Raw genomic sequence first — 922,746 nt, forward strand, 5'->3', positions numbered from 1 at the left:
CTGAGCATCGCGATAGCAAGGTGAGATTGGTTTTACGAGCCAACTCTAGGCCCATCAATGTCATACCCGAGCGGGTCAAGAGAAAAGGAATGCCCATCTGAGCCCCTTTGATCACCATCTCTGAAGTCAAGCGCCCCGTGGTAAAAAAGATCAGATCTTTGCCGGGCTTATCAGCCAGCCACATCAGACCAGATATAGAGTCAACCGCGTTATGACGCCCGACATCCTCAATAAAATGCAATAGGCTGACTTTGTCATTGCCATCCCGCTCAAACACCGCACAAGCATGCACTGAGCCCGATTTTTTATAAATGGTGTCATGACTGCGAATACTGTCTATCAGGCTGACTATGGCCTCTTGGGTTAACTGTGGCCCCTCTGGCAAACGAATCTGGTCCATCTCCTCAATTAAGCCCCCAAACATCGTGCCTTGACCACATCCTGTTGTCACCACGCGCTTGCTCGTCAAGGCATCGATATCTACCGTATTACGATGGGTCTTCACTGCGGCGGAGTCCGTCTCCCAGTCCACCTGAATACTGGCAATATCGTCTGGCGACTCTACGAGGCGCTGATTGCGCAAATAACCTAGTACCAGAGCCTCAGGGGCGCTTCCTAGCGTCATCAGCGTGACCACCTCACGCTTATTTAAATAGATTGTTAAAGGTCGTTCACCGGGGATGAAGGTAGTTTTTAGGCGTCCCGCTTCGTCCAATACCTCCACCTCGTGCACTAGGGGCACGGATGCATGAGACATTTGAATACTGTGTGACAAGGCCATGAAGCATCTCTTTAATTTGGTTCAAATCGATGTTTACTTTAACCGCAGACTAAAATTGGTGCTCAAATAAAATCCAAGCCCCATAATTCAGCATTCCCATTTATTTTGATTAAAGCCCGCTTTTCATGAGTAGCCCCAAACGCCGCCTCCTAGTAACCTCCGCCTTGCCTTATGCCAATGGCCAGATTCATATTGGTCATCTCGTGGAATATGTCCAGACCGATATTTGGGTACGCTTCCAAAGAATGCGGGGGCATGAAGTGCATTACATGGGTGCTGACGATACGCACGGTACCCCCATCATGCTCCGCGCTGAAAAAGAAGGTATCACCCCTAAAGAATTAATCGCTAATGTTTGGAAAGAGCATAAGCGTGACTTTGATGATTTCTTAATTTCTTTTGATCACTACTACACCACCGATAGCCCAGAGAATGAAACGCTTTCGCAAAGCATTTACCTCAAGTTGCGGGATGCAGGTCTAATTGAAAAGCGTGCTATTGAGCAAGCCTACGATCCCATTAAAGAAATGTTTTTACCAGATCGCTTTATTAAAGGTGAGTGCCCGAAGTGTGGCGCTAAGGATCAGTACGGCGACTCCTGTGAAAAGTGTGGTGCAACCTATTCATCTACTGATCTGAAAAATCCGTTCTCAGTAGTGAGTGGTGCAACTCCGATTAAAAAAGTCTCTGACCATTATTTTTTCAAATTGTCTGATCCTCGTTGTGAAACCTTCTTACGCGATTGGACTCAGGTCAGCACTCCGCTTCAAGCAGAGGCTCGCAATAAAATGAAAGAATGGGTTGGTCAGCCAGGAGATAGCAAGCTAGGTGACTGGGACATCTCACGTGATGCCCCCTACTTTGGCTTTGAGATCCCGGATGCGCCGGGCAAGTACTTCTATGTCTGGCTCGATGCCCCGATTGGTTATTACGCTAGCTTTCTGAACTATTGCCAGAGTAAAGGCCTGAACTTTGAGGAATGGGTTAGGCCAGATACGACTACTGAGCAGTATCACTTTATTGGTAAAGACATTTTGTATTTTCATACGCTTTTTTGGCCAGCCACTTTGCACTTTGCTGGCTATCGCACCCCTACGAATGTATTTGCCCATGGTTTCTTGACGGTCGATGGTGAGAAGATGAGTAAATCGCGAGGCACTCTCATTTCTGCGCATAGTGTCATCCAGTCTGGATTCAACCCCGAGTGGTTCCGCTATTACTTCGCTACCAAATTAAATGCCAGTATGGAAGATTTAGATCTCAATCTGCATGATTTTGTAGCGAGAGTAAATAGTGATCTTCTGGGGAAGTACATCAACATTGCCAGTCGTAGCGCTGGATTTTTAGTAAAACGTTTTGGTGGCGTGGTGTCTGATACAGCCATGAACCATTCACTATTGGCAGAAATTACCGCTGCAAGCGACCCTATTGCCGAACTGTATGAAGCACGTGAATACGCTAAAGCCTTACGTACCGTGATGGAGCTGGCTGATAAGGTCAATGCCTTTGTAGATGAAAACAAGCCTTGGGAAATTGCCAAGGATCCGACCCGTGAAGATCAACTCCAAAACGTTTGTAGCGTGACCTTGGAAGCATTTCGCCTACTGAGCCTCTATCTCAAACCTGTCTTGCCTCAAGTTGCTGCTGGAGTAGAGGACTTTCTCTCACTATCGCCAATGGCTTGGAATGACGTTAAAACGCCTCTTTCTAGCCAAACCCCAATCAAGGCATACAAGCACCTCATGACTCGAGTAGAAGCCCCTCAAATCGATGCTTTATTGGCGGCTAACCTCTCAGGATGAGCTCCGCTGAGGCTGATTTCTAGGAATAAGCCAAAAAGTTGATAGGTCTGTAGGAAAAATCGTTAATAATGATGGGCTAGACACTTCGGTGCTAGCCCTTTATTTTTGCAAGCTATTGAATTAATTCAGTATTTTAGGAAACATCATGGCAAGGTATCAGTCCGAATTTACCCAGTTCTTAAATGAGCTGAAAACCGAGCAGCCCGATCTGGAGGCTGGTCAACAAGCAGGACGTGCACTCCTCTGGGATAAGCAGCCCTTAAGCGTTGAAGATCAGCGCCGTGCAAAAGAGGCGAGGTTAAAACAACGTCCTTACGTCTATTCAAATGACTGATCCTCGTACCGAGCCAAATGCCCAAGTCCAAGCGATAGGGGATTTACTCGATAGCACCCCAGCGGTCACGGATGGCATGTCTGCCGCCTTTGCCAAGTTATATGGCGAGCCGCTATTCAAGCTCCCCAACGACCTTTACATTCCGCCTGATGCACTTGAGATTTTTCTCGAGGCATTTGAAGGTCCTCTAGATTTATTGCTGTACCTCATTCGCAAGCAAAATTTCAATGTACTTGATATTCCCATGGCTCAGGTTACCCAACAGTACCTCAGTTATATCGATCAAATTCGTCATCACAACCTCGAGCTTGCAGCCGAATATCTTTTAATGGCAGCCATGCTGATTGAAATTAAATCCCGCATGCTCTTGCCGATGAAAAAGGCAGATAGTGATGAAGAAGTTGAAGATCCTCGCGCAGAACTCGTGCGTCGCCTCTTAGAGTACGAACGTATGAAGTTGGCAGCACAAGAGTTAGATCAAATTCCACAACAAGGTCGTGACTTTCAGATTGCACATGGGCATATTGATACCACCGTTGCTGTTACTTGGCCGGAAGTCAATCTGGATGATTTACAAATGGCTTGGCGTGATGTTCTGCATCGTGCAAAACTCAATCAGCACCACACCATTACCCGTGAAGAATTATCCGTGCGTGATTTTATGACGCGCATCCTGCGTCGTCTGCAAAACACGCGCTTTGTCGAATTCGGGGAATTATTTGAAGAGGCCATTAAATCTGGCAAGGGTATTTCAGTAGTTATCGTGAACTTCATTGCGATGCTTGAGCTTTCTCGTGAAGCCTTAATAGAAATTACTCAGGCAGAACCTTATGCACCGATTTATGTGCGCCTCGCCTATACCCCTGTTGCATGAAGATCATCAGTGACATTCAAGAGCTACGCGATCATCTACGCGGACAAAATCGCGCGTCCTTTGTGCCGACGATGGGTAACCTGCACGAGGGCCACCTCTCGCTCATGCGCTTAGCCAGGCAGCATGGGGACCCTGTGGTAGCCAGCATTTTTGTGAACCGACTGCAATTTGGCCCCAATGAGGATTTCGATAGCTACCCACGCACGATGCAGGCAGATATTGATAAATTAGAAAAAGAAGGTGTCTACATTTTATTTGCGCCTACAGAGCGTGAGTTATATCCACAGCCGCAGGAATACCGCGTAGATCCACCGCAACAATTGGGCGATATTCTTGAAGGAGAATTTCGTCCTGGTTTTTTTAAGGGAGTCTGTACTGTAGTCCTTAAACTCATCTCGTGTGTTCAACCTAAGGTAGCGGTATTTGGCAAAAAAGATTACCAGCAGCTCATGATCATTCGCCAAATGGCAAAGCAATTTGCCTTGCCTGTTGATATCATTCCAGCAGAGACCATCCGCGCTGAAGATGGCCTTGCCCTCTCTTCACGAAACGGTTATCTCTCCATCACAGAGCGCGCTGAAGCACCGACTTTGCAACGTACGCTACAAGAAGTCCGCGAACAGGTGTTGGACTTAGGCCCCAATAAGATGAATATGTCTGCACTGGACGCTATTGAGAAAAAAGCATTAAGTGAGCTGACTCAACGTGGCTGGCAGCCAGATTACATTACGATTCGTCGGCAGGCAGACTTAGTACCCGCTTCCGATGAAAATCTTCAGGCTGGTGAGTCCTTGGTGATTTTGACAGCAGCCAAGCTGGGCAAGACCCGCTTGATTGATAATCTCGAAATCTAGAAACGTGAATGTGACGTTACAGTGGATTTATAGCGTCAGAAATTGACCTACTTGTAAGTTCAACTCTTTAGCCAATTGGGCACCACTGACTTTTCCGTTAGCGCCCTTTGCCTTCAAGACTTCTATCTGCCCACCATGGCAGGCAACAAACACTGAATCTAGAGTAATTTGGGTGATTTCACCTGGCTTACCTTTGACGGATCCGAAGGTAGCAGCAATATGCTTATGAGCATCATAAATCTGCACCTTTTGTTCGCCACACATAGTCCATGCACCAGGTGCAGGATTGCAAGCGCGAATGAGGTTGTAGATTTGATTAATGTGACTTGACCAATGAATGCGCGCAGCATTCGCATCAAACCAACCTTCGTAATTTGCTTGTGACTCGTCCTGAACAATCTCTTGATGTTGATTGGCTACCACTAAATCTGCCGCTTCCAACAGAGCTTTTACACCGAGGGGAAATAAAGCATCAAAGTAGACTGTACCTAAGGTATCGTCCGGCCCAATCGGCACTTCTTTTTGCAAAATAATTTCGCCTTCATCCAAACCATCTGAGGGTCGGAAGATCGTCAAGCCGGTCTTTTCTTCACCTAGAGCAATCGCCCAATTAATAGCGCTGGGGCCTCGGTACTTAGGGAGCAAAGAAGGATGGTATTGAATAGTGCCATGCTGCGGTAGCTTAGCTAACTCTTGCGGAACAAACTGTAGGACATAAGCCATCACACATATATCCGCTTTACTCTCGATCATCGCCTGTGCTGCTTCAGGACTCTTTAAAGAGGCGAACTGCAAAGGAGTTAAGCCTCTAGCCATCGCCGCCTCTTTCAGGGCTTCAGGTTTAGTTGACTTTGGATTATCTGGTGGACAAAACACGGCAACCACCTCATCACCACGATCTAAAAAAGCATCTAATGCCGCTTTACCAAAATCCGCACTCCCAATCAAGGCGATTCGCATCTTAGATCACCTTATCGTGGCGTAAGGAAATAAGTTCATCAGTCGTAAAACCAAGCTCACTGAGAATTTCATCGGTATGCTCACCTAGAAGGGGTGAACGCTCTACATCCGTAGGGCTATCAGATAGTTTGATAGGATTTCCGACAGTGAGATATTTTCCACGAATAGGATGGTCTACTTCCACTACAGTACCTGTTGCACGCAATGAGGGCTCTTCAGCAATTTCCTTCATCGACAGAATGGGTCCACAAGGAATGTCGTATTTATTTAAGGTGTCCATGACCTCAAACTTCGATAAGGTCGAAGTCCATTTCTCAATCTCTGCAAAGATTTCCATGAGACGCGGTAAGCGAGCCATAGCGGAGGCATAATCCGGATCCGTGATCCAATCTTCACGACCAATTACTTTACAGATCGCCTCCCATACGGGAGCTTGAACAACCACATAAATATAGGAATTTGGGTCTGTTTCCCAGCCCTTACACTTTAAAATCCAACCTGGCTGACCGCCACCAGAAGCATTACCAGCGCGGGGCACTGAGTCGCCAAAGGTGCCATTGGGATATTGTGGGTACTCTTGCATCGTGCCATTACGCTCTAAACGCTGTTGATCACGCAACTTCACGCGACACAAGTTGAGTACCGCATCCTGCATAGCGGCCAATACTTTTTGACCACGACCAGAGTGAGTGCGTTGATACAAAGCAGTCACAATTCCTAAAGCTAAATGCAAACCGGTACCACTGTCGCCAATTTGGGCGCCCGTCACCATAGGAGGGCCATCATCAAAACCTGTTGTGGAGGCAGAGCCACCAGCACACTGCGCAACGTTCTCATAGACCTTACAGTCTTCGTATGGACCAGGACCAAAGCCTTTAACAGAAGCCATGATCATCATGGGATTGAGCTCCTGAATACGCTCCCAAGTAAAACCCATGCGATCTAATGCGCCGGGAGCAAAGTTCTCTACCAATACATCGCACTCTTTAATTAGGCGCTCTAAAATTTCTTTACCGCGAGGCGTTTTGGTATTCACAGTAATTGAACGTTTGTTATGGTTCAACATCGTGAAATACAAACTATCGGCATCAGGTATATCTCTCAATTGACCCCGTGTTGCATCCCCCTCACCTGATTTCTCAACCTTGATGACATCAGCACCAAACCAAGCAAGTAATTGAGTACATGTTGGGCCGGATTGAACATGCGTAAAGTCGAGAATTTTTACACCGTCTAATGCTTTTGCCATGATGAAAGTCCTGATAGAAATGAAATTTTAAGTAGTAAAGATTCTACCAGCGAGAAATAAGGGCGCAAGAGAGCATGCCTATTTTTTGGGCATATCTGCCTCTACTGACTCAAATTTGCTATTTCAATTTAGGATTTGGGATTTTCATAATCTGCCAAGCGCTTCTTTAAAGCCTTCTCCAGCGCAAAACGCTCCGTTTCATCCCGAATGATAGCTGCTACTCCGCAAGCCTGATGTTGATCATCAAATAGCATTCCGACTGTAAAAGCAATCGATAGCGTATGGCCATCTTTATGCTTTGCAGGCACTTTCAATACGGAACTGCCATAACGCGTAGTTCCTGTTTCCATGGACTTGCTAAAACCGTGTTGATGGGCTTTCAGTTGCCGCTCAGGAGTAATTAAGGCCAAAGTCTGTCCAAGCGCCTCTTCTTCTGAGTACCCAAAAATCCGCGTGGCTGCAGTATTCCAAAGAACAATTTTTTCATGCGCGTCGGCAACAATCATGGCATCACCAACACAATCAAGTAATTTAAATAAATCTATATTTGTTTTCATGTGGGGTGTCTCAAGACTTTTACTAATTACTGGGGATAAAAAAACGCTCACAAGGAGCGCTTTTAAAAACTGCAATGTAACCCATTACACCGCTTTTGCAGCGTGCAGCTTAGTAATGTCATCTGCACTATAGCCAAGATCGGCCAACACTTCATCAGTGTGCTCACCGAGTACAGGTGATGGCTTTACTTCGATCTCTAGGTCAGAGAACTTAATAGGACTGCCGATTGTCAAATACTTACCACGTACTTTGTGGTCAACTTCAACAATAGAGCCGCTCTTACGCAGATCAGGTGATTCAGCTAGCTCTTTCATGGAGAGCACTGGGGCACAAGGAATATCAAACTTGCGGAGAATATCCACAGCTTCATACTTAGTCTTGTCCTTCAACCACTCTTCAATAGTTGCGAAGATATCAAAAATCTTATCTTGACGCGCTTCCGCTGTCATATACGCTGGATCTGTTGCCCACTCTGGACGACCCAAAGCCTCAGTAATAGGCTTCCAAGCATGGCCTTGAATAGTGAAGTAGATATAGGCATTTGGATCCGTTTCCCAGCCCTTACACTTTAATACCCAGCCTGGCTGACCGCCACCGCCTGCGTTACCGCCGCGTGGAACAACGTCAGAGAATGTACCGTGTGGGTACTGTGGGTACTCTTCAAGGTAACCAATTTTGTCTAAGCGCTGTTGATCACGCAACTTCACACGGCACAGGTTCAATACGGCATCTTGCATAGAGCAAGATACTTTTTGACCCTTGCCAGTTTTTTGACGCTGCATCAATGCAGTCAAAATACCAATCGCCAAGTGCATACCCGTATTACTATCTCCCAGTGCAGCAGCAGAAACAGTAGGAGGACCATCCCAGAAACCAGTAGTAGAAGCAGCGCCGCCAGCACACTGCGCAACGTTCTCATACACTTTTAAGTCTTCATATGAGTGGCCATCGCTAAAGCCTTTTACGGAAGCCATAATCATTTTTGGATTCAATTCTTGAATGCGTGCCCAGCTAAAACCCATACGGTCTAAGGCACCAGGGCCAAAGTTCTCAACCATCACATCAGAAGTCTTAATCATCTTCTCTAATACTTCTTTACCTTCAGCAGTCTTCGTATCTAAAGTCAAAGAACGCTTGTTACCGTTGAGCATTGTGAAATACAAAGCATCAACATCTGGGATGTCGCGTAACTGGCTACGGGTGACGTCACCAGAACCTGGACGCTCTACTTTAATCACATCAGCGCCATACCAAGCTAATAACTGAGTACATGCAGGACCTGCTTGTACGTGTGTGAAATCGATGATGCGAATACCGTCTAATGGTTTAGTCATGTTTGATTCTCCTTAAAGTATTACTTGTGTATTTATTGTGAGTTAACTGTGAGTTATTTATTAGCAGTCGATGGGTTTAAGTTAGTTAAACGGCCACTTTCTGTACCAGCTGTTTCATCAATTACTGCATTAATCAGAGCTGGCTTGCCTTCAGCAAGAGCCTTGGTGAGTGCCGCTTCCAATTCTGCTGGCGTAGTGACGTAATAACCAACACCACCAAATGCTTCAATCATCTTGTCGTAACGCGCGTTCTTCACAAACACTGTTGGCGCAACATCAGCTCCGCCTGTTGGATTGACATCAGTACCCCGATACACGCCATTATTGTTAAATACCACAGTGGTGATCGGCAAGTTGTAACGGCAGATCGTCTCTAATTCCATACCGCTAAAACCAAATGCACTGTCGCCCTCAACTGCAATGGTTGGCAAACCACTCGTCACTGAAGCACCAATCGCATAGCCCATACCAATACCCATAATGCCCCATGTTCCAGAGTCAAAACGTTTACGTGGTTTGTACATATTTACGATAGCGCGGCAATAATCGAGCGTATTCGCTCCTTCGTTCACCAAGTTCACATCTGGGTTGAGCCTAATCACCTCACGAATGACGCGCAAAGCGCCATGGAAGTTCATGGGTGACGCTTCTTTGGCAAGCGTTTCTGCCATTTTCGCTATGTTCTTGACCTTTTTGTCGTCAATCGCTTTGATCCACTCGGCACTTGGCTTAGGAACTGCTGCGATACCCTTCAAGAGCTCACCAACACAAGAACCAATATCGCCGATTAAAGGCGCATCAATTTGCACGTTGCTATCGACTTCGTTTGCCTGAATATCAATCTGAATAAATTTCTTCGGATCTTTGCCCCAGGTCTTACCTTTACCATGGGCTAGCAACCAGTTCAAACGCGCACCGATCAACATTACCGCATCCGCCTCAGCCAACACAAATGCACGTGCTGCAGAAGCAGATTGTGGGTGGATATCTGGCAACAGGCCTTTAGCCATCGACATCGGCAAATAAGGGATGCCAGATTTTTCAATCAACGCACGTATATCTTCATCTGCTTGGGCATACGCAGCGCCCTTACCCAACAAGATCAATGGGCGCTTAGCACCTTTCAATACATTGAGGGCACGCTCAACCGCATCTGCTGCGGGGATTTGACGGGGTACTGGATCAATGACTTTAAAGATCGATTTTTTAGCCTCTTCAACTGGCATGGTCTGACTCAACAGCTGAGCAGGTAAATCTAAATACACACCACCTGGACGACCGGAGACTGCTGCACGAATAGCGCGCGCAAAACCAATGCCGATATCTTCAATATGGTTAATACGATAGGCAGCTTTACAGTAAGGCTTGGCAGCATTGAGCTGATCCATTTCCTCATAGTCGCCCTGCTGTAAGTCAACGATTTCACGCTCACTCGAACCGCTAATTAGAATCATCGGGAAACAGTTCACAGTTGCATTAGCAAGCGCTGTCAGGCCATTCAAGAAACCTGGTGCTGAAACTGTCATACAAATGCCTGGCTTTTGGGTCATAAAGCCCGCAATGGCTGCTGCATTACCTGCATGTTGCTCATGTCGGAATCCAATAAAACGAATTCCTTCAGCTTGGGCCAAACGACATAAGTCGGTAATAGGAATACCAACAAGACCAAAGATAGTGTCTAAATCATTTGCTTTTAAAGCATCAATGACGAGATGGAAGCCATCAGTTACTTGGGTATTTTGATTATCTGTTGTCATAGAATATTGAGTTAATTACGCCACCGAACAAACGGCATTTACGCTGTAATGTAGCTTTCGCTCACTGTCTCCAATTAAAGTTATTAGTAGTGCCACGGGTATCGCTCGGGGCCCTCGTTGAGGCTGTTTAAATCTTAGGCTCAGGAGCCCATATCATCATTGACTTTGGTCAATTTCCCCCTGAAAACTATCAAAAACAGGGTTTCTATCTAAATAAATAGGTCTTTATGCTTGGTTTTCAGACGACTCAAAGTCTCTGGGGATAGATTGAGATAGGCGGCCAGCTCTTTCTTAGGCAAAAGCTCGAATAAATCTTGATATTTGCGCATAAAACGCTCTACTCGACCTGGGGCATCGAGCATATGAAGGGTAATGGTGTGGGCCATGATTTCACTCATCAAGCGCATCACCTCGTATTCAAAACTCTCTTTTAGAGGCTGATGGGCGTCCAAAAATTCGGCCCATTGCTTTAAGGGCATTCTGGCGACGCGGGCTTTAGTCACCGAGGCAATACTGTAGGGCGCAGCTTTTTTAAGGCGCCAAGCAGCATAGCTTGTCTCAATATCTTTCTCGATAGCAAAGCGCAAAATCATCTCTTTTGCATCTGCGCTGGAGACAATGCGCTTTAAAATTCCATCCAGCACAAAATACTGCTCCATCTGATGATCACCCTGATGAAGCAAAATTTCTGACTTTTTGAGATCTGAAATCTCCAGGTGGCGCTCTAAATCGAGCATAGCCGCCGAACTCAAGCTTTTCAGCACTGAGTTTTGACTGAGCTGTAAACGAATCAGGTTCTTTTCAGGGTGTTTATCTAATACGGTCATGAATCCTTCATCCTAGACCCATTATTGTAGGCTTCTTTGTTTTTTATTCGAATAGAAACTGCACTGTGTGATAGAGTCCACTAGTCGTGGTGCTTTATTGCAATGCAATAAAGTTAAACGGGAAACACTAAACGTGTGCTGCCCCCGCAACGGTAAGTAAATACATCCTTACTTTTTAGGATGTCAGGAATCTGATTCAGCCACTGTGCGCGTCAATTGCATGGGAAGGCCAGCTTCTGAGATTTACTAGCCCGGATACCGGCCAAGACAGGTGGAATTTTGCGGACGGGGATCCTTCGCGCGCCAGTAAGACGCTTTTTTGTCGACAAGGCAGGGGCGTCTAATTGACGTTCGAACTCTCAAAAGTGAAATTCTGTTCGACCCAGCTTACGGGGAAGTGAGCTAGGTGACTCGAAGGCAGAAGGTTCATCATGAAACAGCAGTTCAGTAGTAAAACTATCGCCGCATTCTTTTGCGGTGCAGCCATCACATTTAATTCAACAGCAGCATTTGCCCAAAGCAATCAATCGACTGTCATTGTTACCGGCTCACGCTTTGAAGAAAACTTAAATCAGGTTCCAGCCAACGTCAAAGTCATCACGCGTGATGAAATAGATAATTCTAGTTCGAACACTATTCCACAAATACTGTCTCAAATTGGTGGGCTTCTGGTGAGGGGCTTAAATTCAAGCTCATTAAATTTAGATGCCTCCCTTGATATGGGGGGATTTGGTCCATCAGGCAACAGCACAACCGTGGTGCTGGTAGATGGAATACGGGTCAATCCAATTGACTCAGGGAGTGTTGACTGGCAATCGATTCCGATCGATTCCATCGAACGCATAGAAATCCTTCAAGGTGGTGCCAGCGTTCAGTACGGCAATGGTGCAGTTGGTGGTGTTGTCAACATCATCACCAACGGTAGCAAGAAAAATATTAATCAAGCCTCCTCTACCTATGGAACGTGGGGAACATTAATTAATAATGCCATTTTTAAAAATACAATTGAAAAAACCACCTATCAACTTACTGCAAATACCTCCAACACAAATGGCTGGAGGCCGAATACTGCAGCGAATACTTACTCAGTAGATGCAAAAATATTGCAAGATCTCGGTGGAAATGATCGCATCTTTATTGATGGGTATTATGGTTATACAAATTCACAGATAGCCAGTCCAGTAGTTGGCTTAGTCGGATCTGGAAACCCTTTATCAGTGAGGCCACAAAATGCAGGCAATAATTACACGGTCAATAATTCTGGATTTCGCCAAGGGCTCACAAAAACTCTAAGTGAAGCTTATGTAGTGGAGCTTGATACTTCATACAACAATAAGACTGCTTTCTTTTATACACCCCAAGCGGACTATTTCACATCCTTAGATCCAAATAACCAAAACTATGGTTACGCCGGAAGCGCAATGAACAATAAATTGCAAGGCTGGCAATTGGCTGTGTCTCCTCGAATGAAGGCAAATTTCGCTGGAATAGGCACCACGATCATTGGATATGACTTCTCCAAAGCAAATCAAGCAGGAAGCAATAGCTATAGTTCCCTCTCGCAAGGAATTATTAATGCCAACGCATATGGTCAGTACTACAACAACCTGACTAGCGATTCTCAGAGTGCTACGCAAATTAATAATTCTGTATATGTAATGCAACGGGTGCCACTTGGGACTATTGTTGAGGCAAGTGGAGGTTTTCGCCGTCAAGTTCAGCAAGCCTCCACTAGTAACACCTCAATCAGCGCAGCTAATGGCACAGTGAACAATACGCAACAATTTGCGGCAAATGCAGTAGACCTTGCTTTAAATCTCAATTACCTGCCCGGCCAGCGAATATACGCAAAATGGAATCAGTCCTTTAGATTTCCAAATATCGATGAATACTGGGGATTTGCATACGATACAAATTTCGTAGGTAGAACTGTATTTAATGGAATTTTGCAACCTCAAACCACTCAAACCTATGAGATGGGGGGAAATTGGACGATCTCGAATTTAAGACTTACCTCTTCCATTTTTAAATCGACAACTCAAAATGAGATTAGCTATAACCCAACAACGGGGTATAACTACAACTCCATTTACCAGACAAACAGAGGTGGCATTTTGTTTGATGTGAGCTCTAACATCTCATCCTCTCTCAATATTGGGGCTGGAGGAAAATACCAAAAGTCCTACTATGCAAATGGACCTTACGCTGGAAACTCTATTCCAATAGTCCCAGACACCACACTCAATGCTAGAGCTAACTACCTCATTTCAAGTAAATGGGCTGTAGGTGGTGTGGTTAATTACGTAAGCAACCAGTATTACGATGCCGGACCCAATAGTTACAGTGCAGCTCCCGTCATGCCCTCATACGTTATAGGGGATGTGTTTACCTCTTATAAATTCCAGGCAATCGAAACTCGATTAACGGTAAAAAATATTGGCAATGCACAATACTCAAGCTATGGAGGGGTTAGCGCATTTAGCGGGACTAACTTTTATTATCCGAGCGAACCCAGATCGGTTTACCTAACCCTGAAATACAACCTTAATTAATGCTTAGAAATTTCGGAAAATCATCAACCTGCTCACGCTATTTGGCGGTTGGCTCCCTTTTATTCATACTAGGATCTTCCTTAGCTGTTTTTGCTGTGCCAGCTTCAGTGACTGATGACCGAGGAGTTGTGGTGGTTTTTAATCAGCCACCGCAACGCATTGTGAGCCTCCTGCCCTCTCTCACTGAGTCTGTTTGTGCTTTGGGTAAATGCAGCGCATTGGTTGGAGTAGATCGATTCTCTAATTGGCCAAACTCGATTCAAGATTTACCTAGGCTTGGCGGAATGGGTGATATCAATATCGAGCGTATCGTTCAACTAAAGCCGGATGTCGTTTTACTCGAGAAAGCCTCTCCTGTGATCAAGCGTTTAAATGGTTTGGGTGTGAAAACTTTTGCTCTTGATATTAAATCTATGAGTGATGAGCATCGCGCTCTTGAGAAGCTAGATGCCGTAATGGGAACTAGCGAAAGTGCGCGCGTATGGAATCAAATTCAAAAAGAAATAATGCGCGCTAATAAGCAGTTATCAGAAAATCATAAAAATATTCGCGTGTACTTTGAAGTCAATCCAGCTCCCTTTGCAGCCGGAAATCTATCTTTTATTGGAGAAATCCTGACTCAATTGAGCTTAATCAATATCATCCCGAAATCGCTTGGACCATTTCCTAAAATTAACCCTGAGTTTATCGTTCAAACCAAACCCGATATGATTCTCCTTGCCGAATCGACGCTATCTGATATTCAAAAGCGCCCGGGATGGGATTCAATTCCTGCTGTTGCTAAAAATCGAATTTGTGTATTTACTGGAAATCAACATGATGTCTTGGTGCGCCCTGGCCCGAGGATGGGAGAGGCAGCGCTCATTATTTCTCAATGCATACAAGACAAGATGTCATCATCTCGGTAATGCAAAAAAATCACTTTCTTGGCAAGTTATCAGGCCTTCTCATTTTGAGTGCAGTCTTGGTACTACTTGGGACTCTACTCGGAAGTATGGGTACCAGCTGGAATATATCGGGACCTGATGAAACCGTTTTATTTGAAATTCGACTTCCGCGATCATTGGGTGCCTATCTTGCTGGTGCTTTATTGGGGCTTGCTGGCGGTATCGCACAAAGCCTATTTCGCAATCCATTAGCAGACCCTTACTTATTAGGAAGTGCATCAGGTGCATTGCTTGGTGTAGGCAGCATTCTCTGCTTTACTTACCTTGGCAACTCTTGGTTAGAGCTAATTGGGCTTAATGGCGGAGCTTTTCTTGGGGCGTTGATCGGCGTACTAGCCTCGCTTCTATTAGCCGGGGGTTACCGCAGCTCCTTGCGCCTCTTGTTATCTGGAGTAGTGATCAGCGTGATCTTGGGGGCAGCTAATTCTTTATTTACATATATACGCCCTGATCTATTTCAAAGTATTCAGTCTTTCATGCTTGGCAATACAACCCTTCTGAACTGGTCTGGGGTAGGCATCATGGCTATTGCTCTAACGCTTTGCCTTCTCATCACCCTCATCATGAGCCCCGTACTAGACGCTCTATCTCTTGGTGAAAATACTGCTCGTACCCTAGGGTTGCCACTTGATCAACTTCGTCTGGTCTTGATTGGTACTCTAGCACTTGCAACGGGTTTTGCGGTTGCACAAACAGGCCTAGTGGCTTTTGTCGGTCTAGCTGCTCCACACCTAGTTAGAAAGTTTTCTGGTGGGCGACAACGAGCCCAGCTCTTATTCTCATGCCTAGGCGGCGGAATTTTATTGCTCTGCTCGGACCTGATAGCGCGCACCCTCTTTGCGCCGACCGAAATTCCCGTTGGTATTGTGACGGCCGTCTTAGGTGGCCTATATTTATTACTACTTCTTAGGCGTACTCCTTTTGGAGCTCATTCATGAAAACCCGCCAGCTCACAGTATTTAGAGGGCCCTGTGCCATTCTCTCGGACTTAAATTTAGACATCCCACATGGCAAATGGACCAGCATTATTGGCCCCAACGGTGCAGGAAAATCATCTCTTTTACAAGCAATGGCTGGCTTATTAAAGTGGGATGGGTTCATCACGATCAATGAACTTCATGTGTCTTCCTTTGCCCGCAAAGATCTAGCAAAAAAAATAGCTTGGCTTGACCAAGGATCCGCCTCGGCAGACGAGCTTGGCGACTCCCTGAGTGCATATGACACCGTCATGTTGGGGCGCCTCCCTCACCAAGGATGGCTGCATCTTCCCTCCGAAGTCGATCACATATCAGTCAAAAAAGCCTTGCAACAGGCTGATGCCTGGCATTTACGCCATCGCCCATTGCAGCAACTATCTGGGGGCGAGCGCCAGCGAGTGCTATTAGCCCGCCTTTTCACTGTGGAGTCTGACATTCTCTTAATGGATGAACCACTGGCCTATTTAGATCCACCTCATCAGGCTGATTTTTTACAATGGCAAGGTAACTTACTTTCTCAAGGCAAGACTTTGGTAACTGTTTTGCATGAAATTCATTTAGCCTTAAGGGCAGATCACCTCATCATGCTTGATAAGGGCAAGCTGCATTTTCAGGGGTCTAGCCAAGATCCCAAAACCCATCAAGCTCTGATAGCCCTATTTAATGGCCGGATTCGCCTAGAAAAGCTCGGGGATGACTGGGTAGCCTTACCTCATTGAGCCCAATATCAGGAGTTTCACAAAGCATTTTGCTGAGGCTACAATGCCTATATGAACGAGCACTACCCCAACACTACTGTTGATTCTGATCAAGCCGATACGATTGCCTTGTCCATTCAGAGACTTGCTGAAAAAATTCAGCAAATTACAGAAGCCGTCAAAACATTGAATCAAGAGCGGTTGGCACAAGAAACTAAAATTGAGGATGCTCAGAAACGCATTCAGCATATATTGAGTCGTTTGCCAGAGCAAAGTGATGGCCGTCAAATGAATTTACTCGGTGAGCCTGTCACACCAACAAACCCAGAGGATGACAATGAGCCAACAACGCATTGAAGTAACTCTCGCTGGGCAAAAAATTACTTTAACTACGAGTACAGAGCATGAGCCTCTGCTGCGTGCCGCCTGCACACTCGTAGACGAACAAATTCAGTTGGCAATTAATGGTGGCAACCGTAGTATTGAGCGTGCCAGCATGATGGCTGCTCTTAAAATTGCTGGTGATCTGATTGCTTTACAAACAAGTCATCAAGCGCCTACCGCACAAAGTACTGCGCTCAACAGTAGTCCAGAAGAAATCACTCAACTTCAAAATGAGATTCGTGCATTAGAAGATCAAGTAGATACTCTGATGCAAACTCTTTCCCTGCCTGGTTCGCCAAGGCCAATAGTTCCTTGAACCGATGCGCAAGCATCAGGAACGATCTTTACTTTGTGGGCGTGAGCGTTTCGATTCTTCACAGTGGCAGCTCGAGCTGTTTACTCCCTGAGTATCTTAATGCACCCAAAACAAGGTAGCCGTTCCACCTTGAACCTTAGGGTTCAGGATGACGGCCTAGCGGCTAAGGCGGGGAATTCATGTCACTAATTGATATTGCGATGCTGATGCTGTGCGGCAGCATATCTGGATTCTTAGCTGGCTTACTTGGCATCGGCGGCGGCATGATTCTTGTGCCATTTATGATCTTGGTATTTAATAACTTGGATTTTAGTCAAAATATTATTGTGCATATGGCGATTGCTACTGGAATGGCAACCATCTTATTTACAACCACCTCTGCTATTTGGGCGCATCACAAACATCATTCCATCGACTGGAAATTAGTCGCTGCATTGAGTCCGGGCTTAGTAGTAGGTAGCTTAGTTGGCGGTAGCGAAATCTTTGAAGCCATTAATACCTCTTGGCTCTCCTTATTCTTTGCCATATTTATTGTCTACACCTCGATCCAAATGATCATTAATAAAAAACCCACTGCTGGCCGTGAACTGCCTGGCAAAGTAGGTTTATTCTCTTTTGGGGCATTTGCGGGTGTCATCTCTAGTCTCATTGGCGCTGGTGGGGCATTTATTACGGTGCCGTTTATGCTTTGGTGCAATGTAAAACCCCACACTGCGATGGCAAGCTCTTCAGGTCTAGGCTTTCCGATTGCTGCTGCAGCTACGATTGGCTATATGTATGGCAGCTGGGGTAATCCTAACCTTCCTGCCGGATCTCTTGGTTTTGTCTACGTGCCAGCAGTACTCTGTATTGTGGTCATCAGCATCTTCACGGCTCCTTTAGGAGCAAAGATGGCCAGGAAACTGGATGTGGCTCAGCTAAAGCGGATTTTTGGCGTCATGCTGTTTTTACTTGCGGCTTTCATGTTTAATGAAAGTCGCAAAGCATTTGGTTATTAATCCAACGCCTAGGTTAGCTTTTTAAGCTGTATATTGTTGACGCAGAATGTTCTTCTGCACCTTACCCATTGCATTACGAGGTAAGTCCGAAACAATCTCTAGGCGCTTCGGAATTTTAAAGTTAGCAATCTGCGTTTTAAGCGTTGCGATCATAGCCTGCGGATCTAATGTCACTCCTGCTTTTGGAACGACTACTGCCATCACTGCCTCACCAAAGTCTGGATGCGGAATACCAATCACAGCGCTCTCATCTACGCCATCCATGTCATCAATAAAGCTTTCGATTTCTTTTGGATACACGTTATAGCCGCCAGAGATAATTAAATCCTTGCTACGGCCAACGATACATAGGTAATCATCAGGCGCATTGCCGCCATTAGCAGCACCGCCCCAACGACCAACATCCCCTGTTTTAAACCAACCATCTGCAGTAAATTCTTCAGCAGTCTTCTCGGGCATACGCCAGTAGCCCTTGAAGATATTGGGGCCCTTCACCTGAATGCTACCGATTGCATTCACGGTGCAAGGCTTATTATTTTCATTGACAACGCGTACCTTAACGCTTGGCAAAGGCAACCCGACAGATCCCCCTACGCGACTACCTTTATAGGGATTGGAAACCAACATCACGGTCTCACTCATGCCGTAACGTTCCAAGATAGGCTGCCCAATCACCTCTTTGAAACTATTAAATGTTTCTGTGAGGAGTGGCGCAGAACCAGATACAAACAGGCGCATATTGCGTGCTACTGTTTTATTAAATTGCTTATCAGCTAAAAGACGGACATAAAAAGTAGGTACACCCATCATCACTGTCGAATGAGGCATGTGATGAATCAATTGCGCAGTATCTAAACGTGGCAACCAAATCATTTTGCTGCCGTTGATTAAAGCGCCATGAGCAGCGACAAACAAACCGTGCACATGAAAAATGGGGAGTGCATGTAATAGAACATCATTCTTTTGCCAACCCCAAAACTGTTGCAATACCTGCGCATTGCTGCCTAAGTTTTTATGGGTCAACATAGCCCCTTTACTACGGCCAGTCGTACCAGAGGTATACAAAATCGCTGCTAAATCATCTTCTTTAACAGCGACCGTTTTAAATTGGTCACTCTGACTTCCTGCACGATCTAGCAAGGTACCCTTGCGATCCTCATCTAGAGTGAAAACATGTTTAGTGCCAGCCTTAAAAGCGACCTTGGAAACCCAAGAAAAATTCTTGCTACTGCAAGCCACGACTGCTGGTTCAGCATTTTCCAGAAAGTACTGAATTTCTGCAGCTTGATAGGCGGTATTTAGTGGCAAATAAACATAGCCTGCTTTGATGGTGGCTAAATACAGAAAAAGTGCTTCGGGTGACTTCTCAACCTGGACTGCAATGCGAGAACCCGCTGGCAGTTTGAGGCTCTTCAGAAAATTCGCTATCTTGGAAGTCGCACGTTCTAGATCACTCCACGAGTAATACAGTCCATCATGTGTTTCTAGTGCGCACGCTTGTTTGTCTTTTGGAAAACCTTTTTCCAAGAGCGAATATAAATTCATTAGAGCCTCAAAACCAATCAAATAAATACTATTACAAATTAATCTAACTGAGCGCCAGACTTCTTCACTACGCCAGCCCAACGCGCAACGTCAGCCTGCACTTGCTTACCAAAGGCTTCGCCATAGAGGTTCGGTGTGTCAGAGCCATTCTTTTCCCAAATTGCTTTCAGCTTAGGCGTATTTAAAGCCTTCTGTACTTCAGCGATCATTTTATCTACGATAGGCTTTGGAGTTCCTATAGGCGCATGCATTGAGTACCAAGTAGATACGACATAGTCAGGTAAGCCTGCTTCAGCAAATGTTGGCACATTAGGAATAGCAGTGGAGCGCTTATTTGCTGCTAAAGCGATCGCTACTAGTTTGCCAGCATTAATTTGCGGGGCTGAAGTTGCAAGGCCATCAAACTCTAAGTCTACTTGACCAGCCAAAAGATCTGTCATTGCTGGTCCAGCACCACGATAGGGGATGTGAGTAATAAAAGTGCCTGTTTGAAGCTTAAATAATTCGCCAGCCAAGTGATGCACTGTACCGCTACCTGCACTCGCGAAATTATATTTGCCTGGATTTTTCTTCATCAATGCAATGAAGTCCTTGGCATTACGCGCGCTCACCCGATTTGGGTTAACCACGAGAACCTGAGGAACGTTCGCGATCATAGCAACAGGAATAAAACTTTTCTCAATATCGTAATCAAGATTTTTGTACATCGAAGGCGCAATAGTATGGTGGGAAGCACCAATAAACCAGGTATAGCCATCAGGCGCTGCTTTGGCAGCAACCGAAGCACCCACAGTTCCGCCAGCACCGCCGCGGTTATCGATGATGAATTGCTTACCTAATTGCTCGGTGAGTTGAGCAGCTAAGGGTCTAGCAAAAGCATCTGTTCCACCGCCAGCTGGAAATGGATTTAAAAATGTGACCGTTTTGTTAGGCCATTCTTGAGCTACCACTGCAAGAGGTGCAGCGCAGGCTAAAAATACAGCTTTCTTTAATGTGCTCACCGAAAATATTGATGATTTATTCTTACGACTAAACATCTTTGTCTCCTTTTTATATATTTAAAAGTTCGTTACTTCTTTTTGCAAATCTCGCTACATTTTAAGGGTACTTATGCAGTAATGTATGCGACAAACCGAGGGAAAACACTAACTAAGGCGTCATCAAGCGGCCGACTGCCCTTGAGAACACGATTTCGCCATTAGCAAAGCGCTCATGATTGTCTTCGACGCTTCCAAGGTCATACAGGTAGTTCACCATAAGACCGGCAGATTGGCGCAGGCCCTTACGTGACAAATCGCCCGCCCAGTTAATCAAATGCAACTTAGCGCCATTACCCATATGGAACCTAGCTACAGGGTTCGCGCTACGTCCAGTCGAAGCAAGGCCTAAATAAATACTCGCTAAGGACAATAGTGCTGCTTTTTCTTGTTCGGAAACCAGATCGGGGTGCCAGCCAGCTGCCAAGCGCTCGCTCCAAGATTGGCCCTTTAGATTCAACAAGGTCAAAGCGGCATCTCTTGCTGCTTTCAGGTTCGGTTTCAGGCGTTCTACAGGGACACCGGCACCTAATTCGCCGCCAGCAGTAACCCAATCCATAAAACCAGGAATAGGCGACAAGGTAACAAAGGTTTTGATCCCGGGGAACTCAGCATGTAATTGCTCTGCCACCCGCTTAATTAAAAAGTTACCCATCGATACACCGCGAAGACCAGGCTCACAATTACTAATGGAATAAAAAACAGCCACCTTATATTGAGATACTTGCTCTACTGTCTCCGCTCTTTTGTCCACTAAAGGTGCGATAACTGTGGCAATTTCAGGCAGTAGTGCGACCTCCACAAAAATTAAAGGCTCGCTCGGCAATTGGGGATGGAAAAAAGCGAAGCAACGACGATCAGGCTGAAGGCGACGACGTAAATCATCCCAACCATCAATCGCGTGTACAGCCTCATGCTGAATCAGCTTCTCTAACACTTCAGCCGGGGATTTCCAATCTACCCGATGCATTTTTAAAAAGCCAGGATTAAACCAGGAAGAGAGTAAGTGGCGCAGATCAAAATCAACCGCAGCGAGTTCTGGTTTTTTATCCAGTAACTCCAATAAATCGCGACGCATTTCTACTACTGCGGCAGTGCCTTGGCTAGCACGGTTTAAGCGTCGAAAAAATTCCTGACGAGGAGATTCGGCAACCTTTTGCAGTTGAATGTAATTACGCGCACTGGCATCAGCAACAAAATTTTGTGCCGCCTTTAAAACATCGTTTGCCTGTGGGTTGAGCTTCTCAAATAGAAAGGTGAAAAAAGCAACATGCTGGTCCTTGGCCAACTTACGATAGTGATTCACTACATCGTCTGCCATGCTCAATCCGTTGGACTCACCCCGCTCCGATATTAAGCGCTTGGCTGCATTGTGGGCCTTAGATAAATTTCTGGCTTTGGTGAGCTTTTCCAGCATGAATGACTTTCGAAAGAAGGGAAACTAGTGAGAAATGGGGGGAATCTACGGAATTAGGGTCATTACAAGATCAAGTTGAGCTAATTTAGAAGAATTAACTACAAAAGACCTAAAAAAATGACTTTTTAACTACTGATAACTACCTTTTTCGTATTTACTCTCACTATAAGGTAAATTCCAAAAATGATCATTGGGATGGATAGCCACTGACCCATAGAAAGCCCTAGTCCCAGTAGGCCTAAAAACGCATCAGGTTCACGGGCGAACTCAGCCAAGAAACGGCAAATGCCATAGCCCAGTAAAAATAGACCTGAAACTTGACCCACTCGACGTGATTTACCGGAGTACAACCAAAGCAACACCCCTAAGCAAAGTCCTTCACCAAAGAACTGATAGAGCTGGGAGGGATGCCGTGGAATGGCATCCACCATCGGAAAAATCATGGCCCACGGTAAATCAGTAGGCCTTCCCCAAAGTTCGCCATTGATAAAGTTACCTAAGCGCCCAAATGCTAAGCCAAACGGTACGAGCGGTGCCACCAAATCACTTACAACAAAAAATGACACCTTACGGCGTTGAGCGAACCAAAGCAATGCAAGTAGAACGCCCAAAAGCCCCCCATGAAAAGACATGCCGCCTTCCCATATTTTGAGAATACTGAGTGGGTTTGCAAGGTAATAGCCGGGCATATAAAACAAGGTGTAGCCTAAGCGGCCACCCAGCACTACCCCCAAGACTCCTGCAAATAAGAGATCTTCTAGATCTTTGTAGGTCCAACCCAAAGCTTGGTATTGAGAACCACGAATACGTAGTCGTCCCAATAATAAAAATTGAGCAAAGGCCATGAGATACATCAAGCCATACCAATGGATCGCAAAAGAGCCTATGCGCAGTACTGCAGGATCAAACTCAGGATGGATCAACATAAAAAGAAGGTGTGTTACTGCGTTTTAGATTGATCAAAATTGTGTAGTTCATGGCCCAAGTCGCGATAAGCTTTATAGCGCTCGCGACCTGCTAAGCGCTCTGCCTCGTTTACAGTGACTACTTCCACAATTCGAGGAAAGCGAGCTGCCAACGCAGGTACATCTTGCGGCATCCGCATCCCCAGATGAATCATGACATCAGCATGAGGAAGAGTGGCCAAAGAGGGCGAATAAAAGTCTTCGGTTAATACGATGGGTGTTTCAGCTGCGGCTTCATCATCAATAAAACAATGCGGTAAAAAATCCAGCGCGCTGAATGTCCATAACAAGGCATCTAACTTTTGCAGATCCACTTGCTCACCGACCATCACAATATTGCGCACCGGTTGGCCAGCAGCAGTGGCACTCCAAATCTTACGGGTGAGCCGGCAAGCGTATTCGAGCTTATCGTGGACATTGCTGTGAAAATCAATCCGCGCCATGAATTACTTTTGTTCGAGTAAGTAATTTACCAATAGCGGTACTGGGCGACCCGTAGAACCTTTTGCAGCCCCGCTCTTCCAAGCAGTGCCTGCAATATCTAAATGCGCCCACTTATATTTTTCAGTAAAGCGCGACAAAAAGCATGCAGCAGTCACACTTCCTGCAGGGCGGCCACCTATATTGGCTACGTCTGCAAAATTTGACTTGAGTTGCTCATGATAGGCGGCATCCAAAGGAAGTCGCCAAACGGTATCAAGAGAGGCATGACCCGCTTTAGTCAGAGCATTGATTAAATTCTCGTCATCAGAAAATACCCCACTATGTACATGCCCCAGAGCAATAATGCACGCACCCGTCAAGGTAGCCACATCAATCACTGCCTTCGGCTTGAAACGCTCAACATAGGTTAAGGCATCGCACAAAATGAGACGGCCTTCTGCATCAGTATTGAGAATCTCTATAGTTTGACCAGACATACTTTTGACAATATCGCCTGGGCGAGCTGCACGACCCGAAGGCATATTTTCACAAGTAGGGATCACAGCAATGACATTCTTTTTTAACTTCATCAAAGCCGTTGCGTACATGGTGCCGATAACAGACGCAGCGCCACACATGTCATACTTCATCTCATCCATTGCCTCGCCTGGCTTTAAGGAGATGCCGCCTGTATCGAAGGTGATGCCTTTACCAACTAGTACGATAGGCGCTTCTCCCGCCTTGCCACCTTGATGCCGCATCACAATAAATTGAGGAGGCGTTTCTGAACCCTGAGCTACCGCTAAAAAAGAACCCATGCCCAAAGCTTCTATCTGCTTACGGCCCAGTACTTCCACTTTTAAATCTGTTTTTTTGCTCAAGCCCTGTGCTGCTTTACCCAAATAGGTCGGCGTGCAAATATTTGGCGGTAAATTACCCAAATCTTTAGCGAAATGCATTCCCTCTACCATCGCAGCACCTTCAGCAACTGCCGCCTTGAGCTCCTTAGCACAGGCATCATTGCCAGCAAAGATCAGCTGATTAAAAACATCTGCCTTGTCTTTCGCTTTAAATTTCATTGCGGGTTGGCGCACTCCAAAACGATAGGCTTGGTCACCCGCATATTGAATAGTCAAACGTACTTCTTCTGCAATCCAATCAGCACGATGACCTAGCGCAAAACTAGGAATAAACCAGAGCGCATTTTGAATAGACCCACCAGTCAGTTGCTTTAAGGCTGCACGCGCAATTTTTGAATAGGCCGTCAAGCTACGGGCGCTGGCGGTAGAGATATCGCCCAAAGACACCAACAATATCCGTTTGCTCTTAACCCCAGCTGCAGCCCAAGACTTTTCAGCACGCAATAAACAAACCGATGCCGCTTGTGCATCTAGATCCCCAAGAAGATTTGCATGACTGACTGCGCCACCCAGTAATCGATCTAATTCGATCAAAAGGCCAGATTTTGCTTTGCCAGCTCCTAAAGCATCGAAATCCGCTTTGGAGTAGGCCAAAATTAAACAATCTGAGCCCTGGGAGAGCATCGTCACCAAGCTTGATTTCAGTTGCTTAGGGTTATTAGTGTCTGCTTGGGCGAAAATCTTACTGGTAAATTGAATAGTCATGATCTCTTGCGGTATTTTTAAGTCAATTCAAAGGGAAAAATAGGTATTTATCCATTATCCTCCGACATGAAGGTTCACATCTTGAGTGAACTAATATAAGCCAAACCGAATACCTATCCATGATTTTCAAGCAAGCCCTTCGCCGCGAGCTCAGTTTTACAACTGGCGGGGTATTTTTGGTCTTAGTCACGATCATGATTACCACCCTCGTGATCCGCATTCTGGGATTTGCTGCTAACGGGGCTGTCAATCCAGAAGATGCATTGGTATTGATCGCCTTAGCTACCCTAGGTTATATGGGAGTCCTATTAACTGTCTCCCTATTTGTATCCATCCTGATTGTGCTGGTACGCTGGTACAAGGATTCTGAAATGATCGTGTGGTTTGCGAGCGGGCTTAGTATTGCCAGCTTGATTCGCCCCATCCTGTATTTTGCGACCCCCCTCATTGTCATCATTGCTTTATTGGCTTTATTCGTATGGCCATGGGCTAATCGAGAATCCACCCTTATCAGCCAACGGTTTCAGCAACGTAGTGACGTTTCGATGGTAGCAGCGGGTCAATTTAAAGAGGCTGCCAAAGCTGAGCGCGTCTTCTTCATTGAAGAGCTGGATATTGACAAAGGTGAGGTCAAAAATATCTTTGCCGCAGAAACTAAAAATGGTCGGCTCAGTGTTGCAGTAGCGTCCACTGGATTCATAAAAAACGAAGCAGGCGGTGAAAAAACAATTGTGCTCAACAATGGCCGTCGATACGAGGGGCTTCCAAGCCAAGCTGATTTTCGTATTTTAGAATTTGATGAGTATCAGACCAAGATACAAAGAAAGACGATCTTAGATCCGGTACCGCGTGATCGTGAGAAATCTGTATTTGAGCTGATTAATGACACTAATCCAGGGTCGCAAAATGCTAACCGTGGAGAGCTACTCTGGCGTATTGGTCTACCTTTCATGGCCTTGGGGCTGGTGCTCATTGCTATTCCTCTAGCCTATGTCAATCCAAGGCTTGGTAACTACACTGCTATGTTCTATGCAGTACTCATTTATCTCATTTACAGTAACTTACTCAATCTTACGCAAAATTTTGTTGCTCAAGGCAAGGTTGATGTCTTCATGGGAGCTTGGCCCATACATACAATTGCGTTTTTCATTGCTCTTGTGTTGATTCGTAACCGTATCAATCCATCACTAAAGTGGTGGCGCCGTCAACTTCCCGCCTTCCTCTCAAGTAAATGAAATTCTTTTTTCCTTTTATTTATGAGCGCTATTTAGCCAAGCAAATCTATGCTGCCTTTGGTTTCATTTTGTTTGCATTGGTAGCACTATTTTTATTTTTCGATACGCTTAGTGAGCTTGGATCCGTTAAGGGTCAATACACTCTGCCTCTAGCATTTCTTCATGTCTTGCTAAAGGCGCCTAGTCGGATTTCGGAGATTATTCCGATTGCTGGATTAATTGGCAGTATTTATGTTTTTGCGATGTTAGCGAGTCAATCAGAATTTACTATTTTAAGAATTGCGGGGCTAGACATCCGGAGAGCCTTGACAACCTTAGCAAAAATTTCCTTACCCCTGATTGTCCTCACTCTCATCATGAGTGAATGGTTAGGGCCCTATACAGAAAGCCTGTCTGAAAAAATTCGCATGAAGGCATTAGGCTCATCATTTAGCTCTCAATTTAAAACAGGTATATGGGTCAAAGATCGATTACGCGATGAAGATGGTAGTGGCCCCATTCGACCTGGAGTGCGCTATGTCAACGTTGGCAAAATTGAGCAGGATAATGAAATCAAAAGTATTCGGATGTATGAGTTTGATGATGCCTATCGGCTGCTCTCTATTCGCAGCGCTGTATCGGGGCGATTTGATCGCAGCGGCACCTGGATTTTGGATGAGGTGACAGAAACACGCTTTAAAGAAACAAAACAATCCGATCCACTCAATCCCGTGTATTCAGCAAACACCTTGCAATATCCAAGCATCAGCCTTAACTCCGAAGTGACGCCACAGATTTTAGGCGTCCTCTTAGTAAGCCCTGAAAAGATGTCAATCTTTAGTTTGGGTCGTTTTATCACTCATCTTCAAGGCAACAAACAAGATACTCAAAGGCACTCCATCGCCTTTTGGAAGAAAGTCATTTACCCCTTCACTATTTTTGTGATGCTCACCTTAGCCCTTCCCTTTGCTTATCTAAAAGTGCGGGCAGGCAGCGTTGGCATCAAAGTTTTTGGCGGAATTATGCTAGGTATGAGCTTTCAGCTCTTCAATTCGCTTTTCTCAAATGTAGGATTGCTAGGTTCATGGCCTACCTTACTAACAGCCCTGATTCCGCCAATGACTTACTTTATCTTGGCTATTGTTGGACTGCGCTGGGTATCTAAAGCTTAATACCAAAAAATCATATAAAATTTTATTTATATATCTTTAGCGATATAAAGAATGGAATGTATATGAACTTGCATCAATTTCGGTTTGTCCGTGAAGCAGTCAGACAGAACTTTAATCTGACAAGCGCTGCTAAAGCCCTTTTTACCTCTCAGCCCGGAGTTTCAAAAGCCATTATTGAGCTTGAAGATGAGCTGGGGGTAGAGATCTTTCGTCGTCATGGAAAGCGCATCCGCTCTCTGACCGAGCCTGGTAAACGCATTCTTGCATCAATTGAGCGTATTTTGGATGAAGTAGAAACCCTGCGGCGCGTGGGCAAAGATTTTGCTAATCAAGATCAAGGTAATTTTGTGATTGCTACCACCCATACACAAGCGCGATATGCGCTCCCAAAAGTCCTTACAGAATTTACCAAACGTTTTCCTAAAGTACGCGTGAGTATTCAGCAAGGAAACCCAGGCCAAATCGCTGAGCTCCTCATTCATGATCGTGCAGACATTGCGATTGCGACTGAGGGAATTGCCAATACCCCTGGTGTCTTAGCTCTACCTGGCTATCAATGGCAGCACGTAGTGATGATTCCACTGAGTCATCCCCTACTTAATCAAGCGGCTATTTCGCTTGAAGAACTCGCCAAATACCCGCTGATCACTTATGACAAGGCCTTCGCTGGTCGTAGCAAAATTGATGCTGCTTTTGCACAGCGCAACTTAAGCCCAGATATTATTTTGGAAGCCATTGATGCCGATGTCATTAAAACCTATGTAGAAACCGGTATGGGTGTTGGAATTGTGGCCGGCTTAGCTTATGACGCCGACAGGGATCGTAATTTGCGCGTGATTCCAGTGGGGCACCTATTTGGTAACAATGTGACACACCTAGGCGTAAAACAAGGTGCTTATTTACGTTCTTTTGTTTACACCTTTATTGAACTGTTCTCACCTACGCTGACTAAGAAAATTGTCGAACAAGCCATGAGTAACAACTCTGATACTTACGAAATTTAACCCATCATCTCAAGAGCTAATTTTCAAGAGTACGACGCCCAAGAGAATGCAAGCAATTCCGAGCCATCTCAGCGGAATATTCGGATCACCGAATATGAGAACCCCGATCACAAAAGTGCCGACAGCACCGATGGATGTCCAGATAGCATAGGCTGTACCAATCGGAATTTCTTTTAGTGAGTACCAAAGTAAGAACCCACTCAAGCTCATACTGAGTACAGCGATCACAATTCCAGTGAATTTCAGATTGGGAAGATCGGCTATTTTCAAGCCAACGGCCCAGCCCATCTCACACAGGCCAGCTAGAAAAAGAGAAATCCAATAAATACTCAACTCACCCCGCCCAATTAAAGAAAACAATAAAAAGAGTGTAGCCGTCCACAGAAATACTAGGCAACGGTATTGAAGGCTAAGAGATAATTAACTATAGGGAAGATGGTGCCCCGGGGCGGACTTGAACCGCCACGCCTTGCGGCACCGGATTTTGAGTCCGGCACGTCTACCAATTCCATCACCGGGGCAGGTGTTTGCAGTGGAGAAATGAATTGAAGCTTATCGTGCTAGTGGACGGTAAGCATGTTTTAGCCTTAGCGACCAGCCAAGATCACAAACGCCTACTTATAAAATCTAAGTCACTGAGCAAGCAGACTAGTTTGTGCTAATCTTTGCTAAGTTAGTTTATGTACTTTTTTCAACAAACAATTGAGTTTTTTATGAAAAATTATCTGATATCAATATTAAAAAAATGTGCAGTTCTTCTGATGTTGGCCAGCTCAGGCTTTGGCTTTGCACAGACCGCTTACCCAAATAAGCCTATTAAGCTTGTTGTACCATTTCCACCAGGCGGACTAATTGATAACGTTGCCCGCCTCATTACCCCCGCACTTTCTACCGATCTTGGGCAAGCTATTGTTGTAGAAAACAAACCCGGAGCAGGAGGTAATCTGGGCGCCGCTGAGGTTGCAAAAGCAAATCCAGACGGATATACACTTCTAATGGCCTCTCCACCACTTTCAATCAGTCCTGCAATTTACAAGACTCTTCCTTACAGTCCCAGCAGCATTGAGCCAATTGCTATTTTTGGACAGCTACCCAATGTACTTTTAGTTAACCCTGACTCCGGGATTAATTCAGTAGCCGAGCTAGTAAAGCGTGCAAAAGAGTCCCCGGGTAAGATGAACTATGGCTCCAATGGGAACGGCACCTCACTCAACTTGAGCGCCGAGATGCTAAAAAGTCAGGCCGAAATCTATGTAGTTCATATTCCCTATAGAGGCTCATCCCTAGCAAACGTAGCACTAGTATCTAAAGATATCGACTTTATGTTTGATAATCTCCCGCCAGCGCTTGGCTTAATTAAGAGTGGGAAATTGAAGGCACTTGCTGTGACTAGCACTACTAGAAATCCTGCGCTCCCCCAAGTTCCAACAATGCAGGAAGCAGGCTTTCCTAACTTTCAGGTGTCAGCCTACTTTGGAATTGCTGCACCCAAAGGCTTGCCGCCAGACATTGCTATGAAATTACAAAATAGTATTCAAAAGACCGTATCTCAAAAGAACGTGGCTGAGTCACTCTCCAGGCTTGGGGCTACAGTAGATTTTATGAATGCAAGCAAGTCGGCTGAATTTATTAAGGCCGATGCACTAAGGTGGAAAAAGGTGGTTGATTACGCCAAAATTGAACTAGATTAATTTAATCAACATTCAGCAATTACCAGCGGACTGCAAATGCAGTCCGTAATTCATTTAACTGAACATCGGTGAGAGGCTTTATCGGGGCATTTTTGAGATAAAAAATTTTTGCTGTTTCTTCCAACTCTTCCAAAGTAGCCATTGCTGAGCTAGGTGAATTATTCCATGCATATGGCCCTAAGCGTGACAGCATACAAGCACGCAGAGGCGTTCCAGCCACCCCATACATCTCAATTGCCCTCTCTATGAATTCAATCGTTTTTACAGAACCAGGACTAGCGTAAGGAATAGTAGGTACATGTCCTACCTTCATTACAAAATATGGTGTGATTGCGGGCAATAGCTCGGGAAAAATCTCATCTCTTTTTGCATCATTGGGCTCCAGCGTCAAAGTGACACAGTGCGAACTATGCGTATGAATAATGCAAGATGTATCTGGATCAAATTGGCTTGCTTTGCTGTAAATGGCAGCATGCAAAGCCATTGTCTTGCTGGCCTTGTCACCGCTGAGCTGCCGCCCATGAATATCAATCTTAGCCAATCGATCGGGGTCAAGGAATCCCAGGCAGGCATCTGTGGGAGTAATTAAAAAACCATCCTTAATACGAACGCTAATATTACCTGCAGTTGCATGAACGTAGGAGCGATCAAACAAACTTTTTCCAACCCTACAAATCTCTTCTCTTGCTAATTGCTCAATCATCATTCTTCTCACAGTTTTGAGAAAGCATTTGTGAAAAAATCAGGCGCTCCAAAATTTCCAGACTTTAAAGCAAGATGTAGAGGCCTACCCTGAACCAAAGCGTAACACCAGGGTACACCTGGGTCAATTTGCTGACCGATCTGCATTTGATCGATACCCAAAGCCTTCACACATGCGCCAGAAGTTTCTCCGCCAGCAACCAATAGCTGACCAACTCCAAGGGTAATGAGACCTTTGGCGACTAATCCTAAAAGGTTTTCTATAGCGCTACCAGCAGCCTGAACTCCAAGCTGTGATTGCACTTCCTTAACTTGCTCAGGACTTGCTGATGAGTAAACCAAAACGGGGCCAAGCAAGAGTTGGGGTTTTGCCCACATCAAGATCTCTTCCAGTAATTGCTCTTCAGATTCCTCACTTAATTCAAGTGGATTCACAACATATGCTGCACCACCCAAACTTTTAAAGCTTTCAACCTGGAGATTGGTGGCCTGAGAACAACTACCCGAGACAATTGCTTGAAATCCCTTAGCGGGCGGAAGTTTGCTGGATGCCGGATGCGGATGCAAACCAAAGTTAGCAGGAAGTCCAATTGCAATGCCAGAGCCCCCAGTAATCAAAGGGTGGTCTTTTAATGCGGGTGCAATCCGATACAAGTCATCATTAGTTACAGCATCAACAATCGCAATTTTGATGTTGGATGCTTTTAAGTGGGCAATCTTAGAAGAGATTGCATCGGTACCAGCAAGAATGTCTTGATACTCAATTAATCCTACATGATGTTGACATTGAACCTGCATAACCCTAACTAAATTGGCATCAGTCATCGGAGTTAAGGGGTGGTCACGCATCCCAGATTCACTTAACAGCTGATCACCAACAAATAAATAACCTTTATATACACACCGCCCATTATCTGGAAAGGCTGGAGTCGCAATAGTAAAGTCTACCCCCAAGGCTGCCATCAGCGCCTCCGTTACAGGACCAATATTTCCTCTAGGGGTGCTGTCAAATGTAGAACAGTACTTAAAGAAGATCTGCTGTGCTCCTTGATCAAGAAGGTACTCCAACGCTTCCAATGACTGAGCTACTGCATCCTCAGGTTCAAGGTTTCTGGACTTGAGCGCTACCACTACTGCATCTAACTCGGTATTAAAGGGGTGTTGCGGAATACCTATTGTTTGAGCAACGCGCATTCCATTGCGAACCAGGTTATTCGCCAGATCGGTGGCGCCTGTAAAGTCATCCGCAATGCAACCCAAAAGAATACTCACTTTGCAGCTTTCGGCAATTCGATACCCGGGAAAATTTTAATTACAGCGCTGTCGTCTTCCTTGGCAAAACCAGCGGTAGATGCTTGCATAAACATTTGATGCGCAGTAGATGAAAGAGGCAACGGGAATTTACTTGCACGAGCCATATCTAGAACTATCCCCAAGTCCTTAACGAATATGTCTACTGCTGATAAAGGCTCGTAATTAGCGGCAAGTACATGTGCCATTCGGTTCTCAAACATCCAACTATTACCGGCACTATGGGTAATGACCTCGTAAAGCGCGCTTGCATCCACACCCTCCCTCAAACCAAGCGCCATTGCTTCCGCAGCAGCTGCAATGTGGACTCCAGCAAGAAGCTGATTAATGACCTTGACCTTGCTACCGATGCCCGCCTTATCACCCAAACGATAAACAGTGCCTGATATCGAATCCAGAATGGGATTAACCCGCTCATATGCAGCAGCACAAGCCGAAGTCATCATTGTCATCTCACCAGAGGCGGCTTTAGCTGCTCCGCCAGATATAGGAGCGTCTACATAAAGAATATCTTTTTCAGCGAGGCGGGACTCAAATTCAATCGAAATATTGGGGTCAACGGTAGAGCACATCACGAAAACACTTTGAGGCTTTAGCGAATCTATCAAGCCAGGACTGGTTGGAGAACCAAACAATACCTCTTCGGTCTGAGCAGCATTCACAACGACTGAGATAACTACATCACAGATTGAACCAAGCTCTCTTATAGATTCACAGGCCGTACCACCAGCTACACAAAACTGACGAGCATGCTCCAAACGCACATCAAATACGTATAGATCAAAACCTGCCCTTCGGAGGGATGCAGCCATCCCGGAACCCATTGCACCTAGGCCAATTAATCCTACTTTTTTCATTATTTGATCTCGTTTGGTTTACTTTTTGTGCTTGCTAACAGCTTTTAATGGCAACAATCATAGCAAAAGCTGTCGAAGCACCCAGTTGGTAAATGCTTGCAAATAGTATGAAGGGGGGTGGTGCCCCGGGGCGGACTTGAACCGCCACGCCTTGCGGCACCGGATTTTGAGTCCGGCACGTCTACCAATTCCATCACCGGGGCAGGTGTTTGCAGAGGAAAAACTGCATTGAAGCAAACTTCGAAGTCAGAGTGTAACAAAAAAGTGTGGTGAAGGCCGTTATTGAACAGAGAAGCCCTTAAAATGTGGACTTCAAGCCAAATTATTCAAAAGGACTTACCCGTATGGCCGGCCATTCGAAATGGGCCAATATTCAACACCGCAAAGGACGTCAAGACGAAAAGCGCGGAAAGATTTGGACCAAACTCATTAAAGAAATCACTGTTGCCGCCAAATTAGGCGGCGGAGATATTGCCACCAATCCCCGTTTGCGTCTCGCGATTGATAAGGCTAAAGATTCAAATATGCCGAACGATAACGTTCAGCGGGCAATTCAACGAGGTACTGGTTCGCTTGAGGGTGTCAATTACGAAGAAATTCGCTACGAGGGTTACGGCATGAACGGGGCAGCAATTATTGTTGACTGCTTAACTGACAACCGCACTCGCACTGTTGCAGAGGTGCGTCATGCCTTTGCCAAAAATGGTGGCAATATGGGTGCTGAAGGTTCTGTGGCGTTTATGTTTAAACATTGCGGTCAAATGTTATTTGCGCCAGGCACCAATGAAGACCAACTCATGGAACTAGCCTTAGATGCTGGTGCAGAAGATGTCATCACCCATGAGGATGGCTCGATTGAGGTGTTAACTCCGGTACCTGATTTTTCTAAGATACAAGATGCCTTGAGCAAGGCAGACTTAAAGGCTGAGCTTGCTACCGTTACTATGCGCCCAGAAAATGAAACTGCCCTTGAAGGTGATCATGCTGAAAACATGCAAAAATTGTTAGATGCGCTTGAAAACTTAGATGATGTACAAGAAGTATTTACTAATGCTGCACTATAAGTACGCATTGACTTCATTTACTAAATTTCCTTCACCTTTTAATAGCCCTACATGAAAATTCTTTTAATTGGATCTGGCGGACGTGAGCATGCTCTCGCATGGAAACTAGCGCAATCCCCCGATGTACAAACCGTATTTGTAGCACCAGGCAATGGTGGCACTGCTACAGCTAAGCAAACAACGGCCAACATTCAAAATCTTCCCATCTCCGATCTTCAAGAGCTTGCGGACTTTGCGAAGCGCGAAAAGATTCACCTGACGGTTGTGGGGCCCGAAGCCCCACTCGCTGCGGGCATTGTGGATGTTTTTCGTATAAATGGCTTGCGTATTTTTGGGCCTACTCAGCTAGCCGCCCAATTAGAGTCTTCAAAAGATTTCTCTAAGGCGTTTATGAAACGTCATGGCATCCCAACGGCAGATTATCAAACCTTCTCTAGTGCCTTAGAAGCACATGCCTATATCGATGCTCAAGGTGCCCCTATTGTGATTAAAGCCGATGGCTTGGCCGCTGGGAAAGGGGTAGTCGTCGCTATGGATCTACATGAAGCGCATGCGGCAGTAGACATGATGCTGGCAGACAATAAATTTGGTAATGCTGGCGCACGGGTCGTTATCGAAGAATTTATTATTGGCGAAGAAGCCAGTTTTATTGTTTTAGTAGATGGCAAAAATGTATTGGCTTTAGCTACTAGCCAAGACCATAAGCGTTTATTAGATGCCGACCAAGGGCCCAATACGGGTGGTATGGGCGCTTATTCTCCAGCGCCAGTTGTTACTCCAGAAATTCATGCGCGGGCATTACGCGAAGTGATCATGCCCACTGTCAAAGGTATGGCGGCAGATGGTATTCCCTACACTGGTTTCTTATATGCCGGCTTAATGATCGCACCAGATGGAAACATCAAGACATTGGAGTTTAATTGCCGCATGGGTGATCCAGAAACCCAGCCAATTATGGCGCGCCTGCGTAGTGATCTTGTGAACGCTCTCGATCATGCAGTGGATGGCAAGCTTGATGAAGTGGAGTTAGATTGGGACCGTCGCACTGCCTTAGGCGTAGTGCTAGCAGCCCATCTGTATCCAGATAGCCCTCGCAGTGGCGATGTCATTACTGGTATTCCGGCAGACACAGATAATCAACTCACGTTTCATGCTGGGACCATATTCAAGGATGGTCAGCTGCTCACCTCAGGTGGTCGAGTCCTCTGTGTTGTTGGACTATCTGATACTGTTCGCGGCGCACAACAAAAAGCCTACGAGGCTATTTCTCAGATTCAATTTGATGGCATGCAGTATCGCCAGGATATTGGCTATCGCGCTCTGAAATAATTAATATAAACATCTCACACTTAAAGGTCGCCATCCTTGTCATCCCCTCAATCTAACGAATCTACCCAGCACACGCACATTGATATTGCTGCTCTCAAGACCTATTTTTTAGGCTTGCAAGATCGGATTACGACTGCAATGAGTGCCATAGATGGCAAAACATTTTCTGTGGATGCCTGGGACAAGCCTGAGGATAGCAAGCTGAAGGGTTATGGCCGTACCTGCACTCTTGATCAGGGCAATATTTTAGAGAAGGGGGGCGTAGGCTTCTCTCACGTCCGTGGCGATCAAATGCCACCCTCCGCCTCACACCATCGCCCCGAACTTGCCGGACGCAGTTTTGAAGCGATGGGGGTTTCCTTAGTATTTCATCCTCACAATCCTAAAGTACCCACAACTCATATGAATGTGCGCTGTTTTATTGCACAAGCCCCAGATAAAGATCCCGTCTGGTGGTTTGGTGGCGGCTTTGATCTCACCCCTTACTATGGTGTCGATGAGGATTGCAGGCATTTTCATCAAAGCGCGAAGGATGCTCTAGATCCCTTTGGTACAGAGCTCTATCCGCGCTTTAAAAAATGGTGTGATGAATATTTTTATTTAAAACACCGTGACGAACCTCGTGGCATTGGCGGTGTTTTCTTTGATGACTTTAATAGCCTAGGCTTTGAACAAAGCTTTGCGATGACACGTGCTGTAGGTGATGCCTTTATCAAGGCTTATATACCGATTGTGGAGCGTCGCCACCAAGATAGCTTTACACCTGAAGAAAAAGCATTTCAGGAATATCGTCGCGGTCGCTATGTTGAATACAATTTGCTATTTGATCGTGGCACTATCTTTGGTTTGCATTCAGGTGGTCGCACTGAATCCATTCTCATGTCAATGCCGCCGGTAGTGCAGTGGTGGTACAACTGGCAACCCAAGCCAGGTACGCCTGAAGCGAAGTTGTATGACTACTACCTCAAGCCACGAGACTGGTTAGTCTAAATGGCTGTTCAAGCTCAAAACGCATCACAAAAAATCGGTATTCTTGGTGGCACCTTTGATCCACCACATTTAGGGCATATCAAGCTTGCTACGCATTTTTCAAAATTACTGCATCTCGATCAATTACTACTCATACCCAGTGGTGAGCCCTGGCAAAAAGGGGTGGATATTACTCCGGCAAATATACGTCTTCAACTCACCCAAGCTGCAGGGCTAGATTTAGCGCAGGCCTTTATTCATTCAAAGATAAATACCGCTATTACGGTTGATCGAATAGAAATAGAACGTTCTGGTCCGAGCTATGCCATTGATACTGCCAAAGCACTTAGAGCGCATTGGGGGATGGATGCAAGCTTAATATGGCTTATGGGGGCCGACGCCTTCAATCAGCTTCCCACCTGGAACTCCTGGAAGCACTTACTCAATTACGTCAATTTGGCTGTAGCCAGCAGGCCAAATCATCCGATGGGCACGGAGATTCAACCTGAATTGACTGAATTTCTCAATCAACATCTATGTATCGACCCAGAGACCCTTGAAAATAGCCGATTTGGCCGCATTTACATAGATGACAGTCTTGCAGTCGACCTATCATCCACCCATCTGCGAAATCAACTCAACCGTGCTGATCGGAGTCTCATCACACCTGAACATATTCCCGCTCGTACTTTAGAGCGTATTACAACACTAGGCTTATACAAACAATCGAGCTAAGATCACCCTAACATCAGATATCTTAGAAAACATTAAAGAATAAATATTAAAGAAAATATGGACTTAACAAAATTACAACGGGTCGTCATTGACGCACTAGAAGACGTAAAAGCACAAGATATTCGTGTATATGACACTACGAAACTGACTGATTTATTTGATCGCGTCATCATTGCCACAGGCTCAAGCAATCGGCAAACGCGCTCATTGGCCATGTCTGTTAAAGAAGAGGTCAATGCCAAAGGTGGTGAAGTTATCTCCGTTGAAGGCCTCGAGACCGGTGAATGGGTATTGGTAGATTGTGGCGATATCGTGGTACATATTTTGCAACCGGCATTACGCGCCTACTATCAGCTAGAAGGTATGTGGGGCGCAAAACCTGTACGCGTGAAATTGGCGGCGGATAAAGGTCTTGTCAAAGCTAGTGAGTCTGAGGACGACGAAGCGTAGTCACTAAAAAATGCGTTTAACCATCGTTTCAGTTGGCCACAAAATGCCAGACTGGGTTGCTACTGCTACTCAGGACTATGTAAAACGCATGCCAGCTGATTGCAGTATTGATATAAAAGAGATTAAGCCCGATCTCACTCCGGCTAAGGAAGCTACCAAAATAGCGGCTGCGATTCCAAAGGGTTCACGGGTCATTGCACTTGACGAACGTGGCAAAGATCAAAGCACCCAAAATCTTGCAACTCAACTAGCAAGCTGGCGCCAGGAGGGCTTTGACATCACCTTTTTGATTGGTGGCGCCGATGGATTAGATGCCAGCTTGAAAGATAATGCGCACGCTATGTGGCGCCTATCGAGCTTAACGCTACCGCATGCCATGGCAAGAGTCTTATTGGTAGAGCAACTCTACCGTGCATGGACTATTCTGCAAGGCCATCCATATCATCGCGAGTAAGTCCGTTTTTATGTTCAGCTATGTTTATCTTGCATCACAAAGCCCAAGACGCCAAGAGCTACTTAAGCAAATAGGGGTTCGCTTTGAAATGCTGACGGCACAAGCAGGTGAAGATACCGAAAGCATTGAAATCCCCCTCTTCCACGAAAAGGCACGTGACTATGTTGAGCGTGTAGTGCTTGCCAAAAGTGCTGTGGCATTGGAACGCTGGCATCAGAGTGATAAACCATGGGCGCCAATTTTATGTGCCGATACGACAGTCAGCTTGCCTGGTAGCCCAGATGGAGAAATCCTTGGTAAACCAAGCGATGCACAAGATGCAGCACGTATCTTAAGTATGTTGAGCGATAAGACACATGAAGTGCTTACCGCGGTTGCATTGACAATAGACCCTGATAGCCAGCCACTATATCTAGTGCAGGTATCTGAAGTGCAATTTGCCCGCCTATCCAAAGAGCACATTCAGGCCTATATCGCTAGTGGCGAACCTTTTGGAAAGGCTGGTGCCTATGGAATTCAGGGGCTTGGAGGTGCTTTTATTCCCTCAATCAAAGGTAGCTATAGCGGTATTATGGGACTACCGCTCTTTGAAGTTCAGCAATTGTTAGATTTTGCCAAAGTCACTAAAGCCACTCGCATATGAATGAAGAAATTCTCATTAACATTACCCCCCAAGAAACCCGGGTAGCGCTCATTCAACATGGTGCGGTTCAAGAGCTGCAGATTGAGCGCACTCGCCAACGTGGCATTGTGGGCAATATCTATTTAGCAAAAGTAGCCCGGGTACTACCGGGTATGCAATCTGCTTTTATTGAAATTGGTCTGGAGCGTACTGCTTTTATGCATGTAGCTGACATGGCACAGAACAATCCACAAGCCCAAATAGAAAAGTTGCTCTTTGAGGGGCAGAATGTATTAGTACAAGTCCTCAAAGATCCATTGGGTACCAAAGGTGCCCGCCTCACTACGCAACTAAGTATTGCTGGGCGTAATTTAGTCTATTTGCCACCAGCAGGCTCTGACCCCGCCTCTGAAAAATATATTGGCGTATCCCAAAGAATTGACCAGCCAGAAGAGCGAGAAGCTATCAAAGCGCGACTTGCAGGACTCATGCCTACAGATGAACAAGGTGGAATTATTGTGCGCACGAGCGCTCAAGATGCCAGTGATACCGAGTTAAAGCATGATTTGCACTACCTACGCACTACTTGGGAGAAGATTCGGGAGGCAGTCAATCACAGTGCTGCTCCAAGCTTGTTGTATCAAGACCTCAGCCTAGCTGAGCGAGTACTGCGCGACGTTGCCAGCGAAACCACAAGCCAAATTCGAGTGGATTCTGCCGAAAACTTTGAAAAGCTCAAAGGATTTGCTGCTTTGTATATGCCCAATCTTTTAAACAAACTGACATTGCATCGTGGTGAGCGTGCCCTATTTGATTTATTTGATGTGGATACTGAAATTAATAAAGCACTTGGGAGAAGAGTGGATCTCAAATCCGGTGGCTACCTCATGATTGATCAAACTGAGTCAATGACGACCATCGATGTCAATACTGGCAGCTATGTTGGCGCCCGAAATTTAGATGACACCGTTTATAAAACGAATTTAGAGGCTGCCCACGCGCTGGCACGTCAATTGCGTTTACGTAATTTAGGTGGAATCATCATTATTGACTTCATTGATATGATTGGAAAAGATCATCAAGAGTTTGTATTGAACGAGTTGAATCGGAATTTAGAGCGTGATCATGCCCGCACCTCAGTCAGTGGATTTTCATCTTTAGGATTAGTCGAGATGACGCGTAAGCGCACACGAGAGTCACTTGCCCATATCACCTGTGAGCCCTGTGCTACCTGCCAAGGCAAAGGTGAGATTAAAACGCCACAAACCATTTGCTATGAAATCCTTCGCGAAATTGTGCGGGAACATCGCCAATTTAATCCACGAGAATTTAGAATTGTGGCCGCACCAGATGTGATTGATCTCTTTTTAGAGGAAGAGAATCAATTCTTGGCTCAGCTTGGTGACTTTATTAACAAGCCCATTAAGCTCCAAGCAGAGGGTAGCTTCCGCCAAGAGCAATACGATATTGTTTTAAGCTAATTACTAATAGGAGGCATTTTTGAATATTCTATTAACAGGTGGAATGGGTTATATAGGTAGTCATACGGCTACATTGCTCGCAACTGCTGGTCATCAGGTTCATATTTACGATAATCTTTGCAATAGTAATATCGAGACTCTAGCTCGAATTAAAAAAATCACATCTAAAGATATAGCTTTCACTCATGCAGATATTCGTGACACTAAAAAGCTGACTCAAGTATTGCAAGATGAAAATATTGATGCAGTGATTCATTTAGCGGGATTGAAGGCTGTTGGTGAGTCATCTAAAAATCCCATTGATTACTACGCCAATAATGTACAAGGTAGTATTAGTCTAATTCAGGCAATGCAAGCTTCCAATATCAAAACCTTGGTCTTCAGTAGCAGCGCAACTGTCTATGGCGACCCCGTATATCTTCCTTACGATGAAGATCACCCTACTTCTCCCACCAATCCCTACGGTCAGAATAAACTGCATATAGAAGAAATGCTTCAAGATTTAGCTGTAAGCGATGCTGCCTGGAAGATTGCCTGCCTCAGATACTTTAATCCTGTCGGCGCTCATGAATCTGGCCTGATTGGAGAGGATCCTAATGGTATTCCTAACAATTTAATGCCCGTGATTGGCCAAGTAGTTACTGGAAAATTGTCATCTTTAAATATTTTTGGTGATGACTATGACACACCCGATGGTACTGGTAAGCGCGACTATATTCATGTCGTCGACTTGGCTGAAGGTCATTTAGCAAGTCTCAACTGGTTAAATAGCCACGCAGGTTGTCATGCCTTTAATTTAGGGAGTGGCGATAGCTATAGTGTTCTAGAGTTACTTCACCATTTTGAAGCGGCTAGTGGGCAAAACATTCCTTATCAAATTGTAGGTCGACGCCTAGGTGACCTTCCTGAATATTATGCTAAAGCAGATAAGGCTCAGAGTCTTCTGGGGTGGAAAGCAAAAAGAGGTTTAGCGGAAATATGTAGCAGCTCATGGCTTTGGATCAAAAATACTAGGTCACATTAAGCGTTTGCAAACTGAATCCTATGTAAGTTGGCATATAAACCATCCTTCTTAATAAGATCAGCATGGGAGCCATTCTCAATCACGTGACCATGCTCTAGTACTACGATTCTGTCAGCATGCTCAATCGTTGATAAGCGATGCGCAATCACTAAAGTAGTTCTACCAGCCATCAATCGTTCCAGCGCATCTTGCACCTGACGCTCTGATTCAGAATCCAAGGCAGAGGTTGCCTCATCCAAAATTAAAATAGGTGCGTCTTTATAAATTGCTCGAGCGATAGCTAAACGTTGACGCTGCCCACCTGACAGGCGATTGCCGTTATCTCCAATGTGGGTATCAATACCCTCTGGAAGTTCTTTCATAAGTGCAGTTAAATTAGCCGCCTCTAAAGACTCCATTACACGCCCACGATCAACGCCCTCGGCACCCACTGCCCCATAGGCTACGTTTGCTGCAATGCTGTCATTAAATAAAATGACATCTTGACTCACAAAAGCAATTTGCTTACGCACATCCGATAAAACAATATCCTCAAGCGGCACATCATCTAAGAAAATATGGCCGCTCGTGGGCTTAAAGAACCGAGGTAGTAAATTAACCAAGGTTGACTTACCACCACCAGAAGGCCCCACAAAGGCCACTACCTCGCCCGGTTGAATATTCAAATTCACACTACTTAGGGCGTCTTTACGACCCTCTTCTTGTTGATAGGAGAAGCCCACCTCCTCAAATCGTATTCCACCCTTGGCTTTATCGAGGGATTTCATATTTGATTTACGCGGTTCATCTTCTTCAAAGGGTTGATCCATTAAAGCAAAAATCATTTCTGCAGCAGTTAGTCCGCGCTGTAAGGGCTGATTAATATCTGCCAAGTGCTTGATCGGTGAAATTACCAACATCATGGCGGTGATGAAGGCCGCAAAACCCCCGACCGTTGTGCCTTCTGTAGCGGACTGCATCAAAGCAATGACTAGCACAACCGACAGTGCCATAGAAGCAATCAGTTGTGTAATCGGTTGATTTAATCCACCAGCCACTGCGGCTTTCATTGCAAACCGACGTAAGTTTTCCGCTTTTTCCATAAAACGGCGCATTTCATATTCCTCAGCGCCATGCACCTTCACAATCTTGTAACCCGCAGCAGATTCTTCAACGATATAAGCAAGTTCACTGGTGAGACTCTGTTGCTGACGATTAAGCGAGCGCAAGCGCTTATTAATCTTGCTCATCACAAAAGCAATAATTGGAAAAATAACCAGCACTACTAAGGTCAGCTTCCAATTTAAATAAATGAGATAGCTAATTAAACCGATCACCGTGAGTGAATCTCTCACCAAACTAATCAGCATGCTACCCATAATAGACAGTACATTATTTACCTCAAAAACAACCGCATTAATTAAGTTAGATGCCGAGTTCTTTTGAAAGAAGGTGGTACTCGCATGGAGCAGCGTTTGAAACATTTGCTCACGTAATTTAAGAAGCACAGCATTAATCACTCGGGTTAGCAAATAGCTAGATAAAAACTGGGCTGAGCTGCGAACTAAAGCCAGGCCTACTAAAAATACGGGTACTAGCCATAACTTGCCATCCATCTGACCAGTAAAACCTTGATCAAGTAAGGGCTTCATTAAAGCTGGGATAGAAGTTTCAGCACCAGCAACCAAAGCCATAGCCAACAAAGAGCCAATAATCATGCCTTTATGAGGTTTGAGGTACTGAATTAAGCGATTTAGGGCGGTACGGTCTTGAGCATTCATATAATGAATTATGCCCACCTTATCTGTCATACTCATTACCCGCAATGAAGAGGCCAATTTGGCCGACTGTTTGGCATCCCTAGAGGGGATTGCCCAGCAAATTGTGGTGGTAGATACCAACAGCACCGACCGCACCCTAGAAATCGCTAAATTACATGGTGCCGTGGTAAGTCAGCCCCCTGATTGGCCGGGTTTTGGCCCCCAAAAGAATAGGGCCTTAGAGCTAGCAACGGGTGACTGGGTTCTTTCTCTGGACGCGGACGAACGACTCACACCAGCCCTCAGAAGTGAGATTCTGACTGCTATCAACCACCCAGCCCAGATCGATTGTTTTGCGATTCCTAGGTTGTCTTGGTACTGTGGCCGCTTTATTCGCCACTCTGGATGGAACCCAGACTATGTAGATAGATTATTTAAGAGAGGCACTGCCCGTTTTTCTACTGACTTAGTGCATGAACGTCTTTTGCCCGATAGTCAAGTCGCTAAATTAGAAAACCCGATGTTGCATTTTAGTTTTATGAATTACTCTCAAGTGCTCCAAAAGATTGATCGCTATTCGACAGCATCAGCAGAGCAAGCGTTTGCAAAAGGTAAAAGAAGCACCCCCCTGAAAGCGATATTGCATGGCTTATGGGCTTTTTTCAGAACCTACTTCATCAGAGCTGGATTTTTAGACGGCTCTGAGGGTCTTGCATTAGCGCTTTCTAATGCAGAGGGTAGCTACTATCGATATATGAAAATATGGCTTCTTCAACGCCAAGAAAAGAAATGAAGATCAGCGTTATTGTTGCTACCTACAACAGAGTTGATGCCCTCAATTTCGTATTGCAGTCTCTAGAGGCTCAAACAGATCATGATTTCGAAGTGGTGATTGCTGATGATGGATCAAGGGCAGACACCAAAGAGTTTATTGATACCTTTAAAAGTGTATCTAAGCTAACCATCAAGCATGTTTGGCATGAGGATCTTGGCTTTCGCCTATCACTAATCCGAAATCTTGCGAGCGCCCAGGCCTTAGGAGAATATTTAATATTTCTGGATGGCGACTGTATTGTGCAGCCTGATTTTGTCAGTCAGCATAGAAAATTATCAAAAAAAGGGTATTTGATTACAGGCAGTAGAGCCTTATTAAATGCGGTGCTCACCAAAGAGCTACTCTCTTGGTCGAGCTGGGACTTTAAGCGTTTCATGGCGAGCCTGCTGCGTTATCGCCTTAGCGGCGGTATCAACAAATTCTGGCCGCTGACTATCAAGTTAGGTGATGGATCATGGCGAAATTACAAAAAATTTGTATGGCGCCGTATTAAGGGTTGCAATATGGCATGCTGGAAGGTGGATGCATTAGCGATTGGTGGTTTTGATGAAACCATGACAGGCTGGGGGCATGAGGATGCAGATTTTGTTTTTAGACTTCAAAACATGGGTTTGATTCGTAAGTCTGGCTCTTGGTCCACCGAGGTCTTACACCTTTATCACTCTATCAATGATCAGTCCAATGCTGCAGAAAATGCCCGGCGGGTACGTGAAAAAATTCTGGCTAAAGCCAAATAAAATTCAGAAATCAATGTCATGAGCTCATTTTCAAGCTACAAACCTAAAAAGGTCTTGTTCATTGCGACCCGCCAAATTGGTGACGTCTTGGTGACTACCCCTTTAATTTCTAAAGCCCGTGAACTTTGGCCTGAGGCTGAGTTTCATTTTATGGGTTACCGCGGCAAGCTTGATATGCTCAAAGGCAATCAAGATATTGCCAAGATTATTGAAACTTCAGATCGCCCAAGTTTTGGAGAGTACCTTACTTTATTTTTCCGCCTTTTCCAACGCTATGATCTAGCCTTCATCACGCAGCCCAGTGATCGCGCCTATTTTTATGGCTCTGTAGCAGCTAATAAAAGAGTAGGCGTGCTTGGCGGTCACCCTCAAGGCCTTACTGAACTGGATCGAGCTAAAAAAAGTAAAAGTGACAAACAAAATGCTTGGAAGAAAGCGATCTGCTTGCATACCGTAGCAGTGGATTACTTTCATCAACATGTCATCACTGAAAAGATTCGCCTACTTGAAGCATTTTGCAAAACAACGGCAGATCTATTTAGCAAGCCCATCTCTGTCACTCCACCAAACGGGGAAGCCATCACCCCCAGTATTGCCAGTAAGCTACAGACGACCTATGTCGTAGTGCATCCAGGTCCATTAACTGCCTATAAGCGCTGGCCACTTGCCTACTGGCAAACCTTAATTACTTGGATGGTTGCCCAAGGTTGGCAAGTTGTTCTCAGTGCATCACCAGCAAAACAAGATTTGCAACTCAATCAAGACATTCTCTCTTTGCTTGACGATACAACCAGAAAAAATGTAATCGATACTGCCGGTCAATTAACTATTCCACAGGCAGGTACACTCATACGGACTGCGCTAGCTTATGTAGGCGTTGATACTTCCATTACCCACTTAGCAGCAGCCTGTAATACCCCAACCATCGCCTTATTTGGACCAACACCACCAAGTAACTTTGGTCCGTGGCCCAATGGCTTTATAGGCGAGCAGCCATACCAACTCAAAGCGCGTTCTCAAACGGTTGGTAACATCACAATTTTGCAAGGGCCAGGAGAATGTGTTCCTTGTCGTAAGGCAGGATGTGATGATCATGTCAATAGTCATAGTGAATGTCTTGACCAACTAGAACCTACCCAAGTCATTGAAGCACTTCAACGCATCACGCAGAAGTAAACTGCTGACTTGGTTGTTTTGTTATTTTGTTGATTTATAAATACTGAACTTGTACTACGTTCGATTGCTTAGCAGCTAAGATTTGATTAAGGCTATGTAAGCAAGCATCATCCGGATAGATTCGCAGATCCTCTGGAAACTGCATGAGACAAGCCCCTCCGCTAGTAGTGACGGCAGCAGTCAGCATGAGGCCCTTCATTCCTTCATTACCCCCCGACATCGTACTAAGTGCAGGGCCTAATTTAGGATCGCGTACTCGAGCACTCATTAAATAGGGGCTTAATTGGCTTCGCAAAGATCTCAAATCAATCGCAGAATCAATACTGAGGTGGAGATTACGTGCAAAGCGCATACGCGCCCCTGTGATATCCATCACCGCCTCTGAAATAATCCGCATCCCACCCGAAAATTTATCTGGTGTCACATTTACTTTAGCCACTAATAGTTCATCCTCCTTAAGCCAGGAGCGATTGGGTTCGTACACCTCACCGTATAAGGTGATTTCTAGAGCGGTAGTGCCATCATCAATCGTGGCAATCATCATGCGACCACGTTGCCCTGTGAGCATACGTGCGGAGGTAATAATGCCTGCGATCAGCTGGTCTTTGCCTTCCGTCACTTTTACAAGCGGTTGCCGAATAAAGTGGGCCGTCTCTTCGCGATAAGCATCAAACATATGGCCGCTGAGACAAAGACCTAAGGCAGATTTTTCTTCTTGCAAACGCTTCTTCTCTGACCATGCAGGTTCACGAACCAATTCTGGTAAGTGCAGGTCTGCCTCGCCTGCTGCCTCAAATAAGCTCACTTGATTAATGGAGGCTTCTGCTTGCTCAGCAGCCTCAATTGCCCGTGCCAGAGAAGCTAATAAAGTCGCACGAATATCATAAAGATTTCCGCCAGCAGGCATGGCGTCTTTATACAGACTGTCAAACGCACCAGCACGCATTAATGCTTCGATAGCGCGACGATTGACTTGCCTACGATCAACCCGTGCGCAAAAATCAAATAGGTCTTTAAATGGGCCGCCCGACTCACGCGCTTTGATGATCACTTCAATAGCAGCTTCACCTGTGCCCCTTACGGCACCCAAACCGTAACGAATATGACTCAGTGGTGCATCTAGTGGCGCATTGGGCGCGCGCAATGGTGTGAATACATATACGCCCGTATTAATATCAGGCGAGAACACCCGAATTCCATTAGCCAAGCAATCGTCATACAGAATCTTCACCTTATCGGTGTCATCCATTGCAAGCGATAAGTTGGCCGCCATAAATTCAGCAGGGTAATAAGCTTTTAGCCAAGCTGTTTGATAGGCTAAGAGTGCATAGGCGGCTGCATGAGACTTGTTAAAGCCATAGCCTGCAAAGCGCTCCATCAAGTCATAGATTTCGTTGGCTTTATATTCAGTAATACCGCCCAGTTTGGCGCCATCACTAAAAATCTTACGATGTTGTGCCATTTCTTCTGGTTTTTTCTTGCCCATTGCACGACGCAGCATATCTGCGCCACCCAATGAATAACCACCAATCAGCTGCGCCATCTGCATCACCTGCTCTTGGTACACCATGATGCCGTAGGTTTCTTGAAGAACAGGTTCGATACGAGGATCGGGGTACTCTACCTTTTGACGACCATGCTTACGCTCAATAAAGTCTGGTATCAAATCCATGGGGCCTGGTCGGTAAAGCGCTACCAGAGCAATAATATCTTCAAATCGATCTGGCTTAGCATCACGCAACATACCTTGCATGCCGCGACTCTCTAGCTGAAAAACGGCGACCGTATTGGCGTTCTTGAGTACTTCGAATGCTTTTTGATCATCGAGTGCAATTTCACCGATGTTCCAATCCTTGCGATCGGTATGTAAGATTTTAATCCACTTCTCCGCAGCGGCCAGAATGGTCAGGGTTGTTAATCCTAAAAAGTCAAACTTGACCAGGCCAATTGCTTCAACGTCATCCTTATCAAATTGACTAATGACTGAATTACTATTTTGATCTTTAGAGTCTTTTGCTTCTTGGGTATATAGCGGACAAAAATCCGTTAAACGGCCAGGGGCAATGAGCACACCACCGGCATGCATCCCCACATTACGGGTCATACCCTCTAACTGCTGCGCCAAGGATAAGAGTTGGCGCACCTCGTCTTCATTTTTCTCCCGCTCAGCTAATTGCTTTTCTTCTTTCTTCGCCATTTCAATAGTCATATATTGACCAGGCTTATTCGGAATTAATTTAGCAATTCCATCAACGAAGTTATATCCCTGCTCCAGCACACGGCCTACATCCCGAATGGCCGCTCTAGCTGCCATGGTTCCAAAAGTCACAATCTGACTGACCGCATCCTTACCGTACTTATCCTTTACATACTGAATCACGCGATCACGCCCCTGCTGACAAAAGTCAATATCGAAGTCAGGCATGGATACCCGTTCAGGATTCAAGAAACGTTCAAACAGCAAGTTGTAACGCAGGGGATCTAGATCCGTAATCCCTAATGAATACGCCACCAGCGATCCTGCACCAGAACCACGGCCCGGACCTACTGGCACGCCATTATTTTTCGCCCAGTTAATAAAGTCTGCCACGATCAGAAAATAGCCTGGGAAACCCATTTGCCCGATAGTTTTCACCTCAAATACGAGACGCTCTTGATAGCGCGCTTGTTCTTTGGCGCGTATTTCAGGATCAGGAAAGTTGCGCGCCATATGACGCTTTAGCCCAATTTCAGATTGCTGTAATAAATAATCATCCAAAGTAATGCCCGGTGGTGTCGGAAAATCCGGGAGGCGTGGCTGACCCAAAACCAAGGAGAGATTACAACGCTTGGCAATCTCTACCGAATTAGCAAGGGCTACTGGTAAATCAACAAAGCGTTTTTCCATCTCCTCTTGAGAGAGAAAATATTGCTCATCATTAAATTTCTTGGGACGACGTGGGTTACCTAAGAGTTCACCTTCAGCGATACACACCCGCGCTTCATGGGCTATGAAATCACTCTTTTTCATGAACTGCACGGGATGGGTTGCGACTACCGGCAGATCGAGTTCACTGGCGAGATGACACGCCAGTTGTAAGTGTTTTTCGTCTTGTGGGTGACCACCGCGCTGAATCTCCATAAAAAATGCATTAGGGAATAATGTAGCCCAGCGCTTAGCAGCCTCTTTCGCTTGATCTTCTTGGCCAGCCAAGAGTGCCGTACCAACATCACCCCAGCGCCCACCAGACAGGGCAATTAAACCATCGGCAAGAGTTTTCTTCGCCGCCTTATCTTCTGCTTTGGATGCAGGCTCTTTGAACCACTTCGGGTCGACCTCAGCCCGACCACGAGACTGATTATCTAAAGAGGCTTTGCTGAGTAACTGACACAGATTGAGATAGCCGGAATGATTTTGTACCAGCAGCAGTAAACGATGAGGTTGATCAGGGTCTTGCGGATTACTAACCCACACATCAGCGCCAGCAATGGGTTTTATTCCACCAGCACGCGCTGCAGTATAAAAACGTACTAAACCAAATAAATTACTTAAGTCGGTCAGGGCTAAGGCGCCCATGCCATCTTTTTCAGCTGTGGCAACTGCATCGTCAATACGTACAATGCCATCCGTGATAGAAAACTCGGAATGGACGCGCAGATGAACAAAACGGGGTAAAGGCATGAGATCATTTTAGCTGTGCCGAACTTAAAAAACCCTTCCTCCCCAGCCAAGGGCTATCGCGGGCGATTTGCCCCCTCACCTACTGGACCCCTCCATGCGGGATCCCTAGTTGCCGCCTTAGGAAGCTGGTTGGATGCCAAAAAACAAAGGGGTCAATGGCTGCTCAGAATCGAGGATCTGGATACCCCCAGATGCATTCCCGGGGCAGATCAAGAAATCATGCGCCAGCTGCTTGCTTGCGGCCTATCTTGGGACGAGGAGCCCAGTTGGCAATCTGAGCGTAAGGAGGGCTATCAAGAGGCTCTAGAATGCTTAAATGAGCGCAGCCTGGTGTATTCCTGCATATGTTCTCGTCAAAGCATTACCAGCACTCTGGAAGCTGATGGGCTCATTACTCCCCGCAATCAAGAAATAGTCTACCCAGGCACCTGTCGCCCTAAGGCTATCCAACCCCAACAAGCAATACAAGATCCATCGATCAAAGTCGCCTACAGATTGGCCTTGCCTCCAAACCAATCTATTAAATTTGAGGATTTAGCTTTGGGAACACAAAAGCAAAATCTCAATACCGAGGTTGGGGATTTTGTTTTGCGCAGACGGGATGGCCTATTCACTTACCAACTGGCTTTGGTTGTGGATGATGCTCTGCAAGGTATTACCCACGTTGTGCGTGGCCAAGATTTGCTGAGCAATACAGCACGACAAATTCATTTACAGCAGGCGCTTGAATATTCAGTGCCTGAATATCTACATTTACCGCTGGTACTGGATGAGCATGGTGAAAAACTGAGTAAGCAAACTTTAGCAGTAGCGGTTCATACCGAGGATGCAAGTCAATCCTTAACAGCATTACGTCAAGCGGCGATCCACTTAGGTTTACTTGACTTGCCAGATAGCCAGCACATTTCCATTGCTGAGTGGCTTTTAGCGGCCACTCACGCTTGGAATAGAAAAACTATTTTTTCTTAAGGCCGCCGAGTAAAGCGCCGACAGCCGACTTAGCAGGCGTAATGCCTACTTTTTTCTCTACTGACGATCCATTCACGGAATCAGCGCTGCCCGTCTTCGGTGTTGCTGCTGCCTCATAAGGCTGATAGAAAAAGGGGTCTGCATGTTGCTTAGGGGAAGATGAACGCTGACTTTGGCTCGAACTTTGACTCGAACTCGGGATGGAGATAGCTGGTAAAGGCATGACATCTAACTTGCGCTTCATCAACTTTTCAATATCATCTAACAAACGCTTTTCACTATCGTCTACTAAAGCAATAGCATCGCCTTTGCTACCAGCGCGACCAGTACGGCCAATGCGGTGAATAAAATCTTCCGCGTTATAGGGTAGCTCGTGATTAATCACACAAGGCATTGACGGAATATCTAAGCCGCGTGCCGCAACATCGGTAGCGACTAAAGCTTCAATGGCCCCTGATTTGAATGCATCGAGTGTCAAGGTACGCTCACCTTGGCTTTTATCGCCATGAATAGCGCCAGCCTTAATGCCATCGCGCTCTAAGGCTCGTGCTAATTTAGCGCAGCCCAAGCGGCTATTGGTAAAAATGATGCACTGACGTGATAAACCTTGACGGGTACGAGCTTCTAATACTTTGATAATCGCGCGCTGCTTGTCCGCACTCGACACCATATGCACTACTTGCTTAACAGTATCTGCCGCAGCATTTTGCCGTGCCACTTCAACAGTCACCGGCGTACGCAAATAACTTTGTGCGAGCCTCTTGATCTCAGGTGAGAAGGTTGCTGAAAATAACAGGGTTTGTCGCGCTGCTGGAATGAGGTCAATGATGCGCTGAAGATCTGGCAAGAAGCCCATATCGAGCATGCGATCTGCTTCATCTAAAACGAGAATTTCTACTTGAGAGAGATTGGCTACTTTTGAACCCAAGTGATCAAGCAAACGTCCTGGGGTAGCAATCAAAATTTCTACGCCACCACGCAATGTTGCAACCTGTTCTTTCATATCCACGCCACCATAGACAACCGCAGACCGAAGATGTGTGTGACGAGAATAACTCGCAGCATTTTCAGAGACTTGAACTGCTAATTCTCGGGTGGGCGTGAGTACTAAAGCACGAATCGGGTGGCGCGCAGGAGAAGAGCTACTGCTAGCGTGACGCAAAATCTGCTGAATAATCGGCAGTACAAATGCGGCCGTCTTACCAGTACCCGTTTGGGCAGCACCCATCAAATCACGCCCAGCCAGAACGTGGGGAATCGCTTGTGCTTGTATCGGGGTGGGTATGGTGTAACCCTGCTCTAAGACCGCTTTCTGAATCTGTGGGTCTAAACCAAAGTCAGCGAAGGTGATGGTTGCTTGGGGGGCTGCAGAGTCTGCTGCCTCCGTGGGGGTATTTATTTCAGGAACAGTATTGATCAAAGTAACTTACAGAATAGCTGCAATGCCGGCTTTTGCAGTTTCGGCATCCTCAGTTGATTTAACGCCGGAAACGCCGACTGCGCCGATGGTAAAACCATTTACATCGATATTGACACCACCTTCTAACATGCCTGAAATATGGGGGGCAGATAAGAAGGAGGTACGTCCGTTATTAATAATTTCTTCGTAAACACGGCTCTCGCGTTTACCCATGGCGGCAGTGCGTGCCTTCTCTTGAGCAATATAAGAAGAGACAGGCGCACAACCATCGCGACGAATTAAACCCATAACGTGACCACCATCATCACAGACAGCGATCGTGACTGCAAAATTATTTTTAGCCGCATGCTGATTTGCAGCGTCCAAAATCTTTTGCACATCTGCTTGAGTTAAATAAGGTTTAGTCGCTAACATGGGTATTCTTTCTGTCTCTAATGCTGCTGGTATATATAGTGAATTATAAGTTGAGTCGAGTAATGCAGGCTTATTTCAGAAACTCCTGCGCTGCAACCACCCCACTAGCCTTAGGTTTGTAGCCCATAGCCCCTAGGCTCATTTCCACCCCGCTCAAGGCCGCCATCAAGCTCAGCTCATTGCAATCGCCCAAATGGCCAATACGGAAGGCTTTCCCTTTAATTTTGCCTAAACCAGTACCCAAAGAGAGATTGAACTTCTCTAAGGCATGTTTACGTAACTTATCGGCATCCATCCCTTCGGGCACCTTGATGCAGGTCAATACGGGTGAGCAGCAGTCCTGATCTTGACTTTGATTCTCAAGACCCCAAGCATCGACTGCATGACGACAGGCTGCTGCCAAACGTTGATGGCGGGCGAAGATTGTTTCTAGGCCTTCTGTCATCATCATATCCATCGCTTCATGCAAGCCGTACATCAAATTAGTACTGGGTGTAGTTGGCCAGTAACCTGTTTTATTAGATTCTAAAATTTCATCCCAAGCCCAATACGATTTAAATGATTTGTTCGTTTTACTCACTTCAATAGCACGTGCAGAGAGTGCATTAAAGCCAATCCCGGGGGGGAGCATCAAACCTTTTTGCGAGCCAGAAACAGTGACATCTACACCCCAGTCATCATGGCGATAATCCGCTGAACCCAAGCCAGACACGCTATCCACGATTAATAAGGCAGGATGATTGGCAGCATCAATTGCTTTACGTACTGCAGCGATATTAGAGGTCACCCCGGTAGAAGTTTCGTTATGCACAACACAAACTGCTTTAATGGCGTGCTGTGTATCTTTCATTAAACGCTCTTCGATTACCGCTGCGTCAACACCCCAACGCCAGGTGTCTTGACCAGGCTTACCAACAACCTCTACATTTAAACCAAGACGTTGACCTAAGGTACGCCACAAATTCGCAAAATGGCCAGTTTCATAAAAGAGGACATGATCACCAGGATTTAATACATTCACTAAAGCACCTTCCCAAGAGCCTGTGCCTGATGCCGAATAAATCATGACGGGTTGTTTAGTCTGAAAAATCTTCTTAATGCCCTCTAAAACCTGAAGACCAAACACACCAAATTCTGGACCACGGTGATCAATGGTTTGGTAGCTGATGGAGCGCAGCACCCGGGATGGCACTGGACTAGGGCCAGGAATGTGTAAGAAATGACGTCCAGAAAGGTGGTTATCTAGTTTTAGCATGCTCAGTCTCGCGTAGTTTGGTAATTAATCTTGGACGTCAGTGTAAGCGAATTTTGTGAAATTCTCAATTTTGTATACAAATTTATTTAAAATAATCTAAAATAAGCTTGTTTTAAAGGGCTTTAGTTGCCTAAAAATCATTTATAGTTAATTTGTATACAAAATTTAGCTAATGGACATCGTGCTTACAACGCAAAATCATACCCAAAACCTGCATGAAGCAACCTTTCAGAAGTTGAGAGCCCTACTAGTGGAAGGTGCCATCACTCCTGGCAGCAAACTCAATGAGCGGGAACTGGCAGAACAACTAGAGGTATCTCGCACTCCTATTCGAGAGGCGATTCGTCGTCTGGCTGCGGATGGCCTAGTAGAGCTCATCACCAATCGTGGTGCCATTGCAGTACAACTAAGTAGAGAAGACATTCTTCACACTTTTGATGTGATTGCAAATTTAGAGGCTTACTCAGGAGAGTTGGCTGCACAGAATATTAGTGATCAAGCACTGATTGAATTAGAGGCCCTTCAGTATGAAATGATGGCATCGTATGCCCGCAGGGACTTATCTAGCTATTACCGCTTAAATCTGCAAATTCATAAGGCCATTAACCAAGCCGCGAATAATCCCGTATTGAGTCAACTCTTTACGCAAGTGAATGCACGTATTGAAGCGCTCCGCTTTCGATCTAATCAAGATGGTGTGAAGTGGGAGAAGGCCGTTGAAGAGCATCAAGAAATGCTCGATGCTTTAAAGGCGCGCGATGTAGCACGGATACGAAAAGTCATGATGCAGCACGTAATGAATAAGCGCAACGTGGTCGTCCAATTACTTGATTCAGAAACTTTAACGAAATCCGCCGCATGAACAAGCCTCTTGATATTAAAGCATTAGTCGCTGATCAAACAATATTAGCAAAACGTCTACGTCAAGAAACCTCTGGCGAAGTCATGACCGATATGGCGAGTCGTGGACGCTACGCTACGGACGCATCCATCTACCAAGCAATGCCCGTTGCCGTATTAGTACCTAAGACTGCTGAAGATGTTGCTACTGCCATTCAAATTGCAGCTGAGCTTAAAGTGCCAGTCCTTCCCCGCGGCGGAGGTACGAGTCAATGCGGGCAGACAACCGGTACTGCACTCGTGATTGATAACAGCAAATACTTTCGTAAGCTGCTGGATGCGGATCCAGTCAATGCTACTGCAGTGGTAGAGCCCGGCATGGTTCTAGATCATCTAAATGCTGCCCTGAAACCCCACGGGCTCTGGTACCCCGTAGACGTCTCTACAGGTGGACAAGCAACCATCGGTGGCATGGCTGGTAATAACTCTTGCGGTAGTCGTTCCATTGCCTATGGCAATATGGTGCACAACGTATTAGGTATTGATGCTTGGCTAGCCAATGGCCAAGTTGCGCGCTTTGGTAACTATGCCAATAGCACTGGCGCTGCAAAACCCCTAGGCGATTTTGTGAAGCAGCTCTCAGACAAATTACAACCTGAAATCGAGGCGCATTTTCCGAAAGTATTACGCCGCGTTGCAGGCTATAACTTAGATGTCTTTCATCCCCAGAGTGAACTTCCCTATACCACTGATGGTAGCGTGAACTTAGCCCACCTCTTGGTTGGTAGCGAGGGTACCTTAGCGTATTTCAAATCGCTTGAGCTCAAGTTGGCGCCATTGCCACAACATAAAGTGTTGGGGGTTGTGAACTTTGCTAGCTTCTTCAAAGCCATGGACAGCGCACAACATATTGTCAAACTCGGTCCTACTGCTGTAGAGCTTGTTGATCGCACCATGATTGATTTAGCCCGTCATAATCCGAGTTTTAAGAAAACCATTGAAACTGGTTTAATTGATCCAAGCAGTCAAACTCCAGAGGCGATCTTGCTGGTAGAGTTCTCTGGTGAAGCCCATGCGTCCTTGCTAGATAAATTAAAGCTATTACAAAATCTTATGGGTGATTTAGGGCTTCCCGGCTCAGTAGTGCTCATGTCAGATGCCAGCCTGCAAAAGAATTTATGGGAAGTACGTAAAGCCGGTCTTAACATCATGATGAGCTTAAAAGGTGATGGCAAACCTGTCAGCTTCATTGAAGACTGTGCCGTACCCCTTGAAAGCCTGGCTGAATACACTCAAGCCCTCACCGATGTATTTGCCAAGTATGGGTCGCGTGGGACGTGGTATGCCCATGCCTCAGTAGGTACTTTGCATGTACGCCCCATCTTAGATATGCGTCGTGATGGCGCCCAAAAAATGCGGGCTGTTGCTGAGGAGGCTTCCGTCTTAGTACGCAAGTACAAAGGTGCCTATAGCGGCGAACATGGTGATGGTCTTTGTCGAGGTGAGTGGATCTCCTGGCAATTTGGTCCAAAGATTACCCAAGCATTATCAGAAATCAAACGGGCATTTGATCCTAAGGGCTTATTTAATCCTGGCAAGATTATTGATCCACCCAAGATGGATGATGCAAATTATTTCCGCTACCCTCCTAGCTATCGAGTCATTCCGTTGAAGCCTGCATTAGATTGGTCTGCTTGGAACGTCCAAAATGATCCTGTTACCGAAGCCACTACCGCACCAGGTACGGGTGGTGATCCAGCCCTCGGTTTAGCTAAGGCAGTCGAGATGTGCAATAACAATGGTCACTGCCGTAAGTTTGATGCTGAAGTGATGTGCCCTAGCTACCGCGTTACTAGAGATGAGAAACACCTTACCCGGGGCCGAGCCAACACCTTGCGACTAGCCCTGTCTGATCAGTTAGATATTCCTAATAATAGTAGGGCCTCTGCTTCGCCTTTAGCGAGCGATGCCATCAAAGAAGTGATGGATCTCTGTGTGAGCTGCAAAGCCTGCCGCCGTGAATGCCCTACTGGTGTAGATATGGCAAAGATGAAAATTGAGTTTTTATCTGCCTACAAAAAACGTGTAGGTCACTCCTTGCGCGATCTGGCAGTGGCGTATTTACCTAAGTATGCCTCCATCATCAGCGCTATTCCGGGGCTACCAGCCCTACTGAATCTACGTAATCACATTTCCATCATTGCTCAATTACAAGAGCGCTTCATGGGAATTTCTGCGCAACGTAGCCTACCCATTTGGAAAGCCAAAACTTTTTGGAATAAGCCGCAGGCCATTGCCCCCTATCAATTTACCGCAGAAGAATTATCCAAAGAGGATGTAAACGGAAATAAAGGCGTTGTCTTACTGGCCGATACATTTAATGCTTATTTTGAAGATGAGAATTTGCAAGCAGCCCTTCAGGTTCTCAAACATGCCGGTTATCGGGTGCATATTCCTCAAAAATCAAAAACGCCAGACGTTAGTACTTTAAACAACACCTGCTCTAAAGAATTTTGCTGTGGACGCACATTCTTAGCAGCCGGTATGGTGGACAAAGCAAAAGAAACCTTAGGGGAGTTAGTAGATCATCTCAGTCCGTATGCGGAAAAAAATATTCCGATTATTGGTCTTGAGCCTTCCTGCTTATTTACTCTTAAAGATGAAGCTTTGGTGATGGGTTTCGGTGAGCGCGCCATTAGTGTGAGCAAGCATGCTCAACTCTTAGAGGAATTCTTAGCCCAGGAATCAAAGGCAGGTAAGCTTAAGCTGACCCTCAAAGCGGCTACGCGCCCAGTTCTATTCCATGGGCATTGTCACCAGAAATCATTTGCCGCGGTCACGCCAGCTTTAGAACTACTCAAGCTCATCCCTAATGCTGAACCTAAGCTAATCGAAACCTCTTGCTGTGGCATGGCAGGTAGTTTTGGTTATGAGTCTGAACACATTGATGTGTCTAAGAAAATGGCGGAGTTAAGTCTTTTACCCGCTATTCGTAAATCACCGGATAGCTGGGTAGTGGCCGATGGTACGAGTTGCCGCCACCAAATTGCAGATGGTACACAAAGAGAAGCCGTGCATATCGCTAAGATCTTGGCAGCGCATCTCTAAACTTCTCCTCTGAATGCCTGCCTTAGCGCATCACTCCATAAGAGACCATCAAAATCGTTCCAGTCAATAAGGCTGGAACGAGGCGACGTGCCGGTGTGGAAATCATGACACCCACACTCAAGACACAAATCAATATCCGTATCCATACGGGAACGGTGGCAAGTAAGCCAACGGGCATCAAGATCAAACGTACGGTGAGTGAAGCCACCATAGCGTAAGTGACTGCAGCTAGCCAACGAAAGACTTCACTATCTTGATTAATCCGACCTGAGACTAAGACACCGATGGCTCGACAAATATAGGTTCCAACGCACGCCCCAATCAGCGCAATCCATAGACCCCAACCTTGAAGAACATTATCCATTAGCCCATCACTCCTGCTCTTTTGCGTAAGACTTTTCGATCAATCAAATACGCAATCGTTCCGGCTACTAAGCCCGTAGTGAGCAAGCTAGTATCGCGATCCAAGATATAAAAAACGGGTCCTAATAAGCAACCTAAAACGATGGCAATCCGATTACCCCAGGGTTTGATTTCTGTAAAGGTAAGGAGAAAAAATAGGGGGTTAATAAAGATGAGGCCAAGTGTGATGGCCTGCGGAACAAATCCTGCCAAAAAATATCCCAATACCGTTCCTGGAATGGAGATCAGCCAGCACAACATGCCTAGCCCCAAAAAATAACTCAATCGATGCTTGGCTTCAATGGAGTGAAACTCGCGCATGGATACTGCCCAAGCAGTCATCGCCAGTAGATGCACAGAGGCATACAGCCCAAGATTGCGATCTTTTTCATGAAACTGGGGGAATAGTGTGACTGTCATCGTAACAAACCGAGTAGCCGTTAAGCTCACTGCTAATGCAATGGCGACAGCAGATGAGCCCGTGAGAGCCATCTCCATCAATACCACTTGTCCGGGTAACGCAAACATAAAGAAGGTACTGAAGGTCGTGAACCAAACGTCAAAGCCATTGGTCCTACCCATCGCACCAAAACCCACCATCCCTGCAAATAGCACCATAGCAGGCGCTCCGGTTGCATCACGAATTCCTGACCAGAAAGCCTCTTTACGATCTTGGTATCGTTGGACACTTTCCGCTTGAGGAGGCTGTGGGGAATTCATAGGGTGATTGTAAGACCAGAATAGAAGCTGGCTTTCATTCAGGCGGATGGGGGCATCAGTGCCCACTGAATATGTTCGGACACCAGATCATCGGCCTGAGGTAATGATGTTTTGAGCGCTTTTCTAACAAGCTCTTTTTCAGAATCCGATATGTCGCTGGCTGTCAAACTATTCCCCAAGGCTACTGCCAAGTTTCTACGCCATCGCGCATAACCTATCCGACGAATCGCACTCCCCTCGTGACGCTTCTCAAACTCAGCCTCGGTCCAAGACCAGAGATGTAAGAGGCTCGATCCACCTAAACCATGACGCTCAGCAAAATCAGGTAGCGCAGATCGCTGTGCAAATTTATTCCAAGGGCAAATCAGTTGGCAATCATCACATCCATAAACACGATTACCCATCGCTTTACGAAACTCTAGAGGAATCGCATCCGGGTTTTCAATGGTTAAATAAGAGATACAACGGCGGGCATCTAATTGATAAGGCGCTGTAATTGCTTGGGTAGGACAAACATCGATACACGCTTGGCAGGTACCGCAATGCTCTTGAACCTCTTGATCCATCGGTAAAGGAATATCTACCAAGATCTCCCCCAAGAAAAAAGTCGATCCGGATTCTCGATTCAATAAGAGGGTATGTTTGCCACGCCAACCTAAGCCTGCTTTGCGGGCTAATTCCACTTCCATCAATGGTGCAGAATCCGTAAATACACGGTAACCAAAAGGGCCGATACGCGCTTCGATTAGTTTGGATAAGGCCTGCAGGCGATGACGTAAGACCTTGTGATAATCGCGCCCACGGGCATACAGAGAGACCATTGCCTGACGCGGGTCTGCTAAACCTTGCCACTCCTGATCGATATCGATTTGAGGAGAAAGATAATTCATGGTGACACAAATAACACGCACTGTGCCAGGTACTAAGAGCGCGGGGTCAGATCGAACCTCGGCATGCCGAGTCATGTACTCCATCTTGCCATGGCGCCCTTGTGCCAGCCACGCATGCAGACGCTCACTAGCGGGCCCCACATGGGTATCTGTAATCCGCAGCGCATCAAAACCTAATTTGCACGACTCGGCATCGAGCCATTCTCGAAGAGCGGACGGGTCAAAAGTCAGTGGCACTACGAAAGAAGTCATCAGGAATGCGGAATGAAGTTCAATAATTGAATAAACTAAGGAAATGGCTCAAAACATCTTTATTCAACATTGTAGGCAGGAAGCAGAAACTACTGTTGTTTCCAAAAGATTGGCCTTGAGTATCCGGCAGTTTTTCAAGCTAAACCCTGCTACCCATTTCAATATCTCCCTTGTAGGCAATCTGGGGGCGGGTAAGACCACCTTTGCTCGGCACTTTATCCAAAGCTTGGGATATGAAGGTCCCGTGAAGAGCCCTACTTACACCCTATGTGAGCCCTACTCGATTGAACCCGCGATGTCAGGCGGTCTGCAACATCCCATGTCAGTACACCACTTTGACCTGTACCGCATGCAAGATCCTCGGGAATGGCAAGAGGCAGGTTTTGTGGAGTACTTTGATGAACCAGGCTTGTGCTTAGTAGAGTGGCCAGAAAAGGCTGAGGGTACGCTGCCTGCATTTGATCTTCAGATTTTCCTCTCTTCAACGGAGGATGAAAATGAGAGAGTGATCGAACTCACCGCCCTCTCACCCACTGGCATCGTAGTATTGCAAGCACTTCATCTGCAGACTTTATGAGTAAGCTTTTAACAAATCTCTCTAGAAGAAGGCATCTGCAGGCTTCTGCAAAGCTTCTGGGCTTTGTTCTTCTGTTAGGTGAGATGGAGATCGCTTGGGGAGCGAAGATTTTAGGTGTGCGCATTTGGCCAGCAGAAGACTACACCCGTATCACACTGGAGTCTGATAAAGCACTCCCCATTACCCAGCAACTACTCAGCGATCCCAATCGCTTAGTAGTGGATATCCAGGGCATGGAACTCAATCCTACCCTGAAGGATTTAGTCGCTAAAGTCAAACCGAATGACCCGTATGTCTCACAAGTTCGGGTGGGGCAATTTCAGCCAGGTACGGTGCGTTTAGTCTTCGATCTCAAAGAACCCATTAAGCCCCAGCTTTTTACCTTAGAGCCTGTGAGCGAGTACCAATACCGGATGGTCCTCGATCTCTACCCCAGCACTCCTCCAGATCCTTTGATGGAACTGGTCAAAAGCAGTGCGCGTAAAGAGAGTGCACTTGGAAAAGCCAATGAAGAGATTGATCTGATTGCTCAATTTGCTACTAAGAAAGAACTTCCTAAAGGCCCTGTTGCACAAGCCATACCCGAAGCAAAAGAAAGCCCTGCCCCAGCCAAATACAGACGCCTCATTACCATTGCGATTGATCCGGGTCATGGAGGCGAAGATCCTGGTGCGATTGGCAGTATGGGCTCAAAAGAAAAAAATATTGTCCTGTCTATTGCCAAACGCTTGCGTGACAAGATTGAAGGTGAAAGCTACATGCGCTCATTCCTCACTCGGGATGGTGATTATTTTGTACCACTGCATGTTCGAGTACAAAAAGCACGCCGTGTGGAGGCTGATTTATTTGTCTCGATTCATGCAGATGCGTTTATTGAAAAAAGAGCGCGGGGGGCTTCCGTATTTGCCTTATCCCAGATGGGAGCTAGTAGCACGACAGCGCGCTGGATGGCTAATAAAGAAAATGCTTCTGATTTAATTGGTGGCATTAATATTAAGACTCAAGATAAGCAAGTTGCCAACCTCTTACTAGATATGTCGACTACCGCACAAATCAAAGATTCACTACAAGTAGGCAACTCTATTCTGAAGCAAATTGGTGGCTTTGCACCGCTACATAAGCCCCAAGTGGAGCAAGCCAGCTTTGCCGTTTTAAAGGCTCCAGATATCCCATCGATCTTGATAGAAACTGCCTTTATTAGCAATCCTCAAGAAGAGGCTAGGCTCAATGATGATGGCTACCAAGACCGAATTGCTGAGGCGATTTTGAAGGGAATTAAGGACTATTTCTCTAAAAATCCACCTGTAGCAAGACGGACAAACTCGTAAAACTCTTGTAAGTAGAGGGCATTAGGGAGGCACTACCCCAACCTAGGTATGTTGATCGGACTTCTTGCTATAATTTCATTCTTTACTGGGTCGGTAGCTCAGTCGGTAGAGCAGCGGACTTTTAATCCGTTGGTCGCGAGTTCGAATCTCGCCCGACCCACCAAGCTATATGGATAAGCGCACGAAAGTGCGCTTTTTCTTTTGCTACACACCGCTTACACACTTCTTGCCCATTTTCACTACCCCCTTTAAGCTATTGGCTTAGAGAGCGATAAATGAGCCTACAAAAGCCCACTACACATACCCTCATAGAAAAGCTTTCTCAAGTAGTGGACCTAAATTGACAGCATTTCACCTTTACTAATAAAAATAACCACAACATCAATAATGCCAACAATTAATAATGAGTCAATTTCTCTTTGATGCGGGCTTACGCCCTCCTCTACATGGCACTCTTATAACCTTATAGATGCACCATAACTTACTTTTTTAACGCTGACTTTGACTATTCAGCCGCCTTTTGCTTAGCAGTCAGGTTTATTGCGGTTTATTAAGTTTTGTGAAGGAAATTAGACAAGCATCTCTTGTAAAGCCGTTTTTTGACTGAAACTAGATTGCATGGTGGGAATGCTAAGAAACCATTTTATTTGTGGTGATCGTAAGGCAACATATTGAATTAGTTACAGATCAACTTGGTCAATAAAACTAATTGGGCAAGACTGAGTGATTATTTGCTTTGTAAAACAGAATTCCAACTTACGCCAATTATTTTCTTTATACCGAGTACTCCATACCTTTAGATCCATAGGCCGCTGAGTAGGCTTATTGGACTCTAAAAAGAGCATATCACCTACTGAGTAAGTGGTCTTATATCTATTAAAACCTCTGTATATTTCAACGTTTGGTACGAGAACCTTTACTTCAAATGCATGAGGCTCTTTTTTAATAACAATAGACTCAATAAAGCCTTCTTTTGTGAGTAATGCGATAAATTGTGAGTAGCTCATTTTAAATATGGTCGGGCTTGTAAAACAGGGGCATATTGTGACCAGTTTAGGGTGTATTCCGCGTGGCGCGATAATGAATATATGCAGTACGGGCCTCAAGCCATGCTGTCCAAAGGTTATTTATAAGGGATTTAAAGGCATTCAAAATTGATTCTTTCAAGTTGTTAGGGTAATTACTTAGTTAGTATGGACCAAATGAACAGCTCTTGCAGTCGAAGGAGTGACCTCTTTCTTATCAGTGTTTCTCGAAAAATCTGTTTATCGAAACCCAAACATTGACGCGAAAAACCAGTTGCAGTGAAGGGTTACTAGTGAACAAAATTGCAAGATGACAACACTATTTTTAATGAAAAATTAAAAAATAATCGCAGCCAAAAAAGGAAAGATTAAAGAAAAAATTTATGGAAATAGCCTAAAATGAATCTTTAAATAATAGTCAACAAAATGCAACCACTTATGTTCTAGTCAATTGCTTTTCAATAAAATACATAAAATATTTTAAAGGGCATGATCTTGAATCGGCCTAAGGCTCAATATGTATAAAAAATTAACATTCAAACACCGTTTTAAAGGTTATTACTTTAGTCATTTAATCAAAAAAAAATTATTTATGCAAGTATTTTTTAGTAGTTTGTTGGTAATAGTAGTCCTAACATCATCTAATTTAAGTTTCGCTCAAGCCATATCCAATGACTTCCAAAAAAACTGTGCTCGTGAACAACTCAAAGAACATCGAGGAATAAAGGGAAAAGCTTTGACCGAGAGTGACTTTGCGGAATATTGCACTTGCCAAGCTGAATTTATTTCAAATAACGCAACTAGCCAACAAATTAATGACCTAATAAAAAGTCCTAAGATCAAACCACAATGGTTAATAACAGTTGAGCAAAAAGCAATGAATTTTTGTGTCTCATCAGACTCAAAAATGCGAACTTGATAGGTGATACTCGCTACACCAACCCAGGTTCAGCACTTGAACTTATTGTTACTTAACAAATGACTAATTAATATTTTTAAATGTGTTTTAGTTGGAGAGAAGAATGGAGCTTACACAAGAGGCATTGATGTTTGTAATTTATGGTTCTGGTGCAGTTATTTTAATTATGTTGAGCATCATTTTTATAGATCGCGTACTTTTAAGAGGCCGATAAAATGTGTTTTCTAATTACAAATTTACAATCCTACCAATTTTTTAAAGGCATCTGAATGTTTACTATTTTGAATTTCTTCTATAAATCTATACTTTTTTTCTGGCGTGGTGGCTGGAAAATTATTAGCCCTAATCTCAATCCTTTAAAAAATGCCCCCATGTATGTGAAATATTTTTTTACAATATTTCTTGGATTAGGTTGGAGCTTAGCTTTTTCACTCTACACTGCACAATTCTTCATAATTGGCCTCAACATGTTTGCACATTTAGCAGTGATTTCAGCAGCTTTTGTCACTTGGATCACTTTTAAAGGAATAAGTCGTCGTTACCCAGGTACATATCCCCTTATGCGTGATCCAACTGGTAGTCCCAAATGCTATGAAATGACAGACAACGAACGGCTCGCGGCTTCTCAACAAGCTGATTTGATAATGAAACAAAAACAATGAAACTGCAGCTCAAATTTACTATATTGCGATGTAGTTGATTAAAGGTTAGACGCTCCAATTAAAGACTGGTCACCACACTGTCCAATACGGATATGTCATTTCACAGTAAATTTTAAGTGTATTGGCCAGCGCTAATGAATGGCTGATAAGCAACTTGGGCACAATTTAAACCCACTCATTGATATACATTTGCATTGATTGCAGGGTAAATTAGGCTGCCTCTCTTTCAGACATAATTTGTTTCATTCTATCTGCGCAACAACTAGCAGCAAACGCATTGGGTTTAACCAGTGGCGTCACATTGCACATGCCACGAATATATCCAATAGCTTCATTAATGATGCATGATGAACCATTGATAGGGTTTGGAGAGATATCTAAATGAATTTCAACTTCTCTGTCTTCTAATATTTCTTGCATCTTTAGATATAGATCTGCAATCTTCATGACTTCGTTCATGAGACGCATACGTGGTCTGTCTTTTTTATTGTCATAGTCTCTCTCACGAGAAACTTCCCCAAAAAGTTTACATCCATTGTTACCGTTGATGTGAATAACAATAGCTAGTGTGTAATCAGCATACCAAGTATCACCAATCAACAATCGCTCAGAGTCACCCCCAATGTAGATCTTTGTTTCAGCACTCTGCGCTTCAATGAATGTTTTTACTTCATCGATATTGATAGGGTTCATGAAACTACTTTTTTTATTAGAAATTGTAAAAATTATAGATGAATGGAAAACAAGAAATAAGGTATCTTAATTTTTACCATAAAATTAAAATTAGTATTTCCTTAAGTGTTACAGTTTTTACTGCCAGTAAACTACATAAATACTGTTGTTTTAATCAAACCCCATAATTTCTTTTCACATTTTGGGAAAAAAGCCCGAATTAAAAACACTATCCCTACTAATATGAATAAACTTAATCATCGGATTTTGAAGCCTCATATTTTGCAGCTAATTTAGTCGGCTTAAAGTATTTCTTACGACCACCTTGACTACTTATACTAGTTTTCAAATAATTTAAGCTTATCAGGTGTGTAATACGACCATATATCGTTTGTCTTGATCCGATCCAAGTTAATTGGACTAGGTCATTCATTTCGACTTTTATACCAGCGTGATTAGCTTGTAAAATAAAATCCAATAAATTTCTTTCAATGTCATCTAAACAATTTTCTGGGGTATTAGCAGTCATATTATTGATACGATATAAAAACTCTAAAACAAATAAATTAAGAAATTGTGGTCTGCAATCCTAAATTTTTTATAAGGCCATGAAGTTAATGCACGTAATCACAACAACGAAGTGACTTTACTAAGATGATAAATAAAATTTGTTAGAAACTTTGAAATTCATCATTTTCTTAATTAGTCTTAAATAAATGAATTTGAAAATAAATCTAATTATTTTTCTTGAAAGCCTAGATAGGTATTTAATTAATTAACACCAAGTCCTTATGAATAAAAACTCGATCCTCAATTTGGTGAACAAGAAAATGAGCAACACTTCGACGGGAAATAATTCCGTTACGCCACTCTAGAGGCGTTTCAAGAATTTTATAATTTTTAGTTAATAAACCCGGACTCAATACGCCTGGTCGTACAATTGTCCAATCAAGAGAAGATTCCTTGATGAGCTGTTCCTGCAAAGTTTTATCTTGATAAGCATGCCCAAAAACTAACTTAAAAGGTACACGTTGCAAGCAATGAATACTTTTTTTACTTTCGCCAGCACCAAACCCAGTAATTGAAACTAAACGTTTCACATCTTTTACTGCCATAGCAGCAATTAGTATTCGGGTAGCATTAGAAAAAAGATGTACTGGTCTAATCAAATCACTAAATCCCACCCCAACACTTTGAATCACGACATCCACTCCATCTAAAGCAGTTTCTATATCCTGACTTAATAGTGCATCGCCCCTTATTTTCTCTAATTTTGAATTTGAGATATTGATTCTGTCAGCTGACCTTGAGAAAGCGCGCACATCATAGCCAGCTTTAAGAGCTTGTTTAGTTGTCTCTAATCCAATTCCTTTACTAGCACCAATTATTAAAACCCGTGGCATATGCAACCTCAATCTTTTAGAAAAAAATTTAATAGAAAAAAGCTAGTAATGCTATATTGAAAAAGTTAAACATATTGACAAAAAAAGCCACCCTTAATACGAGGGTGGCTAACTGGACAGTTGTCCAGAGAGAGACATCACAACGAAACCATTAATTTGAAAATTAGCAGAACATTTAACGCATCAATAACTTGATTAAACAACCATTTTTACTATTAAGCTTTAACCTTATAGGATTCCAATACTATCAACAAGGTCATTCAAGTACTCCGCTGCAAATCATCAAATTTCCTCAAAATACATCTGTAAACCAAAAGTTCGCGCTAATCGAATTTATAGCTGAAAAAAATCCTAAGCTATTTGAGATCCATTCTTAACACTAGCTTATCGATATAAATTACTAGGGTAATTGACAACAATATTTTTATTTCTAACTTATGATGATAATCAGTTGATAGTAAATTTGGATTTAAACAATTAATATGCCAATTGAAAATACTGATTCAAAATTTTGTCCAAGTTGTGGACGACTGACTTCGATTGCTGAGTTAACACGACGCGTTTCAAGAAGCGGTGGCAAAGAGACCGTCACCTGGAGATGCAAAACATGTGTCAGCTTACGACAGCCAAGTACAAAAAATAGTTGATCTCAATGCAGGGTCAATTCAGGATTGGGATGCTCCTACCTATACGTATCGACAAATACCTACAGCTTTCTTAGAACCATTGCCTACGAGATAAACCCAGATCCTTAAAAAGACATTAGCTTGACCACTCCAACGTGCACGTGCATCTTCCCGGTGATGCACTTCATCCATTTGACATTCGACCAACAAGGCCCGTAAATTTTGAAGAGAGGTTTTTTCTTGGGCTGTCGCTTGTAGATGCGTATTCTGATTGTCAGCATCTGCTAATAGCGCATCGATCATATTTACTTGCAAAGCATAGTGTTGATCTACAAAGGTCTCAACAGCCTGTATGGTTGCATACACTGATCGGGAACCAAAAAAAGCAGGTACTGCACCAGTTAGCCAACCAGCCATTTTCCATAATGGCAAAAGTCGACTTCTCCAGCGAGTAGAAACTAATTCTTCCATTAAGGATAAGTGGCGAAGTTCAGTTTCAAGATGCTGAATGGCAAATTTACGTACATCAACATCACGTGAGATAGCTAAAACACCTCGATAGATCATCAAAGCACCGGTCTCCCCTGCATGATCGGTTCTAAGCTCTCGGAGTAAATTTAGCGGTAAGGTGGTCATTTGTAAGTAGATAAATTAGAGTAAAAATTTAATTTAAACAGCAGGAAGTAAGATATTTAAATTTTAAAACAGATAAGTTATTGATATCGGTCTATCAACAAATAGATAAACTATAATAGAACTACAAAAAAAGTCAGACACCATAATGATACAAATACAAATTTGGGGAGATTTTGAATGCCCTTATACATATTACCAAGTACTAGTACTTTCGAAATTAAAGAAACAATATTCAAGCAATATTGATATTTTGTGGAGAGCACCAAAATTACCCATCAAAAAAGGGTCTTCAGTGCCAGATCAGTCTTATATTGATAATTTTCAAACTGCAGCACTCGATTCAATCGTAGATGAAAACCAATTAAAAATGCGAATCCCAAAATTACTTAGAGACACATGGCTAATTCAGGAATGTGCCTTATATGCCAACACACTAGATAAAACTTTACCCTTTACAACCAAAATATTTGAAGCACTTTTTAAAAAGGGTACCGATATAAGCCTAGAAATAGAAATTCTTAAAATTGCAGAAAAAGTTGGTTTAAACCCTGAAATTCTTCGTGGGATACTTAACACTGGTACGTACACTAAACAGACTATCCTTGATGCTAATGAATATCAAACATACGGATTCCAAGGAATCCCAGCTATGTTGATAGGTGAAAAAAACTTTTCACCAAGGAGTTTCTCACCAATTACAGGCTATAAGACATTTGAACAACTGCTCAAGCTTATACCAATAAGCTCACTAAATGGAGGCGGAAACCTAGAATCGAACTAGGGTACACAGCTTTGCAAGCTGCAACATAACCACTCTGTCATTCCGCCATGTAATGTTTATATCTCAATATAATTAAATATATATCTAGAGCTTTCCTAATTTCCATCCAGAAAAACGTATTCGCTCAATTACAAGCATATGCGGAACAGTCAATCCTGCCAATCCAATAAAAAGTAATTGCGCAAGACGCGCTTCAACAGATTCACCGGTTGATAGTGCCATAAAAATTAATGCAAAAGCAACAACAACAATCATAGGCAATAACGTAGTCTTCATTAATATTGAAAGTGATTTGATGTTCGCGTAATCCCGGGTTCTCAAAATATGTCTTGCGCTATGCATAAAACAAAAATAAATTGTGAATCCTAATAAGGGTGGAGTAAAAGTAAGTAAAGAAACCATGGAAATTAATTCAAATCCACGTATAAAGTTTGTTCTAAAATAGAACAATCCTGCTAAAAGTGACATACCTAGCCATGGAAACGATAACCATTCTAAATAATTTACAAGCAGCGTAGCAGCTTTTATCCCAGATAGAAAAATAAATATTTCAAGTACATCTCTTGAATAAAAAACAAAGGGGCTCAAAATAACTGCGCATCCATATAACAACCTAAACCATTTAGGTACATTATTTTCAGGGTCTCCAGAAAAATGAATTGCAGAGATTAAAAGAAATATAGCCAAAGCAAATCCTGGAAATAACCACCAGATATAAACCACAATTGCTGCGATTAATAAATATAAAAATACTACAAAAATTTGACGAGTTAAAGTTTTGATGTTGATTGTTTGACGAATAAAAATAGTATCAAAAGCGCCGTGAGGAACACCAAGTAAGAGGATTACCGGGGCAAGTATTATGAATTGGTAATGAATATTTAGAGTGGGCAATAAGTTACTAAGAGCGATTACACACCAAGCTAATACGCTAAACAAAATGCCTTGAGTTTTTAAACTCATAATGTGCTGCGCAAACTTAATAGCCTCGATCTACCGCTTCTTAAAAAAAGTAAAAATGCAGATTTAATAAACGGTAAGTAAGGCATTGCATAAACCACTGCAAGGCTATCAAATAGTCTAGCTTTTCCTCTTAAAAAACGAATAACACTAGCAGTTTTTGCGCCACTAAATAAAGAGTAAAAAATAATTCCTCCTTTTAAAGGCTCTCTGCGAAGAACATCTAAAAAAATCTTATCCATCGTTTGCAAAATGTAAGGATCTGACTTGTGACCAAGAGGAAAACCAGAAATAGATATTTCGTTTGCACACTCTTTAGCCCAAGCCTGAATTCGTTGAAATGCGTAACCAGTACTTGGTCTTGCTCCACCAGCCATAACTCCTGCATTAATATAACTTCGATCTTTAATCATCGGCAGATTTTGCAGTCCCATGGGCAAAATACCGTGTTCGCTTCGTATAACCTTAAATGATGATGTACCAACGCGCTTGGCGATTGCAACATCAAGATCAAACTGTAAATCTTGCTGTTCTAATGGCGAAGCCCCAAATACGGTAACTTCAATAACAGCACGAGTTTTAGACGTGGGCAAGACATAAAGGAAGGAAGCGCCCCGCTCATGTGGTGGCAAAAAATTCATCAAATCAAGTATTTCTGGATTAAAAACCGGCTCAATACATTCAATTTCTTGACCATAAAATGATTGCCATAATGTGGATCCATCTAAACATGGCTTTGATCCAGGACGCGTGTCTACGATGGTGCGAGTTTTAATGAAACCATTATTTGTACTAATATTCCAAATTTTGTCTACTAATTTAGGCTCTCCGACAACAAAAGAATTCATCTCGATATTGATATTTTTCTTTAAATTAATCATTGCTTGAGCAACTGAATAAAAATCTGTAGCAGATACCATGTGATACGGAGTTTTACCGCAGTCAAGTACAACGCATTCATCTAAATTTGAGACAGTCATTTTTTGCCAAATATGTTGGCTTGGATATGCAGTAGTAACTTTCTTGTCGCTCCAAAAGCACCATGTTCGATCATTTTGATAGTATTCACGAGATTCTAAAATTAAAGTATCTGGGCATTTACTTTTAATTTGTGCAAGCTCCATTGATAAACTTAGCCCAGCACAACCACCACCAATAATTACTAAATCATAAATGGTGCTCATATTTTTTTCATGCTAGATCTTTGCTTTTAAAAACATAGTAAGGGCACCATGTAATTTTGTATCGTGAGAGGCGCATTTAAACCAGAAATAGTAGTTAAAAGGTAGGAAGATTAAAGTCCTAAAGGATATTAAAAACTTTGATAATCGAGACACTGTAACTCTTCCCCTCCAGTAGAAATCTTTTTGATTAATAATTTTGATGCCTATTGCAGAGTAAATTCTTGATGCGAGTAATATACTAAATCTTGAATCAAAGGATAGATAAGATAAACCATTTTCGCCACTCTTATAGTATGTGTCCGCAGTTTTAAGTAAGCTATAAATGCATTTTTCAACTATTAGCTTAGATTCTGGACTAGGCTCTACTAACTGTGCAGGCTTTAAATGATTGATTAATGTTGCCGGCAAATAACATCTTCCAGAAATAGCATCTTCGACAACATCTCGAGAGATATTTGTTAATTGCATTGCTATACCAAGATCAATTGCATGGCTGATAGCAACCCGATTGTGGCAATCTAACACTTTACACATCATTGCGCCTACAGTACCAGCAACTTGATAGCAATACTGTATGAGTGACTCTTCATTAGTTATCAGTACATCACCCAAATCCGAAATGATACCCTCAATAAAGGATACGACTAAGGACTCTGAAATATTACACTCACGCATTAAATTTATAAAATCAGCTGTTTTAGAGTCCTTAGATGATCCCATCAAGATATCGGAAATAATTAAATTTAAAGCTAAATGTGGATCAATAACTAAATCCCCTTCATCAGCAATATCATCAACATAACGACAAAAACCATATAAACGTGTAGCTCGCGCAGCATGTACTGGTGTCATCCATTCACGAGCCCAGTAAAAAGTCTTTCCTTTAGCTGAAAGTACTAAGTCTGCAGCCTTTAAGGCTTTCAATGCTTTCTTATTTTCTAAGGCTTCTTTAACAGTTTTAACTGATGGTACAAGTGAGTCAATTACTTTAGCTGAACACAGCACACCTGGTAATCCAGCACCAGGGTGAGTGCCGGCGCCTACTAAAAAGAGATTTTCAATTCCTTCGGCTTTATTGTGAAAACGAAACCATGCAGATTGACGAAATATAGGCGATACAGAAAATCCTGCACCAAAGGCACTTAAGTAATCAGTTCGAAAATTCTCAGGTGTCATAATGAAATCACTAGTGATAGTGTCCCTCAAACCTGGCAATATAGTCTCATCTAAAGCCCTAACTATTCGTTCTTGCAAGAGTGGCCCTTGTAAGTCCCAATCTATGGCTCCCTTTAAGTTAGGTACTGGACAAAGTACATAAAAACTATCGCAACCGGCAGGTGCGAATGATGGATCTGTAGCAGTAGGCCGATGGAGATAAAGAGAAAAGTCTTGTGACAATTTTTTATGATCAAAAATATCAGCTAATAATTCTTTATAACGCTCTCCAAGCCAAATTGTATGATGAGCTACATCTGGATATTGACGAGTAGTCCCAAAATATAATACAAATAAACCCATCGAGAACTCAGCATTAGCAAGTTTTAAGCGAGCAGATTTTGCCTGTTTCTCCTTTTTTATCATCGATGTATAAAGATGTGCAGGGTCAGCATTTGACACAATTAAGTCTGCTGAAATTATTGTTCCATCCTCTAGAGTTACGCCTGAAGCAACTCCGTCGTCAATATTAATTTGACTGATAGTAGTGTTTAGTTGGATATTTATACCTTGCCTCATCATCAAATCACCTAGGGCGTTGGTAATTGAAGAGGTTCCGCCCATTGCGAAGTGAACTCCATGAGCACGTTCTAGATAATGAATCAAACCATAAATGCTTGTTGTGTCAAAAGGATTTCCACCAACCAACAGGGGCTGAATAGAAAAAGCTTGGCGTAACTTGGGATTTTTAATATAACGAGCAACAAATTTCCAGACAGTATCTTGACTTCGCAATCTAAGTAGAGCCGGTATTTGCTTTAGCATAGTGCTTAGTCTATGAAAAGATACCGCTGATAGCTTTATAAATCCAACATTAAAGATACGTTCGGATTGAGCTAATAAATTTCTATATCCGTTACAGTCATTGGGCTCAATACGGGCGATTTCTGCCATTGTTTCCTCAAAAGTACCCCCATAATTAAAATAAGAGTTATCGGAAAAATGAAAGCGATACCATGGTGTTAATGGAACCAAACGTACATAATCATCGAATTTTTCATTAAACAACGAAAATAACTCCTCAAATAAAAAAGGAGCTGTGATTACAGTCGGTCCAGCATCATGCTTAAAACCATCTCGCTCAAATATTTGAGCTCTTCCACCCAGACCAGCGCAACGATCAATGAGGGAGACTTGATAGCCTTTTGCACATAAACGAAGGGCAGCTGCAATACCTCCAAAACCGGCACCGATAACAATTGCCTTCATTTCTAAAATTCTTTCAATTTTTTACTTAGTAGATAAAGTTGAACAAAGGTGAGTACACGTTTGAAAGGTAGCCAGAAATCACGCTTAATTTTTTAAGAATTCATACGTAAACTAAATTATTGACCTGAAGCTGTATTTAAAACAAAAAAACACGGGATGATAAATCCCGTGATTTTTTTATTAAGCTTTTAAGCTTTTCTCAGACTCGCTTACAGCAACGGACCAAATAATTAATCCGAAAGCGATTTTATTGAGTACATCAGCTGCGTTATAGATAATATTTAATGCATTTGCACTATCTGCAGGACTGGCGCCTGTCAGATATCCAAAGAAATAACCTATTGGATAAATAGCCCAGCCGAAAGTAACAATCAAACGCATCGTACTAAAAGCAGACTGAACTGATTTCGGTGCGGAAGCCGCATTGATCTTACTTGCTTCACCAGCGAATATCTCGTAAAGAATGTAGAACCAACCGACCATTCCTACAATAAATGCAATCCATACATCTGCGTATCCAGCCTCGCCTAAATAACCACCAATTAACATTACTAAGGTGCCTATCATTAATCGCCAAAAAACGCCTACTGGCACTTTGGCAATTGCGGAAAGGATCAGATAAAACTCGATCATCAGTAAGGGCACTGTAATTAACCAGTCGATATAGCGAAAAACCGTTGGTGTAGATCCAGTCGCAACCCACACGTCGCGCATATAGAAATAGTGAACAGCAGCTATGAGTGTTACTAAACCAGACACAGTTAAGGATGTTTTCCACTTAGGGGAGACTCGATCTCGCTCCAAAAAGAAAAATACAGTTGATGCAATTAACGCCATGGAAATTATCCAAAACGATATCCCTACAAAGTCATCCTGCCTCAATGCTTCAGAAGATGCATTGGCTTGGGACGTAATTAACAGCAAAGTACCAAACAATGAAGTACTACCTATCCACTTTTTTAAATGCAACAGCATTTTTAACCTTCTATTCTATTAAACTACATTAGTAAAAAACAACGCTTTACTTTAAACGAAAAATAGCAAAATTGTTTTTTGATATTAGCCACACTGAGAGTAGTCTTTTTAATAACCCTTTAAATTAAAAAATTGCTTGTTGTCCTGCTACACACAAGCTGTAAAAATTAAAGGGTTTTTAGTAAATTTATTTCTTTGTTGATGGGTATTGCATCAAAGGTAAGACCTATTTTTTGGGGGTTATTGATGAAATTATGTATCCAGGAACACAAGCATTTATGCGTTTTGAGTACCCTTCAAGATTGCCGAATGCGGTTCAGGATCGAGCCAAAGCTATTACCCAAAAAGTACTTGAAGGAAATGATAAATAAAAAAGTCGCCCGAAGGCGACAAGGGGATCTGGGTTACAGATCCCGAGAGCCGAAATATTTTCCGCTGTTTCAAGTTTCAACGCGTGAAATTATATTTAAAAGGGTCTTTTGCAGGGAGGGCCTGCATCTTTTCTGTATTTTTTACTACGAGTTTAATGTGTACCGTTTGTGGCAAAGTGAGTAAGTTACCGTGTGTATTTGGCTTAAGTACCAAGACTTTTTAGACATTATGTATCTACAAAGGCTTTCTCAAGCACAAAGTCTCCAGGCTTTCTTAGACTGCCCTCGGTCATACCCTTCTGTTCACACCAGGCAGCTACCTCCCGATTAAATGCCATATTGCCGCACAACATCACGCGGTCTTTAGCACAATCGATTGCTAAGGCACCGGATGCTAATTGCGCAGTAATCCTGGCATCCCCCGCACCAGTCACAATCGCTTGATAGTGCAATATTGGCCTAATAATGGAATGTAGATGCTTTGTTTCAGTACACGTTGAAAAGGCTGTTGTTAATTGATCTTGATAAGCAAGATCTGTAGAGTCCCTCACGCTATGAATCACATGTATACAACTCCATGCTTCTAAGATTTCCAAATCACGAATTAAACTCATAAATGGAGCCAAGCCAGTTCCTGTAGCCAATAACCATAAATTAGCTCCTGGTATTAAAGCTGCGTTTCTCAATGTACCCGTTGTTTTGGTAGCAATTAATATTTCATCGCCTTCCTTAATATACTGAAGTCGGCTTGTTAATTCACCGTCTGCAATCTTGATGCTAAGGAACTCTAGCTCATCACTCCATGGAGGACTCACTATGCTGTATGCGCGCAAAATAGGCTTACCCGCATGTCTGATACCTACTAGTACAAACTCTCCCGCATTAAATCTAAATGCTGGGTCACGGCTAGTACAGAAACTGAAAGTTCGATCACTCCAGTGGTGCACTGAAGTTACTGTTTCCCTGAACATTTCTGAATTACCTAGGTAATACCGACGTACCCATTAGATATTCATCAACAGCACGGGCACATTGACGGCCTTCTCTTATTGCCCACACCACAAGACTTTGTCCACGGCGCATATCGCCCGCTACAAAGACCCGAGGTACTGATGTTTGATAGGCCTTAGCATCCTCAGTTGATGCCAATGCATTACCCCTTGTGTCCTTATCAACACCAAATGCTTCCAAAACCTGCCGACTTGGGCTGACAAAACCCATTGCTAACAACACAAGGTCTGCCTTGATTTCAAATTCACTATCAGGCACTTCTGTCATTTTTCCGCCTGTCCAATTCAGCTTTACACCAATTAATTTTTCTAACTTACCATCCTTGCCTTCAAAACGTTTGGTACCCATACTCCAATTTCTGTCACAGCCTTCATCGTGGCTGCTACTAACGCGCATCTTATTAGGCCAAAAAGGCCATACCAAGGGAGTGTCAGCTTCTTCAGGCGGCTGTGGCAGTAATTCAATTTGCGTAATGTGCGCCGCTCCGTGACGATTGCTGGTTCCCACACAATCAGAACCGGTATCACCGCCACCTATTACAACAATATGCTTACCCTGGGCACTGAGCGGATTTTTCCAATCGCCAGCGTTCTCTTTATTTTGTGGAATCAAAAACTCTAAGGCGTAATGAACGCCTGCCAACTCTCTACCCGGTACCGGTAAATCACGGGGTTGCTCAGCACCGCCAGATATAATCACAGAATCAAAGTCTGCCAATAGCTCATCTGGATCTATACGCTGTTGTGAGTAGTCCTTAATAACAGCATCTGCGCTTTCACGTCCCACAAAAACACCAGTTTTAAACACTACTCCCTCTGCCTGCATCTGCTCGACTCTTCGATCAATCAGAAACTTTTCCATCTTGAAATCTGGAATACCGTAGCGTAATAGTCCACCAATACGATCATTCTTCTCAAATACTGTTACAGAATGCCCTACTCGAGCCAGCTGCTGTGCTGCGGCCATGCCCGCCGGACCGCCGCCTATGATGGCTACTCGCTTGTTGGTTTTGATCGCGGCAGGTTGAGGTATCACCCAGCCATTTTCCCAACCCTTATCAATAATGGCATGCTCGATACTCTTGATACCTACTGCTTTAGAGTTGATACCCAGAGTACACGCTGCTTCACAGGGAGCTGGACAAATTCGTCCAGTAAATTCTGGGAAGTTATTAGTGCTGTGTAGTACGTCAAGTGCCGTTCGCCAGTCGCCTGCATACACTAAGTTATTAAAGTCAGGAATAATATTGTTGACTGGGCAACCTGAGTTACAAAATGGGATACCGCAATCCATACATCTGGCCGTTTGTTGCCCAACTTGAACATCATCGAGTGTAATGACAAACTCTTTGTAGTTTTTTACACGTTCTGCAACAGGAACATAGCCTTCTTCAAGACGGTCATATTGCTTAAATCCCGTTATTTTATTTAATACTGTCATTAGAGTTCATCCAAATTATGGTCAAGGAGGCTCGCAATAAGCCGAAAAAGAGGGTGTTGTAATCAAAACACTAATACCAAATACTGGTGTTGGTATTTTCACCTGTAAAGTATCCGGTACATAGTTTCCGTAAGCCTATTTAAATACAAATAACCACGCCAATTGGAAGGTTTAACAAAAGACTTAACGAAGGTCTCAAATTAGTAAGCTTTACCACGTAAAAGGCTCAAATTCTTAGAAAATCACTAAGATTTATATCCCCAACACGCATGATGTAAACAAAGAAAAATAAGGAATATGAACTTATCCCACTATTACAAGCAACGGACACAAAAAAAACTTCCGTATTGTTAATTAATTTTCTACCTTAGTTTTATCGAGTTCCGTGAATTTATGCCCACATATGATTCCATTATGGGTAGCGCTACAAATGTCGGGACTGATTCTCCAAATCTTACCTTCAGAGATTGCGTTACATTTACTACAAACTAGTCTCCAGCCCTTAACCACTCTGAATACTCTATAGTCTGAAAACTTCAGTAAATTAACAACTAAATTCACATTTTCTGCTTGTTGCTGAGGGCTGTCGATGACAGTTACGCACTTACTAGCTCCATTGATGACCATTTTTGTTTTAAAAAATATTGTCGGATTACTAATAACATCAGGAACAGGGTTTGTTGAGTAAATAATAATAAAATCGCTTATTGAAGAACTTAAATGGACTTCCAGATTTACATCTTCTAAAAGGTCTTGAATTAATTGAGGGTAGAAATCTGTATTTTTATCAATCATATGTTGCTACTTTTAGTATTGCTAGTTATTCAGTTGATTCAATTAAATATGCACTTAAAGGAGTAAAATCAAGGCCTATAGCAGCTTACCCTTATTGTATTAAATTTAGAAATTGGACAAGAACAATGCTGGAAACAATCTGCGATGTAATGCTTGATGCTTATAAACGCAACTGGATCACTAGTCGCGACGGTAACGTCAGTATTCGCCATCATGATAGAAGTCACTTTTACATTACACCAAGCGGTATTCGTAAACAAACCTTGCAACCCGATCAATTTAAGAAAATTAATATTATTAAGGCCTTAAATTCATCTGAATATGCATGGGAAGAGATGGATCACACTGCTATAAGTAGCCAACTTTCACCATCAGGAGAAATTCCTCTTCATTTTGGCCTCCAAAAAATGATGGGGCAACATCAAGATGAAGTTCGTGTAGTTGTTCATGTACATCCTACTTACTGTATTGCTGCTATGCATGCGGGAATTGATCTTTCATCTATTAGCACTGCATTTCCAGAATTAAATCGTTACACAAAAGTTGCTCCTAATGTAGGTGATGTTCCGCCTACAAGCCAAAAGTTAGCAGATGAGTGCTTCAAGAAGTTAGAACTCGATTCTATGGGCAATATTAAGTATGACATTGTAGGAATAAAAGGACATGGCGTTGTGGCGATTGATGCTAACCCATGGAGCGCTTACGAACATATTGAACGGCTTGAACATATTTGTAAGATTGTTTTAGCAAGTAAAAACTTTTAAAAAAGTCTTTTGCTTAGTAAATGGATGTCTCTCAATAATGGGATTTTGTGAAAAATTTTGATTTAATCGTTATCGGTGGTGGATCCGGTGGTGTACGAGCCGCTAGAATTGCAGCGAATCATGGCGCCTCTGTTGCTCTTATTGAGGAATATAGACTGGGCGGTACTTGCGTTATCCGAGGCTGTGTACCAAAAAAGCTCATGGTGTACGCTAGTCGTTTTGCTCATGAGTTTGAAGATGCTAAGGGCTATGGCTGGAGCATTGGAGAAACCCAATTTAATTGGGCTCAATTAAAACTTAAAAGAGATCACGAAGTTGCACGACTTGAGGAAGTTTATCGAAAAAATCTCCTTGCTGCCGGGGTATGCATCTACCAAGGACACGCAAGCTTTGTCGACTCAAAAACTATTCTTTTGTCAAATAACGAAACATTGTCTGGTAGTCATATATTAATTGCCACGGGTGGAACGCCAGTAGCCAATGATGACTATCCAAATATTGAATACACAATTGACTCCAATGGATTTTTTGACTTAGATCATCTGCCCAAAAAGGTAGTCATTCATGGGGCAGGATATATTGCTCTAGAGTTTGCTTGTATTTTTAGATTATTAGGCTCTACAGTAGATATTATTGTTCGCGGAGACAATATCCTCAGAGGATTTGATAGTGACATTCAGTCTCAACTTAAAAAAGAATTGATACAAAGTGGTATCAATTTTCATTTTGGAAAAAATATTCAATCCATAGCTAGGCTTAATGACCAATTTTTGGTCACCTTAGATGACGATACGAAATTAGATGCCAATTGCGTTTTAAGAGCTGTTGGACGTATCCCAAATACCCAAGATTTAAATCTAGAAAAAGTAGGGATTCTTTTAGACTCAAAAGGAGCTATTACAGTCAACGACTACTCACAGACTAATATCGAAGGTATTTATGCGGTTGGTGATGTAACAAATAGAGTCAATCTCACGCCCATGGCTATACGTGAAGGTCATGCTTTTGCCGATACCGTATTTGGTAAAAATCCTCGGTTAGTGAATCACTCCCTTGTACCCACTGCTGTATTCACTTCACCAGAGGTAGGTGTTGTAGGCCTTACAGAGGAGCAAGCATTAATCCAGTACCCAGAGCTTGATGTTTATATCGCCCACTTTCGTCCGATGAAGGCAACCTTATCGGGAGCACAAGATAAGGTGCTTTTTAAACTTTTAGTAGATCGTGCTACTGATAAGGTTCTTGGATTTCATTCTATTGGTCACGATACTGGAGAAATGATTCAACTGCTTGGCATAGCTCTTCAGATGAAAGTAACTAAAAAAGATCTGGATGCCACCTTAGCAGTCCATCCTACCGCTGCTGAGGAATGGGTTACTTTTAGAACTCCAACAAGACAACACAATATTTAATACCCATGATGCTTACGGACCCCATTCAAGTTCAAACTTCCATATTTTAGATATTCGCCTATGTATGAGTAATGATTACTCTAATCCAAGCTTACTAAATCCTAGCCTGCCAGAGCCTCATGTGGTTCAAGAAGGTTTTGATTTCTTAAAGCCATCACATGCAATTCATATCGAGCGCTATTTGTATCTTACTAAGAGTGTCATGCCAACATTGGCTAAAACTACTCAAACTGACTGGCCGGTTCATAATGATCACTGCTTTCAGCGCATCGTACTAGACACTATTTGTGGTGGACCCTGGCATAACAAAATTATTCGCCCTGCATACCAGCACCTTAGCGAAACACAAGCGATACAAGCTGCACAACTTTGCGAAGAGATTATTAACAATAAGGTGGATCTTAATTCTCTAAATCGTCAGTCATTAATATGGCGGCATAAGACGGATGCTAATTGAATTAGCATCTACGCAACTAGTTGTGCAGTTAGGTTGCGAAGTTAGGTTGTGCGATTAGGTTTTAAAGCGTCGGCGAATGAGTTTCAAAGCGATTAGCCAGGCCCCCAATGAATAACTGCCGATGACTAAAAAGGGTATAAGCACCTCAGTGGGCCATTGATCTAAAAATAGTGGTCTCACTAAATTAATAGCCTGGGTTAATGGTAGCCACTCAGAGGATGCTCGCAGCCAGTCTGGTAGCTGATCCCGCGGGAAAAAAACACCACTAAGAAACATCATTGGCGTAAGAAAAAGAGTGAAATAATAAGAAAAGAAGTCATAGCCCTTTGCAAGCGCAGTAAAGATCAGTCCGATACAACTAAACATCACTCCCACTAGGAGCAGAATCGGTAAAACTAATATCAACTTATACGAGTGACTTACTCCCAAAGCGAGCATGACTAAAAGAATCGCAGTTACCGCAAAGAACGATTTAAAAGCGGCCCACAGCATCTCACCAAGTAGTACATCGCCTATACGTAAGGGTGTGTTTAAAATACCGTCCCAAGTTTTTTGTACATGCATCCTTGAAAATACAGAATACAGCGCCTCAAACGACGCGGCATTCATAGCGCTCATACAGATTGAACCACTTGCAAGAAACACCAAGTAACGAACAGTCTGCCCGTTGTATATCACCTCACCCACCAAGGCTCCCATACCATAGCCAAAGGCAAGTAACCACATCAAGGGCTCTGCAATATTCGCTATCAGACTAGGAATCAAAAGCTTACGCCAGACTAATAGATTTCGTAGGAAAACAGGCCAAGCGTACATTAGCTGCCCTCTCGCATCTGTCGCCCAGTCAACTTTAAAAACAAATCTTCTAGATTCGCTGGTCTATGTAGTACTTTTAAACGCGGCTGCAATTCAAGTGCTTCTAGAAGTGGGTGTACTGCGTGGGTGTAAAAGAAAACAGTCTCACCACTTACTTCTACCCGCTCAGCTAAATCACGCAAACCGCTCTTTAATAATTCTTGCGGATCTGCGCCATACACTTCAACGACATGCGGTTCAACATGAATTTCTATTAAATCCCGCGGTTTACCCTCAGCGATCTTACGACCATGATCTAGCACCAATAAGCGATCACAAAGCCGCTCTGCTTCATCCATAAAGTGGGTCGTCAGCAGGATTGATTTTCCCTTAGCCAATAGTTGCTGTAACCGTTCCCACATCAAGTGGCGCGCCTGCGGATCAAGCCCGGTTGTCGGCTCATCTAACAGCAACATCTGAGGATTATTGATTAGCGCTCGCGCAAGACTAAGGCGCCGCTTCATGCCACCAGATAACTCTCCTGGTTTGGAGTGGGTTTTATTACTTAGAGCGGCAAACTCTAGCAATTCTGGGATACGTTCTTTCATAGTCTGATTCGACAGACCAAAATAACGGCCGTAGACAAGTAAGTTCTCTGCGCAGTCAAAATCAGGATCCAAAGTATCAAACTGGCTCACTACACCAATACGTGCTTTTATTGCCTGAGCCTTTGAAGGCATAGAAAGCCCAAAAAGATTAATCTCACCTGAATCGGGCTCACTAAGCCCTAGGCACATTCTTACTGTAGTGGTCTTGCCAGCCCCATTAGGACCAATAACGCCCAAACACTCACCTGGGTAAAGCGCAAAAGACAGCTCATCAACTACTAAAGAGTTCCCAAATCGTTTGGTGACATGTACACACTCCAGCTGGGGATTAGGCAATTCGCTCATCAACTAAGCTGCAATCTAGCAAAGTGTGCACGAAGTCTATTTTGCATTTTCAAATCTTGATGCTGATCCTGCTCTACCACCCGCCTAACCTCACTTATCTCAAACGTATTTTTAGTAATCAAGCAATAAACGGCGTTGCGGACAAAAGTAATGCAATCTACCAAACAACACGCAATCATTCTAAGGATACGTAGTTTGCTAGGGTCAAACTTATTTTCTGAGAAAATGTTTGGCAGGCATAAATTAGCCATATTCCTAAATATTTTCTTAGTAAACTGCATAAAATGGCTCGTAGTAATAATCTTCATTAGAGTTTCAATATAAACTAAAGTTTATGTATCGTTAACATAAAATAGTCAAGTCATCCATTAATGATGACGGTTTTTTACTGGTGATTCGCTAAAATTTGAAATCTTTTATAGTAAGTCCTATGAGCCACACCGTTACTTTAAGTAACGGTCACTCAGCTCTGCTTTGAGTCGAGTCAAACCAACACCACTAGAGCACCCCCCCCTGCTGGCGGATCAAGCTTAATGACTTTACAGTCTGGACTAGTCAATCCACTCCTCTTGAATAGCTGGTTTGTATTCAAAAAGCAATATTCTTCAAACTTTTACTCTTTTAGGATCTTGGTAATCGAACTAATAAATGGACTGATTCTGATTTACAAACATAGGCCATTAACTTTGCTCCGATACTGTCAATTGGAATAGGCACCCAATCGATGAAGGGCGCCTGCTGACTATAGTTTTGAATACCTTTCGCATCCGCACCTGAAAATGACTGTAATTGCTTGGCTGCCAATTGGGAGGTACGACAGTCAATCATGCTCTGGCTTTTATAACTGGAGTTGCCGTATTGATCTTTTGGACTGAAATTTTCAACAGTCCAAAAGGTGACTATAGTTCCGCTGCGCTTGATTGACGCAGTATCGAGCTTGGTGCTGTTCGCCCCACTACCAGCAATCAATATCCAATCAGTAGCAAATGACGTTAGCGGCAGCAACAAAAGAGCTAAGAGTAGTTTTTTCTTTTTTATCATTGAACCATATTAAGCTATGTATGAGCTTGCACTTAACTCCAATGCTCTACGATTCGAACCAGCGCACTTGGCCTCAGAAGAAATCGTGACTGCTCAGAAGCCCCACCGTTACTTTAAGTAACGCTTGTGCCGTACTTGAAAGTTACGAATCTGAGCCTGAGATTCAAACTTTACGCCAAAAAGCAATCGCACACTCAATCGCACACCAGTTTTACACGCTTGCAAAGCATTGATTTATATAAGTTTTTGAAGAGCCACTTTTACTTTTAATCCGTTGGTCGCGAGTTCGAATCTCGCCCGACCCACCAGCATCACTAAGCCTCGCTTTTGCGGGGCTTTTTTATTACCTGCACTATCCTCTCAAATACCTCTTCAAACCTTTTTTGGGTTATTTTTTGACTAGGAAAACAGCACAAAACCATTAGAATAATCACATGCCCTCTAAGTTTGCTACCCAGTCCCAAGCACGCCAATACAACGTTTCTAACGCCGTGGCTTCGGCTCGAATTGAGGGCATTGTTCCAACCAAGCAGCTTGAGCAAAGCCTCACTGATTACGTTACCGGCAAAAAGACTATCGCGCAATTGATAGAAGAAACCAAAGAACGTTTTGATATAAATCGCCCTAAATGATGTCCGCACAAAATAAAAAAATTATCATCATTGCCGGACCTAATGGCGCCGGCAAAACTACCTTTGCTAAAAACTTCTTGCCGCAAGAAGCGCATACATCTCGTTTCATTAATGCCGATCTTATAGCCGCTGGCTTGGCACCCTTTAAGCCTGAATCCGTTTCATTTAAAGCTGCGCGCTTAATGCTAAATGAATTAGATGAATACACCAAAGCTGGTGAGAGCTTTGCTTTTGAAACAACTTTATCCGGAACTCATTACCTACAACGTATCCAGGAGTGGAAAGATTTGGGTTACATCGTCAAACTTTGGTTTATCTCACTAAGCTCCCCTGAGTTAGCTATTTCTCGTGTAGCGGAACGAGTGGCACAGGGAGGACATAATATTCCTGAAGATGTCATTCGTAGGCGCTATAAAGCAGGTTTGGAAAACCTCTCGAAATATCAAAAAGCTGTAAAATCTTGGGTATTGTTAAATGGTGATAAAACACCACCAGAACAAACTGATCAAGGTTAATTATGACTATTCCAAGCAAAGATATACGTAATTCTTCGGATCCTGATATTTCTGGATCCTACTATGCCATGCAACGCGCTGGTCAAGCGGCAATAGACTTAGCAATTCAAACTAATACCGCAATCGTGACCACAGTTAACGGCAAGATTGTTCGGATTCCTGCTGCAGAACTCATTAAGCAGCGGCAACTTACGGCCTAAACATCCTTGGTCGCGAGTTCGAATCTCGCCCGACCCACCACTGCTTACATTACGCGAACTTAGACTTTCGTTATGCGTCAGCAGTTCTCAACAATGTACTACAGTGCGCACATTAGTTCCATGCTGCTTAGTTTAGTACTGTGAAAAATCTCATACATCTCAAACTAATATACACAGCAGAAAACACCTCACCTACAAAAACAAGCAAGAGCACTGTATCAATGTCGTTACGAATCAGCAGGAAAAAAATGACTACTTTTACCTTATTTAAAATTAGGGAAGTTCGTTACCTATTGAGGTAAGATTGGCTTTTAAACAGTGCAAATACAAGGACCATAATGCGATTCATTAACCTCTTTACCGCAACTCTGATGACTTTTTTTGCAAGTCAAGCTATTGCTGAGTCAACCATCGTTGTTACTCATCCTGCTATTCCAGCGCCCACTTTCTTGGACCTAGGTAAAACAGGCCAATCCATCGGCGATATTCGTATCTGGCACTTCCCAGCAAAAGCAGATAATGGGGGAGATTTAATGACCGATTGGATTATGACTACTACTGGCATTGTAGAAAATAAGAAAATTGAATATCGAATCATGAATGCGGTTTTTTCTTTTGGCGATGGCACAAAAGATCAAATTACAATTCAGGGAATTGGGCAATACTCAAGCCTCAAGGAAGCCTTGGATGAATCTGCTGTCACCAGAAGGGCAATCACTGGTGGCACAGGAAAATTTGCAAATTCAATCGGTTGGGTTGAAACCATGCACCTTAAAGATGGCTCTTGGAAGCACACTTTATATCTTAAATAGCCACTTATGCACTACTCAGTTTCGCTGAGCAATGAACAAGCATTCATCAGCGAAATTTAGATCTAAGCCTAATAACGTAATGTGGGCTTAGATCGACTCACCTTTGCCTACTGCTGTATTTTTAAGATTACCACTCCAAACGGGTTTTCAATAAATACTATTTGCTTGAAGTAAATTCATCGCACCAGGCACTAGTCATCGTTTTAATCATTAATTTTTTCACTCGGCCAACACCACATCCAGACATTTTTTTGCCATCAATATGGTAGGTGCCAGCGCCATACTGATATGCTATCTGAAGAGTTTTCCCATCCACAGATAAAGTCCCGATTTCAATCGACTCAAACTCCGGTGTCTTAAATAGAAAACGTATATGACTACCCTCTTGCGAAAGAATTTCTATAGAAGCTGACGTGTCTAGGTATGTTAAGGGTGCATTCTTTTTAGATAAATCAGCTGTGGTTGCAGAAACAGTCCCTGACCAATGTTTTTCAAGAACGGGAACGGATTGTGCAAGTGAAGTTACGCTAAAAAAAAGTAGCTCCCGTCAATAACACTAATGAAGCTTTTTTTATTGGAATAAACATTTATAGTCTTAGTAGTGTCATAAATTTACGATTATCAATTCTCTATGTTTTGACTAGGCATGATCTGATTAAATTTAATATCAAGCTTTTCGATCATCGCCAACATCATGAGATTTTGACGCTCAAGATGAACTAGCATTACTGCAATTTCTTCTTCAGCTCGAACATTGATCTCAAGGTCATGCTCAGCACGCAATTCAGCATGTCTGCCAATGACGTTTTGCCCAACCATAATAAGGGGCATTAGTAGAATTTGAATTACATTAGAAATAAATAACCAGAGAACAAAACCTGTTGCTGGATCAAATCGCCAAGGCAATGGGGCTAAAAAATTCCATCCAAGCCACAATACAGTCCAAATCAGTATCAGCAAGAAAAAACCCATAGTACCAATTCGATTGGTAATCCAAACTGCAGCCTGATCTAAGGAAGAAAGATTATCATCGTTTTCTTGGTTGATATTTCTTAAGGGTTTTCTTTGCTGCAGAAGTTCAGCAAGAGTTGGAGTGGCTCCCTCTGGTATCGATGGCATTTTCGTATTTTCTAAAAAATATCAGCAAAATTTTCCTACAGAGAAAAGCGCCTAACCCCCAACATAATAAGCGCTACCTCCCCCTGCAACCCTATCCCACTCCAAATGATCGGATGACATATTTGCCGGATTGGGGGGGGATAACTAAGGTAAAAGTAGTGATTGTATTTTCCACAACCCTAACAACAGTACCCTCAGGAGGATGCATACCAACCGCCTTCAAAACTTTTTCTGGATTTGAAATCAGTTCGTTTTTAAAAACATCATCTTTCCAGCACAACTCTATTAAATGCTTGTAATGATCTGCTTCGAACATGTCTTCACTCCATTTTAAAAGCGTATTGCAACAGTTTGTAAACTAGATTAGCCGCCGTAAGGCTTCATTTCTTCAAGCGATAAAGATCCGTCACCGTCTTTATCCCATTTCTTCCACTCTTCAGCTGGAATGCCATAAGCAGTAGCCTCGTCTTGGGATATTTTGCCGTCTTTATTAGCATCAAGCGCTAAGAATTCATCTTGACCAATCTTGCCATCGTTATTTTTATCCAGCTTTTGCAACCAGGCTGGCTTAGAAGAAGCAGTATCAGGGCTCATAACTCTTAAACCTATATAAAGAGCAACGGCAATAATAATTAAAGCGATTAGAATTTTAGAAAATTTCATAATAATATTTCTCCTAGTATTTAGTTATCTTTTTTATATAAACAATACATTAACAAGCTTGGTAAGACAGTTGCAAAAAATATAACGACTTGATGCATATATGAATTACCTTAAAACTCACCATCTGTGATTAATATAACATGGATGGTGAGCTAGAAATACTACTTTTGTAGGTAGTAAAGCTTACACGCTTGGCTTCATTCGATACAGTAACTCAAGGTCATTGCGATGAAATGGCTCCGCTAATTCGCCTGCAACATCAGCCATAAAACTGGCAAAATCAGTCCCATCCTCTAAATTGGCAGCGTGACTCGCATTTTCCCAAATACCAAAACCTTCAATAATGTTTTGAGCGGGGTTACCAATAATGATGACGTCGTGTAGATCTGAGTGGTGTGACATGACTTCATCCGCAAATTTATGAAAACGTTTACAAACTTTTTCATATGATCCAGGTTTAGTTTTAAGCCAACTGTGTCCGACATGTGCCATTTCAATCTCCATTTTCAAATTGTTGAATTGTTTTTTTACTTCTATTGCAGAAACTACTTACAGCATTACGATACTTTTAAATATTAAGTTTTTTCCCTAACAGATCATTCATGTCCTGAATTACTGTGCATTACTTTTTCAGATAAAGCAAATATTAAGCCGGTAAAAACAAAAGTAATATGTATCCCAACCATCCAACCTAGATTATCTTTATTGACGCCTTCAATCTCTAAAAATGAAGCTAAAAGGTTTATGCCAGAAAGCGCAACAATAGAGCCAATGAGTTTAAGTTTTAAATTAGCAAAATCAACGCCACCCATCCATTTTGGTCTATCGGGATTAAATCTAGCGGTACCAATAATCGAGACAAAGTTTTCATAACCAGAAAAGATAATCAGGATAAGTAAATTTCCTAATAAAGTTTTATCAACAATTTGCAAAACCCCCGTTACAAATTCTGCATCGCTTGCGCCCCAAAACGTCGTTGCTAGATGAAAAAATTCTTGTAAAAACTTAATGCAAACTAATAGCAAGGTAGCAACTAGTATTAAATAAAAAATTGATAATATCCAACGGCTTCTAAAAATAATTTTTTCTATCGCTGTTTCAAGATAACCAGATGGGTCACGTTGGTTATCTACATGATGATGATTCGAGGACATTATTGAACTTTCCGATAAAAAATTCTGATGGTAGGAAACATACTAATCCGGATCTTAATACTACAAGTAATCGTAAACTACTTCTCCCATGCCTAGTGTCAAATCAGCAATAAAATGTTTTGCTGAAAGTACCTCTATTACAGGCAATTTTGCAACATCAGCCACAACATGAGAAAAAAGCTGTAAATCTCCTGGCGACGTCCATGCCCTTTTAACTCTTATATCCTGCAAAAAATAACGCACTAACTCACATATTCTAGGATTTCCATCTACATGAGGAATAATTTTTAGTACAAAGTTTGGCTTTTTCAAAGAGGCCTCAACAGCGGCTTTATCAAGTGCCTTATGCTTAAACCCCATTGTCATAGTAGCGCAAAGGACGCTACCAAAATGTAACTTGCCTACGATTACTTCACCCTCATGGCTTACTTTTGGATTGGCCAGCTTTTTAGGAAAACCCCAAATTTCTCGTCCGCCAGAGATCGGTGACTCATCATCCAAGTACATTGAATGAATGTAAGAGCCGCTTTCTCCGTTTAAAACTACTGGAATAACCTGACCAGATTCTGTGTAGTCTCCAAACCCAGTTGAATTCGGCATCTTAATGAATTCAAACATCACAATGGGATCTGGAGCAATTAATGGCTCAGGAAGAATTTATGCTAAGGCTAATGGATCCGTACGATAAGTAACAATAAGATACTCGCGATCCCGGAATTCATAAGGGCCTCTTGGGTAAGCTGGATTAGCCAAAGGCATTGCAAAAGCATTTTCTTTGATGTCTTTAATATTCATAATTAACAATTAGTTATAGATAACGATTTCCATTAAGCCTGGCTTAAAACCTAGCTTCTTCCAACTAGCAAATGCGTTCGTATTTCGCCCAAGCCTTTACATTCCATCAGACCGCCATCTTCAAAGATAAAGATATCTTTTAAAGCCTCATAGGTAGCCGGCGATACCTGAATTCTGCCATGCAAAGACGTTGACTCCATCCGACTTGCCACATTGACAGTATTACCCCATAAATCATATGAAAACTTTGTAAAACCAATGACTCCAGCCACCACTGGACCAGAGTTCATACCAATACGCATATTTAATTCAGCATTATTTTCTTGATTAAAATTAGTCAAATCTTCAAACATCCCAATAGCCATATCAGCACAAATTTCAGCATGATCAGAGCGAGGGATAGGTATCCCGCCAACAGCCATATAAGCATCACCGATTGTTTTAATTTTCTCTAAACCTAATTTTTCTGCACGAATATCAAACCGAGTAAATAAATCATTTAACAACTTGACTAAATTGGTTGGCGTGGTTGTAGAGGACATCTTAGTAAAGCCGACTAAATCGCTAAATAAAATAGTGACGTCAGGATAACTACCAGAGATATTTTTCTCACCTTTCTTTAAGCGCTCAGCAATAGGCTTAGGTAAGATATTAAGCATGAGCTTTTCTGTTTTCATTTGCTCAACTTCAAGCAATTGCTTCTCTTGATTTAACATTTCTAGATGTTGGCGATCAAGATCACGTAAATGCTTTTTTTCTAAAGATGAGAAAATCCGAGCCCGCAATAAAATAGGATCAAATGGTTTCGGTAAGTAATCCTCGGCACCGATTTCAATACATTTAATTGTCTTTTCAAACTGCTCTGCCCCAGAAATAACAATGATTGGCAAAGATTTATAAACAGGGTCAGCTTTTAGCTCAGATAAAACGCCTAGACCATCGAGCTCAGGCATTTCCATGTCAAGCAACATCAGATCAACTGCCTTAGAGCGAACAACTTCGATGGCTTCCAGCCCATCTGCAGCCTCTAAAATATTATTGAAACCAAGTGTATTGAGTTCGCGAATAAGAATTTTTCTGAGGGTGCGACTGTCATCGACAACTAATATATTGAAGGCGGAAAAAGTAGAATCAATCATTGAGTAAGGAGTTCCTGAGAAATTATTTCTGTTTCCATGCCAAGCCTATATTCATTTATTAGCCTTATAGTATGTAATTTTTTCAAGTGACTGCAATCTATATAAATCGTCAGCATAAATTGATTCAGCAGCCCCTAAAATTAGTATTCCATCAATTGGCCTGAGTTGCTGTTTAATTTTTTTCAAAACATTGTTTTTTACTTCTTGATTAAAGTAGATCAATACATTTCTTAAAAGAATCAAATCAAATTTAGAAAAAGATGGCCATGCCCCTACTAAGTTATGCGCTGAATAATGAATCATCTTCTTAATAGAGGGCTCAATTTGAAAGTTACCATTTTCAAGTTTAGTAAAGTACTTTTCTGTATAAATAGGATCAAGTCCACGACGTACTTCCATTGCGTTATAGATACCAGACCTTGCTTTTTCTAAAATTGATTCTGAGATATCTGTAGCATTAATAACAATATCCCAGTCATATAGCTCCGGAAAAGATTCCCGAATCAGAATGGCTATGCTAATTGCTTCTTGCCCCGAAGAACAGGCACAACTCCATATTCTGAGAGTTTTATCTACGCGACGCGATTCAATTAAACCCGGAAGAATGGTTGATTTGAGGGCATTAAAGACATGGTTGTCTCTAAAAAAAGAAGTTTCATTAGTTGTCAATGCTTCAAATGCCTGGCGATGCAATGAATCCACTGGTGATTGAATTAATTGCTTGATAAAGCTATAAACGTCGGCATGGCCGCCCTGCTTTGCTAAGGGTTGCAGTCGAGACTCTAATAGATATTGTTTTGTATTATCTAAAGCAATGCCAATTTGCTTCTCTATGAGCGTAAAAAACTGCGGCAAGCTTTCTTTAGACACGTCCGAGCATCCCCACTTTGCGTGCTCTGAAGTTAATCTCTTCAGCCATTTTATCGATTGGTAAAACAGCGTCTGCAATTCCAGCCTGAACTATAGCTCCAGGCATACCCCAGATAACACTGGTTGCCTCATCCTGAACAATTATCTGACCGCCTTTAGATTTGATAACTTCAGAACCTTTAAGCCCATCGTAGCCCATACCCGTTAATATCACTGCCAACACACCATCCCTGTATACCTCAGCAGCAGATCGATACAAAACATCTACTGCTGGGCGGCAAGAATTTTCAGGGGGCTGCGTATTTAAATGAATAATCGTTTTTATGCCCGGCCTTGCCACAGTCATATGAAAACCGCCTGGAGCAATATAGACCATACCAGGCAAAGCAACTTCTCCTTCTTCGGCTTCTTTAACAGTCATTACGCTAGTTGCAGTTAAACGAGCTGCGAGTAATGCCGTGAAATCAGCAGGCATGTGTTGAACTATAAAAATAGGAACATCAAGCGGGGCTGTAAATGCGCCAAATACTTGCATCAAAGCCATAGGCCCACCAGTAGATACACCAATGCAGACTGCTTGCACTGGTTTATTGATTTGTCCTGTGGGCTTATGATTTATGGGAGACAAGGTAGTCTGCACATACGTATTTTTTATTGGTGAATGAGCCTTTGAGGACTGGACCATTACCGGGCTAACTTGAGAGCTAATGGGGGTAGAAATTTCTTTGAGAGCCTCCTTAGCAATACGGGTTTTTGCCCGCTTAGCTAACCCAATAATTTTAGGAATTAGTTCAGCCTCTAAAACTTGAAAGGCAATATCCACACTACCGCCTTTTGAAGGCTTTGCAACGTAATCACTTGCTCCAGCTGTCAACGCCATTACAGCAGCTTGTGCTCCCTGATGGGTCATAGAGCTAAACATAATGATTGGTAAATATTTATGTGTCTTACGAATTTCTCTCAATGCAGTCAGCCCATCCATTTCTGGCATCTCAATATCTAAGGTAATGATATCGGGGCAACAAGTAGCAATAGACTCAATTGCTTGGATTCCGTTATTAGCAAAACCAGCCACTTCAATATCAGGATTTTTTTGCAAAGCACTAGCGATAATCTTACGCATTACCGCAGAATCGTCAACTATGAGGACGCGAACTTTATCCAAACCATTCTTAATAGGAATCAAGCTCATCAGCTTTGCAAAAGCCGAGCGCTAGAGATAATCTTATTTGCATCTAAGACGGACAACAACTCATCAACCAGAGTATGAGCCCAAATAATTTTCTTCTGAGCGTTAACAACTAAATTACCAGCTAACTTTTCAATGCAAACTTTACTTACTTTACTTACTTCCATAGAATTGTTCACTTGCTCCACCAATAGAATAAGTAAGCAATCTTGAAACAGAATACTAGGGGCTGTGTTTGCTTTAAGCTGCATTGATAAATTCAATCTCATCCGAAAATTAATTACAACAACAATTTGGCCTCGAAAAAATCGGTGAGGCTCACGTTAAAATGACCGATTGATATACAAATTAAAAACACTGATACAAAACATCACATATTGCTAAAAGCCCATGAATTTCTTAACTTACTATACCAAATTATTAACAACCTATATTCTAGAATTCCCGAAAAAGGGCATCTTCCTAACCAAAGTAATTTTTACGTAAATTGAAAAAATAGGCTAGCAAGCTAAGGTCTGCTGCAATGCCATAATCTGGTTTTCTGCTTCAGACATAAAAAGAGCCTCTAAACTCCCAATTCTTGTCAGAGCTTATTAAAGTGAGAATTTTTTAGGGGGAATTGGCTTACTGCAGACCAGTAGTAGCTGATCGTGCATTAGCTTTCTGAAAATGTAATAGCGATAGTAGCTAAAAACCTTAAATAGGCGATTAAACGAGCAGGGAATGAGCTCCACTGATGCTATGGATACTAGGATTTTGGGCATTGTGAGCTAATGCTGACGTACTCAAGATAATCAAAAGGCCCTCAGTTAAGCGAAAGGCTCCCAAAATAGCCTCTTCAAACTGTCCACTGGAATCGGCTGGTGGGAGAACAAGCTCATCCGTCTTAAAGGTCAAGATATCTCCGATAGAGTCCACCATTAGGGCAATAAAGTTATCTTGAACTTTTAAGATGATACAAAACGACTCAGATTTTGCATCAGCAATCTCTAAATAAGCTCCTATATCAATAGCTGGCATGATTAAGCCACGTAAATTTAAGATACCCCGAATCATTTTTGGGCTACCGGGTACCTTAGTGCAACTTAAATTTCGATTCACTTCAATCAGCTCATCAGAGGGGATTCCTAGATGGTAGGGGCCAACTTTAAAGGCAAGGTAAGAGCGCTCAATCATTAATTTGGGACGTACATATCAATAATATTGGGATATTGAGTAGCTTCTTCTTGCATATTATGCATAGTTAAAATCTCTTCTAAATCTAACATGTTGATTACCAGATCGTTATAAATCACGCTTCCATTCAGCCCTTTTTGTGGAGACGATAATTCATACAGTTTTGCGGGCACATCTAAAATATCCGTCGCATGTTTTACTACAAGCCCATAAAGGCGGCCACGATAATTGCAGGTGAGCACTGGAACCTTGGTATTTAATAAATTTAAATTTTTTGCCCCCCCACTTACATAGCGCTCTACACAGACTAAATCCATCAACTGATCATTAAAATAAATCACCTGTCTACTACCATTTTGCTGAATTTGTGTAGGATCTAGCATAACGATATGCTCAATAGCGTCTAGTGGTAAGGCTATTTTATTCAGGCCTGGAATTTCAAAAAGTAATACTGCGAGCATCTTTTCAACAGTAGGTATATAGCTTTGATCCTGTCTAATAGGATTGAGCTTCAAGCGCTCAACTAGGCCAGATTTTCTAGCGATACCGTCCACGTCGAGTATTAGGGCTACCTGGCCATTTCCCATAATGGTTGCCCCGGCAAAATTCGACATATCCCTTAATAGCTCACCCAAGGGCTTAATAACTACATCTTGAATATTCAAAACTGTTTCGACCACTAAGCCAAAAATAGTGCCATTAAAATCAAGAACCACAACAAATAGTTTTTGATGTGGCTTTCTCAAAGAGCACTCTAGGCCCAACTGCTCGCTTAAAAACAAGAGTGGAATTAACTTATCCCTCAAACGATAGGTGGGCGTTCCATAAAAGTCCTCAACACCATTATTAGCTTCATTAGGGGCAAAACGTACTAGCTCTAAAATACGATTTTGAGGAATCAGAAAAATTTCGTCTGCAGAGCATACGAATAAGGTTGGCAAAATTGCTAAGGTAAGAGGTATTTTTAACTTAACATGCGTTCCTTGGTGCGGGATACTGGTGATTTCAATACTACCGCCAATATTGTCAATATTGCTTTTCACAACGTCCATGCCGACACCCCTACCGGAGAGATTGCTTACTGTATCCCGAGTAGAGAATCCTGGTAAAAATATTAAGTCGACTAACTCTTGATGAGTAAGAGCGCTTGCCTTATCTGAGTCAATTAACCCTCTAGTGATTGCTCTTTGTCTTACGCGCTCGTAGTCAACCCCCGCTCCATCATCAATGACCTCAACAATGACAATGCCATTTTGATGGGAGGCACGTAATACTAAATATGCTACCTCTGATTTGCCTTTTTTGAGGCGATCTGAAGGCATCTCGATACTATGATCAATACTATTACGTATTAAATGAATCAGAGGATCACGAATACTATCGAGCAAAATACGATCTAGCTCAGTTTCTGCGCCCTCTTGTAAAAGCCGTACATTCTTTCCGCATTCAGCGGCAACGTCACGAACTAAGCGCGGAAACTTAGTCCAAATATGTGAAATGGGCTGCATGCGCATTTTCATCATGCGCTCTTGTAGCTCCAGAGTCAGAAGGTCAATACTTCGGACAGCACTAGTGAATAACTTATCACTTAACTGGTGAGAAAAAGGTAAAAGTCGATTACGAGCCAAGACCATTTCACTCGCGATATTCATCAGCTTATCTAAAACCTCTGGATTAACTTTCACAGGCACTACTACCTCTTGCCCTGAAGCGCCTCCAGTCAAAATATCCGAAGGCTCTTGAGGCTGGATCAATACCTCTAGAGACTCGACTTCTTTAACTTCCTCATCCAGATCTTTAGCTTCAATTACTGTAACTACTTCATCTACGTATGTTGGAGCAGCTTCATTAACCTGAGGAGTTTTGGCATGCGCCTCATTCAACAACATTGCTATTAGCTCTTGATCATCTCCAGCGGGCTCCGTATGGTTCGTTTCTAAATCCTCAATAATGAGTCTTAGAATGTCATTCATTTTTAGCAATAGATTAGATTGAGTGGTATCTAAGGTTGTTTGACCTGAGCGAATTTCTCCCAATAAGGTCTCACCCGCATGAGATAGCTTTTCTAAGCGCTTCAGAGAGAAAAAGCTACTGCTACCCTTGAGAGTGTGTAAACCCCGAAAAATATCGCCAATAAGAGGGGAGTTATTCGGGTTTTCCTCCAGTCGGATAAAGTCTACATCTAGCCGGTCGATAATTTCCCGAGCTTCAAGAATAAACTCCACGAGGATTTCGTCGTTAATTCCCATGAAAACTCATAGTGATAGGCATTTATTTGAATTGAGCGGATAGAATGTGGATTATCGAGATATTAGCCTATATTGATGGATAATTGCACGATTAGTACTGCATCAAGCCCCAGCTTTAGTAACGTATGTATGCCCTTAAGGAAGTCATAACGAATGTTCCGCACCCAATTAGACCGATTTGAAAGAAAATCTACAGTTAGAACCAAATTGCAAGTCAGTTTTGGTCTGATCCTGTTTTTTACTGTTGTAGTCGGTGGTATCTCCTTATACGGCTATCAGGTAATGGGCAACAGTGCGAGCCAAATCTACTTGCAAGGTGCGCAAGGCGTAGGAGATGCCAAACAGCTTCAGCTAGAGGCAGTAGAAATAGATAACCAATTGGGCCGCTACCTTCTAGCCTCTAGCTTTGTTGATAAAGCTGAAGCATCGCTACAGCGTGATGATGCGATGGCCAAAATTGAAAAACTGCGTACCGCCCTAGAGGAAACTAAAAAAAGGGTTGAAGTTAACATCATACGGTCTTCAACACGTATTGAATTTAATGAAGTAGTTGAAGATTTAGAAACATATTTAACTGCCATTGAGCAAATTCTGATTTTGGATAAAAGCTCCTCAACGAGCTCCATAGGAATGTTTTTTGGAGAAAAATATCAAGGCTTTAAGCCACGCATCAACAAAAATCTTCAGGATTTTGTAGCGGCCAAACTCGAAGGCGCACAGATATCCTATGACAAGGCAATTGAAGCTAAGCATACCGCTATATTAACAACCGTCATCACTATTATAGTTGCCGTTTTACTGAGTATATTTATTGGCATACGTTTAAGAAGTTCTATTATTAGTCCTTTGAATAAGACTAGAGAATCACTAGATGCCCTAGCTGAATCCAAGCTGAATAATGAAATAGTGGGATTAGATTATGTCGGGGTAACAGGTCAAATTGCAATCGCCGTCAAAACTCTGCAGAATAATTTACGCAATGCCATTCAAGAGATTAGTGGCAATGCCCTCATGATAAGCGCATCCTCTGAAGAGCTGGCTATGGTCAGCGCTCAGCTAAGTGCTAATGCAGAGGAGACCTCCTCACAAGCTAATGAGGTGGCACAATCATCAGAGATTGTGAGTCAAAATACCCAATCTGTTGCCACAGCAGCAGAAGAATTCAGCGCCAGTATTCGTGAAATTTCTATTAATGCCATGGAAGCTTCCCGTGTTGCTAATCAGGCAGTGACCATCGCAAATAATACAAATCAACAGATGTCTAAACTCAATAGTAGCAGCATTCAAATTGGTGAAGTAGTAGCTGTGATTGCTGATATTGCAGAGCAAACGAATTTATTGGCCCTCAATGCAACGATTGAAGCAGCTCGCGCTGGTGAGCTGGGTAAAGGTTTTGCTGTTGTTGCTAATGAAGTCAAAGAGCTTGCGAGATCCACTGCGAAGGCTACCAATGAGATTGGTCAATCGATTAATGCTATCCAAGCAGACGCAAAGGGTGCGATCGAGTCTATTAATGAGATTACACAGATTATTAATAGAATTGATGACATCTCTAGCATTATTGCAACCGCAGTAGAAGAGCAAGCAGCAACAGTGAGTGAAATCTCTCGCAATATTTCTACTTCCGCAGATAGCTCTACCAGAATTACAGAGACCATTGAGAGTGTTGCCATTGCTGCAAAGGGAATTTCATCAGGCTCATCTGATATTCAAAACTCATCTGCTGAGTTAGCTAGAGTTTCCGCAACATTGAAAGATTTAGTTGCTAAATTTGAATGCTGAGCGCTCGTTAATTAAACTAGTGTTCTGCTTTAGCTAGATCTTCACCAGGATCGCGATTTAGATCTGCCTCTAAATATTCAGGGGTATGGGGTAAATCCATTACTACACTATCAATGGCTTGTATTTGGATAGAGACTTTCTCTGTCCTGCAATGAAGCAGGTGACCCCCCGATTTTTTATCATCACTGATAAAGTGTAGATGAAAACCAGGAACAGTGACTGAATGCATAAAGTTTGGCGTCCAAAAACCTACCAAAGTGCCACTGATGTCAGTAAATTCAAACTCCTGTTGCCCATGAGTAACATCAAGTAGCGTCTTATATGCGCTTTGTTTTTCAACAGAACGTGTCTTGAGGTAAGTAAATTTACCATGAACACAGATAGCAAAAATCAGGTTTTTTGATATCAGCATGTTCGATAAAATTTTTAAAAAATTATCGTAGCTATTTTCACCGACGAGAATATGCTCTTGAGTTGGATAAAACTGAGTAACACAAGCATAAGGCGTCAATGTATCAGGAGTATTCACAGTCACGGCACCATCACCATGAATTTGATAAGAGATGCTATCTAACAAAATCATTTCACCATCAAAATCGTTGATCGTACCTATCCCAAAATTGCCATGATTTAGTAAATCTTGAATTGTCTTATCCTCCCTAAAAATGCCCTCTACCAAAGCATTGACGGGAGAGGATATATATAGGGAAGTTGGCATAAGATTAGATAATGAAATTCAAGACTTTTATAGTAAGTGCTCTTCTACAGTTGAGGGTCGAAAAACGAATGTCTCTTATTATTGATTAAGATAACATTTTTACCACATTGCACAAGTGAATCAAAAAATTCTGCCCCATATCCTTAAGAGCTCTTTTTAATCCTCACCCGGGCTTCGGCAATATCACTGCCTCACAAAAGAGCAGGATCAAATATCGGGTTCAGACTCATAAAGCCAATATTACATAGGCTAGTTTAAACGACATGTCCCTTAGATTCGCTTAAAGGCAGCCCTAATTGATACTTTCAAGAAAAAATACTCATAATTACATTCAAGTAGTGCTAATTGAGTGGTGGCCAGTTTCAACATCTTCAAATCAAGGAACTGGTTAAAATAAAGTTTGATCCATTTAAATGTGAATTCTAAGTTAATCACTATGTCCAGTAACACTTCCACAATTTTTCAATCGACTATCAACAATTTTTTAGACACTAAGCACACAGTGCGTGAGTTTAAAGAAGTTGAGTTGATTCAAAATGCAGTGGAAATACATTCAAATAATTTTTTGGACTTTATAGATGGAATACTAAAATCGCCATTATGGATTCAATGGGATTTTCAGAATAATCCTCTTAAGCAATTAGCACTTGATTTGGCTGCAGAAATTGATCGATTATCTACACTCCATCCAGAGCCCGCCTTTCACTCACGTAGGCACTTTATGGATGTATGCATGATGTTGTCCTATTTGCTGATGCAACAAGAGCGCTGGTGCGATCAATCCCAATTAACCAGTCCCTGGTATGCATGTAAGGAAGAGAAATGGCTATTACTCATTGCTGCAATTTCTCATGACTTAGGTCATCCAGGATTAATCAATAAAAAGCCTTATGAATTAGAAAAAGGAAGTCTTGATTTACTCGATACATTTTTATCTCAATCAATGCATTTGGAGATAGGAATCAGTGATGTCCTGGGACAGATATCGCCTTGGATTTTGGCAACTGATCATGCGTATTACAAGGCCTTGCTAGAAAAAGTATCTAAAGAATCAAGATCGCATGTTGATTGTATGTCGATGCTTTTAGTTGAGGCAGATTTAGCATCGAGTGTATTGCCAAACCATGGGTTCACTTTGGCTCAGCGTTTGGCTGAGGAATGGCGGATTAACTACCCTGAAAAATCAATGGCTCTGACAACGCATGCAGGCTATCTACAATTCTTAAAAAGTCTTTCTTTCGTTAGTCCACAATCTATAGAGGCGCGTATCCCCCAGGCTTTACAAATCACCCTCTCCACACATCCATAGATAAAATAACAAAATGACGGATTTATCATTTCACCACTCCCCAGACATTAAGCTTAGTGATCGTCAAGTTATTTACTTTGCTCTTAACGGGCAGCTGCCTGCCTTTAGTGGTAATTATCTTGTAACGAGGAATATTAAAGCGCGTTACAGTAAGCTCCAGAGCTTCATCAGTAGCATATTGGTAATTAGCATCCTGCTTGCTGCCAGCACACGAATTTTTCAGTCTGAAGCTTGGTCGATCCTGTGGATAGCCGATAATGTGAAATTTTTGCTTATCCCTATTTTATTCATTTTTATTCTTGAATATCTCTTGCGCCTGTGGACAGCTCCTGATAGCTGCCCCGATCTGCCAGAAAATAATGCAGAATTTGAGCAATACATTCGTACTCATCATTACCGCCTATTTTATGGAATATCCTTTTTAGGGTTGATTGATCTTTTAGTTATTTTAAGTGGGCTATTTACTCTTATAAGCGGTAATTCAAGCGCCTGGGAAGGCTATTTGATTGTCTTTGCACTCCTTAAATTGAGTCGCTATATCCACGGCATTGAGATTATTGCAGCAGTCTTAAAAAAAGAGCGCCAAATACTAAGCGCTACCTTCATAACATTGGCGATATTGATCGTAATACTGTCGACAATACTGTATCTAGTAGAGCGCAACGTTCAACCTGAAGTATTTAACTCCATTCCCTCTGCATTGTGGTGGGGAATTGTAACAATGACCACTACTGGTTATGGCGATATTATTCCTATGACTTCTATTGGTAGAGTAATTGGCGGTGTTGCAATGTTAGTTGGAATTGGTACGCTAGCTATACCTGCCGGTATTCTTGCAAGTGGCTTTGCTTATGAACTGAAACACCGCGAACAATTAAATAATTGGCACATTATTTCCAACTTAGAATTATTTGCAGGCCTTGATGCGAATTGCATAAAAGATATTACGCATTATCTTAAAGCAGAGGTCCTACCAGCTGGAGCCACAGTATTTAAAAAGCATAGTGCGCCAGATGCTATTTACTTCATAGCCGATGGAGAGGTAGAGATTCAGATCTTTCCAAAACCCCCAACTCCCATCCGACTGAGATCAGGGGACGTATTTGGTGAAGCAGGTCTTTTAGAAAATCGCAAGCGTAATGCCAGCATCAAGACAACTCAAAACTCACGATTTTTAGTTTTAGATTTACATGACTTCCATACTTTAATCTCTAAACATGTTGATCTAAAAAATAAAATTGAATCTATCAACAACCTACGCAAGTCCTCTTCACCTGATAGCAACTAGATTCTCTATTCATTAAAGAAAAATTTAAGAATTAATTTACTAAGAGCCTTGCTTTTGCTATGTGAGGTTAAGCCTTGTTCACGAGTATTTTTAACTAATTCGTTTTGAGCTTGGCGCTCTACTAAGATATCTGAAATAAGACTGATTAACTCAGGACGACTTTCTAAAATCGGAAAAATATCATCTTTCTTAACCTCTATCATCAATGCAGATGTAAGTGCAAAAACATCTGCTGAACGTGGTGCACCAGTTAGAAGCGACATCTCACCAACAATATCACCTGGCCAGACTGAGGCAACAGTAACTAAGATGCCATCTGCGTTTAATATTTTGACCTCTAGGCAGCCCTCAAGCAATAAGAACATGCTTTGAGCTTCTTGTCCTGAAACGATTAATTGCTCATCTTTTGCAACACGCTTGAAGGTGGATTTTTTTGCTAAATAATCCAAATCCTCTTCGTTGAGTACCACTAAAAATCCAAGCGATGCAAAGGCTAAAAGGCGGTTTTTCAAATCTAAATCAGCACCGGCTTTGCTAGGATTATCAGTAAAGTCTACTGCACCAGCTTTTAGAAAACGCATGATGGTATTGAGTACCAAGCTGTTGGTAAAGTCTTTGGGCAAGTCAGTTCTGGGGGAACACTCATAGCGTACCCGATAAGTAACTTGGCCATGATTAATCTCTGTCGCAGCACAAAGGTGCCAAGGCTGGAAAAAAGTATTTTTACTTACAACGCAATCCATAGCGAGATTTAAAATTGAAGTTACTTTTTCGCAATCGCAATGTGCACTTAAGGCAATCGTGAATTCACGACGAAAACCGCGGCCCGGATCCTGCTTGGTTGCGTTAATGTAATCTAAATCTAAAAATTTATTGTTATAAAACTGTTTAATGAGGCCATGCGTAGTATCACTTAGGGTGATCAGTCGATGCTCCATCTGTACCACTTGATAAGTCTCTGGAATACGATTATCGCCTTCAAAAATAACGATATGATCACCCAAGCTTACAAGTCCATCAATTTGTAATGAACTACTAGCGACAATATCTTTGATGCGATCCTGAAAGATATATCCCAAGCCAAGACCAATTGCCCCTGAAGCGGCAATTAAACTTGTAAAGTTTCGATCGAAGAGAAATATAAAGCCAGCCAATCCAACTAGGGCGAGAATAATAATTGAACCAGCAGTCACAACAATAATAGGTATCTTTTTCTGCGGATTGACACGATTTAAGTTAACGATAGTGCGACGAAAAGCTTGATCTAAAGTTACTGCAATCAATGTAATTTGCATTAAGCCAACAAGATCTATTCCTATGGAATCAAATCCATCACTAAGGTCAGCACTGACAAAAGCAAATACTTTGCCTAAGGTATAGGCATACATTGCTAAGGCGATATTAGCAATAATAAGAAGAATTAAAGCCCATTTTGGAACTGCTGTAATTTTCTCGTGTGAAAGGGTCATAGCTAGTGAATTTCTTATTTAATTGACAGTTGGGTTGACATCATCATAATAATCAATAAGTTACAGTTTCATGGATTCAAGCACAAAGTGCAACCTAGTGTACGACTGGTAACGCGCTTCACTGAAGGGTTTAAATCCTGTGCCCTGATGATGTCGGCTATTTAGCTTCCATTTACTCATTTTAAGCCCCTATCATGCATGGTAGATGACCACTTTTGGGATGTATTGTCGCAATAATCTATTGTTTACAGCGCTGCATCAATTCGTGAGTACCATGTAGTCGCCTGTACCCAATAATTTGCTATTAATTGAAATAGTTTAATGAGAATCTCAAGCATGTTCTTAAATTCATGGCCGACAAATTGAGATTTTGCAAAATTCAATATTTTGATCGCGAGTGAGTGCCTTACCCAAAACACTATTACAAGTGATGAATAATTTAACCTCATAAAAAGCATGCTGGCAGCCATCGGAAATTGACTTCATTGAATTTTGGCCTTACTGAGCATTTTTAAATAACTTTTAGTAAAAAAAATTAGATTCGGTAAGATAGAGTTAAGATTTATTAGCAACTATTAGGAGGTACTCATGCTACAGAGCTATCCATTACTGGCCCGCCTTTTGCATTGGCTTACGGCTTTTTTTATCCTAATCTTATTTATTCTTGGTATTTGGATGACTGAGCGTTCCGGTGCAAATGTATGGGATGCACTCACGAACACGCTTTATGCATGGCATAAGTTCATTGGGTTCACTCTTTTATGCCTAGTAATACTGAGATTTGCTGTCAAACTAAACTCCCAACGACCTGCTTATCCCAGCAGTATTTCACCGGCCAACATTAAACTAGCTTCAGCTGTTCATGGCATTCTCTACCTTCTTTTATTAATCGTACCGTTAATGGGATGGGCTGGAGTAACAGCATATCCCGCGTTAATTACGGTTGGAGGCTTTGAACTGCCAGCCATGCCTGGTATCCCCACTGATGAGGGTCTCGCTAAGCAGCTTTTCCAGATACACGGCTACCTTGCTCTTCTATTAGTGGGAATAGCTTCGGCTCATGCCACTGCTGCACTTACCCATCTTTTGATTAAGAAGGATGGGGTCTTTCAGCGAATGTGGTTTAAGCGGTGATCAATACACCTTGCTTTGTTTAAAAGAGATGTCCGCTTTTGATAGCTTTTGTCTGAAGGTATAAGTCATTGTGCTTATTAGAAGGGTAACTATGGGATATCCGCTCTACTACCTCGATACCGTGCTCGGCTAAGGCTGTCACTTTAAGGGGATTATTAGTGAGTAGTTTGATGCGGTGAACTCCTAACTTATGCAACATTTGTGCAGCAGGTAGATAGTTCCGCTCATCAGAATCAAAACCCAATTGCAGGTTAGCCTCTACCGTATCTAACCCAGCATCTTGCAATTGATATGCGCGCAGCTTATTCGCTAAACCAATTCCTCGTCCTTCTTGAGCAAGATAGAGCAAAATTCCACTTCCTGCCCGAGACATTTCTGTAATAGCCCCTTTGAGCTGATTGCCACAATCACAACGAAGGGATCCCAGTAAGTCCCCTGTAAAACATTCTGAGTGCAATCTGACTAATATGGGCTCCAAAGGATTAATGTCGCCAACGACAATAGCTAAATGCTCAACTCCGCCATCACGAGGACGAAATGCAAGCACTCGAGCATTTTCTGCATTTTCTAAGGGCACTTGTGCATCACTGACCTGCATCAGCGATTGCGCAGCATTGGTTAAATAAGACCGTATAGCTTCAGCACTCACTTCAAGGGTATCTTTCGGCACAATAGCATCCTCGAAAATCAGTGCTGCAGGTAAAAGACGGGATAATTTACACAAGAGAACTGATGCTTGTTCTATCTCACTAGCATCACTAACAACCAACCCATCTAATGCTGGATGAGTCATCATGGACACAAGCGGATTAGCCAAAAATTCAATCACATCGATTGTGAGACCCTGAGGATGAGAGATGGCACTCATCAATCGGTTCTTAGCTGGATCAATTTTAAGTGCGTGAGCACGTGAGCCCGTAATAACGAGCGAAGGGGTACCTCCGGAACGCATCAGCATTTCCAGAGAGTCCGGGTTTAGTGCCTCTGCAGCAACAATAAGAAGGCTAGTTTTTCCATCGACCAAGGCAACCGGAGCGCCACGGCGCAACTCAGATATTGCGCGGTCAACTTCAATGAGGGGGTCGGAAATTGCCACGGTAGGCTTAACTAAAAAATCTATAAAAGGGTTTATTGAAAAAATTGCTTTTCTTGATTACATCAAAGCAAATTATGACACCATATGGTAAATTATTCTTGACAGGCAGTTGCTTCACTAACCATAACCAGGGTTTTTACGCCATGGCCTCACCTCCCCCCTACCCTCCTCAGGTACAAACTGCTCAACCCTCTGGATCTGAGGAAGCTCATGATCATTGGAATAATTTTTTAACCACTTTTTTTAGTGCTGATGTTTTACCTCAATCAGCACTGCAGACGATTTTTGAACCGATTAGGGCCCCCTCTTTAGATTCCATGACAGTGATAGGTCAAATTGGACAAACTATGGATGGACGAATTGCGACAATAACAGGTCAATCTAAATACATTAATGGATCATCTGGCCTCAGTCATTTGCACCAATTACGTGCTTTAGTTGATGCAGTAGTAATCGGTGTTGGCACAGCGTTAACTGATAATCCTCAACTCAATGTCAGACTAGTGAGTGGCAAGAACCCAACTCGGGTTGTGATTGACCCCCAAGGAAGATTAGGATGTGACGCACAAGTCTGGCGTGAAGATGGTACAAAAAGACTCTGGATTATTGCAGAGGGTAAAAAGGTCTCCGCCCCATCAGGAGTTGAAGTGCTTACTTTACCTATGGTGGATGGTCGCATCGAAGCGGCAACAATCTTAAAAAGTCTTCGAATGCAGGGTCTCAAACGTATTCTCATTGAAGGGGGTGCATTTACCTTATCCCATTTTATGCAAGCCGGCTGCTTAGATCGTCTGCATATCATCATTGCCCCCATCATTATGGGATCTGGTCGACCTAGCTTTGAACTACCTGCTATCGAACATATGGACCAAGCTACGCGCCTCAATATACAAACGCATGTATTAAATAATGAAGTGCTTTTTGATTGCGACCTGAGTAGTCAAAGATTAAAGCTAGATTAATTCTCATCAGAGAATGCAAAGCTGTAAATGATTTCTGAAAAGCGTTTAGCTGAATCTTCCCAAGTAGATTGTTGAGCAGCTACCTTACGCGCCCCTTGCGACAACTCAAAACGATAATTTCTGTCTTGCATCACCTTTCGTAAAGCAGCTGTTAAACTTTTTATATCGTCTGGCGGTACGAGTAAGCCCGCCCCAGCGGGTACTGTCTCAGAAATAGCTCCTGCATTCGTACCAATAACGGGTAGGCCTCTAGCAAGAGCCTCTGCATAGGCCATCCCATAACCCTCAAATCGTGAAGCCAGAACAAAAATATCTGCCTGACCATACAAAAGTTCCATGTGCTCCGCAGTCACGACTCCAAGTACGTGGACACGATCTTTGAAACCAAAATAGTGGATATCTTCCTGAAGCTTTTTTAAGGCGACATCATCACGGCTTATATCTCCTGCAATTGACAATGTCCAAGGTAGGTCTGCCAGTGGCTGTAATGCTGCAATGAGTACATCGAAGCCTTTTCGGTGGATCACTGATCCGACCGATAGAAGATGCAGTCCTTCTGAGGGGCTGAGAGGGGATATTTCAGGGGGGTTTATGAGTACCGGTCGATCAGTACCCGGAAAAACCACTTGAATAGACTGTTCTTGCACACCGAGAAATTTCGCTACATGTTGCGCAGTTGTTGGGCTATTGACGATCACTTGTTTAACATGCCTAAGAGATAAAGCCTCGCTCGCCTTTAATATGTCAGCTTGCTCAATACTCAATCCTGTCTCTAAAGCTAAGGGATGATGAATCAGCGCAATGATGGGATGACGTGTTGCTAGCTCAGCAACGATCTCGGGCAAGACACCTAAAGCTAAGCCATCCATCACTACTGGAATATCTAGCCTAAGATTCAGTAGCAACTGACGAGCTTTGGCAATAGTCTCTTGACTAGGATAAGGAAAGTCGTACCCTAAACTTAATAACTCAATCTGCCAACCTAGATCTCTCAGCCCCTCGATAATTCGTCGATCATAGGCGTAGCCACCGGTAGGCGTTGATAAATCCCCTGGAAATGCAAAGATAAGTTGTTTTGGTTTAACGCTAGCACCCAGTTTTAATGAATTGCTGCCTCATACCAGGCTCGTGCTACGTGCGATTCAGAGATAGTCACTCTAATTGCATGTAATTCTTTACCATCACGACCTAAATCCCCATTACGTGCGGCAGTTGCTAGATGATCAAAAATATACTTTGTAAGAAATTCAGTAGTGGTGTTGATATTCTTAAACTCAGGGTTCTCATCTAAATTTGAGTAATTTAACGGCTGAAGCGTCGCTTTAAGTACGTCAAGCGCCCGACCAATATCTATCACGATGCCATTAACATCCAATTCTTTTGAAATAAATGCAGCATCAACTATAAACGTTGCGCCATGTAATGCTTTGGCAGGCCCAAAGACATCCCCACGAAAAGAGTGGGCAATCATGATGTGATCTCGAACTTCAACTGTAAACACGGCTAACTCCTTAGGGGTAACGAATCAGGCAACAGAGGGAATCACTTTGTTGCCCAAGGATTTCAGGTAAGCGACTAGGTAGATTATTAAACTCTATTGCGGGAGTTAACAATACATCAAGACGTGGATCATTGAGCATTTCAAGGGCCGCACTGAGTCGACGGTGGTAGTTCCAGCGTGGACGTCTACTTGCGGAAATATGTCCCACCTGACTGGACTGTAAGCGGATCTGTCGACTATGAAATGCCCCTCCCAGAGGCACGCTCACTGAGGCTGATCCATACCAACTGAGCTCAAGAACGGTAGCTTCGTCGCCTGCGCACATAAGTGCAGTAGCCAGTCCAGATGCCGTGCCACTGCAATGAATCACAACATCACTATCTACCGGAGCTGATGTGGGCAAGGAAAATTGTGCGCCAAGTGCATGCGCCACGGTGGCGCGCTCAGAGTTAGTATCAACAAGCGTTACCTCAGCGCCAGGCAAATGAGCACATAAAAAAGCGACCAGGCAGCCTATGACGCCCCCACCAACCACCACCACTCGATCTCCTGGGCCTGGCGCTGCGTCCCAGACCGCATTAAGCGCCGTCTCCATATTGGCTGCTAGTACAGCCCGCTCTGGCTTAAGCTCGCTTGGAATCAAACATACCGAATCGGCTTTTGCCTGATAAAGGGTTTGATGTGGCATAAGGGCAAAAACCAATTGCCCTATGAGAGATGGCGGCCCTTGCTCGATACGACCCACATTGGAATAGCCATATTTCACTGGAAATGGAAATGTGCCATCCATGAAGGGTGCACGCATACGGGTGTACTCGGTCTCAGGAACGAGCCCTCTGTAGACTAAGGATTCCGTTCCACGACTTAGCGCTCCAAATAGAGATCGCACTTGAACTGCATCATCAGCTAATGGCCCAAGGACTTCCGTACGCAACTCCGCACGCTCTGGAGCAACATACCAAAGTGACTGACTGACCAGTGTATCTGGAGAATTACTTGAAGTATCTGCCACGAAAGAGTCCTAGGTATTTGTAAGTAAATAATATCGACACTTTAAGTGTAAATTAACGCCCTATCCTATACTGCACATGCTGCCTATGCTACACAAGTCACTTTTACAGTATAAGTGAGCCTCAAACTGTCATTTACATTCCATCATAAACACTACTATTGCTACCCTCTTGAATCACTCGAATCATCTTCCCACCAAAGCAGTTATCAGGATACGTCGTTGCATTTTTGCTGGACTCTCGATCAGCACATTTTTTTTCATGATTTGGCTGATGTATACAGCGCTCTCAACCCAAATACCCTTAACGCTGCGTATTACATTCGTCACGTTATTTACGGTCACCCTTCCCTGGATGGTTATTGGCTTTTGGAATGCGGTCATTGGCTTTTTCTTATGTCAGATCTATCAAGACCCCAGTACTATTATTTTGCCAGCAGAAATGAATCCCTCGGATGATCGAGCAATAACATCATCAACCGCTATTTTGATCTGCATACGCAATGAGTCACCCGAAAGAGTGACGCGAAATTTGGAAATTACGCTACAAGGGCTGATTTCTCATGAGCCAAATACAAGCCCTGCCATTAATAAGCACTTTCATGTTTATATCCTCAGTGACACTGATGATGAAACGATCGCTCAGCATGAAAAATCGTGCTTTGAAAAAATTAGGCAGCGCTGGCAAGATTACTGTTCGATTACATACCGCTGCCGTACGGAAAATACCGGTTATAAGGCTGGAAATATTGCTGACTTTTGCAAACACTGGGGTGGTCAACATGAGTTTGCCATTACTTTAGATGCAGATAGTTTAATGACAGGCTCTGCCATGAAGCGTCTTGTTCGCATGATGCAATCAAACCCTCATCTAGGTATTTTGCAAGGTTTAGTTGTAGGGCTGCCCTCAACAAGTGCCTTTACGCGCTTATTTCAATATGGCATGCGACTAGGTATGCGGTCCTATACCATGGGCTCAGCATGGTGGCAGGCCGACTGCGGTCCCTACTGGGGACACAATGCCATCATCAGGCTGGCTCCATTCATAGCGCACTGCGATGTCTCTAACTTACTTACTCACAAGGGTAGTGATCACACTATTTTAAGTCACGATTTAATTGAAGCAGTACTGATGCGCAGTGCTGGATATGAAGTACGTATCTATCCACAAGAAGATCAAAGCTGGGAAGAGAATCCACCTACCTTGACAGAGTACATTCGACGGGATTTACGTTGGTGCGAAGGAAATCTGCAATACATTCATTTACTCACATTGCCCAATTTAAAGTGGATGAGTCGCTTACAACTTCTCCTGGCAATATGCATGTTCTTAGGCTCTCCTGCTTGGATTGTCCTCATGATTGTCTTTTCTACTGCAATTTATATTAGCAACACACCAATGGATGTTATCAACAGTAATCCATTGTCCCTATTGGTAATCGTTGCACTATTCATGTGGTATCTCCCAAAAATTGCGGGTGCGCTTAATGTCATATTGCGTAAACAAGAACGAGAGCGTTTTGGTGGGGGATGGCGCTTTACCTTAAGCTTCACTATTGAGATGCTATTTTCTCTCCTAATGACACCGATCACCTGGCTTAATCACAGTATTTTTATAGTGGGACTCCTGTTTGGTAAAAAACAGGGGTGGATGGGCCAATCCCGCGATGATCACAGCATCGCTTTATTAGACGCAATAAGACAATTTTGGCCGCATACGGTGTTGGGTATCACGCTAGCAGTTATGATCTTCGTATCCGACCCCAAAATACTGCCCTACGCTCTATTCTTTTTAGGTGGCCTCGTTTTGGCCATTCCTCTAGCAGTTCTAAGCTCACAAGCTTGGCTAGGAAAGCTGATGCAGAGCTGCAAACTGCTATCTTTACCAGAAGAAATTTCACCTCCTGAGGCATTATTAGCATTGAAGACATCAGCACTAAAGACAAAAGTGCAATAACCTTAGTAAAAAAGCCACATCACTTCGATCAATGAAATTTTTTCAACTATATTTGCGTGCACTAGATAAGCTAGGGTCGGATCGTCGGCTTGGCTGGACCTTAGCATTCGCAAACGTTGCGCTTGCAATGGCATTATTTGCAGAGCCAGTATTGTTTGGACAAGTGATTGATAGGCTATCAAGCGCAACAGGCAATCAAAAAGATGTAGTCTGGGATCAAGTGTGGCCCTTACTTCTACTATGGATAGGCTTTGGCTTATTCACGATTATTTGCTCAGCCCTCGTAGCCTTATTTTCAGATAGACTAGCGCACCTTCGTCGTCATGCAGTATTTCGTGAATACTTTGAGCATGTTCTTCATCTACCCCTCGCTCAACAATCACAAATACACTCTGGGCGCCTGATGAAAATCATGCTTCAGGGGACGGATACACTTTGGTGGCTTTGGCTCAGTTTTTTTCGAGAGCATTTAGCTGCCATCGTTTCTCTTATAGTGCTCATTCCATTATCGCTATACATTAATTGGCGCTTAGCAACAGTATTAATTGTGCTCTGCGTCTTGTTTGGCATCCTGACATACTTCATTTTGTACAAAACACAAAAATTGCAACACCAAATTGAAGAACATCACTCGGATTTAGCAGAGTTAGCATCTGATACCTTAAGCAATATCGCCTTAGTTCAAAGTTTTTCTCGTATACAAACAGAAGTGAAGGCATTGCATCACATTAGTCAGCGGGTTCTAGGTGCTCAGCTTCCAGTTCTCTCATGGTGGGCGGTAGTGACCGTACTGACCCGCTCAGCTACAACTCTGAGTATTTTGTGCATTATTACTCTAGGAGTTTGGCTATATACCCAATCACTCGTTACAGTTGGCGAAATCGTCACATTTATTGCATTTGCAGGCATTGTTATTGGACGCTTAGAGCAAGTCATTACGTTTGCGAACAAGCTGGCGATGGATACGCCTCGTTTAAAAGCCTTTTTTTCAGTTCTCGATACCGACCCCGAAATTCAAGATTTGCCAAATGCAGTTGAATTAGAAAGATGTGAAGGACTTGTCGAGTTCGATCAGGTCAGCTTTTCTTATAACGATCAGCATCAGGCTATTGACCATCTGAGCTTTACCATCAAGCCAGGACAAATGCTTGCTCTTGTAGGGGTATCAGGCGCTGGAAAATCTACCGCACTGAGTCTTTTATATCGGGCTTTTGATCCACAGTCAGGTCAGATTAAGGTTGATGGGCTCGATATTCGAACGCTGCAATTGACCTCTCTTAGGCGCAATATTGGAGTGGTGTTTCAGGAGCCACTATTATTTAATCGATCGATTGCAGAAAATCTTCGAGTCGGATCGCCAGAAGCCACTGAAAAAGATCTGCGCGAAGCTTGTTCACGAGCACAATCACTCGATTTTATTGAGCGTCAAGCAGAAGGATTTGATACGGTTATTGGAGAGCGAGGACGCAATCTATCGGGCGGTGAACGCCAACGTCTAGCAATAGCACGCGTGCTCTTAAAAAATCCCCCAATTTTAATACTGGACGAAGCCACGAGTGCATTAGATAGTACAACAGAGAATAAATTACTTGTGGCAATGAAAGAACTTATACGCTCCCGAACTACGCTGATTATTGCGCATCGTCTAAGCACAATTCGTCAGGCAGATCAGATCCTAGTCATGGATGCTGGTAAGGTGATTGAGTTTGGCACTTATGATTCTCTCTATCAAAAAGGGGGCCATTTTACTGAAATCGTAGACCAGCAATTTGGACCATCCTCGAAACATATTCCCTCTTAACAATTAGTAGCCAACTCAAATATCACTTTCATAAACTTATCATGACTTCATTTTCATCAGATTGGCTAGCACTAAGGGAGGCGGCAGACCACCGAGCACGTGATTCATTGTTGCAAGCACAGGTTATTAGATATCTAGATACGATTGCAGCAACCCAAACAGAACCCCTACGTCTTATTGATCTGGGCTCTGGAACAGGATCTAACTTACGTGCACTTGCTCCATATTTACCTATTGCTCAACATTGGACTCTGGTGGATCACGATCCAGCTTTGCTTCATGCGGCACGTATAGCATTAATCGGCTGGGCTGATGAGCAAATGCATACTAGTGAAAGCCATAATCAAAAAACATTCATAGCGCTAATAAACCCATTAGCCATTTCTAAAGGGCATAAGCAGATTACGGTTGAATTTCTGTGTACAGATTTGGCTAAAAATATTGAATCGGTATTAGCCCTGCCTGCTGACATCATTACGGCTGCTGCTTTCTTTGATCTCGTTGCAGAGGATTGGTTATTTCGTTTTTGTAACGCACTATCAAAACCTCTCTACACTGTTCTCAGCTATAACGGGATTGAAAATTGGAGCCCGCCTCTCGATAGCGATCCAGCGATCTTAAAAGCATTTCATGCCCATCAGCAGACCGATAAAGGTTTTGGGGTAGCAGCAGGTCCAAATGCGATTAATATTATGCAGAAATTGTTAAGTCAAAGACATTTCCAGACCATCTGTGCATCAAGCCCTTGGGTACTAAATGCGCAAGACAGATTACTGATTGAAAGTCTGGCAAAAGGGAGTGCAGCAGCAGTTCTAGAAACAGACTTAGTGAATAGTACTGTCGTGAATCAGTGGATGGACAGTCGCTTACAAGCTGACAACTGCATCATTGGGCATACTGATTTTTTTGCATTTAAAGAACATGAACATCATGTCCCTAGCTCAAGTTTGTAATCCTATGCTGGATATGTCCAGCCTAGCGCAAACGCTCAACATAAAAGGTCGCTTTTTCAAGTGCGTCCTCAGCATCCACTCCGACCATATCAGCGCCTAAACCCTCTACTAGTTCAGGAGATTGACTGAACACAGGACTGCCAATGATGACGCCAACGTGAGGATTTCTGGAATGCAGTTTAATTTGCTTGATCAAATCCTTTAACTGCGGGAGCTGCTCTTTAAGGCTGGCAGATAGTCCTACAACATCAAACCACTCTTTGGATGCCATGGAAATAATATCTTTCTCAGTCGCAGCTAATTCGCCCCAAATACGCCACCCAGCTTTTGCAAAGAACTCTGAAACCATAAAGAGGCCCAAGTTGTGCTGAGAGCCTGGTAAGGGCACAAGCATGATACTGGGGCCAGCTGTATTGTTTTCCGCATATTGCTGAAATATAGGACTGAGGTCATACATCAGCTGCTTGATACGCCATAGTGCAATCGTGACATCTGTAAAGCTAGACTGATCTTCGTCCCACATTTCCCCTAGCTTGCGTGCAACAGGGGCCAATAAAAGTAAGTAAATATCTTCTAAGCTCACTCCGGAAGCATGAAGTGCTTTTACATATTGAACCGAAGTGTGAGCATCCTCTTGAAGTACTAATGTAGTGAGCTCTGTAATGACCTGCTGATTTAATTTTTCTTTTGAGCTAATCGAAGGTTGCGCCAAAGATTCAAGATGCCGCTCCATGATTAAAGGAAGAATATTTCCCTCAATCGTCTTGACGAGTGAATCAAGGTACTCAGTCTCGGTAGCAGCCTTTTGAATGAGATGCGAAGCTTGCTCTTGATTGAATGTCGCCTCAGATGGCGCATTTTCGACTAAACAGTCATCCCACATATTGTTGCTCTGTTGAGCTAACTGTTGTTGGCTTGAACTAGACTCAGATTGATCAGATCTCTTCTTGGATTTTGTAATACCCACTAACCGAGATAAATTCATGAAAATCACTAGTCTTGCTAAGGCCTCAAACTATTTTTTTGAGAAATCCTTTAGCTGCCTAAGCGCCTTTTGATTGGAATACCTACTTTATAAATTCTTTAGTAAGAATCTACAACCAATAAATGTTAGGTACTTTCCCTAAAAACCTCAGATTCACTATTTAGAGCCTCCAAACCGCAGCTATCGACTCATTGATGAATACTATCGGGGAGCCATCTGCTAAATTTTGTGCAGCGCAATAGTAGATTTGTAAACAGCACTAGGCCGACAAAGGAATCCTTGTACATTGAACCCAGCATGCTTGATGCTGACTTCAGTGATGAAGCAGCTTATTTGACGCTGATTTTTGAGGCCAATAAATCCGCTAATATTTTTGTCATCGTATCGCCATCAGTAGCATATGGGTCAAAATCTGAATTCTGCAATGCGACGGATACCTCCTGAGAATTTAAATCCACCAGTGCCATTGACCAATCCGGAAACTGTCTTTTAGTAATGTACTCATAACTCAATAACTCAACACGACTATGTCTAGGGTCTCTCAATATTTGATTGTATAAATCATTGACCTTATCTCGGGTGCCCTCTAAAACTTGAAGATAGATTCCTCTACCCTGACACAAAATACCGCTGATATTTTGATTTTGATTATTGCCTCTTGAAGACACAATAATAGATTCTGAGACAGTGGCTGTCTGTGGTCCAGCAGCGGTGCTCACGTAAAATAGTCGCACTAGCATGATGAGTTCTCCTATCTTTAAAGTTCAATTCTAGAGACGCCTAAAAATGGAGTCAAGGCTTATCCGTTTTAAGTGATCTCTTTTGAGCTTTTCATTTCATCACTCTGCTGCTTGAGTCCATATTTTTCGACCAATCGCCAAACATTATCTGGAACCATATTCTTCACTTTGTGCGGCATCGTATTTCGTAAATGGATAATGGACTCAATGGCTTTCATCTCTACCCTTGCTTTTGCAAACTCAATACCTCGCGGTCCAAATCTTGGCATTACCCAAGCAAAAATACTTCTCATAAATTGAGGCATCCTTTGAAGCGGTAATCCGCCAGCAGCTAACTCGACATTTTTCATGAAACCCTTAACAGGGCCCAATCGATTACCAGCAGAACTCAAGGGCTCCAGCGCCAATTCTGCAGCTAACAAGTCAGTCATATCTTGACCTCTTGCATTACGAACAATTAACCACTGCTCGCCTGTGCCCGCCATATAGCCAACAGTAATGTCCGATAGTGAATTGACGTAATCAACGCATGTCTTACAAGTAGTAGGGAAAAAATCTGCGGGTAAATTAGATAGCGGAAGTTTTAAAAAAGGAATCTTCTGAACCCGACCATCTACAAACCGTAACTCGACATGGTAGTCCGCTCTAAATTCTAAATAGGTAATATCCTCTGGCTTATCGGATAGAAGCCCTAAAAACTGATGAAAATTTTCTGTCGTGGTGTTGTCTGAGCAAGGTGATCCAATAATGAGTAACTTCTCAAAGCCTAACTCCTGCTCAAGCGCCCTTGCCGCATATACCTGACAAGGAATACCCACCATGGCGACTTTTTTATAACCCAGTTCTTTAGCCTGCTCAAGATATTGAATGATGGGGGCATAACCCATCTTCATTCCTCTACAGCTTGCCATATCGTCTGCTTTAGTGATGATCACAGGATGCGGCTTCCAACGGTCTTGCGGATCTGAGCTCATCGTAATGATGGCCTCCACCACGCCCTGCTCTAGCAATACTTCACACAACCTCGTAATGATGCCGGTCCACTGAGCGCCTACTAATGGCTTCTTGAGCTTAGCCCTAAACATCTGAAGGTAGGTGCCAAAAAATACTTCATCTGACTCCTGTAGATGGCGCTCTCTTCCATGCGTTGAGCGTTCAAACTGAGGGTAATTGGGCTGAATGAACTGGCAAGCCGTTGCACAGCGCTTAGGCTGTGAAGTGCGAGAAACGCCACAATCCGTACACAGCTCCCGAAAGGGCACAATCTCAATCGACTGCATAAGCTGGTAGGGCTCAGTCAAAACGGGACAATACGCGTTGCTTTATTTTCTCTGCAGAAAGTCCGTAATAGTTTAGTAAGAAACTGACCTCTCCATGCTCGACGTATTCATCTGGCAAGCCTATTTGCAGAGATTCAATTTGGATATTCTTCTCGGCCAATACCTCAAGGCATGCGCTACCTGCGCCGCCCTTGACAGAGCTATCCTCAACGAACACCAAGGCATCGTGGGTAGCAGCAATCTGCACTAACAGCTCTTCATCTAAGGGCTTCACGAAGCGCATATCGACTACTGTCGCATTTATCTCTTCTCCAACAGAGAGGGCGCTATACAGTAAGGGTCCAAAACAAATAAAGGCTATTTTTTTCTTTGGCTGTGCTAAACCTTCTTGTCTAGTACGCACTACATGACCTTTGCCGAGTGGAAGGGCTTGTAAAGGCTGGCCTGTAGTTTCAAGGCCAATTCCAGCGCCGCGGGGATAGCGAACCGCTGCAGGGCCATTATGCATAAAGGCAGTTGTTAACATATTTCGGCACTCTTGCTCATTTGCAGGCGTCATCAATACCAAATTGGGTAGGCATCTTAAAAATGCAACATCAAACACACCGGCATGCGTCGCACCATCCGCACCAACAATACCTGCACGATCAATTGCAAACACCATAGATAAATTTTGTAAGGTGACATCATGAATGAGTTGATCGTAGCCCCGCTGTAAAAAAGTCGAATAAATAGCAACGACAGGTTTAAGGCCCTCACAAGCAATACCAGCCGCAAATGTCACTGCGTGCTGCTCTGCTATACCTACATCGTAGTAACGATCAGGGAAACGTTGCTCAAACTCAACGAGCCCTGAGCCCTCTCGCATAGCGGGAGTAATAGCGATCAGGCGCTCATCTGCTGCTGCCATATCACACAACCATTCCCCAAATACTTGGGTATACGTTTTCTTACCGGGAGTCGAAGGCTGTATGCCTTTTGCAGGATCAAATTTACCTGGACCGTGATAAACAATCGGATCATCTTCGGCTAGTGCATACCCTTTACCTTTTTTGGTAATAACATGCAAAAACTGAGGGCCTTCAGTTTGCGCCAGGACTTTTACATTCTCTAAAGTAGAAATTAAACTTTCTAAATTATGGCCATCGATTGGACCGAAATAATCAAAACCAAACTCTTCAAAAATAGTAGCAGGGCCAACCATTCCCTTCGCATGACCTTCTAATCTTTTTGCAAACTCCCGGATGGGTGGCGCTACTGACAATACCTTATCGATACCGCGTTTAGTAGCCGCATACATTGATCCAGAAATCAGCTTCACAAGATAGCGATTCAACGCACCCACCGCAGGGGAAATCGACATCTCGTTATCATTCAAAATTACAATGAGTGGTACTTTTTTATTGTCGCAAGCGTTATTCATGGCCTCAAAGGCCATACCTGCGCTCATTGCACCATCCCCAATCACGGCAATGACATTGCGTTTCTCATTCTTGGTTCTTGCAGCTACGGCCATCCCCAAAGCAGCAGAAATACTGGTTGAAGAATGCGCTGTTCCAAAGGCATCATATTCACTTTCGCTACGTTTCGGAAATCCAGAAATACCGCCATACTGCCGCAGACCCGACATCGCCTCTCTTCTACCGGTCAAGACTTTATGGGCATAACTTTGATGGCCTACATCCCAAACAATTCGATCATGCGGTGTATCAAATACATAATGCAATGCCAAGGCTAATTCCACCGTACCTAAGTTAGAAGAAAGGTGTCCACCTGTACTCGATACAGAGCCTAAAATAAACTGGCGTAACTCTTGTGCAATTTGTGGCAGTTTAGATGCCTCATAAGACCGCAAATCTTCTGGGTTAGATATCGTCTCGAGTAGGTTCGTCATCTTCAGCATAAGTACTCACTTCGTAGAGTAAATGGTCGAAATCACCTTCTTAAAATCTTCAATATTTTCACTTGAGGAATTTTGCAAAGCATGGATCGGGGCATGCATAAATTTATTAGCTAGGGCAGTGGCCATACTTGCCATCACAGACATAGGGTCTTCTCCGTTGGCAATTCTTCTGCTGGCTTTTTCTAATTCAATCTTTTGAAATCTGTCCCCAACATCTTGGATCGATTTAATAATCGGAACAACCGCCTTCTTTTCTAGAATTTGATAGAACTCCGTAACACTCTTTTCGATGATTTTCTCTGCTTCGCCCATGGATTCTAGACGCCGACTTTTGCCAGCATTCACAATCTCACCTAGGTCATCAATAGAGTACAAATAAGCATCTTTTAAAGTTTTGATTTCAGGCTCAAAATCTCTTGGAACCGCTAAATCGATCAGCACAATGGGCCTATATTGACGGGACTTCAGAGCAGTCTGAATCATTCCTAAGCCAATAATGGGCAAAGAACTCGCAGTACAAGAAACCACCACATCATATTGATGCAAGTGCTGCGCTAACTCACTTAAGGAAAATACCTCAGTCTGTAAATTCTGTACTGTAAATGCATTAATTAAGTCACTGCCTTTATCTACAGTGCGATTGGCAATAGCGATCTTTTTAGGCTTTTTACTAGCAAAGTGATTGGCGCACAGCCCAATCATTTCTCCTGCGCCAATAAATAAGACTTTGCATTCACTTAAGTCGCCAAAAATACGTTCTGCCAACTTAATCGAGGCACCTGCAATCGATACAGAATGGGCTCCAATCTGGGTATTACCGCGCACTTCTTTTGCTACAGAAAACGTTTTATCAAATAAAGGTTTTAAATAAGCACCCAGAGTGCCTACTTGGTTGGCGGACTCAATCGCTTTTTTCATTTGTCCAAGTATTTGGGTTTCACCCAACACCATAGAATCTAAGCCACTACCCACTCTAAAAGCATGCTTTACGGCATCACTCTCTTTAGCTGAATAAATATAGGGACGTAATTCATTACTACGAACGTTATTCTGGGCTGCTAACCAATCAAAGGCACGACTTTCTAAATGATGATCTTCATACCCTACATCATTTGCCGCACAATAAATCTCCATACGGTTGCAAGTAGATAAGATAGCGACCTCTGGTCGGCAGTCCGGATTTGATCCCTGCAGATACTGACGTAAATCAATTAACGAATCTTGCAATACCTCAGGCGCTACGGCAACACTCTCACGAATATCGATTGGCGCTGTATGGTGATTAACACCTAGATTAATTAATCTCATGCTTGGCATATATTTAGTAAATCCCTGGATTAAGAACCAGCGTTTCCCAATTTAAGCGCATAGCAATCGTGACCCAAATGAGATAAGGCGCCATCAGATAAGCAGCACTCTTTCGAATAGGCCACATCACATAAATAATGGAGAAGACAGAGCCCCAAAGAAAGAAGGCTTCTATAAAAGACCAATCTGGGCGATGCATTCTGAAAAAAAACACACTCCACAACACATTCAAGAAGCTATTGAATACGAACAATAAGGTCAGCTTATTTTTTTGTGCCTGTGAAGTGCTATAGCGAATAGCGATTAGCCAGGCCAGCCCGGAGAGCGCAAAAATGGTGGTCCAAACCACTCCAAATGCCCAATCAGGCGGTTTCCATGCAGGCTGCTTGAGGGAATAATACCAAGGGCCAATCTCTGTCGCCAAGCCGCCCAATAATGAAGTCGTGATAATCCACGCTCCAATGAGTAGCATGTACTTCGGCTGAGCAACAAGCCTCATACTTTAGCAAGACCCAACAGATGTCCCATATCTTTTAGAAAGATTTTGACGTGCGCCATTGGCTTTTTGCGTACCAGCTTTTTATTCATATAAGACTCAAATGTCAGCCTTTGTACATCTTTATCTTCACACATCTTGACAAAACTTTCGCGCCGCTTATCAGTGGTGTACCAAAAATATTGCATGATGCCTAACACAATGAAGGTCAAGCGATGCTCTTTCATGAATCTTTTCCGTGCTAGCTGGAGCTTAGCGGGATTATTGCTTTCTACAAATTCATATACTGCTTCACCTGCAAGCTGACCACCTAACATCGCGTAATAGATCCCTTCACCAGAAGCTGGTGCAACCACCCCTGCGGCATCGCCTGCTAGCACTACTTGCTTGCCATCGTCCCACTTTTTCAAGGGCTTCATCGGTAAAGGTGCTCCTTCATGGCGTATCAGCTCTGCCTGATCCAGACCAATATCAGCACGCAACTTCGCTACCGCATTTCTGAGGGAGAAACCTTTATCTGCACTACCCGTACCAATACTGATGGTGTCACCGTGGGGAAATACCCAGCCATAAAAATCTGGGGAAATCGGCTTTTGATAAAGCACGTCACAGCGAGTCGCATCGAATGAGAGCGGCCGATCAGTAGGCGTCTTAATAATTTCGTGATAAGCAAACACATAGTTTGCTTCAGCACATCCCTTAACCCCTGCACTTCTTCCTACTTGTGACTTTGCGCCATCAGCACCAATCACTGACTTTGTTAGCACGCTCTTTACTGCGCCATCTACACCATCACTCGGGCCTCTAGACCGATAGTAAATTCTGGCATAAGGTCCTTCTCTTTCGAGGGACTCAAATAATCCATCCTCTCGAATGGCGCCGGCTTCCTGCGCACGGTTTCTTAACCACTCATCAAATTGGGCTCTGTCAACCATACCCACAAAACCATTTTCAATTGGAATATCTACTGTTTTACCTACGGGGGAAACCATTCGCGCTGACTTGGCTTTGGCCACCAGTAAATTATCTGGAATATTAAAATCCTTAATCAGCCTTGGCGGAATCGCGCCACCACAGGGCTTAATTCTGCCGCGCTTGTCCATGAGAAGCACTTGCTTGCCTTTAAGTGCGAGCGTATGGGCTGCTGTAGAGCCAGCAGGACCGCCGCCCACTACTACTGCGTCATAGATTATTTCTGCCATGATTTCCTCACTTTTTCTTTCTTTCAACCTGAGATGCCATATAGGCTGCTGCAATAAAAAGAACCGCTTCAATAAAAAATACCGATGCATAGGCAAAAGCAGGGTTAGCAAAGATTGATCTAGCAACATCACTAGCGCTCGCTCCTAATAGACCACCCATACCAAATGCAATGGCTTGTGCGCCACCCCATAAACCAATACGGACGCCCTCTTTACCAGGGCCGCCCTTTACCGCTAAGCGCATCATCGACGCAATCGCCGCAATCGAAAATGCTCCATTTGCAAGACCTAAAACATAGACATTGAGTTTTAAAGGCCACTCACCCTCAAAGATTCCCGCCATCACTAATCCAAACATGGCAAGTGCTGAAGCGAGACAGCCATAAATCATCCACAGTCTTAAAGAGCCAAAGTAATGTCGTAATCGACTAGAGCCGCAGACAGCTACCAATAACATTCCTGTTAAGACACCAGAGTGCTGAATCCCGGAAAGACTGGTGGTCTCGCCCAAGGAATAGTTAAAAATCATTCCTGCGAATGGCTCCAGAATCAAGTCTTGAGCACTAAAAGCAAACATGGATAAGAAAATAAAGATGCTAAATTTTTTAGTATCGTCATCTGCCCAAATATCACTTAAGGCTTTTCTAAAAGGGACTTTTTGACTGTCGGCTAACTTCTTACTCTCCAGGTTGCTACCTTCTAGCTTGTATAAAGCTAGAAAAGTAATCGCCACTGCAGTCATAGAGATGATCCCTGAAACCAGAATGACTCTTGCAGGACTATAGGGATCTAAAAAGTTTCCTGCAATACCACTGGTGAGTGCAAAACCAAAAATCATCATCAGCCAAACGGTAGTGGCTGCAGCAGCACGGCGCTCATCACTCACCCCTTTAGCTAATAAAGCGAGTAATGAAGTGCCGCTCATACTCACACCAACACCAATTAGGAAAAATGCAAACATGGCGCAGATAATTCCCAGCACCAATTGAAACTCCATCAGCGTGGTAGCTAAGGCTGCACCGAAGCCACCGATGGCCAAGAGCACCAGGCCGCCCATGATCCAAGGTGTTTTCTTTGCTCCGCTGTCTGACTCGAAGCCCATCCGCGGTCTAATGACTTGAATAAAGTAATGGATTGCTACCAGCAAACCTGGCAGACTCGCGGGAAGCGCTAACTCAACTACCATGATGCGATTTAGGGTAGAGGTAGTCATCACCACGATAGCGCCAATAGATGCCTGCACTAAGCCCAAACGAACAATACTTAACCACCCAAAGGTAGAGGCTGTAAACATGGGCTGACTGATTGCAATACTCATATCTCACCCATGCCTTGCACTGCAAATGCCGCAACCATCATTCCTGAAACCAATAGGGGCACACCAAATCCGCTATAAAACAAAGCCTTCTCAATAGGCCGCTTTAAGAAAATTCTGAGTAGGATGATTTGCCCAATCATTAACAAGCCAATGGTCAACGCAAATATTTCTTTTCCCCATATCCATAGCAAAGCCATCACTATCACTTGCGGCATTAACATCATGGCTGCAGAGACTTGTGCCGCTTTGATTGCACCTAGCTGTACTGGAAGAGACCGCACTCCCATTTGGCGATCTCCCTCAATTGCTTTGAAGTCATTTAAGGTCATGATGCCGTGGGCACTGACACTGTAAAGACCCGCAAGAATCAAAGAAGGTTTGCTCGGAATCGCTCCTCCAGAAATTAAGGTCGCTCCGGTCACCCAAGCCAAACCCTCATAACTGATTCCACAAGCAAGATTACCAAGCCAGCCGTTATTTTTAAATCGTATTGGCGGCATGCTATAGAACCAAGCCAACACCAAAGCCAACAAGGTAGCTAGAAATCCAATCAAGCCTAAGTAAGTAGCCACCAATATTGAAATAAGCGACCAAAGGATAGCAATACCTAAACCCCAGTAACCCGGAATCCGACCGGACGGAATCGGGCGTAATGGCTCATTAATTGCATCTACATGGCGATCAAACCAATCATTGACTGCCTGGCTGGCAGCGCAAACCAGGGGGCCAGTTAACACTAGGCCCACCAAGAAAATGGGTAAATTGTCTGCAATTTTTTCACTGCCGGTAATGGAACCACAGGCAAAGGCCCACATTGGTGGAAACCAAGTTATAGGCTTCAAAAGCGTCAATATTGCTCTGGGTTGAGGCAGATTCATGAAGTCAATTTTGTCATTGACATCAAAAAGTGTCAATTAAATTTGACACTTTTATCTAAGGATTTTACTAGTGAAAACCCTGATTCTATCCTCCTAGGAGGGGTTTCTCACCCCATCCTCTAGATTTTGGCTATTTCAAAACCGCATTAGTGGTTGTTCTTGTAGCCCCACTTCCAAAGCAATTCGCTCGGAAATGGCAGGATAAGGAATAAATGCTCCAGTAAGCCTAAGGCCAACAAAGTGGCTAGTAATGCAGAGGATGTCATCTCAAACTGCGAGGTGTCACCGGTGAATTGCGGCCAAATCAACACCAATAACAAGACCGATAACAGAATTGAGAATGGCATTAATAAGTTCATCGCCCTCCGTCTAAAGTAAGTCACTAGATACTTTAGATGTTGCGGCAAGAATGATTCATTAAAGTTCAGTACACCTAAAAAAACATTAATCTTTGTACTTTGACGCATGCCCCACAAAATCAGGAAAGTCCAAAAACCAGTTTGATTGACTGCATCGATATTGATAAAAAATAAGATCAGCCCGAGACTCACTAAGGCTAACTCATGATAGTTAATGGTTTGAAAAGCGTACCATGCTCGCTTTAGGCCCGACACACCCATGGGACATTCAGAGCGTCGTGAACCGGTGATATAGCCGAGCAGAAAAGCCAACTCTTGCCAACCCCAAATGAGAATTGCACAAGTAAAGGAGCAATACGCCCCAGCCATGGTGGCTTGCCCACTGGAGATTTTTAACCCCCACAGCGCTAGCAGCAAAACCAGTACCGAGACACCAAAGATGGCTTGATAAGACGATCTAGGTAGGCTGTGTAATTTGAGAATCAACCCTGTACTCAACCACCAAATAAAGATGGTGAATAGTAAAGGGGCGATCCAAAGGTAGGTCATGACTACCAGACGGGAACCAGTCGGATATCTTTAGGCAGTTCGTTTGGCACTACAGGTAAGGTATAAAGGCGCACAAAAGTAGCCGTCGCAGCCAGGACTAGCGCGCCCCGCTTAATGTAAGAGAAAACGCCGCCCGCTTGCCTGAGCCGATCTGCTTCATCGGAGATTTTGCGAAGTGTCTCAAAACTTTCCCATATTCTTGGATCATCTAAATTGATCGTAAATGGGAATACTTGCTTCGTAATATCTGAAGTGATTTTTAATACCTGTTTGTCGTAATCTGTCGGCGATATTCCAAGCGCTTTATGAAATTCTGGTCTGGAATGATCCCGCACATACATCGTGGCGTACACAGCCAATAAGAAAAAGCGAATCCAGAGACGATTGACACCAGTCAACAACTTAGGCGTAGAGCGCATCAGTAATGCAAATCCCTCACCATGACGGAACTCATCATTGCACCATTTTTCAAACCACATAAAGATAGGATGAAAACGCAGCTCCGGCTTATTTTGAATAATGCGATAAATCATGATGTACCTGGCATAACCAATCTTTTCTGAAAGATAGGTCGCGTAAAAAATAAACTTAGGCTTAAAGAAAGTATATTTTTTGGTTCTTGCCAAAAACCCAAGATCCACACCAATACCAAAGTCTTTTAACCATTGGTTGATGAAACCAGCATGTCTACTTTCATCCCGAGCCATATAGGTGAAAAGATTTTTCAAATCAGGATTGGTAATCGATTTTTTAATCTCGGAATACAGTACACAGCCAGAAAACTCAGAGGTAATAGAGCTGATCAAAAAATCCAAGAACTCTTGATATAGGCCTTCTGGAAGATGAGAGTAATCTTTCGACATATCCTCAGGACGCTGAAAATGGGCCTGATTAATGTCCTGTTCAAATTCCTGCATCAACTTATCCCACTCAGGCTTGACTGAACTTATATCAAACCTATTCATCTCGTCAAAGTCAGTCGTATAAAAACGAGGACTTAAAATGGTACTTTCAAGAGCACGATCGGTAGACTCATTGATTGGGCGAGACGCTTCAAGCGTAGCCGTTTGGGTACTCATGCTTTAACCCCTTCATGCAAGGTAATCGGTGTAATGGCTTTATACGGCTTAGCTCTTGGATAGTGCTTAGATTTGCTAAAGCGGGTAGTCGAAAAACTCACTTCGTAAAGCATCGTCAGTTCTAATCTGGCCGTTAGGTAAACCCATGCACGTGACAACAGACTCGCTTTTGACACTGTGGCAGTACGCTGATAGCTGAGAACTTCTCCAAAAGAGATTTCTGTAATAGGGTCATGCACTAAAACCTGATCGCCAGGGCCTACTTGCACACCATCTAAATCCACATGCGCGAACAAAAATTCGGATGTATTGGACATGTCTACCTGACAATTTACTAGTTGTTTAGTCATCACTATCTCGCACTCTTTAAAAACACAGAAAATTCTGCTGCATTGTCTTTACCAAAAGACTCTAGGTCAATTCTATTATTAGTCGCTGTATCGATCAATGTTAACCTGCCATCCGAATGGCTGCTTAACTCAAAAGGTTGATCGCTGCTAATCTTCCGAATACGGCGTTCACGGGCCATAGCCCTTAATATTCCACGAATAAACCCTGCCTGCCCCTCGACTTGCGCAATCATTTGACCATTGCTGGCCAAAATCACCCCTACAGAGCCATCTGGAAGATCCCTGAAGAACAGACTCTGCTTTGCAATCACTTGCGCATCCTCTTGTCGCTCCATTTTTCCAGATTGCACATAATTTGCCACCAAAAAAATAACCGTGGCTAATAACCCGCAAATACCAATTGCAATGTAATTCTGCATGCGGATGGGGTTTAATCGCAAGATCATGCAGCCTCTATCTCTGAATAGCGAAGATGGTGAGTTGCAACACTTGAATCTGGAGTTTGCACTACTTTTGCTGAGGTATTATTTTCCTGTGCCCATGCCTGAACCAATAATTGTGAAACAGCTGCACAGTCACGAATACATCTTAATGCAGGTTGCGGAGCAGCCCATTGACCCGGTCTTGCATGCGGCCATAAATGAAAAATAGCAATCTTGGTGTCTTGGTTGAGTTTCAAGTAAATATCACCAAATCCTTTTTTCTCCACACCACAATCTGCTGACTCGATCATCTTCAAGGGAAAATTAAAGGTCATATTCAACACAATCCCAATACGCATCACAACCCGCTTATTGGTAATCGTGTAGACCGTAGTCGAAGCAATCAAGTACCCAAGAAGCGCAATTAAGCCCAAGCCTAAGCCTGAAAAAGCAGCTACTCGAACTCCCGAAAAAAAGACCGCTGTTGCAGATTCGCCATCACTAAAGCCCGTGAATACTTGATACCCTAATAGCAGGCCAAAATACAGTAATAGCGCTTTGAAACGAAAGACTTGTAGTAGCAAAACCTTCAAATCCGGAGAGCCCTGCCATACAATCTGCTCTCCCTCCGGTAATTTTTCAGGAAGTCCGTATTCAGGCTCCAACTCATGCTCAGGAGCGCTATGGATATTGAGACTCATATCAGCGGTTCCTGACGATCTGGGGTAGCGTACAAGGTACCGGCACCGTAGTAAGCCATGACTTTTTCTTCTTCAAGTAAGGTGATTTCTTCAGGATGCTTCGTCTTAGGAACTGCTGAAAATTGACTACCTAAGATTGCTTTTACTTGAATATCGATTTTGCCGATTCTGCAGAAATTGATTGGTAGTAATACGACATTGCTACCCGTATTGATTTCTAAATAACGAATCAGCATCTCCATATGGTCTACCCATACATCGGAAACGGTTCCTGCTTTCTGTCCATCTGCGCCAATCACACTCATACCAATCGGATTGGTATCCAGTTTTGAAACTGAAATGTGGTTCAGCTTTCTGAGTGGGCGAATACGCGCATGACCTTCTAGGTCGTAATCCACATGATCAGCACGATTGGCGAAAGATCCAGGTCCAACTCCAGCTAAGAGGGGATTACCAACAGGACTCAAGGGGGCGCCATTCCATGGATGGATTGGTACAGCAGATACCTGCTCCGTTTCTGGGGGCGTCTGCAAAGGCGCATAGTATGTTTTCCCAAACTCAGTGACATACTTTTTGACTTTTGGCATGCCTAAAATGCCATCTTCGCGACGGATCTTCCCAAAACGCTCAGTCTCTAATGGAAAGCCTTCTCTCTTACCCTCTAATGTGAGGTAAATAACCAGCCCCACAAAGAAAATCAGAAATAGATAAAACACGACTTGAGCGACGTCGATATATTGTGTAATTGCACCAGTACCCATTTTTTTCTCCTTCAATAAAAACTAGCTTGGAAAATCCGCTAGGCCAAACTTACTTATTTTTGAACTACCCAATTTTGGTTTTTTAGCCACCAACGGCCCTAAAGCAATCAACGTAATAAACAACAAATAAATTTCAATGTGATAAACAAAACTATAGCCAGTAGCTGGACTTATTAATGCTGTACCTAGCGAACCACTCATTGCGAGTTCTGCGACAACATCCCGAATAACGCCACCTAATGACATACCAATACCTGCGCAAGTAGCGGTCACCGCACCCCAAGCACCAATGACCATACCTGCCATATGATCACGCTCCATACTCATCGCAATGGTTAAGGTACTCACCGCAAAGAGACCCCCACTAAAGCCAATTAAGAGTGCGCCAAGCCTAAATAAATTAGGGGAATTAAGTGGCTCTGAAAAAATGACCGTCGTAAAAGCAATCAGACCTAGTAAAAGACCAATGGCCGCTATTCTGTAGGCGTTGTAACCTCGGCTTAGCCAGCGGGCTGAGAGTGAAAAAGCCAATAAAGATCCGCAAGCAATTAAAGCTGTCAATAAGCTAGTAGCCGATACATCCAGGTTCAGTATTTCACCACCGTAAGGCTCCAAAATAATATCTTGCATGCTAAATGCAGTAGTTCCTAATCCCAACATAATCAAAAACCGAACAACCTGTGGCCCCTTAATAAATTCACCCCAACTTTGTGAAAAAGTAGGGCGAGGGATAGAGGGCGCAGTCAATTTCGGCTGCCGTGCTTCCTGTTTCCAAAGTGCAAACAAATTGAGTAGTAAGGTCATTAATGCCACGCCTTGAATGACGCGGATCAGCTGCATTTGACTAAATGAAGCCAAAAAGACACTAAAGAGAATGCCACTCACCACCATACCGACTAACAACATGACATACATCATGGCAACGACTTGGGGTCTATTTTTATCATCCGCCAAATCCGTCGCTAATGCGAGACCGGCTGTCTGGGTAGTTTGCATCCCAGCGCCTACTAATAAAAATGCAAGACCACTTCCTAAATAACTAAACCACGTTGGCCAATGCGTATCACCGGATAGCAGAATCAGGGCAAAAGGCATAATCGCCAAGCCTCCAAACTGCAGCCAAGTACCCATCCAAATATAGGGCACCCTTCTCCATCCCAATACCGATTTATGAACATCCGATTTATGCCCAATCAGCGCTCTAAAAGGCGCAAATATTAATGGTAGCGCGACCATCAACGCCACAATCCAGGCATCCACCTTCAGCTCAACAATCATGACACGATTTAAGGTACCTACCAGCAATGCAGTAGCCATACCTACCGATACTTGAAACAAAGATAGCCTGAAGAGCCGACCTAAAGGTAAGGTTGCGCTTGCTACATCAGCAAAAGGCAAGAAACGCGCAGGAATCTGCGTCCATGCTTTAACCATCTTTGACTGCTTCCTCATGATGTTTTTTTCAGCTCCATCAATTGAGATTTATAAAATCCGCTAGAAACTAAATTAGTAAATGGAATCTCCCAATCAATAAACCAAGGAGATTCTTTAATCAGTGTTTGTAACTTGACATGACTAATTGGCTCAATGAACGGCGCACGGTCTTTTCTTGGAAATAAACGGCCTACACGAATCATGACTTCTAATGGCAAGGTGCTCGGTGCAAAAGTAAAGAGGATCTTTTCAGATACTCTGGAGGATAACTTTTCCAAAACAACCAGCATGTCGCTCGCACAGTAATGAATCATAGAGTCCATGCCGACCACATAATCAAACTCACCCAAATTTTCATCGAGCATATCGCCAGCAAGAAAGTGAATATTGCTTCGCTCATTTTCCGGAATACGCTCTTTTGCCAATTCAATCAAATTGGGTGACAGATCTACCGCAGTGACATGGGCACCTTTTTTAGCCAGTTCCAAAGCCAATGCCCCTGTGCCACAACCAGCATCTAAGATTCTCTTACCTTGTAAAGACTCGGGAAGTCGAGCAATGATGTCCTGGCGCATCTGATCGCGCCCTGCTCTGACGGTTGCTCTAATACCACTTACCGGGGCATCTGAAGTCAGCTTAGCCCATGCATCATTCGCAGTACGATCAAAATAGTCCTGCAACTTACCGCGCCGATTTAAATAAGAAATACCACCCATGATTAATCGAACCCTAACAAGTCAAAAATTTCACGGTCTTTAAGAGACTCGGTGAGCAATGGCTCATCATCCAAGAGCAAGCTAGCAGCAAGGCGCATGTACTCTGCTTTTACTAACTCAATTTCAGGAGTAGATTCCATTTCAAAGATGGTGCATTTTTTCAAGCGACTTTTTCGAATCGCATCTAAATCGGGAAAGTGCGCCATTTTCTTTAGACCTACACGATCATTAAACTTGTCGATTTGATCTGTATCTTGGCTGCGGTTCGCAATCACTCCGCCTAAACGAACGTTGTAATTTTTTGCTTTAGCGCTGATGGCCTGGACAATACGGTTCATCGCAAAGATGGAGTCAAAGTCATTGGCCGCCACAATGAGGGCACGATCTGCATGCTGGAGTGGTGCTGCAAATCCACCGCACACAACGTCACCAAGCACATCAAAGATCACGATATCGGTATCTTCTAGCAAATGATGTTCTTTTAGCAGCTTGACTGTTTGACCAACAACATAGCCACCACACCCCGTTCCTGCAGGAGGTCCGCCAGCTTCAACGCACATAACCCCATTAAAGCCTGTGTAGACAAAGTCTTCTACGCGGAGTTCTTCAGAGTGAAAATCTACTGACTCCAAAATATCAATGACCGTAGGAACCAATTTTTTAGTTAAGGTAAAAGTAGAATCATGCTTAGGGTCACAACCAATTTGAATGACTCGCTTACCTAATAAAGAAAATGCTGCTGATAGATTCGAAGAGGTTGTACTCTTACCAATCCCCCCTTTTCCATAAATAGCAAATACTTTTGCATTTCCAATTTTTTCATCGGGATTCAGATGCACTTGCAAACTACCTTCGCCATCTGTTGGTTTAGCCTTCGTTCCAATGGAAGATAAGGGCACACTTACTGTATTCATTAAATTGCTACTCCTTCATATACACCTTCAAGCCGATCTTCAAAGTCATCTACTACGCTGCGAAGCGTCGCTAATACAGATGGCTCAGGAGTCCAATAATTTCGTTCTGATGCTTCCAACAATCTACTAGCCACCTTGACGGAAGACGCTGGATTAAGACTCATTAAACGTTCCCGCATTTCGGGGTCCAAAATAAACGTTTGGGTTAAATGCTGATAGACCCAGGGTTCCACTTGACCGGTAGTGGCAGACCAACCTACCGTATTCGTCAAATGACTTTCAATCTGACGGACGCCCTCGTAGCCATGCTTGAGCATGCCCTCATACCATTTTGGATTGAGCATCCGTGAACGGGTTTCTAGCGAGACTTGCTCATTCAAACTTCGAACTACGGCATTGCCTGTAGTTTGATCGCCAATGTAAACGGGTGAGGCCTTACCGCCTTTTGCTCTTCTCACAGCCCGACTCACACCACCTAAGGTATCAAAATAGGTATCAATCGTAGTCACGCCTAATTCAATCGAATCAAGATTTTGATATGTCAGCTCTACATCCGCCAAGATGTTATTGAGCAATTCACTTTGTAGGACGGGCGTACCGCTTCTGCCATAAGCAAAACTTTTACGGCGGGTATAAGTTTCAGCTAATTCGTTTTCATCTTTCCATAAGCCGTTATCAATCATCATATTGACATTGGCTCCATAAGCACTTTCCGCATTACCAAAGACACGTAATGAAGCGGTCTCTAAATCACAGCCATTAGCAGCTTGATATGCCAGTGAGTGCTTGCGAATAAAGTTTTGTTCTACAGGCTCGTCTGCAGATGCTGCCAAGAAAGCAGCTTCTGCCATAATTCGAATTTGCAAAGGCATGAGATCTCTAAAAATACCGGAGATCGATACCATCACATCAATACGAGGACGTCCCAATACTTCCAAAGGTACTAATTGAGCGCCCGCCAATCGACCAAAACTATCGAAGCGTGGCTCTGCTCCCATTAAGGCAAAAATTTGCGCAATCGGGCCACCTTCTGTTTTTAAATTATCGGTGCCCCATAAGACCATTGCGACCGACTCTGGCAAGGCATTTCCATCAGCCCGAAAACGTTCTAAGATTTTATTTGCTTGTAGTAGTCCATCTTTCATAGCGAATTTGCTAGGAATTCTGAATGGATCGAAACCATGGATGTTTCGGCCGGTAGGCAGGACTAGAGGGTTTCTCAGCACATCCCCACCTGGAGCGGGACGAATGTAGCGACCATCTAAAGCCTTGAGGACACCCTGCATTTCACTATCAGACTGCAACTCACGATACATATTCAAAACCTGCTCAAGCTCAACAGTTAGGCTTTCTGTCAGCTCCATATTCTGGCTCATAGCAAATTCTTCCAGACTTTCAGCTTTCACAAGGGCTAGCAAAGCATCGCGCGAGATATTCTTGAGCTCGCCCTCTTGCACTGTGACAAAACTCAACAACATATCTAGGCTGTGCTCCAAGCCTACTGGTGCGCCTAGAATATGCAATCCATAAGGAATCAAGGCGTACTCTAATTCAAGTATTTGTGCACTCAAATTCAGAACAATGGCATTCACCTCCACCACACTCATCTGATTCCATACCGGCTCAGCAGCAGCAAATTCCAATGCGACTGCTTGTGCTTGCAAGGAATCTAATATATCTAGTGAGCCTTGATCCCATCCCTGACTATTAGCCGATGGAGTTAATTTGCGCCAGTAATCCACTGCCTCTTTCAGCTCTAACAAGCCTTTGTATAAACCGGCTTGAGATACGGGTGGAGTTAAGTAACTAATCAGTGTGGCGCCTGCACGTCTTTTGGCAATAGCCCCTTCAGATGGGTTATTGGATGCATAAACATAAAGATTAGGTAAATCATGTATCAGACGATCTGGCCAACAAGCGCCGGACATACCAGATTGCTTACCGGGCATGAATTCAAGTGCGCCATGGGTTCCAAAATGCAGTACCGCATTGGCTGAAAAGTCTTCCCGCAGGTAACGATAAAAAGCCGAGAATGCATGAGTAGGTGCAAAGCCCTTCTCATACAGCAAGCGCATTGGATCGCCCTCGTAACCAAACCCTGGTTGCAGTCCTACAAAAATATTACCGAACTGCTTACCTAAAATAAAGATGGAGCTGCCATCACTCAGTAATTTACCCGGCGCAGAACCCCATTGACCTTCAATTTCTTTTAACCAAGGTTCCCGCTGAATATGATCATCGGTTGCGATGGTAGTGTGGACGTTAGCATCAGTGCCATATTGTTTAGCATTGCCGGCCAAGATTTGGGTTCTAAATTCATCTACAGAATTTGGGACTTCAACGGTATATCCTTCGTCCTTCAAGCTCTTCAAAGTATTAAAGACGGATTCAAAGACGCTTAAGTGGGCTGCTGTTCCTACCCTTCCCGCATTGGGCGGAAAGTTAAATATGACTAAGGCTACTTTGCGGTTCGATCGCTCTGATTTTCTTAGCGTGATAAGCTTGCTTACACGAGCCGCCAACATCGCTGTTCTTTCAATACAGGTATGCATGTCATGACGATTGATACTGGCTTCAAATACACAGCCTTTATGACAACCTTTGCACTGCACATCGGCTTCGCCAGCACGACCGCCAAACACCATCGGCACGGTAGCGCCATCTAGCTCTGGGATGGCAATCATGAGGGTATTTTCAACCGGCAGTAAGCCACGCTCTGAACTGCCCCACTCATTGAGCGTCTGAAACTCAAGAGGTTGGGCTGCTAAATAAGGAACATCCAGTGAGACTAAGACCTCTTCTGCTGCTTTCGCATCGTTGTAGGCTGGTCCGCCAACAAGCGAGAAGCCTGTCAAGGAGATTACTGCATCAACAATTTTTTCACCATCTTGGAAAAAGTATTGTTCAATAGCAGGCCGAGCATCTAGGCCCACAGCAAAAATTGGGAGCACTTGTAAGCCCTGCGCTTCAATCGCAGCAATCACTGAATCGTAATGCAAAGTATTGCCAGCCAAGATGTAAGACCTGAGTAACAGCAAGCCTACGCGACCTTTTGATTTTTTATCACTGACTAATTTAGGCAAATCAGATAAAGACTCGCTCATACGCCCTTTAAGGCGTGGATGATAAATCCCATTATCAGGATAGATAACGGGCTCGACTAATTCTTCTTTGCTTACGAGGCCTGCACGCTCACCTTTGGCATAACGGTTTACGAGGTTCACTACCATATGAAAGAGATTTTCTTCTGAACCACCTAACCAATATTGCAAGGTCAGAAAGTAAGCTCTAACATCCTGAGCACTGCCAGGTATAAAACGCAATATCTTAGGTAGGCGGCGTAACATCCGCATTTGTGCAGCACCGCCGGTTTGGGCTTTCTCTTTATTGCCTCTTAATTTTTTGAGCAGACCCACTAAACCACTGGCGGGCTTGCTCATATCAAAACCACCCATGCGGGTTAAGCTCACCACTTCCCCGGCTGACATGGCACAGATCATGGCATCACATTCATGACGCCGTGCTTTTAAAGCTTCGATCACAGGCTTGAAGTGATCTTCCATAAACAGCATGGTCACAATCAAGATATCAGCAGATTGAATATCACTAATACAGCTTTCTAACGCTTTGCTATCTACCGTCCAACTCGATGCAGCATGAATGGAGAGCTCTAAGCCAGGTAGCTTCTTTTTCAGTGCATAGCGCGCTCTTTCAGTCGCACTCGCTAAGTGCGTATCCATCGTCACAATCGAGACTTTAATCGGGATATGCTTATCTGCCATAGTGAGCCTTTGCATCGTAAAGTGTCTCAATAGTAATTCGACTGATTCCGTTCTCTACTGCAAATTTTTCTGTATTTCTGCGCGCTTTCCCTCTAACAAAGAAGGGGATTTTTCCTAATTCTTTTTCAGCGTCTGCTTCCCATGTATTTTCTGGCTCTACATCAGATAACACGGCTGTACTGATTTGCTCTGGATGGTCGACAGGCGCCACTGCAGCTACTTTAGTTTCTTGGGGCTTTTCACTTTCGGTAGGTCTTGCGTGACCTAAATGAGAAGGTGCTGCTTTGGCACTGAATTCAAAATCATCACGGAACATCATGAGTAGATGCTCTTCTAGACCCATCATTAGCGGATGAATCCAGGTATCAAATAAAACGTTGGCGCCCTCAAATCCCATCTGAGGGGAATAGCGTGCAGGAAAGTCTTGGACGTGCACAGGTGCTGAAATCACTGCACAAGGAACACCTAATCTTTTGGCAATGTGGCGCTCCATCTGGGTACCTAAGACTAAGTCTGGTGTGAGTTCAGCAACTTTTTCCTCAACCTCAAGGTAGTCATCTGTAATGAGTGCCTCAATTCCGTACAGCTTGGCAGCTTCACGCACTTCACGCGCAAATTCCCGACTGTAAGTGCCTAGACCTACTACTTTAAATCCGATTTCTTCACTAGCTACTTTTGCTGCTGCAATCGCATGACTAGCATCCCCAAAAATGAAGACCCGCTTATCGGTTAAGTAAGTAGAGTCCACCGATTTGGCATACCACATGGCTCTTTCATCTTGAGCGGCCAACATGGCTGTAGGGTCAAGCTGGGCTAACTGACATACTTCATGAATAAAGGCTTTAGTTGCTTTAGTGCCGACTGGAATTATCTTGGTAAAAGGTTGGCCAAATGTTTTGCTCAACCAAGTACAAGCCAACTGCGACACTTCGGGATACAGCGACACATTAAAATCTGCCTGCGGTAATTTCACAAGATCTGCCACGCATGCATTGAGGGGTGCCACTACCCGAACTTCTATTCCAAGAGACTCTAATAAACCTTTAATTTCTTGAACGTCATCACGGTTTCTAAAGCCGAGTGCAGTAGGTCCTAATATATTGCAACTAGGCTTTTGAGTGTCGGTCTTGTTTGCAGTCCGCTTTTCTTGATACTGTTCAGCTGAAATTGACTTGTCTACTGCTACGAGTGCACGAATGACGTGATAGAAAGTTTCAGAAGCGCCCCAATTTTCCTTCTTTTGATATGAAGGTAAATCTAGTGGAATCACGGGAATAGGCAAGCTGAGTGCTCTCGCTAGACCGCCTGGATCATCTTGAATCAATTCTGCTGTGCAAGAAGCACCCACAATCATCGCCTTAGGCTCAAAGCGCCGATATGCCTCGCTTACAGAGTCCTGAAAGAGTTGTGCGGTGTCGCCACCTAAATCTCTCGCCTGAAATGTCGTATAGGTCACTGGTGGACGCTTTTTAGACCGGCCAATCATTGTAAAGAGGAGGTCTGCGTAGGTATCGCCCTGAGGGGAATGCAAGACGTAATGCAAGTCAGTCATCGAGGTCGCAATGCGCATCGCACCGATATGGGGTGGGCCTTCATATGTCCAGAGAGTCAGTTGCATAAATTCCCCTTAGGCCGCCAACTTCATGCTGCGGTTTAAAGGACGTGCAAAGAGCTCTGCTAAGTCTGCAGCCTGCTCATAACCATGTACTGGGCTAAACACCAATTCAATCGACCACTTGGTAGTAATACCCTCTGCCTCTAATGGGTTCGCTAAGCCTAATCCACAAACAACAATGTCAGGCTTATCGGATCTGCATCGATCGAGTTGCTTTTCTACGTCTTGACCCTCAACGATGCGCGTATTTTCTGGGAGCAATTCAAGTTCACACTCTAAGTGCTGCTTATGCAAGTACGGTGTTCCAATTTCTAAAACTTGCATACCGCATTCTTGAGATAAAAAACGCGCCAAAGGAATTTCTAATTGGGAATCTGGGAAGAATGAGATGCGCTTATTGGTCAGCATCGGCAAATAACGCTCTATGCTTTTCTTAGCACGCTCGATTTTGCTCTGAGTCACCGTTTCAAAATGGGTCGGATCAATTCCAAAAGAGGTTGCTGCAGCCTTTAACCAAGCGGTGGTGCCGTCTACTCCGAATGGAAATGGCGCTGAGATTCTTTGCCCGCCACGCTCTTCAATCAATCTAGCGGTTTCTGCTAAAAATGGCTGAGCTAACAAGTATTGCGTGTTGCTATGAATTTCAGGTTTTTGAGCGGAGTTTTTTGGCGGGAAAAACGATACATTGTGGATGCCAAGCTCAGTAAATAAGCGATGAAATTGATCTTCCACGACATCGGGCAAGCAGCCTACGACCAAGAGATTCTTTTCTATCACTTCAGCTTGCTTTGGACTCGCTTGAACCAAGGAGGCCAAGCAAGCATCTTCACCCTGAGTAAAGGTGGTCTCTATGCCGCTGCCAGAGTAGCTCAAGATCCGGCATTGATTGATCAATTCAGTACTTAATCTCTGTGCGGCACGTGATAGGTCCAGCTTAATGACCTCTGAGGGGCATGAGCCCACTAAAAACAGCATCTTGATGTCAGGACGCCTAGTGAGTAAGGTTTTTACAACCCTGTCTAATTCATCATTTGCATCGGCAATACCAGCCAGATCACGGTCATCAATAATGGCAGTTGCAAAGCGTGGCTCTGCAAAAATCATGACACCTGCAGCCGATTGAATCAAATGCGCACAAGTGCGAGAGCCAACTACTAAAAAGAATGCATCCTGAATCTTCCGATGAAGCCAAATAATGCCCGTCAGGCCACAAAACACCTCTCTTTGGCCACGCTCTTTATAAATAGGAATATTTTTTCCTACCCGATGTTGCTGCTCTACCGGTAAATCAACAATGGCGTTCATATAGAAACTCCATCACTCATTTGCATGCGTGCCATTCTGAGCTTGTAGAGGAACTGTCCTGCATTAATCAGGTATGCAGCATATGCAGTTAAAGCCAGATACATCAAGCCACTCTCACTCATACCGCCCGCTATCAAAAAGTAAAGATAAATAGTATGCAGAGCAATAACCAACATACTAAATACGTCTTCCCAGAAAAAACTGTCTGCAAAAAGATATTTACCAAACACCACTTTTTCCCAAATGCTGCCTGTCAGCATGATCAGATACAGAAAAATGGTCTTCACAATAATTGAAATAGTAGCCAATTCATATCCATTGCCAGTAAGCAAATAGCGCAAGACCAGGCCAACACTTATTAAACAGGCTAAAAATTGCAGTGGAGCAAGGATTGCCTGAACCAAAGTCCATACAGTGGCATCGCGTTTTGCGCGCTCCTCTTTGCTGTATAGAGACTTGGTAATTTTCATTTTTTGGAGGGCTGTTTTGTTTGTTGTGTGTAAACAAAACTTTACGCTATTTCTGGCCCACAAAAACTAGTATTTTCCCTAGTATTACTAGTACAAACCCTAGTTATTTGAATTATATTGCTTTATTTTCACCTTAAGTGTAATAATTAATTTACATTTAAAGAACAGCAGTTTAATAACTCTATCCTACAAGGCGTTTGTTGAATTCACTAGCTAAAAAAGGACTCATCAGAGAAGTATTTCAGCATCAATTACCTGGGTTAATTGAGGAGATTGAACGTAAAGTCGCCCAGAAAGTGGCTACAGTATCCTCCAATCAAAACTGGTTGCAAGCACCGATTCAAATAAAAAAAGAGGCCGTACAGGCACTCGAGGCTGATGAGGTTGATAAGATTGCCAATTTATTGCTCGATAGCAAAGAAGATTCGTTTGATTTAGCAATTACAGTACTTAAAACCCATGGGATCTCGATTGAATTTATTGTTCTAGAGCTCATCCCTGAAATTGCTCGAAGACTAGGCAAGCATTGGGAAAACGACAGTTTAAGTTTTGCAGAGGTATCTATTGGGGTCGGAAGACTAGAAAGAGTTATTCACAGACTGGATTATCTCTTTCAAGCAACTCAACTAGAGAAGCGTCAGAATAAATCCATTCTGATAACAACCTTTCCTGATTCACAACATACGCTTGGTAGTTTAATTTTTTCAAACTACCTCACCTTTTCCGGCTGGAAAGCATCTCGTCCTAGCAATACAAAGCTCGACACTATTGCCCTTGCGCTTTCAACACATCACTATGACGCACTAGCGATATCAGTATCCGCCTTCGAACAACTTGATGAGCTACAAAGTGTGATTGATGTGTTGCGGAGTAAATCCAAGAACCCCGCACTAGTGACTTTAGTTGGTGGAGCGCTTTATAAAATTGCTCCTGAAAAGTTTAAGCACATCCACGCGGATATCAAAGCATTTACCCCTGAGGAATCTGTTCGGCATTTAGAACAACACCTTAGCCGACTAGAAAATAATACAAAACATGTTGAAAAGAACAGGATACTGTGAATAAAATTTTCAACCTAGAATCATCCGTAGCCAGTGCCGTAGATATTGATGTTGCTGCCACCTTATTAGCTTGTTCAGTTGACCTAGTGCTAGTAGTAAATCACGCCGGTGTGATTGAAAAAGTCATTGATGGATATAAACCCGTCGCGAGCAACACAAAAGTTTTGACTGGGAAAAAATGGCTTGATACGGTAGCGATAGATAGCCAACCCAAAGTCAATGCCCTGCTTAAGGCTCCAGACGAGGCTTCGGAACAAAAGTGGCGCCAAGTCAATCAAGACATCGAGGATTTTGGATCTGTTCCGATTCAGTACAGCACTGTATTTTTTCCTCAACAACAAAAGTTGATTGCTGTCGGTAAAGATTTGAGCATGCTCTCAAGTCTTCAACAAAAATTAGTTGATGCACAACAAGAGATTGAGCGCGACTATGCTAATTTGCATGCCATTCAAAATCGTTATTTACAACTTTTCAATAGCATTGATCAAGCCTATTTAATTATTGATAGCCAATCATTCAAAATATTGGAGATGAATAAGTCTGCTGGCTATTTAACTGGCGATCTCAGAAAAATCCAAGGAAAATTGTTTACAAACTTATTTCCAGTAAAAGATCATGAAACGATTCAGAACTATTTATCAGAATCAAAATCTGGAATACTGCAATCCTCCATTCAATCATCGCTAGAAAATCTTCAAGAGCCCGTTGAACTATCTAGTGTCTTATTGCGTGAGGGCAATCAAAATGTCTGCCTAGTTTCTATTAAACCAAAATCACACGCTGTTCAAATTAATAGTTTTAGTGAGCAGACAACGCTTCTCACACAAGCTCTAGAGAATTTCCAAGACGGCTTCATTGTTTGTACTACCCATGGGATGATTTTATCTTCCAATAACGCCTTTGTTTTAATGTCGCAGTCTGCCCAAAAAGAAAATATTGTTGGTAAATCTTTAGAGCTTTGGCTTGGCAGAACGAGTGTCGACTTAAAGATTATTTTAGGCACGGTCCGAGAATATGGCGCTATCAAAGACTACGCCACAACCATTACTGCTGATGATGGTAGTTCCCCTTTTGATGCGCAGATCTCCGCAGTTCACTTTAATAGCGATAAACTTTCAGCGGTGGTGATTAGCATTCATCAAACAGCCAAAAGCAGCAGCCCCTCGATCCCCAATAATCCGGGTGTCGGCAAAAATGCTGTTGAACTCACACAGTTAGTCGGCAAAGTCGCGCTGAAACAAATTGTTACAGAGACCACCGATATCATTGAAAAGTTATGTATTCTCGCAGCGCTTGAGCTCACCATGTCTAACAGAGCTTCTGCTGCCGAATTACTAGGTTTATCCCGTCAAGGTCTCTATATTAAGATGCGTCGCTTTGGCATCATTGATAGTAACGCTAGCGATGATAGCGATGCCTAATTTCGGATGAGTCGGCAGACAGCAGTATTGGCCTTAGTTGATATTGCTTCTGACTCCAGGGGATGGGGTCTATTTCGTTACATTCTTGGTCCTCGTGTTTTCAAGGGTCAATCTGGCCTGCAGTTTTGTAAAGTACTCGGTTCTGGCTTTAATGGGGGCTTTAGTACCAAACCTAGCCTCTCAAAGCAGGGGTTTTTTTGTGTCTTTGAAAGCCCAGAGCAAGCAGATGCCTTTCGAGATGCTTCACCCATTGTTGATTTATATCGACAGCATGCGCATGAATTCTTTATTGCAACTGTACAAGCCTATTCAAGCCGTGGTTCTTGGTCGGGATTTTCCATGGCAACCACCACGGAAGACATTGCACAGCGCCCTATTGCCTCTTTAACCAGAGCCTCTATTAAGCCTACAAAAGCAGTCCGATTTTGGGAAAAAGCAAAGCCTGCAGAGCGGGCCATCGAGCTGGCTTCAGGAAAAATACTGACTGCGGGGCTAGGTGAAGCGCCTTATCTTCGTCAAGCGACGTTTACTATTTGGGAAAACACACAAGCTCTTGAGGATTACGCACAGCAAGGTGCACACCTTGCCGCCATTAAATCAGCTTATGGCAATGCCTACTTTTCAGAGTCGATGTTTACCCGCTTTATCGTCAAATCAGCCAAGGGTGTTTGGCAAGGTAAGCATGTCCAAATCAACTAAAGTCCTGATTGTTGGCGCAGGTATTGGCGGCCTCACAGCTGCCCTAGAGCTTGCTCATCAAGGGCTTGATGTCACTGTGATTGAAAAGAATACATTGCCTGGCGGCAAGATCCGCCAAGTCAATGTTGGCGATGCATTGATTGACTCGGGTCCCACTGTTTTTACCATGCGCTGGATTTTTGAAAATCTCTTTGATGCCTGTGGTGAAAGTTTTGATGCTGAACTTGAGCTCGAGCCTCTTGATGTACTAGCAAGACATAGCTGGGGTGAAGGTATTCTCGATCTGTATGCTGATAGCAAGAAAAGTGCCGATGCCATTGCGCAATTTAGTAGTCCTAAGCAAGCGCAACTATTCTTAGCGTTTTGCAAGACAGCGCGTCAGACATACCAAGCGCTTAAAGGGCCATTCATTGAATCGCCCCGCCCTACGATGTTTGGCATGATGAGCGCTCTCGGATTATCAGAAAGTAAAGCTTTATGGGATATAGGGCCATTTAGTAGTCTCTGGTCTTCACTAGGAAAGTATTTTCCGGATCCGCGACTCCATCAGTTATTTGGAAGATATGCAACCTACTGTGGTTCATCCCCTTTTTTAGCCCCAGCAACATTAATGCTGATTGCACAAGTAGAAATGGAAGGGGTATGGTCAGTTAAAGGGGGCATGGCAAAGATTCCTCAGATAGTCGCACGCTTAGCTCAAAAAAAGGGGTGTCACTTTCGCTATGAGGCTGAGGTGGAGTCCTTAAAACTCGAAGCCGGTAAGGTGACTGGTGTTACGCTTAACTCGGGCGAATATCTTGAATGTGATTATTTAATTTTTAATGGGGATATCAATGCCCTCAAACATGGGCTACTTGGTCAAAGCGCTACTACCGCCATTCCAAAAGCTCTTAAACAAACAGACTCACTTTCAGCCATCACTTGGTCTATGCGAGTAAAAACTTCTGGCTTTCCTCTGTTGCGGCATAACGTCTTTTTTAATCAGCCTTACCAAAGTGAATTTACGGATATTTTTACCAATCATCGTCTGCCAACAAACCCGAGTGTCTATATTTGCGCTCAAGATAGAACAGATTCTCCCTTGCAAGATAGTGGCTTTGAGAGGCTCTTGTGCCTCGTGAATGCGCCAGCCAATGGGGGTAATCCATCCTACGACTATAAGGAAATCGATCAATGCGAACAAAAAGCATTTTCACTCATGCGCCAATATGGCCTTCACCTTCAGGATGCGCAGATCACTCGTACAAGCCCACAGGAATTTTCCAAACTCTTTCCGGGTCGCAAGGGCGCACTCTATGGTCAAGCAACGCACGGCTGGATGAGCTCCTTCCAGAGACTCGGTTCGCAATCTCTCATTCAGAATCTGCTGCTCACGGGCGGCAGCACGCATCCGGGACCGGGAGTACCCATGGCGGCCATGTCCGGACGACTGGCGGCCGCCACGCTCATGGAGCGCCTCGGTTTGACCAGATCGTAGATCCAGGAAATTATCTCTGGTGGTATATCGATGGTTTAAGTGATGACGGGCAGCATGGGTTTAGCATCATCGCTTTTGTAGGCAGCGTTTTCTCGCCCTACTATGCTCTAGCAAATAAATTGGGGTCAGCTGCTGCTGATCATTATTGCGCTATCAATGTTGCGATTTATACGCCTAGTAAAAAGTATTGGACGATGACCGAGCGCGGCCGAAATGCTGTTACCAGAACAACGGATACATTCACAGTGGGTCCTAGTCAGTTGCATTGGGAGCATGACATGCTGAGCATTCAGATTGATGAGCGCGTGCCTCTATTAGGGCAAAAAGTACAAGGCACCATTAAAGTATTTCCAGATCAACTTTTTCACCATGTCGTGCCCTTAGATGATCAAGCAAAACATCGTTGGGGCCCTATTGCCCCCTCAGCAAGAGTCGAGGTGTCTCTCTCTAAACCGGATTTGAAATGGCATGGGCATGCCTACTTTGATTCAAATGAAGGTGATGAAGCCATTAGTAAACCTTTTAGCGAATGGGATTGGTCACGAGCACATCTGAAAGATGGCAGCACAGCAGTGATTTATGACGTCAGGCAAAAAAATGGTCTTGACCGCGTCATCACCACCAAATTTAATACCAATGGTACGACTGAACACTTCACTGCTCCTGAACGGGTTCCCCTTAAAAATACGGGCTGGGGTATTAAACGTAACCTACGCTCAGAACAAGGTGCTGGGGTTCAACTGATAAAGACTTTAGAAGATACGCCCTTTTATGCACGCTCTATTATTCAATCTACCTTGCTCAATGAGAATGTCATCTCAATGCATGAGACCCTCAATGTGAAGCGACTGGAATCCGGTATTGTGCAGTGGATGTTGCCCTGGAGAATGCCTAGAAACCCAACTCAAATATATTAGGCGGCTTGCTGCTTTGCCAGAGAATGATAAGAGTCTGCTTTTCTTCTCTCCACCCTCTCCATCAAACCAACCACCCAAATTAATCGGTCTTCTACTGACCCACTATAGTGAGCGTAATCTCTTTCAGGCTCAACTGCATCTACCAAAAATTGAATCGCCGGAATCTTACTAAAAACCTGCTTTGATTTAGCGCTATAGATAGTTGTACGAAGCGATTTTAAAATTAAAAATATTTTTTTCTTGCTTCGAGACGATCGCTCTTTTGGAGATTGAGTCCATTCCTTGGCGCTCTATTTGACGACTGATTTCTGAATACACTAAGCTCGCAGACGCTATTGCAGACCGGCAATTACGAGGTAAACCTGCGATACCATCAGAGGAACGCTCATAGAGTTGATCTGCGTATTCAATCAGCCTTTGCGTCACTCTCGATATACCGTCATTGAATATTGGGTTTTGTAACCAGAGATCAGGGTCGATATTTTCTGCTTCTAGCCACTCTCTTGGAAGATATAAACGCTGATTACGGGCATCTTCACCAACATCACGTGCAATATTGGTTAACTGCATCGCAAGTCCGAGCTCACAAGCGCGCTCTAATACAGCACGATCTCTGACCCCCATGATTAAGGTCATCATGGCACCTACTGTAGACGCAACTCTTGCACCATAAGTACATAAGTCATCAATGGTGTGATATTGACGACCGCTACGGTCCCATCGAAAGCCTTCTACTAGTGCTTCCAAGATATCTCGGGGAATTAAAAATCGCTCTACTACGATCGCTAAGGCGCGATCCGCTGGAATATCAACTGGATTCTGAGCATAAATACGATCTAAGCGATATTCAATTTGCTCAATCACATTATCTGGCGCATTGGGATCATCAACCATATCATCCAATAAGCGGCAGAAAGCATATAAGGCAATAGCGGAATCCCGAATCTTGCTTGGCAAAATTCTGGAAGCTGAAAAAAATGATTTCGATCCATCGCGCATCAAATTCTCGCAGGATTGCAGATCTATCTGAAATCCAAACTCTGTCGTGATGGCCCTATCATGCATGACTAGAAACCAATTTAGCCGGTTGAATCAAAGAATCTAAGGCTTTTGCAGAGGACAACACTCCAGGTATTCCAGCGCCTGGGTGAGTACTGGCACCAACCATATAAAGACCTTCAATATCCTCACTACGATTATGCGGTCTAAACCAAGCGCTTTGCGTTAATAGGGGCTCTAAACCAAAGGCAGCCCCTTTATAAGACAGGAGTCGATCTTGAAAATCATCTGGAGTCATAAGAAATGATTCAGTAATATTTTCTTGTAGCCCAGGCATGACAGTTGACTCTAGCATCTCTGCAATAGCCTTTCTATATGGCTCTGCTACTGTTTTCCAATCCGTACCACTATCTAGATGCGGTACTGGAGAAAGCACATAAAAGGTATCGCAATTCTCAGGCGCTAAACTAGGGTCAGTTGCCGTAGGGCGGTGTAAGTAGAGGCTAAAATCTTTTGCAAGATGATGCCGCTTAAATATGTCCTCGAGCAACTCTTTATAGCGCGCCCCTAATAACATCATGTGATGTGGAATATTCGGGTATTGTTTTTTTGTACCAAAATACCAAACAAATAAGCTCATGGAATAATTTCCATTTTCAATTTTCTTATCTGTCCAGACCTTCCTATGTTTGGGATCAATTAAATTTTTATATGTCCAGGCAGTATCTGCATTGGAAACTACTTTATTAGCAAACAAGACTTCGCCACTCTCAAGCGTGACACCGGTGACTTTATTCTCAACAATATTAATTTTCTTAACAGTACTGTTGTAACGAATGGTGACCCCAAGACCTTGAAGTAGGCCGACAAGGCCTTGAATAATGGCACCTGTACCGCCCATCGCCGAGTGCACGCCCCACTTACGCTCTAAGGAGTTTATTAATGCGTATACCGAAGTCACTGAAAATGGATTACCTCCGATTAAGAGAGGGTGAAAGCTCATCACTTCTCTTAACTGTGGATCTTTAATGTGTTTCGCCACCAGGCCATATAGGTTATTCCAAGCACGCATCTTAATGAGACTTGGCATGGCAGTAACTAAGTCTTTTAGGCTATCAAAGGCGACATCACCCAATTCTTCAAAGCCTAACTTATAGCAATATTCTGCTTCTTCCAAAAATCGCAAATAGCCCGGAACATCTTGAGGACTAAATTTTGCAATTTCTAGCTTCATTCTTTCCAGATCGCCGGTGTAATTAAAGATCCGACCATCTGCAAAACGAATTTGATAAAAAGGATCCATCAAGCGAAGATCCACGTCATCAGACATTTTTTTACCGCATAGTTCCCACAACTCTTCTATTAAAAATGGGGCAGTAATGATGGTGGGGCCAGCATCAAATGTATACCCATTTTTACGGTGTACATAAGCCCTACCCCCAGCGGAATCTAATCTCTCAAGAACCTGAACGTCGTAACCCTTCACCGCCAAACGAATTGCAGCAGCAAGTCCACCGAACCCAGAACCAATGACTAAAGCTCGCTCAGAATTCTTGACATTGCTATAGGCAACAACATCTTCCAGAAGTTTAAATTGATCTACTTTTTGGTCCATGTTGAATCCTGGTGATAAATACTCTCTTAACTTTTATTGTTAAGAGAGTATTTGTATTGCATATTTATTTCTTGGCAGTTTGCATACTATCTGCCGACGCTTTTTTAGCGGGTGCTGCTAAGTAGGGATAGTCTTTCAACATACTTTTACCTAACAGAGGTTTATTAACACCTTGGTGGCAAGTAGTGCAATTGGCTTTAGCAATATCACCATCCGGCCCCTTGTGATCTGCAGGATGTATTGAGGTCAGAGGGGTGATGTAACTACTATTCACATCCTTTAACATCTGAATACCATACCAAGCTTGAACACGCTGTGGAGTACTTTGCTCCCAGTTTGAGAATGCACGACTGTTATGGCAGTACGTACAGTTCACCCCCAACGAATTGGACATATGCATCATTACCCCATAGACATTTTCTGTCTCTTGTATCGATGCTTTATGACCTGTAGGCAAGGCTGTATCACCATTCACCCGTGCAGCCCTTGAATTTGCTACAAAGTAGTCCTTAAAAGGTTGATTGGGTAAAGAAGCATAGCCAACTGTTTTGATAGGATCGTTTTGTCCATTGGTGTTACCCAACATATTACCGCCCCGCTTTTCAACAGGATTGAACCAAACATTTTGGGGAACATTATTTCCACGATGGCAGGTATAGCAGGTCACCCCTGTTTCCTTCACGTGATCGCCCCAATTCGCATTGATCGTTTGATTCATCTGGATCATTCGACGCGATACTGTCTTTGTGTAGAGTGAATCGTCAGCAAAATTCTGCACATTATGACAATAGGCACAGCCTTCCTTAGGCGATACCCAGGCTGTCATTGAGACCATGAACGTCGTAAATTGCTCTTGACTCAGATTATTCAAGACCTTCACATTTTTATATACATCGCCTGCTCTCGGTCCATCTGGTGAGGCAGAAATACTAGCTGGCAATTGATTAATTTTTGCTAACTGTGCATCAGTACGTGGATTATTAATTTGATCCATACCAGTACCGCGATAGCCGGTTTGCTTTGCCTCAATGGGCGGCCGCTCGCATGCAGTAAGCGTCAAAATAGCTAGGGCACTTAGAACAATGGCGATTCTTTGACGGAATGAATTCATTATTTGTCTCCTCTCATCACTGGAGCTGCCGGTGCTATTAAAGCGGGATCAGCGACAGTTCCGTAGATAGCAGGGTAAGCAGGCGCAATATCGTGTTTAACGCCCCATAAGTACCAGTTATCTACTACGGTTCCGGTTAATAAAATACCAATGCCGCCAGTGATTGGAGTCAATATTGCAAACCACCATGCCCAACGGTGAATCGATTCCATCGTGGCATTAAAGCCCATAGTCCATCTCCAAAAGAGCGCAGCGCGATCAGATGCGGTACCGCGATCTACGATCTGCTCAATCTCTCTTTCGCCACCAAACTTACTGACAGCCAAAATGGTCGCACCATGCATAGCAAACAGCAGAACAGAGCCGTACAGAAACACAATAGACAGCATATGAAATGGGTTGTAGAACAGATTGCCATAGCGAATCGAGAATGCGGAGACCCAATCTAAGTGAGAGAAGATTCCAAAGGGAACAGCCTCACTCCAACTACCCATCAATACCGGACGAATAAAGCCCAATACTAAAAATAGCCAAATAGCAGCTGCAAATGCCCAAGGCACATGATTGCCCATTCCTAGCGCATGTGCACGCCGGAATGTTCTGAACCACCACAGCAAGATAGAAATCGTGGTGAATAGTCCTGCAATCATCCACCAACCCCCATCATTAAGTGGTGGAAAGCTCAGACCATACTGCGGAGCCGGTGCATCCAAAGAGAGCCAGAACAATTTCCTCACGAACTGCAATGGATTCCAGCCTACTTGGGCTAGCATATTCATGCCGATAATAAAAAATGCTGTCATTCCAAACATAATGGATGCGACACCCAAGCGCCCAAGATAGATTGGACCCAGCTGGGCATTACCTATCCGCCCTAGCAGATGACTAAAACTAATCGAGCGAGTTCGCTCCCGCATATCGTATGCGTTGATTGGCACCCCATGACTAGCAGGACCAGTTACTTGTGTTTGTGTAAATAAATTTTGATATTCCATGATGCTCTCCGCATTTTCAATTCAGCTGAAAACTACCCCCAGATTGGTAAATTCAACCACCATGTCCACCATTCAGGCCAACCCTTTGTCCAGAAAGGCCCGCTAATGACAATACATACTGCACTCCAAAACACTGCTGCTAACGCTAAAAATAAGCCAAGACGGTGTATTCCTAATGTTCCTACTGAATACCCAATAATGTCTCTAAAAAATGTGTCTTCATGCTCAGGTGTTCTAACTGAATGGCCAGACCTTGGATTGGTCGATGACAAAACTAATGCCCCATGCAAGGAAAGCGCTAGTGTTGTTGTAAAGAACAGAGTGACCGCAATCATGTGAGCAGGGTTGTAATGGAAATGAAGATACTGATATCCCACATTCGAAACCCAATCTAAATGGCTCAAGATTCCGTAGGGAAATCCATGGCCCCATGCGCCCATCAAGACAGGGCGAATGACTACTAAAGTAAAGTACGCAAAAATGGCCATGCCGAAGGCAAATGGCACATGAAGCCCCATGCCTAACTTTCTACAAATCTCTACCTCTCTCAATGCCCAAGAACCAAAAGCACCGAGAGCGCAAATAGTAATCAGTTGCCAAAGACCACCCTCCATCATGGGCGCCACACCCAAGCCATATTTAAGATCTGGAGGGGCAATATTAATTTGCCAAACATTCCAGACCCCTGCTTGAGAGGTTCCCCATAGGATCATCGCAGTACCTAAGAATGCGAAAAATAGGGTCGTGACACCAAAAAAACCGACGTAGAAAGGGCCTACCCAGAAATCAAAAAGATCTCCACCAATCAGGGTCCCCCCGCGAACGCGGTATTTCTTTTCAAAATTGAGCATAGCCATGAAGCGCTCCTTACAGAATGAGAATTTTTCTCATTTTTAATTAATCTTGCGTAGACGAATCCCTATTACTAGAAATTCGTCTACGGTTTGTACATCTAACTACTTCTTCGCTGCTGAAATAGCTGCTTTGTACTGCTCTTGACTCATACCATCCAACCATTTGTACTGAACAGTACTGAGGAGGATGAGGTGAATCATTGCTGCTAAAGCGAATAGAAAAACGCCCTGTGCAACCATCGCACGAAGTGGGTCGTATAGTTTCCAAATTCTCCACATAATATTTCTCCTAATTTAAGTAAGACATGAAACCGTAAACACCGGACTCAACAGATTTAAAAAACGATCCACTATCAGCCCCCGAAAATAACCAACCTTTTTGGGAAACAGGTAGCGCAACGAAAAAGAGTGCCACTATAAAAATCACTACATAACTAATTAAAAAAATAGATCTTGAACGACAAGATGTCGGTTAGGTCATTTTTATTGATTACATCTGTATTAGTTTTCATACGAACACTCCTATTTGTTGAGTCTGTTTACTTTGTACTTACTGCGACATCAAAAGAACCACGGACGCCATGCCCATACAAGTATGTGCGCGACGACGGCGATTGCAGTAAAGCCTAAAAGTCCTTGCACATAAAATGCATGGAATTCTTGAGCTTCTGCATCGGTAAGCCCAGATATTGATCTGTTTTCACTCATGATGACAACTCCTTGAAACTGACCTTACGGTCTTTTCTACATCGCCCCTGTAGATATGAGGATATGACTTCACTACGCCATATTGGTTTAGCCTGGTTACTAGGCAATATCTTTGTATTTGGCTCATACAGTCTCATCACTTGAAATAGAAAATGATGATGTTTGTACACAAGCCAATGTGACTCTTTCAATATTTTGATTGCGAGCGGCAAACTCAGCCTCTTCACGAATTTTTTTAGCTGCCGATATTTGCGTGAGGACCGGCTGGTTACTCACCAACTTATTCAAGAAAGCTTGTGCTTCCTGCTCCCAAGGCATCATCTTTCCGGACTGATGCAATCTACCTGGCGTTGCATCTACCTTGTCCATTTCGGTACCCAAAGGCAGAATATTAAAGAGCGTATCAAATAAGGCATTACATACTTCTTGCACTAAATAGACTGATCCTGAGTACCCCATAAATGGCGTACCGGTATGCCTACGAATAATCGCTCCCGGAAAGGATGCAGGAATAAAGGAAAAGCGTGCATTGACTTCACTGCCATACATGCGTTCGTTATAACTTCCAAACATCACAAGAGGTGCTTTCTTTTGCACTAATTCCCGAATTTCAATATTGTTTGTTTTGTTTCCAGGTAATCTTGAAACGGCGAAATTACACGGTAAGCCCATTTCCTCTTCAAGGAAATTTTTGACACCTCGGGTATAGGTTTCATTAGCCACAATTGCAAAGCTCGCAGTGCCAAAGAAATCCTGTGTCACCGAGCGCCATAAGTCCCATATTGGCTTAAGCGTAGTGTGCTTCTCTTTTTCAATAAAGGGCTCCACATCAAGTTCGCACATCTCGCCCAGCTTTCTTAAAAAAGCAGTGGTTGATTGCATGCCAATCGGAGCTTGTAAATAAGGGCGCTCCAAGGTTTCACATAAGAGACGGCCATATTCTCGATACATACAGACATTGACATCTGCATTCGCTAATTTAGGGACATCTTCCAAGTGGCTGCCCAGCGGGAAAACCATATTGACTTCTGCGCCGATGCCTTCGATAAGGCGTCTAATTTCAGCCAAGTCACTATATAAGTTAAAGCTGCCATATGCGGGCCCGATGATGTTGACTCTTGGCTTTTCACCCGCTACTTTTACTCTCTTAGGAACTTTTTTAGTACCGTATTCTGTCCACAACCAATTCATAGCGCGGTTAGCACACTGCCACTGATCTTCATCAATAGTTCTAGGTAGGAAACGCTTGATACCAGTACCTTCAGGTGTAACGCCTCCGCCAATCATTTCTGCAATGGAGCCGGTAACGACTACAGCGGGTAGATCACGATCCAATACTTTGTGAGCCCGTTTCATAGACTCTTCGGTACCTTCTCTACCTAGCTGTTCTTCAGCTAAGCCAGTCACCACAATTGGCAGCTCATGTGGTGGCAATGCGTCTGTGTAATGTAGAACAGACGTGACGGGTAAATTTTCACAGCCAACAGGACCATCAATCACGACTTGCAAGCCCTTGACTGCTGTAAATACATACACAGCACCCCAATAGCCACCAGCACGATCGTGATCAATAACGAACATTAGCCGAGCTCCTCTGCTTTTTGCTTTGCAACTGCTTTTTCTAATCTACGACGGACATCTGCCTTGAAATCTGGATGATCAACCGGCACGGATTCCCACACACCAGTGGCGTGATCTTTGCCAACACCCTCAAAGAAGTCATGCATCGTATTAAAGCGATCTTGATTACCTAAAGCCGCATTGATTACTTGAGCTAAGGAACCTGCGCCCGCAGCACCCATCAGGGGTCTTGCGGAGATCAGGTTTGTAAAATACAAAGAAGGGATGGCCAATTCTTTTGCTTTTTGCACCACAGGTGTCGTGCCAATAACCAAGTCTGGCTTAAATTCTTTCATGGCAGCCAGATCTTGCTCTAGTGAGGCGCGATATTGCACATGCACTCCACGACTCTCTAGCCAATCTAAATCAGCACTACTCCAGACAGTTTTAGGACAAGCCGTACCAACGTAACGCACATCTGCGCCACTTTCTATCAATAGACGTGCTACCAATAATTCAGAGCCCTCATAGCCGCTCATCGTAATTCTGCCCTTGATAGGCTTTGCTTTCAGAGCAGCTTGTATCAAAGGTAAAAATTGGGATTTAGCTTGACCAATTTTTTCAGCGCTCACACCGGCTGCAGCGCCAATCTGTTCTAACCAGTTTGCAGTCCCGTCGTAACCAATCGGTGCGGAACCCACGATCGTACGGCCAGCACTTTCAAATTCTCGAATACTGGCTGTATAAAACGGATGAATAGCTGCCACAATTTTTGAGTCTAGCGCTTGGTACAACTCGCGCCACTCTCTAGTGGGTACAACTGGGCCAACTGCTAAGCCCATCGGCTCGAGCATCATGCCAATGCTAATCGGATCAACTGGGAACATTTCTCCCAGCAAAGTAATTGTTGGTTTTTCTGAAATCCCGTTTCTAGGTGCGGATACTGGTCCTTGCTCTACCTCGGCACGGGCATAGCGCAGCATGGCGCTTGCTAAGACATCTTTAGCCTCGGCATGGGTAGGCACACCAAATCCAGGCACATCAATGCCGATAATCCGTACGCCATTAATTTCCTTAGGCAGTAGCTGCAAAGGCACGCCACTCGCTGTAGGAACACATAAATTAATAATGACGATAGCGTCATACAAGTCAGGATTGGCTTCTTTATAAACAGCATCCCGAATATCTTCGAACAACTTACCAGTAACTAATGATTCTGAATTAAAGGGAACATAGCCGACACTGCGACGTGCACCATAAAAATGAGAAGTAAAGGTTAAGCCATATACGCAACACGCTGAGCCAGAGAGAATAGTGGCGGTACGACGCATTCTCAAACCAACCCGCAAAGACCCAAATGCTGGGCACATGCTCTGCGGTTGATCATGCGGTCCTTTTGGATAATCCTTAGCGTATTGACCTAATATCTCACTCTTGTTTGCCGACTTAGCGGCAGCCAATATTTGCTCTGCACCAGAATGGCAAGTAATACCCGATCCATCAGGAAGTTCCGACTGTATTGGAATCACTTTAGTAGATTTCACTATGATCTCAGTCTCTATACTTTGTCGTAAACAACTTCAAGAGTGGGTTTGATCACTTCATTTTTACCAACCATATCAAATATGGTTGCTGGCTCTAAGACCACATTTCTGCCGACTTGACTAGCAGAAAAGAGTCCTAACAAATCATCTGGTGCCATTGGCTTTGGACGAACTGGAGGAGCTTCTGCCACATTGCTAGCAAGGCCTTCAAAGAGTGACGCCCACTGGGAAGTCGGTGTGCCGATAATTTCATAGCTGGCACTTTTTCTACGGATATCTTCATTCGCAGGAATCGCTGCCAGAACCGGAATACCTACTTTTTCAGCAAAGGCAGTGGCTTCACCTGTACCGTCATCCTTATTGATGACCATACCTGCTACGCCTACGTTACCGCCTAATTTTCTAAAGTACTCGACGGCTGAGCAAACATTATTAGCAACGTACAAAGATTGCAAATCATTCGATGCCACCACAATTACTTTTTGGCACATATCACGGGCAATCGGCAATCCAAAACCGCCACAGACTACGTCACCCAAGAAATCCAGTAACACATAGTCAAAGCCCCAATCATGAAATCCGAGTTTTTCTAGAGTTTCAAAACCGTGAATAATGCCGCGACCGCCGCAACCTCTTCCAACCTCTGGTCCACCTAATTCCATTGCATAGACGCCATCACGCTTAAAGCAAACGTCACCAATTTTGACTTCTTCACCCGCTAATTTCTTTTTGGAGGATGTCTCAATAATGGTTGGGCAGGCTTTACCACCGAACAGTAATGAGGTGGTATCGCTTTTAGGATCGCAGCCAATCAACAAGACCTTCTTGCCTTGCTGAGCCATCATGTAAGACAAATTGGCTAGAGTAAAACTTTTACCGATCCCGCCCTTACCGTAGATCGCAATAATCTGAGTCTCTTTTTTGATTTCACCGGTATGTACTGGGTCCGGCTCAATCGCTGCCTCTTTTTTTAAATTCGCAAATTGAATAGTCACTTCTTTTACAGCGGATGGTGCATTCATAATGCTTCTCTCCAATCTACAACCATTTTGAGACAACTAGGATCTTCAAATGCAGTCCGATAAACTTCATCTATTGAAGATGGTCTACGATGATGCGTAATCAGCCCACGAAGATCTAATCTTCCATAGGAGACTGCTTGCTTTACGTCTGCTAAGTCTTGAGGCGTCCACTGCGCCGCTATCCGAAATTTAGCTTCCTTCATAAAAGCTTTAGGAAAATTAAATTGAATATCTTTGTCGTAGAAACCTGCCAAAGTAATTTCACCGCCGTGCTCTAGCTGGCTAATCAACTGATTGAGAACGCCAACTTGTCCACTAGCATCACAAATATTTTTGTATTTTTTATCTTTATCGTCAGCAGGGTTTACAACTGAGTAACCCTCAGCACCCGTCATTCGATCTTCATTGATTTCCCAAACTACGGGTTGATGGCCAAGCATGACAGCAACTCTGGCGATCAATCTTCCTAAGACGCCATGCCCAACAATCAGATCAGGCTGCAATGCTTTTTTACCTTGAGTCACGTGATAAGCAGTTGCTGCTAATGCCAACAGAACGCCCTCTTCGCCGATCTCTTCTGGAAGTGTCACGACTCTATCGCAGGGGACCACGACATGTGATGCTGCACCGCCAAATAGGCCCTTCACATCACCAAAGCATTTAGCGCCAGGTACAAACACTCTTTGATCAAGACTCAATTTTGAATTTTTTCCAACACGAGTCACTCTGCCAACAGACTCATATCCAGGTACCAAGGGATATCCCATTCCTGGAAAATCGGGCATTGTTCCCTGCCATAGTAATTTTTCTGTACCCGTACTAATTCCACTCCATTCAATTTGCACTACGACATCTTGGTCGGTCGGCTCATCTAACAAAAGACGCCGCAAGCTAATCTCGCCTGGTGACTCCAGCAGAACAGCTGTGGAATGAAGTTGACTTTGCATATGTATATATTTATTTACTTTTAGTTATGTAAACTAATTTATACACATTTAAGAATCTACACATCGGTATTTACCCTAAATTAAGCACTAAGTAACAAAACTTGAGCATTAATCGGCATGTTGCAAGGCAGCATTTCAACGTTTTTAAACCCAACTGAAAAAGCCAATTTGCTGATTTCATCTATGGTTCTGGGTCTGCCCCTCCCCATAGCGAGCAAATAGAAGCCAAAATAAGCGTGGCCCATTGCAGGGTGATCCGGCGTATCCGCCATAGGCTCCGCTACCAATAACTTTCCGCCAGGCTCTAAGGCCTTAAAAATGGAACTGAGTAGAATTTTGACGCGCTCATCATCATGATCAAAAATGACTCGAATCAAAGTGATTAAATCTGCGCCACTCGGAAGCGGATCATTAAAAAAATCTCCTGCGTACACAGCAATATTTTGGTCTTCGGCATTCATAGCAAAACTGTCTTTTGCAAGATTGGCAACACCCGGTAAATCAAACAGCATCCTAGCTAATTGAGGTGCATTCTTATGCACTCTCTTGAGAAAAGTACCTTGCCCTCCACCCACATCCAGGAGGCGATGATGTCTAGAAAAGTCATAAGCATCGACCACTTGATCTGCTACCAAAGGTAGTGATGCAGACATCAAGTCAGAATAGTTTTTAACCCGTGCTTTATCTTTTAGCGAGTCTTGATCGTCAGCATCTTTTGAAACGTAGGGCCAAAATTTTTCTAATTGCTTTCTCTCCACAGAGCCAGATAAGAGCATGAGCGGATCTTTTAAATCTTCATACAGCACGGCATGGTGTTCAATCATGGCGGAGAGCGCCGTGTTACCAACCATGGGTGCACCAAGAGTACCCAGGCCATACTGTTGGTTTGAGCGTCGCTCTAATAAGTGAATGGATACAGCCGCGTCTAATAATTTTTTTAAAGCATCTGACTCCAAACTGCAGTGCTGTTTTAATTCGTGAACACTTAAGGGGCCATCCTTTAGTAGGTCAAATAGATTTAATCGAACACAAGCTAAAAGGATTTGTGAATACACAAAACCTGCCATCAAATCAAAGAGGGCATTTGCTCTTTTTTTTGCAATTCTTTTTAAGAGGGGAATTTTTACAACAGTGTTCTGAAAGCGCGCGTCTGCAATCAACTTATCTCGTAATATGCACAGCCTATCCCATAGGCTGTAACGGCTCTGAGCCTCTGGTATCGGTAGCGATTGTGATTGAGACATATGATTAAAAAGCGACTGAGTGATTAAGCGACTTGTCTTTGCGTAGCAATTGCAACATGTCTTTCACCACGCTCAAACCAACTGGATGGCAATAATCTTTCTGCCTCAAATGCAACCAATTTCTTCAGCGCCTTATCGCCATAACAATTTGGAATTGATCCGATTGCTTTACCGACTAAGAGATCAAAGTGCTCTACTGCACCATTCAAGCCCAGCTCTTTTGCTGAGCTAGGACGATGATGTTCTTGATCCTGACCAGCAGGCTTCCCAAGAAACTGAGCATCGCCTAGTACATCTCGAATATCGTCTGCTACTTGATAAGCCTCCCCAAGCCACTCACCTAAACTCTTCCAAGTATCTGCATCTGCACCAGCTGCCTGAGCGCCACTAGCAGTGGCTGCAGCAAACAGTGCACCTGTTTTTGCTCTTTGATATTCTGAAAGTGCTGCTTGTGGCTCACACTCCCAAGACTGCCCCGCAATAATTCCAAATGGCGCACCGACGCCTTGAGAGATCGTTCTAATAATTGGGGCTAAGCGTTGCGATGATCGTCTTGAGGCAGTAGCAATCGTTTCATAGGCCATCACAATCAATGCATCGCCAGTCAGCACAGCTAATCTCTCGCCGTACTCTTTATGCACGGAGGTTTGGCCTCGACGCATATCTGCATTATCAAAACAAGGTAAGTCATCGTGGACAAGGGATGCGCAGTGAATCATTTCAATCGCAATGGCGCTGGCCATCGATAACTGGGGATCATCATTTCCACAAGCATGGGCCACTGCCAATGTGAGCTGAGGACGGATACGCGCACCCCCTGGAAATACTGCATGTCTAATTGCTTTGCTCAACAAAGCAGGTCCTTTATCCGATTCATGGGACTTTAGTGCTTGCTCTAACGCTCTATCAAGATGTTTAATTGGTGACATGGCCCAGCTCCCATATTTGGAATACATTACTTGTATAAATTAAAATACAATTTACTATGTAAAAAAATATAGACACTATTTGTCGTGCTGTCAATCCATTAACTCAGGGTAAACCCTAAATTTAAGCCAATATTGAATAAGATGAACAGGATTCCCAATGATTGGCCCAACAAATCTTTTAGCCAAGAAATTCACGCTGGAGATTTGACCTGGCATGTACAGATTGCCGGTAACTCCCCTCAGCATCTGCTTTTACTGCATGGCACGGGTTCATCCGCACACACTTGGGGAAGCCTTTTTACAGAATTAGCCAAAAACTACACTGTAATTGCGCCAGATTTACCAGGACATGGATTCACCAAAAATAAGGGCAATAAGTCTTTGAGTTTGGATGATTTGGCCGACAAACTTACAGAGCTTAGGGAAGCACTCAAGATGGATTATTTTGATTGTATTGTTGGGCATTCTGCTGGCGCTACGCTTGCCCTTAGTTACACACTTAAAAATAAACAAGCAAAAACTATCGTGGGAATCAATCCCTCACTCCTCAGTCTACCTAATACCTACAGTCGATTTATTGCGCCACTCATTAATCCAATAGTGACATCGTCTTTTTTTACAGCCGTACTGAGTGATTTATTGCCCCATACCAAAATGATTGACAGCTTAATAGACTCCACCAAGACCAAGCTCAGCCCCGAGAAAAGAGAAAGATATAAAACAATCTTTAAAAATGCGGATCATCTCAATGGGTCCATGAGCTTCATGGCTGGCGCTGATATACCCGGCTTACTGGAGCGCTGCGACCAGATCAAATCTGATCTCACCTTTATCGTGAGTGAAGATGATGGCTGGATTCCGGTGAGGCCTCTATGTGAGGCCATTCAGAAGTATTTTTCTAAAGCCCAAGTGATCGAAGTAACAGGGGGTCACATGTTTCATGAGGGCAATGAAGAACTTGCTCTAAAATTAATTCATCAAGCATTAACTAAGGAATAAAAATTGTTTACGCTCATTAATGTACTGATGTTTATTGGCGTTATTGCCGGTCTAGGCTTATTTTTAAATGCCTATTACAAAGGCAAAAAAGTCTTAGGAAAACTCAAAGACAAGCATGCCCCTAAAACTTGGCCAATTGAATAGCAGACTGTGAAATTTGCTTGCCCGACCCAACATAGGGAAGCGGAAAATACTGGGCATCCATTGCGCTAGCTAATTGTTGCGCTAAGCTTTCAGGCTGTGGAGAGGTATCCACAAATAAGATCCGATGCTGTTGTAAGCGCAATTCTTTAGCGGTCATTAAGGCATCGCTATGCGCTCCTTGTCTACCACCAACCCCTTGCAGATTCACATTGGCTTTACCATCAGTCAAAATCACAATAATGGGCGTCAAACCCTTGCGCTGCAAAGAGATTGCCATTTCATTTGCAGTCCGTAGTCCCAATGCTAGCGGGGTGCCTCCCCCTCCCGGAAGAGTCGCTAAGTTTCTTTTTGCTCTGACTAGCGACCTGGTTGGCGGCAGTACGGTTTCTACCTTAGCCCCACGCATCGACAGCATAGCTACTTCATCTCTTCGGATATAGCATTGCGCCAATAATTCTTCTAAGGCACCCTTAGCTTCTGATAATCGCTGAGTTGCAGAAGAACCTGATGCATCAACCAAAAAGATCGTCACCGTTCCGCGTCTTTTAAGGTACTGCTTCATATGTAAATCTTCGGATCTAAAATAGATTTTATTAATGCGCTCAGTTTTACCTTGACTGGCATCACTCTGCGCACGTAATCGCTGCCATGGTATAGCAGATCTAATACTCTTTAAGATATCTAAGCGCCCACCATTTTTTGGTGAACCCTTACGCGAACCAAGCGGTCTGCCGCTCAACAGGTTTTTTTCAATAGCGCCTGACTTACCCGTGATGCCACTGCTTGACTTACTAGATCGGACATGTTGATTCAATTGCAACAAAAAGCTAGGGGGTAGCGAGGCTTGAACAGCTTCTACCACCATATCTTGAAGATCTTCTTCGGAAAGAGATGGCTCTTCATTCTGAGCATCTGAAGACTCGGCGGACTCAGTAGATTCAGCGTCATTAGATTCATCTGGCTGCTGCGCTTGGTCTTCGGCAGGAATATCAGGCTCATCCGCATTATCTGATGGGCTATCTTGCTGCTCATCCGGTGCCGATTGCACTCTATTGGTGTGGCTATACACTAAACGCGCCGCATCAATCACTTCATCTTGCCCAACCTGATTCAAGCCTCGTAATGCAGCTAAGGTCTTAGCAGCCTCTAAGACAAATTGATTCGCTCTCATAGAATCAATCCCTAAACTGAGTCCGGCTTTAGTGAGAACTTCTACAAACTCCTGGGCACAGCCCACCTGAGGTAATAACACTTTTGCTGCCTGAATATCCTCTGGCAGCACAGCCAAACATTCCTTGGTATCGCCTATTGCAAATCGGTCTAAGTGAATCTCAAAAGCCAATCTATCTGATAAGCGAAGACTAATACCCTCTTCCTCTCCCTGAGATTCATCAAAAGCAATCAGTCCAAAATAGGAGTGGGCACTTTCATGAGACTGTGTGAAGGTATTTTTTTCATCTAAAGCTTGAGATATCAAAGCCATGACTTGAACATCCATTCTTTCCGCCATGGGTAAGATCAGATACTGGCCCGCTATTCGATCTAAGATGCCTTTACTCATGATTAAGCTGCCAGAGAGTAAGCTAGATTCAATATCTAAGGATCCAAATAATTGCTCTGCTGATAGATTGGCTGGGGCTTTAAGAATTTTGCTCTGCGGTGAGAGTGCACTAGAGCAGAATGACAACCAGGTATCCCGCACGGGACCAAATTGACTTTTTACTACAACGCCTTTGAGACCCCGGGGATTAATCGCTAAAAGGATGGCGATTAAATTATTATCAAACCACGCTATTTGAACCGGATTCACTTTTCAGTATTGGTAAAGAATTCTTGCAGTGCACGATCAATGCGGATGTTTGAGCTGCTATCGTCTAGCGGGTTACGACGTAATCGGTGTCCTAAAGCCAGTGGTGCAATAGTTTTTAGATGCTTCAGAGTGGCTTTCTTTTTGCCTTCCAAGGCTGCTAAAGCCCTAACACCTCTGAGTAAGGTCAACTCACCCCTTAGGCCATCTGTACCTAAGTGTGCGCACAACTTAGTGGCTTGCTCTAATAAATGGTCATCTACTTCAACGGTATTCACTAATTTTTTGGATTTACTGATCTTCTTTTGTAATTCTGTTTCAGCTGCTTTCCATTGGGCAACAAAACGCTCTGGATTACGCTCAAACTCATCGCGTCTTTTAATGATGTCAATACGCTCTTTAAAGTCTGAGGGAGTTTTAACGGCGATGGATAAACCAAAACGATCGAGCATTTGTGGTCGCAGTTCACCCTCCTCCGGGTTGCCGCTACCAATCAGCACAAAGCGTGCAGGGTGACGAATACTCAGCCCTTCTCTCTCAATAATATTTTCACCGGAAGCAGCAACATCAATCAGTAAGTCGACTAAATGGTCTTCTAGTAAGTTCACCTCGTCAATGTATAAATAGCCGCGGTTTGCCTTAGCAAGCAGTCCAGGATCAAACGATTTGATACCTTGCGTGAGTGCTTTTTCAATATCCAAAGAGCCTACCACCCTATCTTCGGTGGCACCTAAGGGGAGATCGACTACCGGTATTGAAATGGATTCTGACTTGAACTTTTGGCCGCTATCTCTTCGCGCTGCACAGTCCGTACATAAGTTCTGAGACTCTGGATCACAGTGATAATGACAGCCATGGATGGACTTCATAGGGGGGAGTAAAGAAGCTAGCGATCGAATTGCGGTAGATTTACCCGTGCCACGATCTCCAAAAATAAGCACTCCGCCTATTAAAGGATCGATAGTGCACAGCGTAATTGCCAGCTTCATTTCTGATTGACCGACGATTGCCGTAAACGGAAAATTGAGAGACATTTTTACCCTATGTAAATGAACTAAATAACGCTAGAGGCTGGATAAACATAGTGTACCCAATTGTTCATCATGGCTTAAAAACTGACATTCCGACTATTAACTTGAGATTTCTAGCAAGTCTGGCTATAACGATCCCAGCCTTGAGGAGTACTCAGGTATTGGACTATGCCGGGTACAGGCAAATACAAGCTATCATTTTAGGTGAAGCCATTCTCATACGTTTTAGCCCAGAAACCTCCATTAGAGAATGCACTCTCACTCAATATGAATACTCCTAAACCCCTCCCCTTTCAGACGCTTAAGTCGTTTTTACCTTTCTTAAGGCCCTATAAAAAGTCACTACTCATTGCGGTGATTAGCCTCCTGCTTGCAGCATCTGCCACCTTGGCTGTTCCTTTATGCTTTCGTAGCATTATTGATCTGGGTTTTAGTAATGCCAGTACCACCCAGATTAATGTGACGTTTATTAATCTATTTGTAGTGGCGCTTGTTTTGGCATTTGCCAGTGCACTGCGCTTTTATATGGTCTCGCTACTTGGTGAGCGGGTGACCTGCGACATCCGAAAAGCAGTCTACTCACACATCATTGTTCAAAGCCCTGAGTTTTTTGAAACTCAGCAAAGTGGTGAACTCTTATCTCGTATTAATAACGATGCATCTCTGGTTCAAATCCTGGTGGGCACCAGTGTATCGATGGCCGTCAGAAATGCACTCTTACTAGTTGGTGGCATGACCATGATGTTCATCACAAGTATTCAATTAACGCTGCTGATTATGGCAACCTTGTTGTTAACCGTCATTCCAGTCGTTTTTATGAGCAAAAAAGTACGCTTGCTATCAAGAAACTCCCAAGATCAGCTAGCCCTTTCTTCAGCAATCGCAGGAGAAAAAATAAACGCTATCAATACAGTGCAATCATTTGCTAACGAGGTGAATGAAATGGCTATCTTTGATGCGTCCATCGAAAAATCATTTGTAGCCTCAAAAAACAGAAATATGGCACGTAGCAAGCTCACCTTTGTTGCGATCCTATTGGGCTTCACAAGCATCATTGCAGTACTTTGGTTAGGCGCATATGCAGTCAGTCAGCAAGCAATATCAGATGGTCAACTAACCCAGTTTTTCTTATATGCAGTTATCTGTGCTGGCTCCATCGCTGCGCTTTCAGAGGTAGCGGGTGATGCCCAGCGGGCTGTAGGCGCTGGGGATAGATTGCTAGCGTTACTCCGCGTTCAATCTCAGATACAAAATCCCAAACAGCCCCACATCCCAAGCTTTCCAACAACGAAGGCAATTACCCTGTGTGCTGAAAATATTTCTTTTCACTATCCATCTAATCAGAATTCGGTACTTTCTCAGGTTTCCTTACGCATTGAGGCGGGTGAAAAGGTGGCGATTGTGGGCCCTTCTGGTTCGGGCAAAACAACCTTATTCAAATTAATTCAACGCTTCTATGATCCACAGTTCGGAAAGATTACCTTTGATGGCGTAGATATCAAAGAATTTAATCTGGTGGATTTACGTCGCTTAATTGGCGTGGTACCTCAAGAAATTAGTATTTTTTCTGAGAATGCCTTAGAAAATATTCGCTATGGCAGATTGAATGCAAGTGATGAAGAAGTATTTTTAGCAGCCAAGATGGCGGCAGTAGATGAATTCATTCTCAAACTTCCTGAGGCATACAACACTTATTTAGGCGACCGTGGTGTGCGACTGTCTGGCGGCCAAAAACAACGTATTGCGATAGCAAGGGCTTTACTTAAAAATCCACCGCTACTACTTCTCGATGAAGCCACCAGCGCACTCGATGCCGAATCAGAGCGACTGGTTCAACAAGCCCTCGAATTAGCAATGCAAGGGAGAACCACCATTGTCATTGCGCATCGCCTTTCCACTGTGAAAAAAGCGGATCGGATTCTAGTCATGGAGCATGGGCAGATTATTGAGAGTGGTGATCATGCCAGCCTCGTCAATAAAGGCGGGCTTTATTCTCATTTAGCTAAACTTCAGTTCACGGATATCTCATCAAACTAGCGTGAGATTAAGTTAACTAAAGACCTTAGGTCAGATCAACGCAAGACAAACCAATTTCACCGAGCAGGCCTGATTTCTGACCATTCTCAGCAGCGTCTTTAGCATGAGCATTGCCATCAACTGCACGTTGCGCTACCCCATGCAAAATTGCTGAAATCCTAAAAAAGTTATATGCCATATAAAAATTCCAGTCCTTACCTACTGACCTGCCTGAGTGCATTTCGTAGGAGCGAATGTATTCCTCTTCCGAGGGAATGCCGAGGTCCACTAGATTCAATCCACCAATCCCACGCCACAGTGTTGGCGGTATACGCCATGCCATGCATTGGTAGGATATATCTGCCAAGGGGTGCCCTAGCGTCGAGAGCTCCCAATCTAAAACACCAATGACTTTGTTTTCAATAGGATCAAACACCATATTATCTAAACGAAAATCGCCATGTACTAAGGTAGTTTCATCATCTGTAGGGATGTGATGAGGTAACCACTCCATTAGCTTACTCAAAGCTGTAGGAATAGGAATACTGCTCTCTTGCACTTGTCGAGACCAACGAGCCACTTGTCGTGCAAAATAATTCCCGGGTTTACCAAATGACTCTAAGCCCAGTGCTCGGTAATCCACCTGATGAATGGCAGCGAGTACTTGATTCATTTCTTGGTAAATGGCGAGACGGTCTTTGCGATCTAGTTGGGGTAAGGACTGATCATTAAATACGCGCCCGTCCAAAAAAGACATCAGATAAAACGGAGTTCCCAAAATAGATGCGTCATCGCAATAAGCAAGCATATTAGGGACCGGCACTTCAGTTTTTTCAAGCGCTTGCATCACGCGGTATTCACGATCAATAGCATGTGCTGAGGGTAATAAAGTACCAGCAGGCTTCTTGCGTAAAACGATCTGCTGATTCGCACAAGTGATTTTGTAGGTTGGATTAGATTGCCCACCAACTAGTGGCTGTACTTCAAAACTCTGGGTGTCCCACCCTGTCTGCTGCAAATAAGACCGAAGCGCATCGGTGTTTAAAGTATTAGACACGGTGTGTAGCCATGCTCTACAAGGAACCCACGAGGTGTGCGCCGTCTACAGCAATCGTACTGCCAGACATTGCCTTGCCCGCATCTGAGGCTAGCAATAAAATAGGTCCATCCAAATCCCTCAGCTCACTAAAGCGACGACTCGGAATGCGCATGCGTAATTTTTCACCCAGCTCACTCTGTAAAAACGCTCGATTTAAATCTGTCACCACGTATCCAGGCAAAATAGCATTGACACGAATGTCATGACGCGCCAGCTCTAAAGCCATTGTTTTGGTAGTCTGAATGACGCCTGCTTTAGAAATAGCATAAGGTGCGACCCCATTAATTTGTCGCTCACCCAATATGGAAGCGATATTGATAATGGAGCCTGCTGTTTTATGCGCTACCATCCGACGCGCAGCTTCCGTAGCCACTAACCATACACCCTTGAGATTCGTATCCATGACCTGATCCCAGTCGGCTTCAGTTTGCTCTAGCAAACTCTTAGCAACGGATACTCCAGCGTTATTGACCACGATACTGGGTGTACCCCATGTTTCAATAGCATCGAAGCAGGCCTTGATACTCTCAGACTTAGTCACATCGAGAGAGAAAGCTTTTGCCAAACCGCCTTGTTGTTCAATCGCTTGAACCAGAGACTCGAGTTGATCGATGCGGCGGGAGGCGACTGCAAGCTTGGCGCCCATGCTAGCCAATAACATACTGCAGTGATATCCAATACCACTCGAAGCACCTGTGACTAAAGCAATTTGACCGTCTAAACGAAAGCGCTCAAGCAGAGTACTCATACTTTTTGATCCAGCAATTTTCTGGCCATACTCCAGCGATGTACTTCACTTGGGCCATCGTAAATTCGGAAGCCGCGCATATCGGTAAAGATACGCATGATGGCAGTTTCACCAGTCACGCCCTGGCCACCCATGATTTGTACACAACGATCCACTACGCGCCACTCTGCTTCAGAGCAAATAACTTTTGCACGACTAGATTCGTAATTGCAGCGCTCTCCTTGATCGAGTAGCCATGCAGTTTGAAAAATATGCAGGCGTGATGTTTGGAGATCCATATCGTTATCTGCCAACATAAAGCCAATGCCCTCATGATCACCCAAGCGTTGGCCAAAGGCCTGACGTTTTTGCGCATAGGCTAAGGCAATATCATGGGCTCGTCGTGCTTGACCAAGCCAACGCATGCAATGCGTTAAACGAGCCGGCGCTAAACGCACTTGCGCATAACGAAAGCCTTTACCAAGCTCGCCCAAAATACAATCTTGAGGTACGCGCACATTGGTCAAGCGCAACACACTATGACCACCAACGAAACATTGATCTAGCGAATCCATATTGCGCTCAATAGCGATGCCAGGCGCATCCATATCAGATAAAAACATGGTGGCTTGACCATCTTCGGTACGCGCCATGATGATGACGTAATCAGCGCCGTCAGCGCCCGTAATAAACCATTTAAGACCATTGATTAAATAATCTGCGCCATCCCTGACAGCCGTAGTCAGCATCATCGAGGGATCAGAACCAGCCCCTGGAGCAGGCTCGGTCATCGCAAAGCAAGAACGCAATTTCCCTTCAATTTGTGGAACCAGCCACCGTAGCTGTTGTTCAGGCGTTGCCACCTGCTCCATGAGATGAATATTGCCTTCATCCGGCGCATGAATATTCATCGCAGTAGGGCCTAATCGTGAGTACCCCGCCTCTTCAAAGACAACCGCCTTCTCAACGTGACTGAGGCCTAAGCCGCCATAGCGTTTAGAGGCATGCGGGGTGAGTAGGCCCGCTGTTTTGGCAAGTCCAATGAGCTCTTGACGAAATACATCCGTAGGGCCGTGAGGGGTTTCTCGGGGATCACCCTCTAAAGGAATAATCTTTTCGACAATAAATTGCCGTGTGCGATCTCTTAAAGCAATCAGCTCTGGGGATAGTGCAAAGTCCATATCTCATTGTAATAGCAGGCATTTCAAGAGAATTAGGAATTTTTGCGCCCTAAACCTTGGAAGTGCCTAGGGTTTTCACTATGCAGCGTAACTGTTTACTGCCATTATCCTTAGATGATTAAAGTAAATAAGGTTGTAAATTGTGGCGGCAGATGATTTCATATTAAAGACAAAAAACTTAAGCAAATCGTTTTATGGATTTACTGCAGTAAATAATGTCAATCTCAATGTTAAGCGAGGGAGTATTCACGCCTTAATTGGACCCAATGGGGCTGGTAAAACAACCTGTTTTAATTTGCTCACCAAATTTTTAGAGCCCACGGCCGGTCATATTGATTTTAATGGCCACGACATCACTAAAGAAAAGCCTGCGCAAATTGCCAAGCGCGGCATTATTAGATCCTTTCAGATTTCAGCAGTATTCCCCTACATGACTGCCTTAGAAAATGTTCGCATTGGCCTGCAGCAAGAGCTTGGAACTTCGTTTTTCTTTTGGAAAAGCGAATACTCCTTAGATATATTGAATGATCGAGCGATGGATGCTCTTCGCCAGGTAGGTCTTGATAGTTTTGCGGATGAGCTAGCCGTCAACCTTCCTTATGGGCGTAAACGCGCTCTTGAAATTGCTGCTACGGTAGCCATGAATCCTGAATTAATGCTGTTAGATGAACCGACTCAGGGTATGGGGCACGAAGATGTCAGTCTAGTTACCGAATTAATCCAACGGGTCTCTCACGGAAGAACCATATTAATGGTTGAGCACAATATGAAGGTCGTAGCCAATATTGCAAATACGATTTCTGTATTGCAGCGAGGCGAAGTGATTGCCGAAGGATCTTATGAGCAGGTCTCCAAAAATCCGCAAGTAATGGAAGCCTACATGGGTACTGCCGATACTGAATTGCAAGGGCATTGAACTCGTTATGACTGTACTCGCTTTAGAAATTGATCACTTGAACGCATGGTACGGTGAGTCCCATGTCTTGCATGGCATTAACCTATCTGTAAAAAAAGGTGAAGTGGTTTGCCTATTGGGACGCAATGGCGCTGGTCGTAGCACCACGCTCAGATCTATCTTAGGCCTCGTTGGTAACCGTACAGGCTCCATTAAAGTCAATGGCCAAGAAGTGATTGGCATGCCAACCTATCAGGTGGCACAACTCGGCATTGGATATTGCCCTGAAGAGCGCGGCATCTTTACTAGCTTATCCTGTGAACAAAATCTCATGTTGCCCCCTAAGGTAGGTGACGGTGTGGCAATGAGCGTAGAAGAGATTTATCAGATGTTCCCTAATTTATATGAACGACGCTCCAGCCCTGGCGGTAAGTTATCCGGTGGTGAGCAACAGATGCTGGCCATTGCACGCATTTTGCGAACTGGCGCGAGTCTCTTACTACTCGATGAAATCACGGAAGGCTTGGCCCCTGTCATCGTACAAAAACTCACGGAAGTAGTGCGCACTCTGAAAGAACGGGGATTCACGGTAATTTTAGTAGAACAAAATTTTCGATTTGCTTCAAAGCTCGCGGATAGAAACTATGTGATAGAGCATGGGCAAGTTGTTAAGACGGTCGAGAAGCATGAACTCGAGGCCAGCCAGGAAGAGCTCAAGACTTTATTGGGTGTGTAAGTAAAAAAATGAAAGCAGTTTACAAGGAGAAGTTCAAATGAAAAAAACGGCAATTGCAACACTAGTTGCATCTTGTTTTGTGGCAACTGCGCTTTCTGCGCAAGCTCAAACAGTTTCCGATAACGAAGTTCGTATTGGGGTACTCACCGACCTCTCTGGTATTTACTCTGCGATTGAGGGCCCAGGTGCACTGTTAGCTGCTCAGATGGCTGCTAAAGACTTTGGTGGCCAAGTACTCGGTAAAAAGATTGTGATTACCTCTGCGGATACACAATCGAAAGCAGACCTTTCCGGCTCAAAAGCCCGCGAAATGTTTGAAAAAGATAAAGTGGACATGATTGTGGGTAACGTATCCACTGCTTCTGCATTAGCAGCGATGGAAGTTGCTGAGCAATTTAAGCGCGTATCGATTGTGACTGGCGCAGCATCCCTGCCTATCACCAATGAAAAATGTACGCCATACACTGTTCACTACGTCTATGACACCTACGCACTCTCACGCGGCACCGGTAAGGCTGTGGTGGATTCTGGTAAGAAGACTTGGTTCTTCGTAACAGCAGACTATGCCTTTGGTCAAACGCTTGAACGCGATACTACTGAAGTAGTATTAGCAAATGGCGGAAAAGTATTGGGTAGCGTGAAGCATCCAATTAACACTACGGATTTTTCATCCTTTATTGCTCAGGCTCAATCATCCAAAGCGGAAGTAATTGGCTTGGCTAACGCTGGTGGAGACACAATTGGCTCCATCAAACAAGCGGCAGAGCTTGGCATCATGGGCTCGAAGCAGACCGTTGTTCCGCTCTTAATGTTTATTAGCGATGTGCAAGCTCTGGGCTTAAAAACTACCCAAGGCATGAACTTCACTGTAGGTTGGTATTGGGATTTCAATGACTCCAATCGAAAGTTTGCTGAGCGCTTTATGAAAGAATTTAAAGGCAAGGCACCAACCTCCGTTCAAGCTGGTGTGTATTCATCTACTATGCAGTATTTAAAAGCCATTGAAGCGACTAAAACAGATAACGCTGATGCAGTCATGAAGCAGATGAAGTCAGTTGAAATTAATGACGGTCTCTTTAAAGGCAGAATTCGTGCTGACGGTAAGTTTGAGCACGATATGTACTTACTTGAAGTCAAAAAGCCTAGTGAGTCTAAAGGGCCTAATGACGTAGCGAAGGTGGCGAAGGTGATTGCAGCAAAAGATGCAACTCTACCTTTAGCGCAATCGAAATGTAAGTTTGTTACTAATTAATTGAGGAATACTCTAAGCTATGTTTGAGTTTCTCGGAATCGCCCCACAAGCCCTTGTTTCTCAGCTCCTGATTGGACTGATTAACGGCTCCTTCTATGCTCTATTGAGTTTGGGCTTGGCGGTGATTTTTGGTTTACTCAATGTGATTAACTTCACCCATGGCGCGCAATATATGTTGGGCGCCATGGTAGCTTGGATTGGATTAACTCAAATTGGTGACTGGATCGGGATGCCAGAGTTTCAGATCAACTATTTTGTTGCTCTGTTCCTGGCACCACTGATCGTAGGACTTTTTAGCATCGTGATTGAAAAAACGATGCTAAAGCGTCTTTATCATCTAGACCATTTATATGGACTGCTACTGACCTTCGGTCTTGCCCTAGTAATTGAAGGCATGTTCCGCCACTGGTTTGGCGCTCTGGGAAATAGCTATCCTGTGCCCGAACTATTGCAAGGCGGCCTCCGAATTGCAGATCTCTTTTTGCCGTTTTACCGACTCTGGGTCGTCTTCTTAGCATTGATTGTTTGTTTTGCTACCTGGTACTTTATTGAGCGTACTAGCTTAGGAAGCTTATTACGGGCAGGCACTGAAAATCCGCGTTTATTACAGGCATTAGGTGTGAACGTCCCACTCATTGTGACACTCACCTATGGTGCAGGCTGCGCCCTAGCAGCGTTTGCTGGGGTAATGGCTGCCCCTATTTATCAAGTGACAGCGGTCATGGGTTCTAACCTGATTATTGTGGTGTTTGCAGTGGTGGTCATTGGCGGTATGGGGTCGATTGCTGGCGCCATTCTGACAGGCTTAGGCTTAGGTGTCGTTGAAGGGCTAACTAAGGTCTTTTACCCGCAAGCCTCTTCAGTATCTATTTTCGTGATCATGATCATCGTGCTCTTAATTAAGCCAGCAGGACTCTTCGGAAAATCCAACTGATGAAACTGACACTATCTCCTCTCGACAAAATTTCGATAGTCATCATCGGCTGCTTAACATTAATTCCATGGCAAGGCTTTGTCTACGACCTATTCATGATGAAGGTATTTTGTTTCGCCATTTTTGCAGCCTCTTTAAATCTGTTGCTAGGTTTTGCAGGATTACTCTCCTTTGGTCATGCGGCTTTTTTTGGTACGGGTGCCTACATCACTGCCTATGTCATGAGATCGTGGGGACTCACTCCTGAGCTAGGTCTGATTTGCGGTGTTCTATGTTCAACCGCATTAGGTTATGTTTTTGGTGCGCTAGCGATTCGTCGGCAAGGTATTTACTTTGCCATGATTACCTTAGCGCTAGCCCAGGTGGTTTATTTCTTAGCCACCCAAGTGCCATTTACTAATGGTGAGGATGGCATTCAAGGGGTGCCTCGAGGTCATTTCTTAGGGCTGATTGATCTCTCCAGCTCCACCCACATGTATTACTTTGCTTTAGCGGTGTTTACTTTAGCCTTTTTTACCATCAAGCGGATTGTAAGTTCGCCATTTGGCCAGGTAATGAAGGCGATTAGAGAAAACGAGCCACGCGCTATTTCCTTGGGGTATGACGTTAATAAGTACAAATTAATTGCCTTTACTTTATCTGCAGGCTTGGCAGGTCTAGGCGGCGGCTTAAAGAGTTTAGTCTTGCAATTAGCTTCCCTATCCGATGTGTTCTGGCATACCTCAGGTGAGGCCGTACTGATGACTATTCTAGGTGGCATTGGCACCCTTTGGGGTCCAGTAGCGGGGGCTGCAGTAATCATTAATTTACAAAACTACTTAGCCAACTTAGGCGGCTGGAGTACTATCGCAACCGGCGCTATTTTTGTGGTTTGCGTTCTGGCCTTTAGACGCGGCATCGTAGGTGAAATTGCTTACCGGCTCAAGATTAAGCTGTAATTCCTCTGCACTTCTGAGAAAGATGTTCATAAACAATCACAATACTCATAAGATAAAGTGGCTCCACAAGATATCGTTATAGTTGGCGCTGGATTTTCAGCAGCAGCACTCGTCATTCATTTATTAAAGCGCGGTTTCCCTGCTTCTCATTTGACGGTGATTGGTCATGGCTTATTGGGTGCTGGTAATGCCTATGGCTGTAATAGCGATGTATTTCGCCTCAATATACGAGAAGATTTACCCATCATTTTTTCTGAAGATCCACTCCATTTTGCGCGTTGGGCTAAAGTGCACGTTGATGACCATGACGCTAAAACCCATGCAGGATATTTTTATTTACGGCGAGATTTTGCAAAGTATATTAATCAACTCATTCAGGAATATGATCCTCAGAGACAACTAAGGCAAATTCCTGCTAACGTCATCAATATCCAACAAAACCAAACGCTATGGCAATTAGCACTAGATACAGGTGAGTCAGTACTAGCTAAAAACCTTGTATTAGCTACTGGCAATATGCCTCCTAAATGGCCTTGCCCTATTCATATTAATGCAAATAAAACCTCAGAAAAATTAGCAGCGTATTCTCTCGTTGAAAATCCTTGGTCAGGTGAGTGGGTTCAGACTATTAATCAGACTGACGATATTATTTTATTGGGCGGTGGTCTCACGGCCCTCGATACCATCAGTGCATTAGAAAATATCCATCATCGTGGAAAGATTTATATTGTTTCACCTAGAGGCAAACTTCCTCCGGAACAGGCTACATGGATTCGATCTCAAAAACCCCTATGGCCGAGCCAGCTTACCCCAAGAACTTTAGTGCGATTTATGCGGTCTTACCTACCTGATGCCTCGGTACATAGTGTGGAATGGCAATGTGCCTGGGAAGAATTAAGGCCTCAGCTAAATGAAATTTGGCAAGGGTTTTCAGCACAGCAGCGTGCAAAACTTTCGAAGCGATTGGGTTGGCTTTGGTCCTTATACCGGTTCAGGGCATCACCTCAAAGTATTGCTGCCTTTCAAAAACTGAAACAGCAAATAGATATTCAAATAGGTAGAGTAAAAGAGGTACAGGTAAATGACGATGATATTTCAGTCAACCTTAATAACGGCACCCGCATTACTGGTCATTGGGTAATTAATTGCACTGGGGTAGGTGTTGATGGATTAGCTGAAAATCTGATCATTAATAAAATAGCTATAGCCGATGCCTTAGGAATTTCAATTGCTGTTAATAAGCACTTTGAAGTGCTGCGTACAACATCCACGTCTTGGGATAATCTGTTTTTGCTTGGGCCAGGAACGATGGGAAGTTTAGGGGATGTGGTAGCCGCTAGTGCGATTGCTGCACAGGCAGAGAGGCTCTCCTTACAACTCAAAACCAGGGGACAGAGAGCTTCAATGGATAGACCTTTATCAGCCTAATGCTTCTAGATTAATAAATAGGCTTCACTTCTAGAGCAGTCTGCCTCTAGAAGTGAAGAATTAACTCAAAAATCTGAGCCTTATTTACGTAAACCTAAGGTGTTACCCAGTTTTTCGTATAGCTCTACCTGCTGACGAGCAAATACCTCAGTCTCAGCAGGAGATCGAATAGCAGCAATTGCGCCAGCCGTCTCATTACCCCTAGCCCACGCTGGATCTTGAGCGACTTTCTTTAATACCTCTACCCATTTATTAACGACTTCACTTGGCAAGCCAGGAGGGCCATATAAACCACTCCAGCCCATCACCTCTTCAAATTGGAGAAGGCCTAAATCACGGCCAGTTGGGACATCAGGAAAGTCTTTTAAGCGCTCAGGTGTGGACACCATCAATGCGCGCACTGTTCCCCCTTTAATTTGACCAGCAAGAGTAGGTAAATTATTGCAAATAAAATCCACCTGATTACTCAATAATGCTGTAGTGGCTTCACCACCACTCTTATATGGAATCATCAAAGCAGCCGAGGACGGGAGATTAGATGCATTGAGTGCTACCTCTACCGCCAAATGCTGAGTCGTGCCAGAACCTGCGGAGGCATAGTTCAACTTACCTGGCTCTGCACGAATAGCTGCTAGCAATTCTTTCATCGTTTTATATTTTGAATCACTTTTGACAACGCACGCTACGGGGTTCAAATCTAAAATCGCAATAAATGTGAAGTCATTCCATTTATACGGTGTTTTGCTATCTAGGGCTGGAGAGATCGCTTGCGAACCTCCGCGTGCGATTAAGAGGGTATAGCCATCAGGCGGACTGGTACGGACTTTTTGTGAGCCAATCGTGCCCGAAGCACCCACAATATTTTGGACTATTAAAGGCTGATTAATATATTTAGTAGCTACTGCAGCTAAATTTCTACCGGAGAAGTCACTATCACCACCAGCAGAATAAGGTGCAACTAAGGTGATGGGTTTATTGGGATAGGATTGCGCATTTGCAATCTTCATAACACTGCTCATACCTAAAAGAGCAAATATAAACATGGCGCATCTTCGTTGAATGCTTCTATTTTTCATATTGTCGTTCCTATTGAAATACGGCATGGGTAAAGGTTGTTCTAGTGAGGTTCAAGCTGAACCGTTGGCTTAGCTCCGGCAACAATAATCCCGCCCCGTTTGCCTGGTGTTGTTGAGATCCATCTAGGTTCATAGTAATTTGGAAGTGGCCGAGCATTCATTGGGGCTATCCATAGACGCAATAAATGTCGATGGCGCTCTGGTTCGGGCCAGTTTTCAAAATCACTTCGTGAATGTAAAATTTGGTGGTTATTTAGTATTTGAATATCCCCGGGCTCAAAAGCCATCGGCAAAACGATCTCACCTTCTGCCAAAATAGAGTCTATTAAATTCATTGCCTCAATTTGTGCATCACTGAGTCGCGGCACTTCAGGGAAATTACGTTGTGCAGCATCAATGTACTGTCGAATATAAGTACAAGTCAGTTGATTTTCATACCAAGTAAAAATTGGCATGCTGTACCAGGGATCACAGCCATCGGGTATTTCGCCTCGTCGATCTGTTGGAAAAGGAGTAAAGAGTGCCTCGATTAAATCAGGTCTACGCAGAGATATCTCATTAAATAAACTCATTGAACTAGCAATATAAGACTCGCCTCCTGCCTTGGCCTTTTGCAGACAAAGTAGTCCAACTAAATCGGCAGAATCTGTATGAAAATCGAGTTTTTTATTGGTTTGGTAAAAGCGCACATTCCTATTTTGAATATCAGCACCTTGATCTTTGACATGTCCTAGTAAGTGCCCTTTGGCATTGTTACTTCGTAAATTACCTAGATGTACTCCTAGCCCAAGATAAATGACTGCAGAAAGTTCAACACCAAATTTTTCCACAGGTAAGCCCTTGAGCAAAACAAATCCGCGCCCGTTGAGCAATACGTTGGAGATAGCATCAATCTGAGGTTTTAATTTGGGAATTGGAAATAAACTCGGTGAGATGTTCTCTAGGGGTTGATTTAATGACAGGAAGTATTTGCCCGCATTTTCCAGATCTGCTATTTGAGAGGATGTCCATGAGATTATCCAATTGCTCTCCTTGACTAAATCTTTACCCAGCCATGCGCTTGGACCAGTAAGCAGTTTAGGCACCTGATTTATGACCATGTTTGGCATTAACTTATTCAACTAAGCTCCCAGCAAATAGACAAATTCTTACGATGTATAACTTTCAGATTTAAATCCTAATGCTTGTATTTTATTTTTCTAAGGGGGTTAACCCTTAGTTTTGAAGATCTTCTGTTTTACCGCCATCATGCTGTGAGCTGCAAACTATAAAACCCCTAATAAATTGCAATCATTTAACATAAGTAAGGTGTCGACAAGAGAGCACCTTATTCGTCACTATAATTTTCTCTATCAATTTTTTACCTTCACACCCTATGATCCCAAAACGCGGCGCCGATTTTTTAGTTGAGGCTTTTGAAAAACAAGGCATTACAACTGTTTTCACCTTATCCGGCAATCACATCATGCCTATTTTTGATGCCCTGATTGGTCGTGATATTCAATTAATTCACACTCGCCACGAGGCATCAACCGTGCACATGGCAGATTGCTGGGCCAGACTAAAGCATGAGGTGGGCATTGCGATGGTGACTGGTGGACCTGGGCATGCCAATGCTGTGTCAGCCCTCTATACGGCACTGATGGCAGAATCGCCGGTAGTTTTATTGTCAGGGCATGCGCCAAATACGCAAATTGGTCGGGGCGCTTTCCAAGAAATGCGTCAAGCCGAGATGTGTGCCCCAGTTTGTAAAGCATCTTGGACCTGCGCAGGCCCAGAATTCTTGGCTGCTGATTTTAAATTGGCATGTGCCATTGCACTATCAGGCCGGCCTGGACCCGTACACCTGAGCTTACCGTCAGATGCCTTAGAAGATAGCTCCCAAAAAACCCAATCCACCATAGCGAGCCCAGATGCGCCCTCTCTGAATGTACTGAAAGTGAAAGAGCCTTCTGCAGCGGTTTGTGAAAGCATTACTGCTGCATTACAGAGCGCAAAAAGGCCGTTAATTCTGTGTGGGCCAAGTGGAGCACACACTTTTTCTGCAGAATTAGCATTGCTAGAAAATGCATTGCATATACCGACTATTGCAATGGAAAGCCCACGTGGGCTCGCTGATCCATCTTTAGGCTCGTTTTCCGAAGTCATAGAACAAGCAGATGTAATTTTATTGCTCAATAAACGAAGTGATTTCACAATGAAATTTCTGAGCGCGCCTCCATTTGCAAAAAATGTTTCTTTTATTCAACTAGACTCTGATCTTGACGAAATTGAGCGCACAAAAATAGCTGCACAAAATCGATTGCCACTTTCTGTACAGGCAGATTTACTACCTTCCATCAATGGGTTATTACAGGCAGTATCAGAGAAGAAGTCTACATCTCATAATGAGTCTGCTTGGTATGACTTTGTAAAATCCGCTGTTCGTTACCGTCCTGCGGAGTGGGCTACTCTTAAATCCCTGCAAGATAATGTAGTTCATCCAGTCAATGCCTTGTTACCACTGCAAGTGATTTTAGATAGCCATCCCGATTCGGTACTAGTATCTGATGGAGGAGAAATTGGCCAATGGGCGCAAGCCTGCTTGCACGCACCTAATCGCATACTTAATGGCGTAGCAGGCTCTATTGGTAGCTCCCTACCCTTTGCAATCGCTGCGGCCTTAGCCAAAAAAGATGTTCCTGTAGTCGCTGTTCTAGGGGATGGTACATTTGGCTTTCATAGCTCTGAAATCGATACTGCGGTCAGATATCAAGCCCCATTTTTAGCAGTCATCGGTAACGATGCTTGCTGGAATGCAGAGTATCAGATTCAGGTTCGGGAATACGGCACTGCACGCGCATTAGGTTGCGAACTCTTACCCAGCACTAGATATGATCAAGTTTGCATGGCGTTCGGTGGTGTAGGTGAGTTAGTAAATACGCATGATCAGGTATTACCTGCGGCATTAAGACTTCACCATGCTAAGTTACCTGCCTGTTTAAATATCTTAATAGAGGGTGCGCCCGCACCAAATTTAAAGCGCCCTAGTTAAGTCGAGAATGACAATACATATTTTGAAAGTCAAATCATGAAACAATTTATTAACGCCAACCAAATCAAGATGGCCTATCAAATCGATGGGCCGATTGATGGCCCGTCCGTATTCATGAGTAACAGTCTCATGTCTAGCCTTGAAATGTGGGATAGCAATATACGGTCATTAACAGATCGCTATCGCGTTGTACGTTATGACACTCGGGGTCATGGTCAATCTGAAGTGACTCCAGGCCCCTATAGCATCTCCCTGCTTGCTACCGATCTTGTCGCACTAATGGATGCCCTCAATATCAAGCAGGCCCATTTAGTGGGCTTATCCATGGGTGGCATGATCTGTCAGTACATTGGCGCGCATCATCCAGAGCGGGTTCTTTCTCTCAGCTTATGCGATACCGCCAGTGAAATGCCGCCACGTAGCCTATGGGAAGAACGTTTTGCGATCGCTAAAGAAAAAGGGATTGCAGGCTTAGTAGACGGCACTATTGGGCGATGGTTTCTGAAAGATTTTATTGAGCGCGAACCAAACCAGATTGAAGTAGTCAAAAAAATGATTTTAGGAACACCACTTGAAGGCTATCTCGGTTGCGCAAGCGCAGTGCGTGACATGGCTCAATCGACAATGCTTCTCAAAATCAAAGCACCGACCATGGTCTTGTTGGGCAAACAAGATCCTGCCTGTACGATCGACCAAGCCACGGTATTGCATCGATTGATTTCGCACTCCAGTATGACCGTGATTGATCAAGCAGCCCATCTTTCCAACATTGAAAAACCTTCAGAATTTAACTCTGTGTTGAGAAAGTTTTTAGACTCTGTGTCCTAGTTCAGTTGTAATTAAAAAAATATAGGAGATGTTATGCAATTCAGTTTTTATTCAAAGCTACTAGGCTCCCTCGCTCTTTTAGGAAGTGTTCTTACTTTACAGAGCAACATTGCTCATGCTCAAGCGAATGTAGCTAATTACCCTTCCAAAACAGTCAAAATGATTGTGCCGCTAACGCCTGGTTCCGGTGCTGATATCGCTGGACGCATTGTCGGCAAAAGCCTGACAGAAATCTGGAAGCAGCCTGTGATTGTAGAAAATAGGCCAGGTGCAGGTGGTCTGATTGGTACGGGTGTAGTTGTCAACTCCGATTCTGATGGCTATACACTTTTAGTACAGTCGGCCTCGTATGCCGCTAACCCAGCTATTTACAAGAAATTGCCTTATGACCTCAAGAGTCTTACTGATGTCAGTATTTTAGGTACGAGTCCTTATGCACTCGTTGTATCTGCTGAGAGTCCCTATAAATCTATTAAGGATTTAGTGGATGCTGCTAAAGCACAGCCAGGAAACATTCCCTTTGCTAGTGCTGGTGTTGGCAGCTCTACTCACCTTGCCGCAGAGTATTTCAATCAAACTATGGGCATCAAAATGTTGCATGTGCCTTACAAAGGCTCACCTGAAGCTATTCAAGAAACCATTGCGGGACGCACTGCCTATTACATGGCTCCTCTGCAAACTGCCATTGGCCAGATTCAAGGGGGTAAGGTACGCGTTCTTGGCCTGACTAGTGCTACTCGCTCGGAGATAGCAGCTGATATCCCAACGATTGCCGAACAAGGCTTCCCAAATTTTGAAATTGGTCTATGGGTTGGTGTCTGGGCTCCATCAGCTACGCCTAAGGGCATCTTGCAAAAGATCAATACTGATATCAATAAAGCATTGCAAGAGCCTGAAGTGAAAACAGCGTACGCTAAAGCCGGAATCACTATTAAGCTCATGAATTTAGCTGAAACTGAAAAATTTGTGCGTAGTGAAATTAATAAGTATTCCAAGATTGCTAAAGACGCTGGAATCGAACCTCAATAAGCATCCGCTTTGTCAGCCACCAGATCAGGTTCTAAAAAAACCTGATCTGCTTGTTGGAGAACATGCTACGGATTGTCATGCCCATATCTGTGGGCCTGACTCAATCTACCCCTACTCCCCAAATCGTATTTACACACCGCATGATGCCCTACTTCCCCAGTACATAGAGCTCCTAAAGTCCTTAGGCATCAGTCGTGCTGTATTAGTGCAACCCAGTATTTATGGCAACGACAACCGAGCACTGCTCAATGCACTACAAACAGATCCTGTTCATTTTCGAGGGGTTGCAGTGGTGGACTGGGATATTTCTGAAAATGAACTAGAGCATCTTCATCACTCCGGCATTAGGGGAGTACGTTGCAATATTGTGGATTTAGCAGAAGAAAAAGGAATGTTACCCATCTCAAAACTTCGCTATCTTGCAGAAAAGATTGCCCCACTGGGATGGCATATTGAATTTCTAATGCATGCAAATGAATTTCCTCATCTCTATGAAGACTTAAAAGATTTTCCTGTGCCTGTCGTTCTAGGCCACCTGGGTTATCTCAAAACAGAACTTGGTATTGAAGATATTGGCTTTCAGAATCTTTTGGCACTGATGCGTGAAGAGCGTGCCTGGGTAAAACTCACAGGTCCTTATCGAATATCATCGGAGAGCCAACCTCCTTATGCTGATACCAAGATATTTGCGAGGGCACTACTTGAAGCAAATGATCGACAAATCGTTTGGGGAAGTGACTGGCCCCATGTCATGGTTAAAGGCTTTATGCCAAACGATGCAGACCTGCTAGATATATTGCAAAGCTGGGCACCAGACCCAATACAAAGAGCGAATATTCTGAGTAATAACCCAGCGCGGCTTTATCAATTTATTGAGAGTATTAATAAGAAAGTTTAGATATATCATCATGTTTTTTATTTAATTCTGAGCTAGCGCTATAGATTGCTACTATTCAAACATGCCCAGATTTAGTGGGCTAACTTTATATAACCAATGAAAAAAGGACTGAGCAAAGCCCAGTCCTCTTGGTAAAACTCAACAAACGTTGAAATTACACGTTTGCCAAATGCGCTTCTAAAGTCTTAGTGAACTTGTTGGCATGACTACGCTCAGCTTTAGCCAAAGTTTCAAACCAATCAGCGATTTCATCAAAGCCTTCGTCGCGTGCAGTCTTAGCCATACCTGGGTACATATCAGTGTACTCATGTGTTTCACCGGCAATCGCTGCTTGCAATGCTTCTGCAACAGTCTTTGCTGGCATACCTGTACCTGGCTCGCCTGCGCCGCCTTCAATCAAATACTCCATGTGACCATGGGCGTGGCCAGTTTCACCTTCTGCAGTTGAACGAAATACTGCAGCAACGTCATTTGCGCCAGCGATGTCAGCTTGGTTCGCGAAATACAAATAGCGACGGTTTGCCTGTGATTCACCAGCAAATGCTTCTTTCAAAGACTGTTCTGTCTTTGAACCTTTTACAGTTTTAGCCATTTTGTGACTCCTAAGATCAATTGTTAAAAATAGGGTGAAAACGTTTCACCACGGGGTAATTATCAACAAAACTAGCGGACTTAATAATCGTATTTTTGTATTGAGTTGATAGTTAAAAACAACTGATATTCAAATATCGATTGATTTAATAAAAGTATACACATTGTCTTTTTAAGCCTGAAATCAAGACTTGAGGGAGATAAACCTCATTAAGTTAGCATTTACTATCAATAAAAGCTTTTATTTGTAATGATGTCTAGTTTTATTTGAAATGAGCCTCTTGAGACCTGTAACCAAAAGAAGGCTATCCCAATATAAGCAGAGATTTTAATGAATCTCCTCTTAAGACACATTTTGACTGCCCGAACCCTGGAACATAGAAATTAGTTTTTACCTATCAATATTGTTAATTAATACAATTTGGCTATCGATCGTTGAGACTCTACACTATCGCTATAGTTCGCCAAATAGATTGCATGGCGCAGATCTAAAGAGGAAAAAATGAGCATAAGCGAAGGTAGTTTAGAGGCGCCAACACGCCACCCCCTAGATTGGAAAAACCCGAAGTTCTACGATAAAGCCGATCTTGAGGCTGAAATGGAGCGAGTGTTTGATCTTTGTCACGGCTGTCGTCGTTGTGTGAGCCTGTGCGGTTCATTTCCAGCACTATTTGACTTAGTAGATGCCACAGCAGACTTAGAGATGGAGCAAGTCGATAAGGCAGACTATCAACAAGTCGTTGATCAGTGCTATTTGTGCGACGTATGCTACATGACTAAATGCCCTTATGTACCGCCACATCCTTGGAATATTGATTTTCCGCACCTCATGTTGCGCGCTAAGGCAGTCAACTTTAAAGACGATAAGGCAACCTTCCGTGACAAGCTGCTCTCCTCCACCGATAAGCTAGGTCACTTTGCAGGCATTCCGATCGTGACCCAAACAGTCAATGCGGTCAACAGTACTGGGCTCGCACGCCTAGTGATGGAAGGTGCATTAGGTGTTGATAAAAAGGCATGGATTCCGGAGTACGCACCCAAAACTTTCCCACAGTTGGCCGAGAAATCCCCCCACTTACCCGTTGTTGATGGTGCCAAGACACCTGGCAAAGTAGCAATCTATGCAACCTGCTATATCAACTACAACGAGCCTGGCATTGGTCAAGATCTCATCAAGGTGCTGCAACACAATCAGATTCCGTATGAGTTGGTGGATAAAGAAGCCTGTTGCGGTATGCCTAAGCTTGAGCTCGGTGACTTAGAGTCCGTTGCAGAGAACAAAGAAAAGAATATTCCTAAGCTCGCAAAATTAGCACGGGAAGGTTACGCTATTTTGACACCCATCCCCTCTTGTACTTTAATGTTTAAGCAAGAGTTACCGCTCATGTTCCCTGATTGTGTAGATACTCAATTAGTAAAAGAGGCCATGTGGGATCCATTTGAATACTTCATGGCACGCAACTCCGATGGTTTGCTCAAGAAGGATTTCAATACCGAATTAGGTCACGTCAGTTATCACATGGCATGCCATTCCCGGGTTCAGAATATGGGTCAAAAAACAGCGGAGACGCTGAGACTCGTTCCAGGTACTGAAGTGAATGTCGTGGAGCGTTGCTCTGGCCACTCGGGAACCTGGGGAGTGAAGAAAGAGTTTCATGACATGGCTATGAAAATCGGCAAGCCGGTTTTCAAAAGGATGGCTGAGGATGAGCCCAATTACATCAGCTCTGATTGCCAGTTAGCAGGCCATCATATTGCGCAAGGTATGGAAGAGTTGGGTTTACCTAGATCAGAGATGGCCCATCCCCTGACATTGCTTGCAAAGGCTTATGGAATATAAGCTCGCTTTATTAGATAACAGAATAGGAGTAGTACAGTATGGCAAAAATTACCCGCGATAGCCTCTTAAGTCTTGAGGCATACCATAAAGAGCGTCCCGCTTTTCGTGAGAAGGCGATTCAAGAACGTCGCATACGTACTGTGCATCTTGGTGATCATTTAACAATGATTTTCGAGAATGAATTTTTAATGCGCTATCAGATTCAAGAAATGTTACGCGTAGAAAAAACTTTTGAAACTGAAGGTATCAAAGATGAGCTTAATGCTTACAACCCTTTAGTACCAGACGGCTCCAATTTCAAAGCTACCATGATGTTGGAATACCCTAATGAAGCAGATCGCAAAGTCGCGCTTGCTAAATTAGTCGGTGTTGAGCATCAAGTTTTTATTGAAGTAGAAGGTCAACCACGCGTCTATGCAGTGGCCGATGAAGATTTAGAGCGCTCTACTGCAGAAAAAACATCCGCAGTGCACTTTATGCGTTTTGACTTAAGTCCCAATATGAAGATTGCCTTAAAAGCAGGTGCCCAGATCATGGTTGGCTGTGATCACAAAGGTTACCCTATGCATGTTGAAACGGTAGCCCCTGAAACACTGGCTTCATTAGTGTCTGATTTAAGTGCTTAAATACTTAAATAACGATTAATTTCGTAGCGGTTAAAGTTGATTAAATAAATGTCACACCGGGCAGATCACATTGGCGAATGACCTTCGCCAATGCTTCCATGGCCGGTGCACGTCGACATCCTTTACGCCAAACTAAACACACTCGTCTGGTAGGAACAGGTTCATCCAGAGGGATATAACGAATCAACTGATCTGATGCAGTCAAATCAGATACTGATGTTCTCGGCAGTACAGAGATGCCAATACCCCCTGCTACCATTTGTCGAATCGTCTCTAACGATGAGCCTTCAAAACTACGTTGCTCTCCAATCGTTGAGCCTGAACCTAAGCGGTTTAATTCTGGACACACCCCAAGTACGTGGTCCCGGAAACAATGTCCTGCCCCAAGTAGTAATGTGTTTTGTTCTTTAAGCTCGCGGTGCGGAATAATCGTGCGCATTTCCCAAGAATGGCCTTTAGGAACGGCTACCAAAAAGGGTTCATCGTACAACTCAATACTTTCTAGCCCAGTACTAGCGTAAGGGGCTGCAATCACTACACAATCCAAGGCACCTTGGCGCAACATCTCTAATAAACGGGTCGTGAAATTCTCTTCTAAAAATAAAGGGACATTAGGCATCTGCACTCTAGCCACTCGCACTAAGCTGGGGAGTAGATAAGGAGCGATGGTGTAGATAGCGCCCAGTCGCAGCGGCCCAGATAAAGGATCTTGCCCATGTTTCGCAAGATGCTTGAGGGAGTTAGCTTCTTCCAAAACGCGTTGAGCCTGACTCACAATTTGCTCACCTAAACTAGTCATCGTCACTTCAGAATTGGCTCGCTCAAAAATTTGCGTATTGAGCTCTTCTTCTAACTTCTTAATCGCCACAGATAAGGTCGGTTGAGAGACAAAACACGCTTCTGCTGCCCTACCAAAATGGCGCTCATGCGCAACGGCAACGATATAGCGAAGTTCTGTCAGTGTCATGCTCCAATTATCAGCCCTTTATCCGTTCCGTGCATAGCGGCCAGAGGGCTGATGGTTGACATAGAAAAGTGGTACGTTCTGCGTAATGCATATTGATCTGAACCATAGGAATAAATAAGACATGTCCGACGAAATCGCTAAACTTGAGAAAAAACTAAGGCCACTACCAAGATGGCTATTTATGACCCGTTGGCTTCAGGCGCCACTCTATATCGGCTTAGTCGTTGCTCAAGCTGTGTATGTATGGCAATTCTGGGTAGAGTTAGTTCACCTGATTGGCATGCTATCGAGCAAAACTCCTTCAGAAACTGAAATCATGTTGGTAGTCTTAGGCCTGATTGATGTGGTGATGATCTCTAACCTGCTTGTCATGGTGATTGTTGGAGGATGGGAAACATTTGTTTCACGTTTAGGATTGGAAAATCATCCTGATCAGCCCGAGTGGCTTTCTCACGTCAACGCTGGTGTACTCAAAGTGAAATTGGCAACTGCCATTATTGGAATTTCTTCCATTCATTTACTAAAGACATTCATTAATGCAGCTAGCTATGATGAAAAAACTTTAATGTGGCAGACCATCATCCACATTACTTTTGTACTTTCCGCTATAGCGATTGCCTATACAGAAAAGATCGTCGCTTCAGCGAAGCACCATTGATTGCACATTAGCTAAAACGACCTGTAGTATCTGAATAGCTATTAATAGTGCTAAGGGAGACAGGTCGAGCATGCCTAGTTTCGGTAAGGTATTACGAATTGGCTTTAATAAGGGCTCGGTGAGCGCTGATAAAAAATAGTAGGCCATTGAGCTTGCCGCAAACCAAGATAGCAAAATGCTGGCAAATATGGCGCCAATCACACCGGATAAAAATAAATTCACTATCTCAAAAAGACTCTGGATAAATACATAGCTCACGGCATTATTAGCTCCACTCAAAAACCAAAGTGTGCCAACCTGGATCAAGGCAATCAAATAAGCAGCTAAGAAGCTCGCGAGATCAAACCTTCCAAAACTCGGTAACACCTGACGTAAAGGCAAGATAATCCAATTGGTCAAACTATGAAGGTAGCCGCTAATTTGATAGCCAGCTGCTCGTCCTAAATCTATGTAGAAAAAACCCATATAGCAACGAATGAGGCAGGCGCCGCCAATGAGAACAAGGAAGACCTCTAGTAATAGGCTGGATATTTGATAGATCATGTTTAGATTGTAAAGCTGATTATTGAGTATCTTTAAATGCCGTCTGATTGCACCCTATTTTCTCTAAAAAGATGGGGGTAAAAAAGAGGCCCTCACGAGGAGGGCCCAAAGAGAGAACAGCAGGATAAAACTAAAACTAATTCGTCACAATCGCGACTACAGCGGTTGCAGCACCAGCACTCAAAGCCGGGACAGCCCAACGTTTCAATGGCGTAGAAGCATCTCCCGTAATCACTTCTACAGGGATATCACTAATTTCTAATAACTTAGCGGTGGTTGAATTTTCCAGAAATCTATTTAAAGAATTTTTCTTTGAGGCGCCAATCACAATACGGCTGCATTTTAAGCGCATTGCTTCATTCCATAAAGCATCACCTGCGCTACCACAAACATAGCTAGAAGAAAATTGTGCATTGTGTGTTTTAAGCAGCTCTGAAGCTGAAGCAAGCGCTAGACTTGCACGCTCTGCGTGCCATTGATCAATAGATTGCTTGCTTAAAAATTTGCTGATATGCCTAAATAATCTAGGCTGCACATTGCAAATATGAAAATTCCTATCTGATTCAGCCCCGTATACGTTTAGGGCATGCTTGACTGCTAAGTCAGAATTTTTAGATCCGTCAACTGGAATAAAAATGGTGTTCATTGCATTTTCCTTTGAATTAAACTGCTGCTGATTTTTTTGGAGATACTTTACTTTGGGCATAGCCTGCCACCAAAACACCTAAGATAACCACCGCTTGCACAACATATTCCAAACTCATGCTGACGGAATCTAACCACGCTTGAACCATCGGTTCGGAAGTCATCATCTTTCCAGCAGTAAATGCGAGCACAGCAGCACCAAAATAAATAATGGATGGATAACGATCAACCAGTTTTAGTATTAGTGTTGAGCCCCAAACCACAATTGGAATACTAATGAGCAGTCCGATGACAACCAGTAAATAGCTTCCACCAGCCGCTCCCGCAACCGCTAGGACGTTATCCAATCCCATGACAGCATCTGCAATCACAATGGTTTTCATAGCGCCCCAGAAGGTGTTTGCAGCATGATCTTGGCCAGCACCCTCATTGGCTGCAGGCTTTAATAACTTATAGGCAATCCATACCAAGAGTGCACCGCCGATAAACATCAGACCAGGAATACCGAGCAAATAGACCACGATGAGCGTCATGAAACTTCTGACTGCAATGGCGCCTACTGCGCCCCAAATAATCGCCTTCTTCTGCAGATGCGGCGGAAGATTTCTGGCGGCCATGGCAATCACAATGGCATTATCACCGGCCAATACTAGGTCGATGACAATAATGGCGAGTAAAGCAGATAAAAATTCAGGTCCAAAAAAGTCCAATTTCAATTCCTTAATAAATGGTGTGTTCGCAAAAAAAGCAAATTTCTATGCTCCTAATTTACAGGGAGTTGTATTAAGTTAAAAGAAGATATATATTGATAGTAATTTCGGAAATTACTGAAGATGACTATGTCCTATAACTACCGACACCTTTACTACTTTTGGGTAGTGGCCAAAGAGGGCAGCATGTCCAAAGCGGCCATACGCCTGGAAATGGCCATTCAGACGATTAGCGCCCAGGTGCATGAGCTAGAGAAGTCTCTGGGCTACTTACTCTTTAAGCCTGCTGGGCGAGGCATTACCCTGACAGAATCTGGATTTGCAGCGCTCGAGATAGCAGATCAAATATTTTCACTGGGGGAAAAGCTACCGGAGATTCTCAAGAGTGCCTCGAAATCTCCAAAATATAAAATTCATATTGGGGTATCCGATGGCTTGTCTAAGCTGGTAACAAGGCAACTACTAGACCCTCTACTAAAGATAGCCAATGTACAAATGATTGTGCATGAAGGTGAATTTGAGGACTTATTAGCTGACTTAGCATTACATCGACTCGATATTGTCCTGGCAGATCGGCCAGCTCCCAATAGCAAAAATCTTAACCTCTATAGTGAAGAGCTGACTAAATCTTCACTGACTTGGTATAGCCCAAAACAGTTCATTGAGGAATCCAAAAAAGCGTTTCCGGAATGCTTAAACCATCTACCCATACTGCTGCCCACTACTCACTCCACAGTGCGCTTCTTGATTGATCAATGGTTTACTAAAAACGGTATCACTCCAAACATTGTTGGAGAATTTGAGGACAGCGCTCTTCTTAAAACTTTTGCTGAAAGTGGCATGGGCGTCTTTCCTTCAGTTGAGATTATTCAAAAAGAATTAAAGCAATCCTATGGCATTGAAGTCTTGGGTCATTGTAAGGATATTTATGAGTATTTCTTTGCCATTCGATCTGAAAAGAAAATTGCCAATCCTTTAGTAGAAGCAATCATTAAACAGTAAATACTTAAAAGCTATCGACACATCACTGACAAGAACCTATGGCCAATTTTTTAGATCCCGCAATTTTATTTTTTATCTTTGGCATCTTTGCGGGTAGTGTCAAATCTAATCTCGAGATTCCACAGCCGATATCTCGCTTTTTATCGCTTTACTTGTTGATGGCGTTGGGACTGAAGGGTGGATTTGCCCTGAATAAATCCGGCCTGACTGCAGAAATTGCTTTATCTCTGGGTCTAGCAGTACTCCTTGCCACTATCATTCCTATCATTGCTTACTGGCTGCTTCGTAAATACTTAAATCCATTTGATTCAGCAGCGATTGCTGCGACCTATGGCTCAGTCAGTGCGGTGACCTTTATTACTGCGACCCAATCTTTAGACCATTTTGGTATTGCATATGGTGGCCATATGGCTGCTGCGATGGCTCTCATGGAATCCCCTGCCATTATTTTGGCAATCGTTCTAGCCAACAAGGCAAGAGTCGCTCATGCGGCTAATCAGATCACTACTAGCAAACCTCTGGAACCTCCAGCAACAGGGATGTCAAAAATATTGCATGAGTCATTTACCGATGGTGCACAACTATTGCTGCTTGGCTCGATGATGGTAGGCCTCTTTAGTGGTGATGCAGGCCAAAAACTGATGGCACCTTTTTCGATTGACTTGTTTAAAGGGATGTTGGCTTTCTTCTTACTGGATATGGGTCTGATGGCTTCGAGAAGTTTCAAGGGCCTCCGAGGCAAGCCACCCATCACCCTCTTGTATGCGATTGGATCACCACTTGCGCATGCGCTTTTAGCGCTAGCATTTTGTAAGCTTGTTGGCCTTCCTTTGGGCGATACCATCTTACTAATGGTGCTGGCTTCAAGCGCATCTTATATTGCTGTGCCTGCAGTGCTGCGTCATGCCCTACCCGAGGTCAATCCAGCGCTGTATATGGGAATGTCGCTAGGCATTACCTTCCCCTTTAATATCATCATTGGCATCCCGCTCTACACCTTGATTGCCGAACAGTTACTGTAAACATCACCCTCACTGACTTTAGCAATCATAGATATGGGCATCTTTTCTCATCGCATCGCTAGCTTACTTACAAAGCACGGTAAGGAAGCAGTGATGACGCCCGACCTCCTGGCACTCACAGGGTGTGATGTCAAGCATACAGATGCATATGACACTGATCAATTGGGTACCTTTACGCGCGAGATACCAAGACACGGCACACAATTAGACGCAGCACGTAAAAAAGCATTGATGGGTATGAAGTTATTAAATACTGATTTAGGGATCGCTAATGAAGGGGCTTTTGTAGGAGATCCCTACACGGGGATGCTGCCTTGGAATAATGAAGTGGTGATGCTGATTGATCAACTTCACCAAATAGAAATCATTGGTTTTTCTGGTGCGCCAGCTCAAAGTGCTAGTGGCTACTTTAGTCACTGGGAAGAATTAGAGGCCTTTGCTGAAACAGCTCTTTTCCCATCGCACCACCTAGTCATTAAACCCACAGATGAACATCACCCTGAATCTATCAAAGGGATTTACGATCTATCGGCTTTGCAAGAAGCCTTCCAATGGGCTATAGCTCAGTCTTCAACAGGGGTAGCTTTTGTTGAAAATGATCTGAGGGCATTTGCAAACCCCACTCGCATGGAGAATATTCACAAAGCGACTGTAGATCTGGCAAATAAGATGAACTCCGCATGCCCTCAATGTCAGACGCCAGGCTATTGGGTCAAAGACATTCAGCGTGGACTGCCTTGCAATGCCTGTGGCCTTCCTACGGAGCAAGCGATCGCAAAAATCTGGGGCTGCCTCAAATGTACCCACCAAGAAACTGAAGGGATGAAAGTACTCCAGTTTGCAGACCCCTCAAAATGCAGTTACTGCAATCCTTAGGCGGAAGTTACAGCGCTAATCTGGTGCTTTTCTAGTGCCGAGCATCATTCGCTTGATGAGCCATCTGCAAGAGTTCGGCCAAATGCTTTACCTTGCGACCAGTCTCTTGCTCAATTTGCTCACGGCAACTAAAGCCATTGCTCAGAATGATCGTGTCCTCTTGCGCGGCACGCACTGCTGGCAGCAACACTAATTCACCAACGGCTTTAGATATCTCAATATGCTCAGGATTAAAGCCAAAAGATCCTGCCATGCCACAGCAACCACTATCAATGTAATTGGCTTTTGCACCCAAGGCAGTTAATAAAGCGACATCGCCCTTTGTACCAAATAAAGACTTTTGATGGCAATGAGAATGGACTAAGACTGTGCAATCTAATGGCGGCGGTGTATAGCCCTGCTCATGCAAAAAGTCTCCCAATAAATAGCTACTCTCTGAAAGCAACTGCGCCCTAGGATCATCCGGGAAAAACTTTAAAAGCTCATCTTTGAATACTGACATACATCCAGGCTCCAGACCGACCACTGCAATCGGTGAATCATCACCTGCATCGATTTGATCGCCAATCGCGTCAAGGATTTTCTCAAGCTTTTGTTTAGCAAGATCTAGATAGCCAAAGTCATATAAAGGCCGGCCACAACATAAAGGTGTCTTGGGTAAGGTTGCTTCAAAGCCAGCATGCGCTAGCACTTCCACTGCTGCATTGGCGACTTCTGGATGAAAGTGCTCACAGAAAGTATCTACCCATAAGATCACTTTTTTTTGCTCAATACCCTGAGACTTGGCCAGAGGATGAGCTTGTTGACGTTTCTGAAATTGCTTGGAGAAAGTAGGATTAGCAAATTTTGGTAAGCTGCGCTCTTGCGCTACGCCACCTAACCATTTAGCAATACTGGATAAAACAGGTGTTTGCATCACGCCATTAAGCAACCAACTTACTTTGCTAGCGAATGGCGCCCAATCACCGATGCGGCCCATGGTGAGGGCTTGACGAGGTCGGCCATGTTTCTCATGAAAATGGGATAAAAATTCTGCTTTATACGACGCCATATCTACGTGGGCAGGGCAATCACTCTTGCAGCCTTTACAGGATAAGCAAGTATCTAGTGCCTCTTTGAGTTCCTGACTATCCCAGCCGTCCTTAATGACCTCGCCTTGCAACATCTCCCAGAAGAGTCTGGAACGACCGCGGGTAGAAAAGCGCTCTTCTTTTGTAGCGCGATAACTCGGGCACATCGTCCCCACTTTTTCACTGCGGCACTTACCCATACCAACACAACGCTCTACTGCTCTCTGAAATCCATTACCTTCTTGGCTTAGGAAATTTAAGCGTGTCTTGATATTGACTATTTTGTATTCTGGACCCATTCGCAAGTTTTCATCCACACGATAGGGGTGCACTACTTTTCCTGGATTGAGTCTATTTTCAGGATCCCAAATCCGCTTGAACTCATGCATAGCACCCATCAACTCTTCACCAAACATAATAGGTAAGAATTCTGCTCGGGCCTGGCCATCGCCGTGCTCGCCTGTTAAGGAACCTCCGAATGACACGACTAAGGTAGCTGCATCACGAATGAATGATCTAAAGTGCGCTACCCCTTCTGCTGTACGCAGATTAAAAGTGATGCGTGCATGAACACAGCCATCACCAAAATGCCCATAGAGAGAAGTGTCATAGCCGTAAGAGTCGACCAATGTCTGAAACGCCCGTAAATAATCACCCAAACGCGCAGGGTCTACCGCAGCATCCTCCCAGCCTACGACTGGGTCTGGAGTGTTCGGATCAACGGAGAGATGGGTTGCTGAGGCACCATTCTCACGAATAGACCAAATACGTTTTTGCAATTGGGGGTCTGGCACTAACCATGTTGATGGCTGAGGCCCCTTGGTTCTTGATTTAAAATACTGTTCTGCCCGCTCTGCCTGAGCCACAGCACCTTCAAGGATATCGTCACCAAATTCAACCATGACCCACGCTTTACCTGCGGGCAATAAATCAATTTCTGCTTTAGCCAAGTTGCGTTGATGCAAGCCTCGAATGATCTTGTAATCCAAGCCTTCAATAGCGATGGGGTTAAAAGACTGATACTCCGGGACGGCATCGCCTGCAATATAAATATCTTCAAAGCCCAATACCAACACTACCCGCTTAGGTGGACTTTTGACTAGCCTGACTTTTGCAGCCAAGGTGAGCGCGCACGTGCCTTCCGTTCCTACTAAAGCGCGAGCCACGTTAAAGCCATGCTCGGGTAAAAGCTGATCTAGGTTGTAACCAGATACACGACGCTTAATATTCGGAAAACGCGCCCGAATCAGATCGGCATAACGGTCACGCAAGGTAAGCAAGTCTTGATAGATTTGGCCTTTGCGACCACCTGCTGCAATAATCTCTTGTAATTCTTGATCGGAGGTAGGCCCTACCCAAAAGCGCTCGCCGTCATAGGTCAAAATTTCTAAGGCCTCGGTATTCTCGAGTGTCTTACCCGCCATGACAGAATGGGCACCACAAGAATTATTGGCCACCATACCACCCAAGGTGCAGCGACTATGAGTAGAGGGATCGGGAGCGAAAGTTAAACCATAGACTTCAGCAGCATCGCGTAAGGAATCACAAATCACACCCGGCTCAACTGTTGCAGCACCAGCGACAGGATCTAAATCCAAAATGTGATTGCAATACTTGGAGATATCAAAGACCACTGCGTTATTCACAGTTTGGCCATTCATAGAGGTACCTGCACCGCGCATTAATACCGGCGCCCTATTACGATGGCAAATCTCAATACCTTTAACAAACTCCTCAGTATTTTTTGGCGTTACTACTCCAATCGGAATTTGACGGTAATTGGATGCTTCTGAAGCGTAAATTGCCTGATGAGCCACATCAAAATGCACTGAACTACCTAAGGCAGCTGTCAGCTCGACATTTAACTGCTCCCATTGAGAAATGCCACCCATCATTCATCCTTGTTGTATGTAATTGCCCTCAAAGGGCCACGGGTTATTCTAACCATTCCTGATGATTTTCACTCGGTCGGTTTGACAAACAGGACTTCACAAGCAAGAATGGCTTCCATGAATACCTTACCGACAGTATTAGCATTTGATGTCTTTGGCACCGTAGTGGATTGGCATGGCTCAATCGCTAGCGAAGTCACTCGCTTAGGCTTGCAGGTCAATCCGGATGCATTTGCCACGGCCTGGCGTCAGGGATATAGGCCAGCGATGGCTAAAGTACGCTCTGGGGCCTTACCTTGGACCAAGATTGATGACCTGCATCGCCTAATTTTGAATGATGTCTTAGATGACTTCAATATCCAAGGGCTTTCTGAAAACCAAATTCATCATCTCAACCTAGTGTGGCATCGCCTCAATCCCTGGCCCGATACAGTAACCGGCCTCAATCGATTAAAAAAACAATTTACGCTTGTTACTTTATCTAATGGCAACTTGGGCTTACTAGCCAATATGGCAAAAAATGCTGCCCTACCTTGGGATTTAATTCTGTCAGCAGAAGTATTTCGTCATTACAAGCCAGACCCAGAAACCTATCTAGGTGTAGCACAAATATTTGATATAGAGCCCTCGGCTGTCATGTTGGTAGCAGCCCATAAAGATGACTTGGCATCTGCATATGAGTGCGGCTTAAAAACTGCTTTTATAGAAAGGCCGTTAGAGTTTGGAGCCAAGGTCACCCGCACAGATTTACATGTCGAGACCTACATTAACTACCATGCGAAAGACTTTATCGATCTAGCAGACCAGTTGGGTACTTAACTCCGAGTATCACTGAATACTTTGGAGTTAAACGTATTCTGCAACCTCAACTAGGTTGCTATCTGGATCACGCAAATAGACGGAACGAATCGGGCCTAAGGCACCTCGCCTAGAAACAGGGCCAACATCAATCGCAATCTGATTCTGGTTTAGGTGCGCAATGAAGTCATCTAAGGGAATAGACGCAATCAAACAAAAATCACCCGAGCCAATGGTGGGCACTCTAGCTTTGGTTGGAGTCTCGGTATCTTTGTCTTGAAGATTGATTTTGGATTGTCCAAAAAGTAAAGCATGACGTGGCTGACCCTCTGGTCCTTTAAAAAACTCGCGCTCAAATCCTAAGGCTTTTTCATACCACTGGGTAGTTACCTCAATATCAGTCACTGTTAGTACCAGGTGATCAACGCGGTCAATGATATTTTTCATCGTGTTCTCTATGTTTTGTTTTTTTATTTTGTTTTATTTTATTTTATTTATGGACTAATTTTTAGCAATAAAAAATGCTTTAGGCACTTCAGTGCACCAGACTACACCATCGCCTATTTGGGTAGTCTGACAAATGGCAACAATCCGATCCATGAGGATCTGAGCGACTTCATCATTGCAAACGATTTCGATCTTCACCTTCGCAGAGTAATCCGTTAACTCTTCTTTAATATTTGCTTTACTGGTGCGATTAGGGGCACTACAGCCCTCTACCTTAGTCACTGTCATGCCAGGAAATCCTGGGATTTCCATCAGCGCCGTTCTTAATAGCGGCAGTTTATTGGGGCGGATTACCGCCTTGACTTCCATCATGCTTCCACCTCTTTATCTTCAAACCATCTGTATAGGACAGGGAGTACTAATAATGTTAACGCAGTTGAAGTCACGAGGCCAGCAATCACTACCGCTGCAAGGGGGCGCGTGACCTCAGACCCCGGGCCGCCAGAAAATAGCATGGGTACCAAGGCCAGCATTGCCACAGAGGCAGTCATCATCACCGGTCTAAAGCGATGTCCACAACCATGCAGTAAGGCATCTTCCATGGTGTAACCATCCTCACGCAATTGCTTAATGAAGGAGATCAGCACCACGCCATTGAGTACGGCAATACCCCAGAGGTTAATAAATCCGACTGCTGCGGGTACGGACAAATACTCCCCAGCAAGGAATAGCCCGAATACCCCACCAATTGATGAAAAAGGGAGCACCAAAATAATCAAGGCAGCTAACCTTAAAGACTTAAACAGCATAAAGAGTAAGAAGTAGATTGCCAAGATTGTGAGGGGAATAATGACCATCAGGCGGGCCATTGCACGCTCCATATTTTCAAACTGACCGCCCCACTGCAGGGTATAGCCCTGAGGTAATTCGACATTCTTAGCAATCAATGACTGTGCCTCCGATACAAAACCACCTAAATCTCGGCCTTCTACGTTGACACCAACCACTAAACGTCGTTTGCCAGATTCACGTGAAATCTGTGCGGGGCCGTCCACTAATGTAATCTCCGCTAAATCACGCATCAAAACTTGCGCACCCTCGGGAGAATGCAAGATGATATTTTCAATCGCATCTACTTTATCTCTGTAGGTTGCGGGATAGCGCAGCATCAGTGGAAAGCGTCTCTCCCCTTCATAGACGATGCTCGCTTGTTTGCCCCCAATCGCGGTCTCAATCACCTCATTGACATCAGAAACATTAATTCCGTAACGGGCGATCGCATCTCGATTAATAATGATGTTGAGGTAATTCTGGCCAGAGGCCTGCTCAATCCGCAAGTCATTGCTGCCCTTCATCTTGACCAGAATCTGACTGATTTGAGCGCCGATCTTTTGTAAAGTTACCATGTCATCGCCAAAGATCTTAATCGCCACTTGTGAGCGCACCCCAGAAACCATTTCATCTACGCGCGCTGCAATCGGTTGTGAAATCGATAACTCGATACCTGGGAGTGTTTTGAGCTTATCCCGAATCTCTTGGGCAATCTCTTCCTGACTCAGCTTGCGATCCCCTAAGGGCTTGAGTGTCACGATGGGATCGGATTCATTAGGCTGACCAGGATCCGCAGGGGATTCGCCCTTACCCAAGCGGGATACTGCCATCTGCACATCGGGTATGGTCATGATGCGCTTGATGGCTTCAAACTCTAATTTAATAGACTCATCTAAAGAAATGTTCGGCGCCCGCACAATCACAGGCGTAATAGAGCCTTCTTGCATCACCGGTATAAATGCTTTACCGAGGAGTACAAAGCCCACGATACTCACTGCCAAAGCTATTAAAGATCGCTTCACTACTAACTTAGGGTTCGCTAAACTCCAGTGCAACCAACGCTCATACGGAGCACGCAAACGGGCAACCATCTTTGTATCATCTTCGCTACCGCCCTTAAGAATGTAGGAGCATAAAACCGGAGACAAGGTAAAGGATAGGATCAAAGAAATCGTTAAGGCAATGGCAATCGTGATCGCCATCGGCGCAAACATTTTGCCCTCCATACCCTCTAGCGATAAGAGCGGCATAAATACCAAAATGATGATGCCCACACCAAAGAGGACTGGCTTACCGACTTCAGTAGCCGCTTCTAAAATGATACGGCTCTTCGATTCACCAGATTTGAGTTTTTGACCCAACTTCGCGAAGGTATTTTCTACTACAACGACGGAGCCATCGACCATAATGCCGATCGCGATCGCCAGACCCCCTAAAGACATCAAGTTAGCGGAAATGCCATATCGGTTCATCACTAAAAAGGTGAGTAGTGGCGTCAAGATTAAAGTAGCTACCACGATTAGGGAGGAGCGCACATCCCCTAAAAATAGAAAGAGCAAGATGATGACCAGAATCACGCCTTCAACCAAGACCTTGGCAACGTTAAACATGGCTGCATTGACCAAATCAGTACGATCGTAAAACGGCACAATCTGTAAGCCATCTGGCAAAAGCTTGCCTTCGTTAATCTCTTCTACCTTTAGCTTGATGCGATTAACTACCTCGCGTGCATTACCGCCGCGGATCATCTGAATAATGCCGGCAACACTTTCGGTATAGCCATTTTTAATAGCAGCGCCCTGCCGAATTTCATTACTAATAGTCACTTCGGCTACGTTTCTGACGTAGACCGGGATACCCTTAACTTCTTTCAGAATAATTTTTCCAATATCTTCGGGCTTGGTAATTAAACCCACTCCGCGAATCAGGTAACGCTCTGCATAGGAGGGAAGCTGTCCACCACCGGAGTTAGCATTATTTCTAGCGAGAGCTTCGTACACATCACGTAAGCTGAGTTGGTAGTGTCGCAGTCTCTCTGGGTTAACTAATACTTGATACTCACGAGCATAGCCACCTTGCGTATTAATCTCAGCCACTCCAGAAATGGAGCGCAACATCGGACGCACGACCCAGTCCTGAATGGTGCGACGCTCTTGCAGCTCCTCAACCGTCAGCTCCCGCTTACCATCCGAGGGATGGTCTAGGGTGTACTGATAGATCTCCCCTAAACCTGTCGATGGCGGGGCTAAGACCGGAGTAATACCTACCGGCATTCTGGAGGACACTTCAATTAAACGCTCGGTAACCAATTGCCTAGCAAAGTAAAGATCTGTTTTTTCAGTAAAAACTAAGGTAATCACAGAAAGCGCATTGCGATTGAGTGAGCGCATTTCAGTTAAGCCAGGCAACCCTGTCATTGCTAACTCAATAGGTACCGTCACAAACCGTTCAACCTCTTCCGGAGATCGCCCAGGCGCTTCCGAAGCTATTTGCACTTGCACGTTCGTCACATCAGGAAAAGCATCGACGGAAAGGCGCTTGGTTGCCAAGAGGCCAGCAATCATGAGTACAAGACAAATGATGACTACTAGTAGTCGCTGCTGCAGCGAGAGCCGGACAATTTTCTCAATCATGTTGATTAATTAGCGGTAAGTTGGCGTTTACGTTCAGTGTTCAGATGAAAGGCGCCATTCACGGCAATCTCTTGCCCATCGCTGAGCCCTGATATCACAGGACGATAGCCCTTACCCTCTGGACCGAGTTTGACGCCCACCATACGATACCTATCTTCATCCTCACGCACAAAGACGTGATCCAGATTGTCCTCACGAATGACTGCACTCACAGGTACCAATAATCTCTCCGTGGGCTGACTTTCAATCAGCATGGTCGCTAACATACCAGGTTTAATTTGCCCTTCTTTATTAGGCACTTCCATTCTGACAACAACCGTACGGGTCTGGGGATTCACGATCGAATCAACGTGCGCTACCAGACCTTCTACTTCTGCATTTTTTAAAGCAGGAATGACTAAAGTTACTTTCTGACCCTTACGAATCAGATAAGCATTACTCTCCGGAATTTCTGAAATTGCCCACAAAGAACCCAGGTCAGCAACCGTAAACAGTGCCTCAGCAGGCTGAACTACCTGGCCTTTATTAATTTTTCTTTCGACAATTTCCCCAGGAATAGAGGCAATCACGTTATTCGTAGATTCAATCAAGCCCGATTTTGCGAGGCGGTCAATACTGGCCTGATCCATTCCTTGCACGCGCAATTGATCATTACTCGCAAGGTACTCAGCTTTGGAACTATTCGCTTCAGCTTCCCGTCTTTGCAATTCCGCCAGCGCAATCACGTCTTCTTTATACAGAATTCTGGCGCGGTTAGCAGCTTGATCTGCCAGTAGACTGCCACTCTTGGCTTTCAAGAAAGAGAGTTGTGATTGGGTCAACTCTGTCGAAGTAATCTTCGCTAAAATATCGCCTTTTTTTACCATTTGCCCAGGAATGGCCAAGATCTCAGATACGCGCCCTGTGACATTGGCACCAATCCGCGCTAAAAATTGTTCATTGAAATCAACCCGTCCTGATGCCCGTAGCTCCTCAGAAAACGAGGCTACTTGTGCACGACCGTTCGTAATCATATTACGCAAATCTGCATTGACTAAAACGGTATTGGGGTCTTGTACTGACTTAATAGTTGGACGAGGATCAAATACATTGAAGTAGTTCAAGATAATCAGAAACAGGCAAAACCATGGCAGGTAAAACAGACTTTTTTGAGTCCACGCAGGGCTACGGTCATATTGCCGAGCAATCACAGGGACATGCGCAGTAAACCACTCATGCGTCTGGGTGTACAAATGATTTTGAGCACTAATGGTGCTGGCAACCCATTCTTTTACATAGACTTGGGCTTTGGCCAGATACGGTGCATACCAGCCCTTTGCTATTTCTAGTCTGGAGATCAATTCTTTTTTCATTGCCTTCCACTCTCTATTTTTGCAACCCACTCTGGGGTTGCCCTTAAACGCGCAATTTCAGTCATCACTGAAGCCAAATCAAAGCGCGCTCTGATTAAGTCATTACGCGCCAATCTAAATGTTCTTTGGGCATCTAAATACTCCAACATCCCACGCTCACCATAGCGATACGACACTTCTGCAATCTGCCGTGCACTTGCTGCCAGTTGAACCACTTCCTCATCCAAAATTTTGACTTGGTAACTAGTGATTTGATAGAGCTTGTAGGCGGTTTCCATTTGCTGCTCTAGACTTTGGCTTTGGGCATTGAGCTGATTTTTTGCTTTAGAAAGATTGGCTGCGGCCTCATCAATTTGCCCGCCCTTAAAATCCCAAATGGGGATGCTAACTACTAAGCCATACAGCCGGTCGGTGAAATTCGGGTCATTGTATTGCTGCGCCTTAAATGCCAGTTTAGGCAGACGGGCATTTTGAGCAAAACTCAACCTCGATTCACTAGCCTCTACTTCTGCTTTGGCGCGCTGTAACTCTGGACTTTGCGATTGCAACTCACCCAGCAAAGTAGGGAGGGGAGGTAAAACCTCAGCCTTAAAAGACTGTGAGACCACTTCAAAATTAGCAGGCAAACGATGCCCTACGGCCTGTCGCAATTGAGCTTTAGCCTGATCGACTCTGAGTTTGCTCGATTCTGAATTAATTTGCGCATTCAGAAATTCTGTTTGAGAACGAATGAGCTCAAAGCGTGCTGTCTCACCCACGTCGTAACGTATTTGCATCCGATCCCGAATTTGCTTAGTCAAATCATAATCGGCTTCAGCGGCTTTTAATTCTGCATCTCGACGCATCAATTCAAAGTAGCGTTGCTGCACTCTAGAAATCGTTTCAATTTCAAATGCGATGCGCGCTGCTTCAGCCCCGCGCAGACTTGCCTCCGCAGCGTTGACTCTGGGAAAACGCGTATAGGGCATATCGAGAGGCTGCGTCACCGCCCATGAAGATACATTGCCAGTAGTCAGCGGTCCAGAAGCAGATCTTTGCTGACCAGAATTGATTTCAAATTCCGGATTCGGAATAGCGCGCGCAGAAGATAGTTGGCCTTTGACTGCTCTGGATTGATCTCTGGCTGCCAGGATCTGGGGGTTAGACTCCAGTGCAAGGGCAATTAATTCATTCACCGTAAATGCTTTTTTTTCCTGTGCATTTACTGCGCCTACTGAACTAAATAAGCCTGCTAAGGCTACTAAGCTCCACATGCCAACAGCAACAATATTCACTAATTTCGAAGGATTCATTACAGCAGTTTTTGGATTTCAAGATCATCTTGTAATCCACTACTCTACTACCTTTAAGGGGCTAGAAGCTCCCCAATTAAGGGATGGCAGTTCAGTTTTAGTGAGACATTACGCATATTGGGGCAAAACATCACCAATCCAATGCCTTCGGGACCGCTTAAGTCTAACTTAAGCTCAGCCCAACCGATCCCTAAACGAAAAAAGCTGCATGCTAAAAGCGGCCCTATTTCTTGGTAGCGCTCTTTTTAGCTGCACTGCCCTCTTTTTGGATGCCTGAGTAATCACCCATATTTTGTAAGCTCTTTTCAAAATGAGCAAAAGAGTCGGCCATTCCTGCACGAATCATCTCAAAATTTTGCAGGGTACTGTTAAAAGAAGTTTTAAATATCGAGGTGTAAGGCTCAGTTCCAGCCGGCGCATTCTGGGTAGCTTCATTCACAAAATGAATCAAATCATGTTGCGACTCTTTAATCATGGTTTCAGCAATCTTTGTTAATTCCTGATTACCGCTTGCTAAAGCTTCAAATAACTTCGCTTGATATTGAGCCACTTCTTTTGCTGCATCTTGTAATACTTGCGCGTGCGCATATTCGAAGGCAGCTTTAGGATCTTTGTTTTTCGTCAGCTCAGTAACTATATTATGCAGACGCACCGTCAACTCTTGGGCCGTTGCTTGATTAAGTTTAGCAATAGCCTGGGCACTAGTTAGTGTGGCCTCGCCCGCTGCTTTAGCAGCTTTGACAGCTTTAGCTCCCTTGGCCTGATCCGTCATCCCTTGAACATTGAATGGATTTTTACCCATTACCACCTCCTTAGTTTTTGAATAGCCTATTTAATCTACTCTTGATTTCATCATATTCAGATAGAGAAATACCATTAGAAAGAGAGAAGAATTGGGTTACTGAACAACGATGGTCGCACTGTTTCTAAGCTGGGAAAGAAATTCAAACTGCTTTTTCTGCATCATGCCATTCCGAATGGCGGGCTTAGCTTGCTCAAAAGTGGGTGGCGGACTCGTTTTTTTGTCTTCTAGCTTAATTAAATACCAGCCTTGTGGCATCTGGATCGGCGCCGGTGACACCTGTCCTTTGGCGAGCGTAGTCATAACAGCAGCAATCTGCGGCAAGGTTTGCCCAGCCTGAACCCAGCCCACTGCACCACCCTGTACTTTATTGGGTGCCAATGACACACTCTTAGCCACCTTATCAAAGGACTCCCCTTTTTTGATTCTGGCTAGGGCAGCTTGTGCATCAGTAATAGTCGCCACTGCAATATCACTCACCTTGTATTCCACAATCATGCCTTGTGGCCCCAAAGAAGCAATTTCACGCTGATACTCTGCTTGAAGATCAGCATCGCTTACCGGATTATTGGCAATAAAAGTTTTGATCTGTAAATCTGCTAAATAGTTTTGACGAATGAGTGCAAGTTGGCGATTCGCTCTCTCTGAATCAGCCAGGCCATCTCTGTCGGCCTGCTGAGATAAGAGGGAAATTTCAATCAGCTTGCCCAATACTGCTTTTCGTAAGTCGGGAGAATCTGCTTGACCTTGAGCTATCGCCGCTTGTATTCCCATCTCTACCGTGTCATTGGAAATAATGAACCCGTTTACAGAGGCTGCAGCAGTCAAAGGTAAAGTACCCTGAGCAAAGGCAGTGCCTACTAATACCGAAGAAAGTAGGAATAGCTGAAGAAATAATTTCGGAAATGACATCGATGACTCTTTTCTCTAAAAAAGGAATATTAAAACTTGAATGTTGCTGGCATTGGCTCAAATGGTGCAGCAGACTCCATCTCCTGCCCTTCAGCTTGTGCTTCACCAGCAGGTTTTTGCACATAACGCGCATCGAGGGGTGAAGGCTGCTGTGGATTGCCCGGAATAGTATTGGGATCTACTGGGCCTAAGGGACTCTCCATTGGAGAAAGCGGCTGACTATTGAGTTGTTTCAACTGCTCTGGCGTATATGGGGAAAAAGTTTGCCCTTGTCCAGTATGCGCAAAGAGCAGGCCTAAGGTAAGTATTAGAAAGTACTGAAAGCACTGAAAGCGATACGAGGGTTGTTTAATTTTTATCATCACACGTCTTAATATATACCTAAGCCAGTAATCCATCCGCAATCAATTTAATGCTAGCCACCAGTAGAAAGAATTGAACCACGATGTAATACCATTTGGCGGAAATTCTATCGGCCAAATAAAAGCCCAAATAAACGCCAACAGGTACTAACGGTAGCAACAAAATGGAAGTAGCCAGTTGACTTAAATTGAGTAAGTCTAAATATGCATAGGGAACAATCTTCCCAAAATTGATTGTTGTGAAAAATATTCCTAGCGTGGAGGTATAAACAATGGGTGAGACTTTCTTTCGAAGCATATATATTGTAATCGGGGGTCCCCCAATATGCGCTACAAAGGAGGTGAAACCTGATATGCCCCCCATTAACCCTCCCAGCCAAGGATAAGGTTTAGCTTTTTTATTTTTTAGACGCGACATGACAACATTTTGTGTCAAGAATAACAAGGTAAAGATGCCAATCGAGAGGGACAGTATTTTAGGAGTAATGGCTGCAAAGAACAGGAAGCCTAAAAGCATTCCCAGTGCTGCCGAAGGTATGACCAGTTTTAAGATGGTCCAATCAGCATTTTTTAAAAATCTCCGCAAACTCACCAAATCAATCGCAATTAATAATGGCAACAAAATGGCTAAAGCTTCAGCAATACTGCTTTGACTTGCCATCAAAGGAAGAGAGAGCGCTCCAAGGCCAGCACCAAAGCCACTCTTGGAGATACCAACAATAATGACGCTGAGGGTAGCAAGCACAAAAAAGAGGGTTGAGTGCTCGTGAAATGCCTGGACTAAAGAAATCATGATTCATTTTAAGGTCAACATATAGTATCTGGTCACATAAACAGGCTATCCTAGGTTATCCCTCAGTATGAAATGAGCGTTTTATGGCAAGAGCAGCAGCTTACCCAGACAAAATGAACCCCATAGGTAATAGTGTTGGCTATGATATTCGACCTATTCAGCCTGATGATAGGGATCGAATGATTGGGCTGTTTAATCACCTCTCCCCCCATAGTCGCTATTTAAGATTTGCCCATGCCGTTTCTCAACTGCCTGATGACTTTTTAGAAGATATTCTGCATTTAGACTACAAAAATGAGCTCGCCTTAGTCGCCGTCATTCAAACAAAAAATACTGTCAGAAGAAATCATTGGCATTGCACGTTATGTCAGTCTGCCTAGTGAGCATACTTGTGAGTTTTCACTTAGCGTCAGTGATGACTACACTCACCAAGGAATCGGCACCCATTTGATGCAGTCTCTGATACGATCTGCAAAAGAAAATGGCTTAAAAAAAATGTTGGGATATGTCTTACATAGCAACACTAAGATGTTGCAACTTGTTGTTGATCTCGGGTTTGAGATCCAACAACCGAAACTAGAAGCCTCTCCTGACTTTAAGACAGTTAGCATCCTATTATGAGAACCAATACTATGCAAACCTCACTCGTGATTGATTCAGAAACCTCAACCCTACTTCTGATTGATGTACAAGAACGCTTAATGCCGGCGATCGATCAAAGTGAGGAGGTATTACGTCAATGCATCCGTACTGCCAAGATTGCCCAACTATTACAGATTCCAATAATTGCTACTGAGCAAAGCCCCCAAAGTATTGGCAGTAATCTACCGTCTATTAAAGTGTATTGTGACAAAACTGTTGTCAAAGAACACTTCAATGCGTGCAAAGATGGTCTGATTGAAGCGCTGCCAGCGAAGCGCCATCAATTAATTGTGATGGGTTGTGAAACCCATGTGTGCTTAATGCAAACCGTGCTCACACTCTTAGAAAAAACATATGATGTCTCGATTGTGGTTGATGCAGTAGGCTCGCGCCGAGCATCAGATAAGCAAATAGCATTGGACCGACTCAAGTCTGCTGGTGCGAGACTCATTACTGCAGAAATGCTTGCGTTTGAATGGCTAAAATCTGCCCAGCATCCTGCTTTTAAAGAAATTTTGAATCTCATAAAAGAATAGCGCTGGGCTAGTGCGGTTTTATTTGCTATTCTGCAGAATCACTCTTAAAGGATCAATATGACAAACGATACTCAAACGCAAAACGATGAAGATTTTGACTATGGGTGCGAATGCGCTATGACCCTCTTAAATGAGCCAACGGAAGATTGTTTGAATGATCTGATGGATGAGCTCGATGAAGATGGCATGATTGCCACCGAAGTTGTCTATGGACTCTTAGCCACGATCCTGATGAGTATTACCTCAGAAGATGAGGATGAAGAAGCGCATTAATTTAGGTATTCGCTTATACCTGCAGGGCAAATCGATCCATGGCGCAAGCCATAGCAATGTCGAGCTCAGTGAGTGTCTTCATGGAATGCGTACTGAGACGCACAGATACTTTATTCCAGGTATTAGACCAATCGGGATGATGATTGATTTCTTCTGCAAAATTTGCAGATAGCGTCATAAATTGAAAAGCACCTTTAAAGTCCTTGAAAATAAATTCCCGTGCAAGTTGCGTTGATCCTTCGATACGCTGCCATTGGGGTACGGTAGCGACAAAGTCAAAGTGGTCTGGTATTAATTTAGGCTGTGACAACTGCGCTCTCCATACTTTTAGATAATTGTATTAAATCATTTGGATACAGCCAACGCCATTGGCCCTCTGCTAAATCTAATGGCAAGGTATATTGACCGATCTCGGTGCGATGTAGCTGGGCCACATGATTGCCTACAGCCGCCATCATGCGCTTGACTTGATGATAACGCCCCTCGACGATGGTCATGGCTAATACCCTATCACTCAGCTGTTTACAAGCTGTTGCATAACAAGGTTTGGGATCATCATCCAACACCACCCCTTTAAGTAAATGATCGATTTGCTTTTGGGTGATCGGGTCTGCAGTTGCAATCTGATAAACCTTACCAATATTTTTCTTAGGTGTCGTCATCTTATGAATAAACTGACCATCATCCGAGATCAAGATCAAACCCGTTGTATCAAAATCTAAGCGCCCAACACACTGTAGGCCCCGTTCTACGAATGGCTTAGGTAATAAGCTATAAATACTAGGATGATGCGTAGTTTTATGAGAGCACTCGTAATTCATGGGTTTATGAAAGGCAATATAGGCTTTTTCATGAAACTCCCAATCCTGTCCCTCGACATTTAACAAGAGCCCCTCCGTCAGAATGCGCTCATCGGGGTCTTCGGCCAGTACACCATTAACTTTAACCAAATCAGAAAAAACGAGGTCACTACAGTAACGCCGGGTACCAAAGCCCTGGCTAAATAATATTTTTTCGAGTGGAAGTGGTTTAGCCATATCTGTTGCCGAGCATACTACAAAGCTAAGAAATAGGACCTGAATAAATAGATGACGTTATGATAGATGTTTCAAAGATTGTTCATCAATCTTGATTGATCTTAGCTTCATTTAACCCACCCTATTGAGGTACTGCTGATGCTTTCCAGTCCAGACCCGAGAAGCCCATTACACACTCGAGAAATTACCTTTCAGGGCTATGCGCGTGAGGATGGCTTATGGGATATTGAAGCCCATTTAAGAGACTTCAAAACCACCCCCTTCACCACTGGTGACAAAACCTGGGAGCCTGGTGAGGCTTTTCATGACATGTGGATTCGGCTTACAGTAAATCTGGAATTAGTGATCCAAGGAATTGAAGTAGCGATGGATAGCCACCCCCATCCAGAATGCCCTGAAGTGGTTCCGCCGATGGATGCCTTGATTGGAGCGCAAATAGGTAAAGGTTGGCGTAAAACTATTAATGAACATCTCGGTGGCATTAAAGGCTGCACCCATTTGCGTGAACTCCTAACCAGTATGGCTACAGCAGCATTTCAATCAATCCCCGGAGCGCTATGTGATCTTGATGCTACCCAGCCGCCACTCTATTTGGGTACCTGCAAGTCTTGGGATTTTGATGGGCCTGTAGTACTGCGTCAATACCCCAAGTTTTACCAATGGAAGGCTTAAGTTTTAGTTGCTGGCATCAACTCTAGTCGATTGATGTTCATATGATGCGGTAAATGGCTGACCCAAAAAATAGACTCTGCTACATCATTGGCACTCAATAATTCTTTCTCAGTAGCGATGGTATGAATGCTACTTACCCGTACTGCTGTGCCGATGAGATCAGCCCTTAAGTTCAAACTAAATTGCTGAAAGAAAGCCTTCGTACCTCCATAGACATCGCCACCCAAACAGGGATTTTGAGCTCCTACAGCTCCTACATTAATCACATGACCACATTGACGCTCAACCATCCCAGGTAAAAGTATTCGAGTCACATGGACTAAACCTTTAATATTTCTATTAATTCCCAGACTCCAATCTGTCTGCTGCGCCTCGCGTTGTTGCCCTTGGGTGGGTGTCAAACTGGCATTATTGACCAGCACTGTGACTGCAGAAAACTCTGGCAGTAGGCTAGCAATCAATTCATCCACCTGCTCAGCATCACTCATATCCAAAGATAGGGTCAGTATTTTTTGCTGCTGATCGACTGGAAGTGAGAGCTTCATGTCCTCTAATTGGCTTGACTCTGCATCCAATGCAATCACCCGATGGTCATGGGCTAAAAAACGTCGCACAGATGCCTCGCCCAATTCGGTACTTGCGCCTGTCACTAATGCTATATGTTGCATGCTCTCTTTGCCTTACATGTATGACTGCATATTAATCTAGGTTCAGCAAATAACCCTGCTCAATTTTGGCAGCATTTGATTTTACTAAAGCATGAGGTAACCACTTCTGAAAATCTTCCATACTCATTTGCAGTTGCCCCCTCATCTGATTGAGTATGGGCGTTTGTGCAATCCACTGATCTACTGACAGCATGTCCATACTGCGCCACTCTAGAAGCTTGAACTTAAGTAATACCTTGGCACCATGGCGTGCGTTACGATCAGGCTCACTAGCCAGATAATCTAAGCGAGACTTTGCGCTAGCAATCGCTTGCTTCACTTCTGTGAATGGTTTGCCATGACCGGGGATCACAAGAGCAATCGGCAACTCCTCAATCAAGTCAATGGTCTGGCCAACCTCAGTAAAACCCCCTTCCCCCCAGAGTTCTGGAAAGATCGCCCCAAAACCATCCTCCCAAAGTGCATCTCCAGAAATTAAGATCTGATGGTCCGCTTGATAGAGCATGATGGCGTGATGATCATGCCCTGGTGCGGCTAATATCTGCCATAAATAGCGACCTAATAGGATTTCTTGGCCCGGTACGAGTAGCTCTTGATAAGTGAAGCGCGGACATACTTGACCAAGCTGCTGATAACTTAGTAAATCGACATTCCAATCTAAAACTGCTTGGGCCTCTGAAGCAGGTATCCAAATCTCCGGGTGAAAAGTATCAGATAAGGCGGCATTACCGCCACAATGATCGGAGTGTAAGTGGGTATTGATAATCTTATGAAGCGTTTTTAAACCCTGTTGCTGTAAGGCATTAGCTACGAGATCAACGGTGAGCTGCTGATGGGCACAGTAGCCAGAGTCGACGAGCGAAACATCCTCATCGCCATACATAAAAATAGTATTTGCTGACAACCAACCCCGCTCAAATATTTCTATACCAGGGGGGAGTAGGTAATCTCCTATCCACTGTTTTGTCATCTTAAGGTTTCTGTGGTGTGAGCTCGAGCTTGAGCACATCAAACTGCTGCTGCTTTAATTTCTGTAAGAGTTGCTCATAGACTGAGAGATCTATCTGGGGCGTTCTCGATAAAATCCAGAGATACTCCCTCCTCGGATCACTTACAACAGCAAGTTGATACTGGCTATCTAAATCGATGACCCAGTAATCACCCCATACCATGGGCAAGAAAGAAAGCCACACAGGAGCAAAACGCACCTCTAACTTTGGTGAATCTTTGGCGCCAATCTGCCTAGCTTCCCCCTCCGCCGTAGAAATATCCCCATTACTTAATCTGCAGCTATTAAGTACCTGCAGATTGCCATCCGGTTTTGTTGAATAGACTGCTTTTGTATCACTGATGCATTTTCTCTGAAACCAGTTTGGGAACTTGGCAATCTCATACCAAGTGCCTAAGTAGCGAGAAACATCTAAAGAGGTAATCGTCTGAACGGGGGGCAAGTCAGTAGATTGCGCCTTAGCCTGGATCGTACTTAAGCTAAAAACCATAACAATGGCAGCGCTCAAGAGCGAAAGGTGTGTGCGTGTGCGTGGCATTGTTACATCATCATCCAATTAAGAACCTCTACTAAGGAGGCGGTTACGTATATAAGGAATTCTGAAACACAATAATACAAGTAGGATGACAGCATAAATACTCACGGTATCTAAATCATTCTTACTAGCTTTATGCCACCAGTAGTGCAAGATGGCTGTGCAGGCAATCACATAAACGAGGTAATGTAACTTTGACCAGCTACGACCCAACTTTCTTTGGGCCCAGTGATTCGATGTGAGTGCAAGCGGTGTTAGCAATACCAAGCTCGTGAACCCCATAGTGATAAAGGGTCGCTTCACCACATCTTTGAGCATATCGATCAAATCAAAGTTTTGATCTAGCCATAACCAAATTCCAAAATGCAGGCAGGCATAGAAAAAACTAAATAAGCCCAGCATTCTGCGATACCGAATCCACACTGTCGAATGCGTTATTAAACGCAGTGGCGTCATCGAAAGCGTGAGGCACAAAAACACTAAGGCCCAGGTTCCGGTGGAGCGAGTAATAAACTCAATCGGGTTAGCGCCTAAACCATCCGTAAAACCAAGCCATATCAAGCGATCAAGCGGGATGAGCGCTAAAAGAAAAATAACTGCCTTCATAAAAGCAGAGTAATCACTATCAATTAAATTTCTTGAGGTCCATGCCCGCATACATACTAGCTACCTGGTCGGCGTAACCGTTAAACATTTGGGTTTTGATCTTGGGTGCAAAGATGCCTTTGACATTACCAATACGACGCTCTGTCGCCTGACTCCAGCGTGGATGATCTACTAAAGGGTTCACATTGGAATAAAAACCATACTCGCGAGAATCAAACTGACTCCAGCTAATCTTTGGCATCTCTTCGGTCAAACGAATCGTAACCAGTGATTTGGCGCTTTTAAAGCCATACTTCCAGGGCACTACGATTCTTACCGGTGCACCGTTTTGATTGGGCAGCACCTCTCCATACAAACCAAAGGTTAGGAGTGTGAGAGGATTCATCGCCTCATCTAGACGCAAACCCTCGCGGTAAGGCCACTGAATCACTTGGCTTTTCAAGCCTGGCATTTGTTTGCGGTCCGCTAGAGAAATAAATTCTACAAACTTAGCAGAACCTAGAGGCTGAACATAGTTTAGTAATTTAGATAAGGCATAGCCATCCCAGGGAATCACCATAGACCAACCCTCGACACAGCGCATACGATAGACCCGTTCTTCCATCGGCGCCAATTTAAGCAAGGCGTCAATATCTAAGGTCACTGGCTTTTTCACCAAACCTTCAATCGATACTGTCCAAGGGCGGGTTTGTAAACTACCAGCATTCGCAGCGGGATCCGCCTTATCTGTTCCGAACTCATAAAAATTATTGTAGGTAGTGACGTGCTGATAACCCGTAGTCTCTTCTTTAGTAGAGAAAGCCAGGTTAGGCGTAGCGATGAGTTTTTGTGGAGATGCCAATGCCTCACGCGAAAACCAAGGTGCCAGTGCCATGCCAAAGGCGCCAGCTGCTGCCGACTTCATCAAGCTACGGCGATTTTCAAATACGGCCTGAGGGGTAATCTCACGGGCAAGTAACTTTTGATCATCAAGACGCATAGAGGAACCTTTTTAAACTAAATGATGAATACATCCGAATAGGAACATTCTCCTACGGAAGTCGATTTAGTGCAGGAGCATAGAATAGAGAGGCGGAAGATGGGGTATTTTTAGCCTTCTAAGCATGCTTTTTTTAAAAACTCCGCCCTTTTGAATGTAGTAAACAATATTGGCCCAGGCTTACTAGGATGTTTTGAGGTTTGCTGATGTTTATTTAATGGAAGGACAAAAAAAATGCAAACCCGAAAGTTTGCATTTTTATCGCGCATTTACCTCAGCTACTACATTAAGCTGCTGCCTTCAAGATCTGATTAAAGGTAGCACTTGGACGCATAACGGCTTCACACTTCGCGAGATCAGGTGCATAGTAACCACCAATATCGGCGGGTTTACCTTGCACTGCCTTAAGTTCAGCAATAATCTTCTGCTCACTATCTGCCAATGATTTAGCAATCGGGGCAAAGTGAGACTGCAACTCTTTGTCTTCAGTTTGTGTAGCTAAAGCCTCTGCCCAATACATCGATAGATAGTACTGACTACCGCGATTGTCTAATTCGCCAGTTTTTGGCGAAGGTGACTTGTTGTTGTCCAATAATTTACCAGTGGCTTCGTCTAAAGTACGCGCCAAAATCTTTACTTTGGGATTGCCAGTTTTGTCACCAATATCTTCTAATGACACCGCTAAGGCTAAGAACTCGCCCAAGGAATCCCAGCGCAAATGGTTTTCTTCCAGTAATTGCTGAACGTGCTTAGGGGCTGAACCCCCTGCACCTGTTTCAAACAGTCCGCCACCGGCCATTAAAGGCACGATGGATAACATCTTGGCACTGGTACCCAATTCCATAATCGGGAATAGGTCAGTCAGGTAATCGCGCAAAATATTACCAGTGACAGAGATCGTATCTTTACCCCGAATCAAGCGCTCTAAGGTGTAACGCATTGCGCGCGTCTGCGACATCACCTGAATATCTACACCCGTTAAGTCGTAGTCTTTGAGGTAAGTATTTACCTTCTTAATCAACTCTGCTTCGTGTGGACGGTACTCATCCAACCAAAAGACTGCTGGTGTGTGTGAGAGGCGCGCTCGGTTAACGGCTAATTTCACCCAATCCCGAATCGGTTCATCTTTGACCTGACACATGCGCCAGAGATCACCCTCTTCTACATGCTGTTCTAGCAATACTGTGCCATCTTCAGCAACAATGCGTGCTACACCAGCCTCGGCAATTTCAAAAGTCTTGTCATGTGAGCCGTATTCTTCGGCTTGTTGCGCCATTAATCCCACGTTCGGAACGGTGCCCATCGTTGTGGGGTCAAAGTTACCGTGCGTTTTACAAAAGTTCAGTACTTCTTGATAGATACGCGCAAACGTACTCTCTGGAATAACCGCCTTGGTGTCATGCAAACGGCCATCGGCGCCCCACATCTTGCCGCCCACACGAATCATGGCCGGCATGGATGCATCCACAATTACATCACTTGGTGAATGTAGATTGGTAATGCCTTTTGCTGAATCCACCATCGCTAAGGACGGACGGTGCTCATGGCAAGCATGCACGTCGTGAATGATTTCTTCCTGCTTGGATGCAGGCAAGCTCTTGATCTTGTCATACACACTGCTCATGCCGTTATTGGGATTGACGCCTAACTCTTCAAACAACTTCGCATGCTTAGCAAAGGCATCCTTGTAGAAAATCTTCACCGCATGACCAAACACGATAGGGTGCGAGACCTTCATCATGGTTGCCTTGACGTGCAGAGACAGCATCATGCCTGTCTTGTAAGCATCATCAATTTCTTGTTCATAGAATTCACACAAGGCTTTTTTACTCATAAACATACTGTCGATGATTTCACCAGCAAGTAAAGAGACTTTGGGTTTAAGCACGATAGTCTTGCCACTCTTCGTGACAAGATCCATCTTCACATCTGCTGCTTTAGTCATGGTCATAGACTTCTCACCTGCGTAGAAGTCACCACCATGCATATGGGATACGTGGGTACGGGAGGCTTGACTCCACACGCCCATCGAATGCGGGTTCTTGCGGGCGTAGCGCTTTACTGCATTGGGAGCGCGACGATCAGAATTGCCCTCACGCAATACCGGATTCACTGCACTACCTAAGCATTTAGAGTAGCGCGCCCGAGTGACTTTTTCAGCCTCATTCTTGGGATCATCCGGAAACTCTGGGAGTGCATAGCCCTTAGCCTGTAATTCTTTAATGGCGGCAAGTAACTGCGGAACTGAAGCACTAATGTTTGGCAGTTTAATAATGTTGGTATCTGGCAGCAAAGTCATACGACCGAGCTCAGCCAAGTTATCAGGCACTTTCTGCTCAGCGGTCAGGCAATCTGAGAACTCAGACAAGATACGTGCCGCAACAGAAATATCGCTCTGCACCACATCAACACCAGCCTGTGATGTAAATGTCCGAATGATCGGCAAAAAGGCAGCAGTCGCCAGGTATGGCGCCTCATCTGTCAGCGTATAAACGATCTTTGATTTCTCTACAGCCATGAATGTTTCCCCAATCTGGATAAATGATGATTCCGGCCCACACCATGACATCAATACATCTTCTTGCCAGGCTTTTGACCTTCTGATGGAAATGGGCTTAGTTCTCTATTTTAAATCATCGAATCGAGCTACTGAAGGGTAATGAAAGCCATGTGATGCCCTTTATCGGGGCAGTAAGCCATCCAATAAGCCGTAAACTGCTGAACATGACCGGTAAACACCCACTACTCAATAAAAATCTCGTCCTTCTGATTCTCTGTCAGGGCCTGTTTCTCACCAATAATGTGACGTTTATCGCCATTAATGGGCTGGTTGGCCTGAGCCTGAGCCCGGAAGCTTGGATGGCAACCTTACCCGTGATGGGCTATGTGGTGGGGGGTGCATTTTCAACTTCGATTGTGGCGAAGTCCCAAAGTCGTTTTGGTAGAAAGATCTCCTTCCAACTAGGCTTATTGGTTGCCGTCTTTTCAGCCCTGCTCTGCGCCTATGCCGCCTATTCCAAGAATTTCTGGCTCTTAGTATTAGGGACCTTTATAGCGGGGTACTACAGCGCCAATGGCCAACTGTATCGCTTTGCCGCTGCCGAACTGACGGTTGCCAGCCAGCGTGATAAAGCAGTCTCTTGGGTCTTAGCAGGAGGTATTCTTGGGGCCGTAATTGGTCCGAACTTGGCATCCTGGACTAGGGATATGTTTGATACAGCCTTTTTGGGGGCTTACCTCACTCTATCGATTGCAGGCGTGATCGGGGTTTTGGTGATGCAGTTCATTCACTTTCCCGATGAATTCAAAACCAAGCATGATCTTTCAGCTGGTCGGGATTTAAAAACTATCTTAAGCCAGCCTGTATTTATAGTGGCGATCATTGGCGCCTCTCTGGGTTATGGCGTCATGAATCTCTTGATGGCCGCTACCCCACTCGCCATGCAAATGTGTGGCATCGCATTCTCGGATACGGCACTGGTATTGGAGTGGCATGTCATCGGCATGTTTGCCCCTGGGTTTTTCACAGGGTCCCTGATTCAACGCTTTGGCACACTCAAAATTATGGGTGTGGGTGTCATCCTTAATCTCATTTGTATCGCGATTGCTTTAACAGGCGTCAACCTTCATCAATTTTTAATTGCCCTCTTTTTATTGGGTGTCGGATGGAACTTTTTATTTACTGGCGCTACTTCTCTTGCCATGACGGCTTACCGACCTGAAGAGCGCGATAAGGCCCAAGCTGCCATTAATTTCTTTGTGTTTGGCACCATGGCATTCAGCTCCTTTGGCTCCGGTGCCCTAGTCACCACGCAAGGCTGGAATTTACTGAACCTGGGATCGTTATTCCCGGTATTCGTTACCGGCGCAGCGCTAATTTGGCTGAGCACTCACAGAAAAAAACATGCCAAATCAGCATCTGTTTAAGGCGCCGACTACTAAGATACTTTGGCTAAGGGCAAGTTAAACAAAAGATTTTGGGGTTTAAGTTTGAGTTGCTTTTGATCATTCATCGCTATGCCCATATAGACTGGCTTACCCACCTGTGCCTGAGATACAGCTGCCTCATCAATAAAGTCTAAGCGAAATAAACAGATGATTTTTTCTAATTCATCTGGATCGACTGTCTCTTTGTTATAGAGTTTATTCAGAATGTCAGTAGCTACTGCATCCAAGCCTACATGCCAAGACCATTTAGCATCGGTAATTTGTTGCATAGGAGTGACACGCACCTTCACTCCCAAGAAATGCGCTATCCACTTTTCTAATAGGCGAGAGAAATGATTGATGGGAGGCTGGCCAAAGTTCAGTTGAATTGCAAATGCATATTCTTCGTTTTGCTCCCAATACAGATCCGCGTTTTCTTCATGCAAGACATCCAAATCAATGGATCGCATCGTCATCGATTTACCCTTGAGTAAATCCATGATGTCACCGTTTTCACCAGCCTTCGCATTGCGATCGACTACCTCTTCATCTGCACCCATCACAATACTGTCTTCCAGTACGCTAATTTTTTGGGTACGGAAAAAGAGTTCACCCATCCGCGCATCCAAAGGGTGGCAATCTTCACCCAAAATGTGTCTCACAAAGATTTGCGCTAAAAGCCCAATAAATAAAGGTGGCACATCCACGCCATCGCCCTTAAATAAACTCATGTAAAAGTTCTCTAAGGAGCTGGCGGCTAAGAGCTTTGCTCGGTACCTTAACCATACTTGGTAGTTCACCTGAATATCCACATCTGCCATTGCTGCAATTTCTGCATCAGCAATCTCTGCACGGGGATCATCACTTAAGCGTTTATGCAAAGCGCGTTCAGCATCACACGATTCAGGAACGAGATTGAGTTCGGGTCGCAGTAAATAGGTTCGCAAAAAATCATCTGTCACTTGCAGTTGATTATCAGGACCCACTATGAGGGTTTGATACGCAGATTGGAGCCAGAATGTAGTCATGTTGTTAATTGCACTGGTGAACTCATACAAAAGATAAAGCTCAGAATATACTAGCTGCTCAATGTGGGCCAAATAGGAGGATAAACATGACTGAATTGAACAAAATAGACACTGTAGTAGGAGATGGTACGGAAGCTACTGCCGGTAAGCACGTTGACGTGCATTACACAGGCTGGTTATATGATGACAAAGCGCCAGATCAGAAGGGTCAGAAGTTTGATAGCTCGCTGGATCGCGGCCAATTATTTAGCTTTGCGCTCGGTGCTGGCCAAGTGATTAAAGGCTGGGATGAGGGCGTTGCCGGCATGAAAATTGGTGGCAAACGCACCCTCATCATCCCATCTGAAATGGGTTATGGTGCCCGTGGCGCTGGTGGGGTTATTCCACCCAATGCCACTCTGATATTTGATGTGGAGTTGCACGGGGTCAATTAATGTTGATGTAACCTAAATGGAATAATGGCCACTCCCAGAGTGGCCATTATTTTTTATGCGTTCCTGCTGCAAATCTTAAGAGCGTAAATCCTTACCATTCAGAGTCAACTTATTCGATGGCACTGTTTGACACAGGGCAATCAAACGATCTCTTTCGGCGATCACCTTATCAGCGTAGCCGCCATCATGCTCAGCATTAGCAGCACCCACATAGTATTTCAAGCCATTGCGTAGTGAGCCGGCATTGGCGATTAAATGCTTCAAGATATATGCCCCCACCCGAATATTGACTTCTGGCTTAACAGCATCGCCGATGCCACCATACAAGGCGTACTTATCTTTATGAATTAAGGTCATCACTTGCATTAATCCCTCTGCTCCAGCGTGACTCTTAACAGCTGGATTGAAATTCGATTCAACGGAAATCACGGCCAGCAATAGTACGGGATCAATATTGACTTCGTTTGCAATGAATACCGCATTGGATACGTACTCTTCAATCTTCGTACGATCCAAGTTGTATTTTTTCTCAAAAAAGTCAGCAACAGCGCGTTGATTACGTACCGACACCATTAACTTAGAGTCTTGCGCTTGTGGATCTATTTTGGATGTGGGGATGCGATCTGACAGATGAGAAATGGGTCTGACTTGAGCATGGGCTACGGAGGGCATTAACAAAGCAATCTTCTGCTGCTGAGGGGTAGCTTCCTGGTATTGATCAAGCATGCCAGCGCCGCTTTGCCAAACTATCTGACGGGCTTCCTCGGGCACCAAGATTCTAGCGAGATCAAAAACACCTGCCTGTGTACCGTTTCCTGAAAGCCAAAACCCAACAACCATAAAAACCATTAAGGCCAGCAGGCCATTCATCACCCGATATATCGGAGATAAGGTGTGCGTCAGAAGTAACTTAGCGCCAGTAATTGCTGAATGCGATCCTGGAAAGTTGCTGACATTATTTAAAAAACATTTAATCATTCTTGGTCTTGCACCACTCCATAAATTAAAGAAACCAATCTATGTTGCACTGCAATAAGTAATAAACATGCGTCATCCTATGAAGGTTCTTATATCTAGTCAAGCATAAAGGAATAGATTTACATAACTTTTGGATCTTGTTACGGACTTTACCTTGTCACTGGATATCCAGCCACACATTTATTTGTTTATATTCAATTACTTAGGAAAGTTAGTAAGGACTTATTCCACACTATAAGAAAGACCTGAAAATCCGTCTTTTTTTCTATTTTGGCTCTCAAAAAAACGGTGCTTGACCCATACATCTAGTGTGTAACCTGTGCTTTATTTCTACCGGTAGTGTTTGATGGAGACTTTAGAGCGCATCTTTTTTGCCTTCTCATCAAGTCATTTTTACTCTCTATTAATCTTTGCTTTTGTCTCTTGTTTTAATCTCTAATGCGGTTAAACCCTGATGAGTACTAGCTTCACAGCTAATGTTTCCAAACTTGTTGAATGGCTAAGTCATTATTCAGAGAGCTTATTAAGAAAGCCTATTAAGAGAGTTAATTTGTAGTAACAGTGGGCCCAAGTTGAGTAACCACCCCCATGCTCCCCTACACTGTCATTACATGAAATGGCTCACCCACCCCCTCTTATTCATAGCGCTTAGCCTTCCCCTGAGTGCTCATGCACTATTTGATCAATGCAAGAGCCTCTTTCCAGGTCAGCAGGTTCCTAGTAGCGTCCAAGTAGGCAGAGACCTTTGTTTTGATGACTTTGCGATTTTGTACTCGCCCACAGATAAAAAACCAATCTATACCGTGGAAAAACTCAATGGTCGAGCGCTAGAGGGTCAGCGCCCAAGACGTACCAATCAGTTCTATGAGGAGGCAAGACTGCCCTTACGTGAGCGTGCCTTGCTCGCGGATTACCGTGGCAGTGGTTATGACCGAGGGCATAACGTACCCGCTGGTGATATGACCCGCGAACGGGGTATGGCTCAATCATTTTCTCTGGCGAACATGATGCCGCAAGCCCCACAAAATAATCAGGGCATCTGGGCCAAGCGGGTTGAAGAGCCTACCCGCATGTATGCCAAACGTGCGGCAGGGGATCTTTATGTCTTTACGGGTTCGTACGGAAGCTTAGGCAGCATAGGCATCAGTAAGGTCACTATTCCCTCTCACCTATATAAGTTGGTCTATGACCCCATTAAAAAAGATGCATGGGCTTACTGGATAGAGAACACCAATGAGGCGCAAGTCAGCCCTCTGATTTCCTATGCGGAGTTGATGCAAAAAATTGGGATTGATTTTCATTTGCTAATTGGATCTGGTGAGCCAGCAGATTCCAAAGACTCAACAGTTCCTTTAGTACCCACCAAATAAATTAGTCGTTTTCACGTAAACGGGATGTCATCCCATGCGCCTTCTGAATAGGTGCCAACAAGCCACGTAAACCATTGTGATCCAGGGTGTGCATCAGCTCCAACAATTGCCCTAGCTCGCTCTTCGGAAATCCCTCGCGTGCAAACCACGCTAAATAGTTACCAGGCAGATCAGCTAATGCGCGCCCAGCATGCTTGCCAAAAGGCATCTTCATGGTTACCAACTTTTCAAGGATATCTGGGTTCATAGCTGGGTTCATAGCTGTGCATCTTACAAGCTTGGCTGACATTAGACGTAAAAGGGTCTTACAGTTTAATTGATAATCATTCTTATTTACTGTATATTGAGAATCATTCTCAATTGAGAAAAACGATGTTCACATTCTGTTAGCTTCTTTTTCAACCCCTTTCAAGGCACCATGAAATTCAATATCAAAAGACTCATTGCTTTTAGCTTCGTATTGGCAGCTGCTCTCCACTTCTCTTTTGCCCATGCCGGTGAAGGCGTATTTGGTTGGATCTACACCTTAGACCTACAACCCAAAGGTAAGCTTGAATTTGAACAACGGCTGCAACTAAATAAACAACAAGCAGCGGGTTCTTACGATGCCTGGACTGCCAGAACGGAATTGGAATATGGCTTGACCAATGACTTGCAGATTGCGGGTTACATTAATTCTTATTACACCAATGCCAGTCAGAACTACACGAACCCTGAAGCCTGTGGAGAAAGCGCTAGTTGTACAGGGGGTTATGGCGTGCCCTCTAGTCATGATCCCGCCACCCCTTTTAGAAAGAGTGGCATCGAGGGCGCTTCATTGGAAGCCATTTACCGCATTACCAATCCGGTAACTTCACCCGTGGGAGTGGGGCTATACCTCGAACCGACCATTGGCAGAAACAAAAATGAGATTGAAGCCCGCTTATTACTGCAATCGAACTTTATTGATGATCGCCTCATTTTGGCCGGAAACGTGGTGGTCGCTAATGAGCGCTTGAAGTTTGTTGAGAATGGCAATGTGCCGGAGTCGACGTTGGATTTTCTGGTGGGGGCAAGTTATCGCTTTGCACCCAAATGGTCTGCGGGTGTAGAGGCACGCTTTCATAATGATTATTCTGAATTGAATTTACGCAATCAAGTGCAACGCGCTACCTTTGTTGGTCCAAATATGCACTATGCCGCTAAAGACTGGTGGGTCACTGGTGCGTGGCGCTACCAACTCAAAGGGGGCACTTGTATGGGTGGTGGTGAAGCGGAGTGCTCTAACGCCCGTGTATGGGATAGTCACTCTGTGAATGAGTTCATTGTCAAAGTTGGCTTTCCACTAAATTGAAACTACATAGAACAGCATGAACTGGAAACCCAACCCCTTGCTCATTACGGGGCTCGCGCTCGTGAGTGCACCCCTTGTGGCTCATGCCAAGATTTATGTCTCTATTGAGCAAGCACAAAAGCTACTACTACCTAATGTAGGCTTGGTCAAAAATCCCATTATCGTCACCGATAGCTTGCAGGACAAAATGCGGGCTGCCTCTAGTATTCGCCACCCATTTCAGGGCAATCTGATTTGGAGATCGGCAGATGGCAGCTGGTTCATCGTCGATGAGGTTGTGGGTAAACATGAAATGATCACCTACGCCGTAGCCCTCAGCCCTACGGGTACCGTCATCGGGGTAGAGATTTTGGAATACGTTGAATCCTATGGCTATGAGGTTGCTGAAGCGCAATGGCGCAAACAATTTATTGGTAAAACAGCAGCAGACCCCATCAAGCTCAAGCAAGATATTCAGAATATTGGTGGAGCTACCTTGTCTTGCAAACATTTAACCGATGGTGTGAAACGGGTTACGGTCTTATTTGACTTAGCCTTGAAGCAGGACACTCTAACCCATAAAACAGCAGTTGCAGCTACAGCAACAGCAACTACGAAAAAATGATCCGCTGTAAACCGCTCCTCGGTACCTTTGTAGAAATTACCGTTGAAGATGAAGCGGTCTGTAGCAATGCTATCGAGCAGGCTTTTGATAGTATGGCGCAGGTGCAGCTACTGATGGGTTTTCATAATCCTCATAGTGAGCTATATAGGATCAATCGAGACAGTCATGTAAAGCCTGTTCGCATTCATCCTTGGACGGCGCAAGTTCTCAGTACGGCACAAGCCGTTCATAGAGAATCAATAGGCATCTTTAATTGTGGTGTTGGGCAGCGCCTCGTAGAGGCTGGCCTCCTTCCAAAGCACTGCCATAAAGAACATGTGTTTGGTGGCATCGAACATATTCAATTTATGGAGCCCCACTTAGTTCACTCTGATTTGCCACTATGCCTTGACCTTGGTGGCATAGCCAAGGGCTTTGCTGTCGACGTGGCTGTGCAGACCCTACAAGCCCAAGGGATTGAACAGGGTTCTGTCAATGCCGGTGGTGATTTTCGTGTCTTTGGAAACCAAGCCCAAGCTATTCATATCAGAAACCCAGCGCAGCCCCATGAACTCTTTCACTTGGGTGCATTACAAGAAGGGGCGATTGCTACTAGCAGCTTGTACTTTGCAAGAAGAGCATCTCAGTCATTGAGTTATATGGTTCATCCCAGTAGTCAGCAATTAATTGATTTTTCACCATCGTATTCTGTGATTGCGAAGGAATGTATTTATGCAGATGCTCTCACCAAAGTCATTGCGATCTCTGGAAATACCACCCATCCTTGTCTAGCTAAGTTTTCAGCGCAGGCGATCGCAGTAATGGCACAGTAAAACTAGAGCTATATCCGTATGACTACCCGAAACCGCCTAGGAAAAATGCCGAACTGGCAAAGGCATTTTGTCTTAATAGGAATGCTGAGTTGCTCCATGACCGGAATTGCTTATTTATTGGGTCATGAGTTTTATATTCAGCGCAGTTTATTGGGGTCGCATGCGATATTAGCCTGGCACGGGGTCACCGCCATCATCGCTACAGCAGCTTTAGGCTCTGTCCTGCCAGTCCATTTGAAGGCTGGCCTCAAATCGAAGAAAAAGTTTTGGAGTGGCATGAGTCAACTGACTTTTCTAATGGCCTTATGTTGCTCTGGCGCTCTACTCTATTACGGCCCCGAACCAATCCGTGAATCTGTGACTACAAGCCACTGGGTGATTGGCCTTATATTCTTTACTATTTTTTTACTGCATGGTGTTTTTATCCGCAAAGATAAAAATACTAGCGCATTGAGCTCATAGAGACTCAATACGCTAGTTTCATTTCGGCTTCTTAATAGGGTCTTCTATTTACTTCGGGCAAGAACTCAGGCCCAGTAATGGATAGGCTGGGCAGAATCGAAAGACTCCCGTAGCCAAAGGAATTATCCCGAGCCATCCCCACCACCCAATCATCCCGCTTACTGCTAATGCAATCAGCAATAGTCCTGCTGCGATTCTGACAATACGATCTATACCGCCGACGTTACATTTCATCATGAACTCCTCTTTGTAAGTGATACTGTAAATATGTTTTACCGCTTGCAGTAGTGCTTATAGAGCAAGCTAATGACTGAAACCACTACCTGGCTAGCAAGTGAATAGTAAATTTGCTTTCCTTCTCTGCGTGTCTTGACTAGCTTTCCCTGACGAAGCACTGTTAACTGCTGAGAGAGGGTAGGTTGATGTATATCTAGTGCTGTTTCTAATTCACTGACGCATCTTTCCCCTTGGCCAAGCTCACATAAGAGCATCATGCGATCACGGTTGGATAAGACTTTCATCAGCTTGCAAGCCTCATCCGCAGAAGACTGCATCTTTTTAAGTTCTGTTTTAGAAATGGTGAGCTTCATATTGGTAGCCATCTATTGATTTTTATTATGTTTTTACACTGCGTTCAATGGAATTTTTAAGTAAGCAATTCCATTGCTCTCTGGCTCAGGAAAGTGACCCGCCCGAATATTTACCTGAATAGACGGCAGAATTAAGGTGGGCATCTCTAAAGTTTTATCTCGGGCGGTACGCATCTGGACAAACTGCTCTTCACTTACCCCATCCCGAACATGAATATTTTTCGCTTTTTCTTCACCTACCGTGGTCATGAACTCTGGAGGTCGATCTGCAGGTGGGTAGTCATGGCACATATAGAGTTTGGTTTGTGCTGGGTAGGAAAATATCTTCTGAATAGATCGATACAGCGCTGCCGCATCTCCACCAGGAAAATCACAGCGTGCGGTGCCCACATCAGGCATAAATAGGGTATCGCCTACAAAAATAGCATCCCCAATTTCATAAGCCATACATGCTGGTGTGTGGCCAGGTACATAGAGCGCTTTTAAGCTGAGATGGCCAAAAGGAAGGGACTCATCCTCCTTAAGTAAGCGATCAAACTGCTTGCCTTGGGTATCAAATTGCGCATCTAAATTAAAGACGCCTTTAAAGACACTTTGCACCTGGGTAATATGATCACCAATCACCAGCTTACCGCCTAATTGCTCTTGCAAGTAAGGGGCTGCAGTTAAATGATCCGCATGGGCATGGGTTTCTAGAATCCAACTGACCGTGAGCTGATGATGCTTCACAAATGTAATCACCTCGTCTGCTGAAGTCGTTGTAGTTCTGCCCGACTTAGGGTCGTAGTTCAATACCGAGTCAATGATGACGCAGGGACTGCCATCACCCTCATAGACAACATAGGTATAGGTCCAGGTTGCTGGATCAAAAAAGTGTTGAATCACTGCCAAGGCTGGGGTAGTCACAATCGTTCCTATGCTTCATGTTGAGGGAGTTACTTATAAGTCATTAATATTTTATATTGCTATATATATTTATATACTATATTAATATAAAATTACTAGCAATGGAAGCCTTACCCGCACTTGAATACTCCAACCTCATAGGTCCTGCACTAGGTATGCTGGTGGGGGTCCTAATGGGTCTCACTGGTGCAGGTGGAGGCATTCTCTCGGTACCACTACTGGTCTTTTTCTTAGATCTTTCAGTAGCCCAAGCTGCACCCATTGCCCTTTGTGCAGTTGCCCTTGCTTCATGCATCGGAGCCATCATGGGGCTTAAGAGCAAAACCTTGCGCTACAAAGCAGCAGGTTTTATGGCGATCTTTGGTTTAGCGCTCTCACCATTGGGCTTATGGATTGCGCCACAGATTCCGAATACGCCTTTACAGATTTTGTTTAGCCTGATTTTGCTATTTGTTGCTGTACGATTATTGATGCAAGCTCGTAATGACATCATGGGTATCGTCGAGCCACTCCGAAAGCCTCCCCCGTGTTTAGTAAACCCCGCCGCCGGAAAGCTGACATGGACTATGCCTTGTGCGCGCTCACTGCTATTTGCGGGTAGCCTTGCAGGCTTTTTGTCTGGCTTACTGGGCGTTGGTGGTGGATTTATTATCGTCCCCGCTCTGAAGCGTTATACCGACCTTCCTATTCAGTCGATTGTGGCTACCTCTCTTGGGGTGCTGGCGATCATTACAGGTGGTGGCGCCCTCTTTTCAGCGCTATCAGGTAACTTGAATATAGCCCTGGCTGCACCCTTCTCTATAGCTGCCTTATTGGGCTTATTACTCGGCCAACTTCTCGGGAAAAAATTAGGTGGTTCGCGTATTCAGCTGATCTTTGCTATCTTTACCTTCCTGATTGCTGGAAGCTTGCTTATTAAAGGACTGTTGGCTCTCGGCTAATTTAGGCTGAGATTTATCCAAATCTTCATTATTCGTAGTGAGTCCACATTCTTAAAATACGAACTATCTTTTCTTTACGAAAGATTTCATAAACCAGGCGATGTTGGATATTAATTCTGCGTGAGTATGCCCCTTTCAAATCACCTACCAACTTTTCATAAGGCGGGGGATTTTGTAGAGGGTCTACTTCTAAAATATCTAGTAATGCCTTTGCTTTATCTTTCAGGCCTGCGGCAGATAATTTTTTAGCGTCTTTTATAGCGTATTTAGAATAAGCCAAACTCCAAGTCACCACTTCAGTACCTTTTTGCTCTTAGCTATAGGCTCGGCCATGGCGTCTTTGATTGATTCACGCATTCCAGGAATGGCCAAAAGGTAAAGCGTCTCCTGAATAGCACTCCAATCCTCTTCGGAAACTAAAACAGCATTTGCCCGTTTACCAGAAATAACTATCGGCTTGTGTGACTCCGCCGCTTGATCAATCAAACGGTAAAGACCGGCTCGCGCTTCACTTGCGGTTAATGTAGTCATCGTCTCACTCCTTCACTATATAGTACGTAAAAGCGTACGTTTTGTCAAGTGCCACCTTCTGTCCGGCATGAGAAAGTACCCAGTAAAAGCGGGGCATTAGTTAAGCTCTTAGAAGCGTAGGGCTAAATCTAATCATATTTTAAAACACAATATTATCTTGCTCAATAGTAACAAATTTGTTATCATATACACATGGTCTATTCAATCCTTTATTACAGCCAAGAAGTTCAAGAAGACATCATGAGTTTGCCTGCAACACTACAAGCCCGTTATATTGGCTTAACTAATCGAATGATGGAGTATGGTCCTAATTTAGGCTTGCCGCATACTGATTCTTTTGGCGGTGGTCTATTTGAATTAAGGCTTAAGGGTGCCGAGGGTATTGCGAGGGTTTTCTTTTGCACAATGGTTGGACAAGAAATTATCATGCTCCATAGTTTTATCAAGAAGACGCAAAAGACCCCAGATAAAGAATTAAAACTTGCCAAGCAACGCATGAAGGAGTTGAGGAAATGACGATAAAAATCAATAAAAGCAGCAAAACTCTGACACACAAACAAATGGTCGGCAAGATGCTTAAGAATTCGGCCGTTAAAGCCGAGGTGGATAAACTCAATCGTGAGGAGTTTGCAATTTTGGATGAGATTCTTACCGCCAGAAAAGAAGCGGGGCTATCTCAAGCCCAAATTGCTAAACGTATGGGAACACAAGCGCCTGCCATTGCTAGATTAGAAAGTGCCTTAGCCACCGGAAAACATTCCCCAAGTCTAAGTACCCTCAGAAAGTATGCAGCGGCCCTAGGCAAGAGAGTGGAACTGCACTTAGTCTAGTAACTCTTCCGCCCAAACATATGAACATGTCCTGTAAAGACGAGACATTCTTTGTTTTGGCCTATTTGGAGCTTTACTCATGACCATTCAACCTAGCACCCTATTTAATAGCAAAGTGAGCGTACTTTCCGGAACAGTAAGTAAGTTAAATCATGAGCTACTAGAGTACGTCAATCCCGAGAAACCAATGAATGATGATTCAGCAATCTATTTTCAACGCTTCTATATTGCTCAATTTAATTTAGATGACCGTGCCATCGTAGCTCAATTTTCTAGTCCAATGACTATCCACCAAGGGGATGTGCTGGCTGTGTCAGGCTATCCCAAAGGAAATGTCTTTCAGGTACTTGCTTACGCCAATCAAACGCAAGATGTCCGAGGCGCTGAGAACTGGCTCATACTTGCCCTAGGTGCCCTCTTCTTTTTGGCAGTTGCAATTGGCTTACTTAATTCTGCGTTGGTGAGTGAAGGTAGTCTCGTTCCCAAACTCTTTCTGATGGGGTTTGTTGGTGTTGGCCTCTATATGGTCTATCGGGCTTTACTGATTCGTGAAGCAATTGCACTGCTTTAGGGATCTTAAATAGTTATGAGGCTTTTGCGCGCAGGCTAGGCCAAAAGAGATTCACCATCAGGCCGGTAATCACCAAACCTGCCGCCATTAATTTCCAAGCGGGTAAGGATTCATCTAGAAAAATGGTAGAGGCGCCCATGCCAAAAATAGGCACTAGTAAAGGAGCGGGTGCTACCAGTGCTGCAGGGTGTTTAGATAGCAGCCAAGCCCAAGCGGCATAACCAAACAGGGTATTGGCCCAGGATTGCCAAAACACCGCAATCCAAGCATTGAGCGGCGCAGTCAAGGTGACATCCCATAAGTGGGCTGCACCCCCTTCAAAGACTGCAGCCATAAGTAGTAGCGGCGGGATTGAAAACGCACTAGCCCACACCACATAAGACAGCATATTGATCGAGCCCGCTTTACGACTCACTGTGTTGGCAATCCCCCACGATAGTCCTGCAAATACCACCAAAGCAATACCTAAAACGGTTGTAGTGGCATCGGTATGAATAGCAATGATGCACAAGCCCGTCATCGATATAGCAACAGCGACTGCTTGATAGCGCTTAAGACCTTCTTTAGCAAAAAACATCGCAAAGCCAATAGTGAAGAACACCTGGGTTTGCACGACCAAAGAGGCTAAGCCTGGCGTGATCTGACTATGGACTGCGTAATACAGCACCCCAAACTGCCCCACTCCGGTGGCTATTCCATACACACAAAGATTGGTCCATGAGACCTGTGGGCGAGGCAGAAAAAAGATTAAAGGCAACAAAGCAAAACAGTAGCGCAGTGCTGCAAAGTAAAACGGCGGGAAAGTACTGAGGGCATTTTTCATCACAACAAAGTTGGTGCCCCACACTGCGACGATGACTAAAGCGAGTAGGAGGTGGCTGGCTGGCAGTTGATGATGCTGCTTTCTATGATGAGTGCTATCAGCTGGGAGATTAAGCACCGGTAATCAGTTCTGCTGCGCGCTGTGCAATCATCATCGTGGGTGCGGCGGTATTGCCGGAGGTAATAGTAGGCATGGCTGAGGCATCAACCACTCGCAGATGCCCAATACCTCTGACCCGAAGTTCAGAGTCCAGCACGGCCATAGGATCATCTGCTCGTCCCATTTTACAAGTTCCTACCGGATGAAAAATCGTCGTCCCAATATCCCCCGCTGCTTTAATTAATTCTGCATCGGTTTGGTACTGCTTACCGGGTTTGTATTCATCTGGGGAGTAAGGTTTTAATGCGGGGCTCTCCATAATCTTGCGGGTGAGACGCAATGACTCTGCAGCTACCTGACGATCTTCAACAGTAGATAAGTAGTTTGGGGCAATCACGGGTGGTGCCTTAGGGTCGGCGGCACTAATGTGCACACTGCCGCGTGAGGTCGGGCGTATATTGCAAACGCTGGCAGTAATCGCATTAAAGGCATGCAAGTCTTCACCAAACTTTTCAAGGGATAAGGGCTGTACGTGATATTCCACATTGGCTGAGGGCTGATCTGGCGAGCTATAGGCAAATGCACCAAGCTGTGAGGGGGCCATCGACATCGGTCCAGAGCGCTTGAACAGATACTCCAGTGCAATCATCAGCTTTCCAAAAAGAGAATTGGCTTTGGTATTGAGAGTGCTAATACCCTTGACCTGATAAATCATGCGTAATTGCAAATGGTCTTGTAAGTTCTCACCTACTCCCGGTAAATCTGCTATCACCGGAATACCTAAGCTCTGAAGATGGGCTGCAGCACCAATGCCAGAACGTTCTAAAACTTGCACACTGCCAATTGCACCCGCACTTAAGATCACTTCACCTTGCTGGGTAATATTGCAGAACGCAGATTGTGTTTTGCCATTTTTAATGTATTGCACACCGAGGCATTCTTTACTGACCGGATCAATCAGTAGCTTATTAACAGTTGCCTCAGTGAGTACCGTGAGATTGGGTCGCTGAGCAGCATCCCTTAAAAAGGCTTTCACAGTATTGAGGCGCCAGCCTTTACGTTGATTGACATCAAAATAACCCACCCCAAAATTATCACCTTGGTTAAAGTCATCTGATGCTGGTATGCCTGCCTCTATCGCAGCCTGCCTAAAGATATCCATGATGGGCCAACGTAAACGTTGTTTAGAAACAGTCCATTCACCACCCTTACCATGCCATACATTAGCTCCGCCATGGTAATCCTCAAATTGCTTATAGCGTTGTAGCGCATGTTCCCAAGACCAAGCCTCATCACCGGTTACCTTCACCCAAGATGTGTAATCACTTGCTTGGCCGCGCATATAAATCATGCCATTAATCGATGAAGATCCACCTAAAACCCGTCCACGAGGATACAAGAGAGAGCGGCCATTCAGGCCCTGTTCATTAGCGGTCTTAAAACGCCAATCTGCTCTAGGGTTATCGATGCAATACAAATAACCTACCGGAATATGAATCCAAATGTAATGATCATTTTTGCCCGCCTCAATCAAGAGTACCCGCTTACTGGGGTTCTCAGTCAGACGCTTAGCTAGCATGCAACCAGCACTACCTGCACCAATGATGATGTAGTCATAAACGCTAGGCTGGGCTGTACTAGTCATATATCTATTTGGAGAGCTGAAAACTGAGTACTTATTATTCACCATACTGCAAAGATTGGTAATTCTTGTCATATTTGTTGATTTGATATAGAATCAAATTTGATCTAATATTAGATCATGCAAATTAACTACAAACGACCTTTCACCCACTTTGTTAAGAAAGCAATTAAGCCTCTTAAACTCGCCATTAAAGATAATGTAACGAGGATAAGCAATAATCCTAATTTAGGCGAACCTAAATTAGGAGACCTAAAAGGAATTTTTATTCATAAGTTTCGTTTTGATGGGCAGGAATATTTAATGGCATATCGATGCAGAGTAAACAGCAAGATTGAGATAATTTGGATTGACTTTTATAAAGTAGGTAGTCACGAGAACTTTTATGATGACTTAAAACAATATTTACGCCAAGAATAGCGCGTGGGAGAAAAAAATGGGTTTGACAATAACAGCAAAAGATATGTTTAATCAGGTGAAGAAAATGCCCTCAAAGGAGCGCATTAAATTCTTCGCATTAATTGCTACAAATGCATTTAGAGAAAATGACTTTACGGATGAACAGGTTTTTGGCAATTTGAAGAATGACACTTTTACTGCGGAAGAGTCAGCTCAATATCTTGAAATCTCTATGCCAACTTTTCGTCGCCATGTACAGTCAGGAAAATTGATACCAAAAACAGTTGTAGGTAGAAGTCAGTTTTTTGCAACTGGTGACCTTCAGCGCTTCAAGCAAGAGCTAGACTAAGTTTAAAATTGATTATTGACGATATCCGTCTAAAATAGATTTATGCACGTTAATGAGAAAAACCGGACGCCCAAGAAAGAAGATTTGGACGCGGGCCCAAGCAAATCAGAGCTAAAGCGCCAGATGACGGAGCGTCAGAAACTAGCCGAGGTTCTGGCTTCGCTCAGTAGTGATGGTCTCAAGTCCATCCCTATGGATGAAGCTATCAAAGTAGCCATTGCAGAAACACCTAAAATCAAGAGTTTTGAGGCCATCCGCCGCCATAAGCAATATCTTGGCAAGCTCATGCGCTTTTTAGATGACGAAGAATTAGCGACTATTCAAAAACGTCTAGATGCCATTCAAGGAGTCAGTAAAGCAGAGACAGCCAAACTTCATTTTTTAGAATCCTACCGTGATCGTTTAGTAGCTGATGATGCCGCCTTTACGAAGATGATTGAGCAATACCCCGATATGGATATTCAGAACATGCGGACGATGATTCGTAATGCGCGTAAAGAAAAAGAAATGAATAAGCCACCTAAGGCTTATCGTGAGATCTTTCGTGTTTTGAAAGATATGGGTATTTAGCTAGGTGAGACTAGGCTTATTTTTTTAAACGAGATCTGCCACTCGCGGTTTTATTCATATCCACTAAGCTCTTAAATAATTCAAGAGGCAAAATATCTTTAGCGGGCTTAAAGAGCTTCAGGTCTTGGGCAGATAGATGTCTCACCTCGCCGTCATGGTTAATGATTGGTCTAGGTATTTTGATATTGTTTAACTTATTTTGCATTTGCTTTTCAAAATGAAACTACTCTCATTTTTTGAGAGCAAACTTGGCTGCATCCAGAATTAATTCTTGTTCATCAGCAATTATTTGAGCTGCAATATCTTGCTCTGAAGTGGTATCCACTCGCACTAGATCAATGTTGCCTTTTTTCAAAGAGCTCGGTTTTTCAGAATCAATATTTATTAGTACTATTGTCATAATTTTTAGGGTTGGTTCAAAGTCTGGTCTTTTGCGTAAAAGATTCAGATTGCTTCATCAAGAAGATCGCTGAGTTCTATCTCATACTTTACACCTTCGTAAAACCAGACTGAGGAGTAGGTTTTAGTATTAGATCTTTAAGCGCATCGCTGGTAACTCTATCCAACGATACAAATAGTTAGCTGCAACAGTACTGCAAATCAATACACCGATCATGAGCGCTATGGCGATACTGCCGCTTTCATAAGCATGCCATCCCAAAGCAATATAGATCGTATTGGCTAGTAAGATAAAAGCAAAGTGAATTAAGAAAGCACAGTAAGAACGTTGACTACCCCATTGCATCCCTTTTAGTAGTTTTGCTCGTAATGACTGTTTAGCGCTATTTATTACTGGGTAAGGTGTATTACCCCATATGAGTAATATCAGCGCTACAAACCAAGCTAAGTAATTGCGTAACCAGACTTCCTGAAAGGAAGAGAGTGCAATCAGAACACCAATGGCCATGAGGGCAAATTTCGCTAAGCGTGCAACTCTGAGGTCAGGGTAATTTTTGGCAAGATAAGCCAATACACCCAAGCTATAAGACCCAATGAAGTAAATAAAATAGGCTTCGTAAGCACTAGAGCGATTAAAAAATAGGAGTGAGGCAACAGCCACTATCGCCAATATCCAAATTACGACCTGATAAGCAGAAAAAGAAATCAGCAGAATGGCAAGAACAGAATAGAGTTGCCAATCTATAGCGACATACCAAGCTCCCGCAGAAATCGACTCTAAACCCAAGATACCTTGAATAAAGAACAGATGCGCTACAAACTGACCGAGTGTTTCAGTCTCACCCACAAACTCATCAGCAACCCAAAACCGAGCAAGCCAAGCGCAGGCCATTGTCAGTATGAGTGCAGCAATAAAGGGAGCAACTAATCTGAGATAGCGATTGATCACTACCCGCAATAGAGTCTTACTACTAAAAGCAATGGTGGCAAAACGGCTAAGGGATTGCGCTGCGAGATAGCCCGCTAGCACTAAAAATATTTGGACTGCGTAGCGCCCGTACTCAAACAAAAAGGACATGGTATTGGGTAGGACTAACATTGCATCTTGGGCTATCTGCCCATAATTCGACAGATGATGGGCAATGATCAGAACGGCAGCAAAGACCTTTAAAAAGTCAATTAATAAAAGTGAGGATGATGGCTTCAATTATTTTTAGCTTTTAATAAAACCATCTGGGTGCAGCTTACTTTGGCTTCGTAGTAGTTTTTGTCTTACCTATTAAAGAGGCGAGTAAGGGATTGGTGCTTGCCAACTCTTTCTTGGTCTTAGCTACCTCTTCTGCTGTTCCAGGCTTAGGTACTTTGGCAGCATTTTTCATCCGCTGAGCGGTTGCTAAGCCTAGGTTCTTATAGAGGTCTGTTTTTTTCATCTGTATAGCGTTTCAATTAGTTAGCATATGAGCGTTTTTATTATTTTAATGGAAACCTATCGCCTCAGGCCTTTACTTCTAATTCAATGCTGGTATCCCTACATCATATCCAGCCCATAAATCACATATGCCTCCTGAGGTGCATTCAGAGAAGAAATGAGATGAGGGGCAATAGAAAGCAATAAGAAGGCATAAGCAACAATAAGAACGGGCAAGCATCAATAATGGCCAAGAAGAACGAATAAGAACCGACAAGCATCAACAAAAACCATGATGAGTTGATAGGATGACTTTTAAAACAGGTATTCTTAGTTTTTGATGTAATCAATAGGCTAGCGAATAAGCCAAAAGAGAATGGGGTTTAAATGGATAACACTATGACAATTATTTTTGGGATTGTGGCGATACTTCTTCCCCTCCTCATTGGCCGTTATGTCTGGAAAAACTTTGATCGGTACTTTGGCAAAAATGATCAAGCCTATATGGATACCTTGGAATACTTTCTGAAGAAAATCGGTATCACTATCCTGGTGGCTTTTATTGTTCTCTGGATTGGTATGACACTGGTTTTTAATGGCAGTGCTGGCTGACTAGTTACATGAATCATCCACTCACCACTATCTTTAGCAAGGCAAAGCTCAATATTGCCGTGCTCGTCGCTATTTTGCTGTTTGCTGTTTTGGGAAAAATAATCTTTCCTGAATTTACAAATCGTGTTTTTGAAACTGCAGATCAACTCATCTCTGAGCTCATCTTACTGTTCGTGGCCATAACACTGGGGGCATTTATTCCCCAATTTAAGTGGGTGGTGCTGGGCGTCATTGCTACCTATATTGCCGCTGCAGTGGCAATTCAGATAGGTGTGTTTAGCGCGCTCCGCTTTTTCACTACGGATTATCTTCTAGCTGTTTTGATAGTGGTGCTAGGTTTTGCTGCTATTGCAAACCTGTATCGGCGTTATCGAGAGCTCGGGCTTTAAAGTATTAAAAATACTGAGGAAAGAAAAAATAGTATGGGAACCATTGATCTGAGTAAATTCTCATCTCAAGCAAACCCAGAGATTTTGAGTGCCCTACGCCAAATTGCCAAAATAGAAGGTCGTAAATTTCATTCAGTATTAGATGAAGCATTTCGCGATTTTCTAAATAAAAAAGGTGCCTCCACCCCGAATCGTCAAGCACTGGCCGGTTTTGCGCAAAGTCTCAATGAGTTCGAGGATCTATACAAAGAACTTGCTAAGTAATGCCCTTTATTGACACACAAGACATCATGTTTATGCAGAGTGTTCTGATGAAGCAATTTGGGGGATCTGCTGGCTTAAGAGATCAATCCGGCCTTAATGCAGCGCTCATCCGTCCTCATACTACCCGGATCTGATCTCTGAAGCAGCTGCGTTGTTTGAAAGCCTTATCGTTAACCACCCCTTTATTGATGCGTGATTGCGAACCATCTGTCGTTAATATCAAGAGGAATACTTTGCCTCGTATTTGTTGATAGGGCATCGCGTGACTATTTCTAAATGAACACAGCTTTTAACTTGCTAATTTTTAGCACTTTCATGCCAATAGTTAGCAATGTCTCTAGTCAAAGCCCTATTTACCAATTAAGGTTTGTTTATCTGACTTGGTTGAATAGATAAGCCAGTCTAGCGATATAGCTGCTCCAGAATTAATTTTCTATGAAATCAATGTAGCCAATTTGGCCAATACTTCATCCATTAGGTCGGCCGATACAGTCTCCAGTTTTTTGCTTTTCTTGCCACTAAGTCTAGCACCCTGAGTTGATCGCATCGCGCCACACCCACTGTTTTAGTGCCTAACTAGTCAACTGTATATCCAGCTACTCTTGCAAAGTTTGCACCTGTTGTGATCGGCAATACCATTGGCATCTTTGTTAAGTTATTAAAAGGTCCTGGCGAAACTACGAGCACAGGACGCATTCACTTTTGCTGATGCCCAGAAGTGGGATCCAGAGAAACTAAATAAATATCACCTCGATTCATTACAAGATCTCATTGCCAACGGGTGCAAAATCAAACCACTGCTTATCTCCTTTAGGCATTTTGGCTTATACATCACATTTTGCCAATAAATCAGCTAGTTTATATTTAGGTTTGGTGATGGGCTTTACTACTAAGCGCCCCTCTAATAGTGCAACATCGACCATTGAACCCGAACTTATTTTCAGCTCCTCTAAAAATGCAGGCGAAACCGCCATCATCACTGAACTGCCTACTTTTTTCAAATTTGTCTGTATTTTCTTCTTCCGTAAGTTATGTAAAAGTAATACACATAATCTTCTCAGAATCAAATTGTTATATAAATATATAACTCTAAAGAAAAGTTAAATATAGGTGAGGGTGGGATTTATTAATTGGCGCCAAGAAGGCTAATTTTTTGTAGTGGGCCTCCCTTTGGGGGCTTATTCATTGCCTCCACCCATTGAATCTACCCCTGCTACTCCCATTAAGTGCTCTATGTTTTGCCAAAGTATCGCTTTAGGTGTATCAATTCTCATGGTAGTCATACATCGTTCTAGAAGGCCCTCTGTTGTTAATACTCGGTCTATGGATTTGCTCAGGCTATTCAGAACACTATCGCCATAAGCTGGCCTTGCTTTTGCAAGTGCTGCTTGAAATTCTTTTTGACTCACCTTCATCATAGCCAGATCAAGTACATCCCGACTAAAGACACTGTCATCATTCCATCGGTCAGCATTGGCTAAGAGCTTGCTGGCCGTTAAGTCTACTCGTGTCAAAGTGGCGATATTGTCTATACAGTCCAGCTTTCCAGGAGTATCGAATTCAATACGCCCTTCTGAAATGATTTCAAATTTAATGTGGGCATCACCCACCTTAATGGCTGTCCGAATGCCGTATTGATCTGTACGAATTTCACGCGCTAAAACCAACTCTCTACCACTCTTGGTTATTGCAGCAATACCCTGCGGTCCCCTTAGTAATTCACGGAGGTCTCGATAATGCTCGAGATCTGAAACTAAGAAATCAATATCTACAGACTCTCGATATTCATCATGCATTAGTGCGACCGCCGTACCGCCACCAAAATAGCAAGCATGATCTCTTAATAACTGATCATCTAGTCTTTGCAGAACTTCTGAAATGCGTTGATGATGTTTTCGTCTAAACAAAAAAATTCTCCATTCCTTTTGACAAGATGAGTCTTTGCATTAACAACCTTTCATGATCATCTAGTTGATTGAGGTCCATGAATCGCTGATTACGCTCATAAATACCTATTACCTCTTCATCCGTGAGCAGAGCATTAGGATCCAATTGCCAAGCTAAAGCGGTCAATTGTGGATAATCCGCAATCCGCACATGGGAGCCATTCGATAGGGTTTCATGTTGGGGTTGCTGAGGTGTTAGCCCACCATTTACAGCAAGAATGCCTAAATGGAGTCCTAGTGCATGACACACCTTGACATAAGCCCCTAAGCTAACGGATGCCTCCCCCTTCTCAATTCGATGCAAGGTCACCCTAGAAATCCCTGCCGCCCTGGCAGCAGATTGAGCGCGCACCCCCAAAGCTTTTCTTTGGGCGGCAATTTTGGCACCCAGATCAGCTTGCTGGTCACGTACTAAGTCAGTCATAATGTTTCTTATTATATACAAAATTGCTTATTTGTACATAGTAAGAAACATTATTTAGTTTTTACCCAATAAGCTCTTTAGGTGCCATCCAAGCATCACTATTTATTACCACCCATCATCATCACCTCATCACCACCAACTGTAATTAGCATCATGCTTGTGAGATGCCTCAAATAATGGATCGACTTCTGGCTTACAAAGCCAATTTTTCATCGCTCGATTATTGCGGGTGCGTCGCCGATGATCAAATGACTTGCGGTACCAGCGTGGTGCCGCACCACCCATGGTGACCTCTTTATCAGAATGAAAAAGAGCAATGGCTTTTTTAGCTAAACGTGATTTGGGCTCATGACGAGAATATTGCCCACCCAGAGCAAAGTATTGCCAATTTTTTAAAACCCAATCATATTCATGAAACTGATTTTTTCTACGTTTTGTACGTGACATAACAAACTCCTTTTTGATAGTTACATCATGTCGATCTCCTTGTTAAATTAAATACGTAAATTGACTGGGCTATTTGCAAAACATAATTTTAACTAATAGAAAAAACCATCTTGAATACGTGGTTTGGTAACAATCAATCTTTGTGGGGGCTTTTTAAGAACAATGGAGCCAATCATCATCTGCCTTAAACTCCAAAAATGCATCCACTCTGAGAAGGATAATTCCTATGTTTTATTTACACTGCTCTAAACAATTACTGGACCGAGTGCCAAAAGGCGCTGGCACACCAACAATGCAGACAATCAATATTTTAGGGCTTGGTATGCCAAAGCGATTTTCTCCAAGCCCCAAGTTGCACTGTTTGTGAACGAAAGAACCCTTCTTCCTCTTGTGATTCCCCTAGCGCCTATATTAAACTTAGTCGATCTGTTTCCTGAGTACCTATTCAAAATCCTGCTCAATCAAGGCGTTAGTGAAAGCTTCATCATGCAAGAGTTAAATCACCTAGATGAAGTCACGTATTGCAAATCCAGCAATCGCAGCACCATCGGTATTTTGAATATGTTTAGTTATCATTTAGATGGATACCGCGCAATAAATTATGTTGATAATTAGTATTAGTTATCGATGATGATGGCCGATACACTCTGTGGACCGCTTTATAAAAGCACCGTTACGCCCGGAAACGCCTTGAGGGAATTTGCCCTAAGTGGGCAAATGCATTAAAGAGATCGCATTAATGAGATCGCATTAACCAGCTGAACTCACTTTTTTTTATAGTAAGGCCAAACAATCAAATGGGTGCACTACTAAGCAGCCATTTGAAATACGCGTACTCGTGACTTAATGTGCTGTTCTAATGTTCGCTGTGCAACACGCATATCGTATTCCGACTGCAAATTGAGCCAAAAGCGTGGGTCCATTGAAAAAAATAAGCCTAATCGTAAGGCGGTATCTGCGCTTATGGGTCGCTTGCCATGCACAATCTCACTAATTCGGCTTGGGGATACATCAATATCCGCGGCCAACTGTCGGGCGGTAATGCCCAGCGGACGCATAAAGTCCTCTAGGAGTATTTCTCCGGGGTGAATTTCTTCGAGTAGTGTTGTCATTGCATTCTCCTTAGTGGTAATCCACTATTTCGACCCCGTGAACGCCATCCTCTTTCCACAAAAAACAGATGCGCCACTGTGCATTAATCCGAATACTATATTGGCCATCTCGATCTCCACGCAAGGATTCCAGCCTATTTCCGGGCGGTATCCGTAAGTCCTCCAAGCGGGTCACTGCATGTAGTTGCAATAAGCGACGCCTTGCCACTCGCTCCACATTTTTGAAGCGATAGGACGCTTCGCTGTAAAACAATGCTTCGGTTTCTTGGCATCCAAAAGAACGAATCATAAGAAACTATATTCTGTAAAACAGAATCTGTCAAATGGAATTATTATTGCTTTCTGGCGAGCAAAGAGAACGTTTACAGAACTCGGAATCGCCAAGGCTCTAACGTGAATAGTCCCATCGCATGGGGTCAAGATATCTGCCACTAGAGATCTCCTAAAAGCGGGGTAGCCGCCATGCCAGCAGCACGTTCGCGATAACAGCAAACCTGACGAGACTGAGCTTGATCATGAATGCCCTAATGTATTGATGAATGTATTTGATAGGTAACATGTACTAAGCTCAGAGAGTTCATAAGCCAAGGTTCAGAATACGGTAACCCGCTAAACCGAACTATCAGACGAAGCGCAATTACCTGTAGGAAATCGCCTATGGTCTCTTAAAATCTACAATAAATTTAGACAAGCTCTCACCACGAAGTCTTGGGTAACTTATGTACCCTCGCTCTTTTTTTATGCTCTACTACACTTAGCATTTGTATCTGTATTTATGTTTTTGTTTTCTATTATGTATTGTGTTTACCTATTTTTTATAGGTACTGAAGCCTGAACGCTTGACTTGAACTGCCCTCGATATTTATGACCAGCACCTTCTTCTCCTTTACCCATTTGCTTGGCCAATCCTGGTTTATAGGCCTGATGGCAATTGTGTTGATTGGTGCTGTCTTAGCAGCGGTGCATTACGCCGAAGTGATTGCACATAAAACGGGTGAGCCCTATGGAACACTGGTACTAGCTATTAGCGTCACCATTATTGAAGTGGCTCTGATTGTTTCGATGATGCTCTCAGGTCAAGCCGGCTCTGAATTCATAGCGCGTGATGCCATCTTTGCTACCGTCATGATTGTGATCAATGGGGTAATTGGTTTATGTATTTTTATGGGTGGTCTCAAGCATTACGAGATGAGCTTTCGTAATGAAGGCACCAATTCCGCATTAGCAGTACTAACTGCCTTGGCAACTTTTATTCTGGTTCTCCCTTTAGTAACCGTCAGTAGCCCAGGGCCAGACTTTACTGAAAGCCAGTTGGCTTTTGCAGGCATTGCTTCCTTTGCTCTTTATGGGGCATTTATCTTTTTTCAGACAGTCAGTCATCGTGACTACTACCTACCATCGGTAGAAGAGCAAAAACTCGATAGCTCTATCCATGCAGAAAAACCAAGCAATCTCAAGACCGCTGTGAGCTGCGTTCTGCTCTTGATCTCACTCATTGCCGTGGTAGGTCTGGCAAAGGCCTTGAGTCCCGCGATTGAAGCAGGGGTCAATGCCGTTGGTGCTCCTAAAACAATTGTGGGTATTGCCATTGCTTTCTTAGTACTTTTGCCAGAAGGCTATGCCGCTGTCAGGGCTGCTAGAGCCAATCGATTACAAAGTAGTTTAAACTTAGCCCTAGGTTCTGGATTAGCCAGCATTGGCTTATCCATTCCGGTGGTGGCAGCCATTGCGATTTACTTTGATCTCCCCTTGAGTTTAGGCATCAGTCAACTCAATATGGTCCTGATGTACGTGTCTCTCTTTATTGGGGCGCTGACCCTAGCCATTGGTAGGACCACCCTACTGCAAGGCATCGTTCACTTGATTATTTTCTTTGCGTATTTGTTCTTGAGTTTGGTGCCTTAGCGCAGGCAATTCAATAAAAATCCGAAACATAATCTACTAGAGATATCCGTACTGCATAGTTACATTTGCATTTATTTAATAATCTTCAGACAGCGAAAGATTTAAAAGACTACAAGTAGCAGTAATAAGGCAGCAAGAACCATTGAGCCCAACTCAATGCGGAAGAATTTGACCCTTTTATAAACATATTCAATTGGTAAAATTACCTTTCTCCTGCCGCTTAATCGGAAATAATTTACCGAGATCAGCTTAGGCTCAAAGTCCATCAACACCTATCAGGAAAGGACTTTCAGCCCTTAGAAAGCAGTTACTTTAGTTGTCAGTCCTTACTTCAACGAGTATCGGGGCTATTTACTATCTCGACGAATAATCAGGTATTCAGGCACTTGATAACGCACAATAGCCCAGTAAATCCAAACATAGCTTATGGCAAAAACTAAAGCAAAGGCTTTTAGAGCTAAGTGGTAACGCCAAAATAATACTGCTGGAATCACTGCCATAAGACATAGCAACCACAGGTATGGCGAAGTCATGGCGTTGTGCTGAGTTTTAATCCAAGTTTCATCAGAATCTTTAGACCATTGCACTACTCTACGATAAATTAATTGGTGCAAATGCATGGCATCTGGCATACCAGGATGAACACGTCTCAAAACAACTCGACGATAAATTGTAAAGATCGTCTCAAAGATTGGATACATACATAAAAGGAGCGGAAACCATTTAGAAACTTCATCATGTCGAGCAGTCAAAAGTACAGATAACTCTGCAATCCAAAATCCAATGAGATAGGCGCCACCATCCCCCAGAAAAATCAATCCACGGGGGTAATTCCATATTAAGAAACCTAGTAGCGCACCAATCATAGCCAGCGATGCAATCATGATGTGGTAGTCCGACACCTAAAAAAGCGACATAAGCTATACCCGCCAAAATAATGACGGCCACCATACTAGATAAGCCGTTATAGCCATCAATAATATTGAAAGAATTAGCCACGCCACCAACAGCAAAACAGGTAATCGCAATTGCTACAACCGGATATGCCAATAAGAGATTATCAATCCCCAGTACCTGAACGGATGTAAGCCATCCATTAAGCAAGTAACCCGCACAGATAGCAGAAAACATTGTTGCCAATAGTCGAAACTTCACCCCTACTCGTTTAGTGACATCCTCAAGTAAGCCAGCTAAAAATGCAGGCAAGGCACTAACTAATAATAGTAGTCCAAAAGTACCTACGGATATATTTTCAAAATAACGCCAAACCAAGGCTACTAAGAGTCCGATAACAATGCCCACTCCACCGACTCTGGGTACTGCATTGAAATGGAACTTCTGAACACTCGTTACATCAGAATCTGCTGTGAGATGGCCATGCAAATGGTTATATCTCACTACCCATAAGGAGACCAATAAGGAGGCAAGAAATGAGAGCGCTAAAACCGACATGAAAACCCATCAATATAGAAATAATGATATTTTACCCAAGTAAAGGGCTTGCTCAGCTCGAATCTACTTACTCAGGATGCTCATGCTATAAGAGCTTCTCATCAGCTAAGTTCAGTTATCTTTCAGAATTTGGGCATCTTTTTCAGATCTAGCTGAATGGTAGCGCCATACTGATCACTCAGGCCAACTACTGATCGCAATGGAATGTGGCCTTTTTCAGAAAACCAGATTTCAAAGGTAGCATTGTCATCCTTAGAGGTAGTCTTGTAGTAGCGTACTGCCTTTATTTTGCTGCCATCAAAAGGAACTTCTAGGGACTCACCGCGCACTAAGGTGTAATTTTTAACTGAGCGTCCATCCGTAACAGGCAGCACTACTGACTTTGCGGGCAGCTCACGTCCTATAAATTGATAGCCCACCGTCAGCATATCTAACAAGCGACCAGTGTAGGGTGCTGTACCAACTGGTGGTGTACGTGAAGAGACTTTATAAAAGTTCACGATGTTTTTAGGGACTTCTACCTTGGCTAGGAGTAAATCCGTATTGCCGCGCTTCTCTTGATAGGTATTAGTCAACATACCTGTGGCACTCATAGTCCCTACTGAATCCCGAATCAAGTTCTGACCCCCTAGTGCAGTAGACATCCCTGCTAATAAGGTTCCTTTTGAGCTAATGTGGTACTTAGCACTATCAATCTTGACTTGATCTACTACGGTAGCAACCGTCATAGAGCCACTCACAATCTTATAGACTGATTCATAAGGACTAGGTTCTTCCTTGCTCCGGGCTAAATACGCAGAACGCTTTGAGGCATCCACTGTGACTTTGAGATCGTATTCAAATTGGGCGTTGATTGAACTAGCGGGGCCTGATCCAGAGGTACCAGCAACAGGCTTAGCCGAGCCAGAACTTTGCGCCCAAGATACACCTGAGGATATCGATACCAAGGCAAGCACTAAGACAACACCAGAGAGGCTATTACGCAACGTCAATGGAGATTTATTCATGATGGGGCTATTTAATGAGGGCTGTGTACATTACTTAATGTATTTCAAAATGATTATTATTAATATAATTAGTAGGTAGTATGCATTAGATAATGGGAAATAGGTAACTGACTTTATTGCTATGTATTTTTATTGCTATGTATTGATAGCCATATTATCAATTTCAAAGTATTCAACAGTATATTTGGCCAATTAATACTACAATCAAGCCGATTTTTTATGATCTTCTACTATTTTGAAGCATCTCAGTAGGCCACTCTTCCAATTAGCCACTTTTAGAATTTATAATGAATCATGATTGGTCTTTTAGCCGCCTTCTTCTCGTCATTCATCTTGACCTTGCTCATTATTCGCTTTGAGCATGTACATTCCCGTTTTTCTGGTGATACTGATTTGTCGGGACCTCAAAAGTTTCATACCAAATCCGTACCTAGAATAGGCGGTCTTGCAATCGCATTGGGCGTCTTTTGCGCCATCACCATCAAGCTCAGCACCAATCCTGAAGTAAGGCTTGAACTACTGCTATTGATTTGTGCTATTCCTGTCTTTTTTATTGGGCTATCTGAAGATCTCACCAAAAAGATATCCGTCAAGGTACGCCTTATCTTTACAGCAATCAGTGCACTACTACTTACTCAGCTGCTTGGCGCATCTATCAATCATCTCGATATTCCAGGCATTGATTATTTACTCTCGATTCGATGGATTGCAGTCGTCTTTACTATTTTTGCAATCACTGGCCTTGCCAATGCGTACAACATCATTGATGGGTTTAATGGCTTATCCAGTATGGTAGGTATCATTACTTTGATGGCCATAGGGTATGTGGCATTTATTGTGGGTGATCCCGCCATCATGTATCTGAGTTTTATTATGGCTAGCGCTATCTTAGGGTTCTTTATTTGGAACTACCCGCGAGGCTTGATTTTCTTGGGTGATGGTGGTGCCTATTTAATTGGCTTTTGGATTGCTGCTCTAAGCGTACTCTTAGTCTCACGTCACCAAAATATTTCACCTTGGTTTGCGCTCTTGGTAAACGCTTATCCCATCCTAGAAACCTTGTTTACTATCTACCGTAGAAAAATTCATCAAGGTAAAAGCCCAGGGCTACCCGATGGAATACATTTCCATACCTTAATTTTTAGAAGAATTCTGAATCCTTCCTGTGTTGCCACTGAGCGCGATTGGTTTAATGCGAATGCTAAAACAGCACCCTACCTTTGGATATTGGCAGGACTAGGGATTGCGCCAGCAGTGCTATGGTGGCAATCTACCCTCATCTTAATGGGCTTTGCATTGCTGTTTGTGATTTCTTATATATGGCTATATCGGCGTATTGTGGTTTTCAAGACCCCAAGATGGATGCACATTGAGTAAGTATGAATTGAATCATTATTGAATTCGCCTTGTTATTAAATACACCTTGTTATTTAATAATTTTCAACATACTTAAGATCTGCCAAAGCAGCATCAATACAATCAGACAAGCCACCACAATCAGGCTGAGTTCAACCCTAAATAGCCGCACACGCTTATGAACATATTCAATCGATAGCATCTTATTTCCTTTGGGTGAGTGAAAAAGATAGGCTAAATAAATAGATATTAAAGATCGATAGTCTAGGTTGGATTAGTTTGTATGAAATTTCTGAATAAGCTGACAGCACGTGGATAGCATATCAATAGGTTCTATATTTCAGAGCAATCTGACTGCTGTAAATGTATTTAGCTAGTGTTGCTATCTTACGCACTGAGATAGGATGGTTTAAAACACTCATAAGCTAACTATGAATCTCCATGATATTTTGTAAGACACGATTGTCCGTATAAAAGGTGTATATGCTCCCTTCACCATCAGAGCATACTCAAGTGACTTTGCTGCTTTTATTAATTTTTGTGAAGCGCGACATCAAGTAGCCATTCCGGCCCGCTCTCAATCGATAGCTGAGTTTTTTTTGACTTTAAGTAGTAGTGGGCGATCTTCCGCAAGTATTCGGCGGGCAATAGTCGGAATCTCCGCAATGCATCTGCTTAATCGCTTTTCTGATCCAACCAAAGAGCCAGAGGCTCTGCTGGAGATGAAGCGCATGCATCGCATCCTTGGGAGAGAATCCAAGCAAGCCTTTGGTATTAGCCAAGACATTCTTTCTCAATTACTGGCAAGTCTAGATCATTCACTTAGAGACCTATGTGATGCTGCTTTGCTCCAATTAGCCTACGATAGCCTAGGTCGTCGTAGTGAATTAGTCTCACTACAGATCACTGATTTACAGCAACTTACACAGGGTGGCAAAACTCGACATACTATCTTGCTTCGTAAAAGTAAGGTAGATCAAGATGCAAAAGGTCGTTGGATCACCTTACGACCAGGCACAGTCGATGCCGTGAAGCGCTGGACCACTGCCGCAAAAATAGATAAGGGGCTTATATTGCGGGGAGTTGATCGTAAGGGCGATATTAGTGATTTTTTATGCTGCGGGCAGATCAATCGGATCTTTAAGCGTATTGCCAGCCAGGCCAAGATTGATCCTGTACTTATTAAAAGAATTAGTGGTCATTCACTTCGAATTGGGGCCGCTCAGGATTTACTGGTTTCTGGGGCAAGCATGCCAATGATTATGAGCAGGGGTCGCTGGACAAAGACTGACACCGTGATGCGTTATCTTGAGCAGTATGGTGGAAGAGATCTCTAAAAAAATAGAGATTTGAATTCTGATCCCCCTACTCTCAAAATAGAAGTTTTTATTGCCATCGCAAGCAGTCAAACTAAAAGCCCTTTAGGGGCTTTTAGTTTATGCAGCCTTGGCTACCTTTTCTTTCTTGGGATGATTTGATTGATCCCTTAACTTTGATCTCGCTAAACTTTGCTTTTCCAAAGCCTCGAGGGCCACCATCTTCAGTTCACCATCGGCAAACCGCTTCAACGCCTCTCGCATTAGAGGCTGATAGCCCAATTGATACTTTCCACCCAAAAGCTTGAACATATCAATTAACTCCTTATCCAAGCGAATGGAGATCATTTGCAAACCAAGCGCATCATCTATGTCAGATACTAATTTACTTGGTGCCACGTTCACATGCTCTAGACTTTGCCCAAGTTCGCCACTCTCCCATGCTTCAGGAGAGTTTGTAATTTCCTTTGCAAGCTGTTTGGAGTTCATTTGCTTCCTCTTTTATAAGATTAAACTTACTATGTAGTGATTATTTAGAGTTTTTGTATATACTTAATTCTACTTCATTAGGCGGATAGATTGTTTTCAGGAAAACCTGTCCTTCCTTAAAAACACGAACCACTTTGAGCCCAACAGACTGATGATTTTCTGATATAAACCAATAGGTTCGAGGGTTTGTTTTGTTGTTCAGCCTTTTATCTTCAATGTATCTTGGGTTATTGTGGTTAAAAAAACAGTCCTCAACATCCACCCTCCTGAGATGGTGCTTTTCCTAAATATGATCCAAAACAACCTGACTTGTTATTAAATTTTTCATTTGCAGCCCAATGAAATTGTATATACAAATTGTATCGTATATTTTCAAATGGGTCAATACATTGAGTGGGGGTTTTATGCTTTCACTCTGATATTTATTTGCAGGTTTGGTAACACCGCGTAACGGGCTTATTACTTATCAATTGAGTTCATAAGCTCATCCATCTTTTCTTGAAGTTTTCTTTCAGATCTCTCCATTGACTCAAGCATAGCCAATACTCCAAGATTTGGATTGGTAGCAACGCCATTTGCAACATTAGCAAATGCCTCTGTCACTTCTGATCTGAGCTCACGAGCCGCCTTGTGATAGGCAGTCCATTGATCTAGGAGCTCATAAAACAGGTCCTGAGCTTTTTCAGTTTTCATAATTAATTACTAAAGCACCCAATTTTCTAGCGCTAAATTTGGAACTCTTTTAAATTCTCGTAAATTGTTGCTTACCAATATCAAGCCCTGGCCAATAGCATGGGCTGCAATATGAATATCATTCTCTCCTATGATTTCCCCTTTTTTTCCTAACGCAGCTTTAATTTGCCCATAGTGCTGCGATGCCTTGGCGTCATAAGATAGAACCTCAAGATGGCTGATGAAGTCTTCAATCGCTTCTAAATTTTTATCTACGTTAAGGCTTTTTTCTGCACCGTAAATTAACTCTGACAAGGTAATACTAGAAATTGCCATACGACTAGCATTGGCATTAAAAACTTCCAGCACTTCCTTAGGCCTACGTTTGAGTACGTAGATAACAATATTGGTGTCTAGTAAATATTTGAGCATTACAGCTCTTCTCTCTCAGCTGGCTTTTGTACTCCGCGCTCATTCAAAAAGTCATCAGATACTGTCGGGCCATTTAAGAAAAAGTTATCCCACGTATTTTCAATCGGCGTAATGATGCGTTCGCGACCTCGAATGCGAACGATCACCTTTTTCACTTCGTCGGGTAAACGCGCTTCAGCGGGCATTCTGACTGCCTGGCTTCGATTGTTAGTAAACACGGTTGTAATCGCTATAGTCATCACTTGCTCCCTATGTATATAGCATAAGTATATAGCATGTCACAAAATGTCGGTATATATTTATAAATACCGACATTTTGTATCAATTCAGAACTTGCTACATGGCATTAGCATCCCCATCTCCGCCATACCTACTTTCCTCTTACCCCCGCCCTACTATCGCCACCCCCTCCAAATGAGAATGAGTTTGTTTTGTAAAGCTGGGTAAATGCTCGACGATCCCCATATCAATAGATCCTCGGTCCTTGAGCCACGCTTCGTGACGACGATACTCCGCCAACAGCTTTGAGAATGATCTCCTTAAATCATCAAAGGCTCGGCTGGTGCCCGTATTTTCCATAAAGCTCATCAAGCGGCGATTGCGCAAAGCCTCGTACTCCTTGAGAATCTCATCGCGATGCGTACACAACCACTGACTTTTTAATAATTCTTTAATTACCATCGAAAGCAGCTCCCGAACAGGTGCACTTTCCCGACGATCCATATCTAGGTTCCTAGGTCTATCAGCTAAATTTTTAAAGCTAGGTGCCAGCTCATACTCCGCAACTTCTTATTTAGCAATGTATCAACCAGGGGAAGATAGGTAGCGTGGTGCAATATGTCTTCGTCCGTGAATTCAGGAAACTCGAGCAAAAGGGCGAACTCCAAAGCAAAATTAGTTTCTTTTAAACATTCACCATTAAATTGATCCACCACACTAATTAGATCTGCGATTTCAGAACGCCACAAATATCGAGTACCACGTGTTTCGTCAGACAGAATTGGCTTATCTAAAAGATCAGTCAATACCTTTTTCTCAATACGCTCTAAGCGCATGCGCTTCCACACCACTATCGCCATGTCGCGCACCAACTGACTGCCGACAATATCTTGTGGTACAAAGTCATCGATAAAGCGCTGATGATGTGCTTCAAATTCTGCCAGACTTTCATTGGGCAGCGCAATGTCACGCGCATACACGCCACTCTTTAATGCGTTTCGTGAAACGCGATTTTTACCTGCTTCGGTCTTAGGACCAGTTGATTTGTTGATTGCCATACACCCACCTAATATGAATGCTGAACGCAGTCATACCCTTACCTAGTTTTTTTGAATAGCGTTATTGATGCCCCCCAAATAAAGCGAACCAACGTAGTAAAGCAACGCATTAGAACACCTAAGGCAACCAGATTGCTCTGGTTGCCAGCCCACTTACTTCTTGGGCTTTACTTGCTTTAAAACAGTCTGTTTATAAGTCGTGCCAGGGTTCTTTTGCACAGTCTTTTGACTGACAAACTGACCAGTTACCGCACTTTTATTAACAGTTGTTGTCACTTTTTTGGTAGCCATGATGCGTTCCTTCAAAAGGGTTTTTCTTTACAAGACCCTTTACCAAATACTTTTTGGTTTAGACTAGGCAGACCTTGTTAAGCTTGCTTAAATCCAGGGGGCGGTGTTAGTGACAGCTAACGCCGCTTTTTTCTTGCGCCTCCAGGCCTAAATCCAACGAAAAACACTACATTTAGTGAATTAGTTACCTGTTAACACTAATTGTAGGAAATTAAACTAAAGTTGGTAAGCTTTATTTATGAAATTTGTAATTTTTTATAAATAAAAGCTAAATTGGCTATTTGTTGAGCCGAACGCCTGGCCGGTCTTCAGGAGTGCCGATGAACTCGATGCCGGCTTGCTCAAAGGCTGCCTTTATAGCCTCTAAGGTTTTAAAATTGCTGGAGGGCACACCATCAAATGACTCCAAACGCATCATTGAGGCAAAGCTAAGTCCTGAAGATTTGGCTAAATCTTTCCTAGACCAATCCAACATTCCTCTTGCAGCGCGAATTTGTGCACTTGTAATCATTAAAAGTTTAGTTTAAAATTAATCAAAATGACTAATTTAATAATTTATTTGACTAATTTAATAACCGAATAATTCAATAAAATGCTTAATAAACAAGATTTTGCACAATCCGAGCCCAAAAGTCCAGTCAAAAGAAGATTGGAGCTAGTTGTCCCCGCCAATCAATGCGCAGAAAAAAAAGTTGCGCCTTCCGATTCGGCTCGAGCATTCAAACTTCTTGAAGAAACTATCATCAAGATCGATGGCGCATATGCGCCTTCTACGATTCGAGCCTATCGCGCTGACTTTATTAATTTCATCAATTTTTGCCTGCGTAGATTCAAACACGAAGTGCAACACGGTTTAAGGACTGCATAAACACTTCATTCGGGGTTTTAAATCCCAACCTCTTGCGAGGACGATTATTCAGTTTAGTTTCAATCACTCTAAGCTCCTTGTCTGTCACAGTAGATAGCGGTCTCTTTTTAGGGATGTATTGACGCAGCAGACCATTGAAGTTTTCATTGGATCCGCGTTGCCAACTCGCAAACGGATCTGCAAAGTAGGTGGTTGATTGCAGCGATTCATCAATTCGGGCATGCTCGGCAAATTCTTTTCCGTTGTCAAAAGTCAGTGTTTTAACTAGTCGGCTTAAGGGATTCATTTTGGTAATGATGGCATTACTGACAAGCTCTGAGGTTTTATTGTTCACTTTGCTTATTAAGGCATAACCACTCTTGCGCTCGACTAAGGTCACGATGGCTTGCTTATGGGCAGCGCCAATGACGGTATCGCCTTCCCAGTGGCCGATTTGGGATCTGGCTTCAATGTGCTGGGGACGCTCGCTGATGGGCCTTCTACCGACGATCTGACCCCTCCGGTCACGGCCACTGGCATAGCGCTTTTTGCGTTTCTTTTGGCAGCGCAGCTGCTGATAAAGACTACCGCCAGCGGCCTTATCGGCGTACACATGGCGGTAGATGGTTTCAATGCTAATACCAACTCTGATTGGCAATTTGGACGGGGCTCCATTGGTCCTTTAGGCGCTCCACAGCCTGATCCCAATCAGATGGGGTGATTTGGGCGGCATTACGAGAGCCTTGGGAACGTTCCTCTGCTAACAGGCAGGCTTGCCTGGGACGGTAACCCCGATTACCCGTATTGCGAGCAAGCTCTCGGCTAATGGTCGACTTATGTCGATCCAGGAGCTGGGCTATCTGGCTTTGGGTTTTTCCGTCTTTCATAAGGATATAAATCTGATATCGTTCAGTTTGGCTAAGGTGTTGATAGGTCATGGCTACTTTGACTTACCGGCCCCTAAGCTTTGGATACTAAAACATCCTTAGCCACTAGCCCTAGTTGTTCAAAGTTGCACTTCGTAGTTGAATTCACCACTAATATAAAAGATGAGCAAGCTAAGAATCCTAGTCTAACCATTACCCTCAATCGGAGTGAATTAGAAAAGATTATGGGCGGCCAAACTACTTTTGAAAAATTATTGGCAGAGGGCAAAGTTAAATTCTTAGGCGATCGCAAGGCCTTTGATCAACTGAAAAGCACTTTAACTATCTTTAAGCCCGACTTTGAATTGATGCCTGGTACCAAGTCAAAAAAACCAGTATCTCAGCCTAAGCAAGACCCCTTTTCTGCTCAAGAAATTGCTATTAGTGCGGGACAGTAAGCTTGGCAAGATTTGATAGGCTGCTAGTCACTTAGGCGGAAAATGCACCGCCGTCTGTGAGCGCTTTGAGCTCATCACCCGCAATACCGAGTTCTTGCAGAATCTGATCGGTGTGCTCTCCTAAGAGCGGGGGGTGCCTGGTGACTTGCTGCGGCGTTCCCATCATCTTGACCGCAAAGCCAATATTGGGCACCTTACCTTCAATCGGATGATCAATTTCGATTCGCATCTGGCGATGTTGGCCATGCTCACTATCAAATGCTTGCGGATAGGTATTAATGGGTCCTGCTGGAATGCCAGCTGCAAGCAGAGAGTCAACCCACTCTTCACTGGTTTTACTAACGAAGGTCTTTTCTAATTCCTCTGCCAGCAATAGTCTGTTAGCTAGGCGTAAAGGATTGGTCCTAAAAAGTGGATCTTCAAACAATTCTGGGCGACCGATTTGATCGCACAATAATTTCCATAATTTTTGGTTGGTCGCACCCATTACAAAGTAACCATCAGAGGCTTTCATGGCTTGATAGGGCGCACTCATATGATTGGCTGTCCCCAATTTATAAGGCTCAACTCCAGTCCCCCAATACTGCGCGGTATCCCAAATAGAGAACGCTAAGGCAGAATCAAATAAAGAGGCATCAATAAACTGACCTTCACCCGATTTAGTTTTACCAATGTAAGCAGAAAGAATGCCGTAAACAGCAAAGAGGGCGCAACCAATATCAGCTACCGGGACACCGGCTTTTACAGGAGGACCATCGGGATAGCCTGTCACACTCATTACCCCTGACATGGCTTGTGCCATTAAATCAAAACCAGGTCGATCTGCCCAAGGACCTGATTGCCCAAACCCAGAAATACTGGCGTAAACCAAACCAGGGTTAAGTGTTTTTAGTGATGGGTAATCAATGCCTAAGCGCTTCATGACGCCTGGACGATAGTTTTCCACCAAGATGTCTGCAGTTTTAACAAGTTCAAAGAAAATCTTTTTACCGGCCTCTGTTTTAAGATTTAAAGTAACACTGCGTTTATTGCGATTCATATTCAGAAAGCCCATGCTATCTGAACCTTTCATCTTAAAACCCATAGCGCCACGCGTTTGATCGCCTGTGCCAGGAGGTTCAATCTTGATGACGTCAGCGCCTAGATCGGCTAACAACATGCAGCAATAAGGACCTGCCATGACTTGACTCACGTCAAGAACTCGGACGCCCGCTAGGGGAAGGGGCTTACTTGTTGGTGCATTCATCATGGTCTCAATTATTTTTTCTAGCTTGAATATAAATCAAAACAATCCAGGGCGCATAATTAGTCAGAACTTCAAACCACTTAAAACGTTTATTTTAATGATCAACTGAGATCAACTGAGGCATTTAAAATATTGAGATATGCTTGAGCTTGAGTAAGGGAAATGTATGACAGTAGAGAATAATCCGCAGCCAGAAAATATTGCACAGGTGCACTACGCATTGCGTAATCATATTGCTTACATCACCTTTGATCATGTGGCCGCTAGAAATGCTATGACTGTGGCGATGTATCAAAGTTTGCAATCGATTTGTGAGGACATTGCTCTGAACCCTGATATTCGGGTTGCTATTTTTCGTGGGGCAGGTGGTAAATCATTTGTTTCCGGCAGTGATATCGCGCAGTTTTCTGGTTTTCAAAGTGGCGCAGACGGTATTCGATATGAGGAAGATATCGATCAATATTTAGGGCCGCTAGCGACATTGCCAATACCTTCGATTGCGGTGATTGATGGCATGGCAGTGGGTGGGGGTTTAGCAATTGCCAGTTGCTGCGATTTTCGTATTTCTACTCCAGATGCAAAGTTTGGGGTACCGATTGCCAGAACCTTAGGCAATTGTTTATCCCCAAGTAATATCGCTTACTTAGTAGTCAACCTTGGAATTCATATTGTGAAGCGGATGTTGCTCTTAGCGGAAATGATTTCTGCAAAAGAGCTACTCGTGCAAGGCTATTTATTAGCCACATATGACGCAGATCAACTGGGCAAAGAGGCGGATAGTCTGGCTGAGCGCTTGATCAAGCTAGCACCAATAACGCAGAAATCTTGCAAGTTAACAGTTGCGCGGATCGTCAAACACAATCTACCGAATTGCAATGACCTGATTGAGGAATGCTATGGTAGTGCGGATTTTAAAAATGGGGTGGCCTCATTCTTAAAGGGTGAGCCTGCTACTTGGGTAGGTAAGTAATCATTTCCATTATTACTTAGCTATAAGTAGCCTCTTATAAAAATAATTCTTGCAGATTATTGAGGTAACGCAGTCCTTGCGCGCTGGCTTTCAGCTTACTGGGATTGGGGTCTAGCAAACCTTTTTTACAAGCATCATCTAATCCTTGGGCAATGGTACTCATTGCTAGACCAGTACGCTCGCTAAAGGTTACGCTATCTACGCCATCGGTCAGACGCAAGACATTGAGCATGAATTCAAAAGGAAGATCTTTGGCTGGAATGTCTCTAGCTTCAATTAAGGCATGCCCTGTCGATTCCATAGCCTGCATATAGGTCTCTGGATGACGCTCTCTGACTTGACGAGTCACTTTATCCGGGAAAGAAATCTTGCCGTGTGCACCGGCACCAATTCCGATGTAATCACCAAAGCGCCAGTAATTGAGATTATGTTTGCACTCTTGATCTTTTTTGGCGTATGCCGAGACTTCATAGCGCTGATAGCCTGCACCTTCCAAGAGCGCCAAATTTTGCTCGAAGATCGCATCAATCTCATCTTCATTGGGTAATTTTGGTGGGAAGTTCGCGAAGTAGGTATTGGGCTCAAGGGTGAGGTTGTATAGAGAGAGGTGCGGGGTCTTAAAAGACAGTGCAGTCTCGATATCCGCCTTAGCAGCGGCTAAGCTTTGATTGGGAAGTCCATACATCAAATCAATATTGACAGCGCTAAAGTGCTCCATGGCGATAGTAATTGCATGCTGTGCCTCTTTGCCATTGTGAATACGACCCAAGGCTTTGAGCTGGGCATCTTGAAAACTTTGAATGCCTAAAGAGACGCGATTAATGCCAGATTTAGCAAAGGCAGCAAATTTCTCTGTTTCGACTGAGCCAGGATTGGCCTCCATGGTGATTTCACAAGCGGGCGCTAAATTAAGGCGGGCGCGAACAGCGGATAAGAGTTCATCCATACCCTTGGCTGAGAGCAGACTTGGCGTACCACCCCCAATAAAAATACTGTGCACTTGCCGTCCCCAGATTCTGGGCAGCTCGGTTTCTAAATCTGTAATGAGTGCTTTGATGTAACGTGCTTCATCAAATCCTGGCCCGGCCTGAGCTCCCTTATTTTCTTTATCTCCCCCATCCTTCACTTGATGTGAATTGAAGTCGCAATAAGGACACTTCTTTTCACACCAAGGAAAATGAATATACAAAGACAGTGGTGGGAGCGCCTTGAGTTGCGGAATTGCCTTTAGCTGCGGCTGAAGTATGGAGCTAGCTTGTATAGAATCTGACACGAGATTAAGCGCCCAATTTTGTGCGATGAGAAAGCTGAATGAGTAATTCGCGTAAGGCTTGACCACGATGGCTCAAGGCATTTTTTCGCTCTGGCTCAAGCTGGGCTACCGTCAAGCCCAGTTCCGGTAAAAAGAAATGGGGGTCATAACCAAAGCCATGACTCCCTTGAGCGAGATCTTGGATTTGTCCATACCAACGAGTTTGCACTATCACGGGCTCTGGATCATCAACGCTATTGATCATGACGAGTGCACAAACATAATGTGCTCCACGATCACTCTTGCCTTGTAAGGCAGAGATGAGTTTCTGATTATTTGCCGCACTATTGGCTTCTATGCCGGCATAGCGAGCGGAGAGTACGCCAGGCGCACCTTGTAAAGCATGGGCGCAAATCCCCGAGTCATCCGCTAGGGCAGGTAAGCCGCTAGCCGAACTGGCATGACGTGCTTTGGCAAGGGCATTCTCAACAAAAGTAGCATAAGGTTCTTCTGCTTCCGGAATACCCAATGCACCTTGCGGAATAATCTCAAAATGCACCGGTGCCAAGAGCTCTGAAAATTCACGTAGCTTGCCCGCATTATTTGAGGCTAGAACTAGCTTTTTCATAGGCTACTTATACAAGTATTTTTATTTCAGGGCTGCCAGCTGTAACTGGGTCAGATCTCGAATACCTTGCTCTGCTAAATCCAATAGTGCACTCAACTCCGTACGAGAAAACGCAGGGCCTTCAGCAGTACCTTGTATTTCAATCATGCCGCCTTTGCCTGTCATCACAACATTCATATCGGTATCGCAAGCTGAGTCCTCGGGGTAATCTAAATCCAGCACAGGTACGCCTTGATAAATGCCCACAGAAATAGCGGCCACACTATCGAGGATGGGATCTGACTTTAATGTCCCGCTTTTAAGTAGTTGATTAATGGCATCCCTAGCAGCCACATAAGCACCGGTAATCGCAGCAGTTCTGGTGCCTCCATCGGCTTGCAAGACATCGCAATCTAAATGAATCGTGCGCTCACCCAAGATCTTCAAATCAAATACGCTACGCATGGCACGGCCAATCAGGCGTTGGATTTCTTGAGTGCGACCCGATTGTTTACCGCGTGCTGCCTCGCGATCACTACGGGTATGCGTAGAGCGGGGGAGCATGCCGTATTCAGCAGTAACCCAGCCTTCTCCAGAGCCCTTTTTGTGGGGAGGCACCTTTTCTAGAACACTGGCTGTGCAGAGCACCTTGGTGTCTCCAAAGGCAATCAGGACAGATCCCTCAGCATGTTTTGTAAAGGCCCGATCAATAGTCACAGGGCGCAATTGCGAAGGGGTGCGGCCACTGGGGCGGGTCACTTTTGAGTTACTCATCTGGTTTGGTCCTAAATGGTTGGGCAGAATCCACAATGAATCTACAATGTTCACATGATATCGAGCATGACTGGTTATGGCAGCGCTTCTCGCCAAGTATCCCTCGGGGCTGGTGTAGTTGCTGATCTGCAAGTGGAATGTCGGGCTGTTAATAGCCGCTTTCTGGATTTAGGCTTTCGTCTACCGGATGAGTGCCGAGGGGCTGAGCCTGTCCTGCGAGAAATCGCCGCCCAACAACTTTCTCGAGGTAAGGTCGAGTTTCGGGCTGCTTGGCGGGTCAATACAACAGCTGGTGCTGCTAAAGTGGGTACTCAGAACCAAGCCCACTCTATATTGGGTGCGCTCAACCCAGAACGCCTCGATGCACTACATTCCTTACAAGAAAAAACCCAAATAGTCTTTCCCAAAGCGGAAGCATTACGGATCGCTGACATTTTGCGTTGGCCTGGGATTGTTTCTGAGCCCAGAGGTGAAGAGGCGGGTTGGATAGCGGCAACTGTAGAGGCAGGGCGTGCAGCCTTAGAGGCCCTCATGGATAGCCGTCATGCTGAAGGTCAGGCTTTAGCAGCTGTGCTCACTGATATCACCAATAAAATGCGGGTGATTGTAAAAACCATTGAACCCAGGGTCCCAGAATACGTTGCGCAATATCAGGCCAAATTGACTGAGCGCCTGGCAGAAGCCTTGGCTAGTCAAGAGCAGTCCAAGGGCGGAACTGAATTGATGGAGCGCATTCGTCAAGAAGTGGTTCTCTATGCTGTTCGGATTGATGTCGCAGAAGAGTTTGCCCGCTTAAAAACCCATTTTCAGGCAGTGGAAAAAGCCCTTACCGGAAATGGCCCCGTTGGCAAGCGTTTAGATTTCTTAATGCAAGAACTCAATCGGGAAGCTAATACCCTGAGTTCTAAGTCGGTTTCTGAAGAATGTACTCAAGCTGCTTTAGAGCTTAAGCTCTTGATAGAGCAGATGCGTGAACAAGTACAAAATTTAGAGTAACTCAAATGGATTTTATGATTCATGACTGCACCTAAACATAACCCTCATTCCAATCTGGCCATAGCTCCCGATTATCAAGGCAGCATGTTGATGATTGTGGCGCCTTCAGGCGCTGGTAAGTCATCTTTGGTCAACGCTTTATTGCAGGCAGATCCTGCTCTTTGCTTATCCCTTTCAAGTACGACGCGCACACCCAGACCCGGTGAGCTTGATGGAAAAGACTACCGCTTTGTTTCAAAAGAAGTATTTATTGCCGAGCGAGATCAAGGTCATTTTTTAGAATATGCCGAAGTGCACGGTAATTTTTACGGCACCTCACGCATCTGGATTGAAGCGCAAATGAAGATGGGGCGCGATGTTGTACTAGAGATTGATTGGCAGGGTGCTGAGCAGATTCAAAAGATCATTCCAGAAGTACAGTGGATTTTTATTTTCCCGCCCTCGCTAGAGGCTTTGGAAGAGCGTCTTCGCAAAAGGGCGCAAGATGATGAGGCTACCATTCAGAAAAGGTTGGCCGCAGCCCATATTGAGCTCCAGCATGCCCATGAGGCAGATTTTGTAGTAATTAATGATCATTTTGACCAAGCCCTGGAAGATTTGAAGCACATACTGGCCGCAAGTCGCCTGCGTTCTGGCCCCGTGATGGCCTGCAACCCCGCACTTTTAAGGCGCCTTGGGGTCTAATCAGTTATCCTATAGGTGTTAAAGCTAAATTAAGTGAGTTCAGCATGGCCCGTATCACTGTAGAAGATTGTTTAAAAACTATTCCTAATCGTTTTGAGCTGGTGTTGGCGGCGACTTATCGTGCGCGTCAATTAGCCCAAGGTCACTCTCCACGGGTTGATTCCAGAGATAAAGTCACGGTAGTTGCTTTACGTGAAGTTGCTGCTGGTGTCACTGACCGTGACATGTTGACCAAAGTTCCTTTGTAATTTTAGGGTTCCGCTATGGAGCTGCCTCTAGGCGATCCACATACAGCGGAATTCCCTGGACTGGTCTCGCCTCCAGAGACCAAGAAAAGTAACCAAGCATCTGTTCTTGCGTCTTTATTGGCGCAGTCAAGTCGTCATTTATTTGGGCCCACATCAGCCCCCAAGCTGCCTGTAAAACATCAGGTAGTTTCTACTGACGGTTTAATTTCAAAGCTTGGCTATCTCAAGCCAGAAGAAATTATCCCCATTAAAAAAGCTTTTCAGTTTGCTGATGCTGCGCACTTAGGTCAGTACCGGCATAGTGGCGAGCCTTACATCACGCATCCACTAGCTGTTGCGGAACTCTGTGCCACATGGCGCCTAGACGCATCATCGATCAAAGCAGCACTCTTACACGATGTGATTGAAGATACTGGTTGCTCCCAAGCAGATCTCGTAGAAAAGTTTGGCAGCAAGGTAGCTGAGCTAGTGGAAGGGCTGACTAAGCTGGATAAGTTGGAGTTTCAGAGTCACGCTGAAGCACAAGCTGAAAGCTTTCGTAAGATGTTTATGGCGATGGCGCGTGACGTACGGGTTATTTTGGTAAAGCTCGCTGACCGTACCCACAATATGCGTACTCTGGATGTGGTCCCGATGGAGAAGCGCCGTAGAGTAGCCGCGGAGACTATCGAGATCTACGCGCCGATTGCCCATCGCCTAGGCTTAAATATCATCTATCGAGACTTACAAGATCTCAGCTTCCGTTTTTCTATGCCTATGCGCTTTAGGGTGATTGAGGGTGCTGTAAAGCGGGCGCGTGGCAATCGAAAAGAGATGGTTGAAAAGATATTGCAGCACACCCGAATGACTTTTGCTAAGGCGGGCATCGAGGTTGATCTGCAGGGTCGTGAGAAAACCCTTTTTAGTATTTACAGCAAAATGCGCAGCAAGCATTTGAGTTTTTCTCAGGTACTCGATGTCTATGCATTTAGAGTGACAGTGCATTCTATTGATGAGTGCTATCGCGCTTTGGGTTTATTGCATGCGCTCTATAAGCCGATGCCCGGTAAGTTCAAAGATTACATTGCCATTCCTAAGCTCAACGGTTATCAATCTTTGCACACGACCTTATTAGGACCTTCCGGTGTGCCAGTAGAGTTTCAGATTAGAACCAGTGAGATGCATGCGGTAGCAGAGGCTGGGGTTGCTGCGCATTGGGCCTACAAGGATGGTTCACCCGATATGAGTGAAGTGCAAAATCGCGCACACCAGTGGTTACAGTCATTGATAGATATTCAAGACAGTAGCGGAGATTCACAAGAATTCTTAGAGCACGTCAAAATTGATTTGTTTCCGGATGCTGTATATGTGTTCACACCTAAAGGCCAGATTCGAGCTTTGCCACGCGGGGCAACTGCTTTAGACTTTGCCTACTCTATCCATAGTGATATTGGGAATACCTGCGTGGCGGTCAAAATTAATGGTATGCAATTGCCTTTGCGCAGCGAGCTAAAGAATGGCGACATTATTGAAGTAGTGACTTCATCCAATTCTCAGCCGAATCCTGGATGGTTAGCATTTGTTAGAACTGGTAAAGCGCGCGCCTCAATTCGTCACTCTCTTAAGACAAAACACTATGCTGAATCATTGCAACTTGGCGAGCGTCTCTTGGCCAGTGCTTTGCGGCAGCAAGGTGTCGATGCGGGACTCTTATTGCCTGAGGTTTGGGAAAAGCTCTTACATTGGACGGGCGACAAAACGCGTGAAGAGGCCTGTGTCAATATTGCATTAGGCCGTCGATCAGCTCAAGAGCTAGCAATTCGTTTAAATATTCTGATTGATGATGAAGGCGGATCAGAGCAAATGCGCTTGGGCGCGACAGACTGGGTTTCTCCTCATCAAGAAATTGCGGCTCATCATCATCAGCGTCAGGCTATTTTGGTGGATGGTCGTGAAGGAAACTCTATGAGCTTCCAGAATTGCTGTCACCCGATACCAGGCGATAATATTATTGGTTACCTAGGTAAGGGCGAGGGTTTGCAAGTGCATACCAATGACTGCGCTGTTGCTCTTAAGATGCTTTCAAAAGACAGTGATAAGTGGGTTGAGGTGGAGTGGGGGAAAGAGATTAACCGAGAGTTTGAGGTCGATCTTGCAATTGATACCCATCAAGGTAAAGGTGTCTTAGCCCGGGTCGCAAGTAGCGTTACCGCAGCGGACTCAAACATCATGAACGTCTCTATGGATGATCGCTATAAAGAAGATGCTGTAACGATTCGTTTTACGATTCAGGTTTCGGATCGACTCCATCTTTCTAAAGTCATGCGCAGTTTGCGCGCCAATCATGACGTCATGCGGGTAACACGTACTAGAGCTAGTGATAGATAGACCCTCACTTACAAGTATTGAACAGTTAGTATTTCTATTTCAGCAGGACCGGTAGGCGTCTGAATCTTGACGCAATCACCAGCGCTGGCCTTAATTAATGCTTTGGCAATGGGCGATACCCAGCTAACATGATTTTTTTCTAGATCTACTTCATCAACGCCAACAATCGTGATGGTGGTTTGCTTCCCAGAGTCAATGTCTTCTAGACTGGCATAGGTAACCGTAGCCCCAAAAAAGATACGATCAGCATCTGCTTCCCCAGATTTACGGGCTTGATTATCGACAACGACAGCAAATTCTAGGCGTTGATTGAGAAAACGAATACGACGATCAATCTCACGAAGCCGCTTTTTCCCATAGATATAGTCCCCATTTTCAGAGCGATCGCCATTGGAGGCAGCCCAGTGGACAACCTTGACCACTTCAGGCCGATCAAGGTTGAGGAGCTGTAAAAGCTCACTTTTGATGCGTTCATGACCAGTAGGCGTGATGTAGTTCTTCTCTTCCATGGCATAATTATGGCTGTTGCGGCTGTAGCTCAGTTGGATAGAGTACTTGGCTACGAACCAAGGGGTCGTGGGTTCAATTCCTGCCAGCCGCACCACCTCATATTGGGCCTAGTTCAAAAACTAGGCCCTTTCCTTTTAAGGTCCTTTGACCTAGTTTCATGCTGATCCCTTATAGTTCATATATGAGCATTTCTGATACTTCCTTGCCGATTTCTAGCCTTCCTGTGGCAATGTGGAGTCCGATAGATGCCAGTAGCGCCACTCTGGCGCTTTCTGGAAATGTAGATATTTATTCACTAGATGGTCTTTGGTCGCAAATACGCGCTGCACAAGATATATGGCTAAAGCAGGGCAGCCTTAATAATCGAACAAAACAGACCTTAAGGTTTGATGCCTCTCAAGTGCTTTCGTTGGATGGTGCCGGCATTGCTTTTTTGATTTCAGTGCAAGAGGCTCAGCAACAGGCTGGCGGTATCTTTGAATTGGTAGGCTTAAATGCGCGCTATCAGCCCTTGTTAAAGGTATTTGATCCGATTACGCATTTATTTCCAGTGCCGGTAGTCAAGCCCAAAAGAAATCTGATTGTCAGCACTGGCATGGCTACACAAAATCTGATTGAAGATGTCGTTGGCTTGGTGACTTTTACCGGTCACCTTGCCGCTGATTTATGGTGGTCTCTTTGTCATGTGAGGCAAGTTCGCTGGGGTGATTTTGTGAACACAGCAGTACAGGCTGGCATTGCAGCATTACCGATTGTTGGTTTAGTCGCTTTCTTGATTGGGGTGATTTTGTCTTTTCAGGCGGCAATTGGTATGGAGCAATTTGGCGCCGTTTCTTTTGTTGGCCCACTTGCTGCCCTAGGTATTGTTCGAGAAATGGGCCCACTGATTACAGCTATCTTGCTTGCCGGTAGATCATCTGCTGCATTTGCTGCAGAGATTGGGACCATGACGGTGAATAGTGAAGTTGATGCTTTAGTGTCTGGCGGATTAAGCCCCATTCGATTCTTGGTAGTGCCTAGAGTGCTTGCCGGTATTTTGGTGGCCCCCATCCTGACTTTATATGCCGACATCGTGAGCATCTTTGCCTCTATGGTTACGATGTTAGCGTACGGCATTCCATTTATAAACTTTTATAACGGCATGTTAGTTGCAGTCAGTATCGAAGATATTGGCTCTGGTTTAATCAAGGCTACTCTGTTTGGCGTAGTGATTTCTGCCGTAGGATGTTTGCGTGGCATGCAAACTGGAACAGGTGCGGCAGCTGTCGGCATCTCCGCTACTCGGGCGGTTGTCAGTAGTATTGTGATGATTGTGTTGGTTGACGGTGTCTTTGCTTTTATCTCTTACAAGACTGGTTTCTGATGAGTCCTATCTCTGCCGGCAATATAAATAAGACTGCTTGCGCTATTGAGGTACAGAACCTGAGTGTTGGCTATGATTCAACCGTACTGATGCAAGACCTGAATTTCTCAGTGAATTATGGTGAAATCTTTGTCATATTGGGCGGCTCTGGTTGCGGTAAATCGAGCCTCTTAAAGAATCTCTTCGGCCTTTACCAGCCCTTGGCAGGTGATGTATTAATTGAGGGGCAAAACATTACTAAAGCTCGCGGTGTAGAGCGCCAAAAAATGATGACTAGCTTTGGCGTGATGTATCAGCAGGGCGCTTTGTTTGGCTCAATGAATCTCCTAGAGAATGTCATCCTCTTTATGCAAGAGTACACGGGGCTAACGCAAGATCAAATGAATCTCTTAGCGCGCTGTAAACTCGACTTGGTTGGTCTATTGCCCTATGAGTCTTACATGCCGAGTGAGATTAGTGGCGGTATGCAAAAAAGGGCTGCCATTGCGAGAGCTATGGCGCTCGATCCTAAAATCTTGTTTTTAGACGAGCCATCCGCTGGCCTAGATCCGATTACTTCTGCGGATTTGGATAGTACGATCATGGACTTATCTAAAAATTTAGGAATTACCTTTGTTATTGTGTCACACGAGTTAGCTAGTATTTATGCTATTGCCGATAAAGTGATCATGCTCGATAAGGATACAAAGAGCATCATTGCAGAGGGCGATCCTAAAGTATTGCGCGATACCAGTTCCGACCCCAAGGTGCATCAATTCTTTAATCGTATTATGAGTAAGGACGCAGCATGAGCAATCAATCCAATCCCAATTATTTTCGTTTAGGCGCTTTTGTACTTGCTGCCATTGGCATACTCATCGCAGTAATCTTGATTTTTGGATCGGGGCAGCTTTTTAAAAAGTCTTTTATGGTGGAGACCTATGTTAATCAATCCATCACTGGGCTGGACACTGGTGCAGCCGTTCGCTTTAGAGGAGTAAAGATTGGTCAGGTCACTTATATTGGACTATCTGGAGCACTTTATGAAGATAAGATCCCCTTTGGAGAGCGACGACAGTATGTAGTGGTGCGTATGCAAATTCTTGGTGAAAAGCTTAGCGAAGAAAAAATTAAACAATTCGCTAGAAATAATTTAAAAGCAACTATTAAATCCATGGGGATTACTGGTGTAAATTATGTAGAGTTTGATTTTGATTCTCGCTCTACCGATTACGCAGCCCTACCTTTTAGTTGGACTCCGGAATATCCTGTTATCCCCTCTTTACCGAATAAGGCTGATCAAATTATTTTAGGTATTCAAAAGATGATTGATGCGGTCAATCATCTGGATATTGAGGGAACCCAGAAAAAATTTGATTCCTTGATTACCAATCTGAATGTGATGATGGCGGGAGACGCTAAGGATAATGGGGGTTTGATTTATTCCGTAAGAGATCTCAATGTCTTGTTGGCGCGCATTACTAAGGTAACTGATAAGGATGAGCTCAATATACTCATGCGTGAACTTGTAGGGACGATGGTTGCCTTGCGTCAAACAGTGACTAGCATTCAAGGTGATACTAGTTTGACAATAGATAATCTCAAGCAAACCAGTGAACAATTAAATGAATTTACTCGGATTGCAAGTCAATCGCCTTCGAGTCTCATTTGGAGTGCGCCACCGCCCAAGATCGTGCTTCCTTTAAATGGTACTCAAGAACAGTCTGGAGTGCAGAAATGAAGAAATACATCCTGACCTTTTTAGCGCTCTTAGTGCTAAATTCATGCTCTTTACCCACTCGTGCTCCTGTGACTCCAGCGACTTGGCTATTGGCTCCAGTCCGAACTGGAGAAGTGAATAAGCCCCGCACGGAGTATTGGCTCAAAATTAGTACTGTGACGGTAGCACCTCCATTTGATGGCAAGTCCCTTGTATATCGTCTGGCAGATCAGCGTTACGAGAAAGATTTTTATAACGTTTACAGTACGATTCCTGCAGAAATGATTGCCAATGCTGAGCGTCAGTGGATTAATCAGGCAAATATCTTTTCAGCAGCGGTAGGACAGGGAAATACTTTCTTTCCTTTTTACACGCTGCAGGCAACAGTTAATGAGTTGTATGGAGATTATCGAGTTAAGCCAGAGGCAGTAGTGAGTATGGAGTTTTTACTTAGCGCCGAGAATGCGGGAAGAGGCAATCCCTTAATTGGAGTGAATCGCTTCTCAAAGCGGATCGCGCTCAAAGACAATACCCCAGAGGCACTCGTTTTAGGGCAACAACAGGCTCTCGCTGAAATTTTAAAAGAGTATGAAATCAAGCTCTTTCAATATGCTGGTAATTTACCAAAGCCCTTAGGGCGCTAATTTTTAAGTAAGTAATATATTTATTTGCGATGGAGAAGATATGGACTTAGGACTCAAAGGAAAAGTGGCTTTAGTGATGGCATCGAGCCGTGGTTTAGGTCAGGCAATGGCCGTTTCTTTAGCAAGGGAAGGCGTCAAAGTGGCAGTGACTGGCCGCAATGCTGAGGGTCTAAAAAAATCCGTGGAGCTCATTGAAGCTGCTGGTGGAAAAGCGCTAGCTTTAACTTGGGATTTATCAGACCCATCAGTCATTGATGCGCTGGTGACTACAGTAGAAAAAGAATTAGGCCCCATCGACATTTTGATTAACAACACCGGGGGTCCGCCTCCTACTTCAGCGACAGGGCAAGACCCAGCGCTATGGCAAAAAAGCTTTAATGACATGGTCTTATCCTTAATTAGTATTACTGATCGGGTATTGCCGGGTATGCGTCAGCGTAAATGGGGTCGTATTATTACCAGTACAACTTCTGGTGCCATTGCACCTATTAAAAATTTAGCGATTTCGAATACCTTGCGCGCTGCATTACTAGCCTGGTCTAAAACCTTATCCACTGAAGTGGCTGCTGAAGGAATTACCGTCAATGTGATCATGCCGGGCCGGGTAGCAACAGATCGTTTGCGCCAATTAGACGAAGCACGTGCCCAACGTGAAAATACGACCTACGATGCTGTGGTGCAGTTGAGCTTGAAGCAGATCCCGATGGGTCGTTATGGTGATCCCAAAGAGTATGGTGATGCCGCTGCATTTTTAGCCAGTCAAAATGCTTCTTTTATTACTGGATCAGTGATCCGGGTTGATGGTGGCCAGGTTCAGGCAGTGTAATTAGGGTGCCAGTCAATTTCTTGCAAGGCATTCGGCGGGACTTAAGGTCTAGTGAGTTAGCGTGGCTTTTGGTTGCGCTCACTCTTTCTGTAGCAGCTTTATCGAGTGTGAGCTTTCTAGCGGATCGAATGCAGCGGGCATTTCAGTTAGATGCCCGTCAACTGCTTGCGGCAGATCTTCTATTAGTAGCTGATCAACCTTTGCCTGAGCGCTTTCTTCAGGAGGCTACTCAACGTCAGTTACAAGTTGCCCAAACCATTGTTTTTCCCAGCATGGCAACCGTGGGAGGGCAAAGTAAGCTTGCCTCTCTTAAAGTCGTCAGTGCTGCATATCCATTAAGGGGAGAATTGAAGGTTTCTCCAACACCTTCGACCTCAGGCCCTGCAAAGGGTTCAGTGTGGGTAGATCCTGCCATGCTAGCGACTCTGAATGCCAAAGTGGGTGATGAGATGCTCTTAGGGGATCAGCGCTTTTTGATTGGGGGCGTGTTAGAGCGCGAAGTGGATCGCGGTGCTGGCTTTATGAACTTCGCGCCACGCGTGATGATGTCACTGGAAGATCTAGCCGCAACGGGTTTAATTGGGTTAGGAAGTCGTGTGACCTACCGATTACTCTTAGCCGGTGAGGATCGATCTATTGCGGCTTATCAATCCTGGGCGATGCAGTTTATTCAATCAGAGGGCTTGCGAGGTCTTCGGATCGAGACCTTAGAAAATGCTCAGCCCACAATGCGTAAAACATTAGATAGGGCGGAAAAATTCTTATCCTTGGTAGCCTTATTAACCGCCATGGTGGCGGCTGTTGCGATTGCCTTATCAGCACGACGTTATGTATTAAAACAAGCTGATGTTTGCGCGGTCATGAAATGCCTTGGGGCAAGTCAAGCCACGATACTGCGAAAGCAACTCAACATTTTAGTTAGCTTAAGTTTGATAGCCGCTCTGGTGGGCTCAATCATTGCCTATGGGGTACAAGAGGTGTTGTTACGTCTCTTGGGTAATCTCGTCTTGGCTGATCTTCCACCGATTTCTGTTTGGCCGGCAGTGTGGAGCATTCTGTTTTCATCCTTTTTGTTGGTGGGATTCGCTGGCCCCCCTTTATTTAGCTTGGTGACAATCTCACCCATACGCTTAGTTCGCAAAGAGCTGGGTACAGTTAACATCAAGTCGGTATGGGCTGCACTATTTGCTTTGGTAACTTGCTTGGGATTAATTGCCGTTGCCGCACAAGATTGGAAGCTCAGCTTTTGGGTGGGATTAAGTTTTGGGCTGGCAGTTACTTTGTTTGCTCTGGTCTCTAGCCTTATTCTGCGTGTATTGAGTAGCTGGTTGTTAAGATCAAAACAACAAAGTTTTGCTTTGCGCTTTGCGTTTACCTCTCAAGCGCGCCGTGCAGGATTTGCTGTGATGCAAATTACGGCCTTGGGTATTGCCTTGATGGCCTTGCTCATTATTTTATTACTGCGTCAAGATCTCTTATCTACCTGGCAGGGAAGTATTCCAGTAGATGCGCCCAATCGCTTCATGATTAATATTCAAGAAGATCAAAAGTTAGATATTACAAAATCGCTGACTAGTATGGGGGTAGATCAACCACGCTTTAATCCGATGGTACGGGCACGCTTAATTGAGATCAACAGTCGTCCAATCACCCCAGATAATTACACGGAAGACAATGCACGTCGCTTGGTAGATCGTGAATTTAATCTTTCCTATACCAGTGAATTACCGGATGGTAATCGCATTATTTCTGGTAAGTGGATCGAAGGTACTACTCCACAGATTTCATTAGAAGTGGGCATTGCGAAGACCTTGAAATTAAAGCTGGGTGATCTGATGATGTTTGAGATAGCCGGTGAAAAAATAGTAGCGCCGATTACGTCCTTGCGTAAGCTCGATTGGGGGTCGATGAATGTGAACTTCTTTGTGATCATGCCACCTGCACAGCTCAGTAACATGCCGCAATCTTGGATTACTTCCTACTATCAAGGCGCCAGTCTAGAGGGGCTAGATTTTCGTCTGGCGCAAACGTATCCTAATCTCACCATTGTGGATGTTGCGGGGTCACTCCGTCAGATACAGGATGTCCTCAATCGTCTTTCTTCAGTATTGGGATTGTTATTTACCTTTACGATTGCAGCCGCCATTTTGGTATTGGTTGCTGCGATTGCTGCTACACAAGATGAGCGCTTTCGAAGCGCAGCCTTGCTTAAAGCAGTGGGCGCTTCCCGCAGTCTTTTACAAAAGATCGCCATTACGGAGTTACTGGTAATTGGTGTTCTTGCTGGAGTATTAGCGGGCCTTGCCGCTGGCATAGCCGCTTGGGCTTTGGGTCGATTTGTTCTAGAGATCGAGTTCAATGCCTTTCTGCAATCTCTTGCCATGGGCATTACTTTTGGGGTGAGTGCTTGTCTGCTAGCTGGCTATCGCTTTCAGAAAAGAATTCAAACGGCTACTGCTATGGAATGTTTGCGAGAAATTTAGTTTTATTTCAGGGTAACTAGGTTCTTGGGCAACTCCACTAGGCGACTGCCTGCCCAGCGGTCTGGTAGGCCTTGACGCAAGAGAGGGGTAACCCGGTTCAAGTAGATCGTGAGAGGCCACAGAAATAAAGCAACGATAAATAGCATGCTGAGGATTTGCCATTTTTCAAGGGAAAAAATCCATTGCAACAGTACACAAGGCAAAAGCCACAAAGACCCAAAGACATAACGCAAGATAGCTTGTTTTTTACTGAGGCGGTCACCATTTGGCCCGATGATACGAATGCGCCAAGTTTGCATGGCCAATGTTTGACCAGACTTGAGCCAGTACCAAACAAAGTAAAGGCCGAGAACGCCATATAAATATAAGAAAGTCAGCCAGCTTGGCAAAGACACTCCAAACAGAACGCCTAGGCCTAAATTAGGCAGTAAAAAAGTCAGGGCAATCACACCCAGTAAAACAAGCTGTTCATAGAGACTACAAAAAACACGACGCCAAAATTGTGGCGCGGGCAAGATATTAAGTTCAGCAGAAGTTATCACGGTGCATTAATCGCTTGGGCCAGCATCTGGGTTTAGTGTGCTGGGAGTATTCGGAGCGTTGGGGCTCTCAGCAGAGGGGCTACTAGCTGCTGTTGGAGGCGCAGTGAGGCTCGTTTTTTTCGGAATAGAATGTTGCTGCAAAGTAGGTGCATTCATTGCAGTGGGTTTTTTTTGCTTGCTTCAGTTTGCGCTAATTTCTTTTTCTGTTCATCACTGAGTTTTTGATAAGCACTCCAAGCCTCCGATTTTTTCTCGGCAGGAAATTTCAGGCTACTAAGGTAATTTTCGCGTGCGAGGCGTCGATTTTTTTGAGAAAGATTAGACCAGCTCGTCATGCGCGATTGGAGGCGCTGTTGATCCACCTCACTCATTTTTGGATAAAGATTAGCCACCTGAATCCATTTTTTTCGACTATCTGGGAGCATATAGTCCCAATCTTCTTCCAGAGGGGCTAAGATTTTTTGTTGCGCAGGCCTTAAGCCCTCCCAAGTCCCATCGGGTTTTTTCTCAGGGATACCAGTCGTTTTTCCGTGAGCGCCTCCTGGGGTTTGAGCAAATATCCCTGGGCTTGCTATCAAGCCAATTCCGCCCAGCGTGAGCGTGACAATCAACATCATTTTGTTGATAGCAAAAGCGACGCGGTAGAGTCTGAATGTTTTTAGCATGTGCTACAAAAGCTCGATATTCTGGATATTGGCCTACAGGAAAACCGATTTATTTCGGCGAATCTAGACTCACTTTATCTGAATCTGCCGGGAGGCCATTTTTCAGAAATCCTAGAAATCCATTATCCGCATAGGCATCGGGTGGAACATCATCCGTTAACAGCGCAATATCTAGCTCAGCAATGTCATTAATACGGGAGTCTTGTTGCCATTGGGCGATGCCCACTAAGCCCATCACCAGAACTATCAATGGCGCCATCCAGCCAGTACTGTTCCAAAAGGCACGGGATCCTGAGGACCAATTTCCAGCGGTACCCGCTAAGGCAAATTGCGTGATGGCTACTTTTTCTGGCTTTTTGACGGCAAGGGCCTTAATGCGAGCAGCGTATAGGCGATCTTTAATATCTGCAGGCAGGGATTGAGATCCGTGGCGGAGCAGGGCAGCAGTAGCTCGACCAAACTGGTCGACTTCTGTTGAGTCTAGAAGATCTTGCTTAGCAATGTTCACAGCGTAATTCCTTTTAATTTCAATGCTTTAGCTAGAGCCTGGGTGGCTCTTGAGCAGTGGGTTTTGACACTACCTTCGCTACAACGCATCGCTTGGGCAGTTTCAGTAATACTCAGCTCATCCCAGTAACGCATCAGGAAGGCTTCTCGTTGACGGGCAGGCAATTTTGATATTTCTGTCTCCAGGGCCTGTAAAAGCTGAGTCCGTTCTAATTTATATGCCCCATCTTGGTGAATTTCACTGTCATCAGGGGCCGCAAGGGACTCCAGAGGGTCAAAATCATCACTTTCATCAGATCTCTTGCCCATATTGGAGAAAAGCGTCACCCAGGTATTGCGGACCTTTTGCCGCCTAAACCAGTCATGAATGCGGTTTTGCAAGATTCTGGTGAAAACTAAAGGGAGCTCGGCTGCTGGGCGGTCTCCATACTTTTCGGCCAGCTTAATCATGGCATCCTGAACAATATCTAACGCAGCATCGTCATCTCGCACAGCGTAAACCGCTTGTTTAAAAGCACGCTGCTCAACATTACTGAGAAAGTCAGAAAGTTCTTGGGGTGAAGCCATTCAGTAGATTAGACCTGAATCAGAGGGAATTGGCTCATTTTAAGGGATTACTATAGAATATAGGGCTTACTACCAAGATCGTCATTTACGAAGTGACTTTTGTCGGTAGCAGCGCCGTTCGAACTCAGGCCACAAGCAGGAGACAGAACAGACCAATCAATTTTTTGCCGAAAATTGCAAAGGACGAAAGAAAATGAATACTAGCAGCGCAGAATTTTTAGCTTCTACAGCTAACAAAGACAAAACAAACCCTAATATCGTAGCAGCCCCAGAAATCATTGGCGCCGAGATGCTTGTGCGTGCATTGCATGCAGAAGGTGTGGAATTCGTGTGGGGATATCCCGGCGGCTCTGTGCTCTTCATCTACGATGAAATTTTTAAACAAGATAAGTTTGAGCACATCTTGGTGCGCCATGAGCAGGCAGCTGTCCATGCAGCTGACGGTTACGCGCGCGCCACGGGCAAGGTTGGTGTAGCACTGGTGACCTCTGGTCCCGGAGTTACCAATGCCGTAACAGGTATTGCTACTGCCTACACAGATTCGATCCCGATGGTGATCATCAGTGGCAACGTGCCGACCTATGCGATTGGTGAGGATGCCTTTCAAGAGGCCGATACCGTGGGTATCACCCGCCCAATCGTGAAACATAACTTCTTAGTCAAGGATGTCAGAGATCTTCCACTGGTATTGAAGAAGGCCTTTCATATTGCACAGACGGGTCGTCCTGGCCCTGTGCTGATTGATATCCCGAAGGATGTATCTGCCGCTAAAGCACCTTTTGTCTATCCAGAAACCTTAGAGATGCGCTCCTATAACCCTGTTGTTAAGGGTCATAGTGGGCAAATTCGTAAAGCGATTTCTTTACTGCAAGAAGCAGAGCGCCCCTTTATCTATACCGGTGGTGGTGTGATTTTGGCTGACGCAGCTCCAGAGCTGAAAGAGTTTGCAGATTTACTGGGTTATCCCGTCACCAACACCTTGATGGGCTTGGGCGGTTTTCCTGGTACGAGCCCCCAATTTGTGGGCATGTTAGGGATGCATGGTACTTACGAAGCCAATATGGCTATGCAGCACAGTGATGTGTTGATTGCCATTGGTGCACGATTTGATGATCGCGTAATCGGTAACCCATCGCATTTTGCAGGCAACCCTCGCAAGATCATCCATATCGATATCGATCCATCAGTTATCTCTAAGCGCGTGAAGGTCGATGTACCGATCGTGGGCAATCTTAAAGAAGTATTGCAAGAAATGACTGCCCTGCTTAAAGCAGCAGGCCCTCGCCAAAATGATGCCAAAGTAGCCGCATGGTGGGCGCAAATTAATGAGTGGCGTAAAAAAGATTGCTTGAAATATGATGAAGCTTCCCAAATTGTGAAGCCGCAGTATGTGGTTCAAAAGCTGTGGGAGTTGACAGGTGGTGACGCATTTATTACTTCAGACGTTGGACAGCACCAGATGTGGGCTGCACAGTTCTATAAGTTTGATAAGCCTCGCCGTTGGATTAATTCAGGTGGTCTGGGTACTATGGGCGTAGGTTTGCCTTACGCTATGGGCATCAAGAAAGCATTTCCGGATCAAGATGTCTTTGCGATTACTGGTGAAGGCTCGATTCAGATGTGTATCCAAGAATTGTCCACCTGTAAGCAATACAACACGCCAGTGAAAATTGTGTCACTGAACAATCGCTATCTCGGTATGGTACGTCAATGGCAGGAGCTCACTTATAACAAGCGTTACTCCAGCTCTTACATGGATTCATTGCCAGACTTTGTAAAATTAGCGGAAGCTTTTGGACACGTTGGAATGCGCATTGAGAAAAAGTCTGATGTTGAGGGCGCCCTCAAGGAAGCGATTCGCTTAAAAGATCGTACGGTGTTTATGGATTTCCAGACAGACCCAGAAGAAAACGTTTGGCCAATGGTGCAAGCAGGTAAGGGTATTACAGACATGCTATTGGGTAGCGAGGAACTTTGATGCGACATATTATTTCTGTTCTCATTGAGAATGAACCTGGGGCATTGTCACGCGTAGTGGGTTTGTTTTCAGCACGTGGTTACAACATTGAGTCTTTAAGTGTTGCGCCCACTGAAGATCCTTCTCTGTCTCGCATGACCATTGTGACCATTGGCTCCGATGATGTGATTGAGCAAATTACCAAGCACTTAAATCGTCTAGTAGAAGTAGTCAAAGTATTTGATTTGACCGAGGGCCCACACATTGAGCGCGAGCTTATGATGATTAAAGTGCGCGCAGTTGGTAAAGAGCGTGAAGAGCTGAAGCGCACAACGGATATCTTCCGCGGTCGAATTATTGATGTGACAGATAAGAGTTACACCATTGAATTGACCGGAGATGGCAGCAAATTAGACGCCTTTATTGATTCGATTGATCGTGCCTCTATCCTCGAAACCGTCCGCTCGGGTGGTTCTGGTATCGGGCGCGGTGAACGTATCTTAAAGGTGTAATTTTTTAAACTTATTTATTACTGCATTACTACTTATTTTCAATACAAGGAAAGAGCATGAAAGTTTTTTACGATAAAGACGCGGACTTATCCCTTATTAAAGGCAAAAAAGTCACCATCATTGGTTACGGTTCACAAGGTCATGCGCATGCATTGAACCTCAAAGACTCCGGTGTAAATGTCACTGTAGGTTTGCGTAAGAATGGTGCTTCATGGAGTAAGGCTGCCAATGCTGGCTTGAATGTAAAAGAAGTAGCGGATGCGGTGAAAGATGCTGACGTAGTCATGATGTTGTTGCCTGACGAGCAAATTGGCGAGGTATATGCCAAAGAAGTGCATGGCAATATTAAGCAGGGAGCAGCGCTTGCTTTTGCGCATGGCTTTAACGTGCATTATGGCCAAGTTCAGCCACGCGCTGATTCTGATGTAATCATGATTGCCCCTAAGGCTCCAGGTCACACTGTGCGTGGGACTTATGCCCAGGGTGGCGGTGTGCCCCATCTGATCGCGGTATACCAAGATAAGTCAGGCTCTGCACGTGATGTTGCCTTGTCCTATGCAACTGCAAATGGTGGTGGTCGTGCCGGCATCATTGAAACCAATTTCCGTGAAGAAACAGAAACCGATTTGTTCGGTGAGCAGGCAGTACTTTGTGGTGGTGCAGTAGAACTTATCAAAGCCGGTTTTGAGACATTAGTTGAAGCGGGTTACGCTCCAGAGATGGCTTATTTCGAGTGCTTGCATGAACTCAAGTTGATTGTGGATTTGATCTACGAGGGCGGCATTGCTAACATGAATTACTCTATCTCTAACAATGCAGAGTATGGTGAGTATGTCACTGGTCCCCGCATCGTGACGGAAGACACTAAGAATGTGATGCGTCAAGTTTTGAAAGATATTCAGACTGGTGAATACGCGAAGAGCTTTATCTTGGAAAACAAAGCAGGTGCACCTACTTTGATATCACGTCGTCGTTTAAATGCAGAGCATGACATTGAAGTGGTGGGTGCTAAGTTGCGCGCCATGATGCCTTGGATTGCGAAGAACAAATTAGTTGATCAAACGAAGAACTAAAGAGAAAGCTCAGAACATAAGATGATGTATCCACACCCCATTATTGCGCGTGAAGGTTGGCCGTATTTGGCTTTAGTGGGAGTGGTGACTTTGTTAGCCCATTATTTTGGTGGCTTGGCATGGTCATGGCCACTGTGGATTATTTTCTTCTTTGTGCTGCAATTCTTTCGTGACCCACAGCGTATTGCTGCCTTAGGTCGTGATTTGATTTTGTCTCCCGCAGATGGCCGTATTGTCGTGGTAGAAAAAGCACATGACCCTTATGCGGGTCGCGAAGCCTTAAAGATTAGTGTTTTTATGAATGTCTTTAATGTCCATTCCAACCGAAGTGCCGTCAATGGTTTAGTCAAAGAGATCCAATATTTCCCTGGTAAGTTTGTCAATGCCGATTTAGATAAGGCCTCTACCGAGAATGAGCGTAATGCGGTTGTTATTGATGCCAATGGTCAGATCGTGACTTTGGTTCAAGTAGCCGGCTTGATTGCCCGTCGTATTCTGTGCTACGTACACGTTGGCGATCGCTTAACTGCAGGTGAGCGTTATGGTTTTATTCGTTTTGGCTCCAGGGTGGATGTCTACCTACCTTTGAGCGCTGAACCCTTGGTGAGTGTTGGCGATAAAGTATTTGCAACAAATACTGCTTTGGCCCGTGTACCCGGTTTAGATTAATCATGAATCTAATGCAGCACTATTACCAGGATATTCTTTGAACACATTTCGCCGTCGCGGTCGTATTAACCGCAGTCGCATTGCTTCTAAGTCCTTAGACCGCAACAAAGATGAGTGGGCCGAAGATTTAGCAGATGGAGTCGATTTTGAAGTAGAAGAGTTGCATATAGATAAGCCTCGTAAACGTAGTAAGGGGATCTATCTCTTGCCTAACGCTTTTACGACTGCTGCCTTGTTCTGTGGTTTCTTTGCCATCGTCAATGCGATGAATCATCAATTTGAGACAGCAGCAATTGCAATTTTCGCCTCCCTAGTCTTAGATGGTATGGATGGCCGGATTGCTCGGATGACCAATACCCAGAGTGCCTTTGGTGAGCAGTATGACTCCCTAGCAGACATGGTTTCTTTTGGTGTCGCCCCCGCATTGGTAGCCTATGAGTGGGCTCTAAAAGATATGGGTAAGTTGGGCTGGCTTGCTGCCTTTACTTATTGTGCTGGCGCCGCTTTGCGTTTAGCACGCTTTAACGTCAATACTGGGGTGGTCGATAAGAAGTTCTTTCAGGGCTTACCTAGCCCAGCTGCTGGTGCATTGATAGCCGGTTTCATTTGGTTGGCTGACGATAATAAGATTCCGGTGCGTGACACCGCCATTCCGTGGATTACCTTCTTTTTAGCCATCTATGCGGGTTTGACGATGGTTTCTAATGCCCGTTTCTATAGCGGTAAAGCCTTGGATTTACGTTACCGCGTGCCGTTTGGCGTGATGGTCTTAATGATTCTGACCTTTGTATTGGTTTCCTCTAACCCCCCATTAACCCTGTTTGGAGTCTTTGTTGTGTATTCCATCTCGGGATACGTCATCTGGGGATGGGAGCGCTTGACTGGCCGCCGCTTCAGTTAATATTTGGCGAATCTGCATTATTTAGGTTATATTAATCTTATGCTGATCAATTTCTCACCCTTAAGTGGATTCCTTCTACTAGCACTAAGCTTACAGCTTGGGGCGGGTAGGGCCTGAGTTAATGAGAAAAAGATAATTCATTAACCACCACATACCAGCCCCAGCTCATAGCTGGGGTTTTTGTTTTTATGGCCTAGTAACCAGTATTGGAAGTAATAAGCACTATCAGGATAATGAAGCGATATTGAACCGGAGAGCAGTGATGAGCGACAAAGTAATTATTTTTGATACCACCTTACGTGATGGCGAACAGTCCCCTGGTGCCTCGATGACGAAGGACGAAAAAGTACGCATTGCCCGTCAATTAGAGCGTCTCAAAGTGGATGTGATTGAGGCTGGTTTTGCGGCGAGTTCAGAGGGTGATTTTCAAGCGATCTCGGCGGTCGCTGCTGCTGTGAAGGATTCGATTGTTTGTTCACTTGCCCGGGCTAACGAAAAAGATATTACGCGTGCAGCTGATGCCTTAAAAGCAGCGAATGCTAAACGGATTCATGCTTTCTTGGCTACTAGCCCATTACACATGGCTGTGAAGTTGCGCATGTCGCCTGAAGAAGTATTAGAGCAAGCAAAACGCTCTATTCGGTTTGCTAGAAATTTGGCAGATGATGTGGAGTTCTCTGCTGAAGATGGTTATCGCTCAGAAATGGATTTCTTATGTAGAGTGGTCGAGGCGACTATTAATGAGGGAGCCTCTACGATCAATATTCCGGATACGGTAGGTTATGCCACTCCAGAGTTGTATGGCGAGTTCATTAAAACTTTGCGTACCCGCGTACCAAATTCAGATAAGGCCGTATGGTCTGTGCATTGTCATAACGACTTAGGCATGGCGGTAGCGAATTCATTAGCAGGCGTCAAAATTGGTGGTGCACGTCAAATCGAGTGCACGGTTAATGGTTTAGGTGAGCGTGCTGGTAACACGGCCCTAGAAGAAGTTGTGATGGCTTTGCGCACTCGCAAAGATTATTTTGCTATGGTCTGCGGCATTGATGCTACGCAAATTGTGCCGTCATCAAAGTTGGTCTCTCAGATTACTGGCTTTGTAGTACAGCCCAATAAAGCAGTGGTTGGCGCCAATGCATTTGCTCATGCCTCTGGTATTCATCAAGATGGTATTTTGAAGAACCGAGAGACCTATGAAATTATGCGGGCAGAAGATGTGGGTTGGTCTACCAACAAAATTGTCTTGGGTAAATTATCGGGTCGCAATGCCTTTAAGCAACGCCTACATGAGTTGGGCATCAAGGTCGAAGCTGAAGCGGACTTAAATGAGGCCTTTGCGCGTTTCAAAGCCTTGGCCGATCAAAAGGTAGATATTTTTGACGAAGACATCATTGCCATCATGTCAGATGCAGCAGCAGCGGAAGAAGGCGAGCATTACCATTTTATTTCTATAAGTCAGCATTCAGAAACGGGTGAACGCCCTGCATCCAAGGTGACTTTCCGGATGGGTGACAAAGAGATGAGCTCATCAGCCGAAGGGAATGGCCCTGTAGATGCGAGCTTAAATGCGATTGAGGCGATTGCCAAGAGTGGGGCAGAGCAATTGCTGTATTCAGTCAATGCAATTACTTCGGGTACGCAATCACAAGGCGAGGTGACCGTGCGCTTGTCAAAAGGCGGCCGGATTGTGAATGGCGTAGGTACCGATCCGGATATTATTGCTGCCTCAGCAAAGGCCTACTTGTCAGCACTGAACAAATTGCATGATCCAAGCCTCGCGAAGCTCAATGCCCAGATGACGCCTTAAGAAGTTCTCGGCGACATCTGTGAACCTTGATTACTTATTGAGGTCTGTGTTCTTGTAGTACTTGGTGCCTTTGCCGGTGATTTCTGCGGCAAGGCCTGAGTCTGTGAGTTGGTACATGAGAACGCCGGGCGCAACAATCGTTGCGTCTTGGTAGGCATCACCATTGTTTTCATATTTAGCTGCTGCAGTCACTTGACCACCAAAAGTCCAGCCTGAGTTCACGAAATCATTTAAAGCAGCCTCGGTTTCAAACACAAAAATATTTTGAAATGATTTAATTCCAAAGCCAAGCCCTGCCTGAACCTCAGCCATATTCATATAAATGGGTTTTGTGCCATTTCTACTTATTACTACGCCACTTCCAGTCCCACCGCCTGCGATCAGGATCTTCATACCAAAATTGCTAAATGTTGCATACGCCACAGACTTATTAATCAGGCTTTTTGCTTTGGGCTGAACCCGGTAAAGCTGCCTTAAAGTCGCATCATTCTTCTTTAAAATGTCTTCACGTTGCTGGGTAACGGTTTTACTTGGTCCAAAGGGATTAGAAAATTGGGCGTTAGCAGTCAGCGGGGTGAGTAGGGCTAGACATAGAGCTAACGATATTCCTAGAGATAAAAGCAGGCTTTGAATAGATTTGAGTGTCATGATCTTCTCGTTTGTTAGTAAATATATGTGGATAAGACTTTAAGCTTAATTTTGTTATCTGATGATGGGTTTGCTGAAGTGTGCTTAATAGGCTGGTCCGCCTAGTGCCAGAAAGAGATTCACTCTTTGCGATAGGGCATCCACCCGACCTTGGTTCCAAGCCATTTGAGTCGTATTGGTTTTAATTCTTTGCTGCTGAACTTGGCGTTGATCAATGCGGCCAATAGTAAATTCACTATCTGTATTTTTCATCAATCTTTTTTGATTATCTAATTGTGTTTGTAATAAAGCACTACGACTTTTCCAGGCTTGATCACCATTAAGATTATTTTCTGCTTCATTAAAAGCAGTGAGTACAGTTTTACCATAATTTGCTAAAGCGGCACGGGCCTCAGCGTCCTGATAGGCAATTTGCGCCTCAATCGCACCGCCTTGAAAGATGGGTACGGTAGCACCAACACCAAATCCAAAACTGGTAGATGCGCCATTAATCAAGGTAAATACTTGACTATCAATATAGGCAAGGCCTGCCGATAAGCTAATTTTTGGCAGTCTGGCTAAACGTTTTTCATCTACTGTATAAAAAGCACTATTAACGCGTGCTTCTGCTGCAATGACATCAGGACGTCGCTCGAGTAAGTCCATCGGTAGCCCCGGATCAATCGCGCTTGGAATAGAGGGCAGGGCGCTAGTACGAAGAGGTTTTGCATGAGGATAACGGCCCACTAAGACTTCTACTGCACGTAAAGATTGATCTCTCGCAAATGCGGATGCAATTGCACCCTCTTTTAGTTGCGCAGCTGAGCTTTGTGTTGCTAAGACATCGCTATTAGAAGATGCGCCTATCTTTTCACGAATTCCAGTAAGGGCATGTAATTTTTCAGCTGCAGCAGCACTCTCTTCTGAGAGACGCGCTTGCTCTGTTAGTGCGCGTGCCAGCCATACGGATTTTGCAATGGATGCTAACAGTGATAGTTGCGCTGCATCTTGATCAGCGTTAATAGCTCTTGCATTCTGAGTAGCGCCTGCTTTTTGGGTTCGAACTCTACCCCACAGATCTAATTCCCAATTAGCACCAATGTAATAGCCTGTTAAGCCAGTACCACTAGAGCCTGCTTTACCACCAAGATTTCCCGTAGCGCTTATGCCTGGGTATAGTGCGCCACCTGCAGCATCTATTAATGATTGGGCTTGTGATCTGCGTGCAGCAAAAATACTTAGACTGGGATTATTTTTGAGAGCTTCAGCAACGAGTTCATTTAACTCAGGATCATTAAATTGCGTTAACCACGCATCATTCGCATTTAGTACGGTAGTTTGCGGATTGTCAGTTGCTTGAAATGTTTTAGGTGTCTGAACGCTAGGCAATGCTTTATTTATTAAGTCCTTGCTGGTCATTAAGGAGCTCACACAAGCGCTCAAGCTAATACTTAAGGCAAGGTAATTGCAACTTCGTATGAGTTGACGAATAAGCATCAATGCAACTTTGGAATAATATAATTGAGCTTGGTGCTAATTCGTAGCATCACTTTGCGCATGATGTGTAAAAAGGCGAGACGATCGGTATATACCGCACCATCCCCCACTGCACCAGCTGGTAGCAGTAAGGCAGTCTTTTCTTCATCTAGTACTAGCTTGACAGCAAAACGATTCGTCGGAATTTCTCGTAAACCAATAGTGGGTAAGTTACCGGAGGTATTTAGTTGTCCTTGACCTTCAGCCAAAATCACCGACTCTACTTTTGCCTTTAGTATTTTTCCTGGAAAACTCGGTAGATAGAATTCTGCTTCGTTGCCTACTTCTATTTGATGTAATTCATTTTGATTAAAGAGCGCATAAATTTGCGGTGCATCTTCAAGAAATGTCATGACGGATGCCAGCGGAAAGGCAGCCACAAATGCACCGGGGCGAAGCTGCACGTTCACAACCGTACCATCGCTTGGTGCGCGCATCACGGTTTGCTCTAGATCATAGTTGGCGCTAATTAATTGCCCTTGTAAATCTTCAAAGTCAGCGTCAGCTTTTTCTAAATCAAAGCGACTGCCTGCACCGCTAGCAACGAGCTGTTTATTTTCCTCAAGGCGTAACTTAGCAAGATTAAATTTAGCTTTAATAGAGTTTGCATTGGCTTTGTATTGAGTCGGGTCAATCTTAAAAAGGATGTCTCCTTTTTTAACCCGCTGATTGATAGCGACTGGCACTTCGACTACCCGACCGCGAACTTGGCTAACAATACCCACTGAGTTACGAACTACCAAGACATCACCAGAGGATGGCGCAAAAATATTGAGCAGCATGATGAGGGTGATCATGCCCACTACGGGTATGGTGAACACAATTACCTTGGCGATAGTGTTCCATGGTAAGAGCTTGTATTTAAAAAAGATCAGCCAAACAATGCCTGAGTAAATGCCGAGTATCAGTGCTTCCATGCTTAGTTGGCTGCTTTCTTTGGGTCTTGTCCCTCTTCGATAGGCTGGTACTTATCGCTACCATAGGCAAGCTTGTACATAGTCGGACGGGTGTACGCCCAGAGATAGGCAATCGGCCAAAGTAGGCCGGCAAAAAATAGGGACAGAATACATAAAGCATGAATCGCATCTCTTTGAGGATGCTGACGGCGCTTGGCAATGGTGTCCGGGAGGATATGGACATACCAAAAGAGGGCAATCAGACCAATCGGCATCACAATTAAGATCACCCAGGAGATTACATTGGCAACACTATCAATGAGATCATGGGGGAGGAAAGAGGCGCTGACGAGTTGTGGGGCCAGTAAAAGGACGCTTAATAGTACTTTTTTCATCAAAACAGCCTTAAATTACTGATTTTGTGGGAATTTATCATGTTTAACGTCTTTTCGTTATTAGTCTAATGGTAAACAGAGATATCTTACCGAATCTAAACAAAGAGTTTTTGCCTGCCTTCTGCTACAATTCGAGTGCTTTGATTTGTAAAGCTTTTTTTGTTTTATTTTGTTTAATCGCACGACACAAGATGGGTGAAAGCTCCAGTGTTCGCAAGTTAGGAGTATGAAAATGGCAGTTGCTGATATTAAAACGGCGGAAATCGTCAAAGACAACGCGCGTAGCGCAAACGATACGGGTAGCCCTGAAGTGCAGGTTTCATTGCTGACAGCCCGTATTAATGAATTAACCCCCCATTTCAAGGCTAACGCTAAAGACCATCACAGCCGTCGTGGCTTGTTGAAGATGGTTTCACGTCGCCGTCGCCTGTTGGATTACCTCAAGGGCAAAGATTTGGGTCGCTATCGCGCCTTGATAGAGAAATTAGGCCTGCGTAAGTAATTTTTATCAGTATTGCAATGCCATCTATCTTAGGTTTGTTTTCTTTTAAGAATCAGCCCTAGGAAGGTGGCATGTTTTTTGAGCGGTTTTAGATTATTTGTGTAGAGGATCGTGTCATTCCAATGAGTTTCTGGGTTATTAGCCTAGTGTCTCCCTGGAATGGCATCCTCTGAGATCTTCAAACGCTCCAGTGTTGTCGTGACACTGCTTTATCCCACGACAAGCGCAGGACCCATGTGGGTTTTGCGTGAACAATTTGGAGAAGATCAGAATGACGATGTTTAATAAAGCAGTAAAAACGTTTCAATGGGGCAATCATCAGGTAATTATGGAAACAGGCGAGATTGCTCGTCAATCTGGTGGTGCTGTCATTGTGAACGTGGATGACACGGTAGTGATGGGTACAGTAGTGGCTTCTAAATCTGCCAAGCCTGGACAGTCTTTTTTCCCATTGACTGTAGATTATTTAGAAAAAACGTATGCTGCAGGAAAAATTCCTGGGGGATTCTTCCGCCGTGAAGGCCGTCCATCTGAAGGCGAGACATTGATCTCCCGCTTGATTGATCGTCCACTACGTCCATTATTTCCAGAAGGATTTTTAAACGAAGTGCAGGTAGTGATTCATGTGTTATCGATCAACCCAGATGTACCTTCCGATATTCCTGCTTTGATTGCTGCTTCTGCAGCCTTAGCTATCTCTGGTATTCCTTTTGCTGGCCCAGTGGGCGCAGCACGTGTTGGTTACGCCAATGGTCAGTACTTATTGAATCCAACCCGTTCAGAGCAAGCAAGCAGTGAGATGGATTTGATCGTAGCGGGTACGCAAGCTGCAGTGTTAATGGTGGAATCAGAAGCCAACCAGTTGTCCGAAGAAATCATGTTAGGCGCAGTTGTATATGGCCATGACCAAATGCAAACAGCGATTAACGCCATCAATGACTTAGTTAGTGAAGCTGGCAAGCCTGAGTGGGATTGGACTGCTGCACCTAAGGATGAGCCGTTTATTGCCAAGGTTACTGCTTTAGCAGAAGGCCCATTGCGCGAAGCCTATCAGATTCGTCAAAAGGGTGCGCGTACAGACAAACTCAAAGAAACAACTAAATCAGTGTTGGCAAAATTAGCTGAAGATGGCGATGTCGATGCAGTAGCAGTAAATGACATCCTGTTTGAAATCGAAGCGAAGATTGTACGTAGCCAGATCTTGAATGGCGAGCCACGGATTGATGGTCGCGATACACGCACTGTTCGTCCAATTGAAATTCGTAACGGCGTATTGCCACGTACACATGGTTCAGCGTTGTTTACCCGCGGTGAAACACAAGCCCTGGTAGTTGCTACTCTAGGTACAGCACGAGATGAACAAATCATCGATGCGCTCGAAGGTGAGTACCGTGATCGCTTTATGTTCCACTACAACATGCCTCCATTTGCTACTGGCGAAACCGGTCGCGTTGGTAGCCCAAAGCGTCGTGAAATCGGTCATGGTCGTTTGGCTAAGCGCGCATTGATTCCAGTGTTACCAAGTGCAGAAGATTTTGCTTACAGTATTCGTGTGGTTTCAGAAATAACTGAATCAAATGGCTCCTCTTCCATGGCTTCTGTTTGCGGTGGCTGTTTAGCGATGATGGATGCAGGTGTTCCAGTTAAGGCGCACGTTGCTGGTGTCGCTATGGGCTTGATTCTGGATGGCAACCGTTTTGCTGTGTTGACTGATATCTTGGGTGATGAAGATCACTTAGGTGATATGGACTTTAAAGTAGCCGGCACTGCAAATGGCATTACCGCATTGCAAATGGATATTAAAGTGCAAGGCATTACTAAAGAAATTATGCAAGTCGCATTAGCTCAAGCTAAAGAAGGTCGTTTGCATATTTTGAGCAAGATGCAAGAAGCGATGGGTTCTGTTCGTACTGAACTGTCTGCGCATGCGCCACGTATGGTGTCTTTCAAGATTCATCCAGACAAGATTCGTGAAGTGATTGGTAAGGGCGGAGCTACTATTCAAGCCTTGACTAAAGAAACAGGTTGCAGCATTGATATCAAAGATGATGGTACCGTTACTATTGCTTCTACTAGTGCAGAAGGTATGGCAGAAGCAAAAGCCCGTATCGAAGGTATTACAGCCGAAGCAGAAGTCGGCAAGATCTATGAAGGTCCTGTCGTGAAGTTGCTGGAGTTCGGTGCACTCATTAACATTCTTCCGGGTAAAGATGGTCTCTTGCACATCTCTGAAATCTCTAATGAACGCGTGAAAGAAGTGAAGGACTATTTGCAAGAAGGTCAGATCGTTCGCGTGAAATTATTAGCAGCAGATGAGCGTGGACGTTTACGTTTATCGCTTAAAGCTGCGATGGCAGATGAGGGCGGCACGATTGCGCCTTTAGCTGGTGCTGCAGATGCAAGCCCCGTATCCGGTGAAACTGTTTAAGCCTAATCAGTCCTATGCGCGTCATTGAGATTAAGGAATTTGGTGCACCAGAGATGTTGGTGCCCGCTACGCGTCCTGATCCGGTAGCTCCGGCTTCTGGTTCGGGTGAGATTTTGATTAAAGTAGCTGCTGCAGGCATTAATCGCCCAGACGTTTTACAACGTAAAGGCTTTTATCCTGTTCCTGCAGGTGCCTCGGATATTCCGGGTCTTGAAGTGGCTGGTGAAATTATTGGCGGTGACTTAGCGCATGCAGATAATGTCTTTGGCCTTCAGTTAGGTGACAAAGTATGTGCGCTGGTGCAGGGTGGTGGTTATGCGCAATTCTGTACCGCACCTGTTGCCCAATGCCTTCCCTACCCAAAAGGGTTTACCGATCAAGAAGCTGCTGCACTGCCTGAGACTTTCTTCACCGTGTGGAGTAATGTCTTCATGCGGGGTGAGCTGGCTGAAGGCGAAACCTTATTGGTACAAGGCGGATCAAGCGGGATTGGAGTAACAGCTATTTTGATTGCTAAGGCCTTAGGACACAAAGTGTTTGTGACTGCAGGTACTGATGAGAAATGCGTTGCCTGTATTCAGTTGGGTGCTGACTTAGCAATTAACTATAAAACCCAAGATTTTGTGGAAGAAGTAAAGAAGGCCACTGACGGTAAGGGTGTCAATGTCATTCTCGATATGGTCACAGGTGCTTACGTGCAGCGCGAGATTGATTGCTTAGCTGATGATGGCCGTATTGTGATTATTGCCATCCAAGGTGGCTCTAAGGCAGAAGTGAGTACGAATCAAATTTTGCGTCGTCGCTTAACGATCACCGGATCTACCTTACGTCCTCGCCCTATTTCTTTTAAGAAGCAAATTGCACAGCAGTTGCATACGCGCATTTGGCCATTGTTGAATGCGGGCAAGCTAAAACCCGTAATTTATAAAACGTTTACCTTAGAACACGCTGCAGATGCCCATAGTCTGATGGAATCTTCTGAGCATGTAGGTAAGATTGTTCTCACTGTTTAAGTATTGAGTATTGAGTTAGCTATGCGCCCCCTCATTGTTATCGGTAACTGGAAAATGAACGGCAGTCTTGCGAGTAATGCGAGTTGGATTAAAACGGTTTGTCGTGGCATGGAGCAGGGTATGCCTGCTGGCCGTCAGTATTCAGTATGTGTACCAGCGCCGTATTTGTCGCAGTGTCATGGGCTCATTCAGGAATGCTCTTTGGCGTTTATGAGTTTGGGTGCGCAAGACGTCTCGGCTTACACCGCCGGTGCTTATACCGGAGAGATTTCTGCTGCCATGCTCAAAGAATTAGGCTGTACTTATGTCATTGTGGGGCATTCTGAGCGCCGACAGTTTCATCATGAAAGTGATGGACTGGTGGCTGAAAAAGCTTTGCAAGTCCTCGATAATGGGATGACTCCGGTGATTTGCGTTGGAGAATCTGCTGATGAGCGAAATTCCGGGCGTGAAATTGAAGTAGTGCGAGGTCAGATTTCCAAGCAGGTGGCTGTTTTGCAGGATCGTTTGGCAGATTGCTTAATTGCCTATGAGCCTGTTTGGGCTATTGGAACTGGTAAGTTTGCTAGTGCTCAAGTTGCACAGGATATGCATCGGGCTATCCGCCTTCAATTGGCGGAATTTGATGAAGATGTAGCTTCTCATGTGGGAATTTTATATGGCGGCAGTGTCAAACCCGACAATGCTGTTGAATTGTTTGCGATGCCAGACATTGACGGCGGATTGATTGGGGGCGCTTCATTGAACCCACAAGATTTCTTAGCGATTTGTCAGGCTTAGATTTTTTATTGGGAGATAAACCATGGAATGGTTGAAGACGTTATTAATCGTGTTGCAGATCATCTCTGCTTTAGCGGTCATTTTGCTGGTATTGCTGCAGCAAGGTAAGGGCGCTGATATGGGGGCGGCATTTGGTTCTGGTTCGTCCGGAAGCCTCTTTGGCTCTAGTGGCTCTGCCAACTTCCTTTCTCATGCAACCGCAGTATTTGCGGTGGTCTTTTTTGTTTGCACTTTGGGCATTACCTGGCTAAGCAATAAAAAGGAAGTCAGTCCTGGTGTTTTATCAGGAACCGTTGCCCCAGTAGCAGCCCCTTCAGTGGCGCCTGTTGCTCCGGTTCAGGATCCGACTAAACCCGCTGTTCCAAGGTAAAAAATAGGCTTTTAAGTGTTGCAATGCAGTAGAATTGACAAGTTTTGCAAGATGCCGACGTGGTGAAATTGGTAGACACGCTATCTTGAGGGGGTAGTGGCTTAGGCTGTGCGAGTTCGAGTCTCGCCGTCGGCACCAAACTGCAGGAATTGTAGGGTTAATGCTTTAAATCAAGGCTTTATTTGCTGTAATGGTTGATAATTTTTACTTCTTAGGATTTTCTAGACGTATCGCTCAGGACTATTTTGGATCTCGCTAATTACCTTCCCGTTCTACTTTTTATCCTTGTGGGTATCGGGATTGGCATTGCGCCTGTATTGCTAGGAAAGGCGCTTGCTCCTTCAAAGCCGGATGCTGAAAAGATTTCTCCATTCGAATGTGGTTTTGAAGCATTCGAAGATGCGCGGATGAAGTTTGACGTCCGCTATTACTTGGTTGCCATCCTTTTTATCCTTTTTGACCTTGAAACTGCTTTTTTATTTCCTTGGGGCGTAGCTCTGCGTGAAATAGGTTGGTTTGGTTATGCCTCCATGGTGGTGTTCCTCCTGGTATTTGTTGCAGGTTTTGTGTACATCTGGAAAAAGGGCGCCCTTGACTGGGAATAATTACTATGGCACTTGAAGGCGTACTTAAAGAAGGATTTGTGACCACCACTGCGGATCAGTTGATTAACTGGACGCGTAATGGTTCTTTATGGCCCATGACGTTTGGCCTTGCCTGCTGTGCCGTCGAAATGATGCATGCAGGCGCATCCCGTTATGACTTAGATCGCTTTGGTGTAGTCTTTCGCCCATCACCTCGTCAATCAGATTTGATGATTGTGGCCGGTACTTTATGTAACAAGATGGCTCCAGCACTTCGCAAGGTGTACGACCAAATGCCCGAGCCTCGCTGGGTGATCTCTATGGGCTCTTGTGCCAATGGCGGCGGTTATTACCATAATTCGTATTCAGTAGTTCGTGGTTGCGATCGTATCGTGCCCGTCGATATTTACGTTCCAGGTTGCCCGCCGACTGCAGAAGCCTTGATTTACGGAATTATTCAGCTGCAGTCAAAAATTGCACGTACTAGTACGATTGCGCGCAAAGCCTAAGCCATGTCAGATCGTTTAGTTCAGCTTTCAGCCAATTTAGAAAAAGTCTTAGGTAAGCGTCTGCATTCCGTTCAGACAGCTTTAGGTGAAGTAACTATTGTTATTCATGCTGAGACTTATTTTGAATCCGCTATGTTGTTGCGCGATGATCCCTCATTAGCGTTTGAGCAATTGATTGATTTGTGTGGCGTAGATTATTTAGATTTTAAAGATGGTCAGTGGGGTGGTCAGCGCTTTGCGGTGGTTTCCCATTTGTTGTCATTGGCACATAACTGGCGTCTGCGTGTGCGCGTATTTGCAGCAGAAGATACGTATCCTCTGGTGGCATCTGTCACTCCAGTCTGGGCTGTTGCGAATTGGTTTGAGCGCGAGGCATTTGACCTCTACGGTATTTTGTTTGACGGTCACGATGACTTGCGTCGTATCTTGACGGATTACGGTTTCATTGGCCATCCATTTAGAAAAGATTTCCCGATCTCTGGCAATGTAGAAATGCGTTATGACCCTGAGTTAAAGCGCGTTGTCTATCAGCCTGTCACCATCGAAGCCCGTGAGATTACGCCGCGCGTTGTTCGCGAAGAGCAATACGGAGGCCCGGTTTAAGCCATGGCACAAATTAAGAACTACACCCTCAATTTTGGACCTCAACATCCGGCAGCGCACGGCGTTCTTCGCCTAGTACTTGAGCTAGATGGTGAGGTGATTCAGCGTGCTGATCCGCATATCGGTTTATTGCATCGTGCTACTGAAAAATTAGCCGAGACCCGCACTTGGATTCAGAACGTTCCTTACATGGATCGTTTGGACTATGTCTCGATGATGGCCAACGAGCATGCCTATGTAATGGCGATTGAGAAATTGCTGCAGGTCGATGTGCCTTTGCGTGCCCAGTACATCCGTGTGATGTTTGATGAGTTAACACGTTTATTGAATCACTTGTTGTGGATTGGCTGTCATGGTTTAGACGTCGGTGCGATGGCAGTGTTCTTATACGCCTTCCGTGACCGTGAAGATATTTTCGATATGTACGAAGCGGTTTCGGGTGCTCGTATGCATGCTGCTTACTATCGTCCAGGTGGCGTGTATCGCGATCTGCCTTCACAGATGGCTCAGTTTTCTCAGAACAAGATTCGCAGTGCTGCTGCAATCCAGCGCTTGAACGACACCCGCAGCGGCACCTTATTAGATTTTATTGAATCCTTTGCCGGGCGTTTTGATGGCAATGTGGATGAGTATTGCAATCTGTTGACAGATAATCGAATTTGGAAACAGCGTTTAGTAGGTATTGGTGTAGTGAGCCCCGAGCGCGCATTGCAACTGGGCTTCACAGGTCCGATGCTGCGTGGTTCCGGAATCGAGTGGGACCTGCGTAAGAAGCAGCCCTACGAAACTTACGACAAGCTTGATTTTGATATTCCTGTTGGTGTGAATGGCGATTCCTATGATCGTTACTTAGTGCGCATGGAAGAGATGCGTCAATCCAATCGCATTATTAAGCAGTGTGTTGCATGGCTCAAAGCAAATGATGGTCCCGTGATGAGTGATAACCATAAAGTATCTCCACCTAGCCGTGTAGATATGAAAACCAATATGGAAGAGTTAATTCATCATTTCAAACTCTTTACTGAAGGTATTCATGTGCCAAATGGTGAGGCTTACTCCGCTGTTGAGCATCCCAAGGGCGAGTTCGGAATTTATTTAATTTCTGATGGCGCCAATAAGCCTTATCGCTTAAAAATTCGTGCTCCAGGCTTTGTACATCTTTCCGCTATGGATGAAATGTCCCGTGGCCATATGTTGGCTGATGCCGTAACTATTATTGGTACCCAAGATATTGTGTTTGGGGAGATTGACCGCTAATACAGCGTGATATAGAACGATTCATGACTACTACTATTTCATTCTCCGATAAAACCATGGTTGATATTGCACGCAATATTGCTAAATATCCACCTGAGCATAAGCAGTCCGCAGTGATGGCCTGTTTAATTGCCGCTCAAACTGAATTAGGTTGGGTTTCTCCCGAAGTGATCGAGACGGTTGCCCAAATTCTTGAGATGCCAACGATCGCGGTAGATGAAGTCGCCACTTTTTATAATATGTATGACACCAAGCAGATTGGTAAATATAAGTTAGTTATTTGCACTAATCTGCCATGCCAGTTAAAGCATGGTGAAACAGCAGCTAACCACCTAAAAGAAACTTTAGGTATTAGCTATAACGAGACCACGCCTTGTGGCACCTTTACCCTCAAGGAGGGTGAGTGCATGGGGGCTTGTGGGGACTCTCCCGTGTTGTTAGTGAATAACAAGCGTATGTGTAGTTTCATGAGTAATGAAAAGATTGATGTGCTGTTGAATGAGCTTCGTGCAGAAGGAAAAGCCACATGAGCAGTCTGCACGATAGACACATAAAGCCTTTGATTCTTGCGGGACTGAATGGTGATAACTGGCGCTTAAAAGATTATGTGAGTCGCGGTGGTTATCAACAACTGCGCCGCATCATTGAAGAAAAAATAGCCCCGGATGCGATCATTGCGGAGTTAAAAGCGTCTTCATTGCGGGGTCGCGGTGGTGCAGGCTTCCCAACTGGGTTGAAGTGGAGTTTCATGCCACGCCAGTTCCCAGGTCAAAAGTATTTAGTCTGTAATAGTGATGAGGGTGAGCCCGGCACATTTAAAGACCGCGACATCATGCGTTACAACCCCCATGCTTTGATTGAGGGCATGATTATTGGTGCCTACACTATGGGCATTTCGGTAGGCTACAACTACATTCACGGTGAGATTTGGCAAGAGTATCTTCGTTTTGAAGAAGCTCTGGAAGAGGCTCGCGCTGCTGGTTTCTTAGGTGACAAAATCTTAGGTAGTGAGTTTAATTTTCAGCTACACGCATCACCAGGGTGGGGCGCTTATATTTGCGGTGAAGAAACTGCACTCTTAGAATCGCTTGAGGGTAAAAAAGGGCAGCCCCGCTTTAAGCCGCCGTTTCCAGCCAGTTTTGGTCTGTACGGTAAGCCGACAACTATTAACAACACAGAAACATTTGCAGCCGTGCCCTTCATCATGGCGATTGGTGGACAGGCCTATTTAGAGTTGGGTAAGCCCAATAATGGCGGTACCAAGATTTTCTCAGTCTCGGGTGATGTAGTTCATCCAGGTAATTATGAGGTTCCATTGGGTACGCCCTTTGCTGAACTGCTAAAACTGGCTGGTGGAATGCGTGATGGTATTGCTCTTAAAGCCGTTATTCCTGGCGGCTCTTCAGCCCCTGTTGTTCCTGGTGCGCAAATGATGGATGTCACCATGGATTACGACGGTATTGCAAAAGCAGGTTCCATGTTGGGTTCTGGCGCAGTGATCGTCATGAATGAGACCCGTTGCATGGTGCGTGCTTTAGAGCGCTTATCTTATTTCTATCACGAAGAATCTTGTGGTCAGTGCACCCCATGTCGTGAGGGTACGGGTTGGTTATGGCGGATTGTGCATCGTATTGAACATGGTCAGGGACGTCCTGAAGATTTAGATTTATTAAATGACGTAGCAGCCAATATTCAGGGTCGCACTATTTGCGCCTTAGGTGACGCAGCGGCAATGCCAGTACGTGGCATGTTGAAGCACTATATGGATGAATTTGCGTATCACGTAGAACATAAGCGCTGCTTAGATTCTGCACAACCTTTATAAAAGATATTGAGTACGGGATAGCTGACAGTGAGCATGGTTGAAATCGAATTAGATGGCAAGGTAGTTGAAGTTCCGCAAGGTTCGATGGTGATGCACGCCGCCAATAAACTCGGTACGTATATTCCTCACTTTTGCTATCACAAGAAATTATCGATTGCTGCTAACTGCCGTATGTGTTTAGTTGAGGTAGAGAAGGCGCCTAAGCCATTACCTGCTTGTGCAACGCCAGCTACCCAAGGCATGAAAGTATTTACGCATTCTGCTAAGGCTTTAGAGGCTCAGCGTTCCGTCATGGAGTTTTTGCTGATTAATCACCCATTAGATTGCCCGATTTGCGATCAAGGTGGTGAGTGCCAATTACAAGATTTAGCTGTAGGCTATGGAAAATCCGCTTCACGCTACGAGGAAGAGAAGCGGGTTGTCTTTCATAAGAATGTAGGACCACTCATTTCTATGCAAGAGATGTCCCGCTGTATTCATTGCACGCGTTGCGTTCGTTTTGGCCAAGAAGTCGCTGGCGTGATGGAATTGGGCATGGTTAACCGTGGTGAGCATTCTGAAATTACTACCTTCTCAGGTCAAACCATTGATTCAGAGTTGTCCGGCAACATGATTGATATCTGCCCTGTAGGCGCTTTGACCAGTAAGCCTTTCCGCTACGCTGCGCGTACTTGGGAATTGGGCCGCAAACGCTCAGTCAGCCCACACGATAGTTTGGGTGCAAATACTACGGTTCAAACTAAAGCTAACAAAGTCATGCGTGTGGTGGCTTTGGAAAATGAAGCGATCAACGATTGCTGGATTAGTGACCGTGATCGTTTTGCTTATGAAGGCTTAAATAGCACAGATCGCATCACTAGTCCTATGGTGAAGCAGGGTGGTCAGTGGCTTGAGACTGATTGGGAGTCCGCTATGAATTATGTAGCGCATTCTCTTACTACTATTGCTGCAGAAAGTGGACCGGAGTCCATTGCAGCACTTGCCCATCCTATTTCTAGTGCAGAAGAATTGCATCTACTGCAAAAATTGATTCGTGGCTTGGGATCTAGCCAAGTGGATACCCGTCTGCGTCAAATAGATGTGAAGGGCGCTGCCTCAGCTCCTTGGTTAGGTATGCCTATTGCTCAATTAAGTGAGCTCGATCGTGCCCTCGTGATTGGCAGCTTCTTACGTAAGGATCAGCCACTGATTGCTGCGCGTTTGCGTACTGCTACTAAACGCGGTCTTCAAGTCCATCGGATTGATGCGGGTGGTGATGACTGGCTCATATTAAATGCGATCAGTGTGAAAACGGTTCCGAGTGCTTGGGTAAACGCCCTGGCTGAAGTTGCTTCTGCAGTTGCCAAAGCAAAGTCTGCTTCATTGCCTGCAGGCGTAACGGTGAACACTATTTCTTCAGTAGCGCAAGCGATTGCTGATAGCCTACTTTCCGGACAATCCACAGCAGTGCTTCTGGGTTCAGCTGCGCAAGCGCATCCACAGGCTTCTAGCTTGCATGCCTTGGCGCAATTCATTGCCGCTCAAACAGGCGCTACCTTGGGCTTTTTACCGGTTGGCGGAAATGCAGTAGGTGCGAGTCTTGTAAAAGCCAATGGTGCTGGTGTTGAATCCGTGCTGTCTGGTGAGCGCCGCGCTGTATTGTTAATGAACATCGAACCAGATGCCGATTTACCGAATCCTGCACTAGCCCGTGCTGCATTGGCTAAAGCTAATACGGTGATTGCTTTAAGTGCTTATAAGAGTGCTGATCTCTTAGAAGTGGCAGATGTGATTTTGCCCATTACTCCTTTTACCGAGACAGTGTCGACTTTTGTGAATGCAGAAGGCTTTGCACAAACGATTCAGCCCGCTGTAAAACCTTTAGGTGATGCTCGTCCTGCCTGGAAAGTGATTCGTGCACTGGGTAGTTTATTAAATCTTGACGGCTTCTTATTCAATATGCCCGAAGAAGTATTGGCCGATGCACTAGCTGAAGATTGCTCTTCGCTTCTCAACAACCAAAGTTCAGCACCTATTACGATCGCTGCAGGTAGTGCGGCAACCGATGGTTTGGAGCGTATATCTGATGTCACTATCTATAGCGGTGATCCGATTGTTCGTCGTGCGCCTGCTTTGCAATTAACGCGGGATGCTAAGCGCGGCAATCACGCTGGCTTAGGCCAAGCGCTTTTTGCTCAGCTAGGCCTGAAAGAGGGTGACGCGGTACAAGTCAGCCAAGGAAGTCAGTCTGTTACTTTGCCTGCGAGCCTAGAGATGAATTTAGCGGCAGGCGCTGTCAGAATTTCTGCTGGAACTTTGGCTAGCGGGCAATTAGGATCAATGTTTGGTCCTATTTCAGTGATGAGAGCATAGAGAGCAGAGTGGATCAGTTCTTGAACGTCATCACTACCCAAGGCGAGGCTATTTTTGGTGTGCTATGGCCTGTCGTATGGGCACTCATTCGTATTATTGTGATCGTATTGCCCTTGTTTGCCTGCGTTGCCTATATGACTCTGTGGGAAAGAAAGCTGATCGGTTGGATGCATATTCGTATTGGCCCCAATCGCGTTGGTCCGCTAGGACTACTCCAGCCTATTGCTGATGCATTGAAGCTCTTGATGAAGGAGATTATTTCTCCGGCGCGATCAAGTAAGGCGCTATTTATTATTGCCCCTGTGATGGTGATCATGCCCGCGTTTGCAGCATGGGCCGTAATTCCTTTTCAGGCAAAGATGGTGCTGGCAGATATCAATGCTGGACTGCTCTATGTGATGGCCATCTCCTCCATGGGTGTGTACGGCATCATTCTTGCTGGCTGGGCATCGAATTCAAAATACCCGTTCTTGGGTGCCATGCGTGCTTCTGCACAAATGATCTCTTATGAAATCGCCATGGGCTTTGCTTTAGTGACAGTGTTGTTGACATCGGGTTCACTCAATCTCAGCGCTATTGTGGTCTCGCAAGAGCAAGGCGTTTTTGCTGACATGGGGCTGAACTTTTTGTCATGGAACTGGTTGCCATTATTTCCAATGTTCTTGATCTACTTTATCTCTGGCGTTGCTGAAACCAATCGTCACCCCTTTGACGTTGTCGAAGGAGAGTCTGAGATTGTTGGCGGTCATATGGTGGAATATTCTGGCATGGCATACGCTATGTTCTTCCTGGCTGAATATGCCAACATGATCTTAATTGCAGCGCTAGCTTCAACCCTATTCTTAGGCGGCTGGTTACCTATTGTGGATCTGCCGATCTTGCGGGATATCCCGGGATTCTTCTGGTTGTTTGCCAAGACATTTATCCTTTTATCGTGTGTTATTTGGCTACGTGCGACGTTGCCGCGCTATCGTTACGATCAAATCATGCGTTTAGGTTGGAAGGTTTTATTCCAATTTGCATTTTTTGGGTGATAGTTGTTGGTGCATGGGTTGTTTCCCCATGGAATATCTGGAAATAAGTTGACTAATTATGTTTAAGAAAATTTCCCAATTCCTTGATAGCTTGATGCTCAAAGATATCTTCACGGGTTTGTCGATTACCGGACGCTATCTCTTTAAGCCCAAAATTACGATTCAGTATCCTGAAGAAAAGACACCGCAATCACCGCGTTTTCGCGGTTTGCATGCGTTGCGTCGTTATGAAAACGGCGAAGAGCGTTGTATTGGCTGTAAATTATGTGAAGCAGTCTGCCCAGCGTATGCCATTACGATTGAAACCGCAGAGCGCGATGACGGCACACGTCGTACTAGTCGCTATGACATTGATTTAACTAAATGTATTTTCTGTGGCTTCTGTGAAGAAGCTTGTCCTGTCGATGCCATTGTTGAAACGAACATCTTCGAATACTTTGGCGATAAGCGGGGTGATTTGTACTTCACCAAAGATATGCTTTTGGCAGTAGGCGATAAGTATGAAAAAGATATTGCCGTGAACCGCGCAGCTGATGCACCTTATCGTTAATCGAATCGAGTACAAGAACTGATGACATTCGATCCTTCTACATTATTTGCGGTATTTTTTTATGCCTTTGCTGGACTTTTGGTGTTTTCAGCATTGCGAGTCGTGACTGCTAGAAATCCCGTGCATGCTGCACTGTTTTTGATCTTGGCTTTCTTCTGCGCTTCTGGTTTATGGATCCTGCTTAAGGCTGAATTTTTGAGTTTGGCTTTGATCCTGGTCTATGTCGGTGCGGTGATGGTGCTCTTCCTGTTTGTGGTGATGATGTTAGATCTGGACCTTGAGCATCTCCGTCGCGACTTTAAGAAATATTTACCGGTTGCCTTTTTGATGGGTGCCGTGATTGTGCTGGAGCTATCGATCGTCTTGATTCGGAGCTTTGTTGGTACAAACGCACCAGTTCAGCAAATGCCTGAAGACATCATGGCAAACAATACTTTAGCTCTAGGCATGTTGATCTTCGTTGATTACGTCTATGCATTTGAGGTTGCTGGTGTAATACTTTTTGTTGCAATTATTGCAGCGGTGGCTCTGACATTGCGAAACCGCAAAGACTCCAAATCTCAAAACATCCATGAGCAAGTCAATGTCAATGCTGCTGATCGGATGCGAATTGTAAAAATGGATTCTGATATGGGTGCCAAGCAAGATTCACGAGGGGAAAAGCAATGACTATTACCCTAGCGCACTACTTAGTACTCGGTGCCATTTTGTTTTCAACTAGTGTGGTTGGCATTTTCTTAAATCGTAAGAATGTCATCGTGCTTTTGATGGCAATTGAACTCATGCTGTTGTCGGTAAATATGAACTTTATTGCCTTCTCTCATTATTTGGGGGATATGGCAGGTCAAGTGTTTGTATTCTTTATTTTGACTGTCGCTGCTGCTGAAGCAGCTATCGGCTTGGCTATTTTGGTTGTGCTCTTCCGCAAAGTTGACACCATCAATGCTGAAGACCTTGATCATTTAAAAGGCTAGTCATGCAATTAACCTTAACGCTTCCTGTTCTTTGCGCAATTCCTTTGGCGCCATTATTGGGTTCGATGATTGCTAGGTTTTTTTGGTACTAAATTAGGTGGTAATCGCATTGGTCATGGTGCTTGCCAGTTTGTGACTATTTTGGGCGTTACCGTTGCGTTCGTCTTATCCTGTTTTGTATTGGTTCAGGTGATGGACGGTTTCTATTTCAACGGTACGGTATATCGTTGGATGGAGTTGGGCGAACTCAATCTGGATATTGGTTTCTTAATCGACCCACTGACCTCTACCATGATGTGTGTCGTGACCTTTGTTTCTTTGATGGTCCACATCTACACCATTGGCTATATGAAAGGGGAGGAGGGTTATAACCGCTTCTTCTCTTACATCTCGCTCTTTACCTTTGCGATGCTGATGCTGGTGATGAGTAATAACCTTCTGCAGCTATTTTTTGGTTGGGAAGCAGTTGGCGTCGTATCTTATTTATTGATTGGTTTTTATTACGAGCGTCAGTCGGCTGTCTTTGCCAATATGAAGGCTTTTTTGGTAAACCGCATAGGTGACTTTGGATTTATTTTAGGCATTGGCATTCTGTTAGCTGGTACTGGCTCCTTGAACTACGATGTGATCTTTTCTCAGAACACCGCATTAGCGGCCCAAACCTTGCCTGGTACGAGTTGGAATCTGCTGACAGTAGCTTGTATCTGCCTATTTATTGGAGCGATGGGTAAATCAGCTCAGTTTCCTTTGCATGTCTGGTTGCCAGACTCCATGGAAGGTCCAACACCAATTTCTGCATTGATTCATGCGGCGACGATGGTGACAGCGGGCATCTTCATGGTGTCACGCATGTCCCCCTTATTTGAGCTTTCTGATGTGGCCTTGAGTTTCATCTTGGTGATTGGTTCGATTACAGCGCTCTTCATGGGATTTCTCGGTATTGTGCAAAACGATATCAAGCGCGTAGTAGCGTATTCCACTCTGTCGCAGCTTGGCTATATGACCGTTGCACTGGGTGTTTCTGCTTACCCAGTTGCTATCTTCCATTTAATGACCCATGCTTTCTTTAAAGCCTTGTTGTTCCTTGGTGCAGGTAGTGTGATTCTGGGCATGCATCACGAGCAAGATATGCGCAAGATGGGTGGCCTTTGGAAATACATGCCCGTCACCTGTTTGATGATGTTGCTAGGAAGCCTTGCACTCATCGGTACGCCATTCTTCTCTGGCTTCTATTCAAAAGATTCGATTATTGAAGCGGTTGCCGCTAGTAATATTCCTGGCGCTGGTTTTGCATACTTCGCCGTGATGGCGAGTGTATTTGTTACAGCGCTGTATTCATTCCGCCTATATTTTTATGTGTTCCATGGCAAATCTCGCTGGGGTCATGCCGATGCTCACCATCATGCCCATGCAGAGCAGGGCGATGACCATGCGCATCATGGCTTAGCACCTGGAGAGAAGCCCCATGAGTCTGCATTGGTAGTGACTTTGCCTCTCATACTCTTGGCGATTCCATCCGTGATTATTGGTTACTACACCATTACGCCATTATTGTTCGGTACCTTCTTTGGTGATTCTATCTTCATCGATTTGGCCAAGCATCCAGCCATGAAAGAGATCTCTGAAGCATTTCATGGTCCTGTAGCGATGGCGATCCATTCCTTTACCTCTCCCGTTTTGTTACTCCTAGTGTTAGGTGTGTTGGCTGCTGCGATTGGCTATCTGTGGGCGCCAAAGTTGCCCGCTCAGTTTGCACAAGCACTAGCCCCTGTAAAGAAGCTCTTGGATAACAAATACTATTTAGACGATTTAAACCAGACAGTATTTGCCAAGGGTCTTCTTTGGATTGGACGCGTTTTGTGGCATCGCGGAGATCAACAGGCTATTGATGGCTTTTTGGTTAACGGAAGTGCTTATGCCGTGGGACGCTTCTCCGCAGTGATTCGTCATTTGCAATCTGGATATTTGTATCACTATGCCTTTGCAATGATTGCAGGCCTAGCGGTATTGCTGGCCTGGGTTTTGTATGCCTACTTGCCTTTTGTTCGCTAGACCCTTGTTATTTAAATTGCTATCATGATTCTTTCTTTCGCCATCTGGATTCCAATTTTCTTTGGAATCATTATTTTGTTTTACGGCTCGGATAAGCCTAGTGCAGGAGTCCGTTGGTTGGCGCTAGTAGGTTCAGTATTGGGATTCCTTGCGACATTGCCGCTCATCATCAATTTTGATGTTGCTAACCCCGGCATGCAATTTGTGGAAAAGATCAGCTGGATTCCACGTTACGACATTAATTACTACTTAGGTATTGATGGCATCTCAGTATGGTTTATTGTGCTGACCGCCTTTATTAATATTTTTGTGGTGATTGCTGCTTGGGAGGTGATAGATAAGAAGGTATCGCAGTACATGGCTTCATTCATGATCCTCTCGGGTCTGATGATTGGTGTGTTTGCTGCTCTAGATGCCTTGCTGTTTTATGTATTCTTTGAAGCAACCTTGATCCCGATGTACATCATTATTGGGGTGTGGGGCGGTCATAACCGCATCTATGCGGCATTTAAGTTCTTCTTGTATACCTTGTTGGGTTCCTTATTAACCTTAGTGGCCATACTGTACCTGTACAACGTGACCAATACCTTTGATATCTTGGCTTGGCATAATGCTCGCCTAGACATCGTTGAACAAATTCTATTGTTCTTTGCATTCTTCATGGCGTTTGCAGTCAAAGTGCCCATGTGGCCATTGCACACTTGGTTGCCAGATGTACACGTTGAGGCGCCAACGGGGGGCTCTGTTGTACTGGCTGCCATTATGTTGAAACTCGGTGCCTATGGTTTCCTGCGTTTCTCGCTACCGATTGCGCCAGATGCCAGTCAGTACCTCGGGCCATTCATTATTTTCTTATCCTTGGTGGCGGTGATTTATGTCGGTGCAGTAGCCCTTGTGCAACAAGATATGAAAAAGCTGGTCGCCTATTCATCCGTCGCGCATATGGGTTTTGTTACCCTCGGATTCTTCTTATTTAGTCCGCTCGGTATTGAGGGCGGTATTGTCCAAATGATTTCGCATGGCTTTATTGCTGGTGCTATGTTCTTGTCTATCGGTGTCTTATATGACCGTATGCATACTCGCCAAATTGCAGATTACGGTGGCGTAGTCCATCGCATGCCAGCATTCACGGCATTTGCAGTACTCATGGCGATGGCCAATTGCGGTTTGCCGGCTACTTCAGGTTTCGTGGGTGAGTTCATGGTGATCTTGGCAGCGGTAGATTATGACTTTACGATTGGCCTCTTGGCTGCTACCGCCTTGATATTGGGTGCTGCTTACTCACTATGGATGGTGAAGCGAGTATTTTTTGGTCCCATTGCCAATGAACATGTTGCAGCATTAAAAGATCTGAATGCACGTGAGTATTTCATGATGACCGTGCTATCTATTTGTGTGATTGGTATGGGCGTTTATCCAAAGCCATTTACTGACCTGATTCATCCATCCGTTATTCACCTGTTGCAGCATGTTGCTGTCAGCAAACTCTGAGTAAAAGCATATGCAAGCATTCGACCTATACGCCATCCTGCCAGAACTTGTTTTACTGGTAGCGGCTACTCTCTTGCTGGTAATCAGTGCTTTTGTTCCTGAGCGTCAAGTTGCTACACCAGGTGTAGAGCAGGATATTTTCCATACACCACGTGGTGTAGGGTTTGTATATTTCTTTTCTATTATTTTGCTGGTCTATTTGATTATTGCTTTTGTTGCCCGTATAGGTGACGAATCTTTATTGGCTATGAATGGCCTATTTCAATCCGATCCGATCTCTAATCTTTTAAAAGCCTGTTCATGCGGTGCCATCTTAGTGAGCTTGATATATTCCAAACAGTACCTTAAAGATCGTGCCTTGTTCCGTCCTGATTTTATTGTGTTGGTATTGCTAGCTTTACTAGGTCAAATGGTATTGATCTCGGGCTCTAACCTTCTCACTTTGTATCTAGGTCTTGAGCTGATGGCTTTGCCTACGTATGCCTTAGTAGCGATGCGTCACAGTCACGAGAAGAGTGTTGAGGCTGCTGTGAAGTATTTCATTTTAGGTGCCCTAGCATCAGGCTTCTTGTTATATGGCATGTCGATGCTTTATGGCGTTACTGGCTCATTAGATTTAGTAGAGATCTTTAGAACCGTTGCCGACCCCCGTGTTAATCACTTGGTGATGGCCTTTGGTTTGGTATTTATTGTCTCTGGCTTAGCGTTCAAGTTAGGGGTAGTGCCATTTCATATGTGGGTACCGGATGTCTATCAAGGTGCGCCAACAGCAGTGACTCTGATGATTGCTGCAGCCCCTAAGATTGCTGCATTTGCCTTGCTGTTCCGTTTGCTAGTAAATACCTTATTACCACTGCTGGGCGATTGGCAGCCGATGTTGATCATATTAGCGGTATTGTCTTTGGTGCTAGGCAATGTGACCGCAATTGCTCAAACGAATATTAAGCGTATGTTGGCCTATTCTGCGATTGCGCAAATGGGCTTTGTATTGCTTGGAATGCTTTCAGTATTTGATGACCATGCTTTTAGTGCATCGATGTTCTATGCAATTACTTACGTCTTAACGACTTTGGGAAGCTTCGGTCTCTTAATGATGTTATCTCGTAAGGGTCATGATTGCGAGACCTTAGATGATCTCAAAGGCTTAAATAAACGCCACCCTTGGTTTGCATTTATCGGTTTGGTGATGATGTTCTCCCTGGCAGGTATTCCGCCAACGGTTGGCTTTGCTGCAAAGCTGGGAATATTAGAAGCCTTGGTAGATGCTGAGTACACTGCCTTAGCAGTGATTGCGGTGATTGCTTCCTTGATAGGCGCTTTCTACTATCTGAGAGTGGTGAAGATCATGTACTTTGATGAGCCTAAAGAAGAGCACGCTTCTGAAATCTCTGGATCTGGATTTGCTCGCGGGATTTTGGGTCTCAATGCGATTGCTGTCCTTGCCTTAGGGATTTTCCCTGCTAGCTTGATGGCACTTTGCTTAGATACCATGCGCCGCACTTTATTGGGTACTTAGGCTGTTTACTAGCAAGCAAATAAGCTAAAGAAGGGCTCCTGCTAGGAGCCTTTTGCTTTAATGACATTTAGATTTTGTATTATGGCTAATCTGCCTATGAAAGTTTACTGATGACTGAAAAATTCTTTAAAGATCTTCCGACTGGCGATCAGCATTTGAAAGAAGAGCGCCTCTCTGGCGAGGATATCTACGACGGCATCTTTCTGAAGATGAAGCGTGATCAAGTAGGTTTGCCTAATGGTAAGCAGGCAATTCGTGAGTACTTAACGCATCCTGGCGCTGTTGCCATCTTGGCAATCTTGGACGATGGCAGGGTATTGATGGAGCGCCAGTACCGCTATCCGATTGCAAAAGCATGCTTGGAGATTCCTGCAGGTAAGCTAGAGCCTGGTGAAGATCGCCTACTATGCGCACAGCGTGAGTTGGAAGAAGAGACCGGATATCGCGCTACTTCTTGGAGTTTTATCCGCCGTATACATCCGGTGATCTCTTATTCAACAGAATTTATTGATATCTACTTAGCTGAAGGTCTGGTTTCTGGAAAAAGCCACTTAGATGAGGAAGAGTTTTTGGATGTATTTGCTGCGCCTTTAGAGCAGTTAATAGAGTGGGTAGAGCAGGGTGAGATTACTGATGTCAAAACCACGATTTCTGCCTATTGGCTGGATCGCTATCGGCGTGGCTTAGTCAAGCCTGTGCCGCTCAGCTAGTACTTTGAAAATCCTATTAAAATGAGGGTGTTGAATTTAACATTTATGCCCCGATATAGGTCTTATGAAAGTTTATAACCTCGCTTGCCCGCTGGACCATCGCTTTGAGGGATGGTTTGCCTCTGAACAGGATTGTCTTGATCAGCAAGATACCGGAATGCTTGCCTGCCCTCTTTGTGACAGCACCGAGATTCAGAGGATGCCTTCAGCCCCACACATCGCCAGATCAGGGACTAGTCAGCGTGACTCCGGATCTACTGAGTTAACTGTCGGAACTCCTGACGGAGCTATTAACACTGGGGTAGCTAAGGCAAGTACGCCATTAACTGGAGATGTTATTGCGATGACCGGTCAGGACCATTCTCAATTGGAGGCAAAAGTGCAGGCCGCCTTTTTAAAGGGAATGCGTGAGCTGATGGTGCGCTCTGAGGATGTGGGTGAGGGATTTGCCGAAGAGGCTCGAAAAATTCACTATAAAGAATCCCCTGAGAGAAGTATTCGTGGGCATACCACTTTGGACGAAGCTGAAGCTTTGCGTGATGAAGGTATCGATGTAATGGCGGTGCCGATGTTGCCTGCCTTTAAAAATACCTTGCAGTAGCAGACTACCCCTGATTTATCCTATACTTGGCAAATGCCAAAGCTCAAATAAGCGCGGCCTAATCGAGAACTGAGGATAGGAGTAACACCACATGAAACGCTTTCTTTTAGCACTGACTGCAAGTATTTTGGCTTTATCCATTTTGGCTTGCTCTAAAACTCCCGATTCAAAAGAGATTAAGGTGGCAGTATCACCTGCATCACCCCCCATGCTATTTGATGACAAAGGTCAAACTGTGGGTGTGGATATGGATATTTTCCAAGGCTATTGCCAGTCCCGCGGCTGTACATTAAAAGTCACACCATACGACTGGGCAGGAATGCTCGGTGCTGTTTCTAGTGGTCAAGCGGACGTTGCTTTTTCTGGGATTTCGATTACGGATAAGCGCAAAGAGGCTATGGATTTTTCTCAGCCTTACTATGACAACGCATGGCACCTGGTGAGTACCAAGAAGAAAAATATTCAAATTACCGATTTAAATCAACTTAAAAAATACACCATTGGTTATCCACGGGGTATGGCATATGATGATTTGATCAAGAATGATTTAGAGCCAAAGGGTTACTACTCACTCAGTAAGGTCAAACTCTATCCCTCCTATGCTGAAGTCATTACCGATTTACAAAACGGTAATTTGGATCTAGCGTTTATTGAAGAGCCGGTTTTCTTAAATTATCAAAACAAGCTCGATTTACCGATTCAAAGTAGCTATGTATTCACAGGCTTTGATAAGCTTGGGTTTGCTTTTGCTAAAGGCTCTAAGTTACGTGATGATTTTGATAAGTACCTCAATGAAATTGGTCCTGAGAAAATTAAGGCCATACTAGATAAGTGGATGAAATAAATCACTTCCTCTTATCTATAGAAACTCATTGAGAGCTTAAGGAGTGACCTTTCTGGATATCCTTGCTCAATTGGCGCAAGGAGTTTCTTATACTGTTGTCGTGACACTGGTGTGCTCTTCGACGGGCTTGCTGGTGGGTCTGACCTTAGCCAGCTTGCGCCATCTTCAATACAAATGGGTAGTGCCTTGGATTGATTTTTACACCTATGTATTTCGGGGGGTTCCGGTACTCGTATTGCTCTTCATGGTGTATTTTGGTTTACCCAGTATTGGTTTTAAAGTCCCTCCATTGATGGCCATGGCTTTAAGTCTCGGCTTAGTAGCTTCGGCATATTTGGCAGAGGTCTTTAGGGGTGCGTTTAATTCTATCGACAAGAATGAAGTCCTTGCTGCCGAGGCTATGGGGATGAGCCGTATTCAGGTACTTTGGTATATCGAGCTGCCACAGATGCTGCGGTTTTCTGTACCTGGCATGGTGAATGAATTTACCTCCGTATTAAAGTATTCACCCTTCGCTTATACCGTCGGCATTCCAGAAATAACTAAGCAAGCAATGACCCTTACTGCAACCACATTACGTGGAGTAGAGATCTACTTGGCTGTGGGTGTTCTTTATTTTATGATTTATCGAGTGTGCTTATTTGGGGTTCAACTGCTGAGTAAGCGATACCAGATTCCAGGCATCCAACCAGCATGAACATTCAGTTTATCAGTACCCTAGGGCACTCTCTAGACTACTTATTATTAAACGAGGCTAGCCCATGGCATTAATGGAGGTGAGGGATCTCGTTAAGGAGTTTGATGGCCAAACCGTGCTATCTAATATTCATCTTGACCTCCATGATGGAGATGTGCGTGTCCTGATGGGGGCTTCGGGCTCAGGTAAGTCGACCTTATTGCGTTGCCTCAATCGCTTAGTTGAGCCTACCTCAGGATCCATTCTTTTTAGAGGTAAAGAAGTACTGGGTCCTAGTGTCGATGTGAGAGAGTTGCGAAAGCAAATAGGCTTTGTGTTCCAGCAATTTGCTTTGTATAGCCACTTAAATGTTTTAGAGAACGTTACTCTAGGACTGCGTAAATTGCATGGCATGACGCCAGCTGAGGCAAAAGAAAAAGCGTTGCTCGAACTATCGAATTTTGATATGACCATGCATCAACAGAAGTATCCCTCGCAACTTTCCGGCGGGCAAAAGCAGCGGGTAGCGATTGCGCGTGCATTGGCGATGGATCCCGCCGTGCTTGTGCTTGATGAGCCCACTTCAGCCTTAGACCCTGTCATGTCGCGAGATGTTGCCGACCTGATCAATCGCCTACATGAAGATGGTATTACGATGATTTGTGTTACCCATGATCTTCATTTGGCACGTAATATTGCTGACAAGGTGATGTTCTTGGATCAAGGCGTGATTCGTGCGGATGATCGTATTGAGGTATTGAGTCAGCACTCAGATCCACAGATTCAGGCATTCTTTCAAAAAGAGCAAGTGTTCTAATGGGCGCTTCAAGTGCTTTCCTGAGGGATCTGCTTGAGCAGATGCCTTTGATCCTGACTGGCTTACTCAACACCTTGCAACTAGCTGCTCTAGTGAGTATTTCCGGCCTATTACTGGGTATTGTTGTGTTCTACCTGACGCTGAATAAAAGTCCTGTGGTCCGTTACATCACGAATGCTTATATCTCATTCTTTATTGGTATGCCATTAATTGTTCTACTATTTTTAATGTATTACGGGCTGCCTCAATGGGATATACGGCTTTCCCCATTTACTGTTGCTTTTATTGGTTTTACTTTTAATGTAGCTGCTTATAACGCTGCCTATTTAACTACTGCTTATAACGGCCTAGATAAAACACAGCTAGAAGCAGCTAGTGCCCAAGGCTTTAATCGACTGCAAATCTTTCAGTGGATTACGCTTCCCCAAGTGCTGCGCCTATCTATTCCCGCGCTGACTAATCAAGTGATCTCTAATCTCAAAGATAGTTCAGTCGCTTTCTTGATTCAGTACACAGAATTTTTTGCTCGTGTACAGGAATTGGCTGCGAGCAACTTTCAATTCTTCAAGGCCTATCTGCTAGCCGCATTAGTTTATTTGGCCTTAGTATCAATCATCGTTTTATTGGCGCGCATGATTGAGAGACGCTACTTCATTCCAGCCTAGGCGTGGATGATCAAAAAAATAGCGATCCGAAGATCGCTATTTACTAAATACTATTTGTTACTGGTTATTTAGAGGTTGGCATTACAAACTCCGCCCCTTTAGCAATACTCTCGGGCCAGCGCTGCATCACACTCTTTTGCTTGGTGTAGAAACGTACACCTTCTTTGCCATAGGCATGCATATCTCCAAAGAGGGATTTTTTCCAACCACCAAAGCCATGCCACGCCATCGGTACCGGAATGGGTACATTAATACCAACCATACCTACCTGAACGCGACGGGCAAATTCTCGGGCAATATTGCCATCGCTGGTAAAGCAGGCAACGCCATTACCAAACTCACAGGAGTTCACTAGGTTAAGTGCCTCGGTAAAGTTAGCAACACGCAAGCAAGAAAGTACTGGTCCAAAAATCTCTTCCAGATAAATCTTCATATCGGGAGTTACGTTATCAAATAGGGTGCCGCCGATAAAAAATCCCTTCTCATGGCCGGGCACTTTTAAGCCACGACCATCTACTAAGAGTTTGGCACCAGAAGCAACACCACTCTCAATATATCCCGTGATTCGCTCTAAGGCAGCTTGGGTAACGATTGGACCCATTTCAGCATCGAGCTCCATGCCATTCTTGACCTTGAGGGTTTTCGTGCGCTCAATCAGTTTTGGCATGATCTTTTCTGCCGCATCACCAACTAGTACCGCTACGGAGATTGCCATGCAACGTTCGCCAGCAGAGCCATAAGCCGCTCCAATCAGGGCGTCAATAGCTTTATCTATATCTGCATCCGGCATGATTACTATGTGATTCTTGGCACCACCTAAGGCCTGCGAGCGCTTACCAAAATGGGCGCAACGCTCATAGAGATAGTTTGCTATGGGGGTTGAGCCTACAAAACTCACTGCTTTGACGTCAGGATTTTCAATTAAGGCATCTACGGCCTCTTTATCGCCTTGAATGACATTAAATACGCCATCTGGCAATCCAGCCTCTTTTAAGAGCTTCGCCATCAATAGCGAGGCAGAAGGGTCTGTTGGGCTTGGCTTGAGGATGAAGGTATTGCCACAAGCAATAGCTACCGGGAACATCCACATTGGGACCATTACCGGAAAGTTAAAAGGAGTGACGCCAGCAACGACGCCTAAAGGTTGGCGCATTACCCAGTTATCAATATCAGTAGAGACTTGTTCGGTGTAATCACCCTTAAGTAGTTCCGGAATGCCTGTAGCAAACTCCACAATTTCAATACCGCGAGTCACTTCACCTTGGGCATCGGTAAACACTTTGCCATGCTCTGCGGTAATGATGGCGGCTAATTCATCACGATGTGCGTTTAATAGATCCAGATACTTAAATAGGATGCGAGCCCGACGCAGGGGTGAGGTCTGACCCCAAGTCTCAAAGGCTGTTTGGGCAAGCGCCACGGCATCATCCACCTCTTTGCGGCTCGCTAGGGCAACCCGTCTTGCAACCGCCCCTGTAGAGGGGTTAAAGACATCAGCAAAGCGTCCAGCCTGTGGCTGAATCAGCTTACCGCCAACAAAGTGACCAATATCTTCTTTTGATTCAAAGGCTTGTGGAGCATTCTTCATATGTTATTTAATGTCTATTCTGTTAAAAGTTCAATCAAGGGACTGGCGTAAATCCCTGCGGATCATGGGGCACTCGTTTATCCTACTCTTCTTATTTTATCGCTTTCAGCATATTTTGGGTTTCTATTCCGGGTTTGGTATTTAAAGGTACGTATATGAGTCTGCTTTTTTCAAGCTATAGCTTGAGCTCTCCGCAGGGGGCATTAGCCCTAGCAAATAGGGTGGTGGTGGCACCGATGTGTCAGTATTCCGCAGTGAACGGTGAGGCTCAGGATTGGCATCTGATGCATTGGGGTAATCTCCTTAATAGCGGCGCTGGGCTCTTTATTATTGAGGCAACCGCAGTCACTCCAGAGGGCCGGATTACGCCAGCTTGCCTCGGATTATGGGATGAGGCCACTGAAGCAGCTCTAAACGACAAGCTCAGCCGTGCCCGTCAGTTGGCACCAGCGACGCCGGTATTTATTCAGTTAGCGCATGCTGGCCGCAAGGCATCTAGTGCCACCCCTTGGGATGGCGGTCAGTTGCTGACAGTAGATCAAGGTGGTTGGGAGACAAGCGCGCCTTCAGCCATTCCTCAGCTTGATGGTGAGCGCTTGCCGCATGAGCTTTCAAAAGTAGAGCTTAAGGAATTAATCGCTGCTTTTGTAGTAGCAGCGCAGCGTGCCACACGCATCGGTATTGATGGGATTGAATTGCATGGTGCTCACGGCTATCTCTTGCATCAGTTTCTTTCGCCGATTGCCAATCAACGGACCGATGAATATGGCGGTTCACATGAAAACCGAATTCGGTTTCCTATGGAATTATTTAAAGCAGTACGCGCTGCCTATCAAGGGGTCTTAGGCATTCGAATTTCTGCCAGTGATTGGATCGAAGGTGGCTGGACTCCAGAAGAAACCGCTGACTTTGCAAGTCAACTGAAACCCTTGGGATGTGATTTTGTTCACATCTCGTCTGGTGGTATATCTCCTTTGCAAAAAATTGCAATTGGGCCGAACTACCAGGTCCCCTTTGCCAAAATCGTTAAAGATCAATCTGGACTGCCTACGATGACCGTAGGTCTGATTACGGAGCCCCAGCAAGCAGAGGATATTTTGCAAGCAGGGGATGCAGACTTGATTGCCTTAGCCAGAGCTTTTTTATACAAGCCCCGTTGGGCATGGGAAGCTGCGGCAGCATTAGACGGTGTAGTGCCATCGAATGAGCGCTACTGGCGCTGCCTTCCAAGAGCAGCCCAAGCTATTTTTGGAAACGTTAAAATTGGGCAGCGATAGATGAAGCAGCACTCCGTAAGAGAATCCTGGTTGCAGGATGCCGTTAAACATTTAGAGCCAGTGTTTTCTAAAGCGGGTTATGCCATTCCACCCGTAAGAGTATCTTGTGGCTTTCCAGCATCGAGCAGTCCTAGAACAACGCTTGGCCAATGCTGGCCCCGTGAGCGATCAGGCGGCGGTGTGAATGAGATTTTTATTTCTCCTAAATTAGATGACCCCGTTCAATTACTCGACACTCTGGTGCATGAGCTTTGTCACGCAGTGGATGATTGCTTTAGTGGGCACGGCGAGGACTTTAAGGGAATTGCTCAGACTGTTGGCTTAGAAGGGCCTGCAAGAATGGCGCATGCTACTGAGGAGTTGGTTGTGCGATTGATGATGATTAGCCAAGAGCTTGGCCCATATCCTCATCAAGCAATTCACTTTCCACCCCCAAGACCGAGTAATGCCAGTCGCAATAAAGCCACATGCGGTCAGTGCGGCTATGAAGTGACCTTATTAAAAAAATGGGCTACCTATGGCGCACCGATTTGTCCAAAAGATAACATTCGGATGCAAGAAACAGTCACTGAAACAATTGAAAATACCCAAGACCACGATACTGAATCCGTCAACGGCAAAAAAATCAAGACTGATGATATTCGTCGTGCTATCAGTTAATCTACAACTCATACCTACTCAACAAAGAAGCTCTCAATGAACGCAAAGAAAATTTTTAAGAATCCTAAAATTGCTGTTATCGCAGGGGATGGCATTGGTAAAGAAGTGATGCCTGAGGGATTACGCGCTTTAGAGGCCGCCAATAAAAAATTCAATATCGGTATGCAATTTGATCATTTTGACTTTGCTAGTTGCGACTACTATCTCAAGCACGGCAAGATGATGCCCGATGATTGGTTTGATACCTTAATGAAGTATGACGCTATCTTCTTTGGCGCAGTGGGCATGCCTGACATTCTTCCGGATCATGTGTCCTTGTGGGGCAGCTTAATTCAGTTCCGTCGCGGCTTTGATCAGTACGTCAATCTCCGCCCAGTACGTTTATTGCCAGGGGTGCCATGTCCCTTAGCTAACCGTAAACCTGGAGATATAGATTTTTTTGTAGTGCGTGAGAACACCGAAGGAGAATATTCCAGTGTGGGCGGAAAAATGTTCCCCGATACGGATCGCGAGTTTGTGATTCAGGAATCCATCTTCACGCGCCAGGGTGTTGACCGTATCCTTAAATATGCTTACGACCTGGCACAAAGCCGTCCTAAAAAACACCTCACCTCAGCAACCAAATCTAATGGTATTGCAATCACCATGCCCTATTGGGATCAGCGCGTAGAAAATATGGCTAAGCAATTTGCAGATGTGAGAACTGACAAATACCATATTGATATCTTGGCTGCGCATTTTGTGATGAACCCGGATCGCTTTGATGTGGTGGTTGCTAGTAATTTGTTTGGCGATATTTTGTCGGACTTGGGTCCAGCTTGTACCGGTACGATTGCAGTAGCGCCATCGGGCAGTATTAATCCAGAGGGAAAATTTCCGTCTCTATTTGAGCCAGTGCATGGCTCAGCTCCGGATATTTACGGCAAGATGATTGCCAATCCTATTGGACAGATCTGGAGTGGCTCGATGATGCTAGATCACTTGGGCTACCCAGAAGCTGGCTTAGCTATTTTTACTGCGATTGAAAAAGTCTTGTCATCAGCTAACTCACCATTAACACCAGACCTTGGCGGAAAGGCGAAGACTGACGACTTGGGTAAGGCGATTGCCGCAGCAATCTAAGGATAAATATTTACTGATTAGTAGCGTTTAAGCAGCAGCAGAATCAGCAGCAGAATCAGTAGCGGCGTTTAAAGGACTCCATACGGGGTCCTTTTTACTGGCCTTAGCAATCTCACTAAGTATCTGTTCATGTAGTTGACAGTCTTCGGTACTCGCCGTCATGAGCTTGAAATGCGTGGGCAGGGCCTTGGTATGACCAGAGGCATCAGTACCAACGGTATAGTCAATTAAATCAATTGAAAGGTCTTCTTGGCCCCGAGTCATTGCCACATAGACTTCTGCTAATAACTGAGCATCCAGTAGAGCGCCGTGTAGTGTGCGGTGCTGATTGCTAATAGAGAAGCGATCGCATAGGGCATCTAAGGAGTTGCGCTTACCTGGAAACATTTGACGCGCATCTAATAGCGTATCAGTTACTTTTGTTGCTAAGCCTCTAAAAGCAGGGCGTTTTAATAAAGCAAACTCGTTATCTAAAAAGCCCAAGTCAAACGGTGCATTATGAATGACCACTTCTGCACCATCCACAAATTCAATGAGCTCTTCTACGATATGCGCAAAGACAGGTTTATCAGATAAAAATTCACGGGAGAGACCATGCACTGAAAAAGCGCCGGCATCAATGTCTCTTTCTGGATTGATGTAATAGTGAAAGGTACGGTCTGTTAGTCTTCTATCGACCATCTCAACGCAGCCAATTTCAATAATACGATCGCCCGTAGCCGGATTAAGCCCAGTAGTCTCAGTATCTAAGATAACTTGACGCATTAGGTACCCTTCAATACAGATTCAGGAATATCCATCGGACCATTGCCGGCATATTTATCAAGATAAAGATAAATGACGGGGGTAATAATCAGAGTCACAAATTGCGAGAGAATCAGGCCGCCTGCAACACTGACACCCAGGGGTTGGCGCAGTTCAGCGCCGGCACCCAAGCCAAATGCAATAGGTAGGGCGCCCATGAGCGCTGCAACGGTTGTCATCATAATCGGCCTAAAGCGCAAAATACAGGCTTCACGAATGGCTTTTTCAGGACTCATGCCCTGATTTCTTTGGGCATCAAGCGCGAAGTCAATCATCAAAATCGCATTCTTTTTCACAATACCAATGAGCAATAAGATGCCGATCGACGCAACCACCGTCAATTCAAAGCCGAAGATACGCAGGGCCAAGATGGCGCCAATGGCGGCGGAGGGTAGCCCAGCCAAAATAGTCAGTGGGTGAATATAGCTTTCGTATAGCACACCCAAAAGAATATAAATGACGCCAAGTGCCGCTAAGATCAGAATAATTTGACCAGACTGATTGTCTTTAAATACTGCAGCATCGCCACCATAGCTCGTAATGATAGAAGGCGGCAGCCCAATTTCTTTGACGTATCCATCAATCGCTTTAGTAGCATCACCCAAGAAAACATCTGGTGCTAAGTTGAAGGATAGAGTGACAGCCGGTATTTGTCCTTGATGGTTCACGGCAGTGGGCCCCACCGTTCGGACGAACGTAGCCAAACTCGATAGCGGAATTAACTTATCGGTAGCTCTACCGCGAACAAACACTTTATTGAGGTCAGTTTCGAACTGGCGATCATCCTGGGCTGTTTCTAGAATAACGTAATAGGTGTTGACTGGCGTATAGATAGTAGATACCTGTCGCTCTCCAAAAGAGTTATATAGCGCACTACGAATATCGGCAATGGTGACGCCTGCACTGGCAGCTTGATCGCGATTAATCTCAATCTTGACATTGAGTCCCTTCAACTTAGAGTCGCTAGTGACATCACGGAAGATCGGATTGGTGCGCATTTTTTGCTCAAGCTTTTCTGCCCAATTATTCACACCTTCAAAGCCAACACTTTGCAATGTAAATTGATAGCGACTCTTACTACTACGTCCACCCAGTTGCAAATTTTGTACGGGACGCATATAGACCTGCAGGCCGGGTATCTCTCTAAATTTAATACGCAGCCCTTCAATCACTTGGTTCATTTTTTCTCTATCACCCTTAGGCTTGAGGATTATGAAAAAGCGGCCAGTGTTGCGACCAGCGCTCAGACCGCCCCCAAGGATTGAAATGGAGTTAGCCACATTAGGATCGCTATTGACAATCTCGGCTGCACGATCTTGAAGGGCCAGCATAGCCGCAAAGGAGGTGTCTTCCGCTGCTTCAGTCGTTGCCGTAATCTGCCCAATATCCTCTTCCGGAAAGAAGCCTTTAGGACTACTTGTAAATAAAGCTACTGTGATGAATAGAGAGGCAATCGCACCCCACAGTACTTTCTTACGATGGATCAGTGCAAGATCTAAGTAATGGACATAGGTATTAAGTGACCAATTGAACATTCGATCAAAGTGTTTATTGATCGCATACTCTTTAGGATGGTCCCCTGGCTTGGGCAGGAATCGGCTACACAACATCGGAACGATGGTGAGTGAAACAACAGCAGAGACAAGGATTGCAAGGGAAACCACTACCGCAAACTCTCTAAAGAGCAGGCCAATCGGCCCTGCCATAAAGAAGAGGGGGATAAATACAGCAACTAGAGAGAGCGAAATTGAGATGATGGTGAAGCCGACTTCTTTACTGCCCTTGAGTGAGGCTTTGAGAGGATCCATGCCTTTCTCAACATAACGCATGATGTTCTCTAACACGACAATCGCATCGTCTACTACTAAACCCACTGCCAAAGTAATGCCAAGTAGAGAGATATTGTCTAAGCTATATCCAAAAATGTAGAGTAGAAAAAATGCACCTATTAAAGAGATCGGCAGACTTACAGATGGTATTAAGGTTGCTGAAATGCGCTTAAGAAATAAGAAGATCACCAGCACCACTAAAAGAATCGTCAGTGCGAGCGTGATATTGACATCATGTATTGCTTCTGTAATTGAAAGAGAGCGGTCATTAACCAAAGTTAATTGAATTGACGCAGGCATTTGCTCTTGTAATTTTGGGAGCAATTTTTTAACGGCAGTAACAACATCGAGCGTATTGGCATTAGGTTGCCGCAGAATTCCGACCGCGATGGAACGCTCTCCACGGGAAGTCGCAAATGTTCTGACGTCTTCAAAACTCTCTTGGACATTCGCTACATCCCTGAGGTAAACCGGTAAACCATTGCGCTGGGCGATAACCAAGTTCCCATATTCTTCAGCTGTAACGAGCTGCGGGTTGGCGTAAATCGTAATGAGTTGACGAGGACCATCTAAAGTGCCCACTGGGCTATTGGTATTGGCCTTATTAATGGCTGTAGCCAACTCTTCCATTGTCATATTGCGGTTGCCTAGTGCATCCGGTCGAACGCTGACCCGAACAGCGTACCGTTTGGCACCATATACCTGAACTTGAGACACACCAGTGATAGTAGAAATCGCGGGTGATATTAAATTTTCAGCGTAGGCATTGATTTCAGAGAGGCTCATCGAAGGTGAGCTCATGCGTACAACCAGTATGGCGGTATCGGCAGGGTTAATTTTTCGATACGAAGGCGGTATCGTCATCTCAATCGGAAGACGGCGTTGCGCGCGCAATAGAGCAGCCTGAACATCGACTGCAGCCTTATCAATATCGCGATCGCTATTAAATTCCAGACTAATGCTTGTCGAACCAAGGGTATTGGTTGAGCTAATCATCTTGATGCCGTCAATCGTCGCAAATTCTTTTTCCAGCGGGAGGGCGACGGACGAAGCCATATTCTCGGGCGCAGCACCCGGTAGGCTAGCTGTTACTGAAATAACGGGAGTATTAAAACTAGGTAGTGCAGCTACTGGAATATTGAAGTACGCAACCGTGCCGGCAATCACAGTTGATACAGAAAGCAACACCGTCATCACGGGTCGCCTGATACATAACTCAGAGAGTGTCATTTTTTATCGGCGGCTGGTGGAGTAGCAGAATTCGGGGGAGTTATCGGCGCTGCGCTAGGAGTTTTAGCCTCACGCACTTTGCCTCCAGGGCGAAGATTTTGTTTGCCTTCGACCACGATGCGATCGCCAGGCTCTACGCCGGTGATGACGGTTTTTCCTTGATACTCATAGACAACCTTAATAGGCTTAATAGAGACCTTGCTGTCTTTATCCACCACATAGACAATGCTGCCTCGTGGGTTAATCACTACAGCCTCTGAGGGCACTTCAAGCGCATCTTTGAGGGTACTGGCATTGAGCGTGACACGCGCAAATTGTCCGGGCAGAATACTCATTTTTTCATTGGAGATTTGAGCGCGGACGCGCACTGCGGCAATTAAAGGATCTACTTGGTTATCAATCACTAAGACCTTGCCTTCGTAGACATTCTTTTCATTACTACCAACGGTCACTTTCACTGTGAGCGGGGCATCATCCTGCTTGCTCCCTAAAAGTAAGGGAATATCTTTCTCGGGGATGACGAACTGAACATTGATAGGATTTAATTGAGTGATAGTTACCATCGAGCCAACACTCGAGGTCGCAGTAGAGCTGGTTGCAGTGGTCACCACATTACTGGCTTGAACCAGCGACCCGGGGAAGACGTTAATGATGCCGGCTCGGCCATTAATCGGTGAGCGGATAGAGTCGAAGGATAGTTGAACCTCAGCAGAGCGCGCAGCAGACTGTGCTGCCTTGGCATTTGCTAAGGAAGTATCTAGCCCCGCCTGAGAAATAAAGTTTTTATCAACTAAACCTTTGGCACGCAGGTATTGTTTTTGCGCATCATCCGCGAGTGCTTTTAATCTTTCATAATTGGCCGTGTCATTCCGATTATCTAAGGTAAAGAGAAGCTGACCGGCTTTGATTTCCTCACCATCTTTAATATGAATCTTGGCAACCGTATTGGTCACCATCGGACGAATATCGACAATGCTATTGGAGATAAAGGTTCCCGTCGCCTCAATCATGATGGGGATGTCTTTTTTCTCTACGACCACACTAGTAATCGTTTGTGCCCCACCCATTTTTTTGCTTGCAGGAAAGTAATAGTCATAGGCTAGTGATGCGCAGTACAGCAGCACTGCTAGCAAAACAATGCGCCATTTGAATTTCAGCAGCAAGGCTTTGCTGGTGGGGTAATCCATTTTTTTAGCGTGACTCCAGATAGGAGAGGCTTTTTGCCACAGCTGGCATAGGCGTGCTTGTAGCCTATTTTTGACGCTTCCTAGTTGAGCTACCGCTTTATCGAGTGCTGATTCAATTATTGACACGTTCTGAGGCGCTTTTCTATTCTTAATAAGGGTGTAGCCGGCAAAGTGGTGGCCGATTTAGGATGATTCATTCTCTCATAAGACCATTAAAAACGGGTTTTGACTGCCTATTAGAGACTACGAGAGAAACTCTTCGACACCTCTGTTTGCCAGCAGGTCAGCCAGCTCGTTGCCAGGGTGACCACTGTGTCCACGGACCCAGTGCCAAGAAATGGCGTGATGGGGGATCAGGGTATCTAATTCTTGCCATAAGTCAGCATTTTTCACGGGATCTTTACTCGCTGTCTTCCAGCCGCGTTTTTTCCAGCCCTCTAGCCACTCTGTGACGCCCTTTTGTACATATTGGGAGTCAGTCCAAAGCTCTACAGAGCTGGTTTGCTTGAGCGCCTTAAGGGCGTGAATGACCGCGCTAATTTCCATACGGTTATTGGTGGTAAGTTTTGCCCCACCGTGAAGATGCTTTTCATGATCACCAGAAAGAAGCACTGCACCCCAGCCACCAGGGCCGGGGTTGCCTTTACATGCCCCATCGGTATAAATGACGATGTGGGGCAGAGTTTTGGTTTGTTCCATAGCGTTAATTTACAGGGTCTTGTGAAGACCTCTTGTTGACTGCAATTATTTGTCGCACTTGTTCTGGCGATTCTCGGCCACTGGACTAAGCTGGGTAATTGGGGTGATTCGCCTACTTTGGACTCGCCCAATCAAGCGAATCCCTTGCTGGCGTTTTATTGCTGAGATCAGAAAAACGGCTCCAAAGATGGGCCACCAGCGGTTCCCCATGGGTTCTAAGTAATCCATTCTGGCCATACCCGATTCTCCGCTCAAAGGGAATTTATAGCAGCCAAAATGACCGCGATCGAGCGAAAAATTAAGTAACTGAAGCCAATCTTTGACGCGCAGTAGGCTAATAAATTGACCGTCTCTTGGTAAGTAGGGGCTGCCGATGAGGCGACTGAGGTATTGGCGCACCCCCCATAGGCTAGCTGGGTTAAACCCAGAAATAATCAGGCGACCCTCGGGGCGTAAGACCCGTTCAGCCTCCCGCAAAATTTGGTGCGGATCGGCGGCAAACTCGAGCGCATGGGGCAGAACTAATAAATCGACGCTTTCAGATGCAAAGGGCAGCTCATTGGCGTTGCCTCTAATGCAATGCCAATGCGGGTGGGTTGCGTCGATTTGATGATCAGCGGAGTCGGTCAATATGGCTTGCAAAGGCATGCGATTTTCTGCCAAGGTGTTAATTTGCGGCAAACCCACCTGAATTGCATGAAATCCGAAGACATCGGCCACAATCTGATTAAAGCATTTTTGCTCCCAAGCAAGGACATATTGGCCAGGCGGAGACTGTAGCCACTTTTCCCATGAACTCCATGGTGGGGCAGGCATCTGGTGCGGGGAAGAGGGGGTTGGTATCATCGTTCTATGGAGAAGAATACTTTATTGCAAGTTTGGCCCATTCCGGCCTTTGATGACAACTATCTTTGGTGTATCCATGATGGTCAATCTGCTCTGATTGTTGATCCGGGGGATGCCGCCCCCGTCTTGCAATATTTAGCACAAGAAAAACTCACATTAACCGGCATTCTAATAACCCATCACCATGCTGACCATACTGGAGGAATTTTGCAGATTTTGCAGACTCTAGGTAAGCACATACCTGTATACGGGCCGGCAGCAATTGATATACCCGGTAGAACCCATGCCCTCATGGAAGGGGATAAGTTTGAGATTGCGGCACCGATGCTGAGTTTTGAAGTGTTTGAAGTACCCGGCCATACCCTCAGCCACATCGCCTACTTTGCGAACATACAGGCTAATGTGCCTGAGCCAATGCTCTTTTGTGGAGATACCTTATTTGCCTCCGGTTGTGGCCGCTTATTTGAAGGCACTCCAACACAAATGAGCCAGTCTTTGGCCAAGTTCATTGCCTTGCCAAAAAATACCTTGGTGTACTGCACCCATGAGTACACTTTATCGAATATTCGTTTTGCCTTAGCTGTTGAGCCCAACAACACCAACTTAATCAGTTGGGCCGAGAAGGCCAAGTCCTTACGCGACCATTACCTTCCTACATTACCAACGACGATTGGGCAAGAGTTGCAGGTCAACCCGTTTATGCGTTGCGATCAAGAAGAGGTGATTGATTCAGCATTGCGTATCTCCGGTGAAAAAACACTGCCAAGCCCTGCGCATGTCTTGGCGGTCATTCGGGCATGGAAGGATCGGTTCTGATGTCTTGGCGCTATGGGGCAATAGTGCTGATTGTTGCTCTGTCTGGTTGCGCAAGTAGTGGGGATTGGACATCCGATAGCTCAACGCGAAATGATCCTCGCGCTTTTAAGGCGCAAAAAGTTGACCTTCAAAAGCAATCTGTCAGCAAGCTATATGCGCCATCTAGCAATCTATGGATACGCATTCGGGATGGCTTTGAATTAGAGCCCATGAATACACCGCTAGAGATTGCCCAAGTACGATGGCTGGCGAATCGTCCTGACTATGTCAATCGCACTATGGCACGCTCATCACGCTATCTTTTTTATATTGTGCAAGAAGTCAATACACGCAATATGCCCATGGAGATTGCCTTACTGCCTTTTGTGGAAAGTGCTTTTGTAACACACGCCAAATCTAGTGCTAAAGCAATGGGCTTGTGGCAATTCATGCCAGCGACTGGTAAGGATTTTAGTTTGACGCAAAACGTCTTTAGAGATGAGCGTCGTGACGTATTGCAGTCGACCGATGCAGCCCTGGATTATTTACAACGATTGTACAAACAGTTCGGTAGCTGGGATCTTGCATTGGCAGCGTATAACTGGGGCGAGGGCAATGTAACTAAAGCACAAAAACGCAATTTGGCAAAGGGGCTGCCAACGGATTATCTGAGCCTTAGTATGCCAAATGAAACTCGCAACTATGTTCCTAAGTTGATGGCTTACCGTCAAATTGTTTTAGATCCCCAAGCATTTGGCATTGTTTTACCTGAGCTTGAAAATCATCCTTATTTTGTAGCGATCGAGGTTGCGAATGATATTGATGTAGCAGTGGTGATCGAGTTAGCAGAAATTCCAGCAGAGGAGTTTCATAGTCTCAATCCTTCATTTAATAAGCCAGTGATTTTAAGTAATGCCAATCAACAGATTTTGTTGCCATTTGGGCATGCAGAGGTATTTCAGGAAAACCTCAAAAAATATACTAAGCCTCTTTCCTCATGGACTGCTGTGCTCATCACTAAAACCGAGAGCGTGGATCAGGCAGCCAAAGCCCTGGGGGCAGATCCTAATACTCTTAGAGAAGTGAATGGCATTCCGAAGGGCATGAGAATACGGGCAGGGTCCACCGTATTGGTGCCCAAAACTAGCCGGCGTTACGGGGATATTTCTGTGGCGATGGCTGAAAATGCCAGCCTTAATCTTGCCAAGCCTGCACCCGCTGCGCCTAAAAATTGTGCTGCCGGCGCTAAGTGCCCTTCAGCTACTCCAGCAAAAGGGACAAATAAAGCCGCTACTAAGGGTAATTCCTCAGTAAAAAATGCTGCAACTCAGCATAAGCCCGCATCGACAGGACCTGAAAAATCTGCGAAAAACACAACTACGAAAGCGAATAGCCCTGCAGCTAAGGTAGCCGATGGCAAGGGGCTAAGTAAAACTCAGTAATTCGCTTTGTGCTCACACAACACTTTTTCATTTATTTAGGTTGATCATGTCCTACAAATCAGAACACGAACGTTCCATTCAAGATCCAGATAGTTTTTGGGGAGAGCAAGCAAGACTCATTCATTGGGAAAAGCCTTTTAATGAAGTTCTCAATTATTCCAACCCCCCGTTTGCAAAATGGTTTGAGGGTGGATTAACCAACCTTTGTTACAACGCTGTCGACCGGCATTTAAAAGACCGTGCCGACCAAGCCGCTCTGATTGCGGTTTCTACAGAAACCAATCAAGAAAAAGCGTACACATTCAAAGAGCTTTATGAAGAAGTCAATCGGATGGCTGCGATCTACCAAGCCAATGGCGTTAAAAAAGGTGATCGTGTATTAATTTATATGCCAATGATTGCAGAGGCAAGTTTTGCCATGTTAGCTTGTGCGCGTATTGGAGCGATTCACTCAGTTGTGTTTGGTGGCTTTGCATCTCACAGCTTGGCATCTCGAATTGATGATGCAAAACCTAAAATGATTGTGACGGCTGAGGCTGGCTCACGCGCGGGCAAGCCGGTGCCTTACAAGCCCTTGTTGGACGAGGGTATTGCGCTGGCTAGCTTTAAGCCTGAAAAGGTATTGATTGTGAACCGGGGTCTGACGGAGTTCACCATGGTGGCTGGGCGTGATGTAGATTACGCGACTGAGCGCCAAAAGCATCTGAACGACATCGTGCCAGTAGAGTGGGTCGATGCCACTCATATCTCTTATATTTTGTATACCTCAGGCACCACTGGTAAACCAAAGGGTGTGCAACGCGATACCGGCGGCTATGCTGTAGCGTTAGCGGCATCGATGAAGCACATCTTTTGCGGTAACCCTGGCGAAACCATGTTCTGCACTTCGGATATTGGTTGGGTAGTGGGACATAGCTACATTATTTATGCGCCACTTATTAACGGTATGGCTACTATCTTGTATGAGGGTACGCCATTACGCCCCGATGCAGGTATTTGGTGGGAGTTGGTTGAGAAATACAAAGTGTCCGTGATGTTCTCGGCGCCAACTGCTGTGCGTGTTCTCAAAAAACAAGATCCCGCATTTTTAACTAAATACGATCTATCTAGTCTACGTGCCTTGTTCTTAGCTGGTGAGCCTCTAGATGAGCCAACCGCAACATGGATTCATGATGCGATTAAAAAACCGATTGTGGATAATTATTGGCAAACTGAAACCGGTTGGCCGATGCTGGCTATTCAGCGCGGGGTAGAAGTCATGCCGCACAAATTTGGTTCGCCAGGCGTGCCCTCATTTGGTTACAACATGAAGTTGTTAGATGATGCGACCTCCGAAGAATTAGGTCCCGATAAAAAAGGGGTGATTGCCATTGAAGGTCCCTTACCTCCAGGTTGCATGCAAACAGTTTGGGGTGATGACAAGCGCTTTGTCAGTACCTATTGGGAAACTATTCCTGGTAAGACGATTTATTCCACATTTGACTGGGGCATTAAAGATAAGGATGGTTACTTCTTTATCTTGGGCCGCACCGATGATGTGATTAACGTAGCGGGCCATCGATTAGGTACTCGCGAGATTGAGGAAAGTATTTCTAGTCATCCGAATGTCTCCGAGGTGGCTGTAGTGGGTATTGAAGACAAACTAAAGGGACAGGCTGCGATCGCCTTTGTGATTCCGCGTAATTCAGACAGTATTGCTAATTTAGAAGCGGAATGTATGAAGACAGTGGATAGTCAGTTAGGACCGATTGCCCGACCTGGTCGTGTTTATGTGGTGAATGCTTTACCGAAGACCCGTTCAGGCAAGATTGTGCGTCGTGCACTGCAGGCCGTGGCAGAAGGTCGTGATCCTGGTGATATTAGTACGATGGAAGATCAAACCGTTCTGGCCCAAATTAAGGACATCATCGACAGTACGGCCAAGGCGTAAAGGCGCAACCCCCCTCAAGCCCTGTAGCTATGGGATTGCAGGGGTGTGAGCCATAAAACTGGTATTATTATTGAGTTCAAAATTTAATAAATTACCCTAGCGCTTAAAGACACTCACCTCCCGCACAAACAGTCCTGGGTTGGTCTTTTTGGGGTGTTGAGCGTCGGATGGAGCAGGGACTGGAGATGGTTTGTCACCCTTGCTTCCTTCTTTCCCCCCCGCCGTATTGGCTTTAGCCGACGGTTCTTTATTTCCCGGTCTCAGTATTGGCGCCTCTGGCGAAACAACCGGTGAAGTAGTCTTTAATACTGCCCTCACAGGTTATCAAGAGATCATTACTGATCCCAGTTATTCCCGTCAAATCGTGACTCTGACTTATCCCCATATCGGTAATGTTGGTGTGAATGCACAAGATGCCGAATCAGAGCACATTCATGCAGCTGGTTTAGTCATCAAAGATCTTCCTAAGCGTGTTTCTAATTTTCGCTCTGAAGAAAGCCTTGATAGCTACTTAATTAAAGCAGGCGTTGTAGGAATTTCTGCTATTGATACGCGCAAGCTTACCCGTATTCTGCGGGATACCGGTGCGCAATCGGGCGCAATTGTGGCCGGCAAGCTCGGTGATGACATTGCTACGTTGGCTAAAAAAGCACTCGACTTGGCTAAAGCGTTTTCTGGCATGGCTGGTTTAGACCTTGCCAAGGTAGTAAGTACGAAAAAACCCTACACATGGCGTGAAGCAGAATGGGCTTTGCATGGAGTCGATGGCAAGCCTGCGTATAAAATACTAGATCAAAGTAAGGCACTTAAAAAGGTTGTCGCTTATGACTTTGGTGTGAAGCGCAATATTTTGCGCATGCTGACTGAGCGTGGCTGTGAGCTCACTGTAGTGCCAGCCCAAACCAGCGCTGCCGAAGTCTTGGCCATGAACCCTGATGGGGTCTTTTTTTCCAACGGCCCTGGAGATCCCGGTCCTTGTGATTACGCGATTGCTGCTGCAAAAGAAATTATTGAAAAAGGGGTACCTACCTTTGGAATTTGTTTAGGTCATCAAATTATGGGTTTGGCCGCTGGCGCGAAAACTTTGAAAATGAAATTCGGTCATCACGGCGCCAACCACCCTGTAAAAGATCTCGATACAGGACGTGTTGCCATTACCTCTCAGAATCATGGTTTTGCAGTGGATGCCAACACCTTGCCTGACAAGATTCGCGTGACGCATGTTTCTTTATTTGATGGTTCTTTGCAGGGCTTGGCTTGGAAAGACAAACCGGCATTATGTTTTCAAGGTCACCCAGAAGCCTCTCCCGGTCCTCACGATATTGCTTATTTGTTTGATCGTTTTGTGGAGCTAATGAATGCTACCGCTGTGAGTAATAAGGGGAGCAAATAATGCCTAAGCGTAGCGATATTAAAAGTATTCTGATTATTGGTGCAGGTCCGATTGTGATTGGTCAAGCTTGTGAGTTTGATTATTCCGGTGCGCAGGCTTGCAAGGCATTGCGGGATGAAGGCTTCAAAGTCATCCTTGTGAATAGCAACCCAGCGACCATCATGACTGATCCAGAAATGGCCGATGTGACTTATATCGAGCCGATTACTTGGGAAGTTGTTGAACGTATTATTGCCACTGAAAAACCGGATGCGATTTTGCCAACGATGGGCGGACAAACTGCTCTTAATTGCGCCTTAGATTTACATCGCCATGGTGTTCTGGAGAAATACGGGTGCGAGTTGATTGGTGCATCACCAGAAGCGATTGATAAAGCCGAAGATCGTCAGAAGTTTAAAAATGCCATGACCAAAATTGGTTTAGGTTCTGCGAAGTCTGGCATTGCGCACACTATGGATGAGGCGCATGTCGTGCAGCAGCGCATCCAGATTGAGACGGGGAGCTTAGGCTTTCCTGTGGTGATTCGTCCTTCCTTCACGATGGGTGGATCTGGCGGTGGTATTGCTTATAACCGCGAAGAGTTCGAAGAAATTTGTAAGCGAGGTTTAGATCTCTCGCCAACCCGTGAGCTCTTGATTGAAGAGTCTCTCCTTGGCTGGAAAGAGTTTGAAATGGAAGTCGTGCGGGATCGCGCGGATAACTGCATCATCGTATGTTCTATTGAAAACTTTGATCCGATGGGTGTGCATACCGGAGATTCGATTACGGTTGCTCCTGCACAAACCTTAACGGATAAAGAGTATCAAATTCTGCGTAATGCCTCGATAGCAGTGTTGCGTGAAATTGGTGTTGATACGGGTGGCTCTAACGTACAGTTCTCGATTAATCCAGAAGATGGCCGCATGATTGTGATTGAGATGAACCCACGGGTTTCTCGTTCATCTGCGTTGGCATCTAAGGCAACAGGTTTTCCAATCGCGAAGATTGCCGCGAAGTTAGCAGTGGGTTACACACTAGATGAGTTAAAGAATGACATCACGGGTGGTGCTACACCCGCTTCATTTGAACCTTCAATCGATTACGTTGTCACGAAGATTCCTCGCTTTGCTTTTGAGAAGTTCCCCCAAGCGGATTCGCGTTTAACGACACAGATGAAGTCCGTAGGTGAGGTGATGGCGATTGGCCGAACATTCCAAGAATCCTTCCAAAAAGCTCTACGTGGTTTAGAGGTCGGTGTAGATGGTTTAGATGAATTTTCTACTGACTTAGACGACATCATTCAAGAAATTGGTGAGCCAGGCCCAGACCGTGTTTGGTATTTGGGTGACGCTTTCCGGATGGGCATGGGTCTGGATGAGGTGTATGCAGAGACCAAAATTGATCCTTGGTTCTTAGAGCAAATCGAAGAGCTGATTACGATTGAAACTGAACTCAAGCTGCGTAAGATTGATAGCTTGTCTGCTCCAGAATTACGCTTTATTAAGCAAAAAGGTTTTTCAGATCGACGTTTGGGCAAGCTGATGGGTGTTGATGCTTCCTCGGTGCGTGCAGCGCGTCATCGCTTAAAGGTTGTACCGGTTTACAAGCGGGTAGATACCTGCGCGGCAGAGTTTTCAACAAATACAGCGTATTTGTATTCCACTTATGAGGCTGAGCATGGTGAATGCGAATCCCAGCCGACCAATAACAATAAGATCATGGTACTGGGCGGCGGTCCTAACCGAATTGGTCAAGGTATCGAGTTTGATTATTGCTGTGTTCATGCTGCTTTAGCACTACGTGACGATGGTTATGAAACCATTATGGTGAACTGCAACCCTGAAACCGTTTCGACTGACTACGATACTTCCGATCGTTTGTACTTTGAACCTTTGACATTAGAAGATGTTCTCGAGATCGTAGCGATAGAAAAACCTAAGGGCGTGATCGTGCAGTATGGCGGTCAGACACCTTTGAAATTGGCTTTAGATCTAGAACGTAATGGCGTGCCAATTATCGGAACTTCGCCAGACATGATTGATGCTGCCGAAGATCGTGAGCGTTTTCAGAAGTTATTACATGATTTAAAACTACGTCAACCACCTAACCGCACAGCCCGTGCCGAAGATGAAGCGCTTAAGCTCGCTGAGGAAATTGGGTATCCATTGGTTGTGCGTCCTTCCTACGTTTTAGGTGGTCGCGCCATGGAAATTGTGCATGATGGTCGTGATCTTGAACGCTATATGCGTGAAGCAGTCAAAGTGTCACATGACTCTCCCGTATTACTTGATCGCTTCTTAAATGATGCGATTGAATGCGATGTGGATTGTATTAGTGATGGTCAACGTGTCTTTATCGGCGGCGTGATGGAGCATATTGAGCAAGCAGGTGTCCACTCTGGCGACTCTGCCTGTTCATTGCCCCCTTATTCATTATCAGAAAGCACGATTGCTGAGATTAAGCGTCAGACTGCTGCCATGGCTAAAGGTTTGAACGTGATCGGCTTAATGAATGTGCAATTCGCGATTCAGAATGTCGATGGCCAAGATGTCATCTATGTTCTCGAGGTTAATCCCCGCGCTTCGCGTACTGTGCCATTTGTATCGAAAGCCACGGGCTTACAGTTGGCGAAGATTGCAGCACGCTGTATGGTGGGGCAGACACTCGATCAGCAGGGTATTAAGGCTGAAGTACTGCCTGGCTACTTCTCAGTCAAAGAAGCTGTCTTCCCATTTAATAAATTTCCAGGCATCGATCCTATCTTAGGACCAGAAATGCGCTCTACAGGCGAAGTGATGGGAGTTGGTAAAACGTTTGGTGAAGCCCTCTTTAAATCTCAATTGGGTGCTGGTATCAAGTTACCGAAGAGCGGTACGGTTGTCCTGACAGTAAAGGATAGCGATAAGCCTAAAGCAGTGGAGGTTGCTAAGCTCTTGCATCAATTAGGATTTCCGATGGTGGCTACTAAAGGCACTGCTGCGGCAATTGAAGCGGCTGGTTTACCAGTACGGGTTGTTAATAAGGTGAAGGATGGTCGTCCGCATATCGTAGATTTAATTAAGAACGGGGAAATTTCCTTGGTATTTACCACCGTAGATGAAACCCGCACTGCGATTGCAGATTCACGATCAATTCGAACGAGCGCTCAAGCAAATAACGTTACGTATTACACGACGATTAGTGCAGCACGTGCTGTGATGGATGGTTTGATGGCATCACAAAGTGGCAATAAAGACGCACTTGAGGTGTATTCATTACAAAATTTACATAAGACGCTCCATTGACTCTCCATTAATTTAAGTTAGACTAGAAACATGAACTCAATACCAATTACCAAGCGTGGGGCAGAACTTCTCAAAGAAGAGTTGCACCGCTTAAAGCATGTAGAGCGCCCAGCAGTGATTATTGCTATTTCAGAAGCGCGTGCGCAGGGTGATCTGTCTGAGAATGCAGAGTACGATGCTGCAAAAGAAAAGCAAGGCTTTGTTGAAGGGCGCATTCAGGAGCTAGAGGGCAAGCTGTCAGCTGCTCAGGTGATTGATCCCGCAACCCTAGATGTTAATGGACGCATCGTATTTGGTGCCACCGTTGAGCTAGAAGATTTAGAAGATGGGACGAAGTTCACTTATCAAATTGTGGGTGATGATGAGGCAGACATCGCAGTAAATAAGATTTCCATTAGCTCTCCGATTGCCCGCGCACTCATTAGTAAAGAAGAGGGTGATGTTGTGGCTGTTCAAGCCCCAGGCGGTAATCGCGAAGTCGAAATCTTAGCCGTTCGTTACATTTAAGCTGCTGCATAACTATGCTGAATGCCTCTGCATATTCTGCAGCACAAAGAGTCTTTGTTCTGGTGGCAGGTTTGTGGGTGGGTAGTCTACTAGCAGTGGGCTATTTAGTTGCTCCCGCCATCTTTAGTACGATGACCGATCGTCAAGTAGCTGGCATGGTCGCTGGCGCTATCTTCACCTTAGAAGCGTATTTGAGTTTGATTATTTGTATTGGTCTGATGGTGTTAGCCAATCTTTTAGTCAATCGAGGCCTCTACCACTATCGACTGATTCGTTGGCTGTTATTGGCAATGTTGCTTTGTGCAATGACCGCAGTCTTTATCCTCATTCCCTGGATGAATACCGTCAGAGATAGTGCTCTAGCTCAAGGAATGCCTGTAGCACTCTCTCCATCAGCGGGTTTATTTAGAAGCCTACACATTGCCTCTAGCACTCTGTATGTGATTCAAAGCGTACTGGGAGTGTTTTTAGTGTGGCGACTGACTAAGAGCGCAGTAACTTACTAGATCCATCAGAAATACAAACTAAGCAACAAAAAACGCCGACTCGCGGCGTTCATCGTGATACTAAGAACCCAGGGATTTTTTCTTCGTACTGCTCATCCGTACTTTTCTTTTCTTAATGGGCGCAGGTGCAGGGGCTGCCTTGCGATAGCCCGGAGATGACCAACCAATTTTAGATTCAGCAGCATCAGCTCTTAACACGCGTTTCTTTGGAGCTGTAGAGCTAGTACTGGATTGTGCAGCCGTCTTTACAGCAGCAGCTCTGGTGAACGGTGATTTGCTAGCAGCTGAGCGTCTGTCAGAGCGCTCTGATGTACTTGTTCTGACACCTTCTTTGGATGCACCACGCACACCTTGACGCTTGGTACGCGGAGCTTGTAATGACTTCTTAGTTTGCTTGTAAGATCTGCCTAAATTTAAGAGTGCTGTATCAAGTTCTGCTTTAGGCTTCCAGATCACAAGGAGTTTGCCAATATGTTGCACAGGTGCCGCACCCAGTTTTTCGCAAAGTTCTTCATACATCGCAATACGGGCATCACGATCATCACCAAAGACACGGATCTTAATCAGACCATGGTGAGAGATCGCCAATTTTGCTTCTTTAAGCACTGCAGAAGTGAGCCCATCACCCCCAATCATGACAACGGGGCTTAGGTCGTGGGCATCCGCTTTCAGGGATTTGCGTTGTGCGGGGGTAATAGTTAGTGCTGTCATGGGCTCGATGATAGAGCATTCAGAGGGGTAAATCACTGTCTGCGTCGGTATATGGAAGATATTGGGTCAGATTCGATCAATTCTTTTTGCCTTAGGAGTCAGAAACAAGGAAAATAGAACTCGAAAGTGGGTAAGTTGTGGCAAAGAATAAATTTAATAAAAGTTGGTTGCAGGATCACCTACAAGATCCTTACGTAAAGATGGCTCAGAAAGAGGGCTATCGTGCGCGTGCTGTTTATAAGTTAAGCGAAATCGACGAGCAAGATCACCTGATCAAAGCGGGTATGACTATCGTGGATTTGGGAAGCGCTCCCGGAAGTTGGTCTCAATATGCTCGTAATCGCTTGACTGAGTTAGGCAAAAACAATCCCCAGATTGAATCGGGCAAACCAGATGGCACCATTATTGCGATTGATATTCTGCCGATGGAAGAGATTGCGGATGTGAGCTTTATTCAGGGCGATTTTAGGGAGGATGAGGGTTTGCAGGCCTTAGAAGCCCTTTTACCAGCCAGTGCCAATGGAAAAGTAGACTTGGTCCTATCCGATATGGCCCCAAACCTCTCTGGCGTGGGTGTAGCAGATGCTGCCCGAATGGCCTTTTTAGCTGAAATTGCTCTAGATTTTGCATTGGGCCACCTGAAACCCGAAGGGGCGCTGTTAATTAAGTGCTTTAACGGCAGTGGGTATAGCCAAATCGTAGAGTCCTTTAAAAAGGTCTTCAAGACAGTGGCTTCGAGAAAGCCCAAGGCATCTAGAGCCCGTTCCTCAGAGATCTTTCTTTTGGGCAGACAGCTCAAACCACCCAAATAAGCTAAAAAGTCAAATTACCCACTTCAGATAAGGGTTTATCAAAATAAACACCCCTCTAGCTCTTGAAAAAGGGTGGTAGTAGAATCAAATACACAGAACTAGCAATCCGCTTTCACTCCCGGATTAATCCGGCAAAGGTTTCCTTTTGAATAACAATATGATGCAAAAAATCGGTGTATGGCTCATTGTGGGCCTAGTGCTGTTCACTGTTTTTAAGCAGTTCGACAGACCTAAAGAGCAGGCTCAGGTCACTTACTCTCAGTTTATGGATGACGCCAAGGTTGGCAAAATAAAGCGAGTGGACGTACAGGGTCGTACATTACAAGTGACCCCAAATGACGGTAACAAGTATTCCATCATCACCCCAGGTGATATTTGGATGGTTGGTGACCTCATGAAGTACGGCGTTCAAGTGACAGGTAAAGCGGATGAAGAGCCTAACCTGTTGGTATCTGCGATGTACTATCTTGGACCTACTTTACTGATCATTGGTTTTTGGTTTTTCATGATGCGTCAGATGCAGGGTGGCGGCAAAGGCGGCGCCTTCTCTTTCGGTAAATCTAAAGCGCGTTTGATTGATGAGAATAGTAATACCGTGACCTTTGCTGACGTAGCAGGTTGCGATGAAGCAAAAGAAGAAGTCTTCGAGATTGTGGACTTCTTAAAAGATCCACAAAAATTTCAGAAACTCGGTGGCCGTATTCCGCATGGTGTATTGCTTGTGGGTCCTCCCGGTACCGGTAAGACTCTATTAGCCCGTGCCATCGCAGGCGAAGCCAAAGTTCCATTCTTTGCTATTTCTGGTTCTGATTTCGTTGAGATGTTTGTGGGCGTTGGTGCTTCTCGTGTACGCGACATGTTTGAGAACGCGAAGAAAAGCTCCCCTTGTATTATCTTTATTGATGAGATCGATGCGGTCGGTCGTCATCGTGGCGCCGGCATGGGTGGTGGTAACGATGAGCGCGAACAAACCTTAAATCAAATGCTTGTAGAGATGGATGGTTTTGAAAGTAATAGTGGCGTGATCGTAGTAGCTGCTACTAACCGTTCTGATGTATTGGATCGCGCTTTGCTCCGTCCAGGACGTTTTGATCGTCAAGTACACGTTGGCTTGCCTGATATCCGTGGGCGCGAGCAAATCTTGCAAGTGCACATGCGTAAGGTACCACTTGATCCTGATGTTAATGCAGCGGTATTGGCGCGTGGAACACCTGGTTTCTCTGGTGCAGATTTAGCCAACTTGGTGAATGAGTCTGCCTTGTTTGCAGCCCGCCGTAATAAGCGTGCCGTCGATATGCGAGACTTTGAAGACGCTAAAGACAAAATTTATATGGGCCCAGAGCGTAAGTCTGCTGTGATGCGCGAAGAAGAGCGTCGCAATACGGCTTATCACGAGTCTGGTCACGCAGTCGTGGCTAAGGTCTTACCTAAGGCTGACCCAGTACATAAAGTCACCATCATGCCACGCGGTATGGCATTGGGTGTGACTTGGCAGTTGCCTGAGTTCGATCGTGTGAACCTGTACAAAGATCGCATGATGGAAGAGTTGGCAATCTTGTTTGGCGGCCGTGCTGCTGAAGAAGTATTTTTAAACTCGATGAGCACAGGTGCATCTAATGACTTTGAACGTGCCACGAAGATGGCGCGCGATATGGTGACGCGCTACGGCATGAGTGATAGCTTAGGAACGATGGTGTATGTCGATACTGAATCTGAGAGTATGTTCGGTCGCCAGAGCTCCAAAACTGTTTCTGAGTTAACTCAGCAAAAAGTAGACTTCGAGATTCGGGCTTTGGTAGATAGTCAATATGCATTGGCACGATCTATTCTGGAAGAAAATCGCGACAAGGTAGAGGCGATGGTTGCCGCCTTACTTGAGTTTGAAACGATTGATGCTGAGCAGATTACTGACATCATGGAAGGTCGTCCTCCGCGTATGCCAAAACCACCACCTGCGAGTACCTTTGGTAATTCAGCAGGGGCTCCTCCTGGCCCTGCACCTGGTAGCGCACCAGCCACAGCCTAATCTTCTACTGCATTGGTAGACGATTAAGCTGATGACTAAGCAAACTCTGCCCGCAACATGGTGTTGTGGGCGTTTTCTTTTTGACTTTAGCAAACGCAAGAAACCCTTAGTGATGGGGATTCTGAATGCCACCCCCGATTCTTTTTCAGATGGGGGGAAATTTCGTACAGTCAGTGATGCTGTGGCACAAGCAGAGCATATGATCGCTGCTGGTGTAGACCTCATTGATATTGGTGGAGAATCTACCCGTCCTGGTGCAGAACCGGTTTCACTTCAAGAAGAGTTAGACAGAGTTTTACCGGTGATCGAAGCGCTAAAAGACTGTGGCACAGCGTTATCTATTGATACTTATAAAGCAGAGACCATGCGCCAAGCACTTCAAGCTGGCGTTGATTGCGTGAATGATATCTGGGCTCTGCGACAAGCCGGTGCTGTTGATGCTGTCATAGAGCATGAAGAATCAAAGCAAGCAGGGACAAAGCAGGCACCATGCGGAATCATTTTGATGCATATGCAACGTGATCCACAAACCATGCAGTTTGATCCCCATTATGAAGATGTGATTGCGCAGGTCATGTTGTTTCTTCAAGAGCGTGCTGAGCTTTTGAAAGAAAAAGGTATTGCCCCTAATAGAATTGCGATTGATCCTGGCTTTGGTTTTGGAAAAAGCCTTGAGCACAATCTCAGTATGTTGGCGCATTTTGAACGTTTCTCTGAATTAGGCCATGCCGTCTTGGCAGGTATTTCTCGTAAGTCGATGTTGGGTAAGCTAACAGGTCGTGATACGAATGAACGGGTGGCGCCTAGCATTGCTGCCGCCATCCTCGCTGCCGATCGGGGAGCCCGCATTATTCGTGTTCACGACGTCCAAGAGACGGTGGATGCCCTCAAGATCTGGGAAGCCGTACAAGTCTAGGTCTATCCTCTACAAGTTTTATAATTAAATCCATGAAAAAACAATACTTTGGTACAGACGGTATTCGCGGTGAAGTAGGGCAATTTCCGATTGTTCCCGAGTTTATGACGCGTCTAGCTTATGCTGCCGGCAAGGTGCTCATCAGTAATGCAAAATCTGGTGAGCGTTGCAAAGTGCTAATCGGAAAAGATACCCGTGTATCAGGTTATTTATTAGAGGCTTCTTTAGAAGCGGGTTTTGCAGCTGCTGGTGTCGATGTCATGTTATGCGGCCCAATGCCTACCCCAGGTGTTGCTTATCTCACGAAGGCCTTACGCTTAACAGCAGGTGTAGTGATTTCTGCATCACACAATCCTTATCAAGATAACGGCATTAAATTCTTTTCCGCTCAGGGTGACAAACTCTCTGATGATTTTGAATTAGCCATCGAAGCTGAACTTGAAAAACCGATGGGTTGTGTGAGCTCAAAAGAACTGGGTAAGGCTTTTCGTTTAGATGATGCTGCAGGCCGTTATATTGAATTTTGTAAATCAAGCTTTCCAGCTGAACTTAATCTCAAAGGTATGAAACTCGTGGTGGACTGCGCTAATGGCGCGGCTTATCACATAGCGCCCCATGTCTTTCATGAGCTTGGAGCAGAAGTCACGTCGATTGGCGTTAATCCTAATGGCCGCAATATTAATGATGGTTGTGGCGCTACTGCGCCAGCAGCATTAATCGCCAAGGTCAAAGAGCTTGGCGCTGATATTGGTATTGCTCTAGATGGTGATGCCGATCGCTTACAAATGGTGGATTCTTCAGGGCGTCTTTTTAATGGCGATGAGCTCCTATACGTACTGGCTAAAGATCGCATTACCCGTGGCCACAATCTTGGTGGCGTTGTTGGAACCTTGATGACTAACTTGGCAGTAGAAAATGCGATTAAAGCTTTAGGGCTTGAATTTGAACGCGCAAACGTAGGCGACCGCTATGTTTTGGAACTACTCAAGCAAAAGAGTTGGCTAATTGGTGGCGAGGGATCTGGACATTTGCTTTGCTTAGACCAACACTCTACTGGTGATGGCACGATTGCAGCACTGCAGGTTTTAGCTGCGATGAGTCAAGCTAAGCAGAGTTTGGCGCAATTATTGGAGGCTGTACAAGTCTTTCCTCAGGTGCTGCTTAACGTCAAATTTAAAGCGGGCTACGACTGGAAGTCAGATAGCGCCCTAAAACAGCAGATTACTCAGGTTGAAAGTGACCTTAAAGGCACGGGTAGGGTGCTGATGAGGGCATCTGGTACAGAACCAGTCCTGAGGGTGATGGTGGAGGCTCAGGATGGAGATCTGGCTCTGAGAGCCGCTCAAAGCATTGCTGATTTGGTCCCTACCGCATAAGTCACTGAAATTGTTGAATTATTTTTGATCATTATTTAATGGTGATAGCTGTCATTAAACTGTCATAAGTAAATCGTATCGTCCTTTCTAACGCGATATTGCGTGAACTTCACGAGGATCTATTCAGATGAAATCTTTCTTAAAAACAGCGTTAGTGATCAGCGCTATTTCATTTGCCCCAGTTGCGTTTGCAGTCGATATGACTGGCGCTGGCGCTACATTTCCATACCCTATTTACGCTAAATGGGCTGAAGCCTATAAAGCTAAAACTGGTTCCAACCTCAATTACCAGTCAATTGGTTCTTCAGGCGGCATCAAGCAAATTAAAGCAAAAACAGTGGATTTCGGTGCAACTGATAATCCAGTGAAGTTTGATGACTTAGAAAAAGATGGTCTTGTACAGTTCCCAGCGATTATTGGCGGTGTAGTGCCCGTCATTAACGTGGAGGGTGTAAAGCCTTACGAACTCAAGTTGTCCCCAGATACCCTGTCGGATATCTTTCAAGGTGCGATTACCAACTGGAATGACAGACGTATCGTATTGAATAACCCTGGTATGAAGATGCCTGATTTGCCAATCACTGTAGTACACCGTGCTGACGGTTCTGGCACAACGGCTATTTTCACTAACTATCTCGCTAAGGTTAGTCAAAACTGGAAAGATGCTGTTGGAGAAGGTGCTGCTGTTAAATGGCCAGCTGCTTCCTCAGTAGGCGGCAAAGGCAATGAAGGTGTTGCTGCAAACGTATTGCGTGTGAAGGGTGCTATTGGTTATGTAGAGTATGCCTATGCCAAGAAAAACAAAATGATCAGCGTTTCCTTGAAAAATAGAGACGGTCAATTTGTACAACCGGATGACCTGACATTTGCTGCTGCTGCTGCGAGTACAGATTGGTCTAAAGTACCAGGCATGGGTACTTTTATTACTAATGCTCCAGGTGCTAAATCATGGCCAATCACTGGTGCGTCTTTTATATTGGTATATAAGGCACCAGAGAACAAAGCTAAGGTAGCTGAAGTACTCAAGTTCTTTGACTTCGCATTTAAAGAAGGCAAGAAAATGGCAGAAGAGTTGGACTATGTTCCGATGCCAGATGCTACTACAGACTTTATTCGCAAGAATGTGTTCACGCAGGTAAACACTAAGTAAGCTTTGGTGATTGACTTTTACCAATCACAATTACAAACAGCTCCGCTATCTGTGGGGCTGTTTGTTCATTTAAATAAGTGCAATTTATGATCGAATCAATACAGTCTCACTCAGCACCAACGCCACAAGCTTTGCGTATTGCTAAGTTGCAGCGTGTTCAGGACTTTTTGTTCCATCGAATTACGCAGTTCTTTGCTTTATCGGTCTTGATTGCCTTATTAGGAATCATGATCTCCTTACTATTTAACGCATGGCCTGCATTAAGCTCTTTTGGTCCCGGATTCTTTTTCACTAAAGAGTGGGACATTGTGAATGATGAGTTTGGTGGCCTGATTGCGATCTATGGAACGGTTGTGACTTCGGTGATTGCGCTGGTGATTGCAGTACCACTGAGTTTTGGTATTGCGGTATTTCTGACGGAGCTTTGCCCGGGCCCATTACGTAGACCCTTAGGGACTGCGATTGAGCTTTTGGCCGCTGTGCCATCGATCATTTACGGTATGTTTGGCCTGTTTATTTTTGCGCCCTTGTTTGCAGAATATATACAGCCTGCATTAGCTGCTACTTTGGGTCAGGTTCCAGGGCTGGGTATTTTGTTCACTGGCGCTTTCAATGGTATTGGTATTTTATGTGCCGGCTTGATTTTAGCGATGATGATTCTGCCATTTATTGCTTCAGTGATGCGTGATGTTTTTGATATCGTCCCGCCGATTCTGAAAGAATCTGCTTATGGTATTGGCTGCACTACTTGGGAAGTGGTAAAGCGCGTAGTACTGCCTTATACCAAAACAGGTGTGATCGGTGGAATCATGCTTGGATTAGGTAGAGCGCTTGGTGAAACAATGGCCGTGACCTTTGTGATCGGTAACTCTCATAAACTGTCCGCCTCCTTATTTGCGCCCGGATCCTCTATTGCCTCTACCTTGGCAAATGAGTTCGGTGAAGCAGAGGCTGGCAACCATATGTCCTCCTTATTCGCATTAGGTTTAGCTCTTTTCCTCATTACTTTTATTGTGTTAGCTTGTGCTAAGTGGATGTTGAGCAATATGGAGAAGAAGCAGGGACTAAAAACATGATTACTTCTTCAAATATGAACCCAGGCGTTTACGCAAAGCGTAAGCGCGCCAACAAGATTGGCTTGACGCTCTCTTTATCAGCGATGACCTTGGGAATGGTTTTTTTATTATGGATTTTGGGCGTTTTATTTTTCAAAGGCTTTTCTGCTCTTGATATCTCGCTATTTACTCAAAGTACCCCTGGTCCAGGATCTGAAGGCGGTGGATTAGCTAATGCAATTGTGGGCAGCTTGATGATGGTGGGCTTTTGTACCTTAATTAGTACGCCGATTGGTGTTCTAGCAGGTACCTACTTATCTGAGTATGGTGATCGAAGTCGGATTGCTTCAATCACTCGCTTTGTGACCGATATCATGCTGTCTGCCCCATCGATTGTGATTGGTCTTTTTGTGTATGCTTTTTATGTGGCACAAGTTCGACACTTTTCTGGTTGGGCTGGTACGCTTGCATTGGCTTTGATTGCTATACCTGTGGTGGTTCGCACTACAGAAAATATGTTGCGTTTGGTTCCCGGTAGTTTGCGTGAGGCAGCATATGCCTTAGGTACACCAAAATGGAAGGTAGCATTTAAGGTCACGTTGGTAGCGGCAAAAAGTGGTGTGATTACTGGCATCTTATTGGCTCTAGCCCGCATCAGTGGAGAAACTGCTCCATTACTGTTTACGGCGCTGAATAATCAGTTCTTCTCTACGAACATGAATGCCCCCATTGCGAACTTACCGGTAGTGATTTTCCAGTTCGCGATGAGTCCCTACGATAACTGGGTCGACCTGGCATGGGGCGGTGCTTTATTAATTACGCTGACAGTCTTGACTCTCAATATTATTGCCCGAGTGGTCTTTAGAGAAAAGGTACAGGGCTGATGTCTAATATGAAAACAATGTTTGACTTAAACCAGATTGATGGTCAAGGAGCTAGTGTGGATTCAAATAATACCCAACAGTCAACTCAAGTCGCAGTCAATGCCCTTGAAGTGCATAACCTTAATTTCTTTTACGGCTCGTTCCAAGGCCTACAAGATGTAAATCTCAATATTGAAGAGCGTAAAGTAACCGCCTTTATCGGACCATCTGGTTGCGGTAAATCTACTTTGCTCAGAACCTTGAACCGTATGTATGACCTCTATCCAGGACAGCGTGCTGAGGGTGAGATTAATTTTTATGGTCAGAATATCCTTAATAAAGATCAAGACTTAAATTTATTGCGTTCACGTATTGGTATGGTTTTTCAAAAGCCCACCCCATTTCCGATGTCGATTTATGAGAACATCGCTTTCGGTGTGCGTTTATACGAAAAAGTATCTCGCTCTGAAATGGATGACCGGGTAGAGTGGGCTTTAAATAAAGCGGCACTTTGGAATGAGGCTAAAGATAAGCTCAGTCAAAGTGGCTTATCCCTTTCAGGTGGCCAGCAGCAGCGCTTATGTATTGCACGTGCCGTAGCCGTTAAGCCATCCGTTATTTTGCTCGATGAACCTACCTCAGCGCTTGATCCGATCTCTACAGGCAAGATTGAGGAGTTGATCAATGAGCTGAAGAATGATTACACCATTGCTATCGTGACGCATAATATGCAACAAGCTGCCCGTGTCTCAGACTACACTGCGTATATGTATCTAGGCAGCCTTGTGGAGTTTGGCAAGACAGATGAGATTTTCCTTAAGCCTAAGCGCAAGGAAACAGAAGATTACATTACCGGCCGTTTCGGTTAATTGGAGAATTACATGCCAGATAAGCACCTTTCATCACAATTTGATGCCGATTTAAATTCGCTCTCGAGCCGATTGCTTGAAATGGGTGGTTTAGTGGAGTCGCAGATTTCAACAGCGATGCGCGCTTTCACTCAAATGGATATCGAAACCTGCAATATCGTCATCGAGAACGAGAAGATGGTGAACGATCTTGAAATTCAGATTGATTTAGCCTGCACTGAATTGATTGCTCGCCGTCAACCGATTGCCCGTGATTTACGCTTAGTGATGGCAGTATCCAAAGCCATTACGAATTTAGAGCGTGCAGGGGACGAGGCAGAGCGGGTTGCTAAAAGGACCAAGCGTCTGATTGAATCCGGTGTACCCAATAATATTAACGTTGCTGAGATTCGTTTGTCTGGGCAGATGGCGATTTCGTTATTGCGCCGTAGTTTAGATTCCTTTGCTCGTTTAGATACGATTGCCGCTGCAGAAGTAGTGGAAGAAGATCGTCAGATTGATGAAGAATTTAGAGCCTTTGTGCGTAAACTCATTTCATACATGATGGAAGATCCGCATACTATTACAACCGGTTTGGATATGCTGACCATTGCTAAAGCTATCGAGCGTATTGGTGATCATGCAAAAAATATTGCAGAGTTTGTGATTTATGTTGCCAAGGGTTCAGATGTACGTCATATTCCTCATGCAGATTTAGTTCGCGAGGCGAATAAAGCCTAAGGATTTTTGAACTGACACAAAAATCATCATGTCTCTACGCATATTAATTGTTGAAGATGAGCCTTCGATTGCAGAATTGATTGCTATTAACCTAATTCATGCAGGATATGAGGTTAAGAGAGCCATGCAAACTGATATCGCTGTCACTATGATGCGGGACAGTCTCCCTAATTTATTGATTCTAGATTGGATGTTACCGGGCAAGTCTGGGGTACAGTTCGCAAAAGAACTGCGTGCAAATGAGCGTACTCGTTCCTTGCCTATATTGATGCTAACGGCGAAAAGTGAAGAGTCTGATAAGGTTCTAGGTCTAGATTCTGGTGCAGATGACTATGTCACTAAACCCTTTTCACCAAAAGAGTTGGTGGCTCGTGTGAATGCACTCTTGCGGCGTCAAGCGCCCCTAGCTGATGTGGGCCCTTTATCTGTTGGTCCGTTGAGACTAGATCCACTTTCACACCGTGTAACCGCTCTATGGCCCAATATGGAGCCACAGACACTGCCACTAGGCCCTACTGAATACCGTTTATTACAGTTTTTGATGACTAACCCTGAACGGGTCCACTCTAGGGCTAACTTGTTAGATAAAGTCTGGGGTAATGAGGTCTATATCGAAGAGCGAACGGTAGATGTACACATTAAAAGGCTGAGAGCCGCCTTATCCTCCTCAGACTGCGATCGTTATATAGAAACGGTTCGAGGCAGCGGTTACAGGATTACCAAGATTCCAACCCAAACCTAAGTCTAGGATTGGCTCCAAATGAGCTAGTCAAAGTTTGGGGCTACTTGTAAATGATGCTCTAATATCGGCTTATGTTCCCCGTTATTAGCCGCCTGGTTTTTCTGATTGCGCTTGCTTTTTTAGCGGCCTACATCACCTTCTTTAATTGGGGTTCTGACTGGGCTATTGCAGTTGGGGTGCTTGCAATGGCCATCCCCCTGTTTATTACCTATATGCATTTAGCTCACCTCAGAAAGCATGTCTTTGCGGATGACGTTGATTCAATGACGTTACCCAGCGGTTTTTGGGAAGATATGTTTGTGCGTCTTCAACGCCTTATTAGGGGTTTGAAGCTTGAGCTTCGATCCATTGATCAGCAGCATAGCCGTTTTATTGAAGCTTTTCAGGCATCGCCGAACGGCATCATTATGCTGGATGATCAAGATCAAATCGAGTGGTGTAATGCGATTGCTGAGCGCTTTTTTGGCCTCAATTTCAAACGGGATGTGCTGCAAAGAATCAACTTTCTGATTCGTCGACCTGAGTTCATTCAGTATATTTATCAGCGTCATTTTGAAGAGCCATTGCTCCTTGATCGGATGGGACCTGGTGAGAGCTTAAGTTTGATGCTGCAAATTTTCCCTTTTGGTGAAAATCGTCACTTATTATTAGTTCAAGACGTAACTGATTTACAAAAAGCAGATGCTATGCGCCGTGATTTCGTTGCGAACGTTTCCCATGAGATGAGGACGCCGATTACGGTCCTCATAGGCTTTCTAGAAACCATGCAGACATTAGATTTAGATAAGTCACAACAACATCAATATTTTGAGCTGATGATGGCGCAATCTAAACGCATGAAGAGCCTGGTTGAGGACTTATTGACCCTCGCAAATTTAGAAGCCAATGCCTTGCCGGCACCAATGCAGGAAATTCAAATTCCTACCTTAATGGCCTTATTAAAAAATGATGCAGAAGCGCTCTCTAAAGGCCATCATAAATTTCAGTTTCATATAGAAAGTAGCCATAATTTGATGGGCGAAGAGCGTGAAATTATTTCTGCGTGTGGTAATTTAGTCTCCAATGCAATCCGTTATAGCCCTGATACTGCATCTATTAGCGCAACTTGGAATGTGAACAAGCAAGGTGAAGGGGAGTTTTCTGTCACTGATACTGGCCCCGGAATCTCCTCGGAGCATCTTTCACGTTTAACTGAGCGATTTTATCGTGTAGATCGAAGTCGTTCTAGAGATACAGGCGGAACCGGTCTGGGCTTAGCAATCGTGAAGCATATTGCAAGCAGACATCAGGGGCAATTAACGATTGAAAGTACGCTTGGCAAAGGCAGCACCTTCAAAATACTCTTTCCACGAGAGCGGGTAGTGAGTGAAAAATCAAAGGATGCCTAGTCAGATCCTTTAGATCCTCAGTCTTTTTTATCTTTTTTCTTGTTTTTCTCTTTATCTTTTTTCTTCTTAGATTCCTTTGGAAGCTTATCCAGCTTGCCATTGGCATAAAGACACCACACCTTAATCTCTTCCAGAAGCTCAGATAGATCCTCATAGGATAGGTTTTTGAAGTCTTGTAAACCAATTGCGCCAGACTCCTGCAACTGTTTTACTGCATCTGTGTATTTGTATGCGCTCATGAGATCTTTGCCATTTATATAGAAACTCCAACATCCTAGCAAAGTATTGTGACAAAAATGCTTTTCTATCAAAGCTTAGTAGTTCCACCTTGTCATATTTCTGTCATATTCAATAAAAGAAGCAAAGTATTAAGATTTATTGAGCTTATATGGAATGTAAGGCAATATTTAACTTGCAAATCATTGAAATCTCCAGGTAAATCCAATGTCTGAGCGTGAGGCGCTAATCCCAGTGCCGCCGAATACAACACCCATATTGGCTGCACTGCGCATATAAGATAGACCTAAATCTAGATCATCGTTAATTGAAATGATCGTCGCTAAAAGAGCGTAATTACTGAGGTATTGTTGGCTGATTGGGGGATTAGTTTCTAGTCCGGTATCTAGCGCCAATTTAATACTTTTACTCACCTTCCACACTGGTGCGACGGATGCGAAAATGATATTTGTTCGATTTTCTGGAGGTCCGGTAGCAATCAAATAGTTTGTGTTGTAGAGCGATTTTGTGTAAGAAGCATTGACATGTATTTCAATGTCACCCAAGTAATGGGAGCCGATCAAGTTCACCCCATAATTTGGAAGTGCAAGACCTATGCCACTGACCTGCTGTTGACCAGTTCCCGGCAAGGTAAGACTGGGCTTTATAGCTAACGCCCATTGACCATCTTCAGCCTCTAAAAATCGCCATTTTATTGCTATCACCTTGTTTGAGATGGGCGAATAGCTTCCTCTTGGCGTTGCAAAATAACTGGCACCTATAGAGGCTTCTATGTTCTCTGTTAAGCCGCGAGTGTAGGTAAAAGGAAAAGCCTGCGCTTGACTGACTCCAAAATATTCTTCACCTGGAGTAATAATTTGAGAACTTTTAGAGCTTACGGTGTTGTGCCCATGAGTAGCTGTTTTAAAAAAATACTGCTCAATCTGATTAGAGCTTTTTTTAACGGTACCCGCATCATCAGTATTGAGGGGCTCAAATCCGTAGCTTAAAACAGGAATGAAGAGCAATGTAAGTAAATAGAGGCGCATTGCGAAAGGATAAATTTTTTATCATTTTATTGAGCAATTGTTGCAAATCAAAGTCAGAACAATCATGTGCAAGTAGCATTCCTTTTTATTTTATTTAATCAAATTGAAATATTGACTGGCTAATATAGAAAGCTAAACTATTTCTATCAAGGTGAATTAATTGAAACAAAGCAATAAGTCTAATTCTGACAATGTTTCCCCTCCACAAGAAGCCAAGCTGTCGCTTCAATATCAGGACTTAAAAGAAGAATTATTTGATAAGAAAGCACATCCGATGGAATGCTTAAAAACGAAGTTTATTGTTGATAATAAATACGCTTTCCAATTAGATGAGTTAATTTAATGGTTTTTTACTATGAATGAGCCATTCAATATTTTGTTTCTTTGTGCCGGTAATTCTTCGCGCTCTATTCTTGCCGAGGCCTTAACAACAACATTGAGTCATGGCCGCTTTATTGCTTTCTCAGCAGGTGCAAAGCCTACCGGGACGGTGCATCCCTTAGCAATTGAATTGATTAAGCCTACGGGCTATCCCATTCAGCTCTTGCGAAGTAAGAGTTGGGATGAGTTTGGTAGAGAGAGCGCTCCAGCGATGAATTTCGTTATTACTCTATGTGAATCAGCCTTGGGAGAGCATTGTCCTTATTGGCGTGGGCATCCAGCAACAGCTCACTGGGGGTTTCCAGATCCTGCTGCGGATGATTCTAAAACTCGTGATGAAATGTTGCATTCTTTTAAGCAGGTAGAAAAGGGCTTGCATGATCGGATTGCTTTATTGATGGATTTGCCACTAGAAAAGCTTGATCGCTCGACTATTAGGGAGCGCTTACAAAATATTCATCATCGCCTAAAGTATTCATAAAAGACTGGGGAAATTAATGCATCCTCATGAAGAAGCTAGCTTTTTATAAAATAGGCTTGTCTTGGTAGTGAAATAATGTAAGTTCAGAATTTGAATCATGACATCTTTAGCGACCCATCAGTACTCCATCATTACTTGCCCCCATTGTGAGGCGCATGCTCCACTTAAAATCCCACAGGGCTCTTCCCAGCATCTTTACCGCTGCCCATGTTGTAGTGCTTTTTTAAAGCCTAAATCAGGGGATTGCTGCATTTTCTGTAGTTTTGGCAATATTCATTGCTCTAGTTCGGAGCAAAATCTAGCGTCTTAGCCTATTCCTTGAATGCTTGCATAGAAATTCATGGGTTTGTCACGCTGGTTTCATACAATAGTCACATTAATTAAATTGCTATTGGGAATACCTTGCCGCCCTTTAAAGACGTTTCTGGATTAGATTCATCGGACTTAGTTGCCGCGGTTGACCTTGGCTCCAACAGTTTTCGTATGCTGGTAGCCCAAGTGGTAAAAACTCCCTCTGGTACTCAACTGCGGCCTATTGATACTTTACGTGAATCAGTTCGTTTGGCTGCTGGGCTGACCGAGAATAAATTACTGGGTAACGATGCCTATCAGCGAGGTATCAATGCTATAGCACGCTTTGGGGAGCGTATTAGAGGATTTGATCCCTCCAGAGTCAGGGCAGTAGCTACGAATACTGTTCGGGTTGCTAAAAATTCAGCGCAGTTTGTTAAAGATGCAGAGGCTACCTTAGGTTTTCCGATTGAAGTCATTGCGGGTGTAGAAGAGGCTCGTCTTATTTATATTGGGGCTGCGCACGAGGTTCCAGCAGTTCAGGGTAACCGGCTAGTAGTTGATATTGGCGGCGGTTCAACTGAACTGATCATCGGCAAAGGCTATGAGCCCCAGCTCATGGAAAGTTTATACATCGGCTGTGTATCCCATAGCTTGCGTTTCTTTCCCCGCGGAGAGATTGATGCCCACTCTTTTAAAGAGGCTGAACTTGCAGCCCGCCGTGAAATTCAAGTGATTGCAGCAGCGTATTTGAAGAGCGGCTGGAAGCAGGTGATTGGCTCTTCTGGAACTGCACGCGCCTTAGCGGATTTGATGGCTGAAAATCATTTCAATGGCCAGAGCGATAGCCTCACAATGGGTCGCATTAATGGTGCAAGCGGCTTGATTACGCGTGATGGCCTGCGTGCCATGAAAAAGCATCTTCTCAAGTATGACAATGTGAGTCAGGTGGAGTTACATGGCCTGAGGGATGATCGAAGAGTAGTCTGGCCCGGCGGCTTAGCCATCATGATTGCCGTATTTGATGAGCTCGGAATTGAAAGCATGGAGGTCACGGATGCGGCTTTGCGTATTGGTGTTCTATATGACTTATTGGGACGATCACAGCATGAGGATATGCGCTACGTCACAGTCGAGCAGTTTATGCAGCGCTATGCAGTAGAGCGGGATCAGGCGCAGCGCGTCGGAAAGCTCGCAGTTGAATTTTTAACACAATTACCCCCTTCTGATTCTGAAAGTAGGGCGGATAACATTGCACTGCTTCAATGGGCTGCTAATTTACATGAAATTGGTTTATCGATTTCTCATAATGGCTATCACAAACATTCTGCCTACATTGCTGGTAATGCCGATATGCCTGGCTTTTCAAAAAACGATCAGGCCCGTTTGGCGGCCTTATTGATTGGTCATGCTGGTAAGTTGGGTAAGTTAGCCAATAACAATAACTTTTTTGATTGGCGCATGCTCTTTTGTTTACGTTTAGCTCAGGTCTTGTGCCGGGGTCGCAGCGATCTCAATTTGGCTAAAGTCAAAGTATCAGAGCGCGATGGCTCATTTATAGTCAGCCTATCTAAAGAGTGGGCTCACGAGCATCCTCTAACAGAATTTAGTCTTCAAAAAGAAGCGGCCGAATGGGAGCGCATCGGCCGTTCCTATAAATTAACTTTGAAGTAGCCTGACTAGCTTATTGACCTAGAAAGTGCTTTGCATAGCGGGGATTAATTTCTGAGAGACGCAGCATCGTCAGCACATCTGCGGTATTAAAGTCTGGATCCCAGGCTGGTGCACTACAAATCTTCGCACCCAATTTGAGGTAACCCTTAATCAAAGGAGGGGGCTCCACTTCAAGACCACCATTGAGGCGATCCAAAGGCAGCGCTAGACGTGGGAAAGCATGGTTCTCTACAGGCGCCATTTGATCGTTACTTAGAGAGTTGTAGAGGCTTGCTGCAAAGTGGCCACCATCCCCCATAGGAATACTGGCACACCCGAGCATGATTTCATACTGGTGCTTTTGCATGTATTGGGCTAAGCCACTCCATAGCGCCATGATGACTGCACCAGAGCGATAGTCTTTATGAACACACGATCTTCCGAGCTCAACCATTTTGGGGCGTAAATGATCTAGGCGCGATAAGTCAAATTCTGAATCAGAATAGAGCTTACCGATTTCTTGTGCTTTATGAGGTGGTAAAACCCGATAGGTACCAACTACTTTGAGGGTCTCTTGATCTCGAATGAGCAGATGATCACAGTAAGCATCAAAGTCATCAATATCTAAACCTTCAGCGTTCTTGGGAAGATTGGCTCCCATTTCTTCTGCAAACACTTTATAACGTAGGCGTTGCGCCTCTTTGATTTCCTGAGGGTTGCTTGCCCAAGTAATTTGCAAAGCAGGGCGCTTTGCCTTGGCAATGGTTTTATCAGCGACTACCGGTGCTTGCACTGTTAATTCTGCTCTTGCACGCGTGGCAAATGCCTTACCAAACAATTTCTTGGCTAATTTCTTAGAAAACAGCTTTTTAAAGGCCCCTGGTTTATTAAGCTTTAATTTTTTTGGCTTTTTCTCAAACCGTGAATACAAAACATCAAAAGCGCCTAAGGGATTTGGAATATCTGACATAAATTAACCTTTAATGAATAAGATTGATCGTAGAAACAATTTCTTACAGTTTGATGACAAGAGGAATACAGATCGTTGCCCACAGTAGTGCAGCAATCAAGAGCGTTAGCATCACTGCTGCTGAACCAAAGTCTTTTGCTCTTTTAGAGAGGTCATGGTGATCAAAAGAGATGCGATCAATAGCAGCTTCGACACTGGAATTAAGCAACTCAACCACTAAAACCATGATGAGAGAAGCAATCAGTGTGACTTTTTCAAAGAGGCTAATAGGTAGGAATAGCGCTATAGGTGTCAGTAAAGCAAGAAGGGTTAATTCCTGCCTAAAAGCACTTTCTTCTTTGAAGGCATATACCATCCCACACCAAGAATTCTTCGCTGCATACCATGCTCTGGCTAAGCCCCGATTACCTTTATGGGGGTTTTGATCTATGTGATATGGCTTTGTCAAAATGGGGCTCTTAGGCTAAAGCGGTTACATGTACTTGCGGTGATGCCACTGGCTGTAGGTGATGGGCAAACTGTTCTGATGCAGCCCGCCAGGAAAATTTTTCAGCATGCGCCCTTGCCACTTCACGTGGAATCTTCAAGGCTTGCATACATGCTGTTCTGAGATCGTGATGCATAGCGCCAGCCAAGGAGTCACCCAATACATCTATGGGGCCCGTGACAGGGTAGGCTGCTACAGGTGTTCCACAGGCCATAGCCTCTAGTAAGACTAAGCCAAAGGTATCGGTTTTGCTTGGGAAGACAAAGACATCTGCTGCTGCGTATACCTTGGCCAGCTCTTCCTGTTGCAATACGCCAAGATAATGAATATTTGGATATTTTTCTTTAATACCTGCCATCGCTGGGCCATCACCGACTACCCATTTGGAGCCAGGTAAATCAATCTCTAGAAAAGCATTGATGTTCTTTTCAATGGCAACACGTCCAACATACAAAAAGATCGGGTGTGCGGTATTCAGTGCTTTGGACTCTTGTACCTTAAAGATGCTTAAGTCAACGCCACGAGACCAAAGGACAACATTCGTAAACCCATAGGCTTCTAGATCATTCTTGACGACGATCGTGGGAGCCATCACCGCATTGGATGGACCATGAAACCAGCGTAAAAAGGTATAGGTCCATGACAAAGGCACACCTATTCTGGCTTTGACATATTCCGGGAAGCGCGTGTGATAAGCCGTTGTAAAGGGTAGTTTATTTTTGATTGCATAGGCGCGGGCAGATAAACCTAAGGGCCCCTCTGTAGCGATATGCATTGCATCCGGAGCAAATGCTTTGATAAGCTTGCTGACTAATTTTCCGGGCAATATCGAAAGAGAGATGTCGGGATAAGTAGGGCAGGGAATAGTGGTGAATGCATTGGGGGTGATCATTTCTACTTCATGACCCATCCCTATCAGCTCGGCACGGGTTTGCTTGAGGGTTCTGACGACCCCATTGACTTGTGGATCCCATGCATCGGTAATGATCATAATTTTCATAAACGGGCCTCTGAGGATAAATTTAAGTAGTGAGTGCAGCGGTGGCGGATTGCGGAAAAAATTCAGGATCTGGTACTGGATCTCCTCTAATGTGGGTCCAGTAAATAATTTTGAGTTCACCAGTCGTTGTTTCGACCAATGCAGAGAGGCTTTCTACCCAGTCTCCATCATTGCAATAAAGTAGACCATCGATTTCACGAATTTCTGCTTTATGAATGTGGCCGCAGACAACACCATCGCAGTCACGCAGTCGGGCTTCTCGAGCCATGATGTGTTCAAAGTCAGCGATATAACTCACTGCATTTTTCACTTGATGCTTGAGGAACTGAGAGAGCGACCAATATTGCATGCCCATTCGGACGCGTATTCTATTAAAGTGGCGATTGATATACAAAATAAATGTATAGAGGGTATCGCCAACGTAGGCTAACCATTTGGCGTATTGCATGACACCGTCAAATAAGTCGCCATGGGTCACCCACAGTTTGCGACCATCTAAGGTCGTATGAATGACTTCCTCGACCACTTTAATATCACCAAAGGACATGCCAAAATATTGCCGAGCACTTTCATCATGGTTACCTGGCACATAAATGACATCAGTGCCTTTACGGGCTTTACGTAATAGCTTTTGAACGACATCATTATGTGATTGGGGCCAATAAAAGGATTGCTTTAAGCGCCAGCCGTCGATAATGTCACCAACCAAATAAAAAGTATCTGCTTCGTTGTGTTTAAGAAAATCTAAGAGGTAATTCGCCTGACACCCTGATGTTCCTAGGTGTACGTCAGAAATCCAAATCGCTCTGTAATGCGTCATGAGTACACATTAAAACGAAGTTACAAGTAATCATCATGACACTTTTAAGGCAGTTTCATGACATGATTTATATTCTTAGTTCTTATGAATATTTCACAAAACATTGATCCCGTTAAGAAGATAAAAAAATACGAAGATGTATCGTTCATGGGTATGGCTACAAATAGGTGTTCACATTATCTGTGGAGCATCTACCCTGTGCTTTATCTTTCCTTTTTTAAATCGCTATCAGAAAGATCTGAAAATTCAAGTATGGTCTAGGCGCCTTCTGAAGATTTTTAATCTAAAGCTCGTGGTACACGGGGCCGATTTACTCCCAAGCTCACCCTATCTGCTGGTCTCAAACCATATCTCCTGGTTAGATATCCATGTGATTAATGCCTTTAAGCCAGTGCGCTTTGTTGCTAAATCGGAAGTAGCCAGCTGGCCAATATTTGGTTGGATGGCACTACAGTTAGGTACTGTTTTCATTCAGCGAGATAGCGCACGACAGGCTAGGCAAGTCGTTGAGCAAATGGCGGTCGTTCTTCATAGTGAGTCTATTTGCATTTTTCCAGAGGGGACTTCGACTGCTGGTGAGCAGGTCCTACCGTTTAAGCCTAATCTTTTTGAATCTGCTCTGAGCAGCCAATCCCCCGCATACCCTATGGCCATTCAGTATTTATCCTTAGCAACGGGACTTCGCAGTGAGGCACCTGCATTCATCGGGGACATGGGGCTTCTAGAATCCATGAGCAATATGGTCAATACCCCGAACTTATATGCCCAAATTACGATTTTGTCTCATTTTGAGTCTATAAACCTGGCTTCACCCGACCGCAAACAGCTGGCAACGTATTGCCAAGAAGCTATCGCTAGGGTGATTGAGAAGCAGCCGTCATAAAAATGTCATATCCTTGAGATACAAATAGAGGATGCTGCAATGGATGATGACATGACTTCAAAACACAAAGAGATTACTGAGTGGTACAAGCGTGCCCGTGAGGACATCCTGGATAGCATGGATGAAGAGCTCGAGATGGAGCTTGATGATGATCGCCTCTCTCCAGATGGTAGTGGCTCTGCTATGTCGCGCCAACTCTATTTTAAAGAGTTGTTTCGCTTGCAAGGTGAGTTAGTCAAACTCCAAGACTGGGTGGTTGAAAAAAAACTGAAGGTCGCCGTTTTATTTGAAGGTCGAGACTCTGCTGGTAAAGGCGGAGCCATTAAGCGCATTACCCAAAGACTTAATCCCCGAGTATGTAAGGTTGTCGCATTACCTGCACCAAACGATCGTGAAAAAACCCAATGGTATTTTCAGCGCTATATCTCTCAGCTACCTGCTGGTGGAGAAATCGTTTTATTTGATCGTAGTTGGTATAACCGTGCCGGTGTTGAAAGAGTCATGGGATTTTGTACTGACTATGAATACGAAGAGTTTTTAAGAACAGTACCCGATTTAGAGCGCATGATGATTAGCTCAGGAGTCATCCTGATTAAGTACTGGTTCTCGATCTCTGATGATGAGCAGTACAGTCGCTTTATGGTCCGCATTCATGATCCGCTCAAGCAGTGGAAGTTAAGCCCTATGGATCTGGAAGCACGGCGTTTATGGGAAGCCTACACCAAGGCAAAAGAAACCATGTTAGAGCGCACCCACATTCCAGAAGCACCATGGTGGGTAGTGGCTGCCAATGATAAGAAAAAAGCACGCCTTAACTGTATTACCCATCTGTTAGATCAAATTCCCTATAAGGATATTGATCATCCCATGGTGACATTGCCGGCACGTGTCCACAATCCCGATTATTTGCGTGGCCCAGTACCCCCGCAGATGTATGTCCCCGAAGTCTATTAATTAAAAAGCGCCTCTCAGTCCTACCATCAGGCTTCTGCCTGGTTGAGGGGCATAGAGTCGCACTGCCATCGGGGTAGTTGCATACCGAATTTGTTCATTGAGTAAATTCTTGAGATTCATATAGAGCGTCCAGTTCACATCTTTAATTCTCTCGGTGTAAGAGATGCCGGCATTTAATAAGTTATAACTTGGGGCAGGGCCAATCTCCCAATTGGCTAAGCGGTTTTGTTGATAGCTGTAGATGTAAGTAGCATTGGCTAACCAACCATTTTTCTGATGGGCAAGTTCTGCGCCCAGACGGGGGGCAGGCTGAAGTGGTAAGTTGCCACCAGCATCAAAAGTACCTTGCGACGCATCGGCAAACACTCTACTACCTAGACCTTGTTCCCGCCAGTTGTAGGTTAATTCTCCTTCAACTCCTTTAATAGTGGCCGCTGCTTGCTGAGCCACTACTACGGAGAAATTCTTTGTATCTGGAACAGATTGTCCGGTATAAAAACCATAAATATAGTTATTAAAGCGGTTGGCATAGACACTGGCTTTACCACGTACTAGCCCACTGGTTTTCTGAATATTAAATTCTAAATTATGCGAAGTCTCCTTGGCAAGATTAGGATTACCAATTGCAAAAGTCGCTGTCGATTCATGGGCACCATAAGAGTAGAGTTCTTGGGCACTAGGAGCCCGCTGAGAGACAGTATAGGCAACACCAGCCCCTTGGCCAGTAGCGTAATTCCAAAGACCGCCTGCTGAATAAGAGAGCAAATTAAACTTGCGATTTTGTAGAGTAATTTCTGGTGTAAGGCTTCCCGAAGGCGATTCTGTCACTGGTTCTAATAAGGTAGCAGTATTAGGATTTTGCGAGACATTGTTATAACGTAATCCTAAATTTCCCTGCAGAGATTTCCATTTGCCTTCCTCAATCCAAAAGAGTGCATTTGAATTCGTTTTAGTTTGTGGCACGATGGCATAGCTACCCGTACCCACTTCCGTCGCATTTAATGATGCGGCAGTAGTTTGAGCGCCAAAGGTTCCTTTCCAACCAGCAATCGGTTTGTGTTCTAACTCCACTCGCGCTTCATTGGCTGTATTTTTCCAAAGTGCTTGAGCTTCATAACTGCTATTAAATTCAGTATGGATATAGTTGGAGTTTGCAGCACTAAATTTGAATGAAGAAAATCCTGCAAATGGGTCGCGTGTTTGGTGCTGTAGATCATAACGATTTTGAGACTGATTAATCGAGCCACCCTCAGGTGTCGGAATACCGTAATTATTATTTAAGCGCTCAACAGAAACACCGGTATAGCCAGATTGACCAATATAAGAAACACCCACCCCAAGATTGTTTTGATTACTAAAGGAGTTGGGTAATTTGCCGCTGTAATTATTTCCGCCATTCCCTGCCTCGGGAACCGTCCAGCCACCTGCAGGCTCCCCCTGAGACTGGGTCGAGTTTCCGGGTATGCGGTAATTGTTAGCATTATTAATGGCAGTATCGACATGCACTGCTACCGAACCAAAAGCATTGTCTAGTTCTAATGCGCCTGCTCTGCCATTGTTGACAGTTTCATAGCTAGTATTGATTGCCCCTGACGGTCTGTCAGGCAAAGTGGTTAAGATGCGATCGTTGATCACATTCACTAGCCCTCCGCTTGATCCAGAGCCATAGAGTAGGGCAGCTGCACCACGCAAGATTTCGATTTGATGGGTGTTTTGCATATTATTTGCAACTGCGTGGTCTTGCGAGATATTGGAAACATCTCCGACCGACAAGCCATTTTGCAAAATTTGTACGCGAGCCCCTTCCAAACCACGAATCACAGGACGGGAGGATCCTGCGCCATATCCAGTTGCAGTGACGCCTAATTCATTAGCAAGGGTTGCACCGAGCGTGGTACCTAGCTTATTGAGTAATTCATCGCCTTGTAAGACTTTGGTTGGCGTCAGAATACTTTGAGTGGCTTCCTTCGAGCCCGTCGCTGTAATTTCCAGTGAGGGCGCATCTTGTGCGACCACCATATTGCTGAGTAATCCTGTTACTAGAACATAAAGCACTTTTTGCTTTGTAAGCAGTGTGGGGTATTGCATTTTCAATCCTTCATTCAACAGCATGCAGCCATCATGGATGGTGCAATCAAATAGAACGCCAAGCTCAATAGAGCGGCTAGTGGCTACTTAAGTGTTTTACAGATTGAAGGTAGGTGGGGCTTGAGATTGATACAGCCCCAGAGGAAAGCGGGCTGCGATAGGATGGTTAGCTACTGGGCTTACTGCACTAAATACGCTGCCCTGATAAAAATGAAAGGATTCTGCGGGTAAGAAACCAGCGAGGGTGAGGGCATCTAATAAGTGGCAGCTGGCTGAACTATGCTCTGCAGCTGCATCTTGTTTGTCACAGCTTAATTCAACGGTGTGATGAGTAATTCCGGAGTGGGAAATAGCATGTTCATAGCCAAGCCAGTGATTGCCTAATACGCTGATCAGCAAAAAACTGAGGGCAATCAAGCCCCTCGAAGACTTCTTGAATTTGCTGAAAAATAAGGCGTTCATAGTCGTCATGGTACAGGATTTGCCCTCAAGGGCCTTCTCGGTGTAGAATATCGATTCCGTCGGAGTGTAGCGCAGCCTGGTAGCGCACCTGCTTTGGGAGCAGGGGGTCCAAGGTTCGAATCCTTGTACTCCGACCACTTTCCCTCTAGTTTGATCCCGTAGCCTTTTTCAGGCCCACTACCCTTAAAGCAATCAGTGCCATGATGCCAATTAGCATCACGTAGAGCGATATATAGATCGCACCCTTACTATGGGCATAAGCAAAGCTAGAGTAGGCTAAATAGGCGCAAGATACGCAGAACAAAATAGGAGTGAGCGGAAACAAGGGGATGCTAAATTCTCGTTTCTGATGAGGGTACTTAAGCCTCAATACAAACACCGCAATACCCACTAAAAATAAGAAGCTCCAAAATACCGGGGCCGTAAATTCCACCATTGCTTCAAATCCATCTGCCTGAAAAGCACCAAAACCCACTAAGGCGAGACAAATTGCGCCTTGCACTAAATAAGCCAAACTAGGTGAGCCGCGTTGTGACTCCCACTTACCCATAAAGCGTAGGCCATGCCAGTCTTCCCCCATGGCATAGTTAGTGCGGGCTCCTACAATCATCGTGGCATTAATACTCGTCAATGCCGCAATCGCAACAAAGAGACCGAGTAGTTTTTCACCAATAGGGCCAAAAGCCAGACCTAGTAAATCAGCTGGCGCGGCTTTACTTGATGCGAGTTGCCCCATACCTAAGCCGGCTATTAATGCCCCGTTGACGAGCAAGTAAATGACAGTAATAAGTAAGAGGCTGAGCACAATCACAGAGACCACAGTTTTACTACCGCCACGAACTTCCGCAGAAATGTAAGCAGATTCATTCCAACCACCAAAGGTCAGCAGTACAAAGACCATGGCCAAGCCTAAGAGCCCTAAAGGTGGCGTACTAGAAAAGAGCGGGGCATGCTCGACAGCAGGAAGAGGATTTCCTAATAAACCAAAACCCGCAACAATGATGGCAATTAAACCCGCTACCTCAAGAATGGTCAGGATTGTCTGCATACTCGAAGATGCATGAATACCAATTAGATTGACTAGGGTGAGGCCAGCAATAATCAGTAAGGCCCAGACAACGGTGGAGTAGGGACCTAGTGAGAGTACTTTGGTCATGTAATCCCCAAAGACAAATGCTAATAGCGCTATAGAGCCTGTGTTAATAACAGTAGCCTTTGCCCAACCATATAAAAAGGACACATTTTTACCGTAGGCCTTATACAGAAAATGATAGTCACCACCCGCATGAGGATAGGTCGTAGCCAGTTCGGCATAGCAGAGCGCGCCGGCTATAGAGATCACCGAACCGGCAATCCAAACACTCATCATCCAGCCGATATCCGAGGTAATTCCCGCGACCATTGAAGGCGTTTTAAAAATCCCTGCGCCAATCACAATGCCGACGATGATGGCAATGGCACCGGTGCGTGAAAGTAAACGCTCTGGCACCTGAGAAGACGGCTCGCTCATACTATAAGATTAGGAGGCTGGGAGGCTAGGAAGCTAAGGGAAGTAAAAGACTAAAACCAACTAATGGCTTAATTACGTTTCCCAGAAAACTCATTATAAATAGTGTCGCCTCTATCTTCACCTTTGATGGTGGAGTCTGTAACAGTAGCGCGGACAGTATGGTAATTGTTTTTTGCATCCAGGTAACCAAACTGCAATTTATTACCATCCAATTTTGGATTAATAATAGGTTGGGTATTACGGCCGATGGTTAACATGCCGCCGATACGCTGAAAGTGCTGAACTAGGCTTAAGGTAGTTTTAGTTTGCGGAGCTGAATAATCTAGAGTCCATTCGCCAACGACATTGGCGGGTACCTTCCAGTAGTACGCTTTACCGGGTTTATCAATTTCAATATCTGCTTCCCAGTCACCCATAGTAAAAGCATGCGAAACCACGCGAGTCCCGGGTTTCATTTTGAGAATAGTAGGGCGTAGCTTTAAATTGAGCTCAGGTAAAAGATAGAGCGTGACAACGGAAGCTTTACTAAAATCCTCTTTAAAAATATCACCCTGAATAATTTTGACCTTATCTGCAACCCCTGCACGTACAGCATTGCGTTGACCTAATGCAGCCATGCTTTCGTTGTACTCAATACCCACGGCACGGGCTCCAAAATCCTTTGCTGCGGAAATAGCAATTTTTCCATCTCCAGCACCTAAGTCGTAAACGAGGTCTTTAGGGCTAACCTGAGCGGTTTGCAACATCTTGATAATGAGTTCATTACCAGTAGGAACCCAGATCACATCCTTGCCATCTTGACCTACGCTAGGACTGAATTGATCATCACCTTGATCAGAGGTATTTTGGGCAATACTGGCACCCATCACTATGATCGATAGGAGCAATACTAGGTATTTAAGGATTTTCATATTAGGCTGATTTGGCTAAGTTAATTGAATATAAGAACTACCACGATCATAAATTAAATCCCAATCTAGGAATAGGGCGGAGGGGCTAAAAGGCTCTTGTCGTTTAGAATAGAGCCCTATTACTCACTGCCCATAGCTCAGCTGGATAGAGCAACGCCCTTCTAAGGCGTAGGTCGCACGTTCGAATCGTGCTGGGCAGGCCAATTTATATATTGCAAATAGCGTAATCGATTGGCCAGACTGTGATCAGGCTGGATCCGTTGGCAGGTGCTGATCTTGTGGTGTCGATCTTATCCGACGCGAAATGGGGTGGGGCATGCTTAGAGTAGGGTCTTCAATTCGGCTTCTTGTGCTTTACAAATAGAGTCATCTAAATGGAGAGCATTACAAATTTTCTGAAATCTTTCAAATAAATCGCCCCTACTTAAGCCGCCGAGATTGAGAACAGCATAACGGTAGCTTCCCAGCCATTTTATTTCACGTTCTAAACTAGCCCCTTTTTTGTAATACAGCATCATAGTAGAGTCTGGATATGGGGCAAGTGCGTCGACTAACTCTTCCTTGCTTGGAATTCTTTGTCTCAACGGCTTTTCAAAGTGTCGAAAGATAAAACTGGCTGTGCACTTAAATTTGCCTTCACCTTGAATCAATTTAGGATCTTCACCAACAGCTAAACTAAAGAGCATGCTATAGGGATTACATCCATCAACGCGTTCATATAAGTTAACCAGTTGCGATGCCATACGGGGATTAATCTCAACAATTTTTAATTGGTTTGTCTCCTGCGAATATATAAATTCAATGTTAAAAAACCCGTGTTGATAGTTGAGCCCTTCAAGTACTTTTTGGGTAATAGCTTTAGCTCGATCCTGAACCGCATTCGGCAATCTCGAAGGGTACTCAAAACGCATAAATGCTTGTGTTCCTGGATACATAATTTCGTCAATAATGCCCAGAAAATAGGCTGTACCTTTGATGCAATACCCATCAACATTAATTTGTTGGCCATTCAAGAGTTCTTCGGCCAGCATCCCATTCGCATCAACATCCATGGACGTAAAAAGCGGCATAAGGTCTGCAAATGGCTTTACTAACCTTCTGATTAAAAATTCTTCAAAAAAGTTGAATTTAAGGTGCTGTTTTAGCTCATCTACATTATTAATCTGCCTTGCTAATACAGAATAAGTTGCCTTAATAGGCTTAACAAAAAATGGATAATCTAAGCCGACTGGCTCCTGCGAATTGAATGGATAGGGGATGTAGCTAAAGCGAGGCACGACCTCGGGCGCAATTTTTTGCTGCATTAAGCGACTATAAAACTTATGTTGGCACGCAATAATAGCCAAGGGATCATTGCCGGGTAGGCCTAAACGCTGCGCTAGTACTGCAGCAATTAACGTACCAAATTGCTCATGGTTACTAACAATACCATCGACCCCAAGAGGTCGGTACTTATATTCTAGTTGATCAATATAACGTACAACATTAAAGCTAAGAAGTTGCGCATTTTCTGGAAAGCGAAATAAATCAAACCCTTCAAAGTAAAATTGGTAATGACTGGAATAGTGTTGTGCTTGTAGCGCAATTTGATCCCAATCTTTTGCAAACAAAATTAAGATTTTTTTCATTTACATTGCTCTGGAATGAAACCTGCCTTGCTTGTAGCTTTCTGTAACATTTTCTCAAAGCGCTTTTCAATACGGGCATTCATAAAATACTCAATAACAAACAAAGGAATTGCTTGATCAGGCAATATAAATGCGGTGTAACTAAAAAGTGTGCCATTCGATTTTGGAGTTAAGCGCCAAGAGCCGCGATATTCCTTAAAGTAGCCTTTAACCTGTTTAAGGTCCATACCATATGAAGGTAATTGCGTGTAATCGATGACTGATTCAAATTGAGTTGAAAAAAATAGAATCTTGTCCTCAATTTGCTGTTCAACTCGTATCCTGTTTTCAGACAAGCGTGTAATTTTGCTGGCTCTAATGCCTTCAGATTGCTCACTTTCTGAAAAATCAGTCAATAAAGCATAAGCTTGGCATTGACTGAGTGGAGCCAGATAACTTGCATGCACCTCAAAACCACCATTGATTTGGGAAATTGCAATAGTAATAGCGCCATTTTTATCGCTATTACTTGCTAGGGCTACGCTGTCCCAAACAGGGTAGCTTGCGAATAGGGACATTAATATCGTCTTTGCAGATGATCTCAATAAATGAATCAAGGGCTTCAATTAAGCGTTAAAAAGTCGTTGTTAATTCAGTGAGCCAGTCAGGAGAGTGTTTTAATAGGAATGCTTCAAGTGGCTTATCGCGGCCTGTGATTACTAGTAAGCTGATGACGATAAGAAAGCCACCCAGCAGTTGCTTTCCTAACTTACCAGTGCTACCCAAACTTCCCTTTACCCTTTGCATAGTAGCGCGTGATAGCACGCCAAGTAGCGCTAGCGGTAAACCAGCGCCAAACCCAAAAATAGCCATGACCAACACAATCTTTCCTAAATCCTTACCCTGGCTAGCTAAGGTAATTGCAGCCCCAAGGGTAGGGCCTACGCAGGGCGTCCACACTAAGCCTAACAGCGCACCAATTAAGAACTGCCCAAATAAACCATCGACAGTTACCTTCGCTAACAAGGTGTTACCAGTTCCACTGAGACCCGACATTGCAATAGCAAAACGCTCCTGTAATTGGGTGGAAATCAATACAATTCCAATCATGCCCATGATGATTGCAGCAAATAAACGAAAGCTATCCTGTGCAAAACCAATGCTAGATCCTAGGCTGGCAAGAGCAGTTCCAATGACTGCAAAAGAGACGGTTAGGCCGCCAGCCAGAGCGAACGGCCCAAATCGATGTTGATGGGCAGCTGCCCCAATAATAATAGGGATCAAAGGTAAAACACATGGGGAAAGGGTGGATAAGATTCCGGCTAGGAATGCAAAAAGAAAAGACCCAATCCCAAAATCCATTAAATAGCCTGCCTAGCCAATTTTGATAAAGCAACTTCCTTTGTATCGCCAGTAGCACGTACTACCTCTTTGCCATTTTTATAGACAATGACAGTACTTTGTGAGCGAACTTTTAAGGTCTTTAATAGGTCTTTTTGAGTATCAAATTCCACTTGATAAAAAGTCACATTTTTATACTCTGGATCTTTCATCAGTCCAGTAAATACTTTATCTTGTGATTTACAAGTTGAACACCAGTCTGCATGAACAGAAATAATCGCAGACTTACCTTGTTTTTCGATATTGGTAAGCTCGGCTTCCGTCATGAGTTGACCTGCAGCAAAGGCGGATGCGGTAAAAAATAACAAGCTAGCTAAAAAAGACTTAGATACCAATTTCATAATTATTCCCCTTTAGATATTTCGTTTTATTAAAAATAAAGCATTTTAAAAATAAGATATTGCTTTTAGCGCCACACCATAAAGTCAGATCTTTTTATATGGTAAATGATTACAGTAAAATTGGTCGAGGATGGATCGTGTTGGGCATCCGCACCTACAGTGGCCAAAGAATTATTTCGACAATTTGGCGCCCAATCTCGTTTTAATGCACCAAATAGCATCTTTTGCTTAGGCTTGATAGAGTTAGGGCCTTAACTAGGCGCTCCAGCAGCAAAGAGTTGGTCATCCGGTTTATATAGTTCTTTATTCAGAACTCAATTTCAGCCCCAAACTACCGATTTAAATAGACGCCCAAGTAACCACGACATGTTCCAAGGCCAATTACGCACGTTCGAATCGTGCTGGGCAGGCCAAACTCTCCGAATTAAATGAGTTTGAGCTTATTTAGGAGATAAAAGGAATATCAACCTCTAAAAATGCGTTAGGTGTGGCCTTTTCAATTGCATCGAGTACACCACTTAAATGGGATTTAATTCTTGGCCAGCTAGTAGTACTTAAAACAACGATAGCAATCTTTCTATGGCTTAGATTTTGTTGGTACTGTAGATTGGTATCCGTAGTGATAAAAATCTTAAAATCATTTGATTCTGCAGCTGCTAGCAATTCTCCATTTTTCAAAGTAGACCAGCCTAGCTCATAGGCTGTAGTCACTTGGCAGTTTGGGAGATAGTCTCTTAAAGGTACAGGAGTACCTTGATCAAATAAAACCTTCACGCAGCAGTAAGCGAGTTTTTAGCAGCAAAGTCTAAGATTGCTTTAACTTGTTCAATCTTAATTCCAGCAAAAATTTCCGTAAACTCTTTGAGCGTGACACCATCCTCTAGATTTTCAAAAAGAGCTGAAATCGGCACACGCGAGCCAGCAAAGACCAAGGCACCGCTTACCCGATCTTGGGTGCTTTCAACTGCCGGACAATTTGACCAATTAATCATGACTAAATAGTAGCATTTAGTAAAAAAGAAGTCATATTAAATTGAGTTATTTTGCTTTGTGACCACTCGATTTAAGGGGTTAAACAGCGTTCTTTACTCAGAACTCAATTTCAGCCCTAAGCTACCGATTTAAAAAGGCTCTTAAGAGACCGCGATTCGTATCAAGACCAGGCGCGCTGGTTCGAATCGTGCTGGGCAGGCCAAACTTGCAAGTAAATGAATAGGGCAATCGATTGGCTTGACTGTGATCAGGACTGATCCGTTATGGGGGCTCGTCATTTAGTGTCGGTTTAACCAGACGCTTGATGGGGTGGGGCAGCACTAAATGAGGCGTAGTTCATCGCCTAGAATTTTTAAGGTACCAAGCTCAAGAATAGATAGCCTATAAAAATAATGATATGTACTACGCCTTGTAACAAAGTAGTTCGACCAATCGCTAAAGTAAGCGCACCAATAAAAAGAGAGAGGTAAAGTAGGACCATATTGAGGCTGCTGATGCCTAAACTTAATGGCAGATCTAATAAAATAGCAATAACCGCTACTGTGGGAATGGTAAGTCCAATGCTAGCTAAGCCTGAGCCTAATGCTAAGTTCAAACTACTTTGTAGGCGATTGCCCATTGCCGCTCGCACAGCGGCATAACCTTCTGGAAGCAGCACTAGAAGTGCAATAGCAATTCCGACAATGGTCTTAGGAGCATCCGCAGCTTTTACGCCCGCTTCAATTGCAGGGCTTAATGCTTTTGCTAGTCCAACTACCAACACTAAACATACTAGAAGGAGTGCGCAGCTGACAGCTGTTCTGAGATTACTGGGTTTTTCAGCATGAATGCTTTCATCAGCGATGATGAGATCATCAATTTTTGGTAGATAGTAATCGCGATGGGATACAGTCTGAAAGAATATAAATGCAATATATAGTGCTAATGATGCAATTCCGGCAAAAGCAAGTTGGCTTTGAGTAAAGTTAGGCCCTGGAGAGCTAACAGTCACTATTGGCATGACTAAGGTAAAGGTAGCTAGGGCAGCGAGCACTGCTAATGCCGAGTTGGTCCCTTCATTACGAAAGATCATTTCATAATGCTTTAGGCCGCCAACAAAAATACATAAGCCGATGATGCCGTTCAGCACAATCATGACAGTTGCAAAGACAGCATCACGAGCAATAAATTCAGAGCCTTCTTGGCCGGCAATCATCATTGAAATAATCAAGGAGGTTTCAATAATAGTCACACTAATGGCAAGCACTAGAGTGCCATAGGGCTCTCCTGTTTTGTGCGCAATAAGTTCGGCGTAATGAACTGCCGCTAAAACAGCACCAATCAAGGCTATAGCAAGAAGGCTAATGAACCATGTTGTACTAAGCAAAGGTGTAAAAAATTCAATCATCGTTTTGAGTAACACTATCAATAAGGGATGGGATCATAATCCCATTATGCAGGCCAATAGTTGGTTCGGTGAAAAACCTGAATAATTTTAAAACAAACACCCCGTTTCATGCTGGAAAGTCCCTGAAGTAGTGTCGGCAAATTAATGCCATACTAGACGCTATGATGACTCACGGATTACTTTTTATTGCTGGACTTGCAGCCTTATTCATTGGCGCAAATGCCCTGGTACATGGGGCTTCTAAGTTAGCGCTATCGCTTGGTATTCAACCCTTGGTAGTGGGGCTAACCGTTGTCGCATTTGGAACTAGTGCCCCAGAGATGGCGGTGTCTACTGGTGCAGTTATTAACGGTCAAGCTGATATTGCAATCGGAAATGTGGTGGGCAGTAATATTTTCAATACCCTTTTTATTCTGGGCCTTAGTGCCTTGATTGCACCTTTAGTTGTGCACTCCCAACTCATTCGGCAAGAGGTACCAGTAATGATCGGAACGATCATGCTCCTTGTTGCCTTAAGCTTGGATGGCATTATCAGTATTCAGGATGGCGGATTACTATTTTTTCTAATGATTGCTTATACCGTTTTTTTAATCCGGCAATCTCGCCAAGCGCCAGCAGATCAAACCTCAGAATTTGATTTAGAGTTTACGAAAGCCAAACCAAATGCATGGGATTCAAAGTGGCCAATTCAAGTGGGTTTGATTATTTTTGGTTTAGTGTTTTTGGTATTGGGGTCCGATTGGCTTGTTACTGCTTCTATTATGTTTGCCAAATTAATGGGAATCAGTGATTTAGTGATTGGACTTACCATTGTTGCGGCTGGAACAAGCATGCCAGAAGTGGCCGCCTCTCTAGTAGCAGCATTTAAAGGTGAGCGTGATATTGCTATTGGTAATGTCATCGGGAGCAATATCTTTAATGTATTGGGCTCCCTTGGTTTAGCTGGTTTGGTTTCCGGCTTGACTGGTATGGCGGTAGCGCCATCCTTACTCACTTTTGATCTATGGGTTCTTGCAGCTGTTTCTTTGGCATGTTTACCTATCTTTCTATCTGGCAGAGAGATAGCCCGTTGGGAAGGTGGCGTTTTTCTGATCTATTACATTGCCTATGTGACCTATATGATCATGTCAGCACAGAGTCACGATACGCTGCCCCAGTTTTCTTCTGTAATGCTGAGTTTTGTACTCCCACTCACGATTATTACGCTAGTTGTATCGCTGCTGGGCAGGCCAAAACCTTCAAGTAAATGATTACTACGCTGATTTACTCAGGCGTAGATTCAAACACGAAGTGCAACACGGTTTAAGGACTGCATAAACACTTCATTCGGGGTTTTAAATCCCAACCTCTTGCGAGGACGATTATTCAGTTTAGTTTCAATCACTCTAAGCTCCTTGTCTGTCACAGTAGATAGCGGTCTCTTTTTAGGGATGTATTGACGCAGCAGACCATTGAAGTTTTCATTGGATCCGCGTTGCCAACTCGCAAACGGATCTGCAAAGTAGGTGGTTGATTGCAGTGATTCATCAATTCGGGCATGCTCGGCAAATTCTTTTCCGTTGTCAAAAGTCAGTGTTTTAACTAGTCGGCTTAAGGGATTCATTTTGGTAATGATGGCATTACTGACAAGCTCTGAGGTTTTATTGTTCACTTTGCTTATTAAGGCATAACCACTCTTGCGCTCGACTAAGGTCACGATGGCTTGCTTATGGGCAGCGCCAATGACGGTATCGCCTTCCCAGTGGCCGATTTGGGATCTGGCTTCAATGTGCTGGGGACGCTCGCTGATGGGCCTTCTACCGACGATCTGACCCCTCCGGTCACGGCCACTGGCATAGCGCTTTTTGCGTTTCTTTTGGCAGCGCAGCTGCTGGTAAAGGCTGCCATCAGCGGCCTTATCGGCGTACACATGGCGGTAGATGGTTTCAATGCTAATACCAACTCTGATTGGCAATTTGGACGGGGCTCCATTGGTCCTTTAGGCGCTCCACAGCCTGATCCCAATCAGATGGGGTGATTTGGGCGGCATTACGAGAGCCTTGGGAACGTTCCTCTGCTAACAGGCAGGCTTGCCTGGGACGGTAACCCCGATTACCCGTATTGCGAGCAAGCTCTCGGCTAATGGTCGACTTATGTCGATCCAGGAGCTGGGCTATCTGGCTTTGGGTTTTTCCGTCTTTCATAAGGATATAAATCTGATATCGTTCAGTTTGGCTAAGGTGTTGATAGGTCATGGCTACTTTGACTTACCGGCCCCTAAGCTTTGGATACTAAAACATCCTTAGCCACTAGCCCTAGTTGTTCAAAGTTGCACTTCGTAGTTGAATTCACCTCGTTTAAAGCCACTCAAAATACGTTTTTTATAAAAAAGAGGGTTAGCTTGACAGATATCCTTACATTATCTAGAATAAATTAAGTACCAAGAGTACCAAAAGTATCAAATGTATTAAAAATATTAAGTATTGATATCGGGAGAGACTGCATTGAGTTGCGGCGCCGAAGGAGCAACCGCCCCGGAAACTCTCAGGCAAAAGAACCGGTATCTCTTAAATCTCTGAAGAGCCTTTGACGCACGTCCGTTAAAGCACCGCAGGAGCAAGCGCTAAAGCATCAGCGTGAATCTCTCAGGTCCAAAACAGAGGGGGCGTTTGCTATGCATATTGCGAGCAAGCCCAACCCTCTGACGCAGTTTGGACAATTTATGAAATCATTCGTCATTATTGGTGGTGGCATTATTGGTGTAACTACGGCCTATACATTAGCAAAGCGTGGTTATCGTGTTACTTTAATTGAGCGCAACCACTACTCTGGAATGGAAACTTCATTTGCCAATGGCGGTCAACTCTCAGCATCTAATGCTGAAGTCTGGAATTATTGGGGCACCATTTTGAAGGGTATGAAGTGGATTTTTAAAAAAGATGCACCACTTCTTATTAATATGAAACCAAGTTGGCATAAAGCATCTTGGTTTGCACAATTTATTGCCGCCATTCCAAACTATGAAGCTAATACCATCGAAACTGCCAGAATGGCAATACAGGCACGTCAGCATTTATTTTCTTGGGCAGAACAAGAGGGCATTGATTTTGATCTAAAGAAAGAAGGCATCTTACATATCTATCGTGATAAGTTAGGATTTGATCATGCAGGTGAAGTCTCAAAATTATTGGCTGCAGGTGGTCTATCACGGATAGCAGTCACCCCACATGAGATGAGGAAAATCGAGCCCACATTATCAGGAAATTACTATGGCGGCTACTACACCGAGAGTGACGCTACGGGCGATATTCATAAGTTTACTCATGGACTTTCTTTAGCTTCAGAAAAGTTGGGCGTGAAAATCATTTACGATCATGAGGTAGAGCAAATCAATTCTGATGGCGATCTTGTACGGGTGCTATTGAAAGACGGTGATCACTTGGAAACGCTAGTATTTGATAATGTGGTTATTTGCGCAGGCGTTGGTAGTCGTGAGTTAGCCGCGCAGTTGGGTGATCGTGTGAATGTTTATCCAGTCAAAGGCTATTCCATTACGGTCAATCTGAATGACATAGTAAGTCAGCAGGGTGCTCCAACTGTGAGTTTGCTAGATGATGAAACCAAACTAGTGACAAGTCGTCTGGGGGTCGATCGCTTCAGGGTTGCCGGTACTGCCGAGTTCAACGGTATTAATAAAGATATACGTGCAGATCGTATTAAGCCACTGGTAGATTGGGTAAATCAATGCTTTCCAAAGGTGAGTACCCGTTCGGTTGTGCCATGGGCTGGCTTGCGCCCAATGATGCCAAATATGCTGCCTAAGGTTGGTAAAGGTACAAAGTCCAATGTGTATTACAACACTGGGCATGGACACTTAGGTTGGACCTTGTCAGCATGTACGGCAGAGATGATTGCGGACATCATTCAGGCCGATAAAAAGCCGATCACTATTATTGGAGTAAATTCCAGCCTAAGAGTCCCATCATTTGAGTAGGGCACAAGCGTTACTTTTAGTAACGGTGGGGGCACTTAAGCAACCACGATTAGTCCCAAGGCCAAGTGCGCTGGTTCGAATCGTGCTGGGCAGGCCAAATTTTATATATTGAAAATAGTGTGCTGATTGATTCGTACTGTGATCAGGCTGGATCCGTTGGCAGGGGCTGATCTTGTGGTGTCGGTTTGGCCCGACGCCAAATTGGGTAGGGCAAAAGAGTTACTTAGAGTAACGGTGGGCAAAGAATTCAAACTCCCCATCTGCTAGCACAGCAATTTGTAATCCTTGGGTCGGTCAGGCAAGTACTTATAAAAGCTCCACTCCAAATTGCTTCACTAATAAAGCAAAAAGTCCAAAGCAGATAACGGTGATTGCTACGCTAGCAAGCATGGTGAGCCAAAACCCTAGCTTTGATAATAGGAATGGAAATGCGATGAACATGGGCAGAGTTGGAATCACATACCAAAAGGTGTAATAAGCGTGGTTGCTGATCTTTTCCTCAGATTGATTTTCTACATAAAGCCAAATCAGTGTCAGCAGAGTCATCAAAGGCAATGCCGCTATAAAGCCGCCTAACTTATCGCTTCGCTTGGCTACTTCTGAAATAAAGACAATTAATCCAGCAGTAATAAGATATTTGGTGATGATCCAGACCATAGCGATCTCTTCGTAGTTAGACAGACCTACTATAACAATATCGTTTTAAACGACAAACATTGAGATTTCATTCAGTTCATGTCAGTTTGACCCGACGCCAAATGGGGTTAGGCTAAGAAAGTACTGCCTTAGGTAACGGCGTGTACTGGTTTAGTGTCTTTATCACTAAAGCTTATACGCCCCCAACATATTAAGTTTTTATATTTGAAATGATTTAAGATGAAATAGAGCTTTTTAAAATCTCTACTTATGACCTTTAAGTTCTAAAGTACAACCAATTGAATCAAAAAAGATACCAAGGAATGCGCAGTGGGAAAAAGAAACAGGCTTGTTAATCCTGAAATCCTGAATACACATACTAATTTTTCCTAGGCATACCCTCATGAATTTAAATTTAGCTGGCTACGAATTATTATTCCAAGAAGTTATCCTTGGATTATGTATTATTTTTGTTGTCGCTATCTATAACATCTTTGGCTTTACTATGATCACCTTGGCGTATCGTAAAAAGCTCACCACAATCACCTTTTCGAGTAAGTATGTCGAGCTGACTCGGTTTACGGCATATACAATGCTGTTGGTAGTTGGTATCTTCTCATCCCTAATTGTTTGGGTAATTGCATTGACCTTACTTGGTATGGTTGCAGATACAGCCAGCGCACTCTTGCTGACTGCTAGTTTTTTTACCTCTGTGGGCAATTTCACATTGGATCTTCCTTTTGGTTGGCGCCTCATGCCATCGCTCATTGCCTTTTCTGGACTATTTTCTTTTGCATGGGCAACTGCCTCTTCGATCAACATGGCCAATCAACTAGGCAATTATTTAGAGAAGCACAAGGATCTCTGATAGGTACAAATACTAATTAGAAAAAATGAAACATACACTATTTGCAGCAATGCTAATACTTTTTTCTACAATATCTCACGCTTAGATTCTGGATGCCATAAGTGGTCATGTTCGTGATATTCGCTCACGCTTTACTGATCATCAGATAATCAAAGGAGATGTCCTCAAGAAGGGTGACATCGACATTTCAGCAAAGGGCCAAGACATGCTTCACAGCTCATCGGGCACATGGAGTGTGGTTCGGGTAGGCAACGAACTCTTTTTACAGTCTGGAGAAAACTTCCGATCCAGTCCTGGACCTGATTATCACGTCTACATCAGCAAAGATCCTGCCATTAAAGATAACGATCAGTTTGGTAAGGCTCAAATTGAAGTCAGTCGGCTTAGTAAACCCAATGGCGCAGCGTATTACAAATTAGCCACTGATGATTTAGATAGTGTTCATAGCATTCTTATTTGGTGTAAGCAATTCAAAGAGTACATTGGATCTGCTGATTTAAAGTGATAACAAGTAGGATTGTTTAGTTCCATGATCTAGGCGAGCTAAATTAATCTGTAAGAAGGTTCCAGTCTTTAAGCCGCCTCGCTTGTTGCCGCTGTATCACTACCACCTTTATCAAGCTTTCCTTTACTGCAATTAGGCTTACAAGAATGAATAAGGCGGTTTATTCTCTAAGTAATTATCATAGCCACCAATTTTTTTTGTTAGTTTAGGGTGCTAATGGAGGTAATTTTTTTGAAGTGCTCGGCCAGTTCTTCACAATAGAAGGGTCGATCTTGAGTAGTTTGCGATCTTTGTTGGGGTAAGACATGTTTGAGAGCAGATTTCGAATCAAATTGAGATGGGCTAACTTCTTATCATTTGCGTCAACGACTGTCCATGGTGCGCTAATACAGTTAGTACGCAAAAGCATGGCATCACGCGCTTTGCTATAGGCTAGCCATTTTTTTTGTGCTTGCTGATCTATTGGACTGATTTTCCATTGCTTGAGGGGGTCTATTTCTCGGGATTTCAGACGAATGGCTTGCTCCGCCTTGGTAATGTCTAGATAGTATTTGATCACCTGAATACCAGAGTCCACCAAAAGACTCTCAAAAGTATTTACAGACTTCATAAACTGATCGTATTGAGCAGGAGTACAAAAATCCATTACTTTTTCAACGCCTGCGCGGTTATACCAACTGCGGTTAAAAAGGGTGATTTCTCCGGAGCTGGGTAACTGTGCAACGTAGCGCTGAAAATACCATTCACCCTCTTCACGAGTAGAGGGTTTATTGAGTGCGACGACACGAGTATCTCGAGGACTTAAATGCTCGGTAATACACTTAATAACACCATCTTTTCCTGCAGTATCACGACCTTCAAAAATCACCAAAATTCGAGCCCCATTTTTGATGACTTCACTTTGAAGTTTTACGAGCTCAATTTGTAAAAGTCTTAATTCGTCGTCGTAATGCTTTTCTTCTTTAATGAGTTTTTTATGCATAGCAATGTTGGCCTTAAAAGCAAGCTACGTTTAAGCAGCGCTTGTTGCAGGAGTAACTTTCGAAGGAACTCTCTTTTTAGCTGGGGCTTTCTTTGCTGAAACCTTTTTAGCGGGAACTTTCTTCGCAGCAGTTTTTTTAACAGCCACCTTTTTCACTATGATCTTTTTGGTAGTAGGCTTCTTTACAGGTGGCTTTTTATCTAGCCTCTCTTTTGCTTTAGCTAGCTTAATCACTAGCTTTCCTTTGTCAGACTCAAGCTTTTCAAGCTTTTTGCTTAATTGCTTGACTAGTTTCTTTTGACTCATCCTAAACTCCTTGTTGAGATTTATTTGATAAATTTATGTAAATGAACTAATTAGTAGATTAATCCTACTTTTAATTACTCATAAATTCAAGCGATTGTGACACTCAAAAGGAATAATGGGGCGAGTTCAAGCCATTAGGAACCTGTATTTGCCTTGTAATATAAAAAATCTAAGCTATTAAATAACTGCTTTATTTCTAAACTGGATCTGCAGTTAAATAGCCTACTGCAGCCCCATACTTGTCCTTATAGTTTTTTCTCACCAATGGATCGAGCGTTTCTTTAACATTTGCATGTAATGGACTTAGCCAATCACCAGGATGCTGAAAGTTGGCAGTGATATACATAAATCCATTTAAGTCATCGACGATGCCTAGCCCTGTTGCTTCCGCACCTGATGGCATTGACATAATTCGGCTTAATTTTTTGGTATCTACGTTGTAGGCCCAAATAAAATTATTGATATGTGTACCGCTATCTTCACCAATAAAGAGCGTGCGTAGCTTTTCAGAGAACTTTAAATTATCTGGATTGGAGACCTTATCTGGATTTGCTAGATTACCTAAAGTATCTTGAGCAATATCTTCGCCAATCATCAATGCAGAAATATTGAGTGGCATCCAGTTACTTTTGATAGCATTCCCAAGCTGGTCTTTCTTGTTGCCGCCCAGTTTTAGTTGCATGACACCACCAGCAACCAGTGCTTTATCAAGCGCTATATTGCTTTCCTCATTCCAGCCCTTGCCAGTTTTCACCATAGAGTCTTGGATATTTTGTAAGGCAGAATAAGCGACTTTATCTTTGATGTTGACGGTAGTGCCTTCCATTTTGCTAAATCCCATGCTGCCACCAACTAGGTAGGCGTAGCGATGGGTTTCTAAAAAGACTGCTGCCTTTTCCATACCGGGTTTAAGTTTGATCCAATTGGGCCTGCCGTCATAAAAGATTTTCGTAAAACTAGGATCTTTTGGATCAGCTTTAAGGACGGACATGATGTCTTCAGGCTTGAGTCTACTTGCAAGTGTTTTGATTTCATGGCTAGTAGCGTGTCCTAGCTTAATCCATTGGATATCTGTAGCTGGGTCATTAGGGTCAATAGAGAAGCCTTTGCCAAGCCTGCCAACATAAAGCGTACCCGCAGACAGATCTTTCTCTTTATCAGCAATAAAGACAAACAGTCCACTGTTCGTATAGTCATCACCCATCAAGACAGTTCGGTTATCTGGCATGACCTGAACCAATTCATGAGAAATCCTTCCTAAACAATAGTGCTTTACTAGTGTTCCAGTGCCATCAGGATGGACTGTGACTTCTGGTAAATGCCCATAGTTATATGGGTTTGCGCTGTATTCATTGCCGTACAAATTTTTACTAAATTCTCTATAGCGTTTATTTTCTGCAGCAAAAGGGGCATCTGGCTCATATTCTTCACTGGATAGATGGGTATTCCACGGTGAAAGACTTGAGCCGCACGTAATCCATAGTCCGTTGGCAGAGGCAGTATCTACATTAAAGTAGCTGACTAAATTTAGCTTTCCAGTATTTTGGTTTTGATCTAAAGTCAAAATAGCAATTTGAGAGGGAAGCGTTCCATACGTTTTTTCACCAGCTAAATTTGCACTGGTGTATTCAAACTGAACAACAGCAAATACAGGCTTTCCTGTAATACCTTGCACTTTCGGATTAGATAGCTTGAGTAATGAGGTTCCATCAGGACAGTCTGAGAATATTTGACGCTCTGAACCCATCTTAGATTGATCCATGATGGGTTGATTGTGGATATTGACATATCCTCCGGCAAGAATGCTTCCCCCCAAGGTCTTAGGAACGACATCACCCGTAATAAAAAATGGTTGATACGCTAATTTGTAGGATTTTCGTTGACCATTTTCAAAATTAAGCTCTAAGAACGAACCAACCGTTGTTGTTGCCATTGCCTCTGGATCTGCCAAGGAGGGTGCAGCCATGGAGTTAAAGTTTGTATATTTAATTGTAGGCATTTGCATTGGCATTACTGCAAGCGCTGGATTTGCACTTAATGCCAATAAGGACAAGGTGCTTGTGGCCCCTAGTGGAAGCAAAGGAGCACCCGCAAAAAGTTGTAGTAAGGAACGACGCGATAAAGAGGGGTTAGTAGTCATGTAAGCTCCAAATATGAAATTCCATTTTCTTTGGATGTTGTGACATATTTGTGTCACATTGACAAAAAAATCATGACATCTTCACAAGGGATGTATGACTTTTCCGTATTGAAAATAACCTATCGATTAGGGCTATTGCTATAAAGAATATTAGCGTTAAGCACAATAGGTTTGAAGCTAAAGAGTTGCTCACTCAAAGGATCTACACTGATCTCCACAGCCTGCACTAAGGTATGACCCATGACTTGAAGTCGAAACACATTTTCAAGTACGTATTTTTTGTCTGATGTTTTGAGGGGTTGGTCTTATGCTGCCGGTTTAACCCAACTATGAATGGGGTAGAGATTAATTAAAAAATGCACAAATTATTCAGCTGTGCTACTGTAAAACTTCACAACTCTGGAGGTTTAAATGAAGGTTAATCAATTGGTTTCTAAGCTTGTTTTTGGACTTTTTGTCAGTGCAGCATCTTTTGCCGTGTGTGCTCAATCTATGAAAGTAACTTTAAGTGGAGCTCAGGAAGTGCCACCAGTCATGACAAGCGCTTCAGGTATGGGTTCAATCATGGTTAGTTCAGATGGTGCAATTTCTGGGAATGTTACTACTACTGGTGTTGAAGTGACTATGGCGCATATTCATCTGGCACCTATGGGACAGAACGGACCAGTAATAGTGCCATTCGCAAAAACTGCAGATAATGTCTGGTCTGTACCAGCTGGCGCGAAACTGACTGATGCCCAATTACAAAGTCTCAAAAGTGGCGATCTGTACATTAACGTACATAGCGCCGCAAATAAAGGTGGAGAAATCAGGGCGCAGTTAAAGCCCTAAAGCCCGCTAAATCTATTGTCACTAGTTCTCGGCGCCAACTACTTAGCTATAAGTGAAAATACCAACCCTCGGGTTGGTATTTTTTTTAAGGAGTATCACGAGAGCTTAGTAAAGAATTAAAAATTAATCTACTTCGCCAAGAATTACTTCAGTGAGGTAATCCAATCTACCAATGATTTGAGTTCAGAGTCGGTTAAGTCTGCAGCGGGCATGGGTATATTGCCCCATACGCCTACACCACCATTTCTAATCTTCTGTGCCAAATAGGTTTTAGCATCAGGCTGATTGCGATATTTTGTAGCAACGTCTTTTAATGCGGGACCTACCATTTTTTGATCAACAGCATGACAGCCCGAGCAATACTTATCTTCGTATGCAGGTGGTGGCGTTTGGGCTGCTGTGGTGCCTGCAAAGAGCAAGCCCGCCACAGCGAGGTTCAACTTAGAAAAAATCTATTTCACCGTTACGGTAATCGATTTGCTCATAGGCGCACCGTAAGATAAGTGATCCTTATTACCGAACTGCATTGTTAGAGTGTACTTGCCGGGTGGTAGCTTAATTTCTGCTTCAGACTGCGCTTTACCAAAATGCATATGGGTTGCATTGAACGGAATGGATTGTCCTTCAGGCATTGATGCAAGATTAATTAGCAAGTGATGATGACCACTATTCGGTGTAGCATCGCCAGCGGGCTTGAGATCCATCCCTGTAACGCCAAACTTCACCATGAACGGGCTAGTGACAGTTGCGCCATCGGCAGGGGCAACAAAGTAAACATTTTTAGAGTCTTGCATGCTGGCACAGCTGGCAAGCAGTGAAATACTTATAACAGCTAAAGAATATGAAATGAAGCGGCGCATGATTTATCCTTTTTTTTAATGAAACATTAGGCTAACACAGGAGAAATAGTTTTGTTAGGGCGACGCCTATTTGAGGCATGACCAGCAACACTCTCAGGGTACTTACCTAGTATTTACCCTATGTTTTAAATTGAGATGGAGCTCTTAGGGTGCCATTAACCACGCTTTTATATAAGACTTGATCTTATGGTGTTGGTTTGACCTAACGATGAATCGGGGGGCACTAGTGACTCTAGCCGATTCCGCTCCAAGATATTCAAAATAAAAAATAGCCCAGCAAGTGGGCTATTTTCTTTTGGATTAGATCAAGTTGACTAACCCCGTGCTAATTGAATATTGTTAGCCTTTTTTAGCCCAAGCAGAGCACCAGCCATTAGCAGCTACTTGCTTACCTGCAAACAGAGGGCAACCACCAGCAGCAGAGCCTGCTTTACCTTGATATAAGGCGCAATTAGTACAGTTTTTTCCAGCTGTTGTAGAAACCGCAACGTATTTCAATCCCTTAGCTTGCGGATCTGCTTCCGATACCATGGCTTGAGCTTGTACTTTACCGTTGAGCGCTAAAGTACAGGCACCAGCAGCGGATAAAATCATAAATTGGCGACGACTATTTTTCATGGGGTTCTCTCAAATGTTGTTTTTGTAGTTTTTATGATAGACCCAATAGCGCGTCATTTGTAAGCTATTTCGCATTGTGAATTCATTAGATGAGATTGTTTGCTGGAATTAATCTTAATTAGATTGCCAATAGGCCAGTAATAATTGGAATCAATCTTAAAGCGGAATTGGAAGTGGAGCGACTGCACCAGAAGGTCAATATGCTTAAGAATATAGAGTTTTAGGCCTTAGCACTAGCAGTAGTATATTCATTGAATTAGCCTAGAATTTACGCATGCGACTTTTATTCATCACACTAGCATTTATGAGCTCTGCTGTATTCGCTCAGGATAGTAAGAATCCTTATGTACTTGAGGTTGATGTATCCCGAGTAGATAAGCGTATTCAAGTGGAGGCTTCCTATCGTGTACCTATGTCTATGTGCGCTGCCTATGGATTCCTAACAGACTATGAGGCCGCTAAAAATATTCCCGGGATTTTGGAATCTAAGGTAATTTCAAGGGCAGGGAATAAAGTCCAAGTCGAAAGGCTCATTCAAGAGCGCATTTTATTCATTCCTATAGAGATACGATCAGTAGTTGAATATTCAGAGAATCTCAATCAATCCCTAGACTTTTATCAAATCAGCGGAAATACAAAGTATTACAAAGGCACATGGCGCTTGACTAACCAAGGCAATATGATTTTATTTAAATATCAAAGTGTATTTGAGCCAAATTCTTTGATGCCCAACCTAGTGATTGAATATTTTATTGAAAATAGTATCTATCGCCGTTTTGAAAGAATGGCGGAAAATGCCTATCTTTATGGTCAAAGTCAACTGCTTACTTGTAAATAGAGTGGAGTCTAGTAGCGAGATGCGAATTTTCACAAAAGGTCTATGGCTTATAAAGTGCTCGAATATGTTGCCTAGCTAAGCACCTAGCACCTAGCACCTAAGCAACTTAGCGCCTTCTGCGTTTCTTCCAGGTGTAAGGCTCTCCATTGGAGAGCTTCCCATCAACAATGCCATCTACTCCGAACTTGCCCGCGACTTCCATGCCATTAAATTGAATGGTTACAAATTCACCTAATTCCTTTGCCCATGCCATTGCTTGGTCTAGAGTTTCAAATTCGTGAGTTTCGGAGTGATATTTTACGGTTACCACTTTGAACTTACTTCCTGATAAAAGATATGTGACGAGGATAGGTATCGTGCCTCACCATCACTAAAGTCTTATGCAGATTGAAGCATCTTCAGTTGAATTGAAAAGCTTCCTGCCTGCGCATTAGAAATCAGAATACCAAACTCAATTACATCAGCAAAGGATAGGGTGGGTGCATCAACGGTTTGCCCACGAATAGTCGATATAAATTGACCCAAATCAAATCGATATGTTTGCCAATGCGGCTCCGCTATAAAATCTGCTGTGTATGTCACACGGGGAGCCAATTCAGTTCGTAAGACAAGCTTATAGCGCTTGCCATCACCTTTTGCTGTCAGCGCAAGCTGTTGAGTTCCTTTGGGAAACCGTATTGCTGACCGCATGGAGGCAAAACCACCATTATTTTCAAGTGAAACTAGGCCTTCAAAGAACATGCCCTGTGCATCTTGGCGAAGACCCGATTGAGACACGCCCCCCATCACACTATCATTCACAATCTTGCATTCGCGCATCGTATTCGGGTTAGTAAAATCCATGTGAATTCCTTGTGCGCGAGATAGTCCTGCCCAACATAAAAGATAAGTACTACAGGTGCAGAGAAAGCTTCTTCTTGAGTTCAATTTTTTCAAAAAATACAGTTTGTAGAGTTAAGATTTCTTTATGGGTGGTACAGACTTCCATAGGTATAGTAACCAGACGACACAACACCCGTAAAGAATCGTAAAGAACTCCAGTGGTAAATCCCAGTATAGGATCTTGCTGAGTTGTTCTGCCCAAAATGATTCAGGGGGATCGGTATGACGTAGTAAAGCTTCTAATACCGTCAAAGGGCAAGTAATATGAAAAAAAGCTTCTAGGGCTATTAGTATCATTAGACCTGCGTGGATTTGGCGCAATCGTGGTGCTCGTACCCATGACCATTGCCAGTATGCGCCCAGAGGAATGAGCAACATACCCACTACTAAAAAAACAGCAATGGCAAAGTGAGCAAGCAGTACAAGGTCCGCTAATACGTTCATCAGAAAAGCATACACAATCTAGATAGCATTATAAATATGTCGGTCTTCTTGGCAAAGCCCATCACACAGAGGCCCATTTAAGGCCTAAATCACTAATCTGTATAAAACTCTTAGGCTCGTGCTGGTACATACTATTTGTTTATGCCCTCATTTGCAGCAAAACATGCGTTTTAGCTTTTTTCTTTGGCATAGAATAGATTGATGAAAATACATCAAATCAGGACCTCACTCTGGGCATTGGCTGTTGTTTGTCTAGTTTCGGCCTGCTCGGTAGCCAAATTAGAAGCGCGACTTGAGGCTAATCCTCAATGCAAGGATGTTATAAATTCCAAAACAGGCGCCTTAATGCCATGTCCCGGTTCAGACAAAGCTTTTTACAGGGAAATAGGTTTGGCGCCAGTAAAGCCGGTTACTCCTATTAGTTCGATTGCCGTGACCACAAATAATCCAGGTAACCCCACGAGTACAGCCAGTACTCCAGCAAGCTCACCCAAAGCAGCAATCCCACCAACTGACTGTAAACCACAAATTCATAAAAAAACGGGTGGAACGCTGCCATGCCCAGCATCCGACTAGTCTTAAATGTAGGTATGATGTCTTCTAACTATTTAGCCCATTACTCATTAAAACAAGCCCTGGAAATATGATGAAAAAATTAAACGTATTGTTGGTTTCTTTTGCTGCAGCGATTACCTTGGCAGCATGCAGTAATGCACCGAGGTTGGCTACAGAGTCAATGCCAAGATCTGGGTTTTTACCTGACTACAATCTCTTGATTCCAATAGCATCCAGCGATAAAGATACTCGTATTTGGAGATACCGTACCTCTGATGTCAATCCTAACGCTTATAAGGCTGTGATCTTAGATCCTATTTATCTAAATCAAAATGCAACTAAAGATGTTAGCCTTGATGTCATTAATCAAGCAAAAGCAGCGCTTCAGGCATCCATGATTGAAGCAGTCAATTCGCGCGGCAATATTCAGATTGTCAATAAACCTGGCCCTGGTGTAGCGCGTATTTCTGTTGGTATTACAGGCGCAGAAAGTTCTGCTAATAGTTTGCAGCCATGGAATTTCACACCGATTGGTTTGGCAATGAATGCAGCTGCTTATGCCGGTGGCGTGAATGCGAAAACTCCAGCATTACTGGTTGAAAGTAAGATTACAGATAGCCAAACTAAGCAACTATTGGGTGAGGGCTTGATTACTGTTCAAGGTGAATCCTTTAGAACTAATGCTGGCTCAGCAGATTCATTCATTGCGATGGCTAAAAAAGTAGTTCGTTCAGCTTTAGAAACATCTGCCAATCCAACCCCAACTGGTAAATAAACCCGACTATGTATTTATCAGCTAAAACATTTTTTTCTGTTGGCTTATGTGCTTTGCTGGTAACTCCTTTATTTACTTATGCAAATGAGATATCTCGAAATCAAGAGATAGTTGAGCGCTTTGAAAAATGCGATGTCAATCGTGACGGTAAGTTAACGCTTGAAGAGGCGAAGGGCTGCATGCCTCGCATCTATAGCAACTTTAGTTCAATAGATTCGTCAAATAAAGGTTATGTCACCGTAGCAGAGATTCAGACAATGGCTAACAGATAAATTAAAAAAACAGTGGCCTATGTAAATACTTTTTAAAGAAAGTGATAACTAGGCCCTGTTAAATTTTGAGATCAGCTCTACCATCTATTGAATATAGAAATAGTTATCTTCCGCTCTTAGAGAGAAGCTTTGCTACTCGTTCAAACTCTTTCGGACAGTCCAAATAGTAGAAGATTTAAAACTGTTAACAAGCAAGTTAGAATATTCAGGGTTAAGCTTATTGTTATTGCTAATGAAATACCTCCTATTCCTCATTTTCAGCATAATTCTGACCCCTGCTTTAGCAACGGGGTTGCTAGTACCCTTATCTAAATTTGATAATGACTCACGAGAATTGACTAATAGCAAGGTGCTTGAGTTTTGGGCTTACCATAACTATCAAGGAGATGATGGCTATCAAAACACCTTACGCTTACGTTTTTATCATCCACTTGAGGCAGGAGAATGGCGTGGCAGGATTCGATTAGATACTGCATATGTTGCCAATTTCAATTCAACGACATCTGCGAATAACTCCGGGCAATATAGTGCTGGAAATACGATGGTAACGATATGGGGACAAGATAGAACTTTTCTGAAGCCTCTAGGTGCGTTAGTTGGCGGGCGAATAATCTTACCTTTTGGAAATAATGGTCAATGGGCAGTTGGCCCACAAGTAAACTGGACATTTTTACCTGAAGTCAGTAGTAAGCTGCAGGTTACCGATTTTTCACCATTACTTCGTTATATGTATGGCTTCGATTCTAAGAGCAATAGCTTAACTATTAACCCCAATCAGCCACCACTTCAGCGAACTCTTCAAATGTTTCCCACAATAGGTTTTCAGCTTGCGCCAAATACTATGCTTCGTTTTTGGGATGAAAATGGTGTAGCTTACAACTCAGCTGGAGGCGGGTGGTTTGTACCCATTGATGCCATGATTACGCATCGACTTGCAAAACATTGGGTGGTGGCAGTAGGGGCAAGCAAGCAAGTTGTACAAACCTACAGGCAGTATGATTGGACCACTTATGGGAAGATCTCTTTCAATTTTTAATGCTAAAAGCTCTTCTCTCAGCATTATTTTTATTGACCATATTATTTTGCAATCAAGCTGCTGCAAATACTAATCATATTATTGAGCAAGCCTATTTTGAGGATCAATCAAATAGCCTCAGTGTAGATAGCGTTGTCACTGAAAAATTTACGCCATTTCAAGATTGGCTCACAAAAGGGTATAGCCCCTCAAGCTATTGGATTAAATTAAAGATTCGCCCCTCTGAACGTAATTTAGTTTTGCGCATACGCCCAACGTTTGTTGAAACTGTTCAGCTATTTGATCCGGTAGATATCGGCTCTGATAGGATCACTGGGGCTAAGCATTTCTGGAGAGAATCTGAGGTTCAGTCTTATAACCACAGCTTTAACTTGGGAGTTATTAAGGAAGAAAAGATACTTTTTCTAAAGGTTAAATCCAATAGAAGTTATTTGCTGGCATTTGATGTGATGCCGATTTCAGAATATCTTGGAGTAGAAAATACAGATGGATTGCTGTATTTTGGATATATTGTTTTTACCTTAGCGCTTGCACTGGGACTGTTTGGCGCATGGTTAACTAATCGCGAGCGTGTTCTAGGTGCATTTGTTATTCAACAATTCATTGCTTTTTTACACACCTTATTTGTAGTTGGTTACGCACGTTTTTTTCTAGATAAATACATTGATGTATCTACTATTAATTATTTTTCCTATGTATTGGTTGTTGGTTACCCGCTTATTGCAATTTTTGCTAATAAATTACTATTTGAAGATTATGGTTTAAGGCCAACCTTTAGACATTTATTTAATTTCTTGTTCTGTATTTCGCTTATTATTTTTACTTTATTGATCTTTGGGCATATCAATACTGCTTTGAGGCTTAATGCCCAATTAGTGATGTCGGCTATATTTTTACTTTTTTTCACGGCATGGTTTGGCACTTTAGGAGGCATCGCCAAAACTAATATCAACCTTCCAATTAATTATTTGCGTGTCTACTGTACGCTAAATATAGTGATGTGGTCGATATCTGTGTTACCTCTACTTGGTGTGATTCAAGGAAATGATTTAACCGTGCATTCTTATCTTTTATATAATGTATTGAGCGGATTAATTTTCTTTTGGCTTCTTCAATATCGTGCCAAATCCATATTGAAAAATGAGCTTGCCAACTCAGCAGCGCTAAAGGAAGAGGCCGAGTATGAAAAATCTCGACGTGAAGATCAGGGCAAACTTATGGCTATGCTGACTCATGAAATTCGAACACCTTTATCTGTTTTAAAGCTTGTTGTTGATCGTAAAGTAAGTGGATCAGACTTAGAAGACTATGCAAATAGAGCTGTTAACAATATTGATGCCATCATTGATAAATGTATTCAGCTTGATCAGTTGGATTTGAACGCATTAAAAATTCATAAAACAAGATTTAACTTTTCAGAGTTGCTCAGATCCACTATTGCCGATGCACAATCGGAGAGACAGTTTTTGATAACAAGTCCTGATAGCATGAGTATTCATTCTGATAGTGACATTGTCAGAGTCATTTTGTCTAACCTGATTACAAATGCCGAAAAATACTCTATCCCTCATAAAAAAATTCTTATTAGCAGTGAATTGATTGAGGGGTCTTATTCTTCCCAATTACAGTTTAGGATTCAAAATGAGCTTGGTGATATTGGTGCTCCTGATGCCGCGCAGGTCTTTGATAAGTATTACAGAGCCAGTTCTGCTGTTAAGATCAGCGGCTCTGGTTTGGGGCTATTTCTAGTTAAAGAGTTAACCCATGTCTTAGAGGGTCAGGTTGAGTGCTCTGTTAATCAAAATTCGATTACATTTACGGTATGGATCCCTGCTTAAAAATAGCCATTATTGAAGATAACGATGATTTGAGGTCGCTCTTGATTCAGGACCTCTCTATTGCGGGATACTTTGTAAAAGGCGCTGAATCTGCGGAACAATTGGACGAAATTTTTGCTGCTAATAGGTTTGATATCCTCATCGCCGACGTCAATTTACCCGGCGAAGATGGATTTAGTATTGCTGCCCGCTACAAAAGGCTGAATGCCAATCTTAATATTGTGCTGCTGACAGCTCGAACATCTGCTGCTGATAAGGTTGCAGGATATGGGGCAGGGGCTGATTTGTATCTCACTAAGCCGGTATCCAATATAGAATTATTAGCAGCGATTAGCAGTATTTCGAGACGAATTCGTGCTCAAACAGCAAAATTTGAACTCACTCTTAGCCTGAAAAATCTGACCTTAACAGGTATTAAAACTATTGAGCTTAATAAGCATGAGGTTTTAATCATTAAGGCGTTAAGCCAGTCCTTTGCCTCTAATTTGCCCTATTACAAGTTATTAGAGCTTTGTGATGAGCCTGTAAGTGAGACCTCTAAAGCTACTTTGGAGGTCAGAATAGCCCGATTACGTAAAAAATTCATTGAAGCGGGTGTCGACAAATCATTTCGTGCTCTAAGGGGTGAAGGTTATCAGCTTCTTGTGGATGTTCAGATTGGTTTGTAAGGATTCGTAAGGATTGGCATGATTTTGTAGGTTGGGGAAACAAAGCCCATATAAAATACAGATTACATTAGTCTTAAATTGTCAAATTAGAATATTGCTACTTCAAGCCATTGCTGACTATGCTGCCTGCCAATAACCTCGACCTATTTATTTATCATCTGATTCCCCAAACTTTATTTGGTATTTTTATAATTGGTTGCGTTTTATCCATCTGCGGCTTCGCATTTACATCCACAATTGCATTGTTTAAATCTTGCGTTGTGAGATTTGTACATAGATCCAAATTCCGTTCAACTCTGCTTTTTATCATGTGTGCTCAATTACTTGCATTGAGTCAATTAGCCGCTATTGGGATCTGGGCCTTCTCCCTTGTTTTAATTGGTATTATTCCCAGCTGGGAAGTAGCGATGTTCTTTAGTGCCAGTAGCTATACAACATTAGGATATTTTCCTGCTACGATGCCAGAGGGTTGGCATATGATCCCCGCGTTCATTGCATTTTCTGGCCTTTTTTCTTTTGCTTGGGCTGCCTCTTCAACCATGGCGATGATTGGCATTTTAAATACTGCGTTGGATGCTAAGTCTCATCCACCAAAATAATTTTACCTCTCCATTAACTCAACCTTAAAACTATCCCCATGAATAATAAAATTGTTAATCCACTTCTTTTAATAGGTTGCTTATTTTCATCTATTGGCTCAGCTCATGCACAGGCAAAAGTAATGCCAAACGTTTCTGATGAGTGGCGTTTCTCAGTATCTCCTTATGTTTGGGCAGTTGGTGTGTCGGGTACAGTGAACACTAATGATGGCGTTTCTAAAAGTGTTAACCTAGACACGAACAAAGTGATTAATGATCTTCGGGGTGGGGCGATGATCACGGGCGAAGCTCATAAAGGTAATTGGGGTATAGGCGTAGATTTCGTGAATGCCAATCTACAAAACAAAGCAGCAAAAACGGCTACTGGGCCTCTACCTAACGGCGTGATCGTTAATGCAGACCTGTCAACTAAAGCCAATTTGAAAGATACCTTGCTGACAGGTGCTTTAATGTATACCGTTTTAAATAAACCGGAAGTATATTTAGACGCCTTAGTGGGTGTTCGTTATATCTCCACTACAGCATCTGTTAAAGCAACCTTAGATGTCTCAGGCTCTGTGGATGGTCAAATATTGAGGCGGGCTACCATCACACGTTATCCATCACTGACTACCAACACTACGGATCCCATTATTGGTTTCAAGGGCCGCTATCGCATTGCTGATACCACCTGGTTTATTCCTTTCTATGGCGATATTGGTTCTGGCGGCGGCACTACTAATGTGACTTGGCAGGCTATGTTAGGCATTGCTAAAGCTTACGACTGGGGTGATGTTTCCCTAGGATATCGCGCGCTGTATTACGATATGAAAGAAACGGGTGCCCTGCAAAAAGTGACCTTTGGTGGTGCCATCTTGGGTGTAACCATTCCCTTTTAATTCTTCCTCTTTTTAGTTAAGTTAATTTATGAACATTACACAACGAGTTTTGCTGCCACTCTTTTTTGCTGGGGTAACTAGCTTATCTGCCACCCATGTTTTTGCTCAAGGTGCAGTGACCGTAAATGGTGCTAGCGCAACAAAAGCGGAAGACCTTCGTAGTATTGGTGGCGCCGTTATTCCTGCTACTAATATTCGTAGTCAATCTGCCACTCCGCCAGCAGATTCGGGAAATAGCGCTGTTGATATTGCCAAAAAATTAGCCAATCCTATTGCTAATATGATTTCAGTGCCGTTTCAGTATGAGTTCAGTCGTGGCATAGGAAGAAATCAAGGCGGATCCGAGCAAACACTCTTGCTCCAGCCGGTTGCGCCATTTGATCTGGGCGGTGGTGATTCTTTCATTGTGCGACCGATCATCGCTGGCGTAAGAGAGGTGAGTATTGAGAGTCGCCCGGGTCAATCCTTTTCTGGGTATGGTATCGCTAGCGTAACTCTCGAATCCTTCTACGCTCCCAATACCAGATCGTCATGGATTTGGGGTATCGGCCCGTATGCGGTCTCTCCGTCTGGAAACAGCGGAAAATTTGGCTCGCAACAAACCGGTGCAGGTGTGACGGCGGTTGTAATCAATCGTGATGGCCCATGGACCTATGGTTTGTTGGGGTATCAATCTTGGAGTGTGGGCGGGAATCCTACTTTTGGAACTCAGAATAATTTATTTGGAGAGCCTGTCGTTTCTTACACCAATAAAGATGCCTGGACGTTCTCTGCCAATATGCAGGCGCAATATAACTACGATGCGCGCCGAACATCTAACCCACTTTATGCTGGCGTTTCTAAGGTGCATATCTTTGACGGTGTTCCAATCTCCTTTGGTGCTGGCCCCATTTATTACGTGAGCAATACACCTGGTGGTCCATCAGGTTGGGGTGCTCGTGCTACCGTTACACTAGTTATCCTGAAATAGTAAAACCGAATAAAACGAGGCTATAGAGATGAAATTTATTCCAAAATTACTTGGCATGTTATTAATGGCTCAATGCGCAGCATCCTTTGCAAAAGGAAATGCTGACACGATTTTTTACGGTGGTCCTATTGTGACTGTGAATGCCAAGAATGAAGAAGTTCAGGCTCTTGCCGTCCAAAATGGAAAGATTGTTGCAGTGGGTACTAAGGACGCTGTAACAAAAGAATGGCAAGCCGGTAACACTAAGGTGATTGATTTACAGGGACAAACCTTAATGCCAGGCTTTGTTGAGCCGCACGTTCACATCATGGTGACCGCCATATTTGAGGGTTTAGGTCTTAATTTAAGCAACTTTAACTTGCCCTACGACACCATCGATACGCTGACTCAGAAAATGAAAGCGGGCTTAAAGGATGTGCCTCCCGGTGGATGGTTAATTGGATTTGGTGTGGATCCCTCACGTACCTCACCCTTTATGGCTGAACTGAATGCGGATGTTTTGGATAAAGTCTCCAAAGACGTACCGATTTTTATAGTTAATCAATCTGGTCACATCGCTTATGTGAACCGCAAGGCATTAGAGCTTGCTGGCGTAACAGATAAGTCTGCTAGTCCTCCGAGTGGCGGCATCTACGTCAAGGATGCGAAGGGCAGGCTTACAGGGAAATTGGTAGAACCGCCTTCCTATTTGCCCTTCATGTCAAAAATGCCCAATCCCACTGAAGCCCAATTATTTGGAGCTATTCAGAGCATGATGAACAAGATAGCATCTACGGGAGTAACAACTGCATCAGAAATGAGTGTAGGGGGTAATTTTGGTGTTGATAAAGAAGCCGCTATTTATAAAACGATCTTTGCAAAGAATACTTCCCCTATTCGGGTGCGTGGGTATTTATGGGGGCAGGCACTTCCGGTAGGTTATAACAATATTAAGCCTAATGAAGGCGATGATAAGTTACGTTTTATTGGAGTCAAATATATATCTGATGGCTCTACGCAAGGCTTAACAGCTGCACTCAATCAGCCCTATTCTTACCCTAAGGATACCAAGTGGAGTGGGGCTCTTGACTATAAGGATGCTGAAATTTATAGCTTGTCCAAACCCTTTTTTGACCAAGGCTGGCAAATCTCTACCCACGCTAATGGCGATAAGGCAATTGATCAAACCTTAAATAATTATTCCAAGTTATTGGCCGGAAATTCCAAACCTGCAGAGCGTCGTTTACGCATTGAGCATTTCACCGTGAACAATGAATCTCAGGTTAAGAAGGCAGTTTCTTTGGGTGTAGTACCTAGCTTTACTATTGGCCACATAGATTATTGGGGATCAGCCTTTGATCAACACCTCATTGGGCCAGAGCGCGCTAAGCGAATTGACCCAGCGGGAGATTTTAAGAGATTAGGCGCGAAATTCACATTGCATAGCGATACCCCTGTATCTAATGTGGGTCCTTTGAACTACATCAGTGAGGCAGTCACGCGTTTATGGCAGCTGCCTCCAAAAAAAGCACTGGGAGCTAATCAGGCTATTTCAGTTGATGATGCAATCCGCGCCATAACAATTGATGCAGCATATCAAATATTTGCTGACAACATCATAGGCAGCCTGGAAGTAGGCAAGCAGGCGGATTTAGTTGTCCTAGAAAAAAATCCTCGCAAAACATCGCCCGCAGATATTCGTAACATCAAGGTTAAGGAAACGTGGATCGATGGTAAGCAGGTGAGCTTAAAGTAAGGCTAAGTGTTAGTAGAGTCATATCGTATTTAAAGATGCCCACTTTGTGGGTGTTTTTATTAATATGAAACACAATTAAACGTAAAAGAGGAAAAATGCTTCATTACAAAGTGAGAGTCTTATGTATCTGTGTGCTTGGCCTTTTTTTTGGAGCTGCCAATGCAGTTCAGTTACTTGATCCGCCATCGACACCGCAGGTTTCCAATATCACCGTCTTTGTGGCTAAGAAGATTGTTACTATGGATCCGGCTATTCCTCATGCAACCGCCGTGGCCGTGTCGGATGGACGTATTCTGTCAGTAGGCTCGCTGGCTGATATGAAACCTTGGACAGATAAATATCCCACCAAAATCAACCGTGATTTTGCGACTAAGGTGATTTATCCGGGCTTTGTTGAGCCACATGCACACCCCTTGCTCGCTGGAATCTTATTTAACAAACCCTTGCTTACCCCATCACCTATGCCGAACCCTTGGGGCCCTGCATTTCCCGGAGTGGCTAATTTGCCAGCAGCGATGAAGCTGTTAAAAAAGTATTCAGACGATATTAAAGATCCTAGTAAGCCTCTTGTAGCCTGGGGATATGATGTTGTTGCGATGGGGAAGGTTCCTGACCGGCAAATGTTAGATCAGGCCTCTAATGTTCGCCCCATTATTGTTTGGGATTTGTCTGGTCACGACATGTACGTCAATAGCGCCATGATCAAAGCTTATGACATTACACCCGAAAAAGTAAAGAGTATTCCGGGAGTTGGCCTAGATGCAAATGGCCAGTTAAATGGCCGATTTTTAGATATTCCTGCTTTGATGTACATCATGAAGCTTGCTGGTAAAGATATCTTAAGTTCCGATGAAGTTCCTACCGACTATATGTATATCAATGATTTGATGCAGCAAGCAGGCATCACGACCTCAGGTGATTTGGCATTTGGTAGCCTAAACATTGACATGGAAACCAAGTTAATGAAGGCCTACACAAATTCGGCTGCAGGCGATTTGCGTATTGTCCCTGTAGTTTACTCAGAACCTTTTATTCAGAAGTACGGTAACAACGCGATTAAAGAAGCGCAAAACTTGAAGCTACAAGACAATGATCGCCTGATGTTTCAGGGTGTGAAGTTTTATAGTGATGGCGGCTACTTACCGGAAACTATGCGCATGGAAAATCCGGGCTATATAGACGGCAGCCTCGGTTCCTCAAACTTTAAGTCTGCACAAGATTTTGCTGGTGCAATGCAGCCTTGGTGGGATGCAGGATTTCATATTCATATTCATAGCAATGGTGATAAAGGCAATCAAAACTCAATTAATGCTTTGCAACTCATGATTGATGCAAAACCTCGCTTTGATCATCGCTATACGATTAACCATTTTGGTATCCCATCCACCGCTATGGTGATGAAGATAAAAGTACTAGGCGCAGTGGTGAGTACCAATATATCGTACATTTCTGAGCGTGCTCAATTAGAATATCCAGCCTTAGGTATGGACCGTGCTTCGTATGCAACGCGTCTAGGAACTTTAGTGCGTAGTGGCGTCGTGACCTCAATTCATTCAGATGCACCAGTATCAGCCCCAGCACCGTTGAAGGGTGCCTGGACTGCTGTTACTCGAAGGGACGTATACAAAGACGGAAAAATCTGGGCTCCAGCGGAAGCGGTGACTGTACAAGATGCCATGAAGATGATTACGATCAACGCTGCCTACACTCTTGGGGTAGAAGATAAGGTAGGCTCGATTGAGCCGGGTAAATTTGCTGACTTTACCGTATTAGAGTCCGACCCACAGACCGTATCTGCGATCAAAATAAAAGATGTCGCTGTTGTTGCAACGGTAATCGGTGGTAAGGTAGTATTAGTTTCACAAACCAAAAAGCCAAGACCATTTAAATAATCAAATTACTATGACCCATAAATTAATCCTTAAGGCTTTACCCATCCTCTCACTCTGCTGTTTATCTAATTTTGTTTTTGCGGAAATACAGATTCTGAAAGCCTCTACGATTATTACTATGGATGATAAGAATCCACGTGCGGAGGCCATTGCTTTTGACACCACTACTAAAAAAATTACTGCTGTTGGTTCACTGAAAAATGTCACTGCATCTGCGCCAAATGCCAAGGTCAGTGATCTTGGTTCTGCAGTACTGATGCCTGGGTTTATTGACCCACACAACCATCCTTTTCTCTCAGGTTTGTCTACTCAAGAACCTGCCTATTGGGTTGCGCCATACGTGGGTTACAAAACATGGGCGGATGTTAAAGCCAAGATATTAAAAGCAGATGCTGAGGCTCCTGCTGGAAGGCCATTAGTCTTTAATGGCGTAGATAGATTACTGCAACAAGCTCCTTTGCCTACTCGCGCAGTGCTTGATCCACTGACACCGAGCGGGCGTGCAATTGTTGTGATTGATAACTCTGGCCATGCAGTGTATTTCAACTCAGCAACTCTAAAATTGTTGGGCTGGAAGGGCGGTAAACCGCCTGCAAATCCGGTTGGCGGAAGTTATGGCCGTTATAAAGACGGTACTTCAAACGGCGTTGGCAATGAATCCGCTGCTCTATTTACGATCCTAGGCCCGATTCTTCCAAAAGCCATCCCCCAACCATTACAGTCCGGCGCAAAATGGTACGCCTACATGGCATCATTGGGTATTACATCGACTTCAGAGCATACCTATAACAGTGGTCAATATAAAGGATATCTAGCGCTAGCATCCTTACCAAACAGCCCTTTAAGAATGCACGTTTATCATATGGCAATCGAACCAGACGCGGGCGCGAATGTCACTTGGCCTGATCCGAGTATGGTTCGCAAAAACGGAATTAAGTTGTGGGCAGATGGAAGCCCTTGGTTGGGTTCTGTTGCTACAAGCTTTGGCTACCTAGACAACGCACGAACAAAGCAAGCCGAAATTATTCTTGGACCGCTGGGTGAAAAAGGTATGAATTACACCCGCTTGCAACTCGATCAAATGCTCGATCAGTATGCCCCGATGGGTTATCAAATGGCATTTCACTGTAATGGTGATGTTGGCTTTGATGTTGTCTTGGATGCCTATGAACGCGCTTTAGTGAAGAATAAGTTGTTAGGCACAGACCACCGCTGGCGTGTTGAGCATCTTGGAGCCGCTAGGGCAGATCAATTTAAGCGAGCTGAAAGCCTTGGGGTGACAGTTTCTTTGGCGCCTTTTCAATTTATTTATTGGGGTGACCTACTAGATGGAACAATGTTTAAGCCTGAGTATGGAGCCCAATGGCAAAGTGCCGGCGATGCATTTAAGGCAAATGTCCACACTTCTTTTCACAATGATGGATCAGTATCCCCACCCGATACCCTCAGAAATATTCAGCACATGGTGACTCGAACTTCTGATTCCGGCAAAGTGCATGGCGCTAATCAAGCAGTCACCTTAGATCAGGCTCTCAGAGCCTCAACCATCAATGGCGCTTATCAATTAAAACGCGATAAAGAGATTGGATCATTAGAGGTAGGAAAATATGCGGATTTGGTAGAGCTGACAGCCGATATTACGGCAGTAAAGCCTGGTGAAATTACAGATAAAGTAAAAGTTAAGGGAACATGGCTCGGCGGCAAAAGAATCGACCCTAAACAATTCCTGAAAGAAGCAGCTGCAATTGATCCATCAGAACACAAAGATTTAGGCAGCGCTTCCACGAAATCTATGCACCAACACAGTCATTAATGTTTATTTCTTCCTATATGCATCAATTGAGAAGACGCTTTCAATGTTAATCAAGAGTAATATGTATTTGTAGAATCTTTTAATCCGTTTATTAAGGAAATTTCATGACTTCTTTTCGTAAAGTACTATTAACTGCCTTTGCTGGCCTGATGATCATTGCTAGTTCGGCATTTGCTTCAGATGCTCCCAAGAAACCTTCTGGCACTGTCAGTATTAATGAAACTCAATTTGCCCTAATTATTGGGGGTTCAGTAGGCGGCGGAGAGCTTACATTTCAAGGTAAAAAATATCCCTTTAAAGTGAGTGGTATGAGTATAGGTGCCAATGTAGGGGCTTCTAAGGTATCTGCAGTTGGCGAAGTGTATGACTTAAAAGATCTATCGAAATTTTCTGGAACTTTTAGCGCACTAAATAGCGCTATTACTCTTGGCGGCGGTGTTGGCGGTACAGTATTGAAGAATGAAAATGGCGTAATTATGCGTCTGACTAGTACTTCTGCAGGCTTGCAACTCAATTTAAGTGCTAGTGGTGTAACGGTAAAGTTGGAGAAGTAATTTACTGCCAATATTAATCGGCCAATTTGGTCTTAATAATTAGCAATCAAATCCTCGTCAAGACTGACGAGGATTTTTTTTTAACAATGTCAGACTTCAGTAAATTCAATTATTTCTCTGGTAAAAAGAAATATATATTTTCGTTGCTTGCGCCTTTATTAGTTTGCATTGATTCCTGAATAATAGTTTTTGTCATGGTAATGAATGATTGTGTCGATCCAGCAATTGTCCTAAACGGTTGCCCCTGAATGGTGACTACGCCTTCGCCTAATAACTCATTGGTCTGACTATCGGTTAACTTGTGCTCTACCAACATGGCTGGGGTTTTTGCATTCACACCAGCCGCATATGTACCGGCTGTTAGTGCCATACCAACCGGAGTGAAATTCCAGGGCTGTAATGAATTATCGGTACTCTCAAGACCTGTAATGCCAACAGATGCACGCACTACATTTGGGCCCGGTTCTGTAACAATCTGAATATTGCCCCGACTTTTGATCATTTCTACCATTGAGGCTTGTAAGGCTGACTTTGCTTGGTTGATGGTGTCCTGAGTAATTTCTTGAGTGATATTTTGATTTAAGTAAATAGGGTCTAAGATAACTGCCGTATAGGCATTTGTTTTTATATCCGCTTTGCGATACCTCCATATTCTTACATCTTGATTCGTGGTCGCCATCGCGGTTAGGAGGCTGTAATCTGGTAAAAATCCGGATCGTGGCATAGCCTCACTGGCTAACTTTGTTGTGGTGCTGCAGGCTGTCAGTAGCGTGAATGTAGCTGCTACGCAAAGAAGGGCGGTAAGTTTTTTCATGATTTAAGGATATGCCAGCATTGAGAAAGTAATTGTGTGATTTTGCGACAACACTATCAATATAGATAAAAACCTTTTTTTAAGCTTACTAAACCTTACAAGGATGGGTTGTAGAGCCCGGTATTGCGAGAAGGCCTAGCGCCTAGCTTATGTTGATCTTTGGGCTGGAGGTCTATTTTGGGTTTTACCGTCTTATATAGACATATAAATCTGATATCGTTTAGTTTGGCAGAAATATGGATAAGTCCTGCCTACATTGATTATTGGGGTGATAAGTGGGGAATGCTAAGGTACTTCTAGCCATTATCTTTAATTGATCAAAGTTTTACCTCGTAGTCGAATTTACCTCATTAAGTTAAGGCGCTATGGATTTAAAAGAATTACTAGTGTGCGATCAATGCGATTTATTATTGCAAGAAACACCATTAAAGCCTGGCGGTAAGGCATTATGTAGTCGCTGTGGGGCTGTTCTATATCGATCGCTGCCGCTTGGCTTAGAGCGCAGCTTAGTTTTTTCTCTCACTTCTGCAACTCTATTCCTAGTTTCCAATAGCTTTCCGATTGTGACTATCAGCTCTCAAGGCTTGACCAATTCAACGACCTTACTGGATGCTGCTTATAGACTCTTCAATGATGGCATTCTCAGTATTGCCGGTTTAGTTTTCATAACCACCTTTTTAATGCCAGCCCTAGAAATCATGGCCTTAATCTATTTACTTTTACCGGTTAAGTTAGGCCGTTTACCACCTGGATTTTCTTACGCATTTAGATTAATTCATTTTGTGAAGCCCTGGGCTATGGTTGAAGTATTTATGCTGGGCTTACTAGTGACGATTACTAAACTCAATGCATTTGCTTCAGTAGAGCCTGATATTGGTTTGGTTGCCTTTATTTTGCTAATGATATCTATGACTGCGGCAGCGGCTAATTTTGATACGCATGATTTTTGGCGCAAAGTAGCCCAGATCAAAGCATCAGGGAGCAGGGCATGCTGACGGGAATTTCACAAAATATTATCGGTTGTGAAACCTGTGGTCTTGCTCAAAGTACACTTCCAATTCAACTGCATTACAAATGCACGCGCTGTGGATCAAGTATGCATATTCGTAAACCTAATAGTATTGAACGCACTTGGGCATTAGTCATTGCAAGTTACGTATTGATTATTCCAGCCAACTTAATGCCTGTAATGGCAACGGGATCCCTCTTTGGCACTGAAAAAGATACCATTTTTGGCGGTGTCCTATTTTTATGGGATTCTGGGTCACAAATACTAGCTATTATCTTATTCACGGCTAGTATTTTGATCCCATTTTCAAAGCTTTTTTCCTTAACTTTCTTACTGATATCAGTTCAGCAGCGCTCCACTTGGAAGCCTAGGGTACGTGCTAAGTTGTATCGCATGGTTGAGACTATTGGGCGCTGGTCGATGATTGATATTTATGTCGCTACGATGCTGACAGCTCTCGTACAATTTGGTAACTTGATGTCGATTCGGGCTGGTACAGGCGCCATTGCTTTTGCTACTGTTGTTGTTTTAACAATATTTGCTGCAAAGAGTTTTGATCCTCGACTGATTTGGGATGTTGTGGATTCTCCAGAGAATAATAAAGAAATATCTAAGGAATAATATGACTGATAAATTACAAGAGCCAAATTTTTCTGGCCTACCTTCAGCCGTAGCTCAAGCAAAGCATCGTTGGTCCGCACAGGTTATCTGGATTATTCCTATTGTGGCTATCACGATCGGCATAAGTTTGATGTACAAGGCTGTGGTTGATCATGGCCCCACAATTACTATCGCTTTTGCTAGCGGCGATGGCATTATTGCAGGTAAAACTAACGTCAAATATAAAGAGGTAAATATTGGTGTGGTGAAATCAGTTGGATTGTCAGAAGATCATAAACAGGTGATCGCTACGATTCAATTAGATAAAAATGCTGAAGATTTCGCGAATGAAAAGACCCGATTTTGGATTGTGCGACCACGTATAACCGCAAGCGGTGTTTCAGGCTTAGGAACTTTACTTGATGGCCCATTTATTGGATCGGATTTAGGTCTGTCATCTGCAAAGAAAACTGATTTTGTAGCGCTTGATGTGCCGCCTATTTTGACAGCTGGTATTCCTGGGCGAGAATTTATTATCAAATCTGCTTCGTTGGGGTCACATAGTATAGGTACCCCAGTGTATTTCCGTCGCCTTATAGTTGGGCAAGTCGTAGCATTTGAGTTAGATAAGGAAGGCCAAAGTATTGCTATAAGAGTCTTTATCAATGCGCCTTACGATCAATATGTTACCAACAACACCCGTTTTTGGAATGCTAGTGGTGTTGATATCACTCTAGGCGCATCTGGGTTTCAATTACAAACAGAATCTTTGGTTGCAGTTCTTGCAGGTGGTATTGCTTTTGAAACACCTCAAACAATTGAGGAGCAGGGTACCCTAGCTAGCATGTCACAAGAGCCTGTTATGCCAGCACCTAGTAATAGAATTCCGCCTGTATCAGAGCGCGCTCAAGTAGATATGGTATTTCCATTATTTCAGAATCGTACTTTGGCAATGAAGCAGCCTGATTCTGTCGTTCATCGCTATGTCATCAATTTTAAGCAATCAGTTAGAGGGTTATCTGCAGGGGCTCCTGTAGAGTTTCGTGGAGTAAATATTGGTGAAGTAGTTAGCATTGGAACTGCGGTAGATCCTAAGACCTTTGAGTTTGTTCAACCAGTAGAGATTTATCTTTATCCTGAGCGTATTCAAGTTCGATCTACTATTACTGGGGTAGTCATGCCATACCCTAAAACTAAAGGCGAGCAATTAAAGCTATTAAAAATGTATATCGATAAGGGCTTACGCGCTCAACTTAGAGCAGCGAGCTTGCTAACGGGACAGCAATATGTTGGCATTGATTTCTTTCCCAACTCACCTAAATATGACTTGAATATTACCAAGTTACCTCTCGAGCTCCAATCTGTTCCAGGCGCATTTGATGATTTTGAGCAATCCCTTGCTAGTACGATTAAAAGCACTGATAAGTTAGTGAAGAAACTTGAAGCTGAAGTAATTCCTGAGCTTAATCAAGCATTAAAAAATGTTAGCGCTGTGACGGCAAGCGACTCTCCTATGCAAACTGACATCCGTGATTCATTACGTGAAATTACTAAGGCAGCTGGGTCAATGAAAACCTTAACAGACATGCTGGATCAACAGCCTCAATCTCTTATATTTGGTAAACCTGCAGAAAGTGCCAAATAATGCGGTCCATCTTATTACCTACATTAATCGTACTTTTGCTTAGTGGGTGTGCTAGCTCCCCAAAATCCACCTACTATAGGCTCACTTCTAAACCTATTCCCGCTATGAATGAGGCAAGTAATCAAAAACGGGTAATGATTGGTCCTGTAACAGTTCCGGCAAACATAGATCGCCCTCAATTGGTCATTCAACGTGGTGGTTCTCAAGTTGAAATATTTGAATATCATCGCTGGGCTGCCTCGCTCAAAGGGGATGTGGGGCAAGTGATTGCTGCTAGCTTAGCGAGCAATATGAATATGCCCAATGTATGGAATTTTTCAGAAAGTACGCAAACCCAATTTGACTATCAAGTGTTTGTAGATGTGCAAACTCTAGAAGCTGTGCCTGGTCAAGATCTTTTGCTGGATGTACATTGGTCCATTAAACCATCGGTACAAGTTGCAAGCAAAGTAACAAGTGCAACAGGCAGTACAGCACCCCCGCTGAAAACCATTATGGGCAGAACTTTAATTCGTGAGCCAACAGGGAGCAATGGGTTTGAGGACTTGATTGCAGCACAGAGCGCTGCCTTTGAGAAGGTGGGTAAAGATATTGCGAGCAAATTAGTCAGAGAGAATTAAGATAACTATAAAACATGAGCGTTCTGCGTATTTTTTCCTAATACAGTAAACATAAGCTCGGATAAAAAGCACTTAAATAAAATTTTCTGGCGATTCTCTCTTTTAAGCTTATAAAATAAATATTCCTAGAAAGGTATAAAAATGACCCAATCATCTCGCCGTTATTTTTTAAAGAGCTCTGTCGCTACTGCTGCTATTGCAGCCAGCTCGCAAGTGATTGCTTAAATATCCACAGTCTCCCCAAAAATAGTTTCCGAGGTAGAGGCTCTTCAGGCAAAAAAGATAGTAGCAAGTACAGCCGACTGGAATGATGGTCTTGCCCATCCTATTCCTTATAAAAACCCACCTGCAATGGGGAAGGAGCGAGGTCTTGTTTTGGGTGGTGGCGGTATTGTTCTCATTTCCTGGTACGTGGGTTACTTTCATGCGCTTAAAGAGCAGGGTCTTGATCTCAGTAACACCAATATTGCAGTAGGGACTTCAGCTGGATCAATATTTGCCTCTATGCTCATGAACGGGAATTTATGGCGTATCCGCGATGAAATGGATCTATTTAATGACTTTCCTAAGGTATTGGCTAAATTAGTGCCGGAGACAAAGTTTAATCAAAGCCAAATCCGTGCAAAAGAAATCGGTCGGAATGTCAAAGATGCAAGTCCCGCGTCTATTCAGGAGCTTGGTCGGGCAGCTATGGCTGCTCGTAATACTACCGGCGAAGCCGAATACCAAAAAACAATTGAGAGGATGGTCGGTATAAGCACATGGCCATCAAACAATTTGTATACCACTGCCACTGATTGCTATACCGGTGAGCGGATAGTCGTTTCTCAGTCGAGCAATATTTCTACTTCAGTCGCTTGTGCTGCTAGCTCTTCACTAGCTGGGGGTGCTGGCCCCACCTTCTTAAAAGATCGTCTTTGTATGGATGGCGGAATGTGTGCAACAAGTACGCATTGCGATGTAGCTGCAGGCGTCAAAAAAGTGCTTGTTTTTAGTCTTGCTAATGGCAATGTAAAGGATGAGAAACAATTTAATCTCAGAACGACCGGGTTTCCAGATACCCTGCTGCAAGAGTTAAAAGACCTCAGGGCACAAGGTTCTCAGGTTATTCACATCACGGCTGGATTGCCACCTGGTATGGCTCGAATTGATAGCGTCATGAATCCCAACTTAATTTCTCCTTTTATGAAGCATGGCTTTGAGCGCGGTAAAGCAGAAGCAATTAAGTTAAAACAATTTTGGGGTTAATGCAGCGTAAGTTTACAAATTGGACTACTACCTCAATTTTTTAAAAGTATCTATGCGTTAAGTTACTTCAATCATGGATGCTGTTTTAACCATAAGCTTTATTAAGTTTTCTTTTAACGTTATTGGACTTAGAAGAAAAAATAAGCTTAGTCAAGTAAGGCAAGGTCATGAAGATCATGATGATCTTGAAGGCCGATTCGTGCGGGGGCAATTTCTCTTACGGATAGACCAAATTCTCAAGCTGTCTATACCCAGTTAAACATCTCAACTGAGATATAGCACCTTCAATACCTCTTAAAAAAATGGATCACCGAAGTGATCCATTTAACCTTAGGTGAAACTGTCTTGCTAAATACTTGTCAGCACGTGCAATCGTGAGACACCCTTACTATGACACAGATAAAACTTTATAAACACAGGGAAAACCCCAAGATTATTAATAATTATTATGCATAATTTATAATAAAATCAAACTACCTTAACTTAAAGGAGTTTAAACATGGCTATTGCAAAAGCCCAACCCATGACAAAAGAAGAGCGTAAAGTAATCTTCGCTTCGTCATTAGGTACAGTATTTGAGTGGTACGATTTTTATCTTTATGGCTCTTTAGCTGCCGTTATTGCTAAACAGTTCTTTTCAGGCCTTGATGCTGGCTCAGCATTTATTTTTGCTTTATTAGCATTTGCTGCTGGTTTTATCGTCCGTCCATTTGGTGCTTTGATATTCGGGCGCTTGGGCGATTTAATCGGTCGTAAGTACACCTTCCTAGTCACGATCCTTATTATGGGTGGAGCCACCTTTATTGTTGGTATCTTGCCTAATTACGACACTATCGGTGTTGCAGCCCCTGTGATCTTGATTGCATTACGGATGTTGCAAGGTTTAGCTTTAGGTGGTGAGTATGGTGGTGCAGCAACCTATGTAGCGGAGCATGCTCCACACGGTAAACGGGGTGCTTATACTGCCTGGATTCAGACTACAGCTACATTGGGATTATTCTTATCCTTACTCGTGATTTTGTTTACTCGAGAACTTACTGGCCCGAATTTTGAAGTATGGGGCTGGCGGATTCCTTTCCTGCTTTCTATTGCCTTGTTAGCTGTTTCCGTTTACATCCGTTTATCGATGAACGAATCCCCAGCATTCAAGAAGATGAAAGAGGAGGGTAAGTTATCTAAAGCGCCCTTGACAGAATCTTTTGCGCAATGGAAGAACTTGAAGATTGTGATTTTGGCTTTATTTGGCTTAGTTGCCGGTCAAGCAGTGGTTTGGTATACAGGTCAGTTTTATGCTTTGTTCTTCATGACGCAGGTTCTGAAGGTCGATCCAAAGACAGCCAACCTGTTGATTGCTGCCTCATTGGTCATCGGTACGCCGTTCTTTGTGATTTTTGGTAGTCTGTCAGATAGAATCGGTCGTAAAGTAATCATCATGGGCGGTTTATTGCTGGCGATCATTACTTACATTCCCAATACGCCAGTTTCGGTATTCAATGCTTTAACGCACTTTGCAAACCCAGCACTTGAAAAGGCAATGGCAACTTCACCAGCCAGTATTACTACTGATCTGAATGAATGTACCTTCCAGTTCAATCCAACGGGTACGGCGAAGTTTACAAGTTCTTGTGATATCGCTAAACAGGTGATGGCGTCAAATTCTGCTAGTTATTCGACTATTGCAGGCCCTGCAGGTGAGGCTGCTGTAGTGAAGATTGGCGATACCGAAATCACAGGGTACACGGCAAAAGGCTTGGCTCCTGCCGATGCAAAAGCAAAAGATGCTGAATTTAAGAAAGCGATTCGTGAAGCTCTGAATGCTACTGGCTACCCAGCAAAAGCAAATCCAGCGGATATTAACTATGCTGCTGTGCTTGCTATTTTGGTCTTCTTGGTTATTTTGGTAACGATGGTGTACGGTCCAATCGCAGCGATGTTAGTAGAGATGTTCCCAACTCGCATTCGCTACACATCGATGTCATTACCGTATCACATTGGTAATGGATGGTTTGGCGGCTTGTTACCAACGATCTCTTTTGCCTTGGTAGCTCAAAACGGCAATATTTACTATGGACTTTGGTATCCGATCATCATTGCTGCAATGACATTGGTTATCGGCGTACTTTTTGTACGAGAGACTAAAGACATTGATATTTACGCAAAAGACTAATCTAATGGATTAGTTTGGATAAACAAAACCCTGCCTGCCATAAGCAAGCAGGGTTTTTTTTATGTACTAAGCTTATTTCTTTTCATCGGGTTTTGCAGATTCTACGGACTTTTCTTTAGTGGGTTCTTGAGCTTGTGTAGCCTCTGCACCATGTTTTTCGCCACCCATATCAATATCACTATCGCTTGTATAGAGCAGGTAGCCTGTTGCTAATAATAGAATTAAAACAGTGATTGCAATCGCTTTATTGCTCATATTTGCCTTTTTGATTGATGCGGATTAAATAAAAAATACAGATAGCTATAGGATAGGAATATGTTTTTTAATGAATACTTTTGGGTCGTAATTTCTTATAAAACCGATTAAAAAACATTAATAGATAAAGAAATGCAAATGATCCAAGGACATTGGCGCTAAAGCTCATTGTTAGCTGATCAATTCCATATACCTGATTTACGAAGTAAAAATAGAAATTTCTAAAAAGAGCGGTGAGTAGGGAATGTAAGAAAACTAAATAGCAAAGTTGGGTAAAGTCCACATGATCAAAATCATCATTTTTACTTGTAGCGCTTTGCCAATAACGATATGCAATCATTGGAGCTAAGGATGAGAGGATTCCAAGTGCAGCGGCATCAATAATGGTGTCGCCACTCAATATCTCCCCCGTAAAGTAGCCGATAAAGATTCCCCAAAACCCTAGCCATCCAAAAAGGATGATTGCTACGAGTCGCAAGCCAGATAGCCAATAGACAAAATACTCTAATTCAGTAATTTTTAAGAAACCGAAATAGCCTTGATTAATTGCATCTAGTGAAATCCATATGAGAGCAATCACGCCCACTATGATGAGTTTTTTAAGGCTATTGATCATTAAACTTATTAATAATTATTATGCAAAGTATCCATGTTAATATAACACGTTATAATTTGATCATTATTAATTTCACTAGATAAAATAGCCGCCGTGAAGACAACTATTAAAAACGCTTATTTTCGATTTAATAAGCTTCTGGAAACTATGGAGCAGGGTCCGTCATTCCCTAAGCTAGATGATATTGAGCGCAAGTTACTCAATTCGATTGCCGAGGCATCTTTAGACGGAAAACCATTTTTAATTTCAGATGTGATCTTTGCAAATAGTATTGGCTCACCTGCAACCCTAAGCCGTAGATTGACAAACCTAGTCAATAAAGAGCTGATTGTATATTCATCGGATGGCGATAATAGAAAAAAGTTTCTTGAACTTACGCCTAAATCAAAAAAATATTTTGCCAAGCTAGATGAGCTCATTAATGCAGCGAGCGCAAAGAAGACACGTTAATACTGTTTAGACTAGCAAAACTAAATCCATCATTTTCGCGTTCTTAGCGATGTCAAGCTTTACCCCTTCCAAACTTTCTCAGCATACTAGGCCATTTTTTAGCCTTTGATGCGCTATCTCTGAGTAGCTTCAAGTTTAGGCTTAAATCACCCTATATTTGTCAGGACCTAAAGCACTTGAGATCGTAATAATTTATGATCGAAAGTCATTTTGTTTTTGTGCTCAATTCCCTAGGGTCTAGTGTGGTCAGAATTATTGAGCATTTACTATTGTGTAAATAAGTAGACATCAATATCACAGGGCGACGTTATGAAGCGAATACAACTATTTTTACAATATGGTCTTTTTGTCTGTACTTTTTTATTCTGTTCTTGGGCGCTTGCACAGCCAGGCTCAAAGTCTGTTCAAACGGATACCGCTGAGCGGTATAAGTTGTCGGCTGGCAGTGCAGATGGAATAGGCAAGAGTTATATGGGTCGAGAGATTGCCCGAGTGATGGGCTATCAAGCAGCATCGTGGTTAGAGCGTAGTGAGCGCGAACAAGAAGAGCGTACTGATTTACTTCTGAAGGTGCTTGCCCTTAAGCCTGGCATGGTCGTAGCAGATGTTGGGGCTGGAACTGGATATTTATCACGTCGCATGGCGCGAGCAGTTGCCCCTACTGGGCGAGTGTTTGCCTTAGATATTCAGCCAGAAATGATATCCATCCTAAAGCGCATGTCTAGCGATGCTAATTTTACTAATATCGATGCCAGGCTGGGTTCAGAGCAGGACGTGAAATTACCAGCTTCTAGTATTGATCTGGCAATCATGGTCGATGTGTATCACGAACTCGCCTTTCCACACGAAGTGCTGGCAAGTATCGTAAGAGCACTGAAGCCAGGTGGGCAGCTTGTCTTCGTTGAATATAAGGCAGAAGATCCTAATGTCCCTATTAAGTATCTACATAAGATGAGTGAATCCCAAATTAAATTAGAAGCAGCACGTCACCCACTGATATGGGAGAAAACTGTTGCTACATTACCCTGGCAACACGTGGTCATTTTTAGGGCTGGCAAGCAAGCTGATCGTAACTAAACCATAATTCAACCTTAATTTATCCAACTGTTATTAGAAACACGATCCATGACTACCTTGCCGCTAAATTTACTTCGAGAGCTTAGAACCGATCATGCAGGGGAGACCGGTGCCGTGATGATCTATCGAGGTGTTTTAGCTATCTCGCGTGATGCAGATGTGCGTAAATTTGCTATTCATCATCTTGAGACTGAACTTCGCCACTTGACCTTAATGGAGGAGGTAGTTTCTACTCGCTGGAGAAGTCGACTTTTGCCATTATGGAAAATGGCGGGTTGGTTAACTGGTGCAGTACCCGCTTTGTTTGGTTCCCGTTCAGTGTATGCAACCATACAGGCTGTCGAGACCTTTGTAGATCAACACTATGCTTTGCAAGTGGATATGATCGATGCGCTATTAGCAGATACTGATAACCAGAATACGCATCGACAAGTAACGGCCCAAGAAAAGACTCCACTACAAAATTTACGAGCCTTGTTGGTCGAATGTCAAATGGATGAAGTAGAGCATCGGGAAGATGCACGTGCAAGGTGGAGTGGTCAAGCCAATGTCTTTTTAAGGATTTGGGTTTACCTTGTAGGCAATGGCTCTAAAAAAGCGGTGGGTGTTTGTCGATACGTATAGATAGCAGCCCCAATCTTGAATTGACTCTGCAACGAGATCAATTATTTTCGGCTAGCGCTAGCAACATACTCTGACAATATTTTTATCTGGTCAGGTGTCAGGTTTGGGTAAGCGGGCATTTGACCGATACCGTTTTTAATAGCATTCATAACTCGGGCTGCGTCTGGTTGAAGGTCATTCATAGAGGGCCCAACAGCACCGACCGCTCCAGCTGCTTCAAGCGTATGGCATATTGCGCAGGCTGGTACAGCAGCTTTTAAGAATAGATTTTTACCCTGTTCATCGTTTGCCGAGGCCACCGAAGAAAAAATTGCACAAGACATAAGCACAATGCCACCAATGATCCTAAAAAAACAAATCGGGTTTTTCAGGGATGTTCTTAATCTACTTTTTACCACTTTTTAAGCCACATTAATTCTAACTGAGTGATAAATCCAGCTACTATTTAAATATCCTGCAGCATTTTCTGTCGATAAAGCAACTTGCTGAACACCAGATTTAGTGGTAACTCGAGTTGAAACAAGATATTGACCAGCCTTTAAATTCATTGACAATACAAATTGACGCCAAGCATATTTACCTAAATCAGGGCCGACTAATCTAGCAGGTTGCCAATTTGCGCCGCCATCAAGTGAAACGTCTACTTTGGCAACTTCTTCCAGTGCACCGAGAGCTACACCCTTGATTTGAACTTGACCGGCCTTAATAGGGCCACTATCAGGTGAAGGTGAGGTTATCCATGATTTTGCATCCATCGTCCAAACGGCGGGTTGAGTCGGGTCACCTTTTTGTCCAATAGGTGACATTCGGTATCCCGTCTTCTGAATAGCAGCTTGTGTCTGATCTTTTGTAAACGCTAAACGCTTGATATATTTGATGTTGTTTACACCGCTGTAGCCAGGAACAATTAATCGTAAAGGGCCGCCATGCGCTAAAGGCATTGGCTCACCATTCATCTCCCAAGCCAGCAAGGCATCTTGCATAGCTGCTAAGGGAACGGAGCGTTCAACCACAACAGCAAGTGGATCAATACCAGCAGGAAGCTTTTCACCACCCGTGCCTGTCATGTAAATCATGCCAGTAGAAACGCCACCTAAAGCTTTGATTACATCGCGAACAGCAACACCTGTCCACATGACACAGCCTGCAGCGCCGGTTTGCCATTTTGTGCCACTAGGATTGCCTGGAAATAGCCCGCGACCATTACCAGAGCATTGCAACACCGCTGCCATAGTCTCAAAACCCATCTGCTTAAGATCTGCAACAGAAAAGGTCTCTGGTTTACTCACACCTTCGATGCTGAGCTTCCAAGCATTCACATCACCGATATCAGCCGCTGTTGGGGCGGGTAAATTATTACGGATAAACAGACGATCGCTCGGCGTAATGATGCTAGAGCCAATTGCGGAACGCTTGGTTTCAATCGTCGTCGGAGTATGGATGATCATGCTGTCAGAATTTTTCCAACTGACGTAACTTGGTAGGGGTTTTGCTGTGGATGCAGACGATGCTACTTGCTGCGCAGAGGCCGTCGCAGGCCTTAATGCTGCAGTAGCTATTAAACCGGCAGTGGCACCGAGCATATTTCGGCGTGTAATTTGGATTGGTTTTTTCATGACGGCCCTGTGATTTATTAAGTAAAAACGTTTCTAAGTATTAATAAAAAAACTGTTTATGTTGGGTAAAAATAAGCTCATAAGGATGTTAATAAAACTATAAAGGATTTAATGATTACATGTCCGATGGCCTGCTAAATAGGGTTATTTTTTATTACAAAATTGCTGCACTGCAACTATCTTTAATCACATCTTTATCCAAATGGTTTTCGAAACATCGTATTCTTGAAAGATGAGGTAATTTTTAACTATTAAGTATTTCCACGACAATTTAAAGGAGAACGATTTGATTTATTCTGCACCAGGCGCTCGAGGCGCTAAAGTGGTCTACAAAGCGCAATATGAAAACTTTATTGGCGGTAAGTGGGTTTCTCCTATTAAAGGCCAATATTTTGATGTTGTTACACCAATTAGTGGCAAGGTCTATACAAAAGTAGCTCGCTCAAGTTCAGAAGATATTGAGTTAGCTTTAGACGCCGCCCATAGTGCCGCAGAATCATGGGGAAAAACTTCACCTACCGAACGCTCAAACACTTTACTTAAAATTGCGGATTGTATTGAAGCGAATTTAGAAATGCTTGCTTATGCGGAAACGGTCGATAACGGAAAAGCAATTCGTGAAACACTTAACGCAGACATTCCGCTAACGATCGATCATTTTCGGTATTTTGCTGGCTGTATTCGTGCTCAAGAGGGCGGAATATCTCAAATTGACGAAGATAACGTTGCCTATCATTTCCAAGAGCCCCTTGGCGTTGTGGGGCAAATCATTCCTTGGAATTTTCCTATCCTCATGGCCGCTTGGAAGCTTGCGCCAGCATTAGCAGCAGGCAACTGTGTCGTTCTTAAGCCCGCTGAGTCCACTCCAGTGTCTATCTTACTAATGGCAGAGCTGATCGCTGATTTATTGCCGCCTGGTGTATTAAATATTGTTAATGGCTATGGACGTGAAGCAGGAATGCCTTTGGCAACGAGTAAGCGGATTGCTAAGATTGCTTTTACAGGATCTACCTCTACAGGTCGTGTAATTGCACAAGCTGCCGCAAACAATCTGATTCCGGCAACTTTAGAACTGGGTGGTAAGTCTCCTAATATTTTCTTTGCTGATGTCATGGATAAAGACGATGCCTTTTTGGATAAAGCAATTGAAGGGTTAGTACTTTTTGCTTTCAATCAAGGGGAGGTCTGCACATGCCCATCCCGCGCATTGATTCAAGAAAGTATTTATGAAAAGTTTATGGAAAAAGTGCTTAAGCGTGTCGCCGCTATTAAGCACATAAACCCTTTGGATACTGACAGCATGATGGGTGCCCAAGCATCTAAAGAGCAATTAACAAAAATTCTTTCCTATTTGGATATTGGTAAGCAAGAAGGTGCTGAGCTGTTAGCTGGTGGTTCTCAAGCTCATCTTGGCGGCGACTTAAACGAAGGCTACTATGTTCAGCCCACAATATTTAAAGGCCATAACAAAATGCGCATTTTCCAAGAAGAAATTTTTGGCCCTGTGCTAGCAGTAACCACCTTTAAAGATGAGGCCGAAGCATTGGCTATTGCAAATGACACTCTTTATGGCTTGGGTGCTGGAGTTTGGAGTCGTAATGGCAATGTAGCTTATCGAATGGGTCGTGCTATCAAAGCTGGTCGAGTTTGGACTAACTGCTTTCATGCCTACCCAGCGCATGCTGCATTTGGTGGTTACAAGGAATCTGGCATTGGACGTGAAAATCATAAAATGATGCTCGCTCATTATCAAAATACCAAAAACTTGTTAGTGAGCTACAGCGAAAATAAACTAGGATTCTTTTGATAAGGTAATATAAAAGTACGAAAGGGATAGGGCGGATTAGTCCGCCCTTTTCTGTTTCTATACTGAATAGGATTTACGATGGTTGATAGAGTGATTGCAACGGAAGCAGCATTGGAGTTAATTAAACAACTTCAAACAGAGCATGGGGAAATCATGTTTCACCAGTCCGGTGGATGCTGCGACAACAGTGCAGCCAATTGCTATTTACCTACAGACCTCACTATTGGTGCATACGATGTCAAATTAGGTGAAATAGGCGGCGTCCCTTTTTATATTGGCAAATCACAGTACGAGTATTGGAAACACACACAGCTTATTCTTGATGTAATTGAAGGAAATGGCGGTACATTTTCTCTTGAGGGAGCTACAGGAAAGGCTTTCCATACCCGCTCAAGACTTTTTACCGATGCTGAATGGGCGACCATTGAGTCACAGGTTGCTTTAGATTTACTCTAAAAACCCATTTTTTCTTGAGCAAGTCTTTAGCTAAATAGCTATACGGTGCTCATTCAAAGTAGTCCTATTGATCTTCAGTCTAATTCCTAGTTCGCCAGAATCCAATGAGACGGGTAGTTTTCTAAGGCCAATTTCCATAGATTCAATTGCAACATATTTTGCACAACATTGAACAATTTTTGTTATCAGTCGCTCTTGAGTTTCGTAATGACATTCTTCTGCCAGAAGATGAATCTCACTGATCAGCGGATCATAATCGAAGACATGCTCCATTTTATCTTCACCAATCAGAATGTATTTCGCGTCAATCCACAGCGTAAGGTCTAAAAGATGTTTTTTAGGTATGGTCGCATTTGGCGCATAGCTGCCGATGTGAGTTTGGAGTTCAAGATCTCTTAATTCAATGCACGCAATCTGATTCATGCTATTCCTATAGATTAAATAGTGTATGGATATTTCTGTACTATTTTAGTATTTCTTGAGCCACTTGATAAGTTAGACTCGGAATGCAACCTGTCTTGACCCTATATAGATTCTTATTTTCAAGGCATTTCACCTCAAGCGCAGAAAATGCGAGAGAGTGTAACAATGATGTGGTGCATCGAATTCATTCCATTAACGCGTTTATATGAAAGCTTCCAATGGCCTTACTGCGTGCTGAAAGCCTTGGACGGAGAGTGTCGGCTGAACGCTGGCTTTTTCGTAATCTTGATATCTCTTTGGATGCTGGAGAGCAGCTTGCCCTCCAAGGCGCCTCTGGGGTTGGTAAATCTACCTTACTCAATTTACTAGCAGGTCTAGATCAACCCGACGAGGGGAGCTTACTTCTCGAAGGTAAGGATATTGCCTTTTTAAGCGCACAAGAGCAATTGGTGCTGCGTCGTACTGTTTTTGGTTTTGTCTTTCAGGCTTTTCATTTAATGCCTCACTTAAATGTCATACAAAATGTGATGGTACCTTGCCTAATTGCCGGTTTACCACTTGAACAAGCGAAGCATCGCTCTGAGGCTTTGCTAGCAGAGTTAGGTCTTGCCAATAGTTATGAACTATTTCCTGCGGTATTGTCGGGTGGAGAGCAACAACGGGTTGCTTTGGCGCGTGCTTTAGTTCATCAGCCTAAGATAGTACTTGCTGATGAGCCCACAGGAAATTTAGATCCTGTGACTGCAGAGCTTGCATTAAATGTCTTATGCCGTAGCTGTCGTGAGCATCATGTGGCTTTAATCATGGTTACCCACTCAGATAAAGCGGCAGCTCAACTTGATCGCCGCTTTCATTTAACAAGTTAATGCTTTTTTATTGGTTGATTTCTTCTGCTTTTAAGGCGCAATTAGGGCGCTGGTTCATTGCGGGCCTAACAGTTGCCTTAGGGGTATCGCTTGCAGTAGCAATACACACTGTAAATCGATCTGCGCTGAGTGAATTTAGTCGCGCATTAGACCTGATTAACGGTCAAGCATCGGCACAAATAATTATGCCTGCCGGGGAATTCTCAGACAGATTATTTGATGAAATTGCCTTACGTCGAACCGACCTAGGTATTAGAGCAATAAGTCCTGTTTTAGAGCGCAACACTCCATTAGTGCGTATCTTGGGTATTGATATCTTTCGTGCGGGCTCGGTAACACCTTCTCTCATACCCTCTCTTACAGCAGAAAATCAACAGCAATTGTTTTCCGATAAGGCTATTTTTCTATCTGCTGCGGCTATGCAAAAATTGCAAGTTTCTATTGGCGATGTATTGCCAATAGAATATCAGGAAAAGATTTTGCAACTTCAGGTTGCCGGGACGGTACCAGGAGCTACGGGTCAAAATATTGCTGTGATGGATCTAGGAGCACTGCAGTGGCGTTTAGATGGCCTTGGAAAAATTAGCCGAATGGATATCCAGCTGATGGATGGGCATAGTTTTGAAGAGGTTTCAGCCGCACTAAAAACATTGGATTTAGGTCTCACTCTCATTAGCGCTCAAAATCGTGATCGGCGTACCTCAAACTTATCTCGCGCATATCGCGTTAACTTAACGGTCTTAGCTTTTGTTGCTCTATTTACAGGTGCCTTTTTAGTATTCACTACGATTAGTTTTTCAGTATTACGTCAGCAATCGCAATTGGCATTGCTTCATATTTTAGGAGCAAGTCGTACTTGGATATTTTTACTTGTCCTAGCGCAAGCGACTGTGATCGCTGCTTTGGGTGGACTCTTGGGAATCGGAGTTGGTTTAGCCCTAGCTAAGCTTTTATTGAATATGGTTGGGGGTGACTTAGGGGCAGGGTATTTCTCAGGGGTGGTGCCACCCCTAGAGATCGATCCGCTCACATTATTAGGTTTTTGGATGCTTTCGCTACTAGTAGGACTAGTAGCGGGTTATTTTCCTGCAAAAGTAGCTACCTCGGGACATCCCGTTACACAGCTCCGAGCGGGATCCATAGAGCGGATATTAAAACCCGTAAGCCACTATCGCTTAGCGTCTATCTTTGGTCTTTGCAGCCTTGTTTTAGCATTTATGCCTGCCATTAATGATCTTCCTATTGCTGCTTACATTTCCATTGCCTTTTTATTGTTTGCTGGATTAGCTTTGACTCCATGGCTTGTCAGGCATTGTTTTTCTCTAATGGCACGCATTTTGGCAAAGAGACAAAGCGTATCTCCTGCCTTTACTTTCGCGATTTGGCGCTTGTCACAAGCGCCCGCTAGTGCTGCAGGATTAATTGCCGGAGTAATCGCTGCGTTAGCGCTGACTGTTGCCATGGTGGTGATGGTAGCGAGCTTTCGTGATTCTATGACTGCTTGGCTTGATCAAGTGTTGCCTGCAGATTTATATGCCAACTTTAATGACTTGAAAATAAGTGATGAACTTTCTAAAGATCAAAGCCTGTTGTTCAATCTTCAGTCTATGCCGGGTATAGAGCGATACGAATTTAATCAGCAGAAAAAAGTGTTGTTTCAATCAGATCGGCCAGAAGTGACGCTCATTGCACGCCCCATTCCCAGCGGTAGAGAAGCGCAAGCCCTTCCTTTACTGGGATCGGTTACTAAGCAGAGCAATAATTCAGTCTTGTCTGAAGTACTTCCTGAGGTGTATGTCTCCGAAGCAATGACTGATCTGTATGGTTGGCAGCCCGGTGAAGTCCGATTGCTTCCTGCATTGAATGACAATAAGGCACCCCACAAAGTATGGGTAGCTGGTATTTTTCGGGACTATGGTCGTCAGCATGGTGCCGTGGCGATCGACCTTTCCTCGTATCAACAATTAAGTCAAGACTATCGCTATACCGGCATTGCGATTTGGTTAAAAAAAGACGTTAACGCAGATACTATTGTTAATCAGCTGCGCACGAAAATACCCATTTTTGCAGATCAGCGGTTTACTAATCGAAGTGATCTACGGGCATTATCACTCACGATTTTTGACCGAAGTTTTGCGCTAACCTACGCCTTAGAAATTGCAGCTTTGCTAGTTGCTATTTTTGCTGTTGCAACTGGATTTGCAGGTCAAGCCTTGCTCCGTGAAAAAGAATATGCTTTGGCGTATCACTTAGGTCAATCTGTTCCTCAACGAACTCGCTGGATCAGTGCAGAATCGGGTATGTTATTGGCTCTGGCTGTATTTTGGGGAACAATCTTAGGCTTACTCATGAGCCAAATATTGATTCATCGGGTTAATCCACAGTCATTTCATTGGACGATGGAAACGAGTATTCCGTATTTCACACTTATAGCCTTGATGCTTGTCTTGGTTCTATCTGGCATGGCTGCTGCCATATGGGCATCTAGTCGAAGCTTAAATAGAGCGACATTGATCACATCCTTACGTGAGGAATGGTAATGAACTTTAGTCAACGTCGCTATTTATTAAAATGCATGTTGATGTCCTCTGCATTGCCGTTCTCGACTTTAGCGGAAGCATCTCCAGTGGTATATCCGCCAGTACTTCCAAGGCCCTTAAAATTTCCTAGAGATTTTGGTGCGCATCCCGAGTTTCGAACTGAATGGTGGTATCTCACCGGTTGGCTAGGAACGGGTGCCGATGCCATGGGATTTCAGATTACATTTTTTAGAAGTCGCACCCTACATTCGCCTGATAACCCTAGTCGCTTTGCACCTCATCAGTTGCTATTTGCGCATGCTGCTTTAGCGATTCCAGAAGAGGGTAAATTACGGCATGCTGATATAGCGGGGCGGTTTGGCACGGGTGGCGCCTCATTTGATACTACAGGCACAAAAATAAGTCTTTTGAATTGGACCCTCGAAAGAACGGGTGATGATCGTTATGTATTTTTTATTCCAACGGATACCTTTACGATTCAATTGGAGGCAGTCGCCAAACAAGCTCCCGTCTTACGAGGCAATGCTGGAGTGTCTGCAAAAGGTCCAAAATCTGACCTTGCTAGTTTTTACTACAGTCGACCTCAGTTAAGTGTATCCGCGCAGATAGAAATTAAAAATAAGTCACCAGCAATAAAGCAAGTCACTCGCATTAATCGCACTGGTACTGCATGGTTTGATCATGAGTGGTCAAGTAGTTTATTGATGTCTAAGGCTGTGGGCTGGGATTGGATTGGAATTAATTTACTTGATGGTGGAAGCATTATGGCTTTTCGGATTCGCGATCAATTAGGAAATTCCTTATTTAGTGAGTGGGATCAGCGTGACAAGCTTGGTCGTATTGTGAATCGACATCAGCAAGCCATTTGGGAGCCAGTTGGTCGCTGGAATTCTTCACGCTCACTGGCAAATTATCCTGAAGGATTTCTGATTCGGGTTGCTGGAGAGGAATATCTATTAAAGACGCTTATGAAAGACCAGGAAGTAGATGCACGTAAGAGTACGGGTGGGTTTTACTATGAGGGTGCTGTCGAAGTCTTTAAAGATCAACGGGTGGTTGGCCGCGGTTATTTAGAATTAACTGGGTATGACCAGGCTGTTAAATTATGATTAAGCCAACACAAGGCAATGTAGACAAAAATATCAAGGTGTTTACCAATTCACAAATAATTGATGGTCTAAAGCTTGAAATTAAGTCCTTGAAATCATTGAAATATTTTTACTAAATAGCGTATTGGGATGTAAGTCAAACCCTCTTAAATATCCACCATCATGGAAAATGATTGAGAGCTCACACTGATATGTGGCCCAGTAGCATAGAATGTCCTTATTAGGTATACGGGATTAAGAATGGAATTTACTACAGCGCTACTTTTAGCAACCTTCATTTTGTCAGTAGGCGCTCTATTTATTTTCATTTGGTCTATGTCCCAAGGCCTTTTCGGAGATGGCGGTACAGCCGCTCAGGAAATCTTTAATACCAATGAGATGGGATCAACGGATGATCCCTCTGGAACAAAGATACAGCAGGAGGGACTGCAAAGGGCAGTCGGCTTTACTGATTCCAGTAAACCAGAGTCCAATGATGAAATTGAAGCTCGAATAGAGGCTGACAAGTCTTCCTCATTAGTCGTTGGAATATGCCTAACCCTTTCGGTCATGTGGCTAGTCCTAGCCTCAATAGCGGGATTGATATCGTCAATTAAGCTCCATTCACCTGATTGGTTAGTCCAGTATGGCTGGTTAACCTTTGGCAGAATCAGACCAATACATCTGAATTTAGTAGCCTATGGCTGGTGCTCTTTATCGGGTATTGGGGTTGCCTTATGGCTCATTCCAAGATTACTTAAAACTAAATTAGTCGGTGCGAACTACGCGATTGTGGGCGGCGCCATTTGGAGTATTGGGGTATTTCTTGGCGCGGTTGCAATTGCTACGGGTAACTCAGCGGGTCTTGAGTGGCTAGAATTTCCATGGCAAATATCAATGTTGTTGGTCATAGCAGGCGGACTCGTTGGATTTCCTCTTTGGCTGACACTCTTAAAAAGAAAAGTAGACCATTTATATGTGTCCGTTTGGTACATCGCAGCAGGGTTGTTATGGTTTCCTGCCCTGTATTTGATTGCCAATATTCCAGGGCTTCATTTTGGCGTTCAGCAGGCTACGATGAACTGGTGGTTTGGTCATAATGTATTGGGCTTATGGTTTACCCCTCTGGCTTTAGCGGCTTCTTACTACTTCATTCCTAAAGTAATTGGTGAGCCCATCTATTCATATAATCTCTCACTCGTAGGATTTTGGTCGCTGGCTTTCTTCTATGCTCAAGTGGGAGGACATCACTTAATTGGTGGCCCAGTACCCACTTGGCTGATAACTATTTCAATAGTTCAAAGCGTTATGATGTTGATTCCCGTAATTGCTGTAGCGGTTAATCAGCATATGACGGTGATTAAAAACTTTAGAGCCCTGTATTACTCCCCGACCTTACGATTCATTGTGCTCGGAATGATTATGTATACAGCCGCATCAGTTCAGGGATCCATGGAAGCCTTGAGAAGTGTGAACGCTATTACCCATTTCACGCATTACACGGTTGCGCATGCCCATTTGGGCTTATATGCCTTCTATTCAATGGTGATGTTCGGAGCTATTTATTTCATCATGCCAAGAGTGATGAACTGGGAATGGCCTTATCCAAAATTAATCTCTCTTCATTTTTGGTTAGCATTGATTGGGTTTGCTACTTACTTCATCTTTTTATCAATCGGTGGCTGGCTACAGGGATTGGCTATGCTAGATGCCGCCAAACCATTTATGGAATCTGTTGCTATCACGCTGCCGTATCTTGAAGCGCGTTCAATCGGTGGTGGTCTCATGACTTTAGGCCATTTAGTATTTGGCTTTCACTTCTTTGCTATGGGATGGAAGCGAGGACCTACTAGATTAGGCGCCACTCTATTTGCAGACACTCCATTTCTGTTAAATCTACAGAAGAAATTTACTAAACATGTCTAAGAACTCTAGTTACTGGCAGATGGATGAGATCCGGATTGTTGCGGGTGCGATGGTTATTCTGGGATTTGCAACTGGATTACTGGTACTCGCACCGTACCTTTTGTTAAAAGATGTTGAGCCTCCAAAGGGGCTCAAGCCTTACACTGCTGAGCAACTTCTGGGCAGGGGGCAATATATTGCTAATGGTTGCATATATTGCCACTCTCAGCAGCCTCGAGATGCTTCCTTAGCGCCTGATGCTAAACGAGGATGGGGTAGAGCGCCAGTCGCTGGAGATTATGTTTATGACTCTCCACACCTAATGGGTACGATGAGAACCGGCCCCGATCTCTTTAATATCGGAGCAAGACAGCCCAGTAAAGATTGGCAATTAGGACATCTATACCAACCGAGAGCCTACACTCCTGGATCGATCATGCCTTCCTATCCGTATTTATTTGAAGTGAAAAAGGCTAGTGAAGTAAAGGAGGGCGATGAAGTAATCAATCTTCCCCCTGCATTTGCTAAAAAGGATGAGGTGGTTGTTGCAAAGCCCGAAGCGCTTCAACTAGTGAACTATTTATTGTCTTTAGACCATACGTATCCAGTGAAGACTCTAGAGTGATTTATTCATGAGTTCAAAAAATATTAATAAAAATCAACAGCGAGAAAGAGAGCTTTCTGAGCCTGATGAAAAGGTAAAGCCTTTACCGTGGTTCTTTTTGATGTTCTTAGGCGCTGTCGCAATGTGGGGCTCTTTTTATATTGTTAGCTCTCCTTCAGGAGGGGCGTCTTCTAATGGTGATAATCGAGCAATATCAAAGCCCCAAGAAAGTATTGCCATGACGCCAAGTGCTGATGGCCAGGCTATCTTTACCGGTAAATGTGCTGCCTGCCATCAAGCGAGTGGCTTAGGGGTGTCCGGGGTATTTCCACCTTTAGCCGGGGCAGAATGGGTCCTTGGAGATCCTAAAATCCTATCCAATATCTTGCTTCATGGTGTTGTTGGAGAGCTGAAGGTAAAAGATGTTATTTACAAAGGAGCGATGCCTGCTTTCAAAACCTTGAGTGATGATGAGATCGCTGCAGTACTGACCTTTATTCGCTCCCAATGGGGCAACTCCGCTAGTCCGATACCGACAGATGTAGTGAAAGCACAAAGAGAGCTCACAAAAGATAGGGAAGCATCTTACAACGGTGGTGATGAGCTCATAAAATAGTGATGAATTCAGTAAATCAAACAGCATCGTTGCTTAAAACTTTTGCAATATGCTGCCTTTTGATTGGTACTGCATCCCTAATTCTTTTTAAATCTACCTTGGGCGGCGAGGCTTTTACTACCGAATCATTGAGGAGAGCCGAAATTGCTCAGTCACCCAAAATGATTTCTACTTTTGAGGTGACAGATTTAAATAATCAAAAAAAGTATTTAAAAGATATCTTTCTTGAGGACAATAAATCTTATATTGTTGGATTTATTTATACCAATTGTGCAACCTATTGTGCTGCACAGTCCAGCAACTTTCAGCAGCTTCAACAAAAGATCGATTCTAGAGGCTTACATGATCGGGTTGGGCTACTTTCAATCAGCTTTGATCCTGATCATGACAGTCCAGAAAAAGTCCGTAGCTATGCCAAAAAATATCAGGCAGATGAGAAAATTTGGAAGTTCTCTATAGCGGGCAAGGATAATCTAAGAGCCCAATTATTTGATCAATTTGGGGTGATTGTCATACCTGCAGAACTTGGCGAATTTGAACATAATTCCGCATTACTATTAGTGGATAAGGGTGGCAGGATTATTAGAGTATTTGATGATAATCAGATCGATGAGGCACTCAATCAAGCAATCAGTCTATAAGTCTCTAGGAATGATGCAATTGCAAAAAAAACTGCCCATACTGATCTTATTACTTGCCATTAGCTTATCGATTCCGCCCTTAAGAGCTTACATTGAGCAAAGTATGGCTATTCATATGCTAGTACAGATGCCCCTGTTGCTACTCTCTGGGTATTTCGTGTACCCCAGCATTCAGGCTAGGTCAAGTAAATTTAAATCATTGGGTCATTACGATTTCTGGGGACTGACTAGTTTTTTTACATTCTTTCTCATTCTTACATTTTGGTCTTTACCTATTTCAATCGATTTGGCGATTATCAAAGTAGAAGTTGATTTTTTAAAAGTGCTCAGCTTATTTTTGGCGGGTGTACTCTTGAGATCGTCTCTATCTAGAGCCCCCTTTGTTTTGCCCTTATTCTTTTTTACTTACTTATTAGCGATGTTTATTTGGATGGGCATATATTTGCAATCCACTTCACAAAGAGTATGCAATGCTTACTCATTAGAAAGTCAAGTACGCACTGGTTATGGACTAATCATAATTTCAACTCTATTATTTACTGGATGGTTAGCGTATTTATATTTTTCTAATATGCGGGATAATTCAGTTAACCATAAACTTCATTAGTCTCATTTTCTAGCCCCTATTAATATCTCTGCGTAATGCCCCTGCGTAATTCTCCTAACCAAATATTAGACCTAGATGATCTGAGTCAACTAGAAAGTATTGTCTGTGACAAGCGAAGAGGGCAACGTTCACTCGCTAAAAAGTCTCGGCGTAATCGACATTACGAAAAGCAATTCATACGCAATACCTTATTACGAACACCGGTAGATAAGCCTCTAAATGAGTGAGTGAGTGAGTGAGTGAATGAGTGAATGAGTAAATTTAGTTATATTGACACTATAAAAACTTAAAAGAGGAAAAATATATGTTTAGTCACATTATGTTGGGTGCAAATGATTTAGAAATCTCACGGAATTTCTACGATGCGGCGCTAGGAGCCTTAGGAGTAAAGCCAGGAAGCTTTAGTCATGATAAGTACTTCTATCGTGGCCCGGGTGGAGTTTTTGCGATAACAAAACCGATTGATGGCGCCATAGCAACCCATGCTAACGGAGGAACTATCGGGTTTAGCGCTAAATCAATAGCGGATGTTGATGCGTTTCATGCTATTGGAGTGGCTCACGGTGGTAATTCTTGCGAGGGAGACCCAGGATATCGTGATGGTGTAGCCGGCACGATTTATATTGCTTGGCTCAGAGATCCTGCTGGTAACAAAATATGTGCAATGCACAGGCCTGCTAAATAGCTATTTGTTTGGCGACTTAAGATAAAAAATAACCCCTCTTTAAATACGAGATTTTAAGAGGGGTTGTAATAAAAACTGCAGGACGTCTAAATCAAAACTGCTAAAACCATGAAGCTGGTAGGAGGATTTACTCTAGAAGACCAGCGTTTACCAAGCCTTCCATTCCAGCAGGGTGGCGGCAATCAATATCTTCAAACTCATTCACATTATTGATTTCAGTACCCATAGCAATGTTCGTTACTTTTTCTAGGATTACTTCAACCACTACCGGTACACGGAACTCTAAAGCCATCTTCTGAGCCTGTACTAAGGCATCACGAATTTTCGCTGGATCAGTTACGCGCAGGGCTTTACAACCTAAGCCTTCAACGACTTTACCGTGGTCTACGCCATATCCCTTAAGGTTAGGGTCATCTACGTTAATGTTGTCAAAAGCCAGCTGGACACAGTAGTCCATTTCAAAACCACGCTGTGCCTGACGAATTAATCCCAGATAACTGTTATTGACTAACACCATCACAAGCGGTAGGTTGAACTGCGCACCAACGGCTAGCTCTTCAATTAAGAACTGGAAGTCATAGTCACCTGCCAGGCCAACCACCGTTTTAGTAGGATCTGAAGCGAGTACACCCAGGGCTGCAGGGATTGTCCAACCTAATGGACCAGCTTGTCCGCAGTTAATCCATTGGCGTGCGCCATAGACATGCAAGAACTGTGAGCCACCGATTTGGGATAAGCCAATATTGGATACATATACTGTATCGCGTCCAAATGCAGCATTCATTTCTTGATAAACACGTTGCGGTTTGATAGGCACATTGTCGTAGTCAGTTTTGCGATGCATTAATTGCTTACGCTCTTGACAACGGCTGACCCACTCACTGTAGTTGTTGAGCTTGCCCTGTGCTTTCCACTCTTTGGCAACTTCGATAAACAGTTCTAAGGCAGCTTTTGCATCAGAAACAATGCCGTAGTCTGGGTTGAAAACACGGCCAATTTGAGTTGGCTCGATATCTACGTGTACAAATTTTCGATCTTTGCAATATACCTCTGTGGAACCAGTATGACGATTGGCCCAGCGATTACCGATACCTAATACAAAATCACTTGCAAGCATGGTTGCATTACCGTAACGATGTGAGGTTTGCAGGCCAACCATTCCTGCCATCAAGGGATGGTCATCCGGTATTGTGCCCCAGCCCATCAAAGTAGGGATGACTGGAATACCAGTCAATTCAGCAAACTCTACCAATAACTTATCCGCATCCGCATTAATGATGCCGCCACCCGCCACAATTAAGGGCTTAGATGAGCTCATCAACATCCCAAATGCTTTTTCAATTTGCTTGCGACTCGCAGCAGGCTTATAAACTGGAAGTGGCTCGTACGTGTCGATATCAAATTCAATTTCAGCCATTTGTACGTCAATTGGCAAGTCAATTAATACTGGACCTGGACGACCCGAGCGCATTGTATGAAAAGCCTGCTGGAATACACGAGGTACCAAACCAGGTTCACGAACGGTTACGGACATTTTTGTCAGCGGCTTAGAGATACTCTCGATATCTACTGCCTGAAAATCTTCTTTATAGAGTCGAGCGCGGGGCGCCTGACCAGTAATGCACAAAATAGGAATAGAGTCAGCGCTCGCAGAGTACAAGCCGGTAATCATGTCAGTGCCGCCAGGACCAGAAGTACCAAGACAAACACCGATATTGCCAGCTTTGGCTCGGGTGTAACCCTCGGCCATATGTGATGCACCTTCAACGTGACGAGCCAAAATGTGAGTGATCGATTGACGCTCTCTCATTTGGGCATAAAGCGGATTAATCGCAGCGCCTGGAACGCCAAACGCCATTGTGACGCCTTCTTTTTCCATTACCAGTACCGCTGCCATTGCTGCTTTCATTTTCGCCATGATGTCTCCATTAAATTAAATAATGATGTGATTCTAGTGAATTCACCACAATGGGAACAGTGCTTATTCCCATATCAGCTATTCCATGTTGGAATATTTGAATAGATGCTGAGCATAGATTCTGAATACAGAGTATCTGAGAACGCTGATGCGCACATAACAGATGAAACCTAAGAGATTATTGCAGCGCAGCACGAATGCAATAGCGTTGCTTACAAAACTTCAGGCAATCGGCAGATTTGATTTCTGATGATCTGATGGCATTTTGATCTAATGGCTGCTTAGCCCTAATTTAAGACCTACTGAGATCTTTAAGAGAGCCTGTATCTAATTCTTCCAGCATGGCAGCCAGAGTTTGTTTTTGTATCTTGTCCTTAGATTCCTGCATGGCATCTACTAAAACATCACGGATATCAGCGGCCTCTACCAACTCCATTCCCCAATCAGGGAATAGGCGATCTCGGACCTCATTGCCTTCCTGGAGAAGCACAACATCTGAATGCCGGGGATCAGCAGAAATCAGCTTCATGAGGCTGGTGACGTTGTCGCGAGGACCCTCTAACCACTGAAAAAAGATGCCACTTCCGTAAACCAAGATACCTGTGATGCCAAATCGGGGGTTGTGATGTTGGGCAGAAGCAATAATGCTGGCTATAGAGTCTTCCTTTAGCTCAGGAGTCGCTCGGCTACAGTAAACCAAGTTGTGTATCGATTTACCGAGTCCCTCATCATTTTGTTGTAAGTACATTTAGTTCATTTCCACGTATTGAGTGTTCAAACTACGGACACATTAATCTTACCCAGCTCAAGTCTTCAATCTATCTTACTGGTAAATCGGCATTACCCCAATAGGAGATGCGTTTGGACTATGACACTGAGAATGGCTCAAACAAAGCAAATGAGGTGAATAAAGGAAATGGGGGACTAAATTTGTAAACAAACACCTCTATTTAGTCTACAGCGGTGATTTACTGTAGAAAATAAAACATGTAATGTAGTCATTTCCTATTAAGGTGATTTTTAACTAGAAACGAAAGTTCTATGCGCAAAGTGGTACCCCAGTTTGTTCTCACGCTGATACTGTTTTTGCTGTGCCCACTTGTTCAAAGTGCGGGACCTCAATCGCCAGCAGAAAAAGTACGTATTTATTTGCTTGGTGAAATTCATGACAATCCTCAAAGTCTGAGCCAGCGTTTAGCCTTCATAAACGTACTCATTGAGCGGGGTCAGCAACCCGTCTTGCTAATGGAGCAATTTGATCGTGAAAATCAAGCCGCTTTAGATCTAGCACTTGCAACATGCGCTGATACAGATTGCGTAATAAAGAAAGTAGGCGGCTCTGGCTGGAATTGGGATTTATACATCCCCTTTATTCAGCTCGCTCTCGATAAGAAGGCTACTATGCAGGTAGCCAATTTATCTAATAGTGATGTACGTAAGGTGGTGTTTGAGGGATTCTCCGCTGTTTATGATCCGCAGTTTATAAAGCGCTATCAGCTCGATCAACTGCCGCCTAAATTAATCAAAGCCCAAACCATTGCGATTAAGGACGGTCATTGTGGCATGCTTCCTGAGAAGGCAATAGCCCCGATGGTGCAGGGGCAAATCGCACGTGACGTGTGGATGGCTTACCTGATTCAGAATGCCAAAAGTAATCCAGTAATCTTAATTGCAGGCAATGGGCATGTTCGAAAAGACGCAGGCGTCTATCAGTGGCTTTCTACCCATGAGCAGTCTCAGACTCAAGTACATGGCTATATTGAAAATAAACAAAGCACGGATTCACAATGGTACGACTATGTTCATCTTATGAAGCCAGTGCTTCGAGAGGATCCTTGTCTTGTCTTTAAAAAATAGTCAAAAAGATAAAGTGTGTTAAGTACCTTATCGTAAGTTGGATCGAATAAAGCTTTGTATATCGTCAAAAAATTGCCCAATTCTCTTTTTTAACTCAATCAGTGATTTAAATGGGTTCATCTAGAGTTTTCGCGGTGTTTATTTAGATAGTCAACAGATGCTCTTAGGCCTGCAAATATATTTTAGGCAGTTTACACTTTTATGCTATGACCGGACGCATCAAAAGAAAAGAGATAGCAGCGCAGGCTCTCAGTCAGCAATCTGTTTCTTTGTCTCAAGAGGTGGTGTGCCAACTCTGCCACCGACCGATTCCAAAAGCTCAGCGTGACGCACATCATTTGATTCCTAAATCTCGAGGTGGTGCAGTGACTGTTGTGTTGCATCGGCTTTGTCATCGTCAAGTGCATGCCCTTTTTACCGAAACACAGCTAGCACGTCATTACTCTACGATGGAGGCTTTAAGCACTCATCCAGAGATAGCCCGCTTTGTTGATTGGATAAAAGATAAACCCTCTGATCTCAACACTACCATTCGACGAAGTCGAGACAAAGGGCGATTGTAAATAATAGTTTTTTGCTATCAAGGAAGACTTCTGAATGTATTTATGCAAGATTTAAAAAAACAGCCTTTCAATGCTTACTTGGATTTTCCACCAGAAAATCTTATTGAGCGTATTTGGCAAGAACTAAGGCGGGCCCCACATGATCGTCACCATGACTGGAAAAGACCCGCATTGGCGAGTGTTGGCCTAGATGGGACACCTCAAGTACGGACTGTCATTTTGCGTGATGCAGACGTCGACTTATGGACGCTGACTGCATATACCGACGCACGCAGCGCCAAGTGTTCTGAACTCATTCAATACGGAGCGGCCCAACTCGTATTCTGGAGTGCGCGACTCAATTGGCAGTTACGCGTCACCTCAACTGTAGTTGTTCACACGGATGGTATTCAAGTAAGCAATGCTTGGGCTAAGGTTAGTCAAACACATGCCTCGAAAGATTATTTGAGTGAGCTAGCCCCTGGCAGCGTACTACTTCAAAATCATGGAGAAGATAAAGCTGTCGCTAAGGGTTCTAATGCCTCTAATGCCTCTAATGCCTCTAATGCCTCTAATGGGGATCACTACTTAGCAGTATTAAGCTTTCAAGTACAGTCAATCGACTGGTTGGCTTTAGACCGAGAAGGCCATTGCCGAGCTCGTATTTTTCATGATGGACAAATAGTGGCGCTCACGCCCTAATAAATAGAGCTAGTTATTTTTTTATAACAGGGATTTGATTCTCTAAAAACTGGGCTGCTTTATTGACCGTTGATTTATTTACATCACGATCGACCATATAGTTTGCTTCTTGCATTTGTCTTACATCAATAGCAGACACCATTGGCAAAAGCGCTCGTCGCAGAAATTCATCATTCACGCGCTTTGGCGCTATCAGAATTAATGCATCGTAAGTAGGGGCAGCATTTAAAGGGTCGGTCAAAACACGTAAATTTTGTGCTTTGATACGACCATCACTCGAAAATGCTGAAATAACATCAACCTCATTACTTTCTAGAGCGCGATACATAAAGGTTGGTGTAAATGACTTTTCACTTTGGAAAAGAAGACCATAGCTATTCTTTAACTTTTTCCATTCTGGCCGATTCAAAAATTCCAGATCCGATCCCAGTCTGAGGTTTTGTGATTTTGCTGAAAGATCGGTCGTTGAGACTATCCCCATCTTTTGGGCTTGAGCATCTTTCATCGCCAAAACATAGGCATTTTCAAAGCCCAAAGTCCCCAAGAGCGTAATGCCATATTGGCTCCGAAGTTCTTGTTTTAGGTTTATCAGTAAGCTCTCACGGGGCGGATTATCGGTGCGCCCTAGGACATTGCTCCAGAGGGTTCCAGAGTAATCTACATACACATCAATTTCATCGTTGGCCAGGGCTCTAAAGGCAACTGCAGACCCCAAGCTTTCTCGCTGCTTAACACTTGCGCCCAAAGACTCAAGGCGATTCTCAATCAGTTGAGCAAGAATAAATTGCTCGCTAAAATTTTTAGCGCCAACGACATAGTCTTTTTTGGACTCAAACAGAGCAGGCGTCAAGGCAAAGATTACACCACTGATTAATATCAAGAGACCAAAGCCTATTTTTTTACGATTGCGTAAAGCCAGTCCTGCCTCTATGAGGCTCAGCGCAAAATCTGCTGCTAATGCTAGTGCCGTAGCAGCGAGACAACCAAACGCTACAGAAACCCAATTTTCTGTTTGTAAACCAGAAAAAATATAGTTACCTAAACTCACTTGGCCCACAGAGGTTGCGAGGGTCGCAGTACCAATAGTCCATACGGTTGCGATACGAATACCCGACATTAGTACTGGCGCTGCCAACGGTAATTCAATTTGTAATAACTTTTGCCGCGCGGTCATGCCGACCCCATCGGCAGCTTCGCTTACTAGAGTATCTACACCCAACAGACCGGTGACCCCATTACGCAAAATGGGCAACAGCGCATAAAGAGCCAGTGCCAGCAGAGAAGGTAAAAAGCCAAGCGCCGGAAATGTGACTGAAAATAGAGCATTGGTGAGGTGAGATAAGCCGAGCAATATCGGATAAAACAAAGCAAGCAGCGCTAATCCAGGAATGGTTTGAATAACACTGGCTGCTCCTAGAAGAAAACGACGCCATCCCGAGAATTGCGTGCAAATAATAATTAAGGGTAAGGCTATTGCTAGAGCAAGCAACATTGCTGATGCTGACAGTAAGATATGTTGGGTTAAATAGAGGGGCAGCAAGCTCCAGGCCAGGTCAATTTGTTCACTCATCGACATTTGACCCTAATACTTCATGAACTTTTCTGTTTTGCCGTAACGGTACCGCCATCATGGCTTGCACATCAGGGTGTGTTTCTTGTAGTGCTTGGTGCGGTAAAAAATCTGCAATGATTTGTCCTGCCTTGATGACGATGATGCGGTCTGCCAATAAAAGCGCTTCCTGAATATCGTGACTCACCATGACGGTAGTGAGCTTAAGATTTTCATGCAGCTTGCGATATTCCGTACCCAGCATGTCTCTTGTGATGGGGTCTAGTGCGCCAAAGGGTTCGTCCATCAGCATGATGGGGGGAGCGGCCGCTAAAGCACGAGCGATAGCAACACGTTGCTGTTGACCTCCCGAGAGTTGATGGGGCAGTCGACTTGCAAAGTCTAGGGGTAGCGCCACCATATTGAGTAACTCATCTACGCGTTGGTTAATCCTTTCTTCTGGCCAAGCTAATAGGTGTGGAGTAATACCAATATTTTCAGCAACACTTAAATGGGGAAATAGCCCTGATCCCTGAAATACATACCCAATACCTCTACGTAGTATCGGAGCCTTCGTAGCACTGATGGGTATGCCATTGATTCTTACTTCGCCCTGATCTGGATAGATCAACTGATTGATGGTCTTGAGCACAGTAGTCTTACCAGAGCCGGATGCCCCCAGTAACGCGACAAAGGATTGATCGGCAATCGTGAGGCAAACATCATTCATCGCTAGCAAAGCAGAGTTTGGGAAACGCTTAGTAATGTGGTCTAGCTCAATCAATACACTTCTCTCAGTCTGATGGCGATGAAATAACAATAATGCAATTGCTATTTTTGCGAAAAATCACATATTTAGGGCCAATGAGAGGTTTTTTCAGAATAGTCAGCTTGAATTCTTGATAGAGGAGCTATTTAGACTACTTTCATCCATAAAAGTCTCAAAATCCCCATTTTGAAGCTCTAGAAATAGTATTTCTGTTGAAATGGTTATTTACTGCTCTGCAATATTTTCTAAATAGGAACATACTAGCTAAGTGTTAACCCTAATACTTTTAATAAAGGATGTTAATCGTGAAAGCATTTAAAAAATTGGTAAATAACCTCTACGAGGCTTGGTTTGAAGCACGTGCAGCCTATATTCAGCATTGCGCTGCTCGACGCAATAATTTGCGATAAATACACCTTTTAAGCAATATTAAAAACATTGTGAAAAATCAACTTGATGGCATTAGTGACAGAATTGCCTATTGCATTACTAGGTCACTACGATTCCTAGCAGATACCTTTTTTTCTAAGCGCTATGGACATCGCGCTGTCGTTCTAGAAACCGTGGCTGCAGTTCCAGGGATGGTTTCAGGTATGTGGATCCACCTCAAAAGTCTCAGAGAAACCAAGACAGGCTACGGTCCAAAAATTAGAACTTTATTGGGTGAAGCTGAAAATGAGCGCATGCACCTCATGACTTTTATTGATATTGCTCAGCCTACCAAATTAGAGCGTAGCTTGATCTTATTCGCGCAGTTTTTATTTTGGCATTTTTACTTCGTTCTCTTTGTCTTTGCTCCCAGAACAGCCCACCGAATGATTGGTTATTTTGAAGAAGAGGCAGTCATTAGCTACACACAATATTTAGAGCAGGTGGATGCCCATCCTGAATTGAATATTGCTGCGCCTAAGATTGCCATCGACTATTGGAAGCTGCCAGCAGATGCTAGGTTACGTGATGTCATTATTGCCGTTCGGGCAGATGAGCAAGGTCACAGCGAAGTAAACCATGCTTACGCTGATGAATTTGACTTAAAAACCTCAAAATAGGTTTACTCAACTAGTGCATTAGAGTCGTTCTGGCAAGTCCTTCATACTCACATTAGAATCAATGATCAACAATCTAGGACTAATGAACGTATTATGGGTAGTTACGAGCTAGTTTGGTTTAAGCGGGATTTACGCTGTCAGGATCATGCTGCTCTCACTAGCGCAGCGCGTATGGGTCCAGTGCGCTGTATTTATGTTGTTGAGCCTAAGCTTTGGCTTGAGCCAGACATGGCGCTTCAACATTTCGAGTTCATTCACGAATCTCTTCAAGTTTTAGATGCCGATCTTCGTCTTCAGGGCGCTTGTCTTGAAATTCACTATGGTGCACTCACTGAAGTATTAAGTCAGATTTGGCAAGCAGATCCTTTTGGGCGTCTTCATTCACATGAAGAGACCGGTAATGGTTTTACTTATGCTCGCGATAAACAAGTAGCCAGTTGGTGCCAATCTCACAAGATTGATTGGATGGAGTATCCCCAGTTTGGTGTGGTGCGGGGTTTAAAGAACCGCAACTTATGGCAGGCAGCTTGGGAGCAGCATATGTCAGCGCCCCTACAAAACCCAGGCAAGCTCAATTATTGGCGATATCCTCTGCCACCATCTGGGGTGATGGGGGCCCCAGCGCATTTGCGACATAACCCACCACAAAGACTACGTGGGGGTCGGACACTAGCGCTTTCTACTTTACATAGTTTTTTAAGTGCCCGTAGCTTAGGTTATCGGGGTGGTATCTCTTCACCGCTATCGGCACCGAATGCTTGTTCACGTATATCAGTCTATCTTGCTTGGGGTTGTATTAGCATGCGTGAAGTAGTGCAGCAAACCTACGAATACCTTGAGCAACTCCCGCCTCAGGCCAGTCGACATCGGGCTGGCCTATCGGCTTTTGTGAGCCGACTGTATTGGCATTGTCATTTCATTCAAAAATTAGAAAGTGAGCCTGCGATCGAATGGCGCAATATGCATTCTGGTTACGACGGCTTGCGTGAGCATGACTTTAATGAGGCACACTTCGAGGCTTTGAAAGCGGGGCGAACGGGTTGGCCTATGGTGGATGCATGCGTGGTAATGTTGCGAGAAACGGGCTGGTTAAATTTTCGGATGCGGGCGATGTTGGTCTCCGTTGCAGCATATCCATTATGGCTACATTGGCGCCCAGTCGGAGAGTGGCTAGCAACCCAGTTTTTGGACTATGAACCTGGCATTCATTGGAGTCAGCTGCAAATGCAATCAGGTACCACGGGCATCAACACAACCAGGGTTTATAACCCTATTAAACAAGCGCAAGATCATGATCCGCATGGCCGGTTCGTCAGACAATGGCTGCCTCACATGCGCCAAGTGCCAGATGTTTTCCTCTTTGAGCCTTGGTTGATGAAGACATCACTTCAGTATGATGGAAATATTGGTCTTGATACTGAGATTGCAGATCCGTTGGTAGATCTTAGTCAAGCCACACGAGAGTCCAAGCAACGGTTGCACAGTAGGCGTCAACAGCCCGAGGTTAGGGCAGGTAAGCAAAGCGTTGTTGAAAAGCACGCTTCTCGCAAAAGACCTACTAAGCGAACCAGCGCTAAATCACAGAAATCAGAATCTACCGCGCAACAGAGTTTTGATTTCTGATTCCGTATAGTTATTGGAAAAGGTATTAATTTTCTTTAAGATAGCTATACGGAATTTATGCTTTACCGTATGAAGCTATTGTTTGGCACCTTCAACCACTCTTCGGCCTAGAGAAATTGCATAAGGCACTGTCCTTGCTCCAAGCATTGGATCAGCAGAACCTTCGACTCCTTTCGGCATGATATTGGGATCAAAAGTCATGCTTAAGCAAGGTCCACTACCATCTGAGGAAATAGATGTAATTTTAAGAGCCCCCAGAGTAATTTTCTTTCTTCCTGCGGGCAGCGGTACTGTTGCGTTATCCAGGATATCACCTGCTTGGGCAATTTCAAGATTAAAGTTAAATGAGACCTTGCCTGCTGCAACGCGTTGACGTAAATCATCAAATAAAAAGTTTGGCCCTTTTAATTTTGCCTCTTCGTCAGTTAAGGTCTGCGTTCCATCGGCGGGCTCAAATACCCATTTACCACTTACCTTTTCTTTTTTAGCATTTGCAAAGCTAAACCCATGAACACCCCAATAATTGACTGTTGCATAACTGGCTGGTACTGGTTGAGAAGCAAGAAACTTTCCATGAATTAATACTTCAGGGTTAGCATCGGCAAAGGCTTTGACCTTTACTGGATCAGCAGCCTTAGTGGCCGGATCAGGTTGTAGGGACTGTAGGCGTCCAAGAAGTTGTTCGGGGGTGGCTGAGCCAAACACAGGTACTGAAATATTACCCATTTGCCAAACCTCATTGTTTGGCAAGGTAAATTGCAAGGCCATATTACGTTGTGTCTTTGCATTATCGGCAGCATTTGGATTGCCGCCACCGACAGAGAAGCGAACAATCATGGGGATTTTCTTGCCACTAAAAGCAGAAGAATTAGAAATTTTTCTTCCCTCAGCGCTACCAGTAAATTCCCCGGTGGCGCAAATCCCTTTGGCCCCTGAGCGACGATATCCTTCAAACTTTCCACCAGTAGCTTCAAATTGACTAACCATCTGATTAGGGTCTACATTTGCTGCTGCGTGGGTTGATAAGAGTGTAGTTGTGCCTATCAAAGCTAGTAAGAAATATTTCAAGTGTGATTGAATTGATTTCATAACTGTTCCCATAAAAAAGACACTCTTATAAAAATAGGTGCTAATTATTAAACGAATAGAGCTAAATACATGAATGGCTACAAGTAGCATAAAAAGCACGGTGGAGCTCCCGGTATTTTCTCATCCTGAGTGTATTAGTTTTTATAATTACTGACAACGTATTAGAGGAAATACGCTTGAATTTTTAACATAGGATCTTATTTAGTAATTTTCTGTGCCTACCCATTGGCTGTTAATTTACCTATAAAGCATTATTTCGTGATAAATTATCCAATTATTCACTTAAATCTCGAGTACTAATAAATCAACATCATGAATACTGTTAAAAGTTGCCTAACCCACAAGTCCAATCAAATTGTTGCTGTAGAGCCGAGTTCCCCCGTTCGTATAGCCTTAGAGCTCATGCGAGACAAAAAAGTACGATCTATTCTTGTCATTGAAAACGGTGCTCTGCATGGTATTGTTTCGCAGGGTGATTGCGCAATTAAGGTGCTATTAAAAGGGCTGGACGCTAGTAAAGTTTTAGCCCAAGAGATCATGACGAAAAATCCCATAACCGTTACTTTATCTGATTCACTAGAGCAATGCATGGGAGTCATGGTGTCTAAACATATTCGACACTTACCGGTAGTAGATGGCAATAAGGTACTTGGTGTCATCTCGATTGGCGATATTGTAAAAAATATCATTGACCAACAAGGTGTCCAGATTAATTATCTTGAAACTTATATTAAAGGCCACGGAGCTTCTTAACTCTTACCAGTTGTTTTTTATAGCCTTGTGATAGACGCCGAGTCATCTCATCTCAATATCTCTTAACTTTTCTTCCTTAGTATTGAATATTTTTATAAATTTAAGAGTACTTAGTGACTGATTTAGCTTGGGCCAGGAAGTATCTGCTAAGTTAGAGCTTCTAATTTGGCTAAAGCACTTAATTTAAATATAAATAGCCTCGGCCGCCCTCGAGCTTAGACTGGTTGTTTCTTATACGGCGTCTACTAATTATGAATTCAAAAAAGACCGACCTTCCCCTAGTCGAGGATATACGTCTTCTAGGTAAGATTTTGGGTGATATTGTGCGCGAACAAGAGGGGAATAGTATTTATGATCTTGTGGAGAAGGTACGCACCTTATCCGTTACTTTTCACCGCGACGCTAATCAAAAGGACAATAAAGAATTAACTAATCTATTAAAAGGCTTAAGTAGTGATGATGCCATGAAGGTATTGCGAGCTTTTACTTACTTTAGTCACTTAGCAAACTTGGCTGAAGATCGACACCATATTCGTCGGCGCATTGACTATGAGCGTAAGGGTATCTATCAGGATGGCAGTATTTCTGTGGCAATGAAAAAACTGCACGCCGCTGGAATTACCACCAAAGTAATCTCCAAGATGCTGGAGCAAAGTTTAATCTCTCCAGTATTAACTGCTCATCCGACAGAGGTACAAAGAACCAGCATCTTAGAAGCCGAGCGCGAAATCGCCCACTTACTCGTTACGAGAGATCAAATTAAGGAATCTTCAAAAGTAATGCATTCAAGTAAAGATGCATTGCTAGTGAGAGAGCTCAAAGTCAACGAGGGTCAAATTCGTGCACGGGTACTTCAACTCTGGCATACCCGTCTTTTACGGTTCACTAAATTAACTGTTGCCGATGAGATTGAAAACGCTCTCAGTTATTACGAATCTACTTTCTTAAGAGAAATTCCTAAGATTTATGCCCAACTAGAGGAGTCACTGGTAGGTAATCCGGTTGCTAGCTTTTTAAAGATGGGGCAATGGATTGGGGGTGATCGCGATGGTAATCCTAATGTTAGTGCGCAGACCTTAGAGTATGCGATCCAGCGGCAAGCCGAGATGGTCTTACGCTATTACCTGACTGAGGTGCATCACTTGGGTAGAGAGTTATCTGTTTCTGCATTGTTACTCAAGTTCCCTAAAAAGATGCAAGCACTTGCTGCTGCATCGCCTGATACCAATGAGCATCGTCAGGATGAGCCCTATAGAAGAGCTTTAACAGGGATGTACGCCAGATTAGCTGCGGCATTAAAAATATTGACGGGAAGAGATGCCGCTAGACATGCGGTGGAGCCCCAAAATCCTTATAAAGATTCTCAGCAGTTTTTAGAGGATTTAAAAACTATTGAGTCATCATTAATCTCACAAGGGGCTAAAACCCTTTCAGATAAACGTCTGCATGGCCTCATTAGAGCGGTTGAGGTGTTTGGATTTCATTTGGCTACAGTAGATTTACGCCAAAGCTCAGATATGCATCAAGCCGTGATTGCAGAGCTTCTCAGTATCGCTGCTATTGAGGGAAATTACTCTGAACTTACTGAAGTACAGAAGCGTAAACTTCTGATTTCTTTGCTGCAAGACCCGCGCCCAATGCGCGTAAATGGCTTTCAGTATTCTGATTTTGCTATTTCAGAGATTGCTATTTTTGAGATGGCCAAGAAGATGCGCCAATTATTTGGCCATGATGCGATTCGTCATTACATCATCAGCCATACTGAGACAGTGAGTGACCTATTGGAAGTATTGCTTTTGCAAAAAGAGGTTGGCTTAATGCATGGAGTGTTGGGTAAAAAAGCTAGCCTAGATTTAATCGTGAGCCCTTTATTCGAGACGATTGAAGATTTACGCAATGCTGCTCCTATCATGCAAGATTTCTATGCTCTACCAGGTATTTTGGATCTGATTAAGCGCTCTGGTGCAGAGCAGGACATTATGCTGGGCTATTCAGATTCTAATAAGGATGGCGGCATCGTGACTAGTAACTGGGAGCTCTACTGTGCAGAGCTTGCTTTGGTTAAGGTATTTGAGCCCCTAGAAGAAAAGCAGGGCATCAAGCTTCGCTTATTCCATGGACGAGGTGGCACTGTGGGTCGTGGAGGTGGACCTAGTTATGAGGCTATTCTTGCTCAGCCCCCTGGAACAGTGCGTGGGCAAATTCGTTTGACAGAGCAGGGTGAGGTAATTGGATCTAAATATGCTAACCCAGAGATTGGTAGACGTAATTTAGAAACCTTGGTTGCCGCTACCCTTGAGGCTAGCTTATTAAAGCCTACAAAGCCTGCAAGCAAATCCTATTTAGAGGCGGCTGCCAAGATCTCCCAAGCGAGTATGAATGCGTATCGAGGCTTGGTATATGAGACCCCTGGTTTTGCAGAGTATTTTTTTGATGCGACACCCATTCGAGAAATTGCAAAACTCAATATTGGTTCTCGACCAGCGAGTCGTAAGCCAAGTCAAAAAATTGAGGACTTACGGGCTATTCCATGGAGCTTTAGTTGGGGACAATGCCGCTTAACTCTGCCGGGTTGGTATGGCTTTGGATCAGCCGTACAAGAGTTTCTGAATCAACCTAAGGCTGCAGATAAAAAAGCAGCATTACATTTACTGCAAAAGATGTATCAGGAATGGCCTTTTTTTAGGACCCTACTTTCTAATATGGATATGGCGCTAGCAAAGAGTGATATGGCCTTAGCCTCACGCTATAGTGAGCTGGTGGCAGATACTAAGTTACGTAAAAGAATCTTTAGCGCGATTGAAGCTGAGTGGGGTAAAACGATCGAGGCTCTCAAGCTGGTAACGGGAGAGCAGGTACGTTTAGCAAATAATCCAGGCTTGGCTAGATCTATCCGTCATCGCTTTCCTTACATTGACCCCTTACATCATTTACAAGTGGAACTGGTTCGGCGCTATCGTGCTGGCAAGCATGATGAGCGGGTTCAAAGGGGTATCCACATAGCCATCAATGGAATTTCAGCTGGATTAAGAAATACGGGTTAAAGAGTGGGGCACATACCAAACTCTTTAACTATAGATTTACCACCTCAATACATTCGGTATTGACCCACTCTAAAATCGCGCCAGAAAGTAATTGACTTAAACTTTTAGATCAGTGACTACAGCCGCTTTTTTGGCAACAGATTTTTTCGCTGGAGCTTTTTTAGCAACCACCTTCTTCGCTGGCGCTTTCTTAGCAGTTACCTTTTTCGCTACGACTTTCTTAGCAGTTACCTTCTTCGCTGGAGCCTTCTTAGCAGCTACTTTCTTAACGGGTGTTTTTTGCTCTAATTTATCTAGTGCCTTACCCAGTTTAATGATCAGTTTTTCTCTATCTGACTCTAATTTCTCTAGCTTTTTTAATAATTGCTTTACTAATTTCTTTTGACTCATTTTTATATCCTTTAATTTGATTGATTAAGAAGATCGTAGTAGTCGAATTTCTATCTCTTATGAATCCTACTTATAAACAGCGCTGATTTCAAGCGATTGTGACAGTCAAAATAGGTTTTTAGTGTTGTTTGGTAGGCAATAAGCATAAGTATTGATTTGGTATACATTTCTATATCATTGGAATGATCAAATATAGTAATTATCAACAGATATTTACTTCGTTAAAAAATGCAATGTTAATGAGAATATATGCCCCCTAAAGATCCTCAAAGATTTCCAGCGCTTCTAGAAGAGTTGTTTCAGGTTCCATCAATTCAGAAATTAGTTGTTCAGCCAAGTAATACGCCGCCAAAATTTTTAATCTTGTACGGCTCCTTACGCGAGCGTTCCTACAGCAAATTACTGGCTTTAGAGGCGGCAAGATTGCTTATGGCTATGGGTGGTGAAGTGAAGATCTTTGATCCAACAGGGCTCCCACTAGTAGACGGTGCTCCTGACACACATCCTAAAGTGATGGAATTGCGAGAATTAAGCAGGTGGTCAGAGGGTATGGTTTGGAGTTCCCCAGAGAGGCATGGAGCAATGACGGGGCTGTTGAAAACCCAAGTGGATTGGATTCCATTATCTGATGGGGCTGTTAGGCCAACCCAAGGGAAAACTCTAGCATTGATGGAGGTCAGCGGTGGATCGCAGTCATTTAATGCAGTAAATCAAATGCGCATTTTAGGCAGATGGATGCGGATGATTACGATCCCTAACCAATGCTCCGTTGCTAAAGCGTTTACTGAATTTGAGGAAGACGGCCGCATGAAGCCTTCAGCTTTTTATGACAGGCTAGTAGATGTCATGGAAGAGCTTTATAAATTCACGTTATTGACTCGTGGGGCAAGCGATTATCTAACCGATCGCTATAGCGAAAGAAAAGAGTCGGCCGAAGAGCTATCAAAACGAGTAAATAAGCGGTCAATATAGTTTGATTTCTTAAATGACTGCTAAGTTATGTCACTTGTCACATCGTTGTCATATATTTCCATATAATTAGAAATATGAAGAATACTGATGCCATATCCGCCTTTCTTGCTTTAGGGCAAGAGTCTCGTCTCAATGTATTTCGCTTAATAGTCCAGCGCGGAGGTGAGGGATTGACCCCTAGCCAAATTATTGAGAAGCTGGGCATTCCTAATGCTACCTTGAGCTTTCATTTAAAAGAGTTGGTTCAGGCTAATTTACTCATCGTTGAGCGCCAAAGTCGCAATCTGATCTATCGACCCAATGCAGACTTAGTTCAGAGGCTTAGTGGTTTTCTTCTAGAAAACTGCTGCGGCGGTAAACCTTGTATCCCCTCAAAATCAATCATGAAAGCCAAAGTCAAATGAAGACATACAACATCCTCTTTTTATGTACTCATAACTCGGCTCGCTCTGTGATTGGCGAGGCACTAGCCTCTACCCATGCTAGTGGAAAGCTTATTGGATTTTCAGCGGGATCTACACCAGGAACTTCAGTAAATCCCTTTGCTGCTGAAATAGCAAAAGAGTTAGGTCACGACACATCTAAATTGCGCAGTAAAAATTGGGATGAATTTAGCTTGCCAGATGCTCCGCAGATGGATTTTATTATTACGGTTTGTGATGATGCCGCTGGCGAGCAGTGCCCATTTTGGCCGGGTAAGCCAGCTACTGCGCATTGGGGTTTTCCTGATCCATCAAAAGTTCAGGGTAGCGATCTTGAAAAGAAAGCCGCTTTTATTCAGGTGATGAACGGCTTAAAAAGACGTATTGATCTTTTAGCCTCTATGCCACTAGAGAGATTAGATTCTATAAGTTTGAAAGAAATTCACTCTAAAGCATGAAAAATTACATTGCTGAATTTATCGGCACTGCCTTATTACTAGCTATTGTTGCTGGGTCAGGTCTGATGGGTGAGACATTAGGCGCTGGTAATTCCGCTGTAGCCTTGCTGGGTAATAGTATTGCTACTGGTGCTGGTTTGTATGTACTGATTACATTACTAGGGCCCATATCCGGAGCACACTTTAATCCTGTAGTTTCAGTGATGTTTTGGCGTTTAGGCCACCTCAATGCAGGGCAAATGTTGGGCTACTGGGTGGCGCAATGTTCAGGCGCCATTACAGGTATTTGGATGACCCACCTGATGTTCAGCTTACCCATCATTCAGGAGTCTACAAAGACCAGAACGGGTATGGGTATTTGGGCCAGCGAGTTGATATCTACTTTAGTGCTCTTGGTGGTTATTCGTTTAGGAGATAAAGAGGCTAAAGACCGAGTGCCCATGCTGGTAGCGCTGACCGTTACCGCAGGATATTGGTTTACCTCATCCACCTTTTTTGCTAATCCTGCTGTTGCCATTGCTAGAAGCCTGACCAATACCTTTGTGGGGATTGCTCCTGCCGATGTCAGTGGCTTTGTAATCGCTGAAATAGTCGCTGTTGCTATCTTTGCAACTTTGTTTTGTAAAAAGCATGGGCAAATAAAGCCAAATCACGGTGTTTAAGCTCTTAAATACCTATCCTGCATACTTGGCTAAAGAGTGTTAGGATTTGAATATGTTCAAGAGACTATTGCTTCTTTCTCTCATCGTGCTGACTCCCGTGCAATCTTGGGCAGTACTCGATATGCGTGGAAAGCAAAGCAATACGGTTATTGAGAGGGTAGAGGTCGCACCTCAATTAGTAGTGCACCCTTGCCATCAGGATGTGCAAAATGGATCAGAGGTCACATCCTCAGTTCAAACAGACTCTGCAGGCTGTAATTCTTGTACCTTGTGTATGGCCTTTGGTTTGTTGCCTACTTCTAACCCAGCACTCGTGGCCGATGTCTTTACTCAACGCTTTTATGCCCCACATAAAACCATTCTCAGTGCAGATATTGCTGCGCTAATCAAGCCACCCATTCTTTAAGCTCCATAGCATTAGTCCGCCCAAATTTTTTGGGTTTGATTTTTTTTGGAGTCTTAAATGAAACTATTACTTTCTGTATTTTTAAGTTTTCTTGCTTTACAAGCATTTGCTAACCCTGAGTGGGTGAATGGTGAGATTGTTCGGATAGATCCCTCGCGTAACCGCATGATAGTCAAGCACGAGTACATCCCTAGTATCAGGATGGCAGCAATGACTATGCCCTTTGGAGTAGGCCAGGGAATTGCCTTGGATCAATATCGACCAGGTGATAAGGTGCGATTTCAGATCAAGGTTGTAGATGGCACTTTAGATATCACCATCATTGAAAAGCTGAAATGAAGTCCAAGTTCATTTCTGGGGGTATGGTCTTGCTGTTAAGTGCATTACCGGTAGTTGTGAGTGCTGCGCCTATGGGTTACAAAAATAGCTGGATGGTGATGGGGGATTTCAGTAAGACCTATCAAGAGATGGCTATTAATTACGCCAGCACTGCAAATGATGCTTTCGGGGTTTCAGTCAGCGCTATGCAAACAGATAATTCAGCTTCTAAACAGCAAAATATAGAAGCCGTCTATACCCGCAAGCTAGCTCGCTGGAACTTACCCAGTGCCCAAGCCAATATTTGGTTCATCGGTGGATTGGGCTCTACAACTGGAAATACGTTTGAGGGCTCTAAGGCAATGGCATCACCCGGGCTTCAAGTAGATTATGAAACAACCCGTTTTTATTCTATGGCATCTGCACGGGTATATGCAGCTCAGGGCGCTACCAGCAACATTACCACTGCAAGACTTGGCGCTTCATTTTATGAGGTCAATTACGATGAGCCGCAACCCTGGCTTGTGATTGAGGCTAGACGTATGACATTTGTCTCCAATCAATATGAATTTACACCTATGTTGAGGGTAATTCACAACCGTTATTTTGTTGAGGCAGGAGCCAATCTTAACGGCCAGCTTCGTTTTAACTTGATGTACAACTACTAAAGGAATCCATATGAAAAGTATCTATTTAATTATTTCCCTAAGCCTTTTGGGCTTTAGTCATAATGCTTTGGCGAGCATGAAAGTCACCGTGAATGGCATGGTGTGCTCTTTCTGTGCCCAAGGGATTGAAAAAAGTGTTCTGAAAATGGACGATACCAAAGCAATCTTTGTTGACCTTAAAAATAAGGTGGTGATCATCGAAGCAAAAGAAGGAAAGACGCTCAATGAAAAACTCATTAGCCAAGAAATTAAAGATTCTGGCTATGACGTAGTCAAAATTGAAACCATACCGCAGACGGTAGCGGAATTCAAAGCGCAAATGAAAGACAAGCCATGAGTCAATCTGGTTTGGTAGAAACCAAAACGGGCTATGTGAGTTCTCTATTAAGCTTATTTGCTAGTTCTAGTACCTTAGTCTGTTGTGCTATTCCTGCACTCTTGGTCAGTTTAGGTGCGGGTGCAGCGCTGGCGTCTTTAGTGTCGGTATTTCCACAAATTGTCTGGATCAGTGAGCATAAGGAAATCATCTTTTTAATCAGTGCGCTCTTGATGTTGGTTGGTGGGGTGATGCAGTGGCGTAATCGTTATGCGCCATGCCCTATAGACCCTGATTTACGACGTACCTGCCTTAAAACACGCCGAATATCGATGCTTATTTACTTATTCAGTCTCGTTTTGATGATACTTGGGGGCTGGTTTGCCTTTATTCAGCCCTTGCTTTAGAAGTTTTTGAGTAGTGTTGCAAGTAGTCTGGATAGCTTTTTTACTGCCATAATCTGAATCATGTTTAAAAGCTATCTCCTTCGAATTATTATCTTTGGATTTTTATTCGTTTGCAGACCTGCCTATGCCTTAGAGCTTGGACAGGTGATTGAGCTTGGTCAAATGCAAACCTTAAATGGTGGCACCTTTTCCATACCAGCAAACAACAATAAACACACTTTGATTCAGGTATGGGCTTCATGGTGCCCCTTTTGCCGACGCCAGAACGGATACTTGGAGGAATTTGTAAAGCGAATTCCAAAAAATTCAATGAATATCATTACGGTATCGATTGATAAAAATGCTCAGATTGCTAAAAATTACATGACGACACATGGATATGTATTTGAAGCAGCGATGATGTCCCCAGAGTTGAAGCGATCGATTGGTAAGGTGCGCGGGGTCCCTATATTGATTATTCTGGATAAAAATAATAAGGTAGTCTATCAAGAGATTGGTGAAATCTTTGAGGAAGATTTTGTATCGCTAGAACGGTTCGCTAAATAATAACGATTAGTTTGATAAGATCACAGCAGAAGTGACAGCCATGCTAGCTCCAATAACTCCAAGTAAACCGCAAACTATGGATTTAATAGTGGAAGGAGTTAAAGGTGGGGGCCGTGATGCTGAAAATGCTGTAACGGCATAAACAACTGGTATTGCCTCGATGGTAAGTAAAAGCGCATTCATAGAAAATTGGTTTGCTGCTATCGAGACTAGCAATCTAAATAATGTAATGACTCCGAAGAAAAAAATTAGACTTTCTAGAATTCTGGAGGCAGTCCAAGGCTGTCTGTACATTAGGTATACAAATGGAGGGCCTGGCGCAGAAAATAACCCCCCAAGCAATCCTGAAATTGATCCAAATATAGCAAATATCCAAGGCGACGATTCCTTAGATAGCGATTTGGTTTTTTTCCATAAGAGGAGAGCGCAAATGCATATACTGATACCCAATAAGAGCCGTGCAATTTCATAAGTAGTTCCGACTAGCCATATGAGTAATCCCATTCCTGCTAACGTTGAAATTAGACTAGTTGCGAGAGACGGAAATAATGATTTTTCAAACTGTAGTGGCCATCTTTTGTATAGAAAGATTATTGAATTTAAAACTAGTATTACTGAAATGATATTGACTGTATCAATTAGTGGTACAAGATCAATTAAGGTAATTAATCCAAGTAGAATAAAAGATAGTGCAAAACCTGTAAGAGTTTGTGCATAAACTGCAATAGCTACAAAACAAAGAAATAATACGTGCACCAGCATTTTATTTAGTAGATAGCACTTGTAAAATTTTATCTATAACAGCCTTGTTAACGCGACTTTCGGATTGTTGGGTTATCCCGGCAATATGTGGCGTCAAAATTAAATTAGGTACGTTTGAGTATTTCGCTGATTTCTGTAGAGGCTCGTTTTCAAATACATCTATTGCTGCACCACCTAAATGGCCATTATGAAGCGCTTCTATCAATGCATCATCATCCACAATCCCTCCACGAGCCGCATTAATTAAGATCGCGCCTGACTTCATTTGCGCTATTGATTTTGTATCAATCATATTTTTGGACTCTGCGGTATAGGGCAGATGTAGAGATACAATGTCACTTTTAGTTATAAGCTCTTCTAGGGATACGTATTTGATGCCATCTAGTCTAGGTTGTTTTTCTTGCGATGTTGGATTGCTTACGGCAATAACTTGAAAACCTAACTTTATGGCTAAATCTGCTGTGGCTCTGCCGATAGACCCCAACCCAATTATTCCCAAGGTACTGCCCAGTATTTCTTTGCCTTGATCAATTCTTGCCTTAGGCCATTTTCCACTACTGACTTCATCTGTCGCCAGGTATGCTTTGCGCATTAGCATCATTGATGTTGTAATAACATATTCTGCAACGCTTCTTGCATTTGCGCCGATAGCGGGGATAACCTCAATTCCTCTGGCCCTGCAAGTTTTTACATCAATATTGTCTAGACCGACACCAAGCCTTCCTACTGCCTTACAATTTTTCATGACATCAAGTAATTCCCCGCGTACTTGGGTTAATCGCCTAACAATAATTGCATGTACATCTTGTGCAGCTTCAATGAGTTTTTCATGATGATTAACAAGCTCTGGGTTATAGATTACTTCGTGTTGCTCTGCACGAAGTCGATCTAAGGACTCGGACAGGATCCCTTCTGGGATAAGAATTTTCATATGGTTTGTGCCAATATAAATAGCGTAATCAACTGGCTTTGATGATTGCCCAATAAATGTTAACTTCAGTACGCTAGGATTTTTAGCTTATACCCTGGCGTTTGTTAAGCGCGTTTATATTGCAATAGACCGCCAGTCACCTTTGGTGGGCGTGCGCGTAGTTCTTTTTCAATAGGATCCGTTCCCCAGCCTGGGCGATCTGGCACTATTAAGCAACCATCTTTAAATTCCGGAGCATGGGTAAATAATTCGCCTTCCCATGGCAGTCGATCAATATCTACTTCCATAATATGTAAATTAGGGACAGCTGCCGCAAAATGGGCATTCATCAAAGTACATAAATCACCATAAAAATTATGAGGAGCCACATTGACATCATGCGCATCCGCTAGGGCAGCTATTTTTAATGCTTGAAACATACCATTCCATACACCGTCAATAATGGCCACATCCATTGCTTGATACTCAAAGAACGGTAAAAACTCTTTCATGCCGATGAGTGTTTCGCAAGAGCTGATAGGGAAGGGGCTATGTTGACGGACATAAGCCAATCCCTTAGGCGTATATGAATCTATTTCTACCCAAAATAAGTCAAGGTCACTTAAAGCTCTTAGTAGCTTTAAAAGGCCTTCGGGTTTTGCATTAAAGTTTATATCGATTAGTATGCCGAGGTCTGGCCCGCCTCCTTCTCTGAGTGCTTCTAGGTGCTGGCGAATGTTGCGAATTAATTTAGGCGTGACTGGTAATTCTGGTTTAAACGGAACTGCAAAGCCAGGCCTCCAGGCAAATGCTGGCCCATCTTCATGGATGAATAGATTTGTTTTTAATGCTGTAAATCCGCGCGCTTTTACCTCCGCAGCAGTTTTCTTGACGCCCTCTAAATCAGTGACTGCATTGCCATAAAACTGAGGATGGTTAATTCTCCAGGTGGGGCAGTGAGACCAATAAACAGGTACTTGGTCTCTTAACTTTCCCCCCAGTAATTCATAGCACGGAACGCCTAAACCTTTTGCTTTTGCATCCAGTAATGCATTCTCTATTGCACCCATTGCTTGACCAATTACGCCACCAGTGGCTGGTCTAGTGAGGCAGTAAGCAAGTTGAAAAAATTGCTCATGATTATTGACTGACTGACCAATTAAACGGCCTTTGAGTTTCTCAATGATCGCTCCCACTCCAGGCGAGCCAAATCCTTCGTCATACTCACTCCAACCAACAATTCCTTTATCGGTACTTATTTTGACAAAGTAATAGTTTCGCCAGCCAGCATCACACTCAATAGTTTCTACAGCAGTTACTTTCATTTATAGGGATCCTTATTGGGTGTTAGTCAAGATAAATATTCATAGGTTTAATGACTTTTTCCCATTTAACTAGATCATTATTTATAAACTCTGCAAATTCTTTGGGTGAGTTTCCAACAGGAGATGCACCAAGCGACATAATGCGGTCTTGAACTGCACGTTCTTTAATTACAGCTACGATTTCTGTATTTAACTTTGAGACTACATCTGTAGGAGTATTGGCCGGCGCAAATACACCATACCAAGAAACTAGGTCATAGCCAGGAACGGTATCAGATACTGGGGCTAGTTCAGGTGCAAGCGGAGATCTCTTTTCGGAGGTAATAGCTAAGCCTTTCATGCGACCATCTCGAATATGGGGCAGTACTTCATTGATTGCTAAGAAATTCGTATGGCCACCAATCACATCTGTGATTGCTGGAGCCCCACCTTTATAAGGAATAATATTAAGCTTGATGCCGGTTCGTTGCACTAACATTTCACAGGCTAAATGACCGCTTGTTCCAACGCCACTACTACCGCAAGAGAGGCTGCCTGGATTTGCTTTTGATTGACTGATGATGTCCGCTATAGAATTAATCTTTGAGTTTGGCGCAGTTGCAAAATAGTTGGCAATTGTGAGTACTTGGGTCACTGGAACTAGATCTTTACGAAGATCAACCAGTTTATTTCTATAGAAAAACTCATTGAGGACATTAGCAAAGGTGCCCATTAAAAAGGTATGTCCATCCTTAGAGCGCGCTACATACTGGCTACCAATCATACTTCCAGCGCCGGGTTTATTTTCTACTATTACGGGTTGTCCAAGCTTCGTGCTCAATGACGGGGCTATTAAGCGCGCAATGAGATCCGTATTTCCGCCAGGGGGAAAGGGGACGATAAGCGTGATGGGTTTATCTGGCCAGGCTGCCAAAACATTCATTGAGGTGATTAAAACAAGCGAGGTGAATACGCCCTTAATTACTAATTTGAGATGTTTCATTGATGCCTCCTTTGTAGTTTTACCCATCCTAGTAATAAATATTTAATTAGTAAACCTAAATTTATTTGATTTAAGCATCGGATTTTCCGATGATTGTGTAATAATATGAGATATGTCTATACGTGCCTTAAGAGCTTTTTTGGCTTTTAATCAACTGGGAACCGTTGCAGCGGCTGCAAAAAGTGTTCACCAGTCCTCAGCTGCTGTGAGCGTTCAGCTCAAACTTTTAGAGGAGAGGCTGGGAGGATCGTTATTTCATCGCACCCAAAGATCCTTAAGTCTTACGTCCTTAGGGTATCGACTTCTTCCTGTGGCAGAACAAATATTGACTTTGCACAGCGAAATGCTTGCCTTAAGTCAGCCAAGCAAACCTGCTGGAAAGCTCACAATTGGAGTAATTAATAGTGCGCTCATCGGCGTTCTACCTCCTATTTTGCAAAACTTAAAAATAGAATCTCCTGATCTTGACATTCGAATCATGGCTGGTATTTCCCCAACCTTATTTACTCAGGTGCAAGATGGCATCTTAGATGCAGCAATTATTACCAGGCCACCAAAATCAATCACTACCGATTTAATGATTCGCCCTCTTTATACAGAGCCATTTGCATTGGTGATGGCGAAAACAATGCCTTATACCCAGCTGGCCAAGATATTAGAGGCTCAGCCATACATTGCATTTGACCGTAGTACATGGGTTGGGGGAAAGGCTGAACAGTTTATACAAAAACTAGGTATTAAAACCCATGTGGTGATGGAGTTAGATTCACAGGAAGCCATTATTTCATTAATCAAGCATGGCATTGGCGTATCTGTACTGCCAATCCAGCCTGGTAGTGAAGTTTCAAATGATAAGACATTGCAGTTTATTTCTCTGTCAGGATTACATCGAGATGTTGTGTTTGTAGAGAAAAAGGATCATCCACATGCGCATTTGACGAGTAAATTAATGGACGCATACGTTAATTGGTCTGAAAGTTAGATATTTTTATCGCATCATATTTTACGTATTAGACTTGCAAGACTGTATTTTACAAAAGAGACTTATCAGTTCATTGAATATGAATCTACCTAATGATGTTCAGCCAGCAGGTCGTTGGCTTATCCTTTTCATATTATCTATTTGCATTGTGCTGTCGATGACTACCTGGTTTTCAGCCACCGCGGTTATTCCTCAGTTAAGAGATATTTGGAGCCTCACGCCAACCCTGTCAGCATGGCTAACGATTGGGGTGCAAGTCGGATTTGTAATTGGTGCAGTTGGTTCTAGTGTTATGAGTCTTTCAGACATCATCTCTGGTAAAAGACTGATGATCTACGGATCGATTGGCGCTGCCATCGCGAATGCTGGGATGTTGCTAACAGATAGTGCATACCTCGCAATTTTCTTTCGTATTTTGACGGGCATGTTTCTTGCGCTGGTGTATCCGCCATCTTTAAAGTTAATAGCAACTTGGTTTACAAAAGGTCGCGGTGTTGCATTGGGTGCTTTAGTAGGGGCAATTACTTTAGGATCTGCCTCACCCCATTTTATTAATGCTATTGGTGGTCTTAGATGGGAGATAGTGATTGTCGCTACAACCCTCGCAACACTCTTAGGCGCATTGATTCTTCAGCTATTTGTCCATGAGGGTCCATTTCCATTTCCACGTGCACCATTTAATTTAGGTCGCATGGGGCAAGTATTTAAAAACCGAGGCATTGTGCTTGCTAGCCTGGGGTATTTTGGTCACATGTGGGAGTTGTATGCGATGTGGGCCTGGTTTCTGACATTTGCTCGGATGGCATTGATTGAGCAGGGTGTAGGTGATGCAAGTTCAGCCTCATTCTTTACCTTTGCGGTCATTGGAGTTGGTGCTTTGGGTTGTGCTGTTGGCGGAATTTTGGGGGATCGATGGGGAAGAACTGCTACTACCAGCTTGATGATGGGCATCTCCGGTATGTGCGCACTGTTGGCTGGGTTCGTATTTGATGGACCTTTATGGCTTTTAATTACTATCGGACTCATTTGGGGTTTTACAGTCGTCGCAGACTCGGCGCAATTTTCTACGATCGTGACGGAGCTTGGTGATCCTATGTATATTGGCACGGCATTAACTATGCAACTGGGAATTGGCTTTATGTTGACGGTAGTGACGATCTGGTTACTGCCTTTAGCAGCAACACATCTTAATAGTTGGCAATGGGTCTTTTTAATTCTCTTACCGGGACCAGCACTCGGAATCTTAGCTATGCTGCTATTACGCAGGATGCCAGAAGCACTGAAAATTGCTAATGGCAATAGGTGAGTATTGCTGGAGTGACAACTTCGTAACTATGAGTAACTAATCAAAGATTAATATTTAGCTGCTTTTTCAGCGGCCTCAAGGGTATTCATTAACAACATCGTAATGGTCATGGGTCCAACTCCACCCGGCACTGGTGTGATCCAGCCAGCAATATACTTCGCAGCATCAAAATCCACATCGCCACAAAGCTTGCCATCAGGTAAGCGATTGATACCAACATCAATGACGACAGCACCAGTCTTCACCATTTCACCGGTAATCATTCTAGGTTTACCAGTAGCAACCACCAAGATGTCAGCATCTTTGGTGTGATGTGCCAAGTCACGGGTTTTGCTATTGCAAATAGTGACCGTCGCACCTGCTTGGAGTAATAGCATAGCCATTGGCTTACCGACAATATTCGATGCACCAACAATCACAGCACGTGCACCACGAATAGGATATTCAATACTTTCCAGCATTTTCATACAACCATAAGGAGTGCAGGGCTTAAAAGAGGGTTGACCGACCATGAGTGCTCCGGCATTTGCCACATGAAATCCATCTACATCTTTTTCTGGAGCAATAGCCTCTAAAACGCGTTCAGCTGCAATATGCTCAGGCAGTGGCAGTTGCACCAAAATGCCATGGATAGACGGATCAGCATTGAGTGTGGCAATACGTGCAAGCAATTCTTCTTCACCGAGCTCTACAGAGTATCTTTCTAGTACAGAATGAAAGCCAACATCTTCACAGGCTTTCACTTTATTACGAACATATACCTGACTTGCTGGATTTTCACCAACAACAATGACGGCTAAACCTGGCCTGACGCCTTTGGCAGTAACAATAGCTCCGCGTGCAGCAATTTCAGTGCGTAGTTTTTTGGATAGAGCAATTCCGTCAAGCAGTTGTGCGGGCATAGAGTAAATATCAATGAGGTTGTGGATCTGAGAGTGCGAGTCGGAGTAGATCGGCTACAGTGTTGACCTTTAATTTCTCCATGATATTGGCACGATGTGCTTCTACCGTTTTAATAGAAATACTTAAGTCATCAGCAATTTGCTTATTGAGGCGTCCGGCAACAATGCGCTCTAGCACTTGACGCTCACGACCTGTCAGTTTACCAAGGAGGCTTTGAGTAATCTTATGTTGACTTGCTTGAGAGTAATCGACGCGTGCTTTAACAAGCATCCGATCAACTAAGCTACAAAGATCATTTTCTTTAAAAGGTTTTTCAACAAAATCCACTGCGCCACGCTTCATAGTGGATACAGCCATAGATACATCGCCGTGACCTGTAATAAAAGCGACTGGCATAGGGAAATTCTCGCTAATGAGTTTCTCTTGGAGTTCAAGACCGGACATTCCAGACATTCGAACATCTAATATGGCGCAAGAAATAGTCGTTTTGTCCGTGCTTTGTAAGGATTGAAGAAAGCGTTCTGCACTGGCATGACAGCGCACAACATAGCCATTACTTTCTAATAGCCAGGTGAGGGAGTCACGAACTGCTTCATCATCATCTACAACATAAACCACTTCAGTTTGATTGGTTTTTATAGGGGCACCGGTATTCATATGAGTTCTCACAAATCAATCAAAAAACAAAAATTACAAATTACTGATAGAACCTGGGATTTCAAGGGGTAGTAGTATTGTAAAGGTACAGCCTGATCGCTTTGTCTGTTCGACGTCCATGTGATTTTTTGCCCATAAACGCCCTTGGTGGGACTCAATCACGGAGCGACAAATATTCAATCCCATGCCCATTCCATCATTTTTAGTGCTAAAAAAGGGCTCAAACATGCGCTCAATCACGGTTTCTGCGATTCCAGCCCCGGCATCCGTGACCTGGATCCGCAACATAGCGGGGAAGGTACTGGTATCTAGATCAGCAGATATTGTCACGGATGGGGCTGACCATCTAGATGAAAGGGGGTAAACCTCTCTTAAGCTATCTAGGGAATTTTTAAGTAAGTTGACGAGAACTTGCAAAATTAAGACAGGATCAATATCTACTAGGGGTAGATTTTCAGTGACTTTCGCTGTGATGCTAAAGCGATGGCGATGAGCTTCAATTTCTACCAAGCCGACAGCATCATTAACAATTTCGTTGATATCGCTGGGCTTACGTTGGGGCTCGCTCCGTTTCACAAAGCCCTTAATACGCTGAATAATCGTTCCAGCTCGATAGGCTTGATCAGAGGCTTTTTGTAAAGCTGGAATAATATCCGTTTGTAGTGAGGGGTCTAGGTTACCCTGTAGGCGCTTGATAACACCCATACAGTAATTAGAGATAGCTGAGAGTGGTTGATTTAATTCATGCGCTAAAGAGGAAGCCATTTCCCCCATCGTAGTCAAGCGGCTAGAAAATTGCATACGTTCTTCTTGTTGGCGCATCAGTTCATTAGCTTCAATGCGAATCGTAATATCCGTAGCGATTAAGAGTTGCGCAATATCTCCATCGACCCATGGAACAAAACGTCTCCTCACTTCATACCATTTTGAAGCGCCTGTAGATTCATCAAGCAATTGAATTTCTTCTGACTCGGACTCTTGATATAAAGAGGGTGATTCAATAGCGGGTGCGATCTCACCGGATTGAGCTACATTACCACCCGCTAATTCAAAATGTCCCTGAGCATTTCCTCCAAAACGTTCTCGATAAAAACGATTTGCAAAAAGGAGTTCGCCAGATTCTTTGGATACTACAGATACCGCTGCATCTAAACCTTCTAGTACAGTAATAAAACGATCCTGAGAAGCAGCGAGTTCCTCACGAATTTTCTTTGGCTCTGAAATATCAATTAAGGAAGTAACCCATCCTGTCTGCTGACCCTTTTCATTAATTAATGGAGCAATAAAGGTACGTGTTTGAAGGATGGTGCCATTACGATTGACGATTGAGCCCTCCATGCCAATTTTCTTTTCTTGGTTTTTAGATAGCTCGAGTGCAAGATTCATCCTTTCACTCAAATCATTTTTTTGCGCTTCAGGCCAAAATGGAAAGGGGGGCTCCAGGCCTATTAATTCTGCTGCTGACCATCCCGTCATTTCACAGAATGCGGGATTCACATAGGTGATCGCGCGATTCATATCGTGCGCACGAATACCAACTGGTGTGGAGTTCTCCATAGCACTACGAAAATTGGTCTCAGCACGCAGTGTTGCCTCTACTTCTTGTCGAACTTGCATCTGTTTTAGTACTGACCATAGACTCCATATCACGAATGCACTTAAACCTAGTACCACGCCAATCAACATTCGGAAAGTGAGATTGGTTGCCGGTGGATAGGTATCAATACGCAAAATGAGATTAGGACTGAGCACTCCCATGTCTAGGGTGGTTTGATTACTGAACGCACGTCTCGGCGTATTTTTATCCGATGAAATCGCCAGGACTTTTTCGTTATCTGTTAGCAAGGTAAAGCGATATTGGCTTTTCAGCTCACCCGGGATGAGGTCCAATAAACCCTGTGCTGTATACAAGACCGCCACCATTCCCTTAGTCTCATTTTCAGATACCTGGGGAATCGTTTGCCAAAATATATGACGTACTTCTCTGGCGGTGGATTCGTTGGTCGGGATTTTCAGCGTAATAAATTGACTAAATGCTGGTCGGTTGGTAGCTGCACTGAGTTCAATAGTTTTTTTGAGCGCCGCACTAATGACAGGAGCGTTATCGGGATGATTAAACCAATCTCTCTTCAGATTGATCGTTGGCGCTATCCACTGACGTTGGCTACTTTCATCAATCCAAAGTATTTGTGCAATTTCGCGATTGCTTTGTAATAGATTTTCTGCCTGACTTATAAACGCCGACTTCACATTACTGGAATTATTTATGCTGACGTAATCGCGTCCCATGGATTGCAGAACGTCTACATTATTGGTAAATCGTAATTGGATCCGTTGCTTTGCAATGGATAGCTCTCTGTAGAGAGCAGATTCTTGCTGATCTTTTTCTTGAAGCTGTAAAGCTCCTAATATGATTCCCATGACCCCTGTGAAGATGATGATCGCCAAGAGAGGGGTGTAAACCAGCCTAAAACCTCGAATGCGTCGAATCCACTGAAGGGGCTTCAGTTTCCAGATATATGGTGCTATTTTTTTCATGTAATTGCTTTATTTTGCCTGATCTAGCCCCTCAATTGATCTACATTGACTTTAACTTGCAATGCAGCAAATTTCCATATAGTGAAATATATATTCATTATGTGGAAAATATCTTGTTTACACCCATATACCTTTCTAAAATACCCGTTATAAAGAATGTAATCAGATAGATTTATTTCACGGAGGCAGTTATGGCGGCAGTTCCAGATCAAATTTTGGGTGGTGCGGGTGAGCAAGATGTCGACCCAGGTGAAACTCAAGAATGGTTACAGGCTTTAGATGGTGTGATCCGAAACGAGGGCGCTTCCCGTGCAGCCTTTCTCATTGATCAGCAAATCTCTCATGCCAGAGTCAATGGTGTTAATCAGCCATTTCATGCTGAAACACCCTATATCAATACGATTCCTGTGGATCAGCAGGCACGTTTACCAGGTGATCAAAATATTGAGCACCGTATCCGTTCCTATACACGCTGGAATGCAATGGCGATGGTCCTGCGTGCCAATAAAGATACCAACGTGGGCGGCCATATTTCATCTTTCCAATCTGCCGCTACTTTGTATGACGTGGGCTTCAACCATTTTTGGCATGCGCCTTCACCAGAACATGGAGGAGATCTCATCTTTGTACAAGGACATTCTGCGCCTGGTATTTACTCCCGTGCTTATATGTTGGGGCGCTTGTCAGATGAGCAGCTGAATCACTTCCGCCAAGAGGTTGGTGGCAAGGGTATATCGAGCTATCCACATCCGTGGCTAATGCCTGATTTTTGGCAGTTCCCTACGGTATCGATGGGGCTTGGTCCCATCATGGCAATTTATCAAGCACGCTTTATGCGCTACATGCAAGATCGCGGCTTTATTCAATCAGCCAATCGTAAAGTTTGGGCATTTTTGGGTGATGGTGAAACCGATGAGCCAGAATCTCTGGGTGCTATTGGTATGGCGGGGCGTGAAAAATTAGACAATCTCATTTTTGTTGTGAACTGTAATTTACAACGTCTAGATGGGCCTGTGCGTGGTAATGGCAAGATTATTCAAGAGCTCGAGGGTGAGTTCCGTGGTTCTGGTTGGAATGTGATTAAAGTAGTTTGGGGTGGCCACTGGGATGCCTTATTCGCACGCGATAAAAAAGGTATTTTGATGCAGCGCCTCGGCGAAATTGTGGATGGCGAATATCAAACCATGAAAGCAAAGAATGGTACTTATGTTCGCGACAAGGTATTTAATACACCCGAACTCAAAGCACTTGTCAGTGATTGGAGCGATGATGAAATTTGGCAACTAAATCGTGGTGGCCATGACCCCCATAAAGTATTTGCTGCCTTTCATGCTGCCATTAACCATAAAGACCAGCCAACGGTGATTCTGGCGCATACGATTAAGGGTTACGGCATGGGTGGTTCTGGTGAGGCGATGAATATTGCACACCAAGCAAAAAAGATGAATGCTGACGATGTGCGGCGCTTCCGTGATCGCCTTGAGATTCCTGTCAAAGATGAAGAATTAGACGAAATGCCTTTAGTGAAGTTTGCTGAGGGTAGCCCTGAGCTAGATTATATGAAAGCGCGTCGCCAAGAATTAGGCGGCTATTTACCGCAACGTCGCATGAAGGCAGAGAGTCTGCCTGTGCCTGCACTAGAAGTATTTGCCCCATTGCTTGAGGCTACTTCGGAAGGTCGTGAGATTTCAACCACGATGGCCTTTGTTCGTATTCTCAATACGGTGGTGCGCGATAAGGTGCTTGGTAAGCGTGTTGTTCCAATTGTTCCAGATGAATCTCGTACCTTTGGTATGGAAGGGATGTTCCGTCAACTGGGTATTTGGAGTCAATTAGGACAGTTATACACCCCAGAAGATCATGATCAACTGATGTTCTACAAGGAGGACAAGACCGGTCAGATTTTGCAAGAGGGGATTAATGAGGCGGGTGGTATGTGCGATTGGATCGCCGCCGCTACTGCTTACTCTACCCATGGCGTACCGATGTTGCCGTTTTATATCTTCTACTCGATGTTTGGTTTCCAGCGCATTGGTGACTTAGCCTGGGCAGCGGGTGATATGCGGAGTCGCGGTTTCTTATTAGGCGGAACTGCTGGTAGGACTACTTTGAACGGCGAAGGACTGCAACACGAGGATGGCCATAGTCAAGTGTGGAGCTCTGCAGTACCGAACTGTATTAGTTATGACCCTTCATTTTCATTTGAGGTCGCTGTTGTAATTCAGGATGGTATGCGTCGCATGTTGACAGATCAAGAGGATGTCTATTACTACATTACTTTGATGAATGAGAACTATGCACATCCTGCGATGCCTAAGGGCGCTGAGCAAGACATCATTAAGGGTATGTATAAACTCACTTCGGTAGGCGATGTAAATGCCAAATTACGCGTGCAGTTACTCGGCTCTGGCACGATCTTCCGTGAGGTGATCGAAGCTGCCCAGATCTTGCATCAAGATTGGAATGTTGCTTCTGACCTATGGGGTTGTCCAAGTTTTACAGAACTAGGGCGTGATTGGAATGCGGTACATCGCAATAACTTATTACACCCAGCTGCTACACCTACCTTATCTCATGTTGAGAAATGCCTCAAAGATACGATAGGTCCTGTGATTGCGGCGACCGATTATGTCCGTCTATTTGCCGATCAAATCCGTCCAGCGATTCAGCATATGGGTCGTCGTTTTGAGGTGCTAGGTACCGATGGCTTTGGTCGTTCAGATACTCGTGAAAATTTACGGGATTTCTTTGAAGTTGATCGTCGCTGGATTGTAATTACTGCCTTACGTTCTTTAGTGGATGCAGGTCAACTCGATCGTTCAAAACTGGCAGAAGCGATTCAGAAGTACAAGATCGACACCACCAAACCAAACCCAATGACGGTTTGATAAGAGACAAACAATATGAGCCAAATGATGAATATTCAAGTTCCTGATATTGGGGACTATAAGGATGTGCCTGTAATTGAAGTGTTGGTTAAAGTGGGCGACCAGATTGAAAAAGAGCAGTCTATTGTTGTCTTGGAGTCAGACAAGGCCACTATGGACATTCCTTCATCACACGCAGGTGTCGTGAAGGAAATCAAAGTGAAGGTAGGTGATTCCATATCGGAAGGTAGCATCGTGCTGGTAATTGAAGAGGGTGGTGCTTCCTCTGCACAAGCTACAGAAACAGCCTCGGTAGCGATTGCTGCCGTACCTACTCCAGCTACTGCTCCCGTTGCTCCAGCAGCAGCACTGCCAGTTGCTCGTGCCGTTGTACCAGCCCCTGTAATACCATCTATTATTGCAGCGGATGCCAGTGCAAGCCATGCTAGTCCTTCAGTTCGGAAGTTTGCTCGCGAGCTAGGGGTAAGTATTCATCAAGTCTGTGGGTCAGGGCCAAAAGGCAGAATTACTCAGGATGATGTTCAGGCTTTTGTGAAATCAGTAATGAGTGGTGGCGCCTCTGCTTCTAGCGCCCCTAGCACATCAAGCGGTAGTTTGGGAGGCCTTAATTTATTGCCTTGGCCAAAAGTCGATTTTGAAAAGTTTGGTGCGATTGAACGTCAGCCATTAAGTCGGATTAAGAAAATCACTGCGGCGAATTTAAGTCGAAATTGGGTCATGATTCCGGCAGTCACGTATCACGAAGATGCTGATATTACCGACTTAGAAGCATTTCGGGTAGCTACTAATAAAGAGAATGAAAAGCAGGGCCTCAAAATTACGATGCTGGCATTCATTATGAAAGCTGCTGTATCTGCTTTGAAGAAATATCCAGAATTTAATTCTTCGATTGACGGCGATGACTTGGTTCTCAAGAAACATATCAATATTGCATTTGCTGCTGATACCCCAAACGGCTTAGTAGTTCCAGTGATTCGTGATGCAGATAAAAAAGGAATTTTTGAGTTAGTCAAAGAGACCTCAGAGCTTGCTGCTTTAGCAAGAGATGGCAAATTAAAACCAGATCAAATGCAGGGCGCCAGTTTTACTATCTCCTCTTTAGGCGGTATAGGCGGCACTTACTTTGCTCCGATTGTGAACGCCCCAGAGGTGGCTATTTTAGGTGTCAGTAAAGCAGCAATAAAGCCTGTATGGGACGGCAAACAGTTCGCCCCTCGCTTAATTTGCCCGCTTTCTTTGACGGCGGATCATCGCGTGATCGATGGCGCCTTAGCAACACGCTTTAATGTGTATATTGCCCACCTCTTGTCCGACTTCCGTCGTTCAGTTCTATAAGGAGGATTTATGGCTAAGCAAACGATTCTCATTCCAGATATTGGTGACAACTCAGATATTCCAATTATTGAAGTATTGGTGAAGGTGGGTGATGTCATTCAAAAAGAGCAGGCTCTATTGGTATTAGAGTCTGACAAGGCAACGATGGAAATTCCTTCTGATGCTGCCGGTACGATTATTAGTTTGTCAGTAAAGGCAGGTGATAAGGTTAGTAAAGGCAGTATCGTCGCTGAAATAGAAGTAGTAGCTAATTCAGTTACGGCAATTGCAGCGGCTCCTGCCGCTGAAGCAGCCACAGCTCAGATTCAAACTCTGGTCCCAGCTGCTGCTTCTGTAGCTACTATCGCTAGCGCTAGCCAATATGCCGGAAAAGTTGATCATGAGTGTGAAGTGCTTGTACTCGGTGCGGGGCCTGGTGGCTATAGCGCAGCCTTTCGTAGTGCAGACTTAGGAAAGAATGTTGTTTTAGTAGAGCGCTATGCTACCTTAGGCGGTGTCTGTCTGAACGTGGGCTGTATTCCCTCTAAGGCTTTATTGCACACCACTGCAGTCATGGATGAAGTCAAAACCATGGCAAAGCATGGCATTAGCTACGGCGCACCTAAGATTGAGATTGATCAATTGCGCGGCTATAAAGATTCCGTGATTGGTAAGTTAACCAGTGGCCTGGCGGGCATGGCGAAGGCGCGTAAAGTGAAGGTGGTGCGCGGACTTGGCCACTTTTTAGATGCGCATCATGTGGAAGTTACTTTAACGAGTGGCGAAGGTCAAACGCTCACTAGCCAAAAAGAAGTCATTCGGTTTGAGAAGGCGATTATTGCTGCAGGTAGCCAGCCAGTGATGTTGCCATTTATGCCTAAAGATCCAAGGGTGGTCGACAGTACAGGTGCTTTGCTATTAAAGAGTATCCCAAAACGCATGTTAGTCATTGGTGGCGGCATCATTGGTTTAGAGATGGCTACGGTCTATAGCACCTTAGGTGCCCAGATTGATATTGTAGAAATGCTGGATGGCTTGATGGCTGGAGCTGATCGTGATTTAGAAAAGGTCTGGGAGAAATTCAACGCAGGTCGTTTTGAAAATATCATGCTCAAAACTCGCGCTAGTAAAGCTGAAGCAACGGCCAACGGAATTGTAGTGAGCTTTGAGGGAGATAATGCACCTGCAGGGCCTCAGATCTATGACCTCGTTTTAGTCGCAGTAGGGCGTACGCCAAATGGTAAAAAGATTGATGCTGCCCTTGCTGGGGTTGTAGTAGATGAGCGTGGTTTTATTTCTGTTGATAATCAAATGCGCACAAATGTTAATCATATTTTTGCAATTGGCGATATTGTGGGTCAGCCGATGCTGGCGCACAAGGCTGTTCATGAAGGTCATGTAGCAGCAGAAGTTGCTGCAGGTGAGAAGTCTTATTTTGATGCTAAGCAGATACCTTCTGTAGCTTATACCGATCCTGAAGTAGCCTGGGCTGGCCTCACAGAAGAGCAATGTAAGGCACAGGGTATTGCTTATGAGAAGGGCTTATTTCCTTGGGCGGCGAGTGGCAGGGCGATCGCCAATGGACGAGACGAAGGATTTACTAAGTTAATTTTTGATGCCAGTAGCAAACGTATTATTGGCGGCGGTATTGTTGGCACCCATGCCGGTGATTTAATTGGTGAAGTCTGCTTAGCCATTGAGATGGGAGCTGATGCTGTTGATATTGCTAAGACCATTCATCCACATCCCACATTAGGTGAGTCAGTAGGCATTGCTGCTGAGGCTGCACTGGGCCATTGCACTGATCTTCCTCCAGTGAAAAAGAAAGCACATTAACTTCTCATAATATTTTCTGCTTATAAATGTAAAAAAGCGCCTTAATAGGCGCTTTTTTACTCAGGTGCATCTCTTAGTTGCACAAGATAAATACCTATTTTTTGCTACCGGCTTTATTAGAAGTTTTATTAGCTGTTTGAGCTGCCTTCATCAGAGCATCAGTTGTACTGCTTAAATTGGTTTGTGCTATTTCCACAGCATGCTTGACTGCTTTTTGACTTTGCTCATACACGGTGCTCGCCGAAGCAATGGCTTGTTTCATAGCAATTACAGCAGCATCAGAACCTGGGGGCACATTTTTTGTCCAGTCTTCAACCAAGGCATTGATTTTATGTTGGCCTGCTTGCATTTCTTTTTCAGCAGTTTCAGTAAAGCTCGCTTGCGTTTCATGAGCCAAGTCATATAAATGACGACTATAGGCCATAATTTTTTCTGCAATAGGCTGCACTGCTTGTGCTTGATGCGCAAGCAGTTGCTGTATATCTTTTACCTCAAGTGCTTTTTTGGCATTACTCATACTGGCACTTAAACTTTGTTTTGCAATATGTGTGTTGAGTGCAATTAATTTTTCAATACTTTGTAAGGCTTGGTTGGTTAAGCCACTTAAGGTTTCTAAATTTGCTTTTTGTGCGGCTGCAATCTGTTCGGGGGTCAAATTCATATGCATTCCTTTTTTGAGTGCTTGATCCATTCTGCGCCCTTATTGAGTTTTTTTGGACTTTCTTTCTATACCCATGTTGCATGAATGAGAATTTATGCTGCCTTGCAATGTAAAGTATCCGTATCTTTGATTTATTCCGATTACAGCTTAAAAGGGCCTAAAATTGAAAGCTTAACTAAAAATCCACTATTTTCAATAAGTAACTTATGCGTTTAAAGCTGGATCACCTGATAGCCCCTTTATTTGTCCTGATTTGGAGCTCGGGTTTTGTTATCGCAAGGTTGGCAATGCCTTATGTGGAGCCAGCCACCTTTCTATTTTGGCGTTTTATAGGCGTGTTGCTGGTGATGGCTTGCCTGAGCCTGATCTGGACAATGACCTGGCCAAGCTGGTCACAAACAAAGCATATTGCGATTGCCGGGGTACTAATGCAATTTGGTTATTTACTGGGCGTTTGGTTTGCAGTGCACTTGGGCATGTCGGCTGGATTAGTTGCTATTGTTGTTGGTTTACAGCCCATCCTGACTGCTTGGTTTGCAGGATGGATTTCTGAAAAAGTAACGAAGACCCAATGGATTGGCTTGGCATTTGGATTTGCTGGTGTGGCTTTGGTTGTTTTTGAGAAAGTTGGATTTTCTCATATTCCACTTTTTAGTTATGCCTTAGCCTTTACTGCCTTACTTTCGATCACCTTTGGTACCTTGTATCAAAAGAAGTACTGCCCAGTATTTGATTTGAGGGCTGGCTCATGTATTCAGTTTGGAGTGTCTGCCATTCTATGTTTCTTTTGTATGTATTTCTTTGAAACAGGTGTCATGGTCTGGAATCTTCCTGTAATTGGAGCCATGCTATGGTCTATCTTTCCTCTATCGATTGGATCGATTAGCCTGCTCTTCATGATGATTCGCAAAGGTGCGGCCACTAAGGTGACGAGTTTTCTCTACCTGACGCCCCCAACTACCGCAGCATTGGCCTGGTTCTTTTTTGACGAGCCGTTTACTATTTTGATGGCGGCGGGTTTAGCGCTGACTATGACAGGAGTGGTCTTAGTGAATATGCGTAAATCTAATACTGTGGCCACTATTGCCGAATGACGCTCAGTCCAACATCACCTTATTTTGCTTGTTTCAGGCCAATAAAACTGTGTCTGGTCAAAAGTTCACTATCATTCTGTATGTGTAAAGTTTTGAGAGGTATTTTGGGATGGTTTTGAATCGATTTTGGCTTTTGGCTTTTCTTGCCTTTATTGCATTTGGTATGTCCATTAACGTGTCTGCCAACAGCAAAGATACTCAAACTTCTAATGCAAACAAAGGCAGCAAGACAGCGGTAAAGAAAAATACCAGCACCAATGCAAAGTCGGATCCCAAGAAAGCAGCCAAGCCCGCTAAAAATCAGAAGGTAGTTCGTACCACTGTGACTCGTCCAGCAAAGCCTGAGGTAGTTTCAAGACCTTCGTTTGCAACGGCCTTGGGTCTACGAGGCCAAAATGATGATCTTAGTCTTAAATCGAGTGTTGCGATGGTGGTCAATCAAGATACCAATGAAGTGTATTTTGAGAAAAACTCTTCAGTGAGTCTGCCGATCGCTTCTATTACAAAGCTAATGACCGCAATCGTGGTCCTTGACTCTAAATTGCCTCTCGATGAGACACTGGTGATTAATGCAGATGATGTACGCAGTTATAAAACTTCACGACTCGCTGGCGGCACCGTGTTAACAAGAGAAGAGGCTTTATTGCTTGCATTAATGTCTTCCGAAAATCGTGCGGCCTATACGCTAGGTAGAAATTATCCCGGTGGTATGCCCGCATTTGTGTCGGCTATGAATAGCAAAGCAAAAGAAATTGGTATGACGCATAGCCGTTTTGCTGATCCTACAGGCCTCATGAGTGAGAATGTAGCCTCTGCAGAAGATCTTGCCAAGCTGCTAAATGCCTCGTACCAATATAAGATGATTCGAGAATTTTCAACCTGGCCGGATCTCACGATGGTGATCGCTAACCGCCCGCAAAAGTTTTTAAATACCAATCGATTGGTGCGAGCAGGAGATATGAATATCGGTTTGCAAAAAACAGGATTTATTAATGCTGCTGGTAAATGTTTGGTAATGCAGGCACGAGTTAACAACACACCCTTACTTCTCATTTTTCTAGATTCGGTTGGAACGCAGTCGCGCTTTGCTGATGCAGTTAGGGTGCGAGATTGGTATGAGCGGATATCAGTTGATGGGCCCCAAGCAATCCGTCGCTTAATGTAAGGCCAATAACATTATTAAGTAGATTCGGGGACTTTGGGTTTGTAGCCCAGTCCTTTAGAGATTTGTAGTGCAGTGTCTTGTAACAGCTTTAACCACTCTGTCTGAATGCGATCGGTGGGTGAGCTGAGTGAAAGTCCAGCAGTCAGCTTGCCACTGTCATCAAATATTTCTGCGGCAATACAGCTAACACCAAGTTCCAGCTCTTCGCTGTCTGTTCCATGACCTAGTCGCCGCACTTTATCTAATTCAGCTTCCAACTTTGCCATTTCAGTAATGCTATTTCTGGTATGCCCGGATAAGCCGGTTCGGGTGACATAGGCGCGTACCTGACTAGGATCATCGCTTGCTAGAAATAGTTTACCTACAGACGTGAGGTGTAGCGGGGCTCTACCACCAATAGCGCGTACTACTTGCATTCCAGAGCGTTCACTATAGGCACGATCTATATATACGATCTCATCACCCTGTCGTAGCGATAGATTAATCGTTTCGCCAGTCAGCTTGTGAAGCGCTCTCATGGGTGCTTGAGCTGCCTCCCTTACAGAAAGCCGTGCTTTGACTAAGTTACCGAGCTCTAATAGCTTTAAACCGAGGCGATAAGTGCCACTTTCGCCGCGCTCAACCAGCCTACAGGCAACTAAGTCATTCAGGATGCGATGTGCAGTGGAGGGATGTAAGCTAGTTTGCTCTGCGAGACTCTTCAGTGTGCAGGATTCTTCTTGTATTGCTAAGGCATCTAAAAGGTTCATCATGCGATCCATCACCTGGATCGCTGTTTTACTAGCTTCCCCAGGTACTTTTGGCACTTTTAAAACCTTACTGTTAGTCATGCTATCAATTGTAGCGATTTTTCTTAAAATTGCACAATATGAAATGTTGCTAAGCTTTAATAGGGTTTCAGGAGCTTAAAAATCAGAATGAAGCTGCTTACTTGTGCTTGAAACTCAAATTTTGAGGGCTTTAGCGCAGTCGGTAACGAGTTGAGGCCCCTTGTAAATCAAGCCGGTATAAATTTGCACTAGGCTGGCGCCGGCGCTGATCTTTTCCTGGGCATCTGCACCCGAGAGAATGCCGCCGACCCCAATGATCGGGATTTGCTTGCCAAGTCTGGCATGGAGCATCTGAATGACCTGAGTGGCAGCATGACGAACGGGTGCGCCAGATAGGCCCCCGAGTTCTTCGCTAAATTCTAGACCTTTGACTGCCTCACGAGAGATAGTTGTATTAGTTGCAATCACGCCATCGATTCCAAACTCCAGCAATAGATCGGCTATCAAGTGAATGTCGTTTTGCTCTAGATCAGGGGCAATTTTCAGAAACAGGGGCTTACGGACCCCATATTGATTACTTAGACTTTGCCTAGCTTGATCCAATGACATGAGTAAGGAGCGCAGCATTTCCTCGCCATGCAGATCCCGTAAGTTTTGCGTATTCGGTGAAGAAATATTAACGGTAATATACGTTGCGATTTTATAGACTGCTTGCATTGCAATGACATAGTCACTGGCTGCATTTTCAATCGGGGTGCTGGCATTCTTACCAATATTTAAACCCACAACACCGCCGTTTTGCCAGAACGTAGATTCACGTACCCTGGTGACACAAGCATTTACACCATCATTATTAAAGCCCATGCGATTAATGATGGCACTAGCTGAAGGCAGGCGAAACATACGCGGCTGAGGATTACCCGGCTGCGGTTTGGGAGTGACAGTACCGATTTCTAGAAATCCAAAACCTAAAGCGCCTAGGGCATCAATATGTTTACCGTCTTTATCGAGACCAGCTGCCAACCCCACAGGATTAGGAAAGGTAATACCACAAATGCTGCGCGGGTCTGCTGCTGGTTTCTTAATCAGGTAACGCAGTAGACCCCAACGCTCCGCCCGATCTAAACTGCCGAGCGTAAGGTTATGGGCTTGCTCTGCATCTAGAGAAAAAAGCAGTGGACGAAATAAAGGGTAACTATCGATCATGAAACCTGATTATCGCTTAAGGGCTTGCCAGCGATCATCGATCAGCCCCTCAATAGGCTTAAAGTTGGCTTTATAGGCCATCTTTTCACTTGCCTCAATATAGTAGCCAAGGTAAAGATAGGGCAAGTCCAGCTCTAGTGCTTGCCCAATTTGCCAAAGAATACTGAAGCTTCCATAGCTACTAGAAGAATTGCTGGTGTCAAAGAAGGTGTAGACCGAGGAGATGCCTTGCTCCAAGATGTCTATCATGCTGATCATGCGCAGTCTTCCAGGACTGGCATCATCTAGACCGTCCCTAAATTCAACAATTCGAGAGTTCACTCGACTTTGCAATAAAAATTGCATATATTGATCTTGGTTATCGTGATCCATCTCATCACTAGGGTGACGGGCATGTTGATATTGCTGATAAAGCTCAAAATGTTCTTGTTGATAGCCTAGGTTCAAAATACGTACCTCTAAGCCACTATGCTTTTTGAAGGCACGTAGCTGACTACGATTGGCTTGAAAATTCTTCACCAAAATGCGGGTTGCGGTACACGCCTGGCAATCATCACAGTAGGGACGATAGGTATATAAACCACTACGACGAAACCCGGCATTTACGAGCTCGCCATACAAATCTGCATGAATTAAATGAGAAGGAGTAGCTACTTGTGAGCGCGCTATTTTTCCTGGTAAATAACTACACGGATAGGGTGCAGTTGCATAGAATTGCAAGGCCGTAAGGGGAAGCTCTTTTAGCTGAGTCATAAGCAGTAGCGCAGAATCTCTTTGTCAAAATCCCAAGGAATCTCTATATTAGTCCCCTTTAAGGCCTTCTGCAGATGGCTTAAAAATTGATCTCGTGGCATCGGTGCTGCCCCTAATGAGCTCAGGTGGGCTGTTTCTTGTTGGCAGTCAATCATCTCAACCTGTTGTTGTAGGCACCAGCCACACAAGGCTGATAGAGCGATTTTAGAAGCATCACTTTGGTGGCTGAACATCGATTCCCCAAAGACCATCCCCCCAAATGCTACGCAATATAGTCCACCAATCAGATTTCCCTGATCCATGATGGCAATGCTGTGGGCATGGCCTTGCTCATGCAGATTGGTATAGGCTTCTAAGATTTCATGGGTAATCCAGGTACCATCTTGATCTTTACGTTGTGTGGTTGCGCAGGAACGCAACACTGCACCAAAATCATGATCCACCAAAAGTAATTTTTGAGGATCTTTTAAAAAAGTCCGAATGGATTTTTTAAGTGAATCATGGCATTTAAATTCAACCGGTTTAAGAACCATGCGTGGATTTGGCGACCACCACAGTACCGGCTGATTATCTGAGTACCAAGGAAAAATACCGAGTTGATAGGCTTTCGCTAACTGCTCAGGGTAGATACGCTCACTCACCGCAATTAAGCCCGGTACACTTGGATCAGGATCTTGTGTATTAAGAGGATTTGGAAAGGCATCTTGTGCGCCTAACCAAGTAATGTTGCTCATATTTTTTCAGCAGGCAAAATATCTCTGCTACGAACGGTTACCGGATGATTGCCGGTGAGTATTCCCGCGGCGCGATCAATAAAGAACCATTCCAACGTTTGCTTCACTGTCGGAAAGGCGAGCTCTTGCCAAGGAATATCATGCTCACTAAATAGGGCTACTTCCAGACTCTCTTCGCCTGCACTGAAGACAGGTGATGTCATGCTAGCTAAATAAAATAAATGGACTTGCTCAGCATGGGCCACATTTAAAAGGGAGTAGAGCGGGCCCATAGTGACCATTGCACCAGCTTCTTCCATTGTTTCTCTGGCAGCTCCGGCACTCGTGCTTTCACCTAGCTCCATAAATCCAGCGGGAAGGGTCCAGTAACCATGCCGGGGAGCTATAGCTCTTCTACAAAGTAATACTTGATCCCCAAACACAGGAATCGTCCCAACGACATTACGTGGGTTCTGATAGTGGACCATTCCGCAGGCATCGCAAACATGCCGCTCACGTGAATCATCAAGCGGTATTTTTACGGTAATGGATGCAGCGCAGTGAGAGCAAAACTTCATGCAGACCTTCTAAAAAGACGCGGGAAGAATGCCGCGCAACGCACTACACAGCATAATCTCTTTTGCTTCATTTACCTCTGTAATAGTGAGGTTAGCCTCATGGGCATTCCATTTGGGGTCGTTTAAAACAATCGAGCGCATGATGCCAGGCAAGATGCCAGCAGAAATAGGGGGCGTAAGCCATTGATTTCCATCCTTGGATTTAATGAAGATGCTGCTTCTCCCACCCTCTGTTACAAAGCCTTGCTCATTAATAAAGAGCGCATCAAATCCACCGAGTATTTCGGCTGCTTTCCAGCCTTGATCATAAGCATCACGACTCGTGACTTTATGACCCAGCAGTATATTTCCAGAATGCATTAATCCTGCATTTGCACCCTTTAGTATCTCGCTAGCCCAAAATATCTTGACAGGATCTGTTATGGGATTAAGCGCTGTAAGTTGATGCGTCAGTTTTCCATCGGGTGCTAGATCTATCCTCAGTCGATACTGCTTATTGGGTGTGGAGGCTATACAAGCATTACAAGCATCCTCAATATAGTTTTTTGTATTCGAGGAAGAAAAGGGGATGCCAAGAGCTTGCGCTGATTTTTCTAAGCGAACCATATGAAGGGATACGTGTTGTGGTGCAGATGCTTTTACTAAAATAGTTTCAAATACCCCAACATCGCTTAAGAGATTACAGAGAAAGGCTGCCTTCACGCGGCATTCGTCCCATTCTTGCTCAGGCTTAGAGTCAATCGTGATGCCAGCACCTATACCTAATGTAAAAGTAGATGCATGGTTTATGTGATCCTCAATTTCTACCGTACGGATGGGTACGCTAAAAGCAAAATCACCGCTAGGATCAAGCCAACCGATCGCTCCGCAGTAGTAGCCCCGATCACTTGGTTCTAAGGATTGAATAATTTCCATACTACGTTTTTTTGGAGCCCCCGTGACTGATCCACAAGGAAATACGGCATTCAGTAACTCTTTGAGAGTGAGCTTGGGTTTGGCCTGTGCTTCGATTGTTGATGTCATTTGTAAGACATCCCCATGCCGCGCCACTTCAAATAATTTTGGAACAATGACGGAGCCGGGCAGGGCAAGGCGACTGAGATCGTTTCGTAGGAGATCAACAATCATGACATTTTCAGCTTGGTTCTTACTATCCTGAGACAGTGTTTCAGGGGATTGACTGAGGGCATCAGCAGTCCCTTTCATCGGCATTGCTTTCAGTGTATTTCCATTGCGCTGAATAAATAACTCGGGTGACTGTGACAAGATAAAGCCTGGTTCGGCCTCTATATAAGCTGCAAATCTTCCAGGCTGTCTATCGCGTAGTCGGGCATATAAAGCAATAGGCGATCCATAGGTATCGCCGGTAATTCGATAGGTATGGTTAATCTGATAAGTATCACCATTGCGAATGTATTCTTGAATCGCCTTGATATCTTCCGTGAACTGCACCTCATCTATTGATGGATGCATATTGGCAATACCGGCCAATTGAGATTCTTTAGGCAGCGCTTCGAGCTCCTGCGCTAAAAATTGATCTACTTGTTCTTTTGAGAGCTGCTCATATGCGCTAAATGCCCATGCCTGAATCAAAGGATGTTGATTACTTGTAGCTTCAGGATGGCGTGGATTAGGCAGCTTGTGGATATAGCGACCTAACTCATAGGCAAAGGCAGTAACAATATATTCGCCTCTCGCCAGTGCCGTATCAATTTCTTGTAGGCAGACCTCTATCGCTGCATTAGTCTCCTCGAGGCTAGCGTCTGAGGAGATGTACCAGCGCCTGAGCGCTTGACGATAGAGCCTGCTTGAAGGCTGCGCCGCAGTACTGTGGGCATCATCAAGCAGAATCATCGGTATAAATCTAAGGAAATTACTTTAGAACAGTCGCAGATTCAATAGTGACTGTTTTACTTGGGACATCTGCCATGCGACCCATTCTGGGGGCTGGCGCAGTCATTGTCGGTATCTTACGAATAGCGTCAATGGTTTGTGTTCCGGAAATGACTTTTCCAAATACGGTATAGCCACTACCCATTGCATTAGGGAAATTGAGGCCTTCATTATCTTTAACATTGATGAAGAACTGGGCAGTAGCAGAATCAGGATCGGACGTACGCGCCATAGCAATGGTGTAAGTTTGATTCTTAAGACCATTTTGCGCTTCCGATACTACAGGTGGATTAGTCGGCTTTTGGTTCAAGTCAGAAGTAAATCCACCTCCTTGAATCATGAAGCCGTCAATCACGCGATGAAAAATCGTACCGTTATAAAAGCCACTATTAACGTAAGCTAAAAAGTTTGCGCTGGTCTTTGGGGCTTTTACTGAATCGAGATCAACGACAAAATTACCCATAGTAGTTTTAAATTCTACTTGCGGGGCAGCAAACACAGCTGCACTAGTGAGGCAGCCTGAAAGCAAAAGAAGTGAGGAGATGAAGTGGCGCATGTTGATAATCCTTATGAGAACAGTAAAAGTAATAAAGTCAATTGTATTGCTCAAATGCCCCTGGGAACATTACTGGCATGCAAGTATGAAGGCTCCTCAAACATGCTTGGCCTCTTTGCATAATCCAGTACCCAGTCCATCGTATCTAGGCCCCAAAAACAATGCCCATTGAGAACGAGTGCTGGTACGCCGAAGGCACCATCAAGCCTGGCTTTCTCGGTATTGTTGACAAGCTGTGTTTTGATTTCTGGATCTTCTGGTTTTGGAGTTGTAGACTCTAAACCCAGATATTCGCAAAACTGTTCCCACGATAAATTGGGGTCTTTCCCTTCTACCCAAACATATTTAAAGGCTTTTTCAATCATGACCCAATCTGCAGACTCTTGGGTCAGCAGGCGCTGTGCAGCTACGGTAAGAAATGGATGGTGCTCTGGAAATCGAAACGGTAAGCCGAGTTTTTCAGCAAGCCAGACGCAGTGTTGATAGGTATGAGGGCGCTTGGCTGTAATTTCACCGGGACCCCGATTTTCAGCTGCCCTCAAAAGACCGCCCAGTAGCACTGGTACTGGATGAATATCCATCCATTGCTCTAAGCGATGGCGTTGACTGATGTAAAAGTAGCTATAGGGAGAAATAATGTCGTAATACAAGACGGCTTGGTCCTTGACGCCTCCCATTATGCCTAAAATCGCACTCATTTTTTTGAAATTCTTGATCTAATTGACGTAAAAAAGCCATCTTCTCCGCAATTTGAGTTTCTAAGCCTCGATCAACCGGCTCATACCAGTATGGCGCTGCCATGCCATCGGGCAGATAGGTTTCGCCAGCCGCATACGCGTGTGGCTCATCATGGGCATAGCGGTATTCTTTTCCATGCCCCAGCTCTTTCATGAGTTTCGTTGGCGCATTACGAAGATGATTCGGAACGGGCTTGCTTTGATCTTGAGCAACGTAAGCACGGGCTGCATTAAATGCTTTATAGCTTGCATTACTTTTAGCAGCAATAGCGAGATAGACAACAGCTTGACCCAAAGCGAGCTCGCCTTCTGGTGAACCCAAACGTTCAAAAGTTTGCGCAGCATCGTTGGCGAGCTGCATGGCACGAGGGTCCGCTAAACCAATGTCTTCCCAGGCCATCCGAATAATTCTTCTGGCTAAATAGCGGGGATCCGCGCCACCATCTAACATACGACAAAACCAATACAGTGCTGCATCAGGATTAGAGCCCCGCACGGATTTATGCAAGGCAGAGATTTGGTCATAGAACTGATCGCCCCCTTTATCAAAGCGCCGAGACTGCATTGTTAGGGCATTATGAATATAAGCTTGATCTATATGTGCTGTGGAAGTATCTGGAGCCGAGATGGCATTCGCAACTTGTTCTATTAAATTCAGTAGGCGACGTGCATCCCCATCCGCATTGGCTATCAGAAGATCAATCGCTGCACTCTCAAAGGTAATCTGGGGCATTGCAAAGGCATGCGCGCGATCAAAGAGTTGTTTTAATTCTTCTTTTGTTAATGATTTGAGGACGTAGACTTGAGCACGCGACAATAGCGCTGAATTGACCTCGAAAGAGGGATTCTCAGTGGTAGCGCCAATAAAGGTAAACAGCCCAGATTCAACATGTGGCAAGAGTGCGTCTTGCTGACTTTTATTAAAGCGATGAATTTCATCTACAAATAATATAGTTTGTTTGCCATATTGAGACATATTTTGTTGGGCTTGCTCTATGGCTTCACGAATTTCTTTCACACCTGCAAGCACTGCAGAGATGGTAATGCATTCACGACCAAAGGCTTTTGCAGATAATCTTGCTAAAGTAGTCTTGCCAACACCAGGCGGTCCCCATAGGATCATAGAGTGGGGTTTGCCAGACGCAAAGGCAAGTTGCAGTGGCTTGCCATCAGATAAGAGATGGGTTTGGCCGATAACGTCTTTGACAGACTGAGGGCGCAATGCCTCCGCTAATGGGGCAGGCGGGGCTTGGTCAAACAAATTTGGCAATTAGTTTTGCACAAAAAGAATCACAAGCGCAGACCACACCAAGCACCCAACAGCTACCAATGTCAATCGATTCCGCATGGCAATAAAAGCTTGCAGCGCTTCTGCACTTGAAAAATAATAGCGATAGGTATTGACATCAATATTGCGTTGAATAGTTAAGGTAGAAGCCAAAATCAGTAAGCCTACTGGAATATACACATGCAGGGCTAACCAAGCTACTAGAGCGGGGATGATTCCCCATATCCAGGCATTGCGATCTTGCCAGCGATCACCCATGGGCGGTTTGCCGAGGCGTTGCAAATTAGCGCCCCAATGTAATGCTCCCATAAAGGCGGCAATCACCGCACCATAACCCGCAAGAGATTCAGCACTCAGATAATTTAATGGCGCTGGAGATAACTGCACCATAAGCGCCAGACCCACAAAGGGAATCAGGCCAGCATAGCCTAATTGTCGAACTAAAGGAGGCAAAGGATTCACAAACACTTCTTTATTAAAAGGGAAGCAATAACAATTTGAATAGGACTACTCATAGATAAAGACACCACGCCCTGTTTTGCGACCTAGGTAACCCGCTGCTACCATTTCACGAAGTAGGGGGCAGGGACGATATTTGGAGTCACTAAAGCTTTCAAAATACACTTCCATCACGGCCAAGCAGGTATCTAGCCCAATGAGGTCTGCCAAGGCAAGTGGACCGATGGGTTGATTACAACCTAACTTCATACCCGCATCAATATCCTCCGGACTAGCAAGACCCTCATGCAGAACAAAAAACGCCTCATTAATCATGGGCAGCAATATTCTGTTCACAACAAAACCTGGCGAGTTTTTTACCGTAATAGGCTCTTTGCCAATACGCTGAGCCATCTCAATAATGGCGGCATGCGTCGCATCGCTGGTTTGTAGTCCGCGGATCACTTCTACTAAGGCCATCATCGGCGGAGGATTAAAAAAGTGCATGCCAATAAAACGTGCCGGATTGGAATCTAATGCAGCGAGTTGGGTAATGGAGATGGATGAGGTATTACTAGCGATGATAGTGTCATTACCAACGATCTCATCGACTTGATGCAAGATCTTCACTTTAACGGCCTGATTTTCAGTCGCTGCTTCAATCACTAAATTTAAGCCCTTGAGCTCACCATAAGAAGTGCTACACCGAATGCGCTGTAATGCTGCCTCTTTATTGGCTACAGAAAGCGTTTCTTTTTTTACGAGTCGATCTAGGCTTTTACCAATCTGGCTAAGGCCGCGCTCTAGCGCAGCATCATTGATATCCAGCATCACCACCTCTAGACCCGCTACAGCACATACTTGGGCAATACCATTCCCCATCGTCCCTGCGCCGATAACACCTACTGATTGAATCTTCATGCTATATCCTTTTTTGATACTGAGTGGAACCAAATAATTGTTCTCTAGCTTTACTGTCATGCAAGGGCTTACGTAAACTAGCCAATACTTCAACTCCACGTTTTACCGCAGGGCGCTCACCAATCTTTTCAAACCATTGTTTGAAATGAGGGTATTCATCAATCTCAATGCCTTGGTTTTTCCAGTTGCGAGTCCATGGGTAAATAGCAATATCTGCAATCGAATAGGTTTTGCCAGCGATATAAGCATGCTGCTTTAACTGCTGATCAAGCACCCCATATAAACGTTTTGCCTCATTGGTGTAGCGCTTGATGGCGTATTCAATTTTCTCAGGAGCATACAGTCGGAAGTGGTGGTTTTGACCTAACATTGGACCTAGGCCTCCCATTTGAAACATCAGCCATTGCAGTACTTCATATTTATCCCGCGTACTCTTAGGTAAAAATTTTCCTGTTTTGGCTGCAAGATAGAGCAAGATAGCGCCAGATTCAAAAAGGTGGATTGGCTTCCCATCAGGTCCCTGTGGATCAGTGATGGCTGGAATTTTATTATTTGGGCTGATTACTAAGAATTCTGCTTTAAATTGATCGCCTGCACCAATATCAATAGGGTGGGCAAGCCAGTCCTTGCCAAGCCGATAACCACACTCTTCCATCATGATGTGTACTTTGTGACCATTAGGAGTGGGCCAGCTATAGACATCTATCAGATTCTTATTGACCATCTTGATTTCCTTTATTTCTTTTAGATCGATTGCAAACGTTGCAATGCAGTGTGGAGTGTTTGTTCTTGTTTTGCAAAACAGAATCGAATTACACCTGATTCGACAGGCTGTTTATAAAAAGCAGAGACGGGAATAGCAGCTACACCTACTTCGGTAGTGAGCCAGGTACAAAAATCCGCTTCATTTGATTTAGCTTGGGGTATCTTAAGGCCGGTGTAATCGGCGCATTGAAAATAGCTTGCCGGTGTTGGTGATAACTTAAAGTCCGTGTCTTTTAAACCATTCCTAAAGAACTCGCGTTTTGCTTGATAAAAATGTGGAAGGCTAAGGTAATGCTGCTCATTTTTTAAATAGACAGCCAAGGCATATTGCATCGGCGTATTTACAGTGAAAACATTAAACTGATGCACCTTACGAAATTCTTGCATCATCGATTGTGGTGCGGCAATGTAGCCAATTTTCCAGCCAGTGACATGGTAAGTTTTACCAAAACTAGAAATTAAAAAGCTGCGAGAAGCGAGGGCAGGGTTGCCGGCAATGCTGTGATGCTGCTGCCCGTCATACACCATATGCTCATAGACTTCATCGCTCATTACCAAGACATTGGTGTTTTTAAGAAGCTGTGCCAATCGTTCCAGATCCGATGATTTCCACACCATACCGGTAGGGTTATGTGGCGTATTGATAATCAACAGTCGCGTGTTTTTATTGATAGCATTTGTTAATGCATCCCAAGGGATTGCATAGGAATTTACTTGACCTTGTTCATCACGGTGAACCATCAATGACACAGCAATAGGAATGCCCCCAGCCAATTCAATTGAGGGGCGATAACTGTCATAAGCCGGTTCGATGATGATCACCTCATCACCGGGACTCACGCAAGCAAGAATGGCAGTCATGATGGCCTGGGTACCACCAGCAGTAATCGTGATTTCTGAATCAGGATCATAGGCGTGACCATAGAGCGTGGTTATTTTTTGTGCCACGCCATCACGCAATCCTTTGATGCCTATCATCGGAGGGTATTGGTTATGGTTGGCGAGCATTGCGCTATTTACTTCTTCTATTAATGCGCGATCGCAGGGAAAGTCCGGAAATCCTTGTCCAAGATTAATAGCCTCATGTTCTGCAGCTAAAGCAGACATCGTAGTAAAAATAGTCGTTCCTACAGACGGAAGACGGCTTTTAAATGTGGGTGGTAGGGGAGTCTTGAGGTTCATGCAAGGGCTTTAAGGCACGTCAGGTCGGTAGTCGCTAGAATGGTAGAAATACATAATGAAATTGTGCCATGTTGATTGTCCTCTCTCCTGCTAAATCCTTAGATTACAAAACCCCCGTTCTGGTCAAGTCGCCCACTCTGCCTGAATTTGTTTCAGAATCCGCCAAACTGATTGCTGATTTGAAGAAATTGGCTCCTCAAGAGGTGGCTGATCTCATGGGTTTATCTGATCCATTGGCGACCTTAAACGTTGGTCGCTACCGGGATTGGTCTAAGAAATTCACCCTAGAAAACAGTAAACCTGCCATCTACGCCTTTAATGGCGATGTTTATGATGGCTTTGACGTAAAGACCCTCAGCACCAAGGCTGTGAATTTTGCCCAAGAACACCTGCGGATCTTGTCGGGCTTATATGGAGCTTTACGACCTTTAGACCTGATGCAGCCTTATCGCCTAGAAATGGGTACCACTCTTAAAAACTCCAGAGGCAAAGATCTCTATGCTTTTTGGGGTGAGCGCGTTACCGATACCTTAAAGAAGGTCCTAGAGAAGCAAAAAAAGCCCGTGTTATTAAATCTGGCCTCTGAAGAGTATTTCAAGGTAGTGCAAGCAAAAAACTTAGCGTGCCCAGTGATCTCTCCAATGTTTCAGGATGCTAAAGACGGTAAGTACAAAATTATTTCTTTTTATGCCAAGCGTGCAAGGGGATTAATGGCACGTTATGTGGTCGAGAACCAAATCACCGATTCTGCTGATTTAAAGGGCTTTAACCTAGACGGCTATAAGTATGCGGCTGCTGAATCAAAGCCTGATAAACCTGTATTTAGACGTTCAGAAAGAAAGTAAAAGAGTCGCTATGGCTGTACATCGCACTAAAGCATCACAACGCACCTCACCTGATCTCGAGAAACTCGTAGCCGATGCGATTTCCTTAGCCGCTTCGGGTAGCCAAATTGAAGATCGATTTTGGGAGGAGCGCTTAAATACGCGCTTAATGCGATTGCTGAAGAGTCAAAACCAAAATGCAATTGATGCTGCTCTAGATCAAACGTTTCGCATCAATACTATTGCCTTTGAAGTCTTAGCTGACTCTGCCGAGACCCTAGCAGAATCATTGGTGATGGAGCATGAGGGCAAAAGCTGGGATGTCTTGTTACTTGCGTTACCGATTGTTGCCCATACCCGGTATCAAATTCCTTCAGGTCCTTTATCCGTCAGTGCCATTGAATCAACTGCGCTGGCTTTGCAAGGTGCTATCGCTTCCACCGATGCCCGTTTAGCTATTATTCCTTGGCTGTACAGTATTGATCAAATGCCGCATTCACATTGCCAAACGCGCTTACTGACGGAAGCTTTGGCAACGGCAGCAATTACTGAGGGTGAAATTAAAATTGAGCTGCGTGATATGACTGAGACCATTGCGGTTTTAGCTGATCCCCGTTTTATCATTGCTGTGCTTGCTGCACCTTCTGGCATGCCCTTATTTCGCTGGCAGGCTGAACCTCCCACACGTATTGAGCGAGGCATGAGTTTGATCGGATGGAAGACGGCAATGCAAGATACTGTAGCGAGTTTGCTGCCCGGCTGCGAGTTTGACCTTCTCTTACCGGAGTCCTACTTTACGAACTGTCGATTAGCTGACAAACAGGTGCGGCCACTGAGTATGAGAGCTGCAGCAAACTTTTTGGAAAGTACGCTCGGTGTTTTACCCGCAGGGTTATCTTGCGTGGTTGGTGCGTTTGGTGAAGAGCAGGCCGATGAGTATCGAATTTCATTTAGCTTGAAAGGTTCATCCGAGATTGTCTATGGCGTAATCTGGCCTCTATACGATCGTGAGACAGTGACAAACGATGCGCTCAACGATCTATCTGAAGATGAAAGTCCGATCAAAAAGATTTGTGATGCTTTGCATGAAGCCGGGGTAGAGGATATTTTTCGCCATGCCATGCTGTTTGATCCTGAACTCTGTGATGACTGTGGTGCGCCCTTGTTTCCGGATCGTTCGGGTGAAGCAGTTCATGCTGAATTACCTGATGATGCACCCACTCAGCAACCCTTATTTCATTGAGCGAATTGATACGGAATCCAATAAAATAAAAAGCCGAGAACTTCTCGGCTTTTTTATTTCTTAGCTCAATTTAATTTGCGTAATTAGTTTTGCGTAAAAGGTTCAGTACCAGCAAATAAATGGGGGAGCTTGCCCGTTTTCATTTCAGCTGTTTGGCAAAAATCTGCCAAACGCGTCCCGGTTTTAATATTGAACAACATTGCCTTGTTTCCCAACACTACAAGATCATGTCCACTAGTTGTGTTTTTATAGCGCAGGCTGCCTGGCAATGAATTTTCACGGCTTAACTCAAACGTTTTAGATTCCCAAGTGAGGCGAACCTTGTCTGCTGTTCCTGTAGTTTGAAATTGCTTCTTATCAACACAAGTCCAAGTTGCTGCTACGTCACTAGCATAAATACTGCTAGCGCTGAAAATACTGATGCCAGTCAGACTGAGGGTGAGCAGGGTTCGCTTCATAGTAGTAATCCTTAGGACAGTAAATGTTTAACACCAGCTTGTTCTTCAAGCAATTCATTGAGAGTGTGATTCATGCGTTCACGAGAAAAAGCATCAATCTCTAGGCCTTCAATCATCTTGTATTCACCATTCTCGCAAACTACTGGAAAGCCATAAATGACTTCAGCAGGAATATCGTATTCACCTTTGGATGGTATACCCATTGTGACCCATTTGCCATGAGTGCCGAGTACCCAATCATGCATGTGGTCAATGGCCGCATTAGCTGCAGAGGCTGCTGATGATAGGCCGCGGGCTTCGATAATGGCAGCACCACGCTTACCCACTGTAGGGATAAAAGTATCTTTATTCCATGCCGCATCATTAATACTGTCTTTGACAGACTTACTATCAATAGTTGCGAAACGATAGTCTGGATACATGGTTGGGCTGTGGTTACCCCAAACGACCAATTTCTCTATATCTGCAACTGGTTTGCCCAGCTTAGCGGCCAATTGTGACAGTGCGCGGTTGTGGTCTAAGCGCAGCATGGCAGTGAAATTCTTTGCAGGAATATCTGGGGCAGATTTCATTGCAATGTAGGCGTTGGTATTCGCGGGATTGCCCACGACTAATACTTTGACGGTACGTTTAGCAACGGCATTGAGTGCCTTACCTTGGGCTGTAAAAATTTGTGCATTTGCGGAAAGCAAATCTTTACGCTCCATGCCAGGGCCACGAGGGCGCGCACCAACCAACAGGGCAATATCAATGTCTTTAAAGGCGGTCATTGGGTCAGAATGGGCGCTCATACCTGCTAATAGCGGGAAGGCGCAATCATCTAACTCCATCATCACGCCCGCTAATGCTTTTTGGGCTTTTTCATCAGGAATTTCCAGTAACTGGAGGATGACGGACTGATCTTTGCCTAGCAAATCACCATTGGCGATACGAAAAAGTAGGGAATAACCGATTTGACCGGCTGCGCCGGTTACAGCGACGCGCATTGGGGCTTTTGCCATTACTAATAACTCCAGTTGTGGTTAATTAACGAATTCTTACTCATTATCCATTCAAGAAGATCAACTTTCCATTTACACTGTTGTCCATGTCTTATATAAGATATTAAATAAGCCTGAATTTTATCTAAAGAAAGCGTTGCTGGAGTGAATTTGCCCTTGATATCTGAACCCATTGCTACATTTAGCCCTTTATATGAGCAAATTAAGGCCATGATTTTGGCGAGTTTACAGTCCTCAGAATGGCTTCCAGGCAGTGTTATCCCCAGTGAAATGGAGCTAGCAGCTCGCTATGCCGTGAGTCAGGGTACTGTGCGCAAGGCAATTGATGAACTCGCAGCACAAAATCTATTGGTTCGTCGTCAGGGTAAAGGCACTTTTGTCGCCACTCATCAAGAGGATGACTGGCAATACCGCTTTTTGCGGCTAGAACCAGACTCAGGTGGCCGAATTCATCTAAAAAGCCAATTTCTGGCCTGTGAATCGATTAAAGCAGATTTATCTGTTGCAAAACTGTTGAAATTAAAGATGGGAGACCCCGTGATTCGTATTGAGCGGACCCAGAGTACTGCCCGAAAGCCAATCGTATTTGAGGAGATCTGGCTACCAGAGACCCGTTTTATAGGACTGACCTTGTCCTCGCTCAACGCCTGGCCAGGCCCGATGTATGGTTTTTACGAGGCTACCTACGCTACCCATATGGTGCGCGCTGAAGAGAAGATTAAGGCAATTTTGGCTGACCAAGTGCTCTCGAGCCATTTGCAACTTCCTTTAAGCGCTGCTTTGCTATCCGTTGAGCGGGTTGCTTTTACCTATGGGAATAAGCCCGTAGAGGTACGGCATGCTCGATATGACACCTCTGAACAGCATTATGAAAACAAATTGAACTAGTGGAATCTAAGCCAAGCAGTACACTTATAGCTGCCATATAAATAAGCAATACCCCCTTTAAACACCTAAAAAAACTATTTATCCTTCCGTTTCCAATAGAATGTTGCAATACAACAAAACATCCCTGAACCTCCACAATAGAGAAAATCGCACATGGTTGATTCACAGCAAAAAGTAAAAAGCCCTAAGCCGGTTTACCGCAATATTGGCTTGGCGCAGTTAATTAAATATCGCCTTCCTTGGGCGGGTAAGGTATCCATCCTCCACCGTATCAGTGGCGCAGCACTTTTCTTAATGTTGCCATTTTTGCTGTATCTGTTCGATCAAAGCTTGGCATCAGAACTCAGTTACCAAAAATTTCAGGCGCTAACCGGTAACGTATTAGTCAAAATCATCTGCCTTGGCCTTATTTGGTCTTTCTTGCACCACTTTTGCGCTGGGATTCGTTATCTCTTACTAGATATGGATATTGGGGTGGAAAAATTAGATGCCAATCGCTCAGCGATCATCGTTTTTTCATTGGGATTGGCCCTGACCGCGATTGTGGGTCTTAAATTATTCGGCTTGTTTTAAGCGCTCTTAGGTTAAGGAAAACATATGTCTCAATATCAAATCGGACCAAAGCGTCTAGTAGTAGGTGCACATTACGGCCTTAAAGAGTGGATTATTCAACGCGCAACTGCAGTAGTGATGGTTGTGTTTACGATTGTTTTACTGGCTGATTATTTAATTAGCGGTAGTGCAACGTATGAAGGTTGGGCTGGCTTATTTAGCAATCAGCTCATGAAGTTGCTGACAATGCTCGCTTTTATCAGTCTGTTTTATCACGCCTGGATTGGTATCCGTGATATCTGGATGGATTACATCAAACCTGTCAGTATCCGTTTAACACTTCAAGTATTAACCGTTTTATATCTCGTAGCCTGCGCGGCTTATGCCATTCAAATTTTGTGGAAAGTGTAATTCGATGACCGCGATTAAAAAAGTGTTACCACGCCGTCGTTTTGACGCAGTAATTATTGGTGCAGGTGGTTCAGGTATGCGTGCTTCTTTGCAGTTAGCAGAGGCTGGTCTGAATGTTGCAGTGTTAACTAAAGTGTTTCCAACGCGTTCACACACCGTGGCTGCGCAAGGTGGTATTGGTGCTGCACTAGGTAATATGAGTGAGGATAACTGGCACTATCATTTTTATGACACCATCAAAGGTTCTGATTGGTTGGGTGATCAGGACGTGATTGAGTTTATGTGTCGTGAAGCACCTAAAGTAGTTTATGAGTTAGAACACTTTGGTATGCCTTTTGACCGCAACCCTGATGGCACTATTTATCAGCGGCCATTTGGTGGGCACACTGCAAATTATGGTGAGAAACCAGTACAACGTGCTTGTGCAGCTGCAGACCGTACCGGTCATGCAATGTTGCACACCTTATATCAACGCAACGTGCGCTCTAAGACCAACTTTTTTGTTGAGTGGTTAGCTTTAGATTTAATACGGGATGATGCTGGTGATGTCGTGGGTGTGACTGCACTCGAGATGGAAACGGGTGAAATTTATATTCTGGAAGCGAAGGTAGTAATGTTAGCTACCGGAGGTGCGGGTCGTATTTGGGACGCTTCCACAAATGCCTTTATTAATACTGGTGACGGTATGGGTCTTGCGGCCCGCGCAGATATTCCTTTAGAAGATATGGAGTTCTGGCAATTCCATCCTACGGGGGTTGCTGGTGCCGGTGTATTGCTCACCGAAGGTTGTCGTGGAGAAGGCGCCATTTTGCGCAATAAAGATGGTGAACGCTTCATGGAGCGTTATGCGCCAACCTATAAGGATTTGGCTCCACGAGATTTTATTTCTCGTTGCATGGATCAAGAGATTAAAGAAGGGCGCGGATGCGGCCCTAACGGCGACTATGTCGTATTAGATTTAACGCACATTGGTGCCGAGACCATCATGAAGCGTCTGCCATCGGTATATGAGATTGGTATCAACTTTGCCAACGTTGATGTGACCAAGGAACCTATTCCAGTCGTGCCGACAATTCACTATCAGATGGGCGGTATTCCAACTAACATCAATGGTCAAGTAGTAGTGCCTGCGAATGGTAAACACAATGAGATCGTCAATGGTCTGTATGCCATTGGTGAGTGCTCTTGCGTATCTGTTCACGGAGCGAATCGTTTAGGTACCAATTCTTTATTAGATTTATTGGTATTTGGACGTGCTGCAGGTAACCACATTGTTGGCTTGAACTTAAAGCAGCGTGAATTTAAAGCCCTGCCTGCAAACGCTGGTGAGAAAACCCTAGAACGAGTAGCGCAGTTGGATAACTCCACCTCTGGTGAGTATGCACAAGATGTTGCTAACGATATCCGTAAGACGATGCAAAAATATGCGGGCGTATTCCGCAATCAAGAGTTGATGGATGAAGGCGTTCGCCAAATGGCAAAGTTAACGGAGCGCGCTAAACATTTGTGGCTGAAAGATAAATCCTCAATTTTTAACACCGCACGCATCGAAGCTCTAGAAGTGGCTAATTTGATAGAGACTGCAAATGCAACGATGATCTCCGCAGCAGCGCGTAAGGAAAGTCGTGGAGCACATTCGCACAATGATCATCAGACGCGCGATGACGCCAATTGGATGAAGCACACACTTTGGTATAGCGAAGACAATCGCTTAGATTACAAGCCAGTGCAATTAAAGCCATTGACAGTCGATTCCTTCCCTCCTAAAGAACGTACCTTCTAAACGAAGAGAGATAAAAAAATGAGTGATATTCGTGTATTTGAAATTTATCGTTACGATCCTGATGTTGATGCCGCACCACGTATGGAGCGTTATGAATTAGAGCTCACCGGTGAGCGTATGTTGCTGGATGCCTTGATTTCTTTAAAGAAGCAAGATGAATCGATTACCTACCGTCGCTCATGCCGCGAAGGGGTTTGTGGTTCAGACGCTATGAATATCAATGGCAAAAATGGTTTAGCTTGCTTAACCAATATGCTAACTTTGCCTAAGGTCATTACATTACGACCATTGCCTGGATTGCCGGTAGTGCGCGACTTAATTGTCGACATGACTCTGTTCTTCAAACAATACCTCTCTATCAAGCCATATTTGGTGAACGACAATCCCGCTCCTGAAAAAGAGCGCCTCCAAAGTCCGGAGGAGCGCGAAGAGCTCAATGGTTTGTATGAGTGCATTCTCTGCGCATCCTGTTCAACAGCATGCCCATCCTTTTGGTGGAATCCGGATAAGTTTGTTGGCCCCGCTGGACTCCTGCAAGCGTATCGTTTTATTGCCGATAGTCGTGATGAAGAAACAGCCCAGCGCCTTGATAACTTAGAAGATCCGTATCGCCTGTTCCGTTGTCATACCATTATGAATTGCGTAGATGTATGTCCGAAGCATCTCAACCCCACTAAGGCAATTGGTAAGATAAAAGAATTGATGGTTCGCAGAGCAGTATGACCCTGTCTAATGCGGAGTTATATCGCTTAAAAAGTGATGCTCGAAGAGGCTTGCTAGAGAACGATTTAATTCTTCAGCGTTTTTTTGCTCGTTATGGCGCTCAATTAAGTGCAGAAGATGGAAAAGTATTAAGCCAGTTACTTGCTTTAGAAGACAATGATTTGATGGATTTACTGATTGGGCGTAAAGATTCTCTTCCCGCATGTGAGAATGAGGCAAAGATAGACTCTTTTAAGGTAGTGTTAAATAAGTTGAGAGAAAAGTAATGCGAGCTTTTGGTGCACCGGCAATCTAGTTGTGTATGTAATAGTGTAATTATTGTAAATTTGAATGACTAAGGATGAGAAATGATTGAATCGGATATCAAGGCTAAATTATCGTTTTCAGACGGTACTCCCGATATTGAGTTGCCGATTTATAAAGGTACAGTTGGTCCTGATGTGATCGATATTCGCAAGCTCTATGGTCAAACTGGCAAGTTCACTTATGACTCAGGCTTTTTATCGACTGCATCTTGCAATAGCAAGATTACCTATATTGATGGCGACAAAGGCGAGCTACTGTATCGCGGTTACCCGATTGAGGATTTAGCCAACAACTGTGACTTCCTGGAAGTATGTTTTTTGCTAATTAATGGCAGTTTGCCTAATGCGAAGCAGAAAAAAGACTTTGAAGAGCTGGTGATTCATCACACGATGGTGCATGAGCAAATGCAATTTTTCTTGCGCGGTTTCCGTCGTGACGCTCATCCTATGTCTGTATTAACAGGCTTGGTTGGCGCGATGGCAGCTTTCTATCATGATGCAATAGATTATGCGCAGCCAAAGGCTCGTGAAATTGCTCAGATTCGATTGATTGCAAAGATGCCGACCTTAGTGGCAATGGCATACAAATATTCAATTGGTCAGCCATTTGTTTATCCAAACAATTCTTTATCGTATACAGCGAACTTCATGCGTATGATGTTCGCTAATCCGTGTGAAGAGTACAAGATTAATCCGGTATTAGTACGTGCATTGGATCGTATTTTTATTCTCCATGCTGACCATGAGCAGAATGCATCCACATCGACGGTACGTCTTTGCGGTTCGTCTGGTACAAATCCATTTGCCGCCATCTCTGCTGGCATTGCTTGTCTATGGGGTGCTGCACATGGCGGTGCAAACGAAGCTTGCTTACAAATGCTTGAGGATATTCAGGCTAATGGTGGCGTTGAAAAAATTGGTGAATTTATAACCCAGGTTAAAGATAAAAACTCTAGTGTTCGCTTAATGGGTTTTGGTCATCGTGTATATAAAAACTTTGACCCCCGCGCTAAATTGATGCGCGAAACGTGTTATGAAGTTTTAAAGGAAATGGGTCTTGAGAATGATCCATTGTTTAAATTAGCGATGACGTTAGAAAAGATTGCGCTGGAAGATGAGTATTTTGTCAGCCGTAAGTTGTATCCGAACGTCGATTTCTATTCAGGTATTGTGCAGCGTGCCTTAGGCATTCCTACTGAAATGTTTACCTGTATCTTTGCTTTGGCTAGAACAGTGGGTTGGATTGCTCAATGGGAAGAAATGATTACTGATCCAGAGTATAAGATTGGCCGTCCACGTCAACTTTATGTTGGAGAGACTACACGTAAAGTTCCCAACTTGAGCGATCGTAAATAAGGCTATCAAAGGACTTCTATGGCACGTACGCTTTACGATAAGTTATGGGATGACCATGTTGTCTATTCTGAAGAAGATGGCACGGCGACTATCTATATCGACCGTCAGTTATTGCATGAAGTAACGAGCCCCCAAGCTTTTGAAGGACTGAACCTAGCGGGGCGTCCAGTTTGGCGTATTTCAGCTAACTTAGCTGTGTCTGATCACAATGTGCCTACTACTGATCGTTCCCAAGGGATCGCTGATCCGATTTCTAAGTTGCAGGTAGATACCTTAGATCAAAATTGTGATGCATTTGGAATAACGCAATACAAGATGAACGATACCCGTCAGGGCATTGTGCACGTGATTGGTCCTGAGCAGGGCGCTACTTTGCCTGGTATGACGGTTGTGTGTGGTGATTCTCACACCAGTACACATGGTGCATTTGGTGCCTTGGCTTTTGGTATTGGCACCTCTGAAGTCGAGCATGCCTTAGCAACCCAAACCTTACTCATGAAAAAGAGTAAGAATATGTTGGTGAAAGTGGATGGGCGTTTACAGCCTGGTTCGACTGCTAAAGATATTGTGCTTGCGATTATTGGAAAAATTGGTACGGCTGGCGGTACGGGTTATACGATTGAGTTTGCGGGCGAAGCGATTCGTAATTTGTCGATGGAAGGGCGTATGACCGTTTGTAATATGGCCATTGAAGCGGGCGCTCGTGCTGGTCTGGTGGCGGTTGATGAAACCACGATTGACTATATCCAAGGCAGACCTTACGCACCTAAGGGCGATATGATGCGCCATGCTTTGCAGTACTGGCGTACATTGCATTCAGATGCAGAAGCAAAGTTTGATGTAGTGGTTGAGCTGCGTGCGGAAGAGATCGCTCCGCAAGTTACCTGGGGTACTTCACCGGAAATGGTCTTATCGATTAGTGATAGCGTTCCTGATCCAGAAAAAGAGCGCGACCCTAATAAACGTTTGGCTATGGAGCGCGCTCTCGAGTATATGAATCTCATACCCAATACGCCAATGAGTCAAATTTCTGTAGATAAAGTATTTATTGGATCTTGTACTAATAGTCGGATTGAGGATATTCGTGCTGCAGCTAAAGTGGTTGATCGCCTAGGTAAGAAGGTAGCCCCTAACATCAAACTCGCTCTGGTTGTTCCTGGCTCAGGTTTAGTCAAAGCGCAGGCCGAGCGAGAAGGTTTAGATCGCGTATTTAAAGCCGCTGGTTTTGAATGGCGTGAACCGGGATGCTCTATGTGTTTAGCAATGAATGCAGATCGCTTAGAACCGGGTGAACGTTGTGCATCTACATCGAATCGGAATTTTGAAGGTCGCCAGGGTAATGGCGGTAGAACCCATTTAGTAAGTCCTGCAATGGCAGCCGCTGCTGCTATCGAGGGCCACTTTGTTGATGTTCGTAAAATCTCTTAAGGAACGACAATGTCTGCACTTTCTTCACTCACCATGATTAAAAAATTAACGATAGTTGCTATAGCTGGCTTGGTGCTTGCTGCTTGTGCCAATACGATGGAAGGTGTTGGTAAGGATTTGCAGACTATGGGTACCTCAATGGGGGGCACATCTAGTAAACCACAAAGCACGCCAAATCAATCCCAAACTCAGGGTAAGGATGTTGTGGTGACGCCTGTTAAGTAATTTAAGTGCTCATTTAAAAAGTCAAAGACTTCATCATGGATAAATTTACGGTATACCAAGGCTTGGTCGCCCCACTGAATCGCGAAAATGTGGACACTGATGCCATTATTCCGAAGCAGTTCTTAAAATCAATTAAAAAAACGGGTTTTGGCCAAAACTTATTTGATGAGTGGCGTTATTTAGATCATGGCGAACCTGGTCAAGACTGTAGCAATAGACCCATTAATCCAGACTTTATTCTTAACCAAGCCCGCTATCAAGGTGCTGGTATTTTGTTGGCCCGCAAGAATTTTGGTTGCGGCAGTTCCCGTGAGCATGCACCTTGGGCTTTAGCTCAATTTGGCTTTAGAGCGATCATTGCCCCCAGTTTTGCTGATATTTTCTTTAATAACTGCTTTAAAAATGGCCTCTTACCGATAGTCCTCTCAGAATTACAGGTGGACCATCTATTTAATGAAACTCTAGCTTTTACTGGCTACCAGCTCACTATTGATCTCGCCCGTCAGGAAGTGATAACCCCCAATAACACTGCATACAGCTTCGATATAGCGCCATTTAGAAAGCATTGCCTTCTCAATGGATTAGATGATATTGGCTTAACTTTGCAACATGCAGATAAAATTAAGGCTTTTGAAGCTGAGCGTATCCTCAAGATGCCTTGGCTTACAACTCAGTTGCCATAGTTTTAACCAGTTAAGGGTCTTTCATGAAAATTGCTGTCCTACCGGGCGATGGTATCGGCCCTGAAATTATTTCCGAAGCAGTTAAAGTGCTCAATGCACTCGGTCCAAAATTTGAATTAGAGACAGCACCTGTAGGTGGTGCTGCTTATGATGTTGCGGGCCACCCTTTGCCGCCCGCTACCTTAGAGTTGGCTAAAAATGCAGATGCTATTTTATTTGGCGCTGTCGGTGACTGGAAATACGATACCTTGGCTCGCGAATTACGTCCCGAGCAGGCTATTTTGGGTCTACGTAAACACTTAGAGTTATTCGCTAACTTTAGACCTGCTATTTGTTATGACGAATTAACCGCTGCCTCGAGTCTGAAAGCCGAGATTGTAGGTGGACTTGATATTCTGATTATTCGTGAGTTAAATGGCGATATTTATTTTGGTCAGCCACGCGGTATTAGAGCTTCTGAGTTGCCACTCTTTAAAGGGGCACGAGAAGGGTTTGACATGATGCATTACTGCGAACCAGAAGTAGAGCGTATAGGCCGCGTTGCCTTTGAGGCTGCCCGTAAGCGTAGTAAGAAGGTATGCAGTGTAGATAAAGCAAACGTTTTAGAAACCTCACAACTGTGGCGTGAGGTGATGATCCGAGTAGGCAAGGACTACCCAGATGTTGAGCTATCTCATATGTATGTTGATAACGCAGCGATGCAGTTGGTAAAAGCACCTAAAGCATTTGATGTAGTGGTGACTGGCAATCTGTTTGGCGATATTTTGTCTGATGAGGCTGCTATGTTGACAGGCTCTATTGGCATGCTCCCGTCTGCATCCTTGGATAAAAATAATAAAGGTCTATACGAACCGAGCCATGGTTCGGCTCCGGATATTGCTGGTAAAGGTATTGCGAATCCTTTGGCAACGGTTTTATCTGCCGCAATGATGCTGCGTTACTCACTAGGCTTGCCAGAGCAAGCCGATCGTATTGAGGCGGCGGTTCAAAAAGTATTAACGCAAGGCTTGCGTACGGCAGATATTTTTACTGCTGGCACTACCAAGGTGTCTACGATTCAAATGGGCGATGCTGTTGTAGCAGCACTCTCTCAATAATTTTATTCGTACCTCTATTTAATTAAGAATTTATCATCATGGCTAATACAAATTTACCCTTAGTAGGCTTAGTCGGCTGGCGCGGCATGGTTGGCAGTGTGCTTATGGATAGAATGTTGGCCGAAAAAGATTTTGACTTATTGGAGCCTGTTTTTTTCAGTACTAGCCAAGCTGGGGGCAAGGTGCCCTTAATCAATGGCCAACAAGTTGCTAAAAATGAACTTACTTTGTTAGATGCGAATGACATCACAGCATTAGCACGTTGCGATATGATCCTGACTTGCCAGGGCGGCGATTACACCAATGAAATTTTTCCACAATTACGTGCTGCTGGGTGGCAGGGCCATTGGATTGACGCAGCGAGTGCTCTGCGAATGAAGGACGACGCAGTACTTATTTTGGATCCAGTCAATCGCTCTGTGATTGATAAGGCATTAGCAGCTGGTGGAAAAAATTGGATTGGCAGTAATTGCACTGTGAGCTTAATGATGATGGCTATGGGTGGCTTGGTAAAAGCAGACATGGTTGAATGGATTAGTGCCATGACTTATCAAGCCGCTTCTGGTGCAGGCGCACAAAATATGCGTGAGTTACTTCTGCAAATGGGAGCGCTGCGTGATAGCGTAGCTACTGAATTGGCTGATCCTTCATCATGGATTTTAGATATTGACCGTAAAGTGACGGCAACCCTGCGTTCAGATAGCTTTCCAAAAAAGAATTTTCGTAATACTGCCTTAGCAGGTAGTTTAATTCCTTGGATTGATGTGCCTGTTGAGCATGGTCAAACCAAAGAAGAGTGGAAGGGCGGCTCTGAGTTTAATAAGATTTTAGGACGTCCTGCATTTAGATCTGCTGGCAGTATTCCAGTGGATGGCATTTGTGTTCGAGTAGGTTCGATGCGTTGCCATTCTCAAGGTTTAACCGTAAAGCTTAAGAAAGATATTCCGTTAAAAGAAATCGAAACCATTCTGGCGAATGACAATCAGTGGGTCAAAGTTATCCCTAATGATCGTGATACTACTGAGCATGATCTGTCGCCAGCTGCAGTGAGCGGTACTTTGTCAATCCCGATTGGGCGTTTACATAAGATGGCGATGGGGCCTGAGTATCTTGCGGCATTCACGGTGGGTGATCAGCTTTTGTGGGGCGCTGCTGAGCCATTACGCCGCATGCTCCGCATTTTGCTTGAGCGTTAATGATTTTTATTAGCCAAATCCGTTTTGTAAATTTCGTAAAGACAACCTGCGCATTTTTGCTTAGCTGGTCATGTGCAGCAGGTGCAGTTTCCTTAGGATCTCCTCGGTTACTCTCTCAAGCCGGTCAGCCGCTTAAGGTAGAGTTTCCTATTCGGGTTGGGGCTGATGAGCAGTCCGCCTTAGCTACTCTACAAGCGGGGATCTCCAATAAGACCGTCTATGATCGTTTGGGTATCTCTCAAAAATTATTAGATTTGAATCCCCAGGCGATGGTGTACCGCAATGCCCAAGAACAGCTCATGGTATTGGTGGAAACGGTCAATCCTGTACCTATTAGCGAAGACCCCTTTTTAGATCTCTTAGTTACCCTAAATTGGTCTGCTGGCAGTATTACTAAGGCTTACACTTTGCTGTTAGGAGACGTACAAAAAATTACGGTCAGGTCCGGGCAGACCCTATCAGAGATAGCTGCTCAGTTGGCACCACAATTAAATGGCGCCTCTCTAGATCAAACCATGATGGCATTATTTAAAGCCAATCCCGATGCCTTTGCTAGTGGCAGTATTAATCGCCTAGAGGCTGGCGCTGAACTGAATAAACCTAGTCAAGCGCTATTAAGATCTATTAGCCCTGCAGAGGCCAATCAATTTGTTGCTGAATCGAATGCCCAGTGGCAGGCCGAGCGTCATTCAAAGGGCGACACCCCCTTAAATTCAGACGCTAGTAAAACTAGCCTTGAAGAGCCCATTAAAGATAGGCTAAAGATTGGTGCTAATCCCCGTGCCAGCGAAGAAGAATTGGTTGCGGAAAAAGCATCACTGGAACAAACCCGTGCGCGTGTAGCAGAGCTTGAAAAAAATATTGCAGATCTAAAACGCTTACTCGAGGAAGCTAAAGGAAAGTCCTCAGAGAAAGCTGGTAATGAATCTGTTGCTCTTTTGGGTGGCTATGCTCCTGGCTTATTAGCATTAACGCTTATTGGATTTACGGGTTTATTGTTTTGGTTGCTGGCCAAAAATGCCCGTCGCTCAGAGCTAGTAGATTATCCTACTCGGGTACAGAAAGGTCGATCAGATCAAGTACCAGTAAAACCGGCTCAGGAATATCTAGGTTCGCATGGCGTGATGCCAGAGCGAGCTAAATCACTCTTTGCTGGCATTGATTTAGATCTGCCGCCTAGAAAAAATATTCCTAGCGATCAAGCGGTTGATAAAAATCTTCTAGCTGATGCCTTACGAGTGAAGCTCAATTTAGCGCGTGCCTATATCACCATTGAAGATTTCCCTTCTGCGAAAAAATCTCTAGAAGAGATTATTGTGATGAGTGATTCAATTGATAAAGCGCTCGGAATAGAAGCGCAGGCATTGTTGACTGAATTGTCTCGTCGGCCAAACTAAGCGAGTCATTAGTTATGCGTATTGCTCTAGGCCTTCAATATGATGGCAGTCCCTATTCTGGTTGGCAATCTCAAGTTCAGCAGGATACAGTTCAAGATCGACTAGAGAAAGCCATTAATGCTTTTGTAGGAGGGCAGGGATCATCACCCCCAATTCGGGTGATTACTGCTGGGAGAACCGATACTGGTGTGCACGCTTTAGGTCAAGTCGTTCACTTTGATGTTGATGTAGATAGAGACAATTGGTCATGGGTCAGAGGCGTTAATGCCTTTCTACCCGAGTCCATTGTGGTGAATTGGGCACAGTTAGTTTCAGATGAGTTTAATGCGCGCTACTGTGCACATGAACGTACCTATATCTACGCCTTACAAGCTGGGCCATGTCGCTCACCAATGATGCGAGATCATGCAGGCTACCTGATGTTGCCAGCAGACCGCTGGTTTGACATTGATGCGATGAAGCTGGCCGCCGAGTGCTTAATAGGTGAGCATGATTTCACTTCATTTCGTTCATCTGAGTGCCAAAGTAAAACTCCTATCAAGACGCTATATTCCATCGAGATTTTTTCTCAGGCGCCTTGGTTATATTTCAGAATTAAAGGAAATGCTTTCTTGCATCATATGGTGCGCAATTTAGTGGGTAGTTTTCTCCAAATTGGTGTAAGAAAACAATCGGCAAAGTGGATGTCGGAAGTTTTAGAGGCGAAAGATCGTAGTATTGCCGCACCTACTTTTTCTGCTGCCGGGCTTTACTTAGTGCAAATTAGTTACCCAGATGAATTTCGGATTCCAAATCCATTACTAGAGAATGCTTGGCTACCCCCATTTTTAACTGTTGATCTGCATAAAGACACAAAAAAATAGGCATATTAGCCTTTAGGGTAATAGTATTAAATTACAATTTTGAGATCATCCTGTTCTACATACAAAAAGGGTCATCATGTTTAAGTCGCAACCGAACAAGCAGCTTGGAAAATCTGTTGAAAATTTTGAAACCATTATTGGTGCATCGATCAGAATAGACGGAAATCTACTACTCCGTAGCAGTGTTCGTATTGATGGCCTGGTGAATGGCAACATTTTGCAAGAAGATGGTTGCGATGCCACTGTGGCAATTGCTAAAGGAGCCACCGTTACTGGCGATATCCGTGCAACGCATGTTATCGTTTCCGGAATCCTGCAGGGCAATATTTTTTCTTCTGATCGGGTGGAATTATTAGAGACTGCTTTTGTGAGTGGCGATGTAACGTATGGAACCTTAGGTATGCAGGTTGGAGCTAAACTCGAAGGAAAGTTGCGCCAAGCTGATAGCGATGTTTCTGGGCAAACGGCAGACCATTTAATTGCTCAGGCACGGCATAAGAGTAACGCCAGTTAAATAGTATGCAGATATTTTGGGTCTCAGGGCCAGTTGGTAAGATTCGCCGCCTGAATCTCACGCTCAAAAACTTATTGATAGGGATTGGTGGTTTTGCCCTTGCATTAATTTTTGTTGGCGTTTTTTTACAATATACCGGATTTCAGATGGCGATTGAGTACAACCCTCAGCTCGCCAGAAAACTCGGCAACGTACATACGGCCGTTGAATTAGAGAACTTAAGCGCCTTTTACCGTCAAAAGTTAGTGGCTATTGAGAACCAGGTAATTACTTATCAGTCTACGGTGAATGAACTTCAGATCAGCAATCAAAAATTAGCTGCATTAGCTACCCCTCTGCTAATTCAAAAAGAGAAGCCCAGCCTGTCCTCTGCTGGCGGTCCATTCATTACGCCAGTCCGCTCGACTAATAATCCTAGCTTAATGAATGCTTTGCAAGATTCATTGCAGGATATGAAGCATGGCAATGAGCATTTAAAAAAACTAACGATGCATTGGAATACCTATGTTTCTTGGTTAGAGGCCAGGCCTATTGGCAGCCCTATTGAAGGCCGTATTTCTATTTCAAGTGGCTTTGGTAAGCGTTTAGATCCATTTAAAAATTCTTGGAGTGAGCATTTGGGGGTTGATTTTCAGGCACCTCAAGGCACTTCGATAGTCGCCTCTGGGATAGGCTTCGTATCTAAAGCAGAGCGAGATCCCATCTATGGAAATCTTTTGGTGATTGATCACGCTGGTGGCTTTCAATCTCGGTATGCTCATACGAGTGAGTTTCTCGTATCCCTAGGAGAAAAAGTCCAGAGGGGGCAGTTGGTTGCCAAGGTGGGAACCACCGGTCGGTCAACCGGGCCCCACTTGCACTATGAGGTTCTCAAAGAGGGTAAGCTCATTGATCCATCCCAAGTGCTGATTGGTCATACCTCCGCGAGATAACCCGCTTATTTAGGGTGTCACCGCTTTTAACCCCCTTAAGCCTTTATTATGAGCATATGGGCTTACTTCACTACTCCCCAGGTCATACCAGAGTCAAAATCTGTGGGTTAATGTCGCCTGAAGATACTGATGCCGCTGTTGCCTCAGGGGTAGATGCGATCGGCTTCGTGTTTTACCCACCAAGCCCCAGGTTTGTTAGTCCGGCAATTGCCGCCTCCTTGATTTCCAGGCTTCCAGCAGGGGTTGATGCTGTCGGGCTTGTTGTCAATGCTTCGAATGCTCAATTTGAGGCGATTCGGGCTGTGGCTCCCATTACTTTGTGGCAATTTCATGGGGATGAGACCCCAGATGACTGTCAACGGCTTGCTGCTGGTCAGCCCTGGATAAAAGCGGCACGTGTGGGTGCTCAGTTCGCATTTGACGATTTTTCCCTACAATATAGGCAAGCAAATGCCTTTTTGCTCGATGCCCTGGTTGAGGGCTATGGAGGAGGGGGCATTCCTTTTGATTGGCAAGGAATACCGCAAGCATGGATAAGCGCAAACGCGCCTCAGGTCGTTTTGAGTGGTGGATTGAACGTGCACAACGTGGCCGACGCCATTGCTCGTCTGCATCCCTGCGCGGTTGACGTCTCTAGTGGCGTAGAAATCAGCAAGGGTGTAAAAGACCACGTCTTGATGAGAGAGTTTATTCAAGCAGTACGTGCAGCCGATGCTGCCTCATCACCTTAATATTGCTTTAAATAATCAAAGAGGTATTTATGTACGATAAGCCAGATTCTCGTGGACACTTCGGTCCTTACGGCGGTGTGTTTGTTTCTGAAACATTGATGTTTGCATTAGATGAGCTGAAAGCTGCTTATGCAAAGTATCAATATGATCCTGAATTTTTAGAAGAGTTCCACTACGAGCTAAAGCATTTTGTTGGTAGACCATCGCCGGTGTATCACGCTAAGCGCTGGAGCGAAATGCTAGGCGGTGCACAGATTTACCTTAAACGGGAAGATTTAAATCATACTGGCGCTCACAAAATTAATAACGTGATTGGTCAAGCTATGTTAGCGAGACGTATGGGCAAGCCGCGCATTATTGCTGAGACAGGAGCAGGGCAGCATGGTGTCGCAACTGCCACAATTTGTGCTCGCTTTGGTTTAGATTGCACGGTCTACCAAGGCTCAGTTGATGTGGCACGTCAAGCACAGAATGTATTTCGTATGAAATTATTAGGTGCAAAAGTAGTACCAGTTGAATCTGGTACAAAGACTCTGAAGGATGCCTTAAACGAAGCAATGCGCGACTGGGTCACCAATGTTGACGACACCTTTTACATTATTGGCACGGTTGCTGGTCCGCATCCATACCCCATGATGGTGAGAGATTTTCAAAGTGTCATTGGGGAAGAGTGCAAAGTTCAAATGCCTGAGCTCACAGGACGTCAACCGGATTACGTGATGGCCTGTGTTGGAGGAGGTTCTAATGCAATGGGCATCTTCTACCCCTATATTGATTATCCTGAGGTGAAGTTGGTTGGTGTTGAGGCCGCTGGTCATGGGCTTATGAGTGGCTTACATTCTGCAGCGCTGTGCGTTGGTAAGCCTGGAGTACTGCATGGTAATCGCACTTATTTACTACAAGATGAGAATGGTCAGATTTCCGAAACTCATTCGGTCTCTGCTGGTATGGACTATCCCGGTGTTGGTCCAGAGCATGCTTGGCTCAAAGATTCTGGCCGCGCTGAGTATGCAGCGATCACTGATGAAGAGGCGTTAAAAGCCTTCCACGATTGCTGTCGCATCGAAGGCATTATTCCCGCCCTCGAGTCTTCACATGCGATTGCCTACGCTTGTAAATTAGCCCCGACCCTAGCTAAAGATAAAACTATTTTGATCAATTTATCGGGTCGAGGTGATAAAGACATGCATACCGTTGCTCAAGCTACTGGCTCTGAAGGCTAATACGCTGCTTTAAGAATATAAAAATTTACTACCGATTGTTATGTCAAAAATTACTGCTATTTTTCAAGAATTAAAAGCCAGTGGGAAAAAAGGATTAATTCCCTTTATTACTGCTGGTGATCCTGACCCAGGTCTGACTGTTGAACTAATGCATGCTTTAGTTCGGGGCGGCGCTAATGTCATCGAATTAGGTGTGCCTTTTTCTGATCCCATGGCAGATGGCCCAGTAATTCAGCGTTCATCAGAGAGAGCACTTATGCAAGGCGTCACTTTGCATGGCTGCCTAGAGATGGTGAAAGAATTCCGTAAAGCAGATATGCATACTCCGGTTGTCTTGATGGGCTATGCCAATCCCGTGGAGCAGATGGGAGCAGAACGTTTTGCAACGGAAGCAAAAGCTGCAGGTGTTGATGGTGTGTTGATTGTGGATTACCCGCCAGAAGAGTGCGTTGATTTTGCTGCGCGTATGCGGGTTGCTGGTGTAGACCCCATCTTCTTATTAGCACCTACTTCCTCAACAGCACGCATTCACGAAGCAGCCAAAATAGCGGCTGGATATATTTATTATGTTTCTATGCGCGGTGTGACTGGTGCATCGAACCTAAATACCGAAGATGTTGCCAGTAATATCCCTAAAATTCGTGAGGTAAGCAGTATTCCGATTGCGGTTGGTTTTGGCATCCATGATGCACAAAGTGCGCGTACAGTATCTAAAACAGCAGATGCAGTAGTCATTGGCAGTCGAATTATTCGACTTTTAGAGGAGGCTCCCCCGGGCCAGGCGGTACAATCACTCGAAACCTTTATGCGTGAAATTCGTGTTGCCTTAGATAGTTAAAGTACTGGATAGTTAAGAATAGATGAGCTGGATCGATAAATTACTACCTCCCCAAATTCAACATACGGATCCTGCGAACCGTAAATCAGTGCCAGAGGGTTTGTGGGTTAAATGCCCTAGCTGTGAAACTGTTCTCTACAGCACGGATATTGAAGCGAATCTTTCTGTATGCCCCAAATGTAGTCACCATATGCGTATTGGTGCACGTCAACGCCTTGATAGTTTGCTTGATCCTAAGGATCGCTATGAGATTGGCGCGGATATCTATCCGATGGATCCGCTTAAATTTAAGGATTCTAAAAAATATACGGATCGAATTAAAGAGGCAAATGATGCATCGGGTGAATCCGAGGCCTTGATTGTGATGGGTGGAAAGATTGAAAATATACCTGTAGTGACTGCGTGTTTCGAGTTTCAATATATGGGCGGCTCCATGGGTTCAGTAGTAGGTGAGCGGTTTGCTCGTGGAGTCCAAGAAGCTATTGCCAAGAAGTGCGCTTTTATTTGCATCACTGCAACGGGCGGTGCCCGTATGCAGGAAAGCTTACTGTCACTTTTTCAGATGGCAAAAACAAATTCGATGCTGACGTTACTATCTAAAAAAGGCTTGCCTTACATTAGTGTGTTGACAGACCCTACAATGGGCGGCATTTCTGCAAGCTTTGCATTTATGGGTGATGTTGTGATGGCAGAGCCAAAGGCTTTGATTGGATTTGCTGGTCCACGCGTGATTGAGCAAACCGTTCGTGAGAAATTACCAGAAGGCTTTCAGCGCTCTGAATTTCTCATGCAAAAGGGTGGCATTGATATGATTGTGGATCGACGTCAAATACGCGGAGAGATTGCGCGTTTGTTGGCTTTGCTCCAGCAACTACCTGAGCCTGCGACTGCGGGTGGCGCAGCCGTTTAAAGCGCTTGAAAACAGCTCAACAGCCCCCCATTCTTTTTTCTAGCTTAGCGGCTTGGCTCAGCCACCTCGAGACTGCGCACCCAGTCGGTATTGATATGGGCATAGATCGTATCGATCGTGTTAAAGATGCCTTAGGTCTTAATTTCCATTGCCCAGTGATTACTGTTGCTGGCACTAATGGCAAGGGTTCTACTTGTGCTTTTTTGGAAAGCATTCTGCTTGCATCTGGATATAAGGTAGCTTGCCATACCTCTCCTCATCTTTTATCTTTTAATGAGCGTGCTCGTATTAATGGGCAGGATGTCAACGATATCCTTTTGCTGGAGCACTTTACTGCGGTAGAAAACGCTCGGGTGAGTCTGGATGATGCACCCACACTTACTTATTTTGAATTCACGACTTTAGCGATCATGCACCTTTTTGCTCAGGCGAAAATGGATGCAGTCATTCTAGAAGTCGGCATGGGTGGCCGCTTAGATGCTGTCAATATTGTGGATGCTGACTGCGCTATTGTGACGAGTATCGATATCGATCATGCAGACTTCTTGGGTGATACGCGAGAAGCAATTAGTCTTGAGAAGGCGGGTATATTCCGTCCAGGCCGAATCGCTATTTGCGGTGATCCGGTACCACCACAACCCCTGATTGATTATGCTGAAAAATTAGCTTGTGATCTGTGGCTGTCGGGTCGTGATTACAACTTTCAAGGTGATAAGCAGCAGTGGGGCTGGGCTGGACGTCAAAAGCGCTTTAGTGGTTTAGGGTATCCCGCTTTACGAGGCGCCAATCAGATTTTGAATGCTTCGGCTGTGATTGCGGCCCTCATGGCTTTGCACTCACGCTTGCCAGTAAGTGCCCAAGATATACGTAATGGCTTTGCCTTGGTAGAACTCCCAGGGCGCTTTCAGGTGTTGCCCGGCCAACCAACCGTAGTGTTGGATGTCGCACACAACCCCCATGCTGCTGCAACCCTTGGTCAGGGCTTGGATAAGATGGGTTTTCATCCCTATACCTATGCTGTATTTGGCGCTATGGCAGATAAAGACATTACCGGCGTCCTGAAGCCTCTTTTATCTAGCGTTGATTTCTGGTTCTGTACAGATTTACCAACCCCTAGGGCGGCAAACGCTCAATCTATTGCCCAAAAGCTTGAGAGCTTGGGCGTTGCCACTAAAAAGGGAAAAGAGGGTGGAATTGTGTGTTTCTCAGATCCAGCCACAGCTTATCAAAAAGCCCTGTCTCAGGCCGGTGAGGGTGATAGAATTGTTGTCTTCGGATCCTTTTATACCGTAGCCGGCGTATTGGCTTATCGAAACAAACAGGCGCATTGATCCATGATTCGTTTATCGAAGCTTTTTAAGCGAAACTCTGACACTGAAGACTTCAGTAGAGCCTCAGTGAGTGCTCGCCGCCCCCCAAAAATGAGTCCTCGTAGTTTTCAGCGCACCCAAGAAAGTGATGAGCTGGCATTTACAGAAGATCCTGAAAAGCAACGCGCTCGGCATCGTCTGATTGGTGCTGGTGTTATCGTGCTGATTGCGGTTGTTGGATTACCCAGAATTCTCGATAGTCAGCCCAAGTCGATCAATAATGATATTGCAATCAATATTGTTACCAGTCTGCCTGCGCCTAATGCTGGATTGCCGCCAGTACAAGAGGAAGTAAAGCTGAATCCCTCTCCTGATATCCCAGCAAAAGCAAAGGAGTCCGCATTAGCTGTCCCAGAACTGAAGTCGGAATTAAAGTCAGAGGCAAAGCAAGATCCAAAGCCAATGGCCCCGATTGCTAAAAATGGCGCATTAGGCTTAGCGGTAGGCGAAGAAATTGTGGCCGCAAATAATGCAAAAGTAACTAATGAAGAGATCCCTAAAAAAATGGGTTCTGGAAAATTTGTGATTCAAATTGGCGCATTCGCTTCAGAAGAGCGAGCCAAGGGTTGGATTACGAAAATGAAAGATCAAAAAATTCCAAACTACGTGATTAATAAAACAGGTAGTGATGGCACCAAGCTCTATGTTTTGAGGGCAGGTCCATTTACCGATAAAGACACTGCTGAGGCTGCTGAGAAGAAGGTGAAAGACATGGGTTTATCGCCACGCCTCGTTGAGGTCGGAGCGCCGTAATGGAATTCTTATCCACCCTGCATTTAACTACGGTGGATTATTTCACCCTAGTAGTGTTGTTAGTTTCCGCTTTGGTCGGCATTTCAAGAGGGTTGTTTAAAGAGGTGCTAGCACTGGCTTCATGGTTTGTAGCTGCTTGGGTTGCCTATCACTACACCGCCTATCTATCTACAGAGTGGCTATCGACTTTTAATTTGGATGAATTATTAAGTCTGGGCGTAAGCTTCCTCATTCTCTTTATCACAACCTTAATCATTTGCGGCTTTATTGGCAATGCTATTCAAAAAGTAATTACCTCTGCTGGATTAAGTATGGCCGATCGTTTTCTAGGTTTAGCTTTTGGTTTAGTGCGTGGTGTTTTAGTTGTGGTCGTGCTAGCAACACTAGCTGCTCTCACACCCATTCCGCAGAGTGTTGCTTGGCAAAAAGCAATTACTCGACCCGCTATCGAAATGGCAACTGGATTCATTAAAGGCTGGCTACCTGCCGACTGGGCAAAAAAATTAGGTGATGCAATGCCTAAGATTACCCCTACCATTACACCTTCATTAACCATAGGGACATAGGCTTATGTGCGGCGTCGTCGGAACAGTTTCCCACTCCCAAGTGAATCAATTGATATATGACGCTTTGTTGCTTTTACAGCATCGCGGTCAAGATGCTGCTGGCATGGCAACCATGAATGGCAATTCGTTCACTATGCATAAAGCCAACGGGCTTGTTCGAGATGTATTTAGAACCCGAAACATGCGTAGCCTCGTTGGTAGTGCAGGCATTGGTCAAGTGCGCTATCCCACAGCGGGTTCTGCAAGTAGTGAAGAAGAGGCTCAACCTTTTTATGTGAGTGCACCTTACGGCATTATTTTGGCTCATAACGGGAATCTCACTAATGCTGCGAGTTTACGTGTTGAAATGGCCTATCGTGATCGCCGTCATATCAACACGAGTTCAGATACGGAAGTATTGCTGAATGTCTTGGCGGATGAGCTACAAAAAGAAACTAATAGTGCTGCCTTAGATGAAGGCGCAATGTTCAATGCAGTGACTCAGCTAGCGAAGCGTGTTAAAGGCTCTTATGCTGTCGTCTCCTTGATTGCAGGATATGGTTTATTAGCTTTTCGTGATCCTTTTGGTATTCGTCCTTTATGTATAGGGCGCATGGATACCGCCAAAGGTCCAGAATGGATGGTAGCCTCTGAATCTGTAGCACTGGAAGGCTTGGGTTTTACATTTGTACGCGATGTAAATCCTGGTGAAGCTATTTATATTGATTTAGACGGAAATTTTTCTGCTCGTCAATGTGTTGCTGACGCTGTATTGACGCCCTGTATTTTTGAGTATGTCTATATGGCGCGTCCTGACTCTACGATTGACGGTGTGACTGTCTATAACGTGCGGATGCGCATGGGTGATTATCTTGCTGAGAAAATTCGTAAAGAAACCAATGCTGCAGAGATTGATGTCGTTATGCCGATTCCGGACTCTAGTCGACCTGCAGCTATGCAAGTTGCGAAGCGTTTAGGAGTAGATTATCGAGAAGGTTTCTTTAAGAATCGCTATATCGGTAGAACATTCATCATGCCGGGACAGGCTGTCCGGAGAAAATCCGTACGCCAGAAACTCAATGCCATGCGAATTGAGTTCAAAGATAAAACTGTGCTAATTGTGGACGACTCGATTGTGCGGGGTACTACTTCTTTTGAAATCGTGCAGATGGCCAGAGAATCTGGTGCTAAAAAAGTCATTTTTGCATCTGCTGCGCCTCCTGTGCGCTTTCCGAATGTCTATGGAATCGATATGCCTACGCGTAGCGAGTTGGTGGCTTATGGCCGTACAGATGAAGAAATCAATAAGATGATCGGCGCAGATCAACTGATTTATCAAAGTGTGGAGGATATGAAACAAGCAGTGAGAGATATCAATCCCAATATCCAGCATTTTGAAGCCTCATGCTTTGATGGCCATTACGTTACTGGCGATATTAATGAGTCCTATTTGGATGCCTTGGAGGCTGCTCGCAATACTACCGAAGCACAGGCAGATCGCCAGCGTGATTCCAGCGACTTTGCCCGTTCGCAGCTCCACCTGCATTTAGCTACGGAAGACTAAAAAGCAACGTTAGAATTACCCCTGATTTTCTGATTCGGGGTAATTCTTCATTTCGGTGTCAAAATAGCGGTATGAAGAGCAAACCGATACGCCAAAAACCTGATTTCTCAAAGCTGGCACTAGAGACCCTAGCGGTCCGTGCTGGGACTCGCCGTACTGCAGAATATCAGGAGCATTCGGAAGCGATGTTCCTAACATCGAGCTTTTGTTTTGACAGTGCTGAATCAGCCGCTGATGGATTTGCCCATGCAGATCAAGGCTTCATTTATTCACGCTTTACCAATCCGACAGTAAGTATGTTTCAGGATCGACTCGCTGCCTTGGAGGGTGGTGAAGCTTGTATTGCGACTTCTTCAGGCATGGCCGCCATTTTGGCTATGTCAATGTCTCATCTTCAGGCGGGTGATCATGTCGTCTGTTCACGCTCCGTATTTGGTGCAACGATCCAATTGTTTAGCAGTATTTTAGGTCGCTTTGATATTACAACGACCTATGTTGATTTGTGTGATGCCAAGGCATGGCAAGAGGCCGTTCAAGAAAACACCAAAATGTTTTATTTGGAGACGCCGTCAAATCCATTAACAGAAATCGCAGATATCAAAGCGATTGCTAAGATTGCAAAAAAAGCAAAAGCTTTGTTTGCTGTAGATAACTGTTTTTGTACGCCAGCCTTACAAAGACCGCTTGCATTAGGTGCAGATGTGATTATTCATTCGGCAACAAAGTATTTGGATGGGCAGGGCCGCGTAGTTGGTGGCGCTATAGTTGGTAGTAAAGATTTTATTATGGGTAAAGTATTCCCTTATGTGAGAACAGCAGGGCCAACACTTTCTGCCTTTAACGCCTGGGTATTTCTAAAAGGTTTAGAGACTCTTGAGTTGCGTATGAAGCAACAAAGTCAAAATGCTTTAGCAATTGCACAGTGGTTAGAAAAGCAAGCGGGAATTGAGCGTGTTTATTATCCTGGCCTTAAATCGCATCCTCAATATGCCTTAGCTCAGCGTCAACAAAAAGCAGGTGGTGCCATTCTGTCTTTCACTCTGAAAGGTGGCAAGAAGGCTGCATTTAAGTTAATCAATCAGACCAAGCTCTGCTCAATCACGGCTAATTTAGGCGATACGCGTACTACCATTACCCATCCTGCTACTACAACCCACTGTAGAGTCAGCCCAGAGGCTCGCAAAGCTGCTGGTATTACCGATGGCTTAGTACGTATTGCGGTAGGCTTAGAGAATATTGCTGACCTTAAGAATGATTTAATAGCTGGTTTCAAGAAATAAATCTTTTTGGTTTGCCAGATTAAGGCGATGGAACAAATGAGCTTTGCCGATGCTACCCAGTTCTGGAATCAACGCTTTGATAAACCCGAATTTATCTTTGGCACAGAGCCCAATGAGTATCTAGTAGAGCAAGCCTCTACTTATCTTCAAGCTGGCAATCAAGTCCTCTGTATTGCTGACGGCGAAGGTCGTAACGGAGTATGGCTTGCAAAGCAGGGCATGAAGGTGACAGGCTTTGATGTTTCAGATATTGCGCTGCTTAAAGCAAAACAGCTTGCACATGATCATCAGGTCACCATTCAATACAGCCTGTGTGATACCGATAGTTTCAAGTGGGTCCCAAATACCTATGATGCCGTGATTGGCATATTTATTCAGTTTGCTGACCCAGAGATGCGCACCAGAATTTTTAAACAAGTACATGAGACTCTAAAGCCGGGTGGAATATTTATCCTGCAGGGATACACCCCTAAGCAGTTAGACTACAAAACGGGAGGCCCTTCATTGATCGAGCATCTCTATACGGAAGACATGATTCAAGAGCTTGCAAAAAAATTTTCGGTCTTAGACTTGCGCTCATACGAAAAAGAATTATCTGAGGGTGCGAGGCATAGTGGGATGTCAGCCTTATTGGGACTAACGGCGAAAAAACTTTAAGTGATATCAAGATCAATTATGAAAATATCTAATGCTTTTTTACAAGCGGTCTTTATTCTAGTCGCGTTAATATTTAGCGTGCCTGTATCCGCTTTAGATTTTTCTGACATTGCTGCTGAAGGAGAGATCAAGTACCTCAAAGTGAGGCCAGATCCAGGCGCCTACTCATATGAGTCTCGGGTCAAGATCACGCCGGCAAGCCTAGAAAGTGGTAGCGTTGAAATCGCTACCTGTCATCGTCAGCTCGATCCCATACGTAAAGTAGTGATTGTTTTTAATCCAAGCCGAATACAAGCCATCGCGATTCAAAGTTTAGACAAAATGGCCTCTGCAGAAGTGAAGGGCAATGAAGTCGTTCTGACTGATGTTGAGCGGGGCGCTTCGATTTGCATTGATCTACGATCTAAGGCCTTAGATAAGGTGGCTGACGGCCAATTTAAGCTGAATGCCGGCCCTCTGATGCGACGGTATTTTGACGGCTATTTACCGATGGCTGCTAAATTGAGGGTTGATTGGCCTACTGACTTGTTAATACTAGATAAAACAGTGCCATCTGAAAAGGATGGAATCCAAGTAGTGCAGGGAAATGATGGAGTCCAGCTCGATATGATTTTTGCCGGAAAAATGACGGCGCAAATTTTCCTTAAGAAATCAAACTAACTACGGTATAGGTTCATCATTAATTCGTGTATTGCTTGATGAAAAAAACGCCCTCAAATGAGGACGTTTTAATGAGTCCAGAATCTTTTTTATTTGTTAGGCGCTTTGGCGTAACGTAAGTAAGGTAGTTTTACGTCAATTTCACCAAACCGTGCTTTAGCTGCTTCATCAGATAGGCTTAGGCCAACTATGACATCCTGACCAGGTTGCCAGTTTGCTGGCGTAGCAATAGGCACCCCATCCGTGATTTGTATTGCATCGAGCGCTCTTAATATTTCAGCAAAATTACGCCCAACTGACATAGGGTATGACATTGTTAAGCGAATCTTCTTATCTGGTCCAATGATAAATACAGTACGAACAGTAGCTGTGTCTGCAGGCGTTCTACCGTCTGCAAGATAGGCCTCTGCTGGCAGCATATTGAAGAGCTTAGCAACTTGAAGTGATCTGTCGTCAATGATTGGAAAATTAGCCGGTACACCAGCAGTAGCCTCAATATCACGTATCCACTTGTGGTGTTCTTCAACGCTATCTACCGATACACCCATTACTAAAGTGTTTCTCTTTACAAATTCTTTCGCTAACAATGCTACAGCGCTAAATTCTGTAGTACAGACTGGAGTGAAGTCTTTTGGGTGTGAAAACAAGATGGCGTAATGATCCCCCATCCAATTATGTAGGCTTATTTTTCCAGCAGTTGATTCGGTTGTGAAATCTGGAGCAACATCATTGATTCTGAGTGACATATTGAAGTCCCTTTTAATTTACCAGTTCATTCATTAGGCGTTAACAAAAGAATCTATGTTTTGATCTAGATCAAATGAATTTAATCTTTTTCTTGCAGAATTTGTTTTCCTTGGTGTAGTATACAGTATATAAATAAATATATTATTAATTTATGAAATGATTGTTTTTGATCAATTTAAGTTGTAAAGCTGAAGAGTAGGGTGCTGTCTGGCAATAAGAACGTACTGTTTTAGTAAAAAATCTGATGAGAGAGTCACTTTTGTGCAAGAGAATAAAAACACAATAAAACCAAGCGCGTACTGGAATCCCCTAGTAGCAGGACTTGCCTTAGGCCTTGTTCTCTTGCTCACTTTTGTATCTACAGGTCACGGACTTGGTGCTACAGGCTTCACCACACGACTAACAGCTTGGCTTGGAATGCAAGTTGTACCCGCTGCCACATTGGCAAATAATTATTTAGGCGGAATGGCTGAGGATGCTTATCCGCTAGATGCATGGATTAGTTGGCAAGTAATTGGCGTAGCTATTGGCGCATTGGTATCTGCATATCTAGCACACCGAATATATTTTCAATTGGATGGCAAGGTATTTCTTGGTGGTACAAAGCGTCCAATCACCGCTTTAGTGGGCGGATTGTTGGCTGGTTTCGGGGCACGTATTGCAGCCGGCTGTACAAGTGGCCTAGGTTTATCAGGTGCTGCTACTTTAAGTATTGCCGCTTTTGTCTTTCTAGGCACTTTTTTTGCCGCTGGAATACTGGCTACAAAGTTAATGAAAGTAGGTCAATAAAATGAATGAAATCATATCTGGATTAATGCTTGGTTTTGGTTTCGGTTTTGTATTGGAGCGGGCAGGATTTGGCAACCCAAATAAGTTGACTGGTCAATTTCGGTTTACTGATTGGTCTGTTTTCAAGGTGATGTTTACTGCTATTGTATTTACCGCTATCGGATTGATGGCTCTGAAATACTTAGGTTACATACAGATAGATCAGCTTTTCGTACCCCCAGCATTTTTGGGTGCTGCTGCTTTGGGCGGTGCACTGGTAGGGGTAGGCTTCTCAATTGGTGGCTATTGTCCTGGGACTTCAATAGTGGGTCTAATGTCCGGTCGTATAGATGCCGGTATCTTCCTGATTGGTCTGCTGTTAGGAACTGTAATATTTTCTCTTGCTTATCCTGTAATTGAAAGTGTGACGTCCTTGGGGGAATATACCCAAGGAGATACCCTCATGGTATTGCTCAATACAAGCGATATTTATATCAATATTGCCATGGTGATAGCTGCCATAGCTATTTTTATATTTGGTGGCTGGATTGAAAAGCGCTCTAGTGGCACCGTTTGCTCGAAATAAATTTAATCATATTCAAAAAGGAAATTAAATGTCTTCGAAATTAAAGATTGCGGCACTCTCAGTAGCATTGGCTGGTCTTACAGCAGCTCCGCTAGCACATTCAGCCGACACACCAGTAAAGGCACCTACAAGTTCGGAACCAAGCAATCCATGCGCCCCTAAAAAGAAAAAAGTAACCAATCCCTGTGGCCCGGCTAATCCATGCGCCCCTAAAAAGCGCAAAGCTGCTGAGTAAATATAAGCAAAATGACCATCCTATTATTTTAAATTTGTCATGTTGATGAAATCTACTCTTTGCCTTTCTGCTCAAGAGATATTAAATATCTACGAACGCTATGCTAAAAAAGGGGTGACGCTTTCTGAAGTGGCACTTTGTGGAGCAAAAGAATTTATTGAGTTAACCCATTACCCAAAGAATGATGTTGTTGACCTTGTGAGTGGTTATGAGTTTTATTATCATGCCCACCCGACATCAAGCACGGCTAGTAGGGAGCATGGTCATTTTCATTTATTTCAAAGGCAAAAGAACCAGACATTTATCCATTTAATCGCCATTTCTTTAAATCCGCAAGGATTGCCAGTGAGGCTATTTACATGCAATCAGTGGGTGACAGGCGAAACTATGGTGGAGTCAAGCAAGGTCATTGAGAGCTTAAAAGATTTTGATCTTGAGGTGAAAGGGCGCTTCGGACCCATTGCTAGATGGGTGAGTGCTATGACTACATTATATTTTTATGAAATGAGCACCTTAATCCATGCTCGTGATCAAAAATTAATTGACTTAGAACCAGCCTTTGATAGTCGCAGTCAGTTACTAGAGTCTAAGCAGAATCATGAACTGACGCAATGTGATATTGAATTAATGACTAATTTATCTCAGCATTTAACCATTACCAATTACTAAGGAGTAGGGATGAAGAAGATACCGTTTTTATTAATCGCTTGCATAACGTTATTTTTCAGTATGGCACATGCTGTGAGTCTAACTGGGCCAGTGGTTAGTGCTGAATGGCTAGCAGCCAATATGACGAATGTACAAATTTTAGAGGTTAGGGGAGATGTTGCAAGCTATACCCGTTTGCCTGAATTTGAGGTGGATAAAAAGACGGGTAAGAAACTATTAGTGGAAGTAGGTGGCCATATCACTGGTTCTAACTTCCTTGATTTTAAAAAGGTCAGAGTAGATAGGTTAATAGATGGTAAAAAAATTAAATATCTCATACCTGAAAAATTAGACTTTGAAAAAATAATTCAAGCTGTTGGTATTAATTCAGATAAGCCCATTATTTTGGTTCCAGTTGCTCTAGATATATCTGATATTGACGAGGCACTTCGTACCTATTGGCAATTTAAGGTGTATGGCGAAGATAATATTGCAGTGTTAGATGGTGGCATGGCTGGCTGGTTATCTGAAGGTCGTGATTTTTCCACTGCTACTGCTTCTAAGTCGATCGGTAATTGGACGGCAAAGGCGGAGCGTAAAGAATTGATTGCAAATTCAGAGCAAGTAGCTGCCGCATCAAAAAATGGTCAATCTACGTTAATTGACGCACGGCAACCAGCACAGTTTCTAGGTTTGAGCAAGCGGGACTATGTTCTGACTTATGGCCATATTGCCGGCGGCAAGCAATTTGCTCCCGAGTTACTTGCAAAGTCGAAAAAAGGCGCGCTCTATTTTTGGGATAAGAATACCTATCAAGCTTTATTTTTAGCAAATGATATTAGCACCAATATGCCTGCAATTAGTTACTGCAATAGTGGTCATCTGGCTGCTGGTGGATGGTTCGTTATGTCTGAGCTTGTTGGCAATCCATCAACTAAGCTTTATGACGGCTCTTTGTATTTATGGACGCTTGAAGGGCGTCCGACTGTAGGTGTTCCACTTAATTAAGTATTTTAAATTTATCAACTTGGAGAAATCATATGAAATGCAATATTGGAACTATGGATCGCATCATGCGCATCACCGCTGGCTTGATATTAATTGGGCTAGCTTTAGGAAATGTAATCGGTAGTTGGGGCTGGATCGGAATCGTGCCTCTAGCTACTGGCTTCATTAAATTTTGTCCTTTATATCCAATCTTGGGCTTTAATTCTTGCGGGCAAAAAGGTAGTAAAAATAGTTCCATTAAATAATTACCGCTTATGCCCTCCTGGGGAATATGGTGGTTGAATACTAATAAAGTAAAGATAAAATGATTGATACCCTAATGTTGAGCCGTATCCAATTTGCGAGCAACATCACATTTCATATTCTCTTTCCAACAATTACGATTGCGCTTGGATGGTTTTTATTCTTTTTTAAGCTTAAATTTGTTCGAACGCAAAATGAGATTTGGAATGAGGCTTATAAATTTTGGGTAAAAATCTTTGCACTAACTTTTGCCTTAGGAGTAGTAAGTGGGCTGACTATGAGCTTTCAATTCGGTACGAATTGGCCTGGCTATATGGAAAAGGTTGGCAATATTGCTGGGCCCTTGCTGGCTTATGAAGTATTAACAGCTTTCTTTTTAGAAGCTACCTTTTTAGGGGTGATGTTATTCGGTACCAATCGAGTGAGTCAGAAGACCCATTTAGTCGCTACCTTTTTAGTTGCTTTTGGAACCACCTTATCTGCCTTTTGGATCATTGCTCTGAATTCTTGGATGCAAACTCCGCAGGGTCACAAAATTATTGATGGGATTGTTTTTGCTGATAGTTGGTTGGCTATTATTTTTAACCCATCTATGCCATATCGTTTGATGCACATGATGATGGCCTCATTTTTAACAGCGGCGTTTTTTGTGGCTGGTGTATCGGCCTATCGAAGCTTAAAGGGCTCTACTTCAGTATCCAATAACTTAACGCTCAAGCTGGCTGTAACGATTGCCGCTATTTTGATCCCGTTTCAAATTCTATTAGGTGATTTACATGGGACGAATACCCTTGAGCACCAGCCTGCTAAGCTCGCAGCGATGGAGGGTATTTGGAAGACAGGGGGTAATGTACCTGCAGTGATCTTCGCCATTCCTGATCAGACTTCTAAATCTAATTTATATGAAATCGCAATACCCAATCTGGCATCTCTTTATCTAACCCATACGTGGGACGGAGAGGTGAAGGGTTTAGATGCGTTTGGCACTGATATTCCACCGGTGCTCCCTGTATTTTTTGCCTTCCGAATCATGGTTGGTGTTGGTATTCTTATGTTGTGTATTTCTTGGTTTGGTTTCTGGCGCTTAAGGCGTGAGCAAGTTTTACCAAGGTGGTTTAAGGCCTCACTTGTGGGAATGACATTTTCTGGTTGGATTGCAGTAGTTTCTGGTTGGTACGTCACTGAAATAGGAAGGCAGCCATTTTTAGTGAGCGGCATCTTAAGAACTGCAGATGCTGTTACCACTGTGCCATCGTCTATGGTGCTGAGCACTCTTCTTCTATACCTCATTCTTTATATTGGCCTATTAGCCACCTACATTTGGATTGTTTTTTATATGGCAAGAAAAGCCGATCAGCTTCCAGCCGATCTTCAGGACATAGACAATAAATCTATTAGCTCCACCAATCTTTCTGGCCTTGCAAAATCATGAATATGGACTATGGACTCGCTAGTAACTGGTTGCCCTTATTTTTTTCGGCGCTATGGGGCTTTCCTTTTTATTGTATGTAGTGCTGGATGGCTATGATCTCGGGGTTGGAATTTTGCTCCGCAGAACCCATGATGCCCATCAAGATGTCATGGTGGCATCTATAGGGCCATTTTGGGATGCCAATGAAACTTGGCTCGTTTTGGCTGTCGGCTTACTTTTGGTTGCCTTTCCTTATGCTCATGGAGTGGTATTAACCGAGCTGTATTTGCCTGCGACTTTGATGCTGATGTTTCTTATATTGCGGGGCGTATCTTTTGACTTCAGAGCTAAGGCCAATATTACGCAAAAACCGCTTTGGAATTTGATGTTCTTTTCAGGCAGTCTAGGTGCGTCTTTGATGCAGGGCTTGATGATAGGCAGGGTAGTGGTGGGGTTTGATTCTGGCTGGCAAGGTTGGTTATTCTCATCCATCGTGGCCTTATTTTTGCCTGTGGGGTACTCTTTATTGGGTGCTTGTTGGCTGATTATGAAAACAGAAGGGGATTTACAAAAACAGGCGGTACATTGGGCTCAGAAATCTTTATGGCTTAGTGCCTGTGGTATTGCAGTAGTGTCTATTGCAACACCCTGGTTTAGTCAGGACATTTTTCACAAATGGTTTTCTCTTCCGAATTTCTTTTGGTTATCACCTATTCCGCTGGTCACTTTGTTGCTATTTATTCTGATTCATAAAGTGTTATCTGATTTTGATCATGCTCACTATCATGCTCAGTGGATTCCTTTTGCATCTACAGTGGGTATTTTCTGGCTTGCCCTAATCGGTATTGCATATAGTCTTTTTCCTTACTTAGTGGTCGGACAGATTAATATTTGGCAGGCTGCTGCTTCAACAGATTCCTTATGGATGATTTTCTGGGGTGCAATTGTTGTATTGCCTCTGATATTGGCTTACACAGCATATTCTTATAAGGTTTTCTGGGGTAAGGCAGAGGACCTCAAGTATTACTGAGTTTGCCCAATAAATCGACGGGGATCATTGATTGGGCGAAGCGGCATGATATGAATCTGCGCACTATCTAATTCGATATGCATCAGGCTGCCGACTTCCATTCTCAGTCTTTTGACTTCAGCTGCAGAGGCTTCCCACTCAATGACATTTTCACTATTTTGAATTTGCAATTGAATGACAGCGATTTGACCAAGACTACTAATTCTAGTCACTATCGCTTGAACACTGGCTGCTGTTGCTGTGTCATGAACACTTAAGCCTTTTTGTGGAATGACCCAGGCCACTTTTGAATCTGGTGGTATTTTGCCCTTGTCAGCTACGGAAAAGGTTTGCTCACAGCCATGCCAACTCAAATTACCCGCATTAAACACTCCTTGATAGATATTGCTGATACCAACTAATGCCGCGACACGAGAGTTTCGTGGTCGTTGAAAAAGGACTTGAGGTGGGGCGGTCTGTAAGCTGATGCCTTGATCAATTACTGTGATTCGGTCTGCTAATAAGTCGGCTTCACGTAAGTCATGGGTGACCAAGATAATAGGAATATTTAAATCTTTACGAAGGTCTGCCAAGGTTCTATAAAGGCCTTGGCGTGTTGGAGCATCAATAGCGGAGAAGGGTTCATCTAATAGCAATATCTTGGGCTCTCTTGCTAGTGCTCTGGCAAGAGCAACGCGTTGCTGCTGTCCACCGGAGAGTTGGTGTGGCATTCGGTCTACTAAGTCCCCAATACCCATTCGATCCAACCAATTTACAGCTATTTTTTTGCGGGCTTCTGAACTGAGCCCCGAGTTTTGCAATGGAATAGCTACGTTATCGATAGCCTTGAGGTGGGGGAATAGAGCATATTGCTGAAAGAGAAAGCCACAGCAACGTTCAGCTGCAGGCAGATTCCTGAGTACACCCTGTGTTTCATCAGCCTCAAACCAGGTTTCATCATTGCATACGACGCTACCAAACTGTGCCGTATTGAGACCCGCTATGGTTCTTAATACTGAAGTCTTCCCGCTACCTGATGGCCCTACAAGGGCATGGAGCTCCCCTGAATTGCACTCTAGATTAATCTGAAGTGGATTTGGGGTGCTTTGATGTAGCTTAATCTTTAACATCAATGACGCCCTCTATTTTCATAGTGGGGCTTCTTACCGAGGACGCCATAAGACAGCGCAATAGCGATCAATGAGATGCCTAGCAAGATGAGGGCAAGCATTCCCGCGCCAGAGGTATCAAAGCTCTGCACTTTGTCATAAATAGCAATTGAAGCGGTTTTGGTTTCACCTGGAATCGCACCACCAACCATTAAGACCACACCAAACTCCCCTAGGGTATGGGCAAAGGTTAGTGATGCAGCACCGGTAATGCCCCGCCAGGCTAAGGGTAGCTCAATTAAGCGAAAGATCTGCCAGTTACTTAAGCCGCTCACTTGGGCTGCTTCACGAATTTCTGGGTTAATAGATTCAAAAGCCCTTTGAATTGGTTGAATAGCAAAAGGAATATTGACTATCAGCGAAGCGAGGAGGATGCCCCAAAAGGAAAATACCAACGGAATACCAAAAAAACTTTGATTGCTAAAGGCAACCAAAAAGTAGTAGCCCAGTACGGTGGGGGGCAATACAAGAGGTAATGCCAGAGCTGCCTCAATCCAAGGTCTACTTCGCTTAAGCTTCATAAGCCGATGGGCAGTCCAAATCCCAACTGGTAGCATGATGGCTACAGTAAAGCAGGCTAGCTTGAGGGAGAGAAAAATGGCTTCAAAATCCATGTCTTTGATTGTATTGGCTTTAAGTCTTAGGGTTAGCCACTATATGAATTCAACTAAACCAAGAGTTAAATACTAATATATACGCATATAAACATATATATATTGATGAGTAATAAAGCCAAAGTTCAAAAAGCCACTAAAAATTTATCTCCTAAAGATATGGAGATAATTTTTAAGCGTGTCGCCGACTATTTTACGGTGTTATCAGAGCCATCCCGCTTGCGGATCATGTATGCCGTTTGTAGTGGCGAAAAGTCTGTTTCAGAAGTCGTTGCCCTATGTGGATCAAGTCAGGCTAATGTATCGCGTCACCTTTCTGCCTTGCATAAAGCCGCCATATTATCTCGACGTCAAGAGGGTACAGTGGTGTATTACGCTGTTGCAGATAATGCAACGGTGGATATGTGCCAGGCAGTGTGCGCCAAGATTGCCGAAAGTATTCATTAAGAAATCACATGACAAAAAAACAACTAGAAATTAGCGCTCAGGATATTAATCATTTTGAAAAGCCGGCTCATGGCACGCGCTTAGTAAAAGCGCCAGAGCATTTTTTATCTCAGGATCTTGTTAGTGACATTAACACTCATGGTCTAGACGAGAGTCGTCGTGGGTTTATGCGTAAAGGTTTCATGACAGCGCTGGGTGGCGCCACTGCGGGACTGGCTGCACCATTTGCCATGGCTTCAACTGAGGGTGACCCGGCAATTTTAGAAAAACAAGAATGGCAAACTACACTGGGAAAAAATGTAGCGACCATGCCTTATGGTCTCCCATCTGTTTACGAGGCTAATTTAATTCGCCGTGAATCTCCGGGCTTAACAAGGGTATCAGCAGCTTCGGTCGCGTTTACACCTTTACAAGGATTATTTGGCACTATTACGCCAAACGGTTTACATTTTGAACGCCATCATCAAGGTTGGTACAACTTAAATCCCGAAACACATCGATTGATGGTCAACGGCTTAGTTAAAAATCCTCGTGTATTTACGATGAGCGATTTAATGCGCTTGCCTTCAGTTTCTCGAACACACTTCATTGAGTGCGGCGCCAATACGGGATTAGAGTGGGGCAATGTTGCAGTTCCTACTGTGCAATATACCCATGGCATGCTGTCATGTTGTGAATTTACTGGTGTTCCTTTATCAGCTCTGTTGGAGGAGTGCGGCGCTGATCTCAAAAAGGGTAAGTACATGCTGGCTGAGGGAGGTGATGGCTCAGGCATGACGCGCACCATTAACCTTGAGAGTGCACTTAAGGACACCATCGTTGCTTGGGGTATGAATGGGGAAATGTTGCGCCCCGAAAACGGTTTCCCTTTACGCCTGGTTGTGCCTGGAGTTCAGGGAGTCAGCTGGGTTAAGTGGCTACGTCGCCTAGAAGTAGGTGATATGCCATGGAATAGTAAGGATGAGGCGATTCACTATATTGATCTGATGCCCAGCGGTTTACATCGTCAATTTACTTCCATTCAGGAATGTAAATCAGTGATTACAACCCCCTCAGGTGGACAGCAGTTACTAGACAAAGGTTTTTACAACGTCACTGGCATGGCGTGGTCTGGTCGAGGAAAGATTAAACGGGTAGATGTTTCTTTTGATGGTGGAAATAATTGGCGTACTGCACGTTTGGAAACTCCTATTCTGATGAAGTCTGTGACGCGATTTAATATTGATTGGGTGTGGGATGGTTCACCTGCTATTTTGCAATCTAGAGCAATCGATGACACGGGTTATGTACAGCCTCCAATTAAGATGTTGCGAGATGTCCGTGGCACTCGATCTATTTATCACAACAATGCTATTCAATCTTGGAAATTGGATTCAAACGGCGAGGTGAGCAATGTTCAAGTTGGATAAATTAGTAGGTCGCTTAGTATTTGGAATAGCTTTGGCAGGTATTGCACAACTCAGTGTTGCGCAATCGAGTCCAACTAAATTTCCGAATATTGGAAGAGTTGCTACCCCAGCAGAAGTGGCAGCTTGGGACATCGACGTTCGTCCAGACTTTAAAGGTTTACCAAAAGGGTCTGGCTCTGTGGAAAAAGGCCAGGTCATATGGGAGGCGAAATGTGCAAGTTGTCATGGTACGTTCGGCGAGTCTAACGAAATCTTCACACCCATTGCAGGTGGTACCACCAAGGATGACATTAAGACAGGTCGAGTGGCGTCTCTCAACGATACCAAGCAGCCACAGCGTACAACTTTAATGAAGACATCTACGGTGTCTACACTCTGGGACTATGTATATCGAGCCATGCCGTGGAATGCGCCACGCTCTTTAACGCCGGACGACACCTATGCATTAGTTGCTTTCATGCTGAGCTTAGGGGATATTGTTCCCGATAACTTTGTTCTCAGTAATACTAATATTGCCGAAGTAAAAATGCCGAACCGCAATGGCATCACTACGAAACACGGCATGTGGAGTGTTGCGGGTAAGCCAGATGTAAATGCCAAAGCTTGTATGAATAATTGCGTGCCTTTTGTCCAGATTGGCTCAACTCTGCCTGATTTTGCTCGAAATGCGCATGAAAATATCGCAGAGCAAAATCGTATGTATGGCCCTTATCGTGGAGCTGACACCACCAAACCTCCCATGAAGAGCCTGCCTGGACCTAGCGGAGTAGGCTTGGCGCATGCTGCTGATACGCATTCTTCGGTACCAAAAGGCCCCTCTGCTTTGTTCAAGAATGAGAATTGCTCTGCCTGCCATGCGCCTAATGCCAAGCTAGTGGGTCCATCCATAACCGATATTGCTAAAAAATATAATGGCCAAAGTGGCGCAACAGACCAGTTAATGGTTAAGGTCAAAGTTGGTGGTGCTGGCGTATGGGGCGCTATTCCTATGCCTGCCCAAGCCCAGCTATCTGCCGAAGACAACAAAGCATTGGTAGTTTGGATGCTTTCTGGGGGTAAGTAGGGATCGAATTTATGATGTTTACGGTCTTTTTTGGTGCAAAATAAGGTGTACGTATTAATGAATCAAGATTAATAAAGGAGTTTTTATGAATCAGCAACGTCGTAATTTAATGAAGTATTCAGCAGTATTTGGCCTGATGGCCTCTACTGGCTTAATTAGTATCGCTCAAGCGCAAGAGTGGAACAAAGCGGCGTTTGAAGGTAAGAGTCTCGATGATGTATTCAAAATTCTAGGTGCTGGTAGCCCAGACAAATCATCAGCTATCACTTTGAATGCCCCAGATATTGCTGAAAATGGTGCGGTTGTGCCGGTTGGCATTAACACTACCCTTAAGGCAGATCAAATGGCTATTTTGATTGAGAAGAATCCAAGCGCCTTAGCTGCTCAGTTCTTTATTCCTGCTGGAACAGATCCATTTGTAACGACTCGAGTCAAGATGGGTCAGACGTCCAATGTATATGCTTTAGTTAAAGCGGATGGTAAGTGGAATATGTCTGTTAAAGAAATTAAAGTAACCCTTGGTGGTTGCGGCGGTTAAATATTTATTGACTAATGAGTTCATTAGTTCATTGTTTAAATAATGTATCTATATTCAGAATAAAAGGGGAGCAACATGGGTGATCCGATGCGCGTTAGAGCTACTGAAAGTGGCGGTACTGTTGATGTAAAAATTTTGATGAAGCACGATATGGAAGCTGGTCAGCGCAAAGATGCCGCTGGTAAAACCATTCCTGCATGGTTTATTAGCACGCTGAATGTAAAAGCAAACGGTAAAGATGTATTTAATGGTCAGTTTGGTCCAGCAGTATCTAAAGACCCATTCTTGAACTTTAAATATAAGGGCGCCAAAGGTGACAAGATTACGGTTACCTGGATTGATAGTAAGAACGATAAGCGTACTGACGAAGTCACGGCCGCTTAATTACTTTTGCTTTATTTGAGCTTTACCATTACTACGGTTTTGAAAGGGTTGCAAATGCAACGTACATATAAATTAGGTTTGGCTACCAGCTTGTTGGCTGCCTTACTCACAATGACAAGCTCGGTATCTGCGCAAAACAGCGCTACCGACGATATTGCTAAATATCGCGAGATGATTGCGGACGGCAACCCTTCTGAACTGTATGAAGCAGCTGGTGAAGAGCTTTGGAAAAAGCCTGCTGGACCCAAGAATGCCAGCCTTGAAAAATGTGACTTAGGTTTAGGAGCTGGCGTTGTTAAGGGGGCTGCCGCCCAATTACCACGCTACTTTAAAGACACCAATAAAGTACAAGATCTGGAATCTCGTTTGATGACGTGTATGCAGGCATTGCAAGGTCGCGATCCTCAAGAGATGATTGACGCACCTTTTCAGAAGGGTCCTAAGAAAGATATGGAAGCTATTGTGGCTTACGTAGTGACGCTTTCTAAAGGCGATAAGATCAAAGTGAGTACTGCTCACCCAAAAGAAAAAGAGATGTATGACCTAGGTAAGCGCACATTCTTTTACCAAGGTGGGCCAATGGACTTTTCATGTGCTTCATGCCACGCCGAAAATGGTAAGCGTATTCGTTTGCAGGATCTGCCAAATATTACCGAGCAAAAAGGTGCAGCTATGGGTTGGGGTTATTGGCCTGCATATCGTGTCTCTAGCGGTCAGTTTTGGACCATGCAACAGCGTTTAAATGATTGCTATCGTCAACAGCGTTTCCCATATCCTATTTATGGCTCAGACGTCACTATTGCCTTATCCATGTATATGGCGAAAACAGGTAACGGCGGCACAGTCGAAACTCCTGGCTTAAAGCGTTAATCGAGAAGAGACAGAGAACATGAAAATGACACACATCCAAAAACTCTTCACTATTGCTGGATTTATTTTTGCAGTAGGTGCCATGCAAACGAACGCCTTTGCACAACAAAAGAATGATCCTAAATTCAATAAGATGATGCAAGACAGCTTCAGAGCGGATGGCATTGCTGGTTTAGATCGTATTAAGCAAGACGAAACGCAGAAATTTTGTTCAGATCCTGTTTTTTCTGAGGGCAAGCAAGGTGCAGCAACGCGCGAAAAAATTCAGAAAATCAATATGGCTACAATTCAGCAGCCCAGTGATGGTAAATATATTGGTGACTGGAAAAGTGGTGAAAGAATTGCACAAAGCGGCCGTGGGGCTACTTGGATTGATAAGGCCGATACTGCTGTAGGTGGCGGATGCTACAACTGCCACCAAATAAATCCGAAGGAAGTGTCCTATGGAAATATCGGTCCTTCACTGACAGGTTATGGGAAGCTTCGTGGTTACTCACAAGAAATTGTTACCTATACCTGGAATCGCATTAATAACTCTAAAGCCTATAACGCATGCAGTAATATGCCGCGTTTTGGTCATTTCAAACTTTTAACTGAGAAGCAGATGCAGGATGTGATGGCTCTTCTTTTAGATCCAGAATCGCCTGTTAATAATTAACTTAATAAAACAGGCCTTTGGGCCTGTTTCTTATTGGAAACCGTATGTCTTTAAATCGCCGTGAATTCTTACAAGCCCTAGCTATTGCCTCCGCTGGCGGTATGAGTCTGCAATCAAATTTTGTGAATGCTCAAACTACAGCACAAAAATTTTATGACTTACCTAAATTCGGTAATGTCCATTTTTTGCATTTTACAGATTGTCATGCGCAGTTGCTACCGATTTATTTTCGCGAGCCCAATGTCAATTTAGGAATCGCCTCTCAAGAAGGCAAGACCCCCCATTTAGTTGGAGAGTACTTCCTCAAAGCAAATAAAATTAATCTGGGAACACGGGATGCGCATGCATTTACGTATCTAGACTATGTGGCTGCGGCTCAAAATTATGGAAAGATGGGCGGCTTTGCGCACATGACGACGCTGATCAAACAAGTCAAAGCCAGTCGTCCAGGCGCATTACTACTGGATGGTGGGGATACTTGGCAGGGTTCTGCTACCTCTCTTTGGACTAATGGTCAAGATATGGTGGATGCCGCCCTAGAGATGGGTGTTGATGTCATGACGGCACATTGGGAGATGACCTTAGGTGAAAAGCGCGTGATGGAAATTGTCAATGGCGACTTTAAAGGCAAGGTTTCCTTCATTGCTCAGAACATTAAGACGGCTGACTTTGGAGACTCTGTCTTTAATCCCTATTTCATGAAGGTGCAGAACGGTATTCAGGTAGCCATTATTGGCCAAGCGTTTCCGTATACGCCGATTGCCAATCCACGTTACTTCACCCCAGATTGGACTTTTGGTATTCAAGAAGAGAATATGCAAAAGACGATTAATGAGGTGAGGGCAAAGGGGGCAAAAGTGGTTGTCCTGCTCTCGCACAATGGTATGGATGTAGATCTCAAAATGGCCTCTCGTGTTACTGGTTTGGATGCGATTATGGGCGGCCACACTCATGATGGCGTTCCGATTCCTGTCAAAGTCAAAAATGCTAGCGGCATTACATTGGTCACCAATGCTGGCTCGAATAGCAAGTTTTTAGGTGTACTCGATTTTGATGTCAAAGGTGGTAAGCCAGTTGATTTCCGCTATAAGCTATTTCCGATCTTCTCGAATTTAATACCTGCTGACCCAGCAATGAATAAGTTGATTACCAAGATTCGTGCCCCTTATGAAGCGAAGCTCAATGAAAAGCTAGCAACAACAGACGGCCTCTTATATCGTCGAGGTAACTTTAATGGTAGCTTTGATCAATTGATTCTGGATGGCTTGATGGCGCAGAAGAATGCAGAAATTGCCTTCTCTCCAGGATTCCGATGGGGTACCAGTCTATTGCCAGGCCAGGCGATTACCCGTGAAAATCTCATGGATCAAACTGCCATCACCTATCCGTACACTACGGTCACCAATATGAGCGGCGAAACTATTAAGACCATTTTGGAAGATGTAGCCGACAATCTATTTAACCCAGACCCGTATTACCAGCAGGGTGGAGATATGGTGCGCGTGGGTGGTATGCAATACACCATTGATCCAAGTGCATCAGCGGGTAAACGTATTTCAGATATGACTTTAAACGGCAAGCCCATTGAATCTAGCAAGACTTATAAAGTGGCTGGCTGGGCACCTGTAAGCGAAGAGGCTAAATCTGCTGGTGGCGAAGCGATCTGGGATGTTATGGAGCGACATCTGCGGGATATTAAGGTTGTCAAGGCTGTCAAGTTAAATGAGCCTGTTATCAAGGGTGTAAAAAATAACCCCGGCATGGTTGCATTAAAGTAAAAATAATTTCTACATAGAAGAAATAAAAAGAAAAGATAAAAAGAGAAGACAGGAAGAAAAGACATGAAAATAATTAAAGCAATCATTACCACTTTATTGATCAGCTTTGCAGCTCTATCTACGCAAAGTGCCTATGCTGCTGGCGCTAGTGTGGTCTATCACATAGATGATGCTGACTCTCAAGGCATTAAAGGTCTGCGTAATATTCGTAACCATAAGGATGTCGCTGCTGATACTAATATCATCGTCGTGACTCATGCGAATGGTGTCGACATCATGATGGAAGGCGCGAAAGACAAAAAGAATGGCATTGAATACGCTCCTCTGATTGCAGCTTTGAAATCACGCGGGGTTCGTTTTGAAGTATGTGAAATTACTTTAAAAAATCGAAATCTTAAAAAAGAACAATTTAACTTGGATACGGATTACACGCCCTCTGGTGTAGCGCGTATTGGAGAACTTCAATTTAAAGATCGCTACGCTTATATCAAGCCCTAATGCTTACTTGATGTATGTGTTTATCTATCAGCCTCTTTAAGGTGACCCTAATAAGTATTCGGAACTTGAAAATAGCATTTCTCTTGAGTGCTATTTTTTTTGGTCTTGCTTCTGCCCAGACTCCTGTGGCCAAGGATGATGCTGGAGGCGTTTTATTAAAACCGATACAAGTGTCACCGAACACGTATTTTGTTCAAGGTTTAGCCGCTTTAGGCACCAGTGAAAATCAGAACTTTATTTCCAATGCTGGCTTTGTAGTGACTCCTAAAGGGGTGGTGGTAGTGGATGCTTTAGGCTCGCCTCCACTAGCTCAAAAACTGATTAAAGAAATCGCTAAAGTCACGCCACAAAAAATTGTTGCGGTCATCGTGACGCATTACCATGCTGATCATGTGTATGGATTACAAGAATTTAAGAAAGTAGGCGCTAAGATTTATGCTCAGGGCGATGGCAGAAACTATCTTTCATCTGAGACAGCTAAGCAGCGTTTAATCGCCTCTCGGATTGATTTTGCTCCTTCGGTTAACGATAAAACCCATCTCGTATCTGCAGATGTTTGGATAGATCGGAATCTGAAGATTCAGGTAGGTGGAGTGAACTTTCTCATTAGTCGCGTTGGCCCAGCTCATGCACCTGAAGATTTAATTGTGTACGTTCCCACAGAAGGTGTTTTGTTTGCTGGTGATCTTGTATTTAGAGGGCGCATTCCTTTTGTGGGTAATGCGGATAGTAAGGGTTGGCTCAAAGCCCTAGATGAATTTGAGAAATTTAATCCCAAAGTAGTCGTCCCAGGGCATGGCGCTCAATCCACTAATCCCATCGAAGATATCCGCTTTACACGGGATTATTTGAATTATTTACGGACAACCATGGCTCCTGCAGCCCAAAATTTAGATCCTTTTGATGAGGCTTATGCTGCTGCAGATTGGTCAGAATACGATGGAATGCCCTTATTTCGGGCTGCAAACCGCATGAACGCCTACAACGTTTATCTATCTATTCAGGCGGAATAGGGCAGATTTACCATCTGGGCCTTAAAATAGCTTTCTTTACTGGTAAATAATTGATTTTTAATGAAATTCATCTCTTTACGTGGTTTTGTTGCAATTACAGCCTTTTGGTCTGTGGCTGCAGCCGTATATGCAGCACCAGATCTGAATCAGGGTAAAAAAATAGATCAGGAAAAATGTTATGCCTGCCATGCAAAGAAAACGGGCTTTAGTAATGGCGACATGATCTATACCCGTAGCGACAGAAAAGTCACTTCTTTAGCTAGATTGAAGGCGATGGTTGCTATGTGTAATACCGAGCTACGCCTCGACTTATTTCCTGAGGATGAGGCGGATGTATCGGCCTATCTCAATAAGCAGTTTTATAAATTTAAACCTTAATTTTAGAATTTCAATATGGATGCAGTAGATATTTCCTCAATCAGCCAGTCTGTTTTATTGGCTAGTTTTATGGTGACCTTCGCGCTTGGTGCAGTGATGCAAAAAACAGGTTTTTGCAGCATGGGTGCAGTTTCTGATATTTTTATCATGTCTCGATGGACTCGCTTGAAGCAATGGTTCTTAGCGATTGGTGTGGCGGTTATTGGATTTACACTGATGTCCTTTTTTGGCCTGATTGATCCTCTCAAAAGTATGTATACGGGCAGTAAATTTTTATGGCTCTCAACCATTGTGGGTAGTGTCCTCTTTGGCTTTGGGATGGTGCTTGCTTCTGGTTGTGGAAGCAAAACCTTGGTGCGCATCGGTGGCGGCAATCTTAAATCAGTGATTGTATTTTTGGTGATGGGCCTCACTGCTTATATGACGATGAGAGGACTCTTGGGAGTGATTCGAGTCAATACCTTAGACTCAATTTTTATTACCTTTAGTACACCGCAGGATATTCCTAGCATCCTGAGCGCTAGCACTGGTATTGCCCGCTCTAGTTTGCATCTAGCCTTGGGTTTGGTGATTGGTGCAGCTTTTCTGATCTTTGCATTAAGCGGCAAAGCATTTAGAACTACTGAAAACTTACTTGCAGGTTTTCTCGTTGGCTTAGCCATTTGTGCCATCTGGTTCATCTCTGGAAATATTGGTTTTGTTGCTGAAGACCCGAATACCTTAGAAGAGGTGTTCTTGGCTACAAATTCAGGACGGATGGAAAGCCTTTCCTTCGTTGCACCTTATGCGTACTCACTAGATTGGCTCATGCTATTTAGCGATACCTCGAAGGTCATTACTTTAGGTATCACCGCTGTGATGGGAATGATCTTAGGTTCTGCTTTTGTTGCTTTTATCAGCAAGTCATTTCGCTGGGAGAGCTTTCGGGATGCTGAGGACACTGCCAATCATTTGGTAGGCGCCACACTCATGGGTTTTGGCGGTATCACTGCATTGGGGTGTACGGTTGGGCAAGGCCTCAGCGGGATCTCTACATTAGCCCTGAGCTCTTTTTTAGCGTTACCCGGATTTATTTTTGGAGCCTACTTAGCAATGCGTTATTTGCAAGTTCGCCTCGCTCCGAATCCTTGCACCTAACTTACTAGTGAAGCTTACTAATTTCTTATGGGATTGTGATGCAGATTGATTGGACAGCCTTTACCCCTGGACCCTCATTATTCGGTGGCGTCTTATTAGGAATAGCTGCCATTTTGTACGTCTTATTGCATGGTCGGATTTTAGGAATCAGTGGGATCGTTTCTGGCTTGCTGACCCCTAAAGTACGCGACTGGCAGTGGCGCTTAACTCTTGTGTTGGGAATGCTGAGCGCACCTTTTTGGGCAGCCTTTTTCTTTAATCTGCATGCAGTGCAAGTCATTGATGCAGATTGGTTAGCGATAATTCTTGCAGGCCTGCTGGTTGGGTTTGGATCTCAATATGGTTCTGGTTGTACTAGTGGCCATGGTATTTGTGGGCTTTCTAGGCTATCTCCGAGATCGCTTGTTGCAACGCTGTCTTTTATGTCGGCAGGCTTTGTGACGGTATTTATCATTCGCCATCTATTGGGTCTGTAAATCATGAGAAAACATTTCAGCTTATATAGTCAGTATTTGATCGGAGTTTTGTTTGGCCTTGGCCTCTTAGTTTCCGGCATGAGTAATCCGCAAAAAATTCTGAATTTCTTGGATCTTGCTGGTAACTGGGACCCCTCACTTATTTTTGTTATGGGCGGCGCAGTGATTGTGGGCCTTGCCGGCTTTTATTTGTCTAAGAAAAAAACAGAAGCCTTTTTTGGTGGCGCGCTTCACCTTCCAACCAGAACGGAGATCACTAAACCTCTGATCATTGGTAGTTTGATATTTGGTGCAGGTTGGGGTATTGCTGGCTTTTGTCCGGGTCCTGCCATTGTTGCCCTTGGGGCTGGTCATGTAAAGGCCTTAGTATTTGTTGCGGCAATGCTTGCGGGCATGGCGATCTGTAATCGCTTCTTTACTGCTCATAAAGCCTAAGCTTGCATTAAAATACCGTCTATTCATTTTGATAAATATTACATTTTGAGGTTTAGATGAGTTTGCCAATTTCTTGCCATACCAATCAGTTCGGAACTCTCGGCCAGATCGATGCCAGTCACTTGGCTGAGATTGTGAAGCAGGGTTATAAAAGTGTGATTAATAACCGTCCTGATTTTGAGGAGGGCCCTCATCAACCTACCAATGCCGTGATCCAGGCAGAAGCGGAACGCTTGGGCTTGAATTATGCTTTTCTGCCTGTTATTCCTGGCGCCTTCACACCTGATCAAGTAGTAGAAATGGCCCGTTTACTCAAAACCATGCCGGGTCCAGTTTTGGCCTTTTGCCGTTCTGGTGCACGCTCTACCAATCTGTATCACATGGCCTTGCAAGTTCGCTGACTTTCGAGCTACAACACGGCATGCAAGCTAGCCATTCCCATATCCTGGGTATTGAAAAGCTTTCCTCATCTTTCGATGCGTTTGACGCCATTATTGATGTCCGATCTCCGGCGGAGTTCGCTCTAGATCACATCCCGGGGGCTATCAATTACCCAGTTTTAAATAATGAAGAGCGAATTGAGATTGGTACCCTGTATAAGCAAGTCTCTCCCTTTGCCGCTAAAAAATTGGGGGCGGCATTAGTCTCGCGCAATATTGCTCGTCACCTAGAGTCCTCCCTCATAGATTTGCCTAGAGAGTGGCGCCCCCTGATTTATTGTTGGCGGGGTGGTGAGCGTAGCGGCGCCTTTACGCATATTCTGAATCGGATTGGTTGGAAAGCCATGCAACTCGAAAGTGGCTATCAAGGCTTTCGTCGGACAGTGATTGATGGCTTGGAGCAAGCTGCCCGAGATTTTACTTTTCAGGTGATTTGTGGGATGACGGGGAGTGGCAAAACTCGCATACTTCAACAGATCGGTGCCTTAGGCTCTCAGATTTTGGATCTAGAAGGTTTAGCCATTCATCGAGGCTCTGTATTGGGTAATGAGCCCAATATTGACCAGCCTTCTCAAAAAGGTTTTGAAACTCAGTTATGGCATGCCCTCAATGCACTGGATTCTTCTCAAATTGTTTATGTCGAATCTGAGAGTAAAAAAGTAGGGGGGGTGCATATTCCCGATACTTTGATGGAGAAGATTCGTAATGGTAAATGTATTGAATTACGTTCCAGCACAGCTACACGTGTCTCCTGGTTGCTGCGTGAGTATCACCATTTTTTATCAGACCCACAGAGCTTTAAAGAAAAACTAAGCTTGTTGACTTCGCGATATGGCAAGGTACAAATTGAACAATGGCATGAAGCAATCAATCAAAGTCAATTTGAGAAATTGGTAGAAGAGTTGCTAGTGATGCATTACGACCCGTCTTATCAATCTTCGATTGAGCGTAATTTTCCGGGCTATCGCACGGACTACTTTGTGATGCTACAAGATGATAGCGATGAAGCCTTTGCTCATGCAGCAAAAAGCATCATCGATCAAGTAACGCTCCGAGTGGCGCCTTAAATGTCACTGCCAGTTATTAGCTAAACGCCTGTATACCGGTTTGTGCACGACCCAAAATTAGCGCATGAATATCATGAGTTCCCTCGTAAGTATTCACCACTTCGAGGTTGAGCATATGACGAATCACCCCATACTCATCAGAGATACCATTTCCACCATGCATGTCTCTCGCTAAACGAGCAATATCCAAAGATTTTCCGCAAGAATTGCGCTTCATGATGGAGGTAATTTCTGGGGAAGCACTTCCTTCGTCCTTCATGCGCCCTAAACGTAAGCAGCCTTGTAGAGCCATTGTGATTTCAGTTTGCATATCAGCCAATTTCTTTTGAATCAGCTGATTAGCAGCCAGAGGACGGCCAAACTGTTGACGATCCATAGTGTATTGACGGGCAGCATGCCAACACCATTCAGCAGCGCCTAAGGTTCCCCAGGCGATACCATAGCGGGCTGAGTTTAAGCAGGTGAACGGGCCTTTGAGGCCAGTAATTTCCGGAAATTCATTTTCGGCGGGGACAAAGACCTCGTCCATGACGATTTCGCCGGTAATGGAAGCTCTTAGGCCCATTTTTCCGCTGATTTTTGGGGCAGATAAACCCTTCATACCCTTTTCAAGGATGAAGCCTCTAATCAAGCCCTCATCATTCTTGGCCCAGACCACAAAGACATCTGCGATTGGGGAGTTCGAAATCCACATCTTTGAACCCGTTAGCGAAAAGCCACCAGGAACTTTTTTGGCACGGGTAATCATCCCTCCAGCATCGGAACCGTAATTAGGTTCAGTTAGGCCAAAGCAACCAATCCATTCACCTGTAGCTAACTTAGGGAGGTATTTCTGTTTTTGGGCTTCACTACCAAATTCATTGATGGGCACCATGACCAAAGAAGATTGCACACTCATCATAGAGCGGTAACCAGAGTCAACACGTTCGATTTCGCGGGCAATTAAGCCGTAGGAAACATAGTTTAGGTTGGCTCCACCATATTGCTCTGGAATCATGATCCCAAGAAGGCCAAGCTCACCCATTTCACGGAAGATACCGGGATCCGTTGTCTCATTACGAAATGCATCATGAATTCTGGGCATAAGGCGACCTTGCGCATACTCTGCAGCTGCATCCCGAATCATGCGCTCTTCTTCGGTGAGCTGGGTATCTAGAAGTAGGGGGTCTGCCCAATTAAAACTGGCTTTAGTTGCTTTAGTTGTTGTACTCATAATTATTTAGCTTCTTGTGTATATATGGATCCCATTCCTATCGCTACTTAAGAATTTAGAGGAATTAAGAATAATTTTTTATATGTCTCTATTATCCCTTTTTCCTGTATTTTCATCCTTTCTCTTGCCCTAAACACCCCTCGTATAGGTCAGCAGAGATAGGACTTAGATTGGTGGGTAGTTTGCTTTAGTCCAATAGAGTGACGATTTCTGCCATTCAGCCCTGAAACCGTTAAAATAGTTGACTTTGATGCATACACTGCATCCGCACCCTAGAATTTATTATCAGAAAGTCAGAGTCCATCCGTGCTGTCCGCATCTAATATCACCATGCAGTTTGGGGCAAAACCCCTGTTTGAGAACATTTCCGTAAAATTTGGCGGCGGTAACCGCTACGGATTAATTGGTGCCAATGGTTGCGGCAAATCTACCTTCATGAAAATTCTCGGTGGCGAGCTCGAGCCGAGTAGCGGTAATGTGAGTCTAGACCCCGGTATTCGTTTGGGTAAATTACGTCAAGATCAGTTTGCCTATGAAGACCAGCGTGTACTAGACGTGGTCATGATGGGCCATGAAGAAATGTGGAAGGCCGCTGCAGAGCGAGATGCTATTTATGCTAATCCAGATGCAACGGATGAAGATTACATGCGTGCAGCTGAACTAGAGGGTAAGTACGCTGAATACGGTGGCTATACCGCTGAGGCAAAAGCAGGGGAGTTACTACTTGGAATTGGTATTCCGATTGAGCAACATGATGGTTTGATGAGTAATGTGGCGCCTGGTTGGAAGCTGCGGGTATTACTAGCGCAAGCCTTGTTCTCCGACCCAGATGTATTGTTGCTCGATGAGCCAACCAATAACTTGGATATTCACTCTATTCATTGGTTGGAGGATATTCTCAATCAAATTAACAGCACCATCGTCATTATTTCCCACGATCGTCACTTCTTAAATGAAGTTTGTACACACATGGCGGATATGGATTTCGGAACGCTAAAGGTCTATCCGGGAAATTATGACTCTTATATGCTTGCATCTGTTCAGGCTCGTGCTCAGCAATTAAGCTCGAATGTCAAAGCAAAAGAAAAAATGGCTGAATTACAAGCTTTCGTGAGCCGCTTCTCAGCGAATGCTTCTAAAGCTCGTCAAGCAACTTCGCGTCAAAAGCAGTTAGAAAAAATTGAAATTACTGAGATCAAGCCTTCTTCACGTCAAAACCCGTTTATTCGTTTTGATTCTGAAAAGAAGTTACACAATATGGCAGTCGAGTGCAACGCACTGACCAAAGCCTATGACCGACCTATTTTTAAGAACTTTAAGATTGCTATTCGTGCCGGTGAAAAAATTGCCATCATCGGTCAAAACGGTGCAGGCAAAACTACACTCTTAAAAACTATTCTGAGCAAACGCTTTAGCGGCGTTCAAGCAGATAGTGGGGATGTGAAGTGGGCTGAAAATGCAAACGTCGGCGTCATGCCCCAAGACAACACAGAACTCTTTGCTAAAGATGAAGTCTTGATGGATTGGATGAATGAATGGCGCAATACTGGGGATGACGATCAAGTGATTCGTGGCACCTTGGGCCGCCTCTTATTTTCCGGTGATGACATTAGTAAGTCAGTTAAGGTACTCTCCGGTGGTGAGAAGGGCCGTATGATTTGGGGTAAGTTGATGCTCCAAAAGCACAATGTGCTAGCGATGGATGAGCCGACCAACCATATGGATATGGAGTCCATTGAAAGCTTACAAATTGCACTTGAGAAATACGAAGGCACTTTGATTTTTGTTTCCCATGATCGGGAGTTTGTCTCTTCCTTAGCAAATCGCATCTTAGAGGTGAAGATGGATGGAAGTATTGCGGATTATTCCGGTACCTATGAAGAGTATCTGCGCAGCCAAGCCTTGGCGGGTTAATTCTTTATTTGGCTTGACGTTGGAAGCGCATCGCAGTGCCATCGGCACGAATGCGTTTCCAGACAGCATCTTTTTCTTCTTGACCTAGAAAGACCCAATTACTGACCTCGCCTAAGGTACGTCCACACCCTTGGCAAACGTCATCATAGAGCGTTGTACACACACCAATGCAGGGAGAGTCCGAGGCATTGTCGCCTACCCCTAATGAGTTTGCGGTGTCTTGATTATTTGGGAAATTACTATCCGTTGTCATAGCTGTACTTTAGACGATTTCAGGGGATTGCGTTCTTCAAGCTCATCGACATAAGCGGCCATGCCTTCGTGCTCCCGCTCTAAAAATCGGGCAATCGCTTTTGAAAACTGGGGATCAGCAATCCAGTGTGCAGAATGCAAGGTGATCGGCGTAAATCCTCTGGCCATCTTATGCTCCCCTTGAGCCCCACCTTCAAAAGTCTGTAGACCTTCACGTATACAGTAATCAATGGCTTGGTAGTAGGCCACTTCAAAATGTAGGCAAGGGATGTGCTCGATAGCGCCCCAATATCTTCCGTAAGCAGTGCGCGCCTCTTTATCCACAATCAAGAGTGAGCTAGCGATAGGCAGGTTATCGCGCGTAGCAATAATGAGGTGGAGATTTTCTGGCATGGTCGCTGCCAAAGACATAAAAAATGGCAGATTGAGATAGGGCTGAGAGCGATGCTCTAAATAGGTATTTGCATAGCAGCGGTAAAAGAAATCCCAATCTTGGGGGGTACTTTCTGAACCTGGTATGTGACAATATGCCATACCAATATTGCTCACTTGCGCTCGCTCACGACGAATATTCTTGCGGCGCTTCATGGTGAGATTTGCTAGAAAATGCTCAAAGTCTTGATAGTCTTGGTTATGCCAATGAAACTGTACCGAATCTCTCAATAAAAAATCGGCATCTTTAAGTGCAGTGATTTCGTCTGGATTCGGAAATAAAATATGTGCAGAAGAGAGCTTGTTTTGGCTCACTAGGGATTTCAGTGCAGATAACAGGATGGTTTGAATAGCTTGACGATCATATTTTGGCGACACCAAAAGTCTTGAGCCACTGACTGGTGTAAATGGAATGGCGCATAAAGCTTTGGGGTAGTAGGCCAAACCGTTTTGTGCATAGGCCTCTGCCCAAGCCCAATCAAACACAAATTCTCCATAGGAATGCTGCTTCAAATAGAGTGGCATCGCACCTACGATGGCTATCTGTTCTGCCTCAACATCTTCAATCAAAAGATGCGCTATCTGCCAACCTGTTCCGTCACCAACACAAGCGCATTCCTCTAGACCATAAAGAAATTCATGCTTAAGAAATGGTCCGGCATCATGATTAAGTAGGGCATTCCAAGAGTCAGCTGGAACTTCAGCCAAGCTGTGAATAACGCGAAGCTGATAAGGGCCTGTCTTCAAAAGAGAGAAATATGATTTATTTTTGAATCAATTCAATTTTGTAGCCATCGGGGTCTGTAACAAATGCAATTACAGTATCGCCACCCATCACAGGCCCAGCTTCTCGAGTGACATTTCCCCCAGCGGCTTTAATTTTTTCACAAGCAGCATAGGCATCAGGAACGCTGATGGCAATATGGCCATAGGCATCGCCTAACTGGTAGCTTTCAACACCATGGTTATAAGTTAACTCCAGCTCAGATTGACCATCGTGGTTGCCTTTGCCAAAACCTACGAATGCCAGCGTGTATTTTTGCTCAGGACGTTCAGTAGTGCGCAGTAAATTCATACCCAATACTTTGGTATAAAAATCAATCGAGCGAGTCATATTGCCGACTCTGAGCATAGTGTGAAGAATCATCATGGCTTTAATATAAAGGTAATTGGGTTTTCTAGTCAGATAAGAAAAAACCCAGAGGATCAGTCTGGGTTTGAACTTTTCAAGTAAGTAACTTATTGAATTTTTGCCTTAGCACGCAATTTTTGCATCATTTCAGAAAACTTGGCTTTTTGCCAATTTTGATCTGCAGAAATCATCCGCTTCAGTTCATCTTTGATCTCATCCATGGCAGGTGCTTTGACATCCCGAATATCAGCCACTTTAATGATGTGCCAACCAAATTGGGTTTTGACTGGCTTATCGGTCATTTGCCCTTTTTTAAGTTGAGCCATAGACTTTGAAAATTCTGGGACCAAGGCTTCTTCGCTTACCCAACCTAACTCACCACCATTAACTGCAGAACCAGGATCTTTGGATTTCTCTTTAGCCAGTTGGGCAAAGCTAGCGCCCGCCTTAATTTGGGCAGTAATCGCTTTTCCATCTGCTTCTTTTTCAACTAGGATATGTTCGACCTGATATTCCTTACCGGTGTATTGACCTTTGACTTGTTCGTACGATGCCTTTAATTCCGCATCGCTAACACCTTCGCGATCTACATACTCTTCAAAAACAGCCGCAATCAAAACACCCATCTTGGCTTGCTCTAGTTGATCACGTACCGCTTCTTTCTGGGGGATACCGCGATTGTTTGCCTCTTGCAGAATCAACTCACGGGTAATCAGCATTTCTCTACCCTGATCACGTACTTGCGGACTATCCGCTTGCTTTGATTTTTGAACCAAACGATCTAATTGCGCTTTAGGAATGGCTTTGCCATTCACAATGGCAGCATTTTGCGCAAAGCTCTGGTTAGATAGGAGCGCGAAACTCAATGCGCTGATAGATAGGATCTGACGTGAATTAAACATGGGATGCGTAGTATGAAGTAGGAGAAGTAAAGAAGAAGGAGTAACTAGTATTCTAAAAGGGTAATTTTAAAGCATGCTATCCAGCATGGGGGCTTTCACTAGGGGTAAGAGCCAAAATAGATAGGGCATGAATTTCGGTAGGGAAGTGCTTATTTAAAGCGGCATAGACAGCACGATGGCGCTTTACTTGATTTAAGCCATCAAACTCCGGTGCAATAATCATTAGCTTAAAGTGGCCACCGCCAGTTGCAGCTCCAGCATGCCCAGCATGGAGATGGCTTTCATCCTCAATATCTAAGAACTGTAGCTGAAAGACATTTCTAAGATCTATCTCCATGAGGCGAATACGCTCTTGATTGATATTCATTCTGGGGTTTCCTCCATGTGACGACTCAGCCATACACCTTGAAGAATTACAAAAAAGATTAATAAGCCTGTGCTGCCAAATAGTTTGAAATTCACCCAAGTTTCTTCTGAGAACTCAAAAGCAATATATAAATTGAGTGCGCCCATCAATAGAAAGAATACGGACCAAGCCATATTCACTTGATGCCAAATAGATTGCGAGCGGGGCTCTTTGAGGGTAATTTGCTTGCCCATCAGCACTTGGATCCAGTTCTTATTAAAAAACTGAGCACTAATGAATAGAGCGGCAGCAAAGAGCCAATATAAAGCGGTAGGTTTAAGTTGAATAAAGGTTTTATCGTGCAAGAAAATAGTGAGACTACCAAACACCAAAATCATCACAAGGCTGACCCACTGCATGGCATCTATTTTTCTGTGACGGTAATACACCCAGAGAATTTGTCCAATAGTAGCCACCATGGCAACAATCGTTGCGGTATAGATATCCGCATATTTAAAGGCGACAAAAAAGAGAATGATTGGGAATAGGTCAAATAGAAATTTCATAGGGGCATTATCCAGCTATTTGCAATCTAGCCTACATCACTTGGTTTGGCATTCTCTGAGGGTAAAAAACGGAGGGAAGCTGAATTAATGCAATAACGAAGCCCGGTTGGCTCTGGACCGTCGTTAAACACATGTCCTAAGTGTGCGTCACACTCAGTGCAACGTACTTCGATCCGCACCATGCCATGCGTCATATCCTTGATTTCGGTAATAGCCGGGCCATGCTTGGGAACGTTATAACTGGGCCATCCACAGCCAGCATCGAACTTACTAGAGGAATCAAATAGAGGAGTATTGCAACAAACGCAGGTGTATTGACCTTTGCTCCAGTGATCCCAGAACTCTCCTGTAAATGGATGTTCCGTTGCCGCTTCACGTGTCACGCGGTACTGAATATCACTTAACTCTTGCTTGTATTGCTGGTTTGTTTTTTTAGTCATGGGATCTAGCGTTCAATATGGATCGTTAAGAGGAGCAACTTACGGAAATTTTCTCTGCATTTTCTGAAGGTGGCTGAGCATAGGCCTCGTACTCCGGCTGTTCATCATAGGGATGACTTAGTAGAGTTAGCAGTAAAGTAGTCTCGGAATAATCTCCCTCTTGTGCTTTTTCTATAGCAGCCTGTGCGAGATGATTTCTTAAGATGTATTTTGGATTGATCTGATTCATCGCGCTTTTACGCCCTTGATCACTCGTAGGCTCACTCTGCAGTCTAGCGAGATAGTCTTTAAACCAGAGATCTATTTTTTCTCGATCGATAAATTCATCTCTCAATTGAATACTTCCTGCAGCAGCATCTTTCTTTATATCACTTAGCTTACGAAAGAAGCTCGTAAAGTCAACGTGGGAGTCATTCATGATTTGTAATAAGTTTTCAATCAAAGCAATATCTTCCGATTGCTCTGTTTTCAAACCCAGCTTACGCCTAAATATACTTTGCCATTCTTGAGCATACGTAATGGGAAAGGATTCTAAGGCGGTTCGTAAGAGCGTTTGCGCTTCTTCTTCAGAATGATCTAATTCAATCAGGGGTAGCATGGCACTGGCAAGGCAAGCCATATTCCAGTGCATGATTTGAGGCTGACGGTGATAGGCATAGCGCCCACCATGGTCACTGTGGTTACAGATGTGATCGATTTCAAATTGATCTAAAAATCCAAATGGGCCGTAGTCAATAGTCAGACCCAGCGCACTGATATTGTCGGTATTTAATACGCCATGACAAAAACCCACTGACTGCCACTGAGCTACTAACTTCGCATTACGATCTGCGATAGCCGTGAACAAGCTTAAGTAAGGTATCTTGCTTTGCTTGCATTCTGGATAAAAAGAGTCCAACAGTAGATCTGCTAATTCTTGAAGGCGCACAATATTTTCGGTCGAAGCGAAGTGCTCAAAGTGACCGATGCGAATAAAGCTTGGCGCTACCCTTGCACAGACTGCAGCCGTTTCTAACGTTTCTCTAACAACAGGTTTTTTTGATCCCACCACAGAAAGAGCGCGGCTTGTCGCTATCCCTAGAGCGTGCATCGATTCACTGCATAGAAATTCCCGAATAGAGGAGCGTAAAACAGCTCGACCATCACCCATGCGTGAGTAAAGCGTTTTTCCAGCCCCCTTGAGTTGCAGCTCTTGACCATGAATATCACCTAAAAGAATGGCGCGACCATCACCGAGCTGACCCGCCCACACGCCAAATTGATGACCACTATAGGCTGTGGCAATGGGGTCTTTAAACGCTATAGAATCAAGCGTCAATATATTGCCCGCTAAAAGTTCTAAACACTGCGGGTCACTGGGTAAACCTTCTGGGGTTAATTTCAAGCCAATCAAATCTGCTACGTCGGGTGAAAATGCAACCCAATACGGATCTGGCAGCGGGGTAGGTTGCGTGATTTGACAAACGTCGTCGCCGCGAAGAGTAAATGGCATATCTGTATTTTATGGGTAATTCCCATTCATCACAGAAGCCTTTAAAATAACCATATGAACGACAAAATACAGCTTAATCCCGAAACTCAGCTTGCTAATCTTGGCCAAGAACTGAATGTTCCATTTTTAAAGTTACTAGGGGTACGTTGCCTCAGTGCAGAACTGGGTAAGGGCGAGATTCTTCTGGCGCTCAAACCAGAACATACCAATACCTGGGATGTGGCTCATGGCGGTGTTTTATTAACGCTCATGGATGTCGCAATGGCGGTAGCGGCGCGCTCTGGTGACCCTGCTGATCGTAGCGTTGTCACTATAGAAATGAAGAATAACTTTATGCAAGCCGCTAATGGCATTTTGCGTGTTAAGGCCGATACCGTGCGTCGTACTGCCACGATGGCGTTTTGCGAAGCCAAACTCTATAACGATCAGGGTGAGGTTTGCTGTATGGCTACCGGCACCTTCAAATACCTGAAGCGCTTAGCTACTAAAAATGCGGATGGTGATCGAGTAATAAAAGAAGATCTACGCCAACAATCTGGCTCAGACTGACAGATTCGATCCTGGGGCGGCGCTCAGCTCACCCGTAATCACGTCATGCCCAATTGTGCCGCTTGCATCAAAGCGGCGTTCTACCATTTCAAAATTACCATCCTTACGCACTCTTAATAATGTGCTGGAACGCGTCCCATAGACCGGCGTTTTAATAAATGCAGCAGAGAGTGCTTTTTCCCATTCTGGATTAACGCCAGTACTAGGAAGTTCTTGCAGACTTGCTTCATGGGTATCTGCAAGTAGTTTTAAATATTGATCTGCATTCTTGAGTTCTCCTCTATCCATCGCTAGGGCTTGCGCAAATGCAGCGATACGGTGATTGACCTTTGGCCAAGGCGTATCCAGCATGGCATTAGATAGGCCATAAACGCCTGGATTTAAAGCTTGTTTAGGAAAAACTTTTCTTGGGCGAATCTGCTGCCCCATCATGAGGCGATTACTAACCCAGTGCATTTCTGCATTCTCAGGATTACTTAAATCCGCCATGAGCAGATTAAAACCGTTGTATTGCTCAAAACGCTTAGCGTTTTCTTGAATGTATTCGTGGGGCTGATGCTTACCTGTTAAGAAATCAACCGATAGTTCACCACGTGTTCTTGCATCCGGATTTTTTTCACTTGGCGCTCTGACATTCGTAAGAGCAGCAAAACGGCCTGTCTTTGTAAATCCTAACCAGGTACCCGGACTACCTAATACGTCCGCTCGGTCTCGACCGGCTAATACGTGAGGATGTTCATTCCACCATGCCATTGCTTCTGTATCGCGTTCGTAAAACTCATCGCGATTGGCCGCAACAACTAATGGATAGTCGGGGTGTGATTGCCAGGCAAAAAGGATGAGGCACATAGCAGAGTAACGGGACCTAAATTAAATCTCAATTAATGGGTAAGGCAGAGTATCTATTTGTAATACAGGGCCATCAGCGCCACCTAAATGAATCTGACCATTCTCAAGCGCTTCTAATTTGCACTCTACTTGAAGATCAATGCGGCTATCTTGATTTGGCGCATCGGCATTTCTAGAAGCTAGAACCACCATGCCACAGGGCTGAGTAGCATCCGCTGAATGGAATAGCTCGGTACCAGGCTTGCTGATTTCTAAGGCAGCGGGGCTGTCACTCAAATGTGCCAGCTGGAGACGTCGCTTCACTGCACCTCGATATTGACTACGCGCCACAATCTCTTGGCCGGGGTAACATCCTTTTTTAAAATCTACTCCCGATACGGACTCAAAGTTGATCATCTGGGGTACGAACTGTTCTTGTGTAGCAAGAACAATGCGCGGAATTGCGCTAATTACTTCTAAGGTGTTCCATTGGGCTAAGCCTTCTACATCACTTACAGTGTCATTGCCTTGGAACTTCTCTTGTGCCATGAGAATGCGCTTAAACGAATTTCCACCGCTCAAGACATCGGGCAATTGCAAAGCTAAAACTGCTGCTTCCTTATTTTCTAAAGCATGGACCTGTTCTCGGTTATTGAGATGGTATGCACCATAAATATTCCAATCATCAGAAGCATCAGTCACTTTGACTTTGGAACGCAGTACAAACATTGCCAGTCTTTTGGCAGTGCTTGCCGCAATATCTTTAGAAATAAATAAGGCAAATCGATCATCCGCATCAGAACTTTTTGGATATAGACCTAGCCATGCGCTCGACAAAAGACGTCCTTTGGGGGTGCAATAGCCCACTAAGCGAACAGCGCCGGCGCCTAAGGCAATTTCACCAGTCATCGTTCTCTTCAGACCCAGCACAGAATTGCTCAACTGACCCTGCAAGAGTGAGGCCGCATCAGGGCCTTCAACGAATATCAAACCCCATTCTGGAAGCAGGGTTAAACCTGAAGAGAGGTCAGATGGGGGAGAAGAGAGGATTTGGGAGCTGGTAGTCATGAGCTTTTATCATAGCGTGATGAGCAAAAAATTTCAGAGAAGATCGCTCTTCCGCAAAAAGCCCTCATTCAGAAGCCGATACTCTTACTTACTTCGCTTGCTCTTAGCGGTGGTAGCGCTATTGCTGACCTTATATGCGGCGATCTTTTTGTTGCCTGTAATTCCTAATGTCACCAATATCCCTGCAGATAGCAAAGCACTACCCAAAGAGTCTGCCTCGTATAAAGTCAAAATCTTGCCTCAATCAGGCCTATCGACTATATCTCGGCAGCTGGTCGATCAGGGCATAGAAACTTATCCTATTGTTTTTCAGATTGCTGCTCGGGCAATTTTTGTGGGTACAAGCCTCAAGCCTGGAACCTATCTGCTTCCCCTGAATGCCAGCCTGGGTAATGTGATTCTCCAAATAGCACGCGGAGATCGCATACGCGAAAGCATTGCCATTATTCCGGGAATGACGATTTGGCAATTACGTGCCGTCATAGATGCCCATCCCGCTTTGATTCATCAGACAAAAGGGATGAGCAACAAGCAATTGCTTCAGAGTCTTAATCTCAATTACCCGAGCGATGAAGGTATTTTCTTTCCCGATACCTATATTTTTGACCCAGATGATTCCGATCTCTTTATTTATAGGCGTGCAGCCCAAGCAATGCAAAAACAATTAAACGCTGCATGGGAGCTAAGAGACATCAAAACACCCTTAAAAACCCCGTATGAACTCCTGATTTTGGCTTCTATTATTGAAAAAGAGACTGGGCGGTCTAGCGATCGACCTTTAGTTGCCTCGGTATTCATCAATAGATTAAATATCAACATGCCCTTACAAACGGACCCAACGGTAATTTATGGGATTGGACCCCGTTTTGATGGAAATTTACGGAAAACCGACCTTCGCAAAGACACTCCCTACAATACTTATATGCGTAAAGGTTTACCACCCACTCCCATTGCCATGCCCAGTAAAGAATCGCTGAGGGCAGCGGTACAGCCCGCCCAAAGTAATGCGCTTTACTTTGTGTCTCGCGGTGATGGCACGAGCCAATTTTCAAAGAGTTTAAGTGAGCATGAAAATGCAGTTGATCGATATCAGCGTAAGCAAGTCGCGCTGTCTCGAAAAACTACGCAATAATTAATGATTAATACATTTGTGACTAAGCTATGAGCAATCCATATCCCGGTTATTTCATCAGCTTTGAAGGCATCGATGGTGCTGGCAAAAGTACCCATATCGAAGCTTTCGGTGAGCTAATGAAAACCCGTTATCCAGATCGCGAGCTTGTTTTGACACGTGAGCCTGGAGGAACAGTTTTGGGCGAGCAATTACGCGAACTCTTGCTGCATACCCCCATGCATTTAGAAACCGAGGCTATGTTGATGTTTGCTGCCCGCCGTGAACATATTGCACAAGTTATTGAGCCCGCCTTACTTGCTGGCAAGATCGTGATCTCGGATCGCTTTACGGATGCGAGCTTTGCTTATCAAGGAGGAGGACGAGGCCTGAGTCTGGATAGGCTAAATCATTTAGAGCAGTGGGTACAAGGCCGTCCTGATGGCTCTCTACTCCAGCCCAATCTCACTATTTTATTTGATCTGCCTGGCTCGATAGCGGAAGCGAGAAGATCAAAAGTCCGTGCCCCTGATAAATTTGAGCAGATGGATCTGAATTTTTTTGAAAAAGTCCGCCAAGAATATCTGCGTAGGGCCAAAGCAGATCCCCAACGTTTTCATCTCGTAGATGCGACACAAACTCAGGATGTGATTTGGCATGGTTTGCAGTCATTGGAGATCCCGCTTTAGATGAGTGACGCCATCTTGGCCGAGGCGCCAGTGAAGAAAATCGCTCCCTGGCTGCAATCTATTTGGAATGGGCTAGACCTCACTGCTTTCCCCAGTGCTGTCTTGATACATGGTCAATCTGGTATTGGAAAATTTGAGTTTGCTATTGAGTTAGCGAATGCATTGTTATGCGAGAGCCCAGCGAATCAACCTAAACCTTGTCATGCCTGTGAAGCCTGTCGCTGGTTTAGCTCCGGTAATCATCCTGACTTTATTTCCTTAGTACCAGAAACACATCGCAAGTTACTACCGCAAGGTGACTTTGATACTGATATAGATAGCCCGAAAAAATCAAAAGCTGCTCAAGCGGACAGCGATGGTGAGGCTGCAGAAAAAAAAGAAAAGAAGAATATTTCTATTGAGGAGACTCGCAGCGCCATTGAAGGACTCTCGATTGGCTCACACCGTGGTGGTAATCGTGTAATTTTGATTTATCCCTTAGAAATGCTTAGACCGGACTCTGCTAATACCTTACTTAAGTCTCTTGAAGAGCCACCAGCTAGAACTATTTTTATTTTGTTAGCAGATCGTTTGGATAGGGTTCTGCCTACTATTCGTTCACGCTGTCGGCTGGCATCTGCTCCAAGGCCTGATCGCTCTGAGGGCTTGCTCTGGTTGAAGCATCAATTGTCTAGCGTCTCTGGACTGAAGTTAAATGATGGGGATGTGGAATCTATTTATGACGAGCAGGGTGGGGCACCATATGCTGTTTTAGATTCTTTACTCGCGCGCCATCATCAAGATGAAAAAGATGAACTGACTATTGCTATTCAGGCATCACGGTATTTATTACAAGCGATGTCGCAGGGTTCTCAAATTAATTGGCTTGATGCGGCTGAAAAGACCCAGAAAGCCCGTTACTCAGTTCTTCTAGCAACGATGCAACGCTGGACCTCAGATTTGCAGAGTTGCAAACAAATGGGTGAACCGAGGTTTTATCCAAAACACATCGCGAAGATCACAGCCCTTGCCCAGCAAGCGCGACTCGCCAAATTATTACTTTTTTGGAAGGCCCTGACGGTAGCTCGTCGCCATGAAAATCATCCTTTAGCAACCCGCGTCCAACTAGAGGCACTACTTTCTCAATATCAACAGATCTTTGAAGACTAAAATAGCAATCTATGTTTATAGATTCGCATTGCCACCTCGATTTCCCTGAGTTTTCATCTCGCCTTCCTGAGGTCTTGGCCAATATGGCTGCCTCTCAGGTAACCCATGCTTTATGTGTTTCTGTGGATATTCCAGATTTTCCTAAGGTTCGCCAACTCGCCCTAGATCACGCCCATTTGTATGCTTCTGTAGGTGTGCATCCCGATTACGAAGATACGCCCGAGCCCACCCTAGAATTTCTGCTCACTGAAGCACAGCACCCCAAAATCATCGCGATTGGCGAAACGGGCTTGGATTACTACCGTATGGGTGATAGAAGCTATGAATCCATGGAGTGGCAGCGTGAGCGCTTTAGAACCCATATTAGGGCGGCAATTGCCTCTAAAAAGCCCTTGATCATTCATACACGGTCTGCTTCAGAAGATACTCTGCGTATCTTGAAAGAGGAGGGTGCTGATCGGATAGGCGGGGTGATGCATTGCTTCACAGAAACCACTGAAGTAGCCAAAGCAGCCATCGATATGGGCTTCTATATCTCATTTTCAGGCATTGTGACCTTTAAAAGCGCCAAAGATCTACAAGCAACCTGTAAAGAGGTTCCTATGGATAGACTACTAATAGAGACGGATTCACCTTATTTAGCTCCGATACCGTATCGCGGCAAAACCAATGAGCCTGCCTGGGTATCCAAAGTCGGTGAATATGTTGCTGAGTTAAAAGGGGTTTCTGTTGCATCCTTGGCTAAACAGACTTCAGATAATTTTTTTCAATGTTTTCAATTAAATAGAGCAGCTTTATGAGAGTTTCATTTAAATACAAGATCCTTTTAAGCTCAGTATTCATCAGCTTTTCGGGTCTGGCTTTTGCCCAGACTGCGGCTCAAGTGGAGAGCTTTACCAAGGCAGCCAAGTTTGATGATGTATCTGAAATCAAAGCCTTGCTGAAATCAGGCATTAGCCCCAATACAGTCGATCCTATGGGCAATCCGATGCTAATCGTTGCCATCAAGGATAAATCCCCCAAAGCAATTGATCTTTTGCTTGCAGATAGCGCTATTGAGGCTAATTTAAGTAATAAAAATGGTGAAACCCCCTTAATGATCGCTGCTATTGAGGGTGAGTTTCCAGTAGTTCAAAAGCTAGTTCTCAATATGAAGGTGGATGTCAATAAGACAGGTTGGACACCATTGCACTATGCCTGTGCCAGTGGCAGGCTTGATATTGCTCAATTTTTGTTAAAACAAGGTGCCAAGGTCAATGCGCTTAGTCCAAGTGACACCACGCCACTGATGATGGCTGTAAGTTCTGGTAATGAAGAGCTAATTAAAGCGCTATTAGATCAAGGTGCTGACTTACAAATGCGTAATCATGAAGGCTTCTCAGCGATTGATGTGGCAGCATTATTTGATAAAGACCATATTCGTGATGGCTTAATGTCTCGTTGGGTAAAGCTTTATAAGAGCCCATATCCAGGCGGTCCTAAGAAGTTTGCTTCCTAGTCCTACTATAAATCCTATAAAAGTAACTGCGTATAATCATTATTATGTCAAATAAGAAATGGACCTTGATTTACTTGGCTTCCCTAGCGATGTGGAGCAATTGTAATGAATGATTTCTTGTCCTACTTTAGTGGGATAGATGACTTACCAAAGCTAGGGGTCCTGTTTACAGAAATTAATGGTGACATGGGTGGTGGCCAAATATGGATAGTCTTGACGTTGGTCTGCCTGATGCTGACTTTTCATGGCCTAGCAGTTCTCGGGATTGCTGGTACTTTTCACTGGACCGATCGCAAGCTAGAAAACAGACAGATCTACGGCGCTAGCTTTCTGTCCTATTTCATCGCTATTTTGCTCATTATTGCAACCCACCTACTTGAAATCATCGTTTGGGCCTATATTTGCCTTGCCTTACAGGTACTTCCTGTTGGCCCCAATGCGCTCTATTTTGCCGGTGAAATGTACACCACAGTGGGTTACGGTACCTACGACATAGCCGAGCGTTGGAGAATTCTCCCGATATTCATCTCCTTTTCAGGAATTTTTGCGGTTTCCATGTCCGGTGCAGCACTGTATTCGATGATGGGCGCCTTACTAGGACGATCAGGTCAAAACCCTCAATCTGGCTCCGGTTTCTAGATAAAAGATTAGTTTGTTAGCTTTGCTTTATCGATAGGCGCTTTTTGCTTAAATACCAGCTCTAGAATGCGTCCACTGGATTCCATTGAACGTATTCTGCCTGGAAGCCAATCTAAGTCTCTGGCTAGCCAGATATCGACCTGACGCTTGTATGGATTGCTTTCTCTTTGCATCAGTGCATAGTGCCGATTGATCGCTTTACCTAGAGTCGGAATATCTTCCGTTTCTTTCTCGCCATAACTTTTAAATTGCCACATTTCTAAGGTGTTGTAATCCACTACAGGAATGGATCGGATCGAACCTGCCTCATCTATTTTGTCGCTGCCATTGAGTAATGAGGCAAGCTGAAACATCAAACTAAAGCGATCTTGGGTGCCGGGTAATATATCCGGTGTAAATTCAGGTTTTTCAGAGAAGAACATCTTCCCTCCTCCGCTAGCATCACGATCAAAGCGAGAGTATCGAGGGGGTTTATCCCCCCGCTGGGTCCAATAAATGGCCGGAGCCATGCCATAGGCATCGAGCGTACCGCGTGATTCAAATAGAAAAGGGCCTACGACAGCATAAGGAATGTTGATAGAAAGACGGTAATTATTGCCATCCACAACCCAATCTAGACTGGCTGTTTGTAATAGCTGCCCATCTAGAAAAGCATCAAAGTACAAAGTACTGGATTCTGGCAGACTAAATGCTTGCCCGGTTTGATTACCAAGCTGCCCGCTACCACCACTACCCTCCTCCCCTTTAGCTAAATTAGCTATGGGATCAGCCGATACGGTAGATGAAATTTTTGGTGGCGCTTTCTTCTTAGGTGTATTCGATAGAGCAATTTTTTGTGGAGGCTCTACACGCAATTCTGTTTTGATGATTAAGTCATCTGCAATGGGCGGAGCATTACCAAATGAAAAGAAAGGCATTCCAAAAAATAGGATGAGATGCCCGGCAATAGATATGACAATTGCAACAAGCAAAATCCATAATGATTTTTTGGGCGTCACTTTAAATCAGTACGCTATTTAATGCGTAATAAATTGAATCACTGCAGGAAGGTGATCGGCATAGTTAGCAATACCATGATCACTACCTTCTAAGATGAGCTGTTTTGCTCCTGGATAAAAAGCAGCCATTTCTTTCCAGTCTAGTAACTCATCGCCTTGTGCGGCTATTAAAAAGTAGCGCTCGGGCTTAGAAATTTTCTCTACTTGAAGAGCGCGGAGCTCATCAATATATTCAGCTTTGAAATCAAAAGGCTCGTCACTATCGTAGGCTGTCATCATGCCAACATGGGGCGCCAGTTCTCTGGCTGCATATACCGCTGGATTTAATGCAATACCTTTGCAGTGATATTTCTCTGCAAGGTAATTGGTATAGAAGCCACCTAAAGAAGATCCAATAATCACAATATGATCAGCATGCGCTTGTTCAATATGCTGTGTCACCATCTCCATAGTGGCTTTTGGAGAGGCAAATAGTTGGGGACAATACCACTCATAAATATGAGTCGATGTAGAGAGAGCCTTTACCGCCTCACCAGTCATGACTGCTTTACTAGACCTCGGGGAAGAGCGGAAGCCATGCAGGTAGACTAGTAAGGTAGTGGTAGATGCCCCCTCTTTTTTCATTTCGCTATCAGGCCTTTTGCCCGATTTCAAAGTTCGCCATTTTTTCAAGCGCCTTCACCATGGCAGAGTGATCCCAGGCTTTGCCACCATAGGCTTCACAGGAATTAAATAAGGCTTGTGCTGTAGCAGTATTCGGAAGAGACACTCCTAAGGCTTTAGCACTGCTGAGAGCTAGATTTAAGTCTTTCTGATGTAATTCAATTCTGAAGCCAGGATCAAAGGTACGTTTAATCATGCGCTCGCCATGTACTTCTAATATTTTGGAGCTAGCAAAACCACCCATCAGCGCTTCACGTACTTTCGCTGGATCAGCGCCCGCTTTAGCAGCAAACACCAAGGCTTCGGCAACTGCCTCAATATTTAATGCTACGATAATTTGATTGGCAACTTTAGTAATTTGCCCAGCGCCATTGCCGCCGACCAAAGTAATGTTCTTACCCATTAATTCAAATAATGGTTTGACCTTTTCGAAGGTAGCATTATTACCGCCGACCATAATAGTCAGTGTTGCCCCTTTAGCACCAACTTGACCACCTGAGACTGGAGCATCTAAATACTCACAAGCTAAGTCATTCATCTTTTTAGCAAAGTCTTTTGTAGCGATAGGAGAAATTGAGCTCATATCCACGACGATCTTGCCTTTAGATAATCCGGATGCAATACCCTTATCACCAAAGAGTACTTTTTCTACATCGGGTGTATCAGGCAGCATGGTGATGATGATGTCGGCTTTTTGAGCGACTTCTTCAGGACTTGCACATACCTTAGCGGCACTCTTGGCTAATTCCTCAGGCACTTTACTGCGGGTATTAATAAATAGCTCATGGCCGGCAGCCAACAAATGACCTGCCATTGGTGCACCCATAATGCCTAGACCAACAAAACCAATTTTTAACTTGCTCATTTTTAATCCTTATTTTTTAGTTGAGTAGTGCGTAGTGAATAGTGAATAATACTCAGAGCATTCAATCTGTTTATGCGTATTTACCCATCCAGGATAAGCCAGCCTCTGTCGTTTTGAGGGGCTTGTATTCGCAACCAATGTAACCAGAATATCCCAGGCGATCTAAGAAACCAAAGAGGTATTCGTAGTTGATTTCACCGGTACCAGGTTCATTACGACCGGGGTTATCCGCCAATTGAATATGGCCAATACGATCGAAATACTTTTGCATAGTGTTTGCTAATTCACCCTCCATGCGTTGTGCATGGTAGATGTCATATTGCAAGAAGGCATTATCTGCACCGACCGCATCTAAGATCGCGATACCTTGTGCTGTACCTGAAAGGTAAAACCCAGGAACATCAAAAGTATTGATAGGCTCGATCAGAAGTTTAAGCCCTGCTTTTTTAAGTTCACTAGCTGCAAATTGAAGATTGGCAACAAAGGTGTCATGTAATAACTGTGGCGCCACACCAGCAGGTACCTTACCGGCTAGACAATTTAATTGAGGCACCCCGAGAACGGTAGCGTACTCAATCGCTTTTGTCACACCAGCACGAAACTCAGCAATCCGGTCTGGCAGACATGCAATGCCACGCTCTCCCGCATCCCAGTCACCAGCGGGTAAGTTATGCAAAACCAGTTTTAAGGCATTGTTATCGAGGGCACTCTTGATATCACTCGCTGCAAAGGCATACGGAAAAAGAAACTCGACGGCCTTAAATCCGCCAATCTTAGCAAGTGCAAAGCGCTCCATGAAGGGCACTTCATTAAACAGCATAGTGAGGTTGGCAGCAAAACGAGGCATGTGAATCCTTTAATAGTGAATATTCAGCAACCCCTGATGTTATCAAAGAAGCCTATAAACTTCCCTGGCGGGTCCTAGTGGGCTTCTAAACTGAATTTAAGGCCCAAAATACGCTAATATCAAGGCATAAATACTAAAAAGGAATGCTATGAAAATCAAATTTGCCCCTATTTCCCTACTTGCTGCTGCCCTATTGGCTAGTCCAGTCCTAGTCATGGCTCAAGCTCCAACTGCAGGATCCAACAAGCCAGTAGTAGTAGATGCACTGGTCACAGATACGGTTTATCAGCTGTATGAAGGTACGGTCACCAGCGTCGATAAAAAGACCCGTACCATCATGTTCAAAAACAATGAAGGTGAGTCTAAATTCATTGCCGGTCCAGAAATTAAGAACTTTGATCAAATTAAAGCTGGTGACCGTCTTAATGTGAGCTATGAGCTTGCTGTAGCTATTGAACTCATTAAAACTAAGAGTGATGGTATTCGGAGCAAAGTAGAAACTGCCTCAGAAACAACTTCTAAGGCTGGTGAGAAACCTACCCGTACTATCTCTAATACAACGACCATTATTGCTGACATCATTGCTGTAGATCGTGCCAAGAAATTAGTCTCTGTTAAAGGACCTAGCGGAAAAGTGACGATGGTGACCGTTAAAAACCCACAAGTATTGGCTGATGTAAGTGTAGGCGAGCAAGTCAAGGTAATTTATTTTGATGCTATGGCTGCATCGATTACTGCACCTAAAAAGAAATAATCCATGATGGTGGCAAGACGCTATTGGCGTCAGCGTCTGCGTTTAACGCTTGCTCTTGCTACCCTCACCCTCCTCTCGGCTTGTGCGAATACCACTCGCCCCGGGGCTGTAGGGGTCAATCGATCGCAATTTATGATGATCTCTTCTTCTGAGGTCAATCGTCTTTCTGCAATCAGCTATAACGAACAGAATAAAAAAGCCAAAGATAAGAATGTATTAGTCACCTCTGGCCCAATGTATGAACGTCTTAAGGTGATTGCTAATCGCCTCATTCCCCATACTCAAGAGTTTCGAGACGATACCCGTGATTGGGATTGGCAACTGACACTCATTGATGCGCCTGTATTAAATGCCACCTGCGCCCCAGGCGGAAAAATTACCTTCTACACTGGCATTATTAATCAGCTGAATTTGAGTGATGATGAGATTGCAGCCATCATGGGGCATGAGATTGCCCATGCTTTAAGAGAGCACGGCCGTGAAAGAGTCTCACAAGCAATGGCACAAAATCTAGTAGTCAATGTAGCCATGGCAGCGGCTGGCCCCTATGGCTCAGCAGTCAGCGTAGGAAACCAAGTGGCGCATTATGTTTTTGTCTTGCCCAACTCCAGAGACAATGAATCTGAAGCCGATGCAATTGGCCTAGAACTCGCAGCACGAGCGGGCTACAACCCGATGGGTGCAGTCAGTGTGTGGGAAAAGATGATTAAAGCTAATAAAGGTAAAAGCTCACCAGAGTTTCTATCTACCCACCCCTCTGGAGAAACCAGAATAGAGCAACTCACTGCCCTCATGCCAGCCGTAGAGCCTCTATATAAGGTGGCACCAAAGCCATCAACTAATAAATAAACAATAAAACTGTAAACACGAAGACCAGCAAAGTAATCTGGGCTAACTATCTTCTTTCTTAAGTAGGTAATCCAGCACTAATCCAAAAAAGCCAAGGAGAGCCACCCAAGGAATTGCAAATGCTATTTGAGCTGCAATAGAGCTTTTGCTATTTTCAGGATGAAGAAATCCAATAACAAAACCAGCAACTGCAAGAAGTAAGCCCCACTTGTATTTCATATTGAGATCTCTATTAGTGTTGAGATTGCCTAATTATGTAGCTTAAGTCAGCTCTAATACAAAAAAGTGGAAACTCGTAGGTAGGCTGGTGGGTAGAGAATCTAGAAAAAGAAAGAGCCCCATGGATAGGGGCTCTTAGGGTGATACTGGCGGAGCGGACGGGACGCTCCCTAGGGGTATATTTTTTCAGACAGGAAACCCATACGCCATATAGAATATGACCTACAGGGGAGCTTATAGGAAAGCCTTAGGGGTAAATTTAGGGGTAAGTTCAGGGGTAAATAGGTGTAGTATGAACTTATGAATTTACAAAATCCCACCCCATGAATGTAGAAAAAAGAGTTGACGGCTGGTATGCGTACCTCTCAGTTCCCAGTGATGTGAGGGAGCAAATTGGGAAGTCTAAATTTCTCAAGAAACTCTCTGCAACTGGAGCTAAGGGGAAAGCTTCTCAAGAGGCATCTCCAATAGTTACTGGCTGGAGACGGGAGATAGCACTTGCTAGATCTTCAGTGAAACAAGCTGAGCATCCCGAGTCCTCTATAGACTTGGCTTTAAGACTCAGAAACTTGCTTGAACTTTCTCCTGATGAAGGGGATAACCACCATGAGCGTGAAGTCCTTCAGGATGAGATTGATCGTATTGTTGAAAAGATCAGAGTAACTCAGGGCATAAAAGCTTCTTCGGATTTTCACCACACGGCATATGGACTTAAGACTCCCCTTCAACCACTCTATGACAAGTGGGCTAAATCCAAGCTAAATAACTACTCACCTAAAACAGCCGATTCATACAAGAGGGATGCTCAGGTATTTGTGAATAAGTTTGTTCACCTCGAGGCTGTTACAAGGAATGCAATGAAGGAGTGGATTTCTTTCCTCATGGACTACGGAGTAGATCCAAAGAATGTAAAGCCCATGACACGGACTACTCTTGAAGATCGTTTTATGTGTGGGGTTAGGCATCTCTATAACTACATCGACAGCATCGGACTTGTTGGTGAGAATGTTGTCAATCCGATGGTAGGTGTAATTCCAAAGGCTGAAAAGACAAAGGTAAATCTCTCCAATAAGGGGTGGATACCATTAGACCCAAAAGAAGTCTCCAGAATCTTTAAAGCTATTCCTGAGGATGACAAGCAACTAGCTACAGTTACTGCCATTGCAATGTTTACTGGCATGAGAATTAATGAGATTTGCTCCCTTAAAGTAGCCCACATCATTGATGCTGAAGGTATCAGGTGCTTTGATATTGTTGACTCGAAGACTAATGCTGGAATTCGTGTAGTACCCGTGCACCCCCTTCTAGATGCCCTTGTTGACAGACTGCTAAAAGAAGCACAAGGTGATGCTGAACAACCCCCTAAAGATGCCTATCTGATTGAAGGTCTTCAGAACAACAAGTACAGCAACAGATCGGATGCTGTAAGTAAACGCTTTGGTAGGCTTAAAAAGGAAATGGGCTTTGAGGCTAAGAAGGTCTTTCACTCCATTAGGAAGTGTGTTGTAACGCAGTTAGATAGGGCTGGATATCGTGAGACATCTATAGCCAATCTTGTAGGTCACGACAATCCGAATATGACTACGGGACGATACTCTGCTGGTATTGATGCACCTGTTATGTTGCCAATGATTAAGAGCTTGAAGTATCCCGATGTTGATCTTAAATAAGGATCTACCATGATGAGTGCATATTCCCCTTATATCTCCCCAGCTCGAGAAATAGCCCGTAAGGAAGCTCGTGATGCCATTGATGATGCCCATCCAGAGATCTGCAGTGACTCGATCAGGGACATGACAGGATTCCATGGGGATGATGCTCGGTGGTGCATTGAGTTAAAGCGAATGAGAACTGAAGAACACACAGGAGAATCTTAAAGCCTTGCTTTACCCATCAAGTCTTTAAGGGACACACCAAGAGCATCTGCAACCTTTATAAGGTTAACCATAGCAAGGTTATGTTCACCCCGCTCTATTCCACCCATATAAGAGCGATCAATTCCAGCGTCAACTGCCAAGGCTTCCTGAGAGATGTCCTTCTTGAGTCTTAAAGCACGAATAGTTTCTCCTAGAGCCTTGAGCTCAGAGTGATCTTCATGTCGCGGGAATGGTTTAGCCATACCCAATCATGCAATTGGGTTGGACTTAACACCACGGGATATAATACCAATCTATATAAGCATCTATTACCCACAAATAGGAATTCAAGTCTACCTAAGGAAGAAATGAAATTCGTATTTATCCTTTTATCAGCATTAGCTCTCAGTGCATGTTCTGTTAGGTATACGGAACGGATACCCGGTATTCAGCCCGGATATGTTGATACTCAATTGGGTCAAGATACCTATCAGGTAAAAGTTGGTGAGGCATGGCAGAAGGATTGGGCTGATCTTGAGAAGTTTGCAATGTATCGAGCCTCAGAAATAACAGAGTCTAAAAACAAGAGGTATTTTTTAGTTCTAAATTCGAGTACACAAATATCAACCTTCTATGTGACTACACCATCCAGTAGCTCAACAAACAGCACAGCATCCATTTCAGGATCGACTGCTTACATCTCCTCATCATCAATAGGAAGTCCATCAGTTACAGCCCCAATTAGCGGTGGATGGTACATCCTTGACTTTCGAATCCTCCCAAATGCCGATGTCAATGGGCGAGAAAAGGTTGTAGATGCCCAGCAAGTAAAGCATGACTATCAAGTTTTTATTGATGGGCGACGTTGAATACTTAATGACAACTAAGTCCCTATTCACCAACTCATATAAATTTAAAATGATTAAGTCAGCCTTGTTAACCCTATTTCTTGTTATGTATAACCCCCTCACCTATGCCGTCAGTCAAGAACAGGGTGAAGTAGTTAAGAAGCTCTTCGCTTGTAGCTCCGTTAAAGTAACTCCAGATAAAGGACAAATGGATACGGGCAACATCCAAGCTAAGGGATGCTTCAGATCAAATATCTATGTGTACGCAACAACAACGGGTTCTAGATTCAATGTAATGGTTGGCTTAGCAGATCTTGGTTCAAAGGAAGTTAAGACTGTTACCGAGTTTGCAAAAGGTGTTGGATATGTTAATTTGGATAATCAATCTGAGGTTTCATCTGGAAAACTAAAGGGCATTCCTCTTGGGGCTTATGCTCTTACCAAGGCAGGTGATGGTGTTGATATGTTTATTCCTTTTTCAGAGGTAGATAAACCAACTCAATACTGGAATACTCATTAACAACTAACGCTCTCCATAACTAAATTGATCGAGATGAAATGAATGATGTTGAATACTTCGGGAGAGTCCATCAGAACCCTCCAAGTGTCGATGCTAATCGTCATCCCTACTTTGGCGGCAAGCGACCTGAGAAGGAAGTCAAGCCTCCCCCAGTAGTTCATGAGGAGATCCGAGTGAGAGATCCTGAGTTCATGGATAACGTAGATGACCAATAAGGAGTCCCTGAAAGACCTCTTTAGAAGACTTAAGGTCATCCCTGCTTCTGAACTACAGGCAACTAAGGATGCAGAGGCTATGAAGGCTTTGGAGTTCGCCAAGGCGGTTGAATCCGAGATGAGTCATAGGAAGACTAAGCCAGCACCTACAGGGTTCGTTAAGGAGACTCTGAGGTTTACTAGAGAGAAGTTAGAGGACTAGCCTCCTCCGCTGTTTATGGCAATATTGAGCTTATTTAGCGAGTATTTATGTCCAGTTTTGCTGACTTCTTAAGTAGTCTTGATCCTGAAGCTGGAAAGCGTGGGAAGCAATTCGAACATTTCGTTAAATGGTTTCTCAAGAATGATCCTGAGTGGTCAACTCAAGTCGATCAAATCTGGCTCTGGGAGGACTATCCTGAACGCTGGGGTGCTGACTGTGGAATAGATCTAGTCTTTAAGCATCGCAATGGAGAGACTTGGGCTGTTCAATCTAAGTGCTACTCCCCTCAGTACGACATTACTAAGAAGGATGTAGATACCTTCCTAAGTGAATCCAATCGTCAGGGTATCGATAAGAGACTGTTAATAGCCACTACAGATCGCATTGGTGCGAATGCTAAGCAAGTATGTGATGCCCAAGATAAGAAAGTAACGAGATACCTTCTCTCTCACTTTGAAGATTCTGCTATTGAATATCCCTCATCGATGAGTGAGCTATCTACAGCTAAACCTAAAGTTAAACCTCCTCCAAGATCCCATCAAATAGATGCAATAGAGGCTGTCTCAACTAAGTTTAAAGATGTAGATCGTGGTCAATTGATCATGGCATGCGGGACTGGGAAAACTTTTACAACCCTTTGGATCAAGGAAAGACTTCAGGCTCAATCAACGCTCGTCTTGTTACCTTCCTTAGGGTTACTATCACAGACACTTCATGAGTGGACTAGAGTTGCCAACGAACCCTTTGAGGTACTCTGTGTTTGCTCTGATGATTCAGTAGGGAAACGAGGCAATGATGAGGCAGTTCATTCTGTTGCAGACCTAGCCTTCCCCGTAACCTCAGACCCAAATGAGATTAGATCCTTCCTCAACAGATCCGGTAAGAAGGTGGTGTTCTCTACCTATCAATCCTCCCCTCTTATTGCTGAAGCTCAGGCAGATCAATCAACCCCCTACTTTGACTTAGCAATTGCTGACGAGGCTCATCGTTGTGCTGGTAAGGTCTCAGGAGACTTCTCTACCATCCTTGATGCCCAGAAGATCAGAGCTAACAAGAGACTCTTCACAACAGCCACTCCCCGAACTTACTCATCTTCAGTTAAGAAGGCAGCCTCTGAGAGAGGTATTGAGGTAGTTGGCATGGATGATGAAGAGGTCTTCGGTAAGCCACTCTTTAGTCTAAGCTTTGGTCAAGCCATCAAACTAGAATTGCTGACTGACTACCAAGTGGTCATTGTCGGTGTTGATAGCCCAATGGTCTCCTCTTGGATTGAGAATAGAGAGTTACTTAAGACTGAATCAGGTCTTGAAATAGATGCTGAGACCCTAGCCTCCCAAGTGGGACTCCTCAAAGCATTTAAAGATTACAACCTTCACCGAGTGATCAGCTTTCACAGTCGTGTGAAGAGAGCCGAAGAGTTCTCTCAGGATATCCATAAGGTTATTGAGTGGATGGATGAGAAACATCGCCCTAGTGGTGAGCTAAAGACTGACTTTGTATCTGGTGAGATGCCTACCGATAAGCGTAGGAGAAAGCTTGGTCAATTAAAAGGTCTGAGCGATAACCAAAGGGGTCTCTTAACGAATGCGAGATGCCTCTCTGAGGGAGTGGATGTTCCCTCACTAGATGGAGTTGCCTTCATTGACCCCAGAGGAAGCCAGATAGACATTATTCAAGCTGTGGGGAGAGCTATTCGCCTGAGTGCCAATAAGACTGCTGGGACGATTGTGCTGCCTGTCTTTATTGGTAGCGGAGAGAACCCTGAAGAGTTCCTTGAAGGAGGAAACTTTAAGCCAATATGGGATGTACTAAATGCACTGAAGGCGCATGACGATGTTCTTGCTGATGAGTTAGATCAGATGAGAACTGAGATGGGTAGAAAGGGTTCTTCAGTTGTAGAGGGAGCGTTTAATAAGATTGTGATTGACCTTCCTGTTTCCGTAGAGTCATCCTTTGGGGATTCCTTACGAACAGTGCTTGTTGAGAACATGACTGCCTCATGGGAGTTTTACTTTGGGCTTCTAGAAAGCTATAAATTAGCTAATGGGGATTGCAGTGTTCCAAAAGGTTTTAAAGCTCTCAATAAATACAATCTTGATAAGTGGGTTAGCCACCAAAGATCGGCAACTAATTCTGGGGCTCTGCAAGAAGATAGGGCAAATAGGCTTATTGCCTTAGGATTTGATCCTACCCCCTATGATTCAAAGTGGGAGCATAAATTTAGCTTAGTAAAAGAGTATTTCAATATTAATGGAACATCTAATATAGGAAGCCGAGACCCTAATCGTGAATTGGCTCGATGGGTAGTTAAGCAAAGAGTTAAATATCGAGAGAGTCGGCTTAGTGAACATCATAAAACTAAACTACAGAGTATTAATTTTGATCTTGAACGAAAAGATTTTGACCGCAAGAACGATTCAAACTTAACTTACCAAGAGGCTGTATTGGCTGTGAGTAAGCTAAGTATTCCTACTTCAAATAGCTACCAAGCTTGGGCAAGAGGAGATCAATCAGTCTACGGAGTGTTTCCTGATGACCTTCCTAGGTCACCTCAGCAGGTTTATCTTGATGCAGGATGGATAGATTGGTCTTCATTCCTAGGAACACTTAATCGTGATCAACAAACCAATGCTAATTGGCAAGATATGTTTGATCAATATAAACTTTATGCCTCGCAATTTATTACTCCTCCATCTCATATAAAAAGTTCTGACACTAAATTAAAAAATTGGATAAATACTCAAAGACAACAATTTAGAGAGAGTCGGCTTTCAAATCAAAGAATCAAAGAGCTTGAAAAGGTTGGGTTCATCTTTAATCCAAATAAGAAATAGTCTTCATCGCTTCGGACCAAAATATTCTGTAATAAAAATTTCTGTAGAGACTCAATCAATTCAGCCGAACGATTACCCCCCTTGACCCCTTCAATTTGTCCCTGAAAACACTCATCTCCAAGCATCCCCAGCAGTAATCCTCAGCCCTACTCAAGCAATCCTCACCAAGCCTCTTCATCAACTCCAGTCTACCTCTAAGCAATACTTGATGGGTCTGTAGCCTCTTCTCTCAGCGTGTCTCTTAGGGCTTCCTAGAGCCTCTCTAGTGATCCAATGAATCAGTCATAACAGTCACAACGAACTATGACATATGTTCCCCAAAAAATGTTAAGCTGATTGCTTGATTAAATGGGGGTTCTAGATGATTCAGTACATTACTTACAGACGGGTATCGAGTGCAGAGCAAGGACGCTCAGGACTGGGCTTAGAAGCACAATCGAGAGACATTGATACCTACCTCAAGGCATTCTCAGGGAAGCCCTACAAGGTCATTGGGGAGTTCCTAGAGATACTTTCTGGGGCTAGTGATGCGAGACCTGAGCTATTCAAGGCTGTTGCCCTTGCTCGTAAGACCAAAGCTATCCTTTTAGTGTCCAAGCTCGATAGGTTGAGTCGTAAGGTGAGCTATATCTCTGCCCTTATGGAAGATAAGACTGTTCAGTTCAAGGTAGCTAACCTTCCACAAGCCAGTAACTTTGAGTTACATTTATATGCCTCTCTGGCTGAGCAGGAACGGGCATTCATATCTGAGAGGACTAAGGCTGCCCTGCGGGAGGCTCAAGCACGAGGAGTCAAGCTGGGAGGTCTCAGAGATAGCACTATGCAACGCAATAAGGTGAGAGCTGCCTCTGCCCTATCCTTCGCTAGATCGCTTGAGAAGATCGTTATGCCTAAGCACAAAGCTGGAGAGTCCCTTAAGGACATTTCAGTAGCTCTTAACGATGCTGATATCAAGACTGTGCGAGGTGGTGTGTGGACTTCGATGCAAGTATCGAGAGTTATTGGGCGGTTACAAGCAGATGCTCCAGTTCGCTCTAGGACAGTTCAAGTAGTAATTCGGAAGACAGTCATTGCTCCGGTGATTTGAGTGTCTTGAAGGTGTCTTAGGGGGCTTTCTAGAGGGGCTTTAGGGGTGTATCTGACCCAAATTATCTGAAACGGGCTATTTGCTCGAAATAAAGCCTGTAGTGGCGAATCAACTAAAAATGTCAGCGTCCAGCATCAGAAGTGAAACCCTAAATACCTGACAAAAAACAGACTTAATAGCCCTCTAAGCCATGCTGGGTATGACTTAAAACTTAACGGCATAGTCGTTAAAGCTTTTGTTTTTCTCTTAGGGGGAATGCCGTTAACTTAAGGCTAAGTTAGATGCTCAGTTTTAACTGGTGGTGGTTGTATCGCTAAGGAATCGCTCAGCATCTCTTAGAGCATCTTTATGAAACCCCTAGCAACTCCATTAGCCCACCCCAGTGATCCCATTAACGATCTAATAGTTGCGCCATAAAGATGCCTCTAAGTTTCCCTTAAGGAAACACCACCACCAAGTAACCCCTTTCAATCAATGATGAGACAACCTGATGAGCATCCCTTGAGCAAACACTGCCCCATCTCTAAGTAACTCTCTTAGTCCGTCCTCAGCTTTACTTAGAGTCTCCTCAGCATCTCCCTCGAGCATCATGGCGGTTTCGCCCAGCAGTACTGAACTTTCCCAGCCTTGGCTATTAGAGTCATCCTCAAGTATGAACATCAGCACAACCTTAGGGTCTTGAGCAGCTCTCTGAGCTTTGATGATCGAATTGATTGTCTGTTTCATCTTGGTAGTCCTGATCGTTGAGTAAGCGTTTAGCTTAACGATTGACCACCAATAAACCAACTACAGAAAATCTATCTTATTGACGCTAATCATGACTTCTAAATTTTTACAGCTTAGAAATGATTTCTGATCTGCAACTAAATGATCTAGTGAATGATTGGTCACCCGCTTCCCCCACGGGCTTTGTAGTCGGAATCTGTTAGCTGACTTAGGGTTGCCGATCAATACTTTGCGATTACCTGTGGTGTTAGAGAAGAGAAACCTGCCTCTCAAATCCCTCTAAATCAATGAATTAGTGATATGTACGGTATTAGGAGAGATCTTCAAATAATTGCATACCTCTCTAGGGAAGAATTACCTACGACTATAGGGGTGGAAACACTCGATTGAGCAGGGAAACCTTCCTCACAAATCCCTCTAAATAAATAGTCAATTAAATCAATGGCTTAGTGATATGTACGGTATTAGGAGTGATCTTCAAATAATTACCAACCCCCTTAGGGGGATCTACAGATAATTAGCACCCTTCTAAGGGGTCAGTGCACTCGATTGATTAAAAAAATTCAAAACTTCGTCCTACCGCAATCCCAGACAAAGAAACCATACAAAGGATCACTATGATCGACACACAAAAGAAACGCATCAGGAGGTTGACAGGCAAGATGCCCGACAAGTTCCTTAATCGATATGAAATCAAGACAACCATCATCCACAAAGCAGAAACGGATAGGCTCGCTAAGTTAATCCAGCATCCCTCTATTCAACTCGATAAGAACTCAATCTGCTCCATGAGTTTGATTCTAAGAAGGTCTCTAAACCTCCTTTACGAGTACCAGCAAACCTCTTTATGTAGTGATGAGGCTACCGAGATTGAACGCACCAAATATCTTCGTCTAGCTAAGACCGGCAACACAATTAGAGGTGGGTAATGTCTGGCATGGGTGGTTTAGTTAACACCACGCAAAAATACTATGGCACTACCTGCGTTCTCTATGGGTGCAATAGAGCAAGAAGATCTGGTCATCGCTACTGCCCCATCCATAAAAATAGACTACTTTTCCGCGGACATCCCGAGCAGGAATTAATTTCAAAAGCTACCTCGATATTTGCTATTAATGCAGTCAAGTTATTGGCTGAAGAAAATAAATCTAATCCATCTTGGGTGGAATTAATGAGTGCTATTGAAGAGCGATGGAATGGAGCGATCCTTCGTGTCAACACAGAGCTAAATAGGTGCAACGATGGCACAGCAAGAATTAGAACCTATTACAGAGGTCTTCAGATCTGCTACGACATCTTTCATAACCTAGGAATGGAGCAAGCCTTCAATGTTTACTGTAGCTGGCAGTGGCTGCAAGAAAGTGATCCTAAGTTATTCGTAAATGAGGATGCGTTCAAGCACCAAATGATTCGTAGTCTCAGAAATAAAGCTAAGTCTTTTAGAGGGCGTCACCTTCGCAGTGATGGGTCAAGCTTTGCCCACTTAGTCCCTCTCTATATGGCTGAACGGGCAGTCGTATGGGAAGTCATTACAGGCATCTTCGGAATCACAGGAATGTTGCTACACCGGCAAATTGATGCCAGAGCTGAGAGGCTCAAAACAAACAAGGAACGAATTTATGCAGCAATTAAACATATCAAGTAACACCTTAAATAGATCTCAAAGAAGACGCTCTGAAAAGAATATACAGAGACTCAGTACCAAGGGATCTCCTCGTGAGAAGCTCTCTTTAACCACCCTAAGAACTCTTCAAAATAAGATTGAGTCCTATGGCAACACTCTCTCAGATGAGCATAAGCAAGCCCTCTTAGAGGTCACTGATCTTTACTCTAGGATTGTATTTAAAGAAGTCTCAGGGAGATTCGTAGTAGCCCTAGACTGCGGACTGGGGAAGACCCTTTCAGTGGTTGCTTTAGCTTCAGCTATTCATCAACTCGGGCTTGACTCTAAGTCCATCATGATTTGCCAATCCAAGATATCGGAACTATGTCTCATGGTGGATGCTCTGCTAGAGGCTGGAGTCCCTCCTCAAAAGATTGGATTAGTCCATTCATACACTTACGCTCCAAGCTCTCCAATCCTTGATGGTGAAGTAATAAATATGGATGGCTCAGTCAGAAAGGGTTACGCAGCAAAACCTTCTAATGCAAAAGAGGACAGCACCCAGTTTCAATTCCTTTTAGTAAGTCACTCCAAGGTAAAGGGCAAGAGAGAGATCGTCAAGCACACCCAGTTCAAGGGGAAGCCAAGGACTCTCACGATTTGGGATGAATCCTTTATTTCAACTGAGGCTACCTCTATTGGACTGAGAGATCTGAAGACTGCTATTCAAGAGTTTGAGAATACCCAATTCAATAACCCTGAAGTCGATCACTACATTAGCTGGCTCAAAAGATCCTACGATCTTCTCATCAAGGAAGAGAATGCTCAAAAGCAAGGAACTCCAGTGAGTGTTCTCACCCTGCCCTACCTCTCCGATATTGAAGCAACTAAATTCGAGGGACTCTCTAAGTACAACCAGAAGGATAAGCGGTACGAATGGAGGCAGATGCTCAGAGACCTTCTCAAGATGTCTTCAGATCCCGTCAGAGTCTCTTTAGCTGGAGGTGAGGCAGTCCTCCAATTCAATGACTCTATTAGTAAGGAGCTAACTAACCTCGTAGTCTTAGATGCAAGCTATCGGATACGGGAGTTAGTAAAGGTCGATCCTACACTGACTGAGCCTAAGTTCTTTGTACATCGCCATAACCTCAAATCTTACGAGGACGTGGTTCTTCACAGAATGAACTATTACGGCTCTAGGCTATCTGCGGAGAACTCGGTGAAGTCCCCTAAAATTGCCAAGGAGATCGCCCTAGTCATCAAAGAGATCCCACTGAATGAAGCCGTTTGCCTCTTCACCTTTAAATGGACAGACAAAAGGAAATTACATCACGCACAAGTCATTAAGGATGCGTTGGAATCAGAAGGAATAAATCTTTCTAGCCAAGTCACCTTAAGAGATGGATCAGTTAAACCTCGATTCATCTTCAAGACATGGGGTCAAGAAACTGGAAGTAACAATGCCTCTTACTGTAGCCACCTCTTCATGGCTGGAGTACTACGGCAACAAGAGAATAGCTTCTTAGCTCAGCTCGTGGGACAGTCGCAAGACATCCTTAGAGATATCGACCAGTCCCTTCTCAATCAAGCGATGGTGAGCGAATTTGCTCATCTAGTTTATCAAGCTGGTCTTCGATCACAAGCAAGGATCGTCTCTAAAGGTAAAGCCCTCCCAGCCCATCTCTATCTTGTTCTTGATGAACCACGAATCGAAGAGCCTTTAAGAGAAATCATGAGAGGACTTCAAGTAGTCGAGTGGATACCTCAAGACACTTCACTAATGAAGCGAGAGGCAATCGAGGGTATTGCTAAGGTGATCCGTGATGGATTTACTCAGTTGAACTTAGGCTCACTTACGCAGATATCAGTTCGGGCTTTTAAGCAAACCTATGGTCTTACTGAGATGCCTGAGAAGACATTTCAAGTATCAAGAGATCAAGTCCTCAAGACCAATCTAGGTTGGATCTTACCGGCTGGCTCAAGGTCATTCAAGAAAGTCTTTCAAGATGAAACCTAAAGCACTGCGTAGTAATACAAGCAACCCATGCAACCAACCGAGCCACTTACGAGTGGTTTTTTTATACACAGGAAATCAAAATGAATCAAATAACTCCCGTAACAATTGCACAAACAAACGACCAAGAAATCATTGCCTCTTTAGGGTTGCTATCCAATGCCAGCGTTATCAGCCTAGGTAATGTAACCAATTCAATCCTTGAGTTCACAAGGGCTGGAATAGTTCGGCAGTCACAAGGGCGTTTCTTTTATGCCAGTTCAAATGATCCCTTGGGTCTCACTAGTAACAACCTCAAGTAATCATGCTTTTCATTTCGATATTTGCACTCATTGCTTTACTTAAATCTAAGCTTCCACACACAGAAAGAAATTAAATAATGTCACATCAATCATATGTAGTAGGTGCGGGTTCAGGCGCATCTTTAGAATCCAATCTCGCCCAGCCTATGGACTCCCGAGGTAATGCCGATCAGGGCATGAGTATCTCAGTCAACACCTCAGGTAACCAAAGCCATTCCTTCGATGGGAATACTAACCAAACCACCCGCTCAGAAGTCACCTCAATCAATGCGAATGAGGGAGCGAATGTCACTAGCTCTTCAGGTACACCCAAGTCTTTCATTAGTCGTGGCGATGATCTAGTAAATTACAAAGGAATTCCTACTCAAGCGAAGGTACTCGAGACCATGGGAGTGCTCTCTATGAACACTCAAGGTAGATACGAGTTCAACGCTGAGGCATCTCCAGAAGCCCCTAAGGAATCTCAGAGTGAACCTTCAGATGCCCACACTAGCTTTGCAATGACTGAGAGCGAGAACGCTGAGATCAATAACCTGATCCCTACCGATCTTCCACCCAATTCCTTGAGTGCAATCACTTCTCACGGCATTGCTTCAGTAATCTCTGGGGACTACTCAAGTGTGATTAATTCTCTTAGTAAATCTTCAGGGCAATCTCCAGAGCAAGCCTCAGCAACAATTGGCAAGGTCATGGAGCAATACTCTAAGGGTGCGGAGAGATACCTTGAGGGTACTGTAGGTATGAATAAAGCTGACATCCCTCAGTTCTATGAATGGGCAAAACAAAACGCCCCGAATGATTTGCGGGGTGCTGTCAATAAGATGGTCAATCAGAATCAATTTAGGGATCTAGGTAAGCTCGTGGGGCAATGGGCACAAGTAACTCCTCCCTCTGAGGAATGGCTGGAGAAGTCAGGTTACAAACTAGGCAAGAGTGCTAGTGGTGAGCGGACTATTCACATTGAAGGGTTCGGGGAGATGACAGTTAAAAGTGCTGCCCGATCTAGGTTCATCTAAGTGGTCGCTAAGAGCATCTCTGTTCATCACTTTGAGAAGGTGAAGTTCGGAGCTAAGCAAATAATCCCTGAGCCACAAGAGCATTCAACAGTAGCTGGACATAAGCTGTATCGAGATCAAGGTGGGTACTACATTCTCAGACAACAAGCAGATAGCCCAACAATCATCCGAGAGGATCTTCCTTTTCAGGTTGGCTATGCAGCATCTCTAGCTCGAGACGAATAAACAATAACAACAAAGCAGTAACGCAGTCTTTAAGTCCCTAGTAGTGAACCTTAAGCCTTACTTCAGCATCCCCGAGGGGAGACTAGCGAGACAACTTAAGGAGATCTACTGGGGACTTTTTTTCATACACAAGGAATACATGATGGAACAGCAAACCTATAAACAGAAATACATTAAGCCGAAGCTCACTGGTGGAGGTGATGCCCCCTACGGGTTGGTATGGCGAGTCTATGCAGTCTCTAAGCACCACCTAGCCCTCATCGGAGCATTGAGCCAGCATCGCAAACAGTACCCTAGCGAGATTCTAAGTAGTGCCTTGAGTTTCTACTCAGCCCACTATAAGGATGAAGTGGATGTCGCTTTTGATGAGTATGCCCAGCGATTTGATATGACAGGCAAGATGCTCCATCCCTATGAGTCTCAAAGTGCTGAGGTAACTCAATGATGAAGATGAGCGAAATAACTCCCACTTCAGTACTTCTTCATTCTCCATATACCTTATCCACACTAGACGGGAAAAATATCACTGAAGAGATGGTGATTAAAGTTCCCTGCTTCAAGGGCTACTTTCAAAGAGTGAGTGAGCTAGTAAAAGCTAAGGAGCTACATCAAATTGGGGGTACGTTCTACTTCCTTCACAGAACTCCCCTCACCCCCAGAATGCAGAGCCTCGCTATTACCGAAGATATCTCTTATGAGAAATTGGTTGAGCTGAACCTGCCCACGAGGGAGGACACTTATGCAGACCGATAGTTTTGAGGGTATTACTTTTAAATGGTACGAACCCAGACGCTCCTCTCTGAGTAGTTGTAGATTAAACCTGAGAGAGTTGCCCTCGAGATTAGCCTTCGACCTGAGCCATATGGATGTCATCAAAGAACCACGATACCAAGCAGATGCAGATAAAAGAGGCGTTACCTATTGGGTTGATTACGACTTAGCAACTCGTGAGTGCGTTACCCATAAGAGCTGGTCTCAACACATCAAGACAGGGGAAGGTTGGATGCAATATTGCTGTGCCAAAGCGAAGAAACTGGACAGGCTTGCCAACACCCACGTCCCGTTAACTGAAGAACAGATTAATGCTAACTATGAAGAGCGGAGGATGGAGCTGGAAACAATGATTTGCATACTTCAGAAGGCTCAAACTGCTCGGTCTGTAGCCACGAGAAAAGCGAATAAATTAGTTGAAGGGTTAGGGGTGAATTTAGGGGGATATTTAGGGGTAAGTAGTTGAAAAATTACAATCCTAAATAATTTCTCAGAACCATGTAACCCCTTGATTTATAAAGAAAAAACCACCCGAAGGTGGCTTTCTAATAATGCTTGGCGGAGCGGACGGGACTCGAACCCGCGACCCTCGGCGTGACAGGCCGATATTCTAACCAACTGAACTACCGCTCCAATACATCGAATGCTACTTGTGTCACTTACTACTACTTCTCACAACTAGCCAAAATTTGGCGTCCCCAGGGGGATTCGAACCCCCGTACTCACCGTGAAAGGGTGATGTCCTAGGCCTCTAGACGATGGGGACCTGGACTACTGCAATCTCAAGTGTTTGGTGGAGATAAGCGGGATCGAACCGCTGACCTCTTGCATGCCATGCAAGCGCTCTCCCAGCTGAGCTATACCCCCGTAATCCCGCAATAAAACTACAAGACACTCAAAACAATCCAAGATTTTAGCCTATTTTTGTATCCCAGAGCAAATTCCCTATAAGACAACCTTGGAGAGCCTTTGTATAGCCTCATCCTTCCCTAAAACAACTAAGACAGAATCAATGGCTGGGGTCTGGGTAGTGGCAAATAAGGCGTAACGAACCGGCATGGCTAGCGCTGGCATCTTGATCAGATGTTTTGCTAAGACCTCCTTAAATGCCGTTCCATAGGCCTCTTTACTATGCTCTGCAGTCTTAATCGCTGCAATTAGATCTACGAGCGCTGGAACAATCGCTGGAGGAATATTGGCCGCTATTTGTTCTGTACTATGGCTCGGGGCTGGCAGGTAAAAAAGTTTTGCGGCTTCTGCAATTTCAATTAAGGTATTGGCGCGATCTTTTAATAAGGTCACCACTTGAGTAAAGTCAGGGCCACTTTCTGTATCTATCCCCAGTTGGTGAGCAAATGGTTTAGTAAGGGTTGCCAATGCTGTGGGATCCGCATTTTGAATATATTGATGGTTGAGCCACAGTAACTTTTCTGGATTGTGTTGCGCTGGTGAACGACCTAAGCTCTCCAGATCAAACCAGCCGACAAACTGCTCTTTGGTGAATACTTCCGCATCACCATGAGACCATCCTAATCGAGCCAAGTAGTTCAGGATCGCTTCTGGTAAGTACCCTGCTTTTTGATAGTCACGCACACTCATAGCGCCATTGCGCTTGCTCATTTTTTCACCTAAGTCATTGAGGACTGTTGGTAAATGGGCATACACAGGCAACTGGCCACCTAAGGCTTTCATAATATTAATTTGGCGCGGGGTATTGTTGACATGATCATCACCCCGAATGACGTGGGTGATCTTCATATCCAAATCATCGACTACGACACAGAAGTTATATGTTGGCGTGCCATCTGGACGTGCAATCACCAAGTCATCTAACTCATCGTTACTAATTTCAATGGTGCCTTTGACAGCATCATTCCATATCACCGAGCCACCGATGGGATTTCTGAAGCGAATAACAGGCAATACACCCTGCGGTACAGTCGGCAGAGTCTTTCCAGGTTCAGGGCGCCAGAGTCCGTTATAACGCGGCTTTTCTTTATTCTCCATCTGCTGGTCACGAAGCTTATTGAGCTCGTCTTCACTCATATAGCAAGGGTAAGCTAAGCCTGCATCAACCATTTGCTTGACGACTTCGCGATAGCGATCAATCCGTTGCATTTGATAGATGGGGCCTTCATCTAAATCCAAGCCTAACCATGCCATACCTTCAATAATCACATCTACCGCTTCTTGGCTAGAGCGCTCCAAATCCGTATCTTCAATACGCAAGATGAAGTCACCTTGATTATGACGGGCAAAAGCCCACGGATAGAGTGCGCTGCGAAGATTGCCCAAATGGATGAAGCCCGTGGGACTAGGGGCGAAACGTGTACGTATATGCATAGGCAACATTATCTCAGGTCAAGAACGGGGCCACTCTAGATTTTGGTGGAGACCGCCACTAAATCAGAAAAAAGTGGATACTTTCAGCTATGAATGAATTACTTGTCTTTATGTGCGATGGTGCCCCAGTCCGTGGGGAGATTGTCTCGATTAGCAGTGCTTGGCAGGCAGTTTTAGAGCGCCGTAATGATCCGCCGGTTGTTAGACAGATTTTGGGTGATTTTGTTGGTGCAGCTACCCTATTAAGCGCCAGCCTTAAATTTGATGGCACTTTAATTATTCAGGCTCAAAGCAAAGGGCCGATTTCATTATTAGTGGTCGAATGCAAGTCTGACTTGACGATGCGCGCTACAGTCAAGCTGTCTGTAGAGCCAGAATCGATTGATCCCCACGCCACCCTAGCCGAACTACTGGATGCTGAAAACACAGGTAGATTAGTCATTACCCTTGACCCCGCAGATCGCGAGCCAGGGCAAGCGCCCTATCAAGGCATTGTTGCCCTTCAAGAGCATCGTGGAACCGTAATCAAACCCGTAAGAAGTGCAGCGGAAGCCATTGCCTTATATATGCAAAACTCTGAGCAGTTAGATACCCGTATTTGGTTAAGCTCAAATGAAACGCATGTGGGTGGGCTGCTATTGCAGCGCTTACCAGACTCTGGTGGGCATGCTCACTTAGATCCCCAAGTTGCGGCAGAGGGTTGGAATCGTATTCAGGCGCTAGGCGAAACCATCACTAATGAAGAGCTCTTAACACTGCCCCCAGCAACTATTTTGCGTCGTTTGTTTTTAGAAGAGTCCACCGAGAATGGAGTGCGTAGCTTTCCACCGCGCACGATTCAGTTTTCATGTCGCTGTTCGCGTACTAAGGTTGCCGATATTCTCAGAATGTTGGGCGAGCAGGAAGTGGAAAGCATCTTGGCAGAGCAAGGTGTTGTAGAGAGTGAATGTGATTTTTGTGCCAAAGCCTATCGCTTTGATGCAGTAGACTGCCGTCAAGTATTTAATACAGATTCATTAGCGGATGCTACTAGGCCGCCTCTGGGCGAACATTAACACGTTACTGACCCAGAAAAGCAGATCCCTACTGCTGAACAGCTGTTGGCTTCTCGCCATTAGGTGAGCTTTTATTAGTTTTGTCAGCTGGCAAGATTTGTACAAAGTATTCGCCGCTTTTAATCATGCCGTGTTCCACACGGGCACGTTCTTCAATAGCCCGGGTTCCCTCTTTGAGATCGGTCACATCCCCCATCAGCTTGGCATTGCGCAAACTCAACAGGCTATTTTTAGCCTGTTGGAGCTCTAACTGTTTCTCCATATCGTAAACCTTCAACCATCCACCCTTACCTAGCCAAAGCGGATACTGAATCGCTATGAGCAATAGCAGCATGGAATAAATGACAATGCGCATAATCTAGGACTGCTTTTACCCGTGTACTTTAACGCTTCAGGTTATAAAAAACAGACTTACCAGGATAGGTAGCTACGTCACCTAAACTCTCTTCAATACGCAGGAGCTGGTTGTACTTAGCAATCCGATCTGACCGAGATAATGAGCCTGTTTTAATTTGACCGGCATTCGTTCCCACTGCGATATCAGCAATAGTACTGTCTTCAGTTTCGCCAGAGCGATGGGAAATCACTGCCGTATAGTTGGCACGCTTCGCCATTTCAATTGCGGCAAAGGTTTCAGTTAAGGTACCGATCTGATTGATCTTGATCAAAATAGAGTTCGCAACCCCTTTTTCGATACCTTCTTTCAGAATACGCGTATTGGTTACAAAGAGATCATCACCAACAAGCTGGATTTTCTTACCAAACTTTTGGGTAATATCAGCCCAACCATCCCAATCACTCTCATGCATACCATCTTCAATCGACACAATCGGAAATTGATCTGCTAACTGACCGAGGTAATCTGAAAACTCACTAGAAGTCAGTTGTAAATTCTCGCCAGCAAGATGGTACTTACTATCTTTATAGAATTCAGTAGCAGCACAATCCAGTGCTAAGAGAACATCTTCTCCTGCTTGATAGCCGGCACCTTCAATCGCTTTCATGATAGTCTGCAGACACTCTTGGTTGCTCTTAAAGTTTGGAGCAAAGCCACCTTCATCACCAACAGTGGTCGGCATACCTTGGGCGCCTAAAATCTTTTTGAGCTCATGGAAAATCTCAGCACCGCAGCGCAATGCTTCACGGAAATTTTGTGCGCCAACTGGCATGATCATGAATTCTTGAATATCTAAACTATTGTTAGCATGGGCACCGCCATTGACGATATTCATCATTGGGACTGGTAATTGCATGCCACCTGAACCGCCAAAGTAGCGATACAAAGGCAAGCCTACTTCTTCAGCGGCAGCTCTCGCTACTGCCATAGAAACTGCTAAAGTCGCATTGGCACCCAGTCGTGCTTTGTTATGTGTGCCATCTAGATCATTTAGGGTGTGATCTAGAAAAGCCTGCTCAGTCGCATCCAAACCAAGAATGGTTTCAGCAATCTCTACATTAATATTTTGAACCGCCTTGAGAACGCCCTTACCTAGGTAACGCTCTTGATCACCGTCGCGCAACTCAATGGCTTCGCGTGAACCAGTCGATGCGCCTGAAGGAACTGCAGCACGACCCATCACGCCAGATTCGAGGAGCACATCGCACTCTACGGTGGGATTTCCACGGGAATCTAATATTTCTCTACCGATAATGTCAACAATGGCGCTCATGCACCTCTCCTCAATAAAAATGAATACATTAAACTATTAAACAGCTACTAAATCAGCTTGTCTGAAAGCTATCTTCTAAAAATGATCCTGGTTTTTTCACTACGGAATCAATGGCTACCAAGGACTCTAATAATTCTTTCATGCGATTCAATGGCACTGCATTCGGACCATCAGACAATGCTTTGGCTGGATCAGGATGCGTTTCCATAAAGAGTCCGCTGATGCCTACTGCCACGGCAGCACGCGCTAATACAGGCACAAACTCACGTTGACCGCCACTGGCATTGCCTTGACCGCCTGGAAGTTGGACAGAATGGGTTGCATCAAAAACCACTGGGGCATGGGCTTCTCGCAAAATGGCGAGACTGCGCATATCAGAAACTAAATTGTTATATCCAAATGAGGCGCCACGCTCACACACCATAAATTGATCTGGTAGATTTATTTCGGCAGCAGCAGCGCGTGCTTTATCAATCACGTTCAGCATTTCGTGAGGAGATAGAAATTGCCCTTTTTTGAAATTGACAGGCTTACCGCTTTGCGCACAAGCTCTAATAAAATCAGTCTGTCTGCATAAGAAAGCTGGGGTCTGCAATACATCCACTACTTTTGAGACCGGTGCTATTTCACTCGTATCATGAATATCAGTCAATACTGGTACGCCAATCTCACGCTTAACACGCGCTAGGATTTCTAAGCCCTTTTCCATTCCTAAGCCGCGGAAAGAAGTGCCAGAAGACCGATTGGCTTTATCAAATGAAGACTTATAAATAAACGGAATACCTAGAGCCAAAGTAATTTCTTTTAACTGGCCCGCAATATCTAAGGCAGATTGTTCAGACTCAATCACACAGGGTCCTGCGATCAAAAAGAAACGGTGATGTAAGCCTACATCGAAGCCACACAACTTAAATGGCTTGGCCTTTGCATCCTTATTTGAATTTACAATTGATGTCATATAACTTCCTTAGGCCGCTTGTTTCAGGCTGGCATCATGCTGCACTAATGAGGCCTTAATAAATGCGGAAAATAATGGGTGGCCATCACGCGGTGTTGAAGTAAATTCAGGATGGAACTGCACACCAAAAAACCATGGATGCATTACGCTTGGTAATTCCATCATCTCTGGCAAGGACTCGTTTGGAGTTCTCGCTGAAATAATCAAGCCGGACTTTTCTAGTCGAGGTACATAAACATTATTTACTTCGTATCGATGGCGGTGACGCTCATTTACCTCAGCACCATAAATAGTGTGCGCTAAGGTACCCTCTTTGACTGGGCAGCGCTGTGATCCCAAGCGCATGGTGCCGCCAAGATCTGAGTCATTGCTACGTTTCTCAACACGCCCTTCTCGATCGACCCATTCTGTAATCAGTGCCACAACCGGGTTTTCTGTATCGGGATCAAATTCAGTACTGTTGGCATTCTTCACATCAGCGACATGACGAGCAAATTCAATTACTGCCAATTGCATACCTAAGCAAATGCCTAAGTAAGGAATATTGTTTTCTCGGGCATAGCGAATGGCAGCAATTTTGCCCTCCGTACCGCGTTTACCAAATCCACCAGGAACTAAGATCGCATCTAGATTCTGCAAGCAATCAATGCCATCTTTTTCTAATACTTCAGAGTCGATGTAATTAATATTGACCCGCGTGTGATTATGAATTCCTGCGTGACGTAAAGCTTCGATCAAGGACTTATAGGATTCAGTCAACTCAACGTACTTGCCTACCATCCCAATCGTGACTTCATATTTAGGATTGGCTAACTCGTATACCAACTTAGCCCATACCGCTAAATCAGCAGGCTTTGCTTGAATCTCTAATTCACGGCAAATCAAATCATCCATGCCTTGGGCTTGCAGCATCTCAGGGATTTTATAAATCGTATCGACATCCCAGACAGAAATTACTGCCTCTTCACGCACATTGGAGAATAGAGAAATCTTGGCTCGTTCATCTGCCGGAATAGGACGGTCTGCGCGACACAACAGTACGGTCGGCATAATGCCGATCTCACGTAATTTTTGAACAGAGTGTTGCGTTGGTTTAGTTTTTAATTCCCCTGCACTACTGAGGTAAGGAACCAAAGTAAGGTGCACAAAGGCACAACTATGCAAAGGAAGGCGCAAGCTCATTTGGCGAGCAGCCTCTAAGAAAGGCAAAGACTCAATATCACCTACTGTTCCACCAATTTCACAAATTGCGATATCAGCTTGGCCATCATGGCTTGCCGAAGCACCGCGCTCTACAAAAGCCTGGATCTCATTAGTAATATGTGGAATGACCTGAACCGTTTTACCCAGGTATTCACCGCGACGCTCTTTACTGATCACTGACTCATAGATCTGACCAGTTGTGAAGTTGTTACTTTTACGCATCTTTGCAGACACAAAGCGCTCATAGTGTCCCAAATCGAGATCTGTTTCTGCGCCATCTTCAGTGACAAACACTTCGCCATGCTGAAGGGGGCTCATGGTACCCGGGTCAACGTTGATATAAGGATCTAATTTTAGGAGGGTGACTTTCAGGCCGCGGGATTCAAGAATCGCGGCAAGCGAGGCAGCTGCGATTCCTTTCCCAAGGGAAGAAACCACACCACCAGTGACAAAAACGTATTTGGTCATCGCTTAAGCTCTGTTGGAAAAAGTAATTATACCGATAGCCTGTCTGCGGATTTCATTTCTTTTGGATCACCGCAATTAAGGAAAACATATTTTGTTTGCCCTCAGATCTTCTAAAACTATGGATTTTCTTGATACTTTTTGCTTAATTAAGCCTAATTTGCACCTTTTTTAAGAATTTATTCATTATTTTGATCTTCAAGTCTTATATAAGACTTCCCATAACAATTACAATGAGGTAGATTAGGGTAATACACCCAGTTAGCCTTACCCACATAACGCTTACCCAATAGGAAATGCCATGCTAGAAGCTTATAACGTCCAAGTTGCTGAACGTGCAACCCTAGGAATTCCAGCGCTCCCCCTCACCAAGGATCAGACCGCTCAATTAGTCAAATTGCTTAAAAATCCTCCAGAAGGTAAGGAAGCTGAGCTGCTTGAGCTGATTACCCATCGCATTCCTGCGGGTGTGGATGAAGCTGCTAAGGTGAAAGCGGAATTTCTGGATGCGGTAGCGAAAGGTACTGAAAAATCACCTTTGATCTCGCGTATAAAAGCGACGGAGTTATTAGGAACGATGCTGGGTGGCTACAACATCAAGCCACTAGTTGAATCCTTATCAGATTCAGAATGTGCTGCTGCCGCTGCCGCTGCTCTGAAAAAGACTTTACTGATGTTTGATTACTTCCATGATGTGCAAGAACTCGCTGAAAAAGGCAATGCCCATGCGAAGGAAGTGATGCAAAGCTGGGCAAATGCAGAATGGTTTACCAGCCGCCCTGCCGTACCAGAAAGTATGAAGCTCACAGTATTTAAAGTGACTGGCGAGACTAATACCGATGATTTATCTCCAGCACCAGATGCGTGGAGTCGTCCGGATATTCCATTGCACGCCACTATCATGCTGAAAAATCCCCGCCCAGGCATCGAGCCTGATGAAGTGGGTATGCGTGGCCCCATGAAGCAGATCGAGGCTCTCCAGAAAAAAGGCCATCAGATTGCTTACGTTGGCGATGTCGTCGGTACAGGCTCATCACGTAAATCTGCCACTAACTCGGTTTTATGGTGGACTGGTCAAGATATTCCTTTTGTACCCAATAAGCGTTTTGGCGGTGTTTGTTTAGGGACCAAAATTGCACCGATCTTCTTCAACACGATGGAAGATGCCGGCGCTTTACCCATTGAGTTAGATGTATCCGACATGAATATGGGCGATGAAATTGAATTACGCCCTTATGAAGGCAAAGCATTTAAAAATGGTAAAGAAATTTCTTCCTTTACGCTTAAGTCGCCCGTCATTCTCGATGAAGTGCGTGCTGGCGGACGCATTCCATTAATTGTTGGTCGTGGCTTGACTGCTAAAGCACGTGCAGCGCTCGGCTTGCCAGCCTCTACAGAGTTCCGTATTCCAGTAAGCCCACCAGATAACAAAAAAGGCTTTACCTTGGCACAGAAGATGGTGGGTCGTGCCTGCGGATTGCCTGAGGGTCAAGGGGTTCGTCCCGGCACTTACTGCGAGCCACACATGACAACGGTTGGCTCGCAAGATACTACCGGCCCTATGACGCGTGATGAGCTCAAAGATCTCGCTTGCCTAGGCTTTTCTACTGACTTGGTGATGCAATCTTTTTGTCACACATCAGCCTATCCAAAACCGGTTGATATTCGTACGCATCATGAGCTACCGGCATTTATGACCAATCGTGGTGGAGTTGCATTACGTCCTGGTGATGGCGTGATTCATAGTTGGTTAAATCGCCTTTTATTACCAGACACGTGCGGCACTGGTGGCGATAGCCATACCCGCTTCCCTATTGGCATTTCTTTCCCTGCAGGCTCTGGTTTAGTCGCCTTTGCTGCCGCTACAGGGGTAATGCCATTAGATATGCCTGAGTCTGTATTAATTCGCTTTAAGGGCAAGATGCAACCCGGCATCACTCTGCGTGATTTGGTCAATGCTATTCCTTTGTATGCGATTAAAAAAGGACTGCTCACGGTTGCAAAACAAGGCAAGAAAAATATTTTCTCTGGTCGTATTTTAGAAATCGAAGGTTTGCCTGATCTCAAGGTTGAGCAAGCATTTGAATTGTCAGATGCATCTGCAGAGCGTTCAGCAGGTGGTTGCGCTATTCAACTCAATCAAGCGCCCATTATTGAGTACATGCGCTCCAACATCACCCTGATGAAGTGGATGATTGCCAATGGCTATGAAGATAAGCGCACTTTAGGTCGCCGCATTAAAGCTATGGAAGCCTGGATTGCTAAACCAGAGCTACTTAAAGCGGATGCCAATGCCGACTATGCCGAGATTATTGAGATTGATATTTCTGAAATCAAAGAACCTATTCTGGCCTGCCCAAATGATCCTGATGATGTGAAATTCTTATCTGAAGTTGCCGGCACCAAGATTGATGAAGTCTTTATTGGATCTTGCATGACTAATATCGGACACTTCCGCGCTGCCGGTAAGGTGCTAGAAGGTAAAACAGATATTCCAACACGCCTTTGGATTGCTCCACCTACCAAGATGGATGCAATGGTTTTGACTGAAGAAGGTTATTACGGCATTTTAGGTCGCACGGGTGCACGCATGGAAGCCCCAGGCTGTTCACTCTGCATGGGTAACCAGGCTTCAATGCGTAAAGGGGCAACAGCAGTGTCCACCTCAACCCGTAATTTCCCGAATCGTCTCGGTATTGATACCAATGTGTTCTTAGCATCAGCAGAGCTCTCTGCAGTAGCGGCACTCTTGGGACGTATTCCAACGATGCCGGAGTATCTTGCGGAGTTGGGAGCACTGAATGCAAAAGCAGACGAAGTCTATCGCTATATGAACTTTGACAAGATCAAATCATTTAGCGATGTGGCTGATACTGTGACGGTTTAACAAACTAGACTGCACGATAAAAAGGCGATCTGATGATCGCCTTTTTTCATTTATGCATCACTAGAGAGTCAAATGAATAGCTTGCTTTCTTGATGGGCGTTCTCACGATGCAATCCTGAGGCCCAGGTATTGGTAGGCAAGCCCGTTTTTTCCATAAGCACTTTGGCGCGCTTAGAAACTTCTTTCCATTCTACATTCAGTATGGGGCCTTTAAAAGCAATCGCAACCACATTGCAATCATGAGATTCTGGAAAGAGCAGTACCCTATTATCAAAAGCTTCGCAGAGATGATTAAGATTCACCTGAAAGCTTTTGTGCCGAGAAAATAAATTGACAGTCAAGACCCCAGGTGATTTTAAGATGTCGAAACAACCTTGATAAAAGTCGAGTGAACTTGCTGACGGACCATCACAGATTGCATCATAGAGATCTACTTGCACCGCATCAAATACATTTTTATATTTGCTGTTACAAACAAATGCCTTTGCATCGAGCTGGAGGGTTTCTAACCGGCGATCATCATCTGGCGTAAAGAACATAGTCCTGGCAGAGATAATTACCGAAGGATTAAGCTCAACCACAGTACTTTTTACAGCTGGACAATGCCGATGCGTAAACTTGGTTAACGCGCCGGTCCCCAATCCAAGTTGAGCCGCATGCATACCGGGCTTAGTTTCTAAGAAGAGCAACCAAGCCATCATTTGCTGGTTATATTCTAGGTAGATCTCATCCGGATCTCGCATCCGCATAGCACCCTGAATCAATTCACTTCCAAAGTGTAAATACCGAATACCACCGCTTTCAGAAAAACTGACTGGCTCCATCGCCATTTCTAATTCGGTCACTATTTATTTGGCCCAGACTCTAGCATTACGGAATAGGCGCATCCAAGGACTGGCGCCATCAGGCGTAGCTAGCCACTCCGTTGGACTCCAGCTCATTTGTGCCGTTCTAAAAACGCGCTCTGGATGCGGCATCATCACAGTAAATCGGCCATCGGGGGTAGTGACACCTGTTAATCCGCCAGGAGAGCCATTAGGATTCATAGGATAAGTTTGGGTCGGCTTGCCTTGATGATCTACAAAACGCAGCGCTGATAAACCTTGTTTCTGAAGACTATCTTGATTTCCTTGCTGGCTAAAGTTAGCAAAGCCTTCACCGTGCGCAATTGCAATCGGCAAATGACTGCCTTCCATGCCCTGAGTAAAAATCGATGGCGATGCCAATACTTCTGCCATTACTAAACGCGCCTCATACTGCTCTGATAGATTACGAGTAAATTTAGGCCATGCTTGTGCACCAGGAATAATCCCTGAAAGATTACTCATCATCTGGCAGCCATTACATACACCTAAAGCAAAGCTATCTTGGCGCATAAAAAATGCAGAAAACTGATCGCGCAATTGAGTATTAAAAAGAATGGTTTTTGCCCAGCCCTCGCCGGCACCTAATACATCACCGTAGCTAAACCCGCCACAAGCAATGAGGCCACGGAACTGGTCTAAGGAAGCTTTTCCGGAGAGCAAATCGGACATATGTACGTCGTAGCTATCAAAGCCTGCCCAGTTCATGGCATAAGCCATCTCAACATGAGAATTGACGCCCTGCTCTCTTAAAATAGCCACCTTAGGTCTTAGATTCTTGCTGATAAAAGGCGCAGCAACATCTTCAGCCGCATTAAATGTGAGTTTGGGTGTCATACCGATATCAGCTAGATCATCTAGTAGTGCAAATTCACTATCAGCGCAGTCTGGGTTATCCCGTAAGCGAGCAATTTGATAACTAGTATTGGTCCACATCTTTTGAAGTACTTCACGAGATTCTGTAAAGATTTTTTTTGCATCGCGCCAGATTTCAATATTGCCCTTGGTATTCGGTTTGGCAACGACATGACTATAGGCACTTAAATTTAGGCGGCGTAAAACGGCAAAGACAGCATCGCGATCAGATTTACGCACTTGAATCACCGCACCTAATTCTTCATTAAATAAAGCGCGTAGGGTTTGTTCATGACGACGGCCAGACACTTGATCAGCCCAATTCTTAGCATCGCCCCAATCTTGCTCTTGGCCAACATCAACAGCAATCATGTCTACGTTAATAGAAATGCCGCAATGCGAGGCAAAAGCCATCTCTGTAATACAGGCAAATAGACCGCCGTCTGAACGATCGTGATAAGCCAGTAATTGATCTGCTTTACGTAATTCAATGATGGCAGCAGCAAGAGATTTCAAGTCTTCAGGGTAATCTACGTTTGGCGCTAGCTTACCGGATTGATTTAATACTTGAGCCAAGATACTACCAGCCATACGGTTCTTACCGCGACCAAGATCAATCAAAATTAATTCAGTCTCTAAAGATGCGCCTGTGGCATCTTTTAGTACTAGGAGGGGCGTTGATGTTTTACGTATATCTTGTACAGATGCAAAAGCAGAAATAATGAGGGAGACGGGTGAAACGACCTTCTTCGCTTGATCACCATCTTGCCACGCAGTTGCCATCGATAAAGAATCTTTACCCACCGGAATAGAAATACCCAGCGCAGGACATAAATCCATGCCAATGGCTTGTACTGAGTCATACAATTTTGCATCTTCACCTGGACTACCGCAAGCCGCCATCCAGTTAGCAGAAAGTTTGACGTCCTCAAGACCGCGAATATCCGCCGCTAACAAGTTGGTAATTGCCTCACCAACTGCCATACGGGCTGCAGCTGCCGCATCCATGACGGCTATTGGAGTACGCTCACCCATCGACATTGCTTCACCGCGATAGCCTTTGTAATCCATCATCGTGACCGCGCAATCTGCTACGGGAACTTGCCATGGGCCCACGAAAGGATCACGGGCATTCAGTCCACCAACAGTTCTATCGCCAATGGTAATTAAGAAGGACTTACTCGCAACGGTAGGTTGCTGCAAAACCCAGGCAATACATTGAGCAAGGTCTGCATCCGTGACATTAAGCTCTTCAAAATGTTGCGCTACACGCTTTACATCGCGATGCATTCGTGGAGGCTTGCCAAGAAGCACTTCCATGGGAATATCGATGGGCATAGCAGCATCAGTACCAGCAACTTGCTTGCTATCACTCAACTGCAATTGACGCTCAACAGTTGCATGACCTACTAACGCTACAGGACAGCGCTCACGATCACAGAGTGATTTAAATAGGTCCAAATCTTGGGCATCAATCGCTAGGACATAGCGCTCTTGTGATTCATTGCACCAGATTTCAGCGGGGCTCATGCCACTCTCTTCCAGAGGCACATCCCATAATCTAAATTGTGCACCCAATCCCGCCCCATCGGCTAGTTCAGGAAATGCATTAGAAATTCCGCCAGCACCCACATCATGAATAGAAACAATGGGATTATGTTCACCCATGGCGCGACAAGCATTAATTACTTCTTGCGCACGACGTTCCATCTCGGGATTACCCCGCTGCACAGAGTCAAAGTCTAAGTCAGCAGTATTGGTACCTGTTGCTACCGAGCTACCAGTAGCGCCGCCCATACCGATACGCATGCCAGGGCCACCTAGTTGAATAAATAAATGCCCAGCTTTAATTTCTTTCTTAGCCGTGTGAATAGAATCAATACTGCCAATACCGCCCGCAATCATGATCGGCTTGTGATAGCCACGACGAACCCCTTCTAGGGTTTGTTCGAAGACCCGGAAATAACCGCCCAGTATTGGACGCCCGAATTCATTATTAAAGGCAGCGCCACCTAGTGGACCGTCGATCATAATTTGTAATGGGGTTGCTATCCGATCTGGCTTACCGTAAATCTCTGCTTCCCAAGGAAGGCTAGTTCCGGGAATATGTAAATTAGATACTGAGAAACCCGTCAGGCCAGCTTTAGGGCGACCACCAATACCCGTGGCACCCTCATCTCGAATCTCACCACCAGCGCCAGTAGAAGCCCCAGGAAATGGCGCGATGGCTGTTGGGTGATTGTGAGTCTCCACCTTCATTAAGGTGTGAACAAGGCGGGTATCTTTTTGATAGTGATGATCTTTCCCTTGGGGGGACCAAGTCTCTGATTCACAGCCGACCATCACTGCTGAGTTATCGGAGTAGGCAACAATCGTCCCCTCAGGATGTAATTGATGCGTATTACGAATCATCGCAAATAATGATTTCTCCTGATCATCCCCGTCTATTGTCCAAGTGGAATTAAAGATCTTGTGTCGGCAATGCTCACTATTGGCCTGGGCAAACATAATCAGCTCAACATCACTGGGGTTACGCTCTAAGCGGGTGAAGTTGTCGGCGAGATATACCACTTCATCATCAGACAAAGCAAGGCCCAATTCTTGATTCGCGCGATCTAATGCTGCCCTGCCTTCGGAGAGAACAGGAATGCGAGTAAAGGGACGGTCTGGCAAAGTTTGATAGAGAACGCTCGCCTCATCAGGATGGGTAATCACCACTTCAGTCATGCGGTCATGCAATGCATCTAATACACATTGAGCCTGCTCTGGGCTGAGCAATTGTTTACTCTGCCAAGTGTATTGAATGCCACGCTCAATACGCAACACCTTTAAGCCGCACTGGCGAGCAATATCAGTAGCTTTACTTGCCCAAGGTGAAACAGTACCGAAACGGGGAATGCTGATTGCAGATTGCTGGCTAGGTGCTTTAGTTAGAAATGAACCGCCCGATTTCAATTGTGAATGAAAGGGCTGGCCATAAGTCAGCAAACTTTCGAGAACCTCGGTGTCCATAGGATTTAGCGCAGGCTCAGACCAAATAAAATGGAGATATTGAGCCTCAATGGACTCAAGTGAAATACCCTGGGCTGCTAGCGAGGCTAAAAGTCGCTGTTGGCGAAAGGCTGAAAGGGCATTGGCCCCGGACAAGCAACAGAATGAAGACATCCTTAGATTATAAGGTTTTGATCACACCAGTCGGCCGCCCTGAAGACTCAATTGCCGTCCACACCGAGCAGCTAAGGCGGGATCATGAGTCACCAGAATTAGGGTTGAAGAATTCTCCCGATTTAACTCAAAAAGCAGCTCGATTACCCGCTCTCCACTGGCTTCGTCTAGACTGCCTGTAGGCTCATCTGCAAATAAAATTGCGGGTTTATTGATAAAAGCGCGGGCTAAGGCAACACGCTGTTGCTCTCCTCCCGAAAGTGTTTTCGGGAAATGGTTCAGTCTGTCACCTAGGCCTACCTTTTCAAGCCAAGTTTTAGCTGCTAACCTCGCCTCAGATTGACCCACCCCAACAAGCTCGAGGGGTAACATCACATTTTCAATAGCATTGAGATGGGGTAACAACTGAAAGGACTGAAAAACAAAGCCGACATGCTTACCCCTTAACTGGGCTCGACCATCTTCATCTAGACTATTCAGGTTTGTCTCCATTAAGCTAATCTGACCACTAGAAGGAAGATCTAGGCCAGCCAATAAGCTCAGTAAGGTGCTTTTGCCTGATCCTGATGCACCTACGATTGCTACACTTTCTCCTTGAGCAATTTCAAAGCTAATGTCGTGCAAAATAGTGAGCTCACCATCAGCCGTTTTAACCAGCTTAGAGAGCTGGTCGGCAATAATGGATACCAGTGGTTTAGTCATATAAAAGATTACTTATCAATTTAATCATGCGGGCAAAATTGTTTATTTACAAATTTGGGTTAATAGGCTTATTTTGCCTGTTTATTGCCAACCATTCACTGGCACAAACAAATCCTGTCATTTTAGTTTTAGGGGATAGCCTATCTGCTGAGTATGGTATTCCGCGTGGCACTGGATGGGTCACTTTATTAGAAAAGCAATTGGTACGAGATGCGAGCCCATGGACTGTTTTCAATGCCAGCATTAGTGGTGAAACGAGCTCAGGTGGTCTCTCCCGTCTTCCAGCCTTACTGACTCAAAAAAAGCCCGGCTTGGTAATGATTGAGCTGGGCGCCAATGATGCCTTACGTGGTTTACCCATTTCAGAAACAGAAGCAAATCTTCGCAAGATGATTCAGATGAGTAAAAAAACGGGGGCTCAGGTTTTACTCTTTGGTATGCAAATACCGCCCAACTATGGTCAGACGTACACGGGTAAGTTCAAGGCTCTTTTTGCTAGCTTGGCAAGAGAGGAAAAGATTGAGTTGGTCCCATTTTTTCTCGAGAACGTAGCCTCAAAACCAGAATTGTTTCAAGCGGATCGATTGCATCCTAATGTGGAAGCACAAAGTGTGCTCTTCAAAAACGTATGGGGCTCCATGGCCCCATATCGCAACTTACTCCAACAGACTCCGAAATAAGTTAGCTACCTGCCCCGCTTGTATTAGCTGCCTTTAAGGGATTAATCATTTTCACGCTAGCATTATTGCGCCAGTACCCCATAAAGCCAGCAAACTCAGATTGTGCCGCCAAGGCCTGAATCTGCTGAGCCTGCGCTTTGTAAGCCTTAGCATCGCTCGAACTAGGTTGGCGAATCTGATCAATGCGGTAAAGCGTAGTGCCCACTCCCGGGTTAGATACAGAGACAACTGATGGCAATTTATCTGGATTTACAGACATCACTTCATCCATAGAGGGGCCTGCAAGATTACCGGGCTTGCTACGTGAAATCCAAATAGGGCTAGCAAACCCAGCAGCATTCTTAGGATCTTTGTCTAAGGCAAGCAACTTCTCGCTAGCCGCTGTTGTAGCCAGTTTTTCTGCAGCGCGTTGACTGACCTGGCGTTTAACTTCAGAAGATACTTCGCTTAAAGGGAGGATTTGAGCTGGATGCAATGTCACTACCCGTGCTGAAACAAAAACGCCTGGTGAAATTTGTACAGCCTCAGTATTACGCTTGTTCTTTGAGGCCTCATCACCATATAGTGATTGAATGACTTTAGGATTAGCAAGTGGATGGTCTCTAGATACACCAGGAGCACCCCCACGAGTTACGCCTTTTTGATTCTGGATACTGAGCTTCAACTTATCAGCGGCAGGCTTCAAGCTATCGGACTGGTCATAGGTAATGTTAGCGAACTGATCCGCCTTTTCACTAAAGGATTTGGAATCCTCTTTGGGATCTGCCCTCAGAACAATGTACTCGACATCCATGAATTCAGGACGCTCAAATAATCTGCTGTTAGCGTCATAAAAAGCTTTCAGGTCTTCAGCGCTAGGGTTCACTTTTCCAAGATAGTCTTTTGCATTGAACTGCAAGATCTGTACTTGTCTCTCGGTATCGTACAAGGTAGAAATGATCTCAGACAACTTCGGATTAGCGAGCTCTGTTCGCGCAACAGAATTAACGAGTTGCTGTATTTTTAAATCAAAACTTTGACCTGCATAAAACTGCTCTTCATTCATGCCATTACTAGCAAGCAACTGCTTAAAGCGCGCGTCATCAAAGCTACCATCTTGACGATACAAAGAACGAATCTGCGGAATCTTTTGTAAGCTGTTGACTAGCTCTTGCTTGCCTACTTGCAAGCGGAGGTCGCTTACTGCAACCCCTAAGATGCGTTGTTGTAAAAGTTCATTAAGGATAGCCTGACGAAAAGGCAGACTTTGGGCAATTTGGGTATTACCACCCACACGTTCAGCCTGACGTTTTGCAGCAGTATCTACTTCTTGCGCAGTAATGGGCTTGCCGTCTACCTTGACGACATCGGTCTCTTTATCAAAAAATTCGGAATAACTCGATATTCCAAAAAAAGCAAAAGAAGGAACAATAAATAGCAATAAGATAAATTGCAGTATTTTTTGGTTCTTGCGTACGGAATCAAACATAAGTTAATCGCTAGGAAGTAGAGTCAATAGAGAAAGTGTACAAGGCAGAGAGTCTAGGGGAAACTAGAAAGCCTATAAAGAAATATCCATAGATTGGGAAACTGGTGGGCGCTGACGGGATCGAACCGCCGACATTCTGCGTGTAAGGCAGACGCTCTACCATCTGAGCTAAGCGCCCCAATTTAGTACAGACGAGATTGTAACCTAGAGCGGTGGGGAAGCAGGGTTTCTTGAGCAAAAGTAGACAAAAATAGCTTATCTATTTGACCAGAAAACCCTCCAACATCAATGCTTGAGAGCCTCACCAGAAGAGCGCTGTTCAACGGCTTTACTTGCTTCAGCCGCCTTCTTAGCAAGCTCTTCGGGCGTTGGATCTGGCAAAGCCTCCGGTTTACGCTCTAAAGCAAGTTCAAGCACTTTATCAATCCAACGGACAGGAACAATTTCAACAGCATTCTTCACGTTATCGGGAATATCAATCAGGTCCTTGACGTTTTCTTCTGGAATCAACACAAGCTTAATGCCACCACGATGTGCCGCCAATAACTTCTCTTTCAGGCCACCAATCGGCAAGACTTCGCCGCGTAATGTAATCTCGCCAGTCATAGCCACATCAGAGCGAATAGGAATACCAGTAAACACAGAGACTAAGGCAGTTGTAATGGCAATACCCGCAGATGGTCCATCTTTAGGCGTTGCACCATCCGGGAAGTGAATATGAATATCCTTCTTCTCAAATGCCTCATCAGCGATGCCCAGCGCTCTTGCCCTTGAACGTACAACCGTTTTAGCAGCCTCAACGGATTCTTTCATGACGTCGCCAATCGAGCCAGTACGAGTAATCACTCCTTTACCTGGCATCACAGCGGCCTCAATCGTCAAAAGATCACCACCCACTTCGGTCCATGCTAAGCCTGTTACCTGACCAACTTGATTCTCTTTCGCTGCAAGGCCAAAGTCAAACATCCGAACGGATAAGAATTTCTCAAGATTATCAGCATCAACAGTAATCGGTGCCGCTTCTTTCTTCAGGAGCAGTAGCTTTACTACCTTACGACAAATCTTACTAATTTCACGCTCTAGGGAACGAACACCTGCTTCGCGCGTGTAATAACGAATGATGCCGCGTACCGCACTCTCTTCAATCTTTAACTCATCTTTCTTTAAGCCATTATTTTTAATCTGCTTAGGAATTAAATAATTCATGGCAATACTAGTCTTCTCATCTTCTGTATAACCAGCAAGACGAATAATTTCCAATCGATCTAACAATGGACCAGGAATATTCAAAGAGTTTGAGGTGGCCACAAACATCACATCCGAAAGATCAAAGTCCACTTCAACATAGTGATCTTGGAAAGTATGATTTTGCTCTGGATCAAGCACTTCTAAAAGTGCACTGGCTGGATCACCCCGGAAATCCATACCCATCTTGTCGACTTCGTCTAAGAGAAATAAAGGATTGCGTACGCCAACTTTAGTCAGGCTTGCCAAAATTTTGCCTGGCATCGACCCAATATAGGTACGACGATGCCCCCGAATTTCAGATTCATCACGCACACCACCTAAGGCCATGCGTACAAACTTACGATTGGTAGCACGAGCAATAGATTGTCCAAGCGAAGTCTTACCAACACCGGGAGGGCCTACCAAACAAAGAATTGGTGCCTTGACACGATCAACGCGTTGTTGAACAGCAAGATATTCCAAAATACGTTCTTTAACTTTATCCAGCCCGTAATGATCCTCATCCAATACTTTTTCTGCATTGGTTAAATCATTATTGATCTTGGTTTTTTTCTTCCAAGGAAGATTCACTAAGGTATCGATAAAGTTCCGAATCACTGTTGCCTCTGCAGACATCGGCGACATCAGTTTTAGCTTCTTGAGCTCAGACTCCGCCTTCTTTAAAGCCTCTTTTGGCATGCGAGCAGCTTTAATGCGCTTCTCGAGTTCCTCAAGATCAGCACCCTCTTCGCCCTCGCCTAACTCTTTTTGAATTGCTTTAACTTGCTCATTCAAATAGTATTCACGCTGACTCTTTTCCATCTGACGCTTTACACGCCCACGAATACGCTTTTCTACTTGCAGGATATCGATTTCACTTTCGAGGTCAGCCAGCAAACTTTCTAAACGCTTAACTACATCCATCATTTCAAGCAAACGCTGCTTTTGCTCTAACTTCACAGGCAAGTGAGCACAAATCGTATCGGCTAAACGGCTTGGATCATCAATGCCCCCTAATGAGGAAAGAATTTCTTGCGGGACTTTCTTATTGAGTTTGACGTACTGATCAAACTGGGCCATGATCGCGCGGCGCAAGGCTTCGGTTTCATGCGCATCTAATACAGTTTGAATGCTTGGTGTGGCTTCACAGGCAAAGAAGCCTTGGCTATCTTCAACCTTACTCACTAAAGCGCGCTGTACACCTTCTACCAGAACCTTAACAGTGCCATCAGGGAGTTTGAGCATTTGAAGAATATTGGCAATGCAGCCAACGTCATAGAGATCCTCAACCCCAGGCTCGTCCTTAGCGGCAGTCTTTTGAGCTACCAATAAAACATTTTTGCCAGCTTCCATAGCCGCTTCGAGGGCTTTAATGGATTTAGGGCGACCCACAAACAACGGGATCACCATATGCGGAAACACCACGACATCCCTTAAAGGGAGCAGTGGTAGTTGGATAGGTTCAGAGGGTAGTAATAAGTGGCCAGGCATAGGGCAAAACCTCCAAAATAGTCATTCCGTAAAAATCTCTAAAAATGCCGCACCACTAGATACGGACACTATAAGGATTAGGATACTACCTATGTGGGTATCACTCAGCGAAAAACAAGGGGGAAAAGTAGCAAAAGTGAGTGAAAAACGACTAAAAACAGTCGAAAAAGTGAAAAATTTAAGCTTTTTTGGCTTAATTCGACAGACTCATCACCTTGTTTGTAGACCAAAATAGGCTTACCGCCATCTTGAATCGTACTTTCATCAATTACTACCTTTTGAACATTCTTTAATGAAGGCAGATCGTACATCACGTCCATGAGGGATCCCTCCAAAATAGAGCGTAGGCCACGGGCACCGGTTTTACGAGCGATCGCCTTCTTCGCTATGGCAGATAGCGCTGCTACACGAACCTCTAATTCAGAGCCTTCCATAGTAAGAAGTGCTTGATATTGCTTTACTAAGGCATTCTTAGGCTCAGTCAAAATCTGTATCAAGGCGGACTCATCTAGCTGCACCAAAGTTGCCACCACAGGCAAACGACCAATTAACTCCGGGATTAAGCCAAACTTGATTAAATCTTCTGGCTCTACCTCAAGAAGTAAATCACTCACGCCACGGTCATCTTTACCCGGTACTGTCGCATTAAATCCAATGCCAGTCTTGGCGCTGCGCTGCTGAATGACTTTCTCAAGCCCATCAAATGCGCCGCCGCAAATAAAAAGAATATTCGTAGTGTCCACTTGCAGAAAATCTTGATTTGGATGTTTGCGGCCACCTTGGGGTGGAACGGACGCCATAGTGCCTTCAACCAACTTCAATAAGGCTTGCTGTACACCCTCACCCGATACATCACGCGTAATCGAAGGGTTATCCGATTTACGGGAGATCTTATCGATCTCATCGATGTAGACAATACCGCGCTGCGCCTTTTCAACATCGTAGTCGCAAGCTTGTAATAGTTTCTGAATAATATTTTCTACGTCTTCACCAACATAACCCGCTTCAGTTAAGGTAGTAGCATCAGCCATCACAAAAGGCACATGCAACATGCGCGCCAATGTTTGTGCTAACAATGTTTTGCCTGAGCCAGTAGGCCCGATTAATAAAATATTACTCTTGGCAAGCTCAACACCATCCACCATAGCCTTGGCAGGGACTTTAGATTGCTTTTTATCAACAGCCTCAACTGGCTTGCCGTCTTTGTCTAATTTATCTTTTTTAGGCTTAGGTAAATATTGCAGACGCTTGTAGTGGTTGTATACCGCAACAGCGAGTGTTTTCTTTGCATGATCTTGACCAATCACATACTGATCTAAGTTTTCACGAATCTGGTGCGGTGTTGGCAAGGCATCATCACCCGCCTCTTTAGGAAGCTTGGCAATTTCTTCTTGAATGATGTCAGTGCACAGATCAATGCATTCGTCACAAATAAAAACCGAAGGACCGGCGATCAACTTCTTCACTTCTTTCTGATTTTTTCCACAGAAAGAGCAATGCAGAATTTTTTCAGTGCCAGTAGAAGTAGTTGTATCGCTCAAAATGATTGCCTATTTAATTGCCGAGATCGTGCTGGATGCTATTGAAATTTAAGGACGCTTATCGATTACTTTATCGATCAAGCCATATTCTTGTGCCTGTTCAGCTGACATGAAATTATCACGGTCAGTATCTTTAGCAATGGTCTCAATGGTCTGACCTGTACGGTCTGACAATATTTTATTGAGACGCTCACGCAAATACAGAATCTCACGCGCTTGAATTTCAATATCAGAAGCTTGACCGCGTGCGCCACCTAAAGGCTGATGAATCATCACACGGGAATTTGGTAAAGCATAGCGCTTCCCTTTCTCGCCGGCACACAGTAAAAAGGCACCCATACTGGCAGCCATACCCATACATAAGGTGCTGACATGGGGCTTAATGAACTGCATCGTATCAAAAATTGCTAAGCCAGCAGATACTGATCCGCCTGGAGAGTTTATGTACAAAGAAATCTCTTTATCCGGGTTCTCGCTCTCCAAAAACAGTAGCTGAGCAATCACCAAATTAGCCGTCTGATCATTGACTTCTCCAACCAAGAAGACAACGCGCTCTCTTAGTAAGCGAGAGTAAATATCGTAGGCTCTCTCACCCCGACCAGAGGTTTCAATCACCATCGGGACCAAACCTAGACCTTGAGGCACTTCGTTCTCAGATTGAAGTAAATGGTGGTTCATAGAGTGAGACCTTTATGGAATATTTATAAATCAATGATTAATTGAGCTTGCTGAGCTCTTCAAAGCTCACTGCCTTGGCTACTACTTTAGCTTGTGCTGTGAAGTACTTAATAACGTTATCTTCTAGTACTAAGTTTTCGATATCTTTCAGGCGACTTGGATTGCTATAGAACCAGCGAACCACTTCTTTTGGATCTTCGTAAGTTGCAGCCTGCTCATCAATCTCTGCTTTGATCTGATCAGCCGTGGCTGCTAGATTTTGTTGCTTGACCAATTCACTGAGAATTAAACCGAGACGAACACGTTTCAGAGCTTGCTCTGCAAACATTTCTACTGGAATAGGTGCATCTTTTGCATTCGGAATGCCACGCTGAATTAACTCTTGGCGAGCCCCTTCAACCAAACGCTCTTGCTCTTGTTTGACTAAAGATTTTGGTGCGTCGAAATCACATAGACTATTAAGTTTTTCCATCACCTCGCCTTTTAATAGGGCAGTGATGCGGCGTTTTGTCTCGCGATCTAAATTTTCTTTTACTTCTGCACGCATTTTGGTTACGCCGCCTTCGGTAACGCCCATCGATAAAGCAAAAGCATCATCGACTGCAGGAAGGTGAGCCCAGTTTACCGATTTAACCGTAACCGTGAACTCGGCTGTCTTACCAGCAACATCTTTGCCGTGATAGTCGGCTGGAAAACTTAATGGGAAAGTCTTGCTTTCCCCTGTTTTGAGACCTAATGTTGCAGCCTCAAATTCTGGGAGCATGCGACCTGCACCAAGAACGTATTCGAAGTTTTCCGCTTTGCCGCCAGCAAACTCCACGCCGTCTATCTTGCCAACAAAATCAATCACTACTTGATCGTCCGTTTGAGCAGCCGTATTCACACCGCCATCGCCATGATGACCCGCTTCACCACGGGGGTGATAGTGGACTTGCTGCTTACGCAACACATCTAAAGCACGATCAATTTCTGCATCAGAAATATCTGTAACGTATTGAGTGACCTCTGACTTTGTAAAATCACCAATCTTGACTTCTGGCAACACTTCAAAGAAAACATCAAACACAATTTTCTCTGCGTCTAACTCACTCTTAGGGTCTAGACGTGGTTGGCCAGCCAACAGAATCTTGTCCTTTTGGGCTTGTTCGAAAAACAAGTCGGAAGCTTTATCAAATTGAAGCTCGAAGTCCACTTGCATGCCATGCTGCTTTTCAACCATATTCTTTGGTACTTTGCCTGGACGGAATCCCGCCGCTTTCATGGTCTTGCCAAGTTTAGCTAAACGGGCTTCTCTTACCTTTGCCAAATCGGCACGAGCGAACTCTAAGGTCACTTTGCGGTCTAACTGACCTAAATTTTCTATCTGCACAGCCATTCTCGTCTCTTAGTTGAAAATCAGAATATATGAAGCCCAAGCCAAGTAGCAAACTTGTGGTGCGAGGAGGGGGACTCGAACCCCCACACCATTACTGGCGTCAGGACCTAAACCTGGTGCGTCTACCAATTTCGCCATCCTCGCGAATTCCGCAAACGTTACCGAGCTTTAGCTTCACTCTAAAGAGCGTAATTCTACAATGCTTAGCGGTTTTGGAGGATCTTTTAGGCTCTGTAGAGCAAAGCGACTGCATGGACTGCAATCCCCTCACCCCGACCTAGATGCCCAAGGGATTCATTTGTCTTGGCTTTCAGATTCACCTGGCCAGTGGTCACCCCTAAATCAGCGGCTATATTTCCGACCATCTCAGGTAAAAAAGTGGCTAATTTGGGCTTTTGACAAATGATGGTGGCGTCGATATTCCCCACCTGAAATCCCGCTGCTTGGACTTTGCTCAAGGCAGCGCGGAGCAAAATTCGGCTATCCAAATCCTTAAATTGAGGGTCTGTATCTGGAAACAGCTGGCCAATGTCATTTAAGCCAGCAGCGCCCAGCAGCGAATCCGTTAAAGCATGGAGCAAGGCATCAGCATCAGAGTGCCCTGATAAACCCTTATCGCTAGGGATATGGACACCACCCAAAATCAATTTTCTATCAGATACGAGGGCATGGATATCGTAGCCCTGACCGATTCTAAAAGGGGGCATTTGAGCGGCAGTGATAGTCATGAATAGAGTTTCTTTGATGGCAATGGGACTGAGAACCGCTTATCTGGCGGAGGATTCCAAGATGGTTTGCATTAAGACCCAATCTGCTGGATGGGTCACTTTAAAATTAGAAGTCATGCCTTCGATTAACAAAGGTTTAATTCCTGCCAACTCCATGGCGCTAGCCTCATCAGTGATATCCGCTTCAAGCCGAATGCCGGCCTCAATCGCATCATGCAGACTTTTTAATGGAAACATCTGGGGTGTTTGAGCCTGCCAAAGGTGCTCGCGCGAGATTGTCTTTTGTGCTCGGGCTAAGTTGCTGGCAACGGTTGCACCCATATCGGCCATTTTTAAGGTGTCAGCCACTGGCATTGCCAATAATCCACCCTCACCCGCTACCCTGACAACTGTAATGAGTTTTTGTATTAAAGCTGAAGAAATACCTGGTCTGGCAGCGTCATGGACTAGCACCCAATCATTTTCTGAAATTCCCGCTTTGAGCATCGCTGCCAGAGTATTTCTGACGGTTTCTTGTCGTGTAGGGCCGCCGCTAGGCAAAAAATGGATAGGCTTGTGGCCGCTGGGCAGCACACTAAAAATGGGGTGGTCAATGAAGCTGGGGCTGACGCCTACCCAAATAGAGGCTATCTCAGGGGTTTGAATAAAGGCATCCATCGCATAAGACAACATGGGCTTGCCCGCTAGCTGCTGAAATTGTTTAGGCAGATCTCCACCTAAGCGAGACCCCGTTCCTGCTGTAGGTAGCAGAGCATGGCATTTAAGCAAAGCTGACGGGGATTCAATTCCAGAGTGCATACCTGATTCTATAATGAGCGTAGATGTCAGATGCATTAATACGAGTACCTACTGCTTTGTCCCCCATTCCCGCTCCGCGGGCTGGGCAGCGCTTTACCTTCTCAGGGCTAGTGGGATCTGCTGATTCTGCATTAATTGCCCAATCGGCTCTTCGTTACCGTAGTGAATTTTCCGTCATGGTCATTTTTTGCGCCCAAGCCCAAGAAGCCCAACGCCTGCTAGAGGAAATACCTGCATTTGCACCGCAACTCAAGGTGCGCCTTCTTCCTGATTGGGAAATCTTGCCGTATGACCATTTTTCTCCCCACCAGGATTTGGTCTCAGAACGCTTAGCTACCCTCTATGAATTACTCAATGGCAGTTGTGACCTAGTTTTAGTGCCCGTCACCACGGCTTTACAAAAACTGGGGCCACCCAACTTCTTGTCTGGGCACACCTTCTTTTTTAGGCAAGGCGACCGTCTCAATGAAGCCGCCCTGAAGCTACAGCTCCAGCAAGCAGGCTATGACCCAGTAAGCGCAGTCATGCGTCCCGGTGAATACAGTATTCGCGGAGGGTTAATCGACCTCTTCCCGATGGGCTCTAATCTGCCGTATCGCCTCGATCTCTTTGGTGATGAAATCGAGCAAATCAGAGCGTTTGATCCCGATACCCAACGTAGCCTTTATCCGGTTAAAGAAATACGCCTGCTACCGGGTCATGAGTTTCCATTTGATGATGCTTCGCGTACCGCATTTCGTGGACGCTGGCGCGAGGTATTTGAGGGCGATCCTACGCGGTGCTCCATTTACAAAGATGCCAATCTCGGAATTCCGAGTGCGGGTATTGAATCCTACTTACCCCTCTTTTTTGAAGATTCATCGAGCGTATTTGATTATTTCCCCCGCTCTGGCGATCCCGTATGGATTGTTAGTATTGGGGATGTAGAGCAATCCATCAAAGGCTTTTGGAAAGATACACTCTCTCGTTATGAATTCCTAAAGCATGATCTCGATAGACCCATCCTTCCCCCTAGTGAGTTATTTCTGGATGTAGATCAGTTTTTCTCTGCAGCGAAACCCAATGCGCGCTTAGTACTGAATAAGGACACCCAAGAAGCGCCGCAATTTTTAGCAGTCCCTGATCTGGCTGTCCATCGTCGCGATGCCGATCCCATCAATCGATTACGCGCACTAGTCTCCCAAGAAAAAACACGCGTTCTGATTTGCAGTGATAGTGCAGGTCGTAAAGAATCTATTCGCCAATTATTTGAAGAAAGTAATGGAGTTGTAGGATCAAATGGAAAACCACTTTATCCATTAAAGCCTGAAGGGTTTGATGGTATTGCTGACTTTGTAAAGAGTGATGCCTTGTTTGGTCTTGTTACTGCCTCCTTATTTAATGGCTTTACTTGGCCCGCCGAAAATCTGATCGTATTAACTGAAGCAGAACTCTTTACTACCACTGCAAGGCAGCGACATAAAGGTAAGGGTAAAGAGAGTGAGAGTGCCGATCCTGATATGTTGTTTAAGGATCTGTCTGAACTCAATATTGGGGACCCCGTTGTTCATTCAGATCATGGAATCGGGCGCTATCAAGGCTTAGTACTATTAAATTTAGCCCCGCCCAAAGAGGCGCCCATCTTTGAAGAGTTTTTGCATTTGGTCTATGCCAAAGAAGCTACTCTGTATGTACCAGTTCAGCAATTACAAATGGTGACACGCTATGCTGGCTCTGACCCTGACTCTGCGCCATTGCATCAACTTGGTTCAGGCCAATGGGACAAAGCGAAGCGCAAGGCAGCACAACAAATTCGCGATACAGCTGCTGAACTCCTCAGCCTATACGCAGCGAGAGCCATTCGTAAAGGCCATGCTTTTGAATTTTCTGCCCATGACTATGCTGCTTTTGCCGAGAGCTTTGGTTTTGAAGAAACGCCAGACCAAGCCAATGCAATTGCCGCTGTAATTGGAGATATGACAAGCGGCACCCCAATGGATCGACTAGTGTGTGGCGATGTAGGCTTTGGTAAAACTGAAGTGGCATTACGAGCGAGCTTTGTTGCAGTCATGGGTGGCAAACAAGTTGCTATTTTGGCACCGACAACCTTGCTTGCAGAACAACACGTCTCGACTTGGAAAGATCGCTTTGCTGATTGGCCAGTGCGTATCGTTGAGCTCTCACGTTTTAGAACCACTAAAGAAATTAACGTTGCCTTAGAGGCCATCGCCAAAGGTGAGGCTGACATCATTATTGGCACCCATAAGTTGCTGTCTAAAGAAACGCAGTTTGCAAATCTCGGTTTGGTCATTGTTGATGAAGAACATCGTTTTGGGGTGCGTCAGAAAGACGCCCTCAAAGCGCTGCGTGCTGAAGTCGATATTCTGACCTTAACAGCCACTCCTATTCCTAGAACCCTAGGTATGGCGATGGAAGGTCTACGCGAGTTTTCTGTAATTGCTACAGCCCCACAAAAACGACTCGCTATTAAAACCTTTGTGCGGCGCGAAGGTGATGGCATTATTCGGGAGGCAGTGCTTCGAGAAATTAAACGTGGTGGCCAAGTCTATTTTTTACATAATGAAGTAGAAACTATTCAGAACCGTAAACACGCTTTACAAGAGTTAATTCCTGAGGCCAGTATTAGCGTTGCTCACGGACAAATGCATGAACGTGAACTGGAATCTGTCATGCGAGAATTCGTGACCCAACGAACCAATATTCTCTTATGCACCACGATTATTGAAACTGGTATTGACGTGCCTACAGCCAATACCATCATCATGCACAGAGCGGATAAGTTTGGTTTAGCCCAGCTCCATCAGTTACGCGGTCGGGTTGGTCGCTCACACCATCAAGCCTATGCTTATCTCTTGGTGCCCGACCCTGAAGCGCTAAGCAAACAAGCGCAGCTGCGTTTAAATGCAATTCAAGCAATGGAAGAGTTGGGCTCAGGCTTCTATCTAGCCATGCATGATTTAGAAATTCGAGGGGCAGGCGAGGTACTTGGCGATAAACAATCGGGTGAGATTCATGAAATTGGCTACCAGTTGTATACCGAGATGCTCAATCGTGCCGTTAAATCGTTACGTAGTGGTAAAGAGCCTGATCTGTTAGCACCATTACAGGCGACCACGGATGTCAACTTGGGTGTGCCTGCCCTGCTGCCCAGTGACTATTGCCCTGACGTACATGAGCGCCTCTCACTCTATAAACGCTTTGCGGGTACGAACGACTTCTCAGAGCTGATGGGTTTACGAGAAGAGCTGGTAGATCGGTTTGGAGATTTACCAGATCAGGCTAAATCTTTTTATGAAACCCATCGCCTACGCTTAGAAATGGCTGGCTTTGGTATTAAGAAAATTGATGCGATACCGACTTCGATCCAGATTCAATTCATCCCCAATCCACCAATTGATCCGATGAAGATTATCCAACTCATTCAGTCTTCTAAATACATACAACTAAACGGTCAGGATAAGCTAAAGGTTCTCCCTCCAAAAGAGAAGGATTTCGAGAGATTAGAGCAACGGCTTGACTACATCCGCAAGATTCTTCGTAGTCTGAATGAATCCGCTATGCTGACTACTGCACAAGTCAACTAAAGATCAGTCGCTGATGTCTAAACCCCTTACCTTAGTAGCTCTATCGAATAAGCCTATTTCCTCTGCACTAGGTGAGGCGCTGGCTCAGCATACATCCGTTTTAGGTATAAAAATCTCCCCAAGTAGTAGCGCCTCTAGGCATCCACGCTATTTCTCGAGTCGATGGACTGCTTCTGCTCTCTTGATGCCAGAAGCGCGAGTTGCGATGCGTGATATTGCCGCTAGCCATGATGTAGATCTTGCTTTTCTCTCAGCAAAGTTCAAACCCCAAGATGTCAAAGTCTTGGCGATGGATATGGACTCTACTTTAATTAATATTGAGTGTATTGATGAGATCGCAGACTTTGTTGGCAAAAAGGCAGATGTTTCTGCCATCACAGAAGCTACGATGCGCGGTGAAATAAAGGACTTTAAAGAAAGTTTGCGCAGACGGGTAGCCCTACTAGCTGGTATATCGGCCAATGTACTTGAGTCGGTATACCGTGAGCGCTTACGACCAAATCCCGGTGCTGTCGAGCTGCTAAAAAGCGCGAATCAATTAGGTCTTCACACTTTATTGGTATCTGGAGGATTTACCTTCTTCACAAACAGGCTTCAACAAGAATTAGGCTTTAAACAAACCCAAGCCAATACTTTAGAAATTCTGGATGGCAAACTCACCGGCAATATTATTGGTGAGATCGTCGATGGCGCTGCAAAAGCCACTTATTTAGATGACGCCTGCAAGTTGATGCAGTGTCAAAAAATCAACGCTATCACAATGGGCGATGGCTCTAATGATCTGCCCATGATGCAGGGCTCTGGTATCAGCATTGCCTATCGAGCCAAGCCTATCGTTAAAGAAAAAGCCGACGCGGCTTTTGACCGAGTCGGCTTGGATGCTGCTTTACTCCTGATTTCCTAGTCAAAAAATACTAGGAACCAAGCGCTTAACTAAATACTAGAGACGCTCAAAAATAGTCGCAATTCCTTGGCCACCACCAATACACATTGTGACTAAAGCATACTTACCTTGAACGCGATGCAATTCATGAATGGCTTTAGTAGCAATCGCCGCACCAGAGCAACCAATCGGATGACCTAAAGCAATAGCACCGCCATTCACGTTCGTCTTGGCAGGATCCAAACCTAAACCTTTTGTAACTGCCAAGGCTTGCGCCGCAAATGCTTCGTTAGATTCAATCACATCTATTTGGTCTAATTTCAGGCCAGCACGCTCTAATGCAATTTTGGTTGCAGGAATAGGGCCTTCACCCATGATGTGATTCGGCACACCGGCAATCGCGTAAGACACTAAACGTGCTAGCGGCTTATGGCCTGCCTTCTTGGCGGTTTCAGCATCTGCCAATACAAAGAAAGCGGCACCATCATTAATGCCGGAAGCATTACCTGCGGTCACACTACCACCCTCTTTTTTGAAGACAGCTTTCATCTTTCCCAGTGTTTCCATGGTGGTATCAGGCTTGCAATGTTCATCTGTATCAAATACAACATCACCCTTACGAGACTTAATCGTAATCGGGACAATCTGTGATTTAAAACGCCCCTCTTTAATGGCGTGCGCAGCACGACGATGCGATTCAACCGCTAAGGCGTCTTGCTCTTCGCGTGTGAAATTCCATTTCTCTACTAAGTTCTCGGCTGTGACACCCATATGACCAACACCAAAGGGGTCAGTCAAAACAGAAACCATCAAGTCAAGCATTTTGGTATCACCCATACGTGCGCCACTGCGCATTGCGGGTGAACCATACATACCGCGAGACATGACTTCAACACCTCCACCAATACCGTAGTCACAATCACCCAACATAATGGCTTGCGCAGTTGTCACAATCGCTTGTAAGCCTGAGCTGCATAAACGATTCAATCCCATCGCTACTGACTCCATTGGCAAACCTGCCTGAATCGAGGCAACGCGTGCAACATAGGCGTAACGGTTATCAGTAGGAATGGTATTCCCAACAGTCACATAATTAATCAGCGCGGCATCTACACCAGAGCGGGCAATTGCTTCTTTCATGACCATGCCGCCGAGCTCACATGGCTCAAGGCTACTCAATGAGCCACCAAAACCACCAATTGCGGAACGTACAGCACTTAATACGACAACTTCTCGACTCATATCAACTCCCTTAGCAAAGCCTGGTCGGCTTAATTAAATTACCCTAACTGCAGGTCTCAACCTCTATTTTTATTACAATAATCATGTCTCGGCTATTAGGTCATGCCCTTGTGCGCTGATAACTGTTACCTTAATCATATCCCCAACCCGAAAGCGCTTAGAAGGCTTACTTGCCGGTAAAACACGGACTAGGCCATCTATTTCAGGGGCATCACCTACGCTACGCCCAATTCCACCAGATTCATCTACTCGATCAATGAGGACGCCAATCCGTTTGCCAACCTTTTTACTGAGTCGTTTGATCGATATTTCCTCAGCCTTTGCCATAAAACGGGCTCGCCGCTCCTCACGAATCACTTCAGGTACGGGACTATCTAATAAATTCGCCGTAGCACCCGCCACAGGGGAATAGGCAAAACAGCCTGCGCGGTCAATTTGTGCCTCATCTAAAAAATCCAATAAATATTGAAACTCCGCCTCAGTCTCGCCTGGGAAGCCAGCAATAAACGTACTGCGAATTACCAAGTCAGGACAAGCAGCGCGCCAGGCCTGAATACGCTCCATATTTCTCTCACCACTTGCAGGACGCTTCATACGTTTAAGAACATCTGGATGAGCGTGCTGCAAAGGAATATCTAAATACGGCAAAACACCATAACCATGATCCGCAAACTCAGCCATCAAAGGTAAGATGTCATCGACGTGAGGATAAGGGTAAACGTAATGCAAACGAACCCAAGCTTGATGTTCTCTAGCGATCTGGTTCAGTGCATTAACTAAATCAAACATGCGAGTTTTGACGGGCTTACCATCCCAAAAACCGGTGCGGTATTGAATATCAACCCCATAGGCACTTGTATCTTGAGATACCACTAACAACTCTTTTACGCCTGATTCAAATAACTTGGTAGCCTCTAGCAACACTTCACCAATAGGTCGAGAAACTAAATCACCCCGCATGCTCGGAATGATGCAGAAGGTGCAACGGTGATTGCAACCTTCAGAGATTTTCAAATAAGCGTAGTGCCTAGGTGTGAGCTTGATACCTATGGGCGGCAATAAATCCGTAAAGGGATCATGCGGCTTAGGCAAATGGACATGAATTGCCTGCATCACTTCAGCAGTGGCGTGTGGGCCTGTAACAGCAAGGACTTTGGGGTGAATACTTTTAATCAGATCACTGCCATCTGTATTCTTACGGGCGCCTAAACAACCTGTCACGATGACTTTACCGTTTTCAGATAAAGCATCACCGATAGCAGCAAGACTTTCCTCCACGGCAGAATCAATAAAGCCGCAAGTATTCACAACCACCAGATCGGCACCTGCATAATCTTTGGAAGTCTCATAACCTTCAGCACTTAATTGCGTCAGGATGAGCTCAGAATCTACCAATGCCTTGGGGCATCCCAAGGAAACAAAACCAACTTTACCAGCCACAATTATTCTTTTTCTGTCGTATCGGGTTTAGGTTTAAAAGGAAAGCCTGTAAAAATCGTAGGTGAGTTTTGCATTTGTTCTTGCATCTTCACAAACAAATCTTTGCTTTGTTCCATATAACTACCCATGAGGCCTTGCATCATTGGATTTTGTAGGTTGAGCATTTTTGACCAAGCCTCGGGTGTACTACCTACACCCATTCCCTGTGTTTGATCGCCTAGCTTACTATGAATATCCACAAAAGATTGCATGGTCTTTTCTAAATAATTGCCCATGAGACCCTGCATCGAATTACCGTAGAAACGGATAATTTGTGAAAGCATTTGGGTTGAAAATACAGGCGCACCACCCGCTTCTTCTTCCAAAATAATTTGCAGCAAAATATTACGTGTTAAGTCTTCTTCCGTCTTGGCATCAATAACACTAAATACATCCCCAGCCATCACCAAGGTTTTAATATCGGCCAAGGTGACATAGGCGCTAGTTTGCGTGTCATATAAGCGACGATTGGGATATTTCTTAATTAAGCGGCTGTCACTGGATTTCTTTGCGCGTGTGGCCATTTGGCTTCCTAACATGTGGTATTGCAATGCAACATCGGCATAGTGTATCTCTAGTTTGACCTAAAGGTAAATATGCCGATGTTGTTGAGGCTAGAACTGCTTTCTAAATCGCTTTAGCCAGTATGTAAGCCACCATTGAGGGAAAAGTCCGCACCGGTTGCATAGCCGCCATCTTCCGAAGCAATCCAGCAGCAAATAGAGGCAATCTCTTCTGGTGTACCCAAACGCTTGACTGGTATACCGGCAACAATTTTTTCCAACACATCTTCTCGGATTGCTTTGACCATATCCGTGCCGATATAACCCGGGGAAACTGTATTGACCGTCACACCCTTTGAGGCTAGCTCTTGAGATAGAGCCATCGTAAATCCATGCAATCCAGCTTTAGCAGTGGAGTAATTGGACTGACCAAATTGACCTTTTTGACCATTGACAGAGGAAATATTAATAATGCGACCCCAGCCGTTATCCGCCATACCATCGACTACTTGCTTGGTAACATTAAACAAGGAGTTGAGGTTCGTATCAATCACTGCCTTCCAAGCATCTGGGGTCATCTTACGAAACACGCTGTCTTTTGTAATGCCGGCATTGTTGACCAAAATATCCACGCGCCCTACTTCAGCCTTTACTTTGTCGAACGCTGCAACGGTACTCTCCCAATCAGAGACATTACCTTCAGATGGTATGAAGTCATAGCCCAATACTTTTTGCTCGCCAATCCAGCGATCCTTGCGTGGAGAATTCGGGCCGCAACCAGCGATGACTTTGTAGCCATCTTTAGCAAGGCGTTGACAAATAGCGGTACCAATACCGCCCATACCACCGGTGACATATGCAATCTTTTGAGCCATGTAATTCCCCTTGTGAAAACTAAGTTAAGAAGCTGTTGTAATTTTTTCTTTTACGTACTTACCAGGTGCAGCTTCAATTTTTTTATATTTACTGTTACCAAATGTTTTACTCGCTTTAATTCTTTTACCGCCAAAATCTGCTAACCACTGAGCGTAATGAGGCCACCAACTACCTTTAATATCTTTTGCAGCAGATAGCCAATCATCCGCAGTCTTAGCTAGCTTGTTATTTTCAAAATAATGACGCTTATTTTTTGCTGGCGGATTAATGACACCAGCGATATGGCCTGACGCACCTAAGACAAAGTGATTCTTGCCTTTTAAGAGATGCGTAGATTGGTAAGCAGACTTCCAAGGCACGATGTGATCATCATGTGAGGCATAAATAAACGCAGGTACCGTAATTTTTCCAAGATCCACTTTTTGGCCACAGACGGTCAACTTGCCCGGCTGAATCAATTCATTTTGCAGATAGGTATGACGCAAGTACCAGCAATACATTGGGCCAGGAAGATTGGTAGAGTCGCCATTCCAATACAGAAGATCAAAGGGTGGTGGTGAATTTCCCTTTAAATAATTTTCAACAACATAGTTCCACACAAGATCATTGGGGCGTAAAAAAGAAAAGGTATTACCCAGATCTAAGCCAGACATCATGCCGAACTTACCCGCTTCACCGCCAATGGTACTCTCGCGCAATTTGATCATGCTCTCGTCAATGAAGACATCCAAAATCCCACTGTCACTAAAATCCAAAAGGGTTGTGAATAAGGTCAAGCTTTCAACATGGTCTTGTTTACGGGCAGCAAGCACTGCTAAGGCGGTGGACACTAAGGTACCGCCAACACAAAAACCTAAGATATTGATTTTGTCTACGCCGCCAATATCTTTCGCCACTTCAATGGCTTTAATAACACCCTCACCCACATAGTCGTCCCAAGTGATGTGTGACATCGCATTATCTGGATTTTTCCACGACACCAAGAAAACAGTGTGCCCTTGCTCTACCATGTACCGCACTACAGAATTGTCTGGCTGTAAATCTAAGATGTAATATTTATTAATGCATGGTGGCACCATAAGATACGGTCGCTCAAATACCGTCTCTGTTAAAGGCTTGTATTGAATCAGCTCAAACAGTGCATTGCGAAAAATAATTTGGCCTTCTGTAGTGGCAATATTTTTACCCAGCTCAAAAGCGCTCTCATCAGTTTGAGAGACTTTGCCTTTTTTTAAATCCCCCAGTAAATTTGCAATACCATTTTGAATAGACTGGCCTTGCGAACTAATAATGTTTTCCAATACTTCAGGGTTGGTAGCAATAAAATTAGAAGGGGATAAAGCATCGATCATTTGTTCTGTTGTGAACAAAATTTTGACTTTTGTTTTTTCATCTGCATCCACTGCTTTTGCAAGAGCTAGCAAATGTTTGGAGTTCAACAAATAACTTGCTGCAATCATCTTGCTCCAAGAGGAATGCCATGCTTTTCCAGAAAAACGGCGATCTTCTAATTCAATAGACTCTGGATTAGTAGCAAGATGAGAAAGTTCCTCAAAATAGGCTTTTTGTATTTCCGTTAAACGCTCTGGTGGAATCAGAGCCATGTGCTGTGGAGCCAATGAAGGAGCGGCGCCAGAATTGATACCTGAAAACATAATCATCTCTTAATTAAAGTAAGACTATTCTGCCTCTATAAGCCCATTAGGGTTATACGCACTAACCCTAGCCCTATGGCTAAGCCAGGAATTTTCTAAGAGCCTAGAATCACTTTTTCAGGGGAATCCAAATCAGGGAAGCAAAACGTCCCGTGATGCCATCCCGCCTATAGGAAAAAAAGCGGGCTGAATCATGAAAGGTGCAAAATCCACCCCCTGATATATGCTCCACACCCACGGAGCGCAAACGATCCTGAGCCAATAGATAGAGGTTGGCAAGGTACTTTCCAGAGCGTCCTTTAATTGGCATGAATGCCTTGCTCAGGATCGGCTGGGGCGACATACTGAATGCCTCAAGTACATCTTCTCCCACCTCAAAGGCGTCTTGACTGATCGCTGGACCCATCCAAGCCAGGATGTCTCGGGATTGCAAAGCGGGTTGTAGTGAGCGCATTGCACCAACTGTTTGCTCTAACACCCCAGAACTTAAGCCCCTCCAACCCGCATGAGCTGCGCCCACAATGTCGCCATGAATGCTAGTAAATAAAACTGGCATGCAATCTGCTGCCAAAATTGCCAAAACTTCACCTGGCGTCTGGGTTACCGATGCATCCGCCTCAAACGGGCCATTGAGGGCGGATTCTCGGGAAGGGAAGGCATGCTGACCAGCCTGCCATGTACTTGCTTTAACCAGAGGGGCTCACTTGGTAGACACTCGCTTAGGATAGCTCTATTTTTGAGGACATCAGCAGGCTCATCACCTGCATTTACACCAAGATTCAATTGATTAAATGGAGGCTTGCTCACCCCGCCAAGCCGTGTTGTGCAAAAAGCTTGGGTAGGTGAAGGGATAGCCCACTCAGGCCGAATATATTGGCTAGTTTCGGAATTAATGCTGATCATTTTTAATAGATGCTAATAAAGCAGCTTCTTTAGGAAGATCATCTTCACTCATTCCAACCTGGGGAAGCAGTAGCTTAAGGTCGTCAGGTGGAAGACAGAACCAAGTCATGATTTCTTGGGTTGCGGGGTGCTGAAGGCTCAGCGCATACGCATGTAAAGCCTGGCGTTCAAAAGGGAGAGATTTAGCAACGCCGGGAGTTTTTTTGCGATAGACCGGGTCGCCCAGCAAAGGAAAGCCCAAGGACTCCAAGTGCACTCGAATTTGATGTGTACGCCCCGTCTCTAATCTGCACTCCAATAAAGCTACTGGGCTTGCAGAAAACATGCCCTTTGCTAGCCTACGAAATAAGGTTGCGGCGGGCTTACCTTGGGCTGATCCCGCAGCCATTTTTAATCGATCTCGCTGATCACGACCCACTGAAGCCAATACTTTACCTTGGGAAGGTGCATCACCCCACACCCAGGCTAGGTAGCGACGACCCACCGTACGCTCCTGTAACTGCCTTACTAAGGATGTCTGCGCAATATCTGTGCGGGCCACCACCATCAGCCCTGAAGTGTCTTTATCTAAACGGTGAACGATGCCTGCTCTAGGGAGCTGCTTAAGCTCTGGATAACGAAATAACAGGCCATTGAGTAAGGTGCCCGTCCAATTACCAGCAGCCGGATGAACCACTAAGCCAGCAGGCTTATTAATCACCATGATGGTGTCATCCTCATAGACCACATCTAAGGCAATATTTTCTGGAGCAAAGTCAAATTGCTCAGGCATTTCTTGGGGAAATACCTTAATGCTCTCTCCGCCACGCAATAGATGCCTTGCTTTGGTCACTTTTCCGTCAACAGTGACAGCACCAGCCTCAACCCATGACTTGAGGCGATTTCGAGAGTAATCAGGTAAAGCGGAAGCCAAAACCTTGTCCAAACGCTCCCCATCAACCTCATGGGGAATTTCTAGGGCAATAAAGTCCTCTTCATCGATATAATCAATAGGATTCGAATCAGGAGTATGCGGCAATGCCACGCTTAAAGAGCCTTTTAGTTATGTCAGAAGTAATTACAGCTGCCAGTTTACGACTTGCTGCTATTGCTGGCTATTCCGCAAAAACAAGCAATGCCCCAAAAAGTATTCCAGTACTTACATTTTATCTAGTCATCAGCGCTGCCTTTCTCTTATTGACGGGTTGCGCTGGTAGCGATGGTCAAAAGGATGACACCGATATTTGGTCTGAGACCAAACTGTATTCTGAAGCGAACGAAAAGATGAATGATGCCGACTTTGCAAAGTGCGGCAAATATTTTGAAAAGTTAGAAGCGCGCTTTCCTTTTGGGCCTTATTCACAGCAAGCCCAAATTAATGCTGCTTACTGTTATTGGAAGGCTCAGGAAGTTCCTCAAGCCCAAGTAGCTATTGATCGATTTATTAAATTACACCAAGGTAGTCCCAATCTAGATTACGCCTACTACCTCAAAGGCCTGATTAGCTTTAATGATGACTTGGGTTGGTTAGGAAAATTTACCGGGCAAGATCTAAGTGAACGAGATCCTAAGGCAGCGAAAGAAGCTTTTGAATCATTCAAAGTTGTCGTCGAACGTTTTCCCGATAGTAAATATGCGCCGGATTCTTTAGATCGCATGCGCTATATCGTTAACTCATTAGCTGAAGCCGATGTGATTGTGGCCCGCTTTTATTATCAACGCGGTGCATACCTAGCATCCGCAAATCGAGCACAACTAGTTATTCGTGACTATGATCGTGCCCCTGCTGTGGAAGAGGCGCTCTATTTACTAACAAAGTCTTATGAAAAACTAGGCATGGCTGATCTGAGTAATGATGCAGCCCGCGTATTTAAACTGAATTTCCCTGATAGTCAGATGTTGGCAACCGGTCAACGCGTCAAAAAAGAACGTCAATGGTGGCAGATCTGGAATCGATAAATTAAGGCTTTCCTCAAGTAACCATAGCGCTACTTGATGGTCACTGGTACTCTCGGTGCTAGAGCGCATATGAGCTCATAGCCGATCGTTCCACTCATTTGCGCTACATCATCCACCGGCACTTCCTTGCCCCATAGCTCCACAACCGTGCCCACTTTTGCACTGGGCGCTCCTCGAAGATCAATCGTGAGCATGTCCATAGAAACTTGTCCGGCTATGGGACAAATGACCGCCGTACCATCTGCACCAGCGGCATCTACCCACACTGGCGTCCCATCAGCAGCTTGGCGTGGATAACCATCTGCATAACCGCAAGCCACAATGCCAACTCGCATATCTTCAGGGGCTTCAAAGCGGCCTCCATAACCCACATGCTCACCCTTTTTCAGCTCTTGAATATCAATCACCTCGCTACGTAAAGTCATCACTGCTTGCAAATCTGATCTCACAATATCTGCATAGGCCCCAGTTGGCGAAACGCCGTAGAGCATGATGCCGGGCCTCACCCAATCACCTAAGGTTTGCCGATGCCAAAGAATCGCTGCCGAATTAGCCAAGGAAATAGGCGCCGATAAACCTGCAATCGCCCGATCAAAACAATCCATTTGCTCACCAACGGAAGGTGAGCGCTCTACTTGATCCGCATTAGCAAAATGGGTCATATGGTGCATGTGATAGCCGGCAGCATGTAAGCGATGGAAGGCTAAACGATAGGGTTCTGACCTAAAGCCTAAGCGGTTCATACCGGAATTGAGTTTAAGAAAAATATTGATCTCATGACCAGAGCGATTTTGATATGCCTCCAACCACTCCAATTGCTTCTCGTTATGAATCACCAAATCACAGCGCAACTTCACCGCAAGATCCACCTCATTTTGATGAAAGAGTCCCTCGAGAAGCAGAATACGCCCACCCCAGGCATGGTCTCTTAACCACTGAGCATCAGTGATATCCAAAATAGCAAAACCATCAGTAGATTCAAGGCCTTGCAGCACAGCATCCAGGGTGTGTCCATAGCCCTTCGCCTTGATCACAGACCAGATTTTAGACTCGGGGGCCAAGTCCCGGACTCGGCTTAAATTATGGCTAAAGGCATTGACATCAATAGATGCCAAAATAGGTCTGTTAATGAAGCGATTGATGAATGAACTCATATTCACCCCACCTTTCATGTTTTAATTAGATTCATGCATAGATTGTACGAATGAACCGAAGTTTTTACACCATTATGGCGGCGCAATTTTTTTCGTCGCTTGCTGACAATGCGCTATTGATAGCAGCCATTGCCCTCCTGCTCCAGCTTGATGCTCCAGCTTGGATGACCCCTTTACTTAAATTGTTCTTTGTTCTCTCTTATGTGCTGCTGGCCGCTTTTGTGGGGGCCTTTGCTGACTCAAGGCCCAAGGGTAATGTGATGTTCATTACCAATACCATCAAATTTGTGGGTTGTGCGGTCATGCTATTTGGCAGTCATCCCTTGCTGGCTTATGCGATTGTGGGCCTTGGTGCAGCGGCATACTCACCCGCCAAATACGGCATCCTCACGGAACTACTTCCCCCTGAAAAACTGGTAGCAGCCAATGGCTGGATCGAGGGTCTGACAGTTGGATCTATTATTTTGGGCACTGTTTTAGGTGGCGTATTGATCAGCAAGTCGGTCTCTCACAGCCTTCTGAGCTGGGACTTGCCCATTTTGGAGACAGGTATTGATACTGCCGCAGAATCGGCCATCATGGTGATTATGTTTATCTATGTCATCGCGGCACTGATTAATCTTCGTATTCCAGACACTGGCGCCCGATATGAGGCTCAAACAAGAAATCCTATTGGCTTAATTGTTGATTTTTCGCATTGCTTCAAAACTCTGTGGAATGACCGTCTTGGTCAAATTTCCTTGGCGGTTACAACACTATTTTGGGGGGCGGGTGCCACCCTACAATTCATCGTGATTAAGTGGGCTCAAGTTGCTTTGCATCTGAGTTTGTCCCAAGGCGCCATTCTTCAAGCAGTTTCTGCTTTTGGTGTTGCTGGCGGTGCAGTATGGGCCGCATCGCGAATACCGTTACGCAACTCACTTAATGTTCTGCCCTATGGTGTTGCTATGGGCGCCTTAGTCTGTGTGATGGCTATTTATAACTCAGACATGCTACCGAACATAACCTTGCTTTCGTTCGGCCAATTTGATATCTCACTCAACATGATGCCTGCCTACATTCTCCTAATTTTAGTGGGTTGGTTAGCTGGTTATTTTGTTGTGCCTATGAATGCCCTACTTCAACACCGAGGGCATGTCCTGATGTCAGCAGGCCACTCCATTGCTGTACAAAATTTCAATGAAAATATCTCGGTATTGATGATGTTACTCATTTACTCTGGATTAATCTGGCTTGATGTCCCGATTCAGTATGTCATTGTTGGCTTTGGCTTAACCGTGAGTATTGTGATGTGGATGATTATCAAACGCCATGCTAAGAATCAAGCGGAATATGACTCCATGCATCTTATTGGTGAGCACAAACACTAAGCGCGTTGCAACACAACTACTAGGTATTTTGTAGTACGGACTTAGCCAATAATAAGTCTTGCCAAAATAAAGCTTTGTCTTTGGGTCTTGCTACAAGTTGACTCAATTCAAAGGTGGCAATGAGCGGTAAGTCTTCAGCTCCCTCAGTATTAAAAGCTAGCACAGTCTCCCGTAGTTGCGGCAACGCATCTCGCTCGCCTGATAATTTTTGGGCAACCACACCCCCGAATGCCACTGCCACTATCGGTATACCATCTTGAGGTAGTAGCTCAGGATCTATTTTTTCTGCTGGATTTTTCCAGGACCACTCCTGTGGTGATAACCCCAATACACGAATCACATTCTGAAAAAGAACTTCAGTATCCCCTTGTGGCTTATTGCCAAAGAACCACCATAAGCTCTTAGGAGGCTGAGTTGGCTGCGGTAGTTGCGTTGGCGCGTCTGCTGGAGTGGCCGCATGATGTGGCTCTTCAGGTAACGAAGCAACAGGAGCATCACGCGAAGTCCATTCGGTAATACCCATTTCTTTTAAAAAGGATGTATTTGTATTCATATTCAAGCATCTAGCTTAATGGATTTCGCCAGAACTAAAGCATCCTCACGCAACTGACTTCCCGTCTCAGCCGGATAGTAGCTCTTCCTAAGACCGATTTGCTCATATCCAAGGTACTCATACAGCGCTAAAGCACTCCTATTACTCGGCCTCACTTCCAAAATAATTCTCGGCATGTTCTGCTGTGCTGCTACTCCTTCAATGGCATGCATCATCTTGATGCCAATACCCAGCCTGCGTAATTTAGGAGAGACGGTAATATTTAAAAGGTGTAACTCATCTACAGCGGGGAAAAGTACGCAATAAGCCCACAAAATCTGAGGGTCTAGATAGCTTCCTTCTATTGCGGCCTCTCCCTGCGGACGAACGCAATAGGCCCAATGACCTGCCGTCAGTGAATCTGAAAAATTACCGTGAGTCCATGGGTGGTGATGCGATACCGATTCAATTGCCAAGACCGCATCAAGGTCTGTCAATGCCATCGGTGAAAAACATAACTCAGCCATGTTGCTGTCTACGCTCAGCAGCGGTGTATGCCACCTTATTACGAATATAGAGGGGTTCAAGTAAATGCACATCTTGCGCTAAACCTTGGTCCCACATTGACTGAGCGCAGGCAAGCACACCCAAAGCCTCAATACCAATGTCAGCATCCCTATGGGAGCTAGTAAATGGACTCTCGATAGAGGTAAATAGTCGATCTTCGTATTCTATAAGAGCGCTGCCGGCGATAAATTGCACCCCACTTAAATCAAGTAATTCTGGTGCAGTCAATTGAATATCACCGACACGCTTTGGTAAAGAATGGGGTGTAACGCAATATTTGGCCCAATATACTTCACCCATTCTGGCATCTACAGCAATAACAAAGGAGCTTGCTTGGGCATCAATAAAGCCAGACTTTTTCACCAGCTGAGCTGCAATCGCATCTAAGCTAGCTACAGGCAATACAGGCAGCCTACTGGCTGTTGCTAAACCTTGTGCTACAGCAACGCCAAGACGTACACCCGTAAAGGCACCAGGACCAACACCAATCGCAATCGCGTCTAAAGAACTGAGAGTGCTTGCACTATTAGCGAGGAGCTCATCTATCCAAGGCAGTAAAAGTTGGCTAGCGCCAGCCGCTACCTTTTGGTGACGGATAAGAGGCGCAGCATCAGCTAGTGATAGAGCAACTGAACACCATGCTGAGGAAGTATCGATGGCTAAGATACGGGTCAATGGGAACTCTTTTGAACTTTTTAATAACTTATGAACTCAGACCTACAATAATATCGGGTGGCGCCTGTACTAATTCAATTAGTACGCCCTCTCCACACAATGGAAATTCTGCATTACCTTTAGGATGTACGAAGGTAATGTCATAACCGGCTGCCCCTTTACGAATACCACCAGGTGCAAACCGAAGGCCCTGAGCGGATAGCCACTCGACCGCCTTAGGCAAATCATCTACCCATAAACCAATATGATTTAAGGGGGTTTGATGTACCGCTGGTTTTTTATCTACATCCAATGGCTGCATCAAATCTACTTCGATCTCGTTAAGGCCCTGGCCAATAGCACAAATATCCTCGTCCACGTTCTCACGCTCAGAGACAAAGGTACTCTTATAGTCAAACCCCAATAAGTCTACCCAAAGCGTACGTAGCTTTTTTTTATCTTCCCCACCGATAGCAATTTGCTGAATGCCTAATATTTTGAATGGTTTAGTCATGGTCGGCATCACTCAAAACGAATAATAAGTTGATCCACTGCCAAACTCTCACCGACATTCGCACAAATCTCCGCTATCACACCATCTTGTGCCGCAACTAAGGTGTTCTCCATTTTCATCGCTTCAATTGCCGCCAATTTCTGTCCAGCGGTAACGCTCTCGCCAACTTTGACGGATACATTACTCAGTAAGCCTGGCATCGGTGACATAACGAGCTTAGAAGTATCGGGTGGAAGCTTCACTGGCATCAATCGCTGTAGCTCAGCACCTAAACGACTTAAAACCATACATTCAAAATGAGCACCATCTAAGACCAGTGCATATTTGACGCCACGGCGGACAACTTGAGCGGTAATTTTTTTACTACCATTGATAGTAGCGCGCAAACAAATTTGTCCTGGACGCCAATCACTCACGATGTCATAGCGACTAATGTCATTCTGCTCTTCAATATATACAGAATAGGTAGCGTCTTTAAACTCAACACGGATAGGCACTTCTTGAATAGTTTCGTTAGAGCCTACGCGAGCACCAGTAACAACTACAAACTGTTTTGCAATAGTCATTTCATGGCCAGCCAATTGACCATCGATCATTTGAATATGCTCTAGATACCGATAGCGCATGAATGCTGCTAGCGCAGCAAGTCGCTTAGGATCCGCGGGTTGAACAGAGTCTTTCTTAAAGCCATCTGGATATTCTTCGGCAATAAATCCCGTAGTGAAATCACCCGAAATAAAGCGTGGATGCTGTAACAAAGCAGCTTGAAAAGGAATATTTGAATGAATGCCACGAATCACAAAATCATTTAATGCAGCGCGCATATTGTCGATCGCTTCTGAACGGTCTTTGCCATGAACAATTAATTTCGCAATCATCGAGTCGTAATACATCGGAATCTCGCCACCCTCATAGACTCCTGTATCAACCCTGACTCCATTAATTGCCTCAGGCGGACGATATTTAACTAAGCGACCCGTAGAGGGCAAGAAGTTACGAAATGGATCATCTGCATTAATACGGCACTCCATAGACCAACCGCTTAACTGGATATCTTCTTGTTTAAATGCCAGTTTTTCACCGGCAGCCACCCGAATCATTTGTTCTACTAAGTCAAGACCAGTGATACCTTCTGTGACAGGGTGCTCTACCTGTAAACGGGTATTCATCTCTAAAAAGTAAAAGGACTTATCTTTACCAACAACAAATTCCACAGTACCTGCAGATTGATAGTTGACAGCCTTCGCTAAAGCTACGGCCTGTTCACCCATAGCCTTGCGAGTAACTGGGTCCATAAAGGGGGATGGAGCCTCTTCGATGACTTTTTGGTGACGACGCTGTATCGAGCAATCTCGTTCACCGAGATAAACGATATTTCCATGCGCATCACCCAATACCTGAATTTCTATATGGCGCGGGCCTTCAACAAACTTCTCAATGAAGACACGATCATCACCAAAGCTATTTAGCGCCTCAGTACGACAGGCTGAAAATCCTTCAAAGGCTTCTTTGTCATTAAACGCTACTCGCAAGCCTTTACCACCACCGCCTGCAGAAGCTTTGATCATCACGGGATAACCAATACTCTGTGCAATCTTGACCGCTTCTTCTGGCTTATCAATCGCTTCATTAAAGCCAGGAATCGTATTTACCTTAGCTGCTAGGGCTAATTTTTTAGAGGCAATCTTGTCACCCATGGCTGCAATCGATTGATATTTAGGGCCAATAAATACAATACCCTCCTCTTCGCAGCGCCGAGCAAATTGCTCATTCTCAGATAAGAAGCCATAGCCAGGATGGACTGCTTGCGCACCAGTATCTTTGCAAGCTTGAATAATGCGATCCATCACTAGATAGGATTCACGTGATGGCGCAGGGCCAATGCACACAGCTTCATCTGCCATTTGAACATGGCGTGCTTCTCTATCAGCCTCGGAGTAGACAGCTACCGTCTTGATACCCATTTTTTTAGCGGTGCTGATCACTCGGCAAGCAATCTCACCACGATTAGCAATCAGAATTTTCTTAAACATAGTTGTAGTCATGATGTATCCAGCCTTAAAGAGGAATATTGCCGTGTTTACGGACTGGATTAGTTAGCACTTTATCTTTGAGCATGGCTAAAGAGCGGGAAATACGTTTGCGTGTTTCATGAGGCAAGATCACATCATCAATATAGCCACGACGCCCAGCAACAAATGGATTGGCAAACTTCGCTTTGTACTCCGCTTCCCGTGCAGTAATCTTCGCAGGATCCGATTTTTCTTCACGGAAAATAATTTCTACTGCACCTTTAGGACCCATCACAGCAATTTCAGCAGAAGGCCAAGCAAAATTCACATCACCCCGTAGATGCTTTGAGGCCATGACATCATAAGCACCGCCATAGGCTTTACGCGTAATGAGGGTAACTTTTGGGACAGTGCAATCTGCATAGGCATACAGTAACTTTGCGCCATGCTTAATGATGCCGCCATACTCTTGTGCAGTTCCTGGCATAAAACCAGGCACATCCACTAAAGTCACTACAGGAATATTAAAGGCATCGCAAAAACGCACGAAACGGGCAGCCTTGATGGAGGCTTTGATATCTAAACAACCAGCCAATACCAAGGGTTGATTGGCTACAATGCCAATCGTACGGCCTTCCATTCTGGCAAAACCAATCAGAATATTTTTAGCGTAATCAGGCTGTAGCTCAAAGAACTCACCGTCATCGACCACCTTACTGATGAGCTCTTTCATATCATATGGTTGATTAGGATTACTCGGAACTAAAGTATCTAGAGAAAAATCTGGCTCTTCAGTGCGCATCGCACCATGTATAGTGGGTGGGCCTTCACGATTTGATAAGGGCAAATAATTAAAGAAGCGGCGCAACATCATGATGGCATCTACGTCATTATCAAATGCCAGATCGCATACGCCTGAAACTGTTGAGTGCGTGATGGCACCCCCCAACTCCTCCGCTGTCACATCTTCATGGGTTACGGTCTTTACGACTTCTGGGCCAGTAACAAACATATACGAACTGTCTTTTACCATGAAGATGAAGTCCGTTAATGCGGGTGAATACACCGCGCCACCTGCACAGGGGCCCATGATTAATGAAATCTGAGGAATCACACCAGAAGCAGTAACATTGCGTTGGAAAATTTCTGCATAGCCACCTAAAGAAGCAACTCCTTCTTGAATTCGCGCACCACCGGAATCATTGAGTCCAATTACTGGGGCGCCAACCTTTAAGGCCTGATCCATGATTTTGCAAATCTTTTCAGCATGAGCCTCTGAAAGTGAGCCACCCAATACTGTGAAGTCTTGTGAAAAAACAAACACGAGACGGCCATTAATCATGCCGTAGCCTGTGACCACACCATCACCGGGAACCGTTTGCTCATCCATACCAAAATCATGACAACGATGCTCAACGAACATATCCCACTCTTCGAAGCTGCCAGCATCTAATAGCAACTCAATGCGCTCTCGAGCTGTTAACTTACCTTTGGAGTGCTGAGCCTGAATGCGTTTTTGCCCGCCGCCCATTCGGGCAAGTTCGCGCTTGGCTTCAAGCTGTTGAATGATTTCCTTCATGATGATTCCTTAAAAAAATTCATGTCCCATGGCTTCGAGTAAACGTCTTGCTGCAACTGATGGCGCCATGGTGCCCTGATTTACTTCAGCAATGAAGCCAGGTAAAAGTGTTTGTACCGCTGGATTATTCCGAAATGCATTCTTAAGTCCTGCATCTACCCTGTCCCACATCCATGCCCCAGCTTGCTGTTGACGACGTGATTGCAACTTGCCATTCGTAGTTTGAAGTTGCTTAAATTGCTGAATTTTTTCCCACAGCTCCTTAACGCCGTTGCCCTGTAGGGCACTCATTGTCATCACTAAGGGATGCCATAATTTTTGATCGTTGGAGGCATGGTCTGGATTACCCTGAAAACCCAATAAACGTAATGAGCTCGTAATAAACAATTGCGCCCGCATCGCAGCATCGGCATCAATATCCACTTTATTAATCACGATAAGATCAGCGATCTCCATCACCCCTTTTTTGATCGCTTGAAGATCATCACCCGCATTCGGTAGCTGCATCAGTAAGAACATATCTGTCATTCCTGCTACAGCAATTTCACTTTGCCCGACACCCACCGTCTCGACAATGACTACGTCAAAACCTGCGGCCTCTGCAACCAACATCGCTTCACGGGTTTTTTCAGCTACACCACCTAAGGTTCCGGAGGATGGACTTGGGCGTATGAATGCGCCATCTAATACTGATAATCTTTCCATGCGGGTCTTATCACCCAAAATAGATCCGCCAGAGATGCTTGATGATGGATCAATCGCTAATACAGCCACGCGATGACCTTGCTCTATGAGATACAGTCCTAGAGTTTCAATTAAAGTAGATTTGCCAACACCAGGCACTCCTGAGATCCCCAATCGAAAGGATTTACCAGTTTTAGGTAATAAGGCATTGAGTACCTCATCTGCACGATGGCGATGATCTAAACGAGTGGACTCTAATAAGGTAATGATTTTTGCCAAAGCACGACGCTGTGCAGAACAAGGCAACCCAGTGAGATCATCCAACAAGATCTGGTCAACTGAATGGAGCATGCTCATTATTTAGAACTAATTTTTTAGTTTAGTTTTACAGATTGGCGAATCTGCTCAAGCACATCTTTTGCAGAAGCTGGTATCGGGGTTCCTGGGCCATAAATGCCCTTCACACCGGCCTCATAAAGAAATTCATAATCTTGTCTTGGGATAACACCACCAACGAAGACAATGATGTCGTCAGCCCCTTGCTTTCTGAGCTCTGCAATGATGGCAGGCACTAAAGTCTTATGTCCTGCAGCAAGAGTGGACACTCCTAATGCATGAACATCGTTCTCAATCGCTTGGCGAGCACACTCTTCCGGTGTCTGAAATAAAGGGCCAATATCCACATCAAAACCTAAATCTGCAAATGCTGTAGCCACCACTTTTGCACCGCGATCATGCCCATCTTGGCCTAACTTTGCAATCATGACGCGTGGACGGCGCCCAAAGTCTTTAGCGAAATCGGCGATTTCGACTTTCAATTTGTCCCAGCCTTCTGCTGAGTCGTAAGCAGCTGCATACACACCAGTCACCTTTTGAGTATCGGCGCGATGGCGCCCGTAGATTTTTTCTAATGCGTCAGATACTTCACCTACAGTCGCTCGCAAACGTATAGCCTGAACGGATAATTCCAATAAATTACCAGAGCCCTCTTCTGCTGCTTTAGTAAGAGCCTCTAAGGCCGCCTCAACTTTTTTACTATCGCGTTTTGCTTTGATCTCTTTCAGACGAGCTACTTGACTTTCACGAACCTTATCGTTGTCGATCATAAATACATCAACGAGATCTTCTTTAGCGAGCTTATATTTATTTACGCCAACGATGACATCCGAACCAGAATCAATTTTTGCTTGCTTCTCAGCAGCGGCAGCCTCGATCTTTAACTTGGCCCAACCACTTTCAACTGCCTTGGTCATACCGCCCATCGCATCGACTTCTTGAATGATTTCCCAGGCTTTGTCAGCCATTTCTTGGGTGAGGTTTTCCATCATGTACGAACCCGCCCATGGATCGATCACACTTGTAATATGGGTCTCTTCCTGCAAAATAAGTTGGGTGTTACGTGCAATGCGACTTGATGTCGCAGAAGGTAAAGCAATCGCCTCATCAAATGAGTTGGTATGTAACGATTGGGTACCGCCAAATACGGCGGCCATCGCTTCTACTGTGGTGCGTACTACATTGTTATAAGGATCTTGTTCGGTCAATGACCAGCCCGATGTTTGGCAATGCGTGCGTAACATCAATGATTTAGGGTTTTTAGGCTCAAAGGATTTCATAATGCGCCACCAAAGCAGTCGTGCCGCTCTGAGTTTGGCCACCTCAAGATAAAAGTTCATGCCAATTGCAAAGAAGAAAGAAAGACGTCCAGCAAATTGATCGACATCAAGACCCTTAGTCAGTGCTGTATTGACGTACTCTTTGCCATCGGCCAAAGTGAATGCCAACTCAAGCACTTGATTAGCGCCTGCCTCTTGCATGTGATAACCCGAAATAGAAATCGAATTAAATTTCGGCATATGCTTCGCGGTGTATTCAATGATGTCACCGATGATCCGAATCGAAGGCTCTGGTGGGTAAATATAGGTATTACGCACCATGAATTCTTTCAGAATGTCATTCTGAATCGTGCCGGATAACAACTCTTGCTTTACGCCTTGCTCTTCACCGGCCACGATATAACCAGCTAATACTGGTAATACAGCGCCGTTCATCGTCATCGACACAGACACCTTATCCAATGGAATGCCATCAAATAAAATTTTCATATCCTCAACAGAATCAATAGCTACCCCAGCCTTACCTACATCACCAGTTACCCGAGGATGATCTGAGTCATAGCCACGATGGGTGGCTAGATCAAATGCAACAGACACACCCTGACCTCCAGCGTCTAGTGCTTTGCGATAAAAGGCATTCGATTCTTCAGCAGTTGAAAACCCAGCGTATTGACGGATAGTCCAGGGTCGTACTGAGTACATCGTTGCTTGGGGGCCGCGCACAAAGGGTTCAAATCCCGGCAATGAATTGGTGTACTGAAGACCCTCTAAATCTTGGGAGGTATACAAAGCTTTTAGATGAATGCCATCTGGCGTATTCCAACCAAGAGCTTCTACACTTCCATTCGGCGCTGATTTTTGGGCGGATTTTTTCCAATCGTCTAAGTCACTATTAGGCACTTCTGGCCAAACTGTTGAAACTGCCTTCTTTTCACCGTTACTCATAAAGCACTCCTATTTGGCTTTATTGCATTGTTTATTTAATGCTCCTATTGTGCTTGACTTTTAGGCTTTTGTCTACATAATGTATACATAATTATGAATACATAGATATGGTAAAGTAACTAGCAATGAACAACAAACTCATGAATAGACCTCTCTATGAGGATGTAGCAGAAAGACTGCGTGAGCAGATCTTTGCCCATGAATTAAGCCCTGGAAGTTGGCTAGATGAACAGAGCCTGGCACTACAGTTCGGAATCAGTCGGACGCCCATGCGCGAAGCCATAAAAGTATTAGCCTCTGAAGGTCTGGTGACCACAAAAATGAACCGTGGCGCCTATGTAACAGAGGTGCAAAGGAAAGATTTAGAGCAGATCTTCACTGTCTTGTCACTCTTAGAAGGACAAGCAGCCAAAGAAACCGCACTGAAGGCCACTGAGGATCAGCTGACTGCATTAGATAATTTGCATCAACGCCTAGAAAAGGCTGCTGCAGATCGCGATATTGAGCAATTCTTTGAAATTAATGTGAAATTTCATGATTTGATCCAAGAGATTGCTGATAATCCCTGGATGAATGGGGTCATTATAGATTTGCGCAAAGTACTCAAACTACAAAGACGAGATTCGCTCTTACGTTCAGGGCGTCTATTAAGCTCGCTGACCGAGCATCGCGCCATTTTGGAGGCCATTCTTAAGCGTGATCCAGAGGCAGCAGAGGCTGCGATGGGCAAACATATGGCTCGTGGCCTTGAGGCTGCACAATAAATCTATATAAAATATAGATTTAGGGAAGAAACCTAAGCCTTAGATTCACTACAAAAAAGTGAACTTTCTACCTTTTAACTACAAAATTTCCAGGTAAAGAAGCGATATAAGCAGCAAGGTCGCGCATATCGGCATCTGAATAAGGTTGCACTTGTGAGGACATAATGGCGTTGTTTCGCCCGAACTGCGCATTGCTATTGCCTACCTTGTAGGCCAATAAAGCATAGTAGGTGTAATCAGCGTACTGACCGGCCAACTTGGGATACACCGGCATGATCGGGGCATTCAACCCAACACCATGACATGCTGCACAGTTGCCTTTTTCAGCAAGGGCGCGGCCCTTATCGATGCTGTTGGCTTGGGCCAAGCCAATACTGGACAATAAAACAGAGGTAAGTAGCGCGGCTTTCATCATCATGATTCTGATCACTTCAGTGGATTTTTAGGTGAGCTGGCAGTTTGCGCAGCGTAGTATTCGCCAATATCGACCATGTCTTGGTCAGATAAACTGCCAGCGATAGCACGCATTGTAGGATGCTTTCTTTCGCCCTTTTTGTAGGCAGCCAAGGAACTGGCAATGTAGGCCCCGCTTTGGCCTCCAATCATCGGAACCTTATATACGATGGGGTAATCAGCCCGATAGTCAGGAATAGCGTGGCAACCAACACAAAGCCATACCTTAGCTTGTCCAGCTTGAGCAGAGCCTTGCAAATCTGCAGCTTGAACTGAAAGGCTCGCCAAGGCAATTATGACGCCGGCTATATGCTGAGAAAGAATGGAGTGCTTTTTCATAGAAATCATTATTAATGAGTTTAATTTTGAACAATTGGGTCAGATTATAGCGGACGCCAGTGCCGCAAACTGCATTTTGGGCTATCCCAAGGCTAAAAAGTGTGTCATTGCCGGTCCTCTTGCCTATGCCATCGAGCCAGGAACTTTTAAAGGCCTACCATCTCAAATTAAGGACTTATGAATAGGATTTCCTTATCATTTAGCTTTATTCATCTATATAAAATCTATGACAAACCTTATCAGCAATCGCCTAAAAACTCTTGGAATTGATTTACCTCCTCCAGGACCTCCTGCAGCTGCTTATGTGATGGCTGCAACTACCGGCAACACTGTTTTTCTTTCTGGCCACATTGCTAAGAGAGACGGAAAACCTTGGGTGGGCAAGCTTGGCTTGGATATGGATACTGAATCAGGCAAAGCTGCCGCTAGGTTGATTGCAATGGATTTGCTATCAACGCTTCAACATCATCTCGGTTCGCTAGATAAAGTGAAGCGTATTGTGAAAGTCATGGGTCTCGTGAACTCCACATCCGAATATACAGAACAACACTTGGTCATCAACGGCTGCTCAGAACTACTCTTTGAAGTTTTTGGTGAGGCAGGTAAACATGCTCGTAGCGCATTTGGTGTGGCTCAAATTCCGCTTGGGGCTTGTGTCGAAATTGAGTTAATTGCCGAGATTTAACTACGAGTGAGTTGATGCATTTGGATGTCTTCAGGTGTATCAACATCCAATATAAAAGCTTGCTTATGCGTTTGCATTTGCCCAACCTGCGCTGGATGAGCATCCATATACGGGCGACAAGTCATCCCTGGAATAGCCAAGATTGCATTAATCGCCTTCCTAGAAAATAAGACAGGGTTTCCTCTGCGAGTACCTACCATCGGCAACAGCATTTCCTGATCGGTACTTCGAACAGAAAAGGCGTCCAATAAATCTTGGATTTCCGCAGCCTCAATTTCAGGTTGATCAGATAAGGCAACTAGCAAAACATCGTACTCACTTTGCAGCGACTCTAGACCCAAGCGCACCGATGCGGCCTGGCCTCTTGCCGGCTCAAGATTGCGACATACCTTCATGACGCTACTCATCTTTGGAGGCATGAGGACAGCCAACTCATCTAACGTAGACTCAATTACCTCGGCATGAAATCCCGTGACAACAATCAACTCTAGTGGAGAAAAGTCTTCAATAGACTCCATAAAGCGCTGCAACAGTGTTAGACCTCTTTTTTTTAGCAACGCTTTTGGATAGGAGCCTAAGCGACTGCCCTCGCCTGCAGCAAGCAATAAGACTGCTAGGCGGCATGGGGACGTGTGACTTAGCTTGGGTTTTGTCATTAGCATGATAATAAAAGAATAGCTCAAACAAATAGACAATAAATGAATAGCACTGATTTAAGCGTATTGAAAGCTGCAGTTGACTGGCTTAATAACGGCCACTCCGTGGCGATTGCCACAGTGGTCCAAACTTGGGGCTCAGCACCAAGACCGGTAGGGTCTTGGCTGGCTATCAGGGGCGATGGTCAAGTTATGGGATCCGTTTCAGGCGGATGCGTTGAGGATGACCTCATTCGTCGAGTGCAAAGCGATATTCTTACTAGAAGCACACCAGAAATGGTGGTTTACGGGGTTAGTCAACAAGAGGCTGCCCGCTTTGGTCTGCCCTGCGGCGGTACATTAAGACTGCTTGTGGAACCCAAACCAGAAGTTCAAGTACTAGAAGCCATTTTGCATTCTGTGAGTCACCATCAGATCACCTCACGCACTGTTCAGTTAAGTAACGGAAAATCCGAACTAGAACCAGGTAGTCGAACGGATAGCTTTCTTTGTAACGAGGTCTTCATGAAAACCAGTTATGGTCCTCGCTGGCGTATGGTCATTATTGGCGCTGGGCAGCTATCACTTTACACGGCTGATTTTGCTCTCGCGTCTGATTTTGAAGTCATCGTAATTGATCCTCGTGAAGAATACGCTGAAGGAATCGATCGCGACCAGGTTCAATTTATTAAAGGTATGCCAGACGATGTGTTGCTGGAAATTGGAGTGGACTCCCATACCGCGGTCGTAGCACTTACTCATGATCCCAAGCTGGATGATATGGCTTTGATGGAAGCCCTTAAATCACCTGCTTTTTATGTAGGCGCCTTAGGCAGTCGAGTCAATACTCAAAAACGTAAATCCCGCCTACTGGACTTTGATGTGACGCAAGAACAAGTGAATCAACTCCATGGCCCTGTTGGCTTGCACATTGGCGCACTCACTCCACCAGAAATGGCGATTTCTATTTTGGCAGAGGTTATTGCCGTCAAATATGGTGTTTCTATTCCGAAGAAAAACTAGTTCGCTTTAAGTTTGCCATCTTTTAAGCGGGGCTCTACGAAGTGACCTTTACGTGCGCGGTTACCTGCAAAAGATTTCAAGGTTTTTGCATCCAGATTTAATTCCGTCGGCTTACCGGCACGACCAGCACCAGAATACGTAGCCCCATCCGGTCCTACCGCAATCGCTGAAGCCAGTTTTTCTTTATCGTCTAGCCCCATCAAAATAACGCCCTTGCCACCCGTTGGTAAGCGTTTTAATTCAGTCAATGGGAACACCAAGAGCTTAGAACTTTCGGAAAGGCAGGCCACCTGCTTCATACCAGGAGTTACTTTAGACGCACCTAGTGGTGCATCGCCTCCAATAAACTTACTATCGATACCAACAAACGATTTGCCTGCTTTATTGCGGGTAGTCATATCTGCCACATTAGCCAGGAAACCATTTCCGGATCGAGTAGAAATCAATACCAAATCATCTGCTTGGCCAGCATAGTAGGCAACCATTTGGGATCCTGCTGCGAGATTCACAAAGCTCGTTAATGGTGAGCCATCGCCCCGAGCTCCTGGTAATTCGCTCACAGGCACGGTATAGACACGGCCATCACTTCCAAAGCCTTGCATCACATCAACGGTACGGCACTCAAAAGTTTCATAGAGGCCATCGCCAGCCTTAAAGCTAAATTGGCTAGCGTCGTGTTCATGGCCCTGACGTACCCGTACCCAACCCTTTTGGGAAACAATCACAGTTACAGGCTCATCAAGCACTTTAGCCTCAGCAACAGCACGCTTATCTTCTAAAATTAAAGTCCGGCGCTCATCACCGAATTCTTTCATGTCAGATTCAATTTCTTTGATGATGCATTTACGTAATACGGAATCGTTCTGTAGCAAACCCTCAAGATCATCGCGCTCTGACTTCAACTCTTTCAGTTCTTGTTCAATCTTGATGCCTTCAAGGCGGGCTAATTGACGCAAACGAATATCCAGAATATCTTCTGCTTGACGGTCGCTGAGCTTAAATTCTTTGATTAAGTCGGCCTTAGGCTCATCGCTATTACGAATGATCTTGATGACCTTATCAATATTAAGAAGAACGGTTAAGCGCCCTTCTAATATATGCATCCGGTCTTTGACTTTACCTAAGCGGTATTGTGTCCGGCGAGTGACTGTGCCTACTCTAAAAGAAATCCACTCTGTAATGATTTCTTTTAAGCCCTTTTGACGCGGGCGACCATCTGTGCCAATCATCACTAAGTTCATTGGCGCATTGCACTCTAAGGAAGTATGTGCAAGCAATAGATTCACAAACTCATTCACATCAATATTTTTACTCTTTGGCTCAAAGACCAAACGAACTGCGGCATCCTTGCTGGATTCATCGCGCACGCCGTCAAGCACATTCAAAATAGTGGCCTTCAAATTACTCTGCTCAGGCGTGAGCGTTTTCTTGCCCACTTTGACTTTGGGATTCGTGATCTCTTCAATTTCTTGCAGTACACGCTGTGATGAAGTAGACGGAGGTAGTTCATTGACAATGATTTGCCATTGACCTCTTGCCAGCTCTTCAACCGACCAACGAGCACGAACCTTTAAGCTACCTCGGCCTGCTTCATAGATCTGGGTAATTTCTGCTGCAGAGGAAATAATTTGACCACCACCAGGGTAATCGGGACCAGGGATGATCTCTAGAAGTTCTGCCGTACTCATCTTCGGGGACTTCATTAAAGCAATAGCTGCACTGGCTACTTCACGAAGATTATGTGAAGGAATCTCAGTAGCCATTCCCACCGCAATACCTGAAGCTCCATTTAGAAGAACAAAAGGTAAACGCGCTGGCAATAACTTAGGTTCCTGAAAGGAGCCATCATAATTTGGAGCGAAATCAACGGTCCCTTGATCAATTTCACTTAATAGCAAGCCCGCAATCTTCGTTAAGCGTGCCTCGGTATAACGCATTGCCGCCGCACCATCACCATCACGTGAACCGAAATTGCCTTGGCCGTCAATTAAGGGGTAGCGCAATGAAAAGCTCTGTGCCAGTCGTACTAAAGCATCGTAAGCAGACTGATCACCATGAGGATGAAACTTGCCTAAGACATCCCCTACTACTCGCGCACTCTTCACAGGTTTTGCATCAGCACGCAAACCCATCTCGCTCATAGAGAACAAGATACGGCGTTGAACAGGCTTTTGGCCATCCGACACATCTGGCAAGGCACGGCCCTTTACTACGCTAATCGCATAATCTAAGTAGGCGCGCTCTGCATACACCGCTAAAGTTAGACTATCTTTATCATCTTCGTTAAGCTCAATTACTTTAGGGTCATGCGGATCTTTAGGACCGCCAGTGGTGGTAACTTCGATAGAGTCCTTTTCTATTGCTTCGGGAGCATTCGAAAATAAATCTGCTTGCTCGGTAGAGCCAGTGTTACCCGGAGTTTTTTTAATTGCCATTAAATGTCCGCCTCCACTTCGTTACCGCGCTCTTCTAACCAATCACGCCGCGCCCCAGACTCGGATTTACCCATCAACATATCCATAGTTTTGATTGTTTCATCCTCGGTCCACGTGCCTAATGTCACGGGTAATAAACGACGGGTATCCGGATTGAGCGTGGTATCCCATAATTGTTCTGCACTCATCTCACCAAGCCCCTTAAAGCGGGAAATTTGCCAAGCGGATTCTTTAACACCGTCTTTACGTAACTTATCTTCAATCGCTTGTAATTCATTCACATCTAAAGCATAGATTTTTTGAGCGGGCTTTTTACCACGTGCTGGAGCATCGACTCTAAACAACGGTGGTCTAGAAATATAAATATGTCCCAAATCGATTAACTTGGGGAAATGCTTGTAAAACAAAGTAAGAAGGAGCACTTGAATATGCGCCCCATCGACGTCCGCGTCAGACAAAATACAGACCTTGCCATAACGCAAATTAGACAAATCAGGAGTGTCATTGGCGCCATGAGGATCAACACCAATCGCTACTGCAATGTCGTGTACTTCATTATTTGCAAAGAGGCGATCACGCTCGGCTTCCCACGTATTTAGTACCTTACCTCGCAAAGGCAAAATCGCTTGATATTCTTTATTGCGACCCATCTTCGCAGATCCGCCTGCTGAATCGCCCTCTACGAGGAAGATTTCATTTAGGCCGATATCTTGACTTTCACAATCGGTGAGCTTGCCTGGTAAGACAGCTACACCAGAAGATTTTTTCTTTTCTACTTTTTGGCCAGCACGAGTTCTTGCTTGAGCTTGTTTAATGACAAGATCTGCTAGCTTGCGGCCGTAATCAACGTGCTCATTGAGCCAGAGCTCTAAAGCAGATTTAGCGTAACCAGAAACTAAACGCACCGCATCTCTAGAGTTGAGACGCTCTTTAATTTGTCCCTGAAACTGTGGGTCTAGAACTTTGGCAGACAAAATAAAGGATGCCCGAGCAAACACATCTTCAGGCATCAACTTCACGCCCTTGGGTTGCAAAGCGTGCATCTCGATAAATCCCTTGACTGCATTAAAAAGACCTTCACGTAGCCCACTTTCATGAGTACCGCCTGCTGGCGTCGGAATGAGGTTGACGTAACTTTCACGAACAGGAGCGCCATCTTCCGTCCAGCTTACGACCCATGCCGCACCTTCGCCTTCAGCAAATGAATCATCATCACCATTACCAGTAGCGTACTGCTCACCCTCAAATGGAGGAATCACTTGTGCGCCATGGCCTGCTTGCACCATCGCCTCATTCAGATAACCCAATAAGCCTTGAGCGTATTGCCAAGTTTGACTATCACCCGATTTTTCTTGAATCAGGGTGACTTTTACACCTGGTAATAACACTGCCTTGGATCGCAATAAGCGAATCAGCTCTGGCATAGGAATAGTCGGACTATCAAAATACTTCCCATCGGGCCAGGCACGCACGCGGGTACCGCGAGTCTTATCTTCTTTGGTAGCGCGGACCGATTTAAGCTTTTCAATCACTTTGCCATCAGCAAAGGTCAAAGTAGAAACTTGATCATCACGCCAAACAGTGACTTCAAGGCGCTTAGATAAAGCATTGGTAACCGAAACGCCCACACCATGCAATCCGCCGGAGAAGGCGTACGCACCACCGGTGCCTTTTTCAAACTTACCGCCGGCATGTAATTGGGTAAAAACAATTTCTACTACGGGCAATTTCTCTGTGGGGTGCATTCCAACCGGAATTCCGCGCCCATCATCTTCCACACTGACACTGCCGTCAGTGTGCAAAGTCACAATCATTTGCTTACCAAAACCCCCTAGGGCCTCGTCAGAGGCGTTGTCTAGTACCTCTTGAATGATATGAAGGGGGTTATCGGTACGGGTGTACATTCCCGGCCGTTGCCGAACGGGTTCCAATCCCTTAAGGACCTGAATCGATGATTCGCTGTATTCGGAAGTTTTACGAGTAGCCATGCGCGCAAATTGTAGTCATGTCTGAATCAAAACCCGAATTTTCAGTCTTTTCCGGTTAATAACCCTTCGTTCATGCCAAAATTGAGGGATGGGTGCTTTAAGTCATATTCGTGTTTTAGATCTCAGTCGTGTTCTGGCGGGCCCATGGTGCGCCCAAAATCTGGCTGATTTAGGCGCCGATGTGATTAAAGTGGAACGACCTGGCGCCGGAGACGATACCCGCCACTGGGGGCCTCCCTTTGCAAAAGACCCAAAAGGCAATGACACAGCAGAATCGGCCTATTTCATCTGCATTAATCGCAATAAACGCTCGATCACGGTGGATATCAGTAAACCTGAGGGTCAAGAGATCATTCGCCAGCTAGCAAAAGAGTCGGATGTGGTGATTGAGAACTACAAAGTGGGTGATTTAGCCAAGTACGGGCTTGATTACCAAAGTCTTAAAGAGCTCAAAAGCGATCTGATTTACTGCTCTATTACGGGTTTTGGCCAAAATGGTCCCTACGCACATCGTCCAGGCTATGATTTCATCATCCAAGGAATGGGTGGTTTTATGAGCGTTACCGGAGAATCCGATGATTTTCCGGGCGCCAGCCCTCAAAAGGCCGGGGTTGCCATTGCTGATATTTTTACCGGTATGTATGCCAGTACGGCTATTTTGGCGGCTGTAGTACACCGCGATCGCACGGGTCAAGGCCAATATATTGATATGGCCCTCCTCGATACCCAAATCGCAGTAATGGCCAACGTCTCAAGCGCCTATTTATGCTCCGATCAGGTCCCGCGCCGTTGGGGTAATGCTTCCCCCATTATTGTTCCCTACCAAACCTTCCCCACCTCAGATGGGTGGATGATTGTAGGAGTAGGTAATGATGGGCAATTCAAGCATTTTGTCACTGCTGGAGGGGAAGCACATCTTGCTAGCAACCCCCTCTACCTGACCAATCCTTTGCGAGTAGAACAAAGAAAGGCCTTGGTGCCTATTTTGGAAGCCATGACCCGTCAGAAAACCAAAGCCGAATGGATTGATCTGCTAGAAGCTGCCAAAGTACCTTGTGGCCCGATCAATAATTTCCAAGAAGTCTTTGATAATGAACAGGTTAAGGCACGGGGCGTTCAAATCAATGTACCTCATCCCACTGCCGGCAACATGAAGCTGGTTGCTAGCCCCATGCACCTCTCAGAAACGCCGGTAGAGGTTCGGCTTGCACCCCCAACGCTGGGCCAACATACGGATGAAATTTTGCGAGAACGCTTAAATCTGGATAGCGCTGCCATCAATACCTTGCATACCAAAGGCATCGTTTAATACGATGTCCATAGCGCAGAACAATCACACTCTATCGCTAAAGCAAGTACTCATATTTGGCGGGCTGATGGTCACCTTATCCATGGGTATTCGTCATGGATTTGGCCTCTTCAATCTTCCCATTACCTTTGCCAACGGCTGGGGACGTGAAACATTTGCACTAACGATTGCACTGCAAAACCTGATCTGGGGAATCTTTCAGCCTATCACGGGTGCCTTAGCTGATCGCTATGGGGCATTAAAAATTATGGTGGCCGGTGGCGTACTTTATGCACTCGGTTTAGCCGGCATGGCAATCTCAACAGATGCCTTAAACTTTTCAATTGCTGGCGGCTTACTCATCGGTCTTGCACAAACGGCAACTACCTATAGCGTGATCTATGGAATTCTTGGTCGCAATGTAATTGCAGAAAAACGAGTTTGGGCTATGGGAATTGCTGCAGCAGCTGGATCATTTGGGCAATTTCTCATGATTCCGGTTGAGCAAGGTTTATTAAGTCACTTCGGTGCGAATGATGCATTACTGATGCTAGCCATCATGGCAAGCTTAATGATCCCGATTGCATTTATGTTGCGTGAACCTAATAATGGTCAACATCATCAAGGTAGTAATCAAACGATCAAAGAAGCGCTAACGGAAGCGACTCGAAACCCGAGCTTTCGTTTTCTCACACTCGGTTATTTTGTGTGTGGATTCCAAGTAGTTTTTATTGCTGTACATCTAGCGCCCTACCTCAAAGATCTTTCTACTACATACCCAGCAGTAGGTGCGCCTGTTGTGGCAACTACTGCACTGGCTTTGATTGGGCTCTTTAATATTTTTGGAACCTATAGTGCTGGCATCCTAGGCCAACGCTACCCTAAGCGCTACCTGCTATCAGGCATCTATTTGGCTAGATCTATTGCCATTATTGCTTTCATATGGCTACCCTTAAGCCCAACAACTACCTACCTCTTCGCCTCTATCATGGGCTTTCTTTGGCTATCAACTATTCCACTTACCAACGCCATTGTGGCGCAGATTTTTGGGGTGAAATATCTATCGATGTTGTCCGGATTAGTTTTTTTCTCGCACCAGCTAGGCAGTTTTTGCGGCGCCTATTTAGGTGGCTATCTATTTGATCTCACTGGTTCTTACACCATTATGTGGAATATTGCGATTGGTTTAGGTGTCTTTGCTTTTCTGGTGAACCTACCTGTAAAAGAGCGTGCACTGCATCGCACCATAGCCGCTTAGGAACTCTATATGCAGAAACAGAATGTCATGCTTAAAGTTATCCTCTACCCTCTGGCGCTTTTTATTTTGGCTTTGGTTTTTACTGCCTACTTTGCTCCTGACACGATGGTGGCATTAACCAATCAAGTATGGGCTTTATGTGGATGGTAATCATTCAACAAGCCATGGATAATGCGTTTCAGATTAGTAGCGTTAAATTATTTTCTCGCCGTAGCACAATGGATAGTGCACATGCCTCCTAAGCGTGGGATACAGGTTCGATTCCTGTCGGCGGGACCAGAATGGAATAAAACTTATCCACAGCTTATGTGGATAAATCCTGAAAAGTTTTCGTAAGTCGTAGATTTGTATAGAGTGACCTTAGTTGCCTAAATAATAAGCAGGGTATTCTGATAAAAATTCCAGTAAAAAATGATTGACATTGCAAGTTTGTTATCAACTCTTTCTAGAAATTTTCACCATTTTCTGACGATCCCTTAAACTTCCTAGATGCACACACTTTCTGTTAGTACCCTAGCTGCTTTAGAGGAGCTTCTCCAAAATACTGCTAGACCAGCACCGCCAGACCTCATGCCCATATATTTTGCAAACGGGATTGAAGCAGCTCAGGTTATTGGCCACATCAATCCTGAATACGTCCTCTTTTTACAAGCATCCTTAAGTAAAAAATCTATTGCGCTTCTTGAAATTGCGCATGAGCGCTTGACTATTCAAAAAGGATCGCCTGCTGCTATTTCTGACAGCCTGCGTCAGTTAGCTGAGGAACTACGCCAAGGTGGGTTTATTCCAGGATGGCGCAATGAGGACTTTGCTTGGATCGATCAAAATGGACATGCATGCTTTCGTTTAGAACGTGCTGCGTTCAGGACTTTGGGACTGCAAAGCCGAGCAACCCACATTAACGGATTCACCAAAACGGGCAATATCTGGCTTGGGCGCCGTAGCGATACCAAAAAGACCGATCCTGGACGCCTAGATAACATCGCCGCCGGTGGCATTGAGGCCGATGAGACCCCTTGGGTCAATGCACGCAGGGAATTATGGGAAGAAGCCGGTGTTCCCAGTCAAATTTCTGAGCAAATATCCCCTGCAGGGCGAATTCATATGCGCCGCCCCACCCCTCAAGGCGGCTTTCATGACGAACAGCTCTTTATTTATGATTTGGAGCTAGCTGAGAACTTCATTCCCACTAATCACGATGGTGAAGTGAGTGGATTTATTGAAATCAGCCATTCAGAGGCTGCAGCACGTATTTTGGCCGATGAATTCACGAGTGATGCCGCCTTTGTAACGGCGGACTTTATTTTAAGAAGCTCAAATTACCGCTAAATTGACTTATTTAGTTAACGCTGCCTCTCCTGTAAAAGTGGGATTCGTGGTTAAATAAAGCTTAAGGATGAAACAGGGGTGCCCACTGGTTTTTTTGCTAGAGGCGCTGAGAAAGACCCTATAACCCGATCCAGGTAATGCTGGCGTGGGGAGTTTTCCATCAGACCGTCACCCGGTTTCGTCCATCTAATCACAATCAGGAGATGGGCATGAGCGATACCAATAAAAAAGCAAAGCATGAGATTCCAAGTTTAAAAAGTTTGGAGCGTGATTTTGGGCAAAAGTTTGCCTATCCCGCATCCACTAAAACCTATTTAGAGGGGTCTCGCCCGGATATCAAAGCGCCCATTCGCATGATTGAGCAACTCTCTACTCGAGTTGGTGAGGAAATGGTTCCTAATCCACCAGTTCCGGTCTATGACACCTCAGGCCCTTACAGTGATCCAGAGATTGTGATCAATCTTGAAAAAGGTTTACCTTTACTCCGTAAAAACTGGATTGATGAGCGCAATGACACTGAACAGTTAGCAGGCCCATCTTCCGAATACGGCGTAGCCCGTGCCCTCGATAAAGAAACAGCCCACTTACGCTTTGCCCATATCGGTGCGCCCCGCGTTGCTAAATCTGGGAGCAATGTGAGTCAGATGTACTATGCCCGCAAAGGCATCATCACTCCAGAAATGGAATACGTCGCTCTACGTGAATCTATGGGTCTGGATCAGTTAAGAAAAAACCCTGAATATAAGCAATTACTAAAGCAGCATCCTGGCAAGAGTTATGGCGCTAATTTGCCAGAGCTCGTCACTGGTGAATTTGTTCGCTCTGAAATCGCTGCAGGTCGCGCGATTATTCCAGCCAATATTAACCACCCAGAACTCGAGCCAATGATTATTGGTCGCAACTTCCGTGTCAAGATTAACGGCAACCTGGGAAATTCTGCTGTAACTTCATCGATCAATGAAGAAGTTGAAAAAATGGTCTGGTCCATTCGTTGGGGTGCAGACACCATCATGGATCTGTCTACCGGTAAACATATTCATGAAACCCGTGAGTGGATTATTCGTAACTCACCTGTACCGATTGGTACCGTTCCTATCTATCAAGCTTTAGATAAGACCGGCGGCGTTGCTGAAGATCTGACTTGGGAAATGTTCCGCGATACCTTGGTTGAGCAAGCAGAGCAAGGCGTTGATTACTTCACGATTCATGCTGGGGTACTGTTGCGCTATGTACCTCTGACCGCCGATCGAATTACAGGCATTGTTTCTCGTGGTGGCTCCATCATGGCGAAATGGTGCTTAGCCCACCATAAAGAGAACTTCCTCTATACCAAGTTTGATGAAATTTGCGAACTCATGAAAGCCTATGACGTGTCATTTAGTCTAGGTGATGGCTTACGTCCAGGCTGTATTGCAGACTCTAATGACGCTGCTCAGTTCGGCGAGTTGCATACCCTAGGTGAACTCACTGCTAAAGCTTGGAAACATGATGTGCAAGTCATGATTGAAGGCCCTGGCCATGTCCCGATGCAGCGCATTGAAGAGAACATGACAGAAGAGTTAAAGCATTGTCTTGAGGCGCCGTTCTATACCCTCGGACCATTGATCACTGATATTGCACCTGGCTATGATCACATCACCAGTGGTATTGGTGCAGCACAAATTGGCTGGTACGGTACAGCCATGCTTTGCTATGTCACTCCCAAAGAGCATTTAGGTTTGCCAGATAAAGAAGATGTTCGTACTGGCATCATCACTTATAAGATTGCTGCTCACGGTGCTGATCTTGCTAAAGGCTTACCAGGTGCTCAATTACGAGATAACGCTTTATCTAAAGCGCGTTTTGAGTTCCGCTGGGAAGATCAGTTCAATCTAGGCTTAGACCCTGAGCGCGCTCGTGAATATCATGACGCTACCTTACCGGCTGAAGGAGCCAAGGTTGCACACTTTTGCTCTATGTGCGGTCCGAAGTTCTGCTCTATGAAGATCACACAAGAAGTACGAGATTACGCAGCAACCTTAGATGCAGATGGCAATCCTAAGGTTGCTAAAGTGATTCCGATTGTGGCGGACACTGTACAAGCAACGGAAGCTGAAAAAGGTATGGAAGAAATGTCTGCTGAGTTTCGTAAGCGCGGTAGTGAGATTTACCAGTAAGCCTTTAGAAAAACGGTAGATCATGAGCAGTACTTTCGCTAACAGCAAATACGCCATCGTTGGTGCCGGCCTCATAGGTCGGCTACTAGCGGTTGCGCTTGCTAAACGCGGAGCCCAAGTAACCCTATTTGAAAAAGGGGGGCCTGAGGCTTTAGACTCAGCTGCTCGTGTTGCTGCTGCCATGCTGGCCCCGCTCGCAGAATCTGCTATTACCGAAGATAACGTAGTAAGAATGGGTATTCATAGCTTGCCGCGTTGGCAACAGATTATTAATGAGCTAGCTAAGCCGGTATTTTTTCAGCAAGATGGCACGCTCATTTTGTGGCATCGGCAAGATGCTAGCGATGCAGAGCGATTCGTTACACACCTTGAACGCAATAGTCGCAATAACCGATTGCTAGTAGCACCGCAAAAACTTGATAGCCATGCTCTTCAAAATATTGAGCCAAGTGTTGCAGAACGATTTTCGCAAGGACTCTTTTTACCGAATGAAGGGCAACTCGATAATCGTCAATTACTAGAAGCCTTGCTCGTTGAGCTTACTCTCATGAAAGTCGACTGTCGTTGGCATCAAGCGATTGAGCCTGAGAAACTTCGTCAAGACCATAAAGAATATGACTGGGTACTGGACTGTCGGGGCTTGGGAGCAAAAGCGAATTGGCAGTCCCTCAAAGATGCAAGGGATTTACGAGGAGTGCGTGGCGAAGTGATTCGCTTACATGCACCTGAAGTGAAGTTACGTCGCCCTACGCGCTTGATTCATCCGCGCTATCCCATTTACATTGCTCCAAAAGAAGATGATGTCTATGTGGTGGGTGCTACGGAGATTGAATCTGAAGATATGTCACCGATGAGTGTTCGCTCTGCGATGGAACTACTCAGTGCCGTCTATACCGTCCATAGTGGTTTTGCTGAGGCGCGTATTCTGGAAATGGCAACGCAATGTCGCCCTACGCTCAAAGACAACTTACCTGAAATCACGATTAATAAAAAATCTGATAGCCCTCACCTCATGATGATCAACGGCTTATATCGCCATGGTTATATGATTTCTCCTGCCATTATGGATTGCGCATTAGAAATCTTGAGTACTGGCAACAGTAACACTGCGCTTGAGCTAGGGCTATCGATACATTCAGGCGCTGCTCCAAAAGAAACACAAGGCAAAGATGCCAAGGTAGTCTCATGCGTGTAATCGTGAATCAAATTGAACAACAGGTTGCTGAAAAGAGTTCGATTAGTGATGTGCTTTCACTGATCGAAGCAAAGATACCCTATGCTGTTGCAGTGAATCTGCAATTTGTTCCAAAGACGATGCATGCTCATCATCTTCTAAATGAGGGTGACCAGCTTGAGGTCATCGCTCCCGTCACCGGCGGTTAATGCCGGCAAATATTTATTTATATGACTGCTCCACTTCCTAATACCTTACGCCGCACCGATACGCTTGAGCTTTATGGCGAAAGCTTTGCCAGTAGATTATTGCTTGGGACATCACGCTACCCCTCTCCTCAGGTTTTAGAGAATGCGGTGCAGATTGCCAATCCTGGGATGATTACGGTGAGCTTGCGTAGACAAGGGACCTCTACAGCTGAGGCCCATTCTGGATTTTGGGATCTGCTTAAAAAGATGGCTGTTCCGGTCTTACCGAATACTGCTGGCTGTCACAGCCCACAGGAAGTGATTACTACTGCCCAAATGGCGCGCGAAGTTTTTGAGACAGACTGGATTAAATTAGAACTGATTGGGGATGATTACACCTTACAACCAGATACCCTGAGACTTGTTGCCACTGCAGAAACCTTAATTAAAGATGGCTTTAAGGTCCTGCCATACTGCACAGAAGATCTGATTTTATGTCAACGCTTGGTGGATGTCGGATGCCAAGCAGTAATGCCATGGGCAGCACCCATTGGTACTGGACAAGGACCACTCAATCCCTATGCTATGCAATTACTACGTGACCGCCTTAAAGTACCCCTATTAGTAGATGCTGGACTAGGCTTACCTTCCCATGCCTGCACTGTGATGGAGTGGGGCTTTGATGGTGTCCTACTCAATACTGCAGTGGCGTTGGCAGATGATCCAGTAGCAATGGCTAAAGCCTTTGCTATGTCGGTAGAAGCAGGTCGCACCGCCTATCTCTCAGGAGCCATGCAAGCACAATCTTCTGCGCAGGCCAGCACGCCACTAGTAGGCACTCCGTTTTGGCATCAAAGTTAAGTTCAATGAGTTTAGTTCGGGATCTTGCTGATCAAATTATTGCTGCTCATAGCAAAGATGATCTGTGTTTACCTATACCCAGCTATAGCATCATCTCTCCTCCGCCAAAAATTGATAACGAGCATGCCAGTGATCACTATGAACTAGCCGCAACGATTGCAGCTATTCAGATGGGCTTTATTGAAAGAGATGCCAAGGTTTTAGGTAAGGCATGGTCTCGTATGGCTCATCAGGATGGTGGATTCAATCCCTCACATTGGCCTTCGCGGCCAGAGCATTTTGATCTACTGCCATGGACTCGTAGCATGAACCCCGAAGCTTTTTTGGAGTGTCCAAAGCACTTAGGTCTCTACGCGATCATGCCTGATGCCGACTGGGTAAAACGAATGGTCGAGGCTGAACTTCCTACAGTGCAATTACGCTTTAAACCAACAGATCCCAAAAATTACGGTGAGATTAAAAAACAGATCGCTCAATCAGTCGAGGCAGCTGCAGGTAGCAACACCTTGCTCTTTATTAATGATTTTTGGCAAGAGGCCATTGAAGCGGGTGCTTATGGTGTCCATCTAGGTCAAGAAGATATGGAATTAGCAGACTTAGAGGCTATTCGGGCAGCCGGTCTGCGCTTGGGCTTAAGTACCCATGGCTATGCAGAAATGGTTTATGCGGATCGTTTTTGTCCAAGCTATATTGCTATGGGGGCTGTATTTCCGACACAACTAAAACAAATGGAAACTGCACCACAAGGTTTAGGTCGTTTATATAAATATACACAACTCATGGATCACTACCCCTTAGTCGCTATCGGCGGTATTGATGAGAGCAGTATTCATGCGGTGGCACAAAGTGGTGTAGGTTCCGTAGCTGTAGTCAGAGCCATTAGCGGATCAAGTGATCCAAAGGCTGCAGTCAAAAGACTTCAAGAGTTAATGAAAACCTAAATCAGAGAGCAGATTTAATACTTACCCTCTTCTGCTGGCAATGCGCTTGGATAGAAATCATGCATATGCCATAAGGGTCCTGGGCCCTCACCAATACTTAAGAATCGACCCGCTTCTAAGCCCGCCTCTACATACGAAATCGCCTTGGCAACTGAATGCCCCAAATCATGACCTCCAGCTAAATACGTAGCAATAGCAGATGATAAAGAGCAGCCCGTGCCATGGGTGTTCATAGTATTGACTCGATAATGCTTAAACTCTTTTGACTGAATTACTTCTAGGCCATCTTCAATCGTGCGCCACATTAAAAAATCGGTCAGCTGAGTATGGCTTGAATCTAGATGCCCTCCTTTTATCAATACTGCTTGAGGGCCCATATCTAAGAGTTCGTGTGCTGCTTGATTAAAGTCTGCCACGCTCACAATCTCGCGCCCTAAAAGTAAGGAGGTTTCCTCTAAATTAGGAGTAATGATGCTGGCCATCGGAAACAAATCCGCCATCATTGCCTGTGCGGTGTCGTCACCACCCAAGCTTGCCCCAGAGGTTGCCCTTAAGACGGGGTCTAAGACAATTCTTTTGGCACCATGCCGCTTTAAAGCAGAAGCTACCGTGCGAACAATCTCGGGACTAGCCAACATCCCGATTTTGACAATATCGACACCAATATCTAAAAATACGGCATCTATTTGAGCTTCAACTACATCAAGATCTACGTCCTGAATACGGCTGACCCCCAAGGTATTTTGAGCAGTAATAGCAGTAATCACGGACATCCCATAGCCGCCAAGGGCCGTAATCACCTTGAGGTCTGCCTGTAAACCTGCACCACCACCACTATCTGAACCAGCGATAGTCAAGACTCTAGGGATCTGTATAGAAGATGGGGAAGATGATTTCATCTTGCTATAATATCGGCTTATTCCTCGATAGCTCAGTTGGTAGAGCGCCGGACTGTTAATCCGTAGGTCCCTGGTTCGAGCCCAGGTCGAGGAGCCAAATTAGCGAAGGGTTTAAAGGCAGATGTGCTTTTAAACCCTTTTTAATTTAGCCTTCAATCCGCACAGGCAGGCTTCGAAGGTAGCCCAAGACACCCTGTAGTTGAGCTTACATTCACTATTTATAAAATATAGAACTTTGACAGCCCTCCTTATAAGGGTCATTCCCCATTGTATTTTTATGCTTAAGTCATGAATATATAAAAAATAATAATAGCTAAATATTGTTCATCTACTGGGGATCAAAAATGAGTCAAAGTAACTCGCTTAGTATTGCTGCACGAGTAATGCAATTGCTTGTAATGGTATTCACAATGCTTATTGGAAGCATGTCGATTGCGATAGCTCAATCAGACTATCCAAATAAACCGATTCGTTTGGTAGTGCCATTTCCACCTGGCGGCGCAACTGATAATATCGCCCGTCCTCTCCAAATTGAACTGCTTACAACCCTCAAATGGAACGTATTAATTGACAATAAGCCAGGAGCTGGCGGCAATATTGGCGCAGAAATTGTTTCTAAAGCACCGGCTGATGGCTACACCTGGCTGATGGCTTCTGTTGGCACTCATGGTATCAACCTTCCCCTTTATACCCAGGGTGGCGGCAAACTTCCGTTTGACCCAATTAAGGACTTTACGCCGATTTCCTTAGTCGCAGAACTGCCCAATGTTTTGGTTTTAAACCCTGAGTTTGCTGCTAAAAATAAAATTAATTCTGTGAATGACTTAATCGCTTATGCCAGAGCAAACCCAGGCAAGGTGAATATGGCATCAAGCGGTAATGGCACATCTATTCATATGGCAGGAGAACTTTTTAAGTCAATGACTAAAACCTATATGGTGCACTTACCTTATAGAGGCAGTCCACCTGCCGTCACAGACCTCATAGCCGGTAATGTCGACATCATGTTTGATAACCTGCCATCTTCCATTAACTTTATTCGCACAGGCCGACTCAAAGCTTTAGCGGTTACGAGTGCTAAGCGCTCACCTGCATTTCCAGATTTACCAACTATTGCTGAAGCAGCCAATTTACCAGGGTATGAAGCAACGTCTTGGTTTGGAGTAGTTGGTCCTGCCAATATGCCGGCAGACGTTCTGAACAAAGACAGTGTTGCCTTAATGGCGGCTATTAACAGCTCTTCTGTGAAGGAAAAGTATTTAGCGATGGGCGCGCAGCCAGTTGGAAATACACCAGCACAATTTGCGACCTTCATTAAAAATGAAATCACCAAATGGACTAAGGTAGTAAAGGACTCTGGCGCAAAGGTTGATTAATCAACAGTCATTGCAAAAGAGGGAGCTAGTAAATCTGTACTGCTCCCTTTTTTACATTGCTAAAATCAAGAATTGGGTGATTTTCTAGTAAGTACTTCACTTGCCGAGCTGAGAAAGTAACTTGCTTGGGGAGATCACTTCAGGATCTTGCACCAATTCAATCAGTGCACCCTTTTGACTCGCTAATGCAGCAGAAAAAGCAGCAGCAAAATCTGCTGTCTTGGTCACTCGAAAGCCTGGCATACCAAAGCTATCCGCAAACTTTATAAAGTCTGGATTAGTTAACTCCGTTGCAATTACGCGAGACTTAAATTCACGCTCTTGATGCATGCGAATCGTTCCCAGCATACTATTGTTAACCAACAAGATGATGGGATACGCCCCATAACGGGCTGCTGTCGCTAACTCCTGGCAGTTCATCATAAAGTCACCATCCCCACAAACAGCAATCACCACCTTATCGGGGCTCACGATTTTTGCAGCAATCGCAGCAGGCAGGCCGTAACCCATTGAACCATTAGCTGGTGCAAGCTGGGTCTTAAAATCACCGTAAGGATAGAAGCGATGGACCCAGGTGGCAAAGTTTCCAGCACCATTAGTCACAATGGCATTACGTGGAATCAGATCTTTTAATGAGCCCATAATCTGGGCCAATTGCAACTCCCCTAGAACCGAAACTGGCGTGGAAAAATTCAGATACTCTGCGTGCGCCATTGCCATAGCTTGGCGATCATATGACGTAGCCATCTTGATTGAAGATAAAGCGCTGCAAAAGTGATCTGGACTACAGTTAATAGCAAAGTCAGGTCGGTAAACGCGACCTAATTCTTCTGGGCCAGAAAGGACATGAATGAGTTTAGCCGTCAGTGTTGGCGGCGTCAGAATGGTGTAGCCCGCCGTTGTCATTTCACTTAGGCGCTCTCCAATAACTAATAGAACATCAGCCGCTTGAATGCGTTTAATCAAGGCAGGATTTGCACCAATGCCGAGATCACCAGCAAAACAAAGGTCAAGGTTATCGATGACATCTTGGGAGCGAAAGCTAGTTGCAATCGGTAAGCCTTCTCGGTTTGCCCATGCCTTTAAGTCAGCGCAGGCTGATTGATTCCAGTTACCACCGCCAGCGATGATCATCGGATGCTTAGCAGCTGAAAAAGCATTCATCGCTTCTGAAAATAAGGTGAGATCTAAACCAGGCTGAACAATATGTGCTGCCTGAACTGGATACTCTTGCCCCATCATGTACAACACATCTTCGGGCAAGGCGAGTACAACGGGTCCTTTACGTCCAGCCTGCGCCACATGAAATGCATGGGAAACGAATTCTTCAATACGATCTACCCGATCAATACTGCCCACCCATTTTGCGCACTCGGAATACATTCGGCGGTAGTCAATCTCCTGAAAAGCTTCACGCTCGACCATATCCGTACCTACCTGACCGACTAAGAGCACCATGGGCGTCGAGTCTTGATAGGCGGTATGCATGCCAATCATGGCGTTAGAGGCGCCAGGTCCACGAGTTACCATGACTATGCCCGGCTTGCCAGTTAACTTGGCGTAGGCTTCAGCCATATACGCAGCACCGCCTTCATGACGACAGGTAATAAACTGAAACTGCGGATGATCAACTAGACCATTTAATAGCGGCAAAAAGCTTTCGCCCGGTACACCAAAACTAATTTGAGCACCCTGCCTAACCAGCGCATTGGCCAAAATTTGGCCACCATTGAGCAATTCATTTGTAGTCCCCATGCTCTTATCTACTTTCTTATTAGTCATTAAATACAAGGCTAGAGTATTGAAAATTATTACATTTTTATAAGCCAACAGGATAATTCGTATTTTTACTCAATTACAGACTCTAATGGCTCCTTATCAGAACCCCTCTAGCAATAAAATAGCCCCTAGTTCACCTATACTGGCAAGCTATAAATATCTAACAAAAGAATGACATGAGACTATTTAGCTTTGAAAATACCCATGGCCAAAGTGGCATTGGCGCACTCATTAAAAACAATGCTTCTCAATTTGTAGATTTATGCAGCACCGATTCAAAAATACCTAATAACTTGCTCAGCATCATCCAGTCTTCAGATCTCATGAATAGAGCTTCTGCTGCACTATCTAAACTCGACTCAATAAAGGGTCACTTAGAAGATATCTCTTATAAACCTCCTATCGAGAAACCTGGGAAAATTGTGTGTATGGGCTTAAATTATGCAGACCATGCAAAAGAAGGTGGAAATGCTAGACCAGAATATCCGAGCTTCTTTATGCGGGTGCCTAGCTCACTCACTGCCCATGCCAGCCCCATTATTCGCCCCAAGGTTTCCGATAAACTAGATTACGAAGCAGAATTAGCATTTGTAGTGGGAAAGCGTATACGCCACGCCACACTTGATAATGCCCTGCAATGCGTTGCTGGTTACAGCATTTTTAATGATGGCAGCATTAGAGACTATCAGCGCAAAACAACGCAATGGACTATTGGTAAGAATTTTGATCAGACTGGTGCATTTGGCCCCTACCTAGTGACCCCAGATGAGTTACCCCCTGGATGCCATGGCTTGAATATCCAATCGCGCTTAAATGGTCACATCATGCAAAACGCGAATACCAAAGACTTTCTATGGGGGGTTGCAGAAACGATAGTATTGATTTCTGAATGCATGACTTTAGAGCCTGGCGATCTCGTCATCACTGGAACCCCTGCTGGTGTAGGCTATGCAAGAACACCTCCTGTATTTATGAAGCCAGGTGATATTTGTGAAATTGAAATCGAATCGATTGGCACACTCAGGAACTCAATAGCGGATGAATAAGCTCTGTACATCCGCATCTTCAAGACTAAAATAACCTCATGACTAAGATCCCAGAACTCCTTGCCCCTGCTGGTAGCCTCACGATGCTTCGTACTGCCTTTGATTTTGGCGCCGATGCTATTTATGCTGGACAGCCCCGTTACTCCTTACGGGTTCGCAATAATGATTTTGGCAAGATCGAAGTTCTGCAAGAAGGCATTGATACGGCTCACACTTTGGGTAAGAAGTTTTACCTTGTATCCAATTTATTACCGCATGGCGCAAAGACACGCACTTATATCAAAGATATGTCTCCCGTCGTCGATCTCAAACCAGATGCCCTCATCATGTCTGATCCGGGCTTAATTATGATGGCAAGAGAAGCCTGGCCCGATATGCCCATTCATTTATCAGTTCAAGCCAATACCGTTAATGGCGCTTCTGCAAAATTTTGGCGCTCCGTGGGTATCGGTAGAGTAATTTTGTCGCGTGAACTGTCTTTTGATGAAATCGAAGAAGTACGCCAAGATTGTCCTGAAATGGAGCTCGAAGTATTTGTCCATGGCGCTTTATGTATTGCGTACTCAGGCAGATGTTTGCTATCAGGCTATATGTCGCATCGCGACCCTAACCAAGGGGCTTGCACCAACGCTTGTCGCTGGGATTACAAGGTAAAACCAGCTGAAGAAAATTCCAGTGGTGATGTTGTGCTGCTCCAAGAAGCGCGTAGGCCAGATGACTTAATGCCTATGGAGGAAGATGAACATGGAACCTACATCATGAACTCGAAAGATTTACGTGCAATTGAGCATATTGAAAGACTCACTGCAATGGGTGTAGATTCTTTTAAGATCGAAGGCCGCACTAAATCACCCTACTATGTATCTCGCACCTGCCAAGCTTATCGCACCGCGATTGATGATGCGGTTGCTGGTCGCCCTATGAATACCTCTTTAATTGGTAACTTAGAAGGCCTTGCCAATCGCGGCTATACCGATGGATTTTATGAGCGCCATCATGATAAGGAATACCAACTCTATATGAGAGGTCATTCTTTATCAGGTAGAAGCTTGTATGTAGGCGACACGCTAGAAGTAGATTCAGTATCAGGAAGGATCAAAGTGGATGTGAAAAATCATTTTTCCTTAGGGGATCAGTTGGAAGTGATTGAACCTGAAGGTAATCAAAACTTCACTTTAGATGCTATGTGGAATCTGGCTGGCGAGCCTATTGAAGTAGCGCCAGGCTCTGGTCATATAGTGTGGATTAAATTTCCGATTAAAGGAAAACACGCCTTTATTGCACGCTATGTTTAAAGATAGACAGCACAAGCAAGCATCCACATCTTTAGAAATAAAGATTAAAGACGAAGCAAAAAAAGCACTATTTCTGACGGCGTATTTTGGCGTATGGTTTTGTGCAATTTCATTTTTAGGGGCAGCTTTATTACACCAAAATCCTATTTTGATCACTATGTTTGGCTTTGCTCTGCTGAAAGCTGCACTGTGCGCTAAGTTCATGCTCCTTGGGCAAGCCATGTTTCCGATCCAATTAAATAAAGAGCATGGGATTATTGGCTCATTAATTGGTGCATCGCTATTTTATTTGGTTGTAGTGTTGATTCTATCTGCGCTAGAGGAAGGCGTAAAGGCGCTCATTCATGGACATGCATTTGTTCCGGCTTTATTACACTTTTTCGATTTAAACCCCATGAAATTAGCTGCCCAGAGTATCATTTATTGGTTGATTGTTTGGCCTTGCCTCATTTTTTCTGGCTTAAAACTATCGCTAGGTGATGAGGCAACTCACGATATGCTGTTTGGGTCTCCTAAAAAATAGAGCTCAATCATTCAGATGAGAATTCCTAAGGCCCATATACAGATAATTTTTTGTTATGGGTTTTTGATTTTTAGCTCTATATATTCTCACGCTATTTTTGCTCAAGAAATTGAGGCTCGCACCTACTCCAATGCCCCTATTGGAATTAACTTTGTCAGCGCAGGTGTCGTACAGGCCAAGAGCGGTAATTACAAACTGACTAGCGAGGTGGTTAGCTTGACGCATGTTTTTGCTGCGGGCAGCCAATCTGGCAAGATCACTTTGGTTCTGCCATATGGACAGTTGACTGGAACGAGTAAATTAGGCGGGCAAACGGTCAATGCCAGTACAGAAGGCTTATCAGATCCCATAATTAAAGCATCCATTAATCTCTATGGTGCACCGGCACTTAGCCTAGATCAATTTAAGAACTATCAACAAGATCTTATTATTGGCGCAAGTTTGGCCGCCTCTGTACCTTGGGGGAAATATGATGACAATCAAATACTCAATGTAGGGGCCAATCGGTGGTTCGTACAACCGGGCATTGGTGCCTCTAAGGCAGTAGGTTCATGGAGATTTGAGCTAGCTGGTACAGGTATTTTTTACACCAGCAATAGTAATTTTTCAGGAGGTAATACCCTCTCTCAAAACCCAGTGTATTCAACACAAACTCACGCAATTTATTATTTCCAAAATACTGCTTGGATATCAGCAGATGCAACTTACTTTATCGGTGGGCAGTCCTATTTAAATAGTAGTCCGATTAGTAGCAGCCAAGAAAATTGGCGCTTTGGTAATACTCTGTCTTACCCAGTAAACAGACAGAATTCAATTCGACTTTCAGCAAGCACTGGTGCGTACTCAAGAACCAATAATAGTTATGACTTATTTGGTCTTTCTTGGCAGTATCGCTTTGGGGGTGGTCTGTAGGAAATTCAAACAGTAAGCACTATAAATCCCTTAAATACCGACGTAATATTTTCCCGACATTGGATTTTGGCATCTCATCTACAAACGCGACTTTTCTAGGGCGCTTATAGCTAGTCATTTGCTGCTTGCAATAAAGCATAACCTGGGCTTGCGTCAGATCTGGATCATCTTTCACAATAAAGACTTTCACAATCTCCCCTAGCTTGCGATGCGGAGAGCCAATCACGGCACACTCTCTTACACCTGGCATGGAGGCAATCACTTCCTCGATTTCATTGGGGAAAACCTTAAAGCCCGCAACGATAATCATATCTTTCTTGCGATCCACAATATGGACTTCACCCTGAGCACTCATGGTGCCAATATCACCCGATTTAAAATAACCATCGGCAGTCATAGATTGCTGCGTCTCATCCGGTCTATTCCAGTACCCTGCCATGACTTGGGGGCCCTTAATGCAGATCTCTCCCGTTTCACCAAATGGCACCTCAATACCCTCTTCATCCAAAATGATGACATCCGTACTAGGGACGGGCATACCAATCGATCCGGTAAATTGTGTGATTAAGGGCGTATTGACACAGACTACTGGGGAGGTCTCTGATAGCCCATAGCCTTGTGCAATAGGAACACCCATCAATTTCTGCCAAAGATCGGCTGTTTTCTTTTGTACTGCCATTCCGCCACCAATAGTAACCAAGAGATGGGGTAGTTTTACTTTCGAAAATTCAGGGCGATGAATTAGTGCATGAAACAGCGTATTAACACCAGGAAAAATATTGATATTCGGATGCTTCATCAAAAATTGAATAAATCCGGTGATGTCTCTCGGGTTAGGCACCAGTAATAGAAGTCCGCCTTTGCGCATACCCAGTAGAGCACAAGCGGTAAGCGCAAAAATATGGGTCATCGGTAAGGCGCATAAAAAGACCAGTTGCTTTTGCTCTGATTTAGCTTGTTCGCTTACCTTCTGATTTAAATGGCGATGCTGAAATACAGGATCAAGCCAGTGTTCAATTTGAATAATATTGGCGAGTATATTTTTATGAAGCAGTACTGCGCCCTTTGAAACACCTGTTGTTCCACCCGTATATTGCAGAAAAGCTACGTCATCCAAAGTCAATTCTGGTTTCACGTAGGGATGTTGCCGCCCAATTTTGAGAGCCGCATTAAATCGGATGTGAGGAAAATTCCATTTTGGTACAAGCTTTTTAATATGCCGCACTACTACATTAACAATCAAACCCTTAGCACCCAGAGTCTCTCCTAGACTACCAACAATGACCTCTTTTAAGATAGATTGATCTGCTATAGATTGATAGACATGCGCAAAATTTTCTAAGATCACCAGCACACTTGCACCGCTATCACGTAATTGATGTTCTAACTCACGAGACGTATACAGCGGGTTGACATTCACCACGATATAGCCTGCTCGTAATGTACCCAGCATAGCAATCAGATATTGCGGCACATTCGGAAACATAATAGCAACACGCGCTCCAGAATCGAGCTTGAGCGTTTGCAAATAAGCAGCGAAGTTTTTTGACAGAATATCAAGCTGGCGATAAGTCATGGACTTGCCCATAAATTCTAAGGCAAGATGGTCCGGATATTGGTTAAATGACTCGTCTACTATCTCCAACAAGGATGTGTAATCACCCAAGTTAATCTCAGCAGGGACGCCATCTAGATAATTTTTTAACCAAGGGGACTTTGTATTTATTGTATCTGCCATATTAAAGTAGACCTTTTAATTGACTTAAAAATAATGCTTGGCCATGATGTACTTTTTCTTGCCAATCATTACCAGCATGTTCATTGGCATCATCGGTAATATATTTAAATGACTGCCACGGAATATTTAACTGATGAGCACTTGCTGCAATAGCGAAAAGCTCCATATCCACTACATCAACCCCCTGCTCGACTAGCCATGGATCATGCGCCGTAACAAAGCTATCCCCAGAACCACAAATATATTTACCACTAAGTGCATAGTATTCATGTGGGCGTGAGCAAAAGGGGATCCGGCCTCTTACAGTCAAGGGCTCGGCAAGCATATCGCGCTGAATCACCTTAGTAATTTCTAGTAAGCCGCTTAAACTGGTATTCACTTTACCTGCCGTACCAAAGTTGACTACTAATTTGGGCTGAAACTCTTGCATTGCTGCAAAGCTAGTAAGCGCAGCATTTATCTTGCCAACTCCGGAATACACGATATTCATTCCTGGTGGCAAAACCTCACGCCTGAGCTCAGACTCGAGTGCGGTGATAATAAGAAGGTCTATTTTCATATTGGCGAATAATGAATTTATTAGATTATCTACCCGGAGTCCCTGACTTTCCTAAACCCGGTATTTTGTTTAGGGATATATCCCCTCTTTTGGCAAATCCTACCGCCTTTCAGGAGGCTATCCTTCGACTAGAAAGACTCGCGGAAGAATTTAACTATACCCATATTCTGGGCATTGAATCCCGTGGCTTTATTTTTGGTGCTGCCCTAGCTCACCATACCCATAAGGGTTTTGCACTAGCCAGAAAGCCTAACAAGCTACCCTTAGCGAGTCATAGAGAGTCCTATGGCTTGGAATACGGATCAGATGCCCTGGAAATTGCGCAATCAAGCCTTCCATTAGGATCGCGCGTATTGATCGTAGATGATGTGTTGGCAACTGGTGGGACTATTGTTGCCGCAAGCAAATTATTAGAAAAAGCAGGTTTTAAGGTAGCTGGTGCACTTACCTTGCTGGAGATTTTCGGACTGAATGGCGGTCAGCTACTTACGGATACAGGGATTGTGAATAAAACGGTCTTAATTGCTTAAGTAGCTAACTAGTTAAGTAGTTAAGTAAGCAAGCAGCCTTCATTTAAATCAAACTCTTGGCGCTTTTCAGTAATTTCATAGCACCCCAACCGACCGCCAATGCCTTACTGGCGAGCTTAGGTTTGTAGTGGGCCAGCACAGCAAATGCACTTGTCCACAATATGGGGTTTCCTTTAAGAAAATGGACCGCATCCATACCTTTATCAGCCCATGACAAGGGCTTTTCTAGTGGCTCAAAGTGTAAGGCAATATCAGCGCGCTCTTGAGCGGCCCTCGCCTGCAAGGCATGTTTACGAGCCTCTAATTCCCCTAGTGTTTGACTCATCGCTTGCTTAACTCCTGTCGATCTTTAGCTAACTCAGCAATAGTTGCCTCAAATAAACTCGGCATATTCTTTAGGGATCGTAAAACTACAGCGGCTAATATCAAACCTACAGAAATAAATCCAGCCGTAAGAAGGCTTAACGCCAGCATACGATCGCTTTCCCAGCTATAAATCACAATCAGCAGTGCCAGCATCACCAGCCCGAAAAATAAAAAGAATAAGGTAAAGGCGATCATCACCAATAGACTTAGAAACTTACTTCGCGCAATCTGAACATCAACTGAGAGTAGCTCTAAACGTGTCTGCGCTATCGAGGCACTCGTAGAGACTAAATTCTTCAAGGAAGATAAAAGATTTTCTGACATAAAAACCTAACGTCTTCCAATAAAAAGGCCAATCAACAAACCCAAGCCAGCAGCAACACCCACCGCCTCCCAGGGATTACGATGCACAAAATCATCGGTGCCAGCAGCAGCCTCTTTAGCTTTATCTATTACCGAACCCTCTATCGCCGAGATATTCTCCTTCGCGCTTGATAAAGAAGCCATTGCTTTTGAACGAATAGAGCTTAAAGGCCCCTCTTCATCATGAGCAGTCGCTTTGATCAGCGCCTCGGCATCAGCCATCAGAGTCTTAAAATTGTTCATGAGATCATCAGCGCTAGGGCTTGCTCCCAAATGATCTACAGCGCTTGATTTTTTTGCAGTCATACGCACTCCTATGAAGTCATTAATGCATGGATGATGAAGATATGATTCTATTTTAAGTAGTTCTAGTCTGTGTGCCTAGAATTAATATAGTCATACCCGCATTCCCTATTTTAAAGTGCTTAAGATGACTTTTTAAGCTGGGTTTTCTTCGCAAAAGCGTGTGATAGGCCTCGCTCCCAAATGCTGTTTGCTCACCAAAATGATACTCATCTACGCGATCTGAGAAATAATTATTCTCTAGGGCATCATGAACAGCCCATTTAATTTTGCCGCCTGCTCCACTGGCGCCATATCCATGAATCAAGATAATAGCCTTAATCCCAACTTCTGAGGCTCGCCGAAGTGCTATGGTTAATCGATCTAAAGCCTCCTCTACCGTTGGTCCATCATGCTTTAAATTTAAAACCATGGTGTCGTTCAAGACTGTAGGCAAACCTACGCTGCCGCAATGACAGCATTCCTCGGACATTCCTCTTGGATTGCCGCACTCTTGGCACTCAAAAGAGAGTGTCATTGATCATCCTCAGCTTTTCTGAGGAAAAATACCTCTCTGATTAAGGCATGACGCAGATAAACTATGAACAATACTTTGCCTCTAAGCCTGCAGTCGTAATGACGCGATCATCCACCATACGATTAAGTGTTTCCTGAGCAGCGTCTTTATTCTCTTGTACTTTTAAGCTCACGTTGATCAAACCCGATACGTCTTTACGGATAACGGTATTGCCGTAGCGCAATTCTTTTAATGTAGAAACCGCTTCTGCAGAAATTTTGCATTGTTGACTTAGTAGTGCAGGAGAATCGGATGCACTGCTTGCATAAGCAAATGCGGCTACAGAGATAGATATCACTGCCAGTAGCGTCTTTTTCATTTTATTTCCTTAATTTGTGACCACATGTTGGACAACAACCTAAATCTTTAGCTCTTGTTTTTCTTAGTGCGGCATACACACTAGATTCTGATATTTCCATTTTTCTAGCTGCCTGAGCGGCAGATAGACCCTTCCCCACCCAATCCAAAGCCTGATGTGTTTTCGGTATTACTGTTTTCATTTCTCCTCCTCGTGATAACTATACTACAGAAGTTGTGAAGTTGTGAACAATATTAATTACGTTGTAATAAGGACACATGCCAAAGAAAAGCATCCCAGGGCAATAAAAACATGGAAGTACTACGGAAATAGTGGGGAGTGATACAGTAAAGATCTATTTAAATAACGAATCTATTACCTTATGAAACCAGCCCTTGGACTAGTAGAAGCCTGTGATCAGATTCAGGAGAGTCAGCTCAGCACTAAAGACTATTTAAGCCAATGTAGTTTGCGTGCTGATGAGCTTGAGCCTACCCTAAAGGCCTTTACGGTAAGAGGTGAACTACCAGAGCTGATTGCGCAATCTAGACCAGGCCCACTTTCGGGTATACCCGTCGCTGTCAAAGATATTATCGCTACCCAAGGTTTTGTGACGACGAACGGTTCACCTATTTATCAAACACACACACCCAAAGAAGATGCGATCATCGTTCAAAAGATTTGTGAATTAGGGGGTGTGATCTTTGGGAAAACAGTGACCACTGAATTTGCTTGGCGCCAGCCCGGCCCTACTACCAATCCCTGGAATAGCGCCCATACACCTGGTGGCTCGTCTAGCGGATCTGCCGCTGCAGTAGCCAGTGGCATAGTGCCTTTAGCTATTGGATCCCAAACAGTGGGCTCACTGATTAGACCTGCTAGCTACTGTGGCATTGTTGGGTTTAAAGCAAGTTTTGGCGCTATTCCTAGAATGGGTGTTTTTCCAGTATCTAGCTCACTGGACCACATTGGATTTTTTACTCGATCTGTCCAAGACGTAGTGCATGCATTTAACTTACTAAAAAATAACACTACCACCGAAGAAGAATCCATCATTATTCCAGATGTATCAGTGCAACCGATCAAGCTATTTTTGGGTAATAGGATGCCAAGAATAGCCGTACTAAAAACGCCGTATGACGATTTATTAGACCAGGAGCAAGTCAATACTCTCAAGCTCGCTGCTGATCAATTAAAGTCTGCTGGAGCCATGGTCGAAGATCTCACCCTAGCGCAAACTTATTGGGATGGGGTAGACGCCACACTGCTCATCATGAATTGTGAAGCTGCTGTAGTTCACGAGCCTCATCATGAGAAATTCCCTGATTTATTGAGTATCCACATGAAAGAGTTAGTTGCCAAAGGAAATAGCTACTCGGCAAATGAATACATCCAAGCCAGAAATCTCCAAAAGGAATTACGCCACTCAATTAATGAGATTTTTGAACGATACGATGCGATCTTGGCAGCTCCCGCTACTGGTGAAGCACCTAAGGGCCTTGACTTTACTGGTAACCCTGTCTTTTGTGCGCTGTGGTCATTTATTGGAACACCAGCAATTGCTCTGCCAGTAACGAAATCAGCGAATGGACTTCCCTTAGGTATTCAGCTCATCGGCAACTATAAAGATGATGGAAAACTATTAAACATCGCTTCTTTTGCAGAAAGCTGCTTTACCAACTTGAAGATAAATAAATAAAGGCCTGCTAAAGACCTTATCTAAAGCTAGACTCCATCTCCCGACGAACCGTAATAGCCTGCAAGCTGGCATCGTAATTGACATCGTCCCAGGATATGATCGAGCCGACACTAATGTCCTTGTTTAGCACCATATTGTGAGCTAAGCCAATCGGTAAGGCGCTGCGCCTTAGAGAATCGGCAACCGGAATGAGCTTTCCATAAACCGTAAAGCCACCCTCTCCGTCTAACTTTTCACCTACTTGTAATGCTCTTTTAGCAGTAGCCACCACATCACCATTCCAAGCACCAGAGGTGCCTGTAGATTCACCTCGGACAGCAATTGTTGCAACGGAGATCCCCAACTCTAAACCGATGAGATGATAAGGCTTATACATGGCAGCATATTTACCTGTGCCGTCTGTTTTGAGGCCATATTGTGCAAAGCAATCCATTACATAAGGACTTGGCGCTTCAAAAACTGTATAGACACCCCAGCGCAGATCTCTAAATACAGGACGGCCATCTCGCTCAATCGAGGAAACTACTTCAACGGTTCCCTTGCGTGGCAATACTCCACCTTCATTGATTGGTCGCAAAATATCGGGTAAGTCATCCACGCCACAAGGCGGAAAAAGCAAGCCATCATCTGGCGGAAGTAAATCGCATGCATTAGCAACAGCAGCCATTTCAAGAGCAGACTTAGTGCCATCCAAAAAAGAATTAAACATTTGGGCATTAAAGTCACCGCCAGCTACTTGTTCTTCTGAAAATCCGTAGTGTCCCCACACTGTTTTCGGGGTCGATTGGTGATAGATGGGTAAATACTTCGTACCCTTACCGGCGCAGATGACATCTAAGCCAATAGTTTGTGCCCAGTCAACCATCTCCGCAATCAAAGCAGGTTGATCACCAGACGCCATGGAGTAAATCACCCCAGCCTCTTTTGCCTTGCGTGCTAATAAGGGCCCCGCTAAAACATCCGCCTCCACATTTACCATAATGATGTGCTTGCGATGCGTTATGCAAAGCAAGGCATGGGCAATGCCCGCCGCTGGACTGCCTGTAGCATCAATCACAATATCAAGATATTCACTATGGATCATCTTTTCAGCATCATCAGTGATGAAGGTAGCGCCCGAGTTAGCCGCATCTTGCAGTGAAGAGGCGCTGTAACGTGGCTCATCCCAACCAACCCGGGCTAATGAAGCCCTGGCACGATCTGGAGAAATATCTGCAACACAAATCAGATGAATTCCTGGCGTCCTAGGGGCCTGAGATAGATACATCGACCCAAACTTACCGGCACCAATTAAGCCAACCCGTACAGGTCTATTTTGTTCGGCTAAAGCCTTGAGCTTTTGGATGAGGGACATTGCATCGACTCCATGAAGAATGTGGGGATATCACCGAAAGAATATCACGGTACTTTATTTTGATGATTTCTATATTTATCACTGATATAGGTAAAGATGCCTCAATAAAAAATTTGGGAATGCATTCCATAAAAAACCTTGTTTACTAATCAGTCTTTTGAAGCCCCTATTTACTACATTGTCATCCTCACTACTTAAAATTATGGGGTGGAGTTTGTAGTTTAGGTCAATAAATATAGGGATATTCAGGTGTGTGCGTTTATAACACATCTGATATACAATGAATGAATAGAAAAAAATTGGCTAATCAAAAAATAGAATGCTTACTAGAGCGAGAAGTCATTAAGCTAAAAAGAAAAAGTGGGGGTGGGCTACTCAGTTATGAAGTGTGGGGAACCCAAGAAGATAAAATTATTAAGGTCACAAGATACAACCTGGCATACATTAATCATGAACTATGCAAAAAAGATAATGGACGGGTTTTAGGTTACGACAATGCCCACAACTACCATCACCGTCATTACTTAGGAGAAATTGAGACTGTTAAATTTGAAAGCTATGAAAAGACTGTCGAGAACTTTCAAAAGGAATGGCAAGCTATCAGCACAGAATATTTAAGGAGTAAAAAATGACTAAAGTTGTAATACGGACTGGGGATATAGATTCATTCTTCTCCAAGGCTAAAAAGGCAGCTAAACGGGCTGACCAAAATGAGGTGCTTGACGGAACCATTACCCTTACTTTTGAGGATCCGCAGGAATTATTTAAGATACTTTCGGATGCACGGCGGAAACTCATGCGTGAGATTATGAATCAACCTAAAAGTATTAATGAACTCAGTAGTAAGCTGCATAGGGATCGTGCGGCAATTACAAAAGATGTAGGACTACTTGAAAAAGCGGGACTGTTAGTGTCACAGCGCAGACCCAACCCTGGGCATGGGATAGAGAAAATAGTTCGTGCCGTAGCTCCAACTATTCAAATGGTAGCGGTACTTCATTAGATATAGTCTGATGAAGTACCCGTGTAGCCCTTTATCACTTAACTAGACTTAAATCAGAGCTAGTTTTAATCTATTCATGAAAATCTCAGGGAAATCCATAGAAATCCATCTTTAAGCAATGTTTTAGTGGTGGGTAGGCTGGTGGGTAGAGAACCCACAAAATAAAAGAGCCTTATAGAATAAGGCTCTCAGGGCGTAGTTGGCGGAGACGAGATCTCAATCTTGCCACTCCTTTGCAGTTTATACCCATCCATAAAACCATTCATTTATATGGGTTAGAAGGTAGACCCTACTCCTGAGTAACCCATCCAAACTTATTAAAATCTATGTATTACTGGTAAGCGAGATGGTAAGCAATACATGGATATAAATAGTGGCGAAGAAAGATCGAAAGGTCAGAAATCAACTAAATTTACTGCTAGAGGAATTCTAGCGATAAACCATCCTGGATGGTATGCAGACCCAGAATCCAAAGGTCTGTATTTGAGGGTGTTTGAAGGATGCGACGAACTTGCCCGATGCTGGCTCTATAGGTTTACCAGCCCTGTTAGCGGCAAAAGACGGGCAATGGGGCTCGGATCGTTGAGAATTTGTTCACTAGCCACTGCCAGACAAAAGTCTCTAGACCTCAGAAGAGTAATTTTTGAGGGGGTGGATCCCATTGAACAGCGTCAAGCGAAACAATTTAAGGTAAAGGAGTCCCATCAGCATTCCATCACCTTTAAAGATGCTGCAGATAGGTGTATCAAAACTAAGCAGGCCGAATGGTCAAACTCAAAGCACAAGGATCAATGGGTAAGCACTATCAATACTTACGCACTGCCAATAATCGGAAAACTAAAAGTAGATCAGATTACAACTGCTCATATAGTTAAATTGCTGGAGCAAGATATTAAGAAAAAGGATGGCACTTTAGAAGGCTCTTTCTGGAAAGTTAGAACTGAGACAGCTACACGTGTAAGACAACGTATTGAAGTAATTCTTGACTGGTGTAAAGCGCACAAATATATTACTGGAGACAACCCAGCTAGATATCAAGGCGCCCTATGCCATCTTCTTCCAAAAGCGAGCAAGATTAAGAAAGTGGTTCACCACCCTGCTCTACCGTTTCAAAGAGTCGGAGAGTTTATGAAGGACCTTAGAGCACATAGTGGATATTCTGCTTCTGCGCTTGAATTGCTTACTCTTACTGCCACCCGAACCAGTGAAGTTATTGAAGCTCAATGGGATGAGTTTGATTTGGGGAAAAAGGTATGGACTATCCCCGCTGAGAGAATGAAGGCCGGCAAAGAGCATCGAGTACCGCTAAATACAAGGACAATGGAAATCCTCGATCAATTGAAGACAATCAGGGTGAATTCGTATTTATTCCCTAGCTTCCTACATAAGGAGCGCCCTCTGTCTAACATGGCTCTACTTACAATGATGAGGAAGATGCCCAAGTACTCTATGTACGTCCCACATGGCTTTAGATCAACGTTTAGAGACTGGGCCGCCGAGACTACTGAGTATTCAAATGAAACCGTGGAATTAGCCCTAGCTCATAGCATTCAGAATAAAGCTGAGGCGGCTTATAGAAGACAGGATCAATTAGATAAACGCTCCTTACTAATGGCTGATTGGCAAAATTATATTGATGCAGGTATCAATGCATTCTCTCAAAGTGCGGCACATCCACAAATCCCTTGAAGTTCCCTCCCCATCGATTCTTGGGGCTGAGACTTTCCCAATATTCGCCTACTGTTCGAATAAGCTCCTTGTCCCAAATAAGCTTTCCATTCCAGAAGAAGTTCAGATCAATAGCGCAGCGTCTTAGGTGATTGCTATTCATGGTTTTAGATCTACCGGTCTTAAAGTAAATCTCTTGCTGTTCTGGTGAACGCCAGAGCTCTCCTCCGGTTAACACCCAGCCTTCTGCATGAGCAAATTGAACCAGGCGACTAACATCTAATAAGAATGCTGCTTGCTCTGTTACTAGACTACTCATTCTTGTTGCTCTTTTCTGTTTTGACCATGCATACGCATCTCAAAGATCTTCTCAACTGACCTGCCGCCAAAGTACGCCAGCATGACTAGCTGACCCCACTCTCCTAAGAGCCTCACATAGGCTTCGTTGATGTCGATTCCCATGGCAGATAGAAGAGCAAACAAAAGATAGGCTGTGAGAATGTATACGAGCGTACCAGGACGAATGTTCTTGGATAGCTTGGAATCACTACCCATATCCGATTGCCAGCGCTGAGTGGCATTCTCTTGAGCTGCTCTATGCATCTCAGCAAGTAACTTGGATTCTTCTATCTCAAGTTCTTTTTGCTTGATGTTGTATTCAAGTAATAGTTGCTCTTGCTCGATCTCTAGTTGCTTGAGCTTGATCAGGTCCTCATGATTGGGGTTATCCGGAATGCGCGCTCCGATCTTGCTCTCAATAAATTCCTTTCCTTTGGCTTGTACCGCGCCCGCAAGTAATCCAAGGCCATTGACGGCCAAGGTTTGTACTAGAGAAGAAATGATTGGAAGCATGTATCTGGTTTTTTATTAGATGCTTGAGTTATATATTTCCTTTGGAAGTCCACCGCCCCACAGCCGCCATAGGTTTTTTGTGGGTTGGCAGTGAGGCGCAGTTACGTGCGCCCCACACCATCGCTCATTGCACACCCACAGCCGCACCCAAACACCCGCTAGTTTTGGCTATCATCCCTACTGCTAGGGTTTCTTGGCTCCCTTGATCTCTGGTGGCTGAGACTGTTGCGATTGGTTCGACTCTCCCCCTAGTTCGGGTACTTGCTCTGTCGCATCCTCTTGGTTTGACTTAAGGCGTTTTTCTGCCATCAGCCCTTCTACGATTTCCATTAGGCGATCACCGTCATCTTCTCCAAAGACTTTAGCTACGACTTCGTGTCCATACTTGGCACATAGACGGTCATACTCTTGCTCTGGGGTAATGGTGGTCTCTTGCGCCCTTTCCAATACCGTGACATTCTCGCGCCCAAACAAATTACGCAAAATATTGGTTTCATAGGGCGGCACATGCACATGAATGGTCGTAAAGGCATCTCTTCGCACCACCGCTTCCACCTCTCGTATTTGAAAATCACTATGGACTAACTCCTTATGCGTTGGTTGCTTGTTATCTGATAAATGGGATTGCATTCTTTTTCCTTTCTTATTGAATAGCTAATACCGCATGGGCATTGGCTCGTGAGATAGATAAGGCGCAGCGCAGGTTCACCATCGCATACATCGCTAGGGTGTCGTGCGGACGAATTGGGGCAACGATGTCTAGATCGTCATCGCGCAGCTTCATAAAGCGGGTATTGAGAAAATAGCAGCGCTTACTCCACTCCACTGTTCTATTGGCCATCGCATCTAACTCATCAAACTGCGGATCCCATACAATCTCGACGCCTTTAAACGCGAGCCCGGTATTGACTCCTGCACCCACTCCGGCATCGATGTACTTGGTCTCCCCTGATCCAGCAATATGGGTCACCGTGACTTGTTTGCGATAGGTGTCAATGAACTTACCCCCAGCAATAATGAAATCAGGACTACCGCCGTTCTTAATACATTGGCGCCAAGCAGTCTCCATCTCGCCCACCAAGTTACCGGGCGCTGTTGATGTGATGTCTTTGACAGCATAGTTGCGCCAGTACACTGCTTTGGCTCGATCAATCCCGCCAACGGTACCGGCATCAGGTGCAAGGCTGACTAAGCTATCGAGACCAACCAATGCATCAGCACCGTGCGAGCCATCGCGGTGCAACTCTAGGTCTAATTTATTGAGAAAGCCTTCTCTGAGAACTTCTAGCTGTTCATCCAATAGATTGATCAGCTGCACGCGCTCGTTGTATTCAAGCTGAAAGCCTCGCGCCCCACCTTCACGTACCTTAATGCCGTTACTAAAGAGTCGGTCATAGTCGATATATAGACCATCAACGGCTCTTCGCCATGGGAATGAGGCTTGCTCAGTGGTATTGCGCTTATTGAACTTGACGGTCTCTTCTCCAAAGGCCCAGGAGAAATTACTCCCATGCTCTTTACGGATGTTCTCTACGACGTTCTGTTTTGCGCCCAATAGGCTTTTACGTCCTTCCATGAGTTTTTTCAGGAAAGGTCTCTCTACAGCGATCTGGTCTACCGGTAGATTGCGCAAGTACTCATCTAAGGAAACCTTAGCAAGCTCTTGCAAGTCTGTATTTGAAATTGGCATATGCCACCCCTATTAATGTTTATTGATTGATCTATCTATAAATTAGTTAGCTTCATTACCGTTTGATGGAGCGTGGACCCATCCATTGCTACGCTACTAGGCGCGACTCTAGCTTTAACGCGTTGGTGTGAAGCAGTAGCTTGGGTTTTAGCCTTCACTACATCTATTGATTATTGGGGTGCTGAGTATGGGCTTGGGATATTTCTGGGGTTTTTCTTACGGCACTTAAATAAGTCGCCTTTAGTCTTTATGCCCAATGTGTCTTTGTGCCACTTTGGGCATTAATAAGCGTTTTTTTGCTTGTAGCCGTCAAGGGTGTGCAAGCCACCCCTTTGGGGTGCCCTTGACGGAATTTTGATCCAGCTAATTAAACTTCTATAAAAAAGTAGCTCTTAATTGGTCAAGCACCTGTGAATATGTAACGCTTTTTGCATGTCCAAGCTCTTTTATGTCAACCGCTTCTTTTGCGGCTTGAGCAAGAAACTGTTTGATATCAACTTGAATAGATGCTGGTATGGCAATCTTTTGATTTTCGGGTATGGTTGCCAGCAGCAAAACAACATCTCTCAAATGCTTCCGAATCTTCTTGGAGTCTATTGCTACTCCACTCTCACCCCTTTGGCGCAAGTCTAACCATGCTTTTGCTTTCAGGGGAATCAGTATTGATGCATCGGCCCAGCACACTCCATCACGCATCCCACTGCGAATCAATCCGTAGTAATCTTCATCGAGCAATATCGCTGAGAGGCTCGATACCTCATCATCAAATGTAATCGGTGTAATATCGCCCGGCTCCCCATCTACCAAGATATCCTGCTTACGCGAAAATAACTCAATCTCTTTAGGATATCCAGATGCTTGGGGCTGACTAAAGCGATAAAACTGCCTCCCATCATCACCCTTCATCTTGTTCTCGTAGATACCAGCTTTAATAAAACTCCAAAAACTTTTTGCAAAGTTAACATCCAATGCCTCTACGATTAAAACAATATCCAAATCCTTGGTAACCCTCCCCAATGGTAGTCCAGCCTCTTCTGTAGCAAGATAGGTCGCCATACCGCCAATCAATACAAACTGATTCTCATGACCTCGAAATGTATTTTGGAATAACTCCAATCCTACTGGTCCAGCCATCACTTCGCCCCTATTCTAATTTCAGTTAATGCTATTTGCACTCGATCGTCGTTCATATCCTCTAAACTCAGAAGTAAAGAATATGGATCCACATAGTCATTTCTCTCTTGCTTATGTTGAGTTCGCCAAGGCGCATAGCGCCAAACCTCTAGCTCTAGAGCGCCTTCAATTGCCTCAGGTAACATCTGCTCGGCAATCAACTCTTTTTGCGTACTGCGCCACTCCATTTCACCTATAGCTCGGACTACGTTTTGCGGTTCACCCAACATAGTTTGCTCTGCCAGTGCGCTTAATCCCGCTAGCGGCAACTGCAGAAACTTATCGTGCGGATTACGAAGCCAAATGCGCTTCCGCACAGGGTTTTGCAAACAAGGCTTGACGGCATCCCATAGTGCGCTACCCTGAAGATTCAGGCGCCAAATTCGCTCATTCTTATATGCGCCAACATCCAGCCAACCATGCTCCATCAGCTCGCTTTTAATGCGAGTCATGGTCATCAAACTATAATCAAGGTGAGCGGCGATCTCTTTCGGGTTTAATGTATCGGGTAAATTTCCAAGTAGTACATTGATCAAAAATACCTGCGTTGCCACATGTAGCTTTTCTTTGGCATCAACACTTGTTGCCAAAGCGCGCTCTTGAAACTCGACACCCAATGGAGGCAAGTAGACCTGTTTAAACGGAATGATAAAAGGCATACGCCTTGCAACCATCTCTTTGCGCGCATAAGCCTGAAGAGTATCTCCAACCCAAATAACCGGCACCCCAGCCTCTTTCTGAATCAGCGCTCTTTGCTTTAGCAACGCTGGTAATGCTTGAACACCATCCTTGTTAGCCATCAGAAGAACCTCTATTCCAGCTAATCTAGCTTTGCCAATATCGTATGTTTGGGCAATATAACGAGGCAATTGTGCCCCTCTCTCCCAGGCGCCCTCCTGCACCAAATCCTCTCCTAGGGTTTGGTGCAAGTAGGTAATCGCCTGATTAAATAGATTATGTGCATCCTTCATTCTTCCATTTTAACACTATTTGTTAATCATTAACATACACAATGTTAATAATAAATAAAGTATGTTAAATATCTGATTTAATTGTTATTAATATCAAATTCCCATATTTCCTAGGTGCTGGGCAATACGATCCATTGGATTACCTACACTAGCCAACGGTGCTCCTAATGTTGAGGTTCGCGCCCGAATAGGCTGAAAGCTTTGATTTGCAATCGGCTTGTTATTTGCAAGGCTGGGCTCTGGCCTCTCAATGGACTCATAAATAGACTCAATCATGGTTTGCCATTGTTCGGGTTGATTGCTTTGCACAAAGACCTGCATATAAAACGGGTCTGACATGTATTTATTAAAACAGTTTGCCTTATCGATATGATCAATTTCATCTGAACGAGTATTTAAGAACTTAAGCATTTGCAGCTTTGCCTCAGTCACTAGCTCTGATGGTTTTTTCTTGGCATCAGCCAAAGTCATCACATTACCCACGAAATTACCCTCTATTTCATATTTACGAACCGCATCCTGAAGCGTAGTCACCATAGTTTGCAAATCAACAACCTGCTTTTCTAGGTCACGCTTCTCGTTGATAATTTTCTGCATCCGTTCGCGCCCTCGCTTTGACTTGATGTCGCTAGAAGCTTCTGCATCAATACCCTCATCTAGCTCGGGATTAGAGTCCGTAGACTGTGGGTTCAAGACCCTAGAGAGCAACTCCTCTGCGGTTTCAGCTGGCGCAGAAGACTGTGCAAGGGCCTCTACGGTAATGACTGATGGGGTAGGCAATAAGGCGCCAAGATCATATGCCTGAGGTTCTGACTGGGGCTCTAATTTTCCTTCTATAGTAGCCATAGAAGCGGGGATATACACTTCGCCTTTTACTGGATTAAATGTTGTCTGGGCTTCTAGGTCTTCTACCCCCTCTACATCTAGCTCTACCTCTACCTCTTCACCTTCTTCAAGGTCCTCCGCAAGTTTTGAAAGGCTAGGGCAAAGGTTTGAGTTTGAGTTTGAGCTTGGATTGATTTTCTCTTTACTGAGATCATCTAGCAAACTTACTGCTTGGCTTTTACGCTCTGCTTTTTGGGCTTCTTTTGCCGCCTTCTGAATTTCAAGCTCTTGTTGTCTTACTAAGCGAGCCGCTTCTTTGATTGCAATGCTTTTAAGCCTTTCTTCTTCATCACGAATGGATTTATCACGAGCGATTCTTTGACCCTCCTCATAGGCAGCCTTTTTTGCTTGTGCCTGTGCAATGAGCTCTAGAGCGCGCTCCTCCCTAGCCTTATTGCGTTTTGCGGCGCTCTCAGCAGCCTGCTTTTCATAAGCCTCTTTTTCAAGACGCTCTCGTTCTTTTTTGGCCTCTCGCTCTTGCTCTCTCTGAATAGCACCACCATTCGTTAATACACCCGAACTAAACTCTTGCACCCTATCAACCCCCTGTGTCATTACCTGTCTCCTCTTTTAATAAATTACTGTTATTACTTGTTTCGATATTTACTCTTTGGCGCCGTTCTGAAAAGAGATTGATTCCTAAGCTGGGATCAACATAACCCTCTGCTTGCTTTTCAATATTTGGCATAAATAGATTTGAATCGATACGATCGTCATACCGCAAGAGCGTTTCGCGTAGGAGATTACGGATATGTTCGTAATCCATTCCTCTGGCTTGTAGGTTTTGCATCTGTATTGATAGATTTGTAATCATGGGTAGGACCTTGAGCCAACCCTCTTTTTCTTCTATGCCATCAGGTGCGCCAGTAGTGCCTGCGCGTATACGTAGATCTACTAGGTCAAAGATCTTCTCTTTGGTGAGCTCAGGCCAATCAAAGGTTTTTTCTTGGGTGATGGTTAACTTGCCATCTAGCATCGTGGTCTTACTCAGTGGCGCTCCCATATAGCGCTCTACTTGCTCTTTGGAGAGTTCTTGTAAGAGCACTTGGGCACTGTATTGCGCTATCTCTTGTAACCAATCTTCGATCTGGTCTTTGAATTCGAATACGCGCCCAGATAAGGCTCTTTGCAAGATATTGGCTTCAGTGGCGGTCTTGGGTCGCACTACCGTTGATCGGGCAGCATCTTGTAAGCCTGTGACTTGCTCCCAGTCATAGCGCACTGCGCTGGTGTCATACACAATCGGATCGATCTTGGGGTGACCTCTCGGAATGATCACTTGGTTTAAAGGTTTACCTTCGGTATCGACGATGGTAATTTCGCCAAAACGACTATCTGAATGCTTCTTGATAGTTTTTTCGTTTATGTCAGCCGAGGCTACCCATCCCGGTATACAGAGGTCTCTATGTTGATTAAATCGATCTCGTGTTTCGTTATGCTCTTCTTGTAGGCGCTCAGTTAGATCGACCAAGCTTGGACCAACAAATTGGCCATCGACAACTTGGTATGGAAGTAGAAAGAATGGATACCAGCGCTCTCCTGCCCTTGGTGGTGAATAGGGTTCACGTAGCCATTCATTCGCGCCCTCTACCATGGTGTACACACGTTGGGTTGTTCTATCCCAGATCTCTAGTACTGCTATTTGTTGATCATCAGCCACTGGGGCTGTGCTGGCATCTAAGTGCATGGAGGCTAAACGCTTAGCCTTTTTGTATGAGAACTCCCCTTGCCCTGGTTGATACATCTTTGCGCTAGCTAGGTTCTTTTTATAAAGGGCTTCTGCTTGACCGCGTTTCATGGGGATAACTTGGCAGATCCAGTCGGCATCTAGATAATCCCAAAACTCACAGATAGAGGGGTCAATCAGAAGGTTCTCGGTCAGTACCCGATCAATGACAAGCCCTTCAGCTGCATGCACTTCAGTTTGTTCTTGTAGAGATTGAATAAGCTCTTCTAGCTCTGCCTTCTTACTGGCTTGCTTAGATTGATCATCTCTAAGGCCTCGTTCTAACTCTTCTATGGCTAGCAGGTTCTCTTGGGCATCGTTGATGCGTCCCTGTATGTACCCATCCTTACTGGGATCTCGTTGATACATCACTTTGAGTATTCCAAAGCTACAGGTCAGAGCTGCCCTTACGGTGGCTTTTGCTCGGTTCTTGAGTTGGGCATGCTCTAGGGATTTATTGGTGACTTTCTCCAGCGTATTGCAAAAGAGCTTGATATCCGCGCCCGCATGGGATGGGGCAATGGAGATCTCTGGGTTACGCGCATAGACGTTAGGTAGAACTGCGGAGATCGTGCCATGAATGAGGTTGGCTCGTAAGCTATAAAAGTCTTTACTTGTGGGGTCGGCATTCCAATTAAACCCAGCTACCGTATTGCGGTTATGTCTTACGCGCTTATGAAATGTCGCCCAGTGAGCACGCGCATGGGTAATGCGGGCGATCCATTTTTGTTGAAGGATTGTGGAGGCTTGGGTCTGCTTAGGCACCCCTATTTATAAATTCAGCATGAATGCATTAGGAATTTATTGCGGATTTATCTTCCCTCAAAATGCGTCAATAATTTATCAAGCTCCACTAAAAAAACTCTAGCTTTCTCCACTACTTCTCGTGAAAAACATGACTCATAGTGTCGCCACTCAGTCATGTCTGCATTTGTATGCGACTGAAGAGTCCTCTTGCAGTCCTTGGAGCTTGTTGACGCAGGCATTTTTAGCATGCTCAGCAGTAAACCTTCTAAGCACGGCTTTGAACCAAGCATCAAAATGCCGTGGTCCTTGGCAGTTTTTTTAAGCTCAGCAGGCCATGCAAGGTCCGTATCCAATAGAACAATTTTCTTGTCATAGTTATTTAGCCTCGTAAATCGAATGACTTGAGTCACAATGCTAATTGGGCTACCTCCCTGAGCATTTCTGATAGTGACAGAGACCCCCTCATTATCAGAGCAGTAGATATTTCTGAGGTGTCGCAAAAAAGCCTCTTCACAATCTCCCTCCCCCATCACAAGCAGCGTTTTACGCTGATAACGAATTCTTTTGATCATTTAAAAAATCAGACCCGTGGTATGGCGCCATAAGCACCAGCCATATACTTCGCATACAAATTATCGTCAGCTCTTACGCCTTTCACGCTATCTAAACGCCACGCATCGCTGACGCACTCTGAGTTTTTTTCAACCAATACAACTTGTGACTTGTGTAGGAGACTCAACACCTCAACTGAGTGGCAGGTGAAGATAATCTGGGCATTTTTTGGATTAGTCTTTTTTGAGAAGAATAAATTCAGTATCGGATGAAGCATATGGGGATGTAGGTCTGCTTCGAGCTCGTCAATGATTGCAAGACCACCGTTATTTAATACTGGCAATATTCTTGAGAGCAATAGGTAAGCCCCCTGAGTTCCGCTAGACTCATGTTTGAATATTAGCGCATGCTCAACGCCATTGATCTTGTGCATTCCGATAGGGACAAATATGTCCTCCTCTTTACCGGATTCTTGAGTGTGAATCTGCTTCTCAATCTTGATACTCGAGAGTCCTAAATCCCAGTCACATAAGAGCTGATTCATTTGAGTACGAATATCTTCATTTCCTGCATACATTGCAGAAGCACTAATAATTTGAATATCATCCAAATACTGGCGGCCTAATATATTGACATTGCTAGATACAAATCCCGAAACTATCTGCAATGCTAGAGGAACCTCATATTGAGCAGCAGTTGCGATTAGCGAAGCATTCTCACGAACTTTCTCGGCCTCCTTTTGCAAAAGACCAAACTGCTTCTGCTTGATATTGTATTTTTTATCTTCCTCGTCCCAATCTCTAGTGAAGACGTAAGAAAACGCACGACTTTGCTTGCAATATAAAGACTCAGAATAAACACGATGTTCATCAGCATCCAGAGAGTATCTCCACTCCTTTTCGTCCATCTCAAATTCAACTTCAAAATGGCTTGGCTCACCTTTGGCTAAAAAGTGAGCTACCAGAGGAATTGGTGCATCCACCCTACTTTGAAACGAATGCTTAATGAACCAATCCAAAAATGCTATTGATTTGATAAGGGCAGTCTTTCCGCTTGCATTTGGCCCGATAATTGCCATTGCTTTGGATAATCTGTTCTCGTGTATGGTGCTAAATGAGCGATCATCTATAGGAACATGCTGACTCATCTTCATCGAAATATGAGCTTCTTCCAAAAAAGACTGAAAATTCTTGATTTTGATTGAATGAAGCATTTATGTCATATTCCTTTAATTTAAACAATATTTTGTTGAAATTGATTGTAAACGAATATATTAGACCTGCCAATAGCTGGTTAATAGCCCTAAATTGCGGTCAAACTGTTTTTTGGGGAATAATTGGATCAGTGACGGGGCGGAATAAGTAATTACACACCCAAGTGGCTTGCGACAAATTCCGTCATTATCGTAAGCGCGTTGTAAACGCGCCAAGTTTGGGTACCGCATTCTTCTAAATTGATCTGTGTCTATGAATAGATACAAATAGTAATGGGCTCATGAGCTTCATTTCAACGTCTCATTGCTAGCAATCCCTACTCCAGAATACGAACCACCTTACTTGTACTGTCATGATAGGTAAGCTCAAGATCATAAGCTCCAATAATCTGAGCGGATACCAAGTTACTTCCCGTGATGGGAATACTGATCTGTAGGCCAAAGTCCTCATCCTCTAACTCCAAAACTTCTGCATCCTTATTAATTGAAACGATCTTAAATGCACTGATTTGTTCTGCCATGATTTATTTAGTCAACGTTTTTAATCAACGCTTTTAATCAACATTATTGGCCGTTAAGAACATGGACTTTTGAAGGGATACAAAGAAATCTTGGTATGGCTTAGGATCTGTCACAGCCATATTGTTGTATTGAGCATTAGCCCGAACGATCATATTCTTGCCCGAGGCTCCTGGACGCACTGATACAGTCATTCTTAAGGCATACCCACTTAACTTGGTAGCTGATACAGAGCCAAGCTCTAGGTCAGCCTTATCCACTACGAATCCTAAATCCTGTAATGTAGCAATAACTGTGCGCATGGTCTTTGTCTTGTCCGTAGTGTCAAAGGCGCGTGATTGAATAGCTCTAAGTTCCACTGAAGTCTGCCCATCAGCAGAAGAGTCTAAAACTCGCTCTTTCATGGTCTGACAGCCAGTTAACAGCACGGTAGAAGTAGTAATCGCTATTAGGGTGATTCGCACTGCTGTAGATTTATTCAACATTTTGAGCCTGTAAGAAGATGGATTTGGATAGCTTGTCGTAGAACTCTTTATAGATCTCTGGGTCATTGACCCCTTCAATCTTTGTCAGAATTCCTCTTTGATTCCAAACCAATCTTTGGAAGGTAACCCTCACTACAAAGCCACTGCCAGCTTCGACGGGTTGATCAAACTTAATGTTTTTACCCGCCTTGGTCTCTACGGTTACACGAATAGGATCATTAGTTACAGCAGGCTTGGTAACGAGTGAAGCTCGAATCTTTTGATCCTTGTCATAAGTTACCGCAGCCGCCCCAAATAAAACACCTAATAGAATGGCGCCGGCAATTTGTCCACCATCCGTCGCATCTCTGCTCTTAGAGGCCACAATGACACCAAGGGGCACTTGTGACTCATCTAAGTTAAAACCCATGTCTTGTAATACATTAGAGGATGCGCTTAGTAGCTCTTTTTCACTCTTGATGTCGTATTTACGAGATTGAATCTGACGATTAGCTAGCGTATCAGGTTGCATTTGCAGTGCTTCTGGCGGGATCGTTGCCGCGCAACCTGCGAGCATAGACACAATACATAGGCTAGCTATGATTTTTTTCATTGAGTTAGCCTACTTAGAATTTAGAGGTGTTGTACGCGAAATCTCTAACCATGCCTTTTTCATCAAACTTGATGACGATGGTTAATGTTTTCTGAGTACGGCTTGCCACGGCGTTTCTATCAGCAGGGAGCCAAAAGAATGAGCGTCCTGTAGATTCTGATCCCATTGCTTCAGTTGAGACCTTGTCGTAAACCCAAGATTCACGCCTTTTATCATCTGTAGTCACCATATTGGGGGAGCCTAAAATAGTGACAACATCAGAAGAGCTCATACCTATTTTGATTTCTTTTTGTACTTTGGCAATAGAAAGGTTATCGCCCTCGCCTTTTGCGGCATTCATATCCTTTGCTTGATCTGAAAGTGATGTTGGGTAGCAGCCTACAAGTAAATAAGCAGATGCTAATAAAGATATTGCCGCAATAATATTTCTTAACATTTAAACCTTTAATATAAAAAAGGGGCTCCATAGCCCCTATTACCGAGTAATTAAAACTTGTATCCAATACCAACAAGAAAGTTAGTTACATTGGCGCTGATTGTTGAATTTTGTGATAGCCGATAGGTACCAGCTGATACCGTTTCATTTGAAGTGTTATTGCTGTAGCTTGCATAATTAACCTCACCGAAGCCATACAAACCACCAGTAATAAATTGCTTATATCCTAGGCCTAGGGAGTAGCCAGTTAAGTTACTTGTCGAGGAGCTTCCGCCATTAATTTGAGCTTTAACTGAGGCGCCTGTAAATCCCACTTTGCCGTACAGTAATCCATCCTTACCGATTGGAGTTGCTGGCGATAAAAATATATTGTATGAATTTTCTTTATTGTATTGACCGTTAGCAGATCCCAATTGTGCGTTACTTCCGCTGTAGTTTGCCTTTGTGCCAGCAATTGGAGAATACTCAGCACCCAGCCCTAGTAAAAAATCTTTTGAAAATGCATAGTTATATCCAATTGTTACTGTTCCTGCAAAACTATTTGAATTACTAACGCTTGATGAAAAAGGGTAAGAACCAACCGCAGGGCCTGTACCAGTGACATTTATATTGCCAAGACTCAGAGATGGAGAAACCATTTCGTAACCAATACCAGCCTGTCCATAAAAGCCTTCAAACGTTGGGCTTGATTGAGCGTGACTTGCTGTACTTGCTACCGCTAATAATCCTGATGTCAGTAAGATTTTTGAAATTATTTTCATTGTTACCTCTCCTTTTAAAAACCTAGTATCGGGAGGTGTGCTAAGAACAGCAATAAAATTCAAACATGATTAATATGCAAATAAGATATGTATATTTTTGTTACCTAATCAAAAAAATGTTTACCTAATTCATTAATGAGTTTTTTCAACTTATCAGTTGGCTTGAGTAGCCTTTGGCGCTTGTCTTGAGTGTCTTGCTCCAATACAACCCAGCCATGCTTAATCAAATGATTTAAGTGCTTGCGTGTGTTGAGCATACTTTGAGTTGATTGGGTGCAAACCTCTTTGATCGTCGTCGGCTTGTTCTTTAGGTTCGACTCTAGGATGCGTAAAAGTAAATCATAGGTCACTAGAGAGTGGCCGTTGTAAAGAGACTGATCTAGATACTTTTTGACACTTACTATTTTTCTTAAATTTTCTACGTATTCCACTTTCTTCATCCCTCTATGTATAAAGATTGTTTATAAAAAAATCTATAAAAGAAATAGAAGATAAGTTGAACAATTAAATATGCATAGTTACGTTGTCTATTTCCCATTTGCTTTCTTTGGGTGAAATCAGATTAGTAACTTGGTGGCTCGTTGATTGAGCTAGTGGAAAAGTTCCAACGTTTAGAACCACTGTTCGTTTGTACAGTTATTTTATTTTTTAAATTTATGTTTCAGACTTTTATTCAACTCTTCTTGCCCGCATTACCCCATACCTAGTGGCATCCCAGGCATGATCCTCGGCATCGGTATCTACGTCTTCTGGGTTTAATGAATCTGGAGGTAATTGGGGAATGGTTCTTAGCCAATGTTTGCAGGTCGAGAAGATTTTGAGTCTTTCTTCAGCTAAGAGGCGAATGATTTCTTGTGCTCCATTGACTCTGCTTCTTGGTGCGTTGTAGGCTTCAGTCCATTTGACCCCCTTGTCTCTAAAGATTTGACCTATTGATCGCTCTGCTCCTATTTTGGAAAAGATCGATGGGTCGGCTAAGTTCATGCGGTACTCATAGCCAAGGCGTTGATCGTGGACTTCGATCTTCTTGATCTTCTCCGCTACTACGGTGGCATCTTCTCTTGTCCCGGTGTTTTCTTTATCGCCATATCCGTAGAGTTCTCTCCAGAGGTAATAGACTCCATCGTTAGATAAGGCAAACCAGTAAACGGCATAAGGCCTTGCATATCCCCAATCCATCGAGCGCCAGATCTTCCAGCTTGGCGGTATGGCAAAGGGTTCCACAACGTGTTTAGAGGGCTGCCACACGCCTTCCAAGAAACTTCCCACGTGGATATCCCAATCTCCTTCTAGCCAAGCTCTGCGCCTGTTTGGATCACTCAGTGACTCTAAGTTAATGAGGTAGTCTGGATCATTCTTGAGTAGATGAACGTTCTCATAAATCGTTGAATGAATACGTACTCTTGCTAACGTGCCCTCTTGCTTAATGATCTTTCCAGCGGGCACTACGCCTATCTGAAATCTTTCCTTTACAGATGCATGACCTACTCCAAATGGATTGCAAGTAGCCCTGACCATTTTAGGGATTTTGGGTTGTGTGGAACGGCATGTTGAAAGCATCGTCTCGTAAAATGAGAGGTTACGCCAGTTAGTGAGCTCTTCAAATCCTAACCAGCAATTTTTATTAATTAAGCCTGTTTTAGTAATGTAGTGATTGCTTGTTTCAACCTCAATATCCATTGTTAAAGCGGAACCACATGATTCATATACAACCCACCCGTCAGTCAGTGCCCGTGTTGTTTTCTGAGTTTGCCCACTGTAGGGATGAGGGTAGGTTACTGCGCCATCACAGTGGTTATGTCTATGAACGTTGCCCGAAACATCCGCAAGCAGATTTACATGGACGGGTTCTCCAGCATCGCCGTGAGATGGAGCGTTATTTAGGTCGATTCTTAACAGCGCATGAAGTTGTTCATCACTTAAATGGTAAGAAGGATGACAATCGTATTGAAAATCTCGAATTGCTGGGCTCATCCCGGGAGCATATGCAGGCTCACTCAAAACGGCGCAATCAGGAAGTGATCGAGCAAGTTCGGCAGGCTGCAAAAAATCCCAAAGCCACTCTTCTTTCACTCGGCATAAGCCCTGTTCTTGCTCGCGCAATTTGTCGCGATAATGCAATTGAATGGATTCCTGCAAGTGAAACGCACCTTGCGCCAGATGATGTAAGGCAGGCATTGATTGGTCGAAAAACAGCGGATGCTGCAAAGTTGCTGGGGGTATCTGTGGGAACTTTATATCGTAATTTTCCTGACCTTTTAAGTAAGCGTAAGCCACCTGGTTTTTTGGATGGTCACAAAAAGACGATTTGTATCCTTGCCATGACCCTGAGCACCAATCAGATTGCAAAGTATTTTGAGACAACTCGGACGACCATGAACAAGGCTTTTGAGCGCTGGTCAAAAGCCGGTGATCTACCGATTGAACTTGCGTCCCGATTAAACGCAGATGGTCGTCGTAAACAGAAACTTTAACGCACTCTTTAAGCTGTGGTTTGAATACGCGTGTTACGGGACGAACCCCATCTAAGGTGACGACTTTATCCCCAACACGGAGCCTATCAATTGGGACTAGTCCTTCAGGTGTCAATACTTGAGTATCTAATGCTACGCAATATTCGTGTCCGTGGTAATTCCAGTAGTCATCCTCGTTGGCTCCATACCGAAAGTACAACATTTCTCCGGTTGGCCACTTCCATACGTAATCAGATTCATTGAACTTAGCGCCAGGGAAGATTTGATAGAACCACCGTTTACTCTTAGCTACGACGTCAGCTAATTGTGGATAGGTCAGGCGAAAGAGTACGCCTCGCCAATGATCTCCAAAACCTCTTCCTACATGCTGGGCGTAACTCATGAGTAAGGTATCGGTCTTGCCCCCGCCTCTTGTACCTTCCAGCAATACCTCATAGACCGGGCATGTCAGAAACAAAGTCTGACTCCCCGGCAATGGTGTCCAGATGGCTTTCATCTACTTTTAATGGGAATCAGGGCTTTGTTTGGGCTGCTTGCTCCCATTCATCCACACTCATAGCACTAGGCACTACCAATACTCCGCTTTGTAGAGGCGCACCATCTTTGCCAGTATGTTCAATGGCAGATAGACGGGGGTGCATATAAGGCGCTGCATGCTTGGCGATATTGGCAGCCATGTTCAAAAGCTTAATTCGGTTCTCTGCCATCACTGCTGCATCTTGATGGTCTTGATTAGTCGCCTCATCCAATATCTCCTGCATCGTCCTGATCATGACTTCTAAGGGGGTAATACCTTGATTGACTGCTATCTCGGCTATCTCTCGGGTTCGCTTAGTCAGACTTCCCTCTTTACGCCCTGCTCCTTGCCTTGCCCCTCCCTTGGTTTTTGTCGTTGTGGTTTTCTTTGATTTTGTTTGATTATTTTCAATCATGGGGTATTGGCTTAAGTTGTAGTTGCTGTTGTTGCTGCTGTTGTTGCTGCTACTGATGGCTTTTGAATGATGGTCAAAAGATAAGGTTGTAGTGCTACTGAATCTCCCATCGGATCATCAAATTCAATAATGATTCTTTGAAAGAGATCAAAGCGGCTTTGGGCTCCTCGATGCTTTACAACTGTTCCGATTCGCCCACTAGGTGTTTTAACAATCGATCCGATGGGAAAGTCTTCCATATCAGGTCGATTCACCACTCCAGCCATAGGTTGAATGAGGTGATTAGGCTGCATCACTTGCCTCCTTGCGCTTTCGAAGCTCGGTAAAAATTCTGGCTTTAAAAGCTTCATAGCTTTCTGAGCCTTGGGCTTTCATATCCAGCTCGCGCCCTTTGGTGTCTATTCCTTCATTGGTTTTCCACCAGCCGTCCTCCTCTAGATTTCCAGCCTGGGCTTTCTTACGCGCCCCTTTGAGAATGGCCAGTACGTAGCCCGCATTGATGGGGGTGTTGTTTGAGGCCTTCATTCGGGTTTCTTTGGCTATGGTGATGGCTTCCACAACTTCTGCTTCTGTAGCGCCCAGATTGACCATATCGTTAATCCGCTGATCATCGACAGTAATGGTTTTGCCTTCTTTGCTTATGAGGACTGCAAAGCTTTTATATTTTTCCTGTGGGGTCGGTAGTCCTTGGGTAATTTTTTCCTTTTCGCCTCCTTTGTTTTGTTTGCCTGGGGTATGGAGATTGGTGACTGGTGTTTGGTGACTGGTGACTGGTGAGCATTGCGTTGGCATTGCGGACGCAATGCGTTCGCATCTGTTTTCAGGGGTAATTTGTACTTGTGGCTCATCTAACTGCATTGCTTGCCAGCGGCCTTCTGCGCTTCGCCTAGCTTTAATCTGCTTATCTTTAAAGCGGGCTATTTCATGATCACAGCGATCTTGTCTCCAGCCATCATCGGTAAGGATAAAAAATTCATTGAGAACGGAAATCACTGCATTTTTTTCTTCTTTTGACCTGGCATTGATCAGGCGCTGTACTAGCTTGATATCTGCCGGTATCGGCTTTTCTGTAGCGTAGTACTTCCTAATCAAACGGCTATAAGTTGCATCTTCAACAAAGGTGAGATGGGATGTTGCTTGTGAGTAGTCCCCAATGTGATGCTCGTAGTAATTCATGTATGACGGTCTCCGTATTGATCTCTGGCTGCGTAATATTTTTCGCAGGACATGAATCTATCAATTGAAAAGCGTATCGTCAATCCAGTTTATTTTGGATTTTTCTTAAACTTATTTTTCTACAAATTTACTGTCAGTGATTTTTTAAATATTTGACAGAATATATTTTTACATTTGAAGTGTTAATGACTCCACATGTATCCATTGCTTCTTAAGGCCTATCAGATATGACTGAGCGCCCTGTAGTCATTTATTGACGCCTGTCGTGTTACTTCTGTGAATAAATATTTTTTTGTAGTCAAAAAATAGTTTGTCATCTTAAAGTGGGTATTGATATTTGATTGACCACTGAAATTTCATTGACTACATTGCACCTTAGTAACACCCTAAATGATGCATAACAAAATGTAAAAGGAGATATTTTTGATGGTCGCAATTCGGTTATATAGCTTGTATCGCTCTTATGGATACACAAAAATGAGTTCAGCCAAGATGGCATTGAATGTGTATCGAAAGAATTTGAAGCGCGCCCGTCAAGGGGGTCATCATGAGTAATACGAATCAACAATCTTCACCCATAACCTTAATGAGGATTCCTCAGATTTTGAAGGTCATGCCGATTTCCAAATCGAAATTTTGGCTGATGGTGCAAAAGGGAGAGTTTCCAAAGCCCATCAAGATAGGTAGGTCGTCGTTTTGGACTATTGATCAGGTTCAGGGATTTATTAGGGAGAGGAGTGGACAATCCTGTAATTGAGAAGTGGGTATCTCCTGAGGTTAAGATTAAAGTCCTACGGAAAACTTCAGGAGATCTTTATGCAATTAGCTGCGCCAGTAAAATCTTTTCGAGTCAATTTATTTAATGATAATCAGACTCTAGGCTCTAGTCCTTGGGTATCCCTAGGTGAATATGATGAGCTTGGTCAAGCTATTGATGTTTGCAAAAAAGTAATTGATGACTCTGTTCATGATCTACCCAATAAAGGACTTAAGGGTGATGAGCTAGTGACACAATTTCTGCAATTTGGGAATGTGCCATGCATTATTGGTGCAGAAAATTTAAAAGTCTTCCATATCTATGATTACCTAGAAAGTCTATGCACTGGCTCAAATGGCTCCTATTCTTAGGATCTTGTTTAAGCTTCATCTACTCCAGTATCGTATGAGTCCGTCCTTAAAAAACGCCTAAATCTCAGGACTCGGCTTGCGGTAACTTTAGAATACTGAGCATGTAATTCGGGATGGTCTCTTTCAAAAAGGCTTGAATCAAAGCGCGCTGATTGCTGAATCTTCCAGGTAGCAAGACCAGATACTCCCGCGCTTGTGCCAATTCTTTGCATTAAGTGCTTACGTAAAAGCTCTTGCTCAACTTGCAAGTCTGCTATCTGTGACTCTAGGCTGCTCAACTCATTTACTAATTGCCAATCTCTTTCGTCTGGCATTCGTATGTCGGCTAATTCCTCCGCCTTTAGAAAATCATCGATCTTGATCTGATCCATTTCCTTTAAAACTTGATGGGCTTTATTGAGGTAAACGATTGCCACATCGGATTCCACCTTAAAAAATTCTCCTTGCTCCCTATGGGATGCGAAGTGCTTGTGGAGCATATTTTCTAATTTAGAGGCAAATTCAGTCTCCTCCTTGTGGACTACTGAAAGCCTAGGATTGGCAGTTAACAAACTGGCCATTCTTTCAGGAAAATTGGTAGCCCGTCCAATTTTGATCAAACTCACCTCAGGATCCAGCAATATATATACGGTAGCCATAATTGATTACTTATCTCCAGAAGTTATTATTTATAGTGGAACTCATAAATTCTTTTTACTAGCTTTGTGAATCCGTATTACGCCCCTGCGCTACTTTCTTGCGAAGATGGGCAGGCTCTAGCGCCTCCATTGACATACAAAATAACATTGAGTCGTTCAAGCTTGCTGAGCGGTTCTTCAGTTTGCTAGAGGAATACATCAACTCTTTTTCCATAGCTTCGTGATCCCGCAATTCCAATAGCTTACGAAGATACTTCACGGTTTCAGTAAGCCAAGGGTTATCTTTTCCCTTAGTCTCTAACTCCTCAATTAAACCTTCTACCGCTTCCCAATTACGCACCTTGACATGTGCGCGTGCCTCTCGCTGAATATCAGCAGACTCTATTTCATTAAAGCGACGAGCCACAAGTTCATTCTCAGTTGCCATACGATATTCAGCTAAGCCTACCACTGGCAACTGAGGAAGCGTTACAGAAAACTCATATTCGCGCCCTGTCTGATCAATGGTACAAATAATGCACCGCAAGACTGTACCGCTCTCTTGTAAGCGAATGACCTCATGCATAGATAAGGAAATGCCCATCCAGACTTCTGACTGAACTGCAATAGAGGGTAGGCACCAATAGTCACGTGCATCTTTTACATAATCATTACGTACTTTGATTTGTCCTAAACGAGGTAAGAGCGGTGTCTCAAGCTTGACGCGAACGTCTTGCCATACTAAGGTAGTTAATGAGCTCAGTTCAGCATCAAACGATTCTGCTAAATCATCTGAGCGCTCTCCGTACCAAGAATTACCCTGCCCCGCATTAGCTATAGCTGTCATCAGCTCCTCATTAAAGCCAAGTCCAATTCCTACGGTACTTGTACTAACCCCAGCAGAGGCAAGCTCACGCACTTGCTCGCAAATTGAATCAACATGAGTTAGACCATGATTAGCTTGGCCATCAGATAGCAAAATGACTCTACTCATAACCCCACGACCAGTACCTGGGGCTAGAGTTTCTGCACCTTTTAGCCAGCCTTGATGTAATGCTGTTGTACCTCTAGGCTCCACTGACTCTAGGCGAGTTGGTAGGAATGTTTTAGCCATACGTACCGCCATCATCTCGAGTAAGACTTCAACACGCTCGTCATAGATCACTACTGAAATGCGATCTTCATCCGACAATCGATCCAATAGGTTCAGTGCGCAGCGCTTTGCCTCTGCCAATTTTCCGCAATTCATTGAACCAGAGCGATCAATCACGAGAGAGATTGCTAAGGAGGCACGCTCTTGCGCATTACCCTGTGCCATCTCTTGGGCAGGGGCTCGTAAGCGCAAAAGCATATCAAGGCTTTGTCCTAAGTTGTTAGCAACGACTTCTTTGCGGGTATCTAACAGTACCTCTAATTGCTTTCCGTTAATCATGTTCTTTTCCTTTGTTTTGGGCTGTCATCGCTATCAATTGATTTAATTTGTCTTGTAGTTCAAAAAATTGCTCTCGCCGTTCATGGCGCTCTCTTTCCATCAGGTCTTGCCACTGTGCTTGTTGGTCTCGAACTATTAGCTCTAATCGTTTAAAGTTTTCTCTCAATACCGCTCGCTCTTTTTCAGAAGTCACCATGCTCCGCTCCAACATCTCTTGCATCCCGTTCTTGATAGATTCAGATAAGTTGATGAGTTGATCATTTAATTGGTTTAAGTGATCCGTATTGGGGGGCTCGATACTGCCCTGTACACGGCTGGCAAAAGCATTTAAATCTGCGCTAAGTACATCTACGAGGCCATCTTTCATAGCGTTGCTGGTGCGTATTGAGGGGGTTGGGATGCTCCACGGGATTTGGGGTAAGGATGCTTCCTTCTTTGTATGAGCTCTCTCTATAGGTTCATTCCGAAAGGAAGCCACTAAAAGTTCTGCCATATTGGGTTTGGTCTTGTTCATGACCAGAGCCTCTAGCTGTGCTTCATTGAGTGAGGCTAGATAAGGGGCCACCTTTTGCATAGGAAAACCGGCATCGACTAAAAAGCGGCCTCCTAATAACTGTAAAAGATGCAAATAGCCGTATTGGGCATCGCGCCCTATTCTTTTGGGTTTTTCTACTAATCCTTCAGCAACGTAGTACCGGACTAGGCGTTCATTGATCTTGTCTAGGTCTCCTGGCATTTGCAGGTTTTGTGCACACTGACTTGCAAGCAAGGCCATTTCCACGGCATTGCCGCTAAACCCTTGATATTGATTAATAAAGAATCCCATTCAACCATCTCCTAAAAGCAATACTTAACCTAAAACATCATTATTGACACCTATTACTGTCAATATGACATCAATAACTGTTGGTGTCAATAGCATTGGATTGCTATTTTTGGCATATATGAATAGATGAGGAGCTTATAGATCAATCTAAATTAGGAAAGGCTCAAGGGGTGAGCTAGGGAAGCTAGAAATAAAAGAATAGAAAAAAATCTGGAATGAATTCACCAAATTCTATAAAAAACCTTTTTCGATAAAGAGTTTTTCAGTAACTTTAGACATTACTAGATTTATTGTCAGTCTGGCTCTAGTTAAGCCTACAAACAATTTATTTTTTGTGACTTGATCCCACTCCGTAAAATCAATCTCGGTTAAGACTATGGCGTCAGCACACTGCCCTTTGAATCTATACAAGGTATCAACTAACAGCTCTCCGCTTGACCAAGTTGAATTGCTATCCTTGTCATAACCAGTAGATTTTTTAATAGAGAATCCATTGATCTTCTCAACTTGATCCGAGAGAAATACACTATTCTTCGCTCCACGAAAACTAAGAACAGCAATAGATTCGGGGGCAAAACCTTGGCCAATCAGATCTTGAACTGCATCAGATGTTTCACTGACAACATCTCCATCCTGATAAACAAAGTGGCCAGGAGGGAGACCTGCATATCCATTACCAGTCTCAAGATAGTCATCTGTCAAATTTAGGCCATTGATCAAAGTCAAAATATGCTGAGGAGAGCGATAGTTAGTTGGGGATGAAAGTTTGACCCATCCCTCAGGCTCAATCGAGGGTCTGCCATAGATTCTTTGTGAATAATCTTCAAGCCAAATCATTCTGCCCTCAGGCTTGACTAGCTCTAATAAGACGGAAGCCCATTCAGGGTAAAAGTCCTGCCCTTCATCAATCACCAATACATCTAGTTGCTCCTTTAGCTCATCGTAATGAGTTAGAAAGTAATCCACTATTTGTTTAAAGGTGGCCTCATCACCAAAATCAACCACTTGCCCTTGGCTTTCGGCCACAAATCTCGCAAGTTCGTGAAACGTCCAACAATTTTTCGGGTTAGGGGCGCTCATCTTTACAGAATCAACCAATGATCGATTAAAGCAGATATACATGGCAGTTTTATTCTGGACTTCTGCCTTGCGCAATTCTTTTAAAGCTAGCTGCGTTTTTCCCGAGCCTGCCGTACCCTGCACCCAAAGTCTAAATGGCGAGAAATCTAATCGCTCAGCCCATTCCGCAAGTCCGCTGGACAGCCTTGTGGTTCTCTGTCTAGCAGATTGACCAATTAAGCCAATTTGCGGGCACACATCCGCCTTGTCTAGGAAAAATGTCTGAATATCAAGCGTTTTAGCCGTGTGATCTCCAGTAGGCATGGGATTTTTATCAAACATCTCATTGATGATTGATACCAAGGATTCACGGTTAGTGGAATCTACAATTCTTCCAAGCGCAATATTAGCGGGTAAATTCTTGCCCACCTTAGCATTCGGAACATAAAGCAAATGATCAATTTCTAAGCGCTGTTCTGGATAACGATTCTGGTACTCAGTGCGTAAAGAACCAATATTTCTGCTAACTTGTGAATTAATCGTTCTAGAGGACTTACTTAGCCCGTTTGCATCTTTATAAATCGGGACAAGTTCACCCTTTAAATTCACTTCTATTTGGGTTTCTTTTTGCTCAATTGCCAAGACGCGGCCATAAGGGTTAAGTATTAAGAAATCGATCTCACCATAGATCGCTGCGTCTTCTTCAACTCTAGTCCAATGTACCCCATGAAAAACCATGTATTGGTCGTTTAGACCTTCTTTCAGCATTTCCAGGGTTTTAAATTCTCCTTTATGCAAGACCTCGCCTTCGGCTAATTGGTAGTCTTCTGGAAAAAGTTGAGCCATGACCTATTTACTAAGGAAGTTACGTATAAAAGTAATAATAGCTTCATAAATGCTAATAAACTATCTGAAATATGCCTAATTGCCCCTTTTGTACTCTTCCTGCCGATCGAATTATTGACTCGAATGAGTATGGGCTTGTGATTCGTGATGGCTTCCCAGTATCACCAGGGCATACCTTAATAATCCCCAAGCGACATATTGGATCTTGGTTTGAGATTACAGAGGAAGAGCAACTAGGTTTACTTAGTCTTCAAGCTAGAGCGCAAAAGATTCTTGAAAAAGAATTTAAGCCTGATGGTTACAACATCGGCATCAATGATGGGCCTGCTGCTGGACAAACAGTGCCTCACCTACATATTCATCTCATTCCACGCTTCAAAGGCGATTTAGAAGATCCCAGGGGTGGTGTGAGATGGGTGATACCAAGTAAAGCGAAGTATTGGTCCTGATGATGATTGAAGCTGATCTTCTTCTCTTGTTTAGCAAAATCAATTGTGCTCGCGTAGGCAATGGCTATGCACCACATAAGCCTATTTTGCTTCTCTTGGCTTTAGAGAAAATTCTGAATAATCATGCAAATTATTTTTTCTTTGCAGATTTCGACCATGACCTTAAACGATTACTTGAAAAATACGGGTCTAACAATGCCTCCAATACTCGTAATGAGCCCTTCTGGCGCCTGAAGAATGACGGCATCTGGGATATTCAAGCTCCGACCTATTTACTCTCCCAAATCAGTACACCAACACCTGCACAACTCATTGAAGAGAAAGTAGTAAGCATATTTAAAAGTGAGATCTTTGATGCGCTTGCTCAAAACCCAGATCTGATTAAAAAGTTAGCAGATCAGCTATTAAATCAATTCGTTGATCAAACACTTCAGATTACCCTACTTGCAGATGCAGCCCCCAGTATCAAGCTACTTGATCGTCAATATTGGTGGGTAAGCCAGAACCAAACTTATAAGCAAGAGGTGCCAGGTAACTTTATGTGGTCACCTAAGACCAATAGAGATGGTGGAAGCAACCCGTCATATAACTTTATGACCCAAATGCGACCTGGTGACGTGGTGTTCTCGTTTGCAGATACCTTTATCAAGGCTATTGGAGTGGTAACCCATGAAGCAGTATCGAGCGTTAAACCCGATTTTGGCTCTGCAGGGGCAAATTGGCTTAACGATGGTTGGCTAGTAGACGTTGCATTTGAAGAGCTAAACACAGCCGCTTTTAAACCCAGTGAATACATGGATCTATTAGCCCCTACATTACCGGGTCAATATTCCCCTATAAGAGCAAATGGTATGGGTAATCAAATTTATTTAGCCCAAGTGCCAGAGGCTATGGCAGCAGCGTTACTCTCTCTCGCAGGTCCAATTGGACAGGCTGCTGTAATGGATTTATCAGAGTGCGTTGAATATGACACCCCAGTAAAAGCAGATGATATTGAATCAGAAATTGAGATGCGTACCGATATTGGTGAAACTCAAAAAATACAGATTATTACCTCTCGCAGAGGACAAGGCGTGTTTAAAGCTAATGTGCGCTTAGTAGAGTCTTATTGCAGGGTTACGAAAGTCGCAAATCCAAAACATCTGATAGCAAGTCATATCAAGCCCTGGTCCAAATCAACTGATACTGAAAAACTGAGTGGATACAATGGGCTACTGCTCTCCCCTCACATTGATCATCTTTTCGATAAGGGATTTATCTCATTTGAAGGTAATGGGAGTTTAATTTTATCGAGTTATTTAGATAAGTCAGTACTAGATAAATGGCGGATTGATAAAAATATTTATGTGGGTAATTTTAGAAGTGAACAGCAAAAATTCCTGGAGTACCACAGGGATGTGGTTCTGGCCTAATAGCTGCTTCGTCCAATGCTTAAGGTAACTAACCACATATCAGTATCAGCTTGAATACCGATGCAATTCTCAAGGCGTTGTTAATTTTAGCTGCCCAATATTTATGTGGCTTTAAGTCTTCAGGCTGCCATCTCAGCCCACTCTTCACCAAGAGCCTGAACTTGCTGTAAGACTAGCTCTACGGCTTCATCTTGTTCATCGGGTGGATACTTGTATTTCCGCAATATGCGTCTAACCATCAAACGTAGACTAGCTCTAACGCTTTCACGCTCAGCCCAATCAACCTTTATATTCTTTCGAAGATTCTCAGTTAGTTCGTGAGCAATCTTTTTTAAGATTTCATCATCGAGCATACGCACAGCAGACTCATTGTTTGCAAGAGCGTCATAAAACTTCACTTCATCTTCACTCAGACCAAGATGTTGACCACGAGTAGTAGCTTCACGGAACTTCTTAGCCATTTCTATTAGCTCTTCCATTACCTGTGCTGTTTCAATTGCACGGTTTTGATAACGTAAAATCACGTTATTTAAAAGGTCACTGAATTTCTTTTCTTGAACCACATTACTCTTAAAGCGACTCTTGATTTCTCCCTGCAAGAGCCTTTCTAGCAACTCAACTGCTAGATTACGCTCTGGTAAGTTTTTAACTTGGGCCAAAAACTCATCACTTAGTAATCCAATATTAGGCTTTTCTAGCCCGACTGCATCAAAGATATCCACAACACTATCAGACACTACGGCTGAGTTAATGATTTGGCGAATCGCTAAATCACGCTCTTCATCTGTTTTACGTTTGGCAGTGATATCTCGCTTTGTTAGCAAGACCTTGACGCCTTGCATAAAAGCAACTTCTTCACGTACTTCTTTTGCTTCATCTAAGGTGCAGCAAAGTGTGAATGCCTTGCTCATTGCAATAGCAGTATCGGCAAATCGCTTTTTACCGTCCTTTATACCCAATATGTGATTAGCTGCTCCAGCCAAGCCTTTATGGCCAGCCGTTAAGAAATTGCTGTAATCAAAGCCGTGCAACATTCCACGCAAGATATCTAACTTTTCAGCTAAGACGCTATATGCCTCACGAGCATCTACTTGAATCTGTCCACGTCCTTTACTGCCCGTGTACTGCTTCATTGCCTCTTTTAACTCATTGCCAATACCAATGTAATCAACAACCAATCCACCTTGCTTATCCTTAAATACCCGATTCACACGGGCAATGGCTTGCATTAGGTTGTGACCCTTCATTGGCTTATCAACATAAAGTGTATGAACACAAGGAGCATCAAAGCCTGTTAGCCACATATCTCGCACAATCACAATTTTTAGATCATCATTTGGATCTTTGAATCGCTTTTCTAGTCGCTTTTTAGTCTTACTATCGTAGATATGAGGGCGTAGTAAGGCTTTATCGCTGGCAGAACCAGTCATTACCACCTTAATCTCACCTTTTTCAGGATCTTCGTTATGCCAATCTGGACGGATCTTAATGATTTCGTTATAAAGGTGAACGCAGATATCACGGCTCATCCCTACAACCATTGCCTTTCCAGCCATAGCCTTATTACGCTCTTCAAAATGCTGAACAATATCTGCAGCTACTTGAGCAATACGAGGCTCTGCTCCTACTACCTTTTCTAAGGCTGTCCACCGACTCTTAAGTTTTGCCTGACTTCCTTCTTCTTCATCTTCAGCTAATTCATCAACTTCAGCATCAAGTATCGTTAAATCTTCTTGTTTAAGTTTTAACTTAGCAAGTCTAGATTCATAATAAATGGCTACGGTTGCGCCATCTTCTTTAGCTTGCTGCATATCGTAGACGTGAATGTAATCTCCAAAAACAGCTCGAGTATCTCTATCCTCGCCACTAACTGGTGTTCCCGTAAACGCCACAAAGGTTGCGTTAGGCAAGGCATCTCTTAGGTGTTGCGCATAACCCGACTGATAACGCTCTTCTCCAGGTTTACCTTTTAGTTTTGCCTCAAAGCCATATTGGGTTCTATGTGCTTCATCTGCAATGACTACGATATTGCTACGATCAGAAAGGACCGGGAAAGCAGTTTCATCATCATCGAGCATAAACTTTTGGATCGTAGCGAACACAATGCCACCCGATGGGCGGTTACCCAGCTTATCTCTTAAATCTTGCCTACTAGTTGCTTGAACTGGCTGCTCACGTAAAAGGTCTTGCGCTAGGCTAAAAACCCCAAACAATTGGCCGTCTAAATCGTTACGGTCAGTAATCACCACAATGGTTGGGTTTTCCATAGCAGCCTCTTGCATAACCCTAGCTGCAAAGCAAGTCATCGTAATACTCTTACCGCTACCCTGCGTATGCCAAACAACTCCACCTTTATGATTACCGTCAGGTCTAGAGGACTTAACAACCTGATTAATGGCAGCTCTTACTGCGTGAAATTGATGGTAACCAGCAATCTTTTTAATTAATTGGCCATCATCTTCGAATAGTACAAAGTAGCGCAGATAATCTAAAAAATACTCGGGTGCCAGTAAGCCACGAACTAAAGTTTGTAACTCATTAAATTGACCTAGAGGGTCGAGGATTGCACCATCAATAGTGCGCCAAGCCATAAAACGCTCGGGATTAGAGGATAAAGAACCTAAGAGCGCTTCTGTTCCATCGGATATAACCAATATCTCGTTATATTGAAATACGTCGGAGATCTGCTCTTTATAAGTTTGTATCTGATCGTATGCCTTCCAAATATCCGCATTTTCATCAGCTGGGTTTTTTAGTTCAATCAGTACAAGCGGTAGCCCATTTACGAACAAAATAATATCGGGACGCCTCGTGTGTTTCGGTCCCTTGATCGTGAATTGATTAATTGCCAACCACTCATTATTTACAACATCAGCCCAATCAATTAATCGAACAAAGTCGCCCCGTGTTTCACCATCTTTTTGATACTGAACTGGAACGCCAGTTACTAGTAGTCTATGGAATTCACGGTTTGCCGATAACAAAGCAGGAATACCTAAATCAACCACCTGCTTAAAGGCATCTTCTCGAGCATTTGGTGGAATATTTGAATTTAACTTATTGATTGCTTCACGCAAACGAAACGGGAGCGTTGTTTGCCGATAATCATCTCGTTCGGGTGATAGGCCATCAAAAGCAATATCTGGGCCATAAAGATGCGTATACCCGACATCTACTAACCATTCAAGCGTCTCTTGTTCGAGTTGATCTTCTGTCATTATTAGGGAGGTACATTTTCAGTTTCTGTCTCAGCATCAGCAATACGAAGCTGTCCAGAAATCAATTGTGGCAGCAATGTGTCGCGAAGGTCAACAAGTGTGTTTACTCGCATTGCATTTTGAAAAATCTGATGCTGAATGCTTCCAACAACCCCTTCAAATGCATCAAGAATTTTTTGCTCGGGTTTAGTAATTCGTAATCGCTTTAAATCAGCTACTGTGACGTGGCCCAAGCCTGTTGTTTGCTTGTTCCTTGCTAACTCAGCGAAAACTGGACGTAAATATCTAAGTGCCTGAAGAACAAAGGCTCTCTCATTTTTTTGGATGTGGTAGAACTCTAAAGATATGTTGGTTTAACCAACCGGGATCAAAGGACCACACAAAAGTATCAATAGATGTGTCGGGATTTCCTGACCAAGAAAATAAAATATCACCTGTCTCAATTCGATATTTTTTTGGCATCTCGATATTTGAATATGCAGTATTTTCTGTAACGCCAGCCTTAAGTTCAGCAATTTTGATAATCGGTAAGCCTCGTCTATACATATTGGGCTCAAATGCTTTGTATGCAGCACCATTGATAAAAGTTGCAAGGTCATAAATTACAAATAATCTCCAATCTTTTGGTACCGTCTCTAACTCTGTCTCTTCAAAGCTATCAGGAAATAATTCAGCAGTTGCTTCGTCCATTCCTTCGGGCATAAGTCCCCTCGCTTTAGCGTGGACTGGATCAAAGTCTATAAACCAAGATTTGAATAAGGCTTGGGCTATGGATTCGAGAGTATCGTTGGTTTCACGCAGGAGGTTAATACGGCTATCAAAATTCGATAGGAAATCGCCTATAAACTTTTGCTCAGCCAAAGACGGAATAGTAATTTTAGTAGCGAGTAAGTGAGGAACTTTAATGCTTGGCTGAACAGAGCTAATGTCTAAAGTCTTAAGATATGACTGCATCTTAGGATGGACTAGAGAATAGTAAAGAAAATCAGGCAAAACTATCTCTAAATTTGGCCTAAGCGCAATAAGATTTTGTGCAATACATCCATTTCCAGCTTCAAAAAGAGCGACTTCAGCTATAGAGCCGACCGTAGAAAAAATAATATCTCCGGGCAATGGGTGTCCAGCACGAAACCAATTTTTATAGGTTCCTTCAGTTACAAACTTTTTGATGGCGGAAAAGTTAGGACTTTTAGCAGCCCCAACAATCGCATTCACTTCAATCAATGGATATGGCGAAATTGCATCTGAAATGGGTGGTGTTTTACCACGGTTATCTACTACCTTGATCAGGCACTCTTTGAGAGTCAACTCAATCCGCTTAGAGATCATATCCAAGGCTCTTAAGATTTTGGCGAATTAATGCATCTAACTCAGCACCTTTTGCCATCTGCTCACCCAACTTCTCAGAAAGTTTTTGCATCTTTTCAGCAAAAGCCTCGTCATCATCTTCTACATCTTCTGCGCCTACATATCGACCAGGGGTTAATACGTGACCGAGATCGGCGATTTCTTTCAGTGAAACACTCCGACAAAATCCCGCAATATCTTCATATACGCCACCTTCACCACGCCAAGCCGCAACAGTCTGCTCAATTTTCGATATCACCTCATCAGTAAATTCAGCCTGTACCCGACTAATCATTGACCCAACTTTGCGTGCATCAATAAATAGCACTTCACCCCTACGCTTGGTTTTTTGTTTAACCAAGAACCACAAACAGGCTGGAATTTGAGTGTTGAAGAACAACTGGTTTGGCAATGCAACCATCACTTCCACTACGTCAGCTTCAACCATTGCAGCTCGAATAGAGCCTTCGTTATTAGTGTTACTACTCATACTTCCATTAGCTAGAACGATGCCAGCACGTCCAGTCGGCTTGAGGTGATACAGCATATGCTGCAACCAAGCATAGTTAGCATTACCCTGTGGAGGCTCGCCATAGACCCAGCGAGGATCACCCATTAAGCTACCGTGCCACCAATCACTTATATTAAAAGGTGGATTGGCAAGGATGAAATCTGCTCGTAAATCTGGGTGTTGATTCTTGGTAAAGGTGTCGTCAGGCTCCCGACCTAAATTAAAGTCGATTCCACGAATAGCTAGATTCATTGCAGCTAAACGCCAAGTAGTTGGATTAGCCTCTTGTCCATAGATAGCTACGTCACCGATCTTGCCACCACGAGCCTCAATGAACTTTTCCGACTGAACAAACATTCCACCAGAACCACAGCAAGGGTCATAGACCTTGCCTTCGTGCGGCGAGAGAACTGCAACTAGAGTCTTAACAATAGAAGCTGGCGTATAGAACTGTCCGCCACGCTTACCTTCAGCGTTAGCAAACATTCCTAAGAAGTACTCATAAACCTGCCCCAATATGTCACGAGCAGTACTTGGGTTATCGCCAAAGCCAATAGTAGAGATTAAATCTACCAACTCACCCATTTTTCCATCAGGCAATTGAGCGCGGGCATACCGTTTATCTAAAATTCCCTTTAGCTTAGGGTTTTCAGTTTCAATAACCGTTAAGGCTTCATCAATACGCTTGCCAATATCCGTAGACTTAGCTGCCGCTCTGAGGGTTTCCCAACGAGCGGATTCAGGAACCCAAAATACGTTTGCTTCGGTGAAATAGTCTCGCTGTTCTAATTCAGCTTTAATTTGTGCATCATTTGCCTCGCCAAAGAAATACTCATCCTTGGGATCGCGTAATCGAAGATTAAGTTCTTGCTGTTTTGCTGCAAAAGTATCCGAGATATACTTAACAAATATCAAGCCAAGAACAAGATGCTTATATTCAGCTGCATCCATATTGGCACGTAGCTTGTCTGCCGTTGCCCAAAGGGTCTTTTTAATGTCGTCCAGCATAATTTGATTTCTTTTTAGGGGTATTGTCTATGAGACATTATCACCTAAATTACTATCAAATTTAATACTACCTACGCACTACATAAGCTTTGCTAGCTCTCTATTCTTCTTAGCCTGCTTGGCGGACTTGTAGTTTTCCTCATCCTTGGTATCTACTTCAATCAGCTTTCTGGTGGCGCTACCCCTTAGCTGCTCAATAGCCTGTATTACCTGTAAGTGGCTATAGTGACGCTCAATCATTAATACACTAGTACCCATTTGCTTAGCCAGCGTATGAATGGGTACGCCATCATGCGTAAGAGACAAAGTAGCGTAGGTATGCCGTAGGCTATAGAACACCCGCTTTTGATTGGTCTTGGTATCAATTAACAAGCCATGGTCTGATAAGTAGTTATCAAACATATGGTTTAGTACATCACCTAAGTTTCTACACTCTTTGTTTCTAAAGATATAGTCATCATTAGTGGGTTTAATTAAGACAAAATTCCTTATAAAAGCATCTACCTGATTTGAAAGAAATCAATCGTTACTTAAAGAACTTAAACCCTCAAATCACCGATACAAATTGTAACGGTGCAGACTCTTATTTGTAGAGCTTATATAAAGTATCTTCAAAGCTTTTCGCTAATATTGGTGCTACCTTATTTTCCTGCAACCACTCCAACATAGTCATTCTTGCCATCATCTGGGCATTGCCTAATGAGGAAATATTTTGAGCATCCTTAAAGAAATTTAGGGCGATAGATAAAGCCAAATCTTCAGTTGAATAGGGAATGGGACCACTCTCTAGCTTTGCACCAAGAATTGCAATCTCTTTTTCAGGCACTTCCCCCATTAATAATTCAACAGCTAAATCGATCGCTTTTGATAAATTTGCTCATTTAGCTGGAGGGGGATCTCCATAGAATGCATTGATAAATCCGTCCATCGCGGTTTCTTCTTTTTCTTACCAAATAATCCAAACATATATAGTCACCCCGGTTTTATTAATTTATTTAAATAAACATTTACAGCATAAATTGCAACTGCAACTTACTAGTTAAATGTATGCTTGGAAGAATTCATATAAAACTTAAAGATCACTTCATCCAAAACTAACTGCTTCAGTTTTGCTCTAGACAATAATTCAATCAGACTTGCTCGATCTATTAATTTTACGCCCAGGGTGTTTGCCTGTTGTATTGCAGTTGTATTGAAACGTTGATTTGTAATGGCTACCTTTTCAAAAAGTACTCCTGGATGTCTTGCTTGATATGCAGGGCTACCAGCAGCCACCTCTTTGACGGCATCCCAACCAAGCTCTGATTGAGTACTGTGCTTACATTGACCTATAAGGCCCTTGCCATCAATACCAATCACAACTATGTCGATACCTCCGTCGCCTCTTTGCTTTGGAGTGATGTAAGCCTTGTTTGGATATGCACCAAACAGTAGCTGACAAAACACCTCGAATGTAGCGCCATCAAGCGTATCAACGCGGTTTATATCAACCAACTTTTCAGAATCCACTTTAATACCACCGGGACCGCCATCAGGCATCAATGAAGCACCAGAAATATCAGACCCAACTCCATCCAACATATCTCCGGCAAGATCCATTTTTAGAGTCATTAAACGGTCTAATTTAGCATCAAAAGTAACAAAATCTTGAGCCGTAATCGTTGGGCAATAAACATGTACATCTTTCGTTTGACCAATTCGATACGCCCTATCTGTTGCCTGACCCTCTTTAGCTGGATTCCAAGTTCTTGTGAAATGAATGACATGGTTAGCTGAAACTATATTTACGCCAAAACCCACAGCAAGTGGCGACAAAATAATCACGCCAAAACCTTCACGTGACTGAAAAGCATCAATTAAATCCTGACGATCATCAATATCACCATTAATAATTTGTGCGGAGAAGTCAAAGCGCTTGCGTATAAACAAAACTAGAGATCTTTGAATCTCCTTGATATCGGTAAAAATAATTACTTTTTCATGTTTTCGAGAAATAGCTTCTAATGTATTGAGGAGCCATTTTAATTTCGGCGCATTATTTAAGTGAGCATCTACCCCGGCTACATCCATTGCAAATGTAGTCTTTGGAAGACAATAAGGCTCTGAGCATAGAGCTCTAACAAAATGAAGCACGGCAAAAGATATATTTGATCTTTTTTTAGCGTCTTTTTCCTGCGCAGAAGCTGTAATTTGATGAAGACCTTGCACATACAAATTTCTTTGATGATTAGAAATTGGGATGCCTAGCCTTTTCCTTGGTGACCCATCGAACTCATACTCCTCATTTGACTCAATCATCTTTTTAGGGAGCTCATCAGCTATTTCATACTTCATTCGCCTCAAAATCTGAGGCGTAATCTTTGCCCGTAATTGCTCAATAGCCTCGGTTGCTTTTCCGTCTCCAGCTTCCCTAGCTTCAATTGGCTTACGATACGCTCTACCAAATTCATCTAATGCACCCAGCAGCCCCGGCTGAATAAAATCAAATAAACACCAAAGATCTGCCAGACTATTTTCTACAGGCGTCCCGGTACAAGCAATTCTAAATTTAGCTTTTTGTTTTTTAGCTGCTTTTGTAGATTGTGCATTCGGTGTTTTAATTTTCTGCGCTTCATCGCAAATCATGAATGTAAATTCTTGCCTACCCAAACTAAACTCATAATCGCGAACTGTCTCATAAGTTGTTAAAACTACTTTTGCAGATCCAATCCAATTCGGTATTAGAAAATTTGTAATCTTTTTTTCAAGTAATGCTTGATCAATAAACTTCTTAGGCTGCTTTCTTACTGTTAATCCATCAGCATGAAGTAATAATATTTCTGGGAAATTATTAAAGAAGTTTTTTGCTTCATTCTTCCAGTTTTGCATTAAAACAGGAGGGGCAACAATTAAAGATGGCGCCGCGGTAGGATGACGCTCATAAAACCAAGAAAGCAAAGATAAAAGCTGTAGTGTTTTACCTAAACCCATATCGTCTGCAAGTAGGGCCCCTCTACAGTACTCGGGGGCCTTTGAGTACAGGTATTGCATCCAAGCCAAGCCTTCTAACTGGTGTTTCTTAAGCTTGATATTGTCTTTCAAATCACTAGGAAGCTGAGGAGAAAATCCTTCTGGTACTTTTAAAATTGACTCACGCAAAGCCTCTGAATCAGTTTCAGTGTAATCAAGCTGTGTGATATTGACCTTCACTAAAAGGGTAGGCTTTAGCCCCTTACTTGTTGTTATAGGTGGATTGGGTCCATCCGGCCCAATTGGTGGATCGCCACCGGGGGGCTGTGGTCCTGGCCCAGGCGGTAATGGTGGCTGCGGAACTGGCCCAGGAGGCACTGGGTTTGGTCCAGGAGGCACTGGGTTTGGATCAATACTTGGGTCAATAATGCCAAGCAATATCTTTAATTCCTTAATTAGTCCAATTGCATCTGTAATTGATAGCGGCATTGGCAAGACTGGATCAACCACTTTATCAACTTCAGAAGCTTGAGCCTGGGCAACTTTAATTTCAAAGGCTTTAATCCACTCGCCATCGACTGCAATACAAACTGGAGGTGTGCCTGGAACTAAAGGAACACATATAAGAGGATTAGGTGCCCATGAGGAATCATCGCCACCTTCTTTTTTAATATAAACAGAATAGATTGGCTTGGCAAAGCCTATGCCATCAACTCGATCTGAATACTTAAACTCATATACATCATTAAAGTCTATAAAGTTTTTAACTTGCTCCTTCCAAACATTGAGCCAGCATTTAGCCATATCTAATGTTTGATACAAAGCGCCATCTACATCAATGACAAAATTACGCCAGGTAAAAAATTGTCGGTCATCTGATAAAGCCCCGTCTATTTCATTTATGAGAATACCAAGCTCATATGCTGTTGAAATAACGCTACGATCTACTTTTGACATTCCATCGTTCAAATTTTGATAAATGGCTGCCGTAATACCTTCAATCGCAGCCCCAACAACATTGGGGTGCAGGGAAATACGTGTTGAAAATAATCCAGCCTCTTCTTTTGCCTCTTGTATTTGATTTTCATCAAGCGCTTTAGATGCGGCCTCACCTAAATAGGCAAATGGATTTCGTAAAAATGCTTCAGCTCGGCTACCAGCAACTTTTCTACCTTCAAACTGAGTCTTAATCACCGTCAACACATCTCTGATTGCCTCTGGAAAAATGATGCGGGTTCTACCCGCCGATGTTTTAAAATCAATATGCTCAGGAATGAAGTTAAAGGCATCAAATTTGGGCATCCAATCTTCTGGCGCACCATCAAAGTAAGGCTCTATTGTCACAACACTAGTACCAAGAGCTTGAGCTCTTATGTAACGCATTTTCAATAAGTCTGGAACTAAAACAATGGTCGATATTAAGTAAGGGGAAAGCTCTGCATTAGCTAATAGAGCAAATTTGCGCACCTCACCCCACAGAGACTCATTCTTCGATTGAGTTCGAGCCCCATCTGAAAAGCCATCGTTGCGACCAATGAGGTCTAATAGTTGCCATACCTCTTTTGTTTGAAGCAAAAATCCAGAGCTCTCAATAAATGCCCCACCACTATACTTTTTAAGACCCACACCTTTACCTTTACGATCAGGATCACGCCATCCATCGACCCTTAATCTAAAAAAACTATCTGAAACTGTCCCAACCTCACCTAAAACTGGGACCGAATAGTCAAACCCTGGAAGTGCAAGTAAATACAAAGAGTCTTCATGCTCAACATCACTAAGAATCTGGTAAAGACTAGTCCAAGGTATCTGTAATTCTGATTCGTTAATTGAAGCCAACCTGTCAGAAACAAGTTGAGTGAAGTAGATAAGCTGCTGACTTCCAGTGGTGGGATCAGTTGCAAAATCCATTAACTTAGAAGATGTACTAACTCCCTCATTTAATCCGAATGAGTATGAAACTGTATCCTGGGAGAAGCTAGGCTGTGTTAATTTCTGAGAGGATACTTGGGTACCCATACCCTCAAAGACATTTTGCACGTCAGGACGTAAATTAAATAGCCTACTTAAAAAATTCATTAGAAATATTTATCGATAGAAAAACTTGTTGTTGTTGAGGTTAGCTTACCAGCTCTAGCATCATCAAATATACCAAATGCAGGAAGTTGATAAGTTCTAGCATTAAATTGCCAACCTTCTCTGTGAACAATATCAGGCCCCCTTGAGCTACCACTGTAATAACGCTCCTTAAGGCCTCTTTCACTAGTAGATGCATCTAAGCTTGATGCATTTACATTAAATGTATTTTCCGATTTTTTATAAACATAACAACCACCATGAGGATTAAACTCAACAATCAAATGTCCGTTAATTTCCATAATAAAAGCATCTAATCCAGATTCGCCATTAGCTCCTGAAAGATTTGCATATGATTCAACATCATTTTTAAAATGCTCTTTTAATTCAGGATGTGAGTTTAAATATCGACGCATATCATCTCCCAATACAAGCCTAGTAAAAGTAATCTGGTTAATATATTGCATCCAAAAATTTAATCTTCCATGAGGATCAGGAACACCACGTCTCTTCAAAAGCTCAAAAAATAAGCGAAGATTTGCTTCTTGTACCCAAGTTAGAACCATACGCCATGTTGGATCTGCTACATGAATCCACTTTGATGCGCCTGTACTTCTCAGTTTTGGATTTTTCCATACTACTAGAGCAAAGTCTTTTAACTCAATATGCTCTCGGATATCAGATGAGGCTCTATAGCGATCAAGTAGTGCCCGTAATCCATTATCGAGATAAGAGGGGTGTCTATTCAAGAGTGAAATAATTAAGGGTATTGATTCCTTAAACTTCGCATCTGACTGAGATAAAGAGGTTTTCAGGCAAGATTTAAAAAACTCATCCCAAAACCAACTAGCATCTGGAATTTGTAATTCAAGCTTAATTTGCTTTACTCTAGCTTCACTGCCAGACAGCCACTCAGCGCCGTACATATCGCATGGAGATTCAGATAACAGATGCAAATTTGCATCAATACTCTTCATCCAATTAGTGGAGAAAGAAGCGTTTTTCATTACGTATGGCCAAGACTTAGAAAGAAAGTTTCTGATTAATCTTTGTGAACTAAAAAAACTATCGCCTTGATAATATGATTTTTGAGCCTGAAAGTAGGATTGAAACACTCCAAACCAAAATATTCCATCAATTAAATCATTTTCAAACTCTTGCGCGTAGCGATTAAGCAATGCTCTAAGTTTTTCATTATCTGTGGCTACAGAAACACCACCTAATTCAGCTATTGGCTTAGTAAGGACAAATGAAATAATTTCATATTCTCCGGGATTACCTGCTAGAGAGCCATTGAGATAGTCTCTAGCAGCAGCATACGCAACCTCATCTTTTGGTTTTAAGATAAAAGTAAATTCATCTGTTATTTTTTTATGGACTTTTGCTAGCCTTGGATGTGACTCACCGTGATCTCTCCTCAGCTCATACTGAAAAGAGTTATTTAGGTTCGCTAGTGAATGTTTTAATAAGTCAGTGAAGGACATACGCCAAAGTCTTTTCCTGATAAATTAATCGAGGACTCTTCTCGTCTTTTTTTATCATCACCTAACTGCCAAAATTCAAGCTTTAACTCAGCTCTCCTGCTTTCCTCATCACTTCTTTTCTGTGAGTTAAATGAGAATCCACCAACAAGGAAAAGACTTTTAACCTGATTTTTATCATCTAGAGATAATCCACCAGTGCCATCAGCATCTGTTTTGGCAAGCTCACAGACAACCTCTTTACTTCTTTTTAAAGAAAGATCAAGATTGGTCATATAGTTACCTGTTTTGCTGGTGTACCCTTCAACGATAACTCGCCTGAAAAACTGCTTACATTGATTATTCTTAACTGTACTAAGTACAGTTGGTATGTAATCCCTTAGAAATTTTGATGCTTCAGAGTTAATGCGATGTTTACCATCTTCAAATTTAACAATTGATCCCAAATCAATTCGAATAGCATCGCCTTTACTATACTCAATACGTGCCTGCCCAGAAAAACGTTGATCGGCAATACTTTGTAAGTCTTTTGCGCAAGCAGAAATAGTTGCTTCCCGAGCTTTTACAGCGGTATCTTGAGTCTCATATTTCTTTTTGAGCATCACAATAGTCACGGCCATTACAACCAAGAATAGAGTCATGCATGCAGTCATTAAGTCAGCATAAGAAATCCAAAAGGGCTTCTCCCCTTCATCTTTATTAGATTTTTTAATAGGTCTCGGGTTAAACATTACTCAGACTTCTTAAGCTTAGCGACTGACATGAGCATTGACTGGACAGCGCCCTCTAAGGCGCTTAGTGAACCAGTCAATAAGGTATCGGATGAAACCTTTAAATTCTCGACCTGAGCAACCATCTCCTGTCCAAATTGTTTGAAAGAGCCCTCAAGAACTGCGTTAACTTGATTTAAATAATCTACGCTCTGCTTTTCAGCAGTTTTTAATGAACCTAAAATTCTCTCAAGATCAGATAACATTTGACTACTCAAACCCACTTCTTTTTTGGCGTTATCAACTAAATTCTGAAGTTGTAACACATAGCCTTGAACTGATTCTCGAGACTCATCATATTTCTCAAAGGCTGTTCTCACGGAGGATGAGGCTAGTTGTAAAGTGGAAGCAGTTTGCTCTAGTTGATCAGTAACAACGCGACTCTTATCAAATACCCCACCAATACTATCCCCTGCCTTTGTAAAGCGTTCTGCTGCTTCACGCATAACTAACGCCCCATCATTCATTCCAGAAATAGCGCCAGTAGCAGCATTCTGTATCGCCCGTATATTTTCTTCGGTTTTGAACGCTGCAGTCTTAACATCATCCATCAATTGAACGACGTTATCTGTCAATCCACTATACAACCCCTCAGTTTCAGCTACCATACGCTCAGTCCGTGCTTTATCAGCAACAGCTTGATTTTCTCTTTCTGTAGATATTACAGAAATTGATTTTTCGAGCTCAGAAAGTATTTTTTGCATGGTCTCATCCATGGCTTCTTTAGTTTGGCTTTGCTGCTCAAGAATTAACTTTCTTAATTCCTCAACAAAACTTCGCAATTGCACATTCATTTGCTCCTGTGCTAAGGCTGCTTTTGACATTGACTCTTCCATCTTCGCTGACATTTCCGATGTAGCTTTTTGACCAGCTCCAGAAATATCTGTGATTAAACGAGTCATGGCTTCTTGAACCATAGTCATAGAGTCTGATGATTTTTGAATTGCTGAATTAATATTTTGAATCTGAGATCCAAAGGTTTCATCAATTTTTGCCATAAAGGCACTGAGCAAGTTTTCAAGCATGCCAGTAACAGCGCCCCCTTGCTCTCCAGATGCTTTGGCCACGACATCCATCAAATCTTTCATTGGGGCATCTAAGCTATCCTTTATTGCTCCTGAAATTTGAGATGATATATTTTGAGCTGACTGAAGTTGCGCATTTATTTGCTTATCTGCTACTTCATGCATCAATAACTTTAAATCATCTATTAATGCGTCCTTTAGACTTGCTGTATTTGCTGAACTTTTCTCAGATGCACTTACCAATCTATACAGGTATTCTTCACCAACACCTTTAGAGAATAAATCATCTATTCGGTTATTTACAGTCTCTAATAACCGGTAACATTTATTTAATGTCTTCTTTTCAAAGTATGTAAGAAAGATAGCTGCAAAAATTGCAAGTCCAGATCCAATAAATGCTGAGGTTACCTCATGTAGTAAAAATTCAAGCGTTCTATCAGGTTCTGCGGGATTAAATTGAAACAGTCCTACTACAAGACCACTAAATGTTCCAATAATCCCAACGCCAGTTAAGATTCCTGGCAAGTGTCGATAGAAATCTGCGTCAATCTGGGTGTCAACTACCGACTCTTTTGAAAAATAAATTTCCGAGGTTGACGTAGCACGTATTGATATCGGCTCACCATCTGGAGCCCTCACTAAATGCAAGGTATCTTCATACTCAGCCCACAAATGCTTGAATGGCTCTGCGGAAAATATAGGCTTTAAATTTGATATTTCTAGTATTTGATTATTTTCTTTTTTATACCTCTGCAACCCATCTGCAATCTTTACCAATTCAAGCTGAATTTTTTTTGCTGGATTTTGATATTGGGTAATAAAACGAGATAAAAGAAATCCAATTACAGCGAAAACTGGCACTAATATTAGCCAATTCAAATTTGCTAGCAGGCTCATTGTTTACTTCTTTCTTTACTATAGACTCATATATTGGGAGTTATCTATACATTTTATATTGAGATTTACCTTAGAGTGGCTCAGTTTGTGAGCTTTAATTTATACATCCCGCAATTGCTATTTTATTCGTTTATCAATCAAATAAGTTAATCGAGCATAAGATTACTTAAAACTTATTGAGTATATTTTTCCTAAACTTTATTTAATGCAGTTAGCAAATTAACTGACCTCTGAGCATGTGATGAGGCTAGGGTAAGTGTGGCTCTTTAAATATTAAGTTAATGCCATCGATAGCTGATTTTGACGACCAGCACTGTCCAAGGTGTCTTCCTTGACTTCCCGTACTGGGAAATCCAACCGACACCTTAACTGGCGGAATGGAGTAACCCATTCTTTCAAATAAGGGCTTGATGTGGGCTACTGCTTGATTTAGCCATTGTTCGCGAATGATTTCTGTCATTAGCTACTTTCTAATGATCTAAATAACTACGCTTTTCAGACATGCGCATGAAGTCTAAACTCAACGCCTTTGACTTTTTACGCTCCCAGTCTTCAGGAAAAGCAATATCTTGTTTAATTAGTAGTCCTAAGCGTATTTCCTCCCTATCCTCCATCTCATCATCAGTTGCAACGACAGTGATCTTTTCTCTAAAGTTATTGGTATCCACGGGGAGTCTTTAACGATCGGCTTTAGCTGCATGGTCAAGGGAGATGTAATTGAGCCAATAGACCTTCATGCTTGGTCCAAAGATTTGATCAATCAAAATAGCGTCCACCTTAGCTGGGTCATCCTCATTCATTAAGGCGACCTTTAAGCCCTTCTCAATCAGAATCCGTTGATAGGCTCTTGCACTGTCATGGTCTTCAAAGGAAATCCGCACCAGATCATCGCCAATAGCTAGCGTACTCAGATCTTGTAAATCATAGATAAATTGACCGTAACCGCCTTTGTAGCGCTCAAATAAGGCGCCCTTCTTAATTAGTACCGTTACACCATCTATTAATACAGGCATAGATCCTCCGCGGGGTTGGCTATCAGAGGATTCAGATTAGGGGTTGGCTAGCTCACCTATCGAGCTAGTTAGAGATCAAAAATGTATTTTTACCTCCTCCCTGAAGAAGAGAGGTGTGAAAATACTTAAAAAAATATGCCTAAACGAGCTACCCTTGCAAAAAAATATCGTTAGGAACTTCAAACCAGTCTAAATCAAGGGTAATGGCATTAGAAATTAGCTGAAGACTGAAATTTAGAAACAAAAGTTTTATATTCCGGTAAGCTTTTTATATGGCTATGATTCGGCTGATTGGCGTGACACCCAATGCAAAGACAGACCAAATTTTCAGGTCGGCAGTCATTTTTAAGGGCATTTTTATGGTGAACATGAAGGAAGTTTTTTAATTCTTCACTTAATTCAATACCACATCCAGGCTGTTGGCAACGATATCGAAGCTGACGCTTTAACTCCCTTGATATTTGATCCCAGTTTTCAGGGTAGTCATTAATAGGGGCAGTAGCAGATGTATAGACAGGAACTACGGGATGCAAAGACTTTGGATACTTTTCAAAAAATCGCTTTGGGGAAAATTTAGAAACTATTGCGGACCTAGAATTTTTCGACATTTGATTGAAAAAACCATCCCAAGCTAGATTCTCTAAACAGTTTTGACATACATCTAATTTTGTAATTTTTAAGGGCCCAGTGTTGTAGCGTATATAAAAATTTCCATCCTCGGCTTCGGCTACAACATATTTTTCGAATCTACCTGATGATTTCATCTCAATAAGAGTTCTACAATTTGAAATATGGAACCTCGGTATATGAGTGCGCCCACCATGGTCAGCTACATCACGAATATGTATTAAAACTCGCCTACCGTCAAAAATAAGAGTGCCATCGGGATAAGCCGATATTGAACCGAAATCAACATCTAAACCTTGTACCGGTATTAATACAGGCGGGGGCGGCGGTGGATCGCGTCTTTTAAATTGAGGGGCAGGCAAAACAATAGAAAGCTTATAAAAAGAGAGGGGGGCCTTGATTCTAGATCTCAAGCTATTTAATGAAGCGCTTTCAATAAAGTCAGGAAGTTTCATTTTGCAGCCTACTTTATTGCAATGAGTTGATCGAGTCGATCGGAAGCATTAGTTACGATCCGAAATTCAACGCGTTGGTTGAGCTCAGGCTTAGGATTATTGGGGATAGGCTGGGAAGAAGAAAGTCCATTTGCCGTAATGTGTTTTTGAAACCATATCTCCTCATCTATAAATACTGGCAAAGACATAATAAACCTTAGAGTAGACCTCGTTCTTTCTTGAGATAAGCTCATATTTAAAAAATATGCCTCACTAGAAGAAACATCTTTCCAAGCTTTACTTGTGTGCCCTTCAATTCTAATTTCTTTAATTGCACTCTTAAATTTATCACTACGAATAATTTTTATGTACCGAGGGAAAAAATCTCGTAACATATTTTGAAATTCAGGCCTCAGTTCAGACGATTGAGTTGCAAACTGAACACTTGGATTATTAAATCGAATCGTCATATCTCCAAGTAATTCTGCGTCCCATTGCTTGAAGCTTTCTTTAAATTCATTTTGAAGCGCTAGCTGCATATTGCTTTTTACATCCTTAAATTCGTCAAGAACTAAAGTGGTTGTTTTTTCTAACATACTGAATGTAGACAGCTGTAATGAGCATAAAAACCATCATTAGCCCTGTCATTAAATCAGCTAGGGGTATCCAATGAGCCTGTCTTGATCCCTCCATTTAATTAAACACCTTTCGTCATGTTAACAACATCACGAAGTCTTTCAGTTAAGGGCGTATAGTCCTGAACAAATTTTTCAGATAATGAGGCTAATTGCTGCCCCAAACTGACGAGAGCTTTTTCAAGCTCAGCTTCTAAATTTTTATCAAGAGTTTCAAAATTCTTTTTAAGTAACTCATTTGTATTTGAAATTTGATCGTTTACTTTATTTTGTATCTCGGGGACTGTTTTATTGAGCATTTCCCCAAATGTCTGAATCTGCTTCTTTGTCTCTTCTGTAAGAGAAATAGTTGAAGACTTAAAAGTTTCCGTCAGATCTTCTAGCTTAGAGGTAAAGGACGGCTCAACCGCTTTCATATCAATGAGGACTTTGGCTAAGGACTCCTGAGATTGAGACATGATTTCATATTGCGATTGAAACTGGGTCAGCAAATCACGAAGCTTAACTGCTGACTCAGTATATGCATCTGCATTATTAACAACAATCTTGAATGAATCGGATGACATCTTTAAACTTTCAGCACCATCTCTTTGGACAGCCTGAAGCTTATCCAGCTCTTCCTTATACTGCTGCTGCCAAGTAACAAGTTTTTCAACTGCGTAGTTGAGTTGTTTAAAATTTTCTCCAAATTGTTCTTTGAGTTGAGTATTGAATTCATTTATTACTTTTTCAAGAGCAGCTATTAATGCTTTGGAACCCAATTCACTGACCTTATCAGCAAAATCATCAAGTGATTTACGCAAGCCAATTGCGTGATCATTTTGCTCTTGCCTCATTAATTTTATTTGACTGATTAAGCTAGAGTCATTTTCGCCTGCAATTGTTTTTCTCAATAAACTAATACCTGTTACTACATCATCCAAGCTTGCAGATTGAGGCTCATCACTACTACTCTGAATTGGAGCTGCCCCAAACCTTTGCCGCAGCTTGATTGCTAAGGCGCCAAATACTCCGCATACTGAGGCCCAAAAAGCAGTTTTTACCCCATTGAGTAACTGAGGTACTGAATTTGTAACATCCTTAGGATCAAAGCTTAATAAGGCAAGTGCAATCCCAACAAAGCACCCAAATATTCCCATAGTAGTAAGAATCTCTGGTCCATGAGTAGCCGCAAACCGATCATACTTATAAACTAAAAGATAAAAGGTTGACCCCAAAATAGCTACCATAAAAAATACAGTGACTGGATCCTTAAGGATTTCTACAAATCCAATAGCCATCACCGTCGATGAATAAGTTACTAAAAACAGAATAAAGGGCAGAATCTTCATTAGTATTTAAATTCTTATTAAAAATAGAAGTTCCAATAATAACAAATACATTGAGAAACTCTTATCTTTATACCCAATACTCACTAGCAAATTGTTTTTGAATGGCCCTTCGTCCGCCTCATATTTACGGCCTCAGAATATTAATAGATTGTGTTTGCCAATAAATGAGAATTTAAGAATTAAAGTATCAGCCCATGTATAGTTTTCTAATAAAAGCCTTCAATAGCTCTCATTAAGCTCATCTCTTGAGCCTTTAATGCTCTATAAAAGCTTTTTGCACAGGAGACTTCATGACAGCTCAAGCATCAGAACGCCTCAAACGTGGCGATAAAGAATTGCGGATGTGTACTACCCCACTAGATACTTACTTGCGCCAGTCCAATATTGAGTTCGAATCGTCTAATACTGCTAATTGGCGTGGGTATGTAGGCACCTGGGAAATTAAAGGTGCTGACGGCGTAGAGCGTCTTTACTTGGTGGGGCTTTCTGCTAATAAGTCTTATGAAGAAATTTTAAGCTTATCTGATCTTTTTCCAGATCATCCTAATGGTGTATTTGCTCACTGGTTTACTGGAGAAGTTCGCTGCCCTACTGGCAATCTAATCGACTATGTTCATGGGGGCTATGCCAGCAAGTATGAGTACGACTATTTCTTTGAATTTAAGAAAGGTGTTCTAGTAAATCAAAGGGCTGTTCACAACACGCTAGATGAGGATAAAGGTGCTTAATAACTTCGATCTACGTAACTTCAATCTACTTAGCTTTGATTTAAACAACCTATGGCACTTAGCTGTCCTCTATGCTGGCTTGGGTTTATTGATTGCGCTCACTTTCTTTTTGTTGAGCCTTAAGGATAGGCCGTCTAGATCAGCCAGGCAGCTCATTCAAGCTATCCGCCCTAGAAAGGATCCTTTTTATTATTTAAAGGAGATCCTAGTTCAAGGGGTTGCCATCATGGCGATTGTTGTTGGATGGCCAGCATTCTTGGTATGGGCTGCATTACATAAGCGGAGTGAAGCTAGAGCCAAGATTGAGGCTGATGAGCCCAAATTTGATTGCCAACCTAGTCATTTACTTTATGCAGTAAGTATTAAGGAAGCTGAAGCAGAGAATTTCTATACAGATCCATTAGGAGGAACACCTGCTATTCCTTTTGGTCATCTCAATAAAGCTTGGCATATTTTTCTAGGGCAAAGAATCGATGGTGATCAATTGCGTGCTTATCGTATTCCCAAAGGTAGTCCCTTTGGTCGTCATCTCTGGATGTCTGAAGGGGATGTGAGTGGCTATGCCCTGCTGCGTAATGGCGCTATCGTGGCTGAGTTTGTTTGCGAGGAGTCTTAGAGCTCTTGTTGCTTAGCTTCATTTCTTAACTTTATTCCTACAAGACTTTCAGTAATATCTGATGTAATATGTGTATCATTATTGGTACGCTATTGGGATGAGAACACCCATCCTAAATGTGCACTTTTATGAATCGGAACAAGGTCAAGAACCTGTAAAGCAGTGGTTGAGGCTTCTACCTCAAGGTGACAAGAAGTCAATTGGAGAGGATATCAAAACAGTTCAGTTTGGTTGGCCTCTTGGAATGCCGCTCGTTAGGCATATGGGTGACCGTATTTGGGAAGTGAGAAGCAAAGTGGGTAACGGCATAGCTAGGGTGATGTTTGTACTTGATGGCAATTCCATGATCTTGATACATGGCTTTATCAAGAAGCAACAAAAGACGCCTAAACCGGATTTAGATTTAGCTAAGGAAAGAATTAAAAAGTTAAGGAATCGCTCATGAAGAAAAAACATATCGGCAGTAATTTTGATGACTTTTTAAAGGAAGAATCTCAATTTGAGAATGCTACTGCTGTTGCAGTTAAACGCGTCATTGCTTGGCAGATTGAACAAGAGATGGAAAAGCAAAAACTGACAAAGACACTCATGGCCAAGAAAATGCACACTAGCCGAGCAGCTTTAAATCGACTACTCGATGAAAGTGATACCAGCTTGACTCTAGTAACCCTAGCTAGTGCAGCAGCAGCTCTTGGTAAGAGCATTCAATTTAAGCTAAAGGCAGCCTAAGCCTCCTAAGTGGCTTTTCTTTTCTTACTCATAAAAAATCTGCCCACGTATATCTTTAATGAATACCTGGTAGAAGTCTCTCCACTTTTGCAGCTCTTCTGGTGGGCATACCGCGCCCGGTCTTTGGACCTCTAATAGGCGGACTATGGTGACTAGGTTGTTTTTAAGTACGTAGGCTGATTCATATTCAATATTGCCTTTTTTGTAATTGACGTCCTTGGGGATCTTGGTGACTTTTACATTCTTAGGGAACTGTATTTGATAGGCCTCTCTAACGATTCTGCTGCTGCAGGTATAGGGATTCTCAAACTTTTCTGGGGGTCTACTGTAGGCTATTTTCATCAGCTCACCTGGCGCTAGTCCTACAGGTACAGTTATCGCTCCACGTCCTGGTACATTAGCGATTGCGTCTAAAGCGAACTCCGTACTAGAAGTAAACGGCTTATCAAGGTCATAGACATCACTGGTCTTGATGCTGCCCTCTCCTGTTTGCCTAAATTTAGAGAGTGCGTTTTTTACCATTCCCTCGGAGAGACTGCTATCTACACCCTCATATCGATATCGGGCTTCAATTGCTGCACTGCCTAAATACATAGTATGAGATTTGCCTATGATCTCTCCATTAGGCATCACTCCCATAGTGACGCCTGTGACGATGTAATCGTCTTCTTTTTTAGGTTTTGGCGTATGCCCTATTTTTGCTAATGCAGTCAGTAAGGTGGGCTTATCTAGCTCGTCATCTGGTAGCACTCCAAATGGGGCCATCTCTGCCGTAGAGTCTACATATAGATCCCATTGAGGAATATAGGTAATCACATGATTAAAGGGGCTTATAACGGGGTATTGAGGTAGCGTGTAGGCTTGGCCTGAATTAATTAATGCACTGCTAGCTCTTATACCTTTGGCAGCTAATAGGGAGATAAGTAGCGCATTGTGGTCTTTGCAATCTCCATAGCGGTTTGCAATGATTGAATTGACGTCATGCGGAATGATGCCGCCATCTCCAAGATAAATCGCTACATAGCGAATATTGCGTGTGACCCAGTTATAGATAGCCCTTGCTTGTGCTTTCTGGGTATCTTGAGAGCTTTCTTTTTTAATTCCCTGTGTTATCTCATCTGCTAGCTTTTGCACTTCTGGGGTTACCAGCATTTTTCCTTGTATACGCTCCTCATAGGCTTTTGCAAACTCTATTTGATTGGCAAAACTGGAGATATGAATATAAGGAGCGAAGTCTCCAATCGATACTTGTAATTGCTCTTTTTTCTTAATTTGAAGATTTTGATAGTTGTACCCCACATGACGAGTGCCATCAATCACTTCATCACGTACTTGCTTGACACCCTTGGTTTCGGTATAGAGCTTTAGGCTTTCTGGATAGCTTAAGTTGTACTCATAAGAGAGTGCCTCAAGACTGGGTGAGAAATTGAGTCTCGCAAAAAAGTACCCCGGCATCAGTGGGGTATGGGTTATTAGCTTTGTTTTGTAATACGTTCTAGCGCCCGGGGTCACTTTAGGAAAAATAATGATCTTGTGCTTTTGGTCTGAAAACATCGCAGCGCCCTTGCTATTGTCATCTTCTACTGTTCTGATGGCATTCGCTGCTACAGGAATCTTTTCACCTGCTGGGGTAATGGTGTACGCCTCTAATACCTCTAAGGTAGATAGTGTTGAGTTGTAGGGTAAATCTGCTTGTGATTCTGATTCAACGGCTAATTGAGATTTAACGAGGATTGTCAGCTCATTAATTTCTACGACGGTGCCGTTGGGGTAGATAGTTTCATTAACAACTGCCCTTTCCGTTACAGAAAAAGATGTAAGGGGCTTTGGTTCCTCTTTAACTGCACTTGTTATGCTGGTATTGGTTAGCAATACTAAGCCAACAAAAAAAGTAGCTAGTTTGCTAGCGGGTTGAAGGCAAACTTTCATCTAAATTCCTCATCATTAAACGGTGGATACACAATCTCCCCCATCGCCGTCCCCTTTAAATAAACCGATTGAGTTTTTCGATCAACTTCAAGCCAATCGCATGGCAAGGTTGTACTACCAAAGCCACTTGCAAATACGCAGGCCTCTTTCCAGTATTGTTTATCGTCTTTTTGAGCAAGGCACTCAAAGCCCATCGCCTCCCAATGCTTTAGGATATCTTCCATATCCATACCATTCATTGCGCCGTCTCGAAATAAGTGGTCGTCATACCAAACACGGCCATTAAGCAACTCCTCATGATCCTTTAAGCATTGCTCCCAACCCCCAGGATATTTTTCATGAATTTTTTTAATTGGCACAATAAAATTGAGAAAGTCGGTAGTGATAGCCATAAGATTTTCCTCTAGGGTTAATTAGTAAATACTCTCTAATGCCAACTATCTGCGCACGTAGGATTGAATGAAAGCCTTACGTCTAGCTTGATTACTGACGATCAATACGCCGGCGTCACGATTGAGCACAAAAGCAGACTCATAAAGGACTGATTGATTGGCGATGTAAGGATTGCCCCTAGAGTCTCTCAAACGAAGTTTAGGCAAACCCAAAATCTGAGCGCTATCCACCACTGCAGCAACTGCTAGGGGTCTATTGAGTACAGTGGCGTAATCCCCACTGGGCGATATCTGCAGTGGCATAAGGGCGATGATGATAAGGCTACTTAGCATGGGCTCTTTAATCAATGTAGTGGGTTATTTGATTGTCTTGAGCCATAGGCTCATGAGATGAGCCTAATACTTGAATTCTCATGCTTAGATCAAAGCTACTCCCTGATCGAAAAGAAACGTTTGTTACGGGTAAAGGTTGATGGTGCCACCCTCTTTCAGGAAGGCAGCAGATCGCATCCAGAAAGCCCGCTATGGCGCGCTGTGTAGGGTAAGTGGATAAAACTATTAATTTAGACTAAAACTAGGCCGCCTTAGCCAGCTTTTTATTTTCTGCTCTGATCTTTTGATTTTTTTGCTTCTCTAAAGCGTCTTGTGCAATCATTTTGTATTCACCATCCACAAAACGATTTAAGACCTCACGTATCAATGTTTGATAACCCAGCTCATGTTTGATACCAAGGAGTTTTAATGACTCAATCAAATCTTTGTTAAGTCGAATGGAGATCATTTGCATCCCAAGAGCGTCATCTATCTCTGTGGCAAGCTGAGAGGGCGCTAACACTGCATGCTCTGGGCTTTGTCCTAAGTCACCATTTTCCCAATCCTCGGAAGAATCCACAAATTGGCTCATCAATTTTTTCTTAGTCATATTCATCCTTAATTAATCTAGATCTCTGCTCTGTTTATTTAGCATTTTTGTATATACACAATTCTACCATATTTGGTGGATATATAGTTTTTAAGTAGATAAAGCCCTCCTTAAATACACATACAATCTTCAAAGTCAGATTTTGGTGGTTTTTAGATATAAACCAATAGGTAGGTGGTGTTGTTTTGTTTTTTGCCCTTCTATCCTCTAAATATCGAGCTTCCAGATGATTGTAAAAGCACTCCTCAACATCAACTCGACTTAATTGGTGCTTATCCCAGATATGCTTTAGTACTGCTGGACTTGTAATAAGCTTGTTCATATTTTCTAAAATTTGTATTTACAGTTTACTATTTTAAAGATGTTTAAAACAATACATGAAGTGTGGATATGCTTATAAATAGTGTTGGGGGCTCTGCAGGTAGTCACTTCGGGCTCACTTCCTGAGCCACTGCCCTCCTATCCTGAAATATCTATACAAAGGAGATTGATATGAAACAGCTAGCCACCCTACTTATTTGTCTTGGTCTTTTTGGCAAATATGCTTTAGCACAACAAGCCTTAAATTTTGAGAGCTCGCCTTACAACTTTCAAAATAGCATCAACAACTTTCAAAATAGCCCGAACAACTTCAATAACAGCCCCAATAACTTCAACAATAGTGCGAATAACTTTAACGCTACTAATGGGGTCTATAACAACGAAGGCAATCGCATAGGTTATGAGGTCACTGCACCGTCTGGTGTGACTAATGTCTTTGATAACCAGGGCAATCGAATTGGCTACTCCCCTAGCAAGAGATAGTTGATCGTGGCTAATGAGATAAGTAGTCAGAAAGATGGCGATATGCAGGGTGAAATGCAGATTGATACCGAAGAGTTTTTAGCGGTATTAAAACGGTTAAAGCCTAAGAAGATCACCAAAGCCTCGTTAGCAGAGGATCTGTATATCGCCCTATTTAATGGTGAGGCTATCTTTTGTGTTCGGGGTATACAAACAAAGTGCCTGATTGAAAAAGGTCATTGGGATGGTTACATTACTGTAAATGCGGGGGTGGTTCAGTCTTTCTTGACAGCCAGGCCTAAAGGTCTAGTAGTGACTCTTAAGGTCAAAGGTAATCTGTTTCAGATTGAGAATCTGAAGGTTCCTTGTAAGACGATGCAGTCACCGGAGTGGATTACAGCGATGAGCTTTGAAGCCCATCTGCATGATGATTTACAAAAATCACCCGCTAAGATTGATCGCTACTGCCCCAAGTGCGGAAAAAAGCGTGGAGAATATTTAAAGCTTAAGCTGGCTCAGAAGACCTTAATTGATGACCCGCTGCCCTCAAAGCGCCCGCCGAAGTATCCTAGCACCAGAAAATGCTCAGCTTGTTCTTATGAGTGGCTGGAATGTGATGACTTAGTGGATGAATGAGTAGATGAATGAGTAGATAACTGGGCGGATACCTTGCCCAGCATCAATCTCATCATTTAAGGGTTATTGCTAAATAAGTCTGCTTGGATTGGCTCTGAATCTTCAAATTCATCAAGTAAGTAATCTTTAGGCGGAGTTAATCTTCTCAAATATTTATCAGGAACGGGCCCCACTTTTTTGCTCTCTAAATAACCATCAAAGTCATAGACAAGCCAACCGTTATCAGATGCGATTTCGCATTCCCATGTAAATATAGGTTTTTCAAAGCCTGCCCACTCATTCAAGCCAACAGCTGATGTGACGCGGACAATATTGCCATTGTTCTCTGGCAAATTACAAAATACGGTAATAGCTAAATCACCAATGCTGCAATTGAGCTTACTCATCTGCGTCTCCGATAGTAGAATCTGGTTTTCTCTCGCTGAACAAACATGAGATGCGTAATCAATGTTTCAGCAAAAAATAAGGTAATCCCTGTGAGCAGTTGCATGAATGAGCTAATACTCAAACCATATTGCTCAAAATTAAATAATACCAAAAAATGTAATTATTAGTCCAAGTGCTTTTAACATCACGCTATCCTTTTTATAACTTTTTAAGATTCAACTAGTAGACATTCTTAGTAACATCTGTCTCAGTGCACTACGGCCTCCGCTACTTTAGGCTTTCCCTCAGGATCTTTCTTTTGGCTTGTGACTAAAAATTCTTTTGTTTCAAGGGCTACCTTGAGGTACTCATCTATGGCCACTCTAAAAGCATCATGGGTATCTTCTTGACCAAAGATATAGGTCAGGCTATAGATGAGGTTGTCAGCATCTACACCGTCTACGGTAACAGTATTGCTCTCTTCGTTATCTACTACTCTTAAGCCTCTACAGAACTCAGGCTTTTCACTATCAACCCAACTCATATCGAGTCGATCAATATCAAAGCGCAGGCTTCTAAATAGGTTATTGATGGTAAAACGAGATCCATTGATAAAGGTGTAGTCACGCATGATGCCTCCTAAGTAGATTTGTTAAATTAATTGTAAAAAATAACTGGCTCATATATTGAGCCTCATGGTTTTTGGGTGCTGTGATTTGGCTTTTTGGGAGGTTTAGAGACTAGATCATGACGATAGGAGGCCTTGGTACTCCAAACACTCCCTAACCCTTCATGCAGCTCTGTCATGGTTAAGACTTCGGGATGCAATTTGAATCCCAACCTACAGCAGATATTTAATAACGTCCTAGAGGAATCACGATCAAGTGTTAATACCCACTGAGGCACCTTTCTACGAAAGCGCTCCTCATATTTTTTTCTACTTAAACCCCAAATGTATTCCGGTGGTGGCCTAAACATATTCCACCTCCTGCTCTTTAGCTTCATCCGTTGGTAAGGGCTCATCGTGCGAGGCACTCTGATCCCACTCCAATTCATCTGGCCGAATAGGCCTTAAGTAGCAATCAGGAACTCGTCCGCTAAATGCCTCCTCAATTGAACCATCAGCGTTCTCATAAATAAGAGGTCTTTCTGAAGATGCGACCTCCACTTTCCATAAAAAAGTCTCAGCAGTAAAGGTAGACCATTGTCGATATCCAATACCTCCGATGATTTTGACTACATTGCCAATATTAATCGGCAACTCTGCCTCTACGGTTACCGCGAGATCACCGACCTTGCAAAATAATTGATTCATTTTCTTCTCCTATTTAGCCAGTTCGACAAGGTGTCAGGCCTAGCAATTGGGAATAACTCCGCCCTAATAAATTATTTCTTAATTTCTTGAATATTTAAAAACCTATTCTTTACAGCATGATAAAAAACATAACCCGCATACTCTTTATAGTTACGCCCATCTTGTTTTTGGACATTAAGCCACTCAAGAATAATTTCATCTAATAGGCTTACAGTTTCAGAGCTCGACAGATTTAATTGGTTAGATTTAGCTCGAATAGCATTACTGCCAATCAGCTGCTGTTTGACGCTAATCGAGATCTTGGTTAAAAAATCCCAATTTTCAGGTGTTGTATTGTTCATTACGCCCTCTCCTCTTTAGCCAATTTGACGATCTGTCGGGCCTGGCAATTTGGAATAAATCCGCCCTGAAAACAAAAAAGCCCACCAATGGTGGGCTTGTCGCTTTGATTACCCACTTGGTATGACTTGGGGTCTCATCTTTTTAGCACCTTACTGCGTTAGCAGGTTGCTGTGGCGACAAAGCCATCTCTTGATGTAGATTTGATTATGCAGACTTTTTATTTTGGTCGTCAAGCTATTTATAGTTTTTGTCATTAATTCGTGCTAAAAATACAATATATGCCAAAAGCTCAAAATATGAGCCTATGGCAAGGCAGAATTAAGCAGTTCGAAAAACCGACCAAAGGTAATCATGAGTGACCTAGAGCGACTACACCGCATCAAATACATGATCCAAGCACGTAAATGTGTGCCGATTGATGACTTTCTCTCTGAGCTAGAGATCTCTAAAGCAACCTTTAAACGTGATCTGGAATACCTACGCGATCGTATGAATGCCTCTATCGTTTTTGATCGTGCCGATGGGGGTTATCGCTTTGACAAACCTAATCTTGGTGAGAAGTTTGAATTACCTGGGCTGTGGTTTAACGAAAAGGAAGCCACTGCCCTAGTGCTCATGCAACACATGCTCTCGAACTTAGATCAAGGCGGCTTAATTGGCCCCCACATTGATCCCTTAATGGAAATTATTGATGGGATCATGGGTCAGACTGAAACCTCCGCTAAAGAGCTGCGTAAGCGGATTAAGGTCTTTGGCATGTCTGCCCGCAAGAATTCTTTAGAGAGCTTTGAAGAGATTGGTGTTGGCTTGCTAAAGCGTAACCGCTTAAATATTTCGTATTACTCTAAAGGTAAGGATGAGGCTACTGAGCGCGATGTGTCCCCTCAACGCCTCATCTTCTACCGTGATAACTGGTACCTTGATGCCTTTTGCCATCTGCGTAATGACTTGCGGAGCTTTGCAGTAGACGGGATCAAAAAGGCCACAGTACTTAATACAAAGGCACAAGAAATCGCTGAGAAGACCTTGCAAGAGAATTTTGCCGAGAGCTATGGCATCTTCTCTGGAAAGGCTACCCAAAGAGCCAAGCTCCAATTTACGCCAGAAAAAGCACGGTGGGTCTCTTCAGAAACTTGGCATGGTCAACAAGTCAGTAGCTTTGATAAGGAAGGTAATTACCTTCTAGAGTTTGATTACAACCAAGATCCTGAGTTAGTGATGGAAATTTTAAAGCACGGTAATGGCGTCCAGGTATTAGCTCCAGCCGCTCTTCGAAATAAAGTCATTAGCGAACTTAAGAAAACCATTTCAGTCTATGAGTAATACATCATCTTCACCCTCTCCTTCAGTTGGTAAGCTTGTCAATGCCATTGCATTTGCTGCGGATAAACATAAGTCTCAGCGTAGAAAGGATGCTGAGGCATCACCGTATATCAATCACCCAATTGGCCTTGTAAACGTCTTGGTCAATGAAGGCGGAATTATTAACAATGATGTGCTGTGTGCTGCCGTCCTACATGACACCATTGAAGATACCGAGACTACTGCACAAGAACTCAGTTCGCACTTTGGTGAAAAGATTGCCTCTATCGTGATGGAGGTAACTGATGATAAGAATCTGCCAAAGGCTGAGCGTAAGCTTCAACAAATTGCACATGCAGTGCATAGCTCTCATGAAGCCAAGTTAGTCAAACTTGCAGATAAGATCTGCAACCTTCGGGATATGCTTGCTTCTCCCCCAGCAGGGTGGGATTTAGTTAGAAGAAAAGCCTATTTTGATTGGGCTGATCAAGTCAGCAATGGACTTAAGGGCACCAACTCTAAACTTGAGAATATCTTGAAATCGTTAATTGCACGTAGCTCAGAACTCAAGCAGTAATAGGATCGTTACTTTAAGTAAGAGTAAGGGTCAGCTTCGTCTTACTCTACGATTACGCTGCTCAAACTCGATAGCTTCCTCTAGCAGAGCCTTCTGCTCTACTTTCTCTATATTCCGCTTGATGATGTCTTTACCAGTGGCGATGGATTGATCTGCCAATAAAGACTCTAGCGTAGGCTTAGGTTTCTTCTGGGTCTCGTTCATAGGTAGTTTCTACAGGCTCAACAACAAGTTTCCCAGCACGTCTTAATGCTCTGTCTAATTCATCTTTTTGAAATTGCTCACGATCACGCTTGAAGTCCTCCTCTAAGGAGGTTAAACGCCGGGGCTTCATTTGCCCTACAAAAATTACGTCTGTTTCTACGCTCATACTGCCCTTATTAATTTAGTAGTGTCTGGATCTTTTTTACCAAGGAAGAACTTATCCAGCAGACTAGCTATCAGTGGTGACTCTGGCTCAGCTGCTAAGAACAGGGTTAAGGAAGACTTCAGCTTCTTGGCATCAATATCTCCAAATATCTGCTCAGCATCACTTTTGGCCGTTTCAAGCAACTGCAAACACTCTTCATATCTTAGACCTAAAACCGGGTGGCTTAAATAGGCTTTAGCTTCATCCAGATCATAGATTCCATAGTATTGAGCATACTCACTATGACCAAGTCCTTTTAGCTGTGGAAATATGAACCACATCCAATGCGATCTTTTTTGCTCATGACGTAATTCTTCAACGACCTGCTCATAGCAGGGCTTTTGTGCAATCACAAAGCGCTCCAGTGAATGCTCAAGTTCTTGTTTTCTATTAATCATTTCAGAGCAAAGAGTTAATCAATCATCATATACAAATTAAAGCTTAAAGTTTGCTGTTTACAGGATGGGCATAAGTGGTCTTTTTGGCCACAGTTATAGTTACCCCACTGCAAGGATTGATTAAATTGAGTCGGAATCGAAACTCTGTCATCCCCATACTGAATAATATCTTGGCTTTGACATTTCGGGCATTCATGCACACCTTCTGTGGCTACATTCACGTCTACGACGCCACAGCTAGAGCAATAGAAGGGAAATGTGGAGTACTTCAAAAAGTCTCTCATGGTGCCTCCAACTTTCACTTTTTGTGAAAATCCACAAGGGCACTTAGCCATACTTAATGAACCCATAATTTACCTTTTTGATCTTTATTAGATTTGTAGCATCACTTATTACTCAATTGATACTTGCCCAATCACTGCTCCTGGCTTATTAAGGGCTTCAGCACGCTTGGCAATGTACTCTGGATTTCTTGACCCAAGCAGACCCAACTGCTTTTGGGTTCCATCGGCTGATTCCACTATTACCGTGTCTGGTCCTACTGCTCTTACTGAGTCCATCATGCTGCCATCCATCTTGGTAGCAGGACGCACATTCATCTTAAGGGTGGGCGCTTCTGGTGGAACGAGTGCCTTTTCTACTGATGAGCCACTTTGACTAAGCGGTGGGATCGCAGCAGGTTCAGGTCTCAGATTGGTACTTGGTGCAATGGGAGGCATTGTTTGCGCTGGGGCTACTAATGCAGGCGCTGATTGTTCCTTGGCCTGCTCTCTCGTTTGATCTTTATTTTGATCCTTAGCTTGATCCTTGGTGACATTGTCTAGCTCTTTAAATGCTTCGCCAGATCGATTCTGAATCTCTTTGCCTGATTTGACTGCATTCTTTTGTCCCATTGGTAATGCTACGAGGACATAGGTCCGAATACGATTACCTTCTGCCACGTGTTTCATCTCTACTGTCTCGACACCAGAGATATCTACATCAGGGCATAGACTACGCACTGTCAGTTCAGACTGCTCTACTGAAGCGGCATCATTATCAGCGCGGTACATCTTCATTTGGCTTCTTACTTTTCCACCAGCGCCAGTGCAAATCTTCACATAGGCCATCGTCTTGGCTTTTAAGTCCGCCATTGAAAAGTCACTACTAATAGCAGTACCGTTCTCGTAGATCACACCTGCCTCTTTGGGTAACTTGTACATCCAGGCTGGCGCTTCGCTAATAGCCTGTTTAGCTACTTTAGATTGTGCTCGGTACTCGTCTTGCTGATTGGATTGCGCCTGCTGTGCTGGGTTGGTGCCGCAAGCACTTAATAAAAGACCCAATACACTACTCACTGCGATTAATCTCAATTGGGATTGAGAATGTTTCTGAAGTTGCTGCTGCTGTTGCTGCTGAAGTTGCTGTTTCATAATAGTTACTCCTTAAATAAAATTAAAAATATGGTCAAAACTTATCGACTACAGTCCACTGGTTTATTCCTGAACGTACTGCTACTAAGGTAAAACGCACTGCTTGGTTTTGATGAATCTCTGTTTTTGATGCCAATTGATAAATGTTTCCTCGCCACCTACGTAAACTAGATTTAGCTTGGCCATCACTCATCTCTTTTGGGGTAAAGCTAATGTGCTCACCAACCCGAATAAAGGGCTTATCAGCTACATAAGGAAAATTGGTACAGATCTCTCTTCTCGTAGAGGTTTGGTCATTACTCAGATCGCTATTGCGATAGCCCACCTGTTTAACCGCTATCTTTGCTTCTGTGATCTCTTCAAAGTAACAACGCGGTGTGGACTGAGGGGCAGCGTTAGGGACCGCTTGAAGATCTGCTTTGATCACTTCTCTACTGACTTCTGTTCCCTGACAAGCAAAGCGCAATGACCAAATACGGTATTTGGCGAGCGAGTAATAGCTTTTGCTAATCTTGTCTGGATAGCTATTCCCTTCCACCCCGCTCACCATATAAAAACGGTTACGCTTGAGTTGCTCTTCTAATAGCGCTACTTGTTCGGTACGTTTCTCACAATTGGGCTCAAACCGGACAAGATCTTCATAACTAAGGCGTTCAAAGTTAGATACGGCAATAGGTGGGCTAGTGATCGGTCTTGCCGGAGTCGTTGATATGACTCTTTGAGCAGGCCTTTGGTAGATGTTTTGGTTGGTATAGCTGTAAGTAGGCGTACTGTAGGTCCGCGCTGGAGCACTATAGGTGGGCGTGCTGTACGACTGATAGCGCGGCTTACTAGCGCACGCTACCAGTGTTAATGCAGATATTAGGCAAAGCAGCAGTTTCATGATGCGGCTTTAGCTCCCCCATCAAAACCCATTCCATAATTACCACCAAGGTCTACTACCTTTGTAGTGTGTGTTGGAGCACTTGAAGTCTCATTGGCACTTTGTACGCTTGCTGAGAATGGCTTGCTCGCCATTGCAGTGGCTGGCGTCACCACTCGATTTACAAACTGGGTTGATGCCTGATTAAAGCCGTTGCTAAATTGCTGTTGCATACGGCCATAGGTGCTATTTTTTCGCTTGAGCTCTTCTAGTTCAGCTTTGAGCTTTTCTTTTTCTAAATCTTGAGCTACTTTTTGATAGCCAATCTTGGACTCATACTCTTGCTCTGTAGAGTATTGCCTCTTTCTGACCATCTCTTTTTCATGTTGAGCAAGTTCAAGCTCTGCCTCTGAAGCTATTCTCTTGCTTGAGCTTTGGTTCATTTGCGCAAATGTTTTGGTCTTGGTTTCGTAAGCAAAGAGTGCCATGCGATGGCCTAGACCTGATTGCCCTGCTTGTAGTTTGAGCAAAATTGGCATGAGCTCTAAACACAACTGCAACAAGGTAATTAATAAATATTTGAAGAACACCCCTGGGCTATGCGTAACGAGGGATGAGAGCACATCAGCTGAAGCCACGTTGATATAGGCTTCATCGATTTGACTAGATTTATTGAGATCAACTACGATTTCTTTTTTAGCACTCTCCACTTCAGCCTGTGCTGTAGTAATAGCCGCGCCCATTTGAGCTAGTTCAGCTTCTCTAGGGTTGACATAAGCTCTATAGGCTGCTCGATAGGCGCCATCAATCCGCTCACACTCCCGCTTATCTTTAGCATAGAGGTTAAGAATTTCATTCTCATCAAGATCGGGTGCAAATGTCGTTCTGGTTTTTCTGTTGTAATCAGCAAAGCAATAATTGACTTGATTACGCTGACGAATAATCTCCGGCGTTAATACCTGGATTTCTTTTTTGAGCCTAGTCTCACGTTGCTCAAGACTTGTTACGTTATTGGCCTTATCTTTTAACTCGTGCTTTTCTTGATAGCGCTCTTTAGCGTCGCTATAACGTCCATTTTTCATATCTTGGGCATGAATCGCTAACTCGGACTTTAAAAACAAAGGCATCGTGAATTGACTACTGAGTGAACCAATCACCGTAATCAGAAAGATACGAATACCTAGATAGACATAGGTGAGCTTTTTATCGGTTTCATAACGTGTATCGGCTAGATAGATAAAGTTACGATCCAGCACGAGGACAATGCCCGCACCGATCATGGCAAACGTGCAGGCCATCAAGATTTGCAGGGATGTATGCAAATCCATCGCCAGGAACCAACCGGCTATGCCAAATTGCAATGCTGCTAGAAAGCTGGCAAAGGCAATGGCCACTCCGATTTTGCTTAGGCTACCCACTTCTTCTGCAGTGGCATTAGCAGCAATGCGGTGACCAGTTAAAAAAACGAGTTGTTGCCTGATAGTCATATACCCACCCACTTGGTTATCTTGATGAGTGGAGTATTTCAAGTGAGAGGCTCATAGATTGAGCTTCAATTAATTAGGTAAGAATTTCCCTATTTAATCAGAATTAGTACTGTATAAATATACAGTAATTAAGGAGACATCGCAGATGAATTAAAAACTATTTTTATAAATTACCTGACTATCTCATGATGCGAAATCCAAGTATGTCATGCTAGTTATGTAGCTTTTTAAATAGTAAAGGGGGAAATTCAAGATGGAAATAAATAAGACAGCTGCCTCAAATGTGAAGACCAATGCCAATCAATGTCATCTCACCCTAAATGAAATTGCAGACATACTTAATCTTACGCGTGAGCGAGTCAGGCAGATTGAAGCAAAAGCAATTCACAAGCTTAGAAAGAAAATGCAGGCTCAAGGAATAAAACTTACTGATCTGATCTGATCGATTTTTGCATGATTGTGAACAAAGTAGTGTCTGCTAGGTTTGCAGTTATTTGAGCTCCATGACGGTATAAAAAGAGCTTATGGGCCAAAAAACTAAATTATTTTTGATTTATCTTAAATTTAATTTGGCATTCTTATAGATAAAATTTCTAGTGAAATCCATAGGAATCCATCTTTAAGCAATGTTTTAGTGGTAAGCGTACTGGTAAGCGGAGCAATTTTGACGGAAAACAAGGGCACCAGTTAAGTGGCTAAGTCTATGTTATATATGGGGAAAAGCAGATGGGTTGGCAATGTTATTGGCGGAGACGAGAGGATTCGAACCTCCGATCAGAGTTTTAGCCCCGATGCTCCCTTAGCAGGGGAGTGCCTTCGACCAGCTCGGCCACGTCTCCGTATTGATACTAAAACCGCTACTACTGCTTCGAACAACCATCCTGCGCCCACAGTTTAACGGATTCCATTAGCCAGCGAGCTTTACAGCTATTTACTTCCCCAACTTACTTCTGGTCTAGCTCAAAAGCCTTATGCAGCGCCCTTACAGCTAACTCCATATATTTCTCGTCGATTACTACCGAGATTTTTATTTCACTTGTAGAGATCATGAGGATATTGATGCCCTCCTCCGATAAGGTACGAAACATCTTACTAGCTACGCCTACGTGGGAGCGCATACCTACACCAACAACCGATACCTTAGACACTTTGGCATCACCCGTAATTTCTTTTGCCTGAATATGTCCTTGAACATTCTTCTTCAATAAATCTAAGGCTTTTTGATAATCAGCACGCGGCACTGTGAAGGTGAAATCCGTAACACCCTCATTGGATTGATTCTGAATAATCATGTCCACATCAATGTTGGCGTCTGCAATCGGTCCTAGAATTTGATAAGCAATACCTGGGCGATCAGGAACCCCCAATACAGTAATTTTGGCTTCATCACGCGCAAACGCGATACCAGAAATAACGGCGGCTTCCATAGTGCTGTCCTCTTCAAATGTAATCAAGGTACCCGACTTCATCTCAAGATCAAGGGGCATCAACGGATCCGTCAAGGATGACAGAACACGGGTTTTTACTTTGTACTTACCAGCAAACTCCACAGAACGAATTTGCAATACCTTCGATCCAAGGCTGGCCATCTCTAGCATTTCTTCAAAAGTAATTTTGTCTAAACGACGGGCATCTTCACAAACGCGGGGATCAGTAGTGTAGACACCGTCCACATCGGTATAAATCAAGCACTCATCGGCTTTTAACGCCGCTGCCATAGCAACGGCAGAAGTATCTGAACCACCACGGCCTAGGGTTGTGATATTGCCATTTGGATCGACCCCTTGAAATCCCGTCACTACCACTGCACGACCCGCATTAAGATCAGCTAGTAACTTCTGGTCATCAATACTTTTAATACGCGCTTTAGTAAAGGATGAGTCTGTGTGTACAGTGACTTGCCATCCAGCATAACTAACTGCATCAACACCTTCTCGAAGAAGTGCTAAGGCCAATAAGCCGGAACTTACCTGCTCCCCAGTAGAGGCAATTTGGTCTAGCTCACGCGGGCTTGCATCAGGATTTATATCTTTTGCTAAGCCCAGTAAACGGTTAGTTTCACCAGACATGGCTGAGGGAACCACCACGACTTGATGCCCAGCACGCATCCATTTGGCTACGCGTTTTGCGACATTCTGTATGCGCTCCACTGAGCCCATTGAGGTGCCACCATATTTATGAACGATTAAAGCCATACAAGCGATCTTTTGTCTATGCTGATTATTCTGCTAAAGCACTAGGAACTTACATTCTATAGTGCGTTAAAACTAGCATTTTACAGGGTTTTTTTACTTGACCATACGGGCAATACTCTCTTGCCACTGTCTAAGAGATGTGGGTAACTGATCCCTATCCCTGCAACCGCAATTAACTCGCCAGCAATATATAACAAGGGCGCCTGTCGCTCCCATGGCGGTACATTACCTTCTTGGTAAAGGTTCTTTAATGTTTTACGGGGGCTCTTGGCTTGTATTTGAATTTTCTCAGATCCTTTTCTATCCCTGTATTCAATCAAGTCTTGTTTTTTGGCATCAGCTAACCATGGAGCAGACAATCCAAATTGCTTGCTATTGACAGGAATCGATTTAAAAATCCATTCTCCTGACTGGGTATGGGCAATTTGTAACATGCCACGCCATAGACGAATGCTGACTTCATCATGCAACCACTCTAAGCTAGCATCTGGGCTAACCTTCATGAGATCTTGCCACCAAGAATCTAAACGCTCTTGCGAGGGCATTGCGAGCTTGTTTAATTTCAGCCAATAGCGCACCACATTATTGGCAGCAGGTAAATCTTGCTGGGCTAATGCTTGCAGTGGAGGCAACTTCAATCCACTTGCTTGCAAAATCGCTTTACTATCTTGCACTGCTAATCGGTCTAGTAATTGTTGAGACTGCGCTAGAAGTTGCGCGCTACGCGCTAAATTAGCAACTGCCTCGGGCTGAATCTTGGCAAGCCTTGGAATAATCTGTTTACGAAGGGCATTGCGCCGAAAGCGGGTACTCTGATTGCTAGGGTCCTCAATCCATTGAAGGCGATACATTTTTGCATAGGCCTCAAGCTCACCCCTACTCTGATTTAGTAAGGGCCGCCATAGAGTAATTTTTCGATCGCCAGAAAGCAGTGGGCGATGCTCTGGCATTCCTGAAAGACCTGCAACACCGGCGCCACGCAATAATTGCAGTAGAACCGTTTCTGCCTGATCATTTTGATGGTGGGCTAAGAGTAGATCTTCAATACCATGATCTTCACAGAGCTCAGTTAAGGCCTCATAACGCGCCGCTCTTGCACGCGCTTCAATATTACCCTCGTTGATATTCTTAAAGTGAAGAAGCCTAAAATCAAAATGAACCTGATATTTTTTTGCTAGCTTCTCACAAAACTCAAGCCATTGATCTGCAGGCTTTTGTAGACCGTGATGAATATGAAATACCCAAATCTCCGTTTTTTTATCGGCAGCTTTGCAGACAGTATCAAGCAATACAACCGAATCTAAGCCGCCACTCAGGGCAACTGCAATTCGTTTGGCTAGCTTAGGATTTTGCTTCGATTTCCTTGAACTTGCCATAGCTCATTAAGCGCGCGTGGCGACGCTCAAGAAGAGCATCGACTTTCATGCCATCAAAAGTCTTTAAGGAATCTGCTAAGGCTTTACGCATAGCATTCATCATAGTTTCGTAGTCACGATGCGCACCACCTGTTGGCTCCATCACAATCTTATCAATCAGACCTAATGTTTTTAGGCGTTGTGCGGTTAAACCCAATTGCTCAGCAGCCTCTGGTGCTTTTTCAGCTGTCTTCCATAGGATAGATGCGCACCCCTCTGGTGAGATTACCGAGTAAGTTGAATTCTGTAACATCAGCACCACATCACCCATTGCAATTGCTAAGGCACCGCCTGAACCACCCTCACCAATAATCGTAGCAATAATAGGCACCTCTAGCTCTGCTTGAACATACAAATTGCGCCCAATCGCTTCAGATTGATTGCGCTCTTCTGCATCAATACCCGGAAATGCCCCGGGGGTATCTACAAAGGTGAAGACTGGTAATTTAAATTTCTCCGCAAGACGCATCAAACGCATAGCTTTTCGATAGCCCTCTGGACGACTCATGCCAAAGTTTCGTAAAGCACGCTCTTTCGTATCTCGGCCCTTTTGATGGCCAATAACCATGCAAGGTTGATTCTCAAAACGGGCTAGGCCCGCAATCATGGATTGATCATCAGCAAAACTGCGGTCGCCATGCAATTCATGAAAATCCGTAAATAAGGCGTTGACATAATCTAAGGTGTAAGGACGCTGTGGATGACGTGCTACTTGAGAAACTTGCCAAGGAGTTAAATTGGCATAGACATCTTTCGTCAGCTGCTGGCTTTTTTCGGAAAGTGTTTTTATCTCATCAGAAATATCTACAGAGGATTCATCTTGTACAAATTGGAGCTCTTCAATCTTTGACTCTAGTTCAGCGATTGACTGTTCAAAATCTAGGAATGTCGTTTTCATAGTCTGATTTTAGTATTCAATGGGCTTGGGGTCGATACTTCTCCACATATACCAGGTAGCAACCGTACACCAAGGGGCCCAATTTGCCGCTACCTCACGGGCCTCATGCCTGCTAACAGGCTCTCCGCTGAAATAATTAAGGGAAATAGCCTTAATTAGGCCAGCGTCATCTAACGGAAGAATATTGGGTCGAACCATATTGAACATGAGGAACATTTCTGCTGTCCAACGCCCAATACCCCGAATAGCGCTCAATTCCTTAATAATTACCTCATCGTCCATACCCTTCCATTGATTGGCATGCAATCGGCCGGAATCAAAATGTTCAGCCAAATCTCGGATGTACTCCGCTTTGCGGCCAGATAAGCCTGCAGCACGTAACTCCTCAACGCTTACCCCTAGGATATTTTTTGGAGTGACCTTCTTTTTTAGGGCGAGCAGGACTTTATTCCAAACGGATTGCGCTGCCGCTACTGAAATCTGTTGGCCGACAATGGATCTTGCCAATGTACTAAAAGCATCTCCACGCGTCACTAAAAAACCTACGCCAATCTTCGGGATCAGTTTTTTTAGAATGCGATCATGTTTCATCAACTCTGCGCAAGCCTGCTCCCAATATTCAGGGGCTACTTCGTCGATGATAATTAAATCTGCTGTTTTACTCAAAATAAATCCATAAGATACAGTGCTTCTTTATTTAATTTATGCATCATGGGTTTAACTTCTACGCCATTCTGTTATTCCACCTGGCTTGTCTTCTAATACGATACCCTGTTCGAGCAAATTCTTGCGAATGAGATCGGACTTGGCAAAATCTTTAGCTTGCTTGGCACTTGATCTTGCCGTAATCTGCTCTTCAATTGCCACGACAGATAAACTCTCATCTAAAGTAGGATTTCCCATTTGCAAAAATTCAATTGGGTCACGTTGTAAGAAATGAAGATGGGCAGCCAACACTTTGAGCGTGCTGGATAAATCAGCTTTTTCTAAGCCTTGCGCCCGATTAATCTCGCTTGCTAAGTCAAATAATGCCGCAATCGCCACAGGGGTATTGAAATCGTCATTCATTGCCTCTGTAAAGCGCTTCACCCACGGTGAGTGGGGATCTATAGCGTGATCTAATGAAGCTGCTTGGGACAACGCAGTATAAAGGCGTACTAGACCAGCACGTGCTTCCTCGAGCTGTAGATCGCTGTAATTAATTGGACTACGGTAATGGGCACGCAACATAAAAAAACGCACAACTTCAGGATCAAAGCGCTTGAGCACATCTCGAATTAAGAAAAAATTGCCCGAAGACTTGGACATCTTTTCTTCATTCACCCGAATATGGCCGTTGTGCATCCAATAATTGACAGAAGGCTGATCAGCAGATGTGTGCTTACGTCCGTACAAAGCACCTTCACTTTGGGCAATCTCATTTTCATGATGCGGAAATTGAAGATCAGCACCACCCCCATGGATATCGAAATGCTGACCTAGTAAGTCGCAAGACATCGCTGAGCATTCAATATGCCAACCGGGTCGACCTTCACCCCAAGGTGACTTCCAGCGAGTATCATCAGGCTCCTCCGATTTAGCGCTTTTCCAAAGGACAAAATCCAGTGGATCTCTTTTACCACCGCCAATCGCAACCCGCTCACCCGCATTCAGTTCATCTATGGATTTACCTGACAAACGACCATATTGGGGAAAGAGACGTACGGCAAAGTTCACATCACCATCATCCGCCTGATAAGCCAACTCTTGCTCAATCAGTCGACCAATCATGCCTTGCATTTGAGTAATAAAGTCAGTAGCACGGGGCTCTTGATCTGGATGTATTAAGCCCAACTGTTCTGAATCGGCGTGCATAGCGTCAATAAAGCGCTGAGTCAGAGCGGCAATGGGCTCGCCATTTTCAATCGCGCGATGGATGATTTTGTCATCAATATCTGTGATATTTCGAACATAAATGACTTCATACCCACTGGCCCGCAACCAGCGCACCACCATATCAAATACGATCATCACTCGGGCATGGCCAATATGACAATAGTCGTAGACCGTCATCCCGCAAACGTACATCTTGACCTTGCCTGGCTCGAGAGGCTTAAAGGGTTGTTTAGACCTACTAAGAGTGTTATAGATTTGCAGCATAGAAGCTTTAAAGGGGCAAGGAGCACTAATTTGTTAGACTGAGCGCTGAGTATATCGAATGAGCCCGTTTTTTACCCTTTTCCTCTATGACATATAGCCCTAATGTACCAAGACATCGCTTCTTGTGGATTCTGAGTGTTGCCTTTGCTCTGTTTATGCTCAGTGGCTGCAGCACGCCCGGTCAGCAACTGGCAAATGCGGAAATACAAGCGCTTAATGCCAGTGCTCAAGCTGGTGGCCAAAACCCACCTGCGCCCTATTTGGGGTCTGATGGGCCTAATGATCCCCCAAAACTTAATAGCAACGCATCTGGCTATGACCAATTCAATACCGAGCTATCTGACTCTGTAGCAGTACCCTTTTTATCCTTCCTCATTATTGAGCCAGACCCTGTCACTAAAAATGCGGTGCCGTCTGAAGTAGAAAGACTTGTTAAAGCTAAAAAATATCCTGAGGCAATAGATCTTATCAATCAACTTCTTAAAAAGACTCCAGGGAATGTGCAGTTGCGCTATATCAAAGCGCGCATGCAAATAGAAATGCGTCAGTGGGAAGCGGCTAAAAAAACCTTAATTGAAATCACTCAACAATTTCCAGAGCTGCCAGAACCTTACAATAATTTAGCGGCCTTAGCCTCCAATCAAGGTAATTGGATTGAAGCAAGAGATTACTTAGAGCTAGCCCTCAAGCTACGTCCAACATATGCCATAGCCTCTGCCAATTTAGGTGAAGTATATATTCGCTTAGGGGCACAGGCATATGACAATGCTGCTAAGGATGCGCGGCTTAATCAACGTCAATACAGTAACCGAGCAAAAGCCTTACGGGAGATCTTAGACCCTCCTAAGAAAGCACCGCCCGCCTCAACCGCACCACTTAAAAATAGTAAATAATTTAATATAACGCAGTTCTCCAACCGTTTAGAAAGCGAATTGAATCATGTCAAAAGTTCTACTCAAAACCAATAAAGGCGATATCACTCTCGAACTCGACGCTGCAAAAGCGCCCAAGACTGTTGCAAACTTTTTGCAATACGTAAAAAGTGGTCACTACGATGGCACGATCTTTCATCGTGTGATTGATAACTTTATGATTCAAGGTGGTGGCATGGCACCTGGAATGAAGGAAAAGAAATCTGGCGAATCGATTGAGAACGAAGCCAATAATGGCCTAAAAAATGATCGTGGCACTGTTGCTATGGCCCGTACTAGCGACCCCCACTCAGCCACAGCGCAGTTCTTTATCAACGTCAATGACAATGATTTTCTAAACCATACAGCGCCCAATGCACAAGGCTGGGGATACGCCGTCTTTGGTAAAGTCACAGAGGGATCCGATGTGCTTGATGTGATCCGTAAAGTAAAAACTGGCAGTAGTGGATTTCATCAAGACGTACCAGCAGAAGATGTTGTGCTTGAAAAGGCTACTGTTCTCGAGGAATGATTCCGCAATACGCGAGCGCCCTGCTCATATCGGACCTCCATCTCACGCCGTCAATGCCCTTGACGGCGCAACGATTTTTCGACTTTTGTGAAAAGGAAGCACCCAAAGTAGAGGTTGTATTTATTTTGGGTGACCTCTTTGAGTATTGGGTTGGTGATGATGCAGCGCTACACTCACCCTTTCATCAAGAAGTTAAACGAGCACTTGCCACCCTTTCCACTAAAGTCAAAACATATTACTTCCACGGTAATCGTGACTTTTTGATTGGCTCTGATTTCTTAAATAAAACCGGTATGACATTGCTGCCTGATCCTTCTAAGCTAGAGATTGCTGGTCATGACTATGTACTGTGCCATGGTGATGGGTTGTGTACTGCCGATGTGGGCTATCAAGCATTTCGGAGTCTAGTACGCAAACCTTGGTTGCAAAGACTCTTTTTGTTGATGCCTTTAGATTGGCGTCGTGGCATTGCTAATCATTTACGCAGTCAAAGTGCTCAGCAATATCAACATACCCAGCAGCAATCCCCTGCGCTTGCTCAAATTAAAACAAATGTGACATTAGCAGCGTGTGCTGCAGTACTACGAGGTCAATCGGATAGGTTGATTCATGGCCATACGCATTTACCAGCACATCATCAAGAACAGTTAGGGGATCAAGAGTGGCAACGATGGGTTTTATCGGACTGGGACATGGATCACCCCGAAAGAGCTCAGCCTAAAGCCAGCGCATTACGTATCGATGCGAGCGGTGTGCACTACAGCGATTTAATTAAGAGCTAAGCAGATACTTAGCAGCTTGAATATCTAGATAAACACTGCACCATCTGCGCAAAGATACGAGGGTTTGCACACATGACTTCGCCGCTTTGTAAGAAACCTTCTTCGCCACGGTAGTTACCAATCAAACCGCCAGCCTCAGTGAGCAACAGCGCGCCTGCTGCCATATCCCATGGCTTGAGATCACTCTCAAAGAATCCATCGTATCGGCCAGCAGCAACATAAGCCAAATCCAGAGAAGCTGCTCCAGGACGGCGTAATCCAGCACATTGGCGGGTCATGTCAGCAAAAATCTTTAAGTATTTTTCCAAGTCTTGATCTTCACGATATGGAAAACCTGTGCCCAGTAAACAATTTACTAAGCGATCTTGAGTAGCTACGCGCAAGCGCCGGCGATCTAAGTACGCACCCGCACCCCGCGTTGCTGTGAAAAGCTCATCACGAGTTGGGTCATAAACTACGGCTTGTTGAGTGACGCCATTCACTGCCAATGCAATAGAAACTGCATATTGTGGAAAGCCATGAATGAAATTGGTGGTGCCATCTAAGGGATCTATGATCCAAATATTTTCTGCATCTAGATTCTGTGCACCGGTTTCTTCTGCTAAAAATCCGTGCGTGGGGTAGGCATCGCTGAGTGTCTCAATAATCGCCGCTTCAGCCTGTTTATCCACCTCAGTAACAAAATCATTATGTTGTTTGCGGTCAACCTGTAGGCGCTCTAAATTCAGAGAGGCTCTATTAATGATGGTACCAGCACGACGGGCGGCCTTGACGGCCACATTTAACATGGGATGCATAGTTTTGATGGACAAATTAAATAAGAACAAGGGCTTCAGATTGCAAACTGCATGACAATATGAGGCGAACTTACTGATTCTAAACGATTCATACTTAAACACCCCACAATCTACGCTTACCAACCATCATGTATAAAGACCAAGCCCAGCTCTTGCGCTGGATCCTTATTCAGACTAGCCACCCTGGAAATGTGGGCTCAGCAGCACGCGCCCTTAAAACTATGGGGTTTAGCGATCTGCAACTCATCAATCCCAAAACTGCTGGGATAGCACAAGATGATGAGGCTATTGCCTTAGCTAGTGGTGCAGCGGATATTCTCCAATCTAGCCAAGAATCTGACTCTCTTGAATCGAGTGTGCAGGGATACACCTTAGTTCTCGGACTAACAAGCCGTGATCGCGAGTTTGGGCCGCCTGCCATAGATTGGAATGAGGCTCGGAAACTAGTTCAAGCTCATGTGGGCAGAGGTCAGAAGGTGGCACTACTATTTGGCCCTGAACGGACTGGCCTTGATAATCAGCACCTCTCCTTATGCACGCATCGCGTTTGGCTAGAGGCTAACCCCCTCTATCCCTCACTGAACCTGGCCCAAGCAATCATGGTTTGCGCCTATGGGCTGAGAGAGGCTCTTAGCGTGGATTCAGATGAGGTACTTAATGCATCCTCGGAGCAGATTGATTATGCCGACCCTGCAGCTGTAGCAGCGATGCTAGAACATTGGCAAGCGGGCTTAGAGGCCATTGGCTATCTTGATCCTGCCAACCCTAAAAAGCTCATGCCCCGCTTACAAGCTCTTTTTGCACGAAGTCGGCTCCATAAAGAGGAAATCGACCTATTACGTGGAATAGCCAAACAGATGATGCTCAAAAAGTAACTAGGCACCCCTTCCATTACAGCTTTAACCGTTAAAATCTCCATATGTTTAAAGCGCTTTTCGACCAAGTCGACTCCATCATCGTTCGTGACCCAGCCGCCAGAAATCGCCTAGAGGTCATTACTTGCTACCCAGGTCTTCATGCAGTCTGGATACATACACTCTCCCACAGTTTATGGAATCTAGGTCTGAAATGGATTGCCCGCCTGCTCTCAATGTTTGCACGTTTTATCACTGGTATTGAAATTCATCCTGGGGCAAAAATTGGCCGCCGTGTTTTTTTAGATCACGGTCTTGGCATTGTCATTGGTGAAACTACTGAAATTGGCGATGATTGCACGATCTATCAAGGTGTCACTTTAGGTGGCACCTCACTATATAAAGGCGTTAAACGTCACCCTACCTTAGGCAAAGGTGTCGTGATTAGCGCTGGAGCAAAAGTACTGGGTGGCTTTACTGTTGGTGATGGCGCACGCGTTGGATCTAATGCTGTCGTACTTAAAGAGATTCCTGCTGGCGCGACCGCAGTAGGAATACCGGCCCGCATATTGCATCCTGATTTACCTCAGGCTACAAGTGTGGACAGCAAAGCCAAAGAATACTTTTCTGCGTACGGAGTGACACCCAATGTCGACGATCCCGTATCGATGGCGCTTAAGGGCCTGATTGATGCTACCTTAGAACAGGAAGCCAAAATTGAAGCGCTTGAGAAAGCATTGGCAAGACTTAACAACACGCCAGCAGATGCTGGTGTCGGTAGTGGCACTAAACGTGACCTGGATGCTTTAAAGGAATGGCTTAAAGAGTAGCTTGTTCGCTAGTGTAAGGTTGGTGAAGGATGCTCAGGATTTGAAGAGGGGTCAATAGAATTATCATCATCGCCATCTTCTTCATTAGGCATACCAAAAGTAAAACTCTCGGCTCCCGCGGGATGACGGTTTTCAATTTCTTCATCGCTAGCTGTGCGAATATTCTCTACCTGAACCCAAAAACGCAAGGCCATTCCTGCAAGCGGATGATTGCCATCTAAAACCACTTGACTATCAGCTACATCAGTCACGGTATAGATAAGGGTCTCATCATCGACATCAGAGCTGTCATCATCTGCCTCAGAATCTGGAACCCCCTCAAATTGCATCCCAATTTCTAGCGGCTCAGGAAATCGTGCACGTGGTTCAATCTTTAATAGTTCTGGGTCATATTCACCGAAAGCTTCATTTGGCTCCAATTGAATACTGGCTTCATATCCAATATCCTGTCCATCTAATAAAGACTCAATCTTCGGAAAAGTACCTTCATATCCGCCGTGCAGGTATACCATCGGAGAATCTGGTTCCTCGATAATATTATTTTGCGCATCAGTTAACTTGTAGCGTAGCGATACAACGGTATTTTTTTCGATCTTCATACGTAATTCATTCAACATGGTGTTTTAAACAGCTTCTAGCATCTATGACTTCATTTTACTTGAGCAAGCCCTACGAGCCTCCACAGGCACCTCAAAATCTGCCACTAGACCTGCCTTGGGCTCTATTGGGGGGTATTAGCCCAAATCAGTTTATGAAAACGTATTGGCATAAAAAGCCTTTGATGATCCGTGGCGCCATTCCGGCATTTCATCTAGCTAAGCAAAGCAATACCTCCTTAGAGAGCCCTATACCGCCTGAGGCCCTATTTAAAATAGCAAGTGAGGCCGATCTGGAATCTCGCTTAATTGAGGCAAAACCATGGCGCTTTTCAGAAGGCCCTCTTAAGAAAAAGGATATTCCCCAGATCACGAAGCCAGATTGGACGCTTTTATTGCAAGGGATGGAGGCAAAGCATCCTGCCGCAGCTGCAGTACTCTCTTGGTTTCGGTTTATACCGGATGCACGTCTTGATGATCTCATGGTTAGCATTGCTGGACTGGGCGGTGGTGTTGGACCCCATTTTGATTCTTACGATGTGTTTTTAATTCAGATGTCTGGCCGTCGTCGTTGGGCCATCTCCCAGCAAAAAGATTTAAGCCTTACTCCTAGCCTGCCATTAAAAATTTTGCAACGCTTTAAGGCTGAACAAGTATGGGAGCTCGAGCCCGGTGATATGCTGTATCTTCCGCCCCATGTAGCGCATGATGGCATTGCCTTAGATTCAGGCTGCCAAACTTGGTCTGTAGGTTTTCGGTCTCAAAGCTACAAAGAACTACTCCAAGAGGGCTTATGGCGCCTAGCGGAATCCCTTGAAGAGATTCCAGATCTAAATGCGCGCTTTGCTGACCCCAAGCAAACTGCTACCCATTCAGCTGAGCAGCTCCCACAAGAGATGATTGCGCAGTTGGCAAAGCAATTAACTAGATTAAAGCTTGATCAAATCAGTACCTTTCTACCTGGAGTTACCGCCTATCTCAGCGAGCCAAAGTCTCAAGCTATTTTTGATGGGCCCGAAAAGATACAGACTACCGAGGAATTTGGGCGATCACTACTGAAAAATCAACTCACGCTCCATCCTCAAACGCGTCTGCTTGCGCTAGGAAAGACTGTCTATTGCAACGGCGAAGATGTCACTACTGGACAAACTATCCCTACAAAAAGGGCTTGGCGAACATTAGCATCAAAAAAATACCTTAAAAATGCGAAAATTGGCAAAATCGATGAGCAGAATAGCCTATATACCTCCTACCAAGGAGGCTGGCTTATTTCCAAGCCCTCTCAAAGATCGCTATAATTCATAATGGAAAATACTTAAGGGGTTTCCCTAGGACTTCCATTAACAATGGCAACTAATTAATCATATTTTTAAAAGGGAATTACCAATGAAGAAGTCACTCGCACTCGTAGCAATGTTTGCAATCGTTTTAGCCGCTTGCGGTAAAAAAGAAGAAGCTAAGCCTGCTGAAGTAGCTGCTCCAGCTGCTCCTGCTGCTCCAGCTGCTGATACTGCTGCACCTGCCGCTGCTCCAGCCGCTCCAGCCGCTGCACCTGCTGCTGACGCAAAGAAGTAATCTTCCCCTTGAAGAAAAAAAGCCGCTTCGCAGCGGCTTTTTTAACGTCTAAGATTTCTAAGAATAATCTAGCGAATCAACTGCTCCGTAAGTAAAGTTAACAATTGCAAGCCAGCAGCAGTATTTTCAGGCTTACCGTCAGCATCTTGTACTGTGACTCTTGAGGAATTATCCCCACTCGCTTTTACAAGCACACTATATTTCTTTGCTTTTAAGCTGGAGTCATCCTTGCTGCTAAACAGATTGGTAAAGAAACCTTTGGTGTCGCCCAAATCTTTTGGATTGACATAACGGACGTAATAAATGCCATTCGCCCGATTTCGATCTTCCACAGTAAAGTTGGAGCGGTCTAAGGCCAGACCCGTATCACGCCAGGCACGATCAAAACCAGCAGTAATTTCAATATAGGCTGTATTCACACCCTGCTGAACTAATTTAGCCTTGGGCGTCTTTGGACCGAGAGGCGCTGCAACCTGAGCTTTAGCTTGTTCTTGGGTCATCCCCAAGCGCTCCATAAGACGCGCCAAAAAAACAGCCTCAAGCTCAGGATCATTAGGGCGAGATGTCCATATCGTGGATATACATGAACCAGTGCTATCAGTCACACATTTTTCGAGAGCGCCACGCTGGGTGATATAAATCTCAGTTTCTCCAGGCTTGCTGACTTCTAAGCGAGTTTTATACTTGTCGCGTTCACCCGTGTCATATAGTGAATCTAGGACTCTACCGAGCGTAGATCGAATAAAATCTTGGGAGATTTTTGCGCGATTCTCAGCCCAATCGGTTTCCATAATGCCCGTTGATGGCGAATCAATGATGAGCAGAAAACCATTCTCCTGCCAGAAGTCTTTAATTTGTGGGTAAAGTTCAGGCGCTGGTTTCTCGACTACCAACCAACGACGCTCGCCATCACGTGCAATCCGCATGCCGGGCATTCCCGTCATGACACTCTTACGAGATTGGACTGATTTTTTTAGTGCTGAGTTGTATTCAGACATGGTGGCAGTACCATCCTGAACGATATAGCGACGATCAGCCTGAGCAGTAATTAAATCAGGTGGCACAGATAAGTTTGGCCCACGAACAGCGCCTGAAGTCTTATAGTCGACCGTGTCATTGGAGGTAACGGATTTACAGCCTATTAAGGTAACTGCAGAAACAGCAAGGAGTAAAACAGTTATGCGATGTTGGCGCAGTGCTTGCAATACATTGATCATAGTAATCCGGCCTGTTTCATTGCTGTCTTCAAAGGTTCGCGTAAAGCGACGCTTAATGGGGTTAAAGGTAAGCGAATTCCGGAAGTGATTAAGCCCATCTCATGCAGGGCCCATTTCACAGGAATGGGATTTGCCTCGGTAAACATAGCTTTATGAACTGCTAATAATTGGTACTGAATCGCTCGGGTTTTCATCACATCATTAGACATGGCGGCAACGCACAATTCATGCATCAGACGAGGTGCAATATTTGCCGTGACAGAAATGTTGCCATTGCCACCCATCAGCATCAGCGCTGCAGCGCTGAGGTCATCGCCAGAGAAGACTAAGAAATCCTCGTATCCCGCTCGCTTCAAGTCTGCAATCAGTAAAGTGCCGCGCTCAATACTGCCCGTAGCATCCTTAATTCCTATGATCCCGGAAACGCCCGCTAAACGAACTACGGTATCACCTGCTAAATCTGCCACTGTTCTACCGGGCACGTTATAGAGAATCACCGGCAGGTCTACTGATTCAGCAATTTTCTTAAAATGGGCATACATCCCCTCTTGAGTAGGCTTGTTGTAATACGGGACCACTTGAAGGCTCGCATCCGCACCAACCTGCTTGGCAAATTGGGTTAGCTCAATCGCCTCCGTTGTGGAGTTGCCGCCTGTTCCTGCAATCACAGGAATGCGTCCTGCAATATGATCAACCGTGACTTTAATTAACTCACAATGCTCTTCTACCGATACGGTAGGAGACTCACCGCTTGTACCTACAATCACAATCCCATCGGTCCCCTCTGCAACATGCCAATCCAATAAAGAGCGAAGCGCAGGAAAATCCAGGCTACCATCTTCAAACATCGGAGTCACAATAGCCGGCATACTGCCAGTGATGGGCTTTTTGCTACCGTAGGATTGATTTTTTTTGGTCACCGAATCTATCTAAATTTGTTTGAATTTTATTAGGGATTACTCATTAAATTGTAACGGAATGCACCCATTTAAATGCCCTTTTACGGCACAAATCCGCTGAACCATAGCTGGTTTAGGGTGATCCAGGTAAATATCCTCATAGGCAATCACTTTTAGGCAAGATTTAGCAGCTAAAGTAAGTAATTCCCCTGAATTTAATAGGAAATTTGGGTTTGAAGGTTTGCCAAATTGGGCGTTACCGTGAGCAAAGGTTTCATAAATCAAAATGCCCCCATCAAGCAGCATCCAGGGCAGCTGATCTAAAAAGGGTCGATAAAGATAATTGGTCACCACAATTGCAGAAAATTTCTCATCCGACAAGGGCCACTGGTCGCTCTCCAAGTCAAATTGCTGAGCTTGAATCCTGGGATTATGCAAAGCCTGTACAGCACCGATATCCTGATCCACCGCTAGTACTGAATAACCCAAGGATGCCAACAAAACTGAGTGCCGACCAGATCCACAAGCGAGATCCAAAACTAGTCCTCCCACGGGAATGGAAGAGGCAAAGTGCTTTACCCAAGAAGAGGCATCTGTGATGGTGTCATGCAATTGGGGCAAAGGATCTACTCGTTTAGTCGTAAGCCAGGCCCATAGACTCACGGACCTCACGCATGGTTTCTTGCGCTACCTTGCGAGCCTGATCACCGCCATCTGCGATGATGGAACGCAATAAACTAGGGTCATCTAAATACTTCTGGGCGCGCTCGAACATAGGCTGCTGCTCCAATAAAATAGCATCGATAACCGGTTGCTTGCACTCCAAGCAACCAATACCTGCAGACTGACATTCTTTTTGTACCCAAGTTTTAGTAACTTCATTCGAGTAGACAGCATGTAACTGCCACACCGGACAACGCGCTGGGTCGCCCGGATCTGTTCTGCGGACACGCGCAGGATCCGTAGGCATTGTGCGTATGGAGCGTGTCACATCTTCAGGCTTCTCGCGAATGCTAATCGTATTGCCATAAGATTTAGACATTTTTTGACCATCAATACCAGGCATGCGTGAAGCAGTGGTCAGTAAAGCCTGTGGTTCAGGCAGAATGATTTTACGAGCACCTTCTAAGAAACCAAATAATCTCTCACGATCCGCCATCGAAAGACTTTGAGCTTCATGCAGTAATGCTTGCGCCTGCTCTAATGCCTCATCATCACCCCGCTCCTGATAAGCCACACGTAACTCGGCATACATCTTGGCACGCTTACTGCCTAATTTTTTAACCGCCTCGAGCGCTTTCTCTTCAAATCCAGGTTCCCGCCCATAGAGGTGATTAAAGCGGCGCGCTACTTCACGTGTCAACTCCACATGCGGCACTTGGTCCTCACCTACTGGAACGAACTGCGCGCGATATATCAAAATATCTGCTGCTTGTAACAATGGATAGCCCAAGAATCCATAGGTTTGCAAATCTTTTTCTTTGAGCTTTTCTATTTGATCTTTATAGGTTGGCACCCGCTCTAACCAACCCAATGGCGTACCCATCGACAAGAGCAAGAATAGCTCTGCATGCTCAGGGACCTTACTCTGAATAAATAAAGTCGCTTGATTCGGATCAACACCACAGGCCAACCAATCAATCACCATCTCCCACACAGATTGCTCGATGACATCAGGCGTCTCATAGTGAGTGGTCAGGGCATGCCAGTCCGCGACAAAAAAGAAGCAAGGATACTCAGACTGTAAGCGCACCCAATTCTTTAAAACACCGTGATAGTGACCAAGGTGCAAGCTACCGGTTGGTCGCATGCCAGAGAGAACACGTTCTGCAAACATCTTTATCTTTATTCTTTAGTAATGAAAATGGATTAAAAGTATCGGTCTAATGAAAGAGTGACCAGACTGGTGTTAAATGATCTGGCAGGTGAGGCAAAGTACCCAGGTCAATGTAACTCTCATCGGGATCATGAAAGTCAGATCCCCGAGAAGCTAAAAATCCATAGTGCTCAGCGATCTTGCCATAAGTTTGATATTGGCTTGGACTATGACTACCGGTAATAACTTCAATAGCTAGCCCACCAATATCTTTAAAGTGCTTATAGAGCTCGTCCATCTGCATGGCATTTAATTTATAGCGGCCAGGGTGCGCGATCACGGCAACACCACCGGCCGCTTTAATCCAGGCAACAGCATCATCTAAACTTGCCCAAAGATGCGGAACATAGCCTGGCTTATCCTGCACGAGGTAATTTTTAAAAACTTGGTTTGTATCTGCGCATACTCCTTGATCCACTAAAAACCGTGCAAAGTGGGTACGAGAAATCAAATCATGGTTACCAGCAAAACTCAGCGCACCTTCGTAGGCGCCTGGTATACCCGCTTTTAATAATTGCTCTGCCATCAACTTAGCGCGATTGTAGCGACCATCGCGTGTGCGGCGCAGACCCTCCAAAATACCGATGTGCGCAGCATCAATACCCAAGCCAACAATGTGAATAGTTTGATCCATCCATGTCACAGAAATTTCAACACCGGATAGATAATCCATACCAAGAGCAATAGCAGCAGCGCGTGCCCTAACTTGGCCACCTAATTCATCATGGTCAGTGAGAGCCCACAGATGCACCCCATTAGCATGGGCGCGCTCTGCCAAGGCCTCAGGAGATAAAGTGCCATCTGAGACAACAGAATGGCAATGCAAATCAGCATTTATATTGGAATTACGCATCATGACCCTATTTTAGGTCAAGCTAGTATCAATTACCCGGCGCGGTGCATCTAGGTAATCACGGGATTGCATCTCGATTAAGCGGGAAACAGTCCTAGAAAACTCACTAGTAATCTGGCCTTCGGTGTATAAATCGGTCGCCGGGAGCTCTGCAGAGATGATGAGCTTGATTTTGTGGTCATATAAAACGTCGATTAACCAGATAAAACGGCGTGCCTCATTGGTCATTCTAGGGGGCATATAGGGCACTCCAGACAAAATGACCGTATGAAATAGTTTGGCAATCTCTAAATAGTCATTTTGAGACCGTGGGCCGCAACAAAGGGTCTCAAAATCAAACCAGACCACTCCTTCTGCCATATGTAGCGGTCTGAGCTCGCGCGATTCGATCCGCAAAACAGGGCGTACAGTCTCTTTTTTATTACCAATGAGGGATTGAAAAATTTGACTGAGCCCCATGTGTGCTGCAGCATCTAATGGGGTTAAATAGGCCTGAACCTGCGCCATCTGCACGCGGCGATAGTCACTACCAGCATCAACATTCAAGATATCTAACTGCTCTTCTAGAAGCTGGATCGCTGGCAATAAGCGATCTCGATGCAAGCCATTGGGATACAACTGGCTAGGCTGATAATTCGAGGTCATGATGAATTGCACGCGATCTTTAAATAAAGCACTTAAAAGGCGATACAAAATCATGGCATCAGCAATGTCATTAATATGAAACTCATCAAAACAAATTAAGCGATAACGCATGGCAATTCTTTTAGAAAGCTCATCTAGCGGATCAGCCATACCAGACAATTCATGGAGTTCGCGATGAACCTCGCGCATAAACTCATGAAAATGAATGCGAATCTTTTTTTCTAAGGGGGAAGCAGCATAAAAGCAATCCATGAGAAAGGACTTGCCTCTGCCCACACCACCCCACAGATAAACACCACGGGGTAACTTCGGTTTAAAGAATTTTCTTTTTAAATCATTGCTACGGATTTCTTTATAAGCCGTCCACTCATCTTCACACTCTTGCAAGCGCTCAATAGCAGCAAGCTGCGCGGGATCGCTGCGATACCCGCGCGCCTTTAGCTCTTGATGGTAATAATCAAGTGCTTTCAATTACATATTTAATGCACGTGAGTCCGTTGCTAATGCTGCTTCACGCATCACTTCCGATAAGCTGGGGTGCGGATGGCAGATGCGGGCAATATCTTCAGCAGCCGCCTTAAACTCCATAGCAACAGCGGCTTCAGCAATTAAATCAGAAGCATTAGGTCCAATAATATGCACGCCTAGAATTTCATCAGTCTTAGCATCAGCCAATATTTTCACGAAACCCTCTGACCGACCCATGCCTAAAGCACGACCATTAGCAGCAAATGGAAACTGACCTGCTTTATAGGCAATGCCAGCCCCTATGAGCTGTTGCTCTGTTTTGCCAACCCACGCAATTTCAGGATCAGTGTAGATAACCCATGGAATGCAGTTGTAATCAATGTGCGGTTTTTGACCTGCAATAATCTCTGCAACCAATACGCCCTCATCCTCAGCTTTATGCGCTAACATTGGGCCGCGTACTACATCACCAACAGCATAAACACCCGGTGCAGCTGTTGCGCAGGTATGGTCATCCACAGGAATAAAACCGCGCTCATCAACTTTTAGGCCAATCTTATCTAAACCCAACTTATCGGTGTTTGGAACGCGGCCTACGGAAACAATTAAGCGATCACAAGCTAATTTTTGGGCTTTACCAGCACTATCGGTGTAGTTCACAACAACACCTTTTTTATCAGCCTTTACTTCGCCAATCTTGACACCCATCTGAATATCAAGCCCTTGCTTAGTAAAGAGCTTATGCGCTTCTTTTGCAAGGCCTTCATCAACGGCGCCCAAGAAGGTCGGAAGACCTTCCAAAATAGTCACCTCAGATCCAACCCGACGCCAAACTGAACCGAGCTCTAAACCAATAACGCCAGCACCGATCACGCCTAATTTCTTTGGAATAGAATCAAATTTTAGACCACCGACGTTATCGCTAATAAGCACGTTATCTACTGGGATATTGGGCAAATGGCGCGCTTTAGATCCTGTAGCAATAATGACATTCTTCGCTGTAACAATTTCCTTATCTTTGCCATCAATTTTGATTTGGTAGCCTTCAGCGCTCTTCCCTTCAAATGAAGCATGACCCTTTAGCAAGGTAATCTTATTTTTGCGAAATAGAAATTGAATGCCTGAAGTCATCTTGGTCACGATGGCATCTTTTCGAGCAAGCATCTTATTGGAATCCAGCTTGACAGAGCCTACTGTAATCCCATGATCTGCAAGGTGATGACTTGCTTTTTCAAACTCTTCAGATGAGGCTAGTAAAGCCTTTGAAGGAATGCAACCTACGTTCAAGCAAGTGCCTCCTAGGCGTGGCTCACCTTTTGGATCATCATAGGCATTCGATTCTGCACAAGCAACCTTGAAGCCTAGTTGAGCAGCACGAATAGCCGCAATATAGCCACCGGGGCCACCACCAATAACCAATACATCAAATGACTGACTCATCATCGTCTCGCTTATAAATCTAGCAGGAGACGTGAAGGATCCTCTAACGCATCCTTCATGGCAACCAAACCGAGCACTGCCTCACGACCATCAATAATGCGATGGTCATAAGACAACGCCAAATAATTAATCGGACGAATCACAATCTGACCATTCTCGACTACTGCACGCTCTTTAGTCGCATGTATACCCAAAATAGCAGACTGTGGAGGATTGATAATCGGCGTAGATAGCATCGAACCAAATACACCACCATTTGAGATAGAGAATGTGCCGCCAGTTAACTCTTCAATAGATAACTTGCCATCACGCGCTTTTGCACCATACTCCGCAATTTTTTTCTCGATATCCGCTAAATTCATTTGATCAACATCGCGCAAGATCGGAACCACTAATCCGCGGGGCGAGCTCACAGCAATACCAATATCAAAGTAGCCATGGTAAACAATATCATTACCATCAACAGAAGCATTCAGTAATGGGAATTTTTTTAAAGCATGCGTAGCCGCTTTAACAAAGAAGGACATGAAGCCTAACTTGACGCCATGCACTTTCTCAAACTGATCTTTGTACTTATTGCGCATCGCAATCACTGGTGCCATATTAACTTCATTAAAGGTAGTCAAGATCGCATTATTGGCTTGGGACTCAAGCAAACGCTCAGCAATACGGGCACGCAAACGACTCATTGGCACACGCTCCTCTGGGCGATTACCCATGGGCACCGGCGCGCTTGGAAGAGGCGCAGATTTTGTAGCACCAGATACCGCACCTATCACATCACCTTTAGTAATGCGACCATCACGACCTGAGCCAGATACTTGAGTAGCACTTAAATTATTTTCTGCCATTAATTTTGCAGCAGATGGTGCGGCTGCAATACCAACTGACTTTGCAGCAGGCGCAGCTTTTACTGCAGCTGCCACAGGGGCAGAAGTAGCTGCGACTACTGGAACATTTGTGGCGACAGCCGTACTATCAATCTTAGCAATCAATTGCTCTGCGAGCACCGTGCCACCATCGGCAATAATAATCTCAGTTAACACACCAGCAGAAGGGGCTGGGACTTCTAAGACCACCTTATCGGTTTCAATTTCAATCAAAATTTCATCTTGACCGATGGCATCGCCCACTTTCTTTTTCCATTGCAATAAAGTAGCTTCGGCCACTGACTCGGAGAGTTGGGGAACTTTAACTTCAAAAATAGCCATGATTAATCCTATTGAGTATGTATGTTTGAGAGATGTCTACGATTACTTCGTAATGACATAGCCCTTAAGTTTTGCAAAAGCTGATGTGAGGAGTGACTTCTGTTGTTCTTGATGAAGGTGGGCATAACCACAAGCAGGTGAAGCAGATGCTGGTCGACCTGCATATGCCAGCTTCATACCTTCAGACATATTTTCTAAAATATTGTGCTGAACAAAGAACCAAGCGCCTTGATTCTGCGGCTCATCTTGACACCATATAACTTCCGCTACATTAGAGAACTTCTTCAACTCAGCAGCCAATGCTTTATGTGGAAATGGATAGAGTTGCTCCAAGCGAATAATGGCAACTTCATCTTGTTTTTTCTCAGTACGCGCTTTCACTAAGTCGTAGTAGACCTTACCGGAACAGATAATTAAACGAGTTACCTTCTTGGCATCAATAGTCTCATCTCGTTCGCCAAGGATAGTATGAAAGCCCCCTTTGGTGAACTCACTTAGTGGAGAGGCAGCTTCTTTATTGCGCAGTAAAGATTTTGGAGTCATCAAAATCAGAGGCTTGCGGAACTGACGAATCATCTGACGTCGCAGTACATGGAAGATTTGCGATGCAGTAGTCGGCTGAATCACCTGCATATTGGTATCTGCGCATAGTTGCATAAATCGCTCCAATCGAGCAGATGAGTGTTCAGGGCCTTGACCCTCGTAGCCATGGGGCAACATCATGACCAAGCCATTGGCGCGACCCCATTTGACTTCACCAGAAGCGATAAATTGGTCAATCACGACTTGAGCACCGTTAGCAAAGTCGCCAAACTGAGCTTCCCAGATGGTGAGCGTATTTGGTTCTGCAGCAGCGTAGCCATACTCAAAACCAAGTACAGCCTCCTCAGAAAGAATGGAATCAATCACTACAAATGGCGCTTGATCTTTTGCAATATGGCGTAGTGGAATATAAATGCCAGCATCCCACTTCTCGCGATTCTGATTATGGAAAACAGCATGTCGATGCGTAAAGGTACCGCGACCACTATCTTCACCAGATAAGCGAACCGGATAACCGCTCGCCACTAAAGAAGCAAACGCCATATGCTCGCCCATACCCCAGTCGACATTAATCTCACCACGACCCATGGCAGAACGATCATTTAATACTTTTTCAACCAACGGGTGAACTTTAAAACCTTCCCGCACGGAAGTGACTCGCTCTGCTAAACGTCTCCACTCCGTTAAGGGAATGGCAGTATCGGCTTCATCAGTCCATTTCTTATTCAGAAATGGCGACCAATCTACTGCAAACTTACCTTTAAAGTTACTCAACACGGGATCTGAAGTTTGCTTACCAGCATCCATTGCAGCGCGATATTCCTTCACCATCAAATCGCCAGTACCCACTGGTAGAACACCTTGGGCCTCTAACTTATCCGCATAGAGCTTACGCGTTCCTGGATGGGCTGCAATAATTTTGTACATCAATGGCTGGGTCATCGCTGGCGTATCTTGCTCGTTGTGACCTAGCTTTCTGAAACAAACAATATCAATCGCAACATCTTTATGAAACTGCGAACGGAACTCGACTGCTAATTTTGTAGCTAGCACTACCGCCTCAGGATCATCGCCATTCACATGCAGTACAGGCGCATCAATGACTTTCATAATGTCCGTGCAATACAAGCTTGAACGTAAATCACGTGGATCCGATGTTGTGAAACCAATTTGATTGTTAATGACTATATGAATAGTGCCGCCAGTAGAATACCCACGCACCTCAGCCATCATCAAGGTCTCTTGCATGACGCCTTGACCTGCTATCGCCGCATCACCATGTACCAATACTGGCAACACCTTTTCTCCGAGTAAATCACCACGACGCTCCATACGAGCACGTGCAGAACCCTCCACTACTGGGTTAACAATCTCTAAATGTGAGGGATTAAATGCTAGTGATAAATGTACGGGACCTGATGGTGTGGAAATATCACTTGAAAAGCCTTGGTGATACTTCACGTCACCGGCTGGCAATGTTTCAGGGCCCTTATGCTCAAACTCAGCAAACAAGTCCGTTGGCATTTTCCCTAAAGTATTAATAAGGACATTGAGGCGACCGCGATGGGCCATTCCTAGCACAATCTCTTGCACTCCTTTGGCGGAAGACTCACGAATTAATTCATCCATACAGGCAATGAAACTTTCACCACCCTCCAAAGAAAATCGTTTTTGACCGACATATTTCGCTTGAAGATAACGCTCTAAACCTTCAGCCGCGGTGACGCGGTCTAAAATTTCGCGCTTCTGATCAGCGCTAAAATGAGGAGTGGATCGAACAGATTCTAATTTTTCTTGCCACCATTTTTTAATCTTTTGGTCGGCAATATACATATACTCAGCACCTAAAGTACCGCAATACGTTTCACGCAAAGCTTGCAGTAAATCCCGCAAGGTCATCTGATTCTTACCGAAGAAAGTATTGCTCGTATTGAAGACGATATCCATATCGCCATCTGTAAAACCATAAAAAGCAGGGTCCAGCTCTGGAATATCAGGGCGTTCAGTGCGTTTCAAGGGGTCAATATCAGCCCAACGATTGCCAACGTTACGATACGCCGCAATCAACTGTTGAACAGCAACACGCTTGAAGCCCATATCTGAATCTGCTGAATCCGCAGAAACAGTTCTGATAGGGCCTTGTTTTGCACGCTCAGCAAAGGAAGCCACAATCGGCCCATGAGCTACATCAGATCGAGATGACCCATCGGCTGCAGGAACCTGCTTTACGTTATCAAAATAGTCTCGCCAATGATCCGATACTGAAGCTGGATCGTGCAAATAAGATTCGTAGAGCTCTTCTACGTAAGGGGCGTTACCGCCGAAGAGATAAGAGGTATCTCTCTGATCCTGCATCATGATGCTCACCTTTCATCGGGTATCCCGAATCAAAACTGTGGTTAAAACCATTCGCCCCGCAGCTAAACCGCTTTACGAATTGATCTATGCAAATATTTCACTACAACACTAATTTAACACGATTAATCATTGAATAAGAATTTTCCTACTCAGGTTTAAGGGTCTCCTGACAGATTCAAATAGCATTGGTTCGTATTCTCTAAATCTTCAAATGAATTAATAAGATTAAGGAAATTACGTATATATGAAAGCAATTACTCCGGAAATGGAATATTTAAGTACTAGGCAAAGCGCAAAGGTCTTGCAGGTCTCCCTAGGTACAGTCCAAAAAATGGTTGAATTGGGGGAATTAATAGCTTGGAAGACCCGTGGAGGCCATCGGCGCATCCTTGCAAGCTCACTGGATCAGCAGCTAGCTCGCCGTAAAAGGGCTATGCGCCAGAAAACCACACAAAATTGCATCGCTATGGGGATTTTCCGAAGAATTGAAAATAGCTATGAATTAATAGAATCCATTCAAGGTTGGCAGCTTAAAGTGGACATGGAGGTTTCAGTAGATAGCCTTGAGGGCCTCATGAAATCAGTCTCTATAAGCCCTGATTTGATATTTTTAGATGCCTTGATTCCCCCTGTTGAACAGGTACATTTGATTCATTACCTCAGCAACAATAGCGATACTCAGCGCATTCCAATCCTAGTAGACGAAGGATTTATCAAACTACACCCTGGGGTGATGGGGTTAGCAGATGAAAATACGATTGGCGTAATACCGCAATACACTGAAATCCTTCAGACAGAGCTAGATAATGGCTTAATTGACAAAAACCCATCACTTATTGCTTATCCCGCAACCAATCCAGAATTAGAGGGTTATTTGGTGGATAAAAATAGATATGAGCTGTTAGAGCCCATCTTTATTCAGGCGCTAAATAGAAAATGTAGCTAAAAGACTGGAGCGCTAAAAAATAAGGCTGATCATTTAAGAATAATCAGCCCTAAATAAAAAACTTATTTAAATCAATACTTTAAATTAAAAAGCTCGCGCGATCTCTACCATCGATCCACTTAGGAGCCTTACCTCGACCCGTCCAGGTCTCACCACTAGCAGGATTACGATACTTTGGAGCAACCTTACCACTAGCACTACGAGCGCCTGATTTACGACTAAATAAATCAGATGCAGATAGACTGTATTGCTCAATAATCAGCTTTGCCTTAGCAATACCATCGGCTTTTTCATGGGCGATAGCTTCTTTAATCTGTTTATCAAGCTGCTCGCGCTGGGCTAAAAGGTCTTTATATGAAGGCATATTCTATATTCTCCGGATATGAATGTCACAAAATAACTAAACAAGTTATTTATTAATTCTTATTATATATTACTGTTTCTAAAAAAAGTAATATATTAAATATAGACCTTAATGATCTATGGGCATTTCAAACGAATAGCATTAATCACAAAATCATTATAAATACTATATCTATCAAGTATATATAATGATTATCTTCTAAGCATAAAAGTACCGCTGGATTTAGCAGTTATTTCTCCAGCCTCATTTAGGGCCACCGCTTCACAGTAATAAATGGTTTTTCCAGACTTCAGCACGCTCCCCTCCACCGCTATTTTCCCAATACTTGGGCGCAGGAAGCTGACATTCATATCAACAGTCATAGCTCCTAGAATCTGATTTGTTGTGCTGCGAGCTGCAGCACCCATCGCAAAATCCAATAATGTCATTAAGATACCGCCATGAGCAATCTGAAAGCTATTTTCAAATTCCGGTTTGATTTCTAAGCTGATCCGAGATTTACCATCTTGTGCATATTCAGGAACAACACCTAGATGGGATAAGAAGGGGATATTCAGCCCGAAATAGGAGATGGCAGATTGATTTGGCGTCATAGACAGGGACATGGATTTTTAAATTGAAAGAATGGTCGGGGCGAGAGGATTTGAACCTCCGACCACATGCACCCCATGCATGTACGCTACCAGGCTGCGCTACGCCCCGACGAGAGAAGAAATTGTAGCAGTAACTATTTGGCTAGAATTTGCAAAACAGCGTGGAGCTCATCCCGAAGGCGCAACTCACCGCGAGCCTCATCCAAACGATTACGAGCGCCACTAATGGTAAAGCCCTCTTCGTATAAAAGCGCCCTAATTTTACGAATAAGAACAACCTCGTGATGCTGATAATAGCGACGGTTGCCACGGCGCTTCTGAGGACTTAATTGAGCGAACTCTTGCTCCCAATACCTTAAAACATGGGAACGCACCCCGCAAAGATCGGAAACTTCACCAATAGTAAAGTAGCGCTTCGCAGGTATAGGCGGCAGCTGCGAACTCAGCAGCACCGACCCTGTATCAAATACTGTTTTGTCGAGCATGCGACTCAACTACGTCCTTAAGTTTCTGGCTAGCGTGAAAAGTGACCACACGGCGTGCTGCAATCGGGATCATTTGACCTGTTTTAGGATTCCTACCTGGCCGAGCCGATTTATTGCGCAATTGGAAATTACCAAAACCAGAAATCTTGACTTCAATACCCGCTTCTAGAGACTGGCCAATTCGGTCAAAAAAAGCATCAATCATGTCTTTTGCTTCACGCTTATTGAGGCCCACCTGATCAAACAAAGCTTCTGATAACTCATTTTTAGTGACGGTATCGTTGGTGGCAAATTCAGTCATGATGGCATTCTCTTTTTACTATTTTGATCTCTAATAATGCAAGACTCAATACATCTAATTTTTAAAAGTTTACTTATATTAAACCTAGCGCAAGCGAGCTGCGCATTTTTTTTCAAGTGCTGAAAGCAAAGCTGTCATCACCGCCTCAATTTGAGGGTCTTGCAATGTTTCATGGGTATTTAATAAGGTAACACGGAAAGCCAGACTCTTTTCATCATCGGCCATACTATTAGAGCCAGCCTTTGGCTTAAATTCATCAAATAGCTCGATTCCCTTTACGAAGGCTTGTTTGCTGGCTGCCATAGCATCCATCAAAGACTGTGCTGAGACCGCCTGCTTTACCACCACTGCTAAATCTCGCTGCACTGCAGGAAACTTACTCAGTTCCTCAGGCTGCGGAATACTGAGTTTCTGAATGGCCTCTAAATCTAATTCAAATAAAACTGGTGCTTGTGGCAATTCATAAATTTGTTGAAGGGCTGGATGCAATTCACCAACCGATCCAATGACAACTTTGCCTTGAGGACTGATGAGATATATCTGAGCGCTGCGACCAGGATGCAGTGCTGGATGGTTAGCTGACTCAGTTGTAAATTGCAATGGATCCAGGACCCGTGCTAAATCACCCTTCACGTCAAAAAAATCCACTGGCCTATTAGCACTTGCCCACTGCTCTGGCACGAAGGATCCATAAGCCAAGCCCCCAATTTTCTGTGGCTGATCAAAACCAGCAACACGGCCAGCGATCTCCTCAACACTGCTGTTACGGTTAAACACACGACCGGTTTCAAATAAACGTACACGCCCAGCGCCACGATTTAAATTGGCCTTTAGGTTGTTCAATAAGCCGCCCCAGAGATTGCTCCGCATCACGCCATATTGACTTGCAATCGGGTTCAGCACTTTAATAAGGTCTTTTTCAGCTGCACCAGCAAGCCCTTGCTCGCTTTCTAAATCAATAAAGCCAAAATTTACCGCCTCTTGATAGCCCTGGAGAGCGCATCGTTGGCGCAATAAATGTATACCCCGCTTTGCTTCTGCCCTAGCGCTCATCTTCAAAGAAGCTACTGGGGGCACATCGGGAATATTTTCAAAGCCGTACATACGGGCGACTTCTTCAATTAAATCTTCTTCAATATCAATATCAAAACGATAGCTAGGAGGTGTCACGATAAATACATCCTGAGCCGTCTGTTTAAACTCAAAACCAAGGCGTTTAAATACATCTGCAACAATTTCCACTGTCAGCGGAATACCGATGACTTTTGTGGCGCGCGCTAAGCGCATCGTGACAGGCTTACGCTCCGGCACTGCAAGCACCTGATCATCGACTGGACCAGCCTGGCCACCACAAACTTCAATAATTAAAGAAGTCAGGTACTCAAGGCAAGGCACGGTATTTTGTGGATCAACCCCACGCTCAAAGCGATGGGCAGCATCCGTGCTGAAATTAAAGCGACGAGCACGACCCTGAATTGCCGAGGGTTGCCAATAAGCTGCTTCAACATAAATATTGGTGGTGTCATCAGTGACGGCGCAGTGATTCCCGCCCATAATTCCAGCAAGGGCTACTGGACCTGTTTGATCAGCCACTACACCGGCATCCTGCATCTTGCCAGAAGAATCAGAGCCGACAAGGGTCACAGTTTGACCATTGAGCAACTCAAGACTTTCGCCAGGCCTAGCCCAGCGTACTGATAATGCACCGCTTAATTTATCAATATCAAACACATGGGTGGGCTGCCCCATTTCTAACATGACGTAGTTAGAGAGATCGACTAAAGGAGAAATGCTTCTTTGGCCAGCATGGCAAAGACGCTGAATAATCCAATCCGGGGTTTGGGCTTTTGGATTCACACCACGAATCACACGACCCGCAAAACGACCACATAGATCTTGATGCTCAACAGTCACTGGTAGCTTATCCTGAATGGATACGCTCACCTTAGTCCAGTGAGGCGCGCACAAGGTAGCACCCGTGATGGCTGACACTTCACGTGCCATACCCATAATCGATAAGCAATCCGCCTTATTTGGCGTCAACTTAATGACAAAGATCTGATCATCCAGATCTAAATACTCGCGAATATCTTGACCTACTGGGGCATCTGAAGGTAATTCCAAAATACCTTCATGATCATCACCCAGGCCTAGCTCACGACCTGAGCACAACATACCTTGGCTTTCAACGCCACGGAGCTTGCCTACTTTAATTAAAAATGGCTTACCACCTACTTCTGCAGAAGGCAGTTCAGCGCCCATTAAGGCACAAGGGATCTTGATGCCAGCACGCGCATTTGGAGCGCCACAGACAATTTGCAATTCTTGACCAGTACCTACATCTACTTTACAAACACGCAGACGATCAGCGTCAGGATGCAGTTCAGCAGACAGAATGTGAGCAACAACAATTTTAGTAAATGGTGGCGCAACAGCATGTTGCTCTTCCACTTCAAGACCCGCCATAGTCATGGCATGACCTAAGGCCTGACTATCTAGATCAGGATTGACGTATTGACGAAGCCAAGATTCAGAAAATTGCATAGCGTTGTTTTCTTTTTACTTAAGCCGGAAACTGCGCTAAGAAACGCAGATCATTTTCAAAGAAAAGGCGTAGGTCATCGATACCATAACGCAACATAGTTAAACGCTCTAAGCCCGACCCGAAAGCAAATCCGGTATAGCGCTCAGGATCAATGCCCATATTACGCAGTACATTTGGGTGAACCTGCCCCGCTCCAGAAATCTCTAACCAACGGCCAGCGAGCTTGCCACTAGCAAATGCCATATCGATTTCTGCTGAGGGCTCGGTAAATGGAAAATACGATGGGCGGAAACGAACCTGTAGTTCATTTGTTTCAAAAAAAGTTCTTAAGAAATCGGTATACACCCCTTTGAGGTCAGCAAAGGAAACACTCTCTGCAATCCATAGACCTTCCACCTGATGAAACATTGGTGAGTGAGTGGCATCACTATCCACACGATACGTTCTACCTGGTGCAATCACTTTGATTGGCGGCATAACATCGGCGTTAGCATATTTCTTAACGTGTTCACTAGCGTAACGCACCTGTATTGGACTGGTATGGGTGCGCAACAACAAAGGCTTTCCGTCAGTATCTTTACCATCGATATAAAACGTATCTTGCATCGAGCGTGCAGGATGATTTTCGGGGCTATTAAGAGCTGTGAAATTAAACCAATCGGTTTCAATTTCAGGGCCATCAGCTACATCAAAACCAATCGAGTGAAAGATCTCTTCCACACGCTCCCAAGTTCTCATCACAGGATGCAGACTACCTACGGATTGGCCGCGGCCAGGCAATGAAACGTCAATAGACTCTGCTGCCAGTCGTTGCAATAAGACCAAATCAGCTAAAGCTTGTCGTCTTTCAGACAGGGCATTTTCTACTGCAGTTTTAATAATATTAATTTGAGCGCCAGCACTCTTACGCTCTTCAGGCGACATACCACCCAGCGCCTTGAGACGCTCAGTCAGAACACCTGATTTACCGAGATACTTGGCTTTCGCGTCCTCTAGAGCTGCCGCATCGGCAGCTCCGAGGAAATCACGTTTAGCATCCTCGACAATGTGGTCGAGAGAAACCATTGCAGCTTAGTTTTTAAATGAACTAAGAATTAAGCTGCAGCGCTTACTACGGATTTAATCCGAGTAACCAAGGCAGCAAAAGCTGGCTTGTCAGCAATGGCCATATCAGAAAGCACTTTGCGGTCAAGCTCGATCGCGGCTTTCTTCATACCATTCATGAATACGCTATAGGTCATGTCATGCTCACGCACTGCCGCATTGATACGGGCAATCCATAAGGCACGGAATACCCGTTTTTTGTTACGACGGTCACGGTATGCATATTGACCAGCACGCATAACTGCTTGCTTAGCAACACGAAATACGTTTTTACGACGTCCACGATAGCCTGTAGCAGCATCGGTGATTTTCTTATGGCGGGCTCTTGCTGTAACCCCACGTTTGACTCTTGGCATTTAATTCTCCTAATTTAGTCTGAGGTTAAGCGTATGGAAGCATTGAGCGAATAGACTTAACATCTGCCTTCGCAACTTCGGTAGTACCACGCAATTGACGCTTGCTCTTGGTAGTCTTTTTGGTGAGGATATGGCGTTTGAAAGCCTGGCCTCGTTTGATCGTTCCGCCTGCGCGAACCGTGAAGCGCTTTTTAGCGCTACTCTTGCTCTTCATCTTGGGCATAAAGCACCCCTTCTTCTACATGTGCGACATAGGTGGTAACCGACGGTTACGCTTCCTGTACCCAGAAGCACTTCTTATTGCCAGAGTCTTGCGACTCCTCGCTACTTAAACCAGCAACACATTCAAAAGAATCTGCTGCTAACTTATGGCTTACTTGGCCTTACGAATGGGCGTTAACACCATCACCATTTGACGACCTTCCATCTTTGGAAACTGCTCCACTTGACCAAACTCTAATAAGTCTGCCTTCAAGCGCTCCAACATCCTGACTCCGATTTCTTGATGGGCCATCTCACGACCCCGAAACCGTAGCGTAATCTTTGTCTTATCGCCATCTTCCAAAAAGCGGATTAGATTGCGTAGCTTCACACCATAATCACCATCATCTGTGCCGGGACGGAATTTCACTTCCTTGACCTGAATCACTTTTTGCTTGAGCTTTGCCTCATGCAAACGTTTGGCTTCTTGGTACTTGAATTTACCGAAGTCCATAATCCGGACCACAGGTGGCACAGCAGTGGGAGCAATTTCAACCAAATCGGTTTCTTTCTCTTCTGCTAATGCCAAGGCTTCACTCAAACTAACTACACCGATGGGTTCTCCATCCAGTCCAACCAGACGCACTTCAGGAGCAGTAATCTCCCGATTTATGCGCTGCGATTTATCAGTAGCGATCTTCTTAATTCCTTTAAAAAAACAATCAAAACCATTCCACCCCTAGCTAGGCTCGGGTCCGACTTTCTGAGAAATATCCTGTTGGAGTCGGGCAACGAAGGCATCAATAGGCATTACACCTAAATCTACTCCGCCACGGGCACGAACGGCCACAGTATTACTTTCAGCCTCTTTGTCGCCCACTACGAGCAAAAAAGGGATCTTCTGTAATGCATGCTCGCGTATTTTATACGTAATTTTCTCATTCCGCAAATCAGATTCAACCCTAAACCCTTGTTTTTTCAGCAATTGCTGGACTTTCTGTGCGTACGCAGCAGAATTACCGGAGATATTCAGGACTACAGCCTGGGTCGGAGCCAGCCAAACTGGCATATTGCCCGCATGATTTTCAATCAAAATACCAATAAATCGCTCTAAAGAGCCCACAATGGCTCTGTGTAACATCACAGGGGTCTTGCGAGTGTTCTCTTCGGTGACATATTCCGCACCTAGACGGGCTGGCATGGAGAAATCCACCTGAATGGTGCCGCACTGCCAAGTACGTCCAATGGAGTCTTTAAGGTGATATTCAATCTTGGGGCCATAAAAAGCCCCCTCGCCTGGTAATTCTTCCCACTCTTGTCCAGATGCAGTTAAAGCACCACGTAAAGCTGCCTCCGCTTTATCCCAAATCGCATCATCACCAACCCGCTTAGCTGGGCGCAAGGCTAATTTCACAGCTACTTCAGTAAAGCCGAAATCCTGATACACGGCACGAACTGCTTTATCAAAAGCAGCTACTTCAGACTGAATTTGATCTTCAGTACAGAAAATATGGCCATCATCTTGCGTAAAACCACGCACCCGCATTAGTCCGTGCAAGGAGCCTGAGGGCTCATTGCGGTGGCACTGACCAAATTCACCGTAACGCAACGGTAACTCACGATAGCTGTGTAAACCAGAGTTAAATATTTGAACGTGTCCTGGGCAATTCATCGGCTTTAAGGCATAAGCGCGATTCTCTGACTCCGTTGTAAACATGTTTTCTTTATAGTTATCCCAGTGGCCTGATTTTTCCCAGAGACCGCGATCCAGAATCTGGGGAGCCTTCACTTCTTGATAGCCCTCTTGCTGATACACGCGACGCATGTATTGCTCTACCTCTTGCCAGATCGACCAGCCTTTGGGATGCCAAAATATTAAGCCAGGTGCTTCAGGCTGAAAATGAAATAAATCCAGGAACTTACCTAGGCGACGATGATCGCGCTTCTCTGCCTCTTCCAACATATGCAAATGGGCATCCTGGTCTTCTTTTCTGAGCCAGGCAGTTCCATAAATCCGCTGCAGCATCTCGTTCTTACTATCGCCCCGCCAATAAGCGCCAGCAACACTCAGCAACTTAAATACTTTGAGCTTACCGGTGGATGGGACATGAGGACCACGACACAAATCGGTGAACTTTCCCTCTGCATAAAGCGAAACATCCTCACCCTGAGGAATGCTGGCAATGATTTCAGCTTTGTAATGCTCGCCTTGATCTTTAAAATACTGCACTGCTGCATCCCGTGGCATTACTGTTCGAATGACTGGCTCATCTTTTTTAGCCAGCTCAGTCATTTTCTTTTCTAGCGCAACCAAATCGTCAGGCGTGAATGGCCGATGGAAAGAAAAGTCATAATAAAAACCGTTTTCAATCACAGGGCCAATGGTGACTTGGGCTTCTGGAAATAGCTCTTTAACAGCATATGCAAGTAGATGCGCAGTGGAGTGACGCACTATCTCTAATGCTTCGGGGCTTTTATCAGTAATGATGGATAGTTGACTATCTTTATCGATCACATAACTGGCATCGACTATCTTGCCGTCTATGATGCCGCCTAAGGCAGCCTTAGCAAGACCGCTACCAATATTTTGGGCGACATCCATGATGCGAACGGGAGCATCAAACTCACGTTTAGATCCATCTGGCAGAGTAACTACAAGCATGACAACTCCATCTTATTTACTAACCAAAAGAAAGCGCGGTAGCATTTCCGCAACCGCGCTCTTTTGGGTCTTTATTCGTTGGTAGGCTCGATTGGACTCGAACCAACGACCCCCACCATGTCAAGGTGGTGCTCTAACCAGCTGAGCTACGAGCCTATATCGCCATAGAGTTTATCACCGGCGGCGTACCTGAGTGACACCTTTGACTTCTTCTAGTCCATTTTGAACCAGCCTAAGGGCCTCAGAGTCTTTAATTTCAACCGTTAATAGGATTTGAGTTAGACCTTTTTTTGCTGACTTACGCAAATCCACCACATGGACACCTTGTCTTGTCAAAATCTCAAAAAGCTCTCGCATGAGCTCTGGACGATCAATACCCGTAACTGCCAAATCCGCTGGAAAAACCCGTTTTAGATCATTTGCAGATGAACTTTGATCGGAGGCTGCATTCCAAGCCGTCTGAATCACACGCTCAGGTGCTCTTTCTAATAAGCCCCTAAAGGTTTTACAAGAGCGGCGATGAATCGATACCCCACGACCTTGCGTCACAAAACCAGCGATTGCATCTGGTGGGACAGGACGGCAACAACGTGCCAACTGGGTCATCAAGGAATCCACCCCCACCACCAATACATCGCTTGCCTGACCATGCTTGCGAGCGCTTTGTTTAATAACGATCTCAGGAGTCGGTGGACTTACCTTAGCCTCGATCTTCGGCTCTACTTTTGAATCTAGTGACTTAGAGCCAGAACCGGCTTCTTCGTCATCAAGCGCATTAAACCAAGTACGCACCCGAGTCCGCGCTCGTTGCGAGCGTATGTAATGGTGATTGGGGCTAATCCAGTCTCGCGATGGACCGCCATGTTTGACGCTAATAATTTCAATGGTTTGACCATTTTGTAATGCCGTATCCAAGGGAACCATCGACCCATTCACGCGAGCCCCACGGCAACGATGCCCCAGATCGGTATGCACCGCATAAGCAAAATCAATGGGGGATGACCCCTTCTCTAAGGAGATTACTTTTCCTAAGGGAGTGAGAACATAAATGTGATCATCAATCTCATGATGCTTGAGCTGCTCCCAAGCATCCTCCTTCCAGGAGATCAATTGCCTTGCCCAAGCGATTTGGCGCTCATAGGTAACAGCGGCACTATGTGTACCCGTTTGACGACCACTGTTTGCATTGTCTAGATCTGGACTTACAGAGGATTTACTGGGCTTTGACAGTTCTACTGCACCAACGTAGGCACCTTCTTTGTAACGCCAGTGTGCGGCAAGCCCATACTCTGCTTGTTGATGCATTTCCTGCGTACGCACCTGAATCTCAAATGCGATTCCATCATCATTCATCACCACGGTATGCAATGATTGATAACCATTGGGCTTTGGTCTTGCGATGTAGTCATCAAACTCACGTGGCACAGGCTGCCATACGTTATGCACTAAACCCAAAATAGCGTAACATGACTTAACGTCTTCTACTAATACCCTAAATGCCCTGACGTCATAAAGATTCGCAAAGTCTAAAGATTTGCCTTGCATCTTTTTCCAGATGCTGTAGATGTGCTTTGGGCGACCTTGAACTTCACCCACAATCCGTGCGCCATGTAACTCCTCTTTGAGCTGCTGCACAATGTGCTCAATAAATGATTCACGCTCAACGCGTTTACCATCGAGCATCTGGGCAATGTCACGATAGATATCGGGCGATAGAATGCGGAAGGCTAAATCTTCCATCTCCCATTTCATCTGCCAAATTCCCAAGCGATTTGCTAAGGCGGCATCAATCGTTAAAATTTCTTGCGCCCACGATGGCGGCATCGATATATTTTCTTGCGTTACCCAATGCAAAGTCTGTAGGCGAGAAGCAAGATAAATGAGGACGACGCGCAAATCATTACCAAAAGCGAGCAACATCTTTCTGAGCATTTCTTCTTGCCCCACTACGCTAGGACTACCATCATTGCGGATTAATTTTGCTTGGGCTTGCCTCAAGCTACGATAACCAATCAATAGTCTAGCTGGCTCTTCACCAATTAACTTAATAAGGGCTTCTTTGCCATGGGTACGAGCGATATTACTTGCAGCAGTTAAAGTAGCCTCATCTAGATGCAAAGACTGAAGAATTTGTAGAGTGCCAGCAGCATGATTGTCAGCCGGCTCACCATACCATCCATCTACGACAGTAAATTTTGCATTTAGGTTTGCAGAAATTTTTTCAGTATTTGCCATGAGCAAGCACCGTTCTTAACTGAAGAATTCTTTAGCTAAGGCGATCTGTTCTGCTTTGACAAAAGCAGGTGCATGCCCTACACCCGGAATTTCAATACTGCGAATATAGGGGTTGACTCTACACATCTCTGCAACCGTATTGGCTGACAACAAATCAGAATCGCCACCACGCACAATCAACATAGGAATATGAATTTTTTTAAAGACATGCCACATTGCCATCTCACCCACTTTCGCCATCACCGGATTAACTGAGGCAAAAGGCACTGAGATATCAGGGTCATAATGCATTACCCACATCCCTTCTTTTTGAACCAGCATCGGACCGTTATAAATTTCCCATTCTTCTGGCGTATGGGAGCCGAAGGATGCACAGATTTGATTGAGGCGATTGAGCGCATCGGCGCGATCAGCAAAAGCAAAAGGTTGGCCAACATAAGAACCTAAACGCTGAATTGCTTCGGGCTCAATTTTCGGGCCCACATCATTAATCAACATACGGCGAATTGGGCTGTGAGGCATAGAGGCATACACCATTCCTATTAAACCGCCCATAGAGGTGCCAAACCAATCCACTTGAGTGACACCTAATTGCTGGACAAGGGCAGCCATATCAGCAACATATTGAGGAACAGCGTAAAGCATCGGATTAGGTAAGTGATCAGAATCTCCCCGGCCTACTACATCAGGACATACGACGTAATAGTCCCGGCTCAAAGTCTCTGCAAGGGTTTTAAAATCACTGCCACGACGAGTGAGGCCATGCACGCAAACAAGCACTTTAGGATTGTGTGGATTTCCCCAGGCGTGATAGGCCATACGATGCGAGCCATCGCTACTCGAGCAAGTTACATAAAAAGTATCGCCTTGATGAATGACGTCAGATTCCTTGGCTTGAGTAGTTTCTTTATGTTCATTGGGTGAATGAGTTTCTTTTAACTCGTCATGCGTATGCGTAGGTGCCTTCCCAATCTCCTCGGGTTGGAGAGTCACGTGATCGATACCATGCTTGTCCAATAACAGTGTATTGATACGCGACATAATGTGAGGCCACTCAGATAGGTCCGCAATTTCAATATGGCCAATCAGCGCTGGAAAACTGGGGGACATTTCCCAAACATGCAAATCATGCACTGCTAAAACACCCGGTACCTTTTTGAGATCATCGCCAACTGCAAGATAGTCAATATGAAGAGGCACACCCTCCATCAAAAAATGATAAGACTCTTTCAAGATAGAAAAGGTAGACTTTAAAATTAATAAAGAAACAAATATGGAGAGCAAGGCATCAATCGGCATCCAGCCTGTCATCTGAATTACCACGCCCGCTACGAGTGCTCCAACCGAGCCTAAGAGATCCCCCATGACATGTACTAAAGCTGCGCGGGTATTGACACTCTTTTTATCTCGCGATAGCACCCATGCCACGATGAGATTGATCAATAAACCCAGTGCTGCCACTACCGTTACTGTTATTCCATCGACATGGTGGGGCGTATTAAAACGCGTTAATGCTTCACCAATAATCCAAGCAACTAGACCCAACATCACAATGCCATTGACAAAAGCAGCTAACGCTTCTGCACGACCAAAGCCAAAAGAATGTTTTGCTGATGGTGGACGTCTAGAAATGATTTGGGCCAGAAGTGCCAGACCTAGAGCAGCGGCATCAGTTGCCATATGCCCTGCATCGGACATGAGGGCAAGTGAGCCAGAGAAATATCCCGCTGTGACCTCTACTCCGGCAAAACCAAGAGTGAGGACTAATGCAATCAGTAATAGATTTTGATTAGAAACTTCTTTACGATGAGAATGCTTTGCATCACCCTGCTTATGGGCGTGAAAAGAATGGGTGGGATCGGTCATGATGATCCCATTATTTCACTATTCCACTATTTACTAAAAATCTTAGATACCCGATGTATCCACAGGGGCACCAGTCTTCGCCACCACTTCCTCTTTGGTCACGCCAAGGGCTAACTCTATTAGCTTCAAACCTTGAGGTGTGATGTCGAGTACACAGAGGTCCGTAATAATTCGGCTGATGACACCAACCCCAGTAAGCGGTAAAGTGCATTTAGGCAATATTTTGATTTCTTCAGTGCCGTCTTTTTTCTTCGCAACGTGCTCCATTAAAACAACCACGTGCTTGACGCCACCAACCAAATCCATAGCACCACCCATACCCTTGACCATTTTTCCTGGAATCATCCAGTTGGCCAAATCCCCATGCTCACTAACTTGCATAGCGCCTAAGATAGCAATATTAATTTTTCCACCTCGAATCATTCCAAAAGAATCTGCAGACGAAAAGATTGCGGACCCAGGTAAAGTCGTTACGGTTTGCTTACCAGCATTGACTAAATCAGCATCAATTGTGGCTTCAGTGGGAAATGCACCAATACCGAGTAATCCATTCTCAGATTGAAGCCATACTTCCATATCTTTGGGGACATGATTGGCAACCAGAGTGGGCATACCAATGCCGAGGTTGACGTAGTAACCATCCTTTAATTCTTTAGCGGCACGGGCCGCCATCTCATCTCTATTCCAAGGCATATCGATCTTTCCGTTACTCTTATATGTTAATTATTTAGGCTGCTGATAAGGTGCGTTGTTCAATACGCTTTTCTGGTGTAGTGTTTAACACTAGACGGTGTACATAAATCCCTGGTGTATGAATCTCATCTGGATCTAATTGACCGTTCTCAACAATCTCCTCTACTTCAGCAACGGTAATTTTTCCTGCCATTGCTACCACTGGATTAAAGTTTCGGGCAGTCAGGCGATAGATCAAATTCCCTGAACGATCGGCCTTCCACGCCTTTACTAAAGAAACATCAGAAACAATGGCGCGCTCCATGATGTATCGCTCACCATCAAATTCTTTTACTTCTTTACCTTCGGCAACGAGCGTGCCAACACCGGTTTTAGTATAAAAAGCGGGGATACCACAACCACCAGCACGTAATTTCTCAGCTAAAGTACCTTGGGGGGTAAATTCCAACTCCAGCTCACCTGCTAAATATTGACGTTCAAATTCTTTATTTTCGCCAACATAAGAAGCAACCATCTTCTTGACCTGTCTAGAATTGAGCAAGAGACCCAAACCAAAGCCATCTACCCCTGCATTATTAGAAACTGCAGTCAGATTTTGTACATTCAGATCCTTAACAGCCTGAATGAGGGCCTCAGGAATACCGCAAAGACCAAAACCGCCTACGGCAATCTTTTGATCATCCTTCAAGATGTCCCGAAGTGCATCGAGTGCTGATGGATAAATTTTATTCATGTTTGATCCTTATATTGCGCAAAAATTACTAAATGAGTGAATATATCTATCATAACGCTTTAGTCTAAAGAGCCAATTAGACTGCGGCAAGTCTCCTTAATTATCGACTTGGAACTACACTTATAGGGTCGGTAAACAAGAATCTGGGAAATAGATGGAATCTACCCCTAGCGCCCTATTGAAAGAAATATTGGAGAAATGAAATGAATGCTCAGGAATTGCTCGAGCAATTTGGTCCAAGAGAATCTATGGACTACGACTTAGTCATCGTAGGGGGCGGTCCTGCTGGCTTATCTGCCGCTATTAAAGCAAAACAACTTGCCAGTGTGAATGGTAAAGAAATTAGCGTATGCGTCCTTGAAAAAGGCTCAGAAATTGGTGCCCATATTTTGTCGGGAGCTGTCATGGATCCCAAAGCACTCACTGAACTTTTTCCTAATTGGAAAGAATTAGGTGCTCCCCTTGATACCCAAGTCACCCAGGATGAATTCTTATTTCTGACTCAAGAAAGCGCTTTGAAGGTGCCGAACTGGATGCTACCTCACTGCTTTAAGAATGAGGGGAACTACATTGTGAGCTTAGCCAATGTGACGCGTTGGCTTGGAGAGCAAGCAGAAAATCTCGGCGTAGAAATTTTTCCCGGCTTTCCTGCAGCTGAAATTTTATACAACACGCAAGGCGCTGTATGTGGCATTGTTACTGGGGCTATGGGCCTAAATAAAGAAGGGCAAGCAACAGACCAATTCCAACTCGGTATGGAATTACGTGCTAAGTACACCTTGTTCGCAGAGGGTTCACGCGGTCACCTCGGTAAGCAGCTAATTGCACACTTTGACTTGGATAAGGACGCAGATCCCCAAAGTTATGGTCTTGGAATTAAAGAATTGTGGGAAGTCGAGCCCTCTAAAAGCAAACCTGGCTTAGTAGTACATACCGCCGGATGGCCACTAGAGAGTGATACTTACGGGGGCTCTTTCTTGTACCACTTAGGTGATAACTTAGTTGCGGTAGGTTTAGTTGTGGGGCTAGCTTATAAGAACCCTTACCTCTCCCCATTTGAAGAGTTTCAGCGCTACAAACTTCATCCCAAAATTCGGGGAACCTTTGAAGGTGGCAAAAGAATTGCCTATGGTGCACGCGCACTGACAGCTGGCGGCTTAAACAGTTTGCCGAAGACCGTTTTCCCTGGTGGCGCACTAATTGGTTGCGATGCAGGTTTTTTGAATGCCTCACGTATTAAAGGCAGTCATGCTGCCATTAAAACTGGCATGTTGGCAGCAGAGGCTGCAGTAGCTGCTCTTGCTGAAAATCGCTCTGCCGATATTTTGGCTGCGTATCCCAGTGCATTTAAAAATAGCTGGCTACATACCGAACTCAACCAAGCCCGTAATTTCAAACCCTGGATGTCTAAGGGTCTATATCTGGGTACGCTCATGGTTGGGATTGAGCAAATGCTCTTTGGCGGTAATGTACCCTGGACAGTACATAATAAGCATGCTGATCATGAATGCTTGGAGCCGGCTGCACAACATCAAGTCATCAACTACCCCAAGCCGGACGGCAAGATCACCTTTGATCGCCTTTCCTCTGTCTTTATTTCTAATACCAATCATGCTGAGAATCAACCGGCGCACTTAAAGCTTAAAGATGATTCGGTGCCAACAAATTTAAATCTCCCAACTTATGCAGGACCCGAGCAGCGCTACTGCCCTGCAGGTGTTTATGAGTATGTAGAAAGAGAAGGTCAGTCACACTTGCAGATTAATGCGCAAAATTGTGTTCATTGCAAAACCTGTGACATTAAAGATCCCAGTCAAAATATTATTTGGATCACACCTGAAGGGGGCGGTGGACCAAACTACGCATCAATGTAAGCTATTGGGTCGAAGTTTCTGAATGGCCATACCTGCTAGTCCACAGGCTAAGGCAGACATTACAAAGACATTCCGCGGCTCGGTAGCATCCCATAACCACCCTGCTGCTAATCCTCCGAAGGTTCCACCCAATCCATAAGAGACGGTTGCCATCAAGGCTTGGCCGCGGGCTTGTAGTGGTCCAGTAAACCAGCGTTGTAACAATTTAGTCGCCGCACTATGGTGAGCCCCAAATGTTGCTGCATGCATTACTTGGGCAAGAATCAATACCCAGGTAATCGGGAAAAAAGCAATCAATACAAAACGAATCACGCCAATACCAAATGCCGCCTGAAGAACTACTTCCGGATCTAAACGGCTGAGCACTTTGCTTTGAAAATAGAAAAAGAGGACTTCGGCAAACACACCTAAGGCCCAGAACAAGCCGATTTGAAACTTGTTATAACCAAGATCAGCTAAATAGAGGGAGTAAAAAACATAGAGGGCTGCATGGGCAAAGATCATAAAGAAGCCAGATAACAAGAACCAACGTACATCAGGATTCAATAAGACTAGCAAGAGCTCACCCTTCACCATCTTGCGACGCTCCATCTTGGGCTCATGCAATCGGAAGGTCACTAGTGCTAAACAGATGAGAACCACCGTACCGACGATGGGATACAGCTCAATGCCTTTGCGCTGAAATAATTCACCTGCAAAGAGCACCATTACTATAAAACCAATCGAGCCCCACAAACGCAAACGTCCATAGCGCTTATCAAATGAGTTGTCTTTGAATAAGGCATGCACCGTTGCAGATTCACCTAAAGGCATCAGGCTACTTAAGATCGTATGGAGGACAAACATCCAAACAAAAAAAGCGGCATAACTCTGTAAATAGAAAATAGAGAGAAACACGATGGCCGCTAAACAAGCGCAGAACTGAATAATGCCCGTTCGATTTGAGAGGTAGTCTGATAACCAACCCCAAGAAAAAGGGCCAACAATACGGGTAATTTGCAGCATGGACATTAAAACCGCAATCTCGATCACACTAAAGCCGCGCTCCAAAAAAAAGAGGCTGGCAAAGGGGGAAACCAAACCAACATAAGCAAAATATAAAAAGAAAAAGGACCCGAAGGCCCAACGCACTGAAGGTGTCATATCGTTTAGTGCACTTAGTCTAAAGTGGATCCAGGGCGCGCTGCTGAAATAGGAGGCACCGCATGGGTAACATCGCCACATTGAGCACGATGACGTAAAGCATGATCCATCACCACTAAAGCAAGCATAGCCTCAGCAATGGGTGTTGCACGAATACCGACACAAGGATCATGACGGCCTTTGGTTTGCACGGTGATCGGTTTGCCATCAAGATCAACAGACTCTTTTGGACTCAAAATACTAGAGGTAGGTTTAATGGCAATTGAGACGCGTAGGTCTTGACCGCTACTAATACCGCCTAAGGTACCACCAGCGTTATTGCTTGCAAAGCCATCGGGATGCAGCTCATCACCATGCTCACTTCCGCGCTGTGAAACGGATTTAAATCCAGCACCAATTTCAACACCCTTCACAGCATTGATGCCCATCATGGCATGCGCGATATCAGCATCTAATTTATCAAATAAAGGCTCACCTAATCCAATCGGTACATGACGTGCCCGCACTTCAATTCTCGCTCCGCAAGAATCTCCTGATTTACGTAAGCTATCCATATAATCTTCAAGTTGCGGAATAATCTCAGCATTCGCAGCAAAAAATGGATTGCCTGCAATCAGGCTAGCATCTTTAAATGGAATAGTAATTTCACCAAGTTGGCTCATAAAGCCATAAAACTCAGTGCCATATTGTTCGTGCAGCCATTTTTTTGCAATCGCAGCCGCAGCTACGACAGGAGCAGTCAGTCTTGCCGATGAACGACCACCACCACGTGGATCCCGAAAACCATACTTATAGTGATAGGCATAATCCGCATGCCCCGGCCTGAAAGTTTGCAAAATATTGCCGTAATCTTGGCTGCGCTGATCCGTATTACGAATCAATAAAGCGATGGGCGCACCTGTTGTCTTTCCCTCAAATACACCAGATAAAATCTCTACAGTGTCAGATTCTTGACGCTGTGTTACGTGACGTGAAGTACCCGGCCTGCGACGATCGAGGTCACTCTGTAAATCGGCTTCACACAAAAACATACCTGGGGGGCAGCCATCAACCACGGCACCAATCGCGGGACCATGAGATTCACCAAATGTGGTGACTGTAAAAAGAAGACCTAGAGTATTTCCTGACATAACGACATTATGTCATCTGTCAGGGGTGTTCTGCCAAGAGAAGGTAAAGGTGCTACCTAACTAGATTTAAGGGGATATTTTTTCGGTTTCTTCGGGCCAATCCCGAATATAGGCTTTGAGCATGGTGTTTTCAAAGTCTTGCGCTTCAACAACAGCTTTAGCCACATCGTAAAAAGAGATCACGCCCATCAACATTTTTTGGTCTATCACGGGCAAATAGCGAGCATGTTCAACTAGCATCATACGCCGCACTTCATTTATTTCAGTTTCCATATTGCAGGTCAGGGGGCTAGCATTCATAACCGTTTGAACCCTGAGGCCATCGAGCTGCCCATGATGCTTAGCTAAGGCGGCAATAACCTCGCGAAAAGTCAGTATGCCGACAATCTTCTCGTACTCCATCACCACAAGAGATCCAATGTCATGTTCACTCATGATCAAGACAGCAGTTTGTAAGGCAGTATCAGGAGCAACCGTAAAGAGGGTGCTTCCTTTAACGCGCAATATGTCACAAACTTTCATATAACTCCCCTGCCGTTTATTTCGTATCAAATCAATATATGCTTATACCCAAGCAGAATCAAGGCTGAAATCCAAATTTTCAGTAACGAATAACCCTAATGAGGCCACTTCGTACACTCGGTAGATTGGCTACCAACACCGCTCCCGCTAAGGTCACCCACCAACTCAAATAGACCCAAATAAGCACCAAAGGAAAGATGGCAAATGCGCCATAGACGGTATTATAAAAAGCGACATGGGTTAAAAAGAGTCCAAAACCAAACTTCATCAACTCAAAAATCATGGTGGCAAAAAAAGCGCCACTAAAGGCATCTTTCCAGTGAATTTGGGTATAGGGCAAAATCTTATAAGCCACCGAAAAGACCGCCATCGCTAATAACACTGGCAAGACGGTGGCAATAAAACTGAAGCCAAAACTTAAAGCCTCTGTCCACCCTTCAGCCGCGCTAAATAACAGACCACTGAAGTAGACACCGGTACCTAGTAATATGGGCCCTAGAATAGTGACTGAAGAATAAATCGCTACTTTCTTCAAAAGAGGGCGCCTGCGACTCACCTGAAATATTTGGTTAACAGCACTTTCAATCACAGCCATGGTCATGATAGTTGTTACCACTAGGGTAGCCAAACCGACAAAAGTGAGTCCCTTGGCTTGCGATGAGAATTGATCTAGGTAGTTAAATACTTGTTGGTTTAATCCACCAGGCATATAGGTATCTAGTAGCCAGCTTTGGAAGGCGTATTTCATGCGTACTACACTTGGCAAATAACCTATCAAGATCGAGGCGACCGTCAGCATGGGAACGATGGCTAAGGTAGTGGTGAATGCCAGACTAGCTGCAATTTGCTTAAGATGGAGACCGCGATTGCGCTCCCAAATCTCTTTTCCAAGAGCAAGCCATAATTGGGGGTTACGTATAAATTGCATTCACCCGATGATAAAAGATAAGTAATCAGAGAAAAGAAAATGAACCAAGCTGATATTCTAGTTTTGTACTACTCCCGTTACGGAGCCACGCGAGATTTAGCGCGCTTGATTGCTGAGGGTATTGAGAGTGTGCCCGGAGCCAGCGCTCGGTTGCGTACCGTACCCGCAATCTCTACCGTATGCGAGGCAACCGAGGCTTCAGTGCCATCAGATGGTGCTCCTTATGTGGAATATGCCGACCTTACAGAATGTATTGGGCTCGCTCTGGGTTCGCCTACCCGGTTTGGCAATATGGCGGCCCCCATGAAATACTTTTGGGATGGAAGCTCTGCACAATGGCTCAGTGGCGCCCTGATCGGTAAACCTGCCTGCGTCTTTACAAGTACTGGCAGCCTGCATGGCGGCCAAGAAAGTACCCTGCTCACCATGATGATCCCCCTCCTGCATCACGGCATGATTATTTTGGGTCTCCCATATAGCGAGCCGGACCTCATGAGTACGAACTCTGGCGGCAGCCCCTATGGTCCAAGCCATTTAGCCCATGCTGATGGCCGTGCGCCTATTAGCGCAGAGGAGCAACGCCTAGCCTTAGCCCAGGGCAAGCGCCTTGCGCAAACTGCGCTTAAATTAGCCTGAATACCCAGTTAACTAGCTTACTTTAGGTCATGATTGATGCTTAAAAATATACTTTCCAAAAACCCTTATCAACTGATTGCCACAGCTGCTTTTGTTGACCTATTTATCCTTTGCATTGCTTGGGAGTGGTTTATTTCACCCCTGAGGCCAGGTGGCTCATGGCTTATTCTGAAGGCAATACCTCTGCTCTTTGCTATTCCTGGCCTATGGAAGGGCAATGTTTACACCATGCAATGGGCTTCCATGCTGGTTCTGCTCTACATCACCGAAGGTTTAGTCCGTATTTTGGAGACGGGGGCTAATTTTTGGTTGGCAGCCCTAGAAACTGCCCTAGGAACCATAGGATTTGTTTGCTTGCTACTTTTCCTTAAGCCTATCAAAGCTAGAGCCAAAGCCTTGAAAAAAGAACAGGCGAAAAAGGAGATATAAGCTTTTTGAGCAAGAAAATGCCATTTTTAGCCAAATTGAGCTATGTGGGGTAATTTATTTAAATAAATTTGTGTTTCTTGTCATCACAGTCACTTTTATAGGCGTTGTATGCCCATATAGGAGACAAATATGTCAACAAGACTAAAACGCTGGGCCCGCGCAATTCAACAGATTGATTTGTCAAAGAGGACTGACCCAGAGGTGGCAATTGGCTACTTGGATAGCAAGTACCGCGACATTGCCTGGCGATATATCCGAATTCTGGGCTTCGAACGCACCATTAGCTTCATGGCGAGCAATAATTTTCACCCGGAATAAACACCAAGAAGGCAGCAATTTCTGCCATAAACAAAACCCCAAAAGAGCTATCTGGAGTAGCTAATTCTTGGGGTTTTTTCTTTGGCACTCAAATCTTAAGCTTTAAGCCGCTATTTAGACTGACTTGCCCAATGATCTGCAGCTGCCTCCATAGCCTCGATTACAAGGCTTTTAATAAGGCTTTGGCCTAGTTGATCGCCTAGGGAGCAAACTCTTTGGTCTCATTTTGATTCAAATAAATAAAGCCTAAGATACTCGCGGTCACGGCAGGCTTCCAATATCGAAATAATGGCTATCGCTAAGACGATAGTGGCAATATATTGTTAGTCATTACAGGAACTGACACTTATCAACACCTTCCAGGAGAAATCATGAATAAAGAATCCTTTGAAAAAGGCCTCAAAACCCGCCGTGAAGTATTGGGCGCAGAGTATGTAGATAACTCGATCAAGAACGCCGATGCTTTCAATATGCCCATGCAAGAGCTAGTTACCGAGTACTGCTGGAATGAAATCTGGAATCGTCCTGGACTTGATCGACGTACCCGGAGCATTATTAATCTCTCGATGCTTACCGCCTTAAATCGTCCTCATGAATTAAAACTACATGTCAGAGGCGCTATTAATAACGGTCTTAGCAAAGAGGATATTCAGGAGATCTTTTTACAGACAGCAATTTACTGTGGAGTACCCGCAGCAATTGATAGCTTTCGTTGTGCTAAAGAAGTATTTGCCGAAATGAGTATCTGATGATGATCATCAATGTGCAAGTATTTTAGATAAGAAATCCTTGGCTCTTGGAGACCGTGCATCGGGGTCTCCAAAAAAATCATCTTTGCTGCAATCCTCAATAATCTTGCCATGATCCATAAAAATGACTCGATTGCTTACCTTTCGAGCAAAACCCATTTCATGGGTGACACAACACATTGTCATACCATCGTTCGCAAGTCCTACCATCACATCGAGAACTTCACCAACCATCTCAGGATCTAATGCGGATGTTGGCTCATCAAATAGCATCACAATAGGATCCATGCATAAAGCGCGCGCAATCGCAACACGTTGCTGTTGCCCGCCTGATAGCTGACCTGGAAACTTATCCTTTTGTGCGATCAAACCTACTCGATCAAGATACCTCAAGCCTTGTGCTTGAGCCTCATCTACAGATCTACCTAATACTTTGATTTGTGCAATCGTTAAATTTTCTGTCACGCTCAAATGTGGGAAAAGCTCAAAGTGCTGAAATACCATACCTACCCGAGCTCTGAGCTTTGGTAGATTTGTTTTTGGGTCTCCCAAACTAATTCCATCGACGATAATTTCTCCAGACTGGAAAGGCTCTAAAGCGTTAATAGCTTTAATCAAAGTAGATTTACCAGAGCCTGATGGGCCACAAATGACCACAACCTCACCTTTTTTAATTGATGTTGAGCAGTCTGTAAGGACCTGAAAAGCTCCATACCATTTTGAAACATTACGAAGTTCAATCATGATGAATTATCTTATTTCAAAAAAGGATTTAGCGAATAATGGCCACTTTAGCCTGAATCTTACGTACTAATTTTGATAGAGAAAAACAAATTAAAAAGTAGGCTACTGCAGCCAAGAGGTATGTTTCGATTGGTCGTCCGAAATTTTTACCCGCAATCTCAAATCCTTTAAGCAAATCATATGCGCCAATAGCATAAACCAAAGAGGTATCCTGAAACAAAATAATGGTCTGCGTCATAAAGACCGGAATCATATTTCTAAAAGCTTGTGGCAAAACAATCAAGCGCATATTTTGACCATAGTTCATTCCCATTGCTTTAGCAGCATCACTTTGACCCCGAGGAACAGACTGAATGCCAGCACGGACAATTTCAGCAAAAAAAGCAGCTTCAAAAGCAATAAAAGTAATCGTGGCCGAAAGATCTGCACCGATTGGCTTACCAAGCAACATAGGGATAAGAAGAAAAAACCAAAGAATTACCATCACCAGTGGAATAGATCTAATAGTATTGATATAAAAAGTAGCGGGGTAAACTAAAAAGGGGCGGCTTGATAGCCTCATTAGAGCCAGCACTGTTCCCAGTAAAATTCCACCAATAGTGGCGATCACGGTTAACTGAATACTAAATAACAAACCTTTCAGAATGTAATTTGTAAACAAATCCCAATTATAAAAGCCTAGATCTAAGCTAAACATTGAAATAATCTCTAGTGCGCAAGGCTTGCATCATTAGACACAATAAAGCCAGGGACGCGAGTGCGTCTTTCAATTAGCGCCATAACTCGATTGACCGAAAACGCCGTGAGTGCGTACAGAAGTGTTACCGCAAGATAAATTTCAACCCCTCTTGAGGTTTCTTCCTGCGCTTGCATTGCAAATAAAGTTAACTCGGGGACAGAAACTGCAAAGGCTACGGAAGAATTTTTGACGAGATTCATACTCTCCGATGTCAAAGGAGGAATCACAATACGCAGTGCCATTGGGAGTATGACAAATCGATAAGATTGGGAAGTAGTAAATCCCAAGGCAATAGCTGCAGATGCTTGGCCGCTAGGTAGAGCTTGAATGCCCGCCCTCACCTGCTCAGCAATGCGTGCGGAAGTAAAAAATCCCAAAGCAATGCTTACTAAACAATAGGAGGGCAATGCTTTAAGAGGCAAAACAAAGGCAGGTATAACATGATACCAAAGGAACACCTGAACCAAAATAGGAATATTTCTAAAAAGCTCTACCCATGCAGTAGAAAGTCGCACTAAGGACTTATTCAAAATACTATTGGGTGGGATAGTGCGTAATGTGCCCATCAGGACACCTAAAATAAGCGCAATAACTAAGCTTAAGCCAGCGACCGCTAAGGTCCAAGCCCAAGCTTTCATCAGCCAATCTAGATAACTTGGATCTGCATTTTGAGCTAACCCAAAAATAGCGGAGAAGCAGTGATCCACCACTTCTCCATCTAAGGTGTTTTTACAAAAAACACCGAAATCAAATGCCATATTAATAACTCAATTTCAAAATTAATGAAGCTTATTTCTTGGCATAGTCCTCAGCCGGTCTATCATTTAAGTTTGCCCAAGCATTCTTAGTGGCAGGTGAAAGCTCAAGGCCAACAACCGCATTTTTAGGTGGAATAGGCTTTAAAAACCATTTATCCCACAACTTAGGCATGCTGCCATTAGCAACAATCTTTGCAATTGCAGCGTTGACTGCCGCTTTAAATTCCGGATCATTTCTTGGAACCATAATCGCAATCGGCTCTGTAGCCAATACCTCGCCAACAATTTTGAAATCCTTAGGATTTTTAGAGTTCGCAATATTACCAGCCAGAATAGAGCCATCCATCACAAAGGCATCGGCACGGCCAGACTCTAACAACAGAAAACTGTCCGCATGATCCTTGCCAAATACTTCGTCAAAATTCACGCCGTTGGCTTTTTCATGTTTGCGAAGTAGCTGAACTGACGTTGTACCAGTGGTGGTAGCAACTTTCTTACCAGCTAATTGCGAAATAGAGTTAATGCCGGAATTCGCCTTCACTGCAATTCTCACTTCCTCAACATAAAGCGTATTTGCAAATCCAACATCCTTTGCACGATTAGCATTATTTGTAGTTGTGCCACACTCAATATCTACTGTACCATTTTGCACTAAAGGCACACGATTTTGAGAAGTAACAGGCTGATAATTAATACGTAGCGTACTCAAGCCTAGATTACTCTTAATGTCTGCCAAAATCATACGGCAAACCTCGACATGGTAGCCATCAAAGCGACTATCGCCTGTTGTGTAGGACATTGGAATAGATGATTCACGCACACCCATTGTTACAGCACCTGATGACTTCATCTTATCTAAAGTGGGACTAGCGGCGTAGGCATTCACAGCCCCGAACAACAAGGCTGCAGCTACCATACAGCTATTGGCAAGCTTTTTACTTTTCACGAATATCTCCTATATTTTATTAATATCAAAAACTCTAAACAGTATATCTATAGATAATCTAATATGCATGCCAAATCATTCAATTCTGCGTATAAACCCTTAATCATGAGTCTTTTTATTTACCATTAAAGCGCCCGCCAGGTGCTATCTGAGTAGCTAGCTATTAAAGGCTAGAAATACTTTCCTTTGATAGGCCACAGCTTGAAATATTCTAAAGCTTAGTCTACCCAGCTTGGATTTTGATGCATTACCGAATGAAACAGTTCTGATTCAAGATGTTGGCTTAACCATCTTTGGGTTAGAGGTAATGGTAGGTGTGCAAACATTTCTGGATTAACCATCGAAAATTGTCTGATGAATGGAAAAATTGCAACATCTACCCAAGATAATTTTCCTCCCATTAAATATGGATTTGCCTGTAAAGCAACTTCAATAGGTTTAAGCATGAGCTCAATGGCAGTATGGAAAACTTCTGCTTGATTAATGTCAGGATATCGATTGGGATATTTATATTGGTCTAATAAGGCTTTAAATGGCCCATCGTTTTTCTCAATCCAAGCCTTAGCGATAGACTGATCCACTATTGCCCAGCCATCCGGATCTGACAGCTGCAGTGCCCAAAGCATAATATCCAAGCTCTGGTCTAGGATGAGATCATCAACACACAGCACAGGAACAGTTCCTTTAGGGGATACTTGCAACAAAGATTGTGGTTTATTTCTTAATACAATCTCTCTATGTTCCACCTGAACACCTGCATACTTTAAGGCCATACGGGCTCTAATAGCATAAGGACATCTTCGGTAAGAATATAAAATGGGCAGCATAATTTTTTAGGCTTGTCTATCGCGTACCACTAGATGATAAGGGGGTTTAGCTACCCAGCACTCTTTAAAAATTGGAGGATCTATTGGCAAAATTTTCCCCAGTCCATTAAGCTAGAGGAATGACTACCACTATAGCCCACCTACCCTCTCCTGAACTTGAAAAAAATCCTTTAATTTCTTTTGGTAAAGGTATTGCTACTTACCAGGAAGTAAAGCCTGAGAATGTAGCGCCTGCCATTGACTTTTTACTTGAGCGCGCTCAATTAGCAGTTGACAAGGCAGTCAGCAAAGCAACTGCAGCAACTTGGGATGCCTTAGTTGAACCTCTAGAGGACGCAACGGAAACCCTTAGTAGATCGTGGAGTATCATTTCTCATTTAAATAGCGTTGCTGATACCCCTTCATTAAGAGATGCTTACGGGCAGATGCTGCCTAAAGTGACTGCTTTTTTTTCAAGCTTAGGACAAAATCTTGCGCTCTACCAAAAATTTAAAGAGTTAAATCACAGCGCTGACTTTGCAATGCTCAGCATTGCGCAGAAAAAAGTTATCGAAAACTCCTTAAGAGATTTTCGTCTTGGCGGTGCAGAACTACCAGATTTAGAAAAACCTCGATTTGCTCAAATTCAAGACGAACAAGCTGTTCTTGGAAAAGCATTTTCAGATCATGTTCTCGATGCCACGGATGGATTTATATATGTGGTGCAAGAGACTTCTGAGTTAGCCGGCCTTCCCGGAGATGCAATTGCGGCAGCCGCTGATCTGGCCGAACAAAAGAATCTACAGGGCTGGGCATTTTCACTGCACTTCCCCTCTTATTACCCCTTAATGCAGTATTCTGAAAACCGTCCTTTACGGCGTCTCATGTATGAGGCCTATGTCACTCGAGCCTCAGAATTAGCATCTCAATTTGGTAATGGTAAATCAGAATGGGATAACACTGAAAATATGCTGTCTCAATTACGGCTGCGAGATGAGGAAGCCCGCATGCTTAACTTTGACAACTATGCAGCCTTGAGCCTAGCGCCAAAAATGGCACGAGATGTTCCTGAAGTAGATCAATTCCTGAGAAATATTGCCACTCGTGCAAAACCCTTTGCTGAAAAAGATTGGCAAGAACTAAAACTGTTTGCTCAGTCGTCACTAAATTTAGATAATGGTTTAGAGCCATGGGATATTGCATTTGCTTCTGAGAAGCTCAAACAAGAACGCTATGCATTTTCTGAAAATGAATTAAAGCAATACTTTCCACTACCAAAAGTTTTAGAAGGTTTATTTGGTGTTATTCAAACCCTATTCGGCGTACAGATTAAGACTGCATCGCTGCCTACTTGGCATGATGATGTGCAATCCTTCTCGGTGAACGATGTAGCTGGGGAAATCCTGGCTCACTTTTATTTGGATCCTTATGCAAGACAGGGCAAACGTGGTGGCGCCTGGATGGATGATGCTCGGGGCCGTCGTGAATTACCCAATGGAGAAATTCAGACGCCGGTTGCGTATTTAGTCTGCAACTTTGCAGCACCCGTAAAAGTAGATGGCATATTGCGTCAACCCACTATTACCCACGATGATGTCATTACCCTCTTTCATGAAAGTGGTCACGGTCTTCATCATCTACTGACCCAAGTAGGCGCCTTAGGTGTCTCAGGAATTAATGGCGTTGAATGGGATGCAGTGGAATTACCTAGCCAATTTATGGAAAACTTTTGCTGGGAATGGGAAGTACTCAAAAATATGACTGCCCATGTTGATACTGGGAATGCATTACCTCGTGACTTATTTGACAAAATCCTAGCCGCAAAAAACTTTCAAAATGGTTTGGCAACCTTGCGCCAAGCTGTTTTCTCATTAACGGACTGGCGCCTTCACTCCAGCTTTAATGCTCAGAAGGCCCAAGGACTCGCCGTTTTAGAACTGTCTAGAGCTATCGCAAATGAGTACAACGTGATCCCTCAAGCAGAAATCTCTCGTTGGCCTAATACCTTTAGCCATATTTTTGCTGGGGGTTATGCGGCCGGGTATTACAGTTACAAATGGGCTGAGGTACTGTCTGCTGACGTCTATGCTGCTTTTGAAGAAGCTGCCAAGCTCACTGGTAGCGTGCTTGATTTAGAAACGGGCATTCGTTACCGTACAGAAATTTTAGAGGTGGGTGGCAGCCGCCCTGCTGCAGAATCTTTCAAAGCCTTTCGGGGGCGTGAGCCTAGTATTGATGCCTTGTTGCGTCACGGTGGCTTGGTAGCGCACTAAGCACAACCTTTCGGTTAACCTAGTTATGCTTCGATTTCGGCGATGACAGGGGCATGATCTGAGGGCTGCTCCCAAGTGCGCGGCTCTTTATCGATGATGCTGGCTATGCATTTTTCTTGAAGGGCTTGACTCAAAAGAATATGATCGATCCGCATGCCCGCATTACGTCTAAAGCCCATCATTCGATAATCCCACCAACTAAATGATTTGGGTGCTTGCTCAAACATACGGAAAGAATCTGCTAAACCTAGACCAATTAATTGATCGAAGGCTGCGCGCTCTTGAGGGGATACTAGATTTTGACCAATCCACTTAGCGGGGTCATGCACATCTAGGTCGTGCGGTGCAATATTAAAATCGCCCAATAAAGCCAGGCGGCTATTCTGAGAAAGTTCATTCTTCAGCCAGGCTTCAAGTGCGCTAAGCCATGCTAGCTTATACACAAATTTATCACTATCGGGCGACTGACCATTGGGGAAATAGGCTGATACTAGCCGCATAGGCTGCATCCCCTTAAAACAAACTGTCGCAGCCAGAATACGTTGCTGCTCATCGATATGATGAGGAATATTGCGGACTGGCTTGAGAAATGCAGACTCCACGTCTGAGGCCATGGGAGCTAAGGCAGCACGACGCAGAATAATAGCCACCCCGTTATAGGTTTTTTGTCCGGCTGAAAAACTTAAGTAGCCCGCATCTTCCAGCTCGCGATGAGGATATTTATCATCCGTGAGTTTAAGCTCTTGAAGACATAGTGCATCAATAGGTTTCTGTGCTTTTTCCTGGCTCTGCAACCAAGTTAATACGTGCGGTAAACGTACTTTCAACGAATTCACATTCCAAGCAGCTATGCGAACAGATTTAGTCATTAATGCCTAACTCCTGCAGTTTCCGAGTAATCGTATTTCGACCTATCCCTAGGCGCTGCGCGGCTTCTACTCTTCTTCCGCGGGTAACTTCAAGCGCTGCCTGTAAAACAGCCTTCTCAAACTTAGATGACAAGGCGTCATATACCTCGACTTCGCCATCCTGAAGCATCTTCACCGCCAAACGACTTAAGCCAGTCTCCCAATCTATAACATACCCTTTTGGTGTACTAGGAGCAGCTGTTGTTATATCTCCTTGCAACAACATGGGCTGCTCATTAGCTTGAGTCAATATATCTGACGGCAGATCGCTTACAACAATTACATTAGATGCAGTCATCACCGTTAACCAATGGCACAAATTTTCTAACTGTCGGACATTGCCAGGAAACGGCATTACTCCAATTTCCGACAGAACTTCATCAGATAACTTCTTGGGCTCAACGCCTAAGGATTTAGCGCAGGACAACATAAAATGGCGAGCTAACACAGGGATATCTTCAGCACGCTCTCGCAATGGAGGCATACGCAGGCGAATGACATTGAGTCGATGCAGAAGATCCTCACGAAAATCGCCTGAAGCAACCCGTGCCTCTAAATGATGATGCGTCGAGGCAATAATACGGACATTCGCCTTAATAGGATCTTGACCGCCAACACGATAAAAGTGTCCATCCGTTAAGGCACGCAATAAACGCGTCTGCAGATCCAAAGGAATATCCCCAATCTCATCTAAGAACAGAGCGCCACCATCAGCCTGCTCAAAGCGTCCACGACGTAAAGTCATAGCTCCAGGAAAAGCTCCCCGCTCATGACCAAATAACTCCGATTCTAATAAATCTTTGGGTACTGCTGCCGTACTAAATGAGATAAACGGACCTTTAGCACGAGGGCTATGCTTATGCAATGCTTGGGCAACCAACTCTTTACCAGTCCCTGATTCGCCAGTAATTAAAACAGTGGAATGTGACTGCGCTAGACGCCCAATAGCACGAAAGACTTCTTGCATCGCTGGCGCTTGACCAATGATCTCTGTAGAGTCCTGTCTCCAGCCATTTACATCCTTACTGCTAGACTGATTGCGCTCGCCCTGCTCGATGGCGCGACGAATCAGCTCTATTGCTTTATTGATATCGAACGGCTTAGTAAGGTACTCAAATGCGCCTCCTTGCAAAGCTGATACCGCAGAGTCTAAATCTGAATATGCAGTCATGATAATGATAGGTAGCAAAGGGTGAGTCTCTTTAACATTCTGCAAAAGGTCTAAGCCATTGCCTCGGGGCATACGAATATCAGAAATTAATACCTGGGGCACTTCTTTTTCTAAGGCATCCAACACATCATTCGGATTAGAGAAACTTTTATGGGGAATATTTTCACGAGTCAGCGCCTTTTCTAGTACCCAGCGAATGGACTGATCATCATCCACGATCCAAACTGTTTTCATCATGATTTCTCCTGCCTACGATATGGAATTTGGATATGAAAATCAGTCCGACCAGGACTGCTCTCACAGGCAATGAAGCCCTGGTGTTGCTGCACAAAAGTTTGCGCTAAGGTTAAACCGAGACCGCTACCGCCTTCTCTACCTGAAACTAATGGGAAAAAAATGCGCTCACGAATATCTTCTGCTACACCAGGCCCGTTATCGATGACATGTAAATCCATCGCCATCTTATAGCGCTGTTTTGAAATCGTTACAGATCGAGCTACTCGAGTTTTAAGCTCTATTTGAGCAATGCCTTCCCGAATTTCACTAGAAAGTGCTTGCGCCGCATTGTGGGCAATATTTAATACCGCCTGAATCAACTGCTCACGATCACCTAGTATTTCTGGAAGGCTAGTATCGTAGCTACGAATAATCTTCAATCCCTTAGGAAATTCAGCAAGCACTAAGCTACGTACTCTTTCCAGAACCTCATGAACATTAAATGACTCCATAGCATGCGGCTTACGATGAGGAGCAAGCAAGCGATCTACGAGATCCTGAAGACGATCAGATTCTTTAATAATGACTTGGGTGTACTCACGTAAGCCTTTTTCTGGAAGCTCATATTCTAAAAGTTGCGCTGCCCCACGAATACCCCCTAAAGGATTTTTAATCTCATGAGCCAAATTACGCATTAATTGTTTATTGGCCTCTACTTGTTGCGATACACGCTCATCACGCTCACTACGCAGCTGCTGATCAATCGGAAACCACTCCATCATGATCAGTGCTGGGTCCTCCAGACTAGCGACCACGACATGGGCAGGTATCGCATCTTGGTGAATGCTTCCAGGAAGGGAATGCAATACCATCTCCTGGCGTTGTGCAGAAAAATGCCCCGCCTTTATCTCTTGAATCATATGATTGAGCGATTCATTTGAGCCAAATAAATCATGAACAGATTGACCCTCAAGTGATTTACGAGAGAGATCTAGAGCTGACTCAGCTGCAGCATTCACATAAATCAATTGTTGGTTCTCCGCCTCAAACACCACGATGGCATTTGGCAGCTGATCAAGCAATGTCGGAAAAAAAGGAGCAGCCGAAGCTGCCCCTTTGAACGAATTGCGCAAGAGACCTGCGCTCAATTCTGCTCCTTCGCTTACAGGGAGTAGTACATATCGAATTCAATCGGATGAGTCGTCATGCGGAAACGGGTCACATCTTCCATCTTCAAGTCGATATATGCATCGATCATAGAGTCAGTAAACACGCCACCACGAGTCAAGAACTCACGATCTTTATCCAATGCCGCCAAAGCTTCTTCTAAGCTGGCACAAACAGTTGGAATCTTCGCATCTTCTTCTGGTGGCAAGTCATACAAGTTCTTGTCAGCAGCTTCGCCTGGATGAATCTTGTTCTGTACGCCATCTAAACCAGCCATCATCAATGCAGCAAAGCAAAGGTAGGGGTTAGCTAATGGATCAGGAAAACGCGTTTCAATACGACGACCCTTCGCATTCGCAACGTGCGGAATACGAATTGAAGCGGAGCGATTACGAGCAGAGTAAGCCAACTTTACAGGCGCCTCAAAACCTGGGACCAAACGCTTATAGGAGTTTGTGCCTGGATTTGTAATCGCATTCAGTGCTTTCGCATGCTTAATGATGCCGCCGATATAAAACAAGGCGAATTCAGATAAGCCAGCATAACCGTTACCGGCAAACAAATTCTCACCATTCTTCCAAATAGATTGGTGAACGTGCATGCCTGAACCGTTATCGCCCACCACTGGCTTAGGCATAAAGGTTGCCGTCTTGCCATAAGCATGCGCCACGTTTTGGATGACGTATTTTTGCCAAATTGTCCAGTCGGCACGTTGTACCAAAGTACTAAACCTTGTACCCAATTCATTTTGACCTTGGCCAGCAACTTCATGGTGATGAACTTCAACAGGAATACCTAATGACTCCAAAATCAAACACATTTCAGAGCGCATGTCATGGAAAGTATCTACTGGTGCAACTGGAAAGTAGCCACCCTTCTTACCTGGACGGTGACCTGGATTACCGCCTTCGATTTCTGCGCCTGAAGACCATGGGGCCTCTTCAGAGTCAATCTTCACAAAACAGCCTTGCATATCAGCACCCCAACGGACGCCATCAAAGATAAAAAATTCTGGCTCTGGGCCAAAATAGGCTGTATCGCCTAAACCGGTACTTTTGAGATATGACTCAGCACGCTTCGCAATAGAGCGTGGATCCCGGTCGTAACCTTTGCCATCGGATGGCTCAATCACATCACAGGTAATAACGAGTGTTGGCTCTTCATAAAATGGATCGATATAGCATGCAGTTGGATCAGGCATTAAAAGCATGTCAGATGCTTCAATTCCTTTCCAGCCAGCAATAGAAGAGCCGTCAAATGCATGACCACTCTCAAATTTATCTTCGTCAAAATGCGAAATAGGTACCGTTGTGTGCTGCTCCTTACCCTTTGTATCTACAAAGCGAAAATCAACGAAAGTACATTCTTTCTCTTTAACTAACTTCATCACATCGGCGACGGTCTTCGTCATGCAAATCTCCTCTATTAACTAAATGCGGAATTCAAACTTAAGGCGTACACCCTTGTCTATTCCAGGCATCAAACATGCCCTTGGGATGTGTCTAATTTACTGAAGCAAACAAATGGGAGAGATCATTATTGCACTGTTTAAGTGCCGAAATAAGAGAAGAAATATCAAAAAAGGCTAATTTTGCACCAAAGTAGTGCTTTTATAAGTGGGAAATGTCATGAATTTTATAACCTAAGGCTTCTGTGCCATGACGCAATGCAATCCATGCAGGCTCTAAAAGATGAGCGATTCCCTTAACCCCAAGTTCAATATGGCGATCAGCATAGACGCCCCCTTTATTAGAGTCACCCACCGAAGGCAAACTAAACACTTTGATGCCAGGGTGAATTGTTTCAATCTGCTCCATCAATGGCGTCAAAGTAGATTCAACTCCTTTGGGGACAATAAAACTTTTCTCTCGCCAATCCTCTTGATGAAAATACTCTTTGTAGAGAGTATCCAAACACCAAGCCATCATGGGAGCAGCCATGACTGGAAATCCTGGCAAAAAATAATGTTCTTGAATACGAAAGCCCGGAATTTGGTTATACGGGTTAGGAATAATTTCACTGCCCAATGGAAATTCACCCATCTTGAAACGATGTTGATTTTCTGGAGAATTCAGATTAGCTTTAACAGGATCGCCATCTGCCATCGATCGAATACGGCCTGCTATCAGCTCTTGAGCCTGAGGATGTAGTTCAGTTTTTGTACCCAAAGCTAGCGCGGCACATTTGCGAGTGTGATCGTCGGGAGTAGTACCAATCCCACCCGTACTAAACACCACATCGCCACTGGCAAAGCTTTCTTTTAAGGTAGCCGTAATTTGTGCTGGGTCATCTGCAACATACTTTGCCCAAGATAGACTCAAACCACGTTCATTTAAGAGCTCAATCAATTTACTGAGATGCTTATCTTGACGACGTCCAGAAAGAATTTCATCACCAATCACAATTAAGCCGAACCGAGGCGGCTTTAGCTCGGATGAATCAAGACTCCCTCGTATCACTTCATCAGCCATGATTCAAAAATTCCCCATCAATTACCCGCGCTTCAATATTTAAAGAATTCTCCAACTCTTGCGCTCGTAAATCTTTTAGAGCTTGTAATAAGAAATGGGCAAACCAGAGTGCTGCAAAAACAAAAATAATAGAGTAAACCCACAAGGCAACAAAACTCACAATTGGAAATAGCACCAGCGCTAAGGCAGAGGTTGCCCAGAAAAAAGTGGGTACTGCACCAAGCATGCCAGAAAAAATGCCCATTGCGAGTAAGGGCCAACGATATTTCAACAGCAAAATATCACGCTCTTCAGCACTTGCGTGCTGAGCTAATACGTCATAAGACATTAAACGCATTGTCAGCCAACCCCACAGTAAAGGCGGCAAAATAGCTACAAACGGAGGCACCCACCAAACTGGCAGCGTCAACATCACCAACGCCAAACAAATCAATACTGACCATAATGTATACACCACGCTGCCAAAAAATCCTCCACCATTTTTCTTATCTAGGTCCTGATAAGTATGCTGCCTGGTAACTCTTCTAATAATCGCAGGCACAGTAGTAAAGGCGATGAGTACCAAAAGGCTAATGGCAATAATAGGAATAAGTAGCATGACAAAAAAGAGGGGTGCAATCCAGGCACGGGCATTTTCAAAGCCCGCCCAAATTAACCCCTCCTGAATCCAGCTAGTAAAAATAGAAGTGGTTAAAAAAATACTGAGCATTTCTAATGCTGGTGTCCAGGTCAGCCAAATGAAACAGCCCCACAAAATGGACACTAGCAAAAATGGACGTAAGCTTAACCAAAGCATTTTTGGATGCATCGTACCAATCAGCGCTAAGCCAAATGCTTTGATGACTTGCTGCATGCTATCCAGATATTCCTATTTATAGTTTGGAAAAAGCACGCGTACAGCATGCTTCAAACTTTGCCACTGCTGCACAAATATTTGATGAGAAAAAGATAAGTCTCGTACGCCAGTGGGATGAACTTCTTTAGAAAAAATAGCCGTCTTTAACAACATGTCCCACCAAGGAAACAGTACACCAAAATTACAGCCCCCTAACACTCCAGGCTTACCTTTTGCTTCGTGACCATAGCCTACTGCATGATGCATACGATGAAATAGCGGTGAAACTAAAAGATATTGAAAGAGGCCAAGGTGTACCTTGATGTTTGAATGCTGCCAGCTTTGTATGAGTTGGCTGAGTACTACCAGCAAGATGAATTGACCTGGCGATACGCCAAACAGTAATGCAAAGAGAGAAAATACTGCCGCGTGCAAGATGTCATCAACAATATGATTCCGATCATCGGACCATGCCGTCATCACTGTCTGGCTATGGTGAAGAGCATGCAACTGCCACCACCAATTAAATAGGTGTGAAGCTCGATGATAGAGATACTCCACAAAATCAAGCAAAACTAAGTAAATACAAAAACTAATTAGAGGAATAGCAGTCAATGGCGGATACCAAGACTCTACGTTTAATCGACTAAAACGGAAGTCGTGTAAGAGTGCATCCATCTGAAAGAAGAATCCAGATAGAACAATGAAGAATATGCCGTGAAAAATACCTAATCGATGAAATAGCGTATAAAAGATATCTGCTTTAGAAGATTTTCCTACATTCTCTTGCACTTCAGCTGGCGCCAATTTCTCCCAATTACGCAGCACAATAACAATCAGAAAAATCTGGATACAGCCGAGCAAGAACCAGTCCATTCCATCAAAGACATCTTCTGCCCATGGCATTAAATTAAACTGATACAACATCGGCTCCACAAGATGCGCGTACAAGAACTCTTGAACGCTAGCATATGCAGCGGAGATGAAGGAAGTGACAGAATTAAACTCCATAGCCTTTATTGTGACTTATTTATCTTGTTTAGGCAGAGTGGCGAAGCAAAACCCACGGTTTTTTAAGTTGATAATGAGTGGCTCCAAAACTGCGGGAGCCCATGGATCTTTTCTAGACCAAATCCCAAGGTGCGCCATGGCAATATCCCCATCCTGAATCTTAGCGCTGGCCTCCTCCAGTAACCTCTGATTGGGGTGAGTTTGAGAGCTCAGCTCATCCCCCAAAAAGCCTGCTAGATTCCAGCCGATATGTTGATAAGAGCATTGCTTGCCCATATTGATTAAACGGGGTGAAGTTTTGCCACCAGGTGCTCGCCAAATTTTTTGCAAGGATGAGCCTGTCAGCTCTTTAAAACGATCATCTACCCTACGAATTTCCCGGCAGTAACTTGCTTCGTTATACAAAGAGCTTACGCCTGCTTTAGGGCCAAACTGTGGTTTTGCATAGACCTCACCTACAGGGCCATCTTTTACGAAATAGACATGATCATAGGTATGGCTACCGAAATGATGACCTTCGCGGAGTCGATCTTGCCAATAGCCTTTCCACGAATCATCTAATGAAAAGTCACCCTGGGTAGTTTTTTCATTCGCAAGAAAAAATGTCGCTTTCACTTTCTGCCGATTTAAGATGTCAGCAACAGTTTGTGCAACAGCCATGTTGCCGGTATCGAAACTCAAATAGACCGTTTTGGTACAACGGGCTTCTTGTGCCAATACCAAGCTAGGGATGATGCATAAAACGACAAAACCCAGCAATTGAATAAAAAAGGCATTGAAGTGCATGCGCTCTGACTACTCCCAAGCAGCTGATGGAGTAAAGAAAACACCATGCGGAGATTTTCCAACGGGAATAACCGTCACTAATTTCAAAGAAGGAATATCAATCACGCCTACTTTTTTCGCAAAACGTAAAGTCACCCACAAAGTTTTTCCATCAGGCGTGACCTCCATATCATCTGGTCCTGCAGGCAAGCCCGTAATATCACCCACCTTTTCTAGGGTTTGCATATTCAACATACTAATCGTTGCGGCTACCCGATTACTTAGGAAGACATGCTTCTTATCACCTAGTGGACGAAAATTATGCGCCCCCTTGCCTGTAACAATACGCTTAATCTCTTTACGATTTCTCCAATCAATCACTTGTACAAAATCTTCACCTGTATTTCCAATCAGCAGATATTGATCACCTGGCGTCATCCATAATCCAGCCGGCATTTTGCCTGTGGGCATTTTCCACAGCACAGTCTGAGTTTCTAGATCTATTGCAGCAAAGTCATTTGAGTCTTGCAGGGTGACAAATGCTATTTTGCTATCGGCCGTAAAAGCAATATGACTTGGCGTCTTACCAAGCTTAATAGTCTTAGCCAATTTTAGATCAGTACCTTGAGCGTGATAGACATCTACTCTATCCAGACGGTTACCATTTGCAACAAACCATTTATGGTTGGGTGAATAACCAATATGGTACGGATCAATAATGTTGGGAATTTTTCCAGTTAATTCACCCGTGGTGGGACTCATGAGGTCAATGTCATTGCTGACGGCATTGGCAACTAATAAGGTCTTCTTATCTGAGGTCATCATTAAGTGGTGTGGCTCTTTACCAACTGGAACCGTCTTAATCACTGTTCGAGTAGGCATATCGATCAAGCTAACGGAAGCTTCACCTGAATTAAGCACAATCGCTAACTTAGGCTCTGTCTTTAGATCGGGGGCAGCTTGCACTGCGCTAGCCCCCAATAGGGCCAAGTAGGTCGCTGTTATTAGGGCTGAAGGAGTGCTTAAGTTTGAATAATCTTTAAATGTATACATATCTCTTATTGTAAGCATTCAGGGGTGACTGCATGTCCTTAGAATCAGGGGGAATTTGTCTTATCTCAAGCTAGATAAGACTTTTTCAAGTCGTTTGAGGGACATCGGGGTAGGCGTCTTCAATTCTTGGGCATAAAGAGCAACCCTTAACTCCTCAAGCTGCCAACGAAATTCCTGCAAGGGCTCATCATTATTTACTATGTAGCCATGACTCCCCTGGCTATTTTGAATCAGTTTTTGCCATGGCCTTGCCACTGACTCCCAATCTTTTTGACATTGGGCATCGCGGACAGGATTAGACCGTAACTTATCGATCCTCAAAGCAATCGCCTTGAGGTAGCGAGGCAAATGGACTAGCTGGCCATATGGAATACCAGAAATCAATTTAGGAAAAATCAATCCCTGTACTTGTGACTGAATATCTGCATACGCGCTTGGCGAGGCAGCTTTTGCTTGAGCAAGCTTTTTTTGTAAATCAGCATAGGCTTGTAGCGCCGCCAGGGCATGTTTGGCAATCTCCTGAGCAATTAAAGCCAATCCAGGTTTTCCAGCCTGCAAGCGATCGGAAAATTGTTCTGCGTTGACCGGCAAGGGGTCAGACATAAAAGCACGCTCCAGGGCAAGATCCAGAATTTGTTCGATAAGCGCCTCTACTGAGCCAATATTAATAAAAAGCAGACCCAGCTCACGTATGCCTGGAAGCTGTTTTTGCAAGGCTTTTAAAGTGTCTTTATTCGACAAAGCAAAAAGACGACGTAGTCCTTGCCAATGGTATTTTCTTGCTTCTAATAAATCATCAAATACCTCGAGATCACATGTGTCACCGCGGTCAACCAAGGCGGGGTAGCCAAACAAAGTGCGGCTTCCTTTTTGAATTTCTAAAGTCTCCGGCAACTCACCAAACTCCCAACTTCGAAAACCGCCCTGCTCTATCGGACTGGTAGCGGCTGAAGTGGGGATAGCCTTGTTAACAACAGTACCAAGTGGCACCGCTGGGGTGTCGATACCTAGCTCTTCATGAACAGCCTGTTGAGCAATTGCCTGAAATGCAGTCCGCGCCTGCTCACCATACTCTGCTCGTAAGCGACTTAAATTACGCTCTAGCTCCAGTTGTCGACCATGCTCATCCACTAAACGAAAATTCATGGAGGAATGCAGTGGTAAGGCTTCTGGCCTAAAATCTGCTCGCTTGATTTCTAAGCCACGCTCTTTGCGGATATCAGTAATCAGACTATCTAAAAAGTCACCTTGACCAAATTGACCTGCATCCAGCATACGATCTAAGAAAGCCTTTGCGTATTCCGGCAAAGGTACACAATGACGGCGTAGTTTTTGAGGAAGCGTCTTTAGGAGGAGGAGTATTTTTTCCTCACACATTCCAGGTACAAGCCATTCACAACGACGGCCATCTACCTGATTTAGTAAGGTTAGAGGAACCACTAGCGTCACGCCATCCTTTGGGCTACCTGGTTCAAAGTGATAAGTCAAACTTAGGTCACCGGCGCCAAATCGTATGATTTTTGGATAACGATCTACTGTAATACCCGCTGCTTCATGTCGCATTAAATCCGCTTTAGATAAACGGAGTTGAGCATCATGATTAATAGCGTCATCACCCTCTTTTTTCGCAGGGCGCTTTAACCACGCCTTTAGACTGTCTCTACTGAGCACATCTTGCGGAATACGTGAATCATAAAAAGCAAATAACAAGTCGTCATCCACCAATACATCTGGGCGCCTAGAGCGATGTTCGAGCGCTTCAATTTCTTTAATTAGCCGACGGTTATGCCAGAAGAATTCAAAACTACCAGGGTATTGTTTGCGGGCATCTGCCTCAGTCTCCCGCATCAGGGCTGGCGTATCCATGCGACCAAACATGCCCTCTTGCACTAGGGCTTGGCTAATGAAGAGTGCGCGCGCCTCAGAGGGATTATGAGGCTCAAAACGAACACGGCGGCCATGATAGATGGGTAATCCATACAGGGTGCCGCGCTCAAAAATCATTACCTCACCTTGGCGACTATCCCAAAATGGGTCACTTAAGGAAGTGATCAGGCGATGCGCCGCTACTTTTTCCACCCATTGAGGCTCAATCTTGGCAATCGTGCGGGCATACATTCGGTTTGTTTCTTGAAGCTCACCTGCCAAAATCCAGGCACCTGCTTTTTTGCCTATGGTTGATCCCGGCCAAATAAACGGCCGAATACCGCGAGCGCCGATATAGCTTCCCGTCTTGCTGCCGCGCTCTTGAGATTTTTCATCCTCTTCTTTTTTGGCGACATATCCCAATAAGCCTGTAAGTAAAGATAAATGCACTTGCTCATAGGTTGCGGACGAAGGGTTTTCTTTCCAATCCTTTTCTCCCAACATCGTATGTAGCTGCCCATGAATATCTCGCCATTCACGTAAACGTCGAGGAGATAAAAACTTACTGCGACAAAGATTTTCTAATTGACGATTACTGCTTTTATGACGTAAAGCATCGTGATACCAGTCCCACAGTTTTACAAAGCTTAAAAATTCTGAGCGTTCATCAGCAAACTGTAAGTGCGCTTGATCTGCAGCTGCAGCCTGATCCATCGGTCGCTCACGAGGATCTTGAGTAGCTAAGGCCGAAGCAATAATGGTCACCTCACGCAAGGCATGGTGTTCTTTGGCTGCCAAAAGCATACGGCCAATACGAGGATCTAAGGGTAGGTCTGCCAATTGCTTGCCGATAAGGGTCAACTTAAATCGTCGATTACTATCTTGACTTTCTGCAGTCAAAACCTCGTCATACTCAATCGCTCCTAACTCATCTAAGAGTTGCACCCCATCTGCAATCGCACGACCCAGTGGTTTATCTATAAATGGAAATTCTTGAATTCTGGGTAAACGCAGTGCGCTCATACGTAAAAGTACCGCCGCTAAGGAACTTCGGAGAATTTCAGGATCAGTGAATTTAGGACGACTGAGATAATCCTGCTCACTAAAAAGCCGAATACAAATACCATCGGATACTCGGCCACATCGACCTGCACGCTGATTGGCTGCTGCTTGTGAAATCGGCTCAATTTGTAACTGCTCTACTTTGTTACGGTATGAATAACGCTTGACCCGCGCCAAGCCACTATCAACCACATAACGAATATTGGGTACCGTTAATGAAGTTTCAGCAACGTTTGTCGTGAGAATGATGCGACGGCCATTTCCAGGACTAAAAACACGCTCTTGCTCCGCTACCGACTGACGAGCAAATAGACTTAATATCTCTGGATGAAATCGTTGTTGGAGTACATGGTCTTTTCTGAGTGCTTCAGCACAATCCCGAATCTCACGCTCTCCTGGCAAAAACACTAAAACATCCCCGGCACCAGAAGCGCCCTCTCGCCAGACATTGGCAATCGCCTCAGTCACTGCATCAGGAATTTCTTTTGCTTCCTTAGATGGTTTTTTACCGTCAGACTTGGCATCGGCTCGAGCCTCGGGCTCCAATGAGATATATCGCTGCTCAACCGGAAAGAGCCTACCGCTAACCTCAATGACTGGGGCAAGCTTGCCACCGATCGTAAAGTGATCAGAAAATCGTTGGGCATCTATGGTGGCCGAGGTAATAATGAGCTTTAAGTCTGGACGCTTTGGGAGCAACTGCCTGAGATAACCCAACAGAAAGTCAATATTAAGACTACGTTCATGGGCCTCATCAATAATGAGGGTGTCATAAGCGCGTAGTTGAGGATCGCGCTGGGTCTCTGCCAGCAAAATACCATCTGTCATGAGTTTGATAGAAGCACCTTGACTGGTCTTGTCGGCAAAGCGGATCTGATAGCCGACATCCTGACCAATTGGCGTTCCCAGCTCTTGCGCGATACGCTTAGCAGTGGCTGTTGCAGCAATCCGGCGGGGTTGTGTGTGCCCGATCAAGTGCCCACCATTCATGGTGCCCCTACCGAGGTCTAAGCAGATCTTGGGCAGCTGGGTTGTTTTGCCTGAACCTGTCTCCCCACAGACAATGATCACCTGGTGAGAGTTCAAGGCATCTTTGATGATTTGGCGTTGACCAGATACGGGCAACTCCTCCGGAAAGCGAATCTCTAGGCGCCGCAAGGTGTTGGAACCAGGCACAGCAATCGGGCTTGCTTTGGGTTTTTGTTGGTTTATGGGCTCTTGCACCCTATAATTTTCTCACTATGCCAACAAATGCACCAAACCCCGGCTCAAACGCCGAAGAATCAAGCTCTAACTTTCCTTTTGTAGGGTGGCTGCGTGATGTTGCGCCCTATATTCATAGCTTCCGCGAAAAGACATTTGTCATTGCCTTTGCTGGTGAGCTCGCCTTAGAAATTGGCCTAGAAAATCTCATTGAAGATATTGCGATGCTCCATGCCATGGGCATGCGTATTGTGCTGGTTCACGGTATTCGCCCCCAGATTGAAGAGCAATTAAGCCTGCGCAATATCAAGAGTAAGTTTGGAAAAAGCGCTCTGCACAGCTATCGTATTACCGATGCTGCAGCTCTTGAGTGCGTTAAAGAAGCTGCAGGTGAATTGCGTCTTGATATTGAGGCGGCCTTTAGTCGTGGCTTACCAAATACACCAATGGCAGGATCGCGCATTTCTGTAATCTCAGGGAACTTTATTACCGCTATGCCAGTGGGTGTAGTTGAGGGTGTCGATTACATTCACACGGGCCTCGTTCGTAAAGTCGACTCATCTTCAATTAGACAATCGCTTGATAGTAATAAGATTGTTTTGCTCTCTCCGCTGGGATTTTCTCCCACTGGACAAGCATTCAATTTAGCCTTTGAAGATGTTGCGGCTTCTACAGCTGCAGCCCTCAAAGCAGACAAGCTAATCTTCTTAAGTCAGTATGCCGGACTCAAAGATGATGAGGGTGATTACATTACTGAATTATCGATGCCGCAGCTTCAAGAACATATTGTCAAGCATCCACAATTAGATATCGGTATGAAAGGCTTGCTCAATATCTCTGGTAGAGCAATTCGTGCTGGCGTGAGTCGGGTGCACTTCTTGCCTTGCAATCAAGATGGGGCCTTATTAGAAGAGCTATTTACCCATGATGGTATTGGCATGATGCTTGCTTCATCAGATATAGAGAATCTGCGTGAAGCTAACCAAGATGACATCGGCGGAATTCTGCAGCTCACTAGTCCACTTGAAGAAGATGGCATCCTCGCCGCGCGAGGCCAAGATGTAATCGAGCGCGATATCCAGCGTTTCTCCGTAATTGAGCATGACAAGGTCCTTTTTGGTTGTGCTGCCCTCTTCCCATTCCCTAATGGGGTTGGGGAGCTTGCCTGCTTAGCAGTCGATCCGGATGTCCAAGGTTCAGGGGATGGGGAACGTCTGCTTAAGCGTGTTGAAATGCGAGCCAAGCAGGAAGGTATTAAAAAGCTGTTTGTTTTAACCACCAGAACGGAGCATTGGTTTTTAAAGCGCGGCTTTAAAAGGGCAACGGTTGAGGATCTTCCAGAAGAAAGAAAGCAAATTTATAACTGGGATCGTAAGTCAATGGTCTTAACTAAAGATCTGTAAAAAATTTATACTAGCAATGAAGTTCAATCGTATTTGAAAGGTATTACAGATGGCACGCATGGTTCAATGTATCAAACTCAATAAAGAATCCGAAGGCATGGACTTTGCTCCATTGCCTGGTGACTTAGGCAAGAAAATTTGGAATCAAGTTTCTAAGGAAGCTTGGGCAGCCTGGTTAAAACACCAAACCATGCTGATTAATGAAAACCGTCTCAATATGGCAGATCCTCGCGCACGCCAGTACCTGCTCAAGCAAGTAGAAAAATACTTCTTTGAAGGTGGCGCTGATGTGGCACAAGGCTATGTGCCCCCTGCGGAGTAAAAAAGTTCTTTTACGTCTTCGCTATTGACGATTCAAAATAAGAGGCATAGGATGGAGTTGTGGTTGATCAGAAATAGTGATTAACTACATTGGCGTAAGCCAATCCTAATAAGCATATCTTTATGCTTATTGGACAAGGGGAACGAAATACCTTCTTTTTGTCCTAGCCATGCATGACATGGCAAACAAACCCGATGGGCTTACTACTGTATCCCCGTCGGGTTTTTTATTCGAATACGATCCTGCTAATCCCAGATTCATTGCTCACTAGCAGAACATCGGCTTTTTCTTTAGCGAATAAACCTACCGTAATCACCCCAGCAATCTGATTGATCTGCGACTCTAGTGCTAGTGGATGGCTAATCTGCAGACCTGCAACATCTAAAATCCAGCCACCGTTATCGCTTACAAAAGGTTCACTTGGGGTTTGATCTAAATCTGCGCGGATACTTTTAGTCGCACGTAAGCTCACCTTACCGCCTAGCCTCTCAAGCTCTCTCGTGACAACGCCTCTGGCTAAGGGAATAATCTCAACTGGTAAGGCAAAGTGACCTAGTACGGGGACCTGCTTGGTAGCATCGCAAATGCAAATAAATTGCTGCGCCATTGAGGCAATGATCTTCTCACGAGTCAAAGCGCCACCGCCACCTTTAATCATATGTCCGGCTGGATCAATTTCATCAGCGCCATCAACATAAACAGGCAAGACACTCACCTCATTAGGGTCAAGCACCTTAAAACCATGTTTGAGCAAGCGCTCCGTGGTGGCATTCGAGCTAGATACTGCCCCAGAAAAATGGGCCTTATAAGGTGCCAGCGCATCAATAAAACAATTAGCGGTAGATCCCGTACCAACACCCAGTACCTGCCCTGCGGGTAATTTAAGGACTTCGTCTTTGGCTGCTACACCCACTAACTGTTTTAACTGATCCTGGTTCATATCCTGACCTAAGGCCCTTATCTTTGCTGGAAGACGATGATTAATACATCTATCATATGATATCTAAAGATACTCCTAAACAATCGTCTTTTATTTATCGATAGCCTCAAAGATCCTCATGACATCTCACACCTCAGCGCCTAACCAACTCAAGCAACTCAAGCAACTTACAACCGTCGTGGCTGATACCGGCGATTTTGAACGAATGCAGGAGTATCAGCCTCAAGATGCCACGACCAATCCATCCTTAATTTTGAAGGCGGCTCAGCAAACGAACTACCAGGCACTCGTCAAACAAGTGAAAATGGCTCATCCCGGCATGAAGCCAGTAGATTTAGTGGATTACATTCTGGTGGCGTTTGGCCTAGAGATTTTAAAAATCGTTCCCGGCAGAGTCTCCACAGAAGTGGATGCCCGCCTCTCATTTGATACGCAAGCTACTGTTTTAAAAGCAAAGCACCTGATTGCACTATATGAATCTCATGGCATTGATCGTCAAAGAATATTAATTAAGCTAGCTGGAACTTGGGAAGGCATCCAGGCAGCTAAGGCATTGGAAGCAGAAGGCATTCATTGCAATATGACCTTACTCTTTTCACTAGTTCAGGCTGCTGCCTGTGGCGCAGTCCATGCCACTCTGATTTCACCATTTGTAGGGCGTATTACTGACTGGTACAAAGCAAAGCTGGGTAGCAACTGGAGTGATATCGATAACGGCGGAGCCAATGACCCTGGTGTGACATCTGTTAAGCGGATCTTCCACTATTACAAACATTTTGGTATTAGCACTGAAATTATGGGTGCCAGCTTTAGGAGTGCTACTCAAATTCTGGAGCTCGCAGGTTGCGACTTACTCACCATCAGTCCAGAGCTATTAGGCGAGCTTCAAGCCAGCAACAATCCAATAACAAAAAAACTGGATGCCAATAATGCAAAGGCGGCATTGGCAAGTGAGGCTATTGCACCTCTCAAGCTAGATGAATCTCACTTTAGATTGCAATTAAATAATGATGCCATGGCAACAGAAAAGCTCGCTGAAGGAATTCGGAACTTCTGTATTGATACAGAAAAATTAGAAGCCCTCTTAAGCTAAAAAACCGCCTAACTTAGATTGAATTTACTTAGGAGTTTTTGCTAAACGTTGACGCAAGGCTTCATACAAACAGACGCCGCTCGCAACCGATACATTTAAGCTTTCTACAACGCCTTGCATCGGAATGCGCACGAGCTCGTCACAGGTTTCACGCGTTAAGCGACGCATGCCCTCACCCTCGGCGCCCATCACAATCCCGATTGGCCCCGTCAAATCAATATCATAGATCGATTTTGTTGCCTCATCATCAGTACCAATCAGCCAAACACCTGCCTCTTGCATCTCTCGCATACTACGCACTAAGTTAGTGACGGTAATAACGGGCATCACTTCAGAAGCTCCGCTAGAGACCTTACTGACAGTAGCATTAATTGACGCAGAACGGTCTTTTGGAATCACTACTGCATCTACTCCAGCACCATCAGCTACTCGCAAGCAGGCGCCAAAGTTATGAGGGTCTGTTACGCCATCCAATACCAAGAACATCGCTTGGCTTTGATTGCTTTGAGCATCTTCAATAACTTCCGTAATGGTGCGGGCAACCGTCATTTTGTCCGCGAGCGCTACGACACCTTGATGGCGATCATGTCCTGCCAGCTTATGTAGGCGCTCAGAATCTGCTGCATGCAAGCGCTCACCGAGCACTTCTTCGGCTTGCTTCAAAAAATCTCCCATACGACGATCCCGACGACTAGGATCAAAATACACCGATTTAAGACTGACAGGATCTACTCTTAAGCGTGCTTGCACTGCATGAAAACCTACTAATATTTGTTTCATAATCACTTTATCTTTGAACTAACTTTGCTCTGAATTTAATTTGCCTTAGCCACTGGCTTCAAGATCATTTTTTTCTTCCGGCATTCGTGCTTCGAACTGGCGGCTTGGTGCCAGCAGGCTTTCCAGCAGATCTAGTGGGTTTACTGGGTTTGGTAGATTTAGTTGCTTTACCTTTAGCCTGATTAGCACCTAAGTTACCAGCAGATTTAGCAGCATTAACATTGACGCCACTGTGTCTTTGAGGCTCCTTACTTCCAGATCTGCCTTTTTTAGGCGCAGCCTTCTTGTTGGGACGACCAGTATCACTTGCCAAGATAATTTGACGACGATTAGTCGTGCCACCTGGCTCTAGGCCCACAGACTTGACCAAGCTAAATTCGATCTTACGTGCATCAAGATCTACTCGACTAACTAATACGTGTACACGATCGCCTAAACGATAACGAATACCTGTTCTCTCTCCACGCAGCTCTTGGCGCGCTTCATCGTATTGAAAATAATCACCCCCTAGCTCGGTGACATGAACCATGCCTTCAACAAATAGGTTTTCCAGTTGTATAAAGAGACCAAAGGATGCTACCCCAGTGACAGAGCCCGCATATTCTTGTCCGAGATGGTCTCGCATGTAATAGCACTTTAACCAAGCCTCAACGTCACGGGATGCCTCATCAGCACGTCGCTCATTAGAAGAGCAATGAACTCCTAGTTGACCCCAGATAGGCAGTGCAGCGTTTGCCCCTTTTGGTAATTTAGGTAATCGAGTACCTTTTGCACTAGCCTCTTTTGCATCATGATGTGATTTTTTCGCATTCACCGCATTCTCACGACCCTTACCTTTGCGAGGTAGCGTGAGATTTAAAGGTACTGTTGGTGGCAATACAGGAACATATGGTTTCTTCGCTAAGATCGACTTAATAACACGATGGGTTAAGAGATCTGGATATCGGCGAATAGGACTCGTGAAATGTGAATACGCTGGGTAAGCTAGACCAAAGTGGCCTTCGTTATCCGGCTGGTACATTGCTTGCTGCATCGAACGTAAGACAACTGTCTGCAACATATTGGCATCGGGCCGCTCTTTAATTTCTCGCATTAACTTGGAATAGTCTTTAGGTTTAGGTTTGTCGCCGCCCCCCAATGACAGACTAGAAGTTCGGAGCACCTGACGCAAGGTCGCGAGCTTTTCTTCTGAAGGCTCGCCATGCACTCGGTATAGACTGAGATGCTTATTTTTATCAATAAAATCTGCAGCGCAGACGTTAGCAGTCAACATGCACTCTTCAATTAAGCGATGTGCATCATTGCGAAGGCGAGGCTCAATTCGCAGAATTTTACCCAGCTCATTGCTAATAATTTGAGTTTCAGTTGTTTCAAATTCAATAGCACCCCGTTTTTGGCGTGCATCTAGCAAAATTTTATAGAGCGAATATAGGTTTGTTAATAAAGGTCGGAGCTCTGCAAAACGCGAAGCCTCAGGACCCTTGCTATTAGAGAGGACTTCCCAAACAGCGTCATAAGTAAAGCGTTGCGCAGAATGCATCACCGCTGGATAGAGTTGATAAGCAAGCACTTCGCCATGGGTATCCACTACCGAGTCACACACCATACAAAGGCGATCTACGCCTGGATTGAGGGAGCACAAGCCATTCGAGATCTTCTCAGGCAGCATCGGTATTACTCGCCGCGGAAAATACACTGAAGTAGCCCGTAATAATCCTTCATCATCCAATGGATGACCTGGCTTAACGTAATGCGATACGTCTGCAATTGCCACAATCAGTCGCCAAGCCTTCGCTTTGCCATACATCACAGGCTCACAATAGACCGCATCATCAAAATCACGTGCATCTGCACCGTCAATGGTAACTAAAGGTACATCCCGTAAATCAACCCGGCCCTCTAGATCGGATTGCTGAACGGTATCGGGCAAAGCATCGGCTTCTTTTTGGGCTGCAACAGAGAACACATGAGGAACGCCATACTTACGCACGGCGATTTCAATTTCCATACCAGGATCATCGATTTCCCCTAAGACCTCCACTACACGGCCTACTGCCTGACGATAGCTATCCGGGTAATCAATAATTTCTACACTAACGACTTGACCTAATTTGGCATTACCTTGGCCTTTTGGTGGCATCAAGATATCGTGGCCAATTCGCTTATCTTCAGGAGCAACAATGAGAACGCCATTCTCATTTAAGAGGCGTCCAATCACCACTTTATTGGCATGCAAAATTACTTCAACTATCTGACCTTCAGGACGGCCACGACGGTCTGTCCCTAATACTCTGACACTCACTCGATCACTATGCATGACACGGGACATTTCTCTTTCAGAAAGAAAAATATCTTCACCGCCATCATCGGGGATCACAAATCCAAATCCATCTCGGTGACCTTGGACTGTACCTAAACGGTCAGCCTCTCGTGGCACCAAGTCTTTTGCTTTACGCATTTAATTCCTTCGGCAATATTTGCCTTATAAAACGATCAATATTCTGAATGTGGCTACTGTATCAAACCATCAAGTCTGAAGGGTGAAAAGCCAAACGGGGGTTAAAAAGAAGCCTAAAGGGCACATCCCTTTATAATAATGGCATGCCCAGGTGGCGAAATTGGTAGACGCACCAGCTTCAGGTGCTGGCGATCGTAAGGTTGTGGGGGTTCGAGTCCCTTCCTGGGCACCATTTACTCTAACTAGTGCTTATATGGGGACTATAACCCCTTATTGCAATAGGAACTTAGATTTCCATCATACGGTGCAAAATCTTAGGTTTCATCTCCGCCCAAAGGCTCTCAAACTCCTCCTGCTTGTTTTCAGAGAGCTCAACAGGCTCAAATAGACCGCTAAAAAAGATGGATTCTTTTGGGGCTAAAGTCTTTTCAAACTCAGTCAACCCTACCGGCTTGTCATCGAGATCTCGCATCAGTGTCGCAGAGCAGACGATAGCCTCGTCATCGTCTTCATCAATGACGGCAAATTCAATCAATTGTGAGGATTTTGCGAGCACCACTAAAGTACCTCTGGCGTAACAAACTGCCTCATGCTCTTGAACAATAAAAGCGAGAAATTGATTTTCCTCATCTTGCTCTAACTGCAGATCATCAATAAAAAAGAGGTACTGACTACCCTCACCATTTACTAAGGTAAATACTTTGGGTATAGCGCCATGTCCTAAGGCCAGGTTGCGATAGTAAGAGGCGATTTCAACTGCAAGGTTTTCTGAAAATAAATGCATCTACTAGTTCTTTATATGCTCATTTAAAAAATGCATTGTGCGATCCCAGGCTAATGCAGCCGCCTCAGGGTTGTACTGTAATGGCGGTAGATTTCTTGTAGTGGATTTCGGATTAGCAAAAGCATGCTTTGCCTCATAGCGCTGGAAGTCATAATTCACGCCCGCAAGTGTTAATTTTTCCTCTAACTGGTCAACGCCACCAATAGCAAAGAACTCATCATGCAATGCCCAATGCCCTAGCATGGGTTTTTTAATCGCTTGCGCATCCACATATTCCAGGGGAGGATAGCCATACCAGACAACGGTTGCGTCACACTCAGGAACGAGACCTGCTGATAAAACCGTCAATGCACCACCCATACAAAATCCTGTAACAGCTACTTTATTGCTGCCACTTGCCTTCAGATATTGGACTGCACCACGAATATCTTGGCTGGCTGCATCACCAAAATTTAAGTCATTCATCAAATGCTCCGCCTCGTTTGCTGCAAGCGCTAATTGCCCACGATAGAGATCGGGTACCAAAGCCCTGAATCCAGCCTTCGCTAAACGATTGGCAACCTCTTTAATCTCTTCGTCTAAGCCCCACCATTCCTGAATCACGACGATGCCAGGTGCATTCTTTAAGTTATCCGGTTCAACCAAATACGCTTGGGCTGATGTTCCGTCAGGTCTTTGAAAGTCAATCATGTGCACCTCGTTTATTGAGTATTAATTTTGTGAGTAAATAAATTTAAACAATCATTTACTAAGTTCTTTAGCGCTATTTTCCATGAATACCAATCTATGCACAGCATCTATTCAGCTAGGAAGTCTTGGTGTTTAAGGAAAGCTCTCCATCAACCGAAATACATGTAAGAGGGGTCATGAAGCTAAATTTAGGGTTAACCCCAGTATTTATTCAAATTATTGCTATAATCAGGGTTAACCCTTAAGGAGCCCATCATGGCAAATATGAATGCAGTAAGTTTTCAAACAGTTTCTGGCATCAGTTTTAAGCCTCTATTAGCTGTCTATGAGTATGTCAAATTATTAGCTGAGGCATTTTCTGAAGCAAAGATGTTAGAACTCAAATCCCGTAAAACTTGCGGAAATTGGTAAAAATACAGCTATTTCCCACTGTTTTAGGTCATTTTTGACGGTTTTTACATAAAAAGCCTCTATTCATTTGGAAGCTTTTTTCTTACCTTAATGATCTACACCTTCGATTTTGATGTAATAGCCATAAACACAGCGCTTACCACCCCGCGATGGATCATGAGTGTCATAAATTACTCCATTCACCACAGCACTTAAGTGCTTAGACACCTTTACTAGCAATGTTCCGCTAGGCAACTCATCTGCCCTAAGATGAACCTGACATCCAGCACCTATCTTCATCGTCGGAATCCATTTAAACCCATGACCCAAAATGTATTCATGGAATACCTTGCGGTGATTGCCATTACGAGGAGAGGCACCGGTAGCATTCAATCGACGAGCCAGCTTGTCATGACGTAAGTCAGCATAAGCCGCATTGGCAGAGCGCAGATCCTCATAAACCTGCAAGTAAGGCAATTGAGTTGCAATAGCAATCGAACGCACTACGCAGTCACCGGCACTACCTTTAAAGCCTGCTGCTAATCTACCCCCATCATGAAAAGCAAACTTGAGCGCCTTGATGTTGGCTGGCTTTATTTGTGCAAAAGGATTTAAAAAACTAAACATGATGTATCGATCTAGCTAATGAAAAATAGACTTATTTTTCAACAAATCCATTGTGCGCTACTTCTGCTGAGGGCACATTTATGCGTTGGCTTTCTTCACCACTAAACGCCATGCATGTAACAAAGGCTCAGTGTAGCCATTGGGCTGCTCGAGGCCTTTAAAAATTAAATCGCGGGCAGCTTTAAAGGCGTATGAATCATTGTAATTTGGCATCATTGGCTTATACAAGGGATCACCTGCATTTTGTGCATCCACAATCGAAGCCATGCGAAGTAAGGCTTCATCCACCTCTGCAGCAGTCACAATTTTGTGCAGCATCCAGTTAACAATATGTTGACTAGAAATACGCAAGGTAGCGCGATCTTCCATCAATCCTACGTTATAAATGTCAGGCACTTTAGAGCAACCCACGCCCTGATCAATCCAACGAACAACATAACCCAAGATGCCTTGGCAATTGTTATACAGTGCTTCACGAATTTCTTCTTTAGTCCAATCTGGATACAGCGCTACTGGTACCGTCAACAAATCATCTAACAAAGAGTCGTACTCAGCTGCCGTATCTTGCTTTTCCATTTCCTCTTGAATTTGTGCCACATTCACTTGGTGATAGTGCATTGCATGGAGTGTTGCAGCAGTAGGCGATGGCACCCAAGCTGTATTAGCGCCTGCTTGTGGATGGGCAATTTTTTGCTCAACCATTTCTTTCATAAGATCTGGTGCGGGCCACATACCTTTACCAATTTGTGCGCGGCCACGTAAACCACAATTGAGGCCTGCCAATACATTCCGCCGCTCATAGGCTCCGAACCACTTGCCGACCTTCATCTTGCCTTTACGTACCATGGCGCCACCGTGCATACCCGTATGAATTTCATCACCAGTCCGGTCTAAGAAACCGGTGTTGATAAACGCAACGCGCGCACCTGCTGCGGCAATAGCAGCTTTGATATTAACGCTCAGGCGACGCTCTTCATCCATGATGCCTAACTTGACAGTATCTGCCGGCAGGTCCAATAACTTCTCTACCCGACCAAATAGTTCACCCGCAAACGCTACCTCTTCAGCACTGTGCATCTTTGGCTTCACGATATAAACAGAGCCCTTACGAGTATTACCAATAACCTGAGAAGCTGGACGTCGAATATCATACAAAGCAATTAATACAGTCACTACTGCATCCAATATCCCTTCGTAAATTTCTTTACCTTCAGCGGTGATGATGGCTGGATTGGTCATTAGATGACCTACATTACGCAGGAATAATAAAGAGCGGCCATGCAATGTCACTACGCCATCTTTAGCATTCAGAGCGCCAATAGCAGCAGTGTACTGACGGTCTGGATTCAAGGTACGGGTGAACTGCTTGCCGTCTTTGCTCACCTCTTCAGTTAAGGTTGCCTTCAGAATACCCAGCCAGTTTTCATAGGCAAGGACTTTATCTTCCGCATCCACTGCTGCAATCGAGTCTTCTAAATCTAAAATGGTAGAGAGAGCTGACTCTAGAACAACATCATTGATACCGGCAGCATCACTAGAGCCGATTGTCTTGCTGTGATCGATTTCAATATCAATATGAATGCCGTTATTACGCAACAACAAGGACCTAGGTGAGGCGGCATCGCCTTGATAGCCAACAAACTGCTTCTCATCTTTTAGGCCGGTATCACTGCCATCTTTTAGTTTCGCTACCAATTTATTACCACTGACTAAATACGCGACAACATCGTGATGGGAGCCATTTGCCAAAGGCAAGGCTTGATCTAAGAAATCCCGAGCATAGGCCACTACTTTGGCTCCACGTACTGGGTTATAGGCACCTGCTTTGGTAGCACCATCTGCCTCAGAAATAACATCCGTGCCATACAAAGCATCATACAAAGAACCCCAACGCGCATTCGCTGCATTTAAAGCGTAACGGGCATTCAGTAATGGCACTACTAATTGAGGGCCAGCCTGCAGCGCTAATTCATCATCCACATTTTTTGTAGTAGCGACTACTTTCTCTGCCACATCCTCCAAATATCCAATTTCTTGAAGATATTTGCGATAAGCGGGCATATCTTTAATCGGTCCAGGATTGGCCTTATGCCATTGATCAAGATCCAGTTGTAAACGATCACGCTTGGCTAGTAAGGCTTCATTTTTAGGGCTGAGATCTTTGACAATCTCCTCAAACCCTTTCCAAAAATCAGCGCTTTTGATACCTACTCCGGGTAAAACCTGGTCTTCAATAAAGCGATAAAGGGGGGTTGCTACTTGCATGCCATTACAGTTGGTGCGGGAAGTCATTTTAAAACCTTAAGAACAAATGTGAAATAAACGAGGATGTATCAAATTAAATAAGTAACGCTATATTTTACGTGTTTTTATTTGCCACTTACTTCTCAAAAGGATGCTGGAGCAAGATGGTTTCATCCCGCTCTGGACCTGTAGAGACCATGGCAATCGGCTTGCCTGCAACCTCTTCAATGCGACGTAAGAACTTTTGCGCCTCAGCTGGAAGCTTATCCCATTCACGGATACCGAACGTAGTTCCTTTCCAACCTGCAAAATCCTCATAAATAGGCTCACAGTGGCTCACTGCTTCTGCACCCCGAGGCAATACATCTAATTTTTTGCCATCGAGCATATAGCCAACGCAAAGGCGAATGGTCTCGAAACCATCCAATACATCTAGCTTAGTGATACAGAGTCCCGATAAACCATTAATTTGTATTGATCGTTTCAAGGCAGCTGCATCTAACCAACCTGTGCGACGGGGGCGGCCAGTCACAGAGCCAAACTCTTTGCCCACTTCAGCCAAACGAATACCCACTGGATCTTGCTTAGCGGGATTATCAAAATCATATAACTCACTTGGGAATGGGCCAGCGCCCACACGAGTGCAATAGGCTTTGGTAATACCTAAGATGTATTGCAATGAGTCGGGGCCTACCCCTGAGCCTGCAGCAGCATTGCCTGCTACGCAATTACTAGAGGTGACATATGGGTAAGTGCCATGATCAATATCAAGCAAGGTGCCTTGAGCACCTTCGAATAAGAGATTTTGACCAGCCTGCTCAGCGGCATACAGCGCACTGGAAACATCCACCACCATCGGCTTAATCCTCTCCGCATAAGACATCGCTTCTGCTAATGTCTTAGCAAAATCTACAGGTTCTGCACCATAATAATTAGTCAGCATGAAATTGTGATATTCCAAGTTCTCGCGTAACTGCTCTGCGAACTTTTCTGGATAAAACAAATCTTGAACACGTAAGGCACGACGCGCGACCTTGTCTTCGTAAGCAGGTCCAATGCCACGGCCAGTTGTACCAATCTTGGCATTGCCACGCTTTTTCTCACGCGCATGATCAATTGCTACGTGATACGGCAAAATTAAAGTCGTTGCCTCAGAAATCTTTAAACGCGATTGAACATCCAATCCAGCAGCCTCTAACTCACCGATCTCTTTAAACAGAGCCTCCGGCGAAAGCACCACGCCATTGCCGATGTAGCAAATCACATTCCGATGCATGATGCCCGATGGGATCAAACGCAGAATAGTTTTCTTGTCGCCAATAATCAGGGTATGCCCTGCATTGTGGCCACCCTGAAAGCGAACAACAGCTTGCGCATGATCAGTCAACCAATCAACTACTTTGCCTTTACCCTCATCACCCCACTGGGTACCGATGACAACGACGTTACGACCACGAGCTTCTTGCTTTAAAGACATAATGAAATCCAAAAGATAATGACAGAATAATTTATTAAATACGGGAGCCTACTTTTGCTTCACTTCCCAAGAATCACCTTTTTTAACTAACTCACGATTGCAAAGGTATTCAGCAGTTTCTACAGCATCATCCGGCATTGCCTGAATCACTACCTCACCTGTATGACGTAACTCTGTGATTTTACGAGTCAGAGTGACATCATTGATCCAAGGAGCCACAATAGCAGGTCGACGTACCCATTGTGGCGCTAAGTGCGCTAAGCTTAGTAAATCCAAAGAGAAGCCTGTTGCGGGACGTGCTCTACCAAATGCTTGGCCGACATGATCATAACGACCACCACGAGCAATAGGCTGTGGCAACTGATCTACATAAGCAGCAAACATCACACCACTGTGATATTGATAGCCACGCAAGTCTGCTAAATCGATACTTAGCTCAAGCTCTTTAGAAAATCCAGCTGCAGCCGTGGCTAAGCAATCTAATTGACTCAGCGCTTCATCAATCAGCGAATGTTTTGGCAAAATCTTTTGAGCTTGGGCCAACACTTCAGTGCATGAACCATTTAACTCAGTAAGGGTCATCAATGCTTGCGCAGATTCGGGTGGTAAGCATTGAGCCCAAGAAGCAAGACGTGTCCGATCCTTACTTTGCAATAAGCCATAAATTAATTCAATATCTTCTTTGCTAATATTTTGGCCATCCAAAATACCCTCAAGAACACCCGCGTGAGAGAAATCTAAATACACTTTGTGAATACCAGCGACATTCAAGGTGCTAAGCAAGAGCGTTATTGCTTCAAAATCAGCTTCCCAGCTAGCGCAACCATAAATCTCAGCCCCAATTTGTAACTCCTCACGGGCAGCACTGCCTACTGGAGTACGCGCATGAGCAATTGACCCGGCATAACAAAGCCGCGTAACACCCTCACGGTTCAGTAAATGGGCATCAATACGAGCAACCTGCGGCGTCATATCAGCACGCAAACCTAAGGTGCGGCCAGATAACTGATCTACCAATTTAAAAGTTTGCAAATTCAGATCAGACCCAGTGCCAGTCAATAAAGAATCTAGAAATTCCAGAATCGGAGGAGCAACGAGCTCATAGCCGTAAGATTGGTATAAATCTAAGATGGAGCGACGTAGGGCCTCTACCTTGCGTGCCTCTGATGGCAAAACATCCGCTATATCTTCAGGAAGCAGCCAACGATTCATAATCTAAAATCTCTATCCTCAGTTTTTCTTATTCAAGAATTTAAAGAATTCATTATTAGGCTCTATGACCATAACGTCTTTCTTATCCTTGAAAGAACTGCGATAAGCCTGAAGACTCTGATAAAACTGGGCAAATTGGGCATCACGTCCGAAAGCTTCTGCATATAAGGCAGTGGCTTTTGCATCACCAGCGCCTTTAATTTTCTGCGCATCACGATAGGCTTCAGCCAAAATCGTATCGCGTTGACGTTCCGCATTAGCACGCGTCTTGTCTGACTCAGCAGCACCCGTAGAGCGCAACTCATTAGCAACCTGCTTGCGCTCTGCTTCCATACGGCGATAGACAGAGTCACTAATTTCAGCGAGAAGGTCAACACGTTTTAAGCGGACGTCCACAATCTCGACACCAATGTCAGCAGCATCAGCAGCAACTTTTTTCCGAATACCTTGCATCACCTCTTCGCGCTGCTCTGAAATTATCTCTCGTACAGTTCGCTTGGTGAACTCTTCGTTTAGAGCAGAACGTATGAGCTGACTTAAACGATCTTGCGCTAAACGCTCATCACCCTTAAAGCTCACAAAGAATTTACGTGGGTCAACAATCCTCCACTTGACATAAGAATCTACCAAAAGATTCTTTTTCTCAGCAGTAATAAAGCGCTCTGCCTCAGGCGTATCAATCGTCAAAATACGGCGATCAAAGAAGCGAATATTTTCAAAAGGCGCAGGTAACTTGACTTGCAGACCGGGTTGCTCTATTACACGGACAATTTGTCCAAAAGCGAACACCACTGCAAATTTACGTTGGTCAAGGATAAAAATACTGGATGACAAAACGTAAGCCAGTGCAATAAGCCCAGCGATAGCGGCTAGAAGACGATTTGGGTTCATTATCTGACCTCCCGATCACGGCTTCGTAAGCCAGAGTTATTTCCACCCGTAGCAGAAGGACTGATATTTGGGGTAGGCGTATTTACAATAGGCGCAGCAGGATTGCCCGTAGCGCCACCCACCGTTACTGAACCTGTAGGTGTGTTGCCGGAGACTTGACCAGCAGCTACTTGCGCACTTTCTGCACTGACTTGAGCTACGAGCTTATCTAGCGGTAAATACAAGAGACTATTGCTCTTGGTAGTGTCTACCAACACCTTAGTGACATTGTTGTACATCTCACGCATCGTATCGATGTACATCCGATCACGCGTCACGCCAGGTGCTTTGGAATACTCTGCTAGCACTTGCTTGAAGCGTCCAGCATCACCCTCTGCTGTTGCTATCACTCGAGCTTTATAACCCTCGGCTTCTTGCATCAGTCGTGCAGCCGTACCTTTAGCGCGAGGAATAATGTCATTGGCGTAAGCTTGACCTTCACTCTTCAAGCGCTCTTGATCTTGTCCAGCTTTCACTGCATCGTCAAAAGCTGCTTGCACTTGCTCAGGGGGTTGAACGTTTTGAACGGTCACGCTGGTGACAAAAATACCTGTCTTGTAACTATCAAGAATTTTTTGAATTGAATTGGCTAAATCCACGCCAATCTTTTCACGACCCTCATAAAGCACGGTATCCATCTTGCTGCGAGCAACAATTTCGCGCACTGCAGTTTCTGCTGCTTGGACAACCGCAGTATCTGGATCGCGGTTATTGAATAAGTAATCGGTAGGGTCTTTTAAGCGGTACTGAACTGCAAAGCGCACATCGATGATATTTTCATCCTCTGTAAGCATGGAGGAGTCTTTTTGGTTGGTCGCCTTAATCAGTACTGAACGACCTACTTCAACGGATCGCACGCCCGATAAATTGACTGTCTCATCGGACTGAACAGGCCAAGGCATCCGCCAGTTAATACCGGGACTCGCAGTGTAGTCATATTTGCCAAAGGTGGTAACTACACCTGCTTGACCTTCCTGAATCATGAAGATCCCTGAAGCCATCCAAATTAAGAACACACCACTACCTGCCACCAAAACGGTAGATTTAGCCGTGAACGGATTAGTGAAATTAAAATCAGGCGTTCTCATACCGCCACCACCGCCACCCCGATCAGATGGTGGTGGAATATCCGTGCTGTTGGGTTTATTCGCTGGTCTGCGTGGGGAAGAGCCTGGCTTTTTACCGCCAAAAATACTGCCTAAGCGATCATTAAAATCACGCCATAGTTCATCTAAATCAGGAGGACCACTTGGCTTGGAGGGTTGAGGATTTTTAGGTTGAGCCTCTACCGGCTTATCAGCCTCAGGATTGCCTGGCTCAACTTTAGGGGCTTGCTCACCACTCTGCCCATCTTTAGCATCTTTTGATCCGTTACCAGGATGGCTATTGCCCCAGCCTGGATCATTGATAGAGAAAAACTCAAGAAATTTACGCGTCATTGGATAGATATTTTCGTGTTGGAATCGGATTAAATTCTGAAGACTCTGGTCGCTCTGGTAAAGGGGCTAATAACTCGTCCGGGGCCATTTGCGTCTTGGCACGGTTGTGTTCAAACCTTATTCTATCAGTCATTTGAGAGCATTCCGCTAGGGCAGATCGCAATAAATCCAGGCCTAGGCCAGTCTTGGCGGAAAGGAAAATTTGGCTCGGTACTCCGGCAGAGTCACGCTCTAAAACGGCACCACGATGAAAGGTCTGCGGCATCTGATCGATCTTATTCATAACCTCTATACGGGGGATGTCATCAGCCCCAATCTCCCTTAAAACAGCCTCTACTTCGGCTTTTTGCTCACGGGCAACGGGACTACAGGCATCAATGACATGCAAAATCAGATCAGCATGGATAGTTTCATCCAAGGTCGCCCTGAACGCCTCCACTAACTGATGAGGTAATTCTCGGATAAATCCAACGGTGTCAGACACCACAATTGACCCTACATCGACTAGGTGAACTTTTCTTGAGGTGGTATCCAAAGTAGCAAATAGTTGGTCGGCAGCATAAGCGCCAGCCTTGGTTAAAGCATTAAATAAGCTAGATTTTCCCGCATTGGTATAGCCTACCAAGGAGACTGAAAAAACATCTTTCCGATTGCGGGCTCTTCTTTGAGTTCTTTGCTGACGCTGGAGCTTCTCTAGCTCATTTTCCAAACGCTTAGCTTTCGTTGCCAACATACGGCGATCCAACTCCATCTGGGTTTCACCCGGACCTCCACGAACGCCAATGCCGCCTCTTTGACGCTCTAGGTGGCTCCAAGCCCTAACCAGCCGAGACATGCGGTAACGCACTTGGGCTAACTCAACCTGGGTTTTACCAATATGACTTTGTGCCCTCTGGCTAAAAATATCTAAAATCAAACCAGTTCGGTCCATCACATGAAAGCCGAGGTGGCGCTCTAAATTACGCTGCTGGGTTGGAGAAAGCGGATGATTAAAGATAGCGAGTTCCGCGCCCTGCTCTTCCATGACCTTTTGCAACTCATTGACTTTGCCAGACCCAATAAATAATGCGGGATCGGTTTTACCCTTGCGGGCAATGACACTGGCCACCGGGATTGAACCGGCACTATCAGCTAAGAGGCTCAGTTCGGCCATGCTCTCGGCAAAATCTTCTCGTCCGGTATCAACCCCTACGAGAACTGCCCTTGCTGCATCTACGCCAGTCTTATGCAGGGCTTGGCTCTTCCGTACGGAATTCCACAGCGCGAGCGGGAACAATAGTGGAAATCGCGTGTTTGTAAACCATCTGGGTGACGGTATTGCGCAACAAAATCACATACTGATCATAGGATTCAATATTGCCCTGCAACTTGATGCCATTAACTAGATAAATAGACACTGGCACATGCTCTTTGCGCAAAGCATTGAGGAAGGGGTCTTGTAGTAACTGGGTTTTACTAATGTTCATACTGCTCCTTATGGAATTTTTATAGCTTGGGAGTCTTGCTTTTTTAAATGGTGCATCTTGAATTTAAAACTGTAGCTCGTTTACTGTAGCTCGTTTTACAGCTTCTTACTTTTTCTTCCCTTTATCTGCATCAACGTAAGGGTTTTTAGCAGTATTCATCTGAATTCTGAGAGGGGTGCCGCGCAGCTTGAAAACATCCCTAAAGCGCCCTTCTAAATAACGCTTATAACTATCTGTCACACCGCTCAAAGATGTTCCATGAATCACCACAATGGGGGGGTTCATACCGCCTTGGTGAGCGTAACGAAGTTTTGGACGCCCCATACCAACGCGTTTTGGCTGTTGATGCTCAATCGCCTCTTGCAAAATACGGGTCAATCGTGGAGTGGGTAGCTTTGCCATCGCTGCTGCATAAGCCGAATCTACATCCTTAAAGAGCTCTTTTAATCCTGTACCTTTTTTAGCGGAGATGGGGTGAACGTTCGCGAAATCCAAAAAGCGAAGTTTTTGAGCAATCTCTAAACGGGCACGTTCTTTGACATACGTATCCAGACCATCCCACTTGTTCACTGCAACGACTAGAGCGCGCCCTGCCTCCACAATAAATCCAGCAATATGGGCATCTTGCTCTGAAATATCTTGCTGAGCATCCAACATCAGGATCACTACATTACAGTCAGCAATCGCTTGCAATGTTTTCACTACCGAGAATTTTTCAATCGCTTCAAATACCTTTCCACGCCGACGCAGGCCAGCCGTATCCACCAAAATGTAGGGCTTGCCATTACGCTCAAAAGGAACCTCAATAGCATCGCGTGTAGTACCAGGCATGTCAAATGCAATGACCCGCTCTTCGCCGATTAACTTATTAATCAAGGTCGACTTGCCAACGTTGGGGCGACCCACTACCGCAATCTTCATGGGGCGATTAGGATCGTTATCTTTTTCCTCTAGCTCTGGCTCGGCAATACCCAAAGAATCCAAAGCGTCATCAATCAGGCCACGGACACCGTCACCATGCGCAGAAGAAATCGGGAACGGCTCACCCAAACCCATTTCATGAAAGTCTGCAGTGACAACACCAGCTTGCATGCCTTCTGTTTTATTGACAGCCAAAATAATGGGTCGACCCGTCTTGCGTAAAAAATCCGCAATCACGCGATCCTGAGGTGCCATGCCTAAACGGCCATCTACCAAAAAAATAACAATGTCTGATTCAGCAACGGCTTGCTTAGTCTGCTTCGCCATCTCAGCGACAATGCCGGTTTTTGCTACTGGCTCAAAGCCACCAGTATCTACACAAATAAATGGGCGCTCACCGATCCGGCCTTTGCCATAGTGACGATCACGCGTCAAACCAGAAAAGTCTGCCACTAAGGCATCACGCGAACGAGTGAGGCGGTTAAACAATGTCGACTTGCCTACATTAGGGCGGCCAACAATAGTGATGACTGGGTTCATTTGGGACTGTACGCCGCTAGTTTTCCACCTTGGGATTGAACCAAGATGAGCCCGCTGACCGCAATGGGTGCAGCAGTGATGGGACTACTATCATGACGAATCCGTGCCAGCATTTCGCCCTTCTCTTGTGAAAAGGCATGCACATAACCTTGTGCATCCCCCATCAGTAATACTTTACCTATGGCTAGTGGCTCACCGACACCTCTAAAACTCAGTTGAGTATTTTCCCAAAACTGTGAGCCGTCTTTTACAGAAAATGCAGTGACATAGGAGCGCTCATTTGCAGAAAACACCAAGTCAGGGCTTTGGGCTGTACCGGTATAGCTGGAGTAATCTTTAAACCACAGTAAGTTACCCGTTCTGGCTTGACCACAACCAATGCGGCCTTGATAAGACACAGCACAGATGACATCGCCTTCCATACTTGGCTTCGCTGTGACATCGTTCAAGCGCTCAATTTCAGAAAAGCCTTTTGGAAAGGATACGGGTGTCTCCCATACAAGCCCACCATTCGCAATCGCAATCATGCCAAAACGACCGCCCGCAAAGCCCGTCACAATCACTTCATTCGCGATTGGCAACATGCCATAACCCACGCGCAAAGATAGAGCAGATTGTTGACGCTGATAAGTCCACTTACGAACGCCAGTAAGTGCATCTAAACCAACAAAACGATTATCTAAAGTACGAATGACAACGACGCCACCAGCAACTACAGGGGCTGTTAACACTTCACTGCCAAGATTCATATTCCAGATAGCTTTACCTGTGTCGTCGTAAGCATAGACAACGCCTTTAGTGGTCACGACTGCGGTAGTTCGCCCATCAGAGCCCGGGCCAATTGATAAACGATCCGGGGCAGATGCTTCCCATATTTTTTGCCCCGTGCGCAAGTCAATCTTCATCACATTGCCCCGGTGCGAAGCGGTATAGACGGCATCACCTGCAACCGTTGGATGAAAGCTAAAAGGCTCGGATGAACCAATGCTGGTTGACCATACTGGCACTAAATCAAACTGATTACTTACTGGAACAAGTTCTGCAGGTTTGCGCACGCGTGCACTACCAGAGCAGGCAGCTAAAGTGACCACAATAGAGCCAATCAGTGCAGTCCTTACTACTTGCTTTACTACATACTTTAAGTCAACCATTAGCGAGAAGATCCTCCAACAGCATCCAGTTTCACTTTAAGAAGACGGCGTGCTTCTTCTGGAAACTCTTTGACTTCATTTAACTGCTTCCAAGCAGCTTCATAGCTTGCTCGCGCATCTGCTACTTTTGCTTGCGCCAAATACCAATCCCCACGACGCTCTAACCAGAGCGCCTCAAACCCAATAATTGGCTTCTCTTTAAGAATCGTATCCGCTTCAGCAAAATCTTTTGCGGCACCCTGCTCGATGAGTTGCGTTACCAGACGCAATTTCCCCAAGGCTGAATAACCTGAATTAGAGGCATTTTTAGCAACCCAACGTAAATAATCAGTCGCTTTAGCAGCATCGCCTGCATCTGCAGCAATCTTTGCGGCCACTAAACTAGACATAGCAGCATACGGCGTACCGCCAAATTCCTTTTGCAAATCGTCTGCTGCGCGCAAAGTTTGTTCTTTGTCTCCCTTGCCCACTGCAGTGACCATGGTTTCATATAACTGAGAGGCAGAAGTTGTTTGGCTGGTACGCCACCATTGATAGCCGCTATAGCCAGCATAAGCAAATAAAGCAGCAGTCACCACACCAGTAATCACATTACGGTACTTGCTCCAAAAATCTTTGAGTCGGTCGACTTGTTCTTGTTCTTCTAGGGCTAAAGGCATATCAATCCAGGCTAATCAAATCAATCATGAGACATAAAAAATAGGGTACAAGCTTATTCTATTCGGTAGCGCCAATAATGGCATCAATTACCGCATCCACTACGCTATCTAGTGCAACGGCCTTTTGTTCACCGCTGCTACGTAAATTCTTAATTTGTGCCTCATTCTTGGCCAACTCATCAGGCCCAATAATGACTGCATAAGTTGCCCCGCTAGTGTCTGCCTTCTTCATTTGAGATTTAAAGTTAGCGGATTGGCCATCTGGCGGGCAAAACAAAATGACATCAATGCCCGCACTACGCAGTCGCTCAGCGATGATCATGGCAGTTGTGAGAGTCTCGCCACCTTGGTGCAAAACGAAGACATCACAGTGTGCCAAAGGCTCTGGCAGAGAACCGGATACTTTCATCAACTCTAAGACCCGCTCCATACCCATCGCCCAACCACATGCTGGCGCAGTTTTGCCACCCATACGCTCAATCAGGGGATCATAGCGACCGCCCCCAGCAATGGTGCCCTGAGCACCTAACTCGTCGGTGACCCACTCAAACACTGTCAGATTGTAATAATCTAGGCCCCGCACCAAGCGCGGATTAATCTTACAAGGGATGTTGTTTGCTTTGAGTAAAGCCTGTACGCCCGCAAAATGGGCGAGCGACTCTTCACCCAAAAAATCCAATAATTGAGGAGCTGCTTCAAGCAGGCCTTGCATTGCCGGATTTTTAGAATCCAAGATACGCAATGGATTGGTGAGTAAGCGTCGTTGTGAGTCCTCATCTAACTGCTCTTTATTTTTCTCAAAATACATCACTAGTGCACCGCGGTGTTCCGCACGCTCGTTGGCTTGGCCTAAAGAATTAATCTCTAAACGCACTCCTTTGAGCCCAAGCTCATCCCAGAGTCTTTGACCCATAAGAATGATTTCCGCATCAATATCAGGACCTGCAAAGCCAAGTGCCTCAACACCAAACTGATGAAACTGACGATAACGACCTCGCTGTGGACGCTCATGACGAAACATAGGACCTGTATACCAAAGGCGCTTTGGCCCCTCGTACAGTAAATTATTTTCAATCACAGAGCGTACTAAAGCAGCGGTGCCCTCTGGACGCAAAGTCAGTTGCTCACCATTGAGACGATCTTCAAAGGAGTACATCTCCTTTTCAACAATATCCGTAACCTCACCAATGCCCCGCTGAAATACTGCTGTTGCCTCTACGATGGGGGTACGCAAAAACTCATACCCATAAGCCCGAGTTAAATCACGCAATACATGCTCGAGATGAGTCCACTGCGCTGCATCTGCAGGCAAGAGATCGTTCATGCCGCGAACGCCATTGATTTTTTGGATCTTCTGTATTTTTACTGACTCAGTCATATAGTCTTTGCAGTGATTGCTAGTTACTTGGGTGCGTAATGCTGATTGACATAGTCATCCACAATCACTTGAAAATCTTGTGCAATATTGTCACCGCGCAAAGTCTTCACCTTAACGCCATCTACAAATACTGGGGCAGCTGGGGTCTCGCCCGTACCAGGTAAAGAGATCCCAATATTGGCATGCTTACTTTCGCCAGGGCCATTCACGATACATCCCATCACCGCCACATTCATCGCCTCAACACCAGGATGGGTTTTTTTCCATTGCGGCATTTGTTGACGCAAATAGGATTGAATATTGGCAGCCAATTCTTGAAAGGTGGTGCTTGTGGTTCTACCGCAACCAGGACAGGCAATCACCATCGGCGTGAAATTACGCAAACCCATGGTTTGTAATATTTCTTGGGCAACAATCACTTCGTTCTCTCGTGGCGCACCAGGGTCCGGCGTTAAAGAAACGCGAATCGTATCGCCGATACCCTCTTGTAACAAAATAGCCATCGCAGCCGTTGAGGAAACAATGCCCTTGCTTCCCATGCCCGCCTCTGTAAGTCCCAAGTGTAGGGGATTGTCACAGCGTCGTGAGAGATCACGATAGACCGCAACTAAATCCTGAACATTGCTCACCTTGCAGGACAATAAAATTTGATCAGGGTTCATGCCCAGCTCAATAGCTCTTTCAGTAGACTGCAGTGCCGACTGAATCAAGGCCTCAATCATGACCTCTTGTGCGGTTTTAGGATTCGCTAATGCGCCATTACTATCCATGATGCTCGCCAGCAAATCTTGATCGAGGCTGCCCCAATTGACCCCAATACGGATGGGCTTATCGTATTGACAAGCCGCTTCAATCATTTGCGCAAACTGAGTATCACGCTTGGCGCCCTTCCCCACATTGCCAGGATTAATGCGGTACTTCGATAAAGCCATAGCGCATTCAGGAAAATCTTTTAATAAAGTATGGCCGTTGTAATGAAAGTCGCCTACCAAAGGTACCAGCACATCCATCTTGTCTAACTGCTCACGAATATGCGGAACTGCGGCAGCAGCGGCAGGCGTATCGACAGTAATACGCACAATCTCAGAACCTGCACGAGCCAACTCTTTTACCTGAATGGCAGTAGCAATCACATCAGCAGTATCGGTATTAGTCATAGACTGAACACGCACTGGGGCATCACCCCCCACCGTCACAATATTTGTTTTCCAGGCAATGCTGGCTTGACGAGTCTTGCGCTTAGGGGCCGGACCTAATGGAAGTGGTGTTAAGCAAGCATTAGGATGTGCAAAAGGTGTTTTGCTCATATGATCTCAATTATCCAATCTGTTAAGCCATTGAACAGCATGTTCTGTCTGCACGATATCAACATCATGCACCGCCCGTTCTCGTACGCGCGTGCGATCAACTACATCCCCCGCTAACTGGCCGCAAGCTGCTGCAATATCATCACCGCGGGTTTTACGAACAGTTGCTACCATACCAGCCTCTAGCAAGATATTCGCGAAGGCATGTATCCGTTGCGCTGATGAACGCTTTAATCCAGATTCTGGGAATGGATTAAATGGAATCAGATTGACCTTGCACTTAATATCTTTTAGCAAGCGAACTAATTCTTTTGCCTGAATATCGGAATCATTGACTCCATCTAACATGCAGTATTCAAAGGTTAAGAAATCCCTGGGTGCAAAAGGTAAATACCGTTCGCAGGCTGCCAGTAGCTCTTTAAGGGGGTATTTTTGGTTGAGCGGCACGAGTTGATCACGCAAAGCATCATTGGGTGCATGCAATGACACCGCTAAAGCGACAGGGCAATCTTGCGCTAAACGATCGATCATCGGTACTACACCAGAGGTAGACACCGTAACCCGACGACGTGACAATCCATAAGCACGATCGTCCAACATGAGCCGCAAAGCAGTCACGACGTTATCGTAATTCAGTAAAGGCTCACCCATGCCCATCATCACTACATTAGAAATGACCCGACCCGTGTGCTCCCAACCCGGCGTTGGATATTCTTCAATACGACGAATAGCATGAGGGTCATTGCGTAATAAGTGCTCAGCAAACCATAACTGGCCAATGATTTCACCAGCCGTGAGATTACGGGAAAAACCTTGGTAACCTGTTGAACAAAAGCGGCAATTAACGGCACAACCCGCTTGTGAAGATATGCATAAGGTACCGCGACCATCTTCTGGAATAAACACCGACTCGACTGCATTACCACCGTTGACATCGAGCAACCACTTACGAGTGCCATCGCTAGCATGCTCGTCTTTCAATATTGGCAGGGAGATGACTTCGGCTTGATCGAGCAAAGTAGCTCTGAAGCTTTTAGCTAAATCACTCATATCATTAATGTCGGACACACCCCGTTGGTGAATCCACTGCATGAGTTGCTTCGCCCTAAAGGGCTTTTCATTCAGCCCCGCAACATACGCTGCCATATGGTCAGCGTCAAAATCTAAGAGATTTACGCGCGGGGAGGTCAATGCGCCTACTTATTGTGAATGTTTACGTGTTTAAACAGAAAAATAGGGGTTCAACATTAACGCGTGAAGACTTGCATGCCTGGGAAGAAAAAGGCAACTTCCGCAGCAGCTGTTTCAGGAGCGTCTGAACCATGTACAGCATTGGCATCAATACTGTCAGCAAAATCAGCACGAATAGTGCCCTTATCAGCCTTCTTAGGATCGGTAGCACCCATCAAGTCGCGGTTTTTAGCAATCGCGCCTTCGCCTTCCAATACCTGAATCATCACAGGACCTGAAATCATGAAGCTCACCAAATCTTTAAAGAAGGGGCGTGCTTTGTGAACACCATAGAACTGCTCGGCTTCATTTTGTGACAAGTGCGCCATTCTGGAGGCGATGATCTTCAATCCAGCAGATTCAAAACGGTCATAGATCTTACCGATCACATTTTTAGCGACAGCATCGGGTTTGATAATAGAAAGGGTGCGTTCAATAGCCATGCAAAACTCCAGTAGTAATTTCAAAGGTTTTTGTCAAAATGGTCCAAACAGGCTTGTCCCAGCTTGACGACCCCCAAATTATACATTGCCTGAGGGTATTTACCCATGCATCTGTAGTCCTAAGCCTTTGAATTTACAGGGCATAACCCTCTAATTTGTAGACTTTTTCCATAGGGTCTTGAAATTAGCCTATTTTGTCTATACTTAATGTCATTAGTCCCTAGTGGGCTTTCGAAATCACTACTCAAAAGGAGTCAATATGAGTGATCTGAACTCTTACGGCTTTGGGCAAGCAGGCTCGGTCAGCACCCCACAGATACGTAACCGCGTATTAAGAAATACTTATGCCCTCTTGGCATTAACCATGGTTCCTACCATTATTGGTGCTTGGCTAGGCGTTTCAATGGGCTTTAGCTTTATGGCAAATAGTCCTTTTATGGGCTTCATTATCTTTATGGCTGTTGCTTTTGGCTTCTTCTGGGCGATTGAGAAGAACAAAGATACTGGCATTGGCGTTCTCTTATTACTGGGTTTCACTTTCTTTATGGGCATCATGATGTCCCGTTTGGTCGGCTACACCTTAAATAGCTATAGCAATGGCTCAACCCTGATCATGTTAGCTTTCGGCGGTACCGCTTCCATTTTTGCTGTGATGGCATCCATTGCCACTGTCAGCAAGCGTGACTTCAGTAGCATGGGTAAGTGGTTAATGGTAGGTGTACTACTCTTGATCATTGCTTCCGTAGCGAACATCTGGTTTCAGATACCCGCCTTGATGTTGACTGTAATGGTCTTGGCCATCGGTATCTTCTCAGCATTCATCTTGGTAGATGTTCAGCGCATCATCAACGGTGGTGAGACAAACTACATCATGGCAACCTTAGCAATCTATTTAAACGTCTACAACATCTTTACCAACTTGCTCGCATTATTGGGCATCGCTGGTGGCGACAGAGACTAAGTTTATTTATTAGTACTGTTAGGTCTTAGTAAAAAAGCAGCTCAGGAAACTAAGCTGCTTTTTCTTTTTTTTGCTTCATTCTTAATTCTTAACTTTTTTAAAGTCTCTCAAATACCGCCATTGACTCAACATGCGAAGTATGCGGAAACATATTAATGATTCCAACGCTCTTCAGGCTATAGCCTGCTTGGTGGCACAAAATCTCGCTATCTCTGGCAAGGGTTTTAGGATTACATGAGACATACACAATCCGTTCTGGCAACAGCATGCTTTTCTGCCCATGGAGCAATGCTAAGGCCTGGCAAATTTCCATGGCACCTTCCCGCGGGGGATCCATTAGCCAGCGCTCTGCCCTACCCCAAGCAGCAATCGTCTCAGTATTGACTGCAAACAAATCGCTTTGCATAAACTGCACTTTATCTATCAAGTGATTATGCTCAGCATTTTCTTGAGCTCTCATAGTTAAGCTTTCTAATCCTTCGATCCCCAAGACACTCTTAGCCTTTCTGGCTAGCGGGAGCGTGAAATTACCGATTCCACAAAACAAATCCAGCACGCGATCCCCAGCTTGCACATCCAGTAAGCGAATAGCTCTACTCACTAATACGCGGTTCATCAGATGGTTTACTTGTGTAAAGTCAGCTGGCTTAAATGGCATCTCTATCTCAAACTCAGGCAGCCGATAACATAGCTTGCCAGTCGTTGGATAAAACGGTGCCACGGTTTCAATTCCTTTGGGCTGCAGCCAAATCCATACCTGATGTTGATCTGCAAAATCTTTGAGTAATTGCTCATCTGCTAGGCTCAAGGCCTGTAGGATTCTGAGCACCAATGCAGTGACTGGCTTTGCTTTTCTTAAGTCTGTTGAGTGGGGATCCTCTGATTCGCCCACTGCCACCTCTACTTGAGGCATGCGATCCACGATCGATAAAGCATTAATCAGCTTACGCAACTCGGGAAGTAGAGCAGAAACATGGTTAGGTAAGATTTCACAAGCGAGCATATCGGCAACATAGCCACTCTTACCCTCATGAAAACCCACCAGCACAGTGCCTTTTTTGATCGAGCGGTTTACTACACTTAAGCGGGCCCGGTGGCGATACTCCCAAGCAGAGCCGCCCATAGGTCGCAAAATTTCTTCTGGGGTAATTTTGGCAATGTGCTTTAAATCATCCTCTAGCACACGCTGCTTCATAGCAATCTGCGCCCGCATATCTAAGTGCTGCATGGTACATCCACCACACACTCCAAATACTTTACATTTTGGTTCAGATCTAAAGACTGCTGGCTTTAATATATCTAAGACTTTAGCTTTACTAAAGCGCGCCTTCTCTCGCGTCACAACATAAGTTACTAATTCAGTAGGCAGCGCGCCTTGAATAAACACAACCTTACCGCTCTGGCCCTCTAAGGCCTCAGCCTCATTGGGTGGTAAGCGAGCAATGCCTTGTGCGTCGAGATCCAGTGATTCGACTCGGATAGGTACAGTCACTTCGATATGGACTGGCTTTTCGCCTCTACGCATCCGGGCTAAAGCCTAAAAGATATTCTTGCCACTGCGCTCCATTGGGCTCTTTTGCTAGATTCTCTAAATAGGCTTTGACAAAGACAATTTCATCTTCGTACTCTGCTAAAGAGAAGCCACCACGCAGTAACTGAAAGCGGCAATACATCAAATAAGTATTCACTACATCCGTTTCGCAATAGCGGCGAATATCATCAATCTTGCCATCTTGATATGCAGGCCAAACTTGGCTGCCGTCCATGCCCATCTTCCCTGGAAAGCCGCAGAGCTTTGCTAAACCATCTAAAGGGGCATTCGCACGGCCATTAAATTTCGCGAGCAGGTCCATGAGATCGAGGTGACGCATGTGATAACGACTAATGTAGTTATTCCACTTAAACTCACGACTATCATTTTCTTGACTCTCACCCATTTCCCAATAGCGTGGCGCTTGAATTTGATTGACTAAGGCGCGATAGTGCAAAACAGGTAAGTCAAAACCACTACCATTCCAGGAAACTAATTGGGGGGTGTACTTTTCAATCAGTTCAAAAAAAGTTTGAATTAATACCTTTTCATCATCATGAGAAGTCCCTAGTGTGCCCACTTTAATTTGTGGAGTACCTTCTTTAGTCGTACGACGAATCACGCAAGAGATCGCACAAATACGCTGCAGATAAAGGGGGAGAAATTCACTGCCTGTCTTTTCTAGACGCTCAGCCATTGCTGCCGAAGCAACATCGGAATCCGACATCGAGGAAGGAAATGCATTGAGGCGACGCAAACCTACTACATCAGGAATAGTTTCAATATCAAATACAAGGACTGTTGCAGTTGCCATAGTTAAGCAGTCAGAGTATTGCTAAAAATACTACTGCAGAAATGGTGTTGGATTTACCGGCTTACCGTTGACGCGAAGCTCAAAGTGAAGTTTGACTGAATTCGTATCGGTATCGCCCATCTCGGCGATCTTTTGGCCTTTTTTAACCACATCACCCTCTTTAATGGAGAGGACTCGGTTATGGGCATACGCTGTTAGATAGGTATCATCATGCTTAATGATGACTAAATTTCCATAACCACGCAGACTATTGCCTGCATAAACTACCTTACCCTCTGACGCAGCACTGATTGGATCGCCCAGTTTTCCGGCAATATCAATTCCTTTATTTTTTTCACTGAACTCATCCACTACCTTGCCCTTAGCCGGCCAAGATAAGTTGATACCTGGCTCTGCAACGATTTCTTTTGAGCTATCTGATTTCGGCGGTTCTGCTTTTACAGTATCGCGACTAGCAATTGGTTTAGTGGTAGATGTCGGGGGCTTGACTGCAGCCATAGAGCCGGCGGGTGGCTTTACTAAAATTAGATCACCCACTTCAATCAGATTAGGATTGGAGATGTTATTCCATTGGGCTAAATCACGCGGAGACTGGCCGTTATCTAAGCCAATACGAGCCAAGGTATCGCCTCGCTTGACGCGATAGTATCCAGGTGGCGTCGAATCACTACTACTGCGGTCAGCACTGGTGCGATCTACTACGTTAGCTGGTTTTGTGCGCGGCGTAGAGCAGCCCACTATCAGCACTATCGATGCAAGGGCAAAAAGTATTAGGCGGTATTTAGGCATTAAATTTATGGGTTTTATACTACCCCTGATTGTAAGGGTACAAAAAAGACCTCATCCAAAACGGTCCTTTGATAGCGTTGGGAGCTCATACGCTCAACCATAATTAACTGCTGTTCTTTTTCGTTTCTGGCGACAGGAGCCACTAAACGGCCTCCAATAGCCAGTTGATCTAACAAAGCATCAGGAATACCTAAACCCGCTGCTGCCAGAATAATGCCGTCAAACGGAGCGGCTTGGGGCAGCCCTAAAATGCCATCGCCATAAATTAAGCGGAGATTATTAATACGAAAAGGGCGTAATTTAGCTCTTGCCATGTCATGCAGTGCCCGTATGCGCTCAATGGAATACACCTCCTCGGCTAACAAACTCAGTACGGCTGCCTGATAACCACAGCCAGTACCAATTTCGAGAACCTTACCTAGGCGACTTCTCGGTTTATGCAAAAGCTCGATCATACGTGCCACTACAGATGGCTTTGAGATTGTTTGAGAATGGCCAATGGGCAATGCCGTATCTTCATAAGCTTGAGGATGCATTCCAGCATCCATAAAAGCATGGCGTGGAACAGTAGCAATCGCCTCTAATGTTTTGGGGTGCTTTACTCCTGAAGCTAAGACTTTTGCTGCTAATGCTTGGCGGTAACCCGCTAAGCGTTCAGTATTTGCCTTCAACCGCGATCCCAGCCATTTGCACTCATGGCTGCTAAACGAGCATGGTGTGTTAAATCTAATTGCATCGGCGTAATGGAAATACAGCCCTGATCAATCGCATGGAAGTCTGTTCCTGCCGTACTGTCTTTTGCGAAGCCTGCGGCACCAATCCAATAGATCGGATCACCACGAGGACTCTTTTGCTCAACTACAGGTTGAGAGTGATGGCGATTACCGAGACGCGTTACGCGCCAGCGAGATAAATCGGCATAGGAGCGGTTGGGAATATTGACATTCAGTAAAGTAGCAGCGCCTTCAGTATGAGATGGCTTTGATGCTAGTAATTGCACAACGATATCGTGAGCAGCCTTAGCAGCATCTTCAATCTGATTCCAGCCCTTATCAATTTGCGAAAAAGCAATTCCTGGGACTCCAAACATCACCCCTTCAATCGCAGCAGCAACAGTACCTGAGTACAAAGTGTCTTCACCCATATTCTCACCCTGGTTAATGCCAGATACTACCAGATCAGGCTTCTCATCTAAGAAGCCTGTCATCGCAATATGTACACAATCCGTTGGCGTGCCATTGATAAATAGGAAACCATCTCGCTCACCACCAGCAACGCGATGAATCGACAATGGTCGAGACAGTGTTAAAGAATTAGATGCGCCGCTATGATTTTGCTCAGGTGCAATGACCGTGATCTTGCCCAACGGCCTGATGGCATTTACTAAAGCCAAGAGGCCCGGTGCAAGGTATCCATCATCATTTGAAATCAGGATATGGGGCTGCTTGGTATGTTCACTCATTTTTAATTCAATATGGTTATCAATTCGCTTGGGCTTTTACTACCTGATTTAGAGTGCGGCCCCTAAACCATCCATATATTACTGGTAATACCAGCAGAGTCAAAATAGTAGTAGTCACCATCCCACCTACGATGACTAGGGCTAAAGGGCGCTGCGCCTCAGAGCCAATTGAATGGGATAAGGCAGCCGGAAGCAGTCCAAAGCCAGAAAGCATGGCTGTCATCAAGACCGGGCGAACCCGAAGTGAAGCACCCTCCACCATGACATCCTTCATTTCTGCATGGTCTGTAGCAGCAGTCTTGTTAATAAAGGAGATCAAAATCACACCATCCTGAATCGCAATGCCAAAAAGAGAAAGGAAGCCAAAGAAAGCCGAGATGCTTAAGGTTTCGCCAGCAAGATGGAGCGCGAGCACGCCACCAATTGCGGCAAATGGGACATTGATCATCACAATCACTGCATCACGGAAGTTACCAAAGGCACTTACCAATAGTAAGAAAATTCCCAATAAAGCGAGCGGCACAATCACCATGAGCTTATGCTGCGCTTGTTTCATCTGATTAAACTGACCATCCCAACTAATCGAATAGTTTGGCGGCAAAGTAATGTTTTGTTCAACTAAAAATTGCGCATCCTCTACGGCACTACCTAAGTCTCTATTGCGGACACTGAACTTAATAGCAATGTATCGTTTACCGGCTTCACGATAAATAAAGAATGGCCCGTCAGATAGCTGCACAGTCGCTACCATAGATAGAGGGATTCCTGATCCATTTGGGGTGTCTACTAATAGATGACCAATATCTGAGACATCATTTCGGCTATTTTCATTTAGTCGAATTGCAACACCAAAGGTCTTTTCATCCTCTAAAAGATTAGTCACTGCAGCACCACCAATTGCATTCGCAACTACCGTCTGAATATCATTTACGTTAACGCCATAGCGAGCAGCACGATCACGATCAATCTGAATGTTGAGCGTGGGCTGACCAAGCTCCTTCAAAATCCCTTCGTCAGTAACCCCACGCACCTTTTTAAGCTGGTTCAGCACTTCATGCGCCTTTTGATCTAATACCTCCAAATCTGTGCCGTAAATTTTGACCGAGTTCTCCCCTTTAACACCGGACAAAGCTTCATTCACGTTATCTTGAATGTATTGTGAAAAGCTATAGGTAATTCCCGGAATCTGATTGAGCTCTTTCTCCAAGTTAGCAATCAACAGTTTTTTACTTGATCCCTTAGGCATCTTGTCAGGACTCTTAAGATAGAGGCCAAATTCTTGGTTAAACACACCAGTTGAATCCGTTCCATCATCGGGACGACCGATTTGACCAGCAACCTTATCAATTTCTGGTTGCTTGATAAAAGTTTCGCGCAGTTGATTTGCAATTTTGACGGAGTAATCTAAATCAACTGTATTAGGCAGTGTCACACGCAGCCAAATATTATTTTCTTCTAAGGTTGGTAAGAAAGCGGTTCCGAGACGCATAACGCTCAATAAAGTTAAGCCCAAGACAAATACTGAAACGGAGACCACAGTTAAGGGGCGATCCATCCACTTTCTGAGCAAGGGCTTGTAGGCCTTTAAGAGTTTAGTCATAAACCCAGGCGGTTTATGTTGCAGGTTTTCACCAAACACTAAAGAAATCATCGCTGGCAAGAACGTGAGGCTTAAAACCATCGCTGCAATTAAAGCAAAGCCCATGGTGAAGGCCATTGGTTTAAAGATGATGCCCTCTACTCCACCCATAAAGAACAAAGGAGAGTAAGCAACAATAATGATGCCAGTAGAGTAGATCATTGCACGCTGGACTTCACTGGTAGCCAAAACAATACTTTGCTTAAGACGTTTGCCACCCTCTTCCAAATGGCGCATAACGTTTTCCGTCAAAATGACTGCGGAGTCAACAATCACCCCAAAATCAATAGCGCCCAAAGAAATCAGGTTAGCTGGCACGCTCCATAAATGCATTTGAATAAATGAAACACATAGTGCCAAAGGTATAACGGCGGCTACTACTGCAGCGGCACGTAAATTTCCCAAGAAGAAGAACAGCACTGCCATCACCAAAGAAATACCGAAGAACAGGGTGTGCTTCACTGTGCCAATCGTAATATCCAACAACACTTGGCGATCATAAAATGGTACAACCTCAATACCTGGTGGCAATATTTGCCTGTTAATATTTTCCACCGTGTGGCGTACACGCGCCAACACTTCGCTGGCATTTTCACCGCGACGTAAATAAATAATACCTTCCACAGCATCAGGATTATTATTAAATTGGAACATTCCTAAGCGTGGTGCATTGCCAATTTCCACAAGAGCGACATCACCAATCCGAATAGGTACGCCATTGGCATTTGAAATCACGACTCGCTTGATATCATCAATATTTCTTAATAGGCCGACACCGCGCACAACAAATTGTTGTTCGCCAGTAGGTAGTAATCCGCCGCCAATATTGCTATTGGCATTAGTCAGAGCGAGAATTAAATCATTGACTGTGACACCCTTGGCTTGCAGCCCTTCTGGACTAACAATCACTTGGTATTGGCGCACCTTGCCGCCAAAAGAAGATACGTCTGCAACTCCTGGAGTTTGCTTAAGCTCTTTATAGATCTCGTAGTTCTGCAGTGTTTTTAATTGCGTGGATGAGGCGTGATCTGATCGCACCTCATAACGCATGATCTCACCAGTGGCATCTGAGTCCGGACTAATACTCGATGTGACACCGAGTGGAAAAGTAACATTACTTAAATTAGCTACGAAACGTTGACGCGCCTGAAATGCATCAGTGGTGTCATTAAACTTTAAGGTAACAACCGACAAACCAAATAAGGACACTGAGCGAAAAGCTTGTAAACCAGGAATACCCGCCAAGGCATTTTCTACTGGAATGGTGACCTGCTGCTCTACTTCCGTAGTACTTCTGCCCGGCCATTGTGAAATCGCCTGAATCGTTAAGGGTGCTACCCCAGGGTATGGCTGAATTGGCAGCTGGCTCAAACTGAACATGCCTAAGCCCAAAAGACCGATAGAGGCAACGATCACGATGACGCGCTTCTCTACCACTCCCCGAATGAACGAAGTCAGTACACTCACTTAATCTTCCTGCTTAGCAAAACGATCATTTAGCAACACAGCGCCTTGAGCCAAGATGCTTGATCCTGGCTCTACGCCTTGGGTAATCGCAAAGGTCTTACTATTAAGATCATAACCTTTAACCGGTAAGCGGCGATAAATCTCATCACCCACTTTAATAATCACGTAGCGCATTTCTCGAATACGTATAACCGCAGTTTGTGGAACAACAATTGCATCAGTCGTACCAGTGGTAAGTCGCGCTGAGGCAAACATATCAGGACGCAATAAATTATTAGCGTTCTCTATTTCAGCACGCACCAACAAGGCGCGGGTTTGTGGATCGATAGTGGGAGCGATGTAGTTCGCATAAGCAATAAATTCTTTATCAGGATAGGCTTCGACCCGAATGACCATTCTGAGTCCCGGCTTAATTAAGCGTAGATCCTGCTCAAACACATTACCTAAGAACCATAATTGTTTTGGATCAGCTAAGGTAGCAATCACATCGCCAGAGCTCACGGCAGAACCTGGTTCGACATGGCGCTTAACAACGACTCCTTTTAATGGAGAGCGCATTACTAAGTTACCTTGGGTAACTCCGGTGGTTTCTATCGCCTTAATATCGCCATCATTAGCACCTAAATTTCGCATACGATTCGCGGCCGCTTGCTGAGTAATACGGGCATCGCCCAGTAAATCACTCATCGTCTTACTTGACTCTAATACCTTAGCAGTCTTAGAAGAGAGTAAATATTCTTGCTGTGCTGAAATAAATTCAGGGCTATACAACTCCACAATAGGTGAGCCAATATTAATTTCAGCGCCATCAAAAGCAAAGATACGCTCGACTCTGCCTGGTGCACGCGCTGATAGGATCTTGGATTTTTCAGCATTAAATGCCAAGCGCCCAGGCACTTTAAGATCAACGGGCACCACTCCCTTTTCAGCAGTCTGAAATATATAAATATCCGGATTGAGTTTTACACCAGCCAACTTCAACTCCAAGATACCGCTCTTTTCTACCTTAAGGGCTTTATCAGAAGCTTCTATTTTGACGTTGCGATTGACGTTAGTTATACGGCCGACTACGATGCCTAATGAGAGTATGGCAAATGCAAAAGCAGCTAAGCGCACTCGGTTCCGGTTTTGGGGGCTTAAATTCCAATACAAGCCAGAAGCACTAGCAAAACCCAATTGCAAACGATGTCCACCAAAATGCATCACCTTATCAAGGATGTGCTTTGCTTTATCAGCTAACTGCTTTAGATATGAGAGTATTTTGTCTTTCAATACAGTTCCTTAAAAAGGTTCTTTGCCCGATGTCACAAGCAGTACCGCTTGCGCTTGCAGGAGATTACTTTCTGCTAATGCCAATTGAACCTCAAGCACCCGCAATTGCGTTTGTGCTGTGAGTAAATCATTAAACCCTTGGCCATTATTTGAATATTGCGTTAAGCCTACTTTATAGGCAGCATCGGCTTGGGGTACTTGGCGCTCTTTTAAAAATTGAGTTTGATTCTTAACTTGCTCGTAATTAGCGTAAGCACTGTTAACTGCTAAGCTAATTTGCTGCCGATTAGAAATGTTACCTGCTTCAGCCGCTGCTTGTGTTCGCTGGGCTTGCTCTACGCCATAACGCTCTTTTGTAAAAAAATATAAGGGAATAACGAGATCAAGCTCAAACTGATAAAACATCGCCCCATTGTTCGCTGAAAAAGGGCCTCGCGGTGTATAAGATGATCCAATTACCTGAAAATCTGGTAAGTAGGCCTTCTTTGCCAGAGTAACGCCTTTGCGAGCCGACTCTAATTGCAAGGCAGAACTCTTGAGTGATGGGTGACTTGTTTCCGCATAATCCTCTAGCTCAATTAAGGTCGGAACACTGTTAATAGCTCGACGCACGTCACCGCGTAATACAAGCTGTTCACGAGAATGGCGGCCTACCAAAGTATTAATACTCTTGAGTGCAACCTGTAGCTGACGTTCCACATTGAATTGATCCGCTTGCGCAGCACTTTGAGATACCTGGGCATTGAGATACTCAATATAGGCGGCGGCATTATTAGAGTAGCGTGCTTTGGCGACATTTTTAATCATCTCTAGACGCACGACAGACTCTTTAAGAACCTGCAGTTGCTTTTGAGCTGCTAATGCTCCGTAATATAAAGTTGATAATTGAGCGCCCAATTGCAAGTAGATAGATTCACTTTGGGCTAGGAGTGCTTCGGCATTGGTATTAGCAATCTCTGACGCTAAACTGCGCTTGCCTGGAAACTGAAAAGGCTGCGCCACTGAGATGGCGTTATTGCTACTAATGCCTCCTGGATTGGCTGCTGTAGGCGTATTGGCAGCGCCTAATGCAAATGGCGAGTTTGCTGGCATACCAGACCAGACCAGACCGACTTGCGGATTGGCTGGTGCATTAATCTGCGGTACGGTTGCCTTGGCAGATAAATAGGATTCACGTAAAGATGATAGTTGTGGGTTATTGAGCTTGAGCTCCATCCATAACTGTCGTAAATCCATGTCAGTGGCACCTGATGGCATCCCCTTGGTATAGATCTGCGGCGTATTGCTAGAAGTGATGGGCGTAAAGAGTGATGCTGCATTTCCTGAGTTGGCTGGACTTACAGTAGGAGGTGCCGATAAAACGATCTTAGGATCACCTGTCTGCACAGTGACCGTAGATGGAATAGCTTGGGCGAAAATAGTGGAAGAGAAAAATAAAGCTGTGACAAATAAAGGTAGATCAGCGATCCGTGGAAACGAATACGCTTTAGCTTGAACAAGGCACGACGTTTTGCTGTGGCTGCAACTCAAATTGACTACCTCTATAACCTCTAAAACCGCTATTTTTATTGTGCTTCATGCAGAAAAAACTGCATATTCACTTTATGAGTCAGATTATAGGGGAGAACTCGTAAAAGTCTATTGCAAGGCTTTTCTTAACTTATTGATTACAAAGACAATAATCGATTCTGATACCATCGAAATATTTAGAATTCAGCATGCACTCTTAGAGATAGGATGTTAATGGGGCCTCTAGCAGCGTTATAGGCTGGATTAATCACATGCTGAAAGTTCAACCCCGCTAGTACATTTTTAATGACCGTAGCGTTGTAATAGATCTCCCCAATCCGCTCTGGACTATAAGAAATGGTCTGCGTTGGACTGTTGTAATCACCAATGAAATAAGAAACACCGCCAGCCTGGAGATAAGTGCGACGATAACTGGATAAGCCATTTTGCATCATGGCGATACCTACACTATCTTTAGGGCGTTGCCAGCCAGTGCCATTCATACCTATACCAACCGATAAGGAGTTATCTGCTTCCGTAAAAGACATGGTTTCTGTTTTTCCGTCAGAGGTAAATGCCCGTGCATAAATTCCAAGATCTTTCGTCAAAGCCTGTTCCCCGTGAATACCTACCCCCGTTTTAATTTGTGCATTATTGCGCACATAATTAATGGCCTGGGTCCCTTGGGCATTATTTTGAATGACATAATTTGTTGCATCCGTAAAGCGTGCGAGGGTCATCTGATTACGATAAGCCAAGATACTGACCTTACCTGGAAGCTGAGCAATATGATGTTGGCGCTCTACCTCGACCTGATCGCCATAGCTATTGAAGATTTGCCAATTGAGATCACGGCCATTAGGAGATTTGGGGGCAAGCATACGGGAAGCGCGTAATACCCAATGATCTAAGTACCACTCTCCTGCTAAGCCTGTACTGTAACCACGCGCATCCGCTGCATAGTCATACGCTAGATAAGTCATATTGCCCCAGTTCATAAACTGTATGCGTGGATCTTTCGCGTATCGACTGTCATCAAAGATATCCAGCGTAGAGAACTGCCCCGCAGTAATCACCACACGATTGCTGCTGACTGTTTGGGTAATTTGATTGGCTTCATTTTCTAGTACGACCTTATCACCGGCTTGATTGATAGTGTGGCGCATAAAAGCACGGGCAGAATAAAACTTGGCTTGAGAGCTCGTTGCTTTACTCCCCTCGCCATTTGTAAAGCCGCCCAAACCTGATAAACCTGAAAATGCAACGCCAGAGATCACCTCTGGATTGAAATACACATCTGTATTTGGTGCAATACGTGCGCCAAAGAATAAAGTACCAGACCAGGTGTAGCTCATAGACTTATCACTTGATAAGCTTCTGATGCCTGAGTATGAGGAAGTGAAATTGTTGTAGCGCTGATTAATATACGTAGTTTGCCCATGCAGATTGACGGGCAAGCCTAAAAATTCACCTTCAGTATTGATACCGTCAATAGGAGAAGCAAAAGTGGCAATTTGATCTGACCCAGATCCTGCTTTTTGAGCGGAAACAGATGTGCTTAGCATCACACCGAACATGCCACTCAATACAGCTAAGAAGAGGAAATAAAACTTGCGGGTCATACACAATTTCACGATGGGTAGTAGTGCCAGCTCTAAATGAGGAACGGTCTACTGAAGTCAACAATCAAAAGATGAATAAAGGCTCAGATGTGAGTTTCAAACTCAACACGGATATACCCCAAATTATCTCTAAAAAGAATTAATTTACCTAATAATGATGTCAGTATGGTGACGAATACACCTCTGGCTGAGCTTGAGAGTGCCTAGCCTACTGCGCGACGATCCATCAACGCCCTAGCTAAAGTGCCGGCATCTACATATTCCAGCTCACCGCCAACAGGAATGCCTCGAGCAATTCGGGTGACTTTAATACCTTTTGATTTTAGTACCTCGCCGATGTAGTGAGCTGTAGCTTCACCTTCACTGGTGAAATTAGTAGCTAAAACGACCTCTCTGACGGTGACGCCAGTATCTGGTGCTTCAATACGATTAAGCAGTCGATCAAAATGAATTTCATTGGGGCCCATACCATCTAGCGGTGAAATACGGCCCATTAATACAAAGTAATTACCTTTAAAGCTCAAGGTCTGCTCAACCATCACTTGATCTGCCGGGGTCTCCACGATGCACAGCAAAGATGGATCACGGCGATCATCGCTACAAGTCACGCAGATTTGAGTTTCTGAAAACGTATTACAACGGGCGCAGTGGCCAACAGTCTCTACAGCCTCACCTAAGGATTGCGCCAGTACTGCAGCTCCATTACGGTCATGCTGTAATAAATAAAAGGCCATGCGTTGTGCTGACTTCGGCCCTACTCCAGGCAAGACTCTTAATGCCTCAATCAGGCGACCGAGTGCATCTTGAGGCGCTTCATGACGTGCCATTAATTAGCCGCCATCAAAACGGTAACTTAAATCCAGGAGGCATTGGCATCCCTGCAGTCGCTCCAGACATGACTTGATTATTAGCAGCCTCGACTTGCTTGAATGCTTCTGTATAGGCGGTCACCAGTAAATCCTCAAGCATCTCACGATCATCCATAGCACCTGGATCAATCTGTATCCGCTTCATCTCATGCTTACCAGAAATCGTCACTTTAACTAAGCCACCCGCTGCTTGGCCAGTTACTTCTAGCGCAGCCAATTGCTCTTGCGCTACTTTCATCTTTTCTTGCATCTGCTGAGCTTGTTTCATCAAACCCGCAAGGCCGCCTTTCATCATCACTTTTTCCTTTTTTTACTAATGTATCGATTTTGTATATCGTAATATCTCGTTCTTAATTGAAATACTTACAGAGGCTTTACAGAGCCACCCACTACTTTGGCTCCAAACTCTTTTTCTAGTTGCTGGATAAATGGATCTTGTGCAATCATTTGCTCGGCATTTTGTCTTTTCTCTTGATGTATTTGAGCGTCAACTTTAGCTACTGTCTTTACTTCAATTTCACCTTTTTCAGTTTTTTCACTTTTTGCAATCGTCACCTTGACGGGTTTACCAAAGTGCGCCTTTAACGCATCTTCAAGACGACCCACCGAAGCATCTGAAGCCAATTGTGGCATTGGCGTTACTACTATTGCCCGCACACCTGCAGCAGAATCATGCCAATCTTGTAGCTCCGTCTGGAAAGCCAGCTGCTGAACCAGACCCTTAACAGGTAATTGACGCATTAAAGCATGCCAGTCTGGGCGCTCAGCACTAGCAGAAACTGAACTGACTGATACTGGTGAAGTAACAACAACGGGGGCTGCAGTTATGGTGGGTGCAGCCGGAGCGGATGATCTTGGGGCCAATCCTGCTGGAGGAGCATTACCGCTTGAGTTACTCACGCCCCCTACTTTGGGTGTTTCATTGCCAGGACGAAAGGCCAGCATGCGTAAGAGCGTCATCGCAAAACCTGTTTGCTCGTCTGGTGCCAGCGATAAATCAGGGCGACTGGTAATACTAATTTGATAAAAGAGCTGCGCTTCTTCTTTTGTCAGTACGCTAGCCAAACGATGAATCTCTGCCGCCTCAGGCCAATCTTCTAAAACAGATTCGGGAACAATTTGGGCTGCCGCAATTTTCTGAATCAAGCTTGATAGATCAGCCAGTGCAAGTGAAAAAGACATACTGCGTTCACCCATCTCATTAGAGATATTGAGTAAAGTGGCGCCATCTTTTGTAATCAGAGAATCTAAAATACGAATGAGATACGCATCATCTAGGGTGCCCAGCATGCCACGAACTGCTTCTTCTGAGACTTTACCGGCTGCATAGGCAATAGCTTGATCCGTGAGGGATAAAGCATCGCGCATGGATCCTTGAGCTGCTTTTGCTAATACGCGTAATGCATTGGTTTCGTACTCAACTTTTTCAGCGGCGAGGACTTTTTCGAGATGCTCAACAATCAGCGGAACTGGCATTTGTTTTAGATTGAACTGCAAACAGCGGGAGAGCACCGTAACTGGAATCTTTTGCGGATCGGTGGTTGCCAAAATAAACTTGACATGCTCTGGTGGCTCTTCAAGAGTTTTGAGCATGGCATTAAAGGCGTGATTGGTGAGCATATGCACCTCATCAATCATGTACACCTTGTAACGTGCATTACTGGGTACGTAAGCAGCCTTCTCTAACAGCTGAGCCATCTCGTCGACACCCCGATTACTCGCTGCATCCATTTCGATATAGTCAATAAAGCGGCCAGCATCAATTTCTAGGCAAGCGGGGCATTTTCCGCAGGGCTCTGAGGTCATGCGGCCTTGCCCATCTTCCCCAGTGCAATTCAGGGCTTTTGCCATAATTCGGGCAATCGTGGTCTTACCTACCCCACGGGTACCCGTAAATAGCCAAGCATGGTGAAGTCGGCCTTGATCTAAGGCGTGGGTTAGGGCCTTGACCACATGGTCCTGCCCCACCAATTGGGAGAATGTTTTAGGTCGCCACGAACGGGCTAAAGCCAATGCTGTCATGTTTCACATTCTAACAAGCTAAAATGTAATTGGACGGGCCTCCTCGCATGGTGGGCTGGATAACCTGGTCAGGTCGGGAACGAAGCAGCCAAACCCATTCTCTGCCAGTGCCGGGGGTCAGGCTCGTCCACCCTAATTTTTTTACTTATCCTTCCTCAAGAATCCAGTCGCATTTGTGACAAGCCATTCATTTATCTGAATCGATAGCATCTGGGCTTGGCTCATAAGCTCGTTCAACATAGCATCACTCACTATGTCACCTAAATAATCAATAGCATTCCGCTGTTTGCGCAACTGGTCTAAAGTGATTAGGGTTCGTGTATCAGTGCCAATCGTAAGCGCCAAAGTTTGAATCAATGTTTGATGGTGCCCGGGTTTACTCGTCAGTACTCTGTAGCCATTCGCTTGCAATGCTGCATTCGATGCCTGAATGATTGACTTATAAGCTAAATCAAAACGACTCTCATTACTAAGCCCCTTTAATTGCGCATCTTTCAAGCTGGACTGGGAGGCCTCCAATAAACGCGCAATACTGAGATTGTCGTACTCTATAGAATCAAGCGTTATCCCAATAAGATTTTTTAACAAGCTGTGTGTCTCCATGGATAAGCAGATCGTGCTCATTGCCAATGATGTATAGCTTTGGTTTGCTTAATACATCACGAATGAAGGCTCCATTATCTTGCACTAGCTTGATCCAATCCTTAACAGTAAAAACCTTGGGGTTAATTTCTCTCCCGAGTATTTTTTGATACTCATGAAGAGTTGTAACAATTTCACCAAAGTTAACATCGCCAATTATCATCAGGTCGATATCACTATTAATAGTTGACGTGCCGCCCGCAGTAGATCCATACACAAATGCAAATTGAATCTGATTTTCTAGAGGCAGCAAGCCCTGAAGTAAAACATCCACTAGACCACTTGTTTTTTTAGGTATGCTGCTTATCTCATCGAAAATTGGGCACGAAGTATCTGCTTGGTAATGCGTTTGGTTGCCGATCCTTTTTACAGTCACTAACTCCGCATGCTCGAGCTTGATCATTTCTCGTTGCAATGTTCCTGGTGCTGACCCAGTTAGGCGCGCAATTTGACGCAAATAATAAGATTGCTCGGGGTGCAACAGCAGTAGCCCCAATACGCGACTGCGATATTGACTAAAAAGTATTGTTGAAAGTGAAGACATAGGCATAAGATTGCCATATTGTTGCTTTAATAACAACAATTGTTGCTATTAAAGCAACAATATCTACGATTTACGGCCTATGACTCAATAACCAATCCTTTAAAGCCAAATCAATCTTGGTCTGCCACCCAGCTCCAGATGCTTTGAATTGCTCTAGTACATCAGTAGATAAACGAATGGTAATAATTTGTTTTTTAGGTGACTTACTGACACTTCCAGCAGGTCTGCCTCGAAGTTTCTTCGCAAATGCAGCCCTACCTTCTTCCTCGGAGACGACCTTGCCACCTAAAGTCCAGACGGCACGCGCCAGGTCCTCATCTCTTAGCTCTGGAGCGTCATCTGGATCAACCCATTCACTTGATATATTTTTTAATTTCACGTTCATTTGCTTTTCTCATTGAAATAATTCTTCTCTTTGCTCCGCGAACCGTCCACACCAGTACTACAAGACGATCATCTAGAAAGCCATATGAAATAAAACGTTGCTCGCCATAGGGCCCTCTTTCATCTTCTATAGTTGCGGCATCTATAAAAACCTCACTTGCACGGGCAAAATCTAAGCCGCGATCCAAAAGAGTCTGAAAGCGCTTTTGCTTGTCATACTCAATGTTTTTATTTGATTGTACTAACAATTTATTCATGGATCAATGAATTATTTGTATTTACAATTAAATAATACTCAAAATACGAATTACTACGATGGTCAAGTGTGAGCAAGCTGAAATCTCCTCTTAATAGATGAGTTCAGCTTAGAGAAGCCAGCAGTAGAAGTTAAGGGCTGAAGATAGATCTAGCTGTCAGTGAATGACTAGCGTGAGGGTGACTTATCCAATAGCTTTGTCAGAAGCTATTGGACTACGAGTAATTACGAAAATAGGTTTATGGATTACCTAAATAATCACGCTTGCCAATTTCCACTCCAATGGTTCGCAAAATTGAGAATGCAATGGATGAATGAAAATATACATTTGGAATGGCATGTCCCAATAAGAACTGCATACCTTTGTAATGGGTTTCTTTATCGCCCCGCTTAGTCACAATATCTTTATCTTCAGTGCCATCAATTTGCTCTGGCTTAAAGCTTTCAATAAAAGCAATGGTTTTAGCAATACGTGCTTTCAGCTCAGCAAAGCTAGTTTCAGTATCTTCATATGCGGGGATCTCTGCTCCTGCTAGACGTGCCACTACACCTTTTGCGGTATCGCTCGCAATCTGTACTTGTCTTATGAAATTGAGCATGTCGGGAAATAAGCGGTATTGCAAAAATACATTGGCATCAAGCTTTTTAGCATCTACATGAGCCTGAGCCTTATCTAATATGTTGGATAAGTTACGCATTGCATTGGCAAGACGCGGTACGCTGGCTTGGTACATAGAAATAGTCATAATGAAGGATCGATCTAATGAGTTAAATACAGCAGGTTGAACACAATAAACAGAATACTCGCCTTAAAATAGGTTTTTCATTAAATTTGAGCTAAAAGCCCATGGAACTGTTACCTTGTATTGAAATCCAAACTTCCGATAACCCTAGCGCTGCCATTATTTGGCTCCATGGCTTGGGAGCAGATGGCAGTGACTTTGCTTCTTTAGTACCTCAGTTGGATTTATCAGGCTGTCCAGCAATTCGGTTTGTCTTTCCTAGTGCGCCCAGCATGCCAGTGACAGTGAATAATGGCTATGTGATGCCTGCTTGGTACGACATCATCGGTCGTAGCGATAGTGACCCAGAAGATCGCGCCGGTATTGAACGCTCTGCAATAGCGATTAATGCCCTGATTGAGAAAGAAGTAAGTCGTGGCATTGCCTACAACAAGATTGTTTTAGCAGGCTTCTCCCAAGGGTGCGCGATGGTGCTCCATGCTGGCTTACGCTTTCCCCACCGCTTAGCCGGCATTATGGCTTTATCGGGTTATTTGCCGTTAGCGCAATCCTTAGCAGCTGAACGTAGCCCTGCCAATAGTGACACTCCCATTTTTATGGCGCATGGTGACTGGGATGCCGTGATTATTCCGGAGCGCAGTGAGCGGTCTAGAGATCTTCTTACTACGCATGGTTATGAGGTGCAGTGGAAAAGTTATGCCATGGAGCACTCAGTTCACCCCATTGAAATTAAAGATATTGGGCATTTTTTACGCAAAGTTCTAGCTGCGTAAGGTACTCACGATTACCATCCAAGATCATCATCAATATATTCTCACCCTACTGAAAAAATACCCATGCCCCAAGCCATTATTTTTGATGTTGAAGCAACCGATAAAACAAACGCCGTCATTATTGAAGCTGCTTCATTAGATGTTATTTCTGTTAATCCATTAGAGGTCGGCAATCCTTGGGTGCAGCGTTATAACCCTGGTAAGCCGATTAGCTTAGGTGCACTAGCAACGCATCACATCATGGATGAGGAGTTGGTGAGTTGTCCACCTAGTAGCGCATTTAAATTACCTGCAGATGTTCAATACATTATTGGTCACAATATTGATTTTGACTGGGAAGCGATTGGTAGCCCAGAAGTAAAACGGATTTGCACTTTGGCACTTGCGCGCAGTCTTTGGCCCGATTTAGATAGTCATACGCAAAGCGCCCTACTCTATTATTTTGAAAGAGCAGGCGCTAGAGAGCAGCTACGGAATGCACATAGTGCATTAGCAGATGTAGGTATTTGCTCGAAGATTGTTGGGCAGATTATTAATAAGCTCAATCCCACTTCTTTAGATGCCCTATGGCAAATGTCTGAGAAAGCCCGTATTCCGACGACCATGCCTTTTGGTAAGCACAAGGGCGAACTGATTAGCCAAGTACCATCAGACTATAAGCAATGGATGCTTCGCCAAGATAACGTTTCTGCTTATTTACGCAAAGCCTTAGAGGCTTAATGTCTGATTAGCCTTGACTAGGGAATAAGGAATCCGTGATTTCCTTATTCCCCTCTTGGCTTGCTGCTAAGAAAAGTACTGCCTACTACTTAACGATACTTACGACTAAATACTTCCTGCTTTGTTTGCTCTTGGCGCTTAGTATTTTTTAATACCGCCCAATAAGACAAGACCATAATGATCGCCAATGAAATGCCGTTAAAGTTGTTTAATAGTTCCATGTTTATTTCTCCTGATATTTTTAGTGGTAAGTTCAATACTGTTGCTATAAATTAAAAATCTTGTCTTAGCGCACTACCGGTAACTCATCCCACTGCGTGGTGTAGTTCGGTGATCGGTTACTCGATCTCATTTGCCAATCTTGCTTATTGCCATGCGACCCTGATGCTGCCGTTCTAATAACCGCATTACCAAAACGACTGTTAATCGAATCCATGGCTTTCATGAGACCAGCAGACTTGCCCTTGACTTCCATGTCATCAAATAGTGATTGCTGTACCGTTGGTTTATCTACCAAGCAACTAAACATCACTCCGGCTTTTCTATACTTAAAGCCTGCTTTGTAAATCTGCTTGAGGCCTTGAAGTGCTGCAGTGGTCAGCGTGAGGGTGTTATCACTAGGGTCTGCCAAGGAAATGGTGATGCCTTGATGATGCTGTGGCTCAAACTGTTTATGCGGATTTGTTTGTACAAAAATAGTGAGTGCGCCCGCCACTGATTGTTGACTACGCAGTTTTTCTGCACCTCTTGCAATATGGGTAGCAATAGATTCTGCTAACTGCTCCATGCTGATGACGGGCTTACCAAAACTACGTGATGACACAATTTGCTGCTTAGCGGGTACCACCTCTTCTAATCGCAAACAAGAAACCCCACGCAACTCATAACAAATGCGCTCGATGACTACGCCGAACTGTTGACGCATTGCTTGTGGCGATGCCTGCAACAGATCAAATACAGTATGAATTTTTAGTGCCTTCAGTTTTTTAGTGAGCTGTCCGCCAATCCCCCATACCTCACCTACCGCGGTTTCAGTCATCCAGCGGTACAGTGCTTCCTTAGGCATCGAGTCGATATCGCATACCCCAGAAAATTGTAGATGTTTTTTAGCCAAGTGATTGGCTAACTTTGCCAAGGTCTTACTCGCAGCAATACCAACACATACAGGCAGACCTGTGGTGTCTTTGACTTGCTGCTTCATTTTTTGACCCAGACTACTGGGATTTTCATATTGCTTGAGGATTGACTCAATAGATAGAAAGCTCTCATCAATACTGTAAGTCTCTAAATGCGGGGTAAAGGTTTTTAATACCTCTACTACCCTATTGCTCATATCGCCATACAAGGTGTAATTAGATGAATACGCTTGTATGCCATGCTTCTTGGCCAAGTCTTGCATCTGAAACCAAGGTGCACCCATCTTGACACCGAGTAACTTTACTTCGGCACTACGCGCCACAGCACAACCATCGTTATTGGATAGCACCACCATGGGGACACCCTCTAATTTCGGTGCAAATACCCGCTCGCACGAAACATAGAAGTTATTCACATCAACGAGGGCAAAGAGCGGGGTTGGCGCACTACTTCCCTTAGTGGGCATAGTGATGCTCATACTGTTTTGCCATTTCTGCTACTAGCGTGACTGTATTTACGCACTACTCCCACCACCACACCCCAAATCTGGAGCTCGCTATTCTCATGAAAGGTGATGGGCTCGTATTGAGGGTTCTCAGGCTGGAGCTCAATGCGACCGCGTAATTGATATAAGCGCTTAATGGTGTATTCACTATCGACTACAGCAACCACAATGTCTTTGTGCTTTGGCTTGAGCGCTTTATCTACCACTACCTTGTCACCGTCACAGATACCTGCGCCCATCATGGAATCACCTTGAACAGTGAACATAAAAGTGGCAGGCTTGTTTTGGACGAGGTAGTTGTTGAGATCGAGGCCTTGCTCTACATAATCGGCTGCTGGACTCGGAAATCCTGCTGAAATACGGTGACTCAGCAGGGTGAACTCAAAAGGAGAATGCGCTGCTAAGGCTTGTGGGGCCTGACTAAGCGTTACTTTTAAGGGGCTGATCTGAGTTGTCATAGTTGTTAATATACTGTATGTTTATACAGTATATGTAAAAACCTCAAAAATAACCCCATTTTTGTTGTTTTGGCATCTACAGCCCTTTTTTCTACACATAAACCCCAAGTTCTTTGGCTAGCAAGCCCCCGCATAATGGAATGAGAAACCTTGTGACAAATGGGCTCAGATCCATTCATCAAAAACAGTAGCAGGAGACCCATGAAGACTTACCAAATCGCCTCCATTCCCGGTGATGGCATCGGCAAAGAAGTGATTCCCGAATGTGAAAAAGTATTAAATGCTTTAAGCAAGAAACATCCTGAAGTGGCTTTTGCATTCGAGCACTTCGACTGGGGTGGTGACTACTACCGTAAGCACGGTGTCATGATGCCGGCAGATGGTCTAGAGCCCCTGCGCTCTAAAGATGCTATTTTATTTGGCTCAGCAGGTGATCCGGATATTCCAGATCACATTACGCTGTGGGGTCTGCGCCTTAAAATCTGCCAAGGATTTGATCAATATGCGAACGTCCGACCTACCCGCATCCTGCCTGGTATTGAAACCCCCTTACGTCATTGCAAGCCAAGCCAGCTTGACTGGGTGATCGTGCGCGAGAACTCCGAAGGTGAATACTCTGGTGTAGGCGGCAGAGCACACCAAGGACATCCTATAGAGGTGGCATCTGACATGAGCATCATGACGCGCGTTGGTGTAGAGCGCGTGCAGCGCTTTGCTTTTGAGCTAGCACAGTCTCGTCCTCGTAAGCATTTAACGGTAATTACTAAATCTAATGCTCAACGTCATGGCATGGTGATGTGGGATGAGATCGCCAACATCGTTGCCGAAGACTTTCCGGATGTCACTTGGGATAAAGAGCTCGTCGATGCGGCCACTGCACGCATGGTCAATCGCCCTGAGTCCCTAGATACGATCGTTGCTACCAACTTACATGCGGATGTACTCAGTGACTTGGCTGCCGCCCTAGCGGGTAGCCTGGGCATTGCCCCAACCGCCAACCTCGATCCAGAGCGGCGCTACCCTTCGATGTTTGAACCGATTCATGGTTCGGCTTTTGACATCATGGGTAAAGGACTTGCCAATCCGATTGGAACTTTTTGGTCCGCTGTCATGATGCTAGATTTCTTAGGTGAAAAAGCCTTGGGAGCCGAGCTCATGAAAGCTATTGAAACAGTGACTGCCAATCCTCAATTGCATACCCGTGATTTAGGAGGCGTAGCCATGATGAGTGACGTTACTAACGCAGTAATTAAGGAGATCTCCAAATGAAGCTGTATTCATTAATTAAAATTTCGCTACTTGCACTACCACTTTCCTTCGGCTTAGCGTCAGTCGTGAGTGCTCAGCCATTTCCAGATAAAACCATTCAATACATCATCCCTTTCCCGCCTGCTGGTGAGTCTGATTTAGTAGCACGCTATCAGGCAGATATCTCTGCCAAGAAATTTAAGCAACCGATGGTCGTGATGAACCGTGCTGGTGCTGGTGGCGCACTAGTATGGAGTGCTCTCAATACCTACCCTGCTGATGGCACTACGGTAGTAGGCGTCAATATTCCCCACACTATTCTGCAGCCTCTACAAGAAGGCATTCAGTACAAGACTGATGATATTAATGCGATCTACTACTATCACTTCACTCCAGATGCACTGATGGTCTCCGCAGATAGTCCCTATAAGACCTATCAAGAATTTATTGCTGCCGCCAAAAAAGAACCTGGCAAGATTAATCTTGCTGGATCAGCACAATATTCAGCAAACCATATGGCAGTAGAGCGTTTAAATAAATTAGCTGGCGTCAAGATTAATTACGTACCCTTTAAAGGTACTGGTGATTTGATTACTGCCTTAATTGGTATGCATGTAGATGGTGCTATGGGTTACTTGCCACTCGCTATTCAGCAAAAAAGCAAGGTTCGCACCTTAGCCATCGCCACTGAAAAAAGAAACCCTTCACTGCCCGATGTGCCGACCTTTAAAGAGTTAGGCCTCAATTGGGTCGATGGCGCCTATCGCGGCGTTGCAGTCCCAAAGGCGACCCCTTTAATATTGCAGCAGAAATTATCAGACTACTTTGCACAACTCAATGCTGATCCAGAGACGAAGAAAAAACTAGAAGACTCTGGATTTGTCATCGTTGATGTCCCTCTAGCAAAAATGCCCGCTTTCATGAAAGAGAAGATTCCGCAAGCGATGGAAGATGCTAAAAATGCAGGGATGATTAAGTAAGAGCGTACGTGCCTAATAAAAAATAAGCCCTCAGTTCATTCATCAGTCTGAGGGCTTATTTCTTTAGCGGGTTTAAGAAAGATTTAAAAAGTTGATGCATGTATTTAATTAAACTTAAACATCACTCATGAAATCACCACCACTGTCATCCCATGAGCTTGCGCTATTGTCATCCCAGGAACTGCCATCACGCACACCAAAATTAGGGTCTAAAGATGCGGGGCCACCAACTTGATTCATGTGGGAATTACCAGCTTGGCTATCCACTTGATTCCCCGCAGAATTACCGTTCGCGTTATTGTTATTGCCAAACAAACTACCAGCCAGTGCTTGGCCTGCATACATACCAGCACCTAATGCAGCGCCCGTAGCAAGACTTCCCATTAAGCCGCTACCCATTCCAGCAGTTGGGGCTACTGGAGCTGCTGTAGCCATTGGGGCTGCCGAAGTGCCAGGACCGCTAAAGCCGTTAGGATTATTAGAACTATTAGGCTGGCCAGTAGGTCCACCCTGATTTCCAGAGGTACCAGGATGGGGAGTGCTTGAGGCCGAATACATTTGAGTAGCTTCACGTTTACGTTGCTTCATTACTATGATGACGCCGACTACTAAAATGGCAATCAAACCCCAGAAAATAGGATTGCTAACAATAGAGTCCGGGCTAAGGTTAGGGCTGGCACTCGAAGCTACCGCTGTGCTTGCTAATTGCGTTTGGAGTTTTTGGACCGACTCTGCTTGCGCAAAGGGTAAGCCTGGAGCCAAGTTTTGCGCTTTAATAAAATAATTACGCGCTACTTCTACCTGACCTTGTTTTAGATATAACTCAGCAGCTACATAGTTTGCCTTAGCGCTATTAGGATGGTTTACTAAAACTTCTTTCATCATGCTGTCGGCTTTAGCCAATTGTCCAGACTGTACTGCTTTGTAGACCTCGGACAAACTAGGTTCGGCCATAGTCATTTGACTGGTCAACAAAAACGCAGTTGCGAAAATGCTAGCCAATATATTCAGTAACTTAGGTGCTTTCATCATGACTCCTTGAGTAAGGTATTTAACAAACTGATTATCTCCAGTTTGGGAGTTTTGCTATGCCTTAGTTATATAAGGGCTTTTGAGGCAATTTCAAGTGGAAGTGAGAAATAAACCAAAGCTAGTAACCTTAATTTTTGTAGTTATATTAATTCATTGATGATATGATTTAACGTAACTACAATATTCTGGATGAAATTAACCTATCATTCAACAAAAGATGAATCTAACTTTAAAAAACATGGTGTGTCACTTGCAAAAGCGGAGTTCCTCGATTGGGATGATGCCCTCAGTTGGGCTGACAACAGAAATGATTACAGCGAAGAGCGTCGCATTGCTCTCGTAACTCTGAAACAACGTTTGTATTGTGTGGTTTATATCGACTTGAAGACTGTTAGAAGAATTATTAGCCTAAGAAAAGCAAATAGCCGTGAAATAAACAAATATGAAAAAGAAACTAATTAAGTTAAGCGCTAAGGAAGATGCTGCCATTACAAAAGCTGCGATGGCCGATCCAGATGCTCGGCCATTAACAGATGCGGAATGGGAGAGGGCTGGACCCACCCTCATCCGTGGAAGAGGCAGACCACTAGGGAGCGGATCCAAAGAGCAAATTACTTTGAGAATTGATAAAGACACCTTAGATTTTTACAAATCTAAGGGAGAGGGTTGGCAAACCTTTATTAACTTAGTGCTAGGCGAAGTGAGAAGAGAGTCTAAATCTATTGCCATGGTTGAAAAGAAAATGAATCAAGGGGTATTAATTAAAAGCAAACTTAAAATTGCTGCTTGAAATAGTCGCTTAGTTGATTTCCTTAATAGAGCCTGTAGCAGAAATTAAATAGGCTTTACTAGGCTTATCAGCCCTGATGCGCCCCAACTCTGTTTGGTAGCCCTGTAACTGTTTGCGGTATTTTTCATACTGTTCACTACCCTGTGCTGGAATGGTCAGCTTGTAATCCAGAATCGCTAAGTGATCTTCAAACTCGACTAGTCGATCCATGCGATAACTCTTACCTTCCTCTGTCGCAATATCGATCTCATTCCATGCCTGTAGCCATGGCCCAGAAATGAGATAAGGTTGCAAGGCTGGCGCTTCTAATACTGTCTTGGTCCTCTCGAGTACTTTGATGGCGCGCTCTTGATCTACATCGAGCCAGTTCATGACCTCTTGCTCACTGGGTAATGATGGTGCCAATACATTGTCAGAGCTTACGGTAAGGAATTCCAGCAGCTTATGGAAATGCACACCCTCTTCTAAAATTTCTGGATCGGGCTGCACTTGGGTCTGATCTAAAGCTTTTGCGATTTGTTCGCGTGCTAATTCACCATCCTCAATCTGAGCCAGATTATCTTGATGACTCTGCACGGCAAGATCCCATTCAATCTGAAAGTGGTCCATCTTAAATGGCATGCTGCCAAGTTCAGCTTTGATATCCTGTGGCTTGCTAGTGGTATCTTGCAAATTAAGTGCATCTAGATCTAAGGTACTCATACCAGCAGCCAATGCCCGACCGTACCAAGAACGTTCCTGAATACCTGTCTTCGTCCTACCCTGCACCCCGCTGAACCATAGACCCTGCTTTGCCCTGGTCATGGCTACATAAAGTAAATTCCAATTTTCATTTTGGCTTACTTCATTCTCTTTGTTATGAATAAGGCTACGTTCACCCGTCAATGATTTGGAGGTATACAGAGATAAATGACTGGGGCTAATCTGATCCGGGGACCAATCTAAGAGGACGCCGCGGTGTGGTGCCTTCCACTCTGTATGGTTAGTATCGAGCATGATGACAAAGGGTGCCTCCAGTCCTTTAGCGCCATGAATCGTCATCAAACGTACACGCTTATGCTGATCTTCTTCAGACAACTCACTATCTACATCGACCTCGCCAATATCATCATTGGCATCAGCCTCAGACTCTGCTTCCACATCACCCTCATCGGGGGTTTCATCGATATCACCACGCCGCATAGCATTCATATCATCAATGAATCGACTTAAACTGGGATAGCGACCACCATCTTGATTTAAAGCCAGCTCTAAGAACGCATCCAAATTAGCCAACACTTGTGCTCGCGCTAAATTTTGAGCAACAACTGCATACTTAATCCGTAGATTACTTTCCGCATAAATCAAATCTAATAAGTCATGTACAGGCAAGGCTTCACCTAGTTGGCGCCAATGGGCTAAATAACGGGCTGCCTTTTGTGTTTCTGGATGCGAACTGGCCTGCAATGCATCCCACCAAAAAGAATCATCAAAATGGGGATCGCCCACATTGATACTGAGCATCTGCATTTGCACTTCAGTAAAACTAAAGATAGGGCTTCTGAGTACTTGCGCCAACGGCAAGTCATGCCTTGGGGACACCAATACCGTGAGCAATGCAATTAAATCATCGATCTCTAAGGTATTTAAGAGCCCCCCTAAACGTGAACTGTCATAAGCGAGGCCTGCTTCCCGTAGCGCTCTCTCAAACTGCGGAAGATACTGACGGCGCTTTACCAATAGGATGAAATCACTGGCGTAGGCTGGTCGCCAATACTCTTTACCGTCTTTTTTATCCACGACTTGACGCGTCGCCAGAATGTGATGAATCAAACGACTCACCTGCTTACCTTCCTCGTAGCGCTGTGCAATACCTATTGTTTGACTAGCATCTTCAATGGCATTATCAAAAGCCGTCCCCAAGCGCTCTAGCTGTTCTTTTTCTACCCGATCTATTAAGGGCAATAATTGAGCCTCACCTGTAGTCGTATCATCCGACTGCATCAAGGCATCTGACTTAAGTACTTTCGGCGCTTCCCAAGCCGTAGTCTGTGGAGAGTAGGGATAGCTAGGCGGCAATGTACCAGCTAAAAAGATATCGTTCACGGCATCATTAATCGCCGGTGCATTTCTGCGGGTTTTATTTTGAGATAGAGACTCTGCCTTTAATTTATTCACCAAAAAATCTCTAGCACTATCAAATAAGCGAGGGTCAGCACGGCGGAAACGATAAATCGATTGTTTTGGATCTCCCACAATGAAGACGCTGGGCATTGAGCCATCCCCTCCATAACCGTCCAACCAAGAGCGCAAAATCTGCCACTGCAGAGGATTCGTATCCTGAAACTCATCAATCAGAATATGCTTATATTTAGCATCCAAACGTGACTGCAGATAAGCAGCATTAGCTGGATCAGCCATGAGTTGACTCACACCAATTTCTAAATCGTCAAAGTCACGCACACGCATGGATTCTTTGGCCTTGGCCATGTGTAGGAGCATGGCCTCACTCATCGCAAACCAAGCATCATTGAGTTGATGTATGAGTGCTTCACTTTGCCATGCAAACAAGGCTTCAAATGCCTCAACCCATTGATTTCGGATTGCGGTGATCTCTGCAGGATTGCCGCCAGACTGGGCAAGGTATTTCAGCATCGGTGCGGAAGTAGCGGCAATATCAGCCAATGGTGTCAATTTTTGCGTTAAGAAAATGGATTGCCATTCATTTACTATCTCCATCACCGATTTTCCAGTGCGGTGAAGTTCAATCGCTTTCTCAATGATGGGTACTCGACCTATTTGGGTGGGCGTACCATGACTAAAGCATTGATATAGAAAATCTAAATTGTCTTTAGTTTGCACTTCGCCCCAAAAAGCTTCTAGCGGGTTAGGTTTACCCAAACAAGATAGGCATCTATCTAAATGCTGGATGGGGCTTATTCCTTGTGCTGCGCAAGCACCCTGAAAAAATGACCATGCACCACGTTGTTTAAACAGACTGTAATTACCCATCAAGAATTTTTGGGTTTCGCTCGCTCCAAATTCGGCTAATAAAATATCGTAGTATTTTTTAAGATCTACAGGTAAATTCCCCCACCAATCTTCCATGCATTCTTCTTGCAAGCGCTTAGCATCTTCTCGTAAGCTAAAGCCGGGCTGCACATCTGCAGAAACCGGTGCCGCACCCAGCAAACGACCAAACCAACCATGGAAGGTATCAATCACAATCGCTTGTGGACTTGCTAGTACTTTAAGATAGAGCGCTCTTGCTTCAGGCAGCAGCGTAATCGCCTCGCTTTCCGAAAGCCCTCTTTTAACTAATTCCTTAGTCAAGCTCACATCATCGCTACTAGAAAATTCCTCTAGCAACCCATAGAGTCGATCACGCATCTCTTGCGCTGCTTTGCGGGTAAAGGTGAGTGCAAGGATTTCTTGGGGCTTTGTGCCAGCAAGCAGCAGCCTAATCATCCGAGCCACTAATAGCCAGGTTTTGCCGCTACCAGCACATGCAGACACAATCACAGACTTATCTGGATTGCAGGCAATGGCGTAATCGAACTCTTTGCTCACCACATACCCTTTCTACAGATGCCTCTGGCTTCGCAGTACAAGCAGACGCTATCGGGAGCAAATGCCTTCATCGGCTTACGAGCCCATAAACTATTTAAGTCTTTGACGATCTGCTCTGAAAATTGCACCATGACTTCTGGCATCTCTTGAACAGGCTGCGTTCTGATCATTTTCTCTGTGCCTTTATCGAGCTCCGCTTTTAAGCTAACCCACTCAGCCTGTTGGATGGTTCGTCCAGGCAGATGGGCTGCAATAGCATTCTCATTGACACTCCGGGCATAGATTAATAATTGCGGATCATCCAAGATATTTTTGGCACGATCTGTAATCTTTTTCATCTTTTGATTTTTATAATCAATCACCGCAGCAACAGTCTGATCCGTTTGATGAATATCAAAACGATCAGCGCGCCCACCAATCTGAATATCCCTTTGAATACCCTCCGGATCCATCAAAGTTAATGTGAAGCTAATTGGTAACTCAGCATCGTGATAGCGCCAGCCCTCAGATTCACGCTTTAACTGCCAATCTACAAAACTCGGGATTTGTTTTTGCCAATCGCGTAGAGTACCGAGGACTCTGGCATCCCCAGCAATTAAGCGCTCAAATTCTTTTTCAGAATATCGGATTAACTGATCGATCATCCATTGGCGACGTACTTCATGCCCATCATGAAGAGATGAATGGGTCTTTTCTTCTTCGGTCTTAAGTGCCTGAAAAAAGGTTTTTAGCAAAGCATGTAGAGTTTGGCCCACTAAAGATGCATCAAAGCCTTCCTCAAATTCTTTAGCCTTACGTAACCCTAAAAGACTACTGACGTAATACCGATAGGGACAATCACGCAAAGCTTTATAAGCACTCGGTGAAACAGTCATGGGGATAGCCAACTCTTTATGGGGGTTACCAACTGCCATCTGAATGGGCTGCGATTGACCGTCATATATTTGCGGCTTAAGCTCAATGGCCCGCCATTGTTTGAGCTCTATTTGTAAGCGCTGAATCCAAGCTGAAGGCCTGAGTGGTTCACCACTTTTACTTTTGCTCTGCCAGAGTAAATCCACGTGCTTACAAGAGACTAATAGCTGAGACAAATCTCTGGCCTGCTGAATATATTGAGCATTCATCGTGGAAGATTTGAGATAGCGGTTGAGCGTATCCGAGAAAAATAAGGGTGGCTCAGAAAAAGCAGGTAATTGCTGCTCATCGCAACCCACCACCACTACCGCGTCAAATTGACGTAAGCGTGTTGAACTTAGCGGCAAAATACTCAAAGTTGCCTGCGCCTGCTTACCAGTCTCTGAATAGCTCGCTTCTTCAATCACCGTTTTTAAAAGACTGAGCCACTCGGGCAAACGCATCTTCACATGTTGATAGGCTCCCGCGCTCAGATCAAAACTCTGAATAATTTCTAACAATTGCTTGCCGGCAGCGTCTTTCTCAAGGCGCATCAACATACCTGTTTCCTGTAGATCAGATTGCAGGCGCGCATATGCGCTTGAGCAATCTAATGCGAGGTTTTGCCAAGCCAGATGGCGGCTTTGAACAAAATGAATGAGCTCGAGCAGATGGGCGTTGGGTGATCCACCATGACTTGATGCATAGAGATTAGCCCGATCTATAGCTGCCCTAAAAGTTTCCCATCCAGACTGTGCCTGACTCGCAATCAAAATATCTTCTAATTGAGCAATCAGGCCTTCACATATTTCTGGTGATGTATTCAGACTATATGCAAGATCAAAATAGGGGTTTTGCAAAAAGGCAAATAGAGTGTTTGCAGTAGGTCCTTCTCTTGGTGCTCGAATCAGTTCTAACCACGAATCCAGAGCAGCTGCTGCTCGAGTAGTAGATAGCTTCCACCCTGTTTCATCCAGGATACGTAGCGAATCTCCCAAACGACTGAGTAGTGCACGCGCCCTTCTGGCTGCTAAACGATCTTGTGCCACTAAGGCAATATTGGTCTTGCCTGCAATCAAATGTTTTTCAATTGATTTTGTTGCGGCCCAGGCTAGCTCTTCAAAACGTCTTGCTGCAAGCAGATTCCAAATACCGTTACTGGTTTCTTGAATATTATTTTTTATTTGCACTACATCTTGGGTGTCTGCACTCATGATTTGACCATCACCATCTTGGCCACAGAGCGCCTCAGGCCATAATGCAACGGATTGCCAATCTAGATCAACGCGTACGACTGGCGCTACCTGCGCGTAGTTAGCGAAGTATTGGTCAATCAACTCTTGATCGATTGGCTTTGGATCTGCTGTTTGCACCCAGATAAATGGTCTTGCTATCTTGCGCACAGCACCACTTTGAGCTGACTGCAAATGGGCTGCCATGGCTAAGTGCTTACGAATTACGGGATCACCTGCATGCGTCAGGTGACGCCAAAATGCCAGTAAAACGGCAGACTCTTCATCCACAATATTGCGTGATAGACCCACATACGCTTTTGCTACCGCTTGATCTAACACACGCTCTACTTGCTTTAACGACAAAGAGCTATCTAATTTTTGGTCTTTTAATAAGGCATTTAGCTCATCCTGCAATTGCGGGACAACCGCTTCCGATAAAGCATCACATGCATCAATCACGGCTTGCGCTAATCCCCATGCACCCGCTTCACTCTCGGCTTTAAACCAGGCTTGTAGCACTTTATGCTTGCGCAGATTTACGAAAACGGATAACCAACGTTCTAGGTCTGTTTGTTTTTTGGGGAACTTCCAAGCACCTGGTGCCGCCTCTAGCCAATCTTGAAAGCTCATCACTTGGGGTAAGAAAGCAATCTGGGGATCTAGGTCTTTGGGTCGATATTGCTCTAAGGCGGCTCTCACCCCGATTAATGGCCCTGCAGTGCTAAGCACCACCAAGGGGCGCTGCTGGGTTTGAACCGCACAATTCCAAATACCCTGGGCAAGCGCCTGCAGAGCACCTGCATTAGGCGCAATCCTCCAGGCATGTGGCTGCTTTTGCTGGGAAATGGTCGGAAATGGCATGGACATTAAAAGCGGGTCTTGGCGAGTATTTTCATTACGTTTTTAAAATTTAGGCAGAACTGATGGCTTATTGCTAATATAAGCCCTGTAGCGTAATAGCTAGATAAGACTAAATAAGACCAAAAAGGAATTTCCATGAGCGCCGGTATTAAATATGTAACTGATGCCTCTTTTGAGCAAGACGTTCTCAAATCCGATAAACCTGTGTTGCTGGACTTCTGGGCTGAGTGGTGCGGTCCCTGCAAGATGATCGGCCCTATTCTGGAAGAGCTCGCTGGCGAGTATGGCGATAAGATCCAAATCGCCAAGATGAATGTCGATGAGAACCAAGGTGTTCCTGCCCAATTTAATATTCGGGGCATTCCAACACTCATCCTATTTAAGAACGGCACTGTTGCTGCTCAAAAAGTAGGTGCTTTGGCCAAATCCCAGTTGACTGCATTTATTGATAGTCATCTGTAAATCGTCCTTGATCACAGGCTCACTGGGTGGGCCTGTGGTTTTAAAAGCGCTTTAGACCTGTTTTAGCGCCTTTTGATCCTTGCGAGACCCGATTTTTAGTGTAATATCTACTTCATCAGTATTTCACCGCACATACCAGTGCCCCGACTTTTCGTTTTCTTACTCCCCCTTCTCTTTAGTAAACTCCCCAAAATTCTGTTTTTTATAGCTGTCTGATATCGATCTAGACAGCAATACCTCAAAACACATTCTTACTTCCCTCTTTATCTACACCCGAGAACCACATGCAATTATCTGAACTCAAAGTCCTCCACGTATCCGCTCTACTTGAAATGGCTTCCAGCCTAGAGATTGAAAATACGCAACGGATGCGCAAACAAGAACTCATGTTCGCCATTCTCAAAAAGCGCGCTAAAGAAGGTGAGTCTGTATTTGGTGATGGCACTTTGGAGGTGTTGCCAGATGGCTTTGGTTTCTTACGCTCTCCAGATGCCTCCTATATGGCTTCTCCGGATGACATCTATATCTCCCCTGCCCAGATTCGTCGCTTTAACCTGCATACCGGTGACAGTGTTGAGGGAGAGGTTCGCACCCCTAAGGATGGTGAGCGTTACTTTGCTTTGGTCAAGGTCGACAAGATCAATGGCTTGCCACCTGAGGCGCTAAAGAACCGCATCATGTTCGAAAACCTCACACCACTCCACCCTAATCGCACGATTCATTTAGAACGTGAAATTAAAGCTGAAGAAAATTTAACCGGTCGCATTATCGACATGATCTCCCCGATTGGCTTTGGTCAACGTGGTCTGATTGTGTCTTCACCAAAGTCCGGTAAGACGGTGATGATGCAGCATATTGCCCATGCGATTTCTACTAACTTTCCAGATGCCATTTTGATTGTTCTCTTAGTCGATGAGCGCCCTGAGGAAGTGACTGAGATGCAGCGCTCTGTGCGCGGTGAGGTGGTCGCCTCGACATTTGATGAGCCTGCGGTGCGCCATGTTCAAGTTGCTGAAATGGTGATTGAAAAAGCCAAACGCCTTGTCGAAATGAAAAAAGATGTCATCATCTTGCTAGACTCTATTACCCGTTTAGCGCGCGCCTACAACACTGTCATTCCTTCATCTGGAAAAGTATTGTCTGGTGGTGTCGATGCCAATGCGCTACAACGTCCAAAACGCTTTTTCGGTGCAGCTCGTAATATTGAAGAAGGTGGCTCTCTCACCATCATCGCTACTGCCTTGATTGAAACAGGTAGTCGGATGGATGATCTGATTTATGAGGAGTTCAAGGGTACCGGCAATATGGAAGTCCACCTCGAGCGTCGTTTAGCCGAGCGTCGTGTCTATCCGTCAATTAACCTCAATAAGTCTGGCACCCGCCGAGAAGAGTTGCTGGTCAAGGCGGAAAATCTCCAGAAAATCTGGGTTTTACGTAAATTACTGGCTGATATGGACGATATCGAGGCAATGAATTTCATTGTGGATAAGCTCAAATCAACCAAAAATAACAGTGAATTCTTTGATTTAATGCGTAAAGGTGGCTAATTTGAGCTAGGAAAGCCAGGAACACTGCGCTTTCCCATTGATTTCATGGCATAATTTCGCTTTTATTGCTGTGGCAACTGCTTTCATTTATCGCAAGAGCAACAGCATTTAACTGGGTAAGTATTGAGGTCTCTCGACCTGAACGGCTACCCGCTAATAGGACTAATAATGAAACCTGGCATTCACCCCGAATATCGTGAAATCGTCTTTGTAGACGTTTCTAACAATTTTAGCTTCAAGACTCGCTCTACGATGTCTACCAAAGAGAAAATCAAATGGGAAGACGGCAATGAGTATCCATTGTCCAAGATCGAGACTTCATCTGAATCACACCCTTTTTACACTGGTACCCAAAAGATTATGGATACTGCGGGTCGTGTTGAGAAATTCCGTCAAAAATTCGGTACTAAAGCAGTTGCTAAGTCTACTGGTGATGGCGCCGCTAAAACAGCTGAGAAAAAAGCTGCTGCTGCAGAAGCAAAAGCTAGTGCTCCCGCTGCTAAAAAGACTACAGCGAAGAAGGTTTAATCTTCTATTTGCGGGGAATCACTTCCCTACGAGATAATCAAGGCAGCGTTTGCTGCCTTTTTTATTGCTCATTCCTAAGCCATGGTTAAACTCACCGCCGCCGCCACTACGTCGATTCCTCGCATCATTATTTTTGCGTTGACCTTGATCTATGGTTTCGCTGGCCTCTTTGCACGCGACCCTTGGAAGAATGAAGATGCCATTGGTTTTGGCGGTATGTGGGCCTTACACAATGGCAAAGCACTTGACTGGATTGTTCCTCATCTCACAGGGCGGGATGTTTCATTGGGCGCCCCATTACCCTATTGGCTCGGCGCTACCCTCATGGATCTTTTTGGCCCATTTATTGGCATGGCGAATGCGGCACGCCTCTATTCGGCAATTTGCTTCTTTGCAGCAGCTGTAGCAATTTGGTATGCAAGCTACTTATTAGGTCGTCGCCCAGAAGTACAGCCTGTGGAATTAGCAGTAGGTGGTCAGCCTGGCCGAAGAAGTTATGGCATGACTTTGGCAGATGGTGCTTTACTCATCTTTCTTGCTTGTGTAGGACTTGCACAGCGCGCTCACGAAACGACCCCCATGATGGCGCAGCTGATGGGTATCAGCATTATTTTATATGGCACTGTACGCGGACTAGATAAGCCATGGCAAGGCGGCTTGTGGACTGGTTTAGGGGTGGCGATTATTGCCCTATCAAGCAACCTCACGCTCAGTTTAATCGTTGTGAGCGCCACCATCATTGCAGTGATTGCTAGTAATGCTAAGTTACGATTTCGGTGGACGCTGACAAGCACAGTGTTTGGTTTGATTGGCTTTGCAGTTTGGCCAGCACTTTGGTATCTGGGCGATCTCACTCCTGAATGGCGTCATATTGCGCAAGATGGATGGCGTAATGTCCCTGAAATGCGATCTACACCATCGATAGAGTCGCTAGGATTTATGAGTGTCAATTTTTGGGTTTATGCCTGGCCTGTTTGGCCCCTTGCTATGATTTCACTTGCGCATTGGGCTAGAGTAGAAGAAGCCGGAAAATGGCGTGCGCCGCACCTATGCATTCCGCTGAGCTTATTTATTGGCTGCTGTGTTTATGTACTTTTTAGGTTGGAGGCCAATGAGCATGACCTGATTATTTTGATTCCGAGTCTAGCGATGATTGCCGCCTTTAGCTTGCCGATTTTAAAACGGGGCCTCATTAGCTTTATTGACTGGTTCGCCATGTTTAGTTTCACTATTATTGCTTTGGCGATATGGATTATTTGGCTCGCTAAAATGACTGGCTTTCCAGAATCAACTGCCGCTAATTTACAAAGGCTCTTGCCAGGCTTCCAGTCACAATTTGATTACTTTGGTTTTGTAGCGGCACTGATCATTACTGGTATTTGGTTAGCTATCGTACGCTGGAGAACATCCCGCGCCCCAAAAGAAATTTGGCGCTGCCTCATCATCTCCGCTTCCGGTACTACCTTAATGTGGGTCTTGTTGATGACTTTATGGCTCCCTACGATTAACTATGCTAAAACCTATCGCTATGTTTCAGATCGTTTAAGTAGCATTATTGCCAATACTCCAGGATGTATAGACACGAGTAATCTCGGATCAGCCCAACTCGCCTCTTTTAATTACTTCACCACATTGACTCTACGTGATGACCCTAGTTGCAATCTGATGCTGACGCACAGCTCTTCAGGTGCTCAAGCTTACGCAAGTCTAAACAAAAAGAAAATTGAGTTACTTTGGGAAGATCGTCGCGCAGCTGACCGCGATGAGCGCCTCCGTCTTTACCAGATTACCCCTGTAGGTCAACAGTAAATGACGTTGTACCTTAAGTTATCGCGCTTGCGCGAGGATATTCCCGCTCTACTAAAACTCGCTGGCCCACTACTTATCGGTCAATTGGCTGTTATCAGCTTTGGTGTTTTAGACACCGCCATGACCGCCCGTTATTCTGCGGATGATTTAGCTGCACTAGCAATGGCTTCTGCAATTTTTATTAGTATCTATGTGGGGCTCACTGGCGTCATCTCTGCCCTCGCACCGATTGCAGGTCAGCTCTTTGGCGCAAAGCGATTTACAGAAATTGGTGAAGAGGTCAGGCAAGCTACTTGGCTCGCACTGGGTCTCACTGTTTTAGGTTGTGTCATTCTTCTCAACCCCGATTATCTACTGGCAATCTCTCAAGTCACTCCAGATATTGAAGAGAAGGCACGCCTATATCTAGCCATTTTAGCTATCGGACTACCGGCGAGCATGGCAATGCGTGCCTTGATCGCTTTTCATAATGCTGTCTCGCGTCCTGCCGTCATTACAGTCATTCAGCTCATTGGTCTAGGTTTAAAACTTCCCTTAAATCTCTTATTTATTTATGGTGGTCTTGGTATTGAAGGCATGGGTGGTCCGGGTTGCGCTGTTGCCACCGTGATTATTAGCTGGTTCTGGCTCATCATCACTTTAGGTTTTGTATTGTTTGATCGCTTTTATAAGCCCTTTCATATCTTTGCCCGATTTAGTTGGCCAGATTGGCATCGGATCTGGACCTTACTCAGATTGGGTGCCCCGATTGGGTTTAGTTATCTGATTGAAGTGACCTCTTTTGCTTTTATGTCTTTGTTTATTGCTCGCTTAGGAACAACGGCATTAGCAGGTCATCAGATTGTGGCGAATTTGGGCACTGTCATCTATATGGTGCCATTATCACTATCGATTGCCACCATGACATTAGTCTCCCAATCGATTGGCGCAGGACGACAAAAGCGTGCTGAAGAAATCGGCTGGTCCTCTGTATTTTTTACTACTGCTCTCTGCATTGTGATTGGTATTTCGGTGTGGGTTTTCCGCATGGCCTTATTAGATCTCTACGATCCCCCCGAAGAGGTGAAAGCATTTGCTATTCCACTCTTTTTGTTTGTTGCCTTTTATCAGATTTTTGATGCCCTACAGATTACTGCAGCATTTATTCTGCGTGCTTACCGCGTCGCCTTTTGGCCGATGCTCATTTACGCCGGATCACTTTGGGGTATAGGCCTAGGTGGCGGTTACGTCATGGGCTTTAATGTCCTAGGCAATACCCCAGAATTTTTACAAGGTGCGAATGGCTTTTGGGCTGGCAATAGTGTGAGTCTAGGTTTAGCTGCATTACTACTGCTCTATCTATTTAGAAAAACGGCTGCACGCTTTGAAAAAACACATCCGCCTGTGCAAGTTTAAGCAGACTTAAAAACGTATTGGCCAAACAGATAAGGCGAAGTTTTACTGGATAGGCTTAAATCCACTACTAGGTGGATTAAAGTTTCGACCACTACCTGATCCAGGATAACTAGGCACTTGATTGCCTTTAGAGTACATACACTGCTGATAAGCAATGTTGTACTGGGTTTGAGCTTGGTTTTGTTTGCCAGCAGAGTTCATAGCACCAATAGCAGCCCCGCCGAGTAAACCAACACCTGCACCAGTACCAATATTTTGACTGCTACCCCCCTGAATCACAGCCCCTGCTGCTGCACCTAAAGCAGCACCAATCGCTGCACTAGTAGCACCCTCCTTCAGAGCAGCGTTACTAGTGTCCTTCACGGCATTTGTAGCGAATTCTCGGCACTGCTGATCTTCTTGCTGAAACACCTCAAAAGGCTTTCCTTCACGCGGCATAACGGCAATAGTGGGTCCAGTGGGTGCGGAGACGCAAGCAGCCAAAACACTCACGATGGCGAGAGTCAGTACAACACGTTTCATGGGTAATCCTTTTGTCATGATGCTATTCATGGTTATAAAAAATCGTTAATTATATGAACGCTGTTGAGGCGCTACATTACTAGATGGAGGTGTTGCGGGCTGAATTTGCCAAGCAGAAGCGCAGTTTTGTACATACGGAAAGTACTGCCCACTCGCTTCACAAAAATACCATACTGGGGGTTGAGGCTGAGCTGCCAGCACCAAGGGTTGTTGGGGAGGCGCTACATAAACTACTGGTGGGGAATAAAAACCTGTCACAAATGGGTAGGCATTTGGATATGCATACCCAGGACCATAGTAGCCACCCCTCCAACTAGGCCCATAAGCACCTCGCCAACCGGAGCCATAAAATCCAGGGTAGGCTGCCGGGCGCCAACCGCCGTTGTACCCGCTATAGCCGTTCCCGCCACCTACTGAAACAGACCAGCCAATATTACCTGCTTGAGCGGTGCTTGGTAAAGCCATTGCACTAATGAACATAGCTATCAGCCCACTAAGCAGTAGATTGTTTTTGCGATATCGAATCTGAAAGAAAATATCTCTGATACTCATAGCGGACTCCCTTTTGGATGCCTTCTACCATTTATAACGCTTGATCTTGATGCAAGCTGACAAGAATGCTACTTTTTTTATTAAAACCCTGTGCACATTAAGGCTCTAATTTAGCGCCAGACCTCAACACCACTCTACCCCATTTAGCACTCTCCGCTTGGATCAGTTTAGAGAGCTCTTGGGGGCTTCCTGGTGCCGGGTCTAAACCGCTAGCCAGCAATTTACTTTTAACATCTGCTTGATTAAGTGTTTGGCGGGTTAAGGTATTTAAACGTTGCTGTAAGTTACTAGGAAGATTGGCAGGCGCCATCAATGAAAACCAAGAGATTGCTTCAAATCCAGGCAAACCTTGCTCTGCCATTGTCGGAATGTCCGGGGCAGCGGGGGATCGCCTGAGACTCGTTACTCCAATTGCCTGAATCTCACCTGCTTTGATCAAAGACAAGGATGAGGAAAGATTATCAAAGAGCATTGAAATCCGTCCGCTCACTAGGTCTGGTAGAGATTGTGCTCTGCCCTTGTAAGGAATATGCCGAATTTGCACACCCGTCATCTCTTTTAGTAACTCACCAGACATATGCAATGAAGTGCCGACACCCGAGGAACCAAAAGTAAGCTCATTGGGCTTTGACTTCGCTAGCTCAATGAGTTCTGGCAGATTATTCACACCAAGCCGTTTATTAACTACCAATACATTAGGGGTGCTAGCCAAAAAACTAATCGGTGTGAAATCATGAATTGGATGAAACGGTAACTTCTCGTACAGGGCCCCGTTAATCGAATGAATACCCACTGTACCGATCAGCAATGTATAGCCATCGGACTCACTCTTAGCCACAATATCCGCACCAATATTGCCACCGTATCCAGGGCGATTTTCTACCAGCACTGGCACACCCAAACTTTGCTGCCAACTCTCAGCTAGCACGCGCGCCAAAATGTCTGGCGCACCCCCAGGCGTAAAAGTCACCACAATCCGAATAGCTTGCTTAGGCCATACAGATGAGTTAGCTTTCAGTACTTGCGCATGCGCATGTACAGGTATGGCAATAGTAGCCAACAAAATAAATAGGGGCTTGAGCACCGTGGAAGTGAAGCGCATCATGCAGGCCACACCAAATTACAAACCAAAGCGGGAGCGTAACCAAATCCATCCCTCGTACCGCACGGGATCATCAGCACAAGGGCCAACACCGCACTCTAGTAAGGTGGAAATGACATTTGCTAAGACTAATATGATGAATGTAATCACCAAACTATTAGCGATTACAGAGCGTGAGCGGACAGCTCCATTCGGTAGCATAAGCAAGATAGCCAAACCAGCTAAAAGGCCAACGTAGCTAAGAAAGGCCCAAGTATAAAAATGCAACTCTAAAAAGGTTGCACCAAATCCTGAATCACCCGGTGCAATGTGTAGCAGCACCTGCCGTAAAGAAACCATCATACCGACTAGACCGCCAATAATTCCCCAGCCATAATGTGAGGAATAAGCGCCACAGCGAATGTTCAAGACCAACGCAAAGCCAATAATGACAAAACCAATACGTTGCATTAAACATAAAGGGCAAGGCAACTCACCAAAGTAAATCTGATCTATAAAAGCATAAGACAACATACCAACAATGGCGAGCAATGCCAACTGATTGCCAAGAGCGGCAAATGAGGGAAAGGAGTGCTGTCTCATGAAATTAATTACAAACTAATATTGAGATGAGTAGTCGCATGAATACGAAACCAGAAAATCAAAATACCGACAGTGATTGCTAGCATGACCAAGCCTGCTAAGCGTTTCTCAAACCATACCAACATTAGGCCAATAAAAGCAGTCAGAAAAGGAAGGAACATGTACATCAGGTCATTTTATCGCAGTAGGACGTGTTACCTCATTTAGATAATCTTTAGTTTCAGTGGGGTTAATCCATCTACAAAACCCCCTAAAACATCACCCTTCTTTACAGGGCCAACACCCGCAGGCGTTCCTGAGTAAATCAGATCACCTGGCTCAAGCGTAAATAAAGTAGAGAGATATGCAATCGTATCGGGTACATTCCAAATTAACTGATTGAGATCACCCTCTTGGCGCACTTCACCATTGACCAGGAGTTTAACGGCACCTTTATTGGGATGACCGCACACAGTAGCAGGCGTGATAGCAGCACACGGTGCAGACTGATCAAAAGCTTTACCGGTATCCCATGGACGGCCCATTTTTTTAGCTTCACCTTGTAAATCACGGCGCGTCATATCCAGACCTACGCCGTAACCATACACATGCTCAAGTGCTGTATCAGCAGAAATATTTTTTCCACCCTTGCCAATGGCTACCACCATCTCGATTTCATGATGGACATCATTCGACAGGTTGGGATACTCCATGTCTTTGCCATCTGTCACGATGGAGTTCGCAGGTTTCATAAAAAAGAAGGGGGGCTCACGATCTGGATCATGCCCCATTTCACGTGCGTGGTCTGCATAGTTTCGCCCTACGCAGTAAATACGATTGACAGCAAAACGACGGGTATCGCCCACTACCGGAAGTGATGGTGTGACGGGGGGATCAATAACGTATGCTGTGCTCATAAATGGCCTTTTAAATGAGGGGTCTGTTTTCAAACGCAGATAAATGTCAAAAGTAGAGCTGAATAATCGACTTATTATGACATTAGGGACGATCGAGTGAGGCAATACCTCGGGGATTAAAGCAGCTTAGCACTGTCGTGCTTTTTATTATTTACTCTTATTTAAACCCGCTTTACGTGCCTCAACCTCTTTATTAATAGCAAGCAGCATTTTTGCATCGGGCGATTTCCAATTACCGCCTGACTGATTCACTAAATAGACTACGGAATCCGCAAAGTCCTCAATAGAGAGATCGGGCTTGCCCCCTTTAGCGGGCATCTTCCTGACGCCAACATAACCATGCGCAGTCAGAGTAACCTGCCCTTCTGCAATTAAGGGCGCCCACTGAGCCTTATTACCCAGCTTAGGAGATTTCAGAACACCAGATCCATGGCAGGAAGCGCAAACCTGTTTGTATGTTGCTTCGCCGGAATTAGCAACAGCAACAGAACTAAAACCTAGGGCAATAGCGAAGGTTAAGAGTGGCAGCGAGGGTGAGAATGAGAGTTTCATAAGGGGTCATATTTTTATAAAGAATGAATCATCACAATGTATCTTAAATTGGAGATCACTGCTTTAGGGAATCGTATACCCGTTTTTAACAAGGATTTGTTTTGCTGCGCTACTCTGAAGGTAGTCATACAAAGCAATGGCTGCTGGGGGTGGGTTCTTTTTTAAGACCGTGCGTTGACGAATAGGCTCATACAGATCATCAGGAAGTGCAATATATTGCGTCGTGGCCGCTAATTCAGGGGCTTTTGCTATCGATAAGGCAGTCAAGCCCACCTTTAATGCACCTGTACTGACATAGACCGCAGCAATGGAAATATTGTCCGTCAGTACTAAGCGATCTTTAACCTCATTCCAGACTTTGATTGCCTTGAGATATTGAACGGATGCTTTGCCATAAGGGGCCAATTCTGGATTAGCAATAGCGATCTTTTTGGCATTCTTCAGCAGTCTTTTAATCTGCTCTGGGTCAGAGCTCAAACTCAGCCCAGCTGCCGTATTTGTCATCAGCGCCAGATGGCCATAGGCATAAATCACTCCACGGTCCCGTGTGACACCTTCATCTGCTAAGCGCAAAGGATAAGATTCATCAGCGGAAATAAATAAGTCATATGGAGCGCCCTGCTTCATCTGGCTTGCCAGATTTCCGGAGGAGCCGTAAACAATGCGCATAGCTTGGTGAGAGCCTGGCAATTGCTTAAACTGTTGATGTATTTCCTCGAAAGCAGGCTTGAGATTACTTGCCACTGCTACGGTAATCGTTTGGGCATGAACCTGAGCGCTCAATAAAAGCCCAAGCAATAAAAAGAAACATGCCGATATCCTGTATCTCAGAGGGATAGGCATTAACGTTTTCATGAAGCTCAGTTTATAGCCAAGCAGCCGTTTTTTGTTTTAAGCCGATCGGCTTGTATCCCGGCATTTCACGAGAGAGCCTCTGAATCTTCCGAACCAGCTTAGTAAGGTCTTTATTTTTAGCAAAGTCTTGACCCATAGCAAGAAAGAAAATTTCATCTTTTAAATGAATAAAATCTAGGCCATTTTCAAGGGCAATACTCTTTACACCCATTCCCACATCGGCTTTTTTTGCCAAGATAGCCATGGCGATAGCCGAGTGTGTAAATTCTTCATTTTCATAACCCTTGATCGCCTTTGAATCCATGCCTTCTTGCTTCATGATCGTATCTAATAAGAGCCTTGTCCCCGATCCCTTCTGTCGATTAATAAAACGAATTTTGGGGCGCAATAGATCTTTTAAAGAAATGATATTCAGTGGATTACCTTTAGTAACCATCATGCCTTGTATGCGCTGCATGACTGGCAACAACTGCATACCCTCTTTTTTCAAGCGCTGAGAAATGATCTTAGAACTACTTGCATCAGAAATATGAAAGCCTGCAACATCCACCTCATAATTAAACAGACGCTCTAAGGCCTCACCAGAGCCTGCGGTAATTAATTCAAAACCATCAATGTCTAATATAGATTTTTGAATGATCGGGTCGCTACTACTAGCAAACCGCCATTGTCTTTTTGTACTCAATCTAAATTGGGCAAAACCTTCCTCGAGATGTGCAAGGCTAGTTTGCTCCAGTCGAGCTGTTTTTTGCTCAAAATCATCAATAAATTGAGTAAGGTATTGGGCGTACTCAGAAAGCTGTGATCCATGCCCTCTCACCCGATCAATTAACTTAAAGCCTAGAGCTAGCTCAACATCATTGAGTTTTTGCCAAACATTGCGATAGGAAAGCCCTGCTTTTTTGCAAGCAGATACCAAGGTCTTCCCTTGATCAATATCTTTTAGCAAGCCTGATAGCCACACTAAATCCAATACAGTGGGGTCTTTGGCATTTTTACTGCCAAACACTAAGGTAGGTCGAATCTGAATTCTCATATTTCTAATATGTAATTTTTTGCATATTGATGTTAAGTAACATGACAAATGTTAACCGAACAGACCCCCTGGAGACTAAATAATATGAAACTCGCATTCAATCGACTATTCATAGCAGCAACAACTACCGTAGCACTACTATGTGGACCTGTAATCGCTCAAGAAAAAAGCATCATCATTTCATCGACTACCTCTACAGAGCAATCTGGCTTATTTGGTTTCATACTCCCAATTTTTAAAATGAAAACCGGAATTGATGCCAAAGTTGTCGCTGTTGGCACAGGTCAAGCTTTAGATATTGGCCGCCGTGGCGATGCTGATATCGTGTTTGTGCATGACAGTCCTGCAGAAGTGAAGTTTGTAAATGAAGGCTTTGCAACCAAACGGAATGAAGTGATGTACAACGACTTTGTATTGCTTGGACCTAAATCTGACCCTGCCAAAATTGCGGGTGGCAAAGATATTAAAGTAGCATTTCAAAAAATGGCTGCAGCGCAAGCCCCCTTTGTTTCTCGTGGCGACAAGAGTGGCACCCATGCGGCAGAATTACGTTACTGGAAAGATGCTGGTATTGCTATTGCCCCAGGAACAAGCTGGTACAAAGAAACTGGATCTGGAATGGGTCCTGCGTTAAATACTGCCTCCGCTATGAATGGTTATATTTTGGCAGACCGTGCTACTTGGCTCTCGTTCAAAAATCGTGGCGACCTGACCATTCTTGTTCAAGGAGACCCAAAGCTCTTCAATCAATATGGCGTCATGTTAGTGAACTCGGCAAAATTTCCCCATATCAAAAAAGCAGAGGGACAAGCCTTTATTGACTGGATCACTTCAAAGAACGGACAAGAAGTAATTGCAACCTACCAAATTGGTGGGGAACAGCTGTTCTTTCCTAATGCCAAGAGATAATAAAAAAGGCTCACAACATTGTGAGCCTTTTTAGTGCTATTGCTAATGCATTATTTCTTTGGCGTTACAAAACCAATCGCTGTGTCATCCACAAACTCGACCATCACATCATCGCCAGCCTTGAATTTCTCAAGACCGAGAACGCTTTGATCAACTTTTACTCTTTGCTTTTCACCCGATGGTAATGTGAAAGTCACAACACGAGTCTTTGCATCAATCGTGGTGATCTTAACGGTTGCATAGACAGTATCGGTTGTTTCTTCAAATGGCTTTACAGATCCTTTGCCAGACATTACTACTGAACGCACACCTGAAACACCAGGTTTTGCATCCTTAGGCGCTGCTACCAGGCCTACTGCAATCGCTTGAGCATGCTCAACTACAAACAGATCGCCCTTCTTGACCTTATCTAGGTCGTTGACTTGCTTGGCAACATTCATTTGCGCTAAATTGCCATTAGCATCCTTTAACACCACAATGCGCTTCTTTGCGTCAACTGAATCAACAGTTGCAGTTAAAACAACTACTTCTGCAGCCAGGGGTAGCATTTTGGCTGGTGCTTGGGCAAACGCTGCACTAGCGCCAACTAGGCCAATAGAAGCAAATAATGTAGCAAGTATGGTTTTCTTCAAGATCATTCCTTAATAAGAGGGGTTTTGGGGCATGCAGAAGGTTTGCAAGCCAATCAACTCGTGAGCCACACTAGCCATGCATCTGCTACATCAATGAAGTATATTCTTTATGAACCCTATAGCTAATGTCCAACTTAGACATATGACCCAAAATGAGGCTAAAAGAGTCAAGCATTGAATGCAAACCGAAGGTGTAGGATGGCGAGGTGATCCTCATTAAAACCTGGCCAGAAGCCCAAGATGAAGCTTATTTCATCCGCAGAACTGTTTTTATTGAAGAACAAGGGGTTCCAGAGGAGTTGGAGCTCGATGAATTTGACCCGATTGCCCTGCATGCATTGGTCTACCATCAATCACAATGTATGGGCACAGGCCGTCTTATCCCCCTCAATACTGGCTCGAGGATAGTCCCTCTTGGGCGCATCGGCAGGATGGCGATATTGCCCCAGTATCGCAAGCAAAATATGGGTAAGCAGCTACTCCAGCGCTTAATACAAGAAGGCCGGGATCGGGGCATTACTCATTTTGAATTGCATGCTCAGTTATCCGCTATTCCGTTCTACGAAAAATCTGGTTTTATCGCTCATGGAGCTATTTACGATGAGGCAGGGATTACGCATCGCGATATGATGTTCAATCTCTTTCCTTCAACCTATAAACCATGACCCAGATTGTTGATACCCCCTTTCTTTTTCGCGTTTGTTACTCTGATACAGATGCAGCAGGATTTGTTTACCATGCGCGGTATCTTGAAATCTTCGAGCGCAGTCGTGCACAGTGGCTCTATCAACGTGACCTTAGTCCCTCGCATTTAGTGAATGCATTCGGCATCCTATTACCGGTGCGCGAGCTATCCATGAAATTTCATAAACCCGGTCGCTTAGATGATCTCTTAAGTATCGATCAGTTGATAGAAAAGCGTGGGCGTACACAAATCACCGTTCAGCAGACTGCAACGCGCATTAACAATGCTGCAAGCGGTGATTGCGAGCCAGAATTAGTTGCGAGTGCCGTACTGCATATTGTTTGTGTTGATACCCAGACTCTGAAGCCTAAAGGCTTACCTGACTGGCTCTTCCAGATCAATCCATAACTCAATATTTTTGGAAATACTTATGCAAGAAGGCAAACTGCTCACCTTTGTTCAAAAACTCACTCAACTACTAGAGACACATCCAAGTGAAAAAATCATTTTCTCTCAGGGCAAGAAATTGCTAGAAGAGTTGATTGCAGTCGATGATTGGTTACCTGAGGCCCTATCAAAATCGCACCCAGATTATTATCAGCAATATTTACTGTATGCCGATCCTATGAACCGTTTCTCGGTCGTAAGCTTTGTTTGGGGCCCTAATCAAAAAACGCCGGTCCATAACCATACAGTTTGGGGAATGATTGGGCAGTTACGTGGGCAAGAATGCGGTACTAATTACTACCAGCAACAAGACGGAAGCTATCAAGCAGGTGAATCATCGATCTGCCACCCCGGGCAAGTAGAAACGGTGTCTCCCAATACCCATGATATTCATGCAGTGGTGAACAATTCAAGCGATAAAACCTCAATCAGTATTCATGTATATGGGGGCAATATTGGACGTATTGAGCGTGCTGTGTTTGATATTAAGACTGGACAGCAAAAACAATTTATCTCGGGCTATGCCAATGCTTTTACTCCGAACCTATGGCATACCGGCACCTAATTTACCGAGTCATTGCGTAGATAGCTTAAAATAAGATTCTTCCTGCAAACACAGTGCGTGTAGCAGTTCACCCCATTGGCCGGGATAGTCGTTTAATTGAATACGGGCCAATATCTATTTGGCCCCTATGTTATTTACAGATCTCGGTTTATCAGAATCCATTCTTCGTGCTATTAATGAAGAAGGCTATACCAGCCCCACTCCCATTCAAGCAAAATCCATCCCTGCAGTTTTAAAGGGGGGAGATTTACTCGCAGCTGCCCAAACAGGCACTGGTAAAACGGCAGGCTTTACCTTGCCGATTTTGCAGCGCTTAATCAGCGCGCCTGTCACTGGCAGCGGTAAACGCGTATTACGGGTATTAATATTGACGCCCACTCGTGAGCTCGCCGCCCAAGTACAAGAGTCCGTAGTGACCTACGGCAAATATACGGGACTAAAGTCAACCGTGATCTTTGGAGGCGTAGGTGCCAATCCTCAAATTAAAGCGATTGCTGCAGGACTTGATATCCTGGTAGCCACACCAGGTCGTCTACTCGATCTGATGTCACAAAATTGCGTATCTCTTAGTGCGATTGAAATTCTAGTACTCGATGAGGCAGATCGCATGCTAGATATGGGCTTTCTAAGGGATATTAAAAAGATCTTAGCTGCACTTCCTAAGAAGCGTCAGAACCTACTATTTTCCGCAACCTTTTCTACTGAAATTAAAGCTCTGGCTGATGGCTTATTAAATGCCCCAGAACTGATTGAAGTTGCGCGTAGCAATAGTGCCAACGAAGCGATTGCCCAATTAATCCATCCAGTTGATAGAAATCAGAAGCACCCTCTTCTAGCACATCTTATTAAGACCAATCAATGGCAACAGGTACTGGTCTTTACGCGTACTAAGCATGGTGCTAATAAATTAGTTACTCAATTGGAAAAAGATGGCATCACTAGTATGGCCATTCATGGGAATAAGAGTCAAAGTGCGCGTACTAAAGCGTTGGCTGACTTTAAGGCTGAAAAAATTACCGTCTTAGTAGCAACGGATATTGCTGCACGCGGAATTGACATTGATCAACTGCCCCATGTCGTGAACTATGACTTACCAAATGTCTCAGAAGATTATGTTCACCGCATTGGTCGTACGGGTAGAGCCGGATCTAATGGCGTTGCAGTTTCCTTAGTGTGTGTAGACGAACATGAAATGCTCAGAGATATTGAAAAACTCATCAAACAAAAACTTCCCCAAGAAGTCATTGTAGGATTTGAGCCTGACCCTAATGCAGTGGCACAACCTATTCAGCTCAGAAGCCAGCAACATCAGCAATCTAGAAAACCTCGGACTGGTGGCGGTAGTAGTGAGGGTGGGCGCAAGCCAGCCGCTAAACGCACTGGTGCTCCTAAGCGAAGCTTCAATAGATAAAAAATACTTGATGCTTGCTAGATAATTTATTGGGAATGTCATCATGAAAGTAATTGGTTTAATTCAGCTTAGCAATCCAAGTGCCTTTGAGGAATATCGATCTCAAGTGGGGGAAACTGTTGCGCTTTATCAGGGCAAGATCACTTCCCGAGGGTCGGTAGAGGCGATCTATTGGAATGAATTGGAATGTACGCCATTTAGTGCTTACGTAGAACTCGAGTTTCCTGATACCGCATTGGCGCAGACTTGGGTAAGCAGTCCTGAGTACCAAAGCTTGTTAGCAATACGCCATCAAGCTATGAAACTTACCTTGTTTTCTGTTAATCCTGAACCTTAACTCCTGAGAGAATCGTAGATAAAAATAAAGCCTAGCTCCTTGTGAGAGCTAGGCCTGATATCTCGTTTAGGAAATCAGAATTACTTCTTGGCTTCCATCGCTTCTTTAGCAGCAGTAATTTCTTTACGACGCTCTTTACAAGCACCGGCAATCTCTTGAAGCGCTTTACGTGCTCGTGCAGCAGATGCTTTAACGCCTTTTTCAATAAACTTTTCATTTTCTGCTTTGTATGTTTCAAAAGCAGCTAACAATGTATCGTGTTGTGACATCTGATCTCTCCTGTTTCTGATTAATATGCGAGTTTAGGACTCCAAATGAGTATATCCCTATAAAAAGTCATGAAATTCAGGGGGTGTACTAGGGAAAACTCTTAGATGACTAAAATCCTCCAAAATAGTGAACATCACTTTAAGTACGTTTTAAACCACACTAAGCGCCATAAATAGGCTTTTTTATCAAGGATTAAGCACTTTAAACCCTGTAGGGCTGACCCCCACCAAACCCTTAAAAAGAACCTATGTCCATCAAAAATCAAAATTACGCATTTGTCAGAAATAAATTAGTAAACAAAGAGGAAATTGCTTTTTTAGACGTTCGCGAAGAAGGTCCGCATGCCCAAGAGCATCCCTTGTTTGCAGCGAACTTCCCCCTCTCCCGCATAGAGGTAGATGCATTTTCCAAGTTGCCCAAAAAAGATGTGCCTATCGTTACATTAGATGATGGTGAAGGACATGCGCATCTAGCAGCTCTAAGACTCTCTGAACTCGGGTACTCTGATGTATCCATATTTGATGGAGGGGTAAAGACCTGGAAGGCTGCTGGTGGGGAAGTATTTAAAGATGTCAATGTCCCTAGTAAATCGTTTGGGGAATTTGTTGAATCTAAAAGACATACTCCATCCCTATCCGCTGAGGAAGTAAAAAAACTCATAGACGATCAAGAAGATGTAGTGGTGGTTGATGTACGCCGCTTTGATGAATATCACACTATGAGTATTCCAACGGGAATCAGCGTACCAGGAGCAGAGCTTGTACTGCGAGTTCCTGAGATCGCACCTAACCCTAATACTAGAATCATCGTCAATTGCGCCGGCCGAACCCGCAGCATTATTGGCACACAATCCTTGATTAATGCGGGCATCCCCAATCCAGTGAGCGCGCTACGGAATGGCACTATTGGCTGGACTTTGGCTGGTCAAACATTAGATCAGGGTCAAAGTCGAAAATTTAACGATGTAAGTGATATCACTACTGAACAGGCAGCGCAGCGTGCCCGCAATGTTGCAGACGCTGCTGGGGTAAAGCGCGCAACGATGAGTGATATTGCAAAGTGGAAATTGCAAACTGAGCGCACCACTTACTTTTTTGACCCTCGCACTCCTGAAGAATATGCAGCTGGTCACTTACCAGGGTTTCGATCCGTACCGGGCGGTCAATTAGTTCAAGAAACAGAAATGGTAGCGCCAGTTCGTGGTGCACGTATTGTGTTGATGGACCCTAGCGGAGTGCGAGCCAATATGCCTGCCTCCTGGCTTGCACAAATGGCATGGGATGTTTACGTTCTTGATGATTTGAAGATCACCGATCTGACCGAGAAGGGATCATGGAGCGCCACTCTTCCAGTAACTCCTCAGGTTCAATCGGTAGATGCTAAAACAACCGCACAGTGGTTACAAGATAAAGACACAACTATTGTCATAGACCTCAGCACCCATGCTAATTATGTCAAGGGTCATATTGCGGGGAGCTGGTATGCCTTGCGCTCAGAATTTACTCAAGCTCTTGAAAAGCTTCCCAATGCTAATCGTTACGTATTAACTAGTACTAAGGGTGATCTCGCACTATATGCCGCCCATGAAATACAGAGCCTGACTAAAGCAGCAGTGTTCGTTTTATCTAGAGGTAATGAAGGCTGGACTCAGGCAGGCTTTGAATTAGAGAAAGGGGAGACCCATTTAGCATCACCTCCGCTCGATCGTTATAAGCGCCCGTACGAAGGCACTAGTGTTAAACCTGCGGCCATGCAAGCATATTTAGATTGGGAATACGGTCTAGTAGCACAGCTAGGCAAGGATGGTACTCATCACTTTTGGGTCTTATAAAAATCAATCGCATGACTGCTCCGCGAAGACTACTGATCATATTAAGCCTCTTGCTGGGGCTAACTGCTTGTGAGCGAAACAATTACACCACTTGGATCTGTAAGAATGTAGCTGGGGAAAAATCTACTATGATCATCAAAAAAGCGCAGATGCAATTTCAGGATCGTGAGTTCGATTATTGCGGTAGTCTAGGGCCAAATAGTTATTTTGATCTAAAGTGTCTGCTATTAATTCAGGATGCCAGCAAGAGATTTACTCCTAGTACTGGGCAATTAATCAGCGATGGCAATGAGTACCAATGTAATGCCCTACTAAAAAAATCAATACCGTAAGCCCTAAAAAGTTACTCCTGAGCAAGTGGACTGCAGCGCATCCTAGCCAAAAAAGAAAACATTTTTTAGTCAGTAAAGTCATTCTTCCTGACTTACCTGAGCAAGCCATTGAATTCGTAGAGTTAGAAGCTGTCTTTGATCATCATACTCAGACCGTTCACTGGAGAGAGCTCATGAATCAGGAGGTATGGCTACAAGGCTGGGTGTAAAAAAGCCGCCCCATTTACAAAACTCACTGGGCGGCTTTGACTACTTTTAACTTCAGAATGCTACGATTTATCTTGAAAGCAAATTACTTTGTTTTCTTTTTCGTAGGCAGAAGATTGCCTCACATGCTCATCCACATTTTTTTCTGCGGCGTCTGCCACTTGATTCACAATTTTTCTACCCTCTTTAAACATTTTCTGTCCAGCAGTAGACATATCGTGAACAACCTTCGACAATTTATCTGCATGACCAGGAATCTTACTCTCAGCATCCTCTAACCAGCTCACCAATGAACTGCGAACTTTTTCTAGATGCTTTTCGGTTTCGTCAGCTGCATCGTCACCAAGTCCTTTGAGTACAGCTTTGACTTTTTTCTGATAAGTCGTAGCACGCTTGGCAGCTTCTTTAGTTGCCTCTTCTTGCAAATCTTTTAACTGCTCTAAATCGCTTTTGGCAGCAGACTTGACACTCTCCATCGCATTTTTCATGCCCCATTGCATTTCTTGCATATGATGCTCAGCCAAATCCTTTGCTGCATCCATCAGTTTTTGTGAATAAGCAAACAACTCTTTTGCTTTTGCTTGTTGCCAGGCCTGAATTTCTTTCTGATCCATTGTTTTCTCCTTCTGTGAAATTAAGTGAATAAACTAATTTTTTGCGTCTTATTTACAACTCTATACCCAATTTTGAAGCTTGCCAATACTGCTGAATCTAGCAGAGCTATTCTTCAGCTTCGTTACAAAGTAAAAAACAAACTAACTCATGGGCATTATTCATTAAATTAATCTAGTTTTGCCCCAGCCTGCTTTACTACTTTAGCCCAGCGGGGCATCTCACTAGCTAAAAATTTAGTGAATTGCTCAGCATTCAGATAAGCTGGATCAGCGCCTTGCTCAATCATTCTCTTTTGAATCTCTGAAGACTCCAGGGTATCTTTAAAGGCTTGACTTAATTTATTAACAACCTCAGAGGGTGTTCCTTTTGGCGCCAATATGCCATAAAAACCAACAATCTCTAGATTAGCAACGCCTGTTTCTATTACCGTAGGCGTATTCGGCAATGCTAGATTTCGCTTTGCACTAGTTACTGCTAAGGCCTTTACCTTTCCCTGTTTCGCGTAGGCTGCAGCCTGAGGTACTGACTCAGCCATAAACTGCACATGGCCAGCAATCAGATCAGTAAAAGCTGGGGCACTACCTCTAAACGGGATATGCACCATAAATATTCCCGTCTCATTTTTTAGCATCTCAGGAACCAGATGTGAAATACCACCATTTCCGGCTGAACCATAATTTAATTTACCAGGATTGGCTTTTGCAAAAGCGATCAATTCTTTCAGAGATTGCACGGGGACATCTTTATTCACAATCAAGGCAAGGGGTTGTTGCGCTGTTCTGGCTATAGGCTGAAATTCCTTGAGGGTGTCATAGGAAGATTTTGTATAAATTGCTGGATTAATAACCATAGTGCCTGTATTGGCCAATAACAGCGTATAGCCATCGGGCGGTGATTGGGCTACAAATTGAGCGCCAACGGTTCCGCCTGCTCCGGCTTTGTAATCGACAATCACTGTTTGACCTAAAGAGGACTGTAGTTTTTCGACCAGCAGTCGCATATGAGCATCTAGAGGGCCGCCAGCAGGAAAGCCAATAATGATTTTTATAGGTTTATCAGGGTATGCAGCCTGAGCACTCTGAATCGATATAACACTCAGGAGGGTAATAAGAAAATAACAAAATGCTTTCGCGTTACGCATGAAAATCTCCTACTAACAAGATATTAGACAAATTATCTCAAAGTGCATGTGCACAAGCAAAGCCACTTGCCCAAGCCCATTGGAAGTTATGTCCCCCTAAATGACCGGTGACATCGACACATTCCCCAATAAAATACAGTCCAGAGTGATTACGTGCCATCATTGTTTGGCCATCAAGCTCTTTGGTGTCAACACCGCCAAGCATCACCTCTGCTTTTTTCCAACCCAGAGTGCCCGCGGGTTTAACGGACCAGTGGCTAATTAGCTCTTTTAGTACCTGGCGATCCTTCTTGGATACTTCGGCCCACTTACGGCCTAACAGATTTTTTTGCTCTGCAAATGCTTTTGCAAGACGCTGCGGCATGACAGATGCCAGAATACTTTCTGTCGATTTCAAGCGATTCTCTTCATCATTAAAAACTTCATCGCAACTCAAGTCGCCATTGACCCCGGCCGCTCCCAACCAATCAATCTGAATAGTCTCGCCCTCTACCCAGTAGCTACTTGCCTGCAGCACAGCAGGACCTGATAATCCTTTATGGGTAAGGAGTAAGTCTTCATGAAAGTGACAAGCACCGTAACGACTACCCTTAGATCCAGCGGCAATCCGAATGGGCAAGCTCAAGCCAGCAAGTTCAACCAGATTTTCAAACTCACCTGAGGTGAATGAGAGTGGCACTAGGGCGGGACGAGGATCAATCACATTCAATTGAAATTGTTTGGCAATATCTAATGAGTAAGCTGTAGCACCGATTGCAGGGACAGGCAAACCACCCGTCGCCATTACAACGGACCTTGATCGCTCAATGCCATTATTAGTTTTAACTACCCATTGTTCTGATTCATGAGAGATCGACTCCGCGATGACAGGATGCCGAATCAGCACATTCCCTTTGGCACACTCGCTGAATAGCATGTCAATAATTTGTTTAGCAGACTCATCGCAAAATAATTGACCTTGGTGCTTCTCATGATAGGCAATTCGATATGACTGAACTAGCTTAATAAATGCAGAAGAGGGGTAGCGGGCTAAAGCACTTTTTACAAAATGGGGATTGAGAGATAAGAAATGGGATGGGCTCGTATTCAGATTCGTGAAGTTGCATCTACCCCCACCACTAATCCGAATTTTTTCACCTAATACCTCTGCATGATCGAGCACCAATATCTTTTTATTACGCTGACCAGCAATTCCAGCGCAAAATAAACCAGCAGCACCACCACCAATAATGATGGCATCCCATATTTTATTCATAACTTATTTAAAACGCTCAATGACTTCGGGAGAAATCTTCAGTTTTTGCATATGGGAACGCGTATAAGCCTGACGAAAATTTTTAGTCATGGAAATCATCACCGATGCAGTCCACGCAAATGCGAACATCCCAGAAAAAGCAATAATGACAGCAAGCATTTTCCAGCCATTAGGCAGGAGATCATCCATAAAACCCATAGCAGTGTAGGTGCTGCCACTAAATAAAATACTTTGACTCAAACTAGGTAAAAGATTGAAACCCCAAAGAGCTACCCCCCAAAGAATGATTTCAAAAATATGGACCAGAAAAAGACACAGAATACTGATGTAAAAAACAAAGCCGACCGAGGAATATTGATGCTCTGACATGTATAGAAAGGTTTTCACCTCGTAGCGCTTGGCAATCTGAAGCAACGCCAATCCATGAATTAACATCACGATCAAGAGCATGGCAATGCCAAATAAGTAGGCCGGTAAATCTAATTCGGTCGAAAAATTAATAGTGTTAGATATGGTCATTCTGGGCCTTTGAGCTTATTTTACAGATCTTATAGACGCAATCAGTTAAGCTAACTGATACCAGTCTTGAATAACATGCCAGGCAGACTCGGCATTTTCAACAAAATGAATCAAGTTCATATCCTCTTGATCAATGACGCCATTTTGAAGCATCGTTTCAAAACGAATTGTCTCGCACCAAAAGTCACGCCCCACCAAGATGATGGGGAAGCGCACTACTTTCTTGGTCTGCATCAAGGTGAGTACTTCAAAGAGCTCATCAAATGAACCAAAGCCGCCCGGGTAGGCGACAATTGCTCTAGCTCGCAGCATGAAGTGCATCTTACGAATAGCGAAATAATGAAAACGAAAGCTTAGCCCTGGCGTAAGATATTGATTAGGGTGCTGCTCTCGAGGTAAGCTAATGTTAAAACCGATGGATTTATCCCCAGCTTCAAATGCACCGCGATTAGCTGCCTCCATAATTCCAGGACCGCCGCCCGTAGCAATATGCAGCTTATTGCGAGCTTCAAATTGAGAGGCGTTATAGCTAGCTACAAGACTACCGAACTCTCTAGCTGAATCATAGTATTTCGAATGTAGTAAAGCCTTTTGAGCTGTTGCTAATGCCTCTGGTGATTTAGCACTCCGCTCCATTTCTTGTGCGACCTGAGAACTCACGAAACGGGTGGAACCAAATACGGTAATCGTGTGTTCAATCCCCTGCTCATGCAGCAAAATTTCTGGCTTTAATAATTCCAACTGAAAACGCACGCCAAGAGTCTCTCGTCGCAATAAAAAATCTTCATCATCAAAGGCAAATTTATAGGAATCCTCAGACTCATCTTCTGCTATTAGACTCTTCTGATGATTGAGATAATCTGTAATAGTTTGGGAATTATTTTCAGGGAGCTTTGGGCTCATGTCACAACCTTTTAAAAATTGGCCTTATGCTGCTGTAAGCCTAATAAATAGCGATAAATTGTTTACTATTATTTAACACTGTATCTCTCTACAGCTAGCATAACAAGTATAGAGAAATAGAGAAGGCGCACCTTTTCATCATTATTCAATTAGAGCGATACTGCTGATATGCCCTTTCCTTCGCACCCTGCTACTCCCCCTTTAGATTCTTTAGCACTCATCAGACGCCTAAAACGAGCACCTGCTGAGCATAAGGGTCATGCTGGCAAAGTACTGCTGATCGGGGGCGCCCCTGGTATGGCTGGAGCGCTTATTCTTGCGGGCAATGCTGCCCTGCATCTCGGAGCAGGCTGGACGATACTGGAGATGCTCGATCCTGCCACAGCCCATGCTTCTTCTGAGCAGGCCGAGCTCATGGTACGCTTAGCCAGTTTTGATGCAAAAGATCAATTACAAAAGACTGCTCCCGATTTAATTGCGATTGGCCCGGGCTTAGGATTCTCTGCGCTTGCAAAAGAATGGCTTGGTGCGGTCTTGCAATACCCACAGATCCCCCTAGTCATCGATGCAGATGCCCTGAATTTAATTGCAGATACCCCTCAATTTTTAGACCTTCTCAAACAACGCAATCTAGAGTTTCCAGGTATGAGTGTGCTAACCCCTCATCCGGGCGAAGCTGCAAACCTCCTTAATACGACTGCCCAAACGATACAGGCTGATCGATTGGGCGCATTAATGAAGCTCGTGGACTTAACACATTCTATTGTTGTACTAAAGGGGCAACATAGTTTGATTGCCTCACCCACGCAGCCAGTATTACTATGTCAGCAAGGCAATCCTGGTATGGCCGTAGGGGGGATGGGGGACGTCTTGACTGGTAGTGTTAGTGCAATCGCAGCCCAAGGCATCGCCCATCATATTGATCTTTGGGAAGCAAGCTGTATTGGAGTGCAATTACATGCCACTGCCGCGGATAGTCTGGTTGCCAAACAAGTCGGCCCCATTGGGCTTACACCAACAGAAGTCATTTTTGAAATGCGAAGCCTGTTGAATAAACTGTTATAAATTAGCATGCATTCAAAAGAATTAAGTATTCATCACCGCCATTATTTTTACGGCATCTGCATGGCCGGTATTGGGTCGATTTTATTTTCTGGAAAAGCGATCTTAGTAAAACTTGCTTTTACTCATGGTGCTACAGCGGAAACACTGATCGCCTTAAGAATGCTGATGGCTCTGCCACTTTTTTGGGGGATTTACTGGTGGCAAGCGCGTAAAGAAGCAATGAGCTCGCTAGTATTACAAGACCATATCAAAATATTTTTCTTGGGATTTATGGGTTACTTTTTTTCTAGTTACCTTGATTTTCTGGGTCTTCAGTACATTTCAGTAGGCCTAGAGCGTATCGTTCTTTACCTAACCCCAACTATCGTGCTGCTGATTTCCTATTTTGTTTTAAAAAAATCCATCAGCCGACTTCAGTGGTATGCATTAGCTGTTGGCTACCTTGGAGTGATCGTAGTATTCATTCAAGATGCTAGCGCATCTGGCTCAATGGCATTGTTAGGTATGGCCCTGGTATTTGCTAGTGCATGTTCTTATGCCATCTATATGATTGGCTCAGGCGAAATGGTTAAAAGAGTGGGTAGCGTGCGATTGGTGGTGTACGCGAGCTCAGCATCCGCCCTACTCAGTGTGATTCAAATTTTGATCTATGATCCAGCCGCAGTCTTTACCCAAACGCCTCAAATTTACTGGCTAAGTTTAATTAATGCGAGTGTGTGCACCGTTATACCGATGCTTTTGATCATGATGGCCATCAACCGAATTGGCTCACCTTTGGTTGCTCAGGCCGGTATTCTGGGACCTGTCTCTACCCTCTTTATGGGCTGGGTTGTTCTATCAGAGCCGATTACCTGGTTGCAAATTGGGGGGATGGGTTTGGTGATGGGCGCGATGTGGTTGCTAGTACGTAATGACCCCTCAGCACCGAATACAGAATTGATCCCCTCTAAGCATTTAGACTGAGAAACCATACTCCTGTAATTTAAAAGGCCGTCTAAAGACGGCCTTTTAAGGTGTGCTTCAATAAAAAAATTATGCTGGCTGAGCTTCTTCCTCAGTAATCTTTTCCAAAGCTTTCTCAAGATGGCTCATCGTACGATCGATGTTTGCTAATTTCTCTAAACCAAATAAGCCAATTCGGAAGGTACGGAAATCTGGTCTTTCATCACACTGCAAGGGAACACCGGCAGCAGTTTGTAAACCCAGGGCAATAAACTTTTTACCCGACTGAATCTCAGGGTCAGTGGTGTAACTTACTACTACACCAGGAGCCTGGAAGCCCTTAGCGGCAACTGAGTGATAGCCCTTGGAGACCAATAAAGCACGAACCTTTTCGCCCAACTCTTGCTGCTTTTGTTTGAGCGATGCAAATCCTAGGGCTTGGGTCTCTTTCATAACATTACGGAAGATCTTCAATGCATCTGTAGGCATAGTGGTGTGATACACATGACCGCCTTTTTCATAGGCTTCCATAATTTGGAGCCACTTCTTCAGATCGATCGAGAAACTGCTACTTTGCGTACTGTCAATCCGAGTACGAGCACGCTCGCTCATCGCAATCAGAGCGCAACAAGGTGAGCTACTCCAGCCTTTTTGTGGCGCGGTAATTAAGACATCAACATTGCAGGCTTTCATGTCTACCCACATAGCACCAGAAGCAATACAGTCAAGTACAAATAAGCCATTCACTGAATGAACTGCATCACCCACTGCTTTGAGATAGTCATCAGGCAAAATAATTCCAGCGGAAGTTTCTACATGCGGAGCAAAAACGACAGCAGGCTTTTCTTTTTTAATATAGGCAACCACCTCTTCAATCGGCGCAGGTGCAAATACACCCTGGGTGCTATCGTCCAATTGCCTACCCTTAATGATATGAACGTCTTGGGTAATGTTGGCCATATCAAAGATTTGCGTCCAACGGTAACTAAACCAACCATTGCGCAATACGAGGCACTTTTGATTATTGGCAAATTGACGAGCAACGGCTTCCATGCCGAATGTGCCGCTACCAGGAACAATCACTGCGGAGCTAGCGTTATAGGCATCTTTTAAGACGCTAGATATATCGACAATCACTTTTTTAAACTCTTCAGACATATGGTTTAAAGATCGATCGGTATACACCACAGAGAACTCTAAGAGACCGTCTGGATCAACATTGGGCAATAAACCTGGCATAGTAATTTCCTAATAAATCGTAAGAATGACCTTAAATGATACCGATTTAGCACTATTTGTGTATCAACCTGCCGAAAACAGGATTCAAAGGGGATTTGAGGGCATTTTAGCTTGAAGCGCTAAGGCGTTTGGAGGAGGACACCAAAATTCCGACGGCAATTAAGATAAAAGCCAGCCCATGAAATACCCGCGGGGGATCACCTAAGATTGCCGCTGAAAATACGGCAGTGAATAAAGGAATTAAGTTGGCAAAAAATGCCGCTACAGTTGGACCTGCCCCAGCAACTCCGAGACCCCAACAGCGATAGGCAATTAAAGATGGGCCAATGGCTACAAAAATAATTAATGGTGCAGTCAGCTCATCAACGACAATAAAAGCATTGCCAGAGGCTATTTCAGCACCCTCAAAAACCATAGTCCATAAAAAACCAATCATCACTTGTGCCAATAGAAATTGAGCCCATGGCCATTGCCGCTCTGAACTAGAACCCGGTCGTCCAATCATCCAGCTATACAACGCCCACAAGATGGTGGCAAGCATAATAAATAAGTCGCCCATCATGATCTGCATATTTAAGAGGCTTGTAGGTTCACCGCGAGTCAATACGATGATGACTCCCGATAAAGAAACTAAGACACCGACCATTTGAAGCGGCGTGGGTCGCGTCTGATAAAAAATTGCGCCGATAAATAGCATCCACATCGGCATGCTAGCGCCAATTAAAGTTACATTGATCGCAGTTGAAGTCTGCAAAGCTAAATAAAGTAGGACGTTATAGCTGCCAACGCCAAAAAGACTTAAAAGTAAAAAGCGGCCTTTGTATTGCCACAACTCACTACCAGGCTTAAAAATCTGCCAGCCAAAGGGCAGTAAGATCAAGGCTGCTAAACCCCAACGTACTGCACTCAAGGTAATCGGCGAGACACTGCCTACTAGCGCCCTACCCGCAATTGCATTACCAGCCCATAAGGCCGTAGCAATCAATAGGTAGGTAGTCGTTCTGAGGGTCAATTGGGACATTTAGGGTCGGCAAGCAAATTAAGTGAATTAGAGGGTATTCAGAGCATCTCATGTGGGTAATTACCTAGGCATTGTAAAAACAAATGTTTAGGATCGCTAAGGTTGCTAAGATAGAGCTTAATGAAGTTTTAGCCGTAAAGATATGGCAACAGAAAGGGTATCAAGTGGGAATTATTACCAATATTGAAGACTTAAGAGTATTACACCAAAAACGCACCCCGAAGATGTTTTATGACTATGCGGACTCTGGTTCGTGGACAGAATCCACCTACCGAGCCAATGAGTCTGACTTTCAAAAAATCAAACTCAGGCAACGCGTAGCTGTCAACATGATTAATCGGACCACGAAGACTAAAATGATTGGTCAAGAGGTTGCCATGCCTGTTGCCTTAGCACCTACAGGGCTAACAGGGATGCAGTGTGCTGATGGTGAAATCTTGGCAGCCCAAGCAGCTGAAAAGTTTGGCGTACCCTTCTGCTTGTCCACCATGAGTATTTGCTCTATAGAGGACGTTGCTGAAAGAACCACTAAGCCATTTTGGTTTCAGCTCTATGTCATGAAAGACCGTGGCTTCATTGAGCGTCTGATTGAGCGTGCCAAAGCAGCTAAATGCTCAGCACTAATGTTAACGTTGGATCTCCAAATTTTGGGTCAGCGTCATAAAGATTTAAAAAACGGCTTATCAGCACCACCCAAGCTCACTATTCCTAACATCATCAATATGATGACGAAGCCTCGCTGGTGTATGGGTATGGCAATGACTCCACGCAGAACTTTCCGCAATATTGTCGGTCACGCTACTGGAGTGGGCAATATGTCATCCTTGTCCTCATGGACTGCGGAACAATTTGATCCCGGCTTGAGCTGGGACGATGTAGAGTGGATTAAAAAGCTCTGGGGCGGAAAGCTCATTATTAAAGGCATCTTAGATGAAGACGATGCACGCCTAGCTGCCAACTCTGGCGCTGATGCCTTAATTGTTTCTAATCATGGTGGTCGTCAACTAGATGGCGCTGTTTCTACTATTCATGCGCTACCGGGAATTATTAATGCTGTTGGCAATGACATTGAAGTGTGGATGGATGGCGGCATTCGCTCAGGACAAGACGTATTAAAGGCCTGGGCACTGGGTGCTCGCGGCACCCTTATTGGCCGACCCTTTCTCTATGGCTTAGGCGCTATGGGTGAAGCGGGAGTGACCAAGTGCTTAGAAATTATTCATAAGGAGTTGGATATTACTATGGCCTTCACAGGACACCGTGATATCCAGAATGTCACTAAAGATATTTTATATCCGGGAACTTTTTAATATTCCACATTTAGCCAATTCGCCTCTACTCGTTTTTTTTCTTTCTGTACTAACGCTCTCTGCATCTGTATGGTTTGGAAATATAGTACTGAGTCGCTTCCGCACTAAGGATACTGAGACATCTTCAGACTTAGGCATCATTCAGTCTGCAACTTTGACGCTACTTGCATTGATTATTGGCTTTACATTTTCAATGTCGATTGCTCGGTATGACCTGCGACAAAATTATGAAGAAGCCGAAGCGAATGCGATTGGCACTGAGTTTCTGCGATCAGATTTATTGCCAAGTAAAAATGCAGAGGCTGTAAAAGCTTTATTAAATGACTATGTTGATCAGCGTATTTTGTTTTATTCCAAGCAAGATCAAGAAACCGCAAAGCAGATTACGAAGCGCACACTTGAATTACAAAATGCACTATGGAACGAAGTGCTTACTGCGGCACGTATGCAGCCTAGTCCCACGATTGCACTCGCTGTCTCAGGAATGAATGATGTGATTAACACCCAAGGCTATACGCAAGCAGCCTGGTGGAATCGGATCCCGAGAGCAGCATGGTGGCTCATGGGGGCTATAGCGATCAGTGCCAATATGTTAGTTGGCTTTGGTGCTCGAAATTTTAAAAATAATATTAGCCTCTTCATGATTTTCCCGATTATGATTTCAGTTGCCTTTTTCTTGATAGCAGATATTGATAGCCCTAGAGGCGGAATTATTCGCATTGAGCCTCGTAACTTAATCGATCTCAAACAGAATATCAGTATGCAAAATAGTAGCGTACTTTCAATAGGCACTCCAAGATGAAACGTATTGTCGATATCTATAAAAATCGTGGTCGTGAACTCGTGTGGACTTACGTCATCCATTTAGGAAACATTGAGTTCCACCCAGCCCAGGTTGATTTTGAAGCAGAGGCCCTTAGGCTCTCACAGCTTGATAAACGGGGGCCCATGAATGAGCTCAGCGCTAAGGCTAGACTCTCAGTAAAGTAATATTTTTACTAATTTCTGTGATTATGAAACCCCTCAGCAAAAAAGCCAAGATGGCAATTGGTTGGACAATTTTGATGACTGTTATTGGAACAGCTATGCTTAACCAATGGCAGTTCTTTGCTATGGGTTGTGCATCAATAGCTCTATTACTCATTGCCAATCACTACGATCTGCTGAAAGACCCGGAAGATAAAAAATAAGACCCCCTCACTAACTTTCGAGAGCGGTCTTAATCTATTGATATCTAGAGTGCTGGATAGTCGGTATACCCTGCCTCAGCTCCGCCATAAAAGGTAGCGCGATCATAGGCATTCAGTGCAGCGCCTTGCTTGAAGCGTTCTGCTAAATCTGGATTAGAAATATATAAACGTCCGTATGCAATTGCATCTGCTAGCCCAGCCTCTAGGACAGCCTCACCCATCGCTTGATCATAGCCGCCTGCGCTAATGAATTTACCTTGATAAGCAGCCCGAAATATCTCTGAAGTGATCGGCGCCTCTGTGTCGACTTGGTCATTACCACCAGCAGTAGTAGACCGTGGCTCAATCATATGCACGTATGACAGTTGATAGGTATTGAGCTTTTGCATCACAGCATTAAATAAGCTGATTGGATCACTGTCACTAATATCGTTAAAGCTTCCATAAGGTGATAAACGCACACCAATACAATCGCTTGGGAATACCGTTGCAACCGACTCAATCACTTCACCTAATAGGCGCAAACGATTATTAATTGAACCACCATATTGGTCATTTCGTTGATTGGTTTTATCCTGCAAAAACTGATCTAGTAAATAGCCATTTGCTGAATGAATCTCTACACCATCAAAACCAGCTACTTTTGCATTTTGTGAAGCCACTGCAAACTCTTTGATTAAGCGAGCAATATCCTCCAGAGTCATTGCCTGAGGTATTTCATAAGGATGCAGCTTCCAATCGGCGCCATATGTTTGGCCAGAAGGCGCTATTGCAGAGGGGGCTTGCGGCAGACCCTGCTCAGGATGTAAAGATGAATGAGAAATGCGTCCAACATGCCACAACTGCGCAACGATCTTACCGTCTTGAGCATGCACCGCTTCGACAATCTTCTTCCAAGCTGCTGTTTGTTCCGCAGAGTAGATTCCGGGGGTGGCGGGGTAGCCCATACCGAGGGGGGAAATTTGTGTTGCCTCAGTAATAATGAGTCCAGCTCCCGCTCTTTGACTGTAATAGACTTGAGCCAAAGGATTAGGCACATCACCAGCAATTGCACGCATTCTGGTTAAAGGCGCCATCACAAGGCGATTCTTTAGCTCAATGGAGCCAAGCCTAACAGGGGTAAACATCATTTCTTTTCCGGACATCACAAGCTCTCTATTTTTATTATTTAAATTACTATAAATACGACTGAGTAAGAAAAATGCACACTTACTAAGTCACGCTTCATTACCTCAAATACTTTTACGCATTCCACGAGTCACTCTCAACCCACCTTTGAAATGCTCTTCAATAGCAGCGGAGAGTGCTTCAAACTCATCAATATGCGCAGTAGATGATCGCGCCGCGAGCGCAATAATACGTTTTGGGGCGGGAGGCGATAAGGGGCGAGCTACTAGGCTGCTGCCATTTAGCAAGCCTCCTTTTACTGCCATCTCAGGCAATAAAGCAATACCCATGCCTGACTCTACCATCTGCAAGAGAGTTAATAAACTCGTTGCTTCCATGCTATCAGCATGACGGATATCTGAACGCTTACACGCTTGAAGAGTGTGCTCTCTGAGGCAATGCCCCTCTTCCAATAAGAGCAAACGTTCCGCCATATTAGCTGGCAGATGAACCTGTTTTCCCTTGAGCGCTGAGTCATTCTCCTTGGCGACCAACCAAAACTCATCATTGAATAGTTCCTTCACCATCAAACCCGATGTCTCATAAGGCAAAGCAATCAGAGCGAAATCTAGCTGATGCTCAGCCAGTCTTGCCAAAAGATTCGCTGTCAAATCCTCCCGTAAGGCTATTTTCAGATCAGGAAAAGAAGCTCGAAGCTGCGGCATTACCTTTGGCAATAAAAATGGAGCAATGGTAGGGATCACGCCCAGGCGAATAGTTCCTGTCATGGGTTTACCGACAGCAATCGCGAACTCCACCAGATCTTCGGAGGCAGCTAAGATAATTTTGGCCCTAGTCAGTACCTCAAGCCCAATGGGGGTTAATGCTACATTTTGACGATCTCGCTCCACTAAGCGGGTTGCTAGCAGCTCCTCTAGCTCCTTCAAACCGGCACTTAAAGTAGATTGCCCAACAAAACATGCCTCGGCCGCCCGAGTAAAGTTCAGCTCTTGGGCAATCGCTACAAAGTAGCGCAGTTGTCTTAATGAGGGCAAATTCATCATAGTCTGAGGATTTCATATTATCGATTTATTAGATAAATCATATCATAATTATTCATTAGACAGATCATTACTAGCGGTTCAGAATGCATTCATCGCGCTTTAATAGCGCCGTAAAACCGCTGCATCAATGAACTAAAAGGAAATAAAAATGACCCGTCCAGAAATTAAAACTATCCAGAATCTTGAATCAGCATTTGCTGGTGAATCCATGGCCCATATTAAATATCGCTACTTCGCAAAATTGGCACGCGCAGCGGGAGATATTCAAACAGCGGAGATCTTTGAATCAACCGCCGACCAAGAGGTGATGCATGCCTTTGGTCACCTCGATTTACTTTACCCTGCTAGCTCAATCACGCCCACTCGTGCCCTTGAAATTGCGATTGAGGGGGAGACTTATGAGTACACAGAAATGTACCCCTCTTTCCGCAAAACGGCGGTAGAGGAAGGCAATATCGCCGCTGTGGCAGAAATAGATGAGCAAATTGCCGAATCAAAAGAACATGCTGATCAATTTCAGGCAATGCTCACAAAAGCAGCGAAGCGCTTTGCGGCCTTGGCTAATGTAGAAGAGCGTCACGCAAATCACTATAAAAAAGCATTAGAAAAGGCAAAAGAATTTGCGGCCTCGTAAGTTACTTTAGCAATAAATAGCAATTAAATTTAAACTATCCAATTATCCAGAAGGAAATATTATGAAATCTTGGCAATGTATCGTGTGTGGCTTTATCTATGAAGAAGAAAAAGGGCTACCTGAGGATGGTATCGCGCCCGGTACTGCATGGGCTGACGTACCAGACAACTGGGAATGTCCAGACTGTGGCGTATCTAAATCTGATTTTGAAATGGTTCAAGTCGGCTAATTTTTAGACAGCTTTGATGCCCGGGCATCAAAGCCAGTCTTACTCATTCAATGCATTATTAGGGAGCCTTCACTTGGACCAACAAGCACCTCCAGCATCTATTGTCATTATTGGCAGTGGTTTAGCTGGCTACACCGTCATACGTGAAATTCGTAAGCTCGATAAGTCCGTTCCTATTACTTTAGTGACACGTGAGCCAGGATATTTCTATTCCAAGCCTATGCTTTCAACAGCGCTTGCTAGCAATAAGGAAGCTGAACAGCTTATCTCTGGCAATTCAGAGAGTATGGCTACGCAGCTTGATATCACGATCTTAGGAGGAGTAGATGTATCAGCAATTGATACAAAAGCGCACACCATCACTACGTCTCAAGGAATTCTATCTTATGGAAAATTGGTATTAGGTTTAGGTGCCGATCAAATTCGTTTGCCCCTACAAGGCAACGCTGCTCATCAGGTCATGACCGTAAATGATCTTGAAGAGTACGCAGAGTTTCGTAAGGTGATTCATGATAAAAAACAAATTACCATCTTAGGCGCAGGTCTCATTGGATGTGAGTTTGCAAATGACTTAATCTCAAAATCATTTAAAGTCGATGTTATTGATCTGGCACCTCAAGCCTTAGGTCGCCTACTTCCAGAAGCAGCTGCACTAGCACTACAAAATAAATTAAGTGATGGTGGTGTTCGCTGGCACTTCGGCACTACTGTGCAGTCCCTGGATTGTGAAGGAGATCACTTAAAAATCACTTTGGCTAATGGCAATATGATTCAAAGCGATGTCTTTCTCTCAGCCGTTGGATTGAAGCCACGACTAGCCTTAGCTAAAGCCGCAGGCATCGAGACAGCCCTAGGTATTCAAGTGAATCGTCAACTAAAAACCAGCGCCCAAAATGTCTATGCTATTGGGGACTGTGCAGAGGTGGATGGCTTGGTATTGCCTTATGTCATGCCAATCATGCAAGCAGCTCGGGCTCTAGCTCCAACCTTGATCGGACAAGAAACCACCCTTACCTATCCTGCCATGCCTGTGATGGTCAAAACACCGGCACTACCAACCATCGTCTCTCCCCCTGCTAAGGACAGCAATGGGCAATGGAAGATCAATACGGTGGAGGGCGGAATTGAAGCCCGTTTTGAATCCACAGATGGTCAACTATTGGGCTTTGCTCTCCTTGGTACGGCTACTGCACAACGTGGAGCCCTCACGAAAGAATTGCCATCTATTCTCAGCTAATGACTTGAAACGGATATGCTGCAAAGAAAAAGGTCCGCAATTGCGGACCTTTTTACTAGCCTAACTGTTGTGTCATGGTTGATTATGAAACCACGACAAACCATGTTGTGTTGTGCGACTGAACAATCATCAAGAACAACATGGGAATAGAAAGTAACGTATTGAAACGTGACGTCAACATGGCAATACGCGCTGACTTGGCCTTGACCTCTGGCGCGACTGTAACCATACCTAAAGCACGCTTCTGATTCGGCCAAATAATGAACCAGACATTAAAAGCCATGACGAGTGCAATCCACATACCTAAGCCAATCGCACGAAATGGTGCTTGTAATGTAAATGCTTGATGGGCATAGCCATTTAGTACTGCCAGAATGACGCCACTCACTACTGTCAAGAGCGCCGCCCAACGAAACCAAAAGAGTGCTGCTGGTGCAATAACTTTAGTGATTGCCGGCTTCTGCTCATCGGGAATTTTGGGCATAGAAGGAATTTGCACAAAATTAAAATACCAGAGCAAGCCGACCCACATCATGGCAACCATGACGTGGATCCAGCGAAACAAAAATGGCAGCTCGATAGAATTAAAGTTACTGCCCAAGGCGAGAACAATCAGAGCGAGAAGAATAAATCCTGCTAGAACAGTGCGGCCTAATGAGGTCAAAATAGATGACATGGATAACTTTCTATCTAAAGCACATCGTCATTACAAGATTAAGCAAAATTCTTGCTGGCAAAATCCCAGTTCACTACATTCCAAAAGTTTTCAAGATACTTAGGGCGTGCATTACGTGTGTCGATGTAATAAGCATGCTCCCAGACATCACAGGTCATCAATGGCTTAGCATCTGTCGTAACAGGCGTTCCTGCGTTGCTGGTGGAGGCTAAATCAAGGCTACCATCGGCCTTTTTTACTAACCAAGCCCAACCGGATCCAAATGTACCAACCGCACACTTTGCAAACTCTTCCTTAAACTTATCAAAGGAACCCCACTTGGCATTAATAGCATCTGCTAATAGGCCAGTAGGTGCACCACCACCATTAGGCTTCATGCTATTCCAGTAAAAAGTGTGATTCCATACTTGGGCCGCATTGTTAAATACACCGCCAGAGGACTTTTTAACAATCTCTTCTAAAGAGGCGTTTTCGAAGTCGGTACCCTTAATTAAATTATTTAAGTTAGTAACGTACGTTTGGTGGTGTTTGCCATAGTGAAACTCGAGAGTTTCTTTTGAGATAAACGGTGCGAGTGCATCCATCGCATATGGCAACTGAGGTAATGTGTGTTCCATTATTTTTTCCTTAAAAAGGTATTGATGAGGGGCTAAATAAAGCTCTAAAAGTATGAGTGCCTAACTATAGACGATTCTGACATTTTAGTTTCAGGGCGCTAAAACCAGGATTTTTCACTGAAATTAGGCGCATGTGGCTACTGAGCAGTCCAACCCCCATCCATATTCCACGCCACACCACGCACCTCAGAGGCATCTGGCCCACAGAGGAACACTGCCAAAGCCGCTAGCTGTTCGGGTGTTACAAATTCTCCAGAGGGCTGCTTTTCTGAAACCAAGGCAATCTTTGCCTCTTCATTTGTCATCCCCTCCCGCTCAGCTCTTGCGTCTACCTGTTTTTGAACCAAGGGGGTCAGCACCCAACCAGGGCAGATCGCATTACAAGTGACACCCGTTTTTGCTGTCTCTAAAGCTGTGACTTTGGTGAGGCCCACAATGCCATGTTTAGCAGCAACATAAGCTGCCTTTTGGGAAGAGGCCACTAAGCCATGCACAGAGGCAATATTAATAATGCGGCCCCAGTTGCGTTTTTTCATACCTGGTAAGGCATGATGAATTGTGTGAAATGCTGAACTTAAGTTAATCGCAATAATCGCATCCCATTGATCCGCAGGAAAATCTTCAATATTGGCAACATACTGAATGCCGGCATTGTTCACCAAGATGTCAAGTGATCCAAAGCGCTTTTCTGTTTGTTGAATTAGGTCTTGAATCTGCACTGGCTTACTCATATCAGCACCGTGATAATCAACCTCAACGCCAAAAGCCTTGATGGCAGAGATGGCAGCATCTTTTTCGCCAAAACCGTTCACCATGATGTTGGCACCTTGCTTAGCTAATGCGATAGCCATCGCCAAACCAATGCCACTAGTTGAGCCTGTTACCAGGGCTGTTTTACCTTTTAATGATGACATGACTTTCTTCTCTATCCGAGTGAGTTAAAGCTGCATACTACAGGTTAACGATATTAGATCTTTCCAAGTGCCTTCAGAATCTTTTCGCAGGTAATGGGTTGATCAAAGACGGTAACGTTGAATGGCGCTAGAGCATCATTAATCGCATTTTGGACTGCTCCCGGTGCACCCGCAGTTCCAGCCTCTCCTGCTCCTTTAGCCCCTAACTTAGAGGACTGAGTGGGAGTCTCAACGTGAGCTACTTCAATGTCAGGCATTTCGTTAGCCATTGGTACGAGATAGTCTGCCATGCTGCCATTTCTTAATAAGCCACTCTCATCATAGAGGCACTCTTCAAACAGGACACCGCCAATACCTTGAACAATCGCGCCACGTATCTGCTCATCAACCAGCATCGGATTTAAAACACGTCCACAGTCCTCTACCGCCCAATGCTTTAGAAGCTTCACAAATCCGGTATCAGGATCCACCTCAACATAAGAGGCTTGCACTCCATTTGTAAAGATAAAAGGATATTCTTTTTGAGTGTAGTGACGGGTCACCATTAAATCTGCTGAAAAACCAGCTGGCAAGGTATCGGTTCGGAAATAACCAATACGACCAATTTCACTAAAAGATAAAAGCTGCTCGCCACTGGCTTTGTCTAAGACATTGCCGCGATATACCGTCAATGAGTCTGGTGACTTGGTCAAAATAACTCCGGCTAACTTTAAGATATTTTCTTGAAGCGCTTGGCATGCTAGCAATACAGCCTCACCACCTACACCAGCACCGCGTGAGGCCCAAGTACCACCACCATAGGGGGTGACATCGGTATCGCCGGTAATGACTCGCACATCTTTAATGGAGATGCCTACTGCATCCGCAGCAATCTGAGCATAAATACCTTCGGTACCTTGACCCTGCTCACCAACGCCAATCAATACCGAAACTACACCACTTGGATCGAGTCTGGCAGTCGCCCCATCTTGGGATGCAATGCGCGCACCCCCTACTCCATAGAATGCAGGACTCGGATTAGTTAATTCAATTAAGGTAGCGAAACCGATGCCTCGGTAAATGCCCTGCTTACGCAACTCAGACTGCTCTTTACGTAAGGCAGGATAATCAATCATCTTTTCAATGACACGCAAACATTGTTGATGAGATAACACCTCTAACTTGATACCAGAGATGCCCGAACAAGGATACGCATCGTCAGGAATCACATTACGCTTACGAAACTCCAAAGGATCCATCTTCAGTTTTTGCGCAGCTAAATCAACTAAACCTTCAGTGACCGCACAGGCAATAGGATGACCTACACCGCGATACTGGCAGGTGGGTGTTTTATTCTGAAAAACGACATTCAACTTCGCGCGGTAGTGTTGGTGCTTATAAGGGCCGCCAACCAAATTGACGACCTGATTACCCTCAATTGCACTAGTTCTTGGGAACATTGAGTAAGGACCAATAGCGGTGAGGTCATCGATCTCGAAAGCCAGGATATCCCCCTCCTTGTTAGCAGCAATGCGCCCTTTAATGCGATGCTCACGCGCATGGATATCACTGGTAAAAGATTCCAAACGATCTGCTACAAATTTGACTGGGCGACCTAGCATCATTGCTAAACCTACTGTAGCAAAGTCGTCAGGATATGCGTGAACTTTGATACCAAATGATCCACCTACATCTTTACAAATCACCTGAACATCGGACTCAGATAAACCAAACTGACGGCAATACAAATCTTGCATCATATGAGGCGCTTGCTGTGAGTGATACACAATCAAACGGCGATCGCCGAGGTTGTAGTCGGCAATTTGACAGCGTGGCTCTAAGGTAACACCAGTATGACGGCCAAATCCAAAAGTTGCTTCAGCAACTACGTCCGCACTTGCAAATACATCATCCACATTCCCAACATCGAGCGTGCGAGTAAAGCAAAGGTTATCTCCCAGTTCAGGATGTATTAATGGCGTTGCTGGATCTAGTGCCGTTTCCATAGAAACGACTGCAGGTAACTCTTCCCACTCAACCTCAATATGCTGTAAAGCATCTTCTGCCTGTGCGCGAGTCTCTGCAACTACTGCGACGACGGGCTCTCCTTGCCAGCATGCACGATCAATAGCTAGGGCATATTGAGGAGCAGATTTCATACCTACTAAATGCCCCAGAGTGGCAACCCACGGCTTACACAGCTGAGCCATTTGTACACCGTCAACTACAGCTAAAACACCAGGCATCTGGCTGGCATATTCGGTATGAATTTTTCCAATTTTCATATGCGCTACTGGAGAGCGCCAATAGACAACATGCCCCATTCTGGGTAACTGAATATCATCAATATAGGTACCTTGACCTTCAAGCAGTCGCCGTGCTCGATGACGAGGCTCACTATTGCCGATGTAACGTTGATCGTTAGTAACGGGATCAAGTACTAATCCCTTGAGGTCTGTTGGCTTATTCATAATCTTTGTTTCCAATCGCCTTAAGCATGAGCAATCACGGGTTTAATTTTTTCGCCCTTGGAGCGCGCCTCTAATACATCCATGATGGCGCTCACTATAGAGTGATAACCAGTACAGCGACAGTAGTTTCCAGAGATCCATTCACGAACCTCTTCACGCGTTGCTTTAGGCTGTTTCTCAATTAACTCTGCAGCAGCAAGTAGCATTCCTGAGGAACAAAATCCACACTGCATGGCGTTATGGCGCATGAAGGATTCTTGTAGATCTGCTAGTGCCCCACTTTTTGTTAGCCCCTCAATAGTCTCCACCACGCTACCATCAGCCTGAACTGCCAAGAACAGACAGCCCCGAATAATCTGTCCGTCTACTTTTACGGTGCATGCGCCACAGGCACCATGTTCGCAACCAAGATGAGGGCCCTTTAAAAATAGATCCTCCCTGAGAAAATCGACCAAATGGCGCCGCGGCTCTACCTCAGCAGTCACTGAAGCCCCATTGACTGTCATCGTAATTAATTTTTTAATACTCATCTCAATCTCCGTACTTGATTTATCTCTTAAGCAATTAAGTGCTTTAAGCCACGTTCGAGTAAAACGCCTATTAAATGCCGCTTTGTTTCTACGCTGTTTGTAATATCAGCAATGGCATCAATCTCAGATTTTGCGGCAGCGACAGCGCTCGCAATAAGCTCCTCGGTCAGTGGCTTACCATCTACCAATCCTTGGGCCTTAATTGCCATGAGCGGAGTAGATGCCACTGAAAAGAAGGTAAACGCACAATGGCTTAGTACATTGCCTCGCTTCTCGGCAACTGCTGCAAGACCAGCAATCGCATAGTCGCCATGACGCCTGGCCAACTCATGGAAATACATGACTTGATTACTAGTGGCGATGGGAATTTCTGTGGCTATTAGAATTTCATCTGGCTCTAAAGCGGTGGTGTAGAGATCAATAAAAAAATCTTGGGCTGGAATACGACGCTCACCTCGAGGGCCGGCAATGATCATCGTGGCATTCAAGGTCAAACTACAGGCGGGCCACTCAGCTGCCGGATCGCCATAAGCTAAAGAACCACCCCAGGTGCCTAAGTTACGGATGGCTCTATGTGCAATATGGGGAGCAGCCGCTTTTAATAGTGGCGCATGCTGAGCTACCAACTGCGAATCTTCAATCTCTGTATGGGTAACAAGTGCACCAATACGAAGTTGATCCCCAAGAAGTGAAATGCCTTTGAGCTCATCAATATTGCTGATGTCAATTAATATACTTGGCTCAGAGAGACGCATATTTAGAGTGGCAAGCAAAGTTTGTCCGCCTGCAATTAACTGCCCATCGTCACCCGCCTCAGCCAGCAGAGACAAAGCCTCAGCCAAAGCTTTGGGCTTTATGTAATCAAATGCTGCCGCCTTCATTGGATCTCCTCCGCTACTTTTTTATTAATATTGAAGACTACTATTCAGTCTTTGTGTCGAGCTCTACAGGTATCACTTCTCCACCAAGTTCATTTGCAAATCTCTGAAAGAAATCATCTGCAATCTTTTTTGCAGAGGCACTAATCAGACGTCCGCCAATTTGGCCAAGCTTGCCTCCAATAGAGGCTTCCGTTGTGTAAGCCACCAGAGTGCCTCCCTCGACCGACTTCAATTCCACACGTGAACGACCCTTAGCAAAGCCAGCAGCCCCGCCTGAGCCCTCAAAAGCCATCGAACAGGAGTGATCTGGAATGACATCACTCAACAAAAGCTTCCCAGAAAAGCGAGCTCTGACTGGGCCAATCTTGAACATCACCTTGGCATGGATCTCCTCTGGGGAAATGCGATTTATTTCCTCACACCCTGGAATAGACTTAGCTAACACGTCAATATCATTCAAGCCCTTCCAAACATCGGGGATTGAGGCAGCAATAAGTTGCTCACCATTCAGTTCCATCACTTCTCCTTGGGGTTTGTACGAATAGAGTCTTATCTACCAATTGTTCAACAATGTACCATTATTTAACTTTTGGTCAATAAGCCCAAATTCGGATAAACCCTGACAACTATGAATTTGACCCACCTTCTCAAATCATGAGCTTTAATTTAGATAGCTCTCTTAGAAATACCTCTGTTGAGTCTTCGGCTGTGATGCCTTTGCCTATACGGCGCAGAATGAGCACTACTGATCGGAAGCGGCAATTACTTGACGGTGCTATTAAATTCTTTGCTCGGCACGGAATCGAGGGTCAATTAAGAAACTTAACTAAAGATCTTGGTGTAACCCATAGCTTGCTTTACCACTACTTTCCGACCAAAGATGCCTTAATTAAAGCGGTGTATGAGGATGTGTTTGAATCCCGCTGGAAATCTGAGTGGGAAGATCTGCTTGATGATCAAAAACTATCGCCTGAAGAAAAGTTAAATGCCTTCTATATTGACTACTCTGATACCGTGCTGACCTATGAATTCGTACGCATACTGATTTTTTCAGGCTTAAGCGATCACTCCATTAGTGATCGATTCTTTGAAATGCTGCGCTCTCGCTTATTACCCCGCCTGATTCGCGAAACACGTAAATACTGCGACTCTCACTCACGCACTAAGCCCACCCAGCGGGAGCTAGAGCTGTTGATGGGACTTCATGGCGGCATCTTTTATATTGGGATGCGGCGTTGGGTATACGGCCAAGCCATTTATGAATCTAGCAACACCACAACTGATCAAGAAATTATTCAAGATCGGGTTCGCTCTTATCTTATTTCAGCCAAATCTATATTCTCTATAAAGTAAAGTTCACTATGACCAATTTAAGCTTGAATCACTTTTCCATTCGTAGTTTAGAAATTGAAAAAACTACCCAGTTCTATAGCGAACTACTAGGCCTCACCATAGGCCCTCGTCCAGAATTTCCATTTCCAGGAGTGTGGCTATACAACGGCGATGAAAATGACTGGGCCAACGCTGTTTTGCACCTAATAGCCATTGATAAAAATGATCCCAATGGCTTAAAACAGTATTTAGGCGAACGTGATCCTGCGTCGCTATATGGCTCAGGCGCCGTTGACCACATTGCCTTTTTTGCTACTGGCCTAGAAGAAAAAATTGCAGTACTCAATAAAATGGGTGCTCCTTTCCGCGAACGCTCGGTACCCGTTATCAAACTACATCAAATCTTTCTTAATGATCCAAATGGTATTGTGATTGAATTAAATTATCCCGCTGAAGAAAAAACAGCATTGGATGCTAAGTTCGCATAAAAAAGTATGGCTAAAATTCTGGTGATTGGTGGTTCTCTTGGTGGCTTGTTCATGGCAAATATATTGCTACGTGCTGGCCATGATGTGAACCTCCTCGAAAAAGCCACAGGGTCTTTAGATGGCCGTGGCGCTGGAATTGTGACTCACGATGCCTTAGCAGATGCTTTGCGGGAAGCCGGTATCTCAGTTGATGACAGCCTGGGAATAGCCGTGAGCAAACGTATTACGCTAGGCGCTGATGGAAATAGCCTTGGAGAGATTGCCTTGCCTCAGATCGTTACCTCATGGAGTAGGCTGTATCACTTGCTAAGAGAAAACTTTCCAAATGAACGTTACCTGCAGGGAAAGAATGTCAAGTCTGTACTCCAAGATCATCAACAGGTGAAAGTGAGTTGTGAAGATGGGACAAGTTATGAAGCAGAATTATTAATTGCCTCTGATGGCATTCGCTCATCTGTACGAACTTTTGTTGCGCCCTCTATTCAACCAGAATATGCAGGGTATGTAGCTTGGCGAGGTGTATGTGATGAAAGTCATCTTTCACAGCACACGCTCGACACCCTCTTTGATTACTTTGGATTTTGTTTACCCAAGGGAGAGCAGATGCTGGGCTATCCCGTCGCAGGACCTGGAAATGATGTCACGCTTGGTAAGCGACGCTACAACTTCGTCTGGTACAGGCCCGCTTCAGAGGATAAAGAGCTAAAAAACTTGTTAACAGATGCTGATGGCAAATACTTTCCCCTGGGCATTCCTCCGCTTAAAGTATCTTGGAAACATATTGCTAGTATGCGAGAACAAGCTCGCAAACTTCTAGCGCCCCAATATGCAGAGATTATTGAGAAAACAAGCTCACCATTTTTACAGGCTATCTATGATGTACGTTCAGAGCAAATTGTCTTTGGCAGAATTGCTTTAATGGGCGATGCTGCTTTTGTGGGTCGCCCTCACGTTGGAATGGGTGTGACAAAAGCAGGTGACGAAGCAATGGCTATTGCAAAACATATTCAAGCATTGGGAGCCACTCCTGCGGCATTGGAGGCATATAGTAAAGAGCGTCTATCGCTAGGGCAACAAGTAGTAGCAAGAGCGCAATATCTTGGTCGCTATATGCAAGCGCAAGGTAGAAAAGGAACGGTAGATGGCAGGGGCCTAAAAAGAAATGCCGAAACAGTCATGGCAGAGACAGCTATCGATATTAGCGATTTGTTAGCAGCAGGAAAAGCAGTCCCAGAGTCACAGTATTAGATTGGTAGTAGATTTATGTTTTGAAGTAAACATTCAGTTAATATTTATGAATTAAAAAGTTTTTTTATTAATCTTTATTAATCAACTGTTTTAAATGGAGGAGATACCATGAAACAAAAAAATACGAATCAAACGAGAAGAAAAATATTAATTGGTGGAGCAACAGCCGCCGCTACCCCACTTTGGATGAATGCCGCATCTGCCCAAGCAGGGACTATCAAAATTGGTTTTCCATCACCGTTAACCGGCCCTTTTTCTGCAGAAGCACAAGATCAGGTTAAGGCAGCTGAATTGGCAATCAAAGAATTTAATGATGCTGGCGGTTTTAATGGTCGAAAAGCAGAGCTGTTAGTACGTGATACCAAGTTAAATCCAGGAGAAGCCGCAACCCGCACACTGGAGTTGATTGAAAAAGATAAGGTGAATTATGTTGTGGGCTCACTCTCTGCTGCGACCCAGCTATCTATTAATGCAGTCTGTAAAGAACGTAAGACTCTTTTTAACTCTATCAGTCAATCTGATGCTATCAATGAGGTGAAAGACTGGAGTCCGTACACGTTTCACGAGGCTCTCAATCCCACAATGACCGCTGGGGCGGTAGCAAGGTATTCGATTCCCCGCTTCGGCAAGAAAATTGTCTTTTTAACTGCGGACTATGCTTATGGGCACGAAATGGTGCGGGCATTTGAGCGTGCGGGCAAAGAAATGGGTGCAACCACATTAGCTGATATTCGTCACCCACTAGGAACTTCGGATTACTCTGCATTCCTGCCGCGAATCAGAGCCCTGAATCCCGATATTTTAGTGCTCTGTAATTTTGGTCGTGATCTGGTAAATTCAGCCAAGCAATGCACAGATTTTGGTCTCAAATCCAATATTAAAATTGTCGCGCCGGTGTTACTTTATACCTCGCGTCTTGCTGGTGGCCCGGAGGCTTTTGAGGGCATCATTGGTGGCACCTCATACTATTGGGGCCTAGAAGATCGCATTCCTTCAGCCAAAATATTTAATGATGCTTTCCGGAAAATGTATAACGGCTCAGTGCCATCTGATTATGGTGCGCTAGGCTATGCTGGTGTGAAGAGTGTCCTAGAGTCAGTCAAGATTGCAAAATCAACAGATACTGCTAAGGTGATTACTGCAATGGAAAATCTGAAGTATGACTGGTACAAAGGTCCCGAGTACTATCGAAAATGTGACCATCAAGCAGTTCAAACAGTCATCATTGTTGAATCTAAGTCAAAGAATATGAAAGATAAGTATGACGTCTTTAATATTCTGACGATTGAGCCTACTACCGAGAAGAATATGCGGAGTTGTGCCGAGCTGGGCCATAAGGCTTAACGCTGAAATTTCAGGGTAGATCATCTGATTTACCCTGAATACCTGCCCTTTTGCTTCATCTCAAGGGCAGAATTTTTTGAGTACATATATGACAGGTCTTACATTTGAACTTCTTTGCATGCAACTACTTACGGGAATTGCCCTTGGTAGTATTTATGCTCTCTTAGCATTGGGTTTATGCCTTATTTTTGGCATGCTGAATGTAGTGAACTTTGCTCATGGCGCCTTTTTCATGGTGGGCGCTTTTATGGGCATTTATTTTTTAGGCATCACTGGTAACTTTTGGTTCAGCTTAGTACTAACGCCTATCGTCACCGGATGTCTTGGTTTGGTAACTGAGCGATTTTTAGTTCGGCCACTCTATGGTCGCGGAATAGACTACCCCCTATTACTGACCTTTGGCCTATCTTATGTACTGATAGAGGCAATGCGTGTTCTATTTGGTATCGAAGGACTTCCCTCTGTTACGCCTGATGGATTAAAGGGCACAATGAATGTTGGTATCGGCTACTTTCCTAAATACCGCCTCTTCTTAATCGCTGCTACTGCGGTCATTATTTTAGGAGTTTGGTTTTTTATTCAAAAAACACGTTACGGCCTCATTATTAAAGCAGGGGCTGCCGATCAAGAGATCGTCAAAGTTCTCGGTGTAGATATTGCCAAAGTTTGGCTTTTGGTATTTGGTCTAGGTTGTGCGATTGCAGGCCTCTCTGGTGTTTTAGCTTCACCGACTCGCTCTGTGAACCCGGAGATGGGAATTCCGATTCTGGCTGAATCTTTTGTGGTTACTGTAGTTGGTGGTATGGGCTCGCCTGTAGGCGCAGTAATTGCGGGTCTGTTAGTTGGAGTCGTTTACAGCATGACTTCCTTATTTTTTCCTGATCTTGCTGAGCTATCTATTTTTATTCTGATGGCCGTAGTACTTCTCATTCGGCCACAAGGTTTATTTGGCAAAGCGGGGGCAATGGGTTAAGTCCCTCATGTATATGAACTCATTTTTTCAAATGGTTGCACGCCATCGCGTGTTAGCCAGCACCCTCTTCTTGATGATTTTTCCTTTCATCATGCCGTATGAAGCACTGGCTATTAATATTCTTGTCTTTGGCCTATTCGCCATGGGATTTAATCTCTTATTCGGCTACATGGGCTTGCTCTCCTTTGGGCATGCTGCCTTCTTAGGTATTGGCAGTTACCTCACTGGCATTAGCATCGTCCATTACTCGCTGCCATGGGGCACTGCAATTCTCGTGGGCGTGATTGGTGCAGCCATAGGCGGATTGATTGTAGGATTCTTGGCGATTCGTACTCGTGGTATTTACTTTTCTATGGTCACTTTAGCTCTCGGTCAAATTGTGTTTTATATTTTTTATAAAGCAGAAAGTTTGACGGGTGGTGAAAATGGCTTAAGAGGTGTTCGGGTGGACTCTTTTAATATTTTTGGAATTCCTGTAGATTTTCTTAATCCACTAGTGAAGTACTACATCATTCTTTTCTTTGTTGTCATCGCGATTTGGTTCATTTCTCGCATTCTCAGCTCACCCTTAGGCGCAGTGATGGAAGCTATTCGAGAAAATGAAAAGCGTGCCGCTGCATGTGGATTTGATGTTGCCCGTACCAAGCTATTAGTCTTTGTTTTATCTGCCGCTATCTGCGGGCTAGCTGGATCCTTGCGCGCCCTACACTTATCTATCGTTCCTATTGACTCTTTGCACTACCTACAATCAGGTCAGGCTGTAATAATGAGTATCTTAGGGGGCATGGGCACCTTCTTCGGTCCATTTATTGGTGCTGCCGTGATGCTCTACCTTGAAGATATCGTAACGACCTTTACTCGCCATTGGATGGCAGTCATTGGCCTTGTCTTTATGTTCTTTGTACTGTTCTTCCCAAAAGGCATCTGGGGCACTATTTTAGATAGGCTCTATGTGAAGCAGGATACAAAAAAATGACTAGTCCAAACCAGATTCCAATCTTAGAGGCTCGTAATGTCAGCAAGAGCTTTGGGAAATTCAAAGCCTTACAAAATGTATCAACTCACTTTATGCCAGGAACTTTGACTGCCATCATTGGACCTAATGGTGCTGGGAAAAGTACTTTCTTTAATGTCTTAAGTGGGGCATTTCCACCTACCAGTGGTCAAATTCTATTTAATGGTAAAGATATTACTGGCATGCAACAACACGAATTTGCACGTATCGGTATTTCAAAGAGCTTTCAAATCACCAATGTTTTTAAGCAATTAACAGTCCATGAAAATGTCAGAGTAGCGGCGCAAATGGAAACAGCGCGTTACGACTTCTTGCGCAATGCCCAGAGTTACTCAAAACCGATTGAGATAGCAGATCAATTACTACGTCGCGTTAATCTAGAACATCTTCGCAATAAGATAACCGGTGATTTAGCACATGGTCAGCAACGCGCCCTAGAAATTGCCATGGCTTTAGCTTGCGATCCGAGTCTCTTATTGCTAGATGAGCCTACCGCAGGAATGTCTCCAGAAGAAACACTTGTCATGATGGATTTGATTCGCACACTAGCGAGCGAAAGAACTGTTATTTTGGTTGAACACAAGATGAAACTCATCATGAATTTGTGCAAACGAATTATTGTTCTTCACCATGGTGAATTTCTGGCTGAAGGATCTCCAGATGAAATTCAAAATAATGCAGAGGTACGACGTGTGTACCTTGGTCAAGGTTAAAGAAAGCTTGGATATGTTGCGCGTAGAAAATTTAAATGCTTGGTATGACCGAAGTCATGTTCTTCAAGGTATTTCGTTAGAGGTCAAAAAAGGCGAGATTGTGACCTTGATGGGTAGAAATGGTGCTGGCAAAACAACTACTCTACGATCTCTGATGGGCTTACTTCCTAAGAAGGAAGGGAAGGCTTTTATTGATGGTGTATCTTTCCTTAATTTAGCCTCACATGAACGATATCATCTTGGTTTAGCTTATGTTCCTGAAGATCGTCGAATTGTCCCCGGGCTGACCGTCAAAGAAAATTTAGAATTAGGTGTGATCGCCCAAAAGAGTCGGGGTGATATGGGCGTCATGGTCGATGAAATTGCTGAAACATTTCCGCGTCTTAAAGAAAGATTACAGCAGGATGGGGCATCTTTGTCGGGTGGAGAGCAGCAAATGTTGGCGATTGCTAGGGCATTAATTGCCAAGCCCAAGGTCATTCTCCTGGATGAGCCCTCAGAGGGAATCATGCCCGTATTAGTGGATGAAATGTTCGAGTTATTTGCGAAACTGAAGGATGATGGAATCACCATCCTCTTAGTTGAACAAAATGTGCAGCAAGCACTCAAAATATCTGACCGAGCCTATATATTGGATCAAGGTGAGATCGTATTCGAAGATACTGCTCAGAATCTATTAAGTAACGATGAGATCCAGCAAAAGTATTGCGCCGTCTAATTAGTGCTCAAGAAATTTGTAGCCAATGGCCTAATTGATGCCAAAAAGAACTGGGTATGAGCGTTAAAAGCCACGTCATAGTGAGGTAGCGAAGAAACTTACCTACAGCCATGTAGCCTAGGCAAGGCAGCCAAGGCAGTCTGAGCCATCCCGCTGCAAAGCATAGGGGGTCGCCAAAACCAGGGAGCCAAGAAAGTAATAGCATCTTCGGCCCTCGTGCCTCTAGCCAACGCTGCATGCGTCCATTAGTTGGCCCCTTCAGTGCTTCAAAGCCATTGCGCCCGAGTAAGCCTAGCCACCAATCCAACATACCACCTAGTGTATTTCCTACGGTTGCCACAAAAATAGCTATCCAAAAAAAATTGGGGTTAATAGTGATGTAGCCAAACAGTATGGGCTCTGATCCTAGTGGTAGTAAGGTGGCGGAAATAAAAGCGCTAATGAAGATAGCGGGTAAGCCAATCGATGGCATGCCTAAAAACTCAAATAGCTGACTAAACAATTGCTCCATTAAATCAAGCCTAGAGGTTGGTATTGGGCGGCGAACATCATCATGCCTTCAGCATTTCTTTTGTAACGAGATTGCAAAGGGGGATGAAGGCTTTGATTTAAGTGAATTTGCATGGAGATAGCTATTTTCTCCTGCTTTTGGAAAATCTACTGAAATCTCTAATCTTGCTTAAAATATGAATATAACTTTCTCATTAAACCCTGTCTGCCTGAGCTCAAAATCTATGAACCACCCTATTCCCAAACCAGATCAATACCAAGAAATGCGTGAGGCGTTACGTGACCTCTGCGGCAGCTTCGATTCTGCCTATTGGCAAAAAGTAGACCATGAGCGCGCCTATCCAGAAGCTTTTGTGGATGCTATGGCAAAAGCGGGTTGGTTGGCAGCGTTGATCCCTGAAGAATATGGTGGCTCAGGCTTAGGTCTAGCAGAAGCTTCCGTCATCATGGAAGAAATTAACTTTGCCGGTGGCAACGCTGGATCCTGCCATGGTCAGATGTACAACATGGGCACACTGTTACGCCATGGGTCTGATGTACAAAAGAAACTCTACCTGCCTCAGATTGCTACAGGCGCATTACGCCTTCAATCCATGGCGGTGACAGAGCCCAGTACAGGTACTGACACTACCAAACTCAAAACTACGGCAGTGAAAAAAGGTGACAAATATGTAGTCAATGGGCAGAAGGTATGGATCTCACGTATTCAGCATTCTGATTTGATGATTCTATTGGCACGTACTACTCCCCTATCTGAGGTCAAGAAAAAATCAGAAGGAATGTCTATTTTTATCGTGAATCTAAAAGATGCGCTGGGCAAGGGTATGAGCATCCAACCTATTGCAAATATGGTGAATCACGAAACCAACGAAGTCTTTTTTGATAATCTAGAAATTCCAGCAGAAAATTTAATTGGTGAAGAAGGTCAAGGCTTTAAATATATTCTGGATGGCCTGAATGCAGAACGCACACTGATTGCCGCTGAGTGCATTGGTGATGCTTATTGGTTTGTAGACAAGGCGCGGCGTTATGCGAATGAACGCGTGGTTTTTGATCGACCCATTGGTAAGAACCAAGGGATTCAGTTTCCGATTGCGGATTGCTATATTGAAACCGAAGCGGCCAACCTCATGCGTTTTAAAGCCTGTGAATTATTTGACCATCAGCAGCCTTGTGGCGCTGAATCCAATATGGCTAAGTATTTGGCAGCGAAGGCATCATGGGAGGCAGCGAATGTTTGCCTGCAAACCCACGGTGGCTTTGGTTTTGCTAACGAATACGATGTAGAGCGTAAGTTTCGAGAAACCCGTCTTTATCAAGTCGCACCTATCTCTACCAACTTAATCTATTCATATATGGCTGAGCATGTGCTTGGTCTACCGCGGTCTTTTTAGTTTCTTGACTCTGGATAATGAAATAAATACATGAGTATTCGTCCTTTAGATGGCATTACTGTTGTTTCTCTAGAGCATGCCATTGCAGCTCCTTTTTGCACCCGCCAACTGGCAGATTTAGGAGCCAGAGTGATTAAGGTGGAGCGTCCGGGGGCTGGTGACTTTGCCCGTGCTTATGATGAGCGCGTCAATGGCATGTCTTCACACTTCACTTGGGTCAATCGCTCTAAGGAAAGCATCACGCTTGATCTCAAACAAGCGGGGGCACTAGAGGCCTTAAAGACACTGCTTAAAACAGCTGATGTGCTTGTGCAGAACTTAGCGCCCGGTGCTGCTGCCCGCATGGGGCTCACTGCCGAGCTGCTGCACAAAACTAACCCCATGCTCATTCTGTGCGACATCTCTGGGTATGGCAACAATGGTCCTTATCGTGACAAAAAGGCCTATGATTTATTAATTCAAAGTGAGGCTGGATTTTTATCTGTGACAGGTACGGAAGAAACGCCTAGTAAGGCAGGTAATTCAATTGCAGATATTGCAGCGGGTATGTATGCCTATACCAATATCTTGGCAGCCCTTCTACAAAGAGGTAAAACAGGTAAAGGCTCGACCATTGATGTTTCTATGCTCGAGTCCCTCGGCGAATGGATGAGCTACCCACTCTACTATGCATACGATGGCGCAAGCCCGCCCCCTCGCAATGGAGCATCGCACGCAACGATCTATCCTTACGGACCATTTAAAACAGGCGATGGTGGCACAGTGATGCTTGGCTTACAAAATGATCGTGAGTGGGCCTTATTTTGTGAAGTGGTCTTGGAAAACCCGTCCTTAGCACAAGATGAACGCTTTGATAAAAACTTCAAGCGCAATGAAAAACGAGAAGCGCTACTGACTATCATTGATGACTGTTTCAGCAAACTCAGTACTGAGCAAGTGATTGCTAAATTAGATCAAGCCCAAATTGCCAATGCACGTCTCAATGATATGAGCGGCCTATGGAAGCATGAGCAGCTTAAAGCAAGGAACCGCTGGGTACAAGTAGGATCACCAGCCGGGCCGATTCCAGCTATGCTGCCACCTGGGATGAATGATAGCTTTGACTATCGTATGGATGAGATTCCAGCGGTAGGTCAGCATACTGATAATATTTTGACTGAGATCGGTCTCTCAGTAACCGAAATCCAAGCGATGCGTGCCCAAGGGGCTATTTAAGAGATCCCTTTAAAGTAAAGGGGATGTTAGATGCGCTGCGTTCTCTAGTAACACACGCCAACGCACCCTTCTACTCCAAGTTACTGGGTTCACTCGGTCTGATTGGGCTAAATAGGAGTCAAGCAGTTTTTGGAGTGTGGCACAGAACATTTCATTATAAATAATGAGACTAATCTCAAAATTGAGTCGCAAACTCCGCTGATCAAAATTGACCGAGCCAAAAATAGCAATACGCTTATCAATTAATAGGCTCTTGGTGTGCAGCAGCCCACCATGAAATTCTGCAATATGAACACCAGCATCCATTAAGTCGGCATAGAGACTTCGACTACTCCAAGCCACAAGAGTGGAATCATTGAGCTTAGGCACAATGAGTGTTACCTGAACACCGCGTCCTGCAGCCGCCATTAAGGCTTGCATCAAACCATCATCAGGGCCAAAGTAAGGCGTAGTAATAGTGAGCTCTTCACGCGCATCCATAATGGCAGACAGCAGTACTTGATACAAGATATCGTCGCGATAGACTGGGCCAGAGGAAAACTCTTGCGCCAATACGGATCCTTCAGTTGGGCTCGGTGCTGGAGCGACATCCTTAAAATGAGAAATCTTAGGGTTATCTACACTCCAGTCAAAAGCAAAGGTCAACTCAAACTGTGAGGCTACTGGGCCTTCTATTTTGACCATGGCATCAACCCATTCGCCTACCCCTGAATCTTGCTTAAAAGTACGTGGGTCGACTAAGTTCATGCTCCCGGTCCAGACGATCGTGTTATCGATTACGAAGATCTTGCGATGGAGCCTCAGGTCAGCGCGACGAAACTGAAAACGTCCAATCTCAATAGGCAATGCTTCGGTTACCTGTATGCCGGCACTTTTAAAGCGTGCAGGCCAGCTTGACTTAAACCAATCTTTACTTCCTAAAGAATCTAACAATACTTTGCAAATAACACCGCGTTGAGATGCCGCAATCATGGCCTCGCCAACTCGATCTGCGTCACCCCCTAAAGCCCAGATATAAAACTCTAGGTGCAATGTTTTTTTAGCGCGATTAATCTCATCAATAAAATCTTGCAAAATTTCTAAGGAATTGGTGAATAACTCAATCTTGTTACCAGCGATTGCAGGAGAGCCATTTTTTGCCTCTGCCAATAAACTCAGTGCACGCCCTTCGATTGGTAGCTGATCCTTATCTACTAGATAGCGCTTGCGCATTAACTCAGTGATCGCTGCGTACTCTTTATCCATGCGAATAATTTTTCGCGTGAGCTTGCGGCCTACAGGGCGCTCACCTATTAAGACATACAAACAAATGCCTACTATAGGAAATAAAATCACAATCAAAAACCAAGCTATCGCAACACCTACTGGCCTTCTCACGGAAATCAAGCGGAAACCAAAAAGAATCACGATGATGATATGCAGGATGGGTGCCCAAATTAGGGAAAACCCAAAAAAAGATCCCAATAGGATATTCAATAAATTCATAGAATCTCAAGCTCCGCAGTAATACCCAAATGATCTGACAACTTTAACCATTCATGCAAAATTTCTGCTGAATGAATTTTTAAACCCCGCACATAAATCCGATCCATTGCTAGTAGCGGCTTCATACTCGGAAATGTTTTTGCTGGCGCTCCCGTTAGGGACTCAAAAACCTCATTAAACCCAGCAGCTTGCATCGGGGCACTCATGCGATTACGCCAATCATTAAAGTCACCTGCCACGATGGTGGGCCCGCCTTCAGCCAGATCATCAATGTAACGAATGATCTGCTCTAGTTGGCGCTCTCGCCCACGCTCGAATAATGCCAGGTGTACGCAAAAACAATGAATCGATTTCGCTACGCCCTCTAACTGAGTCACACTATGCAGTAAACCGCGTTTCTCAAATCGGTAGGCGGAAATATCGTAGTTCTCGCCCTTATGTAAGGGCCTCCTAGAAAGAATAGCATTGCCGTGGTGGCCATCAAGATATTCCATATTTTTACCGTAATGCCAATCATGCCAATAATCTTCAGATAAAAACTGGGTCAACTCTGTCATTGGCCACTGATGAAAGCGCTTGATACGACCTCGATGTTCTTGCTGAAGCTCTTGCAGAAAAAGTAGATCCGGATGATGCGCCCTCATCTTTTGACGCAATTCATGAATCGTCGATTTTCTATGGAGGGGTGATACGCCTTTATGCATATTAATCGTCATGACACTAAATCGACCTAGCGTGTTTTGCGTCATGGTGCTTTACCTCTCGCCTTCTAGCTGCTGCCTACGGACACGCGCAAAATAGATTTCGCTTTCCACTAACTCTTGGCATTGCATACATTTATTGCAAATTGCGGCCTGCTCACGTAATTCCTCAATCGACCCAATGGGATGACTGTCTAGGTATTCGCGAAGATCAATATCCAGGACCTCATTACAGAGGCAAATGACTTCAGCCATGGGTTAAAAAAGGAGTAATAAGCTGCATTTGCTCTATTTTGCCACCCCCTTGCTAAAATCAAGCCCATGCTAATTACCTTTCAGGATGCCTTCCTACTTCTCGCTCAGCTAGATGCTGGGGTCATAGGGATTGTGCTGGTATCTCTCCAGGTCAGTTTGACTGCGCTACTATTTGGCACCTTGCTGGGCCTGCCCATTGGCGCCCTTTTAGCTACCGAAGAATTTAGAGGTAAGAAGGCCACCACCGTCCTAATCAATACCCTCATGGGGGTACCTACCGTGATCGTGGGTGTTGTGATTTATCTATTGCTATCCCGGAGCGGGCCTTTGGGGCCATGGGGGTGGCTATTCACACCTAAGGGGATGATTCTGGCGCAAACCCTGCTGACAACCCCATTAATCGCCGCCCTAAGCCGCCAAATACTGGAAGATTCTTGGAAAATTCATCGAGACTCCTTTAAAGCGCTTCGGCTGCCTCATCTTTCTTCCCTCAAGTGGCTCATGTGGGACTGCCGCTTTTCTCTGACCATTGCTGTGCTTGCTGGCCTAGCCAGAGCTATATCTGAGGTGGGAGCGGTCATGATCGTGGGCGGAAATATAGATGGCTTTACGCGCACCATGACTACCGCCATTGCCTTAGAGACCAGTAAGGGTGATCTTCCTTTAGCACTCGCCCTCGGTATTGTTCTGCTCATGATTGTGCTTTTGGCCAATCTATTTACATTTGCTGTCAGACAAGTTGCGGAGCGTCGCTATGGTTGATGCTCGGGAAAATATGAATCACTTTATTGAGCTCAAAGAGATTATTGTCAAAAGCGACGGGCGCATCATCCTCAATATTCCCCACGCGCTCATTCCCACTGATCGTATTTGCGCTTGTATTGGTCCTAATGGTGCTGGCAAAACGACTTTTTTAAAACTGATTGATGGCTTAATTACGCCTGATTCAGGAAGTATTGTCCATTCATCTAGCGAGACGCGATCATCTTTGGTTCTGCATCACACTCCTATGATTAAGGCATCTGCTCGGATCAATATGGCTTTGGTTCAAGATGCTGATCCCAGCATCAGCAGTGCAGATATTGATGCAGTCATAATCCAAATTGGACTAAGCCAACTAGCCAATAGCCCCGCACATAAACTTTCTGCCGGCGAGAGACAAAAATTGTGCCTAGGTAGAGTTATGCTCCAAAAACCCAACTTAGTATTATTGGATGAGCCCACAGCTAACTTGGACCCCACTACTACAGAGCAAGTAGAAGAAATCATTCGTCAATTCAGACAACGTGGCTCTAGCGTTATTTTTACTTCGCACCAGCTTGCCCAAGTACAAAGATTAGCGGATTACATAGTATTTATTGATCATGGCGAGATCAAAGAAAAAGGACCCGTAGGTCCTTTCTTTTCCAGCCCCCAGACACAGGCAGCGAAACGCTACCTCCATCAAGAGTTACTGTCAGAGTAGCGCTTACTTTGCTGCTGGTGCCGCCGCTACAGGCGCTATAAAAGGGGGCACAACCGCACAAGCAGCTGGCGCTGGCGTACCAGACACCCGATATTGATCAGCGACTTTGTTTTGAGACTGACAGAGCTGAAAGTTACCAACCCGGCCAGCATAAGCAGTCTTTGCCTTTGCTAAGTCAGCAGCAGCTTGTGCCTCAGGTGTTAGCGGAGGGAGTGCAGCAAACGCAGCGGCACTTGCAAATGAACAAAGTGTAATAACGATGATTTTTTTCATGACTTTGTCCTTATTTATTTACTTTGTCGTACCAGAGCTTATGGTGCTCTTTAGCCCAAGTAGCATCAACAGAACCTGTTCTCATGCCATCGAGTGAGCCTTGCATACCAATCGATCCAATGTAGATGTGACCCATGGCCATAGTCGTCATCAAAATTGATGCACTACTGTGAATGATGTTGGCAATCTGCATGGTGCCGCGGGTGTACTCAATCTGCATAAATGGCACGATCATATCGAGCACAAAACCAGAACCAGAGATCACTAATCCAAGGAAAGTCATACCGAACCAGAACCAAATTTTCTCACCGAAGTTAAAGAATCCAGCCGGAGGATGCTTTCCTGAAAGCAGACCACCAAAGGTCATTAACCAATTTAAATCACCTTCACCTGGCAGATTTTTCTTAGCCAGCAACAAGAAGAAAATCACAATACTGAGAGTAAATAGTGGGCCTGAAAAATTATGAATATTTTTCATAATATCCAAGAATGAGCCATAAGCTACCCCACCCATCATTGGTAGTGCAAAATATTTACCGTAAAGAATTAGTAAACCGGTTAAAGCCAATCCAATGAAGCTATACGCCATAACCCAATGGGTTAAACGCTCAAAGAAACTAAAACGCTTAATCAGATTGCCTGACATCGGCTCATGCAATTTAATGGGACCTTTAATGGCAAACATGCCAGCAATACCAAAGAAGGCAATTGCTAATAACCAACCGCCGTAAACCGTAATCACCCCGTTACGAATCACGCGCCACTGTTCACCAGCACGCTGAATCAGAACGCTCGCCTCTTTGTCAGGAATGCTGACGAAGTTATAAGGATCGCTTCCAGCTGATGTAAAAATCGAAGGATTCGCTGGTTGAGATTGAGCCTGCGTTCCCTTTGATATAGCCTCAAGATTTTTTGGCACAGAAAGTGGTGGCGGAACATCCACACCACTTGGTGAAGGCAAAGGCGCCATGGGCGCTTTCTGAGCAAAGCTAGACGCGCCAGCTAAGCTTAGAGTTAAACCTGCAGCCAACACCAAAGTACGGATAACTTTAGGTAATGATCGATTCATACAAATATCCTTAAACGTTTTCGTATTTATTTATTATTCTTCAGCGGATCACTTAGTGCGACGTTGCTCAGATTGGCTCAGGGTTCGCTTGTCAACAGACTCTGTCCAACTCGCCTGATCACCCGGTTTCCAATTTTTAGTCATAAACCCATTATCAGCACCCACATAAGGAGCAACGTCAGGACGTAAAGCTTTCCTAGCGGCGATCTGTGGTGGCTCAGAACAAGCGCCCAATAGGGATACAGTAGCGATCCCTAGGCCCAATACTTTAAGGATTGATTTCATTATTTGGCCCCTGGGATTTTGGTAGCAGCGGTAGGTGTAGGATCAGGAGTACCTGGGCCACCATAAGCAGTTGACCAACCAAATAATTGTGAACCTGTGTATTTTCCGTTAGCTTGACGATTTTCAACCCGCTTATTAAAGATACCGCTAATGATTTCGCTATCTCCACCAATCAATGCCTTGGTTGAACACATTTCAGCACACAAAGGTAATTTACCCTCAGCCAAGCGATTACGGCCATATTTCTTGAACTCGGCAACGCTACCGTTCGCCTCTGGGCCACCACTACAGAATGTGCACTTATCCATCTTGCTACGGACCCCAAAAGCACCAACACTCAAAAATTGAGGTGCGCCAAATGGACATGCAAATGAACAGTAACCGCAACCGATACAAATGTCTTTATCATGAAGTACAACACCTTCATCTGTACGGTAGAAACAGTCTACTGGACAGACCGCCATACAAGGCGCATCGGTGCAATGCATACAGGCTACCGATATAGACTTTTCTTGACCGATAATGCCGTCGTTTACCGTTACAACACGACGACGGTTTACGCCCCAAGGTACTTCGTTATCGTTCTTACATGCAGTTACACAACCGTTGCATTCGATGCAACGCTCTGTATCACAAATAAACTTCATTCTTGCCATGATTTTCTCCGGACTTTAATTATTTAGCTTAGGCAAACTTTTCGATTTGACACATAGTGGTCTTGGTTTCCTGCATGTTGGTTACTTGATCGTAACCATATGTCGTCGCCGTATTCACTGACTCACCAAGAATGATTGGAGATGCGCCTTCTGGATAGAACTTGCGCAAATCTGCACCTTGCCACCAACCAGAAAAATGGAAGGGGATGAATGCGGTTTCTTGATCGACACGCTCTGTGACCATTGCACGAACTTTAATCTTAGCGCCTGTCGGAGATTTAACCCATACATAATCCCAATTCTTAATTCCACGAGCAGCAGCAGCTTTCGGGTTGATCTCCACAAAGTTTTCTTGCTGAAGCTCAGCCAACCAAGGATTAGAACGGGTCTCTTCACCACCACCCTCGTACTCAACCAAACGACCAGAGGTCAAAATAATTGGGAACTTTTCGTACAACTTATCTTTCAAGTTTTTATCTTGCAGAGTCTTGTACAGAGTTGGTAAGCGCCAGAAGTTCATCTTGTCTCCTGAGGTTGGATACTTACGCATCATCGCCTCATTTGTACTGTATAGCGCTTCACGGTGGACCGGAATTGGGTCTGGGAAGTTCCAAACCACTGCACGGGCTTTTGCGTTACCAAAAGGATGGCAACCATTTTTCATCACAACGCGCTGGATACCACCAGATAAGTCTGTCTTCCAGTTTTTTCCGTCGGCCTGCTTTTGCTCATCTTCAGTCAACTGGTTCCACCAGCCGAGCTTCTTCACAAGCACGTGATCAAACTCAGGATAACCCGTCTTAATGGCTGAACCTTTTGAGAATGAACCATCTTCAGCAAGCAAGTTGACACCGTCTTTTTCTACACCAAAGTTAGCGCGGAAGTTGCCGCCGCCTTCCATAACTGTCTTACTGGTGTCGTAAAGATTTGGGGAGCCTGGGTGCTTAATTGCTGCTGTGCCGTAACAAGGCCATGGCAAGCAATAGTAATCACCAGCAGTATCGTAGCCAGACACAGGATCAACACCTCCGCGGGACTTCAATGTGAACGGATCAAAATTACCCGCCATGCGCATGTGGGCCTTGATACGCTCCGGGGTTTGACCGGTGTAACCAATAGTCCAAACTGAGCGGTTAATCTCGCGTAAGATGGACTCGATTTCAGGCTCTTTCCACTGTTTGCCAGCAAACTTAGAGTTCTCCATCTTAAAGTTTTTGGACAGTTCTTGACCAAAGCCCAAGCGATCAGCAAAAGCTTGCATGATGACGTGGTCAGGAACAGATTCAAACAAGGGGTCAATAACTTTCTCACGCCACTGAATAGAGCGATTCGACGCAGTCACAGATCCGCGGGTCTCAAATTGAGTTGTTGCCGGAAGCAGATACACATTGCGATTCTTATTGATCGTATTACCCTCAGCTGGAGGCATGGCTGCCATCGCTGCAACTGCAGTAGGGTATGGATCAACCACCACTAATAAATCCAGCTTATCCATTGCGCGCTTCATATCCAAGCCGCGAGTTTGGGAGTTAGCAGCATGACCCCAGAAGAACAAACCTTTAACGTTCGTTTGCTGGTCAATCATGTCTGGATTTTCAAGAATAGCATCAACCCAACGAGAAACGGTTGTACCGGATTTCTCCATCATGTCAGGTGCGTAACGACCTTTGATCCACTCATAGTCAACACCCCAAACAGAGGCAAAGTGCTTCCACGAACCAGCAGCAAGGCCATAGTAGCCTGGCAAGGAATCTGGATTAGGGCCTACGTCAGTAGCGCCCTGAACGTTACAGTGACCGCGGAAAATATTCGTACCACCACCAGACTTTCCAACGTTACCTAGTGCTAATTGCAAAATACAAGAAGCACGAACCATCGCATTACCGATAGTGTGCTGGGTTTGACCCATACACCATACGATCGTACTTGGGCGGTTCATAGACATGGTTTGAGCAACTTTGAATACCTGAGCCTCGGGAACACCACAGGCCTCTTCTACATTCTTCGGATTCCACTTCTCCATCACCTCTTTACGGATGTCTTCCATGCCATAAACGCGGTCGTTAATGTACTTCTTGTCTTCCCAGCCGTTTTTGAAGATGTGATACAAAACACCGAACAAAAATGGAATGTCTGTACCTGAACGGATGCGAACATATTCGTCTGACTTTGCAGCTGTGCGGGTGTAGCGAGGATCAACTACGATGACTTTGCAACCCTTCTCTTTTGCATGCAACAAACTCAACATCGAAACAGGGTGAGCTTCTGCAGCATTTGAGCCGATATATAGGGCTGCCTTGGAATTCATCATGTCGTTGTAACTATTGGTCATCGCACCATAGCCCCAGGTGTTTGCAACACCGGCTACTGTTGTGGAGTGACAAATACGCGCTTGATGGTCTGTATTGTTGGTACCAAAGAAAGAAACCCACTTACGCAATAGGTATGCTTGTTCGTTGCTTTGCTTGGAAGAGCCAATAAAGAATAATGAGTCTGGGCTGTACTTCGTACGCAAATCTTTCATCTGCGCAGTGATTTCAGTTAGAGCCTGATCCCAAGAGATTTTTTGGTACTTACCATCAACCAGCTTCATGGGGTAACGCAAGCGATATTCGCCATGTCCGTGTTCACGGAGGGAGGCGCCCTTAGCGCAGTAGGCGCCCATATTAATTGGGGAGTCAAAATTAGAATCTTGGCGAACCCACACACCATTTTCAACTGTAGCGTCGGTGGAGCAACCTACTGAGCAGTGTGAACATACCGTTCTTTTAACTTCAATTTTGCCTTTGCCGTCCAGCATATCTCTCATGCTTGGTTCAGCAACCGCTTTCTGCACAAAACTCAGCTGACTTGCAGCAATACCAGCGCCTACGCCTACGCCAGATCGCTTCAGGAAAGTTCTACGATCCATCGTAGGAACCGCTGCTTTTAATCCGCGAGATAAGCTACCGATTAAGTGAGAAGTTGAACGACTGCTTTGTGGAGTATTGGATTTACGAGTCAGACTCATATTTTGTCCCTGAAAATAATATTAGTTAGTTGTATTAGTTATGTACTGGCCTGATAAAGCGTGTTTTAGAGCATCGTTGTTTCGTAATATTTTCGAATATGGGCGGTCAACTGATAGCCTTCATCCTTAGATTTGACAGTACTACCGATCTCCTGAATCACTGCTTTACCAATGGAGGTTTGTGAGGCAACGGCTACGGCACCGACAGTGGCACCTGCTCCGATAAAAAACTTCCTGCGTGCAGGTTTATTTTCTTCATTTACTGCAGTAGTAGATTTAGTGCTCATCTCAAACTCCTATTAGGTGCAAAATTTATATAAATGAGTGTAATTGGAAATTGCATTTTTTGCATATTTGTCATTATTTTTTTATAGGTAATTTCCCTTGTGTGCGGTGCAGCATTAAAGCATGTCAAAACTCTGCCCCTCAATAGCCAAAAACTCTCTAGTCAAAGCAGCAACTGGCTGATAAAGGAGCAACTCTGGAATAGCATCAATCGCATCACATAATTCGTCATACCAAGGGCGAATATGGTCATTAAAAAAGATTTGCTGATTTGTGAGGTTGGATATCTCCACATCATCCCCTGCAATAAGGTAGCGCATCACCTCACATAGCGCAGAAATGTGGTCCTCTGTCTCCGTAATTTGCTCAGCGGCCTCTAGGCCGAACTTTGCTAAGGCATTACGAATATTGACCAATGGCCGCTCATTTAAGTGGCCCGCCATGTAATAAGAGCCATTAAGAATGACATTAGGCCGACCTACGCTGATGAAATTCAAATCAAATTCATCCTGCCATTCCTTAGCGGAATGGGACTTTGCCGCTGCAGCCACGCTCTGCCATACCTTTGATAAAGGTGCATCTGTATTTTGAGCTTCCTCCCCCTGGGGAATAGAAGCCACTATCTGATCAAGCAACTCTTGGTCGGGCGCTTGATGAAAGAGCCTGGCAATCAGGCCATATAGATCGGCTCGCGCCAAGTCTTCTGGGAGCCCCACATCCCCAATCTCAGTGGAGGTATGTTCCATTGTTGGCTCATTTATTGGTGCTTTTATTGGTTCGCTCATGTTTCTTTATTCACCATATCCACTACACGACAATCACTACACATTTTTAACCTATCCAGTGATCCAGAAAACGCCCCATGAGCTCCTAACTTGAGGAGCATCAGATCTACCATCTTGGCAGTACCAAACACCTTGCCGCAACTAATGCAATGAAAGGGCTTAGTTTCATTGATTTCGACACGTTGCTTACGTGCCTCTACAGTCTGCAATCGGGGTGCCAAAGCAAGAGCCTTCTCTGGGCAAGTTTGTACACAAATGCCGCATTGAACGCACTGCTTCTCAATAAAAGAGAGCTTAGGTTCATCTAAATTATCTAGTAAAGCGCCTTCAGGACAGCTACCTACGCAAGACATACACAAGGTGCAGGCATCTTGATTGATCTTGAGGCCACCCAAGAAAGAAGATGAAGGCAAAGCGACTCCACCAACTGGAAGCGGTGTTTTTGCTTGCTTTTCTAGATGCTCCAGAACCGCTTCAATGGTTTCCCGCTTTTGCGTCGTGAGGCCAAAGCTAGCAGGAGAGCAAATCGCTGGCAAGGCACCGCGCTGACGCAGCTTACCCATTGCAGCCGAGGCAGCTTGCAGGTCCTCTACAGAATCGAGCTGAATCAAAGAAATCCTGGCATCAAATCTATAAGCAGCCAACATCGCGTTGCCTAAGGTACTTTGGGTTTCCAAAGCGGCGCGGTAGGATGGATCTTCATCTCCAGTCAGTAAAAGCACCACTTCACCAAAGCCATAACTCAAGGCGCCCAGCCACACATCTAAACCGGTAGAGGCAATATGCTCAATGCCGTAGGGCAGAACAAAAGAAGGTAGGCCCTGAAACTGCTTGGGTCGTAAGTGGGCTGCTCGTCCGAGGGCATCTATTAGTTGAGTGCCTACTTTTAAGTTGTGTAGCAATAAGGTTGGCGCAATGGATTGCTTTGCCTTAGCGCTCTCAGCACCAAAGACGGAAGCAAGGGCCTTAATTTCTTTTCCTTGATGCGGTACGCTCGGATAGTTATAGCGCATTGCACCTGATGGACACACCGTTGAACAAGCACCACAACCCATACACAAATTCGGGTTGACCTCAACAGTGCCTTGGCCATTATTGAATAAAGAACTAATCGCACCCGTAGAGCAAGCATCAATACAAGCATTGCACCCTACTTTGCCATTACGGCCATGCGCGCATATTTTTTCGTTATAGACAAAATACTTGGGCTTCTCAAATTCCCCAACTAGCCCGAGTAGTTGCTGCGCAACAAGAGATTGCTCAAATGCATCTGAGCCTGGCGCAAAATAACCTTGCGGTGTTTGACTCATTTGCATCTGTGGGTCGCTGCGCAAATCCATAACTAAATCAAACTCAGAACTACGTTTGCGCTCCACCCGATCAAACGCAATGGCACCAATTCCTGCGCAGGCCGTAACGCAGGCGCGGTGCGACTTACATTTATTTAAATCAATCTGAAATGCATCATCGATAGCGCCCTCAGGACAGACTTCGACGCAAGCACCACACCGAGTACACATCTCGGGATCGATTGGATTTTGCAAATCCCAATCCACCGTAAAGTTACCGAGATAGCCCTCTAACTTTGTTACTTGACCTGTATAAACGGGGAAATTTCTAGCGAGTGGTAGTGGGCTTGGATCGGTACACAACACTGATACATCGAGAGAGGAACCCAGTTTTTCAGCCCAAGATAAGGCTTGATGGCCAGGCCCCACAATCAGCAACCTTCCCTGACTCTCATAATTGACAACAGGCACTGGATCAGCTGCAGGCATGTCTGCCAAGGCCAGCAAAGCGGCAATCTTCGGTGAAGATGTTTTAGCTTCTTGAGTCCAACCCGCTATCTCACGAATATTTACAAAACGTAGTGGTGCTACCAATGGCTTTTCTGACTGCATAGCTAATTCACTAAAGAGCGCACTTTCTTGAGTACAAGCAATGATCAGCTCTTCACTGCCATTCATTGCCTTCATTGCTACGCCCACTTCTTGTCGACACAAGGAGGTATGCACAGGCACGCCCAGCACCTTGGCATCTAAGGGCATGGTTCCATTGCAATTGCAAAGTAATTTTTGGCTCATCAGTAATTTTCCGAATTCATCTTCTTACATCATTTTATTAAGTTGTTTTTTTATCTACGGGAACGGTAGTGATGGAATCCAGCCCTGAATCGGGGGTCAGTTCTTCGGATGTTAAATCAGTTTCCTGCACTGGGGGTAAATGCTGATCTTCTATCAATACTGCAGCCTCAGTCGATGGAACAGCATCTGCATTAGCGGTCTCGGGTAGCTTTTTAGCATCCTGATCGACTTCATCATCCTTGCGAAAGATATTGAGCATGTCGGACTGCACCATGCGTTTGAGCATTTCTAAAGGAATCGGATCGGGCTTAGAGTAGTCACCAATGTAAATATCTAAGCCATCCATGATGTTGAAGTGCGGATCAGAAAACATTTTCTTCATGGCCGCTTGTTGAACTGCAGGATCTACACCTGGCTGAATAAAGGCCGAGAAATCTGGTGCAAAACGGTCTATCTTTTCTACATCATCTAAGGTGATTACAGGGGGTAACTCTTCTTGCTGAGGTGCATTTGCAATCGCATCATTGTTAATAGCAAGATCTTGCTTAGTCGTATCGACTGATTTTTTATCAGGCTCGATTTGTTCTCCCGCCTTTCGGCGTGACCAACGATTCAGAAAGCCATCAGCCATTAATCCTCCACCGCTCGATTCGCGCCCTTAAATGACTCAGGACGATGCCGTTTTTTTGGCTCAGGACGATAGTGCTGATTAACGTACTCTTGTAACCATGAAGCATGCTCTGTACTGAGCAGAACATTATCAACAGATTCACCACCATCGAGAAGGCGTCCTGCCTCGTTATAGCTCACACTAATGCGGTGCGGTACGGCAAAGGTGGGTTCAGATTTAGCCAACTCAAGAGATTGCTCATCAATATAGCGTTCGATATCTTCCTCAAGACGCCACATGACAAACCAGCAAGGCTTGGTTGCTGATAGGTTCAAGTAATAACCCTCTGCTTCATCTGGAAAAAGATTTAGTTCATAACCTGTAAACAACCAAGTCTCTCCCTGCTCATCTCTTCCCAAAAATTGCCCAGAGATTTGATCTATTTTGCTGGGCTGACCTGACTGACTAGTAAATTCGCCAAAATCAGGCAACACTTCCTGAGGCGCCCAACGGAAAGAAATCCATGGGTTATCAATAAACTCCTTACGCATGACAACAGCAAATCGCATAAGTCCTTAGGTATTCTGAACAACAATGCTCGGAAATTTACTACTCATATCTTTTGATAGGCTGGCCACCCTAATAGCCACGCGTCTGGCAATCGTTTTATAAATAATACTAATCGCACCATCAGGATCAGCGACTACAGTAGGTCGCCCAGCATCGGCTTGTGCACGAATTGATAAATTCAAAGGGAGCGCGCCCAAAAAGTCAGTGCCATACTCTTTACACATTTTCTCTCCGCCGCCACTACCAAAAATATGTTCTTCATGGCTGCAGTTTGGGCAAACATAAGTGCTCATGTTTTCAATGATGCCAACAATGGGAACGCCTACCTTCTCAAACATTTTGAGACCCTTGCGCGCATCTAATAATGCAACATCTTGAGGAGTAGTGACAATCACTGCGCCTGTCACTGGCACTTTTTGCGCTAAGGTTAATTGAATATCACCAGTACCTGGGGGCATATCCACAATCAAATAATCGAGATCGCGCCAACGGGTTTGACGAAGTAGTTGCTCTAAAGCGGAGGTGACCATCGGGCCACGCCATACCATAGGCGCATCGGCATCAATTAAAAAGCCAATTGAGCTTGCTTGCAAACCATGCCCTTCCATCGGCTCAATCATATTGTCTGCAACTGCTTCGGGTCTGCCGGTAATACCCAACATCATCGGTTGACTTGGACCGTAAATATCGGCATCTAACATACCAACTTGTGCACCTTCTGCAGCTAGAGCCAAGGCTAAGTTAACTGCTGTAGTCGATTTACCAACACCACCCTTGCCACTAGCTACTGCAATAATATTTTTCACCCCAGGCAATAGCTTTACGCCACGCTGCACGGCATGGGCCACAATTTGACTGCTGACATTGACGGTGACATTCTTCACGTCAGGCAGTTCGCGCAGAACACTGATGACCGATTTACGAATGGCATCAAACTGACTTTTGGCCGGATATCCCAACACAATATCAAGGGTGATATCTGCACCATCCACTCGCAAATTTTTGACATTCTTACCTGCCACAAAATCGATATTGGTATTTGGGTCTATCAGACCCTTTAATGCTGCTTGAACTATTTCTACGGTAACTGCCACCAATTTCTCCTATGACAAACTTTCCCTAAGGGACCCTAAGGGGAATCTCAATCTGGTCTATTGAGATCCATTACAAATAACGGAATAGCGGGTAGGTTAACCGCACATGCAAAAAATTGCTTAAAACGAGATTATTGCTGATGCCTCACTGAGATAAGGGAAAGCCAGCATCACTGATTAACTGGCCAGCCAACTCAGGCGATAAGGTCGTTTCCAAGGTCAGCACTTGGGTCGCTAAATCAGCCTGCACCTTGGCCAATGGGTCTTGAGCCTGAACCGCACGGGTGACAGCATTAATACAACCGCCACAGGTCATGCCGGAAACTTTGAGATTAAACATCTTGTCCTTTAAAAGAGGTTATTTAAGTCCATACTGGTGATTATCTGCTATGACGACATCAAAACTGACACATTCTGAGTTTTTTACCCTCGATATTGGGGGGATGACCTGCGCCTCATGCCTTAACCGGGTAGAAAAAGCCTTGAGTAGCATTCCGGGGGTTGAAGCTGCTACGGTCAATTTAGCTACTGAGCAAGCACGTATTCGGATAAAACCAGGCACTGCAAGCCTTGAAGACATTATTAACGCCGTTGAAAAGACGGGCTATAGCGCCAAAGAGAGCACGCCCCAAGGCAATGCCAGTCGGGATGTTGCTAAGTCATTCTGGGCAGCCGATGGCTTAGCCCGTGTAGTTTTGGGTTTTATGCTCTCCACCCCACTCTTCTTGCCCATGGTGCTGATGCCCTTTGGAGTCGATTGGTCTTTATCAGGCTGGTGGCAATTGGCTTTAGCAACGCCAGTGCAATTTATATTGGGGTGGCGATTTTATGTAGCGGGCTATAAATCCCTCATGGCGGGTGCTGGCAATATGGACTTACTGGTTGCACTAGGTACGAGTGCTGCTTATGGACTCAGTCTTTACCTTCTGCTCAATTCAAGCCATGCTCATGAACTGTATTTCGAGGGATCAGCGGTCATCATCTGCATGGTCTTATTGGGGAAATGGTTAGAGGCACGTGCCAAGCAGCAAACGAGTGAAGCCATTCGAGCGCTCCAAAAACTCTGGCCTGAGCATGCCAAGGTAATAGATCGTCAACTTACTGAACTGGGCAGTTCAAGTATTCGCCCAGACCAATATCGTGATTTACCTTTAGATCAAGTGTTGCCAGGTGATCGCGTATGGGTACTTCCCGGTGAACGTATTCCAGTAGACGGCACCATCCTGTCAGGCACTAGTCATGTGGATGAGTCTTTACTTACCGGGGAAAGTACTCCAGTCAAAAAGTCTGTGGACGCTAAAGTCATCGGCGGCTCTCTCAATGGCGAGGGTGCTTTAGTTGTGAGTGCAGTAGCTGTTGGTGTTGAAAGCGTGCTCTCGCAAATTATTCGCTTAGTAGAAGATGCACAAACCCAAAAAGCGCCGATTCAAAAACTCGTAGATCAAGTGAGCGCCATCTTTGTCCCGGCGGTGATTGTTTTAGCACTGATCACTGGTCTGGGTAATTGGCTTTATTTAGACTCAATCTCTATTGCTATTTTGCGCGCCGTCTCTGTTCTCGTCATTGCCTGCCCTTGCGCGCTTGGTTTAGCGACCCCTGCGGCCATTATGGCGGGCACTGGTGTGGCTGCACGCTTTGGCATTTTAATTAAAGATCCACAAGTGTTAGAGCAAGCCCATCGCTTAGACATCGTTGCCTTTGATAAAACAGGCACCCTCACAATTGGCAAGCCACGCTTACTTCAGCTTCTTGCATTTGATCATGTCAAGGTCAGTGCCGATGAAATATTAGCCACTGCAGCAGGTCTGCAATTAGGCAGTGAGCATCCCTTAGCTAGAGCGCTGATTGATTTCGCGAAAGATCAACATGTCTTGCCCATCTCTACCTCTGCAAGTACAGCATTACCCGGAATTGGTATAGAAGGCATTCCTATGACGGGGGCTTTTGCTGGTCATACCGTCCGCTTACAAAGCGTGAGCTCTCTCGAGAATAGTTCTATCCTTCCCGCCGTCCTCAAAAAAGCACAAGATTTTTTTGATCAAGGGCACACGGTTTCTGTATTAATGGATGCTAGTAGCTCGCAAGATATTACTGTTAGCTCCAATCTCACCCCCATTGCTATCCTAGCATTTGGTGATGAGCTGAAACCGCATGCTAAACAAGCGATTACCGCCTTACATGCACTCAGCATTCGTACCGTCATGATCTCCGGAGATAACTTAGCTGCTGCCCAGACGGTAGCTCAATCGATTGGTATAGATGATGTGTTTGCACAAATAATGCCTGGCAATAAAGCGAACATCATTCAACAACTTCAAACATCATCCCTATTTAGTTCAGCATCAAGCAATTCAGCTAGTGGCAAAAAACACTATGTTGCCATGGTAGGCGATGGGGTCAATGACGCTCCAGCCTTAGCTATGGCAGATGTGGGTATGGCAATGTCTACTGGTACGGATGTGGCTATGCAGGCAGCAGGCATTACTTTGATGCGAGGTGATCCTAGCTTAGTGGCGGATGCCATTGATATCTCCAAAAGAACTTGGAATAAGATCCGTCAAAATTTATTTTGGGCATTCGCATTTAATACGATTGGTATTCCGATGGCGGCGTTTGGCTATTTATCCCCGATGCTGGCTGGCAGTGCTATGGCCCTCTCGAGTTTCTTTGTACTAAGCAATGCTTTACTGCTCAAACGCTGGCGACCAAGCCAGCTATCAACTCAATAGTTTGAGTGGGCTCAATGTATCTTTGAGTTTATCTTTGATTTTATTTTGGATTTTTACGGACCAACTCAATATCACCATACAGTGCACGCGTTTCTGATTTCGTATTATCGGTATCAGTGAGTAAGGCAATACCAATCAGATTGCCTGGCGCCACTCCATAAGCGAGCTTGTAATCTGCCGCGAGGTCCCGCTCATGCTTGTGCCAATTGCCTAAGTTTTCCCAACCAGAATCGACCACAATCATTTTAATGCGCGATGTATGTGCATTATTGATAATAGTATTCACGGGACTTTTACCTGACCAGATGTACATCAGCGTGGCATAGGGCATCTCTTGACCGCTAATTAAACTAGCCATCTCAAAGGTAAATTTTTCTTTAAGCGGTAATTTGGTTTTATTACCATCAAAGGCCACAAGAATTCTGAGGGGCGCGTCATCATGATGGCCTTCTGCATTATCTGCTTTCGGTATCGCGCCCACTGCCTTCCACTCCCACTGTAGTGATAAGTTTTGCACTGTGCGGGGCGTAAGTTTTACGGCTAGACCTGAAGCAGAGACTTTAGAGTTAGCGGCAAGAACTGTTCTGCCCTGATAATTTTCCAAGCGGTAAACCGTATTTTTCTTATGCGGTGCGATGCGATAAAAATGCCATCCTTGAGGCATACCAGTACGTGCTTTTTCTGCAGAAAATTTAGGCAATTCCTCCTGGGCTGGTAACTGATCTGCATTAAATGCTTGCCCCGCCTCATTTTGAACAGAGTTACCTGTCAGCGCAGCGCAGCCAGTCAGCAGCGTGGTAGCGCCAACGCATAAGAGCAAGAATATTCTGGAGAGCATGCCTGCAATTGTCCCAAAGAAATGGGGTGTGGGTCTAAAATCAGTCTATGCGCCATCAATCCCCCTCAAGCTGGGCTGCCATTTGCATCTTTATTGCCGCAGTGGTGCATTTCGCCTTGGGCTTCTCGATTGAATTCTCAGTAGATGAAGCGCATTACGTTCTATATGCCAAGCATTTAGCTTGGAGTTACTTTGATCACCCTCCTCTCGTCGGATGGATTCAATGGCCACTCGTTAGTCTGACTTCTTCTGAAGGCATCATTCGGCTCATCCCTGAAATGCTTTGGATACTGTCTGCCTACTTGGTCTATCAAGTGACCCTAGAAATTCATCATGTGCTTCAGGGGCGTAATGCAGGCTATTTAACTACTGCTCTACCTTCAGCTAGTTTGTGCGGATTGATGGCAGTGCTGGCTATTGTTGCAGCGCCGCTGCCCCATGTTTTAGCGATTGGCCTTTTGCCAGACACCCTATTGACCCCATTGAGCCTTGGCCTCATGTGGATGGCATTACGCTGGATCAGAAAAGATGTTGTTTCAATGGCAGATTGGCTGCTAATGGGCTTACTCTTGGGTCTGGCAGGACTCAGTAAATACACAGCTGTATTTACTGCCTTTGCGCTCTTACTGGTCTTTTTAAGTGCCCCCAAAAAACCTTGGCTTAACACAATGGGTTTTTGGTTCGCTGCCCTTCTAGCGCTCATCATCATTAGCCCAGTGCTGTACTGGAACTGGGTAAACGATTGGATCTCCTTCAAATACCAAATTGCCCATGGCAGTGGCGGTACCTGGGCCTGGCGCAGGGTGGCTGCTTTTATCGGCATACAGATTGCTTGTTTTGGTCCGCTCCTACTCATCGGCCTCTTTATATTTGTCAAGGACTGTCTACGTTCGAACAAAGTCATTCTGGTGGCTTTGCTTAGCTTCTTTTTCATCCCCTTTACTATTTTTGCCGCTTTATCCGGTGGCGGTGGCTTACCCCACTGGACCATGCCTGCTTGGTTTTGCTTAGCCCCTTTTGTGGGGATTGGTCTCGCCAAAGCCTGGGTGATGAAAGGTCGCTTGACTATTAAAATCATTTTTATAGTGCAAGTTCTGATTTGTCTATTAGGATTTAGTTTTGTACTCGCTGGAGGCATCAATAGCGCCGCGATTAAATCGAATCCCATTGCCGATCTCTATGGTTGGAAGATAGCCGGTCAAAAAGCAGCCCAACTTGCACAGGCCAGCAAAGTTGAGGGAATTGCCGTACAGAATTGGACTTTGGGCAGCAGAGCAGCTTGGTATGCCAGCCCCCTCCCCGTTTTTGTTCTCGATCAGCGTAAAGATCAGTTTGACCTCTGGTTTGGGGGGCTTCCCAATGGGGCCAGCGTCTTGCTAATGAATTGGTCAGGCATGGCCTTTAATCCTCCGATCGGAGGAAATAGGGCTTTTGAACGGTGCGAACCCTTAGAGAGCCTAGAAGTAATCCGTTTTGGTCAGGTTCTGTCAAGATTTGACTTTAGCCTATGCCATCACTGGCAAGATGCTGGGACTCCACGCTAATTCCCCAGATTCAGGTATTTTCATGATCTGAGCTGCTCAAGGCATTATCCTTATGCCTATGAGCTCGCAACCGCAATCCACCCCTAAAGCCACATCTGGATGGAAAGTACTCCTCAAGCGGGCATGGCCAACTATTCGTATCGTGCTATCGGTAGCCCTACTTTGGAAAGCCACTAGCGGAATTGACTGGCACACACTCTTAGATTCAGAAATCCAGATGCAGCCATGGTGGTTTCTGGGGGCTGGCCTAACGATGTTGAGCGCTTTTATCTGTGGTGGTTTACGCTGGGGCTTCTTGATGCGTAAAGTAGGATTTCAGGGAAGCTTAAAAAATTATGTGGCCTTATATTTTGCTGGCGGATTGATAAACCAAGGCCTACCAAGTACCTTAGGTGGTGACAGCTATCGCGCTATTACCGCAACCCATATGAATATTAGTGGCGTACTTACTGAAAAAACTACGCTAGATAAAGAACTGCATCAGTCGGTTGACTTAGAACATGCCACTCCAAAATTACGCCTGAGTTTTTCTATGGTCTTTGTTGATCGCTTACTCGGTTTAGCAGGCAACAATTTATTAGGCGGTATTGGTCTTATTTTGGGTGGTGCTACCTTAGCCGTTTGGGGACAGGATCTGGGTTACGTCGTCACCAGCATCATGATTTTTGCAATCCTCATTGCTTCACTTGTTTTAGCCTGGAGACCCACGAGCCAATTCTTGCAAAAGATTCTTGCGAAAATGCAAATGGGCGATGCCTTACCCGGAATTCAGTTTGCATTTTCTTGGCCGATGAATATTGCTCAAGCAATCTTTGCGATTGTTATTCATGCACTGACAATACTCACCCTTTTGTTCTGCCTAAAAGCTTACGGAGTAGATGCACCCATTGAAAGCTTAATGATTGGATTACCCGCACTGAGTTTGTTACTCATGCTACCAATTAGTATTTCAGGTTGGGGCCTGCGCGAAGCCACGCTCTCCTCAGTATTAGCACTGTGGGGCATAAATCCCTCCATTACCGTACTAGCTTCAATTAGTTATGGCGCGATCACCATACTTGCAGTTCTGCCTGGTGCTTTTGTTTTATTAAAACGGAAATAATCTTTTCAAAGCCATACTATGACTATTAGCGTCAACACTATGCGTGCCATCGACCACTGGGTCGGCGTGCCCCTTTGCGCTATCGCAAGCCCCATCGTCGCCCTTATGGATGGAGTCAAGAATATATTTACCCGCGGGGCTGCTGCCCCTCAAAAATTACTCTTTATTGAATTATCCGAAATGGGTAGTGCTATTTTGGTTGATCCAGCGATGCGCAATGCGCAAGCGCGTGGCGCTGAAATCTTTTTCCTGATTTTTAAAAGTAATCGTGCAAGCTTAACCTTACTCAATACAGTCAAGCCTGAGAATATTTTTACGATTGACTCTTCAAGTCTCCTTGGCTTGATTAAAGATACCCTGCACTTCTTAATAGTTGCTCGCAAGCATCGGATTGATACTGTGATTGACTTGGAACTGTTTTCACGATTTACCGCTTTACTCACTGGATTATGTGGAGCACGTCGTCGTGTGGGCTATCACATTTTTCATGGTGAGGGATTATGGCGGGGTTTTATGCTGACGCGCAAAGTGCATTACAACCCACATATTCACATCACCAAAAACTTTTTATCTTTAATTCACGCGGCGTTTGCTCAAAAGATAGAAGTTCCTTTCAGTAAAATTCAGATCGCTGACTCTGAAGTTCGCTTAGAACAGGCGGTGATCGATCCTACTGTTTTAAATACCGTGCGGGAACGTATTGAAACACTGAGCCAAGCAACTGGCATTGAATTTACCCAAGGCAAACAACGTCTTATTTTGGTTAACCCCAATGCCAGCGATCTGTTGGTGCAAAGGCGCTGGGCACAGCAACGATTCTCAGAGCTGATTCAAGGTTTGAGCGAACGTTACCCCAAAGATCTCATTTTAATTACCGGCTCCCCTGCAGAATTTGACTACGTAGAAAAGGTGCGCTCTGTCGCTAATGTAAAACATGCCTTGAACTTTGCTGGGCAAGTCAGCTTTGCAGAATTACCGCCACTCTATACCCTGTCAGATGTCATGGTCACCAATGATTCTGGACCAGGTCACTTCTCTGCAGTTACAGCGCTGCGAACGGTTGTATTGTTTGGGCCAGAAACGCCTGCCCTCTATGGATCTATAGGCAAGTCTATCGCCATTACCGCCAATCTTGCATGCTCGCCTTGCGTGAGTGCAGCGAACCATCGTAAAACTCCCTGCCATGACAATGTGTGCATGCAGGCGATCACGGTATCTCAGGTATTAGAGAAAATGGCGTATCAACTGAGCGAAGCCGATAAAGAAAAATCACGCTAATTTAGATGGCTAAGCACAGCAAACCAGAGGGAAGACTTGCATCAAGCTTAGTGTGGTGCATTCCTCTGATTCCCTTAGCGCTAACGATTGCTATTTATTGGGGTGACTTACAAACACCTACGTTTTTATGGATTAATCGCTATACCCAAATTCTTCCAGATGTGATCTGGACCTGGCTCACCTTTCTTGGTAATGGCTGGGGCATGTATGCCTTGTGCTTTCCTCTCTTGCTATTAGCGCCACGACTCCTCAGTGCTGGACTGATAGCAGCGCTTCTTGGCGGCATTGTGAGTCAAATCTTAAAACTCTGGCTAGCACTACCAAGACCTGCTGGTGTGCTGGCTATGGAAGACTTTTATCGTATCGGTGAGCCTTTACTTTTTAAAGCCATGCCTTCGGGTCATACAATTACTGCTTTTGCTGTTATCTCCGGAATTTACTTTGCTAGCACCAAAGATAAACGTTCCTCTCTTTGGTGGCTATTTATCCTTGCTGTTTTTTCAGGATTGTCGCGCAATGCTATTGGCGCGCACTGGCTTACTGATGTCTTAGCTGGTTCGGCAATTGGCTTATGGGCTGGCATGATCGGTGCATGGATCTCAGAATATATTCCAGATCGCCAGTTAGCACCCAATAAAATTGGCCCAAGAATTTTGGCGCTTGGTGGAGTGGGAGCGATTTATGTATTGCTCACACAAACCTTAGATTCCGACTTAAACCAATCGCTGCAATATGCCTGCGTGGCATTAATCGCCATCACTTTGGCTTTTTTTATTAAAGCACAGACAACTAAGGCTATTTAACGATGTTTAGTTACCGCCATGCTTTTCATGCAGGTAGTCATGCCGATATTCTGAAGCATTTGGTCTTGATTCACTTGGTGGAATATCTTCAAGAAAAGCCCGGCGCACTCACCATGGTCGACACCCATGCAGGTGCTGGTATTTACAGCCTAACCGATGGCTTTGCTGCAGTGAGCAATGAAGCGAGTGGCGGCATTTATCGTTTAATGCAATTTGCAGCCGAAGAAAAAGTGGCAGGTAGATCTTTAAGCGCGGGTATCGAGAGCTATCTTGACTGTATTCGTGCTGAGAACATTGACTCAGCAAACGGCGAGATCCACATTTATCCCGGCTCACCTTTTATCTTGGCGCGCTTGATGAGACCCCAGGATCGACTCAAATTGTTTGAACTACATCCTAGAGAAATCGATGTCTTACGTCACAATATTGATCAGTTAAAACAAGCCAAGCAAACAGATATCTACGCAGCAGATAGCTTTACTAGGCTAAAGGGTTTATTGCCACCACCTAGTCGACGTGGCTTAGTCCTCATTGATCCCTCTTATGAGGATAAACAAGATTATCGATATCTTGAGAGCGCCATGGAGGAAGCAATGCATCGCTTTGCTACAGGATGCTATGCCATCTGGTATCCCATGCTCTCCAGAAGAGAATCCGCAGCACTCCCAGACCGTATGAAAAAAATTGCCGGCAGTCATCAACGCCCATGGCTGAATGTAGAGCTGAGAGTGGAGAACTCCCCTAAGGAGCGGCGCCTTCAGGCTAGCGGGCTATTTATTATCAATCCACCCTGGACTTTAGAGAAACATCTTGCCGAGAGCTTACCAATCTTAACGAAGGCATTAGGCCAAGATAGTGGTGCGCAATTTTTATTGAAAAGCTTTGAAGTCTAAAGAGGCTTAACTGACTTCATCAATGTATTCTTTAGTACATTAGTCACGTACAGTGATCATGATTTCATTACGGCGCATAAACGGTAGAGACCAAGGCGGGTTATAACGCGCAAATTGCGGCTCACTGATGGGCTTCCAACCTTTAAGAGCTATCCAAGCTTCTAGTGACTGTGTTTTTTCCTGCACCTTCTCTTTGCCATAAAAACCTGAAAAAGTAATTACCGCTTTTTTCTCAGCAGGTATTTCTCTTATTTGAACAAGGGGATTTAAGGGCTTAGGTAAAGTAGCTAAGGTGTACTCAGAGGGCATCACAAACGATACCGTCCATTCCTTGACAGTCGCTTTATCGGATTTAGCCTCTTCAATAGTGACTGGCACAGTCATTGCAATTTTTTTACTATTGTTGTTTTTATCCTCAGCACTAGCCTCTATAGCCACAGGCGCAGTCATCGATATTTTTTCGCTTACCTGATTTTTACCAAAAATATATCCTGCAATCAGACGAAAGCCTTGATTCGATGCTGAATCAACATCTCCGCTGACTTTTACTTCAGCAACAATCAGCGGCGCATAGGCACGTAGTTCAAACGGCTCCGATTTTTCCAGAAGGGTAAATTTGGGTTCTTCAATTGCCATTGCAGCACTCGCAATCAATAGACTAGTCAGAACAAATAATATCTTCAAGGGAGCTTTCTTTGCATTTACTTTTTACCACTGAGATTGAATACTAAAACCCGCTCGATCATAAGTTACCTGCGCCTGGGCTCCGACCGGTAAGGTCAGCTTTTCTGCTTGATGCCCAAATGGCAAATCAGTCAACAGAACAATCTCCTCTGGAAGCCGCTGTCGAATACACTCCAAAGCACTTTCTAAACTATAGCCCCGATCGTGATCATGCAGGCGATAAGCTGAAAATCCGCCTAATAAGATAGCGCTTTGATTGCTGATGATGCCGGCATCTAATAGCTGCATCAACATCCGCTCTATGCGATAAGGATGCTCGTTAACATCCTCTAAAAACAAAATACCGCCTTGGGTTTGTGCGGGGCTCGGTAGATATGGAGTACCAATCAACCCGGTCAATACCGTTAAATTTCCACCCCACAGAATTCCAGAACAGGCGCCTGTGTCTGATTTTGTCAGGTACTTTTGGGAGGCGCTAACGGTGTAATCTAATTTATGATCCTGCACAGCCGTTTGAAATTGTTTCCACATGAAGGCATTTGGAGTAATGCTATCGCCCTGCTCGCCTTGGCACCCAAAATCAAAATTGAGCATGGGGCCAGATAAAGTAATGGCTCCCGTCTTTGCCAGCATCCCTAACTCGAATGCAGTGAAGTCACTATGACCGCAAATTTGCAGTCCTTTTTGAATATTCTGAGCAATGGCGCTCCAGTCAATATCAGGAAGTAGGCGATGTAAGCCATAGCCACCTCGCATTACAAGCACCAGTATCTCCGGAGATAAATCAGCCAGCTGGTTGATTTCAGATAAGCGCTGCTTATCAGTACCCGCAAAGCGTTGCTCTACGCGGCTTACGCAATCCGTATTGAGTATGTCAATACCCTGCTGTTTTAGCCAAGCAATTCCGGCTAAGGGACTTTGACTATCTAAGCTCGCTCCAGAAGGAGCAATCAAATGAATCTGCTTCAACGCCGCTCCTTGAAAAAATCTCGTAATAACTGACCACACTCCTCAGCCATGACCCCACCCTCCACTTGCGTCTGATGGTTAATCTGCTTTTCTGAGAATACATTAAGCACGCTACCAGCGGCGCCCGTTTTAGGATCATGGGCACCAAATACAACACGCTCTACCCTGGCATGCAACATGGCTCCTGCACACATCACACAAGGCTCTAAAGTCACGTAGAGAGTCGTGCCTGGCAATCTATAATTAGCCAGATCTTGTGCAGCAGCTCTAATAGCCATCATTTCTGCATGGGCGCTAGGATCATGACAACTAATGGGCTGATTAAAACCTGTTGAAATTACTTTTCCGTCGTGAACCAGCACTGCCCCAACAGGTACCTCACCGGCATGCGCTGCAAGCTTGGCTTGATCCAAAGCTTGTTGCATAAATTGACGATCAAGCTCAGCCTGCATAGGGCATCTTATGAATGAGAAACGTCAGCCCAACAATTAGGGGTTTCATAAAGACGAATTGATGAGAGCACTAGTCGCGCACCAAATGCCTTTTGAAAAACAGGCTGTAATATTTTAAATGCAGCACTCGCTAGGTTTTCTACAGTGGGCACTTGCTCCATGACAACTGTTTTGTGATCAGGTATGGAACCTAGAAAATCGACTAAACCAATATCTTCTTTTGCTACCAAAAATGCGTGATCCCAAGGCTCAACAATATATTGATTAGTCAGACGCTTAATATCACCAAAGTCTAATACCATGCCATCATCTGCCTGCCCTGGATGATCTGCAATCGCTCCCGTTAAAGTTACTTCAATGGCATAACGGTGTCCATGTAAATGTCGGCATTGCCCATCATGATTAGGAATGCGATGGCCTGAGTCAAACTCTAGTCGGCGGGTAACGGAAATCACTTCTGGTGTAGTTGCCATATCTTCTCTAATCTTGCGCTATGTTTGCTAGCAATGTCATTACTGCCACTGCTATCGAATACCAATCATTTTATGGATCTGCAGACTCAATCGCCATAATGGCCTTTTTTGACACAATTTCACTGCTAATGCTAAATTCTCTTTTAGCAGAGGTCCGTCCATGGCCTGCAAAAAACGATTGCGATAATCCATCCCCTCAAACCTGGCTAGTAGACTCTCTAGCGACTGATGTCCAGCCTGTGGGACAACTAACTTAATCTCATCCGCCTGGAGAACAATCAGTTCAGAGCCCGCTTTAGGGCTGACACAAACCCAATCTACGCCCTTGGGTACCTTCAAAGTACCATTTGTCTCGATAGCTACTAAAAATCCTTTGGCATGCAAGGCGTCAATTAATACTGCATCAAGTTGCAACAAGGGCTCGCCGCCCGTAAACACCACATAACGTTGCTGAGGGCCGGCGGTAGTGCTACGCCAGGCTTCCTCAATGGTGTCAGCTAACTGAGCTGCAGTCTCAAACTTGCCACCACCAGTACCATCAGTACCAACAAAATCGGTATCGCAAAATTGGCAAACTGCTGAGGCGCGGTCCTCCTCTCGGCCACTCCAGAGATTGCAGCCAGCAAAACGACAAAATACGGCCGCACGACCTGCGTGGGCACCCTCACCTTGAAGGGTTGGGAAGAGCTCTTTAATGGTGTACATAGTTAAGCTCTAATTTTAAGCGTTTTGCTATTAAGCGCTTTAATTATTTCCAGGACACAAGCTCCCATTGCAAGTAATCCTCCCGAAGGGCTTCACCCCAACGCATACCCGCCCATAAATACTGTCCAGAGCTTCGTCGCAAAACCCATCGTCCAATTTCTGGGGAAAGCCATACATCCTCATTACGAATATTGGCAACTCTAAAGATATCGTTACTAGTAAAAAAGGGAATGTCGTTTCGGTATAACAAGGTATTGAAATTTCCTGCGGGGACTTGCACGCGCTCCCACTTCACTGCGTTGATATTGAGACCCCAGTAGAAATCATTATCTGGATAACCCACGACTTGATAACGTGTTCGATAGAAACCAGACCAGCCCACTACTAATTTTTCTGGCCATAAAGGTGTGATAGTCAGAAACTTTTGCGGTGGATTCCAATGGGGATCTTGCAGAATATATCCCCAAGGCTCTTGAATCTCATCAGGAAGGGATCCCAACTTCAGACTACTTCTTTCAATCCGCACTTGCGGGCCTACTGAAACAACCCTCTCTGTCACAACGTCCACTAATTCCTGATTAAATACATTACGAACGTTGTAAACCCATTGCTGACCAACTTGTGGAGCACGCACTTGCGGTGGATTGGCAGGCTGAGGAAAGGATTCTCCAGTGGGGTACGGTATCGCAGCAATACAGGCCGAAAGAAAAACAGGCGATAGAACTAAACACAGTCTTTGAATCAATCTCATTATTTATAAGCACTTAATTGCCATTGGTAGCTACCCTCTAAAATCACAGCGCCGATCTGTCCCTGAATTTGATATGAACCTGAAGCCTCTCGGGCAACCCATCGGCCAATTTGCGGAACAAACCAAGCTGTTTCCTTACGAATGCAATCTACTTTATTGGGATCATCGCTCTCAAAATTAATCAAGGATTGAAAACGTAAAGCTACAAACTCACCGGCTGGTACCGTAATTTTTTCCCAGCCCTGAACACTCATATATTGCTGCCAATTCATGCGAGATTCGGGGTAGCCAGCAATACTGTATTTGGTGACAAACTGTTTGGCCCAGGTAGTTGACAGCTGCTCTGGCCATAAGGGTAAGGCGGGGCTAAATTGAATTAATCGCGACCACTGGGTGTCTGTCGAAACCATACCCCATGATGTTTGTATTTCACTCGGAAGCTTGAAACCATTTGCCGTATTACGCTCAATCGTAATCGTCGAAGCGACATTAGCTATTCGCTCATTAATGACGTCTAATGTTTTTCCATTAAACATATCTTTCTTGATATAGGTCCACTCTTGCCCCACTTGAGGTGGACGAACCATGGGTAACGGTTTAGGTTGCGCTACCGGAATAGCCCGCTCATATGACAGCCCGCCACATGCTACGGGTGCCAAGGCAGCAGATGCGATGAAGGTGCGACGAGATAGATTCATATATATCCTAGTATTTTGGCTATTTTATTACGGGGCAAAGAGGTTTTTGGCGTTTTAGCCATGTCAAACCAAGTGTGCACCTCTTCATCAAAGCCAAGACCGTGCATAAAATTATAAATCGCCTTTTTCAGACCCTGTCCGAGCGCATCGTGATCAACGCCACTAGGATCTGTAAATAAGATATCGTTCTTTGCAAAACTAATGGGTGGTAGTGGTGCCAGCGTGATCCCATACTCTTGGGGATCCTGTCCAACCGGAGAGTGTACGGTACAAGTAAAGCGATGAAAGAATCCACTCTGAATGCAACCATTTTCAAAAAACTGGCGGACATACTCTAAGGCGTCGACTGTCTCTTGAACTGTTTGTGTTGGAAATCCGTACATCAGATATGCATGTACCAAAATACCGGCATCTGAGAACCCCTTCGTAACGTGGGCAACCTGCCTGACAGAAACCCCTTTTTTCATCAAGTTCAGAAGTCGGTCAGAGGCTACCTCTAAACCGCCAGAGATAGCAATACAACCACTCTGCGCTAAAAGCGCACAAAGCTCAGGGGTGAATGTCTTTTCAAAACGAATATTGCCCCACCATGAAATGACTACCTGACGACGAATCAATTCTTCTGCGAGGGCTTTTAAAATCTTCGGTGGCGCAGCCTCATCCACAAAATGAAATCCTGTCTGCCCCGTCTCCGCAATGATCGTTTCAATACGATCTACTAACAAACTGGCTGAAGCTGTTTCATAACGAGAAATATAATCCAGGCTGACGTCACAGAAACTGCATTTTTTCCAATAGCAACCGTGGGCTACGGTGAGCTTATTCCAGCGACCATCACTCCAAAGACGATGCATAGGATTTAGCATATCTAGCAGTGACAGATAAGAATTCAGTGGCAGACCATCCCAAGTCGCGGTACCCACATCCTCAAAAGGAATATCTGGCTCTTGCCAATTCAGATACCTTACCTGACCATCCGCAGAGCAGATAAAGGTACGTACTAATCTCTCTACTGAGCGCCGACCCTCTAAATGCTCTAAGAGGGCAAGCAAAGGTCGCTCTCCAGAATCAAGCGTGATGAAATCCACAAAGTCAAAGATGCGGGGATCTGTGAGCTCTCGTAACTCCGTATTAACGTAACCACCCCCAATACCAATTTTGATTTGGGAGTCGTGGGCTTTAATTGTTTGAGCAATCCGTAATGCCGCATACATCGCTCCCGGAAAGGGAACAGAGAGAAGTACTAGATGCGGCTGATGCTGATCAATAGCAGCAATGGTCAGTGCTTGAAGATGTTCATCCATTAAGCTAGGGCTAGCGGCTAGTGCATCTGCTAGAGGTGTGAAGGTAGGCTGACTACTAGCCAATGACTCCGCATAACGGACAAATTCAAAACGCTCATCTACCGCATCTCGCAAGACATCAGAAAGGTCATTCAAATACAAGGTGGCCAAATGGCGCGCTCGATCTTGAGAGCCTAGAGCCCCAAATGCCCAAGCTAATGAATCATCATTGAGATCGCCCTCCTCACCCCCATCCTCATACACATCCAAAGATACAAAGCGAGGTCCTTCTGGTAAGAAAGTACGGCTATTGATTCGATGGGCCAGCGTACTATCTCGTCCCTGCAAAAATCGAATCACAGCGGTAATCGTACTTTGGTAACCTTCAAAATAATCCAGGAAAAAATTTACGCTTGCACTGCGGTTTTCCTCAGAAAGCTTTTCAGCGGATAGCTTGATTTCAGCTACACCAGATGTCGTAAAAAATCCAAGAACTAAAGCTAGTGCTAAATCTGCTTGCACTGCATCAACACCTCGTGATCTTAAAAAGCCTGTGAGATAAGCAGTAGATGGATATGGCGTATTGAGCTGCGTCATGGGAGGAATGAGGCTTAATACTTTCATACTCATTTCACCTAAGACTTAGAGAGGGAGTTATGGAGAAGCAACAAGACATCAATCTGACCCAAGAAGACTGAGCTCTTCGTTCGTAAAGCCTGCCTGTTTTCGAGCCTCTAGATTAAAGGGACCTCTGAGTACTGGGGCACAATATTTTCTAGCAAGCTCTCGGTAGGTTTTGATAGGCGATAAACCATCTTTAGTGCATAAGAAATTAAACCATTGATTACCAACTAAAACATGGCTCACTTCATCTCTCAGAATAATATCTAGAATTTCTACAGCCTTATGATCTTTAACCTGCTTAAAGCGATCTCGAATTGCAGGAACTGCATCTAGCCCCCTTGCCTCCATCGTTCTAGGCACCAGCGCCATTCTGGCAATGACTTGATCAGATGTTCTCTCGACCATTTCCCATAAACTATTATGGGCAGGAAGATCACCATAGCGATATCCCATAGACTGCAAATGTTGTTCAATCAAACTGAAATGGTAAGCCTCTTCTTTAGCCACCTTCAGCCAATCCTCATAATATTGATGGGGCATGTCTTCAAAACGCACTAGTGCATCTAGTGCAAGATTAAGAGCATTGAACTCAATATGCGCAAGGGAGTGAAGTAATGAGGCTCTTCCCTCAAGAGTTGCCATGGATCTTTTAGGAACTTCTAATGGGGGCACTAATTCAGGCTTTTCAGGGCGCCCAGGAAGCACAAGGTTCTGAAGATCAAAACGGGCAGCCAGATTTAGCTCCACACGCTGTTGATGATAATCATCAAACAAGCAATTAAGCTGACTCACCTTCTCAGCCGGAGAGGTGAGTAAGAGAATGTGCAATGCGGATTGTCTTAATTCATGCATCTCAGTATCTAAGCATCTAAGTGTCTATAGCGTTGTAAGAAAAAGAATATCTGACAGGGTATGGTTCATGAGATAAAGCGCCTCACCTTAATGGTTGATTTAAGAAAGAGTCTTTTTCCTATTCTTTTGAATATTGTACGCAGGCATTCTTGATGGATTTAGCATAGCTCATAAAAAAACCCCGCTAGTGCGGGGTTCTTCAATGAGCAATCTGCCCATCTACTACTTGTAAAGCACTGCTGGCAACCATAATCCAATCGCTGGGAACATATACAAAAGGACGATGGCAAGAACCTGGATGCCCATGAACGGCATCATGCCCAAGAAAATCTGATTCAATGTGACATGCGGAGGCGCAACACCTTTGAGGTAGAAGGCAGACATAGCCACTGGGGGTGACAAGAATGCTGTCTGCAAATTCAGCGCAACCAAAAGACCAAAGAACAAGGGATCGATCCCAAACTTATCTAGTAAAGGAACGAAAATGGGCATAAAGATCACAATGATCTCAGTCCATTCCAATGGCCAACCTAGTAAGAAAATAATCACTTGAGCCAAAATCAAAAACTCTATCGGGCTCAGACCGAGAGAGAGAACCCAATGCTCCACCAAGGTTTGACCGCCAAGCAAAGCAAAAGCTGCAGAGAAAATTGAAGAGCCGACAAAGAGCCAGCAGACCATAGCCCCCGTCTTAGCGGTTAAGAAGACCGACTCTTTAATAATTCTGAAGTTCAGCTGCTTGTATGCTGCCGCTAAGATCACACCTCCAATTGCCCCAATCGCCGCAGCCTCTGTCGGCGTTGCTAAACCAAAGACGATCGATCCGAGTACGAACAAGATGAGAATAGCTAGAGGGAAGAATGACCCTAAGAGCATCTTAAAAATTTCTAGACGTACCCACGTCAAGAGCAAGTAATAAATAGCCAGCATTGCAGCAAAAATCGCCGTCATCACCCAGAACCAGGTCGGCGCATCGCGAGGCTCAAGCGCTTTTGCTGCAGCTACTTCTGCTACTTGAACTTGATCTGCGCTCAGTACCGCGGCAGCTACCACTGGTGGCTTATCTTCTTCAGCCCCTGGAGGCAAAGACAGGCCACCCCTTTTTTCTTCTTCAGCCCCAGGAGGCAACGAGAGGCCGCCACTACTTGACTCAGAGGGAGCACTATCAAATCCACTGCCCATCTCTACCAATTCAGAACTAATCGCCTCGAGGGGCGCAGTCACCACTTTATAAATGGAGCCCGTAAACAATACAAATACTAAGAGCGGCAATAAGGCAATAAACAATGCCTTAAACAACTCCTTAGGTGCAACTGCTACATTGCGCTTACCTTTGAGGGCAATTAATATTGCTGGGATCACTTTTTGACTGATCTTTTCACCCAGCTCGGTATAGCTCATCGGTAAAGGCACAATACGCTCTTTAGCCGACAAAGGTGGCATGAGATTTGGTTTAAGTTTTGCCAGAATAATGACATAGGCTATGTATAAACCCGCCAACATCAAGCCCGGGAAAAATGCACCCGCATAAAGTTGAACTACGGAAACGCCGGCAGTAGCTCCATACACAATCAATAAGACGGATGGTGGAATCAAAATGCCTAAACAGCCACCAGCAGTAATACACCCAGCAGAAACGCGCGTGTCATACCCTGCTTTTAACATTGCAGGCAGGGCCAAGAGACCCATCAAGGTCACCACAGCGCCAACAATACCCGTAGCAGTAGCAAAGATCGCACAAGTAAAGATAGTTGCAACCGCTAGTGATCCAGGAACGCGGACTAGCGCTAAATGGAGCGAGCGAAATAACTTTTCGATTAAGTTTGCGCGTTCGACCAGGTAACCCATGAACACAAAGAGCGGAATGGAGATCAACACATCATTAGTCATCACCGCATAAGCGCGTTGCACCATCAATGCTAAGGTGTTATCAAGCGCTAATGCGGGATTCTGAAAGCTATATGAAATAAACGTAAAGATCATACCCATACCCATCAGGGTAAAGGCAGTAGGGAAGCCCAGCATGATGGCAACTACCACCAGGGAGAGCATGAGCAGGCCCATATGGCCGCTTTCAATATTGCCCCACGGTATTAATACGATGGTGGATATCACCACCAATGCCATGATGATAAAGCCGAATAATAGGTCCTTACGCATTGAATTCATCCTTTGGGTTACTAATCATTTTCTTAAGTGCGCCTACGTCCACCTCTTCCACGTCTTGCTCACGAGAAGGCCATTGGCCCTCTTGGATGCAGACAACGCAGCGGAAAATCTCTACGATCCCTTGCAGCAACAAAATAAAACCCGCTAAAGGAATAATGGTTTTAAAGGGGTAGATAGGCGGGCCATCGGCCGTGATGGAGGAGTGCTCCAAAATTCTCCAAGAATCCCCTGCATACTCAATCCCTGCGTAAGCCAATGCAATTACGCCCGGAATAAAGAAGAGCACATACAAAATAAGATCAAAAATAGCTTGGGTACGGGGCTGTAAAAAGCCATACAAAATGTCGCCACGAACGTGCCCATTTTTAGACAGGGTATAAGCACCTGCCATCATGAACATCGTGCCGTACATCATGATCATGGCATCAAATACCCATGGATGCGGATTATTAAGCGCGTATCGCGAAAAGACCTCAAAACCAATAAGCAATGTGAGGCCAACAATCAACCAGGCAAAAAACTGGCCGATAAGGGTGGATAAACGATCCACTTGTAAGAATAATTTTTGCACTATGAATGCTCCGAAGATTTAAACCATAAATAAAGGGTGGCTACTTTCGCAACCACCCTATATTGAGACTAGAGACAACTAGATTGGATCTTAAAAAAGTAGTTGATTATACCTTTTTAGGAGCGCCTCCAAAATAGTGGTCATAAGCCAATTTACGCGGGGTTGTGCCGTCCAAATCCCAACGTACTGCTTTTTGAGCAAACGCTTTTTGCGAATCTACAATCCGCTTAAAGAGTGGGTTTTCAGCTGATTTTTTGGCAACCACATCATCAAACACCTTCAACTGAGCGCGGAGGATGCTATCAGGGGTCTTGTAGAATTTTACGCCCTGATTTTTTTGCATTTCATCGTAAGCTTTGGTGTAGCGATCCACTGCTTTCCAAGACATATCTGCAGATGAAGCTTCTACGCAGTTATCCAAAATTGCGCGAAGTTTTGGTGGCAGGCCTCTGTAGACATCGCCGTTAAACATAATTTCAAACTGCTCAGCATTTTGGTGATAGCTTTGCAACATACAGACTTTGGAAACATCTGGAAAGCCCAATTGACGATCAGATGCCGCATTGTTAAATTCAGCCGCATCGAGTAAGCCACGATCCATCGCAGGAACAATTTCCCCACCAGGCAAGGCATTTACAGAAACACCCATGGCGGTAAACATATCGATTGCAATACCCACTGTACGGTACTTCAGGCCTTTCAGATCCTCTGTCTTAGCAATTGGTTTTTTAAACCAGCCGAGGGCTTGTGAAGGCATTGGACCGTATACATAAGACTTCACGTTTGCGCCAACGGTCTTGTAGAGCTCTTCGAGGAAGGCCTGACCGCCGCCGTACTTGTGCCATGAGAGGAGCATATTGGCATCCATACCGAAAGATGGGCCTGATCCCCACAAGGCTAATGCAGAATTTTTACCGTAGTGATAAGCAAGAACGCCATGGCCACCATCCAAAGTACCTTTGGAAACCGCGTCCAACAAGCCAAAAGCTGGCACTACTGCGCCGGCTGGCAACACTTCAATTTTCATTTCGCCGCCAGTCATATCGTTGACCTTAGTAGCAAAATCTACTGCAAATTCATGGAAGATATCTTTCGCAGGCCAAGTGGACTGAAAACGTAAGGTTTTGACGCCTTGCGCATTAGAAATCATGGGGAAGCTCAGGGCAGCTGCACCAGCAGTACCAGCAGCGGCGTTCTTCAGAAACTTACGACGTGGGACTTCTTTTTTTATTTCAGACAATTTGTATCTCCTGGTTATAAATATTCACGTACTACGCTAAACACTGAGGGCTTCATTTCATCCAACAGATAAAGTGAACACTCAATCTTTTAGAAAAACAGAAAGGTTGGCACCATCACAAGCTACCCCTTTTCACCTTAAAGCATAGATTACATTACTTACAATCCCTATAGGTACTGATGGAAACCCTAAGAAAGGGGTACTTATTTAATCCTTTTTTTTATATTGCATCGCAACAATAATATCCGTTATATCTGTTGAGATGCCGAACCAAAGCGCTAGATCGCCTTTGGTGTTTATTCCCACTCAATCGTGGCAGGGGGTTTGCCGCTGATGTCATAGACCACCCGATTAATTCCGCGTACTTCATTGATAATACGATTTGACACCTTACCCAATAATTCATGGGGTAAATGAGCCCAATGGGCCGTCATAAAGTCTTGGGTCTGTACTGCTCTTAAAGCGACGACGTATTCATACGTTCTGCCATCACCCATGACACCCACGGATTTGACCGGCAAAAATACAGCGAAGGCCTGACTAGTCAGTTCATACCAAGACTGTTGACTGGTCTCATCGATGGTACTGCGCAACTCTTCGATAAAGATTGCATCAGCACGCTGTAATAAATGGGCGAACTCGACTTTGACTTCACCTAAAATCCGCACCCCTAAACCTGGTCCAGGAAATGGATGGCGATACACCATTTCGCGCGGTAAGCCGAGAGCTACGCCTAACTCACGAACTTCATCTTTGAAGAGTTCACGTAAGGGCTCAAGTAATTGGAGGTGCATATCATCGGGCAGTCCGCCAACATTATGGTGACTCTTAATCGTATGCGCGCCCTTCTTACCCTTGCCGGCTGATTCAATCACATCGGGATAAATAGTGCCCTGTGCAAGCCATTTTGCATTCTTGATTTTTGCAGATTCACTTTGGAAAATATCCACAAACTCTTTACCGATAATCTTGCGCTTAGCTTCTGGGTCAGCGATACCTGCCAGCCCAGACATAAATTTCTGCGCAGCGTCTACACGAATCACCTTAACACCCAGGTTCCGTGCAAACATTTCCATTACCATGTCACCTTCATTTAAACGCAACAAGCCATGATCCACAAATACACAAGTGAGTTGCTTACCAATCGCCCGATGAATTAATGCTGCAGCCACGCTAGAATCCACGCCACCTGACAAACCGAGAATGACTTCATCATCACCCACCTGTTTGCGAATATTTTCTACTGCTTCGCTAATGTAGTCCCCCATCACCCAATCGGGTTTACATCCACAAATCTGATGAACAAAGCGCTCCAAAATAGCAGTGCCCTGAATCGTATGGGTTACCTCGGGATGAAACTGAAATGCATAAAAACGACGCGCTTCATCTGCCATACCCGCAATCGGACAAGACTCTGTTGACGCCATCAATTTAAATGCGGGAGGTAAGGTGGTGACTGAATCGCCATGACTCATCCACACTTTTAAGATGCCATGACCTTCGCTGGTAGAGAGATCCTGAATGCCCGTTAATAAATTCGTATGGCCGTGGGCACGCACTTCTGAGTAGCCAAACTCGCGCGCTTTACCTAAAGATTCAGCAGAAGCGACTGCGCCACCCAATTGGGTTGCCATGGTTTGCATACCGTAGCAAATTCCCAGAACAGGAACACCTAACTCAAATACTATTTGGGGTGCACGTGGGCTATCTGCCTCCGTCACTGAACTAGGGCCACCTGAAAGAATGATGCCCTTACCACCCTGCTCTTGAATAAATTGGCGAATGAACTGCGGATCGCAATCGTAAGGATGTATTTCTGAATAGACACGCGCATCACGCACGCGTCTTGCAACCAGTTGGGTGACTTGTGAACCAAAGTCGAGAATCAGTATTTTGTCGTGCACGAAAGAACCCGTCTTAAATTCAGCTGGTATTTGCTGCTTAAATTTACTTCTTTAAATTTACTTCTTAGTCAATATGGTAATTCGGCGCTTCCTTAGTGATCTTCACATCATGAACATGGGACTCACGAACACCTGCTGAGGTGATTTCCACAAAGTTGGCTTTCTCATGTAACTCATCAATGGTCTTGCAACCCAAGTAGCCCATCGATGAACGAATGCCTCCAGTGAGTTGATGCAAAATAGCAAGCACACTACCTTTGTAAGGGACTTGACCTTCAATACCCTCTGGTACAAGCTTCTCGGCATTGTCTGCGCTAATGTCGCTCTGAAAATAACGATCAGCAGAACCATCTGCCATCGCGCCCAAAGAACCCATGCCACGATAACTCTTATAAGAACGGCCTTGGTATAAAAATACTTCACCTGGCGCTTCTTCAGTACCGGCAAATAAACCGCCCATCATCACAGAGCTAGCACCTGCTGCTAAGGCTTTTGCAACGTCGCCTGAATAACGAACACCGCCATCTGCAATTAATGGAATACCTGTACCCTTAAGTGCTGCTGCTACATTCACAATCGCTGTGATCTGAGGGACGCCCACACCCGCCACAATACGGGTAGTACAAATGGAGCCAGGACCAATGCCTACCTTGACACCGTCAGCACCATGATCAGCTAAAGCTTTGGCTGCATCGCCGGTAGCAATGTTGCCGCCAATCACCTGAATATGCGAGTAATGTTTCTTAATCCATTTGACACGATCCAATACACCTTGGCTATGGCCATGCGCCGTGTCCACAACAATGACATCTACGCCTGCACGCACTAAGAGTTCGATGCGCTCGTCGTTATCAGCACCAACACCTACCGCCGCACCAACGCGCAACTTGCCTTCACTATCTTTACAGGCATTAGGGTGCTCAGTAGCTTTCAGAATATCTTTGACAGTAATTAAACCGCGTAATTCAAACTTATCATTGACAACTAGTACGCGCTCTAAGCGATGTTGACTCATTAGGCGCTTGGCTTCTTCTAATGAGCCCCCTTCTTTTACAGTGATCAAACGCTCACGTGGGGTCATCTTACTTTTAACTAGGGCATCTAAGTCTTCTTCAAAACGTAAATCGCGGTTGGTGATGATGCCCACTACTTCTTTGCCTGTCAGCACAGGGAATCCTGAAAAACCATGCTCACGGGATAGTTGGATGACTTGACGCAAAGTTGCATCCGGGCCAATGATGATCGGATCCCGTAAGATCCCCGATTCATAACGCTTAACCTTAGCGACTTCACGCGCTTGCTCAGCGGGCTTTAAGTTTTTATGAATGATGCCAATGCCACCTTCACTCGCCATAGCAATTGCTAAGCGGCCTTCAGTGACGGTATCCATCGCAGCAGATACAAGTGGTGTATTGAGTGAGATATCCCGAGTTAACTTACTTGCCAAGCTGGCATCTCGAGGGAGTACCGAAGAATAAGCCGGTACGAGGAGTACATCGTCAAAAGTGAGCGCTTTTTGAATGAGTCGCATACAAAACCCCTAGTCACAAAAGAAGATTATAGCCTCCTAGCCTTTCTTCTAGCTGCGGCTGCCTGGAATTTGGCATCCTGGTTCTGGTTTGCCTTCTTGCGGCGCACAGTCTTGGGGTCTATCAGGAGCGGTGAATATAGCTCGAGGCGATCCCCCTCATAAATAGGGCTATCCCAGTCTTTGCGCTTACCAAATACGCCGAAACAGCCTTTTCTGGCGAGTGTTGGATCTGTGGGGCCTGTGGCAATGCCTGCTTTTTGCAGCGCTAATCCGACTGTTGGAGCTTGGGCAGAGTCGATCTTGAAGGTAAAGGGAATCAGGCTAGGCTCACCCAGCCTGGCATCGCAAATGAAGATGTCGATGGATGTTTTATCTTTTCCGGGCATCAAGCTCTTCGGCACGCTTCACAAAGCAATCGACAAAGGTACCTGCAATGTGTCCAAAGACGGGTCCAATGATCTTATCCAAAAGAGCGCTCTTAAACTCCCAATGCAACTTAAATTCCACCTTACAGGCATCTTCCTGCAGGGGGATAAAGTTCCATTGGCCAGAAAAATGCTTGAACGGCCCATCGACAAACACCATATCAATGGTTTCCGGGCGATGATTGATATTACGGGTATGAAAGTACTGATTAATACCCTTAAAGTGGATGCTGATTTTGGCATCTAATATCGTTTCGGTTTGCTCAAAGATCTCCACCCCACCGCACCAGGGTAAGAACTCAGGGTAAAGAGCCACATCAGTAACAAGCCCATACATCCGGTCTGCGGATTGGCCAATTAAAACGGTCTTATAGACGTCTGCCATAATCAATCTTGAGAAGCTAAATAACTATGAGTATCGTCGATAACAAAAAAGCCTTCTTCGATTATTTTGTCGAGGAACGGTTCGAAGCAGGGCTAGTACTGCAAGGATGGGAGGTCAAAGCCATCCGTGCCGGCCGCGTGCACGTCAAAGAAGCGTATGTCGTCATCCGTAAGGCGGAGCTATTCCTAATTGGGTGCCACATTACCCCCCTACTTTCCGCATCGACGCATATCGTTCCCGATAGCACCCGTACCCGCAAGCTGCTTTTAAATGCGATTGAAATCCGTAAACTCATTGGTAAGGTTGAGCAAAAAGGCTATACCCTGGTGCCGCTAAATCTCCATTTCTCCAAAGGGAATGTGAAATGTGAAATTGGCCTAGCCCGAGGTAAGAAACAGCACGATAAACGTGCAGCGACCAAAGAAAGAGAATGGGAAGTGCAAAAAGGCCGAATTGCTCGGGGCGATCTCAATGCCTGATAGATCACTCATGCACTATTTAGGTGCATAAAGAAGCGATTAAGCACCAAGCTACACCATATTTAAATCAAAAGTAGCACCCCAAGCATTAGTTTAGAAGGATGAAATTGCCTTTTGACGAAATGCTCGACGCCAGCGGAAAAGCACGACCCCATTACCAAGCGTTTCATCAATGGCTCCAACAGCAAAGCGATACCCTCATGGGTCTTAAACGCGCCGAAGCGGATCTCATTTTCAGACGGGTTGGCATCACCTTTGCAGTGTATGGCGATGATCTAGGTGCAGAGAGGACCATCCCTTTTGACCAAGTACCCCGTATTTTTACTGCCAAAGAATGGCAACAACTTGAAGCTGGACTACGCCAAAGGGTAAAAGCACTGAACCGCTTTATTTACGACGTCTATCACGAAGAAGAAATCATCAAGGCAGGAATTATTCCTGGAGAGCAAATTTATAACAATGCGCAATATCGCCCGGAGATGCGCAACGTCAACGTACCTCGAGATATTTATGCGCAGATTGCAGGTATTGATATTGTGCGTGCTGGCGAAGGGGAGTTCTATGTCCTAGAGGACAATCTGCGCGTTCCCTCTGGAGTCTCTTATATGGTTGAAGACCGCAAGATGATGATGCGACTCTTCCCAGATCTGTTTCAGCAATACCGTGTTGCACCTGTCGAGCACTATCCTGATTTTCTGTTGGAATGCTTGAAGTCGGTCAAGCCGGATGATGTCAAAAAACCCAATGTGGTGTTACTCACCCCTGGCATGTATAACTCTGCATACTTTGAGCATAGCTATCTTGCACAACAGATGGGCATTGAATTAGTCGAAGGCAAAGACCTGTTTGTAAAAAACGAACAAGTCTTTATGCGCACTACCCAAGGGCCAGAACGGGTGGATGTGATCTACCGCCGAGTAGATGATGATTTTCTAGATCCCTTGGCATTTCGTTCTGACTCGACTTTAGGTGTTGCTGGATTACTCTCAGCGCATCGGGCTGGCAATGTCACCCTAGCAAATGCGATTGGTACTGGTATCGCGGATGATAAATCTGTCTACCCTTATGTGCCAGACATGATTGAATTTTATTTAGGCGAGAAACCCATACTCAATAATGTACCTACTTTTCAATGTCGTAAACCAGAAGATCTTGCATATACCCTCGCGCATTTAGAAAAACTCGTTGTCAAACTCACTCATGGTGCAGGAGGTTACGGCATGCTCGTAGGGCCTGCTTCCAGTAAAGCGGAGATTGAAGCATTTCGAGTTCATCTGATCGCTAACCCCGATCGTTACATAGCGCAACCCACTTTAGCCTTATCCACTTGCCCTACCTTTGTAGAATCCGGCATTGCACCTCGTCACATTGACTTAAGACCCTTTGTACTCTCAGGAAAAACCATCAAGATGGTTCCTGGCGGCTTAACCCGAGTGGCACTCAAGGAGGGCTCTTTAGTAGTCAATTCTTCACAAGGTGGTGGCACTAAAGATACTTGGGTATTAGAGGCATGAGGAATGGGTCACGATGTTAAGCCGAACTGCTGATTGCTTATATTGGATGGCGCGCTATACCGAGCGCGCAGAAAATACCGCCCGTATGTTGGATGTCAATCATCAAACGTCACTCTTGCCGCAACCTGCTGAATTTTTAGAGCAAAGCTGGAAAAAGCTACTGACGATCTCCAAGCTGGAAGAGGCTTTCTTAGAAAAGTATGATGTTGTCAATCGTGAAAACGTATTGGATTTCATGATCTATGAAACGAGTAATCCATCGAGTATTGTGTCGTGTCTATTTTCTGCCAGGGAAAATGCGCGGGTCATTCGCGGCAGAATCACCTCGGAAGCCTGGGAAACCCAAAATACCACTTGGCTGGAATTGCAACATATCCTAGATGCCCGAAATCAATCAGACCCTAGCAGGCTGCTAGAGTGGGTCAAGCATCGTTGTCACCTCTTTAGAGGTGTGATGCACGGCACGATGCTGAAGAATGAAGCCTTTTACTTTATGAATGTAGGTACTTTGTTAGAGCGCGCCGATAACACGGCACGTATTCTAGAAACAAAGTACGAAGTGCAGGCAGATATCACCACACTGAATACAAATAACGATAGTAAAGAAGGGGCAGAAGGTAACTTCTTTGATTTTTACCATTGGGCTGCCCTACTTCGCTCCGTTTCTGCTTTTGAAATCTATCGTCAAATCTATTCGGATCAAGTAACACCAAAACAAGTGGCACAACTCTTGATTTTTAATAAGCAGATGCCGCGCTCCCTGGTCTGCTGTGTCAATGAATTAATCCCCCTGATTTCTGAAGTAAAGAACCAGCAATCTAAAGAAATTGAGCGCTTACTTGGCAAGCTCAAAGCCAGTCTGGATTACTCAGATATTGATGAGGTGTTTACTCAGGGTCTTGAAGAGTTTATTGAAGAATTCTTAGAACGTATTAATCACATTGCTGATGAATTCAGTAACGCTTACCTCATCCCCCTAGCTGTAGCCTAAAGATCCCCATGCACCTGAAGATTCGTCATCGTACCGAATACCGCTATGAAACCCCAGTCCGCTACTCAATACAAGAGCTGCGCCTTACCCCACCAGATGTTGCTGGCCAGCAAATCCATCAATGGAAAGTGAGTACTCCTATAAAAACGAGTAGCGCTCATGATGTCTTTGGCAATCTCTGTGGTGTTTTTGTACAAGAAACGCCGTATACGGCGATGATGATTGAGGCTGAAGGCGAGGTCCACACCCAAGATGCCTTTGAATTCATAGATGAGCCCAAAGCAGTCTCCCCATACTATCTATTGCAACAAACGCACTTAACTGAGCCTACACCGCAAATGCTAGAGTTCTTCTTAGGCGCACTCCCCAAGAAAAATTCAGTAGATGAAGTTCTCAAGTTGGCCACCGCAGTACAAAATGCCATTCTGTATTTTCCAGGGCAAACCAATTTCGCCTCTACGGCAGCCCAATCCTTTGCTATGAAATCTGGGGTATGCCAAGATCATGCACACATCATGCTCGGTTTATGTCGCTCAGCAGGTATTCCAGCCAGGTATGTGAGTGGGTATTTTTTTGCAGAGGAGTCTCCTAACTTAGCCAGCCATGCCTGGATTGATTTTTGTGTCGATATCGATAAAGGACTTTGGGTTAGCGTAGATATTACCCATGCCTGCCTGATTGATGCCCGCCATATTCGCTTGGCGATTGGCAGAGACTACTATTCTGCAGCCCCAGTCAAAGGCGTACGCTCTGGCGGCGGTGGGGAAGAATTAAGTGCCAATATATCGATTGCGCAACTCAGTTAGAGCGCCCATCATGAAACATCGATCAACGATAAAATAAAGACTATTGTCAAAAAAGATTAAAGGATAGTTGCATGACGTATTGTGTTGGGCTTTGCCTGAAAGATGGACTCGTTTTTTATCGGATACGCGAACAAATGCAGGCGTAGATCAAATTGGTACCTTTCGAAAGATGTCTCTTTTTCAAAAAGACGGGGATCGATTCTTTGCTTTAATGAGCGCAGGTAACTTAGCCATCACCCAAGCAGTAAAAGAAATCTTATTACAGGGTCAACTAATCAATGGCAAAAATCTTTGGAATGTTGAGAACACGCATGATGCTGCTGTTGTCATTGGAAATGCTATCAAGCAGGTCTATGATCGTGATCACAAAGCCCTAGAGAAGGCTGGTATTGATTTCAACTGCAATCTGATTTTTGGTGGGCAAGTGAAGGGTGAGCGCCCAAGACTCTTTAACATCTATTCTGCAGGTAACTTTATTGAGACTACGCCTGAAACTTGTTACTTTCAGATTGGTGAATCTAAGTATGGCAAACCTATCTTAGATAGAGTGCTAAGTTTTGATACCCCATTGAGTCTCGCAACCAAGTGCGCCCTCATCTCAATGGACTCTACTATCAACAGTAATATCTCAGTAGGCCTTCCCTTAGATCTTCTGGTCTATGAAAAGAATACCTTGCAGGCAAATAAACTGGTCACCCTAGATGAGTCCAATCCCTACTTTCAGATGATCCATCGATCATGGGGAGAAAAACTGCGCGATGCCTTTAATTCCATTGCAGAACCGAGTTGGTCAGGTACAAGCCCTTCACGTTCCATAACTTCGCCTGCCAAGAAAATGGGTGTGATACCCATTCATCGAAGTGCTAAAGGAGCCAATGCCAGTAAGCCAATCTCCAAATCAATACCTAAAGGCAAGAAGAGCTCTTCAAAACAAAAAGCCTAGATTTTCATCTAGGCTTTCGTAGTGATTACTTCAAACTTACTCTGACTAGTCTGAAAAAAATTAAGCCTCTTTCTTACCAAGCATTTCCCAAGTAGCCACGACGCTATCTGGATTTAAAGAGATGGAAGTAATACCCTTAGAAACTAACCAGCGCGCAAAGTCAGGATGGTCTGAAGGGCCCTGACCGCAAATACCGACATACTTGTTTTGCTTAAGGCAAGCCTCAATCGAACGGGCAATCATAAACTCTACCGCTGGGTCACGCTCATCAAAATCAATCGCAAGCAATTCCATACCAGAGTCACGATCTAGTCCCAAGGTCAACTGAGTCATGTCATTAGACCCAATTGAGAAACCATCAAAGTGTTCTAAGAATTGGTCTGCCAAAATAGCATTTGATGGGATCTCGCACATCATGATGAGGCGCAAACCATTCTCGCCCCGCTTGAGCCCCAGCTTCTCCATCATTTCTATCACGCGCTTCGCTTGATTAATCGTCCGCACAAAGGGCACCATGATCTCGACGTTATCTAAGCCCATGTCTTCACGAACCCGCTTCATGGCTGCACACTCTAAGGCAAAGGCTTCGCCAAAATCTGCAGACACATAACGCGATGCGCCCCGGAAACCCAACATTGGATTTTCTTCATCCGGCTCGTAGCGCGATCCACCAATCAGTTTCTTATATTCATTCGATTTAAAGTCAGACAAGCGGACAATGACCGGCTTAGGATAGAAGGCAGCCGCAATCGTTGCTACACCCTCAACTAACTTGTCTTCATAAAACTGGCGTGGGCTGGCATAACCGCGGGCAACACTTTCAACTGCCCGCTTCAAATCCGGATCAATATTGGGATACTCCAGAACTGCACGAGGATGCACGCCAATATAGTTATTAATAATGAACTCCAGACGCGCTAGACCAACACCAGCGTTCGGGATTTGGCAGAAATCAAAGGCTAACTGAGGGTTACCGATATTCATCGTAATCTTTACCGGAATCTCTGGCAGAACACCACGAGATATTTCCGTTACCTCAGTCTCAATCAGGCCATCATAGATATGGCCTTCATCTCCTTCTGCACAAGATACGGTCACCATCATGCCATCTTGCAAGTGCTCGGTTGCATCACCACAACCCACTACCGCAGGTACTCCCAGCTCACGAGCAATAATCGCTGCGTGACAAGTGCGACCACCCCGATTGGTCACAATCGCAGAGGCACGTTTCATTACAGGCTCCCAATTCGGATCCGTCATATCGGCTACCAAAACATCGCCGGGCTGCACTCGATCCATTTCGCTTGGATCACGAATCACACGTACTGGACCAGCACCAATTTTTTGGCCAATCGCACGACCCTTAGCTAAAACTGAAGATTTGCCTTTTAACTTGTAGCGCATCTCAACTTGACCAGCAGCCTGACTCTTCACTGTCTCTGGGCGGGCTTGCAAAATATAGATACGGCCATCTTGCCCATCCTTACCCCACTCGATATCCATCGGACGACCGTAGTGTTTTTCGATAATGACGGCGTATTGAGCTAGTTCAGTAATATCAGCATCTTCTAGAGAAAAGCGATTACGCTTCTCTGGGCTAACGTCTACAGTGATTACCTTTTCAGCAGAGCCTGCAGGCGCAAATTGCATCTGAATTAATTTAGATCCTAAAGAACGGCGAATAATTGCCTTCTTCTGTTTTGCTAAGGTGGTTTTGAAAACATAAAACTCGTCAGGATTTACAGCACCCTGCACCACTGTCTCGCCTAAGCCATAACTTGAAGTAATAAACACCACATCTTCAAAGCCTGATTCCGTATCTAAGGTAAACATCACACCAGCAGCACCTAAGTCGGAACGCACCATACGCTGAATACCAGCGGATAAAGCCACTTCAGCATGCGCAAAACCTTTATGCACCCGATAGGAAATGGCACGGTCGTTATAAAGAGAAGCAAAAACTTCACGAATCTTTTTTAAGACATCGTCAATACCCTCGACATTTAGAAAAGTTTCTTGCTGGCCTGCAAAAGAGGCATCTGGTAAATCTTCTGCAGTGGCAGAAGATCGCACGGCAAAAGAGCCCTTGCCAGAATCATCCAATTTCTTAAATGCAATATGAATCTCTTCATTTAAGCGTGGCTGAAAAGGGGCAGCCTCAATCCAGCCACGAATTTCTTTTCCAGCCTCTGCTAAAGCACGAACATCGTCAATATTCAGATTTTCTAAGCGCTTTTGTATTCGCTCAGTCAAATTATTGTGCTCTAAGAAATCACGAAAAGCTAAAGAAGTGGTGGCGAAGCCAGTAGGTACCCTTACACCTGTGGAGGATAACTGAGAAATCATCTCTCCTAATGAAGCATTTTTACCCCCGACAGACTCTATATCAGTCATACGGAGTTGCTCAAAAGGTAAAACATAGGCATTTGCTACATTGCTATTTTGTTGTGCTTGGTTGGACATAAAATACTCTCTAAAGATAAGGAAACTGGTCGAGCGGCCGAATACAATACGGCATACTTCACATAACACCTATTGTAGTGCTGCCCACGACCCCAAGGCCAATTTATGTCTACCCAAACCCGTATTGTTTTTATCGTTTCTGACGGTACTGGTATTACTGCAGAGAACTTCAGTCAATCGATTTTGGCGCAATTTGAGGCCACTTTTAAGCACATTCGAATCCCTTTTGTGGATAGTACTGAAAAAGCGCATGATGCGGTTTCTAGCATCAATCAGGCAGCCTCTAAATACAGTGATCAGCCAATTGTTTTTACTACTCTGGTCAATCCTGAACTCAATACGATCGTCAGCAAAGCAAATGGCCTAATTTTGGATATGTTCCAGACCTTTGTGGCTCCACTAGAAGATGCCTTAGGTATTAAATCAACCCATGCCATGAATCGCCTGCACCACAATGCGGATACTGAGGCGTATAAAAACCGCATTGAAGCCATCAATTATTCCTTAGCTCACGATGATGGTCAGTCCAATAAAAACCTAGCAGAAGCAGATGTTATTTTGGTGGGTATCTCGCGCGTCGGTAAGACACCAACGAGCCTCTATTTAGCGATGCAGTATGGGATGAAAGCAGCCAACTACCCTTTAATACCTGAAGATTTTGAACGCGGACAATTGCCAAAAGATTTGATTGCGTATCGCAGTAAGATCTTTGGTCTGATGATTGATGCCGAGCGCTTATCTGAAATACGTAATGAGCGACGTCCAGGAAGCAATTATGCCAAGCTTGAGAACTGCCGTTATGAAATTAACGAAGCGACGGCCATGATGAAAAAACAATCTATTCCCTGGGTGGTTACGACTAGTAAGTCCATCGAAGAGATTGCCACTACCATCCTACAGTCAATAAAGTCAGATAAAACGATCTTAGGTTAGCTTCGACGCACGCGCACTGTCTCAAATAAGCAGATCGCTGCTGCGGTGGCTACATTTAAAGACTCCACCCTTGGGTCAATCGGAATAGAGATACTCTGTGCTTGTGCCATGAGATCTTCAGAGATACCCTGGCCTTCGCTACCCATGAGCCAAGCTACTGGATGCATCAATACTTTAGGCATAGCAAACACATCGAGCGTGCCATCGGCAGTTGCGGCTAATAAGGGTGCAGTGACAGCACTTAAGATCTGCTGATTAGACCAGCCTTCATACAAATCGAGTAAACGATGGGCTCCCATACCCGCACGCAATACTTTGCTAGACCACAAGTGGGCACAACCGGATAGTGCAATCACTTGAGTAAACCCTGCAGCAGCGGCAGTACGCAAAATGGACCCTACATTACCAGCATCTTGTATGCGATCTAAAATAATCACATCACCAGATAGAGTGGCAATAGGCTGCTGCAGCGGGATACTCATTTTTGGTAAATCTAAGAGTCCTGCAATCTGCGGGGCATTGGCTAATTCACTGAGCAGATGCCACAAACCGGCATCTAGCTGAAAAATACGAGTCTCAGGACACATTTCAATATGGGCGTAAACAGCTTGAGCAATCTCTGAATTTTGTAGTCCCACTTCAGAAGTCAGCAATACTTTTAGAGCGGGATCGCCAACCCAGGTTTGCACCAAGTGAATGCCCTCAAGCAATGCATGTCCGCTAGTCAGTCTGGCTTTTTGTCCTTTAGAACCCGTAGCCTGTAATAGATGAATCTCTTTAAATAAAGGGTTGTCTTTTGAGCTGATCAAGTCGATATGCATATTGACGATTATCGACTATGCAAGGTTAAAACATCGCGCACCGGTGAAAAACTGCGACGATGCTCCTCACATGCACCAAACTCTTTTAAGGCAGCGACATGGGCCTGCGTCGGATAACCCATATGTGTTGCAAACCCATATTGAGGGTGACGCTCATGCAAAGCGGCCATCTGACGGTCCCGAGTCACTTTAGCCAATATAGAAGCTGCTGAGATAGCTGGTTCTTTGGTATCGCCTTTTACGATGGCTTCTGCCGCAATGGGCAATTCAGGGCAACGGTTACCATCGATTAGGGCTTTATCAGGCCACCCACCCAAACGCGTAGTGAGATCTTCAATCGCTCGACGCATCGCTAACATCGTTGCTTGCAAAATATTGATGTGATCAATTTCTGCTGGGCTTGCCTGACCAATCCCCCATGCTTTTGCCTTGAGCTGAATTTGTTCGAACAAAAATTCACGGCGCGCAGCGGATAATTTCTTAGAATCTTTTAAACCTACGATGGGATTTTCTGGATCTAATACGACTGCGCCAGCTACGACTGCGCCAGCTAGAGGGCCTCGCCCTGCCTCATCCACACCGCAAATCCAAATCAGACTCATTGGATTAACTCACCCACCAACATGTTTTTTACCAGCAGAAACTTGGGCAAGCGTTTGCGCTACAGCTTGGGCTACTAATAAACCAGTAGGCCGGCGCAAGGTCTCATGTATCTGAGCAAAACGCATTTGTAATTGACTGACTTGAGCGGGGTAGTTGAGCCAATCGAGTAAGGCATCTGCCAACTTATGTGGAGTAGCATCATCTTGCAATAACTCCGGCACCAGAAATTCACCGGCTAGAATATTGGGTAGTCCTACGTATGGCAAGTAGCCCTGCCGTTTCATAATCTGAGCAGTGAGCCAAGGCACCTTATAAGAAATCACCATCGGTTTTTTCCACAGCGCCGCTTGTAAAGTAGCAGTACCACTGGCAATGAGCACTACATCCGCAGCCTCTAGGATGAGATCTGCCTCACCATCAAGCAAATGAATCTGTAGATCGGGGTGCGCTTCTACAGTGCGCTTCAGTAAAATCTCTAGGGGCTCACGTAAGCGTGGCGTAGCTACCGGGATTAAGAAATGCAGTGGCTGCCCCCGCATGCGCTGTGCAAGCTCTACCATGGTGTCAAAAAAGATTGGAGCAATCAGCTCAATTTCAGAACCACGACTTCCAGGTAGTACAGCAATGATCGTGCCATCTAATGCATCGTGAGAGATATTTAGGATCTCGCAGAGGCGTTTTTTAGCTTGGGCTGGATGAGGCTCAAGCGGAATCTCGCTGGCTAAAGGATGTCCAACATAGGTAGCATTCATCCCAGCTTGCTCATAAATCTCTAGCTCAAATGGAAAAATACACAGCATTCTTTCTACTGCCTGCTTAATCTTTTTAATCCGCCCTGCCCGCCATGCCCAAATAGAAGGAGAGACAAAATGTAATGTAGGTATGCCAGCTTTACGCAAGGCCAATTCAACGCCTAAGTTAAAGTCTGGCGCATCAATCCCGAGATACACATCCGGCCTATCATCACCAAGCAAATTGGCAATTAATTCGCGACGTAGTTTCAGAATGGCGGGGAGCTGCTTGATCGCCTCAACATAGCCACGCACACTCAAGGTCTCCATCGGCCAGTCTGAACGCAAACCTACCGCCTGCATGCGCGGACCACCAACACCATACACCTCGAGATGGGCGGTATCCGGAATTTGTTTTAGAGCACTGAGTACTGGTGCAGCAAGCAAGTCCCCTGAAGGCTCTCCAGCAACACAGGCTAATTTAGGCACTAGCCTCTACCGAATAATGCCGCGTGTAGATGCGGCAATAAAATCATGAAATTGAGCAAGCTTTTCAGAGGTAGCGGCATCAGCAGTACTCGCAAGAACCATCTTGTGAATTTCTACCTTCGCTTCCTCGAAACTTAAGCCATCCTTATAAAGCACTTTATAAGCCTGACGTAAAGCCGAGATCGTATCACTTGAAAAACCACGACGTTTTAGACCTTCCACGTTGATGCCATGCGGAGAGGCCTTATCTCCAGCAGCGATCACAAAAGGTGGAATATCTTGTACTAAGGCAGAGGCCCCACCCAGCATGGCATGTTGCCCAATGCGCACGAACTGATGCACACCAGACATACCACCCATGATGGCCCAGTCATGAACTTGGACGTGACCCGCAATTTGCGCATTACTAGAAAAAATGGTGTTATTACCAATCTGACAATCGTGGGCAATATGTACGTAAGCCATGATCCAGTTGTCATTACCAATACGGGTAATACCTTCATCCTGAGTAGTGCCCGTATGAATAGTAGTAAATTCACGAACAGTATTGCGGTCACCCATAATCAGTTGAGTGGGTTCACCGCGATACTTCATATCCTGGGGTGTGCCACCAATCGCTGCAAAGTGAGCAAATATATTCTCTTGACCAATAGTCGTATGGCCCTCAATCACAGTATGCGAGCCGACTTTGCTGCCTGCGCCAATTTTGACATGGGGACCGATTACCGAGTAAGGCCCAATCTCTACATCACTGGCAATTTCAGCTTTACTATCGACTATGGCAGAGGCATGAATCTGAGTCATTACGCGCCTTTCGAACGAACCGCGCAAGTGATGTCTGCCTCTGCGGCTAATTCACCATCTACGGTTGCCTCAACATGGAACTTATAGATTCCAGCACGCTCTCGCTCTAACTTGGCTGTCATGATGAGCTGATCGCCTGGTAATACTCGCTTTTTAAAGCGGGCATTATCGATACCTGCAAAATAATAAACCGCATCCTCTGCACGCTCTTCAGAAAAAGTCAGTAGAGCAGCTGTTTGCGCCAAAGCCTCAATAATCAATACGCCCGGCATCACCGGAAAATCCGGAAAATGCCCCTGAAAGAAAGGTTCATTCATCGTGACATTTTTCAAGGCAGTAATACTTTGACGCGGCTCGAGCGCCAACACACGGTCTACCAATAAAAAGGGATAGCGGTGCGGCAATAAGTTCAAGATTTGATTAATGTCGATGGCAATAGCTTTACTCATATGTGTACCCGCTTAATAAAATTTCTGATGTAAGAAGATCAGCAGCCCTTAAGCGTCTGATCCCTTGGATTTATCCAATAAACGCAAGCGTTGACGTATTTTATCTAGGCCACGCAGAATGGCTGCATTTTTTTCCCACACACGATGCGGCATTGATGGATAGACACCTGTGTAGTGCTGCCCAGGCTCAGTAATAGAACGAATAATCGAAGTATTTCCAGATACGGTAGTTCTATCGGCAATCGTCAAGTGCCCTGCAAAATTAGCAGCGCCCCCAATAATGCAAAAGTTGCCTATCTTGGTACTACCTGATATTGCTGCGCAGCCAGCAATCACGCAACCCTTACCCACAACGACGTTATGCGCAATCTGGACTTGATTATCAATTTTTGTACCAGCCCCAATCGTAGTGTCTGCCATAGCACCACGATCGATCGTGGTGGAGGCACCAATTTCTACATCATCGCCAATCACTACCGCTCCCGTCTGGGGAATCTTGACCCACTCACCGCCAGTAGCAGAAAAATCAGGGGCAAAGCCAAAGCCATCTGCACCAATCACAGCGCCACTATGAATGATGCAGCGCTCACCAATTATCGTCTCAGAGTAAATAGAGACATGAGGGTAAATAAGTGTGTCACTAGCAATATGGGTATTTCTAGCAATGGTGCTATTGCCTAACAGTACAACCCGCTCACCAAGCTTGACGCCAGAACCAATCTGTACAAACGGTCCAATATGACATGAGGCCGGAATCATCGCCGAAGGATCTACCACAGCACTCTGATGCACTCCAGGGGCATGTACAGGCATAGCTACTTTTGCAAAATACTGTGCCATTCTAGCAAAGCTTGCATAAGGATTCTTGGCAACAAAGTAGGCCCGAGATGTGGCATGTGTACCTGGATTGGCCTGGAGAAACTCCAAATCAGATTGGCTGACAATCAATGCGCCAGCTAAACTATCGCTCGCTTGCTGGCGATAGAGTGGGTTTGAAAGAAAAGAGATGTGATGCGGATGAGCCCGCTCGAGGGGGGCGAGACCTTGAAATACAAGGGAGCCATCCCCCACCAAGCTTACTTGAAATTGTTCGGCCAGCTCGATGGCGGTGGGCATAAAACTTACTTCAGACTATTCAAAACCTTGATGACTTCATCAGTAATATCTACCTTTGGATTAGCATAGGCTGGATCTTGAATGATGACATCAATTTTTCTTTGTTCAGCAACCTGTTTGAGAGCTTGATTTGCTTTCTCAGCAATCTTGGCACGTTCTTCAAAGTTGCGCTGGTTCAAATCTTCAGTGTATTCACGTTGCTTACGCTGAAGCTCGCGATCTTGGTCGGCCAACTCCCGTTGACGACGTACACGATCCGCCTCAGACATCACCGCTGAGTCACGATCTAACTTTTCAGCAGCAGATTTAATCTTTTGTGCACTGTCACGAATATCATTTTGACGTTTCATGAATTCATTCTGCAACCGAGACTGACTTGCCTTAGCTAAGTTAGATTCGTTGAATACTTTCTCAACGTTAACAGCCGCAACCCGACTACCTACATCTTGTGCCATAACATTTTGGACTGCAAGAGCGGAGCAAATAGCGATCAAACTACATTGAATCCATTTAGAAGATTGACGAAGCTTCATAACACTTTCCTTAAACAATTAAAACGCTGTACCAACCTGGAACTGCAAACGCTGAATATTATCCGTTGGCAATGATTTGATCGGGATACCATAACTAAATTTTAGCGGACCCAGCGGTGATATCCATGATAAACCCAAGCCATAAGAGTATCGCAAGACCAGGTTAATATTCTCCCCATAGACATTACCGCCATCTACGAAGGTAAATACCCGCAAGGTCTTATCAATACCGGAGCCTGGAACCGGAACGGTATATTCCACGTTTGTGACGATTTTGGATTGGCCGCCCACTGGCTGATTTCGACCAAAATTAGGGTTATAAAAGGTGGGGCCGAGAGAGCCAGGTGCATAGCCTCGAACCGATCCAATACCACCTACGTAGTAGTTTTTGGTAATAGGGAATGGATTATTTCCATAAGCCTGGCCATAACCAACCTCGCCATTAAAAGACAAGATATTCCCTTTTGAGAAGGAATGGTACTTCTGATATTGACCAAACACACGGTAAAACGTCATATTTCCTGCTGGCGTACCGACTTCGGCACTCAGCTGCTGCAATGATCCCGAAGACGGAATTAACGCGCTATCACGCCCATCCCGCGACCAACCTACCGTTACAGGAATATTGTAAGTATTTAAAGTGCCAGGATAGCCCGGCGCAGCGATACCGTAACTTTGGGCATAAGTTAAGTAAGGTATCGGTGTATTAACAGTAGTCTGAATCTGGTAAGCCTCAATACCCGTTCCAAAAAACACTCGATCCACTTCAGTGTAGGGCACGCCAAATTTAATGTTGGATCCTACGGACTTAATCTGATAGTCAGGATCGCCAACGTAATACAAAGGCTTGGATGATCTGTAGAAGAGATCGGTATAGCGACTGATTCCATCTTCCGTAAAGTAAGGATCATAGTTCGATAAAGCAAGACTTTGATTAATCTTACCTAAGGAGAAATTGACCCCCACGGATGTTCCCGTTCCAAAGGCATTCTCTTGATTAATACCCGCTGACAGAATTAATTTCTCTGTAGATGAAAAACCAGCACCAATAGTCACGGCACCCGTTGGTTTTTCAGCAACCTTCACGTTTACATCGACCTGATCAGGAGATCCAGGAACATCCTGGGTTGAGATGTCCGTCTCTGTGAAATACCCTAAACGGTTAATACGTTTCTTAGATAAATCGATCTTCTCGCTATCGAACCAAGAGCTCTCAAATTGGCGGATTTCACGACGGATTACCATATCTCGAGTTTTGGCATTACCCGTCACGTTCACTTGACGCACGTATACACGACGACCTGGGTCAACCACCAAGGTTAAATCTACTTCGCTTAGCTCACGTCGAATATCCGGCTGCGGATTGATCGTTGCAAAAGCATAACCATATGACCCCAGGATTTCCGCAATCGCCTTAGTACTCTCCGTCAACTTGGCAGAGGAGAAGGTATCTCCAGCCTTCAGAGTGACGAGTTGAGTTAACTCCGCCTCTTTACCTAATAGATCGCCAGCTAAACGTACATTCTTTACCGTGAACTTAGAACCCTCAGAAATACTGACGGTCAAGTAGATGCCCTTCTTGTCTGGAGTGATCGACACCTGAGTAGAGTCAATCACGAACTCAAGATAACCACGATTGAGATAGTAAGAGCGAATATTCTCTAGATCAGCTGTTAACTTTTGTTTTGAATACAAATTATCTTTGCTGTACCAAGATAGCCATCCACCCGTTTTCAGTTGCATCTCACTCTTCAGAGTGCTTTCGCTGAACACTTTATTACCAATAAAGTTAATCTCCTGAATCTTCGCAACCGGACCTTCATCGATATTGAAATACACGGCCACTTGGTTGCGTTCTACTGGAGTCACTGTGGCGACAATTTCTGCGGCATACAAGCCCTTACCAACATAAGCACGCTTGAGCTCTTGCTCTGCCTTATCAATCAGCGCTTTGTCATAGAATCGCGCCTCTGCCACGCCGACTGCACTCAGTGATTTCCGAATATTGGCTTGATCAAACTCTTTCATGCCCGTAAATTCAATTCGGGAGATGGTGGGACGCTCTTCAACGATCACAATCAAGACATTGCCTTGCGCCTGAATCTGTACATCTCGGAAAAAGCCAGTGCTGTACAGCGCTTTAATGGAATCCGCGCCCTTCTCTGCGGTAAAAGTCTCGCCTACTTGAACTGGAAGATAGCTAAACACGGTTCCAGGCTCAACGCGCTGTAACCCTTCAATACGAATATCTTTAATGACAAAAGGATCTGCTGCCTGGGCACTCATGCAAAAACTCGCCGCAAGTACAAGGCAAGCCCGCACAAAAAATTGGGCTAAGACACGAAAAGTGGGTAGTAGAAAATTCAAGGTGAAAGGTAGCGTTGTAAATCGTTAAACAAGGCTAGCAAGGAAATGAAGATCAGCAGGAAAAACCCTAATTTTTGGAGCTTTTCTTGCATGGATACTGAAATTCGCTTGCCAGCAACCAACTCCCATGCATCATACAGGAGCTGACCCCCATCTAACATGGGGAAAGGTAGCAAATTTAACA

The 922,746-nt window shown here is 44.4% G+C and carries 944 protein-coding genes, 19 tRNA genes, 2 other RNA genes, 10 pseudogenes and 4 riboswitches (2 of these 979 running past the window's edge); of the genes and pseudogenes, 440 read left to right on the forward strand and 535 right to left on the reverse strand.

Annotation, left to right across the window (positions count from 1 at the left end; all coding sequences use genetic code 11):
* Positions 1–781, reverse strand: the 5' portion of a protein-coding gene (locus tag DCO16_RS02700; protein ID WP_173942235.1) for a formate dehydrogenase accessory sulfurtransferase FdhD. Its footprint begins 68 nt before the window's first position; only the first 781 of its 849 coding nucleotides appear in the window; its start codon is at positions 779–781; its stop codon lies beyond the left edge, outside the window.
* Positions 782–906: 125 nt separating this feature from the next.
* On the opposite strand from DCO16_RS02700, the gene metG reads away from it, so the two are divergent.
* The 4 genes from metG to panC all read left to right on the forward strand — a co-directional run bounded on the left by metG (position 907) and on the right by panC (position 4,645).
* A complete protein-coding gene (metG, locus tag DCO16_RS02705; protein WP_173942236.1) occupies positions 907–2,583 on the forward strand; it encodes a methionine--tRNA ligase in 1,677 nt (558 codons plus the stop codon).
* A 145-nt stretch (positions 2,584–2,728) separates the two neighbouring features.
* On the forward strand, positions 2,729–2,917 hold the full coding sequence (locus DCO16_RS02710) for a DUF3460 family protein (protein ID WP_173942237.1): 189 nt from the start codon (positions 2,729–2,731) through the stop codon (positions 2,915–2,917).
* Entirely contained in the window at positions 2,910–3,791 is an 882-nt protein-coding gene (locus DCO16_RS02715; protein WP_173942238.1) for a segregation and condensation protein A, read from the forward strand. Before DCO16_RS02710 ends, DCO16_RS02715 begins: the two co-directional genes overlap by 8 nt.
* Entirely contained in the window at positions 3,788–4,645 is an 858-nt protein-coding gene (panC, locus tag DCO16_RS02720) for a pantoate--beta-alanine ligase (RefSeq protein ID WP_173942239.1), read from the forward strand. Before DCO16_RS02715 ends, panC begins: the two co-directional genes overlap by 4 nt.
* Positions 4,646–4,672: 27 nt before the next feature.
* On the opposite strand, the gene DCO16_RS02725 is transcribed toward panC, so the two are convergent.
* The 6 genes from DCO16_RS02725 to DCO16_RS02750 form a co-directional block, all read right to left on the reverse strand.
* The gene (locus DCO16_RS02725; protein ID WP_173942240.1) at positions 4,673–5,605 is read right to left on the reverse strand and encodes a methionyl-tRNA formyltransferase; all 933 of its coding nucleotides are present in this window, start codon (positions 5,603–5,605) and stop codon (positions 4,673–4,675) included.
* Position 5,606: 1 nt separating this feature from the next.
* A complete protein-coding gene (gene frc / locus DCO16_RS02730) occupies positions 5,607–6,854 on the reverse strand; it encodes a formyl-CoA transferase (protein WP_173942241.1) in 1,248 nt (415 codons plus the stop codon).
* Positions 6,855–6,982: 128 nt separating this feature from the next.
* Positions 6,983–7,411 (reverse strand): PAS domain-containing protein, encoded by a 429-nt coding sequence (locus DCO16_RS02735; RefSeq protein WP_173942242.1) that lies wholly within the window; start codon positions 7,409–7,411, stop codon positions 6,983–6,985.
* A gap of 84 nt (positions 7,412–7,495) precedes the next feature.
* Positions 7,496–8,746 (reverse strand): formyl-CoA transferase, encoded by a 1,251-nt coding sequence (frc, locus tag DCO16_RS02740; RefSeq protein WP_173942243.1) that lies wholly within the window; start codon positions 8,744–8,746, stop codon positions 7,496–7,498.
* Positions 8,747–8,799: 53 nt separating this feature from the next.
* Positions 8,800–10,503: an oxalyl-CoA decarboxylase gene (gene oxc, locus DCO16_RS02745; protein WP_173942244.1), complete on the reverse strand. Its 1,704-nt coding sequence runs from the start codon at positions 10,501–10,503 to the stop codon at positions 8,800–8,802.
* Positions 10,504–10,712: 209 nt separating this feature from the next.
* Positions 10,713–11,330: a Crp/Fnr family transcriptional regulator gene (locus DCO16_RS02750; RefSeq protein ID WP_173942245.1), complete on the reverse strand. Its 618-nt coding sequence runs from the start codon at positions 11,328–11,330 to the stop codon at positions 10,713–10,715.
* A 70-nt stretch (positions 11,331–11,400) separates the two neighbouring features.
* A riboswitch (cobalamin riboswitch) is annotated at positions 11,401–11,611 on the forward strand.
* 150 nt (positions 11,612–11,761) lie between these two features.
* Here DCO16_RS02750 and DCO16_RS02755 point away from each other — a divergent pair.
* From DCO16_RS02755 to DCO16_RS02790, 8 genes and pseudogenes are all read left to right on the forward strand, one after another.
* Complete coding sequence (locus DCO16_RS02755) at positions 11,762–13,882, forward strand: TonB-dependent receptor (RefSeq protein ID WP_173942246.1); 2,121 nt, start codon at positions 11,762–11,764, stop codon at positions 13,880–13,882.
* Positions 13,882–14,790 carry an ABC transporter substrate-binding protein gene (locus DCO16_RS02760; protein ID WP_173942247.1) on the forward strand — a complete coding sequence of 303 codons (909 nt, stop codon included), beginning with the start codon at positions 13,882–13,884 and terminating at the stop codon, positions 14,788–14,790. The genes DCO16_RS02755 and DCO16_RS02760 overlap by 1 nt, the downstream gene beginning before the upstream one ends.
* Complete coding sequence (locus DCO16_RS02765) at positions 14,757–15,767, forward strand: FecCD family ABC transporter permease (protein ID WP_254598080.1); 1,011 nt, start codon at positions 14,757–14,759, stop codon at positions 15,765–15,767. The genes DCO16_RS02760 and DCO16_RS02765 overlap by 34 nt, the downstream gene beginning before the upstream one ends.
* Complete coding sequence (locus DCO16_RS02770; protein WP_173942248.1) at positions 15,764–16,525, forward strand: ABC transporter ATP-binding protein; 762 nt, start codon at positions 15,764–15,766, stop codon at positions 16,523–16,525. Before DCO16_RS02765 ends, DCO16_RS02770 begins: the two co-directional genes overlap by 4 nt.
* Positions 16,526–16,576: 51 nt before the next feature.
* The gene (locus DCO16_RS02775) at positions 16,577–16,861 is read left to right on the forward strand and encodes a hypothetical protein (RefSeq protein ID WP_173942249.1); all 285 of its coding nucleotides are present in this window, start codon (positions 16,577–16,579) and stop codon (positions 16,859–16,861) included.
* Positions 16,842–17,066 (forward strand): annotated as a pseudogene (locus DCO16_RS11360) (cell division protein ZapA); the annotation flags it as partial. The gene DCO16_RS02775 and the pseudogene DCO16_RS11360, both read left to right, overlap by 20 nt.
* Before the next feature lie 99 nt (positions 17,067–17,165).
* Positions 17,166–17,383, forward strand: a non-coding RNA gene (ssrS, locus tag DCO16_RS02785) — 6S RNA.
* On the forward strand, positions 17,384–18,202 hold the full coding sequence (locus tag DCO16_RS02790) for a sulfite exporter TauE/SafE family protein (protein ID WP_173942250.1): 819 nt from the start codon (positions 17,384–17,386) through the stop codon (positions 18,200–18,202).
* 21 nt (positions 18,203–18,223) lie between these two features.
* Here DCO16_RS02790 and DCO16_RS02795 read toward each other — a convergent pair whose 3' ends face one another.
* The 6 genes from DCO16_RS02795 to DCO16_RS02820 all read right to left on the reverse strand — a co-directional run bounded on the left by DCO16_RS02795 (position 18,224) and on the right by DCO16_RS02820 (position 25,133).
* Positions 18,224–19,747 carry a malonate--CoA ligase gene (locus tag DCO16_RS02795; RefSeq protein WP_173942251.1) on the reverse strand — a complete coding sequence of 508 codons (1,524 nt, stop codon included), beginning with the start codon at positions 19,745–19,747 and terminating at the stop codon, positions 18,224–18,226.
* 38 nt (positions 19,748–19,785) lie between these two features.
* On the reverse strand, positions 19,786–20,784 hold the full coding sequence (locus tag DCO16_RS02800; RefSeq protein ID WP_173942252.1) for a Bug family tripartite tricarboxylate transporter substrate binding protein: 999 nt from the start codon (positions 20,782–20,784) through the stop codon (positions 19,786–19,788).
* A gap of 112 nt (positions 20,785–20,896) precedes the next feature.
* Positions 20,897–22,201: a malonyl-CoA decarboxylase gene (locus DCO16_RS02805; protein ID WP_173942253.1), complete on the reverse strand. Its 1,305-nt coding sequence runs from the start codon at positions 22,199–22,201 to the stop codon at positions 20,897–20,899.
* A 125-nt stretch (positions 22,202–22,326) separates the two neighbouring features.
* Positions 22,327–23,127 (reverse strand): prolipoprotein diacylglyceryl transferase, encoded by an 801-nt coding sequence (gene lgt / locus DCO16_RS02810; protein ID WP_173942254.1) that lies wholly within the window; start codon positions 23,125–23,127, stop codon positions 22,327–22,329.
* 14 nt (positions 23,128–23,141) lie between these two features.
* Positions 23,142–23,609: a DNA polymerase III subunit chi gene (locus DCO16_RS02815; RefSeq protein WP_173942255.1), complete on the reverse strand. Its 468-nt coding sequence runs from the start codon at positions 23,607–23,609 to the stop codon at positions 23,142–23,144.
* A 3-nt stretch (positions 23,610–23,612) separates the two neighbouring features.
* On the reverse strand, positions 23,613–25,133 hold the full coding sequence (locus DCO16_RS02820) for a leucyl aminopeptidase (RefSeq protein ID WP_496401161.1): 1,521 nt from the start codon (positions 25,131–25,133) through the stop codon (positions 23,613–23,615).
* Positions 25,134–25,333: 200 nt separating this feature from the next.
* Between DCO16_RS02820 and lptF the strand changes: the two genes are divergently transcribed.
* The 3 genes from lptF to DCO16_RS02835 all read left to right on the forward strand — a co-directional run bounded on the left by lptF (position 25,334) and on the right by DCO16_RS02835 (position 28,604).
* Positions 25,334–26,449: an LPS export ABC transporter permease LptF gene (lptF, locus tag DCO16_RS02825; RefSeq protein ID WP_173942257.1), complete on the forward strand. Its 1,116-nt coding sequence runs from the start codon at positions 25,334–25,336 to the stop codon at positions 26,447–26,449.
* The gene (gene lptG, locus DCO16_RS02830) at positions 26,446–27,600 is read left to right on the forward strand and encodes an LPS export ABC transporter permease LptG (RefSeq protein WP_173942258.1); all 1,155 of its coding nucleotides are present in this window, start codon (positions 26,446–26,448) and stop codon (positions 27,598–27,600) included. Before lptF ends, lptG begins: the two co-directional genes overlap by 4 nt.
* Positions 27,601–27,662: 62 nt before the next feature.
* Positions 27,663–28,604: a CysB family HTH-type transcriptional regulator gene (locus tag DCO16_RS02835; protein ID WP_173942259.1), complete on the forward strand. Its 942-nt coding sequence runs from the start codon at positions 27,663–27,665 to the stop codon at positions 28,602–28,604.
* Positions 28,605–28,613: 9 nt separating this feature from the next.
* On the opposite strand, the gene DCO16_RS02840 is transcribed toward DCO16_RS02835, so the two are convergent.
* Together DCO16_RS02840 and DCO16_RS02845 are read right to left on the reverse strand one after the other, a co-directional pair.
* Entirely contained in the window at positions 28,614–28,937 is a 324-nt protein-coding gene (locus DCO16_RS02840) for a DMT family transporter (protein WP_254598081.1), read from the reverse strand.
* 103 nt (positions 28,938–29,040) lie between these two features.
* Positions 29,041–29,125 (reverse strand) — tRNA-Leu (locus DCO16_RS02845).
* A 192-nt stretch (positions 29,126–29,317) separates the two neighbouring features.
* On the opposite strand from DCO16_RS02845, the gene DCO16_RS02850 reads away from it, so the two are divergent.
* On the forward strand, positions 29,318–30,295 hold the full coding sequence (locus DCO16_RS02850; RefSeq protein WP_173942260.1) for a Bug family tripartite tricarboxylate transporter substrate binding protein: 978 nt from the start codon (positions 29,318–29,320) through the stop codon (positions 30,293–30,295).
* 19 nt (positions 30,296–30,314) lie between these two features.
* On the opposite strand, the gene DCO16_RS02855 is transcribed toward DCO16_RS02850, so the two are convergent.
* The 4 genes from DCO16_RS02855 to DCO16_RS02870 all read right to left on the reverse strand — a co-directional run bounded on the left by DCO16_RS02855 (position 30,315) and on the right by DCO16_RS02870 (position 33,368).
* Entirely contained in the window at positions 30,315–30,998 is a 684-nt protein-coding gene (locus DCO16_RS02855) for a class II aldolase/adducin family protein (protein ID WP_173943743.1), read from the reverse strand.
* Between the two features lie 8 nt (positions 30,999–31,006).
* On the reverse strand, positions 31,007–32,269 hold the full coding sequence (gene otnK / locus DCO16_RS02860; protein WP_173942261.1) for a 3-oxo-tetronate kinase: 1,263 nt from the start codon (positions 32,267–32,269) through the stop codon (positions 31,007–31,009).
* Positions 32,266–33,165, reverse strand: a complete 900-nt coding sequence (ltnD, locus tag DCO16_RS02865; protein WP_173942262.1) for an L-threonate dehydrogenase — start codon at positions 33,163–33,165, stop codon at positions 32,266–32,268. The genes otnK and ltnD overlap by 4 nt, the downstream gene beginning before the upstream one ends.
* A gap of 118 nt (positions 33,166–33,283) precedes the next feature.
* Positions 33,284–33,368 (reverse strand) — tRNA-Leu (locus DCO16_RS02870).
* A gap of 141 nt (positions 33,369–33,509) precedes the next feature.
* Between DCO16_RS02870 and DCO16_RS02875 the strand changes: the two genes are divergently transcribed.
* The 9 genes from DCO16_RS02875 (at position 33,510) to galE (ending at position 41,293) form a co-directional block, all read left to right on the forward strand.
* A complete protein-coding gene (locus DCO16_RS02875; RefSeq protein WP_173942263.1) occupies positions 33,510–34,229 on the forward strand; it encodes a YebC/PmpR family DNA-binding transcriptional regulator in 720 nt (239 codons plus the stop codon).
* A 51-nt stretch (positions 34,230–34,280) separates the two neighbouring features.
* Positions 34,281–35,558 carry a phosphoribosylamine--glycine ligase gene (gene purD, locus DCO16_RS02880; RefSeq protein WP_173942264.1) on the forward strand — a complete coding sequence of 426 codons (1,278 nt, stop codon included), beginning with the start codon at positions 34,281–34,283 and terminating at the stop codon, positions 35,556–35,558.
* A 78-nt stretch (positions 35,559–35,636) separates the two neighbouring features.
* Complete coding sequence (gene hemF / locus DCO16_RS02885) at positions 35,637–36,548, forward strand: oxygen-dependent coproporphyrinogen oxidase (protein WP_173943744.1); 912 nt, start codon at positions 35,637–35,639, stop codon at positions 36,546–36,548.
* The gene (gene nadD, locus DCO16_RS02890) at positions 36,549–37,262 is read left to right on the forward strand and encodes a nicotinate (nicotinamide) nucleotide adenylyltransferase (RefSeq protein ID WP_173942265.1); all 714 of its coding nucleotides are present in this window, start codon (positions 36,549–36,551) and stop codon (positions 37,260–37,262) included. It abuts the gene before it with no gap.
* Positions 37,263–37,319: 57 nt separating this feature from the next.
* Positions 37,320–37,712, forward strand: a complete 393-nt coding sequence (gene rsfS, locus DCO16_RS02895) for a ribosome silencing factor (RefSeq protein WP_173942266.1) — start codon at positions 37,320–37,322, stop codon at positions 37,710–37,712.
* 10 nt (positions 37,713–37,722) lie between these two features.
* A complete protein-coding gene (gene rlmH / locus DCO16_RS02900) occupies positions 37,723–38,166 on the forward strand; it encodes a 23S rRNA (pseudouridine(1915)-N(3))-methyltransferase RlmH (protein ID WP_173942267.1) in 444 nt (147 codons plus the stop codon).
* A gap of 10 nt (positions 38,167–38,176) precedes the next feature.
* A complete protein-coding gene (locus DCO16_RS02905; RefSeq protein ID WP_173942268.1) occupies positions 38,177–38,809 on the forward strand; it encodes a Maf family protein in 633 nt (210 codons plus the stop codon).
* Positions 38,806–40,269 carry a ribonuclease G gene (gene rng / locus DCO16_RS02910; RefSeq protein ID WP_173942269.1) on the forward strand — a complete coding sequence of 488 codons (1,464 nt, stop codon included), beginning with the start codon at positions 38,806–38,808 and terminating at the stop codon, positions 40,267–40,269. Before DCO16_RS02905 ends, rng begins: the two co-directional genes overlap by 4 nt.
* A gap of 19 nt (positions 40,270–40,288) precedes the next feature.
* A complete protein-coding gene (galE, locus tag DCO16_RS02915; RefSeq protein WP_173942270.1) occupies positions 40,289–41,293 on the forward strand; it encodes a UDP-glucose 4-epimerase GalE in 1,005 nt (334 codons plus the stop codon).
* Here galE and msbA read toward each other — a convergent pair.
* Positions 41,290–43,053: a lipid A export permease/ATP-binding protein MsbA gene (gene msbA, locus DCO16_RS02920; RefSeq protein WP_173942271.1), complete on the reverse strand. Its 1,764-nt coding sequence runs from the start codon at positions 43,051–43,053 to the stop codon at positions 41,290–41,292. The two genes, galE and msbA, sit on opposite strands and share 4 nt — an antisense overlap.
* Before the next feature lie 10 nt (positions 43,054–43,063).
* On the opposite strand from msbA, the gene DCO16_RS02925 reads away from it, so the two are divergent.
* Genes DCO16_RS02925 through DCO16_RS02935 form a run of 3 tightly spaced genes read left to right on the forward strand, consistent with a single transcriptional unit; the run spans position 43,064 to position 45,780 of the window.
* On the forward strand, positions 43,064–43,825 hold the full coding sequence (locus DCO16_RS02925; protein ID WP_173942272.1) for a glycosyltransferase family 2 protein: 762 nt from the start codon (positions 43,064–43,066) through the stop codon (positions 43,823–43,825).
* Positions 43,795–44,604: a glycosyltransferase family 2 protein gene (locus DCO16_RS02930; protein WP_254598082.1), complete on the forward strand. Its 810-nt coding sequence runs from the start codon at positions 43,795–43,797 to the stop codon at positions 44,602–44,604. Before DCO16_RS02925 ends, DCO16_RS02930 begins: the two co-directional genes overlap by 31 nt.
* Positions 44,605–44,622: 18 nt before the next feature.
* A complete protein-coding gene (locus tag DCO16_RS02935; protein WP_173942273.1) occupies positions 44,623–45,780 on the forward strand; it encodes a glycosyltransferase family 9 protein in 1,158 nt (385 codons plus the stop codon).
* 34 nt (positions 45,781–45,814) lie between these two features.
* Here the strand turns inward: DCO16_RS02935 and dnaE are convergent, their stop codons facing one another.
* Positions 45,815–49,441 (reverse strand): DNA polymerase III subunit alpha, encoded by a 3,627-nt coding sequence (dnaE, locus tag DCO16_RS02940; RefSeq protein WP_173942274.1) that lies wholly within the window; start codon positions 49,439–49,441, stop codon positions 45,815–45,817.
* Positions 49,442–49,456: 15 nt separating this feature from the next.
* Here dnaE and gluQRS point away from each other — a divergent pair, with 15 nt between their 5' ends.
* Positions 49,457–50,410, forward strand: a complete 954-nt coding sequence (gluQRS, locus tag DCO16_RS02945; RefSeq protein ID WP_173942275.1) for a tRNA glutamyl-Q(34) synthetase GluQRS — start codon at positions 49,457–49,459, stop codon at positions 50,408–50,410.
* Here the strand turns inward: gluQRS and DCO16_RS02950 are convergent.
* The 3 genes from DCO16_RS02950 to DCO16_RS02960 all read right to left on the reverse strand — a co-directional run bounded on the left by DCO16_RS02950 (position 50,397) and on the right by DCO16_RS02960 (position 53,499).
* Positions 50,397–51,830, reverse strand: coding sequence for a DEAD/DEAH box helicase (locus tag DCO16_RS02950; protein ID WP_173942276.1), 1,434 nt, complete (start codon positions 51,828–51,830; stop codon positions 50,397–50,399). The two genes, gluQRS and DCO16_RS02950, sit on opposite strands and share 14 nt — an antisense overlap.
* Positions 51,831–51,836: 6 nt before the next feature.
* Positions 51,837–52,244, reverse strand: a complete 408-nt coding sequence (locus tag DCO16_RS02955; protein WP_173942277.1) for a GlcG/HbpS family heme-binding protein — start codon at positions 52,242–52,244, stop codon at positions 51,837–51,839.
* A 70-nt stretch (positions 52,245–52,314) separates the two neighbouring features.
* Positions 52,315–53,499: a pyridoxal-phosphate-dependent aminotransferase family protein gene (locus tag DCO16_RS02960; protein ID WP_173942278.1), complete on the reverse strand. Its 1,185-nt coding sequence runs from the start codon at positions 53,497–53,499 to the stop codon at positions 52,315–52,317.
* Between the two features lie 181 nt (positions 53,500–53,680).
* Here DCO16_RS02960 and DCO16_RS02965 point away from each other — a divergent pair, with 181 nt between their 5' ends.
* Complete coding sequence (locus DCO16_RS02965) at positions 53,681–54,361, forward strand: GntR family transcriptional regulator (protein ID WP_254598083.1); 681 nt, start codon at positions 53,681–53,683, stop codon at positions 54,359–54,361.
* Positions 54,358–57,447, forward strand: a complete 3,090-nt coding sequence (locus DCO16_RS02970; protein WP_173942280.1) for an FAD-binding and (Fe-S)-binding domain-containing protein — start codon at positions 54,358–54,360, stop codon at positions 57,445–57,447. Before DCO16_RS02965 ends, DCO16_RS02970 begins: the two co-directional genes overlap by 4 nt.
* Before the next feature lie 22 nt (positions 57,448–57,469).
* Here the strand turns inward: DCO16_RS02970 and DCO16_RS02975 are convergent, their stop codons facing one another.
* The 3 genes from DCO16_RS02975 to queG are packed head-to-tail and all read right to left on the reverse strand — an operon-like array spanning position 57,470 to position 59,711.
* On the reverse strand, positions 57,470–57,811 hold the full coding sequence (locus DCO16_RS02975) for an AzlD domain-containing protein (RefSeq protein ID WP_173942281.1): 342 nt from the start codon (positions 57,809–57,811) through the stop codon (positions 57,470–57,472).
* The gene (locus tag DCO16_RS02980) at positions 57,811–58,569 is read right to left on the reverse strand and encodes an AzlC family ABC transporter permease (RefSeq protein WP_173942282.1); all 759 of its coding nucleotides are present in this window, start codon (positions 58,567–58,569) and stop codon (positions 57,811–57,813) included. The genes DCO16_RS02975 and DCO16_RS02980 overlap by 1 nt, the downstream gene beginning before the upstream one ends.
* Before the next feature lie 38 nt (positions 58,570–58,607).
* Positions 58,608–59,711: a tRNA epoxyqueuosine(34) reductase QueG gene (gene queG / locus DCO16_RS02985; RefSeq protein WP_173942283.1), complete on the reverse strand. Its 1,104-nt coding sequence runs from the start codon at positions 59,709–59,711 to the stop codon at positions 58,608–58,610.
* A gap of 43 nt (positions 59,712–59,754) precedes the next feature.
* Between queG and tsaE the strand changes: the two genes are divergently transcribed.
* The 3 genes from tsaE (at position 59,755) to DCO16_RS03000 (ending at position 61,779) form a co-directional block, all read left to right on the forward strand.
* Positions 59,755–60,288: a tRNA (adenosine(37)-N6)-threonylcarbamoyltransferase complex ATPase subunit type 1 TsaE gene (tsaE, locus tag DCO16_RS02990; RefSeq protein ID WP_173942284.1), complete on the forward strand. Its 534-nt coding sequence runs from the start codon at positions 59,755–59,757 to the stop codon at positions 60,286–60,288.
* Positions 60,285–61,616: an N-acetylmuramoyl-L-alanine amidase gene (locus tag DCO16_RS02995; protein WP_173942285.1), complete on the forward strand. Its 1,332-nt coding sequence runs from the start codon at positions 60,285–60,287 to the stop codon at positions 61,614–61,616. Before tsaE ends, DCO16_RS02995 begins: the two co-directional genes overlap by 4 nt.
* Before the next feature lie 87 nt (positions 61,617–61,703).
* Positions 61,704–61,779: transfer RNA gene (locus DCO16_RS03000), tRNA-Lys, on the forward strand.
* Positions 61,780–62,296: 517 nt separating this feature from the next.
* Here DCO16_RS03000 and DCO16_RS03005 read toward each other — a convergent pair.
* Positions 62,297–62,623 (reverse strand): hypothetical protein, encoded by a 327-nt coding sequence (locus DCO16_RS03005; RefSeq protein ID WP_173942286.1) that lies wholly within the window; start codon positions 62,621–62,623, stop codon positions 62,297–62,299.
* A 535-nt stretch (positions 62,624–63,158) separates the two neighbouring features.
* Here DCO16_RS03005 and DCO16_RS03010 point away from each other — a divergent pair.
* Together DCO16_RS03010 and DCO16_RS03015 are read left to right on the forward strand one after the other, a co-directional pair.
* Positions 63,159–63,560, forward strand: a complete 402-nt coding sequence (locus tag DCO16_RS03010) for a hypothetical protein (RefSeq protein WP_173942287.1) — start codon at positions 63,159–63,161, stop codon at positions 63,558–63,560.
* A 269-nt stretch (positions 63,561–63,829) separates the two neighbouring features.
* Positions 63,830–64,222, forward strand: a complete 393-nt coding sequence (locus tag DCO16_RS03015; RefSeq protein WP_173942288.1) for a hypothetical protein — start codon at positions 63,830–63,832, stop codon at positions 64,220–64,222.
* 210 nt (positions 64,223–64,432) lie between these two features.
* On the opposite strand, the gene DCO16_RS03020 is transcribed toward DCO16_RS03015, so the two are convergent.
* The 4 genes from DCO16_RS03020 to DCO16_RS03035 form a co-directional block, all read right to left on the reverse strand.
* A complete protein-coding gene (locus DCO16_RS03020; protein WP_173942289.1) occupies positions 64,433–64,915 on the reverse strand; it encodes a ribonuclease H-like YkuK family protein in 483 nt (160 codons plus the stop codon).
* 232 nt (positions 64,916–65,147) lie between these two features.
* A complete protein-coding gene (locus DCO16_RS03025) occupies positions 65,148–65,423 on the reverse strand; it encodes a hypothetical protein (RefSeq protein WP_173942290.1) in 276 nt (91 codons plus the stop codon).
* Between the two features lie 238 nt (positions 65,424–65,661).
* Positions 65,662–66,297, reverse strand: coding sequence for an NAD(P)-dependent oxidoreductase (locus DCO16_RS03030; protein ID WP_173942291.1), 636 nt, complete (start codon positions 66,295–66,297; stop codon positions 65,662–65,664).
* Between the two features lie 686 nt (positions 66,298–66,983).
* Positions 66,984–67,559 carry a demethoxyubiquinone hydroxylase family protein gene (locus DCO16_RS03035; protein ID WP_173942292.1) on the reverse strand — a complete coding sequence of 192 codons (576 nt, stop codon included), beginning with the start codon at positions 67,557–67,559 and terminating at the stop codon, positions 66,984–66,986.
* Positions 67,560–67,704: 145 nt separating this feature from the next.
* Here DCO16_RS03035 and DCO16_RS03040 point away from each other — a divergent pair, with 145 nt between their 5' ends.
* A complete protein-coding gene (locus tag DCO16_RS03040; protein ID WP_173942293.1) occupies positions 67,705–68,340 on the forward strand; it encodes a DsbA family oxidoreductase in 636 nt (211 codons plus the stop codon).
* On the opposite strand, the gene DCO16_RS03045 is transcribed toward DCO16_RS03040, so the two are convergent.
* The 7 genes from DCO16_RS03045 to DCO16_RS03075 form a co-directional block, all read right to left on the reverse strand.
* Positions 68,313–68,387 (reverse strand) — tRNA-Cys (locus DCO16_RS03045). The genes DCO16_RS03040 and DCO16_RS03045 overlap by 28 nt on opposite strands.
* A 37-nt stretch (positions 68,388–68,424) precedes the next feature.
* Positions 68,425–69,303 (reverse strand): Brp/Blh family beta-carotene 15,15'-dioxygenase, encoded by an 879-nt coding sequence (locus DCO16_RS03050; RefSeq protein WP_173942294.1) that lies wholly within the window; start codon positions 69,301–69,303, stop codon positions 68,425–68,427.
* Positions 69,300–70,484, reverse strand: coding sequence for a lycopene cyclase family protein (locus DCO16_RS03055; RefSeq protein WP_173942295.1), 1,185 nt, complete (start codon positions 70,482–70,484; stop codon positions 69,300–69,302). Before DCO16_RS03055 ends, DCO16_RS03050 begins: the two co-directional genes overlap by 4 nt.
* Positions 70,485–70,496: 12 nt before the next feature.
* Positions 70,497–72,908 (reverse strand): phytoene desaturase family protein, encoded by a 2,412-nt coding sequence (crtI, locus tag DCO16_RS03060; RefSeq protein ID WP_173942296.1) that lies wholly within the window; start codon positions 72,906–72,908, stop codon positions 70,497–70,499.
* Positions 72,909–73,088: 180 nt separating this feature from the next.
* On the reverse strand, positions 73,089–73,883 hold the full coding sequence (locus DCO16_RS03065) for a bacteriorhodopsin-like (protein WP_173942297.1): 795 nt from the start codon (positions 73,881–73,883) through the stop codon (positions 73,089–73,091).
* A gap of 598 nt (positions 73,884–74,481) precedes the next feature.
* Positions 74,482–75,225: a ferredoxin--NADP reductase gene (locus tag DCO16_RS03070; RefSeq protein ID WP_173942298.1), complete on the reverse strand. Its 744-nt coding sequence runs from the start codon at positions 75,223–75,225 to the stop codon at positions 74,482–74,484.
* Between the two features lie 7 nt (positions 75,226–75,232).
* Entirely contained in the window at positions 75,233–76,705 is a 1,473-nt protein-coding gene (locus DCO16_RS03075) for a glutamate synthase subunit beta (RefSeq protein WP_173942299.1), read from the reverse strand.
* Between the two features lie 707 nt (positions 76,706–77,412).
* Between DCO16_RS03075 and DCO16_RS03080 the strand changes: the two genes are divergently transcribed.
* The 3 genes from DCO16_RS03080 (at position 77,413) to DCO16_RS03090 (ending at position 80,133) form a co-directional block, all read left to right on the forward strand.
* Complete coding sequence (locus DCO16_RS03080) at positions 77,413–78,264, forward strand: class II aldolase/adducin family protein (RefSeq protein WP_173942300.1); 852 nt, start codon at positions 77,413–77,415, stop codon at positions 78,262–78,264.
* A gap of 47 nt (positions 78,265–78,311) precedes the next feature.
* Positions 78,312–79,676, forward strand: coding sequence for a glutathione-disulfide reductase (gene gorA / locus DCO16_RS03085; RefSeq protein WP_173942301.1), 1,365 nt, complete (start codon positions 78,312–78,314; stop codon positions 79,674–79,676).
* Between the two features lie 64 nt (positions 79,677–79,740).
* Complete coding sequence (locus DCO16_RS03090; protein ID WP_217426688.1) at positions 79,741–80,133, forward strand: hypothetical protein; 393 nt, start codon at positions 79,741–79,743, stop codon at positions 80,131–80,133.
* Positions 80,134–80,187: 54 nt separating this feature from the next.
* Here the strand turns inward: DCO16_RS03090 and DCO16_RS03095 are convergent, their stop codons facing one another.
* From DCO16_RS03095 to DCO16_RS03105, 3 genes are all read right to left on the reverse strand, one after another.
* A complete protein-coding gene (locus DCO16_RS03095; protein ID WP_173942302.1) occupies positions 80,188–80,949 on the reverse strand; it encodes an ABC transporter permease in 762 nt (253 codons plus the stop codon).
* Positions 80,949–81,881 (reverse strand): ATP-binding cassette domain-containing protein, encoded by a 933-nt coding sequence (locus tag DCO16_RS03100; RefSeq protein ID WP_173942303.1) that lies wholly within the window; start codon positions 81,879–81,881, stop codon positions 80,949–80,951. Before DCO16_RS03100 ends, DCO16_RS03095 begins: the two co-directional genes overlap by 1 nt.
* 621 nt (positions 81,882–82,502) lie before the next feature.
* A complete protein-coding gene (locus tag DCO16_RS03105; protein ID WP_173942304.1) occupies positions 82,503–82,922 on the reverse strand; it encodes a surface-adhesin E family protein in 420 nt (139 codons plus the stop codon).
* A 434-nt stretch (positions 82,923–83,356) separates the two neighbouring features.
* Here DCO16_RS03105 and DCO16_RS03110 point away from each other — a divergent pair, with 434 nt between their 5' ends.
* From DCO16_RS03110 to DCO16_RS03125, 4 genes are all read left to right on the forward strand, one after another.
* Positions 83,357–83,554 carry an antitoxin VbhA family protein gene (locus DCO16_RS03110; protein WP_173942305.1) on the forward strand — a complete coding sequence of 66 codons (198 nt, stop codon included), beginning with the start codon at positions 83,357–83,359 and terminating at the stop codon, positions 83,552–83,554.
* On the forward strand, positions 83,551–84,069 hold the full coding sequence (locus DCO16_RS03115; RefSeq protein WP_173942306.1) for an ATPase: 519 nt from the start codon (positions 83,551–83,553) through the stop codon (positions 84,067–84,069). The genes DCO16_RS03110 and DCO16_RS03115 overlap by 4 nt, the downstream gene beginning before the upstream one ends.
* A 2-nt stretch (positions 84,070–84,071) precedes the next feature.
* Positions 84,072–84,269 carry a hypothetical protein gene (locus tag DCO16_RS03120; protein ID WP_173942307.1) on the forward strand — a complete coding sequence of 66 codons (198 nt, stop codon included), beginning with the start codon at positions 84,072–84,074 and terminating at the stop codon, positions 84,267–84,269.
* Between the two features lie 371 nt (positions 84,270–84,640).
* A complete protein-coding gene (locus DCO16_RS03125; RefSeq protein WP_173942308.1) occupies positions 84,641–85,081 on the forward strand; it encodes a hypothetical protein in 441 nt (146 codons plus the stop codon).
* Positions 85,082–85,702: 621 nt separating this feature from the next.
* Here the strand turns inward: DCO16_RS03125 and DCO16_RS03130 are convergent.
* From DCO16_RS03130 to DCO16_RS03185, 12 genes and pseudogenes are all read right to left on the reverse strand, one after another.
* Positions 85,703–86,200 carry a DUF1003 domain-containing protein gene (locus DCO16_RS03130; RefSeq protein ID WP_173942309.1) on the reverse strand — a complete coding sequence of 166 codons (498 nt, stop codon included), beginning with the start codon at positions 86,198–86,200 and terminating at the stop codon, positions 85,703–85,705.
* Positions 86,201–86,291: 91 nt separating this feature from the next.
* Entirely contained in the window at positions 86,292–86,516 is a 225-nt protein-coding gene (locus tag DCO16_RS03135) for an NHLP leader peptide family natural product precursor (protein ID WP_173942310.1), read from the reverse strand.
* Between the two features lie 47 nt (positions 86,517–86,563).
* Positions 86,564–86,863, reverse strand: coding sequence for an EF-hand domain-containing protein (locus DCO16_RS03140; RefSeq protein WP_173942311.1), 300 nt, complete (start codon positions 86,861–86,863; stop codon positions 86,564–86,566).
* Positions 86,864–87,046: 183 nt separating this feature from the next.
* Positions 87,047–87,355, reverse strand: coding sequence for a hypothetical protein (locus tag DCO16_RS03145; RefSeq protein ID WP_173942312.1), 309 nt, complete (start codon positions 87,353–87,355; stop codon positions 87,047–87,049).
* 104 nt (positions 87,356–87,459) lie between these two features.
* A complete protein-coding gene (locus tag DCO16_RS03150; protein WP_173942313.1) occupies positions 87,460–88,017 on the reverse strand; it encodes a YqhA family protein in 558 nt (185 codons plus the stop codon).
* Between the two features lie 60 nt (positions 88,018–88,077).
* A pseudogene (locus DCO16_RS03155) lies at positions 88,078–88,812 on the reverse strand (acetoacetate decarboxylase).
* 50 nt (positions 88,813–88,862) lie between these two features.
* A complete protein-coding gene (locus DCO16_RS03160) occupies positions 88,863–89,951 on the reverse strand; it encodes an adenylate/guanylate cyclase domain-containing protein (protein ID WP_173942314.1) in 1,089 nt (362 codons plus the stop codon).
* A gap of 51 nt (positions 89,952–90,002) precedes the next feature.
* On the reverse strand, positions 90,003–90,821 hold the full coding sequence (locus tag DCO16_RS03165; protein ID WP_173942315.1) for a CheR family methyltransferase: 819 nt from the start codon (positions 90,819–90,821) through the stop codon (positions 90,003–90,005).
* Positions 90,814–92,013 carry a protein-glutamate methylesterase/protein-glutamine glutaminase gene (locus DCO16_RS03170; RefSeq protein ID WP_173942316.1) on the reverse strand — a complete coding sequence of 400 codons (1,200 nt, stop codon included), beginning with the start codon at positions 92,011–92,013 and terminating at the stop codon, positions 90,814–90,816. Before DCO16_RS03170 ends, DCO16_RS03165 begins: the two co-directional genes overlap by 8 nt.
* Entirely contained in the window at positions 92,013–92,261 is a 249-nt protein-coding gene (locus DCO16_RS03175) for a hypothetical protein (RefSeq protein WP_173942317.1), read from the reverse strand. Before DCO16_RS03175 ends, DCO16_RS03170 begins: the two co-directional genes overlap by 1 nt.
* Before the next feature lie 457 nt (positions 92,262–92,718).
* Positions 92,719–93,186, reverse strand: a complete 468-nt coding sequence (locus DCO16_RS03180; protein WP_173942318.1) for a chemotaxis protein CheW — start codon at positions 93,184–93,186, stop codon at positions 92,719–92,721.
* Positions 93,186–95,435 (reverse strand): chemotaxis protein CheA, encoded by a 2,250-nt coding sequence (locus tag DCO16_RS03185; protein WP_173942319.1) that lies wholly within the window; start codon positions 95,433–95,435, stop codon positions 93,186–93,188. The genes DCO16_RS03180 and DCO16_RS03185 overlap by 1 nt, the downstream gene beginning before the upstream one ends.
* A gap of 153 nt (positions 95,436–95,588) precedes the next feature.
* Between DCO16_RS03185 and DCO16_RS03190 the strand changes: the two genes are divergently transcribed.
* The gene (locus DCO16_RS03190; RefSeq protein ID WP_173942320.1) at positions 95,589–97,217 is read left to right on the forward strand and encodes a methyl-accepting chemotaxis protein; all 1,629 of its coding nucleotides are present in this window, start codon (positions 95,589–95,591) and stop codon (positions 97,215–97,217) included.
* Between the two features lie 16 nt (positions 97,218–97,233).
* Here DCO16_RS03190 and budA read toward each other — a convergent pair whose 3' ends face one another.
* A complete protein-coding gene (gene budA / locus DCO16_RS03195; protein WP_173942321.1) occupies positions 97,234–97,935 on the reverse strand; it encodes an acetolactate decarboxylase in 702 nt (233 codons plus the stop codon).
* Positions 97,936–98,371: 436 nt separating this feature from the next.
* Between budA and DCO16_RS03200 the strand changes: the two genes are divergently transcribed.
* Both DCO16_RS03200 and DCO16_RS03205 read left to right on the forward strand, forming a co-directional pair.
* Positions 98,372–99,244: an HD domain-containing protein gene (locus DCO16_RS03200; RefSeq protein ID WP_173942322.1), complete on the forward strand. Its 873-nt coding sequence runs from the start codon at positions 98,372–98,374 to the stop codon at positions 99,242–99,244.
* 13 nt (positions 99,245–99,257) lie between these two features.
* Entirely contained in the window at positions 99,258–100,532 is a 1,275-nt protein-coding gene (locus DCO16_RS03205) for a cyclic nucleotide-gated ion channel (RefSeq protein WP_173942323.1), read from the forward strand.
* A 5-nt stretch (positions 100,533–100,537) separates the two neighbouring features.
* Here DCO16_RS03205 and DCO16_RS03210 read toward each other — a convergent pair whose 3' ends face one another.
* Entirely contained in the window at positions 100,538–102,001 is a 1,464-nt protein-coding gene (locus DCO16_RS03210) for a mechanosensitive ion channel family protein (protein ID WP_173942324.1), read from the reverse strand.
* Positions 102,002–102,589: 588 nt separating this feature from the next.
* On the opposite strand from DCO16_RS03210, the gene DCO16_RS03215 reads away from it, so the two are divergent.
* Positions 102,590–103,135 (forward strand): cytochrome b, encoded by a 546-nt coding sequence (locus DCO16_RS03215; protein WP_173942325.1) that lies wholly within the window; start codon positions 102,590–102,592, stop codon positions 103,133–103,135.
* Between the two features lie 19 nt (positions 103,136–103,154).
* Here the strand turns inward: DCO16_RS03215 and ribA are convergent, their stop codons facing one another.
* A complete protein-coding gene (gene ribA / locus DCO16_RS03220; RefSeq protein ID WP_217426689.1) occupies positions 103,155–104,231 on the reverse strand; it encodes a GTP cyclohydrolase II in 1,077 nt (358 codons plus the stop codon).
* Between the two features lie 143 nt (positions 104,232–104,374).
* Between ribA and DCO16_RS03225 the strand changes: the two genes are divergently transcribed.
* A complete protein-coding gene (locus DCO16_RS03225; RefSeq protein WP_254598084.1) occupies positions 104,375–105,193 on the forward strand; it encodes a RibD family protein in 819 nt (272 codons plus the stop codon).
* Here the strand turns inward: DCO16_RS03225 and DCO16_RS03230 are convergent.
* From DCO16_RS03230 to DCO16_RS11260, 3 genes are read right to left on the reverse strand one after another with little or no spacing between them, the layout of a single operon-like run.
* A complete protein-coding gene (locus DCO16_RS03230; RefSeq protein ID WP_173943749.1) occupies positions 105,190–106,290 on the reverse strand; it encodes a glycosyltransferase family 4 protein in 1,101 nt (366 codons plus the stop codon). The two genes, DCO16_RS03225 and DCO16_RS03230, sit on opposite strands and share 4 nt — an antisense overlap.
* A gap of 2 nt (positions 106,291–106,292) precedes the next feature.
* Positions 106,293–106,694, reverse strand: coding sequence for a 6-pyruvoyl trahydropterin synthase family protein (locus tag DCO16_RS03235; protein ID WP_173942326.1), 402 nt, complete (start codon positions 106,692–106,694; stop codon positions 106,293–106,295).
* A gap of 10 nt (positions 106,695–106,704) precedes the next feature.
* A complete protein-coding gene (locus tag DCO16_RS11260) occupies positions 106,705–107,706 on the reverse strand; it encodes a zinc-dependent alcohol dehydrogenase (protein WP_254598085.1) in 1,002 nt (333 codons plus the stop codon).
* A gap of 169 nt (positions 107,707–107,875) precedes the next feature.
* Here DCO16_RS11260 and mdoH point away from each other — a divergent pair, with 169 nt between their 5' ends.
* From mdoH to DCO16_RS03255, 3 genes are read left to right on the forward strand one after another with little or no spacing between them, the layout of a single operon-like run.
* Positions 107,876–109,660, forward strand: a complete 1,785-nt coding sequence (gene mdoH, locus DCO16_RS03245) for a glucans biosynthesis glucosyltransferase MdoH (protein ID WP_173942327.1) — start codon at positions 107,876–107,878, stop codon at positions 109,658–109,660.
* A gap of 31 nt (positions 109,661–109,691) precedes the next feature.
* Entirely contained in the window at positions 109,692–111,461 is a 1,770-nt protein-coding gene (locus DCO16_RS03250; protein WP_173942328.1) for a glucan ABC transporter ATP-binding protein/ permease, read from the forward strand.
* 41 nt (positions 111,462–111,502) lie between these two features.
* Complete coding sequence (locus DCO16_RS03255; protein WP_173942329.1) at positions 111,503–112,414, forward strand: class I SAM-dependent methyltransferase; 912 nt, start codon at positions 111,503–111,505, stop codon at positions 112,412–112,414.
* Between the two features lie 22 nt (positions 112,415–112,436).
* On the opposite strand, the gene DCO16_RS03260 is transcribed toward DCO16_RS03255, so the two are convergent.
* The 22 genes from DCO16_RS03260 to bchF form a co-directional block, all read right to left on the reverse strand.
* Complete coding sequence (locus tag DCO16_RS03260; RefSeq protein WP_173942330.1) at positions 112,437–113,399, reverse strand: cobalamin B12-binding domain-containing protein; 963 nt, start codon at positions 113,397–113,399, stop codon at positions 112,437–112,439.
* Positions 113,400–113,728: 329 nt separating this feature from the next.
* Positions 113,729–114,139 carry a BLUF domain-containing protein gene (locus tag DCO16_RS03265; RefSeq protein WP_173942331.1) on the reverse strand — a complete coding sequence of 137 codons (411 nt, stop codon included), beginning with the start codon at positions 114,137–114,139 and terminating at the stop codon, positions 113,729–113,731.
* A 68-nt stretch (positions 114,140–114,207) separates the two neighbouring features.
* Positions 114,208–115,419, reverse strand: a complete 1,212-nt coding sequence (locus DCO16_RS03270; RefSeq protein ID WP_173942332.1) for a Coenzyme F420 hydrogenase/dehydrogenase, beta subunit C-terminal domain — start codon at positions 115,417–115,419, stop codon at positions 114,208–114,210.
* Positions 115,420–115,432: 13 nt separating this feature from the next.
* Positions 115,433–117,313: a 1-deoxy-D-xylulose-5-phosphate synthase gene (gene dxs / locus DCO16_RS03275; RefSeq protein WP_173943751.1), complete on the reverse strand. Its 1,881-nt coding sequence runs from the start codon at positions 117,311–117,313 to the stop codon at positions 115,433–115,435.
* 15 nt (positions 117,314–117,328) lie between these two features.
* Entirely contained in the window at positions 117,329–118,630 is a 1,302-nt protein-coding gene (hemA, locus tag DCO16_RS03280; protein ID WP_173942333.1) for a glutamyl-tRNA reductase, read from the reverse strand.
* Between the two features lie 13 nt (positions 118,631–118,643).
* On the reverse strand, positions 118,644–119,102 hold the full coding sequence (locus tag DCO16_RS03285; RefSeq protein WP_173942334.1) for a TspO/MBR family protein: 459 nt from the start codon (positions 119,100–119,102) through the stop codon (positions 118,644–118,646).
* Between the two features lie 23 nt (positions 119,103–119,125).
* A complete protein-coding gene (locus DCO16_RS03290; RefSeq protein WP_173942335.1) occupies positions 119,126–120,328 on the reverse strand; it encodes a geranylgeranyl diphosphate reductase in 1,203 nt (400 codons plus the stop codon).
* Positions 120,329–120,335: 7 nt separating this feature from the next.
* A complete protein-coding gene (locus DCO16_RS03295) occupies positions 120,336–121,646 on the reverse strand; it encodes a BCD family MFS transporter (RefSeq protein ID WP_254598086.1) in 1,311 nt (436 codons plus the stop codon).
* Positions 121,643–122,524: a chlorophyll synthase ChlG gene (gene chlG, locus DCO16_RS03300; protein ID WP_173942336.1), complete on the reverse strand. Its 882-nt coding sequence runs from the start codon at positions 122,522–122,524 to the stop codon at positions 121,643–121,645. Before chlG ends, DCO16_RS03295 begins: the two co-directional genes overlap by 4 nt.
* A gap of 146 nt (positions 122,525–122,670) precedes the next feature.
* The gene (gene puhE / locus DCO16_RS03305) at positions 122,671–123,432 is read right to left on the reverse strand and encodes a putative photosynthetic complex assembly protein PuhE (RefSeq protein WP_173942337.1); all 762 of its coding nucleotides are present in this window, start codon (positions 123,430–123,432) and stop codon (positions 122,671–122,673) included.
* Between the two features lie 2 nt (positions 123,433–123,434).
* Positions 123,435–124,511: a magnesium-protoporphyrin IX monomethyl ester (oxidative) cyclase gene (gene acsF / locus DCO16_RS03310; protein WP_173942338.1), complete on the reverse strand. Its 1,077-nt coding sequence runs from the start codon at positions 124,509–124,511 to the stop codon at positions 123,435–123,437.
* The gene (locus DCO16_RS03315; RefSeq protein WP_415836239.1) at positions 124,508–124,861 is read right to left on the reverse strand and encodes an O2-dependent cyclase accessory protein; all 354 of its coding nucleotides are present in this window, start codon (positions 124,859–124,861) and stop codon (positions 124,508–124,510) included. Before DCO16_RS03315 ends, acsF begins: the two co-directional genes overlap by 4 nt.
* A gap of 2 nt (positions 124,862–124,863) precedes the next feature.
* Positions 124,864–125,280 carry a photosynthetic complex assembly protein PuhC gene (gene puhC, locus DCO16_RS03320; RefSeq protein ID WP_254598087.1) on the reverse strand — a complete coding sequence of 139 codons (417 nt, stop codon included), beginning with the start codon at positions 125,278–125,280 and terminating at the stop codon, positions 124,864–124,866.
* A 23-nt stretch (positions 125,281–125,303) separates the two neighbouring features.
* Positions 125,304–125,984, reverse strand: a complete 681-nt coding sequence (gene puhB / locus DCO16_RS03325) for a photosynthetic complex putative assembly protein PuhB (protein ID WP_173942340.1) — start codon at positions 125,982–125,984, stop codon at positions 125,304–125,306.
* Positions 125,981–126,745, reverse strand: a complete 765-nt coding sequence (puhA, locus tag DCO16_RS03330) for a photosynthetic reaction center subunit H (protein ID WP_173942341.1) — start codon at positions 126,743–126,745, stop codon at positions 125,981–125,983. Before puhA ends, puhB begins: the two co-directional genes overlap by 4 nt.
* Before the next feature lie 21 nt (positions 126,746–126,766).
* Positions 126,767–128,197, reverse strand: a complete 1,431-nt coding sequence (locus DCO16_RS03335) for a BCD family MFS transporter (protein ID WP_173942342.1) — start codon at positions 128,195–128,197, stop codon at positions 126,767–126,769.
* On the reverse strand, positions 128,194–128,895 hold the full coding sequence (gene bchM, locus DCO16_RS03340; RefSeq protein ID WP_173942343.1) for a magnesium protoporphyrin IX methyltransferase: 702 nt from the start codon (positions 128,893–128,895) through the stop codon (positions 128,194–128,196). The genes DCO16_RS03335 and bchM overlap by 4 nt, the downstream gene beginning before the upstream one ends.
* Before the next feature lie 2 nt (positions 128,896–128,897).
* Complete coding sequence (gene bchL / locus DCO16_RS03345) at positions 128,898–129,809, reverse strand: ferredoxin:protochlorophyllide reductase (ATP-dependent) iron-sulfur ATP-binding protein (protein ID WP_173942344.1); 912 nt, start codon at positions 129,807–129,809, stop codon at positions 128,898–128,900.
* Positions 129,809–133,591 carry a magnesium chelatase subunit H gene (locus DCO16_RS03350; RefSeq protein WP_217426692.1) on the reverse strand — a complete coding sequence of 1,261 codons (3,783 nt, stop codon included), beginning with the start codon at positions 133,589–133,591 and terminating at the stop codon, positions 129,809–129,811. Before DCO16_RS03350 ends, bchL begins: the two co-directional genes overlap by 1 nt.
* Complete coding sequence (bchB, locus tag DCO16_RS03355; RefSeq protein ID WP_173942346.1) at positions 133,581–135,209, reverse strand: ferredoxin:protochlorophyllide reductase (ATP-dependent) subunit B; 1,629 nt, start codon at positions 135,207–135,209, stop codon at positions 133,581–133,583. Before bchB ends, DCO16_RS03350 begins: the two co-directional genes overlap by 11 nt.
* A 9-nt stretch (positions 135,210–135,218) precedes the next feature.
* Positions 135,219–136,511: a ferredoxin:protochlorophyllide reductase (ATP-dependent) subunit N gene (locus DCO16_RS03360; protein ID WP_173942347.1), complete on the reverse strand. Its 1,293-nt coding sequence runs from the start codon at positions 136,509–136,511 to the stop codon at positions 135,219–135,221.
* The gene (gene bchF, locus DCO16_RS03365; protein WP_173942348.1) at positions 136,508–136,981 is read right to left on the reverse strand and encodes a 2-vinyl bacteriochlorophyllide hydratase; all 474 of its coding nucleotides are present in this window, start codon (positions 136,979–136,981) and stop codon (positions 136,508–136,510) included. Before bchF ends, DCO16_RS03360 begins: the two co-directional genes overlap by 4 nt.
* Positions 136,982–137,181: 200 nt before the next feature.
* Between bchF and DCO16_RS03370 the strand changes: the two genes are divergently transcribed.
* From DCO16_RS03370 to DCO16_RS03390, 5 genes are all read left to right on the forward strand, one after another.
* Complete coding sequence (locus tag DCO16_RS03370; protein ID WP_173942349.1) at positions 137,182–138,042, forward strand: cobalamin B12-binding domain-containing protein; 861 nt, start codon at positions 137,182–137,184, stop codon at positions 138,040–138,042.
* Positions 138,039–139,463: a transcriptional regulator PpsR gene (gene ppsR / locus DCO16_RS03375; protein ID WP_173942350.1), complete on the forward strand. Its 1,425-nt coding sequence runs from the start codon at positions 138,039–138,041 to the stop codon at positions 139,461–139,463. The genes DCO16_RS03370 and ppsR (DCO16_RS03375) overlap by 4 nt, the downstream gene beginning before the upstream one ends.
* A 6-nt stretch (positions 139,464–139,469) precedes the next feature.
* The gene (locus tag DCO16_RS03380; protein WP_173942351.1) at positions 139,470–140,162 is read left to right on the forward strand and encodes a spheroidene monooxygenase; all 693 of its coding nucleotides are present in this window, start codon (positions 139,470–139,472) and stop codon (positions 140,160–140,162) included.
* Positions 140,146–141,639 carry a 1-hydroxycarotenoid 3,4-desaturase CrtD gene (gene crtD, locus DCO16_RS03385; RefSeq protein ID WP_173942352.1) on the forward strand — a complete coding sequence of 498 codons (1,494 nt, stop codon included), beginning with the start codon at positions 140,146–140,148 and terminating at the stop codon, positions 141,637–141,639. Before DCO16_RS03380 ends, crtD begins: the two co-directional genes overlap by 17 nt.
* A gap of 68 nt (positions 141,640–141,707) precedes the next feature.
* Entirely contained in the window at positions 141,708–142,556 is an 849-nt protein-coding gene (locus DCO16_RS03390; protein ID WP_496401162.1) for a carotenoid 1,2-hydratase family protein, read from the forward strand.
* Between the two features lie 192 nt (positions 142,557–142,748).
* Here DCO16_RS03390 and DCO16_RS03395 read toward each other — a convergent pair whose 3' ends face one another.
* The 13 genes from DCO16_RS03395 to DCO16_RS03455 all read right to left on the reverse strand — a co-directional run bounded on the left by DCO16_RS03395 (position 142,749) and on the right by DCO16_RS03455 (position 156,084).
* Positions 142,749–143,621: a phytoene/squalene synthase family protein gene (locus DCO16_RS03395; protein ID WP_173942353.1), complete on the reverse strand. Its 873-nt coding sequence runs from the start codon at positions 143,619–143,621 to the stop codon at positions 142,749–142,751.
* The gene (locus DCO16_RS03400) at positions 143,614–145,170 is read right to left on the reverse strand and encodes a phytoene desaturase (protein ID WP_173942354.1); all 1,557 of its coding nucleotides are present in this window, start codon (positions 145,168–145,170) and stop codon (positions 143,614–143,616) included. Before DCO16_RS03400 ends, DCO16_RS03395 begins: the two co-directional genes overlap by 8 nt.
* A gap of 64 nt (positions 145,171–145,234) precedes the next feature.
* Positions 145,235–146,281 carry a photosynthetic reaction center cytochrome PufC gene (gene pufC, locus DCO16_RS03405; RefSeq protein WP_173942355.1) on the reverse strand — a complete coding sequence of 349 codons (1,047 nt, stop codon included), beginning with the start codon at positions 146,279–146,281 and terminating at the stop codon, positions 145,235–145,237.
* Positions 146,281–147,276 carry a photosynthetic reaction center subunit M gene (pufM, locus tag DCO16_RS03410; RefSeq protein ID WP_254598089.1) on the reverse strand — a complete coding sequence of 332 codons (996 nt, stop codon included), beginning with the start codon at positions 147,274–147,276 and terminating at the stop codon, positions 146,281–146,283. Before pufM ends, pufC begins: the two co-directional genes overlap by 1 nt.
* Before the next feature lie 32 nt (positions 147,277–147,308).
* Positions 147,309–148,133: a photosynthetic reaction center subunit L gene (pufL, locus tag DCO16_RS03415; RefSeq protein WP_173942356.1), complete on the reverse strand. Its 825-nt coding sequence runs from the start codon at positions 148,131–148,133 to the stop codon at positions 147,309–147,311.
* A 99-nt stretch (positions 148,134–148,232) separates the two neighbouring features.
* On the reverse strand, positions 148,233–148,409 hold the full coding sequence (pufA, locus tag DCO16_RS03420; RefSeq protein ID WP_071608677.1) for a light-harvesting antenna LH1, alpha subunit: 177 nt from the start codon (positions 148,407–148,409) through the stop codon (positions 148,233–148,235).
* Between the two features lie 282 nt (positions 148,410–148,691).
* Positions 148,692–148,838, reverse strand: a complete 147-nt coding sequence (gene pufB / locus DCO16_RS03425; RefSeq protein WP_046330418.1) for a light-harvesting antenna LH1, beta subunit — start codon at positions 148,836–148,838, stop codon at positions 148,692–148,694.
* A gap of 123 nt (positions 148,839–148,961) precedes the next feature.
* A complete protein-coding gene (bchZ, locus tag DCO16_RS03430) occupies positions 148,962–150,419 on the reverse strand; it encodes a chlorophyllide a reductase subunit Z (protein WP_173942357.1) in 1,458 nt (485 codons plus the stop codon).
* The gene (bchY, locus tag DCO16_RS03435; protein WP_254598090.1) at positions 150,419–151,942 is read right to left on the reverse strand and encodes a chlorophyllide a reductase subunit Y; all 1,524 of its coding nucleotides are present in this window, start codon (positions 151,940–151,942) and stop codon (positions 150,419–150,421) included. Before bchY ends, bchZ begins: the two co-directional genes overlap by 1 nt.
* A 14-nt stretch (positions 151,943–151,956) precedes the next feature.
* On the reverse strand, positions 151,957–152,964 hold the full coding sequence (locus DCO16_RS03440) for a chlorophyllide a reductase iron protein subunit X (protein WP_173942358.1): 1,008 nt from the start codon (positions 152,962–152,964) through the stop codon (positions 151,957–151,959).
* Entirely contained in the window at positions 152,961–153,911 is a 951-nt protein-coding gene (bchC, locus tag DCO16_RS03445) for a chlorophyll synthesis pathway protein BchC (protein WP_173942359.1), read from the reverse strand. Before bchC ends, DCO16_RS03440 begins: the two co-directional genes overlap by 4 nt.
* Before the next feature lie 80 nt (positions 153,912–153,991).
* Entirely contained in the window at positions 153,992–155,155 is a 1,164-nt protein-coding gene (locus DCO16_RS03450) for a methyltransferase (protein WP_173942360.1), read from the reverse strand.
* Between the two features lie 23 nt (positions 155,156–155,178).
* Positions 155,179–156,084 (reverse strand): polyprenyl synthetase family protein, encoded by a 906-nt coding sequence (locus DCO16_RS03455; protein ID WP_173942361.1) that lies wholly within the window; start codon positions 156,082–156,084, stop codon positions 155,179–155,181.
* 141 nt (positions 156,085–156,225) lie between these two features.
* Between DCO16_RS03455 and DCO16_RS03460 the strand changes: the two genes are divergently transcribed.
* Both DCO16_RS03460 and DCO16_RS03465 read left to right on the forward strand, forming a co-directional pair.
* Positions 156,226–157,083: an alpha/beta fold hydrolase gene (locus DCO16_RS03460; protein ID WP_173942362.1), complete on the forward strand. Its 858-nt coding sequence runs from the start codon at positions 156,226–156,228 to the stop codon at positions 157,081–157,083.
* A gap of 3 nt (positions 157,084–157,086) precedes the next feature.
* Positions 157,087–157,227, forward strand: coding sequence for a hypothetical protein (locus DCO16_RS03465; RefSeq protein ID WP_173942363.1), 141 nt, complete (start codon positions 157,087–157,089; stop codon positions 157,225–157,227).
* On the opposite strand, the gene DCO16_RS03470 is transcribed toward DCO16_RS03465, so the two are convergent.
* Together DCO16_RS03470 and bchI are read right to left on the reverse strand one after the other, a co-directional pair.
* Positions 157,205–159,037, reverse strand: a complete 1,833-nt coding sequence (locus DCO16_RS03470) for a magnesium chelatase subunit D (protein WP_173942364.1) — start codon at positions 159,035–159,037, stop codon at positions 157,205–157,207. The two genes, DCO16_RS03465 and DCO16_RS03470, sit on opposite strands and share 23 nt — an antisense overlap.
* Positions 159,034–160,068, reverse strand: coding sequence for a magnesium chelatase ATPase subunit I (bchI, locus tag DCO16_RS03475; protein ID WP_173942365.1), 1,035 nt, complete (start codon positions 160,066–160,068; stop codon positions 159,034–159,036). The genes DCO16_RS03470 and bchI overlap by 4 nt, the downstream gene beginning before the upstream one ends.
* Positions 160,069–160,332: 264 nt before the next feature.
* Here bchI and DCO16_RS03480 point away from each other — a divergent pair, with 264 nt between their 5' ends.
* A complete protein-coding gene (locus DCO16_RS03480; protein ID WP_173942366.1) occupies positions 160,333–162,102 on the forward strand; it encodes an ABC transporter transmembrane domain-containing protein in 1,770 nt (589 codons plus the stop codon).
* 25 nt (positions 162,103–162,127) lie between these two features.
* Here DCO16_RS03480 and DCO16_RS03485 read toward each other — a convergent pair whose 3' ends face one another.
* The 3 genes from DCO16_RS03485 to DCO16_RS03495 are packed head-to-tail and all read right to left on the reverse strand — an operon-like array spanning position 162,128 to position 165,088.
* The gene (locus DCO16_RS03485) at positions 162,128–163,138 is read right to left on the reverse strand and encodes a phosphotransferase family protein (protein WP_173942367.1); all 1,011 of its coding nucleotides are present in this window, start codon (positions 163,136–163,138) and stop codon (positions 162,128–162,130) included.
* Between the two features lie 16 nt (positions 163,139–163,154).
* On the reverse strand, positions 163,155–163,928 hold the full coding sequence (locus DCO16_RS03490; protein WP_173942368.1) for an SDR family NAD(P)-dependent oxidoreductase: 774 nt from the start codon (positions 163,926–163,928) through the stop codon (positions 163,155–163,157).
* Positions 163,925–165,088, reverse strand: a complete 1,164-nt coding sequence (locus tag DCO16_RS03495; protein ID WP_173942369.1) for an acyl-CoA dehydrogenase family protein — start codon at positions 165,086–165,088, stop codon at positions 163,925–163,927. The genes DCO16_RS03490 and DCO16_RS03495 overlap by 4 nt, the downstream gene beginning before the upstream one ends.
* 142 nt (positions 165,089–165,230) lie before the next feature.
* On the opposite strand from DCO16_RS03495, the gene DCO16_RS03500 reads away from it, so the two are divergent.
* Genes DCO16_RS03500 through DCO16_RS03525 form a run of 6 tightly spaced genes read left to right on the forward strand, consistent with a single transcriptional unit; the run spans position 165,231 to position 171,271 of the window.
* Complete coding sequence (locus tag DCO16_RS03500; RefSeq protein WP_173942370.1) at positions 165,231–166,004, forward strand: ABC transporter ATP-binding protein; 774 nt, start codon at positions 165,231–165,233, stop codon at positions 166,002–166,004.
* Between the two features lie 7 nt (positions 166,005–166,011).
* Positions 166,012–166,719, forward strand: a complete 708-nt coding sequence (locus DCO16_RS03505; RefSeq protein WP_173942371.1) for an ABC transporter ATP-binding protein — start codon at positions 166,012–166,014, stop codon at positions 166,717–166,719.
* 37 nt (positions 166,720–166,756) lie between these two features.
* Positions 166,757–167,971 carry an ABC transporter substrate-binding protein gene (locus tag DCO16_RS03510; RefSeq protein ID WP_173942372.1) on the forward strand — a complete coding sequence of 405 codons (1,215 nt, stop codon included), beginning with the start codon at positions 166,757–166,759 and terminating at the stop codon, positions 167,969–167,971.
* A gap of 19 nt (positions 167,972–167,990) precedes the next feature.
* A complete protein-coding gene (locus tag DCO16_RS03515; RefSeq protein WP_173942373.1) occupies positions 167,991–168,905 on the forward strand; it encodes a branched-chain amino acid ABC transporter permease in 915 nt (304 codons plus the stop codon).
* Positions 168,905–169,843 (forward strand): branched-chain amino acid ABC transporter permease, encoded by a 939-nt coding sequence (locus tag DCO16_RS03520; protein WP_173942374.1) that lies wholly within the window; start codon positions 168,905–168,907, stop codon positions 169,841–169,843. The genes DCO16_RS03515 and DCO16_RS03520 overlap by 1 nt, the downstream gene beginning before the upstream one ends.
* A gap of 57 nt (positions 169,844–169,900) precedes the next feature.
* Positions 169,901–171,271, forward strand: coding sequence for an FAD/NAD(P)-binding protein (locus DCO16_RS03525; RefSeq protein WP_173942375.1), 1,371 nt, complete (start codon positions 169,901–169,903; stop codon positions 171,269–171,271).
* Between the two features lie 80 nt (positions 171,272–171,351).
* On the opposite strand, the gene DCO16_RS03530 is transcribed toward DCO16_RS03525, so the two are convergent.
* Together DCO16_RS03530 and DCO16_RS03535 are read right to left on the reverse strand one after the other, a co-directional pair.
* A complete protein-coding gene (locus DCO16_RS03530; RefSeq protein WP_173942376.1) occupies positions 171,352–172,347 on the reverse strand; it encodes a Bug family tripartite tricarboxylate transporter substrate binding protein in 996 nt (331 codons plus the stop codon).
* Positions 172,348–172,388: 41 nt separating this feature from the next.
* Positions 172,389–173,447, reverse strand: coding sequence for a TauD/TfdA family dioxygenase (locus DCO16_RS03535; protein ID WP_254598091.1), 1,059 nt, complete (start codon positions 173,445–173,447; stop codon positions 172,389–172,391).
* 275 nt (positions 173,448–173,722) lie between these two features.
* On the opposite strand from DCO16_RS03535, the gene DCO16_RS03540 reads away from it, so the two are divergent.
* The 4 genes from DCO16_RS03540 to DCO16_RS03555 are packed head-to-tail and all read left to right on the forward strand — an operon-like array spanning position 173,723 to position 178,136.
* A complete protein-coding gene (locus DCO16_RS03540) occupies positions 173,723–175,381 on the forward strand; it encodes a thiamine pyrophosphate-binding protein (protein ID WP_173942378.1) in 1,659 nt (552 codons plus the stop codon).
* A 36-nt stretch (positions 175,382–175,417) separates the two neighbouring features.
* Positions 175,418–176,209, forward strand: a complete 792-nt coding sequence (pcaD, locus tag DCO16_RS03545; RefSeq protein ID WP_173942379.1) for a 3-oxoadipate enol-lactonase — start codon at positions 175,418–175,420, stop codon at positions 176,207–176,209.
* Positions 176,210–176,242: 33 nt separating this feature from the next.
* Complete coding sequence (locus tag DCO16_RS03550; protein ID WP_173942380.1) at positions 176,243–177,238, forward strand: Bug family tripartite tricarboxylate transporter substrate binding protein; 996 nt, start codon at positions 176,243–176,245, stop codon at positions 177,236–177,238.
* Positions 177,207–178,136: an amidohydrolase family protein gene (locus DCO16_RS03555; RefSeq protein ID WP_173942381.1), complete on the forward strand. Its 930-nt coding sequence runs from the start codon at positions 177,207–177,209 to the stop codon at positions 178,134–178,136. The genes DCO16_RS03550 and DCO16_RS03555 overlap by 32 nt, the downstream gene beginning before the upstream one ends.
* A 154-nt stretch (positions 178,137–178,290) precedes the next feature.
* Here the strand turns inward: DCO16_RS03555 and DCO16_RS03560 are convergent, their stop codons facing one another.
* Complete coding sequence (locus DCO16_RS03560; protein WP_173942382.1) at positions 178,291–178,728, reverse strand: rubrerythrin family protein; 438 nt, start codon at positions 178,726–178,728, stop codon at positions 178,291–178,293.
* Positions 178,729–179,229: 501 nt separating this feature from the next.
* Between DCO16_RS03560 and DCO16_RS03565 the strand changes: the two genes are divergently transcribed.
* Together DCO16_RS03565 and DCO16_RS03570 are read left to right on the forward strand one after the other, a co-directional pair.
* Positions 179,230–180,567 (forward strand): heterodisulfide reductase-related iron-sulfur binding cluster, encoded by a 1,338-nt coding sequence (locus tag DCO16_RS03565; protein ID WP_173942383.1) that lies wholly within the window; start codon positions 179,230–179,232, stop codon positions 180,565–180,567.
* Positions 180,568–180,605: 38 nt separating this feature from the next.
* The gene (locus DCO16_RS03570; RefSeq protein ID WP_173942384.1) at positions 180,606–181,193 is read left to right on the forward strand and encodes a DUF3501 family protein; all 588 of its coding nucleotides are present in this window, start codon (positions 180,606–180,608) and stop codon (positions 181,191–181,193) included.
* Between the two features lie 40 nt (positions 181,194–181,233).
* Here the strand turns inward: DCO16_RS03570 and DCO16_RS03575 are convergent, their stop codons facing one another.
* The gene (locus DCO16_RS03575; RefSeq protein WP_173942385.1) at positions 181,234–182,160 is read right to left on the reverse strand and encodes a LysR substrate-binding domain-containing protein; all 927 of its coding nucleotides are present in this window, start codon (positions 182,158–182,160) and stop codon (positions 181,234–181,236) included.
* 121 nt (positions 182,161–182,281) lie between these two features.
* Here DCO16_RS03575 and DCO16_RS03580 point away from each other — a divergent pair, with 121 nt between their 5' ends.
* On the forward strand, positions 182,282–182,818 hold the full coding sequence (locus DCO16_RS03580; protein ID WP_173942386.1) for a TIGR00645 family protein: 537 nt from the start codon (positions 182,282–182,284) through the stop codon (positions 182,816–182,818).
* On the opposite strand, the gene DCO16_RS03585 is transcribed toward DCO16_RS03580, so the two are convergent.
* The 3 genes from DCO16_RS03585 to DCO16_RS03595 all read right to left on the reverse strand — a co-directional run bounded on the left by DCO16_RS03585 (position 182,801) and on the right by DCO16_RS03595 (position 184,716).
* Positions 182,801–183,361, reverse strand: a complete 561-nt coding sequence (locus DCO16_RS03585) for a YggT family protein (protein WP_173942387.1) — start codon at positions 183,359–183,361, stop codon at positions 182,801–182,803. The two genes, DCO16_RS03580 and DCO16_RS03585, sit on opposite strands and share 18 nt — an antisense overlap.
* A gap of 136 nt (positions 183,362–183,497) precedes the next feature.
* The gene (locus DCO16_RS03590; protein WP_173942388.1) at positions 183,498–184,007 is read right to left on the reverse strand and encodes a universal stress protein; all 510 of its coding nucleotides are present in this window, start codon (positions 184,005–184,007) and stop codon (positions 183,498–183,500) included.
* A gap of 16 nt (positions 184,008–184,023) precedes the next feature.
* On the reverse strand, positions 184,024–184,716 hold the full coding sequence (locus DCO16_RS03595; protein ID WP_254598092.1) for a TerC family protein: 693 nt from the start codon (positions 184,714–184,716) through the stop codon (positions 184,024–184,026).
* A 129-nt stretch (positions 184,717–184,845) separates the two neighbouring features.
* Here DCO16_RS03595 and DCO16_RS03600 point away from each other — a divergent pair, with 129 nt between their 5' ends.
* The 3 genes from DCO16_RS03600 to DCO16_RS03610 are packed head-to-tail and all read left to right on the forward strand — an operon-like array spanning position 184,846 to position 187,616.
* Positions 184,846–185,718 (forward strand): LysR family transcriptional regulator, encoded by an 873-nt coding sequence (locus tag DCO16_RS03600; protein ID WP_367652073.1) that lies wholly within the window; start codon positions 184,846–184,848, stop codon positions 185,716–185,718.
* A 38-nt stretch (positions 185,719–185,756) separates the two neighbouring features.
* Entirely contained in the window at positions 185,757–186,740 is a 984-nt protein-coding gene (locus tag DCO16_RS03605) for a sodium-dependent bicarbonate transport family permease (RefSeq protein ID WP_173942391.1), read from the forward strand.
* 33 nt (positions 186,741–186,773) lie between these two features.
* Entirely contained in the window at positions 186,774–187,616 is an 843-nt protein-coding gene (locus tag DCO16_RS03610) for a DUF6671 family protein (RefSeq protein ID WP_173942392.1), read from the forward strand.
* A 31-nt stretch (positions 187,617–187,647) separates the two neighbouring features.
* On the opposite strand, the gene DCO16_RS03615 is transcribed toward DCO16_RS03610, so the two are convergent.
* Entirely contained in the window at positions 187,648–190,581 is a 2,934-nt protein-coding gene (locus DCO16_RS03615; RefSeq protein ID WP_217426693.1) for an FAD-binding and (Fe-S)-binding domain-containing protein, read from the reverse strand.
* 114 nt (positions 190,582–190,695) lie between these two features.
* Between DCO16_RS03615 and DCO16_RS03620 the strand changes: the two genes are divergently transcribed.
* Entirely contained in the window at positions 190,696–191,397 is a 702-nt protein-coding gene (locus DCO16_RS03620; RefSeq protein WP_173942393.1) for a haloacid dehalogenase type II, read from the forward strand.
* Between the two features lie 27 nt (positions 191,398–191,424).
* On the opposite strand, the gene DCO16_RS03625 is transcribed toward DCO16_RS03620, so the two are convergent.
* The 9 genes from DCO16_RS03625 to DCO16_RS03665 form a co-directional block, all read right to left on the reverse strand.
* Positions 191,425–191,823, reverse strand: a complete 399-nt coding sequence (locus DCO16_RS03625; RefSeq protein ID WP_173942394.1) for a VOC family protein — start codon at positions 191,821–191,823, stop codon at positions 191,425–191,427.
* Positions 191,824–191,877: 54 nt separating this feature from the next.
* Complete coding sequence (locus DCO16_RS03630; RefSeq protein WP_173942395.1) at positions 191,878–192,195, reverse strand: P-II family nitrogen regulator; 318 nt, start codon at positions 192,193–192,195, stop codon at positions 191,878–191,880.
* Complete coding sequence (locus DCO16_RS03635) at positions 192,192–195,287, reverse strand: efflux RND transporter permease subunit (RefSeq protein ID WP_173942396.1); 3,096 nt, start codon at positions 195,285–195,287, stop codon at positions 192,192–192,194. Before DCO16_RS03635 ends, DCO16_RS03630 begins: the two co-directional genes overlap by 4 nt.
* 5 nt (positions 195,288–195,292) lie before the next feature.
* Positions 195,293–196,639 carry an efflux RND transporter periplasmic adaptor subunit gene (locus DCO16_RS03640; protein ID WP_173942397.1) on the reverse strand — a complete coding sequence of 449 codons (1,347 nt, stop codon included), beginning with the start codon at positions 196,637–196,639 and terminating at the stop codon, positions 195,293–195,295.
* The gene (locus DCO16_RS03645; protein ID WP_173942398.1) at positions 196,636–197,931 is read right to left on the reverse strand and encodes a TolC family protein; all 1,296 of its coding nucleotides are present in this window, start codon (positions 197,929–197,931) and stop codon (positions 196,636–196,638) included. The genes DCO16_RS03640 and DCO16_RS03645 overlap by 4 nt, the downstream gene beginning before the upstream one ends.
* Before the next feature lie 223 nt (positions 197,932–198,154).
* On the reverse strand, positions 198,155–198,733 hold the full coding sequence (locus DCO16_RS03650) for a phasin family protein (protein ID WP_173942399.1): 579 nt from the start codon (positions 198,731–198,733) through the stop codon (positions 198,155–198,157).
* A 96-nt stretch (positions 198,734–198,829) separates the two neighbouring features.
* Positions 198,830–199,645, reverse strand: a complete 816-nt coding sequence (locus DCO16_RS03655) for a peptidylprolyl isomerase (protein ID WP_173942400.1) — start codon at positions 199,643–199,645, stop codon at positions 198,830–198,832.
* 29 nt (positions 199,646–199,674) lie between these two features.
* Positions 199,675–200,007: a hypothetical protein gene (locus tag DCO16_RS03660; protein WP_254598093.1), complete on the reverse strand. Its 333-nt coding sequence runs from the start codon at positions 200,005–200,007 to the stop codon at positions 199,675–199,677.
* Between the two features lie 19 nt (positions 200,008–200,026).
* On the reverse strand, positions 200,027–200,800 hold the full coding sequence (locus DCO16_RS03665; RefSeq protein ID WP_173942401.1) for a sulfite exporter TauE/SafE family protein: 774 nt from the start codon (positions 200,798–200,800) through the stop codon (positions 200,027–200,029).
* Positions 200,801–200,883: 83 nt separating this feature from the next.
* On the opposite strand from DCO16_RS03665, the gene DCO16_RS03670 reads away from it, so the two are divergent.
* The 4 genes from DCO16_RS03670 to DCO16_RS03685 are packed head-to-tail and all read left to right on the forward strand — an operon-like array spanning position 200,884 to position 202,251.
* On the forward strand, positions 200,884–201,180 hold the full coding sequence (locus DCO16_RS03670; protein ID WP_173942402.1) for a hypothetical protein: 297 nt from the start codon (positions 200,884–200,886) through the stop codon (positions 201,178–201,180).
* Complete coding sequence (locus DCO16_RS11365; RefSeq protein WP_367652077.1) at positions 201,173–201,421, forward strand: GNAT family N-acetyltransferase; 249 nt, start codon at positions 201,173–201,175, stop codon at positions 201,419–201,421. Before DCO16_RS03670 ends, DCO16_RS11365 begins: the two co-directional genes overlap by 8 nt.
* Positions 201,422–201,432: 11 nt before the next feature.
* Entirely contained in the window at positions 201,433–201,978 is a 546-nt protein-coding gene (locus DCO16_RS03680; protein ID WP_173942403.1) for an isochorismatase family protein, read from the forward strand.
* Positions 201,979–202,035: 57 nt separating this feature from the next.
* Entirely contained in the window at positions 202,036–202,251 is a 216-nt protein-coding gene (locus DCO16_RS03685) for a hypothetical protein (RefSeq protein ID WP_173942404.1), read from the forward strand.
* A 13-nt stretch (positions 202,252–202,264) separates the two neighbouring features.
* On the opposite strand, the gene DCO16_RS03690 is transcribed toward DCO16_RS03685, so the two are convergent.
* Together DCO16_RS03690 and DCO16_RS03695 are read right to left on the reverse strand one after the other, a co-directional pair.
* The gene (locus DCO16_RS03690; protein ID WP_173942405.1) at positions 202,265–202,561 is read right to left on the reverse strand and encodes a 4a-hydroxytetrahydrobiopterin dehydratase; all 297 of its coding nucleotides are present in this window, start codon (positions 202,559–202,561) and stop codon (positions 202,265–202,267) included.
* Positions 202,548–203,288 (reverse strand): pseudouridine synthase, encoded by a 741-nt coding sequence (locus DCO16_RS03695; RefSeq protein WP_173942406.1) that lies wholly within the window; start codon positions 203,286–203,288, stop codon positions 202,548–202,550. Before DCO16_RS03695 ends, DCO16_RS03690 begins: the two co-directional genes overlap by 14 nt.
* A gap of 138 nt (positions 203,289–203,426) precedes the next feature.
* Between DCO16_RS03695 and DCO16_RS03700 the strand changes: the two genes are divergently transcribed.
* Entirely contained in the window at positions 203,427–203,960 is a 534-nt protein-coding gene (locus tag DCO16_RS03700; protein ID WP_173942407.1) for a DUF2889 domain-containing protein, read from the forward strand.
* Here the strand turns inward: DCO16_RS03700 and DCO16_RS03705 are convergent.
* The 6 genes from DCO16_RS03705 to DCO16_RS03730 all read right to left on the reverse strand — a co-directional run bounded on the left by DCO16_RS03705 (position 203,957) and on the right by DCO16_RS03730 (position 210,275).
* On the reverse strand, positions 203,957–204,628 hold the full coding sequence (locus DCO16_RS03705; protein WP_173942408.1) for an SDR family NAD(P)-dependent oxidoreductase: 672 nt from the start codon (positions 204,626–204,628) through the stop codon (positions 203,957–203,959). The two genes, DCO16_RS03700 and DCO16_RS03705, sit on opposite strands and share 4 nt — an antisense overlap.
* 31 nt (positions 204,629–204,659) lie before the next feature.
* Positions 204,660–205,598 (reverse strand): MBL fold metallo-hydrolase, encoded by a 939-nt coding sequence (locus DCO16_RS03710; protein ID WP_173942409.1) that lies wholly within the window; start codon positions 205,596–205,598, stop codon positions 204,660–204,662.
* A 1-nt stretch (position 205,599) separates the two neighbouring features.
* Positions 205,600–206,175, reverse strand: a complete 576-nt coding sequence (locus DCO16_RS03715) for a lipocalin family protein (protein ID WP_367652074.1) — start codon at positions 206,173–206,175, stop codon at positions 205,600–205,602.
* 18 nt (positions 206,176–206,193) lie between these two features.
* Positions 206,194–206,778 (reverse strand): protein-methionine-sulfoxide reductase heme-binding subunit MsrQ, encoded by a 585-nt coding sequence (msrQ, locus tag DCO16_RS03720; RefSeq protein ID WP_173942410.1) that lies wholly within the window; start codon positions 206,776–206,778, stop codon positions 206,194–206,196.
* Between the two features lie 19 nt (positions 206,779–206,797).
* On the reverse strand, positions 206,798–207,757 hold the full coding sequence (msrP, locus tag DCO16_RS03725; RefSeq protein ID WP_173942411.1) for a protein-methionine-sulfoxide reductase catalytic subunit MsrP: 960 nt from the start codon (positions 207,755–207,757) through the stop codon (positions 206,798–206,800).
* 286 nt (positions 207,758–208,043) lie between these two features.
* Complete coding sequence (locus DCO16_RS03730) at positions 208,044–210,275, reverse strand: NADP-dependent isocitrate dehydrogenase (RefSeq protein ID WP_173942412.1); 2,232 nt, start codon at positions 210,273–210,275, stop codon at positions 208,044–208,046.
* A gap of 206 nt (positions 210,276–210,481) precedes the next feature.
* Here DCO16_RS03730 and DCO16_RS03735 point away from each other — a divergent pair, with 206 nt between their 5' ends.
* Positions 210,482–211,684, forward strand: a complete 1,203-nt coding sequence (locus DCO16_RS03735) for an MFS transporter (RefSeq protein WP_173943760.1) — start codon at positions 210,482–210,484, stop codon at positions 211,682–211,684.
* A gap of 11 nt (positions 211,685–211,695) precedes the next feature.
* On the opposite strand, the gene DCO16_RS03740 is transcribed toward DCO16_RS03735, so the two are convergent.
* Positions 211,696–212,712, reverse strand: coding sequence for a DUF6352 family protein (locus DCO16_RS03740; protein WP_173942413.1), 1,017 nt, complete (start codon positions 212,710–212,712; stop codon positions 211,696–211,698).
* Positions 212,713–212,798: 86 nt separating this feature from the next.
* Between DCO16_RS03740 and DCO16_RS03745 the strand changes: the two genes are divergently transcribed.
* Positions 212,799–213,146, forward strand: coding sequence for an FKBP-type peptidyl-prolyl cis-trans isomerase (locus DCO16_RS03745; protein ID WP_173942414.1), 348 nt, complete (start codon positions 212,799–212,801; stop codon positions 213,144–213,146).
* A gap of 75 nt (positions 213,147–213,221) precedes the next feature.
* On the opposite strand, the gene DCO16_RS03750 is transcribed toward DCO16_RS03745, so the two are convergent.
* A complete protein-coding gene (locus DCO16_RS03750; protein ID WP_173942415.1) occupies positions 213,222–214,124 on the reverse strand; it encodes a transglycosylase SLT domain-containing protein in 903 nt (300 codons plus the stop codon).
* Between the two features lie 611 nt (positions 214,125–214,735).
* Here DCO16_RS03750 and DCO16_RS03755 point away from each other — a divergent pair.
* Positions 214,736–215,494 (forward strand): DNA/RNA non-specific endonuclease, encoded by a 759-nt coding sequence (locus tag DCO16_RS03755; protein WP_173942416.1) that lies wholly within the window; start codon positions 214,736–214,738, stop codon positions 215,492–215,494.
* A gap of 1 nt (position 215,495) precedes the next feature.
* Here the strand turns inward: DCO16_RS03755 and DCO16_RS03760 are convergent, their stop codons facing one another.
* Positions 215,496–215,741, reverse strand: coding sequence for a DUF3820 family protein (locus DCO16_RS03760; RefSeq protein ID WP_173942417.1), 246 nt, complete (start codon positions 215,739–215,741; stop codon positions 215,496–215,498).
* Between the two features lie 171 nt (positions 215,742–215,912).
* On the opposite strand from DCO16_RS03760, the gene DCO16_RS03765 reads away from it, so the two are divergent.
* The 4 genes from DCO16_RS03765 to DCO16_RS03780 are packed head-to-tail and all read left to right on the forward strand — an operon-like array spanning position 215,913 to position 218,705.
* Positions 215,913–216,827 carry a DUF6662 family protein gene (locus DCO16_RS03765; protein WP_173942418.1) on the forward strand — a complete coding sequence of 305 codons (915 nt, stop codon included), beginning with the start codon at positions 215,913–215,915 and terminating at the stop codon, positions 216,825–216,827.
* A gap of 16 nt (positions 216,828–216,843) precedes the next feature.
* Positions 216,844–217,431 (forward strand): FMN-binding protein, encoded by a 588-nt coding sequence (locus DCO16_RS03770; RefSeq protein ID WP_173942419.1) that lies wholly within the window; start codon positions 216,844–216,846, stop codon positions 217,429–217,431.
* Positions 217,428–218,243, forward strand: coding sequence for an FAD:protein FMN transferase (locus DCO16_RS03775; RefSeq protein WP_173942420.1), 816 nt, complete (start codon positions 217,428–217,430; stop codon positions 218,241–218,243). Before DCO16_RS03770 ends, DCO16_RS03775 begins: the two co-directional genes overlap by 4 nt.
* 18 nt (positions 218,244–218,261) lie before the next feature.
* A complete protein-coding gene (locus DCO16_RS03780; RefSeq protein WP_173942421.1) occupies positions 218,262–218,705 on the forward strand; it encodes a hypothetical protein in 444 nt (147 codons plus the stop codon).
* 48 nt (positions 218,706–218,753) lie between these two features.
* Here DCO16_RS03780 and DCO16_RS03785 read toward each other — a convergent pair whose 3' ends face one another.
* Genes DCO16_RS03785 through DCO16_RS03795 form a run of 3 tightly spaced genes read right to left on the reverse strand, consistent with a single transcriptional unit; the run spans position 218,754 to position 220,201 of the window.
* Complete coding sequence (locus DCO16_RS03785) at positions 218,754–218,939, reverse strand: YgaP family membrane protein (RefSeq protein ID WP_173943761.1); 186 nt, start codon at positions 218,937–218,939, stop codon at positions 218,754–218,756.
* 38 nt (positions 218,940–218,977) lie between these two features.
* Positions 218,978–219,295: an ArsR/SmtB family transcription factor gene (locus DCO16_RS03790; protein ID WP_173942422.1), complete on the reverse strand. Its 318-nt coding sequence runs from the start codon at positions 219,293–219,295 to the stop codon at positions 218,978–218,980.
* 33 nt (positions 219,296–219,328) lie between these two features.
* The gene (locus DCO16_RS03795) at positions 219,329–220,201 is read right to left on the reverse strand and encodes an MBL fold metallo-hydrolase (protein ID WP_254598094.1); all 873 of its coding nucleotides are present in this window, start codon (positions 220,199–220,201) and stop codon (positions 219,329–219,331) included.
* 101 nt (positions 220,202–220,302) lie between these two features.
* Here DCO16_RS03795 and DCO16_RS03800 point away from each other — a divergent pair, with 101 nt between their 5' ends.
* The gene (locus DCO16_RS03800) at positions 220,303–221,142 is read left to right on the forward strand and encodes a sulfite exporter TauE/SafE family protein (protein ID WP_173942423.1); all 840 of its coding nucleotides are present in this window, start codon (positions 220,303–220,305) and stop codon (positions 221,140–221,142) included.
* A gap of 28 nt (positions 221,143–221,170) precedes the next feature.
* Here the strand turns inward: DCO16_RS03800 and DCO16_RS03805 are convergent, their stop codons facing one another.
* Both DCO16_RS03805 and DCO16_RS03810 read right to left on the reverse strand, forming a co-directional pair.
* Positions 221,171–221,434, reverse strand: coding sequence for a Txe/YoeB family addiction module toxin (locus DCO16_RS03805; RefSeq protein WP_173942424.1), 264 nt, complete (start codon positions 221,432–221,434; stop codon positions 221,171–221,173).
* Positions 221,431–221,673, reverse strand: a complete 243-nt coding sequence (locus tag DCO16_RS03810; protein WP_173942425.1) for a type II toxin-antitoxin system Phd/YefM family antitoxin — start codon at positions 221,671–221,673, stop codon at positions 221,431–221,433. The genes DCO16_RS03805 and DCO16_RS03810 overlap by 4 nt, the downstream gene beginning before the upstream one ends.
* 192 nt (positions 221,674–221,865) lie before the next feature.
* Here DCO16_RS03810 and DCO16_RS03815 point away from each other — a divergent pair, with 192 nt between their 5' ends.
* From DCO16_RS03815 to DCO16_RS03825, 3 genes are all read left to right on the forward strand, one after another.
* Positions 221,866–222,189, forward strand: coding sequence for a type II toxin-antitoxin system RelE/ParE family toxin (locus DCO16_RS03815; RefSeq protein ID WP_173942426.1), 324 nt, complete (start codon positions 221,866–221,868; stop codon positions 222,187–222,189).
* A gap of 44 nt (positions 222,190–222,233) precedes the next feature.
* The gene (locus DCO16_RS03820; protein WP_415836252.1) at positions 222,234–222,503 is read left to right on the forward strand and encodes a helix-turn-helix domain-containing protein; all 270 of its coding nucleotides are present in this window, start codon (positions 222,234–222,236) and stop codon (positions 222,501–222,503) included.
* Positions 222,504–222,582: 79 nt separating this feature from the next.
* Entirely contained in the window at positions 222,583–223,074 is a 492-nt protein-coding gene (locus DCO16_RS03825) for a hypothetical protein (RefSeq protein ID WP_173942428.1), read from the forward strand.
* A 13-nt stretch (positions 223,075–223,087) separates the two neighbouring features.
* Here the strand turns inward: DCO16_RS03825 and DCO16_RS03830 are convergent, their stop codons facing one another.
* Both DCO16_RS03830 and DCO16_RS03835 read right to left on the reverse strand, forming a co-directional pair.
* Entirely contained in the window at positions 223,088–223,963 is an 876-nt protein-coding gene (locus DCO16_RS03830) for an EamA family transporter (protein WP_217426715.1), read from the reverse strand.
* Between the two features lie 43 nt (positions 223,964–224,006).
* Positions 224,007–225,641 (reverse strand): GMC family oxidoreductase, encoded by a 1,635-nt coding sequence (locus tag DCO16_RS03835; RefSeq protein ID WP_173942429.1) that lies wholly within the window; start codon positions 225,639–225,641, stop codon positions 224,007–224,009.
* 117 nt (positions 225,642–225,758) lie between these two features.
* Here DCO16_RS03835 and DCO16_RS03840 point away from each other — a divergent pair, with 117 nt between their 5' ends.
* The 3 genes from DCO16_RS03840 to yjgA are packed head-to-tail and all read left to right on the forward strand — an operon-like array spanning position 225,759 to position 226,956.
* A complete protein-coding gene (locus DCO16_RS03840) occupies positions 225,759–226,058 on the forward strand; it encodes a type II toxin-antitoxin system RelE/ParE family toxin (RefSeq protein WP_173942430.1) in 300 nt (99 codons plus the stop codon).
* Between the two features lie 16 nt (positions 226,059–226,074).
* Complete coding sequence (locus DCO16_RS03845; RefSeq protein ID WP_173942431.1) at positions 226,075–226,386, forward strand: helix-turn-helix domain-containing protein; 312 nt, start codon at positions 226,075–226,077, stop codon at positions 226,384–226,386.
* Between the two features lie 42 nt (positions 226,387–226,428).
* Positions 226,429–226,956 carry a ribosome biogenesis factor YjgA gene (yjgA, locus tag DCO16_RS03850; RefSeq protein WP_173942432.1) on the forward strand — a complete coding sequence of 176 codons (528 nt, stop codon included), beginning with the start codon at positions 226,429–226,431 and terminating at the stop codon, positions 226,954–226,956.
* A 16-nt stretch (positions 226,957–226,972) separates the two neighbouring features.
* Here the strand turns inward: yjgA and DCO16_RS03855 are convergent, their stop codons facing one another.
* The 4 genes from DCO16_RS03855 to DCO16_RS03870 form a co-directional block, all read right to left on the reverse strand.
* Entirely contained in the window at positions 226,973–227,161 is a 189-nt protein-coding gene (locus DCO16_RS03855) for a hypothetical protein (RefSeq protein WP_173942433.1), read from the reverse strand.
* Positions 227,162–227,185: 24 nt separating this feature from the next.
* Positions 227,186–227,356 (reverse strand): hypothetical protein, encoded by a 171-nt coding sequence (locus DCO16_RS03860; protein ID WP_173942434.1) that lies wholly within the window; start codon positions 227,354–227,356, stop codon positions 227,186–227,188.
* A 129-nt stretch (positions 227,357–227,485) separates the two neighbouring features.
* Complete coding sequence (locus DCO16_RS03865; RefSeq protein ID WP_173942435.1) at positions 227,486–228,562, reverse strand: acyltransferase family protein; 1,077 nt, start codon at positions 228,560–228,562, stop codon at positions 227,486–227,488.
* Between the two features lie 37 nt (positions 228,563–228,599).
* Entirely contained in the window at positions 228,600–228,785 is a 186-nt protein-coding gene (locus tag DCO16_RS03870) for a hypothetical protein (protein WP_173942436.1), read from the reverse strand.
* A 377-nt stretch (positions 228,786–229,162) separates the two neighbouring features.
* Here DCO16_RS03870 and DCO16_RS03875 point away from each other — a divergent pair, with 377 nt between their 5' ends.
* Genes DCO16_RS03875 through DCO16_RS11330 form a run of 4 tightly spaced genes read left to right on the forward strand, consistent with a single transcriptional unit; the run spans position 229,163 to position 230,162 of the window.
* A complete protein-coding gene (locus DCO16_RS03875) occupies positions 229,163–229,375 on the forward strand; it encodes a hypothetical protein (RefSeq protein ID WP_173942437.1) in 213 nt (70 codons plus the stop codon).
* 8 nt (positions 229,376–229,383) lie between these two features.
* Positions 229,384–229,764 (forward strand): hypothetical protein, encoded by a 381-nt coding sequence (locus tag DCO16_RS03880; protein WP_173942438.1) that lies wholly within the window; start codon positions 229,384–229,386, stop codon positions 229,762–229,764.
* Between the two features lie 33 nt (positions 229,765–229,797).
* Entirely contained in the window at positions 229,798–230,028 is a 231-nt protein-coding gene (locus DCO16_RS03885) for a hypothetical protein (RefSeq protein WP_173942439.1), read from the forward strand.
* Entirely contained in the window at positions 230,028–230,162 is a 135-nt protein-coding gene (locus tag DCO16_RS11330) for a hypothetical protein (RefSeq protein WP_302480382.1), read from the forward strand. Before DCO16_RS03885 ends, DCO16_RS11330 begins: the two co-directional genes overlap by 1 nt.
* A gap of 442 nt (positions 230,163–230,604) precedes the next feature.
* Here the strand turns inward: DCO16_RS11330 and DCO16_RS11370 are convergent, their stop codons facing one another.
* The 5 genes from DCO16_RS11370 to DCO16_RS03910 all read right to left on the reverse strand — a co-directional run bounded on the left by DCO16_RS11370 (position 230,605) and on the right by DCO16_RS03910 (position 232,845).
* Positions 230,605–230,724, reverse strand: coding sequence for a type II toxin-antitoxin system PemK/MazF family toxin (locus tag DCO16_RS11370; RefSeq protein WP_367652075.1), 120 nt, complete (start codon positions 230,722–230,724; stop codon positions 230,605–230,607).
* A 128-nt stretch (positions 230,725–230,852) separates the two neighbouring features.
* On the reverse strand, positions 230,853–231,005 hold the full coding sequence (locus tag DCO16_RS03895) for an AbrB/MazE/SpoVT family DNA-binding domain-containing protein (protein ID WP_217426695.1): 153 nt from the start codon (positions 231,003–231,005) through the stop codon (positions 230,853–230,855).
* Between the two features lie 201 nt (positions 231,006–231,206).
* Entirely contained in the window at positions 231,207–231,935 is a 729-nt protein-coding gene (locus DCO16_RS03900) for a nucleotidyl transferase AbiEii/AbiGii toxin family protein (protein WP_173942440.1), read from the reverse strand.
* Positions 231,928–232,398, reverse strand: a complete 471-nt coding sequence (locus tag DCO16_RS03905; RefSeq protein WP_173942441.1) for a helix-turn-helix domain-containing protein — start codon at positions 232,396–232,398, stop codon at positions 231,928–231,930. Before DCO16_RS03905 ends, DCO16_RS03900 begins: the two co-directional genes overlap by 8 nt.
* Positions 232,399–232,527: 129 nt before the next feature.
* The gene (locus DCO16_RS03910; protein ID WP_173942442.1) at positions 232,528–232,845 is read right to left on the reverse strand and encodes a hypothetical protein; all 318 of its coding nucleotides are present in this window, start codon (positions 232,843–232,845) and stop codon (positions 232,528–232,530) included.
* Positions 232,846–233,097: 252 nt separating this feature from the next.
* On the opposite strand from DCO16_RS03910, the gene DCO16_RS11395 reads away from it, so the two are divergent.
* Positions 233,098–233,460, forward strand: coding sequence for a DUF6933 domain-containing protein (locus tag DCO16_RS11395; RefSeq protein WP_415836251.1), 363 nt, complete (start codon positions 233,098–233,100; stop codon positions 233,458–233,460).
* A gap of 194 nt (positions 233,461–233,654) precedes the next feature.
* Here DCO16_RS11395 and DCO16_RS03915 read toward each other — a convergent pair whose 3' ends face one another.
* Together DCO16_RS03915 and DCO16_RS03920 are read right to left on the reverse strand one after the other, a co-directional pair.
* Positions 233,655–233,957, reverse strand: a complete 303-nt coding sequence (locus tag DCO16_RS03915) for a HigA family addiction module antitoxin (RefSeq protein WP_173942443.1) — start codon at positions 233,955–233,957, stop codon at positions 233,655–233,657.
* A gap of 10 nt (positions 233,958–233,967) precedes the next feature.
* Positions 233,968–234,246: a type II toxin-antitoxin system RelE/ParE family toxin gene (locus DCO16_RS03920; RefSeq protein WP_173942444.1), complete on the reverse strand. Its 279-nt coding sequence runs from the start codon at positions 234,244–234,246 to the stop codon at positions 233,968–233,970.
* A gap of 575 nt (positions 234,247–234,821) precedes the next feature.
* Between DCO16_RS03920 and DCO16_RS03925 the strand changes: the two genes are divergently transcribed.
* Positions 234,822–235,862, forward strand: coding sequence for a calcium:cation antiporter (locus DCO16_RS03925; RefSeq protein ID WP_173942445.1), 1,041 nt, complete (start codon positions 234,822–234,824; stop codon positions 235,860–235,862).
* Positions 235,863–236,209: 347 nt separating this feature from the next.
* On the opposite strand, the pseudogene DCO16_RS03930 reads toward DCO16_RS03925, so the two are convergent.
* Together DCO16_RS03930 and DCO16_RS03935 are read right to left on the reverse strand one after the other, a co-directional pair.
* Positions 236,210–237,314: pseudogene (locus DCO16_RS03930) on the reverse strand (MraY family glycosyltransferase).
* Between the two features lie 122 nt (positions 237,315–237,436).
* Entirely contained in the window at positions 237,437–238,321 is an 885-nt protein-coding gene (locus tag DCO16_RS03935) for a DUF3108 domain-containing protein (RefSeq protein ID WP_173942446.1), read from the reverse strand.
* 294 nt (positions 238,322–238,615) lie between these two features.
* Between DCO16_RS03935 and DCO16_RS03940 the strand changes: the two genes are divergently transcribed.
* Entirely contained in the window at positions 238,616–239,698 is a 1,083-nt protein-coding gene (locus DCO16_RS03940; RefSeq protein ID WP_173942447.1) for an MraY family glycosyltransferase, read from the forward strand.
* 644 nt (positions 239,699–240,342) lie between these two features.
* Positions 240,343–241,014, forward strand: a complete 672-nt coding sequence (locus DCO16_RS03945; protein ID WP_173942448.1) for a tyrosine-type recombinase/integrase — start codon at positions 240,343–240,345, stop codon at positions 241,012–241,014.
* A 99-nt stretch (positions 241,015–241,113) separates the two neighbouring features.
* Here the strand turns inward: DCO16_RS03945 and DCO16_RS03950 are convergent, their stop codons facing one another.
* The 9 genes and pseudogenes from DCO16_RS03950 to DCO16_RS03990 all read right to left on the reverse strand — a co-directional run bounded on the left by DCO16_RS03950 (position 241,114) and on the right by DCO16_RS03990 (position 245,939).
* Positions 241,114–241,482 carry a hypothetical protein gene (locus tag DCO16_RS03950; RefSeq protein ID WP_173942449.1) on the reverse strand — a complete coding sequence of 123 codons (369 nt, stop codon included), beginning with the start codon at positions 241,480–241,482 and terminating at the stop codon, positions 241,114–241,116.
* Positions 241,483–241,941: 459 nt separating this feature from the next.
* Positions 241,942–242,175: a hypothetical protein gene (locus DCO16_RS03955; protein ID WP_173942450.1), complete on the reverse strand. Its 234-nt coding sequence runs from the start codon at positions 242,173–242,175 to the stop codon at positions 241,942–241,944.
* Positions 242,176–242,184: 9 nt separating this feature from the next.
* Entirely contained in the window at positions 242,185–242,586 is a 402-nt protein-coding gene (vapC, locus tag DCO16_RS03960; RefSeq protein ID WP_173942451.1) for a type II toxin-antitoxin system tRNA(fMet)-specific endonuclease VapC, read from the reverse strand.
* Positions 242,586–242,825 (reverse strand): type II toxin-antitoxin system VapB family antitoxin, encoded by a 240-nt coding sequence (gene vapB, locus DCO16_RS03965; RefSeq protein WP_173942452.1) that lies wholly within the window; start codon positions 242,823–242,825, stop codon positions 242,586–242,588. The genes vapC and vapB overlap by 1 nt, the downstream gene beginning before the upstream one ends.
* Before the next feature lie 142 nt (positions 242,826–242,967).
* Positions 242,968–243,309 carry a hypothetical protein gene (locus DCO16_RS03970; RefSeq protein WP_173942453.1) on the reverse strand — a complete coding sequence of 114 codons (342 nt, stop codon included), beginning with the start codon at positions 243,307–243,309 and terminating at the stop codon, positions 242,968–242,970.
* Positions 243,310–243,332: 23 nt separating this feature from the next.
* Positions 243,333–243,863, reverse strand: a complete 531-nt coding sequence (locus DCO16_RS03975; protein WP_173942454.1) for a hypothetical protein — start codon at positions 243,861–243,863, stop codon at positions 243,333–243,335.
* 153 nt (positions 243,864–244,016) lie between these two features.
* On the reverse strand, positions 244,017–244,154 hold the full coding sequence (locus tag DCO16_RS03980) for a hypothetical protein (protein WP_173942455.1): 138 nt from the start codon (positions 244,152–244,154) through the stop codon (positions 244,017–244,019).
* A gap of 277 nt (positions 244,155–244,431) precedes the next feature.
* A complete protein-coding gene (locus tag DCO16_RS03985; RefSeq protein ID WP_173942456.1) occupies positions 244,432–244,665 on the reverse strand; it encodes a helix-turn-helix domain-containing protein in 234 nt (77 codons plus the stop codon).
* 319 nt (positions 244,666–244,984) lie between these two features.
* A pseudogene (locus DCO16_RS03990) lies at positions 244,985–245,939 on the reverse strand (IS30 family transposase).
* Between the two features lie 29 nt (positions 245,940–245,968).
* Here DCO16_RS03990 and DCO16_RS03995 point away from each other — a divergent pair.
* Positions 245,969–246,325, forward strand: coding sequence for an alkyl sulfatase C-terminal domain-containing protein (locus DCO16_RS03995; RefSeq protein WP_173942457.1), 357 nt, complete (start codon positions 245,969–245,971; stop codon positions 246,323–246,325).
* 31 nt (positions 246,326–246,356) lie between these two features.
* Here DCO16_RS03995 and DCO16_RS04000 read toward each other — a convergent pair whose 3' ends face one another.
* Positions 246,357–247,571 (reverse strand): CaiB/BaiF CoA transferase family protein, encoded by a 1,215-nt coding sequence (locus DCO16_RS04000; RefSeq protein ID WP_173943763.1) that lies wholly within the window; start codon positions 247,569–247,571, stop codon positions 246,357–246,359.
* Between the two features lie 166 nt (positions 247,572–247,737).
* Between DCO16_RS04000 and DCO16_RS04005 the strand changes: the two genes are divergently transcribed.
* Positions 247,738–248,541, forward strand: a complete 804-nt coding sequence (locus DCO16_RS04005; protein ID WP_173942458.1) for an enoyl-CoA hydratase/isomerase family protein — start codon at positions 247,738–247,740, stop codon at positions 248,539–248,541.
* A 34-nt stretch (positions 248,542–248,575) separates the two neighbouring features.
* On the opposite strand, the gene hemW is transcribed toward DCO16_RS04005, so the two are convergent.
* Genes hemW through rph form a run of 3 tightly spaced genes read right to left on the reverse strand, consistent with a single transcriptional unit; the run spans position 248,576 to position 251,174 of the window.
* A complete protein-coding gene (hemW, locus tag DCO16_RS04010) occupies positions 248,576–249,814 on the reverse strand; it encodes a radical SAM family heme chaperone HemW (RefSeq protein WP_254598095.1) in 1,239 nt (412 codons plus the stop codon).
* 4 nt (positions 249,815–249,818) lie between these two features.
* Positions 249,819–250,421 (reverse strand): RdgB/HAM1 family non-canonical purine NTP pyrophosphatase, encoded by a 603-nt coding sequence (rdgB, locus tag DCO16_RS04015; protein ID WP_173942459.1) that lies wholly within the window; start codon positions 250,419–250,421, stop codon positions 249,819–249,821.
* 21 nt (positions 250,422–250,442) lie between these two features.
* The gene (gene rph / locus DCO16_RS04020) at positions 250,443–251,174 is read right to left on the reverse strand and encodes a ribonuclease PH (protein ID WP_173942460.1); all 732 of its coding nucleotides are present in this window, start codon (positions 251,172–251,174) and stop codon (positions 250,443–250,445) included.
* A gap of 54 nt (positions 251,175–251,228) precedes the next feature.
* On the opposite strand from rph, the gene DCO16_RS04025 reads away from it, so the two are divergent.
* From DCO16_RS04025 to DCO16_RS04040, 4 genes are read left to right on the forward strand one after another with little or no spacing between them, the layout of a single operon-like run.
* Entirely contained in the window at positions 251,229–252,170 is a 942-nt protein-coding gene (locus DCO16_RS04025; RefSeq protein WP_173942461.1) for a YicC/YloC family endoribonuclease, read from the forward strand.
* Positions 252,171–252,191: 21 nt separating this feature from the next.
* Positions 252,192–252,854, forward strand: coding sequence for a guanylate kinase (gmk, locus tag DCO16_RS04030; protein ID WP_173942462.1), 663 nt, complete (start codon positions 252,192–252,194; stop codon positions 252,852–252,854).
* A gap of 44 nt (positions 252,855–252,898) precedes the next feature.
* Positions 252,899–253,102 (forward strand): DNA-directed RNA polymerase subunit omega, encoded by a 204-nt coding sequence (gene rpoZ, locus DCO16_RS04035; protein WP_173942463.1) that lies wholly within the window; start codon positions 252,899–252,901, stop codon positions 253,100–253,102.
* Positions 253,103–253,117: 15 nt separating this feature from the next.
* Positions 253,118–255,469 (forward strand): RelA/SpoT family protein, encoded by a 2,352-nt coding sequence (locus DCO16_RS04040; protein ID WP_173942464.1) that lies wholly within the window; start codon positions 253,118–253,120, stop codon positions 255,467–255,469.
* Positions 255,470–255,477: 8 nt separating this feature from the next.
* Here DCO16_RS04040 and greB read toward each other — a convergent pair whose 3' ends face one another.
* Positions 255,478–255,978 (reverse strand): transcription elongation factor GreB, encoded by a 501-nt coding sequence (gene greB / locus DCO16_RS04045; protein WP_173942465.1) that lies wholly within the window; start codon positions 255,976–255,978, stop codon positions 255,478–255,480.
* Between the two features lie 18 nt (positions 255,979–255,996).
* Here greB and DCO16_RS04050 point away from each other — a divergent pair.
* From DCO16_RS04050 to DCO16_RS04080, 7 genes are all read left to right on the forward strand, one after another.
* Positions 255,997–256,073: transfer RNA gene (locus DCO16_RS04050), tRNA-Arg, on the forward strand.
* Positions 256,074–256,160: 87 nt separating this feature from the next.
* Positions 256,161–257,342, forward strand: coding sequence for an ABC transporter permease (locus DCO16_RS04055; protein WP_173942466.1), 1,182 nt, complete (start codon positions 256,161–256,163; stop codon positions 257,340–257,342).
* Positions 257,342–258,133: an ABC transporter ATP-binding protein gene (locus DCO16_RS04060; protein ID WP_173942467.1), complete on the forward strand. Its 792-nt coding sequence runs from the start codon at positions 257,342–257,344 to the stop codon at positions 258,131–258,133. The genes DCO16_RS04055 and DCO16_RS04060 overlap by 1 nt, the downstream gene beginning before the upstream one ends.
* On the forward strand, positions 258,130–259,062 hold the full coding sequence (locus DCO16_RS04065) for an MlaD family protein (RefSeq protein WP_173942468.1): 933 nt from the start codon (positions 258,130–258,132) through the stop codon (positions 259,060–259,062). Before DCO16_RS04060 ends, DCO16_RS04065 begins: the two co-directional genes overlap by 4 nt.
* Positions 259,059–259,685 (forward strand): PqiC family protein, encoded by a 627-nt coding sequence (locus DCO16_RS04070; protein ID WP_173942469.1) that lies wholly within the window; start codon positions 259,059–259,061, stop codon positions 259,683–259,685. The genes DCO16_RS04065 and DCO16_RS04070 overlap by 4 nt, the downstream gene beginning before the upstream one ends.
* A 40-nt stretch (positions 259,686–259,725) precedes the next feature.
* The gene (locus tag DCO16_RS04075; protein ID WP_173942470.1) at positions 259,726–260,511 is read left to right on the forward strand and encodes an SDR family oxidoreductase; all 786 of its coding nucleotides are present in this window, start codon (positions 259,726–259,728) and stop codon (positions 260,509–260,511) included.
* A gap of 5 nt (positions 260,512–260,516) precedes the next feature.
* The gene (locus DCO16_RS04080; protein ID WP_173942471.1) at positions 260,517–262,994 is read left to right on the forward strand and encodes an ABC transporter permease; all 2,478 of its coding nucleotides are present in this window, start codon (positions 260,517–260,519) and stop codon (positions 262,992–262,994) included.
* 2 nt (positions 262,995–262,996) lie between these two features.
* On the opposite strand, the gene DCO16_RS04085 is transcribed toward DCO16_RS04080, so the two are convergent.
* The 5 genes from DCO16_RS04085 to DCO16_RS04100 are packed head-to-tail and all read right to left on the reverse strand — an operon-like array spanning position 262,997 to position 265,275.
* The gene (locus tag DCO16_RS04085) at positions 262,997–263,509 is read right to left on the reverse strand and encodes an RDD family protein (protein ID WP_254598096.1); all 513 of its coding nucleotides are present in this window, start codon (positions 263,507–263,509) and stop codon (positions 262,997–262,999) included.
* 33 nt (positions 263,510–263,542) lie between these two features.
* Positions 263,543–263,692: a hypothetical protein gene (locus DCO16_RS11185; protein ID WP_217426696.1), complete on the reverse strand. Its 150-nt coding sequence runs from the start codon at positions 263,690–263,692 to the stop codon at positions 263,543–263,545.
* The gene (locus DCO16_RS04090) at positions 263,689–264,201 is read right to left on the reverse strand and encodes a DUF3106 domain-containing protein (RefSeq protein WP_217426697.1); all 513 of its coding nucleotides are present in this window, start codon (positions 264,199–264,201) and stop codon (positions 263,689–263,691) included. The genes DCO16_RS11185 and DCO16_RS04090 overlap by 4 nt, the downstream gene beginning before the upstream one ends.
* 49 nt (positions 264,202–264,250) lie before the next feature.
* The gene (locus DCO16_RS04095) at positions 264,251–264,709 is read right to left on the reverse strand and encodes a DUF3619 family protein (protein WP_254598097.1); all 459 of its coding nucleotides are present in this window, start codon (positions 264,707–264,709) and stop codon (positions 264,251–264,253) included.
* Positions 264,706–265,275, reverse strand: coding sequence for an RNA polymerase sigma factor (locus DCO16_RS04100; protein ID WP_173942472.1), 570 nt, complete (start codon positions 265,273–265,275; stop codon positions 264,706–264,708). Before DCO16_RS04100 ends, DCO16_RS04095 begins: the two co-directional genes overlap by 4 nt.
* 193 nt (positions 265,276–265,468) lie before the next feature.
* On the opposite strand from DCO16_RS04100, the gene DCO16_RS04105 reads away from it, so the two are divergent.
* The 6 genes from DCO16_RS04105 to DCO16_RS04130 all read left to right on the forward strand — a co-directional run bounded on the left by DCO16_RS04105 (position 265,469) and on the right by DCO16_RS04130 (position 272,197).
* A complete protein-coding gene (locus tag DCO16_RS04105; RefSeq protein WP_173942473.1) occupies positions 265,469–267,253 on the forward strand; it encodes an acetolactate synthase 3 catalytic subunit in 1,785 nt (594 codons plus the stop codon).
* Entirely contained in the window at positions 267,253–267,744 is a 492-nt protein-coding gene (ilvN, locus tag DCO16_RS04110) for an acetolactate synthase small subunit (RefSeq protein WP_173942474.1), read from the forward strand. The genes DCO16_RS04105 and ilvN overlap by 1 nt, the downstream gene beginning before the upstream one ends.
* Before the next feature lie 56 nt (positions 267,745–267,800).
* A complete protein-coding gene (gene ilvC / locus DCO16_RS04115) occupies positions 267,801–268,817 on the forward strand; it encodes a ketol-acid reductoisomerase (RefSeq protein ID WP_173942475.1) in 1,017 nt (338 codons plus the stop codon).
* Between the two features lie 21 nt (positions 268,818–268,838).
* Positions 268,839–269,486, forward strand: coding sequence for a phosphatidylserine decarboxylase (locus tag DCO16_RS04120; RefSeq protein ID WP_173942476.1), 648 nt, complete (start codon positions 268,839–268,841; stop codon positions 269,484–269,486).
* 37 nt (positions 269,487–269,523) lie between these two features.
* Positions 269,524–270,387: a CDP-diacylglycerol--serine O-phosphatidyltransferase gene (gene pssA / locus DCO16_RS04125; RefSeq protein WP_173942477.1), complete on the forward strand. Its 864-nt coding sequence runs from the start codon at positions 269,524–269,526 to the stop codon at positions 270,385–270,387.
* A gap of 262 nt (positions 270,388–270,649) precedes the next feature.
* Entirely contained in the window at positions 270,650–272,197 is a 1,548-nt protein-coding gene (locus DCO16_RS04130; protein WP_173942478.1) for a 2-isopropylmalate synthase, read from the forward strand.
* Positions 272,198–272,227: 30 nt separating this feature from the next.
* Here the strand turns inward: DCO16_RS04130 and DCO16_RS04135 are convergent, their stop codons facing one another.
* The 4 genes from DCO16_RS04135 to DCO16_RS04150 form a co-directional block, all read right to left on the reverse strand.
* Positions 272,228–272,845: a lipid-binding SYLF domain-containing protein gene (locus DCO16_RS04135; protein WP_173942479.1), complete on the reverse strand. Its 618-nt coding sequence runs from the start codon at positions 272,843–272,845 to the stop codon at positions 272,228–272,230.
* A gap of 84 nt (positions 272,846–272,929) precedes the next feature.
* Positions 272,930–274,321: an efflux transporter outer membrane subunit gene (locus tag DCO16_RS04140; RefSeq protein ID WP_302480383.1), complete on the reverse strand. Its 1,392-nt coding sequence runs from the start codon at positions 274,319–274,321 to the stop codon at positions 272,930–272,932.
* Positions 274,321–275,277, reverse strand: coding sequence for an HlyD family secretion protein (locus DCO16_RS04145; RefSeq protein ID WP_173942481.1), 957 nt, complete (start codon positions 275,275–275,277; stop codon positions 274,321–274,323). Before DCO16_RS04145 ends, DCO16_RS04140 begins: the two co-directional genes overlap by 1 nt.
* A gap of 2 nt (positions 275,278–275,279) precedes the next feature.
* On the reverse strand, positions 275,280–275,651 hold the full coding sequence (locus tag DCO16_RS04150) for a DUF3302 domain-containing protein (RefSeq protein ID WP_173942482.1): 372 nt from the start codon (positions 275,649–275,651) through the stop codon (positions 275,280–275,282).
* A gap of 232 nt (positions 275,652–275,883) precedes the next feature.
* Between DCO16_RS04150 and rpsO the strand changes: the two genes are divergently transcribed.
* The 26 genes and pseudogenes from rpsO (at position 275,884) to DCO16_RS04280 (ending at position 299,804) form a co-directional block, all read left to right on the forward strand.
* On the forward strand, positions 275,884–276,153 hold the full coding sequence (rpsO, locus tag DCO16_RS04155) for a 30S ribosomal protein S15 (RefSeq protein WP_112204355.1): 270 nt from the start codon (positions 275,884–275,886) through the stop codon (positions 276,151–276,153).
* 271 nt (positions 276,154–276,424) lie between these two features.
* Positions 276,425–278,581, forward strand: a complete 2,157-nt coding sequence (gene pnp / locus DCO16_RS04160) for a polyribonucleotide nucleotidyltransferase (RefSeq protein WP_173942483.1) — start codon at positions 276,425–276,427, stop codon at positions 278,579–278,581.
* A gap of 14 nt (positions 278,582–278,595) precedes the next feature.
* Complete coding sequence (locus DCO16_RS04165) at positions 278,596–279,594, forward strand: NAD(P)H-quinone oxidoreductase (protein WP_173942484.1); 999 nt, start codon at positions 278,596–278,598, stop codon at positions 279,592–279,594.
* A gap of 21 nt (positions 279,595–279,615) precedes the next feature.
* Entirely contained in the window at positions 279,616–280,374 is a 759-nt protein-coding gene (gene tpiA / locus DCO16_RS04170) for a triose-phosphate isomerase (RefSeq protein ID WP_173942485.1), read from the forward strand.
* A 22-nt stretch (positions 280,375–280,396) separates the two neighbouring features.
* On the forward strand, positions 280,397–280,744 hold the full coding sequence (secG, locus tag DCO16_RS04175) for a preprotein translocase subunit SecG (RefSeq protein ID WP_173942486.1): 348 nt from the start codon (positions 280,397–280,399) through the stop codon (positions 280,742–280,744).
* Between the two features lie 53 nt (positions 280,745–280,797).
* Positions 280,798–280,882, forward strand: a tRNA-Leu gene (locus DCO16_RS04180).
* Between the two features lie 107 nt (positions 280,883–280,989).
* Positions 280,990–281,349: an NADH-quinone oxidoreductase subunit A gene (locus DCO16_RS04185; RefSeq protein ID WP_173942487.1), complete on the forward strand. Its 360-nt coding sequence runs from the start codon at positions 280,990–280,992 to the stop codon at positions 281,347–281,349.
* Between the two features lie 5 nt (positions 281,350–281,354).
* Positions 281,355–281,837 carry a NuoB/complex I 20 kDa subunit family protein gene (locus DCO16_RS04190; RefSeq protein WP_011902891.1) on the forward strand — a complete coding sequence of 161 codons (483 nt, stop codon included), beginning with the start codon at positions 281,355–281,357 and terminating at the stop codon, positions 281,835–281,837.
* A gap of 3 nt (positions 281,838–281,840) precedes the next feature.
* The gene (locus tag DCO16_RS04195; protein ID WP_173942488.1) at positions 281,841–282,440 is read left to right on the forward strand and encodes an NADH-quinone oxidoreductase subunit C; all 600 of its coding nucleotides are present in this window, start codon (positions 281,841–281,843) and stop codon (positions 282,438–282,440) included.
* Positions 282,441–282,443: 3 nt separating this feature from the next.
* Complete coding sequence (locus DCO16_RS04200) at positions 282,444–283,697, forward strand: NADH-quinone oxidoreductase subunit D (RefSeq protein WP_173942489.1); 1,254 nt, start codon at positions 282,444–282,446, stop codon at positions 283,695–283,697.
* A gap of 23 nt (positions 283,698–283,720) precedes the next feature.
* Entirely contained in the window at positions 283,721–284,227 is a 507-nt protein-coding gene (gene nuoE, locus DCO16_RS04205; RefSeq protein WP_173942490.1) for an NADH-quinone oxidoreductase subunit NuoE, read from the forward strand.
* Positions 284,224–285,522, forward strand: coding sequence for an NADH-quinone oxidoreductase subunit NuoF (gene nuoF / locus DCO16_RS04210; protein ID WP_173942491.1), 1,299 nt, complete (start codon positions 284,224–284,226; stop codon positions 285,520–285,522). Before nuoE ends, nuoF begins: the two co-directional genes overlap by 4 nt.
* A 33-nt stretch (positions 285,523–285,555) precedes the next feature.
* A complete protein-coding gene (nuoG, locus tag DCO16_RS04215; protein ID WP_173942492.1) occupies positions 285,556–287,874 on the forward strand; it encodes an NADH-quinone oxidoreductase subunit NuoG in 2,319 nt (772 codons plus the stop codon).
* 20 nt (positions 287,875–287,894) lie between these two features.
* Positions 287,895–288,955: pseudogene (gene nuoH / locus DCO16_RS04220) on the forward strand (NADH-quinone oxidoreductase subunit NuoH).
* 11 nt (positions 288,956–288,966) lie between these two features.
* Positions 288,967–289,458 carry an NADH-quinone oxidoreductase subunit NuoI gene (gene nuoI / locus DCO16_RS04225; RefSeq protein WP_173942493.1) on the forward strand — a complete coding sequence of 164 codons (492 nt, stop codon included), beginning with the start codon at positions 288,967–288,969 and terminating at the stop codon, positions 289,456–289,458.
* A gap of 21 nt (positions 289,459–289,479) precedes the next feature.
* Positions 289,480–290,127, forward strand: a complete 648-nt coding sequence (locus DCO16_RS04230) for an NADH-quinone oxidoreductase subunit J (RefSeq protein ID WP_173942494.1) — start codon at positions 289,480–289,482, stop codon at positions 290,125–290,127.
* Positions 290,124–290,432, forward strand: a complete 309-nt coding sequence (gene nuoK / locus DCO16_RS04235) for an NADH-quinone oxidoreductase subunit NuoK (RefSeq protein WP_173942495.1) — start codon at positions 290,124–290,126, stop codon at positions 290,430–290,432. The genes DCO16_RS04230 and nuoK overlap by 4 nt, the downstream gene beginning before the upstream one ends.
* Before the next feature lie 2 nt (positions 290,433–290,434).
* Positions 290,435–292,484 (forward strand): annotated as a pseudogene (gene nuoL, locus DCO16_RS04240) (NADH-quinone oxidoreductase subunit L).
* A gap of 24 nt (positions 292,485–292,508) precedes the next feature.
* Complete coding sequence (locus DCO16_RS04245; RefSeq protein ID WP_173942496.1) at positions 292,509–293,975, forward strand: NADH-quinone oxidoreductase subunit M; 1,467 nt, start codon at positions 292,509–292,511, stop codon at positions 293,973–293,975.
* A 10-nt stretch (positions 293,976–293,985) separates the two neighbouring features.
* Positions 293,986–295,491, forward strand: coding sequence for an NADH-quinone oxidoreductase subunit NuoN (gene nuoN / locus DCO16_RS04250; protein ID WP_173942497.1), 1,506 nt, complete (start codon positions 293,986–293,988; stop codon positions 295,489–295,491).
* 110 nt (positions 295,492–295,601) lie between these two features.
* Complete coding sequence (locus tag DCO16_RS04255; protein ID WP_217426698.1) at positions 295,602–296,201, forward strand: NUDIX domain-containing protein; 600 nt, start codon at positions 295,602–295,604, stop codon at positions 296,199–296,201.
* 64 nt (positions 296,202–296,265) lie between these two features.
* A complete protein-coding gene (locus DCO16_RS04260) occupies positions 296,266–296,802 on the forward strand; it encodes a DUF1178 family protein (RefSeq protein WP_173942498.1) in 537 nt (178 codons plus the stop codon).
* 91 nt (positions 296,803–296,893) lie between these two features.
* The gene (locus DCO16_RS04265) at positions 296,894–297,646 is read left to right on the forward strand and encodes a transporter substrate-binding domain-containing protein (protein WP_173942499.1); all 753 of its coding nucleotides are present in this window, start codon (positions 296,894–296,896) and stop codon (positions 297,644–297,646) included.
* A 43-nt stretch (positions 297,647–297,689) separates the two neighbouring features.
* Complete coding sequence (locus DCO16_RS04270) at positions 297,690–298,343, forward strand: amino acid ABC transporter permease (RefSeq protein ID WP_173942500.1); 654 nt, start codon at positions 297,690–297,692, stop codon at positions 298,341–298,343.
* 64 nt (positions 298,344–298,407) lie between these two features.
* A complete protein-coding gene (locus DCO16_RS04275; RefSeq protein WP_173942501.1) occupies positions 298,408–299,139 on the forward strand; it encodes an amino acid ABC transporter ATP-binding protein in 732 nt (243 codons plus the stop codon).
* On the forward strand, positions 299,139–299,804 hold the full coding sequence (locus tag DCO16_RS04280; RefSeq protein WP_173942502.1) for an amino acid ABC transporter permease: 666 nt from the start codon (positions 299,139–299,141) through the stop codon (positions 299,802–299,804). Before DCO16_RS04275 ends, DCO16_RS04280 begins: the two co-directional genes overlap by 1 nt.
* A 64-nt stretch (positions 299,805–299,868) precedes the next feature.
* Here the strand turns inward: DCO16_RS04280 and DCO16_RS04285 are convergent, their stop codons facing one another.
* Positions 299,869–301,392, reverse strand: coding sequence for a CoA-acylating methylmalonate-semialdehyde dehydrogenase (locus DCO16_RS04285; protein ID WP_173942503.1), 1,524 nt, complete (start codon positions 301,390–301,392; stop codon positions 299,869–299,871).
* A 155-nt stretch (positions 301,393–301,547) separates the two neighbouring features.
* On the opposite strand from DCO16_RS04285, the gene DCO16_RS04290 reads away from it, so the two are divergent.
* The 3 genes from DCO16_RS04290 to DCO16_RS04300 are packed head-to-tail and all read left to right on the forward strand — an operon-like array spanning position 301,548 to position 304,451.
* Positions 301,548–302,669 carry an NADH:flavin oxidoreductase/NADH oxidase gene (locus tag DCO16_RS04290; protein WP_173942504.1) on the forward strand — a complete coding sequence of 374 codons (1,122 nt, stop codon included), beginning with the start codon at positions 301,548–301,550 and terminating at the stop codon, positions 302,667–302,669.
* A complete protein-coding gene (locus tag DCO16_RS04295) occupies positions 302,670–303,329 on the forward strand; it encodes a SprT family zinc-dependent metalloprotease (protein ID WP_173942505.1) in 660 nt (219 codons plus the stop codon).
* 36 nt (positions 303,330–303,365) lie between these two features.
* Positions 303,366–304,451: a tartrate dehydrogenase gene (locus DCO16_RS04300; protein WP_302480384.1), complete on the forward strand. Its 1,086-nt coding sequence runs from the start codon at positions 303,366–303,368 to the stop codon at positions 304,449–304,451.
* Between the two features lie 27 nt (positions 304,452–304,478).
* On the opposite strand, the gene dnaQ is transcribed toward DCO16_RS04300, so the two are convergent.
* The 5 genes from dnaQ to DCO16_RS04325 all read right to left on the reverse strand — a co-directional run bounded on the left by dnaQ (position 304,479) and on the right by DCO16_RS04325 (position 311,016).
* Positions 304,479–305,216, reverse strand: coding sequence for a DNA polymerase III subunit epsilon (gene dnaQ, locus DCO16_RS04305; protein ID WP_173942506.1), 738 nt, complete (start codon positions 305,214–305,216; stop codon positions 304,479–304,481).
* Positions 305,216–308,314: an efflux RND transporter permease subunit gene (locus DCO16_RS04310; RefSeq protein ID WP_173942507.1), complete on the reverse strand. Its 3,099-nt coding sequence runs from the start codon at positions 308,312–308,314 to the stop codon at positions 305,216–305,218. Before DCO16_RS04310 ends, dnaQ begins: the two co-directional genes overlap by 1 nt.
* A complete protein-coding gene (locus DCO16_RS04315) occupies positions 308,311–309,627 on the reverse strand; it encodes an efflux RND transporter periplasmic adaptor subunit (protein WP_173942508.1) in 1,317 nt (438 codons plus the stop codon). Before DCO16_RS04315 ends, DCO16_RS04310 begins: the two co-directional genes overlap by 4 nt.
* Before the next feature lie 117 nt (positions 309,628–309,744).
* Positions 309,745–310,182 carry a ribonuclease HI gene (gene rnhA, locus DCO16_RS04320; RefSeq protein WP_173943769.1) on the reverse strand — a complete coding sequence of 146 codons (438 nt, stop codon included), beginning with the start codon at positions 310,180–310,182 and terminating at the stop codon, positions 309,745–309,747.
* 63 nt (positions 310,183–310,245) lie between these two features.
* Positions 310,246–311,016 (reverse strand): class I SAM-dependent methyltransferase, encoded by a 771-nt coding sequence (locus DCO16_RS04325; protein WP_254598098.1) that lies wholly within the window; start codon positions 311,014–311,016, stop codon positions 310,246–310,248.
* 36 nt (positions 311,017–311,052) lie between these two features.
* On the opposite strand from DCO16_RS04325, the gene gloB reads away from it, so the two are divergent.
* From gloB to DCO16_RS04360, 7 genes are all read left to right on the forward strand, one after another.
* Positions 311,053–311,862, forward strand: coding sequence for a hydroxyacylglutathione hydrolase (gloB, locus tag DCO16_RS04330; protein ID WP_173942510.1), 810 nt, complete (start codon positions 311,053–311,055; stop codon positions 311,860–311,862).
* Positions 311,862–313,283, forward strand: a complete 1,422-nt coding sequence (locus DCO16_RS04335; protein WP_173942511.1) for a transglycosylase SLT domain-containing protein — start codon at positions 311,862–311,864, stop codon at positions 313,281–313,283. The genes gloB and DCO16_RS04335 overlap by 1 nt, the downstream gene beginning before the upstream one ends.
* 46 nt (positions 313,284–313,329) lie before the next feature.
* Positions 313,330–315,213 (forward strand): propionate--CoA ligase, encoded by a 1,884-nt coding sequence (locus DCO16_RS04340; RefSeq protein ID WP_173942512.1) that lies wholly within the window; start codon positions 313,330–313,332, stop codon positions 315,211–315,213.
* 199 nt (positions 315,214–315,412) lie between these two features.
* On the forward strand, positions 315,413–316,606 hold the full coding sequence (carA, locus tag DCO16_RS04345; RefSeq protein ID WP_173943770.1) for a glutamine-hydrolyzing carbamoyl-phosphate synthase small subunit: 1,194 nt from the start codon (positions 315,413–315,415) through the stop codon (positions 316,604–316,606).
* Positions 316,606–319,869, forward strand: coding sequence for a carbamoyl-phosphate synthase large subunit (gene carB / locus DCO16_RS04350; protein ID WP_173942513.1), 3,264 nt, complete (start codon positions 316,606–316,608; stop codon positions 319,867–319,869). Before carA ends, carB begins: the two co-directional genes overlap by 1 nt.
* A gap of 30 nt (positions 319,870–319,899) precedes the next feature.
* Positions 319,900–320,376: a transcription elongation factor GreA gene (gene greA, locus DCO16_RS04355; RefSeq protein ID WP_173942514.1), complete on the forward strand. Its 477-nt coding sequence runs from the start codon at positions 319,900–319,902 to the stop codon at positions 320,374–320,376.
* Between the two features lie 14 nt (positions 320,377–320,390).
* Positions 320,391–320,882, forward strand: a complete 492-nt coding sequence (locus DCO16_RS04360; RefSeq protein ID WP_173942515.1) for a DUF4149 domain-containing protein — start codon at positions 320,391–320,393, stop codon at positions 320,880–320,882.
* A gap of 60 nt (positions 320,883–320,942) precedes the next feature.
* Here DCO16_RS04360 and DCO16_RS04365 read toward each other — a convergent pair whose 3' ends face one another.
* The gene (locus DCO16_RS04365; RefSeq protein ID WP_173942516.1) at positions 320,943–321,593 is read right to left on the reverse strand and encodes a YhbY family RNA-binding protein; all 651 of its coding nucleotides are present in this window, start codon (positions 321,591–321,593) and stop codon (positions 320,943–320,945) included.
* A gap of 137 nt (positions 321,594–321,730) precedes the next feature.
* Between DCO16_RS04365 and DCO16_RS04370 the strand changes: the two genes are divergently transcribed.
* The 11 genes from DCO16_RS04370 (at position 321,731) to phoR (ending at position 333,510) form a co-directional block, all read left to right on the forward strand.
* Positions 321,731–322,405 carry an RlmE family RNA methyltransferase gene (locus DCO16_RS04370; RefSeq protein ID WP_173942517.1) on the forward strand — a complete coding sequence of 225 codons (675 nt, stop codon included), beginning with the start codon at positions 321,731–321,733 and terminating at the stop codon, positions 322,403–322,405.
* Positions 322,406–322,550: 145 nt separating this feature from the next.
* The gene (gene ftsH, locus DCO16_RS04375) at positions 322,551–324,431 is read left to right on the forward strand and encodes an ATP-dependent zinc metalloprotease FtsH (RefSeq protein ID WP_173942518.1); all 1,881 of its coding nucleotides are present in this window, start codon (positions 322,551–322,553) and stop codon (positions 324,429–324,431) included.
* A gap of 31 nt (positions 324,432–324,462) precedes the next feature.
* Positions 324,463–325,347 (forward strand): dihydropteroate synthase, encoded by an 885-nt coding sequence (folP, locus tag DCO16_RS04380; protein WP_173942519.1) that lies wholly within the window; start codon positions 324,463–324,465, stop codon positions 325,345–325,347.
* Between the two features lie 32 nt (positions 325,348–325,379).
* A complete protein-coding gene (glmM, locus tag DCO16_RS04385) occupies positions 325,380–326,723 on the forward strand; it encodes a phosphoglucosamine mutase (protein WP_173942520.1) in 1,344 nt (447 codons plus the stop codon).
* Positions 326,724–326,850: 127 nt separating this feature from the next.
* The gene (pstS, locus tag DCO16_RS04390) at positions 326,851–327,873 is read left to right on the forward strand and encodes a phosphate ABC transporter substrate-binding protein PstS (RefSeq protein WP_173942521.1); all 1,023 of its coding nucleotides are present in this window, start codon (positions 326,851–326,853) and stop codon (positions 327,871–327,873) included.
* 86 nt (positions 327,874–327,959) lie between these two features.
* Entirely contained in the window at positions 327,960–328,949 is a 990-nt protein-coding gene (gene pstC / locus DCO16_RS04395; RefSeq protein ID WP_173942522.1) for a phosphate ABC transporter permease subunit PstC, read from the forward strand.
* Positions 328,946–329,812: a phosphate ABC transporter permease PstA gene (gene pstA / locus DCO16_RS04400; protein ID WP_173942523.1), complete on the forward strand. Its 867-nt coding sequence runs from the start codon at positions 328,946–328,948 to the stop codon at positions 329,810–329,812. Before pstC ends, pstA begins: the two co-directional genes overlap by 4 nt.
* An 8-nt stretch (positions 329,813–329,820) precedes the next feature.
* A complete protein-coding gene (gene pstB, locus DCO16_RS04405) occupies positions 329,821–330,660 on the forward strand; it encodes a phosphate ABC transporter ATP-binding protein PstB (protein WP_254598099.1) in 840 nt (279 codons plus the stop codon).
* A gap of 12 nt (positions 330,661–330,672) precedes the next feature.
* Positions 330,673–331,380 carry a phosphate signaling complex protein PhoU gene (phoU, locus tag DCO16_RS04410; protein WP_173942524.1) on the forward strand — a complete coding sequence of 236 codons (708 nt, stop codon included), beginning with the start codon at positions 330,673–330,675 and terminating at the stop codon, positions 331,378–331,380.
* A gap of 28 nt (positions 331,381–331,408) precedes the next feature.
* Positions 331,409–332,122, forward strand: a complete 714-nt coding sequence (gene phoB / locus DCO16_RS04415; protein WP_173942525.1) for a phosphate regulon transcriptional regulator PhoB — start codon at positions 331,409–331,411, stop codon at positions 332,120–332,122.
* A 71-nt stretch (positions 332,123–332,193) separates the two neighbouring features.
* Positions 332,194–333,510 carry a phosphate regulon sensor histidine kinase PhoR gene (gene phoR, locus DCO16_RS04420; protein ID WP_173942526.1) on the forward strand — a complete coding sequence of 439 codons (1,317 nt, stop codon included), beginning with the start codon at positions 332,194–332,196 and terminating at the stop codon, positions 333,508–333,510.
* Positions 333,511–333,527: 17 nt separating this feature from the next.
* Here phoR and DCO16_RS04425 read toward each other — a convergent pair whose 3' ends face one another.
* The gene (locus DCO16_RS04425) at positions 333,528–333,749 is read right to left on the reverse strand and encodes a hypothetical protein (RefSeq protein ID WP_173942527.1); all 222 of its coding nucleotides are present in this window, start codon (positions 333,747–333,749) and stop codon (positions 333,528–333,530) included.
* 180 nt (positions 333,750–333,929) lie between these two features.
* Entirely contained in the window at positions 333,930–334,775 is an 846-nt protein-coding gene (locus DCO16_RS04430; protein ID WP_173942528.1) for a hypothetical protein, read from the reverse strand.
* Between the two features lie 160 nt (positions 334,776–334,935).
* Between DCO16_RS04430 and DCO16_RS04435 the strand changes: the two genes are divergently transcribed.
* The 4 genes from DCO16_RS04435 to DCO16_RS04445 all read left to right on the forward strand — a co-directional run bounded on the left by DCO16_RS04435 (position 334,936) and on the right by DCO16_RS04445 (position 337,602).
* Positions 334,936–335,118 carry a hypothetical protein gene (locus DCO16_RS04435; protein ID WP_173942529.1) on the forward strand — a complete coding sequence of 61 codons (183 nt, stop codon included), beginning with the start codon at positions 334,936–334,938 and terminating at the stop codon, positions 335,116–335,118.
* Positions 335,119–335,130: 12 nt separating this feature from the next.
* On the forward strand, positions 335,131–335,637 hold the full coding sequence (locus tag DCO16_RS04440) for an arsenate reductase ArsC (protein ID WP_173942530.1): 507 nt from the start codon (positions 335,131–335,133) through the stop codon (positions 335,635–335,637).
* A gap of 97 nt (positions 335,638–335,734) precedes the next feature.
* Complete coding sequence (locus tag DCO16_RS11375) at positions 335,735–335,947, forward strand: GDCCVxC domain-containing (seleno)protein (protein ID WP_367652076.1); 213 nt, start codon at positions 335,735–335,737, stop codon at positions 335,945–335,947.
* Positions 335,948–336,120: 173 nt separating this feature from the next.
* The gene (locus DCO16_RS04445; protein ID WP_173943772.1) at positions 336,121–337,602 is read left to right on the forward strand and encodes a Ppx/GppA phosphatase family protein; all 1,482 of its coding nucleotides are present in this window, start codon (positions 336,121–336,123) and stop codon (positions 337,600–337,602) included.
* A gap of 10 nt (positions 337,603–337,612) precedes the next feature.
* Here DCO16_RS04445 and DCO16_RS04450 read toward each other — a convergent pair whose 3' ends face one another.
* The 4 genes from DCO16_RS04450 to DCO16_RS04465 are packed head-to-tail and all read right to left on the reverse strand — an operon-like array spanning position 337,613 to position 340,858.
* On the reverse strand, positions 337,613–338,551 hold the full coding sequence (locus tag DCO16_RS04450) for a GNAT family N-acetyltransferase (protein ID WP_254598100.1): 939 nt from the start codon (positions 338,549–338,551) through the stop codon (positions 337,613–337,615).
* Between the two features lie 43 nt (positions 338,552–338,594).
* Positions 338,595–338,999: a diacylglycerol kinase gene (locus DCO16_RS04455; protein WP_173942531.1), complete on the reverse strand. Its 405-nt coding sequence runs from the start codon at positions 338,997–338,999 to the stop codon at positions 338,595–338,597.
* Positions 339,000–339,009: 10 nt separating this feature from the next.
* Positions 339,010–340,038, reverse strand: coding sequence for a glycosyltransferase family 4 protein (locus DCO16_RS04460; RefSeq protein ID WP_173942532.1), 1,029 nt, complete (start codon positions 340,036–340,038; stop codon positions 339,010–339,012).
* 22 nt (positions 340,039–340,060) lie between these two features.
* Positions 340,061–340,858 (reverse strand): UDP-2,3-diacylglucosamine diphosphatase, encoded by a 798-nt coding sequence (locus DCO16_RS04465; protein ID WP_173942533.1) that lies wholly within the window; start codon positions 340,856–340,858, stop codon positions 340,061–340,063.
* A 136-nt stretch (positions 340,859–340,994) separates the two neighbouring features.
* Here DCO16_RS04465 and DCO16_RS04470 point away from each other — a divergent pair, with 136 nt between their 5' ends.
* Both DCO16_RS04470 and ppk2 (DCO16_RS04475) read left to right on the forward strand, forming a co-directional pair.
* Positions 340,995–341,741: a lysophospholipid acyltransferase family protein gene (locus tag DCO16_RS04470; protein WP_173942534.1), complete on the forward strand. Its 747-nt coding sequence runs from the start codon at positions 340,995–340,997 to the stop codon at positions 341,739–341,741.
* A 51-nt stretch (positions 341,742–341,792) separates the two neighbouring features.
* Complete coding sequence (gene ppk2 / locus DCO16_RS04475) at positions 341,793–342,695, forward strand: polyphosphate kinase 2 (RefSeq protein ID WP_173942535.1); 903 nt, start codon at positions 341,793–341,795, stop codon at positions 342,693–342,695.
* Here the strand turns inward: ppk2 (DCO16_RS04475) and DCO16_RS04480 are convergent, their stop codons facing one another.
* Entirely contained in the window at positions 342,696–344,783 is a 2,088-nt protein-coding gene (locus DCO16_RS04480; protein WP_173942536.1) for a TonB-dependent receptor, read from the reverse strand.
* A gap of 96 nt (positions 344,784–344,879) precedes the next feature.
* Positions 344,880–345,245 carry a hypothetical protein gene (locus DCO16_RS04485; protein WP_173942537.1) on the reverse strand — a complete coding sequence of 122 codons (366 nt, stop codon included), beginning with the start codon at positions 345,243–345,245 and terminating at the stop codon, positions 344,880–344,882.
* A 60-nt stretch (positions 345,246–345,305) separates the two neighbouring features.
* On the opposite strand from DCO16_RS04485, the gene DCO16_RS04490 reads away from it, so the two are divergent.
* Positions 345,306–345,382 (forward strand) — tRNA-Pro (locus DCO16_RS04490).
* 8 nt (positions 345,383–345,390) lie between these two features.
* Here DCO16_RS04490 and DCO16_RS04495 read toward each other — a convergent pair.
* The gene (locus DCO16_RS04495) at positions 345,391–346,755 is read right to left on the reverse strand and encodes an APC family permease (protein WP_173942538.1); all 1,365 of its coding nucleotides are present in this window, start codon (positions 346,753–346,755) and stop codon (positions 345,391–345,393) included.
* Positions 346,756–346,823: 68 nt separating this feature from the next.
* Complete coding sequence (locus DCO16_RS04500; protein WP_173942539.1) at positions 346,824–347,666, reverse strand: class I SAM-dependent methyltransferase; 843 nt, start codon at positions 347,664–347,666, stop codon at positions 346,824–346,826.
* 126 nt (positions 347,667–347,792) lie between these two features.
* Between DCO16_RS04500 and DCO16_RS04505 the strand changes: the two genes are divergently transcribed.
* A tRNA-Arg gene (locus DCO16_RS04505) sits at positions 347,793–347,869 on the forward strand.
* 117 nt (positions 347,870–347,986) lie between these two features.
* On the opposite strand, the gene DCO16_RS04510 is transcribed toward DCO16_RS04505, so the two are convergent.
* The 4 genes from DCO16_RS04510 to DCO16_RS04525 are packed head-to-tail and all read right to left on the reverse strand — an operon-like array spanning position 347,987 to position 351,015.
* Complete coding sequence (locus tag DCO16_RS04510; protein WP_173942540.1) at positions 347,987–349,294, reverse strand: ATP-grasp domain-containing protein; 1,308 nt, start codon at positions 349,292–349,294, stop codon at positions 347,987–347,989.
* Positions 349,291–349,851, reverse strand: coding sequence for an SRPBCC family protein (locus DCO16_RS04515; RefSeq protein ID WP_173942541.1), 561 nt, complete (start codon positions 349,849–349,851; stop codon positions 349,291–349,293). Before DCO16_RS04515 ends, DCO16_RS04510 begins: the two co-directional genes overlap by 4 nt.
* 55 nt (positions 349,852–349,906) lie before the next feature.
* Positions 349,907–350,635 (reverse strand): cytochrome c biogenesis CcdA family protein, encoded by a 729-nt coding sequence (locus DCO16_RS04520; RefSeq protein WP_173942542.1) that lies wholly within the window; start codon positions 350,633–350,635, stop codon positions 349,907–349,909.
* Positions 350,635–351,015 (reverse strand): thioredoxin family protein, encoded by a 381-nt coding sequence (locus tag DCO16_RS04525; RefSeq protein ID WP_173942543.1) that lies wholly within the window; start codon positions 351,013–351,015, stop codon positions 350,635–350,637. Before DCO16_RS04525 ends, DCO16_RS04520 begins: the two co-directional genes overlap by 1 nt.
* A 105-nt stretch (positions 351,016–351,120) precedes the next feature.
* Between DCO16_RS04525 and DCO16_RS04530 the strand changes: the two genes are divergently transcribed.
* Positions 351,121–351,270: a hypothetical protein gene (locus DCO16_RS04530; protein WP_173942544.1), complete on the forward strand. Its 150-nt coding sequence runs from the start codon at positions 351,121–351,123 to the stop codon at positions 351,268–351,270.
* A 189-nt stretch (positions 351,271–351,459) separates the two neighbouring features.
* Here DCO16_RS04530 and DCO16_RS04535 read toward each other — a convergent pair whose 3' ends face one another.
* From DCO16_RS04535 to DCO16_RS04545, 3 genes are all read right to left on the reverse strand, one after another.
* On the reverse strand, positions 351,460–351,693 hold the full coding sequence (locus DCO16_RS04535; RefSeq protein ID WP_217426699.1) for a hypothetical protein: 234 nt from the start codon (positions 351,691–351,693) through the stop codon (positions 351,460–351,462).
* A gap of 92 nt (positions 351,694–351,785) precedes the next feature.
* On the reverse strand, positions 351,786–352,007 hold the full coding sequence (locus tag DCO16_RS04540; RefSeq protein WP_173942546.1) for a DUF433 domain-containing protein: 222 nt from the start codon (positions 352,005–352,007) through the stop codon (positions 351,786–351,788).
* Between the two features lie 353 nt (positions 352,008–352,360).
* Positions 352,361–353,395: a calcium:cation antiporter gene (locus DCO16_RS04545; protein ID WP_173942547.1), complete on the reverse strand. Its 1,035-nt coding sequence runs from the start codon at positions 353,393–353,395 to the stop codon at positions 352,361–352,363.
* Between the two features lie 161 nt (positions 353,396–353,556).
* On the opposite strand from DCO16_RS04545, the gene DCO16_RS04550 reads away from it, so the two are divergent.
* Positions 353,557–354,645, forward strand: coding sequence for a calcium/sodium antiporter (locus tag DCO16_RS04550; protein ID WP_173942548.1), 1,089 nt, complete (start codon positions 353,557–353,559; stop codon positions 354,643–354,645).
* A gap of 29 nt (positions 354,646–354,674) precedes the next feature.
* Here the strand turns inward: DCO16_RS04550 and DCO16_RS04555 are convergent.
* A pseudogene (locus DCO16_RS04555) lies at positions 354,675–355,629 on the reverse strand (IS30 family transposase).
* A gap of 225 nt (positions 355,630–355,854) precedes the next feature.
* Positions 355,855–355,944: riboswitch (glycine riboswitch) on the forward strand.
* A 152-nt stretch (positions 355,945–356,096) separates the two neighbouring features.
* On the opposite strand from DCO16_RS04555, the gene DCO16_RS04560 reads away from it, so the two are divergent.
* Entirely contained in the window at positions 356,097–357,368 is a 1,272-nt protein-coding gene (locus DCO16_RS04560) for a D-amino acid dehydrogenase (RefSeq protein ID WP_254598102.1), read from the forward strand.
* Positions 357,369–357,674: 306 nt separating this feature from the next.
* Here DCO16_RS04560 and DCO16_RS04565 read toward each other — a convergent pair whose 3' ends face one another.
* A complete protein-coding gene (locus DCO16_RS04565) occupies positions 357,675–358,025 on the reverse strand; it encodes a DUF3147 family protein (RefSeq protein ID WP_173942550.1) in 351 nt (116 codons plus the stop codon).
* 382 nt (positions 358,026–358,407) lie between these two features.
* On the opposite strand from DCO16_RS04565, the gene DCO16_RS04570 reads away from it, so the two are divergent.
* On the forward strand, positions 358,408–358,872 hold the full coding sequence (locus DCO16_RS04570) for a hypothetical protein (RefSeq protein ID WP_173942551.1): 465 nt from the start codon (positions 358,408–358,410) through the stop codon (positions 358,870–358,872).
* Positions 358,873–359,077: 205 nt separating this feature from the next.
* Positions 359,078–359,377, forward strand: coding sequence for a DM13 domain-containing protein (locus DCO16_RS04575; RefSeq protein ID WP_173942552.1), 300 nt, complete (start codon positions 359,078–359,080; stop codon positions 359,375–359,377).
* A 205-nt stretch (positions 359,378–359,582) separates the two neighbouring features.
* On the opposite strand, the gene ppk2 (DCO16_RS04580) is transcribed toward DCO16_RS04575, so the two are convergent.
* The 3 genes from ppk2 (DCO16_RS04580) to DCO16_RS04590 all read right to left on the reverse strand — a co-directional run bounded on the left by ppk2 (DCO16_RS04580) (position 359,583) and on the right by DCO16_RS04590 (position 362,805).
* Positions 359,583–360,359 (reverse strand): polyphosphate kinase 2, encoded by a 777-nt coding sequence (gene ppk2, locus DCO16_RS04580; RefSeq protein WP_173942553.1) that lies wholly within the window; start codon positions 360,357–360,359, stop codon positions 359,583–359,585.
* Positions 360,360–360,389: 30 nt separating this feature from the next.
* Complete coding sequence (locus DCO16_RS11270) at positions 360,390–360,593, reverse strand: hypothetical protein (protein ID WP_437342861.1); 204 nt, start codon at positions 360,591–360,593, stop codon at positions 360,390–360,392.
* Positions 360,594–360,861: 268 nt separating this feature from the next.
* Positions 360,862–362,805, reverse strand: coding sequence for a PhoX family protein (locus tag DCO16_RS04590; protein ID WP_173942555.1), 1,944 nt, complete (start codon positions 362,803–362,805; stop codon positions 360,862–360,864).
* A gap of 411 nt (positions 362,806–363,216) precedes the next feature.
* Between DCO16_RS04590 and DCO16_RS04595 the strand changes: the two genes are divergently transcribed.
* Positions 363,217–363,636, forward strand: a complete 420-nt coding sequence (locus tag DCO16_RS04595; RefSeq protein ID WP_173942556.1) for a CHRD domain-containing protein — start codon at positions 363,217–363,219, stop codon at positions 363,634–363,636.
* 143 nt (positions 363,637–363,779) lie between these two features.
* On the opposite strand, the gene DCO16_RS04600 is transcribed toward DCO16_RS04595, so the two are convergent.
* From DCO16_RS04600 to DCO16_RS04610, 3 genes are all read right to left on the reverse strand, one after another.
* The gene (locus DCO16_RS04600; RefSeq protein WP_173942557.1) at positions 363,780–364,076 is read right to left on the reverse strand and encodes a c-type cytochrome; all 297 of its coding nucleotides are present in this window, start codon (positions 364,074–364,076) and stop codon (positions 363,780–363,782) included.
* 12 nt (positions 364,077–364,088) lie between these two features.
* On the reverse strand, positions 364,089–364,496 hold the full coding sequence (locus DCO16_RS04605; RefSeq protein ID WP_173942558.1) for a DUF4399 domain-containing protein: 408 nt from the start codon (positions 364,494–364,496) through the stop codon (positions 364,089–364,091).
* A 339-nt stretch (positions 364,497–364,835) separates the two neighbouring features.
* On the reverse strand, positions 364,836–365,114 hold the full coding sequence (locus DCO16_RS04610; protein ID WP_173942559.1) for a high-potential iron-sulfur protein: 279 nt from the start codon (positions 365,112–365,114) through the stop codon (positions 364,836–364,838).
* 274 nt (positions 365,115–365,388) lie between these two features.
* On the opposite strand from DCO16_RS04610, the gene DCO16_RS04615 reads away from it, so the two are divergent.
* The gene (locus tag DCO16_RS04615) at positions 365,389–365,952 is read left to right on the forward strand and encodes an SRPBCC family protein (RefSeq protein WP_173942560.1); all 564 of its coding nucleotides are present in this window, start codon (positions 365,389–365,391) and stop codon (positions 365,950–365,952) included.
* Positions 365,953–366,058: 106 nt separating this feature from the next.
* Here DCO16_RS04615 and DCO16_RS04620 read toward each other — a convergent pair whose 3' ends face one another.
* The 3 genes from DCO16_RS04620 to DCO16_RS04630 all read right to left on the reverse strand — a co-directional run bounded on the left by DCO16_RS04620 (position 366,059) and on the right by DCO16_RS04630 (position 367,278).
* The gene (locus tag DCO16_RS04620) at positions 366,059–366,262 is read right to left on the reverse strand and encodes a hypothetical protein (RefSeq protein ID WP_173942561.1); all 204 of its coding nucleotides are present in this window, start codon (positions 366,260–366,262) and stop codon (positions 366,059–366,061) included.
* Between the two features lie 68 nt (positions 366,263–366,330).
* Positions 366,331–366,795: a CIA30 family protein gene (locus DCO16_RS04625; protein WP_173942562.1), complete on the reverse strand. Its 465-nt coding sequence runs from the start codon at positions 366,793–366,795 to the stop codon at positions 366,331–366,333.
* A 111-nt stretch (positions 366,796–366,906) separates the two neighbouring features.
* On the reverse strand, positions 366,907–367,278 hold the full coding sequence (locus tag DCO16_RS04630; protein ID WP_173942563.1) for a DUF2784 family protein: 372 nt from the start codon (positions 367,276–367,278) through the stop codon (positions 366,907–366,909).
* Positions 367,279–367,479: 201 nt separating this feature from the next.
* On the opposite strand from DCO16_RS04630, the gene DCO16_RS04635 reads away from it, so the two are divergent.
* From DCO16_RS04635 to DCO16_RS04695, 13 genes are all read left to right on the forward strand, one after another.
* Positions 367,480–367,854 carry a hypothetical protein gene (locus tag DCO16_RS04635; protein WP_173942564.1) on the forward strand — a complete coding sequence of 125 codons (375 nt, stop codon included), beginning with the start codon at positions 367,480–367,482 and terminating at the stop codon, positions 367,852–367,854.
* Between the two features lie 67 nt (positions 367,855–367,921).
* Positions 367,922–368,608: a DUF3313 domain-containing protein gene (locus DCO16_RS04640; protein ID WP_254598103.1), complete on the forward strand. Its 687-nt coding sequence runs from the start codon at positions 367,922–367,924 to the stop codon at positions 368,606–368,608.
* Positions 368,609–368,616: 8 nt separating this feature from the next.
* Positions 368,617–368,880: an EF-hand domain-containing protein gene (locus tag DCO16_RS04645; protein WP_173942565.1), complete on the forward strand. Its 264-nt coding sequence runs from the start codon at positions 368,617–368,619 to the stop codon at positions 368,878–368,880.
* A 349-nt stretch (positions 368,881–369,229) separates the two neighbouring features.
* On the forward strand, positions 369,230–369,916 hold the full coding sequence (locus tag DCO16_RS04650; protein ID WP_254598104.1) for a hypothetical protein: 687 nt from the start codon (positions 369,230–369,232) through the stop codon (positions 369,914–369,916).
* Positions 369,916–371,754, forward strand: a complete 1,839-nt coding sequence (locus tag DCO16_RS04655) for a sensor histidine kinase (protein WP_173942566.1) — start codon at positions 369,916–369,918, stop codon at positions 371,752–371,754. The genes DCO16_RS04650 and DCO16_RS04655 overlap by 1 nt, the downstream gene beginning before the upstream one ends.
* A complete protein-coding gene (locus tag DCO16_RS04660) occupies positions 371,739–372,422 on the forward strand; it encodes a response regulator transcription factor (RefSeq protein WP_173942567.1) in 684 nt (227 codons plus the stop codon). Before DCO16_RS04655 ends, DCO16_RS04660 begins: the two co-directional genes overlap by 16 nt.
* 308 nt (positions 372,423–372,730) lie before the next feature.
* Entirely contained in the window at positions 372,731–373,021 is a 291-nt protein-coding gene (locus DCO16_RS04665) for a hypothetical protein (protein WP_173942568.1), read from the forward strand.
* A gap of 38 nt (positions 373,022–373,059) precedes the next feature.
* On the forward strand, positions 373,060–373,899 hold the full coding sequence (locus DCO16_RS04670; RefSeq protein ID WP_173942569.1) for a hypothetical protein: 840 nt from the start codon (positions 373,060–373,062) through the stop codon (positions 373,897–373,899).
* Positions 373,900–373,927: 28 nt separating this feature from the next.
* Entirely contained in the window at positions 373,928–374,869 is a 942-nt protein-coding gene (locus DCO16_RS04675) for a transporter (RefSeq protein WP_173942570.1), read from the forward strand.
* 28 nt (positions 374,870–374,897) lie between these two features.
* A complete protein-coding gene (locus tag DCO16_RS04680; RefSeq protein WP_173942571.1) occupies positions 374,898–376,604 on the forward strand; it encodes an amidohydrolase in 1,707 nt (568 codons plus the stop codon).
* Positions 376,605–376,699: 95 nt separating this feature from the next.
* Complete coding sequence (locus tag DCO16_RS04685) at positions 376,700–378,496, forward strand: amidohydrolase (protein ID WP_173942572.1); 1,797 nt, start codon at positions 376,700–376,702, stop codon at positions 378,494–378,496.
* Positions 378,497–378,506: 10 nt separating this feature from the next.
* A complete protein-coding gene (locus DCO16_RS04690; RefSeq protein WP_173942573.1) occupies positions 378,507–380,309 on the forward strand; it encodes an amidohydrolase in 1,803 nt (600 codons plus the stop codon).
* Between the two features lie 104 nt (positions 380,310–380,413).
* Entirely contained in the window at positions 380,414–380,863 is a 450-nt protein-coding gene (locus tag DCO16_RS04695; RefSeq protein ID WP_173942574.1) for an EipA family protein, read from the forward strand.
* 109 nt (positions 380,864–380,972) lie between these two features.
* Here DCO16_RS04695 and DCO16_RS04700 read toward each other — a convergent pair whose 3' ends face one another.
* Complete coding sequence (locus DCO16_RS04700; RefSeq protein WP_173942575.1) at positions 380,973–381,677, reverse strand: DUF3313 domain-containing protein; 705 nt, start codon at positions 381,675–381,677, stop codon at positions 380,973–380,975.
* Between the two features lie 365 nt (positions 381,678–382,042).
* On the opposite strand from DCO16_RS04700, the gene DCO16_RS04705 reads away from it, so the two are divergent.
* From DCO16_RS04705 to DCO16_RS04730, 6 genes are all read left to right on the forward strand, one after another.
* Complete coding sequence (locus tag DCO16_RS04705) at positions 382,043–382,672, forward strand: paraquat-inducible protein A (protein WP_173942576.1); 630 nt, start codon at positions 382,043–382,045, stop codon at positions 382,670–382,672.
* A gap of 101 nt (positions 382,673–382,773) precedes the next feature.
* Entirely contained in the window at positions 382,774–383,307 is a 534-nt protein-coding gene (locus tag DCO16_RS04710; protein ID WP_254598105.1) for a paraquat-inducible protein A, read from the forward strand.
* A 1-nt stretch (position 383,308) separates the two neighbouring features.
* The gene (locus DCO16_RS04715; protein WP_173942578.1) at positions 383,309–384,931 is read left to right on the forward strand and encodes a PqiB family protein; all 1,623 of its coding nucleotides are present in this window, start codon (positions 383,309–383,311) and stop codon (positions 384,929–384,931) included.
* Entirely contained in the window at positions 384,931–385,551 is a 621-nt protein-coding gene (locus tag DCO16_RS04720) for a PqiC family protein (RefSeq protein ID WP_173942579.1), read from the forward strand. Before DCO16_RS04715 ends, DCO16_RS04720 begins: the two co-directional genes overlap by 1 nt.
* A 351-nt stretch (positions 385,552–385,902) precedes the next feature.
* Positions 385,903–386,799, forward strand: a complete 897-nt coding sequence (locus DCO16_RS04725; protein ID WP_173942580.1) for a patatin-like phospholipase family protein — start codon at positions 385,903–385,905, stop codon at positions 386,797–386,799.
* A 499-nt stretch (positions 386,800–387,298) separates the two neighbouring features.
* Positions 387,299–388,966 carry an MFS transporter gene (locus tag DCO16_RS04730; RefSeq protein WP_173942581.1) on the forward strand — a complete coding sequence of 556 codons (1,668 nt, stop codon included), beginning with the start codon at positions 387,299–387,301 and terminating at the stop codon, positions 388,964–388,966.
* 72 nt (positions 388,967–389,038) lie between these two features.
* On the opposite strand, the gene DCO16_RS04735 is transcribed toward DCO16_RS04730, so the two are convergent.
* Both DCO16_RS04735 and DCO16_RS04740 read right to left on the reverse strand, forming a co-directional pair.
* The gene (locus DCO16_RS04735; RefSeq protein WP_173942582.1) at positions 389,039–389,221 is read right to left on the reverse strand and encodes a hypothetical protein; all 183 of its coding nucleotides are present in this window, start codon (positions 389,219–389,221) and stop codon (positions 389,039–389,041) included.
* 67 nt (positions 389,222–389,288) lie between these two features.
* Positions 389,289–389,837, reverse strand: a complete 549-nt coding sequence (locus tag DCO16_RS04740) for a hypothetical protein (protein ID WP_173942583.1) — start codon at positions 389,835–389,837, stop codon at positions 389,289–389,291.
* Positions 389,838–389,930: 93 nt separating this feature from the next.
* Here DCO16_RS04740 and DCO16_RS04745 point away from each other — a divergent pair, with 93 nt between their 5' ends.
* The 3 genes from DCO16_RS04745 (at position 389,931) to DCO16_RS04755 (ending at position 391,988) form a co-directional block, all read left to right on the forward strand.
* The gene (locus DCO16_RS04745) at positions 389,931–390,287 is read left to right on the forward strand and encodes a winged helix DNA-binding protein (RefSeq protein WP_173942584.1); all 357 of its coding nucleotides are present in this window, start codon (positions 389,931–389,933) and stop codon (positions 390,285–390,287) included.
* 309 nt (positions 390,288–390,596) lie between these two features.
* Entirely contained in the window at positions 390,597–391,364 is a 768-nt protein-coding gene (locus tag DCO16_RS04750; RefSeq protein WP_173942585.1) for a class I SAM-dependent methyltransferase, read from the forward strand.
* 48 nt (positions 391,365–391,412) lie between these two features.
* Complete coding sequence (locus tag DCO16_RS04755; protein ID WP_173942586.1) at positions 391,413–391,988, forward strand: demethoxyubiquinone hydroxylase family protein; 576 nt, start codon at positions 391,413–391,415, stop codon at positions 391,986–391,988.
* A gap of 41 nt (positions 391,989–392,029) precedes the next feature.
* Here DCO16_RS04755 and sorU read toward each other — a convergent pair whose 3' ends face one another.
* Both sorU and sorT read right to left on the reverse strand, forming a co-directional pair.
* On the reverse strand, positions 392,030–392,311 hold the full coding sequence (sorU, locus tag DCO16_RS04760) for a SorU family sulfite dehydrogenase c-type cytochrome subunit (protein WP_173942587.1): 282 nt from the start codon (positions 392,309–392,311) through the stop codon (positions 392,030–392,032).
* 78 nt (positions 392,312–392,389) lie between these two features.
* Positions 392,390–393,604, reverse strand: coding sequence for a SorT family sulfite dehydrogenase catalytic subunit (sorT, locus tag DCO16_RS04765; protein WP_173942588.1), 1,215 nt, complete (start codon positions 393,602–393,604; stop codon positions 392,390–392,392).
* Positions 393,605–393,890: 286 nt separating this feature from the next.
* On the opposite strand from sorT, the gene exaC reads away from it, so the two are divergent.
* Together exaC and DCO16_RS04775 are read left to right on the forward strand one after the other, a co-directional pair.
* Positions 393,891–395,411, forward strand: a complete 1,521-nt coding sequence (gene exaC / locus DCO16_RS04770; RefSeq protein ID WP_173942589.1) for an acetaldehyde dehydrogenase ExaC — start codon at positions 393,891–393,893, stop codon at positions 395,409–395,411.
* Between the two features lie 78 nt (positions 395,412–395,489).
* On the forward strand, positions 395,490–395,867 hold the full coding sequence (locus DCO16_RS04775; RefSeq protein ID WP_173942590.1) for a DUF779 domain-containing protein: 378 nt from the start codon (positions 395,490–395,492) through the stop codon (positions 395,865–395,867).
* A 30-nt stretch (positions 395,868–395,897) separates the two neighbouring features.
* Here the strand turns inward: DCO16_RS04775 and DCO16_RS04780 are convergent, their stop codons facing one another.
* Positions 395,898–396,290 (reverse strand): dihydroneopterin aldolase, encoded by a 393-nt coding sequence (locus DCO16_RS04780; RefSeq protein ID WP_173942591.1) that lies wholly within the window; start codon positions 396,288–396,290, stop codon positions 395,898–395,900.
* 218 nt (positions 396,291–396,508) lie between these two features.
* On the opposite strand from DCO16_RS04780, the gene DCO16_RS04785 reads away from it, so the two are divergent.
* The 9 genes from DCO16_RS04785 to DCO16_RS04825 all read left to right on the forward strand — a co-directional run bounded on the left by DCO16_RS04785 (position 396,509) and on the right by DCO16_RS04825 (position 405,842).
* Positions 396,509–397,156: an ABC transporter ATP-binding protein gene (locus DCO16_RS04785; protein ID WP_173942592.1), complete on the forward strand. Its 648-nt coding sequence runs from the start codon at positions 396,509–396,511 to the stop codon at positions 397,154–397,156.
* On the forward strand, positions 397,156–399,696 hold the full coding sequence (locus DCO16_RS04790; protein WP_173942593.1) for an ABC transporter permease: 2,541 nt from the start codon (positions 397,156–397,158) through the stop codon (positions 399,694–399,696). Before DCO16_RS04785 ends, DCO16_RS04790 begins: the two co-directional genes overlap by 1 nt.
* Positions 399,696–400,805, forward strand: a complete 1,110-nt coding sequence (locus DCO16_RS04795) for a lipocalin-like domain-containing protein (protein WP_173942594.1) — start codon at positions 399,696–399,698, stop codon at positions 400,803–400,805. Before DCO16_RS04790 ends, DCO16_RS04795 begins: the two co-directional genes overlap by 1 nt.
* 240 nt (positions 400,806–401,045) lie before the next feature.
* Positions 401,046–402,710, forward strand: coding sequence for a cbb3-type cytochrome c oxidase subunit I (locus tag DCO16_RS04800; protein ID WP_173942595.1), 1,665 nt, complete (start codon positions 401,046–401,048; stop codon positions 402,708–402,710).
* Positions 402,703–403,314 carry a cbb3-type cytochrome c oxidase subunit II gene (locus DCO16_RS04805; protein ID WP_173942596.1) on the forward strand — a complete coding sequence of 204 codons (612 nt, stop codon included), beginning with the start codon at positions 402,703–402,705 and terminating at the stop codon, positions 403,312–403,314. Before DCO16_RS04800 ends, DCO16_RS04805 begins: the two co-directional genes overlap by 8 nt.
* A gap of 7 nt (positions 403,315–403,321) precedes the next feature.
* Positions 403,322–403,909: a c-type cytochrome gene (locus DCO16_RS04810; protein WP_173942597.1), complete on the forward strand. Its 588-nt coding sequence runs from the start codon at positions 403,322–403,324 to the stop codon at positions 403,907–403,909.
* 161 nt (positions 403,910–404,070) lie between these two features.
* A complete protein-coding gene (locus DCO16_RS04815; protein WP_173942598.1) occupies positions 404,071–404,550 on the forward strand; it encodes an SCO family protein in 480 nt (159 codons plus the stop codon).
* A gap of 642 nt (positions 404,551–405,192) precedes the next feature.
* Positions 405,193–405,384 (forward strand): hypothetical protein, encoded by a 192-nt coding sequence (locus tag DCO16_RS04820; RefSeq protein ID WP_173942599.1) that lies wholly within the window; start codon positions 405,193–405,195, stop codon positions 405,382–405,384.
* A 77-nt stretch (positions 405,385–405,461) separates the two neighbouring features.
* Entirely contained in the window at positions 405,462–405,842 is a 381-nt protein-coding gene (locus tag DCO16_RS04825; protein WP_173942600.1) for a VOC family protein, read from the forward strand.
* Positions 405,843–405,969: 127 nt separating this feature from the next.
* On the opposite strand, the gene gcl is transcribed toward DCO16_RS04825, so the two are convergent.
* Both gcl and DCO16_RS04835 read right to left on the reverse strand, forming a co-directional pair.
* A complete protein-coding gene (gene gcl, locus DCO16_RS04830) occupies positions 405,970–407,760 on the reverse strand; it encodes a glyoxylate carboligase (RefSeq protein WP_173942601.1) in 1,791 nt (596 codons plus the stop codon).
* A gap of 292 nt (positions 407,761–408,052) precedes the next feature.
* Entirely contained in the window at positions 408,053–408,508 is a 456-nt protein-coding gene (locus DCO16_RS04835; RefSeq protein ID WP_173942602.1) for a BLUF domain-containing protein, read from the reverse strand.
* Between the two features lie 293 nt (positions 408,509–408,801).
* Between DCO16_RS04835 and DCO16_RS04840 the strand changes: the two genes are divergently transcribed.
* The 3 genes from DCO16_RS04840 (at position 408,802) to DCO16_RS04850 (ending at position 410,861) form a co-directional block, all read left to right on the forward strand.
* Positions 408,802–409,617 carry a ChaN family lipoprotein gene (locus DCO16_RS04840; RefSeq protein ID WP_173942603.1) on the forward strand — a complete coding sequence of 272 codons (816 nt, stop codon included), beginning with the start codon at positions 408,802–408,804 and terminating at the stop codon, positions 409,615–409,617.
* A 206-nt stretch (positions 409,618–409,823) separates the two neighbouring features.
* Positions 409,824–410,180 (forward strand): HNH endonuclease, encoded by a 357-nt coding sequence (locus DCO16_RS04845; RefSeq protein ID WP_173942604.1) that lies wholly within the window; start codon positions 409,824–409,826, stop codon positions 410,178–410,180.
* A 42-nt stretch (positions 410,181–410,222) separates the two neighbouring features.
* Entirely contained in the window at positions 410,223–410,861 is a 639-nt protein-coding gene (locus DCO16_RS04850) for a PNPOx family protein (protein WP_173942605.1), read from the forward strand.
* A 13-nt stretch (positions 410,862–410,874) separates the two neighbouring features.
* Here the strand turns inward: DCO16_RS04850 and DCO16_RS04855 are convergent, their stop codons facing one another.
* Positions 410,875–412,431 carry an ABC transporter permease/substrate-binding protein gene (locus DCO16_RS04855; RefSeq protein WP_173942606.1) on the reverse strand — a complete coding sequence of 519 codons (1,557 nt, stop codon included), beginning with the start codon at positions 412,429–412,431 and terminating at the stop codon, positions 410,875–410,877.
* Entirely contained in the window at positions 412,424–413,194 is a 771-nt protein-coding gene (locus DCO16_RS04860) for an ATP-binding cassette domain-containing protein (RefSeq protein ID WP_217426701.1), read from the reverse strand. Before DCO16_RS04860 ends, DCO16_RS04855 begins: the two co-directional genes overlap by 8 nt.
* A 425-nt stretch (positions 413,195–413,619) precedes the next feature.
* Between DCO16_RS04860 and DCO16_RS04865 the strand changes: the two genes are divergently transcribed.
* Positions 413,620–414,228 (forward strand): alternative oxidase, encoded by a 609-nt coding sequence (locus tag DCO16_RS04865; protein ID WP_254598106.1) that lies wholly within the window; start codon positions 413,620–413,622, stop codon positions 414,226–414,228.
* A gap of 93 nt (positions 414,229–414,321) precedes the next feature.
* Positions 414,322–415,851 carry a cryptochrome/deoxyribodipyrimidine photo-lyase family protein gene (locus tag DCO16_RS04870; RefSeq protein ID WP_173942607.1) on the forward strand — a complete coding sequence of 510 codons (1,530 nt, stop codon included), beginning with the start codon at positions 414,322–414,324 and terminating at the stop codon, positions 415,849–415,851.
* Between the two features lie 75 nt (positions 415,852–415,926).
* Here the strand turns inward: DCO16_RS04870 and DCO16_RS04875 are convergent, their stop codons facing one another.
* A complete protein-coding gene (locus DCO16_RS04875; RefSeq protein ID WP_173942608.1) occupies positions 415,927–416,940 on the reverse strand; it encodes a catalase family peroxidase in 1,014 nt (337 codons plus the stop codon).
* Between the two features lie 312 nt (positions 416,941–417,252).
* Between DCO16_RS04875 and DCO16_RS04880 the strand changes: the two genes are divergently transcribed.
* Both DCO16_RS04880 and ppc read left to right on the forward strand, forming a co-directional pair.
* Positions 417,253–417,693, forward strand: a complete 441-nt coding sequence (locus DCO16_RS04880) for a CBS domain-containing protein (RefSeq protein WP_173942609.1) — start codon at positions 417,253–417,255, stop codon at positions 417,691–417,693.
* 251 nt (positions 417,694–417,944) lie between these two features.
* Positions 417,945–420,737 carry a phosphoenolpyruvate carboxylase gene (ppc, locus tag DCO16_RS04885; RefSeq protein ID WP_173942610.1) on the forward strand — a complete coding sequence of 931 codons (2,793 nt, stop codon included), beginning with the start codon at positions 417,945–417,947 and terminating at the stop codon, positions 420,735–420,737.
* 96 nt (positions 420,738–420,833) lie between these two features.
* Here ppc and DCO16_RS04890 read toward each other — a convergent pair whose 3' ends face one another.
* Positions 420,834–421,127, reverse strand: coding sequence for a serine/threonine protein kinase (locus tag DCO16_RS04890; RefSeq protein WP_173942611.1), 294 nt, complete (start codon positions 421,125–421,127; stop codon positions 420,834–420,836).
* 249 nt (positions 421,128–421,376) lie between these two features.
* Between DCO16_RS04890 and arsH the strand changes: the two genes are divergently transcribed.
* The 10 genes from arsH to DCO16_RS04940 all read left to right on the forward strand — a co-directional run bounded on the left by arsH (position 421,377) and on the right by DCO16_RS04940 (position 426,302).
* Positions 421,377–422,099 (forward strand): arsenical resistance protein ArsH, encoded by a 723-nt coding sequence (arsH, locus tag DCO16_RS04895; RefSeq protein WP_173942612.1) that lies wholly within the window; start codon positions 421,377–421,379, stop codon positions 422,097–422,099.
* Positions 422,100–422,173: 74 nt separating this feature from the next.
* On the forward strand, positions 422,174–422,503 hold the full coding sequence (locus DCO16_RS04900) for an ArsR/SmtB family transcription factor (protein ID WP_173942613.1): 330 nt from the start codon (positions 422,174–422,176) through the stop codon (positions 422,501–422,503).
* Entirely contained in the window at positions 422,500–422,979 is a 480-nt protein-coding gene (locus tag DCO16_RS04905) for an arsenate reductase ArsC (RefSeq protein ID WP_173942614.1), read from the forward strand. The genes DCO16_RS04900 and DCO16_RS04905 overlap by 4 nt, the downstream gene beginning before the upstream one ends.
* Complete coding sequence (locus tag DCO16_RS04910; RefSeq protein WP_173942615.1) at positions 422,976–423,641, forward strand: aquaporin; 666 nt, start codon at positions 422,976–422,978, stop codon at positions 423,639–423,641. Before DCO16_RS04905 ends, DCO16_RS04910 begins: the two co-directional genes overlap by 4 nt.
* 52 nt (positions 423,642–423,693) lie before the next feature.
* On the forward strand, positions 423,694–424,047 hold the full coding sequence (locus DCO16_RS04915; protein ID WP_173942616.1) for a hypothetical protein: 354 nt from the start codon (positions 423,694–423,696) through the stop codon (positions 424,045–424,047).
* 57 nt (positions 424,048–424,104) lie between these two features.
* Positions 424,105–424,386 (forward strand): copper-binding protein, encoded by a 282-nt coding sequence (locus DCO16_RS04920; protein ID WP_173942617.1) that lies wholly within the window; start codon positions 424,105–424,107, stop codon positions 424,384–424,386.
* The gene (locus DCO16_RS04925; protein WP_173942618.1) at positions 424,383–425,033 is read left to right on the forward strand and encodes a hypothetical protein; all 651 of its coding nucleotides are present in this window, start codon (positions 424,383–424,385) and stop codon (positions 425,031–425,033) included. The genes DCO16_RS04920 and DCO16_RS04925 overlap by 4 nt, the downstream gene beginning before the upstream one ends.
* A gap of 10 nt (positions 425,034–425,043) precedes the next feature.
* Positions 425,044–425,370, forward strand: a complete 327-nt coding sequence (locus DCO16_RS04930; protein WP_173942619.1) for a heavy-metal-associated domain-containing protein — start codon at positions 425,044–425,046, stop codon at positions 425,368–425,370.
* Complete coding sequence (locus tag DCO16_RS04935) at positions 425,367–425,756, forward strand: hypothetical protein (protein WP_173942620.1); 390 nt, start codon at positions 425,367–425,369, stop codon at positions 425,754–425,756. The genes DCO16_RS04930 and DCO16_RS04935 overlap by 4 nt, the downstream gene beginning before the upstream one ends.
* A 60-nt stretch (positions 425,757–425,816) precedes the next feature.
* Positions 425,817–426,302 (forward strand): TlpA family protein disulfide reductase, encoded by a 486-nt coding sequence (locus DCO16_RS04940; protein WP_173942621.1) that lies wholly within the window; start codon positions 425,817–425,819, stop codon positions 426,300–426,302.
* A 6-nt stretch (positions 426,303–426,308) separates the two neighbouring features.
* Here the strand turns inward: DCO16_RS04940 and DCO16_RS04945 are convergent, their stop codons facing one another.
* The 4 genes from DCO16_RS04945 to DCO16_RS04960 all read right to left on the reverse strand — a co-directional run bounded on the left by DCO16_RS04945 (position 426,309) and on the right by DCO16_RS04960 (position 430,281).
* Positions 426,309–427,058: a TSUP family transporter gene (locus DCO16_RS04945; RefSeq protein ID WP_173942622.1), complete on the reverse strand. Its 750-nt coding sequence runs from the start codon at positions 427,056–427,058 to the stop codon at positions 426,309–426,311.
* Between the two features lie 7 nt (positions 427,059–427,065).
* Positions 427,066–427,995, reverse strand: coding sequence for a hydroxyacid dehydrogenase (locus DCO16_RS04950; RefSeq protein WP_173942623.1), 930 nt, complete (start codon positions 427,993–427,995; stop codon positions 427,066–427,068).
* A 104-nt stretch (positions 427,996–428,099) separates the two neighbouring features.
* Complete coding sequence (locus tag DCO16_RS04955; protein ID WP_173942624.1) at positions 428,100–429,299, reverse strand: mandelate racemase/muconate lactonizing enzyme family protein; 1,200 nt, start codon at positions 429,297–429,299, stop codon at positions 428,100–428,102.
* A 22-nt stretch (positions 429,300–429,321) separates the two neighbouring features.
* Positions 429,322–430,281, reverse strand: a complete 960-nt coding sequence (locus DCO16_RS04960; protein ID WP_173942625.1) for a Bug family tripartite tricarboxylate transporter substrate binding protein — start codon at positions 430,279–430,281, stop codon at positions 429,322–429,324.
* Positions 430,282–430,393: 112 nt separating this feature from the next.
* Here DCO16_RS04960 and DCO16_RS04965 point away from each other — a divergent pair, with 112 nt between their 5' ends.
* Both DCO16_RS04965 and DCO16_RS04970 read left to right on the forward strand, forming a co-directional pair.
* Positions 430,394–431,263, forward strand: coding sequence for a LysR family transcriptional regulator (locus DCO16_RS04965; RefSeq protein WP_173942626.1), 870 nt, complete (start codon positions 430,394–430,396; stop codon positions 431,261–431,263).
* 79 nt (positions 431,264–431,342) lie between these two features.
* On the forward strand, positions 431,343–432,569 hold the full coding sequence (locus DCO16_RS04970; protein WP_173942627.1) for an MFS transporter: 1,227 nt from the start codon (positions 431,343–431,345) through the stop codon (positions 432,567–432,569).
* Between the two features lie 47 nt (positions 432,570–432,616).
* Here the strand turns inward: DCO16_RS04970 and folD are convergent, their stop codons facing one another.
* The 3 genes from folD to DCO16_RS04985 are packed head-to-tail and all read right to left on the reverse strand — an operon-like array spanning position 432,617 to position 436,667.
* Entirely contained in the window at positions 432,617–433,471 is an 855-nt protein-coding gene (gene folD, locus DCO16_RS04975; RefSeq protein WP_173942628.1) for a bifunctional methylenetetrahydrofolate dehydrogenase/methenyltetrahydrofolate cyclohydrolase FolD, read from the reverse strand.
* A gap of 10 nt (positions 433,472–433,481) precedes the next feature.
* A complete protein-coding gene (locus DCO16_RS04980; RefSeq protein WP_173942629.1) occupies positions 433,482–434,129 on the reverse strand; it encodes a response regulator transcription factor in 648 nt (215 codons plus the stop codon).
* Positions 434,130–434,162: 33 nt separating this feature from the next.
* Positions 434,163–436,667, reverse strand: coding sequence for a PAS domain-containing sensor histidine kinase (locus DCO16_RS04985; protein ID WP_173942630.1), 2,505 nt, complete (start codon positions 436,665–436,667; stop codon positions 434,163–434,165).
* 191 nt (positions 436,668–436,858) lie between these two features.
* On the opposite strand from DCO16_RS04985, the gene aceE reads away from it, so the two are divergent.
* Genes aceE through lpdA (DCO16_RS05000) form a run of 3 tightly spaced genes read left to right on the forward strand, consistent with a single transcriptional unit; the run spans position 436,859 to position 442,705 of the window.
* Positions 436,859–439,555: a pyruvate dehydrogenase (acetyl-transferring), homodimeric type gene (gene aceE / locus DCO16_RS04990; protein WP_173942631.1), complete on the forward strand. Its 2,697-nt coding sequence runs from the start codon at positions 436,859–436,861 to the stop codon at positions 439,553–439,555.
* Between the two features lie 15 nt (positions 439,556–439,570).
* The gene (aceF, locus tag DCO16_RS04995) at positions 439,571–440,890 is read left to right on the forward strand and encodes a dihydrolipoyllysine-residue acetyltransferase (RefSeq protein ID WP_173942632.1); all 1,320 of its coding nucleotides are present in this window, start codon (positions 439,571–439,573) and stop codon (positions 440,888–440,890) included.
* 9 nt (positions 440,891–440,899) lie between these two features.
* Positions 440,900–442,705, forward strand: a complete 1,806-nt coding sequence (gene lpdA, locus DCO16_RS05000) for a dihydrolipoyl dehydrogenase (protein ID WP_173942633.1) — start codon at positions 440,900–440,902, stop codon at positions 442,703–442,705.
* A gap of 94 nt (positions 442,706–442,799) precedes the next feature.
* Here the strand turns inward: lpdA (DCO16_RS05000) and DCO16_RS05005 are convergent, their stop codons facing one another.
* Entirely contained in the window at positions 442,800–443,366 is a 567-nt protein-coding gene (locus DCO16_RS05005; RefSeq protein WP_173942634.1) for a phasin family protein, read from the reverse strand.
* Between the two features lie 206 nt (positions 443,367–443,572).
* On the opposite strand from DCO16_RS05005, the gene DCO16_RS05010 reads away from it, so the two are divergent.
* Positions 443,573–444,460 (forward strand): DMT family transporter, encoded by an 888-nt coding sequence (locus tag DCO16_RS05010; RefSeq protein ID WP_173942635.1) that lies wholly within the window; start codon positions 443,573–443,575, stop codon positions 444,458–444,460.
* A 109-nt stretch (positions 444,461–444,569) separates the two neighbouring features.
* On the forward strand, positions 444,570–445,625 hold the full coding sequence (locus DCO16_RS05015; RefSeq protein WP_173942636.1) for a serine hydrolase: 1,056 nt from the start codon (positions 444,570–444,572) through the stop codon (positions 445,623–445,625).
* A gap of 14 nt (positions 445,626–445,639) precedes the next feature.
* On the opposite strand, the gene DCO16_RS05020 is transcribed toward DCO16_RS05015, so the two are convergent.
* The 13 genes from DCO16_RS05020 to DCO16_RS05080 form a co-directional block, all read right to left on the reverse strand.
* Entirely contained in the window at positions 445,640–446,455 is an 816-nt protein-coding gene (locus DCO16_RS05020) for an IclR family transcriptional regulator (protein WP_173942637.1), read from the reverse strand.
* 114 nt (positions 446,456–446,569) lie between these two features.
* Entirely contained in the window at positions 446,570–447,601 is a 1,032-nt protein-coding gene (locus tag DCO16_RS05025) for a quinone-dependent dihydroorotate dehydrogenase (RefSeq protein WP_173942638.1), read from the reverse strand.
* A 9-nt stretch (positions 447,602–447,610) separates the two neighbouring features.
* On the reverse strand, positions 447,611–448,354 hold the full coding sequence (locus tag DCO16_RS05030; protein WP_173942639.1) for an arginyltransferase: 744 nt from the start codon (positions 448,352–448,354) through the stop codon (positions 447,611–447,613).
* A complete protein-coding gene (gene aat / locus DCO16_RS05035) occupies positions 448,351–449,088 on the reverse strand; it encodes a leucyl/phenylalanyl-tRNA--protein transferase (protein ID WP_173942640.1) in 738 nt (245 codons plus the stop codon). The genes DCO16_RS05030 and aat overlap by 4 nt, the downstream gene beginning before the upstream one ends.
* The gene (locus DCO16_RS05040) at positions 449,085–449,645 is read right to left on the reverse strand and encodes an NUDIX hydrolase (RefSeq protein WP_173942641.1); all 561 of its coding nucleotides are present in this window, start codon (positions 449,643–449,645) and stop codon (positions 449,085–449,087) included. The genes aat and DCO16_RS05040 overlap by 4 nt, the downstream gene beginning before the upstream one ends.
* A gap of 9 nt (positions 449,646–449,654) precedes the next feature.
* Positions 449,655–451,499: a bifunctional chorismate-binding protein/class IV aminotransferase gene (locus tag DCO16_RS05045; protein ID WP_173942642.1), complete on the reverse strand. Its 1,845-nt coding sequence runs from the start codon at positions 451,497–451,499 to the stop codon at positions 449,655–449,657.
* Positions 451,500–451,518: 19 nt separating this feature from the next.
* Entirely contained in the window at positions 451,519–452,094 is a 576-nt protein-coding gene (locus tag DCO16_RS05050; RefSeq protein WP_173942643.1) for a peptidylprolyl isomerase, read from the reverse strand.
* A 50-nt stretch (positions 452,095–452,144) separates the two neighbouring features.
* A complete protein-coding gene (locus DCO16_RS05055; protein WP_173942644.1) occupies positions 452,145–452,771 on the reverse strand; it encodes a 2-hydroxychromene-2-carboxylate isomerase in 627 nt (208 codons plus the stop codon).
* The gene (locus tag DCO16_RS05060; protein WP_173942645.1) at positions 452,716–454,101 is read right to left on the reverse strand and encodes a replication-associated recombination protein A; all 1,386 of its coding nucleotides are present in this window, start codon (positions 454,099–454,101) and stop codon (positions 452,716–452,718) included. The genes DCO16_RS05055 and DCO16_RS05060 overlap by 56 nt, the downstream gene beginning before the upstream one ends.
* Entirely contained in the window at positions 454,102–454,581 is a 480-nt protein-coding gene (locus DCO16_RS05065; RefSeq protein WP_173942646.1) for a DUF3429 domain-containing protein, read from the reverse strand. It lies immediately after the preceding gene.
* A 45-nt stretch (positions 454,582–454,626) separates the two neighbouring features.
* Entirely contained in the window at positions 454,627–455,478 is an 852-nt protein-coding gene (locus tag DCO16_RS05070) for a 3-hydroxybutyryl-CoA dehydrogenase (RefSeq protein WP_173942647.1), read from the reverse strand.
* Position 455,479: 1 nt separating this feature from the next.
* Entirely contained in the window at positions 455,480–456,187 is a 708-nt protein-coding gene (locus tag DCO16_RS05075) for a glutathione binding-like protein (protein WP_173943778.1), read from the reverse strand.
* A 35-nt stretch (positions 456,188–456,222) separates the two neighbouring features.
* Positions 456,223–457,425 (reverse strand): methionine aminotransferase, encoded by a 1,203-nt coding sequence (locus DCO16_RS05080; protein ID WP_173942648.1) that lies wholly within the window; start codon positions 457,423–457,425, stop codon positions 456,223–456,225.
* Between the two features lie 68 nt (positions 457,426–457,493).
* Here DCO16_RS05080 and yaaA point away from each other — a divergent pair, with 68 nt between their 5' ends.
* On the forward strand, positions 457,494–458,270 hold the full coding sequence (gene yaaA / locus DCO16_RS05085) for a peroxide stress protein YaaA (RefSeq protein WP_173942649.1): 777 nt from the start codon (positions 457,494–457,496) through the stop codon (positions 458,268–458,270).
* Positions 458,271–458,280: 10 nt separating this feature from the next.
* Positions 458,281–459,492, forward strand: coding sequence for a DUF2863 family protein (locus DCO16_RS05090; RefSeq protein WP_173942650.1), 1,212 nt, complete (start codon positions 458,281–458,283; stop codon positions 459,490–459,492).
* 83 nt (positions 459,493–459,575) lie between these two features.
* On the opposite strand, the gene DCO16_RS05095 is transcribed toward DCO16_RS05090, so the two are convergent.
* Positions 459,576–459,950: a hypothetical protein gene (locus DCO16_RS05095; RefSeq protein ID WP_173942651.1), complete on the reverse strand. Its 375-nt coding sequence runs from the start codon at positions 459,948–459,950 to the stop codon at positions 459,576–459,578.
* Between the two features lie 11 nt (positions 459,951–459,961).
* Positions 459,962–460,951, reverse strand: a complete 990-nt coding sequence (locus DCO16_RS05100) for a malate dehydrogenase (protein ID WP_173942652.1) — start codon at positions 460,949–460,951, stop codon at positions 459,962–459,964.
* A 144-nt stretch (positions 460,952–461,095) separates the two neighbouring features.
* On the opposite strand from DCO16_RS05100, the gene DCO16_RS05105 reads away from it, so the two are divergent.
* The 27 genes from DCO16_RS05105 (at position 461,096) to DCO16_RS05235 (ending at position 485,835) form a co-directional block, all read left to right on the forward strand.
* Positions 461,096–461,839 (forward strand): GntR family transcriptional regulator, encoded by a 744-nt coding sequence (locus DCO16_RS05105; protein ID WP_254598107.1) that lies wholly within the window; start codon positions 461,096–461,098, stop codon positions 461,837–461,839.
* Positions 461,840–461,992: 153 nt separating this feature from the next.
* Positions 461,993–462,412, forward strand: coding sequence for a succinate dehydrogenase, cytochrome b556 subunit (gene sdhC, locus DCO16_RS05110; protein WP_173942654.1), 420 nt, complete (start codon positions 461,993–461,995; stop codon positions 462,410–462,412).
* 24 nt (positions 462,413–462,436) lie between these two features.
* A complete protein-coding gene (gene sdhD / locus DCO16_RS05115) occupies positions 462,437–462,802 on the forward strand; it encodes a succinate dehydrogenase, hydrophobic membrane anchor protein (protein WP_173942655.1) in 366 nt (121 codons plus the stop codon).
* A gap of 4 nt (positions 462,803–462,806) precedes the next feature.
* Positions 462,807–464,585 (forward strand): succinate dehydrogenase flavoprotein subunit, encoded by a 1,779-nt coding sequence (sdhA, locus tag DCO16_RS05120; protein ID WP_173942656.1) that lies wholly within the window; start codon positions 462,807–462,809, stop codon positions 464,583–464,585.
* Positions 464,586–464,603: 18 nt separating this feature from the next.
* Complete coding sequence (locus DCO16_RS05125) at positions 464,604–465,308, forward strand: succinate dehydrogenase iron-sulfur subunit (RefSeq protein WP_173942657.1); 705 nt, start codon at positions 464,604–464,606, stop codon at positions 465,306–465,308.
* Positions 465,305–465,574, forward strand: a complete 270-nt coding sequence (locus DCO16_RS05130) for an FAD assembly factor SdhE (protein ID WP_173942658.1) — start codon at positions 465,305–465,307, stop codon at positions 465,572–465,574. The genes DCO16_RS05125 and DCO16_RS05130 overlap by 4 nt, the downstream gene beginning before the upstream one ends.
* 81 nt (positions 465,575–465,655) lie before the next feature.
* The gene (gene gltA / locus DCO16_RS05135; protein WP_173942659.1) at positions 465,656–466,969 is read left to right on the forward strand and encodes a citrate synthase; all 1,314 of its coding nucleotides are present in this window, start codon (positions 465,656–465,658) and stop codon (positions 466,967–466,969) included.
* Positions 466,970–466,987: 18 nt separating this feature from the next.
* Positions 466,988–468,397, forward strand: coding sequence for a 3-isopropylmalate dehydratase large subunit (gene leuC / locus DCO16_RS05140; RefSeq protein ID WP_173942660.1), 1,410 nt, complete (start codon positions 466,988–466,990; stop codon positions 468,395–468,397).
* A 9-nt stretch (positions 468,398–468,406) separates the two neighbouring features.
* Positions 468,407–468,622, forward strand: a complete 216-nt coding sequence (locus DCO16_RS05145; RefSeq protein ID WP_173942661.1) for a hypothetical protein — start codon at positions 468,407–468,409, stop codon at positions 468,620–468,622.
* Positions 468,623–468,657: 35 nt separating this feature from the next.
* A complete protein-coding gene (gene leuD, locus DCO16_RS05150) occupies positions 468,658–469,305 on the forward strand; it encodes a 3-isopropylmalate dehydratase small subunit (protein WP_173942662.1) in 648 nt (215 codons plus the stop codon).
* Between the two features lie 23 nt (positions 469,306–469,328).
* Complete coding sequence (leuB, locus tag DCO16_RS05155; protein ID WP_173942663.1) at positions 469,329–470,402, forward strand: 3-isopropylmalate dehydrogenase; 1,074 nt, start codon at positions 469,329–469,331, stop codon at positions 470,400–470,402.
* 38 nt (positions 470,403–470,440) lie between these two features.
* Positions 470,441–471,598, forward strand: coding sequence for an aspartate-semialdehyde dehydrogenase (gene asd, locus DCO16_RS05160; protein WP_173942664.1), 1,158 nt, complete (start codon positions 470,441–470,443; stop codon positions 471,596–471,598).
* Between the two features lie 56 nt (positions 471,599–471,654).
* A complete protein-coding gene (locus DCO16_RS05165) occupies positions 471,655–472,995 on the forward strand; it encodes a FimV/HubP family polar landmark protein (protein WP_254598108.1) in 1,341 nt (446 codons plus the stop codon).
* Positions 472,996–473,009: 14 nt separating this feature from the next.
* Positions 473,010–473,858 carry a tRNA pseudouridine(38-40) synthase TruA gene (gene truA / locus DCO16_RS05170; RefSeq protein WP_173942666.1) on the forward strand — a complete coding sequence of 283 codons (849 nt, stop codon included), beginning with the start codon at positions 473,010–473,012 and terminating at the stop codon, positions 473,856–473,858.
* 76 nt (positions 473,859–473,934) lie between these two features.
* Entirely contained in the window at positions 473,935–474,372 is a 438-nt protein-coding gene (locus tag DCO16_RS05175) for a bactofilin family protein (RefSeq protein WP_173942667.1), read from the forward strand.
* A 5-nt stretch (positions 474,373–474,377) separates the two neighbouring features.
* Positions 474,378–475,304, forward strand: a complete 927-nt coding sequence (locus tag DCO16_RS05180) for a M23 family metallopeptidase (protein ID WP_173942668.1) — start codon at positions 474,378–474,380, stop codon at positions 475,302–475,304.
* Between the two features lie 56 nt (positions 475,305–475,360).
* Positions 475,361–476,035, forward strand: a complete 675-nt coding sequence (locus tag DCO16_RS05185; RefSeq protein WP_173942669.1) for a phosphoribosylanthranilate isomerase — start codon at positions 475,361–475,363, stop codon at positions 476,033–476,035.
* Positions 476,036–476,064: 29 nt separating this feature from the next.
* Positions 476,065–477,258: a tryptophan synthase subunit beta gene (gene trpB / locus DCO16_RS05190; protein WP_173942670.1), complete on the forward strand. Its 1,194-nt coding sequence runs from the start codon at positions 476,065–476,067 to the stop codon at positions 477,256–477,258.
* Between the two features lie 40 nt (positions 477,259–477,298).
* Positions 477,299–478,096 (forward strand): tryptophan synthase subunit alpha, encoded by a 798-nt coding sequence (trpA, locus tag DCO16_RS05195; RefSeq protein WP_173942671.1) that lies wholly within the window; start codon positions 477,299–477,301, stop codon positions 478,094–478,096.
* Between the two features lie 22 nt (positions 478,097–478,118).
* Entirely contained in the window at positions 478,119–479,006 is an 888-nt protein-coding gene (gene accD, locus DCO16_RS05200) for an acetyl-CoA carboxylase, carboxyltransferase subunit beta (RefSeq protein ID WP_173942672.1), read from the forward strand.
* 5 nt (positions 479,007–479,011) lie between these two features.
* Entirely contained in the window at positions 479,012–480,337 is a 1,326-nt protein-coding gene (folC, locus tag DCO16_RS05205; RefSeq protein ID WP_173942673.1) for a bifunctional tetrahydrofolate synthase/dihydrofolate synthase, read from the forward strand.
* 3 nt (positions 480,338–480,340) lie between these two features.
* Positions 480,341–481,129 carry an SPOR domain-containing protein gene (locus tag DCO16_RS05210; protein ID WP_173942674.1) on the forward strand — a complete coding sequence of 263 codons (789 nt, stop codon included), beginning with the start codon at positions 480,341–480,343 and terminating at the stop codon, positions 481,127–481,129.
* On the forward strand, positions 481,129–481,695 hold the full coding sequence (locus DCO16_RS05215; protein WP_173942675.1) for a CvpA family protein: 567 nt from the start codon (positions 481,129–481,131) through the stop codon (positions 481,693–481,695). The genes DCO16_RS05210 and DCO16_RS05215 overlap by 1 nt, the downstream gene beginning before the upstream one ends.
* Positions 481,696–481,699: 4 nt before the next feature.
* The gene (gene purF, locus DCO16_RS05220; RefSeq protein ID WP_173942676.1) at positions 481,700–483,238 is read left to right on the forward strand and encodes an amidophosphoribosyltransferase; all 1,539 of its coding nucleotides are present in this window, start codon (positions 481,700–481,702) and stop codon (positions 483,236–483,238) included.
* 71 nt (positions 483,239–483,309) lie between these two features.
* Entirely contained in the window at positions 483,310–484,518 is a 1,209-nt protein-coding gene (locus DCO16_RS05225; protein ID WP_173942677.1) for an O-succinylhomoserine sulfhydrylase, read from the forward strand.
* 36 nt (positions 484,519–484,554) lie between these two features.
* Positions 484,555–485,175 carry a class I SAM-dependent methyltransferase gene (locus DCO16_RS05230; RefSeq protein ID WP_173942678.1) on the forward strand — a complete coding sequence of 207 codons (621 nt, stop codon included), beginning with the start codon at positions 484,555–484,557 and terminating at the stop codon, positions 485,173–485,175.
* 18 nt (positions 485,176–485,193) lie between these two features.
* Positions 485,194–485,835, forward strand: coding sequence for a hypothetical protein (locus tag DCO16_RS05235; RefSeq protein ID WP_173942679.1), 642 nt, complete (start codon positions 485,194–485,196; stop codon positions 485,833–485,835).
* An 89-nt stretch (positions 485,836–485,924) separates the two neighbouring features.
* On the opposite strand, the gene DCO16_RS05240 is transcribed toward DCO16_RS05235, so the two are convergent.
* The gene (locus DCO16_RS05240) at positions 485,925–486,581 is read right to left on the reverse strand and encodes a peroxiredoxin (protein ID WP_173942680.1); all 657 of its coding nucleotides are present in this window, start codon (positions 486,579–486,581) and stop codon (positions 485,925–485,927) included.
* 262 nt (positions 486,582–486,843) lie between these two features.
* Here DCO16_RS05240 and DCO16_RS05245 point away from each other — a divergent pair, with 262 nt between their 5' ends.
* The 8 genes from DCO16_RS05245 to DCO16_RS05280 are packed head-to-tail and all read left to right on the forward strand — an operon-like array spanning position 486,844 to position 492,511.
* Positions 486,844–487,371 (forward strand): YeeE/YedE thiosulfate transporter family protein, encoded by a 528-nt coding sequence (locus tag DCO16_RS05245; RefSeq protein ID WP_173942681.1) that lies wholly within the window; start codon positions 486,844–486,846, stop codon positions 487,369–487,371.
* Between the two features lies 1 nt (position 487,372).
* Positions 487,373–487,936 carry a YeeE/YedE thiosulfate transporter family protein gene (locus DCO16_RS05250; RefSeq protein WP_173942682.1) on the forward strand — a complete coding sequence of 188 codons (564 nt, stop codon included), beginning with the start codon at positions 487,373–487,375 and terminating at the stop codon, positions 487,934–487,936.
* 28 nt (positions 487,937–487,964) lie between these two features.
* Positions 487,965–488,171, forward strand: coding sequence for a hypothetical protein (locus DCO16_RS05255; protein ID WP_173942683.1), 207 nt, complete (start codon positions 487,965–487,967; stop codon positions 488,169–488,171).
* Positions 488,172–488,216: 45 nt separating this feature from the next.
* The gene (locus DCO16_RS05260) at positions 488,217–488,840 is read left to right on the forward strand and encodes a DUF6969 family protein (RefSeq protein ID WP_173942684.1); all 624 of its coding nucleotides are present in this window, start codon (positions 488,217–488,219) and stop codon (positions 488,838–488,840) included.
* A 9-nt stretch (positions 488,841–488,849) separates the two neighbouring features.
* Entirely contained in the window at positions 488,850–489,827 is a 978-nt protein-coding gene (locus tag DCO16_RS05265) for a sulfurtransferase (RefSeq protein WP_173942685.1), read from the forward strand.
* A gap of 32 nt (positions 489,828–489,859) precedes the next feature.
* Entirely contained in the window at positions 489,860–490,072 is a 213-nt protein-coding gene (locus tag DCO16_RS05270; RefSeq protein WP_173942686.1) for a YgaP family membrane protein, read from the forward strand.
* 59 nt (positions 490,073–490,131) lie between these two features.
* On the forward strand, positions 490,132–491,502 hold the full coding sequence (locus DCO16_RS05275) for a cytochrome ubiquinol oxidase subunit I (protein WP_173942687.1): 1,371 nt from the start codon (positions 490,132–490,134) through the stop codon (positions 491,500–491,502).
* Between the two features lie 52 nt (positions 491,503–491,554).
* Entirely contained in the window at positions 491,555–492,511 is a 957-nt protein-coding gene (locus DCO16_RS05280; protein WP_173942688.1) for a cytochrome d ubiquinol oxidase subunit II, read from the forward strand.
* Here the strand turns inward: DCO16_RS05280 and DCO16_RS05285 are convergent.
* Together DCO16_RS05285 and modB are read right to left on the reverse strand one after the other, a co-directional pair.
* Positions 492,505–493,620, reverse strand: coding sequence for an ABC transporter ATP-binding protein (locus DCO16_RS05285; protein ID WP_173942689.1), 1,116 nt, complete (start codon positions 493,618–493,620; stop codon positions 492,505–492,507). The two genes, DCO16_RS05280 and DCO16_RS05285, sit on opposite strands and share 7 nt — an antisense overlap.
* Positions 493,620–494,273: a molybdate ABC transporter permease subunit gene (gene modB / locus DCO16_RS05290; protein WP_173942690.1), complete on the reverse strand. Its 654-nt coding sequence runs from the start codon at positions 494,271–494,273 to the stop codon at positions 493,620–493,622. Before modB ends, DCO16_RS05285 begins: the two co-directional genes overlap by 1 nt.
* Before the next feature lie 105 nt (positions 494,274–494,378).
* Between modB and DCO16_RS05295 the strand changes: the two genes are divergently transcribed.
* The 16 genes from DCO16_RS05295 (at position 494,379) to mnmH (ending at position 506,864) form a co-directional block, all read left to right on the forward strand.
* Positions 494,379–494,720, forward strand: a complete 342-nt coding sequence (locus tag DCO16_RS05295; RefSeq protein ID WP_173942691.1) for an ArsR/SmtB family transcription factor — start codon at positions 494,379–494,381, stop codon at positions 494,718–494,720.
* 8 nt (positions 494,721–494,728) lie between these two features.
* Complete coding sequence (gene soxC / locus DCO16_RS05300) at positions 494,729–496,129, forward strand: sulfite dehydrogenase (protein ID WP_173942692.1); 1,401 nt, start codon at positions 494,729–494,731, stop codon at positions 496,127–496,129.
* Positions 496,113–497,192, forward strand: coding sequence for a c-type cytochrome (locus DCO16_RS05305; RefSeq protein ID WP_173942693.1), 1,080 nt, complete (start codon positions 496,113–496,115; stop codon positions 497,190–497,192). Before soxC ends, DCO16_RS05305 begins: the two co-directional genes overlap by 17 nt.
* A gap of 85 nt (positions 497,193–497,277) precedes the next feature.
* Entirely contained in the window at positions 497,278–497,730 is a 453-nt protein-coding gene (gene soxY / locus DCO16_RS05310) for a thiosulfate oxidation carrier protein SoxY (protein ID WP_173942694.1), read from the forward strand.
* Between the two features lie 75 nt (positions 497,731–497,805).
* Positions 497,806–498,114: a thiosulfate oxidation carrier complex protein SoxZ gene (gene soxZ / locus DCO16_RS05315; RefSeq protein WP_173942695.1), complete on the forward strand. Its 309-nt coding sequence runs from the start codon at positions 497,806–497,808 to the stop codon at positions 498,112–498,114.
* Positions 498,115–498,168: 54 nt separating this feature from the next.
* On the forward strand, positions 498,169–498,984 hold the full coding sequence (gene soxA, locus DCO16_RS05320; RefSeq protein ID WP_173942696.1) for a sulfur oxidation c-type cytochrome SoxA: 816 nt from the start codon (positions 498,169–498,171) through the stop codon (positions 498,982–498,984).
* Between the two features lie 19 nt (positions 498,985–499,003).
* Positions 499,004–499,642 (forward strand): sulfur oxidation c-type cytochrome SoxX, encoded by a 639-nt coding sequence (gene soxX / locus DCO16_RS05325; RefSeq protein ID WP_173942697.1) that lies wholly within the window; start codon positions 499,004–499,006, stop codon positions 499,640–499,642.
* A 44-nt stretch (positions 499,643–499,686) separates the two neighbouring features.
* Positions 499,687–501,420, forward strand: coding sequence for a thiosulfohydrolase SoxB (gene soxB, locus DCO16_RS05330; protein WP_173942698.1), 1,734 nt, complete (start codon positions 499,687–499,689; stop codon positions 501,418–501,420).
* A gap of 63 nt (positions 501,421–501,483) precedes the next feature.
* On the forward strand, positions 501,484–501,918 hold the full coding sequence (locus tag DCO16_RS05335) for a DsrE family protein (protein WP_173942699.1): 435 nt from the start codon (positions 501,484–501,486) through the stop codon (positions 501,916–501,918).
* An 83-nt stretch (positions 501,919–502,001) separates the two neighbouring features.
* Positions 502,002–502,931 (forward strand): MBL fold metallo-hydrolase, encoded by a 930-nt coding sequence (locus DCO16_RS05340; protein WP_254598109.1) that lies wholly within the window; start codon positions 502,002–502,004, stop codon positions 502,929–502,931.
* A 60-nt stretch (positions 502,932–502,991) separates the two neighbouring features.
* Entirely contained in the window at positions 502,992–503,309 is a 318-nt protein-coding gene (locus tag DCO16_RS05345) for a hypothetical protein (RefSeq protein WP_173942701.1), read from the forward strand.
* A gap of 15 nt (positions 503,310–503,324) precedes the next feature.
* Positions 503,325–504,446 carry a YeeE/YedE family protein gene (locus DCO16_RS05350; RefSeq protein WP_173942702.1) on the forward strand — a complete coding sequence of 374 codons (1,122 nt, stop codon included), beginning with the start codon at positions 503,325–503,327 and terminating at the stop codon, positions 504,444–504,446.
* Between the two features lie 38 nt (positions 504,447–504,484).
* Complete coding sequence (locus DCO16_RS05355) at positions 504,485–504,922, forward strand: YeeE/YedE family protein (protein ID WP_173942703.1); 438 nt, start codon at positions 504,485–504,487, stop codon at positions 504,920–504,922.
* Positions 504,923–504,925: 3 nt separating this feature from the next.
* Positions 504,926–505,357, forward strand: a complete 432-nt coding sequence (locus tag DCO16_RS05360) for a YeeE/YedE family protein (protein ID WP_173942704.1) — start codon at positions 504,926–504,928, stop codon at positions 505,355–505,357.
* A gap of 56 nt (positions 505,358–505,413) precedes the next feature.
* A complete protein-coding gene (locus DCO16_RS05365) occupies positions 505,414–505,758 on the forward strand; it encodes a protein tyrosine phosphatase family protein (RefSeq protein ID WP_173942705.1) in 345 nt (114 codons plus the stop codon).
* A gap of 20 nt (positions 505,759–505,778) precedes the next feature.
* A complete protein-coding gene (gene mnmH, locus DCO16_RS05370; RefSeq protein ID WP_173942706.1) occupies positions 505,779–506,864 on the forward strand; it encodes a tRNA 2-selenouridine(34) synthase MnmH in 1,086 nt (361 codons plus the stop codon).
* A 16-nt stretch (positions 506,865–506,880) separates the two neighbouring features.
* Here mnmH and DCO16_RS05375 read toward each other — a convergent pair whose 3' ends face one another.
* Complete coding sequence (locus tag DCO16_RS05375; protein WP_173942707.1) at positions 506,881–508,077, reverse strand: acyl-CoA dehydrogenase; 1,197 nt, start codon at positions 508,075–508,077, stop codon at positions 506,881–506,883.
* Positions 508,078–508,383: 306 nt separating this feature from the next.
* Between DCO16_RS05375 and DCO16_RS05380 the strand changes: the two genes are divergently transcribed.
* Entirely contained in the window at positions 508,384–509,991 is a 1,608-nt protein-coding gene (locus DCO16_RS05380; RefSeq protein WP_173942708.1) for an ABC-F family ATPase, read from the forward strand.
* Between the two features lie 4 nt (positions 509,992–509,995).
* On the opposite strand, the gene DCO16_RS05385 is transcribed toward DCO16_RS05380, so the two are convergent.
* The 8 genes from DCO16_RS05385 to DCO16_RS05420 all read right to left on the reverse strand — a co-directional run bounded on the left by DCO16_RS05385 (position 509,996) and on the right by DCO16_RS05420 (position 515,553).
* On the reverse strand, positions 509,996–510,244 hold the full coding sequence (locus tag DCO16_RS05385) for a DUF1289 domain-containing protein (protein WP_173942709.1): 249 nt from the start codon (positions 510,242–510,244) through the stop codon (positions 509,996–509,998).
* Complete coding sequence (locus tag DCO16_RS05390) at positions 510,241–511,383, reverse strand: GNAT family N-acetyltransferase (protein WP_254598110.1); 1,143 nt, start codon at positions 511,381–511,383, stop codon at positions 510,241–510,243. The genes DCO16_RS05385 and DCO16_RS05390 overlap by 4 nt, the downstream gene beginning before the upstream one ends.
* Before the next feature lie 55 nt (positions 511,384–511,438).
* Positions 511,439–511,825 carry a lactoylglutathione lyase gene (gene gloA / locus DCO16_RS05395; protein ID WP_173942711.1) on the reverse strand — a complete coding sequence of 129 codons (387 nt, stop codon included), beginning with the start codon at positions 511,823–511,825 and terminating at the stop codon, positions 511,439–511,441.
* Positions 511,826–511,914: 89 nt separating this feature from the next.
* Entirely contained in the window at positions 511,915–512,709 is a 795-nt protein-coding gene (locus tag DCO16_RS05400; RefSeq protein ID WP_173942712.1) for a peptidylprolyl isomerase, read from the reverse strand.
* Between the two features lie 76 nt (positions 512,710–512,785).
* The gene (locus tag DCO16_RS05405; protein ID WP_173942713.1) at positions 512,786–513,076 is read right to left on the reverse strand and encodes a BolA family protein; all 291 of its coding nucleotides are present in this window, start codon (positions 513,074–513,076) and stop codon (positions 512,786–512,788) included.
* The gene (locus tag DCO16_RS05410; RefSeq protein ID WP_173942714.1) at positions 513,073–513,621 is read right to left on the reverse strand and encodes a septation protein A; all 549 of its coding nucleotides are present in this window, start codon (positions 513,619–513,621) and stop codon (positions 513,073–513,075) included. The genes DCO16_RS05405 and DCO16_RS05410 overlap by 4 nt, the downstream gene beginning before the upstream one ends.
* A gap of 26 nt (positions 513,622–513,647) precedes the next feature.
* Positions 513,648–514,061, reverse strand: a complete 414-nt coding sequence (msrB, locus tag DCO16_RS05415; protein ID WP_173942715.1) for a peptide-methionine (R)-S-oxide reductase MsrB — start codon at positions 514,059–514,061, stop codon at positions 513,648–513,650.
* 25 nt (positions 514,062–514,086) lie between these two features.
* Positions 514,087–515,553, reverse strand: coding sequence for a protein adenylyltransferase SelO (locus DCO16_RS05420; protein ID WP_173942716.1), 1,467 nt, complete (start codon positions 515,551–515,553; stop codon positions 514,087–514,089).
* Between the two features lie 54 nt (positions 515,554–515,607).
* Here DCO16_RS05420 and DCO16_RS05425 point away from each other — a divergent pair, with 54 nt between their 5' ends.
* On the forward strand, positions 515,608–516,102 hold the full coding sequence (locus DCO16_RS05425; protein ID WP_173942717.1) for a PaaI family thioesterase: 495 nt from the start codon (positions 515,608–515,610) through the stop codon (positions 516,100–516,102).
* Here DCO16_RS05425 and DCO16_RS05430 read toward each other — a convergent pair.
* Together DCO16_RS05430 and ygfZ are read right to left on the reverse strand one after the other, a co-directional pair.
* A complete protein-coding gene (locus DCO16_RS05430) occupies positions 516,094–516,951 on the reverse strand; it encodes an NRDE family protein (RefSeq protein WP_173942718.1) in 858 nt (285 codons plus the stop codon). The genes DCO16_RS05425 and DCO16_RS05430 overlap by 9 nt on opposite strands.
* A gap of 21 nt (positions 516,952–516,972) precedes the next feature.
* The gene (gene ygfZ / locus DCO16_RS05435; RefSeq protein WP_173942719.1) at positions 516,973–517,998 is read right to left on the reverse strand and encodes a CAF17-like 4Fe-4S cluster assembly/insertion protein YgfZ; all 1,026 of its coding nucleotides are present in this window, start codon (positions 517,996–517,998) and stop codon (positions 516,973–516,975) included.
* Between the two features lie 19 nt (positions 517,999–518,017).
* Between ygfZ and mltG the strand changes: the two genes are divergently transcribed.
* The 6 genes from mltG to DCO16_RS05465 all read left to right on the forward strand — a co-directional run bounded on the left by mltG (position 518,018) and on the right by DCO16_RS05465 (position 523,084).
* Entirely contained in the window at positions 518,018–519,130 is a 1,113-nt protein-coding gene (gene mltG, locus DCO16_RS05440; protein ID WP_173942720.1) for an endolytic transglycosylase MltG, read from the forward strand.
* A 29-nt stretch (positions 519,131–519,159) separates the two neighbouring features.
* Positions 519,160–519,798 carry a dTMP kinase gene (tmk, locus tag DCO16_RS05445; RefSeq protein WP_173942721.1) on the forward strand — a complete coding sequence of 213 codons (639 nt, stop codon included), beginning with the start codon at positions 519,160–519,162 and terminating at the stop codon, positions 519,796–519,798.
* Complete coding sequence (locus DCO16_RS05450) at positions 519,799–520,947, forward strand: DNA polymerase III delta subunit-related protein (protein ID WP_173942722.1); 1,149 nt, start codon at positions 519,799–519,801, stop codon at positions 520,945–520,947.
* 11 nt (positions 520,948–520,958) lie between these two features.
* On the forward strand, positions 520,959–521,747 hold the full coding sequence (locus DCO16_RS05455) for a TatD family hydrolase (RefSeq protein ID WP_173942723.1): 789 nt from the start codon (positions 520,959–520,961) through the stop codon (positions 521,745–521,747).
* On the forward strand, positions 521,744–522,445 hold the full coding sequence (locus DCO16_RS05460; protein WP_173942724.1) for an ankyrin repeat domain-containing protein: 702 nt from the start codon (positions 521,744–521,746) through the stop codon (positions 522,443–522,445). The genes DCO16_RS05455 and DCO16_RS05460 overlap by 4 nt, the downstream gene beginning before the upstream one ends.
* A 105-nt stretch (positions 522,446–522,550) precedes the next feature.
* Positions 522,551–523,084: an ion channel gene (locus DCO16_RS05465; RefSeq protein WP_217426702.1), complete on the forward strand. Its 534-nt coding sequence runs from the start codon at positions 522,551–522,553 to the stop codon at positions 523,082–523,084.
* 8 nt (positions 523,085–523,092) lie between these two features.
* Here DCO16_RS05465 and DCO16_RS05470 read toward each other — a convergent pair whose 3' ends face one another.
* The 4 genes from DCO16_RS05470 to hyi form a co-directional block, all read right to left on the reverse strand.
* Positions 523,093–524,082, reverse strand: coding sequence for a DUF3108 domain-containing protein (locus DCO16_RS05470; protein ID WP_254598111.1), 990 nt, complete (start codon positions 524,080–524,082; stop codon positions 523,093–523,095).
* An 18-nt stretch (positions 524,083–524,100) separates the two neighbouring features.
* Entirely contained in the window at positions 524,101–524,706 is a 606-nt protein-coding gene (locus DCO16_RS05475) for a YqiA/YcfP family alpha/beta fold hydrolase (RefSeq protein ID WP_173942725.1), read from the reverse strand.
* A 7-nt stretch (positions 524,707–524,713) separates the two neighbouring features.
* The gene (locus DCO16_RS05480) at positions 524,714–525,610 is read right to left on the reverse strand and encodes a 2-hydroxy-3-oxopropionate reductase (RefSeq protein ID WP_173942726.1); all 897 of its coding nucleotides are present in this window, start codon (positions 525,608–525,610) and stop codon (positions 524,714–524,716) included.
* Between the two features lie 70 nt (positions 525,611–525,680).
* Positions 525,681–526,457: a hydroxypyruvate isomerase gene (gene hyi, locus DCO16_RS05485; RefSeq protein ID WP_173942727.1), complete on the reverse strand. Its 777-nt coding sequence runs from the start codon at positions 526,455–526,457 to the stop codon at positions 525,681–525,683.
* A 148-nt stretch (positions 526,458–526,605) separates the two neighbouring features.
* Here hyi and DCO16_RS05490 point away from each other — a divergent pair, with 148 nt between their 5' ends.
* Together DCO16_RS05490 and DCO16_RS05495 are read left to right on the forward strand one after the other, a co-directional pair.
* On the forward strand, positions 526,606–527,211 hold the full coding sequence (locus DCO16_RS05490; RefSeq protein WP_173942728.1) for a hypothetical protein: 606 nt from the start codon (positions 526,606–526,608) through the stop codon (positions 527,209–527,211).
* Between the two features lie 3 nt (positions 527,212–527,214).
* The gene (locus DCO16_RS05495; protein ID WP_217426703.1) at positions 527,215–528,060 is read left to right on the forward strand and encodes a M48 family metallopeptidase; all 846 of its coding nucleotides are present in this window, start codon (positions 527,215–527,217) and stop codon (positions 528,058–528,060) included.
* 42 nt (positions 528,061–528,102) lie between these two features.
* Here the strand turns inward: DCO16_RS05495 and DCO16_RS05500 are convergent, their stop codons facing one another.
* Positions 528,103–528,279 carry a hypothetical protein gene (locus DCO16_RS05500; RefSeq protein ID WP_173942729.1) on the reverse strand — a complete coding sequence of 59 codons (177 nt, stop codon included), beginning with the start codon at positions 528,277–528,279 and terminating at the stop codon, positions 528,103–528,105.
* A gap of 323 nt (positions 528,280–528,602) precedes the next feature.
* Here DCO16_RS05500 and DCO16_RS05505 point away from each other — a divergent pair, with 323 nt between their 5' ends.
* Both DCO16_RS05505 and DCO16_RS05510 read left to right on the forward strand, forming a co-directional pair.
* Positions 528,603–529,949: a tyrosine-type recombinase/integrase gene (locus DCO16_RS05505; protein WP_173942730.1), complete on the forward strand. Its 1,347-nt coding sequence runs from the start codon at positions 528,603–528,605 to the stop codon at positions 529,947–529,949.
* Between the two features lie 9 nt (positions 529,950–529,958).
* On the forward strand, positions 529,959–530,156 hold the full coding sequence (locus DCO16_RS05510) for a hypothetical protein (protein WP_173942731.1): 198 nt from the start codon (positions 529,959–529,961) through the stop codon (positions 530,154–530,156).
* Here the strand turns inward: DCO16_RS05510 and DCO16_RS05515 are convergent.
* On the reverse strand, positions 530,153–530,398 hold the full coding sequence (locus DCO16_RS05515) for a helix-turn-helix domain-containing protein (RefSeq protein WP_173942732.1): 246 nt from the start codon (positions 530,396–530,398) through the stop codon (positions 530,153–530,155). The two genes, DCO16_RS05510 and DCO16_RS05515, sit on opposite strands and share 4 nt — an antisense overlap.
* A 105-nt stretch (positions 530,399–530,503) precedes the next feature.
* On the opposite strand from DCO16_RS05515, the gene DCO16_RS05520 reads away from it, so the two are divergent.
* The 6 genes from DCO16_RS05520 to DCO16_RS05545 all read left to right on the forward strand — a co-directional run bounded on the left by DCO16_RS05520 (position 530,504) and on the right by DCO16_RS05545 (position 535,841).
* Positions 530,504–531,004: a CC0125/CC1285 family lipoprotein gene (locus DCO16_RS05520; RefSeq protein WP_173942733.1), complete on the forward strand. Its 501-nt coding sequence runs from the start codon at positions 530,504–530,506 to the stop codon at positions 531,002–531,004.
* Positions 530,970–531,503: a hypothetical protein gene (locus tag DCO16_RS05525; RefSeq protein WP_173942734.1), complete on the forward strand. Its 534-nt coding sequence runs from the start codon at positions 530,970–530,972 to the stop codon at positions 531,501–531,503. Before DCO16_RS05520 ends, DCO16_RS05525 begins: the two co-directional genes overlap by 35 nt.
* A 38-nt stretch (positions 531,504–531,541) precedes the next feature.
* Complete coding sequence (locus DCO16_RS05530) at positions 531,542–531,718, forward strand: hypothetical protein (protein WP_173942735.1); 177 nt, start codon at positions 531,542–531,544, stop codon at positions 531,716–531,718.
* Positions 531,708–531,920: a hypothetical protein gene (locus tag DCO16_RS05535; RefSeq protein WP_173942736.1), complete on the forward strand. Its 213-nt coding sequence runs from the start codon at positions 531,708–531,710 to the stop codon at positions 531,918–531,920. Before DCO16_RS05530 ends, DCO16_RS05535 begins: the two co-directional genes overlap by 11 nt.
* Before the next feature lie 47 nt (positions 531,921–531,967).
* Positions 531,968–534,754 (forward strand): DEAD/DEAH box helicase, encoded by a 2,787-nt coding sequence (locus DCO16_RS05540; protein ID WP_173942737.1) that lies wholly within the window; start codon positions 531,968–531,970, stop codon positions 534,752–534,754.
* A 361-nt stretch (positions 534,755–535,115) separates the two neighbouring features.
* Positions 535,116–535,841, forward strand: a complete 726-nt coding sequence (locus tag DCO16_RS05545) for a recombinase family protein (protein ID WP_173942738.1) — start codon at positions 535,116–535,118, stop codon at positions 535,839–535,841.
* A 471-nt stretch (positions 535,842–536,312) separates the two neighbouring features.
* On the opposite strand, the gene DCO16_RS05550 is transcribed toward DCO16_RS05545, so the two are convergent.
* Positions 536,313–536,567, reverse strand: a complete 255-nt coding sequence (locus DCO16_RS05550; protein ID WP_173942739.1) for a hypothetical protein — start codon at positions 536,565–536,567, stop codon at positions 536,313–536,315.
* 617 nt (positions 536,568–537,184) lie between these two features.
* Between DCO16_RS05550 and DCO16_RS05555 the strand changes: the two genes are divergently transcribed.
* The 8 genes from DCO16_RS05555 to DCO16_RS05590 all read left to right on the forward strand — a co-directional run bounded on the left by DCO16_RS05555 (position 537,185) and on the right by DCO16_RS05590 (position 542,964).
* Positions 537,185–537,496 carry a hypothetical protein gene (locus DCO16_RS05555; protein WP_173942740.1) on the forward strand — a complete coding sequence of 104 codons (312 nt, stop codon included), beginning with the start codon at positions 537,185–537,187 and terminating at the stop codon, positions 537,494–537,496.
* Complete coding sequence (locus tag DCO16_RS05560; protein WP_173942741.1) at positions 537,496–538,212, forward strand: hypothetical protein; 717 nt, start codon at positions 537,496–537,498, stop codon at positions 538,210–538,212. Before DCO16_RS05555 ends, DCO16_RS05560 begins: the two co-directional genes overlap by 1 nt.
* Positions 538,187–540,187: a hypothetical protein gene (locus DCO16_RS05565; RefSeq protein ID WP_173942742.1), complete on the forward strand. Its 2,001-nt coding sequence runs from the start codon at positions 538,187–538,189 to the stop codon at positions 540,185–540,187. The genes DCO16_RS05560 and DCO16_RS05565 overlap by 26 nt, the downstream gene beginning before the upstream one ends.
* 80 nt (positions 540,188–540,267) lie before the next feature.
* Positions 540,268–540,486 carry a hypothetical protein gene (locus DCO16_RS05570; protein ID WP_173942743.1) on the forward strand — a complete coding sequence of 73 codons (219 nt, stop codon included), beginning with the start codon at positions 540,268–540,270 and terminating at the stop codon, positions 540,484–540,486.
* 77 nt (positions 540,487–540,563) lie between these two features.
* On the forward strand, positions 540,564–541,502 hold the full coding sequence (locus DCO16_RS05575) for a hypothetical protein (protein ID WP_173942744.1): 939 nt from the start codon (positions 540,564–540,566) through the stop codon (positions 541,500–541,502).
* The gene (locus DCO16_RS05580) at positions 541,503–541,727 is read left to right on the forward strand and encodes a hypothetical protein (RefSeq protein ID WP_173942745.1); all 225 of its coding nucleotides are present in this window, start codon (positions 541,503–541,505) and stop codon (positions 541,725–541,727) included.
* A 139-nt stretch (positions 541,728–541,866) separates the two neighbouring features.
* Positions 541,867–542,172, forward strand: coding sequence for a hypothetical protein (locus tag DCO16_RS05585; RefSeq protein WP_173942746.1), 306 nt, complete (start codon positions 541,867–541,869; stop codon positions 542,170–542,172).
* 417 nt (positions 542,173–542,589) lie between these two features.
* Positions 542,590–542,964, forward strand: a complete 375-nt coding sequence (locus DCO16_RS05590) for a hypothetical protein (protein WP_173942747.1) — start codon at positions 542,590–542,592, stop codon at positions 542,962–542,964.
* 90 nt (positions 542,965–543,054) lie between these two features.
* On the opposite strand, the gene DCO16_RS05595 is transcribed toward DCO16_RS05590, so the two are convergent.
* From DCO16_RS05595 to gltX, 4 genes are all read right to left on the reverse strand, one after another.
* Positions 543,055–543,131 (reverse strand) — tRNA-Asp (locus DCO16_RS05595).
* A 57-nt stretch (positions 543,132–543,188) separates the two neighbouring features.
* Positions 543,189–543,264: transfer RNA gene (locus DCO16_RS05600), tRNA-Glu, on the reverse strand.
* Between the two features lie 25 nt (positions 543,265–543,289).
* Positions 543,290–543,365 (reverse strand) — tRNA-Ala (locus DCO16_RS05605).
* A 78-nt stretch (positions 543,366–543,443) separates the two neighbouring features.
* Positions 543,444–544,850 carry a glutamate--tRNA ligase gene (gene gltX / locus DCO16_RS05610; RefSeq protein ID WP_415836161.1) on the reverse strand — a complete coding sequence of 469 codons (1,407 nt, stop codon included), beginning with the start codon at positions 544,848–544,850 and terminating at the stop codon, positions 543,444–543,446.
* Between the two features lie 80 nt (positions 544,851–544,930).
* Between gltX and hslO the strand changes: the two genes are divergently transcribed.
* Positions 544,931–545,896, forward strand: coding sequence for an Hsp33 family molecular chaperone HslO (gene hslO / locus DCO16_RS05615; protein ID WP_173942748.1), 966 nt, complete (start codon positions 544,931–544,933; stop codon positions 545,894–545,896).
* Between the two features lie 28 nt (positions 545,897–545,924).
* Here the strand turns inward: hslO and ftsB are convergent, their stop codons facing one another.
* Genes ftsB through pyrG form a run of 4 tightly spaced genes read right to left on the reverse strand, consistent with a single transcriptional unit; the run spans position 545,925 to position 550,195 of the window.
* A complete protein-coding gene (gene ftsB, locus DCO16_RS05620; protein ID WP_173942749.1) occupies positions 545,925–546,251 on the reverse strand; it encodes a cell division protein FtsB in 327 nt (108 codons plus the stop codon).
* A gap of 28 nt (positions 546,252–546,279) precedes the next feature.
* A complete protein-coding gene (gene eno, locus DCO16_RS05625) occupies positions 546,280–547,566 on the reverse strand; it encodes a phosphopyruvate hydratase (RefSeq protein WP_173942750.1) in 1,287 nt (428 codons plus the stop codon).
* A 52-nt stretch (positions 547,567–547,618) separates the two neighbouring features.
* Positions 547,619–548,524: a 3-deoxy-8-phosphooctulonate synthase gene (gene kdsA / locus DCO16_RS05630; protein ID WP_173942751.1), complete on the reverse strand. Its 906-nt coding sequence runs from the start codon at positions 548,522–548,524 to the stop codon at positions 547,619–547,621.
* A gap of 9 nt (positions 548,525–548,533) precedes the next feature.
* Positions 548,534–550,195: a CTP synthase gene (pyrG, locus tag DCO16_RS05635; protein WP_173942752.1), complete on the reverse strand. Its 1,662-nt coding sequence runs from the start codon at positions 550,193–550,195 to the stop codon at positions 548,534–548,536.
* Between the two features lie 298 nt (positions 550,196–550,493).
* On the opposite strand from pyrG, the gene acnB reads away from it, so the two are divergent.
* Entirely contained in the window at positions 550,494–553,079 is a 2,586-nt protein-coding gene (gene acnB / locus DCO16_RS05640) for a bifunctional aconitate hydratase 2/2-methylisocitrate dehydratase (protein ID WP_173942753.1), read from the forward strand.
* Positions 553,080–553,147: 68 nt separating this feature from the next.
* Here the strand turns inward: acnB and DCO16_RS05645 are convergent, their stop codons facing one another.
* From DCO16_RS05645 to DCO16_RS05655, 3 genes are read right to left on the reverse strand one after another with little or no spacing between them, the layout of a single operon-like run.
* Positions 553,148–553,924 carry a spermine/spermidine synthase domain-containing protein gene (locus DCO16_RS05645; protein ID WP_254598112.1) on the reverse strand — a complete coding sequence of 259 codons (777 nt, stop codon included), beginning with the start codon at positions 553,922–553,924 and terminating at the stop codon, positions 553,148–553,150.
* Between the two features lie 3 nt (positions 553,925–553,927).
* Entirely contained in the window at positions 553,928–557,962 is a 4,035-nt protein-coding gene (gene purL / locus DCO16_RS05650) for a phosphoribosylformylglycinamidine synthase (RefSeq protein ID WP_173942754.1), read from the reverse strand.
* Positions 557,963–557,983: 21 nt separating this feature from the next.
* Positions 557,984–558,664, reverse strand: a complete 681-nt coding sequence (locus DCO16_RS05655) for an ABC transporter ATP-binding protein (RefSeq protein ID WP_173942755.1) — start codon at positions 558,662–558,664, stop codon at positions 557,984–557,986.
* Positions 558,665–558,702: 38 nt separating this feature from the next.
* Here DCO16_RS05655 and DCO16_RS05660 point away from each other — a divergent pair, with 38 nt between their 5' ends.
* Positions 558,703–559,344 carry an arylesterase gene (locus DCO16_RS05660; RefSeq protein ID WP_437342852.1) on the forward strand — a complete coding sequence of 214 codons (642 nt, stop codon included), beginning with the start codon at positions 558,703–558,705 and terminating at the stop codon, positions 559,342–559,344.
* Position 559,345: 1 nt separating this feature from the next.
* On the opposite strand, the gene DCO16_RS05665 is transcribed toward DCO16_RS05660, so the two are convergent.
* The 9 genes and pseudogenes from DCO16_RS05665 to ispD all read right to left on the reverse strand — a co-directional run bounded on the left by DCO16_RS05665 (position 559,346) and on the right by ispD (position 568,650).
* Complete coding sequence (locus DCO16_RS05665; RefSeq protein WP_173942757.1) at positions 559,346–560,812, reverse strand: peptidylprolyl isomerase; 1,467 nt, start codon at positions 560,810–560,812, stop codon at positions 559,346–559,348.
* Between the two features lie 102 nt (positions 560,813–560,914).
* Positions 560,915–560,990: transfer RNA gene (locus tag DCO16_RS05670), tRNA-Val, on the reverse strand.
* A 107-nt stretch (positions 560,991–561,097) separates the two neighbouring features.
* The gene (gene lon, locus DCO16_RS05675) at positions 561,098–563,530 is read right to left on the reverse strand and encodes an endopeptidase La (protein ID WP_173942758.1); all 2,433 of its coding nucleotides are present in this window, start codon (positions 563,528–563,530) and stop codon (positions 561,098–561,100) included.
* A 215-nt stretch (positions 563,531–563,745) separates the two neighbouring features.
* Positions 563,746–565,071, reverse strand: a pseudogene (gene clpX / locus DCO16_RS05680) (ATP-dependent Clp protease ATP-binding subunit ClpX); the annotation flags it as partial.
* Between the two features lie 48 nt (positions 565,072–565,119).
* Positions 565,120–565,749: an ATP-dependent Clp endopeptidase proteolytic subunit ClpP gene (gene clpP, locus DCO16_RS05685; RefSeq protein ID WP_173942759.1), complete on the reverse strand. Its 630-nt coding sequence runs from the start codon at positions 565,747–565,749 to the stop codon at positions 565,120–565,122.
* Between the two features lie 37 nt (positions 565,750–565,786).
* Positions 565,787–567,124: a trigger factor gene (gene tig, locus DCO16_RS05690; protein WP_173942760.1), complete on the reverse strand. Its 1,338-nt coding sequence runs from the start codon at positions 567,122–567,124 to the stop codon at positions 565,787–565,789.
* Between the two features lie 57 nt (positions 567,125–567,181).
* A tRNA-Leu gene (locus DCO16_RS05695) sits at positions 567,182–567,268 on the reverse strand.
* A gap of 80 nt (positions 567,269–567,348) precedes the next feature.
* Positions 567,349–567,852 carry a 2-C-methyl-D-erythritol 2,4-cyclodiphosphate synthase gene (ispF, locus tag DCO16_RS05700; protein WP_173942761.1) on the reverse strand — a complete coding sequence of 168 codons (504 nt, stop codon included), beginning with the start codon at positions 567,850–567,852 and terminating at the stop codon, positions 567,349–567,351.
* 39 nt (positions 567,853–567,891) lie between these two features.
* Positions 567,892–568,650 (reverse strand): 2-C-methyl-D-erythritol 4-phosphate cytidylyltransferase, encoded by a 759-nt coding sequence (gene ispD, locus DCO16_RS05705; protein WP_173942762.1) that lies wholly within the window; start codon positions 568,648–568,650, stop codon positions 567,892–567,894.
* Between the two features lie 23 nt (positions 568,651–568,673).
* Here ispD and mfd point away from each other — a divergent pair, with 23 nt between their 5' ends.
* On the forward strand, positions 568,674–572,234 hold the full coding sequence (gene mfd / locus DCO16_RS05710) for a transcription-repair coupling factor (protein ID WP_173942763.1): 3,561 nt from the start codon (positions 568,674–568,676) through the stop codon (positions 572,232–572,234).
* Between the two features lie 13 nt (positions 572,235–572,247).
* Positions 572,248–573,138 (forward strand): phosphoserine phosphatase SerB, encoded by an 891-nt coding sequence (gene serB, locus DCO16_RS05715; RefSeq protein WP_173942764.1) that lies wholly within the window; start codon positions 572,248–572,250, stop codon positions 573,136–573,138.
* Positions 573,139–573,174: 36 nt separating this feature from the next.
* On the opposite strand, the gene DCO16_RS05720 is transcribed toward serB, so the two are convergent.
* From DCO16_RS05720 to DCO16_RS05750, 8 genes are all read right to left on the reverse strand, one after another.
* Positions 573,175–574,359, reverse strand: a complete 1,185-nt coding sequence (locus DCO16_RS05720; RefSeq protein ID WP_173942765.1) for an acetyl-CoA C-acyltransferase family protein — start codon at positions 574,357–574,359, stop codon at positions 573,175–573,177.
* Positions 574,360–574,440: 81 nt separating this feature from the next.
* Positions 574,441–575,799 carry a 30S ribosomal protein S12 methylthiotransferase RimO gene (rimO, locus tag DCO16_RS05725; RefSeq protein ID WP_173942766.1) on the reverse strand — a complete coding sequence of 453 codons (1,359 nt, stop codon included), beginning with the start codon at positions 575,797–575,799 and terminating at the stop codon, positions 574,441–574,443.
* Between the two features lie 2 nt (positions 575,800–575,801).
* Positions 575,802–576,362 (reverse strand): polyhydroxyalkanoate synthesis repressor PhaR, encoded by a 561-nt coding sequence (phaR, locus tag DCO16_RS05730; protein ID WP_173942767.1) that lies wholly within the window; start codon positions 576,360–576,362, stop codon positions 575,802–575,804.
* 113 nt (positions 576,363–576,475) lie between these two features.
* Positions 576,476–577,216: a 3-ketoacyl-ACP reductase gene (locus DCO16_RS05735; protein ID WP_173942768.1), complete on the reverse strand. Its 741-nt coding sequence runs from the start codon at positions 577,214–577,216 to the stop codon at positions 576,476–576,478.
* A gap of 24 nt (positions 577,217–577,240) precedes the next feature.
* Positions 577,241–578,872, reverse strand: a complete 1,632-nt coding sequence (gene phaC, locus DCO16_RS05740) for a class I poly(R)-hydroxyalkanoic acid synthase (RefSeq protein WP_173942769.1) — start codon at positions 578,870–578,872, stop codon at positions 577,241–577,243.
* A 109-nt stretch (positions 578,873–578,981) separates the two neighbouring features.
* On the reverse strand, positions 578,982–579,452 hold the full coding sequence (locus tag DCO16_RS11275; protein ID WP_254597991.1) for a purine nucleoside phosphorylase YfiH/LACC1 family protein: 471 nt from the start codon (positions 579,450–579,452) through the stop codon (positions 578,982–578,984).
* Positions 579,453–579,472: 20 nt separating this feature from the next.
* Positions 579,473–579,775 (reverse strand): laccase domain-containing protein, encoded by a 303-nt coding sequence (locus tag DCO16_RS11280; RefSeq protein ID WP_254597992.1) that lies wholly within the window; start codon positions 579,773–579,775, stop codon positions 579,473–579,475.
* Positions 579,762–580,799, reverse strand: coding sequence for an RluA family pseudouridine synthase (locus DCO16_RS05750; protein WP_173942770.1), 1,038 nt, complete (start codon positions 580,797–580,799; stop codon positions 579,762–579,764). Before DCO16_RS05750 ends, DCO16_RS11280 begins: the two co-directional genes overlap by 14 nt.
* A gap of 20 nt (positions 580,800–580,819) precedes the next feature.
* On the opposite strand from DCO16_RS05750, the gene DCO16_RS05755 reads away from it, so the two are divergent.
* On the forward strand, positions 580,820–581,713 hold the full coding sequence (locus tag DCO16_RS05755) for an outer membrane protein assembly factor BamD (protein ID WP_173942771.1): 894 nt from the start codon (positions 580,820–580,822) through the stop codon (positions 581,711–581,713).
* A gap of 29 nt (positions 581,714–581,742) precedes the next feature.
* On the opposite strand, the gene alr is transcribed toward DCO16_RS05755, so the two are convergent.
* A complete protein-coding gene (gene alr, locus DCO16_RS05760; protein ID WP_173943784.1) occupies positions 581,743–582,843 on the reverse strand; it encodes an alanine racemase in 1,101 nt (366 codons plus the stop codon).
* Between the two features lie 74 nt (positions 582,844–582,917).
* Here alr and lplT point away from each other — a divergent pair, with 74 nt between their 5' ends.
* On the forward strand, positions 582,918–584,237 hold the full coding sequence (lplT, locus tag DCO16_RS05765; RefSeq protein WP_173942772.1) for a lysophospholipid transporter LplT: 1,320 nt from the start codon (positions 582,918–582,920) through the stop codon (positions 584,235–584,237).
* A gap of 19 nt (positions 584,238–584,256) precedes the next feature.
* Here lplT and DCO16_RS05770 read toward each other — a convergent pair whose 3' ends face one another.
* The 8 genes from DCO16_RS05770 to scpA are packed head-to-tail and all read right to left on the reverse strand — an operon-like array spanning position 584,257 to position 593,340.
* Positions 584,257–584,790 (reverse strand): hypothetical protein, encoded by a 534-nt coding sequence (locus tag DCO16_RS05770; protein WP_173942773.1) that lies wholly within the window; start codon positions 584,788–584,790, stop codon positions 584,257–584,259.
* A 2-nt stretch (positions 584,791–584,792) separates the two neighbouring features.
* On the reverse strand, positions 584,793–585,296 hold the full coding sequence (rimI, locus tag DCO16_RS05775; RefSeq protein WP_173942774.1) for a ribosomal protein S18-alanine N-acetyltransferase: 504 nt from the start codon (positions 585,294–585,296) through the stop codon (positions 584,793–584,795).
* The gene (gene tsaB, locus DCO16_RS05780; RefSeq protein ID WP_173942775.1) at positions 585,289–586,011 is read right to left on the reverse strand and encodes a tRNA (adenosine(37)-N6)-threonylcarbamoyltransferase complex dimerization subunit type 1 TsaB; all 723 of its coding nucleotides are present in this window, start codon (positions 586,009–586,011) and stop codon (positions 585,289–585,291) included. Before tsaB ends, rimI begins: the two co-directional genes overlap by 8 nt.
* Before the next feature lie 28 nt (positions 586,012–586,039).
* Entirely contained in the window at positions 586,040–586,504 is a 465-nt protein-coding gene (locus DCO16_RS05785; RefSeq protein ID WP_173942776.1) for a VOC family protein, read from the reverse strand.
* A gap of 8 nt (positions 586,505–586,512) precedes the next feature.
* Positions 586,513–588,537 carry an acetyl-CoA carboxylase biotin carboxylase subunit gene (accC, locus tag DCO16_RS05790; protein ID WP_173943785.1) on the reverse strand — a complete coding sequence of 675 codons (2,025 nt, stop codon included), beginning with the start codon at positions 588,535–588,537 and terminating at the stop codon, positions 586,513–586,515.
* Between the two features lie 25 nt (positions 588,538–588,562).
* The gene (locus DCO16_RS05795; protein ID WP_173942777.1) at positions 588,563–590,095 is read right to left on the reverse strand and encodes an acyl-CoA carboxylase subunit beta; all 1,533 of its coding nucleotides are present in this window, start codon (positions 590,093–590,095) and stop codon (positions 588,563–588,565) included.
* Between the two features lie 9 nt (positions 590,096–590,104).
* Entirely contained in the window at positions 590,105–591,130 is a 1,026-nt protein-coding gene (gene meaB, locus DCO16_RS05800) for a methylmalonyl Co-A mutase-associated GTPase MeaB (RefSeq protein ID WP_173942778.1), read from the reverse strand.
* A 23-nt stretch (positions 591,131–591,153) separates the two neighbouring features.
* Entirely contained in the window at positions 591,154–593,340 is a 2,187-nt protein-coding gene (gene scpA / locus DCO16_RS05805) for a methylmalonyl-CoA mutase (RefSeq protein ID WP_173942779.1), read from the reverse strand.
* A gap of 125 nt (positions 593,341–593,465) precedes the next feature.
* Here scpA and DCO16_RS05810 point away from each other — a divergent pair, with 125 nt between their 5' ends.
* The gene (locus DCO16_RS05810; RefSeq protein WP_173942780.1) at positions 593,466–594,104 is read left to right on the forward strand and encodes a GntR family transcriptional regulator; all 639 of its coding nucleotides are present in this window, start codon (positions 593,466–593,468) and stop codon (positions 594,102–594,104) included.
* 67 nt (positions 594,105–594,171) lie between these two features.
* On the opposite strand, the gene DCO16_RS05815 is transcribed toward DCO16_RS05810, so the two are convergent.
* Both DCO16_RS05815 and DCO16_RS05820 read right to left on the reverse strand, forming a co-directional pair.
* Positions 594,172–594,522 carry a c-type cytochrome gene (locus DCO16_RS05815; protein WP_415836164.1) on the reverse strand — a complete coding sequence of 117 codons (351 nt, stop codon included), beginning with the start codon at positions 594,520–594,522 and terminating at the stop codon, positions 594,172–594,174.
* Between the two features lie 8 nt (positions 594,523–594,530).
* Positions 594,531–594,905: a c-type cytochrome gene (locus tag DCO16_RS05820; protein ID WP_437342853.1), complete on the reverse strand. Its 375-nt coding sequence runs from the start codon at positions 594,903–594,905 to the stop codon at positions 594,531–594,533.
* 217 nt (positions 594,906–595,122) lie between these two features.
* Between DCO16_RS05820 and DCO16_RS05825 the strand changes: the two genes are divergently transcribed.
* The gene (locus tag DCO16_RS05825) at positions 595,123–595,581 is read left to right on the forward strand and encodes a RidA family protein (protein WP_173942782.1); all 459 of its coding nucleotides are present in this window, start codon (positions 595,123–595,125) and stop codon (positions 595,579–595,581) included.
* On the opposite strand, the gene DCO16_RS05830 is transcribed toward DCO16_RS05825, so the two are convergent.
* Positions 595,578–596,237: a nucleotidyltransferase family protein gene (locus DCO16_RS05830; protein WP_173942783.1), complete on the reverse strand. Its 660-nt coding sequence runs from the start codon at positions 596,235–596,237 to the stop codon at positions 595,578–595,580. The two genes, DCO16_RS05825 and DCO16_RS05830, sit on opposite strands and share 4 nt — an antisense overlap.
* 42 nt (positions 596,238–596,279) lie before the next feature.
* On the opposite strand from DCO16_RS05830, the gene DCO16_RS05835 reads away from it, so the two are divergent.
* Positions 596,280–597,239, forward strand: coding sequence for an XdhC family protein (locus DCO16_RS05835; RefSeq protein ID WP_173942784.1), 960 nt, complete (start codon positions 596,280–596,282; stop codon positions 597,237–597,239).
* Here the strand turns inward: DCO16_RS05835 and parC are convergent.
* Together parC and DCO16_RS05845 are read right to left on the reverse strand one after the other, a co-directional pair.
* Complete coding sequence (gene parC, locus DCO16_RS05840) at positions 597,236–599,674, reverse strand: DNA topoisomerase IV subunit A (protein WP_254597995.1); 2,439 nt, start codon at positions 599,672–599,674, stop codon at positions 597,236–597,238. The genes DCO16_RS05835 and parC overlap by 4 nt on opposite strands.
* Entirely contained in the window at positions 599,674–601,662 is a 1,989-nt protein-coding gene (locus tag DCO16_RS05845) for a DNA topoisomerase IV subunit B (RefSeq protein WP_173942785.1), read from the reverse strand. Before DCO16_RS05845 ends, parC begins: the two co-directional genes overlap by 1 nt.
* Before the next feature lie 88 nt (positions 601,663–601,750).
* Here DCO16_RS05845 and DCO16_RS05850 point away from each other — a divergent pair, with 88 nt between their 5' ends.
* From DCO16_RS05850 to DCO16_RS05895, 10 genes are all read left to right on the forward strand, one after another.
* The gene (locus DCO16_RS05850; RefSeq protein WP_173942786.1) at positions 601,751–602,971 is read left to right on the forward strand and encodes a CaiB/BaiF CoA transferase family protein; all 1,221 of its coding nucleotides are present in this window, start codon (positions 601,751–601,753) and stop codon (positions 602,969–602,971) included.
* 4 nt (positions 602,972–602,975) lie between these two features.
* Positions 602,976–604,208 (forward strand): MFS transporter, encoded by a 1,233-nt coding sequence (locus DCO16_RS05855; RefSeq protein ID WP_173942787.1) that lies wholly within the window; start codon positions 602,976–602,978, stop codon positions 604,206–604,208.
* Between the two features lie 9 nt (positions 604,209–604,217).
* Positions 604,218–604,358, forward strand: coding sequence for a hypothetical protein (locus DCO16_RS05860; RefSeq protein ID WP_173942788.1), 141 nt, complete (start codon positions 604,218–604,220; stop codon positions 604,356–604,358).
* A 54-nt stretch (positions 604,359–604,412) separates the two neighbouring features.
* Positions 604,413–604,487, forward strand: a tRNA-Arg gene (locus DCO16_RS05865).
* Between the two features lie 210 nt (positions 604,488–604,697).
* Positions 604,698–605,537, forward strand: a complete 840-nt coding sequence (locus DCO16_RS05870) for an NUDIX hydrolase (RefSeq protein ID WP_173942789.1) — start codon at positions 604,698–604,700, stop codon at positions 605,535–605,537.
* 64 nt (positions 605,538–605,601) lie between these two features.
* A riboswitch (TPP riboswitch) is annotated at positions 605,602–605,706 on the forward strand.
* Positions 605,707–605,746: 40 nt separating this feature from the next.
* Positions 605,747–607,693, forward strand: coding sequence for a phosphomethylpyrimidine synthase ThiC (gene thiC / locus DCO16_RS05875; protein ID WP_254597996.1), 1,947 nt, complete (start codon positions 605,747–605,749; stop codon positions 607,691–607,693).
* Positions 607,694–607,715: 22 nt separating this feature from the next.
* The gene (locus DCO16_RS05880) at positions 607,716–608,888 is read left to right on the forward strand and encodes an FAD-dependent oxidoreductase (RefSeq protein ID WP_173942790.1); all 1,173 of its coding nucleotides are present in this window, start codon (positions 607,716–607,718) and stop codon (positions 608,886–608,888) included.
* Entirely contained in the window at positions 608,879–609,076 is a 198-nt protein-coding gene (gene thiS, locus DCO16_RS05885; RefSeq protein WP_173942791.1) for a sulfur carrier protein ThiS, read from the forward strand. The genes DCO16_RS05880 and thiS overlap by 10 nt, the downstream gene beginning before the upstream one ends.
* 21 nt (positions 609,077–609,097) lie before the next feature.
* Positions 609,098–609,916 (forward strand): thiazole synthase, encoded by an 819-nt coding sequence (locus tag DCO16_RS05890; protein WP_173942792.1) that lies wholly within the window; start codon positions 609,098–609,100, stop codon positions 609,914–609,916.
* Positions 609,901–610,857 carry a thiamine phosphate synthase gene (locus DCO16_RS05895; protein WP_254597997.1) on the forward strand — a complete coding sequence of 319 codons (957 nt, stop codon included), beginning with the start codon at positions 609,901–609,903 and terminating at the stop codon, positions 610,855–610,857. Before DCO16_RS05890 ends, DCO16_RS05895 begins: the two co-directional genes overlap by 16 nt.
* A 14-nt stretch (positions 610,858–610,871) precedes the next feature.
* Here the strand turns inward: DCO16_RS05895 and thiD are convergent, their stop codons facing one another.
* Positions 610,872–611,756: a bifunctional hydroxymethylpyrimidine kinase/phosphomethylpyrimidine kinase gene (thiD, locus tag DCO16_RS05900; protein WP_173942793.1), complete on the reverse strand. Its 885-nt coding sequence runs from the start codon at positions 611,754–611,756 to the stop codon at positions 610,872–610,874.
* Positions 611,757–611,777: 21 nt separating this feature from the next.
* Between thiD and DCO16_RS05905 the strand changes: the two genes are divergently transcribed.
* Together DCO16_RS05905 and DCO16_RS05910 are read left to right on the forward strand one after the other, a co-directional pair.
* A tRNA-Asn gene (locus tag DCO16_RS05905) sits at positions 611,778–611,853 on the forward strand.
* A 301-nt stretch (positions 611,854–612,154) separates the two neighbouring features.
* The gene (locus DCO16_RS05910; protein WP_254598122.1) at positions 612,155–613,132 is read left to right on the forward strand and encodes a tripartite tricarboxylate transporter substrate binding protein; all 978 of its coding nucleotides are present in this window, start codon (positions 612,155–612,157) and stop codon (positions 613,130–613,132) included.
* Positions 613,133–613,228: 96 nt separating this feature from the next.
* On the opposite strand, the gene DCO16_RS05915 is transcribed toward DCO16_RS05910, so the two are convergent.
* Entirely contained in the window at positions 613,229–614,887 is a 1,659-nt protein-coding gene (locus DCO16_RS05915; RefSeq protein WP_173942794.1) for a thiamine pyrophosphate-dependent enzyme, read from the reverse strand.
* 200 nt (positions 614,888–615,087) lie between these two features.
* On the opposite strand from DCO16_RS05915, the gene DCO16_RS05920 reads away from it, so the two are divergent.
* The 4 genes from DCO16_RS05920 (at position 615,088) to DCO16_RS05935 (ending at position 618,687) form a co-directional block, all read left to right on the forward strand.
* The gene (locus DCO16_RS05920) at positions 615,088–615,957 is read left to right on the forward strand and encodes a fumarylacetoacetate hydrolase family protein (RefSeq protein WP_173942795.1); all 870 of its coding nucleotides are present in this window, start codon (positions 615,088–615,090) and stop codon (positions 615,955–615,957) included.
* 38 nt (positions 615,958–615,995) lie between these two features.
* Positions 615,996–617,252, forward strand: a complete 1,257-nt coding sequence (locus DCO16_RS05925; protein WP_173942796.1) for a peptidase U32 family protein — start codon at positions 615,996–615,998, stop codon at positions 617,250–617,252.
* Complete coding sequence (locus DCO16_RS05930; RefSeq protein ID WP_173942797.1) at positions 617,245–617,775, forward strand: hypothetical protein; 531 nt, start codon at positions 617,245–617,247, stop codon at positions 617,773–617,775. Before DCO16_RS05925 ends, DCO16_RS05930 begins: the two co-directional genes overlap by 8 nt.
* A gap of 63 nt (positions 617,776–617,838) precedes the next feature.
* On the forward strand, positions 617,839–618,687 hold the full coding sequence (locus tag DCO16_RS05935; protein WP_254597998.1) for a transporter: 849 nt from the start codon (positions 617,839–617,841) through the stop codon (positions 618,685–618,687).
* Positions 618,688–618,706: 19 nt separating this feature from the next.
* On the opposite strand, the gene DCO16_RS05940 is transcribed toward DCO16_RS05935, so the two are convergent.
* Both DCO16_RS05940 and DCO16_RS05945 read right to left on the reverse strand, forming a co-directional pair.
* Positions 618,707–620,425, reverse strand: coding sequence for an AMP-binding protein (locus tag DCO16_RS05940; RefSeq protein WP_173942799.1), 1,719 nt, complete (start codon positions 620,423–620,425; stop codon positions 618,707–618,709).
* A gap of 1 nt (position 620,426) precedes the next feature.
* Positions 620,427–620,984 (reverse strand): phosphorylase family protein, encoded by a 558-nt coding sequence (locus tag DCO16_RS05945; protein WP_173942800.1) that lies wholly within the window; start codon positions 620,982–620,984, stop codon positions 620,427–620,429.
* Between the two features lie 11 nt (positions 620,985–620,995).
* Here DCO16_RS05945 and DCO16_RS05950 point away from each other — a divergent pair, with 11 nt between their 5' ends.
* Complete coding sequence (locus tag DCO16_RS05950; protein WP_173942801.1) at positions 620,996–621,514, forward strand: adenine phosphoribosyltransferase; 519 nt, start codon at positions 620,996–620,998, stop codon at positions 621,512–621,514.
* A 43-nt stretch (positions 621,515–621,557) separates the two neighbouring features.
* On the opposite strand, the gene DCO16_RS05955 is transcribed toward DCO16_RS05950, so the two are convergent.
* From DCO16_RS05955 to DCO16_RS05980, 6 genes are all read right to left on the reverse strand, one after another.
* On the reverse strand, positions 621,558–621,839 hold the full coding sequence (locus DCO16_RS05955) for a YqjK family protein (protein ID WP_173942802.1): 282 nt from the start codon (positions 621,837–621,839) through the stop codon (positions 621,558–621,560).
* Positions 621,836–622,204, reverse strand: coding sequence for a phage holin family protein (locus DCO16_RS05960; RefSeq protein ID WP_173942803.1), 369 nt, complete (start codon positions 622,202–622,204; stop codon positions 621,836–621,838). Before DCO16_RS05960 ends, DCO16_RS05955 begins: the two co-directional genes overlap by 4 nt.
* A 6-nt stretch (positions 622,205–622,210) precedes the next feature.
* On the reverse strand, positions 622,211–622,549 hold the full coding sequence (locus DCO16_RS05965; RefSeq protein ID WP_173942804.1) for an ElaB/YgaM/YqjD family protein: 339 nt from the start codon (positions 622,547–622,549) through the stop codon (positions 622,211–622,213).
* Between the two features lie 52 nt (positions 622,550–622,601).
* Entirely contained in the window at positions 622,602–623,063 is a 462-nt protein-coding gene (locus DCO16_RS05970; RefSeq protein WP_173942805.1) for a Smr/MutS family protein, read from the reverse strand.
* A gap of 61 nt (positions 623,064–623,124) precedes the next feature.
* On the reverse strand, positions 623,125–623,421 hold the full coding sequence (locus DCO16_RS05975; RefSeq protein ID WP_173942806.1) for a hypothetical protein: 297 nt from the start codon (positions 623,419–623,421) through the stop codon (positions 623,125–623,127).
* Position 623,422: 1 nt separating this feature from the next.
* Entirely contained in the window at positions 623,423–623,602 is a 180-nt protein-coding gene (locus tag DCO16_RS05980) for a helix-turn-helix domain-containing protein (protein WP_173942807.1), read from the reverse strand.
* A 180-nt stretch (positions 623,603–623,782) separates the two neighbouring features.
* On the opposite strand from DCO16_RS05980, the gene DCO16_RS05985 reads away from it, so the two are divergent.
* Positions 623,783–625,099 (forward strand): amidase, encoded by a 1,317-nt coding sequence (locus DCO16_RS05985; protein WP_173942808.1) that lies wholly within the window; start codon positions 623,783–623,785, stop codon positions 625,097–625,099.
* Between the two features lie 16 nt (positions 625,100–625,115).
* On the opposite strand, the gene DCO16_RS05990 is transcribed toward DCO16_RS05985, so the two are convergent.
* Entirely contained in the window at positions 625,116–626,453 is a 1,338-nt protein-coding gene (locus tag DCO16_RS05990; RefSeq protein ID WP_173942809.1) for an NAD(P)H-dependent oxidoreductase, read from the reverse strand.
* A 284-nt stretch (positions 626,454–626,737) separates the two neighbouring features.
* Between DCO16_RS05990 and DCO16_RS05995 the strand changes: the two genes are divergently transcribed.
* From DCO16_RS05995 to DCO16_RS06005, 3 genes are all read left to right on the forward strand, one after another.
* Positions 626,738–627,085 (forward strand): toxin-antitoxin system TumE family protein, encoded by a 348-nt coding sequence (locus DCO16_RS05995; protein WP_254597999.1) that lies wholly within the window; start codon positions 626,738–626,740, stop codon positions 627,083–627,085.
* Positions 627,082–627,456 carry an HVO_A0114 family putative DNA-binding protein gene (locus DCO16_RS06000; protein WP_173942810.1) on the forward strand — a complete coding sequence of 125 codons (375 nt, stop codon included), beginning with the start codon at positions 627,082–627,084 and terminating at the stop codon, positions 627,454–627,456. Before DCO16_RS05995 ends, DCO16_RS06000 begins: the two co-directional genes overlap by 4 nt.
* A gap of 360 nt (positions 627,457–627,816) precedes the next feature.
* On the forward strand, positions 627,817–629,145 hold the full coding sequence (locus DCO16_RS06005; protein WP_173942811.1) for a tyrosine-type recombinase/integrase: 1,329 nt from the start codon (positions 627,817–627,819) through the stop codon (positions 629,143–629,145).
* On the opposite strand, the gene DCO16_RS06010 is transcribed toward DCO16_RS06005, so the two are convergent.
* From DCO16_RS06010 to DCO16_RS06090, 17 genes are all read right to left on the reverse strand, one after another.
* Positions 629,102–629,443, reverse strand: a complete 342-nt coding sequence (locus DCO16_RS06010) for a M15 family metallopeptidase (protein WP_173942812.1) — start codon at positions 629,441–629,443, stop codon at positions 629,102–629,104. The genes DCO16_RS06005 and DCO16_RS06010 overlap by 44 nt on opposite strands.
* Entirely contained in the window at positions 629,440–629,976 is a 537-nt protein-coding gene (locus DCO16_RS06015; protein WP_173942813.1) for a hypothetical protein, read from the reverse strand. Before DCO16_RS06015 ends, DCO16_RS06010 begins: the two co-directional genes overlap by 4 nt.
* A 183-nt stretch (positions 629,977–630,159) precedes the next feature.
* Positions 630,160–630,606 carry a hypothetical protein gene (locus DCO16_RS06020; RefSeq protein ID WP_173942814.1) on the reverse strand — a complete coding sequence of 149 codons (447 nt, stop codon included), beginning with the start codon at positions 630,604–630,606 and terminating at the stop codon, positions 630,160–630,162.
* A 13-nt stretch (positions 630,607–630,619) separates the two neighbouring features.
* A complete protein-coding gene (locus DCO16_RS06025) occupies positions 630,620–631,666 on the reverse strand; it encodes a phage major capsid protein (RefSeq protein WP_173942815.1) in 1,047 nt (348 codons plus the stop codon).
* 375 nt (positions 631,667–632,041) lie between these two features.
* The gene (locus DCO16_RS06030; RefSeq protein ID WP_173942816.1) at positions 632,042–632,800 is read right to left on the reverse strand and encodes a hypothetical protein; all 759 of its coding nucleotides are present in this window, start codon (positions 632,798–632,800) and stop codon (positions 632,042–632,044) included.
* Positions 632,800–633,810, reverse strand: coding sequence for a hypothetical protein (locus DCO16_RS06035; RefSeq protein WP_173942817.1), 1,011 nt, complete (start codon positions 633,808–633,810; stop codon positions 632,800–632,802). Before DCO16_RS06035 ends, DCO16_RS06030 begins: the two co-directional genes overlap by 1 nt.
* A gap of 93 nt (positions 633,811–633,903) precedes the next feature.
* Positions 633,904–635,250: a hypothetical protein gene (locus DCO16_RS06040; RefSeq protein ID WP_173942818.1), complete on the reverse strand. Its 1,347-nt coding sequence runs from the start codon at positions 635,248–635,250 to the stop codon at positions 633,904–633,906.
* A complete protein-coding gene (locus tag DCO16_RS06045) occupies positions 635,234–637,186 on the reverse strand; it encodes a hypothetical protein (protein ID WP_254598000.1) in 1,953 nt (650 codons plus the stop codon). Before DCO16_RS06045 ends, DCO16_RS06040 begins: the two co-directional genes overlap by 17 nt.
* 47 nt (positions 637,187–637,233) lie before the next feature.
* The gene (locus tag DCO16_RS06050) at positions 637,234–637,740 is read right to left on the reverse strand and encodes an RloB domain-containing protein (protein ID WP_173942819.1); all 507 of its coding nucleotides are present in this window, start codon (positions 637,738–637,740) and stop codon (positions 637,234–637,236) included.
* Between the two features lie 8 nt (positions 637,741–637,748).
* Positions 637,749–638,933, reverse strand: a complete 1,185-nt coding sequence (locus DCO16_RS06055) for an AAA family ATPase (RefSeq protein WP_173942820.1) — start codon at positions 638,931–638,933, stop codon at positions 637,749–637,751.
* 317 nt (positions 638,934–639,250) lie between these two features.
* Complete coding sequence (locus DCO16_RS06060; protein WP_173942821.1) at positions 639,251–639,454, reverse strand: hypothetical protein; 204 nt, start codon at positions 639,452–639,454, stop codon at positions 639,251–639,253.
* Between the two features lie 33 nt (positions 639,455–639,487).
* Entirely contained in the window at positions 639,488–639,937 is a 450-nt protein-coding gene (locus tag DCO16_RS06065; protein WP_173942822.1) for a hypothetical protein, read from the reverse strand.
* Positions 639,927–640,529 (reverse strand): putative periplasmic lipoprotein, encoded by a 603-nt coding sequence (locus DCO16_RS06070; RefSeq protein ID WP_173942823.1) that lies wholly within the window; start codon positions 640,527–640,529, stop codon positions 639,927–639,929. Before DCO16_RS06070 ends, DCO16_RS06065 begins: the two co-directional genes overlap by 11 nt.
* 13 nt (positions 640,530–640,542) lie before the next feature.
* A complete protein-coding gene (gene bamE / locus DCO16_RS06075; protein ID WP_173942824.1) occupies positions 640,543–640,965 on the reverse strand; it encodes an outer membrane protein assembly factor BamE domain-containing protein in 423 nt (140 codons plus the stop codon).
* A 50-nt stretch (positions 640,966–641,015) separates the two neighbouring features.
* Positions 641,016–641,789, reverse strand: coding sequence for an outer membrane protein (locus DCO16_RS06080; RefSeq protein ID WP_254598001.1), 774 nt, complete (start codon positions 641,787–641,789; stop codon positions 641,016–641,018).
* A 41-nt stretch (positions 641,790–641,830) separates the two neighbouring features.
* Positions 641,831–642,166 carry a helix-turn-helix domain-containing protein gene (locus DCO16_RS06085; RefSeq protein ID WP_173942825.1) on the reverse strand — a complete coding sequence of 112 codons (336 nt, stop codon included), beginning with the start codon at positions 642,164–642,166 and terminating at the stop codon, positions 641,831–641,833.
* 229 nt (positions 642,167–642,395) lie between these two features.
* Complete coding sequence (locus DCO16_RS06090) at positions 642,396–643,406, reverse strand: terminase large subunit domain-containing protein (RefSeq protein WP_254598002.1); 1,011 nt, start codon at positions 643,404–643,406, stop codon at positions 642,396–642,398.
* A 17-nt stretch (positions 643,407–643,423) separates the two neighbouring features.
* Between DCO16_RS06090 and DCO16_RS06095 the strand changes: the two genes are divergently transcribed.
* Positions 643,424–644,200, forward strand: a complete 777-nt coding sequence (locus DCO16_RS06095) for an HNH endonuclease (RefSeq protein WP_217426633.1) — start codon at positions 643,424–643,426, stop codon at positions 644,198–644,200.
* Between the two features lie 512 nt (positions 644,201–644,712).
* On the opposite strand, the gene DCO16_RS06100 is transcribed toward DCO16_RS06095, so the two are convergent.
* The 3 genes from DCO16_RS06100 to DCO16_RS06110 are packed head-to-tail and all read right to left on the reverse strand — an operon-like array spanning position 644,713 to position 646,308.
* Positions 644,713–645,132 (reverse strand): hypothetical protein, encoded by a 420-nt coding sequence (locus DCO16_RS06100; RefSeq protein WP_173942826.1) that lies wholly within the window; start codon positions 645,130–645,132, stop codon positions 644,713–644,715.
* A gap of 11 nt (positions 645,133–645,143) precedes the next feature.
* Positions 645,144–645,425, reverse strand: coding sequence for a hypothetical protein (locus DCO16_RS06105; RefSeq protein WP_173942827.1), 282 nt, complete (start codon positions 645,423–645,425; stop codon positions 645,144–645,146).
* On the reverse strand, positions 645,415–646,308 hold the full coding sequence (locus DCO16_RS06110) for a YdaU family protein (protein ID WP_173942828.1): 894 nt from the start codon (positions 646,306–646,308) through the stop codon (positions 645,415–645,417). The genes DCO16_RS06105 and DCO16_RS06110 overlap by 11 nt, the downstream gene beginning before the upstream one ends.
* Before the next feature lie 586 nt (positions 646,309–646,894).
* On the opposite strand from DCO16_RS06110, the gene DCO16_RS11380 reads away from it, so the two are divergent.
* Together DCO16_RS11380 and DCO16_RS06120 are read left to right on the forward strand one after the other, a co-directional pair.
* Positions 646,895–647,065, forward strand: a complete 171-nt coding sequence (locus DCO16_RS11380) for a helix-turn-helix transcriptional regulator (RefSeq protein WP_367652078.1) — start codon at positions 646,895–646,897, stop codon at positions 647,063–647,065.
* A gap of 59 nt (positions 647,066–647,124) precedes the next feature.
* Positions 647,125–647,436, forward strand: coding sequence for a hypothetical protein (locus tag DCO16_RS06120; protein WP_173942830.1), 312 nt, complete (start codon positions 647,125–647,127; stop codon positions 647,434–647,436).
* An 8-nt stretch (positions 647,437–647,444) separates the two neighbouring features.
* On the opposite strand, the gene DCO16_RS06125 is transcribed toward DCO16_RS06120, so the two are convergent.
* From DCO16_RS06125 to DCO16_RS06140, 4 genes are all read right to left on the reverse strand, one after another.
* Entirely contained in the window at positions 647,445–648,074 is a 630-nt protein-coding gene (locus tag DCO16_RS06125; protein ID WP_173942831.1) for a GIY-YIG nuclease family protein, read from the reverse strand.
* A 58-nt stretch (positions 648,075–648,132) separates the two neighbouring features.
* Positions 648,133–649,485: a vWA domain-containing protein gene (locus tag DCO16_RS06130; RefSeq protein WP_173942832.1), complete on the reverse strand. Its 1,353-nt coding sequence runs from the start codon at positions 649,483–649,485 to the stop codon at positions 648,133–648,135.
* On the reverse strand, positions 649,478–650,311 hold the full coding sequence (locus tag DCO16_RS06135) for a MerR family transcriptional regulator (protein WP_173942833.1): 834 nt from the start codon (positions 650,309–650,311) through the stop codon (positions 649,478–649,480). The genes DCO16_RS06130 and DCO16_RS06135 overlap by 8 nt, the downstream gene beginning before the upstream one ends.
* Before the next feature lie 231 nt (positions 650,312–650,542).
* On the reverse strand, positions 650,543–652,216 hold the full coding sequence (locus DCO16_RS06140) for an ATP-binding domain-containing protein (protein ID WP_173942834.1): 1,674 nt from the start codon (positions 652,214–652,216) through the stop codon (positions 650,543–650,545).
* Between the two features lie 71 nt (positions 652,217–652,287).
* On the opposite strand from DCO16_RS06140, the gene DCO16_RS06145 reads away from it, so the two are divergent.
* Together DCO16_RS06145 and DCO16_RS11200 are read left to right on the forward strand one after the other, a co-directional pair.
* The gene (locus tag DCO16_RS06145) at positions 652,288–652,665 is read left to right on the forward strand and encodes an HIT family protein (RefSeq protein WP_173942835.1); all 378 of its coding nucleotides are present in this window, start codon (positions 652,288–652,290) and stop codon (positions 652,663–652,665) included.
* Positions 652,665–654,077, forward strand: coding sequence for an HNH endonuclease (locus DCO16_RS11200; RefSeq protein ID WP_217426634.1), 1,413 nt, complete (start codon positions 652,665–652,667; stop codon positions 654,075–654,077). Before DCO16_RS06145 ends, DCO16_RS11200 begins: the two co-directional genes overlap by 1 nt.
* 119 nt (positions 654,078–654,196) lie before the next feature.
* On the opposite strand, the gene DCO16_RS06155 is transcribed toward DCO16_RS11200, so the two are convergent.
* The 16 genes from DCO16_RS06155 to DCO16_RS06225 form a co-directional block, all read right to left on the reverse strand.
* A complete protein-coding gene (locus DCO16_RS06155) occupies positions 654,197–657,295 on the reverse strand; it encodes a type I restriction endonuclease subunit R (RefSeq protein WP_173942836.1) in 3,099 nt (1,032 codons plus the stop codon).
* A 2-nt stretch (positions 657,296–657,297) separates the two neighbouring features.
* Entirely contained in the window at positions 657,298–657,528 is a 231-nt protein-coding gene (locus DCO16_RS11205) for a restriction endonuclease subunit S domain-containing protein (protein ID WP_217426635.1), read from the reverse strand.
* Between the two features lie 79 nt (positions 657,529–657,607).
* Complete coding sequence (locus DCO16_RS11210; RefSeq protein ID WP_217426636.1) at positions 657,608–658,603, reverse strand: restriction endonuclease subunit S; 996 nt, start codon at positions 658,601–658,603, stop codon at positions 657,608–657,610.
* 10 nt (positions 658,604–658,613) lie between these two features.
* On the reverse strand, positions 658,614–660,161 hold the full coding sequence (locus DCO16_RS06165; RefSeq protein ID WP_173942837.1) for a class I SAM-dependent DNA methyltransferase: 1,548 nt from the start codon (positions 660,159–660,161) through the stop codon (positions 658,614–658,616).
* Positions 660,162–660,239: 78 nt separating this feature from the next.
* Positions 660,240–660,563, reverse strand: coding sequence for a site-specific integrase (locus tag DCO16_RS06170; protein ID WP_173942838.1), 324 nt, complete (start codon positions 660,561–660,563; stop codon positions 660,240–660,242).
* 181 nt (positions 660,564–660,744) lie between these two features.
* Positions 660,745–660,987 carry a hypothetical protein gene (locus DCO16_RS06175; RefSeq protein ID WP_173942839.1) on the reverse strand — a complete coding sequence of 81 codons (243 nt, stop codon included), beginning with the start codon at positions 660,985–660,987 and terminating at the stop codon, positions 660,745–660,747.
* Between the two features lie 209 nt (positions 660,988–661,196).
* Positions 661,197–665,189, reverse strand: coding sequence for an SNF2-related protein (locus DCO16_RS06180; protein WP_173942840.1), 3,993 nt, complete (start codon positions 665,187–665,189; stop codon positions 661,197–661,199).
* Positions 665,189–666,670 carry an EH signature domain-containing protein gene (locus DCO16_RS06185; RefSeq protein ID WP_173942841.1) on the reverse strand — a complete coding sequence of 494 codons (1,482 nt, stop codon included), beginning with the start codon at positions 666,668–666,670 and terminating at the stop codon, positions 665,189–665,191. Before DCO16_RS06185 ends, DCO16_RS06180 begins: the two co-directional genes overlap by 1 nt.
* On the reverse strand, positions 666,649–667,398 hold the full coding sequence (locus DCO16_RS06190; protein WP_173942842.1) for a flagellar motor protein MotB: 750 nt from the start codon (positions 667,396–667,398) through the stop codon (positions 666,649–666,651). Before DCO16_RS06190 ends, DCO16_RS06185 begins: the two co-directional genes overlap by 22 nt.
* Positions 667,398–669,359: an anti-phage ZorAB system protein ZorA gene (gene zorA / locus DCO16_RS06195; RefSeq protein ID WP_173942843.1), complete on the reverse strand. Its 1,962-nt coding sequence runs from the start codon at positions 669,357–669,359 to the stop codon at positions 667,398–667,400. The genes DCO16_RS06190 and zorA overlap by 1 nt, the downstream gene beginning before the upstream one ends.
* A 247-nt stretch (positions 669,360–669,606) precedes the next feature.
* Positions 669,607–669,819, reverse strand: coding sequence for a hypothetical protein (locus DCO16_RS06200; protein WP_173942844.1), 213 nt, complete (start codon positions 669,817–669,819; stop codon positions 669,607–669,609).
* A 10-nt stretch (positions 669,820–669,829) separates the two neighbouring features.
* Positions 669,830–670,027 carry a hypothetical protein gene (locus DCO16_RS06205; RefSeq protein ID WP_173942845.1) on the reverse strand — a complete coding sequence of 66 codons (198 nt, stop codon included), beginning with the start codon at positions 670,025–670,027 and terminating at the stop codon, positions 669,830–669,832.
* Between the two features lie 9 nt (positions 670,028–670,036).
* Complete coding sequence (locus DCO16_RS06210; protein ID WP_173942846.1) at positions 670,037–670,372, reverse strand: hypothetical protein; 336 nt, start codon at positions 670,370–670,372, stop codon at positions 670,037–670,039.
* A 209-nt stretch (positions 670,373–670,581) separates the two neighbouring features.
* Positions 670,582–671,454 (reverse strand): HNH endonuclease signature motif containing protein, encoded by an 873-nt coding sequence (locus DCO16_RS06215; protein WP_173942847.1) that lies wholly within the window; start codon positions 671,452–671,454, stop codon positions 670,582–670,584.
* A gap of 8 nt (positions 671,455–671,462) precedes the next feature.
* Positions 671,463–672,029: an OmpA family protein gene (locus tag DCO16_RS06220; protein WP_254598003.1), complete on the reverse strand. Its 567-nt coding sequence runs from the start codon at positions 672,027–672,029 to the stop codon at positions 671,463–671,465.
* Between the two features lie 101 nt (positions 672,030–672,130).
* Complete coding sequence (locus DCO16_RS06225) at positions 672,131–673,399, reverse strand: hypothetical protein (RefSeq protein WP_173942848.1); 1,269 nt, start codon at positions 673,397–673,399, stop codon at positions 672,131–672,133.
* A gap of 290 nt (positions 673,400–673,689) precedes the next feature.
* Between DCO16_RS06225 and DCO16_RS06230 the strand changes: the two genes are divergently transcribed.
* The 4 genes from DCO16_RS06230 to DCO16_RS06245 all read left to right on the forward strand — a co-directional run bounded on the left by DCO16_RS06230 (position 673,690) and on the right by DCO16_RS06245 (position 675,472).
* Positions 673,690–674,127, forward strand: a complete 438-nt coding sequence (locus DCO16_RS06230; protein WP_173942849.1) for a hypothetical protein — start codon at positions 673,690–673,692, stop codon at positions 674,125–674,127.
* A complete protein-coding gene (locus tag DCO16_RS06235) occupies positions 674,120–674,743 on the forward strand; it encodes a hypothetical protein (RefSeq protein WP_173942850.1) in 624 nt (207 codons plus the stop codon). Before DCO16_RS06230 ends, DCO16_RS06235 begins: the two co-directional genes overlap by 8 nt.
* A gap of 97 nt (positions 674,744–674,840) precedes the next feature.
* Complete coding sequence (locus tag DCO16_RS06240; protein ID WP_173942851.1) at positions 674,841–675,188, forward strand: type II toxin-antitoxin system RelE/ParE family toxin; 348 nt, start codon at positions 674,841–674,843, stop codon at positions 675,186–675,188.
* A complete protein-coding gene (locus tag DCO16_RS06245; RefSeq protein WP_173942852.1) occupies positions 675,185–675,472 on the forward strand; it encodes a helix-turn-helix domain-containing protein in 288 nt (95 codons plus the stop codon). Before DCO16_RS06240 ends, DCO16_RS06245 begins: the two co-directional genes overlap by 4 nt.
* A 24-nt stretch (positions 675,473–675,496) precedes the next feature.
* Here the strand turns inward: DCO16_RS06245 and DCO16_RS06250 are convergent, their stop codons facing one another.
* Genes DCO16_RS06250 through DCO16_RS06260 form a run of 3 tightly spaced genes read right to left on the reverse strand, consistent with a single transcriptional unit; the run spans position 675,497 to position 678,126 of the window.
* The gene (locus DCO16_RS06250) at positions 675,497–677,401 is read right to left on the reverse strand and encodes a DUF3857 domain-containing transglutaminase family protein (RefSeq protein ID WP_173942853.1); all 1,905 of its coding nucleotides are present in this window, start codon (positions 677,399–677,401) and stop codon (positions 675,497–675,499) included.
* A complete protein-coding gene (locus DCO16_RS06255; RefSeq protein WP_173942854.1) occupies positions 677,398–677,793 on the reverse strand; it encodes a hypothetical protein in 396 nt (131 codons plus the stop codon). Before DCO16_RS06255 ends, DCO16_RS06250 begins: the two co-directional genes overlap by 4 nt.
* Positions 677,794–677,838: 45 nt before the next feature.
* Positions 677,839–678,126: a hypothetical protein gene (locus DCO16_RS06260; RefSeq protein ID WP_173942855.1), complete on the reverse strand. Its 288-nt coding sequence runs from the start codon at positions 678,124–678,126 to the stop codon at positions 677,839–677,841.
* A gap of 57 nt (positions 678,127–678,183) precedes the next feature.
* Here DCO16_RS06260 and DCO16_RS06265 point away from each other — a divergent pair, with 57 nt between their 5' ends.
* The gene (locus DCO16_RS06265; RefSeq protein ID WP_173942856.1) at positions 678,184–678,333 is read left to right on the forward strand and encodes a hypothetical protein; all 150 of its coding nucleotides are present in this window, start codon (positions 678,184–678,186) and stop codon (positions 678,331–678,333) included.
* A gap of 34 nt (positions 678,334–678,367) precedes the next feature.
* On the opposite strand, the gene DCO16_RS06270 is transcribed toward DCO16_RS06265, so the two are convergent.
* The gene (locus tag DCO16_RS06270) at positions 678,368–678,715 is read right to left on the reverse strand and encodes a hypothetical protein (RefSeq protein WP_173942857.1); all 348 of its coding nucleotides are present in this window, start codon (positions 678,713–678,715) and stop codon (positions 678,368–678,370) included.
* Positions 678,716–679,207: 492 nt separating this feature from the next.
* On the opposite strand from DCO16_RS06270, the gene DCO16_RS06275 reads away from it, so the two are divergent.
* Together DCO16_RS06275 and DCO16_RS06280 are read left to right on the forward strand one after the other, a co-directional pair.
* On the forward strand, positions 679,208–679,519 hold the full coding sequence (locus DCO16_RS06275) for a hypothetical protein (protein ID WP_173942858.1): 312 nt from the start codon (positions 679,208–679,210) through the stop codon (positions 679,517–679,519).
* 6 nt (positions 679,520–679,525) lie between these two features.
* Positions 679,526–680,134, forward strand: a complete 609-nt coding sequence (locus DCO16_RS06280; protein ID WP_173942859.1) for a hypothetical protein — start codon at positions 679,526–679,528, stop codon at positions 680,132–680,134.
* Positions 680,135–680,190: 56 nt separating this feature from the next.
* Here DCO16_RS06280 and DCO16_RS06285 read toward each other — a convergent pair whose 3' ends face one another.
* The 4 genes from DCO16_RS06285 to DCO16_RS06300 form a co-directional block, all read right to left on the reverse strand.
* Positions 680,191–680,520, reverse strand: coding sequence for a hypothetical protein (locus DCO16_RS06285; RefSeq protein WP_173942860.1), 330 nt, complete (start codon positions 680,518–680,520; stop codon positions 680,191–680,193).
* 248 nt (positions 680,521–680,768) lie between these two features.
* Positions 680,769–681,131 (reverse strand): hypothetical protein, encoded by a 363-nt coding sequence (locus tag DCO16_RS06290; RefSeq protein ID WP_173942861.1) that lies wholly within the window; start codon positions 681,129–681,131, stop codon positions 680,769–680,771.
* Between the two features lie 339 nt (positions 681,132–681,470).
* Positions 681,471–681,815: a hypothetical protein gene (locus DCO16_RS06295; protein ID WP_173942862.1), complete on the reverse strand. Its 345-nt coding sequence runs from the start codon at positions 681,813–681,815 to the stop codon at positions 681,471–681,473.
* Positions 681,816–681,886: 71 nt separating this feature from the next.
* The gene (locus DCO16_RS06300) at positions 681,887–682,156 is read right to left on the reverse strand and encodes a hypothetical protein (protein WP_173942863.1); all 270 of its coding nucleotides are present in this window, start codon (positions 682,154–682,156) and stop codon (positions 681,887–681,889) included.
* A 94-nt stretch (positions 682,157–682,250) separates the two neighbouring features.
* Positions 682,251–682,358: riboswitch (SAM-I-IV-variant riboswitch) on the reverse strand.
* A gap of 150 nt (positions 682,359–682,508) precedes the next feature.
* On the opposite strand from DCO16_RS06300, the gene DCO16_RS06305 reads away from it, so the two are divergent.
* A complete protein-coding gene (locus tag DCO16_RS06305) occupies positions 682,509–683,480 on the forward strand; it encodes a helix-turn-helix transcriptional regulator (RefSeq protein WP_173942864.1) in 972 nt (323 codons plus the stop codon).
* Positions 683,473–684,036 (forward strand): HD domain-containing protein, encoded by a 564-nt coding sequence (locus DCO16_RS06310; protein WP_173942865.1) that lies wholly within the window; start codon positions 683,473–683,475, stop codon positions 684,034–684,036. The genes DCO16_RS06305 and DCO16_RS06310 overlap by 8 nt, the downstream gene beginning before the upstream one ends.
* 30 nt (positions 684,037–684,066) lie before the next feature.
* Here DCO16_RS06310 and DCO16_RS06315 read toward each other — a convergent pair whose 3' ends face one another.
* The 7 genes from DCO16_RS06315 to DCO16_RS06345 all read right to left on the reverse strand — a co-directional run bounded on the left by DCO16_RS06315 (position 684,067) and on the right by DCO16_RS06345 (position 688,604).
* Positions 684,067–684,240, reverse strand: a complete 174-nt coding sequence (locus DCO16_RS06315) for a hypothetical protein (protein WP_173942866.1) — start codon at positions 684,238–684,240, stop codon at positions 684,067–684,069.
* A complete protein-coding gene (locus DCO16_RS06320) occupies positions 684,215–684,406 on the reverse strand; it encodes a hypothetical protein (RefSeq protein ID WP_173942867.1) in 192 nt (63 codons plus the stop codon). The genes DCO16_RS06315 and DCO16_RS06320 overlap by 26 nt, the downstream gene beginning before the upstream one ends.
* A complete protein-coding gene (locus DCO16_RS06325; RefSeq protein ID WP_173942868.1) occupies positions 684,403–684,843 on the reverse strand; it encodes a DUF1810 domain-containing protein in 441 nt (146 codons plus the stop codon). The genes DCO16_RS06320 and DCO16_RS06325 overlap by 4 nt, the downstream gene beginning before the upstream one ends.
* A gap of 14 nt (positions 684,844–684,857) precedes the next feature.
* Positions 684,858–685,127, reverse strand: a complete 270-nt coding sequence (locus tag DCO16_RS06330) for a hypothetical protein (protein WP_173942869.1) — start codon at positions 685,125–685,127, stop codon at positions 684,858–684,860.
* A gap of 108 nt (positions 685,128–685,235) precedes the next feature.
* Complete coding sequence (locus DCO16_RS06335) at positions 685,236–686,255, reverse strand: hypothetical protein (protein WP_173942870.1); 1,020 nt, start codon at positions 686,253–686,255, stop codon at positions 685,236–685,238.
* Positions 686,256–686,289: 34 nt separating this feature from the next.
* On the reverse strand, positions 686,290–687,138 hold the full coding sequence (locus DCO16_RS06340) for a hypothetical protein (protein WP_173942871.1): 849 nt from the start codon (positions 687,136–687,138) through the stop codon (positions 686,290–686,292).
* Positions 687,135–688,604, reverse strand: a complete 1,470-nt coding sequence (locus DCO16_RS06345) for a DUF4407 domain-containing protein (protein ID WP_173942872.1) — start codon at positions 688,602–688,604, stop codon at positions 687,135–687,137. Before DCO16_RS06345 ends, DCO16_RS06340 begins: the two co-directional genes overlap by 4 nt.
* Positions 688,605–688,857: 253 nt before the next feature.
* On the opposite strand from DCO16_RS06345, the gene DCO16_RS06350 reads away from it, so the two are divergent.
* Complete coding sequence (locus DCO16_RS06350) at positions 688,858–689,046, forward strand: sigma factor-like helix-turn-helix DNA-binding protein (protein ID WP_173942873.1); 189 nt, start codon at positions 688,858–688,860, stop codon at positions 689,044–689,046.
* A 302-nt stretch (positions 689,047–689,348) separates the two neighbouring features.
* On the opposite strand, the gene DCO16_RS06355 is transcribed toward DCO16_RS06350, so the two are convergent.
* The 6 genes from DCO16_RS06355 to cysS form a co-directional block, all read right to left on the reverse strand.
* Positions 689,349–689,443 (reverse strand) — tRNA-Ser (locus DCO16_RS06355).
* Between the two features lie 105 nt (positions 689,444–689,548).
* Entirely contained in the window at positions 689,549–690,799 is a 1,251-nt protein-coding gene (locus DCO16_RS06360; RefSeq protein ID WP_173942874.1) for an aspartate kinase, read from the reverse strand.
* A gap of 80 nt (positions 690,800–690,879) precedes the next feature.
* Positions 690,880–692,175 carry a tRNA lysidine(34) synthetase TilS gene (gene tilS, locus DCO16_RS06365; RefSeq protein WP_173942875.1) on the reverse strand — a complete coding sequence of 432 codons (1,296 nt, stop codon included), beginning with the start codon at positions 692,173–692,175 and terminating at the stop codon, positions 690,880–690,882.
* On the reverse strand, positions 692,141–693,112 hold the full coding sequence (locus tag DCO16_RS06370; protein WP_173942876.1) for an acetyl-CoA carboxylase carboxyltransferase subunit alpha: 972 nt from the start codon (positions 693,110–693,112) through the stop codon (positions 692,141–692,143). The genes tilS and DCO16_RS06370 overlap by 35 nt, the downstream gene beginning before the upstream one ends.
* Before the next feature lie 9 nt (positions 693,113–693,121).
* Positions 693,122–693,778, reverse strand: a complete 657-nt coding sequence (locus tag DCO16_RS06375) for a DNA-3-methyladenine glycosylase family protein (RefSeq protein ID WP_173942877.1) — start codon at positions 693,776–693,778, stop codon at positions 693,122–693,124.
* 51 nt (positions 693,779–693,829) lie between these two features.
* Complete coding sequence (gene cysS, locus DCO16_RS06380; protein WP_173942878.1) at positions 693,830–695,251, reverse strand: cysteine--tRNA ligase; 1,422 nt, start codon at positions 695,249–695,251, stop codon at positions 693,830–693,832.
* An 86-nt stretch (positions 695,252–695,337) separates the two neighbouring features.
* On the opposite strand from cysS, the gene DCO16_RS06385 reads away from it, so the two are divergent.
* Genes DCO16_RS06385 through DCO16_RS06395 form a run of 3 tightly spaced genes read left to right on the forward strand, consistent with a single transcriptional unit; the run spans position 695,338 to position 697,476 of the window.
* Positions 695,338–696,144, forward strand: coding sequence for a tetratricopeptide repeat protein (locus DCO16_RS06385; protein ID WP_173942879.1), 807 nt, complete (start codon positions 695,338–695,340; stop codon positions 696,142–696,144).
* A 46-nt stretch (positions 696,145–696,190) separates the two neighbouring features.
* The gene (locus DCO16_RS06390) at positions 696,191–696,694 is read left to right on the forward strand and encodes a peptidylprolyl isomerase (protein WP_173942880.1); all 504 of its coding nucleotides are present in this window, start codon (positions 696,191–696,193) and stop codon (positions 696,692–696,694) included.
* Complete coding sequence (locus DCO16_RS06395; RefSeq protein ID WP_173942881.1) at positions 696,691–697,476, forward strand: UDP-2,3-diacylglucosamine diphosphatase; 786 nt, start codon at positions 696,691–696,693, stop codon at positions 697,474–697,476. The genes DCO16_RS06390 and DCO16_RS06395 overlap by 4 nt, the downstream gene beginning before the upstream one ends.
* Positions 697,477–697,484: 8 nt before the next feature.
* Here DCO16_RS06395 and DCO16_RS06400 read toward each other — a convergent pair whose 3' ends face one another.
* Positions 697,485–698,273 carry an inositol monophosphatase family protein gene (locus tag DCO16_RS06400; protein WP_173942882.1) on the reverse strand — a complete coding sequence of 263 codons (789 nt, stop codon included), beginning with the start codon at positions 698,271–698,273 and terminating at the stop codon, positions 697,485–697,487.
* 128 nt (positions 698,274–698,401) lie between these two features.
* Here DCO16_RS06400 and DCO16_RS06405 point away from each other — a divergent pair, with 128 nt between their 5' ends.
* Together DCO16_RS06405 and cysE are read left to right on the forward strand one after the other, a co-directional pair.
* On the forward strand, positions 698,402–699,148 hold the full coding sequence (locus DCO16_RS06405; protein WP_173942883.1) for an RNA methyltransferase: 747 nt from the start codon (positions 698,402–698,404) through the stop codon (positions 699,146–699,148).
* Between the two features lie 44 nt (positions 699,149–699,192).
* Positions 699,193–699,957: a serine O-acetyltransferase gene (gene cysE / locus DCO16_RS06410; protein WP_173942884.1), complete on the forward strand. Its 765-nt coding sequence runs from the start codon at positions 699,193–699,195 to the stop codon at positions 699,955–699,957.
* An 8-nt stretch (positions 699,958–699,965) separates the two neighbouring features.
* Here the strand turns inward: cysE and DCO16_RS06415 are convergent, their stop codons facing one another.
* Entirely contained in the window at positions 699,966–700,556 is a 591-nt protein-coding gene (locus DCO16_RS06415; protein WP_173942885.1) for an FKBP-type peptidyl-prolyl cis-trans isomerase, read from the reverse strand.
* A gap of 44 nt (positions 700,557–700,600) precedes the next feature.
* Here DCO16_RS06415 and DCO16_RS06420 point away from each other — a divergent pair, with 44 nt between their 5' ends.
* Positions 700,601–701,851 carry a cupin domain-containing protein gene (locus tag DCO16_RS06420; RefSeq protein WP_173942886.1) on the forward strand — a complete coding sequence of 417 codons (1,251 nt, stop codon included), beginning with the start codon at positions 700,601–700,603 and terminating at the stop codon, positions 701,849–701,851.
* A gap of 88 nt (positions 701,852–701,939) precedes the next feature.
* Positions 701,940–702,128 (forward strand): hypothetical protein, encoded by a 189-nt coding sequence (locus DCO16_RS06425; protein ID WP_173942887.1) that lies wholly within the window; start codon positions 701,940–701,942, stop codon positions 702,126–702,128.
* A gap of 68 nt (positions 702,129–702,196) precedes the next feature.
* Here the strand turns inward: DCO16_RS06425 and bamC are convergent, their stop codons facing one another.
* The 9 genes from bamC to DCO16_RS06470 all read right to left on the reverse strand — a co-directional run bounded on the left by bamC (position 702,197) and on the right by DCO16_RS06470 (position 713,638).
* On the reverse strand, positions 702,197–703,345 hold the full coding sequence (bamC, locus tag DCO16_RS06430; RefSeq protein WP_173942888.1) for an NlpB/DapX family lipoprotein: 1,149 nt from the start codon (positions 703,343–703,345) through the stop codon (positions 702,197–702,199).
* Positions 703,342–704,214, reverse strand: a complete 873-nt coding sequence (dapA, locus tag DCO16_RS06435; RefSeq protein WP_173943796.1) for a 4-hydroxy-tetrahydrodipicolinate synthase — start codon at positions 704,212–704,214, stop codon at positions 703,342–703,344. Before dapA ends, bamC begins: the two co-directional genes overlap by 4 nt.
* Before the next feature lie 87 nt (positions 704,215–704,301).
* Positions 704,302–704,907, reverse strand: coding sequence for a class I SAM-dependent methyltransferase (locus tag DCO16_RS06440; RefSeq protein WP_254598004.1), 606 nt, complete (start codon positions 704,905–704,907; stop codon positions 704,302–704,304).
* Positions 704,879–706,081 (reverse strand): tryptophan--tRNA ligase, encoded by a 1,203-nt coding sequence (locus DCO16_RS06445; protein ID WP_173942889.1) that lies wholly within the window; start codon positions 706,079–706,081, stop codon positions 704,879–704,881. The genes DCO16_RS06440 and DCO16_RS06445 overlap by 29 nt, the downstream gene beginning before the upstream one ends.
* Positions 706,082–706,127: 46 nt before the next feature.
* Entirely contained in the window at positions 706,128–706,976 is an 849-nt protein-coding gene (locus DCO16_RS06450; protein ID WP_173942890.1) for a 3',5'-nucleoside bisphosphate phosphatase, read from the reverse strand.
* A 9-nt stretch (positions 706,977–706,985) separates the two neighbouring features.
* Entirely contained in the window at positions 706,986–708,089 is a 1,104-nt protein-coding gene (gene zapE, locus DCO16_RS06455) for a cell division protein ZapE (protein WP_173942891.1), read from the reverse strand.
* Complete coding sequence (gene lpdA / locus DCO16_RS06460; RefSeq protein WP_173943798.1) at positions 708,090–709,526, reverse strand: dihydrolipoyl dehydrogenase; 1,437 nt, start codon at positions 709,524–709,526, stop codon at positions 708,090–708,092.
* 11 nt (positions 709,527–709,537) lie between these two features.
* Positions 709,538–710,737 (reverse strand): 2-oxoglutarate dehydrogenase complex dihydrolipoyllysine-residue succinyltransferase, encoded by a 1,200-nt coding sequence (gene odhB, locus DCO16_RS06465; protein WP_173942892.1) that lies wholly within the window; start codon positions 710,735–710,737, stop codon positions 709,538–709,540.
* A gap of 42 nt (positions 710,738–710,779) precedes the next feature.
* Positions 710,780–713,638, reverse strand: coding sequence for a 2-oxoglutarate dehydrogenase E1 component (locus tag DCO16_RS06470; RefSeq protein ID WP_173942893.1), 2,859 nt, complete (start codon positions 713,636–713,638; stop codon positions 710,780–710,782).
* A gap of 244 nt (positions 713,639–713,882) precedes the next feature.
* On the opposite strand from DCO16_RS06470, the gene DCO16_RS06475 reads away from it, so the two are divergent.
* Positions 713,883–714,584 (forward strand): helix-turn-helix domain-containing protein, encoded by a 702-nt coding sequence (locus tag DCO16_RS06475; RefSeq protein WP_173942894.1) that lies wholly within the window; start codon positions 713,883–713,885, stop codon positions 714,582–714,584.
* 79 nt (positions 714,585–714,663) lie between these two features.
* Here DCO16_RS06475 and DCO16_RS06480 read toward each other — a convergent pair whose 3' ends face one another.
* The 16 genes from DCO16_RS06480 to DCO16_RS06555 all read right to left on the reverse strand — a co-directional run bounded on the left by DCO16_RS06480 (position 714,664) and on the right by DCO16_RS06555 (position 728,722).
* Positions 714,664–714,948, reverse strand: a complete 285-nt coding sequence (locus tag DCO16_RS06480; protein ID WP_173942895.1) for an H-NS histone family protein — start codon at positions 714,946–714,948, stop codon at positions 714,664–714,666.
* Positions 714,949–715,139: 191 nt separating this feature from the next.
* On the reverse strand, positions 715,140–715,553 hold the full coding sequence (locus DCO16_RS06485) for a PaaI family thioesterase (RefSeq protein ID WP_254598005.1): 414 nt from the start codon (positions 715,551–715,553) through the stop codon (positions 715,140–715,142).
* A 20-nt stretch (positions 715,554–715,573) separates the two neighbouring features.
* A tRNA-Pro gene (locus DCO16_RS06490) sits at positions 715,574–715,650 on the reverse strand.
* A gap of 25 nt (positions 715,651–715,675) precedes the next feature.
* Complete coding sequence (locus DCO16_RS06495; protein ID WP_173942896.1) at positions 715,676–716,026, reverse strand: MerR family transcriptional regulator; 351 nt, start codon at positions 716,024–716,026, stop codon at positions 715,676–715,678.
* A complete protein-coding gene (locus DCO16_RS06500) occupies positions 716,004–716,327 on the reverse strand; it encodes an integration host factor subunit alpha (protein WP_173942897.1) in 324 nt (107 codons plus the stop codon). Before DCO16_RS06500 ends, DCO16_RS06495 begins: the two co-directional genes overlap by 23 nt.
* Before the next feature lie 84 nt (positions 716,328–716,411).
* Positions 716,412–718,871: a phenylalanine--tRNA ligase subunit beta gene (pheT, locus tag DCO16_RS06505; protein ID WP_173942898.1), complete on the reverse strand. Its 2,460-nt coding sequence runs from the start codon at positions 718,869–718,871 to the stop codon at positions 716,412–716,414.
* 19 nt (positions 718,872–718,890) lie between these two features.
* The gene (gene pheS / locus DCO16_RS06510) at positions 718,891–719,937 is read right to left on the reverse strand and encodes a phenylalanine--tRNA ligase subunit alpha (RefSeq protein WP_173942899.1); all 1,047 of its coding nucleotides are present in this window, start codon (positions 719,935–719,937) and stop codon (positions 718,891–718,893) included.
* Between the two features lie 29 nt (positions 719,938–719,966).
* Entirely contained in the window at positions 719,967–720,332 is a 366-nt protein-coding gene (gene rplT, locus DCO16_RS06515; RefSeq protein ID WP_173942900.1) for a 50S ribosomal protein L20, read from the reverse strand.
* Positions 720,333–720,357: 25 nt separating this feature from the next.
* Complete coding sequence (rpmI, locus tag DCO16_RS06520) at positions 720,358–720,555, reverse strand: 50S ribosomal protein L35 (RefSeq protein ID WP_173942901.1); 198 nt, start codon at positions 720,553–720,555, stop codon at positions 720,358–720,360.
* Positions 720,556–720,705: 150 nt separating this feature from the next.
* The gene (gene infC / locus DCO16_RS06525; RefSeq protein ID WP_415836193.1) at positions 720,706–721,239 is read right to left on the reverse strand and encodes a translation initiation factor IF-3; all 534 of its coding nucleotides are present in this window, start codon (positions 721,237–721,239) and stop codon (positions 720,706–720,708) included.
* A gap of 33 nt (positions 721,240–721,272) precedes the next feature.
* Positions 721,273–723,195 (reverse strand): threonine--tRNA ligase, encoded by a 1,923-nt coding sequence (gene thrS / locus DCO16_RS06530; RefSeq protein ID WP_173942902.1) that lies wholly within the window; start codon positions 723,193–723,195, stop codon positions 721,273–721,275.
* A gap of 79 nt (positions 723,196–723,274) precedes the next feature.
* A tRNA-Val gene (locus DCO16_RS06535) sits at positions 723,275–723,351 on the reverse strand.
* 18 nt (positions 723,352–723,369) lie between these two features.
* Positions 723,370–725,430, reverse strand: a complete 2,061-nt coding sequence (locus tag DCO16_RS06540) for a RelA/SpoT family protein (protein ID WP_173942903.1) — start codon at positions 725,428–725,430, stop codon at positions 723,370–723,372.
* A gap of 15 nt (positions 725,431–725,445) precedes the next feature.
* Complete coding sequence (locus tag DCO16_RS11385) at positions 725,446–727,296, reverse strand: alpha/beta fold hydrolase (RefSeq protein ID WP_173942904.1); 1,851 nt, start codon at positions 727,294–727,296, stop codon at positions 725,446–725,448.
* Positions 727,297–727,338: 42 nt separating this feature from the next.
* On the reverse strand, positions 727,339–727,989 hold the full coding sequence (locus tag DCO16_RS06550) for a 3-oxoacid CoA-transferase subunit B (protein WP_173942905.1): 651 nt from the start codon (positions 727,987–727,989) through the stop codon (positions 727,339–727,341).
* A 34-nt stretch (positions 727,990–728,023) separates the two neighbouring features.
* On the reverse strand, positions 728,024–728,722 hold the full coding sequence (locus tag DCO16_RS06555) for a CoA transferase subunit A (RefSeq protein ID WP_173942906.1): 699 nt from the start codon (positions 728,720–728,722) through the stop codon (positions 728,024–728,026).
* A gap of 203 nt (positions 728,723–728,925) precedes the next feature.
* Here DCO16_RS06555 and DCO16_RS06560 point away from each other — a divergent pair, with 203 nt between their 5' ends.
* The gene (locus DCO16_RS06560) at positions 728,926–730,596 is read left to right on the forward strand and encodes an electron transfer flavoprotein-ubiquinone oxidoreductase (protein WP_173942907.1); all 1,671 of its coding nucleotides are present in this window, start codon (positions 728,926–728,928) and stop codon (positions 730,594–730,596) included.
* Here the strand turns inward: DCO16_RS06560 and DCO16_RS06565 are convergent.
* From DCO16_RS06565 to DCO16_RS06580, 4 genes are all read right to left on the reverse strand, one after another.
* On the reverse strand, positions 730,588–731,739 hold the full coding sequence (locus tag DCO16_RS06565; RefSeq protein ID WP_173942908.1) for an MFS transporter: 1,152 nt from the start codon (positions 731,737–731,739) through the stop codon (positions 730,588–730,590). The two genes, DCO16_RS06560 and DCO16_RS06565, sit on opposite strands and share 9 nt — an antisense overlap.
* Before the next feature lie 14 nt (positions 731,740–731,753).
* Positions 731,754–732,869, reverse strand: coding sequence for a chorismate synthase (gene aroC, locus DCO16_RS06570; RefSeq protein ID WP_173942909.1), 1,116 nt, complete (start codon positions 732,867–732,869; stop codon positions 731,754–731,756).
* A gap of 66 nt (positions 732,870–732,935) precedes the next feature.
* Positions 732,936–733,391: a CBS domain-containing protein gene (locus DCO16_RS06575; RefSeq protein WP_173942910.1), complete on the reverse strand. Its 456-nt coding sequence runs from the start codon at positions 733,389–733,391 to the stop codon at positions 732,936–732,938.
* A gap of 79 nt (positions 733,392–733,470) precedes the next feature.
* Complete coding sequence (locus tag DCO16_RS06580; protein ID WP_173942911.1) at positions 733,471–734,319, reverse strand: YihY family inner membrane protein; 849 nt, start codon at positions 734,317–734,319, stop codon at positions 733,471–733,473.
* Positions 734,320–734,358: 39 nt separating this feature from the next.
* Between DCO16_RS06580 and wrbA the strand changes: the two genes are divergently transcribed.
* From wrbA to pcaC, 3 genes are all read left to right on the forward strand, one after another.
* Complete coding sequence (gene wrbA / locus DCO16_RS06585) at positions 734,359–734,955, forward strand: NAD(P)H:quinone oxidoreductase (protein WP_173942912.1); 597 nt, start codon at positions 734,359–734,361, stop codon at positions 734,953–734,955.
* 36 nt (positions 734,956–734,991) lie between these two features.
* On the forward strand, positions 734,992–735,384 hold the full coding sequence (locus tag DCO16_RS06590; RefSeq protein WP_173942913.1) for a DUF2069 domain-containing protein: 393 nt from the start codon (positions 734,992–734,994) through the stop codon (positions 735,382–735,384).
* Between the two features lie 689 nt (positions 735,385–736,073).
* Positions 736,074–736,451, forward strand: a complete 378-nt coding sequence (gene pcaC / locus DCO16_RS06595) for a 4-carboxymuconolactone decarboxylase (protein WP_173942914.1) — start codon at positions 736,074–736,076, stop codon at positions 736,449–736,451.
* 9 nt (positions 736,452–736,460) lie between these two features.
* On the opposite strand, the gene DCO16_RS06600 is transcribed toward pcaC, so the two are convergent.
* The 5 genes from DCO16_RS06600 to DCO16_RS06620 form a co-directional block, all read right to left on the reverse strand.
* A complete protein-coding gene (locus DCO16_RS06600; protein ID WP_173942915.1) occupies positions 736,461–737,195 on the reverse strand; it encodes an amino acid ABC transporter ATP-binding protein in 735 nt (244 codons plus the stop codon).
* 28 nt (positions 737,196–737,223) lie between these two features.
* Entirely contained in the window at positions 737,224–737,892 is a 669-nt protein-coding gene (locus DCO16_RS06605; RefSeq protein ID WP_173942916.1) for an amino acid ABC transporter permease, read from the reverse strand.
* Positions 737,893–737,903: 11 nt separating this feature from the next.
* Positions 737,904–738,692, reverse strand: coding sequence for an amino acid ABC transporter permease (locus DCO16_RS06610; protein ID WP_173942917.1), 789 nt, complete (start codon positions 738,690–738,692; stop codon positions 737,904–737,906).
* A gap of 31 nt (positions 738,693–738,723) precedes the next feature.
* Positions 738,724–739,608, reverse strand: coding sequence for an amino acid ABC transporter substrate-binding protein (locus DCO16_RS06615; protein WP_173943801.1), 885 nt, complete (start codon positions 739,606–739,608; stop codon positions 738,724–738,726).
* 248 nt (positions 739,609–739,856) lie between these two features.
* Positions 739,857–740,465 (reverse strand): glutathione S-transferase, encoded by a 609-nt coding sequence (locus DCO16_RS06620; protein WP_173942918.1) that lies wholly within the window; start codon positions 740,463–740,465, stop codon positions 739,857–739,859.
* 119 nt (positions 740,466–740,584) lie between these two features.
* Between DCO16_RS06620 and DCO16_RS06625 the strand changes: the two genes are divergently transcribed.
* Positions 740,585–742,717: a M3 family metallopeptidase gene (locus tag DCO16_RS06625; protein ID WP_173942919.1), complete on the forward strand. Its 2,133-nt coding sequence runs from the start codon at positions 740,585–740,587 to the stop codon at positions 742,715–742,717.
* A gap of 23 nt (positions 742,718–742,740) precedes the next feature.
* Here DCO16_RS06625 and xth read toward each other — a convergent pair whose 3' ends face one another.
* From xth to hrpA, 10 genes are all read right to left on the reverse strand, one after another.
* On the reverse strand, positions 742,741–743,586 hold the full coding sequence (gene xth, locus DCO16_RS06630; RefSeq protein WP_173942920.1) for an exodeoxyribonuclease III: 846 nt from the start codon (positions 743,584–743,586) through the stop codon (positions 742,741–742,743).
* Positions 743,579–745,030 (reverse strand): nitrogen regulation protein NR(I), encoded by a 1,452-nt coding sequence (ntrC, locus tag DCO16_RS06635; protein WP_173943802.1) that lies wholly within the window; start codon positions 745,028–745,030, stop codon positions 743,579–743,581. The genes xth and ntrC overlap by 8 nt, the downstream gene beginning before the upstream one ends.
* Positions 745,030–746,145, reverse strand: a complete 1,116-nt coding sequence (gene glnL, locus DCO16_RS06640) for a nitrogen regulation protein NR(II) (protein ID WP_415836194.1) — start codon at positions 746,143–746,145, stop codon at positions 745,030–745,032. The genes ntrC and glnL overlap by 1 nt, the downstream gene beginning before the upstream one ends.
* A gap of 29 nt (positions 746,146–746,174) precedes the next feature.
* Positions 746,175–747,590 carry a type I glutamate--ammonia ligase gene (glnA, locus tag DCO16_RS06645; protein WP_173942922.1) on the reverse strand — a complete coding sequence of 472 codons (1,416 nt, stop codon included), beginning with the start codon at positions 747,588–747,590 and terminating at the stop codon, positions 746,175–746,177.
* Between the two features lie 199 nt (positions 747,591–747,789).
* Positions 747,790–748,650, reverse strand: coding sequence for a competence/damage-inducible protein A (locus tag DCO16_RS06650; RefSeq protein ID WP_173942923.1), 861 nt, complete (start codon positions 748,648–748,650; stop codon positions 747,790–747,792).
* Positions 748,643–749,503, reverse strand: coding sequence for an EI24 domain-containing protein (locus tag DCO16_RS06655; protein ID WP_254598007.1), 861 nt, complete (start codon positions 749,501–749,503; stop codon positions 748,643–748,645). Before DCO16_RS06655 ends, DCO16_RS06650 begins: the two co-directional genes overlap by 8 nt.
* Positions 749,504–749,518: 15 nt before the next feature.
* Positions 749,519–750,496: a sterol desaturase family protein gene (locus DCO16_RS06660; protein ID WP_173942924.1), complete on the reverse strand. Its 978-nt coding sequence runs from the start codon at positions 750,494–750,496 to the stop codon at positions 749,519–749,521.
* Between the two features lie 15 nt (positions 750,497–750,511).
* Entirely contained in the window at positions 750,512–751,282 is a 771-nt protein-coding gene (locus DCO16_RS06665) for a polysaccharide deacetylase family protein (protein WP_173942925.1), read from the reverse strand.
* Positions 751,283–751,291: 9 nt separating this feature from the next.
* The gene (locus tag DCO16_RS06670) at positions 751,292–752,314 is read right to left on the reverse strand and encodes a YVTN family beta-propeller repeat protein (protein ID WP_173942926.1); all 1,023 of its coding nucleotides are present in this window, start codon (positions 752,312–752,314) and stop codon (positions 751,292–751,294) included.
* A gap of 60 nt (positions 752,315–752,374) precedes the next feature.
* Positions 752,375–756,466 (reverse strand): ATP-dependent RNA helicase HrpA, encoded by a 4,092-nt coding sequence (hrpA, locus tag DCO16_RS06675; RefSeq protein ID WP_173942927.1) that lies wholly within the window; start codon positions 756,464–756,466, stop codon positions 752,375–752,377.
* A 17-nt stretch (positions 756,467–756,483) separates the two neighbouring features.
* Between hrpA and argA the strand changes: the two genes are divergently transcribed.
* Both argA and DCO16_RS06685 read left to right on the forward strand, forming a co-directional pair.
* Entirely contained in the window at positions 756,484–757,848 is a 1,365-nt protein-coding gene (argA, locus tag DCO16_RS06680) for an amino-acid N-acetyltransferase (protein WP_173942928.1), read from the forward strand.
* A 49-nt stretch (positions 757,849–757,897) separates the two neighbouring features.
* Entirely contained in the window at positions 757,898–758,170 is a 273-nt protein-coding gene (locus DCO16_RS06685) for an oxidative damage protection protein (RefSeq protein WP_173942929.1), read from the forward strand.
* Positions 758,171–758,396: 226 nt separating this feature from the next.
* On the opposite strand, the gene rpiA is transcribed toward DCO16_RS06685, so the two are convergent.
* Positions 758,397–759,110 carry a ribose-5-phosphate isomerase RpiA gene (rpiA, locus tag DCO16_RS06690; protein WP_173942930.1) on the reverse strand — a complete coding sequence of 238 codons (714 nt, stop codon included), beginning with the start codon at positions 759,108–759,110 and terminating at the stop codon, positions 758,397–758,399.
* A 118-nt stretch (positions 759,111–759,228) separates the two neighbouring features.
* On the opposite strand from rpiA, the gene tal reads away from it, so the two are divergent.
* A complete protein-coding gene (gene tal, locus DCO16_RS06695; protein WP_173942931.1) occupies positions 759,229–760,203 on the forward strand; it encodes a transaldolase in 975 nt (324 codons plus the stop codon).
* 24 nt (positions 760,204–760,227) lie between these two features.
* Here the strand turns inward: tal and rlmB are convergent, their stop codons facing one another.
* Both rlmB and rnr read right to left on the reverse strand, forming a co-directional pair.
* Positions 760,228–760,983 (reverse strand): 23S rRNA (guanosine(2251)-2'-O)-methyltransferase RlmB, encoded by a 756-nt coding sequence (gene rlmB, locus DCO16_RS06700; RefSeq protein ID WP_415836171.1) that lies wholly within the window; start codon positions 760,981–760,983, stop codon positions 760,228–760,230.
* Between the two features lie 64 nt (positions 760,984–761,047).
* Positions 761,048–763,441 (reverse strand): ribonuclease R, encoded by a 2,394-nt coding sequence (gene rnr, locus DCO16_RS06705; protein WP_173942933.1) that lies wholly within the window; start codon positions 763,439–763,441, stop codon positions 761,048–761,050.
* A 145-nt stretch (positions 763,442–763,586) separates the two neighbouring features.
* Here rnr and DCO16_RS06710 point away from each other — a divergent pair.
* Positions 763,587–763,673: transfer RNA gene (locus tag DCO16_RS06710), tRNA-Leu, on the forward strand.
* A gap of 54 nt (positions 763,674–763,727) precedes the next feature.
* On the opposite strand, the gene DCO16_RS06715 is transcribed toward DCO16_RS06710, so the two are convergent.
* Both DCO16_RS06715 and DCO16_RS06720 read right to left on the reverse strand, forming a co-directional pair.
* Positions 763,728–764,225 carry a hypothetical protein gene (locus DCO16_RS06715; RefSeq protein WP_173942934.1) on the reverse strand — a complete coding sequence of 166 codons (498 nt, stop codon included), beginning with the start codon at positions 764,223–764,225 and terminating at the stop codon, positions 763,728–763,730.
* Between the two features lie 3 nt (positions 764,226–764,228).
* On the reverse strand, positions 764,229–764,915 hold the full coding sequence (locus DCO16_RS06720; RefSeq protein ID WP_173942935.1) for a dienelactone hydrolase family protein: 687 nt from the start codon (positions 764,913–764,915) through the stop codon (positions 764,229–764,231).
* A gap of 255 nt (positions 764,916–765,170) precedes the next feature.
* Between DCO16_RS06720 and DCO16_RS06725 the strand changes: the two genes are divergently transcribed.
* A complete protein-coding gene (locus tag DCO16_RS06725; protein ID WP_173942936.1) occupies positions 765,171–765,326 on the forward strand; it encodes a hypothetical protein in 156 nt (51 codons plus the stop codon).
* Positions 765,327–765,413: 87 nt separating this feature from the next.
* On the opposite strand, the gene DCO16_RS06730 is transcribed toward DCO16_RS06725, so the two are convergent.
* The 15 genes from DCO16_RS06730 to ndk form a co-directional block, all read right to left on the reverse strand.
* Positions 765,414–765,932: a hypothetical protein gene (locus DCO16_RS06730; protein WP_217426637.1), complete on the reverse strand. Its 519-nt coding sequence runs from the start codon at positions 765,930–765,932 to the stop codon at positions 765,414–765,416.
* A gap of 78 nt (positions 765,933–766,010) precedes the next feature.
* A complete protein-coding gene (locus DCO16_RS06735; RefSeq protein ID WP_173942937.1) occupies positions 766,011–768,224 on the reverse strand; it encodes a malate synthase G in 2,214 nt (737 codons plus the stop codon).
* 88 nt (positions 768,225–768,312) lie between these two features.
* Complete coding sequence (locus DCO16_RS06740) at positions 768,313–769,653, reverse strand: adenylosuccinate synthase (protein WP_173942938.1); 1,341 nt, start codon at positions 769,651–769,653, stop codon at positions 768,313–768,315.
* Positions 769,654–769,701: 48 nt separating this feature from the next.
* Positions 769,702–770,865 (reverse strand): ATP phosphoribosyltransferase regulatory subunit, encoded by a 1,164-nt coding sequence (locus DCO16_RS06745; RefSeq protein ID WP_173942939.1) that lies wholly within the window; start codon positions 770,863–770,865, stop codon positions 769,702–769,704.
* A gap of 18 nt (positions 770,866–770,883) precedes the next feature.
* Positions 770,884–771,756 carry a protease modulator HflC gene (gene hflC, locus DCO16_RS06750; protein WP_173942940.1) on the reverse strand — a complete coding sequence of 291 codons (873 nt, stop codon included), beginning with the start codon at positions 771,754–771,756 and terminating at the stop codon, positions 770,884–770,886.
* Positions 771,756–773,234: an FtsH protease activity modulator HflK gene (gene hflK, locus DCO16_RS06755; protein ID WP_254598008.1), complete on the reverse strand. Its 1,479-nt coding sequence runs from the start codon at positions 773,232–773,234 to the stop codon at positions 771,756–771,758. Before hflK ends, hflC begins: the two co-directional genes overlap by 1 nt.
* Positions 773,224–774,465 carry a GTPase HflX gene (hflX, locus tag DCO16_RS06760; RefSeq protein ID WP_173943805.1) on the reverse strand — a complete coding sequence of 414 codons (1,242 nt, stop codon included), beginning with the start codon at positions 774,463–774,465 and terminating at the stop codon, positions 773,224–773,226. The genes hflK and hflX overlap by 11 nt, the downstream gene beginning before the upstream one ends.
* Complete coding sequence (gene hfq, locus DCO16_RS06765) at positions 774,458–774,700, reverse strand: RNA chaperone Hfq (protein ID WP_173942941.1); 243 nt, start codon at positions 774,698–774,700, stop codon at positions 774,458–774,460. Before hfq ends, hflX begins: the two co-directional genes overlap by 8 nt.
* Before the next feature lie 105 nt (positions 774,701–774,805).
* Entirely contained in the window at positions 774,806–776,161 is a 1,356-nt protein-coding gene (der, locus tag DCO16_RS06770) for a ribosome biogenesis GTPase Der (protein ID WP_173942942.1), read from the reverse strand.
* Positions 776,158–777,312: an outer membrane protein assembly factor BamB gene (gene bamB, locus DCO16_RS06775; protein ID WP_173942943.1), complete on the reverse strand. Its 1,155-nt coding sequence runs from the start codon at positions 777,310–777,312 to the stop codon at positions 776,158–776,160. The genes der and bamB overlap by 4 nt, the downstream gene beginning before the upstream one ends.
* The gene (locus DCO16_RS06780; RefSeq protein WP_173942944.1) at positions 777,312–777,971 is read right to left on the reverse strand and encodes a YfgM family protein; all 660 of its coding nucleotides are present in this window, start codon (positions 777,969–777,971) and stop codon (positions 777,312–777,314) included. Before DCO16_RS06780 ends, bamB begins: the two co-directional genes overlap by 1 nt.
* 58 nt (positions 777,972–778,029) lie before the next feature.
* Positions 778,030–779,349 (reverse strand): histidine--tRNA ligase, encoded by a 1,320-nt coding sequence (hisS, locus tag DCO16_RS06785; RefSeq protein ID WP_173942945.1) that lies wholly within the window; start codon positions 779,347–779,349, stop codon positions 778,030–778,032.
* Between the two features lie 23 nt (positions 779,350–779,372).
* A complete protein-coding gene (gene ispG, locus DCO16_RS06790) occupies positions 779,373–780,656 on the reverse strand; it encodes a flavodoxin-dependent (E)-4-hydroxy-3-methylbut-2-enyl-diphosphate synthase (protein WP_173942946.1) in 1,284 nt (427 codons plus the stop codon).
* Between the two features lie 6 nt (positions 780,657–780,662).
* Positions 780,663–781,802 carry a dual-specificity RNA methyltransferase RlmN gene (rlmN, locus tag DCO16_RS06795; protein WP_254598124.1) on the reverse strand — a complete coding sequence of 380 codons (1,140 nt, stop codon included), beginning with the start codon at positions 781,800–781,802 and terminating at the stop codon, positions 780,663–780,665.
* Positions 781,803–781,903: 101 nt separating this feature from the next.
* Positions 781,904–782,329, reverse strand: coding sequence for a nucleoside-diphosphate kinase (gene ndk / locus DCO16_RS06800; protein ID WP_173942948.1), 426 nt, complete (start codon positions 782,327–782,329; stop codon positions 781,904–781,906).
* 259 nt (positions 782,330–782,588) lie between these two features.
* On the opposite strand from ndk, the gene DCO16_RS06805 reads away from it, so the two are divergent.
* On the forward strand, positions 782,589–783,290 hold the full coding sequence (locus tag DCO16_RS06805; RefSeq protein WP_173942949.1) for a Bax inhibitor-1 family protein: 702 nt from the start codon (positions 782,589–782,591) through the stop codon (positions 783,288–783,290).
* A 97-nt stretch (positions 783,291–783,387) separates the two neighbouring features.
* On the opposite strand, the gene rlmD is transcribed toward DCO16_RS06805, so the two are convergent.
* The 12 genes and pseudogenes from rlmD to dnaX form a co-directional block, all read right to left on the reverse strand.
* The gene (rlmD, locus tag DCO16_RS06810) at positions 783,388–784,815 is read right to left on the reverse strand and encodes a 23S rRNA (uracil(1939)-C(5))-methyltransferase RlmD (protein ID WP_173942950.1); all 1,428 of its coding nucleotides are present in this window, start codon (positions 784,813–784,815) and stop codon (positions 783,388–783,390) included.
* The gene (locus tag DCO16_RS06815) at positions 784,808–785,635 is read right to left on the reverse strand and encodes a 3'-5' exonuclease (protein ID WP_173942951.1); all 828 of its coding nucleotides are present in this window, start codon (positions 785,633–785,635) and stop codon (positions 784,808–784,810) included. Before DCO16_RS06815 ends, rlmD begins: the two co-directional genes overlap by 8 nt.
* A gap of 30 nt (positions 785,636–785,665) precedes the next feature.
* Entirely contained in the window at positions 785,666–786,424 is a 759-nt protein-coding gene (locus DCO16_RS06820; protein ID WP_173942952.1) for a peptidoglycan DD-metalloendopeptidase family protein, read from the reverse strand.
* 14 nt (positions 786,425–786,438) lie between these two features.
* Positions 786,439–787,062: pseudogene (locus DCO16_RS06825) on the reverse strand (protein-L-isoaspartate(D-aspartate) O-methyltransferase); the annotation flags it as partial.
* A 29-nt stretch (positions 787,063–787,091) separates the two neighbouring features.
* Positions 787,092–787,886 carry a 5'/3'-nucleotidase SurE gene (surE, locus tag DCO16_RS06830; RefSeq protein ID WP_173942954.1) on the reverse strand — a complete coding sequence of 265 codons (795 nt, stop codon included), beginning with the start codon at positions 787,884–787,886 and terminating at the stop codon, positions 787,092–787,094.
* Between the two features lie 19 nt (positions 787,887–787,905).
* Positions 787,906–790,992: an efflux RND transporter permease subunit gene (locus DCO16_RS06835; protein WP_173942955.1), complete on the reverse strand. Its 3,087-nt coding sequence runs from the start codon at positions 790,990–790,992 to the stop codon at positions 787,906–787,908.
* Entirely contained in the window at positions 790,993–792,264 is a 1,272-nt protein-coding gene (locus DCO16_RS06840; protein WP_173942956.1) for an efflux RND transporter periplasmic adaptor subunit, read from the reverse strand.
* 9 nt (positions 792,265–792,273) lie between these two features.
* A complete protein-coding gene (locus DCO16_RS06845) occupies positions 792,274–793,794 on the reverse strand; it encodes a TolC family protein (RefSeq protein WP_173942957.1) in 1,521 nt (506 codons plus the stop codon).
* 176 nt (positions 793,795–793,970) lie between these two features.
* On the reverse strand, positions 793,971–795,395 hold the full coding sequence (locus tag DCO16_RS06850) for a carbohydrate porin (protein ID WP_173942958.1): 1,425 nt from the start codon (positions 795,393–795,395) through the stop codon (positions 793,971–793,973).
* Between the two features lie 203 nt (positions 795,396–795,598).
* The gene (recR, locus tag DCO16_RS06855) at positions 795,599–796,222 is read right to left on the reverse strand and encodes a recombination mediator RecR (protein WP_173942959.1); all 624 of its coding nucleotides are present in this window, start codon (positions 796,220–796,222) and stop codon (positions 795,599–795,601) included.
* A gap of 13 nt (positions 796,223–796,235) precedes the next feature.
* Positions 796,236–796,559 carry a YbaB/EbfC family nucleoid-associated protein gene (locus DCO16_RS06860; protein ID WP_173942960.1) on the reverse strand — a complete coding sequence of 108 codons (324 nt, stop codon included), beginning with the start codon at positions 796,557–796,559 and terminating at the stop codon, positions 796,236–796,238.
* 68 nt (positions 796,560–796,627) lie between these two features.
* Complete coding sequence (gene dnaX, locus DCO16_RS06865; protein WP_173942961.1) at positions 796,628–798,286, reverse strand: DNA polymerase III subunit gamma/tau; 1,659 nt, start codon at positions 798,284–798,286, stop codon at positions 796,628–796,630.
* 32 nt (positions 798,287–798,318) lie between these two features.
* Here dnaX and ffs point away from each other — a divergent pair.
* Positions 798,319–798,417: signal recognition particle sRNA small type (gene ffs, locus DCO16_RS06870), an RNA gene on the forward strand.
* A 10-nt stretch (positions 798,418–798,427) separates the two neighbouring features.
* Here ffs and DCO16_RS06875 read toward each other — a convergent pair.
* From DCO16_RS06875 to DCO16_RS06895, 5 genes are all read right to left on the reverse strand, one after another.
* Complete coding sequence (locus tag DCO16_RS06875) at positions 798,428–798,874, reverse strand: DNA-binding protein (protein ID WP_217426638.1); 447 nt, start codon at positions 798,872–798,874, stop codon at positions 798,428–798,430.
* Positions 798,843–799,472: a nucleotidyltransferase domain-containing protein gene (locus tag DCO16_RS06880; protein ID WP_173942963.1), complete on the reverse strand. Its 630-nt coding sequence runs from the start codon at positions 799,470–799,472 to the stop codon at positions 798,843–798,845. The genes DCO16_RS06875 and DCO16_RS06880 overlap by 32 nt, the downstream gene beginning before the upstream one ends.
* A 70-nt stretch (positions 799,473–799,542) precedes the next feature.
* Positions 799,543–799,857, reverse strand: coding sequence for a BrnA antitoxin family protein (locus DCO16_RS06885; protein WP_173942964.1), 315 nt, complete (start codon positions 799,855–799,857; stop codon positions 799,543–799,545).
* On the reverse strand, positions 799,826–800,113 hold the full coding sequence (locus tag DCO16_RS06890) for a BrnT family toxin (protein ID WP_173942965.1): 288 nt from the start codon (positions 800,111–800,113) through the stop codon (positions 799,826–799,828). The genes DCO16_RS06885 and DCO16_RS06890 overlap by 32 nt, the downstream gene beginning before the upstream one ends.
* A gap of 238 nt (positions 800,114–800,351) precedes the next feature.
* Entirely contained in the window at positions 800,352–800,858 is a 507-nt protein-coding gene (locus DCO16_RS06895) for a DUF1993 domain-containing protein (RefSeq protein ID WP_173942966.1), read from the reverse strand.
* A gap of 101 nt (positions 800,859–800,959) precedes the next feature.
* Between DCO16_RS06895 and DCO16_RS06900 the strand changes: the two genes are divergently transcribed.
* Positions 800,960–801,628 carry an alpha/beta hydrolase gene (locus tag DCO16_RS06900; RefSeq protein WP_173942967.1) on the forward strand — a complete coding sequence of 223 codons (669 nt, stop codon included), beginning with the start codon at positions 800,960–800,962 and terminating at the stop codon, positions 801,626–801,628.
* Between the two features lie 63 nt (positions 801,629–801,691).
* Positions 801,692–802,348 carry a putative quorum-sensing-regulated virulence factor gene (locus tag DCO16_RS06905; protein WP_173942968.1) on the forward strand — a complete coding sequence of 219 codons (657 nt, stop codon included), beginning with the start codon at positions 801,692–801,694 and terminating at the stop codon, positions 802,346–802,348.
* Positions 802,349–802,437: 89 nt separating this feature from the next.
* Here the strand turns inward: DCO16_RS06905 and DCO16_RS11335 are convergent, their stop codons facing one another.
* The 3 genes from DCO16_RS11335 to DCO16_RS06915 form a co-directional block, all read right to left on the reverse strand.
* A complete protein-coding gene (locus DCO16_RS11335; protein WP_302480359.1) occupies positions 802,438–802,569 on the reverse strand; it encodes a hypothetical protein in 132 nt (43 codons plus the stop codon).
* 65 nt (positions 802,570–802,634) lie between these two features.
* Positions 802,635–803,963: a Y-family DNA polymerase gene (locus tag DCO16_RS06910; RefSeq protein WP_217426639.1), complete on the reverse strand. Its 1,329-nt coding sequence runs from the start codon at positions 803,961–803,963 to the stop codon at positions 802,635–802,637.
* The gene (locus DCO16_RS06915; RefSeq protein WP_173942969.1) at positions 803,960–804,448 is read right to left on the reverse strand and encodes a LexA family protein; all 489 of its coding nucleotides are present in this window, start codon (positions 804,446–804,448) and stop codon (positions 803,960–803,962) included. The genes DCO16_RS06910 and DCO16_RS06915 overlap by 4 nt, the downstream gene beginning before the upstream one ends.
* Before the next feature lie 201 nt (positions 804,449–804,649).
* Here DCO16_RS06915 and DCO16_RS06920 point away from each other — a divergent pair, with 201 nt between their 5' ends.
* Together DCO16_RS06920 and DCO16_RS06925 are read left to right on the forward strand one after the other, a co-directional pair.
* A complete protein-coding gene (locus tag DCO16_RS06920) occupies positions 804,650–805,717 on the forward strand; it encodes a tartrate dehydrogenase (protein ID WP_173942970.1) in 1,068 nt (355 codons plus the stop codon).
* Complete coding sequence (locus DCO16_RS06925) at positions 805,714–806,676, forward strand: Bug family tripartite tricarboxylate transporter substrate binding protein (protein ID WP_173942971.1); 963 nt, start codon at positions 805,714–805,716, stop codon at positions 806,674–806,676. The genes DCO16_RS06920 and DCO16_RS06925 overlap by 4 nt, the downstream gene beginning before the upstream one ends.
* Before the next feature lie 114 nt (positions 806,677–806,790).
* On the opposite strand, the gene DCO16_RS06930 is transcribed toward DCO16_RS06925, so the two are convergent.
* Complete coding sequence (locus DCO16_RS06930; protein ID WP_254598009.1) at positions 806,791–807,708, reverse strand: tetratricopeptide repeat protein; 918 nt, start codon at positions 807,706–807,708, stop codon at positions 806,791–806,793.
* A gap of 189 nt (positions 807,709–807,897) precedes the next feature.
* Here DCO16_RS06930 and DCO16_RS06935 point away from each other — a divergent pair, with 189 nt between their 5' ends.
* Together DCO16_RS06935 and DCO16_RS06940 are read left to right on the forward strand one after the other, a co-directional pair.
* Positions 807,898–808,170, forward strand: coding sequence for a BrnT family toxin (locus DCO16_RS06935; protein WP_173942972.1), 273 nt, complete (start codon positions 807,898–807,900; stop codon positions 808,168–808,170).
* Complete coding sequence (locus DCO16_RS06940; RefSeq protein WP_173942973.1) at positions 808,151–808,498, forward strand: BrnA antitoxin family protein; 348 nt, start codon at positions 808,151–808,153, stop codon at positions 808,496–808,498. Before DCO16_RS06935 ends, DCO16_RS06940 begins: the two co-directional genes overlap by 20 nt.
* 9 nt (positions 808,499–808,507) lie before the next feature.
* On the opposite strand, the gene DCO16_RS06945 is transcribed toward DCO16_RS06940, so the two are convergent.
* Together DCO16_RS06945 and DCO16_RS06950 are read right to left on the reverse strand one after the other, a co-directional pair.
* Positions 808,508–812,047: a UvrD-helicase domain-containing protein gene (locus tag DCO16_RS06945; RefSeq protein ID WP_254598010.1), complete on the reverse strand. Its 3,540-nt coding sequence runs from the start codon at positions 812,045–812,047 to the stop codon at positions 808,508–808,510.
* Positions 812,044–815,043, reverse strand: a complete 3,000-nt coding sequence (locus DCO16_RS06950; protein ID WP_173942975.1) for a PD-(D/E)XK nuclease family protein — start codon at positions 815,041–815,043, stop codon at positions 812,044–812,046. The genes DCO16_RS06945 and DCO16_RS06950 overlap by 4 nt, the downstream gene beginning before the upstream one ends.
* 129 nt (positions 815,044–815,172) lie before the next feature.
* Here DCO16_RS06950 and trxA point away from each other — a divergent pair, with 129 nt between their 5' ends.
* The 5 genes from trxA (at position 815,173) to DCO16_RS06975 (ending at position 820,778) form a co-directional block, all read left to right on the forward strand.
* Positions 815,173–815,499: a thioredoxin TrxA gene (gene trxA, locus DCO16_RS06955; RefSeq protein ID WP_062309025.1), complete on the forward strand. Its 327-nt coding sequence runs from the start codon at positions 815,173–815,175 to the stop codon at positions 815,497–815,499.
* Positions 815,500–815,783: 284 nt separating this feature from the next.
* Positions 815,784–817,046, forward strand: a complete 1,263-nt coding sequence (gene rho / locus DCO16_RS06960; protein ID WP_173942976.1) for a transcription termination factor Rho — start codon at positions 815,784–815,786, stop codon at positions 817,044–817,046.
* Positions 817,047–817,214: 168 nt separating this feature from the next.
* The gene (locus tag DCO16_RS06965; protein ID WP_173942977.1) at positions 817,215–817,574 is read left to right on the forward strand and encodes a type B 50S ribosomal protein L31; all 360 of its coding nucleotides are present in this window, start codon (positions 817,215–817,217) and stop codon (positions 817,572–817,574) included.
* Between the two features lie 81 nt (positions 817,575–817,655).
* A complete protein-coding gene (locus tag DCO16_RS06970; protein ID WP_173942978.1) occupies positions 817,656–819,383 on the forward strand; it encodes an ArnT family glycosyltransferase in 1,728 nt (575 codons plus the stop codon).
* On the forward strand, positions 819,384–820,778 hold the full coding sequence (locus DCO16_RS06975) for an MATE family efflux transporter (RefSeq protein ID WP_173942979.1): 1,395 nt from the start codon (positions 819,384–819,386) through the stop codon (positions 820,776–820,778).
* A 42-nt stretch (positions 820,779–820,820) separates the two neighbouring features.
* On the opposite strand, the gene DCO16_RS06980 is transcribed toward DCO16_RS06975, so the two are convergent.
* From DCO16_RS06980 to DCO16_RS07020, 9 genes are all read right to left on the reverse strand, one after another.
* Positions 820,821–821,318 carry a glycine zipper family protein gene (locus tag DCO16_RS06980; protein ID WP_217426640.1) on the reverse strand — a complete coding sequence of 166 codons (498 nt, stop codon included), beginning with the start codon at positions 821,316–821,318 and terminating at the stop codon, positions 820,821–820,823.
* 27 nt (positions 821,319–821,345) lie between these two features.
* A complete protein-coding gene (locus DCO16_RS06985) occupies positions 821,346–821,852 on the reverse strand; it encodes a hypothetical protein (RefSeq protein WP_173942980.1) in 507 nt (168 codons plus the stop codon).
* Between the two features lie 97 nt (positions 821,853–821,949).
* Complete coding sequence (locus tag DCO16_RS06990; RefSeq protein ID WP_217426641.1) at positions 821,950–822,957, reverse strand: tripartite tricarboxylate transporter substrate binding protein; 1,008 nt, start codon at positions 822,955–822,957, stop codon at positions 821,950–821,952.
* 15 nt (positions 822,958–822,972) lie between these two features.
* Positions 822,973–823,536, reverse strand: a complete 564-nt coding sequence (locus tag DCO16_RS06995; protein WP_173942981.1) for a disulfide bond formation protein B — start codon at positions 823,534–823,536, stop codon at positions 822,973–822,975.
* An 8-nt stretch (positions 823,537–823,544) separates the two neighbouring features.
* A complete protein-coding gene (locus tag DCO16_RS07000) occupies positions 823,545–823,703 on the reverse strand; it encodes a DUF5993 family protein (RefSeq protein ID WP_173942982.1) in 159 nt (52 codons plus the stop codon).
* A 36-nt stretch (positions 823,704–823,739) separates the two neighbouring features.
* The gene (locus DCO16_RS07005) at positions 823,740–824,432 is read right to left on the reverse strand and encodes a fumarylacetoacetate hydrolase family protein (RefSeq protein WP_173942983.1); all 693 of its coding nucleotides are present in this window, start codon (positions 824,430–824,432) and stop codon (positions 823,740–823,742) included.
* Between the two features lie 147 nt (positions 824,433–824,579).
* The gene (locus DCO16_RS07010) at positions 824,580–824,984 is read right to left on the reverse strand and encodes a c-type cytochrome (protein WP_173942984.1); all 405 of its coding nucleotides are present in this window, start codon (positions 824,982–824,984) and stop codon (positions 824,580–824,582) included.
* Positions 824,985–825,047: 63 nt separating this feature from the next.
* Complete coding sequence (gene modA, locus DCO16_RS07015; protein ID WP_173942985.1) at positions 825,048–825,827, reverse strand: molybdate ABC transporter substrate-binding protein; 780 nt, start codon at positions 825,825–825,827, stop codon at positions 825,048–825,050.
* A gap of 22 nt (positions 825,828–825,849) precedes the next feature.
* Positions 825,850–826,875, reverse strand: a complete 1,026-nt coding sequence (locus DCO16_RS07020) for a substrate-binding domain-containing protein (protein WP_173942986.1) — start codon at positions 826,873–826,875, stop codon at positions 825,850–825,852.
* 84 nt (positions 826,876–826,959) lie between these two features.
* Between DCO16_RS07020 and DCO16_RS07025 the strand changes: the two genes are divergently transcribed.
* Positions 826,960–827,784: an ABC transporter substrate-binding protein gene (locus DCO16_RS07025; RefSeq protein ID WP_173942987.1), complete on the forward strand. Its 825-nt coding sequence runs from the start codon at positions 826,960–826,962 to the stop codon at positions 827,782–827,784.
* A gap of 50 nt (positions 827,785–827,834) precedes the next feature.
* Here DCO16_RS07025 and DCO16_RS07030 read toward each other — a convergent pair whose 3' ends face one another.
* Positions 827,835–828,416, reverse strand: coding sequence for a hypothetical protein (locus DCO16_RS07030; protein ID WP_173942988.1), 582 nt, complete (start codon positions 828,414–828,416; stop codon positions 827,835–827,837).
* 206 nt (positions 828,417–828,622) lie between these two features.
* Between DCO16_RS07030 and DCO16_RS07035 the strand changes: the two genes are divergently transcribed.
* The 5 genes from DCO16_RS07035 to DCO16_RS07055 all read left to right on the forward strand — a co-directional run bounded on the left by DCO16_RS07035 (position 828,623) and on the right by DCO16_RS07055 (position 831,861).
* Positions 828,623–829,081 (forward strand): GNAT family N-acetyltransferase, encoded by a 459-nt coding sequence (locus DCO16_RS07035; RefSeq protein WP_173942989.1) that lies wholly within the window; start codon positions 828,623–828,625, stop codon positions 829,079–829,081.
* Complete coding sequence (locus DCO16_RS07040; protein WP_173942990.1) at positions 829,078–829,509, forward strand: YbgC/FadM family acyl-CoA thioesterase; 432 nt, start codon at positions 829,078–829,080, stop codon at positions 829,507–829,509. Before DCO16_RS07035 ends, DCO16_RS07040 begins: the two co-directional genes overlap by 4 nt.
* A 22-nt stretch (positions 829,510–829,531) precedes the next feature.
* Complete coding sequence (locus tag DCO16_RS07045; protein ID WP_173942991.1) at positions 829,532–830,113, forward strand: cysteine dioxygenase family protein; 582 nt, start codon at positions 829,532–829,534, stop codon at positions 830,111–830,113.
* Positions 830,114–830,240: 127 nt separating this feature from the next.
* The gene (locus DCO16_RS07050) at positions 830,241–831,524 is read left to right on the forward strand and encodes a DEAD/DEAH box helicase (protein WP_173943811.1); all 1,284 of its coding nucleotides are present in this window, start codon (positions 830,241–830,243) and stop codon (positions 831,522–831,524) included.
* A 43-nt stretch (positions 831,525–831,567) separates the two neighbouring features.
* Complete coding sequence (locus DCO16_RS07055; RefSeq protein WP_173942992.1) at positions 831,568–831,861, forward strand: DUF1330 domain-containing protein; 294 nt, start codon at positions 831,568–831,570, stop codon at positions 831,859–831,861.
* Positions 831,862–831,941: 80 nt separating this feature from the next.
* On the opposite strand, the gene DCO16_RS07060 is transcribed toward DCO16_RS07055, so the two are convergent.
* Positions 831,942–832,130, reverse strand: coding sequence for an Hc1-related histone H1-like protein (locus DCO16_RS07060; protein ID WP_173942993.1), 189 nt, complete (start codon positions 832,128–832,130; stop codon positions 831,942–831,944).
* 248 nt (positions 832,131–832,378) lie between these two features.
* On the opposite strand from DCO16_RS07060, the gene DCO16_RS07065 reads away from it, so the two are divergent.
* The 3 genes from DCO16_RS07065 to DCO16_RS07075 all read left to right on the forward strand — a co-directional run bounded on the left by DCO16_RS07065 (position 832,379) and on the right by DCO16_RS07075 (position 834,503).
* The gene (locus DCO16_RS07065; RefSeq protein ID WP_173942994.1) at positions 832,379–833,962 is read left to right on the forward strand and encodes a rhodanese homology domain-containing protein; all 1,584 of its coding nucleotides are present in this window, start codon (positions 832,379–832,381) and stop codon (positions 833,960–833,962) included.
* 128 nt (positions 833,963–834,090) lie between these two features.
* Entirely contained in the window at positions 834,091–834,294 is a 204-nt protein-coding gene (locus tag DCO16_RS07070; protein ID WP_173942995.1) for a hypothetical protein, read from the forward strand.
* Between the two features lie 17 nt (positions 834,295–834,311).
* Positions 834,312–834,503 (forward strand): TIGR02450 family Trp-rich protein, encoded by a 192-nt coding sequence (locus DCO16_RS07075; protein ID WP_254598125.1) that lies wholly within the window; start codon positions 834,312–834,314, stop codon positions 834,501–834,503.
* A gap of 60 nt (positions 834,504–834,563) precedes the next feature.
* On the opposite strand, the gene DCO16_RS07080 is transcribed toward DCO16_RS07075, so the two are convergent.
* The 5 genes from DCO16_RS07080 to DCO16_RS07100 all read right to left on the reverse strand — a co-directional run bounded on the left by DCO16_RS07080 (position 834,564) and on the right by DCO16_RS07100 (position 838,934).
* Positions 834,564–835,115 (reverse strand): phasin family protein, encoded by a 552-nt coding sequence (locus DCO16_RS07080; RefSeq protein ID WP_173942996.1) that lies wholly within the window; start codon positions 835,113–835,115, stop codon positions 834,564–834,566.
* Between the two features lie 167 nt (positions 835,116–835,282).
* The gene (locus DCO16_RS07085) at positions 835,283–836,257 is read right to left on the reverse strand and encodes a Bug family tripartite tricarboxylate transporter substrate binding protein (protein ID WP_173942997.1); all 975 of its coding nucleotides are present in this window, start codon (positions 836,255–836,257) and stop codon (positions 835,283–835,285) included.
* Between the two features lie 37 nt (positions 836,258–836,294).
* Positions 836,295–837,512: a BaiN/RdsA family NAD(P)/FAD-dependent oxidoreductase gene (locus tag DCO16_RS07090; RefSeq protein WP_173942998.1), complete on the reverse strand. Its 1,218-nt coding sequence runs from the start codon at positions 837,510–837,512 to the stop codon at positions 836,295–836,297.
* Between the two features lie 3 nt (positions 837,513–837,515).
* Positions 837,516–838,031 (reverse strand): hypothetical protein, encoded by a 516-nt coding sequence (locus tag DCO16_RS07095; RefSeq protein WP_173942999.1) that lies wholly within the window; start codon positions 838,029–838,031, stop codon positions 837,516–837,518.
* A 45-nt stretch (positions 838,032–838,076) separates the two neighbouring features.
* Positions 838,077–838,934: an LOG family protein gene (locus tag DCO16_RS07100; protein WP_173943000.1), complete on the reverse strand. Its 858-nt coding sequence runs from the start codon at positions 838,932–838,934 to the stop codon at positions 838,077–838,079.
* Positions 838,935–839,102: 168 nt separating this feature from the next.
* On the opposite strand from DCO16_RS07100, the gene DCO16_RS07105 reads away from it, so the two are divergent.
* Both DCO16_RS07105 and DCO16_RS07110 read left to right on the forward strand, forming a co-directional pair.
* Positions 839,103–839,999: an NAD(P)H-hydrate dehydratase gene (locus DCO16_RS07105; RefSeq protein WP_173943001.1), complete on the forward strand. Its 897-nt coding sequence runs from the start codon at positions 839,103–839,105 to the stop codon at positions 839,997–839,999.
* A gap of 6 nt (positions 840,000–840,005) precedes the next feature.
* Entirely contained in the window at positions 840,006–840,962 is a 957-nt protein-coding gene (locus tag DCO16_RS07110) for a DMT family transporter (RefSeq protein WP_173943002.1), read from the forward strand.
* A gap of 69 nt (positions 840,963–841,031) precedes the next feature.
* Here the strand turns inward: DCO16_RS07110 and DCO16_RS07115 are convergent, their stop codons facing one another.
* Positions 841,032–842,180 carry an aminotransferase class V-fold PLP-dependent enzyme gene (locus DCO16_RS07115; protein ID WP_173943003.1) on the reverse strand — a complete coding sequence of 383 codons (1,149 nt, stop codon included), beginning with the start codon at positions 842,178–842,180 and terminating at the stop codon, positions 841,032–841,034.
* A gap of 106 nt (positions 842,181–842,286) precedes the next feature.
* Positions 842,287–843,201, reverse strand: coding sequence for a DMT family transporter (locus DCO16_RS07120; protein ID WP_173943004.1), 915 nt, complete (start codon positions 843,199–843,201; stop codon positions 842,287–842,289).
* A 164-nt stretch (positions 843,202–843,365) separates the two neighbouring features.
* Between DCO16_RS07120 and DCO16_RS07125 the strand changes: the two genes are divergently transcribed.
* From DCO16_RS07125 to DCO16_RS07140, 4 genes are read left to right on the forward strand one after another with little or no spacing between them, the layout of a single operon-like run.
* The gene (locus DCO16_RS07125) at positions 843,366–844,511 is read left to right on the forward strand and encodes an alpha-hydroxy acid oxidase (RefSeq protein ID WP_173943813.1); all 1,146 of its coding nucleotides are present in this window, start codon (positions 843,366–843,368) and stop codon (positions 844,509–844,511) included.
* The gene (locus tag DCO16_RS07130) at positions 844,474–845,313 is read left to right on the forward strand and encodes a bestrophin-like domain (RefSeq protein ID WP_254598011.1); all 840 of its coding nucleotides are present in this window, start codon (positions 844,474–844,476) and stop codon (positions 845,311–845,313) included. Before DCO16_RS07125 ends, DCO16_RS07130 begins: the two co-directional genes overlap by 38 nt.
* On the forward strand, positions 845,310–845,501 hold the full coding sequence (locus DCO16_RS07135) for a hypothetical protein (protein ID WP_173943005.1): 192 nt from the start codon (positions 845,310–845,312) through the stop codon (positions 845,499–845,501). Before DCO16_RS07130 ends, DCO16_RS07135 begins: the two co-directional genes overlap by 4 nt.
* A gap of 17 nt (positions 845,502–845,518) precedes the next feature.
* Complete coding sequence (locus DCO16_RS07140; RefSeq protein WP_173941772.1) at positions 845,519–845,701, forward strand: hypothetical protein; 183 nt, start codon at positions 845,519–845,521, stop codon at positions 845,699–845,701.
* 44 nt (positions 845,702–845,745) lie between these two features.
* Here the strand turns inward: DCO16_RS07140 and DCO16_RS07145 are convergent, their stop codons facing one another.
* Both DCO16_RS07145 and DCO16_RS07150 read right to left on the reverse strand, forming a co-directional pair.
* Positions 845,746–846,846, reverse strand: coding sequence for an alkene reductase (locus DCO16_RS07145; RefSeq protein ID WP_173943006.1), 1,101 nt, complete (start codon positions 846,844–846,846; stop codon positions 845,746–845,748).
* 87 nt (positions 846,847–846,933) lie between these two features.
* A complete protein-coding gene (locus tag DCO16_RS07150) occupies positions 846,934–847,872 on the reverse strand; it encodes a hydrogen peroxide-inducible genes activator (RefSeq protein WP_173943007.1) in 939 nt (312 codons plus the stop codon).
* A 148-nt stretch (positions 847,873–848,020) separates the two neighbouring features.
* Here DCO16_RS07150 and DCO16_RS07155 point away from each other — a divergent pair, with 148 nt between their 5' ends.
* The 3 genes from DCO16_RS07155 to DCO16_RS07165 all read left to right on the forward strand — a co-directional run bounded on the left by DCO16_RS07155 (position 848,021) and on the right by DCO16_RS07165 (position 849,972).
* Positions 848,021–848,506 (forward strand): rubrerythrin family protein, encoded by a 486-nt coding sequence (locus tag DCO16_RS07155; RefSeq protein ID WP_173943008.1) that lies wholly within the window; start codon positions 848,021–848,023, stop codon positions 848,504–848,506.
* 61 nt (positions 848,507–848,567) lie between these two features.
* On the forward strand, positions 848,568–848,735 hold the full coding sequence (locus DCO16_RS07160) for a rubredoxin (protein WP_173943009.1): 168 nt from the start codon (positions 848,568–848,570) through the stop codon (positions 848,733–848,735).
* Positions 848,736–848,808: 73 nt separating this feature from the next.
* Positions 848,809–849,972 (forward strand): FAD-dependent oxidoreductase, encoded by a 1,164-nt coding sequence (locus DCO16_RS07165; RefSeq protein ID WP_217426642.1) that lies wholly within the window; start codon positions 848,809–848,811, stop codon positions 849,970–849,972.
* A gap of 82 nt (positions 849,973–850,054) precedes the next feature.
* Here DCO16_RS07165 and DCO16_RS07170 read toward each other — a convergent pair whose 3' ends face one another.
* From DCO16_RS07170 to DCO16_RS07200, 7 genes are all read right to left on the reverse strand, one after another.
* Positions 850,055–850,648, reverse strand: a complete 594-nt coding sequence (locus DCO16_RS07170; protein WP_173943011.1) for a urate hydroxylase PuuD — start codon at positions 850,646–850,648, stop codon at positions 850,055–850,057.
* A 38-nt stretch (positions 850,649–850,686) separates the two neighbouring features.
* Positions 850,687–851,265 (reverse strand): superoxide dismutase [Fe], encoded by a 579-nt coding sequence (gene sodB / locus DCO16_RS07175; RefSeq protein WP_173943012.1) that lies wholly within the window; start codon positions 851,263–851,265, stop codon positions 850,687–850,689.
* Positions 851,266–851,402: 137 nt separating this feature from the next.
* Positions 851,403–852,179 (reverse strand): 3-hydroxybutyrate dehydrogenase, encoded by a 777-nt coding sequence (locus DCO16_RS07180; RefSeq protein WP_173943013.1) that lies wholly within the window; start codon positions 852,177–852,179, stop codon positions 851,403–851,405.
* Between the two features lie 53 nt (positions 852,180–852,232).
* A complete protein-coding gene (locus tag DCO16_RS07185) occupies positions 852,233–854,629 on the reverse strand; it encodes a xanthine dehydrogenase family protein molybdopterin-binding subunit (RefSeq protein ID WP_173943014.1) in 2,397 nt (798 codons plus the stop codon).
* A gap of 20 nt (positions 854,630–854,649) precedes the next feature.
* A complete protein-coding gene (locus DCO16_RS07190; RefSeq protein WP_173943015.1) occupies positions 854,650–855,159 on the reverse strand; it encodes a (2Fe-2S)-binding protein in 510 nt (169 codons plus the stop codon).
* Positions 855,160–855,185: 26 nt separating this feature from the next.
* Positions 855,186–856,040, reverse strand: coding sequence for an FAD binding domain-containing protein (locus tag DCO16_RS07195; protein WP_173943016.1), 855 nt, complete (start codon positions 856,038–856,040; stop codon positions 855,186–855,188).
* A 40-nt stretch (positions 856,041–856,080) separates the two neighbouring features.
* Complete coding sequence (locus tag DCO16_RS07200; protein ID WP_173943017.1) at positions 856,081–856,557, reverse strand: SRPBCC family protein; 477 nt, start codon at positions 856,555–856,557, stop codon at positions 856,081–856,083.
* Between the two features lie 137 nt (positions 856,558–856,694).
* Here DCO16_RS07200 and DCO16_RS07205 point away from each other — a divergent pair, with 137 nt between their 5' ends.
* From DCO16_RS07205 to DCO16_RS07240, 8 genes are all read left to right on the forward strand, one after another.
* The gene (locus DCO16_RS07205; RefSeq protein WP_173943018.1) at positions 856,695–857,393 is read left to right on the forward strand and encodes a TetR/AcrR family transcriptional regulator; all 699 of its coding nucleotides are present in this window, start codon (positions 856,695–856,697) and stop codon (positions 857,391–857,393) included.
* A gap of 8 nt (positions 857,394–857,401) precedes the next feature.
* On the forward strand, positions 857,402–857,860 hold the full coding sequence (locus tag DCO16_RS07210; protein ID WP_173943019.1) for a VOC family protein: 459 nt from the start codon (positions 857,402–857,404) through the stop codon (positions 857,858–857,860).
* A 6-nt stretch (positions 857,861–857,866) separates the two neighbouring features.
* On the forward strand, positions 857,867–859,108 hold the full coding sequence (locus tag DCO16_RS07215) for an FAD binding domain-containing protein (RefSeq protein WP_173943020.1): 1,242 nt from the start codon (positions 857,867–857,869) through the stop codon (positions 859,106–859,108).
* A 108-nt stretch (positions 859,109–859,216) separates the two neighbouring features.
* A complete protein-coding gene (locus DCO16_RS07220) occupies positions 859,217–860,452 on the forward strand; it encodes an ABC transporter substrate-binding protein (RefSeq protein WP_173943021.1) in 1,236 nt (411 codons plus the stop codon).
* Positions 860,453–860,570: 118 nt separating this feature from the next.
* Positions 860,571–861,425 (forward strand): branched-chain amino acid ABC transporter permease, encoded by an 855-nt coding sequence (locus tag DCO16_RS07225; RefSeq protein ID WP_254598012.1) that lies wholly within the window; start codon positions 860,571–860,573, stop codon positions 861,423–861,425.
* A gap of 13 nt (positions 861,426–861,438) precedes the next feature.
* Positions 861,439–862,401 (forward strand): branched-chain amino acid ABC transporter permease, encoded by a 963-nt coding sequence (locus DCO16_RS07230; protein WP_173943023.1) that lies wholly within the window; start codon positions 861,439–861,441, stop codon positions 862,399–862,401.
* Positions 862,398–863,153, forward strand: a complete 756-nt coding sequence (locus DCO16_RS07235) for an ABC transporter ATP-binding protein (protein ID WP_173943024.1) — start codon at positions 862,398–862,400, stop codon at positions 863,151–863,153. The genes DCO16_RS07230 and DCO16_RS07235 overlap by 4 nt, the downstream gene beginning before the upstream one ends.
* Positions 863,101–863,871 carry an ABC transporter ATP-binding protein gene (locus tag DCO16_RS07240; protein ID WP_254598013.1) on the forward strand — a complete coding sequence of 257 codons (771 nt, stop codon included), beginning with the start codon at positions 863,101–863,103 and terminating at the stop codon, positions 863,869–863,871. Before DCO16_RS07235 ends, DCO16_RS07240 begins: the two co-directional genes overlap by 53 nt.
* Positions 863,872–863,878: 7 nt before the next feature.
* Here DCO16_RS07240 and DCO16_RS07245 read toward each other — a convergent pair whose 3' ends face one another.
* Entirely contained in the window at positions 863,879–864,382 is a 504-nt protein-coding gene (locus DCO16_RS07245) for a YqaA family protein (RefSeq protein ID WP_173943025.1), read from the reverse strand.
* A 223-nt stretch (positions 864,383–864,605) separates the two neighbouring features.
* On the opposite strand from DCO16_RS07245, the gene DCO16_RS07250 reads away from it, so the two are divergent.
* Complete coding sequence (locus tag DCO16_RS07250) at positions 864,606–865,775, forward strand: acyl-CoA dehydrogenase family protein (protein WP_173943816.1); 1,170 nt, start codon at positions 864,606–864,608, stop codon at positions 865,773–865,775.
* Between the two features lie 30 nt (positions 865,776–865,805).
* The gene (locus tag DCO16_RS07255) at positions 865,806–866,990 is read left to right on the forward strand and encodes a CaiB/BaiF CoA transferase family protein (protein WP_173943026.1); all 1,185 of its coding nucleotides are present in this window, start codon (positions 865,806–865,808) and stop codon (positions 866,988–866,990) included.
* Positions 866,991–866,999: 9 nt separating this feature from the next.
* Here DCO16_RS07255 and cls read toward each other — a convergent pair whose 3' ends face one another.
* From cls to DCO16_RS07270, 3 genes are read right to left on the reverse strand one after another with little or no spacing between them, the layout of a single operon-like run.
* Entirely contained in the window at positions 867,000–868,475 is a 1,476-nt protein-coding gene (gene cls, locus DCO16_RS07260; RefSeq protein ID WP_173943027.1) for a cardiolipin synthase, read from the reverse strand.
* Positions 868,472–869,224 carry an endonuclease/exonuclease/phosphatase family protein gene (locus DCO16_RS07265; protein WP_173943028.1) on the reverse strand — a complete coding sequence of 251 codons (753 nt, stop codon included), beginning with the start codon at positions 869,222–869,224 and terminating at the stop codon, positions 868,472–868,474. The genes cls and DCO16_RS07265 overlap by 4 nt, the downstream gene beginning before the upstream one ends.
* Positions 869,225–869,230: 6 nt before the next feature.
* A complete protein-coding gene (locus DCO16_RS07270; protein ID WP_173943029.1) occupies positions 869,231–869,431 on the reverse strand; it encodes a hypothetical protein in 201 nt (66 codons plus the stop codon).
* Between the two features lie 66 nt (positions 869,432–869,497).
* On the opposite strand from DCO16_RS07270, the gene DCO16_RS07275 reads away from it, so the two are divergent.
* On the forward strand, positions 869,498–870,193 hold the full coding sequence (locus tag DCO16_RS07275; RefSeq protein WP_173943030.1) for an ABC transporter permease: 696 nt from the start codon (positions 869,498–869,500) through the stop codon (positions 870,191–870,193).
* Positions 870,186–870,896, forward strand: coding sequence for an ATP-binding cassette domain-containing protein (locus DCO16_RS07280; protein ID WP_173943031.1), 711 nt, complete (start codon positions 870,186–870,188; stop codon positions 870,894–870,896). The genes DCO16_RS07275 and DCO16_RS07280 overlap by 8 nt, the downstream gene beginning before the upstream one ends.
* Positions 870,897–870,899: 3 nt before the next feature.
* Here the strand turns inward: DCO16_RS07280 and DCO16_RS07285 are convergent, their stop codons facing one another.
* From DCO16_RS07285 to DCO16_RS07340, 12 genes are all read right to left on the reverse strand, one after another.
* Positions 870,900–871,169: a hypothetical protein gene (locus tag DCO16_RS07285; protein ID WP_173943032.1), complete on the reverse strand. Its 270-nt coding sequence runs from the start codon at positions 871,167–871,169 to the stop codon at positions 870,900–870,902.
* A gap of 10 nt (positions 871,170–871,179) precedes the next feature.
* On the reverse strand, positions 871,180–872,238 hold the full coding sequence (locus tag DCO16_RS07290; protein ID WP_173943033.1) for a formate dehydrogenase subunit gamma: 1,059 nt from the start codon (positions 872,236–872,238) through the stop codon (positions 871,180–871,182).
* A gap of 48 nt (positions 872,239–872,286) precedes the next feature.
* Positions 872,287–872,523, reverse strand: coding sequence for a hypothetical protein (locus tag DCO16_RS07295; protein WP_173943034.1), 237 nt, complete (start codon positions 872,521–872,523; stop codon positions 872,287–872,289).
* Entirely contained in the window at positions 872,523–873,179 is a 657-nt protein-coding gene (fdh3B, locus tag DCO16_RS07300) for a formate dehydrogenase FDH3 subunit beta (RefSeq protein ID WP_173943035.1), read from the reverse strand. Before fdh3B ends, DCO16_RS07295 begins: the two co-directional genes overlap by 1 nt.
* A 28-nt stretch (positions 873,180–873,207) precedes the next feature.
* Positions 873,208–876,189 carry a formate dehydrogenase subunit alpha gene (locus DCO16_RS07305; protein ID WP_173943036.1) on the reverse strand — a complete coding sequence of 994 codons (2,982 nt, stop codon included), beginning with the start codon at positions 876,187–876,189 and terminating at the stop codon, positions 873,208–873,210.
* A gap of 65 nt (positions 876,190–876,254) precedes the next feature.
* The gene (locus DCO16_RS07310; protein ID WP_173943037.1) at positions 876,255–876,476 is read right to left on the reverse strand and encodes a formate dehydrogenase; all 222 of its coding nucleotides are present in this window, start codon (positions 876,474–876,476) and stop codon (positions 876,255–876,257) included.
* 114 nt (positions 876,477–876,590) lie between these two features.
* Positions 876,591–877,259, reverse strand: a complete 669-nt coding sequence (locus DCO16_RS07315) for a TorD/DmsD family molecular chaperone (RefSeq protein WP_254598014.1) — start codon at positions 877,257–877,259, stop codon at positions 876,591–876,593.
* Positions 877,256–879,343, reverse strand: a complete 2,088-nt coding sequence (locus DCO16_RS07320) for a 4Fe-4S binding protein (RefSeq protein ID WP_173943038.1) — start codon at positions 879,341–879,343, stop codon at positions 877,256–877,258. The genes DCO16_RS07315 and DCO16_RS07320 overlap by 4 nt, the downstream gene beginning before the upstream one ends.
* Positions 879,344–879,380: 37 nt before the next feature.
* Complete coding sequence (locus DCO16_RS07325; protein ID WP_173943039.1) at positions 879,381–879,974, reverse strand: DUF3306 domain-containing protein; 594 nt, start codon at positions 879,972–879,974, stop codon at positions 879,381–879,383.
* On the reverse strand, positions 879,974–880,522 hold the full coding sequence (locus DCO16_RS07330) for a DUF3305 domain-containing protein (protein WP_173943040.1): 549 nt from the start codon (positions 880,520–880,522) through the stop codon (positions 879,974–879,976). The genes DCO16_RS07325 and DCO16_RS07330 overlap by 1 nt, the downstream gene beginning before the upstream one ends.
* 6 nt (positions 880,523–880,528) lie before the next feature.
* Entirely contained in the window at positions 880,529–881,617 is a 1,089-nt protein-coding gene (apbC, locus tag DCO16_RS07335; RefSeq protein WP_173943041.1) for an iron-sulfur cluster carrier protein ApbC, read from the reverse strand.
* Between the two features lie 145 nt (positions 881,618–881,762).
* On the reverse strand, positions 881,763–881,957 hold the full coding sequence (locus DCO16_RS07340) for a heavy-metal-associated domain-containing protein (protein ID WP_173943042.1): 195 nt from the start codon (positions 881,955–881,957) through the stop codon (positions 881,763–881,765).
* A 49-nt stretch (positions 881,958–882,006) separates the two neighbouring features.
* On the opposite strand from DCO16_RS07340, the gene DCO16_RS07345 reads away from it, so the two are divergent.
* Positions 882,007–884,346 (forward strand): heavy metal translocating P-type ATPase, encoded by a 2,340-nt coding sequence (locus tag DCO16_RS07345; RefSeq protein ID WP_173943043.1) that lies wholly within the window; start codon positions 882,007–882,009, stop codon positions 884,344–884,346.
* 40 nt (positions 884,347–884,386) lie between these two features.
* Here the strand turns inward: DCO16_RS07345 and DCO16_RS07350 are convergent, their stop codons facing one another.
* Entirely contained in the window at positions 884,387–885,184 is a 798-nt protein-coding gene (locus tag DCO16_RS07350; RefSeq protein WP_173943044.1) for a DUF3047 domain-containing protein, read from the reverse strand.
* A 47-nt stretch (positions 885,185–885,231) separates the two neighbouring features.
* Here DCO16_RS07350 and DCO16_RS07355 point away from each other — a divergent pair, with 47 nt between their 5' ends.
* Genes DCO16_RS07355 through DCO16_RS07375 form a run of 5 tightly spaced genes read left to right on the forward strand, consistent with a single transcriptional unit; the run spans position 885,232 to position 890,804 of the window.
* The gene (locus DCO16_RS07355; RefSeq protein ID WP_173943045.1) at positions 885,232–886,728 is read left to right on the forward strand and encodes a glycosyltransferase family 39 protein; all 1,497 of its coding nucleotides are present in this window, start codon (positions 885,232–885,234) and stop codon (positions 886,726–886,728) included.
* Between the two features lie 58 nt (positions 886,729–886,786).
* A complete protein-coding gene (locus DCO16_RS07360; protein ID WP_173943046.1) occupies positions 886,787–887,830 on the forward strand; it encodes a lysylphosphatidylglycerol synthase transmembrane domain-containing protein in 1,044 nt (347 codons plus the stop codon).
* 18 nt (positions 887,831–887,848) lie between these two features.
* A complete protein-coding gene (locus DCO16_RS07365) occupies positions 887,849–889,108 on the forward strand; it encodes a glycosyltransferase family 9 protein (protein ID WP_173943047.1) in 1,260 nt (419 codons plus the stop codon).
* A 5-nt stretch (positions 889,109–889,113) separates the two neighbouring features.
* Entirely contained in the window at positions 889,114–889,911 is a 798-nt protein-coding gene (locus DCO16_RS07370; protein ID WP_173943048.1) for a phosphatase PAP2 family protein, read from the forward strand.
* Positions 889,912–889,913: 2 nt separating this feature from the next.
* The gene (locus tag DCO16_RS07375) at positions 889,914–890,804 is read left to right on the forward strand and encodes a 23S rRNA (adenine(2030)-N(6))-methyltransferase RlmJ (RefSeq protein ID WP_173943049.1); all 891 of its coding nucleotides are present in this window, start codon (positions 889,914–889,916) and stop codon (positions 890,802–890,804) included.
* Between the two features lie 39 nt (positions 890,805–890,843).
* On the opposite strand, the gene DCO16_RS07380 is transcribed toward DCO16_RS07375, so the two are convergent.
* The 16 genes from DCO16_RS07380 to DCO16_RS07455 form a co-directional block, all read right to left on the reverse strand.
* The gene (locus DCO16_RS07380; RefSeq protein WP_254598015.1) at positions 890,844–891,488 is read right to left on the reverse strand and encodes an SOUL family heme-binding protein; all 645 of its coding nucleotides are present in this window, start codon (positions 891,486–891,488) and stop codon (positions 890,844–890,846) included.
* Positions 891,489–891,512: 24 nt separating this feature from the next.
* On the reverse strand, positions 891,513–892,457 hold the full coding sequence (locus tag DCO16_RS07385) for an LD-carboxypeptidase (protein ID WP_173943050.1): 945 nt from the start codon (positions 892,455–892,457) through the stop codon (positions 891,513–891,515).
* Entirely contained in the window at positions 892,454–892,909 is a 456-nt protein-coding gene (gene tadA / locus DCO16_RS07390) for a tRNA adenosine(34) deaminase TadA (RefSeq protein ID WP_173943051.1), read from the reverse strand. The genes DCO16_RS07385 and tadA overlap by 4 nt, the downstream gene beginning before the upstream one ends.
* Before the next feature lie 8 nt (positions 892,910–892,917).
* Positions 892,918–893,382 carry a 6-carboxytetrahydropterin synthase QueD gene (gene queD / locus DCO16_RS07395; protein WP_173943052.1) on the reverse strand — a complete coding sequence of 155 codons (465 nt, stop codon included), beginning with the start codon at positions 893,380–893,382 and terminating at the stop codon, positions 892,918–892,920.
* Between the two features lie 51 nt (positions 893,383–893,433).
* Complete coding sequence (gene queE, locus DCO16_RS07400) at positions 893,434–894,087, reverse strand: 7-carboxy-7-deazaguanine synthase (RefSeq protein ID WP_173943053.1); 654 nt, start codon at positions 894,085–894,087, stop codon at positions 893,434–893,436.
* A gap of 43 nt (positions 894,088–894,130) precedes the next feature.
* On the reverse strand, positions 894,131–894,838 hold the full coding sequence (locus DCO16_RS07405; RefSeq protein ID WP_217426644.1) for a hypothetical protein: 708 nt from the start codon (positions 894,836–894,838) through the stop codon (positions 894,131–894,133).
* Positions 894,838–895,536, reverse strand: a complete 699-nt coding sequence (locus DCO16_RS07410; protein WP_173943054.1) for a hypothetical protein — start codon at positions 895,534–895,536, stop codon at positions 894,838–894,840. The genes DCO16_RS07405 and DCO16_RS07410 overlap by 1 nt, the downstream gene beginning before the upstream one ends.
* Positions 895,533–897,443 carry a B12-binding domain-containing radical SAM protein gene (locus tag DCO16_RS07415; protein ID WP_173943820.1) on the reverse strand — a complete coding sequence of 637 codons (1,911 nt, stop codon included), beginning with the start codon at positions 897,441–897,443 and terminating at the stop codon, positions 895,533–895,535. The genes DCO16_RS07410 and DCO16_RS07415 overlap by 4 nt, the downstream gene beginning before the upstream one ends.
* Before the next feature lie 51 nt (positions 897,444–897,494).
* Positions 897,495–898,295: a ferritin-like domain-containing protein gene (locus tag DCO16_RS07420; RefSeq protein ID WP_173943055.1), complete on the reverse strand. Its 801-nt coding sequence runs from the start codon at positions 898,293–898,295 to the stop codon at positions 897,495–897,497.
* Between the two features lie 222 nt (positions 898,296–898,517).
* Positions 898,518–900,455 carry a TRAP transporter large permease gene (locus DCO16_RS07425; RefSeq protein ID WP_173943056.1) on the reverse strand — a complete coding sequence of 646 codons (1,938 nt, stop codon included), beginning with the start codon at positions 900,453–900,455 and terminating at the stop codon, positions 898,518–898,520.
* On the reverse strand, positions 900,448–901,035 hold the full coding sequence (locus tag DCO16_RS07430) for a TRAP transporter small permease subunit (protein WP_173943057.1): 588 nt from the start codon (positions 901,033–901,035) through the stop codon (positions 900,448–900,450). The genes DCO16_RS07425 and DCO16_RS07430 overlap by 8 nt, the downstream gene beginning before the upstream one ends.
* A 106-nt stretch (positions 901,036–901,141) precedes the next feature.
* Positions 901,142–902,275, reverse strand: a complete 1,134-nt coding sequence (locus DCO16_RS07435) for a TRAP transporter substrate-binding protein (protein ID WP_217426645.1) — start codon at positions 902,273–902,275, stop codon at positions 901,142–901,144.
* A gap of 296 nt (positions 902,276–902,571) precedes the next feature.
* Entirely contained in the window at positions 902,572–904,179 is a 1,608-nt protein-coding gene (gene guaA / locus DCO16_RS07440) for a glutamine-hydrolyzing GMP synthase (RefSeq protein WP_173943058.1), read from the reverse strand.
* Between the two features lie 64 nt (positions 904,180–904,243).
* The gene (guaB, locus tag DCO16_RS07445; protein ID WP_173943059.1) at positions 904,244–905,710 is read right to left on the reverse strand and encodes an IMP dehydrogenase; all 1,467 of its coding nucleotides are present in this window, start codon (positions 905,708–905,710) and stop codon (positions 904,244–904,246) included.
* Between the two features lie 26 nt (positions 905,711–905,736).
* The gene (locus DCO16_RS07450; RefSeq protein ID WP_173943060.1) at positions 905,737–906,096 is read right to left on the reverse strand and encodes an RnfH family protein; all 360 of its coding nucleotides are present in this window, start codon (positions 906,094–906,096) and stop codon (positions 905,737–905,739) included.
* Positions 906,080–906,520 carry a type II toxin-antitoxin system RatA family toxin gene (locus DCO16_RS07455; protein WP_173943061.1) on the reverse strand — a complete coding sequence of 147 codons (441 nt, stop codon included), beginning with the start codon at positions 906,518–906,520 and terminating at the stop codon, positions 906,080–906,082. Before DCO16_RS07455 ends, DCO16_RS07450 begins: the two co-directional genes overlap by 17 nt.
* 26 nt (positions 906,521–906,546) lie before the next feature.
* Here DCO16_RS07455 and smpB point away from each other — a divergent pair, with 26 nt between their 5' ends.
* From smpB to DCO16_RS07480, 5 genes and pseudogenes are all read left to right on the forward strand, one after another.
* Complete coding sequence (gene smpB, locus DCO16_RS07460) at positions 906,547–906,999, forward strand: SsrA-binding protein SmpB (protein WP_173943062.1); 453 nt, start codon at positions 906,547–906,549, stop codon at positions 906,997–906,999.
* 101 nt (positions 907,000–907,100) lie between these two features.
* Positions 907,101–908,513, forward strand: coding sequence for a circularly permuted type 2 ATP-grasp protein (locus tag DCO16_RS07465; protein WP_173943063.1), 1,413 nt, complete (start codon positions 907,101–907,103; stop codon positions 908,511–908,513).
* 13 nt (positions 908,514–908,526) lie between these two features.
* Positions 908,527–909,504, forward strand: a complete 978-nt coding sequence (locus DCO16_RS07470) for an alpha-E domain-containing protein (protein WP_173943064.1) — start codon at positions 908,527–908,529, stop codon at positions 909,502–909,504.
* Positions 909,505–909,512: 8 nt separating this feature from the next.
* Entirely contained in the window at positions 909,513–910,310 is a 798-nt protein-coding gene (locus DCO16_RS07475) for a transglutaminase family protein (RefSeq protein WP_173943065.1), read from the forward strand.
* Positions 910,311–910,381: 71 nt separating this feature from the next.
* A pseudogene (locus tag DCO16_RS07480) lies at positions 910,382–911,253 on the forward strand (proteasome-type protease).
* 60 nt (positions 911,254–911,313) lie between these two features.
* On the opposite strand, the gene ppsA reads toward DCO16_RS07480, so the two are convergent.
* Complete coding sequence (gene ppsA, locus DCO16_RS07485) at positions 911,314–913,716, reverse strand: phosphoenolpyruvate synthase (protein ID WP_173943066.1); 2,403 nt, start codon at positions 913,714–913,716, stop codon at positions 911,314–911,316.
* A gap of 105 nt (positions 913,717–913,821) precedes the next feature.
* Here ppsA and ppsR (DCO16_RS07490) point away from each other — a divergent pair, with 105 nt between their 5' ends.
* Complete coding sequence (gene ppsR, locus DCO16_RS07490; RefSeq protein WP_173943067.1) at positions 913,822–914,649, forward strand: posphoenolpyruvate synthetase regulatory kinase/phosphorylase PpsR; 828 nt, start codon at positions 913,822–913,824, stop codon at positions 914,647–914,649.
* Here the strand turns inward: ppsR (DCO16_RS07490) and DCO16_RS07495 are convergent.
* The 9 genes from DCO16_RS07495 to DCO16_RS07535 form a co-directional block, all read right to left on the reverse strand.
* Positions 914,646–915,470: a TrmH family RNA methyltransferase gene (locus DCO16_RS07495; RefSeq protein ID WP_173943068.1), complete on the reverse strand. Its 825-nt coding sequence runs from the start codon at positions 915,468–915,470 to the stop codon at positions 914,646–914,648. The genes ppsR (DCO16_RS07490) and DCO16_RS07495 overlap by 4 nt on opposite strands.
* 8 nt (positions 915,471–915,478) lie before the next feature.
* The gene (rnhB, locus tag DCO16_RS07500) at positions 915,479–916,072 is read right to left on the reverse strand and encodes a ribonuclease HII (RefSeq protein WP_173943069.1); all 594 of its coding nucleotides are present in this window, start codon (positions 916,070–916,072) and stop codon (positions 915,479–915,481) included.
* Positions 916,073–916,081: 9 nt separating this feature from the next.
* Positions 916,082–917,293, reverse strand: a complete 1,212-nt coding sequence (gene lpxB, locus DCO16_RS07505) for a lipid-A-disaccharide synthase (protein ID WP_173943070.1) — start codon at positions 917,291–917,293, stop codon at positions 916,082–916,084.
* Between the two features lie 6 nt (positions 917,294–917,299).
* Complete coding sequence (lpxA, locus tag DCO16_RS07510; protein ID WP_173943071.1) at positions 917,300–918,097, reverse strand: acyl-ACP--UDP-N-acetylglucosamine O-acyltransferase; 798 nt, start codon at positions 918,095–918,097, stop codon at positions 917,300–917,302.
* Positions 918,097–918,546, reverse strand: coding sequence for a 3-hydroxyacyl-ACP dehydratase FabZ (fabZ, locus tag DCO16_RS07515; RefSeq protein ID WP_173943072.1), 450 nt, complete (start codon positions 918,544–918,546; stop codon positions 918,097–918,099). The genes lpxA and fabZ overlap by 1 nt, the downstream gene beginning before the upstream one ends.
* A gap of 48 nt (positions 918,547–918,594) precedes the next feature.
* Positions 918,595–919,662: a UDP-3-O-(3-hydroxymyristoyl)glucosamine N-acyltransferase gene (lpxD, locus tag DCO16_RS07520; protein WP_173943073.1), complete on the reverse strand. Its 1,068-nt coding sequence runs from the start codon at positions 919,660–919,662 to the stop codon at positions 918,595–918,597.
* Positions 919,663–919,667: 5 nt separating this feature from the next.
* Positions 919,668–920,195 carry an OmpH/Skp family outer membrane protein gene (locus tag DCO16_RS07525; protein ID WP_173943074.1) on the reverse strand — a complete coding sequence of 176 codons (528 nt, stop codon included), beginning with the start codon at positions 920,193–920,195 and terminating at the stop codon, positions 919,668–919,670.
* Positions 920,196–920,213: 18 nt separating this feature from the next.
* Positions 920,214–922,481 (reverse strand): outer membrane protein assembly factor BamA, encoded by a 2,268-nt coding sequence (bamA, locus tag DCO16_RS07530; RefSeq protein ID WP_173943075.1) that lies wholly within the window; start codon positions 922,479–922,481, stop codon positions 920,214–920,216.
* A gap of 77 nt (positions 922,482–922,558) precedes the next feature.
* Positions 922,559–922,746: the end of a M50 family metallopeptidase gene (locus tag DCO16_RS07535; protein WP_173943076.1), read on the reverse strand. 940 nt of this gene lie beyond the right edge of the window; 188 of the gene's 1,128 nt are visible here — the last part of the coding sequence; the start codon falls outside the window, past its right edge; the stop codon is at positions 922,559–922,561.

This window comes from Polynucleobacter antarcticus (assembly GCF_013307245.1).
In the GTDB taxonomy this organism is placed as follows: Bacteria; Pseudomonadota; Gammaproteobacteria; order Burkholderiales; family Burkholderiaceae; genus Polynucleobacter; species Polynucleobacter antarcticus.

Excerpts from the sequence above, each read along its gene's own strand:
- DCO16_RS06400 (WP_173942882.1), bottom strand. The coding sequence starts at position 698,273 with ATGCATCCCATGTTAAATGTGGCCGTCAAGGCCGCCCGTCGTGCTGGT.
- DCO16_RS04545 (WP_173942547.1), bottom strand. The coding sequence starts at position 353,395 with ATGATTGAATTTTTTACACCTTTGCTTAGTACAACATGGTTCATTAGC.
- DCO16_RS03935 (WP_173942446.1), bottom strand. The coding sequence starts at position 238,321 with ATGAATAAATCTCCATTGACGTTGCGTAATAGCCTCTCTGGTGTTGTC.
- DCO16_RS06620 (WP_173942918.1), bottom strand. The coding sequence starts at position 740,465 with ATGCTGCCCATTTTATATTCTTACCGAAGATGTCCTTATGCTATTAGA.
- DCO16_RS02750 (WP_173942245.1), bottom strand. The coding sequence starts at position 11,330 with ATGACCGTATTAGATAAACACCCTGAAAAGAACCTGATTCGTTTACAG.
- DCO16_RS03185 (WP_173942319.1), bottom strand. The coding sequence starts at position 95,435 with ATGGGAATTAACGACGAAATCCTCGTGGAGTTTATTCTTGAAGCTCGG.
- pstS (WP_173942521.1), top strand. The coding sequence starts at position 326,851 with ATGAAATCTTTCTTAAAAACAGCGTTAGTGATCAGCGCTATTTCATTT.
- DCO16_RS06930 (WP_254598009.1), bottom strand. The coding sequence starts at position 807,708 with ATGATGAAAGCACCTAAGTTACTGAATATATTGGCTAGCATTTTCGCA.
- thrS (WP_173942902.1), bottom strand. The coding sequence starts at position 723,195 with ATGCTTGTAGTTACTCTGCCAGATGGATCTAAACGTGAGTTTGATGCT.
- DCO16_RS05870 (WP_173942789.1), top strand. The coding sequence starts at position 604,698 with ATGCACACACTTTCTGTTAGTACCCTAGCTGCTTTAGAGGAGCTTCTC.
- ppk2 (WP_173942535.1), top strand. The coding sequence starts at position 341,793 with ATGACTTCAAAACACAAAGAGATTACTGAGTGGTACAAGCGTGCCCGT.
- DCO16_RS04510 (WP_173942540.1), bottom strand. The coding sequence starts at position 349,294 with ATGAAAAAAATCTTAATTTTGTTTGCAAAAGATTGGGATCAAATTGCG.
- DCO16_RS05505 (WP_173942730.1), top strand. The coding sequence starts at position 528,603 with ATGAATGTAGAAAAAAGAGTTGACGGCTGGTATGCGTACCTCTCAGTT.
- DCO16_RS07475 (WP_173943065.1), top strand. The coding sequence starts at position 909,513 with ATGCACCTGAAGATTCGTCATCGTACCGAATACCGCTATGAAACCCCA.
- DCO16_RS05090 (WP_173942650.1), top strand. The coding sequence starts at position 458,281 with ATGGCTGTACATCGCACTAAAGCATCACAACGCACCTCACCTGATCTC.
- DCO16_RS06910 (WP_217426639.1), bottom strand. The coding sequence starts at position 803,963 with ATGAGCATCACTATGCCCACTAAGGGAAGTAGTGCGCCAACCCCGCTC.
- DCO16_RS02735 (WP_173942242.1), bottom strand. The coding sequence starts at position 7,411 with ATGAAAACAAATATAGATTTATTTAAATTACTTGATTGTGTTGGTGAT.
- DCO16_RS07250 (WP_173943816.1), top strand. The coding sequence starts at position 864,606 with ATGAACCACCCTATTCCCAAACCAGATCAATACCAAGAAATGCGTGAG.
- DCO16_RS04425 (WP_173942527.1), bottom strand. The coding sequence starts at position 333,749 with ATGAGCGCATACAAATACACAGATGCAGTAAAACAGTTGCAGGAGTCT.
- DCO16_RS11370 (WP_367652075.1), bottom strand. The coding sequence starts at position 230,724 with ATGCGTCCTGTGCTCGTAGTTTCGCCAGGACCTTTTAATAACTTAACA.
- DCO16_RS06065 (WP_173942822.1), bottom strand. The coding sequence starts at position 639,937 with ATGTTGAATAAATCTACAGCAGTGCGAATCACCCTAATAGCGATTACT.
- DCO16_RS06610 (WP_173942917.1), bottom strand. The coding sequence starts at position 738,692 with ATGGCATTTGATTTCGGTGTTTTTTGTAAAAACACCTTAGATGGAGAA.
- DCO16_RS05990 (WP_173942809.1), bottom strand. The coding sequence starts at position 626,453 with ATGTCCCTCATCCAAAAGCTCAAGGCTTTAGCCGAACAAAATAGACCT.
- DCO16_RS04575 (WP_173942552.1), top strand. The coding sequence starts at position 359,078 with ATGCTTCACAGCTCATCGGGCACATGGAGTGTGGTTCGGGTAGGCAAC.
- lon (WP_173942758.1), bottom strand. The coding sequence starts at position 563,530 with ATGCCTGGCCACTTATTACTACCCTCTGAACCTATCCAACTACCACTG.
- soxC (WP_173942692.1), top strand. The coding sequence starts at position 494,729 with ATGACAAAAAAACAACTAGAAATTAGCGCTCAGGATATTAATCATTTT.
- phoU (WP_173942524.1), top strand. The coding sequence starts at position 330,673 with ATGCCAGATAAGCACCTTTCATCACAATTTGATGCCGATTTAAATTCG.
- DCO16_RS05945 (WP_173942800.1), bottom strand. The coding sequence starts at position 620,984 with ATGAAAATAGACCTTCTTATTATCACCGCACTCGAGTCTGAGCTCAGG.
- vapB (WP_173942452.1), bottom strand. The coding sequence starts at position 242,825 with ATGACTATAGCGATTACAACCGTGTTTACTAACAATCGAAGCCAGGCA.
- DCO16_RS03750 (WP_173942415.1), bottom strand. The coding sequence starts at position 214,124 with ATGATTAAATGTTTTTTAAATAATGTCAGCAACTTTCCAGGATCGCAT.
- DCO16_RS04660 (WP_173942567.1), top strand. The coding sequence starts at position 371,739 with ATGGATCCCTGCTTAAAAATAGCCATTATTGAAGATAACGATGATTTG.
- DCO16_RS04645 (WP_173942565.1), top strand. The coding sequence starts at position 368,617 with ATGTATTTATCAGCTAAAACATTTTTTTCTGTTGGCTTATGTGCTTTG.
- pufC (WP_173942355.1), bottom strand. The coding sequence starts at position 146,281 with ATGAATTCATTCCGTCAAAGAATCGCCATTGTTCTAAGTGCCCTAGCT.
- DCO16_RS06225 (WP_173942848.1), bottom strand. The coding sequence starts at position 673,399 with ATGAAGATTCTGCCCTTTATTCTGTTTTTAGTAACTTATTCATCGACG.
- DCO16_RS04655 (WP_173942566.1), top strand. The coding sequence starts at position 369,916 with ATGCTAAAAGCTCTTCTCTCAGCATTATTTTTATTGACCATATTATTT.
- DCO16_RS07295 (WP_173943034.1), bottom strand. The coding sequence starts at position 872,523 with ATGAAATCAATCCTTAAAGTATTGGGCCTAGGGATCGCTACTGTATCC.
- DCO16_RS04735 (WP_173942582.1), bottom strand. The coding sequence starts at position 389,221 with ATGAGCAATAAAGCGATTGCAATCACTGTTTTAATTCTATTATTAGCA.
- DCO16_RS05230 (WP_173942678.1), top strand. The coding sequence starts at position 484,555 with ATGAGCTTTGCCGATGCTACCCAGTTCTGGAATCAACGCTTTGATAAA.
- DCO16_RS06290 (WP_173942861.1), bottom strand. The coding sequence starts at position 681,131 with ATGCGTGACTACACCTTTATCAATGGATCTCGTTTTACCATCAATAAC.
- DCO16_RS05480 (WP_173942726.1), bottom strand. The coding sequence starts at position 525,610 with ATGAGCAAGTTAAAAATTGGTTTTGTTGGTCTAGGCATTATGGGTGCA.
- msrQ (WP_173942410.1), bottom strand. The coding sequence starts at position 206,778 with ATGAAGGCAGTTATTTTTCTTTTAGCGCTCATCCCGCTTGATCGCTTG.
- DCO16_RS05285 (WP_173942689.1), bottom strand. The coding sequence starts at position 493,620 with ATGTTAAAGATTAAGCTACATCAAAGCACCCCAAATCCACTTCAGATT.
- DCO16_RS06315 (WP_173942866.1), bottom strand. The coding sequence starts at position 684,240 with ATGAACGAGACCCAGAAGAAACCTAAGCCTACGCTAGAGTCTTTATTG.
- DCO16_RS03705 (WP_173942408.1), bottom strand. The coding sequence starts at position 204,628 with ATGCAACATATAGCATTAGTGACAGGCGCAAGTACCGAATTGGGCGAG.
- DCO16_RS06210 (WP_173942846.1), bottom strand. The coding sequence starts at position 670,372 with ATGCCTGTATTAATAGATGGTGTAACGGTACTAATTAAGAAGGGCGCC.
- clpP (WP_173942759.1), bottom strand. The coding sequence starts at position 565,749 with ATGAACCACCATTTACTTCAATCTGAGAACGAAGTGCCTCAAGGTCTA.
- DCO16_RS04430 (WP_173942528.1), bottom strand. The coding sequence starts at position 334,775 with ATGCGCCTCTATTTACTTACATTGCTCTTCATTCCTGTTTTAAGCTAC.
- DCO16_RS04340 (WP_173942512.1), top strand. The coding sequence starts at position 313,330 with ATGTCCTACAAATCAGAACACGAACGTTCCATTCAAGATCCAGATAGT.
- DCO16_RS05530 (WP_173942735.1), top strand. The coding sequence starts at position 531,542 with ATGAATGATGTTGAATACTTCGGGAGAGTCCATCAGAACCCTCCAAGT.
- DCO16_RS06605 (WP_173942916.1), bottom strand. The coding sequence starts at position 737,892 with ATGTTTAGCTTAGATCTAGGCTTTTATAATTGGGATTTGTTTACAAAT.
- DCO16_RS05545 (WP_173942738.1), top strand. The coding sequence starts at position 535,116 with ATGATTCAGTACATTACTTACAGACGGGTATCGAGTGCAGAGCAAGGA.
- DCO16_RS05665 (WP_173942757.1), bottom strand. The coding sequence starts at position 560,812 with ATGTTTGATTCCGTACGCAAGAACCAAAAAATACTGCAATTTATCTTA.
- crtI (WP_173942296.1), bottom strand. The coding sequence starts at position 72,908 with ATGAAGGCAATTGTTATCGGTGCCGGTTTTGGAGGTATTGCAGCTGCC.
- DCO16_RS04805 (WP_173942596.1), top strand. The coding sequence starts at position 402,703 with ATGTCTAAGAACTCTAGTTACTGGCAGATGGATGAGATCCGGATTGTT.
- DCO16_RS05400 (WP_173942712.1), bottom strand. The coding sequence starts at position 512,709 with ATGTTTAATTCACGTCAGATCCTATCTATCAGCGCATTGAGTTTCGCG.
- purL (WP_173942754.1), bottom strand. The coding sequence starts at position 557,962 with ATGTCTTCATTCTGTTGCTTGTCCGGGGCCAATGCCCTTTCAGCCTTT.
- DCO16_RS04280 (WP_173942502.1), top strand. The coding sequence starts at position 299,139 with ATGGGCGCTTCAAGTGCTTTCCTGAGGGATCTGCTTGAGCAGATGCCT.
- lplT (WP_173942772.1), top strand. The coding sequence starts at position 582,918 with ATGAACCGAAGTTTTTACACCATTATGGCGGCGCAATTTTTTTCGTCG.
- DCO16_RS05755 (WP_173942771.1), top strand. The coding sequence starts at position 580,820 with ATGTCAGAAGTAATTACAGCTGCCAGTTTACGACTTGCTGCTATTGCT.
- DCO16_RS04910 (WP_173942615.1), top strand. The coding sequence starts at position 422,976 with ATGAAAAATTACATTGCTGAATTTATCGGCACTGCCTTATTACTAGCT.
- DCO16_RS06395 (WP_173942881.1), top strand. The coding sequence starts at position 696,691 with ATGATTCCGCAATACGCGAGCGCCCTGCTCATATCGGACCTCCATCTC.
- DCO16_RS06920 (WP_173942970.1), top strand. The coding sequence starts at position 804,650 with ATGAAGACTTACCAAATCGCCTCCATTCCCGGTGATGGCATCGGCAAA.
- DCO16_RS03570 (WP_173942384.1), top strand. The coding sequence starts at position 180,606 with ATGGCAAAAATTACCCGCGATAGCCTCTTAAGTCTTGAGGCATACCAT.
- DCO16_RS03315 (WP_415836239.1), bottom strand. The coding sequence starts at position 124,861 with ATGACTAAACAACTAGTAAATTGTCAGGTAGACATGTCCAATACATCC.
- hyi (WP_173942727.1), bottom strand. The coding sequence starts at position 526,457 with ATGCCTCGTTTTGCTGCCAACCTCACTATGCTGTTTAATGAAGTGCCC.
- DCO16_RS04565 (WP_173942550.1), bottom strand. The coding sequence starts at position 358,025 with ATGGTCTGGATCATCACCAAATATCTTATTACTGCTGGATTAATTGTC.
- DCO16_RS02710 (WP_173942237.1), top strand. The coding sequence starts at position 2,729 with ATGGCAAGGTATCAGTCCGAATTTACCCAGTTCTTAAATGAGCTGAAA.
- DCO16_RS04120 (WP_173942476.1), top strand. The coding sequence starts at position 268,839 with ATGATGTATCCACACCCCATTATTGCGCGTGAAGGTTGGCCGTATTTG.
- DCO16_RS06805 (WP_173942949.1), top strand. The coding sequence starts at position 782,589 with ATGAGTGATCTGAACTCTTACGGCTTTGGGCAAGCAGGCTCGGTCAGC.
- DCO16_RS03350 (WP_217426692.1), bottom strand. The coding sequence starts at position 133,591 with ATGGCAGATAAGCATATCCCGATTAAAGTCTCGATTGTGACGATGGAT.
- DCO16_RS06740 (WP_173942938.1), bottom strand. The coding sequence starts at position 769,653 with ATGTCTTTAAAGCAAGAAGCTCGTGGTCGTAACGTCGTTGTCATCGGT.
- DCO16_RS05235 (WP_173942679.1), top strand. The coding sequence starts at position 485,194 with ATGAAAATATCTAATGCTTTTTTACAAGCGGTCTTTATTCTAGTCGCG.
- smpB (WP_173943062.1), top strand. The coding sequence starts at position 906,547 with ATGAGTATCGTCGATAACAAAAAAGCCTTCTTCGATTATTTTGTCGAG.
- rph (WP_173942460.1), bottom strand. The coding sequence starts at position 251,174 with ATGAGTAACTCAAAAGTGACCCGCCCCAGTGGCCGCACCCCTTCGCAA.
- aat (WP_173942640.1), bottom strand. The coding sequence starts at position 449,088 with ATGAGCAACATTACTTGGTTAGGCGCACAAGATGCCTTTCCAAATCCT.
- ftsB (WP_173942749.1), bottom strand. The coding sequence starts at position 546,251 with ATGCGCATTGTCATTTATTCCATGCTGCTATTGCTCATAGCGATTCAG.
- DCO16_RS05960 (WP_173942803.1), bottom strand. The coding sequence starts at position 622,204 with ATGTCAGAAAATCTTTTATCTTCCTTGAAGAATTTAGTCTCTACGAGT.
- DCO16_RS04800 (WP_173942595.1), top strand. The coding sequence starts at position 401,046 with ATGGAATTTACTACAGCGCTACTTTTAGCAACCTTCATTTTGTCAGTA.
- DCO16_RS03820 (WP_415836252.1), top strand. The coding sequence starts at position 222,234 with ATGGTCGGCAAGATGCTTAAGAATTCGGCCGTTAAAGCCGAGGTGGAT.
- DCO16_RS06670 (WP_173942926.1), bottom strand. The coding sequence starts at position 752,314 with ATGTATACATTTAAAGATTATTCAAACTTAAGCACTCCTTCAGCCCTA.
- DCO16_RS03790 (WP_173942422.1), bottom strand. The coding sequence starts at position 219,295 with ATGAAGCTCACCATTTCTAAAACAGAACTTAAAAAGATGCAGTCTTCT.
- hisS (WP_173942945.1), bottom strand. The coding sequence starts at position 779,349 with ATGACTGAGTCAGTAAAAATACAGAAGATCCAAAAAATCAATGGCGTT.
- DCO16_RS07120 (WP_173943004.1), bottom strand. The coding sequence starts at position 843,201 with ATGTCCCAATTGACCCTCAGAACGACTACCTACCTATTGATTGCTACG.
- DCO16_RS05020 (WP_173942637.1), bottom strand. The coding sequence starts at position 446,455 with ATGACTAACAGTAAGGTTTTAAAAGTGCCAAAAGTACCTGGGGAAGCT.
- DCO16_RS04525 (WP_173942543.1), bottom strand. The coding sequence starts at position 351,015 with ATGAAATTGGTATCTAAGTCTTTTTTAGCTAGCTTGTTATTTTTTACC.
- DCO16_RS03335 (WP_173942342.1), bottom strand. The coding sequence starts at position 128,197 with ATGAGGAAGCAGTCAAAGATGGTTAAAGCATGGACGCAGATTCCTGCG.
- DCO16_RS03460 (WP_173942362.1), top strand. The coding sequence starts at position 156,226 with ATGAACAGGATTCCCAATGATTGGCCCAACAAATCTTTTAGCCAAGAA.
- DCO16_RS06975 (WP_173942979.1), top strand. The coding sequence starts at position 819,384 with ATGACGTTGTACCTTAAGTTATCGCGCTTGCGCGAGGATATTCCCGCT.
- bamE (WP_173942824.1), bottom strand. The coding sequence starts at position 640,965 with ATGTTAAGAAATATTATTGCGGCAATATCTTTATTAGCATCTGCTTAT.
- DCO16_RS03255 (WP_173942329.1), top strand. The coding sequence starts at position 111,503 with ATGACTTCATTTTCATCAGATTGGCTAGCACTAAGGGAGGCGGCAGAC.
- DCO16_RS05250 (WP_173942682.1), top strand. The coding sequence starts at position 487,373 with ATGAATGAAATCATATCTGGATTAATGCTTGGTTTTGGTTTCGGTTTT.
- DCO16_RS07215 (WP_173943020.1), top strand. The coding sequence starts at position 857,867 with ATGGCTAAAATTCTGGTGATTGGTGGTTCTCTTGGTGGCTTGTTCATG.
- DCO16_RS06260 (WP_173942855.1), bottom strand. The coding sequence starts at position 678,126 with ATGCTAAGTAGCCTTATCATCATCGCCCTTATGCCACTGCAGATATCG.
- DCO16_RS11200 (WP_217426634.1), top strand. The coding sequence starts at position 652,665 with ATGATGATTGAAGCTGATCTTCTTCTCTTGTTTAGCAAAATCAATTGT.
- DCO16_RS06550 (WP_173942905.1), bottom strand. The coding sequence starts at position 727,989 with ATGCCTTGGAATAGAGATGAGATGGCGGCCCGTGCCGCTAAAGAATTA.
- vapC (WP_173942451.1), bottom strand. The coding sequence starts at position 242,586 with ATGCTCAAATATTTACTAGACACCAATATTGTTATCTACGTACTCAAA.
- oxc (WP_173942244.1), bottom strand. The coding sequence starts at position 10,503 with ATGACAACAGATAATCAAAATACCCAAGTAACTGATGGCTTCCATCTC.
- DCO16_RS04840 (WP_173942603.1), top strand. The coding sequence starts at position 408,802 with ATGCGCAAAGTGGTACCCCAGTTTGTTCTCACGCTGATACTGTTTTTG.
- DCO16_RS03590 (WP_173942388.1), bottom strand. The coding sequence starts at position 184,007 with ATGAACACCATTTTTATTCCAGTTGACGGATCTAAAAATTCTGACTTA.
- DCO16_RS06370 (WP_173942876.1), bottom strand. The coding sequence starts at position 693,112 with ATGAAAACGACATTCCTAGATTTTGAACAGTCAATCGCTGAACTAGAG.
- DCO16_RS07315 (WP_254598014.1), bottom strand. The coding sequence starts at position 877,259 with ATGAGCGAACCAATAAAAGCACCAATAAATGAGCCAACAATGGAACAT.
- DCO16_RS02980 (WP_173942282.1), bottom strand. The coding sequence starts at position 58,569 with ATGAATTCCCCACAGCCTCCTCAAGCGGAAAGTGTCCAACGATACCAA.
- puhB (WP_173942340.1), bottom strand. The coding sequence starts at position 125,984 with ATGAGTCTCAATATCCATAGCGCTCCTGAGCATGAGTTGGAGCCTGAA.
- DCO16_RS06820 (WP_173942952.1), bottom strand. The coding sequence starts at position 786,424 with ATGCCTAAATACCGCCTAATACTTTTTGCCCTTGCATCGATAGTGCTG.
- DCO16_RS07360 (WP_173943046.1), top strand. The coding sequence starts at position 886,787 with ATGAGCTCGCAACCGCAATCCACCCCTAAAGCCACATCTGGATGGAAA.
- pcaC (WP_173942914.1), top strand. The coding sequence starts at position 736,074 with ATGAATAAAGAATCCTTTGAAAAAGGCCTCAAAACCCGCCGTGAAGTA.
- DCO16_RS11330 (WP_302480382.1), top strand. The coding sequence starts at position 230,028 with ATGCCCTTTATTGACACACAAGACATCATGTTTATGCAGAGTGTTCTG.
- ndk (WP_173942948.1), bottom strand. The coding sequence starts at position 782,329 with ATGGCTATTGAACGCACCCTTTCTATTATCAAACCCGATGCTGTCGCT.
- DCO16_RS04690 (WP_173942573.1), top strand. The coding sequence starts at position 378,507 with ATGACCCATAAATTAATCCTTAAGGCTTTACCCATCCTCTCACTCTGC.
- purF (WP_173942676.1), top strand. The coding sequence starts at position 481,700 with ATGTGCGGCGTCGTCGGAACAGTTTCCCACTCCCAAGTGAATCAATTG.
- DCO16_RS03875 (WP_173942437.1), top strand. The coding sequence starts at position 229,163 with ATGACAATTATTTTTGGGATTGTGGCGATACTTCTTCCCCTCCTCATT.
- DCO16_RS03910 (WP_173942442.1), bottom strand. The coding sequence starts at position 232,845 with ATGTCACGTACAAAACGTAGAAAAAATCAGTTTCATGAATATGATTGG.
- DCO16_RS04900 (WP_173942613.1), top strand. The coding sequence starts at position 422,174 with ATGAAGAATACTGATGCCATATCCGCCTTTCTTGCTTTAGGGCAAGAG.
- ygfZ (WP_173942719.1), bottom strand. The coding sequence starts at position 517,998 with ATGACTACCAGCTCCCAAATCCTCTCTTCTCCCCCATCTGACCTCTCT.
- DCO16_RS05995 (WP_254597999.1), top strand. The coding sequence starts at position 626,738 with ATGAATAGAAAAAAATTGGCTAATCAAAAAATAGAATGCTTACTAGAG.
- ispD (WP_173942762.1), bottom strand. The coding sequence starts at position 568,650 with ATGCACTCTGGAATTGAATCCCCGTCAGCTTTGCTTAAATGCCATGCT.
- DCO16_RS05080 (WP_173942648.1), bottom strand. The coding sequence starts at position 457,425 with ATGAACCTCAAGACTCCCCTACCACCCACATTTAAAAGCCGTCTTCCG.
- DCO16_RS03680 (WP_173942403.1), top strand. The coding sequence starts at position 201,433 with ATGCAAACCTCACTCGTGATTGATTCAGAAACCTCAACCCTACTTCTG.
- DCO16_RS07155 (WP_173943008.1), top strand. The coding sequence starts at position 848,021 with ATGACCCGTCCAGAAATTAAAACTATCCAGAATCTTGAATCAGCATTT.
- DCO16_RS04190 (WP_011902891.1), top strand. The coding sequence starts at position 281,355 with ATGGCACTTGAAGGCGTACTTAAAGAAGGATTTGTGACCACCACTGCG.
- DCO16_RS05585 (WP_173942746.1), top strand. The coding sequence starts at position 541,867 with ATGATGGAACAGCAAACCTATAAACAGAAATACATTAAGCCGAAGCTC.
- DCO16_RS04960 (WP_173942625.1), bottom strand. The coding sequence starts at position 430,281 with ATGAAACATCTCAAATTAGTAATTAAGGGCGTATTCACCTCGCTTGTT.
- DCO16_RS03180 (WP_173942318.1), bottom strand. The coding sequence starts at position 93,186 with ATGATTGAGCGCTCTTACCTTGCCTTTAAAGTTGGCCCCTACCATCTA.
- DCO16_RS05005 (WP_173942634.1), bottom strand. The coding sequence starts at position 443,366 with ATGAATTTGACCCCCGAACAGATTGCAGCCGCACAAAAAGCAAATTTA.
- DCO16_RS02755 (WP_173942246.1), top strand. The coding sequence starts at position 11,762 with ATGAAACAGCAGTTCAGTAGTAAAACTATCGCCGCATTCTTTTGCGGT.
- DCO16_RS11280 (WP_254597992.1), bottom strand. The coding sequence starts at position 579,775 with ATGATCAGCATTAATTCCGAAACTAGCCAATATATTCGGCCTGAGTGG.
- DCO16_RS06120 (WP_173942830.1), top strand. The coding sequence starts at position 647,125 with ATGCAATTAGCTGCGCCAGTAAAATCTTTTCGAGTCAATTTATTTAAT.
- DCO16_RS04845 (WP_173942604.1), top strand. The coding sequence starts at position 409,824 with ATGACCGGACGCATCAAAAGAAAAGAGATAGCAGCGCAGGCTCTCAGT.
- DCO16_RS06095 (WP_217426633.1), top strand. The coding sequence starts at position 643,424 with ATGATTCATATACAACCCACCCGTCAGTCAGTGCCCGTGTTGTTTTCT.
- DCO16_RS07280 (WP_173943031.1), top strand. The coding sequence starts at position 870,186 with ATGGTTGATGCTCGGGAAAATATGAATCACTTTATTGAGCTCAAAGAG.
- DCO16_RS07235 (WP_173943024.1), top strand. The coding sequence starts at position 862,398 with ATGACTAGTCCAAACCAGATTCCAATCTTAGAGGCTCGTAATGTCAGC.
- pstC (WP_173942522.1), top strand. The coding sequence starts at position 327,960 with ATGATCGAATCAATACAGTCTCACTCAGCACCAACGCCACAAGCTTTG.
- acnB (WP_173942753.1), top strand. The coding sequence starts at position 550,494 with ATGCTAGAAGCTTATAACGTCCAAGTTGCTGAACGTGCAACCCTAGGA.
- budA (WP_173942321.1), bottom strand. The coding sequence starts at position 97,935 with ATGCCAACTTCCCTATATATATCCTCTCCCGTCAATGCTTTGGTAGAG.
- asd (WP_173942664.1), top strand. The coding sequence starts at position 470,441 with ATGGCTAATACAAATTTACCCTTAGTAGGCTTAGTCGGCTGGCGCGGC.
- DCO16_RS04470 (WP_173942534.1), top strand. The coding sequence starts at position 340,995 with ATGTATCGTTCATGGGTATGGCTACAAATAGGTGTTCACATTATCTGT.
- rpmI (WP_173942901.1), bottom strand. The coding sequence starts at position 720,555 with ATGCCCAAGATGAAGAGCAAGAGTAGCGCTAAAAAGCGCTTCACGGTT.
- queG (WP_173942283.1), bottom strand. The coding sequence starts at position 59,711 with ATGACTTCTTTCGTAGTGCCACTGACTTTTGACCCGTCCGCTCTTCGA.
- bchL (WP_173942344.1), bottom strand. The coding sequence starts at position 129,809 with ATGAATACAGTAAGTGTGCCCTTATCTTCCATTGGAACGAAGGCTAAA.
- eno (WP_173942750.1), bottom strand. The coding sequence starts at position 547,566 with ATGAGCGCCATTGTTGACATTATCGGTAGAGAAATATTAGATTCCCGT.
- hflC (WP_173942940.1), bottom strand. The coding sequence starts at position 771,756 with ATGAACCCAAATCGTCTTCTAGCCGCTATCGCTGGGCTTATTGCACTG.
- DCO16_RS03135 (WP_173942310.1), bottom strand. The coding sequence starts at position 86,516 with ATGTTCGAAGCAGATCATTACAAGCATTTAATAGAGTTGTGCTGGAAA.
- dxs (WP_173943751.1), bottom strand. The coding sequence starts at position 117,313 with ATGACGAACCTACTCGAGACGATATCTAACCCAGAAGATTTGCGGTCT.
- DCO16_RS04780 (WP_173942591.1), bottom strand. The coding sequence starts at position 396,290 with ATGAATCAGATTGCGTGCATTGAATTAAGAGATCTTGAACTCCAAACT.
- sdhA (WP_173942656.1), top strand. The coding sequence starts at position 462,807 with ATGACCGCGATTAAAAAAGTGTTACCACGCCGTCGTTTTGACGCAGTA.
- DCO16_RS03140 (WP_173942311.1), bottom strand. The coding sequence starts at position 86,863 with ATGAAATTTTCTAAAATTCTAATCGCTTTAATTATTATTGCCGTTGCT.
- DCO16_RS07025 (WP_173942987.1), top strand. The coding sequence starts at position 826,960 with ATGAAACTCGCATTCAATCGACTATTCATAGCAGCAACAACTACCGTA.
- DCO16_RS07240 (WP_254598013.1), top strand. The coding sequence starts at position 863,101 with ATGAAATTCAAAATAATGCAGAGGTACGACGTGTGTACCTTGGTCAAG.
- mltG (WP_173942720.1), top strand. The coding sequence starts at position 518,018 with ATGAGCAAAAAATTTCAGAGAAGATCGCTCTTCCGCAAAAAGCCCTCA.
- DCO16_RS06070 (WP_173942823.1), bottom strand. The coding sequence starts at position 640,529 with ATGAAAAAAATCATAGCTAGCCTATGTATTGTGTCTATGCTCGCAGGT.
- DCO16_RS05465 (WP_217426702.1), top strand. The coding sequence starts at position 522,551 with ATGAATGATTTCTTGTCCTACTTTAGTGGGATAGATGACTTACCAAAG.
- DCO16_RS07020 (WP_173942986.1), bottom strand. The coding sequence starts at position 826,875 with ATGAGAATTCAGATTCGACCTACCTTAGTGTTTGGCAGTAAAAATGCC.
- DCO16_RS07355 (WP_173943045.1), top strand. The coding sequence starts at position 885,232 with ATGCGCCATCAATCCCCCTCAAGCTGGGCTGCCATTTGCATCTTTATT.
- msrP (WP_173942411.1), bottom strand. The coding sequence starts at position 207,757 with ATGCGTCTTGATGATCAAAAGTTACTTGCCCGTGAGATTACCCCTCAG.
- DCO16_RS05345 (WP_173942701.1), top strand. The coding sequence starts at position 502,992 with ATGAAATTCATCTCTTTACGTGGTTTTGTTGCAATTACAGCCTTTTGG.
- DCO16_RS03050 (WP_173942294.1), bottom strand. The coding sequence starts at position 69,303 with ATGAGTTTAAAAACTCAAGGCATTTTGTTTAGCGTATTAGCTTGGTGT.
- DCO16_RS03970 (WP_173942453.1), bottom strand. The coding sequence starts at position 243,309 with ATGGATCGTCGGGAAAGTGCACCTGTTCGGGAGCTGCTTTCGATGGTA.
- DCO16_RS06905 (WP_173942968.1), top strand. The coding sequence starts at position 801,692 with ATGCCCCAAGCCATTATTTTTGATGTTGAAGCAACCGATAAAACAAAC.
- DCO16_RS04835 (WP_173942602.1), bottom strand. The coding sequence starts at position 408,508 with ATGTACTTACAACAAAATGATGAGGGACTCGGTAAATCGATACACAAC.
- DCO16_RS03855 (WP_173942433.1), bottom strand. The coding sequence starts at position 227,161 with ATGCAAAATAAGTTAAACAATATCAAAATACCTAGACCAATCATTAAC.
- DCO16_RS07410 (WP_173943054.1), bottom strand. The coding sequence starts at position 895,536 with ATGAATCTATCTCGTCGCACCTTCATCGCATCTGCTGCCTTGGCACCC.
- DCO16_RS07100 (WP_173943000.1), bottom strand. The coding sequence starts at position 838,934 with ATGAGCCCAAAGCTCCCTGAAAATAATTCCCAAACTATTACAGATTAT.
- lptF (WP_173942257.1), top strand. The coding sequence starts at position 25,334 with ATGATTTTCAAGCAAGCCCTTCGCCGCGAGCTCAGTTTTACAACTGGC.
- DCO16_RS03835 (WP_173942429.1), bottom strand. The coding sequence starts at position 225,641 with ATGACTAGTACAGCCCAGCCTAGCGTTTATGACTACATCATCATTGGT.
- DCO16_RS07270 (WP_173943029.1), bottom strand. The coding sequence starts at position 869,431 with ATGGCTGAAGTCATTTGCCTCTGTAATGAGGTCCTGGATATTGATCTT.
- DCO16_RS06050 (WP_173942819.1), bottom strand. The coding sequence starts at position 637,740 with ATGATCAAAAGAATTCGTTATCAGCGTAAAACGCTGCTTGTGATGGGG.
- DCO16_RS03605 (WP_173942391.1), top strand. The coding sequence starts at position 185,757 with ATGGCCAATTTTTTAGATCCCGCAATTTTATTTTTTATCTTTGGCATC.
- bchF (WP_173942348.1), bottom strand. The coding sequence starts at position 136,981 with ATGAAAATTACCAAGTCTCTATACAGCAAAGAGGAGCGCGCAAAACGC.
- pyrG (WP_173942752.1), bottom strand. The coding sequence starts at position 550,195 with ATGACCAAATACGTTTTTGTCACTGGTGGTGTGGTTTCTTCCCTTGGG.
- DCO16_RS04560 (WP_254598102.1), top strand. The coding sequence starts at position 356,097 with ATGAAATCATTCGTCATTATTGGTGGTGGCATTATTGGTGTAACTACG.
- DCO16_RS05360 (WP_173942704.1), top strand. The coding sequence starts at position 504,926 with ATGAGAAAACATTTCAGCTTATATAGTCAGTATTTGATCGGAGTTTTG.
- DCO16_RS07185 (WP_173943014.1), bottom strand. The coding sequence starts at position 854,629 with ATGAATAAGCCAACAGACCTCAAGGGATTAGTACTTGATCCCGTTACT.
- DCO16_RS04310 (WP_173942507.1), bottom strand. The coding sequence starts at position 308,314 with ATGACACTCTCTGAGTTATGTATCAGGCGACCCGTGATGACGGTGTTG.
- meaB (WP_173942778.1), bottom strand. The coding sequence starts at position 591,130 with ATGCTCCATTCAGTTGACCAGATCTTGTTGGATGATCTCACTGGGTTG.
- DCO16_RS06940 (WP_173942973.1), top strand. The coding sequence starts at position 808,151 with ATGAAAAAGAAACTAATTAAGTTAAGCGCTAAGGAAGATGCTGCCATT.
- xth (WP_173942920.1), bottom strand. The coding sequence starts at position 743,586 with ATGACTAAATCTGTTCGCATAGCTGCTTGGAATGTGAATTCGTTGAAA.
- DCO16_RS06900 (WP_173942967.1), top strand. The coding sequence starts at position 800,960 with ATGGAACTGTTACCTTGTATTGAAATCCAAACTTCCGATAACCCTAGC.
- rlmD (WP_173942950.1), bottom strand. The coding sequence starts at position 784,815 with ATGCGTAGAGGCGAAAAGCCAGTCCATATCGAAGTGACTGTACCTATC.
- bchB (WP_173942346.1), bottom strand. The coding sequence starts at position 135,209 with ATGCAACTGACTCTCTGGACATATGAAGGCCCACCCCATATCGGTGCG.
- DCO16_RS04065 (WP_173942468.1), top strand. The coding sequence starts at position 258,130 with ATGAGCAATCAATCCAATCCCAATTATTTTCGTTTAGGCGCTTTTGTA.
- DCO16_RS05825 (WP_173942782.1), top strand. The coding sequence starts at position 595,123 with ATGACAAACCTTATCAGCAATCGCCTAAAAACTCTTGGAATTGATTTA.
- DCO16_RS07265 (WP_173943028.1), bottom strand. The coding sequence starts at position 869,224 with ATGACGCAAAACACGCTAGGTCGATTTAGTGTCATGACGATTAATATG.
- DCO16_RS06030 (WP_173942816.1), bottom strand. The coding sequence starts at position 632,800 with ATGGCTGGACCAGTAGGATTGGAGTTATTCCAAAATACATTTCGAGGT.
- tilS (WP_173942875.1), bottom strand. The coding sequence starts at position 692,175 with ATGGCAAGTTCAAGGAAATCGAAGCAAAATCCTAAGCTAGCCAAACGA.
- DCO16_RS04530 (WP_173942544.1), top strand. The coding sequence starts at position 351,121 with ATGATTACAGTAAAATTGGTCGAGGATGGATCGTGTTGGGCATCCGCA.
- DCO16_RS06060 (WP_173942821.1), bottom strand. The coding sequence starts at position 639,454 with ATGGCAGAACAAATCAGTGCATTTAAGATCGTTTCAATTAATAAGGAT.
- DCO16_RS03760 (WP_173942417.1), bottom strand. The coding sequence starts at position 215,741 with ATGAACCCAGATATCCTTGAAAAGTTGGTAACCATGAAGATGCCTTTT.
- DCO16_RS06170 (WP_173942838.1), bottom strand. The coding sequence starts at position 660,563 with ATGTTTGATAACTACTTATCAGACCATGGCTTGTTAATTGATACCAAG.
- folD (WP_173942628.1), bottom strand. The coding sequence starts at position 433,471 with ATGCCCGCACAACTGCTTGACGGAATTGCTCTATCCAAAAAACTACGC.
- DCO16_RS05940 (WP_173942799.1), bottom strand. The coding sequence starts at position 620,425 with ATGGCAGATACAATAAATACAAAGTCCCCTTGGTTAAAAAATTATCTA.
- kdsA (WP_173942751.1), bottom strand. The coding sequence starts at position 548,524 with ATGACATCAATTGTAAATTCAAATAAGGATGCAAAGGCCAAGCCATTT.
- DCO16_RS05145 (WP_173942661.1), top strand. The coding sequence starts at position 468,407 with ATGTCTGCACTTTCTTCACTCACCATGATTAAAAAATTAACGATAGTT.
- pufA (WP_071608677.1), bottom strand. The coding sequence starts at position 148,409 with ATGTGGAGAATTTGGAAACTATACGACCCACTTCGTGCGATGGTTGCA.
- DCO16_RS07070 (WP_173942995.1), top strand. The coding sequence starts at position 834,091 with ATGATCATCAAAAAAGCGCAGATGCAATTTCAGGATCGTGAGTTCGAT.
- greB (WP_173942465.1), bottom strand. The coding sequence starts at position 255,978 with ATGGAAGAGAAGAACTACATCACGCCTACTGGTCATGAACGCATCAAA.
- DCO16_RS05495 (WP_217426703.1), top strand. The coding sequence starts at position 527,215 with ATGATGGTGGCAAGACGCTATTGGCGTCAGCGTCTGCGTTTAACGCTT.
- DCO16_RS04785 (WP_173942592.1), top strand. The coding sequence starts at position 396,509 with ATGGCCTTACTGCGTGCTGAAAGCCTTGGACGGAGAGTGTCGGCTGAA.
- DCO16_RS03075 (WP_173942299.1), bottom strand. The coding sequence starts at position 76,705 with ATGACAGTATTAAATAAAATAACGGGATTTAAGCAATATGACCGTCTT.
- DCO16_RS07090 (WP_173942998.1), bottom strand. The coding sequence starts at position 837,512 with ATGAATAAAATATGGGATGCCATCATTATTGGTGGTGGTGCTGCTGGT.
- DCO16_RS03610 (WP_173942392.1), top strand. The coding sequence starts at position 186,774 with ATGGGCATCTTTTCTCATCGCATCGCTAGCTTACTTACAAAGCACGGT.
- rng (WP_173942269.1), top strand. The coding sequence starts at position 38,806 with ATGAATGAAGAAATTCTCATTAACATTACCCCCCAAGAAACCCGGGTA.
- rnhB (WP_173943069.1), bottom strand. The coding sequence starts at position 916,072 with ATGAGTCTGATTTGGATTTGCGGTGTGGATGAGGCAGGGCGAGGCCCT.
- DCO16_RS06405 (WP_173942883.1), top strand. The coding sequence starts at position 698,402 with ATGTATAAAGACCAAGCCCAGCTCTTGCGCTGGATCCTTATTCAGACT.
- DCO16_RS03600 (WP_367652073.1), top strand. The coding sequence starts at position 184,846 with ATGTCCTATAACTACCGACACCTTTACTACTTTTGGGTAGTGGCCAAA.
- DCO16_RS05015 (WP_173942636.1), top strand. The coding sequence starts at position 444,570 with ATGGTTTTGAATCGATTTTGGCTTTTGGCTTTTCTTGCCTTTATTGCA.
- DCO16_RS06360 (WP_173942874.1), bottom strand. The coding sequence starts at position 690,799 with ATGGCTTTAATCGTTCATAAATATGGTGGCACCTCAATGGGCTCAGTG.
- DCO16_RS07205 (WP_173943018.1), top strand. The coding sequence starts at position 856,695 with ATGAGCTTTAATTTAGATAGCTCTCTTAGAAATACCTCTGTTGAGTCT.
- DCO16_RS05520 (WP_173942733.1), top strand. The coding sequence starts at position 530,504 with ATGAAATTCGTATTTATCCTTTTATCAGCATTAGCTCTCAGTGCATGT.
- DCO16_RS03635 (WP_173942396.1), bottom strand. The coding sequence starts at position 195,287 with ATGATTGAGAAAATTGTCCGGCTCTCGCTGCAGCAGCGACTACTAGTA.
- DCO16_RS04855 (WP_173942606.1), bottom strand. The coding sequence starts at position 412,431 with ATGAGTGAACAAATTGACCTGGCCTGGAGCTTGCTGCCCCTCTATTTA.
- DCO16_RS05410 (WP_173942714.1), bottom strand. The coding sequence starts at position 513,621 with ATGAAATTTCTATTTGACCTATTCCCAATCATTCTCTTTTTTGTCGCC.
- rlmB (WP_415836171.1), bottom strand. The coding sequence starts at position 760,983 with ATGAAACAAATATTAGTAGGTTTTCATGCAGTGCAAGCACGCTTAAGA.
- DCO16_RS06880 (WP_173942963.1), bottom strand. The coding sequence starts at position 799,472 with ATGTCTTCACTTTCAACAATACTTTTTAGTCAATATCGCAGTCGCGTA.
- DCO16_RS03560 (WP_173942382.1), bottom strand. The coding sequence starts at position 178,728 with ATGGCTAAAACTGTAAAAGGTTCAAAGACAGAACAGTCTTTGAAAGAA.
- DCO16_RS04750 (WP_173942585.1), top strand. The coding sequence starts at position 390,597 with ATGAAGCGAATACAACTATTTTTACAATATGGTCTTTTTGTCTGTACT.
- rnr (WP_173942933.1), bottom strand. The coding sequence starts at position 763,441 with ATGCGTAAAGCAAAAGACTTGGTGCCACGAGAGGCTGACCGTTTAGGT.
- DCO16_RS02970 (WP_173942280.1), top strand. The coding sequence starts at position 54,358 with ATGAACAAGCCTCTTGATATTAAAGCATTAGTCGCTGATCAAACAATA.
- DCO16_RS05460 (WP_173942724.1), top strand. The coding sequence starts at position 521,744 with ATGAGAGTTTCATTTAAATACAAGATCCTTTTAAGCTCAGTATTCATC.
- lpxA (WP_173943071.1), bottom strand. The coding sequence starts at position 918,097 with ATGACTCAGATTCATGCCTCTGCCATAGTCGATAGTAAAGCTGAAATT.
- DCO16_RS06575 (WP_173942910.1), bottom strand. The coding sequence starts at position 733,391 with ATGAAAGTTTGTGACATATTGCGCGTTAAAGGAAGCACCCTCTTTACG.
- gmk (WP_173942462.1), top strand. The coding sequence starts at position 252,192 with ATGACTGCACCTAAACATAACCCTCATTCCAATCTGGCCATAGCTCCC.
- DCO16_RS07190 (WP_173943015.1), bottom strand. The coding sequence starts at position 855,159 with ATGAGTATTAAAAAATTAATTACGATGACAGTCAATGGGGCTTCAGTG.
- DCO16_RS07420 (WP_173943055.1), bottom strand. The coding sequence starts at position 898,295 with ATGCATGAATTAAGACAATCCGCATTGCACATTCTCTTACTCACCTCT.
- DCO16_RS06560 (WP_173942907.1), top strand. The coding sequence starts at position 728,926 with ATGAATGCTCAGGAATTGCTCGAGCAATTTGGTCCAAGAGAATCTATG.
- DCO16_RS04285 (WP_173942503.1), bottom strand. The coding sequence starts at position 301,392 with ATGAAGAATGCTCCACAAGCCTTTGAATCAAAAGAAGATATTGGTCAC.
- dnaQ (WP_173942506.1), bottom strand. The coding sequence starts at position 305,216 with ATGCGTCAAGTTATCTTAGATACTGAGACTACTGGGCTTAATCCGGCT.
- DCO16_RS03020 (WP_173942289.1), bottom strand. The coding sequence starts at position 64,915 with ATGAACCCTATCAATATCGATGAAGTAAAAACATTCATTGAAGCGCAG.
- DCO16_RS05880 (WP_173942790.1), top strand. The coding sequence starts at position 607,716 with ATGAGCAGTACTTTCGCTAACAGCAAATACGCCATCGTTGGTGCCGGC.
- DCO16_RS02925 (WP_173942272.1), top strand. The coding sequence starts at position 43,064 with ATGCCCACCTTATCTGTCATACTCATTACCCGCAATGAAGAGGCCAAT.
- DCO16_RS05130 (WP_173942658.1), top strand. The coding sequence starts at position 465,305 with ATGACCCTGTCTAATGCGGAGTTATATCGCTTAAAAAGTGATGCTCGA.
- DCO16_RS03955 (WP_173942450.1), bottom strand. The coding sequence starts at position 242,175 with ATGAAAACTGAAAAAGCTCAGGACCTGTTTTATGAGCTCCTAGATCAA.
- DCO16_RS03950 (WP_173942449.1), bottom strand. The coding sequence starts at position 241,482 with ATGAACTCCAAACAGCTTGCAAAGGAAATTACAAACTCTCCTGAAGCA.
- leuC (WP_173942660.1), top strand. The coding sequence starts at position 466,988 with ATGGCACGTACGCTTTACGATAAGTTATGGGATGACCATGTTGTCTAT.
- ntrC (WP_173943802.1), bottom strand. The coding sequence starts at position 745,030 with ATGAAAACAGTTTGGATCGTGGATGATGATCAGTCCATTCGCTGGGTA.
- DCO16_RS03565 (WP_173942383.1), top strand. The coding sequence starts at position 179,230 with ATGAGCATAAGCGAAGGTAGTTTAGAGGCGCCAACACGCCACCCCCTA.
- truA (WP_173942666.1), top strand. The coding sequence starts at position 473,010 with ATGCGTATTGCTCTAGGCCTTCAATATGATGGCAGTCCCTATTCTGGT.
- hflK (WP_254598008.1), bottom strand. The coding sequence starts at position 773,234 with ATGACGCGTAAATTTCTTGAGTTTTTCTCTATCAATGATCCAGGCTGG.
- DCO16_RS06590 (WP_173942913.1), top strand. The coding sequence starts at position 734,992 with ATGCTTAAAAATATACTTTCCAAAAACCCTTATCAACTGATTGCCACA.
- DCO16_RS06390 (WP_173942880.1), top strand. The coding sequence starts at position 696,191 with ATGTCAAAAGTTCTACTCAAAACCAATAAAGGCGATATCACTCTCGAA.
- DCO16_RS03480 (WP_173942366.1), top strand. The coding sequence starts at position 160,333 with ATGAATACTCCTAAACCCCTCCCCTTTCAGACGCTTAAGTCGTTTTTA.
- DCO16_RS05430 (WP_173942718.1), bottom strand. The coding sequence starts at position 516,951 with ATGTGCCTCATCCTTTTTGCCTGGCAATCACACCCCGACTATCCATTA.
- gltX (WP_415836161.1), bottom strand. The coding sequence starts at position 544,850 with ATGTTGCCTATGCATATACGTACACGTTTCGCCCCTAGTCCCACGGGC.
- DCO16_RS04915 (WP_173942616.1), top strand. The coding sequence starts at position 423,694 with ATGTTCAAGAGACTATTGCTTCTTTCTCTCATCGTGCTGACTCCCGTG.
- DCO16_RS07005 (WP_173942983.1), bottom strand. The coding sequence starts at position 824,432 with ATGAGCACAGCATACGTTATTGATCCCCCCGTCACACCATCACTTCCG.
- DCO16_RS03105 (WP_173942304.1), bottom strand. The coding sequence starts at position 82,922 with ATGATAAAAAAGAAAAAACTACTCTTAGCTCTTTTGTTGCTGCCGCTA.
- ispG (WP_173942946.1), bottom strand. The coding sequence starts at position 780,656 with ATGAGCAAAACACCTTTTGCACATCCTAATGCTTGCTTAACACCACTT.
- DCO16_RS03730 (WP_173942412.1), bottom strand. The coding sequence starts at position 210,275 with ATGGCTGTAGAGAAATCAAAGATCGTTTATACGCTGACAGATGAGGCG.
- DCO16_RS05050 (WP_173942643.1), bottom strand. The coding sequence starts at position 452,094 with ATGCGCCACTTCATCTCCTCACTTCTTTTGCTTTCAGGCTGCCTCACT.
- DCO16_RS05925 (WP_173942796.1), top strand. The coding sequence starts at position 615,996 with ATGACTAAGATCCCAGAACTCCTTGCCCCTGCTGGTAGCCTCACGATG.
- ppsA (WP_173943066.1), bottom strand. The coding sequence starts at position 913,716 with ATGTCCAACCAAGCACAACAAAATAGCAATGTAGCAAATGCCTATGTT.
- DCO16_RS03785 (WP_173943761.1), bottom strand. The coding sequence starts at position 218,939 with ATGAAATGTAACGTCGGCGGTATAGATCGTATTGTCAGAATCGCAGCA.
- DCO16_RS03440 (WP_173942358.1), bottom strand. The coding sequence starts at position 152,964 with ATGAATGCACCATCCGCTGTAAAAGAAGTGACTATTCAATTTGCGAAT.
- DCO16_RS04610 (WP_173942559.1), bottom strand. The coding sequence starts at position 365,114 with ATGAAAAATAGTCGTCGCCAATTTATGATTTTATCCGCTGCTGGTGCC.
- queE (WP_173943053.1), bottom strand. The coding sequence starts at position 894,087 with ATGTACACCATTAAAGAGCTCTTCCCAACCCTTCAAGGTGAGGGTGCC.
- DCO16_RS05070 (WP_173942647.1), bottom strand. The coding sequence starts at position 455,478 with ATGAAGATTCAATCAGTAGGTGTTATCGGCGCAGGGACGATGGGGAAT.
- DCO16_RS04740 (WP_173942583.1), bottom strand. The coding sequence starts at position 389,837 with ATGATCAATAGCCTTAAAAAACTCATCATAGTGGGCGTGATTGCTCTC.
- DCO16_RS06335 (WP_173942870.1), bottom strand. The coding sequence starts at position 686,255 with ATGAAACAGCAACTTCAGCAGCAACAGCAGCAGCAACTTCAGAAACAT.
- DCO16_RS02960 (WP_173942278.1), bottom strand. The coding sequence starts at position 53,499 with ATGCTAAAACTAGATAACCACCTTTCTGGACGTCATTTCTTACACATT.
- DCO16_RS04810 (WP_173942597.1), top strand. The coding sequence starts at position 403,322 with ATGAGTTCAAAAAATATTAATAAAAATCAACAGCGAGAAAGAGAGCTT.
- msrB (WP_173942715.1), bottom strand. The coding sequence starts at position 514,061 with ATGACTAAAAAAACAAACCAGCAATACAAGCAAGAGTTAAGTGATATT.
- DCO16_RS04695 (WP_173942574.1), top strand. The coding sequence starts at position 380,414 with ATGACTTCTTTTCGTAAAGTACTATTAACTGCCTTTGCTGGCCTGATG.
- DCO16_RS02775 (WP_173942249.1), top strand. The coding sequence starts at position 16,577 with ATGAACGAGCACTACCCCAACACTACTGTTGATTCTGATCAAGCCGAT.
- DCO16_RS03940 (WP_173942447.1), top strand. The coding sequence starts at position 238,616 with ATGATTGGTCTTTTAGCCGCCTTCTTCTCGTCATTCATCTTGACCTTG.
- DCO16_RS07305 (WP_173943036.1), bottom strand. The coding sequence starts at position 876,189 with ATGAGTCTGACTCGTAAATCCAATACTCCACAAAGCAGTCGTTCAACT.
- metG (WP_173942236.1), top strand. The coding sequence starts at position 907 with ATGAGTAGCCCCAAACGCCGCCTCCTAGTAACCTCCGCCTTGCCTTAT.
- DCO16_RS05095 (WP_173942651.1), bottom strand. The coding sequence starts at position 459,950 with ATGAAGCGAACCCTGCTCACCCTCAGTCTGACTGGCATCAGTATTTTC.
- DCO16_RS05335 (WP_173942699.1), top strand. The coding sequence starts at position 501,484 with ATGAAAATAATTAAAGCAATCATTACCACTTTATTGATCAGCTTTGCA.
- DCO16_RS05010 (WP_173942635.1), top strand. The coding sequence starts at position 443,573 with ATGCGTTTAAAGCTGGATCACCTGATAGCCCCTTTATTTGTCCTGATT.
- phoR (WP_173942526.1), top strand. The coding sequence starts at position 332,194 with ATGTTCCCCGTTATTAGCCGCCTGGTTTTTCTGATTGCGCTTGCTTTT.
- DCO16_RS06725 (WP_173942936.1), top strand. The coding sequence starts at position 765,171 with ATGGCAAATATGAATGCAGTAAGTTTTCAAACAGTTTCTGGCATCAGT.
- bchZ (WP_173942357.1), bottom strand. The coding sequence starts at position 150,419 with ATGTTCGTTATTGATCACGATCGTGCTGGTGGCTATTGGGGTGCTGTG.
- DCO16_RS07115 (WP_173943003.1), bottom strand. The coding sequence starts at position 842,180 with ATGCCAGGTTTATTGCCCAATGTTGATCCAGACGGTCTCTTAGAGTTC.
- DCO16_RS06325 (WP_173942868.1), bottom strand. The coding sequence starts at position 684,843 with ATGATTAATAGAAAACAAGAACTTGAGCATTCACTGGAGCGCTTTGTG.
- DCO16_RS04295 (WP_173942505.1), top strand. The coding sequence starts at position 302,670 with ATGAAGCAGCACTCCGTAAGAGAATCCTGGTTGCAGGATGCCGTTAAA.
- rpiA (WP_173942930.1), bottom strand. The coding sequence starts at position 759,110 with ATGAACCAGGATCAGTTAAAACAGTTAGTGGGTGTAGCAGCCAAAGAC.
- DCO16_RS04230 (WP_173942494.1), top strand. The coding sequence starts at position 289,480 with ATGACATTCGATCCTTCTACATTATTTGCGGTATTTTTTTATGCCTTT.
- DCO16_RS05405 (WP_173942713.1), bottom strand. The coding sequence starts at position 513,076 with ATGAATATCAATCAAGAGCGTATTCGCCTCATGGAGATAGATCTTAGA.
- DCO16_RS02975 (WP_173942281.1), bottom strand. The coding sequence starts at position 57,811 with ATGGATAATGTTCTTCAAGGTTGGGGTCTATGGATTGCGCTGATTGGG.
- DCO16_RS03740 (WP_173942413.1), bottom strand. The coding sequence starts at position 212,712 with ATGACTACATTCTGGCTCCAATCTGCGTATCAAACCCTCATAGTGGGT.
- DCO16_RS06965 (WP_173942977.1), top strand. The coding sequence starts at position 817,215 with ATGAAACCTGGCATTCACCCCGAATATCGTGAAATCGTCTTTGTAGAC.
- DCO16_RS06500 (WP_173942897.1), bottom strand. The coding sequence starts at position 716,327 with ATGACTGAATTTGCCACCAACGATACCGTCACTAAAAATGAGTTATCA.
- DCO16_RS03395 (WP_173942353.1), bottom strand. The coding sequence starts at position 143,621 with ATGCATGATAGGGCCATCACGACAGAGTTTGGATTTCAGATAGATCTG.
- yjgA (WP_173942432.1), top strand. The coding sequence starts at position 226,429 with ATGCACGTTAATGAGAAAAACCGGACGCCCAAGAAAGAAGATTTGGAC.
- DCO16_RS03125 (WP_173942308.1), top strand. The coding sequence starts at position 84,641 with ATGACTTTTTTTGCAAGTCAAGCTATTGCTGAGTCAACCATCGTTGTT.
- DCO16_RS03190 (WP_173942320.1), top strand. The coding sequence starts at position 95,589 with ATGTTCCGCACCCAATTAGACCGATTTGAAAGAAAATCTACAGTTAGA.
- DCO16_RS05055 (WP_173942644.1), bottom strand. The coding sequence starts at position 452,771 with ATGGGAGGCGTCAAGGACCAAGCCGTCTTGTATTACGACATTATTTCT.
- DCO16_RS03980 (WP_173942455.1), bottom strand. The coding sequence starts at position 244,154 with ATGGCTACCAAAAAAGTGACAACAACTGTTAATAAAAGTGCGGTAACT.
- DCO16_RS03975 (WP_173942454.1), bottom strand. The coding sequence starts at position 243,863 with ATGGCAATCAACAAATCAACTGGTCCTAAGACCGAAGCAGGTAAAAAT.
- DCO16_RS02835 (WP_173942259.1), top strand. The coding sequence starts at position 27,663 with ATGAACTTGCATCAATTTCGGTTTGTCCGTGAAGCAGTCAGACAGAAC.
- DCO16_RS06025 (WP_173942815.1), bottom strand. The coding sequence starts at position 631,666 with ATGCCAATTTCAAATACAGACTTGCAAGAGCTTGCTAAGGTTTCCTTA.
- DCO16_RS06780 (WP_173942944.1), bottom strand. The coding sequence starts at position 777,971 with ATGCCTTTAGCCCTAGAAGAACAAGAACAAGTCGACCGACTCAAAGAT.
- parC (WP_254597995.1), bottom strand. The coding sequence starts at position 599,674 with ATGGCAATTAAAAAAACTCCGGGTAACACTGGCTCTACCGAGCAAGCA.
- DCO16_RS06305 (WP_173942864.1), top strand. The coding sequence starts at position 682,509 with ATGAGTGACCTAGAGCGACTACACCGCATCAAATACATGATCCAAGCA.
- DCO16_RS03755 (WP_173942416.1), top strand. The coding sequence starts at position 214,736 with ATGAAATGGCTCACCCACCCCCTCTTATTCATAGCGCTTAGCCTTCCC.
- DCO16_RS05550 (WP_173942739.1), bottom strand. The coding sequence starts at position 536,567 with ATGAAACAGACAATCAATTCGATCATCAAAGCTCAGAGAGCTGCTCAA.
- DCO16_RS07195 (WP_173943016.1), bottom strand. The coding sequence starts at position 856,040 with ATGAAGGCGGCAGCATTTGATTACATAAAGCCCAAAGCTTTGGCTGAG.
- DCO16_RS07325 (WP_173943039.1), bottom strand. The coding sequence starts at position 879,974 with ATGGCTGATGGCTTTCTGAATCGTTGGTCACGCCGAAAGGCGGGAGAA.
- accC (WP_173943785.1), bottom strand. The coding sequence starts at position 588,537 with ATGTTTAAGAAAATTCTGATTGCTAATCGTGGTGAGATTGCTTGCCGA.
- trxA (WP_062309025.1), top strand. The coding sequence starts at position 815,173 with ATGAGCGCCGGTATTAAATATGTAACTGATGCCTCTTTTGAGCAAGAC.
- DCO16_RS04515 (WP_173942541.1), bottom strand. The coding sequence starts at position 349,851 with ATGTCCCTATTCGCAAGCTACCCTGTTTGGGACAGCGTAGCCCTAGCA.
- glmM (WP_173942520.1), top strand. The coding sequence starts at position 325,380 with ATGAAAAAACAATACTTTGGTACAGACGGTATTCGCGGTGAAGTAGGG.
- rimI (WP_173942774.1), bottom strand. The coding sequence starts at position 585,296 with ATGGCTGAGTTATGTTTTTCACCGATGGCATTGACAGACCTTGATGCG.
- panC (WP_173942239.1), top strand. The coding sequence starts at position 3,788 with ATGAAGATCATCAGTGACATTCAAGAGCTACGCGATCATCTACGCGGA.
- DCO16_RS04055 (WP_173942466.1), top strand. The coding sequence starts at position 256,161 with ATGAGCATTTCTGATACTTCCTTGCCGATTTCTAGCCTTCCTGTGGCA.
- DCO16_RS04640 (WP_254598103.1), top strand. The coding sequence starts at position 367,922 with ATGATGAAAAAATTAAACGTATTGTTGGTTTCTTTTGCTGCAGCGATT.
- DCO16_RS03650 (WP_173942399.1), bottom strand. The coding sequence starts at position 198,733 with ATGGGTAAAAATCCATTCAATGTTCAAGGGATGACGGATCAGGCCAAG.
- DCO16_RS03985 (WP_173942456.1), bottom strand. The coding sequence starts at position 244,665 with ATGATTACAAGTGCACAAATTCGCGCTGCAAGAGGAATGTTGGATTGG.
- DCO16_RS05570 (WP_173942743.1), top strand. The coding sequence starts at position 540,268 with ATGAATCAAATAACTCCCGTAACAATTGCACAAACAAACGACCAAGAA.
- DCO16_RS06140 (WP_173942834.1), bottom strand. The coding sequence starts at position 652,216 with ATGGCTCAACTTTTTCCAGAAGACTACCAATTAGCCGAAGGCGAGGTC.
- DCO16_RS07375 (WP_173943049.1), top strand. The coding sequence starts at position 889,914 with ATGTTTAGTTACCGCCATGCTTTTCATGCAGGTAGTCATGCCGATATT.
- DCO16_RS05720 (WP_173942765.1), bottom strand. The coding sequence starts at position 574,359 with ATGAGTCGAGAAGTTGTCGTATTAAGTGCTGTACGTTCCGCAATTGGT.
- lpdA (WP_173942633.1), top strand. The coding sequence starts at position 440,900 with ATGGCTAAGCAAACGATTCTCATTCCAGATATTGGTGACAACTCAGAT.
- nuoE (WP_173942490.1), top strand. The coding sequence starts at position 283,721 with ATGACTACTACTATTTCATTCTCCGATAAAACCATGGTTGATATTGCA.
- DCO16_RS06285 (WP_173942860.1), bottom strand. The coding sequence starts at position 680,520 with ATGAGTAAGCTCAATTGCAGCATTGGTGATTTAGCTATTACCGTATTT.
- DCO16_RS06815 (WP_173942951.1), bottom strand. The coding sequence starts at position 785,635 with ATGGCAACTGCAACAGTCCTTGTATTTGATATTGAAACTATTCCTGAT.
- DCO16_RS05890 (WP_173942792.1), top strand. The coding sequence starts at position 609,098 with ATGACTGCTCCACTTCCTAATACCTTACGCCGCACCGATACGCTTGAG.
- DCO16_RS03530 (WP_173942376.1), bottom strand. The coding sequence starts at position 172,347 with ATGAAAAATAGAAGCATTCAACGAAGATGCGCCATGTTTATATTTGCT.
- DCO16_RS06990 (WP_217426641.1), bottom strand. The coding sequence starts at position 822,957 with ATGATGCGCTTCACTTCCACGGTGCTCAAGCCCCTATTTATTTTGTTG.
- DCO16_RS07525 (WP_173943074.1), bottom strand. The coding sequence starts at position 920,195 with ATGAAGCTTCGTCAATCTTCTAAATGGATTCAATGTAGTTTGATCGCT.
- secG (WP_173942486.1), top strand. The coding sequence starts at position 280,397 with ATGGAATGGTTGAAGACGTTATTAATCGTGTTGCAGATCATCTCTGCT.
- dapA (WP_173943796.1), bottom strand. The coding sequence starts at position 704,214 with ATGCCGGCTATTGTGACTCCGATGTTTGAAGATGGTAGCCTGGATTTT.
- ilvC (WP_173942475.1), top strand. The coding sequence starts at position 267,801 with ATGAAAGTTTTTTACGATAAAGACGCGGACTTATCCCTTATTAAAGGC.
- fdh3B (WP_173943035.1), bottom strand. The coding sequence starts at position 873,179 with ATGGCAAGAATGAAGTTTATTTGTGATACAGAGCGTTGCATCGAATGC.
- DCO16_RS06580 (WP_173942911.1), bottom strand. The coding sequence starts at position 734,319 with ATGCAATTTATACGTAACCCCCAATTATGGCTTGCTCTTGGAAAAGAG.
- DCO16_RS02795 (WP_173942251.1), bottom strand. The coding sequence starts at position 19,747 with ATGAATTTATATTCGCTCTTGGAAAAAGGTTTTCCAAAAGACAAACAA.
- DCO16_RS07040 (WP_173942990.1), top strand. The coding sequence starts at position 829,078 with ATGACCCAGATTGTTGATACCCCCTTTCTTTTTCGCGTTTGTTACTCT.
- DCO16_RS03655 (WP_173942400.1), bottom strand. The coding sequence starts at position 199,645 with ATGTCATTTCCGAAATTATTTCTTCAGCTATTCCTACTTTCTTCGGTA.
- DCO16_RS06540 (WP_173942903.1), bottom strand. The coding sequence starts at position 725,430 with ATGGCAAATACTGAAAAAATTTCTGCAAACCTAAATGCAAAATTTACT.
- DCO16_RS04665 (WP_173942568.1), top strand. The coding sequence starts at position 372,731 with ATGTGTGCTCAATTACTTGCATTGAGTCAATTAGCCGCTATTGGGATC.
- trpB (WP_173942670.1), top strand. The coding sequence starts at position 476,065 with ATGTACGATAAGCCAGATTCTCGTGGACACTTCGGTCCTTACGGCGGT.
- tadA (WP_173943051.1), bottom strand. The coding sequence starts at position 892,909 with ATGCAGGCTGAGCTTGATCGTCAATTTATGCAACAAGCTTTGGATCAA.
- DCO16_RS04265 (WP_173942499.1), top strand. The coding sequence starts at position 296,894 with ATGAAACGCTTTCTTTTAGCACTGACTGCAAGTATTTTGGCTTTATCC.
- DCO16_RS03710 (WP_173942409.1), bottom strand. The coding sequence starts at position 205,598 with ATGACAAAACAGTGGATAGGAGATTACCTACTCCCCCCTGGTATAGAA.
- DCO16_RS07055 (WP_173942992.1), top strand. The coding sequence starts at position 831,568 with ATGAAAGTAATTGGTTTAATTCAGCTTAGCAATCCAAGTGCCTTTGAG.
- DCO16_RS05295 (WP_173942691.1), top strand. The coding sequence starts at position 494,379 with ATGAGTAATAAAGCCAAAGTTCAAAAAGCCACTAAAAATTTATCTCCT.
- nuoF (WP_173942491.1), top strand. The coding sequence starts at position 284,224 with ATGAGCAGTCTGCACGATAGACACATAAAGCCTTTGATTCTTGCGGGA.
- DCO16_RS06220 (WP_254598003.1), bottom strand. The coding sequence starts at position 672,029 with ATGTTAGAAAAAACAACCACTTTAGTTCTTGACGAATTTAAGGATGTA.
- DCO16_RS04795 (WP_173942594.1), top strand. The coding sequence starts at position 399,696 with ATGAACTTTAGTCAACGTCGCTATTTATTAAAATGCATGTTGATGTCC.
- DCO16_RS06240 (WP_173942851.1), top strand. The coding sequence starts at position 674,841 with ATGAGAACACCCATCCTAAATGTGCACTTTTATGAATCGGAACAAGGT.
- DCO16_RS04495 (WP_173942538.1), bottom strand. The coding sequence starts at position 346,755 with ATGAGCGAGCCGTCTTCTCAGGTGCCAGAGCGTTTACTTTCACGCACC.
- DCO16_RS04200 (WP_173942489.1), top strand. The coding sequence starts at position 282,444 with ATGGCACAAATTAAGAACTACACCCTCAATTTTGGACCTCAACATCCG.
- dnaE (WP_173942274.1), bottom strand. The coding sequence starts at position 49,441 with ATGCCTTTACCCCGTTTTGTTCATCTGCGCGTCCATTCCGAGTTTTCT.
- phaC (WP_173942769.1), bottom strand. The coding sequence starts at position 578,872 with ATGTTTTCAGGTATCAATTCTGGCGCCGCTCCTTCATTGGCTCCACAG.
- DCO16_RS07080 (WP_173942996.1), bottom strand. The coding sequence starts at position 835,115 with ATGGATCAGAAAGAAATTCAGGCCTGGCAACAAGCAAAAGCAAAAGAG.
- DCO16_RS11385 (WP_173942904.1), bottom strand. The coding sequence starts at position 727,296 with ATGACCGATCCCACCCATTCTTTTCACGCCCATAAGCAGGGTGATGCA.
- scpA (WP_173942779.1), bottom strand. The coding sequence starts at position 593,340 with ATGAGTAACGGTGAAAAGAAGGCAGTTTCAACAGTTTGGCCAGAAGTG.
- DCO16_RS05845 (WP_173942785.1), bottom strand. The coding sequence starts at position 601,662 with ATGGCTACTCGTAAAACTTCCGAATACAGCGAATCATCGATTCAGGTC.
- gltA (WP_173942659.1), top strand. The coding sequence starts at position 465,656 with ATGATTGAATCGGATATCAAGGCTAAATTATCGTTTTCAGACGGTACT.
- DCO16_RS07405 (WP_217426644.1), bottom strand. The coding sequence starts at position 894,838 with ATGAGATTGATTCAAAGACTGTGTTTAGTTCTATCGCCTGTTTTTCTT.
- DCO16_RS07345 (WP_173943043.1), top strand. The coding sequence starts at position 882,007 with ATGACGACATCAAAACTGACACATTCTGAGTTTTTTACCCTCGATATT.
- DCO16_RS03920 (WP_173942444.1), bottom strand. The coding sequence starts at position 234,246 with ATGATTCGTTCTTTTGGATGCCAAGAAACCGAAGCATTGTTTTACAGC.
- DCO16_RS06230 (WP_173942849.1), top strand. The coding sequence starts at position 673,690 with ATGACAGCTCAAGCATCAGAACGCCTCAAACGTGGCGATAAAGAATTG.
- DCO16_RS04260 (WP_173942498.1), top strand. The coding sequence starts at position 296,266 with ATGAAAGTTTATAACCTCGCTTGCCCGCTGGACCATCGCTTTGAGGGA.
- DCO16_RS07010 (WP_173942984.1), bottom strand. The coding sequence starts at position 824,984 with ATGAAACTCTCATTCTCACCCTCGCTGCCACTCTTAACCTTCGCTATT.
- DCO16_RS07365 (WP_173943047.1), top strand. The coding sequence starts at position 887,849 with ATGACTATTAGCGTCAACACTATGCGTGCCATCGACCACTGGGTCGGC.
- DCO16_RS06615 (WP_173943801.1), bottom strand. The coding sequence starts at position 739,608 with ATGGTAGCTGCAGCCTTGTTGTTCGGGGCTGTGAATGCCTACGCCGCT.
- DCO16_RS05910 (WP_254598122.1), top strand. The coding sequence starts at position 612,155 with ATGGTATTCACAATGCTTATTGGAAGCATGTCGATTGCGATAGCTCAA.
- DCO16_RS05820 (WP_437342853.1), bottom strand. The coding sequence starts at position 594,905 with ATGATTTCTATGAAAAAGCACTCCATTCTTTCTCAGCATATAGCCGGC.
- pheT (WP_173942898.1), bottom strand. The coding sequence starts at position 718,871 with ATGCAATTTTCTGAATCTTGGCTTCGTCAATACGTCAATCCTGATCTA.
- DCO16_RS06085 (WP_173942825.1), bottom strand. The coding sequence starts at position 642,166 with ATGAAGAAAGTGGAATACGTAGAAAATTTAAGAAAAATAGTAAGTGTC.
- DCO16_RS04100 (WP_173942472.1), bottom strand. The coding sequence starts at position 265,275 with ATGGCTTCACCCCAAGAACTTTCTGACTTTCTCAGTAATGTTGAGCAG.
- ispF (WP_173942761.1), bottom strand. The coding sequence starts at position 567,852 with ATGACTATCACTGCCGCTCAAATGCCCCCTTTTAGAATCGGTCAGGGC.
- DCO16_RS06450 (WP_173942890.1), bottom strand. The coding sequence starts at position 706,976 with ATGATGCGTAATTCCAATATAAATGCTGATTTGCATTGCCATTCTGTT.
- DCO16_RS05225 (WP_173942677.1), top strand. The coding sequence starts at position 483,310 with ATGAAGAGCAAACCGATACGCCAAAAACCTGATTTCTCAAAGCTGGCA.
- DCO16_RS07310 (WP_173943037.1), bottom strand. The coding sequence starts at position 876,476 with ATGAGCACTAAATCTACTACTGCAGTAAATGAAGAAAATAAACCTGCA.
- leuD (WP_173942662.1), top strand. The coding sequence starts at position 468,658 with ATGGATAAATTTACGGTATACCAAGGCTTGGTCGCCCCACTGAATCGC.
- DCO16_RS06245 (WP_173942852.1), top strand. The coding sequence starts at position 675,185 with ATGAAGAAAAAACATATCGGCAGTAATTTTGATGACTTTTTAAAGGAA.
- DCO16_RS04970 (WP_173942627.1), top strand. The coding sequence starts at position 431,343 with ATGAATCTACCTAATGATGTTCAGCCAGCAGGTCGTTGGCTTATCCTT.
- acsF (WP_173942338.1), bottom strand. The coding sequence starts at position 124,511 with ATGAGTACCCAAACGGCTACGCTTGAAGCGTCTCGCCCAATCAATGAG.
- DCO16_RS03505 (WP_173942371.1), top strand. The coding sequence starts at position 166,012 with ATGACTGTACTCGCTTTAGAAATTGATCACTTGAACGCATGGTACGGT.
- DCO16_RS04625 (WP_173942562.1), bottom strand. The coding sequence starts at position 366,795 with ATGGATTTTACTAACCCGAATACGATGCGCGAATGCAAGATTGTGAAT.
- DCO16_RS03640 (WP_173942397.1), bottom strand. The coding sequence starts at position 196,639 with ATGAAAAAAGAATTGATCTCCAGACTAGAAATAGCAAAGGGCTGGTAT.
- DCO16_RS07145 (WP_173943006.1), bottom strand. The coding sequence starts at position 846,846 with ATGTCCGGAAAAGAAATGATGTTTACCCCTGTTAGGCTTGGCTCCATT.
- DCO16_RS03520 (WP_173942374.1), top strand. The coding sequence starts at position 168,905 with ATGAAACTGACACTATCTCCTCTCGACAAAATTTCGATAGTCATCATC.
- bchC (WP_173942359.1), bottom strand. The coding sequence starts at position 153,911 with ATGCAAAGTCAACTTCATTCCACAGCTGTTCTGCTGGAGTCACCAGGC.
- DCO16_RS06890 (WP_173942965.1), bottom strand. The coding sequence starts at position 800,113 with ATGAATAAATTGTTAGTACAATCAAATAAAAACATTGAGTATGACAAG.
- DCO16_RS03160 (WP_173942314.1), bottom strand. The coding sequence starts at position 89,951 with ATGATTGATTCTACTTTTTCCGCCTTCAATATATTAGTTGTCGATGAC.
- DCO16_RS04325 (WP_254598098.1), bottom strand. The coding sequence starts at position 311,016 with ATGCCTGCCCCACCATGGAGTTCATGGGAAAAGTGGCTACAGTCTCCG.
- rpsO (WP_112204355.1), top strand. The coding sequence starts at position 275,884 with ATGGCAGTTGCTGATATTAAAACGGCGGAAATCGTCAAAGACAACGCG.
- DCO16_RS07495 (WP_173943068.1), bottom strand. The coding sequence starts at position 915,470 with ATGCATATCGACTTGATCAGCTCAAAAGACAACCCTTTATTTAAAGAG.
- DCO16_RS03260 (WP_173942330.1), bottom strand. The coding sequence starts at position 113,399 with ATGAATTTATCTCGGTTAGTGGGTATTACAAAATCCAAGAAGAGATCT.
- tig (WP_173942760.1), bottom strand. The coding sequence starts at position 567,124 with ATGGCTGTGCAGATAGAAAATTTAGGTCAGTTAGACCGCAAAGTGACC.
- gcl (WP_173942601.1), bottom strand. The coding sequence starts at position 407,760 with ATGGCGAAAATGAAAGCAGCAATGGCAGCGGTACTGGTAATGGAAAAA.
- lptG (WP_173942258.1), top strand. The coding sequence starts at position 26,446 with ATGAAATTCTTTTTTCCTTTTATTTATGAGCGCTATTTAGCCAAGCAA.
- DCO16_RS03825 (WP_173942428.1), top strand. The coding sequence starts at position 222,583 with ATGACCATTCAACCTAGCACCCTATTTAATAGCAAAGTGAGCGTACTT.
- DCO16_RS03210 (WP_173942324.1), bottom strand. The coding sequence starts at position 102,001 with ATGACCCTTTCACACGAGAAAATTACAGCAGTTCCAAAATGGGCTTTA.
- DCO16_RS03295 (WP_254598086.1), bottom strand. The coding sequence starts at position 121,646 with ATGAGTATTGCAATCAGTCAGCCCATGTTTACAGCCTCTACCTTTGGG.
- leuB (WP_173942663.1), top strand. The coding sequence starts at position 469,329 with ATGAAAATTGCTGTCCTACCGGGCGATGGTATCGGCCCTGAAATTATT.
- pheS (WP_173942899.1), bottom strand. The coding sequence starts at position 719,937 with ATGGTTTCTCTCGACCACATTGTCGAGGATGCTAAACGTGATTTCCTC.
- DCO16_RS05500 (WP_173942729.1), bottom strand. The coding sequence starts at position 528,279 with ATGAAATACAAGTGGGGCTTACTTCTTGCAGTTGCTGGTTTTGTTATT.
- DCO16_RS04060 (WP_173942467.1), top strand. The coding sequence starts at position 257,342 with ATGAGTCCTATCTCTGCCGGCAATATAAATAAGACTGCTTGCGCTATT.
- cls (WP_173943027.1), bottom strand. The coding sequence starts at position 868,475 with ATGAATTTATTGAATATCCTATTGGGATCTTTTTTTGGGTTTTCCCTA.
- DCO16_RS05980 (WP_173942807.1), bottom strand. The coding sequence starts at position 623,602 with ATGAAAACAGTAATACCGAAAACACATCAGGCTTTGGATTGGGTGGGG.
- DCO16_RS04775 (WP_173942590.1), top strand. The coding sequence starts at position 395,490 with ATGGTTGATAGAGTGATTGCAACGGAAGCAGCATTGGAGTTAATTAAA.
- DCO16_RS07220 (WP_173943021.1), top strand. The coding sequence starts at position 859,217 with ATGAAACAAAAAAATACGAATCAAACGAGAAGAAAAATATTAATTGGT.
- DCO16_RS06885 (WP_173942964.1), bottom strand. The coding sequence starts at position 799,857 with ATGAACGTGAAATTAAAAAATATATCAAGTGAATGGGTTGATCCAGAT.
- DCO16_RS06730 (WP_217426637.1), bottom strand. The coding sequence starts at position 765,932 with ATGTTTAGTTTTTTAAATCCTTTTGCACAAATAAAGCCAGCCAACATC.
- chlG (WP_173942336.1), bottom strand. The coding sequence starts at position 122,524 with ATGAATCTGCCTCAACCCAGAGCAATATTGACGCTTTTGAAGCCTATA.
- dnaX (WP_173942961.1), bottom strand. The coding sequence starts at position 798,286 with ATGACAGCATTGGCTTTAGCCCGTTCGTGGCGACCTAAAACATTCTCC.
- DCO16_RS06295 (WP_173942862.1), bottom strand. The coding sequence starts at position 681,815 with ATGAATCAATTATTTTGCAAGGTCGGTGATCTCGCGGTAACCGTAGAG.
- DCO16_RS06935 (WP_173942972.1), top strand. The coding sequence starts at position 807,898 with ATGAAATTAACCTATCATTCAACAAAAGATGAATCTAACTTTAAAAAA.
- DCO16_RS04890 (WP_173942611.1), bottom strand. The coding sequence starts at position 421,127 with ATGAGTCAAAAGAAATTAGTAAAGCAATTATTAAAAAAGCTAGAGAAA.
- DCO16_RS05850 (WP_173942786.1), top strand. The coding sequence starts at position 601,751 with ATGGGTGCTTTAAGTCATATTCGTGTTTTAGATCTCAGTCGTGTTCTG.
- hemA (WP_173942333.1), bottom strand. The coding sequence starts at position 118,630 with ATGAGATTAATTAATCTAGGTGTTAATCACCATACAGCGCCAATCGAT.
- DCO16_RS06555 (WP_173942906.1), bottom strand. The coding sequence starts at position 728,722 with ATGAATAAAATTTATCCATCAGCACTCGATGCACTTCGGGACATCTTG.
- DCO16_RS03540 (WP_173942378.1), top strand. The coding sequence starts at position 173,723 with ATGATCCCAAAACGCGGCGCCGATTTTTTAGTTGAGGCTTTTGAAAAA.
- DCO16_RS06100 (WP_173942826.1), bottom strand. The coding sequence starts at position 645,132 with ATGATTGAAAATAATCAAACAAAATCAAAGAAAACCACAACGACAAAA.
- DCO16_RS04150 (WP_173942482.1), bottom strand. The coding sequence starts at position 275,651 with ATGAAAAAAGTACTATTAAGCGTCCTTTTACTGGCCCCACAACTCGTC.
- DCO16_RS06180 (WP_173942840.1), bottom strand. The coding sequence starts at position 665,189 with ATGAATTTTTTAAGTAGGCTATTTAATTTACGTCCTGACGTGCAAAAT.
- DCO16_RS07180 (WP_173943013.1), bottom strand. The coding sequence starts at position 852,179 with ATGTCATCATTAAAAGGTAAAACAGCCCTGGTAACAGGCTCAACTAGT.
- DCO16_RS07210 (WP_173943019.1), top strand. The coding sequence starts at position 857,402 with ATGACCAATTTAAGCTTGAATCACTTTTCCATTCGTAGTTTAGAAATT.
- DCO16_RS05280 (WP_173942688.1), top strand. The coding sequence starts at position 491,555 with ATGGGGCTTTCCTTTTTATTGTATGTAGTGCTGGATGGCTATGATCTC.
- frc (WP_173942243.1), bottom strand. The coding sequence starts at position 8,746 with ATGACTAAACCATTAGACGGTATTCGCATCATCGATTTCACACACGTA.
- thiC (WP_254597996.1), top strand. The coding sequence starts at position 605,747 with ATGAGCGATACCAATAAAAAAGCAAAGCATGAGATTCCAAGTTTAAAA.
- surE (WP_173942954.1), bottom strand. The coding sequence starts at position 787,886 with ATGAGTGAACATACCAAGCAGCCCCATATCCTGATTTCAAATGATGAT.
- DCO16_RS05510 (WP_173942731.1), top strand. The coding sequence starts at position 529,959 with ATGATGAGTGCATATTCCCCTTATATCTCCCCAGCTCGAGAAATAGCC.
- DCO16_RS04930 (WP_173942619.1), top strand. The coding sequence starts at position 425,044 with ATGAAAAGTATCTATTTAATTATTTCCCTAAGCCTTTTGGGCTTTAGT.
- DCO16_RS05785 (WP_173942776.1), bottom strand. The coding sequence starts at position 586,504 with ATGACTAAACCATTCAAAATATTAGGCATTCAGCAAATTGCTATCGGT.
- guaB (WP_173943059.1), bottom strand. The coding sequence starts at position 905,710 with ATGCGACTCATTCAAAAAGCGCTCACTTTTGACGATGTACTCCTCGTA.
- DCO16_RS03025 (WP_173942290.1), bottom strand. The coding sequence starts at position 65,423 with ATGACTGCTAATACCCCAGAAAATTGTTTAGATGACATTGAAAGAAAT.
- DCO16_RS05275 (WP_173942687.1), top strand. The coding sequence starts at position 490,132 with ATGATTGATACCCTAATGTTGAGCCGTATCCAATTTGCGAGCAACATC.
- DCO16_RS05920 (WP_173942795.1), top strand. The coding sequence starts at position 615,088 with ATGAGACTATTTAGCTTTGAAAATACCCATGGCCAAAGTGGCATTGGC.
- DCO16_RS05180 (WP_173942668.1), top strand. The coding sequence starts at position 474,378 with ATGCAGATATTTTGGGTCTCAGGGCCAGTTGGTAAGATTCGCCGCCTG.
- puhE (WP_173942337.1), bottom strand. The coding sequence starts at position 123,432 with ATGACCTACCTTTGGATCGCCCCTTTACTATTCACCATCTTTATTTGG.
- DCO16_RS03620 (WP_173942393.1), top strand. The coding sequence starts at position 190,696 with ATGAATACCTTACCGACAGTATTAGCATTTGATGTCTTTGGCACCGTA.
- DCO16_RS07230 (WP_173943023.1), top strand. The coding sequence starts at position 861,439 with ATGAACTCATTTTTTCAAATGGTTGCACGCCATCGCGTGTTAGCCAGC.
- DCO16_RS03270 (WP_173942332.1), bottom strand. The coding sequence starts at position 115,419 with ATGCAGTCGATTGAGATTGTGCCCTTTCGGGAGCTGTGTACGGATTGT.
- DCO16_RS07130 (WP_254598011.1), top strand. The coding sequence starts at position 844,474 with ATGTCACTAAAGATATTTTATATCCGGGAACTTTTTAATATTCCACAT.
- DCO16_RS04005 (WP_173942458.1), top strand. The coding sequence starts at position 247,738 with ATGACAGTAGAGAATAATCCGCAGCCAGAAAATATTGCACAGGTGCAC.
- bamA (WP_173943075.1), bottom strand. The coding sequence starts at position 922,481 with ATGAGTGCCCAGGCAGCAGATCCTTTTGTCATTAAAGATATTCGTATT.
- DCO16_RS04920 (WP_173942617.1), top strand. The coding sequence starts at position 424,105 with ATGAAACTATTACTTTCTGTATTTTTAAGTTTTCTTGCTTTACAAGCA.
- DCO16_RS04675 (WP_173942570.1), top strand. The coding sequence starts at position 373,928 with ATGAACATTACACAACGAGTTTTGCTGCCACTCTTTTTTGCTGGGGTA.
- DCO16_RS06130 (WP_173942832.1), bottom strand. The coding sequence starts at position 649,485 with ATGATTAACGGAAAGCAATTAGAGGTACTGTTAGATACCCGCAAAGAA.
- DCO16_RS05425 (WP_173942717.1), top strand. The coding sequence starts at position 515,608 with ATGAACGACAAAATACAGCTTAATCCCGAAACTCAGCTTGCTAATCTT.
- rdgB (WP_173942459.1), bottom strand. The coding sequence starts at position 250,421 with ATGAAAAAGCTAGTTCTAGCCTCAAATAATGCGGGCAAGCTACGTGAA.
- lpdA (WP_173943798.1), bottom strand. The coding sequence starts at position 709,526 with ATGAGTCAGTCATTTGATGTATTGGTTATTGGTGGTGGCCCCGGTGGC.
- sorT (WP_173942588.1), bottom strand. The coding sequence starts at position 393,604 with ATGAAAAAACCAATCCAAATTACACGCCGAAATATGCTCGGTGCCACT.
- DCO16_RS07245 (WP_173943025.1), bottom strand. The coding sequence starts at position 864,382 with ATGGAGCAATTGTTTAGTCAGCTATTTGAGTTTTTAGGCATGCCATCG.
- DCO16_RS04635 (WP_173942564.1), top strand. The coding sequence starts at position 367,480 with ATGAAAATACATCAAATCAGGACCTCACTCTGGGCATTGGCTGTTGTT.
- DCO16_RS02770 (WP_173942248.1), top strand. The coding sequence starts at position 15,764 with ATGAAAACCCGCCAGCTCACAGTATTTAGAGGGCCCTGTGCCATTCTC.
- DCO16_RS05255 (WP_173942683.1), top strand. The coding sequence starts at position 487,965 with ATGTCTTCGAAATTAAAGATTGCGGCACTCTCAGTAGCATTGGCTGGT.
- DCO16_RS03130 (WP_173942309.1), bottom strand. The coding sequence starts at position 86,200 with ATGCCATCGATACCAGAGGGAGCCACTCCAACTCTTGCTGAACTTCTG.
- DCO16_RS03065 (WP_173942297.1), bottom strand. The coding sequence starts at position 73,883 with ATGCTGTTGCATTTAAAAAAGTGGATAGGTAGTACTTCATTGTTTGGT.
- DCO16_RS05565 (WP_173942742.1), top strand. The coding sequence starts at position 538,187 with ATGCAGCAATTAAACATATCAAGTAACACCTTAAATAGATCTCAAAGA.
- DCO16_RS07470 (WP_173943064.1), top strand. The coding sequence starts at position 908,527 with ATGTTAAGCCGAACTGCTGATTGCTTATATTGGATGGCGCGCTATACC.
- DCO16_RS07065 (WP_173942994.1), top strand. The coding sequence starts at position 832,379 with ATGTCCATCAAAAATCAAAATTACGCATTTGTCAGAAATAAATTAGTA.
- DCO16_RS04980 (WP_173942629.1), bottom strand. The coding sequence starts at position 434,129 with ATGAATACCGGTGCCCCTATAAAAACCAATCAAACTGAAGTGGTTTAT.
- DCO16_RS06215 (WP_173942847.1), bottom strand. The coding sequence starts at position 671,454 with ATGAAACTTCCTGACTTTATTGAAAGCGCTTCATTAAATAGCTTGAGA.
- DCO16_RS02875 (WP_173942263.1), top strand. The coding sequence starts at position 33,510 with ATGGCCGGCCATTCGAAATGGGCCAATATTCAACACCGCAAAGGACGT.
- DCO16_RS05125 (WP_173942657.1), top strand. The coding sequence starts at position 464,604 with ATGAGTGATATTCGTGTATTTGAAATTTATCGTTACGATCCTGATGTT.
- DCO16_RS05365 (WP_173942705.1), top strand. The coding sequence starts at position 505,414 with ATGAGTTTGCCAATTTCTTGCCATACCAATCAGTTCGGAACTCTCGGC.
- DCO16_RS03265 (WP_173942331.1), bottom strand. The coding sequence starts at position 114,139 with ATGCTAGTGCGACTATTTTACGTGAGCACCGCTGCTGGACCACAGACA.
- pcaD (WP_173942379.1), top strand. The coding sequence starts at position 175,418 with ATGAAACAATTTATTAACGCCAACCAAATCAAGATGGCCTATCAAATC.
- tal (WP_173942931.1), top strand. The coding sequence starts at position 759,229 with ATGACATCTCACACCTCAGCGCCTAACCAACTCAAGCAACTCAAGCAA.
- DCO16_RS03100 (WP_173942303.1), bottom strand. The coding sequence starts at position 81,881 with ATGAGCGAATTGCCTAATCCCCAGCTGGAGTGTGTACATGTCACCAAA.
- DCO16_RS03580 (WP_173942386.1), top strand. The coding sequence starts at position 182,282 with ATGTCCGACGAAATCGCTAAACTTGAGAAAAAACTAAGGCCACTACCA.
- DCO16_RS07425 (WP_173943056.1), bottom strand. The coding sequence starts at position 900,455 with ATGCGTAAGGACCTATTATTCGGCTTTATCATCATGGCATTGGTGGTG.
- DCO16_RS06495 (WP_173942896.1), bottom strand. The coding sequence starts at position 716,026 with ATGCTCGACAAAACAGTATTTGATACAGGGTCGGTGCTGCTGAGTTCG.
- DCO16_RS03885 (WP_173942439.1), top strand. The coding sequence starts at position 229,798 with ATGGGAACCATTGATCTGAGTAAATTCTCATCTCAAGCAAACCCAGAG.
- queD (WP_173943052.1), bottom strand. The coding sequence starts at position 893,382 with ATGGCAACTACACCAGAAGTGATTTCCGTTACCCGCCGACTAGAGTTT.
- DCO16_RS06020 (WP_173942814.1), bottom strand. The coding sequence starts at position 630,606 with ATGCAATCCCATTTATCAGATAACAAGCAACCAACGCATAAGGAGTTA.
- ilvN (WP_173942474.1), top strand. The coding sequence starts at position 267,253 with ATGCGACATATTATTTCTGTTCTCATTGAGAATGAACCTGGGGCATTG.
- DCO16_RS02850 (WP_173942260.1), top strand. The coding sequence starts at position 29,318 with ATGAAAAATTATCTGATATCAATATTAAAAAAATGTGCAGTTCTTCTG.
- DCO16_RS03285 (WP_173942334.1), bottom strand. The coding sequence starts at position 119,102 with ATGCTACTCATTGGAGCGTGGATTATCACGACTTCATTATTGGGCGGC.
- nuoG (WP_173942492.1), top strand. The coding sequence starts at position 285,556 with ATGGTTGAAATCGAATTAGATGGCAAGGTAGTTGAAGTTCCGCAAGGT.
- serB (WP_173942764.1), top strand. The coding sequence starts at position 572,248 with ATGTCTAAACCCCTTACCTTAGTAGCTCTATCGAATAAGCCTATTTCC.
- DCO16_RS06445 (WP_173942889.1), bottom strand. The coding sequence starts at position 706,081 with ATGTTTGCAGAACGTGTTCTCTCTGGCATGCGACCAACCGGTAGCTTG.
- DCO16_RS06915 (WP_173942969.1), bottom strand. The coding sequence starts at position 804,448 with ATGACAACTCAGATCAGCCCCTTAAAAGTAACGCTTAGTCAGGCCCCA.
- DCO16_RS07285 (WP_173943032.1), bottom strand. The coding sequence starts at position 871,169 with ATGAAAAAAATCATCGTTATTACACTTTGTTCATTTGCAAGTGCCGCT.
- sdhC (WP_173942654.1), top strand. The coding sequence starts at position 461,993 with ATGGTTGATTCACAGCAAAAAGTAAAAAGCCCTAAGCCGGTTTACCGC.
- DCO16_RS04550 (WP_173942548.1), top strand. The coding sequence starts at position 353,557 with ATGATGACTCACGGATTACTTTTTATTGCTGGACTTGCAGCCTTATTC.
- DCO16_RS03810 (WP_173942425.1), bottom strand. The coding sequence starts at position 221,673 with ATGACTACATTAACCGCAAGTGAAGCGCGAGCCGGTCTTTACCGTTTG.
- nadD (WP_173942265.1), top strand. The coding sequence starts at position 36,549 with ATGGCTGTTCAAGCTCAAAACGCATCACAAAAAATCGGTATTCTTGGT.
- DCO16_RS04985 (WP_173942630.1), bottom strand. The coding sequence starts at position 436,667 with ATGAAAAAAATAGCACCATATATCTGGAAACTGAAGCCCCTTCAGTGG.
- DCO16_RS03535 (WP_254598091.1), bottom strand. The coding sequence starts at position 173,447 with ATGGTCATAAATCAGGTGCCTAAACTGCTTACTGGTCCAAGCGCATGG.
- DCO16_RS04070 (WP_173942469.1), top strand. The coding sequence starts at position 259,059 with ATGAAGAAATACATCCTGACCTTTTTAGCGCTCTTAGTGCTAAATTCA.
- DCO16_RS05555 (WP_173942740.1), top strand. The coding sequence starts at position 537,185 with ATGATCGACACACAAAAGAAACGCATCAGGAGGTTGACAGGCAAGATG.
- soxY (WP_173942694.1), top strand. The coding sequence starts at position 497,278 with ATGAATCAGCAACGTCGTAATTTAATGAAGTATTCAGCAGTATTTGGC.
- pstA (WP_173942523.1), top strand. The coding sequence starts at position 328,946 with ATGATTACTTCTTCAAATATGAACCCAGGCGTTTACGCAAAGCGTAAG.
- DCO16_RS05970 (WP_173942805.1), bottom strand. The coding sequence starts at position 623,063 with ATGACACTCTCTTTTGAGTGCCAAGAGTGCGGCAATCCAAGAGGAATG.
- tsaE (WP_173942284.1), top strand. The coding sequence starts at position 59,755 with ATGGCTCAAAACATCTTTATTCAACATTGTAGGCAGGAAGCAGAAACT.
- DCO16_RS06035 (WP_173942817.1), bottom strand. The coding sequence starts at position 633,810 with ATGAAGGATGCACATAATCTATTTAATCAGGCGATTACCTACTTGCAC.
- DCO16_RS03715 (WP_367652074.1), bottom strand. The coding sequence starts at position 206,175 with ATGCCACGCACACGCACACACCTTTCGCTCTTGAGCGCTGCCATTGTT.
- DCO16_RS04880 (WP_173942609.1), top strand. The coding sequence starts at position 417,253 with ATGAATACTGTTAAAAGTTGCCTAACCCACAAGTCCAATCAAATTGTT.
- DCO16_RS07450 (WP_173943060.1), bottom strand. The coding sequence starts at position 906,096 with ATGCCCGGAAAAGATAAAACATCCATCGACATCTTCATTTGCGATGCC.
- DCO16_RS04195 (WP_173942488.1), top strand. The coding sequence starts at position 281,841 with ATGTCAGATCGTTTAGTTCAGCTTTCAGCCAATTTAGAAAAAGTCTTA.
- bchI (WP_173942365.1), bottom strand. The coding sequence starts at position 160,068 with ATGTCTCTCAATTTTCCGTTTACGGCAATCGTCGGTCAATCAGAAATG.
- DCO16_RS06425 (WP_173942887.1), top strand. The coding sequence starts at position 701,940 with ATGAAGAAGTCACTCGCACTCGTAGCAATGTTTGCAATCGTTTTAGCC.
- DCO16_RS11380 (WP_367652078.1), top strand. The coding sequence starts at position 646,895 with ATGAGGATTCCTCAGATTTTGAAGGTCATGCCGATTTCCAAATCGAAA.
- DCO16_RS06625 (WP_173942919.1), top strand. The coding sequence starts at position 740,585 with ATGACTACCACTATAGCCCACCTACCCTCTCCTGAACTTGAAAAAAAT.
- aceE (WP_173942631.1), top strand. The coding sequence starts at position 436,859 with ATGGCGGCAGTTCCAGATCAAATTTTGGGTGGTGCGGGTGAGCAAGAT.
- DCO16_RS03775 (WP_173942420.1), top strand. The coding sequence starts at position 217,428 with ATGATCCGCTGTAAACCGCTCCTCGGTACCTTTGTAGAAATTACCGTT.
- DCO16_RS03015 (WP_173942288.1), top strand. The coding sequence starts at position 63,830 with ATGTTTACTATTTTGAATTTCTTCTATAAATCTATACTTTTTTTCTGG.
- rlmN (WP_254598124.1), bottom strand. The coding sequence starts at position 781,802 with ATGGCAGCGTATGTTGCGGGGCTGAATGAAAAGCCCTTTAGGGCGAAG.
- DCO16_RS03780 (WP_173942421.1), top strand. The coding sequence starts at position 218,262 with ATGACTACCCGAAACCGCCTAGGAAAAATGCCGAACTGGCAAAGGCAT.
- DCO16_RS05490 (WP_173942728.1), top strand. The coding sequence starts at position 526,606 with ATGAAAATCAAATTTGCCCCTATTTCCCTACTTGCTGCTGCCCTATTG.
- DCO16_RS03055 (WP_173942295.1), bottom strand. The coding sequence starts at position 70,484 with ATGAGCACCATTTATGATTTAGTAATTATTGGTGGTGGTTGTGCTGGG.
- cysS (WP_173942878.1), bottom strand. The coding sequence starts at position 695,251 with ATGCTGCAAATCTATAACACTCTTAGTAGGTCTAAACAACCCTTTAAG.
- rpoZ (WP_173942463.1), top strand. The coding sequence starts at position 252,899 with ATGGCCCGTATCACTGTAGAAGATTGTTTAAAAACTATTCCTAATCGT.
- DCO16_RS04925 (WP_173942618.1), top strand. The coding sequence starts at position 424,383 with ATGAAGTCCAAGTTCATTTCTGGGGGTATGGTCTTGCTGTTAAGTGCA.
- soxX (WP_173942697.1), top strand. The coding sequence starts at position 499,004 with ATGAAAATGACACACATCCAAAAACTCTTCACTATTGCTGGATTTATT.
- DCO16_RS07290 (WP_173943033.1), bottom strand. The coding sequence starts at position 872,238 with ATGAATCGATCATTACCTAAAGTTATCCGTACTTTGGTGTTGGCTGCA.
- DCO16_RS04595 (WP_173942556.1), top strand. The coding sequence starts at position 363,217 with ATGAAGGTTAATCAATTGGTTTCTAAGCTTGTTTTTGGACTTTTTGTC.
- DCO16_RS05455 (WP_173942723.1), top strand. The coding sequence starts at position 520,959 with ATGTTTATAGATTCGCATTGCCACCTCGATTTCCCTGAGTTTTCATCT.
- DCO16_RS04140 (WP_302480383.1), bottom strand. The coding sequence starts at position 274,321 with ATGCTTATTCGTCAACTCATACGAAGTTGCAATTACCTTGCCTTAAGT.
- DCO16_RS06995 (WP_173942981.1), bottom strand. The coding sequence starts at position 823,536 with ATGAGACAGCACTCCTTTCCCTCATTTGCCGCTCTTGGCAATCAGTTG.
- DCO16_RS06485 (WP_254598005.1), bottom strand. The coding sequence starts at position 715,553 with ATGTCCCTGTCTATGACGCCAAATCAATCTGCCATCTCCTATTTCGGG.
- DCO16_RS04725 (WP_173942580.1), top strand. The coding sequence starts at position 385,903 with ATGGGGAAGGAGCGAGGTCTTGTTTTGGGTGGTGGCGGTATTGTTCTC.
- DCO16_RS07225 (WP_254598012.1), top strand. The coding sequence starts at position 860,571 with ATGCAACTACTTACGGGAATTGCCCTTGGTAGTATTTATGCTCTCTTA.
- DCO16_RS04570 (WP_173942551.1), top strand. The coding sequence starts at position 358,408 with ATGAATTTAAATTTAGCTGGCTACGAATTATTATTCCAAGAAGTTATC.
- DCO16_RS03205 (WP_173942323.1), top strand. The coding sequence starts at position 99,258 with ATGACGGATTTATCATTTCACCACTCCCCAGACATTAAGCTTAGTGAT.
- DCO16_RS03550 (WP_173942380.1), top strand. The coding sequence starts at position 176,243 with ATGCAATTCAGTTTTTATTCAAAGCTACTAGGCTCCCTCGCTCTTTTA.
- DCO16_RS04705 (WP_173942576.1), top strand. The coding sequence starts at position 382,043 with ATGGATTTAAAAGAATTACTAGTGTGCGATCAATGCGATTTATTATTG.
- DCO16_RS03455 (WP_173942361.1), bottom strand. The coding sequence starts at position 156,084 with ATGTCACCAATTAAACATCTTGATAGAGCGTTAGAGCAAGCACTAAAG.
- DCO16_RS06300 (WP_173942863.1), bottom strand. The coding sequence starts at position 682,156 with ATGAACAATACAACACCTGAAAATTGGGATTTTTTAACCAAGATCTCG.
- folP (WP_173942519.1), top strand. The coding sequence starts at position 324,463 with ATGACTAAGCAAACTCTGCCCGCAACATGGTGTTGTGGGCGTTTTCTT.
- DCO16_RS02855 (WP_173943743.1), bottom strand. The coding sequence starts at position 30,998 with ATGATTGAGCAATTAGCAAGAGAAGAGATTTGTAGGGTTGGAAAAAGT.
- DCO16_RS07150 (WP_173943007.1), bottom strand. The coding sequence starts at position 847,872 with ATGATGAATTTGCCCTCATTAAGACAACTGCGCTACTTTGTAGCGATT.
- DCO16_RS04905 (WP_173942614.1), top strand. The coding sequence starts at position 422,500 with ATGAAGACATACAACATCCTCTTTTTATGTACTCATAACTCGGCTCGC.
- DCO16_RS11185 (WP_217426696.1), bottom strand. The coding sequence starts at position 263,692 with ATGAATGCACCTACTTTGCAGCAACATTCTATTCCGAAAAAAACGAGC.
- DCO16_RS07340 (WP_173943042.1), bottom strand. The coding sequence starts at position 881,957 with ATGTTTAATCTCAAAGTTTCCGGCATGACCTGTGGCGGTTGTATTAAT.
- DCO16_RS05795 (WP_173942777.1), bottom strand. The coding sequence starts at position 590,095 with ATGAAGGAAATCATTCAACAGCTTGAAGCCAAGCGCGAACTTGCCCGA.
- DCO16_RS04130 (WP_173942478.1), top strand. The coding sequence starts at position 270,650 with ATGAGCGACAAAGTAATTATTTTTGATACCACCTTACGTGATGGCGAA.
- DCO16_RS07370 (WP_173943048.1), top strand. The coding sequence starts at position 889,114 with ATGGCTAAGCACAGCAAACCAGAGGGAAGACTTGCATCAAGCTTAGTG.
- DCO16_RS03175 (WP_173942317.1), bottom strand. The coding sequence starts at position 92,261 with ATGCAGCTTAAAGCAAACACAGCCCCTAGTATTCTGTTTCAAGATTGC.
- DCO16_RS07455 (WP_173943061.1), bottom strand. The coding sequence starts at position 906,520 with ATGGCAGACGTCTATAAGACCGTTTTAATTGGCCAATCCGCAGACCGG.
- DCO16_RS03925 (WP_173942445.1), top strand. The coding sequence starts at position 234,822 with ATGACCAGCACCTTCTTCTCCTTTACCCATTTGCTTGGCCAATCCTGG.
- DCO16_RS04630 (WP_173942563.1), bottom strand. The coding sequence starts at position 367,278 with ATGAACGTATTAGCGGACCTTGTACTGCTTGCTCACTTTGCCATTGCT.
- DCO16_RS06480 (WP_173942895.1), bottom strand. The coding sequence starts at position 714,948 with ATGCCTTCATATAAAGACCTTTTAGCCCAGCGCGAGCAGCTTGATAAA.
- DCO16_RS04460 (WP_173942532.1), bottom strand. The coding sequence starts at position 340,038 with ATGAAAATTATGATCATTACCGATGCATGGGATCCACAAGTCAATGGG.
- DCO16_RS07045 (WP_173942991.1), top strand. The coding sequence starts at position 829,532 with ATGCAAGAAGGCAAACTGCTCACCTTTGTTCAAAAACTCACTCAACTA.
- DCO16_RS04465 (WP_173942533.1), bottom strand. The coding sequence starts at position 340,858 with ATGACGCATTACAGAGCGATTTGGATTTCTGACGTACACCTAGGAACA.
- ppk2 (WP_173942553.1), bottom strand. The coding sequence starts at position 360,359 with ATGCATAAAAAACTCATTAAAGAAGAAAAGCATTACGACGACGAATTA.
- DCO16_RS07465 (WP_173943063.1), top strand. The coding sequence starts at position 907,101 with ATGAAATTGCCTTTTGACGAAATGCTCGACGCCAGCGGAAAAGCACGA.
- DCO16_RS06185 (WP_173942841.1), bottom strand. The coding sequence starts at position 666,670 with ATGTCCTTCACTGACTTATTAAAACATTCACTAGCGAACCTAAATAAC.
- DCO16_RS05515 (WP_173942732.1), bottom strand. The coding sequence starts at position 530,398 with ATGGCTAAACCATTCCCGCGACATGAAGATCACTCTGAGCTCAAGGCT.
- DCO16_RS04040 (WP_173942464.1), top strand. The coding sequence starts at position 253,118 with ATGGAGCTGCCTCTAGGCGATCCACATACAGCGGAATTCCCTGGACTG.
- DCO16_RS03765 (WP_173942418.1), top strand. The coding sequence starts at position 215,913 with ATGAAATTCAATATCAAAAGACTCATTGCTTTTAGCTTCGTATTGGCA.
- DCO16_RS06895 (WP_173942966.1), bottom strand. The coding sequence starts at position 800,858 with ATGACTATTTCTATGTACCAAGCCAGCGTACCGCGTCTTGCCAATGCA.
- DCO16_RS07085 (WP_173942997.1), bottom strand. The coding sequence starts at position 836,257 with ATGCGTAACGCGAAAGCATTTTGTTATTTTCTTATTACCCTCCTGAGT.
- DCO16_RS06665 (WP_173942925.1), bottom strand. The coding sequence starts at position 751,282 with ATGCACTTCAATGCCTTTTTTATTCAATTGCTGGGTTTTGTCGTTTTA.
- pufM (WP_254598089.1), bottom strand. The coding sequence starts at position 147,276 with ATGGAATATCAAAATTTATTTACACAAACACAAGTAACTGGTCCTGCT.
- DCO16_RS03815 (WP_173942426.1), top strand. The coding sequence starts at position 221,866 with ATGGTCTATTCAATCCTTTATTACAGCCAAGAAGTTCAAGAAGACATC.
- DCO16_RS05525 (WP_173942734.1), top strand. The coding sequence starts at position 530,970 with ATGACTATCAAGTTTTTATTGATGGGCGACGTTGAATACTTAATGACA.
- msbA (WP_173942271.1), bottom strand. The coding sequence starts at position 43,053 with ATGAATGCTCAAGACCGTACCGCCCTAAATCGCTTAATTCAGTACCTC.
- DCO16_RS06265 (WP_173942856.1), top strand. The coding sequence starts at position 678,184 with ATGAGCCTAATACTTGAATTCTCATGCTTAGATCAAAGCTACTCCCTG.
- thiD (WP_173942793.1), bottom strand. The coding sequence starts at position 611,756 with ATGAAATCATCTTCCCCATCTTCTATACAGATCCCTAGAGTCTTGACT.
- DCO16_RS04300 (WP_302480384.1), top strand. The coding sequence starts at position 303,366 with ATGAACGCAAAGAAAATTTTTAAGAATCCTAAAATTGCTGTTATCGCA.
- DCO16_RS03845 (WP_173942431.1), top strand. The coding sequence starts at position 226,075 with ATGGGTTTGACAATAACAGCAAAAGATATGTTTAATCAGGTGAAGAAA.
- pstB (WP_254598099.1), top strand. The coding sequence starts at position 329,821 with ATGAAAACAATGTTTGACTTAAACCAGATTGATGGTCAAGGAGCTAGT.
- DCO16_RS06040 (WP_173942818.1), bottom strand. The coding sequence starts at position 635,250 with ATGACACAGGGGGTTGATAGGGTGCAAGAGTTTAGTTCGGGTGTATTA.
- hfq (WP_173942941.1), bottom strand. The coding sequence starts at position 774,700 with ATGAACATTAGTAAAACCCAGTTACTACAAGACCCCTTCCTCAATGCT.
- DCO16_RS06565 (WP_173942908.1), bottom strand. The coding sequence starts at position 731,739 with ATGACACCTTCAGTGCGTTGGGCCTTCGGGTCCTTTTTCTTTTTATAT.
- DCO16_RS03860 (WP_173942434.1), bottom strand. The coding sequence starts at position 227,356 with ATGACAATAGTACTAATAAATATTGATTCTGAAAAACCGAGCTCTTTG.
- DCO16_RS03800 (WP_173942423.1), top strand. The coding sequence starts at position 220,303 with ATGGAAGCCTTACCCGCACTTGAATACTCCAACCTCATAGGTCCTGCA.
- recR (WP_173942959.1), bottom strand. The coding sequence starts at position 796,222 with ATGGCACGTCATGAAGCGCCTCAAGATGCACTCGGTCGCCTGATTGAG.
- DCO16_RS05175 (WP_173942667.1), top strand. The coding sequence starts at position 473,935 with ATGTTTAAGTCGCAACCGAACAAGCAGCTTGGAAAATCTGTTGAAAAT.
- DCO16_RS05815 (WP_415836164.1), bottom strand. The coding sequence starts at position 594,522 with ATGATGATGAAAGCCGCGCTACTTACCTCTGTTTTATTGTCCAGTATT.
- aroC (WP_173942909.1), bottom strand. The coding sequence starts at position 732,869 with ATGTCAGGAAATACTCTAGGTCTTCTTTTTACAGTCACCACATTTGGT.
- DCO16_RS07330 (WP_173943040.1), bottom strand. The coding sequence starts at position 880,522 with ATGCGATTTGCTGTTGTCATGCGTAAGGAGTTTATTGATAACCCATGG.
- odhB (WP_173942892.1), bottom strand. The coding sequence starts at position 710,737 with ATGGCTATTTTTGAAGTTAAAGTTCCCCAACTCTCCGAGTCAGTGGCC.
- nuoI (WP_173942493.1), top strand. The coding sequence starts at position 288,967 with ATGTTTAAGAAAATTTCCCAATTCCTTGATAGCTTGATGCTCAAAGAT.
- DCO16_RS05045 (WP_173942642.1), bottom strand. The coding sequence starts at position 451,499 with ATGATTCTGCTTGATGATGCCCACAGTACTGCGGCGCAGCCTTCAAGC.
- cysE (WP_173942884.1), top strand. The coding sequence starts at position 699,193 with ATGTTTAAAGCGCTTTTCGACCAAGTCGACTCCATCATCGTTCGTGAC.
- DCO16_RS05655 (WP_173942755.1), bottom strand. The coding sequence starts at position 558,664 with ATGACTAAACCACTGGTATCCATTATTGCCGACCAGCTCTCTAAGCTG.
- thiS (WP_173942791.1), top strand. The coding sequence starts at position 608,879 with ATGCGTGTAATCGTGAATCAAATTGAACAACAGGTTGCTGAAAAGAGT.
- DCO16_RS03700 (WP_173942407.1), top strand. The coding sequence starts at position 203,427 with ATGCTTTCCAGTCCAGACCCGAGAAGCCCATTACACACTCGAGAAATT.
- modA (WP_173942985.1), bottom strand. The coding sequence starts at position 825,827 with ATGCCTATCCCTCTGAGATACAGGATATCGGCATGTTTCTTTTTATTG.
- DCO16_RS03770 (WP_173942419.1), top strand. The coding sequence starts at position 216,844 with ATGAACTGGAAACCCAACCCCTTGCTCATTACGGGGCTCGCGCTCGTG.
- rho (WP_173942976.1), top strand. The coding sequence starts at position 815,784 with ATGCAATTATCTGAACTCAAAGTCCTCCACGTATCCGCTCTACTTGAA.
- DCO16_RS06660 (WP_173942924.1), bottom strand. The coding sequence starts at position 750,496 with ATGGAGTTTAATTCTGTCACTTCCTTCATCTCCGCTGCATATGCTAGC.
- DCO16_RS04870 (WP_173942607.1), top strand. The coding sequence starts at position 414,322 with ATGGGTAGTTACGAGCTAGTTTGGTTTAAGCGGGATTTACGCTGTCAG.
- DCO16_RS06860 (WP_173942960.1), bottom strand. The coding sequence starts at position 796,559 with ATGATGAAAGGCGGCCTTGCGGGTTTGATGAAACAAGCTCAGCAGATG.
- DCO16_RS03250 (WP_173942328.1), top strand. The coding sequence starts at position 109,692 with ATGAAATTTTTTCAACTATATTTGCGTGCACTAGATAAGCTAGGGTCG.
- DCO16_RS06345 (WP_173942872.1), bottom strand. The coding sequence starts at position 688,604 with ATGACTATCAGGCAACAACTCGTTTTTTTAACTGGTCACCGCATTGCT.
- DCO16_RS05540 (WP_173942737.1), top strand. The coding sequence starts at position 531,968 with ATGTCCAGTTTTGCTGACTTCTTAAGTAGTCTTGATCCTGAAGCTGGA.
- DCO16_RS04825 (WP_173942600.1), top strand. The coding sequence starts at position 405,462 with ATGTTTAGTCACATTATGTTGGGTGCAAATGATTTAGAAATCTCACGG.
- DCO16_RS03495 (WP_173942369.1), bottom strand. The coding sequence starts at position 165,088 with ATGGACTTTGCACTATCCCCAGAGCTGATTGCTTTAAGAGATCGCACA.
- DCO16_RS06720 (WP_173942935.1), bottom strand. The coding sequence starts at position 764,915 with ATGATTGACTTTCAAAGACCTGACGGAACATCAGCCCAAGCGTATTTG.
- DCO16_RS05475 (WP_173942725.1), bottom strand. The coding sequence starts at position 524,706 with ATGAAAAAAGAGGGGGCATCTACCACTACCTTACTAGTCTACCTGCAT.
- DCO16_RS03035 (WP_173942292.1), bottom strand. The coding sequence starts at position 67,559 with ATGACCACCTTACCGCTAAATTTACTCCGAGAGCTTAGAACCGATCAT.
- nuoN (WP_173942497.1), top strand. The coding sequence starts at position 293,986 with ATGCAAGCATTCGACCTATACGCCATCCTGCCAGAACTTGTTTTACTG.
- DCO16_RS03215 (WP_173942325.1), top strand. The coding sequence starts at position 102,590 with ATGCTACAGAGCTATCCATTACTGGCCCGCCTTTTGCATTGGCTTACG.
- DCO16_RS03615 (WP_217426693.1), bottom strand. The coding sequence starts at position 190,581 with ATGATGGGTGGCATTTCTCAATGGGAGCAGTTAAATGTCGAGCTGACA.
- modB (WP_173942690.1), bottom strand. The coding sequence starts at position 494,273 with ATGGATTTTGAAGCCATTTTTCTCTCCCTCAAGCTAGCCTGCTTTACT.
- DCO16_RS03880 (WP_173942438.1), top strand. The coding sequence starts at position 229,384 with ATGAATCATCCACTCACCACTATCTTTAGCAAGGCAAAGCTCAATATT.
- ppsR (WP_173943067.1), top strand. The coding sequence starts at position 913,822 with ATGTCTACCCAAACCCGTATTGTTTTTATCGTTTCTGACGGTACTGGT.
- DCO16_RS05100 (WP_173942652.1), bottom strand. The coding sequence starts at position 460,951 with ATGGCAAAAGCCCCAATGCGCGTCGCTGTAACCGGCGCAGCCGGTCAA.
- DCO16_RS06745 (WP_173942939.1), bottom strand. The coding sequence starts at position 770,865 with ATGAATCGTTGGCTGCTTCCTGAAGATATAGCGGATGTTTTGCCATCA.
- tpiA (WP_173942485.1), top strand. The coding sequence starts at position 279,616 with ATGCGCCCCCTCATTGTTATCGGTAACTGGAAAATGAACGGCAGTCTT.
- DCO16_RS05860 (WP_173942788.1), top strand. The coding sequence starts at position 604,218 with ATGCAGAAACAGAATGTCATGCTTAAAGTTATCCTCTACCCTCTGGCG.
- DCO16_RS03685 (WP_173942404.1), top strand. The coding sequence starts at position 202,036 with ATGACAAACGATACTCAAACGCAAAACGATGAAGATTTTGACTATGGG.
- DCO16_RS05915 (WP_173942794.1), bottom strand. The coding sequence starts at position 614,887 with ATGGGGACTACAAATGAATTGCTCAATGGTGGCCAAATTTTGGCCAAT.
- DCO16_RS04290 (WP_173942504.1), top strand. The coding sequence starts at position 301,548 with ATGAGTCTGCTTTTTTCAAGCTATAGCTTGAGCTCTCCGCAGGGGGCA.
- DCO16_RS03040 (WP_173942293.1), top strand. The coding sequence starts at position 67,705 with ATGATACAAATACAAATTTGGGGAGATTTTGAATGCCCTTATACATAT.
- DCO16_RS03695 (WP_173942406.1), bottom strand. The coding sequence starts at position 203,288 with ATGGCTAAACCACTTCCACTCGAAAAAATATTATTTAGCCAGGGCTTT.
- DCO16_RS05950 (WP_173942801.1), top strand. The coding sequence starts at position 620,996 with ATGAATTTATTAGATTATCTACCCGGAGTCCCTGACTTTCCTAAACCC.
- DCO16_RS03895 (WP_217426695.1), bottom strand. The coding sequence starts at position 231,005 with ATGATGGCGGTTTCGCCTGCATTTTTAGAGGAGCTGAAAATAAGTTCG.
- DCO16_RS05955 (WP_173942802.1), bottom strand. The coding sequence starts at position 621,839 with ATGAGTCAAACACTAGGGGAATTAGAGGCTCGTAAACATGCCTTGCAG.
- DCO16_RS06310 (WP_173942865.1), top strand. The coding sequence starts at position 683,473 with ATGAGTAATACATCATCTTCACCCTCTCCTTCAGTTGGTAAGCTTGTC.
- puhA (WP_173942341.1), bottom strand. The coding sequence starts at position 126,745 with ATGGGTACTGGTGCAATTACACAATATATCGACGTCGCTCAAGTCGTG.
- DCO16_RS06145 (WP_173942835.1), top strand. The coding sequence starts at position 652,288 with ATGCCTAATTGCCCCTTTTGTACTCTTCCTGCCGATCGAATTATTGAC.
- DCO16_RS03380 (WP_173942351.1), top strand. The coding sequence starts at position 139,470 with ATGAGTCGGCAGACAGCAGTATTGGCCTTAGTTGATATTGCTTCTGAC.
- arsH (WP_173942612.1), top strand. The coding sequence starts at position 421,377 with ATGCCCCCTAAAGATCCTCAAAGATTTCCAGCGCTTCTAGAAGAGTTG.
- DCO16_RS03630 (WP_173942395.1), bottom strand. The coding sequence starts at position 192,195 with ATGATGGAAGTCAAGGCGGTAATCCGCCCCAATAAACTGCCGCTATTA.
- DCO16_RS04025 (WP_173942461.1), top strand. The coding sequence starts at position 251,229 with ATGATATCGAGCATGACTGGTTATGGCAGCGCTTCTCGCCAAGTATCC.
- DCO16_RS03670 (WP_173942402.1), top strand. The coding sequence starts at position 200,884 with ATGGCAAGAGCAGCAGCTTACCCAGACAAAATGAACCCCATAGGTAAT.
- sodB (WP_173943012.1), bottom strand. The coding sequence starts at position 851,265 with ATGGAACACACATTACCTCAGTTGCCATATGCGATGGATGCACTCGCA.
- gloA (WP_173942711.1), bottom strand. The coding sequence starts at position 511,825 with ATGATGATTCTTCACACTATGCTCAGAGTCGGCAATATGACTCGCTCG.
- DCO16_RS02715 (WP_173942238.1), top strand. The coding sequence starts at position 2,910 with ATGACTGATCCTCGTACCGAGCCAAATGCCCAAGTCCAAGCGATAGGG.
- aceF (WP_173942632.1), top strand. The coding sequence starts at position 439,571 with ATGAGCCAAATGATGAATATTCAAGTTCCTGATATTGGGGACTATAAG.
- DCO16_RS03095 (WP_173942302.1), bottom strand. The coding sequence starts at position 80,949 with ATGTACGCTTGGCCTGTTTTCCTACGAAATCTATTAGTCTGGCGTAAG.
- trpA (WP_173942671.1), top strand. The coding sequence starts at position 477,299 with ATGTCAAAAATTACTGCTATTTTTCAAGAATTAAAAGCCAGTGGGAAA.
- DCO16_RS04615 (WP_173942560.1), top strand. The coding sequence starts at position 365,389 with ATGCGACTTTTATTCATCACACTAGCATTTATGAGCTCTGCTGTATTC.
- DCO16_RS04755 (WP_173942586.1), top strand. The coding sequence starts at position 391,413 with ATGACTACCTTGCCGCTAAATTTACTTCGAGAGCTTAGAACCGATCAT.
- ppc (WP_173942610.1), top strand. The coding sequence starts at position 417,945 with ATGAATTCAAAAAAGACCGACCTTCCCCTAGTCGAGGATATACGTCTT.
- DCO16_RS05450 (WP_173942722.1), top strand. The coding sequence starts at position 519,799 with ATGAGTGACGCCATCTTGGCCGAGGCGCCAGTGAAGAAAATCGCTCCC.
- DCO16_RS04685 (WP_173942572.1), top strand. The coding sequence starts at position 376,700 with ATGCTTCATTACAAAGTGAGAGTCTTATGTATCTGTGTGCTTGGCCTT.
- DCO16_RS07000 (WP_173942982.1), bottom strand. The coding sequence starts at position 823,703 with ATGTACATGTTCCTTCCTTTTCTGACTGCTTTTATTGGCCTAATGTTG.
- DCO16_RS05770 (WP_173942773.1), bottom strand. The coding sequence starts at position 584,790 with ATGAATACAAATACATCCTTTTTAAAAGAAATGGGTATTACCGAATGG.
- DCO16_RS02760 (WP_173942247.1), top strand. The coding sequence starts at position 13,882 with ATGCTTAGAAATTTCGGAAAATCATCAACCTGCTCACGCTATTTGGCG.
- DCO16_RS03945 (WP_173942448.1), top strand. The coding sequence starts at position 240,343 with ATGCATCTGCTTAATCGCTTTTCTGATCCAACCAAAGAGCCAGAGGCT.
- DCO16_RS06165 (WP_173942837.1), bottom strand. The coding sequence starts at position 660,161 with ATGCTGGACGACATTAAAAAGACCCTTTGGGCAACGGCAGACAAGCTA.
- pufB (WP_046330418.1), bottom strand. The coding sequence starts at position 148,838 with ATGAGTGAAAACAGATCAATATCTGGGCTTACCGATGCAGAAGCTCAA.
- bamB (WP_173942943.1), bottom strand. The coding sequence starts at position 777,312 with ATGGTTGACTTAAAGTATGTAGTAAAGCAAGTAGTAAGGACTGCACTG.
- puhC (WP_254598087.1), bottom strand. The coding sequence starts at position 125,280 with ATGCAGAATTACATTGCAATTGGTATTTGCGGGTTATTAGCCACGGTT.
- DCO16_RS04255 (WP_217426698.1), top strand. The coding sequence starts at position 295,602 with ATGACTGAAAAATTCTTTAAAGATCTTCCGACTGGCGATCAGCATTTG.
- lgt (WP_173942254.1), bottom strand. The coding sequence starts at position 23,127 with ATGTTGATCCATCCTGAGTTTGATCCTGCAGTACTGCGCATAGGCTCT.
- DCO16_RS07060 (WP_173942993.1), bottom strand. The coding sequence starts at position 832,130 with ATGTCACAACACGATACATTGTTAGCTGCTTTTGAAACATACAAAGCA.
- DCO16_RS05030 (WP_173942639.1), bottom strand. The coding sequence starts at position 448,354 with ATGACTCAGCTAAAAGAGCTTCCCCTTACGGCCTTGCAATTCTATGCA.
- gloB (WP_173942510.1), top strand. The coding sequence starts at position 311,053 with ATGGAGAAGAATACTTTATTGCAAGTTTGGCCCATTCCGGCCTTTGAT.
- DCO16_RS05560 (WP_173942741.1), top strand. The coding sequence starts at position 537,496 with ATGTCTGGCATGGGTGGTTTAGTTAACACCACGCAAAAATACTATGGC.
- pnp (WP_173942483.1), top strand. The coding sequence starts at position 276,425 with ATGACGATGTTTAATAAAGCAGTAAAAACGTTTCAATGGGGCAATCAT.
- DCO16_RS04875 (WP_173942608.1), bottom strand. The coding sequence starts at position 416,940 with ATGAAATCAATTCAATCACACTTGAAATATTTCTTACTAGCTTTGATA.
- DCO16_RS03490 (WP_173942368.1), bottom strand. The coding sequence starts at position 163,928 with ATGAGTACTCTGCTTGAGCGCTTTCGTTTAGACGGTCAAATTGCTTTA.
- DCO16_RS03665 (WP_173942401.1), bottom strand. The coding sequence starts at position 200,800 with ATGATTTCTTTAGTCCAGGCATTTCACGAGCACTCAACCCTCTTTTTT.
- DCO16_RS04680 (WP_173942571.1), top strand. The coding sequence starts at position 374,898 with ATGAAATTTATTCCAAAATTACTTGGCATGTTATTAATGGCTCAATGC.
- DCO16_RS04335 (WP_173942511.1), top strand. The coding sequence starts at position 311,862 with ATGTCTTGGCGCTATGGGGCAATAGTGCTGATTGTTGCTCTGTCTGGT.
- DCO16_RS02815 (WP_173942255.1), bottom strand. The coding sequence starts at position 23,609 with ATGGCGCGGATTGATTTTCACAGCAATGTCCACGATAAGCTCGAATAC.
- DCO16_RS05215 (WP_173942675.1), top strand. The coding sequence starts at position 481,129 with ATGGAATTCTTATCCACCCTGCATTTAACTACGGTGGATTATTTCACC.
- DCO16_RS07105 (WP_173943001.1), top strand. The coding sequence starts at position 839,103 with ATGCCCTTTCCTTCGCACCCTGCTACTCCCCCTTTAGATTCTTTAGCA.
- DCO16_RS06925 (WP_173942971.1), top strand. The coding sequence starts at position 805,714 with ATGAAGCTGTATTCATTAATTAAAATTTCGCTACTTGCACTACCACTT.
- DCO16_RS06650 (WP_173942923.1), bottom strand. The coding sequence starts at position 748,650 with ATGGCTGATGAAGTGATACGAGGGAGTCTTGATTCATCCGAGCTAAAG.
- DCO16_RS04135 (WP_173942479.1), bottom strand. The coding sequence starts at position 272,845 with ATGACACTCAAATCTATTCAAAGCCTGCTTTTATCTCTAGGAATATCG.
- DCO16_RS04815 (WP_173942598.1), top strand. The coding sequence starts at position 404,071 with ATGATTTCTACTTTTGAGGTGACAGATTTAAATAATCAAAAAAAGTAT.
- DCO16_RS03150 (WP_173942313.1), bottom strand. The coding sequence starts at position 88,017 with ATGTCCTCGAATCATCATCATGTAGATAACCAACGTGACCCATCTGGT.
- DCO16_RS04670 (WP_173942569.1), top strand. The coding sequence starts at position 373,060 with ATGAATAATAAAATTGTTAATCCACTTCTTTTAATAGGTTGCTTATTT.
- DCO16_RS03030 (WP_173942291.1), bottom strand. The coding sequence starts at position 66,297 with ATGCCACGGGTTTTAATAATTGGTGCTAGTAAAGGAATTGGATTAGAG.
- DCO16_RS06415 (WP_173942885.1), bottom strand. The coding sequence starts at position 700,556 with ATGAAGATCGAAAAAAATACCGTTGTATCGCTACGCTACAAGTTAACT.
- DCO16_RS05590 (WP_173942747.1), top strand. The coding sequence starts at position 542,590 with ATGGATGTCATCAAAGAACCACGATACCAAGCAGATGCAGATAAAAGA.
- phoB (WP_173942525.1), top strand. The coding sequence starts at position 331,409 with ATGTCTCTACGCATATTAATTGTTGAAGATGAGCCTTCGATTGCAGAA.
- DCO16_RS05210 (WP_173942674.1), top strand. The coding sequence starts at position 480,341 with ATGATTCGTTTATCGAAGCTTTTTAAGCGAAACTCTGACACTGAAGAC.
- DCO16_RS02805 (WP_173942253.1), bottom strand. The coding sequence starts at position 22,201 with ATGCTGGAAAAGCTCACCAAAGCCAGAAATTTATCTAAGGCCCACAAT.
- DCO16_RS07255 (WP_173943026.1), top strand. The coding sequence starts at position 865,806 with ATGAGTATTCGTCCTTTAGATGGCATTACTGTTGTTTCTCTAGAGCAT.
- DCO16_RS03200 (WP_173942322.1), top strand. The coding sequence starts at position 98,372 with ATGTCCAGTAACACTTCCACAATTTTTCAATCGACTATCAACAATTTT.
- DCO16_RS04820 (WP_173942599.1), top strand. The coding sequence starts at position 405,193 with ATGCCCCTGCGTAATTCTCCTAACCAAATATTAGACCTAGATGATCTG.
- DCO16_RS06655 (WP_254598007.1), bottom strand. The coding sequence starts at position 749,503 with ATGCAGCAAGTCATCAAAGCATTTGGCTTAGCGCTGATTGGTACGATG.
- DCO16_RS02820 (WP_496401161.1), bottom strand. The coding sequence starts at position 25,133 with ATGCTCTCCCAGGGCTCAGATTGTTTAATTTTGGCCTACTCCAAAGCG.
- DCO16_RS03010 (WP_173942287.1), top strand. The coding sequence starts at position 63,159 with ATGTATAAAAAATTAACATTCAAACACCGTTTTAAAGGTTATTACTTT.
- DCO16_RS02995 (WP_173942285.1), top strand. The coding sequence starts at position 60,285 with ATGAGTAAGCTTTTAACAAATCTCTCTAGAAGAAGGCATCTGCAGGCT.
- DCO16_RS04245 (WP_173942496.1), top strand. The coding sequence starts at position 292,509 with ATGATTCTTTCTTTCGCCATCTGGATTCCAATTTTCTTTGGAATCATT.
- DCO16_RS06950 (WP_173942975.1), bottom strand. The coding sequence starts at position 815,043 with ATGTCCATGCCATTTCCGACCATTTCCCAGCAAAAGCAGCCACATGCC.
- DCO16_RS07415 (WP_173943820.1), bottom strand. The coding sequence starts at position 897,443 with ATGAAAGTATTAAGCCTCATTCCTCCCATGACGCAGCTCAATACGCCA.
- DCO16_RS05830 (WP_173942783.1), bottom strand. The coding sequence starts at position 596,237 with ATGACAAAACCCAAGCTAAGTCACACGTCCCCATGCCGCCTAGCAGTC.
- DCO16_RS03070 (WP_173942298.1), bottom strand. The coding sequence starts at position 75,225 with ATGTTCAGGGAAACAGTAACTTCAGTGCACCACTGGAGTGATCGAACT.
- DCO16_RS05835 (WP_173942784.1), top strand. The coding sequence starts at position 596,280 with ATGAATAGCACTGATTTAAGCGTATTGAAAGCTGCAGTTGACTGGCTT.
- DCO16_RS05975 (WP_173942806.1), bottom strand. The coding sequence starts at position 623,421 with ATGAAAAAGACGCTACTGGCAGTGATATCTATCTCTGTAGCCGCATTT.
- DCO16_RS04590 (WP_173942555.1), bottom strand. The coding sequence starts at position 362,805 with ATGACTACTAACCCCTCTTTATCGCGTCGTTCCTTACTACAACTTTTT.
- DCO16_RS06270 (WP_173942857.1), bottom strand. The coding sequence starts at position 678,715 with ATGACTAAGAAAAAATTGATGAGCCAATTTGTGGATTCTTCCGAGGAT.
- DCO16_RS02905 (WP_173942268.1), top strand. The coding sequence starts at position 38,177 with ATGTTCAGCTATGTTTATCTTGCATCACAAAGCCCAAGACGCCAAGAG.
- DCO16_RS11375 (WP_367652076.1), top strand. The coding sequence starts at position 335,735 with ATGACATCTTTAGCGACCCATCAGTACTCCATCATTACTTGCCCCCAT.
- DCO16_RS05985 (WP_173942808.1), top strand. The coding sequence starts at position 623,783 with ATGAAACCAGCCCTTGGACTAGTAGAAGCCTGTGATCAGATTCAGGAG.
- DCO16_RS05855 (WP_173942787.1), top strand. The coding sequence starts at position 602,976 with ATGTCCATAGCGCAGAACAATCACACTCTATCGCTAAAGCAAGTACTC.
- DCO16_RS06340 (WP_173942871.1), bottom strand. The coding sequence starts at position 687,138 with ATGAAACTGCTGCTTTGCCTAATATCTGCATTAACACTGGTAGCGTGC.
- DCO16_RS04000 (WP_173943763.1), bottom strand. The coding sequence starts at position 247,571 with ATGAATGCACCAACAAGTAAGCCCCTTCCCCTAGCGGGCGTCCGAGTT.
- DCO16_RS06715 (WP_173942934.1), bottom strand. The coding sequence starts at position 764,225 with ATGCATTTATTTTCAGAAAACCTTGCAGTTGAAATCGCCTCTTACTAT.
- DCO16_RS06350 (WP_173942873.1), top strand. The coding sequence starts at position 688,858 with ATGGAAATAAATAAGACAGCTGCCTCAAATGTGAAGACCAATGCCAAT.
- DCO16_RS04730 (WP_173942581.1), top strand. The coding sequence starts at position 387,299 with ATGGCTATTGCAAAAGCCCAACCCATGACAAAAGAAGAGCGTAAAGTA.
- DCO16_RS06255 (WP_173942854.1), bottom strand. The coding sequence starts at position 677,793 with ATGGCTATCACTACCGACTTTCTCAATTTTATTGTGCCAATTAAAAAA.
- bamC (WP_173942888.1), bottom strand. The coding sequence starts at position 703,345 with ATGATCAATGTATTGCAAGCACTGCGCCAACATCGCATAACTGTTTTA.
- DCO16_RS06470 (WP_173942893.1), bottom strand. The coding sequence starts at position 713,638 with ATGATGCAGGATCAGAGAGATACCTCTTATCTCTTCGGCGGTAACGCC.
- DCO16_RS06105 (WP_173942827.1), bottom strand. The coding sequence starts at position 645,425 with ATGCAGCCTAATCACCTCATTCAACCTATGGCTGGAGTGGTGAATCGA.
- DCO16_RS06600 (WP_173942915.1), bottom strand. The coding sequence starts at position 737,195 with ATGATTGAACTTCGTAATGTTTCAAAATGGTATGGAGCTTTTCAGGTC.
- DCO16_RS06275 (WP_173942858.1), top strand. The coding sequence starts at position 679,208 with ATGAAACAGCTAGCCACCCTACTTATTTGTCTTGGTCTTTTTGGCAAA.
- bchM (WP_173942343.1), bottom strand. The coding sequence starts at position 128,895 with ATGGGTGGTATTTCTTATTTAAATCGGCGCGGTAAGTTGCAGGACTAT.
- DCO16_RS07275 (WP_173943030.1), top strand. The coding sequence starts at position 869,498 with ATGCTAATTACCTTTCAGGATGCCTTCCTACTTCTCGCTCAGCTAGAT.
- crtD (WP_173942352.1), top strand. The coding sequence starts at position 140,146 with ATGTCCAAATCAACTAAAGTCCTGATTGTTGGCGCAGGTATTGGCGGC.
- DCO16_RS06250 (WP_173942853.1), bottom strand. The coding sequence starts at position 677,401 with ATGAAAGTTTGCCTTCAACCCGCTAGCAAACTAGCTACTTTTTTTGTT.
- DCO16_RS03225 (WP_254598084.1), top strand. The coding sequence starts at position 104,375 with ATGGCCTCACCTCCCCCCTACCCTCCTCAGGTACAAACTGCTCAACCC.
- phaR (WP_173942767.1), bottom strand. The coding sequence starts at position 576,362 with ATGGCCACACGCGCAAAGAAATCCAGTGACAGCCGCTTAATTAAGAAA.
- DCO16_RS06005 (WP_173942811.1), top strand. The coding sequence starts at position 627,817 with ATGGATATAAATAGTGGCGAAGAAAGATCGAAAGGTCAGAAATCAACT.
- DCO16_RS03645 (WP_173942398.1), bottom strand. The coding sequence starts at position 197,931 with ATGAATCCTTCGAAATTAGTGAATATTGTTGCTGTTGGCATGTGGAGC.
- hslO (WP_173942748.1), top strand. The coding sequence starts at position 544,931 with ATGAATGAATTACTTGTCTTTATGTGCGATGGTGCCCCAGTCCGTGGG.
- DCO16_RS07110 (WP_173943002.1), top strand. The coding sequence starts at position 840,006 with ATGCATTCAAAAGAATTAAGTATTCATCACCGCCATTATTTTTACGGC.
- rsfS (WP_173942266.1), top strand. The coding sequence starts at position 37,320 with ATGGACTTAACAAAATTACAACGGGTCGTCATTGACGCACTAGAAGAC.
- DCO16_RS05185 (WP_173942669.1), top strand. The coding sequence starts at position 475,361 with ATGGGCTTACTTCACTACTCCCCAGGTCATACCAGAGTCAAAATCTGT.
- DCO16_RS04540 (WP_173942546.1), bottom strand. The coding sequence starts at position 352,007 with ATGATTAATTGGTCAAATTGTCCGGCAGTTGAAAGCACCCAAGATCGG.
- DCO16_RS03170 (WP_173942316.1), bottom strand. The coding sequence starts at position 92,013 with ATGAGCTTGATTCCTATTAAGAATGGTTTGGATAAAGTTCGCGTCCTC.
- DCO16_RS05535 (WP_173942736.1), top strand. The coding sequence starts at position 531,708 with ATGACCAATAAGGAGTCCCTGAAAGACCTCTTTAGAAGACTTAAGGTC.
- DCO16_RS06420 (WP_173942886.1), top strand. The coding sequence starts at position 700,601 with ATGACTTCATTTTACTTGAGCAAGCCCTACGAGCCTCCACAGGCACCT.
- DCO16_RS03585 (WP_173942387.1), bottom strand. The coding sequence starts at position 183,361 with ATGATCTATCAAATATCCAGCCTATTACTAGAGGTCTTCCTTGTTCTC.
- greA (WP_173942514.1), top strand. The coding sequence starts at position 319,900 with ATGAACTCAATACCAATTACCAAGCGTGGGGCAGAACTTCTCAAAGAA.
- DCO16_RS03745 (WP_173942414.1), top strand. The coding sequence starts at position 212,799 with ATGACTGAATTGAACAAAATAGACACTGTAGTAGGAGATGGTACGGAA.
- DCO16_RS04790 (WP_173942593.1), top strand. The coding sequence starts at position 397,156 with ATGCTTTTTTATTGGTTGATTTCTTCTGCTTTTAAGGCGCAATTAGGG.
- DCO16_RS04950 (WP_173942623.1), bottom strand. The coding sequence starts at position 427,995 with ATGAAAATTCTTATCCCAGAAGGGATCCTGTCCGAGTCCTTAGATCGA.
- mnmH (WP_173942706.1), top strand. The coding sequence starts at position 505,779 with ATGCAAGCTAGCCATTCCCATATCCTGGGTATTGAAAAGCTTTCCTCA.
- DCO16_RS06850 (WP_173942958.1), bottom strand. The coding sequence starts at position 795,395 with ATGACCCGCAAGTTTTATTTCCTCTTCTTAGCTGTATTGAGTGGCATG.
- DCO16_RS04700 (WP_173942575.1), bottom strand. The coding sequence starts at position 381,677 with ATGAAAAAACTTACCGCCCTTCTTTGCGTAGCAGCTACATTCACGCTA.
- DCO16_RS02765 (WP_254598080.1), top strand. The coding sequence starts at position 14,757 with ATGCATACAAGACAAGATGTCATCATCTCGGTAATGCAAAAAAATCAC.
- DCO16_RS02790 (WP_173942250.1), top strand. The coding sequence starts at position 17,384 with ATGTCACTAATTGATATTGCGATGCTGATGCTGTGCGGCAGCATATCT.
- DCO16_RS06015 (WP_173942813.1), bottom strand. The coding sequence starts at position 629,976 with ATGCTTCCAATCATTTCTTCTCTAGTACAAACCTTGGCCGTCAATGGC.
- DCO16_RS04450 (WP_254598100.1), bottom strand. The coding sequence starts at position 338,551 with ATGTCAGATATTCCAAATCCCTTAGGCGCTTTTGATGTTTTGTATTCA.
- carB (WP_173942513.1), top strand. The coding sequence starts at position 316,606 with ATGCCTAAGCGTAGCGATATTAAAAGTATTCTGATTATTGGTGCAGGT.
- DCO16_RS06385 (WP_173942879.1), top strand. The coding sequence starts at position 695,338 with ATGACATATAGCCCTAATGTACCAAGACATCGCTTCTTGTGGATTCTG.
- DCO16_RS06985 (WP_173942980.1), bottom strand. The coding sequence starts at position 821,852 with ATGAGTATCAGAGATATTTTCTTTCAGATTCGATATCGCAAAAACAAT.
- DCO16_RS03115 (WP_173942306.1), top strand. The coding sequence starts at position 83,551 with ATGATGTCCGCACAAAATAAAAAAATTATCATCATTGCCGGACCTAAT.
- DCO16_RS05265 (WP_173942685.1), top strand. The coding sequence starts at position 488,850 with ATGAAGAAGATACCGTTTTTATTAATCGCTTGCATAACGTTATTTTTC.
- DCO16_RS03735 (WP_173943760.1), top strand. The coding sequence starts at position 210,482 with ATGACCGGTAAACACCCACTACTCAATAAAAATCTCGTCCTTCTGATT.
- DCO16_RS06135 (WP_173942833.1), bottom strand. The coding sequence starts at position 650,311 with ATGGGATTCTTTATTAATCAATATCAAGGGTTTAGCGGCAATGCCGTG.
- DCO16_RS04710 (WP_254598105.1), top strand. The coding sequence starts at position 382,774 with ATGCATATTCGTAAACCTAATAGTATTGAACGCACTTGGGCATTAGTC.
- yaaA (WP_173942649.1), top strand. The coding sequence starts at position 457,494 with ATGTTGATTGTCCTCTCTCCTGCTAAATCCTTAGATTACAAAACCCCC.
- DCO16_RS04445 (WP_173943772.1), top strand. The coding sequence starts at position 336,121 with ATGCTGGTAGCCCAAGTGGTAAAAACTCCCTCTGGTACTCAACTGCGG.
- DCO16_RS03360 (WP_173942347.1), bottom strand. The coding sequence starts at position 136,511 with ATGAACGCCATTGTTGATTTACCGGTAGAGCAGCAACATCGGGTAGGA.
- DCO16_RS04520 (WP_173942542.1), bottom strand. The coding sequence starts at position 350,635 with ATGGATTTTGGGATTGGGTCTTTTCTTTTTGCATTCCTAGCCGGAATC.
- DCO16_RS06200 (WP_173942844.1), bottom strand. The coding sequence starts at position 669,819 with ATGACAGAAATCATTCGCGAACAATGGCTAAATCAAGCAGTAGCCCAC.
- ltnD (WP_173942262.1), bottom strand. The coding sequence starts at position 33,165 with ATGAAAAAAGTAGGATTAATTGGCCTAGGTGCAATGGGTTCCGGGATG.
- DCO16_RS05305 (WP_173942693.1), top strand. The coding sequence starts at position 496,113 with ATGTTCAAGTTGGATAAATTAGTAGGTCGCTTAGTATTTGGAATAGCT.
- DCO16_RS05040 (WP_173942641.1), bottom strand. The coding sequence starts at position 449,645 with ATGAAGTTTTGCTCTCACTGCGCTGCATCCATTACCGTAAAAATACCG.
- nuoK (WP_173942495.1), top strand. The coding sequence starts at position 290,124 with ATGACTATTACCCTAGCGCACTACTTAGTACTCGGTGCCATTTTGTTT.
- DCO16_RS03840 (WP_173942430.1), top strand. The coding sequence starts at position 225,759 with ATGCAAATTAACTACAAACGACCTTTCACCCACTTTGTTAAGAAAGCA.
- DCO16_RS06970 (WP_173942978.1), top strand. The coding sequence starts at position 817,656 with ATGGTTAAACTCACCGCCGCCGCCACTACGTCGATTCCTCGCATCATT.
- sdhD (WP_173942655.1), top strand. The coding sequence starts at position 462,437 with ATGTCTCAATATCAAATCGGACCAAAGCGTCTAGTAGTAGGTGCACAT.
- DCO16_RS05420 (WP_173942716.1), bottom strand. The coding sequence starts at position 515,553 with ATGCCATTTACTCTTCGCGGCGACGACGTTTGTCAAATCACGCAACCT.
- DCO16_RS04500 (WP_173942539.1), bottom strand. The coding sequence starts at position 347,666 with ATGAAAATCCTTAAATACCTAGTATTGCTCCTATCGATCATAGTGATG.
- DCO16_RS03515 (WP_173942373.1), top strand. The coding sequence starts at position 167,991 with ATGTTTGAGTTTCTCGGAATCGCCCCACAAGCCCTTGTTTCTCAGCTC.
- DCO16_RS04365 (WP_173942516.1), bottom strand. The coding sequence starts at position 321,593 with ATGACAGCACTAACTATTACCCCCGCACAACGCAAATCCCTGAAAGCG.
- DCO16_RS02800 (WP_173942252.1), bottom strand. The coding sequence starts at position 20,784 with ATGTTTAGTCGTAAGAATAAATCATCAATATTTTCGGTGAGCACATTA.
- DCO16_RS05930 (WP_173942797.1), top strand. The coding sequence starts at position 617,245 with ATGTTTAAAGATAGACAGCACAAGCAAGCATCCACATCTTTAGAAATA.
- DCO16_RS03120 (WP_173942307.1), top strand. The coding sequence starts at position 84,072 with ATGACTATTCCAAGCAAAGATATACGTAATTCTTCGGATCCTGATATT.
- DCO16_RS06090 (WP_254598002.1), bottom strand. The coding sequence starts at position 643,406 with ATGGATATTGAGGTTGAAACAAGCAATCACTACATTACTAAAACAGGC.
- DCO16_RS05735 (WP_173942768.1), bottom strand. The coding sequence starts at position 577,216 with ATGGCTCAAAAGATTGCATATGTCACCGGTGGTATGGGCGGTATTGGT.
- DCO16_RS05375 (WP_173942707.1), bottom strand. The coding sequence starts at position 508,077 with ATGAGTACAACAACTAAAGCAACTAAAGCCAGTTTTAATTGGGCAGAC.
- DCO16_RS07050 (WP_173943811.1), top strand. The coding sequence starts at position 830,241 with ATGTTATTTACAGATCTCGGTTTATCAGAATCCATTCTTCGTGCTATT.
- DCO16_RS05810 (WP_173942780.1), top strand. The coding sequence starts at position 593,466 with ATGAACAACAAACTCATGAATAGACCTCTCTATGAGGATGTAGCAGAA.
- DCO16_RS04965 (WP_173942626.1), top strand. The coding sequence starts at position 430,394 with ATGTCTATACGTGCCTTAAGAGCTTTTTTGGCTTTTAATCAACTGGGA.
- DCO16_RS06125 (WP_173942831.1), bottom strand. The coding sequence starts at position 648,074 with ATGGCTACCGTATATATATTGCTGGATCCTGAGGTGAGTTTGATCAAA.
- DCO16_RS03090 (WP_217426688.1), top strand. The coding sequence starts at position 79,741 with ATGAGTAATGATTACTCTAATCCAAGCTTACTAAATCCTAGCCTGCCA.
- DCO16_RS04165 (WP_173942484.1), top strand. The coding sequence starts at position 278,596 with ATGCGCGTCATTGAGATTAAGGAATTTGGTGCACCAGAGATGTTGGTG.
- DCO16_RS05965 (WP_173942804.1), bottom strand. The coding sequence starts at position 622,549 with ATGACTGCAAAAAAATCAAGCGCTGTAGATCATTTGGGAGCAAGCCCT.
- DCO16_RS06320 (WP_173942867.1), bottom strand. The coding sequence starts at position 684,406 with ATGAGCGTAGAAACAGACGTAATTTTTGTAGGGCAAATGAAGCCCCGG.
- DCO16_RS03870 (WP_173942436.1), bottom strand. The coding sequence starts at position 228,785 with ATGAAAAAAACAGACCTCTATAAGAACCTAGGCTTAGCAACCGCTCAG.
- DCO16_RS07160 (WP_173943009.1), top strand. The coding sequence starts at position 848,568 with ATGAAATCTTGGCAATGTATCGTGTGTGGCTTTATCTATGAAGAAGAA.
- DCO16_RS04940 (WP_173942621.1), top strand. The coding sequence starts at position 425,817 with ATGTTTAAAAGCTATCTCCTTCGAATTATTATCTTTGGATTTTTATTC.
- DCO16_RS04090 (WP_217426697.1), bottom strand. The coding sequence starts at position 264,201 with ATGCTAAAAACATTCAGACTCTACCGCGTCGCTTTTGCTATCAACAAA.
- sorU (WP_173942587.1), bottom strand. The coding sequence starts at position 392,311 with ATGTCTTGTGCAATTTTTTCTTCGGTGGCCTCGGCAAACGATGAACAG.
- DCO16_RS06155 (WP_173942836.1), bottom strand. The coding sequence starts at position 657,295 with ATGACAGAAGATCAACTCGAACAAGAGACGCTTGAATGGTTAGTAGAT.
- DCO16_RS03450 (WP_173942360.1), bottom strand. The coding sequence starts at position 155,155 with ATGTCTCAATCACAATCGCTACCGATACCAGAGGCTCAGAGCCGTTAC.
- lpxD (WP_173943073.1), bottom strand. The coding sequence starts at position 919,662 with ATGCCCACCGCCATCGAGCTGGCCGAACAATTTCAAGTAAGCTTGGTG.
- DCO16_RS05385 (WP_173942709.1), bottom strand. The coding sequence starts at position 510,244 with ATGACAACGGATAGTAATTTCCCAAATAATCAAGACACCGCAAACTCA.
- DCO16_RS04145 (WP_173942481.1), bottom strand. The coding sequence starts at position 275,277 with ATGGAAGCACTGATACTCGGCATTTACTCAGGCATTGTTTGGCTGATC.
- DCO16_RS06190 (WP_173942842.1), bottom strand. The coding sequence starts at position 667,398 with ATGTTTAACCCGAGACCTATTAAAAAATCTAATAAAGATGAAGGGGAG.
- rplT (WP_173942900.1), bottom strand. The coding sequence starts at position 720,332 with ATGCCAAGAGTCAAACGTGGGGTTACAGCAAGAGCCCGCCATAAGAAA.
- DCO16_RS05350 (WP_173942702.1), top strand. The coding sequence starts at position 503,325 with ATGGATGCAGTAGATATTTCCTCAATCAGCCAGTCTGTTTTATTGGCT.
- DCO16_RS03145 (WP_173942312.1), bottom strand. The coding sequence starts at position 87,355 with ATGGCACATGTCGGACACAGTTGGCTTAAAACTAAACCTGGATCATAT.
- pufL (WP_173942356.1), bottom strand. The coding sequence starts at position 148,133 with ATGGCTATGCTCAATTTTGAAAAGAAATACCGCGTTCGCGGGGGGACC.
- DCO16_RS03905 (WP_173942441.1), bottom strand. The coding sequence starts at position 232,398 with ATGACTGACTTAGTACGTGACCAGCAAGCTGATCTGGGTGCCAAAATT.
- DCO16_RS05270 (WP_173942686.1), top strand. The coding sequence starts at position 489,860 with ATGAAATGCAATATTGGAACTATGGATCGCATCATGCGCATCACCGCT.
- mfd (WP_173942763.1), top strand. The coding sequence starts at position 568,674 with ATGTCAGATGCATTAATACGAGTACCTACTGCTTTGTCCCCCATTCCC.
- soxA (WP_173942696.1), top strand. The coding sequence starts at position 498,169 with ATGCAACGTACATATAAATTAGGTTTGGCTACCAGCTTGTTGGCTGCC.
- argA (WP_173942928.1), top strand. The coding sequence starts at position 756,484 with ATGCCAACAAATGCACCAAACCCCGGCTCAAACGCCGAAGAATCAAGC.
- DCO16_RS02955 (WP_173942277.1), bottom strand. The coding sequence starts at position 52,244 with ATGTTAGCGACTAAACCTTATTTAACTCAAGCAGATGTGCAAAAGATT.
- DCO16_RS05355 (WP_173942703.1), top strand. The coding sequence starts at position 504,485 with ATGCAGATTGATTGGACAGCCTTTACCCCTGGACCCTCATTATTCGGT.
- tmk (WP_173942721.1), top strand. The coding sequence starts at position 519,160 with ATGAGCAATCCATATCCCGGTTATTTCATCAGCTTTGAAGGCATCGAT.
- DCO16_RS04715 (WP_173942578.1), top strand. The coding sequence starts at position 383,309 with ATGACTGATAAATTACAAGAGCCAAATTTTTCTGGCCTACCTTCAGCC.
- glnA (WP_173942922.1), bottom strand. The coding sequence starts at position 747,590 with ATGACGAAGACCGTCGCCGATGTGATGAAGTTAGTTAAAGAGAAAGAA.
- purD (WP_173942264.1), top strand. The coding sequence starts at position 34,281 with ATGAAAATTCTTTTAATTGGATCTGGCGGACGTGAGCATGCTCTCGCA.
- DCO16_RS07320 (WP_173943038.1), bottom strand. The coding sequence starts at position 879,343 with ATGAGCCAAAAATTACTTTGCAATTGCAATGGAACCATGCCCTTAGAT.
- DCO16_RS03915 (WP_173942443.1), bottom strand. The coding sequence starts at position 233,957 with ATGACAACACTACTCGAAGAAATTCACCCCGGAGAAATACTCCTAGAG.
- DCO16_RS03005 (WP_173942286.1), bottom strand. The coding sequence starts at position 62,623 with ATGAGCTACTCACAATTTATCGCATTACTCACAAAAGAAGGCTTTATT.
- rlmH (WP_173942267.1), top strand. The coding sequence starts at position 37,723 with ATGCGTTTAACCATCGTTTCAGTTGGCCACAAAATGCCAGACTGGGTT.
- DCO16_RS06980 (WP_217426640.1), bottom strand. The coding sequence starts at position 821,318 with ATGACAAAAGGATTACCCATGAAACGTGTTGTACTGACTCTCGCCATC.
- DCO16_RS06685 (WP_173942929.1), top strand. The coding sequence starts at position 757,898 with ATGGCACGCATGGTTCAATGTATCAAACTCAATAAAGAATCCGAAGGC.
- der (WP_173942942.1), bottom strand. The coding sequence starts at position 776,161 with ATGAACCCAGTCATCACTATTGTTGGCCGCCCTAATGTAGGCAAGTCG.
- soxZ (WP_173942695.1), top strand. The coding sequence starts at position 497,806 with ATGGGTGATCCGATGCGCGTTAGAGCTACTGAAAGTGGCGGTACTGTT.
- DCO16_RS04075 (WP_173942470.1), top strand. The coding sequence starts at position 259,726 with ATGGACTTAGGACTCAAAGGAAAAGTGGCTTTAGTGATGGCATCGAGC.
- DCO16_RS03110 (WP_173942305.1), top strand. The coding sequence starts at position 83,357 with ATGCCCTCTAAGTTTGCTACCCAGTCCCAAGCACGCCAATACAACGTT.
- DCO16_RS03510 (WP_173942372.1), top strand. The coding sequence starts at position 166,757 with ATGAAAAAAACGGCAATTGCAACACTAGTTGCATCTTGTTTTGTGGCA.
- DCO16_RS07200 (WP_173943017.1), bottom strand. The coding sequence starts at position 856,557 with ATGGAACTGAATGGTGAGCAACTTATTGCTGCCTCAATCCCCGATGTT.
- DCO16_RS04440 (WP_173942530.1), top strand. The coding sequence starts at position 335,131 with ATGAATGAGCCATTCAATATTTTGTTTCTTTGTGCCGGTAATTCTTCG.
- DCO16_RS06735 (WP_173942937.1), bottom strand. The coding sequence starts at position 768,224 with ATGACTTCCCGCACCAACTGTAATGGCATGCAAGTAGCAACCCCCCTT.
- DCO16_RS03290 (WP_173942335.1), bottom strand. The coding sequence starts at position 120,328 with ATGGCAGAAATAATCTATGACGCAGTAGTAGTGGGCGGCGGTCCTGCT.
- DCO16_RS04485 (WP_173942537.1), bottom strand. The coding sequence starts at position 345,245 with ATGAACGCCTTATTTTTCAGCAAATTCAAGAAGTCTTCGAGGGGCTTG.
- DCO16_RS07350 (WP_173943044.1), bottom strand. The coding sequence starts at position 885,184 with ATGCTCTCCAGAATATTCTTGCTCTTATGCGTTGGCGCTACCACGCTG.
- DCO16_RS06330 (WP_173942869.1), bottom strand. The coding sequence starts at position 685,127 with ATGAGAGACTTTTTGAAGTACTCCACATTTCCCTTCTATTGCTCTAGC.
- DCO16_RS06110 (WP_173942828.1), bottom strand. The coding sequence starts at position 646,308 with ATGAATTACTACGAGCATCACATTGGGGACTACTCACAAGCAACATCC.
- DCO16_RS05025 (WP_173942638.1), bottom strand. The coding sequence starts at position 447,601 with ATGATCGATAGTTACCCTTTATTTCGTCCACTGCTTTTTTCTCTAGAT.
- DCO16_RS11335 (WP_302480359.1), bottom strand. The coding sequence starts at position 802,569 with ATGGAACTATTAAACAACTTTAACGGCATTTCATTGGCGATCATTATG.
- DCO16_RS04850 (WP_173942605.1), top strand. The coding sequence starts at position 410,223 with ATGCAAGATTTAAAAAAACAGCCTTTCAATGCTTACTTGGATTTTCCA.
- DCO16_RS02725 (WP_173942240.1), bottom strand. The coding sequence starts at position 5,605 with ATGCGAATCGCCTTGATTGGGAGTGCGGATTTTGGTAAAGCGGCATTA.
- DCO16_RS05240 (WP_173942680.1), bottom strand. The coding sequence starts at position 486,581 with ATGTCACTCAGAATCAATGATGTTGCTCCAGATTTCACAACCGAATCA.
- DCO16_RS04275 (WP_173942501.1), top strand. The coding sequence starts at position 298,408 with ATGGCATTAATGGAGGTGAGGGATCTCGTTAAGGAGTTTGATGGCCAA.
- DCO16_RS05575 (WP_173942744.1), top strand. The coding sequence starts at position 540,564 with ATGTCACATCAATCATATGTAGTAGGTGCGGGTTCAGGCGCATCTTTA.
- DCO16_RS03400 (WP_173942354.1), bottom strand. The coding sequence starts at position 145,170 with ATGGACCAAAAAGTAGATCAATTTAAACTTCTGGAAGATGTTGTTGCC.
- DCO16_RS04720 (WP_173942579.1), top strand. The coding sequence starts at position 384,931 with ATGCGGTCCATCTTATTACCTACATTAATCGTACTTTTGCTTAGTGGG.
- DCO16_RS07170 (WP_173943011.1), bottom strand. The coding sequence starts at position 850,648 with ATGTCATCTATTTTGACCTCATTAGGCCGCACTGTTCTAGCAGGATTT.
- DCO16_RS06000 (WP_173942810.1), top strand. The coding sequence starts at position 627,082 with ATGACTAAAGTTGTAATACGGACTGGGGATATAGATTCATTCTTCTCC.
- wrbA (WP_173942912.1), top strand. The coding sequence starts at position 734,359 with ATGAACCAAGCTGATATTCTAGTTTTGTACTACTCCCGTTACGGAGCC.
- fabZ (WP_173943072.1), bottom strand. The coding sequence starts at position 918,546 with ATGAGTAAAGCTATTGCCATCGACATTAATCAAATCTTGAACTTATTG.
- DCO16_RS04105 (WP_173942473.1), top strand. The coding sequence starts at position 265,469 with ATGAATACTAGCAGCGCAGAATTTTTAGCTTCTACAGCTAACAAAGAC.
- accD (WP_173942672.1), top strand. The coding sequence starts at position 478,119 with ATGAGCTGGATCGATAAATTACTACCTCCCCAAATTCAACATACGGAT.
- DCO16_RS04605 (WP_173942558.1), bottom strand. The coding sequence starts at position 364,496 with ATGCGCCGCTTCATTTCATATTCTTTAGCTGTTATAAGTATTTCACTG.
- DCO16_RS02930 (WP_254598082.1), top strand. The coding sequence starts at position 43,795 with ATGGCTTCTTCAACGCCAAGAAAAGAAATGAAGATCAGCGTTATTGTT.
- DCO16_RS06475 (WP_173942894.1), top strand. The coding sequence starts at position 713,883 with ATGAAAGCAATTACTCCGGAAATGGAATATTTAAGTACTAGGCAAAGC.
- DCO16_RS07135 (WP_173943005.1), top strand. The coding sequence starts at position 845,310 with ATGAAACGTATTGTCGATATCTATAAAAATCGTGGTCGTGAACTCGTG.
- DCO16_RS02935 (WP_173942273.1), top strand. The coding sequence starts at position 44,623 with ATGAGCTCATTTTCAAGCTACAAACCTAAAAAGGTCTTGTTCATTGCG.
- DCO16_RS07095 (WP_173942999.1), bottom strand. The coding sequence starts at position 838,031 with ATGACCATATCTAACACTATTAATTTTTCGACCGAATTAGATTTACCG.
- DCO16_RS06055 (WP_173942820.1), bottom strand. The coding sequence starts at position 638,933 with ATGCTTCATTCAATCAAAATCAAGAATTTTCAGTCTTTTTTGGAAGAA.
- DCO16_RS04955 (WP_173942624.1), bottom strand. The coding sequence starts at position 429,299 with ATGAAAGTAACTGCTGTAGAAACTATTGAGTGTGATGCTGGCTGGCGA.
- zorA (WP_173942843.1), bottom strand. The coding sequence starts at position 669,359 with ATGAGCCTGCTAGCAAATTTGAATTGGCTAATATTAGTGCCAGTTTTC.
- DCO16_RS06010 (WP_173942812.1), bottom strand. The coding sequence starts at position 629,443 with ATGAGTAGTCTAGTAACAGAGCAAGCAGCATTCTTATTAGATGTTAGT.
- DCO16_RS04480 (WP_173942536.1), bottom strand. The coding sequence starts at position 344,783 with ATGCAATACCCCACACTGCTTACAAAGCAAAAAGTGCTTTATGTTCTA.
- soxB (WP_173942698.1), top strand. The coding sequence starts at position 499,687 with ATGTCTTTAAATCGCCGTGAATTCTTACAAGCCCTAGCTATTGCCTCC.
- DCO16_RS03660 (WP_254598093.1), bottom strand. The coding sequence starts at position 200,007 with ATGATAAAAATTAAACAACCCTCGTATCGCTTTCAGTGCTTTCAGTAC.
- DCO16_RS03625 (WP_173942394.1), bottom strand. The coding sequence starts at position 191,823 with ATGAAAAATATCATTGACCGCGTTGATCACCTGGTACTAACAGTGACT.
- frc (WP_173942241.1), bottom strand. The coding sequence starts at position 6,854 with ATGGCAAAAGCATTAGACGGTGTAAAAATTCTCGACTTTACGCATGTT.
- DCO16_RS03575 (WP_173942385.1), bottom strand. The coding sequence starts at position 182,160 with ATGACACTGACAGAACTTCGCTATATCGTTGCCGTTGCGCATGAGCGC.
- DCO16_RS05260 (WP_173942684.1), top strand. The coding sequence starts at position 488,217 with ATGAAATCTACTCTTTGCCTTTCTGCTCAAGAGATATTAAATATCTAC.
- DCO16_RS04935 (WP_173942620.1), top strand. The coding sequence starts at position 425,367 with ATGAGTCAATCTGGTTTGGTAGAAACCAAAACGGGCTATGTGAGTTCT.
- DCO16_RS04360 (WP_173942515.1), top strand. The coding sequence starts at position 320,391 with ATGCTGAATGCCTCTGCATATTCTGCAGCACAAAGAGTCTTTGTTCTG.